The following is a 922746-nucleotide window of genomic DNA, read 5'->3' on the forward strand; positions in this document are numbered from 1 at the left end:
GCGATCAGCTGACGGACGCCATCCGAAACCAAAAACGTTACGGTGGCAGGCTGGGCGACATTTTAGTAGAGATGGGCTTCATTACCGCCGAGCAGCTACAGGAACAGGTGGACGGTGATGAATCCAAAGAGCGACTGGGCGACATGCTGGTACGTTCCGGCTATATTGCACCGGAGCAACTGGAGCGGGCCCTGGAATTCCAGGCGAAGAGCGGCGGGCTGCTCGGCGACATTTTGCTTTCATTGCAAATGCTGGAGCCTGCGGATTTGTACCGCGCGATTGCTACACAGAACCGGATCGGCCGTATTGGTGAAGAACTGGCACTGGATGCAGCCTATAAGTTACCCGAGCAGGTGGCCATGGCTTACGGCGTGGTCGTCATTCATGAATATATGAACCGCTATATTGTGGCGGTCAGTGACCCGTTGCCAGAAGAGCGGCGCTTGAAGCTGGAGGAAATCCTCGGGATGCCGGTGGAGCAGGTGCTGGCGACCAAGGAAGAGATGGAGCAGCTCTGGGGTAAGATCTACGGTGAAGAAATGATGCAGGAGAGCACGACCGGATTGTTGGAAAAAGAGCCGCATAATTCGGCGCGCACGACCTTTACGAAGGGACAACTGTGGGTGTTCGCGGCGATGGGCGTGATTACGCTGCTCGGTCTTTTCTGGAACAGCTGGAATACGGTGCTGATCATCAATATGCTGATTCAGCTGTTTTATTTTGCCATGACGCTATTTAAATTTGGTATTATTTATCTCGGTTCCCGGCGTGGGGCGCAGCTTCGCTTCACGAAGGAAGAGGTCGACGCCATGGATGAGAAAAAGCTGCCGATCTATACGATTCTCGTACCGATGTATAAGGAGGCGGGCGTGCTTCCGATGCTGTTGCGGAATTTGGAGCAGCTTGATTATCCAAAATCCAAGCTGGATGTGCGGCTGCTGATTGAAGAGGACGATATTGAGACCATTGAGCTGCTTCGTGAAATGAAGCTGCCCGCCTATTATACGACACTGGTCGTCCCTGACGGCTTGCCCAAAACCAAGCCGAAGGCGTGTAACTACGGACTTATTCGGGCGCGCGGCGAATTTGTGGTTATTTATGATGCCGAGGATCGTCCCGACTCCGACCAGCTTAAAAAGGTCATTGCGGCGTTCGACTCGCTCCCTGAGCATTATGCGTGTATTCAAGCGAAGCTCAACTATTTTAACAGTACGCAAAATTTGCTGACCCGCTGGTTCACGCAGGAATACAGTATGTGGTTCGAACTGCTGCTGCCGGGTATTATGCAGTTAGATACGCCTATTCCTTTGGGCGGAACATCCAATCATTTTCGGATATCCGTACTCAAAGATATCAATGCGTGGGACCCCTACAATGTAACCGAGGATGCCGATCTGGGTATACGTCTGTATAAAGGCGGTTACAAAACCGCCATTGTCGATTCACGTACATGGGAGGAAGCGAACAGTCGCGTAGGGAACTGGATTCGTCAGCGGTCACGCTGGATCAAGGGATACATGCAGACATGGCTGGTTCATATGCGTAATCCGGTGAAGCTGGTGCGCGAGGTGGGCTGGAAAGGCTTTTTCGGCTTTCAGGTAATGATTTTGGCGACACCGATGCTACCTTTGCTGAATCCGATCTTTTGGGGATTGCTAATTTTATGGTTTGGCTGGGAAATGGCCTTTATTCCCAAGCTGTTCCCGGGTTATGTGTATTACCTGGCGAGCGCGGAATTTTATATCGGTAATTTTTTGTTCGTATTCAGTAACGTGGCCGGAATGTATTGGGTCATCGGGGAACTGGAAGAGCGCGGTGAACGTACATTTTCATATGCGATGGTCAAATATGGGCTACTCTCGCCGTTATATTGGGTACTTATGAGTATAGCTGCGGTGAAAGCAGCTTGGCAGCTCATTACCAAGCCGTTCTATTGGGAGAAGACGACGCATGGTCTGACCGATATGCACGACTTGGATGATGCCCCGGCACAGTCCTCCTGAATATGAAGAAAGAAGGAGCAAGAATGGAGACAAAAACACCTTTTTTATCCGTTGTCATTCCCATGTACAATGAAAGCTCGCATCTGGAGCGTTCCCTCAAGGTGATTGATGGGGTGCTGTCTGTCGTCACTTCACGTTATGAGCTGATTGTCATAGATGACGGTTCCAAAGATGATACGTGGCTCAAGCTGTCTGAATTGTCCCGCCGTATGCCTTCTCTGCTTGCACTTCGGCTGAGCCGGAACTTCGGCAAGGAGCTGGCGCTGTGCGCTGGTTTGGAAAATGCCTCCGGCGATGCCATCATCGTCATGGACGGCGATTTGCAGCATCCTCCTGAGATGATCGGGGAAATGGTGCGTTTATGGCAGGATGAGGGCTACGATCTGGTCGAATGTGTGAAGGAATTCCGTGGAGAAGAGTCGGTGGGCAAAAAGCTTGGGGCTTCATTGTTCTATGCGACCTTGAATCGTCTGACAGGCTTTAACCTCAAAGATGCCTCGGATTATAAGTTGCTGGATCGCCGGGTGGTAGATGCCTGGATGGCGATGCCTGAGCGAATTCCGTTTTTTCGCGGGATGACGGCATGGCTTGGTTTCCGTAAAACCCAGATTTCGTTCAAGGTAGCTCCACGGGAGGAGGGTCCGAGCCGCTGGAGTCCGTTCGGGCTGATTCGGCTGGCAGCGGAAGCGATTGTTTCGTTTTCAACGGTGCCGTTGCGGGTAGTAAGTTTAATGGGACTCATTTTTATGCTGATTTCAGTTGTATTGGGAATTCAAACCTTGGCGCACAAATTAACGGGTACCGCTGTGACCGGTTTTACAACTGTTATTTTGCTGCTCTTGATTATCGGCAGTGTATTGATGCTGTCCATCGGAGTGGTAGGAGAATATATCGCCGCCATATATCACGAAGTCAAAGCCAGACCTCGTTATCTGATTGCAGACAAACGGGCGAACGCTGACCGATTGTGGGTGGACAGGGAGTTTAATCAACATGATCAGACGTTCATATCTAAAGTATCCAATCATTAAATATAGCATAGTGGGGCTGCTGGGTACAGGTATCCATGTCGGTGTACTTGTACTGCTGGTGGAAATGTTCAGGGTGCCTGCGGTAACGGCTACTACGATCGGATTCGTAGTCACGCTGCTGGTGTCGTACGTGCTGAACCGGAACTGGACATTCGAGCCTACCGGGGAGGGGAGTCGCACCCAGTTTCTTAAATATTTGTTGGTTTGCTCCTGTGGCCTGCTCTTGAATGCAGGTCTTATGTACGCAACCATTCATTGGATCGGCTGGTCGTATCTGATTGGTGAGGTACTGACCACCATCATCGTGCCCGTTCATAATTATATCTGGAATCGCTATTGGATCTTCTCCGTTCCACAACAGCGTCAGAAAGAGACTTCATGATTTTGAGAAAACACGGAAAAATGTTAACTTTGTTCGCTTGCGTTACTGCGCTTGAACTGGCGGTGGGTATTTATTTTGCCTGGCATCTCGGCTATATGCACACCGATGCGCTCAGTCGGGTCGCTAACGCCTTTTATGTGCTATACAGCCGTGATCCTCATCTGGGGGCTATCGGGTTCGTATGGAATCCGTTGCCCAGCCTGATGGAGCTGATCGTGCTGTTGTTCTATCCATTATTTCCGGTGCTCGCTTCTCACGGGCTGGCGGCCGTGATTATAAGCAGCCTGTTCGCAGGGGCCAGTGCGGCGCTATTGTACGGAACCGGGAAACAACTGGGGCTTCACGGTGGAATCAGTCTGCTGATTGCGCTGTTATTTTCGCTGAATCCGTTCATGTTTTTGTTCGGCTTCAACGGGCTGAGCGATTCGCCGTATATCTTCTTTATTCTTCTGACGGTGACCCGATTCTGTATGTGGTTGAAGGATCGCAAGGCGGCACACTTGATTGTGTCAGGCTTTGCTCTCGCTTTGGCCTTCTGGGTGCGCTATGAAGCGGTTCCGCTCGGTATGGGGATGGCTTTGGGGGTACTGCTGACGGTTCTTTTTCTACATCGGCGGCACATCGCCAAAGACACGAATACAAAGGGATTATCCATCAGTGAGCGTCTGTACAAGGTGGAAGCGACCTGGCTGTTGTTATTGCTGCCGATCATCTTTTCTGGTCTGCTCTGGATCTTTTTTAACTGGATTATTATGGGGGACCCGCTTTATTTTTTACGTTCGGAATATTCCAATGCCACCCAATCGGCGGCTTTGCTGGGGGATCAGCGTTTTGCGGCGATGTTTGCCCATCCTGCGCTGATGCTACAATTTATCGGGCAACGTACTTCATGGTATGCGGCCCCGCTGATTGCAATTTTGCTCGTACGTTTATTGGACAAGCGTCTGTTCAGTTGGAGCACATTAACACTGCTGGCAATCTTCCTATCCGTACCCGGTCTTCAATTTTTGCTGATGCTCAAGCAGTCTTCTTTCGGCTGGTTTCGGTACTTTATGTACGTGTTCCCGATTACAATCGCCTGGGTGCCATATGAGCTAAGTTTATTGAAGGGGAAAATGCGGGGCTTCGGAGTGTCTATGGTGACAGCCGGGATGCTGATTACAGCAGGCTTGTTGTCCTATGCGCTCAGCAATCCCGCTATTGCGGCAGATGAACACAGCTACCTGACGCATAGTGGAAATGAAAGCTATGATCGGCAATTAATTGAACGAAAAATTGCGCCGTGGCTGGATGAGCATTATAGTTCGTCTCTCATTTTGACAGATTCCTATGCGGCTTATCCAATCATTTTGAGCAGCAAGATTCCAAAGAAATTTATGATTACGAGCGACTATGATTTTGGAAAATCCTTAACGGATCTGCCTGCTTCCAAGGTGGATTATGTTCTGGTAACGCGCATGGTGGAAGGGGTTCCGCTGGATCAGGTAAACCGAAGCTATCCCAATCTGTTTGAAAAGGGCGCTCCGTGGGCGTCCCTGATACGTGATTTTAGTGGACAGTGGCGGTTGTACAAAGTGGAACATGATATAGAGCCATGATAATTGTATTTCAGGCAGCAGAGTAGTCGCGGTTGGGTTGATCCGGCTGTAGGAGGGAATTAGGATTCCAACCGTATTGCTACAACAAGTTTGAGGGGGAACGAGAGGAATGTCCTTTCGCAAATGGTCTGCAAACAGATGGATGGTTATAGGTCTGTTTGTGTTTATACTTGCGTTGGAGCTGTCCGCAGGCATCTATTTCAGCTACGTTCTGGGATATATGCATACAGACGCGCTCAGTCGCGTAGCCAATGCATTTTATGTGCTGTATAGCCGTGATCCGCATTTGGGTGCCATCGGATTCATCTGGAATCCGTTGCCCAGTCTTTTGGAAATGGTGATATTACTGCTATATCCGTTATTTCCAGCATTAGCATCCTACGGATTGGCGGCTGTCATTATGAGTGCTACCTTTGCCGCTTTGACAGGTGTGCTGCTGTATCGGGCAGGTGTCAGAACAGGGCTTGGCTCGGGAATGAGCTTGATACTGGCGCTGCTCTATGCGCTGAATCCGTTTATTTTACTATTCGGTGCTAACGGACTGAGCGATTCGTTATACATATATTTTATTATGATGACAGTGATTGAATTTGCGCTGTGGCTCAAGGACCGCATGACGGCGAGTCTGATCGTATCCGGGTTAGCGCTTGCCATGGCGTTCTGGACTCGATATGAAGCAGTCCCTCTGGGGGTGGCGATGGCAGGCGGCGTGGTCGTGGCCATTCTGTTTCTTCACCGGAACATGGGCAGACGTGAGCTGCCTTTTCGGGAAAAGCTACATAAGGTCGAGGCGACCTGGCTGCTTCTCCTGCTGCCTGTTGTCTTTTCCGGTCTGCTGTGGATTTTCTTTAACTACCTCATTATGGGAAATGCCTTTTATTTCCTCAATTCGGAGTATTCCAACACAGCGCAATCGGCAGAGCTGCTAAATGATGATAAATTCGTGGAAATCTTTAATCATCCGTTGGTTGCTTTGAAATTTATCGCTTCCAAAACCCTCTGGTATTCTGTGCCGTTGTTTGCTATTCTGCTCATTCGCCTGATAAGCGGGCGGTTGTTGCGGTGGGGCACGCTGATTATTTTACTATTGTTCCTGTCTGTGCCGGGTTTACAATTTTTACTCATGATGAAGCAATCTTCATATGGATGGTTTCGCTATTTTATGTATGTGTTTCCGATTACCGTCGCCTGGCTGCCGTATGAGCTGAGTCAGCTTCAGGGTAGAGCGCGGCGGGCGGCCTTTGGTCTGGTGTCCGTCAGTCTGGTGCTTACGGCCGGATTACTCTCCTATGCACTGACTCGCCCGGATATCGCGCCGGATGAGAACAGCTTCCTCACACGAACAGGTAATGTGAACTATGTGAGACAGGTATCGGACCGGAAAATTGCGGTCTGGCTGGATGAGCATTTGCCCAAGTCAACCATTATGACCGATTCGGCCTCAGCCTACACCATGATCGTGTATAGCCAGTACCCGAAGCGCTTCCTGATCACAAGTGATTATACGTTTAATAGGGCATTAAGTTTTCCGCAGGAAAGTCATGTGGATTATATCCTTGTACCTCAGATCAAGTCGGACATGCCACTGAGTAAAATCAACATGGTGTATCCGAATTTGTATGAAAAAGGAGCACCCTGGGTTCAGCTCGAACGCGAGTTTAACGGGGAATGGCGCTTGTACAAAGTGCTACCCAAGTCACAATCCGAATCTCCATCTACGGCTACGACGACAGCTCCTTGATGTGTGGCAGGACCATGAATTGGTTAGCATATTGCTTCATAACGAATACCCACAGCTTAACCACTTCGCCATGATACGGCGAGGGAAGCTGCGGGTATTTTTTTACACCTATTTACCGCCCCTTGAGCGGTAGCCAAGCGAGTACATCCTGAATTTTCGCGTCCCAGTATCCCCATTCATGAGTCCCTGGACCCTCTTCGTAGGTCAGTGGAATCCCGGCAGTAACGCACGCTTGTCGAAAAGTCTGGTTTCCCTCATACAGAAAATCCTCCGTACCACAGCATTGGTAGAGCCGAGGGAGTGAAGTTCCCAAGGGAGCATGACGTTGTAGCAGCTCCAGCAAGTCATGATCTGTTCCGCGTATTTCATCTGGACCAAAAATGTGACTCCATTCCGCCGAACTCATCGCTTTATGTATAGGGTCGATGCGTGCCGCATGTAAATCCATCACCCCCGAGAGACTGGCCGCGGCCGCAAAGCGCTCTGGATGCTGGAGTGCCAGTTTGAAGGCGCCGTACCCGCCCATGGAAAGACCTGCAACAAAATTGTCTTCCCGCTTAGCGGACAAGGGAAAGAAGGAGCGTGCCAAAGCTGGCAGTTCTTCACTGATAAAGGTTCCATATGCCCCTCCCTGCTCCATATCCGCATAAAAACTCCGGTGTACCTGTGGCATTACAACAGCAATGCCCAGTGAAGCAACGTAGCGTTCAATGGAGGTTCTGCGTAACCAGATCGAATCATCGTCCGACAGGCCGTGCAGCAAATACAGTGTAGGGTGTGGCCCGGTTCCTTGCTTGCCCTCCAGTCCTATCTGCGAACGGGTTTCCTGAGGGAGAATAACATGCATGGATGTGTTCAAGCCAAGGATTTCTGAATAAAATTGACATTGGATAAGAGCCATAGAAAAACCTCTTTTACTAGGGATTTTGTGACCTTATTACAGTGATCTAGTATACGACTGATGATTTATTCAGTATAACGTAGCCTGTCCAAATATACATATCCAAGTAAATAACTAGGCATTAAGTCCCGAGTCTCATGTATCCTACATAAGGACGGGTTATGGTTATATGGGACGATTTTTTTAATTTGGGGGTTATTTGGGTTTGATTTCTGGTAAAGTGTTTAAAAAAGAATGGTGAAGCCAATCAAAGGAGGAATTCAGAGTATGGGAAATAAGTTCAGAAACACGATTACTGGTGTATTGAGCACAGGTCTTATTCTTAGCGCATTCAGCGCAGCAGCAGCCGCCCCTCAGAATACAAGCGGTCATTGGGCAGGAGACCAAGTACAACGTTGGTCGGCTACAGGAAAATTAGACGGTGCGGTGAAAACGGATGCAGCCATCACACGTGCAGAATTTATCGTTCTCTTGAACCGTAGTCTCGGTACGTTCACGCAGGATACTCCAGCCGTGACGGACGTAACGTATGCGGACAGTGTTCAGGTAAACGGTAATGGAAACAGAACATTCAAAGATGTACCAGCTTCGCACTGGGCATACAATGAACTGACAAATGCCGTGAATGCAGGTTACATAAGCGGCTATGCAGATAACAAGCTCAAACCGAATGGGAAAGTAACACGTCAGGAAGCAGCGGCTATTGTGGGCAAAGCCATTGGACTGACAGCAGGTAACGCGGCAGATGTCACCAAGTTCATAGACTCCGACAAAATCGGATCATGGGCGAAGAAAAGTGTAGCTGCCGCTGCGGAGCAAAAAATTATCAATGGTTATCCTGATGGTAAATTCCAGCCATTGAAGTCGCTGACACGTGCAGAAGCGGTTGCCATTCTGGATGCAGCTTCCGGTTACAACCTGAGCGCGGTTGATAATCTTACATCGACTCCTGGCGGAACGGTAACAGATTCCACATACAGTAACGTTACGGATTCGACGTATGGTAACACGTCTACTTCTTCTGGAAGCGAAACAGAAGATAGCAGTACCAGCACAGAAAGCACAACGAATAACAGCACTAATACGACTACGGATACTACGAACAGCTCCACAACAACAGATACAAGCACCGATACAACTACAGATACAAACACTGATGCGGTAGCTACCAGTGATACACTTAAAGTAAACGAAGTGTATGACGGCGAAGGTACGATCACAGGGACAGCTAAAGCAGGTTCCACAGTAACCGCCTATTCCAATGATTTGCCAATCGGTAGTGCAGTAGCCAAGGACGACGGCACGTTCAGCATTAGCGTGCTTACTCAAAAAGCCACTGTTAGACTGATTATCAAAGCTGTGGATGCCGACGGTAACGAAAGTTCGCCTGTAGAAATTTCTGTTTCAGGCAAACGCAGCGAGTAAGGCCATCCTGTCACTTCATATCGGCAATTCATGATTTTGATATCGAAATTTTGAATCTGTCATGCTAAAATCCCTCTTTAACTCCGCTGGTACCCATCCAGGCGGTAGTCGAAGGGGGATTTTTGCTATGCTGCTATGCGAAGTTTATTCACTTATGCCATCTTCTACAATAGGCTCCTGCTGTTCGCGTGTCTGCGACTCAGGCGATGCGCTTCCGCCGCGAACAGCCACAATGCGCTGCTGCGCACGGTAGGTATCACGGCTGATTCGGGTGCGTTCAACGGTCTTGCCATCCACGATCTTCATTCGGTACGTTTCCACCACGTATCCTGCCTTGCCCTGCCGAAGCACCTGATAGAAGCCGGGGGAAAGTGAGTCATTACGGATTGTCTTCTCTGGAATGGGTAATACACGAACCGTACGCGATTCCAGCTCATAGGACACATTGGACGGGAAGGTGCCGAAAAATTTGACGGTCAGCGTCCGGTTTTGGACAGTGGCATGAAGGAGCAAATGCTTACCGGTATTGTTTTTGAAGCGAAAATTGATGGACCCCGTAGCAAAAGTCGCATCCTGCCCTTTGGGCAAATAGCTGACCGGCATGGAATGGTTGCGGCGCTCAACAATGTCCAGACCGACTCGCAGCGCCGCATTGTAGACGGTGCTGGATACCTGACAAATCCCGCCGCCGATGCCCGGTTCCAATTGTCCATTCACGATCACCGGGGCTTCACGAAAGCCGTGTTTGCGCTCAGCCTTGGCAATGATTTGACCGTAATCGAATATCTCGCCCGGCTTGAGAATCAAACCGTCAACGGTGCTTGCCGCTGAATTGACGTTGTACACACGTCCTTCCGAGCTGCTGCCAAGGCTGGTGGAAAACTGGACGATTTTGCGCTCAATCCCTTCGCTTCGCAGACCGTCCACCGAAATTTCCGGCTCTAGTTGACGAAACGGCAACTCCACCCGCACTGACTCCCCGGAAGCAGTAAAGTCCTTGGGCAGCGCCTTATCGAGCGCTACGCCCAGTTTGGACCAATCCAGGCGACTGGCAGAGCGGCCCGGAATATAGCGAACCTGATCGTCCCCGTCGATCTGGCGCGTGGCATTGACAGGTTTGCCGTATCGTTGTTCCTCCCAATCAGCTCCCAGCCTGGCCTGTAAGGCCGACTCTTGCCGGGAAGGTGTGATGGTCCATTCTTTTCCAAAGGAAAACCGCGTCAGCGCGCGAGTCCAAAGATGCTCCGAGCCGAGCGCGTTCACGGCATCACGGAATGCCTCCGTTTCATAGTGAATACCCGCTTCCCCGAGCGTAAGCTTGATATCCTGCGCGCTACTGTCGCTGTCCGTCAAGATTAGGGGGCGTTGCTTCAATGCATTTAGTTTCGTGTCCAGCAGTCGAAGCGCGGCTGTTTTATTCATGGTTCCCAAATTGACTCCTCCGACTGTTACGCCTTTCGGCAGCGTTTGCCTGTCGGCGTACAGATGCAGTCCTCCCCACAACATGGCCAACGCCAGAATTACAGTCCATATCCAGATGAAGGATAAATGAATTTTTTTCATAATGCGGCTGTCTCCTGTCTCGTAAGCTTGGCAGCGTGTTCATGTGCCATAATATTCATATATATGTGCCAAAAGCAGAAAACTTTCGGTACTATTTAGGTAACAAATTTGTTACAATGATAAACGGTATGATGAAATACAGGACTTTTTAAAGGAAATGCATGGAATATGTCGAATGGATATTAAGTTATACGTATTATGATTAAGCAGCGGGAAGTGATCGAGTGATTGAAATGCAGGATGTGTGGAAGACCTATACTAATGGAACCCACGCACTTCAGGGAGTATCGGTCAAAATTGACCGTAATGAATTCGTATACGTAGTCGGCCCGTCCGGGGCGGGTAAATCGACTTTTATGAAGCTTATTTATAGAGAAGAAGTACCGACCAAGGGGCAAATTTCAGTTAATGGATTTAATATCGGGAAGCTCAAGCAGCGTAAAATTCCCTACGTTCGTCGTAACATCGGAGTCATTTTTCAGGATTTCCGGCTTTTGCCGCGTTTGACGGCCTATGAGAATGTCGCTTTTGCGATGGAAGTCATTGAGGCTCCCAAGAAGCTGATTCGCAAACGGGTGCCGGAAGTGCTCGAATTGGTTGGCTTGAAAACGAAAATGAATCGCGAGCCTGCCCAGCTTTCCGGTGGGGAGCAGCAGCGCGTAGCTATTGCACGGGCTATTGTCAACAATCCGTCCGTGATCATTGCCGATGAACCCACAGGTAATTTGGACCCCGAAACATCGTGGGAGATCATGCAGTTGCTGGACGAAATTAATTTTCGCGGCACGACCATTGTTATGGCGACACACAATAAGGACATCGTAAACTCCATGCGTAAACGCGTCATTGCCATCGAAAATGGCAACATCGTAAGGGATCAGGTGAGAGGGGAGTACGGATATGACTTTTAATACCTTCTTGCGTCATCTGCGGGAAGGCTTCAAAAACATATTCCGCAATGGCTGGATGTCCGTGGCATCCGTCACCTCGATTGTTGTGTCACTGCTTATACTGGGTGTGTTTATTATGCTGGTGCTTAACGTCAACTCCTTGGCTGATCAGGCGGATAGCCAGGTGGAGGTTAACGTATTTTTGGAGCTGAATGTAGAACAAAACATGCGTGAAACGCTACAAAAGGAAATCGCGGCGATGCCGGAAATTAGCAAAACCACCTTTATCACCAAAGCTCAAGGCTTGGAGGAGCTGCGAAAAGATTTGGGAGACAGCGGCAAGGAGCTGCTGGAAGGTTTTGATAAGGACAGCAATCCGCTTCCGGACAAAATCGTTGTAGAGGTCATTGAACCGACGACGGTCCCATTTGTGGCTGAGAAGATTGAGAAGCTGAACACGATACATCCGGAGAAACCGATTTTAAAGGTCCGTTACGGAAAAGGTACCGTGGAGACGCTCTTCACCATTACCAAGCTCATCCGTAATGTGGGCTTTGTATTCGTAGCTGGATTGGGACTTATGTCCATGTTCCTGATTTCGAATACGATCCGCGTGACCATTTTGGCACGACGCAAAGAGATTGGCATTATGAAACTGGTTGGTGCGACCAACTTTTTTATACGATGGCCGTTTTTTATTGAAGGTGCGCTTATTGGCCTGATGGGTTCTGTGATTACGGTAGGTATTTTGTTTGCTGGTTATCAGCGTTTGCTTACAGCCGTTCAAGGCGATATTGCACTGAATATGTTGAAGCTTATGCCGCTTCAGAGCGTTTGGATTCAATTGAGTGCCCTGCTAATCATTTTGGGAATGCTCGTCGGGATTGTAGGCAGTACCCTATCCATGCGCAAGTTCTTGAAAGTATAAAGATTCATTGGTGGACGTCACAGTCGGTATTCTTTAGAACGGGGAAGCCGGTGTTATTTTGCGATAAAGGATGGGGAGTGCAAGTTGAAAAAAACAGGATCTGTGTTGGCCGCTACTTTGGTAGCCGCATTGCTAATCCAGCCTTCTGACGGATATGCCAAAAGCATGCATGAAATCAATTCGCAACTGAATCAATTGGAAAAGCAGGCCCAATCTGCCAAGCAACAGCAGGAAAAGGCGGCTCAAGATAAACAGTATGCCCAACATTACAAAAATAAAACCGTGCAAAACCTGAAAATTGTACTCGACCAGATTAACAGCGTCAGCGACCAGTTGACTCGTGTAGCGGTTCAGATTGATCAAACCGAAGATAATCTGCGTGCAACCAAAAAAGATTTATCTGAAGCCATTGACCGCATTCAGGCACGTGAAAAGATGCTGGAAACCCGTGTGCGCTTGATGTATACGGACGGAACGGTCTCGTATATGGACGTGCTTATGTCTTCGGCCAGCTTTAGCGATTTCCTCAGCCGGGTGGATTCCCTGAAAACGATCGTGGAGCAGGATCAAATCCTGTTGGACGAGCATAAAAAGGACAAGGCTCTGGTCGTAAGCAAGAAGAAGCAGCTCGACACAGAATATAAAAATGCCAAGAAGCTGTATGCGCTCAAGCAGGACGCCAAAGTAGAACTGAATTCGAAGGAAAAAGAGAAGCAAAGACTGATTGCCAATTACGATCATGATATTGCTGAGTCAGATGAAATCAGCGAAGAGCAAAATGATATGCTGGTAGCCCTTGCTAACAAACGTGTGGGTCTGGTGCAGCAGAAAAACAAGCTCAGAGCGGAGCAGGCTGCCAAAGCAGCACGCGCTAGAGCGGCTGCACGTGCTGCTGAAGCCAAGCGATATGCTTCTTCTTCAGGCGCCGGCTCGAATTCCAGCCATGCGGCAGCCAGTACGTATACGGGCGGATCAGGCACATTGGCTTTACCTGTATCCCATTACCGACTCTCATCTACTTTTGGCATGCGGGTACATCCGATTACCGGCAAGCTTAAAGGCCACACAGGCATTGATATGGCGGCTCCGCAGGGAACCGATATTCATGCAGCAGAAGACGGTGTTGTCATTGTTGCGGAGTGGTGGAGTGGCTATGGAAACACGGTTGTGATTGACCATGGAGACGGGCTATGGACCCTGTACGGACATATTCGCAATGGTGGTACGGTGGTGCGTACAGGACAGACTGTGAAACGCGGTCAAAAAATTGCAGAAGTTGGTTCGACGGGCAATTCCACGGGACCTCACTGTCATTTTGAGGTGCGCGAGAATAACAAACCCGTAAATCCGATGAACTATTTATAGTAGATAAGGTAAGCCCTATTTGTAACCAATTCGGTTGTAAATAGGGCTTTGCTTTAATAGCTGTATTCCCGGTGCAGAACAGGTGCATTGAGACACGGAGTAGGATACAATTAACATATTCCGTACAAGCTAGACGTATACTGCGTGGATGGTTATGCGTTGTGAGGATAGGAACCAAGATAAATAGAAGGCGGTGGACGATTAGATGTTGAAAAAAAGTACAGCGGTACTCTTGATGGTGATCGGGCTGCTAGGCGGCAGTCTGCTCACTTTTGCTTATACTGGAGCGACGACAGTGGGAAACAGCGCTCTGGGCGAAGGACTGCTGGCGAGTGTGACAGGTAGCAGTTCCACCTCCAGAAGTGATATCCGTAAAATCGAGACAGCGATGGATCTGATCCAGGGGCAATATTATCAGAACGTCGACCGTACCAAGCTGGTGGACGGAGCCATCAACGGTATGATGGAATCGCTCGACGACCCATATTCCTCTTACATGGGCAAAGAAACAGCACAGCAGTTTGAACAGTCCATTGAAGGCTCCTTTACCGGAATCGGGGCCGAGGTAGCGGCAGAAAACGGAAAAGTGGTCGTGGTAACGCCAATTAAAGGCTCTCCGGCCGAGAAGGCAGGACTGCGCTCCAAGGACATTATTTTGTCCGTTAACGGTGAAACGCTAGACGGATTGGATCTGAACAAGGCCGTTTCCAAAATACGTGGACCTAAAGGCAGTCAGGCCAAGGTTAAAATCCAGCGTAGCGGCTCTCCTGATCCGTTGGAATACACCATTACCCGTGACAGCATTGATATGGAAACCGTGACGGCTCATATGGAAAGCGGCGGTGTAGGTGTAATCACGATTACCCAGTTCTCCTTGAATACAGCAGATCGTTTCAAAGAAGAACTCGCAAAGCTGGAAAAACAAGGGCTTAAAGGACTCGTCATCGACGTGCGTAATAACCCGGGCGGCGTACTTTCCGTCGTGATTGATATTGCACAGCAATTTGTACCTGCTGGCAAAACGATCGTACAGGTGGAAGACAAAAATCAGAAGCGCGAAGAAGAGAAATCCAAAGGATCAAGCAAGAAATATCCGGTGACACTGCTCATGAATAAAGGTAGCGCAAGCGCGTCCGAAATTCTGGCAGGAGCTCTCCAGCAATCGGCTGGCGCAGTATTGATCGGGGAAAATTCCTTTGGTAAAGGTACTGTACAAACCAGCTATGACAAGCAAATGGGCGACGGTAGTCTGCTCAAAATCACGATTGCCAAATGGCTGACGCCAAATGGAACGTGGATTCACAAAAAAGGCATTAAACCGAATATTGCGGTGGATCAGCCTGAATTCTTCACAGCAGCGCCACTCAACAAGGAAAAGCCGTTGAAATACAATATGAATAGCGGCGATGTGAAAAATGCGCAAATCATTCTGCAAGGCTTAGGCTACAAGCCGGGTCGCGAAGACGGCTATTTTGATAAAGTGACGGAAAGCTCCGTTCTTGCTTTTCAAAAACAGGCGAAGCTGACGGCTAACGGTGTGATTGATGCGAAGACAGCGGCGGCGATGGAAGCCAAGCTGATCGAAAAAATCCGTGATCCGAAAAACGACAATCAACTCAAGCAGGGGATTGAAGAGATTCGGAAGGAAATGAAGACCAGCGCAGCGAAATAATAATAAGGCTACAACAAAGGGGGCTGGAAACAGCCTCCTTTTATTTTGGGATTTATTTGCAGTCTGCCGGATTGTCTTCCCTACGTTGGCAATTTCATATAGAATAAATGGATATGAAATGTACGTGATCCGCTAAACAGCGGGCCAGGGGCATAAGGAGTGTGAATGAACTTGGAATGGGCTTTACAATGGGGATGGAGCGTTCTAAATGCTTGCTTGTACCTGCTTTTGCAGCCGTTTTACTATATCTCGATACTCATTGTCGCGCTTGGCTATCGTCGGCAAATGCTGCTGGAGCGCAAGCTCTTTCATACCAAGCTGCATAATTGGGCGGGTGAGACGTGGCGTGTGGTCTGGAGTGGTCTAATCGCGGGGCTGGCCCTGTCCGCTCTGGGAATGTTCGTAAGTGTCCATCTGACCTCGGCTTCTATCGTTTGCCTGTGGGTGACCACATTGCTGCTTATGCTGGTACGCGTGCGTTACCTGTGCCTGGCCTATTCGGTGGGCCTGCTGGGTGTAGCCCAGTTTGCTTTGAACGTGGCAGAAGGCTGGCAGCCTGTGGGAGCGCTTGGAGTATCGGTGGCAGCCATCCGTGGATTGGATATTCCGGCTTTGCTGGTGCTGGTTGCTGTGCTGCATGTGGCTGAGGCGCTGTTGGTTCGCTGGCAGGGAGGAAAAGCCGCAACGCCACTGTTCGTGGAGGGCAAGCGGGGAAGGCTGGTCGGAGGCTATCGAATGGAAGACCTCTGGCCCATTCCGTTGATGCTTCTGGTTCCTGTTCAGGGAGGTTTTACGCTTCCGTGGACGCCGCTGTTTGGTGATGGAACCGGATATATGCTGGCAGCCTTGCCTGTTCTTATGGGCTTCAGCAGCGTGACGTTAGGCCAGTTGCCACGCCAGAAGGCGGTGCTAACGTCCAACCGCCTGCTTCTCTACAGCGTAGCCTTGCTCCTGCTAGGCCTGCTGGCGGCGTGGTGGAGTCCGCTGGCGCTGGTGGCAGCGTTGTTCTCCTTCCTGGCCCATGAGGCGCTGATCTGGTACGGTAACATGGAGGAGAGCCGCCTCAGCCCTATGTTTGTTCATCCGGAGCAAGGACTGCGTGTACTGGCTGTGCTGCCGGATAGTCCGGCGACGGCGATGGGCATTCTGCCCGGCGAGGCCATTTACCGCGTGAACAGCGTCGTCGTGAACAGTCGTAACGAGCTGCACCAAGCCTTGCGGATCAACTCCGCTTTTTGCAAGCTGGAGGTACGCAATCTTCAAGGTGAGAGCAAGTTTGTGCAGCGCGGCATGTATGATGGTGATCACCACCAATTGGGAGTCGTGCTTGCTCCGGACGCGGACGCAAGCTGGGCTGTATCCATACGCCCTGCCTCGATCTACCGGATTGTTGCCATGCGCTTGGGCGCACGGCGGCGCAAAGGTGGACAGGCATCCAAGACGGAGAGTCCAAGTTTGGACACGATAGAAAAATAGATGGTACAGCGAGAGGGCAGTTTTATTTGACTAGATTCTAATAAGGCTGTCCTCTTTTTATATTCAGACAGTAGCCTGCTTGAAATGACTATTATGATCGAGATACAATGAATATGTAATGCGATATCTTGATGAACCGAATGCCTATTATGTGTGTCAAGCAGGGAGAGGGAAAGATGAATGCGATTCACTTTATTCGAGAGTACATCAGGCATCCACGCAGCGTAGGTGCTATCATACCAAGCTCAAGACAGTTGGCCAAGCAAATTGCCACACCGATTTTTTTTGACCAAGCATCGTGCATCATTGAGTACGGTGCAGGTACCGGTGTGTTTACGCAAGAACTGATTAAGAACAAGCGCCCGGATACACTACTGCTAGTGATTGAGGCCAATGAATCGTTTTACAAAACATTGCAAAGCAAGTACGGGCACTTGGAGCAAGTACACGTCATTCATGGATCGGCCGAGCATGTAGCCCGGTATATGAAACAGTATCATGTCTCAAAAGTGGATTACGTCGTATCAGGACTCCCTTTTACCAGTTTACCAGCCGCTTTATCCAGCCTGATTTTGGGACAAACGGCTGAAGTATTGGGTCAGGAGGGCAAATTTATTACGTTCCAGTATAGTAAGGTAAAACACAATTTTTTTCGTACTTTCTTTGGTGACATCCAAATCAAAAAGGTACATTACAACGTCCCGCCCGCCTATGTTTTCACTTGCAGCCTGTAATCGGTCAGCTATGTAGAGGATTAGAATAGATACGAATGTGAAGATACGGATTTCCATGAGAAGACCTGGTCAGCGTCATTAAGATGTTGAAAAGGTCTTTTTTGTTGAGCGTTTTGGAAGAAAATTGTAACGCATGGCCCTTTCAAATGATCTAATAGATAGGCAACTTGAAAGGAGGACTCCTTTGAATATCGAGAATGAGGTACAGTGTCTTGCAATTGGCTAGTAACTGGGGAATTTCAACAGCAGGCGGGAGTGCATTTATGCGAGCGGGTGACTTGGGACTTCAGAAGGTCGAAGAAGCAGGTCTTGTAACAAAAATGGCGGCCAGCAGCACTCATAACGGAACCCAGCTCCGTATCTCGCAAGTTGCTTATGATGGTGTGCGTATGGCTTTGACACTGGAAAGTAACCGGGAGGACTTGGGCACAACGCTGCATGAACGAATTGAAGATATTACGTTATGGTGCAATGGCAAACCATTTCAATTTGATGGTCCTTCGCTAATTACTAACTCTGGAGGCACATCAGGTTCCGTCATCGTTTATTATACTGATTTGGAGAGAATGTACTCGACAGGTAAAGGACTTCCTGACCAATTTAAACTAACGGCAGAAATACAAATTACAGGAATAAAACAGCCCTTTAAGCTTGAATTACCTGTACAAAAGATTCCTTCTAAAAACTTGGTGCTCACGCCTCGAATGGAAAAATCAAATGATTTTACCCGTTTGGTTGTGGAAAAATTAGAGATGACACCGATGTCTACCATGATCGTGACCAAGACCCATTACATAAGCTCTGGCCCGACTACGTATGGGAGTGAGGCATACGGGTATGGACTGGCTATGAATACACTGGGTTACGCGGTTTTGGATGATGAGGGGCAGGAACAACAATGGGTTACTGGGGATTCAGGAGGACGTCCCGGAACTAAAACAAGGACAGGTATTCACCAAATCCTCGTAGCTCCCTTTGAGAAAACACCGAAATTCATCACCATTAAACCCTATTTTAATGTAACCGGGCCGGGAGGCAAACCTGTATACGATGAACAAGGAAATTCGAAAAGAACATACCTGCCTGAACTAGAAATGAAAATTCCAATCGGAGAAAATAAGCTCAAGTAAGGTTTGAGTTTGAGGTAGATACGGAGAACTCTTCGGATGAAGTAGATCTGGAGAGTTCTTTCCGGAGATATAGGGATATGTTAAAATGCAAAATTTGTTTAAGGAATCATATTTTAAAATGGGACTTAACCTATATATTACATATGCTGGAACCTGTTAGATTTTGTGCGATTCAACGATAAATCTGAACTTTTGTTAAAGGAGATTTATATATGGTAAAACCGCTGATGTTCATGCGTTGGTGTGAGTATTATGAATTAAGTGATCGTGAGACAGATTTTATATCGTTTTTTATGATGAATTTCTCGGCTGCCCGATCAGGCAACCAACCAAAGCTTAGAGAGCAATTTATCGATATTCAGAAAAAAACCTTTCCTGAATACCCGTTTGATATCACCCCGGAGGAACTGGATTATCCCAAATTTGAAGGACTGATGAGACAGGTGTTGAAAATTCATTTTGACACGGCGGAACTGCTATACTCCTTCTATCTTCAAAAGCTGTGCGCCCCCTTGGCAGAATACATTTTATCCACTGGAGAGTCAGAGCCTGCACGCATCTATTATAAGCTTATTCAAAAGGACAAGGTACGGTAGGGGAGATGGGTGTGAATCAACAAGAGTTTCTGAATAGATTGAAGAAGAATGATGAAAATATTGAAAACGGTTTAAGTATTCGTAAAAGCATTGGAAGGCAATGAAGGTTCCATTTCCCTCCAGTAAATAGCTGCTACTGATAAAGGAAAATGTGATTCTTCTACACCAATATCGCAATCCATAGGTAAATACCCAAGCTTGTTTTTCCTCAGGCAATTCAAAAGTGTGTGGGTTTATTTCTGTTAAACATATATCGTTCTTAAGCTCTATATCTAGGGAGAGAAATAGTAGCTAGAACAACTTTGCAGCGAATTCATGTTCTACTATATGGCTATATAGAATAATCTTTGGATATGGACCTTCCGTCCAACAAATGGTTCGATATGCAGGCTTGGTCGGTAGAACGTATAGCAGAGCTGTACTATTACACATTTGTCAACAAGAAGCCGGTAACGGTATTACCTTGATGCAAACGGCAAACCCATCATGTGCGGTGTGAATACGGCTGTTGCAACACTTGTAGATCCGGGCCAATTCTGGATTTCGGACGGAGAGGAGAGTGTAGTCAACCGGATACTTGGAGCTTCGACTGGCGAAATTCAAGCGTGTATCAACAAAACGAGTGGACGAACTACAATGTGGCAGATGAATACTCCTACGATCCTACAAAAAATTAGTTTGCAGATTAGAGTAAGGTGACGCTGTACCAGAACGATAAACTCGTTTGGGGTTAGGAGCCTTAAAGCCTGACGGAGCGGCACTCGTATGGGTGCCGCTCTTTTCAAATTTAAAGGAGGAAAGCGGCATGAAGGTGAAAAATAGTAGCAGTAGTATTTTGTCCAAGCGTTCCAAATGGCTGCCTGTCGTCATGGCATGTACGATTATAGTAGGGGGGGCTCTACCGGCTCCAACTGTAGTTCACGGTCAAACGGCAAAGACCGTTACCATTAAAGTCGATACATCCAAGGATCGTAAGCCTATTAGTCCTTATATATACGGTACGAATCAGGATTTGGCAGGCGATGAAAATCTGGCTGCCAGAAGACTTGGTGGCAATCGAATGACCGGCTACAATTGGGAAAACAACATGTCCAATGCAGGAAGCGATTGGGAGCAATCCAGCGATAACTATTTATGCAACAATGGCGGTCTGACAAAAGCCGAATGTGAAAAGCCGGGAGCGGTGACAACTTCGTTTCATGATCAATCGCTGAAGCTTGGCACTTATTCTTTAGTCACGCTGCCGATGGCCGGTTATGTGGCCAAGGATGGAAACGGAAGTGTGCAGGAAAGCGAAAAGGCTCCTTCCGCTCGTTGGAATCAGGTTGTAAACGCCAAAAATGCGCCGTTCCAACTGCAGCCTGATCTGAATGACAATCAGGTTTATGCGGATGAATTCGTCAACTTTTTAGTGAAAAAGTACGGCGTTGCTTCAACAAAAACGGGCGTGAAAGGATACTCGCTCGACAATGAACCCGCTCTCTGGTCGCATACGCATCCGCGCATTCATGGTGAAAAGGTCGGAGCGAAAGAGTTGGTAGACCGGTCGGTAAGTTTATCCAAAGCTGTTAAAGCAGTTGACGCGGGTGCGGAAATTTTTGGACCCGTTCTTTACGGTTTTGGCGCCTATACAGATCTTCAAACTGCACCTGATTGGAACTCTGTAAAAGGCAACTACAGCTGGTTCGTGGACTATTACCTGGATCAAATGCGCCTTAGCTCGCAAGCTGAAGGCAAGAGATTGCTGGATGTTTTCGATGTCCACTGGTATCCTGAAGCGAGGGGCGGAGATATTCGAATTACGGATGAGGTAGGGAATGACGAGACGAAGAAAGCCAGAATGCAAGCGCCTCGTACTTTGTGGGATCCGACCTACAAGGAAGATAGCTGGATTGCTCAATGGAACAGTGAATTCTTGCCTATACTGCCTCGATTAAAGCAGTCGGTGGATAAGTATTACCCGGGAACCAAGCTGGCTTTGACCGAGTATAGCTACGGGGGCGAAAATGATATTTCCGGCGGTATCGCTATGACCGATGTGCTGGGCATCTTGGGCAAAAACGACGTTTATATGGCAAACTACTGGAAGTTAAAGGATGGTGCCAACAACTACGTTAGTGCCGCTTACAAGCTTTATCGCAATTATGATGGAAAAAGCTCTACTTTCGGTGATATCAGCGTTAATGCGCAAACGTCGGATATTGCCAATAGCTCGGTGCATGCTTCCGTAACGGATGCATCCTACAAAGAACTGCACCTCGTTGTCATGAATAAAAGCATGGACAGTGCATTCGACGCCCAATTCGATCTTTCCGGCGAGACGACTTACGGTTCCGGTAAAGTATGGGGCTTCGACAAAAATAGCTCGCAAATTAAGGAAGCAGCGCCAATCACGCAAATTTCAGGCAACCGCTTCACCTATACAGTACCGCCTTTGACGGCTTATCACATCGTGTTGACTGCCGGCAATGATACGTCTGTGCCACCTGGGGAAGGTCCTAAAAGCTTTGCGCTGAGAGCTGAGGCTGGCGATGGGAAAGTCGATTTGTCCTGGGACGCTTTCAGCGGAGTTGTAGGTTACAGTGTACAGCGGGCAACGTATGAAAACGGTCCTTTTGCTGCTGTAGCATCCAACTTGGTCGAAACGTCTTATACGGATACTAACGTAACGAACGGCACTTCTTATTATTATAAAATAACCGCAAAAACAAAGGCGGGAACGAGCGAATCCAATGTCTTGAAAGCGGTTCCGCGAACGCCTGTAGACGGACAGGATCGCTATGAAGCCGAAGATGGCACGCTGAAGGGAACAATTGTGGAATCCAGCGGGACCGGCTTCTCGGGTACTGGTTACGTAACTAATTTCCACAATGCAGGGGATTCCCTGACGATGACGATCCAGGCTCCAACGGCAGGTTTGTACAATCTTGCAATCGGCTACCGTTCTCCTTATGATGACAAACGCACGAATTTCTCCTTAAACGGCAAAGCGTCTGGCGAACTGGTGCTTTGGAAATCGGCTGATTTTAAAGAAACTTCCGGTGGTAAGGTTCTGTTGAATGCAGGGGCGAATACGATCGGTTTTGAAACGGGCTGGGGCTGGTATGATATCGACTACGTCAAGCTGGAGCCTGCTGCTGACCGTCCACCGCATGCGGTAACCAAAACGCTCACCAATCCGAATGCGACGGTAGAAGCAAAAGCATTGATGAACTACCTGGTTGATCAATACGGGAAGAATATGCTTTCCGGTCAAGAGGATATGCCCGAAATTGATTGGCTTCAAGCAAATGTAGGTAAAAAGCCGGCTATTGCGGCGCTTGACCTGATTGACTATTCGCCAAGCAGAGCGGAACACGGTCTTAGTTCCACAGAGACGGAAAAGGCGATTGAATGGGATAAGCAAGGGGGCATTGTTACCTTTGCATGGCACTGGAACGCGCCGAAAGGTCTTATCGATACGCAGGGAAAAGAATGGTGGAGAGGCTTCTATGCCGATTCGACTACATTCGATATAGAATATGCGATGAATAATCCAGAGTCCGAAGATTATAAATTGCTTATTCGCGACATCGATGTGATTGCAGGGCAATTGAAGAAGTTGCAGGATGCGAAAGTTCCTGTCCTGTTCCGTCCTTTGCACGAAGCGGAAGGCAAATGGTTCTGGTGGGGCGCTAAAGGTCCTGAGCCTGTTAAAAAATTGTATATTTTAATGCACGACCGTTTGACTAATGTGCACAAATTGAACAATCTGATTTGGGTTTGGAATTCTGTTGCTCCGGATTGGTATCCGGGAGACGAGTATGTGGATATTTTGAGCTTTGACTCTTATCCGCAAGCAGGCGACTACAGCCCGCAAATTGCAAAATATGAAGACCTTGTTGCATTGGGCAAGGACAAAAAGTTAGTTGCCATGAGCGAAAACGGACCTATCCCGGATCCTGATCTGATGAAGGCGTATCAAGCCCATTGGAGCTGGTTCGCTACATGGTATGGGGATTTCTTGAGAGACGGCAAACAAAACAGTCTTGAGCATCTGAAAAAAGTGTATAATCATCCGAACGTCATTACGCTTGAAAAGCTCCCGACTAACTTAAAAACGTATGGTATTACCGAGCAGCCGTCAGAACCGGGCAGCTTCACGCTGAACGCAGCGGGCGAAACGGCGAAAGTAAAGCTGAGCTGGACAGCATCGGCGAAGGCGGTAAGCTATGAAGTGAAGCGTTCGACGGCTGAAAACGGCGCGTTCGCCACAGTAGCGAGCGATGTATACGGAAGCAGCTACACCGACACAGCCGTAACGGCAGACACGACGTACTACTACCAAGTCGTAGCGAAGAACGATGCAGGACAAACGGTTTCGAACACGGCTAGCGCAGCGCCGAAAGCGGATGCTCAGGAGCCGACAAAGGGACTGTTACTCCAGTATCGCGCAGCGGATACAAATGTGAACGACAATAACTTGAAGCCGCATTTCCAAATTTTAAACAAAGGTACAACCTCCGTACCGATCAACGAGTTGAAAATTCGCTACTACTACACGATCGACGGTGACCGTGAGCAGACATTCAACTGCGACTATGCGATGCTGAGCTGCTCAAAGCTGAATGGTAAGCTGGTTAAAATGGATAAGGCCGTAACCGGCGCTGATTATTATTTGGAAGTCAGCTTCAACTCGAATGCAGGTGTGTTAGCACCTGGAGGAAACACAGGCGAAATTCAAACCCGTATTCATAAAACAGACTGGTCGAACTATAACGAAAGTGACGATTACTCGTATAAAGGCACGCAAACTTCATATGCTGATCATACGAAAGCTACGTTGTATCATAATGGCGTACTTGTTTGGGGAACCGAACCGACAGCTAATTAAGACAGGCGTCTGATATACGGCGACATGTGAATCAACCGATTATTTTCATTTTGAAATCAGATAAATACCATCGCTGAAATGAGCAGGGGGATTTAGTTTCCCACCTGCTCATTTTTTTGTACAAGAAAACCCCCAGTTCGACTGGGGGTTCAGGAAAGCTTATAGCTATGTTTACTAGGGATAACAAAGGATGGACAAGAGCAGTTTGGCACGCCGATAGTAACCCACCCAAGCCGATCTCAGTTTGGCTGACCGACAGGCAAATTCTTGAGACTCGTCTTTTTATTGATTATTTTGTAAAAAAAAGAAATGATATGTTTGTTTCAATCTTTTTTGTAACACATCAAGAAATATAATTTCATTATAGCCAGTGGAAAGGAGGATAGGTTTAGGAATAATTGGCTCAGTGGATGCAGGGACGAACTCAGAAGAAACCTGTTAATAGCGACTTGCATTTTAACAAAGAAGCAAAAATCACCTGTTTCAAAGGAGGCGTAGGTATAAGGTAATGCCGCATTTTGAAATTATCTTGTTCTTTTTATTAGACGATCCAAAATCAAACCAATAAGATACCAGAAGCCTAGTGTAGTCAAGTATATAACAGGCATTGGAATATTTGCTTCTCGCACAAATCGAAATGATTCGTACATCCAAACCAAAGGGCTAATGATAGCCAATAAAAAATTATAGTCATCATAACCGGAAATATTTATAGTAATTACTAAAATTGAGATTAGAATCAACCAAAAGCGAAATGATTTCATCAACCATACCTCCAAACAAATATTTACAGTTAACATAACATATAGTCGTCGTTGTAGCAAAAAAATAATACAACAAAGTATACACTTACTTCTTGGACAGTATGAGTTAATTTTCATTAAACATGAAAGAAGGTCAAGTGATGAAAATAAATAAGACGGTTGTAACAATCGGGACTACCATTCTCTTAATTTCCTCTCTTGGATGAATCCGAGAGAGCCCTTTTTCCATGAAATCATCAAAATTTGTAATGAATGAAGAGTTTGAATGTTGAAAAAGGGATGTGTTTCAAACCCCAATTATCACGGGAATCGTTAAAAGAAGACTTCTTTCTAAGGCATCATAAATTAAAGTAAGAATAGGACTATATATTTCATTATTTACTTTATTTTGTATTAATTATGAATTTACTATATGATTACATTTACATATAAAATATCACTTGTGATATGTAAAAAACTTATTGAGGGGGATTGACATGGAACCCACACCTACGATCCGCTCGAAGATAGAGACAGAACTAAAGCAGAGGGGCTATACATTTAGCAGCTTCAGTAAAATATCTGGAATTAACCGTGGTACATTCAGTACCATGCTGAATAGTAACCCACCCAAGCCGATCTCCGTTCGCCAAATGGACTTGATTACCCAAGCACTGGGATATCCTGAGGGCTGGCTGTATGAGTTGTACATAGATGAATGCTTTTACGAAGGAAAAGGGCACTGGAAACGGATTAAGCCCTTTTTATTGCGTTGTGTGGAGTTAGGGAGGAAAGACTGTATTCAAAAAGTATTGTGGAGACTGACAGAGGACTTGTCCTATGTACCGACGATATTTGAGCTTGGAGAAGAGTTATATTCCGAAGGCAGAGAAAAGGAAGCGATCCCTTTTTATGAATGTGTAATCGAAAATGAAAAATATCGTCATTCGGAGCGGTTGGCTATAAGCCAATATAAAAGGTTTAAAGCTTGTACAATGTCTGATTTGGAAAAGAGTCTTGAGTTAGTATTGGAATTTACACCTTATCGTAATTTGCTTCCTGAGCATTATCAGTTGGAGGCGATTCATAAGATCACAAATATATATTTTTACTTACACAAATGGGATGAGGTAGAGAAGTATGGTCATGAACTAAAGAAACTGGCTAATGTAATCTATATGGATCGGCAAATAAGGAAGGGCAAAAGAAGAGCAGATCATTGCTCACGTGCAGAAAGGCACTTGGTATTTTACTACGGTTATGGATTCCTTTCTGTCTCAACAGCTTTACAAAAGAAAGGATATATTAAGGAGGCAAAGGCAGAGCTTGAGGGCTATGCAGATTTAAGCTGGTTTAAAGGGCTTGATTTAGAAGGTGAAGCAGATGTAGAGCAATTCCGTTTGTGGGCTAAAGCCAACTCGTATACTTTAGATTTACTATTGGGAAATAGAGATATCCTTCCTGAGTATATAGCTTTCCTCGAAAATCACCCTGAAGAAGTAAGCTCTGGACTCATAACCATACTAGAATCTGCCAATAAGTATAATTTTGATGTAGACTCTATCATTGACAAATACTCAGAACGAATAAAGAGATTACAGGAGTCTGAGGATGTTAAACAAATGACCTATTATTATTGTTACATGTATCAACTCGCCATTTACCATTACAGACGTGGGCGAATACTAAAAGGGCAAAAGAACACCCTCAATTATCTTTCATTATCCAAGCAAAGAAATTGGTTTAAACCACCAGTTTCTATGGAGAATCTTCAAGATCATATGCAATTAGACTAGGCCAATCTTAAGGGATTGGTCTTTTATATTGATTATTTTGTAAAAAAAGAAATGATTTGTTTAAAAATATCCTTTTCAAAAGACATCAAGAAATATAATGGAATTAATTAGAAGAAAGGAGATGGGGAAATGAAAAGGTTAATATCTTGATGATGTCTATAATAGCTTGGAAGTTCAATGTTTGATTAGTAAAGTACTAATGCTTGAGAATAACAGAAACGTAGTCACAGACATAAAGCAAGGCATTTAGTAGCTCAGGAACTTTTAAAGAAAACTATTAAAGAGGAGAAATGACAAATGAAAAAAGCTATCTTAGCACTATCAATTTCTGCGCTAGCGTTATCTTTAGGGGGAGTAGCTTCCGCTTCATCTGTTGAATCCATTAATCAAATTCAATCATCTGCGGTAAAAGTAAGCTCAGCAACAGTAACAGTGACTTTTGAACCTGCTAACGGTGAAAAGCTACCTATCAAGCCACAGAAGGATGTTCCGTTAGGTATGGGGAGCGAATATTATATGGATGGCTCCAACTGGATGATTCTATATGGAAGCAATGTCGTTAGTCTTTCCGGCAATAAAGTTACTATTATTGGTTATGGTACAGCTCAGGTTAAAGCTTTTAAATCTAATGGTGCCGAGCTAGGTGTATACACCTTTATTGTAAAAAGATAATGATATGAAGAAAGCGAGTGAAATTCACTTTCTTCATATCAAGCTGTCGAGGAAAATCTCGACAGCTATTTCTTATTTACTTATTGGCAAGGTGAACTCTAGTTTAGGAAAATATTCTATTATTTGGTTTCCGTTTTTATCTAATTCAAACTGACTTTTGTCTTCTTTTTTAAAGATATTCTTGTAAGTTTTAATGGTAATTGATTTTGGAATGGATTTAAAGGGTTCGAATTGGGAATCAGTAACTAAAACATTACCATCTGTTGCGCTCCAACCACTACCACCTATTAATTTTAAAGAAGTTCCTTTTTCATCAAAAAGCTCATAACTTAGAAAAGGTAATGAAGAAATTTTTGAATGTTCAGGTAATACAATACGTGTAGTAATGTTGGTTGTAATCGGTGTAAATTCGATCTTTTCCAACTTAAGATGAATATCCCCATAATCTCGACTAATGGAAGGTGTCAGGACTAGATTGTTTTTAGTGTTTTTTTCTACAGGAATACTAATTTCAAATGGTTGTTTAATACCAGAGACAGGGACTGTTATCGTTAGCTCAAACTTATCAGGAAATGCTTTTCCTCCTTGATTGCGTAAATCTGAAAATTGTAAAATCGTTGAATTATTGTCCTTTCCCAGAATGGTATAAGGGTCAATTGAATTGCTTGTGTTGGAAGGTGCATAAGAATTAACTGCATCTCCGTTAATTGAAAGTAGAATATCCGTGATTAACGATGATATATTTCCTTCCGCATAGTTGCTTCCTTCTTCGGTTTTGCGCTCTAAAGCAATAGAAACGCGAGTACCATCAAACATGACTTCTGGAACGCTGAGAGTCAGGCCATCGTGAGTGTCACTAAGATTTGGTTTTGATAACAGCCCTTTTTCGTCCGCTGTTTGTAACCCAAGGTCACCAGCTAGCTGGAATATAGAATTCATACCTGGAATTTGTCTAATAGATGCAGCCATAGTTGGTGAAATAAAGCCAGTACCAACCACAAGCATAAACGTCATTGCAAGCGTAGCAGAAGTCACAATAATTGTATTACGTGTCCTTTTTGGTAGAGTGTTAGATCGCTTATGGCGTCTTGTGCCTACTTTCTCAAAGCGGTCCATAGTTTTATCAATTAAATCAACTTGTATTGGAGTATTTCGAATAAGCTTTTGTAATTGCTCGATTTCTTTATCTTCCGGTTTTAAAGGAATGTTCATACTTTTTTCCTCCCTTTTCCTTTTGGTGATTTAATTTTTTACGGAGTCGCTCATATTTTTTTCGGATGGTTGATGGTTTTAGTTCCATAATTGTAGCAATCTCTTCATAGCTGTATTCCTCCAGCGAGCGTAACAATAAAATTTGGCTCTCTTCTAACGTTAGCTGGTCCAGTAACTCGTGAATTAAATCTGTATATTCGTGTACTGGTTGTTGCTTCAGGTTCAATTTATACTGGATGAAGGATTTAAACGTTCTAGTGTTTCTTTTTAATAAGTCATTACAGTGATTTTGAGCAATTTTGTATAGCCAAGCTGAAAAGGAGACTGTAGGTACAAAATGATGGATGTGCTCAAGCCCTTTGATGAATATTTCTTGAGCAGCATCTTCCGCTTCTTCCTGATTTTTAAGTAAATAGTAGCAATATAAAAAGATCTGTTGTTGATAACGCCGTATGATATGTGTGTATGCTTGTTTGTCGCCCGTTTGTACCTGTTCTATTACAAGGTTGATATCTGCATCTTGCTTATTTACATGTAGTTTTTCCATTAACTTCCCTCCTTTCTGCCTATATAACTGAAAAAGGGATGCATTTGTGACAAACAAATAAAAAAACGTGAAGTTTGCTTTTAATGCCTCTCTTTATGTACTTCATTCAACTTTTCAATTATCATGGGATTCGTTAAAAATAGACTTCTTTCTAAGGCATCATAAATTAAAGTGACTATATAGACCATATATTTCACTATTTTCGTTATTTTGTATCGAAATGAATTTACTATATGATTAAATTTACATATAAAGTATCAATGATGATATGTCTAAAACTTATTGAGGAGGATTAGCATGGAACATACACCTACGATCCGCTCAAAGATAGAGACAGAATTGAAGCAAAGGGGCTATAGTTTTAGCAGTTTTAGTAAAATCTCCGGTATTAACCGTGGCACATTCAGCGCCATGCTGAACAGCAACCCACCCAAGCCGATCTCCGTTCGGCAGATGGATTTGATTACCAAGGCGTTGGGTTATCCCGAAGGCTGGCTGTATGAGTTGTACATAGAAGAATGTTTTTATGAAGGGAAAGGGCACTGGAAGCGGATTAAGCCGTTTCTGTTGCGTTGTGTGGAGTTAGGAAGACAGGACTTCATTCAAAAGGTATTGTCGAGGCTAACAGAGGACTTGTCCTATGTGCCGACCATATTTTCGCTTGCAGAAGAACTACACGCAGAAGGAAAGGAAAAGGAATCAGTTCCTTTTTACGAGTGTGTAATAGAGAACGAAAGATATTACCATTCGGAGCGGCTAGCGATTAGTCAGTATAGATTGTTTCGCATACAATTAGGTACAAACGCGGAGGAGAATTTAAAGTTAACTATTCAATTCTCACCTTTTCTATATCGTTTACCTGAGGCGTATCAGTTGGATGCACTATTGCAAATGGCTAATATTTATTCTTCTTTGCACAAATGGAGTCAAACTATTTTTCACAGTCAGAAATTGCTGGAACTCGCAACTCGTATATATGAATATAGAAAAGCCCAAGGTTATAAAAATTATGATGAGCTTGGGCCATACTCTAGTGAACGTTCATTAGTGGTATATTATGGACAAGCACTATTAATGCAAGCTTATTCTCTACAGAAGCAAGAATTGTATCAGGAGGCTAAAAAAATGGTTTCCCGATATGCTGATCTAAGTTGGTTTAGAGGTTTGGACGAGATTGGCCAACGAGAAGTTGAAAAAATAAAAATGTATGCTACAGCTAATGGATATGTACTAGATTTATTAATGGGGGACAACAGGAATTTGGGGGATTATATTTTACTGCTAGAGGAAAACGAGCAAGAAATATTGCCAGGCATTCTCACATTATTAGAGGTGGCTAATAAACAGTTTTTAAATATAGACTATATATTAAATCATTTCAGTGATTACATTCGAAAATTTTCTGAAAATGAAGATGCTTTATATATGGATGATTACTGCAATTTTAACTTACAACTTTCCATTTATCGATTCTATTCCAAAAATTATACTTTAGGAATTGATACAATTCTTAGGAATTTGGAGCTTGCAACGTTATTGAATAATTCAAATGTATTTGCACAATCTATTATTTTGTTTGAGAAGTACAAGGGTTTTGCTACAAAGAAACAATATGCTGAATTTACAATTCATAAGAAGAAATTTGAAAAGGATTTTAATTTTGCATTCTAATAAATAGTCAAGAATCAAGAAACATGAAGTCATTTTAATTTGATCTTATTATTCGACAGGGGGGTGAACATGGAACATACACCTACGATCCGCTCAAAGATAGAGACAGAATTGAAGCAAAGGGGCTATAGCTTTAGCAGTTTTAGTAAAATCTCCGGTATTAACCGCGGCACATTCAGTGCCATGCTTAACAGCAACCCACCTAAGCCAATCTCGGTTCGGCAGATGGACTTGATTACTCAGGCGTTAGGATATCCGGAAGGCTGGCTGTATGAGTTGTACATAGAGGAATGCTTTTACGAAGGAAAAGGGCATTGGAAGCGGATTAAACCTTTTTTACTGCGTTGTGTGGAGTTAGGGAGGAAGGATTATATTCAAAAGGTACTGTCAAGACTGACTGAAGACTTGTCCTATGTGCCGACTATATTTTCGCTTGCAGAAGAACTACACGCAGAAGGAAAGGAAAAGGAATCAGTTCCTTTTTACGAGTGTGTAGTAGAGAACGAAAAGTATTATCACTCGGAGCGGCTGGCAATCAGCCAGTATAGGCTATTTTCTTACTCTTTAAATAAAGATTTGGAGAATAATCGCCAACTGGCTATAAAATTTGCTCCTTTTCGTAAGAATTTGCCTGAAAATCATCAATTGGACGCTCTGTTAAAGCTGGCAAACGTGTATTTCCAAGTTCATGATTGTGAGACGGTTATACAGTATGCGAAAGAACTCGGAGTACTAGCCACAAATATTTATCAGCAGCAGATTCAAACTAAATTGAAAAAACGTGAAGTTAAACCTTTAAATACAGAAAGACATTTAATTGTGTATTATGGTCAAGCATATTTATTACAGGGAAGTGCCTTTGAGAAACAGGGACTGTATGAAAAGGCTATGGAATTCATACCTTACTACGCAAATTTAGCTGGTTTGGAAGGGATGAATGAAATTGGAATGTTTGAAGCGCGAAGACTCCAATTGTTTGCGAATGCAAATCGCTTGAGTTTAGAGATTTTAATGGGGAATATGACTAATCTATCTGGTTATGTTGAACTTATTAAGAATAATCCTCCAGAGATATTGCATGGGCTACTAACTATTATGGAATCAGCCAATACCTACAAGTACTCAATAGATGATGTTTTGACCCTATTTGCTGAGAATATTAATGATTTCAGAGACTTACGTACAAATATTACTTACTATCATAATAATTATAATCTGGTGATCTATTCCCGTTTTTTTCTTGAGCTTAGTCGCTACTATTTTAATAAAGGGAAAAAGTTTTAATCTGTACATTGACCTCACCGCGCTCCAATTTGCCGATATAGGAGCCTGTTGAATCGGATGCTTCCGCCAGTTGTTCTTGTGTAATACCACGCAACGTCCGAAATTGGCGGATTTTCGCTCCTATGAGTTTTGTTGTTTCCATAGACATCCACACTCCTATAGTATGAGTGTAGACAAAGGTAGATCAAGCGTGGAGGTAATTGTATTGCCTAAATAGTATAATATTAAGTTCTTGTAAAGACTATTAAACACACATTAAATTCCAATATATATTAAAACGGTGTAAAAAAGGGGTTGACCATCATCCAGTTTATTCATATAATTTCTAGTATATTGTAATTGTTTGTCGAGGAGGGTGATTTTTAAAATCATCTGAATACACGGGGGTGTTTTTATTGGAAAATGCAACCACGATTCGCTCGGAAATTGAGAAAGAATTGAAACTCGGAGGCTACACTTTTAATAGTTTTGGACAAGCCACAGGGCTTAATCGGGGCATATTTAGTGCTATGCTTAATGGCAACCCGCCTAAACCGATTTCCGTAAGACAAATGGATCTAATTACTAAAGCGCTTAACTATCCAGAGGACTGGTTGTATGACTTATATGTAGATGAATGCTTTTATGATGGAAGACCTCATTGGAAAAGGGTTAAACCCTTTCTGATTCGTTGTGTTGAGGTGGGAAATCTGCGGTGCGTGGAGAAGGTGCTTTCACGGTTAATGGAAGATCTTAACCACATTCCAACGATCTTTGCTTTGGCAGAGGAGTTGTATGAAGAAGGGAAGCTACAAGAAGCAGTTCCTTTCTATGAATGTGTCATTGAAAATGAGAAGTACCAACATTCCGAGAGGTTGGCCATCAGTCACTATAGAATTTTTTCGATCTCTGTTAATGAAAATCTAGAGAGAAATTCAGAAGCTGCTTTAAGATTTATGCCCTTTAGAAATCGTGTACCCTTAAATTACCATTTAGATGGGCTGCTTAAACTCTCAAATCTTTATTACAATTTGCATCAATGGAAAGAAGCAGAGCGTTATGCAGATGAATTAAGAACTCTTGCGAGTATTGTTTGTAAGAGTAGAGAAACCAATAAAAAGAAGTCTACATTAAAAACAGAGAGGCATTTAGTAGTCTACTATGGTCAAGGTTACTTGATGAAAGGCAATGCTTTGGAAAAACAAGAAAGATATGAGGAAGCCATGAAGTATATTTCTGGCTATGCGGATTTGAGTTGGTTTGAAAATTTAGGGGAAATTGGCCAGCAAGAAGTGCAAAGGTTTACTCTTTGGGCACATGCTAATAAACTTAATTTAAATATTCTTATGGGCGATACAGATAGTTTGCCAATGTACATTCAATTTCTTAAAGATAATCCACCTGAAATTTTATTGGGTTTATTAACAATAGTAGAGTCAGCTAACAAGCATGGCTTTTTAATTGAACATATTCTCCAACGGTTTTCTCATGAATTCACCTCATTTAATAATGAATTATCTGTGGACACCAGTTATTATAAACAGTCATTTAGTTACGACACATATGCTGATTTGTGTTACCAATTGGCTATATATATGTTTAATAACCTTTTTCATGAAAAAGGTATTTATTATGTTTTGAAAAGTTTGAAGAAATGTCTTGAAATCAACAACAAGGAAAAGTTTATGGTCTGTACAGCATTGTTTGAAAAGTTTAGACTTGCGGCCACAAAAGCTCAAATATCAGAGTATGAAAGTATCATGGAGGGGGTTTTGGTAAATGCAAGTAAAAAACCTGAAATACATGCTAATTATAGGGCTTTTTAGCTTTTTGGAATTTTCCCATAACATTATTGTCTTTGGACATGGATCTGGAGCTTAATAGGTATCAAAAAACCAGTCCTAATGAGGGCTGTTTTTTGATTTATCCCGTTAAAGGGATGAAATGGGTTTTATTATATTATTAACCTGTAGGGAAGGTATCAGCTTGTAAACTAACTGTAAATACCATACCAAACAGGAGGTTTGTTAATGTGAAATTGAAAGAATTGGAGGATTGCATCGAAGAAAAGCGTAAGGAATTAAATGATTTGGCGAAAGAGGTGGGATTGAAGGATCGACAGGTGTTGATCAAGTCTATGGAGTTGGATCGGCTCCTTAATTTGTACAGCGATTGGAAATATAGCTACCACAAGCAAAGCATCTCCACAACTTCACCAGTGCGAGAGAAGCAACACGAGTTAGCCTTATCTTATTGAGTTTCCAGCATCATGACCAGGCTTTACTTAATTTCATCTTGGGCTTCTAATACATAGTGGGAATATAGACTTAAACTAAATAACCTCTCTCGTACCTCGTACGCCGCTCTATACAACGCTGTTCGTACGGTTTATTGTTCTGCATCATCAGAGCGGAAGCCATCTAGAACGATGATATCTATCTAAAAAAACCTCCCGGTTCACGTTAAGTGTGACTGAGGAGGTTTTTGGCACTTACTGTTGAAGCTGGCGCAGTACGGTAATTTCGACACGGCGGTTTTTTTGTCGTCCGGCCTCGGTCGTATTATCTCCAACCGGTCGGGTATCGGCATAACCTGCGTATTGAAATTCCGAGGGTGACAGATTTTCTCTGTCGAGAAAGAATCGAAGCACGGATAGTGCTCGTGCCCCGGAAAGCTCCCAGTTGTCCTTGTAGGTCGAAGCGTTCAAAGAGCGCGTGAACGGAATATTGTCCGTATGGCCCTCGATGCTGATCGGCGTTTTCAAATCCCGGAACAGACTGGCCAGCTTGGATAACGTGTTTGCAGAGCCTTGCTTGAGTGCAGCCCTGCCCTGATCGAATAAAAAGCGGTCGTTCAGGGTGATGACAATACCGCGCGGCTGATCGGATACGAAAATCTGATCTTGCAACTTATTGTCCGAAATATATTGCTCTATGACACCCATCAGATTTTGCAGTTCTTTTTCCTGCTTGCGAAATGCCTGCTCACGTTCGGTCAGTTTGGTCGGTCCGGCTGCTTTGTTATCGGATGAAGGTTGCTTGGTTGTGGGCGGATTCTTGCTTGTGTATCGGTCCGCCGTACCTGTAATGCCTGAACCTTGCTCTAAAATGGAATCGCCCTTATGGAACGTATCCTGTAGGGATTGAACAACGACATCGTATTTTTTCGCATCCAGGCTGCTCATAGCGTACATCACGACGAAAAAAATGAGCAGCAGCGTGATTAGATCGGCATAGGTAATCATCCAGCGGTCACGATGGTCCCCGCCTCCTTGACGTTGGCGGCGCTTAGCGCGCGCTCTCATGGAAGTCCTCCTTTGGAGTAGCGTCCTCTGAACGTGAGCGACGAGGCGGCTTAGGCTCCAGATTTTGCTCTGAACGGATAAAGAACTCCAGTTTTTTGCGTACAAGCTTCGGATTCTCTCCGTTTTGAATGGCGAGAATGCCTTGCAGCAGTAAATCCATCGTGACCATTTCACTTTCGCTGCATGCTCTGATCTTGGATGCGATGGGCAGGAAAATTAGATTGGCGCTGGCAACGCCGTATAGTGTGGCGATAAAAGCGACAGCAATGGACGGTCCAAGCGCTGTCGGCTCGGTCAGGCTGCCGAGTACATGGATCAGGCCCATCACAGTACCGATAATCCCCATCGTAGGGGCATAGCCGCCTGCGGATTCAAATATTTTGGCATATCCTTCGTACTTATGCTCAATGGTATCTAACTCGAGTTCCAGAATTTGTTTAATTTGTTCCTGCTCGGTTCCGTCAATGACCAGTTGAAGACCTTCGCGCAGAAATGCATTCGGATGTTCTGAGGAAATACGCTCCAGCGCAAGCACTCCGGATCGGCGGGAGGTGGCTGCCATGGAAACCAAATCTTCAATATATTGCTCGGAGAGGTTGTCCTCACGGCTAAACGCCATCCGAAGGGCAGCTGGTATGGTCTTTAGTTTAGAGGCGGGGTAGCTGATGACCACTGCGGCGAGCGTTCCGCCAAACACAATCAGAGCCGATGTACCTTGAAGCAGCCCTGTAAATTGTCCGCCTTCCCATAAGAAGCCACCGATTAATGCTATGATTCCGGCGATGATGCCCAATACGATGGTGATATCCAAAATTTAATTCACTCCTATTCAAGACTTATCGTTTGCATCCAAGGTAAGAAAGAGGTATAATACGGGAACAAACATTCTTATCCAACCATATTTCCCAAGTATCATTGCTCGGGAAATATCGACATAGGTTTACAGGTAAAGACGTTTCAGCTCGATTGTTGTAGAAACATGATGTTTCCATTTTAGACGATAAGGGTGATGCAGGGCAATGAGTGATATCGTTGTTAGCGATAAGACTTTTGAAATTCAGTCGGAATTCCAACCTCAAGGCGATCAGCCTCATGCCATTCTTGAACTGGTAGAGGGGATTACAAAAGGAAAAAAGCATCAAACGCTGTTGGGTGCTACGGGAACAGGTAAGACGTTTACCATCGCACAGATGATTGCCAAATTGAATCGGCCTACTCTGGTTATTGCGCATAACAAGACTTTGGCTGCCCAACTGGCGAGTGAGTTTAAGGATTTTTTCCGAATAACTCAGTCGATTATTTTGTCAGTTACTATGATTACTACCAACCGGAAGCATACATTCCGTCTTCCGATACGTATATTGAGAAGGATTCCAGCATCAACGAGGAGATTGATAAACTTCGCCACTCAGCCACAAGCTCTCTGTTTGAGCGTCGTGACGTTATTATTGTAGCGAGTGTCTCCTGCATTTATGGTCTGGGTTCCCCGAAAGAATATTCAAGCCTGCTGCTCTCGCTTAGAGTCGGCATGGAGAAACCCCGCAATCAGATTTTGTCCCGCTTGGTCGATATTCAATATCAGCGGAACGATATCAACTTCGTGCGGGGTACTTTCCGTGTACGGGGGGATGTTGTTGAAATATTTCCGGCTTCCCATGGGGAACACGCTATACGGGTAGAACTGTTCGGGGATGAAATTGAACGGATCACCGAGATTAATGTGCTTACGGGTGAATTGATCGGTGAACGTGATCATATTGCCATTTTCCCTGCATCTCACTTCGTTACTCATGAGGATACGATGAAGGTAGCACTGGTCAACATTGAACGTGAGCTTGAAGAGCGGTTAGTGGAGCTGAAGGAACAGGGGAAGCTGCTGGAGGCACAACGTTTGGAGCAACGTACCCGCTATGATATCGAGATGATGAAAGAGGTCGGTTTTTGTTCCGGCGTCGAGAATTACTCAGGTCCACTGACATTCCGCGAGCGGGGGGCGACACCGTATACGCTGATGGATTATTTTCCGGATGATATGTTGATCGTGATTGATGAGTCTCATGTTACGTTGCCGCAGATTCGGGCGATGTATAATGGTGACCAAGCGCGTAAGAATGTACTGGTGGACCATGGTTTCCGTCTGCCATCTGCGCTGGATAACCGCCCGCTGAAGTTTGAAGAGTTCGAGGACAAGGTGAGTCAGATCGTCTACGTATCAGCTACACCAGGCCCCTATGAGCTGGAGAAATGCGAAACGACTGTGCAACAGATCATCCGACCTACGGGGCTTCTTGACCCGATCATTGAGGTGCGGCCGAGCAAAGGACAGATTGACGACCTCATTAGTGAAATACGGCTTCGGATGGAGCGTGAGGAACGGGTGCTGGTCACCACGCTTACCAAGAAAATGTCTGAGGATCTGACCGACTATTTAAAAGAAGTGGGTATCAAGGTCAGGTATATGCACTCCGAGATTAAGACACTGGAGCGGATGGCGATTTTACGTGATCTTCGTTTGGGTACCTTTGATGTCCTGATTGGAATCAATCTGTTGCGGGAAGGTCTGGATTTGCCAGAAGTATCACTGGTGACGATTTTGGATGCGGACAAGGAAGGCTTCCTGCGTTCCGAACGTTCGCTCATCCAAACCATTGGACGGGCAGCACGGAATAGCGATGGCCGTGTTATTATGTACGGTGACAAAATTACGGATTCTATGGATAAAGCGATAAAAGAAACCGAACGCCGCCGTGCGATTCAAATTCAGTATAATGAAGACCATGGCATTACCCCGCAAACGATTCGTAAAAAGATTCGTGATGTCATTGAAGCGACCAAGGTGGCCGAGGCACGTAATGATTACCTTCCTGGTGAGACGGGTAAACTTTCCAAGAAGGAGCGTCAGTCGCTGATTCAGCGTTTGGAAGCGGAAATGAAGGATGCTGCCAAGAATCTTCAGTTCGAGCGCGCCGCCGAGTTGCGTGACGCTTTGCTGGAACTGAGGGCTGATTAAGCTTTCAGGAGCGTCTAGTAGTGCGAACACATTGAAAATGAAATGGATGATTGCTTTTAAAAATAGAGAGGGCGGCCCATGTGGTCGTTCTCTTTGCGATATATCACTTGCATGGGATATTCCATCGCAATATAGCATGACGTGAACTATGGTTAAGGAGATGAAACATTTGGCGAATGAAAGCATCATCATCAAAGGCGCTCGGGCGCATAATCTCAAAAATATTGACGTGACCATCCCTAGGGACAAATTTGTCGTCCTGACGGGGCTAAGTGGCTCAGGTAAATCGTCACTGGCTTTCGATACGATTTATGCAGAAGGACAGCGGCGTTATGTGGAGTCTTTATCCGCGTATGCGCGTCAATTCCTGGGACAGATGGAGAAACCGGATGTGGATTCCATTGACGGACTGTCTCCTGCGATTTCCATTGACCAAAAGACTACGAGCCGTAACCCGCGTTCTACCGTTGGTACGGTTACGGAGATTTATGACTATTTGCGGTTGCTGTTTGCTCGAATTGGTCACCCTCATTGTCCTGAACATGGCGTTGAAATTACATCACAAACGGTTGAACAAATGGTGGACCGCATTTTGCAATATCCTGAAAAGACAAGACTGCAAATTTTGGCTCCGTTGGTTTCAGGACGCAAAGGTGAGCATAAAACGCTGTTTGCGGATATTGCCAAGCAAGGCTTTGTACGGGTGCGTGTCAATGGCGAACTGCGTGAGTTATCCGAAAAGATCGAACTGGAGAAAAACAAGAAGCATTCCATTCAAGTGGTTGTAGACCGGATCGTGGTTAAGGAGGATGTGCGTGCGCGTCTGTCCGATTCTATTGAGACAGCATTGAACCTTTCGGGAGGCCAGTTGCTGGTGGACATGATGGGGCAAGAAGAGTTGCGTTTCAGTTCTAATTTTGCCTGTCCGATCTGTGGTTTCAGTATAGACGAGCTGTCGCCGCGGATGTTCTCTTTTAACAGTCCATTCGGTGCTTGCCCGGATTGTGACGGATTGGGCGTTAAAATGGTTGTCGACCCCGACCTGCTTATTCCTGACCCGGAGAAAAGTGTAGAAGATGGAGCATTTCAGGCGTGGAGTGGAGGAACCTCCACCTATTATCCGCAATTTTTGCAGTCCGTATGCGAGCATTATAGTATTTCACAGAACATTCCTGTCAGCCAACTGACCACGGAACAAATGAACACCATATTACATGGAACGGGTGACCAGAAGATCCGATTCCGTTATGAAAATGATTTTGGACAACGCAAGGAAGCCTACGTGACCTTCGAGGGAATTATTCCGAATCTGGAGCGTCGTTATCGTGACACAGCTTCTGACGGTATCCGTGAATTTATTGAAGGATTTATGAGCGCAAAGCCGTGTAACACCTGTAAGGGACATCGTTTGAAGAAAGAAACTCTGGCGGTGACTATTCAGGAGCGTAACATTGCCTATGTAACTGATTTGTCCATCGGCGAAGCGTCTCAATTTTTCAAAACGCTGGTGTTGAGTGAGAAGGAACAGTCCATTGCCAATCTCATTTTTAAGGAAATTAACAGCCGTTTGGGATTTCTCGTTAATGTTGGATTGGAGTACCTGACCTTAAGTCGTGCAGCGGGCACGTTATCCGGTGGTGAGGCACAACGTATCCGGTTGGCGACACAGATCGGTTCCAGCCTAATGGGTGTACTGTATATTTTGGACGAGCCAAGCATCGGGTTGCATCAGCGGGATAATGACCGCCTGATTAGTGCATTGGAGCATATGCGGAATCTGGGGAATACGCTGATTGTGGTGGAGCATGACGAAGATACGATGATGGCGGCCGACTATATTATTGATATCGGTCCGGGGGCCGGAATCCACGGCGGAATGATCATGTCACAGGGGACTCCGCAGGAAGTCATGGAAGACCCGAATTCCTTAACCGGGCAATATTTGAGCGGACGCAAGTTCATTCCGGTCAATACCGAACGGCGCAAGCCTACGGATAAGTGGCTGGAGGTGCGCGGGGCTAAGGAGAACAATCTCAAAAATTTGAATGTTAAAATCCCGTTAGGTATTTTCACGGCTGTTACTGGCGTATCCGGATCTGGGAAGTCAACGCTGGTCAACGAAATTCTATACAAAACGCTGGCGCGTGATCTGAACCGGGCCAGAGTGCGTCCAGGTCAACATAAGGAAATTCGCGGGCTTGAAAATATCGATAAGGTCGTTGAGATTGATCAGTCTCCGATCGGCCGCACGCCGCGTTCAAATCCTGCAACCTACACCGGGGTATTTGATGATATTCGTGATTTATTTTCAAAAACAAATGAGGCCAAGGTCCGAGGCTACCAAAAAGGTCGCTTTAGCTTTAACATTAAGGGTGGTCGCTGCGAGGCTTGCAAGGGCGACGGCATTATCAAGATTGAAATGCACTTTCTACCGGATGTATACGTTCCATGCGAAGTGTGCAAGGGCAAACGCTATAACCGTGAGACCCTTGAAGTGAAATACAAAGGTAAGAGTATTGCTGACGTACTGGAGATGACGGTAGAGGATGCGACAGAGTTTTTTGAAAATATTCCGAAGATTCATCGCAAGATTCAGACGCTGCTGGATGTAGGTTTGGGATATATCAAGCTGGGACAGCCTGCGACTACCTTGTCCGGGGGCGAAGCGCAGCGTGTGAAGCTGGCTTCCGAACTGTATCGTCGCAGCACGGGTAAGACGATTTACATCTTGGACGAGCCGACAACGGGTCTGCATGTTCACGATATTGACCGATTGCTGACGGTGCTGCATCGTTTGGTCGATTCGGGAGAAACAGTATTGGTCATTGAGCATAATCTGGATGTGATTAAAACAGCCGATTATCTGATTGATTTGGGACCGGAAGGCGGTAGCGGCGGTGGCACGATTTTGGCTACTGGGACACCTGAGCAGCTCGTGAAGGTCGAAGAATCCTATACAGGACGGTATTTGAAGCCGATCCTTGAACGGGATACACAGCGCAGCCAAGCGCTTCAGACAGCCGATCTGTAGACATCATTTTATGTAAGTCTTGTAAGCCCCACACAGGTATGGAGGCAGAATACGAATTACCGTATTCATTCCTTTGCCTTGGTGGGGCTTTATTTTGTAAAAAAAGAGAACTTTTATCCAAATCTTGCGTTAAAGCATGTGACACATAGTTTACCAAGCGCTGGAATAATAAATCTATACGTATATTCATCGGCAGAAAGTCTCGGAGCAGTCTCCATTTTGGAGTTTCAAATGTTTGGGCTCGGGCTTGAAGAGGTAAATATATAACTCATGATTGTATAGCATCGCATGAAGTTCCGTGCCCACGTGACAACCATTACAAGCAAGCGAAACCGTCTGTAGTCTTATCACATCTAAGGTTTTTAAAAACATCTCTGAGGTAAAGTCATGAAGGGAGCTGGAACGTTTGAAGGGAATGCGAAACGGGTTTCTACGTACACGTGTTTATTCATGGACAGCAGGAGTTGCTTTAGCGGCATTGGTCATGGGGTTTAGCGCTGTTCCGTCTTATGCATCCGAGGTGTCCGAGGCGGCTGTACCCAAGCAGGCTGAGATTGAAACAAGCGCGGCGATTGGAAGCTTTGAGGATGAAGGGAATCCACACAATTATATTCAGCCCGCAGCGAATGGTGGGTTTTTGGTACTGAACATCGAAGACAACACTGAGACAAGTGTGGCGCATGTCACGTACGGCAAGCTGGACAGCTCGCTGGAGGGTGTGTGGAAACATGAGCTGGATCTGAACGTGCAGCCTGGTGCAAGCAGTAGGGGAGTCCAGCGGGAGACGTCGGATGGTGGCTCGCTGCTGCTTATCGACTATACGAAGCCAGATGGGATACGGGAGTTACAGGCTTCACGGTTAGATGAGGACGGGAATAGCGTGTGGTCCAAAACGTTACAAACGGATGGCTTGGCATCCCATAGACAGAACTCCCTTATAGGTTTGGAACCGCTTGCGGACGGAGGATTTCTTGTATCCTCTCTGAACCGGGCGGAACAAGCATTCACCGTACTCAAATACTCAGAAACCGGTGAGGAGCTGTGGAACCGAACGAAGGACGGGGTGACCTCGGGTTGGCTGGTTGGCAATCACGATGGATATTATGCACTTATGAACAGTCCGCATGGCCCGGTAGGAGTAGAGGCAGATGTGTACGGCCAGGAAATCCGTAACATCCATTTTGACTTGGGCTCTGGTAAAGATATTGCAGAGGTACGGGAGTTGTCCGGTGGCCATATAGCCGTCACAGGGCTTAAAGGGAATAGCAAGCGTACACAGATTTTGAGTAATGGACTACAATTGTTCGGCGATACAGAGGATTATCCGGCCGACCGGGTATATCTGCCGGAGGAACAGGTGTACGTCCAGTTTAGTGACCGATATGATCCGCTGGGAAGCAGCACGAAGATGCATGGGATCACCATCACTGGTTTGAAAGGAAACGGTACGAAGGTTTGGGAAACCACTACTCATTACAAGGAAGATAATTCCTTCGGCATCCGATACGACACGGGACTCATATACAAAATACCGACAGGCTATGCAGTGGTGACATCCACATCCGGCGGGGCCCGAAAACCGATAGTGCTTGATTTTGCGAAAATATGGATACCGGAATAATCGAGGCCACTGAAAAAGTCCCCATTGTTGAGAGTAAGAGAATATCCAAAGAAAAACGAGCCTCTAGAATCGCTTCTAAGGCTCGTTTCGCGTTCAGGGAGACATATTTGTACCCCTAAAATCTTTGTATTTTCGGAAATCAACAGTTTTTCAGTGGCCTCGAATAATCCGGTGTCTTTTTTTTGAAAGCACAGCAGAGGACCTTTTGCAGCGATGTTATGACCACAAGAAAATAGCCTGCTTGTATGCGAGATACAAACAGGCAGGCTTGGGCGCTCTTTATGAAGTAAGAGAACATGTTATAGAAATGGCCTTACTAAAATGGTACTCAGGAAGCGACGGTGCTGGACTGCAAAATAGCAGATAGCTTTTCCTGAAAAGTCGGAATGCCTACCCGTTGTACATACGCATAAAAGGTTTCATCGGCATTTCGATTTTCTTTGTAAAACAGAATCAGTTCTGCCAACACAGGGCCAACCTGATCACCACGTACGCGGCCTTTGAGCGCTTTATTGAACTGGGCACCCGGTCCGAGCGCTCCGCCAACAGCAATATCGAACGCGTCGACCATACCCTCGGGTGTTTTAATGAGCGAGCCTTGCAGACCGATGTCCGCAATATGCTTTTGTCCGCAGGCATTCGGGCAGCCGATGAAATGAATGCGCACTTTTTCATCCAGATCTACGTGCTGATCCAAATACTCGGCGACGTCAACCGCCCGCTTTTTAGTCTCCACAATCGCCAGATTGCAGAATTCATTCCCGGTGCATGAAACGGTACGGCTCATAAAATGCTTAGGCTGTGGCGTCAGGCGTTGCAGCACAGGAGCCTGTAGTAATTCATTCACCTGATTGTCCGGCACGCCGCTCAGCAAAATATTTTGCGACATGGTGGTACGAATCTGTCCATCACCGTAGCGGTCAGCCAACTCGGCCAGCTCGTGCAGTTCGTCAGCATCCAGACGGCCGACTGGCACGTTCAGACCGACATAGTTTAGACCCTGCTGCGCTTGTGGATGCACACCGTCAAAGTAGGCTGCTTGCCAGCCGATCGTTTTATCTTCGCCCCGGCCGGGCATTTCGCCGATATACTCGGTGAGCTTGGCTAAAAACTTTTCCGGGCCCCAATCGGCGATGAGAAATTTCAGGCGGGCATGATGTCGTTTTTCCCGATAGCCGTAATCCCGGAAAATGGTGGTGACTGCAATGGAAACCTTCAAAACTTCATCAGGACGGACAAACAGGTCCAGCGATTGCGCCAAATGCGGCTTGGCGGATAAGCCCCCACCGACCATCACATGGAAGCCGATGACTTCTTCCCCGTCGATTACTTTAGTGGCTGGCGTAAAGGACAAATCGTTAATTTCAGCCTGCGCATTATTGTACGTATTACCAGAGATGGACATTTTGTATTTACGCGGCAGATTGGAGAAGTCCCGATTTAATAGGAAAAAACGGTTGACTTCATCCACAATACCCTTGGTGTCGACCAATTCATTCGGATCAATGCCTGCCAAAGGATTGCCAACAATCGTACGCGGGCAGTCGCCACAGGCTTCAAAGGAGTACAAATCGACTTTTTCCAGCCGCTCGAAAATATCGGGTAAGTCTTGAACCGTCAGCCAGTGAAACTGAATAGCCTGACGGGTGGTAACATCAACGAGACCGCGTCCGTACAGCGTGGCTATGTCCGCCAATGCATGTGCCTGCGCTGATGTCATGATACCTGTGTTGATGCGGACACGCATCATGAAATGGCCATCCTTGGGCTTTTGCTGATACACTCCGGCCCATTTGAAACGATCCATATCGTCCGCAGTGATCGAATCGAAGCCTTCGCTTGCATAGTTTTCGATAATGGTGCGTATGACGTCGAGGCCGTCCTTTTCCAGCTTGGCAAATTCGAATTTGTTCAGTTTATCGGGATGAGCGGTCCAGATTGGTTCGTAAGCCATCCTTTCAACCTCCTTCATAAGCGTTGATTACAGGGATTCAAAGTTATTCTTTTATTTCCGACAATAGAACTAAGATATAATGTGATGGTATCATAGTTGGAAGTGCCAGTAAACGAAGGAATGGCCCAAACGCTATAACGATTATTTATCGTTTTTGCTTATTTTCTTGATATAAGGATTTGGTAATTTTATAGTATAAATGACATGAGGGGTTATGTAAGCGGCAAACATAGCTTTTAAAAAAAAGATAGGGCTTAAAGCGATTGTATGCGTGTCTCCTCTATGGTAGATTTGGACTAACTGATAGAACAGGGTCATGTTAGAGAGGAAAGGTGAAACTATGCGTAAGATGGGGAAAAGGGCGGTCATACTGGCTTTGGGCAGCGCTTTGTGTGTATCTGGAACAGCAGGTGCAGCCAGCAGTGGAACTGCTTTGAAGGCAAAGGTCATTAACGGCGGGGTCTATGTCAACGTAGGCGATGTGAATAAAGCATTAGGAACCAGCGGCGCGTATAACAGCGCAAATGGTACATATACGTTATCGGCCGATCGTGTGCCGCAGGTGGTTAAAAATGTATCTCCCTCTGTGGTAGGCATCATCGGCCGCTCAGCAACGGGACAAACTGTGGCAGGCGGAGATCGGTACAACCTTGCTCACGGCACAGGGGTCATCATTCGGACAGATGGATGGATTGTCACGAATGCGCATGTCATTGAAGGATTAAATGATGCGGTAGTCGTGACCTCGGATGGTAAATCCTACAGTATTACAGATAGCTACAGTGATCCGGTCAGTGACCTGGCAATGGTTAAAATCAAGGCAAGCAGCCTTAAACCTGCTACCTTAGCAGGCTCGCCGAATAATCTTCAGGTGGGAGAGCAGGTAGTGGCTATCGGTACGCCTATCTCTTTTTCCCTGCGTAATTCGGCAACTTCGGGTGTCGTCAGCGGATTGAACCGTGGCGTCAACGCTGCCTATCGACTTATCCAAAGCGATACCGCGATCAATCCTGGTAACAGTGGCGGTCCGCTCGTAAACCTCAAAGGAGAGGTAATCGGGATCAATACGATGAAATTTTCGGCTGTCGGTATTGAAAATATGGGCTTTTCGATTCCTTCGGATACGGTGAAGTATGTCATTGCTCAATTTTTCAAGTATGGTGAGGTTCGGCGTGCCAGTCTTGGTTTAGGATTGGAAGAGAGCTGGTCGGCGATCGTGGGGCTGCCTACGGAGGACCCTTTGAAAGTCACAAAAATTACTTCGGCTAGTGCTGTTCAGGCCAAAATCAAGGAAGGCGACGAGTTGTATAGCATAAACGGCAAGCGTGTGGCTTCCGCTATCGATGTCAACGAGTTGCTTAAAAGCTATCAGCCTGGGCAGACGGTGAGCTTGCTTATGCAGACGGACGGCGATATTGTAAAACGCAAGTTGGTACTGTCACAGGATAATGGTGAAATCTATGAATCTATTCAGGCCGGAGAGGATCCCGGGGACTCGGATGAGTCGGCTGGTGATGGCAATGTAGTGCCTTCCAAGGAAGCATCTGAGTCAGTCCAAGAGGCAGCCGCTACAGGGAAGTAAATGAAACGGATCGTTATGATATCAAATATAGCTAGAGGGAGATTACTGTGAAGCATATTCAAAGAAAAATGATGCATAAGCTGGGAGCTGGCGCGGTTGCATTGTCCGTTCTGCTATCTGCTTTGCCAGCAGTGGCGGCGGACAGCGATAAACCGATCTTGGAGCTACGCCTGCAAGGCGGCAGCAACACAGCCATCGTGAACGGTCAGAATGCCAATATTGCAAAACCCTATTCGAAAAGCGGTGCGTTGATGGTTCCGGCTGGTGTGTTCAAAAAAGCATTTAACAGCAAAATTCGGCTGGCCGAAGATAATGTGGTCAAAATTAGCAGCGGTGCTCGCATCGTATCGCTGACCATCGGTAGCCGTACTGCCTGGGTGGGCGGTCATAAGGTAACGCTCCCCGCTCCACCGGAAATGTCATCAGGTGTCCTGATGGTTCCGCTACGTCAAGTAGCAGAAGGTCTCGGAGGCAAGCTGGAGAAGAATGGTGCGGGCATTGTCATTCGGATGGAGGCGCAAGAAGAGGCAGGCACAGTAGCTGAAGAAACGCCGAGCATTGATAATGATGAGGGCAAGACGCAGATCGGGAACAGTTACTACGATTGGTCCATGAACTATCCTACAGGGCTGGTCATCGGGCAAGGTGGTGGGGATGAGAGCGTCTCCACATTTATGGACGAGAACAGTGCGTACTATATGGAAGTACATACGGCCTCACAGCCGGTTCCGTTGAATGCGGACGACCTTCTTCAACAATTGGTGCAAACCGCCAAGGAGACGGGAGAAATCGTCGTAGACCGAAAATCCTTTCCAAAATCGAAGGTGCCTTATGCACGTGTCATTACGAAGGACGGAGACGGCGTGCTGTGGGAAAACCGTCAGTATTATGACAACGGACGATTGTACGTGATTTATTTTTCCGATGCCAAAGCAACGAACTATAAGGATCTCGCACAGTATGCGGGTCTGTTAAATTCCTTCAAGACCTCCTTCAATGCACAGGATAAAAGCATTAAAGACCTGTCGACCGTCGTAGGGGGAACACGTGAGGCTGGAAACCCGGACTATGGGGTGTCGCTTAGCATACCGGCAGGTTGGAAAATGGACGATCAGCGGATGCAGTACGAAAGCAATGATGGATCGAGTTTCCGCTTGAACGTGACTTCAGCTCCGGCTGATGCCACGTTGGAGAACTGGAGCCAACAGCTGCAAAAGTGGCTGAGTGATTCATTTGTATCTACAGCTTATGAGTCCCAGAAGACCTATCCACTTGAGGTTGCGGGGGTTCAGGGGCTGGTTCAGGAGTATCGATACAACTTTGGCGATGGATGGGTTAAGGAATACAATGTGCTGATTCAGCAAAATGGATACCGCTATCTGGCTGAATACGCTGTGCCGGAAAAAGTGAGCAAAGGGAATGATCAGTTCAATGCGCTCATTTCCTCGCTTCAAATCGATTTCCAAACCGTAGCGAGCAACTTCGGACAACTGGAAGAGGACGACTATCTGGCAGACAAAACGAAAACGGTCAAAAAGACTTCCAAAGCCTATGAGTACACGGTGAATATTCCACGATACTGGACAGCGATCAGTGACCAGTTTGAATTGGGTGATGTGGAGTACCAGTTTACCGGAGGGAGCTTCTCCATCAAAGTCGATAATGACAAATCGTTCGAGTTAACGGTATCCCAGCTCAAGGACTTTTACGATAAGCAGGGTAAAAGCTACAAAAATCTCAAGGTTGAAGAGGTTAAGGACGTGACGTTCGCCGGGGTTCCGGCAGCTTCCTTTACATTCCACCGTGTGGAAGAAGGCATTGGCTATACAGGCCGCCAAATTGTTTTGGAGCGTGACGGAAAAACGTATACCGTGGCAACGACGCTGAATGACGCGAACAATACGGGCGTGCAGTCTAATGCACTGGATTCAACGCTGAATTCATTTAATTTTGTGAAGTAGAGGGTGTAGGGAAAAGATTAGCGAGTTATGGTGGGGAGAGCGCTGCGCGTGCCATTTGATCCTTCGATCGCTGTTGACCCGGGATTCTTTGATTGTATAAGGGATTGAATGGTAAGAATCCCGGGTCAAAGGCTGTTCAAGCATCTCCAATGTACCGTTTGACGGGATTGGGGGTGTTTTTTTTAGTATGATATTTTTGCAAGGAATCGCTTGGAAAGTGTAGAAGCTTGGGGCGTAGTCTGGTACACTAGATTAGTTACAAGATAAGAATGATTATGCCGCAAATGCTTGTCGTGCGGATTTTTTGAGTTGGATGCCAATGATCCCGTGAGCCTATGGTTCAGAGTAGGGATGATCGGACAGGATGATAGTTCATAGGATTTTAAAATAAGCAGCATCGCTGCTCTGAAAAATAACGCTTAACCAAAGAATAACAAGTTATTTCTCAGTATAGGGAGGACAATGATGAAATCAGCAGTACGAAGAGAAGATGTCGAGCTTCTGGCACCAGCCGGTGACTGGGATTGTATGCGTGCGGCGGTGGCGAATGGAGCCGATGCAATCTTTTTCGGGGTGGAAAAGTTTAATGCACGGGCGCGTGCGAACAATTTCCGTATGGATGAACTGCCTGAAATTATGGCGTTTTTGCATAGCTACGGGGTTAAAGGCTTTTTGACATTCAATATACTGGTGTTTGAAAACGAGCTGGAGGACGCCAAGGAACTGGTCGATGCTTGCGTGGATGCAGGTGTGGATGCGTTGCTTGCACAGGATATGGGCTTGGTGAAAATGATCCGCGATATTTCGCCGGATTTTCCGATCCATGGCTCTACCCAGATGACAATTACCTCGCCGGAGGCGGTAGAGTTTACGAAACCGTACAACATTGAGCGGGTCGTGCTCGGACGTGAAAATAACTTAAAACAGATTCAAAAAATAGGTGAGCAAGCGAGACTTCCGATGGAAGTATTCGTGCATGGCGCGTTATGTGTATCTTACTCGGGTCAATGCTTGACTTCTGAAATGTGGGGCGGGCGCTCTGCGAACCGTGGCGAATGCGCACAGGCATGCCGTTTGCCTTACGATCTGATGGTGGATGGCGAGCAAAAGCCGATGGCCGATGTGACGTATCTACTGTCACCTAAGGATTTGGCTGCAATTGATCTGCTGCCGGAGTTGATTGGCGCAGGTGTCATCTCTTTTAAAATCGAAGGACGACTGAAAACGCCTGAATATGTAGCCAACGTGGTCAGCAAGTACCGTAAGGCGATTGATAAGTATTTTGAAGGTGACACTTCCAAGACCAGCAAAGAAGATATCCGCGAGCTTCAGCAAAGCTTTTCACGCGGTTTTACGCACGGGTTTCTGGAAGGAACGAATAATAAGAAGCTGGTTGACGGTACGTTCCCGAAAAGCCGGGGTGTTTATCTGGGTCGGGTGGAACAAATCCTTCGTGACGGCGTAGTATGCCGTATTGATGCGCCGCTGAAGCGTGGCGACGGCATTGTATTCGATGCAGGAGATCCCACGCAAAAAGAAGAAGGCGGACGCGTATACGATATCCGTCGCAAGGGTGTAAAGATCGAAGGCGAAGCCGGAGAAGGCTGGATTATCGACATCGTAGCGGGACGCAACGATGTCGATCTGCGCCGTGTACATGTCGGCGACCGCATTTGGAAGAACAACGACCCGGCGATGGACAAGCGTCTGCGCCAGACGTACGAGACCGACAAGCCGTACCGTGTCTTTCCGGTACATGTGCGTGTCAGCGGCTCTCCAGGGCAGCCGCTGTCGACCTGGTGGACCGATGTGCAGAAAGGCACGACGGTCCGCGTGGATTCCGAGCTGGAACTTGAAATCGCCCAGAAGCGTCCAATGACGCGCGAACTGCTTGAGGAGCAGTTCGGCCGACTGGGCGGAACGGTGTTCCAGCTGGAAGAACTGGACGTCCACCTGCATGGGGACGTCATCGTGCCGATGCGCGAGCTGAACAGCATCCGCCGTCAGGCGGTGGAATTGCTCGCGGGCGAGCGCCCCAAACCGCCCGTGTACACGAAGCGGGCGGTAGAGGTGTATGGCGATGCATCGGTTCCCGCATCGCCAGTGGCACGCGGTCAGGCAGAGCTGACCGCGCTGTGCCGCAGCCTCCCGCAGGTTGAGGCTGCGCTGGAGGCCGGCGTGGAGTTCATTTACGCAGACTTCGAGTTCATTAAGCAATTCCCGGCAGCCGTAGAGGCTGTGCACGCCGCAGGGCGTCGAATTGCGCTGGCGACCCCGCGTATTCACATGCCGGGTGAAAACGGCTACCACAACAACATCCTGCGCCTGAAGCCAGATGCTGTGCTAGTACGCAATCCGGGTGCGCTGTTTTTCTACATGCGTCATCGGTTAGAAAATCCAGATGCACACCATCCGCAATTGATCGGTGACTTCTCGCTGAATGTCGCTAACCACAAAGCGGCTGATCTGTTCCTGGATTCTGGCTGTGACCTTGTTACGCCGTCGTACGACCTGAACATCCAGCAAATGGTCGATATGCTCAGACGCACGCGTACCGATAAGCTGGAGATCGTGATTCAGCAGCATATGCCGATGTTCCATACCGAACATTGCGTATACTGCACCTTCATGAGCGAAGGCACGGACTACACCAACTGCGGACGTCCATGTGAGGACCATCGCGCATCCCTGCGCGACCGTATTGGTATGTCCCACCCCGTTCGCGTGGACGAAGGCTGTCGCAACACGGTATACAATGCCATCGAGCAATCCGGCGCCGAGTACCTGTCCAACTTTATGGAGCTGGGTGTGTCCCGCTACCGCGTGGAGTTTCTTGAGGAGACCCCGGAGCAGGTACGAGAGGTGATTGACCTCTATAACCGTGCCCTGCGCGGAGAAATCAGTGGTACACAGGTCTGGAAGACGCTTAAAGCGACGAACCAGTTGGGTGTTACACGCGGGCAACTGGTAAAGTAAAAGGATGTTATAGGTTATCACAGCATATTTAGATCAGCTTTGATAATTGAACGTAGAAAAAGTGAAAAAATAGAGTATGTGCCTCGAGAGCACATACTCTATTTTTTTCAGCGAGTTTATTTTAATTACTATGAACCTCGTATCGTTATACTTTTCGGGCTTCCTTTTTTCTGGAAAAAACAATGAACTTTTGTCCAACATAATTAATTAAGGTATAAAATATATTCCCGATTAGTATGGACAGATTGCCTAGAATTTCGGTGTTTTTGATGCTCAAACTTGAGATAAGGAAGTGGCTGATTAAATAGCTGAGACAATACGATAATAAATAGCATATCAATATGATAAAGGCAAATCTCCAAATGGTCTGTCCATGGCTTGCATTGTTTTTGAAAGTAAATCTTTTGTTTAGGAAATAGCTTACAGTGGCACCTACAGAATTACCAATAAAGGTGGATAACCAGTAGTTAGTCCCTAAAGTGTTAAAGAGCAGGAACATGACGGACATACCGCATATTGTATTCAAAACACCTACGACAAGAAAACGGAAAAAGCTATTCTGAAATAAAGTCAAATTAGTCACCTGTTCGCATCTGTTTATTGGACAGCCACAGCTTCCCTTTCACTATTTTTCACTTTTTTTGTTTTTTCAGTATCTAAGGTACTCTGGGAATCTAAAATTGTCTCAATAATATATTTGGGTCTTTGTTTTACCTCTTTGTATATTTTGCCGATATACTCGCCAATGAGCCCTAGTGCTACAAGTTGCAGACCACCTATAAACCAGATGGACAACATTAAAGAAGACCAGCCCCAGACAGTGGTTCCAAGGAGCTTGCTAATAATGGTATACACTGTTATCAATAAACTTATTCCAAACATTGAGAAACCTACAGCAGAAATAAGTCGAATTGGGGTTATGCTAAATGAAGTGATCCCATCGAAAGCAAAAGCGAGCATTTTCTTTAAAGGATATTTGGACTCTCCTGCAAAGCGTTCATGTCGATCGTAATAAACTTCAGTAGACTTATATCCTATTAACGGGACTAGACCACGTAAAAAGAGATTAACCTCTTTAAAATTGCTTAGTTCCTGCAGAACTCGTTTGCTCATTAAACGGTAGTCCGCATGATTGTATACGATGTTGACTCCCATTTTACTCATAATACGATAGAAGCCTTGAGCAGTTGAACGCTTGAAGAATGTATCAGTGGATCTACTTTCTCGAACCCCATATACGATGTCGTAACCTTCATTGAATTTTATTATAAATTCTCTGATGGCATTGAGATCATCCTGCAGGTCCGCGTCAACGGATATCACGCAATCAGATGTTTCTTTAGCTTCCATTAACCCAGATAATAAAGCGTTTTGATGACCCGCATTTTTCGCCAATTTGAGACCACTGACAAAAGGATTATTCTGATTATATGATGCTATGATTTCCCATGTTTTATCACGGCTACCATCATCAACAAACAACATTTTACTATGTTTAGAAATGAGCTGACACTCTACCAACTCCTCAAGAATTACCGTAAGCCTGCTTATGGTTTCAGGCAATACTTCTTCTTCGTTAAAACAGGGAATAACTAACGTTAAAACAGGGTTACTGATTATTAAATCCAAATAACTCTCTCCTCAAATTTTGGCTTATCTGGTACTCATATTTCTATCTTTTTTAGTTTATAATATGGTTTACTTGAATTATATAACATTGCAATGACTAAGTGCTATAATAAACTATTAGCAATTTACAACGCTACTCAAATTATTGAATAATTTAGTAAGTTTTGTTGAAAAGGAGATTAACCCATGAAAATCCGTAAAGCGATTATTCCTGCTGCGGGACTAGGAACCCGTTTTCTACCTGCTACCAAAGCGATGCCTAAAGAAATGCTTCCGATTGTAGATAAGCCAACCATTCAATATATTATCGAAGAGGCTGTAGCATCTGGGATTGAAGATATTATTATCGTAACAGGTAAAGGTAAAAGAGCGATTGAGGATCATTTTGATTACTCATTTGAGCTGGAGCATAATCTGGCAGCCAAGGAAAAATGGAATCTGCTCAATGAGGTGCGCAAGCCATCAGAGATGGCAGATATCCACTATATTCGTCAGAAGGAACCTAAAGGGTTGGGACATGCCATCTGGTGTGCACGTAAGTTTATCGGTGACGAACCTTTTGCCGTACTTTTAGGGGATGACATCGTTGAGTCTGAGAATCCATGTCTCAAACAGATGATGGATGTGTTCGATGAGTACCAGCGTTCTGTTGTAGGTGTAAAGCAAGTGGCTTGGAACGAGGTTAACCGCTACGGTATTGTTGAAGGCCGAGCACTTACAAGCAAGATTTCAGAGGCTAGGCGTTTAGTTGAAAAACCGAAGATTGAAGATGCGACTTCCAATTTGGCTATTATGGGGCGTTATATTTTGACACCTGATATTTTTGATATCCTGGGTCAGCAATCCGCAGGTGTGGGTGGCGAGATACAATTGACGGATGCTATATCCAAATTGAGTGAGATCAATCCGATCCTGGCCTATGAATTTGATGGGAATCGCCATGACGTTGGAGAAAAGTTGGGGTTCATTGAAACAACCATCCATTATGCCCTGCAGCATAACGAGATTAAAGATGAAGTTTTGGCTTATATGAGACAGGTTATTGAAGAGATGGATCAACAAAAATAAACATCTCACCAAACCACTCTTTCTCAAAATGAAAAAAGAGACTACCGGATGATATAACATCATCTGATAGTCTCTTTTTCTTTACTTTTTCTCCGATTTCAACTGAGCAATTTGCTCTTTCTCCTTCGGATCAGCTTTAATCAGCTTGTCGTACAAAGCTTTGTCATCCTGTCCCTGCTTTTGCAGAGCGACGATATAATAGCGAGCCACCTCACGATTCGTAGCATCGCTCAAATCATCCTTCAAGCCGTTTTTGAGGATGTTGGCAGCCTCTGCAAGCTTACCTGACATGAACTCAATTTTGCCAGTACTGAGCGCAATGCTTGGGGTTACTTCAAAAGTACGTGTCAATTGGATTTCAGGTGGAACCGTCTTAATATGAGCTACCCCATCCAGAACCTGCTGGTAAGCAGCAAGACCTGCTTGGAAATATTTCTGCTCCTTGGCCGTGTCCTTCTGCTCACGTGCCTGATCACCAAGAGAATAAGCTTGAGTGATCAACATATTGTACCAGTCATTGTCCCATCTAAAGTTGGAAATGTTATTTTCCAAAATGCTGAAGGCCTGCTCATTCTCACCCTTTATTTGTAGAAGGTTAATTTTGGAGTTATACATGATTTTATTATACGGCTCTGCCTTCAGGCCCGTATTTAGCACCTCTATTGCAGCAGTATAAAATTCCTCTTTTTTCGTTTGCTGATAAACACTCTTGTACAGTGCAGCCAGTCTTATAACCGAATCCGGATGTGTAGGACGAAGTTCAAGATCTTTATTAATAGCACTTTGAATTTCCTCAAATGATGTGCTGACCGCCATAATCTGTTTGGCATATGTGGCAGCATTAGCCGATTGCACGAATCGGAGGCCTGCAAACAGAATGACGATGCTCAAGATACCAATGACTGCACTGTACGTGATCCGAAAACCGGAAGCACTCATGGACAGGCGTTTAAGTGGCTTGCTGTCCATAGCAGCGGCCATACCACCGAGACTCACGAATACCAGTATGCCCATGAACACGTAACTGAGATTAAAGTCCAACAAGCTATGAAGTAGGATCGAGAGTGCCACAATAAGATACAAAAAGTGAGAATCCCGTTCTTCATCATTCTGTCTAATATAGTTACGAATATATTTGTAGAAAATATATAAGATGAATGACATGAAAATTACAAAACCGAGAATGCCAACTTCAACCAGGTACTGCATAAAAAAGTTATGGGCCTGACGGCTAGTATAAGGATAATCTTGGTATTTTTCGTATAAAGTTGCCCAACCACCACCGCCGCTTCCAATAACAGGGTGATCTTTAATCGATTTGGCAGCATCCTGATAGAATACAAGCCGCTCCAGTACACTATGCTGCCGGAAATTGATGTTTTCTAACCGGACCTGGACGTTATCAGGCAGTACGCTGCGCAGGCCGGTTCCAATAAACAGAAAAGCCAGCAAGCCAATCACCACAACCGATCCGACAGGTAGCCACAGGTTGGATAACTTCCGGGAGGTCCACCCTTTGAGGGCATTCTCCAGCTTTGGTGCCAGATAACGTTCAACAAGCCACAGTACGACAGCTACAACAAGGGAGACACCAATAAGTAATCCCCAAGCCTTGGCCGCCTCTCCGCCGTTGTAAGTCTTATTGAGTTGTAATCCCATATTCGTAATCGGAGCCAAGAGAGATATTGACGCTACACCAGCAATGGCACAATGCAAAATCCATATAATCTGGCGTGCAGGTTTAAAGAAAAGCAAGAGCAGCACGAATACGACTGGCAGCATAACCAGACCGCCCCGTGATAAGGTCAGGAATAGCGAGACCAGAATTGGCACCAACATGAAGCCATGAGTAGCCTTGCCATACCATGATTTTGACTTCATCAGACAAAAAACGGCAGCGAATAGGAAAGCCATCAGGAAAGCGGCATATGTATTCGCATATTGAAACACTGATGTCAGCCGGAGCCCATTTGTATCTGTCATGACTGCATTGGTATAGCGGTTTTGATAAACATATTGGCTAAGCCAGCCCACCAGCTTGCCGGCAAGTACCCACTGTCCGAACCAGTTGATAAAGCCAAAGCCGACAATGACATAAGCAACGGTCATAATCACATTGTGAATAATCTTATTGCCTAACCGATCCTGAAGTAGATAAATTGAGATGATAAACAGGGCGGCATAGATGCACTGTACTACTACCATGTTCATTGCGAGATAATGAGAAGCAGCGGAAACCAATGAGAGCACGTAGGTTAGTGGGAGTAACATAACAAGCACCGCCAGCCAGTCTCTTTGATCTTCGAGTTTGAATTTCTTATAATAGGTTACAATTCCTAAAATCAATAGAATCGTGCTGATGATCAAAGCCCAATACAGAGGCTTCTCAAAATCAAGCATTTGCCCATTAAAAAGTGCAGCCTGAAAGGGGGCCCAAGCTAAAAACAGAATAATGCCAACAATTAACACCCAAAACATAGCCGGCCTTTTATCGTCACGGGTCGACGTTTTGGCCTGTTTCCCGTATACTGGATTCGACAAGGTTTACAATCTCCTTTTCTTGTAGATACGTCAACATTTTAGCATATAGTAGCTGTTAGAGCCATATCGCAAGAATGATCCTACCAATTTTTTACACTACTGTAATGTAAGTGACTTACCAAACCATGTTTAAGGTCGTGACACACTCGTATGAATTTAACTCAAAACTTTTCGAAAAATTTAAAGTTACTCTGGGAATTGTCTAAAAAAGATATTAAATCTAGATACCTTGGTTCATTTATGGGGGTACTCTGGGCTTTTATACATCCTATGGTATCTATACTTGTTTATTGGGTCGTATTTCAGGTTGGTTTTAAAAATGTACCTATTGGAGATACTCCCTTTATACTTTGGTTATTAACAGGAATGGTGCCTTGGTTATTCTTTTCTGAAAGCTTATCAACTGCAACCAATAGTATTATAGAAAACAGTTATTTGGTAAAGAAGATTGTTTTCCGAGTAGGTTTGCTGCCGATGGTGAAAATTTTGTCTGCTCTTTTTGTACATGTATTTTTTATCATTGTTCTTTTCATTATGTTTAAAATATACAATGTTGAATTTACGCTTTATAACATTCAAATACTTTATTATTTATTAGCCACGATTTTTCTTTCCTTGTCCATTTCTTACATAACAGCGACATTGGTTGTTTTTGTAAAGGATGTTGGTCAAGTTGTTGCGGTATTTATTCAGTTATTCTTTTGGCTTACGCCGATCTTTTGGAATTTAAATATTGTTGAGGATAAGTATCAGTTTTTCTTTAAACTAAATCCTGTTTTTTATATCGTCGAAGGATATCGGGATACTTTTATCGATCACAAATGGTTCTGGGAGCATCCATCAATGACGATCTACTTTTGGGCTATTGTGATTATCGCAGGTACTATAGGAATCAAAATTTTCAAGAAAATGAAATCTCATTTTGCAGATGTATTGTGAGGAGAAAATGATGAATCAAACAGAATCAGTTGCTGTGGAAGTTAATAATGTCACTAAAATATATAAAATATATGATAATCCCAATGAGCGATTAAAAGAGGCTGTTCATCCTTTTAAAAAAAAGTATCATTCTGAATTTAAGGCTATCAGTGACCTGTCCTTTTCCATAAATAAAGGACAAGCGATTGGTATTATTGGTAAAAATGGTTCTGGAAAATCGACTCTTTTAAAGATGATCACAGGCGTGATTACTCCCACCAACGGAAGCATTAAAGTGAATGGGAAAGTTGCTGCTCTTTTGGAATTGGGCGCGGGTTTTAATCCGGATTTAACAGGAATGGAAAACATATATTTGAACGGAACCCTTATGGGGTATAGCAAAATAGAGATGGATGGTAAACTTGAATCCATTGTATCCTTTGCGGATATCGGGGACTTCATTAATCAACCAGTCAAAATGTACTCCAGTGGTATGTTTGCCCGATTAGCCTTTGCAGTAGCCATCAATGTTGATCCGGATATTTTGATTGTGGATGAGGCCTTGTCTGTTGGAGATATTTATTTTCAGGCAAAATGTATTACCAAAATGAAGGAGCTCTCCAAAAAAAGTACGGTTTTATTTGTCTCACATTCCATGGATACCATTAAAAGTTTTTGTGATACAGCGCTGCTTATTGATAAAGGACACATGGTCGAGATTGGTCCAGTGAAACGTGTAGCACAAATTTATGAAAACATTGTTAACCAGGAAATTGCAGATATGAAACGTGTTCAATCTTTGGATGTATTTGTTAATTCCGAAACAGATAAGAAGAGTTCGCTGTTGCTATTAGAAGAGGATCCTGCTTTTGCAAAACGTGCCAATGAGTTTCGCTCTGGAACGGGAGATGCGCGCTTTATAAGAGCGGACTTGTTAGTCAATGGAGAAGTTGTTAACCAGGTCCCTTTTGGCGAAATGGTTACTTTGCGTTTATTGGCACAATATTATAAAGATATAGATTCTGAGGGAACCATTGGCTACATGGTTAGAAACCATACTGGTGTCGATGTGTTTGGCATGAATATCTATAATAAAGCAAAATTAGTTCCGAAAATGCAAGCGGGGGGCATTCTTGAGGTTAACTTTAATTTCCGCAATCTATTGTCTGAAAGTGGTAAATACACCATTTCTATTGGCTTGAAGCCTAAGCCTTTTGAACCTCTTTATTTGGATAGCGTAAGTATAGCAGTTGTTTTTGAGGTTCCTAAGCCAGAGAATAATTACGTACCAGGATTAATATTTGTAGATAACACAATAGATTTGCAAGTCATTAATTAAGGCTGGTGATAAAATGTGTGGGATTTTGTTTTCTAATGTAGCTATAAATAAAGAAGTATTTCTTAATTCTTTAAATATAATGAAACACCGGGGGCCTACGGCCCCACTTTGTGTATATCAGAGTGAAAATTTTATGCTGGGGCATAATAGATTAAGTATCTTAGATTTGGATCGGAGAAGTGATCAGCCTTTTTTCTCTGATGACGGAAGATATGTGATTATATTTAACGGAGAGATCTATAATTATAAAGAATTAGCCTCCAATTATTCAATTCAAATGAGAACAAACTCAGATACTGAACTTTTATTGAAGCTTTACATTCAATATGGTCCCCAAATGTTGAATTGGCTTAATGGAATGTTCAGTTTTATTGTTTTAGACGTCCAGCAGAAATCATTTTTTGTAGCACGAGATCGTATGGGAGTAAAACCACTTTATTACAACAGATATGGTGAAGAGTTCATTTTCAGTTCTGAAATTGCTCCATTGCTCCCATTAGTCCACAACATTTCTATAGATCAAGAAGCCGTAAGACAATATAAAAAGATGAGATGCTTTTTTAATGATCGTACTATCTATAATGAAATAAAAGAGTTTCCACCAGGATATTATTACGAGAATGGCGAATTTATTAAATATTGGGAAATTGATTACTCTGAAAAAGAATCTCCTTCCGATGAGGAACTTGAATTTCTAATTCGCTCTGCAGTAGAGTATCGTAAGATCGCAGATGTTGAAATTGGAAGTTACCTAAGCGGGGGATTGGACAGCACGATTATTACCGCACTTGCCAGAGTAGAGCATACTTGGACTGTTGGTTTTGAAGATTATAATGAGTTTCAGTGGTCTGAAATCGCAGCAACAAGATACAATACCATTCATCATCCGATATTGTTTGAACCTGATCACTTTTTATCATTAGCTCGAGAGCTTATAACTGTAAAAAAAGAGCCTCTGTCTGTGCCAAACGAAGTGTTACTGTATCATATGACTCAGCAAGCATCTGCTAAAAATACAGTCATATTAAGTGGAGAAGGTGCAGATGAGCTTTTCTTTGGGTATGACCGTATTTTCAGATGGGCTAGTAGCACTACAGACTTTGACATCCGAGCCTTTAGTGAACTCTACACCTACGGATCTGAAGATGATATAGAGATTGTAGAAGACGCTTTGGCACCTTTCATGAAGTTAAAGTCGCCTCAAAAAATCGTAGCTGCATTCTTTCAGCAAGCTCATTTGAGAGGGTTACTTAAAAGACTGGATAGTGCCTCAATGCTAAATTCCGTAGAAGCAAGATCTCCTTTCTTGGACTATAGATTAATTGAAAGGCTTGCAGGTGTAAACTCTCTGTACAAAATGAAGGATGGGGTTGTTAAGGCTCCTCTCAAGAGAATTTTTAAAGATATTGTCCCTGCAGAGATTGTAAACAGAAAAAAGGTGGGTTTTCCTGTTCAACTTGAAAAAGTCCTATCTTCTGAGAAAATTGAAGGGAAGACGACATTCGACAAATGGTTTAACTTCAATTTAACTACGTTAGGAGAAATCTTATGATTATCGGCTATACTTCCGGAGTCTTCGATTTATTTCATATTGGACATTTGAATTTGTTGAGAAATGCTAAATCACTCTGTGATAAACTCATTGTTGGTGTGACAACAGATGAGTTAGTTTCATACAAGTATAAAAAAGCAGTAATTCCTTTTGAGGAAAGAATTGAGATTGTCAGAAACATCAGCTTTGTTGATACTGTAATTCCTCAGGACTCCATGGATAAATTTGAGGTTTGGCAAAAATTAAAATATGACGTAATGTTCGTTGGTGATGATTGGTTTCAAAGTGAACGTTGGGACCAGTATGAATTGCAGTTTAAGGAAGTTGGAGTGAAAATTATATATTTTCCCTATACGAAGAGTACATCATCGACTTTACTGAATGAGACATTACTGAAATTAAGAAAATAAGTATAAGATTTTTGCCTGAAAGGAAGAGGTTTTGCAGTGAATATGAACAGATCTATAGCTTTTGTCATTCACAATCTAGTTTTATATGAAACGATTAAGCCTTTAATTGAGGAGTGTGAAAGAAAGCAGATCATTTGTGATATTTATGTCCCTCACATTGAAGAAGAAGATTGGGGAGACATGTCCTTAGATACCTATCATTATTTGAAGAGCAACGGTATAAAAGTGACTTTAACAAGCTCTGTACCTGACAAGGCATATAAAATAGCCTTCTATCCCTATCTCCCTTATTATTTGGAAGTTAAGTCCGATTATAAGTTTAGATATCAGTATGGAATGGCTAAACCAAACTGGAATTTAGATACATGGAGTCGAAATTTCGATTTTATCTTTTGTAATGGGCTGTATGATTCCTCGGTTCTGGCAGCGTACACTCAGACTGAAATCGTTGGAATGATTAAGTACGCCAAATTTCAAAGGAAGAAGCGCGAAACGGATAAATATAATTTGCTTTATTTGCCTACGTATGGGAATGAGTCGTCTATTGAGCTTGTTATGAACCATATTGAAGAAATGTCAGATACCTTTAATATGAAGGTGAAATTGCATCATGGCACTTCTTTTTTGGAGCATGAACGGGTTAGTCTAGTTAAGTCTCATATTCCTGATGTGCTTGATCACAAGGCTTCTCTTGTTCATTTAATAGAGGAGGCTGATGTGATATTGTCTGACGGCTCTGGGGCTATATTTGATGCGCTGTTTACGGACACTCCAATTGTAATATTCCAACATCCCCAAACAGAATCTTTCGAGGGGATTTTACCTTTGGAAGAACAAATAGTTCAGCAAAACATTGTTCCTTTTGTGAGCGATAACGGCAATATTAAACAAACTTTACTTAATGCAATCTTAGATGAACAACTAATACAACAAAGAAGGAAATTTACTTTAGAGATGTTTCCGGTTAAAGGAAGAGAGACGATAGATAAGTGTATGGATGTAATTAACAGATTTCTAAAAGATGACGTGGACCATGCTTATAGAGCAGGGCATACACGCCTGAAAAATGAATTTAATGAATTACAAACTCATAGTCAAATTCAAAGCCAAGAAATAGAGCAGCAAAAACAACACATTGTTCAGCATACGGGTCAGATTAACACATTGATTCAAACGCGAGAGCAACAGGAAAATGTAATAAGTAGCATGTCAGCAGATTTAAAATCTCTGTCTGAAAAGAAAGATGAATTAGAACGGAAATATGTTCAACTCACACAGGATTATAATGATGAAAAAAATAACTTGGATATTTTAAATCATCAATATAGACAACTATTTGGTCAATATAATGAACTGAACACCCAGTTCAGTGAGTTGGAAAAATATAATGGAAGACTGTCTACAGAGCTTCATAATATTTATAACTCTAAAAGGTGGAAAATGGCGAATAAACTTAAACATATCTTACACAAGTCCAAAATGATATATGTTCTTAAGGGATATAGAGTATGGAAAAGTTATGGCACTACTATTTTACTGAAAAAGATAAAATCTAAAGTGTCGCATAAGCTTAAAAGGGCTAACGCGGGGGATCAGCCGATTGATCTACGCAAAGATGAAGGGAATTACAATCAGTTATTAACTTGGTATGAGTATAAATTTTACAATTATAAAGTAACTAAAGACAATTCATTTTCTCTGGCGCTTGATAAGTTCGAGATTGAATTTGAGAAGGATCTTATATCGGTTGTCCTTCCTGTATATAACGGTGAGGATTATGTATCAAAAGCTATTGATAGTATTCTGCAGCAATCTTACAAGTATTTTGAACTCATTATTATTAACGATGGTTCAAAAGACACAACGGCAGAAATTATTGATGAGTATGCTAAAGCAGATCATCGTATCAGAGTAGTTCATCAGGAAAATCGTAAGATACCAAGAACATTATCCAGAGGTTTTAAACTAGCCAAGGGTGAATATCATACGTGGACAAGTGCAGATAATATCCTCCCTGAAAATTTCTTGGAGAAGATGGTCGCTGATCTTAAACGTGATGAAAATATTGGTATGGTATATGCTAACATGAGGTTAATTGACTCTGCCGGTCAAGTGATTTCCAACCATGGCTGGTATGAAGAACCACAGTTCAGTGGCAATGTTATGCTGCCTAAGTCTGCATTGGAGTTAAACGTATATCCTAACAATACGATTGGTGCAGCTTTTATGTATAGGGCAAAGGTAACCCAGTTATTGGGTGACTATTCTAGTTATAAGCATACCCTTGAAGATTATGATTACTGGATGAGAGTGAACTCTCTATTTGAGCTCAAACATGTGACCTTCGATGAGCCTATATATGATTATCGCTGGCACGATAAGTCACTGACCGCTTTAGATCAAGAACTGGGCATTACCTCTAACAGATATAAACTCATGGTACTTGATGATTTTAGAAGAGATTTTTATCTGACCCCATTAGTATGGATCATTGAAGGAGATGCTACTGAAGCTGGTGAGTTCAAGAAATATGTTCTGGCTAAAGGACATATTGTGGTTGGAAGAGATGAAGTGAATACGATTATTGGTCTTAATTTGGCAACGCCTATTTGCTATTTATATATAAAAACAGGCGAAGTCCATGATTTTGAATTTATTGATTCTAGTGCTTTATCGTCTATTTATGCACTGCTTATAGATAAATCAGAGTATACAACAGATACATTTGTAGCTCATTATCCTTGGAATCTGAAAATAAAGGATAAAATGAATGGTGAAACAGATAGCAACTATGACTTTTTTGCACAGGATACGGAAGTTCTGTTCTCTCTTATAAATACGAAGGTTAAGAACGATCACTTGTACCGTATTGAGGCGGTAATTGAAAGTGAAACCGTTTATAATAAGGGATTATCAGTCATTATTTGCACGTACCAGCGAAGTGAGAAGCTATCGAATGCGATTAAATCTGTCATAGAACAGTCGTTGGATAAAGCGGACTATGAAATTATTGTTGTAAATAATGATTATCTGAATGATGAGATTCATCAATTGGTTCGTGAGTTCAGAGCAACCTATAATATTGACGAATCCTTCCTGCGATATATGGAGGCTCCATTAAAAGGTCTTTCCTTTGCACGTAATGTTGGTTTATTTGGGGCAGAGGGGGAGGTCATACTCTATATTGATGATGACGCTATCGCAAACTCCAACTTGCTTGAGGAAACCATCAGAGGGTTCTCAGATCGTCCTGATATCGGAGTCATGGGTGGGAATATCATACTCAATTTACACGAGGAACGGCCTGAAGTGGTTAAACCAGGTACTGAAGCATACTGGAGTCAGCTCATTGTGGAAGGCGAAGAAATTATTGATTCTAATTTTCAGTGGGAGTTCCCTTATGGAGCCAACTTTGCGGTTAGACATGCTGCGCTAATGCGAATTGGGGGCTTTAGAAGCGCCTATGGGCGTAAAGGAAACAATTACGCTGGAGGAGAAGAAATTGTTGTATCTTTTGCTATGAGAGAAATTGGCTATAAGGTTGGTCTTAATCCTAAGATGAAGGTCATTCATGATGTGGACACCTCCCGATATACTGTTGAGCATGTTAGAAAGACAATGCGAAACAGTATTTTAACCAATTACCAATTGCAAAAGGATCTGTATGCGCCGATGGAATCGGATATTGAGGCAGATAAGAATCACCTCGAAATTGTTAAAGCTGAATTAGATCATTTGGAGAAGATTCCGACTAAAAATCGAGACGTTGAAATTGATATTTTGTATAAACAATACACAGTTGAAGCGTATGAAGAGTTAATACAAATGAAGGAAAACGATATGCATTCGCGAAAACAGTTGGCAGGAGCGTATAGATAATTAATAAAATTTTAAAGGCGCCTCTTTTATAAAAAATAAGGGGCGCCTTTATTAGTATGGAGCGTTGAAATTGAAAATTTTATATTTCTCTCCGATCTATTGGGATGATTTAAAACAACGTCCGCAACATTTGGCCGAAGAGTTTGCTAAAATGCCGGGGGTTCACATCACCTTTGTAGAACCATCCATTAGCATACTTAATAGTATTGTAAGGCAGAACTCAGATTATAAAAAAAGAAATCAAACCATAAATGATAGTCTTCAAATATTCAGGCCTTCGGGCAGTCTGAGATTACCTAGAAGTTTTGAAAGTTTAGACCTATTTCATATGAATCAATGGTTTGAAAAGAGACAGTTGGAAGATTTAGTTTCCAATGCAGATATCATTTGGTTGGGAAGTCCCGTCTTTTATCCTCTTATTAAATCAAATAATAAGAAGAAGATTGTGTTTGATCGAATGGACGACTATGTATTTCTAACTAACAATGCATTGATGAAGAAATTGCTCGAAAAGTGGGAACTTGAATTACTTGCCAAGGCAGACCTTGTTATTTCTACAAGTAACCATTTGCATAAGCATTCTCAAACATTGAGTAGACAATCTTATTTGGTGAAAAATGCTGTAGATACAGCTATACTAAATATAAATGTAAATAGCTTGATTGTTAGCGAGTTAAAATGGTTAAAGCACGAAGGCTACTACATTTTTGGATACGTGGGGGCGATTGACCACTGGTTTGATGTGGAAGCGGTTAAGGCTATTACTGAATTTGATGAGAAATTTGTTGTATGTTTGGTTGGGAGAAATAACCTGAATTATAATTTTGAACAGCATAATAGGATTAAATATTATGAGCCTGTCCCTAAATCAGAAATTGGTGCGATTATTGATGCTTTTGATGTTTGTTTATACCCCTTTTTGAGGAATTCGGACAGAATCGATACGATCAATCCAGTAAAAGTTTATGAGTATCTGAGTTTTAATAAAGTGATATTAGCGGTGGCTAGCGAAGAAACAAGGCTTTTAAATCAGAAGGGGGTTTATCTATATAATAGTTTAGAGGGAATAAGAAAATATCTAATAGATATAGATACCCTGCAATTCCCTTTTTATGATCAAGAGCAACTGGAAAACTTCGTAGTCCATAATAGTTGGGAAGCTCGTGCAAAAACCATTATGGAGCTGCTTATAAAAGAGCTTCAATAGGAGGAACTTAGATATGAAAGGGATTATATTAGCTGGAGGAACTGGATCTAGATTATACCCCCTTACTAAAGTTACAAACAAACATTTGTTGCCAATTGGTAAATATCCGATGATATATTACTCTATTGATAAGCTCAAAAAGGCGAATATAAATAATATTTTAATCGTTACCGGAAAGGAACATATGGGAGATGTAGTTAATCTCTTAGGAAGTGGTGTCGACCTTGGAGTTACTCTGACTTACAAAGTGCAAGATGAAGCCGGGGGGATTGCACAGGCTTTGCTTTTAGCTGAGCATTTTGTTGGCAATAACAAGATGGTTGTTATTTTGGGGGACAACGTTTTTAAAGATGATATATCATCCTTTGTTGAAAAATTCAAACTTCAAGAATCAGGAGCGAAATTACTACTTCATAAAGTGCCTGATGCTAACCGCTATGGAGTACCAGAATTACAAGGCGATAACATTGTAAATATTGAAGAAAAGCCGGAGATTCCTAAGAGTGATTATGCAGTTACGGGCATTTATATGTTCAACCACTCTGTATTCAATATCATCAAGACCTTGACTCCTTCAGCAAGAGGAGAATATGAAATAACAGATGTTAATAACGCTTATATTCAACGAAACCAACTTACATTTGATATTTTAGAGAATTGGTGGACTGATGCGGGAACACATAGTTCATTGATGCTTGCTAACAAATTAGTAAGTGAAATGAATTATGAGCTTTTTTCTTAGTATTATCATAGAACTAAAGATATCTTATGGTGATACTAAATAATTAAGAAAGCGAGACTGTTTAAATGCAAATTGTGAATGCTCTTCCAGCTAGAATAAAGTGGGTGGATGTACTAAAGGGATTGGCAATTATTTTTTTAGTTTTCTCACATTTGGTGCCTCATGGTTTTAAAGGGAATGAGTTGATGGATAAGAGCTTTATTATAGGTTATTTTTATTCCTTCCATATGCCTCTTTTCTTTTTTGCTTCTGGGTTTACTTCTAATTTTCAAAAGTATAAGTTTAGTAGTTTTTTGTGGTCTAAAATCAAAACAATCCTTTTACCATATACGACTCTTTATATATGCTCACTATTGTATTTTGGTTGGATGCATTGGATGGGGATTGTCGGAACGCTTGATCCAATGGTTGTTATTGAAACTTTTTTATATGCAGATGGAAATCACTTGGGTATTCTAAATATGTCTCTTTGGTTCCTACCTTGTCTCTTCTTAGCCCAGATCATTTCGTACTTAGTCTTGAAAATTTCGTCAAAAAGAAGTTATATGTATGTATTTTGGATATTGTTAACCATACTTGGTGCATTCTTAAGTAAGCTTGACACACATGCGCTTCCTTGGTCATTTGGCACGTCAATTAATGCAGCTTCTTTAATTATTTGTGGTTATATATTCAAATTGAATGAACAGTATTTTATTGAAAAAATCAGAATTAACAAACCATATTTTGCTTACGCGGCGGGTTTTCTGGGTCTTTTATTATTCTTAATAAATGATAAACCAGGCATGTCAGGAAATTACTATGGACATAATTATGTATTATTTTATCTGTCGGTATTGGCTAGTTTAATATTTTATATATACTTATCCAAAAAAATCGAGTCATCTAGCTTACTATCCTATTTTGGTAAAAATTCTCTGATTATATTTGGTCTGCATGGATTAATACTTAGCTTCTGGGAGAATGTGAATTTTTACGAGATGTTTTCTGTTAAAACAAATATGTATTTAGATGGAATTTCATTTGTTGTTATTTCTACCTTACTTGTCTTCTTAAGTTGTATTCTTTTTATTGAACTATTTAATAGATTCTCACCTTTCCTGATTGGCAAAAAGTTTAGTTTTGGCAGTTCTAAAACAACAACTATTCCTTATAAGAATGCTTAATAATTAACTTTACCAAAAAGCCCCCGATTTTTATTCGAGGGCTTTTTGGTCTGCATCGACATCTGTATTGAATTAGAAAAGATCTGGATTATCAGGGTATATTTTTTTGAATTGTGAACGTATAAATTCAATTTTTTCTTTCGTGATGGATGATGTCTTTTTCAATACTATGGCTTTTACGTTATTATCAAGAGTATAGCTCTTTAAAGGTTTATAATTATTTTTAAGAGATCCATTCATTACCTCTTCTGCGAGTATACCTACAACTTTTTGACCGCTTTCACCTAAATGGTATTGTGTAGGTAATGCAATCACAACATAATCGGACTCAAAAAACGAAACTGGAAAGCCATCTCTTAAATCAACGTGATGGGTCAAATTCATAAATGGAAGAGCGTTGCTATTGTCAGGCATTTCAATCTGTCTGAGTATGTCATCATTAAGAATTCCAGAGCTAGACAGAACATATACTTTATGCTGCTCTGATGAGATCTCCTTAAGATAAGCCGTTAATTGTTTTAAAACAGGTATATCTGTTCTTACTCTAGGTGTTTGTTTAAAGTCACTGAATAAAGAAGAAAAATAGGTAACAGGCCGTGCATTCACATTAGTGAACGTTACCAAGAAATTACAAGCGACTAAATAAACTAGAATAACTAAGAAAACATTTTTTGCATACTTTATCTTGGACAAATAGTTTAGTATAAGAATAACGCCACAAATAAATAGAATTAATACGTTCACTGTAAGAAGATAATAATGCTGAGAAGCTAAGCTTTGAATTCTTGTAAAAAGAAAGTACGTAATAAATAAGTTCGTAACTAAGAAGATTGATAAATACCTAGTTTTGCTAATGAATAACAAGCCTATGCAACCGACAAGAGCTATCAGAAAAATGAAGGCTCCATAATGATAAAATAAATTTTGTAAGTTACTTATGACGTCACCAAAATAATAAGCCGAGTAGGCGTTCTTAAAGTTATTGGTTAGGGCTCTTTGAATAAATTCATTGAAGAATATGATAAGAAATAGTGCGCTTGAAGATCCTATAATGAAAAAATTTAAAATAACCTGTAAGAGCTGCTTGAAGCGAAACTCTTTTTCAAGGATCCATTTGAACAAAAAGGCGATACTGATCGAGCCAAAAAGAGATACGATCCAAAACCCATACCATCTTCTTGTGAATGTTAGTAATACCAGGCAAGAAGCTAAGAGTAAAACCGTTTTTAAATTTAAGCGTTCAAAATCATTATTAAATAAGATAACAAGGGACAAGCAAATAAAAATAAGTCCTATAGAATCCAGATATCCACCTAGCATAGGAGCTATCATAATTGGAAAGGTAAATGTAAGTACAAAGATCATAAAAACGTTCAATTTTGTGTTTAACTGGATTTGATCAGCAATCTTGATACATAATAAGAAAAGTATCAAACAAGAAGGATACAAGAAGCAGGTATAGATTGCCAAGACATAGCTCATGTAGCTTGTACCTAAGAACTTTAAAGGTAAGGCCAGAAAGACTGTTGGGAAAACGGAATAATCGTCTCTCAAAATACTTGCATAGATTTGTTTAGAAGCTGCTATAAAATCTGTACTTAAAAGGTTATTAAATTGTATGGATGTGTTCCAATAGGCTGAAAAGTCCCAATAATAAATGAAATGCTCCCTTTGAAGGAAGGCGTAAATGAATATAATCCCAACTAGATAACCGCCAAAAGCTAGGTACTGCACCATTATTTCTTTCTTGGCATATGTTAAGATACCACTAATGTGTAAAATGTATGTAGCACCTATGACAAACGACTGCGCAATATTTAGACCGAATAATATGGAAATATAGTAAGAATCGACTTTAAACAGTATTAGAATCGGGATAAGTAGCCACATCAAAACCAAATAGGACCAAACAAAATTTTTATTAACTCTAGATAAATTCAAAAGCATATTCCCTCCCAATATAGTGTGCTTATTAATTTTATAGTAATCATAAATGAAAGTATATACTCAAGATGTTGGAGGTTTCGTGAATGATAATAAAGGAAGTACTTTCAGGTGCAAAAATCATTGAACCTGTGGTTCATGGTGATCACCGTGGTTTTTTTATGGAAAGTTACAATGAACAGATCATGAAAGAAAACGGAATAGACCATGCTTTTATTCAAGATAACCAATCCATGTCTGCAGAAGCCGGTGTGATTCGCGGTTTGCATTACCAGCTTAATCCTAAAGCACAGACCAAACTCATTCGTGTGCTTTCTGGAGCTATCTACGATGTGATTTTGGATATTCGTAAAAGCTCTCCAACATTCGGTCAATGGATCGGGGTAATCTTAAGCGAACACAATAGACGTCAGTTATTGGTGCCTAAAGGTTTTGCTCATGGGTTCTGTACGCTTGTTCCTAACACCCAGGTGCTGTATAAAGTCGACGAGTATTATTCACCTGAAAATGATCGTGGCATTCTTTGGAATGACCCTGCACTGGGGATTGATTGGCCAACTTCCCATGCAATCCTTTCGGAAAAGGATCAGAAGCAAGCGGCGCTGGCTGATGCGGATATTAATTTCGAATAGATGACGGAACTGGTCTTTGTACCATGCGTCTAGCTGTGAAATAATTGAACAATGTTTTTCCTTTATTAGCTCAGAAGCATATGTTATATGTATTAAAGCACTTTTTAGGAGGTCTGTATGAAACTTCTTGTCACCGGCGGTGCCGGATTTATTGGCAGTAATTTTGTATTGTATATGTTAAAAAAGCATCCAGATTACGAAATTGTAAATATAGATGCGCTTACGTATGCAGGTAACCTGGAAAATTTGAAATCAATCGAAAATCATCCCAATCATACCTTCGTGAAAGCGGATATTACCGACGCGCAAACGATTGACAAAATGATGCAGCAGGGAATTGATGTGGTAGTGAATTTTGCGGCAGAGTCGCATGTGGATCGGAGTATTTTGGAACCGGAAGTGTTTGTGAAAACAAACGTATTGGGTACACAGGTGCTGTTGGATGCAGCTAAGAAATATAACGTAACCAAGTTTGTACAGGTATCGACAGATGAGGTGTACGGTTCTTTGGGGGAAACAGGGTTGTTTACGGAGGAAACTCCGCTGCAGCCTAATAGCCCTTACTCTGCTTCCAAGGCAGGCGGGGATTTGTTGGTGCGTGCATACCATGAAACCTTTGGTCTACCAGTGAATATCACACGTTGTTCCAACAACTATGGCCCATACCAGTTTCCGGAAAAGCTGATTCCGCTGATGATCTCACGTGCGTTGAGCGACCAACAGTTACCGGTCTACGGGGATGGCTTGAACATCCGCGACTGGTTGTATGTAGAGGATCATTGCAGTGCAATTGATCTGGTCATTCATCAGGGTAAGCTTGGTGAGGTATACAATATCGGGGGAAATAACGAGCGGACAAATGTGCATATCGTCAAAACGGTATTGGAGGAGCTGGGCAAGCCAGAATCTCTAATTTCGTATGTGCAGGATCGTCCGGGTCATGACCGTCGATATGGTATTGACCCAACCAAAACAATGAACGAGCTGGGCTGGAAGCCAAAACACTCTTTTGAAACGGGTATTAAAGAAACGATTCGTTGGTACTTGGACAACAAAGAATGGTGGACTCGCATCCAATCCGGCGAATACCAACAATATTATGCAAAGCAGTATGGTTCCCGCTTGGGGGATGCGTAAAATGAAGGTATTAGTTACTGGAGCATCCGGTCAACTTGGTAAAGACGTAGTAAAGGTTTTCCAGGAGCAAGGACATGATGTCTTTGGCTACGATCGGGAGCAGCTGGATATCACTGATTTGGAGCAGGCTGTGAAGATTGTGGGACAATATCAACCTGAAGCCGTAATCCACTGTGCAGCGTACACGGCTGTGGATGCAGCGGAGACCGATGTAGACGGGGCTTATCAAGTCAACGGGGCAGGTACACGTAATATGGCACTGGCTGCGGAAAAGGTTGGAGCCAAGCTTGTTTATATCAGCACAGATTATGTGTTCGATGGAACGGCAAAGCAGCCATATCATGAGTACGATAATACCAATCCGCAGAGTATCTACGGAAAGTCCAAACGAGCGGGAGAGGTATTGACCCAAACACTTTCCTCTAGGTATTTTATTGTTCGTACATCTTGGGTATATGGATTGCACGGGAACAATTTTGTCAAAACGATGCTGAAGCTTGGACAGGAGAAGCCGCTCCTACAGGTGGTGAATGATCAGAAGGGTTCACCTACCTATACGGTGGATTTGGCACGTTTTTTGGCGGAATTGATTCAAACGGAGAAGTATGGCGTATACCATGCATCCAATAGTGGCTCCTGTACCTGGTATGAATTTACGCACGCTATTTTACAGGATGCGGCGGAAATATTAGATGCCAAGATCACAGCGAAATTGGAGCCGTGCAGCACAGAGCAATTCCCCAGACCAGCAGCGCGGCCACGTAATTCTGTTATGGAGCATATAGCGATCAGAACCAATGGATTGAATGATTTGCGCGACTGGCGTAAGGGATTACGTGATTTTTTGCAGGAGTATCTTAGTAAATCCGAGTAATTAAAACCTAATTATAAATATCAACAATCTCCCATCAGTTCATGATTGGGAGATTTTATTATATTAAAGCCTATGTTGATTAAGGAAGATGAGCATTATAATGTATAGGCAGATGGAACATATTGTCCCTCTATTACACATTTTAAAAGAAGGAGGTCATTACTCTGAACAGACCTAACGTACAAATTTTATTGTCTACATATAATGGAACAGCTTATTTAGATGAGCAAATAGAAAGTCTCATAAATCAAAAAGATGTAGAAGTTCAGATTCTAATTCGTGATGATGGCTCGACAGATGATACGGTTGCCAAGTTGAGAGTGCTGAAGAAACGTTATCCTCAACAGATTATTTTATGCCTCGAGAGCAATGTAGGGGTTATTAAAAGCTTTTTTGATTTGATTCAAAGATCGTCTGAGACATTCGACTATTACGCTTTTTGTGATCAGGATGATGTGTGGATGCCGAACAAACTTGCTAAGGCTGTGGCTCATCTCAGGAATCAGGATGGGAGCCGGCCGCTGATGTACTGTTCTGCTACACAAATGGTCTCTCAAACATTGGAACCACTCAAAGTATGGCCAGCTGATATACCCCGACCTTTATCCTTCTATAATGCTCTCATTGAGAATGTATGTGTAGGTTGTACCATGGTGATCAATACAGAAACACTCCAGCTCGTGAAAAAGAGAATTCCGACTTCTTTGGATAACATTATTATGCATGACTGGTGGATTTACTTATGCACCTCCTCTTTTGGTGAGGTTGTTTTTGACCCTCAACCGTCCATTTGGTATCGGCAGCATCAAAACAATGTGTTGGGAGGTTCTACCGATGGCTGGGTAAGCAAGTGGAGGAAAAGACTAAGTAGATTTATAAAAGGAAAAAATCGCTATATTCTAAGCAAACAAGCCCGACAGTTCATTCAACTGTATGGACAAGACCTGTCTCCTCGAATGTATAAAGATATGGAACAATTCCTGGACAGCTACCAAAAGGGCGTATTTTCTCGTATAAAATACATTTGGCAGTCTCCATTTTATAGGCAGTCACGGTTTGACAACTGGATTTATAAGTTGGTTTTCATACTGGGGAAGTTATAGAGGTATGATGGAAAGAAAAATATTGAAACTTTTTTCCATATATAAACGTCAAATAATCAAAGGTGCAAATGATTACTAGATAAAATACCATCGAATGCATGTTCCTTTATGGAAAAATATAGTATAATTGAAACGTGCAACCGATATAGGCTGGCAAGGGCGGTCGGCTAACTCTCCCGAGGAGGGGGGTGAAGCCTGTGACAGTGTTTGAGGCGCTCAGTTTAATGCTGACGTTCGGGGCGTTGATCGTCACACTGTTAGAGTTTAACAAACGAAAATAGACCGCCCCCGCAAGGAAGGGTCTATTTTCGGCCTGATTGTTCCAAAACCGTCCGCTCTTGGAGCGTTGGTTGCGCAGGGGCTGGCTGGCACCAGCCCTTTTTCCATGTATATCTTACCACGATGATTTTTATACCTCAACTGTGTAAGGTTACAAGTTATGTGCTTTTTTGCGTCCCGCGCCCTGCGGGGGTATGCTATAATAGTCGATAGTAGAATAGATTACTGAATTTGTCAGGAGCGTTTTAAATATGGATGTAAGCATACTGGTCGTCAACTATAATACATGCCGTTTGACGCTGGATTGTTTGCAGTCGGTGTATGCGTCAGAGACGCAATATCGATATGAAGTGATTGTTATCGATAATCACTCCAATGATGGGTCTGTGGAAGCCATTCGTGCTGCATATCCGGAGATTACGTTGATTGCCAATGAGGATAACACAGGTTTTGCCAGGGCAAACAATCAGGGCATCGAGGTAGCGGGCGGGCGTTACGTATTGTTGCTGAATTCCGATACGTTGGTGCAACCGCACACGCTTGATACGATGATTCGGTTCATGGACACGCATCCGGAGATAGGAGCATCGGGCTGCAAGGTTATTTTGCCGGATGGTTCGCTGGATAAGGCCTGCAAGCGTGGGTTTCCAACGCCGTCTGCCTCCTTTTATTACGCCTTCGGCTGGTCGAAGCGTTACCCGGATAACCCCAAGTACAATCAATACCAGCTCGGGCACTTGAGCCCGGATGATGAGTATCCAGTGGATGTGCTGGTGGGTGCTTTTATGCTGGTGCGTCGGGAGACGATTGAGCAGGTCGGCGGCTTGGACGAAACATTCTTTATGTATGGTGAGGACATTGACTGGTGTTACCGGATTAAGCAGGCGGGATGGGGCATTTACTACTATCCACGCACATATATTATTCATATCAAAGGAGGCAGCGCTCGTCGTCGTCCTTTGAAAATTATTTACGAGTTTCATAGAGCCATGTGGGTATTCCACCGCAAGCATTATAAACAGCAGTATAGCTGGATCACGAACATGGCTGTATACACGGGAATTACGGTGAAATTTGGAATGGCCTTTTTGAAAAATAAGCTCACTGCACCGGCCAAGCCGGACGGCGGCGAACAATCTCGTACCGAGGTGAAAGCATGATACGCAGAAATCAACGTTTTTTAACCCAATTGTATATTGTGGCGGATTTCGCGGTCATTCAGTTATCCTTCCTGATCGCTTGGTTCTTCAAATTCGAAAGTGAATGGATTACCTATCAAGAGCCGCTTCCTATTCAAGTCTATGGAGGCTGGAGCTTAATTTACGGTCTGATTGCCGTAGTGCTGGGGATGCTATTCTCTCTCTATTCACCCAAACGTAAAAAACGTTTTGCAGACGACGTATTTCGCGTCACCCAGATTCATATTGTTGGCCTGTTCGTGCTGTTGAGTGTCATGTTCTTCGTAAAGCAAATTGACATTTCGCGGTCCTATCTGGCGATCTATATGATTGGGAACGTACTGCTTATTTTATTCTATCGATATTTTTTGAAGCAGGTACTTAAAGCTCTCCGCCAAAAAGGCTACAACAAGCAGTTCATGCTCATTCTCGGGGCGGGTACTCTGGGCCAGCGTTTTTATCATAATCTTGGACAGTATCCTGATCTGGGATATGAAGTGGTGGGTTTTCTGGATGATAAGCGCCACTGGGATGAAGAGGAAGAAGAGCATTTCCGCCCAATCCTTGGAGGCTTGGATCAGTTAGAAGCTACGCTGTCGAGCATGATGATTGACGAGGTCATTTTGGCTCTTCCGCTGGATGCACATGATAAGTACCCCAAGATTATCAACATGTGTGAAAAGGCTGGGGTGCGCACGCTCATCATTCCCGACTTTTTTGATTACTTGCCGTCTCGACCGTATTTTGATAACTTTGCAGGCATGCCGATGATCAATGTACGGGATATTCCGCTGGATGTGGCGGGGAACCGATTGTTTAAACGTTTGTTCGATATTCTGTTCTCGCTGTTCGCTATTATTCTAACTTCTCCGGTTATGCTGGCAGTGGCGATTGGCGTGATGACGACATCGAGAGGGCCGGTCATTTTCAAACAGGAGCGGGTGGGTCTAAATCGGCGTACCTTCATGATGTACAAATTCCGCTCGATGAAGGTATTGCCACCAGGGACTGAGGATACAGGCTGGACTACGGCCAATGATCCCCGGCGTACTCGCTTTGGCACCTTTATTCGTAAAACGAGTCTCGACGAGCTGCCGCAATTTTTTAATGTGCTGCTAGGAGATATGAGCGTTGTCGGCCCTCGTCCGGAGCGCCCGTATTACGTGGATCAGTTCCGCGAGGAGATTCCAAAGTACATGGTGAAGCACCATGTTCGTCCTGGTATTACAGGCTGGGCACAGAGCAACGGGTTGCGTGGTGACACGTCCATTGAGGAACGGATTAAGCATGATATTTTCTATATTGAGAATTGGTCGCTCTTATTCGATATTAAAATTATTTTCCGCACCATCCGCAACGGTTTCAAGAATGCGTATTAATCCAGATTTGACCCTTCGGTTCAGCCGGAGGGTGTTTTTGTGTCTGGAGGTTGTTTTAAGTGTGCGCATGCAGGGTATTGACCTGTACGAAAAGGATGTGACACCCTATGAAACGACTGATTGCGGCGGTAATTCTATTAATGTTGATTGGCACGTTTTTATTGGCTTACAAAGGGCAATCCACGGAGGAGCATACCGGTTTTACCACTCATCGTGTGATTTCGCATGCTATGGGAGCCGTTGACGGTTTAGCCTATACCAATGCGCGTGAAGCGTTTATGAATAATTATAAAAAAGGCAGCCGCGTGTTCGAGGTCGACCTGATGTTTACTTCGGACGGGCATTTGGTGGCGCGCCATGAATGGACGGAGTCTTTTACAGAGCAAATGCAGCAGGAGCAGGCAGTTGGTAAAGAACAGGGCGGGAAGCCCTGGAGCTACAAACAATTCAAAAACACCCCCATTTACGGCTCCTATACCCCGGTAGACTGGAATGATGTATTGGGTCTATTGGAGAAATACCCGGATGCCTATGTCGTGACCGATACAAAAGAACAGGACCCGGCCCAAATAAAACAGTTGTTTGCGCAACTGACCCGTCAGACACAGGAGAAAAATCCGGAACTTTTATCTCGCATCGTCCCGCAAATTTATGACGAGGAAATGCTGCGAACGCTGCGTAGCATTTATCCCTATACCTCCATTATTTATACGCTTTATGCGACAGAAGATACGGATGACCAAATCATCCGGTTTGTACAACAAAACGATATAACAGCAGTGACTCTACCAGAGAACAGAGTTAGTGGTACTTTAGTGGAAAGCTTGCGGCAGGCGGGGGCGGTGTGCTACGTAAATACAATTAACGATCTAAAAGATGCCGCTGACTACGAACAGATGGGTGTGCGCGGATTCTATACGGATGTTTTAATGGAAAAAGAACTCCAAAAACGCAGTTGGCTGTATGCGTTACGGCCCTGAGATGTGTGAACAGAGTGTTCCCATCTAATACGAACATTGACACCTTTTGTGCACTGTCATAGACTTAGCATAGAACGCTTTTGGATATTGGAATCCGGTTAGACCGGATCGTGGCAAAAGCACAATGGATGCTGGAGGAATGTGTGTTGGCAGATTCGATTCAATCATGGAGGCATGTATTTAAGCTGGACCCTGACAAGGAACTGGACGATGAGGGACTGGATGCCATATGCATGTCTGGTACGGATGCCATTATGGTAGGAGGCTCATCGGGCATTACCTATGAAAATACGGTGGATTTGCTGTCGCGGGTTCGGCGTTACGAGGTACCGTGTGTGCTTGAAGTGTCCGATCTGGAGGCTGTGGTGCCCGGGTTTGATCTGTATATGATTCCAATGGTGCTCAATACCACAGACAGTAATTGGATCGTAGGACAGCACCAGCGTGCGATTGAGCAGTTTGGTTATATGATCCCTTGGGATTTACTTGTGACGGAAGGATATATTGTTTTGAACGGTGATTCCACGGTCGCCAAGCTTACAGGGGCGGATACATCGCTTGATGTCTCATCTGCCGCCTCATATGCACAGGTTGCTGACAAGCTCATGCACCTGCCAATTGTATATGTGGAGTATAGCGGTACGTTTGGGGATATGGAGTTGGTACAAAAAATACATCGCAGTACGGAGTGCGCCCGTGTCCTATACGGAGGAGGTATCGTGGATAAATCTACCGCGTTACAAGCGGCTGCCGTTTGTGACACCATTGTAGTAGGGAATATCATTTACCGTGACTTGGCGAAAGCGCTGGAGACGGTAGCTGTGAAGTTGGAAGTATAGAACGTGATTTTATGGAAGCTTGCAGAAAGGAGCATGCACGCATGCAATCAATAGATATACACGAGGCTGTAGCCCGCCTCAATCCGCCTCAGCGTCAGGCAGTGGAGGCGATAGACGGACCGCTGCTGATTATGGCTGGGGCAGGCAGTGGAAAGACCCGAGTGCTTACGCACCGGATTGCCTACCTCATCGCGACCCGCAAGACGGCTCCATGGGGCATTTTGGCGATTACCTTTACAAACAAGGCTGCGCGTGAAATGCAGGATCGCGTATCCAAGCTGATTGGCCCGCAGGGGAGAGATGTGTGGGTATCCACCTTTCACTCCATGTGTGTGCGTATTTTACGTCGGGATATCGAGCGAATCGGATTTACCTCCAATTTCAGCATTCTCGATTCCACGGATCAGTTGTCTGTCATTCGGAACTGCATGAAGGATCTGAACATAGACACCAAAAAATTCGAACCCAAAGCGGTTCAGTCCATGATGAGCGCAGCTAAAAATGAACTGGTCACTCCTGAAATGTATGAGCGCAAGATTGGCGACTATTTTGAGGGGATTGTGGCTAAGGTATATACCAAATACCAACAACGTCTCAAGAACAACAACTCTCTTGATTTTGATGATTTGATCATGGCAACGATTCAACTATTTAAAGAAGTACCTGAGGTGCTTGATTTCTATCAGAAAAAATTCCAATACATTCATGTCGATGAATATCAGGATACGAACCGTGCGCAGTACATGCTGTGTAAAATGCTGGCTGACAAGCATCACCGGATTTGCGTAGTAGGTGACAGCGATCAGTCCATCTATCGTTGGCGCGGGGCGGATATCAGCAACATTTTGAACTTTGAAGAGGATTATCCGGAAGCGCGTACCATTTTACTGGAACAAAACTATCGGTCAACCTCGAATATTCTGAATGCTGCCAATGAAGTGATTGGTCAAAATACAGGTCGCAAGCCGAAGAAACTATGGACTGACAAAGAAGGCGGGGCCAAGATTAAAGTTTACCGGGCTGACTCCGAGCATGATGAGGGCTATTTTATCGCCTCCGAAATTCATAAAAATATCAATGCAGGCAAAACCTATAGCCATCATGCTATTTTGTACCGTACCAATGCCCAGTCGCGGGTGGTCGAGGAAATTTTGATCAAATCGGATATTCCGTACCAGATCGTTGGCGGCATCAAGTTCTATGATCGTAAAGAGATTAAGGACCTGCTGGCGTACCTTCGCCTGCTCTCCAATCCTGATGACGATATCAGCTTGATCCGAATCATTAATGTGCCAAAACGGAGTATTGGGGATACAACGGTCGGTAAATTGCAAGCAGCCGCAGCGGAGCGTGGAGTTTCTATTTTCCGAGTATTGCAGGTGGTAGACGATTTGGGCTTTGCCGGACGTACGCGTAATGCGCTTGTCGAGTTTTACGATATGATCGAAGGCTTAAGTCGGATGGTGGACAATCTCTCGGTCACCGAGTTAACGGAAAAAATGCTGGAAACCAGCCAGTATCGACTGGAGCTGCAAAACGAGAATACGCTCGAATCACGCTCACGTCTGGAGAATATTGATGAGTTCCTGTCAGTAACGATGGAATTTGAAAAAGGAGCGGAGGACAAGTCACTCGTCTCCTTCCTGACCGATCTTGCTCTTATCGCGGATATTGATTCCATGAATGACGATGAAGAGGAACAAAGCGATGCCGTTGTATTGATGACCATGCATAGCGCAAAAGGACTGGAGTTCCCAATCGTATTTATTGTCGGTATGGAGGAGGGGGTATTCCCTCACAGTCGGGCCTTTTTGGATAATGAAGAGCTGGAGGAAGAGCGTAGATTGGCGTATGTCGGGATTACCCGTGCAGAGGAGCAACTGTTTCTTACATGCGCACAGATGCGCACGCTGTTTGGCCGTACCACCGCTAATCCGCCTTCCCGCTTTCTCGAAGAGATTCCGGAAGAGCTCAAAGAGGATACAATTATCAAACGTGACCGCTATCGCCGCTCAGGCAATGTAGGCGGCTCTTATGGCGGACGTGGACTGGGTAAAACCAACGGTAGTAACTTTGGCGGAGAACGTTCCTTTGATACGATGAGCCGTAGTGGTTCGTCCGCTTCCGCGTCGCCCCGCGTAACCGTTACAACATCTTCATCCGCGAAACCAACTCCGGCTGCTTCGGCAGGAGGCCCCTCCATTTTTGTTGCCGGAGACAAGGTGCAGCATGGCAAGTGGGGAATTGGAACCATTGTAGCTGTAAAAGGTACAGGCAATGATATGGAGCTTCAGATCGCTTTCCCGGCTCCGGTAGGGGTTAAACGCCTACTGGCTGGCTTTGCACCGATTACAAAAGTAGAATAAATCTCAAACATCATTAAATCTCGAATCTCACAGCGGCAGTTGGCTTAGGCATCTGTCCTGATGAAGTTCCCGGAGGGATACGCCTGCATGAACCCAATGCACAGGATGGAGCAGCTTGTTGCTGAGCTGAACACATATAATTATCATTACTACACACTGGATGAGCCCAAGATCAGCGACAAAGAATATGATGTGCTTTATGACGAGCTGGTAGCGCTTGAACAGACGAGCGGTCTTGTGCTGCCGGATTCGCCGACACAGCGTGTGGGCGGGGAGTTACTCAAAGGCTTCACACCGCATCGCCACCTCGCCCCATTATGGAGCTTGGATAAAGCACAGAATGTGGAGCAGCTTCGTGCCTGGAACGCGCGTGTCGTGAAGCTGGTCAACGATTACAACACCAAGAACCCGGAGCAGCCTTTACCGCCTCCAGGATATGCGATAGAGCTTAAATTTGATGGACTGACGCTGAACCTGACTTATACCGACGGGAAGCTGGTACAGGCCTCTACACGCGGCAATGGCGTGGTGGGCGAGGGAATACTGGCACAGGTGAAAACCATTAAATCCGTGCCGCTTACGATTCCTTTTCAGGATGGGACCATTGAAGTACAGGGAGAAGGTATTATGAATCTGTCTGTGCTGGCGAAATATAATGAGACCGCTGTGGACCCTCTTAAAAATGCACGCAACGCCGCAGCAGGTGCTCTGCGTAATTTGAATCCCAAAACAACAGCAGAGCGACGATTGAATGCATTTTTCTACAATGTGGGGTACGCGGACCGCATCCAGTTTAGCAGCCACCAAGAGATGATGACGTTCCTGCGTGACAATCATTTTAAGGTGAATCCGTATTTGACTTACTTTGATGATTTTGATAATGCTATGGAACAACTGACTGATATCGAAGAGTCTCGTGCCGGACTGGATTATCTCATTGACGGGGCGGTACTCAAAATTACGGATATGCGCACACGTGAGGTTCTCGGCTATACCGATAAATTTCCGCGCTGGGCAGTGGCATATAAGTTCGAGGCGGAGGAAACGACCACGGTGCTTAACGCTGTTGAGTGGAATGTAGGTCGTACGGGTAAAATTACGCCACTGGCAAGGGTAGAACCGGTAGAGCTGGCGGGAGTCACCGTACAAAATTGTACACTAAACAATGCTGGGGATATCGAGCGGAAAAATCTGAAGTTCGCTTTGGGCGCTCGTGTGTTTATCCGCCGTTCGAATGATGTCATTCCGGAAATTTTGGGAAAAGTTACGTCTGAGGACGACGGAGAGGAAATTATCGTACCGGATCATTGTCCGGCCTGTGGATTCCCGTTGCAGCAGCGAGGGGCGCATTTATTCTGCGATAATAAGCTGGGGTGTAAGCCACAAATTGTGGCTCGTATTTCCCATTTTGCTTCACGTGATGCCATGGATATTGAAACCTTCAGCGACAAAACGGCAATCCAGTTGCATGACGAACTGGAAGTGCGCGAGCCTGCGGATCTGTATACACTTCAATTCGATGATCTTGTGAAGCTGGAGCGATTTGGTGAGAAAAAAGCCAATAACCTTCTGGCAGCGCTTGAGCAGAGTAAAGAGAGGGATTTGGCTTCATTCCTTTATTCCCTTGGTATACCGAATACCGGTAAAGCGACTACACGCATGTTGGCTGATCATTACCGTGATTTGCACAAGGTCATGTCCGCTACGGTAGAGGAATTAATAGAATTGCCGGATGTGGGCGGGATTGTAGCTGAAAGTATCGTTGCCTTCTTTGCTGATCCATTTACCCAAGCGGGAATTGAAAAGATGTTATCCCTAGGGGTGAAGGCTCAGGCTCCCAAAGCTCCTCAGGAGAAGAAGACAGACAGTTTTTTCAGCGGCAAAACGGTTGTGCTTACAGGTACCTTGCATCAGCTTACGCGTGATGAAGCTGCTTCTAAGCTGGAGGCACTCGGAGCCCATGTGACTGGGTCTGTATCCAAAAAGACGGATTTGGTCATAGCTGGTGAAAAGGCAGGAAGTAAGCTGGCCAAGGCCCAACAGCTCGGAATTGATACCATAGAAGATGAGAATGAGTTCATCAGACTGCTGGAGCAAGAATAATTAGCTTGCAAGAGTACAGCCATTCCGTTCTATTACGGGGTGGCTGTTTTGTTATCTACTGTTTAAAGTAGGAGGTATTATGCTGTGGAAAAAAAATAAAAAATGCTTGCTAAATAACTTTAGGCATGTTACATTATTAGACGTTGCTTTGAGAATAACATTTCTCGAAGCGGAGGATGCTGAAAAGAAAATCAAAAAAAGATTTGACAAGAAAGCAACCGACATGATATGATCTAATTCCTGGCTCGTTGAAGAAACGAGAACAGACAAGTTCTTTGAAAACTGAACAAATGGATGATGAAAATAAAGATTTCTTCTTTATATTAAAGAAGAATCGCTAGCATTAAAAATGAGCATATCGCTCTTTCTATATACCAACTTCGGTTGGTCTTTAATGGAGAGTTTGATCCTGGCTCAGGACGAACGCTGGCGGCGTGCCTAATACATGCAAGTCGAGCGGGGTTGTTGTAGAAGCTTGCTTCTACAACAACCTAGCGGCGGACGGGTGAGTAACACGTAGGCAACCTGCCTATCAGACTGGGATAACTACCGGAAACGGTAGCTAATACCGGATATATCCTTTCCCTGCATGGGGAGGGGAGGAAAGACGGAGCAATCTGTCACTGATGGATGGGCCTGCGGCGCATTAGCTAGTTGGTGGGGTAATGGCCTACCAAGGCGACGATGCGTAGCCGACCTGAGAGGGTGATCGGCCACACTGGGACTGAGACACAGCCCAGACTCCTACGGGAGGCAGCAGTAGGGAATCTTCCGCAATGGGCGAAAGCCTGACGGAGCAACGCCGCGTGAGTGATGAAGGTTTTCGGATCGTAAAGCTCTGTTGCCAGGGAAGAACGTCTTGTAGAGTAACTGCTACAAGAGTGACGGTACCTGAGAAGAAAGCCCCGGCTAACTACGTGCCAGCAGCCGCGGTAATACGTAGGGGGCAAGCGTTGTCCGGAATTATTGGGCGTAAAGCGCGCGCAGGCGGCTCTTTAAGTCTGGTGTTTAATCTCGAGGCTCAACTTCGGGTCGCACTGGAAACTGGGGAGCTTGAGTGCAGAAGAGGAGAGTGGAATTCCACGTGTAGCGGTGAAATGCGTAGATATGTGGAGGAACACCAGTGGCGAAGGCGACTCTCTGGGCTGTAACTGACGCTGAGGCGCGAAAGCGTGGGGAGCAAACAGGATTAGATACCCTGGTAGTCCACGCCGTAAACGATGAATGCTAGGTGTTAGGGGTTTCGATACCCTTGGTGCCGAAGTTAACACATTAAGCATTCCGCCTGGGGAGTACGGTCGCAAGACTGAAACTCAAAGGAATTGACGGGGACCCGCACAAGCAGTGGAGTATGTGGTTTAATTCGAAGCAACGCGAAGAACCTTACCAGGTCTTGACATCCCCCTGACCGGTCTAGAGATAGACCTTTCCTTCGGGACAGGGGAGACAGGTGGTGCATGGTTGTCGTCAGCTCGTGTCGTGAGATGTTGGGTTAAGTCCCGCAACGAGCGCAACCCTTATGCTTAGTTGCCAGCAGGTCAAGCTGGGCACTCTAAGCAGACTGCCGGTGACAAACCGGAGGAAGGTGGGGATGACGTCAAATCATCATGCCCCTTATGACCTGGGCTACACACGTACTACAATGGCCGGTACAACGGGAAGCGAAAGAGCGATCTGGAGCGAATCCTAGAAAAGCCGGTCTCAGTTCGGATTGCAGGCTGCAACTCGCCTGCATGAAGTCGGAATTGCTAGTAATCGCGGATCAGCATGCCGCGGTGAATACGTTCCCGGGTCTTGTACACACCGCCCGTCACACCACGAGAGTTTACAACACCCGAAGTCGGTGGGGTAACCCGCAAGGGAGCCAGCCGCCGAAGGTGGGGTAGATGATTGGGGTGAAGTCGTAACAAGGTAGCCGTATCGGAAGGTGCGGCTGGATCACCTCCTTTCTATGGAGAATCGTTTCCTGCAACGGAAACATTCAAATATGAAGCGTAAGCTTCAAAACATCATCATTCCATTTGTTCAGTTTTGATGGAACTTGTGAGGGGCCATAGCTCAGCTGGGAGAGCGCCTGCCTTGCAAGCAGGAGGTCAGCGGTTCGATCCCGCTTGGCTCCACCAATTACAACTTCATCAAAAAAACTGCATGATGATCATCCACTCTTCGGAGTTGGGCTGATAATCACACAGGTTACTGTTTCCTTGAAACAGTATTGCACCTTGAAAACTGGATACCGAAACGAAATTGCGTTTTAGAATATTCCTTTACGCTGATCTTGTGTAAACAAGTGAAATAAAGGTAGCAGGTAAGGAAAGATCTTTTGCCTTTGGCAAACATCATTCTTTATCGAACATTGATATTTTCTTTCTTTGAAAGAAAAGTCTAGGTTAAGCTACAAAGAGCACACGGAGGATGCCTAGGCGCCAGGAGCCGACGAAGGACGTGGCGAACAACGATAAAGCCTCGGGGAGCTGTAAGCAAGCTTTGATCCGGGGATGTCCGAATGGGGAAACCCGGCTGTCTTCATCGACAGTCACTTTCTGCTGAATACATAGGCAGAACAGAGGCATACCAGGGGAACTGAAACATCTAAGTACCCTGAGGAAGAGAAAACAATAGTGATTCCGTCAGTAGCGGCGAGCGAACGCGGATTAGCCCAAACCAAGGAGCTTGCTCCTTGGGGTTGTGGGACGTCTCACATGGAGTTACAAAGGAACCGGTTAGATGAAGAGGTCTGGAAAGGCCCGCCAGAGAAGGTAAAAGCCCTGTAATTCAAAACCTGTTCCCTCCGAGACGGATCCCGAGTAGTGCGGGGCACGTGAAACCCCGTATGAATCCGGCAGGACCATCTGCCAAGGCTAAATACTCCCTGGCGACCGATAGTGAAGCAGTACCGTGAGGGAAAGGTGAAAAGCACCCCGGAAGGGGAGTGAAATAGATCCTGAAACCGTGTGCTTACAAGAAGTCAGAGCCCTATGTATGGGTGATGGCGTGCCTTTTGTAGAATGAACCGGCGAGTTACGTTCCCGTGCAAGGTTAAGGTGAAGAGCTGAAGCCGCAGCGAAAGCGAGTCTGAATAGGGCGACTTGAGTACGTGGACGTAGACCCGAAACCGGGTGATCTACCCCTGTCCAGGGTGAAGGTGCGGTAACACGCACTGGAGGCCCGAACCCACGCATGTTGAAAAATGCGGGGATGAGGTGGGGGTAGCGGAGAAATTCCAATCGAACCCGGAGATAGCTGGTTCTCCCCGAAATAGCTTTAGGGCTAGCCTCGGAAAAGAGAGTCGTGGAGGTAGAGCACTGATTGGGTGCGGGGCCCGCAAGGGTTACCAAGCTCAGTCAAACTCCGAATGCCATAGACTTAGTTCCGGGAGTCAGACAGTGAGTGCTAAGATCCATTGTCGAAAGGGAAACAGCCCAGACCATCAGCTAAGGTCCCCAAGTGTGTGTTAAGTGGGAAAGGATGTGGAGTTGCACAGACAACCAGGATGTTGGCTTAGAAGCAGCCACCATTGAAAGAGTGCGTAATAGCTCACTGGTCGAGTGACTCTGCGCCGAAAATGTAACGGGGCTAAACACGCCACCGAAGCTATGGCTTGATGCTATGCATCAGGGGTAGGGGAGCGTTGAATGCGGGTTGAAGGTGTACCGTAAGGAGCGCTGGACTGCATTCAAGTGAGAATGCCGGTATGAGTAACGAAAAGATCTGTGAGAATCAGATCCGCCGAAAGCCTAAGGGTTCCTGAGGAAGGTTCGTCCGCTCAGGGTAAGTCGGGACCTAAGGCGAGGCCGATAGGCGTAGTCGAAGGACAACAGGTCGAAATTCCTGTACCACCGTAATCCGTTATGAGCAATGGGGTGACGCAGTAGGGTAGTGACGCGGACTGATGGATGTCCGTCTAAGCAGTGAGGCTGGTGTGTAGGCAAATCCGCACATCGTAAGGCTGGGCTGTGATGGGGAGCGAAAATTACAGTAGCGAAGGTCATGATCTCAGACTGCCAAGAAAAGCCTCTAGCCAGGAGAAGGTGCCCGTACCGCAAACCGACACAGGTAGGCGAGAAGAGAATTCTAAGGCGCGCGGAAGAACTCTCGTTAAGGAACTCGGCAAAATGACCCCGTAACTTCGGGAGAAGGGGTGCCTCGGTAGGGTGAATAGCCCGAGGGGGCCGCAGTGAAAAGGCCCAAGCGACTGTTTAGCAAAAACACAGGTCTGTGCGAAGCCGTAAGGCGAAGTATACGGGCTGACGCCTGCCCGGTGCTGGAAGGTTAAGGGGAGTGGTTAGTCCTTCGGGGCGAAGCTATGAACCGAAGCCCCAGTAAACGGCGGCCGTAACTATAACGGTCCTAAGGTAGCGAAATTCCTTGTCAGGTAAATTCTGACCCGCACGAATGGCGTAACGACTTGGGCGCTGTCTCAACGAGAGATCCGGTGAAATTTTAATACCTGTGAAGATGCAGGTTACCCGCGACAAGACGGAAAGACCCCATGGAGCTTTACTGCAGCTTGATATTGAATTTGGGTACGATCTGTACAGGATAGGTGGGAGCCTAAGAGACTTGAGCGCCAGCTTGAGAGGAGGCATCCTTGGGATACCACCCTGATCGTATCTAGGTTCTAACTTGGTACCGTGATCCGGTACGAGGACAGTGTCAGGTGGGCAGTTTGACTGGGGCGGTCGCCTCCTAAAGAGTAACGGAGGCGCCCCAAGGTTCCCTCAGAATGGTTGGAAATCATTCGAAGAGTGCAAAGGCAGAAGGGAGCTTGACTGCGAGACCTACAAGTCGAGCAGGGACGAAAGTCGGGCTTAGTGATCCGGTGGTACCGCATGGAAGGGCCATCGCTCAACGGATAAAAGCTACCCTGGGGATAACAGGCTTATCTCCCCCAAGAGTCCACATCGACGGGGAGGTTTGGCACCTCGATGTCGGCTCATCGCATCCTGGGGCTGAAGTAGGTCCCAAGGGTTGGGCTGTTCGCCCATTAAAGCGGTACGCGAGCTGGGTTCAGAACGTCGTGAGACAGTTCGGTCCCTATCTGTCGTGGGCGTAGGAAATTTGAGAGGAGCTGTCCTTAGTACGAGAGGACCGGGATGGACGTACCGCTGGTGTACCAGTTGTTCCGCCAGGAGCACCGCTGGGTAGCTATGTACGGAAGGGATAAGCGCTGAAAGCATCTAAGCGTGAAGCCCCCCTCAAGATGAGATTTCCCAATTAGTAAGACCCCTTGAAGACGACGAGGTAGATAGGTTGGGGGTGGAAGTGCAGTAATGCATGGAGCTGACCAATACTAATCGGTCGAGGGCTTATCCTAAAGAATAAAATGCAATGGAGTTTCGGATCCAGTTTTCAGGGTGTAACACCTTGAAGGTATGTAGAAGATACATACGTATAGGCGAATTTACGATGTAAATTCATGTTTGGTGGCGATAGCGGAGGGGTTCCACACGTACCCATCCCGAACACGACCGTTAAGCCCTCCAGCGCCGATGGTACTTGGACCGCAGGGTCCTGGGAGAGTAGGACGTCGCCAAGCAAAAGTAAGAAGGATCATGATCTCCTTGAGATTGTGGTTCTTTTTTTATACATTTTTACTATAACCATCTGTTCCTAAGGTTGACAGAGAACCAAGGCTTTGCGACACTCTAAAGGTGTGATCTTTTTGTGGAAGTCCAAGTATGCGAGCGAGGTGACAAACTTATGGAAATCAGGCAATTACAACGTGAGGAATTTGAAGCTGCTATTGAGTTGTCTCAATATGCTTTTCAGTTTACAATGTCCCCGGAGGATCTGGAGAAATCCAAAAAGAAATTCAAACCAGAACAAACTTGGGGGATATTCGACGGAACGGACTTGAATGCGAAGCTGACTTTGTTACCGCTACAGGTATACATACAAGGTCAGGTTTTTGACATGGGGGGCATCGCTGGTGTGGCAACGTGGCCGGAAAAACGGCGCGGGGGTCTGGTTTCACGCCTTTTAACGCATGCGCTTGAAGAGATGAAGGATGCGGGGCAGAGTCTTTCTTTTTTACATCCTTTCTCCTTTGCCTTCTATCGTAAATTTGGATGGGAAACGTATATTGAATACAAAAAGTATATCATTCCGACCGATAAATTCCCTGCCAAGCTTAAAACCGAAGGAACGGTCAAACGGGATGTGAAGGATATTTCTGATCTGGACCAAGTGTATCAAGCCTATGCTTCGCGTTATAATGGTACACTGGTACGAAACAAGGAATGGTGGCAAGAGCGGACATTAAATAAAAACTACCGGACCGCAGTGTACTACTCTGAAGCAGGCGATCCTCAGGGATATGCTTTATACAAAATTGAAGATAAGCAATTGAATTGCGACGAACTGGTATATATTAATGAAACGGCACGGCGGGCGTTGTGGACGTATTTTGCCAATCATGATTCGATGATAACCCAAGGTAAATTCATTTACATTCCGGCCGATGATAAGCTGCCATTTCTACTGGATGATCCACGAATTCAGCAGGAAACAGTGCCTTATTTTATGGGCCGTATTGTAGATGCTGCTGCTTTTGTGGAGAAATATCCTTTTGAGGCCATTGGAGAGGAAACACATTTGAACTTATATCTGACAGATCGATATGCTCCATGGAATGAAGGAATATGGACATTGACGGTCACCGCGGAAGGGCAAGGACATTTGGACAGAGTGGATTCAAACAGTTCTTCCGAGGACGCAATAGAAGCTGACTTGAGTGTGAGTATCCAATCGCTGACCACCCTGATGCTTGGCTATCAGCGGCCTGATGATCTGTATAAGTGGAGTCGTATTACAGGGCGCAGCGAGTCTGTATCTGCATTAGAACGTGTAATACCGGTAACACAAACATTTTTGCTGGATTTTTTCTAATTGTAACGATCTTAAATGCTCTTGAGTCTTCATTTTTTAGGGAATATAGCTTAAATACCTTTTATAAGGTGTGGATGATTTTAACGATATTTTTCAGAACTCTTTCCGTAAAGGGAAGAGTTTTTCTTATATTGTATAAAACATAATTAGATTGCGAAAAATGATATTGACCCCTTGGCAAAAATATATTTTGTGCTATAATGTGAATATAGTCAAAGAAAGTCAAAGTCAATGGAGCCTGTAGTGCTTCATTAGAATGGTGTGAATACGCTGAGTTTTTAGCCGTATATAATACATTGACACCAACACAGCATGAAAAGATAGACCTGATTTGTTGATAAACATCCACTGTAATCTCATGGGCGTGAGGAAAGGTGTATGATCTATTACGAATAAAGGTCACACTAGAAGCTAAACGGGATGTTTTTAAGTGAGGACGGAGGGTGAATTAGCTCCGCTACTGGCTTAGATTACTGACTTTACCGTTTGGTTAAGTTCAATATACGGCGGACTCTGTGGAGCGTGAAATGTACTGAATATTTGCGTTTCCGTTAGTGGAGGATGATGAAATGCGCAATGTTTCCGATATTATTGAACAATATTTGAAGAGCATATTGCTGGAAAGTCCCAAAGGTTTAGTGGAAATTCAGCGTAATGATTTGGCTGACCGCTTTTCCTGCGTGCCGTCGCAAATTAATTATGTAATCAGTACCCGCTTTACGCTGGAAAAAGGCTATGTGGTGGAAAGTAAGCGCGGTGGTGGGGGATACATTCGCATTCAGCGAATTCAACTGCCCGCACAGCATGCGATCCATACCCATCTCCATCAAAGCATTGGAGAGGAAATTAGTCAATCGGCAGCGGAAGGACTGATTTATCAGTTGGAGGAAGCCCGTTTTTTAAGCAAAAGGGAAGCTGGTTTAATGAAGGCCGCTTTATCAAGGGACACATTATTGCTGAAGCTTCCCTATCGTGACCAGCTACGGGCAAGGCTGCTTAAGGCTATGCTGATTTCGTTGCTGGTGGCCAGATAGCGTGTGATTCAAGATTTGGATGTAGGGATTTGTAAAAATCCTGACGCTGAAGGAGGTGCTTTTATGCTGTGCCAAGAATGTAATAAACGGCCGGCAACTTTGCATTTCACCAAAATTGTGAATGGCGAAAAGACAGAGTTTCATATTTGTGAGACGTGTGCGAAGGAAAAAGGGGAGATGATCCCTGGTACACCTAATGGCTTTTCAATTCATAGCCTATTGTCGGGTATGCTGGATTTCGAATCCAGTACAAAGAGCCAGTCGCCAGGCCATAGCGGTCCGCAGAACCTGCAATGCAAGGAGTGTGGCATGACCTATGCACAGTTCAGTAAGCTGGGACGCTTTGGGTGCCCGTCGTGCTATCAATATTTTGACAGCCGTCTGGACCCGTTGTTCAAGCGTGTGCAGGGCAATACGAGCCATGTGGGCAAGGTTCCGGTTCGCACCGGAGGTCGATTGAAGGTTAAACGGCAAATTGACGATCTGAAAAAAGAGATGCAACAACATATTGTACAGGAAGAATTTGAATCAGCCGCTGAGCTTAGGGATCAAATCAGAGAGCTTGAAAAAGAAATGACTGAAGAGTAAAGTTTGTGAAGAGTAGGAGGGGATGCGTAATGCCTAATATCCGGTTTACGGAAAAGCCGCTAAGTGATTGGATGCGTGGTGATGCTGCGGATTCAGAGATTGTCATTAGTAGCCGGGTGAGAATTGCGCGTAACTTGCAGCATCTGCCTTTTCCCATGCTTGCTACCAACCAGCAGTCGGAAGAAGCACTTCAACGCTTGACGGATATCCTTCAGTATGATGATTTAGGACGCTTTGGTACCTTTCATACCCTGAAAATATCCGAGTTGGATGAGATCGACAAGCAGGTGCTAGTTGAGAAGCATTTGATTAGTCCTAATTTGGCGAACGAATCTCGTAACGGTGCTGTTTTGATTAGCGATGATGAATCGGTTAGTGTTATGATAAACGAAGAGGATCATCTGCGTATCCAGTGCTTATATCCGGGATGTCAGGTTAGAGAAGCTTGGGAACGTGCTATGGTTATTGATGATGCATTTGAGGCGCATGTCGATTATGCATTTGATGATCGTAGAGGTTTTCTGACCAGTTGTCCGACGAATGTTGGCACAGGGATGAGAGCTTCAGTGATGATGCATCTGCCCGCACTGGTCATGACTCATCAGATTAACCGCATTTTGTCTGCTGTTTCACAGGTAGGTCTTACCGTTCGCGGTATTTATGGTGAAGGCAGCGAAGCGGTCGGCAATCTGTTTCAGGTATCCAATCAGATTACACTGGGACAAACCGAAGCGGAAATTATCGAAAATCTGCATGGCGTTGTGCTGCAAATTATAGAGCACGAACGTTCCGCCAGGGAACGGCTGATGAATGAGTCCATGCTGCGGATTACAGATCGGGTGATGCGTTCATTCGGTATTTTGTCATATGCAGCGGTACTGGATTCCAAGGAGGCCGCACAGCGGTTGTCCGATGTACGTCTTGGCGTGGACTTGGGGATTTTGGAGCGTCCATCCACCGCAGCGATGAATGAGCTGAATGTGATGACGCAACCCGGATTTCTGCAAAAAAGCTTTGGTGATAAAATGAATACCGGTGAGCGCGATATGTACCGGGCGAAGCTGATCCGGCAAAAATTAGGCACAACCCTTTAATATATAGAATGATCTGAAATACACACTGTGGAGGTGCAGGATATATGATGTTTGGAAGATTTACGGAACGCGCACAAAAAGTGCTTGCCTTGGCTCAGGAAGAAGCTGTTCGATTGGGACACAACAACATTGGCACGGAGCACATTTTGCTCGGCCTCATTCGTGAAGGTGAAGGAATTGCAGCGAAAGCCTTGATTGGTTTAGGGCTAGGACTGGAAAAAATTCAGGATGAAGTGGAAACGCTGATTGGACGCGGTCAAGAACAACCGACGAACATTGCCTATACTCCACGCGCCAAAAAGGTTATCGAGCTGTCTATGGATGAAGCTCGTAAGCTGGGCCATACCTATGTAGGTACAGAGCATATTTTGCTCGGTCTTATCCGTGAAGGCGAAGGTGTAGCAGCCCGTGTACTGAATAACTTGGGTATCAGCCTGAACAAAGCACGTCAGCAAGTGCTTCAATTGCTTGGCAGCAGCGAGGCTGTTTCCAGCCATCACGGTGCTCCGGCTAATGTCAGCACACCAACGCTGGACAGCTTGGCACGTGATTTGACGGCATCTGCGAAGGAAAACAATCTGGACCCTGTCATTGGGCGTAGTAAGGAAATTGAGCGTGTAATTCAGGTGCTCAGCCGCCGTACGAAGAACAATCCGGTTCTGATCGGTGAGCCAGGGGTAGGTAAAACGGCAATTGCCGAAGGACTGGCTCAAAAAATTATTGCCAATGAGATTCCCGAAACGCTGCGTGACAAGCGTGTTATGACACTGGATATGGGTTCTGTGGTAGCAGGTACCAAATATCGTGGTGAATTCGAGGATCGCTTGAAAAAGATTATGGACGAGATTCGTCAGGCCGGAAATATCGTACTGTTCATTGACGAGCTGCATACGCTGATCGGTGCAGGTGGAGCGGAAGGTGCAATTGATGCCTCCAACATTTTAAAGCCTGCTCTGGCACGTGGCGAGCTGCAATGCATCGGTGCGACAACGCTGGACGAATACCGCAAATATATTGAGAAGGACGCTGCTTTGGAACGTCGCTTCCAGCCGATTACGGTAGATCAGCCTTCTCCAGAAGAAGCTATTCAAATCTTGTATGGCCTGCGTGACCGTTATGAAGCGCATCACCGTGTGAAAATTACGGATGAAGCCATTGAAGCGGCAGTAAAATTGTCGGATCGTTATATCACCGACCGCTTCCTGCCGGATAAAGCAATTGACCTTATTGATGAAGCAGGCTCCAAGGTAAGGCTGAATTCCTACACGGTACCGCCAGACCTGAAACAGCTGGAAAACCGTCTGGAAGATATCCGTAAGGAAAAGGATTCGGCTGTACAAAGCCAGGAGTTCGAAAAGGCGGCTGCACTGCGTGATACAGAGCAGAAAATTCGTGAAGAGCTGGATGTTACGAAAAACCAATGGAAAGAGCAACAGGGACGTACAGATTCCGAAGTAACACCGGAGGATATTGCTCAGGTCGTTGCGATCTGGACAGGTGTTCCGGTCAGCAAGCTGAAAGAGGAAGAAACGCATCGCTTGCTGAACATGGAAGAGTTGTTGCATGAGCGGGTCATTGGGCAGGATGAAGCAGTTAAGGCAGTTAGCCGGGCTATTCGCCGGGCACGTGCCGGACTGAAAGATCCGAAGCGTCCAATCGGCTCCTTTATTTTCCTCGGTCCAACCGGGGTTGGTAAAACCGAGCTGGCACGCGCGTTGGCTGAATCCATGTTCGGAGATGAAAATGCGGTTATCCGAATCGATATGTCCGAATACATGGAGAAACATTCCACGTCTCGTCTGGTAGGAGCGCCTCCAGGATATGTTGGATATGAAGAAGGCGGTCAATTGACTGAGAAGGTACGTCGTAAACCTTACTCTGTCGTACTGCTGGATGAAATTGAAAAAGCACATCCAGAAGTGTTCAACATTCTCCTGCAAGTGCTGGAAGATGGACGTCTGACGGATTCTAAAGGCCGTGTTGTCGATTTCCGCAACACACTCATCATCCTGACATCCAATGTGGGTGCACAGGCGATCAAACGTAACTCAACGCTCGGCTTTACAGCTGTTGTGGACGCTGGAGCGGATTACGATAACATGAAGGGCAAAGTGATGGATGAACTGAAGAAAAGCTTCCGTCCCGAGTTCTTGAACCGGATTGATGAAATTATCGTTTTCCATTCTCTCGAAGAAAAACACATTGCCGAAATCGTGTCGCTTATGTCCGAAGAGCTGCGTAAGCGTCTGAATGAGTACGAGGTGGACTTTGAGTTGACAGACAAGGCTAAGGCATTCCTTGCGAAGGCAGGCTTTGATCCGGCGTATGGTGCGCGTCCATTGCGTCGTGCAATCCAGAAGCATATCGAGGACCGTCTGTCCGAGGAGTTGCTGTCGGGTAATATCACTAAAGGTGATTCTCTCTTCATTGATGAAGAGAACGGTGCGTTGACCGTAACGAAAAAGGATAACGTATCTGCGAAGTCCTGAGCATTGTACTGAGTAGGCAATAAGAGTTAACGATAATCCTCGGCTTTTGCCCAAAAGGACAGAAGTACGATAGGTTAGCACAATAAAAGTGGTCAGAAAGGGTGTCTCGCAGGCTGAAAAGCTGTGGCGAAGGCACCCTTTTTGTGCATAAAGCACTGTGGAACGGTCGGATAAGTGCTTTGGAAAAGTTTGTGATATCGCTTTACGTCCGCCAAGCTTCAATGGTAAACTTTTATTGTTACAGCTCTTTCCGGGCTGTGTGAAGATAAATCCGACATTGATCGTTGTCATATAAGGAGCCAAGGAACAAAGTATGGCTAAAGTGAAAACTAAATTTTCCTGTACGGAGTGCGGTTATGAATCGCCCAAATGGTATGGAAAATGTCCCGGATGCCAGGCATGGAATTCCATGGTGGAGGAAACGGAAAGCGTTGTTAAAACTCAAGGAATGGGTTCTTCCCTTCTTACTCATAGCACAAAAGATAAACCGCTTCCTATTATCGAAGTGGAGAGTGGCAAAGAAGCACGAATTTTGACGGGAATTGGCGAATTGAATCGCGTGCTCGGGGGAGGCGTGGTGCCGGGTTCACTCGTTCTGGTGGGCGGTGATCCGGGGATTGGAAAATCTACGCTTATGCTACAGACATCGAATGAGCTGGCTTTAACCGGTTTAAAGGTGCTTTATGTGTCAGGTGAGGAATCCGTTCGTCAGACGAAGCTGCGTGCAGACCGTCTCGGTGCCTTGTCCCCCAATTTATACGTATTATGTGAGACGAATTTGGAGACGATTGAAGAAGCGGTAGACAGCTTGAAACCGGAGTTTCTGGTGATTGACTCTATCCAGACTGTATATTTGCCTGAGGTGACGAGTGCGCCGGGGAGTGTAGCACAGGTACGGGAATGTACTTCACGTTTTATGCGGATTGCCAAGGGATTAGGTATTGCAACGGTGCTGGTAGGACATGTAACCAAGGAAGGGGCCATTGCAGGCCCGCGTCTGTTGGAGCATATGGTCGATTGTGTGCTTTATTTTGAAGGAGAGCGCCATCATACGTATCGGCTGTTGCGTGCGGTTAAGAATCGTTTTGGCTCTACGAATGAAATTGGTATTTTTGAAATGGCTGAAAGCGGCTTGCGTGAGGTGTCGAATCCTTCCGAGCTGTTCTTGTCCGAACGACCTCTAGGGGTGGCTGGTTCCACAGTCGTCGCCAGTATGGAAGGAACCCGACCTGTATTAGTTGAGCTGCAAGCGCTGATTGCGACTACACATTTTCCTTCTCCGCGCCGAATGGGTACAGGGGTTGACCATCACCGAATGGGATTGATTATAGCCGTGTTGGAAAAGCGGATGGGTATGTTTTTGCAAAATCAGGATGCGTATCTAAATGTGGCCGGGGGCGTAAAACTGGATGAACCAGCGGTGGACCTGGCTATAGCGGTGAGTATTGCTTCCAGCTTTCGGGATGCGCCTACCAAGCCGTACGATGTGATTTTTGGCGAGGTGGGGTTGACGGGTGAGGTGCGCGCTGTATCCCGAGCGGAGCAGCGTGTGCGGGAAGCAGAGAAGCTGGGTTTTAAACGGGTGATTATGCCGGAGAAGAGTTTGAAGGGCTGGACGCATCCGAAAGGGATACAAATTGTAGGAGTAGGAACGGTGGCAGATGCATTGGCAGCCGCATTAGATTAGGGGGCAATGAGAATGAAAGAAGCGAGCCAACTGGATAAAATGAATGATTTGCTGCGGCTTGTGGCACCGGGAACTCCCTTTCGCGACGGACTGGAAAACGTGCTGCGCGCCAAAACGGGCGCTCTTCTGGTCGTTGGCTATAGCCCGGAGGTAATGGAGGTCGTGGACGGCGGCTTCTCGATTAACTGTGATTTTTCACCGAACTATTTGTATGAACTGGCTAAGATGGACGGTGCCATCATACTGAGTGAGGATTTGAAACGGATTTTATACGCAAATACGCAATTGATTCCTGATTCTTCTATCTCATCGATTGAAACGGGTATTCGTCACCGGACAGCGGAGCGGGTTGCCAAGCAAACTGGCAAGTTAGTCGTGTCCATTTCCCAACGGCGTAATATTATTACATTGTATCAGGGAACGCTGAGATACGCTCTCAAGGAAATCGGAGTTATTTTAACCAAAGCCAATCAGGCCATTCAGACGCTGGAAAAGTATAGATCCGTGTTGGGGCAAGCCTCGACGAATTTGACGGCATCCGAATTTGAAGAATTAGTGACCATGCCCGAGGTGGTAAATGTTATCCAACGGATCGAAATGGTGCTGCGCATCAAAATGGAAATCAAACGATTTATTAACGAGCTTGGGAATGAGGGCCGTTTAATTAGCATGCAGATGGATGAGCTTGTCAGTAATATCGAGGAAGAGGCCTGGCTACTGTATAAGGATTATGCCAAAGACGATAGCGATGAGAAAATTCGTGGCATTATATTGGGCCTCAAGCGTTCCACGGACGATGAGCTGCTGGATGCAAATCATATTGTACGTTTGCTGGGATACCCGTCTTCGGCTGCGACATCAGAAGAATATATCGTGGCGCGCGGTTATCGGGTGCTGAACAAGATACCACGTCTACCGAATGTGATCATTCACAATCTGGTGGAGCGGTTTGGACGTTTTCCGCATGTTATGACAGCGACGATTGAAGAACTGGATGAAGTAGATGGCATTGGAGAAGTCCGTGCGCGTACCATTAAAGAGGGACTCAAACGATTGCAGGAACAAGTTTTCATTGACAGGCAAATGTAAATGTAATACAGTGAAAGGATTATAATGGAACAATTCATACATTGAGGTGAAGAGATGATTACCAAATCAATTCCGAACATGTGTACCTTGGGTAACTTGTTTCTCGGAATGATCGCCATTCTATTGGCCGTAGACGGAAAATACAGTCTTGCCGCTATTATGGTTATTGTCGCCATGTTGTTGGACGGACTGGATGGACGAATGGCCCGGGCGCTAAATGCCCAGAGCGAATTCGGTAAAGAACTTGACTCCTTATCAGATATGATATCTTTTGGTGTAGCTCCCGCAGTTATTATGTACATGGTTGCTTTTCATGATGCTAATTCGGCTTTGGCCTGGACGGTTACGGCTATTTTTCCGATGTGTGGAGCGTTACGTTTGGCTCGTTTTAATGTACGTCCCGGTGTCCCGGGTTATTTTACAGGCTTGCCGATTCCGGCAGCAGGTGGAGTGCTGGCGACTTTATCTTTGTTTCATAATGATGTCTCTATGTTATACATGTCGGTTGCGATGCTGCTTGTCTCTTATTTGATGGTCAGCTCGATGAAATATCCGAATTTAAAAAAGGTGGGCCTTCCGAAGAAAGCGATCTGGATCGCTCCATGGGTTGTGGTTGCTGCCGTTGTACTGGCAGTTAAATTCCCGGATCAATTATCGAAGCTGATTTTCGTACCGTTGGTGCTGTATGCATTGTATGGCATGAAACTGAACATCCGTAAGCTGTCACGTAGACGCGGGCGCGGACGGGGACGTTCCACTCAGGAAGAACAGGATGACCAATACCGTCATTCACAACATTAGAATTAGGCGAGAAAACAATAAAGCATTTATATCCTTGAATCATTTCAGGGAGATAGATGCTTTTTTTATGCATAAAAAATCAAATACATAGGGTTAGTTGCGGGAGAATTGGATCATACTGGTAGGGAAAGTGATGTATAACCAATAAATATCAGGGTGCAAAAAGAAAACAAAGGAGGTATAGAGACTCGATGTTAAGAAAGGCTATTTTAACTTTTACAGGATTGTGCGGAGCATGGTTCGGCTATACGTTATACCATCGGGTAGAAGGTATCGTATCATGGCTGCCCCAGTGGTTGAGTGATGGTTCTTTACCGGGAATGGCTGTTTGGATGATTGCGGGAGCTGTGTTATTTATGGCTGGATGTTCGCTCGCCGGAACAGCTGTGGCGAATCGTTTACAGCAGGGGATCGAAGGTTTGGTACGGATTCCAATGAACGAGATGATGGCAGGTGCGATTGGATTGGCGGTGGGCTTGATCCTTTCCTTAGCAGTTTACCCGCTCTTGTCATGGCTGGGGGCACCAGGTCAACTGATTCAAACGGCTGTTACCATCGTATGCGGATATGTGGGTGTGATGGTCGGACTGGAAAAGCGGGACGAGCTGTCCTCATTTTGGAGTTCGGGATTTTTTGGTCGACATACGGGTGTGGAAGAACGCAAGCTGGAGGAACATAAAATTTTGGACACCAGCGTGATTATAGACGGACGTATTGCGGATATTTGCAAGACGGGTTTTATCGAAGGCACGATTGTTATTCCGGAATTTGTGCTGGAGGAGCTTCAGCATATTGCAGATTCGTCGGATTTGCTCAAGCGTAACCGCGGGCGGCGAGGTCTGGATATTTTGAACAAGATTCAAAAAGAGTTGGATGTAAATGTATTGATTTACGAAGGCGATTTTGAGGAGATTTCAGAGGTCGACAGCAAGCTGGTCAAGCTGGCAAAGGTGCTACAGGGTAAGGTGGTAACGAACGATTTTAACCTGAATAAGGTGTGCGAGCTTCAAGGTGTATCGGTGCTGAATATTAATGACTTGGCAAATGCAGTGAAGCCTGTAGTGCTGCCCGGTGAGGAAATTATGGTGCAGATTATCAAAGACGGCAAGGAGCATGGGCAAGGTGTGGCCTATCTGGATGATGGTACGATGATCGTTGTGGAAGGCGGACGTGACTACATCGGTTCGCTGATGGAGGTGCTGGTTACAAGCGTACTTCAGACCTCTGCGGGGCGTATGATTTTTGCCAAACCGAAATTATTGGAAAAAGCTCAATAAACGCGGTATGATGAAGTAGATGTGTAATCATACGGATCGTCCAGATGCGATCAAGGCAGGAGTCATTTCAATGAACAATCGGGTAGGAGTCGTCATTGTGGCGGCCGGGCGCGGCTCCCGTATGGGAACGCCGGAAAGTAAGCAATTTTTGCTTTTGCGGGACAAGCCCATCTTCATACATACACTTGAAATATTCGCAGCCATGCCCGAAGTGGATGAAATGGTGATGGTGACGGGGGCAGAAGATGTCGAGCGCTGCCAAGAATGGATTCGTCAATACCGGATCAGCAAGGATGTACAAGTGGTGGCTGGTGGCAGTGAACGCCAGCATTCGGTATATCGCGGTCTGAGCCACCTGCAAGCAGATTGGGTGATGGTGCATGATGGTGTGCGTCCACTCATTCAACCTGAGCTTATACGTTCGTGCCTGGAGACAGCTATGCGTACCGGTGCTTCTGTAGCGGCGGTGCCTGTAAAGGATACAGTCAAGCAAGTGAACGGGGATGGTATCATTACAGCAACGCCGGATCGCCGAAGTCTGTGGAGTATTCAAACGCCACAGACTTTTCGTCTTTTTGATCTGCTGCGGGCCTATGAGAAAGCGGACCAGGCGGGATTTTTGGGGACGGACGATTCTATGCTGGTGGAGCGATTAGGGATTCCAGTCACTGTCGTTCAGGGCAGCTACAAAAACATCAAAATTACCACGCCTGAGGATTTGGATATGGCGGCGTTATGGGTAAAGACAGAGGGAGAGGATATCAGATGATCAGAGTGGGACAAGGGTTTGACGTCCATCAACTGGTTGAAGGAAGGCCGTGCATTATCGGGGGCGTGAATATTCCTTATGAAAAGGGATTGCTGGGTCATTCCGATGCTGACGTGCTGCTGCATGCGGTTAGCGACGCTATTCTGGGCGCGCTCGGTCTGGGTGACATCGGGAAGCACTTTCCGGATAACGATCCCGAATTCAAGGATGCCGACAGTCTCAAGTTGCTGGAGCATGTATGGAGTTTGGCCAAAGAGCGGGGATACCGCTTGGGGAATATTGATTCTACGATTATTGCGCAAAAGCCCAAAATGGCATCTTACATCCCGCAGATGAATGAAGTTATCGCTCGTGCGTTGGAAGCAGAAGATCCTTCCCAAGTAAACGTTAAGGCAACTACGACGGAGCAGCTTGGCTTTGCCGGGCGGGGTGAAGGAATCGCGGCTCAATCGGTTGTCTGTCTTGTAAAGGGTATGCTATCATCTTGAGAACTTAGATTTGGAGGAGATTTTATGAGCACGGAAGTTCGTGTACGTTATGCCCCAAGCCCAACAGGGCATCTGCATATTGGAAATGCCAGAACGGCATTGTTTAATTATTTGTATGCTCGGAACCAAGGTGGCAAATTTATTATTCGTATTGAAGATACAGATGTCAAACGCAACATTGAAGGCGGGGAAGAGAGCCAGCTTAAATATCTGAAATGGCTGGGTATGGATTGGGATGAAAGCGTGGATGTCGGAGGCGAGTATGGACCTTACCGTCAGACTGAACGTTTGGATATATACAAAACCTATTGGCAGGATCTGCTGGATCGTGGCCTGGCTTACCGCTGTTACTGCACCGAAGAAGAACTGGAACGCGAACGTGAAGAACAGACGGAACGTGGGGAGACACCACGCTACTCCGGGAAACACCGTGATCTGACGGAGGAACAGTGTCAGGCATTCGAAGCGGAGGGTCGTGTACCAAGTATCCGTTTCCGCGTACCAGAAGATCGCGAATATACGTTTAATGATATGGTCAAAGGCCAAATTACGTTTAATTCGAAGGAAAGCGGCGATTTTGTTATCGTCAAAAAAGACGGTATTCCGACATATAACTTCGCTGTAGCAGTAGACGATCATTTGATGAAAATATCACATGTGTTGCGGGGCGAGGACCATGTCTCCAATACACCGCGACAATTGATGATCTTTGAAGCGCTTGGATGGGAGCCTCCAATCTTTGGTCATATGACACTGATCGTGGGCGATGATCACAAAAAGCTTAGCAAACGCAACGAGTCCATTATTCAGTTCATGGAGCAGTACGACAAATTGGGCTACTTGCCAGAAGCTATATTCAATTTTATTGCGCTGCTGGGCTGGTCCCCGGAAGGCGAAGAAGAAATTTATGACCGGGAACAATTGATTTCGATTTTCGATCCTAACCGTTTGTCCAAAAGTCCGGCTGTCTTTGATACGAACAAGCTGGCTTACCTGAACAATCATTATATTAAAAAAGCCGATCCTGAGCGGATTGCTGGTATGGCGATTCCTCATTTGCAAGCAGCGGGGCTGTTACCGAATGAATTATCGGAGGAACAACAGAATTGGGCTAAGGCTCTTGTTCGCTTATATCAGGAACAAATGACCTCTGCGTCCGACATTGTGGCTTTGTCTGAGCTGTTTTTCCGTTCGCATCTGGAGCTTGATGCTGAAGCGGCGGCAGTATTGGCCGAAGAGCAGGTTCCTGAAGTACTTAAAGCCTTTGCTGGCAAGGTTGAAGTGAGCGAGGAATTTACCGCTCCACAAATGGCCAAGCTGATCAAGGAAGTTCAAAAGGAAACTGGCTTTAAAGGGAAACAGTTGTTCATGCCGATTCGTGTGGCCCTTACAGGTCAAACTCATGGACGCGATTTGAACGAAACGATCTTCCTGCTCGGACGTGACAAGGTCCTGGACCGTCTCAAGGCACAAATTAAAGGCTGATATTTCTTGTCAATTTGTTGTCTTTTCGCTATAATGACTCCATTGATACGGATTGATATTTACGTGTAAAGGCTGAGAACAGGAGAAGTACACTGCATAAGGGCATTTGCCAGAGAGGACGGCCGAGGGGAACCCCGGGGCTGGAAGCCGTCCAGATGACCTGCGGAGGAAATGCGCCTGGGAGCCGTGCGCCCGAACCCAATTAGCGTCGACTGCTGATGTGGCAAGGGTGTGCCGAATCGTTCTCGTTACCGGACGCCAAAGACGGGCTTCTCTGCTTATATGCAGCAGGTATGCCCGAAGCAGAGTGGGACCACGTTCATGCGTCTCTGCAGCTTAGGCTGCGGAGGCGCTTTTTCATTTTTATCAGACTCAAACTTGTTAAAGGTGAAAAATGTCGAAGCGTGCTGTCGAATGCAAAAATTGGCGAAACGCGGAGTGGTGTGGAGATGCGGCAAGGAAATGGGGGAAATAGGAGGGGCGACATGTTCAGACATATCAAATCCGACATTCAGACTGTTTTGGATAATGATCCGGCCGCCCGGAGCAAGCTGGAGGTTATTTTTACGTATTCCGGCGTTCATGCACTTTGGGCACATCGAACCGCACATTGGTTTTATCTGCGAAACTGGTGTACTCTAGCTCGTTTTATATCGCAAGTATCGAGGTTTATGACAGGGATTGAAATCCATCCCGGTGCTCGTATTGGAGATCGGCTGTTCATTGACCATGGCATGGGAGTTGTCATTGGGGAAACCTGCGAGATTGGTGATGATGTCGTATTATACCAGGGGGTCACTCTTGGAGGGACGGGGAAAGAGAAAGGGAAGCGCCACCCTACGATTGGGAATAATGTGGTTATAGGCTCTGGGGCCAAGATATTAGGCTCTTTTACGATTGGGGCGCAGTCCAACATTGGCTCCAACTCGGTTGTGCTAAAAGAGGTGCCGCCAAACAGTACGGTGGTGGGTATCCCGGGACGGGTTGTCAGACAGGACGGTAGACGTCCAGATCGACTTAGTCACCAGTTACCCGATCCGGTCGTGGATTCTATGCGGGAGCTTCAACTGGAAATAGAACGATTGCGTGCAGAAATATCTGATTTGAAGGATGGGCGATCCGCTCAGAAACATCAGGTGGCCCAAGAGAATAAAATACAAGGATGATTTTCATGAGGGAGGAACATAACAATGCCGCTTCAAATTTATAATACAATGACGAGGAGTCGGGAGCCTTTTGTGCCACTGGAGCCTGGAAAGGTTAAAATGTATGTATGTGGACCTACCGTGTATGATTACATTCATATTGGCAATGCACGACCTGTAATTGTATTTGACGTGGTGCGCAGCTACCTAGAGTACTTGGGCTATGATGTAAACTATGTGGTGAATTTTACGGATGTCGATGATAAATTAATCCGCAAAGCTCGGGAACTTGATATGGATGTTTCGGCAGTTGCTGAGAGATTTATTGCTGCCTACCATGAGGATCTGGCAGGATTGAATGTTCCTGCTGCCAGCATGAACCCTCGTGTAACAGAGAGCATGGACCTGATTATTGATTTTATTAAGGTATTGGTAGACAAAGACTATGCCTATGAGAATGATGGCGATGTGTTCTATCGGACCAAAAAGTTCAAAGATTACGGACAACTATCAGGTCAAAAATTGGAAGAGCTTCAGTTCGGAATTCGCATCAATGTGGATGAACGCAAGGAAAATGCCGAGGACTTTGTACTCTGGAAGGCAGCGAAGCCGGGCGAAATTTATTGGTCGAGCCCTTGGGGAGATGGACGACCAGGCTGGCATATCGAATGCTCTGCTATGGCTCGCCATTATTTGGGGGATACACTGGATATTCATGGGGGCGGACAGGATCTGCAATTTCCGCATCATGAATGTGAATGCGCACAATCCGAAGTGATTACGGGTAAGCCATTATCTCGCTACTGGATGCATAACGGATATATTCGCATTGATAATGAAAAAATGTCGAAATCACTCGGTAATGGTATTTTGGTAAAAGATTTGCGCGCTCGTCACAAGCCAGAGGCTTTACGCTATTTTATGCTTTCGACTCATTACCGGAATCCGTTGAACTACAACCAAGAGACGATGAGTCAGGCGGAGAATAGTGTCGAACGGATTGCCAATGCAGTTACCAACGTGAAGCATCGTTTAGCCAATGCGCTGGAAGGCAACGGGGAAGTGTCAGTGGAACTGCAAGCCAAGCTTGACGGGATCTTGCAGCAGTTTGGCGAAAAAATGGATGATGATTTCAATACACCTGACGCGATTACTGCTGTATTTGACTGGGTTAGCGAAGCGAATCATCTGTTGCAGCGCGATGTCGTAAATCAGGCGGAATTGAAGGCTGTATTGCATACCTTTCATACGATGAACAACGTACTTCGTATTTATGCGGAACCGAGAGAAGAATTGTTGGATGATGAAATTGAACAATTGATTGCGGAACGTGTCGAGGCACGCAAAACCAAGAACTGGGGCAGAGCCGATGAAATTCGCGATCTGCTGGCTGCCAAAGGAATCGTGCTTGAGGATACAGCACAGGGTATGCGGTGGCGGCGAAAATGAGTGATAAGCCATTGAATACGGGAGCTTCGGAAGGTGCGGGAAACTGGTTCCCGTATCCTGCGTCCAAGCCGGCCCGCCTGATGCCGCCGATTGCGCTGGCTTACATTGGCGATGCCGTGTATGAGGTTGCGGTGCGGCAATATTTGCTGGCGCAGCCCAATCTGCGCCCGAACCATTTACATCGGCGAGCCACAGGGCTAGTCTCTGCCAAGGCGCAGAGCCGTATGCTCACGCTGCTGGAGACGGTACTGACGGAGGAAGAACGTGATATTGTTAGACAAGGCAGAAATGCCAAGTCAGGAAGCCTGCCCAAAAATGCTGATGTGCTTGAGTATCGTCATGCTACTGCGCTGGAGGGACTGTTCGGTTTTCTTTATTGTGACGGACGTTTGGACAGAATGAGAGAATTGATTACGTACGGCATTGCACAAATGGAAAATACAGAAAAATCTTAATTGGGAACGAGCGGATCAAATGCATTGAGCATTGGCCGTTTCCCGGGAGGAAGCTAGATATGGAAGAAGAATGGATTGCCGGTAAGCATTCGGTAACGGAGGCGCTTCGTTCAGGCAGAACGATAAATAAAATATGGATTGCGGATAATGCACAAAAGCACCTGACATTGCCCATTACGGCTGAGGCTAAAAAAGCGGGGATCATTGTGTTACAGGTGGACAAGCGTAAGCTTGATCAAATGGTTCCGGGAATACAGCATCAGGGAGTGGTTGCACAGGCTGCACCTTTTGCCTACGTTGAAGTGGAAGAACTGCTCGCAACTGCTCGTAGCAAGGGAGAGGAGCCGTTTTTAATCCTATTGGATGAGATTGAAGATCCGCATAATCTGGGGTCTATCCTTCGGACAGCGGACTGCACAGGTGCACATGGCGTAATCGTACCCAAAAGACGTTCGGCGGCAGTAACTGTAACGGTGTCCAAAACATCGGCGGGGGCGGTTGAGTACGTTCCAGTGGCGCGTGTGAACAATTTGGGGCAAACGATCGACCGCCTCAAAGAGGAAGGTGTATGGGTAGTCGGCACAGATGTGACAGCTACGGACCCGGTTTTTGGAAATGGTGTATTCACGGGCCCAGTGGCTATTGTCATTGGTAACGAAAATAAAGGGATAGGCCGTTTGATCCGTGAGAAATGTGACGTACTCGTTAAGCTGCCGATGGCTGGGCAAATCAATTCCCTGAATGCTTCTGTAGCCGCAGGTGTCGTGATGTACGAAGTGTTGCGCGGACGACAGGCACGGGGCTGATGATATGGCTGACACGCGGGATGTTCTGCTTGTGGACGGTTACAACATGATTGGAGCCTGGCCCGAACTTTCCGCACTGGTACAATCTGGTATGCAGGAAGCGAGGGACAGACTGCTTGAACGACTCGTGGATCATCAGGCGTATTCCGGCAGAAGAGTCATCGTCGTATTTGATGCTTACCGGGTGCCAGGATTGGGTAAAACGTATGCCCAGAGTAAAGTCCAGATTTATTTTACAAAAGAAAAAGAAACCGCTGACGAGTGTATCGAGCGATTGGTTCGGGAGCTAAGCAGCCGAAGAAGAAGCATTTATGTAGCAACAAGTGATCAGGTGGAACAACATGTCGCTTTTGGACAAGGAGCGCTCAGGGTGTCGGCGCGTGAACTTTTGATTGAGATTGAGGAATCTGAAAAGGAAGTGAAAAAGCGGATAGAGCAGGATAGCGCCAAATTGTCCCGCAATTCGCTGGATGCCAAGCTAAGCCCGGAGCTTCGAAAGCTGTTCGAGCGCTGGAGAAGAGAATAATCCAGAGAAAGAAAATCCAGTAATTGGACAATTCCCCATTTTGAAACCATTGACAATTTTGTTAGTGCTCTTCTTTTTTAGGCTGTTGTGGTTGACGGTATCAGGTTACATCGCGTATACTTGTCCTATATTTGAGAGAGTAACGGGTATCTTGCGTTGCAGCCGGAGGGATTGTTAGTGAGTGTGGACCTCAAGGATATCATGTTGTCAAAGTTTGATTACAAAAATGATGAAGACATTGTCGGAGCAGTCCATGAAGGTGATGGGGAGGCACTGGAGTTTCTGATTAATAAATATCGGAACTTCGTGCGGGCCAAGGCCAGATCCTACTTCCTGATCGGCGCTGATCGCGAGGATATTATTCAGGAGGGCATGATTGGTCTCTACAAATCTATTCGTGATTTTAAGGGAGACAAGCTTGCTTCGTTCAAGGCCTTCGCCGAGCTGTGCATTACAAGACAGATTATTACGGCAATCAAGACGGCCACACGACAAAAGCACATTCCTCTGAATTCCTACGTATCTCTGGACAAGCCCATTTATGATGAAGAGTCGGATCGGACGTTACTGGACGTGATTTGCGGAACACAGGTAAGTGATCCTGAAGAACTGATTATCAATCAGGAAGAGTTTGTAGGCCTTGAGGACAAAATGTCCGAGATTCTGAGCGAGCTGGAACGGAAGGTACTTATGCTGTATCTGGACGGACGTTCATATCAGGAAATTGCCGAGGATCTTGACCGCCACGTGAAATCTATTGATAATGCGCTGCAACGGGTCAAGCGCAAACTTGAAAAGTATTTGGAAGTAAGGGATAGCTGAAAGTAGAGGCTGGCAGGGAAAAGGCTCGAGTCCGAGTCTTTTTTTATTCGTTAAGGGCAGGATATGCAGGTTTATATGTGTGAAGAATGATTTATACTAAAAAGATAAATAATAGATATCGCATGGATCTTGGAGAGGTTTTTCAGAGATGATTTTACAAGGATGAGCAGATGTTAAAATGCACCACAGCCGGGACTGCGAAATGTATGCAAACATTCGTTGACATGGAAAACCGCGTGTGATAAAGTGTTTTAGGTAGGCCTAAATTCGCGGTTTTTTTAGGATCAATTATGAGACTTCCGGTGTTGGATGTCTTCGGGAGGTGCACATCATGCGGGTAATTATTACTTTGGCTTGTACAACATGCAAACAAAGAAATTACACAACGACTAAAAACAAGCGTAATCACCCCGACCGCATGGAGATGAAGAAATTCTGTAAGTCCTGTAACGAACAGACTTCTCATCGGGAAACCAGATAGTTTTTGGAGGTGTAGTCGGCGTGAAACGCAGTTTCAAGTCTCTGTTTTCCTTTTTCTCTGAAAGCTGGGCTGAACTCAAGAAGGTTCGCTGGCCCAATCGTAAAGAACTGACCAACTATACGCTGATTGTCATTGGGACGATTGCGTTTGTCACGATTTATTTTTGGGTTCTCGATATCGGCATTTCCGCTGTGATCGAAGCGATTATCTAGGAAGGGTTCCAGGTGGCTTGATATGGAAAAAGATGGTACGTCGTTCATACCTATTCAGGGTATGAGAACAAAGTCAAAGCCAATTTGGAGAAACGCGTTGAGTCCATGGGCATGGAGGACAAGATTTTCCGCGTTCTTGTTCCAATGGAAGAAGAACTGGTAACCAAGGACGGTAAGAAAAAGACCGTTATGCGTAAAGTATACCCTGGTTATGTCTTGGTCGAAATGGTTCAAACCGACGACTCTTGGTATGTTGTGCGCAACACACCAGGTGTTACGGGATTTGTAGGATCAACAGGCTCGGGTTCCAAACCGACAGCTTTGCTTCCAGAAGAAGTTGAACAGATTCTGAAGCATATGGGCATGGTAGAGCCGAAACCGAAGATTGAATTCGATGTTAAGGAATCCGTGCGAATTAAAGTTGGTCCTTTTGCGAATTTTGTGGGCTCCGTGGAAGAAATTTTGGTTGAGAAGAGCAAGCTTAAGGTTCACGTCAACATGTTTGGACGGGAAACCCCGCTTGAGTTAGATTATACTCAGGTGGAGAAAATATAGATTTTTCTTACAGGTTTCTTGTGGGAGGATCATTAGGTCCGTCTACCACTATTGAGTCAGGAGGTGTCATCCGTGGCAAAAAAGGTAATCAAAATGGTAAAACTGCAGATCCCTGCAGGTAAAGCTAATCCAGCGCCTCCAGTAGGTCCAGCTTTGGGTCAAGCAGGTGTCAACATCATGGCATTCTGTAAAGAGTTCAATGCTCGTACTGCTGATCAAGCAGGCCTGATCATCCCGGTTGAAATTTCGGTGTTTGAAGATCGTTCTTTTACATTCATCACCAAAACTCCACCGGCTGCTGTGCTGTTGAAAGTTGCTGCTAAAATCGAAAAAGGTTCCGGTGAACCGAACAAAACGAAAGTTGCAACTGTAAATCGCGCTACCGTTCGTCAAATTGCTGAGCAAAAAATGCCTGACCTTAACGCAGCTTCCGTAGAATCGGCAATGCGTATGGTTGAAGGTACTGCTCGCAGCATGGGTATCACCATCGTAGATTAATTTATATTAGTCTTCGTGTGCCGGCAGTTTGACTGTCCGGCAAGTGTGGGAGGAATATCCGCTAATACCACATAAGGAGGAAAAGATTATGGCTAAACATGGTAAGAAGTACTTGGAAGCCGCTAAGCTGATCGACAGCGAAGCGACTTATGAGCCTTTAGAAGCCGTTGAATTGGTGAAAAAAGGCGCAACTGCTAAATTTGACGAAACTGTTGAAGCAGCAGTCCGTCTGGGCGTAGATTCCCGTAAACAAGACCAGGCTGTTCGTGGTGTTGTTGTCCTGCCACATGGTACGGGTAAAACACAACGCGTTCTGGTATTTGCAAAAGGTGACAAAGTGAAAGAAGCCGAAGCGGCTGGCGCTGATTTTGTTGGCGATCAAGATATGATCAACAAAATTCAACAAGGCTGGTTCGAATTCGACGTCTGCGTTGCGACACCTGATATGATGAGTGAGGTTGGTAAACTGGGTCGTTTGCTCGGTGGTAAAGGCTTAATGCCAAACCCTAAAGCAGGCACAGTTACTTTCGATGTTGCCAAGGCTGTTCAAGAAATCAAAGCTGGTAAAATCGAATACCGTCTCGACAAAGCGGGTCAAATTCATGCGCCAATCGGCAAAGCATCCTTCAGTGCTGAACAACTGAACGAGAATCTTAAAGCTTTGATCGAAGCCTTGAACCGTGCGAAGCCAGCGGCTGCTAAAGGTGTTTACCTGAAAAACATCGCTATTTCTTCGACTATGGGACCAAGTGCTCGTGTGAACGCATCTGTTTACAAATAATATTTTGATTGACACGTTCAATTGATTTTGTTATTCTGTAAAAGTTGTGAGTCCGTGTGACTGACCATTAAAGTTGAATATGCTTACCGTAGACAGTAGGGGCCTTCGGGCTTAATCTCCTACCGAGGTGTTATGATAGAACGTTTCATGCGACGGGCTTGTCCTGTTCATGTAGATTTATCAAGCCTTCGTACTCTACGGAGGCTTTTTTCATGCTCATGAAGGTAGCTTTGTGCGACCGCCGGATAGGTCGGTCGAGCAAAGCGGATAAATTGATCAGGAGGTGTACAGTTTGGCAAATGCAAAAGTGATTCAAGCAAAACAAGAAGCTGTTGAAGTTGTAGCTGCAAAATTGCGCGAGAGCGTAACAACTGTGGTTGCTGACTATCGCGGTCTGAATGTTGCCCAAGTAACTGAGCTGCGTAAGCAGCTTCGCGAAGCCGGAATCGAATTTCAAGTGCTGAAAAACACGCTGCTCCGTCGTGCAACTGCGGCAGCAGAATTGACTGAACTGGACGCAGTATTGACAGGTCCTACTGCAATCGCGTTCGGCAAAGATGATGCAGTGTCTGCAGCTAAAATCTTGAATGATTTCGCTAAGAAAAACACTGCGCTGGAACTGAAAGGTGCAGTTGTAGAAGGCCGTGTTATCGGTGTTGAGGAAATCAAAGCGTTGGCAGAACTGCCATCCCGCGAAGGTCTCCTTTCCATGCTCCTCAGTGTGCTTCAAGCTCCTGTGCGCAACTTCGCGCTTGCAGTTAAAGCTGTTGCGGAAAAAGAAGAGCAAAGCGCATAAGTTAGGGATTAAAGCTGCTGTATAGCAGATTGAAAACAAAAAATAAGAATTTAAATGGAGGTTCAACCATGAGTAAAGAGCAAATCTTGGAAGCAATTAAAGGTATGTCCGTATTGGAACTGAACGATCTTGTTAAAGCAATCGAAGAAGAATTCGGCGTAACTGCAGCAGCTCCAGTAGCTGTAGCAGGTGGCGCAGCAGGTGGCGCAGCAGAAGCTGAGCAATCCGAGTTCGACGTAATTTTGACAAGCGCTGGCGCTTCCAAAATCAACGTTATCAAAGCAGTTCGCGAAATTACAGGTCTTGGCCTGAAAGAAGCAAAAGAACTGGTTGACAACGCTCCAAAACCACTGAAAGAAAAAATCGCGAAAGAAGAAGCTGATTCCCTGAAAGCAAAATTGGAAGAAGCAGGCGCTTCCGTAGAAGTGAAATAATTGACTGCTATCTAGCAGACAATGCACTAAAACAAACCCCTTGAGGTGATCTTCAAGGGGTTTGTTGCTGTAAAACGGCCGTACAAGCATGTCTGAAACATTTTAGTGAAGGCTATGATGGTATTACAACCAAGGAGGTGGTCATGAATGTCTGATCATTATTACTCCAAACGGCCAGAGACGGCGCACGAACGGCGGAGCCTGGAAACAGTGCTGCGGGGGCGGACATACCGTTTTGCCAGTGATTCAGGCGTTTTCTCGAAGCAGGGAATTGATTACGGTAGCCGTGTGTTGATTGAGGCGATGCAGCTTCCTGCGCAGGCTTCAGTGCTGGATGTAGGGTGTGGCTATGGACCGATTGGTTTGACGGCAGCTACGCTTGTACCGAATGGTCACGTTACAATGGTGGATATTAACGAGCGAGCCGTTCAACTGGCTATAGAGAACGCGGAACGGAATGGAATTACCAATGTGACGATAAAGCAAAGCGATCTATTTGAGGCAGTAAAAGATGATCGGTTTGACGTGATTCTAACGAATCCACCTATACGTGCGGGTAAGGGAACGGTGCATACCATTTTCGAGCTTGCTTATGAACATTTAAATGAAGGTGGAGCTTTGTGGGTGGTTATACAGAAAAAACAGGGTGCCCCTTCGGCAAGCGCTAAAATCGAGAGCCTTTTCGGACGTGTGGAGGAAGTTACGAAGGATAAAGGTTACCGTATTTTGAAGGCAAAAAAAGTTTTAGAAAAGTGCAATAGGACCATTGACTTGAATCCTGGTCTGTGATATCATTATAAAATGTCAGTATTAGGATGCCCTCCATGGCTTTAGTTTGTTGAAATGTCAATAGGTTTATGCGTAGAAGGGTATAGTATTTATACCTATTACGTATAATACAATCATTTTGGGCAAATCTACAAGTGATGAAGATCTTCCGGTAAGAGGATTCTGCAGATACGTCGCTCTTTTTTCGAATGCATTCGAGTAAGGGCTTTTCTGTATTTGTGGATTGAATCTTCTGTCTGTGTCTTATTATAAGGTCACAAACAAAGGTTCGCAATGAATTTTTAAAGTGAGTAGACATGAGGGGTGAGTTTAAGTTGGCAGGACATCTTGTTCAATATGGTCGACGCACTCGGCGCAGTTATGCACGTATTAACGAGGTACTCGAGGTTCCGAACCTGATTGAGATCCAGCAAAAATCCTATGATTGGTTTTTGGAGGAAGGATTGCGGGAGATGTTTCGGGATATTTCGCCAATTCAGGATTTCACAGGAAATCTGATTTTGGAGTTTATCGATTATTCTCTCGGAGAACCCAAATATACCGTTGACGACGCAAAGGAACGCGACGTAACGTATGCAGCACCGCTTCGGGTAAAAGTCCGGCTTATTAATAAAGAGACCGGGGAAGTGAAAGAGCAGGAAGTATTCATGGGAGACTTCCCGCTGATGACTGATACGGGTACGTTTATTATTAACGGTGCGGAACGGGTTATTGTCAGCCAGTTGGTTCGCTCTCCCAGCGTCTATTTCAGCACAAAAGTCGACAAGAATGCGAAAACAACATACACCGCAACGGTAATTCCTAACCGGGGGGCTTGGCTCGAACTGGAGATGGATGCGAAGGACATTATCTATGTCCGGATTGACCGTACCCGTAAAATTCCGGTTACGGTGTTGCTGCGTGCGCTTGGCTTTGGCACTGATGCTGAGATTCTGGATTTGCTCGGCAATGACGAATATATCCGTAACACGCTTGATAAAGACAACACAGACTCTACGGAAAAAGCGCTGATTGAGATTTATGAGCGTCTTCGTCCGGGTGAGCCACCTACACTGGATAATGCAAAGAGCTTGCTCGTTGCACGTTTCTTTGATCCAAAACGTTATGATCTGGCCAACGTAGGCCGTTACAAAATCAATAAAAAGCTTCACATCAAAAACCGTCTGTTCAATCAACGGCTTGCTGAGACTTTGATTGATACGACAACCGGTGAAATCATCGCTGAAGCAGGACAAATGGTGGATCGCCGCTTGTTGGACGAGATTTTGCCCCAACTTGAGGAGTCGGTAGGACACCGTACGTATCATGTTGCTACTGGCGTGCTGGAAAGCAACGATATTCCTCTTCAAACAATCGACATATTCTCGCCGATTGAGGATGGTAAAGTTGTAAAACTGATTGCCAACGGAAATATTGATAAATCGGTTAAAAATATTACGCCTGCCGATATTATTTCCTCTATCAGTTATTTTATTAACTTACTTCACGGAATCGGAAGCACGGACGATATTGACCATTTGGGTAACCGTCGTTTGCGCTCTGTAGGTGAATTGCTCCAGAACCAGTTCCGTATCGGTTTGTCCCGTATGGAACGCGTGGTGCGCGAAAGAATGTCAATTCAGGATGCGAATGTGATCACGCCACAGGCGTTGATTAACATACGTCCGGTAATTGCTTCAATTAAGGAGTTTTTTGGTAGTTCCCAGCTCTCCCAGTTTATGGATCAGACGAATCCACTTGCCGAATTGACACACAAACGCCGTTTGTCCGCACTCGGACCCGGCGGTTTGACACGTGAACGCGCAGGCATGGAAGTACGTGACGTCCATCCGAGTCACTACGGCCGTATGTGTCCTATCGAGACACCAGAGGGACCAAACATTGGTTTGATCAACTCCTTGTCTACCTTCGCACGTATCAACGAGTACGGATTTATCGAAGCTCCTTATCGTTGGGTAGATCCAAAAACCGGAAAAGTTACAGACCAAATTGATTACCTGACGGCTGATGAAGAAGATAACTACATCGTAGCCCAGGCAAATGAGGAACTGACAGAGGACAGCACTTTTAAGGAAGAAGTTGTCATTGTCCGTTACAACAAGCAGTCTGATAACATCATTCCAATGGCAAGTAGCCGTGTTGACTATATGGACGTTTCGCCTAAGCAGGTCGTGTCAGTGGCAACTGCACTGATTCCGTTCTTGGAGAACGATGACTCGAACCGCGCGTTGATGGGTTCCAATATGCAACGGCAGGCCGTTCCTTTGTTGATTCCGAAGTCTCCTTTGGTCGGAACAGGAATGGAGCATAAGGCTGCGAAAGATTCCGGGGTATGTATTGTATCCAAATACGACGGTGTCATCGAACGTTCTTCAGCTAACGAAATTTGGCTGCGTCGCATCGAAACAGTAGATGGTTCTGAAGTGAAGGGCGACATAGTTAAGTATAAATTACACAAATTTATGCGTTCGAACCAAGGAACATGCATTAACCAACGTCCAATCGTCAATAGAGGCGATGTGGTGAAAGCTGGCGATATTCTCGCAGATGGTCCTTCCACAGAGATGGGTGAGCTGGCATTGGGACGTAACGTTGTCGTTGCCTTCATGACTTGGGAAGGTTACAACTACGAGGATGCGATCCTGCTGAGTGAGAAGCTGGTTAAGGAAGACGTATACACCTCCATTCATATTGAGGAATACGAATCTGAAGCCCGCGACACGAAGCTTGGACCGGAAGAAATCACCCGTGATATTCCGAATGTCGGTGAAGAAGCGCTCCGTAATCTGGATGAGCGTGGAATTATCCGCATTGGTGCCGAAATCGGCGCAGGTGACATTCTCGTTGGTAAAGTAACGCCTAAGGGTGTGACAGAGCTGACAGCCGAAGAACGCCTCTTGCATGCGATCTTTGGTGAGAAGGCACGCGAGGTTCGCGACACTTCTTTGAGAGTTCCTCACGGAACAGACGGGATTGTTGTGGACGTAAAAGTATTTACACGTGAGAATGGCGACGAACTGCCACCAGGCGTAAACCAACTGGTTCGTGTATACATTGCTCAAAAACGTAAAATTTCCGAAGGCGATAAAATGGCCGGACGTCACGGTAACAAGGGTGTCGTTGCCCGTATTTTGCCTGAAGAAGATATGCCGTTCCTTCCGGACGGTACACCAGTACAAGTCGTTCTGAATCCGCTGGGTGTACCTTCACGGATGAACATCGGACAGGTGCTTGAAATTCATCTGGGTATGGCTGCAATGCGTCTTGGTATTCATGTAGCAACGCCTGTATTCGATGGTGCCAAGGAGTATGACGTGTTCGATACGATGGAAGAGGCAGGCATGCAGCGCAATGGTAAGACGGTGTTGTATGACGGACGTACCGGTGATCGTTTTGAACGTGAAGTTACTGTCGGTGTCATGCACATGATCAAACTGGCGCATATGGTTGACGATAAAATCCATGCTCGTTCTACAGGTCCTTACTCTCTCGTTACGCAACAGCCGTTGGGTGGTAAAGCTCAATTCGGTGGTCAGCGCTTCGGGGAGATGGAAGTATGGGCGCTGGAAGCCTACGGCGCGGCTTACACGCTTCAGGAAATTTTGACTGTCAAATCCGATGATGTGGTTGGACGTGTTAAAACATATGAATCCATCGTCAAAGGTGAAAATGTACCTGAACCGGGTGTGCCTGAATCATTCAAGGTCTTGATCAAAGAGCTGCAAAGCTTGGGTATGGACGTGAAGATTCTGTCTGGAGACGAACAAGAGATCGAAATGAGAGAGCTTGATGATGAAGATGATACAACCAGCGACAAGCTGAGTTTGAATCTGGAAGGCTCTGAGGTTGGCGTAGAGTAGTCTGTCTGCTGACTGAATCATATCAGCTTTGTTATATGCCTCGATCCATTCTCTACAGGATGGATCGAGCTTCTTGATACCGCCCGGTGCTGCCGGGCGGTATCAAACCTAAAAACTCAGGATTTGGTTAAGGAGGGTTGCTCCTTGTTGGACGTTAACAATTTCGAATATATGAAAATCGGGCTTGCTTCCCCCGAAAAGATTCGTTCTTGGTCCCGCGGAGAAGTCAAAAAACCGGAGACGATTAACTATCGTACGCTTAAACCGGAAAAAGAAGGACTATTTTGCGAGAAAATTTTCGGACCTACGAAAGACTGGGAATGTCATTGCGGTAAGTACAAGCGTGTGCGCTATAAAGGTGTTGTCTGTGACCGTTGTGGCGTAGAGGTTACCCGCGCTAAGGTTCGTCGTGAGCGTATGGGTCACATCGAGCTGGCTGCCCCTGTATCGCATATTTGGTACTTTAAAGGCATTCCGAGCCGTATGGGTCTTGCTCTTGATATGTCTCCAAGATCTCTGGAAGAGATCATTTACTTCGCATCTTATGTTGTAACTGATCCAGGAGATACGCCATTGGAGAAAAAGCAACTCCTGTCCGAGAAAGAATACCGCAGCTACCGTGAAAAATACGGCTACGGATTTCAGGCAGGTATGGGTGCTGAAGCGGTTAAGAAGCTCCTTCAAGATTTGGATATAGACAAAGAACTAGAATTCCTCAAAGAAGAGTTGCGTACAGCTCAAGGACAACGTCGCAACCGTGCGATCAAGCGTCTTGAAGTGATTGAGGCGTTCCGTAACTCCGGCAACCAGCCAGACTGGATGATCATGGACGTGTTGCCTGTTATTCCTCCTGAGCTCCGTCCGATGGTACAGCTGGATGGTGGACGTTTTGCTACCTCTGATCTGAATGACTTGTACCGCCGTGTTATCAACCGTAACAACCGTCTGAAACGCTTGCTAGATCTGGGTGCACCGGATATTATCGTACAAAATGAAAAACGGATGCTGCAGGAAGCTGTTGACGCTCTGATCGATAATGGTCGTCGTGGCCGCCCTGTTACAGGTCCGGGTAACCGTCCTTTGAAATCCCTCAGCCATATGCTGAAAGGTAAACAAGGACGCTTCCGTCAAAACTTGCTCGGAAAACGTGTTGACTACTCCGGTCGTTCCGTTATCGTTGTAGGTCCGTACTTGAAAATGTACCAATGCGGTTTGCCGAAAGAAATGGCATTGGAACTGTTCAAACCTTTTGTCATGAAAGAACTTGTGAACAAAGGTCTTGCACACAACATTAAGAGCGCGAAACGTAAAGTAGAGCGCGTGAGCGCAGAAGTATGGGATGTGCTCGAAGAAGTAATCAGGGAGCATCCGGTTCTTCTGAACCGTGCCCCTACGCTGCATAGACTCGGTATCCAGGCGTTTGAACCGATTTTGGTTGAAGGTCGTGCAATCCGTTTGCATCCGCTCGTATGTACGGCATATAATGCCGACTTTGACGGTGACCAAATGGCGGTTCACGTTCCATTGTCTGCGGAAGCCCAAGCAGAAGCTCGTTTGCTCATGCTGGCATCCGGTAACATTTTGAATCCGAAAGACGGCAAACCTGTTGTTACTCCTTCCCAGGATATGGTCCTTGGTTCTTTCTATCTGACTATGGATAACAAAGAAGAAGAAGGCAGCAACATGATCCTTCGCAATATGAACGAGGCTATATCGGCTTACCAGCGCGGTACAGCGGGTCTTCATGCTCGTGTAGCTATTCCGGTTAAAGCTTTGAATAAAACGAGCTTTACGGAAAAACAACAGGATGCAATGCTGATCACCACGGTTGGTAAAATTATCTTTAATGAAATTTTCCCGGCCAGCTTCCCGTACATCAATGATGCTACCCGTGCCAACCTGCTTTATGGTACTGCTGAGGAGTTCTTTGTTTACGAAAAGGGTGTAAACCTTACAGAAGCGATTCAAAATGCTCCGCAAGCTAACGGGGTAGGTAAGGATTACCTTGGTAACATTATTGCCCGTTGCTTTGAAACTTACCATACAACAGAAACAGCTGTGATTTTGGATAAAATCAAACAGCTTGGCTTTACGTATTCTACTCGTTCAGGTGTAACTGTTGCTGTATCGGACGTTATCGTGCCGGTGGAAAAACAAGGAATTCTTAAAGGTTCTGAGGACAAAGCGCAAGTCGTAACGAATCAATACCGTCGTGGTTTGATTACGAATGAGGAACGCTATGACCGGATTATTGATATTTGGTCCAAAGCGAAAGATGATATTACCGAAGTGCTGATGAAGTCCATGGATCGCTACAACTCGATCATGATGATGGTAGACTCCAAAGCGCGGGGTAACAAATCACAGATTACCCAGCTCGGCGGTATGCGCGGTCTGATGGCGAATCCATCCGGTCGTATTATCGAGCTCCCAATTAAATCGAACTTCCGTGAAGGTTTGACAGTACTCGAGTACTTCATCTCCACTCACGGAGCGCGTAAAGGTTTGGCGGATACAGCGCTTCGTACGGCTGATTCAGGTTACCTGACTCGTCGTCTTGTCGATGTAGCGCAGGATGTTATCGTGCGTGAAGAAGATTGCGGAACGGACAAAGGCTTTACAGTAAGCCGTATTCAGGACGGTAAAGAAGTTATTGAGGATCTGTATGACCGTCTGGAAGGTCGCTATTGCTTTGAAACGGTACGTCATCCGGAGACTGGCGAGATTTTGGCTGGCCGTAACGAATTGATCGATTCCGACAAAGCGGAAGCAATTGTTAAAGCTGGTGTACAAAAGCTTCAAATTCGTTCAGTACTGAGCTGTCGTGCCAAACATGGCGTCTGCAAGAAATGCTACGGTCGCAATCTGGCTACTGGCAAACACGTTGAGATTGGTGAAGCAGTTGGTATTATCGCGGCACAATCCATCGGTGAACCAGGAACCCAGCTTACAATGCGTACATTCCACACAGGCGGTGTAGCGGGCGACGATATTACACAAGGTTTGCCGCGTATTCAGGAGCTTTTCGAAGCACGTAATCCTAAAGGTCAGGCAACCATCAGTGAAATTGACGGTACAGTTAAAGAAATTCGTGAAGGTAAAGATCGCCGTGAGATCGATATTCAGGGTGAAGCTGAAACGAAAACTTATTCGGTTACGTATGGTTCTCGTCTGCGCGTAAGCGAAGGCATGACTGTTGAAGCCGGGGATGAACTGACAGACGGTTCAATCGACCCTAAAGAAATGCTGCGCATTAAAGGTATTCGCGGGGTACAGAACTATATCCTTCAGGAAGTTCAACGCGTATACCGGAATCAGGGCGTAGAAATCAATGATAAGCACGTGGAAGTTATGATTCGTCAAATGTTGCGTAAAATCCGTATCCTTGATGCGGGGAATACAACGCTGCTTCCAGGCTCCTTTGTTGATGTGCACGAGTATGAAAATGCGAACAAGACAGCAATTCTCAGTGGCCAAGAGCCAGCGGTAGCCAAACCGGTTCTGCTTGGTATCACCAAGGCATCTCTGGAAACTGACTCCTTCTTGTCAGCAGCTTCCTTCCAAGAGACCACTCGCGTGCTGACCGATGCGGCTATAAAAGGCAAAGTCGATCAGTTGCTTGGTCTGAAAGAGAACGTTATTATTGGTAAGTTGATCCCTGCGGGTACAGGTATGAATCGTTACCGCAGTGTGAAATTTGCCCAACCGGAAGGGGAGCAACCCTCGTCCGAAGAACTCGAACCGATTTCGGCCGAGTAATATAACGTTAACAAATGGCATGATGGGCCCGGAACATCGCATCTCTGATGAGGCTTTTAGATTGTGGCTTTGTCAGACGGTGTTCCGGCGCTTTTTCTTGAAATGAAATGTATTTCTTTGTTAAGCAAACTATAGTCGATAATTGTCTTGACATTGCTTATAGTCAATGCTAATATAGCAAAGGTGCGTGAGTAGCCTATATGCTATTGTGTCTTTTCGGAGGAATGAGATATGTCTAAAGAACAGGGACTGCAAGATGCTCATGTCAAAATCGGTACCAAACAAACCATTCGTATGGTCGAATTGGGCTTCGCCTCTGAAGTATATGTGGCGGAAGACGCAGATCCACGCCTCACTTCCAACATCATTGCTTTGTGCAACAAGCAAGGAGTCAAGGTGACTCTTGTAGATACAATGAAAAATCTCGGAGCTGCATGTGGGATTGAAGTGGGAGCCGCTATGGCTGCTATCGTAAAACAAATAGGGTAAGGAACGTTTTTGTCTAAGAGAATGAATTCTTGGCGGCAAAGACTTTTCATTTGTTCTTTTATGAACCGCCTGGGTCTGTGGGCTTAGAAATGGTTTGTGAAGCAACAGGAAAAATTGAGGAAGGGGGTGGCAACCACAATGCCAACTATTAACCAACTGGTTCGTAAAGGACGTCAAGCCAAAATCGAGAAATCGAAATCACCGGCTTTGCAAAAAGGTTTTAACGCCTTGAAACGTGAAGCTACCGACATCAGTGCCCCGCAAAAACGCGGAGTTTGCACACGTGTAGGTACTATGACTCCAAAAAAACCAAACTCCGCACTTCGTAAATATGCTCGTGTTCGTTTGACGAACCGTGTAGAGGTGACTGCTTACATTCCGGGTATCGGACACAACCTGCAAGAACACAGCGTAGTGCTGATTCGCGGCGGTCGTGTAAAAGATCTTCCGGGTGTACGTTACCACATCGTTCGCGGTGCTTTGGATACTGCAGGCGTAAACAACCGCATGCAAGCTCGTTCCAAATACGGCGCAAAACGCCCTAAAGCTAAAAAATCCTAATGAATATAAACCGAATAAATCGGTTTAACATGTAAGAAAGGGGGATATCCATGCCACGCAAAGGTCCAGTTACCAAAAGAGACGTGTTGCCAGATCCGGTATACAACAGCAAGTTGGTTACCCGCCTGATCAACCGCATCATGCTCGACGGAAAACGAGGCGTTGCTCAAAGCATTCTGTACAATGCGTTCAAGCTTATCCAAGAACGTACGGGGAATGACCCGATGGAAGTTTTTGAAGCAGCTATCAAGAATATCATGCCAGTCCTGGAAGTTAAAGCACGCCGTGTCGGCGGTGCCAACTACCAAGTACCAATCGAGGTAAAACCAGAAAGACGTACTTCCCTGGGTTTACGTTGGCTCGTAAACTACTCCCGCAACCGCGGCGAGAAAACGATGGAAGAGCGTTTGGCGGCTGAGATTATCGACGCTTCCAACAACACAGGTGCTTCCGTGAAAAAACGCGAAGATACGCACAAAATGGCTGAAGCGAACAAAGCGTTTGCTCACTACCGTTGGTAGGATTCAGCTCAAAAAAATAACTTCAATTTTGAAGGGAGACCCATTTCATGGCAAGAGAGTTCTCCTTGACGAATACACGTAATATCGGGATCATGGCTCATATTGACGCGGGTAAAACCACAACAACAGAGCGGATCTTGTTCTACACAGGACGTACGCACAAAATCGGTGAAGTTCACGAAGGCGCTGCGACAATGGACTGGATGGAACAAGAACAAGAGCGCGGAATCACGATTACTTCCGCTGCGACGACCGCTGCCTGGAAAGGTCACCGCGTCAATATCATCGACACCCCGGGGCACGTTGACTTCACTGTTGAAGTTGAACGTTCCCTTCGTGTATTGGACGGAGCAGTTGGTGTTTTCAGTGCGAAAGAAGGCGTTGAGCCTCAGTCCGAAACCGTATGGAGACAGGCTGATCGCTACGGCGTTCCGCGGATCGCATATGTGAACAAAATGGATATCATTGGTGCCGACTTCTTGAATGTTGTCTCTGACATGCGTGATCGCCTTCAAGCGAACGCAGTTGCGATTCAATTGCCAATCGGTGCAGAAAATGATTTTATTGGTATCATCGATATCGTTGAACAAAAAGCTCATATGTACAAAGATGATCTTGGTCAAGATATCGAAGAAGTCGAAATTCCTGCGGAATTCAAAGATCAAGTTGAAGAACTCCGTAATGAATTGATCGAGAAGGTTGCTGAACTGGACGAAGAATTGACAATGAAATACCTGGAAGGCGAAGAAATTTCGGTTGCCGAAATTAAAGCTGCTCTCCGCAAAGGTGTTGTAGATGTTAAAATCTTCCCAGTTATCTGTGGATCTTCTTACCGTAACAAAGGTGTTCAGCTGATGTTGGATGCTGTTCTCGACTATTTGCCGGCTCCTACTGACGTGCCAAGTATTCAAGGGCATTTGGAAGACGGTACGGAAGTTGAACGTCACTCTTCCGATGAAGAGCCATTCTCCGCATTGGCCTTCAAAATCATGACGGACCCTTACGTTGGTAAGTTGACATTCTTCCGCGTATACTCCGGTGTTCTTCAATCCGGTTCATATGTATTGAATGCAACAAAAGGCAAACGTGAACGTATCGGACGTATTCTTCAAATGCATGCGAACAGCCGTCAAGAAATCACTGTAGTTTACTCCGGTGATATTGCGGCAGCCGTAGGTTTGAAAGATACAGGTACAGGTGATACACTGTGTGATGAGAAGGATCCTGTTATTCTCGAGTCCATGAATTTCCCTGATCCGGTTATCGAAATCGCGGTTGAGCCTAAAACCAAAGCTGACCAAGATAAAATGTCTGTTGCCCTCGGTAAATTGACCGAAGAAGATCCAACTCTTCGTGCTCATACTAACGAAGAAACAGGCCAAACCATCTTGGCAGGTATGGGTGAGCTTCATCTGGATATCATCATTGACCGTATGCGTCGTGAGTTCAAGGTAGAAACCAATGTGGGCAAACCACAGGTTGCTTACCGTGAAACGTTCCGTGCTCCAGCACGTGTCGAAGGTAAATTCGTTCGTCAGTCCGGTGGTCGTGGTCAATACGGTCACGTATGGGTTGAGTTCGAACCACTCGAGCCAGGTACTGGTAGTCAATTCGTAAGTAAGGTAGTCGGCGGCTCTGTTCCTAGAGAGTACATCGCTCCTGCACTTGCTGGTATTGAGGAGCAAATGAAAAACGGCGTTATCGCAGGCTTCCCGCTTGTGGACGTTAAAGCTACAATCGTGGACGGATCATACCATGATGTCGATTCCAATGAAATGGCGTTTAAAATTGCCGGATCAATGGCGCTGAAAGCAGCGAAAGACAAATGTAAACCAGTATTGCTTGAGCCGATTATGAAAGTTGAAGTAACGGTTCCTGAGGAATACATGGGTGACGTAATGGGTATGTTGAACTCCCGTCGTGGTCGGATTGAAGGTATGGATTCCCGTAGTGGAGCTCAAATCATTCGTGCAAAGGTGCCTTTGTCCGAAATGTTCGGATACTCGACTACACTTCGTTCCGGTACACAAGGACGCGGTGTGTTCTCCATGGAGCTTTCTCATTATGAAGAAGTTCCGAAGAGCATTGCTGAAGAGATCGTTGCCAAAACCAAAGGCGGCGAGTAATACAATGTATCAGCTGACCGGTATAATCAAGGTTTTTCCAAGAGGAAGCCGGCAGCCTAAAAATAAAACAAGTTATTGAGGAGGAATTGTTCAAATGGCAAAGGCTAAGTTTGAACGTAACAAACCGCACGTTAACATCGGTACTATTGGTCACGTCGATCATGGTAAAACTACTTTGACTGCTGCAATCACAACTGTATTGTCCAAAACTTACGGTGGTGCTGCTGTAGCATTCGACCAAATCGATAAAGCTCCAGAAGAGCGCGAACGCGGTATCACAATCTCCACAGCACACGTGGAATACGAAACACCTAACCGTCACTATGCACACGTTGACTGCCCAGGTCACGCCGACTATGTTAAAAACATGATCACTGGCGCTGCACAAATGGACGGAGCGATTCTGGTTGTATCCGCAGCTGACGGCCCAATGCCGCAAACTCGCGAGCACATCCTGTTGTCCCGCCAAGTAGGCGTTCCTTACATCGTTGTATTCCTGAACAAATGTGACATGGTTGAAGACGAAGAGTTGTTGGAACTGGTTGAAATGGAAGTTCGTGACTTGCTGAGCGAATATGACTTCCCAGGCGACGACACTCCAATCATTCGTGGTTCCGCTCGTGAAGCTCTGCAAAACCCAGAGGGCGACTATGCTAAGAAAATCGTTGAAATGTTCGAAATAATCGACACTTACGTCCCAACTCCAGAACGCGACACTGAAAAGCCTTTCCTTATGCCTGTCGAGGACGTATTCTCCATCACAGGTCGTGGTACAGTTGCTACAGGCCGTGTAGAGCGTGGTACTGTTAAAGTGGGCGACGAAATCGAAATCATCGGTATTCAAGAAGAATCCCGTAAATCCGTAGTAACAGGCGTAGAAATGTTCCGCAAATTGCTTGACTCCGCTCAAGCTGGCGATAACATCGGCGCATTGCTTCGCGGTGTAGATCGTGCACAAATCGAGCGTGGCCAAGTATTGGCTAAACCAGGTTCTGTTAAACCTCATACAGAATTCTCTGCTCAAATCTACGTTTTGACTAAAGAAGAGGGTGGACGTCACAAACCTTTCTTCACTGGTTACCGTCCACAGTTCTACTTCCGTACAACTGACGTAACGGGTATCATCACTTTGCCAGAAGGTTCCGAAATGGTAATGCCTGGTGACAACATCACAGTTACTGTTCAACTGATCAACCCAATCGCTATCGAAGAAGGAACTAAGTTCTCTATTCGTGAAGGTGGACGTACAGTTGGCGCTGGTGCGGTAGCAACAATCACCAAATAAGAGGCTTTGGCCTTTAAATAAAGCAACATTGTACTGGAACGAGTAACATTGTATTGGAACGGAGCTAAAAGAAGCCCCCGCCCTAGTGCGGGGGCTTTTCTCTTGAATAAATCGCGAGCTGCGAGTGCAATTGTATCTTTTCAAAATAAGATACATTGTTTTTTCGTTTTTGCTTGCAATAGGCAGAACTATTAGATATAATAACTAATGTTGTTTGTGACTGTGCGATGATGTGAGAGGTTACTGACACACCCGGCCCCTTTGCCATGGGAGGGATGTCGGAAAATTTTCACGGAGTATGTCCGATACCAAATTGGGCGATAGAAGGAGGGACTAAAATGGCAAAGCAAAAGATTCGTATTCGTTTGAAAGCTTACGACCACAGAATTCTTGATCAATCCGCTGAGAAAATTGTTGAAACAGCTAAGCGTTCGGGCGCAGGTGTATCCGGACCAATTCCGCTGCCAACTGAAAAACAAATCATTACTATTCTCCGTGCGGTACACAAGTACAAGGATTCCCGGGAGCAGTTCGAAATGCGCACACATAAGCGTCTGATCGACATTGTTAACCCGACTCCACAAACTGTGGATGCCTTGATGCGCTTGGACCTGCCGTCCGGTGTAGATATCGAAATTAAATTGTAATTTGTGATTAGGAAAAGAAAAGAGGTGTCAACATGAAAGGTATCTTAGGAAAAAAACTCGGAATGACTCAAGTGTTTACCCCTGAAGGTAACGTACTTGCTGTTACGGTTATCGAAGCGGGCCCTTGTGTTGTTCTGCAAAAGAAAGATCTGGAAAACGATGGATACGAAGCTATTCAACTCGGTTTCTCTGATAAAAAAGAAAAAAGATCCAATAAACCTGAAGCAGGACATGCGAAAAAAGCAAATACTGCACCTAAGCGCTACGTTCGTGAACTTCGTGGCATCGACCTTGCTGCGTACGAGGTTGGCCAAGAACTGAAGGCTGATGTCTTCACAGAAGGCGAATTCGTTGACGTAACAGGTATTTCTAAAGGTAAAGGTTTTGCCGGCGTTATCAAACGTTGGGGACAAAGCCGCGGACCAATGGCACACGGCTCGCGTTACCATAGAGGTCCAGGTTCGATGGGCTCCATTCAAGCTAACCGCGTTCCTAAAGGTAAACACCTGCCAGGACACATGGGGCATGAAACGGTAACGATCCAACGCCTTGAAGTTGTTAAGATCGATACAGAACGTAATATATTGCTCGTGAAAGGCTCCATTCCAGGACCTAAAAACAGCTTCGTTAAAGTACTAGAAACGGTGAAAAAATAAACAACTGAAGAAAGGAGGAACACGAAATGCCAAAAGTAGCACTTTTTAATATTAGCGGCAGCCAAGTTGGCGAAATTGAATTGAACGACGCAGTATTCGGTATCGAACCGAATAAACACGTTCTTCATGACGCTGTTGTTATGCAATTGGCTTCCCTGCGTCAAGGTACTCACAAAGTAAAAGGACGTTCTGAAGTACGTGGTGGCGGACGTAAGCCTTGGAAACAAAAAGGTACTGGACGCGCTCGTCAAGGTTCGATCCGTGCACCGCAATGGGTTGGTGGCGGTACTGTATTTGGTCCGACTCCACGCAGCTATGCTTACAAATTGCCTAAAAAGGTTCGTCGCTTGGCGATCAAATCGGCTTTGTCTTCCAAAGTGATTGAGAATGAAATCATCGTATTGGACGCTCTTACACTGAACGGACCTAAAACGAAAGAATTCGCAGCCATTTTGAACAACCTTAAAGCTGACCGTAAAGCATTGATCGTAGCTCCTAGCTATGATGATAATGTGGCTCTGTCCGCTCGTAATATTCCTGGTGTGAAGTTTGTATCCGCAGACGGCATTAATGTTCTTGACGTGCTTGGACACGACAAACTGATCATTACGAAGGAAGCAGTTCAGAAGGTAGAGGAGGTGCTCGCGTAATGAAGGATCCTCGTGATATTATCAAACGTCCGGTAATCACCGAACGTACGGCTGGTATGATGAATGACTTGAAATACGTTTTCGAGGTAGACATTCGTTCCAATAAAGTCGAAGTTAAAAAAGCAATCGAAGCGATCTTTAACGTGAAAGTAAGTAACGTAAACACGCTTCGTGTTCCTGCAAAACCAAAACGCTACGGCCGTCATTCCGGCTATACGAGCGAGTGGAAAAAAGCGTTCGTAACGCTGAGCAAAGACAGTAAGCCGCTTGAGTTTTTTGAAACGGTATAATTGAAACTGTAAAGTAAGGAGGGAAACTCAGTGCCAATTAAAAAGTATAAACCGACGTCCCCGGCCAGACGTGCTATGTCTGTATCTACTTTCGAGGAGATCACAACTAATCAGCCCGAGAAATCGTTGCTGGCGCCTCTGAGCAAGCAAGCTGGACGTAATAACCAAGGTAAAATTACGGTTCGTCATCATGGCGGTGGACACAAACGTAAATACCGTATTATCGATTTCAAACGTAACAAAGATGGAATACCGGGCCGCGTTGCTACGATCGAATATGACCCGAACCGTACGTCCAACATCGCACTTATCCACTATGTGGATGGTGAAAAACGTTACATCATCGCTCCTAAAGGCCTGAAAGTAGGAGACGAAGTGGTATCCGGCGTAGGTTCCGATATCAAAATCGGTAACTCTTTGCCTTTGGAAAACATTCCAGTAGGTACGGTTATCCACAACATCGAATTGAAACCGGGCAAAGGTGGTCAACTCGTTCGTGCTGCCGGTACGGAAGCCCAACTTCTTGGTAAAGAAGAGAAGTATGTAACTATTCGTTTGACTTCTGGTGAAGTTCGTCGCGTTCTGAAAGTTTGCCGCGCTACAATCGGTTCTGTTGGTAACGAAGACCATGAATTGGTGAAGATCGGTAAAGCCGGACGTAGCCGTTGGTTGGGACAACGTCCTGAAGTTCGCGGTGTTGTTATGAACCCTAACGATCACCCACACGGTGGTGGTGAAGGTCGCGCTCCAATCGGACGTAAATCTCCGATGTCTCCATGGGGTAAACCAACCCTTGGTTACAAAACACGTAAAAAAGGTAAAGCATCTGATAAATACATCGTTCGTCGTCGTACTAAGTAATAAGACGTGCGCTTAAGTCGCACGTTAACATATTAAGGAACGACTACGTTTTAACGAAGGGAGGATTCATACATGGGTCGCAGTCTCAAAAAAGGACCATTCGTTGATGGTTACCTGCTGAAAAAAGTAGAGGTTTTGAACGAATCGGACAAAAAAGTCGTGATCAAAACTTGGTCCCGTCGCTCTACGATTTTCCCGCAATTTATCGGACATACGTTTGGTGTATACGATGGTCGTAAGCACGTGCCAGTATACGTAACGGAAGATATGGTCGGACACAAATTGGGCGAATTCGCTCCAACACGTACCTATAAAGGCCATACGGATGACGATAAGAAAACAAGAAGATAATCAACACAGCGTAGTGTTTGAGAGGAGGTAAACTCAATGGAAGCAAAAGCACATGCTAAATCCGTACGGATTTCCGCTCGTAAAGTTAAACTCGTTATCGATTTGATCCGCGGTAAGCAGGTTGGTGAGGCGATCGCAATTCTTCGTCACACTCCGAAATCCGCTTCTCCGGTCGTTGAGAAGCTGTTGAACTCTGCTATTGCAAATGCAGACCACAACTACTCTTTGGACGTGAACAAGTTGGTAGTATCGCAAGTTTTTGTAAACCAAGGTCCTACAATGAAACGGTTCCGCCCGCGTGCAATGGGTCGTGCAAGCCGCATCAATAAACGCACCAGTCATATTACTCTGGTGGTATCTGAAAAATAAGGAGGGAAAACGTGTGGGCCAAAAGGTAAATCCCGTCGGACTCCGAATCGGTATTATCCGTGATTGGGAATCCAAATGGTATGCAGGCAAAGATTTCGGTGATCTTTTGCTGGAAGACGTTAGAATTCGTGAACATCTGAAAAAAAGATTGAAAGATTCCGCTGTATCCCGTGTTGAAATCGAGAGAGCAGCTAACCGCGTCAACGTAACGATTCACACTGCGAAACCTGGTATGGTTATCGGTAAGGGTGGTTCCGAAGTTGAAAACTTGCGTAATGAAATCACTAAAATCGCAGGCGGTAAAAAGGTACACATCAATATCTCTGAAATTAAAAATCCTGAGCTGGATGCAATCTTGGTTGCTGAGAGCATTGCACAACAATTGGAACGTCGCGTTTCTTTCCGTCGTGCTTTGAAACAAGCGATCCAAAGAACTATGCGTTCCGGGGCAAAAGGAATTAAAACTCAAGTAGGCGGACGTCTTGGCGGTGCCGAAATCGCTCGTTCCGAAGGGTACAGCGAAGGAACAGTTCCACTGCATACGCTTCGTGCCGACATTGACTACGGTACAGCGGAAGCTCATACTACTTACGGCCGTATTGGCGTAAAAGTATGGATCTATCGTGGAGAGGTTCTTCCTCCAGCTAAGAAACAAGCTCCTCAGGAAGGAGGCAACTAATTATGTTGGTACCAAAACGCGTAAAACATCGTAAGCAACAACGTGGTCATATGAAGGGTCGTGCAAAAGGCGGCACTACACTGAACTTTGGTGAGTATGGTTTGCAAGCTACTGAACCTGCATGGATTACTAACCGTCAGATCGAAGCTGCTCGTATTGCGATGACTCGTTACATCAAACGTGGTGGTAAGGTTTGGATTAAAATTTTCCCTGACAAACCAATTACTCAGAAGCCTCTTGAGGTTCGTATGGGTAGTGGTAAAGGTAACGTAGAAAAATGGGTTGCAGTAGTGAAACCAGGTAAGATCATGTTCGAACTTGCTGGTGTTCCGGAAGAGATTGCTCGTGAAGCAATGCGTCTTGCCGCTCACAAACTGCCAATCAAAACTAAGTTTGTGAAACGTGAAGAATTGGGTGGTGAAGCAAATGAAGGCTAGTGAATTTCGCAACCTAACCACTGCTGAAATTGAACAAAAGATCTCTGGGTTCAAAGAAGAACTCTTTAACCTTCGTTTTCAACTCGCTACCGGTCAGCTTGATAACCCGACTCGGATCGGCGATGTGCGTAAGGAAATTGCTCGTGCTAAAACCGTGATCCGTGAAAGAGAACTTGGGATTAGCTAAGATATCAGACCGGGTGGAGATTCCGCCTGTAATTAGGAAGGAGGCCAACAATGAGCGAACGTAATGCCCGTAAAGTGTTAGTCGGTAAAGTAGTCAGCGATAAAATGGACAAAACGATTGTGATTGCTGTAGAAACTTACAAAAAACACGATCTCTACCATAAACGTATCAAAGTAACAAAGAAATTCAAAGCTCATGATGAAAACAACACCGCACAAATCGGTGATACTGTTAAAATCATGGAAACTCGCCCTTTGTCCAAAGACAAAAACTGGCGACTGGTCGAAATCATTGAAAAAGCTGTTACAATTTAATGTAGTGTAGTTTTTCCGAAAGGAGGATAAATAAATGATTCAACCATTTACACGTTTGACTGTAGCTGACAATTCCGGCGCGAAGGAACTGATGTGTATCCGTGTGCTCGGTGGTACGGGACGTCGTACAGCTCAAATTGGTGACCTGATCGTTTGTTCCGTAAAACAAGCAACACCAGGCGGCGTTGTCAAAAAGGGTGATGTAGTAAGAGCGGTTGTCGTTCGTACTAAACGTTCTATCCGCCGTAAAGACGGTTCCTATATCGGATTTGACGAGAACGCAGCAGTAGTCGTTAAAGAAGACAAGAGCCCACGTGGTACTCGTATTTTCGGACCAGTTGCTCGTGAACTTCGTGACAAGGACTTCATGAAAATCGTTTCCTTGGCTCCGGAAGTGATCTAAATTCACCTTAAAATGTGCCTGTAGGAGGTGTACGAAATGCCAAAAGTGAAAAAAGTTCTGGAATCCCATAACAACAAGCTGCACGTCAAAAAAGACGACACTGTTCTGGTGATTACTGGTAAAGATAAAGGTAAAAAAGGTCGCGTTATCGCTGCTTACCCTCGTCAAAACCGTGTGCTTGTGGAAGGTGTTAACATGATTAAAAAACACCAAAAGCCTAATCAGTTGAATCCACAAGGCGGCATCATCGAGAAAGAAGCTCCGATTCACGTTTCCAACGTTATGCACATTGATCCGAAGAGCGGAAAAGTAACTCGTGTTGGTTACAAAGTATTGGACAACGGGAAAAAAGTGCGCATTGCAAAACGTTCTGGCGAAGTGATCGACTAATTAATTTTCAAAGAAAGGAGGTCTATGATTCATGGCAACTACAAGAATGAAAGAGCGTTTCTTGAAAGAAATTACTCCTGCCTTGATGCAGAAGTTTAGCTATACATCAGTAATGCAAGTGCCTAAAATCGAGAAAGTTGTAATCAACATGGGTGTTGGCGACGCAGTCCAAAACTCCAAAGTTCTCGATTCGGCTGTGAGCGACATGCAGTTGATCGCTGGTCAAAAACCAGTAATCACTCGCGCAAAAAAATCTATTGCAGGTTTTAAATTGCGTGAAAACATGCCGATCGGTGTTAAGGTAACACTTCGGGGCGAGCGTATGTATTATTTCTTGGACAAATTGTTCAATATCACGCTTCCTCGCGTACGTGACTTCCATGGTGTTTCAACAAAAGCTTTCGACGGACGTGGTAACTACACGCTTGGTCTGAAAGAACAATTGATCTTCCCGGAAATCGAGTACGATCAAGTTGATAAAGTTCGTGGTATGGACATCGTTATCGTAACGACTGCCAAAACTGACGAAGAGTCCCGTGAGCTTCTGACTCAACTGGGCATGCCTTTCGCAAAGTAATGTTGGCATAACGTTTTGGGCGTCTGATATAAAAGACACCCTGTTCTCCGAAACTATTTAGGAGGTGTCAGGCTAAGTGGCAAAAACTTCAATGAAAGTCAAACAACAACGCACACCAAAGTTTAAAGTTCGTGCTTATACTCGTTGCGAGCGTTGTGGTCGTCCACATTCGGTACTGCAAAAGTTTAAGATCTGCAGAATTTGCTTCCGTGAATTAGCTTATAAAGGCCAGATTCCTGGCGTGAAAAAAGCAAGCTGGTAAAAAGTCCTGTTTGGGAAGGAGGTTTATACACAATGACTATGTCTGATCCAATTGCAGATATGCTTACTCGTATTCGTAACGCGAACACAGTTCGTCACGAAACAGTAGAAATGCCTGCATCTACAATGAAAAAACAAATCGCCGACATCCTGAAACGTGAAGGATTCATTCGTGATGCGGAATTTGTTGAAGATAGCAAACAAGGGATCATCCGTGTTTTCTTGAAATACGGTGCAAACAACGAACGTGTTATTACAGGTTTGAAAAGAATCAGTAAACCAGGTCTTCGTGTTTACACGAAGAGCAACGAAATTCCACGCGTTCTGGGTGGACTCGGGATCGCGATCATTTCGACATCCAAAGGTATCATGACCGACAAAGAAGCACGTCAGTCTAAAGCCGGCGGAGAAGTGGTTTGCTACGTTTGGTAAGATAACGTTTAAAAGATAGGAGGTGCAACAGATATGTCCCGTATTGGTCGTAAGCCAATCACAGTACCAAGTGGTGTTGACGTAACTTTGAACAACACAGCGATCACAGTTAAAGGTCCTAAAGGAACATTGACTCGTGAGCTTCATAAAGACATGTCCGTTACTGTGGAAAACAATGAAATCAACGTAATTCGTCCTTCGGACAACAAACTTCACCGCTCTTTGCATGGAACAACCCGCAGCGTTGTCAACAACATGGTAAGTGGTGTAACTGAAGGATTTTCAAAATCTCTGGAGCTGGTTGGGGTCGGATATCGTGCAAGCAAATCCGGAGATAAAATCGTTCTGAACGTTGGATACTCTCACCCGGTTGAAATCACACCGGAAGCGGGCATCGAATTCGAAGTTCCTTCGAACACTAAAATCATCGTTCGCGGAATTGATAAAGAGCGTGTAGGTGCCTATGCTGCTAAAATTCGTTCCGTTCGTGAACCTGAGCCGTACAAAGGTAAAGGGATTAAATACGAAGGCGAGCGCATCATTCGTAAAGAAGGTAAAGCCGGTAAGAAGAAATAAGTTTCTTACCGACTTTGTGCGGTCTTTCTGTCGGAAAGACTTCGTACTTCTTTTTTACCCAGTGCGTCTTAGTATAAAGCTTTAAAAGGCAAACTGAAGGGAGTGAAAACTTAAGATGATTACAAAACAAGATAAAAATAAAGCACGTGTCAGAAGACATCTGCGTGTACGTAAGAAAATCGAAGGTACGGCTTTGCGTCCTCGTTTGAACGTATTCCGTTCTTCCAAACATATCTACGCACAATTGATTGATGATGTAGCTGGTGTAACATTGGTATCTGCATCCACTATGGATAAAGAACTGAGCAGTGAGATCAAAAACGGTGGTAGCGTAGAGGCAGCTAGTAAGGTTGGCGAACTCGTTGCTAAACGTGCAAAAGAAAAAGGTCATGCTAACATCGTATTTGACCGTGGTGGATACTTGTATCATGGACGGATTCAGGCTTTGGCTGATGCAGCTCGCGAAGCAGGCCTTGAATTCTAAGACATTTCTCAAAAGGAGGTTAACGACTTGCGTGTAGATCCGAACACTTTGGAACTGACTGAAAGAGTAGTAAATATTAATCGTGTAGCTAAAGTTGTCAAAGGCGGACGCCGTTTCAGCTTTAGTGCTCTGGTAGTAGTAGGCGACGGTAACGGCTGGGTAGGCGCCGGAATCGGTAAAGCTGGCGAAGTACCTGATGCGATTCGCAAAGGTATTGAAGATGCTAAGAAAAACTTGGTTCACGTTCCGCTTGTAGGAACAACTATTCCTCACCTTGTTACAGGTAAGTTCGGTGCTGGCCGGGTTCTGTTGAAACCGGCATCGGAAGGTACTGGAGTTATCGCTGGCGGTCCAGTTCGTGCTGTACTGGAACTTGCTGGTGTAGGTGATATCTTGACAAAATCTCTGGGTTCTTCGAATTCCATGAACATGGTCAATGCGACATTGGAAGGTTTGTCCCGCTTGAAACGCGCTGAAGAAGTTGCAAAATTGCGCGGCAAATCCATCGAAGAGCTGCTGGGCTAAGGAGGGAATGTCATGGCGAAATTAGAAATTACCCTCGTTCGTTCGTTGATCGGTCGTCCTGGTACTCAAAGAACGACTGTTAAAACGCTCGGCTTGCGTAAAATCAACCATAAAGTAATTCAACCCGACAATCCAGCGATTCGCGGGATGATCAATCAAGTAAGCCATTTGGTTTCTGTTAAAGAAATCGAGGCATAGGAAATAAAGTATTTTAACAATAATCAAGGAGGTGCAACGAACGATGAAGTTACATGAGCTTTCCCCAGCTCCAGGCTCCCGCAAAGAACGTAAACGTTTGGGTCGTGGTCCTAGTAGCGGTACGGGTAAAACTTCTGGTCGTGGTCATAAGGGTCAAAACGCTCGTTCCGGCGGTGGTGTACGTCCGGGCTTCGAGGGTGGTCAAAACCCACTGTATCGTCGCTTGCCTAAACGCGGTTTCGTAAATCCTACTCGTAAAGAGTATGCGGTTTTGAATATCGAAGATTTGAACAGTTTTGCAGCGGGTACAGAAGTAAGCCCTGAGTTTTTGCTGAACAATGGCATTGTGAAAAACGCGAAATCCGGAATTAAAATTCTGGGTAACGGTGAAATCACTGTAAAATTGACAGTTAAAGCGAACAAGTTCTCTCAATCTGCGGTAGAGAAAATTGAAGCTGCCGGCGGTAAAACCGAGGTGATCTAATGTTCAAGACCCTGAAAAATATATGGCGGGTTGAGGATCTTAGAACCCGAATCCTGTTTACCCTGTTTATACTGTTTGTATATCGTATTGGCTCCTTCGTGCCGGTTCCCGGCGTGAACAAGCAAGTCTTTACTTCTCAGGATCAGGCAGGAAGCGAGTTGTTTGGACTCCTTAACACCTTCTCAGGGGGCGCTTTGTATCAGTTCTCGATCTTCGCCCTCGGGATTATGCCATATATTACAGCGTCCATCATTGTACAGTTGCTGTCAATGGACGTTATTCCGAAACTTGCGGAATGGGCTAAACAAGGAGAGCATGGTAAAAAGAAGTTGGCTCAACTTACACGGTATGGTACGGTAATACTGGGCTTGATTCAAGCATTCGGAACGTCGATCGGCTTTAACCGACTGTATGGTGCAGCGATGATTCCAGGAGCGACTTTTGCAGATTATCTGGTAATAGCTATTGTGCTTACAGCAGGAACTACGTTCCTTATGTGGCTAGGTGAGCAAATTACCGAAAAGGGAATCGGCAACGGTATCTCTATCGTTATCTTTGCAGGGATCGCGGCAGGTATTCCAAGACATATTCGGACGGTTGTAGAATCCCAGTTTATTCAGGCAGATCAATTGTTTATGAATATTCTGAAAGCAATTATTATTGCCTTGGTGATTATTCTGATTATTGTGGGTGTTATCTACATCCAGCAAGGTATTCGGAAAATCCCGGTACAATACGCCAAACGTGTAGTTGGTAACAAAATGTACGGTGGCCAGAATACGCATATTCCGATGAAAATTAATGCGGCAGGCGTTATTCCGGTAATCTTTGCGGTATCATTGCTGCAATTCCCGACAATTATTGCGAGTTTTTGGGCAGATCATGCTTGGGCGAAGTGGATTACCACTTACTTGTATTATGACAAGCCGCTGGGTATGGTTTTGTATGTCGTAATGATTATCGGTTTCACATTCTTCTATACCTTTGTACAGATGAATCCGCAGCAAATGGCCGACAACATGAAGAAAAACGGCGGTTATATTCCGGGAATTCGCCCGGGTAAAGCCACGGAGAAATACCTGACACGAGTAATGTCACGTTTGACAATGACAGGAGCTTTGTTCCTGGCAGTCATATCCGTATTGCCGGTATTCTTCGGTTCGCTTTCGGGCTTGCCTCGTTCCGTGCAAATTGGCGGTACTTCATTGCTCATCATTATTGGTGTAGCATTGGATACGATGAAGCAGATCGAAAGCCAACTGATCAAACGCCATTACAAAGGCTTCATCAACAAATAGGCAACAGGTTCCGGCTTAGGATGTTCGCATACTTACCGGCACCTTTTGTGCTGTTTCTTGTGTAGGGGTCGTCTTGAGGAGTGACAGATTGTGAATATTTTAATCATGGGCCCTCCGGGGGCTGGTAAAGGTACACAAGCAGATGTCATTGTGAAGGAATTCGGCATTCCTCATATCTCGACAGGTGACGCGTTTCGCCTGGCGATGAAACAGGGAACACCTATTGGCATTAAAGCCAAGGAATATATCGACAAGGGTGAACTTGTTCCAGATGATGTAACGATTGGCATCGTTGAAGAGCGGCTGCAACAGCCGGACTGTAAGAAAGGTTTCTTGCTGGACGGTTTTCCTAGAACTTTGGCTCAGGCTGAAGCCTTGGATCAAATTTTGGGTCGTTTGGATACGAAGCTTGATGATGTCATCAACCTGAAAGTGGATCGTGACAAATTGTTGGTACGAATCACAGGACGGCGTGTTTGCAAGATCTGTGGAACTAGCTATCATGTTGTCTTTAATCCTCCGAAGGTTGAAGGCATTTGCGATAAAGATGGCGGGGAGCTCTATCAGCGCCCTGACGATAACGAGGATAGCGTAAGAACAAGACTTGACGAATATAGTAATAAAACAGCACCACTCCTCACGTTTTATGAGAACCAGAATCTTCTGCGTCATATTGACGGAGAACAGGATATTGATGTGGTTTCCAAAAATATCGTGTCCTTGTTGCGGGGTTAGCTGTAATGATCATTTGCAAGTCGGGGACGGAATTAAGCTTTATGAGGAAAGCTGAGAGAGTGGATACGGAAACGAATCATTTCTTGGTGGAACACATCGAGCCCGGTATGACGACCGGTGAACTTGATCATTTAGCTGATCGGTATATTCGCAGTCAAGGAGCTGTGCCGTCTTTTAAAGGTTATAACGGTTTTCCTGCCAGCATTTGCGCTTCAGTCAACGAACAACTGGTGCACGGATTTCCCGGCAAACGCAAGTTAAACAAAGGCGATATCATCGCGAAGACTCGCCAGTTTACAATGTCGCATGCCATTTGGCAATATATTGAGAATCCAAACCGTGGTATTCCCGAACAGGGGCCGAGGCTGAAAACCGGCATGGTGCTGGCTATTGAACTCATGGTTCATATAGGTTCTCGCCATGTGGGGGCGCTGGAAGACAACTGGACGGTCGTAACGGTGAACGTGGCCTCTCGTGCTCGTAACGAGCAAGCGGTGGCGGTCACAACGGACGGCATGGACATTTTCACGAAACTGAGTGCGTAGGTGATTTGAATGATTCAGCAAGGAAACCTGCAAATCGGTCAGCTGGTGAAGATTCTGAAAGGCAGAGATGTCGGACAGATTGCGGTTGTCGTTTCTATAGCGGACAGCAGGTTTGTATATATTGCGGATGGGGACAAACGAAAGTTTGATCAGTCGAAGAAGAAAAACGTTCTTCATCTGATGCCTCAGCCCAAGATTAGTAGCGAGGTTGTAAACAGTTTAAACGAAAGCGGTCGGGTGACAAATGGAAAGCTGCGTCATGCAGTGAAAACTTTCTTGGAGTCGTCCGAATACCAAGCTGAAGAGAAAGGAGACTGACTTTGGCCAAAGAAGATGTCATTGAGGTTGAAGGTACGGTAATCGAGCCACTGCCGAACGCTACGTTCAAGGTAGAGCTGGAGAACGGTCATCAAATTCTTGCACATGTTTCCGGAAAACTGCGGATGCACTTTATCCGTATTTTGACAGGCGACAAGGTGGTTGTACAGTTATCGCCTTACGATTTAACTAAAGGCCGTATTACGTACCGCAAGTAATTCATGCAGGTTTAATTAAACGTACGTCATTTAAAAAAACTTGTTTTGCTCGGCAAAACGATGTGAATGTTCACGAAGCGAGTTTTACCAGGGTAAAGCTTGGAGGAGGTAATCAACATGAAGGTAAGACCTTCTGTAAAACCTATTTGCGAGAAATGCAAAGTCATTCGCCGTAAAGGGAATGTAATGGTTATTTGCGAAAATCCGAAACACAAACAAAAACAAGGTTAATAGAAGGGGGTGTAGCGTAAAATGGCTCGTATAGCTGGTGTGGATTTGCCACGTGACAAACGCGTTGAGATCGCCTTGACTTACATTTTCGGAATCGGTAAAACGACTTCTCAGAAAATTTTGAAGGAAACAGGCATCAGTGCAAACACGCGTGTTCGTGATTTGACTGAAGATGAAGTGAGCAAATTACGTGAAACGATCGACAAAGAAGTTAAAGTAGAAGGCGATCTGCGTCGTGAAATTTCCTTAAATATTAAACGTCTGACTGAGATTGGCTGCTACCGTGGTGTTCGTCACCGTCGTGGATTGCCTGTTCGCGGACAACGTACCAAAACTAATGCTCGTACCCGTAAAGGTCCTCGTCGGACTGTAGCGAACAAAAAGAAATAAGAAGGGAGGATAACATTCAATGGCTAAACCGAAAAAAGTTGTACGTACAAAACGCCGTGACCGTAAAAATATCGAGACTGGCGTGGCACACATCCGTTCCACGTTCAACAACACGATCGTTACGATCACAGATCCACACGGTAACGCAATCTCTTGGGCCAGCTCAGGCGGCATGGGATTCCGTGGTTCCCGTAAATCTACTCCATTCGCAGCTCAAATGGCCGCAGAAACTGCTGCTAAAGCTGCAATGGAACACGGCATGAAGACTGTCGAAGTCATGGTTAAAGGACCAGGCGCAGGACGCGAAGCAGCAATCCGCTCTTTGCAAGCAGCTGGACTGGAAGTTAACCTGATTAAAGACGTAACTCCGGTACCTCATAACGGATGCCGTCCTCCAAAACGTCGTCGCGTCTAATGAGATTTCTCCTCTGCGTGTAGTATAAATCCGGCGCAAACTGCCAAGAATGGATGTTTAGGCATACTGCATGATAGACTATGGATAAGGTGAATGTTTCATATAGGAGCGACGTTTTGAAGGAGGGATATTGCAGTGATAGAAATCGAAAAGCCGAAAATTGAGACGGTAGACGTCAATGATGATGGCACCTATGGAAAATTCGTAGTAGAACCGCTGGAACGCGGGTACGGTACGACGCTAGGAAACTCGCTTCGCCGTATTCTGTTATCCTCATTACCGGGGGCAGCAGTCACATCGGTTCAGATCGATGGAGTTTTGCACGAATTTGCAACGGTTCCCGGTGTGAAGGAAGACGTAACGGAGATCATACTGAACCTGAAAGCTTTATCGCTTAAAATCCACTCGGATGAAGAGAAGGTACTCGAAATCGATGCGGAAGGCGAAGGAGTTGTAACGGCAGGAGATATCCGTGCGGACAGTGATGTGGAAATTCTTAATCCGGATCTTCACATTGCTACGCTCGGACCGGGTTCGAGACTTCACATGCGTATTTTCGCCAATCGCGGTCGCGGTTACGTTAAGCAGGATCGGAATAAACGTGATGACCAGCCGATCGGCGTCATTCCCGTCGACTCCATCTACACTCCGATTTCACGCGTGAACTATGGCATAGAAAATACGCGTGTCGGCCAGGTTACGAATTATGACAAGCTGACACTTGAGGTTTGGACTGACGGAAGTATCCGCCCTGAGGAAGCAGTAAGCCTTGGAGCAAAAATTTTGACCGAGCATGTGATGTTGTTCGTGGGTCTAACCGACGAAGCAAAAGATGCGGAAATTATGGTCGAAAAAGAAGAAGACAAGAAAGAAAAAGTTCTTGAAATGACGATCGAAGAGCTGGATCTCTCCGTCCGTTCCTATAACTGCCTTAAGCGCGCTGGTATCAATACGGTACAAGAACTCACTACTAAATCTGAAGAAGATATGATGAAGGTCCGCAACCTGGGCCGCAAATCTTTGGAAGAGGTACAAGAGAAGCTCGAGGAACTTGGTTTAGGACTTCGTACGGAAGAATAGTACAGCAACGTTTTTGTGAAGGAGGGGAAACTACATGGCATACCAAAAATTGGGCCGTAACTCCAGTGCCCGTAAAGCTTTGTTTCGTGATTTGGTAACCGATTTGTTCTTGTACGAGCGTATCCAAACTACTGAGGCTAAAGCGAAAGAAGTTCGTTCTATTGCTGAAAAACTGATCACCAAAGCGAAAAAAGGAGATCTGCACGCACGCCGTCAAGTGGCTGCGTTCGTTCGCCGTGAAACTTTGGATGGTGAGCAGGATGCAATCCAAAAGCTGTTTAGCGAATTGGCTACACGTTACACCGAGCGTCCAGGTGGATACACTCGTATCCTGAAATTGGGACCTCGTCGTGGCGATGCCGCTCCAATGGTATATCTGGAACTGGTTGACCGCGCGTAAACAGGCGAAGATGAGGGAAGGGTGGACAGAATCAGCTTGATTCTGAACAACCCTTTTTTTCTCTTGGAGGAGTCCTTGAGGGGCTTCTCCTTTGTTATGTACGGTTATTCCTTATAAGGCCAGTGAATACCCCGCAAAGGTGTGAGAGACATGCGGAACTTGTGCATGAAGGTGAACTATGACGGAACCCGCTATGATGGCTTTCAGACGCAGCCCAGTGGTAATACCATTCAGGACTATCTTGAAAATGCTATTTACTCATTGACGGGCGAACGTCTAAAAATCACAGGCTCAGGCCGCACAGACGCAGGTGTACATGCATATGGACAGGTATTCAATTTTCATACTGAATCACCGATCCCGATACAGCGCTGGTGTCTGGCACTCAATGCCTGGCTGCCTCGTGATATCATCGTTACGGATGCGAAAGAGGTGCCGTTGTCCTTTCATGCACGCCGTATGGCGAAGCGGAAGACGTATCGGTACAGCATTAATGCGAACCGATTTCCGGACATCTTTCACCGTCGTACACAGGCACATCACCCGACGAGTTTGGATATACGAGCGATGGAGGAAGGGCTGGCCCATTTGATCGGCACTTTTGACTATACATCGTTCGCATCCCGACGTTCCCAGAAAACGAACCATGTCCGTACAATTTACGAAGCCTATATGACGGTAGACCATTCCTTTTCACGTCCGGGTTCGGATGATCAGGGAATTATCCATACCTATATTACAGGTAGCGGATTTTTACAGCACATGGTTCGGATCATTATGGGAACTTTGCTGGAAGTGGGAGAAGGCAAAAAATCGGCGGATGATATTCCTTCCATTTTGGAGGCTAAAAATCGCTCAAAGGCCGGTCCTACGGCTGTTGGACATGCTTTAACCCTCTGGAATGTGGAGTACGACGAAAACATCAAAAAACATTGATTTTACCCTTGCAGAATTGATGGTTATCCTGTAATATAAAAGTTGTGTTTTCTTAATGGCTTTCCCACAGCCCCAATTAAGACGATCACTTTCAAACAACATCTAATCCATCAATAATGCAGCAACTTAACGAACGAAGATAAATGATGATTTCTGTTAACGAACTTAAGGAGGAAACTTTTCATGCGTACTACGTATATGGCGAAGCCAAATGAAGTTGAGCGCAACTGGCACATCATTGATGCCGAAGGCAAAACGCTCGGCCGTCTGGCAAGCGAAGCGGCTGCGTTGATTCGCGGCAAACACAAGACACAGTTTACACCACATGTGGACACAGGTGATTTTGTTGTTGTAATCAATGCGGAGAAAATCGTATTGACTGGTAAGAAAATGGAGAAGAAGAAATACTACCGTCACTCCCTGCATCCGGGTGGTCTGAAAGTAACGGTTGCACAAGACATGGTTAAGAACAAACCTGAGCGTATGCTGGAACTGGCTGTTCACGGTATGCTTCCTAAAACTCGTCAAGGCGAAAAAATGAAGCTTAGACTTAAAGCTTACAAAGGCGCAGAGCATCCACATGCAGCACAAAAACCTGAAGTTTACGAACTTCGCGGATAATTAAAAGGGAGGACAGTTTCATGGCACAAGTACAATACTATGGGACAGGTCGTCGTAAACATTCGGTAGCTCGTGTTCGTCTCGTACCGGGTGAAGGACGCATTGTCATCAACAAGCGTGATATTAATGAATATTTCGGTTTGGAAACACTCAAACTGATCGTAAAACAACCATTGAACCTGACTGAAACAGTAACTAACTATGACGTACTCGTTATTACTCATGGTGGTGGTATTTCTGGTCAAGCCGGCGCAATTCGCCACGGTATTTCCCGTGCTCTGCTGAAAGCAGATCCAGAATTCCGTCCAGCTTTGAAAAAAGCAGGCTTCTTGACTCGTGATCCACGTATGAAAGAACGTAAAAAATACGGCCTCAAAGCCGCTCGTCGTGCACCACAGTTCTCGAAACGTTAATATTTCGAATACAGAAGAACCTTTTCCTTATGGAAAGGGTTCTTTTTTTGCTGCTATGAATATTTTTTGAAAATATCCACATGTGGATAAGTGCTACAGCTATCCTGACTAGAATATTTGATTTATCCTCAACCCAGCGAGTAACCAGATAGCAAAGTGTAGGAATGAACTATAGAGCCATATGGATACAAAATAACTGCCTTGATTGCAACGAACACTCGAAGTTGTCCACGTTGTGATCAAAGGCAGTTATGTTATGCACAATCGTATTTGTTTATTTCAAATTCAGTTTATCCCGTTGTGTTCATAACCTGTGACTAAATATGATACGAAGTAAATACTCAACATACTTCCGAACAATCGCCTTAGCTCAGCGCAGTTACACGTCGATAGTTCGGTTTCCACATGAGTTCACGAAGCGACTGCTCAATATGATCTAGTTTGACACTGGCTGTGCCGTCTTGTATAGCCGCTTTGGCCACGGCTAAGGCTACAGCAAAGGATACCTCTTTCAGCTTGTGTACACTGGGTAAAAGGGCGCTTCCCGGCTTAGTGTTGTCCACCATCTCAGCCACAGCATTTGCAGCGGCGGTAAACATGCCTTCGGTGATCGTCTTGGCCTGTACTGCAATCGCGCCAAGCCCCAATCCAGGGAACACAAATGCATTGTTCGATTGTCCAATCTCATAAACCGTCCCTTCATAGGTGACAGGCTCAAAGGGGCTTCCAGTAGCGATAAGCGCCCTACCTTGTGTCCAGCGGATCAGATCCTCTGGAATTGCCTCTGCGAGCGCTGTAGGGTTAGACATAGGCATAATGATAGGCTGTTCAACGTGGTTAGCCATTTCTTTTATAATTTTCTCTGAGAAAGCCCCGTGGACACCTGAGGTGCCGATCAGTATAGTAGGCTTAATCTGACGAATGACCTCAAGCAGAGTAATTTTACCGTCATCGGACCGTGCCCATGAACGTACTTCGTCTTCGGAACGTAGATAGGGCTTTTGAAAATCGAATATATTCTCCATCCCCTCGGTTAACAGCCCTCGGTAATCATAAGTCCAAAAACGTTGGCTGCTTTCCTTCTCAGATAGTCCTTGCTTCATCATAGCATCTCGAATCTGGTCGGCATTTCCAATCCCTGCAGCACCGGGGCCAAAAATAAGAATACGTTGCTTCTGCAGCGGAATTCCCGTCACTTTTAACGCCGAAATAACAGCTGCTAATGTAACCGCACCCGTTCCTTGTATGTCATCATTAAACGTGAGAATATGTTCTCCGTACTTTTCCATAATATTACGGGCATTAACATTACCCATATCTTCCCAATGAAGAAGTGCCTTCGGGAACTGTCCCAATGTATGCTGTACAAACGCATCAATAAAACGGTCATACTGCTCTCCACGCACCCGCTGTTGTCGATTACCGATGTAGAGAGGGTCTTGTAGCAGTTTTTCATTGTTCGTCCCAACATCTAAAACGACAGGTAGCACACGCCCCGGATTAATACCAGCTGCCGCTGTATACACCGCTAACTTACCTATGGCGATGTTAATGCCTCCCACACCCCAATCCCCGATACCGAGTATGCTTTCGGAGTCAGTAACCACGATTAAGTCTAGATCGTCAGCGCTCAATTGCGTGTTGGCAAAAGCCTGTGCGATGCCGTCCACATTATTAATGGAAAGATATACCCCACCGGGACGATGATACTCATGGCTGTATTCCTGAATAGCTTGACCTACGGTTGGTGTATAGACAATCGGAAGCATTTCGCTCAGGTGATCCGTAAGGAGACGATAGTATAAGACCACATTCTGATTATACAAGTCATTCAACGAAGCATTCTTACGCAGCGTGGTTGGTTGAGCGAGAAACTGCTTGTACGCACGTTCGGCCTGCTCTTCCAAGGTCAGGACCGTCGGAGGCAGATACCTTCAAGCCCCAACTCCTTCCGTTCATTCGGTGTAAAGGCGACATCCTTGTTTAAAAGCGGATTGGCGAGTACATCTTTTCCTTTAAGCGGAGTAGCGAGCGAACCGTCTTTGTTGACGTAAAAAGCTTCCATTCATGCGAACCTTCTTTCTATGACTGATTACTTTTAGTTACCAAGTAACTTTAGGATGATTTCCAAATGTATTGTATAAGAATATTTTATATAAAGTCAATGAACTTGGTCGGATACGGAGGATAGGGTTATAGAATGCTTGCAGGGCAACGATTCTACATTTTTAGGGCCAAAGATTGTATGCATAAGGACACAATCCCTTGGATTGACAATGCACATGAAAGTTTATACTTTATTTATTCTTATTAGTTTAGTCGGTATTGGAATGCTGGAATTTATTTATGAATCTTCATATGGAGGCGCATTGAAAATGAACTTGTTGGAGAAAGAAGAGTTGATCAAAGTTAAGGCAATTGAGCTGGAAGAGGCTACGCCTGAGGAAATTATTCAGTATGCTGTTCATACGTTTCCGAATCTTACCTTTGCTTGTAGCTTTGGGGCGGAGGATGTAGTGCTTGTAGATATGCTGCAAAAAATTAGTCCCTCCAGTGATGTTTTTTATTTGGACACTGACTTTCATTTTCAAGAAACGTACGATACGCGTGATCAGATGAAGGAAAAATACAACATGGATTTTGTGCGGGTATCTCCCTTGATTACTCCGGAAGAGCAAGCGGCCAAGCATGGAGAAGAGCTTTGGAAATCAGATCCCAACACATGCTGTGGTATACGTAAAGTAGAGCCGCTGACACGTATTTTATCGCAATACGATGCATGGATTACCGGCATTCGCCGAGATCAGGCTCCTACCCGTGCAAATGCAAAAAAGATAGAATATGACGAAAAATTCGGTCTCGTTAAATTCAACCCGTTGGCGAGCTGGACATCAGAGGACGTGTGGAACTATATTCATACACATAAAGTGCTGTATAATCCGCTACATGATCGTAACTATCCCAGCATCGGTTGTGAGCAATGTACGCGTGAAGTCCTTCCAGACGAAGATCCTCGTGCTGGTCGCTGGTCAGGCAGTGAGAAAACGGAATGTGGACTCCATCAATAACGATAAACAAGTAGCTGTCAATCTCATTTATGAACAGAAAGGAAGTGCATTATGGCTGCAATTCTTCCGCATGGTGGAACGCTTGTCGATAGAATCATTACAGGCCCAGAGCAAAAAACACTTTTGCAGGCCGCCCGTGAATTGTTTCCTATCCGTGTAAACTCGTGGACTATTTCCGATCTGGATTTGATTGGAGTGGGGGCATTTTCTCCGCTGACAGGGTTTATGAACGAAGCCGACTATCGGTCGGTGGTAGCGGATATGCGTCTTGCCGATGGTACAGTCTGGAGTATCCCCATTACGCTTGCGGTTACGGAGATCATAGCCGGGGAACTTACATTGGGTCAACAGGTCGCTTTAGTGGGTGAAACGGACAGTACCATATATGCTGTACTTGATATTGAGAGTATATATCAGGTTGATCAGGCAGAGGAGGCCAGACGTGTATTCAAGACAAATGATCCGGCGCATCCTGGCGTTAAAAAACTTTTGGAACGACCAGCTACTTATGTAGGGGGATCTGTGCAGGTGCTGAATCGGCCAGAACCCGCGCAATTTGGTGAGTTTTATTACACACCGGCGCAGACACGCAATCATTTTGCTGAAAAAGGCTGGAAAACAGTAGTCGGATTCCAAACACGTAATCCCGTACACCGGGCGCATGAGTACATCCAAAAAAGCGCGATGGAGATTGTCGATGCGTTATTTCTGAATCCGCTCGTGGGTGAAACCAAGTCAGATGACGTTCCGGCAGATGTGCGTATGAAGAGCTATCTGGTGCTGCTGGACAACTATTATCCGGCTGACCGTACCTTTTTGGGCGTGTTTCCTGCTGCTATGCGATATGCTGGCCCGAGAGAGGCTATTTTTCATGCCATTGTACGGAAGAACTACGGGTGTACCCATTTTATTGTAGGAAGGGACCATGCGGGTGTAGGAGACTACTACGGTACGTACGAAGCTCAGGATATTTTCAAAAACTTCACACCTGAGGAACTGGAGATTACCCCGTTGTTCTTCGAACACAGCTTTTATTGTACCCGATGTGGAAATATGGCCTCTAGCAAAACTTGCCCTCATCCCAAGGAACATCATTTGACGCTTTCAGGCACCAAAGTGCGGGAATTGTTACGTTCAGGGGTTTGCCCGCCACCTGAATTTACACGACCAGAAGTCGCCCAAGTGTTGATTGAAGGTATGAAAGAATTTGTTCATTCCTGAGTTGTACTATTTACACGCCTCGTCCCATATAGATCATTAGTATCTGTATAGGGACGGAGGCGTTTTGTTATGCAAAAAAACAATCGTAAACACGAGGTTACACTGTGGATTCGCTATCGGACGCTGAAAAAAATACTGCTGGGCTGCTGTCTCGCCGTTCTGTTTATCATGCTGGCTTTATATGAGATACCTGCTTCGAAAGCCTGGACCCATTGGAGTCTTCCACTTAACGGTAAAGTAATTGCCATAGATGCAGGACATGGAGGACCAGATGGGGGGGCTGTCAGCAAGGAAGGCGTCATTGAGAAGGACATTAATCTGGCGATTGCCTTTTATTTGCGAGATTATTTGCAGCAAGCAGGGGCCGTTGTCGTCATGACCCGGGAGGCTGACCGTGATTTGGCGCAGCAAGAAACCAAGGGCTATGCTAAAAGAAAAACGGAGGATCTGAAGCAGCGTGTACGCATGATTGAGGAGCATAAAGCGGATCTCTTTTTAAGTATTCACATGAACAGCATCCCGTCGAGCCGCTGGAGTGGAGCCCAAACCTTTTACGTCCCTAATCATGCGGATAACGAAAATTTGGCCTCCCTCATTCAGGAGGAGATTAAACGCAACCTGGAGAACACAGACAGAGTGGCCAAGACGGTGAACACGGTATATTTACTCAAGGCTCTCAAAATGCCATCAGCTCTCGTAGAAGTCGGCTTTTTGTCCCATCCGGAGGAAGCCAGACGACTGAGTGATGAAACCTATCAGAGACAGGTGGCAGCAGCGATTTATAAGGGAGTGCTGCGTTATAGCGCTGGGGAAAAGGGAGTCTCGTCAGCACCTGAGGTCAGATAGTGGTATACTGTAAGTGTTTACAACTACGTAAATTCACTGAAGCAGAGGTGCTGATTATTCATGCAATCCAGAGAGCAAGTTATAGAGTTACTTCAACAGGTACGAGAGCCTCATACAGGTCATCGTTTGGTCGATCTTCATTTTATTCGGGATGTTGTTATTAAAGAGGATCGTGTATCCTTGACCGCGATTAGTCTGAATCCGGAGGAAGGAGCACGGGCAGAGCTGGAGCGGGAAATCAGGCAGACGTTGGAAGAAGCGGGGCTGAACCATATTCATATTCGTATTCGTGAAGCGTCTGAGCATGAAAGATCCGCCATTCAGACGGGAGAGAATGCGGAGGAAGCGGCTGACCCGGTTTTGACCAAGGGACATGCTGCTGGTATGGAAGAACATGAGCTGCTGAATCCGGCATCTGGCGTACGGTTTATCGCCATTGCCAGCGGAAAAGGCGGTGTCGGAAAATCGACGGTGGCTGTAAATCTAGCGGCTGCCTTGGCTAGACAGGGCAAACGTGTAGGTTTGATTGATGCGGACATTTATGGATTTAGCGTACCGGATATGATCGGGGTCGAGGACGTTCCTACCGTAGAAGATGGTATTATTCAACCGGTGGAGCGATTCGGTATCAAGATTATGTCTATGGGCTTTTTTGTCAGGGAGAACAACCCCGTGATCTGGAGAGGACCCATGCTGGGAAGAATGCTCAGACAGTTTTTTAGCGATGTGGAATGGGGCAAGCTGGACTATATGATTCTTGATTTACCGCCGGGAACCGGGGATGTAGCGCTTGATGTACACCAGATGATCCCGCAGAGTGAAGAAATCATTGTGACTACTCCTCATGCAACCGCAGCCTTTGTGGCCGCCCGTGCAGGAGCAATGGCGCTCCAAACGGATCATAAGGTTATTGGCGTTGTGGAAAACATGTCCTATTATGTATCTTCTACCGGAGAGAAGGACTATGTTTTCGGCCGTGGGGGTGGGGCTATGCTGGCGGACACTCTTCATACAAAGCTGCTGGCGCAAATTCCACTGGGTATTCCGGATAATCATCCGGCAGAGGCGGATTTTTCACCATCTGTATATAAATCCGAATCGGCAACGGGAGCGATCTACAACGACATCGCCACTCAAATTACGACGTTGCACGCCGAATCTGAATAAGAAAAAAAGGCTGGTTCCTGAACCAGCCTTTTTATTATTGACCTCCTTGTCCTCCGCTGTCACCACCACCGCCATCTTGTTTTGCACCGCTTGTTCCGTCCTGACCACTTTTTTTCTCAACCTTGGGTTGTAGCTCTTCCTGTACGACAGTTTTGAGTAAATTCATGACCTCAAGTCGGAAAATTGGATTCTGCATCGCATCGTGCATGACCGTCATAGATTGTTTGCGGTATTCAGGGGTTTTAGTTAAGTCCATATACATTTTGGTCAGTTCTGGCGATTTGAGCATCGCCTCAATAGATTTTTGATAAGAAGGGTCTTTAATGAGCTGCATATGGAGTTGCTTGCTTTGGCTGTTGATGGCCTTGGCGAACTCACCAGCAAAGCGCGGATCAGTCATAATTTTCTCGATTTCCTTTTTGTATTCCGGAGAAACCAGAGTATCCTTGACTGCGATCTTCATCTGTTCTGCTGACTGTGTGGGCATAATCATTTTCATTCCCATACTGCCGCCGGAGCCTCCGCCAGATCCACCTCCTTCGCTGCCTTGACCTGATTGTCCATCTTTCGATGAGCTGCTTTCCCCGGTCAAAGCTTCCTCCACTGCTTTTTTCCCGTCATCGCTTTTTAAAATATCGACAACCATCGTTTTCATTTCTTTATAGCTGTTCTGGGGAGGCGCCGAGCTCTGGTCCGAACCACAGCCAGTTAGCGCAACGCCCAGTACGCATATCATGCTGACTAATCGCAAACGAGTCCAATTCATGGCCGTATTCCTCCTTCATCATGAATGTGGATAGTATGCGATTGGATGAGGTGAAATATGTTGTCTGAATTTTGGTTTTTTGTTGAGAACGTTGTAAAATAACTCCTTAAAGACTCAGGGCCTGATCACGAACCTCTTTGCCTTTTACTGTTCCCTGTTGAAGCAGTTCGGATACAGTTACAAATTCATAACCTTGCGCACGCAATTTGTCGATAATGACGGGCAGCGCTTCATGAGTTTGTTTACAGGAATCACTGGCATGCAGAAGAACAATGTCACCGGGATGTGCTTTTTTCACAACACGGTCAATAATGACCTGAGTACCTGGGTTTTTCCAATCTAAAGAATCAGTGTCCCACTGGATTGTTTTGTAGCCTAAAGTGCTGGCGACCTGAAGAACCCTTTTGTCGAAATCACCATTAGGCATACGGATCAACTTCGGCGACTGCCCGGTCAGCTCGGTCAACGTGGTGTGGGCTGTTGAAATCTGCTTACGAATGTCCTCATCACTTAGACTGCTGTAATTTTCATGTTTATGTCCATGGCTGCCGATCTCATATCCACGATCTTTTATCTGATTCACAAGCTCCGGGTGTGTTTTGCTCCATGGTGAGGAAAGAAAGAAGGTGGATTTGTTCACTTTTTTGTCCTGAAGAACCTTTAGGATGGGTTCAGTACGCTTATCTCCCCAACTAATGTCAAAGGTAAGAGCGATCAGCTTTTTGTCTGTGGGTACACTATAAATAGCCGCTGGTAATTCCTCGGAAAAAACGGTGACATTATCAGTTTCTACATAAATGACCCCAATAGCGAAAATGGCCGCCGCTGCTACGATAAAGAACCGTTTAATTTTTTTGCCATTCAGTACATAAAAAAAGAATTCATGGTTAATAACGCCCCTTTCATCATAGAAGTGCTTGTTTACTTAAAGCTATGCCTGGGGTTGTCAATTATGCCATTGGACTAACAGGAGGGACCGATCTGATGGGATTAAAAGCATTTCTACATGATTTACACACGACAAGACGGTTGATTTTAGTTTCCGCATTTCTGTTTTGCATAAGTATTGTGGTGGGCTGGTTAAGTACAGGGGCTATTCAATCTATATTGGCTCAACAATTGTCAGGATTGGGGGAAGTGGCTCAGCGTTTGCAGCAGACTGAACATCCTCAATGGAGTTTTTTTGTGTTTATCTTTTTCAATAATGCTATCAAGTGTGTGCTGGTTATATTTGTAGGGGCTTTATTTGGAATCGTACCGTTTGTATTTTTGATTATGAATGGGATGGTTCTGGGGTTTGTCGTACACTTACAGGCGGATACGGGCAGAAGCTTGTATGAGGTTATTGTAAAAGGACTGCTTCCGCATGGTGTAATTGAATTACCTGTTTTAATTATCGCCTGTGCTTTCGGTTTGAAGTTTGGGGGGCAGGTGATGTCCTCGATCGGTGCAGGCATAGGGTTGAAACGAAAAGGGCTTGCCCAAACATGGGAGTCGTTTATGAAACAGACGTTGAGGGTGTCTATATGGTCCATTGTTCTGCTGCTTATTGCTGCTGCAATCGAGAGTGGGATAACGTATCGTTTATTGTCACATTAAAATATTATGGTCGGTTATTTATATTTTTCCTGAAAATTGAACATAACAAAGGGGAGAGCCCAAAGAGAAAACATGGAATTAAATCGGAATAAGTTTGAAACCTTAGCAGTTGAGTTTAAAAACAGGTAAAGACTGGAACAATAGTTGAACGAATATAAGCACTATATAATAAGCTGATAAGGGAGTATGGTCATATGCTGGGAATGCTGTTTAACGAAAAAGAATGCAAGGAACTGGATTATGTTCTTCGTAAGGAACTTGATGAAATGCTGCTTGATATGAGCGATACCCGATTGGATCAGGATATTCGTTATGCGATAGCGCTTCGGTATAAAACAGTTTTCCGCATGTATGCCCGCTTTGCACCCGCCAAGGAACTATCCAAATATGCCCGCAGAGGGCGCGTTCCCCAAACCAAACAATAAAAGATATAAGAGCCAATTATAAAATCAGAGATATTAGGAAGTTAACCCTTAAGAAGTTTATACTTACTGATATCAAAATAAGTGTTGACTCTATTTAGGATTCATGGTAAATTAATTTTCGTTCCTTTTTGAGGAATTTGCTCGAAAAAAAGAAATTAAAAAAAACTCTTGCAAATCTCACAAAGTAATGATATATTATAAAGGTCGCCACTGAAACGCGGTGATGAAACAAAGCGAGAACGACAGCAAGACATAATGCAGGTTTGATCTTTGAAAACTGAACAACGAGTGAGTGAACCGCGAAGGTTTCGGACATGCTGCAAGGCTGAACGGAACTGGAGCAAAAAGAGATATTTTATCTCGTCAGTTTCAAAATGAGCATATCGCTCTTTCTATATACCAACTTCGGTTGGTCTTTAATGGAGAGTTTGATCCTGGCTCAGGACGAACGCTGGCGGCGTGCCTAATACATGCAAGTCGAGCGGGGTTGTTGTAGAAGCTTGCTTCTACAACAACCTAGCGGCGGACGGGTGAGTAACACGTAGGCAACCTGCCTATCAGACTGGGATAACTACCGGAAACGGTAGCTAATACCGGATACATCCTTTCCCTGCATGGGGAGGGGAGGAAAGACGGAGCAATCTGTCACTGATGGATGGGCCTGCGGCGCATTAGCTAGTTGGTGGGGTAAAGGCCTACCAAGGCGACGATGCGTAGCCGACCTGAGAGGGTGATCGGCCACACTGGGACTGAGACACGGCCCAGACTCCTACGGGAGGCAGCAGTAGGGAATCTTCCGCAATGGGCGAAAGCCTGACGGAGCAACGCCGCGTGAGTGATGAAGGTTTTCGGATCGTAAAGCTCTGTTGCCAGGGAAGAACGTCTTGTAGAGTAACTGCTACAAGAGTGACGGTACCTGAGAAGAAAGCCCCGGCTAACTACGTGCCAGCAGCCGCGGTAATACGTAGGGGGCAAGCGTTGTCCGGAATTATTGGGCGTAAAGCGCGCGCAGGCGGCTCTTTAAGTCTGGTGTTTAATCCCGAGGCTCAACTTCGGGTCGCACTGGAAACTGGGGAGCTTGAGTGCAGAAGAGGAGAGTGGAATTCCACGTGTAGCGGTGAAATGCGTAGATATGTGGAGGAACACCAGTGGCGAAGGCGACTCTCTGGGCTGTAACTGACGCTGAGGCGCGAAAGCGTGGGGAGCAAACAGGATTAGATACCCTGGTAGTCCACGCCGTAAACGATGAATGCTAGGTGTTAGGGGTTTCGATACCCTTGGTGCCGAAGTTAACACATTAAGCATTCCGCCTGGGGAGTACGGTCGCAAGACTGAAACTCAAAGGAATTGACGGGGACCCGCACAAGCAGTGGAGTATGTGGTTTAATTCGAAGCAACGCGAAGAACCTTACCAGGTCTTGACATCCCCCTGACCGGTCTAGAGATAGATCTTTCCTTCGGGACAGGGGAGACAGGTGGTGCATGGTTGTCGTCAGCTCGTGTCGTGAGATGTTGGGTTAAGTCCCGCAACGAGCGCAACCCTTATGCTTAGTTGCCAGCAGGTCAAGCTGGGCACTCTAAGCAGACTGCCGGTGACAAACCGGAGGAAGGTGGGGATGACGTCAAATCATCATGCCCCTTATGACCTGGGCTACACACGTACTACAATGGCCGGTACAACGGGAAGCGAAAGAGCGATCTGGAGCGAATCCTAGAAAAGCCGGTCTCAGTTCGGATTGCAGGCTGCAACTCGCCTGCATGAAGTCGGAATTGCTAGTAATCGCGGATCAGCATGCCGCGGTGAATACGTTCCCGGGTCTTGTACACACCGCCCGTCACACCACGAGAGTTTACAACACCCGAAGTCGGTGGGGTAACCCGCAAGGGAGCCAGCCGCCGAAGGTGGGGTAGATGATTGGGGTGAAGTCGTAACAAGGTAGCCGTATCGGAAGGTGCGGCTGGATCACCTCCTTTCTATGGAGAATCGTTTCCTGCAACGGAAACATTCAAATATGAAGCGTAAGCTTCAAAACTCAGGTTTAGGCCTGTTACTCACTCGTTGCTCAGTTTTGAGAGTTCAAACTCTCAAACGTTTGGTGGCGATAGCGGAGGGGTTCCACACGTACCCATCCCGAACACGACCGTTAAGCCCTCCAGCGCCGATGGTACTTGGACCGCAGGGTCCTGGGAGAGTAGGACGTCGCCAAGCGCAACCACTAAAGAAGAACTTCTTTGGTGGTTTATTATGGGCCCTTAGCTCAGCTGGTTAGAGCGCACCCCTGATAAGGGTGAGGTCGGTGGTTCGAGTCCACTAGGGCCCACCATATAACTTTATATCACCTTATGGGGCCATAGCTCAGCTGGGAGAGCGCCTGCCTTGCAAGCAGGAGGTCAGCGGTTCGATCCCGCTTGGCTCCACCAATTACAACTTCATCAAAAAAACTGCATGATGATCATCTACTCTTCGGAGTTGGGCTGATAATCACACAGGTTACAGTTTCGATGGAACTGTATTGCACCTTGAAAACTGGATACCGAAACGAAATTGCGTTTTAGAATATTCCTTTACGCTGATCTTGTGTAAACAAGTGAAATAAAGGTAGCAGGTAAGGAAAGATATTTTGCCTTTGGCAAACATCATTCTTTATCGAACATTGATATTTTCTTTCTGTGAAAGAAAAGTCTAGGTTAAGCTACAAAGAGCACACGGAGGATGCCTAGGCGCCAGGAGCCGACGAAGGACGTGGCGAACAACGATAAAGCCTCGGGGAGCTGTAAGCAAGCTTTGATCCGGGGATGTCCGAATGGGGAAACCCGGCTGTCTTCATCGACAGTCACTTTCTGCTGAATACATAGGCAGAACAGAGGCATACCAGGGGAACTGAAACATCTAAGTACCCTGAGGAAGAGAAAACAATAGTGATTCCGTCAGTAGCGGCGAGCGAACGCGGATTAGCCCAAACCAAGGAGCTTGCTCCTTGGGGTTGTGGGACGTCTCACATGGAGTTACAAAGGAACCGGTTAGATGAAGAGGTCTGGAAAGGCCCGCCAGAGAAGGTAAAAGCCCTGTAATTCAAAACCTGTTCCCTCCGAGACGGATCCCGAGTAGTGCGGGGCACGTGAAACCCCGTATGAATCCGGCAGGACCATCTGCCAAGGCTAAATACTCCCTGGCGACCGATAGTGAAGCAGTACCGTGAGGGAAAGGTGAAAAGCACCCCGGAAGGGGAGTGAAATAGATCCTGAAACCGTGTGCTTACAAGAAGTCAGAGCCCTATGTATGGGTGATGGCGTGCCTTTTGTAGAATGAACCGGCGAGTTACGTTCCCGTGCAAGGTTAAGGTGAAGAGCTGAAGCCGCAGCGAAAGCGAGTCTGAATAGGGCGAATGAGTACGTGGACGTAGACCCGAAACCGGGTGATCTACCCCTGTCCAGGGTGAAGGTGCGGTAACACGCACTGGAGGCCCGAACCCACGCATGTTGAAAAATGCGGGGATGAGGTGGGGGTAGCGGAGAAATTCCAATCGAACCCGGAGATAGCTGGTTCTCCCCGAAATAGCTTTAGGGCTAGCCTCGGAAAAGAGAGTCGTGGAGGTAGAGCACTGATTGGGTGCGGGGCCCGCAAGGGTTACCAAGCTCAGTCAAACTCCGAATGCCATAGACTTAGTTCCGGGAGTCAGACAGTGAGTGCTAAGATCCATTGTCGAAAGGGAAACAGCCCAGACCATCAGCTAAGGTCCCCAAGTGTGTGTTAAGTGGGAAAGGATGTGGAGTTGCACAGACAACCAGGATGTTGGCTTAGAAGCAGCCACCATTGAAAGAGTGCGTAATAGCTCACTGGTCGAGTGACTCTGCGCCGAAAATGTAACGGGGCTAAACACGCCACCGAAGCTATGGCTTGATGCTATGCATCAGGGGTAGGGGAGCGTTGAATGCGGGTTGAAGGTGTACCGTAAGGAGCGCTGGACTGCATTCAAGTGAGAATGCCGGTATGAGTAACGAAAAGATCTGTGAGAATCAGATCCGCCGAAAGCCTAAGGGTTCCTGAGGAAGGTTCGTCCGCTCAGGGTAAGTCGGGACCTAAGGCGAGGCCGATAGGCGTAGTCGAAGGACAACAGGTCGAAATTCCTGTACCACCGTAATCCGTTATGAGCAATGGGGTGACGCAGTAGGGTAGTGACGCGGACTGATGGATGTCCGTCTAAGCAGTGAGGCTGGTGTGTAGGCAAATCCGCACATCGTAAGGCTGGGCTGTGATGGGGAGCGAAAATTACAGTAGCGAAGGTCATGATCTCAGACTGCCAAGAAAAGCCTCTAGCCAGGAGAAGGTGCCCGTACCGCAAACCGACACAGGTAGGCGAGAAGAGAATTCTAAGGCGCGCGGAAGAACTCTCGTTAAGGAACTCGGCAAAATGACCCCGTAACTTCGGGAGAAGGGGTGCCTCGGTAGGGTGAATAGCCCGAGGGGGCCGCAGTGAAAAGGCCCAAGCGACTGTTTAGCAAAAACACAGGTCTGTGCGAAGCCGCAAGGCGAAGTATACGGGCTGACGCCTGCCCGGTGCTGGAAGGTTAAGGGGAGTGGTTAGTCCTTCGGGGCGAAGCTATGAACCGAAGCCCCAGTAAACGGCGGCCGTAACTATAACGGTCCTAAGGTAGCGAAATTCCTTGTCAGGTAAATTCTGACCCGCACGAATGGCGTAACGACTTGGGCGCTGTCTCAACGAGAGATCCGGTGAAATTTTAATACCTGTGAAGATGCAGGTTACCCGCGACAAGACGGAAAGACCCCATGGAGCTTTACTGCAGCTTGATATTGAATTTGGGTACGATCTGTACAGGATAGGTGGGAGCCTAAGAGACTTGAGCGCCAGCTTGAGAGGAGGCATCCTTGGGATACCACCCTGATCGTATCTAGGTTCTAACTTGGTACCGTGATCCGGTACGAGGACAGTGTCAGGTGGGCAGTTTGACTGGGGCGGTCGCCTCCTAAAGAGTAACGGAGGCGCCCCAAGGTTCCCTCAGAATGGTTGGAAATCATTCGAAGAGTGCAAAGGCAGAAGGGAGCTTGACTGCGAGACCTACAAGTCGAGCAGGGACGAAAGTCGGGCTTAGTGATCCGGTGGTACCGCATGGAAGGGCCATCGCTCAACGGATAAAAGCTACCCTGGGGATAACAGGCTTATCTCCCCCAAGAGTCCACATCGACGGGGAGGTTTGGCACCTCGATGTCGGCTCATCGCATCCTGGGGCTGAAGTAGGTCCCAAGGGTTGGGCTGTTCGCCCATTAAAGCGGTACGCGAGCTGGGTTCAGAACGTCGTGAGACAGTTCGGTCCCTATCTGTCGTGGGCGTAGGAAATTTGAGAGGAGCTGTCCTTAGTACGAGAGGACCGGGATGGACGTACCGCTGGTGTACCAGTTGTTCCGCCAGGAGCACCGCTGGGTAGCTATGTACGGAAGGGATAAGCGCTGAAAGCATCTAAGCGTGAAGCCCCCCTCAAGATGAGATTTCCCAGTATGTAAGACCCCTTGAAGACGACGAGGTAGATAGGTTGGGGGTGGAAGTGCAGTAATGCATGGAGCTGACCAATACTAATCGGTCGAGGGCTTATCCTAAAGAATAAAATGCAATGGAGTTTCGGATCCAGTTTTCAGGGTGTAACACCTTGAAGGTATGTAGAAGATACATACGTATAGGCGAATTTACGATGTGAATTCATGTTTGGTGGCGATAGCGGAGGGGTTCCACACGTACCCATCCCGAACACGACCGTTAAGCCCTCCAGCGCCGATGGTACTTGGACCGCAGGGTCCTGGGAGAGTAGGACGTCGCCAAGCAAATCCTTATGATTACTATTCCCTGATAGCTCAGTTGGTAGAGCACTCGACTGTTAATCGAGTTGTCACAGGTTCGAGTCCTGTTCGGGGAGCCTTTGCTCTCATAGCTCAGCAGGTAGAGTGCATCCATGGTAAGGATGAGGTCACCGGTTCGAACCCGGTTGAGAGCTTGTGTTAGGGCCCGTTGGTCAAGCGGTTAAGACACCTCCCTTTCACGGAGGTAACAGGGGTTCGATTCCCCTACGGGTCATAGGATAGTATGGAGGCTTAGCTCAGCTGGGAGAGCATCTGCCTTACAAGCAGAGGGTCGGGGGTTCGAGCCCCTCAGCCTCCACCATATTTCATCCTCTTACCTGGTTGAAATGTTGGGGAATTGTGAATCATATGCATATTGGGGATTAGCCAAGCGGTAAGGCAACGGACTTTGACTCCGTCATGCATAGGTTCAAATCCTATATCCCCAGCCATTAAGAGCCATTAGCTCAGTTGGTAGAGCACCTGACTTTTAATCAGGGTGTCGAAGGTTCGAGTCCTTCATGGCTCACCATTGTATTACATGCGCGTGTGGCGGAATTGGCAGACGCACTAGACTTAGGATCTAGCGTCTTTGACGTGGGGGTTCAAGTCCCTCCACGCGCATCTTGTTTTTGCGGACGTGGCTCAGCGGTAGAGCATCGCCTTGCCAAGGCGAGGGTCGCGGGTTCGATTCCCGTCGTCCGCTCCATATTTGCGCCCTTAGCTCAGCTGGATAGAGCGTTTGACTACGAATCAAAAGGCCGGGAGTTCGAATCTCTCAGGGCGCGCCATTTTTTAAAATTATATGTCGGGATGTAGCTCAGCTTGGTAGAGCACCTGGTTTGGGACCAGGGGGTCGCATGTTCAAATCGTGTCATCCCGATACTAATTTGCGGGTGTAGTTCAATGGTAGAACTTCAGCCTTCCAAGCTGATAGCGTGGGTTCGATTCCCATCACCCGCTTACTGATTACCTAGAAGCCGAGAGGCTTCTTTTTATTTTGTCCACATTATAAACGTTCTCTGTGTATAGGTTACTGCGAAAATCTCCTGTCATGCACAGTTGGGGATGACTTGTGCATATTGTACATAGGCTCCAGGTATTTTAACACCCAGATCCCGAATTCCCCCTCTAATGTATCCCTTTCTCCTGTAGTAAGGCTAATTTCGTGATCAAATCCCTTCAATATAGGAATCCTATGACCGTTAACGATACGGTTGCATGGTGATAACTCTAAGGCTGCTGTACGTAGTTGTACACAATGTATTCTATTTATATGGGTATAGCTGAGTATGGATGAAAAAAACTGCTCTGAAATATTGAAATTATGGCTGTTTTGTGTATATCTTTGTGGATAGAAGCTTATTGGGTTTCACTTTGTCAACAAATAATGAACATATGCACATAATGATACATGATTTTTTGTTTTGAAAATCATGCTGTTTATAATACCTGTGCATAAAGTTTCATGTTTATCTAGACGATAAAAGTGATTTGGTTTATTAAATTTAATTTTTATGCATAAAAACCAATATATTCTCAAAAAAAGTATTTAAAAAGCGTGACTTTTTACTGTAAATTTTGCAGCTTTTCACGCGTTTTTATTGTATGATGTTAAGAAAGTGTCAAATTTCGTGTGTATACGTACCTTTGCAACAAGGCTGTGTTGGGTGTGAACAGATCAGATGGGGGGAAAAGCATGACTGAGCTTACGTTAACCGCTAACAAAAACCAATCCAACAATCTGCTACGGCGGGACGTTCGTTTTCTGGGGAATATTCTTGGTGAGGTTTTGGTCCATCAGGGTGGCAACGAACTTTTGGATATCGTGGAAAAGATACGTGAGACAAGTAAATCGTTACGTGCCGGGTATCAGCCGGAGTTGTATGAGAATTTCAAACAAATCGTTAGCGGACTGGATACGGACATTCGTCACCAGGTTATTCGCGCGTTTGCGATTTATTTTCAGTTAGTGAATATTGCCGAGCAAAATCATCGTATCCGCCGCAAACGGGACTATGAGCATTCTGCTGGTGAAGATGTTCAACGTGGTTCAATTGAAAGTTCTGTTCAGGAGCTTAAACAGGGTGGATTTTCGGCTGAGGACGTTAGCAGTCTGCTGGAGGAGCTTTCACTGGAGCTGGTTATGACCGCACATCCTACAGAAGCCACGCGACGGGTGATATTGGACATTCACAAGCGCATTTCCGAGGACGTCATGCTGTTGGATAATCCTATGCTTACCTTGCGGGAGCGGGAACAGGTGCGGGAAAATCTGCTGAATGAAGTGATTACACTATGGCAGACAGACGAACTTCGTGATCGCAAGCCAACTGTGTTAGATGAAGTTAGAAACGGGATGTATTATTTTCATGAGACTTTGTTTCATGTGTTGCCTGACGTATACCAAGAATTGGAACGATGTTTAGGCAAATATTATCCTGAGCAGAGATGGCATATTCCGACCTATTTGAGATTTGGCTCCTGGATCGGGGGGACCGGGACGGCAACCCGTCTGTTACGGCTCATGTTACTTGGGAAACGTTACGTATGCAGCGTAAGCTGGCTTTGAGAGAATATCAGCACACGCTGAAGGAATTTATGGGTTATCTGAGCTTTAGCACTAGCATTATACGTGTCTCTGATGATTTGCTGGCTTCTATTGAGGAAGACCGGACTCATATTACGCTTAAAAAGATGGAAGTGTGGCATAACGAAAAAGAGCCTTACCGCATCAAGCTGGCCTACATGATAGCCAAGGTGAATAATATCCTGGATGAAAGCAAGCAGGGCACGAAGGAACGTTATAGCTCTGCTGAAGAGCTTATTGCGGATCTGAACGTTATTGACGACAGCCTGCGTCATCATTTTGCGGATTATGTGGCAGATACTTATATTCAAAAGATGATTCGTCAGGTAGAGCTGTTCGGCTTCCATACGGCTACGCTGGATGTACGTCAGCATAGTCAGGAGCATGAAAATGCAATGACTGAAATCCTCTCTAAAATGAATATTGTTGCGGATTATGGCAAGCTCCCTGAGGAAGAAAAAATAGACCTGCTGGAAAAGCTGCTGAACGAGCCTCGTCCGATTACGTCGCCGTATTTGAAATATAGCGACAGCACGCAGGAATGTCTTGATGTATATCGTACGATTTATCTGGCTCAGGAGGAATTCGGCAAGCAATCCATTACAAGCTACTTGATCAGTATGACTCAGGGAGCAAGCGACTTGCTGGAAGTTATGGTGCTGTCTAAAGAAGTGGGTCTGTTCCGTGTCGAGAAAGATGGCACAGTCGTATGTACACTGCAATCCGTTCCTCTGTTTGAAACGATAGATGATCTGCATGCTGCCCCTAGTATTATGAAGAGGCTGCTGAATTTGCCTGTATATCGCCAATCTGTGGCAGCAATGGATCAGCTTCAGGAGATCATGCTGGGATATTCAGATAGTAACAAGGACGGCGGTGTGGTGACGGCGAACTGGGAGCTTCGGGTTGCGATGAACAGCATCACGGAAGTGGTTAATGAGTTCGGCGTAAAAGTGAAGTTTTTCCACGGACGTGGGGGAGCACTGGGACGCGGAGGAATGCCGCTTAATCGCAGCATTTTGGCCCAACCTCCTCATACGATCGGAGGCGGCATCAAGATTACGGAGCAGGGTGAGGTACTCTCATCCAGATACTCGCTCAAGGGCATCGCTTATCGAAGCCTGGAACAGGCAACGTCAGCTCTGATTACCGCAGTGGCATATAACCGTTCCGGTAAGAAGGAAGTGTTCGAGGAGAGCTGGGAAGAGATCATTGCCCGTATTTCCGAGGTATCGCTGGAGAAGTATCAGGATTTGATTTTCCGCGACCCTGATTTCTTCACCTTCTTCAAGGAATCAACTCCATTGCCTGAGGTGGGTGAGCTGAATATTGGCTCTCGTCCGTCCAAGCGTAAGAACAGTGAACGTTTTGAGGACTTGCGCGCTATTCCATGGGTTTTTGCATGGACGCAAAGCCGTTACTTGCTGCCTGCTTGGTACGCGGCTGGAACTGGGCTGCAAAGCTTCTATCAGAACAATGAGGATAACCTCAAGGTGCTGCAAACAATGTTTAAGGAATCAGCTTTCTTCCGCTCCCTTATTGATACACTGCAAATGGCGATTGCGAAAGCGGATTTACTGATTGCAGAGGAATATGCAGGGATGTCCGATAATGAAGAGGCTTGCCAGCGCATTTTCGGGCAAATTTCAGCGGAATTCAAGCTGACGTCCGAGCTGATTTTGAAAATAACAGGACAATCGGAAATTCTGGATGATGTGCCGGTAATTCAGGAGTCCATCCGGTTGCGTAATCCTTATGTCGATCCGTTAAGCTACTTGCAGGTTCAGTTGCTTAGTGAGCTACGCGAACTGCGTGACCAGAACGGAGACGATACGGAGTTGCTGCGTGAGGTGCTGTTAACCATTAACGGAATAGCCGCAGGACTGAGAAACACGGGCTGATACAGCTTGGCGCATGAATACAGGCAATCGGGCGCTTACGGGTGCCCGATTATGCTGTTTGCATGCATATGACGGAGCAGGAGTCCTATTGGTGTCAACGCTACAGTTGATTTTCCGATAAAATTGAACTACGATGAATTATCATAACAATGTAATGAGCAACCCATCAGCAAGTCTGGGGGAGTATAGAGTGGATAATATGGAAAGCCGCTTGGTTAGGCTGGTGCAGAAAGGCAATCAGCGAGCTTTTGCGGAGTTAGTCGAGTTATATAAAGATCGGATTTTTCATCTTTCCTACCGGATGCTAGGGAATCGCCATGAGGCGGAGGATCTGGTGCAGGAAACTTTTTTGCGTGTATATCGTAATTTGGAAAAATATGATCATGGGCAGAAGTTTTCAACCTGGATTTACCGGATTGCGACGAATCTGTGCATTGATCGTCTGCGAAGGAGAAAGCCTACATATTCACTGGATGCTGAGATGAATGAGCAGGAAGGTGTGGATGGGTATGCAATGCTCGCCAGCGAAGAGCTCACACCTGAGGGCCATACGCTGTTGTCCGAGACACAATCCTTAATTCATAATGCCATTGACAGTCTTCCAGACAAATACAGGACGATTATGGTTTTGCGTTACTTGCAGGAGCTTTCCTTGCAGGAAATTAGCGATGTGCTTAATCTTCCGGTCACAACCATTAAGACAAGGGTTCACAGGGGCCGGGATTTTCTACGCAAAAATTGGAGCACAAGCTGTAAATCATGTGTTCAGAGTCTTGGAAAGTGCTCGCACAGATGTTTTTTGTGAAACATATTGCTCGTTGTAGCGTATGTAAAGTGAGCAAAGTTTCTAAGCCGGAGCATGTTATGTAGAGAAACACGGAAGAATATTAGAAAGGATTGGCTCATATGGATTGCAAACAAGCCGTCTCTTTTATGCATGACTATCTGGATGGCGACCTGTCCGAGCAGGACAAACAGGAATTAGAGCATCATTTGTTCACCTGCCCGGAATGCCGCATGCGTTTTAAAGAGCTGGAGCGGACGGATGCGATGCTTTATGGTACACGGCATCATGTGCCGTGTGTATCGGATGAGCTGACACTTCGCATTATGAATGCTTTGCCGCCACATAGAAGAGTGCCAATGGCGCCTATGCTGACTTGGGTGAAAAGACACCCGGCTGTTACGGCCGCAGCTTTCTTTCTTGTTATTATATGCTCAAGCATGGCAAACTTTTCAACCACAGACCATCAATTGGTAGTCAAGGGAAGCCATCTGGATGAGGTTGTTATTCAAGGGAATACTGTGATCGTGCCTGAGGGGAAATCCATTGCTGGAGATTTGACCGTGCAAAATGGCAAGGCTCAGGTATATGGTGATGTGGAAGGAAATGTAACAGTGATTGACGGTTCTTACTATCAAGCGTCCACAGCACATATTGCAGGACAGGTCAAAAGTATTGATCAAACCTTGGACTGGATTTGGTATAAAGTTACTGATTTGTTCGAGGGTACGTCCTCTCCATAAAAGAAGCTTGAACTGGCAAGAATGATATCAAGCGCCTCTTCCGCTGGAAAAGGCGTTTTTTTGTATATGAAGCTGGCTATTTGTACTGTATTTTACTGATTTTAGCGGTTCTTTTGTCATGCGGCTTGCAACGCGGGCCTTATCGTTATAACCTAGATAGAGAGAGCATACTGTGTACATATTACACTCACTCACTACAGAAAATTGCGGGGGCATGCGCATGTTGGATTATTTCGCGGACCTGACTTGGAAAGAGTCCATTAAAGATATTATCGACATTCTGATCGTAACCTATATTATGTATCAGCTTATTTTACTTGTTCGTGGAACGCGTGCAGTTCAATTGCTAAAAGGAATTCTGTTCCTGGTGGTCATTTGGGCGGTTAGCACTTGGTTTGATTTGTATACGCTCAAGTGGCTGATGAACCAGATGTTTACCTTTGGTGTGGTAGCTATTTTCATTATTTTTCAGCCTGAATTACGTCGTGCCCTGGAACAATTGGGGCGAGGCAAGCTGTTTGGGCGTTCGTCTGCGGATGATGAGGAGATAAACAAGTTAATCGGGGAAATGATTAAGGCGCTGAATTATTTATCACGTAGAAAAATAGGGGCTTTGGTCGTATTTGAACGCGAAACGGGGCTAAACGAATACACGGAGTCCGGTATCAAGACACAGGCAGTGGTCAGTTCCGAACTGCTGATCAATATTTTTATTCCAAATACGCCTCTGCATGATGGTGCGGTCATTATTCAAAATAATCAGATTGCTTCTGCAGCCTGTTACTTACCACTGTCGGAAAATCCATTTATCAGCAAGGAACTGGGAACCCGTCACCGGGCAGCGATTGGGGTGAGTGAGGTAACGGATGCCGTAACTGTGGTGGTTTCAGAGGAGACAGGGCAAATTTCTTTGGCTATCAATGGGCAGGTCGTGCGCGATATTAAAGAAGAATCCTTAATATCCAAGCTGTATGAGGAGCTGCGGCCGACACCGACTTTGAAGGAAAAACGCGGCTCATTCTGGAATCGGAGGGGAGGCCGTGGAAATTCATGATGGACAAATGGATTAACAACAATACGATTTCTAAAATATTGGCACTCGCGGTTGCCGTCCTGCTGTGGGGAATGGTTCATCTGGATACAGGTACGCCTTCGTCCACGCTGACCGTTTCTTATGATAATAAAGTGATTGATAATGTAGGTATTCAGGCCAGCGGTCTGGATGAGTCAAAATATGTATTATCTACAATGGATACTGACCATGTGAAGATGGAGGTTAGAGGACAGCGTTCCGTGCTGACTTCTTTTTTCGCAGATAATTACCAGGCCCAATTGGATTTAAGTAGGTTGGGAGCAGGCACCAAAACCTTGCCACTCGTAGCGAATCTGCCGAATGGCGTGGAGTTGGTATCTATGACTCCTAGTCGTGTGACAGTCACGATTGAGGAAAAGCAAACGAAATCATTTGATGTTTCTATTGTTTCCAAGGGTAAACCGAATACCGGCTTGCAGCTCGGAGAGCCTGTGGTTGCCCCTCAAACGGTTAAGGTCACCTTGCCTAAAAGCCAGTTGAGTACAGTGGCTGCTGTGCAGGGGGCTGTTGATACGGAGGGAATCTCGGAGAAGTTTGAACAGAAACGGGTGAAGCTGAAGGCTTACAACAAAAAGGGACAGGAACTTACAGGAGCGGTTATTGAGCCTTCCACAGTGTCTGTTGAAATCCCGGTAACCCAGCAAACGAAGTCCGTGCCTGTGAAAATTGTGTATTCCGGAGAGCTGCCGAACGGTCTGGCGCTTTCCAAAGTAAATGCAAATGTAAAAGAAGCGATCGTATACGCCTCGCAGGATGTTTTGAGCAGCCTTAGCTCCTATGTTACGGCTACACTCGATCTGAGCCAATTAACGGAAGCAGGGACCCACACAGTTCAAGCTAATTTGGCAGCGCCCGCCGGTTCTGATAAAATCGAGCCTGGCTCGATACAAATTCAGGTGACAGTTGTGCCATCTAATCAGGTGACCGATGCGGAGCGAACATTGTCAGGCATTCCGATTGTTGTGCAGGGGGCAGCAGACGGGACGACTGCGACGATTACAACGCCTGCAGACAAGACGATGGATGTTACCGTGAAGGGGCCGCAGGATATGATCAGCAATTTAACCAACGATGATATTAGTTTGGTTGCAGACGTAAGTGGTCAGGAGGCTGGTCAGCATGAGGTTGCTTTGAAGGTAGGCTTGCCCAAATACATTACGCAATCCGGAAACGCCAGCCAGCTAACGGCAACGGTGAACATTGAGAGCCCTTCAACGCCGGCTGTAACGAATCCGGGCAGTGGGAATGAATCAACCCCTTCCGGCAGCGGTAATAAGGGGCAGGAGAGGCCACAGGAGGGCCAGAGCGGTCAAGGCGGCTCCTCTGATGCGAAACCCGGGGACAATGCGGCTGCGGAGGATAAAACAAATCCTCATAACGGCGCAGATTCTTCTGCAAATGGAACCCCGGAGAGCGGTCAGCCATAACATGATTTATCTGTAGTAAATATTTAAGGTTCATTAGACAAAAAAGGGAGTCATTATACATGGGGAAATATTTTGGTACAGATGGTGTACGAGGCATTGCTAATCAGGAACTTACAGCAGAACTGGCATATAGCATTGGGCGCTGCGGCGGATATGTTTTAGCAGGGAATGTAGAAAAACCAACAGTTGTTATCGGTATGGATACACGGGTATCCGGTCTGATGCTGGAATCGGCGCTTGTAGCCGGTTTGCTGTCTATTGGGGCTAATGTGGTTCGTCTGGGTATCGTTTCAACGCCGGGAGTCGCTTATCTTACACGTCAATTGAAAGCGGACGCTGGTGTAATGATCTCGGCTTCCCACAATCCGGTGGAAGACAACGGCATTAAGTTTTTTGGCGGCGACGGGTTTAAACTGACAGATGAAACGGAACTGAGAATCGAAGAGCTGATGGATGCCAAGGAGGATCAATTGCCTCGTCCAATTGGTGGCGGGTTAGGTACGGTTGTTGTAGACGAGCATTCTCGCTACGATTATCTGGAGTTTTTGAAAACAACGATTAGCCATTCTTTTGAAGGGCTCAAAATCGTACTGGATTGTGCGAACGGAGCGGCTTATGAGCTGGCGCCGAAGCTTTTTGCGGAATTGGGAGCCGAAGTACACACCATCGGTGCGGAGCCAAACGGGCTGAATATCAACGATCATTGCGGTTCAACCCATCCTGAAAAGCTGAAAGAGGAAGTACGCCGCTTGAAAGCTGACATTGGTCTGGCCTTTGACGGCGATGCAGACCGTCTGATCGCGATTGATGAGAACGGTGAAGAGGTAGACGGCGACTATATCCTTTGTATCTGTGGGGATGCGCTGAACCGCGCTGGAAAGCTCAAGGACAGCACTATTGTATCGACTGTGATGAGTAATATTGGTTTTTACAAAGCAACGGAAAAACTGGCGCTCAAGACTGCAAAAACTGCAGTTGGTGACCGGTATGTGATGGAAGAAATGCGCCGGGGCGGCTTTAATCTGGGCGGTGAGCAGTCTGGTCACGTTATTTTCCTCGATTACAATACGACGGGCGACGGCATGTTGACCGGGATTCAACTGATGGATACCCTGAAAGCTTCCGGTAAAAAGATGAGTGAGCTGAAATCGCTCATGAAGCAGTATCCGCAAGTGCTAGTTAATGTGCGTGTACAGGACAAACGCAATTACGAGGGCAATCCTGCCATTGCAGAAGCGATTGAGCAGGTGGAACAGCAATTGGGTGATAATGGACGCGTATTGGTTCGTGCTTCCGGTACAGAATCGCTTATTCGTGTTATGGCTGAAGGGCCGGATAAGGATGAGCTGGAGCAATTTGTAGGACAGATCGTAGATGTTGTAAAAAAAGAATTAGTTTAAAATTTTGTAAACGTCGGTTGCCTGTTCAAAGTAAGCAGGCGACCGCGTTTGCAGATATTATTTTTAATTGAATACTTACCAGAACTTGCAAATATGAATAAAGTGTCATTGCCAAATGATGCTGAGCTGAATATAATATAGGAATGTTGTGACTCAGAAAGAGAAAGCGAGGGTTGTAAGGTAATGTAATACAAGCGCCAGAGCTTGATTTTGCGCGGGGGAACTTGTTGGTGAGGCAGATCATTCAATTTCGATGATGTTGCTCACAGATGGGTTCACGGCAAAGCGAGCTGACGAGGTGAAGGTGTTCGAAACATTCGGCGGGGACCTTCCGGTGAGGCATCGACCCGTAAATCGGCAGCGGAAAATAAGCAGGCAACTGTTTACACAACGCACCGATAGATGCTTTTATTTTATAAACTAAATTATAAGATTCATTTCATGAATGTGCGGCCATCATCATTGGCGTGCGCGGTTTGGGAATTTCGTTACATTCGTGAAGAGATGCCTGTAATTTTCTATAGTTATCATTGACAACTTCATAGATGAATGAACTTTATTCCGCAATCTACCGCACACGTTAGTCCTGTGATGAGTCGTCCTGTGAAATGATGATCGGGAGGATAACGAATATGTGTGGCATTGTAGGATATATTGGTGATCAGAATACGCAAGAGGTATTGATTGACGGGTTGAAAAAGCTGGAGTACCGCGGTTATGACTCTGCGGGTATTGCCGTGTTTACAGATTCAGGACTGAAAGTAGCCAAGGCAAAAGGTCGTTTGGCGAATCTGGAAGCGAAGCTGGATGGTGCGCCGCTGGTAGGCCATGCAGGCATCGGGCATACACGTTGGGCAACACACGGTAAGCCTTCAGATGAAAATTCCCATCCACATTTGGATGAGAGTCAAAAGTTCTCCGTGGTTCATAACGGGATTATCGAGAACTATCTGGAGCTGAAAGAACAGTTGATCAGCGAAGGTCATACCTTTATTTCCGAAACGGATACGGAAGTTATTTCCCATCTGGTTGCGCGTGAATATAAAGGAGATATCGTCAAAGCGGTACAAAAAGCAATTACCTTTATGCGCGGTGCCTTTGCACTGGGTGTGCTGACAGAGCACGAGCCTAATAAGCTGGTAGCTGTTCGTCAAGCTAGTCCGCTGGTTATTGGTGTGGGAGAAGGCGAGAACTTTATCGGTTCCGATATTCCGGCTATTCTGAAATATACACGCAATGTATTTATTTTGAACGATGGCGAAATGGCTGTTTTGACCAGTGATGCCGTCGAATTAATGACAATCGAAGGCCAATTTATTTCTCGGGAAATGATTCATGTCGAATGGGATGCTGTAACAGCGGAAAAAGGCGGCTATGAGCATTTCATGTTGAAAGAAATTCACGAACAGCCTAAGGCTTACCGTGACACGATGTTGGGCCGAATCGACAAAGAAACTAAAAAAGTTGTTCTTCCTGAGTTGAAGCTGACAGAAGAACAAATTAAAAATATTCGCAATATTCAAATCGTTGCTTGTGGTACAGCCTACAATGCTGGTTTGATTGGTCGTACGATTATTGAAAGCCTGGCTCGTATTCCGGTGGAAAACGACGTGGCTTCCGAGTATCGTTATCGTTCGCCAATCGTAACACCAGAGACACTGGTAATCGTAGTGAGTCAATCCGGTGAAACTGCCGATACGTTGGCAGCACTGCGTGAAGCACAAGCGAACGGCGCTCATGTACTGGCGATTACAAACGTAGTTGGTAGCTCCATTGCCCGCGATGCAGATGATGTGTTGGTTACACTGGCAGGACCAGAAATTGCCGTAGCCTCAACCAAAGCATATTCTTCGCAGTTGATTGCGTTTTATCTGTTTGGTCTGTATCTGGCTCAAGTACGTGGCACGCAAACGGATGAGCAAGTAGCTCATGTGTTGGCTGCTATGGAATCACTGCCAGAGCAAGTAGAAGAAATGCTGGGCAAAGCAGACGCGATTAAAGCATACGCTGAGCAAATTGCCAGCCACAAGCACCTGTTCTTTATTGGTCGCGGTCAAGACTATGCTGTAGTACAGGAAGGTTCCCTGAAACTCAAGGAAATCTCCTACATTCATTCCGAGGCTTATGCGGCGGGTGAACTGAAGCATGGTACGCTGGCATTGATCGAAGATGGCATTCCGGTTATCGCTTTGGTAACACAGGAATCCGTGTTGGAGAAAACCGTGAGCAATATCAAGGAAGTGAAGGCACGTGGTGCAGATGTTCTTGCGATTACGTACGAAGAGCACGCTGTTGAGTTGTTGAAGTCCGTGGATCAGGTATTTGCAATTCCGAAGACACTTCCAATCCTGTCTGCTGCGATTTCGGTTGTATCTCTCCAACTGTTGGCTTACTACGCTTCCCTTGCACTGGGTCATGATGTTGACAAACCACGTAACCTGGCGAAGAGTGTAACGGTTGAGTAAGGGCAGTATATCGATACAAAGGCTTGTGTCAAAAGAAAATAAAGTTCTAGACTGAAAAATAAAGTAGTAGACTGAGAAAATAAAGTATTAGACTGACGGTGTTTGATTAAGCTAACGGGCAGGTTACCTCCAATATGTGGTTATACTTAAAGACAACTACATTTTTAGGAGTTTAGTATGTATAAAAATAAAGTTGAAGGCTACCGACTGTTTCGGTAGCCTTCGCAATGTTGATTCCAAGTATTAATCAATTAGCCTTGTAATGTTCTTGCCTCTATAATTATATAATGAGAAGCACGTTCCTTTATTAACCAAGTCCCGTTTTGACGCACATAAGTGTCAACATATTTAACACTGTAGTCGGAGATAACTTCTTTGCCTTCTTCTTCTCTCACCATTTTCATCTGAGAGTTTACAACACCTGTTGCAGTATCGGCATCCACTTTCACAACGTGTTGTCCGTTAATGGAGAAATAACGTTTAACAATAGAAGCATGACCTGTGAACTCCTCTTCTAGTTGTTTTGTTCCTGTAACATCAGACACCAATTGGTCACCCATATAAACCTTAAATCTAGCATCAGGCGTAAATAAAAGCATCTGCTCCGAAATATTTTTTTCATCTGTCAATATTGCATAAGCATCAACTAATTCTCTTAATGCTAACTTTGCTTGTAAAATTTCTAATGACATAATCTTCTTCCTCCTTTAATTTCTAAAACCGACCTGTGTAAAGAAAAAATAGCTTAATCAAGAAGAGTAAGTTTCCTTTGACGTTTTTAATATTAGAACATAGAATTAAACCATTCAATGGTCGATATTCATAGGATTGATAATTAATTGTCATATTATCTTTATTTGACCATTATCTTTATTGAATGGAGTGTTTACACGTGGCTAAAAATAAGCTAGACCTACGTATTCTAAAAACAAGGAAAGCCATTAAAGAAGCATTCTTGACGCTAATTCAAACGAAAGGCTACGAACGTATAACTGTACAGGATCTTGCCGACGAAGCCATGATAAATCGAAACACTTTTTATTTACACTATATGGACAAACCTGATTTGATGGAGAAGTTATGTCAAGAAAGCATGGAAAAATTAAGTGGTTGCTTTAACTTGGGTATAATAGATAAAGAAATCCATGCAATAGATAAGGAAATGTTTATCTCAAGCTTAAACGAACTGTTTAAAGCTTTAGAAGCAAACATTGTTTTCTTTAGAACGATGCTTATTCAGAATAGTCAACCTAACTTCTCAACTTATTTAAAAGAAGCATTAAAAGATTTTATTCTTTCGGGTAGCGGTGATCATTTTCATAATCAAAAAATGAAAGTTGGATTAGAGTACATGATTTCGGGGTTAGTAGGCGTGATTTGTATGTGGATTTCAGATCCAGAGCATTTGGTAGCTGAAGAGGTCATCGAACATTTGAGCGAAATTTATTTTAATAACGTATTGGACCTGTTAAAAAACATATAACGGCAATAGCTAGGGGGATACCTAATTGAACTAACGGAGAACGTTAGTTCAATGAAACAGCGACAGTCTAGGACTTTATTTTCTCGTCCTTTGCTGTCGCTGTTTCAATTTCTAGGGTAAGTCTAAAACTTATTTTATGACGGTATGACAATTCAAAAAGCCGCGCGGAATAAGAACATCCAGTCTAATACTTTATTTTCTGCTGACAATTAGACTGAAAAATAAAGTGTTAGACTCGGAAAATAAAGTATTAGACTAACAAATTTGGCCATACTACTACTAGAAGCTCTTCTACTGTCTACAGAACTGACATCCAGATTAACATCATGACTCCAAACGGGGCTGCCTTCGGCTAGCCCTGTTTTCTTTTAAGGAGGCGTAATCATGGCAAAACGTAAGCGTGAAATCACGGATGCCAAAATTGATAGATTCATCAAAGAAGGTAGAGGCCAAGGAACAGGAGCCGATTATCTTCCTTGGCTGCGAGTACAGGATGTGCCTTCTACTGGCAGATCGACCCGTGGTGTTGGTTGGACAACGGGCAGGCAGCATACCTTTCTGTCCGATTTAGAGCGAGATTATTTCTATGCATTGGATTATGCCGATGAGGTAACAGACATTCGAGAGCAATATCCCCTTCTTCCACTAGAAGAAACGAAGCTAATCGCGGACAAGCTCGGTATAGAACATCCAAAAGATCCTAAGTCAGGCGTGGATATCGTCATGACTACGGACTTTTTAATTACATATAAGGACAAGGAATACGCAAGAACTGTGAAGCCAGCTAAGGACCTGGAGAACGAACGTGTACTTGCAAAATTTGAAATTGAGCGGGTGTACTGGGAGACGCACCAGGTTGATTGGGGAATTGTAACAGAACGGGATCTACCATATACGTCGATCCGCAACGTGGAGTGGGTTCATAAAGAGTATTCCAACGCAGATGTCGCAACGCTAGGAGTATTTGCCATCCAAAGCTTGGAACGTACGCTGGCAACTTTGCTATTATCAGGTGCAACAATAGCAAAGGCGTGTCTTGCCTGCGATGAACAAATAGGATTGGAAGCTGGCACATCTTTAGCGATGTTCAGGCATTTTATAGCTCGGAAAATTTGGGCAGTTAATATGCATGAAAAGATTAATCCTTCGAACAGTGCTAATGGGTTTAGTGTAATTAAGACAAACGATTTATTGGCGAAAGGCGGCTAAGGTATGCAATTACTCTATGAAAATATGGTTGTCGAATGGCAGTTGCCTGAGTCGGACTTGTGTCAGGTTGAGAGAATACTATGGATTTCTCCTAACAAAGAATATCTCTATTGTATTGCAATGGACGATGATAAGGCCTTTCCTGTTATGAAGCCTTACTCGGAATATGCGGTGGGTCTTGATTCTAAAATGTGCAAGTTGGTCGAGTGGGTTAACGATAGTGTCCCTGTGGTTGATACTGATATTGCACTGGAACATCTAACGCTTCGTGAAAAGTCATGGGATGTCATCAAAGATATTGTACTGGATGAGCCGAATTGCTTCGACAAAAGTTTCAGGGGAGCTCGAATCCGTGAAGTTCAGGAGCGAACCACTGTTCATAAAAGCACGATATACCGCTATTTGCGCAGATATTGGCAAGGCGGCAAAATGAAGAATACTCTGCTGCCTCACTATAATAATTGCGGAAGTTATGGCAAAGATCGTTCTCCTACCGATGTCAAACGGGGACGGCCTCGAAAGTTTGAAAATGAGCCTGTCGGCATAAATATTGATGAGGAAATTAAGCAGTTGCTGAGATCGGGTATTCGATTGTTCTATAACACAAAGGAGAAATCTCCTTTAAAGCATGCCTATCAGAAAACGCTGGAGAAGTTCTTTGCAAATGGGTATCGGAAAGAAGGACAAGCACTTATACCTATTCTCCCTCCTCCAGAGAAGCTGCCCACTTTCGGCCAGTATAAGTACTGGTTTCAGAAAGAAATGAATCTTGAGGATACGTTGAAAAGCCGGCTCGGAAAAAAGAGATATGAGTTGAATTACCGTCCGATACTTGGAAGCTCTACTCATGAGAGCTTTGGACCGGGGTCCCGATTTCAAATTGATGCTACTGTTGCAGATGTTTATTTGGTAAGCGAATATCAACGGGAATGGATTATTGGCCGCCCGATTATATATATCGTCATTGATGTGTTTAGCCGCTATATAACTGGCATGTATATTGGCTTGGAAGGTCCGAGTTGGGTAGGTGCCATGATGGCATTAGCCAATACAACGGCTGATAAAGTCAGATATTGTGCCGAATATGGCATTGAAATAACCGAATCCGAGTGGGTGAGCAGTCATTTGCCGCAAAAGCTCACAGCAGATCGCGGTGAGTTGGAGGGCGACAAGCCGACTCGACTTATAGATGTTCTAGGGGTGGACGTTGAGAATGCACCGCCCTATAGAGCGGATTGGAAAGGGATTGTGGAACAGCAATTTCGACTTGCTAACTTAAGAAGTATTCAATTTATGCCTGGAGCGATCAAGGAACGCTATAGAGAACGCGGCGAGCGCGATTATCGTCTTGACGCAAAATTAACGCTCCGAGAGTTTACTCAGATTATGATCCGGTACGTTCTTTATCATAACAACAACCATCATATGCTCTGGTATGATCGCAATGAATTTATGGTAGCCGATAATGTATCACCTTTACCACAAGAACTATGGCAATGGGGAATTGTGAATCGGACAGGTCGTTTGAAGAAGCTTCCCGAGGCAATGGTTAAGCTTAATCTGCTCCCTCAAGGAGAAGCCACCGTGACATCCGCTGGTATTCAGTTCAAAGGTGTCCATTACAGCTGCGATCTGGCGATGCGAGAACAATGGTTCGTTAAAGCCAGAGTCGGCAAGACCTGGCGTGTAAAAGTATGCTATGACCCGCGATCAACCAACGAAGTCTACTTGTGGTTGGATGACGGAAGACAATCTGAAGTATGTACCCTACTTGATCGCGAAGAAAGGTATCTCAATAAGAGGTTTGAGGAGGTAGATGATCTACTAGAAATCGAGCGTTATCACGGCAGGTATCACGAGGTAAACAACATGTTAGCCAAAATCGACTTGGATGCACAGACCAAGGCCATTGTGGAGCAAGCGACGAAAAAGACGGACGAAGCGTTGCGTCATAGCGATAAAAGTAATAATCAGCGCGTCAAGGGAATCAGAAAAAATCGGAGTGAAGAAAAGCAGTTAAATCGGCAACAAGAGGTCTTCCAGTTATACGAACCCCATGCAGCAGAAGACAAGAGTTTCATAGCCGATAATGTCGTACCAATGAAACAAGACGAACCGCCTAAAGCAAAAGAAGCGTACATTCCTCCAGCGGACAAGTTGTCCAAGATTAAAGCCTATTTGCAGGAAGAAGGTGATGAAGAGTGAACGAGATAGACGTTCCGTTGTTTCATTTTAATCGAGGACAATTTATAGAAGCCGATTATCAAGACCCTCTACTTGAGGTTTATCGGAATAATCCACTCTTGGAGGCTTTGCCTCCTATCTGGGATGACAAAACGGTGGCCAAAAATCTCGCACACAATCCGAGTTTTAAAATATCTGAACGAGAATTACCCGTCCATTTGAGAATGCATTGTGTGCAGCGTATTTCAAGAGAATTCTTTCGACCATTATCGAGGCATCTCGAACTGCAACAAAGTCTCTCCAGATTGATCAGGGATGGTTATGTGGGTCGTAATCCTCTTACCCCTAACTATGCCTTCAGAGCCCGTAAAGATGCATATGAGCTCATTCTGAAGGGGAATACGAGCGGTTACCCCGTGAACACGCCGACATCGGCAGGTTTTGCTCTCGTTGGTATATCCGGAATCGGGAAATCGAGCAGTCTAATGCGTATTCTTCAGATGTATCCTCAAGTGATCTTGCATGGGAAGTATAAAGGGCAGGACATGCCTGCTCCCTATCAGATCGTATGGCTAAAAATGGATTGTCCACATGATGGTTCTATTCGAGGCTTGTGTTTGAACTTTCTTCTGGCTGTTGATAGCTTGGTCGGAACGAAATATTACAAAAAGAACACCACAAAAACGACGGATGAATTATTGCCAATTATGGCTCAGGCGGCTGCCGTACATTGTCTCGGCGTGCTTGTCATTGATGAGATTCAAAATTTGCAAGAGGCCAAGGATGATCGTGCCGCGCAGATGCTGAACTTCTTCGTCCAACTGGTGAATACGATTGGTCTTCCGGTCATTCTTGTGGGTACCTATAAAGCGTTGCCTGCCCTGAATGGAGAATTCAGGAATGCGCGGCGTAATAGCGGACAAGGCGATGCCACATGGCATCCTTTTCAAAAGGATGAAGAGTGGGAATGGCTTCTGCAAGGACTATGGAAGTATCAGTGGACAGATAAAAAGGGTGAATTGACGCCTGAGTTCATCAATGTAATGTTTGAGGAATCGCAGGGCATATCGGATATCGCCATTAAGCTGTTTATGCTGACCCAGTGGCGTGCGTTAGACAAAGAGATTGAGCAAATTACGCCAGAGATGGTGCGATCCGTTGCCAGAGACCGATTCACATTGATTAAGCCAGCACTTGAGGCTTTACGTTCAGGGAAAAAGCAGCAAATTCAAAAATTTGCAGATATCTATGACAGTGTATCTGTAGATGATTACGTAGATCGAATTGAAGCGGAAAGACGAAAAGCAGAGCGTCTTGAAGTTATAAAGACGGAGCTTGGCTATGATCTTAAGGAACAGACGATTGCCGAAATTCATGGTTGGCTGATTGAAGCTGGTATAGAAGAAGCCAGCGCGTTGAAAGCAGCACAGGCAGTAGCCCTGAAGCATCTGGATGAATTGGATTCCGTTGATGTGCATAAAGAAGCGCTCAAGATCGCGCTACATGAGCAGAATGAGTCAACTGCATCAAAGCCACGGCCGCGTAGTAAAGCGAAAGCGAAGTTGCTACCAACAGAGCCGAGTGATTTGCGAGTTATTGTGTCTCAAGGGAAGAAACAGAAGTTAGCAGCTTATGAATCATTAAAGGTCGCGGGATATATTAAAAATCCGTTGGAGTTTATCGGCTAAGGGGAGGTGAACTAGATGAGTGAGTATAGTCTTTTGCCTCTCCCCTACCCAGATGAATTACTTTATAGCGTAATTACACGTCATCACTTGCGGATGAACAACACGAGCCCGAAATGGACGTTAAGAGAAGTGTTTGGTACAGAGAATGTTATACCCACGCTGGATCTTCCAAGTCATATCAATGACCTCTCCAAGCGAAGCCAGTTGAACGGCATATCCTCCGATCAATGGATTGACGAACATACGTTATTCGCGTTCTATGCCCCTTTCCTTCCAGTGGAACGCTGTAGACGCCTTCGGCAGATGATGAAAGCAGAGACGGAGCTGGCATTCATACGCTGACAGGAGTTACGGCCAGTTCGGTTGATAGAAGCAGTGATTTGAAGTTCTGTCCTATTTGTTACGAGGAGGACATAATGAGGCACGGCGAATCCTATTGGCATAGGACCCTTCAGGCTACGGGAGTAATGATCTGTCCAAATCATGGTGTTGTACTTCACCGAATAGTTCACCTCGTAGCAGATCGTCATGGATTAACAGTGTTGCCAATTGCAAGGTGGTTATTTCAATCCGAGCCGGTGCTAGTGGATCTTCCAGAGAAAACTTTGTTACGATTGCAAGAAATCGCTCTGGACGTTCAGTTACTGCTTGGTATGAAGCAGTCACATGAGTTGTATGACTTGAGGGAGTCCCTGCTGTATAAATTGAGTGAACAAGGTTGGCTGACGCCAGCTAAACGAATTCGGCAACGTGAACTTGCAGAGCAGTTTACTATCTATTACGGAAAAGAACTGCTGGAGATGCTGGGATGTATGACTTATGGGAACGATTATTCCTGGCTGACCTTGGCAACAAGGAAGGCCCGAAGAGCTGTGCATCCATTAAGGCAACTGCTGCTTATACGTTTTCTCTTTGGTTCTTTTAAGCTCTTTTTAGAGCAAAGGAATATCAGGTATTTCCCTTTCGGAGAAGGACCGTGGCCCTGTCTGAGTAAAGCTGCAGATCATTATAAAGAATCGACTATAGAGAGGGTACAGATTACTCGCTGTACGGATACGGGTAAACCGGTTGGCACATTTACGTGTAGGTGTGGCTTTTCGTATTCCAGAAGAGGACCGGATCAGACATTGCAGGATCGTCTACAAATTGGGCGTATAAAAGCCTTCGGTCCTGTTTGGATGAACCAACTGAAAGTTCATTTGCAGAATGGTTTGTCATATCGGGCTACTGCCGAGAAGCTTGGGGTCGATACGAATACTGTCATTAAGTACGCACTACATGATCAAGTAGAGCAAGGATTGGATTACGGCAAGACTCAAGCAGGTTTGAAATCTAAAAAAGCAAAACTTTCTGGGATGAAATCTGCTACAGGTTACATCCGAGTTGATTGGGAAACACGCGATCTTGAAATAAGTTGGGAAGTTGAAGCAGCCAGTAAAAGACTACTTGAAGATAATCAATCGAAGCCGATACGCATCACTGTTGCTTCAATCGGTAAGCGTATTGGGAAGCTTGCGTTGCTTGAGAAGCATAAAGATCGACTTCCTTTAACTACAGCAATCTTAACTAACTATCTGGAGTCGGTTGATCAATTTCAGATACGAAGAGTTCAATGGGCAGCGAAACAAATGAAAGATGAATTTCCCATCAAACGATGGAAACTTATAAGAAAAGCTGGATTAAGACCAGGCTATTCGCAGACTGTGTCGGAGACTCTTGATTACTATAGCGGTCAGGGACTGCATACTTTGAGCATCACAGATGAGGTGACGTCGCAGTGGCATCAATAGAATTTCGTCCTTGGCCATTCTTAGAAAATGAAGATGTTGAATTATTTTGGTTTGGTTCTCCCTATACGGATTATAAGGGGGATTGGAGAATTCGTATTGCTTTCAGAAGAGCATCCGGGGAACTGAAGATCTTGACGCGTGCTTGGGGAACAATTCCTTTATTACGAATCGGACAAATTTATACGAATGGTGTACTTAATCAAGTTCGTCCAATGAGTGGATCGTCTTATACATTCACCATCCCCTCGCTTGATACTGGTATGGTTGTGAACGCATTCCAAATGCCAAAGCGTCTTATCGATTTTGGGAAGAATCCTGAGTTGGGTATGCAAAAAATCGTTCAGTATACCATGGGGAATATAACATTGTGTATTCCTGCTATTGAGCTTGTCAGAGCGATGTTTATTAATTCAAAGCTAATGGCGTATTCTTTGATGCAGCCACATGGCTTGGAACAACTCATAGAAGATTGTGAGTTTGAAAAGAGTATTCTTCATTTCCATTTAGCTCCTCGTGTTCCAAATACAATGGCTACGGAGGGCAATGTTCGTCATATGTCTTGGATCTATCTAGACTTTAAAATGAAAGCTATGTGGGATTCGATTTACCAAGGGTTATTTAGCCAAGCAATAGCTGAGTCTCCTACTAGCCCGACAAAGATGCTAAGAAAAGGAGCTCCTCTTAATGTAGAGCTACCTTCTACGGGGCCTGTTGAACTGATCGTACGAGGCGATAAATTTATAAATATGATCTTGGTGAAAGAGATTTTAGGATTTGCTGGGTTCACGCATCCAGCCAATGAAATAGAATTCTGGCATCACTCTAAAAAGCGACAGGAATCCGTCTTTGGGGACAGACGTTTGAGAATGACATCTCAATCCAAGAATGATGACTTCATCATAAATGATGAAAGTGAAAATGCAAGAGAAAATACGAACCAGGATGTGTTAGATGCTCCTCCTACTTTCATGAAGTTCATTAATTATCCAGTAGTGAGAACCCGAAAGAAAAGTGTTAGGCAAACGAATGCGGGCAATGATGTAATTGTCAGCTCTGGTAGAGGTGGCAAAAATTCAGGAGAATCAAGGGAAGTCAGTGTTCAGGATTCAGTCGTAGATGGCGATTTGCCTCCCATTGATTTTAAAACACTGGAGATGGTCCCTATTATGGAAGCCGTCGGACTGGAAGAATTCTTTCAGATGATAAGCATGCTGAAAGAGATGACATCGTATTCTATTCGGATGTCTGTAGTTTGTATTCCTTCAGGAAGGCGGTTTTCGATTTGCCCTAATGGTGTGCGCCGGACGTGTGCTATTGTCCAGGTAACAAGTTCAATAAAAACTAAATATATAGTAGAGGTTGCTCGGCCAGATGATTGGTCTATATCTACGCTTATCCTTCAACCACTACAGTATATTTCTTTGAACGAAGTAGAAGGTGAAATCATGCTACTTTTGGAAGGACTAATGCGCAGGAGTGGTCACTGGGAGAGTCACGTTATTGATGGGGGGCATAGATTTAGCTTTGAAAAAGCAAGGCATTATCAGAGTGATACCCCTAAGGGGTGGGCATACAGAATAAGTGAGAAATTAATTTAAAAATTGATGGATAATAAAGGAACATGTGGAACTATGTCGAATAGTAATAGGGATATAGTACTAGTTCTTTAGGAGGAATATTAATGTATGAACGGGCAATAGCCAAAGAGATGTTTGCATCTGAATTAACATTATCAAAGACGAACCCCAGGTTTCCCAAACCCGTAAATAGTGAAGAAGAGGCCATCTTAACTTTTTTTGAGTTGAAAAAAGTGGGTCCCAAAAAAATAGAAGCCCTTATTCAGGATATTATAGAAACTGGCGGGGTTCTGCAGGATTTTATCGTTCTGCATACCAACAATGAGTACATTGTTTATGACGGAAATAGAAGATTGACAGCATTAAAACTGCTAATGAATGATACAGCAGAACTTATAAAAGCAAAGTATCCAAGTACCTATCGTTTTATAGAAAACGTAAAGCATAGTGTCGATGTTGAAAGTTTGGCTCTCTATGCTAAAGTTTATTCAGATCCTGAAGCAATGGCAAATCATGTAGTAAAAATTCATTCCGGTGAACAGTCAGGTGCAGGTCAGATTACATGGAGTTCCAACGAAAAAGACACATTTACTGCTCAATTTATTGGACAACAATTCAACTTGGGGAATATGATCTACAGAAAACTTGAAGTTGATCCAAATAATAAAGAACTCTATGGAAAAATAAAAAACGAAAGTTACGCTACGACATTCGAACGTATATTTGGATTTCTGGATATTAGAACTAGAATATTTAATTTGGAACGTGGTAAAAAAGTTGATTTGGATAACCCGAAACATTTTGATAAGGTTTGCGAAATGATTGAATTTTTCATCTCAAATAAGGCTAAAGCGAACGTTGGAGATGTGTATACTGCTGAATCAGCTAGCAATTATTTTGCAAACATTTTACCAATTAATATTGATATAGGTCCTGATGATGAGAGTGGAACTGGTGGCGGAACAGGCGGAACTGGTGGCGGAACAGGCGGAACTGGTGGCGGAACAGGCGGAACTGGTGGCGGAACAGGCGGAACTGGTGGCGGAACAGGCGGAACTGGTGGCGGAACAGGCGGAACTGGTGGTGGAACAGGTGGAGCTGGTGGCGGAACAGGTGGAGCTGGTGGTGGAACAGGTGGAGCTGGTGGCGGAACAGGTGGAGCTGGTGGTGGAACAGGTGGAGCTGGTGGCGGAACAGGCGGAGCCGGCAGTGGAACTGGGACTTATTCTCTCGTTTTAAACTTAAAATCCACTAAAAAATCACTTAAATTGTATAATGATTATGACTTAAAAGAATTAATTGAAGTTGCAACTGATTCTAACGGGGAAAATTTAAAAGACAGAGTAGTGTTTAATGCGGACGGGAACTTAATAAAAGAGAATCACATTTTTTCTGGAGATGCACAGATTGGGACTTATGCCATACAGGTTAAATTAGAAAATAACGGATATTCCGTTTCAAAGAGCGTTGAAATTAATGTTTCTCTATCCAGTAAAGGCATCAAAATAAATCAACCTAAGAATGAGTTTTTCAAGTCTCTTGCTGCATTTACTGATGGAGAAGTGAATATCAATATAAATAATACTGTTAATATGTTGATCAATGAGATTCAATCGCTAGAGAATGCTCAGGACTACAGATATATGATTGCTTCATCAGTCAGGCAGTTGTTAGAGTTATCTATAGAAAAAGTAATAAAAGACAAAAACCTTAGAAACCATGGAAATCCTAAGCAGAATTTGAATTTTTTAATTGAACATTTATCTGAAAGGACGTTACTGACTCAGATATGTAATGGTGATAACAAGCTAAGGTATCAGGCTATCAAGAATTTATTGGGCTCTATGGAATCTGATAAATTATATGATTATTTAAATCTAATAACTCATAGTAGTTATGCTGCCATGTATGATGAATTAGTGGAAAGAGTAAATTTAAGAATTACACCGATCCTAGTATTGTTCCATAACTACTTACAGTTAGTCTGAGTTTTCGTTGGCCACGCAGGAACGATGTCTGCTATTATTACACTGAGGTGATCACAACCATGGCCATTCTATCTCCATTAAGATATCCGGGTGGTAAAGATAAAACATATAATTACATTAAGCATCTTGTGAATATAAACAATATATCAACATATATAGAGCCATTTGCGGGAGGAGCAGCTGTTGCTCTTCGCTTGCTTATTAATCAAGATGTCAAAAAAATAATCATTAATGATTATGATCGTGGAATTTATGCTTTATGGAATATAATCGTTACTCAACCTGAAAGATTAATTCAACTTATACAAGATACTCCGATTGATATAAACCAATGGTATATTCAACGAGAACTTCAGAAACAAAAAGATAATATTGATGAGTTATCTTTGGCTTTTTCAACTCTTTTCTTAAATCGAACTAACAGATCGGGAATTATTAAAGCAGGTGTTATTGGTGGTAAGAACCAAGATAAAACTTATAAGTTAGATTGTCGGTTTAATAAAGAAACTATCATTAAAAGAATTAGACTGATAGCCTCTTATTCGGATCAAATAAAGGTTTGTAATTATGATGCAAAGGATTTTATTGAGGAGGAGATTAAACAAACGCGTTACTCACTTACCTTTTTTGATCCGCCGTACTATGATAGAGGACCTGATTTATATACGAATTTTTATTCGCATGAAGATCATGTTGAGTTGGCGAAGATCATACAAACAAAGATGAGGAACAGATACTGGATCCTAACCTATGATATTGCTAATCAAATTGAAGAACTTTATCATAAACGGCTTCATACAAAATATTACTTAAATTATTCAATCGCAACCCCTACTAAAGGTCAAGAATTTATGTTTTTCTCAAACAAAACAGTGACAGGAGAGTTTCGAGAGTATTTACAGATTGTATAAATGATCGAACGCTTCCAAGTTTATGTTTTGGGTCTACATAATATCTAAAGAGTCTAGCTGAAGTTGTTTTGATGAACGAACATGTGAGGTAATCATCCCCGTTACGATGAGTTGCCGAGTGCACTTTAATTATCACGCCAAAGAGGAGAGATCGATTTGAAGTTTTGGACTGTTCAACATAGAAATGTAGCAAGAATTCTTTTCGAAAAACAAACTTATTTTCCTGATTTTAATATTCCACATCCTTCTAATAAGTATGGAAGCATGAGGAATGTATACCCTATAGTTCTGGATGAATATAGAAAAAGGAATAATATTGATTGTTCGGGAATCGTGTTTGGTTTTAGTCAATTAGAGCGTGTTGAATTAGAAGATAGTCAACAATTTTATGATTTTTTTCGTAAATACCCAAATACTTCTATAGCATTTCAGTTCTGGGACCCTTTATATTGTCTGCTAGAGTTAGAGATAAGCGATTCTATAGATGTAACTCCTATTGGATTCAACGACTTTATAAAGTTATCAATAGAACCTGACAAAGACATTGGACGCATGAACTATATTAATCAATTTGAGGCTACTCCGTTTGATCAACAACTTATTGAAATAAAGGATCATTTTAATAACGGTACAGTTCGAGATAATTGGGTTGTTCAAGTTCACACCCACTCGATCTCGAAAGATAACATAGTTGATATCCATCCGATGTTTGATTACCAATCCGGACGATTTTTTGAGATGAACGGAAGTTTTATGAGATTGAAGAATCTTGATCTTACCGGAAAATAAATAAGGGCAAAGATGTTTGAATTTGTTACAGACACGAAAGACCTGCTTAATTGAGCAAACGGTGAAAGTTATCTGAACAACATAGCGGCAGTCTAATACTTTATTTTCTCGTTCATAAATGCCACCGTTTAAAATAGAAGGATCAGTCTAAAACTTATTTCTCAATACCTGACGATTTTGTAACCAAAAAACCGCGTTAGATCAACAACATCAGTCTAGTACTTTATTTTCCTCGAACAGCTTGTCTGGTGATAAAAAAGTGTGGAACCAGTAAAAAAAGTCTGGAACTAGTCATTTTACAAACATCAAGAAAGATCCCGATGATATATCGGGATCTTTTTAGCTTAGGAGGGCAATTATGTCTACAATAGGCCAACGAATTCGAACTATTAGAAAACAAACAACTTAAATCAAATAAAGTTTGCAAATATAATTGGAATTTCTCAAGGAACGTTGAGTGAGCTGGAGCAAGATAAATACAGACCCTCTCTTGATATAATTATAGCAATTAAAGAAAACTTCAATTCCCATATAGAGTGGTTAATCTTTGGAGATACGCCTGTATCAAAGAACACTATTTTTAATTTAGCCATTGAAGCTCAGGAATTAGAACTTATTTCTTTGTTTCGAGAACTTACTAAAGAAGATAGAGATGAAATTATTGATTTTATAAAACTGAAGATTGTTCGGTACTAATCTTTCACGGGAGTTCCTTAATAATATGTCTTAGAAATACTCATTTTAATTTTGGTACATAAAAGTCACGAATTATCCGTATACCGATTATCCCTGGCATTTATGCATAAAAAAATTAACAATAACTATAATATGAATAGAGAAAGGAGTGTAATAATTCATGTCACTAAATTCACTTAGCATATTTGATATTGCTTTTGTAACACCCCACGGTATCTGTTTTCAGCAAGTTTTTTATACTTGCTCAAGAGCCATACGTGAGAAATGGTTTGAAAGAGCTTTGAAAGAAGGCGGTTGGAACCTCAGCATTAGATATACCCCAACTGATCTAAAATCAATTTACATAAGAAATGAATTTGAAGATTATGAAGAATGTAGATTGGTGGTAAAAGAATCATTACAAGGTCTTAACATAGAGACCTATTTACAGAGTGTGCAACTAATGAAACTTGCAAAAGAAATATTGAAAGACTATCCCTAAAAGTAAAACTTCAGCTATCACATAGTTAATTAAATTGTAAAAGAAGGTGTGAGGCGCTACTTCTTTAAGCGAACTAATGGGTACTAAAATTTTCTATTTGCTATATCTTTTCTTTAAAGGAGAGACAAAATGCTCCATTAAAAAGGTATTATTTTTACCGATTAGATTCAAATCTTCTTGTTCTAATACCTGCCCATTTAATTCAATTCGAAAACCAGAATTTAGAAATGCTAAAAGATCAAAGGATTTTTTGATTTTCTCGTTATTAAGGTCCGAATGAATTGTATCAATTGAGTCCACACAGTAGGGGAACGTCATTTGATTAGCAATACAAAGTAAATAATCGGTTGTAACATCAAAAACCTCTGCTAAAGATATTAAATGATTAATTTCAGGTCGTGCTACATTTCGCTCCCAATTAGAAACAACCTGTTTGGTTACCCCGATTTTATTAGCAAGTTCCTCTTGTGTCCATTTATGGAGTAGTCTTAAATTTCTACATCGCTGTCCCAAAGTATTCATGAGTTCACCTCTATTGAGAATATCAAATAGGTTTTAACCCGACCCATCTGCTTACTAATTATACCTACTTATAGCCCATATTATAGCTTATTCATACCCTACTGTACCCTACGAGTAGCCTATGAATAGGCTACGAAGTAAAATATAGCTAAAAAATATTACTTTGCTATTGTATAAAGCTGTGAGTTGTTATATTCTACATTTGTATTTTGAAGTAAAACTAAAATATATCTTAGGAGTAGAAAAAGATAACTGAACTTTACTCTGATTTAGTAGTTCTAAAAAGAAGGTGAATAATGAGCAAAATTCAATCAAGTAACTCTATAGCATCTATTCAACGGAAAATCAAAGAAGGAAGAGGTCAAGGCCACTTTTCGGAATATAAACCTTGGTTGACTGTACATGATGTACCTTCAATAGGGATAGTTACTCGAATTCTTGGTTGGAAAGGTGGTCGACTTCACCATTATCTGTCTGAACACTTTGAATTGGCACATCATTACCAAATGGAGTGGTCAGAGCAAGTGATTGATATGCGCGAACAATTTCCTTTATTACCCCTAGATAAAACCCTCTATATTGCACAAAAGTTAGGCATTAAACATCCAACTGACCCCAAGAATAAGCTTCCCATCATTATGACTACAGATATGTTACTTACAGTAAAACAAGAAGAAAGTATAAAATTTATTGCACATTCCGCAACCCGTAAAGCGCCAATATATCCCCAAGAAGGATGCGGATCGGGCATACGAGATCATTCGAACGATAATGGAACGTCTGGAGTTAACGTTACACCCGACCAAAACGCGAATCGTCGGACTATGGACAGGAGAAGAAGGCTTCGACTTCCTAGGCATGCATCACCGAAAGACGAAGGCCGAAACTTCCGAAAGCCAAGTATATTATACGACCCAACAATGGCTGTGCCGTAAGGCAGAGGAGCGAATTAGGGAAGTCGTGAAGGAACGACTAGCCCCTGCGAATATGCGTCACAAATCATTCCAAGAACATTTGGAATACTTAAACCCGAAAATACAGGGTTGGCGTAACTACTACGTTACGACCTACAGCCAAAGGAAGATGGCTAAACGTGACTGGTACATCCTTCAGCGACTCACAAAATGGTATGCCAAGAAGCGTCAACGCGCTCGATGGAGGAGCTCATTACGCGAAGTGAAATCATTGTCCGTTCAACTCGGACTCAGAACGCTATTGTAATCTGCATGCACATGAATGACGAACATCGGAAAGCGTATGAGGGAAAACCTCACGTACGGTTTGATGAGGAGGGGCAGAATTTATCTGCCCTTTACTCTAGCAGAGGCGCAGTGAAGACGGCGGGATACAAAACTATGCCGGCTGCCAGCCGGGCGGACGCTGCGGCCAGCTTCCAGCCGGGCAGTCATCAGGTGTTCCAACCGAGTATCCAACGGATTTTCCAGCAGAATATCCAGCTGACATCCAGTCACGTTTCCAGCCAGGCTTCCAGAAATTCGTCAGGTAATCATGTTAAGTTATCGCAAAGCGCAAGGATTCGGAGCACCGGCAGAGAATGTATACAGGGAAGATCTCCCAAATCGGCCGGCACCCCGCCTGAATGTCGACACGCGTCGAATTCCTCGATTGATGGCAAGCCATTCCCAGCGTTTCTTCTCCATTCGCTCTTTTTAGGCAAAATATTAACACCTTATGTTAGACAGACCAAATTTAACTAAAATTTTACTATACATTCTTCGAAATTTTGATATAATTCTACCTAGGTTACCTTTCCAATTATGATAGAAAATAGAATTGGATGGTTTTTATACCTATCCAAGCTGTGCGCGAGAGACCAGTCCACTGGCTACCCAGCAAGCTGGCATGCGGGGACCGACAATTGTGGAAAATGACAGCCGAGAATATGTTGCTCCATGACGTCAGAAGGTTCAGAAAGGATGAAGCCAACCTTATCCCAATTCCGATGGAGGATGAAGCGCGTGAGCATTTTTGAAAAGCTGGAATCCAACGTAAGATCTTACTGCAGAAGCTTTCCAGTGGTATTCGACCGGGCCAAGGGGGACCTGTTATATTCTGAGGACGGAAGAGCATATATTGATTTTTTTGCAGGTGCCGGGGCACTGAATTACGGTCATAACAACGATTATATCAAGGACCGGGTTCTCGATTACTTGACCTCCGACCGGATTATGCACGGTCTGGATATGTATACAATGGCCAAGCGCGAATTCATCCAGAGCTTCTCGGAGCGGATCCTGGAGCCGAAGAAGCTGAATTACAAGCTTCAATTCTGCGGTCCGACGGGGACGAACGCGGTGGAAGCGGCCCTTAAGCTCGCACGCAAGGCGAAGAAGAGAACCGGGATATTCGCATTCATGGGCGGCTTCCACGGCATGTCGCTCGGCAGCCTGTCGGCGACAAGCTCCAAGTCCATGAGGGAAGGGGCGGGGCTTCCTCTGGGCGGAGTTACGTTCATGCCGCACCCGAGCGGGGCTTTCGCAGAAATGGATACGCTCGGCTATATCGAGAATATCCTGACTGATTCGCACTCCGGAATCGACAAGCCGGCCGCCATCCTGCTTGAAACGGTACAAGCCGAAGGCGGAATTCACGTCGTCGACGCGCAGTGGCTGCGCGGGCTGCAGCAGCTTTGCCGCAGGCACGATATCCTGCTCATTACCGACGAGATTCAAGTCGGCTGCGGCCGGACAGGCGAATTCTTCTCCTTCGAACGTGCGGGGATCGAGCCGGATCTCATTACCCTGTCGAAGTCGATCAGCGGGTACGGCCTGCCAATGTCCCTCCTGCTGCTGAAGCCCGAACTGGATCTCTGGACGCCGGGCGAGCACAACGGCACCTTCCGCGGCAACCAGCTCGCTTTTGTGGCCGCCAAGGCCGCTCTCGAGTTCCGGGACAGAGCCGCCCTGGAAGCCCAGGTGAAGCAGAAGGAAGAGTTTGTGCGCTCGTTCCTTGACAAAGAAATCAAGCCTCTGCATCCGTCCATCGCCATCCGCGGACTCGGCCTGATCTGGGGCATTGACGTCTCGGGCTTCACGGATGAAGCCGGGGCGAAGCGGATGACGGAGATCAGCTTCGAGAACGGGCTCATCATTGAAAGAGCCGGCAGAGGAGACCGCGTGCTGAAGATCATGCCTCCGCTGACCGTCTCGATGGAGCATCTGGCCGCCGGCTGCGACATTATCAAGTCCAGTATGCAGCAGGTGATCTCTCAGGAGACCCAGGATTTGCTGGTAACGACCTAAGCTCGGCCAAGCCGGTGGCCGCCCCGGCAAGAGGCACGGAAGTGCCTTCCGGGGGCCGTGCGGCCCTGATGTTAAGATAACGTTTTCACCCCATTGGAAGATTTTCTCCCCATGCTGCCTGCGGTACCGTCAGGCAGCATGGAATTCACCGCCAATCCAAGGGCTGTCCCGTTCATGCCATACGGAGCATTCTTTGAGCCTCATGCAGCACCATCGTCACATCTAAGAAAAGCTCACTACCCCGCAGCCGGATCTTTACTTATCCACACCAGGCGGGGGAATACACAAATCGTACATAGAGTGTATCAATATCCCTTAAACATAGGCTTCGACAAAGGCAGCTCCGGTGCCGAATCCGGAGGTACGGCCGACTTCCTGCTGGCCGGCCGGAACCCTACAGCAAGCCTTACATCGATGGTGAGGAACATCCCTTGTCCACCCCCAAATCCAGTTCCGAACCCAATGTTAAACCAAAGCCCGTCTTCGGGCGGCTCGTCCGCAGCAAGCATATTGAAGCAGAGGAGCCGGAAGCAGCCGCATCTCTTGCGTAGAACGATGCTCTTTGTTGTCTTTCACGCATGGGAGCTGAGCGGGACAGCTACTAGGCAGAGGATTGCCGCATGCGATCAACCGGGCAAGCGAAGCGGTGACCTGGCGAAAGCCATTGACATTGTTGTCACATGTTTGAAAAGGCGGGGAGCGAGGCTGGAGCGTTGCTGCGGCATATGCTCCGCCGGATTGCTTTTACCGATGAAGAGAGGGGAACGATCCAGATGGCTTTTGAAAAAGAAACGTTGTTTTGGAACGAAAAATTCGGTAGCGACGATTATACCTTGACGCGGCTGCCTTACAGCAAAGCTCCAAGCTCCCTGGCGCCCATTGTGAAAACCGTCGGCGGTTCGCTTTCGGAGGAAGCGGCGCAGCGCGTCCTTCAAATGAGCAAGGGCGCTCCGCTGGCCGCTTTTATGATTTTGCTCGCCGGTGTTCAGTCACTCTTGCATAAATATACAGGCGCTTCTGACATTCTGGTCGGCATGCCGGTTGTACGGAAACCGACGGAGACGCGCCGATCCGTTAATCATACGGTCATTTTGAAAAACTCGCTTTCGGCGGGTGCGACTTTTAAAACGCTTCTGAGCGAGCTGAGGACTTCCTTGCCGGAAGCGATTCAGCATCAACATATTCCGTTCTTGAAAATGACGGAGAAGCTGGACCTGCAATATGCAGACGGGATACCCGTCGTCCATACGCTAGTATCCCTTAAGGAGCTGCATCTGGACGAAATCGGGCAAAACGTGGTCACGGATTGTTCCTTTGAATTCAGCTTAACCGGCGGGACGATACAGCTAGCGCTGTCATATAACGAGCACTTATATGACTCCGAGTTCATGACTCGGGTCGTCGGCCATCTGAATCGCCTGCTGGCCGTGGGGCTTCACGAGTTGGAGCTGGACATCGTGCGGGCGGACATGCTGTCGGAGGACGAGAAATTTCAATTGCTGCAAAGCTTTAACGATACCGAGAAGGACTATCCCCGTGATCGGACGATTCATCAGCTCGTGGAGGAGCAGGCGAAGCGGGTGCCCGAAGCGACGGCGGTTGTCTTTGAGGGGCGGCGGCTTTCGTACGCGGAGCTGAACGAACGGGCGAACCGGCTGGCGCGGACGCTGCGATCGGTCGGCGTGCTGCCCAATCAGCTGGTAGGCTTGATGGCCAGGAGATCGCTGGAGACGGTCGTTGGCATTCTGGCGGTTCTGAAAGCTGGCGGTGCCTACGTGCCGATCGACCCGGAATACCCGGAAGAACGCATCCGCTACATTCTGGAGAACTCGAACGCGCAGCTGCTGCTGACTCAAAGGGAGCTGCTGCAGCAGGTGCCGTTCGAAGGGACCGTGTTGGCGCTGGATGACGAGCAGGCCTACAGCGACGATGGCTCGAACCTGGAGCCGGCCAGCGGTCCGAATGATCTGGCTTATGTCATCTATACGTCAGGTACGACGGGCAAACCCAAAGGGGTCATGCTGGAGCATCGCGGTTTGGTCAGCTTGAAGCTGATGTTCGCGGACAGGCTGGGCATCACGGAGCATGACCGGATCGTTCAATTCGCCAGCCTGTCGTTCGACGCGTCCTGCTGGGAAGTGTTCAAAGCGCTCTATTTTGGCGCGGCTTTGTACATCCCGACGGCCGAGACGATTCTCGACAACCGCCTGTTCGAGAGTTATATGAACGAGCATGCGATTACGGCGGCGATTTTGCCTCCGACGTACAGCGCTTATTTGAACCCGGACCGCCTTCCCAGCTTAACGAAGCTCGTAACGGGAGGCTCGGCGGTATCGGCCGAATTCGTGCAGCAGTGGAAACCGAAGGTCCACTATTTCAATGCTTACGGCCCTACCGAAGCTTCGATTGTTACGACGCTTTGGGATGCGGATGAGGAGCAGCCGGAGCGCAGAGTCATTCCGATCGGGCGCCCGCTGGCCAATCACCGGATTTTTATTTTGGATGCCCACCTGCAGCTTGTGCCTCCGGGAGTGGACGGCGAGCTGTGCGTGGCAGGCGTGGGGCTTGCGAGAGGTTACCTGAACCATCCGGAGCTGACGGCAGAGAAGTTCGTGGAACATCCGTTTGCACCGGGAGAACGCCTTTACCGGACGGGAGATCTCGCCCGCTGGCTGCCGGACGGAAATATTGAGTACTTGGGCCGGATCGACCATCAGGTGAAAATCCGTGGATTCCGGATCGAGATCGGCGAGATTGAAGAGCAGCTTCTGAAGATCGACTCCGTGCAGGAGACGATCGTAATCGCGCGGGAAGGCAAAAGCGGGCAAGAACTGTGCGCTTACCTGGTCGCGGGCCGCCCGCTTACGCTCGGCGAGCTGAGAAGCGCGCTGGCGCAAAAATTGCCGAATTACATGATTCCGGCGCATTTTGTTCAGCTTCCGCGGATGCCGCTCACGCCGAACGAGAAAATCGACCGCAAGGCTTTGCCCGCCCCGGAAGGAAACGCGCTGACCGGCGGCGCGTACGTAGCTCCCCGCAATGAAGCCGAACGGACGCTTGCCGATGTGTGGCAGGCGGTATTGAACGCCGATCGCGTTGGGGTAACGGATCATTTCTTCGAGCTGGGCGGAGACTCGATCAAGTCCATTCAAGTATCTTCGCGGCTTCATCAAGCCGGGTACAAGCTGGAAATCCGGGATTTGTTCAAATATCCGACTATCTCACAGCTCAACCTGCATGTGAAACCGATCGGACGTACCATTGATCAAGGCGAAATAACGGGTGAAACGGCGCTGACGCCGATTCAGCATTGGTTTTTCGAGAGCTCCTTTGCGGACCCGCATCATTTCAACCAGTCGGTGATGCTGTACCGGAAGGAACGCTTCGACGAAGAGACGGTGCGTCAGGTGCTGCAAAAGCTGGCCGAGCATCATGACGCCTTGCGGATGGTGTTCCACAAGACGGAACAAGGGTTTAGCGCGCGGAACCGCGCGATTCAGGAAGGCGGGCTGTTCACGCTGGACGTGTTCGACTTCAAGGATGCGGAGAATACCGCGCAGGCTGTGGAAGCGAAGGCAACGGACATTCAAGCGGGCATCGATCTGGAGAACGGGCCCCTCGTGAAGGCGGGACTGTTCCGGTGCGCGGACGGCGATCATTTGCTGCTCGCGGTTCATCATGCCGTGGTGGACGGCGTGTCTTGGCGCATTTTGATGGAGGATTTCGCTCTGGGTTACGAGCAGGCCGGCAAAAGCGAGGAAATTCGTTTCCCGGCGAAAACGGATGCGTACCGCACTTGGTCCGAGCAGCTGGCCGCTTACGCGCAAAGCCCGGAGATGGCAAAGGAACGGGCCTATTGGCAGGCCGTGGAACAAATTGCGGTTCCGGCCGTGCCGAAGGATCTGGAGGCGGATGTTACGACGCAGCAGGACAGCGAATCGCTGTTCGTCCGTTTGACTCCCGAAGAAACGGAGCTGCTGCTGAAGCGGGTTCACCGGGCCTACAACACCGAAATGAACGATATTTTGGTAACGGCGCTCGGCATAGCCGTTCGCAAGTGGACGGGACACGAACGGGTGCGGATCAATCTCGAAGGACACGGACGCGAATCGATCGGAACGGATATCGACATCACGCGCACAGTCGGCTGGTTTACGACCAAGTTTCCGGTCGTCCTGGAGCCGCAAACCGACCGGGATTTGGCCTATCAGATTAAACAGGTCAAGGAAAGCTTGCGCCGCATTCCGAACAAAGGGCTTGGGTACGGCGTATGCCGCTATCTCTCCAAATCGGAGGATGGCTTTGTTTGGGGCGCAGAGCCGGAAATTAATTTTAACTACCTCGGCCAGTTCGACGATGATGTCAACCAGGACGAGATCGGCATATCTTCTTATTCCAGCGGCAGCCCGGCCAGCGACCGGCAGGCCCGCAGCTTTGTGCTGGATATCAACGGCATGGTGCTGGACGGCGCTTTATCGCTCGATCTCAGCTACAGCCGGAAGCAGTATCGCAAGGTAACGATGGAAGCCTTCGCTCAGCGGCTTGAGCAAAGTCTCCGAGAGCTCATTACCCACTGCGCAGGCAAAGAAAACACCGAATTGACGCCTAGCGACGTGCAATTTAAAGGCTTGACCATCGCGGAATTGGAGCAAATCGCCCAGCGTTCGGGCCATGTCGGGGAAATCGAAAATATTTACTCGCTTACGCCGATGCAGAAGGGCATGTGGTTCCACAACGCGCTTGACCGGCAAACGGCCGCTTACTTCGAGCAGACGCGCTTTACGATGCGTGGAGCGCTCGACGTTCAGCTTTTTGAGAGGAGCTGGATGGAACTTGCGAAACGTCATCTGGTGCTGCGGGCAAATTTTGTGAAGGGACCGGCGGGCGAGCCGCTGCAAATCATATACCGCGACAAGCCGGTCGGCTTTGAATATGAAGAGTTGCTTCATTTGCAGGTGGACGAGAAACAAGCGTATTTGGATAAAAAGGCTGAGGATGACAAGCGTCGCGGCTTCGACATGGAATATGACGCGCTCGTTCGGGTTACGATCCTGCGCACCGAAGAGCAAAGCTATCATGTGCTGTGGAGTTTCCAGCATATTTTGATGGACGGCTGGTGCCTGGCGCAGCTGACGCAGGAGCTGTTTGAGATATACTCGGCCTTGACCTCCGGCACGCAGCCAGCGGGAGATAAGGGATCGGATTATGGCGCCTATATCGAATGGTTGGAGAAACAGGACGATCAGGCGGCATCCGGCTATTGGACGGCATTCCTGTCAGGTTATGAAGGGCAAACCGTACTCCCGGGACAAAAGGAAGCGGCGTCGAACGGCAGATTTACGGCAGATCACGTCACCGCCGAGCTGGGTAAGGACTTGAGCGAGCGGATGGACCGGGTGGCGAAACAGCGCCTGGTTACGGTCAATACGCTGTTGCAAGCCGCTTGGGGCGTGATGCTGCAAAAGTATAACGGAACAAACGATGCCGTATTCGGCAGCGTCGTGGCCGGAAGACCGGTGGAAATCCCGGGCATCGAGTCCATGATCGGGCTGTTCATCAATACGGTGCCGGTCCGCGTCACGAGCGAAGCCGACACCGTGTTCGCAGATATGATGGCGAAGCTCCAAGAGCGTGCGCTGGAGTCCGGGCGATATGATTACTATCCGCTGTATGAAATTCAAGCCCGCAGCGTGCAAAAGCAGAACCTGATCAACCATATCATCGCTTTCGAGAACTATCCGGTGGACGAGCAGATGGAGCAGGCGGGCGACCAGCAACACGGCGACCTGACGATCGCTGACGTTCAGATGGAGGAGCAGACGAACTATAACTTCAACGTGACCGTGGTGCCGGGAGCCGAGATCGAAATTCGGTTCGACTTTAACGCCGAAGTGTTCGATAAAGACAGCATCGAGCGGCTCAAGGGGCACCTCGTCCATCTGCTGGAGCAGGTGACGGATAACCCGGAAATTACAGTGGGCGAGCTGGAACTTGTGACGGAGGCGGAAAAGGCCGACCTTCTCGGACGTTTTAACGACACCACCACGGAATTTCCGCGCGGGAAGACGCTCGTTCAATTGTTCGAAGAGCAGGCGGAGCTTTACCCGGACAACGTGGCCGCCGTCATGAACGAGCGGCAGCTGACTTACCGCGAGCTGAACGAGCGATCCAACCGCCTTGCGCGGAAGCTGCGGGAGACGGGAGTAGAAGCGGACCAGCTGGTAGCGATTCTGGCCGAACGCTCGCTCGATATGGTCGTCGGCATTCTGGCGATTCTCAAAGCGGGCGGAGCCTACGTGCCTGTCGATCCCGACTACCCGGAGGAGCGCATCCGCTTCATGATCGAGGATTCGGGCGCGCCGTTATTGCTGATTCAAAAGCATCTGCACGAGAAGACCGACTTCGCAGGAACGCGCCTCGAATTGGACGATTTCGTTTGGGGCGACAGAGGGGCGGACTCCGCCGATGCGCTGGACGCTTCGAACCTGGAGCCGATTTCCGGGCCGGGCAACCTGGCATATGTCATCTACACGTCGGGAACGACCGGCAGACCGAAAGGAACGCTGATCGAGCATAAGAACGTCGTGCGCCTCCTGTTCAACGACAAGAACCTGTTCGACTTCGGGCCGTCCGACACGTGGACGCTGTTCCACTCGTTCTGCTTCGATTTCTCCGTCTGGGAAATGTACGGAGCGCTGCTGTACGGAGGCAAGCTGGTCATCGTACCGCCGCTCACGGCGAAAAATCCGGCCGAGTTCCTGGCGCTGCTGGGCCGCGAACAGGTCACGATTTTGAACCAGACGCCAACGTACTTCTACCAGCTGCTGCGTAAGGTCTTGGCGGACCATCCGTACGATCTGCGGATTCGCAACGTCATCTTCGGGGGCGAAGCGCTGAGTCCGCTGCTGCTCAAGGGCTTCAAGACGAAGTACCCGGAGACGAAGCTGATCAATATGTACGGCATTACCGAGACGACGGTTCACGTGACGTATAAGGAAATAACGTGGGTCGAAATGGAGGCGGCGAAGAGCAATATCGGCAAGCCGATCCCGACGCTGAGGGTGTACGTCCTTGATGAAAACCGCCGCCCTGTGCCGATCGGCGTAGCGGGCGAAATGTACGTGGCCGGGGAAGGCCTTGCGAGAGGATACCTGAACCGTCCGGATCTGACGGCGGAGAAGTTCGTCGATTCCCCGTTTGCGGAGGGGGAGAAACTGTACCGCTCGGGCGACTTGGCGGCTTGGCTGCCGGACGGCAACATCGAATACCTGGGCCGGATCGACCACCAGGTCAAAATCCGCGGGTACCGGATCGAGCTGGACGAAATCGAGACGCAGCTTCTGAACGTCGAGGGCGTGGAAGAAGCGGTGGTGCTCGCCCGTCAGGACGGCGGGGGCGAGAAGGCTCTTGTCGCCTACTTTGTGGCGGACCGGACGCTGACGGTCAGCGAAATGAGAACCTCGCTGGCCCAGGGAATGCCGGGGTACATGATCCCGTCGTACTTCGTGCAGTTGGAGCGCATGCCGCTGACGACCAACGGCAAAGTGGACCGCAAAGCGTTGCCGGAGCCGCAAGGCGGCATACAAACGGGCGTCGAATACGTAGCGCCGCGTAACCGGACGGAGTCCCAGCTTGTGAAGATCTGGGAGGAAGTGCTGGGCTACTCCGGCATTGGAGTCCTGGACAACTTCTTCGACCTGGGCGGCCATTCCCTGCGGGCGACGACACTGGTGAGCAAGGTGCATCAGGAGCTGAACGTTGAGCTGCCTCTGCGCGACGTATTCCGCTACTCGACGATCGAAGAGATGGCTCTCGCCATCTCCCGGATCGGAGAGCAGTCGTTCTCGTCGATTCCGCTGGCAGGCGCAAGAGCATATTATCCGCTTTCCTCAGCTCAGAAGCGGCTGTTTATCCTGAATCAGCTGGAAGGGGCCGATCAGAGCTACAACATGCCGGGCGTGCTGCTGCTGGAAGGATCGATTGACCGGAGCCTGCTGGAGAAGGCTTTCCGCGGACTGATCGCACGGCACGAAACGCTGCGAACCGGCTTTGAGATCGTACAAGGCGAAGCAATACAGCGCATTTACGAGAGCGTCGACTTTGCCGTCGAGTATCGTCGTGCGAGCGAGGAAGAAGCGCCTGAAGTCGTGCAGGCCTTCATCCGGCCTTTCGACTTGGCGAAGCCTCCGCTGCTGCGGACGGAGCTCGTAGAGCTGGCAGCCGAACGTTATTTGCTGATGTTCGACATGCACCATATCGTCTCCGACGGGGTTTCGATGGACGTGTTAGTCGAGGAACTCGTTCGTCTGTACGGCGGCGAGTCATTAGAGCCTTTGCGCATTCAATACAAGGACTATGCGGTATGGCAGCAGTCGGACGAGCAAAAAGTGCAGTTGAAACGCGAGGAAGCTTACTGGCTGGACCGTTACCGGGGCGAGCTGCCGGTTCTGGAAATGCCGACGGACTATCCGCGTCCTGCCGTGCAGAGCTTTGAGGGACAAACGCTGACGTCCTTCGTGGACGAGGCAACGAACGAAGGCTTGAAGCAGCTGGCCGCTCAAAGAGGAACGACGCTGTATATGGTGCTGCTTGCGGCATATACCATGCTTTTGCATAAATACACAGGTCAGGACGATTTGATCGTCGGAACGTCGATTGCGGGCAGAACGCACGGAGACACGCAGCCTTTGATCGGAATGTTCGTCAATACGCTGGCGCTCCGCAATTATCCGGCTTCGGAGAAGACCTTCCTGTCGTATCTGGAAGAAGTGAAAGAAACGACCTTAGGCGCTTACGAGCATCAGAATTATCCGTTCGAAGAGCTCGTCGATAAAGTGCAGGTCAGCCGGGATTTGAGCCGCAACCCGCTGTTTGACACGATGTTCTCCCTGCAAAACTTGGAGGATAAAGAGTTTGAGCTGGAAGGGCTGAAATTGTCCCCGTACCCTAGCGAATACGGCACGGCCAAGTTCGACCTGAGTGTGGATGTTACGGAAGAAAACGGCGGCCTGGAGTGCAGCTTTGAATTCGCAACGGCTCTTTATAAAGAAAGCACGATCCGGCGGCTGTCGACTCATTTCGGACATTTGCTTGCGGCGATCGTAAGCCGTCCGGATGCGAAGATTGCCGAGCTGAACTTGTTGACGGCAGAGGAAAAAGAGCAAATTCTCGGCGCGTTTAACCCGGCGCAGCCGGAAGCGGCTCCTGTGGCGGCGTTCCACCGGCTGTTCGAGGAACAGGCGGAGCGCACGCCGAAAGCGGCGGCCGTCGTGTACGAGAACGAGCGGCTGACGTATGCGGAGCTGAACGAGCGGGCGAACCGCTTGGCGGCCACGCTGCGCGCAAGCGGCATCGGCCGGGAGACGATCGTCGGCATTCTCGCCGAGCGTTCGGTGGACTTGCTGGTGGCCGTGCTGGCCGTCTGGAAAGCGGGCGGGGCGTATGTGCCGCTCGACCCGGATTATCCGGCGGACCGCGTGCGGTTCATGCTTGAAGACAGCGGAGCGAAGGTACTGCTGACGCAAACGCCGCTGCGAGAGCGTGCCGAAGCCTGGCTCGACGAAGAGGAGCTGGCGCTGGCGGCGGTGCTGTACCTGGACGACGAAGCGTCGTACAGCGAGGAGCGGGCGAATGCGCCGATTGGCTCCGGCATTGTCTCCGGCAAGCTGACGGATGCTGTGGACGACGGCGATGAGAGCCATCAGAATGTTGGCACCGACAGCTTCCATGAAGCCCGTCCGGAGGATCTGGCGTACGTGATCTATACGTCGGGAACGACGGGCAAGCCGAAGGGCGTGATGATCGAGCACCGCAGCCTGGTGAACACGGCGGCGGGCTACCGGCGGGAATACCGGTTGGATCAGTTCCCGGTGCGGCTGCTGCAGCTCGCAAGCTTCTCGTTCGACGTGTTCGTGGGAGATATCGCGCGGACGCTGTACAACGGAGGCACGATGGTGATTGTGCCGAAGGACGACCGGATCGATCCGTCTCGTCTGCACCACTGGATTGAGCGGGAGCGGGTCACCATCTTCGAATCGACGCCGGCGCTGATCGTGCCGTTCCTGGAGTACGTGCACGAGCAGCGGCTGGATATGAGCTGGATGGAGCTGTTGATCACGAGCTCGGACAGCTGCAGCGTGGCGGATTACCGGACCTTGCAGGAACGCTTCGGCTCGTTGTTCCGGATCATCAACGCATACGGCGTGACGGAAGCGGCGATCGACTCAAGCTTCTACGACGAGGAGCTGGCGAAGCTGCCGCAGACAGGCCATGTGCCGATCGGCAAAGCGTGGCTGAATGCGAAATTCTACATCGTGGACGCGCATCTGAATCCGGTGCCGGTCGGGGTGCTGGGCGAGCTGGTCATCGGCGGAGTCGGAGTGGCGCGCGGGTACTTGAACCGTCCGGAGCTGACGGAAGAGAAGTTCGTAGACAGCCCGTTCGCCGCGGGCGAGCGGCTGTACCGCACGGGAGACTTGGCGCGGTGGATGGAAGACGGCAACGTGGACTTCATCGGCCGGATCGACAACCAGGCGAAAATCCGGGGCTACCGGATCGAGACGGGCGAGATCGAGTCGCAGCTGCTGCGGGTGGAAGGCGTGCGCGAAGCGGTGGTGCTGGTTCGAAGTGACGCGAACGGGCAGAAGGCGCTATGCGCGTATTACACGCCGGATACCGGAGCGGAGCTGGCGGTGAACGATTTGCGCAGCGCGCTGGCGCAGGAGCTGCCGGGCTACATGATCCCGTCGTACTTCGTGGAGCTGGAGCGCCTGCCTCTGACGCCGAACGGAAAGATTGACCGGAAGGCGCTGCCGGCGCCGGAAGGGGAAGCGGGAAGCGGAACGGAGTACGTCGCACCGCGCAATGAGCTGGAAACGAAGCTGGCGGCGATTTGGCAGGAGGTGCTGGGGCTTGCGAAGGAGATTGGCGTTCACGACAACTTCTTCGACATCGGCGGCCACTCCCTGCGGGCGACGACGCTGGTCAGCAAGATTCATAAAGAGTTGAACGTGGATCTGCCGCTGCGCGACGTGTTCCGCCATTCCACGATCGAGAGCATGGCGGCCGCCATTTCCCGGCTGGATGAGCAGACATTCGTTGCCATTCCGGTGGCGGATGACCGAGAGGTGTACCCGCAATCTTTTGCTCAAAAACGTCTCTTTATCCTGAATCAACTGGAAGGCGCGGAGCTTAGCTACAACATGCCGGAAGCGATGCTGCTGGAGGGTGCTTTGGACCGGGCAAGGTTCGAAGAAGCGTTCCGTAAGCTCGTGGCGCGGCATGAAATGCTGCGCACCGGGTTCGAAATGGTGGATGGCGAAGCATCGCAGCGGTTTTACCAGGACGTGAATTTTGCCGTGGAGTTCTATCGAGCGGATGAGCAAGAGGCCGAAGAGACGGTTCGCCGTTTCGTCCGTCCGTTTGACTTGGCGAAGCCTCCGCTGCTGAGGGTAGGCCTTGTCGAGCTGGCTCCGGAACGCCATATTCTAATGTACGACATGCATCATATTATTTCCGACGGCGTCTCGATGGAAATCTTTGTTGAAGAATTCGTCCGCTTGTACGGCGGCGAGCAATTGGAGCCTCTGCGCATTCAGTACAAAGACTACACCGTTTGGCAGCATTCGCAGGAGCAGAAGGAACGGCTTCAGCGTCAGGAGGCGTACTGGCTGGACATGTTCCAAGGCGAGCTTCCGGTGCTGGAAATGCCGACCGACTATCCGCGTCCGGCCGTGCAGAGCTACGAAGGCCAAACGCTGGAGTTTTTCTTTGACGCTTCGAAAACCGACGGCCTGAAGCAGCTGGCCTCGGAAACGGGCACGACGCTGTTTATGGTGCTGCTTGCGGCGTATAACGTCCTTCTGCATAAATATTCTGGTCAGGAAGACGTGATCGTCGGTACGCCGATTGCCGGAAGGAATCATGGAGATGTGCAGCCGTTGATCGGGATTTTCTTAAACACGCTGGCTATCCGCAGTTATCCGGCTTCGGAGAAGACATTCCTGTCATACCTGAACGAAGTCAAAGAAACGACCCTCCACGCCTTCGAGCATCAAAACTATCCGTTCGAAGAATTGGTGGACAAGGTGCAAGTCACCCGTGATTTAAGCCGCAATCCGCTCTTCGACACGCTGTTTACGATGCAGAATACGGAGAACGAGGAATTTGAGCTGGAAGGGCTTCGCCTGATTCCTTATCCGAGCGCACTGGATACCGCGAAGTTTGATATCAGCTTGGATGTGGGCGAGGAGAACGGCGGCTTGGATTACAGCTTCGAATATGCGACGGCTCTCTACAAAAGGGAGACGATCGAACGGCTGGCGAAACATTACGAGCAGCTGCTCGTAACGATCGTAAGCCGTCCGGATGCGAAGATCGCCGAGCTGAACTTGCTGACGGCAGAGGAAAAAGAACAAATTCTCGGCGCGTTCCACCCGGCGCAGCCGGAAGCGGCTCCTGCGGCCGCGTTCCACCGGCTGTTTGAGGAACAGGCGGAGCGCACGCCGGAAGAGGCGGCCGTCGTGTACGAGAACGACCGGCTGACGTATGCGGAGCTGAACGAGCGGGCGAACCGCTTGGCGGCTACGCTGCGCGCAAGCGGCATCGGCCGGGAGACGATCGTCGGCATTCTCGCCGAGCGTTCGGTGGACTTGCTGGTGGCCGTGCTGGCCGTCTGGAAAGCGGGCGGGGCGTATGTGCCGCTCGACCCGGATTATCCGGCGGACCGCGTGCGGTTCATGCTTGAAGACAGCGGAGCGAAGGTGCTGCTGACGCAAACGCCGCTGCGAGAGCGTGCCGAAGCATGGCTCGGCGAAGAGGAGCTGGCGCTGGCGGCGGTGCTGTACCTCGACGACGAAGCGTCGTACAGCGACGAGCGGGCGAATGCGCCGCTGGAAGCGGATGATCACTTGCACGAATACCGTCCGGAGGACCTGGCGTACGTGATCTACACGTCGGGAACGACGGGCAAGCCGAAGGGCGTGATGATCGAGCACCGCAGCCTGGTGAACACGGCGGCGGGCTACCGGCGGGAATACCGGTTGGATCAGTTCCCGGTGCGCCTGCTGCAGCTCGCAAGCTTCTCGTTTGACGTGTTCGTGGGAGATATCGCCCGGACGCTGTATAACGGAGGCACGATGGTGATTGTGCCGAAGGACGACCGGATCGATCCGTCTCGTCTGCACCACTGGATTGAGCGGGAGCGGGTCACCATCTTCGAATCGACGCCGGCGCTGATCGTGCCGTTCCTGGATTATGTGCACGAGCAGCAACTGGACATGAGCCGGGTGGAGCTGTTGATCACGAGCTCGGACAGCTGCAGCGTGGCGGATTACCGGACCTTGCAGGAACGCTTCGGCTCGTTGTTCCGGATCATCAACGCATACGGCGTGACGGAAGCGGCGATCGACTCAAGCTTCTACGACGAGCCGCTGACGAAGCTGCCGCAGACAGGCAATGTGCCGATCGGCAAAGCGTGGCTGAATGCGAAATTCTACATCGTGGATGCGCATCTGAATCCGGTGCCGGTCGGGGTGCTGGGCGAGCTGGTCATCGGCGGAGTCGGAGTGGCGCGCGGGTACTTGAACCGTCTGGAGCTGACGGAAGAGAAGTTCGTAGACAGTCCGTTCGCCGCGGGCGAGCGGCTGTACCGCACGGGAGACTTGGGGCGGTGGATGGAAGACGGCAACGTGGACTTCATCGGCCGGATCGACAACCAGGCGAAAATCCGGGGCTACCGGATCGAGACGGGCGAGATCGAGTCGCAGCTGCTGCGGGTGGAAGGCGTGCGCGAAGCGGTGGTGCTGGTTCGAAGTGACGCGAACGGGCAGAAGGCGCTATGCGCGTATTACACGCCGGATACCGGAGCGGAGCTGGCGGTGAACGATCTGCGCGGCGCGCTGGCGCAGGAGCTGCCGGGCTACATGATCCCGTCGTACTTCGTGGAGCTGGAGCGCCTGCCTCTGACGCCGAACGGAAAGATTGACCGGAAGGCGCTGCCGGCGCCGGAAGGGGAAGCGGGAAGCGGAACGGAGTACGTCGCACCGCGCAATGAGCTGGAAACGAAGCTGGCGGCGATTTGGCAGGAGGTGCTGGGGCTTGCGAAGGAGATTGGCGTTCACGACAACTTCTTCGACATCGGCGGCCACTCCCTGCGAGCGACGACGCTGGCGGGCAAGGTATTTAAGGAATTAAACGTCAACCTGCCGCTGCGCGACGTATTCCGTCACTCGACGATTGCGGCGATGGCCGAGGCGATCGCCCGGATGGAACGGCGGGAGCATGAGGCCATTCCTCAAGCGGAGGAGAGAGAGTACTACCCTCTGTCCTCCGCGCAGAAACGGCTGTTCATTCAGCACACGCTGGATGGAGCGGATCAGCTTTACAACATGCCGGAGCTGGTGCAGGTGGAAGGCGAGTTTGATTTAGACCGGTTGGAAGCCGCCTTGCGGAAATTGATAACACGGCATGAATCGCTGCGCACCGGTTTTGAAATCGTGAAGGGCGAAGCGGTTCAGCGGATTTACCCGCAGGTCGATTTTGCTATCGAGCATCATCAAGCGGATAAAGAGGATGCGGCTCAAATCGAGCAGATCGTCCGCAGCTTCGTTCGTCCGTTTGATCTCGGCAAGCCGCCGCTGCTGCGCGCCGGGGTCATCGAGCTGGAGCCGAACCTGCATATTCTCCTTTTCGACATGCACCATATGGTGTCCGACGGCGTATCGATGGCGATTGTGATCGATGAGTTCTCGAGTTTCTACGCCGGGGAAGAACTGCCGCCACTGCGCATTCAATACAAGGATTATGCCGTTTGGCAGCAGTCGAAGGCCCACCGAGAGCGGATCGGGCGGCAGGAAGCGTACTGGCTGCAAACCTTCGAAGGCGAGCTGCCGACGGCGGACCTGCCGATGGACTACGAACGGTCTGCGGCTCGCAGCTACGAAGGCGCGCATCTGGAGTTCGACGTCGAAGCTTCTCTCTCTGCGCGGCTGCGCGAATTGGCGGCCGAGCGTGAAAGCACGCTGTTCATGGTGCTGCTTGCGGCTTATACCGTGCTGCTGTCCAAGTACAGCGGGCAGGAGGACTTGGTCGTGGGCACCCCGGTGGCGGGAAGAACGAACGCCGATTTGGAACCGGTCATCGGGATGTTTGTCAATACGCTGGCGATCCGCAATCGTCCGTCGGACGACAAAACGTTCTTGTCCTACCTGGAAGAAGTGAAGGAAACGGCTTTGGGTGCTTTCGAGAACCAGGATTATCCATTCGAGGAGCTCGTGGAGCGTTTGAATGTGAAGCGGGAGCCGGGCCGCTTCCCGCTGTTCGATGCCGTTTTCGACTTGCAAAATATCGAAGAACGAGACGCCGAGCTGGAAGGGGTCAGCCTGAAGACTTACGAGCTTGACCATTTGGAAGAAGCGAAGTTCGATCTGACGCTGTTTATGTATGAAAACAACGGGGCGCTGAGCGGGGGCTTCTTCTACGCCACCAAGCTGTTCAAAGAAGCGATGATCCGCACCTTGACCGAGGATTACCTGCGGGTACTGTCTCAAATTGCGGAAAATCCACAACTTGAGCTAAGCCGGATTGAATGTCATAAACCGGCGGCAGGCGCAAAGAGTGCCGTCGATACGATCGAATTCGCGTTCTAATCCTACAAGCGCGCCTCCGCCGTCAAGCGAAAGCGGCGCGCATCCCAAGGAAGACGGCGAACAACGTCCAAGCCCGTAAACGCGCAGGCCGAAAGCAAGCATTTTCGGACCTGCGCCGGGGCATGCGGTCACTTCATTTTTAGGGGAGGTACAAATGAAATCTTTGTTTGAAAAGGAAGAACGGTACTGGAGCGGCAAGTTTGACGCCGATGACAGCCTGAGCTTCCTTCCCTACAGTCAATCCTCCAAATTATCCGCCGACGGGGAAGCTGCGGCCGAGCCGGGCTTGCTTCACCGTACTCTGCCGAGCGAACTCTCGGAGAGAATCATTTGCCTCGCCAACGGTTCGGATTTGGCTTTGTACATGATTGTTTTGGCAGGAGTAAAAAGCCTGCTGTTCAAATATACCGGGCGGGACCAAGTGCTTGTCGGCATGCCTTCTTATAGCGCAGACCCCGACGGGACTCCGCCGCCGCATGACATCTTGGTGATCAAGACGTCCGTAAGCCGCCAGACTACGCTGAAAACGCTGCTCGGGGGCATCAAAGCCTCCATCGGCGAGGCGCTGGAGCATCAGCACCTGCCTTTTCGGAAAATGGTGGAGCCGCTCCATCTGGACTATACGGGGGACGGCCTCCCGGTCGTCAACACCGTCGCATCCTTCGCCCCGATTCATCCGGAACCGCTGGGTAACCGGGTGGCGGCCGATACGGTTTTTCGCTTCGACCGCCAAAACCACTCCATCGAGCTGGAAATAAGCTTTGACGGGCAGCGGTACGAGCGGGCATTTGTGGAACAGGCGGCCGACCATCTTGTTCGGCTGCTGTCCGTGCTTTTATTTCAGCCGGATCTGGAGCTCGGACAAGCCGATGTGCTGTCCCCAGACGAGAGGGAGACGCTGCTGAAGCGATTTAATGACACCGAAACCGAGTTCGAGCGGGGGAAAACGATTTACGGCTTGTTCGAAGAACAGGCGGAGCTTTACCCGGACAACGTGGCCGCCGTCATGAACGAGCGGCAGCTGACCTACCGCGAGCTGAACGAGCGATCCAACCGCCTTGCGCGGAAGCTGCGGGAGACGGGAGTAGAAGCGGACCAGCTGGTAGCGATTCTGGCCGAACGCTCGCTCGATATGGTTGTCGGCATTCTGGCGATTCTCAAAGCGGGCGGAGCCTACGTGCCTGTCGATCCCGACTACCCGGAGGAGCGCATCCGCTTCATGATCGAGGATTCGGGCGCGCCGTTATTGCTGATTCAAAAGCATCTGCACGAGAAGACCGACTTCGCAGGAACGCGCCTCGAATTGGACGATTTCGTTTGGGGCGACAGAGGGGCGGACTCCGCCGATGCGCTGGACGCTTCGAACCTGGAGCCGATTTCCGGGCCGGGCAACCTGGCATATGTCATCTACACGTCGGGAACGACCGGCAGACCGAAAGGAACGCTGATCGAGCATAAGAACGTCGTGCGCCTCCTGTTCAACGACAAGAACCTGTTCGACTTCGGGCCGTCCGACACGTGGACGCTGTTCCACTCGTTCTGCTTCGATTTCTCCGTCTGGGAAATGTACGGAGCGCTGCTGTACGGAGGCAAGCTGGTCATCGTACCGCCGCTCACGGCGAAAAATCCGGCCGAGTTCCTGGCGCTGCTGGGCCGCGAACAGGTCACGATTTTGAACCAGACGCCAACGTACTTCTACCAGCTGCTGCGTAAGGTCTTGGCGGACCATCCGTACGATCTGCGGATTCGCAACGTCATCTTCGGGGGCGAAGCGCTGAGTCCGCTGCTGCTCAAGGGCTTCAAGACGAAGTACCCGGAGACGAAGCTGATCAATATGTACGGCATTACCGAGACGACGGTTCACGTTACGTATAAGGAAATAACGTGGGTTGAAATGGAGGCGGCGAAGAGCAATATCGGCAAGCCGATCCCGACGCTGAGGGTGTACGTCCTTGATGAAAACCGCCGCCCTGTGCCGATCGGCGTAGCGGGCGAAATGTACGTGGCCGGGGAAGGCCTTGCGAGAGGATACCTGAACCGTCCGGATCTGACGGCGGAGAAGTTCGTCGATTCCCCGTTTGCGGAGGGGGAGAAACTGTACCGCTCGGGCGACTTGGCGGCTTGGCTGCCGGACGGCAACATCGAATACCTGGGCCGGATCGACCACCAGGTCAAAATCCGCGGGTACCGGATCGAACTGGACGAAATCGAGACGCAGCTTCTGAAGGTCGAGGGCGTGGAAGAAGCGGTGGTGCTCGCCTGCGACGACGCGAACGGCCATAAGCAGCTTGTCGCTTATTACGTCGCGGAAACGAGGCTGGCGGCGCATGAACTCAAGGAGGAGCTCGCCAAGCAGCTTCCGGGGTATATGATTCCTTCGCACCTCGTGCATCTTTCGCGGATGCCGCTGACCCCGAACGGGAAAATCGACCGCAAAGCGCTGCCCGCGCCGGAGGAAGCCGCGGCCGGAGGAGCGGAATATGTCGCGCCGAGAACGCTGCTCGAAATGAAGATCGCCCGCGTCTGGCAGGATACGCTTGGCGTTCCGCAGGTCGGCGTAAAGGATAACTTTTTTGAGTTGGGTGGCAATTCGTTAAGTCTGATGAGGCTCGTTCAAGCCGTTTACGATGAAACGGGCATTGAGATACCGCTGAACCGCCAATTCCATAATGTAACAGTTGAAGCCATGGCTTTCGGAGAGGGGGATCTGGGCCTGGATAAAGGGGGAGACTCCTTCATTAAGCTGAATAAAGCAGGAGATCTGAACGTGTTCTGCTTCCCTCCGGGCAGCGGCTTCGGCATCGGTTACCGAGAGCTCGCAAGCAGGCTCGACGGCCGGTTCGTGCTCTACGGCATTGATTTTATCGACGATGCCGCCGATTACGAGGCCATGCTGAACCGTTATGTGGACGAGATCGTCCGCATCCAGCCCGAAGGACCTTACGTGCTGCTCGGCTACTGCTTCGGAGGCAACCTGACGTTCGAGGTAGCCAAAACGATGGAGAAAAGAGGGTATTCCGTAACGGACGTGCTCATGGTGGACTCGTGGATTAAGGACACGCTGACGCCTTCCGAAACGTCGGAGAAAGAGCTTGAAGAAACGCTTGCCGATTTCGACGAAGAAGAGAAGGAATTAATGAGCAACCCGCTCGTGCGGGAGCGGGTTCATCGGAAGGTCAAAGCGACCTTGGCGTACGAAGCGCAGCTTATTAATTCCGGCACGATCCCGGCCAGGATTTACGAACTGATTGCGAAGGACAGCGAAGCGTTCCGCCTGGAGCACCAATTGCCTTCCTGGCGGGGGGCAACGACGCAAGCTTACGCCGATTACCGGCTGGAGGGCGCGCACGAGGAATTGCTGGAACTCGCGCGCGTGGAAGAAACGGCCGTCGTCATCCGGGACATCTTAGAGCAAGTCAAGCGGCAGATCGAAGCGGAGGCCGGAGTACTGCATGGAAGCTGACCGCCAGCCGTCTGTTCTAGAACAAGGCACAGCGGCGCCTTCCAAGCGCCAAACCGCTTACGCCGCCTGGAAAGCGTTCCGCTGGCTGATGTCCTATGTAAGCCGTCACAAAGGCTGGATGATCGTCGGTGTCTTGTCCGCGCTTGCCGCCGCCGTTATTGAGATATGGACGGGAAGTTTGATCGAGCAGCTGACCACCCAGGCCGAGAAGGGGGCGGGGCCAATCGTTCTGCAAATCGTGTACGCGGTCTTTGTGGTCATCTTGATCGGTGTGCCGGCGAAGTTTTTCATGAGCTTCGGCGTGGAGCGAAGCAGCGCCTCTGCGGTGCAGGATATCCGCAACCATGTCATGCGTCATATCGGCAAACTCCCGGTCTCCTATTTGGAAAAGCAGCACTCCGGCGACGTATTGTCGCGGATCAACAACGACCTGCAGCTCATCCAGCAATTTATGATTCGGGACCTCGCCCAGTGGTTTTATCATCCGCTGTTGTTCATCGGCTGTTTCGCTTATTTGATCTACCTCCAATGGGAGCTGATGCTGTACAGCCTGCTGTTATTTCCCGTAGCGCTGCTGGTTTCCCAATGGATCGGCAAGCAGTTGGAGCGGTTGACGGAGGAAGCCCAGGCGAACATGGGCCGAATGAACGTCAACCTCCAGGATACGCTTGGGGGTATGCCTATTGTAAAAAGCTACCTGCTATCCGGCATGTTATCTCGCTCCTACCAAGTGCTGCTGCAATTGACGGCCCAAAAAAAGCTGGCCGTGAAAAAGCGGGAAGCCTGGGTCAACCCGCTGCTTTCCACGCTGATGATCAGCCCGATCATTTTCGCCGTCAGTTACGGAAGCTATTTGATCTACAAAGGGCAGCTAGGCGCGGGAGAGCTGATCGCCTTCCTGTACTTGCTGAATCTGTGTCTGGAGCCGCTGGAGCATATTCCCGAGCTCATCACGCGGACGTTCGAAATGGCCGGTGCCCTGAGAAGGGTCTCCGAAATCGTCGAGCAGCCGACCGAAACGGAAAATGGCCGTTCGCTTCCGAAAGCGAGCGCCGCCCCCATCGAGTTTCAGAACGTAACCTTCGGGTATGAGGAGAGCTCCCCGATCCTGCGGAATGTTAGCTTCTCGGTGCCGGAAGGGAAGACGATCGCGCTTGTCGGAGCGAGCGGCGGAGGGAAGAGCACGGTGTTTAAGCTTGTATGCGGCTTTTATCCGCTTCCGGAGGACCAGGGCGAGATCCGCGTGTTCGGCAGCCTGATCCACGGCGCCGATCCGGAGCAGCTTCGGTCGCATTTTTCCGTGGTAACCCAGGATTCATATTTGTTTAGCGGCACGATCGCTGAAAATATCGGCTACGGGCGGGAAGTAGCGTCGATGGACGAGATTATCGAAGCCGCCAAAGCCGCTCAGGCGCATTCCTTCATTATGCAGCTTCCCGACGGCTACCAGACGTATGTCGGAGAGCGCGGAGGCTTTTTGTCCGGCGGGCAGCGCCAGCGCATTGCAATGGCCCGGGCTTTTCTGAAGGATGCTCCCGTTATGCTGCTGGACGAGCCAACGTCGGCTCTTGATCCGGAGTCGGAAAGCGCGGTGCAGGAAGCGCTGGGCGTATTGATGAAGCAGAGAACGACGATGGTTATTGCCCACCGGCTTTCTACAGTACAAAACGCCGACGAAATTTGGGTCATGGAACAGGGGAGTATTGTTGAAAAGGGCACTCATGAACAATTGCTGAAGATGAAGGGACTGTACGCCCAGTCGTACTATCAGGAATTTACCGAGTCTGCCGAACGCAGGGAGGTGGCGTACACATGAAAAAGGGCGGATGGCTCTCGCAAGTGAAAGAACTCGGCTACTTGCTGATGTTTATGAACCGCAAGCGCAAAACCCAGTACGCCATTGGCCTGACCGTGACGGCGCTCACCCAGACATTGTTCCTGATCGCCTTCAGCTTGGTCGTACATAACTTGGTTGATTTCGCCGTGTCCCGAGATACGTCCCTGATGGTGGAAGCCTTTATTATTTTGGGCGCGGCCTTGTTCCTGGAAAATGTGATTTCTCCCTGGTTCATTTACTTATACCAGCGCAGTGTCGAGCTGACTGTGCTGAATATCCGCGAACGTCTTTATGACAAGCTGTGCCGGGTGCGGCCGAGATTCCTGGAGCAGACGCACCATGGGGACTTGCTGTCGCGGGTGAACAACGACGTAACGACCGTTGAGTTTACATTCTCGCAGGTTTACTTCGTTTTGCTGCTTCAAGTTGTCTTTTGCATCGGCTCCATTGTCTCCATGGTGTTGATCGATTGGCGGTTTGCCGGCGTATCCTTCGTCATTCTGCTGCTGTCCTCCGTGGTCAGCCTGAAATTTGCGCGGGATATTCGCGCCTTGTCCGAACAAGGCTTGCAAACGCTCGGTAAAATGACCGAAAAATTCAAAGATTTTATGGGCGGCATTCAAATTGTGAAGCTGTTCCGCATCCGCACGATTTACGGCCAGTACGAGGCGTTGAACGAACAAATGACGCAGACGCTTCGGCAAACCGCGCAGAAGAACGGCATGCAGGCTGCGGTGAATCATTTTATCAGCTACGTCACGTTCTGCGGCATCATCGTCATCGGCAGTCTTCTTTATGCCTACGGACTGATGGGAATGGGAAGCGTCGCCGCCCTGGCGGTTCTGCAAGTGAATCTGACGCACGCCTTGTTGAACTTGGGGATGGTTCTGTCGATGACCCAAAATTCGCTCGCGGGCGCTCACCGGATTCAAGAGGTACTAAGAGAGGAAGAGGAACCGGAGAGTTTGGGATCTCCTCACAGCGAGCTCGTGTCGGAGGCTGCGGTGGAGTTTCGCGATGTGGAATTTTCCTATCAGGCGGATAAAAAGGTGCTTGTCGACATGTCCATGCAGGTGTTTCCCGGCCAGGTCGCCGCTATCGTGGGGGCCAGCGGCAGCGGCAAAAGTACGCTGATCAAGCTGCTGCTCGGCTTTTATCCTGTGGACAGCGGAGAAATCCTGCTCCAAGGCAAACCGTTCGGCCATTACACGCTGGACGAAATCCGCAGGCAGATTGCATACGTTCCGCAGGAGCCGTTCTTGTTTACCGGCACGATTGAGGAAAACATCCGCTACGGCAACCCGGATGCAACGGATGAAGAAGTGATCGAAGCGGCCAAAGCGGCGTACGCTCACCATTTCATTCAGGAACTTCCTGAACAGTATAAAACGCCGGTGGGAGAGAGAGGAGCGTCGTTGTCGGGCGGACAAAGGCAGCGAATTGCGATCGCCCGGGGGATTCTCAAAAACGCCCCGATTCTGCTGCTGGACGAAGCGACTTCCGCGCTGGATAACGAATCCCAGCATTGGGTGCAGCAGGCCCTGAACGTATTGATGAAGGGGCGCACCACCATTCTGATCGCCCACCGTCTCAGCACCGTGGAACATGCGGATTTGATTACCGTCATGAACCAAGGGACGGTCGTCGAGCGGGGCCGCCATCAGGACCTGCTGGCGCTCGGGGGTTATTACGCCCGGCTGTACGGCTAGACCCGCTTTACGGCGGGCGGCTTCCTGCTTGCGAATGCGACAGAGTCTTTTAGTAATCCAAGGTATGACTTTATAACCGGTAGTTACCAGAAAACGTAGACACGAAAAAGGAGGAAGAGTCCGAAGGAGCCGTTCCGGGAATGGCCTGCGCGGTTCTTCTAAGAGTGACTAAGTGACATCTAGGTACAAAGCCTATCTATAAAGAATCTCTAAACCGGGAGTGTGTCGATGTGAGAGAGAATACCAACGAGCAATATGGATTAACGCAAGCCCAGCGCCGAATATGGTTCATGGAAATTATGAATCCGGGAACGTCCATCACGATGCTTTCCGCGACCTACCAGATTACGGGCGAGATCAACACACAGCTTCTGGAGCAAGCGGCGGCAGAGATCGTCAAAACCTATGACGTTTTCCGAATCCGCATTAGCGGGGATTTGCAAAATCCAACGCAGTGGTTCGAAGAGCCGGAGAATGTCCAAGCTAGGATAAGCCGCCTCGAAATAGGCACAACCGAACAATTCTATGCTTGGGTGAAAGAAGTAAGCGAAAAACCGGCCAGCGTGTTCGACGAACACCTCTACCAATTTACGATTATCCATTTTGCGAACGGCCAAGTATGGCTCAATTTGACGGTAAATCATATTATCGCCGACGGCTTGTCCGTCAATGCTTTGCTGCATGCGGTGATGGAAAAATACCTGGAACTGCGCAAAGGCATCTCCAGCAGTTACCAGGCCCCTTCCTATCTGGATTATATTTCCGCGGAGCGTGAATATGAGCAATCGCAACGTTATCAAAAAGGCAAGGAATACTGGCTGACGAAGTACAAGACTTTGCCTGAAACGACCGGCATTAAATCGTATCCGCCATTCTCGATCGGCAGCGAATCCAATAAACTGGCCATCACTTTGGACGGTTCCCGGTATGAACGCATTCTGGCCTTCAGCGAACAATATCAGGTCAGCTTATATACGTTATTTCTGTCCGCCATGTACGCCTTATTGTACAAGCTGACCGACAGCACCGATGTTCCGGTCGGCACGGTTTTCGCCAATCGCACCAGCAAGAAGGAAAAAGAAACGATCGGCATGTTCGTCAGCACCGTGGCTACGCGGATTCGTCTGAATCCAGACAGGCACGTGCTTTCCTTGATCCAAACGGTTTCCAAGGAAAATACGGCGGATCTGCGGTATCAGAAATACCCTTATAACCAATTGATCCAGGATTTACGCGAACAACACGGTCGCAACGATCTTTCGGGGCTGTTCCGCACGTCTCTGGAATATCTGCCTTTGAAAATCGTGGAGTACGAAGAAATCAAGGTACGCCTGGAGGCTCACTTCGCTAGGCACGAGATGGACGATTTGCTGCTGCGCTTCGACCATATGCTGAATGAAGGCCATGTAATTCTCCATGCTTCCTATCGTACCGGCCTGTTCGAGACGGCCGAGATTGATCGGATTATGGAACAGTATGTAACCGTTCTGGACCAGTTTCTTCAGACTCCCGAACTGCCGGTACGCGAGATTTCTCTGCTGAGCGATGAGGAGAGACACCGCATTCTCAACGTTTTTAACCCGCCGGTGGCAGGGCTGAGCGAGGGAGAAGCGTTTCATCGGTATGTTGAAAAGTTTGCCCGGGAAATTCCGGATCATCCGGCAGTCGTCTACATGGACAAACAGCTGACCTACGGCGAATTGAACGAACGCGCCGAGCGGCTGGCTTCTCTCCTTCGCGAACAGGGCGTGGGAAGGGAGACGATTACGGGGATCTGGGCGGAGCGTTCGGTGGAACTGCTGGTCGGGGTGCTCGCCGTTTGGAAAGCCGGCGGAGCCTATGTACCGCTGGACCCCGATTATCCGGCGGAGCGGATTGAGTACATGCTCAGCGATAGCGATGCATCGGTGCTGCTTACGCAGCGTCATCTGTTGGAGCGGGCCGGAGGTTGGTTGGCCGATGACCGGCTGAAGCTTCAAGCTGTCTATGCCATGGACGATGAACAGATTTATAACGGGGATGCCTTAGCCGTGGAATTTGAATCTGCCGGCAGCGCCCCGCAAGACTTGGCTTATGTGATTTACACCTCGGGTACGACGGGACGCCCGAAAGGCGTCATGATCGAGCACGGTAGTCTCGTGAATACGGCGGATGCGTACCGTCGCGAGTACCGGTTGGATCAGTTTCCGGTGCGGCTGCTGCAGCTGGCCAGCTTCTCGTTTGACGTGTTCGTCGGAGACATCGCGCGGACGCTGTATAACGGAGGCACGATGGTGATTGTGCCGAAGGATGACCGGATTGATCCGAACCTCTTATACGGCTGGATTCGGGACCAAAACATTACGGTATTCGAATCGACGCCTGCGCTCATCCTGCCGTTCATGCAGCATATTTATGAAGAAGGGCTGGACGTTAGCTCCATGCAGTTGCTGATTACCAGCTCGGATGCTTGCAGTGTCACCGATTACCGATTGCTGCAGGAAAGATTCGGCGGACAATTCCGCATCATCAACAGCTATGGCGTTACCGAAGCGGCCATTGACAGCAGCTTTTACGGTGAGCCGCTGGATAAGCTGCCGCCGTCGGGTCATGTGCCGATCGGCAAAGCTTGGCTGAACGCCCGGTTTTACATTGTCGATGCCGCGTTAAGGCCGGTTCCTGTAGGGGTTCCGGGCGAGCTTGTCATCGGCGGCGCCGGGGTGGCGCGCGGGTACTGGAACCGTCCGGACCTAATCGCCGAGAAGTTTGCGGACAGCCCGTTTGTGCCGGGCGAACGTCTGTACCGGACAGGCGATTTGGCCCGCTGGCTGGAAGACGGCAACGTCGACTTCATCGGCCGGATCGACTATCAGGTGAAAATTCGCGGGTTCCGGATCGAACTCGGCGAAATTGAAACGGCCCTGCTGCGTTTCCCGGGCGTCAAGCAGGCTGTGGTGACCGACCGTACGGATGAGCAGGGGCAAAAGTATTTGTGCGGCTACGTGGCGGCGGATGCTTCCTTGCAGCTGAGCGATCTGCTGTCCCAATTGAAGCAAGAGCTGCCGGCCCATATGGTCCCGGCCCGGCTGGTGTCTCTTGATAAGCTTCCGCTCACGCCGAACGGCAAAATTGACCGTAAAGCGCTGCCTGAACCGACCGGAGAGGTAGAAGCAGGCCGTGAGTATGTGGCTCCTCGCACAACGCTGGAAACAAGACTTGCTCTCATTTGGCAGCAGGTGCTGGGTATTGCGCGAGTTGGAGTCCAAGACGATTTCTTTGACTTGGGTGGTCATTCCTTGCGGGCCTCCACGCTTGTTTCCAAGATTCGGAAAGAGCTGCAAGTCGAGGTTCCGCTGCGGGAAGTTTTCCGCTACACCACGATCGAACAGCTGGCCCAAAGAATCGGCGGTTTAAGGCAGCAGGAGACGTATGAGATTACAAAGGCGGCTGAGGCCGAGTACTATCCGGTTTCATCCGAGCAAAAGCGTCTGTACGTCCTGCGCCAGCTTGACGGGGCCGAGCGCAGCTACAATATGTCGGCGGCGCTTCTTCTCGAAGGCAAGCTGGACCGCACGCGCGTCGAGCACGCGTTCCGGGCGCTGATTCAGCGCCATGAGACGCTGCGTACCGGGATCGAGCAGGTTCAAGGCGAGCTTGTCCAGCGTATCTATGACGAGGTGGAGTTTGCTGTAGATTATTTCCAAGCGAGCGAGCGGGAAGTGGACCAAGTGGTGGAAGCTTACTATCACCCGTTTGATCTGACCAAGCCGCCACTTCTCCGCATCGGCCTGATCGAAGTCGACGAGGATCGCCACATTCTGCTGTTCGATATGCACCATATCGTCTCGGACGGCATTTCGACAGCGCTGCTCTTCGACGAGTTCAGCCGCCTGTATCGGGGCGAGGAGCTGGCCCCGCTGCGCATTCAATACAAAGATTATGCCGTTTGGCAGCATTCCGAAGCTTACGGGCAGATGCTCCAGCCGCAGAAGGAGTATTGGCTGGAACAGCTGTCGGGCGAGCTGCCGGTCTTGGAGCTACCGACGGACTTCCCGCGGCCTGCGGTGCAAAGCTTTGACGGCCGAACCGTGAAGTTTTATATCGAGAAAGATCGGACGGAGAAGCTGAAAGAGCTGGCGGCACGGACAGGGACGACCCTGTACATGGTGCTGCTGTCGGCTTACACCATCCTTATGCATAAATATTCGGGTCAGGAAGATCTGATCGTAGGAACGCCGATTGCCGGAAGAACGCAGGAAGAAGTGCAGCCGATCGTAGGGATGTTTATCAACACGCTGGCCATTCGCAGCCGTCCGGAGCGTTCCAAGCCGTACCTTTCGTACCTGGAAGAAATCAAGGATATCACGCTCGGGGCTTTCGAACACCAAAATTATTTGTTCGAAGACTTGGTAGAAAGTCTTCACATTCCGCGCGCGACCGGCCGGAATCCGCTCTTTGACACGTTCTTCTCCCTACAAAATACGGAGAACGAGCAAATTGTCATCGAGGGGCTGGAGCAATCGTTTTATCCACTGGAAAACCAAACATCCAAGTTCGAGCTGCTCCTGGATATTTCGGAGCTGGACGGTCAGCTCGAATGCCGGTTGGAGTACGCTACGGCTTTGTATAAACAAGAGACCGCGGAGCGGTTCGCCAGACATTATGACAAGCTGCTCGAAACCATCGCAGCAGCGCCGGACGGGGATATTGCCTCGCTGGAAATGCTCACGGAGGAGGAAATCCGCGAGTTGGTGCGCGGTTTCAACGATTCGGAGGCGGACTACCCGCGGCAGCAGACGATTCACGGCTTGTTCGAAGAGCAGGCGGAGCTTTATCCGGACAACGTGGCCGCCGTCATGAACGAGCGGCAGCTGACCTACCGCGAGCTGAACGAGCGATCCAACCGCCTTGCGCGGAAGCTGCGGGAGACGGGAGTAGAAGCGGACCAGCTGGTAGCGATTCTGGCCGAACGCTCGCTCGATATGGTTGTCGGCATTCTGGCGATTCTCAAAGCGGGCGGAGCATACGTGCCTGTCGATCCCGACTACCCGGAGGAGCGCATCCGCTTCATGATCGAGGATTCGGGCGCGCCGTTATTGCTGATTCAAAAGCATCTGCACGAGAAGACCGACTTCGCAGGAACGCGCCTCGAATTGGACGATTTCGTGTGGGGCGACAGAGGGGCGAACTCCGCCGATGTGCGGGACGCTTCGAACCTGGAGCCGATTTCCGGGCCGGGCAACCTGGCTTATGTCATCTACACGTCGGGAACGACCGGCAGACCGAAAGGAACGCTGATCGAGCATAAGAACGTCGTGCGCCTCCTGTTCAACGACAAGAACCTGTTCGACTTCGGGCCGTCCGACACGTGGACGCTGTTCCACTCGTTCTGCTTCGATTTCTCCGTCTGGGAAATGTACGGAGCGCTGCTGTACGGAGGCAAGCTGGTCATCGTACCGCCGCTCACGGCGAAAAATCCGGCCGAGTTCCTGGCGCTGCTGGGCCGCGAACAGGTCACGATTTTGAACCAGACGCCAACGTACTTCTACCAGCTGCTGCGTAAGGTCTTGGCGGACCATCCGTACGATCTGCGGATTCGCAACGTCATCTTCGGGGGCGAAGCGCTGAGTCCGCTGCTGCTCAAGGGCTTCAAGACGAAGTACCCGGAGACGAAGCTGATCAATATGTACGGCATTACCGAGACGACGGTTCACGTGACGTATAAGGAAATAACGTGGGTCGAAATGGAGGCGGCGAAGAGCAATATCGGCAAGCCGATCCCGACGCTGAGGGTGTACGTCCTTGATGAAAACCGCCGCCCTGTGCCGATCGGCGTAGCGGGCGAAATGTACGTGGCCGGGGAAGGCCTTGCGAGAGGATACCTGAACCGTCCGGATCTGACGGCGGAGAAGTTCGTCGATTCCCCGTTTGCGGAGGGGGAGAAACTGTACCGCTCGGGCGACTTGGCGGCTTGGCTGCCGGACGGCAACATCGAATACCTGGGCCGGATCGACCACCAGGTCAAAATCCGCGGGTACCGGATCGAGCTGGACGAAATCGAGACGCAGCTTCTGAACGTCGAGGGCGTGGAAGAAGCGGTGGTGCTCGCCCGTCAGGACGGCGGGGGCGAGAAGGCTCTTGTCGCCTACTTTGTGGCGGACCGGACGCTGACGGTCAGCGAAATGAGAACCTCGCTGGCCCAGGGAATGCCGGGGTACATGATCCCGTCGTACTTCGTGCAGCTGGAGCGCATGCCGCTGACGTCCAACGGCAAAGTGGACCGCAAAGCGCTGCCAGAGCCGCAAGGCGGCTTGCAAACGGGCGTCGAATACGTAGCACCGCGTAACCGGACGGAGTTCCAGCTTGTGAAGATCTGGGAGGAAGTGCTGGGTTACTCCGGTATTGGAGTCCTGGACAATTTCTTCGAGCTCGGAGGCCACTCCTTGCGGGCGACGAACCTTGTCAGCAAGATTCGGAAGGAAATGAACGTCGAACTTCCGCTGCGCGATGTGTTCCGCTATATGACAGTAGAGTCGATGGCCGGGGCTATTGCCAGCTTAGAAGAAACGCAGCACAGCTCGATTCCGAAAGCGGAAGAGAAAGCATACTATCCGGTTTCCTCCGCGCAAAAAAGGCTATACGTACTGCACCAGCTGGATAGCTCGGAGCTGAATTACAACCTCCCAAGCGCCTTGCAATTGGGAGGGGCTTTGAACGAGGCCAAAGTGGAAAAGGCGCTGACTACTTTGGTGGCCCGGCACGATATGCTGCGCACCGGTTTTGAAATCGTGAATGGGGAGCCGGTTCAGCGTATTCATCCGCTCGTAGCTTTCAAGGTCGAGAAGCTTCAAGCAAGCGAAGATCAGGTTGCGGCCATTCTTGAAGGCTTCATTCAGCCTTTTGACTTGACCCAGCCGCCTTTGCTGCGCGCCCTGCTGATCGAACTGGAGAAAGAGAAATTCCTGCTCGCGCTGGATATTCATCATATTGGTTCCGACGGCCTTTCCATGGACGTGCTGCTGCGCGAATTCGTGCGGCTTTACAATGGGGAAGAATTGCCGGAGCTGCGGATTCAATACAAGGATTACGCCGTTTGGCAGCAATCCGAGGAGCAGCGCCAGCGCATCAAACGGCAGGAGGAATACTGGCGCGGGGTATTCAGCTCCGAGCTTCCGGTTCTTGAGCTGCCTCTCGACTTCTCCCGCCCGGCCGTCCAGCAGTTTGACGGTCAAACGCTCACGTTTACGCTGGATGCGGAGAAAAGCGAAGCTCTCAAACGGCTTGCCGGCGATTCGGGGGCGACGCTGTACATGCTTCTGCTGGCTGCGTACTCCGTATTGCTTCATAAATACGCGGGACAGGAAGATATAGTGGTCGGCACTCCGATTGCCGCCCGTTCTCACGCCGACCTGCAGCCGATTATCGGCATGTTCGTCAATACGCTGGCCCTTCGCTTGGGTCCGGCGGCGGAGCGGACGTTCCTGGATTACTTGCAGGAAGTGAAGGAAACGACGCTTGGAGCCTACGAGCACCAGGACTATCCGTTCGAGGAGCTGGTGGAAGCTCTTCAGGTGAGCCGGGATTTAAGCCGGAATCCTCTGTTTGACACCATGTTTTCTTTGCAAAAACACGAAAGCTTGGATTTAACCCTGGAAGGCTTGCAATGGTCGCTGTTCGACATCGAGGAAAAGACGGCAAAGTTTGATCTTAGCTTTGATATCGTGGAAGCCGATAACGAGCTGGTTTGCAAGATCGAGTACGCTACCTCGTTGTTTAGACAGGAAACGATGGTACGGCTGGCGGGTCATTACGAGCAGCTTTTGGCGTCGATCCTGGCTCAGCCGGGTGCGCGGATTTCGGATTTGGATATCTTGACGGACAGCGAAAAGCATGATTTGCTGGTCGGGTTTGATGTGTCGTCTTCGACTCTTGCGAAGCAACCCGCCGCAGAGGGTACAGGTTTGGAAGCGGATGAGTCGTGGAGAGAGAGAACGTTCCACGAGCTGTTCGAGGAGCAGGCGGAGCGCACTCCGGGAGCGCTGGCGGTTGTCTACGAAGACAGCAAGCTGACGTATGCGGAGCTGAACGCCAAAGCGAATCGTCTGGCGTATGCACTGCGGGCGCGCGGGGTGAAGCCGGAGCAGGTGGTCGGCATTCTGGCCGGCCGTTCGGCGGAGCTGTTGATCGGGGTGCTCGCCGTATGGAAAGCGGGCGGCGCTTATGTGCCGCTCGACCCGGACTATCCGGCGGAGCGGATCGAGTATATGCTCGCGGACAGCGGGGCGTCGGTGCTGCTCACGCAGACCCGCCTGCTGGAGCAGGCGGAAGCTTGGCGCAGCGACGGAGCTCTAGTGCTGCAAACGGTGCTTGCGCTTGACGACGCCGCGACGTACAGCCTCGGAGCGGCGGAAGCGGCTGTGGGCGTACAAGCTTTGGGCGAAGCAGGCGCAGAGGCGGAGGCTTTGGCGCAAGCGGAAACGGCTGCTGCCGAAACGTCCGCCACGGCAGAAGCCGAGAAGAACGTACTAGCGGCGGATCTCGCATCGAATCCGGCGAATGTGAACAAGCCGCGCGATTTGGCTTACGTCATCTACACCTCCGGTACGACGGGCCGTCCGAAGGGCGTGGCGGTGGAAAACCGCAGCCTGGTGAACACGGCGGCGGGCTACCGGCGGGACTACCGCCTGGATCAGTTCCCGATCCGGCTGCTGCAGCTCGCCAGCTTCTCGTTCGACGTGTTCGTCGGCGACATTGCGCGGACGCTGTACAACGGCGGCACCATGGTCATCGTGCCGAAGGACGACCGGATTGATCCAACCCGCCTCTACGGCTGGATTCGCGACTACGCCGTGACGGTGTTCGAATCGACTCCGGCGCTGATCGTGCCGTTCATGGAGCATGTGCATGCCGAGGGTCTGGACCTCAGCTCGATGCAGCTGCTGATCACAAGCTCGGATGCGTGCAGCGTAGCGGATTACCGCACCTTGCAGGAGCGCTTCGGCTCGCAGTTCCGTATTATTAACAGCTACGGCGTAACGGAAGCGGCGATTGACTCCAGCTTCTATGACGAGCCGCTGGAGAAGCTGCCGAAGACGGGCAGCGTGCCGATCGGGAAAGCGTGGCTGAACGCCAAGTTCTACATCGTGGATGCGAATCTGAAGCCGGTGCCGATCGGGGTGTTGGGCGAGCTGGTTATCGGCGGAGCGGGTGTGGCCCGCGGTTACTTGAACCGCCCGGATTTGACGGCGGAGAAATTCGTAGACAGCCCGTTCGCCGCTGGGGAGCGGCTGTACCGGACGGGCGACCTGGCGCGCTGGATGCCGGACGGCAACGTGGACTTCATCGGCCGGATCGACAACCAGGTGAAAATTCGCGGCTATCGGATCGAGCTTGGTGAAATTGAAGCGGCCATGAAAAATTTTGCCGGCGTGCGTCAAGCGCTTGTCATCGACCGGACGGACGAGCGGGGGCAGAAATATTTGTGCGGGTATGTCGTAGCGGATTCCAGCTTCGATCTAGAAGGGCTTGTGGCCCATCTGGACGCCGCGCTGCCTTCCCATATGGTGCCTTCGCGCATCATGCGCCTGGATCAAATGCCGCTTACGCCGAACGGGAAGATCGACCGTAAAGCGCTGCCTGTACCGGAAGGAAGCATTCGTGCCGAGGCTGCATACACGGCGCCTCGTACTCCTGCCGAGCAAGCACTTGCGTCGGTCTGGCAGTCGGTGCTGGGCGTGGATCAGGTCGGCACGATGGACAATTTCTTTGCGCTCGGCGGCGATTCGATCAAGGCCTTGCAGGTATCGTCCCGTCTTTTGCAAACGGGGTACAAGCTGGTCATGAAAGATTTGTTCCATTACCCGACGATTTCCGCCCTTAGTTTGCAGCTGCAAACGGCGGAGAGAACGGCAAGCCAGGCCGAAGTGACGGGAGAGGTCATCTTGACCCCGATTCAGCGCTGGTTCTTTGAACAAAATCCGGCCGACGTGCATCACAGCAACCAGGCGTTCATGCAGTTCTCCAAGCAAGGCTTTGACGAAGAAGCTTTACGCCAAGCGGTGCGTCAGCTTGTCGTGCATCACGATGCTCTCCGTACGGTTTACCGCCAAACCGAGAACGGCTATACCGCCTGGAACCGCGGCGCCGGGGAGAACGAAGCGCTGTTCGATCTGGAAGTTGTCGATTTCAAGGGAGCCTGCGACGTGAAAGAAGCGGTAGAGGCTAAGGCGAATGACATTCAAGCGAGCATCGATCTGGAAAACGGTCCGCTGGTGAAGCTCGGCTTGTTCCGCTGCGACGACGGCGACCACCTGCTCATCGCGATCCATCACTTGGTCGTAGACGGCGTATCCTGGCGGATTCTGCTTGAGGATTTTGCTGCCGGCTATGAGCAGGCGCTGCAAGGGCAGCCGATCCGTCTGCCGCTCAAAACGGATTCATTCCAAACGTGGGCGAAACAGCTCGCTGATTATGCGAACGGTCCGGCGATGGAAAGCGAGAGAGAGTATTGGCAGCATATCGAGCAATTGACCTATGAGCCGCTTCCGAAAGATTTTGAACAAGGCAGATCCAAGCTGAAGGACAGCGGGCTCGTGACCGTTCGCTGGACGGCGGAGGAAACCGAACAGCTGCTGAAGCAGGCACACCGTGCTTACCATACGGAAATGAACGATTTGCTGCTTGCCGCGCTTGGCCTCGCGGTACAAGCTTGGAGCGGCCGGGAACGCGTGCTGGTGAATCTCGAAGGCCACGGCCGGGAAGATATTTTGCCGGATGTGGACATTACGCGCACGGTAGGCTGGTTTACAAGCCAATTCCCTGTCGTTCTGGAGCCGGGTCACGCCCAGGCGCTCGGTCATCAGGTGAAACAGGTTAAAGAAAGCTTGCGCCACATTCCGAACAAAGGAATCGGCTACGGCATCCTGCGTTATTTGTCGGCGCCGTGTGACGGCGAGCGCTTCGCTTTGGAGCCGGAGATCAGCTTTAACTATTTGGGTCAGTTCGACCAGGATTACGAAAGCAGCGGCTCGAGGCCGTCTCCGTTCAGCCCGGGCTCCGATTCAAGCCCGAATGCAGTGATGGATTATGTCCTCGATATCAACGGTATGGTGTCGGAAGGAGTGCAGGAACTCACGATCCGTTATGGGGAAACCCAGTATAAACGGGAAACGGTAGAGCGCCTGGGCACCCTGCTTCATTCGAGCTTGCGTGAAGTCATCAGCCATTGCGTATCGAAAGAGCGGCCGGAGCTTACGCCTAGCGACGTACTGCTTCAAGATGTGACGTTGGAGGAACTGGAGCGGCTGGCCGAACATACGGCGGCGCTCGGCGAACTGGAGAATGTATACACCCTGACTCCGCTGCAAAAAGGGATGTTGTTCCACAGCCTGCTGGATGCCGATTCGGAAGCTTACTTCGAACAGGTGACCTTCGATCTGTACGGAAGCCTGAATGTCGAAGCCTTCACCCAAGGATTGGATACGCTGGTGCAGCGGAATGAGGCGCTGCGGACCAACTTTATTACCGGCTGGAGAGACGAGCCGATTCAAGTGGTATTCCGCGAGCGGAAGTGTGAAGTGTACTTCGAAGATATTCGCTCGGTAAGCGATGAAGACCCGGAGAAGACGATAGCCGATTTCGTCAGCGCGGATAAAGCGAACAAGTTCGATTTGGCCCGAGGCTCTCTTATGCGCGTGACAGTTTTGCGCACGGGCGACGAGTCCTACCATGTGATCTGGAGTCACCATCACATTTTGATGGACGGCTGGTGCATGTCCTTCATGATCAAGGAAGTGTTCGACACCTACTTCGCGTTCCAGGAGAAGCGGACGCTGGAGCTTCCTCCGGTTACCTCGTACTCCCGGTATATCGAATGGCTGGAAGCTCAAGATGCCGCGAAAGCTTCGCGTTACTGGTCCGAGTATTTGGCGGGTTACGATCAGCAGACCAAGCTGCCCCAGGAGAAAACGCAGCTGAAGCAGGGCGCTTTTGAAGCGGCTGAAATCGATGTGGAACTCAGCAAGGAACTGACCGGGCAAATCGAGCGGGTGGCGCGCCAGCAGCAGGTGACGCTCAATACGTTCATGCAGACCGTATGGGGACTGGTTCTGCAGGTATACAACAACAGCGAGGATGTCGTATTCGGCTCCGTCGTATCCGGGCGTCCGGCGGAAATTCCGGGCATCGAAAGCATGATCGGTCTGTTTATTAATACGATCCCGGTCCGTATTCAAGGCAAAGCCGAGGAGACGGTAGCCGATATCTTGAGAAAAACCCAGGATCAAGCGCTGGCATCGGGAGCTTACGAAACGTTCCCGCTGTTCGAAATTCAGTCGCTGAGCGAGCAAAAGCGCGACTTGATCAACCATATCATGGTCTTTGAAAATTATCCGATGGAAGAACAGATTGAGCAGGTCGTCGGCGGAGACAAAGAAGCGCTGAAAATCGCTAATATCCAGTCGCCGGAGCAAACGAACTACGACCTGGATATTACCGTCATTCCGGAAGAGCATATTTTGCTGCGGTTTACGTACAATGCGCTGACGTTCAGAGAGGAAGACATCAGGCTGATCCACGGTCATTTTGTCCGGGCACTGGAGAAGGTTGCGGCTAACCCGAACATCCGCGTGAATCAGTTGGAGCTTTTGACGGCGGCGGAAAAAGAGCAAATTCTTGGTGCGTTTAACCCGGTGCAGCCGGAAGCGGCTCCGGCGGCCGCGTTCCACCGGCTGTTCGAGGAACAGGCGGAACGCACGCCGGAAGCGGCAGCTGTCGTGTACGAGAATGACCGGCTGACGTATGCGGAGCTGAACGAGCGGGCGAATCGCTTGGCGGCCACGCTGCGCGCAAGCGGCATCGGCCGGGAGACGATCGTCGGCATTCTCGCCGAGCGTTCGGTGGACTTGCTGGTGGCCGTGCTGGCCGTCTGGAAAGCGGGCGGGGCGTATGTGCCGCTCGACCCGGATTACCCGGCGGAGCGCGTGCGGTTCATGCTCGAAGACAGCGGAGCGAAGGTGCTGCTGACGCAAACGCCGCTGCGAGAGCGCGCCGAAGCCTGGCTCGGCGAAGAGGAGCTGGCGCTGGCGGCGGTGCTGTACCTCGACGACGAAACTTCGTACAGCGAGGAGCGGACGAATGCGCCGCTGGAAGCGGATGATCACTTGCACGAATGCCGTCCGGAGGACCTGGCGTACGTGATCTACACGTCGGGAACGACGGGCAAGCCGAAGGGCGTGATGATCGAGCACCGCAGCCTGGTGAACACGGCGGCGGGCTACCGGCGGGAATACCGGTTGGATCAGTTCCCGGTGCGGCTGCTGCAGCTCGCAAGCTTCTCGTTCGACGTGTTCGTGGGAGATATCGCGCGGACGCTGTACAACGGAGGCACGATGGTGATTGTGCCGAAGGACGACCGGATCGATCCGTCTCGTCTGCACCACTGGATTGAGCGGGAGCGGGTCACCATCTTCGAATCGACGCCGGCGCTGATCGTGCCGTTCCTGGAGTACGTGCACGAGCAGCAACTGGATATGAGCCGGTTGGAGCTGTTGATCACGAGCTCGGACAGCTGCAGCGTGGCGGATTACCGGACCTTGCAGGAACGCTTCGGCTCGTTGTTCCGGATCATCAACGCATACGGCGTGACGGAAGCGGCGATCGACTCAAGCTTCTACGACGAGGAGCTGGCGAAGCTGCCGCAGACAGGCCATGTGCCGATCGGCAAAGCGTGGCTGAATGCGAAATTCTACATCGTGGACGCGCATCTGAATTCGGTGCCGGTCGGGGTGCTGGGCGAGCTGGTCATCGGCGGAGTCGGAGTGGCGCGCGGGTACTTGAACCGTCCGGAGCTGACGGAAGAGAAGTTCGTAGACAGTCCGTTCGCCGCGGGCGAGCGGCTGTACCGCACGGGAGACTTGGCGCGGTGGATGGAAGACGGCAACGTGGACTTCATCGGCCGGATCGACAACCAGGCGAAAATCCGGGGGTACCGGATTGAGACGGGCGAAGTCGAAGCGAAGCTGCTGAGTGTAGGTGGCGTGAAGGAAGCGGTCGTCGTCGTCAGGGAAGATCAAGAAGGTCAGAAAGCTTTGTGCGCTTATTATACAGCGGAAGAAGGCTTGACGGCGGCGGACCTGAAGCGGGCGATTGCCAGCGAGCTGCCGGGGTACATGATCCCGTCGTACTTCGTGGAGCTGGAGCGCCTGCCTCTGACGCCGAACGGAAAGATCGACCGGAAGGCGCTGCCGGCACCGGAAGGGGGAGCAGGCGGAGGCCGCGAATACGTGGCGCCGCGCACCGAACTTGAGGCGAAGCTGGCCGCCATTTGGCAGGATGTGCTTGTTCGGGAGAAGGCGGTAGGCGTAACGGACAACTTCTTCGACCTCGGCGGACACTCCCTGCGGGCGACGACGCTTGTCAGCAAAATGCATAAGGAGCTAGGCGTTGAATTCCCGCTTCGCGACGTATTCCGCTACTCGACGGTTGAGGAAATGGCCGCGGCTATGGAGCGGCTGGAGATCGGCTCGTTCACGGCTATTCCGGCTGTGGAACCTAGCGAGTATTATCCGCTCTCTTCCGCTCAGAAACGTCTCTATATCTTGAACCAGCTGGAAGGAGCCGAGCTGAGCTACAACATACCGGGAGCTATGCTGCTCGAAGGGGAGCTCGACCGGCAGCGGTTTGAAGAAGCGTTCCGCGGGCTCGTAGCTCGTCATGAAACGCTGCGTACCGGCTTTGAGATGGTAAAAGGCGAAGCGGTTCAGCGGATTTACGAAGAAGCCGCCTTTCAGGTGGAATATGTGCAGATCAGCGGGGAGCAGGCGGAAGAAACGGTGCGCCAATTCGTTCGTCCGTTTGATCTAGCGAAGCCGCCACTTCTGCGGGTAGGCCTTGCCGAACTGGCGCCGGACCGGCACATTCTAATGTTCGATACGCATCATATCGTATCTGACGGCGTTTCGATTGACGTACTGATCGAAGAGTTCGTCCGCTTGTACAGCGGGGAGCAGTTGGAGCCGCTCCGCATTCAGTACAAAGATTATGCGGTATGGCAGCAATCGGACGAGCAGAAAGCTCAGCTTGCCAAGCAGGAAGCCTACTGGCTCGACATGTTCCGCGGAGAGCTGCCGGTTTTGGAATTGCCGACGGACTATCCGCGCCCGGCTATGCAGAGCTACGAGGGCCGCACGCTGCAATTGTTTATGCATAGCGAGAAAAGCGAGGGTCTGAAACGGCTTGCAGCCGAGAACGGCGCAACGCTTTACATGGTTCTGCTTGCTGGTTATACAATATTATTGCATAAATATACAGGGCAAGAAGACGTGGTGGTCGGTACGCCGATTGCGGGAAGAAATCACAGCGACGTTCAGCCGCTGATTGGGATGTTCGTCAATACCCTGGCCATCCGCAGTTATCCGGTTGCCGGTAAGACGTTCCTTGACTACTTGAAGGAAATCAAGGAGACGACGCTGGGCGCTTTTGAACATCAGAATTATCCGTTTGAGGAACTGGTGGATAAGGTGAACGTGGCTCGCGATTTACGCCGCAATCCGCTGTTCGATACGATGTTTGCTTTGCAGAATACAGAGAATTTGGAAATCCAGCTTCCCGGACTCCATTTGTCGACGTATGCCAGCGAAGAAATTGTTTCTAAATTCGATCTCAGCTTGGACGTCACGGAGATCGAGGAAGGCTTGGAATATCTGTTTGAATACGCCACTGCTCTTTATAAAACCGAAACGGTGGAGAAATTGGCCGCTCACTACTTGCAGCTGCTTGAATCCATTCTCCGCAACCCGTCGGCGACTATTGCCGAGCTGGGCATTTTGACACCGGCGGAAAAAGAGCAAATTCTCGGCGCGTTTAACCCGGCGCAGCCGGAAGCGGCTCCTGCGGCCGCGTTCCACCGGCTGTTTGAGGAACAGGCGGAACGCACGCCGGAAGCGGCAGCTGTCGTGTACGAGAATGACCGGCTTACGTATGCGGAGCTGAACGAGCGGGCGAACCGCTTGGCGGCCACGCTGCGCGCAAGCGGCATCGGCCGGGAGACGATCGTCGGCATTCTCGCCGAGCGTTCGGTGGCCGTGCTGGTGGCCGTGCTGGCCGTCTGGAAAGCGGGCGGGGCGTATGTGCCCCTCGACCCGGATTATCCGGCGGACCGCGTGCGGTTCATGCTTGAAGACAGCGGAGCGAAGGTGCTGCTGACGCAAACGCCGCTGCGAGAGCGTGCCGAAGCCTGGCTCGGCGAAGAGGAGCTGGCGCTGGCGGCGGTGCTGTACCTCGACGACGAAGCGTCGTACAGCGACGAGCGGGCGAATGCGCCGCTGGAAGCGGATGATCACTTGCACGAATGCCGTCCGGAGGACCTGGCGTACGTGATCTACACGTCGGGAACGACGGGCAAGCCGAAGGGCGTGATGATCGAGCACCGCAGCCTGGTGAACACGGCGGCGGGCTACCGGCGGGAATACCGGTTGGATCAGTTCCCGGTGCGGCTGCTGCAGCTCGCAAGCTTCTCGTTTGACGTGTTCGTGGGAGATATCGCGCGGACGCTGTATAACGGAGGCACGATGGTGATTGTGCCGAAGGACGACCGGATCGATCCGTCTCGTCTGCACCACTGGATTGAGCGGGAGCGGGTCACCATCTTCGAATCGACGCCGGCGCTGATCGTGCCGTTCCTGGAGTACGTGCACGAGCAGGGGCTGGACATGAGCCGGTTGGAGCTGTTGATCACGAGCTCGGACAGCTGCAGCGTGGCGGATTACCGGACCTTGCAGGAACGCTTCGGCTCGTTGTTCCGGATCATCAACGCATACGGCGTGACGGAAGCGGCGATCGACTCAAGCTTCTACGACGAGGAGCTGGCGAAGCTGCCGCAGACAGGCCATGTGCCGATCGGCAAAGCGTGGCTGAATGCGAAATTCTACATCGTGGACGCGCATCTGAACCCGGTGCCGGTCGGGGTGCTGGGCGAGCTGGTCATCGGCGGAGTCGGAGTGGCGCGCGGGTACTTGAACCGTCCGGAGCTGACGGAAGAGAAGTTCGTAGACAGTCCGTTCGCCGCGGGCGAGCGGCTGTACCGCACGGGAGACTTGGCGCGGTGGATGGAGGACGGCAACGTGGACTTCATCGGCCGGATCGACAACCAGGCGAAAATCCGGGGCTACCGGATCGAGACGGGCGAGATCGAGTCGCAGCTGCTGCGGGTGGAAGGCGTGCGCGAAGCGGTGGTGCTGGTTCGAAGTGACGCGAACGGGCAGAAAGCGCTGTGCGCGTACTACACAACGGATGGCGAACTGACGGCGGCAGACCTGAAACGGGCGATCTCCAGCGAGCTGCCGGGTTACATGATCCCGTCGTACTTCGTCGAGCTGGAGCGCCTGCCTCTGACGCCGAACGGGAAAATCGACCGGAAGGCGCTGCCGGCGCCGGAAGGGGGAGCAAGCGCAGGCCGCGAATACGTGGCGCCGCGCACCGAACTGGAGGTGAAACTGGTCGCCATCTGGCAGGACGTGCTCGGGCCGGTCACGATTGGCGTGACGGACAACTTCTTCGACCTCGGCGGGCACTCCCTGCGGGCGACGACGCTGGTCAGCAAGGTGCACAAGGAGCTGAGCGTGGACCTGCCGCTGCGCGATGTGTTCCGGCACTCGACCATCGAAGCGATGGCCGAAGCGATCAGCCAATTGGAGCGGCAGGAACACCTCTCCATTCCGGTTCAAGATAAGAGGGATTACTATCCGCTTTCCTCCGTGCAAAAACGGCTGTACATCCAGCAGCAGATGGAAGGCGCCGAGCTTAGCTACAACATGTCCGGCATGACGGTTCTCGTCGGGCGCTTGGAACGGAATCAATTCGAGGCGGCGCTCAAAGGATTGATAGCTCGTCACGAAATTTTGCGAACCGGCTTCGAAATGGTCGACGGCGAACCGGTACAACGGATTTATCCGGACTTGAAGTTTGCCGTCGAGTATACAAAAGCGACGGAAAGTGAAACGAAGAGCATCGTAGACGGCTTTGTGCGCGTCTTTGATTTGGAGCGGCCGCCGCTGCTGCGTGTGGGCTTAGTCGAATGGGAAGCGGAACGGCATCTGCTCATGCTGGACATTCATCATATCGTCACGGATGGCATGTCGATGGGCATCTTCGTCGAAGAACTGCTGCGCCTGTATAACGGCGAGACTCTGGAACCGCTTCGGATTCAATACAAGGAATTCGCCGCTTGGCAGCAGTCCGAACCTGTAAAAGAGCGGCTGAAACGTCAGGAAGCCTACTGGCTGGACATGCTGGAAGGCGAACTGCCGACGCTTGAACTGCCTACGGACTTTGTCAGACCTGCCGCTCGCAGCTTTGAGGGAGATGTGCTGCCTTTCAGCATCGACAAGCAGATGACCGACAGCTTGCAGCGCATCGCCGATGAGAACGGTGCCACCCTTTATATGGTGTTATTGGCGGCCTATTCAATCCTGCTCAGCAAGTACTCGGGACAAGAAGACTTCATTGTAGGCACGCCGGTTTCGGGCCGCACACATGCCGACCTGGAGCCGCTCATCGGAATGTTTGTCAACACTTTGGCGATTCGCCATTATCCGTCCGGGGAGAAGACGTTCCTCGCTTACTTGAACGAAGTCAAAGAAACGATGCTGGGGGCCTACGACCACCAGGATTATCCGTTCGAGGAGCTCGTGAAAAAGCTGCAGGCGCCGCGAGATCAAAGCCGCAATCCTGTATTCGATGTCATGTTTGCTCTGGAAACCAAGGAAGATAACGTTCAAAGCTTCGGGGATATCAAGATCGAATCTTATCCGGAAACTCATACGGTTTCCCAATTTGATCTTACCTTGGTCATTTCGATGCTGGATGAGGGAATGAACGGGCAGTTTGAATATGCCACCAAGTTGTTTACGCGCAATCTGATCGACAATTTCGCTCAGGACCTGCTCGTGATCATCACCCAAATTTGCGAACAGCCTTCGGTGCTGTTGAAGGATATTTCCCTGAACGGGCAATCCGAACAGGAGCAAGATGTGCTAGAGGCCATTGATATTATTTTCTAATCCCTTACCCGGCTTGGGTGTATACCGTATTTCTCTCGGTACGCATCCTTGCCGGGTGTTTTTTTCCAAATGAAAGAGAAAAATCCACCACAGGAATCTGACGTCAAGTGCCGCTGAGTAACTATTTCAATTTATTGGAAAATCGACAAAACACAACAGAAATCTTAGTTTACCTTTGGTATACTAAGAATCAAACCATTTAAACAGAGATAATTCCACCATAAAATCCGAATACCCGAAAAACGAAAAGAAGTAATTGCCGATCGTTGCAGACGAGTTTAATCTTTTGACTATGACACCAGAAGAACAACAAAAGGCACACGAAGACTACAGGAAGAAATACAGATATCTAAAACGTGCGCCGCGGCTACTCGTTTACTACTACCTCATAGGGGAAAAGTTCCGAAATACAATGGCCGAAATAGGCCGCAGGAAGGGCTGAGAGAGATAGCCGACGACGTTCTGAGTAAGGAATTTCAACAGGAATGCTAGGCTTGGAATCGATCTCACCGGCACAATTATGCCGCAAGCATAATCAGGTGGATCAGGACCTGCTCCAGCAGGTTTTCGAGCGGCTGGCTATGCAGATTTTGTCTAGGCATGGCTGTTCGATAGCAGACCGCAAAGCACTCCGGATTATCGACTCTACCACCGTTGCTCTTTGCTTGCGGAGGTACAAGTGGGCCGACTTTCGCAAGATCAAGGCTGGTATAAAGCTTCACCTCCGCCTTGCTTTTGCAGATGCTCATGAGGTCCTGCCAGAGAAGGCAACCATTACGACAGCCAAGAAAAATGACCGGACACAGATGGATGACCTTATCGAAGATGCCGGAATCACCTATGTGTTGACCGCGGTTACGTGGACTACAAAGCATTCGATCGTTATTGCTCGGACGGGATATACTTCGTGACTCGCTTGAAGGAGAACGCGGTGATCGAACCGCTCCAATCGCTTGAAATTCCAGAGGACAGCAAGGTCACCATGGATGAATGGGTGCTGGTAGGTTCCACGCAAAAGCGGATGAAGCACAAGCTTCGCATGATGGAAACAACCGATTCACAGGGCAATTTTCTCATTCTGCTCACCAACCGTTTCGATCTGTCTTGCGATGAAATCAGTGAGATGTACCGCAGCCGCTGGGCCATTGAGACCTTCTTCAAATGGATGAAGCAGCACCTGAAGATTAAGCATTTCTATGGAACAAGCAAACAGGCCGTGCACAACCAGGTTTGGCTGACACTCATCGCTTTTTGCCTGCTTATGCTGGCCAAACTGGACGCGAACGTAGAGCACTCCCTCCTGCAAATCCAGCGGTGGCTGAAGGCTCTGATTTGGAAGCCCTATGCGCAGTGGATCGGGCGTATGAAGCGAAAACCGAGCCGCAAGTCGGCAGGACGAAAGCGGTTAGAACCCACGTAACTGAGCCGGCCCGAAGGGCGTTGTCTGACGCAAAAGCCAAGTAAATATACATAAATTTTCAAATGGACAGGGCTACCTTTAGTGGCTGCTCGACCTTTTGGTTCTCATGGTAGATGCTAATTATCTGAATTGTCTGTCAATGTTTTATGCAACGCTAGTGAGAATATCTAAGGCATTGGAATAACTACTGGATAAAACTACCACCCAAATCTGCTTGGTAGTTTTTTTATTTTGTAAAAGGGGTCGAATAAGCTGAATTGAGATTTTTAAGACTCTCTTTATATCCTGCATTTCCTGCATAAATCCCATTTAGATTTATCATAAAATGATGCTGTTTTTTCAAGGCTTATCCATCGAGATTTTTGTGCCAGTTTTTTTGTTTTCAGATCATTATCTCACTCACGGTTAATTGAACGAACAATAGGCTCACCTCATTAGGTTTTTTAATATCGTATGATGGCACGAAGACTGTGCGGCTCCCGTGACACTAGATACCTTGGAAGCCTTAGAACAACAAATAAAAGTAATAAAGCACGATAATGGAATTTATAAAATTAGAACGATTACAGACGAAGAGGATATAATACCTGTACCTGCAATTGGTAAACTGGTTTATAACATTGAAGAGGAAGAATCAACAATTAGAAAAGAAGACGTTAACGGAACTGAACTCGATTACGAAGAATATGATGAAGGGGGTGATTACTTTGTTCCATTACCTACTAATATTAAACCAATAATAGATAGTTTGAATTCACTAGATGACAGAAGAGTTCAAACTGTTATAAATTCTTTAGCCTTGGCAACAAAAGAGAATTTTGAAAATTGGCTTCAGAACTTAAAAATGAGTGAGTTTGAATATTTAATTACACCTTCAAATAGTTATCCTTATAAAAGGTATATAATCAGGAAAATTATTGCTAATTGTTGCGTATCACATCTTTCGTTACTTATAAATACACTTGTCTCAAATATCTCGAACGAGAGCCAATTGTCAGTTTATTATGACAATTTAATTGAGAGAGTAAAAAATTTAAGGAAGATCAGAAGGAAGAGTTTATCGGTTTAATGGTGGATATAATTGATTCACTTAAGGACTATGTTCACAAGGGTCAACTTAATGGGAAAAAGAATTTAGCGAAACCAAACTTAGATAAATTGAGCTACCTTTTAACTATTTGCGGAAAATCAATCTATAAATCTGCTGAATTAGAGTACAAAGATGTCCAAACCGAAGTATGTTTAGTTCCAGGGTATCAAGAGATAAAAAGGAAACGTGAAGCTCTTGGAGAAGACTTTTGGTATTATGCCGAAACGTTTTTTTCAGTATTAGAATCAGGAGGCTGGAATAGTAATCTACCTTCCATAAGTTCACTATTTAAAGAATTAAGTAAAATCAAGCTATCATTCGAACAAAAAAAGAGAATTAATAAACTATTATAGAATGTTTATTTCGTGTCATTTCCTCAGCCCCTTATCACTAGTAGTGTAGTGCATATACACTCTTAGTGTCCAAGTTCACTAGGGGGCTAAAGAGATTATACAACTTCACCAAATCCATAGTTGGATTACATGTACGATTATCGAAGTTATTTTATTTACTGATCGTTCCTTGATGTGTTACATTAATTTTGGGAGGGAATTTATATGGCTAGAAGTAAAGAGTTTGAAGTGAACGAAGTATTGGATAAAGCAATGAAGATCTTTTGGGAACAAGGTTACGAGAAGACATCGATGAGTGACCTAGTCGAGCATATGGGAATTCATCGCAGAAGTATATATGATACATTCGATGACAAACATTCGCTGTTTCTGCAGGCTATGGATCGATACTGCAGCAAAGTTAACGCCACATTGCTCGCAGAAGTAAAAACGTCCAAAACTGCAGTGGAAGCACTGCATAAAATTTTTGGTTTTATGATCAGCGAATCAGAGGATATGCCATCTGGTTGCTTAATCGTGAATTCAGCGGTGGAGCTGGCCGCACGTGATACTGATGTGGATACCAGGTCAATTGAACTGTTTACGGTAGCAGAGCAGATGTTCGAGCAAATTATTCTTTGGGGACAGCGGGATGGAGAATTCTCCTCTAATCACGATGCCAAGAAAATGGCAGAATACCTGCACAATATCTCCGTTGGCATAAGAGCAATGGCAAGAACTTCGACGGATAAAGAAAAACTAAACCGGATAGTCAATGTATCGATGGAACTTTTAGAAAATTGATGCATTGATTTTTTTGCATATAATAGAATCATCATTCCCAAATCGCTTTTTAGAATGAGGGGAAACAGTCGGGGGAGATTAGGAAGTAGTCTTGACTAAGCCTACACACGTGAAGTATCGATTTGTCATTGATATCAGCACGATGTAAGTTTGCCAGTTATATGTTTGTACAAATTTATAATCATTGATATGGCTGGTGTGCAATATCGATAGATAAAAGAGACAAGAAAGCAGCTGGCAGTTAAGGTCAGCTGCTTTTTGTTTTTCTTCCTTAAGGCTTCTTTAGGTTGAAATGGTTCTCAGAAATGTAGCATATAAAAAAACAAAAATACTTTACATTGTGTTACCTTAGTTTTGGGAGTGAGTTTTATGGCTAGAAGCAAAGAATTTGTAGAACCTTGGTTGGTAAAATAAAACGATGTCATATAGTCAACGTTTTTTTGCATTTAATAGAATGAACGTTCCCAATTGCGCGGTAATGCCTTTGCCTAAGTTAAGCTCCCTATTTAATAGTAGTACATCACACTAAATAGTGATCAGGTCACAAACTTACAATAATTAATTGAGGTGGATACTAGATGAAAAAAACTGTACTTATTACTGGTGCTTCGGGTGGAATTGGAAAAGAGTTGGCGGATCGCTTTGCCAAAGATGGTCATAACATGGTCCTCGTGGCAAGAAGCGAGGCTAAGCTTATAGAATTGGCAAAAGGATATCGAGAAAAATACGGTGTTCACGTAAAGGTGTTCGCAAATGATGTGACGTCACCTGGCGTGGCCGAAGAAATCTCTGCCGAGCTTAAAAAGGAAGGAATCGCCGTCGACTATCTGGTCAATAATGCGGGCTTTGGCTTATATGGGTCATTCTTGGAAACAGATTTGGAACAAGAAATGAATATGATTGATGTCAATATCAAGGCTTTAACGATTATGACGAAGTTGTTCTTGCCGGATATGGTTAAGCGGCGCCAAGGGGGCGTAATGAATGTGGCTTCTGTAGCAGCTTTTTACCCCTGACCGCTAATGGCAGTGTACTTCGCCACGAAGGCATACGTTCTTTCATTCACAGAGGCGCTGGAGAATGAACTGACCGGAACGGGTGTGACTGTGACGGCTCTATGTCCTGGCCCAACGGCAACTGGTTTCGTCGATCGTTCAGACGTGGGATCTTCCAAGCTGTACCAAAGCGGTGTTATGGAAGTCGGAGTGGTGGCAGATGAGGCATATCGCGATTTCTTGCGTGGCAAGACACTCATCATTCCAGGAGCAATTCATCGTTTCATTACATCCCTACCGCGGTTTTTACCTCGAAAAATGATGACAGGTCAAATCAGAGCACGTACAGAGCATGTAGATCGTTGATTCTAGTTAATAGAATAGATTGGACAATCCCTAACATATGACAACAATGTACCAATAGTCCGTTAAGGTGCATCCAATATTTTTCTCAGCAATATCAGGAGCGGATAAGCAATGGTTCTCTGAAGTTTGGTTTCCAAAGGCAGAAGAAGCTGGATTGAAATATATGGCATTAATTACGCCAGAAAAGGCAGTTGCTAGATCCTTTTTAAAACGACTTGATTCAGAGCTTACAGGAAGCTACGCCACTGAAAACTTTGATTCTATGGAAGAAGCCGTAGATTGGTTAGCTAAAAGCAAATAATGTTCCATAAGAATCATAGTTCTCAAATCATCCTTACAAATTCAGGTTCAGAGTTTACGAAGGCTAAAGGCAAGAACTAGGGTTCAAAAGAGAAAGCAATAGATAAGTTATAAACTAAGGAAGATTTAAAATGAAATTAACAGGAAACACGATTTTTATTACAGGCGGCGGTTCGGGAATTGGACGGGGATTAGCTGAGACATTACACAAACTTGGAAACAAGGTTATCATCTCAGGACGGAGTAAAGAGCGTCTGGAGGAGACCATCCAAGCGAATCCTGGCATGTCTGCAGTGGAGCTGAATATACAGGACCCTGCAAGCGTAAATTCAGTCGCCCAGCAGTTAATTGAAGAATACCCAGATCTTAATGTATTGTTTAACAACGCTGGTATTTATACGCCTGAAGATCCGTCGGGGTTGGTTGACGAAGAAATTTTGGTTCAGACAGTCACCACAAACCTGCTTGGTCCGATTCGTATGGCGGCTGCGCTACAGGGTCATTTGAAATCCAAAGAAGAAGCTTATATTATCAATACGACTTCGATACTCGGATTCGTACCGGTGGCACAGGGGGCTATATATTCTGCGACGAAAGCAGCGCTTCATTCCTATACACTGACCCAGCGCTACATCCTGAAAGACACCTCGGTGAAAGTACTGGAAATTGCGCCGCCATTGGTTCAAACGCAAATGATCAATTATGATCCGAATGCGATGCCACTTGCAGCATTCATTGAAGAAACGATGAATGTACTTGGTACAGATACGGATGAGGTTCTGGTGGAGTCAGCAAAAATGTATCGTAATAATCCGGGCCCGAACGAAAGCGTTCTTGTGAACCAAGTTAACGATATGACGTCTGGTCAGTAATTCGCTTTTATGATAAAGCACCCTGTAGATGATAAAATGGATGGATGCATACCAATTTAAGAACAATAATTACAAAAAAAGGGAGTGGTAAAAAATGAATATTTCTAAACAAGTTGCTATTGTCAGTGGTTCTAATCGAGGTTTAGGCAAGGAGCTGGCTCTTGAACTTCTAGCTAGGGGAGCTAAAGTGTACGCTGGAGCGAGAAACCCGGAAACAATTGATCTGTCGGGTGCTATTCCACTGCAGCTCGATATTACAGATCCGAAATCCGTCATGGCTGCGGCTGAGGTTGCTGGTGATGCAACCCTTCTAATCAACAATGCAGGTTCCGCCACTGGCGCTTCTCTCCTCACAGGTGAGCTAGACGATATTCATTTGGAATTCGACACTCATGTTTTCGGCACACTTTCAATGATTCGCACTTTTGCACCCGTTATTGAAAAAAATGGAGGAGGTTCGATACTGAATATCCTGTCCGCATTATCTTGGATCAATATCGGTAACTCAGGCGCGTATTCAGCTGCAAAATCCGCTCAATGGGGAATAACAAACGCATTACGTTTAGATTTAGCCCCTAAGAACATTAAGCTTGCCGGATTGCACGTAGCGTTCATGGACACCGATATGACAGCTGGCATCCAAGCACCTAAGACATCTCCGAAGGACATCGCTAAAATCGCGATCGATGGAATCGAATCCGATCTCTACGAGATTGTTGCTGATGATACAAGTCGAAATGTACAACAGGGCCTCTCTGCAGGAATTTCTTCCCTGTACCCACAATTGTTTGAATAAAAGGAGGAGTGTACATGCGTTTTCTCGTTCATGTCAAAATCAAACCAACGACTACTGAGAAAGAAATTGTGGAACTGTTACCAGCGGAACAAGCACGATTTGCTGAATTAGTGGAACAGGGGCTAATCAAATCCTTTTACCTTTCCCACACAATGGACGAGCATTGGTCCATTTGTATTGGAGACAGCTTAGAAGAGGTCCGAGTTGCTGTGGAGTCATTGCCGTTTTATAAATTTATGGCAGTAGAATACACCGCGCTAGTCGACGATAAGCGTTAGTGGGCGGGAGCGCTGTTGCGGTTGTTCTTTATTTGATTGCGAGAGCCATTCTGCGCAGTACAGGAATACGAAGGGGCCTATGCAAATTGCAATTGGCATGATTGTGCTTCCTTTGGCGCTCAACTATGTTCTGATTTTCGGAGCGCATGGTTTTCCAAAGCTGGAATTGTCAGGTGCAGCCTAGTCCATCATCATTAGCCGTTTCATCGCAGGTGCCGGGATTTGGAAAGAAATGAAGCAAAATTCAAGGAACTCCTTAATAGAGAAGATATATGCTTTGATGACATGAGTGAGATTTTGGATACTACCTACTATTGGATAGAAAAAGAACTTAAAAAGCCAATTACTCATTGAAAATAGCGTCGTTTACTGAAACACATCAAGACAGGTCAAAATTCGAGTGTTCACCGCTATGGCTCGTAACGATGTGCTTCAACAATTCCTCAATCTGGATCGCTCTATGCAGACTCCGAACAGTTTAAAAACCAGCCTACCTATGAGCAAAGAATATTTTCATTTGATGTACAAAATAGGTGCTACCCGATATGCATATCATGAGAAAATAAAAGTGGAACAACAATTGTTTCTGGATTATACGGGGTAGTACCAGCTTCACTGACACCACCCGCAAACGTATGGGTTAAACTGGGGATTTATTAAATACCTGATTATATTCAAGCTGCGCATCGGTGATCACCAGCTTTGAATAGACTTCCAGCGATTTTCTTCATGGCCGGAACATATCTGAATCAATGCATCATCAAAAAAAGCAGCCACTACAGGGCTGCTTTTGTACTACGGGCTAATTGCTCGTGTATTTTACCCAATCGTATTCGGCGTATAGCGGATTCGCTCCGTTATACGGACCTAGCCAGTCGTCAACACCAGTGCCATTCCATAAATTCATCATAATCTTGCCTGGCGTGCTCGGTATGTTCGTAGTTGCCGTATGCTTTAGAACCCCGTCAACATACCACTTAATGTATCCTGACTGCCAATCGAATGCATAGGTGTGAAAGCCTCTTGATGCATCAAAGCCCAGATCAACAATCTTCTCGTGACCACCGACCCCGTTTGTATAATAGTTGAATTGCACTTTTGTCGTGTCTTTACCTAAAAATTCAATATCTATTTCATCCCATTGCGTGCCATCAGTAGGTCCCGTATACGTAAAAAAGGAAGATACGATCCCTGTATTTTTAGCAGGCTTCATACTGACCTCGTATAAGCCGTATCTGTAAGTGTTCGTCGATCGATACTCTCCGCAGTCAAATTTATTGTACGCAGAACTCGTTAAGCCAAGCTTCATTTTGCCATCGTTCGTAAAATTGACATTATTGGCACGCCAAGTGCAATTAAACATGTTCCCATTGGAATATCCGTCCGCCTTTTGCCATGCACCCGAATTGAAACCATTAAGTGGTTCCCAAAAAACATTCCCCGCATAAACGCTTACCGAAAAAAACAGAGAGACAATGCCCGTGACCATTAAAGTGAACCAAGATTTCTTCTTCATTTTACACCTCCATAAAAGATTGACCAAACATGAAAGAAACGGCTGACAATGATACATTATTTCAAGTATTGACCGGCTTACCGAAAAAATATAAAACGCTTCCATATTTGGTATCTTCATTGTAGCCTGGAAATGAGGCGTACACTATAGCAAACTTAACGCTCGAAACATAATTAAAAAAAACCTAAATTTTATCAAGTTGTGGTTTAAAAATGCACCGCTGGGCCGCTACTCACGCCGATAACTAGAGCGCCAGCACCATGATTCCGCCGCGCTTCATCATCATGCTATGGAAGTTGAATCAAAGAAGGGTGATTAAAGAAAAGATAGCAAGACCTTTTTAAGGGGGGCTTGCTATCTTTATGGTTTAGAGCAATTATTCCATAATCATTACGTCTATATATTGGCCGTTCATAACCCCTTGTTTTTCTTGGCCTCTTTCTCTAATTCCGAATGAAGCGTACTACGAACGCCTTTACTGCGGAAGGTTCTGTCTACGTAAATCGAAAGGTCCGCAATGCCATCATAAGCACAACGATGAGAATAACGATTTAAAGAAGCCCAGCCAACCACGACCCCATCCGATTCTGCGACCAAAACAGTATAACGACTTTGATGTACTTTAAACCAGTCAGTCATGTAGTCGAAGTCCTTGGCTTCCACCTCCAGTGTAGCTATCCGATCTTCAATCCCTTGATTGTAAATGTCCAAAATACGGTTTAAATCTTCTGAGGTTGCTGTTCGAACGTTTAATATTGGCATACTGATCCCCCCGCTCATAAGCACATTAGGCTTTCTTGGCTTTTATAACTGCGGAAACAATATAATCATCCACGTTTGCTTCAGGCACCCAATCCTTGATGAATGATTTGGATTCATCTTTAGGTTCGATGCTAATACTCGTAAATCCACTTTGCTGCAGCATGGATTTTACTTCTTCCAATGAGGAGGCGCCGGAAATACAGCCGGAATACAACTCATTTAGATCGTTTTTTATTTCAGGAGGAAGTTCTGTGGTTGTAATGATATCGGAAATCGCTAATCTGCTGCCAGACTGCAAAACACGATAGGCTTCATTGAACACCTGCTGTTTATCCGGTGAAAGGTTAATCACGCAGTTGGAAATAATAACATTTACTGTACCATCCGCTACCGGTAGATGCTCGATTTCACCTAGACGAAAGTCGGTGTTTGTGAAATTCCCTTTGACTGCGTTATTGCGGGCGCGGCTGATCATATCCGGCGTCATATCGACTCCGATGACCTTGCCGTTGTCCCCTACTTGGCGAGAAGCCAAAAAACAATCGAATCCGCCGCCGCTGCCTAGATCGAGAACAACTTCTCCTGCTTTCAGTTCTGCAATAGCTTGCGGGTTACCACAGCCAAGTCCGAGATTTGCTCCTTGAGGCACAGCTGTTAACTCCTTAGTCGAATAACCCATTTGCGATGAGAGGCTATCCGCATCTGACGGAGATCCACAGCAGCTGCCTGCTACGGGGGGATTGACTTCCTTAACAGCAATCTGTTGGTAGTGGTTCCGTACATTTTGGCGGATTTGATCATTTGTCAGTTTATTCATATCAAAACACTCCTTTAATTTGGATTGGAAAGGTGGATTGAACAGCTCTTATGTTTAAGTTAGCAGCAAGGCGCGCAGCAGATAGAGGTTTGCACTGGCTTGGGAAGAAAAAAGTCAAAAGACAACCGACGACCTTTTTTAGGATTAGAATTTGACCATTTCCATACGGATTGAGATCGGTGCTGTTTTTCCAATTTGCGAGCTTTCATCAAGTATTCCGCAACATAAATGTTTTCTAAAATTTCTAAAAACCTCCATTTATTTGGATTAAAATTTGTAAATCGCAAGTATCAAAGGAGAGTATTATCCAGTTACCGGAAAACAACATTTGCTGGATTGGGCCATGGCATCGTTAAAAAGTTTCACAGATCGAATCACGGTATCTTTTTCAAAATCAGTCAAATACGAAAAAACTTCGTTTAAGTATTCATTCATTTGTGCATCAATGGTGGTTGCTACATATTTACCTTCCACGGTGAGGGACAGGGTATAGACTCTACGATCGCTAGGGTCCGGCGTTTTCTCAACCAAATTCATCTTGGTCAAGCTCTGAACCTGTCTACTGAATGTAGTGATATCTGTTCCAAGGGTTTCAGCAATTTGCTGCATGGAAGGTTTATGCTGACGGTCAATTTCATAAAGTATATGGCTTTGAACTGGTGAAATATCGTGTCCACCCACGGTACAACAGTTTTTGTTCAGTAAGCCAAAACGGCGTGTCATGTTTTGAAATAACTCTCGTGTATTTTCCATGTATGTTTCACCTCATGCCTTAGTTATACATTATAAATTTGCAAATTGCAAGTAATATGCATACTTGATTTTAGAATGGAGCTAAATTAGTATATAAGCATACAGTTATATGAGTGAAAGGGGGTTACACATTGGAGCAGCTTGGTTATGTAGCCGATCATTTAAAGCTTCTGGGGGATAAAACCCGCTTGGCCATGCTTTCCCTGCTAAGAGAAAGAGAATGGTGTGTTTGCGAATTCGTGGACATCTTCGATATGTCACAGCCAGCCATCAGCCAACATTTGAGAAAATTAAAGTCGCAAGGGATCGTAAAAGAAGAAAGACGAAGTCAGTGGGTATACTATTCTTTAAACGTAGATGACAAGCCCCATATTCAAGCTGTGCTTGAGTGTATGCCAGATTCTAAGCAAATATTAAAATGGATGAATAAAGAGGAGCCCATAGCATCTTGTGGACCGGATTCCCCAGCTTGCTCCTCCTAAAGGTTGTTCAGTTTATCTCCTTGCGGGGATAAATGTTTCCTTTATATAAGTATATGTTTATAAGGTGATGGGTAAAAAAGGGGAGGGATTAGCAGAACGAGAAGATGGAGGACTAGAGATATCAATGGGTAATGGAGGTTTTGAACATTGGTTTTGTTGGCATGCATTATATTCTTAGCGACTTTAGTGCTGGTCATCTGGCAGCCTAAAAATCTGTCTATAGGCTGGTCAGCCTGCGGTGGAGCCGTACTTGCTCTACTGGTGGGTGTCGTCGATTTGCATGATGTTTGGGAAGTCACTCAGATTGTCTGGAATGCGACACTGGCTTTTGTGGCTATCATTCTGATTTCGTTGGTGCTTGATAAAATCGGCTTCTTCGAATGGGCGGCGCTTCATATGGCACGAGCTGCGCGGGGAAGCGGGACCCGGATGTTTGTTTACGTGAGCATTCTTGGCGCCGTTGTGGCTGCTTTTTTTGCGAATGACGGAGCGGCCTTAATTTTGACACCGATTGTTCTAGCGATGGTTCGGGCACTGAAATTTGATGAGAAAATGGTTTTCCCTTTCATCATAGCGAGCGGATTTATTGCGGACACGACGTCGCTTCCACTTGTAGTCAGCAACCTGGTGAATATTGTATCAGCCGATTTTTTTGGGATCACCTTTATGGAATATGCGAGTCGCATGATTGTACCTAATTTATTTTCCTTAGCGGCTAGTATCGTGGTACTGTATCTCTTTTTTCGCAAAAGGATTCCCAAAACATTTGATGCTGCACAATTAATAACACCTGCAGAAGCGATTAAAGATCCAAAAATGTTCCGCATGTCTTGGATCGTTCTCGCGGTGCTGTTGGTTGGTTACTTTGCATGCGAATTTTTTAGCATTCCCGTTTCGGTGGTAGCCGGGATCATTGCCGTCTTTTTCTTGCTAATGGCGAGAAGAAGCCCTGCGGTACCGATGAAAGAAGTCATTAAAGGCGCTCCATGGGCCATCGTATTTTTCTCCATTGGAATGTATGTTGTGGTGTATGGTCTGCGTAATGCCGGATTGACGGATCTGCTTGCTCATGTCATTCAAGCGGCTGCCGATCAAGGTATGTTTGTGGCCACCATGGGCATGGGTTTTATCGCGGCTGTTATCTCGTCGGTGATGAATAACATGCCTACGGTCATGATTGATGCGCTTGCTATAGATGCCACCCATACAACCGGTATCATCAAAGAGGCGCTGATTTACGCTAATGTAATTGGATCGGATTTGGGACCGAAAATAACCCCGATTGGTTCATTAGCTACATTGTTGTGGCTGCATGTGCTTAGCTCAAAAGGCGTGAAAATTTCTTGGGGAGCTTATTTTAAAACAGGCATTGTTTTAACGATTCCTACACTTTTTATTACCCTGCTGGGCTTATATCTGTGGTTAATCATTTCATAATTGAACATTAAAGGAGACGTTTATCATGGAAAAAAAGACAATTTACTTTTTGTGCACCGGTAATTCTTGCCGCAGTCAAATGGCAGAAGGCTGGGCCAAAAAACACTTGGGAGACCGTTGGAATGTATACAGTGCGGGCATTGAAGCACATGGCCTTAATCCTAAAGCGGTACAAGCAATGAATGAAGTAGGCATCGATATTTCAGCTCAAACTTCAGATATCATTGATCCAGTCCTGCTGAACAACGCCGATTTGGTTGTGACTTTGTGCGGGGATGCGGCTGATAAATGTCCCATCACACCTCCACAAGTTCGCCGTGAGCATTGGGGATTTGATGATCCGGCCAAAGCAGAGGGAACGGAAGAAGAAAAGTGGGCCGTCTTCCAGTGGGTTCGTAATCAGGTGGGAGAACGCATTAAACAATTTGCGGAAACCGGCGAATAATAGAATGTCCAGCCGGGAGCCATCCCGGCTTAGTTTCTAAAAAGAGTGTAAGGAAGGAGATCTTATGTATGAAATCCATCGAGATCTATGATCCAGCTATGTGTTGCTCCTCAGGCGTATGTGGGCCCGGTGTTGATCCTGAATTAATTCGCACGTCCTCAATCGTTCATAACTTGCAAAAGCAAGAAGTGAGCGTATCTAGATATAATCTGGCCAGTGAGCCAGATGCCTTTGTATCAAACGTCATAGTCAGACAATTATTGACCGATGAAGGACCGGAGGTCCTACCTGTTATTGTTGTAGACGGACAAGTGGTTAAGAAGCAAAGCTATCCTACCAATGAAGAATGGGAGCAGTGGACAGGAATCGCTGTTTCTGAACTGACTGCCAAGCCCCGGATACGCCTGGAGATAAAGACGAAATTATAATAACGGAAAGAAGGGCTAATATGTCTATCCCGTTCGATCCACATACGATCTTGCGTACACCTTATCTATTCTTTACAGGAAAGGGGGGTGTCGGCAAGACGTCAACAGCTTGCGCAGCGGCAGTAGCACTGGCTGACTCCGGCAAACGTGTCCTGCTTGTGAGCACCGACCCTGCCTCCAATTTGCAGGACGTTTTTGATATGAAGCTTTCCAATCATCCAGTCTCCATTGAGGGAGTGCCTAATCTGGATGTAGCCAATCTGGACCCTGAAACCGCTGCGGCAGAATATAAGGCGAAGGTTGTCAATCCTTACCGGGGCGTTCTGCCGGATGCAGTTATTCAAACCATGGAGGAGCAGCTATCTGGTGCCTGTACGGTGGAAATTGCTGCCTTTGACGAATTCACCTCTTTGCTGACAAACAAAGAAATAAGAGTGAAGTACGATCATATCCTGTTCGATACCGCACCTACGGGTCATACGCTGCGTCTGCTTCAATTGCCTTCGGCCTGGAGCGGGTTCCTGGAGGAGAGCACTCACGGCGCCTCTTGCCTTGGGCCGCTGGCCGGTTTGGAGTCCAAGCAGGTTTTGTATGGAGAGGCGGTTCAAACGCTGTCAGATGGAGAACAGACCACACTTATTTTGGTCACCCGTCCGGAAGCCTCTCCTTTAGTGGAAGCAGGACGTGCATCATCGGAACTCAGAGGAACGGGGATTGCGAATCAACTGCTCGTCATTAACGGCGTATTGACCGACTATTCCGATGAAGATAGGGTAGCAGTAGCTTTCTTTAACAGGCAGGCGCAGGCGCTAGAGCAAATGCCAAAAGAACTACAAGAGCTTCCGAGCTATTCCATCCCTCTTGCTCCGTTTAACGTGACCGGGATTGAGCATTTGCGCGAGTTTTTCCAATCATCCCCTTCAGGTACGGCTGTTGCCGCTACGGCTTCCGCAGATCAGAAACTTACCATGCCCCCACTTGACACCTTAATTCAGGATCTGGAGGCAAATAACATTCGGGTCATCTTCACCATGGGTAAAGGGGGCGTAGGGAAGTCTACGGTCGCATCCGCCATTGCGGTTGGACTGGCTGGACGGGGACACCGTGTCCACCTGAGCACGACAGATCCGGCCGCTCATTTGGAGTATGTTCTCGGTGAAGCCACTGGACGGATCTCGCTTAGCCGGGTAGATCCGAAGCTGGAACTGGAGAGATATCAAGCTCAGGTGATGAGCAATAATGCGGATGCCTTGGATGAGGAAGGGATAGCCTTCCTGGAAGAGGATTTACGTTCACCTTGCACAGAAGAAATTGCGGTATTTCGGGCATTTGCTGATCTAGTAGAACGCGCCGAAGAGGAGATCGTAGTGATTGATACGGCTCCGACCGGACACACACTGTTACTGCTGGATGCGACAGAGGAGTATCACAAGGAAATCTCCCGTTCTTCCGGTGTCATTCCGGCCTCTGTGCAGCATCTGCTGCCCCGGCTGCGTGATCCCAAGGAGACGAGTGTCGTTATTGTAACGCTGGCGGAGGCAACGCCAGTGCATGAAGCGTCACGGTTGGAGAGCGATCTGGACCGGGCAGGGATTCCAGTCAAGTGGTGGACGATCAATCAAAGCTTCGCGGCTGCTGGAACGACAGATCCAGTCCTGAACGGACGGGCCCAAGCGGAGCTGGAATGGATTAACCGCGTGAACCACATGTCAGATGCACATGCCGTTATTATTCCCTGGGTACCCCATGAGATTACAGGATATGAACAGCTCAAAGCCCTCGGAGAAGCAAATTTGGAATAGATACCGGAGGTACTAAAATGACAATTACCGATGAAGCGAGAGAGTTTATTGAAAAGATGATGAAGGAAGCTGGAGTATCTACCTTGCGTATTGGATATGCCGGAGCAGGCTGCTGTGGGCCCAGCTACCAGTTGTCCCTTGAGAAGCCACAAGAGAACGATGCGGTAAGTCTAGTCAATGAGGTCGAGGTGGCGGTTGACCCGCAGGTGGCTGACCAGGTTAGTGGACTTACCCTTGGATACATTCAAGATGAGCAAGGTGCTGGACTAACGATGAGTGGCGGCAGCAGCTGCTGTTAAGCCGATAGGAGGACAACGATGATGGCGAATTATCATACGCTTGTAGAGAACAAAGTATATATTGGTGGAGAGAGTGCATTGCTCCAAGCACTTCAAGAGCAAGAGATCTCAGATGTTTTTGATCTGAGAGATAACGGCACAGAGGCAGAAGGATTTCCGGCAAAGGTAACGCGTCATCACTATCCGATTGTGGAAGATGAGACTGGCCAGGAGGCTTCTGTGCAAGCCGCTATTCAGGCTGTTAAAGAAGCGGTGAACAGCGGGAAGACCGTGTATTTCCATTGCGCCGGTGGACGGAATCGTACAGGAACCGTAGCAACTGGAGTGTTGCTTGAGCTGGGTTTGGCTACCACAGTGGAAGAGGCGGAAGCCTTGGCCAAAGAAAAACGTCCGGATATCAATATCAAGCAAGAGATGCGTGATGTGTTGAAAGGTTTTTATCCATCCAAGTAATTTAATCTATACAGTAAAGGGACAATTTCCTATGGGAGATTGTCCTTATTTTCTTTCAAGAAGCATGGATTATGCTATTTTTAGCATTCGAAATTTAATGACAGACCAAATAGGGAATTATCTCTTCAAACGTAATACTTGTTGTCTGACTTCCTTTTGCTGCGATCTATGTTGTTCTTCCATTTCGTCATGATGTTGTTTCCGCTCACTTTGACTCATATTTTTAACGTCTTTAATGGCGTTACTGACTTTGAAATGATAGCCACCATCCGGATCAAGTTGTTTTTTCATCTTATCCTTTCCCCAAGACTCTCCATCGTACCACGCCATTTGGAGTTGAAAAACGACTTCGTCCGCAAGTGCTTCAGTTGGAAGCTCCATGATTAATGCTTCAGCGACCCCATCTCTTAACACCACACAGTATCTACTGTTATGAACGATTGAATAGTACAATCGGAAGATCCTCCTTTATAGAGAAGATATATCCTTTGATGACATGTGAATTATGTTCTTTATACAGTAATATTTCCTTCAATTTTCCTTTCATTTCTATGGCATCAAAATTCACTTTTTCATCCAGTACAAACGATTTTCATATGCAATCGTTAAAAACACCTTATTATTGTTAGGAATAACGCATTCTAGGGAATGTCCAGAGGAGCAAAAAAAGAAGGGATTTTGGGAACTCTCCGTACTTTTTGCCAGTACTTCTCCACATACAGGGCATTCAGATATAAGCATGATATTGTGGGTGTCACATACGAGGGTACCTGCTAATGGAATAATTTGAAGGTGTAAAAGCGATGACTCCTGGCTAGTCTATTTCCTTGGATATAAGGTAAAAGAGGATTAAGTACATCATTTTATCCAAACAAGCTTTGCTATATTCGACCAACAACTTATTTCTTCCTCTTTACATTTTGATTACATAAAACTATCTCTCCCTTCATATACGAATACTAATATTATCTATGTGTTAGCCGATTATCATCGGTAATCTCAGAATAAATAATAGGGGGTACTTTATGTTTGGCAATCTTTTCAAAAAAATATTACCTATCGTTATGGTGTCATCAATCGCAGTTACTGCCGTTGTGTCAGGAGGAGCTTCTGCACAAGCAGCTTCAGACACAAAAAAAATTAAAAATGTAATTTTTTTAATTGGTGATGGCATGGGTCCATCATATATTTCTGCCTATCGGTATATGCAAGATAACCCGGCAACCCCCCTGATGGAAAAAACAGAGTTTGATCAGTATCTTGTAGGTGCTCAAACGACGTATCCGGAAGATGAGGCTCAAAATATAACAGACTCCGCTTCAGCTGCCACAGCAATGTCTGCCGGTGTTAAAACATACAATGCTGCCATTGCCGTTGATAACGATAAAACTGATGTCAAAACGGTATTAGAGCAAGCGAAGGAAAACGGGAAATCTACCGGCTTAGTTGCAACATCTGAGATCACTCATGCTACTCCTGCAGCATTTGGCGCACATGATGTTAGCCGTAAAAACATGAACGCTATTGCTGATGATTACTTTGATGAAAAAATTAATGGAAAGCACAAGGTGGATGTCCTGCTTGGTGGTGGACTAAGCAATTTTGTGCGTAAAGACCGAAACTTAACTGAAGAGTTCAAGAAAGCCGGTTACGGTTATGTCACTGATCGGGAAGGATTGCTGAACAATAAAAACGATCAAATTCTCGGTCTATTTGCCGAAGGTGGACTAGATAAAGCAATCGATCGTGCCAAAGAAACGCCTTCTTTAGAAGATATGACTAATGCTGCAATCAGTCGATTAAATAAAAATGATAATGGTTTCTTCCTGATGATTGAAGGAAGCCAAATTGACTGGGCAGGTCATGACAACGACGTGGTTGCTTCCATGAGTGAAATGGCGGATTTTGAAAAAGCATTTAAAGCAGCGATCGACTTTGCCAAGAAAGACGGCAATACATTAGTAGTTGCAACTGCTGATCATTCTACCGGCGGATTTTCGGTCGGTGCAAATGGAGAATATAACTTTAATGTAGCACCAATTAAAGCAGCAACGCGCACACCAGATTTTATGGCTAAAGAAATTGTTGCTGGCGCAAGTGTTGAAGATACACTTAAGAAATATATCTCCTTAGATCTTACAGAAAGTGAAGTTCAATCGGTCAAAACTGCTTCTGCTACAAAGGACGAAGTTAAAATCGATAATGCCATTGAAGCCATCTTCAACACTCGTTCATTTGCTGGCTGGACAACAGGTGGTCATACTGGAGAAGATGTGCCGGTCTATGCTTACGGGCCAGGGAAAGAATTGTTTACGGGACTTATCGATAATACAGATAATGCAAAGAACATTTTTGACATTCTGAAAAAAAGCAAATAAATAACAAAAGAAAAAAGGGGTATTTGGATTCATAAACTGTGACCCGAAAGATGGACACTTTGAAAAAAAAGTGACTTCTCTCGGGTCTCTTTGCGTTTATAATCGATATACTGAAAGGTTGGGGATACAAAATTGGGAACCGTTGGTCTACCGAGCTGGCAGCTCTAAAGGCCTATCAGGAGGGGAAAACTCCTGCGGACATCTTCAGCGAGGCAGGATTCAACTTAGATATGATCGGACGGGAGAATCCGAATAGATGCTTAAAACGTTGGAGGAAAACCTTGGCTTCTCAAGGTGAAGCAGGTCTTCTGGAAGAGCAACGAGGAAAAGGCAGCACGGGAAGGCCCGCAGCAGAGCAGTCGATGGAGAAGAAGCTTGCACAAGCTGAGGCACGTATAAAGCTATTTGTTGTGCTCAAAAAACAGTGTATCAGTTTTTAAATTGAAGATTGTAGAGCAATTTTAACCTCTAATTTGGGATTCGAAAGTTCAGTCACCTAACATTTACAGCCATTTTGAAGACCCGCCGTTATGTAAGGTTGTCGAAATGGTGAGGAGAGAGTATAGTTTGTATGTATTTATTTTGTGCGGGAAGAGGTTAATATGGCGACAATTCACGATGTAGCGTTAAAAGCCGGTGTGTCGGTCACTACAGTATCCCGTGTAATGAATAACCGGGGATATATCAGCGAAACTACACGCAAAAAAGTGTTCGACGCAATGGAGGAACTTAATTATCAACCGAATGAAATAGCACGATCTCTATTGCGCAAGCAGTCTAATATTATTGGCCTGATTATTCCCGATGTCTCGCATCCTTTCTTCAGTGAGCTTGCCAATCAGGTCGAGTTCTATGCCTATCAGCAAAACTGCAAGGTCCTGCTGTGCAATTCCCATATGGATCCCGTGAAGGAAAAAGTGTATATCGATATGTTGAAGCGGAACCGGGTGGATGGCATCATTATGGGTAGCCATACATTAGAAGTAGAAGAGTACCGACATTTGAATTCACCGATCGTGACGTTTGATAGGCAGATTGACCCGTATATTCCTTACATATCCTCGGATAATTATCGCGGAGGCGAGCTGGCTACGGAGCTGCTCATTCGCAAAGGCTGCCAGAAAATTGCGCATATATGCGGAAATCTGGAGCTGAACATGCTGTCCAATGAGCGGACCAAAGCATTCCGGGATGTCGTGGGCAGGGATGGTGTCCAGCATGTGATCGTTCAAACAGACTTGAATGTGTTCGATCAGAAGGAGTACGAGCGAATCATTTCAAAACTCGTTCATGAACATCCGGATGTGGATGGAGTGTTCGCAACAAGTGATATTATTGCGGCTTTTGCGCTGAAAGAATATATTCGCGCTGGAAGGCATGTGCCAGAGAATGTGCGCATTGTAGGCTTCGATGATGTAAGCGTTGCTTCCTGGCTGACGCCGGAACTTACATCGGTAAGACAGCCGATTGCAGACATCGGCAGACTGGCGGTCGAGCTGATCCGCAGGCAGGCGGAAGGGGAGCAGGTACAACCTGTCAATCTGCTGCCTGTTGAACTAATTGAGCGTGCAACGACCTGAATGAAAATCTGTTCCTCTAACAAGGGGAACAGATTTTTTTTAGTACATGTTAAAAATTCAACATGTCAAACGATTGACACAAGTTAAACCTTTAACATATAATCCGTTTGTAAGCGTTTTATTTAAGTGTTCAGAGCCATTATATAAATAAGGGGATGACAACAATGAGGAAATTCAAAAGAGTTCAATGGATGGTAATGCTGCTTCTTTTGGTTATGGTGGTGTCTGCATGCAGTGGCTCCGGAGGAGAAGGTAATTCGGCTTCTGGAGGGGGATCAGGGGATTCGAAAAATGTGAAAATTACGCTTTTGAACTCCAAAGGCGAAATCCTTCCACAGCTGGAGGAAGCCGCGAAGGCGTTCCAGAAAGACAATCCGGGCATTACTGTTGAAATCCAGCCGGTTCCGACTGGTGGATCTCCTTTTGAGCGTGCCTCTGCATTGTATGCATCAGGAAACCCGCCGACCATGATCATGCTAGATACAGGTGATGTTGAGAAATTTAAGGACCGTATCCTCGATCTAAGCGGGGAAAAGTGGAATGCGGACACTGTTGAAAACGCTACCACTGCTACGACATTTGATGGTAAAAATTACGCGTTTCCACTGGCTGTTGAAGGCTACGGATTCATTTACAACAAAGCCGTTGTAGATAAAGCGGTGGGCGGAAGCTTTGATCCCACCACAATTAAAACCCGAAATGACCTTGAAAAACTGTTTCAGCAAATCGAGACATCCGGAAAGAAAGCACTGGTGATTTCATCAATGGACTGGTCCCTGGGCGCTCATTATTTGCCTCTTGCTTATGCAGGCCAGAACAAAGACATGGCTGAAGTGGACAAATTCATGGCGTCACTAAAAGCGGGCCAGGCGGACTTGGCTAATAATCCTGTATTTAACGGACTTATGGATACATTCGACGTCATGATGAAATACAATATCGATCAGGCTTCTCCGCTAGCAGGAACTTATGAACGCGGACCGGAACTGCTCGGCAAAGGTGAAGTTGGCATTTGGTTCATGGGCAACTGGGCATGGCCGCAAATCAACAGTTTTGATACCGCTAACAAAGAATATGGTTTTCTGCCTGTACCAATCAGCAACAATGCCGATGACTACGGCAATCAGGAGATTTCGTCTGCTGTATCCAAGCGCATTGTTATTGACAAGGAGAAGGCTACTCCAGAACAGCAAGAGGCGGCGAAGAAGTTCCTGAACTGGATCGTCTATGAAGAGAAAGGCCAGGATTTCCTCGTGAACCAAGCAAACATCATCCCGGCGTTCAAAAATATTACACTGCCTGCGGCCGATCCGCTTGGCAAGTCCATCCAGGATTATATCGCAAAAGGCAAGTCAGAGCAGTCGATGAGCATGCTGCCTGCCGATCACTGGTCCAAGACAGGATCTTCCATGCAAAAATATCTGGCGAAACAGGGCGACCGCGCAACACTGGCCAAAGAAATCGAAGACTACTGGAAAACAGCAAAATAAGGTTATTTTCAAATAACCCGGAATAGAGAGAGAAATCCGGAATAAAGAGAGGGATCATCATGATTGCGGAAAAAGGAGTATGGAACCGGTTGCGGTCACGGCTGCTGTTTACCGGACCAACCTTGTTTGCCTTCATAACGGTAATGATCATTCCATTTTTGTACGGCATCTATCTGACGTTCACAAACTGGGATGGTATTTCCACGACACTATCGCTGGTTGGCGTCCAAAACTACCTGGCCGTTTTTCGGGATAATGAGTTTTGGAAATCGTTCGGCTTGACGCTCGAGTATGTGTTTTATACCGTTATTCTTATCAATGTCGTCGCTTTTATGCTGGCGTATGTGCTGATAAAAGGTTTAAAGGGACAGAAAATTTTCCGGGCGGGATTTTTCCTGCCCAACCTTGTCGGCGGCATTGTACTCGGTTTTATCTGGCAGTTCATCTTCAACAACGTGCTTGTCTATTTGGGACAACATGCCGGCATTCAGTCGCTCAGCACGACTTGGCTGGCTGATCCCGACAAAGCGTTCTGGGCACTCGTGATTGTAACCGTGTGGCAGAACGTGGGTTACATGATGGTCATTTACATCGCGGGATTGAGCGGTGTGCCGAATGATATTATGGAGGCCGCAAGCATTGATGGGGCGAACAGCTGGATCAGACTGCGGAAAATGGTGCTGCCCTTGATGGTTCCTTCTTTCATCGTATGTATATTCTTGTCCCTGCAGCGCGGATTTATGGTCTATGACGTGAACCTCGCGCTCACGAAAGGCGGCCCGTTCAGCAGTACTCAAATGGTGTCGATGCATGTGTATGAAAAGGCATTCCTTTCCCGTGATTATGGTGTGGGGCAGGCGGAAGCATTCGTGCTGTTCCTGATGGTTGCTCTCATCACCCTGCTCCAGGTTTATTTTAGTAAGAAGTTGGAGGTGGAGGCGTAATGACAAGCAAAAAAGCCGCTTCCTCCGTGATCAAATTCATTGTGCTGACAGTCGTGCTCATATTGTTCATCGTACCGTTCGTTTTTCTGCTGATCAATTCGTTCAAGGAAAACAAGGCCATCACCTCGAACCCGTTATCGCTTCCAGAGAGCTTCAATATGGTCAATTATATGAATGCGTTCGATAAAATGAATTACATCGATGCCTTCACCAACTCATTGGTCATAACGGTGTTAAGTGTCTTCTTTATCTCACTGTTCGCGGCGATGACGGCTCATTATTTTGTCAGAAACAACACCAAGTTCAACCAATATACGTTTATGCTGATGGTTGCTTCCATGATCATTCCGTTTCAGGCCATCATGATTCCATTGGTGAAAATTTACGGCTCACTTGATCTTCTGAACAGCAAGTGGTCGCTGATTTACATGTACATCGGTTTTGGAAGCTCGCTGGCCGTCTTCATTTATCATGGATTCGTGAAGAGCATTCCGAAGGAACTGGAGGAAGCGGCGCTGATTGACGGCTGCACGCGGATTCAGACATTCTTCCGAATCGTGTTTCCGGTACTGATGCCCACGACAGCCACCATTTCCATTCTCAATGTGCTGTGGGTCTGGAATGATTTTCTGCTACCTTCCCTCATTCTGGTTGATCCGGAGCAAAGGACACTTCCGTTGTCCACGTATAACTTTTATGGAACCTATACAGTGGATTACGGTCCGTTAATGGCAAGTTTGGTACTGACGATATTTCCGATCATTATCATCTATCTGTTCGCCCAGAAATATATTATTCAGGGTGTTATGCAAGGTTCGATTAAATAACTGCAGGGGAAGGATGCTTTATCAAACAAACTAGAGCGTATACGAGAGAGTGTGCAGATCAATTTATCTCCCAATCGAAGCATATGCTTCGGCCGGATTATCGGCTGCACTACCATTTAATGGCTGAATTCGGCTGGATGAATGATCCGAACGGCTTCATTCAATATAACGGGCAGTATCACTTGTTCTATCAACATTACCCGTATAAATCAGTATGGGGACCGATGCACTGGGGACATGCAGTCAGCCGCGATCTTATGAAGTGGGATTATCTGCCGATCGCTTTGGCACCGGACGGTGAGTTCGACCAGGATGGCTGCTTCTCCGGCAGTGCGATTGAGCAGGACGGGAAGCTTGTCCTGATGTATACCGGACATGTTGTAACCGGGCCTGACAAAGATCAGGATTACAAGCAGTCGCAGGGAATCGCAGTATCAGAAGACGGAGTAACGTTCGAAAAGTGGGAGGGCAACCCGGTCATCGGTTATGACGCCGTACCAGACACGGTCAGCCGTAAAGACTTCCGTGACCCTAAGGTGTTCAGGCACGAAGATCAATATTACGCCGTTCTCGGTTCTAATGATGCCAAAGGGAACGGACTTGTACTGCTTTATCGTTCTGAAGACCTGAAAAGCTGGACGTATGTCAATGTACTAGCCGTGAGTGACGGACGCTTCGGCGATAATTGGGAGTGCCCCGATCTGTTCCCGCTCGGCGGTCGGCACGTATTTATGCTGTCCCCGCAGCGGATGCCTGCCCAGGGGGAAGCTTACCACAATCTGCATTCCACCATGTACGGTATTGGTGATTTCAATTCTGCGGCCGGAACATTTACGGCAGAACGGTATGCTCAGGTGGATCACGGATTCGATTTCTATGCCCCGCAGTCAACCTTGGATGATAAAGGGCGGCGTATCGTCATCGGATGGATGGATATGTGGGAGTCGGAGATGCCGACCCAGCAGGGGCACCATTGGGCTGGTGCGATGAGTCTTCCGCGGGAAGCGGTTATCGACGGCGCCAGGCTGCTGTTCCGTCCGCTTGAAGAGGTAAAGAATTACCGATGCAATCTGTTCGAGCAGCGGGATATCTTACTGACAGGTGAGCAGATGATGGACACGCGCGGAGATAGCTACGAACTGAAGGTCGTATTTGAGTTTGAGTCCAGTAACACCGATGAATTCGGTTTGAAACTGCGGGTGGGTAGCGAAGAGGAGACTGTACTGTCGTACCGTCCCGATGACGGTCTGTTCCGTTTCAACCGAGAACGTGCCGGTATAGGCCCGGGCGGAGAGAGAAGAGTGCCTTTGGATTTACACGAGGGCCGTCTGGAGCTTCGGGTTTTTGTCGATAAAAGCTCGGTGGAAATATTCATCGGCGACGGTGAATACATCCTCACAGGAAGAGTGTATCCGGGAGTGGAATCTACGGGCATTCGAGCGTTCGCGAGCGGAAAGTGTACGATTGCTTCGTTTCAGAAGTGGGATATATCCACATAGAAATGCATGACAAACAGGAACCCGACCATTGATGGTCAGGGCTCCTGTTTTTTTGTAGGATTGTGATCGTGTGATTTACACAAGCTTATTTTGAAGATAGGCATCAATTTTTGCGAGGGCTTCTTCTGTACCGCCAGATTGCTGGAAGCTATCATTTATTTTTTGTACGCCCTCTTTATACGCCGCGTTCGACATTACCTCATCTACGGCACCTCTTAACGATTGGACATTGATTTGGTCTTTGGTTATTCGATAGCCAGCTTGAAGTTCTGTTAACCGCTGAGCGACCATGGGCTGATCCTTGTCCTGAGGCAGAACGACCAAGGGCACATTAAAGTGAATTCCTTCATTTACACTGTTCATTCCACCATGAGTAATAAATACATCTGAATGACGTAATACCTCCAATTGAGGAACATAGGGAGAGATGATAAAGTGCTCTGGGGCTGGATTGATTTTCGTAAAGTCAGCTTTCTCGCCTGCCGCAATCACGACGATGCCTTCAAAATCGGAAAATGCTTCAATACAAGTGTTAAAAAAGTCTTCAATATGATCCAAAATGGTTCCCATTGAAATATACAAAACCTTGTCATTTTGTAATACATCCAAAGGAAAAGAATGTTCTCCTTTGCGCTCAGGAAAGCTGGGACCGATAAAAAGGTTCTCCTCACCAAGACGGTCCGCGTCCGGTTGGAAATATCTGCTGGTGTATACAACGTTTAGAGCCCCTGTATTGTTCATAAATTGAACCATATCTTTGGGAGCAACACCGAATCTTTCTTTTATGAGATGTAGTGAGGTCGTGGCCTGTTCATCAAGTTGAAATGGCTCTTTTCCATTAGAGCGAAAGAGATTGGTAGCCATCCGATTCTGTGAAATCAGAAAAGATGGGGATGAAGCAATACCAGGGATTTTCAAATAGTCTCTAACTAACTCGCCAGCTCCGAATCTATCATAGAATACAAAGTCAAAATCAGTGCTTTCAGACAGTTGCTTAGTGATTGCTAATATGTCCATCGAAGTCTGAATATGAATATTCATAAATGCACTCAACCCAGCCGGAGTACCGGAATCAATAGAACCAGTCCTGATCAGATCGGTATGCAGGTGAACCGTTGCTCCAACGGCTTCGAGTCTGTCCTTGTATTTCTCAGTTGTAATGTAATGTACTTGGTCCCCTCGTGCTGCAAAGGCTTGCGTCATCCCGATCGTAGGGTTCACATGTCCTTCTGCCGGAAAGTTAACCATTAATATGTTTAACATTCATCATTACTCCTTTTCTCTACAATTAAGATCGCAGTTTTCACTGAATCTCTCAATCCATAATAACAATAATATTTATTTTTTCAAATGATATCCTTTCAAAATTATGAAACACATGTTGGCATGAAATGTGTATAACAAATATTTAACTCGTGCATAGTAAAGGCGAACTCTACTTAGCAAGGGAGGTTTTTTCTAAGTGAATGTTCAAAGAGCGCAAGAAATAGCGTCCTCTTCCATTATGGCGAATGTGTTGTGTGATGGGTTACCCATTTATATTCAGCATGTGAACGAGCAGAGTGAGACGGCACGCATTTATGCGCTGAACCATCCAGAAGAGGAACGGGAAGTACCTTTGTACACGTTAACGGAACGAGATCAGGCACTGGAATAAGAAAGGAGCGATATGAAAAATGAAACCAAATCAACAGAAAGTAGTCGAGGCAGACCGTTTGAATTTTCGTGACCAGACGGATGATGTGGTTAGAGAAGTGCCGGCCACGACGGATGCCAGCGAAGCAGTTGCAGCAATAACCTCACATATCAATAAATACGATGTACCGGATGAGTTGGAGGAGAAATAGAGAATGACCGAGCGCGCACAGGATAACCTGTTGCGTGCTTTTTATATGATGCATAAAGGATAACCAAAGATTTAGCAGCTCTGCAAGGGGCTGCTTCTTTTTATTGTTTCGAAAGCATCATACATTTTTTTAAAAAAAGTATTGCATATAGGTTTACTAGGTATTATGATAACAACAGATTTATATTTTTTTGTTTTTCACAATGGTATAAGGTTTAGACCTTAAAGATTTATGATCGGAGTGTTCATATGTTAATCCAAACTCCTCTGCGCTTTGAAAAAGTATCGGCTAAAAAGTGAGTGATTTTATTAGAGAGCAGTTGGAAGAGGCTATTATTTTAAAGGAATTGCTTAGCGAGGAGCAACTACCGACAGAGCGGGAACTCGCAGAAATATTTAATGCCAGTAGAATTACAGTCCGTGAGGCGTTATCTCAATTGGAATCCAAGGGACTCATTGAGAAGAGGGTAGGTGCCAAGGGAGGGACCTTTGTTCTTCCCGTGACGGCAAACTCTCATAAACGTACCCGGGAAGAAGTTGCAAAAGATTGGGAGCACATGCTGAAGGTCTTTGAATATCGGATGATTGTGGAGCCGGAGGGTGCTTTTTTAGCGGCTGCGCGGATCACCACGGATGAACTGGACCTGCTTCAGCATTACCTGGAACAGAGCATTGAAGCGGACTGTACCCGAGAATGGTTTCGGGCCTTGGATGTTAAATTCCATCTGGCCATTGCCAAAGCATCTGGCAATCCATTTTGTGAAGATGCGGTTAGGCAGATTCGTACCAAGATTAACCCGGCACTTGATCTCATGCCCTATGATGATCAGATTCGGACGGTGAACTACGACATCCATACGGAAATTCTGAGTGCACTTCGGGCACGGGATGCTGAGAAGTCGCGGGAAGTGATGAGGCACCATATCGGACATTCCGCAGATGCCATTTATGCAAGATTGGTTGCAAAAGGCTAGACGGTGTCCTACAGAAAAAGAACACGATTTGAGCAGGGATGGTGAAACATGAATATACATGAGCTTTTGGTTTTATCTAGACCGCTTCAGGAGCAATTGATCAATTGGCGTAGGGATTTTCATCTCCATCCTGAAACGGGTTATGAAGAGATTCGTACGTCGGGCATTGTAGCTGAGCACTTACGTAGCCTTGGATTGGAGGTAACAACCCAGGTAGGGAAAACCGGGGTTGTGGGTCTGTTACGAGGAAAAAGCCCGGGACCTACCATCGGTCTAAGGGCAGATATGGATGCATTACCGATTCAGGATCAAAAAACGGTTCCCTATCGTTCACAGATTCCGGGTAAGGCACATTTGTGCGGGCATGATGCCCATACAGCGATCCTGATGGGAACCGCGCAGTTACTTGCTAATTTGGAGAGACCGGAACGAGGCAATATCAAATTTGTCTTTCAACCGGCTGAAGAAGGTTTGGCCGGGGCCAAGGCTATGATCGATGACGGTGTGTTGGAAAATCCAAAAGTAGATGCTATGGCAGGACTACATATGTTCCCGGGTTTGAAGACAGGAACACTTGGGGTCAGCAAAGGGGTGGCTTTTGCATCCGCAGATAGCTTAACGATTAAAATTATAGGCAAAGGTGGCCATGCTGCTCGTCCACATGAGGGGATAGACGCGATTGCCGTGTCCGCGCAGGTTATTTCTGCCCTGCAAAATATTCCAAGCCGTCTGGTTGATCCACTTGAACCCATTGTCATTACGATTGGTAAAATTAGTGGCGGTTATATGGGAGCTGCCATTGCACCTGAAGTAGAGATGATCGGCACCGTTCGAACTTTATCTGCGGAACTGCGCAGTCGAATGCCTGAGCTAATTGAACAGGTGGTTCGTGGGGTATGTGAGTCATTCGGGCCGGGTATGAATTAAATTATCAGCTTGGTTACCCGGTTGTTCAGAACGACCCGGATATGGTTGATTTAATGACCGAAACCAGTGAGCAACTGTTTGGCTCCAAGGAGTGGAACTACATCAAACCGTCAACAGGCGGGGAGGATTTCGCTTTTTATTGTGAGCAGGTACCCGGTGTTTTCTTCCGGTTGGGCTCGGGGAGAGGAGATGAAGATACAAGCTATCCATTGCATCATCCCAAGTTTGATTTGGATGAATCGGTACTGCCTTATGGAGTAGCCATGATGTCGGCCATAGCGCTGAATTTTTTGAAGACAAAATAAAAATTGGGATTAAGACGCTCAGAAGCAGCTGTGTGGCAATATACAACCTCAATGGACTGGAGTGGACAAGATGAATAGACATAAGTGGTTTACAAGCGGGATTACGTTACTGATTGCTGCGATGATCCTGGCAGGCTGCGGTGCCCCATCCACAGGCGGTAGTAAAGACACCGCAACATCGACATCGACCGGCAGTAAAGTACTGACGATAGCGAATGCTACGGATATTGAGAGCTTTGATCCTCATAACAATAACAATACGGCGAGTGAAGCCGTTCTGGTTAACGTATTTGACTACTTGTTGAAAAATGATAGTCAGCAGAAGAAAGTACCTGGACTCGCAACTTCTTGGGAAAAGGTAAATGATACGACTTGGCGTTTTCACTTGCGCGAAGGGGTTACCTTCCATAACGGTGATCCATTCACGGCGGAAGATGTGAAGTATACGATAGAAAGAGTTGCAAAGGATAACACACTCAAACAAAATTCCTACTTTAAAAATATTAAACAAGTGAAAGTGGTAGATGAACATACAGCAGACATCGTAACAGACGGACCAGACCCGTTGCTGTTGAATCGTTTATCCAAAATGGGAGCAGGGATCTTACCTTCCAAGTATATTGAGAAAAATGGGATAGAGGCATTCCTTAAAAATCCAATAGGTACAGGCCCTTATAAATTTAGTCAATGGATTAAGGATGATCGTGTAGTACTGGTTAAAAACGATAAGTATTATGAAGGTCAGCCGAAATGGGATCAAGTTGTTTTTCGTTCCATCCCGGAAGCCTCTACGCGTGTATCTGAGCTGCTCGCAGGCTCGATTGACATTGCATCTGGTATCCCTTCCACGGATATAGAACGTATTCAAGGCGAAGAGGGTAAAAAAATCGTTAAGGCTCCGATCCAGCGTGTGCTGCAATTGATTTTACGTCAAAGTCAGGGCAGTGTTACGGCGGACTCCAAAGTGAGAGAAGCGATAGATCTTGCGATTGATAAAAAGGGAATCGTAGACAGCATCGCAGGCGGTGCTGGGATTGTAACCCGTACTTCCGTTACACCAGGCAACTTTGGTGCTGATCCTTCTCTGTATGAGAAAACATTATATGATCCGACTAAAGCCAAAGAACTGCTCAAGCAAGCGGGTTACACTGGTGAAGGCCCAACATTAACCCTTTCAGTATCCTCAATATACAAAGAGTATGCCGAGGTCGTAGCCGCCGTGTTAGATAAAGAAGGCTTCAAAATTAAATTGGACGTACTGGAGCCAAGTGCTTTCAGTGAGCGTTACAGTTCCAAATCCTTTAAAGAAATGTTTATGATCGGGATTGGAAATTCCCTGTTTGACGCTTCCAACAACTATAACCGCTATCTGTTAGAAGAGGCAAAAGGGGAAACGGATTATAACAATCCGAAGGTAGAGAAGCTGTTGCAGCATGCACTGACGAATCTGGATACAGCTTCGCGCGAAAAAGAGTATCAGCAAGTGCAACAGATATTGGCGGAAGATCGTCCAGCCGTATATCTGTTCCAAATGGAAGGGATTTATGGCACCGGTAACGGCGTGAATTTCCAACCGAGAAGCGATGAGATGTTCTACGCAGAGGATATTACACCTGCAAAATAAAGAAGAGAAGTGAACGGGCGGGGACCTCAATGAAGGTTCCTGCCCGTCCTTTTAAAAAAAGCCTGCTGGTTACGGAGGTGACAGATTGAAAACGTATATCGCCAAATCACTGCTGCAGGTTATTCCTGTACTGCTGATTGTCTCCCTTATTGTATTCATCCTGGTGAGGGTAACCGGAGACCCTGTAGCTCTTATGCTGCCGGAGACCGCTACAGCTGAGGATCGTGCGATATTGACACAAGCGCTCGGGCTAGATCAGCCCTTATATACGCAATACATTAAATTTATTGGCAGTGCCTTACAAGGAGATTTTGGCACCTCGTTTCGCTATGGTGAATCGGCTTTGCCATTAGTGTTGGAACGGCTGCCTGCTAGTTTTGAATTGGCAGTAGCTGCCATGATTTTTGCGGTCATCATTGCAGTGCCGTTGGGCGTCATCTCAGCAGTCAAACGTAATACCTTTACCGATTTAATCATTTCCAGTTTATCTGTAGTCGGAAAGGCCATGCCTAACTTTTGGATGGGGATTATGCTCATTTTATTATTCTCCGTCATGTTGGGAGTGCTTCCGGTGTCCGGCCGGGGCGGAATGGAGCATTTAATACTTCCGGCCTTTACACTGGGTGTCGGCCTTTCTGCACAGATGACCCGACTCATTCGCTCTAGTATGCTGGACATTTTGAATCAGGACTATATTCGAACAGCCCGAAGTAAAGGGATTCTCGAAATCGTGGTTATCGGAAAGCATGCTTTTCGCAATGGATTGATTCCGGTCGTCACGATTATGAGCTTGCAATTTACGAGCTTGATTGGCGGCACTCTGATTACTGAGACGGTATTTGCATGGCCGGGTTTGGGGCAGTTACTTGTCGTCGCTGTGAATACGCACGACATGGCTATCGTTCAGGCCGCTGTATTTGTGATTGCCTTTATTGTGGTCATCAGCAATATTTTAACCGATGTCGTTTACCGACTGCTTGATCCAAGAATTAAATACAACTAGAGAGGAGAGGAGGAAGTGTGGCAGGCATTCATGATGTACAAGCCCTTGGCCCAGACCTAGACCTGAATGGCCAAAAGAAAACACAACCGTCCGGTATCGGGCGCATATGGAAGCAACTGTTACGAAGTAAAACTGGGACGGTCGGTGCAGTAATCATACTGCTCGTTAGCCTAACAGCTCTATTTGCACCTCTGCTGGCCACTCACAATCCTGCGGATATTGACCCGCTTAACCGACTGAAACCGCCCATGTGGCTGGCTGGTGGATTGCCGGAGCATTGGCTGGGTACAGATAATCTGGGACGGGATATGTGGAGCCGTATCGTATACGGGGCGAGAGTTTCGCTTATCGTCGGCATTGGTGCAGTTCTGGTCTCAGGCACGATTGGCGCAATTCTCGGACTCCTCGCCGGGTTTTATGGTAGATGGGTGGATGCCACCATAATGAGAGTTGCCGACGCCTTTTTGGCCATTCCGGCCATTCTGCTGATGCTGGTTGTCCTGGCCGTGGTGGGGCCTGGCATGACTACGCTTATTTTTGTTATTGGCGTTACGAATTGGGTTTCTTATACAAGGGTTGTTCGGGGCGAGGTATTGAGTATCAAGGAACGAGACTTTGTCAAAGCAGCCAAGGCGATCGGCTCTAAAAATAGCAGGATTCTGTTGAAGCACATTTTACCCAATGTCTTGTCTTCGTTTATTGTGATTTCTGGCATGAACGTGGCGACAACGATTATTATGGAAGCTTCTCTTAGTTTTCTCGGATTAGGGATCACACCACCGGCAGTGTCCTGGGGTGGAATGCTGAGCGATGGGAGACAGTATGTAGCCACGAGCTGGTGGGTGGCAACCTTTCCCGGTCTGGCGATTACCATCACGGTCCTGGGGGTCATTTTCCTCGGTGACTGGCTTCGCGACGTGTTAGATCCCCACATGAAGGCGAAAGAATAACAGAAAGCGGGGATCGGAAAAGATGACCACGAAATTGCTTGAAGTGAAGCATTTGAAAACCTACTTTAAAACGGAGGATGGCATCGTTCCTTCGGTCAATGGTGTCAGCTTCACTGTAAACCCAGGCGAAACATTAGCTATTGTTGGAGAGTCCGGTTCCGGTAAAAGTGTAACCTCCTTGTCTATTATGGGTTTAGTGGCTGCACCGGGTAAAGTCGTGGGCGGGGAGATTCTGCTTGAAGGCCGAGACTTACTCAAACTGTCCAGGGGGGAAATGCGCAAATATCGGGGAAACGAGGTATCCATGATTTTTCAGGAGCCAATGAGTTCGTTGAATCCTGTATTTACGATTGGTAACCAAATCAGTGAGGTCATCCGGCAGCACCAGAAACTGAGCAAATCGGAAGCACGGCAGAAAAGTATAGAGATGCTGGAGAGGGTAGGCATACCTGGTGCGTCGAAAGTGGTGAGTTATTTTCCGCATCAGTTATCTGGAGGAATGCGTCAGCGGGTCATGATCGCAATGGCCTTGGCCTGCCAGCCGAAACTGCTCATCGCCGATGAGCCGACGACGGCACTGGACGTTACGATTCAGGCTCAAATTTTGAATTTAATCCACAAGCTAAGCAAGGAAGAGAACACAGGCATCATTCTCATTACCCACGATTTAGGTGTCGTCGCGGAAATGGCCGATCGGGTGGTCGTGATGTATGCCGGGGAAGTAGTTGAGGAAGCAAACGTATTTGATTTGTTCGAAAAGCCGGGTCATCCCTATACGATCGGGTTACTAGGATCACTCCCTAAGCTTACGGAACAGAGAGAATGGCTGGATTCCATTCCCGGTACCGTTCCTAATATGATGCAGATGCCGAGCGGCTGTCCATTTCATCCCCGTTGTCCTTATGCCCAGGAACAGTGTACAAAGGTTCATCCTGAAATACAGGCCAAGGATCAAGGACACTATGTCAGATGTTTGCGGATGGAGGAGGTGTCAGTATGAATGAGACAGCAGAGGGAATACCGCTTCTGGAAGTGAATGGGCTAAAAAAATATTATCCTATGAAAAAGGGTTGGTTTTCCCAAAAAAGCGGTTATGTACGGGCGGTTGATGGTTTGAGCTTTAAGGTGATGCCTGGCGAAACCTTAGGTATTGTAGGTGAATCGGGTTGCGGCAAATCAACAACGGGACAAATGATTACACAACTGCTGGAGCCTACGGCAGGCGAAATTCGTTTTCAAGGGCAAAGCCTGTCTGATTTAACGGACGAAGAAGTCCGCAAGGTCAGACGGGATTTACAATTTATATTTCAAGATCCGTACTCTTCCTTGAATCCAAGAATGAAGGTCTTTGATATCGTTGCCGAACCGCTTCGGGTACATGGGATTGCTAAAGGGAAAGAGCTTAAAGCTGAAGTTTTTCGACTGTTGCAGACGGTAGGATTAGGTGCTCATTTGGCAGATCGGCATCCCCATGAATTCAGTGGTGGACAGCGACAGCGGATCGGCATAGCGAGAGCACTTGCCATGAAGCCGAAGCTTATCGTATGCGATGAACCTGTATCCGCGCTGGATGTGTCGATTCAGGCTCAGATTTTGAATTTGTTAAAAGAGCTTCAGCAGCAGTTCCAGCTCACCTACATTTTTATCGCTCACGGTCTGCCCTCCGTCAAGCATATTAGCGACCGTATCGCGGTGATGTACTTGGGCAAAATCGTGGAGCTTGCAGATCGTGATGAGTTGTTTGCAAGGCCGCAGCATCCATATACAAAAGCATTGCTTGAGGCAGTACCCGTCCCAGACCCGAGGCTGCGCAAAGAGCGAATAACCTTGACAGGTGAAATCCCCAATCCTGCCAATCCGCCCTCGGGCTGCACTTTTCACACGCGTTGCCCGTACGCACAAGAGATATGCCGCCAACAAAGCCCGCTGCTCGAAGAGCATACGCCGGGGCATATTGCGGCCTGTCATTTTCCTCTGCATAAGCAGATGGCGCACGAATAGATCACCTTTGACAGTATGTTGGGCAGTATGATTTAACGGAAAAAGGAGGGCTACTCGTGAATAAACGCTCGACTGTAAAACGCTCGATTGTACCGGAGGATTTATACGGATATCAGTGGGTCAGTGATCCGGTAATAAGCCCCGATGGAACGGTTGCCTACGTCCACAAAAGCATAGATCGTTCAAAGAATGATTACCATACGCACATCCGTGTCGTATCGCTTCTTGGGAACGACGATAAGCTGTTGACCGATGGCAATAAGGATTCAGCTCCTGCTTGGTCACCCGATGGATCGCAGCTTGCTTTTTTACGACTGGCGGATGGAAGCAAGCAGCTATGGACGGTTCCGGCTGAAGGTGGAGAGGGACAGCGACAGACGGAGGTGAAGCGGGGAGTGGGTGCATTCGTCTGGTCACCGGACGGGAAGTATATTGTATTCACAAGTATGGTTAGTATAAACGTCGAACGGGAAGTCATGGCGCTTGAGGAATATAGCAAACAATCGGGTGAGCGGGGGCGTATCGTGGATCGTACGACTCCCAAAGCTGAGGGATCGGGCTGGTGGAACGGTCTATTTAGTCATTTATTTGTACTGGAGCTTGAAAACGGCCGGGTAACTCCAGTCACCTTCGGGCCTTGGAATGCTTCTTACCCTGTATGGTCCATAGACAGCAAGCGAATTTCATTTTTGTCCAAACGTGTAGAAGATGACAAGCTGGACGCAGATCTGCTTTCGTTTTCGGATGTGTATACGATTGATTTCGACGGCAGTGATCTGGTGAAAGTTACGGATTCCAGCTTGGCGATTAGCCAATTTTCTTATGCCCCGGACGGTAAGTCATTGACTCTGATCGCCAGTGATCGTATTTATGGAAGTGGTAGCCAGAATCGACCGTATACCGTGCCTGTTACGGGGGGAGCCCCGGAACTATTGTTTCCTGAATTGGATATGCAAATCGGCAACTTTGCCCTAAGTGATATGAAATCCTTTGGTCCGTCTCCATCTCCGGTATATGCTCCTGCGAGGTTGAAGCCAGAAATGTATGTGCTTGGGACGCTGAAGGGTGCTGTTCATATATACCGCATCACATTGGACGGGAATGTTCAAGCGGTGACTGGCGGAAGTGATAGAGATATCTATCAGTACACGCTATCTGCTGACGGCCGCTATTTGGTTTTTGCTGCACTTGATGCGGACCGGCCTGGCGAGCTGTATCAAATGAATCTGGAGACAGGGGAAGAGAAACGACTTACGCACCATAACGACGATCATATGGCTTCCCTGCAAGTGAGTTCACCAGAGACATTTTGGTTTGAGGCTTCGGACGGATTCAAGGTACAAGGATGGATCTTCAAGCCAGCGGGACTAGGCCCCGGGGATCAGGTCCCTTTGATTTTACAAATTCACGGGGGACCCCATGCGATGTATACCGGCGCGTACAGCCATGAGATGCAGACGCTCCTTGCACAGGGGTATGCCGTGCTCATGACCAATCCACGCGGCAGCTTCGGTTATGGTCAGGATTTCGCACAAGCCTGTCGGGGAGACTTTGGAGGAGGAGATTATCAGGATGTACTGAACGCCTTGGACTTTGCGCTGAACCAGTTTGATTATATAGACGAAACCCGGCTCGGTGTGGCTGGCGGCAGCTATGGAGGCTTGATGACCAACTGGATCATTTCTCATACGAACCGATTCCGCGCCGCCGTTACGCAGCGTTGCATCTCCAACTGGCTATCCTTCTATGGTTTGAGCGATATCGGTATTTCCTACACGGAGGGAATTGTTGGAGCTAACCCGTGGGAAGATCCTGAGTTGCTCTGGTCCAAGTCCCCACTGGCATATATAAATAACATTGAAACTCCACTGCTGATTTTACACGGCGAGGAAGACCTGCGCTGCCCGGTTGGGCAAGGGGATGAGTTGTATACAGCCCTGAAGCGGCTGGGTAAAACAACACGCCTCATTCGCTATCCCGGGTCCAATCATTCTTTGCTGAAGAGCGGTAAACCGTCCCTTCGTGTAGATAACTTTGAGCAAGTGGTGTCCTGGTTTAATTCCTACTTGAGTAAAGGAGTTGACTCTGATGAGTAAAGTGCAACTGTCGATGCCAGTGGCCTTTCTGATCGAGAACTTACGTACAAGTGGTGAGCAGAAAGACGTCATCATTGAGTGTATTAAAAAACAGGACTTTTCTCCTTTACTCGGCAAAGTGAAAGAAAAAACAATGGATTTCAAAGAACGTTGTCAAACTGCAGAAGACATGGGGGACGAGTGGGAAGAAGCGATCCACAGCGGTTATGAATTTAAGTTTTTACACATCAATGGACTGAAAAGACTGCTTCATTTTCGCTTTAATCGAATCATAGATCGAGATTATGAGCAGGATGGAATCATGTTGAAGGGTCTGTACCTTGATCCTGTCGAGATGGATACCTTGCAAGGGCTGATTGGCAGACAGTGGCAGGTGATTGAGGAGGACAATGGAGAAGTAGGCAGCGTGCAGAGAATCGTAAGTATTAAGCTTTTATATCGAAATGATGACAGTTTTTAAAGGGAAGATCAGTTACCATAGCTACGCCTAACAGTCCTGATGAGCATTTTTGATCGGGACTGTTTTTTATTTTATGGGCTAATTGATAAATTGAATTGCATCATATTTCGTTGACACAGTCCACAAAAAAATATTAATATAAATGTTGCATAAGTCCACTAAATAGGGGGGGTTATAATCAATATAGATGCTGAGTTCATAGCAGATATGAGACGTTTCAATCGATTTTATACCAATATACTGGGTTTATTAGATAGACATGTGCTGGATAGCGGATATTCCTTTACCGAGGCACGCGTCATTGTAGAGATCGGTATGATCGAGCCATGTATAGCCAATACGCTAGTTGATTCTCTTAAAATTGACCGCAGTTATATGAGTAGAATCATAGCTAAACTTTGCAAAGAGGGCTTCCTTGTTAAGGAAAATTCTACGGTGGATAATAGAACAAATCTGATTCGTTTGACACCTAAAGGAAAAGCGTTCTATCACCAACTGAATGAAAGGTCTGATGAACAAATTTTAAAATTGGTTCAGGATCTATCCGAAGAAGAGATTAGAGAGTTACATACTTCTATGATATTCATTCAGAACAAACTGGAGAAATTGGAGAGAGTACAACATGATTCGATTTGAGTGTGACTATACGGAAGGTGCCCATGAGCGTATTTTAAAGCGGTTATTGGAGACGAATGACGAACAGACTAGCGGCTATGGTGTGGATGAACATTGTGAAAAAGCCAGAGCCTATATTAAAAAAGCATGTGACTCCGAAAATGCAGATGTACACTTTTTAGTTGGAGGTACACAAACCAATACGACGGTTATCTCTTCTATTTTGCGTCCGCATCAAGGTGCTATTGCTGCAGTTTCTGGACATATTGCCGTGCATGAGACCGGAGCGATTGAAGCGACGGGCCATAAAGTACTTACTGTGCCAAGCGATGATGGGAAAATCCGGGCCGAACAGGTAAAGGAGCTGTATGACGCTCACTGGAATGATGCTGCTCCCGAGCATAGCGTCCAGCCCGGTATGGTCTATATTTCTTACCCTACCGAGAATGGGACGATCTACACTAAATCCGAGCTGGAAGCGTTAAGTCGAGTCTGTCGGGAATGTAGTTTACCGCTTTTTATAGATGGAGCCCGATTGGGTTATGGCTTGGTTGCAGAGGATAGCGATGTAACCTTAGCAGATATAGCAAAACTATGCGATGTATTTTATATCGGCGGGACCAAAGTTGGAGCAATGATGGGAGAAGCAGTAGTCATTATAAATGATACATTGAAAAAAGATTTCCGATACATGATTAAGCAAAAAGGAGGACTGCTGGCTAAGGGGCGAATGTTAGGCATTCAGTTTGAAACTTTGTTTGAAGACAGTTTATACTTTGAAATTTCCAAACACGCTATAGATATGGCAATGTTGCTTCAAAACGGATTATCTGAGCAAGGCTTTTCTTTTCAGTACCACTCTACAACCAATCAGCAGTTTCCGATTTTACCAGATCGTATATTAAAGGCATTGAGCGAAAAATATACTTACTCCTTTTGGGAAAAGGTTGATGATACACATAGTGCCGTTCGATTCTGTACCAGTTGGGCTACGAAGAAAGAAAATGTTGAAATGCTGATTCAGGATATTAAAGCATTGCGATAAGGGTAATGAAGAAAGCGATTTATACAATCTTAAAAATGTAGAACGACTATGTAAGAGGCCATACTTCGTTGCATGTATTGCAGCGAAGTATGGTTTTTTTGTTGTGTAATTTTACTTAATCCAAAGCGGTTTGACTTCAATTCCATGAAAGAGCAAGTGGATATAAGAATGGAAAAACAAGACAAAAGCAGATATATAAAATCGGTGTCTGATTCTTTACACTGAATATCTACCGAACCTGCTTGCGGTACTGAAGAGGGGAGAGCCCGGTTATTTTTTTAAAGATTTTATTAAAGTGGAGAATGTGACGGTTGCCAATACAGAAGGAACCGGGCAGGTGCAGGCTGTGGCGTTATATGCTGAAGGTGATCGTGGTAAGTATCACAATGTCAGAATTACCGGACTACAGGATACGTTGTTGGTGAACCGTGGCAGACAATATTTTAAGGACAGCTACATCAGTGGCAGTGTAGATTTTATATTTGGCAATTCACCTGTTGTGTTTGATAATTCGATCATACACAGCCTGCGTGCTGGATATGTGACAGCAGCTTCAACAGAAGAGAACAAGCCGGGCGGCTGGAACAATTGGGGCAAGGAATCCAATGAGCAGACCGCAAGATTTGGAGAGTTCGATAACTTTGGGCCAGGTGCAGGAAGTAGCGGGCGTGTACCTTGGGCCAAACAGCTTACTGCTGATGAAGCAAGCCAGTACACAGTTGAAGCTGTTCTGAGCGGGACAGATCATTGGAATCCACAGTTGAATAGATAAATCGGCTTCGTTCAAATGATGTTCAATGTATAAGCGGGGTATTCGCTTCAAGCGAATAGCCTCGCTTATTTGTGTGTTTTGCAATTATGTTGTTGATCGCTCTATTTCTCTCGATATTTAAAATACTTGTTTTTATGGTAAATACTAGATATATTAAGTGAGAGATGTATTTTTATCTTTCTAGCCTTACATTTATTGCGAATTAAAATCTATTATTATGTTGGAGGTGTAAGGTATGGCACGTGTGTTAGTAGTGATCACGCCAGCTGAAGGTCATGTTAATCCGACATTAGGATTAGTTAAAAGGTTGGTAGACAGTGGTGAGGAAGTGGATTATGTGTGTACGGAGGAATATCGTACGAGAATTCATCAAACGGGAGCAAAACTGATAACCTACCCTTTTATTGATGATGCTTTTTCTAAAGACTCTGATTTAAAGCCAGCAGAATACAAACATCATTATCAATTTGTGTACATGATGGTTAGAGGTATGATTCTTCCGATTATTCCAGAGGTTTTGAGAGTTATAGAAAACAGGACTTATGATTATTTAATTTTTGACTCTTTGATGGGCTGGGGAGGCACGATTATTGCAGAGAAGCTGGGGATTCCTGCTATATGCTCTATCGCTTCTTTTGCTTTCGTAGAGCCTCTGGGGTCGGGGCAAGGCATGGATGAGAATGATCCGGAGGTGAAAAAGTTGTACACGGCTACGATGCAAATAACGCATCAATTAGCTAATGAGCTTCAGGTAGCCGCCCCGGCTATGGACGAGATCGCTCCTCATGCCGGAAGCCTAAAAATAGTTTACACAAGCCGCTACTTTCAACCGCAAGCCGAAAAACTGGATCACAGTTTTATTTTTACAGGTCCTTCTATTGTACCGCGTAAAGATGCTCCATCTTTCCCGTTCGAACAACTTCGTGTTCTGCATCCACAGGCGGTTTACATTTCAATGGGTACTATTTTGAATAAAGACTTGGAATTTTATAAGCTTTGTTTTGCAGCATTTCGCGATTTGTCTGTGCAGTTTGTGCTGTCTTCAGGCAATTATACAGATATGGAGCCATTGGCAAAATGTATCCCTGACAATTTTATTGTCAAGCCCTATATTCCGCAACTGGAAATGCTGCAGCATGTAGACGCTTTTATTACACATGCGGGGATGAATAGTACAAGTGAAGCCCTGTATTACAATGTGCCGCAGGTCATGATTCCTTTAACATCAGATCAGCCCATCGTCGCTAATCGGGTGCAGGAGCTGGGAGCGGGTGTTGTTGTGGATAAAAAAGAGCTTACACCCGCTACTTTGAGAGCTGCCTTATTAGAGGTTTTGAATCATTCAACCTATAAACAGCAGGCCCATGTGATTGGCGAATCATTACGTCAGGCTGGCGGGTACAGACATGCGGCAGATACCATTATGAGTCATTTCTCCACAATAGAAAAATAAGGTGCCAGACTATAGACTGTGATTCCTTTCTTGTAGAGCAGCCGATTTTTCAAACTCTAATTTCTTTGAAATCGCCAGAAGACCAAGGGAGCAGAGGATCAGGGCCAAACATACCCAATAGGTGTTTCGGTAACCCATCCATTGAGCGGTTAATCCGCCCATCAAGCTCCCCACCAGTCTTCCGATGGTTGTCGCATTGGAATACAGCGTCGATGCGTATCCAGGAAGAGAGGGCAACAAATCTTGCATGTAGCTGATGCCAATGGCCGAAATCACTGCAACAAAGAAGGCTAGAAGAAGCTGCCCCACTAATAACTGCCACATCTCCGTAGACATAAGGACGAGGAGATAATAGACGACCCCTGTTATAGCTCCCCAAAATACAAGCAGACGGTTGGAGTATTTAGCAGCAAGTACGCCCAACATGATCATCAAAGGTATTTCTAAAACCGCGCAAATACTGGATACTAGAGCAACGTCACTCATGTCTCCTTTTAAATTATGAATGATAAACAAGGAAATATTTAAACTGTTCATCCAGTGAGACACATAGAGCAGAGTGAGAACTGAGAATGGTATCAGAATTTCAATATTTTTATGTAATTTAATGTGATGAAGTAAAAGTTGATTCTTACTTTTGAGCTGAGATGGAGGTTGCTTAATAAAACAGAATAGAAGAACAGCTATAAGTATAAAAATAGAAGTCGTCCCTATAAAAATACCTTTAAAACCGGTATGTGCAATCAGGAAAGACCCCAAGAGCGGCCCCGTGATAAAACCAAGGGAAAACATAGAACGAAGTGTTGAATTGGCAAAGGAATGATCTGCTGCTTCACTGCGATCAACCGCTTCACGTGCACTAGCAAATAACTGCGGCATTCCAGGTGCTCCCATTCCTGTGAAGACAGTCATATATACAAAAAGTACATAAAAATTTTGTATAACAAGATATCCTGCAAATGCTATCGCATTAAATAACGTACAAATCACTAAAATTTGTTTACGATCTAATCCAGTATCAGAACGTTTGGCAATAAGAGAGCTTATCCATATACCACAAATCAAAGTCACAGCTGTAAAAACACCAAAGGTTCCAACAGATACGCCAAGTGTAGTTGTAAAATATACAGCCAAAAAAGGTGCGCTGATCGATATGGCCATACCTTGCAATAGCATACAGATCATGAATAGCGGGTAGTTACGGATAAAGAAAAGATTTTTAATACGCTTCAGCATTTTATTTTACACCCCTTCAGATTTAGAAGCAGAACCATAATATCTAAACTATATATGACTTTAGTATAATATGTATATTCACATTGTATAAAATATTATTTGAAGCGTTCTACGAACTGCTTGATCAGTTCGTTCAAAGGTCCGGCGGCCTTCGTAGGAAGTCGGTGATCGACTTTTTTTATGAAAACAAGTTCACTATTCGGCAATTGTTGATGTAACAATTTGGCATAAGGATGAAAGAGCTTATCATCTTCCCCATAAACAAGCAGGACAGGAAGATGGATTTCCCCGAGCCGAGAGGTGCAGTTGTACTTCAAGCTATACCGGTAATATTGTTCGACATTTCTGGGATTTCCCTGTTTCGCATCGTTGAATAGCTCACGGAATAAAGAAAATTGTTTAGTTTGCGACCAAGCATTAGAAATCGCAATCGTACCGACTGCTCCGATTTTGGAGAGAGCGATGCCCACAGAAATTTTGTTTCTTAGTCGCCATTCGTTTACTTCCGACATTCCACTGATAACGATGCCTCCCCATGCCCGATCCGGATAAGTTAGGAGAAATTCAAGCACTATCGAGCCTCCGGTAGAATATCCACACAAAAAAACTTTATCAATGCTCATCCGGTCCATCAACTGTTTAATATCCTGGGCGATTAGAGGGTAAGTAACCGTTTGTTCGGAAGGCTGACTCTTACCGTGTCCTCTGATGTCAAAAGCAATCGTTCGAAAATGAGGCGATAGCCCTTGGATTTGGTATGTGAAATTTAAGCTTGTGAGCACCGGAGGATGAATGAAGAGGATGGCGATTCCTTTTCCGGAATCAATATAGTGCATCGAGTATCGGTTTATGCTTGTAGTAGTCATCGTTTAATTCCCCTTCCATTGATGATTTTGGTTTTACTGAAAAAAATAACTCGTGATATAAAAAACATTTTCGGAATCGTTTTATGACCCTACAATCATAATTCTGATCTCTAAACAATCGAATATATTCTTTTTCATTACGAATATACTCCCCGTTGTCGTACCATTTCATAAACAAGTTACATAGCGGTTTTTTCTTGGATAAACAGGGCTCCATAACGACAATGGTTCCGTTAGGCTTTAGAATTCTTTGAAATTCCTTCATGTAACTTGATATTTCATCCGAAGAAATGTGGTGTAACACAGCGATAATAAGTATGTAGTCGAACGACTCATTATCAAATGAGAACTTCTTACTATTTAATACTTGAAATGCATGGTGGCTATATAATCGCTTTGCATAATCAATTCGTTGGGCGTCAGGATCAATCCCAACATAATACAACGGGTGAAACATGGAGCAATTTGCCCCAGTACCGCAGCCAAAATCCAGTACAGTTTGGCCATCAAAAGAAAAATGGGAATGTACATGATCATGGATATATTTTTTAGTAAACCATTTCGGACGGACAAACCAATGATAAAGTCTTGGTGAGAACGGAATGTTAATGGGAATTCACCATCTTTCTAATTATTCGAGTCATTAGAGATAATTTGGCCTATTAGTTCAAAAAAAATCATGGAATAATTTTTTTTAGTGTAAGCAAAAATAAAAATATCAAGGGAATTGTGTTTTTCAAAGAAGGGGATACACAAATGGGGATAAAGTATAAAATCACGATTGTGCTAGTGCTAAGTTTAAGTTTACTAATCGTCGGTTGCAGGGCGGACTCCAGTCAACAGCTAAATCAACAAAGCATCAAGTCCCATATCCCAGTGAATAATAAGGCCAAACCTGTCATATTCATCATGATTGATTCTTTAATGAATAAGCCATTGCAAGATGCGATTCAACAAGGCCATGCACCCGCAATGCAATATCTCCTTAAAAAAGGGCAATACTTCCCGCAGGTTGTGAGTTCATTTCCCACGATGTCCGTGACGATCGACAGCACATTATTAACGGGGACGTATGCAGACCGGCATCATGTGCCCGGACTTGTGTGGTACAGCGACTCAAGGAAACGCATGATTTTCTACGGAAATGGTGTCAAAGAAGCCTTTAAGATAGATCAAATGCAAGTATTTATGGATGCTATTTATCAGTTAAATCAAGTTCATTTGAACAAAAAAACGAAAACAATTCACGAAGAGCTGGCCGACAAAGGAAAAGAATCGGCATCAATCAACGCTATTGTTTTTAGAGGAAGAACGGAACATGACTTAAAAGTACCTCGCTTCATAGCGAACAGCAACCGTGTTCCAGAACAATTGAGAATAACAGGACCTAAATGGTTTTCCTATGCAACTTTTGCACAACTGGATCCAAAGAATAGCTGGAATACTCCTCCGTGGAAAAAATTCGGGATGAACGACGAGTTTTCCGCAAAAGATACTGCTTTTTTAATCAATCAAAAAAAACTTCCAAGCGTAACCATCGCATACTTTCCAGAAAATGATAGTTCGGTGCATAAAAAAGGCCCGACTCAGCTGGAGGGAATTGAAAAAGCGGATCAAGCGCTGCAAACCGTGCTTAACGCATACGGTTCGTGGGAACAGGCTGTAAAAAATGCTATATGGATTGTCATGGGGGACAGTGCGCAAAGCGCTGTTTATGATGATCGACAGGTAGCGACTGTTGAGATAGAGCCGCTGTTAAACCATTACCGCATAGCAAAATTAAATCAATCAGTAAAAAAAGAAGATCAAATTGTCATTTCCACGAATGAACGAATGGCTTATGTTTATGCGATTAATGATAACGTCGAGTTATCCGATGTAGTGAAGCATTTACAAAAAGAGGAAAAGCTCGATATCATCGCAATGAAAGACGATAAAAATAATATTCGTGTTACAGGAGGGAAAAATAGTTCCATGTTTTATTATCGTCCCGGTGGAAAATTCACCGATGAATATGGACAATCGTGGACATTATCGGGCGAAAAGGACCTTGTGGATATTACGATAAATAACAACCGGATCAAGTACGGAAAATATCCTGACGTTTTGGCGAGGTTATACGGGGCCATGTATTCTCATGAAGGAAAATACGTTGTCGTCACGGTCCAACCCGGATATGAACTCGTTGGTGAAAGTTCTCCTACCCACATCGGAGGAGGGGCTCATGGTTCGCTACATGAAAAAGATTCCCTTGTCCCATTAATTATTTCCGGAACGAATACACGGCCCAGAACACTGCGAATCGTTGATATAAAAGACTGGATTATGCAATTGGTGAACGGATAAGTTTTACATTGGATAGTATATGACCAAACTTAATCGAGTTAATGTTTCACCTGAATTATGATAGGTATGGGGTCTGTCCGCTTTGAAACGGATGGAATCACCACTTCTTATTGTATATTCAAGGTTATTTACACGGACAGTTAATTCTCCATCAAAGACAGTTAAGAACTCCTCCGTTCCCTCTCCGTGCGAATTGGAACTTAGGAAGCCGTTTTGTTCTATCTCGATTGAATAAACTTCAAAGCGTCTATCATCTTCGAAGGGGAAGTGGGGATAGGCGCGATATTTTCCGTTGTCTTCTGTTAATATTTGAATTTCACTTCCTAAAATCACTTTTGTATCTGGCTGTGGATTATTTATTAATGAAGTAAAAGAAATCTTTAATCCATTGGCTATTTTCCAAATCGTTGTAATCGTAGGACTGGATTCGCCTCTTTCAATTTGACCGATCATCGTTTTACTTACTCCGGTGAGTTCTGCGACCCTTTCCAGACTTAATTTCTTGTTCTCTCTAAAGGCTTTTAAGTTTTTGGCAATGATCAGATTGATCGTCTCCATAAATACCTCCTGTACTTGTGTACAATATAACGTCTGTATTGTACAATAAAACGTAAGACGTTATATTGTTCTTTTTGGACATTATAGCATACATCAAAGAGGGGGTTCCAAAGTGCCTTTATTATCGTTTTTGTTATATGTGTTTGTTACCAGCTTTACGCCAGGCCCCAATAACATTATGGCCATGCTATTTGCTAATAAATACGGACTTAAAAAGACAATTGGATTTTGTTCAGGAGTAGGTGCAGGTTTCTTTGTAATCATGTTATTGAGTAGTTATTTTAATTTGTTGCTTGAAAATTTCATTCCCAAAATTCAATTTGTGATGACGATCCTGGGTGCAGCCTATATGCTATATCTGGCTGTAAAAATAATTATGAGTAAAGATAATGGTAAAGATAATGATGGGGGCAAGAATAACAGTTTTCTAACAGGTATGCTTTTACAATTTATCAATCCGAAAGGAATTTTATATGGTATCACTGCTATATCAACCTTCATCCTTCCATATCACCATTCAAATTTCAGCTTGATGATGTATTCGTTATTTCTAGCTTTTGTTGGTTTTATGAGTACATTCTGTTGGAGTGTGTTTGGCTCCGTTTTTCAAAAGTTCTTATCTAAGTATAGAAGTCAGTTTAATATAATAATGGCTTTGTTATTAGTGTATAGTGCAATTTCGATCCTTGTAGAATGAAGGCATGCAAGTAATACAAACAGCCCCATTGAAGGAACTCTTCATTGGGACTGTTTTGTATTTAGGCGGATAGCAGATGAAGCGATGGCGAAAAGGCCGTTCATTCTGCTTTACTTTTTTCCACACAAGGCTCTTCCACAGAATATTCCTCCAGCACCGTTGTTTTATCACCATAAACCCTGTCTAAGTGTTCTTCTCCCCATAAGCAAAAACGATCGAGCAGATCTTTAAAATCCCATCCGTATTCACTAAGCTCATACTCTACTTTGGGTGGAACCTGGTTATAGATAATGCGGTGGATGATTTCGTCCTTTTCCAGCTCTCTAAGCTGTTGGGTAAGCACTTTTTGGGTGATTTTCGGAATGAGCTGACGGAGCTCGTATGTACGTTTTCTGCCGCTGGTTAGATGGTGCAGGATGATGGCTTTCCATTTCCCGCCGATGACCTCCAAGGTCGCTTCAATCCCGAGCATATATGTTTTGGCGTTATCTTTCATTTGTTTTTCTCCCCTCGGATCTGTAGTACATGAAAAGCACTAAGGAACCTTAAAGTACCTACAGTACCTTGAGGTGCGTACTTCACACCTTCATATATATCAACCATAATAGCATCTGTAGACAGGGTTCACCAACGATGAGGAGAAAGAAGGTTAGGATAATATGAAAGTTCTATTGGTCGTTACGCATCCCAGAGAAGATTCACTTACCCTTGCGGTCATGAATCGTTTTGTAGAGGGATTGAAGGAGAATAAGCACGAGGTAGATATTCTGGACTTGGATCGGGACGGGTATAATCCGGTGTACAGCGCAGCAGATGAGTTGGATTGGAATTCACCTCATAAACAATATGCTCCTGAAACACGGAAAGAAATGGATAGAATTGTGGCCGCGGATGCTTTGGTCTTTGTGTTTCCTCTATGGTGGTACAGTGTCCCTTCCATGCTAAAGGGATACCTGGATAAAGTGTGGAACATAGGTTTACTTCAGGAGTTTACGACAAAGCAGGTTTTGTGGATGTGCTTGGCGGGAGGGACGAAAGAACATCTGATCAAGTATGAATACCACGATCTGGTAACTCAATATTTGAATAAAGCCATTGCTGGTTACGCAAGAGTGAGAGAGTCCAAGGTTGAGTTCTTCTACGATACCTTGTCCGAATCGAAAGAATACATTGAAGGTTTGCTGGAGCACGCCTATCAATTAGGCCGAGCATATAAGTAAACCTGAGGTAGCTACCCAAAGCACCTTCAAAACCACTTTTATAGTGATTTGAAAGGTGCTTTTTATTTTAAGTATGAACTGGGGATAGCTACCCTTTTATTGGCTCGTGTATAGGCGCTGGCGGTCCTCCTTGTACAGATATCCCGCCAGGCGTGCTAGTTGGACCAACGGAATGAGTTGCCCCCATTCCAGGAGCATCGCCTGTAGCATTTTTGGCCAGCTTTTGCTTTTCCCACAGCGCTCTGGCTATGACCAGCATGGAGAGTACACCGACATATAGTAACAGTGATCCAAGCTCGGGAAGCATTTCTTGTAAAGGCGCACCACGCAGTCCCATCGAGCGCACGAATTTGTACAGCCATGCAAATGGAAAGAAATCACCGATTTGGATCGCTAAAGGGGGAAACAACGATCTTGAGAGAACGGCTCCCGAGAGCACAAAAGCAGGCATGAGTACAATAACCATTCTGCCGATGGCTACTCCCGGATGTGCGGCTCCCCATGCTACCAGAATATTGAGACAAACTGTACCGAATACGTACAGAACAACCGGAATGATAAAGAGAACCGGATTGGCCTCGAAACGACTGCCCCCAAACATTTTAAGTACTCCAAGAGAGAAGATTAAACCTGCCGTCGAAAACAGCGTGTAAGGAAGAATACGCAGCAATATATTGAACGGATTTTGAAGTTCGGCAGCCAACCTTTTGGAAACCCTTAGTCTGGCAATCAGAGGCAAGCTGTTAATATTAAGCATCATAAAAGAGAACATACAGGTAAATGCAAGCACTGATGTATTCTGATAATCATTGGTTGGATTAAAGAGGGAACGTACTTCCAGAGCAATACCATTTAGGGCTCCCTGGGCCTGTTCCGCATTCATTCCGGTTTTCATAATAGCTGGAACGGACAGCCCCATATTCTCGGATACGCTAATTTCCTGCATGGCCGTGCGAATCAAAGTAATAGATTGCACATTGGTGTTATCCAGAATCAGCCCCACACGACTGGAAAGGGAACGATTGTGATTGGCCTCCAAACCCTTCGGCAGAGAAATAACAGCTAAAAATTTCTCGTGATAAAATATTGCTCAGGGTTGTCACTGTATGAAACAACCTCAGCCACGTTCATATTAGGGGAGGCATCTATTTTCTGGATGAACTCACGGCTATAGGCTGTGTTATCTTGATCCACCACGACTACGTTAGCTTCGTTAATTTGGCTGCTTGGGAGTAGCAGTGAATATCCCAGCACTGCAATCAGCGGGAAAATGATAGCTATGATCGGATACTTGGAGTGGACCAGGTACGCCCATTCATCACGAAGAGATTTCATCAGTATTCACCTCAACTGTCATACCCGGTAGCAAAGAGGACTCTTTTGGTACATACACACGTACTTGGAATGTAGCCGTATCCGCCTCACCTTTTTCACGAGACATTTTTACATTAGCGAATTGTGGTGCAGATGTAACATAACGTACAGTACCTTGCAGGTCCTTATTTAGAGCGGAGATGTGGGTTTTGATTTCTTTATTGGCTTTAAATTTCCCCACTTGGTCTTCGTTCACGTAGAGATCGTAGTATAACTCGTTGGTTTCTAAAGTAATAACGGGAGACCCTTGTCCCACGTTTTCGCCCACTTTGGTACTGATAGCAGTGATCTTGCCATCCTGCGGTGCTTTCAACACCAGACGTTCTTTTTTGAGTAATAACGTTTTAAGCTGGACTTCCTGTGTTTCCTTTTGTTGCTGTAGAAGATCAACGGCCAGCTTCTGATCTGCTAGCTGTTGACGACTTTGCTGAATGGTTTCCAGTTGTGTTTTGGAACGATCCACGGACAATTGGGCACCACGAATTTCTTCCGCTGCTTGTTTTACAGCAACAGATGCTTGTGTCGTTTGCTCTTTGGCTTGCATTCGTTCTTCTGTGGTTGCGCCATTGAGCAGCTTTTGCAGAGACTCTTGTTGCTGACTCAACTGATTTTTAGCTAAAGTCAATGATGACTCGGCATCATCCAATGCAGCTTTGGATACACTTCCTGCATCATATAGTGCTTTGTTACGATTATAGTTAGTTTGGGCCGTCTGAACGCTTTTGGTTGCGGAGGCTACTGCAATTCGCTGTTGCTGAATGTCCTCATGTCGAGCACCATCATTGACATGCTTTTCCGCTGCTGTGGCTTGACGCTCAGCCGCTTCCGCCCGTTGCAATGCCGCGTGACTCTTACTTTGAGTTACTTGAGATTGCGCAATATCAAGCTGTGCCTGCTTTTCTTGAGTTACAGCTCGTGCATAACCTAAGTCAATTGATTTTTGTTGTTGGCTAATCTGTGTGTTGAACTGGGCAATTTGTGTTCGCAGTTGCTCAATTTGCAAATCTACATCTTTGGCGTCCAGCGTCATAAGAGTAGTACCTTTTTTTACGGGAGTTTCCTCTTTTACTGGAATACTGAGGACTTTTCCGGCCACTTGTTCAAAGGATACATGAATGCTGTCCGAATTCAGTGTTGTACCTTTAACAGATCGTGAAGCATTGACTTGGTCTTGTCCGTTGGTTTGAAGGAGAAAACCTCCGCCAATAAGACAGGCAATAGAAATTAGAGGAATAATGAGACTGGTGACTTGTGTGCGATTCATTGAGTAAATACGCTCCTTTAAGTAATTAATTGGCTTAGGCATGAAGATAGAATAAATAATAGGGTATGTAGGATATTATTTATTTTAAAATTAAAAAGTAACCCGGCTAACTAAAATTTAAATTTTAGAGTTATTATGGTTTCGCTTTTTTATATATTTCTTGTGCTTGGGGAATGCCGAGTTCTATTTTTTGCAGTAACGTCAGCAATAACTCTTTTTCATCGGTGGATAGGTGGCTCATCAGCTTGGAGGTGCTTGTAAAATGTACAGGCAGTAGCCACTCCATCAATTCTGTCCCTTGGTCAGTCAGTTTGACGATACTCATACGGCGGTCAGAAGGGTGACTTTGTCTAATGACAAAACCATCGCGCTCTAGGCGGTCAATGAGTCCGGTAACGGTAGGTTTGCTTATTCCCACTTTCTCTGCAAGCTCTGTAGCCATCAGTCCTGTATTCGTGTTTCGATACAAGAGAATCAATACTGAAAACTTCCCGTGTGAAATACCGAATTTCTCAAAGCCCTCAAAACTGACTTTAAAAGTGCTGGAGGATACGCGCATAAAGAAAAGCATGGCTTCTGTGGCTCTGATATCAATCTCAGGAATACGCATAGAAAATTCTTGAAGTGCTTCACGAGTGGGCAAATCCCGTAAATCAAAATCCATAGGGTTCTCCTTTCGACTGGAAGTTATATTTAAAATTTTGTTAGCTGGCTAATCATAATACAATAATATTTTAATTACAAGCTAAATTTTATTGAGATTCCTTGTGCTTCTGTCAAAAGTCCTCAGACCATGGTAGAGCTTATTCTACGGATAAACTCTAGCATTTGTAAGAAGGAAAGCACATAAGTGAGTGCATATTTTGGTTCCAAAAATGAAAGGAATCGTTGCGATCAACGATTCCTTTTTTTAGTTATATGAGAAAGTGAAGCTTGAAGGAGAGTATACGGAGTTTATAAAATTTTATCGGAAAGCGGAAGTTTAGATTTGTTCCCTATTTTTATACCCGCCACCATCATCGTACATATGATCATAGCCAGTATGAACAAGGTTGGCACAAACGTTTGAAACAGGTCGAAGCTCAGTCCGATCAAGGCAGGTCCCAGAGAGCCTAGCAAATATCCTCCAAATTGCATCATGGCAGACCATGAGGTGGCTTCTTCTGTATGTGCTGCTTCTTCGATTGGAATGAGTAGTGCTAAAGGAAACAATCCACCAGCTCCAATGCCCAGGAAAATAGCAGCTACCCAAGGAGAAGAGTGTATCATCAGCAGGACAATGCCGATCAATTCAGATAAGCCACATAGAAGCAGCCATGTTGTTCTGTTTCCTGATTTACCGGCAAGAAGAGGGATGAAGAAGCTTACCGGGATTTGAATCAAGGTAAATAGGGTAAGCACCATACCGGCTTGAGCATGGTCTAAACCCGCAGCTTGCGCGATGGGGGCCAACCAAGCAGTCACAGCGTAAAAAATACCCGCCATACAGCCAAAAAATAAAGTAAATAAATGTACCCGTTTATTCCTGATCAAGAAAGACGAACTCCGCAGGTTTTTTGCAGGAGCTTCTCTTTTTTGGAGCAGGGGGAGAAGGAGTAACACAGCGGGAACCGCTAAAATGCTCCAGAAGCTTAGAGCGTGCTGCCAAGAGTCCATTTGTCGGAAAAGTGGCACAGAAAAGCTGGATGCAACGGCTGCACCGATTACCATGGAAACGGAATAAAGCCCGGTTAACCCTGGTTTCTCGGGAAAATATTTTTTGATAAACCCCGCAACTAAGGGTCCAGCGATTCCGATGCCCACTCCAGAGAATACAGCGGTAGCGAGCAGGAAGGAAGTATGATGAACGAACATGCGCAGGAACGTGGCTATGAGGATCAACAGCATGGCTGCAAGCAAAGATCTTTCAACACCTAAGCGACGCTGGAGCCAGATAGATGAGAGAGAGAAGAGGCCCATACAGAAAATAGGCAGCGCCGTAATTAAACTGGCAGTCACCCCGCTTAATCCCAAATGAGCTTGAATGATATCCAGTAAAGGCCCGACGGAAGTAATGGAGGGTCTTAAATTTAAGGAGATAAAAAATATAATCAGGATGAGATACACCAAACGCATACAAAACACCTCTTTTCTTTAACATTGAACTCATTGTAGATTTCGTTCTATAATAGATCAATACTATTTATTCTATATAAACAATAGTTATAAGCTATGATTTGGAGGCGAGATTCCATGGAAATTCGGCAATTGCAATATTTTCTCCGATTGTGCAAAGAGCTGCATTTTTCCGAGGCTGCCTACAAGCTGGGGATTTCGCAACCTACGCTGAGTCAGCAAATACGGGTATTAGAGGATGAGGTGGGAGTCCCTTTGTTTGACCGTATCGGCAAGAAAACCGTAAAGACGGAAGCAGGCGAGCTTCTGGAGCACTACGCTTCACAAGTCATTCAGCAATTGGAAAATGCGAAAAACGCTATATCTGATCTGACCCATCTCCATACCGGTCATTTGCGTGTTGCGGTTCTGCCCTCTGACCTGGATTATCGACTGACTCCTGTACTGATCAGCTTTCACAAGGAGTTTCCTCATACGAAGGTTCAGGTCATTCCCTCGATTGATATTTACAATGAAGTGCTCGATAATAAAGTGGATATTGGAGTAGGCTTGGGGATTCATTCGGATCATCGTTTGCACCGGATTCCTTTTTATACGGAAACGCACAGCTTGTATGTGAATACAGAACATGATTTAGCAGACAGAGATATGGTGGTACCGGAAGATTTGGCCAAAGTGCCTTTAGTGATGTTTCCCAAAGGATTTGTCGGGCGCGACCTGGTGGATCGTTGGTGTGAAGATCAAGGCGTTTTGATCCATCCTTTGATGGAAACAGGATCAGCCACGTCCCTGTTTCAACTGGTGAAAGAAGGCATAGGAGCTACGATTCAGCCGAGCCAACTGATTGAAAGCTTCGGGTCACTGGGGGTTCGTGCTATTCCGATCAAGCATGCACCTACCCGACATTTAGAAATGTTTTATCGTGTAGATAAATATGTAAGTCCAGCCGCAAAGGCCTTCATTCAAAAAATGGAGATGTTTTTTAAAAATTGAAATCCAAAGTGAGGAACCTTGAATGACGACAAAACTATATTACTCTTCTCCGACCCTTACGGAGTGGGAGACTCATATTACACGCAGCATGGAAAGAGACGGCGGATATTTTGTTATGCTGGAGGAAACGGCTTTTTATCCGCATGGAGGGGGCCAGCCATGTGATACGGGAACGATTCAGGGCGTTCCGGTGGTGGATGTTTTTCTGGAAGAGGGCGATATTTGGCATCAGGTCGAATGTTTGCCGGAGGGTGAGAAGGTAGCTTGTACGTTGGATTGGGAGCGCAGATTTGATCATATGCAGCAGCATAGTGGACAGCATTTGTTGTCGGCGATTTGTCGGGAGCTGCTGGGAGCGCAGACGGAAAGCTTTCATCTGGGACAAGAGTACGCCACAATTGATGTAAACTGTTCTGAACTGACACCTGCGCAGTTATCCGCCATCGAGAAGGAAGTGAATCGGCAAATCTATAGTAACCGTAGCATCCAAAGTTATATAGTGACGAACGAGCAATTGAAGGACATTCCACTTGTAAAAATGCCTAAAGTAACGGAGAATATCCGCATTGTCGAGATTGAAGGTATTGAATACAATGCTTGCGGCGGTACACATGTCGGCCGAACCGGGGAAATTGGAATGATCAAATGTCTGAAATGGGAGAAGCAAAAGGGGCTGGTGAGAATCCATTTTAAATGTGGCCTTCGCGCGCTTCAGGATTTTAACGAAAGTCTTCGGATTTTGGACGTGCTATCTGCGAGGTTTAACACCGGGCGCAAGGATATTTTGACCCGCTTTGAAAAGTGGGAGCAGGAGCACAAGCAGCTCAAGGCACAAGTGGACATCCTGCAAGAGGAAAATGCTTCGTATCAGGCAGCAGAGCTGCTTTCTGCTGTTCAGGGGCAGGTTCTGGCTCATATTTTTGAACAAAAAACCTTTCAGGAAGTACAGCAAATGGCTGCCAAGCTGACATCTGAACATGATTTACTTGTATTATTAGCCACAACAGCAGAAAACAAAATCATTCTGACACATAACGGCACACAGCATGTTGCCTGCGGAGCATACTTTAAAGAGCATCTGGGCGCGTTTCAGGGTAAGGGTGGCGGCAGCAACCAATCGGCTCAGGCAGCATTCTCGTCCCGTGAAGACCTTTTGAACTTTTTTGAAACCGCCCAGCGGCAGTTTATTCAGGGTTAATGCAGGATTAGTGGCTCAGGGGTAGCTTCCACTTATGTTCTTTTTCCGTAAATAAAATAAAAGAAAAAATGAGTGCTACGACAGCGCCCCAGATGGCTTTATCCCCAATAGCTAACGTCAAAAAACCTCCCAGAAAAGCCCCGACCAGAAAGGTGATCAGGATGACACCGTAACGCATGGCGCGAATGGCAGCATTCGTGTCCTTGGTCGTAATGGCGATATACACCGCCTCTGTGGCAGATCTGAGGTTCCCGGTGCTGACGGTGGAAGTGTACGGCGCATCAATGAGCTTGCGGAAGGAAGTCATTTGAACGGAAGCAACGAATGAGACGATCACCGTCACCACCGTATTGGGAACCCCCTGCGGAATCAGACCCACGATGAAAAAAATGAAAATTTCCAGCAGTAGAATGGCACGGGCCCAGTCCGGTGTCAGGCGGTGGGTGGATTTTCTCTTAATCCCTTCGGCTATAAAAACACCCAGCGAAAAGGCGATCAGGGGCGGGATATGGGCTAACGCCTGACCCCAGTTTCCCTGAATGGCTTTGACAGCCAGTAATACGATATTGCCTGTCTGAGCATTGGCGAACACACCATCTCTTCCGACAAACGTATATGTGTCCAGAAAACCCCCTACTAATGAAAGTAAAGCGCCCAGTCGTAACGATTCGGACGTTACTTGATGTAAATGGATTTTGCCTTTCATATTCACGGCATAAGCCTCCTATGCTACAACGTCGATTCCTCTAACATAGCACGACTATTCTGATTCGACAATTCCATTGGACACTGCGGCACGAAAAACAGGTGTAAAAGGAGAAAAAGTCATGGAGAATAAAGGATTTGTGGAGGCAATTCGCAGCATGACTGCGGGCGAACAAAGATTATGGCTGATAGACATCATACAAGTGACAGAAGCTGTGAAACGGAACGAAGCTTCTAAAGATGATTTGTATGAGCAAGTATCAGAGTTATATGATTACTTGCTTGAGACTCAAAACAGACGCTCATGGTGGAAGCCTGACGAGGGTGGTACGCAGGTGCATATCGTGATTGGCGATTCTTTTGCAGGGAGTATGAAAATAGCACTCAAACAACTGGGATGGGAAGATACACATCGGGTTATTTCTTTTCGGGATAACTATGCCATCGGCCCATTGTGGCAGCTTCAGCAGGAAATGGGGCGTAGGCAAAGGCGGGAATGGTTCAGAGATCATATTTATGATGAGCATGATGAGCATGATGAGGATGCTGAAAGGGATGATTTTCTGTTGCTGGAGCAGTTTGCTGCTATTCCAGCGCAGGCGGATATTACGATCTGGACGGGGAGCAATGCCCCTGAGCAGGTGGGGCTTCGTTTGAGCATGTACCTGCTGAGGAATATGTCTAACGATATTCGGATTAAAAATGCGGCAGATGCTTACAGCCGCGTATTTAAACGTCCGGATGCTACAGGCTTGAGATCAGGCGAGATACCTGCCGACAAACTACAAGCTATTCTAAGTCGAGAGGACAAGGGTGTTTCTTTAACACCAGAAGAAAGAGAACGAATGGCGGAAGAATGGTGTGAGCTGGCGATGAAGCCTGAGGTGCTACGTATATGGAAAGATGAGAGCATCGTTAATGTAGAAGAAAACTATTATGATGCCTATATTTTGAGTAAGGTGGATAAGTTGCACAAGCAGCAAGCACAGCCTGATTTTATCAAATCAGCAAGAGTGATCGGAGAAGCTATGGGACACCTGGATCAGCAGATGGGAGATGAATTTTTCGAGTATCGGCTTCGAGCCCTGATTTATGAGGGAATGCTAGAAATCAAAGGCGTTCCAGGAGCCATGAGACGTTATAGTATTAGAAAGAAAGCATCTCCAAGTCCAATAAAAAAAGGGCCTGAAAATGCTTGATCGTATTACCTATAATGTTGGGGCTCGGCTCGAACCTACTGCAAGGCATGGACGAGGGCTTCGCCAAATTCCTGTGCGCCGTCTGGACCATCAGCAGTGATGATGTCGCTATGCGCAACCACATGCTGAGTCACATATTCGACTTGATGTGTCTGGAGCTGATTCTTTTGCACATCCACTGGATAGCATGCTGCCGTTCTGCCGGAGAGCAGCCCGGTTTGAGCCACGGCTACAGAGCCTGCGCAGATGCCGGACAACAGAATTTTTTGCTCATGCGTTTGTTTCAGCAGGGCTTGGAGATCCGCGTTGTTCCACAGATGATCATTCGTGCCTGATCCGCCGATTACAGCGACTACGTCATAATCAGCAGGGACCGCGTCTGTAATAACCAGATTCGCGGTTGCTTTCCCATTGTAGTCACCGGTAATTTCGCCTGTTTGGGTACTGGCCAGCGTCACAGTAACGCCTGCTTGCTCCAGCGCTTCCTTCGGTTTAAACAATTCATCTTCATTAAAGCGTTCCGGGGGTATAATAAAAAGAGCCTTTTTACTCATCCTTCATTCCTCCTTGAATGTGAAACGATATCTATTATTGTAGAATGGCTTCGTCAGGCTGTGAAGAATGCACTTTCAAGTGCGGAGGTTACCTGCAGGTTACTATTACGGTGCAAGATCATGATGGAATAGAAGGAGTTAACCGATATATGTCTGATACGCTGAGAGAAGAAATACGGGAGAAGATCGTCAACGGAGACTATAACTGTGAAAAAGAACTGACGCTGTCAGTGTTAAGCGGCAAGTGGAAGGTCGTCATTTTATGGCATCTGGGGGTGGAAGGGCCGCACCGATTCAGTGACTTGCAAAGGCTGTTTCCAAAGCTGTCTCATAAAGTGCTGACCAATCAACTGCGAGAATTGATGGAGGATGGTATTGTACACCGGGAAGTGTATCCCGAGGTGCCCCCAAAAGTGGAATATTCAATGACCGAGCTGGGGATGACGATTTTACCGATTGTAGAGATGATGTATGATTGGGGGAAAAAACGGGTGCAGTCCATTCGTGAGGAAATGCAACGCGGCGATATATAAGTAAATCATAGGGCAACCCGTCATATGAAAATAGAACGCCTTGCGTGATGAGTACGAATTGTGCTCGGGGCAAAGGCGTTCTTTGGCATGTTAGCAGTCTGAGTCCGTGTCGGTTTAACGCAGGTTATTACTGCTCAATTGCTGGCAAAACTTCAACCCAGCGGGTAGCCCAAGTGCCGATATGATCAAACAATGGAGCTAGGTCGCGTCCCTTATCCGTAAGGGAGTATTCGATCCGAACAGGCTTTTCGGGATAGACCATACGTAGTATAATGCCTTCCTCCTCAAGCTCTTTCAAGCGATCGGAAAGGACCTTCCCGCTTAAATTGGGAATTGAATTCTCGATAGCGACGAAACGTTGCGGACCGTTAGTTAGCTGAAATACGATTAACACCGTCCAACGCTTGCTCAGTAACTCCATAGCTTTTTCAAACCGTGGGCACATTTGCGGTATGTTCATGTGATCACCTCATGCACCTATTATTAACGATCCACTGTTAAAAGTAAATGATTTTACTTTACATAAATTTATTACTTGACGAAACAGAATGATATAAATATACTTTGTTACATAAAGTAACTTAATGGATTCGATACGGACGTATATATAGCAATTTGCATCATTCGATTCCCAACGCTCGAAAGTACAATAGATAGGCGAACTAAACCGTTTCGATCTATATATTGCTGATTTGAAATCGCTCTTGGGATTGTTGCAAAATGCTTAAAATTTGATATTATAACGATGCAATTAAATTGGCAGGTACGGACTAATTGTTGAGGTCATGGTTTAGGCGCAGGAGGAAGTCAGATGAAGCTGGAATGTGAAGTGTGCGTAGTTGGAGGGGGACCAGCCGGGGCCTTGTTATCCTGTTTGTTGGCGGAGCAAGGTGTTTCGACGATATTGGTTGAGCGGCAGAGCGTGGCGGGAAAGGCTTTTCGCGGCGAAATTTTAAATGATGAGGGTCTGCAAGTGATCCAAAAGCATAAGCTGCTCGAACCAATTCATGAGGAGTACGTCCTCGCTTCGACGAGAATCGAATATTGGGAGCATCAGCAGCAGGTGAAGACGATTGAGCCAGCGGAAGGTAATGTGGGGGTTCACATTCCACAGCCTCGTTTTTTGGAGGCTCTGCTCAAGCAGGCGGCTACGTATGAGTCCTTCCGTTATTTGGCGGGTACGACGGTGACTGCGCTGGAAGGCAACAGCGAGCATGGCTACACAGGCTTGACCGCCCGCGATAAGAACGGCGATGAGGTTACGATTCGCAGCTCTGTGATTGTCGGGGCAGATGGTCGCTATTCGACCGTGCGCAAGCTGGCGCAAATGCCAGTGACGAATATCAGACACGGCTATGATCTGCTGTGGGCCAAAATTACGGCACCTGCCGGATGGGAGCCTGTCACACGTCTGGCATTGGTCAACGGGCGGCAGTTGTCTTTATTTTCGCAGGCTGAGGGCTATATTCAGATTGGCTGGAATGTAGAGGAAGGCAGCTTTCCTACCTTGTTTAAGCAGTCGTTTGAACCGTTCATACAGCTGTTGGCAGATGCATTTCCCGATCTGGAGCATAACGTGCATGATCACATTCGTTCGTGGAAGGACTTCGTACCGTTGGATATTTTCAGTAGCCGCAGTGATACGTGGTCGCAGAACGGACTGGTCCTTATTGGAGATGCGGCGCATACCATGACACCTACCGGAGCTTTTGGCTTGAATGCAGCATTGAAGGATGCCGATGTACTGGCGAGTGAGTTTCTTCGTTTGCGTCAGGAGGGTGGATATACCGTAGCGGGCCTAAAGGCGTTCGAAGACGGGCGGCGGCAGGCTGTCACCGAGCTTCAGGAACGACAGCTTACGATGGAATCCACGTTTCATGAACATTTTTTACAAGCAGAACATCAAATCATATAGAAGTAAGCTTATATAAAGGATGGTGTAGAGAGATGAACCCAAAAGACGTAGCTACGCTACTTAACGATAAAATTCAAACGATTCGCGGAGAGCAATCTTCGACAATTTTGGTAGGACCGATCAAGCTGCCAGTTAATTTGGAAGGGGAAACAGTTGTTTTCCAATGGTACTGCTGGTTGCCTGTACGGGATGAGGCAGATCGTCAGGACCTGCTGAATGCCACCACTGACACGATTGTGAAACGCTTGTCCACGCTGGATTTGGCAGAAGGACAACAATCGAGCGTATTGGTGTATGGCGATCTTCAACAGTCGGAAAATGCGCTTGTTCGTATGCATAGCATTTGCCATACTGGAGACATTTTTGGCAGCAAGCGTTGTGATTGCGGATTTCAGCTTCACCAGTCCATGAAAATGATTGTTGAGCACGGAACGGGTGCGCTGTTCTATCTGGCAAACCATGAGGGCCGCGGGATCGGCTTGTTCAGCAAAGCGATGGCTTACATTTTGCAGGAGGAAGGCATGGATACCGTTGAAGCCAACCACCAATTGGGCTTTGAAGATGATACTCGTAATTATGCGGATGCGATTAGTGTGCTCCGTCATCTGAGACAAAAACCGGTAACCTTAATTACAAATAACCCTAAAAAGCTGGAGGCTTTGAAGCAATCCGGTATGAATGTGGCAGGGCGTATGCCGTTGTGGGGCGATGTGTCGCAATATAATGAACGCTATTTGAATACGAAGGTGGAACGGTCCGGCCATTTGCGGGATTTCGATTTCAGGGAGGTTCTATGACCACTCACGAGAAATATATGCGCCTGGCGCTGGAAAATGCCAAAAGTGCCAAGGGACAAACAGAACCGAATCCGCTCGTCGGTTCGGTCATTGTGAACAACGGTCGCATCGTCGGGATCGGCGCTCATCTGAAGCCCGGCGAGCCACATGCCGAGATTCATGCTTTGCGTATGGCGGGTGAACATGCTCAGGGAGCGACGATTTATGTGACGCTGGAGCCGTGTTCCCACCATGGACGGACAGGCCCGTGCGCGGAAGCGATTGTGAAGGCTGGCATTCGTCGGGTCGTTATTGCGGCGCTGGACCCTAATCCGCTGGTTTCGGGCAGAGGGGTACAAATCCTGAAGGATGCGGGTATTGAGGTCATCGTCGGGGTATGTGAGCAGGAATCTGTCCGCATGAATGAAGTGTTTAACCAATATATCGTAAGCAAGCGACCTTTTGTCACGATCAAATCAGCGGTGACGCTGGATGGCAAAATCGCCACCCGGACCTCGGAAAGCAAATGGATTACGTCCGAAGTGGCACGGGAAGATGTGCATCGCCTTCGTAACGAGCATGTAGGGATACTGGTCGGTGTACAGACAGTCATTCACGATAATCCGCAGCTTACTACTCGTCTGCCGGAAGGCCGGAATCCGATTCGCATCATTCTGGACAGCACGCTACGTATTCCTTTGGATGCCCGTGTCATTACAGATGGCGAGGCACCTACCTGGATATTTACAGGACGTGCTTATGATGAAGGCAAGCGGGATCTGCTGGAACAGTTGGGTGTAAAGGTATATCCGACACAGGATGAAAACAGTGATCGGGTCAACCTGCCGCAAATGCTGGATATTTTGGGCGCAGCGGAGGTATCTTCGGTGTTCGTGGAAGGCGGGGCCGAGGTGAACGCTTCGTTCGTGCAGCAAGGACTGGCAGACAAGCTCGTGCTGTATATTGCGCCGAAGCTGGTTGGAGGGCGTGCAGCACCGGGCTTTCTCGGGGAGAAGGGGTGTCCGCCATGAGCGATGCGGTGGCGCTACAAGATTTGAGCGTAACGCAGGTCGGCGTGGACTGGAAGATAGAAGGGTATTTTGGGCGGGAAAAATGAGTGGGGTTGTGGTGGGGGGAGGCGCTCCGCGAAGGGGTTGATCTTCCGATCGCTGTTGCAGTGGGATTCTTCGGATTGTATAAGACATGTAGAGGTAAGAATCCCACTGCAAAGGCGAACGCTCACGCTTCTCCAGATTCAACCTCTCCGCTCCGCTACTACCCGCCACAAAGCAACTCATTTTTCCGAAATGTGGGTGGGTAGTATGGGAGAAGGGCGAAAGGACTTAAAGATTTAAAGACTTCAAAGATTGAGGATCTGAAGGGCTAAAAAGCTTGGATGATCCTTCTTTGTATACTTAACGTTTATTAGGATGAATGGTTAATGGGATGAATAACTCATAGGGTGAACATCTAATGGTGTGAATGGTTTAGGGAATGAGGAAGTTTACATACATTGCAATATGACAAAAGACACGAGGGAAGCGAATGTGCTTCTCAGGTGTCTTTTTTTGTTTTATTTATGGGGTCGTAATACTTTCGCCATGTTCGTGAGTGCGGGTGTGCGTGATAATGATAAAGGCTGATACAGAAAGATATTACCGAGGTGAGGATTTCAAATGGTCCCGCAGTGCCTGCCTGATCGGGTGAGGTATCCTGTAAATCTGATGTATCCACCAAATTAGGGTTCGAATCCCAATCGCCTTCCACGCGACTCTTGGTAGAGTATTCAAAAAATCGAAAAAAACCAATGGAAAGACCCGGATGAAAGTATCCCGTTTCTGGTCCACATGACAGAAGTCGGGGAGGTGGCTATGCGGCCAGTGGATACCGGGAAGAGCAAGCGCTGACAGGCTCCGAAGCTTCGGGGGATATGAGTTCACAGTCGAAGTTGGACGGATGGACTCTATCTTTGGAACACGGAAACAGGCGGTGACTTCCTTTTTCCTTAAGCTTGGCCCCGCCCACCGCACCGGAGGGATGCTCTGCAAGGGTCACTAACCCTACTACAACGAATAAATATGAAGAATCCTCATTTTAAAAGTGTGTTGATTTTAAGGCGGGTAGCAGCAGAGCGGTCCATTTGAATCTGAAGAAGCGAAGCGTTCGCCTTTGCAGTGGAATTCCTACCTTTGAATGTTTTATACAATCCTAGGAACTCCACAGCAACAGCGATCGGAAGATCACATGGATCGCGGAGCCACCCTACATAAAAATGCACACTTTTAAGCTGAGGATTTTAACGATTAGGAGTGATACGATGTTTAAGAAAATAACGATTAAATCGGATGAGCGCGGGCTGCTGTTTAAAAAGGGAAGCTATTACAAATTGCTGCTGCCGGGGACTTACGTATTGAAGACATTTCAGCAAGAAACGGTTGAGATTTTGAATGTTGCTGAACCATTTTTTGTACCGGATCACGATATTCGTTTGTTTTTGACGGATTCCGTTCTACTGGAGCAATTGACTGTCGTCGATGTAGAGGATTATGAATATGTGCTGCATTATGAGGATAATCGGTTCGTGGAGCTGCTGCCCGCTGGTAAATATGCTTTTTGGAACGTGCTCAAGGAGCATCGTTTTGTTCATGCGGATACACGGCAGCCTGCGATTGATAAGGCGCTGGGGCAAGCCTTTTTGGCCAAGACACAGGGCTTCTGGAAGGCGCTTCAGGTGGCAAGCTATGAGCTGGGCTTCCTGTATTATGATAACGTGCTGCAAGGCGAGCTGAAGCCGGGTAAATATTATTTCTGGATGTCGACGGTGAACACGGAGATCAGAACGATAGATTTGCGACAGCAGCAGATGGACCTGATGGGGCAGGAAATCATGACTGAGGATAAAATCACACTGCGCCTGAACTTCGTCTGTCAGTATCGCATTGTTGACCCACTGCGGGCGCTGGAATTCCGGGCATTCGAGGAGCAAATGTACATTATGCTCCAACTGGTGCTGCGAGAATATGTCGGAACGATGAAGCTGGATGATTTGCTGAAAATGAAGCAGGAAATTGCGGAATATGTCTTGACCCGTCTGAATGAGCAAAGCGGCGAATATGGGGTCACTTTTACGTCGGCAGGGGTGAAGGATATCATTTTGCCAGGGGATATCAAGGATATTTTGAACACGGTGCTGCTGGCAGAGAAAAAAGCGCAAGCCAATCTCATCACACGGCGCGAAGAGACAGCCTCTACTCGCAGTTTGCTGAATACCGCCAAGCTGATGGACGAAAATGCCACCCTTTACCGTCTCAAAGAACTGGAGTTTCTGGAAAAAATCTGTGAGAAGATTGGTACGATTTCACTGACTGGCGGGAATACGCTGCTGGAACAGTTGAACACGCTGGTTCACATGAAAGACGGACAGGGGACCGTATAGAGGGATAGCGGTAGGTTTCACGCCCCTTAACGTAAAATACCACCCAAAAGATGAGCGCGAGACGGCTCAAGCTTTGGGTGGTATTTTACATCAATACGCTTAATTCGTCTTGGTCGAAGCGAGGAAAGCGTCCATATCGATCACCGGAACGAGAGCACCCTGATGCTCCAGAACAGTAGGAAACAGTTCACGCTGCCACTCTTCCTCATTGCTTTTCAACTGGTTGTCTTCCACGGAAGCGGTATCCTCCACCTGATCGACAAGCAGAGCAATTTTTGCCCGGCTGAGCAAAATCATTTTGTCCTCGGAGGACTCGCTTGAAGCAGGGAGCAGCAGTTTTTTGCGCAAATTCAGGATCGTAAATACATCACTGCGAATAGTGACCATTCCTTCATGCCATGACTCGGAAAAAGGAAGCGGTGTTCCTTTCTTGGCATTCATGACTTCTTCCACTTCTACAAAGTTTAAAGCGAACGTTTTGCTCGCCAGTCTGCACACAATAAATTCGGACATAGGCCAATTCTCCTTACATTTCAGATAAGACTACCACAGGTTGTGAAGTGACGATAAAATGGGGTAACTATTGCGTTTTAACAAATGGAAAGATAAAGTTGAAGGTGCTATGTAGCCAGGTTCTATTCACAGAATATCACAAAATAGCAGTTAAATCTTCCAAATGGCCAAGGCATGGCGCTCAATTTCTCCTAATATGTGATGCTTTAGGAGATTGAGGTTGTGTCCGGTGGCACTACATTTTAAGATAAGCGGGTTGAGGTAGAATGGATCATGAAAAGCAGCGTCTAAGTATCGAGGCAGCCAGATTATACTATCTGAACGACTATAGCCAGCAAGAAATTGCAGTCAGACTCGGGGTATCGCGTCCCACGGTATCGCGGTTGCTTCAAGCTGCCAAGGAACAGGGCTATGTGAGAATCAGTATTGTTGATCCGATGGAGGATATGGATGCGCTCGGAGAGCAGGTCAAGAAGAAATACGGGCTGGATACCGCTCTGGTCTGCTATTCGCCGTTAAATGAATATCAGGAGATCAAGAAGCATATTAGCAAAAAAGCTGCCGATTATTTGCATGAAACGGTGCAAGATGCGGATATTATTGGAGTGACGTGGGGAACGACGATGCATGCGGTGGCGCTCCATCTCCAGCAAAAGCAGGTTAAGGGCGTCGAGGTCGTTCAGCTCAAAGGAGGCGTAAGCCATTCACATGTCAACACGTATGCCGTGGAGACAGTGAATTTGTTCGCAGAAGCCTTTCACACGATTGCACGGTATTTGCCGCTGCCTGTGATTTTTGATAGTCAAGCCGTCAAGAAAATGGTCGAGGAGGATCGGCATATCCAGCGTATCATTGAGCTTGGCAAGCAGGCGAACATTGCCGTGTTTACGGTGGGTACGGTCAAGGAGGATGCGCTGCTGTTCAGATTGGGCTATTTTAACCATGAGGAGCAGAAGCTGTTACAGAAAATCGGCAAGGGCGATATTTGCTCACGCTTTTTTGATGATGAGGGCAATATATGCAGTCAGGAAATTAACAGTCGCACCGTTGGCATTGATCTGCCTGATTTGCGTAAGAAGGAGAAGTCCATTCTCGTAGCCGGAGGACAGCGCAAAGTAGAGGCTATCCGGGCATCGCTCCGTGGTAAGTATGCCAATATTTTGGTGACAGATCAGTTTACGGCACAGGCACTTTTACAGTAGAGCATTTTGCATTAATCAGACTAAACATACAGTTTTGGCGTGCGCCTATGGGGTAATTTGAACTGTAGGTGAACGTCTTATGTGGAGGCTTGAACATAATTTCAAAATGTGTTTTACATATGTTCAATGCCGTGCTATGATGGTCTTATCACAGAGAAGTAAAGGACATTAGTCCTCATACTATCTTTTCAATGAAGGAGCGTTTAGAGAATGAACATTGCAGGATTGATCGACCATACATTGTTGCGTGCAGACGCGACGAAGGATGAAATTACGAAATTGACCGCTGAGGCGAAGAAATATCAGTTTGCTTCCGTATGTGTGAACCCGGCCTGGGTAGCTTATTCGGCTGAGCAATTGGCAGGTACAGGCGTGAACATTTGCACCGTTATCGGTTTCCCGCTGGGAGCCAATACGTCGGCAACGAAAGCGTTCGAAACAAAGGATGCTATTGCTAACGGTGCGACTGAGGTTGATATGGTTATTAATATAGGCGCTTTGAAGGCACGTGATTTACAGCTCGTTGAGCAGGACATCCGTGCAGTCGTGGAAGCAGCCGCGGGTACACTGGTAAAAGTAATTATTGAAGCATGCTTGCTGACAGATGAAGAAAAGGTGCTGGCTTGCGAGCTGTCCGTCAAAGCAGGAGCTAATTACGTGAAAACCTCGACAGGCTTCTCTACAGGCGGAGCTACTGCGGAAGACGTGGCTTTGATGCGCAAAACCGTAGGACCTGAGATTGGTGTTAAGGCTTCTGGCGGCGTACGCAGTCTGGAAGACGTACAGAAATTAGTAGAAGCGGGCGCAAGCCGGATCGGTGCAAGTTCCGGTGTGACAATCATCGAGGGCCAGCAGTCTACATCTTCCTACTAAGTTCATTTTAAAGTCATGGAGGGATTCGCGATGAAGGATCAATTGATTCAGGAAGCGCTTGAGGCGCGTAAACAGGCATATATTCCGTACTCGAATTTTCAGGTCGGTGCTGCGGTTCTCGGAAGCGATGGCACGATTTATCGAGGATGTAATGTGGAAAATGCCTCCTACGGCTTATGCAATTGTGCGGAACGGACAGCGATTTTTAAAATGGTATCCGAAGGCTGCCGTAAAATTGATGCCATTGCGATTGTAGCAGATACGGAAGGGCCTGTGTCTCCATGTGGAGCCTGTCGTCAGGTGATTTCCGAATTTGCTCAACCAGATACCAAAGTCTATCTGACCAACCTTCATGGCAACACGGAAGAGTGGACGGTGGATCAACTGCTGCCGGGTGCTTTCCGACCTGCCGATCTGGGGAAATAAAAAAAGAATGCCTCGTTTGGGGCGCATTCTTTTTATGGGTAATGTAAGCGCTTAATGTAATGAGGGGGAAAATAAAATGAAATATGTAATCGCTCTGGTGGGACTGCTTGTTGTATTTGCACTTACTTACGTTGCCAGCAGTGACAAACGTAAAATCAGGTATCGTCCGTTGGTGGTTATGGTTGTATTGCAGGCGGCACTTGCTTTTGTATTGCTGAATACAGGGATTGGTGAAATTCTGGTCAAAGGTTTTGCAAAAGGGTTTAACAGTCTGATTGGGTACGCTATGGAAGGGATTAACTTTGTATTTGGCGGGATTGCGAATGAAGGGGCGGCGCCGTTCTTTATCGGTGTATTGCTGCCAATCGTGTTCATATCCGCACTGATTGGGATTTTGCAATATGTCAAAGTGTTGCCTTTTATTATTAAATATATCGGGCTTGTCTTGAGCAAAGTAAACGGAATGGGTAAACTGGAATCCTACAACGCTGTAGCTTCGGCTATTCTGGGTCAATCCGAGGTGTTTATTTCCGTTAAAAAGCAAATTGGTCTCCTGCCAAAGCATCGATTGTATACGCTGTGTGCGTCTGCGATGTCTACGGTGTCTATGTCGATTGTGGGAGCCTACATGCAAATGTTGAACCCCAAATATGTGGTTACTGCTTTGGTATTGAACCTGTTCGGCGGCTTTATTATCTCTTCGATTATTAATCCGTACAAGATTGAGAAGGAAGATGATTTGCTGGAGGTTCAGGAGGAAGAGAAGCAGTCCTTCTTCGAAATGCTCGGGGAGTATATTATGGACGGTTTCAAAGTCGCCATTACGGTAGCTGCGATGCTGATCGGTTTTGTGGCGCTGATTGCCATGGTTAACGGGATTTTCTCTTGGGTGCTTGGAATAAGTTTCCAATCATTGCTTGGTTATGTGTTTGCGCCTATCGCTTTTGTCATGGGGATTCCATGGAGCGAAGCGGTTCAGGCGGGCAGCATTATGGCCACCAAGCTCGTGTCTAACGAATTTGTGGCGATGCTGGATCTGACCAAGCAAACGGGCTTGTCGGATCGCACAATCGGGATCGTATCGGTGTTCCTCGTATCTTTTGCAAACTTCTCGTCCATCGGTATCATTTCCGGGGCTGTGAAGGGTCTGCATGAGAAGCAGGGGAATGTGGTGGCCCGCTTTGGTCTGAAGCTGTTGTACGGCGCGACGCTGGTTAGCGTGCTGTCGGCAACGATTGCAGGGTTGTTTTTGTAAAAAAAACAGCGAGTTAGGAAAGGAATTTCATCATGTCTAAATTCAAACGGATTCACTTGGTTGTTATGGACTCTGTGGGGATCGGCGAAGCGCCGGATGCTGCCCAGTTTGATGATTACGATGTAGATACACTGGGTCATATTGCCCGCGAACGCGGCGGTCTGAACATGCCGAATATGGGTAAGCTCGGTCTGTCCAATATTCGTTCTATTGAAGGGGTGCAAGCCGCTGAGCAACCTTTGGCGTATTACACCAAAATGCAGGAAGCGTCCAACGGTAAGGATACAATGACCGGACACTGGGAAATCATGGGCTTGAATATTGAGGTTCCTTTCCGCGTATTCCCTGATGGTTTTCCGGATGAGCTGATTCAGCGCATTGAGGAGCATACGGGCCGCAAAGTCATCGGCAACAAGCCTGCCAGCGGAACGGAAATCATTGACGAATTGGGCGAAGAACATGTGAAAACAGGAGCGCTCATCATCTATACATCGGCGGATTCGGTGCTGCAAATTGCGGCGCATGAGGAAGTTGTACCTTTGAAGGAGCTTTATGAGATTTGCGAGTTCTGCCGTAAAATCACGCTGGAAGACCCATACATGCTGGGCCGGATTATTGCTCGTCCGTTCGTAGGTGAGACAGGAAACTTCTCCCGCACCTCCAATCGCCATGATTATGCGCTCAAGCCGTTTGGTCGTACCACAATGAACGAGCTGAAGGATGCAGGCCTGGATGTGATTGCATTGGGTAAAATCTCCGACATTTATGACGGCGAGGGTGTGACGAAAGCTGTGCGCACCGTGTCCAATATGGACGGCATGGATAAGCTGGTGGCTACGCTGGATGAAGATTTTACCGGATTAAGCTTCTTGAATCTGGTCGATTTTGACGCCGTATACGGTCATCGCCGTGATCCGCAGGGATATGGTCAGGCTTTGGACGATTATGATGTCCGTCTGCCGGAGGTATTCGCTAAAATGACGGATGAAGATCTGCTGATTATCACCGCAGACCACGGGAATGACCCGACGTATCGGGGAACGGATCATACACGTGAATATGTGCCTCTGTTGGTGTACTCCCCACGTTTTGCAGCTGGAGGCAAGGAACTTGCGGTACGTAAAACGTTTGCGGATATCGGAGCGACAGTAGCTGATAACTTTGGTGTGAAGCTGCCCGAACACGGAACAAGCTTTTTGGCAGAGCTTCAATAATCAGGACGCAAGCAAGAACAATAAGGAAGATCATAAGTAACGATATAAGCACGGACAAATGGAACGGAGGAATAAAAATATGAGTGTACACATTGGAGCCAAGCCTGGAGAGATTGCAGAAACAATTCTGCTGCCAGGAGACCCGCTGCGGGCGAAATTTATTGCTGAAACCTATCTGGAAGACGTGACCTGCTACAACGAGGTGCGCGGAATGCTCGGATTTACGGGAACGTATCAGGGCAAACGCCTGTCTGTACAGGGGACCGGAATGGGACTGCCGTCCATCAGTATTTATGTCAATGAGCTGATTAGCGAGTACGGTGTGAAAAACTTATTCCGTGTAGGTACGTGCGGCGGGATGAAGGAGCATGTGCATGTACGTGACGTTATTTTGGCACAGGCATCCTGTACGGATTCCGGCATGAACCGCCATATCTTTGGCGGCTATGATTATTCGCCGATTGCCAGCTTCCCTTTGTTGAAGGGCGCTTATGATCGCGGTGTTGCCAAGGGCTTGAAGATGCATGTCGGCAACGTGTTCAGCTCGGACAGCTTTTATCGTGATGACAAATCAATTACACAAAAGCTGATGGAATACGGCGTACTGGGTGTCGAGATGGAGACTTCGGCATTGTACACGCTGGCGGCCAAATTTGGCGTAAATGCGTTGACGATTCTGACGGTAAGCGATCATTTGCTGACAGGTGAGGAAACGACAGCGGAAGAACGGCAAACGACCTTTAAAGAAATGATGGAAGTTGCACTGGATACAGCAATATCCCTGTAAACGATCATACGTACAGTGAGGAGAAATGACATATGAGAATGGTAGACTTGATCGAGAAAAAGCGTGATGGAAAAGAACTGACCACCGAGGAAATTAATTTTATTATCCAAGGCTACACGCAAGGGGAAATTCCTGACTATCAGGTAAGTGCGTTGGCGATGTCCATTTTCTTCAAAGATATGACCGAGCGCGAACGCGCGGATCTGACGATGGCAATGGTTCATTCAGGTGACACAATTGATCTGTCCGCGATTGAAGGCGTGAAGGTCGATAAGCATTCTACTGGCGGTGTGGGTGATACGACAACGCTGGTGCTGGCTCCGCTCGTAGCGGCTTTGGATATTCCGGTAGCGAAAATGTCAGGTCGCGGCCTCGGACATACCGGAGGAACCATTGATAAGCTGGAGGCTATTGCAGGCTTCCACGTAGAAATCAGCAAGGACGAATTCGTGGATCTGGTGAATCGAAGCAAAATTGCGGTCATCGGACAAAGCGGTAATCTGACACCTGCGGACAAAAAGCTGTATGCGCTGCGTGATGTTACCGCCACGGTAAACTCGATTCCGCTGATTGCCAGCTCGATTATGAGTAAAAAAATCGCTGCAGGTTCCGATGCCATCGTACTCGATGTGAAGACAGGTGCAGGCGCGTTCATGAAAACCGTAGATGATGCCAAACAACTGGCACATGCCATGGTAAGCATCGGTAACAACGTCGGTCGTAAAACGATGGCGGTGATTTCCGATATGAGCCAGCCGCTGGGTCTTGCCATCGGTAACTCGCTGGAAGTCAAAGAAGCGATTGACACACTGCGCGGTCAAGGACCAAAGGATCTGGAAGAGCTGTGTATGGCCTTGGGCAGTCAGATGGTATTTTTGGCTGGCAAAGCAGATTCCCTCGAAGACGCCGAAGAGAAGCTCAAAGAAGTCATTCGCAACGGCAAAGCGCTGGAGAAATTCAAAGAGTTTATTGCCAATCAGGGCGGCGACGCTTCGGTTGTGGATCATCCGGAACGCTTGCCACAAGCGCAGTATCTCATCGAAGTGCCTGCGAAGCAGGATGGTGTGGTCGCTGAAATCGTGGCTGACGAAATCGGTACGGCTGCGATGCTGCTTGGAGCAGGACGCGCAACCAAAGAATCCGAGATTGATCTGGCTGTCGGCCTGATGCTGAACAAAAAGGTTGGAGATGCTGTAAAAGTGGGCGATTCGCTGGTTACCATCCATGCGAACCGTGAAGATGTGGCCCAAGTGCTGGAGAAAATTTACGCAAACATCCGCATTGCGGATCACGCCGAAGCACCTGTGCTGATCTACGGAACGGTGACAGAGTAAGCAGTAAGCCGTATTCATAAAGTTGTAATAGATAGCATGTTTATCAAGCCGGAGGCCCTAGGGGCTTCCGGCTTTTTTGTTGTACTCGTTCTCGAACAAGAATTGAAAAAATGCTGTTGTCAATACCAGTGAGGGTACTGTGCTGAATTTATATTTGTGATTTATAGTGTATGGGATAAGAAAAAGTCTCGTAACACGCTGAACGTCTAAGCTACTATTACGGAATGAATGATAGAGCGCTACGGCATGGATGGCTTTGATCAAGTTTGAAAAATATGACAGTCGGACTCATAATAGATATGAGCTCGGCTTTTTCTATGAAGGAGGAAATGAAATGGTAGATAAGTGGGTTTGGATGGGGGTTGCAGGGGCAATTGTGGGATATGCCGCTTTTGCTAACTTATCGACGACTACGCATACTACATCAACGGCGAGTGTGACACACCCGGCTGCTCCGTTAAGTGTGCAGAATGAGCAAGGAGGCGTAACGAAGCGCATTGTACATGATCAGACCACGCAATTTGGGGGAGAGGGAGGAATGCCTTTTAGGTTTGAAGAGGGACGAAAGTTGTACGTGAGTATCAAAAATATGGGGAAGCAGCCTATACAGTACAAGATTACATCCTCGGCTACCTCTGGCTTGCAAGGCCAAACGGAGGGACTTTCCAGCCGAAGATTGCAGCCGGGAGAACGGCATGATCTGTTGTTTGTGAAGCCGGAGGAGCAGAATGAGGCTGGAAGCAAATCTTCCAACGAGCTGTTTTTACATGTAGTGACCGACGATGGCTCCACAGGAACAATCAAAACCTTTGCTTATATTACGCTGTAAGCCCCTTCCATATGGGCACGACATGCGGTCATTAGTCTACTATGTTACAATAGAACGGTTGAAGACTTAATGAACAGAATAGGTCAGAGCAGAAAGCAGAAGCAGAAAGGATGACCCGTTGTGCCCAAAACCCAAGAATACGGTAATCAGAAAATGTCACGGAGGCTGTTCTTCACAGCCATTTTACTTACGCTTACATTCGTAGCTCTCGCTGGCTGCGGCCAGGATAAGAATGCTGAAACCGTCGAGACCGGAAGCAGTACAAGTGCGATTGAAAATGGAACTGATACGAATCGTAGCGATTCAGCCGAAAATGAAAAAGCAGCGAAAGAGAGTCAGAGTGCGGAAAACAACGGAACTGATATGAAAAAGTCAAGTCCATCGGCCCCGGCTACTTCGTCGGATGCTTCTTCCTCTCCAAAACCTGCCAATCCATCCCACAACCCTTTTGAAGTAGCTGGTATTCAGGACCCTAATGCGTTTTTGAACACGTTCAAAGCGTTGCAGAAGGCTGTTGCCGACAATGAGAAGGAAAAGGTAGCCAATTACATTTTCTACCCTCTGCGCGTCAACGACAGCGAAAAGGCATTAACGATTCCCAATAAGAAAGAGTTTATTGCCAATTACGATCAGATTTTTACGGACGCAATTCGTGAGGCTTTGGTGAATCAAAAGACCGATGACTTGTTTGTGAATTATCAGGGAGTCATGGTTGGCTCGGGCGAGCTGTGGTTGAGAAGAGCTACAGACAATCCGAAGCTTTTTGGAGTTTTTTCCGTCAATCTCGAAACGGTCGCCAATTAAGCAGTTCCTCGTGTAAGAAAATAGCTTGTAAGCAGTCGGGAACATTCGAATGTTCCCGACTTTTTATCCCCTCTGATCCCCTCAAGCTAGCGAAGCACAGATCATCCATCCCAAAAAAAGGTTTGACAACGCTCATAAACTCTCGTATTATATCTACATAACTCATTAAACAGGTAGGAATTAAAGAATTAAAGTGTAATCTCGCCATTATGGCGGAGAACCTCTAGGAACAGCAGGCAGACACTGTCCACGCGACAGGTTTGACCTATCAGGGCTGCATCAGGGAATTCTCCGCTCTTTTTTTTGAATGCGTCTGTCAATAACAGGCGCAAATGAATTTGTTTTTATTAATTACATAGAATTAGGAGGGTCTTGATGAAAGGGAAATGGAAAAGTGGACTTATTCTCGGGCTATCTTTGGTTTTGACGTTGACGTTAAGTGCTTGCGGAGCAAGCAAAGGAGAAACACAGGCGAATGGCAGCTCTGCTGCGGGTTCCAAGGATGTGGAGCTGCTCAATGTTTCTTATGACCCGACCCGTGAGCTGTATGAGGCGTATAACAAGGCGTTTGCCGCCCACTGGGAGAAGGAGAAAGGGCAGAAAGTTACGATTAAGCAATCTCATGGAGGGTCTGGCAAGCAAAGCCGTTCTGTGCAGGATGGGTTGGATGCGGACGTAGTTACCCTGGCTCTGGGCTACGATATTGATGCGTTACAGGAAAAAGGGCTGATTAAAGAGGGATGGCAGGATAAATATGAGCATAACAGCTCTCCATACAATTCAACCATTGTGCTGTTGGTGCGTAAAGGTAATCCGAAAGGAATTAAAGACTGGGATGATCTGATCCGCGGCGATGTGCAGGTTATTACCCCGAACCCCAAGACATCTGGTGGAGCTCGCTGGAACTACCTTGCGGCATGGGCCTATGCGCTCAAGAAAAACAATAACGATGAAGCTAAAGCCCAGCAGTTTGTACAGGAGCTGTACAAACATGTGCCGGTACTGGACAGCGGTGCGCGTGGAGCGACAACGACCTTTGTGGAGCGCGGAATTGGTGATGTACTGATCGCTTGGGAAAATGAAGCACTGCTTTCCGTGAAGGAGCTGGGTACGGATAAATTCGATATCGTATACCCGTCGATCAGCATTTTGGCCGAGCCTCCGGTAGCGGTGGTCGATAAGGTTGTGGATAAAAAAGGTACACGCGAGGTAGCGGATGCGTACCTGAAATATTTGTACAGCGAAGAGGGGCAAACCATTGCTGCCGAGAACTATTATCGTCCAACGCTGGATAGCGTAAAGGCGAAGTTCAAGAATCAATTTCCCGAGCTGGAGCTGGTGACCTTGAAGGATGTATTCGGAACATGGAAGGAGACGCAGCAAAAGCATTTTAGCGACAAGGGCATCTTTGACCAAATTTATGTACCTGGAAGTTAAAGGATTGTAGAGAGGGATGGACAGAACATGAGTCAAGTGCAAGTCACCCGAAAACGCGTACTTCCCGGGTTCGGGTTAACGATGGGATATAGTGTGCTGTACCTCAGTCTGGTAGTGCTGGTGCCTTTATCGGCGCTGCTCCTGAATTCAACCGGATTGACGTGGGAGAAGTTTTGGGATGTGGCGACTGACGCCAGGGTACTGGCTTCTTACAAGGTAAGCTTTTTGTGCGCTGCCGCTGCGGCGCTGATTGACCTGTTCCTCGGTTTTCTGATCGCCTGGGTGCTGGTGCGTTATGAATTTCCGGGAAAACGGATTTTTGATGCGGTGATTGATCTGCCCTTTGCATTGCCTACAGCGGTTGCGGGTGTTGCTTTGACAGCTCTATATGCGCAAAATGGCTGGATCGGCTCGTTGTTCGAACCGCTTGGCTGGAAGATGGCCTACTCGCAGACGGGTATTACGCTCGCGCTGATGTTTATTGGTATCCCGTTCGTCGTACGGACGGTCCAGCCCGTGCTGGAGGAGCTGGACAAGGACGAGGAGGAGGTCGCCGCTACGCTGGGAGCGGGCAGATGGCGTACCTTTCGCAGCGTTATTGTGCCCGAGCTGATACCACCGCTGCTGACGGGCTTTGCGCTCGCCTTTGCCCGTGGCATCGGGGAGTATGGCTCAGTCGTCTTCATTTCCGGCAATATGCCGATGAAGACCGAGATCGCGCCGCTGCTCATTATGTCCAAGCTGGAGCAAAATGACTATGCCGGAGCTACGGCGGTAGCATTGATGCTGTTGGTCATTTCATTCCTGCTGCTGCTGGTGATTAACAGCATTCAGCGCTGGTCGCGGCGGCGTACTGTCTAACGTTATCACGCAGGACAGTATGCGTTTGGTTCACACGATAGCGGTACATCCGCTGTTTAAGGAGGAAGAAACATCATGTCACAAGCGATAACCGGACAGGAGCTTACCCATGCACCTGTGCCTTCATCTGCACCGCCCAACAGGGTTACAACCGAAGCCCCTTGGGTGAAGTGGACGCTGATCGGTGCCGCTTTTCTGGCTTTGCTGTGGGTGCTGATACTGCCGCTGATCATCGTACTTACCGAAGCGCTCAAGCAGGGCTGGAGCGTATATGTTGAAGCGTTACGCGACCCAGACGCTATGTCGGCGCTGCGGCTGACGCTGCTGGTGGCGGCGATAACGGTACCGTTGAATACGGTATTTGGCGTAGCCGCCGCCTGGCTGATTACAAAGTTTCAATTTCGCGGCAAGGGCTTGCTGGTCACCCTGATTGATTTGCCCTTTGCCATCTCTCCTGTTGTCGGCGGATTGATGTATGTGCTGGTATTCGGCGCACAGGGATGGCTTGGGCCGTGGCTGGATGAGCATGATATCAAAATTATTTTTGCCTTACCGGGGATTATATTGGCGACGCTGTTCATCACGTTTCCTTTTGTAGCGCGGGAGCTGATTCCGCTAATGGAGGATCAGGGACACCAGGAGGAAGAAGCGGCGGTTACGCTGGGCGCACGCGGCTGGCGTATTTTCTGGAAGGTGACGCTGCCGAATATCAAATGGGGTCTGCTGTATGGCATTATTTTGTGTAATGCGAGAGCGATGGGTGAATTCGGGGCGGTGTCGGTCGTTTCGGGACATATCCGTGGAGAGACGAACACATTGCCGCTCCATGTGGAAATTTTGTATAACGAATATCAGTTCTCGGCATCCTTTGCGGTGGCTTCGCTGCTGTTGTTACTGGCTCTCGCCACCTTGGTGCTTAAAAGCTGGTTTGGACGCAAACGGGTTCATTAATGAAACGCAGGAACGTGCTTGATTCCACAGGGTCTCTCTTCGCGTCTATCGTCGATGTTTGGCGATAAGATGGGAAGGGAGACCCTTGTTCTAAGATGACTTATATGGATTCAGTCCTACCGTCAGCTATATTTCCGTGAGCGAATTGCTGGAATTTTCTATGGAGTATGGTCGCCGCAAAGGGTTAAGCATACGTTTGCCTTCCGGGGAAGGAGCTTTACCTGGTCTCATCGCTGTTGAGGTAGCCGATGCATCGGCGGTTGAGAGCCGCTTGAGAAGTCAAAATATCATCGTTTCGGCACGGAAGGATGTGATTCGCTTGGCTCCGCATTTTTATAATACGGCAGAGGAAATCCGGCGGGTGATGGACGAGGTAGCGGCCATTTGATGAATCTAAAAAGCCTCTTCTGAGTAATGGGAGCATAATGTTGTCCCTTTTACACAGGAGAGGCCTTTTTGGCATTTTCAATCTTGTTGATTATACAATCCGCTTGCGCAGCCAGCCGGAAATTAAATCCGTTAATATGATCAGGACCACAATGCCCAGCAAAATGACACCTACACGGTTCCAGTTGCGCATTTGGAGCGCAAACAGCAGCGGAGTACCGATACCGCCTGCACCCACCAGACCTAGCGTGGTAGCGGAACGGATGTTAATTTCAAAACGGTAGAGCGAATACGAAAGGAACTGTGGAATCACCTGCGGCAGCACGGCGAAGAAAATCACCTGCAAACGGTTGGCACCACAGGCGATCAAGGCTTCTTGCGGTCCGTGATCGACACTTTCGATCGTTTCCGAAAATAGCTTCGCCAGCATGCCGATAGAGTGAATACCGAGGGCAAGCACACCTGCAAATGAGCCGGGTCCTACGGCCTTGATGAACAGGATCGCGACAATCATTTCAGGAAATACCCGAATGACGCTGAGTACAAATTTACCGCTGCCTGACAAGGGGCGCAAACGGGTCATATTGCTGGATGCCCAGAAGGCAAACGGAAGACAGATGAATGCGGATACGAAGGTTCCGAGAACGGAGATAACCAGCGTATCCAGCAGCCCGCGCAGCAAGTCCTCTCCTTCAGGAATGTACACGAATGACCAGTCAGGATGAAGAAAGCCGTCCAGTATAGCGAGAGAGACGTTTTTGGCGGTTCCCTGCAATCCTTCGAACTGCATCCCACGGAAAGCCCAAATATAAATGATGATCAGCAGAATGGCTATCGCCCATAAACGCAGTCTGGAGCGAAGAGGTCTGCGAAGTGTGGAATCATTCATAATAGTTTCCTCCGTAGCATGTTACTGCCGTAATCAATCGCCAAAACGATGACGAGGGTCAGTAGAATGATGATGCTTGCCCGGTCATACCGGAACAGGCCAAGCGAACGGTCGAGCAGCAGGCCGATACCGCCCGCGCCGACCAGTCCCAGAACAGATGCTGCGCGCACATTGACCTCAAAGGTGTACAGCAAGTAGGACACAAAATAGGGCAATGCCTGCGGTACGACACCGAAGGCAATCACCTGAATGCGGCTCGCACCAACGGCGGTCATAGCTTCCAGCGGGCCGGGATCAATGGCTTCAATGGCCTCGAACGTCAGCTTCGCAATGATGCCGAAGGAGAAGAAGAGCAGGGCGAGCATCCCTGCGAACGGCCCGATGCCGAACACCGCCACAAAGATGGAGGCAAACAGCAGATCGGGAACCGTCCGCACGAGGTTCAGGATCGTGCGCATCGGCAGCGAGATCAGCTTGCGCGGCATGATATTGTAGGCGCACAGCAGGGCGACGGGAATAGCCAGCAGCGCACCCAGCGTCGTGCCCACAATGGCAATCTGGATGGTTTCCAGCATCGGCTTCCAGATGGTGGGAAGGTAGCTCCAGTCAGGCGGGAACATTTCGCCAAGTAATTTGCCCATCTCCGGCAAGCCGACGATCAACTGGTAAGGCGTAGCATCCGTATGAATGGAGCAGGCCACCAGCACCACGATAAAGATCATCCAGGTGGCGTAACGCTTGTAACGCCCCGGCAGGGGCGGCCCTGCGGGCGGCTTGGATTGCTGCGGCTGCGGCGGTCCGGCTTGTGGTGACGGCGGCGTCGAAGAGAGCGTCCGCGCAGTAGAGTCGGGCTTCATGATCCGACTCCTAGCAGCTCATCATGCTTGATGGCCCGGCCGTAGATTTCCGCGAAGGCGTCATCCGTAGCTTCCTCCGGCGTGCCGTCAAAGACGACCTCTCCGGCACGCAATCCAATGATCCGCGTCGCATATTCGCGCGCCAGATCAATGAAATGCAGATTAACGATGGTTGTAATCTTCATTTCACGGTTGATCCGTTGGAGGTCGTCCATGACCTGGCGGGTAGTCAGCGGATCAAGCGATGCGACAGGCTCGTCCGCGAGAATGATCTTGGCCTCCTGCGCCAGAGCGCGGGCAATGGATACGCGCTGCTGCTGCCCGCCGGACAGCTCATCGGCCCGGCTATAGGCTTTTTCACGAATGTTCACGCGTTCCAGCGCGGTTAGTGCCAGCTCGATATCCTCCTTCGGAAAAAGGCCCAGAATGGTCCGAAGCGTCGAATGATAGCCGACCCGGCCGGAAAGCACGTTGCGGAGTACGGTGGAACGCTTGACCAGATTGAAGCTTTGAAAAATCATGCCGATATCACGGCGAATGCGGCGCAGCTCGCTGCTTCCGGCAGATGTGACAGACCTGCCGCCTACAACAATGTCGCCAGAGGTAATATCATGCAGTCGATTAATGGAACGTAGCAGAGTGGACTTGCCCGCACCAGACAAGCCGACAATGACGACCATTTCGCCCTCTTTAATCGTCAGGTTAATATTGTTCAACCCTTTGGTGCCGTTCGGGTATGTTTTCGATACATTGTGGAATTCGATCATATGCTCCCAACTTTCTCCCCCGATGGGGTGGAATGAAAACAACACCGCCATGAATACATGGACGGTGCTGCCCTGTCATTCGTAAAGCCTGTTTCGTAGCTACTGCTTCATTACAATTACGCGTTTGCTCCTATTACTTAACTGCTTGGCCGACGGCTTCGGCATATTCACGAACAGAATCGAAGTTTTTATCGTCACCTTTTTCATAGCCTACATGCGTATAAATTTCTTTAATGATTTGACCGCCCTCCGGGTCTTTGGCGATATCTATAAAGGCTTGGCTGATTTTGTCTCTCCACGCCTGATCCATATCGGAACGAACGCTGACCGTGTCATTCGGAATTTTAGCGGTGTAATGAATGACGCGTGTTTTTTCGAATACATCCGGAATTTCCTTCTTCACCGTGTTGCGTGCATCCTGGAAAACAGCTACAGCATCAACCTGACCGTTCAGCAGCGCCAGGATAGCGGCATCATGCCCTTTGATCGTTACGCCCTGCACATCCGTGTCCGGGTCCACGCCAGCTTTCTTCAGCTCTGCTGCGGGATACACATAGCCTGCGGAGGAGGTTACATTTTGCCAGCCGACTTTTTTGCCTTTCAGGTCAGCCAGGCTTTGAATCGGAGAATCCTTTTTCACCACGATCATCGATTTATAAAAGTTTACTTTTTCAGTTGTGTCCTTGCCTGTGGCATCATCAATGCCGTAGCGTTGGGCTTGCAGCAGCAAATCGGCTGCTTTACGGTTATCGTGTGCCAGAACATAGGCATTCGGTGGAAGGAAACCTACATCTACCTGTTTGGAAGACATGGCTTCCACAATCGTGTTGTAGTCGGGAGAAACGGTTACTTTCACCGGAATTCCGAGCTTGTCGCCCAGCAGCTTTTCGAGCGGCTTGGCTTTAGCTTCGAGCGTATCTGCATTTTGGGAAGGAACGAACTGTACTTTTAACTCTGTAGGAACATAGGCTGTGCTTTCGCTTTTCGTGCCATCTGTGCCTGGAGTGGACGCGTTGTTGTTATTGCTGGCATTGGAGCCGCATGCTGCGAGACCCGCAGCCAGTGTGAAAGTCATGCACAAGGTCAGTGCTTTTTTAAACAAAATAATTTCCCCCTAAAAATAGTAATAATGAAAAATTGAAAAAGTCTGTAAATTCTGTGACAAACCAAATCTTAACAGCTAGTCCGGTCACTAGGGTAAAAACCATTCCTGACTTTGGTAAAAAGTATGTAAAATATATCTTATACTCTCTCATTTCTATTCATTTAACATTCTCTTAATAGTACCCTGTTAGACTTGTTCAAGCTCTATGACCGAAGCTGAAGGAGAGAACAGGATTGGATATTTCAGATATCAATAAAGAGGTACAACAGCAGACGCTATGTCCTGTGAGGGTGAAATTCCGTGTTATGGTTACGACCGATCTGCATGTCAGCTTGTGGAATTACGATTATTATACGGATCGGGAAACGTTGCAGTACGGTCTTGCGCAAACAGCCAGTCTAATCCAGGCGGCTCGTTCCGAGGTACCTAACCACCTGCTGCTGGATAACGGGGATGTTATTCAAGGCAATCCGATGGGGGATTATGCAGTACAACGTCTCCAACAGGACCCGAACGCCGTGCATCCTGCCTACAAAGCGATGAATCTGCTTGAGTACGAAGCGGGCAATATCGGGAATCACGAATTTAACTATGGATTGGAATATTTGCAGACTTGTCTTCAAGGAGCCAAGTTTCCTTATATCAATGCCAACATCTATATTCAGGCGGATACAGATATAGATACGAAGAAAGATATTTTTACAGATAGCCATACAGTCGTGGAAAAAGAACGAAATTACTTTACACCTTATTTGATACTGGACAAGACGGTGGAGGATGAAGCAGGCTTCAAGCATCTGTTGAAGGTGGGGATTATCGGGTTTGTGCCTCCGCAAATTATGCAATGGGACAAGGCTTGGCTGGAAGGGAAAATCATCGTCAAGGACATGCTGGAGACCGCGAGACGGTTTATTCCACAAATGAAGTCCGAGGGAGCCGACCTGATCATTGCCATGCCTCACGCGGGTTTTGAAGATATTCCTGAAACGCCGTATATGGAAAATGCGGTGCTGCATCTGAGCAGGGTGGAAGGAATTGACGCGATTCTGTTTGGTCATGCACATAAAGTATTCCCCGGCCCTTCGTTCGTTGGTCAAACGGGTGTGGACGCGGAGCGAGGCACCATACATGATATTCCGGCGGTGGAGCCGGGCTTTTGGGGAGATCATCTGGGTATCATTGATCTGGACCTGACCCTTATGGATGGAACGTGGCAAGTGGCTGCCTCTTCTGCGGAGGTACGTCCGGTGTATGATTCGGTACACAAGCAAGCGCTGGTGCAGCCGGATGCTGCCATTCAGCAGGCGGTTGCGGAAGAGCATGCCGGGACGCTGGATTATATTCGCGCTCCTGTTGGTAGCACAACGGTGGCAGTAAACAGCTATTTTGCCCAGGTGATGGACGATGCTTCTGTTCAACTCGTGAATGATGCGCAAATGTGGTATGTGAAGCAGCAGATGCAGGGGAGTGAGTACGAAGGCTTGCCTGTGCTGTCGGCAGCGGCTCCCTTTAAAACAGGCGGCCGATATGGCCCTTCATATTATACCGATATTCCGGCGGGGACTTTGGCAATCAAGCATATCGCCGATCTGTACAATTTTCCAAACACGCTGCATGTCGTTCGGCTGACCGGGACAGAAATTCGGGAATGGCTCGAATGGTCTGCTGGACAATTCCAACAAATTGATCCGTATGCAGAACAGGAGCAGGAGCTGATTGATTCCGATTTTCCGAGCTTTAATTTTGATATTATCGACGGGATCAGGTACCAGATTGATGTGACGCAGCCTGCCAGATATGATGCTGCCGGAATATTGAAGGAGGCGAGTGCGCACAGAATCCTTCATATGACCTTGGATGGAGAACCATTGGATATGCAGCGAAGCTATTTGGTCGTCACGAACAACTATCGCGCGTTTTCCTCTACATTGGTCAATCCGGGCGGGGAACGCATCGTACTCGCTTCACTGGATGAGAATCGGCATGTACTAACGGAATATGTACGGCATATGAAGACGTTAACGCCCCAAGCAGACGGTCACTGGTCCCTCGCGCCATGGCCGGGCCGCCCGCATGTGACGTTCCTGACCTCACCGCAAGCAACGGGTGCCGCCAAAGCCCATTCAGAGTTGCTTTATGAAGGATTAACCGCAGAGGGGTACGCCAAATTTGCTCTGGATTTCGGGCGATCCTGAATTTTTTTTGAAAAGAATTTAAATTTAAAGTGATCCAAACGCAAAATAGTGACAAATTTGCAGAAGAAATTGCATCTGCGCCTGTTGAACCAACTACACCATCGGAACCCGCAGCTCCTGCTCCATCCGATACGATGAATGCCAGCGGCATGACGACTGTCTGGATGAAAGCGGATAGCCATATGCTGAAAATTAATGATAAAACGACACAAATGGACACCACTCCGTTCATATGGAGCGGTAAGACGTACATCCCTTTGCGTTACCTGGGTGAAGGTATTGGCGCTCAAGTGAAATGGGATGCAAAAACGCAAATGGTATGGGTGAAAGCCGGGAACAATACACTGAAATTCTGGGTAGGCAAAAACATTGTCCGACGTGAACGGAACACAGAAAAAGGCGGACATGAGCCTATGGCATCATATGTTAGCAAAGACTGTTCCTCCGGGGGCGGTCTTTTTGCACACGGATTATTTAAAATCGTACGAAATTCGTAATTTTATATGTCCTGAGTCGCGTTTAAGTTATTGACCTCCGTTATGATTAGACATATACTTTGATTAAACAAATTTTGGTTTAAAAGGTAATGAAAAAGTCACCATCATTTGATGGAGGGGGTGTCCCTTTGGAAAAAAACACCACGATTCGTGCAGAAATTGAAAAGTATATTCAGCGTGAAGGTATTTCCATGCAATGTTTCGCAGATGCGTCCAAAGTAAATCCGGGTACACTTAGCGGCATACTTAACCGGAACCCACCACGGCCTATCTCAGTCAATCAGCTTGATCTGATTACCGGGGCGATGGGTTTGGAAGAAGGATCTTTGTTCGAGATGTATGTAGATGAATGTTTTATTCATTCCTTACCACACTGGAGAAGGTTGCGTCCGTTTCTGCTCCGTTGTTCGGAGCTGAACAAGCTGGAATGTATTTGCAGTGTACTTGACTATCTGATGGATGATTTATCGAACATTCCGGCTATTTTTGATACCGCAGAAGCGATGTTTGAGGACGAGAGATATGAAGCGGCCATGCTTCTGTACAATTGTGTTATCGAGAGTGAGAAGTATACCCACTCCGAGCGGTTAGCGATCAGCTATTTCCGTATATTCCAGATTCAGATCAAGGATAACAAGCGGAGCTTGAAGGCTGCTGTGCAATTCCACTTGTACCGTAGTCGGTTGCCGGAAAATTATGCATTGGAAGGCTTACATATGCTATCTCAAGTGTTTGCGTTAAAAATGCAATGGTCCGAGATGGAAATGTATGCGGACGAGCTGCGAGAATTGGCTCATGCGCTATACCGCAATCGGAACCGCTTTGGAGATGAGCATCTGGAGTTGCTCAAACCGCTTGTCTACTATTATGCACAGGGTCATCTGCTCAAGGCCAGCTGCTATGAGTTTCAGGGCAGGTATGAGGAATCCAAGAAATGGATTGATGGGTATGCAGATTTGAGCTGGTTTGAAGGATTGGATGAGGAAGGTCAGAAAGTAGTGGACATGCATCGTGTGTACGCTCAAGGCAATCGGCTTTGTATCGAAATTAAAATGGGCAATACCTCTGCAATTTATGAATATATTACGTATTTGCGCGAGCATCCGGACGAGACGCTGGAAGGCTTGAATACGCTGCTTGAATCAGCGAACAGGTTCGGTTACTTTGTGGATGCCGAGCTGGGACTATTCAGCGAGCAACTTAAGAGCTTCTGGGAGCTTGCACCGGATCAATGGGACACTCACTACCGCAAGCATTTTAATGCATTCCGCTTCGCCTCCTTTTGCAAGGTGTATGCCGAATATCATTTTCGGAAGGGTGCTTATGCAGAGGGACTGGGGCAAACACTGCATTGCTTACAGTTGTCTGTAGACAACAGCTATACTGAGCATATTATCGGTTGCATGGCTTTGTTTGAGCAGCATCGGAACTTTTCTACCCCGGAACAGCAGCATTTGTATCAGAAGTTTTGCCTGGGCGTGCGTGAAAATGAAAAGAATCATGCCTATGATCACAGCACCGGCGGGTATTTGTAATCTTTAGAATTCAAAATATATATCGATTCTAGCGAGGATGCTCCTGGTCAAAAGGGAACGTTCTCTTTTTTTAATTCTACTCTTTTCTGTGACTTTTAGCATAGGAAGAACGCATTGCGCGTTGACAAGTTTCCCATGCGGGATTAGGATAAATGCAGCACAGTAAGTGAAGGAGAGCATGTGAAAATGACGATTCCCAAAACATTAACGATAGCCGGCTCCGACACCAGCGGCGGCGCGGGTATTCAGGCAGACCTGAAAACCTTTCAGGAGCTTGGCGTATATGGAATGACTGTATTGACAACCGTAGTTGCGATGGAACCCAAAACGTGGGACCATCTTGTATATCCTGTTGCGTTGGATGTGGTAGAAGCACAACTGCGTACGGTATTGGAAGGTATTGGCTTTGACGCGATGAAAACGGGTATGCTCGGTTCCGTTGATATTATTGAACTGGTTGCCAGCCATCTGCGCAAGCATGATCTTAAACGGGTCGTTATTGATCCGGTTATGGTCTGCAAAGGTACGGATGAAGTGCTTCAGCCGGAAAATACAGAAGCAATGCTGGAATTTTTGATTCCGGGCGCTGATCTGGTCACGCCGAATTTATTCGAGGCTTCGCAACTGGCGAAGAACGGACCCATTACGACGCTGGAACAGATGCAGGAAGCAGCGGCGATTATCCATGAGCGCGGGGCAAAGCACGTGCTGATTAAGGACCGTGGCAAAATCCGTGCAGGTAAAGCGATGGATCTGCTTTATGACGGAATTACCTTCGACTGGTTCGAGGCGGATGTTGTGAAAACAAGCTTCACCCATGGTGCAGGCTGTACAACTTCGGCAGCGGTAACGGCTGGCTTGGCCCAAGGGCTGACTGTACGTGAAGCGGTGGATCAGGCCAAAAAATTCATTACACAGGCGATTGAAGGCAGCTTCAAGCTGAACGAATTCGTTGGTCCGACTCTGCATGCGGCACATCGTTTGCAAAATCATTAAAGCATGAATGCACTTATAAAATGGCTGCATTAGGTAGTGCATCTCCGATAGTTAGCGTTTAGGCTAGAGTCTTTAAGCCGCAATACTTGGTATTGCGGTTTTTGATGTATTTTTTTGGAATTATATCTTCCTGTTTACTCTAGTCGTACTGTATAATAAGCATCAGATTTATTAAATTTAGGGAGGACTCGAAGCAATGACATTATTCAGCCAAATGGCTTATACCCGACCAGAGCAAGCTGAAATTGAACAGCGGTTTAAAACGCTTTTGCAGCAGTTTCGTGAAGCGGACAGCGTAGAGCGTCAAAATGAAGTTATTCATGCCATTAATAAGCTGCGCAGTAACGTGGAAACGCAATTGCAATTAGTAGAGGTTCGGCACTCCATTGATACGGAGGACACATTTTACAAAGCAGAGCAAGAGTACGCTGATGATTTCACGCCAGTCATTCAGGAGTATGTAACCGATTACTATCGTGCATTGGTAGACTCGCCGTTCAGAGCGGAGCTAGAGAGCCAGTGGGGCAGCCAGCTTTTCAGTATTGCCGAGGTATCACTCAAGTCGTTCCACCCGGATATTATTGAGGATTTGCAGCAGGAAAATAAGCTGACCTCCGAATACTCCCAATTGATTGCTTCGGCGAAGATCCCGTTCGAGGGAGAAGAACGTACATTGTCGCAGCTTCTGCCTTTTGAAATGGCTACAAACCGGGAGACACGCAAACAGGCCTCCGAGGCCAAGTATCAATTTATGAGCGAGCATGAGGATGAACTGGATCGAATTTACGATGAACTGGTTAAGGTACGCACGCGCATGGCGCACAAGCTGGGCTACGATAACTTTGTAGAGCTGGGCTATGCCCGTTTGGGTCGTACCGATTACAATGCCACTATGGTTGCCAATTTTCGCGAACAAGTGCTGAAACATATCGTTCCGCTGGCAACAAAGCTCAAGGAACGCCAACGCGAGCGGATCGGAGTGGATCAGCTTCGCTATTATGATGAAGGCTTTAACTTTTTGTCAGGTAATCCTACACCCAAAGGCGATCCGGAGTGGATCATTCATAATGGAGCGCGTATGTATGAGGAGCTTTCATCGGAAACACATGAATTTTTCAGCTTTATGATCGAACGTGGGTTGATGGACCTGACTAGCAAAAAGGGCAAGCAAAGCGGAGGCTACTGCACATTTTTGAGCGAGTATGGCACGCCGTTTATTTTCTCCAATTTCAATGGTACATCCGGTGATATCGATGTGTTGACGCATGAAGCGGGCCATGCCTTTCAGGTGTACGAAAGCCGGCATTTTGAAATCCCCGAATACCACTGGCCAACCATGGAGGCGGCTGAAATTCATTCCATGAGTATGGAGTTTTTTGCATGGCCTTGGATGAAGCTGTTCTTCGAGGACGATACGGATAAATATCACTTTGAACATTTGTCCTCATCGTTGCTGTTCGTGCCTTACGGCGTAGCCGTGGATGAATTTCAGCATGCCGTATATGAACATCCAGACTGGACGCCAGCCGAACGTAAAAGCGCATGGCGCTCCATTGAACGCAAGTATAAACCGCATTTGGACTATGAAGGCAACGAGTATCTGGAGCAGGGCGCGTTCTGGCATAAGCAGGGACATATTTTCCAATCCCCGTTCTACTATATCGACTACACACTCGCGCAATTGTGCGCATTCCAATTCTGGAAACGTATGAGCATCGACCGGACAGCTGCGTGGGAAGATTACTTGAAGCTGTGCCGTGCCGGGGGGAGTCGTTCTTTTACCGGCTTGGTGGAGCTGGCTGGTCTGATCTCGCCGTTCCAGGATGGATGTATCGCTTCTGTGATCGGAGAAATCGAAGCTTGGCTGAATAGCGTGGACGATAAAAAGCTGTAAGCTTAACCAAAAAGGGCATTTCGCTTACCTGTGAGGGCCTAAAGGCTTGCAGATGAGCTGTCCTTTTGGGTGGAAACAGAGCTGTTGCATGAAAAAAGCCGGGACCCTCTACATGATGTAGAAGTCCCCGGCTTTGTGTGATTTTGGAGTTGAAATAACTCTATTAAATCTTGGTGTTCAGCGGTTTGAGGTTGGCTTCAATGGAGGCGCGACGCGATTCCAAAAATGGCGGTAACGCCAGCGATTCACCCAGAAACTCCAGTTCTTCATCCGTATCAAAGCCGGGTCCATCGGTTGCCAATTCAAACAAAATGCCGTTCGGCTCACGGAAATACAATGAACGGAAGTAAAAGCGATCCACGAACCCTGAGCTGGAAATTTGCAGTTGGTTAATACGCTCTACCCATTGTTTGAGCTCTTCCTCAGTTTCAACACGGAAGGCTACATGATGCACACTGCCTCGTCCCGGGCGCTCTTGTGGAAGATCGTTACGTTCTTCCAGATGAACCTCGGTCCCGGTTCCACCTTCGCCGGTTTCATAGATGACCACATCAGGCTGCCCAGCAACGGTGGAAGGATAGGAGCCCTTTTTGCGGAAGCCCATCACCTGTTCCAGAATGAGGATCGTGTTCTCCGCTTTTGGAATGGTCAGATGAACCGGGCCAAGTCCGACGATGCCGTATTCAGCAGGGACAGGGCTTTTCTCCCAAGGCGTACCGCCCCGCACTCCGTTGTCATGCTCATCCGAAACCAGGAAGAAGCGCTGCCCTTCAAAATCCTCAAACGAAAGCGCCAAACGTCCCGCTTGATCCGTAATTTCACCATGTTTTACATCCAATTGCTCGAAACGGTCTTTCCAGTAATCCAGTGCCTTGTCATTCGGTACCCGCAGGGAAAGCGCCGAAATGCTGTTATTCCCCGTACGAGTTTGCCCAGCATGCGGAATCTCAAAGAAAGTGACTTCGGTGCCAGCCGTTCCGCGCTCATCTCCATAAAAGAGGTGATAAACGCTCACATCATCCTGGTTCACCGTTTTCTTAATGAGTCGAAGACCCATTACCTGAGTATAAAAATCAACATTCTTAGCCGCCGCCGCCGTAATCGCCGAAACGTGATGCAATCCTAACAGTTTCATGTCATTGTCCTCCTTGGTTTTATATGATTAGCATGTAAAAGCGAAATGAACAGTAGTAAACGTTGCTTAATATTTATTGTCTTTATATTAAGATATATTATTTTGGAGCGATTGTCAACTCAAATTACGTATCCTGGCTCCAAGAACTGTAGGGGAAAAGAAATACAAAATAATGCATAATCATGTAAATTAAATACTTAAAGGCAGATTGGAAATTTATTTAAAAGGAGTGTGTTCGTTGTATACGGATAAGGATTTAACCATTAGGCCCGTTACAGAAGGAAGACTTACAAGCTCTTTAGACGTTAACTTATAAAGAAGAAGCACCGGAATGGAAGCAGTGGGATGCACCTTATTATGAACATAAGACACTTTCTTTTGATGATTATTTAAAAGATAAGGAAAAGCGAATCGGGCAAGAGGACTTTTGGCTCATTGAAGTGGAAGGTAAGATCATTGGATCGGTTAGCTACTATTGGGAGCATAAGCCTTCCCAATGGCTTGATATGGGAATTGGCATTTTTGATTCGCAGTATTGGAGCGGTGGGTATGGTACCAGGGCACTTCGACTGTGGATCACGCATTTGTTTAATACATTACCTCTAGTAAGAGTAGGCTTTACAACCTGGTCAGGAAACCATCGGATGATGAAGGTTGGGGAGAAGCTGGGGATGACCTTGGAGGCCCGGCTTCGCAAGTGTAGATTTTATAATGAACAGTATTATGATTCGATCCGAATGGGGCTTCTGCGGGAAGAGTGGGAACTGTAGGTATACAGACAAAGATACCTTTCTAAGCATAAAAAGATGACCTCTGAATTTATCAGGAGTCATCTTTTTTTATTCCCACTGGTATCTTGGACTTTCTAATATTCTTAGGTGCATCTACTCTGATTCTCGAAGCCGCTCCACAATACTTTGTTTGTCATTCATAGAATAGACTGCTACTGGAATGAGTATCCCAAGCAATAACAGTAAAGGCAATAAGACTAGAAGTGGCCAGATTATAAAGTGATAGCTTAAAAGCCATAGCAAGTTGCAAGACGGTTTCACAATCAAAATAGAAAATAAGACTGCCAATAGAATAGAGGTTAGGCTAGTAGCCCTAACATAATATAGCCCTTCATAAATCAGCATTCCCCGCAGTTGCTTTTTAGTCATGCCTATACTCTGCAGCATAGCAAATTCTTTGCGTCGGGTCAGTATGCTGGTTAAAATCGCATTTATAAAGTTCAGGATACCAATCAAGCCAATAATCAAGCTGAGCAGGCCGCCGATCATCTCAACGGTGGTTTGCATACCTGATAAAGCGTCCCGTGATGTGATTTTGGATTCGTAGTTCATCATCGGTTCGATTGTTTCAGTGTAGCGCTTCAAAAAGCCCTGCATGGACACTTCCTGATTTGAGGATACATTAAATGCATAACTCATTACAGCGGGCTGTTTTACAAGTGGCTTGTATATATCCGCCGGGAGGTAGAAGCTATAGCTCTGAAGGCGGTTCGAATTGCTAGATTTGATACCTACATGGCCAAGTACTGTAAATTTATGCGTTATATACTCTCTATCCAGTGAAGCATCTTCTGTTCCCACATAACTATGCAGAGTAACATTCTCTCCCACTTTATGATGAATGCTTTCCATGTAAGGCTTGTCGTTGTCATTCAGTTCGACTCCCTCCAAGATATACTTACCGGAAGCTAGTTTCTTAAAATCAAGCTCACCATCAATCAGTTGCAGCCGATGTAGTGGTAAATCTTCCAGCCCATACACTTCTACAAGGAAGTTGCCGCGAGCATCATTGTTTTGGGTATCATCTGTGATTCCTTTTGTATTCTCAGCAGTGAGAGCTGTTGGATCACCGTATAATCGGCCGCCTTCTTCAAAGCCCGGTTGTGCCTGTACAGCCTTAATAAAACTTTCAGTGGTCTCATTTTCCTGGCCGCTGAAGCTGCTGGGAACCTGGAAATATTCAGCATGAGCAATGAGAAAATCGGTATCATTAAATTTGGATAAAAATTTATCCATATCAAAGCTCTGAGATAGTGTGAATACTGTATTCAGAAGAACCAAACTTAAAGAAAGACTCATAACCACTAAAACGGTGCGTTTTTTATTGCGTCCCAAATTGGAACGAGCCATGAGGTGGATTTTTGCACCTCCGGTTGATTTTTTCAGCTTACCATTGCCCTTGTTTACTCCACCTGTATATCTGACTGCTTCTACCGGCGATACGGATGACGCAACTCTGCCTGGCTTGAAAGTGCTGATCATTACGGTAATGAGCGCGAACAGAGCAGATCCGACAAAAATCCATGGGTTAGGGGATACTGATATCTCAGTACCGTTAAACACACTCATTTTTATGATATAAGGAACAAACGATTTACCGATAAAAAAACCTGCTATCAATCCAATTGGGATTCCAAGCGCTGATAGAATCAGTGCTTGTCTGCGAATAATCCGGCGGATCTGCTTGCCGCTTGTACCGATCGTCTTTAAGAGACCGTAAAAACGGATATCTCGCATCACTGATATTTGGAAAATATTATATATAATCAAATAACCGGTAAACATGATCAGTAACAGGGCAGAAGTTAACGCTATGATTGTCTCTGTATCCACACTAAAATTGGTCGAGATGTATGACCAATTTACATTATTCGCGATATAGTTCGGTGCATCTTCGTCAAGCGAATACCCGCTTTCGGTAATCACTTTACTGAGCTTTCCCCGCAAATCAAGGCTGTTGTCGAACATCATATATGCACTAATGGTTCCTGTATAGAAGTGATCCTTTTTATAGTTGCTTTGTAATTCCTTAGCATGAGCATCGACATAGGCTTTAGAAGCGAATATTTGTCCTACGTTAACCACAGGATCACTTTTCCACCAGCCGGAGAGGACAAAATCACGCTGTACTTCTTTACCTCGTATGTCAAGCTTTAGCCTCAAAGGTGCTCCAACCTCCAGTGGAACACCCAATAGCTGCAACGTCTTGGAGTCTGTGATTACTTCATTTTCCGCCGCAGGCTTGTGCCCCTCTTTAAGCTCAATAAAACCAAGCTTCATCCCTACATCATCGTAATACCAGAATTCCGTATGGCGTTTTAGGAATTTATCGTTTATAACTCTGTCGCTTAATATACGGTTATAAGCTATTTCCTTGATCAATGGATGATCCTTGACATGATTAAATTCGTCATCCGTTATATATTTAAGTACGGCATGTCCATCTCCACCGACCTGTCGCATAGTTGCCCGTTGTAAGTTTTCAACAGTGCCAAGCCCCAAGGTGTACAACGTCGTAAATAACAGTGAAGTGAGAGCTATGGCAACAATAGCAAAGAGGTTACGGGCTTTGTTTACTTTGAAGCTCTTATCTGCCAGATTGCGGATCGTTTTTTTATTTCTAACCTGAATCATTTGCCTTCACCACCGACCATTTTACCGTCCTCAATTCGAATGATCCGGTCTGCCATTTGCGCAATTTCCTCGTTGTGCGTAATCATCACCATCGTTTGGCGGAACTGTTGACTGGATACTTTGATCAGCCCCATCACATCCAGACTGGTTTTACTGTCCAGGTTCCCGGTGGGTTCATCTGCTAAGACAATTGCGGGTTTCGCTGCTAGCGCTCTGGCAATGGCTACACGCTGCTGTTGGCCTCCCGAAAGATGGTTGGGCAGATTATTCAACTTTTGGTCAAGACCCAAGGTATGTACAATTTTATCTATGTGGGTTTTGTCCGGCTCTTTACCATCCAGTTCAATAGGAAGCACAATATTTTCGTAGACATTCAAGACAGGCACCAGGTTGTAATTTTGAAAAACGAAGCCAATCTTTCGTCTGCGAAAAATAGTCAATTCTTCGTCTTTCAATGTAAAAATATCTTTGCCGTCAATCGTAACGTTTCCGCTTGTTGGACGATCAAGTCCACCCAACATATGGAGAAGGGTAGATTTGCCGCTCCCGGATGTACCGACAATAGCGACAAATTCTCCGCTTTCCACCTTCAGGTTCACACCGTCTAAAGCGTGGACAGCAGTATCCCCGTTGCCGTAGTACTTTTTCAACTCCTGAGTTTTTAATAGAGCCATACACTTTCTCCTCCATAAAAAGTCTGTATTGTGGCGCCCTGCAATACAAACTGTATCATATCAATCTTTCTACAATCTTTCTGAAATCTAACGGTGTTGAAAGAATTAAGTATCCATAGAAAGAAAAATAGAGAAGGTAGAGCCACGGCCGTAGCGTGACCGTACCCTGATGTAACCACCTTCAGCCGCAAGGATTTCTCTCGCTAAGAACAGCCCAATACCGACACCTTCCTGCGTATTTACAGTAGGGGAGCGATAGAAGCGGGTGAAGATTTTACCTTGTTCATTTTCTGCAATCCCTATGCCATTGTCAGTAATATCAATTTGGCAAAACAAATCATACGCGATCACATTTATGGAGATGCTCCCGCCGGCTTCTGTATATTTCACAGCATTATCCATAATATTGTAGACTGCTTCGGTCGTCCATTTCAGATCAAAGCATGCATGAATCGTTGTATTCTCCATAACAACCGAGATACCTTTGGCAACCGCTTTCGGCATAATTTGCTCCTTTGCACTGTGCAGGAGCTTATGAACAGATTCCTGCCTTGGCGATACTGTGATAATCCCCGTTTCAAGTTGTGATGTTTTCAACAATGCCTGGATAAGAAAGTTAAGCTTTTCTGCCTGTGTGGAGAGGGCTTTCACACAAGTGGACGCATCCTGCGATAATTCGTATTCACTAAGCAGTTGGGAATACAGCAAGATATTAGCCACAGGCGTTTTCGTTTGATGCGAAATATCAGAAATAAGCTCATTTATTTTGTTTTTCTCCGCAAGTAGATTTTTGGAAGAAACGGTACAAATAGAAAGAAACCGTGCCAGCTTTGTCTCTACTGCAGATAAAACGGATTCGTCGAAAACACGCTCTGAAAAGTTGCCATCTATTGCAGTATCAATCATCTCCTGAATGGTTTTCATGGTTTTATGTACGTTTTTGCGATATAGAAGAATGGCAGTTCCGACAGCGAATAAAGCAGTAATGGTAATTCCAATACATATGTAATTAAGTGCTGACAAATTATCTCACCGCCCATGTGTAGCCAATACCATAAACTGTCTTAATGTATCGAGGAGAGGAGGGGGAGTCCTCCAATTTATCCCGTAGTCTTTTTACTGTAACAGACAAGGCGTTTTCACCTACATACTCAGCTCCATCAGTCCAGATGCTGTCTATTAAATGATCGCGAGATACAGTATTGCCTCGATTATCGATTAGGACGCGCAACAATTTTTGTTCAGTTTTACTTAGTTCAATGGGCGTACCATTCTTAATAAATTCCATTTTGTTAAAAGAAAAAGAAAAACCATCAAGCTGAAAGGAATCGGAAAGTGGATACCCAGCTCTTTTTAGCTGAACGCCGACTCTTGCTCTCAGTACCATGAGACTGAAAGGCTTGGTGATATAGTCGTCAGCCCCCAGTTCAAAACCAGTGACGACATCTGTTTCCATATCATTCGCAGTCAGAACGATGACGGGTATAGTTGTTTTTATTCGTATATCGGTTAAAAGGTCGAGTCCATTCCCATCCGGCAAGTTTACATCAAGAATCACTAGGTCAAAGGCAGTGACGTTCAATTGTTCTTTTGCAGCAGCTATGTCATACGTTTGCACAAATACGTTGTTAGGTTCTTTAAGAGCAAGAACAATACCGTTACTCAAGGAGGTATCATCCTCGACGATTAATATGTAGTTCATCATTCTCCTCCTGTATTTTGATTAACCAAGTCGTTGAACACAGATTTCAAGAACCGCTCACAATAAAAATGTAAAAGAGGACTCAAAATTCTCTATTTCCAGTTTACAGGATATTGCTTTTATTTGCTCATTTGCTCTCAGGCTGTCGAGGCACTTGCCAGCATCTTTTTTTCATGTTTGTTCATTTCAAAAGATTTGACAGATACGCGAGGACTGATATAATTTATGCTAGTTCATTTTGATAATGATTATCATTATTGGAGGGGAGGACAGGGCCGAAGCTTGGTACAGGTTGTTGGAGAACAGGCTCCCTTAGTTAGAGATGAAATTGCGTTATTTAATACTGGTTTTTCTGATACTGGCTTTCGCCTCGGTTTTTATTGGTGTTCATGATGTAACTCCACTTGATTTGTTCCACTTAACCAACGATCAGGCGCAGGTACTCCTGATTAGCAGATTCCCACGTTTGATCAGTATCATTATCGCAGGGGCGAGTATGAGTATCTGTGGGCTCATTATGCAGCAGCTTACCCGGAACCGATTTGTATCTCCCACCACTGCAGGGACGATGGATGCGGCACGATTGGGTGTGCTGATGGCTATTATGGTGTTTGGAGCGGCGGGATTTTGGACGAAGATGCTGACGGCTTTCGGGTTTGCCCTGGCGGGGACACTGATTTTCATGAAAATACTGGATAAAATCCGTTTCAAGGACCCGGTATTTATCCCGCTGGTCGGTTTAATGTTCGGGGGCATTTTAAATTCGGTGACGACTTTTTTCGCCTATAAATACAATCTGATCCAGAGCATTTCCTCGTGGATGCAGGGTGATTTTTCACTGGTGATGAGTGGTCGCTATGAGATGCTGTATCTTAGTGTTCCTTTGGTTGCATTAGCGTACATATATGCGAATCGTTTCACAATTGCAGGCATGGGCGAGGATTTTGCGGCAAATTTGGGCGTACATTACAAGCGCACCGTCAACGTTGGTCTGGTGATCGTGGCTTTGGTTTCCTCCGTAGTCATATTGACCGTGGGAACGATCCCTTTTCTGGGGCTGGTTGTACCCAATCTGGTCAGCATGTATATGGGCGATAATCTGAAAAAAAGTTTGGCCCATACCGCGACCTTGGGCGCCGTCTTTGTGCTGTTTTGCGATATTTTGGGACGGGTCATCATTTATCCGTATGAAATATCTGTAGGGCTTACGGTTGGTGTGATCGGAAGCGCGTTGTTCTTGTATTTGCTGTTGAGGAGAAGGGCTTATGAATCCTAAATTAAAAATCGGCATATTAGCCGCTACCGCGCTTCTGTTGATTGCTGCTTTCGTGTTTATAGATCTTCCGCATACCTGGCACTACGCGCTGCCGCGACGATTGAAAAAGATCGCAGCCTTCATCCTGACAGGTGGATCGATTGCTTTTGCAACGGTTATTTTCCAGACGATTACCAATAACAAAATTTTGACCCCGGGCATTGTCGGACTGGATTCACTGTATATGCTGGTTCAGACGACCATTGTTTTTGCATTTGGCTCCGTGCCGTTCATTTCGACCAGCCGGGAGCTGAATTTCTTATTATCTGTGGGACTGATGGTGCTGTTCGCGGGTTTATTGTACAAATTAATTTTTCGCAAGGACGGACGCGGGATTTATGTACTTCTGCTGATCGGACTGGTGTTCGGCACGCTGTTCAACAGTTTATCTACCTTTATGGAAGTGCTGATTGATCCGAACGAATATGCCAAGATTCAGGACAAAAGCTTTGCCAGCTTTAGTAATGTGAACACCGAGCTGCTGTGGCTGTCAGTCGTGATTCTTGTGCTCGTATTCGCTTATGCGTGGAGGTTCATCAAGTATCTGGATGTGCTGTCGCTCGGACGGGAGCATGCGATTAACTTGGGGCTACCGTACGGTTTTATTATTAAAAGGTTGTTGGTGATCGTAGCGATTCTCATCTCCATATCCACGGCACTGGTCGGACCGATTACGTTTCTCGGATTAATTGTGGCCAATGTGGCTTATCAGGTGATGAAAACCTATCAGCATCGTTATATTATTCCGGCCTCTATCTGTGTCAGTGTCATTGCGTTGGCAGGATGTCAACTGCTGGCAGAAAGAGTATTCGACTTATCGACAACGGTCAGCGTCATTATTAACTTTATCGGGGGGGTGTACTTCCTGTATCTTTTGCTGCGGGAGAATAAGTCATGGTAGAAGTCAAAAACGTATCCAAACGCTACGGGAATAAAATGTGGTGGATCAGGTATCCGTCACTGTACCTAAAGGCACGATTACCTCCTTTATTGGACCTAACGGCGCGGGAAAAAGCACTTTGTTGTCGATGATCAGTCGTCTGACAGACAGCGATGAGGGTGAAATCCTGATTGACGGGCAGGCCGTGAGCCTGACGAAAAGTGAGGAGCTGGCTCGGAAGATATCCATTTTAAAACAGACCAATGATGTCAATATCCGCTTAACCGTGAAGGAGCTGGTCAGCTTCGGCCGTTTTCCGTATTCCAAGGGTAGATTGAACAGCGAGGATCGCAAAATGGTGGAGCAGTCTATGGCCTACATGGGGCTGGAGGATATGAAGGACAAGCATATTGATTTGCTTAGTGGGGGACAGCGACAGCGGGCTTTTATTGCCATGATTTTGGCTCAGGACACGGAATACATACTGCTCGATGAGCCGCTGAACAATCTGGATATGAAGCATTCGGTTCAGATTATGAAGACGCTACGCGCTTTGGTGGATGATCTCGGCAAAACGATTCTGGTCGTGCTTCACGACATTAATTTCGCATCCTGCTATTCGGACTATATTGTGGGGATGAAGGATGGCAGGTTGCTAAAACAAGGAACGGCTGACGAGATGATTGATAGTCAGGTATTAAAGGATTTGTACGATATGGATATTCCGATTCAACAGATCGGGGAACATAAAATTTGCGTTTATTTCACTTAGGGGGAATGTTAAATGAAGAAAAATATGATGTTTTTAACGCTGATACTGGCGCTGGTACTGATCGTGTCAGCCTGTGGCAAAGCGGCTCCAGCTACACAGGAAGCGACTGGCAACGGTTCATCTTCTGCTGCAACAACAGAATCCAAAACCATCGAGGTTAAACATGCACTGGATGAAAACCCGGTCCAAGTCAAAGTTAATCCGAAAAATGTCGTTGTTTTTGATTTTGGCTCATTGGATACGTTGGATAAGCTGGGTGTTGACGTTGCGGCGGTAGCGCAGCAGGATCTTCCTACGTATTTGAACAAATATAAAGATTCCAAATATGCAAGTGCAGGCACGCTGTTTGAACCGGATTACGAGAAGATCAGCGATCTGTCTCCTGAATTGATCATCATCGGTGGCAGACAAGCAGATGCGTACAAAGAATTGAGCAAAATTGCACCCACCATTTCGCTGGCTGTAGACACCAAGGATTATATAAACTCCTTTAAGAAAAACGTTGAAACACTGGGTCAAATCTTCAACAAAGAGGATGCTGCCAAGCAGGAACTGGCTGCGATTGATAGCTCCATCAAGGCCGTACATGACAAGGCGGTAGCGAGCAAAGCTAAAGGACTGATCGTGCTGACGAATGAAGGAAGCCTGAGCGCATATGGCTCACAATCCCGCTTCGGTATCATTCATGATGCTTTCGGCGTAACCCCTGTAGATCCTGACATTAAAGTATCCACGCATGGACAAAAGGTTTCTTTTGAATATGTACAGCAAAAAAATCCGGATTACATCTTTGTCGTTGACCGTGGAGCAGTCGTGGTAGAGGAAGGCAAGGAACAGGTCACAGGCAAACAAACGATTGAAAACGAGCTGGTGAAGAAAACCAATGCATTTAAAAACGGTCATATTGTGTATCTTGACCCGAACTACTGGTACTTGTCAGGTAATGGTCTGGAATCCGTGTCCGAAATGATCAAGGAAATGGATGCCGCGCTGTAATGGATAACTTGTACACGATGGAGATTTGCATACGATGAAAGGTCATCTAGATTTCCAGTGTCAATTCCCCGAGGCCATCAAGTGGTTGTTCTGATAGCACGAATGTAATATGGACTTTATGCAATAATCCCAAAGGATTGGAGATCGTGGAGTCTCTATGCCCTTTGGGGTTATTTTTTGCGTATAATAGAGTAATATTCAAAATTTAATGTTACACGCTAATGAAAGTGAGGGAACCAATAGATGAAGAAAAATCGTCTGGGGTCTTCGGATTTGCTGGTAGGCGAGATTGGCTTGGGCTGTATGTCGGTCGGTACGGAGGAACAGCAAGGTGTTTACCTGATCCATGAAGCGCTGGATCGGGGCGTGAACCTGCTGGATACGGCGGATTTGTACCATCACGGACGTAATGAGGAAATCGTGGGTGCAGCGATCCGTGGACGGCGTCAAGATGTCGTTTTGGCGACCAAGGTCGGTAATCGGCGTATGCCGGGCCAAGTGGGCTGGGGGTGGGATCCGTCCAAGGAGTATATTCTGTCTGCGGTCAAAGAAAGCCTGCGCCGCCTGGGAACGGACTATATCGACCTGTATCAGCTTCACGGTGGGACGATTGACGATCCCATCGACGAAACGATTGAAGCTTTTGAACAGCTCAAAAGGGAGGGGGTCATCCGTTATTATGGCATTTCTTCGATTCGTCCTCACGTCATCCGTGAATATGTCGAGCGTTCTAATATCGTCAGCGTCATGAATCAATATAGCTTGCTGGACCGTCGGGCAGAGGAAGAGGTACTGTCATTACTTCAGGATCGGGGAATCAGCGTCATTGCACGCGGGCCTGTTGCCAGCGGCGTATTGACCGACGAAGGAGAAGGCAAGGTAGCCAAGGGCTATCTGGACTACGAAGAGGCAGAGCTGCTGGACTTACGCAAGCAATTAAAGGCATTTACGAGTGCAGAGCGCAGCATGGGGCAGACAGCTATCCGTTATAGCCTGTCTCACCCGGCTGTTGCTGCTGTCATCCCGGGTGCAAGCTCACGGGGACAATTGGAGCATAATATCGCAGCAGCCAGTATCCCGCCGTTATCCAAGCAGGAGCGGGAGGCACTACAGCAAATTAGCCGGGCTAACCGCTATGATGCGCAATACCGTTAATATGAGCACAGGTAGGGCAGAGGGGAACATTGTCACACGGTCGGAAATGTGATTTGCCAGCCGATAAATTGGTTCATACTTTTGAACGTGTACTTGCCATAGTTGCAATATATGAAAGAATCATTACAATATAAGAATAAGCTCAGGTTTATAATCCATATTTGGTTATGGAGACGTTCATAAATATACTCTAGGAGGAACCAACAAATGGAACGCATCGAATCACAGCAGCAGTATCAGGATTTGATTAACGGTGACGGCTTGACGGTCGTAAAATTTGATACAACCTGGTGTCCGGATTGCAAAACACTGGATAAATTCATGGGTGGCATTATCGAGGAAAATGCAGATAAGCGCTTCTTTGCGCTTGATGCTGAGAAATTCCAGCCGATTGCCGAAGAAAATCAGGTACGTGGAATTCCGAGCCTGCTCGTTTTCCGTAACGGCGAAAAAATTGCTCATTTGCACAGCAAATATGCCAAGACGCCAGCACAAATCTCCGAATACCTGACCACGTTGGAATCAAAACAATAATCAGAACGAATAATAGAGATAGTTCCAGACTATCTTTCCTTTCAGCAAAATAGTAAAAGGGATATCCAAGGACTGATCATTCAGGCCATATGGATATCCCTTTTTAGTTATCGGTACCAAACAACGGCTTATAAAATAATGAAAAAGAACACAGCAGCCAGCACGAAGCGGTAAATGGCGAATGTAGTCAGGCTCAAGCGTTTGAGCAGACCGAGGAACGTTTTGATCGCCAGCATTCCGACGATAAAGGCAGTGATAAAGCCTGCCGCGAACACCGGAAAATCACTCATAGACAGATGATCCATACTTTTGATCATATCAATACCCGATGCACCCAGCATGACCGGAACAGATACGAGGAATGTAAATTCCGCGGCTGCCGTATGGCTTACACGTGCGAATAGGCCCCCAGACATGGTTGAGCCTGAACGGGAGAATCCTGGCCATAGAGCTAGGACTTGGAACATACCGATGGTAAATGCTTGTTTGTATGTGATCTCATCCAGCGTATGTGATCTAATAGGCGGATGAAATTTCTCAGCTGCGATCATTAGCAGGCCCCCGATAACCAAACTGTACAAAACCGTTTCAGGACCAAACAGGTACTGCTTGATTACATCACGGAACAGTACGCCAATTAGCCCCGCTGGGATCATGGCTAAAATAATATGTAACAGGTTTAGACGTGGCTGGCTCGAGATTTTGCGTCTGAAATCAAATAAGCTTAGGAACCTGCGCCAGTACAATACGACAACCGCCAGCACAGCACCCAACTGCACAATAACCTCGAACGTTTTGACTGTATCATTCTCCGTGTTTAACCCCAGAAGATCAGCCGTCAGGATCATATGACCCGTCGAAGAGACCGGCAAAAACTCTGTCAGCCCTTCAATAATACCCATAATAATAGATGATAAAATATCCACTTTATTAGTTCCTCCTTACACGCGTGCAGGGCAAACGGCCTAAGCCGTTTGCCCTGGAAGTATGTCATTTCAGTAGGAGTGAACGCAAGTGTCAAGTGCACAGTGCAAGCCGCTCAGGTCACAGCGGTTCACTCCCGGGAAGAAGTGTCAGATTCCGCTTCCAACTCGGATACAGGAGATTCATTGTGCAGAATAATCTCCACCCGTCGAATACGATTTTTACCCATTTCACGAATGATAAATTTCACATCATCTTCTATGAATTCCTTGCCCTGTCTAGGTTCCGGAACCCGACTATACACCCACCCTCCGACAGTATCCACGTCCTCATCGTCCAACGTCAAGCCAGTCAGATCACTCAAATCGGAAAGCATCACCTTGCCATCCATCAAATAACTGTTCTCCGTTAATTTTTCGATTTCCTTCCGTTCATCCTTATCGAATTCGTCACGGATTTCGCCAACAATTTCCTCCAAAATGTCCTCGATGGTAATCAGACCGGAGGTTCCGCCGTATTCATCGACGAGAAGGGCGATATGAACCTGCTCCTTCTGCATGCGTTTGAGCAGCGTGTTGACAGGTATAACTTCCGGAACAGTCAGGATCGGTTGAATCAGACTATTGAAATCAAGCTCAGGGTTGCGGTCATACTCAAGGAACAACTGCTTGGTATTAATCATACCGATGATCTGATCCTTGTTCTCTGTCGCCACCGGAAAACGGGTATACTGCTCTTCGTGAATGGTCAGCATGTTTTCTTTCAGCGAGCGATTCGTAAACAAGCATACCATATCTGTACGTGGCACCATAATTTCTTTGGCAACGGTCTCGTCAAAAGCAAAGATACGATTCACGTAGCCATATTCGGTGTTATTGATCTTACCACTTTCCACGCTTTCGGACAAAATGATCTGAATTTCCTCCTGAGAATGCGCTTCCTCATGCTCGCTTGCCGGTTGAAGACCAAACAAACGAACCAAACGGTTGGCCGAGCCATTCAGGAGCCAGATAAACGGATACATAATCCGGTTAAACCATACGATGACCGGGGAGGTCAACAAGCTTACTGCTTCCGCTTTGCGGATCGCCAGCGTTTTGGGAGCCAGTTCACCGATAACCACGTGCAGGTAAGTTACAATGACAAATGAAATAATAAAGGCCAGGATATGTGAAAATTCCCCATTGATGTTGAGCTGTTGAAAGAGAGGCTCCAGCAATTTGACCACGGTCGGTTCACCGAGCCAGCCGAGTCCCAACGCTGTAATCGTAATACCAAGCTGACAGGCGGACAGGTAGCCGTCCAGATTATTGACGACCTTTTGTAGCGCCAGTGCGTTTTTACGGTTCTCCACTACCAGCTGATCGACCCGGCTGGAACGGATTTTAATAATCGCAAACTCGGTAGCCACGAAGAAAGCACTAAATATAATCAACACCGCGAACAAAAATAGACTGACACCTATACCCATGTAATTTTCACTCATCCCTTTTTCGTTCAATTTTTAATGAACTCCATTTTAAGTTCACTTGAACTTATTTTAAGAACTTAAAAGCAAATATACAAGGTTCATATCCAATCATAGCAGGTCACCTGCCTCCAATTTGTACGGAAAATAAGGCGAAACAGAACCCGCACGGACCATTGCTTCACTTTACAAGCCTAGTTTATGGGCGTATGATGAGTTCAAATGAACTTGAAATGGTTTAAAGGGAGGAAAGCAGATGGAGTCTTTTACCCTCACACGCCGTGATATGGCCCATTTGCTGCTGGCGATGGAAGGTCGCCGCGAATTGCAGCCGTTGGCCGTTCTTCAGGATGCCTGGAGACGCACCCATATCCATCCGGGCCGTCCCGGCAGTACGATGCCGACATTTTTGTATACTGAGGTAACGCCTGTGCTGGATAAAATTATCAAGGGCAAACACAGCGCAGCTTTTTCGCTACAGGAAATCGTTTCTCTCGGCCAACTGGTCGAGTATAGTCATGTTTCATTGGCCTCTATGCAGAATTGGGTCAAACGCGACTTCAAGGAATTTCTCGGATCACCGAAGATCGGTAAAAAATATTCAGTCAACCAGGCCGCACTGCTGCTCATTGTGGAGGATTTGAAATCATGTCTTGATTTTGAATCCATCCGTCAGTTATTTCATATCCTGTTCCAACAGCCGGAGGATGATACGGATGATCTAATCCAGCCGGTCGATTTGTACGCTGCTTATTCAACCTTGTTTGAGGAGCTGGATGCGAATGGAGATCAACTGCTGGATGTGGCAGGAGCCGTGCTTGCCAAAGAAAACGAGAATTCCGCTACAGGGCAGCAGCGTCAGGAAGGTGCGACGGAGGAATTGCTGATTCAGGCGGCAGATCAATACACGAGTCGTTTGCAGCATTTGACCCCTATCCAGTGTCAAGCCGTTCGGAATACATTGCTGGTAGCTGCGGTATCGGTGCAAAATAGTTATTTTTTGTCCATGGCACGCAGGTATGTGAATGCGACGTTGTTTCTGGACTTTCAAGGGTAGATCAGGATTGGCGCTAGAAGCCGATCCTATTTTTTTGCCCTTTTTCGAGTATTGTCTACCCTTTTGGAGACTGAAAAAGTATACAAAAGAGGTATATACACTAAAACGCTGTCAAAGATACAATAAACATATATCATCCAGCAATTGGAAAAACTTAGAATATCTCTTCCAAAGCATCTGGATACACACAGGAGGTAATGGCATGTCCGATGTCTCCATCATCATTTGTACCCGCAATCGGATCGAAGATCTGACACGCTGTATACAATCTATTGCAGGACAGCAGCAGCTGGAGCATACGGCTGTAGAGCTGCTGATTGTGGATGACGGCGATATTTCCGACCAACAGGTCGAGCTGTACCGTGACATGGTATCCGGCTTGTCTCAAGGCATTTTGAAGTATCATAAAAAAAGTCGTCCCGGCGTTTGGTTGTCCCGCTATGAAGCGTTGTCTCTCGTACGGTATGATATCGTGCTGTATTTTGACGATGATGCCGAACTGGATGATAAACTCTATATCCGGCGCTTGCTCGATACCTATGATCAGGATGAAACGATTGTGGGTGTTGGAGGGATTGCAAAGGGACTACATTCGAGCCGGGCAGGGAAGCTGCTGGGCATTTTGACATTTCAGATGTCTCCGTCTCTTGGCAAGCTTTCGCCCAGTAGCCTGGCAGGTTCATTGCTGCGCTGGGGAGAAGCGACGGAGGTTTTTGATACGGAATTTTTTCATGGCTGCAACATGTCGTTCCGGCGGGATGCGCTTCGGGATATGAAGCCGTATCCGTGGATGACCAGCTATGCCGTGGCTGACGATTTGTACATGTGCCAGTTGGCGAGCCGTTATGGCAAACTGGTTATCAATCCCGACTTGACGATCATTCATCACGAATCCCCAAGCTCGCGCGATAAGGCGGGCAAAGTAGCCAAGGCTACAGCGATCAATCACTATTATTTTCTTGCTCTGAAAAAGGCGGGAGCCATCCAGTACGGAGCGCTTTTATGGACCTTGTCCTACCTGATGTTCAAGGAAATACTACGCCGTAACTTTAATGCCGCAGAAGGATACAAGCAGGGGGTGCTGTTCATTCTGAACCCGCGCAAGCAAAAATATAACGAATATTTAGGCCCTGCGGTTCAGTAATCTGATTCCACACACATTTTCAGGATAAAGGGGGAGTATGATGTTAAGCTTGTCCATTGCCCTGTGCACCCGAAATCGGGTTGACGATCTGACCCGATGCATCAATTCAATTGCTATTGCTGGGGCACCGGAGGCATGTGAAACCGAGCTGTGGATTATTGATGATGGAGAACTGCCGAGGCATGTGCTGGAACGTTATGAACGTCAGTTGGGCAGAGCGGGAATTACCTACCGATATCATCGCAAGGAGCAGCCGGGATTATGGTTATCTCGTGTAAAGACAGCTGAACTTGCGCAGGGTGACATCATTTTGTTCCTTGACGATGATGTTGAGCTGCCGAACAACTACTTGAACGAGCTGATATGCACCTATGAGGCTTATCCGCAGGCTGCTGGTGTCGGTGGCATTGCACAGGGTATGAGCAACAGCTTCATGGGAACCATTCGTTGCCTGCTGTCATTCCAACAGTCCTTGTCCAAAGGAAAACTGTCCCTCAGCGGTCAGTCCGGCTCGATGTACAACTGGCACAAGGCGAAAAAGACGTTTCGAACCGAGTTTTTTCACGGCTGCAATATGTCATTTCGTCGTGAGGCGATTCGCAGTCTGGAGCCTGTGCCTTGGCTGCAAAGCTATAGCGTAGGGGAAGACCTGTTACTTTCACGAATTGCCATGAAAAGCGGCCCGCTGTACATTAACCCGGCGCTTACGCTCCTTCACCACGAATCGCCGTCCTCGCGCGACAATATGGAGCAGGTCACTTATATGCGGGTGATGAATCATATTCATCTGCTGCGGGACGAGCGATCCGGGCCGATTGGCTATGCTGCGTTGTATTGGACGACGCTGTATCAGATTTTGAGAGAGAAGCCCAAGAAAAATCATACTGCCATTCAAGGCTACAGAAAAGCGCTGAAGGCGATCTTTTCAAGTCCGGAGGAGCCTGTTGGCGGAGATCAGCTGCCTGAACGCAATTCCAAAAAAACGGTAGGCTGATGGAGGTGCGGCAGGAGCGCGATGTGAACATAGAGACGAGAGGCTTAATAAGGAACAGGAGTTGGACGTAACATGAGCACATGGACAGCAGCAAGGAAAGTATTCACGGGTGACAGTCTCGCCAAAACGATCATGCGCACGAGTTTTAACAATTTTTTCGTGCTGATCGTCACGACCCTGACTTCCATCCTGACCGCACGTATGCTCGGAGTCGAGGGGAAAGGAGAACTGGCGGCGGTTCTGTTCTGGCCTACGCTGATCGGTAGCGTGCTGAGCTTCGGCTTGCCTACGTCGCTGATTTATAACCTCAAGAAGAAAACAGGCACGACAGAGGAGCTGGTGGCGCTGTCGCTGTGGATTCAGTTGCCTGCCAGCTTGCTGGCGGGAGCTGTAGCGTGGATATGTATGCCGCTATGGCTGAACGGCTATGGTGCGGATATCGTTCACCTGTCACAGCTCTATTGTGCGGCGGCGGTTCCGCTGGCGGTGCTTACGGCACTGACAACGGCATTGTCGCAAGGACTGGATCGGTTTAGCGTATATAACGGTCTGCTGTTTTACTATCCGCTGCTGAACTTCATCGGTCTGGTGACATTATGGCTGATGGGGCTGCTCAATGTGCAGTTGGCAGGGGCCGTGAATTTTGCCGCGAGTTTCCTTGCGCTGGTATGGGCGTTCCTCCGTTTGCGCAAGCATATGAATTTGCGTACTTTCCGCCTGTTCACCAGCCGCCAGGTGCTCCGCCCTTATTATAGCTATGGGGCGAGAGTCTACGGGATGGAATTGATGGGGACGCTGTCCACCCAAACAGACAAAATCGTTATTGTGGCGTTATTGTCCCCCAAAGCATTCGGTCTGTACTCTGTCGTCTATGCTCTGTCGCGTGTGTTCAATGTGGTGCAGAACGCTGTTACGAATGTAACCTTTCCGAAGGTGACTGGAATGGAGCACAGCAAAATTGTCGAAACCGTCGGTCGTGCTTTTCGCATCTCCATGGCTGCGATGCTGATCGTCATCGTGCCTGCTTTGTTCATTGGACGATACATGCTGGGTTTGCTGTACGGCCCCGCTTTTCTGGAAGCATCGTTAACCTTTTATCTGCTGTCGCTGGAGTGCATCATCGGAGGCGGCTCCTGGATTCTGGCTTCAGCCTTCAACGCACTGGGGCGGCCGGGACTTGTGCTGTTCCGACAAATTGTGGCATATGCCATTACCGTCGGGCTGTTCTTTATTTGTACCCCGATCTTCGGTCTGGACGGCATTGCCATTGCTTTGCTCGTAGGCGCTTGTGTACGGTTGGCATTCTCGCTGTTTTCGTTCCCGATGTTTTTCGATGTTCCGTTATCACGGATCATTTTTGATAAAAGTGATATCACATTTGTCATTCAGACCATACAAAAGAAGCGCAGGAAGGGAGAACTGAAAGATGCCGAATTCGCATCCCATGGCTAAACTGAAAAATAAGCTGAGCGTCATTCTCGACGTAGTCCCCCAAGGTTCGAACATCATTTATGTTGACTACCCCGTGTATAACAACGGTGGAGACGTGCTCATCATGAAAGGCACCGAGGCGTTCTTCAAGGATAACGGTATCCGTGTTCGTGCCCGTTACAGTGCTATGGATATCCCCGATCAGCTTCAAATTCCGGGAGACTGGATTATCGTGTGTCACGGAGGCGGCAATTTCGGTGATTTATATTCAAATCACCAAAATCTGCGGGAACGCATCGTACGGGATTTTCCGAGCCACCGGATTGTAATCATGCCGCAGACGATCCATTTTCAATCTGAACAGAAGGGGAATGAGGTCGCTGCGCTGTTCAATGCTCACCCGGATCTACATATGTTTGTGCGGGATACACGTTCATATCAGTGGGCCAAGGAGAAGTTGAATCAGTGCAGCATCACGCTATGCCCGGACATGGCGCACCAGCTCTGGCCGTTGAAGCCGACTACGGAAACGGTCAAGGACGTACTGTACTTCCTGCGCACGGATATTGAAACCGTAGGAGGGCAAAAGCAATTCGACGACGAGGCAGATGCCGCCCACCGACTGGACTGGGATACTTTGTTCACTCCGCTGGAAGTGAAAGGGATCGTCTACTTCCAGAAGTTTTACCGTCTGGACAAGAAAATCGGCGGTCCGCTGCCTACACGTACCTTTTGGTACAAGTACACCGACCACCTCATGAACAAAGCGGTTACGCTGTTCAGCTCTTACCGCGAGGTTCGCACCTCACGGCTGCATGGTCATATCCTGGCCTGCCTGCTCGACATGCCGCATGTCGTGATTGATAATTCTTACGGCAAAAACTCGCAATACTATAACACCTGGACACAGCCTAATCCCAAGGCGAAGCTGTTCAGCGATACACCTGATGCGCTGGAGCAGCCGTCTTAATGTAGGGAAAAGCTGCGGAGTGGTAACTTCGAAACTGTGAAACGGCAAAAAAACTCCGAACCTTTTTAGTTTAGGAGTTTTTTTGCTTCTATTACTGATGCAACTCGGTTTTTATTTTTTTATAATAAATAATGTATAATAATATGAATTATGAGAGGTAGGTGTCGTAAATGTTAAAAAAATCATTGTTATATACTTTGATTATCGTAGCCATAACCACGCTAGTTAATCTCGTTACTTCTCCAAAGAATGTAATAAGTGTTTTTCAATACGGCTTTTGGACGGGAATAGGAATGTTACTAACCGCTATAATCATTGTTTTTTTAGTTGTATTCGCAGTATTTTTTTTAAAAGGCATTTTCCTCAAATCACAAAACAAACGCCATTAAGGTTTTTGTTACCCACCAAGCCACCGTATCCGACATACCTAGTGCCTTACAGCCTTCCAACACAGCATCTTCAACGGCTCCTGTATAGGTATCTATAATGCTTAATAGAGTAGCAAATCCTGCTGTGCCGCCTATAGCATTTTGAACGCCTGTCGGCAGTTTATCCCACGCTGCTCTTAATAACTTAACAGCCCAAGATAACTTACCTTGAGTGTTGATTGCTCCCGAATCATTTTTTTCTAAAGAGTTGCCGTTACGATCATAGGCAGCCCCATCAATTAAATATATTCCAGAGGATTTTATGGACAGCAATCTTTGAATTTCATCATCTGATAAACCTAATGCTTTCAGTTCACTAATACTTGGGATATTTTCTATTCTATCTACAATAGGCGTGTATCCCTTTCTATCCACGCTAATTGTTTTCTCATTTTGAGGTGTATTCTCCGCAAAAACTGTAGCACTGGAACCGATCGGTGCAAACGCAACAACAGATGCCATAAAAGCAACTAACAATTGACTTGCTTTCTTTTTGCTAAAATTCAATAGAATAACCTTCTTTCATCATAAATTATATTTCTATTAATTAATAACTTAATATATTATTGATAAAGAATACGAACTTTGTGCAACAAGCAAAAAAATAGTATTTTATCATAAATATGTGATAAAGATTGTCTAGTTAAACTGGTGAACAATTAAGCTTATGAATGTTTAACGGGATGAATTTAGGCCTTACTCCAAATACCGCTTTATTTTGACAATTCATTTCATGAATAGATATAATTTATGGGATAAAACTTGAAGTAAAACCGAGAACTTTACCCATATTTCGCAGGATCACATGAAAGTATATTTATTAAAATGAATCGAGGCTGATGAATGAGCAATCAACCGATGGAGATGCTTCTCACGAAGGATATCGTACGTGAAGGGGAACCGATTTTGCGTACGAAGGTTGAACCGGTATGCTTGCCGCTGCGTGAAGAGGATATTCAACAGATGCAATGGATGATGGATTATCTGAAAAATAGTCAAAATGAAGAGATGGCAACCCGTTATGATCTGCGTCCGGGTGTGGGATTATCAGCCAACCAGGTGGGTCTGAACAAAAGAATGTGTGCTGTCTATTATCAGGATGGAGACAAAACGGTAGAGTATGCACTGTTTAATCCCAAGCTGGTCAGCCATTCGACGTCCATGATTTATTTGGAACAGGGCGAGGGCTGTTTGTCAGTGGATCGTTACATACCCGGATATGTCCCGCGTTATGAAAAAATTCGCATTAAGGCCAATTTGCTGGACGGAACGCAGGAGCTACTGACCCTCAAGGGCTACGCGGCGATTGTGGTACAGCATGAGATGGACCATTTGGACGGCATCATGTTCTATGACCGTATTAACCCGGACGATCCTCAAAAGCTGCCGCAGGGTGTGCATATCGAACCTTTTGTGCGTGAATAGTTCATGATCCGTAAAGTGTGGTGACTCTGTTCGCCACATTTTTATTTTGCAAAAAAATATAGATATAGAGGTTGCGAAGCTTTAAACTGGAATCATGTACATCGTGATGCGGTGAGTTAAGGAATACATAATAATGTAAGCGCTTATCTAACGGGGGGAATGGCATGTATCGTGGAGTTCGGCATCTGATGAATAATATGCGTATGCGAAATAAGCTGCTGTTCTCCTACGTGCTGATTGTCATGATCCCGGTGCTGGTGGTGGGCGGATGTGTCACCTTTTATTTGCGGGAGCAGGCTTTGGACAGTGCAATTGCCCAAACGGTGAACAACGTGGAAAAGATCAAGAGCCAGACTGCGAATTTATTGCGCGTACCCACGGATATTTCAAATGGGCTGATGTTCGATAAAAGGCTGAGGGAGATGGCGAACCGCCGTTATTCGGGCATGGTAGAGCTGATGAATGCGTATCATCAATACAAGGACTTTAATGAGTATGTACAGCAGTATAGAGAGATTGCGATCATCCGTTTTTATTCGTATAATCCGACGCTTGTCAATAATCTGGAATTTATCCCTGTAGATTCTGGTATTGAGCAGCAGAAGTGGTTCCAGACTGCCTTGGGGGGGACGGCGATTAACTGGTTTTATATTCAGGATAAGGATGATAACCCGGTAAACCGGCTGAGTCTGGTGCGGCAAATTCCCTTTCCGGAATACAACACCAAGGGAGTTCTGATGATTGCGCTGAGTCAGACGGAGCTGAACAATATGCTCAGCAAGGAACCGTTTGAAACGCTGATTGTGGATCGCAACGGAATCGTGGTCGCGGCTACCCATACACAGTCCGTGGGTCAAACATTGGCGGATTTGCATTTGGGCTTTGATGTACAGGGTGCGGGTAAGGGTATATATGAAGCGAAAATAAACGGGAAATCCTCGAACATTATTGTGGATGAGCTGCTGCCAGCCTCCAGTGTGAGCGGATTGACGATTATTTCGGTGTTTTCGACGGAACACATTGTACAGGGAGCGAACCGGATCAGCTTGATCGGCGCATTATGTGTTCTTGCGGTGCTGGTCATGGCATTGGTTCTAATTACGATGATTTCCTGGCTGATCACCAAAAGACTACAGCGGTTGAGCCATGAGCTGGGTAAGGTGGCTGCGGGGGATTTCCATGTCGTGTCCAGCGTGGAGGGGATGGACGAAATCGGGGATTTGTCCCGCCGTTTCAACTATATGGTTGCCAGCATCCGCCAGTTGATGGGGCAGGTTTATGAAGCGAGTGAGAAAAATAACAGGCTCGAAATGGCGCAAAAGGATATCAAACTAAAGATGATGGCCAGCCAGATTAACCCGCACTTCCTGTTTAATGCGCTGGAGTCCATTCGCATGAAGGCACATCTGAACGGGGAAGCGGAGATTGCAACGACGGTACGATTGCTTGGCAGATTGATGCGGCGGAATCTGGAGATTGGCAGCGGTAAAACGACAGTGCGTCAGGAACTGGATATGGTACGATCCTATTTACAAATTCAGCAGTTCCGGTTTGGAAATCGTTTGGTCTATGAAGTGAATCTGGCAGAAAGCGCTGAAGAATTGTCCATTCCTCCATTAATCATACAGCCGCTGGTAGAGAACGCGGTTATTCATGGCCTTGAAAACAAGGAAGAACCCGTTACCGTAAAAGTCGATATTTCGATGGAGCTACGAGAGCTGCAAATAAGAGTGGCTGACGATGGGATTGGCATGGAAGCAGAACAGTTGTCCCGTCTGCTGGACCGTATAATGGGCACGGATGAGCCGGAAGGGAGCAGTATCGGGCTGCGCAATGTTCACCAGCGTCTGACGCTGATGTATGGCGAATGTTATGGTCTGCACATGGAGAGCGTACCGCAGGCAGGAACAACCGTAACCTTTTCAATACCCAGGGAGGAGGAGTCGAATGTATAAAGCGATGATTGTGGATGATGAGCCTGCGATCCGTGAAGGATTGACCTCCATTATTGATTGGAGGGACTGCGGCTTCCATATTATAGATACCGCAGGGAACGGGCGCGAAGCATTGGATAAATTTAAGGAGCACCGGCCGGAGCTGGTCATTGTTGATATTCGTATGCCGGGGATGAGCGGGCTGGAGGTCATACGGAGCATACGTGAAATGAACGGCGAGCCGTTTCATTTTCTCATTTTAAGCGGTTATGCGGACTTTGATTATGCGCGGCAGGCGATGGGCTTTGGCGTGGATGGTTATTTATTGAAACCTGTGGACGAAGAAGAAATGACGACAGAGTTGAAACGGGTACGGCGAAGCATTGAGAGTGAAAAAGAAGACGGCAAGTGGGGGAGCCCGCCTCTCCATGAGCGCGATTGGATCGAAACCCTGCTGTTTCCTGAACATCCTGACCAGCATCCAGCGCCACCCGCTTTGGATTGGGGAAGTTATCAGGTCGTACTGCTGGATCTGCGGATACCCGACTGGGATCGGCAAGCCCGGCAGTCAGCAGCAAAGCTGCGGCTAACGGAAATGTGCCAGGAGCAGGGTAGGGGGATTGTATTCGAAGCCGGGATTTATACAGGCTTGCTACTCCCTGCCACGGTGGAAATACAAGAAGATGCTGTTCGGTTGCTGGCTTCCTGGCGACAGGCACTAAAGCCGTGGACAACGGAAATATACGTAGCTGCTGGTGATCCGGTGGGCAGACTACATGATATTCCAAGCTCTTTTGAGCAGGCGCTGCGTCTACTGGAGCGTACTTTCCTGTTCCGTGCGGAAAGGGTGATGCTTACCCGTGACCTGCATGATTTGGAGACTTCGGACGAGGAAATGTGTGAAACGACTGATAAAACCTCGGACTCTATGCGTTATGCAGAGAAGCTATACTACGCGTTGGATATGGCGAATCGTGAAGCTGCAATACGTGTATTGAAGGAAATGGAGGTCCAATTTCCTCAGATCTATCGTACAGAAGCTGCAATCAAGGCGGCGTTTGCACAGACATTTACCTTGGCGCTGAACAAGTTTGCGGCTGGACAGGAGCAGAGCCGGACGGTGCTGGAGGAGCATTCGCGCTTGATTACGGATGTATATGCTTATTCAACCTTGGGTGAGCTGGTGGATCGGTCGCTGGAGCATGTGCTGCAATGGATTGGTCAGACCGATTCGGGCGGTAAAGAAACGATCATGAAACAATTGATTGATTTCATTCACAGCCATTATGATGAGAACCTGCGCTTGGAGCTGTTGGCGGATATGTTTAATTACAATAGCGGCTATTTGGGAAAATTGTTCAAAATTCATACAGGCGAAGCCTTTAACGCTTACCTGGACAAGGTGAGGATCGAGCGGGCAAGGGAACTGCTTGCACAGGGAATCAGGGTGCATCAGGTGGCAGGTCGGGTCGGATATGCCAATGCCGATTATTTTCATGGCAAATTCAAAAATATGCGGGGATGTCGCCTTCCTCCTACCGTAATCGGGTTCAGAAGAACGAAGGGACGGATGGCAGTTGACGGGCTCCCATAGGTTAAATTGATGAAGTCTCTCTTACAGATGTCGGAGCAAAAGTCTCCGAACGAAGAGAGGCTTTTTTCATGGAAAAAATTTGGATAGATCAATCGAAAATGTCACACTAACTAGAAGATTTGAGTTGTTTTCATAAATTCGCCATCGTTACGACACAGTTTTGACACGATGTTCACACTTTCGATTCTATTTCATTCAAAGCTATTCTATATAATGATGATATTCTTAAGCCGGGTTATGAGATTCCGTAATGAAGATGCCTGAGGGGGCTATTCCTAAAAAGTGATCGTTCCATATGTAATAATGTGAATACTATCACAAGGATGAAGAAAGGCTTCAGAACCTAATTATTAACATTCATTCTTAAGAGAAGCGCAGGGGAGGAATAACATTATGGACGTATTAGAATTGGCACGGTTGCAGTTTGCGACCACAACGATTCTTCACTTTGTTTATGTGCCGATCTCCATTGGATTGTCGTTGTTGGTGGCAATTATGGAGACCATGTATGTAATCAAAAAAATGATTTGTACAAAAAATGGCTCAATTCTGGGGAACGTTTCTGCTGATTAACTTTGCAGTGGGCGTCGTCACCGGAATTTTGCAAGAGTTTCAGTTCGGGATGAACTGGTCGGACTTTTCCCGGTTTGTCGGTGATGTGTTCGGTACGCCGCTGGCGATTGAGGCACTGCTTGCCTTTTTCCTGGAATCAACCTTTATCGGATTGTGGGTATTCGGCTGGGAACGTCTGTCCAAAGCAGTCCATTTAACCTGTATGTGGCTGGTATCCATCGGTACGATGCTGTCTGCTTTGTGGATTTTGGCAGCCAATTCATTCATGCAGCGTCCAGTAGGATATGAGATTCAAAATGGTCGCGCAGAAATGAAAGATTTTGCCGCTCTGTTGACGAACGAACAACTGTTGTGGGAGTTTCCACACACACTGTTTGCAGCTATTGCCACAGGTGCTTTTCTCGTTGCGGGAATTAGCGCATGGAAGCTGATGCACAAAAAGAATCTGGACTTTTTCAAGCCTTCTTTCAAAGTGAGTATTATTGTCGCATTGATTAGTTCGATGCTGATTCCGATGTTTGGTCACGGACAGGCTCAATATTTGGTAGAAACACAGCCAATGAAGATGGCTGCCAGTGAAGCTTTGTGGGAAAACAGCGGCGATCCGGCCCCTTGGACGGTTATCGCACGTATTGATCCTAAAAAGAAGGAAAATACCTTTGAGATTAAAGTTCCTTTTGCCCTGAGTTTGTTGTCGTATAACAAGCTGTCCGGCGCGGTATTGGGGATGAATGAGCTTCAGGCACAATATGAACAAGCTTACGGACCGGGCAACTATATCCCGCCAGTACGTACTACTTTTTGGAGTTTCCGCATTATGATTGCGGCCGGATGTGCGATGATTGCACTTGCTTTGTACGGAGCTTATCTGACATTCCGTAAAAAATTGGAGGGTTCGCATCGCTGGTTCTTCCGTTTGATGATGCTCGGTATATCACTTCCATTCATTGGGAATACTGCGGGTTGGATCATGACGGAAGTGGGGCGTCAGCCTTGGACTGTCTTTGGTTTACTTCAAACCAAAGATTCGGTTTCGCCTACCGTTGGGGCAGGGGAAGTGCTGTTCTCACTGATCTCGTTTACCGCATTGTATTTAATTTTAACGGGTGTGCTGGCATTCCTGTTTGTCCGTACAGCTCGCAAAGGTCCGGATATCGAACCATATCAGGAAACGGTAATCCATGATCCATTCGCTCAAGGGGGTGACACCATTGACGTTAAATGATTTGTGGTTCTTATTGATTGCTGTGCTGTTCACCGGCTTCTTCTTCTTGGAGGGCTTCGATTTTGGCGTGGGTATGGCTACAGGTCTGGTGCCGCGTAATGACCAGCAAAAACGCTTGATGATCAATACGATTGGTCCATTCTGGGATGCAAACGAAGTATGGCTGATCACAGCAGCGGGTGCGATGTTCGCGGCTTTCCCGCACTGGTATGCGACCATGTTCAGCGGATATTATCTGGTATTTGTACTTATTCTGCTTGGTTTGATTTTACGCGGAGTTTCCTTTGAGTTCCGGGGCAAGGCAGAAGGAAAATGGTGGACAGGGACGTGGGATGCCTGCATTCTGATTGGCAGCTTTCTGCCGCCGATGCTGTTCGGTATGGCTTTTGCGGCTTTGGTAAAGGGTGTACCTATTCAGCAAAACATGGACTTGAAAGCCGGATTCTCCGATGTGTTTAACGGATATACGGTATGGATTGGACTGACCGTGGTGGGGATGTGCCTGATGCATGGGCTGACGTTTATTTCCCTACGGACGATTGGAGAAGTGCGGGATCGTGCCCGTGTGATTGCGTCTAAATTCCTTCCGATATTAGGTATTTTGCTGGCTGGTATGGTGGTGTGGACTTATTTTGCAACAGACGTATTCACACGACGTGGCCCTTATATGTATGCCGCAGTTGCAGTGGGGATCGTCGCCTATGTGCTGGCATGGTATTTCCTGAAGCAGCGCCGCGAAGGCTGGGCCTTCGGGATGACGGGAGCTATCATTTTGCTGACATTCGTTTCGTTGTTCGTCGGCTTGTTTCCGAGATTTATGGTGAGTTCGATCAACAGTGCATTTGATTTGACGATATATAATGCAAGCTCCAGTCATTACACACTGAAAGCCATGACGATTGTTGCAGCAACGCTTTTACCCTTTGTGCTGGCTTATCAGGCGTGGAGCTACTTTGTTTTCCATAAGCGTCTCAGTGAAAAGGATCATTTGGAATACTAATGGATAAAGCATGGTTTGGATTAAAGGGCATTCGGCCGGTAATGCTGCTGCTGGCCGCCCTTTCCCTGGCCCAGGGGGCCGCTGTGATTGCGCAAGCGATTTTTTTGGCAAAGGCTGTTACGATTTTATTTGATAAAAATCCGCTGGTGATGGCTTGGCCGCCACTGGCGTTGTTTTTCGCGGCTTTTGCTGCGAGGCATACGATGATCTGGCTGCAACGCCGGACAGCAGGCCGTTTTGCCGAAGCATCAGGCGCTTCCTTGCGGGAGCGTCTGCTTGCTCGTTTGTTCGAGCGAGGGCCTGTTTTTGCTGCAAAGGAAGGTAGCGGGAAGCTGGTGACGTTGGCGCTGGATGGAGTGGATCGTTTTCGCACGTATTTGGAGCTGTCCATTCCGCGTATGATTGACATGATGTGTGTGACGATACTTGTGCTTGTGTCTGTTTTCACATTGGATGTAATTTCAGGTGTGATTTTGACGGCTACGATGCCCATCCTGATTGGCTTCTTTATCCTGCTGGGCTTGGCGGCGCGGAAGCAGGCAGATAAACAGTGGCGTTCCTATCGTCTATTGTCGCATCATTTCACGGATTCGTTGCGCGGCCTACAGACGCTGCGTTTTTTGGGCCGTAGCCGGGAGCATGGAGAAACGGTCGGGAAGGTCAGCGACCAGTACCGTACGGCTACGATGCGTACGCTGCGGGTCGCGTTCCTGTCCTCTTTTGCTCTCGATTTTTTTAGTATGCTGTCGGTGGCTTTTGTGGCGGTAGGCTTGGGCTTGCGACTGATTACCGGATCGGTGGGACTGGAAGCGGCACTTGCGGTACTCATTCTGGCCCCGGAATATTTTATGCCTGTACGCCAGTTGGGATCGGACTATCATGCCTCGCTAGATGGCAAGGAGGCTTGGGGTGCAATGCGCTCCATTCTCAGTACAGAGGATGAAGCGGCTCAACAAACAGATTCCGTGGATATCCTTACGGGGAGTGGCAGCACAGACAATGCTAAGGGTGACGGCAATGCCCTAAATATCACGGGACAGGGTACGATCAGGTTGTCGGATATATGCCTTCTCAACGAGGACGGTTCCGCACGGCTTGACCACATTTCCGCGAGTGTTGAGCCGCATATGAATATGATCGGCATCGTCGGAGCCAGCGGTGCAGGTAAAACAACGCTGCTCAGTTTGCTTGGCGGCTTCGCTGAACCGACCTCGGGCGAGCTGAACGTGAATGGATGGGCATTGGCTGGTGATAACAAAGCCGAATGGCAGCGTCATATTGCCTATATTCCGCAGCATCCGTACCTGTTCAGCGCTTCTTTGGCGGATAATATCCGGTTTTATGAACCGGAGGCATCCAACGAGCAAGTGGAATGGGCGATTGACGCGGTTGGACTGCGTGAGCTGGTGGATGGTCTTCCGAATGGATTGGATGAGCCGATTGGTGAAGCGGGCCGGACGCTGAGTGGAGGACAGGCGCAACGGATAGCGTTGGCGCGTGCTTTACTGAGTAATCGTCCAGTGATTTTGCTGGATGAGCCGACTGCACATTTGGATATTGAGACGGAATGGGAGCTAAAACAGACGATTTTATCTGTTTTGCAACATAAAAGAGTGTTTCTCGCGACCCATCGACTCCATTGGATGCCGGATATGGACTGTGTCTGGATGATGAATCAAGGCCGTCTGGAAGAAGCAGGATCACATAAGCAATTGGTTGCCCGCAAGGGAGGATATTACCATTTGCTGACGGGAATGACGGAAGGAGGGGACGGACGATATGCGAGCCACGGACAATAGCGGCCAAGGCTGGTTTATATTTTATCTGAGACAATATTTCTGGGCCTTTCTGGCTGCGGCGCTTTTGGGCGCTCTGGCGATTGGATGTGCAGGCGCATTGCTCTTTACGTCCGGTCATCTGATTACCCGTTCGGCTTTAAAACCGGAAAATATATTGATGGTGTACGTTCCGATTGTGCTTGTACGGACGTTCGGTTTTAGTAAAGCAGTCATTCAGTATCTGGAACGGTTGGTGGGGCATGATGCCGCGCTGCGTCTCGTGTCCCGTATGCGGGTGCGGCTGTATCGGGCGGTAGAACCGCAAGCACTTATGATTCGCAGCAAGTTTCGCACAGGGGATCTGTTGGGTTTGCTGGCGGAGGATATTGAGCAGCTTCAAAACATATATTTGAAGCTGCTTCTGCCCGCGATATCGGCATTGCTCATCTATGCGCTGGGGATTTCAGCACTCGGATGGATGGACGGAACCTTTGCCCTGATGATGGCACTGTATTGCGGATTTTTACTTTTTATCGCCCCAGCCATCTCGCTGTGGACCTCGCTCGCCAAACGGCGAACGTTCAAGCAGGAACGGAATACAGCCTATCAGGAGCTGACCGATGCTTTGTTTGGTATGAGTGACTTGGTGCTGAGCGGTCGGACTGGACATTTTCTGGCTTCCTTCGCCCAACGGCAAAACAAGGCTGCTGTAGTGGAAAATTCACTTCGGCGGGGCGAATGGCGCTCTCATTGGATCGCACAGTGCGTCGTAGGTGGCGGAATTGTGATGATGACCGTATGGGCTGGAGGACTGGTAGCGGAGAACCGCATAGAGGCAACATGGCTGGCATCCTTTGCGCTTGTTGCTTTTCCGCTGCTGGATGCTTTTGTCCGCGCTGGAGAAGCGGTGGTCCATGCGCCGGAATATCAGGATTCGCTTCGGCGCCTGAAAGAGTCAGAGAAGAATACACCTACACCTGCTGCACCTGCATCGTTTTCGGCATCGGCTTCTGTGAAAGCAGGGCAGCAAGCAGCAGGTGGCACAGTAGACAAAACAGAGGTAGAACATGTGACCGCCCAGCTATCTGGCAACTCAAAAGAGCTACTGCTGAACAATGTGAGCTACCGCTATACAGCAACGCAAGAATGGAGCGTGCGCGACATTTCCCTGCGTGTGCCGCAAGGAGGCAAGGTTGCACTGCTTGGCCGCAGCGGTGCGGGCAAGTCCACGCTGCTGAATCTGATTCAGGGGGCATTGCAACCGGATGAAGGGAGCGTCACTGTCGCGGGTGCGCCCGTGTATACAGGCGGGGCGTATTCCAGCCTGTTTGCAGTGCTAAACCAGCAACCGTATTTGTTCGATACAACGGTAGCAAACAATATTCGGTTGGGACGGCCCGATGCTACGCTGGAAGAGGTTCGTGCAGTAACGCAGCAGGTGGGACTGGGGACGCTGATTGATTCCTTGCCGGATGGCTACGACACCCGGATGCAGGAAACGGGCCTGCGCTTTTCCGGTGGAGAAAGACAACGAATTGCACTGGCGCGGATTTTGCTTCAAAATCACCCCATTGTTCTACTGGATGAGCCAACCGTGGGACTCGATCCGCTGACAGAGCATGAACTAATGCAGACGATGTTTCGTGTGCTGGAGGGCAAAACGCTCATCTGGATTACACATCATCTGACCGGAATGGAGCATATGGACGAGGTGATCTTTATGGAGCAAGGCGGCATTTCGATGCGAGGCAGTCATGAGCAGCTTTGGCAGGAGCAACCCCGATACCGCAACCTGTATGAACTGGATCATCCCGGTCTGTAAGAAATAGAGAAGATCAAGCTTCGGTGCAACATAGCTCGAATAAAGTATTTTAAATTTTGATTAACTTTTATTACTAGCTAGAGTTGAAGTGTTACACGTGAACGATCAACTGGAGGGGACTGATCTGCATGAAAACATTCATCTCTAAAAATTGGCACTTGATGCTCATTGGAGTTGTAGCCCTGATCGTGGGCGGTTTTGTCTTATTTTATTTCCAGGGGATCGTGTCGTCGTTTCCGACTAGCCAACCTAAAACTGTTCAAGAAGAGCCGGATAAAGCCAAGTATGAAATTGCTACGGTAAATGTAGAGGGAGATGGTTTTTATCCTAAAAATATTGAAATAAAAGCTGGTGTCCCGACTAAAATTAATTTTAAGAGATCAACATCCTTTACTTGCATAGACGAAGTACAATCGTTGAAGCTTGGAATGGACGTTTTTATGGACCATGAAAATAACTATTTTACCGTCAAAGACCTAAAACCCGGTGTATATGAGTATAATTGCGGTATGTACATGTACTATGGGACGATCACGGTAAAATAGATCAATACCAGCTTTCCAACACATTTTGTGCGGGGAGGCTATTTTTTGCCTTAATACAAGGTATCTATGATTTTAAATTAGAAAATTCACATTAGAACGGAGCAGGCAGAATGTTGCTGGACAAGCGAAGCACCATCCGCATGCGTAGTGACACGAATGTAATTTTCAACGTTCCCCCCATATATCTAATTTTGAACTGATTTTTCTCCTAATTCGTTGGGTATCCGCTTTCAAGTCAGCCAAGTATGATAATAGTAACTACATACAAGGAGGAGCTTGTTATGGAATCATCAACTGAAACCGCTTCCAATGCTGGTGCTACGATTCCTGAGTCTAACCGGGGCAGACCGCGCAAGGTACGCGGGCCGAAGCGCGGGCGTGGAGAAAAAGGCTTGTGGGACAGTGTAAAGCAACAAAAGTACCTTTATTTTATGTCCATTCCTTTCGTCATATGGGTGTTTGTTTTCAGTTATCTTCCGCTGTGGGGCTGGACGATGGCATTTCAAAATTATAAGCCCGCCAAATCCTTTCTGGATCAGAAGTGGGTGGGGCTGGATAACTTTATTGAGCTATTTCAGGACGAACGTTTTTATTTGGTGCTGCGCAATACGCTGGCGATGAGCCTGATGGGGATTATCTTTGGTTTTGTTGTTCCAATCTTTTTTGCCATTCTGCTAAATGAGCTGCGGGGGATGTTGTTCAAGCGATTCGTGCAGACCGTATCCTATCTCCCGCATTTTGTATCCTGGGTTGTTGTTGCCGGGTTGGTTACGAAAATGCTGTCCATCGACGGAGGAATCGTCAACGATATATTGATAGCGCTTCATATTGTGGATGAGCCGATTCAATTTATGGCGAAGGGTAGCTGGTTCTGGTATATTGTAACCGCTTCAGATATATGGAAAGAGACGGGCTGGAACACGATTATTTATTTAGCCGCAATCACCGGGATTGACCAGGAACAGTATGAAGCCTCGCGTGTGGACGGGGCAAGTCGCTGGAGACAGATGTGGCATATTACGCTACCGGGTATCCGTTCGACCATTGCCGTTCTGTTCATTATGGCGATTGGGCATCTGGTGAGCAACGGTTTTGAAAAGCAGTTCTTGCTCGGCAACAGTCTGGTGACGGATTATTCCGAGGTGCTGGATTTGTATGCGCTGAATTACGGGATTAATTTGGGTCGTTTCTCTTACGGGACAGCGATTGGTATTTTCAATTCGTTGGTCAGCATCCTGCTGTTGTTTACGGCAAATGGCATATTCAAAAAACTGACCAAAGAAAGCATCATGTAGGGAGGGAGATGCGAAATGACGAATAAGGCATTTAATGCTACTCGGTCTGAAAGGCTGTTTGACCTGTTTAATTATGTCCTGATGGCTTTGATCGTGGTTGTGACATTATATCCATTTTTGAACGTACTTGCGATTTCCCTGAACAATTCAACGGACACCGTTCGCGGTGGTATTTATATATGGCCCCGCCAATTTACGCTCGAAAATTACAAAACGATTTTCCAGTACGAGGGCCTTCTTCAGGGACTGCAAATATCCATTCTTCGTACTTTAGTCGGGACGGTACTCGGATTGATCTGCGCGTCTATGCTTGCTTTTACATTGAGTCGGGTCGAGTTTCGCGCTCGTAAGTTTATCTCCACGTTTCTGGCGTTGACGATGTATTTTTCCGGCGGAATGGTGCCTTTATTTATTTTGATGCGTGATCTGCATTTGCTGGGTTCGTTCTGGGTGTATATTTTTCCAGGCTTAATTAGCGCATTTAACGTGTTTGTCATTCGTTCCTTTATGGACGGTTTGCCGTATGCGCTACAGGAGTCTGCCAAACTGGATGGGGCGAATGATTTTACGATTTACTGGAGAATTATTTTGCCGTTGTGCAAACCAGTGTTGGCAACGATTGCTCTTTTTCTGGCAGTAGGTCAGTGGAATGCTTGGTTTGATACGTATTTGTATAATGGTGGGGCGCCGCAATGGACGACGCTACAGTATGAGCTGATGAAGATACTGCAAAGTACGCAGCAAGGCGGCTCCAGTATGACGAATAGTAACGATATGGCTAAGCAAATGGCTCAAATTTCACCAGAGTCGATTAAAATGGCAATTACAATTACGGTTACACTTCCCATTCTGATGGTATATCCGTTCCTGCAAAAGTATTTTGTAGGCGGGATGACGCTGGGCGCGGTGAAATCATAATGCGGTGAAATCATAAAAGCCGGGCTTCCGGCGGTAAAGTAACTGCGATTTGCAGGTTAAGTCATCATAGGAATATAGGAGGTTTTGTTCATGAAAAAGGTTTGGTCCAGATTTGCACTCATTCCCTTGCTCGCGGTGTCACTTACCGCACTGGCAGGCTGTGGGGGAAGCGATAAAGCAGCAAAGGAAGGTACATCCAGCGGCACAGACCCGATTACGTTTAGCTTCTTCGGAGCAGATACAAGCCCGCAATGGAATGGAATGAAGGATGAAATAGGCAAGGAAATCACCAAGAAAACAGGTGTAACCTTGAATGCGGAATTTGATGTCAGCGGCGGAGGTGGAGATGACCGAATTGCTTTGATGGCAGCAAGTGGAGAATACCCGGACCTGGTTTCTCCTAAAGCGAATATTAGCAAGCTCGTGGATGCGGGGGCCATGATTGATCTGACAGATCTGATCAATGATCACGCACCCAATCTCAAAAAGCTATACGGACCCTATATGGATCGTTTGAAATACAGTAATAAAGATCAATCTATCTATGTCCTTCCTACGTATGCAGGTGTGGGACAGGAGAGCTTTGACGCGACGGGGGGATTTGAAATTCAGCATAAAGTGCTCAAGGAGTTAGGTTATCCAAAGGTAAGAACGCTACAGGATTATGAAAACGTACTCAAAACCTATGTAGCCAAGCATCCGACGATCAATGGCAAAAAAACGATTCCTCTCACGCTGGATGCAGACGACTGGAGAATTATGATTACCGTAACGAATCCTGCCTTCCAGACGACTGGAGCGCCGGATGATGGTGAATATTTTATTGATCCCAAAACATTTGAAGCCCAACTTCATTATAAACGTCCAGAAGAAAAGGAATATTTCCGTTGGTTGAACCACATGTACAATGAAGGGCTGCTGGATAAAGATTCATTTGTGCAAAAAAGTGATCAATACAAATCCAAAATTGCCAGCGGTCGTGTCCTCGGTCTGATCGACCAGGAGTGGGGTTATCAGGATGCTGAGAATGCGTTAAAAGCGTCAGGCAAGGCCGATTCCAGTTACGCCCATTTTCCAGTTACACTTTCGGAAGAATACAAGGATCGTTCCTTTCAGGATACGGGCTTCACGTCCGGTTATGGAGTAGGTATTACAGAAAATTGCAAGGACCCGGTGCGGGCTATTAAATTCCTTGATTATTTAGCTTCCGATGAAGGACAGGTGCTAGTGAACTGGGGGATCGAGGGCAAGCATTATGAGATCAAAGACGGCAAACGCGTCATTCCGGCTGATGTGCTGGAGCAAAAAACGAATAATGCAACCAACTTCAATAAATCCACTGGAATAGAATTGTACACGCTCATCAGCGGACACTATGGTGATGGCGTGAAGGATCCTACAGGTAACTACTATACTGCCAAATTCCCGGAGCAAATTATCGCGGCTTATTCGGAGCCGGAGAAAGAATCACTTAAAGCATATGGCGTAAAAACGTGGAAAGATCTGTTCCCGGACAAGAAAGAATTTGATGTGAAGCCATGGGGTGCAGCCTATAACCTGACAACAGACAATGAATCAAATTATAACGTTACGTTCAAAAAAACGACGGATATTATCCGCAAACGTATACCGGAAGCTATCTTGGCCCCAACATCCAATTTTGACACCGTATACGACAACATGGTTAAAGAACTGGATGCCGCTGGAGCTGTCCAAATGGAACAGCAATACACGCAACTGGTGAAGGACAGAGTGGAGTTATGGAGCGGCAAGGCTTCTAAATAGCGAGCTGACTTAACGAGGCGCAACAAAATGATGGGTTGTCGGAAAGACGGAGCGCTTGTCCTTGTGGTTCATACGGGATTGGCGCTCTGTTTAATCTCAATGGGGGGAGGGTTTGATGTGAGACAACGCGAAAAGCAGAAATCCCTGCGTTTATGGTATCGCCAGCCTGCTAAGGTGTGGGAGGAAGCATTGCCTGTCGGCAATGGGAGGCTGGGCGCGATAGTTTTTGGCGGGATCGGGGAGGAGCGTTTGCAATTAAACGAGGATACGCTCTGGTCCGGATTTTCCAGAGACGGCGTTCAATATGGTGCATTGCGATATTTGCAACCTGTCAGAAAGCTGATTGCAGATGGAAAATACAAGGAAGCGGAACACCTGATTAATACGAATATGCTAGGTCGCGATACGGAGGCTTATCAGCCTTTGGGAGATTTGTGGTTTACGCAGGAGGGCCTAGGGGAAATTGCGCATTATGAACGGGAACTGGATTTGTTGACCGGAACGGCAGCGGTCACTTTTCAGAGTGATGGAGTCCGCTATACCCGTGAAGTTATCGCCAGTGCACCAGATGGAATTATTATGGTATCGCTGACTGCGGATAGGCCTGGAAAGATCAATGCAATCGTGCGTATAACTACACCGCATCCTTGTGAAACCGAGGCTGGCGAGGATGCACATTTTGGTGATTCATCGAAATGGGATAGTGACAAGGAAGATGGCCCATCTGATGAATCAACGAGGGACGTAATTACGTTAACCGGACGAGCGCCCAGCCATGTGGAGTCCAATTATCGCGGGGATCATCCGCAGTCGGTTGTTTACGAGGATGAATTGGGGATGGCCTTTGCGGTTCAGACGCGGGTTATCCCCGAGGGGGGGACGCTGACAGAGGATGCTGACGGAGTGCTGAGTGTATCGGGTGCGGATAAACTCACGGTGTATTTGGCCGCAGCTACCGGATTCCGGGGATTTGATACTAAACCGGACAGTGATGCAGCGGAACCGACAGGCGTATGCCAAGTTACTCTGGATAAAGCAGTCTCGCTTGGATACGAGCAGGTGAAGCGACGGCATGAGCAAGATCATCGGGAACTATTTGGCCGCGTCGAGTTAGAGCTTGGGGATGATACCGGGACGGATCGAATGACAAAAAGACAAATTCCGACTGACTTGCGATTGGAGCAGTACCGCGAAGGTCAGACGGACCCGGATTTGGAGGTGCTGTTGTTTCAGTATGGACGCTACTTACTGATAGCCAGTTCGCGTCCGGGCAGTCAGCCCGCCAATCTTCAGGGTATCTGGAATGACCGGGTGCAGCCGCCGTGGAACAGTGATTATACAACGAATATTAATACCCAGATGAACTATTGGCCGGTGGAGATATGCAATCTTGCCGAGTGCCATGAACCCTTGTTGCACATGATTGGTGAAGTTAGCCGTACGGGACGCAGAGTTGCTTCGATCCATTATGGCGCTCAAGGCTGGACGGCCCACCATAATGTAGACGTCTGGAGGTATGCCGGACCGTCAGGAGGCCATGCCAGTTGGGCCTTTTGGCCGCTCGGGGGTGTCTGGCTAACCGCCCATTTATGGGAACGGTATCTGTTTACTCAGGATACAGCTTATTTGGCGGAACAAGCTTATCCGCTGATGAAGGGAGCGGCCGCCTTTTGTATAGATTGGCTCGTGGAAGGCCCGGACGGCTGGCTTGTGACCTCACCTTCTACATCACCTGAAAACAAATTTAAAACCCTGGACGGAGAGGATTGCAGTATATCCATGGGTTCAACGATGGATATGACGCTAATTCGAGAGCTGCTGGGCAACTGCATCCAGGCTGCTGACCTGCTGGAATTAGACCGTGAATTCTGCAACCGCTGTGAAGAGACACTGCAACGCCTGCTGCCCTACCAGATTGGTCGTCACGGACAGTTACAGGAATGGTTTGCCGATTTTGAGGAAGCGGAGCCGGGACATCGACATGTTTCACATCTGTATGGTTTGTATCCCGGACGAGAAATCCATGTTCGTGATACCCCGGAGCTGGCAGAAGCAGCCCGCATATCGCTGCGCCGACGGCTTGATCATGGCGGTGGTCATACCGGATGGAGCTGTGCCTGGTTGATTAACCTGTACGCTCGGTTGGAGGATGGCGAAGCAGCACATCGGTATGTGCGCACATTGCTGTCGCGTTCGACCTATCCGAATTTATTTGACGCTCATCCGCCTTTTCAGATCGACGGCAACTTCGGCGCGACGGCGGGGATTGCGGAAATGCTGCTGCAAAGTCGTCCGGGTGAGCTGACCTTACTGCCCGCTCTGCCTTCGGCATGGTCGGAGGGGCGGGTCAGCGGATTGCGGGGACAAGGCGGGATGACGGTCAACATGGAATGGTCCAGTGCCCGACTCGTTCGCGCGGAACTTGCCGCACACGTCCCGACTGGACGCTGCACGATTCGCAGTGCCCATCCGTTCAGTGCAGATGCTCGGAAGGCTCAGCCTGATCCAGAGCATGGAGGATTCATTTTGTCATGGAATTTTACCAAAGAGCAGGAAACTACGGACAGACATACGATTATTATTGATGGAGAGGAAGAGCAAATATGACCATTTTTCAATTTCCGCAGGACTTTATGTGGGGGACGGCAACAGCAGCCTATCAAATCGAGGGGGCCTATGAGGAGGAGGGAAGAGGTTTGTCCATCTGGGATACCTTTGCCCATACGCCCGGCAAGGTGTTCAACGGAGATAACGGGAATGTAGCCTGTGACAGCTATCATCGCTACGAAGAAGATATTCGGCTGATGAAGGAGCTGGGCATTCGTACATATCGTTTTTCGGTGTCATGGCCGCGTATATTCCCCAATGGTGACGGTGAAGTCAATCAGGAAGGGCTGGACTATTATCATCGCGTAGTGGATATGTTGAACGAAAATGGAATTGAGCCGTTTTGTACGCTGTATCACTGGGATCTGCCACAGGTACTTCAAGATGCCGGAGGATGGGAAAACCGTCGCACGATTCAGGCATTCGTCCAGTATGCAGAGACGATGTTCCGTGAGTTCCATGGGAAAATACACCATTGGCTGACGTTCAACGAGCCGTGGTGCATCGCCTTTTTATCCAATATGCTGGGAGTTCATGCTCCCGGTCTGACCAATCTCCAGACAGCCATCAACGTTGGGCACAATCTACTGGTTGCGCATGGCCTATCCGTACGCCGTTTCCGCGAGTTGGGCACCAGTGGTCAGATTGGCATAGCGCCGAATGTCTCCTGGGCTGTACCCTATAGCACTTCCGAGGAAGACAAAGCGGCGTGTGCGCGTACGGTTTCCCTGCATAGTGACTGGTTTCTCCAGCCCATCTACCAGGGTTCGTATCCTCAGTTTCTGGTAGACTGGTTCGCCGGGCAAGGAGCTATCGTACCGATTCAGGAAGGAGATATGGGCATCATTAGCGAACCTATTGATCTGATCGGTATAAACTACTACGCTATGTCCGTCAATCGTTTTAATCCCGAAGCTGGATTCCTTCAATCCGAAGAGATTAATATGGGGCTGCCTGTGACAGATATCGGCTGGCCGGTGGAATCGCGCGGGCTGTATGAGGTCCTGCATTATTTGCAAAAGTACGGCAACATCGATATTTATATTACAGAAAACGGGGCTTGTATTAACGATGAGATTGTGAATGGCAAGGTTCAGGATGACCGCCGTATTTCCTATATGCAGCAGCATTTGGTGCAGGTGCATCGGGCGATTCATGACGGCCTTCATGTGAAAGGCTATATGGCATGGTCGCTCATGGACAATTTTGAATGGGCGGAAGGGTATAATATGAGATTCGGTATGATTCATGTCGATTTTCGCACTCTGACCCGCACCCCCAAGGAAAGCTACTACTGGTATCGAAATGTGGTAAGTAACAACTGGCTGGAGACCAGACGCTAAAAGAGCATGCACTTTGAGAATAAAGCGGACATGGGCCTGTCTCCGCTCCCTTTTGTTTGAACAACATGCCCTCCGGGGTAATAATACCCAGGATGAAATTGCAGGTTGCTAGAAGTATGGTGAGGCTATCAAGAATAAAATCACAGTGATTGTGCATACTGACAAAAATACCTGAAGAGGGCGTTTCAACAATTTTAGACCAAGGGGAGTGGAGGATATGGCTTCGAATTTTAGAAAATCAGGATCGAACGAAAAGCAAATGAGCCGCTCGGTGTCTGTCATCGCCTGGATCGCTTGGATTGTGGGCATTATTCTTATTTTGTTCAATTTAGGTAATCTAAGTGATCGTAATATATATTTAATGGTGGGTATTGGATGTGTCGTTGGCGGATTTTTTATTTATATGATCGGAAAAGGGCTGGTCATTGCCCGCAAGAAGGAAGACCAAGAAAACGGACATCGTTAAAACAATTGAAAAAATATTTTAAGAAAACATATAATAAAAACAACAACGTGGGGCTTCGAGCAGTGTAGCATGATAACTGTAAGGAGTCCCGTTTTTTGCTTTAATATAGCTTCTTCAAGATACACAATAACGTTTTTATTATGTCATCTTTGAATTAACAAGAAATTTTGAATTTGCAAGAGAAATTTTATTTTAAGAGAGATTTTTCACAAAAAACGGACAAATAATCGACAATTCTGTTAACAATAAAAAAAGTCCCTGCTTTTCTGATATCTTATATAGGGGCAACATTACAGGAGTTCGTTAGTTTTGAGTAATTTATTATTTAAGGAGAGGGGAACAACATGAACAAAAAACCAAAAGCGATTATTGCGTTGGTTTTGACCGTGCTCACGGTAGCATTGCTCATTTGGACGTGTTTTTATGCTGGCGGAAAATACGTTGTTTTCGATCCGAAAGGACCTATTGGGCAAGCACAAAAAGAGCTGATCATTCTTTCAACGTCTATGGCTGCACTTCTGATTGTACCGGTCATGATTTTGACTTTTTTCATCATTTGGCGATATCGCGACGCACCGGATAACAAAGCAAAGTACCAACCCCACTGGGATGACAGTAAAAAGCTGGAGACCGTATGGTGGGCTATTCCAATCGTAGTGATCTTGATTCTTGCGGTTATAACCGCGAGGTATACCTACTTGCTGGAGCCTTCCAAGCCGTTGGCAAGTACACAAAAGCCAGTAACCATTCAAGTGACTTCACTGGACTGGAAATGGCTCTTCATGTACCCGGAAGAAGGTATTGCTACAGTCAATGAAATTCACATTCCTAAAGGTGTTCCGGTCCGTTTTGAACTGACTGCCGACGCCCCGATGAACTCGTTCTGGATTCCGCAATTGGGCGGTCAGATCTACACCATGTCAGGCATGGCTATGAAACTGCATTTGCAGGCCGACCACGAAGGAACTTACTTTGGTTCGGGTGCAAACTTTAGCGGTGAGCATTTTGGACAAATGCGCTTTGATGTAGAGGTTCAGTCGGATGAAGAGTACAAAAACTGGGTCGCTAACATCAAGAAGCAGTCTAAGCCGCTGACGAAGGACGGCTATTTGGCGCTTGCAAAACCAGGTTTGTCCCAGCCTGATGAGTATTCTTCGATTCCCGACGGCTTGTTCCAGGAAATTGTAACCAAGTACGTAGTAGACGGTGCTTCTAACCCGCATGCAGGACATGGTGAAGGAGCATCCACAGAAGGTTCTTCCAAGTCCGGCACAGAGGATAAAGCTGCAATGGACATGAGTCATATGAATATGAGCGGACACAATTAAATGATTACAGGGAAGGAGGCCCCCAATGCTTGACAAAATAAAAGAGTTTGCATCCACTTTCTTCGTTACTGGAGACCCAATGATCTATGGAGCGGACGTTTCCATCGCACTAGCAATGATCGGGATCGTGTTTGTGCTCACTTATTTCAAAAAATGGGGCTGGCTTTGGAAAAACTGGTTGACTACCGTTGACCATAAAAAAGTCGGTATTATGTATATTCTTGCGGCCATCTTGATGTTATTCCGCGGTGGCGTGGATGCATTATTGATGCGTATTCAACTTGCTACTCCGGATGTTACACTCCTGCATCCTGAGCATTACAACCAGATTTTCACAACACATGGCACGATCATGATCTTGTTTATGGCGATGCCGTTGATGTTTGGTTTGTTTAACATTGCCGTACCACTTCAAATTGGTGCGCGTGACGTTGCGTTTCCTTTCCTGAACGCATTGAGCTTCTGGCTTTTCTTTATGGGAGCGATGTTGTTCAACCTGTCCTTCGTTATCGGTGGTTCGCCAGACGCAGGCTGGTTGAGTTATCCACCGCTTTCAGAACTGCAATTTAGTCCCGGCGTCGGTCAGAACTTCTATATCTGGGGTATTCAGATTTCTGGTATAGGTTCATTGGCTACGGGTATCAACTTTATTGTTACCATTATTAAAATGCGTGCACCTGGTATGACCTGGATGAAAATTCCTATCTTTACGTGGTCCGTATTTTCATCATGTGTTATTATCATTTTCGCGTTTCCAATTCTGACGGTTACTTTAGCTTTGCTATTCCTTGACCGCTTTGGAGGAGGACACTTCTTTACCCTTGACTTCGGCGGCAACCCGATGATGTATATCAACTTGATCTGGATGTGGGGTCACCCTGAGGTATACATTGTAGTTTTGCCTGCCTTCGGTATTTATTCCGAGGTCATCAGCGTATTCTCCAAAAAGAAACTGTTTGGATACAAGTCCATGGTTTACGCCATGTTCATTATTGCTATCTTGTCCTTCTTCACCTGGGCGCATCACTTCTTCACGATGGGATCAGGCGCAGATGTTAATGCATTCTTTGCGATTTCGACGATGGTTATCGCAATACCGACAGGGGTTAAAGTATTTAACTGGCTGTTCACGATGTATCGGGGTAAGATCACATTCAAGACCCCTATGATGTGGTCAATTGCTTTTATTCCGAACTTCTTGATTGCAGGTTTGACGGGCGTAATGTTGTCTGTAGCGCCTGCAGACTTCCAGTTCCATAACAGTTACTTCCTGATCGCTCACTTTCACTCCGCCCTGATTGGTGGTGTAGTGTTCGGCTACTTGGCAGGTCTGTACTATTGGTGGCCTAAAATGTTTGGTTTCACATTGCCTGAAACGCCTGGTAAATGGGCTTTCTGGTTCTGGAATATCGGTTTCTATGTATGCTTTATTCCGCAATATTCTCTCGGTCTGATGGGTATGACGCGTCGTCTGAGCACTTATGGCTGGGATACCGGCTGGCAGCCGCTTAACCTCGTTTCGACCGTTGGGGCATTCCTGATGGGAATTGGTTTCTTGTTCCAGGTTCTTCAAATTCTGCTGGGTATCAAGAATTACCGCAAGCTGAAGGATACAACAGGCGACCCTTGGGGTGGTCATACGTTGGAATGGTCGATTCCTTCACCTGCACCGGAATACAATTTTGCTACCATTCCACAAGTAGAAGAACGCGATGACTGGTGGGCAGAAAAAGATAAACGTGCAAAAGGTATTTTCAGAAAGCAACCGCCAATTGAAGCGATTCATATGCCGAAGAACTCGGCGATTCCATTCATTATGTCGGTATTCTTTTTCATTGCAGGTTTCGGGTTCGTATTCGGATGGTCGTTCTTCTATATTCCAGGGCTGATCGGTGTGGCAATTTGTATGATTTGCCGTTCGTTCTTCTCTTATGATGGCGACTACTATATCCCTGCGGATGAAGTAAAACGCACGGAAGCGGCAATAAGGGGGTCTGTATAATGGCACAAGCTGCAGCACATCAAAGCCATGATCATGACCACGGGCATCACGATCCGCAAGAATTGAAGATGCTTGGTTTTTGGATCTTCCTCGTAACGGACGTGATCCTGTTCAGTACCTTGTTCGCAACCTACGTCGTCCTTCGGAACAACACAGCCGGAGGACCGGGTGGCGCAGAGCTGTTTAACATGACGGGCGTTATTATTGAAACGTTCCTCTTGCTCACGAGCAGCTTCACAAGTGGTCTGGCTGTGTTGGCCATGAACAAAGGAAGCATGAAGGGATTAATCAACTGGTTAATCGTGACGGCGATCTTGGGTCTTGGTTTTATCGGTTTTGAGGTTTATGAGTTTGTTGAGATGGTACACGAAGGAGCCAATTTTGGAACCAGTGCGTTCTTGTCGGCATTCTTCACTTTAGTCGGAACGCACGGACTTCACGTTTCGTTAGGTCTGGTTTGGATGATTGGACTCATGTTCCAGTTGAAAAAACGCGGGCTTACGTCAGAGACGAAGGGCAAAGTTTCGGCATTGAGCTTGTATTGGCACTTTTTGGACGCTGTCTGGATCTTCTTGCTGACAGTCGTCTATTTGATGGGGGTGATGTAGATGGCACAGCATCAATCAGGAGCGGGTTCGCATGGTCATGATGATTCTCACGGTTCAGTGAAATCCTATGTTATCGGGTTTATTCTGTCCATCGTACTGACTATCATTCCTCTCGGTGTGGTTATGAATCATATGTTGAGCCGCACTTCGACTATGGTTGTTATTTTAGTCGCGGCAGTGCTGCAATTTCTGGTTCAGCTTTTCTTCTTCATGCACATCCGTGAAAGCAATGGACCACGCTGGAATGTCATGACTTTGATTTTCGGTGTAGTTATCCTGTTGACCGTCGTTGGTGGTTCTGTATGGATTATGGAATACAACATGGTAGCACACTAATAAGTACAAACTAATTAGATAAGAGGAAGCGGACTTAGAGCCGCTTCTTCTTTTTTTGTGTAGCATATTGGAATTATAAACTGTGGCTGCTTGAACTCAAGTTTACATATGTGTAAAATGGAATTGTATAACAGTAGAATGAAAACGATAATACTAGTGGAGAGCGGAGGAAAAAGTAATGAACACAGAATTACTGTTTAAACCTTTTAAGGCAGGTAATTTATCTCTTCCCAATCGGATTGTTATGGCGCCTATGACACGGAATTTTTCTCCTCAAGGTATTCCAGGGTCTGATGTAGCCGCGTATTATCGTCGCCGTGCGGAAAATGCAGTTGGATTGATTATTACGGAGGGCACTGCTATTAATCATCCTGCAGCTGTGGAACACACAAGCATTCCTAATTTTTATGGTGAGGGATTAAAGGGATGGGCCAAGGTAGTCGAGGAGGTTCATGCGGTAGGTGGCAAGATTATACCGCAGCTCTGGCATGTGGGTACGGCCCGTAAAATAGGTGCGGATAATCAACCGAATCCCGAGGCGTTGCCTGTCGGTCCGTCCGGTATCTCTCCTGCTGGTGAAAAGGTAGTTGAGCCGTTGAAGGAGGCCGAGATTACCAGTATTATCGAAGCCTATGCCCAGGCAGCAGCCGATGCTCAGCGGGTAGGTTTCGATGGCATTGAGCTTCATGGTGCCCACGGCTATTTAATTGATCAGTTTTTCTGGGACAAAACCAACAAGCGTACCGATCAATACGGAGGCAATTTGGCCCAGCGTACTCGGTTTGCAGTGGAGGTCATTGAGGCTTGTCGTCGTGCAGTGGGGCCGAATTTCCCAATTGTATTGCGATTCTCCCAGTGGAAGATGTACCATTATGAAGAAAAACTGGCACAGACACCACAGGAACTGGAACAGTTTCTGGCTCCATTAGTGAAGGCCGGGGTAGATGTATTCCATTGCTCAAGCCGCCGTTTTTGGGAACCGGAATTTGAAGGGTCTGATCTAAACCTGGCAGCTTGGACCAAAAAGATTACAGGCAAGCCAGTTATTACTGTGGGCTCGATTGGTTTGGAAAAGGCCTTTTTGAGTGATTTGGAAAAAAATAATAGTCGTCAAACCGATCAATCCAGTAGTGTAGAGGCAAGATTAGAACAACTCGTGGGGCAAGTAGAACGAGAGGAAGCTGATCTGGTTGCGGTTGGACGTGCTTTGCTGGTTGATCCGGCGTTTGCGGTGAAGTTACGTGATCAACAAATAGAAGAAATTATTCCCTACAGTGATGAAGCATTAAAAACGTTGAATTAAGCCTTATTTAGCGCAACGCTATACAGGGTGGGTAGCCAGGCATTGAGACTTGAAAATTCTCTGTTACAGGGCAAGCTGTAATATAAGCTATTCGTAAATTCTACGAATTTGCTATAATAGGAGCATCAAGTCGAAATACACGGGGTGAAATGGATGAATTCTGAAACGGAAGCTTTGGATTGCGAGCCGGCTTGTCACGGTTCAGACAAAGAAATCGAGCACATAAAATCTTCTCTTGTTGAGGATTCCATCGCATACAAAATGTCGGAGCTGTTCAAAGCCTTGGGTGATCCGACACGGATCAAGCTAATCTACGCTTTGGCTCAGAAGGAGCTGTGTGTACATGATCTGACCCAGGTATTGAATATGGGGCAGTCTGCCGTATCTCACCAGCTTCGTTATTTACGTAATTTGCGGATTGTCAAACGCCGCAAGGAAGGCAAGACGGTGTTTTATTCGCTGGATGATAATCATGTGGAGCAGATATTTTTGCAAACCCACCAGCACATTTCACATCAATGATTTTTGGATCAAAAAACAGCAGAGCGCCAGCGCATGGCGCTCTTTTGGTGTTTGTCTGGGGAATCGGAGCTTTTTTTGGCGAAAAGAGGCTATTGTCATTGACTTTTGACCCTGATCCTGAATATAATGGCCTTAATAAATAATATATGAACAGTTGCTCATATATAGTTAATTGGAGGCCAATGATTATGGATGCTCTGAAAAGAACGGAACGGCACGAATGGATTTTGGAAGGTTTGGATTGCGCCAACTGTGCTCTGAAGATTGAAAATGGAGTCAGTAAAATAGAAGGTGTACTTGATTGCTCGGTCAATTTTGTGACGAAAACATTGACGATGACAGCAAGCCCGGATCAAAAAGAGGAGATTCTTCGTCAAACGGAACAGAAGGTTCACAGACTGGAGCCTCACGTCCGTATGATCGAAAAAAGCGCACGTGGACGCTCGAGTGAGATCCATCGCAGTGTGGCGGGTGCCGCACAGGCAGGCAGTTCAGGGGAGCGCCCCCATAGTCATGAGCATGGTGAAGGACATACGCATGAGAACGGTCAACAACATGGAGTTCACAGCCACACAGGTCATACTCATAGTCATGAAGCACATGCTGAGGAAGTTCATGCCCATGATGGCCACCACCATGGCGAACATGCACATGATCATGGTGATTCCACACATGCTCATTCACATTCGCATGAGGATGACAGCCATGCCGGGCATACACATGACCACGGTACAGACGGTATGCGCCGGATGATTGCACGCTTGGCTATCGGTGCAGTCGTTGCGGCAGTTGCCTGGTGGTTGCCTGTAGAGGGCCTAGGCAAGCTGGCACTGTTTTTACTGGCATATATCATTGTCGGCGGAGATGTAGTCTTGCAGGCTGTTCGCAGTCTGGTGCGGGGAATGGCTTTTGACGAGTATTTCCTGATGACGGTGGCAACGGTTGGCGCATTTGCAATTGGGCAATATCCGGAAGGCGTAGCCGTCATGTTCTTTTATCAAATCGGTGAGCTATTCCAGGGGATTGCGGTCAATCGTTCGCGCAAATCCATCAGCGACCTTATGGATATTCGACCGGACTATGCCAACCTGAAGACAGCTAATTCCGTAAGTCGTGTGTCACCCGAGGATGTGCGTGTAGGTGATCTGATTGTAATCAAGCCGGGCGAGAAGATTCCGCTGGATGGTAAAGTTGTAGACGGAAAATCGCATGTGGATACCTCGGCGTTGACGGGTGAATCCGTGCCTCGTACCGTGGAGCCGGGAAGCAGTGTGATGAGCGGATTTATAAATACAAACGGACTTTTAACTGTAGAGGTTAGCAAGGAATTCAGCGAATCGGCGGTCTCCAAAATTTTGGAGCTGGTGCAAAATGCGAGCGCCAAAAAAGCGCCGACTGAAAAGTTTATCACCAAGTTTTCCAGATACTATACTCCTGTTGTGGTTATCGTTGCGTTGCTGCTGGCAGTCGTTCCACCGCTCTTCGTACCGGGGGCACTGTTTGCAGATTGGGTATATCGTGCACTTGTTTTCCTCGTCATTTCTTGCCCATGTGCGCTGGTCGTATCCATTCCGTTGGGCTTCTTTGGCGGAATCGGGGCAGCCTCTCGTTCAGGTGTGCTGATTAAAGGCGGGAACTATCTTGAAGCACTGAACCATGTGAAATATGCTGTTTTTGATAAAACAGGTACACTCACCAAAGGGGTTTTCCGTGTAACAGGAATTTACCCTGTCGGGGAATTTACGAAGGAAAGTTTGCTGGAAACGGCCGCTTTGGCTGAGCTGCACTCCACACATCCTATTGCCACTTCCCTGCGTGAATCCTATGGCAAGGAGCTTCAAGCCGAGCGGGTACAGCAATATAGCGAAATTTCCGGCCATGGAATTCAGGCACACATAGATGGTCGTCTGGTGTTGGCCGGGAATTCAAAGCTAATGGAGCGGGAGCAAGTCGCTTATAACGACGCACAACGTGCAGGAACACTTGATGAGGGAACGGTCATTCATGTAGCTGTAGACGGAATGTACGCCGGATGCATCCTGATTTCGGATGAGGTCAAAGAGGACGCGGCACGAACGATTGCTTCACTGAAAAAGCTGGGTATAGTGAAAACGATCATGCTGACAGGTGACAACCGGACGGTTGCAGAGGCCGTAGGACGACAGTTGGGTCTGGACGAAGTACGTGCAGAGCTGTTACCCCAGCATAAAGCCGAAGCGATTGAACAACTGTCTGCAAGTAAAAAAGCGGGCGACAAGATTTTGTTTGTGGGCGACGGGATTAATGATACCCCTGTGCTGGCGCTGGCAGATGTAGGTGTAGCGATGGGCGGTTTGGGTTCAGATGCCGCGATTGAGGCGGCGGATATCGTGATCATGAACGACGAGCCTTCGAGACTGGTTACAGCGATTCATATCGCCAAGAATACGCGTCGTATCGTGTGGCAGAATATTATATTTGCGCTCGGTGTCAAAGTCGTGTTTCTCACGTTGGGTGCCTTCGGTATTGCTACCATGTGGGAGGCTGTATTTTCCGATGTGGGCGTAACACTGCTTGCCGTACTAAATGTTATGCGTGTACTGAAAGTACGTTCTTTCGAATAAAAAAATCAGTGCCCTCGGGTTATCATCGGATGTATTCATCCTGTGAGATCCGGGGGTTTTTTTGCGCTAAATGCTGCGGTTTAATCTATGTTTTCCGGTCGTTCTACTGATATGTATAAATGTGGGGTGCGCCTAATACGTTAAGGTAGGGACCTTACATGTAAGTCTCATTTGAATTCTGTTTGCCGTCTAATAAGTAAGCGTTCTCTTTTAGGTGGGATACTCGAATTCGTGTGTGCCAACTTGCTGACGGAAGAAAGGATGGATTTGTAGCATGGAGGCTAAACTGATGCATGTATTCGCAGAACTGTTGAGTGAAAAAAACAGCCGGAATTGCGAAGACCCCGAGTCGGGGAGTGAGGCTGCTGCACAGAGACTGGCTATCGAGTCGGTGCTCGCAGGGTGCAGTGAAGTATCTGCCTCTCAGGAGGAAGACCCGCTGGGCTGGCTTGTCGGATTAGCCGAACAGGGCATAATCAGTCATGAGGAGGCGTTGCTGGCTGCGGATTCCGAGCTAATTGGGGAAACGCTGCTGAATAAGGGCAACGATGACAGGGAAGCGATGATCAGACTGCTGGAATGGAGCGATGAATACAGGCGTTTATTTATACGTATCTATGCCGATGACCCTGCCCATGTGAATTATACAAGCAAGGAGTCAGCGATAGGAGTAAGTATGGGCAACCTTGATGGCTATAGTCTTCTGCACGGCCCTTTGTCGCAGTCGTCCAGCCGTGTGGCTGAATTATGCCGTGCCTATCTGGACGCGGCGGAGTCCGGCCATACGATTCATGGTCCTGACGGGGAGCAAGCCCCCCTCCTTATTCCAGGCTCCCGTGCATCAGACACGTACAAAGCCTTTAATCAGGCATCTGGCTTGCCCGGATTGTGTGAACATCTGTCCCGGCGAATTATTGGACTACTGGAAACAGAGTATGAAGGGTTGTTCGAGTCTCTGAACGGATTGCCACTCACGATCGCCCTGATTGAACAGAACAACGCGGTGGGCATTGGAAGCTTGCAAGATATGCAGTTGGAGGCGTTGCTGCGTGCAGCGTTGCGAAGTGTGCAGCAGGGGGGAGAACCGCAGCTGGAGATTATGGTACGCAATCCGGCTGACGTGAACCAATTTCGGGTCACACGGGACTGGATCGACGGCGTTGCGGAGCAAACCTTATGCGGCCGCCTGCGGTGCATTCCATATCGGGTAGGTGTGCTTTTGACGGTCGATGCGTCCTCGAAGCTCAATGTCAGCCTAACATGGAACGGGGAGGCCAAACCGTCTCATGAGTCTGCCAGTGCCAATCTCAAGCCGGAAGTGAGAGCGCAACAGATCAAGCAGGCGGCTCAAGCCGCAGATATGGCACGTTTTGCCGATGCGGTGATTTTGGAAGCTACGCGGTTTCCTTCATATGATGTGGACGCGGATCTGTCCGATCTGTCTGTCGGCGGTCATGAGGGAACGAGCGATACGATAGAACGCATGACGCAGGCCATCCGGGGCGTGAAGCCCAAACTTCCCGTATGGGCTGCGTTTGACGAAGTCCATACGCTATTGGATGGAGCCGGAATATGGGCAAGCAGGCTGACTGGCATCATTTGCCCGGAAACGGGGGCTATCGCCGCGCGCCTTGCGGCTGCACGTTACGCATTGCTGTAAGACCTAGAGGGGGAATATGGTTCCAACACCTCGCATAACCAAGCACAGCATTTTCCCTTGTAGCCCGAATGTAACGCGAATTTCATTTCATAAAAGATGCTTAAGCTGTATAGAAAGGATATCTGCGCAGTTGCGCGGATATCCTTTTTTATGTGCGCCCGGCATGGGCGATAACTTGGCGGTGAAAGTCCGCTACAGGCTTGGCAGTAGGAACTGTTAGCCAAAGGCAAGGGTGTCCGCCGCGAGGCGGAATCTGAAGGAAGCCGGCGGCAAACCCTCGGTCTGACGAACAGAAATCACATAGAAGGCATGGTGAGACGGACGAGCTTGCATAACAAAGCAAAGTCCAATACTGCCCGAATCTCATCATGTAGATGTGGCAGATGGATGAGGTGAAAGTTATCGCTCTTACCCGGGGAGGTCTCACGGACGTCGAGTAGGAAAAAAAACCGAAAGACGGAGTAAAGCTCGCTGTGAGAAGTCAGCAGACGCCATAGTACGCAATCCGCGCCAGCGGCAAGCGGAAGGGCTGAACAATCGTAAGTCTCGAATACAGACTGAAAGGAGAATCGATGCGATGAAAGCAGAATACCGAAAGGGCTGCCGGCAAAGGGATAGCGTGGAACGCGAAGAGTATGCAGGAGCGCGGAGCATCGAAGCTCGGGAAGGAAAAGAAAGAGACGGTGCAGAGGGCCTGCTGGAACGGATATTGGACAGAGATAATCTGAACCGAGCGTACAAGCAGGTCAAGCGCAACCACGGCGCACCGGGTATCGACGGGATGACCGTAGAAGAGGCGCTGCCGTGGCTGCGAGAGAACAGAGGCGAGCTGCTGCAAAGCATCCGGGAAGGAAGATACAAGCCAAGCCCCGTGCGGCGGAAGGAAATTCCCAAACCAGATGGAAGCGGCGTGCGAAAACTCGGCATTCCCACGGTGGTGGATCGCATCATCCAGCAAGCCCTCGCCCAGCAGTTGCAACCCCTCTTCGAGCCGCTCTTTTCGGATGTAAGCTACGGCTATCGTCAGGGGCGAAGTGCGCAGCAAGCCATCCGAAAAGTGAAAGCGTATGCGGAGCAAGGGTACGGCCATGCGGTAGAAATCGACCTTTCGAAATACTTCGATACGTTGAACCACGAGTTGCTTCTTCATCTTCTGCGCAACCAAGTCCAGGATAACCGGGTAATCGAGCTGATCAAGAAGTATCTGAAAAGCGGAGTCATGGAAAATGGAGTTCGCCGCGAAACAGAAGAAGGATCTCCCCAAGGTGGCCCATTGTCCCCGCTATTGGCAAACATCTACCTGAACGAATTCGATCAGGAGATGGAAAGCCGAGGGGTGACGGTCATCCGCTATGCGGACGACATCGTGGTGCTTGTGAAGAGCAAGCGCGCAGCGATGCGGCTGCTGGAATCAAGTCGGACGTATTTGGAAAAGCGGCTAAAGCTCCAAATGAACACGCAGAAGAGCAAAGTGGTCAGCGTTGTGGCACAGAAGCATTTCAAATTCCTCGGATTTGCATTGGGGAAGAACGGGAAAGGCGTATACGTACGCGTACATCGACAATCTCTAGCCAAGGCAAAGAAGAAGTTGAAAGAGTTAACGAGTCGAAGCCAAGGCAGGAACGCACGGCAGGTGATGGAGAACGTAAAGGTCTACATTCGCGGCTGGATCGGCTATTTCTACGTGGCTGACATGAAACGAATCCTGCAAAGCTGGAATGAATGGTTGCGAAGACGGATGCGCATGTACATCTGGAAGCAGTGGAAGAAGCCGAGAACGAAGGTGCAGAACCTGCGAAAGCTGGGAGTGCCGGAGTGGCAGGCCTACCAATGGGGAAATACAAGGCTCGGGTACTGGCGAATTGAGGGTAGTGCGATCCTGCACCGCTCTGTTACAAACGAAAAGCTCGCACAGGCAGGGTATTATGACTTCCCTGTCCAGTACGAGCGTCTTCGTCAATTGCACTCAAGCGGTTGAACCGCCGTATACCGAACGGTACGTACGGTGGTGTGAGAGGTCGGCTACTCAACTAATGGGTAGCCTCCTACTCGATTGGTAATGGGAAGAAATAAAGTCTGTAATTTAAGGATTCGTTTTTACAATCCGTCACTTATAATATCAGAAAGAATAGAAGAAAAAATATTATCCTGAATTTCGAAAGCCCGTAACAGTAAGGAATCGAGAGACTCAGCGTTCGAAAAACCTGTAAGAATCAGGGATAATTTACAGGGGGAATATTCAAAAATTGATTTCCAGCATACAACTTCCCCCACCCCAGAAGACCGGGCATCTGAATTTCCATGTTAGATTTTAGAAGTCTTCATTCTAGCTGGGCAATGCGGAATTCCATCCGTTTCCAGCTGTGGCGGTTTGTGAATGTCTTCGCCAGTTTGAGGACGGTGGTTCGACTGTGACTCACCAGCGTTGCTGCACAGTGGAAGAATTCCAGACGAAACCTTGCAATGGTATAGCCCCCTATGAACCGGTTCGCAGCAATCTCGTTTGAAGCGCTCGTAGAGGTTATAGGCCAGCAATTTGACGAGCCGGTCGATTTCATTCGCTTTAAAAGAGCCGGTGGCGATTTTATCGATGGAAAATCCGCGTTTGGCTTCCTTGATGTAGTTCTCCATACAACAGCGTTGGTTATAAAAGCGCCACAAATCGATGGATTCCCAATCCAGGTTCGTGACGATGGCCTCGTACTCCCAGTCGGTATCCAGCAGGAGACAAGCTTGGTCATCATCAACGACTTTTGCCTTGCGGATCACGGCGACCCGCCGAGGCTTTTTCCAAGACGTGGCTTGGTACCCAAGAGCGATGCCTTCAATGATCCAGTCTTCGTCCACGTAACGTTTCCAGTACCGGCAAGCGGCCACTTCTGTTGCCAAACGCTTTGTCCATTTCATTTTGCCCACGTATCCAATCTTCCGCCCCTCCCACATGGAATAGAAGTCTTCGCCGCCAAAACCTTTGTCAAACCGGGAATAGAGAACCTGGTGCTGACCTAAGAGGTTAAAGGTCTCTTCCAGAAAAGGGACAGCCTCGGTGGAGGAGTGAACATTTCCTGCGCGGAGCACGGCATTCAGGCAAAGGCGGGACTGTCCCTCAAAAGCGAGCAAGGGGTGGTAGCTTTTTCGCCCCGGTTTATGGGCATTCACGCCTTTTGCTGCTTTGGCCTGATGGCCATAGACCGTCTCCACCGTCGAATCCAAATCAAGAATGAGCTTGGAAGGCAGACAAGGCCGGATCACTTCGAGGTTCACTTGCCGGAGTTCCATTCGAACATGGGGATTGGTTTTCCCCAGCCGATCCAGTTCTTTGTAGAGAAGGGAGTGGTGTGGACAGCGTCCTCCAAGAAACCGCTGAAGGAGAGAGTCCTTTTGCCATCGGCGAAAGTGAAAAAGACGCTCACAGCCGAGAACCCAGCCGACAATGAGATATAGCAGAATGCGATGCACGGAAAACAAGGCATTGTGTGCTTTGCCTCCGGCTAAGATTTGCAGCACCTGGCTCAGTTTAATTTTTTCGAGATAATCGAGGAAGATCTTGCTTCCTCCGATGCTTGTGGACTGATCCAGTGAAAATTCGGTCTTGATTTTATGGATGGGTGTGGTAGACTTCACCTAAAAGGTGCTCCTCTCTTTGGGTGATTTTGTTCTCGCAAACACCATTCTACCAAAGATTTGAGCCCTTTTTTTTGTTTTTTAATAGAAGGTTACTTTCGAAATTTAGGTTAATGTTTCCTATATTGTATGCGGAAGCCCCTTAGGAGTAAAAAAACGCTATGCCGGCCACATCCAAAGGCTTAGCGTATATTTTCGTTAAAATGTTGGCGGGACCCCAGGAAGCGCTTGAGTAGGGCCGTGTTTATCCGCAGTACAAGCATTGAAAATAATAGTGCAAAGGATCAGGTCGCTGCTGCGGTCTGATCCTTTTTTGCTTGACCTTAGTCTAGGTAATGAACTAGACGGAAGACTGTGTGGGGAAATAATCCATCATGTTATACTGAGAGGGCACTTCCAGCCTATACCAATTTCATTGAAGGAGAATTTTCTAATGCGTAAAAAAAGAGTTACAAAAGTGCTCGCTGTAACGCTAAGCACGTCTCTAGCTGTGACTTACTTGATTGCTTTGGTCGGAGGGCATAGTGTTAGTGCGGAACAGCCCCCTCTTAAGGGGCAAACAATCACAGCGATTCAACCTGCAGCTGTTCCTGCTGCTCCAAGCGGTCCGGTTGACCCCAAAGAAGTGGAGGCCTTCGCGGACAATTACTTTGGGGAAAGCTTGAAGAAGTTCAATGTCCCGGGTGCCATGTTCGTCGTCGTTCAGGACGGACAAGTAGTTTTATCCAAAGGATACGGGTATGCAAACAAAGAAAGCAAAACCCCAGTTGATTCCAATACCGTTTTTCGCATCGGTTCCATTTCTAAGACGTTTACGGCTGCGGCTGTGCTGCAGCTTGCTGACCAAGGGAAGATCAAGCTGGATCAGGACATCCAATCCTATCTCGGAGGTATCACAATACCCAATTCGACAGGTAAACCGCTAACTATGGAAAATATGCTGACCCACATGACTGGGTTCGATTTCCCATATGAAAAAGATGATGACGCCTCGCCCGATCTTCTTAATCAAGAGACTTCTCTTCGAGATTTCTTAATTGATCGAATGCCAACCATCGTCCGGACGCCGGGGGAAGCCTACCAGTATGACGATTATGCTTTTGCTTTGGCGGGATATGCCGTGGAACAAGTTACCGGGCTCCCTTTTCATGAATACATGGATAAAAACATCTTTCAGCCGCTCGGCATGAATTCTTCCCATGATCTTGTAACCCCAGAGCTTAAAGCCCGAATGGCTACAGCTTACGATCCGCAAGGCACGCCATATCCGGAGTATGGCATTTATCCTACGGACATGCCTCAGGGCGGAATGTTGTCCACCGGAAGCGATATGGCTAAATTCATGGTCATGCTTCTGCAAAAAGGAAAGGCCGGAGATCGGCAAATGTTAAGCGAACAAAGTGTTCAGCGAATGAGCAAGTTTTCCGTTTTCGCTCATCCGGCCATACCTATTACAAGCTATGGATTTGAAAGCATTTTCAATGAACTGTCGAATGGTCAGTATGTCGTCGGCAAAGGCGGGAACATCCCCGGATATGCCTCATGGATATGGCTACTGCCTGAGCGCAAAACGGGATTGTTCGTCATTTATAATAATGATTCCGAATTGCGCTCGGATTTGTATGCTGCCTTTATGAACCATTATTATCCGAAGAGCACCGAGACGCCTGAATCGGTATCACCTCTGACAGAACAGCAAGCCGCGCGTTACGTCGGATTATACAGAGACCTGCATACCCCGGCATTTGTGACTAGAATTACGTACAATAACGGACAACTTGTAGCGGAAGACAAATACAAATTGAGGAATGGCAAGACTACTTTGAAAAAGATAGATCCCTTGTTGTTTATGGATGACCACGGGAAGAAAATAGCATTTCTTGAACAAAAGGATGGCGGTATTGCTTATATGTACAGACCTACCAAATCACCGTTAGCCTATTCGCCCAAAATGCAGGAAAAAGCGCTGTTTTCCGATGTCTCGAAAGAAAGCCCCTACCAACCGTCTATTGAAAAGCTCCATTCGCTGGATATCATCAATGGAAGAGATGGGCGCAGCTTTGACCCCAAGGCACCCATGACCCGGGCGGAATTCATCACAATGCTGCTGCATGCTGTCGGCTATCCGCCCTCCAAATCGAAATCCGGTTACACGGATATCGAACACCATTTTGCGGTCAAAGAGATACAGGCGGCGGTCGAGCATCATTGGTTGGGGGAGGAGCCCGGAGGCCGATTTGAACCGGATCGCACGATAACTCGGGAAGAAATGGCCGTCATCTTAACGCGCATTCCTCTTCCATGGCCGCTTGGCGATGAGGTGCGATTGGCAGGGCAAACCGATGAATCGGCTATCAAGGCCGTAAGCAAGCTTGTTGCTGCCGGAGTTACGGATCCAGTCACAATAACCAATTCTGACGGTTCAGTCGATTTCCGCTCCAAAGCACCTTTGCTTCGCCAAGAAGCCTCCTTTTTCATTGACAAGGCTCTATTTGTTCCTTAATCTCTTATCGGCCGTTACAGCCGCATTCGCACCGTGACAGAAACTCCAATCATGACTAACTTGTTGTTTGCTTCCAGTTTCATCTTTCACTACCATCCTTTCTTCATTTGACGGATTGTAATATGAAGTGGACACCTGCTGGAAATCAATAAAAAAATGGCCCATGACCTGATTCGTGTAGAATGAAAGTTCCAACACCAGCATTCACACAAGGAGAATCAGTCCATGAGTTATTCACATCTTAGCCTAATCGAACGCAGCAAGCTAGAAATCCTGCATCAGCTGTCAGAAGAAAATAAAGTTGTAGACTAGAAAAAGACTGACGGTTCTTCCTTAAGCTAACGGGCAGAATAGTTGAATAAAATGTGGAAATATACTAATAGATTTCGTAATGACCTGATCGATGTGACGGCTACCGCAGAGCAAAGTATAAGGACAGCTACCGCGCAGGGCACGAAAGCAGTATTTTTTGTATGAAGCAGCCACCAAAGTATTAAAGGCAGCGCAGATCGGCGGCAGGCTCCCGAACATCGCCGCCCTGCAAGCGGAATACAAAAGGCTTCAAGAGGAAAAGCTGTATACCGACTATGGGAAACTGAAAAAGCAGGTAAAGGAATACGACGTTATCAAGCGGAACATTGATGGGATTTTGCGACAGCCAAGAGAAGCCGAACGGCAAAAGGAAACTGAACGATAAGCACAAAAAAGAACGGGGCGCGGCGGTCATTCATAGACCAACCGCACCCCGTTTTTACTATGGGTGTGTCACGCAGCAGAACGATGATTTTGAGGGAAAAGGTATAAAACCCTTGCTCCTCTCAAAACGCGTCCGGAAACCAGCACTATACAAGGGCCTATGCGCCCCTATTGCGTAACATCCCGCTGTTTCTGCTTGCGCTCGGCGGTTGTTGATACTGAATTTCTTTCAAAATATCTCTCGTTGAATAAAAAAATTCTGATATACTGTTGATAATTGAGGTACTGTGTTGTACGATGTATATGCAGGAGGTAGGTGTGAAAGGCGGAACAGATATGACGAATATATGAAAAACAAACCAGTTAACAGAGTATTTTAAGGAAAAGAATTAATTTCCGGGATGCGAAAAAAAGAGGAATTTACCGCTTGTTAGGACAGAATGGCGTTGGTAAAACAACAATTATGAAGATGATTACAAACTTACAATATTAATAGAGAAGAGGAATTTCTTATGAAAATACGTAGTCAAATTACATTTGCAAGTCTGGCCCTTTTAATAACTGGAAGTTCCCTGCTATACACATTGCCAACCTCAATTGTAAAAGCAGAGCCCACTCAAAATGTATCTAGTTCGTTACAAACAACCACTCAACGAGATCATAATTCCGTCAAGCAAGCAATGCGGGATACATTGCAACTTGGATTCCCGGGATACTTGCTAAAACTTCTGAGGGTGGAAAAACGTGGGGTTATGCCGCTGGGATAGCGAATCTGAGCACCAAGAAACCAATGGAAACAGATTTTCGATTTCGCATTGGCAGCGTGACGAAGACGTTCACCGCAACGGTTGTACTTCAATTAGCTGGAGAGAACCGCTTAAATCTAGACGACTCCATCGAAAAATGGTTGCCTGGTGTCATTCAAGGAAACGGATATAATGCTAAACAGATTACCATCCGGCAGATATTGAACCATACAAGTGGTATCGCTGAATACTCAAGGTCAAAAGACGCTGATTTTATGGATACAAAAAAATCGTATACGGCTGATGAAATAGTGAAGATGGGGATTTCTCTGCCCCCAGACTTTGTCCCAGGAAAGAGCTGGTCTTATTCAAACACGGGATACGTATTACTGGGTATTCTTATTGAAAAAGTAACCGGAAACAGCTACGCGGAAGAGATTGAAAAACGGATTATTGAACCGCTTGAATTGTCGGATACATTCCTACCTGGCAATTCAAGCGTTATTCCAGGCACCAAGCATGCTCGGGGATATTCCCAACCAGACGAAGCAAGTGAGATAAAAGACGTTACTTATTATAATCCAAGTGCAGGTAGCTCGGCTGGAGATATGATTTCTACTGCTGACGACTTAAATAAGTTCTTCTCTTCCTTGCTCGGTGGCAAATTACTGAAGGAACCGCAACTAAAACAAATGCTTACTACAGTTCCTGTAGGAAGATCAGGAATCGATGGATATGGTCTTGGAATCTCTGAATTTAAGCTTCCAAACGGTGTCTCGGTATGGGGGCACATAGGTGGCATTCTAGGGTTTTCTACTTTTGCAGGAGGTACACTTGGAGGCAAGCATACGTTGGTCGTCAGTTTGAACAGTTTGGGTAGAGATAACAGTCCTAATCCTTTTAAAAATATTTTACTTGCTGAATTTAGCAAATAGGAAAAAAGGAAAATACGAATAAATTTTGTCATAGTTTTTATAGTTAAAAATATACCTTTCTAGTTCAAAAGCCTCTGCGTTCGGCGGTTGTTGGTACTGAATTTATTGATAAATATAGTACTGTGTTGTACGATATATATGCAGGAGGTACAATACATGAATGTAGAAGATTGGAAATCACAAATTAAGCGAGGAACACTCGATTTTTGTATTCTATTGCTAATAAAGCAACGACCATATTATGGGTATGAAATCATAAGTAAGTTAGAGCGGTATCCTATTGTTGCTGCAAAAGAAAATACAATTTATCCACTGCTTAGAAGATTATTGAAAGAAGAATATATTTCTTCATCTTGGCAAGAAAGTACAGAGGGCTTGCCACCGAGAAAATATTATACCCTTACAGAAAAAGGAAACGAATACTTAAAAGCGATGTCCTTAGAATGGGATAATTTATTAACAGCTATATCAGAAATTAAAGGAGAGTTAGATTATGGATAAAATTATGAATGACTATCTTGTAAAAATTGAAAAGTATTTGAAATCTATGTCCGATTCCGAGCGTATTGACATTGTAAAAGAAATCAAAAGCGTAATGCTTGAATTGCAAAATAATGGTGTATCTTCTGAGCAAATCATCGAACGGTTAGGAAACCCAAAAGAATTAGCGACAGCATACTTAGGTGAAGCTATTTCAAAGAACAGTAAATTTAGTTGGCATAAATTCGGCGCAATATTTGCATTTTGTAGCAGCTTTGCAGGCGTCAGCGGTATGTTACTTTTGCCGTTCATCAGTACTCTTTCCATTGCTTTAATGATTGGTGGAGTTATTACGCTGATAGGCGGAATTGTTAAATTTTTCGGGTATCTTATGGGATATGATATTGCCGGAATAACAATCGAAATGGGAGCATTTACACCAAGCCCAATGCAGTTCTTGCCAATTTCTATTGTGATTGGTGTGTTAATGTTTTGGCTCGGGAAAGTCTTATGGAAGCTTACTATTAAATATATACACGCAATTAGTCAGAAAAAGAAAACAGTGTAATAATATAAAGAACGGGGCGCGGCGGTCATTCATAGACCAACCGTACCCCGTTTTTACTATGGGTGTGTCACGCAGTAAAGCCCTTACCCCTCTCAAAACGAGAGCGGAAACCTGCGCTATACAGGGGCTTATGCACCCCTATCGCTTAACAATGCCCGTTGTTGTCCTTGAGGCAACCGGACATTACCATCGAAATCTGGTAGGGTATCTTAAACGCAGTGGATGGATTCATTACATCGTCAACCCCCTGCAAGCGAAACGATCGAAAGGCACACAGCTTCGTAAGGTGAAAACAGATGCAGCAGATGCTTGGCATTTGGCTGAGATGAATTACCGAGGGGACGTTAAAGCACACCGTAGCCATCGGAGTTCGCGACTGGAGATGAGCCGGGTTACCGGGCATGCGGCTATCACAATTGGGCAAAAGAGCATTTCAAAATGGAGATTAGCTTTGTGTTTATGTATATTTAGTGGTCAAACTGTACTCTGTACTTTGTGTTTAGGTTATGTTCTCGATGAACCAGTAGAAGTCCGGATCATTGAGCTCCCTCAATATGATTTAGTTTTCTCACTCAGGCTCATGAATTCGCAGGATTTCACCCTTAGCTAAGTGTGAGGTGAGAAGGAAACAGAGAAGGCGGTGGCTTGGAGCAACTGTAAGGGCATGCAAGAATAAAGGTGAGAGTATATCACCCAATTTGTTCCATATCCTGCACGTCTCCATGTCGCCCCTAGCGATTTTCACTCCCATGTCTCAACGGGTCTCATGCCCTTTCATTCCTTCGTCACATCTAACTAAGGGGTGGAGGTCGGTTTTTCTAACGGAACGGGTCCGAGCCCTTTTGCATAATGCCTCCCGATACTCCGTGCTTCTTGTCCATCCTGCGAATGCATCAACTGGCGAAAAATAACCTGTTTAAGCGGATTGCGGAAATACTTTAGCCGAACTGTAAGCCTCGCTGCTCTTAGCCAGGCCAACAAGCATTCGGGCCACTTTACCACATAATTTCATAATGGATTTCATTTTCTTGAGCTTTTTCACGTCTACATTGTAGTGGTGCAGGGCTCTAACATCCGGATTGGTCATGACCATACACATTGTCATGAGGTAGATAAAGCGCCTTAGTCGCGGTCGACCGCGCTTACTTAGCACCATTTTCCCACGCCATTTCCCGGAACTAGCCTCAGCCAGATTTAGACCCGCATGACGAAGCAAGGCATTTCCGTGTGCATAACCACTAAGATCACCAGCTTCTCCTAACACACCGGCTAGACTGGTTACATTTACACCTCGAATGGTGAGTAACTTTTGGGCATAGGGAATGCGTTCTAATACGAGATGTACTTCATGTGCAATCTGCTCAAGCTGGCGCTGAGCCAAATCATATTCTTCGAGAAGTTGATCCAAGTGAATCTTGTAGGCGTGTAGCGCCTTTGTTGCACCTACGCTGCGTTTAGCAAATGTAATAAGCTGCTCAGCCCGCTGCAAACCCGCATGACGCTTCACATATTGCTTCCAGCCGGCAATGACTTGCTCTGTCGTTAATCGGCTAATTTCCTTGGGGAGAGGAAACAGCCTTAACGTGGCAATGGCACTGGTACAAGTGAGGATTTTAAAGACATGCCGAAGTTCTGGGAAAACAATATCTACCCAGCGATGAATCTGGTTAACAGCGCTGTTAAGCCGTTTAGTAACCGTGTCACGATTGGCCATGAGAATCCGCAGCTCCTCGTAGGCTTCCGGGTTGAATCTTACGGGGGAATAGTAGCCGTTCTTGACCATATCCGCGATGACGAGCGCGTCTTTGCGGTCGCTCTTTGACGGGGTATTGTCTCGGTTTTCCTTATTCTTTTTGACAAGGTGGGGATTTACGAGGACGGCTTCAATTCCACGAGAAGAGAGCCAGCGAGCCAGGCTCAGCCAGTAGTGGCCGGTCGGTTCCATACCAACAATGATTTTGCTCAGCTTGTAAGACTTGAGCAGATCTTGAATCCAACGACCGAATAGTTGAAAGCCCTCGTCATAACTACCAAACTCTAACGGCGATCCCAAAGCAATTCCTCGAAAGCTGACCGCACGAGCGACGTGAGACTCCTGAGCAATATCTACGCCGACTACCAAATGTAATGAGGAAATGTTTTCAATGAGTTGATTTTGCTTCTCCTGAGCCTTAAACTTCATGGTAGAGCGACCTCCTGGATGATGGGCTTTTTGAGGCAATGACCTCGTGTGCAACCCCATCGTACCGAGGCGCTCGTTTTTGTGCAAAGGCCAAATTATTCATTCTACAGGAATTCTAACGGGACACGATAGTTCAACTTCACTTGCTGCTATGACGAGAACCGGATTCCCCTGTAAGGGTCCGGTTTTTTTCTGCAACGCATTGCTTAGCGTACGATTTTTTCCGTTTCGTGAGGTGACCCCTATATCGTGAGTACCATCGGGAAATTCTCCAGCTACACGATATTCTTCATTCGCGCCATTTCTATTGCTTCTTCGCGGTTGTTGACGCCGAGTTTCGAGTAGAGAATCGAGCAGTAATTGCGGATCGTTCCCTCCGATAAAAATAGCTTGGCGGCGATCGATTTGTAGCGCAGTCCGCTCGACAGATGCTCCAGAATCTCCATCTCGCGTTTCGTAAGCCCGTACGGGTAGTTTCCCTGACTTGAACCGATTTTCTCCAACTGCTCACGTTGACGCTTCATCTCTTCGAAAACTCGCGTAGCGACCGATTGGTCGATCCAGGTTCCTCCATTATAAATAAGTTTCAAGGCTTCCTTCATCTCCCGCGGATGAATCGACTTCAGCATGTAGCCTTCTGCCCCGCGCTCCAATGCAGTTGCTGCCTGCAAGGAATCCTTAAACGTTGTCATGAACACAACCTTCATATCAGGCCATCGTTGTTTCATCTCAAGTAAAGCTTCAATCCCGCCCATTCCCTGCATACGAATATCCATTAGCACGATATCTGGTTGGGAGCGATCACAATGTTCTAATGCTTCGCGCCCGTCCCCGGCTGTACCAACGACGTTAAAATCAGCATGCTGATCCAAAATTTGCTTCAAGCTGTCGGTAATGATCACCTGGTCATCAACGATCAGCAGGCGGATCGCATCATGTACAGGCTCTGTCTGCAACGGAATATTACATATGACGAAAGTTCCTTGTCCTGACTCGGAATGCACGGACACCGTGCCGTGAAATAGTTCAAGTCGTTCCTTCATTCCATTGAGCCCAAATCCAAATTGGATTTCTTCCATTCCGATGCCGTTATCTTCGATCTGTAATCGAAGCTGCTGACTATTGAAATGTAACTGAACGGATATCACGCTCGCCTTGCCGTGCCGAACCACGTTGGTTAGAGACTCTTGAAGGCAACGATATAAACAAATGTTTATTTTTTGCATAACGAGAGTCTCACTGCCGATCACACGGAATTTGACCGTTATACCTGTTGACTTCATAAAATCTTCAGTTAATTGCCGCAGCGATTCACTTAACGAATGGTTCAACGGAGTATGAGAGAGCTGATGCAGATGCTTTCGGATATCAACCAGACTGTGTTGGGCGATTCCGACAAGCGAATCGATCCTCTCTATTTGCGCATCTGGTACGGACGATCGCAGTGATTCGACGCCGACGATGAGCGAGGTAAGCGTATGGCCAATCGTGTCATTCAGCTCATGTGACAGCCGGCTGCGCTCCTCCATCAGCGTAAGTTCCTCAATCCGCTTAATATGCTGCTCCAGCAACAGCTTTTGCTCTTGAATAATTCGGGCTTGCTTATGGGACTGAATTAAAATATTAAACGCGAAGCCGATGGCAAAACCAAGGCTGCAGCTAACGATAAACTCATACGGGAGACGATCAGCAATCCAACCGTTCAATACCGGGAATACGATTCCGCTAAGGATACCTGTCCACACATAGGTTCTTCGACTGCTCGTCAAGCCGATAGTTATCACGAGTAAAACAAAAGACCAAAGCAATCCCGGGGCTGCGTAGGCTAAATAAAGATAAAAAAAGCCCGTTACCGTGACTTCGATTGTGAGATACCAGTCTTCTTTCCTATAGAGGATGATTAATGGAACGAGATAAACGACGAAAGCAAGAGAAAGTACAACCCAAAGCGACACAACGGTCAATGACGGATCGACAAAACCAGCGCTTGCGATAATGACCAGCCAAAGCGTTCGTATGGCCACAAGTATCCAATCATACCAGAACCTTTTTTTCATTATCGAGAACACGAATTACGCACACCTTCTTATATTTTTTTGCAAACCAATTTCCGAATGATTCAGACCTATCATGCAATATAACTTCCCGATCCGTCAAGCGAAAGAGGGTGGGGTAACAGCGGTTAGAACGTAGCTTAGCAAGCACGTCATATAAGACAGTTGACAGTTTGTCATGCGGTATATGTGACAGGTCCAAGTACGATGTCATCAAAAGCTTGGCGGTTTTATCACTGTTCGATTTAACAATATCGGAGGTAAGGTGAGGGGGTAAAGCAGAACAACATTCTAAAAATAATAGGAGCGATGCGTTATGAAATCATTCACCATTCGAAAAGGAGTTGCACTTACTTTAACAGCTATATTGGCGGGTACACTGGCTTATGGAACTGTCCACGCAGAGGGTCAGACGGCAACTTATCAAGCTATCGATAAAGCTGCCAATACCGACAATATTTTATCGTCGGAATTCGCAAAAGAACCCAAAAAAGAACTCAACGAGAAAGAAAAGAAAAGAAAGCATCGGGAAGAAGTCAAACGCGTCATGGATCAAGTAGTTACCAACAAAAGAGTTCCAAGTGTCGTGGCAGGCGGGCTACAGGATGGGGAACGCTGGTCCTACGCTACGGGTACAGCCAGTTTCGAAGTACCACGCCCGGTGGAGCCGGATTTTTCATTCCGTATTGGAAGCATCACGAAGACATTCACTGCTACCGTTGTATTGCAGTTGGCTCAGGAGAAAAAATTGAACCTGGATGATTCGGTCGAAAAATGGCTGCCGGGGGTCATAAAGGGTGATGGGTATGACGGCAACAAAATTACGATTCGTCAGTTATTGAACCATACAAGCGGGCTTGCGAGCTATACTGATCTTGATTTTCGAGATATTACCTTGCCTCAAAATCCATTCCGTTACTATTCGTCCGACGAGCTTATCAGCATGGGACTAGCAAAGCCGCCTGTATATGCGCCAGGGAAGGGCTGGAACTATTCGAACATGAATACTATACTAGCCGGTCAAATTATTCAGAAGATAACAGGAGATACGTATGCGGAGCAGATCAGGAAACGGTTGATCGAACCGCTCGGGATGACAGGGACATTTGTAATGGAAAATAGTCACGATATTCCGGGTAAGCATGCCACAGGATATAATATGGACAGATCGGGTCATTTGTATGATTTAACAGAAATGAGTCAATCATGGGCAAATGCAGCCGGAGATATAGTCTCAACAACCAAAGATTTGACCACCTTCTTCAGTGCGCTGTTGGGCGGAAAGCTTCTAAATCAAGAGATAATGGACCAGATGCTCACGACAGTAGATTCACCTATAGGTAAAGTCGGACTAGGGATTTATGAAATAAAAACAGCTGACGGGCAATCATACTGGGGGCATGCCGGCGGTACTTTCGGATTTGAATCGAGAGCCTTCGGATCTCTAGGCGGGCAGCATATTTTGGTAACGTGCATCAACTCGGTAGCCCAGGAAGTGGCGCCGGCTCACAATAAAATAATCGATAAGGAGTTTGGCCGTTAAGTTTAAAGCCGACATCGCGCCCTTTATTTGAGGGCGGATGTCGGTTTCTGCTGTGATTAACCGTCGTTTCATGCAATCGAGGCACATATGTCCGCATTCAGAATAAAACGACATCAAAATAGATAAGATGCACGAGGGGCATAACGACGGCGTATTTTATATTCGGTCGGTCGAGCTCTACTATCGACTTCTTTACCACTCCCGCCAACAGATTGTTTACCGCCGAAATCGGTAAAATAGGTTAGACGCAAATTCGATATAGAGAATAAGAAGATATATGAATTTTTAGAAATACATAGTAAGTATAGACAACGTAATATTACTAACCTACACATTGCACCAGCCTACAATTTCTATTTAAAAAAGACTTCAAGGAAAATCAAACATTAAGACTGTTGTACAAAAATATCAGAATTTCGTATATGTTATTCCGCTAACGGCGAACTATAGTTCAATCATAACCAGAACGGCAGCGGGTCTATTTGATCTGCTGCCGTTTTCTAACCTAACGGGCAGGATAGTTCAATAAAACAAGGGTAGCCGCTTGTAATTGGCTACCCATCACTCATTGGTGTCGTCCCATCTGGGAGATCAGGCCAAATACCTCGTTCCTCCTCTGTATAGCGCAAAGAGAACTCGGACCGTTTATTGTGCCGTTAAGATGTCCCCGGAAGGAACGGGGAGTGAATAGGAATATAGTTTATCGTCTTTTAACATCGGACTATTGTTTTTGAAGTACAACGTGGGACCGTTTCTTTTCACGTATTTCAGGTAATCGCCCTTGTATGGGACATCGTTCGTTGTGACATATTCAATGTCGTCCGCGTCGAGCAGTTTGTCGTAAAGCTTGACACTCCCGCCCGAATTTCGGTCAACGAGGGTGAGAAGCCCAAAATTGTTAGGGCGGATAAGAAGAAAATCGTCCGCAATGCCTTCGATGAAATAGTTGTCATCCTCGCCGCTGAGCTTGACTAGATTCAGGGTTTGCGTCACGATGCCCGTCCCGTCCTCGATGATCCGCAGCAACTTCCCGTCCGTGAGCAGCAGATGGTTCCCGTATTGCGTCACATTGTTCGTAAACCGATTCCAATAGCCCACGTCGGATTGTCGGATGACGGCGCCATTTTTCAAAATAAGGGTAAAGACATGGTTGTTGATATGGGGTTCCCCGTAGTTATCCAGAATCGTGACGAGAAGAAGCCCTTCAGGCGTTTTTTTGAAATCCATTGTGACTCCGTCATAAAGCTGGGAACCGAGATTTGCGATCTTCGTCTGGACGCCATTCCTTCCCATAACGAACAGATCACCGGTTTTTTTGACAATGCTGTACGTATTGCCTGCATACGTTTGGCTGACGCCCGCATACGTATGAAGTCCGCTTGCACTCACGAGATGATGCTGAGCATCCCAACGGATCGAACCACCCTCAAGTGTTTGAATGATGAACTGGGCAGGCAGATAAAGCTCCTCCTCATACAGAAAAGGAGCGCCACCTACATCGACGAGATGGCTGTCCACAAATCCCGTTTTGCTCCCTACCCGGACAGCCGCCTTTTTGCCGTAGCCCTCAAATTTCGCTCGTTTGTGCGTCTTATCCCAATGTAGAGTCATGCCGGCCATCTGCGCGATTGAAGCAGGAACGTAGGTCGTTCCGTTTTTGACGATGGCTCCCCCGGACAAATCTCCGCCATTCTCCCATGAAAACCGGTAATAGGCGGTTCCTCCCGCATTCACGATGGAAGGAAACACAGCGTCGCCGCAACCGCGGCTGCTAGAATCCATTTACTTTTCAACGTAACCATCGCCTTTCTTTGCATAGAATAGTTGATAAGACGACTCCTTGAACAGAAAAGTTGCGAATCGACGAGCAAAAGTTCTCTTTGGTCGCTTAAACATTTGGCTGTATTGTATATTGGATTCCGTATAGCGCATAACACAAAGTTGCAGTTCTAAGAATTGTGGATCTTCTTCTGTTTCAGAAAGGAATTAGGCTCCGTTGAATTATCGGGAAACGATAGCACAAAGAAGAACACAGGCTGCCGTAATATCGGCAGCCTGTTGAGCTAACGGGCAGGATAGCGTAATATTTTGGTTGTAGTTATAATGTTTAATAGGGACATTTAATGGCCAATTCATCAGGAGTTACCAATGACCTGTGTCGAAATATTCGAAAAGGGGCAAGTTGTGTGAAAAAGACTGAAAAAATTTACAACACTGCAGTTGAGGCAACTTTAGAGGTAATTGGTAGGAAATGGAAACCTGTTATTCTCTTTCATTTGACATTCGGTAAGAAACGTAATAATGAATTTAAGAGCTTGATTCCCTCAATTACTCAAAAGATGTTAACGCAGCACCTTCGGGAGCTTGAAGAAGAGGGCGTCATCTTACGTATTTCCTATAATCAGGTACCACCTAGAGTTGAGTATGAGTTGACAGACTACGGCTGGAGTCTAAAGGAACTCCTACATCTGATGTGCCGTTGGGGGGATTCGCATATAGAGAGAAAGTACGAGGGAAAGGCTACTGTTCTGGCTAATCCAATGCTTACAGACGTAAATAACAGTTAAGAAACCGACCAATACAAGGTCGGCTTTCTTATTTTATACGGTAGTTTACGGGATGACTTTACGCTTGCGGAAGTCGTTGAAGATGTTCATAAACATTGCTTCGGTATCGACGAATTCGTGAAAGCCTAAACGACGAGCCTTAGTTCCGTCTGCAAAAAAATCGTAATCCCATGCAAACACGAAATCGCCAAATAGCCAAGAGGATACGTCTTTATAGGAATTTCGAGCAAGCCCATGCTTCTCAACCATTTTGTTCCAAAGCTGCTCCTTGTCCGCCATGACAACGTCCAGAGACATCTGCAACGGAGGCGCTGTTTCCATACCAAAGTATTGAGCGATCTTCGGCCATAACTCATTCCAACGGAACAGATCGCCGTTCGTAATGTTGAATGCCTGATTCGCACAGCGCTCGTCGGTCGCCGCCCATACTGTTGCCTTCGCGAGAAGCCCAGCGTCTGTCATCTCCAAGAGGCTGTTGTAAGCTCCCGACTTACCTGGAAACCGCAAAGGGATTCCAAGTTCCTTCGAAATTGAAGCGTAAATCGCTATGACCATTGCGAGGTTCATCGGATTTCCAAGCGAGAAGCCGCAGACTACAGAAGGACGGAGTGCAGACCAAGTCCAAGCCTTACCTTTTTGCCGTTGTTCTAAGAAATCTTGCTGATCAATATTGAACTCAGGAGGCATGTGGTTAGCGTCTGTCTCACGAGCAGGAGTTTTGAACGGGCCGAGATGTGCGCCGTATACCTTGTATCCCTGCATCAGACTGACATGTTTCAAGCCCGACGCGATTGGTTCGATCACTTCTACGATGTTCACTAACATGGCGAGGTTTGGTGGAACAAGTTCAGCCCAAGTTTGACGGTCTTGGTAAGCAGCATAAAAAATGTGTGTTACCCCAGTTAAATCGCTTAACTTCTCGTGAAGATCGTCTATATTGAGTAGATCCGCAGCCACATATCGAACATGGTTGCTAGATTCTCCACCGCGACGCGATACGCCGATCACGTCCCAATCAGGAAGAGAGATGAGGTGATCGATAAGGTTGCGACCGATAACACCATTAGCACCTACGACCAAGGCGACTTTGCGTGTTGTTGTAGATTCATTATTCATAGTGTTTCAGCTCCTTCTGTACTATTCTTTGTACAACATTATTTTGCATCAACTAACCATACATAGGAAGTACGCACTTTAAAGTGACATAAGCACTTTAAAGTAATCGAGGTATATTCAGACGAAAAGAAGTCAGTCAACTCTCTCTTTGCTTTCTTAATCATTATGGTAGATGGGTATACTCGGCGCTAGCTTTCAAGGTAGTTTAAGTTAACGGGGAACGTTAGTTTAATAAAACAGCGGCAGTCTAGGACTTTATTTTCTTGTCCATGGCTGCCGCTGTTTCTTTTATTAAGCTCAGTCTATCCTGAAAATATATCCCAGCGAAAGTAGTAAAAAAGGCAATAGGAAAGTGACCCTAAGACCAGAATAAATTGGCCAGGGCAAAAAATGTGGATAGTTGCAAGATATTAGGAAGCTGTGACAGAATGAACAGAAACAGATACGCCTAATGATTCGAGTTTCCTCAGGGACTGTTTAATGATCACGTCGCGTTTTCGCTCTTCATAATAGGTCGGACCCAGTTCGCCCAAGAATTGGGAAGACATCATGCCACCATTTGCCGGGAAATCCGTCGGAATGCCGAGCAGGTCCATCATGTGCTGGAAAGCCATCTATCGTTGGATCTATGAAGGTCGCTTGGCGAACGTCTCCGAAGCTCAGCTTCGGCATCAAGGCACTGGGGTAAACTCCTGTTTACAATCGGAAAAGAAAAGGTATATAATAAAACAAAAGTTTCACTAAACCAAAATAATTGTACAAATGCAAAAATGATTATCATTCTCATTTCTAAACATGCTGCTTCGGGCTTCCCGAAGCAGCATGTGCTATTTTAAGGCACTTAATAATGGATATCATTCTCAATGAGATGCAGTACAACGGACAAAAAACGGAAAGGAACGTGACATGATGCAAGCAGTTCAACAACTTCAAAAGACATTGTCTACCTCTAATCAGATACTTTCAAAAAACAGTGGCAGCGGACGGCCAGGCCCGAATCGCAAACCGCAATTCCAGCTCAAAAACATGCTGAAAAACAAGGAGATGCAAGCTGCCCTGGGCAGTGGAATGCTTATGCTGGTAGCATGGGGCGTCTCACATTGGTCGCAATGGCTGGCGGTCATGCTGTATGTGGTTTCCTACGCCCTAGGTGGCTGGTCCAAAGCCAGAGAAGGAATTGAGACGCTGATTCGTGAACGTGATCTGGATGTCAACTTGCTTATGATCGCAGCGTCATTGGGGGCAGCGGCTATTGGCTACTGGAATGAAGGAGCAATGCTGATCTTCATTTTTGCACTCAGTGGTGCGCTGGAGAGCTATACCACCGAGCGCAGCAGCAAGGATATTTCCGAGCTGATGGCGTTGAAGCCAGAAACGGCTTTACGTCTGTCCCCCGAGGGGACGGAGATGGTCGGCATTGAGCAACTGCTGCCGGGTGATCTGCTGCTGGTGAAGCCGGGCGAACTGATTCCGGCGGATGGCCGGATTTCCAAGGGCGTTTCGGCGGTGAATCAGGCATCAATTACGGGGGAGTCCATTCCGGTGAACAAAGCGGTGGGTGACGAGGTATATGCGGGCACCATTAACGGAGAAGGCGTCCTGTATGTGGAGGTAAGCCAATCCTCCGAAGGCACTTTATTTTCAAAAATCATCCGTATGGTGGAGGAAGCACAGACAGAGGTCCCCGATTCCCAACGGTTTATCAAAAGGTTCGAGTCGATTTACGCCCGAATTGTGGTTGCTGTTACGCTGATCGTTATTGCAGGTGCGCCAATGGTATTGGGCTGGACGTGGGCAGCGGCGTTTTACAAGGCAATGGTATTTCTCGTTGTGGCCTCACCCTGCGCACTCGTGTCGTCCATTATGCCAGTAATGCTGTCGGCTATTTCCAACCGTGCCCGTCGGGGCATTCTGTTCAAAGGTGGTGCGCATGTGGAAAATATGGCGCTGACATCTGTCGTCGCCTTTGACAAAACAGGTACGCTGACCATCGGTTCACCTGTTGTTACGGATTGGATTATCGCCACAGGCTACGATGCTGATGAGCTGTTACACATTGTCGCGGCAGTAGAAAGCTACTCCATGCATCCGTTGGCACGAGCGATTGTAGCCAAAGCCCAAGCCGAATTGGAGCAGCGTGAGCTCCCCACAGTGGAGCAAGTGCAATCCCTGACCGGATGGGGAATGGAGGGCATGGTAGACGGGGTGAGGTGGAAAGTCGGGCGCACGGATGTGCTGGATCACACTAGCCCGCTGGCAGAGCCGGAATGGGTGGAAACACGAGCTCGACTAGAAGCCGAGGGCAAAACTGTATCCATTATCCTCGCCGATGACCGGATTGCCGGGATGCTGGCACTGCGCGACGAGCTGCGGCCACAGGCGCAGGAGGCGGTGAGACGCCTGCAAGCACAGGGCATCCGGGTCGTCATGCTGACCGGAGACCGCCCGGAAACCGCCGCTGTGATCGCCGCGCAGGCCGGAGTCGATGCCGTATATGCTGGTCTGATGCCGGAGGACAAAGTCAGTCATATTCGCATGCTTCGGGAGCAGTATGGGCATGTCGTCATGGTCGGCGACGGTGTGAACGATGCTCCGGCACTGGCTGCCGCAACGGTCGGACTGGGCATGGGTATGCATGGCAGTGGAGCCGCACTGGAGGTCGCGGATGTGGTGCTGATGAACGACGGGATCGAAGAGATTGCTCCGACAGTAGCGCTGGCACGAAAGGCACAGCGCGTGGTCAAGCAAAATATGATCTTCGCCGTCAGCGTCATTTTATTGCTCGTCATTAGCAACTTTGTGCAAGATATAGCTCTGCCATTTGGCGTCATCGGGCATGAGGGCAGCACGTTACTTGTGATCTTGAACGGCTTGCGCTTGCTGCGATCATAAAGCAAATAAGATCATGATCCTAAGATGATAAACGAAAAGGAGCATTCACATCCCTTAAAGGACAGGGGGTGGATGCTCCTTTTTTGCGTGCCAGCCTATTGTGAAAAGAAAATAAAGTATTAGACTGAGAATTATCAAGACCTTGGTTGAAAAAAACTTATTAAAATAAAAGGATCTACATATTATGCATAACTAATATGTAGATCCTTTTATTTTCCAAACTGAGAAAAAAAGCATTAATCGAGGATCGATTGTTACGCTAACGGGCAGTTTAACGCAACAATATTCTGGAGCGGTAGCCTTAGATTCAGGTTATTTAACGCCCTCTATTTGCAAAGGCCTTCAAGATCGAAACATACGCGGTATGTGTGTCCGCAACAGCAAGAATTGCCCTATCGAACTACGGATGGACGGAGCACCTTAGAATCAGCAAAAGAAACCCGAAGTCTCATAAAAGACTTGGGTTTCTCGTCAATCTGAGTAGCCTTTAGGACTACTCTTTATTTACTAATATTAAACCAACCTGGCATTGCTTGAAATACATTCCAAAGTTTTTCTGGAATATTAAGCTTGTCGAGTTTCGAAACGTTCAATTCAGAATCTACCTCGGCTTCACGTCCATTTGCGACCTTTTCAACCCAATTAGGATCCATAATTAACGCATGCCCAATGGCGACTAGCGGCAATCCTAATTCCACAGCTTTAAGAGCATCATCCGGTGTTATTATGGAACCAGCAGCCATCACAGGTACCTTACCGTTTGCTCTTTCAAGAATTAATTCAAGCCGTGTTTTTTCATCTTGACTATCTACTGGCTTTGAAGACACATTGTCTAATGAAGCATGTATATAATCTAAATCCTGTTCAACAAGGAAATCAATTAATTCATACGTGTCTTTCATACGTAATCCGTCCACTTTGGAGGATTCTTCAGGGGAAAATCGGAATCCTAAAATGAATGGTTTTGTAGCATGTTTTTCAATGACATTTTTGATTTCTTCAATAATTGCCAACGGAAAACGCAAGCGATTTTCAAGTGATCCTCCCCATTGGTCCGTCCGTTGATTTGTCGCTGGCGACCAAAAATTCTGAATTAAAAATCCATGAGCCCCATGAATTTCGACGCCATCAAATCCGGCTTCAATCGCTCTTCTCGTTGTGTCTCCAAAAGCACGTACAATCGACAAGATCTCCTCATGTGATAGTTCTCTTGTTTCTGAAGTTGAACCTAAATTAGTAACTTCGGGTTGCAATGCACTCGCACTAACTGCATCCAATCCAGGCACGGCTTTATTGCCAGCATGGAAAATCTGTAGGATCGCAGGAGCGCCTCCACTTTTCGCTGCCTCAGCTAATTTTCGTAAACTTGGAGTAAATTCATCATTGTACCCAGCGAATTCATTCGTAAAACCCTGCCCATTAGGTGTAACATGAGTACACCCTGTAATGACGAGTCCTACTCCATTCACTCTTTGTTTGTAATACTTTACTTCGTCATCCGAAATGGTAAGATCGTCATTACTTGACCAGGTTGTCATAGGTGCCATAACGATACTATTCTTAATTGTTATTCCATTTCTGAATGTGAAGGATTCAAATAACCTACTGTATTCTGATTCACTTCATTAACCTCGCTCTCATATTTTCTTTCTATTTCAGTTTAATTGGTTGCCTTTACGGTAAGTCAAGTATTTATTTTATATGATTAAATATAGATTTGTTGCGTTGTCATACTCTTTATGATATATATTTAGTTACAGTAACTGTAACTAAAGGAGGGGGACAAGTAGATGTTGTATTCAATGACATATGTAGTGGAGAATTTAAATGTATCTGCAAAGACGCTTCGATTTTATGAAGAGCAAGGGATATTACCAAATATATCTCGTGACGAAAAAGGCCGTAGAGTTTATAGCGAACAACAAATAGATTGGATTTCTTTTATTCGTTGCCTCAAAGAGACAGGCATGCCTCTTTCAAAAATAAAGGATTACAAGGAACTTTATGAATTGGGAAATACCACCTATTTACAAAGAGAAGAAATGTTGACGCAGCATAAATTGGAAGTGCAGAAGAAAATTGACGAAAGTTTTAAACACTTAGAAGAAATAAACTATAAAATAGCCATGTATGAACTTCAGAAAGAAGAGGTTATGAAAAACCCCAACTATAACTTTAAATGTCACGGCCTGGAGATTAAGACGGTGAATTAATGTAATGTACTTACACTAACGGAGAAAGTTAGTTAAAATATTACAGCTGCAACTTAAGACTATATTTCTAGTCTAAATGTGCCGCTGCGTCTCTGTGAATACGTCAAAAATCAGTCAGGTCTTACTTTTGAGGAGTGTCTATTCTCCATTGACTTTTCAGGCTCTAAATTTGAAGCCACGAGATTTATTAATTCGAATTTGAAGACATGCATTTTTACTAATTGTATTCTCAATAATGCGATATTCGCTGGTAACTCTTTAGATGATACAAATTTCTCAGTCAGGTGATGCAAAACTGCTGGACGGGATAAGTTGGTTCGTTCTGTAATTTCCCCAACCCTTATACCAGGCGTTCCCGCACTCTGCATTAAAGTTATAATAATCGCTTGCCTTGTTTCGTCACCAATAGCGTTTAGCATCTTCTGATTATCTTTGAACGCATGTAACAGATTAACGCTGCTGTTCAGATCAATCATAACCATCCTCCCTTTAGTTAAATGGTTTAAGCTATTGAGTGATTATAGAGTAGCATGCGTACAACCGTAGGGCTACATCGGGAAAGAAGATCGAGATGGTTACGACAGTAAGGATCTGCATTTCTAAAAGCCTCACTGAATTATCAGATTGACTTTAAAGACATTACATTCTTAGTGAGCCCTGTAACGGATAAGACTGGAACTGCCAAGGTTGGACAATACTTTGCACATCATATACTGAAATGGGTTGACCCTTGAGCTAACGGGAGACGCTAGTTAAATGATAACAGCGGCAGTCCAAGACTTTATTTATCAAGTCTTGGTCCGCCGCTGCTTCGTTTAATGGATCAGTCTAAAACTTATTTTTCAAAAGCTGACGATTTTTCAATTTTAAAATCGCGTTAAATCAACGACTCCAGTCTAACACTTTATTTCACCGAACACCTATCGTGTTGCAGGTTTATCTCCGTCGAGGTATAGACCGCCGCAAGAACAGGGAGAACAGCAGTCCCGCCAGTGCGATTCCGGTAGCAATGATAAAGGCATCATTAATGCCGTGGATCGTCGATTCTGTGACGGCACTTCGATATACCTGCTGTAACGCAAGCGCCGAGCCAGTTTCCGTCGAAACCCCCGCCGTTTGCGCGAGGGTTTGCCCCAGCTCAGCTACGCCTTCAGTTAAAGGTACATTGGCGGTGGTAGCCACATTCGCATAATCCGCCAAATGAACCGTAGCCCGGCTGCTCATCACAGTAATGAGCCATGCGGTGCCGATGGACCCGGCGATTTGCCGTACCGTATTGGACATGGCTGTACCGTGGCTGCCGAGATGGGGAGGTAGCTGGTTCAGCCCCTCCGTCTGTACGGACATCATTAACAGCGACATCCCGAAGCTGCGAATCGTGTAGATGAGCATAATGTGTCCGTAGGTGGTGGCATCCGTCAGCAGACTGAATTCCCACGTCGTGACCGCCGTAATAATCAACCCGATAATTGCCAGTGGCCTCGCACCAATACGGTCGAAAATGGCTCCCGATATCGGTGACATGACACCCATCAGCAGTGCGCCCGGCAACAGCAGCAAACCAGATTGCAGCGGTGTAAAGCCGCGTATATTTTGCAGATAGATCGGTAACAGCAGCATCCCGCCGAACATCGTCATATTGACGGTAGCGCCCACCAATGTGGATACCGTAAAAATATCATACTTAAACACACGGAATTCCAGCATGGGTTGCCTCATATTCAGCTCGCGTACGACAAACAATACAATAAACACGAGCCCGGCAGCGAGTGTGAGTACTACTGTATTGCTGCTCCAGCCCTTGTCTCCAGCGGAACTGAAGCCATACAGCAGGAAGCCAAAGCCAAGGGTCGAAAAGATCGTTCCCATCAGGTCAAAATGCGGATACGTCAGCTTGGACACATTTTTGAGCCAGCGTACCGCAAACAGGATATCAATGATCGCCAGCGGAATGACCAGTAAAAATAGCAGTCGCCAGCTGTAATGCTCCACAATCCAGCCGGATAAAGTCGGCCCGATAGCTGGGGCAAACATCATGGCGATGCCCATCGTCCCCATGGCTGCTCCCCGTTTTTCCGGGGGGAATACAGTCAGGAACACATTCATAACCACTGGCATGATAATCCCTGCTCCGCTAGCCTGAATGATGCGTCCGACCAGCATAGGCGCAAATCCGGTACTGACGGCGCAGACGACAGATCCGGCGGTGAACAGCCCCATCGCGGAAATAAACAGCGCACGTGTCCCGAACGACTCAATCAGGAAGGCTGTAATCGGAATCAAAATCCCGTTGGTCAGCATATAACCGGTGGATAGCCACTGAACGGTAGTTGCGGATACATTGAAGTCATTCATCAAATGCGGAATCGCCACATTCAGCAGGGTTTGATTCAAAATAGAAATGAAGGCGCCTAGCAGCAGTACGGACAGGGTTCGTCCGATGGACATTTTTTGTTCCATGACAGCCTCCTACTTGTGTACTCTGATGCTTGCACTCATGCCCGGAATAATGCCCAGTCCTTTGTAGCCTTGAATGGAAATGTTAACAGGCACGACCTGCGTCACCTTGGTATAGTTGGCAGTGGTGTTGGAGGTAGGGAGCAGCGAAAAGATGGAGGCAGTCGCCAGACCGATCTTTTCGATTTTGCCGCTTAGGGACGTGTCGGGGTATGCATCAATATATACATCCACCGTCTGTCCCACTTGTAGATCCTGCACAGCCGTTTCGTCTATATTGGCGGTAATCCATAAATTGTTCAGATCAAAAGCTTTCGCTAAAGGTGTGCCCGCCCCAACAATCGAGTTGTTGACCGCAGATTGCTGCACAATGGTACCATCGGTTGGAATTGTAACGCTAATCCGGCTTCCGCCTCCTTCTACACTACCAAGTGTGCTTCCAGCGGTGTAGGTTTTGCCAACTTCAGCATTCCAGCCTGTGAGCTTGCCCGCGCCTGGAGAGGCAACTGTAACCGCTTGTCCGCTCACTTGGGCATTATCGGTTTTTATGTAGTTGGCGGATTGATTGTAGTAATAAGCGGCGGCTCCACCTCCTGCCAGAATAATGATAATAACTAGCAGGTTGACTAATATGGCGCGTGAATTCATGTATACATGCCTCCCTAGTTTTTGGATTTTCAAAGTATGCGTCAAACGATTCATAATATTCAGATGGATTTTGGGAAAGGTTAAGAGCGCGAAAAGGATGATTTTGCTGACAAAGGATGATGCGCATAATGACGACCAGAATCATGATTGTATATGACAGTGAAAATGGGCATACGGAGCGTCTTGCCCGTTCAATAGCAGAAGGCGCACGCCATGAGCACACGGAAGTATTGCTGAAGCATGTTGATGAAGCCGATGTGAATGAACTGGTGAACGCGGACGCGATCATTTGGGGATGCCCGGGTCATTTTGGGACGATCAGCAGTGGCTTGAAAAGCTGGATTGATAAGCTCGGGTATCTGTGGGCGCAGGGCAAGCTGGTAGATAAAATCGGCGCGGTGTTTTGCACGACAGCTACCGTTCATGGCGGCTTGGAATCCACACTGCTGAATTTGATTACTCCGATGCTGCATCAAGGCATGATTATCGTAGGGCTGCCCGCCAATATTGCGGAAAATGCGCTCTACGGCTCCTATTACGGCGTAGGGGTGACGTGTCCGGTGGAGACAGACCCGAACGGTCCGGCAAATTTCCCAACGGGTGATGACCTTGCACTTGGTCGGTCTTTGGGCAAACGGGTCGCTGAGACGGCGGGACGGTACCGTAACGCTGGCAGGGAATAGGAGGCCGCTTATGACCATTGCTTTTATCGTAGTAGCTGCGGTTGCTTTTATCTTTTTGCTGGTATTCAACACGAAAATGGCGCGTAAACCCTCTCCCAAAGCGGTCAGCCCGTCCGATGAGGATTCACGGCAAAGAAGCAAGCGTCCTTATCCGGTGGAAACGGAGCCTGAGGCACGGGAGCTGCCTGATCCTGTGCGAGAGACACGGCATAAGGTTACGGAGGCGGGGATTCATCACGAGGAGCCTGAGGTAGATACGAATACCAAGCCGCTGAGAGATAGCATACACACCAAAGATTCCTACGGGGATCAGGACTATCGCGCGGCTTTGCGTGGATTTGCCGGAAAGGGCGAAGAAAAGGAAGAACCGCATAAAAATAATCATGGGGAACGTGAGACGCACAAAAGCGAGGACGAGCAATATCGTGAAGCGCTGCGCTCCATGAACCGAAAAAAATGAAGTGCGAACGAGACATGCCTAAAGGCTGCTCTTCTGTCTGGACTACAGGCAGAGGGCAGCCTTTTTGTGATACACAGCTATAGCCATTCGGTTAGCCCAATCATCGTAATTAAGCCGAGAATAAAAGAGAATGTGGCGATCCGCTGGTTGCCGTCCCCGTGACTTTCGGGAATCAGTTCCTTGTAGACGATAAACATCATGGCTCCGGCGGCAAAAGCAAGGCCGTAAGGTACCAGTCCGTTAACCCAGCTACTCAAATAAAACCCAATCAGACTCGTAATGATTTCCACGGCTCCGGTGAGGGTAGCGATGCCCAATGCTTTGAAACGGCCGATGTTTTGATTCACGAGGAATAGCGCGACGATAAAGCCTTCCGGGGCATTTTGCAGGCCGATGGAAAAGGCAATGAGATTGCCAAGATTTTGAGTTTCGCTCGCATAGCTGACTCCAACGGAAAGTCCCTCGGGCAAATTATGTAGTGTAATAGCCGCGATAATGAGAAAAGATTTGGACTCCAGATGAAAGGTTTTGGAATCCGGGTCCTCCAGATCGGCATGTGGAATATACATTTCCATCACCAGCAGCACAAGACAGCCGAGTAAAATTCCCGCAGACAGCACGAACCAGTTGGAATGATGGATGGCCTCGGGGATGAGGTTGTACACAGATGCAGAAGTCATGATCCCCGCGGCATAAGCCAACAGTACATCACGAAGACGGTGCGTAATTTTACGCATAAACAGTATGGGCACGGCACCGAGCCCGGTGGACAGGGCAGAAATAAGGCTGCCTACAAACACGTCGCTCATAATCGGGATAATCCCTCCATACCTGATTAATCTTTAAGGTTCGCTTCATGAAAACTTCATTTGACTGTTTGTAGCTCTTTCCGCATAATGGAATTAGGATTTAGAATCAGTCTAAGTCATAAAAAGACATTAAATATGTGAATCGTTTTTGCAAGATCCGGGTGTCCACATTTTTGAATGAGCGTCTGGCAGAACTACTTTTAGAGTATATGCATCTGCCCATCTCCCGGTACCGAAAACTCGCTATATCATTCTTATCATATTTTGGGAGGAACAAAGATATGTACAAGTCCATTATTATAGGTACCGGCCCTGCCGGTTTGACAGCTGCTATTTATCTGGCACGCGCAAATATGAGTCCACTGGTGATTGAAGGACCACAACCGGGCGGACAATTGACTACAACAACAGAAGTTGAAAACTTCCCTGGCTTTCCTGAAGGAATCATGGGACCCGATCTGATGGATAATATGCGTAAGCAAGCAGAGCGTTTCGGTGCTGAATTCCGCACAGGCTGGGTGAACAAGATCGATACAGCCGCTCGCCCGTTCACATTGGATGTAGAGGGCTTGGGCGAACTGGTTACAGATACGCTGATCATTTCCACAGGCGCAACTGCCAAATACCTGGGTATTCCGGGCGAGCAGGACAACATTGGACGCGGCGTGAGCACTTGTGCAACATGTGACGGATTCTTTTTCCGTGGCAAAGAAATTGTTGTTATCGGTGGTGGAGACTCGGCGTTGGAGGAAGCCAACTTCCTGACGCGTTTTGCCTCCAAAGTTACGCTGGTGCATCGTCGTGAAGAAATGCGCGCCTCCAAAATTATGCAGGACCGCGCTCGTGCGAACACTAAAATCGAATGGGCACTGAATCGTACTCCTGTGGAAGTGATTGCTGATGAGAACGGGGTAACTGGCTTGAAGGTGTTGAATAATGAAACAGGTAAAGAGGAAATCATTACAGTTAGCGGCGTATTCGTAGCGATTGGTCATCATCCGAATACTGGCTTCCTGGGTGGTCAAATCACAACTGATGCGAACGGTTATATCGTCGTAAATCCTGGTACTTCCGAAACAAACGTACCTGGCGTATTCGCTTGTGGCGACGTTCAGGACACACGCTATAGACAAGCGATTACAGCAGCAGGCAGTGGTTGCATGGCTGCTATGGACAGCGAGAAATACATCGAAAGTCTGGAGCACAGTGCGTTGGCTCTGTAATATTCCGTTTAAGTATGAATAAATATAATTTCTACAAAAATAAATTATGAGGTGATATTCATGGAAAAAGCAATTGTATACACATCTACAAACTGCCCGCATTGTCGTCAAGTAAAAAGCTATTTGACTGAGAAAGGTGTAGAGTACGAAGAACGCAACATCGAAACCAATGATGCTTTCGCTCAAGAAGTTTGGGACATGGGCATTCGTGCCGTTCCATTGACCCTGATCGGAGAAGAACGTATTTCCGGCATGAACAAAACCAAGTTTGAAAAAGTATTGAACGCTTAATCAGCTTCACAGCGGATTCACAAATCGTCATATGATTTCAATAAGGCCCTCGTCGCAGGTACAGACTGCGATGGGGGCCTTATTGCTAATTTTGAACGACAACAATTGTTAAGTTACAAAGCAGTCGTCGCCCTTTGCCCTGCTGCCCTACGATTAGGAGAATTTTGTCGAAAAACGTTGCATCTATAGCTGGTTGGTGTTATATTTGAATTGTAAGCGCTTAAAACCCGGGTTGCTTTATGTAACAGTTCATCATTGTACAATTAACAATCAATCAGTACCTCTTAATTAATTAAATAGCAGATTATCCAATACAGGCGTGTTACTGTTCGGCAGGCAAGACCTAGATTGGGTAGGATATTTTTCCCTACCCTTTTTAGGTCTTTTTTTGTTCCCTATTTTAAGAAGGAAGGTGTAACTCATGAATTACAAAGATATCGCACAAGCCATTTTTAATAAAGTGGGTGGGAACGATAATATTAACAGTGTCATTCATTGCTCTACTCGATTGAGAATGACGCTCCGTAAACCGGAATTGGCACGAACTGATGAAATTAAAGCCTTGGACGGGGTTATGGGAGCCGTGAATAGTGGTGGACAATATCAGGTCATCATAGGGAATGATGTAGGCTATGTCTACAATGAGCTGGTCAAATTGCTGGACCCGGATAAATCGTCCTCGGATGAAGCCGAAAAAGTGAAGGCAGACCGAAGTCTTAAGGGATTGTTTAATACCTTTGCGAGCATGATCGCAGGTATTTTCCAGCCCATTATCCCGGCCATTGCCGCTTCCGGGATGCTAAAAGCATTGCTCTTGCTGTGTACAGTAACCGGAGTCATGAGCAAGGAAAGCCAAACGTATTTGATCCTAAGTGTAATCTCGGATGCGGCATTTTATTTTCTGCCTATGCTGCTGGCTTTCTCCAGCGCGCAGAAATTTAAGACTAATCCATTCGTATCCGTACTCCTTGGGGGTGTGCTACTCCATCCGAACTTAATAAGTTTGCTAGGAGGTGAGAAAGCTGTCACATTTGCGGGTCTGCCCGTAGCATCGGTGCAATACGCTACCTCGGTTATTCCTATTATTTTGACCATATGGCTCATGTCATACATTGAGAAATTTGCTGATAAAATCTCTCCCGGACCTGTGAAAATATTTCTAAAGCCATTAATCGTCATTCTGATTGTCGCGCCTGTTTCTCTCATTGCTTTAGGACCTCTAGGTACGTATTTGGGCTTAGGTATGTCCAACGGTGTATTCTGGATTCAGGAACGAATCGGTTGGCTTACAGTCGTATTGATGTCAATTGTGATGCCGCTAATCGTCATGTTCGGCATGCACAAAGTATTCTATCCCATTATTTTTGCTTCACTGGCTTCGCCAGGATATGAAACATTGGTACTGGTTGCCATGTTGGCCTCCAATATGGCCCAAGGCTCGGGTGCTTTTGCCGTCTCATTGAAAACAAAAGATCCCAAGTTTAAACAAATTGCTCTGTCTGCAGGTATTTCAGGGGTATTTGGGATTACGGAACCCGCTTTGTACGGCGTACATTTACGCCTGAAAAAAACACTATTCGCCTGTATGATTGGAGCCGGGGTTGGCGGATTGTTTGCCGGTCTTATGAATTTAAAAGCTTATGCAGCTGTGGGGCCTGGTTTTGCATCACTGCCGATGTTTATCAGTGAAGATCACTCCAACCTGATATATGCGCTCATAACGATGGCCATTTCGATCATTGTAACGTTTATTGCTGTTTATGTGATCGGCTTTCAAGATACGGTTACCGAACCGGCTAAAACAGAAGCTCGTCCCGAGCCTGCTAAAACACAAAGTAAAAACTTCAAGTCCAAAACCGTTATTTTCGCACCTATGGAAGGTACCGCTATTCCCTTACAGCAGGTTAAAGATGAAGCGTTCTCTCAGGAAGCGATGGGCAAAGGGATTGCTATTCAACCAAGTAGCGGAAAAGTGGTCGCACCTTTTGACGGCATCGTAGCAAATGTATTCCGCACCAAGCATTCCATAGCTTTAAAATCGGTTGAAGGCGTAGAACTGCTCATTCACATCGGTTTAGATACCGTAAAGCTGAAGGGTCAGCATTTTACGGTGCATGTGCAAGAAGGGGACGAAATTAAGCATGGTCAGCTTCTGATTGAATTTGAACTTGAAGCCATACAAAAGGCGGGGTATGATACGATAACTCCAATTATTGTGACCAATACGCCGGACTATCTGGAGATCATGAGTCATGAAAATTCAGGAAAGACAGGGCCAGAGAAGCCTCTGATTACTGTACTTTAACAGTGTGTTTGTTGGGGGAATCAAGCCTGGAAAGTGAGAGGTCATTGGATATGAAAGTAATAAAAGTTCTCAATACGAGTATTGTGCTTGCCAAACGTGAGGATCACAAAGAGATTATCGTGATGGGGAAAGGTATCGGCTTTAAAAGCAAACCTGGTGACTTCGTCGATGAGAACGAGATCGAAAAGATATATGTTCTTGAAAATGAAAGTATGTCTTCCGATTTGACGGCCTTAATGAAGGAAACTCCCAAGGAGTATTTGATTATGGCAGATGAAATCATATCTTATGCCAAAAGCGTTCTATCCAGTCACTTGAATGAACATCTATATATTTCCCTGACAGACCATCTGTATATGGCAACCAAACGATTTAAAGATCACATGACAATTCAGAATCGGATGCTTTGGGAGGTCAAAAAGTTCTATCCAGAAGAGTTTGGCATTGGGCTGTATGCGCTCGCCTTGATTGAAAAGCGAATCGGTCTCAAGCTGCCTGAAGAGGAAGCGGCTAATATCGCCTTTCATCTAGTCAATGCCCAACAGACCGATAACAATATGAACCAGGTTTTATTGATGACCAATACGGTCAAAGACATTTTGAACATCATTAAAATTCATTACCGAATTGAACTGGATACCCACAGCATTAACTATTCACGGTTTTTAACACACCTTCAATTTTTCGTTCAGAGATTACTTGAACATAAAATGTTGGATTCTCAAGACCAGGAATTAATGAGCCAAATTGTGAACAAGTATCCGGAAGAAGAGAAGTGTGCGTTAACGATTCAACAGTATATTGAAGCAAAATTTGAGCTTTCTATTCCAGATGAAGAACTAATGTACCTGATCATTCACTTAAAACGAGTCATGAGTAGAAATTAAAGAGGAGGAATTAGATGTGACAGAGATCAAAAGAACATTTCCAGAAGGCTTTCTATGGGGAGGAGCTGTAGCCGCGAACCAGGTAGAAGGAGCCTGGAACGTTGATGGTAAAGGGATATCTACAGCAGATATGGCTATTTACAAAAAGAATGTGAGCAAAAGTGATTACAAAAAACACAATTCAATGACCGAGGAACATATCCAAAAGGCGATGCAGGACACATCAGATCATGATTATCCCAAACGCCAGGGAATTGATTTCTATCACCGCTATCCTGAAGATTTAGCATTGTTTGGTGAAATGGGTTTAAAAACGTTACGGGTATCTATTGCATGGACGCGTATTTTTCCAAACGGAGATGAGGACAAGCCTAACGAGGCTGGATTGCAATTTTATGATCGGCTGTTTGATGAAATGCATAAAAATGGGATCGAGCCGCTTGTTACCCTGTCTCACTACGAAATGCCGATGTATCTTGTCAATCATTACGGGGGCTGGACCCAACGGAAGGTTGTAGATTTCTTTATTCATTTTTGTAAAACCGTGTTTACAAGATACAAAAATAAAGTAAAGCACTGGATCACTTTTAATGAAATAGATAGTATCGTTCGGCATCCGTTTACGAGCGGTGGGATTATACCGGAACGCTTTGAAAATGTAGAACAGGCGGTTTATCAGGGGTTGCATCATCAATTTGTGGCTAGTGCTTTGGCTGTGAAATACTGTCACGAAATTGTTCCCGGCTCGAAAATCGGCTGTATGTTAACCCGGCTGACGACGTATCCGCACACCTGTAATCCGCAGGATATGCTTGCAGCGTTTAAAGCGAATCAGTTTAACTATTTTTTCACAGATGTACAGGTTCGTGGTGCGTACCCGCATTATATGAAACGCTTCTTCCATGAAAAGGGGATCGTGATTGAAAAGCTTGAGAGCGACGATGAAATTTTAAAAACGCATCCGGTGGATTTCATTTCCTTTAGTTACTATATGTCGCTGGTTGCCAGTGCGGATAGTGAAGGCATGGAAAAAGTCAGTGGCAATACGATTGGCGGCGTTAAAAATCCTTATCTGGAAACGAGTGATTGGGGCTGGCAGGTTGACCCGGTCGGCTTGCGACTTTCTCTTAACGAGCTGTACAGCCGCTATGAAGTACCATTGTTCATTGTAGAAAATGGTTTGGGAGCGTACGACAAGGTGGAGGAAGACGGTAGTATTCAGGATGATTACCGTATTGATTACTTCCGTGCTCATTTTGAACAAATGCATGAAGCTATTCTGGACGGGGTTGAACTCATGGGTTACACCAGCTGGGGAGTGATCGACTTGGTCAGTTATTCCTCATCTGAAATGGAAAAAAGATACGGATTTATATATGTGGACAAAGACAATGACGGTAACGGGACACTTGAAAGAAAACGAAAAAAAAGCTTCTACTGGTATAAAGATGTTATCTCCAATAACGGGTTGTAAGAAAAATGGGGCGTACAGGAACTTTAGTGTTCCCGTACGCTTTTTTACAAAGATACCCGTACACGCCCGAGAAAAGGAGCAGTCGCCGCGTAGGCTGCACCCAGCATGGTCGAACGGCTGCCAAGCGTGGAAAAACGGATTTGCAGCTGCCGTCGGTGATAGGGCAAGGCACGTTCATCAATCACCTCACGCATACTCTGTTCCAGCCATGGTCTGGCTTCCGCCAGCGGGCCACCGATGATAAGCATTCCGGGGTTGAGGCTGTTCACAATGTTGGTAATGCCCACGCCCAAATATTGCCCGATATCACGAAAGACGCTTAACGTATTCGTATCACCTTGCAGGGCAAACGGCAGTAATTCCGCTGTACTGTGTGCGGGCAGCTTGAAAGCGGATGCTGCATACGCCTTCTCCGAAGCATACAGCTCCCAGCAGCCCCGGCTACCGCAGGAGCAGAGCCGCCCCTTCCAGTCAATGGACATATGACCTGTCTCTCCGGCGTATCCCCAAGCTCCTTGATACGGCTTGCCGTCTATGATAATCCCGGCCCCAATCCCGGACCCTGCACTGATGTAGACCAGATCCCGCACCAGCTGCCGGTGATCGCTGTCCATATCATAGTACAGCTCGCCTTGCGCACCGACATTGGCTTCGTTATCCACCACCACGGGAAGCCCAAGCTCTTCCTCAAGCTGTTGTCGCAGCGGAACCTCTTCCCAGCCCAGATTGGGCGCGAACAAAACAGTTCCCGATTCATCCACCATACCCGGCACCCCTAGCCCAATACCGACGATACCGTGAGGGGAGGGAGGGATCGTCTGCATAAGCTCCTGAACCAGCCTTTGAATCTGCTCCATAACAAAAGCAGGATCATGCTGCGCAAGGGGGAAGGTAAGCTCTGTTTCAATGGTTCCTGCCAAATCGGTCAGAGCACCCTTGATATACTGCACGCTGACCTCGATGCCGAGAACAAAGCCCGCACGACTGTTAAACAGCAGCATTAAAGGCTTGCGACCGCCACTGGATTCACCTAATCCCGTTTCATATACAAGCCCGTCGGTGATTAGCTCGGCCACCAGGTTGGAAACGGTAGCCTTGTTTAACCCGGTTTGACTGGATAATTGTGCCCGGGATAGGGGAGCATGGAGGCGGATACGCTCCAGCACAATGGATTTATTCAGCTTTTTGACAAGCGCCTGATCGCCAGTAACATTCATGATCTTTTCACTTCCTGTTGGTGTAATTCCCGATATTATATCATAAAAACAAACTTAGTTTAAGCAATAGACAAAGTCTTTTGGTTATGCTAGAATCTTTTTTGTAAACGTTTACTATAAAGATTGCTATAACGGTTACCACAAAGGAGGAACTTATTAATGGCTTATTTCGAGCAGGTATCCAAAATTAACTTTGAGGGCAAGCAATCCAATAATCCTTTTGCGTTCAAATTTTATAATCCTCAGGAAATTGTGGCTGGGAAAACGATGGAGGAGCATTTACGTTTTAGCATGGCCTATTGGCATACACTCGTTGCAGGTGGCTCCGATCCATTTGGGGTAGAGACGGCGGAGCGCCCGTGGTCCAAGTTTACCGGGCTGGATTTGGCGAAGGCCCGTGTGGAAGCTGCTTTTGAACTGCTGGATAAGCTGAACCTGCCTTATTTTGCTTTCCATGATGTTGATATTGCTCCGGAAGGCGCGTCGCTCAAGGAATTTTACAGAAACCTGGATACCATCGTGGATTTGATCGAAGAGCATATGAAGGCAACGGGTAAAAAGCTGCTGTGGAACACAGCGAATATGTTCAGCCATCCACGTTATTTGCATGGAGCTGCGACAACTTGCAATGCAGATGTATACGCACACGCAGCTGCCCAGATAAAGAAAGGCCTGGAAGTGGGCAAACGTCTGGGCGCGGACAACTATGTTTTCTGGGGAGGTCGTGAAGGCTACGATACGCTGCTGAATACAGATTTGAAGCTGGAGCAGGACAATTTGGGACGGATGTTCCATCTGGCCGTAGACTATGCGCGGGAAATTGGCTTTGATGCCCAGTTCCTGATCGAGCCGAAGCCGAAGGAGCCAACCAAGCACCAGTATGATTTTGATGCGGCGACGACAATTGCCTTCCTGCAAAAATATGATCTGGATCAGCATTTCAAGCTCAATCTGGAGGCTAACCATGCGACTTTGGCGGGTCATACCTTTGATCATGAAGTGCGTGTAGCACGGATTAACGGTATGTTGGGATCATTGGATGCAAACCAGGGAGATTTGCTGCTGGGCTGGGATACGGACGAATTCCCGGTTGATCTGTATGATGCAACCCTGACCATGTATGAAGTGCTGCAAAATGAAGGCTTGGGCCGCGGCGGTATCAACTTTGATGCCAAGGTGCGCAGAGCATCGTTTGAGCCAGAAGACTTGTTCCTTGCGCACATCGCAGGTATGGATACGTATGCGAAAGGCCTGAAGGTAGCTGCCAAACTGATCGAGGACCGCGTGTTCGAGGACTTTATCGATAAGCGCTATAGCAGCTTTAAAGAAGGTATTGGAGCAGACATCGTATCCGGTAAAGCAACGCTTGCTTCTTTGGCTGAATATGCACTGGCGAACGAAGCACCACGCAAAAACGTATCCGGTCGTCAGGAGTATCTGAAAGCGACATTAAATCAATACATTTTGGCGGATTAATGCCAGAACCTATACATGAGACAGCGTCTACAAGGTAACAGGAAAGGAGGAACTTCGATGCAGGAAAAGCAGAAACAGGAGCAAGAGCGCTACGTCATCGGCGTGGACTTGGGTACCAGCGCGGTCAAAACGGTGCTGGTCAACCGCAAGGGACAGGAGGCCTTTGAAACCTCCCAGTCTTATCCACTCCATCAACCGAAGGCAGGATATAGCGAGCAGCATCCCGAGGATTGGGTCAGCGGTACGTTAACAGCACTGAAGCAGCTCGTGGAAAAGGCCGGAATCGGCGGGTCAGATGCCGTGGACGGCATTAGCTTTTCGGGGCAGATGCATGGGCTTGTGCTGACAGACAAGGAAGGGCAAGTGCTGCGCCCGGCTATTCTGTGGAATGACACGCGTACAACGGCGCAGTGCCGCCGCATTGAAGAGCAGCTCGGGCCGGAGCTGCTGAACATCGCACGTAATCGCGCGCTGGAAGGCTTCACGCTGCCCAAGCTGCTGTGGGTGCAGGAGCATGAGCCAGACGTGCTGGCCCGTGCGGCCCATTTTATGCTGCCCAAGGATTATGTGCGGTATCGCCTGACGGGAGAGCTGGCGACGGAGTATTCGGATGCGGCGGGCACGCTGTTGCTGGATGTGGCAAAAAAGCAGTGGAGCCAAGAGATCGCCGCTGCTTTCGAACTGCCGTCGTCTCTGTTCCCGCCGCTGGTGGAATCGTTCGATCAGACAGGTACGCTGCTGCCGGAGATTGCGGAGCAGACCGGACTTGCTTCTGAAACGAAGGTGTATGCGGGTGGCGCGGACAACGCATGTGGTGCGATTGGCGCTGGTATTTTGAGCGAAGGACGCACTTTATGCAGCATCGGCACATCGGGTGTTGTGCTTTCCTATGAGGAACGCAAGGACATTGATGTGCAGGGACGGGCGCATTTTTTTAATCATAGTGAGCAGGATGCCTATTATATTATGGGCGTTACGCTCGCGGCCGGGTACAGCCTGACGTGGTTTAAGGATACCTTTGCACCGGAGCATTCTTTTGATGCGTTGTTGGAAGATGTGAACTCCATTGAGCCTGGCAGCCGGGGGCTGCTGTTCACGCCATATATCGTGGGTGAACGTACCCCTCACCCGGATGCAACCATACGGGGCAGCTTTATCGGGATGGACGCGGGACATAAGCTTGCGCATTTTACACGCGCCGTGCTGGAGGGGATTACATTTTCGCTCAAGGAATCCATTGATATTCTCCGAGGAACGGGCAAAACAGTGAATGAAGTGATTTCCATCGGCGGCGGTGCGCGTAATGAAACGTGGCTGCAAATGCAGGCAGACATTTTTAACGCGGATATCATCAAGCTGGAAAGTGAGCAAGGGCCTGCCTTGGGGGCGGCGATGCTGGCTGCATACGGTAGCGGCTGGTTTGAATCCCTGCAAGCGTGCGCTGAAGCTTTTCTTCGTGAAGCAGCGAGATACTCGCCAGACCCGGAACGTGTGGCTCGGTATGAAGGCCTGTATGAGCTGTATCGTGAAGTTTACCTGCACACGCGGGAGCTAAATGAACGGTTGGCGGAATATCGCTAATATTGTGAGTTTGAGAGTAAAGGAAAAGCGTCTTTGGGTCAGGATAAACCCGCAGACGCTTTTTTCATGGGGATGCTAAGTTTGGATTAGATATTTCTGTTGATGTTCGCTTGGTCTTCCTTCACAGCACTCGTGGCACAGCCCGGACATGATTTGCTCGATGAGCATCCGGCACAAGCACCTTGACGGCTTTTTCGCAAAAAGCGTACGAACACCCACGCGCTATAACCGAGAATCACCAATAAAATGATGATATTGATCATGGAATCCACTTCCTTCTATTTTCATAGGGCTCTAACTTAACCCCAGCCTAATAATCTGCCACACTGATAGATCACAACGGCAATGAGATACGCAACGGTCAAAGGATAGATCACAGAGAATCCGGTCCAGCGCCACGAAAGGGTTTCTTTACGAATGACCGCTACCGTAGCCAGGCATGGTACATACAACAGAATGAACACCATGAAGCTAAAAGAGGACAACGGCGTGAAGGCATGCCTTACTTGCATTTCTAGTCCCTGCATGTCCGGAACGTGATAAATGATATTCATCGTCGATACCACGACCTCCTTGGCCATAAAGCCTGTGAGCAGGGATGCGCCTGCTTGCCAGGTACCGAAGCCGAGAGGGGCCAGTATGGGGGCGAACCATCCTCCAACAGTGGCAAGCAGACTATCATTCATGTCTGCACCGAACCCTTGTGGGCCGAAATTGGACAAGAGCCAGATGCCAACGGAGCCTGCAAGAATGATCGTTCCGGCTTTCCGGACGAAGCCCTTGACCTTTTCCCACGTGCTACGAAACAGTGTAAGAGCTTGCGGCACACGATAAGGGGGAAGCTCCACGATGAAGAGGGAAGGCTCACCCGATAAAATGGATACTTTGGAAAAGATTTTGGCAAGTATAAGCGATACGGTGATTCCTAACACATACATCAGCATGATGATGCTTGCCGCATGTGTTGGAAAAAATACACCCGCAAACAATGCATATACCGGCAGGCGGGCCGAACATGACATAAAGGGCACCAGCAACGTTGTAATGAGGCGTTCTCTGGGCTGTTCAATGGTGCGTGCCGCCATAATCGCAGGAACATTGCAGCCAAATCCGATAATGAAGGGAATGAAGCTTTTCCCGTTCAAGCCGACAGCTTGCATGAGACGGTCCATTAATATCGTAACCCGTGCCATATACCCGGAGTCTTCAATCAGCGAAATAATCAGGAACAAAATAGCGATCTGAGGCAGAAAAACGAGCACGCCCCCAACTCCTGCCACGATACCGTCCACGATAAGACTCTGCGTAAAAGCGGACGCGTTCAAGTAAACGAGCAGTTCAGTAATCCAACTGCTTAGTGTCCCTGAAAAAATCCGTCCAGCATATCTGAAAGAACAGTACCCGCCCAATCGAAGGTGAACTTGAAGGTAGCGTACATCAGCAACAAAAAGATGGGAATCCCCAAATACCGATGTGTTAGCAGTGCGTCCAGCCTGTCTGTCAGACTGTGCGGCTTGAGTTTGGACGTGTCGAGCGCCTTTGTACACAGATCAGCGATCCACGCTGTACGTACAGAACGGATATGCTGAGCGGGAGTAGCCGAATAGCCTTCACGGAGAAGTTCTTTCTCGCAACGCTGGATGCGTTCAGTTACTTTTTCACGCTGTACCTTATTCGTCATCCATTCCATAACGACAGGATTGTTTTCCAGACACTGTAGAGCTGCCCACCGAGGGCTTGGCACAAGTGTATTCGTCAGCAAACTGCAAATATCTGTAATAGCAGCCTCGACGGCAGGGCCGTAATCCAACTGGAAGGAATTTGGCGCACGTCGTACCTCTCGAAGTGATGCGAGCATTTGCTTACTGCCGCTGCCCGTGCGTGCCACCATGGGAATGATGGGAACGTTCAATTGATCAGCCAACAATTCCTTGTTTACCCGAAGACCGGTGGCATCGGCTACGTCGGTCATGTTTAACCCAAGTACAAGTGGACGGCCATATTCCAGTAGTTGTACAGTCAGGTACAGATTGCGCTGGAGCTGGGAGGCATCCACGATGTTAATCAGGGCCGCAGGCGGTTCTTCCAGCAAATAACGGGTGGCGATGCCTTCATCCAGTGAAAGTGGAAGCAATGAATAAGCGCCTGGCAAATCCACCAAAACGGCAGACTTGTCGCGCAGCAGGCCTGTTTTCTTTTCCACCGTCACCCCGGACCAGTTCCCTACCTCTGCATACGTACGAGTCAGCTTGTTGAATAATGAGGTTTTCCCCGTGTTGGGATTACCGAATAGAGCGATCATGTCCATGAAGGAACAACCTCCAGTTGTTTTACCTGATTTTGACGGAGGCCGACCAGTTGACCGTTGCATTCAATGACAATAGGGCCGCCCAACAGACTGATTTTTTTTAACCGTATAATGGAACCTTCGTCAATCCCCATGTCCGTTAAGCGTCGGCGCAATGAGGGGTGAAGAGAGGCAAGGGATTGCAGCCGCACGGGTTGACCCGGTGGAGTACGAAGGAGCGAGATACATTCTGGCATGGTGCTCAGCCTTTCTAATGTAGAATGAGAATCAATATCATTTACTCTGATGCCAGTACCATAACATGAGGATTACTAGATTGCTGTGATAAAATTCTCTGGGGACGACATGTTTGCCCATTGTCCGGTCTGTTATATAGCCGAGTATGGTGTCACAACCTGTCTTTAACTGAACCCTTACTCGTCTGTAACCGACAAAACTAGAGCGCTTGGGTTAGCTGTTTTTATGGTAAGATAAAGCTGTTTACAACTATGCTAAGAAAGGCAGGAACGCTCTGTATGAACAGGAAAATCGGGGTTAGGCTTGTAAAATGCCTGGTGGTGGGTGCAGCGCTGGCTGTGTTGCTGCCGCATGCTGTAGAGTGGGGGAACAATGTATATGCTGCGTCGGTCAAGCCGGCTCCGTCCGTATCGTCACAGCAGCTTCAAAATAAGCTTTTACAGGCAATGGCTACGCGGAGTGAAACGCTGACCTTTACATATCAAGGGCGGGTGAACGGTCTTAAGCAGCAGTTACAGACAGCCATCAAACAGGCGATGGAGAGCGACCCGTATGTGAATTATACGATCAAAAGCTACGCATTCAGCTATACAGGCACAACCACGTCCGCTGAGGTTACGATCCGTCTGAGTTACCGGGAGACGAAGGAGCAGACCGCATATGTGGATAGCACGGTTAAAGCTGTGCTGGGTGACATCATTACGAAGGGAATGACAGATCATGAGAAGGTGAAGGCCATTCATGACTGGATTGTGGTTCGTTTGAAGTATGATGAAACGCAGCAAAAATACACGGCATACGATGGCCTGAAAACCGGAAGTACAGTGTGTCAGGGCTATTCATTACTGGCCTACAAAATGCTGGAACGCGCCGGGATTACCAACCGGATTGTGGAGGGAAGAGCAGGAGGCCAACTGCATGCATGGAATCTTGTTTTGCTGGATGGACATTGGTATCACATGGATACGACATGGGATGATCCGACCCCAGATCGTGGCAACGAGGTAAGCACTTCGTATTATCTGCTGACTGATGCCGAAATGCGCCGGGATCACTCCTGGGTTAAACAGTATCCTCAGGCGAACACCTCGTATCGGCAGACATTGTCGGGATTGGTCGCTGCGGGCGGACCCAAGGCTGCTGTGTATCAAAAGCTGTACAATACTCTGGAATATACGCTGCAAGATGGCAAGGGTCTGGTTAAATCATCCGCCGAAATCAAGGAGCAGGTTCGCAAAGAGATCAATAAGGGTGGTGTCACGCTTACCTTCGGCTATCAGGGAACAGAGCGAAGTCTCAAAGAAGATCTACAGTCGTTGTATCAGCTCGGGTTAAAATCTATTTCCTACCAGATCACGGATTTAGGCAGCACCGGAAATCTCCGTGTAACCCTGAAATGGACCTGAACATTTTGTTGCAATAGAAAAAGCTACATTCATAAGGGAGTATTTTATTCATATGCATAAGCGTTCCTTTACTTATCTGCTCGGCACACAGACGATGTCGAATGCGGCCGATATTCTTTATATCATGGCACTGGTGTCTCTGGTGTTTCATGAAACAGACTCGATCTTTTCCTCGGTTCTCGTTCCGCTGTTGCGAATGGGCTCACAGATGATCAGCGGCTTTTTAGCGCCGCTGATCCTGGCCCGGTTCCAGCTTCCATTTATTCTGTTCGTTTCCCAGTTTGGCCAACTGGCTTTCTTTGCGCTCCTGCTGGGGCATTTGTGGTCAGCGGGCACGAGCCCGGTATGGGTGCTTGTGTTTACACTGGTAGCAGCGATGTCCTTTCTGGACGGCTGGACCACACCTGCACGTAATGCACTGATTCCGCGCCTTGCGTCCGGGGAGGGGCTGATGCGGGCAAACAGTCTCGTATCGGTCAGCGATCAGACCGTGCAATTGGCTGGATGGGGGCTTAGTGGTGTGCTCGTAGCCATGCTGGGCTCGGAAAAAACATTGCTGGTGGCTGGCGGACTGTATATGGTAGCGATGATCTTCACCAGCTTGATTCGAGATCCACTAGAGGGCAAAGCCCATTATTTGCTGCAACCCGTAACAAGGGTGCGAAGTGGAGATTCCTTGGCTTCAACCTCTCCTGCACAGTTGGAAGATACACTGTATGGCCCGGAATCAGAGAGCCCGGCGCTACCTCCCAAACGTAAAAAGGAAATACTCCGTGAAGGCTGGAGCCTCATCGGAGCCAGTCGCAGACTGAAAGCTCTTATTTTCATGGATATGATCGACCTGCTGGGTGGTTCGGTTTGGGTAGGAGCATTCACGCTTGCCTTCGCTCAGCAAGTGCTGCACAAAAGCGAGGCATGGTGGGGATACATTAATGCGGCGTATTTTGCAGGCGCGATTGGCGGCGGGATCATTGTTCTCGCTAGTGTCAAGTATTTGCAGCGCAGACTGCTGCCCGCGATGCTGGTGGGGATGGCTTGCTATGGACTGTTAACAGCTTGGTATGCGCTTAACACATTACCGCCGCTGACGCTGCTGATCGTACTGTTGATGGGATTGCCTGCGGAAATGTCCGTCGTATCCCGCCGTACGATGATGCAAATGAGTGTATCTGTGCACGATTTACCCAAGGTGCTATCCGCACAGGCTACGCTGACGAGCATGACGTTTTGCATCTCGCTATTGCTGATGGGCTGGATTGCAGATCATCTGGGCATCGTTAATTTGTACTTGTTTTCTGCACTGCTGACGCTGATTGCTGTGATTTATGGCATCTTTAGCCGTCGTGCCTTGTCTATGTCTTTGACAGCTCCGGGCGCTTCTTCTTCCGAATAACAGAAAAAAAGCCCATCTCCACATATCAGGCAGAAGATGCTGATGAACCTGATCCGATCTATAGGACCGTTCATCCGCATTTCCACCTGTATATGCCCAGAGATGGGCTTTTTTACTATTGTTTATTTACCGGAAGACGCATCCGGGTCCAAATCACACTCGTTGAGTGGAACGATTTTGGTACGCTTGATCCATTTGTAGCCGAGCCACAGAAGAAGGAACAGCGGCACACTCATATACGTAGCGATCATCGTTTCCAGTCAATGGCTTGCCCGGTAAAGGCATCGGCACCTTGCCCGATAATCACGATGATACACAGTGCGAAGGCAAACAAGGGACCAAACGGGAACCAGCGGGCTTTGTACGGAAGCTCACTCAGACTGCGACCCTGTGCTGTAAAGGCACGGCGGAAACGATAATGGCTGACAGCAATACCAACCCATGTAATAAATCCGCACATCCCGGAAGCATTCAGGAGCCAGTTGTAGACCACACCGTCCCCATACAGGGAGGCGAGGAAGGCCAGCATACCGACAGCGGTTGTGATCAGCAGTGCATTCATAGGAATGCCGCGTCGATTGATATGTCCGAGGAAACGGGGGGCTTTACCTTCCCGTGCCAAAGCGTACAGTACACGTGTTGCCGCGTACATCCCGGAATTACCCGCCGACAATACGGAAGTCAAAATGACGGCGTTCATAACGGAGGCGGCAATCGCAAGCCCCGCTTTTTCAAATACCAGTGTGAACGGGCTGACCCCGATGTCACTGATATCTCCCCGCAGCAAATTCGGATTGGTGTACGGAATAATCAATCCAATGACGAGAATCGCCAGAATATAAAAGAACAGGATGCGCCAAAAGATTTGACGGATGGCGCGTGGTACATTTTCACGCGGATTTTCACTCTCTCCGGCGGCTACCCCGATCAGCTCCGTTCCCTGAAAGGAAAAGCCTGCGGCCATGAACACGCCCAATACGGCGAAAAATCCGCCGTGGAACGGGGCATCCCCCACAGTGAAGTTAGCGAAGCCAATCGCTGGACCTCCCATAATGCCGAAGATCATCAGCACACCAACAGCGAGAAAGATTACCACGGTCACAATTTTAATCATCGCGAACCAGTATTCGGATTCACCGTAGCCTTTGACCGTCAGCGCGTTCAGCGCGAAGATCACGGCTAGAAATAACAAACTCCACCAGGCGGAGTGACTTTCGGGAAACCAGTATTTGATCAGTACGGTCGCTGCTGCCAATTCGGCGGCAATTGTCACGGCCCAGTTGTACCAGAAGTTCCAGCCCATGGCGAAACCAAAAGCCGGATCGACGAAGCGACCTGCGTAGGTATTAAAAGAGCCGGATTCAGGCATAAACGTAGCCAGTTCGCCGAGGCTGGTCATCAGGAAGTAAACCATGAGGCCGACCGCTGCATAAGCCAACAGGGCGCCTCCGGGACCGGCTTCTGCAACCGCGCCTCCACTGGCGAGGAACAGGCCCGTTCCGATGGAACCCCCGAGGGCGATCATCGTCATATGTCGGGCTTTGAGACTTTTCCGCAAGGTTGCGGCAGGCGTTGCTTTGTGTTGCACGTTCAAACACTCCTTCATGAAATGGTATTTCATGTCAGGGCAAGAGCCAGAAGGAGGGGGATTACAAACGTCAAAAGACCGCAGGGAATACGCCTGCGGCCTTGTCTATGCATTCCGCACCATACCTTCTTCTATAACAAGATAGCTCAACACACGTGTCTGTGTTAGGACATCGCGTGACAGTTCTGCTCCTTTCGGTTAGCAGCCCCAGCATTCGGAGTATTCACAAAGAGTCAGCTCCGCATACTTCGGCGGGTGTACCTTTCCACTGGAATCTCAGACGGCTCTTGGCGTCTCCTCCGGTGTACTGATTACATCCGCGACCTCTACCTCATCATAAAACAGGGTTGATGAGGTGTATGACATGATATTTTATTGTATAGCGAACTACAGTATATCGTACCTGTACATCTTCTGACAATCGACAATTTTTGAAGGTCCAGTCGTAAAATCACAAGTTAAGAGTTGCGCTTGGCCATCTGCTGCCAAACCGTCCCTGCGGCTTGCTCGCCTGACTCAATGCGCTCCAGCGCCATTTTGGCCTGTAGACTGACCTCGAATTCGGGGTCATCTACAGCCTTCTCCAGCGCGTCACGCGCGTCCTCGGTGCCGACCTCGTACAAAAAACGGGCAGCCCGCCAGCGAACCAGCTTGCTGTTATCTGACAAGGCTCCGATCATAGCTCCGGTAGCCGCCGGGTCGCCGATATCCGACAGCGTATCGCCCGCCGTACGGCGTACGGCCGCTGAAGGATCGCGTAGCGCCTCGGACAGCAGCTCCATCGCCTCCGGTGTGCGCAGATCGCCCAAATAGACGACCCCCAGCCGCCGTAGCTGCATTTTGTCGTCATTCAGCGCTTGGCGGATGAGTGGCAAATGCTCGGGCGTCGGCTCCAGCCGATCCAGCGCAGCGTAGCGAGTGCGCCAATCCTTGTGCTGTAGGGCCAACTCCAGCTCGGCATCGCTCCACTCGCGGCGTTCCTCCACGAATTCGCTGTTGTCCGCGCCATGGGCAATCGCCTGCTGGATAATCTGCTCCAGCCGCTCCTGTGGGAAGGCTGCCTCCAGCTCCTGCTCCACCTCGCGCGCGATATCCGGCAGTTCTCCATAGCGGACGCCGTAATCGCTCAGCTTGCGCTCCTTGATCAGCGTCGCGCTGGCTACCCGGGTTACGGCCTCCACGAAACGGTCGGACAAGGAAATCCGTTCCTCCTGCTGGCCCGCTTTGACCCGGATTTGCATCGGAATGCCCCGGAAAAATTGCACAAATACCTGTGCCTCACCAAACGCTTCCCCGGAGGTTTCCTCTGGCAAGTCCCAATTGGCGTCTGCGCCTTCCTCTCCTAGCTGGTCGCGAACCTGACCCAGAATGGTGGACCAATCTGCGTTCCCTTTGCGATCAAGGGCTACAAAATCCGTCGTGTGAAACACGCTTTTAACTCCTTCAATGCCCAGCATACGCCGGATAAAAGGGGGAGCGGAGCGTTCATTATCCCGTGTATATGTTCTGCGAATGCCCGCTTCCAGCCGCTCATCCAGATGCAGCATCATGGTGTTCGGACTGGGAGTTGGCTCGATAGATGTTATTTTCATAGCGCGGTACAGCCTCCTATTCAAAAGTTCTCCATATATAGCTTATCTGTATTGTACCTCATTCTATGAATGTCTCCAAAGAGGGGGTTCGTCATTTTGATGAAAATACAATGATAAATCTCACACTAATGAGGCTAAAAAGTAGCTACCCAGAACGATTCAACTGCACATGGCAATATCCAAAATGGAATCCTGCCAAATTTATAGCGGCAGAATGGTTAAAAATAACAAAATTTAGCTAGACTAAGAGATATGTTCTCCCCATGCTCCAAACGACGAGTAAAGGAGGCGTTCCCATGTTCCGCAAGCAGGAAAGGACGCTCATTATTGTGTGTATTGTGATAGCGGCTATTATGCTGTACGCAGTCATTAAAAGCATAGCCCGCCTGACTCCCTAGATCGTAATCCGAAGGAATGTATGCAGGTGCTTTCTATTTAAAATGTGAAATGAAGGAGTGAGTACCATTTGTCTTCACTGGACCCCGTATTGCTAAGCCGGATGTTGACCGGAATTACCCTGTTTGTTCATATTGTATTTGCATCTATCGGCGTTGGTGTACCTTTGATGATTGCACTCGCGGAATGGCGCGGGCTGCGAACTGGTGATCCGCACTATACACTGCTGGCCCGACGTTGGGCGCGGGGGTTTGTCATCACCGTTGCCGTAGGTGTCGTCACAGGAACTTCCATTGGACTGCAACTCAGCTTGCTATGGCCTACCTTTATGCGGGTGGCTGGACAAGCGATTGCGCTGCCCCTTTTTTTGGAGACGTTTGCTTTTTTCATTGAAGCCATTTTTTGGGTATCTACTTGTACACCTGGGATCGGTTTAAAAGCAAATATTTTCACCTGATGCTGCTCATTCCGGTAGCGATTGCCTCATCTGCATCAGCGGTTTTTATTACAACTGTGAACTCGTTCATGAACCAGCCTCAAGGCTTTACACTTAAAAATGGAGTCATGACAGATATTCATCCCATCCAGGCCATGCTGAATCCGGCCACGCCGACCAAAGTTTCTCATGTGCTGGCTTCCTCGTATACGTTGAGCGCCGGGCTGCTGATGGGACTGGCTGCCTATAGTATGCTGCGGGGGCGTAACCACCCGTATTTCAAAAAAGCGCTGAAGCTGACCGCCACCTGCACCATTGTATTTGCCATCAGCACCGTGATGATCGGAGACGCTTCCGGTAAATTTCTGGCCAAATATCAGCCGGAAAAGCTGGCTGCCGCCGAATGGCATTTTGATACAATGACGCACGCGCCCTTCGTATATGGCGGTTATATGGACAAGAACGGAGACATCAAATACGCCTTGAAAGTGCCTTATGCGCTTAGCGTTTTGGCCGGGAATCTGCCCAGTACAGAAGTTAAGGGTTTGAATGATTATCCTGTGGATCAGCGACCGCCATTGTCTATCCACTATATGTTCGATCTCAAAATCACCACCGGGGTGCTGATTCTCGTCATTCCGCTGTTGTATCTGATTCGCAAACGTCTGCCAGGTCGTAAACCATACCCCAAATGGCTGCTGCTGGCGCTCATTCTGGTGGGGCCGATGGCTATGGTAGCCATTGAGCTGGGCTGGTTGTTTGCGGAGGTCGGCAGGCAGCCGTGGATTTTACGCGGCTATATGAAGGTATCCGAAGCAGCGACCACTTCCACCAGTGTGGGATGGATGCTCGTGCTGTTTATCATTTTGTATCTCGTGTTGTGCTTCTCGGCCATTAAGGTTCTCAGCAAGCTGTTCCGTAATAAAGATGCAGTGGAAGAGCTGAAGCAGCTGGGTCTGGAAGGGGCTGAAGGGAAGTGAGCTATGAAATTGTCGGTATCGCCATTTTGTGGACCTTCCTATTCGGTTATTTGATTGTGGCATCTATTGATTTTGGCGCAGGCTTTTTCAGCTTTTACAGTGTGCTGACAGGTCACCAGAACAAAATCCACAACATTATACAGCGGTATTTATCACCGGTGTGGGAGGTAACGAACGTATTTCTCATTTTTTTCGTGGTGGGACTGAACGGTTTCTTCCCGGATGCGGCTTATTATTATGGCACAGCGTTGCTCGTTCCGGGCAGTATTGCGATTGTGCTTCTCGCGATCCGCGGGGTGTACTATGCGTACAACACGTATGGACATTCCGGTACAAATAATATCGTCTACATGGCATTGTACGGTGCGACGGGGCTGCTCATTCCGGCGGCACTGTCGACGGTCCTTGCTATTTCGGAAGGCGGCATTATTGTGGAAAACAGCACAGGCGTTCATCTTCAATGGGGCCAGCTATTAAGCAACCCCTATACGTGGGCGGTTATTTTTCTAGCATTGGTGAGTGTGCTGTATATTTCAGCGATGTTTTTGTCGTACTATGCCAAAAGGGCAGGGGACAAGGTCGCTTTTGAAATCGTGCGCGGGTACGCGCTATTCTGGAGCGGTCCTACGATTGTGGCGAGTCTGCTTGCATTTTTTCAGATTAACAAACAAAATCCAGACCACTTTGCCAATATGCTGAACATGGCCTGGATGTTTGTCGCCTCCTTCGTCTGCTTTGTCGGAGCTGTTTATCTGGTATGGCGGCGGCGTCATCTCGGAACTTCCTTTATTCTGGTCATGTTGCAATTTGCATTTGCCTGGTATGGCTATGGTCGCTCGCATCTGCCGTATGTTTTGTATCCCTACATTAATGTGCATCACAGCTTTACGAACTCCGTTATGGCGTATGCATTGATTACGGCGTTTAGTGCGGGGCTGCTGGTATTGATCCCGTCACTGATCCTGATCTTGAGACTGTTCCTGTTCGATGCGGATTATGTGCGAGGACAAGCGGGGAAGAAAGGGTGAGTACAAATGGCTGCTTTCGAGCATTTTACGATCATGTATGAGTCGCCTATTATTATTGTGGTGGCGATTGTGTTTCTGTTTATATACTCGGCACGCTTTAAAAATCCACAGGACTGACAGCAACATCTGAGATGGCCCTTCCTGATTGATAGGGGAGGGTCCATTTTTGCATGTAAAAGGCGGATTGAATTATACTTTACATACACCAGCATGTTGCATCATTTGATGTTCACACTCGCGTGTAATATATAAATGAATTAATCCGTTTCGATCTCTTTGGAGAACGGGTCCGTCAGGGGAGGAGTTACATCATGCCCAAAGTTCGTTTTAACAACATGGATCATGTCAACACCGATAAAACACTCAAGCAATTCAGACAGTGGCGGCAGGAGCGCCGCAGCAAAACGAAGGATTATACGTTCGTTGTTCCGAACCATCCCCCGGAGCTGGAGTTTTTGCACAGTAACCGGGAAACGACGACGGCGACCTGGGTAGGGCATTCTACCTTTTTCATTCAGTATCTCAGACTGAACATCGTTACGGATCCGGTGTGGGCTGAGCGTATGGCTTTCGACAAAAGACTGGCTCCGCCCGGCATCCGCATTCAAGATGTACCGCCGTTGGACATCATTCTGCTGTCTCATTCGCATTATGATCATTTGCATATGGAATCGTTGCGTAAATTGTACCGTGCAGATACGCTGATGCTCGTACCTTCGGGGTTAAAGTCGAAAATGGTCCGCAAAGGCTTCCGTAACTGCCATGAGCTGAAATGGTGGGATCATTTTACGATAGGCGGGGTGCGATTCACATTTGTTCCGGCCCAGCATTGGACGCGGCGTACGCCGTTTGATACGAATACTTCGCATTGGGGAGGATACGTGCTGCAAAGTGAGCAGCAGGTGATCGGCTCTGCCACGTCCGTCACAGAATCGCATACTCATTCTATTTCAGATACAGCAGTTGCACCGACGTTGTACTTTGTGGGAGATACCGGGTATTTCCGTGGCTTTAAGGAGGTTGGCGAGCGCTTTGACATTGACCTGACCTTTATGCCGATTGGTGCGTATGAGCCGGAATGGTTCATGACCTCACAGCATGTGACACCGGAGGAGGCGTTGCAGGGGTTCGTGGATTGCGGCGCGAATCAGATGATCCCGATGCATTACGGAGCCTTTAAACTGGCGGATGATACGCCGAGAGAGGCGCTGGATCGTCTCGAAGCGGAGCGTGAACGCTTGGGCATCGCCAAGGAGCGCATTCATATACTGGGGCACGGTGAGACGCTGAAAATTCAAAGCCTCTGTTCAACTATAATCTGAGGATTCTATATAAAAGGCGACTCTGCGGACAAAGGTCTGCGGAGTCGCTTTTTATGGTTGTTTTGAATGAGTAAAAAGGTACAGGCAGACAAGTCTGTCGCTGTGTTACAGGATTAAACCGCTTCGGTATCGTTCACCAGAAAGGAATCGGAATCGGTGTTGGTAATGGGATGCCGCACGATTTTGACTTCATAAAACGTAATTTTATTTTCTAAAATATAGTCCGGAATTTGGCGGTGGCTGTGTGATTCACGGAAAGCTTCGCTTTTGGTCCAGCCCTGGAAGTTCTCTTTTTCCTTCCAGCGTGTGCTAATCGTTACTTCATCATAATCTTTTGTATTTTCAGTGAGTAGCACTTCCAGACCGAGGAAGCCTTCCATTTTCTCCACTTTACCTTCTTTGTTAAAGCGTTCGATGAGCAAATGGGCATTGCCCGGGGTGATTTTAGATGTATTTGTAACGATAACCATATTAAATTCCTCCTGAATGATGTGGTATGGTCGGTATAATGACCGGATAGCCATCCTCAAATTTGATCGTAGCGTTCATTTCATAAATGTCGCGAAGAAAAGCAGACGTCAAAATCTGACGGGGTTCGCCAGCCATGGCGATTCGTCCCCTTTTAAGCGCAATCATATGATGACAATAGGCCGCAGCTTGCTGCAAATCATGCAGTACCATAACAATCGTCAAGCCGGACTCGTGATTGATACGCCTCAGCATATCCATAACCTCAAATTGATGAGCGATATCCAGAAAAGTGGTAGGTTCATCGAGCAAAAGAATGCCCGTTTGTTGGGCCAAAGCCATTGCAATTCGCGCTTTTTGTTGTTCACCTCCCGATAGAGTATGGAACATCCGATCCGCATAGGGCTTCATGCCTGTGATTTCCATGACATGGTCCACAATATGCTGATCCTGTCCGGTATGCCGTGTCCTCAAGCCTTTGGCATGAGGGGATCTTCCGTAAGCGACCAGCTCACGAACCGTTAATAACGGCAGCATATCCTTCATTTGCGGAAGCATTGTAATCGTCTGAGCAAAATCGCGCCGCTTGTATTCCTGAACCGGCTTGCCCAGTACGGAAACCTGCCCCTGATCCTGCTTGAGCAGCCGTGTAATAATCCGCAAAAGCGTGGACTTGCCCGAACCGTTGGGCCCGACAATCGCGGTGAGCTGTCCGGCGGGTAAGGTAATGTTTACATCGTCCAGCTTGAAATACCCGCGCTGCAAGGAGATATGCTCACCCTGAATGGCTGTCATCCGAAATTCCCCCGTTTCTTGAGCAGGATTAAGAAGAACGGCGCTCCGATGACGGCCAGCAAAATGCCTACAGGCAGTTCAATAGGACCAAACCAGGACCGTGCCACCGTATCCGCCAGTACGACCAGTGTCCCGCCGCCCAGAATGGAAAGGGGAAGGAGGAAACGATAATCCTCCCCGATCAGCAGGCGGATAACATGAGGAACGACCAGTCCTATAAAACCGATCAGCCCCGCTACGCTGACCGCCGTACCAGCGAGCAGGGCAGAGAGCAAGATAATGAGCAGCCGCTGGAGCTCTACTCGCTGTCCGAGCAGTTGTGCTGAATCGTCGCCCAACAGCAGCAAATTGGCAGGCTTGATCGCAAACAGGGAGGCGATTAAGCCGATGATGGCGTAAGGCGCCATGAACTCCAGATGATGCCAGCTTCGTCCGTTCAATCCGCCGGATAGCCAAGGCAGAACTGCTTGCACGCGGTCGCTGTACATAACCATCACGCCGTTGGTGAGCGCGCCCAGCAGCGCATTGATGGCAACGCCAGCCAGCACGATTTTGACTGGAGAAGCCCCCCGGTCCCAAGCCAGCAGGTAAATGACAATAGCACTCAGAAAAGCTCCCAAAAAGGCCGTTACCGGAAGAAGATAACTGAGCTGCGGAAGCATGACCATCGTGATGACCGCAGCGAGTCCACCACCGGCCGATACGCCAATAATGCCGGGATCAGCCAAGGGATTTTTCATCACTCCCTGAAGAAGTGCCCCGGAAGCTGCCAGACAGGCTCCTACGAGCAGACCCACTAACACTCTGGGCAGCCGGAGATCCATTAGGATCGTGCGATAGGTGGAGTCATCATTATGTAGCAAAACCTGATTGATTTCTCGTAGTGGAATCGACACCGATCCGTAAGCCAGGCCGTACACGGATACGGCTAGCAGCAGGATCGGAAGTGTAATCCAGGCGATGGTGCGTCTTCTTGCGCGTTGTAGTTTGTTCATCGCTTATTTCGCCGGATACAGCTTTTGATGCATCAAATCCAGCGCTTTAGTAACCCGTGTGCCCGGATTTGTTCCGAACAGATCGGAGGGTAATACCTCGACCTGATTGTTTTTGACCGCCTTGATTCCGCTCCAAGCTGCATTTTCCTGCATTTCCTTGATAAAAGCGGCTTTGACATCATCCGTATTGCCGTGGGTCATAATCAGGATGTAGTCAGGGTCGGCCTGTACGATGCGTTCCGTATTTAGCTGTGCATATTGCGGGAAATTTTGCAGGCCTGGAAAATCAGCGGCAATATTAGAACCGCCAGCCTTTTCCAAAATATTTCCGCCTAATGAATTCGGCAATGCCGCCATATATGTGGCTGGGGCTCCGTAAACAAGCAGCACTCTAGGTTTGGAGGCAGAGGCTGTTTCCTTTTGTAATGTGGCTACCTGTTGGTCAATTTGCTGATTCAGCTTCACGGCCTGAGTCTGCTTTTGCAGTAATTGTCCGAAGAGTGTAATTTGCGACTGAATATCTTTGACTGAATTGGCTCCTGTCAGTAGCAACTGCGAACCGACACCTTCAATAGCTGGAATGTCTTTCTCATTCATAGGGTAATTGCCCAATACGACATCCGGTTTGAGCATCGTAATTTTCTCCAGATCGACTTCATGAGTAGAGCCTACTTGTTGAACGTTTTCAGCAGCAGGCACGACGGAAGGTCCATTCGAGTTGGGTCTGCCAACGGCTGTCCCGCCCAAAGCATATATGATATCCAGATCGCCATTGCTGAGCGCAATGATATGTTGAGGGACACCTTGGAACGCCAACGTCCGTTTTGAAAAATCAGCAACCTGAATCGCTGCACCGCTTGTAGTGCCGGAAGTGGCAGATACAGATGCAGTGGCTGGTTTGTGATCTGCGGCCGGAGTACCATTACTGCATCCGGTAACTGCCAATAAAAGCGCTGCGGATGACCACAACACATAAGATTTCATGTCATTCCTCCTGCAATTTTAAGTTAAACAATAATGATAATCATTTTCATTTATGCATAAGAGAATGATAATGAATATCAATGGGAATTGTCAATTGAAAAAAACAAAATTTTAAATAAATTTTTTACTGAAATGGAGAGGAGGGGATTCTTGGTATAGAGGAAGGTATCCTAAATTTTTCTTAAAAAATAGCATATATCAAGGGGTTATATACACGCAAATACATATTGACATATTCGAAAAATGTAAGATATATTGGTGATGGGTTCACTTGGTTTTGCGAATTTCTGGATGGAAAGGTGGGGAGGCAAAGCTCAAGAGGAGCTATTTTTTTTAGAATTCAATTGAGAATGATAATCAATTACTTATATTCTCGTGGGGAGGGACTGCTGTCAAAATGAGGAAGGGTTATTCTGCAATGATTGCTGTGTTTCTGCTGGTCAGTGTGCTGAGCTTGTGGCCAACTTCATCATCTGTGGTAGCCGCTACGGCTTCTACAAAATTGGCGGATGGTACATACACGCTTAAATACAATATTCTCAAGGCCGAAAACGATTCTGTATCCATGGCTAATGATTATTTTGAGAAGCCAGCCAAGCTGTATGTGAAAAAAGGCCAAATGACGATGCAAATTAAGCTGAATCACAGCGAATGGACAACCGGGTTTAAAGTGGATTACAAAGGCAAAATTATCGACACAAAGGTTATTCACAAGGACACCAAAACCGATACCCGTACTGTACAATTTCCAATTACAACTGTGAACAGCCCGCTGATTTCTAAAATTCATGTTACCGTCCCTGCGTATAACTACGATCATGACTATACCATTCGCTTCGCTTTTGATTCCAAAAGTGTCAAAAAAGTAGCGGCCGTCCAGTCAACGAAATCAACCAAATCTTCTAAGAAGTAAATTCAAGCAATCTTATCGTTCATGAAATCAACATAAATTCAAGCATAAAAAATGGAGGAGTGTGTGTAGATATGAATATGGTAATGAATCGCTTTGAGCAGTTTTCTTTCAAAAAGGTACTCGTTGCATTGATCATGACAGCACTTGTTTTTGCAGTTATTGCTCCGTTCTCCGCTAAAGCGGCAGCAGCCGACGGCACGTATGCAGTAGACTATACCGTTCTGAAAGATCAAACGAATGAAACCTCCCGTCTGGATAGCTATTTGACGAAACCAGCTCAGGTTATTGTAGCTAATGGCAAAAATGTTGTTCGTTTGACTGTGAAAAGCAGCAATCTGATCACAACGTTCAAAGTGGAACAAAACGGTGTACTGCAAGATGCGACTGTGGTAAGTACAGATACTGCCAACAACACTCGCGTAGTGGAATTCGAAGTTGCTGACCTGAATGCTAAAGTCAACGCTTACGCTGAAATCGCCATTCCAGTCATTGGCTACACAGGCAAGTATGACGTACAACTGCAATTCGACGAAATCTAATCCAAAATAAAACGTAAAAGGAGACTGAGAACATGAACATGATCATGAACCGTATGGATTTGAAAAAAGTAATGCTTACTGTATTGATGGCTGCTCTGGTATTTGTTGTACTAGCTCCGTTTTCTGCAAATAAAGCGAATGCGGCTTTGCCTAACGGTACGTACACCATTGATTACACAGTGTACAAAGATGGTACAACTTCACCTTCCTACATGGATACAGGCGGTTATGTGGCGAAGCCAGCTACCTTGATTGCTGCTAATGGTCAGTACAAGGTTAGAGTGACGATTACCAAAAGCGCTTGGGTCACTGAATTCAAGACACAACAAAATGGTCAATATGTGAATGCAACTGTAGTCAGCACATCCGGTGATACAAGAGTGGTTGAGTTTCCGGTGAGCGATTTGTCTGCGCTATTGAACGCTAAACTTCACGTAAGCGTACCGAAAGAATACACTGGCGGTGTGCCATACGATCACGATTACATTGTTCAATTTGGTTTTGATGAAGATACGATTAATTAGTACAGAGACATTGCATTGATTTGAATACTCATTTGAAGTTCGGGAGAGCTTCAAATGAGTATATTTTAAGTAGGGGGATTAATACACTTGAAAAGGCAATTTAGAAAATACTTAATAACGTTAGCGACCTTTGCCATGCTGCTTTCGGTTGTGTTCCCGTTTGCACCAGTTGTATCTGCCGAAGATACTGTCACATCAACTGAATCTGGTGCGTCTGCAACTTCTGTGAGTGAGGATGTATATTCGATAGAACCAAGTATGGCGGAAACAACCCCGACAGAGAACGAAACGGCACCATCGGGAGGTGTGGTTTCAGTTGCAGAGGTACAGAGCTCCAGCGTCGTTCAGGACTCCAATAAATATTCAATTGAATATGCAGTGAAGAACAGAAAGACAGGCAACAATTCACCACAAGCTCTCTATTTTGTGAAACCAGCTACTTTTAAAGTAGAGTATAATGCGTCAGTCGGACAAGCTACGTATCATGTTTCTTTGAATATTGATAATCCAACAGAACCATTATTAACAGATTTTGAATTTAAACAAAATGGAGAAGGTATTTCTGCTCATGTTTCAGATTTGGTCCAAACAGGAGACAAGTATAATCAAAGATCTGTAACATTTGACGTGTATGATTTAACTCAGAAAATTGATGTGGATTTTAAATTCAAAAATATAAAGAGAGAAAACTCGATTGAATTTGATCCATCTACAATAAAGGTTGCAGAGGAGACGACTCCGCCTGTAACATCACCAGAACCCGAGGTTCCTTTACAACCAGGAAACCTTGACTTCACGATTTTGACAGATAAATCGCAAGATGTGTCCGTTATGGATGGCTATGCTGTAAAACCAGCTAAACTGGTTCAAAAAGAAAACAAATGGTACGTTCAACTGACACTTAAAAACAGCAGTTGGATTCCATCTTTCCAAACAGAACAGAATGGAAAATATGAAGAAACGACTACGGTATCCACTGAGGGTGACCAACGTACAATCGAGTTTGAAGTAGGCAATCTGTCTAACAAAGTAAATGCTTATACCCACGTTATCGTGCCTGGTTTGGAATTGGGCGGAGTACCATACGATCATTGGTACTATGTTCAAATCCAGTTTAACGGCAGTGTTACCCCTGATCCGGGTTCTTCTCTGCAATCGGGAAGTATTGACTTCTCTGTTTTAAAGGATAAGTCGCAAGATATGTCCGTTATGGACGGATATACTCTAAAGCCAGCTAAAGTGGTCCAAAAAGGAAACAAATGGTATGTTCAACTGACGATTAAAAACAGCAGTTGGATTCCTTCCTTCCAAACAGAGCAGAATGGAAAATATGAAGAAGCGGCTACGGTATCCACTGAGGGTGACCAACGCATAGTGGAGTTTGAAATAAGCAGTCTGTCTAACAAAGTAAATGCTTATACTCACGTTATCGTACCTGGTTTGGAATTGGGCGGAGTACCATACGATCATTGGTACTATGTTCAAATCCAGTTTAACGGCAATGTTACACCTGATCCGGGTACACCTTCGACTTTGGTAGATGGTACGTATTCCATTAACTTTGATGCGCTGCACGCAACCAAGGATCAAGCCTCTTCGATGGCACGGTACTTGGTGTCGCCAGCAACACTGACAGCGACGAAAGGCAAGTATGAAGTGTCCTTCCAGATCAAGGATAGCGCAACGATTACGAAGTTCAAAACCGAACAAAACGGAACATTAACGGACGTGGACATTGTGAGTGAGGATAAAGCAACCGATACTCGCATTGTGAAGTTCCCATTGGCTGATGTGGATGCCATTTTAAATGCGCAGGTTCATGTTAGTACCAGCTACAACGGAACCCCTTATGAAATGGACCATACGATCCGTCTCAAATTTGATAGAAATAGTATAACACTTAAAGATTCGACACCAACAAATCCAGGTACACCATCGACTTTGGCGGACGGCACATACTCCATCAACTTTGATGCGCTGCATGCTACCAAGGATCAAGCATCCGCGATGGCACGATACTTGGTGTCGCCGGCAACATTGACAGCGACTAAAGGCAAATATGAAGTGTCCATCCAGATCAAGGACAGTGCAACGATAACGAAGTTTAAAACCGAACAAAACGGAACGTTAACGGACGCAGGCACTGTGAGTGAGGATAAAGCAGCCGATACTCGCATTGTGAAGTTCTCAGTGGCAGATGTGGATACCATTTTAAACGCGCAAGTTCATGTAAGTACCAGCTATAACGGAACCGTTTATGAAATGGACCATACGATCCGCCTCAAATTCGACCGTAGCAGCATTGCGGTTAAAGGAACGGATGGCGGTACAACTCCTGGAGCTGAGAACGGCAGATACAGCATTGATTTCTCTGTACTTAAAGACGGAAGCAATGAAATATCTGTGATGGATGGCTATATGCAAAAACCAGCCACTCTGTTGAAGCAATCCGGCAAAAATTTGATCCAGATCAAAATGGACAAGAGCAGCTGGATTAAAACATTCAAGGTAAACGGTGCAGAAGCTCAGGTTATTGATCAATCGACCTCCGCAGATACAAGAACCGTACAATTTGAAGTTGCAGATTTATCGGAAAAAGTTACGGTTAATACACATGTCATTGTACCGGGTCTGGAATTGGGTGGCATCCCTTATGACCACGTATATGATGTGCAGTATCAATTTGAGCCTGCTACCATTCGCAGCTTTGTCGAACCGTCCTCTACAGGAGCGGCAGATCCAATCGTGAAATTGGATTTTGACAAGTTGGCTAATGGTAAATATGTTTTGAAATTCAGCATTGTTTTAGATGATGGAACAACAGGAGAGAATTCTCCGGTTCAACGCTTTATTGCCAATGAACCAGCGCAATTGGTCGTGGAAGGCGACAAACGGTTTGTTGGTATGAAGCTGCAAAACAGCAACGAAGTGAAGGCATTGCGCATTTGGGATACGGCAAGCGGAGGCTTCAAGGACGCAGAAGTGACCCAGGAAGATGCAGCAAGCAATACCAAGAACGTTCGTTTTGGCGTAAGCGACTTTAAGAACAACGTAAAAGGACAACTGGTTGTTTACGAAGCTCCGAAGGTAGCGAGTGCTACTCCTATGGTCTTCAAAGCTGAGGATCGTGTAGAGAAGGTATACGATTTTGAATTCAAATTCGATACTAGCGATGTAACGTATTACAACGATAAAAAGACAAGCGAAGTTGAAAAGGGGAAAAGCAATTTAGCGGATGGAGAGTATACAGCAAACCTCCGTTTGCTGGCGAACGGAACAGACAAGGAATCCCTTGTGGCTCCTTTTGTACAGAGTCTCGCGAAGCTGGTTGTGAAGAATGGCAAAGTGCAAGCACATCTGACCGTTACGGACAATCAGGCTCTGAAGTTGTTCCAAACGGATTTTGAAGGCCGTTATGCCAATCCAACCGTTGTGGGTTCCAACACGAAGGGTGACACGCGTACCATCGCTTTTGAAGTGCCTGATCTGGACAAAAAGTTGAGCGTGTACACACAGGTATATCTGCCTGAGAAATTCATTTTGAATGAAAAATTCGGCGGACAAATTCAATTTGACCGTGCATCGCTTAAAGGTGAGGGAGTAAATGTAGCTTCTACGGACAAGGCAGCCGAACCGACTACACCTGTAACTGAAACAAAACCTGTAGTGGAGCAGCCGTCTCAAACCTTAGCTTCCGAAAAGCAATACACAATCAACTACAACGTATTTAAAGATAAAACGAGCGAAGCTTCCGTCATGGATGGATACCTCGATAAGCCTGCTACATTGATTGAAAAGGGAGACAAGCGTTATATTCAAGTTACATTGAAAAATAGCTCTTGGATGCCTGTTCTTCAAGTGGAGCAGAACGGTAGCCTGAAAGATGTGGAGGTCATCTCGACATCTGGCGATACGCGTGTCGTTCAATTTGAAGTCGGGGACTTGTCTCAGAAAATCAGTGCCTACACCCACGTCATTGTGCCAGGATTGGTTCTTGGCGGCGTGCCGTATGATCACTGGTATACCGTTCAATTCAAATTTGACGAAGCGAGCCTGAAAGCAAAATAACATCAGGACGCAGGAGCATCATACCTGCTTCAATAACAGAATAGCTTGTATGCAAGCAAGTCTTGGTGCCCTGGCATCAAGACTTGTCAGCATTTCATTACCCGAAAAATTGAGGCTCATGCAGCTTCTATATTTTGAATTGAGGTGATTTGGCTTTCATGAAACGATATACAGCGTTGGTACAAGGGAAATCATTCTGCTTTTATATGTTGATGGGTCTGGTGTTTTTGTTGCTCGCCGGATGCTCGGGAGGAGCAGCTGCTGGACAGAACGATAATGAAGGCGCAAAATCAGCAGCAACGTCCGGTGATAAAACACAGCCGCGTATTGTGGCTACAACGGTAGCCATTGCAGAAATTACGGATGCGCTGGGCCTGGATTTAGCAGGCAAGCCGACAAGCATGAAAGTACTGCCTGACCGTTACAAGGATGTACCTGATGTGGGTAATCCGATGAGTCCTGATATGGAAAAGGTGATGTCGTTGAAACCAACGGACGTACTGTCGGTTACGACACTGAAATATGATTTGGAGCCTAAATTTAAAGATTTGAAAATCAATGCCGAATTTATGAATTTTGAAAGTCTCGCGAATATGCAAAAAGAAATTCAAAAGCTGGGAGATACGTTCGGTAAAGCCGAAAAGGCCAGAGAGATTAATGGAGCTTTGGACGCCAAAGTAGCCGAGATTCAACAAAAGATCAAAGGGAAGAAATCCCCTAAAGTATTGATCTTGCTGGGGGTACCGGGAAGCTACCTGGTGGCTACCGAGCATTCCTATATTGGGGATCTGGTTAAAATTGCAGGTGGAACGAATGTGGTTCAGGGAGAGAAGGTGGAGTTCATTGCCCACAATACCGAAGCCTTGCAACAGTCCAATCCGGATATTATTTTGCGTGCTGCACACGGGATGCCGGATGAAGTGGTCAAAATGTTCGACGAAGAGTTCAAAACTAACGATATTTGGAAACATTTTAACGCTGTGAAAAACGGACACGTCTATGATCTGCCGGAGCCGCTGTTCGGAACAACAGGAAATTTGGCGGCAAACTCGGCGCTGGATGAGCTAGTAAAAATGTTGTATCCTTCGAATTAAAGGAAGCTGATGATATGTCGAAAAAAGGTTGGAGTTTTATCGTTGTAATCGCCTTGCTCATCGGTGTCATTCTCTATTCAGCGATGACAGGAAGTCTCAAGGTGAATTTGAGCCAATTGGTGACCGGATTGTGGACAGGTACGGATGATCAGGTCAATGTGGTCAAGGATCTGAGGCTACCGAGAATTATCGTATCTGTGATGGCGGGAGCCGCGCTTGCGGTGGCGGGTGTTTTGCTGCAAGCCGTGATGAAAAACCCGCTGGCTGATGCCGGGGTTATCGGTATTTCTTCGGGGGCGGCTCTGGTTTCGCTGATAGCCGTTACGATCTTTCCGGCGCTCTATTTCTGGATGCCCTTCTTTTCTTTTATTGGTGGTGCGCTGGCCTGCCTGATGGTTTACGGATTTTCATGGAAATCCGGCCTGCATCCAATTCGTCTGATCTTGATCGGGGTCGCTGTGAATGCGATTTTTTCGGGTCTGGGGCAGTCGTTTAATTATCGGGGGAGTTATGCGGTCACCAGCATTAATCAGGTTACAACCTCAACCTTGTCCATGAAAAAATGGGTCGATGTCGAGGTTATTGTGACCTATGGCGGGATTGGACTGATTTTAGCTATGCTCGTGTTCTCCTGGTGCAATTTTTTGTCTTTGCAAGATAAAACGGCTAAAAACCTGGGATTCAATGTGACGCGTGCGCGGCTTTTGATCTCCGTCATTGCGGTGCTGCTTGCGGCAACGGCTACAGCCATTGCTGGAGTTATTGCCTTTATCGGCCTGCTCGTTCCGCATTGTGCCCGCTACTTGGTGGGTTCGGATCACAAGTGGCTGATTCCGTTCTCTGCTTTATGCGGGGGATTGCTGCTACTGCTCGCGGATACACTGGGCCGGACGGTACTTGCTCCCAATGAAATTCCAGCTTCTATTATTATGGCCGTCATTGGCGGGCCGTTCCTGATATTCCTGATCAGAAAGGCGGATCGCACTTATGGACATTAAGGATATTACCTTTTCATATGACCGGAAAACGGATCGTCTTCACGCCATCAATGCTGTCATTGAGCCGGGACGGATTACGACCATCATTGGTCCCAACGGCTGTGGCAAATCGACGCTGCTTAGCGTCATGTCGAACAATGCGGCTCCCCGCCTGGGTCAAGTGATTTTGGACGGTAAAGAGATTGCCCACTACAAGCCCAAGGAGCTGGCCCGTCAACTGGCGGTGGTTCATCAGCAGAATGAAGCACCCTCTGACTTGACCGTAGAAAAGCTCGTCAGCTTCGGAAGACTCCCGCATAAGAACATGTTCACAGCGAGACGTGACGAGGACGAGCAGGCGGTCGAATGGGCGATAGCCTGTACGAATCTGGAGGAACGCAGAACACGCACGCTGGACCAGCTGTCCGGGGGAGAAAGGCAGCGTGTATGGATTGCAATGGCCTTGGCACAACGGACACCGATTTTATTTTTGGATGAGCCGACCACCTATCTGGATATGTACTACCAGCTTGAAATTTTGGAACTCATACGGCAGTTAAATCAGGAACACGGCCTGACGATCGTAATGGTGCTGCATGATATCAATCAGGCTATTCGTTATAGCGACGTTATGATTGCCATGAAGGAAGGGCGCATTATAACGAACGGTCCGCCCGCTAAGGTCGTCACATCCGATATGATTCAGACAGTATACGGCGTGGAAGTAGTCGTAAGACATGACGCTGAGGCGGGAATGTATCTTATTCCGATAGGTGTGGGAGCTTCCGTACATTTACAAGCACAGGGAGTGTAGATACTGCCTACTGAATGGCTCGTCTGTCTCCTGGTGGCATCGAATCTGGAAACAAGAAAAAATGGTTCTGGCCCACGTTTTTGTCAGGAGACAATCGTGGGGATGGAAGCATTTTTTATTTTATTTTTAGAATATCGACGGAGGTTTCAGGGTTGTTCGGTTGACACACGGTTCGATTCCGATCCGTTGTGTGTTATACTATTGCCGTCGGTAATTTTGTGATTAGCACTTTACTAATGATAAGGATGGTATGCTCATATGATCAGTACAAGCGGCGTAACGCTTCGTTATGGTAAACGCCCACTTTTTGAAGACGTAAATATCAAATTTACTCCTGGGAACTGCTACGGCCTGATTGGGGCGAATGGCGCGGGCAAATCTACCTTTTTGAAAATTCTTTCCGGTGAAATCGAAGCCAATTCAGGTGAGGTTCACATGACACCGGGCGAACGGATGGCAGTGCTCAAGCAGAACCATTACGAATACGATGAATTCCCGGTTCTGGAAACCGTTATTATGGGCCATACGCGTCTGTACGAAATCATGAAGGAAAAAGATTCGCTGTACGCTAAATCGGAATTCACAGAGGCAGACGGCCTGCGTGCCGGCGAGCTTGAAGGTGAATTTGCGGAGCTGAACGGATGGGATGCCGAGCCGGATGCGGCTTCATTGCTGATCGGTCTTGGGATTCCGCGCGACCTGCATGACAAGAACATGTCTGAGCTGAGTGGTAATGACAAGGTACGTGTTTTGCTGGCTCAAGCGTTGTTTGGTCGTCCGAACAACTTGCTGCTCGATGAGCCTACCAACCATTTGGATCTCGAATCCATTCAATGGCTGGAAAATTTCTTGATGGACTATGAAGGCACCGTCATCGTCGTATCCCATGATCGTCACTTCCTGAACAAGGTATGTACGCATATTGCGGATATTGATTTTGGCAAAATTCAGATGTACGTCGGCAACTACGACTTCTGGTATGAGTCCAGCCAGCTTGCGCTTGCCTTGACTCGTGATGCCAACAAGAAAAAGGAAGAGAAGATCAAGGAACTGCAAGCCTTTATTCAGCGCTTTTCCGCGAATGCTTCCAAGTCCAAACAGGCTACTTCACGTAAAAAACAATTGGATAAAATTACGCTGGACGATATTCGTCCATCGAACCGTAAATATCCGTTCCTGAACTTCAAGCCCGAACGCGAAGCGGGCAAACAGCTGTTGACGGTAGACCGTCTCAGCAAATCCATTGAAGGCGAGCAAGTGCTGAATGAGTTCAGTCTGGTTGTGAACAAAGGCGATAAAATCGCGTTTGTCGGCCCGAACGGTTTGCCTAAATCAACGCTCTTTCAGGTATTGATGAATGAAACGGATGCGGATAGCGGTGAATTCTCTTGGGGGATTACCACCACTCAGGCTTATTTCCCGAAAGACAATTCCACCTATTTTGAAGGTGTGGATATGAATCTCGTGGAATGGCTGCGCCAATATTCCAAGGATCAGGACGAAACGTTCCTGCGTGGCTTCCTGGGACGTATGCTCTTCTCGGGTGAAGAAGCGCTTAAGAAAGCAAGCGTGCTGTCCGGAGGCGAGAAGGTTCGCTGTATGCTGGCCAAGATGATGCTGAACGGCGCCAATGTGCTGCTGCTGGATGAACCGACCAATCACTTGGATCTGGAATCCATTACAGCGCTGAACAATGGTCTGATCGACTTTGACGGTACCGTGTTGTTTACATCTCATGACCATCAGTTCATTCAAACCATTGCAAACCGTATCGTGGAAATTACGCCAAACGGTGTAATCGACCGTACGATGAGCTATGATGAATACTTGGAAAACGATGAAATCACGAAATTGCGTGAAAGTATGTATCCGGTAGAAATCGTCTAAAACCAGCTAACCTTCAGTAAATCGATAAATAAAAAAGAGGAGCTCCTTCAGGCCATTTATGATGGCGGGGGAGACTCCTCTTTTTCGTTTGCGCCATTACCAATGGCTTACACCGCCAGGGCTACAGGGCAAAGATAATCCTGCCTGAGTCCGGTGCAGTTAGCCTAACGGGGTGGCTTATGATCCGCCTGTACGACGGCGTTGGTTGTTCGGCTTCTTCGTATTTTGGCTTTTCAGTGTTTTGGCGGAACCGCCTTGAAAGCCGCCCTGCTGTGAAGCGCCGGACTGCTGTTTTTTTTGTGCCAGCTTTTCCCGAATGGCATCTGCGAGATTAACTTTACGTGGTTCATTAGCATCGCTCATGAATAAATTCCTCCTGTTGCCGCCAAATTCATGTCAATCATGCTGGATTGAAGGAAAACGCGGCTGTGTCCCCATTTTATACGTTTTTAAAAGATGGGACAAGGGCAACAATGATAACATGACGACGGGGCGGGCGGGAAGAGGGAATGCCTATTTTTTGCATAAAGGAAAAAATGTTTTATACACCCCACAGGAATGGAGCTTGGCAATAATTTTTCGTTGTTCCTACAGCAATGCGGAGCGGAAAGACTGTTTCTCTAGACCCACACAAAGGACGTCTGCTATCCTAGAAATAGCCGTTATCCAAAGGCAAATGCTTATTTTTAGGGCAGCTATGCTGCTATTTTTATTTTTGGGTTGGCGCAGCATGGAACGGTATAAGTGTTTATTCCTGACTTTTATGTTTCTCCCGTGACTATGGTGGTGAGATCGTTCTGTCGGGAACTCTAATTTTGAAGGAGTGTTCCCGTTGTGGTGAATGTGTATGATGAAATACGAAAAGGTGAGCGAGGGGCATGGGTGAGCATTATCGCCTACCTTTTTCTGTCTGCCTTTAAGCTGATTAGCGGATATATATTTGCTTCCAGTGCGTTACTGGCCGATGGATTTAACAATGTCACTGATATTGTGGTGTCCGTTGCCGTACTGATCGGTCTGCGTATATCTCAAAAACCGCCGGACTCCGACCATGCCTATGGACATTTTAGAGCGGAAACGATAGCGGCGTTGCTGGCATCCTTTATTATGACCGTCGTCGGTCTTCAGGTGCTTATTGACGGAATCGGAAGTATTTTCAGAGGTGGCAAGCAGACACCTGATATCACTTCTGCGGGAGTAGCGGTAATATGTGCAGTCATTATGCTGGGAGTATACATGTACAACAACAGACTGGCCCGGAAAATTAACAACAAGGCGTTACTGGCGGCAGCGAAGGATAACCTGTCAGATGCGCTCGTCAGTATCGGTGCAGCGGTTGGTATTATTGGTGCACAGTTTGGTTTGCCATGGCTGGATACGGTTGCGGCTATAGCGGTAGGATTTATAATCTGTAAAACGGCGTGGGATATTTTTAAGGACTCTACACACAGCCTGACGGATGGCTTTGATGAGCAGGAGCTGTCAGACTTACGTAGCACGATTGCTCATATACCCGGTGTAGAGGGGATTCGTGATGTAAAGGCACGGGTACACGGCAATCATGCTTTGGTGGATGTTGTTATAGAGGTGAACCCGCAACTCAGCCTGATTGAAGGACATCGGATCAGCGACCGGATTGAGGAACGCCTGCAAGAGGTTCATAATACGATGCATGTTCATGTCCATGTGGAACCCAAATTATAGATTATTTATTTAATAATTAGTGGTAAAAATGACTTTAGACCTATGTATAAAAGGTGTATGCGCTGCCTTTTGTGACGTTTGGATTATATCTCTCTTCCTGTTGCTTTTACTATAATGAAAGCATGTCCGGCTATATTCGTCGGAATTGGACTTGCTCTTCAAATTCGTAAAAACAGCCAGGAGGTGCAACATTGAGAAGACGCGTGATGGGAATGCTCATGACGTCAGCCGCGCTGTTGGCAGCAATTCATGTGGCGCCGGGTCAGGTTGACGCAGCGGCATCGACAGCATCTACGGGACAGAAGGCGGTTATTCAGGCGGCTGTAAAGCTTAGATCCGGCCCTTCGACTACGGGAGATGTAGTCAGCTTTATGAAGCAGGGAGAGGCCGTAACGGTATTGGAGAAAACAAACAGCTATTGGTATAAGATCAAGACGTCTGATGGGGTAACTGGATACACAAGCAGCTCCGACAAGTACATAAAAGTAGGCGCTACCAGCGTCGCTGCTGCTGTCACCGAGCCTGCCGTCCGTAAACCGGAAGCCAAAGAAGTGCTTAAAACTAACAGTTCAGCCAAAGAGGCTCCAGCCTCAGTGAATAGTTCTGCCGGTCAAACGAAAGCTACGATTCAAACGTCCGTTCGTTTGCGGGCGGAGGCATCCACTTCATCCGAGGTTTTGGGATTTTTGAATGCAGGAGATATCGTCACCATTACAGATCCAGGTAACGCCTATTGGTTTAAGATTACCAATGCTGATGGCACGGTGGGCTATGTCAGCTCGTCTCCACAGTATATTCGTATTGGTGAGGGCGTTGTTGTGCAGCAGCCTGTGGCTGCTCCAGTAACATCTGCTCCTGACACTACCGTGATTCCTGCGACAGCATCTCCTGCGGAAGCCATAAACTTGCCTTCTGGTGACGCAGCGGCTGCCATTGAACAGGTTATTAACACAGGGATGACTTATCTCGGTACTCCATATGAATATGGTTCGGATCGTAACAGTACGGTTACTTTTGATTGCTCGGCATTTACCCGTCAAATTTTCCGTCAGGCTGCAGGTATTCAGCTTCCGGCGGATTCACGTTCACAGGGTGAGTGGATCAAGCAGAATAGTCAGCCAAACACAGACATGACCACGCTGAAGCGTGGCGATCTGCTTTTCTTTACTAATTACAACGCGTCTTCAGGGGCGTATACGTCCTTGGATAATTCCTCCCAAACGATTACACACGTAGCTGTATATCTGGGAGACAACAAGCTTCTTCATACCTTTTCTGTAGCGGGTGGCGGTGTGAAAGTTACGGATTTCAGCAAGCCTTGGCAGGATCGTTTCCTGTTCGGGGGTAGCGTAATCCAATAAAAGCGCCATTAGCCTTAAAAAATTACGCATCCAAAAATAGGATGTTCCACAACCCTGTAATTGGGGCGGGAACATCCTATTTTTAAAGCTGTATAATGTTATATCTTCACTACACTTGTTTCAGACTTCTTCTATTACGCCTATGACGCTCGTCTTCTTCCGGTAAAGAGTGAAATGACGAACAACACCAGAAATAACACAAACAATATTTTGGCGATTGTAGCAGCTATGGATACAACGATACCAAAAAAACCTAAAATCCCGGCGATCACGGCAAAAACTAAAAATAAAGCGGACCATTTCAGCATGTTCTGCATCCTCCTTCAATTGTATATAATGTGGCATACTCACGCCCGATAGAGCATGGCTGCGAATGATGGCTGAATCATTTGAATCTTTCGTGGCTGTGCCATCGTTATATGTTGTTTTAAACCGTGCCCCAATCCGTGAAACATAGCGTAAGGAGTGGAGGAAAGCGAGCTGTGACGTTGTTTCGTGTCTGAACGTAAGGGGTAACTATGCAGTAATCATCAACATCATCGTGAAAAACGAAAGAGAGGTTAGGCCATGTTAACACAGGTCAGTATTTTTATTATCGCTATCGCATTTGCAGTTCTCGTTATTTTCCTCATTAGAACACTTAAAGCAGCACAAGGCTCTCTTGAAAAGGTAACTCAGACTCTACAGGATGTACAAAAAACAGTAGATGAGCTGAGCTATGAAGTAAAGCAAACGGTTCGACATGCCAATGACATTACCGCAGACGTTGATCATAAATTGAAGCAGGTGGAGCCTGTGATGGAATCGGTTAGAAACTTGGGCGAGGTGCTTAACGAAGTCACTCTAGCTGCGAAGCAGGCTTCCGCGGCATTAATCACCCGGTTTCAGAAGCCGCATCATACAGTGGATAAAAAGACAGGTACGGAAACCGCGATCAAGTCAGCTTCTTCGAACAGGCCGTTAACTTCAACGGAACGGACGGTTCAGAGCTACAATGCGACCTACGAGGAGCCTGCGGCAAAGCCGGCTAAAAACTGGTTGGGTTATGTAGATATCGCTGCCGGGGTGTGGCAGAAAATGCGTCAGTAGCATAGCGACTGAACCGTAAACTATAGGAAATTCATTGAAAGGGTGAGAATTATGATGAAGATTTTATTGCTAGCTGCTGGTTTGCTCACTCCCTTTTCCGGACAGGATACGGTTCAGCAAGCCGTTTCCCCGCATACGGCGGGGCATGTAGTAAGGGCTGTGCAGACGATTCCCGCCAAAAATGCCGTACCGGCTGATTTTCATACGTTAAATGGCATATCTCTGGACGATACGCGTATGGATGTATTGAAAAAACTGGGCAAGCCCCTTCGAGTGAAAAAGGATATGCTGCTGCTTTCTACGGAATATCAATATCCTGACGTGGTGGTTGGTTTGCGAGATGATATGGTTTCTTATGTGCATGTAGATCCTGCTGCCGGACGGATCAAGGTCAATGACGAGTGGCTGTCGCTGAAACGGCAAACGCTGGATAAGGCGCTGGGTGGCTCGCAATTTACAGCGGAGGATGGCGAGGTATACGTTCGTGGACAGCGTGCGATCAAAGTGTTTATGGATGAGTCGTCTGATCAACCCAAATATGTTGAGTTTTTTGATGAAACGGAGTGGTAATGTCTCTAATTTTAAGAGCATGACATAACATGGAAGTTTCAAACGAATGTACAGCGTGTAATAGTCAGAGAAGTCAATCCTAATAAGGAGCGTGAGAAACATGAATCAGACCCATCATAAATCTTATGCCAAAGTGGTAGAGAACGGTGTACAAGCCGTCGAAGCGGTGAATGAATTGCGCAACACGGGCTATCGTTATGAGGATGTGTTCGTGCTCGCTCATGATCAGGACCGGACGGATCGTATTGCAGATACGGTGGATGCCAAGGAAATCGGGATTAAGGAAGAGGGCGTTTTTGATTCATTAGCCAATCTGTTCCGTTCCCGTGGCGACGAGCTTCGCGCTAAAATTACTTCCTTGGGATTTACAGATACGGAAGCTGATTTTTACGAAAAAGAACTGGATCAGGGCAAAGTTCTGGTCATTGCCAAAAAAGCTTGATAACGCCAGTTGAACAGGAAAATAGACTGGCGTTAGAGCTGAAAAAGAGGATGTTGACCGCCGCACAAGTGCTTCGCGGTTCCTCCAAAACATAGATAAGGAATGGGGCGAGAGCCTCATTCCTTATCTATGTTTTGGAATGCCTTCTTATGGAAAGCTAATTCATGTCTATAAGGGTGTTGCCGCTTAAACAGGTATAGTATAATACATGGGCTACAGATAAGGAGAGAGAAATGAGAATCCTAATTGTTGACGATAATCCGACCAATGTCATTATTATTCGTGAAATATTAAAGAAAGAAAATTATAGGGATGTTATCTCTGCCAGCTCAGCCGCAGAAATGTTGGAGCATTTGGGGATCGGCGACCGTACCATTAGTCTGCGCCCCCGACCTTCCGATATTGATTTGGTTCTGCTGGATATGATGATGCCTGAAATGGATGGTATCGAAGCTTGCAGCATCGTGCAGGAGTACGAGCATTTGAAAGATATACCCATCATCATGGTAACTGCTGTAGGCGATTCCAAGAAACTGGCAGAGGCACTGGACGTGGGGGCCGTCGATTATGTCACCAAGCCTATTAATAAGGTAGAATTAATGGCCAGAATACGGCTTGCCTTGCGTCTCAAGCAGGAAAAGGACTGGCATAAAGATCGGGACCAGCGGATTCAGGACGAACTGAAGCTGGCCGCGATGGTACAGCAGGCGGTGCTTAGTCCTGCCATCCAAGATCCTGTACTGCAAGTCAATGCACTGTATCAGCCTTCCTTTGAACTGGCGGGAGACTTATATTCCTGGTATCCGCTCGGGGAAGGGAGATATGCGATCATTTTGCTGGATATGATGGGTCATGGCATCTCTTCTTCACTGTTCTGCATGTTCATTGCATCTGTGCTCAAGGATACCGTGACCACCTACGTAGAGCCGGAAAAGGTGATTCAGGAGCTGAATCGTCGCTTTAACCAACTGGATTTGGGCAAGCAACTCGTACAGTATTATTTTACGGCGATTTATATGGTCATTGATACCCGTTCTCGGCGGATTGATTATGTGAATGCAGGGCATCCGCCCGGCTTATTGTTCAGTCAGGATGGCAGCATCACCAAATTTGACCGTGCATGCAGTCCAGTAGGTTTGTTTGATAAAATTGATGCGGAAATGCACACGATCCATTATGAAGGAACGGGGCATATCGCTTTGTATACCGATGGCTTGCTGGAGGCTGTAGAGGGCGAATATGAAGAGCAACTGGAGTATTTGACCGCATGTCTGCGCAAGCATGAGGAATGGAATGAAGAAGCGATGCTGGATGCTTTTTTTCGTAAAGAGGCACCGAAGGATCGCGATGATGATAAGTGCCTGATCTGGATTGCATTGAAAGAGGGAGAGAGCTTGCATGAAAATCAGAAATAAACTGCTGATCGGCTTTGGATCGCTTATGGCGATCCTCCTTGTGCTGACGCTAATCAGCTATGATCGAATGGGGAGCCTGAATGAGCAGTTGAACCAGGTTTATCAGGACCGATATATGAAGGTCCGGAAAACAACGGCTATTCGCGGTCAGGTGAATGATATGGCCAAAGTTATGGCCAACCTGATCTTGAATCCAGGGTCCTCCGTCAGTGAGGCCAAAGGCGAGCTCGATGATATATCTGCTTCTGGAGCGAAAGTGCTGGCAAGTCTGCAAAACAGTTCCGGTACCAGCGAAGAACAGCAGCAAGTCGATCGGGTAGCTGTCGCATGGAAAGAATTTTTAAGCTACGAAGAGAGGCTCGTTTCCTTATTGGGGCAAGATCGCATTGATGAGGCGAATGCTTTCCGCAATAGCACAGGTTTGCCTGCTCAAGAGGAGGCGATGGACAGCATTAATGACCTGGCCGTTTTTCAGGATCGGGAAATAGATAGCGACATGATGCAAGCCAATCAGGCTTATCAGGAATCCGTGCAGATTACCACGATTCTGATGGTCGCCGGGCTGCTTATGGGGTTATTGGTTATCTTGTGGGTGCTCCCGAGTATTGCCAAAGGTCTAAATATCGTTAACCTCATGATCAACGGCTTTGGCAAAGGAAAATACAGGGCGATCAGCCGCATGAGTGTCGCTTCCAAGGACGAAATCGGGGAGGTTGCCCGCGTATTTCAACAAATGGCTGGAGACCTGGAGGAAAAACGCAAATTTGAGCATTCCGTTCTTCAGACGCAGAAGGATCAAACCTGGCTTAATGCCAACACGGCACGAGTAACAGAGCTGTTCCGAGGCGTGAATTCACTGGAGCAGGTCGCACAGATGTTTATCAGTGAGTTTACGCCCATTTTGGGAGGCAGCTACGGAGCGATTTATTTGCAAGGCAAGGAAGTGGAGGATGCCCAATTTAAGCTGTACGGCTCCTATGCGAAGGAGTCTGGTGAAGATTCGATCAAGGACGTTATCCATGTTGGCGAAGGCTTGCTTGGACAAAGTGTTCAGGATCGTAAGCCGATCCTGATTACAGAAGCTCCTGATGGGTACTTGTCCATCGGCTCCGCATTGGGGGCGAGTAAGCCGGTGGGAATTATGATTTTTCCTATATTGTTCGAGGACGATTGTATCGGTGCTGTGGAAGTAGCGTCGCTGGACCGCTTTAGTGATCTGGAAACGAAGCTATTTGCTCAATTAGTCGAGAGCTTGGGGATTATTTTGAACAACATCAAGGGACGGATGCGGGTAGAGCAATTGCTGCGCGAATCCCAGGCACTTACTGAGGAATTGCAATGCCAGTCCGAGGAGCTACAAACTCAGCAAGAGGAACTCAAGCGCTCCAACGAAAATTTGGAGGGGCAAACAGAGGAGCTCAAGCGTTCAGAGGAATTGTTACAGCGTCAGCAGGAGGAACTGGAGCATTTTAACACCGAACTGATAGCCAAGACGAGAGCGCTGGAAGAGCAGGTTCGGGAAGGGGAAGAAAAGAACGACGAGATCGAACGTGCGCGTGCCCAGTTGGAGCAGCAGGCGATGCAGTTGGGCATCACGAGCAAATACAAATCCGAGTTTTTGGCGAATATGTCGCATGAACTGCGTACTCCGCTGAATAGCTTGCTCATTCTTTCCCAGCTTCTGTCTGAGAACAAGGACGGCAATCTTAAGCCCAAGCAGGTTGAATATGCACAGACCATTTATATGTCAGGCGCAGATTTACTGAAAATGATTGATGAAATTCTGGATTTATCCAAAGTGGACGCCGGGAAAATGGATATTAACCATGAAGCCGTCAATCTGAAAGAACTGGAGATGTTTGTGGAGCAAAATTTTGCTCCAATCGCAGCCAAGCGTGAACTTCAACTTCATACCGAGATAGAAGAAAACTTGCCGGAAGCCATTATCAGTGACGGGTATCGTCTTAAACAAATTTTACGCAATTTATTGTCCAATGCATTCAAGTTTACGACAGAGGGATCTGTTCGTTTTAGTGTTTCAAGGGCAACTGGTGACCAGCTTCCCGGCTTTCTAAATCCGCATAAATCCTATCTGGCCTTGTCTGTACATGATACGGGCATCGGCATTGCTTCGGATAAAACGGATCTCATTTTTGAGGCTTTCCAGCAGGTAGATGGAACAACCAGCCGTAAATACGGTGGAACCGGACTTGGCTTGTCGATCAGCCGCGAGCTTTCAAGATTACTGGGCGGTGTCATTACAGTAGAATCCGAGCAGGGGCAGGGCAGTTGCTTCACGTTGTATCTGCCGGAACAAACGCAAACAACAGAGGGTGCGGAACTGGATATTGGTGGTGTGGCAGCATCCGCAGAGTCGAATTCTCCTATGCTTGTTCCCGCTGAGCAGTTGCCTATGTATCAGATGCCTTCAAAGGAAAAATTGGAGAACATCGTGCACCCGGGCGACGACCGGAACGAGATTGCCTCGAAGGATAAGGTATTACTGATCATAGAGGATGATGTTAAATTCGCTAAAATCCTGTACGATATGGCTCGTAGCCGTGACTTTAAGGCACTTATCGCTCTACAGGGAGACGATGGGCTGGACATGGCCAGATCCTATTTGCCGGACGCCATTATTCTGGATATTCAATTGCCTGTTATGGATGGATGGTCCATTTTGGGCGAGCTGAAAGGAAATTCATCTACGCGGCATATTCCGGTACATGTTATTTCGGTCATCGACGATGTGAAGCAAGGCTTGTTGATGGGTGCGATTGCCTATCTCAAAAAGCCATCTTCAAAGGAAAGTCTGGATAAGGCATTTTCACATATTAAATCATATACAGATAAAATGGTGAAACGTCTTCTCGTGGTCGAGGACGACGAGAATCAGCGTAAATCCATTATTGAACTGATTGACCATGACGATGTTGCTATTACGGCGGTGTCCACCGGGCAAGAAGCACTGAATGAGCTGGGGGTACAGCGATATGACTGTATGGTGCTGGATCTTATGCTTAACGATATGACAGGCTTTGAATTGCTCGACCGCATTCGGGACAATGAGGAACTGACCGATCTGCCGATTATTATTTATACGGGTAAAGACCTGGACAGCAAAGAAGAAACGCAACTGCGCAAATTTGCGGAGTCCATTATTATTAAGGATGTCAAATCGCCCGAACGGCTTTTGGATGAAACGACCCTGTTCCTGCATCGTGTCGAAGCGAATCTCCCTGAGGACAAACGTGAAATTTTGCAGAAGCTATATAACAAGGAAGAATTGTTTGAAGGTAAAAAAATATTGTTGGTGGATGATGATATCCGGAACGTATTCGCCCTGTCCAGTGTGTTGGAAAGCTACCGCATGGAGGTTACCTTTGCGGAAAATGGTAGAGAAGCGCTGGAAATGCTGGAACAGACACCTGATTTTGATCTGGTGCTGATGGATATGATGATGCCGGAAATGGACGGATATGAAGCCATGCGGCGAATTCGGCTGATGCCGCAATTCGAGAAGCTGCCTATTATTGCCCTCACAGCCAAGGCTATGAAGGATGATCGTTCCAAGTGTATTGAGGCAGGCGCTTCCGATTATGTGAAGAAGCCGATTCAAACCGAACAGCTTTTGTCATTAATGCGGGTATGGCTGTATTCGTAGCCCGAAAAAATGGGTAATATAAATCAACACATGATTGGAGCGGTACTGGTAAAACCTATTCAGGAATTGGAGAGAGATTATGACATCAAAGGATACGGCGGATAATGCTGCTATTGAACTGAAATCGAATGAAACGGAGCGGGAAATGATTGAGATTGAGCTGTTGCTGGAAGGCATTCATCGGCTGTACGGCTACGATTTTCGTAACTACGCTCTGCCTTCGATCAAGCGCCGTATTTATTATCATGCACAGTCCGAGAATGTTAGCACGATATCAGGGCTTCTGGAGAAGGTGCTGCATGATCGGAGCGCCTTCGACAGACTGGTGCAAAGCCTTTCGATTCCAGTGACTGAGATGTTCCGTGATCCTGAGCTGTTTCTGAATTTCAGGCGGAAAATAATACCGATTTTACGGACATATCCGTATATTCGAATATGGCATGCAGGTTGCTCGACAGGTGAGGAAGTATACTCCATGGCGATCATGTTGCATGAGGAAGGCTTATATGATAAAGCCCGTATTTATGCAACGGATATGAATAACCTGTCTTTACAGCAGGCGAAGGAAGGCGTATACGGGATTGATCGAATGAAGCTGTATACCAGAAATTATTTGGAGTCAGGAGGTACGCAATCGTTCTCCGAATATTACACAGCCAAGTATAATTCAGTGATGTTTCATCCTTTTTTACGTAAAAACATTATTTTTGCGGAGCACAACTTGGCGACAGACCGGTCCTTTAACGAGTTCAACGTTATTTTTTGCCGGAATGTCATGATTTATTTTAACGATGAACTTCGCAACCATGTACACGGGTTGTTTTATGATAGCTTGAGCCATTTTGGCGTATTGGTGCTTGGGGCTAAGGAATCCATACATTTTACCGATTATAGTGATTCCTACGAGTCGCTGGACCGGATAGAAAAAATATATCGGAAGATTAAATAGAGGTGCTTAGGAGGATCCCATGGGGCTTCATGAACCGATTCATATACTGCTGGTAGATGACAGACCTGAGAACCTGCTCGCTCTTGAAGCGGTGCTGGAGAGTGAACAATATAATTTGGTAAAGGCAACATCCGGGGAAGAAGCACTGCGATGTCTGTTAAAAGATGAATTCGCACTGGTAGTCCTTGATGTGCAAATGCCGGGTATGGATGGAATTGAGACTGCAAAGCTGATTAAGGCCAGAGAGAAGACGAAAGATATTCCGATCATCTTCATTTCCGCTAACAGTAAGGAAGCGGAGCATTTGTTTGCCGGTTATTCAGCGGGTGGTATTGATTATATGGTGAAGCCATTCATCCCTCAAATTCTCAAGTCCAAAATTGAAGGCTTTGTGCAAATGTATCTGACCAACAAACGCCTGAAAACACAGTCCATGCTGCTTCATCAGAAGACGCATGAGCTGGAGAAGATGAATAGCGAACTGATTGCCGCCAAGGAGGCAGCCGAAATCGCAGCCAATGCCAAAACGGAGTTCCTGGCTATGATGAGCCATGAAATTCGGACACCTATGAATGGTGTGATTGGCATGATTGACCTGTTGATGGAAACAGAGCTGCAAAGCGATCAGCAGGAATATGCCGATATCATCCGCCGCAGTGCAGATGCGCTCGTAGCGGTCATTAACGATATTCTGGATTTTACCAAGCTGGAGTCAGGAAAAATGGAGATAGAGGAATATCCGTTTGATCTGGTTTCCTGTATCAAGGAAGTTTTCAGCCTGTTTACGGTGGAAGTAAATCGAAAGAATCTGAAGATGGATTATTTTCTGGATGAGCAGCTACCGCCAGTGTTATACGGTGATATGGGAAGACTGCGTCAGGTTCTCATTAATCTGGTATCCAATGCCGTCAAATTTACAGATCGTGGTGGTGTATATGTCTTCGCATCGGTCAAAGAGCGTAGTGACGAAGGACTTACCGTTGAATTTTCCGTGAAGGATACAGGCATTGGTATTGAGCCCGCCAAGGTCGGAAGGCTGTTTCAGCCCTTTTCCCAGCTTGATTCTTCGATGACGCGCAAATATGGTGGAACTGGTTTGGGACTCGCTATTTGCAAAACATTGGTGAACATAATGGGCGGCGATATCCGTGTGGATACAAGTGGAGAGCAGGGGGTAACATTCCATTTTACAACGAAGCTTGGCTTTGCTCAGGAAAATGAACTGGAGGGAGAAACCGGTCACGAATGGGAAATTCCCCATCAGAACTCCTCAAGCCGTAAACCTGTACTGGTCGTGGATGACCATCCGATCAACCAGAAGCTGATGGTCAATATACTGGATAAGCTCGGTTTGGCTTCGGATGTGGCAGCAGACGGGCAACAGGCGCTTGATATGGTCATGGCTAACCAGGATTATGACTATATCTTCATGGACCTGCAAATGCCTGTGATGGACGGATTAGAGTGTACGGGCAAGGTGCGTGAACAATTGGCGGGAAGGTCACAGCCTGCTATTATCGCCATAACAGCGAATGTGATGGATGGTATTCAGCCCCGATGTATTGAAGCCGGAATGAACGATTATATTAGCAAGCCCGTGAAGATCAGCAGTGTAAAACAGGCTCTACTGCGGCATTCTCCGGATCATTTTCCAATGCAATCAGGCAAAGACCAAATTCACGAGGCGTAGCCTGATGCGTAGATGGTGACATTTGGAAGGTGCAGAAAGCATCCTACGGTGATTCAAGCGATCGTATAATGGGTTAGTATGTAAGGAAATCTTTTTTCGGGAGAGTAGGCCTATGAATACTAATCAAAATGAGAAGTTCAATGCGATTACAGAAACAAGTGATGGAGTAAATACCGTGTACCTTAGCGGAGAACTGGATCTTTCGGTGGCACCTGATTTTCGTCTGGTGATGGAGCCTTTGGTGGGGGAATCCGGCCAGGACTTGATTATTAACTTAAAAGAGCTTAAATACATTGACAGTACAGGTATCGGTATTTTGTTATCTATTTTGAAGGCAAGGCATGGGATGGAGTCCCGGTTTGCCGTTCAGGAGGTACCACCTCAAATTCAAAAACTGTTCGATATGACCGGTATTGCCAAATTCTTTGTCCCCCAGGAGAATTCCCAATAGGAAAGGAAAGAAAAAGAAATGAATGCTCAAATTCAAAAAGTAGTTCTTAATTTGCCGGCAACTGCTGACTTTGTCGATATTGTAAGATTAAATTTGTACGGAATTGCCGCGAAAATGGGATTCTCTTACGAGGATATAGAAGACATGAAAGTGGCTGTATCTGAAGCCTGTAATAACTCTGTTCTTTATGCTTACGGTCATGAAGGTGGAGTGGTGGAAGTAACGTTCGAATTTGACGAAGCTTCGTTGTCCATCCGTGTCAAAGATGAAGGGGAGAGCTTTGAACGAATGAAGAACCCGTCCCGACTTGCATCCTTGCATGACAAAGAGCTGAATGATGCGCAGGTAGGCGGACTGGGATTCTATCTCATGCAGGCGCTTATGGACGATGTCCATATCTTGAATGAGAGTGGAAAAGGCACGGAAGTCATGCTTGTCAAGCGTCTGGTCAGAAGCGAGGAAAAAGTATGAATGAAAAGGTAACTCCCCCGGAGTCGATGGATGAAGCCGTTGGTCTAATCTGGGAGTACCAGCAAACCAAAGATAACGAGATTGCTACCGTGCTGATCCGCAAGTATGAGCCAATGGTCAAGATGGCTGCCGGGAAAATCTCCCGTAACCGCCCCGACTTATACGAGGATTTATACCAAACCGGTCAGATGGCTTTGATACGTCTGCTTCAGCAATACGATATCAGCTTGGGAATCCCCTTTGAACCGTATGCTATGAAAAGTATGCTGGGACATATGAAAAATTATTTACGCGACAAATCCTGGTACATTCAGGTTCCTCGCCGCATCAAGGAAAAGGGTGCGCTCGTTCAGCATGCCATCGACGAACTAACCGTTAAATTGGAACGTTCGCCGAATGTGAACGAGATTGCGGAGTATTTGGACCTTACCGTAGAGGAAACGATCGAAGTGCTCGCAGGTCGTGAGTGCTACCATTATGTGTCATTGGATTCCCCTTTATCCCAGGAGGAGAGTGCGGCTACGTTAGGCGAGCTTATCAGCTCAGATGCCAACGACTACGACACTGTGGAAAAACGAATGGATTTACAGCAAGCCCTAAGCCAACTGAAAGAGCAGGAACAGAAGGTGCTTCTTCTGGCATTTCAGGATGGTCAATCTCAACGTGCGATTGCGCAGACCTTGGGCGTATCGCAGATGAGCGTATCCCGCATCCAGAAGCGGGCAACCGAGAAGCTGAAACAAATCATGTCTAATTCTTCTATCTCATGATAGGAAGACGGCCTTCATGGTTTCGATTACTGGACGTCATATAGTAAGGACACGCCATTCCATCAGGGAAGCGTGTCCTTTTTTAAAGCGGAAAAGGAGGGGGAGGAAGGGTGAAATCCACGACAGTATTTGAACAGATTTCCTCCTTTCGCGGAGGATGGGAATGGTGGGACATCAGCGCTACAGGCTGGCAGTCCCCCGTTATACAAGAGCTAAAGGATAAGCTCCCGGACGCTCGGGAATGGCTGGACAAAGTAGAGGATATCCCGTCCAGTTTTATTTCTGTACGCTTTCCGGATGGCGATCAACCTTTGATATGTGGCTCGCTAATCTATTCCATTCAGGAGGAAATCAACAGTCAACGCGATTGTAACAAGTTCTATTTTCTCGTGCTGGACCAGAAATTAGTAACCTTAAACTTGGATCAGAATACCCGCGAAATCATGCACACGGTTGAACGTCAAAAAATGCTTGACCGATGTGAAAGTGCGGCTGATGGAATGTTTGTGCTGGCGAGGGCCGTTCTTCATTATTTTCATACGGGAATGGACAAATTCGAGATTAACCTCAGAAAACTGGAAGAGGGTATGGAGAAAAGAAATGCCCGTACGCTGATGGATTCTATATTGAATGCGCGTTTTGAGCTGCTGTATTGGAGCAATATGTTCATTCCTTTTTCAGAGCTGGTGACGGCTTCCCGGGAGGCGTATCTTGATGAACTGGAGGAAAATCGCTTTTTTAAGCAACTGCTTCACCGTGTCAATCGAATGGAAGGGCTGTTCCGGCATTATGAAAAGGAAATTGACACGCTGATCTCCATTGACGATGCGATTTCTGCATTTAGGGGAACTGAGATTACGAAGACGCTCACCATTGTAACGGCTGTATTTACACCAGCCACTGTAGTGGGCGCCATTTGGGGCATGAACTTCGAGAATCTGCCCTGGATCAAAACAGGCTGGGGTTTTACGGCCGTAATTACGGCGACCCTGTTAAGTATGGTGGGGATGTACGGCTGGCTGATGATGAAGGGATGGACAGGAGATTTGCTGAAAGCTAACAAGCGCAACAAGCTCTAGCGCAGTCATCCAAAATGTACAGATCAAAACGATCCATGGTAATGGGTTGCGTGTACGCACGAACCTCCGGTTACTATGGATCGTTTGCTGTCTAATTTCCGCCTTGGCTCATTTTGATATAGCTTAGTAGCTCGGCAATGAAATCTCCGATGATCGGAAGATTTAGTTGTACAAGGAAGCTGAGCAGCCAAGCGAGCAGCGCGAGTATGACGACCGTACCCAGCGTAAGACCAAGACCCTTGCAATGCCTGCGGTCAGGTTACTGATGATTCTTTTTTGGGGATTGGAATAGGTCTCCAGTACATCGCGAAATTCTACTTTTTCCAGCATGTCGGCTATTTGATCTAAGCGCTTATTAAGCCGCTTCACTTCATGACGCAGTTCAAAAGGGTGCTCATTCACGTCAAAATCCTTGGATTCATCCTGACCCTGCCGGGGATGAAAGGTCCGTTTGTTGTTTACGCTAAGGTCATCTCCATACGAGTTTGGCTTGCTCATCGTCATCCCTGCCTTTCTGTCATCTAAAAAACAGCCAGCTTCGTGCATGCTGGCTGTTCAGTGTTTTTAGGTCTATTCTTGTTGTACACAGAATTCCCTGACATTAGGAAGTGGCGTTTAATTGTTTTTGCGTTTCCTTGGCAGCTTGGGCCGTTGCATCCATAATTTCTTGATCAGCCTTGACTGCTTCATCAGCAACATCGGCAGAAGCTCTGGCTACGCTGGATAAAATAATGTCTTTGCTACCTGATACGGTTTTAGCTACATCTTCTGTTTTGTTGGAAACCGTTTTGGCCAAATCCGTTGCTTTGCTGCTGACTACGGATGCAACGTCTTTTGTTTTATCGGCAACAACTGTAATTTTATCAGACAAATCGCTGCGCAAATCGCGGCCTGGTTTCGGCGCGAACAGCAGGGCTGCCGCAGCACCAATCAAACCTCCGATGAATAAACCCTTTGCAAAGCTTGAAGTATTACCTACCGTATCTTGATTATCAATGTTACTCATGTCATATCACTCCTCTTATAGAATAAAAAAATATATAAATGTTAGGTAGCCCTTCTTAAAAGCCTGGACACAAGTCCGAGCAGGAACACAAATAATGCGGTTCCAAGTATGGCCGGAATGACTGCAAAATCACCGATGACCGGACCCCAGTTTCCCAGCAGCGTGGCACCAAGCCAAGCTCCTACAAATCCGGCGATCATAGAGCCTGCGATACCCCCAGGCATTTCATGGCCAGCGAGCGCGTCGCCAATCAATCCGATAATAATAGCCATTACAATACTTAATACAATTCCCCACACAAGGATCGCCCCCTTAATCTTCAGTTTAGCAGAAACATCTGTCTAACAAAATCATAACGCTTTTTGTGAGTGGTGAGTTTAAAGTGCTGCGTTGTGTTGCTTACTTCGTATATAAACACCGTAACTCCGTGTGAAACAAAAAAACGTCTCAAGCCACTTACGAACCGGGAGTCGATGAAAACAAAGAATACGGCAGATATGCTCGCCGATAGATAACAGGAACGGTAAACACCAGCCAAATGATTCCGGCGATATAACCACCCACGATGTCAGTTGGAAAGTGAACCCCCAGATAGACCCGGCTTAGCCCAATCAGGAGAATCAAAAGTGCGCCAAGAACGCAGGGAAGGAAGATAGAGCGCTCATGAATTTTTCGTTCTATCGCCCAAATGGCAAAAACCATGCCGTAAAATCCCATGGAAATCATGGCGTGCCCGCTGGGAAAACTATAGCCGCCGACTTCTACCAAATGCTGAAGTGCTGGGCGCTGCCGTTGCAAAACTTCTTTTATGAGCGTGTTCAACACCCACATCGCCGTAAAGCTGCTTATTACTGCAAAGGCATAAGCTCTCGAACGGAGATATACCCAGCACAAGGTGGCAATACCCAGGGCAGTGAGTAATGAGACACGGAAGGAACCGAAAGACGTAATGAATACAGCGACAGGCAGGAGCTTGTGATGAGCCGCCGTTGTGTCTGGAAAGATTGCAGCCTGAATGCGTTCATCCCAATATAGAAAAGGAGCTGTACCAATCCATCGAACAGTGTAGGCAATAAGAAGCAAAACGCCAATCATGACGATGGACGCGTACAGACTGCGACGTAAATAATATGAAAAAAAATGGAATGTGTGGGGTTCTTGGGACCACATATGTAGAGAATCTCCTCCTTATGGCTTTGTGCATCGATTTATCTTTTCGTACTATAAACTTAACCAATATTGAACCTGAGAGCAAAACCTGACCGGAACACCGCTCTGATTGACCCTTATAAGCCAAGGGTAAAAGGATCGTATCACAGCGTTTGCAATGCCGGGCCGTAAGTGGCTCAGGAAAAATGAAGTAAGGGCTGCTTTGCGGAACTATAATCCATGGAGGTGTTAGATATGATTAAAATAGTGACATCGGCAGAGAGGCATACCTCAAATAAAGGGTGGATTCATAGTGAGTTTAGCTTTTCATTTGCGGATTATGAAGATCCGAGCAACGCGCATTTCGGCTGTATGCTGGCCCATAATGACAATGAGCTTAAACCGCAGCAGGGCTTCAAAAGACATCCGCATCATGATCTGGAAATTGTCACCTACGTGATTGAAGGCCATCTTCACCATAGTGACAGTCTGGGTCATGAACAGGATTTAAAAAGCGGCACGATTCAGGTTCTTAGTGCAGGCACAGGGATTGAACACGAGGAGCGAAATACAGGGGACGAGAAGCCGGTTCGTTTTTTGCAAATGTGGTTTTTGCCGGAGAACCCCGGTATTCAGCCTTCTTATCAGGTGCAAAACTTCAAACACAGCGAGCGTCTAAATCACTTACAGCCCGCCGTATCTGGATCAGGACTTGAAGGAACGCTGTCCATCGTTCAGGATGTAAATCTGTATCTCAGCAGATTGGAAAAAGGTCAACAGCTTGATTATCCGCAGCAGGAGGAACGGCGAACTCATATTTACGTTGTTAGTGGTCATGTGGAGGTTACTTGCCAGGATGGCAATTTTCAGTTGGGACCCGGTGATGCCGCACGAATCCACAAAAGCTGTCATTTAAAATTACAAGCTACAGGGAATGAGGATGTGTCTGAACTGGTGTTGGCGGATTTACCTTAAAGACATCTGCGAAGAAACGCATAAGGAGATGGATAAAAATAAAGCTCGTATCCCGTTACGCGTCTGTTAATGCGAACAGAGATACGAGCTTTATTTACGGGAGGCACTACCATGAACAGTGTCACCCAAGATGATAGGCTGTAAGTAAGCTAAACGGTGTGCATCCGTCTTCTGATCAGGAGGGGTTACGTAATCTGCCCAGCTCGGATACGATGGCCTCGACTTCTGAAATACTCAGATTAGGCTTGTTTATCACCATATCATAGACATCACGGAGATCCTCGTATTGCTCCAGAGAGAAAGCGGAGGACTGCATAGCAGCGCCACTCGCCATACGAAGCTTGGTTTTGATGCCTTCAATCATATGTTCAATGTTGGCATGAGACGGTACAGACAAATCCATCGTTAATGTTCCATCCTTTCATATCAGGGGAAGTTGCCTGTATTGTACCATGTTTTTGTTGTAGAATGTACTGAAAGTCAGATTATCGGTCAACGGCCGGATCAAGGAGGATGGACGAAGGTGTCTTTGTATAATCGGGCTTCCGTATCTGGGCGCTCTCCTTTAGACAGTAATGCCGAAAAAACAGATCGCAAAGGGCTCGTACAGTTTTTTCGGGAAATTCATTCTCTTCATGAGGTGAATAAGCTGACCTTTGTTTGTATCGGCACGGATCGATCGTCAGGCGATTCACTGGGACCGCTGGTCGGCACCATGCTTATGGAACAGGGCTTTCCACATGTGATCGGCACCATGACTGAGCCGTGCGACGCGGATCATCTGGTTTCGTATTTGAAGCGTATTCCCCAGGACCATCATGTGATTGCCATCGACGCTTGTCTGGGGCAGCAAGGCTCGGCGGGGATGTTTCTTGTTGCCCGTGAACCGCTGACTCCGGCACGTTCGGTCGGACTGGCACTGCCGTCTGTCGGAGATTACAGCGTCGCTGCCATTGTGAACGAGCGCAGTCCCAAACCCTACTGGACATTGCAAATGACATCACTGCATCTCGTCATGACGATGGCTACACATATAGCCCATGCTGCGGCTTACGGGTTTGGTTTAAGAGCAGATTCGCAAGAATTTCCAGAGAGCTACCGTTTCAGATATTGATGGTCTGCTTAATAATATACATCAGCATATTCAAATCATAATATATTCGCTCCAATAGATTATATACAGAGAAAGAAGGGTTCCACATGGAAAAGGTACTATGTGAAGGAACGACAATCTGCTATGCCGAACAGGGAAAAGGAGAGCCCATCATCCTGCTGCACGGATTTTGTGGAAGCTCTTCCTATTGGGATGAGGTTGTTCCATTGCTGTCCCAAAGCTATCGCTGCATTGTTCCGGACTTGCGTGGTCATGGACGTAGCGATGCTCCGCTTGGAGCCTACACGATTGATCAAATGGCGAATGATGTGCTTAAGCTTCAAGAACAACTGGACATTCCACAGGCTGCCTGGTTCGGCCATTCCCTCGGGGGCTATTTGACGCTTTCTGCGGTACAGCGCCAGCCCGAGCGACTTACAGCCTTCGGGCTGATTCACTCCACCGCCTATGCGGATACAGAGGAAGGAAAAGAAAAACGGAACAAGGCCGTATCCACCATTCAAACAGAGGGAATCACCGCATTTGTAGATGGACTCGTTCCCGGACTTTTTGCTCCACAACACGTAGAGTCCTTGTTGAATCAGGTGCTCAAGGTCAAAGAAATCGGTTATAAAACGCCGCCACAAGGAGCCGTAGGCACATCTTTGGCGATGCGTGAGCGTTCTGACCGCCGTGACGTGCTGTCGGCATCCACCTTGCCCACTCTGTTAGTGGCGGGAGAGCAGGATCAGGCGGTTCCGCCCGCCCGGACATTTACGACAGATCGGGCCGGAGTCACTCAGGTCACAATACCTGAAGCTGGTCATATGAGTCTGTTCGAAGCGCCGGAACAACTGGCACATGCCATCTTGGCATTTTTACAACAAAACATCCAGCAGTAAACTTGAACAACAAAGCCAAAAAACCGGAACCATCTGGTACCAATACAGAGGGGGGCGGTTTTTTGGCGTTTTAAATTGATTTTGATTGTTACCAAACGTTTTCCGTCTTGACCGAGCCATTTGGCTTTTGCACAAGGATGACTTACAATCAGAAGTGAAATAGTTCCTGGTTGTCGAGGCATCGGGATGGAAAGAAGGGAACGGCTTGCTCAGAAAAGATTATTTGCTCAGTATGATGGAAGAAATGACATCGGCAGTAGCATCGGTGCTTGGTCTAAGGCGTGAAAATAAACACGTCGAAGCGCTGAAACAACTGGATGACCTGCTTAACAAGCAGTTTCGCCTTCGTTCAGATTTGCTCAGACGATTGCCGCCGGAACAAATTATAGAGCTTTTCCGACTGGGCCCCGGTATTGAAGCGGACAAGCTTCAGCAGGTGGCTCGCATTTTGGAAGAAGAAGCCGCTATTTACCTGGAAACCGACAGAACAGACGAGGGCATACGAATCTTGATAAAATCCCTTCATCTATATTTGTACAGTGATGTGAATGGTGCGACCCGTGACCTTCAGGTTCTGCCTGAGCGAATTGCGTGTATCGTCAATTTGGTTCAGGAATATGAGCTGCCAGCCGACACAAGCAAGCTGCTGGTTGTCTATTACGAACGAGAGGACAGACTGGACGAGGCCGCTGATGTTTGGTTCGGACTGTCATGGGAGCAGCCGGAGCTGCTGCCGGATGCGGAGGCATTTTATACTCAATTGCTGGATAAGACTGATGCGGAGCTGCAACGGGGTGGACTTTCACGCCGGGAAGTAACCGAAGGTCTGGTCGAGATTACCCAACTACATGGAAGAAAGTGAGATGTACCTTTTGGATTCACTGCGTGAACTTATATACCAACTAACTACAGGAGGATCCCTCATAACTGCGACGCTGAGTCAGCTTCGCAAACGGGAGGATGCTTCCTTTACTAAAGTGCAAATCAAGCCTGTGGAATTGAAGAACAAACTGCATTACCAGTTTGCTTTTCATTACAGCAACAAGGTCATTCATGAAAACCTGACCCCTGATGAAGCTAACGAGCGCATGACTACCTTGTTTGAGGATACGTTCCGTCAAGGGCTCTTGTGTGCGAAGAATGCGGACTATCAGGTGCTGATCAGTAAAAAATATAAAGTGTCCATTTTGACTAAATCACCGAGCAAAAGCTCAGCCGACCTGTCACATAACCGCAAAAAGCAATACGTGCTGGAAGAAGGTGAACGGATTCCTTTTCTGATTGAACTGGGGATCATGAATGAGGACGGCAAGGTACTGGCCCGCAAGTATGATAAGTTCCGCCAAATCAACCGTTTTCTCGAAATGGTGCAGGATGTACTGCCTAACCTTCCCGTAGGCCGTCCGTTAACCATTGTGGATTTTGGCTGCGGTAAATCATATTTGACCTTTGCGCTGTATCATTATTTGGCAGTACAGCAAAAACGACCTTTGCAGATCGTGGGTCTAGATTTGAAGGCAGATGTTATTGAAACCTGTAATCTTCTGGCTCAAAAACTGCAATACCGCCAATTGGAGTTTTTGGTCGGTGATATTGCGGACTATAACGAGCTGGAGCAGGTGGATATGGTTGTGACTTTGCATGCCTGTGATACCGCAACGGATGCCGCGTTGGAGAAGGCAGTTCGTTGGGATGCATCTGTCATTTTGTCCGTTCCGTGCTGCCAGCATGAGCTGTTCAGCCAGCTGGAAAATCCGGTGCTGGAGCCGCTGCTTTCCCATGGTATTTTGAAGGAGCGCTTTTCAGCGCTGGCAACAGACGGTATCCGAGCCAAGCTGCTGGACATGATGGGATACCGGACACAGTTGCTGGAATTTATCGACATGGAGCATACGCCTAAAAATATTTTGATCCGTGCCGTCAAAGGCCAAGCAGGGGAACGTTCTGTTTTATGGCGTGAATACACGGCATTTCGGGATTTTATTCATGCTGATCCTTATTTGGAGCGTGCTTGTGCGGATTTGCTTCCCGAGGGAGCAGGGCAGACGAAGAAACAGGGATAGAAATAAGTAAAAGTGGGGCCACTGCGGGGTGGCTCCACTTTTTTTGTAAATCACAGTTTACAGTTCCCGTTACAGGTTGCTTCCCTGCTTCGCATACCCTTGGATGCGCAGAACTATCCGCCATAGGCACTTCTAAAGGCAGTGCACAAAACGGCGCGATCAACCTTCCACAATGCCGCGAGTTCCTCACTGACATCCTCATCCCACCAGTCGCACAGTAGTCTGCGGTTGCTGTGGTTTTCGGCGATCCAGATGAGGTGTCCGGCGACCTTGCGGCAGTACAGCTCCTCGCCCTGCTTGACCAGATCGGGAGCAATGTGAACGGGCAGACGCTTGCAGGTTCGGTACAACTCTTTGCTGCATGCACGTCGGATACCGCGAGCCGTGGGTAAACGGGATTGTGAATTGTCATGTTTGGGGAATTTGCCGGGAGGCATATTGTACTCCCTCCTCTCTCTCACAACTTATGCGGGCAGAGGAGCTGGGGTCACTGAACTCCCTGTTTGAGTGAAGTGGCGACTTGTTCTGCCCCTGTGATACACTAATGGAAATAGAGAAACAGGCAGGGAGTGGGAAGATAATTGGACCATATATCTAGTATCATTAATTATTTGTTTGAGATCATTCGTAGTCTTGGGTATTTTGGTATTATGCTAGGCTTGATGGTTGAGGTCATTCCAAGTGAAATTGTCCTCGCTTATGGTGGCTTTTTAGTGTCTTCGGGTCATATTAACTTCTTTGGCGCGGTTGTTTTTGGAACTATCGGCGGGGTGCTGGCACAACTGTTTATTTACTGGATTGGACGCTATGGCGGCAGGCCGGTATTAGATAAGTACGGAAAATACATACTTATCAAGAAAAGCCATGTCGACCACGCCGAAGCCTGGTTCAACAAATACGGCACAGGGGTCATTTTCACAGCCCGCTTTATTCCTGTTGTGCGTCACGCGATCTCCATCCCTGCCGGGCTGGCTCGCATGAACGTATGGCGCTTTACTATTTTGACAACGCTAGCGATTATACCTTGGTCTGTTTTGTTTATATATTTAGGTATGCTGCTAGGAGACAAGTGGGAGCAAATTGACGAAGTGGCAGCACCTTACATCAAACCGATTTTGCTGGTTGCCCTTGCGCTCTTGATCATTTATTTTGTTATCAAATGGATTGTGTCCAAAAAGAAGAAAGGGAGTGTATAACATGAGTCGTACTAACGTGTCGCAATATTTTGGAAAAGGTCTGAGCCCCGAACAGTTTATGGAGGGGATGGAAAAGAACAAGGAAGCCTTCCGCTCCGGGTATGATCAGTTTGTGTGGAACCGTGAAGATGACCGTGAGTATTTGAAGCCTGAACCATCGGGACGACCTGCGTGTACTCATTTTGGCCGCCGACTGGTGTGGAGATGTAGTTCGCAACGTGCCAGTTGTATTCCGCGCGCTGGAGAATAGCGGGATTCCGACTGAAGTATTGATTTTGGAAAATCATCAAGCGCTGATGGACGAATTCCTGACGATGGGCGGACGTGCAGTGCCGATTGTGATTTTTGCCGATACAGGGGGTCATGTACTGGGTCACTGGGGACCGCGTCCTGCACATGTCCAACAAATTATGATCGGGTTCAAGCGTGAAAATCCAGATCGGGAAGCCGATGATTATCAAGAAAAATTGCGGTGGCCCGTAAAGAAATGGCTGAGAAATATGGGGAGGGAACCGAGGTTCATCCTGTAATTGTTCAGGAATTGCGCGAGCTAATCTCGGGATTTTAAAATATGACGTTGTCTATTCGCAGCTTTAACTTGGGCCCGCTCCAAACGAATGCCTATTTGCTTCAGGGGGATGACCCGCAGCGTGCCGTTATCATTGATCCTGGCATGAATCCGGGTCCTTTACTGAGAGCCATTGAGTCACTGAAGATTGAAGCCATCTTGCTGACCCATGCTCATTTTGATCATATCGGTGGAGTGGATGAGATTCGCAAAGCGAAGGGTTGTCCGGTTTATCTGCACCCTTTGGAGCAGGACTGGCTTACATCCCCTAAATTAAACGGCTCTTTGATGTGGCCCGAGGCATCCCCGCCGATCTCGACGGAGCCTGCCGAATATGATTTGGCGGAAGGTCAGCAATTGAACCTGATCGGGCATAAATTCAAGGTGTTCCATACACCTGGGCACTCACCCGGAAGCGTCAGCTTTTTGTGTGGTAAGGACTTGTTCTCCGGCGATGTATTATTCCGTCAGGGTGTCGGCCGCACAGACTTGACAGGTGGGCGGGAACGGGACTTGTACGATTCGATTCAGAACAAATTGTTCCCGCTCGGGGATGACGTTACGGTGTATTCCGGTCACGGTCCCAAAACGTCCATCGGGTATGAGAAAGCCAACAATCCGTATATACGATAAAAGTGATGAATGTTTTCAGCTGGGGCATAATCAAGGTTGTGACAGGTTTTGCCCCATTTCGACAACAAATTATAAATAATGTATAGACAAAGGTTTTTATTTTTGTTAACATACACATATTGAAGTTACATACTAAACTCGCGAAGCACGCAAGCTGTGGATGAATCCCGGTTTGCGTTCTTTTTTTTGCCCATTAAGAGGATAAAGAGGCATTTGGCCGTCAGATCACAAGGGGAGCATGAATGAAAAGGAAGTATATATCTGGGTTACATCGTGAGAATGGAGATAGCCGCCATTTTTCCATAAAGACAGGAGATAGAGCTTCTGTGCAAGGTTTTGAACCGAAGGTAATAACCTGGAAAAAGGTAACAAAACAAGGCGGAACCATTGCACAGAATTGGCATACAAGGCTGAATGAGCACAGGCTGGGACGTGGAGATGGACAGTTTTGAAGATACATAGATGATATAGACAAGCTACTTTTTTTTTAGTAGACTTAGCAGATAAGTTCAGACAAACGGGGGGCTAACGATGCATCATTTAGGAACTAGAATTATGATCGTCGCGGATGCTTTTGAGCAGAATCTTCCTGTGGGCGAACATGGTTATATCATTGCTTACGACCGTAATGCGGACAATGCTTTTGACTATGTCATTCGCGTCCCGAAGGTGAATCGCAATTTTTTCGTACCATCCGGGGACATCGAGCTGGAAGAAAGTATTTTAAAGCTGGAAGCCGAGCGGATTGAGCGTGAAGCGCTGATAGATTATGCTCTTGCTACGCATAACGAGAAGCTGTTCAGACATGTGATGAACGGTGGTCTTGATTCGGTAGAGGCTGAGGAAGAAGAAACCGCGACAGAATTGTTGTCACAGGCTGATTTTATTAGACAAGTTAATTTACGTGCTTGGATATAGGGGTCGGCTCATGCCGATTCTTTTGAAGAATATATAATTAGCACGTTCTTAGCTCCTATCGCTTTTCGAAAGAGCACCGAGAGGTGCTTTTTTTTATACATTTAGTAACATTTACCGCTCGGCTATACAGTTTGATTCTGTACCGCGTCAAAGATTGAATTGTAAAGGGTTCTATCCTATAATTAAAAACGTTATTTCAAAGTTCGGTGCAGCATTTTTGATATCAGGATTTTGCAAAATTCGATTCCAGTCGCTCCGAAGTGCAATATATAGACGAACTAAACCCTTTCGATCTATTTATTGTTCATTAGAAGTCGCTTATTGGATTTTTGTAAAATCCTCTTATACACGAGGAGGTTTTTGTATGAACATTTCCACGGAAGATGTCCGTCACGTAGCCAAGTTGTCCCGGTTGAATCTGACCGCAGCCGAGGAAGACACGATGACAGGGCAATTGAACGCCATTCTCCACTATGCGGAGAAGCTGAATGAGCTGGATACGGAACAGGTAAAACCGACCACTCATGTGCTGCATGTCAGCAATGTCATGCGAGACGACGAAGTTCGCGAAAGTTTGACACACGAGCAAGTGATGCGCAATGCGCCAGAAGAAGAAGACGGACAGTTTAAAGTTCCTGCTGTTCTGGAATAGATTTCACATTTGAAAGGAGGATGCAAATTGAGCTTGTTTGATAACACATTGCCGGAAATACATAACAAGCTGCATCAAAAGGAAATTTCCGTGAGTGACCTGGTAGGACACGCTCTGGAGACGATTGGTGCGCGGGAAGACAAGATCAGGGCCTATATTACGGTTGACGAGGAGCAGGCACGTGCATCCGCACGTCAGCTTGATGATCATCTGATCTCGGGAGAGGAACGCGGGCTGCTGTTTGGCCTGCCGGTCGGCATTAAGGATAACATCGTGACAGAAGGGCTGCGTACAACATGCGGCAGTCAGTTTTTGAAGAATTTTGATCCCGTGTACGATGCAACGGTTGTCGGCAAATTGCGTGCGGCGCAAACCGTAACATTGGGCAAAATGAACATGGACGAATTCGCGATGGGCGGCTCTAACGAGAATTCCAGCTTCTTCCCGGCACGAAATCCTTGGGATCTGGAACGCGTTCCCGGAGGCTCCAGCGGCGGCTCGGCGGCGGCTGTAGCAGCGGGCGAGGCTTATTTTACCCTCGGCTCCGATACAGGCGGCTCCATTCGCCAGCCCGCTTCTTATTGCGGCGTAGTCGGCTTGAAGCCAACATATGGTCTGGTATCACGTTTTGGTTTGGTAGCCTTTGCTTCTTCTTTGGACCAAATTGGACCGATTACGAAGAATGTTCAGGATTCGGCGTACGTACTGCAAGCCATTGCAGGCTATGATCACAAGGACTCCACTTCTGCGAAGGTAGACATTCCTGATTACTTGAATGCTTTGACCGGAGATGTAAAAGGACTTCGTATTGCTGTACCCAAGGAGTATCTGGGTGAGGGCGTCGATCCACAGGTCAAGGAAAAGGTGCTGGACGCGCTGAAAACGCTGGAAGGACTGGGCGCGGTATGGGAAGAGGTCTCTCTTCCACACACTGAATATGCGGTAGCCACATACTATCTGCTGGCTTCATCCGAAGCATCGTCCAATCTGGCCCGTTTTGACGGTGTACGCTATGGCGTACGTGCAGACAATCCGGACAACCTGCTGGATCTGTACCATCAGTCCCGCACGCAGGGCTTTGGCCCCGAGGTGAAGCGCCGGATTATGCTGGGCACCTATGCGCTGAGTTCCGGGTACTATGATGCTTACTACCTGAAAGCACAAAAAGTACGTACACTGATCAAACAGGATTTTGATCGTGTGTTTGAACAATATGATGTCATTATCGGACCTACTGCGCCGACAACAGCTTTTAAAATCGGTTCGCAAGTGGATGATCCATTAACGATGTATTTGAACGATATTTTGACGATTCCGGTGAGTTTGGCTGGAGTGCCGGCCATCAGCATCCCTTGTGGCCTTGCGGATGGATTGCCGGTTGGACTGCAAATTATCGGAAAAGCCTTTGACGAGTCTTCCGTGCTGCGTGTAGCACATGCCTTTGAACAAAATACCGAATTTCACAAGCAGCGTCCGCAACTGTAATTTGCCGAAAAGGAGGGAACCATTTATGTCTACAACTACATCTAAATATGAGACGGTCATCGGACTGGAAGTCCATGTGGAACTGCATACGAAGTCTAAAATATTTTGCGGATGCTCGACATCCTTCGGAGCACCGCCAAACTCGCATACATGTCCTATTTGTCTTGGGCATCCGGGGGTACTGCCGGTATTAAACCGTCAAGCCGTTGATTATGCGATGAAAGCGGCGATGGCGCTTAATTGCATGATTGCTGATGTGAGCAAGTTTGACCGCAAAAACTATTTTTACCCTGATTCACCCAAGGCTTACCAAATTTCGCAATACGATCAGCCGATCGGCGAGCATGGCTGGATTGATATTGAAGTGAACGGCGAGACTAAGCGTATCGGCATTACCCGACTGCATCTGGAAGAGGACGCAGGTAAATTAACACATGTCGATGGCGGCTATGCGTCTTTGGTTGATTTTAACCGTGTCGGTACACCGTTGGTCGAGATCGTTTCGGAACCGGAAATATCTTCACCGGAAGAAGCCAAGGCCTACTTGGAAAAAATACGTGCGATTATGCAGTATTGTGACGTATCCGATGTGAAGATGGAGGAAGGCTCGCTTCGCTGCGACGCGAACATCAGCCTTCGTCCGCATGGACAGAAAGAGCTGGGTACTAAAGCAGAGCTAAAAAACATGAACTCCTTCCGCGGCGTACAGCGCGGATTGGAATATGAGCAGTTCCGCCAGGAACAAACGCTGGAGGAAGGCGGAACGATTGTACAGGAGACACGCCGTTGGGATGAGGCCCAAGGTAAAACTCTGTCTATGCGCGGTAAGGAACAGGCGCATGACTATCGTTATTTCCCGGACCCGGATCTCGTTACGCTGCATATTGATGCAGAATGGAAAGAACGCATCCGTACTTCGATTCCTGAACTGCCTGACCAGCGTAAAGCACGCTACACCTCGGAATATGGATTGCCTGAGTATGACGCACAGGTCATTACGTCTTCCAAGCCACTGGCCGATTTGTTCGAGGATAGTCTTCAATACACGAAGGATGCCAAAGCAGTATCCAACTGGATTATGGGGGATTTGCTCGGCTATTTAAATAGTGCCGGTGTGGAGCTGTCGCAGGTTAAACTGACAGGTCAAGGCTTGGGTGAAATGATCGGACTGCTGGAGAAGGGGACGATCAATAGTAAAATCGCCAAAACGGTCTTCAAGGAAATGCTGGAGAGTGATAAACTGCCGCAGCAAATTGTTGAAGAAAAAGGGCTTGTGCAAATCAGCGACGAGGGCGCGATCCTGACGATCGTCGAACAGGTAGTAGCGGCTAACCCGCAATCGGTTGAGGATTACAAAGCTGGCAAGCAGAAGGCCATTGGCTTCCTGGTTGGTCAAGTGATGAAGGAGAGCAAGGGCAAAGCAAACCCTGGCCTCGCCAACAAGCTGCTGACGGAAGTGCTAAACCGCTAATGGCATAGATTTGAAAGGGGCTTGTCTTATAGGGACAGGCCCCTTTTTGTATAGGCTCTGATGAGAACTGCTGTACAGAGTTTGGAAGCGCACTGACATGTTACGAGTTTTTCTATAGAAAACAGCAGCATAGCTGCCCTAAATAAAAGGAGGGATACAGCATGATTAGCATATGTTCACTGGAAGACGATGAAATGGTCAGCCAGATATGGCGTCTTCAGCACACCGCCTACAGGCTGGAGGCCGAGCGAATCGGTTTTGATGAAATACCACCCCTTTTGGATACGTTTGATACGCTGCGAAGCTGCGGAGAGACATTCTATGGCTGGATTGAGGACGGCGACCTGTTAGGGGCGCTGGCAGTGCAGTCTGAGTCACCCGATTCACTCACTCTTACACGTATGATGGTTCATCCGGATCATTTTCGCAAAGGGATTGCCGACGCCTTAATGAAGCATGCTTTGAACGAATATCATCATATACCGCTGTTCATCGTATCTACAGGAACTTTAAATGCTCCTGCGGTGGCCCTTTATCGAAAACACGGCTTTCGCCCCGTATCGGCGGCAGAGGTGGCTCCGGGCGTGGAATTAACCACATACCACCTGCATAACGTGAAATAGTCTTAGCAAAAACTGCATCCCCGGAGAGGGAAGCACGATATACACCGGGAGGGGGAGCTTGATTGGATAACCCGTGGATTATAAACGATTCACATATCATTTTACGGCTTTTGCTATCCATGCTCCTGGGTGGATTTATTGGTTTTGAGCGCGAACGTTCCAATCATGCTGCAGGTTTGAGGACTCATATTATGGTTAGTCTCGGTTCGACGCTGATTATGCTGCTCTCCATTTACGGATTTGCCGACTTTATCAAAGAGGCCAATGTACGTATAGATCCAGCGCGTTTGGCTACGGCGGTAATTACTGGAGTAGGATTTTTGGGCGCAGGAACAATTATGTTTACAGGCAAATCCATTACAGGCTTAACGACTGCTGCTTCCATCTGGGTTGTAGCAGCTATTGGTCTCGGGGTCGGAGCGGGCTTTTATTTTCCATCTATAGCGGCGACTGTACTTGTATTTTTGAATTTATGGGTGTTTAACAAAGTTGAATTGCGGTATATGCGTGGACGACAAGGTCATCTTATAACACTATACGGATTGTCATCCCATAGATTGCTGGAGCAAATTTCGACTTATTTAGAGCAAGAAAAAGTGGAAATACGTAAAATAGTGATTAAAGAGCATGAGAATGTCCCTTTTCACGAACTGCATCCAAATCGGCAGAGCATGGAGGTTTCCTTGGAAGTGCTGGCTCGCCGCGATTTTAATCCAGTGCGTATTGCAGCCGATCTTCGACAGTGGGAGGATGTAGCGGCAGTTTCCGTGGAATGAGGGTTTACCACATTTTTTCCAGTTACTCTTGAATCCGATTGGGGTACTATCTAACCATTGGAGCATTTGCTGGGGATCACGCATGGAATTCAAAGGGGAGGATGGCATGAACTCGGAACAACCGTTACTGTCTGGAGAGGGGCAACAGTCACTGGAGCTGGAGCAGCGGGAACACTCCAAACAGGGTAAACGTTTTAAATACGCTAAATTTCGCAAAGTGATTGCCATTATCATGGCAGCATTGTTACCCGGCCTGGGTCATCTTTTTTTAGGGCTATTCATTAGAGGGCTTACATTTATCGTATTGCTTCTGTTAGATATTTTTGCGATGCTGTATGTCGCTTCTGACGGCTTGAGAATTAACATTCCGTTGCTTATTTTGCTCGGTTTGTTCATTCCTGTTTTATATTTTTATAATGTATATGACGTGTTACAATCAGCGGATTATATGGTCCGCTATCGCCGTAAGCCGGATCGTTATGCACAGATGGACGCACGAGGGCAGCAGAGCAGCCCATTTTATGTCTGGGAGAGAGGTTTATCTTTTGCCGTGCTGCTCGTGGCGGGTGGCGGACTTATGATTCTGTTTCGTATGAAACCACGCTGGCTGGGCAACTTTTTCGAGGACTATGGCTTTTTGACGTTAGCTATTTTATTAATGCTGATCGGACTATTAGTCTTCTTGCGAGAAGTCGGCTTGTCGGTCAAACGTAAAAAGGTAAAGGAAAGAGGGTGAAGCTGGCGTGCACCGCAAAATAAGAGTCGGGCGCTACACCTCTTCGCTTCTGTTGATGGCTGTAGGCGTTCTGCTTATCTTGGATGTTGTCCAACATACCGAATATATGCTTCAGCTCCTTGTATGGTGGCCCGTTATCTTTGTGCTGTGGGGACTGGAGTATCTGATTTTTTTTGGCGTGTACTACCGCAAGGAGGGCAGGCCCGACAACGGACGACGTTTCAGACCTGATCTGAAGGGAATTGTCTCCGCATTGGTCGTGGCCGCCGCTGTTTTTATCGTGACCCAGCAAAATCATTATATGTATCTGTGGAACAGGGTTAGTTTGAATCTGACCGCGGCGTCCATGGATTTTAGTCAGGCGAAAGGAAACCGATATGATATGGGCGGCGTACTGGTGCCTGTAACGATGCAGACGTCCGATTTGGTAGTTGATTCGGTCAATGGCGATGTAACGCTGATCAGACGTCCTGTGTCCAATGTAGAGGTACGTGCGACCCTGTGGGTGGATCAAGCGCCTGCTGCCGAAGCGGACAAGATTGCTCAAGCTTCCTCGCTGACTTCTACTGACGGCAAGACTATTCAGATTCGTCCAGAGGTGCAGTCATACGGAGCATCGAGCAGACGTCAGCCCCGTACGAACATGCTAATTACAGTGCCGGAGGATCGACGATTTAATATGCAGATCAGAACCTCCAACGGGGATATTACCCTCAACGGAGTAGATGCCATCGACAGCATTCGGCTGGAGAGCGGGAACGGGAATTTGACGGTTAATGATGCTATCGGCAATGTCAAAGGAGTCACCTTGAACGGTCGGATCAAATTGCATCGTATCACCGGAGATGTAGATATGCGAACCAATCGCGGTGATATGCAGGCAGGGGATATTGAAGGAACGGTTGCGCTACGCACGATGGTAGGCGACATTCAGCTTGCCCGCACGGAAGGTGATATTACGGTTGATACCCAAAATGGTGACATGAACGTTCTGAATCCCACAGCCAAGCTGAATGCAAATTCGCTCAATGGCGGGATCAAGGTGCATAGCGAGCAGGTAGGTGGAGATTGGAAAATATACAGTGCTGTTGGTGACATTGCGTTGGAACTTCCGTCGAATGGTGACTTTCAGTTGGAGGGGTCCAGCAGTTACGGCAACCTTCGATCAGACTTCCCTTTTAAAATAGATAGTAAAAGTATCTCAGGCCAAAATGGGACAAGTAAGTACTCGATCAACGTGGAAGGCAACAGTAATTTATCGATCAAGAAGCTACTTCTGCCATCGTTGCCTGGCTTGGACGAGTCGGCAGGGACGAATGTGCCTAATGCGTCAGAAACGCCTGCGGCTCCATCTGAATCTCCCGCTACCGGAGCCTCTAACGGGTCATCCAGCGATAATGCGGTGCGTTGACAAGAAACTTGAATTGACCGTACAATGTGAATAGACGTACAACGTGAATAGAATGTAAAATAGTTGTAATAAAGCAAATCGTAAGTAAGGGATAAGGCGGTGGACATATATGGCAGCTCGCGTCCAGCATGCTTTGGAACTTCTAAAGAAGACAGGTGTACGCATAACACCCCAGCGCCATGCCATATTAAACTATTTGATGGAATCTATGGGACATCCGACCGCTGATGAAATATATCGTGCGCTCGAATCCAAGTTTCCAAGCATGAGTGTGGCTACGGTTTATAATAACTTAAAGATGTTTATAGAAGCGGGTATGGTGCATGAGTTGACCTATGGAGATAACGCCAGTCGTTATGATGCCAATGTTTCGGAGCACTATCACATCATTTGCGAAAAATGCGGAAAGATTGAAGATTTCAGTTATCCGTATTTGGCTGATGTGGAACACCATGCCTCGTTAGAGACAGGTTTCGAAGTGCATGGACATCGTATGGAGTTATACGGAGTGTGCAAAGCTTGCATGAACAAGGAAATTCAGCTAAATAAGGAATAGAAGTTTTTCGGTGCGGTATGTATATATTGTAATGGGTTGGAAACGTGAGAAATTCCCCACAAGCGGGGATTTACCGCGTTTTTTTGTTTAAATAACTTGTCTGTCAGCAACCAGTTCAGTTTACGTTATCCTGTAATTCAAAGTTCCGACAATGGAGGTTGAATATTGGCTAGAAATCATTCCAGACGCCGCCGTAAACGTTCACGTTTCAAAGGGGCTACAAGCTTGCTGTTGTTCGCAGCGATCATCTGCGCAATTACTGTCGTATGGTTCGGTAATCCACTGCATGAAAAACCCGATTGGCAAGGCAGTGTCCGTCCCATTTTTATTCAGGGAAAGCTGACCGGGTATGAAGCTCAAAACTCCGGCAAGAACATGCTGGTACCACTCAAATTTGTGCAAAGTAAAATCGATCCAGCGATTCGTTATGAGGATGACAGCCAAAGTGTCATTTTGGCTACGAGGCAAAATTTGCTGCAAATGACCGTTTCCAAGCCGCAGGGGGAATTGAATGGAACATCATATACGCTCAGCGCAGCTCCCCAGATTATTAGTGGATCGGTTTATATACCTATGCAAGCTGTCCGTGAAGTATATGGTGTATCTATTCATGAAGACACAGTGACGGGTGCAGTCATCCTGATGAAAGCCGGAGAGAAAGTCAAACAGGGGAACGTGGAGAAGAAGGATGGACGACAGGATGCCAAAATTGCTTTGCGTAAAGAAGCCTCCAGCCTGTCTTTTATTTTGACGGATATACCTCAACAAACGAAGGTGCGCATTTGGTCCAAACAGGCTGATTGGTATTTTGTTCAACTGGATAACGGCTACGCTGGATATGTGCAGGCGGCCAACATCTCTGAAGGAGAGGAGCTTGCGGTCGCCCCGGCTAAAGATACTCCATCTATCTCGGAGAAGCACTGGGAGGGAAGACCTGTGAACCTCGCCTGGGAGGCCGTTTACAACCGTAAACCTGATCCTTCCAAATTTGACCCTATGCCTGGAGTGAATGTGGTGAGTCCCACTTGGTTCAGTGTCATAGATAATGAGGGCACCGTACAAAGCAAAGCCGACCCTGCCTATATCAGTTGGGCGCATCGCAAGGGGATGGAAGTATGGGGCTTGTTGAGCAACAGCTTTAACCCTGAATTAACGACGGAGGCATTGTCTACCTTTAAACGACGAAAATCAATTATAGATCAGATGATTACACTTGCCGAGAAAAATGGTCTAGACGGTATCAATATTGATTTTGAAAATGTTCATACGAAGGATGGACCCAATGTTACCCAGTTTTTGCGGGAGCTTAAGCCGATGGCACGTGAACATGATTTGATATTGTCTATTGATGTGACACCTAAATCTCAAAGTGAGATGTGGTCTGCTTTTCTGGATCGAAAATCATTGGGGTCGATTACGGATTATCTCATGGTTATGGCCTATGATGAGCATTGGGCTGCCAGTCCGAAGGCTGGTTCTGTCGCTTCACTGCCATGGGTGGAAGCATCAATCAAGCGAATCATTCAGGAGGATGAAGTACCGCCTCAAAAGGTTGTCTTGGGCATTCCGTTATACACTCGTGTATGGTCTGAAACACCTAAAGGAGACACCGTCAAAGTTAGCTCCAAGTCGCTTGGTATGGAATCAACAGCGGGGATTATCGAGAAATTTAAGCTGAAGCCTAAATTCAGAGGCTCGGAAGGCCAGAATTATGTCGAGTATACTGAAGACGGTATTGTCAAAAAGATTTGGCTGGAGGATCGTGTGTCTCTGGAAGCGAGGGTGCAACTTGCCAAGTCATTGAAGCTCGGGGGAATCGGTGTATGGAACCGAACCTTTGCAGATCAGACCGCCTGGAATACGCTAAAAGAAATAAGTGAATAAAACTTAAAATTTGTAGAATTGAAGAAGGAAGTTTCTTTTCTATGTAGAAATGTTCACATATATCCAAATTTAGCGGTAGTAGCCGCCTTACAGGTATGGAGGGTGAAGTGCAGCTAACCAAATTAAGCTTGATGTATGATGAATTGTTGCAGGAAGATTCGATCGGCATTATTTCGTATAGAAAGCCGGGCGAATATTTTCATGGAGCCATGCTGTACGATTTTGATGAACTCATTCTAATTATTGGAGAAGGCCGGAAGCCAGCCCGTGCCATTCAGCATTTACTGATTAATGGATTAAGATGCCAGGTGTTGTACGCAACACTCAGTTGTCTGAAAGGCTGGATTATCGCCGGTGAACATGCCAACATAATAGATTATTTACTGGAAGGTCGTATTCTGTGGGAACGGGACGAGAGAGTCAGTCTGTTAAGGCGGGAAATCATCGAATTCAACGACCCGTTACGGGAGCAAAAGCAATTTCATGAGTTCGCCCGTTTTCTGGTTAATTACGTTCATGGTAAAAGAGCAGTGCGAGAAGGTCGGATTATTGACGCAACCCAAAGTATTTTGAAGGCGTTGGATCATTGGGCATCCATTGAGCTTATTAAACGGGGAATTTATCCGACGGTTCACTTGTGGGTTCAGATACAGCCGTTGGATCGAACGATCTACAAGCTGTACAACGAACTCACGTTAAGTACGGAAACCCTTGAGCAGCGGGTTGAGCTTGTGTTGCTTGCTTGCGAATTTTCAGTGATGTCTAAAATGGAGGAGTGCTCAGCACCACTATTCCGCATATTAGGCAGCAGACGGGAACCTTGGTCCATAGATGAGCTTATTAATCATCCTGAGCTAAAAAATCTCCAACTGGATCTTACCGTAGTACTACGTAAGCTGGTATACCGCTCACTGATCAGGGAATCGGTTGGCGGGAATCTCAGGGATCATGGACACCATAGTGAAATACGTTATTCCCTTATTTAATTGATACATCGAATCAGCGGGAGGAAAGTCCGTTAAACGGATCTTCTTCCTTTTTTTATGGGTAATGGAGTCACATTGACGCTCAAAACATAAAAATTGTCGTTAAAGGTTGACGAGTTTATAAAAGATATGCTAAGTTATAACTCGCCCCATTAAGCGGCATGAATAATTTAGACCTGTTTACAGCAGGATAAGTATGTTGCAAACAAGCATGAAAATAAATTTTAAAAAAATGCTTGACGTAAAATGAGGTTATGTGTTACATTATTTAAGTCGCCGCTGAAACGCGGTGGTGAAACGAAGCAAGGCAAAAGCAAGATATCATGTAGGTTTGATCTTTGAAAACTGAACAACGAGTGAGTAAATGATTTTGTTCGCAAAATCAGCCACGAAGATTTCGTTGCATACCGCAAGGTTGTATGAAATCGGAGTGTAAAAGAGATATTTTATCTCGTCAGTTTCAAAATGAGCGAATCGCTCTTTCTATATACCAACTTCGGTTGGTCTTTAATGGAGAGTTTGATCCTGGCTCAGGACGAACGCTGGCGGCGTGCCTAATACATGCAAGTCGAGCGGGGTTGTTGTGGAAGCTTGCTTCTACAACAACCTAGCGGCGGACGGGTGAGTAACACGTAGGCAACCTGCCTATCAGACTGGGATAACTACCGGAAACGGTAGCTAATACCGGATACATCCTTTCCCTGCATGGGGAGGGGAGGAAAGACGGAGCAATCTGTCACTGATGGATGGGCCTGCGGCGCATTAGCTAGTTGGTGGGGTAATGGCCTACCAAGGCGACGATGCGTAGCCGACCTGAGAGGGTGATCGGCCACACTGGGACTGAGACACGGCCCAGACTCCTACGGGAGGCAGCAGTAGGGAATCTTCCGCAATGGGCGAAAGCCTGACGGAGCAACGCCGCGTGAGTGATGAAGGTTTTCGGATCGTAAAGCTCTGTTGCCAGGGAAGAACGTCTTGTAGAGTAACTGCTACAAGAGTGACGGTACCTGAGAAGAAAGCCCCGGCTAACTACGTGCCAGCAGCCGCGGTAATACGTAGGGGGCAAGCGTTGTCCGGAATTATTGGGCGTAAAGCGCGCGCAGGCGGCTCTTTAAGTCTGGTGTTTAATCCCGAGGCTCAACTTCGGGTCGCACTGGAAACTGGGGAGCTTGAGTGCAGAAGAGGAGAGTGGAATTCCACGTGTAGCGGTGAAATGCGTAGATATGTGGAGGAACACCAGTGGCGAAGGCGACTCTCTGGGCTGTAACTGACGCTGAGGCGCGAAAGCGTGGGGAGCAAACAGGATTAGATACCCTGGTAGTCCACGCCGTAAACGATGAATGCTAGGTGTTAGGGGTTTCGATACCCTTGGTGCCGAAGTTAACACATTAAGCATTCCGCCTGGGGAGTACGGTCGCAAGACTGAAACTCAAAGGAATTGACGGGGACCCGCACAAGCAGTGGAGTATGTGGTTTAATTCGAAGCAACGCGAAGAACCTTACCAGGTCTTGACATCCCCCTGATCGGTCTAGAGATAGACCTTTCCTTCGGGACAGGGGAGACAGGTGGTGCATGGTTGTCGTCAGCTCGTGTCGTGAGATGTTGGGTTAAGTCCCGCAACGAGCGCAACCCTTATGCTTAGTTGCCAGCAGGTCAAGCTGGGCACTCTAAGCAGACTGCCGGTGACAAACCGGAGGAAGGTGGGGATGACGTCAAATCATCATGCCCCTTATGACCTGGGCTACACACGTACTACAATGGCCGGTACAACGGGAAGCGAAAGAGCGATCTGGAGCGAATCCTAGAAAAGCCGGTCTCAGTTCGGATTGCAGGCTGCAACTCGCCTGCATGAAGTCGGAATTGCTAGTAATCGCGGATCAGCATGCCGCGGTGAATACGTTCCCGGGTCTTGTACACACCGCCCGTCACACCACGAGAGTTTACAACACCCGAAGTCGGTGGGGTAACCCGCAAGGGAGCCAGCCGCCGAAGGTGGGGTAGATGATTGGGGTGAAGTCGTAACAAGGTAGCCGTATCGGAAGGTGCGGCTGGATCACCTCCTTTCTATGGAGAATCGTTTCCTGCAACGGAAACATTCAAATATGAAGCGTAAGCTTCAAAAAAACTACTCACTCGTTGCTCAGTTTTGAGAGTTCAATCTCTCACATAGCGTTTCCAACATATACTTGTATTCAAGTGTTGAGGAATTTGATATGATATTCATCCGGCCTTAAAAACCGGAAAAGTGCACCTTGAAAACTGGATACCGAAACGAAATTGCGTTTTAGAATATTCCTTTACGCTGATCTTGTGTAAACAAGTGAAATAAAGGTAGCAGGTAAGGAAAGATCTTTTGCCTTTGGCAAACATCATTCTTTATCGAACATCGATATTTTCTTTCTTTGAAAGAAAAGTCTAGGTTAAGCTACAAAGAGCACACGGAGGATGCCTAGGCGCCAGGAGCCGACGAAGGACGTGGCGAACAACGATAAAGCCTCGGGGAGCTGTAAGCAAGCTTTGATCCGGGGATGTCCGAATGGGGAAACCCGGCTGTCTTCATCGACAGTCACTTTCTGCTGAATACATAGGCAGAACAGAGGCATACCAGGGGAACTGAAACATCTAAGTACCCTGAGGAAGAGAAAACAATAGTGATTCCGTCAGTAGCGGCGAGCGAACGCGGATTAGCCCAAACCAAGGAGCTTGCTCCTTGGGGTTGTGGGACGTCTCACATGGAGTTACAAAGGAACCGGTTAGATGAAGAGGTCTGGAAAGGCCCGCCAGAGAAGGTAAAAGCCCTGTAATTCAAAACCTGTTCCCTCCGAGACGGATCCCGAGTAGTGCGGGGCACGTGAAACCCCGTATGAATCCGGCAGGACCATCTGCCAAGGCTAAATACTCCCTGGCGACCGATAGTGAAGCAGTACCGTGAGGGAAAGGTGAAAAGCACCCCGGAAGGGGAGTGAAATAGATCCTGAAACCGTGTGCTTACAAGAAGTCAGAGCCCTATGTATGGGTGATGGCGTGCCTTTTGTAGAATGAACCGGCGAGTTACGTTCCCGTGCAAGGTTAAGGTGAAGAGCTGAAGCCGCAGCGAAAGCGAGTCTGAATAGGGCGAATGAGTACGTGGACGTAGACCCGAAACCGGGTGATCTACCCCTGTCCAGGGTGAAGGTGCGGTAACACGCACTGGAGGCCCGAACCCACGCATGTTGAAAAATGCGGGGATGAGGTGGGGGTAGCGGAGAAATTCCAATCGAACCCGGAGATAGCTGGTTCTCCCCGAAATAGCTTTAGGGCTAGCCTCGGAAAAGAGAGTCGTGGAGGTAGAGCACTGATTGGGTGCGGGGCCCGCAAGGGTTACCAAGCTCAGTCAAACTCCGAATGCCATAGACTTAGTTCCGGGAGTCAGACAGTGAGTGCTAAGATCCATTGTCGAAAGGGAAACAGCCCAGACCATCAGCTAAGGTCCCCAAGTGTGTGTTAAGTGGGAAAGGATGTGGAGTTGCACAGACAACCAGGATGTTGGCTTAGAAGCAGCCACCATTGAAAGAGTGCGTAATAGCTCACTGGTCGAGTGACTCTGCGCCGAAAATGTAACGGGGCTAAACACGCCACCGAAGCTATGGCTTGATACTTAGGTATCAGGGGTAGGGGAGCGTTGAATGCGGGTTGAAGGTGTACCGTAAGGAGCGCTGGACTGCATTCAAGTGAGAATGCCGGTATGAGTAACGAAAAGATCTGTGAGAATCAGATCCGCCGAAAGCCTAAGGGTTCCTGAGGAAGGTTCGTCCGCTCAGGGTAAGTCGGGACCTAAGGCGAGGCCGATAGGCGTAGTCGAAGGACAACAGGTCGAAATTCCTGTACCACCGTAATCCGTTATGAGCGATGGGGTGACGCAGTAGGGTAGTGACGCGGACTGATGGATGTCCGTCTAAGCAGTGAGGCTGGTGTGTAGGCAAATCCGCACATCGTAAGGCTGGGCTGTGATGGGGAGCGAAAATTACAGTAGCGAAGGTCATGATCTCAGACTGCCAAGAAAAGCCTCTAGCCAGGAGAAGGTGCCCGTACCGCAAACCGACACAGGTAGGCGAGAAGAGAATTCTAAGGCGCGCGGAAGAACTCTCGTTAAGGAACTCGGCAAAATGACCCCGTAACTTCGGGAGAAGGGGTGCCTCGGTAGGGTGAATAGCCGAGGGGGCCGCAGTGAAAAGGCCCAAGCGACTGTTTAGCAAAAACACAGGTCTGTGCGAAGCCGCAAGGCGAAGTATACGGGCTGACGCCTGCCCGGTGCTGGAAGGTTAAGGGGAGTGGTAAGTCCTTCGGGCGAAGCTATGAACCGAAGCCCCAGTAAACGGCGGCCGTAACTATAACGGTCCTAAGGTAGCGAAATTCCTTGTCAGGTAAATTCTGACCCGCACGAATGGCGTAACGACTTGGGCGCTGTCTCAACGAGAGATCCGGTGAAATTTTAATACCTGTGAAGATGCAGGTTACCCGCGACAAGACGGAAAGACCCCATGGAGCTTTACTGCAGCTTGATATTGAATTTGGGTACGATCTGTACAGGATAGGTGGGAGCCTAAGAGACTTGAGCGCCAGCTTGAGAGGAGGCATCCTTGGGATACCACCCTGATCGTATCTAGGTTCTAACTTGGTACCGTAATCCGGTGCGAGGACAGTGTCAGGTGGGCAGTTTGACTGGGGCGGTCGCCTCCTAAAGAGTAACGGAGGCGCCCAAGGTTCCCTCAGAATGGTTGGAAATCATTCGAAGAGTGCAAAGGCAGAAGGGAGCTTGACTGCGAGACCTACAAGTCGAGCAGGGACGAAAGTCGGGCTTAGTGATCCGGTGGTACCGCATGGAAGGGCCATCGCTCAACGGATAAAAGCTACCCTGGGGATAACAGGCTTATCTCCCCCAAGAGTCCACATCGACGGGGAGGTTTGGCACCTCGATGTCGGCTCATCGCATCCTGGGGCTGAAGTAGGTCCCAAGGGTTGGGCTGTTCGCCCATTAAAGCGGTACGCGAGCTGGGTTCAGAACGTCGTGAGACAGTTCGGTCCCTATCTGTCGTGGGCGTAGGAAATTTGAGAGGAGCTGTCCTTAGTACGAGAGGACCGGGATGGACGTACCGCTGGTGTACCAGTTGTTCCGCCAGGAGCACCGCTGGGTAGCTATGTACGGAAGGGATAAGCGCTGAAAGCATCTAAGCGTGAAGCCCCCCTCAAGATGAGATTTCCCAATTAGTAAGACCCCTTGAAGACGACGAGGTAGATAGGTTGGGGGTGGAAGTGCAGTAATGCATGGAGCTGACCAATACTAATCGGTCGAGGGCTTATCCTAAAGAATAAAATGCAATGGAGTTTCGGATCCAGTTTTCAGGGTGTAACCTTGAAACAAATGTTTGTTATTCCCTGATAGCTCAGTTGGTAGAGCACTCGACTGTTAATCGAGTTGTCACAGGTTCGAGTCCTGTTCGGGGAGCCATATGGAGAGGTGTCCGAGTTGGCCGAAGGAGCACGATTGGAAATCGTGTAGGCGCCAAAAGCGTCTCGAGGGTTCGAATCCCTCTCTCTCCGCCAGATATTATTTATTGTGTGGCCCGTTGGTCAAGCGGTTAAGACACCTCCCTTTCACGGAGGTAACAGGGGTTCGATTCCCCTACGGGTCATTAACTATTCTATAAAAGAGCTTGAAATAAAAAGCTTGTAATGGTATAATATGTGAAGTGTTGCGTTGTGGAGGCTTAGCTCAGCTGGGAGAGCATCTGCCTTACAAGCAGAGGGTCGGGGGTTCGAGCCCCTCAGCCTCCACCACTTGGAAAATTGAATACTTATTATTGTCGCGGGGTGGAGCAGTTCGGTAGCTCGTCGGGCTCATAACCCGAAGGTCACAGGTTCAAATCCTGTCCCCGCAATTAATTTCCCTTAGGAAATACCCTTGGAACTGTGGTGTAGAGGCCTAACATGCCTGCCTGTCACGCAGGAGATCGCGGGTTCGAATCCCGTCAGTTCCGCCATTTTAGTAATATAATATTTGTCGAAGAGTCTTAGAATAGGGCTCGGTAGCTCAGTCGGTAGAGCAGAGGACTGAAAATCCTCGTGTCGGCGGTTCGATTCCGTCCCGAGCCACTTTTAATTAAATAATTTATGTGCCGGTGTAGCTCAACTGGTAGAGCAACTGACTTGTAATCAGTAGGTTGGGGGTTCAAGTCCTCTCGCCGGCACCATTTTTGGAGGATTAGCGAAGTGGCCAAACGCATCAGACTGTAAATCTGCTCCCTTACGGGTTCGGTGGTTCGAATCCATCATCCTCCACCAGTTTTATAGGGGCATAGTTTAAAGGTAGAACAACGGTCTCCAAAACCGTTGGTGTGGGTTCAATTCCTGCTGCCCCTGCCAAATTTTTTTGTCTTTGCGGCGATCGTGGCGAAGTGGTTAACGCACCGGACTGTGACTCCGGCATTCGTGGGTTCAAGCCCCATCGGTCGCCCTTTACCTTTAATGGGGATTAGCCAAGCGGTAAGGCAACGGACTTTGACTCCGTCATGCATAGGTTCAAATCCTATATCCCCAGCCATCTTAATGCGGACGTGGCTCAGCGGTAGAGCATCGCCTTGCCAAGGCGAGGGTCGCGGGTTCGATTCCCGTCGTCCGCTTCGTTATACTTTGGCGCCATAGCCAAGTGGTAAGGCAAAGCTCTGCAAAAGCTTTATCCCCAGTTCGAGTCTGGGTGGCGCCTCCATAATTATATATGCCGGCGTGGCGGAATGGCAGACGCGCTCGACTCAAAATCGAGTGGGAAACCGTGGAGGTTCGAGTCCTCTCGCCGGTATACCAAAAGAGTTATGAAATTGCTGATATCAGTAATTTCATAACTCTTTTTTTTTAGATTTTAATCATAATGCTGGCTGCAATTTTTAATACATACTTGGAATATAAAAACTGTCCATATAGTTTATTAGGTGCATAGGAAGTGGGGATGAGTATGCAGGAGAGAATCTTGGAAGCTTTTTTAGAGGAAGCGCGTGAGAGTGGTCTGAAATTTACAATGGATGATCTTGCGAAAAGGCTGGCTATCAGCAAGCGTACTTTATATGAAAATTTTTCGTCCGAGACACTCATTTTAGAAACGCTCATTGAACGTACAAGCGACGATATGATTAGAAAAACCGAGTGAATTATCAGTAACGATCATCTATGGAATACGCATTCCCTTCTTTGCAGCCGCAGGAGCCGCGGGAATAGCTGCTATCTTCTCCCTGTTAGTGCTGCCTGAATCCGTAAGCAAGGAAAAGAAACAGTACAATAGAGAGCTTCCACGTCAGAAGGAAAACCTTTTGCAGCAATTTGTCAAGCCATATCAATCTCCTTTTTTCATGGGTTTACTCATTGTATTTGTCGTTGCTTTTGGCTTAGCTAACTTTGAAACGGTATTTGGACTGTTTGTTGACCATAAATATGGTTTTACACCGATGGATATTGCCATCATTATAACGACAGGCTCCATTCTGAGGGCAGTTGTCCAAGCGACTATATTTGGCTGGATTATTAATCGTTTTGGCGAGAAAAAGATCATTCATATCTGTCTGGCTGTTGCGGGATTATTCATTTTTCTGACACTGTTTGCCGAACATTATGCCATGATTATGTTGACGACCTTCATCATTTTCCTGGCCATGGACATCCTTCGTCCGGCTGTAAGCACATCCTTGTCACGGCAGGCCGGGGATGAGCAGGGGTTTGTGGCTGGAATGAATTCATCTCATACAAGTTTGGGTAATGTGATCGGACCACTGATTGCAGGACTGCTGTTTGATGTTCATATTAACTTGCCTTATATGGTTGCAGCTATAGTGTTACTGGCTTGTCTCGTCCTTTCACTACGCTCCAAGCAAGCGGGTGAGCAACACCCAACAGCCCGTGCGGCAGAACAACATAGAGGGTGATAGCCGCAGGTCTGTATGCACCCCCGACTTAGGTCTAGGTTCAAAAACCGTCTGGGGTCCGTTTTGGAGAACTCCAGATCAGCGTACAATAAGGACATAAGCAAGACACAGTGAAAGGCGGTGAGAGATGATGAGAGTTAACAAAGGGAATGGGTTGGCTATTGTACTGATTGTATTGGGTTCGATTATGCTGCTCGGTAAGTTTACTCCGTTTTTCGGTCACTTTGTAGGACACTTGATCGGTTACTTAATCCCGATAGCGATGATCATGTTAGGTTACTACGGTGTGAAAAGAGGAAATGTGGTCTTCGGATGGATCGTACTTGTAATTGGCGTACTCGTTTTACTCGGCAAACTGTCCTGGCTTTTGGGGCCACTGCTGGCAATCGGGTTAATCATATTCGGTGTTTCACTACTGAGTGACCGCAGAAGACGTTATTAAGATTGATGGACTTGCGGGTGAATGTGAATTACAGAAACGAAAGTATGAAGATATGAAAATACGAAATGTGAAAGGAGCAGAAGCAAATGAGTGTTTTTCGTAGAATGCGTGATATTACCGTAGCGACCTTTAATGAGCATTTGGAACAAAGTCAAGATCCGATACAACTGATTGACCAGTTCTTGTATAACACCCGCAAGGATATTGCAGAAGCGGAAAAGCTTCATCAGCAATACGCAGTGCACACAAGACAGATGAAGCAACAGCTGGATCACGCAGTGTCCATGCAGATTAAACGGGAGGAACAGGCGCTGCTGGCTTTAAAGGCTGATGAAGAGCATGTTGCGAAGCTGGCCCTCCAGGAGAAAATGTTGTATGCGGAAAAAGAAGAACAGTACAGAGAACTGTGGGAGCAGAGCCGTGAATCGTTGTGTGAGCTGGAGCAACAGCTGGATACCTTAAAAACGGAATATCAAACGGTAAACAGCAAGCGTCAGTATTATGCGGCACGTGTACAAACGTTGAGACTCCAGCAGCAGATGAACGAACGGGCAGGTACATACGGTGGACGAAATGTTCCCCGAATGTTCAACCGCTTGGAAGACCGGGTAGCTGATATGGAAGCAGAAACGCTGAGCCTACGTGATTTGCGGCGGGGAGAAGGCAGTCAGCTGGATGCCCAAGGCGGTGGATCGCTGCTCGAACAAGAGTGGGCGAGACTGAAAAGTAAGCTGAACAACAGCGGGAAGGAGTAAGTTGATTATGACCCGAATTTACCGATCAAACCGGGATAGAGTATTAACAGGTGTATGCGGCGGTCTTTCTGATGCAACAGGGATGGACTCAACGTGGATTCGTATTCTGGTTGTGATCAGTTTCTTTATTACAGCAGGAACCACGTTTATGATTTATGTGATTGCGGCATTGGTTATCTCCAAGGAGCCGAGATCTCCTTATGATGGAGGATTTGGTCCCAACAGCGGGCCTTACAACCAACAGGACTCACGCTATTATGGCGGGAACAGCACCGGATCGCAATACGGACCGGGTACTGGCTACAATCAAGGTGGAGCATACGGTAATACGAGCCAATCTTTTGGTCAAGATGCCCGCCATTCCTCCAAATTTAACACAGGTCCTAACAGTGATCTGGATTCCATGATGGAAGATATCGAGAAAAAAGCAATGAAAAAAGAGTTGGCAGAGTTACGCAAAAAAGTAGAGCAATTCGAGAAGGGAGATCGTAAATAATGGGAATCTTTAAAAGAATGAAGGATATGACAAGAGCATCGGTGAATGAAGTGCTGGATAAAGTGGAAGACCCGATTATTATGCTGAACCAATATCTGCGCGATATGGAGGCGGAAATTCACGAGGCCGAAGTAACGGTAGCCAAGCAAATGGCAAATGAACGTCGCATGAAACAGCGCTTGGAGGAAGCAGTACGAGTATCTAATGAGCGTGAACAACAAGCAGAATCCGCGTTGCGGAACGGCCAGGAGGAAGTAGCACGTAAGCTGCTGGGCGAAAAGATTTATTTTGCACAAAAGCAGGATGAGTACCGTGATCTGCACACTCAAGCCGAGCTTCAAGCCAAAGAACTGGTACAACAGCTTCACGATATGAAGGATGAATTCTACAAAATGCGCAACAAGCGCAATGAGTTGGTATCCCGTGCTCAAATGGCGAAGGCGAAAAAGCAATTATCGCAGATCAACAGTCTGCATACCATTGAAAGCGGTTCTGCTTCGCTAGGCTTCCACCGGATGGAAGAAAAAATTATGCAATTGGAAGCAGAAGCTGACGTGCTGCGTGCCCCTTACCGTCAAGCTCCGGGGGAAGCTTATGTCAACCCGGCTGAGGCTGAAAAACAGTTCAAAGTGGATGAGCAGCTTCAACAGCTCAAATCCAAAATTCAAACGGGTGCTAAACCAGTAGATATCAAGAAGGACTGACTACTCGAAAATAAGACATTATGATATGCTGTATGGAATGGACACTGGTCAATGATCGTGCTCAATCTGTATGGTTCGGGAAAGCCATATGGCCGAAATATCGCGCCACTATGGCTTTTCATTCCTGTATAAACAAAAAGGGGGGTGCAGCATGGAGAGAAGAAAATCAGCCTTGGCACTGGCAGGGATCGCCATCGGAGTTATCATTTTATTCGGTCAGTGGATTGGATTCCTCTCCGTGGTTGCACTGATCCTGATGTTGACTGGAATATATAAGATTCGCAATTCCAAGATTAAAAAGGGTTACACGATGCTCGCGATTGGGGCCGGACTGTTGGTGCTGGATCATTTGTTTCTGTTTGTGGTAGTTACACTGGCATCATTAGCTGTATTCTATTCACGTTCAAGAAAGCTGCATAAGGGCCAAAGCTCGATATTTAAGCACAATTTCATATCCAATCATAAATGGGATGAAGTTCCGTGGAGCTTGCGGAGCACGAGTATATGGCATGTGGTTGGGGATGTGGACGCAGATCTAACGCTGGCCATTCTGGAAGAACGTGAACCGGTTGTATTTTTGCAGGGGATCTTCGGTGATATTGATATCACGCTGCCGGATAATTACGGTGTAGAGGTGGAGATCTTCGTATTGTTTGGGCAGATTCACTTTGACCGGGATCATGAGGCGGGTATGCTCAATCGTTTGGTTGTGAGGTCTCCTAATTATGCGGAGAGTGAATATAAGGTGAAGTTTGTCGTTTCGTACTTGGCGGGCGATGTCCGTTTCCGATTTTATTGAATCAGGAGGAGCCAGGATGAATCATAAAAAAACGTCCAATATGGTAACCCGCAGTATGGGTGAAGGTATCCTCCTGTGTGTTGTTGTGGGCGCGGTCGTCATTTATATGCTGTATACATATGGTTATGTAAAGTCGTTCCCGACCTGGGGAATGATACTGAAATTTGCGGGAGCCGTTGTCATGGTACTGATTGGCACCGGGGCAATATACGGTTTTTATGAGAGCTACCGCTTCAAAAGCAGGCTGGAAAAGCTGCGGGAGACGCTACTGATGTGGGAAAAGGGGACACCTGCTCGGGAGCTGCCGCCACTGGGTCATGATGAGTTGGGCAGGCTGGGTGAGCAACTGGAGCGAATCGGGCGCAAATGGCAAGAGCAGGTTACTTCTTTACAACGCTTGTCCACCAACAATGCACAGCTGGCAGAACAGGCCAGAGTGACCGCGATTGTCGAAGAAAGGCAACGATTGGCGAGGGAGCTACATGATGCAGTGTCACAGCAATTGTTTGCGATTTCGATGACGGCAACGGCTGTAGGCAGGACGCTGGATAAGGATTTTGATAAGGCGCAGCGTCAGGTTGCATTGATTGAAGAAATGTCCTCGGTGGCGCAATCCGAAATGCGAGCGTTGCTGCTTCATCTACGGCCTGTTTATCTGGAAGGCAAGCGGCTGGAGCAGGGATTACGTGATTTGATACAGGAATTGCAGGCCAAGGTTCCCATGGAGATTGATTTTGAGATGGAGAGCGGAGTACAGTTGGTTAAAGGCATTGAGAATCATTTGTTTCGCATTGTTCAGGAAGCGATGTCCAACACGTTGCGTCATGCCAAAGCAAGCCGTATGGAGATTCGTATCGTGCAACGCACGGATTCCGTTCGATTAACGATTAGGGATAACGGAATTGGATTCGAGCTGGATGAGAAAAAGCAGACTTCGTATGGATTGTCCACAATGCAGGAGCGTGTCAGCGAGATTGGGGGAGCTATCCAATATATAACGGCCCTGGGGAAAGGGACACGAATTGAGGTATCGGTGCCGGTTTTAAATGATGAAAGCGGAAGGAACGATGATCATGGAAACGGAATTGCCGATTAGCGTACTGCTGGTAGACGACCATGAAATGGTACGAATTGGTCTGGCGGCGGTGCTGGGCACGGAAGATGGCATTGAAGTGGTAGGCGAGGCCGGGAGTGGGGAAGAAGGCATACGACTGGCTACAGAGTATAAGCCGGACGTAATTTTAATGGATCTGGTTATGGACGGTATGGATGGAATCGAAACGACTCGCCAAGTGACACGCCTGCTTCCAGAGACGAAGGTCATCGTACTGACGAGTTATTTGGACGATGAGAAAATGTATCCGGTTATTGAAGCGGGTGCGTTCAGCTATCTGCTCAAAACGTCCCGTGCATCCGAGGTTGCGGATGCGATCCGTGCAGCGGCACGCGGACAATCCGTGCTGGAGTCGCAGGTTGCTTCCAAGATGATGAACCGATTTCGACAGCCACAGGCTGAAGCGCCTGCGCATGCGGAACTGACGGATCGTGAAATGGAAGTGCTTCGGCTGTTAGCACAAGGTAAATCCAATCAGGATATTGCGGATGAGCTGATCATCGGGATTAAGACAGTTAAATTCCATGTCACCAATCTTCTCGCCAAGCTGGGAGTGGAGGACCGCACACAGGCGGCAATCTATGCCTACAAAAACGGATTAGCAGAGTAGCGTGTAGAACGGACTAATACTATGAGATACCAAAGAGTGGAGCACTTCTACGCTGTTGAACAGGTTCCACAATTTAAATAGGGAAATACAATGAACCGGAGACTTGTATTAGTTCTCCGGTTTTTTTGTGCTCTTGAAAACGGTATTTAAATAAGTAAGAACAGAAAAGCGATTAAGGCCAGATCCAGCACAAGTCCAGCTCCGTGTCCATATCCACCGTAGCTATTTCCGGCAAATCCACCTGTGTCATAGGGAAAGGACGGACTTAAGGGCTCACTGCGAGGTTTGATTAAGCTGTTTATTTTGGCAGAGGAACGTACTTTGTTTTTAGAGTTTCGTTTTTTCTTTTTAGAGGATATCTTCTTGGCTTCTTGTTTTCCCTTGTTATTATAGTTTCCGGCATTGGGACTGTTGGAGAAGGAGGATGGATACCCGTTTAACATCAACTTGCCTTTGCCACACCCGCTGAGAATACCAACATGTCGTGTTCCGTCATGCAGAACAGCACAGACCAATCGTCCACCATGAGGTGCCACATTGGCTTCATTTACAGGATATATGGGAAACATGATTTCACCTCTTTCTGTATAAGATACGTTGTGATCATAGTCTATTCTCACGATGCCTATAACGTATGGTCGAACACCCAGCAGGTAAACGATAATTTTTTAAACGTGGGCTTCTGCGTTTTGCGTGTATAAAACCTCCGGCAACGGGAAAGCTATTGATAGATTGATAGATTCCAAGCCAGCCGAAAAAGCGCCAAGAATATGCCGGTAAGAATCGGATGCTTGTGGAGCGGGAGGAACGACGATGTTAAAAGCAGAGGTTATCAAAAAAGGGATGGTAGCTATTGCAGTGTTCGGAACGGTGCTGTTACTCGTAGGCTGGCGTTATGGGACGTTTCAAACGACTGAATATGACTCGTATTCCCGCAAGGCAGAAACGGATTTGCGCTCTGTATTGACCGTCTCGGATCAGGCTCCTGGTACACTGGATAAGCTGGTTGTGAAATGGCAAGGTGACTGGACTTCTTACGGTGATGATCCGGCAGCCATGGCGGCCCGGATAGCCGATCAACTAAATATTCCCGCCGTAAACAAGGTAGAGGAAAACGGACACACAGTGTATCGTTCGGTTGGCGGTAGCGGAGAACTGAAAATCCGCTTGAACGTAATGGAACAGCTTGCGGGTCAATGGTATACGGTCGTTCAACTGGAGAGTAGCAATGCAGGACGTGAGCAGTTAATCCGCCTGCATGAGCTTTGTGCTGAGCAATTGGCGGCTGTGGGAGTACAAGCAGTATGGAATACGTCCATTCAGCATTCGCTGAAATCAAATGAGCCCGTGGACCAACTGATGAAGCTGACAGAGACACGTTTAGCAGGAAGCTTGTCCATGAAGGCAAAAGAAAGATATACAGATGCGACGACGGTGGCTGTATCCTATGAAGCACCGCAGCTGCCTCTGGCAGTTCAAAGTGGTGAGCATCAGGTGCATATGCAGATGGCTGTGCATGAAGATGAGGAGCATCAGGATACTCGTATTACGATCGGTTTTCCGCTGATTACGATAGAATACTGACTTATAAGGTAAATTTATGATTCATCGGATAGCTTATCCATGCGGAATATGCTAAAATGTCATCAAATCTTCAGTTTCATGTTTGTCGAAAATCAAGTATGATCTTGTATAAATATACACAATACTACATGCGGATTTCGAGGGTTGTGGAAGCGGAATCTTGTCATGGGAAGAATGAGGTACTTCATGGCTGACATACCTAATAATGAATCTGTTGTGACGCAAGGCGCAGTGTTATTTATTTTTGGTGCTACGGGCGATTTGGCTCGCCGCAAGCTTTTTCCTGCGATCTACAGCTTGTACCGCGAAGGGAAGCTTGGTGAGGATTTTGCCGTTATTGGCGTAGCGAGACGCCCTCGCACAGAGGAAGAATTCCGTAATGACCTGTACGCTTCGATACAGGAGTTTAGCCGCTACAAGGCAGAAAATGATCAAGAATGGCAGGCATTTGCCGAGCATTTTGAATATAAATCACTGGATATCAACAATGTCGAAGGATTTCATGAACTGAGACAGCAGACGGAGACCATAGAGACGAAATTCAGTATTCCGGGGAACCGTTTGTTTTATTTGGCCTTGGCCCCTGAACTATTTGGAAGTGTATCGAAGAGTCTCAAAGAAGGCGGTATGATGGATGGCAAGGGCTGGAATCGTCTTGTCATTGAGAAGCCGTTCGGTTATAACCTAGAATCTGCGCAAGAGCTGAATATTGAAATACGCGAAGTATTTGAAGAGGAAGAAATTTATCGGATTGATCACTATCTTGGTAAGGAAATGGTGCAAAATATCGAAGTGATCCGCTTCGCAAACGCCTTCTTTGAACCATTGTGGAATAATAAGCATATTTCCAATGTGCAAATTACGCTTAGTGAAACCGTGGGCGTGGAGGAACGCGGAGGTTATTACGATCATTCCGGTGCTCTGCGGGATATGGGACAGAACCATATGCTGCAAATGTTGACGATGATTGCAATGGAACCACCGAGCCGTTTGCTCCCTGAGGATATCCGTGATGAAAAGGTAAAAGTGCTGCGTTCGCTGCGTCCTTTTGAATCAGCAGAGGAAGTGCTGACTAATGTGGTACGCGGTCAATACACGGAAGGAAGCTATCGCGGTCAGCAGTTGCCGGGGTATCGTGAAGAGGACAAGGTTGATCCACATTCGAGCACAGAGACTTATTTTGCTTCACGCGTATTTGTGGATAATTTCCGTTGGGCAGGGGTTCCGTTCTACATTCGTACCGGCAAACGTCTTCCTGTAAAGACAACCGAGATCGTTGTGGAATTTAAGAGCATGCCTACGAACGTGTATCTTGGTCAAAAGCATAAGCTGGAGCCGAACTTGCTCGTGATCCGGGTGAATCCGATGGAAGGCATTTACATCAAGATTAATGCCAAGAAGCCGGGTTCGGAATCGGATATTGAACCGCTGGCTATGGATTTCTGCCAAAGCTGTATGGTCGGCATCAACTCACCGGAGGCTTATGAACGGTTGTTGATGGACGCGATTGAAGGGGACTCTACGTACTTCACGCGTTGGGATGAGGTTGCGACAGCATGGAGATTCGTGGATCGGATCGCCAAAGCTTGGCAACAAGCCCCGGATACGCTGGAAACCTATCCTGCAGGCTCATGGGGACCGGAAGGCGCTCGCAAGCTGCTGGAGCAAGATGGCTTTAAATGGTGGCCGGTCAGCGGTCAGGATGAAGATAATGTCATCTGGCGGGTAGGCGGCACTCAGTAATCCTGAAATTGTTCAGCATCCCCCTACGTCCTGTTCAGGATGTAAGGGGATGCTTTGCGTTCGGAGTGTGCTATAATAACTTAGTCTCAGGTTTTCAGTTTGCAACTGATTATACGTTAAAGGCAGGCTAAAACATGTAAATAGATCGTATTTATAATGAATATGGTAACGGAGTACGCCGAATACTGGATCTAACGGTAAAGAAACCGATAGCACCGATGAATTTACGTTAACAGGCGTGCATCATGGCCTTTTTATGAATAGCTTGAGCAGGAACGCAATGGATTTGATCATGAAGGGATATGTGAAATGAGTAAAACACTGGATATACTTCAACAGGAAGTCGACAAACGGCGCACGTTTGCGATTATTTCTCACCCGGATGCGGGGAAAACGACACTGACGGAGAAGCTGCTACTGTTCGGGGGCGCGATTCGTCTTGCCGGTTCAGTTAAAGCGCGTAAAGCAAGCAAGCACGCGACGAGTGACTGGATGGAGATTGAAAAGCAGCGGGGGATTTCGGTTACATCCTCAGTTATGCAATTTGATTATAATGGGCACCGTATTAACATTCTGGACACCCCGGGTCACCAGGATTTCAGTGAAGACACTTATCGTACATTAACAGCAGCGGATAGCGCAGTCATGCTGATTGACGTAGCGAAAGGTGTGGAAGCGCAAACGATTAAGCTGTTTCAGGTGTGTGCCAAGCGTGGAATTCCAATTTTCACCTTCATTAACAAGCTGGACCGTGAGGGACGCAGTCCTTTTGACCTGATGGAGGAGCTGGAGCAGGTGCTCGGCATTCGTTCGGTGCCTATGAACTGGCCAATTGGTACAGGACGTGAGTTGTGCGGTGTCTATGACCGTGTCAAAAATCAGGTCGAGCTGTTTCAGGGAGATGACCATTCCACGATCAAGGTACAAAAAGTGGAGGATTACAATGATCCAATCATTCGCGAAATGGCGGGTGAATATTTGCATGACCAATTATGTCAGGACCTGGAGTTACTCGATGTTGCGGGTGACCCTTTTGATATGGAGAAAGTACAGCGCGGGGAATTAACGCCTGTATTCTTCGGTAGTGCGATTAATAACTTTGGAGTTCAAACGTTCCTGGAAAACTTTCTTCAGCTTGCTCCCAAGCCGGAGCCGCGTCGCAGTACAGCGGGGGAAATCGAGCCGACGAACGAGAAATTTACTGGCTATGTATTTAAAATTCAAGCAAACATGAACCCGGCTCACCGTGACCGCATCGCATTCCTGCGTATCGTATCTGGTAAGTTCCAACGGGGCATGAGTGTTAAGCATGTACGGATGGGCAAGGAGATTAAGCTGTCCCAGCCACAGCAATTTTTAGCGCAGGACCGTGATATTGTCGAGGAAGCTTTCCCAGGCGATATTATCGGATTGTTTGATCCGGGCATTTTCCGTATTGGCGATTCACTTAGTCAAGGTGGAGAGGTCATATTTGATGAATTGCCGACCTTCTCGCCTGAGATTTTTGCCAAGGTTACCGTAAAAAATGCTTTGAAGCACAAGCAGTATTTGAAGGGTATTGACCAGTTGACCGAGGAAGGTATGATTCAGGTGTTCCGTACGGTAAGCTTTGACGATACGCTGCTGGGCGTTGTCGGTCAACTGCAATTTGAAGTATTTGAGTACCGCATGAAGGGTGAATATGGAGTTGATGTACAGCTTCAACGTATGCCATTCCAATTTGCACGCTGGATTGTGGATGATCAGATTGATCCAAGCAAATTCCGTATTAACTCTACGTTGGTGAAGGACAAGAAGGGTAATTATGTTGCCTTGTTCGAAAATGAGTATGCGATGCGGACTGCTATAGAGAAAAATCCTACAGCCAAGTTTTTGGAGATGGCTCCATAAGATTTGGATTTGATAAGCAGGACAGGAAATAAAACTGTTATTTGATCTGTACAACGAATAGTCCACTCAGTGTTACGGCGAGTGGACTATTTTCGTATACGGGCGGTAGGATGAAGCAGGGTTGAACAAAAGTTTGAAGATAAGTCTTAGGTTAGCGGGACGGGCTTGATTTTATCAAGCTGCTCATGTGCCAGGTGGACAAACTCTTGTTGCTGGGTCTGGTTCATGTGCTTCCATGCCACCTCAAGAATGACACCCAATCCGGGCAAAGCGGCCTCTGGTCCATCCACTGACCCGATAATCATATCGGTAAGATCAGCTTCTGATTTGCCGTGAACTTTGTGAACAATGGCTTGTCGTAAATCCAGTGTAATGGGCATGTGGTACCTCCCGTATGTTTGTAATGGTTGTCGGGTGTATTATGGCTTGGGCTGCTGTCCGGTATACATGAAGAAGCATTTAGCATAAGCATGCCAAATTTATGTTTTTGGCGTGTTATGCTATACTATGACGAACAGTATGGTGATCGGGAGGTAAGGAAGGAATGGCTAAAAAGCAGTATGCAGTAATCGGCATGGGTCGTTTTGGCTCCAGTGTTGCCACTGCATTGAGCGAAATGGGCTTTGATGTGTTGGCGATCGATTCGGACGAGCAGCGCACACAGGAAATGTCGAATATTGTGACCCACGCGGTATCTGCCGATTCAACGGATGAGGAAGCGTTGCGTGCGCTCGGTATTCGCAATTTTGATGTCATCGTGGTGGCAATTGGCGAAGATATACAGGCAAGCATATTGACGACATTAATCCTCAAGGATATGGGCGTGCCAGCTCTGATCGTAAAAGCGCAAAATGAATTGCATGGGAAAGTGCTGCAAAAGATAGGCGCGGATAAGGTGGTTTATCCTGAGCGGGACATGGGGCTGCGAGTAGCCCATCATTTGACGTCTCCAAATATTCTGGATTATATTGAGCTGTCCAAGGATTATAGTATTCTGGAGATGAAAGCGGCGGATTCCATGATAGGAAAAAATCTGAAGGAACTTGATATACGCGCCCGTTTTGGCTGTAACGTGATGGCGATTCGTCGAGATCAGGAAATGAATATCTCTCCTTATGCTGAAGATCGGCTGGAAACGGGGGATGTGCTTGTTATTGTAGGCCACAAGGATGACTTAACCAAGTTGGAGCTGGCTTTTGCAGTATGATGATAAATCATTTTATTTATAAAGGAACGGACGGATAACAAATGGAAATCATTTCACCGAACAATACACGTGTAAAGGAATGGGCACAACTGCTGGAAAAAAAGCATCGCACCCGGCAGCATAAATATATCGTCGAGGGCATTCATCTGGTGCAGGAAGCGCTGCGTTCGAACGCGGTTGTCGAAAGCGTTGCCTATGATTTGGACAAGGGCATTCCTGCTGAGCTGAATGGCTTGGACCAAGCTGACCAGGCGGTGGAATGGATTCCCGTATCGGCGGCGGTCATTGCCAAATGCACCGATACGAAGACACCGCAGTCCGTCTTTGCTATCGTGCGCAAGGAGGAGCGTGGCGCATTCCCGGCGTTGCTGGAGCAGGCGGATGCGCTGGTGATGGTGCTGGACGGGGTACAGGACCCCGGCAATGTGGGCACCATCATCCGTAGTGCGGACGCCGCCGGAGCCGCAGGCGTCATTCTGGGTCATGGCTGCGCCGACCTGTACAACCCGAAGACGATCCGCTCTACGATGGGATCGCTTTTTCACCTGCCCGTGATTGAGGGCAGTCTGGAGGAGCTTTTGCCGCAGGCCAAAAGCAAAGGTGCCCGACTGATTAGCACCTCGCTGGACGCAAGTCTGTCGTGCTATGCCGTTGATTTGCGTGTTTCTACTTGGCTTGTGATTGGGAACGAAGGCCAGGGTATTTCCGCTGCTACCGCACGTATGGTGGATGAATCGGTGTTCATCCCGATGCAGGGGCAGGCGGAGTCGTTGAACGCAGCGATGGCTTCCACGGTGCTGCTTTTTGAGGCGATGAGACAGCGAAGCTAGTGGAAAACTATATATTTGTGGGTTATACACCAATTGAGACTAATTATATTATTAAATGAGACTGTTTATACCATCTAAATGAGACAATCAATGTCCCCGGAAACCCAGTAAAATCGGGAATAAAGGCTAAGTAAATACAAAATTATCTGTTAGAGATTAATCTAAGTTTTCTTATTTTATGTTGAAAAAGGACAGCCTGTTTTTTATAACAAGAAGTAAGATAATCATTATCTAAAGGGAAATGTTACCCTCATTCAAATCTCTTTCTGCTATTTGGAGGCTGCATCCGTCGATACTCAGGCAAAGTTTGTCTTTAGCTTCCGGGGATATTTAGATAATTAACAAGCTGTTTTTAGATTGTATTTGTTAAGCTGGTGAAGAAGTGCCCATCAGTTATTTCATTTTGTTTATTAATTTTGAGAAATATTAGATATGTAAATTGTCTATTTCGTTTGATATACGGGTATCCTGATGATGAAAATGAAAAGGGAGGAGATTAAGATTAAGTTTCGTAACGTTTTATAAGTTCTGCTTCAGCTACTCTGTTCCCATTTTGAGCTAATTTAATTAAATCAATTACTTCATACATTGATTTGTCCCTCTTTTTTCTGTATCTAATTTAGAGATGAAGGAGCATGAGAAAGGCAGATCTTTGACTACAACTCCATATAATATTTGAGCACCAGTATGGTTTTGCGTAATTTTGAAATGGCTTGTCTTGAGATCTTGCGAAAGACTTGTATATTCAACAACTAGATTTTGACTTGAATAGACATCAAGGATGAAATTTAACTCATAGGTAGCTAGGTGCTCTCTATAGATAATGCCAAATTAGCAAAAGATATATTTGAATTATTTCGCGGAGATGAAGAAGCGTTATGGCTTCATTTATGGTAGAAAAAGACAGTGAAGGGAAAGACAACATGCATCGTCTTAAGAAGAAGAGCTCAACTGGTATAAGAATATTAGTACGACAAACGGAGAAGATTTAGTTTAATAAATCTATGCCAAAAACAACTACTTCTTTGGAAATGTGGTTTAGGTGATAGAGCCTCACGAAGAAGTAGAGGTAGTACTAAAATAGTTGCATAAACACAAAGAAAAGTACAGGCAGATCTTTAAATCAACTTTTATAGATGAGAATTTGTGAAATAAAGTAACCTATCCGGATTGAAGATCATAGCCCATTATGATTAAAAGTATTTCCTGCAAATTATGATAAAGTATTACACGGTATCGTAATGACTGCTGATTATCAGCTACAACGAATTGAACTGAGAACTATTAGGGATCAATTGGAATGGATAGAAATAGAGGATATCTTAAACATTATTTGAATCGGAGAATTACAGTTTATTCACATCGTACAGCTAAACCTCGTTCAGGTGATATTTTAGCTATGCAATTCCAAAATTAAGCGACAGGTGTTCAAATCCAGATTAGAGATTATTTTTTGTTGAAAACGTTCTCCCCATCTTATATAATGAATCTACAATTAATATTAGGGTTGTTACTGCATCGCAGGCAAAGCCTAAACCAATCCGTGCTAAATTATATTTAGTTTAGGATTAGTTTAGGCTTTTTTTGTTAGTAAAAAATATAAAGTGGGCGAACTCATGAGGATTAAAAAAGTATTTAACAATAATGTTGCACTGGTTGAAGGGCCGAATCGATCCGAGATCATTGTTATTGGAAAGGGACTAGCCTATCAGAAAAATCCAGGTGGAAATATAGATCCATCAAGAATTGAAAAGACCTTCGTGATGGAGACTAAGGAATTATCTGAGCGGCTATCTACATTACTGAGTGAGATTCCTCCAAAGCATCTAGAATTGACAGATCAAATTATCCGTTATGCAGTAAAGGATTTACACACTTCCTTTAGTAATAATATCTACCTGGCTCTTACAGATCATATTAGTTATGCAATTACGCGCTCCGCGCAGGGATTGAGTCTCAAGAATGCGCTGCTCTGGGAGATACAGAAGTTCTATCCGAAAGAATATCACACGGCAATGCATGCTTTACACTTAATTGAAAAGGAAACCGGAATTAAACTGCCTGTAGATGAAGCTGGCTTTATCGCAATGCATTTTGTGAATGGTCAGCAGGATGGCCAGGAAATGGAACAGACCTTGATGGTTACCCAGATGGTTCAAGGAATTCTTAATATAGTAACACTTCATTATGGGATTGAGCTAGATGAGAATTCGTTAAATTATAGCCGCTTTGTGACTCACTTAAAATATTTTTCTTATCGCACCATGCGTCATGAATCGATTCCTTCTGAGGATGATGAGCTCTACGAACAAGTCGTTGCCAAGTATCCTGAAGCTTTTGCCTGCAGTGAGAAGGTAAGAGCATATTTACGGGAAGAGTATCAAGTTGAGACAACCGAAGGTGAAATGGTCTATTTCATGCTCCATATTAGGCGTGTGACCAGCAGAGATTAGAATATTACAATAAATAGCAGGGTTGTTACCATTAGTTGGGCAAAGCCTGGATAAGTGATAAGTGTACTGTTTTTCAGTGTACTTAATCACCTATTCAGGTTTTTTTATTTCATATAAACCAGAATGAGGTCTAAAGGAGCGAGCACAAATGAAGTACGAAAGATTAGCGAAAGATATCGTGCAGAACATCGGTGGAGAGGAGAATGTTACGAACCTTGTCCATTGTGCAACCCGGTTGAGATTTAATTTAAAAGACAATCATTTACCCGATAAAGAGAAGCTGACAAGCTTAGAAGGAGTGCTGACTGTCGTAGAAAGTGGCGGTCAATTTCAAGTGGTTATCGGAAATGACGTTGCACACGTATATCAAGAGATTATGAAAACCAGCAAACTTGGGACAGGGAGTTCTGCATCAGAGGATGCAGATCAACCTAAGGAGAAGATTCTGTCCACAATTTTTGCAGTGATTTCCGGAAGTCTTTCTCCTCTGTTGCCTGCAATGGCCGGAGCGGGGATACTAAAAGCTTTTTTAACCCTGTTCACAACCTTTGGCTGGGTATCTGCAGAAAGTGGAACCTACCTCATTCTGGCTGCAGCAGCTAATGCCGTCTTCTATTTCCTACCTATATTCCTGGGCGTCTCTGCAGCGATCAAATTTGGCGCCAATCCTTATGTAGGTGGAGTTATCGGTGCAGCATTAATGGAACCGAACTTTACGGGGTTATTAGCTAACGGAGATACGACCTCCTTTCTAGGCATCCCTGTAGTCTTGATGGATTATTCATCAACCGTCTTTCCGGTATTCGTAGCAATTTGGATTTTCTCTTACGTGGAGAAATATCTAAAGAAAATCATCCATAAAGAGCTTCAAACGTTCTTGGTTCCATTGTTGTCTTTAGCCATTATTGTGCCACTTACTGCGATGATCTTCGGTCCGTTTGGTGTATATATCGGAAATGCGATAGCGAATTCGATCAATTACCTTATGGGAGTAAGTGGGCTGTTAACCGGTGCTGTTATTGGCGGGTTAATCTTCTTCCTTGTTGTATTTGGCCTTCATTGGGGCATTATTCCGATCGTTCTGGCAAATCTTACGAATGGAACCGATCCAATCCTTGCGATGTGGGCAGCTTCTAACTTTGCAATGGCAGGGGTGGCACTGGCTGTTTTCCTTAAATCTAAAGAAAAGTCTTTGAAATCAATTGCCGGTTCCTCTACGTTAAGTCTGTTGTTAGCCGGTGTCTCTGAGCCGACCGTATACGGGATATTGCTGCGTTACAAGCGAACGATCCCATACGTTATTATTGCCGGAGCTGTCGGAGGGGCGATTAATGGCGGTTTCCATACGTATGCTACAGCATTTGTCTTCCAAAATATTTTTTCAATCGGTGCATTTGAACCTGTCGGGTATTATTTAATAGGGATTGCCGCCGCCATGGGGATTGGTTTGATTCTGACGATTCTTTTCGGTTACCAAGACAAACAAGCTGTTGCAGTGACTGAGCCAATTGACGCAACTCCTACTGTAGAAGTAAAGGCTGTTCAACCGGAAGCAAGTGTCAACCTTACTGGTGTTTCGCAGATCTTGAAGAAAGAGGTACTCTTCAGCCCATTAACAGGAGATGTGAAATCCTTGACTGAAGTTCCCGATCCTGCTTTTGCAGAAGGTGCTATGGGGAAAGGGATTGCAATTATTCCGAGTGTTGGCCAAGCCGTATCTCCAGTGAACGGTACGATTGGCACAATCCTCAAGTCAGGTCATGCTGTAATTATTTTGTCTGAGAGTGGTGCGGAAATATTGATTCACATTGGAATCAACACCGTTCAATTAAAAGGGCAATATTTCACCCCTCGGGTTAAGGCAGGAGATCAGGTCCGCAAAGGGGATCTATTGATTGATTTTGATCTTGAGAAGATTAAGGAAGCCGGATATAATCCGATCACTCCAGTTATAATCTCGAATTCCGGCGATTATTTGGATGTTATTGAAACAACAAACTCATCGGTTTTGGCACAAGATAAGTTGCTGACGCTTGTTGTCTAAGCAGAACTAGTCAGAAAGGAGACTCACCTTTGCAATCCAACACATACAGTTTTCTGTAAAACTTCTTATGGGGCGGCGCTGTAGCGGCCAACCAGGTAGAAGGTGCATTTTTAGAGGATGGAAAAGGAATGTCCACAGCAGATGTATTGCCTCATGGAATTACAGGGCCGATTATGGAAATTCCCGAAGGCAAATATCCCTCTCACGAAGCTATCGATTTTTACCATCGGTATAAAGAAGATATCGCACTTTTTGCAGAAATGGGGTTCCGCTGTTTCCGAACATCAGTTGCATGGACACGTATTTTTCCTGAGGGAGATGAAGAGCTACCTAACGAAGAGGGCCTCCGTTTCTATGAGCAGTTGATCGATGAGTTGCTCAAATACAATATTGAACCTGTCATTACGATATCTCAATATGAAATGCCTTTAGGACTGGCCAAGAAATATGGGGGCTGGAGAAGCCGCAAGACCATCGAATGTTATGAACGGTATGCCAAGGTTCTATTTGAGAGATTTAAAGGGAAAGTGAAATATTGGATGACTTTTAATGAAATTAATATTCTTGCCCATTATCCGTTCACAGGCGGTGGAATTATCGTCCGAGAAGGAGAAAACAAGAAACAGATTCAATATCAGGCTGCACACCATCAGTTCGTAGCGAGTGCTCTCGCCGTTAAGGCTTGTCATGAAGCTATTTCTGATGCCCAAATCGGATGTATGTTGGATTATATTCCTGCATATCCATTGACGAGTGCACCGGAGGATGTTTTTGCGGCTCTGCAAGGAGAACGGGAAATCCTAATGTTCGGCGACACAATAAATTCTATCATCTGATAAATCTATTCGTTGTCCAAAACCAATATTACTTATTATTGGGGGCAATCCACTCGTGAATATACAGTTAACATCTATCTATTGGGGAACAATAAACAATCAGTGGAACATACTTATCTCAGTGTATCATATAGAAAAGGTGTGTTTATCCTACTAGTTTTTATAAGTATCTTTGACTAATTTTATAAAAATAGCTTTCTAAGCACGTTTTAGTCTCATTTGATGTTATAACTCACATGTGGGTTATAACATCAAATGAATTTGACAGGCTTCCAAATCTTTGTTAGAGTTTCATCAAATACGTATAACCTTTTCATGGAATGTTACCGTTAGGGCATAACCTGAACCGGCTTGTCTACACTACACGTGTATCTGGGCTAGTTTGGGTTTTTTTATTTCACTAAACCCTTTCGGCTTTCCCCCATCACACATTTTGGAAGGAGAACGTTTATGTCCAGCTTTATTTTTCCGAAAGACTTTTTATGGGGTGGTGCTCTTGCTGCCAATCAGGCCGAGGGTGCTTATCTGGAAAACGGCAAAGGATTGAGTTTGGTGGACCTGTTGCCGACTGGCGAGAAAAGAAGAAGCATCATGCAGGGGAATGTTCCCTCGCTCACTCCGCTCGAAGGCGAATTCTATCCTTCCCATGAAGCGATTGATTTTTACCATCGCTATCGCGAGGATATTGCGCTATTTGCAGAAATGGGTTTCAAGGCGCTGCGTGTTTCCATTGCCTGGGCCCGTATTTTCCCAACGGGAGAAGATGCTGCACCGAATGAAGCCGGGTTACAATTTTACGATGATCTGTTCGACGAATTGCTTAAACATGGCATCCAGCCAGTGGTTACCCTCGCTCATTTTGACGTACCGGTAAATCTGATTGCTAAGTACGGAAGCTGGCGAAGCCGGAAACTGGTAAGCCTGTTTGAAACATATGCCAAAACGGTATTCGCCCGTTACAAGGATAAAGTGAAATACTGGATGACATTCAATGAAATTAACATGCTGCTCCATTTGCCGTTTATTGGCGCCGGGCTTGTTTTCCAGGAAGGCGAAAACGTCAAACAAATTCAGTATCAGGCTGCACATCACCAGCTTGTTGCAAGTGCACTGGCTGTAAAAGCGTGCCACGAGATCATTCCAGATGCCAAAATTGGCTGTATGCTGGCTGCCGGCAGCTTCTATCCGTATACGTGCAATCCCGAAGATGTTTATCAGGGAATGGAAAAGGACCGCGAGTCCTACTTCTTTATCGACGTGCAGTCACGCGGGGAATATCCAGGTTATGCGAAGCGGTTCTTCAAGGATCATGGACTAACAATCGAGATGGAGTCGGACGACGCGGAAATTTTGAAACATCATACCGTCGATTATATTGGTTTCAGTTACTATTCCAGCCGAACCACCAGCACAGACCCGGAAGTTGTTAAAAACATGACGAGCGGCAATGTGTTCGGCTCTGTGTCCAACCCGTATCTGGACAAGTCCGAATGGGGCTGGACGATTGATCCGAAAGGGTTCCGTATCACGGCAAACCAATTGCACGATCGCTATCAGAAGCCTCTGTTTGTAGTGGAAAACGGCTTTGGTGCCAACGACGAGGTTTCTCCTGAAGGAGAAGTCAACGACGATTACCGGACTGACTATTTGAAACGGCATATTGCTGAAATGGGCGAGGCTCTTCAGGACGGGGTCGAGATTATCGGTTATACAAGCTGGGGACCTATTGATATTGTCAGCGCTTCCTCGGGAGAGATGAGAAAACGCTACGGCTATATTTACGTGGACCGGGACAATGAAGGCAACGGCTCGCTGAACCGGATTAAAAAGAAAAGCTTCCACTGGTACAAAAACGTAATTCATTCCGATGGCCAGAATCTGGGAGAGTAATCGTCCAACAAGAAAATAGATCGGATATCCCGAAAGTAAAGGGGATTTCCGGTCTCTCTTTCTTGGTTGAAAGCGTTGACAATCTCCCGTCTTCGGGCTATACTTGACGCAATTCCATCATTTTTAGGATTGTTACTGCAAAGGCAGGCAAAACCTAAGCCACCAATAAGCGGATTTTACAGTCTTGTTTATTTGTTGAGCTTCGGTTTTTTTTGTTTGCCATAAACAGGATGGAACAGGAGTGGCTCTTGCTGGCATATGGGGGGATTTAGATGAAAATAGCAAAGGTCATCAACAACAATGTAATCAGCGTCTACCAGACGGACGGTACAGAACTCGTGGTGATGGGCCGCGGGGTTGCTTTTAAGAAAAAGCCCGGAGATAAAGTAGACGAAACCAGAATTCAGAAAGTATTTGCCCTGAAAAACAAGCAGACGTCCGACAACTTCAAAATGCTGCTGCGTGAGGTTCCACTGGAACTGATTGTGATTGTGGAAGAAATCATTAATGATGCCAAGCACAATTTGAACAAAAAGCTGAACGAAAATATTTATGTTTCCTTGACCGACCATATCAATTTTGCCGTTGAAAGATACCGGGAAGGATTGGAGATCAAAAACGCGTTATTGTGGGAAGTCAAGCAGTTGTACAAAGAAGAATTTGCGATCGGTCTGAAAACGCTGGAACAAATTAAACAAAAGCTCGATATTGAACTGCCTGTGGACGAAGCGGCTTTTATCGCGATTCACATCGTGAATGCCGAAATGAACGAGGAAGTTATCACCACAATGAGTATTACAAAATTTATGCAGCAAATTATCAATATAGCGAAATATCATTTCAAGGTCGATTTTGACGAGGACTCTCTGAGTTATTTCCGCTTTATTACGCATCTGAAATTTTTCGCCCAGCGTGTGTTTAAGGGGAATCACTACGAAAACAACTACGATCATTTGTATGACATGATCAAGGAAAAGCACAGAGACGCGGCTGCTTGCACGGAGAAAATCGGAGCTTTTGTGGAAAAAGAATACAACCACGAATTGACGAACGAAGAAAAGCTGTATCTGACCGTGCATATTGAGCGGGTGGTTAACAGATGAGCTGGACTTTTCCTGCAAACAGGATAGAGAATATATGACTAAATATTTTTATTGACAGATATGGTTGATTAATTATATTATGAGAACAACAGGAATTTAATAAAGCTTTAACTGGGATTGTTACTGGTTATGCAGGCAAAACCTAAGTCATGAAAAATTGCGGGACAAAAAGCGCCCACCATTTTTCAAGGCTTAGGTTTTTTGTGCGCCTAAATACGTAAAATGCCCATTAGAACATGGAGGTGTCTAGCATGAGTTATGAAAAATTGGCTAAGGAAATCGTTCATCTGGTAGGCGGTGAAAAAAATGTGGTATCACTCGTTCACTGCGCCACCCGCTTGCGTTTTGTGCTAAAGGACGAGGCGAAAGCGGACAAAGAAAAACTGGAAAAAACCGATGGGATTATCACGGTTAAGCAAAGCGGTGGCCAGTTTCAGGTCGTAGTCGGTAACAAAGTACCAGAAGTATACAGTGCTATCAGCAAGGTATCCAACATTCTGGACGAATCCAAAAAAGATGAAAAACCTGTTAAAGCCAACAAAGGCTTCGGTGCCATTATAGACGTTGTTTCCAGCATTTTTGCACCGCTACTCGGAGTCATGGCGGGAGCCGGTATTCTGAAAGGCCTGCTGCTGATTGCCAGCAACGCTGGATGGCTGGCACCGAAGGACACCACCTACATTATTTTGCTGGCCGCTGCTGACAGTCTGTTTTATTTTCTCCCGCTCTTGTTAGCGGTTACAACAGCCCGAAAATTTGAAGGTAACATCTTCGTCGCCCTGACCATTGCCGGAGGATTGCTTTACCCGTCCATCGTCACGTTGAAAACGGAAGGTACACCTACTGACTTTTTCGGTATTCCAATTGTCATGATGAGTTATTCGTCTACGGTTATTCCCATTATTATTGCTATCATTGTCATGAGCAAGCTAGAAAAATGGTTTAATCGGCTGATCCATGAAAGCGTCAAAAATTTTATTACGCCATTGATCCTGCTCGTGATTATGCTTCCTCTGACCTTGATCGTGTTTGGTCCATTCGGGGTCTACGTGGGCAACGGCATCGCAACTGGACTCATTGCCGCGTTCGGCTTCAGCCCGTTATTGGCTGGCGCAATCATGGGTGCTTGCTGGCAAATTCTCGTTATCTTCGGTGTCCATTGGGGCCTCGTACCTGTATTCATTAATAACATTGCTGTTAACGGCAGAGACGGAATCAAACCTTCCGCTGCGGCTTCCATCTTCGCCCAAACCGGTGCTGCGTTTGGTGTCATGCTTAAAACAAAAAATAAAAAGTTGAAGACCTTGGCGGGTTCCGCTACGCTTACCGCATTGTTCGGTATCACAGAACCAGCCGTCTATGGAGTCACGCTTCCGCTGAAACGTCCGTTTATTGCAGGTATTATCGGTGGTGCTATCGGTGGTGCAATTATCGGCCAAGCGGGAACGCAAGCATTCGCTTCCGGCGCGCCGGGACTGCTGACCTTGCCCATCTTCTACGGCCCTGGCGGACAAGGCTTCCCGGGACTGATTTTAGGAATTTCGGTATCGTTTCTGGTTTCGGCCATTCTGACTTATATTTTAGGGTTTGAAGATCCGGTTGAAGCGGAAGAATCACCCGAAAATTCGACTAAAGAACCAGTTCATACAACAGATGTTTCTAACGAAGAGGTATTTAGTCCGATTGAAGGAACCGTTGTCTCCCTCTCGGAAGTTCCCGATCCTGCATTTGCGTCGGAAGCTATGGGTAAAGGCGTCGCCATCGAACCGACATCAGGCAGAGTTGTAGCCCCGTTCGACGGGACGATTACCGTGGCGTTCAAGAAAAAACATGCGCTTGCAGTTGTTTCGCCCAAAGGCGCAGAAATTCTGATTCATGTCGGAGTAGATACGGTTAAGCTGGACGGTAAACATTTTACCTCCCATATCAAAGAAGGCGACCAGGTAAAAGCGGGGGACCTTCTGCTCGAATTTGATGTTGAGCAGATCAGGGCAGCAGGCTACCCTACGATTACGCCGATTATCGTTACGAATTCTTCCGCTTATTCAGAAATCCTTCCAACCACCAAAGGACAGGTAAGGGTGCAGGAACCGCTCTTAAAACTGTTCGGCGGTACCAATGAGAAAGAGGGCATTGCCTGAATGACATAAGAAAAAGCTCTAAGGTCCACCTTATCGGTATTCCCGGGCTTTGGTTCAAGTGCATACAAGAAGATGGACATGTAAGATCAAAGGTGGCTCCAATGGAGTCATCTTTTTTTCGTTATCTTGCCTTTACATTCCAAGAGGGGTACATATGTTCACTGTTTGGTTTATAATTTAGACATAGGTATGTGGGAGGCCACATCGCAAATGAGAGGTGAATGTAATGAAGAAATCCGAGTTGCCCATCACTGACGAGAAGTGGAGAGCTATTGTGGAGAACGACAAGTCTTATGATGGTGAATTTTTTTATGCTGTGAAGACAACGGGAATATTTTGTCGCCCCTCCTGCAAATCCCGTCCTCCCAAAAGAGAAAACATCCGCGTATTCAAAAAAGCAGAACAGGCTTTAGCGGAGCATTTTCGACCATGCAAAAGGTGTAAACCGACAGGACAAAAATTGCCTGATCATGAATGGATTGCGTTGGTTACAGAGTATGTGGATGCTAACTACAAGGAAAATTTAACGCTGCATCTGCTTGCAGAGATGAGGCATGGGAGCCCGTACCATTTACATCGTACCTTCAAGCGGGTCATGGATATAACCCCGATGGAATATATACAGCAAACCAGATTGGAGCATGCCAAGCAACAGCTAATGGACTCGGATAAGTCCGTTGCGGCAGTAGGGGAGAGCGTAGGTTTGTTCAATACCCCTTACTTTATTACGTTATTTAAAAAGAATACAGGCTACACCCCTTTGCAATATCGCCACCTTAAATCAGAACAATTACAAAATGGAGGTATACATCATGTTAACCCAAACCCCTAAAACAATCTATTGGTCATTATTAACCCACGAGGATTGGAATTTATATATTGCAGCTACATCGGATGGATTATGTTACGTAGGCTCACCCGATAAACCTATAGAGGAATTGGCTTCGTGGGCAGGGAGTCGATTTCCCGGCAGTCCATTAGTTGAAGATGATGAGGTCTTGAAGCCCTATGCCACAGAGATTATTGAATACTTTAAAGGGAAACGTATAAGTTTTACCGTTCCTTTTGACTTTCGGGGGACTGCGTTTCAAATGGCGGTCTGGAACGCACTGTGTGACATTCCGTATGGAGAGACACAATCCTACTCAGACATTGCGAACGCGATTCAGAAGCCCGCGTCTGTTCGTGCGGTGGGAGCTGCAATCGGTGCTAACCCGATTCTGGTCACCGTCCCATGCCATCGGGTTATCGGCAAAAATGGCGCTTTAACCGGATATCGTGGTGGTTTGGATATGAAGGTAAAGCTTTTGCAGCTCGAAAGAGGTTAACAATGGAAGCACATCATATATACAAATACCCCAAGACCCTTCTGAATAAAGGAACAGGTTTCTTGTCGGGGTATACGCATTCGCTAAACCCGTATACAGGCTGTACCTTTGGTTGCTCGTATTGCTATGTGCGCCAAATGCCGGTTTCGACGTTTCGCGGCGAGGAATGGGGCACATGGGTTGATATTAAAAAGCAGGCGGCAGATCTTCTTCGCAAGGAGCTTCGGCGGGCCAAATCCAAGGGCAAAGTCACTATTTTTATGTCGTCCAGCACAGATCCTTATCAACCTGCCGAGTACAAGGAAGAGGTGACCCGTTCACTGCTGGAGGTGATGGTGGAAGATCCGCCGGATTTCCTGTTTGTACAGACTCGCAGTCCGCTTGTACGGCGGGATATCGACTTGTTACTCCGATTAGAGGATCGCGTACGGGTGAGCATGACGGTAGAAACGGACCGCGAAGATATACGCAAACATTTTACGCCGGATGCGCCCCCCATTCAGGCTCGTTTCAAGACGTTGCAACTGTTAAAAGAGGCAGGAGTACCAACGCAAGCCACCATCGCTCCGATGCTTCCAAGCAGCGAGCAATTTGCGGACAAGCTTTTGCCACTGGTCAACCGTGTCTGTATTGATGATTATTTTATGGGAGACGGCAGTGGAGGAAGGCGTACTCGAAGCTTAAATATCGGTGCGCTTTACGAGCCGTTAGGGCTGGAGGATTGGTATCATCCGGCTGCCTACAAGGCAGTCTACAAACAGTTTCGTAATGTTTTTCCTGAAGAACAGCTTTATGTAAGCCGTGAAGGATTTGAGCCCTGATTTTGGTGTAGACTGCATTCAAATGGTATGTGGGTGGAACTGCATAAAGGTTGCAGAGGAGGAAGCGGAGTGTGCAAACCGTGATCACGAAAAATTTTGACTATGGAGAGAAGGAAATCAACTATCTGAAAAGCGTGGATACCGTACTCGGTACAGCAATGACGCAAATGGGCAAGGTCGAACGAGTGATTATTCCCGATCTGTTCGCCGCGCTTGTTCATGCGATTGTGGGACAGCTTATTTCTGCGAAGGCGGTTCAAACCATATGGGTAAGAATGCAGGAGAGACTGGGTGCGATGACTCCGGAAAATATAGCGACCCAGTCGGTTGAAGTGATTCAAAGCTGTGGTATCACGATGAAAAAAGCAGCTTGTATCCTGAATATAGCCCAAACCATAGAACAGGGCTTGTTGGATTTGCAGGAACTATATGAGCTCTCCGATATACAAGTGATTCAAAAATTGTCCTCGCTGCATGGGATCGGCCCGTGGACGGCTGAAATGATGCTGATTAATTCCATGGAACGTCCGGATGTCGTCAGTTGGGGCGATATAGCTATTCGGCGGGGGATGATGAAGCTGTACAATCTGGATACACTGACCAAGAAGCAATTTGAGGAGTACTGCCGAGTCTATTCGCCTTATGGTTCGGTGGCCTCTATTTATTTATGGAGCATTTCATTTCGTTAAGGATCAGGGAGTGGGAGCGGTGAAAATAACAATTAGAGAACAAATTCTGGCACATGTTGATGTGGATTTTCAAAAATTTACGGCGGCATTGATTCCGAATATTGATAATGTGCTGGGCGTACGCCTGCCGGTGCTGCGTAAGCTCGCCCAGGATATTGCCAAAGGCGATTGGCGTCTCTACCTTGAAACTGCTGAAAGTGAACATTTCGAGGAAGTAATGCTGCAAGGCATGGTGATTGGCTATGTGAAAGCAGATATAGAGGAAGTTTTGGGCTACGTCGCCAGGTTTGTTCCTAAAATTGGTAACTGGTCAGTTTGTGACAGCTTCTGTGCCGGATTAAAATGTACGAAAAATCATAAGGAACGAGTATGGGACTTTATCCAGCCGTATCTGTCATCCAGGAAAGAATATGAAATTCGGTTTGGAGTGGTCATGTTTCTGAATTTTTATATTGAGGAAGAGTATATCATCCGGGTACTGCAATGGATGGATCAAACCCACCGTGAGGATTATTATGTACAAATGGCGGTCGCATGGGCAATATCTATCTGTTATATCAAGCTGCCTGAGATTACGATGAATTACTTGAAAAACAATACACTGGATGATTTTACGTTCAACAAAGCTCTGCAAAAGATCACAGAATCATACCGGGTGGATCAGGCAACGAAAACAATTATTCGTAGTATGAAGCGAAAAAGAAAATAGTATCAGTTTATTTCTTATTATTCTTATTTGATTTTGAGTATATTATATTTGCTTTTTTTGGAATTAAATATTAAAATGGAAGTAACTTTCGAAAAGGAGATGACGTGAATTGGCAGAGCAAGTGCGTATTGGAAAAACAGATCTATATGTAAAACCAATCGGTTTGGGTGCAAATAAGGTGGGAGGACATAATCTTTTTTCCGGCTTGAACGATGAAACGGGCAAAGAAGTCGTTCGCACCGCTTTGGACAACGGCATCAATTTTCTGGATACGGCTTTTATTTACGGACCTGAGCACTCAGAGCGGTTGATCGGTGAGGTGCTGAAGGAGCGCGGCAAACGTGAGGAAGCTGTCATTGCGACCAAGGGGGCACACAAATTTGTGAACGGAGAGGTTGTTGTTGACAACTCGCCTGCTTTTTTACGTGAATCTGTCGAATCCAGTCTGAAAAGATTGCAGACCGATTATATTGATCTGTTCTATATCCATTTCCCGGATGAAGCTACGCCGAAGGCAGAGGCTGTCGGAGAATTGAAGAAGCTCAAGGACGAAGGCAAAATCAAGGTCATTGGCGTATCTAACTTTTCCATTGAACAACTTAAGGATGCGAATAGTGACGGCTATGTAGATGTGCTTCAATCCGAATATAATTTGCTCCAACGGGAAGCGGAAAAGGAACTGCTGCCTTACACCAAAGCCAATGGCATTTCGTTTGTGCCTTATTTCCCGCTGGCTTCCGGATTGCTGGGCGGTAAGTATACGAAAGACACAATCTTCACAGACAACAGAGCGAAAAGTCCATTATTTCAGGGAGAAGCATTTGCTCGTAATTTGGACAAAGTGGAGCAGGTACGGCAAATTGCTAATGCGTTGAATGCAGAGGTCGCTCATGTTGTGCTCGCATGGTATTTGACCCGCGATTCGATTGATGCCCTCATTCCAGGGGCGAAGGGGCCGGAGCAGGTGCTGGCGAATCTGAAAACGCTGGATGTTAAGCTGAGTCAGGCAGATATTGAAAAGATTGACCATATTTTTAAATAATTTTTCAAATAATGCTTAAGAGTCACATCGTGGGATTATATATTTTTAGCATACTAAAAGGAGCTGCCGGACGGGCGGCTTCTTTTTCGTGTACTCGCCGCATATCCTTGTAGGGTAAGCTCATCGCTGCGGAGGGATCGGGATGAAGAGAAGACCGCATTGGCACAGCAGGCCTAACAGAAGGCGACACGGAAGACACAGAGTATGGCTCATTGTGGGGCTGATACTGCTGGTAGGAATCGTACAGGTTGCCTCTTATGTAGAGCAGCATTTGAAGCCGCCTATGATGCATTTGGCAAAAGTGCGGGTCAAGCAAATGGCGACGGAGGCCATTAATTCAGCGATTACTGCGCAGGTAGAGCAGGGCGAGACCGCTGATAAACTGATTGAATGGAGAACGGATGCGCAAGGGAAAACCTCCGGCTTTGTTCTGAATTATGCGGAGCATATGAGAATTACCTCGGATACGCTCAAGGCAGTCAAGGCAACAATGGACAGCATGAGCCATTTTGATGAGAGCGTTCCAATCGGTCAGGCATTGGGCAGTCCACTGTTGGCAACTTATGGCCCGAAGGTTCCACTCAAGGTGGAGCCGCATGGAGCTATCAAGGTAGATTTAAATACACGCCAGCAGGATGCGGGCATCAACATGATTCTGGTGGAAGTGTATATTCGGATTACGACGGAAGTGTCCGTCGTGATTCCTTTTGAAATGCAGCCTCAGGTTGTGGAGACGGAAATTCCGGTGTCTTATTTGCTCGTGGTAGGCAATGTCCCAATGTACTACTATGATAATCAGGGTAAGCCCGTCGGTAAAAATGGAGCTGTCGCCCCCAATTTGGCGCTGCCACCCCATTCGATAGAGACAGGTGGCGTTGCGGATTCCGGCATAGAGAGTGTTCCACAAATGCAGGAAGATGAACCCACCACTTCATCCCCAACGCCATAAGCGAAGGCAAGTGGAATGTGAGAGGGCTTGATTGTTGTATATGAAAAGCAAAGGGACCTTATGTGGAGGTCCCTTTTGCTTTGCTGGTTTTGAGCGCTTTGCGCTCCGTCTGCTCCCATTGTCTTAATAACGGATACGGGTCAAAGGACCAGTCCATCCAACCGCTGTCCCGGTATATGCCATAGTGCAGATGTGGCGGGAATTTGCCTTGGGTACCGGGCTTGCCGTAACCCGAGCTTCCGACCCAGCCGACAATCTGACCTGGCGTGACAATGTCCCCGTTGTGAACGGTCTTGTCAAAGCCGGAGAGGTGCGCATAGTAGTGATAGCGATTGTTGAGATCCCGAATCCCGATTCGCCATCCACCGAACGGATTCCAGCCTTTCATTTCGACTACGCCATAGCAGGTACTTCGAACGGGAACGCCATAGCCGGCGAACAGGTCTGTCCCTTCATGAATGCGGTAACCACCCCAGCTCCGACGACTGCCCCAAGTGCTGCGATAGCTATAAATGCTGCCCAAGGGAAGCGGGAAGGCTTGTTTGCCAAGCTCCAGCTTTCCATAGGTCCGGTACAGCTTGGCAAACTGCTGTACCCTTTGAACCGCACGGCTGTTGTGGTAATATTCCCATACCGCAATGGAAAATTCGTCCTCTGTGTTCCCATATTTACCGAGATAAGAGGCCATGCTGAACAGCAAGTCCCTGTCATCATCACGGTCGGCAATTCCGTCACCCGAGCCGTCCTGTCCCAGCCCGGAAAAAAAAGAAATGGAACGTGGATGCCGGTCCTCGGGATCAGGGTTCATCAAACCGGACCAGACGGGTCCGGTGACAAAGATACCTGTGACTCGCTCCGCATGCTTGCGATCCTTGGGATGCGCAATCGTAAGCGTGCATTCATATTGGTCGATAGCGGCCAGCCTGTACCACGGAATCCCTGTCAAGGCTTCGACGGAAAGATATAGAGCAAGCCTCGATCTATACAGTGATGACTGGGAATTTGGAGTAGCAACATGTGCTGTCTGGATGCTTTGGGATGAGGCTTCTAAAGGTGTAGCCAAGGCCTGAGCAGGAAGTGGACAGGCCATTGTTAGTGTAGTGGCGCACAACAGCAGCGGCAACAGGCGAATAGCGCGGGCTGTACGTTTAGGGTAAGGCACGTGAACCGACCTCCTTATAAGGGAGCTTGACAGCCCCCGTAGATTACAGGCCCGCATCCAACGGCAGCGGTACGGGCCCCTTTGGTTTAGATTGAGCCATATCCGTCGCTTTTATCCATATAAGGAGTTTACTTTTTCGGCATCAAAGTCATATCAAAAAGGGAACAATGAATGGAGGTTTTTCCATGGCTTTCATGTTATAATGTATGGCAATGACAGCCCAAGCTTATCAGAAAGAAGGTCTATGCCATTGTCTAGAAAAGTGAAGGAAGCCAAGCCCGACTGGATTCGTATTAAACTCACGACAGGCGATAACTATCAGGAAATCAAGAGCATGATGCGTTCCAAGACATTACATACCGTATGTGAGGAGGCGCGATGCCCTAATATATATGAATGCTGGGCCAACAGGACAGCTACATTTATGATTTTGGGTGATATTTGTACGCGTGCGTGCCGTTTTTGCGCAGTGAATACGGGAATGCCTACGGAACTGGACTTACAGGAGCCTGAACGCGTCGCGGAAGCGGCTGAAAACATGAACTTGAAACACTGTGTCGTAACCAGTGTGGCCCGCGATGATTTGAAGGATGGGGGAGCCACTATATTTGCAGAAACGGTGCGTGCGATTCGCCGCCGTTTGCCTTTTTGCAGCGTAGAAGTGTTGATTCCCGATTTTATGGGCGATATCGAATCGCTGCGAATTGTCATGGATGCCAAGCCAGATATTTTGAATCATAATATTGAAACGGTGGAGCGGATGTCTGATAAAGTTCGGGCCAAGGCCAAATACCGTCGCTCCCTGGAGCTTCTTCAACGTGCAAAGCATTTAAATCCGTCCATCCCTACCAAATCCAGTATCATGCTGGGTGTCGGAGAAGAGTTTGACGAGATCTTACAAACCATGGATGATCTGCGTAAAGTCGATTGCGATATTATGACAATTGGACAATATTTGCAGCCATCCGAGAAACATTTGTATGTGCAAAAATATTACCCACCGGAAGATTTTGCGAAGTTAAAGGAAGAGGGATTACAACGGGGGTTCAGCCACGTCGAATCTGGTCCGTTGGTCCGCAGCTCCTACCAAGCGCATGAGCAGGTGAAGTCTGCCGCTCAGCATAAGGAAGAAGGCGCCCTTTCGCAGGCTTGATCCGGGAAAGGCGGTCAGATTAGCTTGTTTCATATCGGTGGTAAAAACTATGAAGTGTTGCAGGATCACAAGAACGGGTGGAATCCCGAAGCTTTTCGTGACCGGTATAGTGAAGTGCTGGAGCGCTATGATTATATTATTGGTGATTGGGGTTACAATCAGCTGCGTCTAAAGGGTTTTTATCGTGACGGGCATCCCAAGGCCAATAAGGATACATCCATAGCGGTACTGGACGATTACATTAATGAGTATTGTAATTTCGGTTGTGCTTATTTTGTGCTGCTTAAGAGCCGCGAAGTGATCAGTAAGATTGAAAACAATGATGAATCCGTTACGCCGGATCATCAACAGTTGGAAGAACCTCAAGCGGAACCAACGGAAACGGTTGAAGCCGGAGAGCCGCAAGAAGTGCTACAACGTGCAGACGGAGAAGAACGGGAATGGCCGGAGCCACAGCGCGAGTCAAGGGAAGCCGAGGAGCCGCGAGTGGAGCAGCCGCGTGAAGCTCAGGAAATTCGGGACTCACGGGAGTTGCAACGACGGGAACCAAGGGAAGTCCAGGAACCGCGTGAGCGACAGCCACGGGAATTCCGTGAAAACCGTCCGCCCAGAGAAGGGCGTGAAGGGAATCGGCAGCGTGAGCCACGAGAAGCACGTGATTCGCGCCCGCCGAGAGAACCACGTGAGGCGAAGGACGGGCGAATTTCCGGTGAAGGACAGCAAGCCCGGGAACCACGGAAACAGCGCAATCAGCAAGGGAATTTCGATAAAAAGGAATCCCGTGGCCCACGCTATGAGCGTCAATCGAAGGAAAACCGGGAGGGACGGCAAGTCCGCGTCTCACGTGATTCCGGAGGCCAGCCTCAGGCGCAGCCTGCTGCCAAAGCCGAAAGAGCTGAGGGAAGCAAAAAGAATAAAACATTTACAGCTCCACAACAAAACGGTTCCTGAATTTCAGGAGTCGTTTTTATTTATGGCAAAAGGATCAACCATGGATTGAGTTGGCCCTATCATACAAAAAAGAGCCAAGATTGGCTCTTTTGCATGTACTAGTGCTTTTCAGTTTTATGTGTATTTCAAAGCAGCTTGCCTAATTAAGAAAAGCAATGCGTACCCGATCCCAAAATGGAAAGGGACGATAACGAGCGAAGCTGATTTTGTGACTGGAAACCTGACAGCGAACGGAAATCAAATCATCCACAGGGAAGTTCAGATGATCTACCGTCAGCAGAAGACGCTGATCTTTTCTCGAAAAAATATCACAATGATGGTGCTTGGGCAGCAGCAATGGCGATCCAAGTGTCCGATACACCCGGTTGTTAATGGAGGCAATCTCGGTTAATTGCAACGCTTCAATGGTGGGGTGAACCATAGCTCCGCCGAGTGCTTTGTTATAGGCAGTCGTACCTGAAGGGGTAGAAACGCATATTCCGTCTCCACGGAACATTTCGAACGTGACATCGTTAATATCCACTTGTGCAACGACCGTGCCATCGACCCCTTTTAACGTAAATTCATTCAACGCAATAAAAGAAGCATTTCCCGACTTCTTGTGAATCTCCAGCTCGATCAATGGATACTTGACAATTCTCGGTTTAAGGGGTCCCTCAGATCCGCTTTGGCTCATCAGGTGGATTAGCTCCTCCAGCTCGTCCGCACGCCAATCGGCATAAAAGCCCAGATGACCGGTATGTACACCAACAAAGGCTATATCCGAAAGTCGGTCGATGAAGGTATGAAACGCATGAAGCATAGTACCGTCGCCTCCAATTGACACGACGATTTCCGGCGATTCGGCATCCAGCTTGAAATTCTTTTCTTGGGCAAGACGGTGAAACTGCTGACTCAAGTCCATGGAGTGCTGATCCCCGCGATCCAGAACATAATATCTCAAGATGAAAAGCTCCTTTGTCATGGGTATATACCGATCATAATCAATTATGAGCAAGAACACAATCGTTCATTGCCTGGACGCTCCCCTTAGACGTGCGAATAAGCGGCTTGTGCCTGCACTCAACCAAGAGAGACAGAGCATGGCTATCAGCAGGCAAGTGAGGAATAGCAGGCTTTGCCACAACACAGTGGATGAGAAGCCGGGAGACCAGGTGATATCGTGTATCGGAGAAAAGACTGGCGAGCTTCCCTGTCCCATGAGCGGACGCCATAGCACGAGAGCCAGCAGAGCAGAGATGATGCCGTGCGCAGCGCGGGCTAGCAAAAAAGGCAGGTACCGGAGATTCGTTGTATTCAAAATACTCGCGACCTGCGCATGAACCGATAGTCCGCCCCAGGAGAGAACAAAGGCTGCTGCGGCTACCTTGAACGGCAAAGCAGCTCCTGTGGCTTCACCAGCGGCTTGTGCACCTAAAGTGACTTCGAAGATACCGCCTACAATGGAATCTGTTAACGTAGGGGGAAGGCCGCAGGCGGACAATAAGCTTGCTGTAAGCAGGCGAAGCCCGCTCATTAAACCGGAGTTCGTTAAAGCTTCCAGAATGACGCAGAAGAATACAACCAGTCCTCCTACGACAATAATAAGACGGAGGGAGGAAGCAATAGCTTGACGCAGCAACTCGCCAAATGGACGGCCATCTTCCAGGCGCGCTGTATGCATGGCATATATCGCTTGGCGCAGTCGTCCGCGTTGCTGCACAGAGGACGTGTCTGACTTGGCATTTGGAGCGACAGTGAGGGATGCTGGTGTATGCTGCCCGGTGTGGCCGCCTGCTTCGGTTGCAGCAGACTGGGGACGCTTGCCGTGAGTATCAGCGTTCCCCGAACCGGAGCCGTGGAAGCGCATGAGCAGGCCGATGATCAGCACGCCACCATAATGGGCAGCACCCAGCACGACTGCAATTTCAGGCTGATGGAAGAACCCGACGGAAACGGCACCGATCAGGAATATCGGATCAGAGGAGGTTGTAAAGGCGACCAGTCGTTCCCCTTCGATGCGGGTGATCCATTTTTGCTCCCACAGCTTGGCCGTTAATTTGGCTCCAATCGGGTAGCCTGATGCACAACTGACAGCGGCGACAAAGCCTCCACAACCGGGCACACGGAACAAAGGTTGCATGAGCGGGTCCAGCAGCGCACCTATAAAATGGACGATGCCAAAACCGAGCAGCAGCTCGGAAATAACGAAAAACGGGAATAAGGACGGGAACAGCACGTCCCACCAAATGGCCAGACCACGAAGTCCGGCATTTAGAGAAGATTGCGGGTGCGCCGCCATAAGTATAAATAGGAATAGCAGCATAAGAATAAGCAAAGGGAGCGAGTAACGACGGTACAGCGGCATAGAGGCCCCTCCTTTGGAGTTCTACTACTATTCCTATGACGAGGATGGACAAAGAGTACCAAAAAAACAAGAAAGCGTTTGCATGAAATGCTGTATTTTTGTAAAGATTATGTTAAAATTAAAAAAACAACGATCCATAACCTTAAGGATGGAGTGATCAGGATGAGCATCGTTGCCGGTCTACTCGTGTGTGCTTTTGTGTATGTCATTCGTGCCTCTCTCGTCCATCCCGGTGAAGAGGATTGGCGGAGTTATTAGCTGTATTCGTAGAATGGCAGGCTGTTTGCAAGTCGTGCAAGCCTGTCTGTATATGTGAAATGATGGGGCTGTCCCAAAAGTAGATTTCGACGTTAGAGACAACCCTTCTCATTCTAAAAAAACCACAAAAGTCAGCAAAGCAGCGATTCTCCCGTTATTGGAGAATCGCTGCTTTGCGTTTTTGGTCCACTGCGGCTTGCTTCAGCACATTATGGGCAAGTGAAAGCCAGCCGACCTCAAGCGTCACCTTCTCCATGCCGCGAAGCAGAAACCGCCGGAAACCCCGGTTGTTTTTCAGTTGTCCAAATACGCTTTCCGGTTCCGTCATTCGGCGCACGGCCAAGGTGTACCCTTCTTCACTTCGAAGGATTTCCCGAGCTTGGTTCTGGTATCTTAGCCGTTCCACACTGACGACTACTTCCCGATTTCCTTCCGCCTTCGTACAACGGTCCTTCAGGAGGCAGCCGTCACAAGAGTTGCTTCGGTAATGACGTTTGCGAATCTCGTATCCACTCTTTAAGGTTTCCTTTCTTTCTCTGCGGAAATGCAGTGTTTGTCCAGCCTTGCAGGTCCATGTATCCTTTGCCTCGTTGTATGTCCAGTTCTCTATCTTTCCGATATCCGCTTTCCACGCCTTGCTCTTCTCTTTATGGTAGCTGCCGTATTTAACGACAGCCTGGATCTTTTCCTTTTCCAGATAGGCGTAGTTTTCTTCACTGCCGTAACCTGCGTCTGCAATGACGGTCTGTGGAAATCCCCCCAGTAGTTTCTGAGCTTTTTCCATATGCGGCTGCAAACAGCGAGTATCCGTCGGTCGTTGGTGAACACTGTAGGCTAAAATGAACTGGTTTTCGGTTCCGACCTGCACATTATATCCGGGTTTCAGTTGACCGTTTCGCATGTGGTCTTCCTTCATCCGCATGAAGGTCGCGTCCGGGTCGGTCTTGCTGAAGCTGTTTCGGTCCCCAAGCAGGGTTTTGTATTGCTCATACTTCAGCAGCCTTGGCAGCAAATTCTTGCGAAGCTTCCGAACGGCTTTCTTCAGCGTTTTGTCCTTGGGCTTGTCCAGAAGTTGCGACTCCAGCGCTTGGGTCATGTGTTCGAGTTTCTCACTACTCATCTCTAACGATTCGCCGAGTTCGACAAGATCTTTACCTTGGTGCTCGCACTCTTCCTGGTGCTCTGCGGCTTCGATGCTGGCAAACAGCACGTGTACATTCTCTTGCAACTTGGCCTTGTGTTTAGTCACGGCCTTGCCCCAAACAAATGTGTAGCGATTGGCATTGGCCTCGATCTTGGTACCATCTACGAAGTAATGCTCCAGGGAGACGTATTCTTCTTCCGCCAGAAATTGAAGCACGGCGGTGAATACCGTTTCAAGAACGTCCTTCATCCGCTGAGAACGGAAACGATTAAGGGTACGGAAGTCCGGGCGTTGCCGTCCGGCCAACCACATGAAGGGGATATTCTCCCGAAGCGCTTTAGCGATTTGCCGGGAGGAGTAAATGCGCTGTGTATAAGCGTAGATGATGACTTTTGTCAGCATTTTAGGATGGTAGCTGTTGCGGCCACCGCCGGGATAGGCGGCGTCAAAGATGGTGTCGTCCAGTCGATTCACGGCTGCATTAACGACACGAACGAGGTGATTAGGAGGAATATCTTCTTCTAAATCCATTGGCAAGCAAAGTTGGTCCATGTTATATTGAATGTACAAAAGAAACCTCTCCTTTGAAATGGTTGGTCGCACTTCCATTTTACCAAAGAAAGGTTTCTTTTTTTATGATTTTTAGAAGGATTGTAGATACGATTCCCGCTTAAACAGCGGAGAGGACGGAACGATTGTGGAAAAGCGGCAGCGGTCGCCTTTGTATCCGGATTTTTACCGCTAAGTCAAATAAATAAAATCTGGATACAACAGCGATTGGAACAACGTTCCGTTCGCGGAGCGTCCTCACCAAACGCTCACGTATATCCTACTCAAAAACAAGGGCTATCCCAAGCAGCCATTTCATGGCTTTTGGGACAGCCCCTTTGTTTTTTGTTATAATACGGGTGTATATTTATTACCATAGCACAGAAAGTTGGGGGAAAAGTGAATCCTAGCCTGAGCATTTATGACAATCTTGGGGGTGCGGAGGGTGTTCGTGCTATTATTGAGGCCTTCTACCCGAGAGTTTATAAAGATCCGTTGTTAAGTCCGCTGTTTCCTGAAGGCATAGAGTCGGTGAAGGAAAGACAGTATATGTTCCTGAGCCAGTTTTTTGGCGGACCGTCCCTGTTTTCAGATGCTTATGGTCACCCGATGTTACGTGCCCGGCATATGAAGTTTCCCGTAACGGAAGAACGAGCAGAGGCGTGGCTGTCCTGTATGGCGGGTGCGTTAACGGATGCGGGCATTGAGGAGCCGCTTCGTTCATTTATACTTAATCGTTTGTCCGGTCCTGCGCATCATTTTGTAAATACCCCGTAAGCTTGCGGGGATTGCCGAATTTTGGAGAGGGTTGTAAAAACATTGGAAATTGAACCGTTATATCAGATTAAAATCTCTTGTCCGCTTTGTGAAGAAGAATTTCAGACATCTCGTGTCAGACCGAGCCTAAAGAAGGCAATTCGTACGGATTCAGACTTCTGCGCGTATTACAAGAATGAAAATCCCGATTTTTATGTCGTACGGGTTTGTCCTCATTGCGGATTTACCTCGACAGAGCATTCTACCGTTCAGTTAAGCGATCAGCAGAACAAGCTGTTTAAGGACAAAATTGGTAATCGGTGGCAATCGCGCGAATATGACGGACATCGCAACTGGGAAGAGGCGTTGGAAACGTATAAGCTGGGTTTACTGTGTGCGCAGGTCATCGGGGAAAAGGAACGGGTGATAGCCAGCCTGTTACAGCATATCGCGTGGATGTACCGATACAAGGGGGACGAGGAGCAGGAGCTTCGGTTTCTAAAGTTTAGTCTGGACTCCTATATTCGGGTCTATGAGCTGGAGGGTGTCGGGGCGAATAATGCCAAGCTTCTCTATCTGATTGGAGAATTGCATCGACGTACAGGCAACTTTAACGAAGCGGTACGCTGGTTTTCACGTGTCATTAATGACAAGAATATTATGGATGCGGCTATGATCCGGGCTTCCCGTGAACAATGGGCTGTATTGAGAGAGCAAATGCTCGCTAAGGATATTCAGTTGCCGGAGGAAATGCAGAACGCAAGCACCTCCTGATAAAAAAGGTGTGCACTATGGCCGGTTCAGGCTCATGGTTCACACCTTGTTTATCAACAACGGCTACCTTTCTCTAAATTGCCTCATGAATTAATGATGGCGCAGGGTGGTATCTGACAGCAAATAATCGTTGTCACAATCTACCAAAGTAATCCTGCTGTGACAGCATGGAAACACAAGCAGCTTTTTCATCCCTTCATGTATGAGCTTAAGCTCTTTGGGCTTTAGGGGTAGCAGGACGTTCTCATGGTCGCAAAACGGACAGGATTGTACATAAACGTCTCCCATGACAATGTCATAAGGCCAGGTTTTGTGAAAAGGAATCATGATTTGTCCGATTCACCGCCGTTCGGATCAGCGGTTTCTTCTTTGGCCAGTTCGGCCAGTTTTTGCATCAAAATATGCTGGGGTGTATGCATGAGATGTTCCAGCGGAATGCCGAGCTTTTCGGATAATTTCACAGCCGTTTCCGGCGAAATTTGTAAAGGTCTCATCCTGTATTCCTCCTAATTGTAGTGATTTTACCATCACGATGTAGCTTTATTGTATATGAAACCACATGAATTCGCCAAAAAGAAAGGTGGAACTGCTATGAAAACACCGTTGAAGCAAACATGGGATTTGGAATCCATATTTAGTGGGGGGTCTTCCTCTCCCTCATTTAAAGCATTTTTGGAGGAGCTGGAGAGCAAGGTTCAACAATTGCAGTCTCAGCTTAAATCAGCCAAAGTACCGCAAACGGTATTGGATACCGAGCGTCTGGATAGTGTGCTGAATGCTATACAGGAGCTGTTTAACGGAGCATCGCAAGCCGGTTCTTTTGTTTCCTGTCTAACTGCTCAAAACCAACATGACAAGCAGGCTGTTGAACTGGGCGCACGCATAAATACGCTGTATGCACAGGGGAAAAGTACTTTGGTATCCTTCCAAAACCTGCTGGCACAGACGAGTGAAGACATTTGGCAGAAGTGGATGGACCGGGAAGCGATTAAGCCGATCTCTTTTGTCCTGAATGAATACCGGAACGAAGCTCGTGAGAAAATGGCACCTGAGCTGGAAAGTCTCGCATTGGATTTGGCTGTGGACGGCTACCACGGTTGGGGGGATTTTTATGACACGATTGTCAAAAATATGACTATCCCTGTTCCTGAGAATGGAGAAATCGTAAATCTGTCCGTAGGGCAGGCTGCCAACAAGCTGGATGAACCAGATCGTAGTGTGCGTCAAGAAGTGTTCACACGTTGGGAAGAAGCATGGACCAAGGTGGAGGACTATTGTGCAGATACGCTGAACCATCTGGCAGGCTTTCGCCTCAAGCTGTATGAAAACCGGGGCTGGACGGATGTTCTCAAGGAGCCGCTGGAAATCAGCCGCATGTCGGCACAGACACTGGATACGATGTGGCAGGTCATTAACGAAACGAAGCCTGTACTGGCTAAATATCTCGAGCGGAAGGCGAAGCTGCTGGGCTTGGAGAAACTGTCTTGGCATGACGTTGAAGCCCCTCTGGGAACGTCTACTACTAAAATCCCATACGACGATGCAGCCGTCACCATTGTTGAGCAATTCGGTAAATTCAGTCCAAGAATGGCTGATTTTGCTCAAATGGCTTTTGAGAAAAGCTGGATCGAAGCAGAGGATCGTCCGGGGAAACGTCCTGGTGGATTCTGTACTTCCCTACGTCTTAGCAAAGAGACCCGTATTTTCATGACCTATGCCGGATCGCCTTCCAACGTTTCGACACTGGCCCATGAGCTTGGACACGGTTATCATCAGCATGTGATGAATGAAATGCATCCATTGAATCAAAATTATGCGATGAACGTAGCCGAGACGGCTTCCACGCTGGCAGAACTAATTGTATCGGATGCTTTGCTGGAGGCTGCCGAGGGTCAGGAGAAGGTAGCATTGCTGGAGGATAAAATTCAGCGCGGCGTAGCCTTTTTCATGAATATCCATGCCCGCTTCCTGTTTGAAACCCGTTTTTACGAGCTGCGGAAAAAAGGGGTCGTAGGAGCACATCAACTGGGCGAATTGATGGAACAAGCACAGCGTGAAGCGTTCAGCGGTGTTTTGGATGAGGCTCACCCTCATTTTTGGGCCTCCAAGCTGCATTTCTATATTACGAACACTCCATTCTACAACTTCCCATATACATTTGGGTACATGTTCAGTGCCGGGATTTACGCTTTTGCGAAGAAAAATGCCGACGGCTTTGCCGATCAATATGATGCTTTGCTGCGTGATACAGGTCGCATGACGGTGGAAGAGTTGGCCTCCAAGCATCTGGGAACCGATTTAACACAGGCAGACTTCTGGCGTAATGCCGCGCAAGTCACCATTCAGGATATTGAGCAATTTTTGCAAATGACGGAATAACGGATATACTCCAAATCAGGTCTCCCACGAAGGAGGCCTTTTTTGCAATTCTTGCAGAAGATGAGGAATAAAGTCGTAATGTGTCGAATAAGCGTTGGTATTACCTGTTGGCGAAATTTAAATTGATGGATATACTTAGAAATTAGTTATAAATGCCCATTTATGTTGTTTATGATTGTAACGTTAAAAAGTTTCGCATATAATTGAGTCATAAGACCTATTAATGGTTTTGAAACAGGTATATAGGGGGATTTTTATAATGGATGAAGTAGGTCAATTGTCGTTAGTAAGGCAGATGGATATCGTTTTTAAAGAACTGGATGATGAACTGGCGGGTTTGTCGTCAGGAACTGTATTTGTACAAATACGTAACAACGTGGTTGGGAAATTTGGTATCCGTCATAATCCGATTGCAGGCAAAGGAGGTACATTTGGAGCGGTGGAGCCGGGACTGTCTGTAGATCATCGGGCGGACTTCCGTCGTATGGCGCTGGATACGCTAAATCACAAGCGGAGTTGGACTCATGGCGAAATTGCTTTCGATTTTGCCGTCAGACAGGGAACCATTCTGGTGGATGCTACGCTGGAATCGAACTATAACATGGCGAATCTCATGATCCGTTATAACAAGCCTACATACCGAGCGGCTAAATCGGAATAATCATCCATAGAAAAGGGTAAAGAAAGGGCGGCCTTCCTGAGGAAGACCGCCTTTGTTATATGCCCGCCCTACCGCATTTTGGTTAAATACGATGAACGGAATGCAACATGTGGAATAATGACGCTTATTGACCTGAACGTCCAGATAATTGCTGTTCGGCCAGCTGTACCAAGCGTTTAGTGATATAACCTCCCAGAGAACCAGCCTCACGGGATGGCATGTCACCATAATAACCGTCTGCCGGAATGGTGATGCCCAGTTCTTGTGCTGCTTCATATTTCAATTGTTGCAGTGCGTTGGTGGCTTGAGGTACGACCAGGTTGTTACTGCGGCGTCCTCTGCCTTGATTAGATCCATTAGCCATGTGTAGTCACCTCCTTCGGCTGTGATGAGGTTATTATGCGACAGAGTTATGAAAATATGCGCCGAAGGAAGGAAAATGAACAGAGGAAAATTACGGATATATCATATGAATCTGAGTTTTCAGGTTAATGGATTGCTGAGGCTCCAGACGAATCAGTCCGCCTGTCCCCACAGGATCGTGTAAATTGGGTGCATCAGACAGCCAGGTATAAGGCTCGATGCAAAGATACTGATCGCATTCACCCTTGGTATACAACACCCAATACTTAAAGTATTGTTCATCCGCCGTGTAGCGTATCTGATAACCGTCATCACGGGTCAACAGGGCCTCAGCAGGCCCTTCCGATGCTCGCAGCAGCGTATCCAGATTTGTTCCTTTCAGGGAAAGTCCCGTAGAGAGCGGCTCCAAGTCATTCAAAGGGGTAATTGTACCTGTTGGGAGCTGTTCAGCGTCTTGCTCATATACCCCGTTCACAGGCAGCTTCAGGCTCCAGCGTTCAGGCTCTCCGTCCACCATAAACCAGGTGTGATATCCCAAGCCGAACGGGGCTGCTTTGTCACCCAGATTCGTTACACGCAGCGTTTGACTCAATACGGGTCCTTGCAAGCGGTAAATCATCTCCAGCCGTAGGGGAATAGGAAACTGCTCCATCCAGTGCGGATCACTTTCCGTCAACAGCTCGGTGGTCACGCTGCAACCTTCCTCATCTTCTTCAATATCACTGCAACGCCAGGATTGATTACGATGCAGCCCATGTATATGATTGTCGTTGGCCGTATTCCGATCAAACTGATAGGGAACACCGTCAAACTCGAATTGTCCTTTGCGGATTCGGCCGGGAGGGATCAGAATCGGCAAGCCAAAATGATACGGCTTTTGCAAATAAAAGGCCAGTTCTTCCTCGCCAGGACGCCGTACGATATCCCGATCCAGCTTCAGATCACGCACCGAGATAATATTATTCCCGAGACGGGGGATCATCGTAACTTCCAGCTCAGGGCTATGTAAAACATACGTGTCGTAACCATTCCAATGTTCTTTGGTCACTTGTTTCATATCCATGCTCCTTTGTCCACTATAATCGGTTGAAGCTTCGTGTCATTATGATAACAGATTTTTGCTCGCAGGGTACAATCGTCATTTGACAATTACAGGATGCGGAATTATCATAAATGTAGTTTACGATGTAATGACATGGATAACGCGATGATGAGGACAAGTAAGCCTTCGCATACGCTCTTCAGAAAGCCGGTGGTAGATGCGAACCGGTGAGCCTGCACTGCTGAATGGACCTTGGAGTGCCGCACAGAACAGGAAGCATTCTTCCTCAGTATGACGGCCGATTGCTCCCCGTTAACGGAGCTATAAGATTGCAGGCAGCCACGGAGCATGACTCCGACAAGTAACAGGCTGAAGGCAATGAATAAGGGTGGTACCACGGTCTCGCGTCCCTTGAGGATGCGGGGCCTTTTTGCGTTCAATTATTTAAATAAATTTCAGGAGGAATGATGAATATGAAAACGGTGCTTTCAGGCATTCAGCCCAGCGGACAGCTTACTTTAGGCAATTATATTGGTGCAATGAAAAACTTTGTCAAGTTGCAAGAGGATCATCGCTGTTACTTTATGGTCGTAGACCTTCATGCCATTACGGTGCCCCAGGAACCGGCTCAATTACGTGAACAGTCGGAGGCCGTGGCGGCATTATTTATTGCAGCAGGTATTAACCCCGAGCAATCCAACGTCTTTTTACAGTCCCATGTACCTCAGCATGCGGAACTGGGATGGTTGATGACAACCCTGACCAATATGGGCGAGTTGGAACGCATGACCCAGTTCAAGGACAAATCGGAGGGTAAGGACTCGGTAGGTGCGGGATTGTTCGTATATCCAGCGCTGATGGCAGCTGACATTTTGCTTTACAATGCAGATTTGGTTCCTGTAGGTGACGATCAGAAGCAGCATCTGGAGCTGACGCGCGATTTGGCAGGTCGTTTCAATCATCGTTATGGAGATTATTTCACTGTTCCCGAGCCGTATATCCCTGAGGTGGGCGCACGAATTATGTCATTGGATGATGCCTCCAAAAAAATGAGCAAAAGCAATCCGAATGCGGGCAGCTATATTGCTCTGCTGGATGAACCGAAAGTCATTCGCAAGAAAATCAGTCGCGCTACCACTGATTCTGGCAGTGAGGTTAAATATGATCCGGCAGGCAAACCGGAGATCAGCAATCTGATGGGAATTTACAGCCAGTGTACGGGTCTGTCGCTTCAGGAAGTGCAGAATCGTTATGAAGGTCAAATGTACGGTACGTTCAAAAAAGAGCTGGCAGAGGCGGTTGTAGCCACCCTGGAGCCTATTCAACAGCGTTATCGTGACATTCGGGAGTCCGGTGAAATTGGACGCATTTTGGCCCAATCCGCAGAGCGGGCGCAAGAAGCGGCTGAAATCACGCTGGCTGCGGTCAAAGAACGTATGGGGTTTCTGCCCCGCAAGCGCTAAGAACGCAGGCCAACGCAATCAGGCGTTTGACAGGAATGTGAATGCCTCAGGAGCGACGTTGTTTGGCCTTGATAACAAAGCCCCAGCCGATGTTGCCGACAGAGAGAATGCCCAGTAAAATGGCAAGCCAAGCGGAATAACTGATGGATATGGCGGCTGCCGTCAGCAGGACAATGGATGAAACGGCGAACCACAATGATAGACCTTTGCTCATGGGAAAAACCTCCAGCGTTCGAATGTTGAATTTTAGGAATAAGCAGGTGTAAGCGAGCCATAATAATCTTGCAAGCTTGCAATGAACCTCACTCACAAAGAACTGAAAGGAGATTCAAATATGAGCAGACGTCGTTCAAACAACCTGCAAGTACCGCAGGCCAACGCCGCTTTACAACAATTAAAATATGAGGCCGCTCAAGAACTCGGCATCACAATCCCTCAAGACGGTTACTTCGGTAACGTCGTTTCCCGCGAAACAGGCTCTCTCGGGGGATACATCACGAAAAAGCTCGTCCAACAAGCAGAGCAATCCTTGTCGGGCAGTGGCCGTTTGCAGTAATACACATAAACCCTCCATCTTGGAAGCTGTATTATGAGCAACTGTGATGAAGAAAATCCGGAGCAATCATGCTCCGGATTTTTTGCGTGCATGGCTTATGACCATTGTGAATCACACCGGTCCGCTTCGTCAAGAGGGCGCTTTCATGTAGATATTTCATGGAGGGATGGATTTTTATATGAACGACAAAAAAACAGCAAGCTCCGGGGGTCAGGGGAGACTTGCTGTTTTTTGTCGTTTGCGTTGCTTGCAAATATGCTTTTTTAATTCGTATGCAGGGAGAGGCGTTTCTGCATCTTTTCATGGCTAAGCCAGCCGATATAGCTGTTGATCAGTCCAAACTGCTTATCCATGGCGACCACGGCCACGAACGGATATTGTCTCCGGTGCCGATACCGAACATCCGCCCAACGAACAATGTAGCCCCATTCCAGCTCTTCCACTTCCGCAACAGCAAAGGAAGAAAAATAGCGGAATGCTTGCACATCACGGTAGGATTTGGATGCTTCTACGGCCGGATGTGTGGACGGAACCGCATGTTTTGTCCAAAAAAGATGCTTCCCGTTCAGTCCGCCAATGTCATAACTTCCATTCTGATGAGCTTTTACCACATGCCACCGGTTCCATGAAACTGTGGGAATGATATAATATATATCGTCCGGCTGACGCTCGGGGTCCATTTCTCGTACCGCATTTCTGGTACGGAAATGATTCCAGGTGCGCCAAATATAGTACAGGCCTGTAATGATGTACAACGTAATAAATAAGGGAGCTGGTAAAACCAGTCCAGTGACCCACAGTAGAATAGCAGCAACATGGGTGCCGAATATAAAGGGATCAAAGATGTGGATAATATTCCATGATATCCACTTGGGTGTAAACGGCCGAAATGCCTGTGTCCCGTACGTATTGAACAAATCTGTAAACACGTGCAGACAGACAGCAATCGTGACCCACAGGGCGACATGACCGACAGGTACATCCCTGAAAATAAGAGCAATTAATCCCGTGATGGACAAGATCCATATCAACCAGAAGGGAATGGAGTGCGACAGTCCACGATGATTGCGGATGTAGGCTGCATTGTTTCTTAATCGCAGCAAGGTGTCAAAATCCGGTGCCTGCGACCCTACGACCGTGGCCAGCAGTACGACTGCCGCCAACTTTGGATCTGCGGCAACGGCAGGATCGGTGTAGGCTAGCCCGGCCAATCCGATCCCCATGACAAAGTGTGTGGCTGTATCCATATTTGTCGCTCCTTTTTTGTATTAAATCCTGTACTTATTACTACCCAAATTTACTGTAAACGATCAGCAGGGTCGATTCGTCATCGAAATTGTGAACGTTTTGTGCGTTTTCTGTCAAACTTTTTACGGGTACTATATGATAAAATTTATATCGGAGTTCAACTTACTCCCGAATTCATACATCTCTAAGGGGGAGTTACTCACAGTGGATAATATTAGTTATAAGGCTACTTCAGATACGGCTACCTATTCGGTTAAATCCAAACCACCCGGTAAGGCTGGGACATGGAAAGATTTTATAACGGTCACCAAGCCAGGTATTCTGCGCACCAATCTGGTTGCGGCATTTGGCGGTTTTTGGTTGGCTTCACAATGGGACGTTGACTATATAAAGCTGATTCTGACCTTGGTAGGTACAATGCTGGTTATGGCGTCTTCTTGTGTTTTTAACAACTATTTTGATCGTGAACTGGATTTGAAAATGGAGCGTACACGCAATCGCTCACTGCCAACAGGGCGTTTGACTCCCACAACGGTGTTGTCATACGCTATTATTTTGGGTGTTGTCGGGCTGGCTGTTTTGTTCTCTTTTCTGGTGTCAAGGCAGGATTACTCGGTATACTTGGCATGTTCGTATACGTCGGTATTTACACGCTTTGGCTGAAACGCTCATCCACATGGAGTACATCCATTGGCGGTATTTCGGGCGCAATGCCTCCTGTGATCGGCTATGTGGCCGCTTCGGGTCGTATTGACATGGGCGCATGGCTCTTATTCGCTCTTTTGTTCCTATGGCAGCCGCCTCATTTTTGGGCACTTGCAATCCGCAGGGTCGAAGAATACCGAGCAGCAGGATTTCCGTTGTTGCCTGTCGTGAAAGGCATTCAGCGTACTAAAATTCAAATGATTCCTTATATCGTGCTGCTGATTCCGGTACCGATCCTGATGTATGCTTATGGTTATGCTGGCATGATTTTCATGATTGTTTCCGTGCTACTGTCAGTGCTCTGGGCATTTTATGCCTTTAAAGGTTTTACCATTAAAGAAGAAGAGACGGATTCATGGGCTAAAAAAGTATTTTTCTTTTCCATTAACCATCTGACGCTCAGCTTTCTGCTGATGATCGTGGATACAGTTCACAAGTTCTAAGACAAGACATTTTTAATAAAATTTGTTACGTGTAACATTTAGCTGTTCATCAGGCAGAAATCGGCCTGGCGGACAGTTTTTTTTGTGGATGGTTTTCATGACTAGGGTTCTCAGAACTATAGAACAGGCGGGTATAAAATGTACTCTTCCAATCCTGCTTTTTCCAATTGGGCGATCACATATTCATCTGGTGTGCCTTCAACTCCTGCGTATCCTTTGCGGGTATATATATGAAGCGCATCTGAAAAAGAGTCGGCAAGCACACCACGTATTTTTTTGCCTGAGCTGTCATTGTCCATAAACAAGTATATTTCGTCATGCTTGGCCTGCTTGCGGAGGGACTCCAGTTTTACTGAGTTTAGCGTGCCGAAGGTGCATAAGATATGAACCTCGGGATCAAGTAAACGACGAAGTTTACTGCGGTCATTTTTCCCTTCAACGATAACGGTAATCGTCATCTTGGTCACCCCCTGCCTAAAGCCTGTGCTCGAAATTCCCCGGGAAATGAAAGAATATGTGTATAGTGTAGCTCCAAACAGGGTTCTCATGCAAAAAAGCAACAAAACAGCCTGCCAGAAGTGGCAGGCATGGGTACAAGGGCGGCATGTTAGGGCAATTCAGACATTAAATCCAGCAAGTACGGAGAATAATGACGAGCAGAATATAAAGAACGAGAATGATGCCAGTCGAAGTCCCAAATCCACCACAAGAAACAGGGCTCACAGGATGACAGTGGCTCACGGAATGCACCTCCCTTCATACATAAATGTTCAGTCAAACCAGTCTATGTTGATAAGGGCTTTAGGTACTGTGCATTCGCCTTCTTGTAAGGTACTTTGGGCGTTAAAGGGGGAGCTTCTCAAGCGATCTAGGAATGATACGGCCCTGAGGCAGACAGCGGCGGTGTCGGGAATAGCCGCTGAATGGGAATGAACAGCAAGCCGGTCATTAAAATCAAAAAAGCAATAAAAAAAGGTGAAAAATGAACGGGGAGCTGGCCAGCCAGCACCGGTCCGGCAAAGGAGCCGATAGACGTGGCAATGGATTGCAGTGCAAAGGTTTTGCCCAACCTTTCTCCTCCAAGCCGTATAAAGAGTGAGGCCAAGGCTGGAAACGTAATGCCTTTGGCTGTTCCGAGTATAAAGAGTACGGCTCCAATCACAGATTCGGGTAAGGTGGCAAGGGCATAGAAGCTCAGAGACATCAGTATGATGCCGCAAATCAGCCGGATCATCGGTGAATACTTGTTCAGAAAAAGTAGACTGAGTGTGCAAAGCGCTCCCAGACTGATAATGGAAAAGAGCAGTCCCGTGGACATCATGGACGCAGTACCATTGTTGCGTAACGGGATTTCATAAAATAAAATGCCTTGTGCGCACGCCAAAACAAAAGGCACAAGCAGGTAGCGCCAATTGAATGGTAAAAGCGGCTGCGCCCCGGTCAATGGAGCGGGTGCTACTTGCCCATCAGACAGTTGAGCCTGGAGAGCAGGTGCCTTTTTAGGCAAGGTAAAATAAGCCATCAGTCCTGTGACCACGAGAATGATGCCTAGAGAACGGAAGGTTTCGCTAAACCCAAAGCTGGCTACGATGAACGCGCCTGCCGCTGGAGACAGGACGGAGGCCAGCGTGTGAACGACGCCATGTCCTGACATATATTTGCCCTGCGTAACCGGATGATCGGATAGCTGCGCGAGCATAGTCATGCAAGCAGGGGACAAAAAGGCCAGCACAAAGCCGCTGATGGCACGAAGAAAAAGCAGCTCCCATGGCGTATGAATGTATGCCTGAATGATCAGGATGATCCCTGCGGCTGTCAGGCTGAACATAATATATCGGCGGCTGCCGTGTTTATCTACTCTTGGCCCCGCCATTAAGTTGCCGGGCAGATGAGTCAGGGAGTATATGCCCAGCATCCAGCCGATAAAGGTGGGCGCTGCGCCCAGAGAGATGGCGAATGGTGTCAGAATAGGATATTGTGCATGCAGATCAAAAAAAGCGATGAACAAAAACAGATACAGCCAGAGGGCTGTTTTCAAGTGGATGACCCCCTTTCCTTAAATGGACTTTCTATGCTGCTATGTGGCATTAGCTCTTTCTAAGTTGTACGCTGGAGTGGACGAACATAGACCCTTTTTGTGCGGACAAGGGGCAGAAAAGAGCTAAGCTGACAGGGAGTTATGTAATCATGTATAATTACAGAGACGATTTTACAATTCAAAAGATGCAGTTGAAAACGGGAGTGTAGTGAAATGGATAAGAGCGTCTGGACAGAGTTTTTAAAACATAATTGGCAGATCGTTCAGGATAACTGGCTGTATATATTAATCGGGCTTGTCCTATTGCTTGTCATATTGAAGATTGTGAGAACCCTTGTTAAATGGCTGATTGTCATTGTGGTGGTTGTGGGCTTGCTGATCTACAGCGGTATTTCCTTTGATCAGGTCGGTAAGGTGGTTACCCAAGCGAAGGATGATGCGATTAACAAGTTTCAGAGCGAGGCCCTGAACATGATGATCAAGGAAGGACGGGATGCGAAATACACCTCTAACGGAGACGGTACATTTTCGGTAACCAGCTCCAATCTGGAGGTAAAAGGTCCGTTCGATGGCGATAAGGTCAAGGTATGGTTTCAGGGCATGCCGCTGGGCGAGTGGAGCATGAGCGACACCGTCAAGAAATATATCGAAAGTGCGAAAGGCTCGGCTGTAACACAACAGTCGCCGCAGTCGCCGTAAAGACAGGGGGAGCATGATGAAACCATCCTGGCTGGAGCCTGTCCTTCATTGGAATGGCGTGACGGTGTTTTTGATCGCTATCGTTCTTTTGTCGTTAATACAGGGCTGGCGGCGAGGAGCTTCCAGATCTGTAGGTGCGCTATTCGGTCTCATTGTGGATGGCATACTGACCGTTGCCGGGATTTTGTGCTCATTAGGGCTGGCTATGTGGCTTTCACCGAAGGTGCAGCAATGGCTGGCCGCTTATATGGAGCATTTGCCGCAACGGGGACTGAGCGGAATTGAGCAATTTTATTATACGCTTGTAGCAGGGCTTGAAGGCTTTCCGCTGCTGCGTTTTGCCGTCTTGTTCATGCTCAGCTATGCTGTTGCGCAATTTGTGCTGCGTGCGATTTATGTGATGGTGGTGGGTGGCAGATCGGATTCCTCTCTGCGTGAGCAGGAAAAGAGATCGGGCTTTTTCAGCAGGCTGGCGGGGGCCGGGATTGGTACCCTTATCGGTGGAGCACGCGCTGTGATGGTCATAGCGTTACTGTTTATAGGTGTAAGTTTATACCCGGACAGCGGGTTTAGCAGCTATGTTCAGGCTTCACCGATTTATAAACAAGGGGCGCAATCGGTCATTGAACCTTTGTCCGGTACGCTGATTAAGGATAAGCTGCCCGTATTTACGCAGGCCGTCACCAAGGAATTGAACGGCATTTTGCAGCGTAAATATGAAATGATTGACCGGGATATTCCGAACGATATTGAGCAGGCCGCGACCAAGATTACACAGGGTGCAAGCGACGATGAACAAAAAGCCAGAGCGTTGTATCAGTGGGTAGGCACACGTATTAGCTATGATTACGGCAAAGTAGAGGCCTATGAACAGCGTGGTGACTGGCATGAGCAGACCCCGAGAGATACGTTTGATACACGCAAGGGTGTCTGCATTGACTATGCCCGCCTGTATGCGGTGATGGCCCGTTCTCAGGGACTTCAGGTCAAGGTGGTGACCGGGCTTGGCTACAATGGACAGGGAGGCTACGGTTCACATGCCTGGAATGAAGTTTATTTGAGCGGGCAAAATCAGTGGGTACCGTTAGACCCAACCTGGGCACAGAGTGGAGACTGGTTTAATCCGCCTGGTTTTGCCCAGACACATATCAAGGATAAAGTGATTTAAAAAGGAGTGGAAAAGGGCACATGAGAAAGATGGACAACGAGCAAGGAAAAGTCAACGAGACGTCCGACCGAAAAAGATTCAGCTTCCGGATCAATCTGTTCTTTTTCAGCTCGTTCATTATATTTACGGTCATTATCGTAAGACTGGCGATACTTCAATTTGTGGAGGGCCCTCAGCTTAAGCAGCAGGAGGCCAGCAATGTTACCAAAAATGTGCCGCTTACGCCGATTCGCGGAACGATTTACGATGCAACCGGGCAGAACAGGCTGGCGTATTCTACACCTGTACAATCGCTGTATATCACACTCTCCAAAAACTACAGCGACCTTTTGGAGAAATCGCGTGATCCTGATAAAAAGCTGTTGCCTGAGCTGGAGAATATGACACAAAAGCTGGCAAATCGGTTTGCTGAATATGGCAATAAAGATGAGCCCAAAATGACGGCAGCGCAAATTATGGACGCTATGGACCGGAACTATCAACGGTTTAGCGGTTTTACGCCCCGCCTGATTAAAACCAATCTTAATAAAGATGAAGTTGCCTATTTCATGCAGCATAAGAGTGAGTTTCCAGGGGTAGATGTTGTGGAGGAAACCGTACGACATTATGATCCTGATACGGTAGCTGTCCAAACGGTTGGTTACATTAAAAGCTACAAAAGTGCGCGTGAAACGTTTCCTAAATATAAGAATATTCAAAAATCCATGTCAGCTGAAAATGATCCGGGTCTCATCTATATGGATAACGAGTCTGTAGGCTTTGATGGATTGGAATTTCAATATCAGGAGCAGTTACGAGGGAAAAATGGCTACAAAACGGTCCCGATTGATCCGCGCAACATGCCGGAGGGAGTAGATTCCGTTACTCCTCCGCAAAAGGGAAACAACATTTATTCCACCATTAACAAAGAGATTCAGGTTAAGACTGAAGATGCCATTATGGATCAATTGAGATGGCTCCATTCACACGCTGTATCTGGCAAGACTCATCCTTATGCCAAAACAGGCTTTGCTGTAGCCATGGAAGTGGATACAGGGAATGTAGTGGCGATGGCCAGTATGCCGGATTATGATGCGAATTACTGGCAAACCGGAAATATATCATCTGATAATTATAAGAAAATTCAAAATGTATATTTGAATGGTACTATTCGCTCCTTCGGCTCCGGTCAATCGGGTCAACATCCAGAGTCAGTTGTACTGCTCGGTTCCACCATCAAACCGCTGTCTGTATTAGTGGGTCTAGAGGAAAATCTATTCAGTACATCCTCTTATTATCAGGATACAGGGGCAGCTTATTTTGGGCGTAACAATTCGTCTCGGGTACGTAACTCTTCGGGTCATGTATATGGTGGGCTGGACCCGGCTTCTGCCATTCGCCATTCCTCTAACGCATTTATGGTCGATATGGTCGGTAAAAGATTGTATAACAAATACATTAATAATGCACAGGAAGATCAAGGTGTAAATGTATGGGACCGTTACATGAAGGAATTTGGACTAGGTGTGCTGACGGGGGTAGATTTGCCAATGGAATATCCTGGGTTAAGAGAGTATGGACCTAGAAGCAAGGAGTCGTCACTGTCCAAGTTGGCGTATGCTTCTTTTGGTCAGCAAGGAAAGTATACAGCACTCCAGCTTGCACAATATACAGCGGTGTTGGCTACCAAGGGCAAACGGATGGAGCCGCATTTGGTCAGTCAAATTAAAGATACCAACGGCAATGTAGTCCAAACGATTAAGCCGAAGGTGCTGAATGAAGTGAAATTCCCGGATGCTTACTGGAATGAAGTCATACGCGGGATGGCTACAGATGTCAGCGCATTTAATGGTTTCCCGTATGACTTCGCCCGCAAAACGGGTACATCTCAGCAAAGCGTAGGCGGGAAACTGAAAGATAATGGGGTATTTATTGCATTTGCACCACGAAAGAATCCGAAGCTGGCAGTAGCGGTCATTATTCCCGAAGGAGGTTTTGGCGCGACGAGCGCTGGACCTGTGGCACGCAAAATCTTTGACGCCTATGATGAGGTGTATGGTTTGGACGGAGTGCCTAAGAAAAAGGATGCTACAGCATCCGATCCCAATGCAGTCAAACAGCCATAATATTGTACTACGTAATATTTCATTCAAGCTTCTCTCGGCCTTTGTGCTGAGGGGAGCTTTTTTTATGATCTTTATACGTTTTCTTACAAAATTGTAACCATCAAATTCATCGTTATTTACCACTATTATGGTAGGATCAGGGATATGATAACCCCGGTGAAAGGAGTAATGACCTGCTAATATGGACAGAGGAAGTTTGGATAAGAAGTTTTCATTCAAAAAGAAAAGCCATGAAGAAAATGAAGAGGCACAAAAAAAGCGGACGGTTTTTCGGACTAATCTTCTTTTTTTCAGTGTTTTTGTGTTATTTGCCATTATTTTTACCAGACTGGCGGTCTTACAGTTTGTGCAATCGGCAGAGCTGAAGGAGCAGCAGCAGTCCGTAAATACGAAAAATGTTCCGTTAGCCCCGAGTCGTGGCACGATTTATGATGCAACAGGTCTCGTCAAGCTGGCGTATTCAACTCCGGTACAGTCGCTGTATGTGACCTTACCCAAAGATTATAGCAAACGTGCAGAAAAAGGCCGTAAGCCGGGAAAAAAGCTGCTTCCTGAGTTTAATGCTTTTGCTGAAAAGCTTGCTGCCAAGCTGAATGAGTTAGGAAGTACAGAGGGCGAGCAGCTTGATGTAGAGAAAATTAAGGAACGGCTGGACAAGGACTATACTCAATACAGAGGCTTTACTCCGCGCCTGGTCAAATCCGACCTGAATCAGGACGAAATTGCCTATTTTCTAGAGCATCGTCAGGAGTTTCCTGGAATTGAGATTGTAGAAGAAAGTGTGCGCCATTATGACCCGGATCGGGTGGCGGTGCAAACGATTGGATATATGTACAAGTTCAAAGGAGCGCGTACCAATCGGCCAAAATACAAGGAGATATATCAAGCCAATTCGGAGGTCCTAAGACCCGAACAGGTTTACTCGGAAAGTGAGACCGTCGGATATGATGGCTTGGAGCTTCAGTATCAGGATGAGCTGAGAGGAAAAAACGGCTATAAAACGATAGAGGTAAATCCGCGTAGCATGCCGGAAGGCATTGATTCCATTACTCCGCCGAAAAAAGGATATCATCTGTATTCCACCATTAACAAGGAAATTCAGCAAAAAACGGAACAAGCGATTGTTGATCAGCTTCGTTGGCTTCATACTCATCCGGTATCGGGTAAGCTCCACGGCGATGCCACTACCGGCTTCGCTGTAGCGATGGAGGTCGAGACAGGGAATGTCGTAGCGATGGCCAGTATGCCGGACTATGACTCCAATGTATGGAAAACGGGAAGTACATCGCCTTCGGTATATGACGAAATTCAGCATAAAATGGGGAACGGAACGATTAAATCCGTACCTAGTGGAAAAGCGGGTCCGCATCCAGAATCCTCGGTGCTGCTGGGTTCAACCATTAAACCCCTAACCGTGCTGATCGGGTTGAAGGAAAACTTATTTTCTCCCGGACAAACTTATCTGGATACGGGTAGCGCATACTATGGTAAAAATCGATCAAGCCGGGTCGGTAATTCGAGTGGACACGTGTATGGTCCTCTGACACCTAGCAAGGCAATTGAAGTCTCATCGAATACTTTCATGGTGGATATGATCGGCAAGCCGCTGTATGACAAATACGGAAGTAATGCAGGGATGCATCAGGGAATTGATGTATGGGACAAGTATATGAAGGAATTTGGATTAGGCGTACCGACTGAAGTCGATCTGCCAGGCGAGTGGGCAGGCAGACTTGAGTATACGAGCAAGCATGAAAGTGCGCTGACACGCTTGGTACAGGCTTCCTTTGGTCAACAGGGGAAATATACGACGATGCAGCTTGCCCAGTATACGATCGTGCTGGCAACAAAAGGCAAGCGTATGCAGCCGCATTTGGTCAGTAAAATTGTGGATGATCAAGGCAACCTCGTGCGTGAGTTCAAGCCCAAGGTGCTGAATGAGGTTGCTTTTTCAGATACGTACTGGAATACGGTGATTCGCGGTATGGCTACGGATGTTAAAGCATTTAACGGGTTTCCGTATGATTATGCCCGTAAAACGGGGACTTCCCAGCAGGTAGTGGGACGTGCGGTTAAAGATAACGGGGTGTTCATTGCTTTTGCTCCGCGTCAAAATCCGAAGCTGGCCGTCGCGGTCATTATTCCTGAAGGGGGCTTTGGCGCGACGAGCGCTGGACCTGTGGCGCGTAAAATATTTGACGCATATGACGAGGTTTACGGGCTGGATGGTATCCCTAAAAAGCGGCAGACCGCAAAGTGAGGACTTGAATTCTTTTGTGGGCTACTCTTTTTCATGGTAAAATGTCGTTGGACATAAGGGACATACAGGAGGAAGAGAACCCATGGGAGAAAACCAATATAAATACAAACTGCTTGCGCTCGACATGGATGGAACTTTATTGAACGACAATCATGAAATTACGCTGGAAACGATCAACTGGATTAATAAGGCGATTCAAGAAGGGATTCACGTGTGCTTGTCTACTGGACGAGCAGCGATGCATGCCTTGCCCTACGGGCAGCAGCTCGGCCTGGATACACCTATGGTGACGGTAAACGGCAGTGAGGTATGGAAATCCCCTCATGAGCTGTGGCGCCGTTATTTGCTTGATAAGGAGCTAGTTCGGAAAATGCACCAGATTGCTGTAGAAACAGATTCCTGGTTCTGGGCTTACTCGACGGAGGAATTATATAATAGAGATCGTTGGCCGGATACATTGGATACACAGGAATGGCTCAAATTCGGTTATAATACGGAAAATGACGAAATTCGGAATCGAATTTTGCTCAAGCTTCAGGACATGGGCGGACTTGAAATTTCCAACTCTTCCATGACGAATCTGGAAATCAACCCGGCGGGCATATCAAAAGCCAGTGGGATTGCAGAAGTATGCGATTTGCTCGGGATTACAATGGAGCAGGTAGTCGCAGTAGGTGACAGTCTGAATGATTTGGCTGTAATTCAAGCGGTTGGACTGGGTGTTGCGATGGGCAATGCACAGGATACGCTAAAAGAAGCGGCCGATCTGGTCGTAGCTTCGAATAATGAAGATGGCATCGTAGAAGTTATCCGTGATTATGTACTTGTCTAGGAAAACGAATGATAAAGCATCTGGGATAATTGGACGAGAAGGAGGGAGCCAGTGGACATTGTAGGCTGGATTATTATCGTTGCGCTGTTCATTGTTGGCATGGCCGGGGCAGTATATCCCGTATTGCCAGGGGCGCTCGCCATCTATTTTGCATTTTTTGTGTACGGCTGGTTTTTCTCGTTTGCTCCATATAATGTATGGTTTTGGATCATACAGACACTAATAGTAGTTGCACTATTTGTTGCAGATTATGCCGTCACTGCGTGGGGGGTCAAACGATTTGGCGGCTCACGTCTGTCCACGATCCTTAGTACCATCGGGATTATTATCGGCCCTTTTGTTATTCCGGCGTTTGGTCTGATTTTAGGGCCGTTTATTGGCGCTGTGCTGGGCGAGCTAATTAGCAAGGCCCCGCTGGATCGAGCGATTAAAGTGGGCTTTGGTTCTGTATTAGGGCTGTTTACCAGCACCGTGATGAAAGTAATTTTACAGCTTGTCATGATTCTTGTATTCTTGATTTGGGTGTTCTAGTTTAACATCCTATGCTTGTGATTTGCAGAGACAGAATCGACATGCGGCTCCGCACCGGTGATGGCTCAGGCCATGACTGCTTTGCGGAGCTTTTGTATGCGTGTCAACAGCAAGAAAGAAGGGAACGCATTTTGTCCAATAAAGAAACATTTCTTAGAGGCACGCTTATTTTAGCCGCAGCCGCCTTGGTGGCGAGAGTGCTGGGTCTGGTGCAGCGAGTTCCGCTAGAGCATTTGCTTGGTTCCGTAGGGAACGCCTCGTTTACGATTGCGAACAATGCTTATTTGATGTTGCTCACGGTGGCTACAGCAGGTATTCCAAGCACGTTGAGCAAAATGGTCTCCGAGCGTTATGCGCTGAATCGGCCTACAGAAGCACGACGTGTGTACCATGCGGCGTTGCTGTTTGCGGCGGCGGCTGGCATTATCATTACGGTGGTGCTGTATTTTGGCGCGCCTTATTTTGCCGAGCATGTGGCGGGAGTTCCTCAGTCGGCCTTGGCTATTCAGGCATTGGCACCTGCCTTGCTGCTGTTTCCCGCCATTGCCATGATGCGCGGGTACTTCCAAGGGCGCGGTAACATGACCGCAGGCGGTATTTCACAAATTGTGGAGCAGGTCGCACGGGTGGCTACTGCTATTTTGCTCGCATTTATTATTTTGAAGCTCGGTTATGGAGATCGCGAGGTTGCGGCCGGGGCATCGTTCGGAGGTGTCATGGGAAGCATTGGCGCACTGGCGGTCATGCTGTATTACACGGTGAAAATGCGTCGCCAGGATCGTCAGGATCGACAAGAGCAATTCCAGGAGGAAAGCTCCGCACTGCCGTTGATGCGCATTTACAAAGACATTTTTACGCTGTCTATTCCAATTGTATTGTCTTCTTTGACAGTTCCGGCCGTTAACTTTATTGATACGTCGATTGTGGTTAGACTCCTGTCCGTCCAAATCGGCTTGGATCAGGCAACGACCCAGTTGGGTTATTTGGGAGCACGTGCGCAGAGTGTGGCGGGGATTCCGCCGATTTTGGCTATCGCGCTCAGTCAATCGCTCATTCCGATCATTTCGGCGGCTTTTGCCCGCAAGGATGAACAGCATTTGCAAAATCAGATGACGCTGGCCTTGCGGATCTCTATTTTGACTGGAATGCCGATTGTGCTGGCCTTGTGTGTAACCGCCTATTCCATCAATGGCTTACTGTTCAGTTCGCTTGGAGGCAGCGGGATTATCGCTGTTCTGACACTCGGAACGATATTCCAGATCACGATGATGACCTCTAACTCGATTTTGATCGGTATGGGCAAACCGCGTATTTCAATGGTTAATGTCTTGGTCGGTATCGTTGTTAAGCTGGCTGCGAGCTGGTTGCTGGCTGGTTGGCTCGGGATTTACGGCATCATTGCCGCAACCGGATTATGTTTCCTTGTGATTACGCTGCTGAATTTGCATGTACTCAAAGGCATCGTATCCTTCTCAATCATGGGCCGTCGCTGGGCAGGCTTTCTGACCGCAGTCGTGCTTTCGGGAGCCATTGGATACGGTGTGAATGAGGCTTGTATTCTGCTGATTCATATCATGCCTGCACGTGTGGCCTTCTTCATCGCGTGCTGTATTGCCGGGGCGGCTGTACTGGTATGCTATTTGGTGCTGCTGGTTGTGCTGCGCGTACTGCGTAGGGACGAGTTGGGTAACTACCCGCGTGTGTTGCAAAAGGTACTGCGTCCACTGATGCGTCTCCAGCGTGAGTCCACAGGGCAACGAGGCTAAAAGATGCATAGGCAGCTCTCCAGCTTTTTCAGTGGAAAGGCCGCAGGCTGGCATGCGCGTCATGGGCCATCGCTGTTTTTTGGATGCCATGGCGGTGTTCATGCCGCATGGCAAATAACAGCGGTCGCCTTGGTTCGGTGAAATGTCCGAGCGTGGAGCCGTCCTGAAACCAGTCGTAACGGGGGATCGGATCATAAGGCGTATCCGACCAGACGGCGTTCAGCTCTGGGCTGTACAGGCGTTGTCCCGGCGGCAGCCATGCATGTGCCAGTAGCGCTGCACTCTCTTCAGGAGAGCGCAGCGCTTTTTCTTTGTCCGGAGTGAACAGTCCTGGCCAATAGTCGCTGCGTGAGCCAGTGTGAGGCACGCTGGTAGCGAATGCTGTTACTTGATCCAGCACCTGCTGGTGACCGAACAGCATGGCATACAGACTTTTACCGAAGCCGATCCGCTCATCCAGATGGCTGAATCGCTCCATCACAAGTCCGGCGAGGCCGCCGTTTAGCCCAAGCGGAAATATGACCTGATTCAACTGGAGCCAATCGTGCAAATAAAAGCCCGGCTTGTGCGTCACAAATTTTTGGAAATACGGATCTTTCACCACCCGGCCCTCAATATAGTTTTGTTCATTGATGATCAGGGCTACGCTTAAGAGAGAACTGTCCCGCCAAGCCCAGAAACGTTCCCAGAAGGGTCTCATGAATGGTGATACATGAAAATGGGGGAGCAAATGAAAGCAGCTTCGGCCCAGATGACGGCTGTGCATGTATAATTGCAGCTGCGGGTAGGCGTCCTGAAAAATAAGGGCATTGCAGCGCTCCAGCAACCGATATAACCATTCCTTTTCCAGTTCGCTGAACAGACTGTCGATCAGACCGCCCTTCAAATCGGTCATGTTATAGCCACCATTGCGAGAAACCAGATGAGCCAGCAGCGCCCAATGTAACTCGGGGTAGCCGTGATAGCACTCAAGATAAGCGGCTGTCCGGGTGATGTTGCTGCGATTTTCCTGTGCTGTATCGTTCTTGATCCGTTCGACCAGCTCACAGTCCGTTTCGCATAAGGGCATATTCAGAGTAGAGGGACGGGAAGCGGGTCCATTCACCATCATGAGTGCTTCGGCTTCATCCATGGCGGCCTGTGCGGCTTGGTCATCCCACGGCAGCTCACGCAGTGGATAGCGCAGCTTGCGGGACTCGGTCCAGGCCGCCCGCTTGCCTTCCCACGCTTCCTCCGCAGCACGTGGTACGGAACCGAGCAGCTTTAGCCCCCCCTGAAGCTGGCGTGATGCCACATGGAACCATTCGGTGAAAGACATACTGGATAACCTCCTTTCAAAGTCCGAGAACACTTCGTATTCCGCTAAGTATGCAGGGATGTTCTAAGTGTGTTCTGAGGTATATTGTTAGTATGTCTCAATGGCAGGGCTTCCAATCGGTGATTCGGGAATAATAGGGGAGTGTGCAAAAGCGCCACTTGGCGTTACAATAGATAGAAAGCACAAGCTCTTTTTTACAAACAGAATTCAAGGAGGAATCATCCATGCAAAAGATCGTCTCTCATGAAGACTTTAATAAGGCAATATCCACTTCTGGCGTAACAGTAGCTGTGTTTAAGGCGGACTGGTGCGGAGATTGTCATTTCATTGATCCGTTCATGCCTGATGTGGAACAGCAATATGCAGACAAGCTTACATTGATTGAAATTGATGTAGAGCAGGCCGAAAGTGTCAGCCAGGAGCAGAATGTGTTGGGTATTCCCAGCTTTATCGCTTACAGTGAAGGGCGCGAGCTAGTGCGTCTGGTAAACAAACTGCGCAAATCCCGTGAGGAAATCGAGCAATTTTTGGATCGGGCAGTAGAAGTACACGCCAGCTTGGCTAAATAATTGATGTTGTGCATGGCATTCAGAAAGCCGCTTCCTTCCAAAGGGGGCGGCTTTCTCACGGGACACGTTCACATTTTGTCAACAAAGCACGTATGTCAAGGAACGATATATCAGTTATAATTATTTTAAGTGATCATTTCACAACATTATGAAGTGAATAAATATTATATTTGGAAGGATACGGGTGAATTCTTTGAATAACAAAATCAGAATATTAAAGTGGCTTGCACTCGTAACATGTATTGTCATGTTTCTGGCTACCTTCGGTGGAGGCGTCGTGACGCGGACGGATTCGGGGCTGGGCTGTGGACGGGAATTCCCGCTTTGTAATGGCAAGCTGGTTCCGGCGCATACGATCGCATCTGTTATTGAGTTTACGCATCGCTCTGTTAGTGCCATGGCTGGCATACTCTCCATTGCCTCTTTTGTTGGCTTTTTGCTGTTTATGAAGCATCGTAAGGATTTACAGTTATTCTCGTTGCTGACGTTAATGTTTGTCATCATACAAGGAGCGATGGGGGCACTGGCTGTCATCTTCTCCCAATCGGCTGCAGTCATGGGGCTGCATTTTGGCTTTGCGCTTATCGCTTTTGCCAGTGCGACCATGATGACGCTGGGGGCCTGGCAGGAGCATGCGGATTCACGCTACACCCCGCGTCTGATTCCTGGGCCTGTCAGTCGGGGCTTTCGTAACTTTATATGGCTATCGACGATTTATACCTATATTGCTGTCTATTCAGGGGCGTTGCTTAGTCACTCGGTCATCCAGAAGGTTGTAAATATTGGGGGCTTCATATCTCCGCTGCTGCTTCATCAGATTTCAGCTGGTCTGCTGTTCGTCATTATCTTGGCTGTGGGTCACTACTCATACCGTTATCACCCGAATCACCGGGATATCCGTATATTGGGTGTCGTATCGGTCTTGTTAATCTTACTTCAAGTGGTGATTGGAATTATCTTGTTGTACGTCAACAGACCTGAAATCTACATGTTTATCGTGCTGGGACATATGCTGGTGATTGCATCGTTGTTCTCCATCTTGGCTTATCTGAGCTATCGTGTATGGCAATTGTCACCGGACCGCAAGCTTGTTCCGACCCAAGCACAACGTACCTAAGCATTTCATAGATCATAGTGAAACGGATATTTTGCCCAAGTGGCGTTGAAGCACGTATAATAGCATATAAGAAACAAACCAGGTCCGCGAGTTTCTCGAGGGCTTGATTTGCTTAGGAGGAATCGTCCAGTTGATCTACCAGAATTTGCGCCAATTTATTGAAGCGCTACGTAAAGAAAATAATCTTCAAATTATAGAAGCACCTGTCGATCCTTATTTGGAACTGGCCGAAATTCATCGGAGAGTTATTGAGGAAGAAGGCCCGGCATTGCTGTTCACCAATGTAAAAGGTACTCCGTTCCCTGTAGCCAGCAATCTGTTTGGCACAAACCGTCGTGTGGATATGGCCTTTGGGCCTCGCCCGGAACAACTGATGGATGCGATTGTAGGGGCGACCAAAACATTGCTTCCACCTACCCCCAAGGCATTGTGGAATGAACGTGGACTGATTAAGGACATGCTAAAAGTAGGGCTGAAAACGGTATCCCATAGCGAGGCTCCTGTACTGGGAGTTCGCCGTACGGATGCTCCGCTGGCTCCACTTCCAAGAGTGACGAGTTGGCAGGATGACGGGGGCCGTTTATCACGCTTCCGCTCGTATATACCGAGAAGCCGGGTCAGTCCAAGGATCATAATTTGGGCATGTATCGCATCCAGATTTATGATGATCAGACCACCGGGATTCACTGGCAAATCCATAAAGGCGGCGGCTTTCATTATCATGAAGCTGAGCTGCGTAATGAGCCGTTGCCTACGACCGTTATTATCGGCGGGCCACCTGCTCTGATTGCATCTGCAATTGCTCCGGCACCGGAAAATCTGCCTGAGCTGCTACTTGCCTCGCTCATTATGGGCGGCAAGCTGCCAATGACAGAAGACCCACTCGGCGGTCACCGGATTCCGGCAGAGGCCGAATTTGCGATCAGCGGCTATGTGCCGCCTCACGAACGTCGCCCGGAAGGACCGTTTGGCGATCATTTTGGCTACTACTCCTTACAGCATGATTTCCCTGTATTTCATGTCAAGCATATGTACCACCGTAAGGATGCCATTTATCCAGCAACCATTGTAGGTAAACCACGGCAGGAGGATTATTATCTCGGCGAATTTTTACAACGTCTGCTGTCACCTGCCTATCCGCTTGTGATGCCTTCCGTTAAGTCTCTGTGGGCTTACGCAGAAACGGGTGTACATGCATTGGCAGCGGCAGTTGTGCGTGAAAGCTATTCCCGCGAAGCGCTGGTATCAGGCTTTACCATTTTGGGACAGGGCCAATTGTCATTGACCAAATTCCTGATGCTGACGGATCAAGTCATTGATTTATCTGATTTTAACCTGCTGCTGGAAACCATTCTGGAGAGATTTAATCCAGCGACGGATTTATTTATTTTCAATCATACGTCTCACGATACACTTGATTATACGGGCCGTAAGCTGAATCACGGCAGTAAAGCGATCCTGATGGGTGTAGGTGAGCCTATACGTGAACTGCCTCGTGCCTATGAAGGAGGCGACCTGCCGGGTATTCGCGAAATTGAGCCGTATTGCGGAGGATGTCTCGTCGTATCCGGTGCGACCTTTGAGCAGGAGCCTGAGCTGGCAGCGCGGGTACTGGAGCGTTTGTCTGCAGGTGAGCAGGAATGGCCGTTTGTCTTTATTGTAGATGATGCCAAGGAAGTCGTTCGCTCACAAGCATCATTCCTGTGGACGGTGTTTACGCGGTTTAACCCGGCTACGGATATGTATGCAGACAGCGAGGTCCGTTTGCATCATTTGAACTACAAGCTGCCAATTGTAGTGGATGCGCGTATGAAGCCGGGCTACCCGGATGAAGTGCTGCCGCGCGAGGATATTGTTAAGCTTGTAGACCAACGGTGGACGAGTTATTTCGCTTGACGCCCTAGACAATTCAACAACCGGATTTTACATTCATAAAAGGAGGCGTGAGCATGATACGCAAGCTGCTAGGCGAGCCGCCACGTGTGAACAAGGGCATCCTGCTGGATGCTATGAACAGCATGTCAGACATGCTGAAACTGCTGGAGCGGCAAATTCAGGCCAGTGGAGATCCGACTCATGCTTTTCGCAAGGCAGATATTTTGACACGCGGCCTGATGTCATCTCTGGATGAGCTGGAGCAGAGCCATCATGCTGCCGCCTTTTTCCGAACGAAAGTCAAAGCAGGATATGCCGAGGATATGAGCGTGGATGAGAAATCGGATTACGCGCTGTATGTCTTCTTTTATAAAGACGGGTTTGTGCGGGTATTTTCCATTCTGGATAAGCTTGGGAACTGGCTCAACGATCTGTATGATCTGAAAACGGGTCAGTACAAGGCACATTATTCGTATTTTACAGTGCTGCGGCAATTCAGATATTTGAAAATGCAGCCTGAAATGACAGACAGCTTAAATGATATCAAGGACTCATATACCGATGCTATTAACCGACTGCGCAAGCGGCGCAATACGGAGATACACTATATGAATACAGAAATGCAGGATGATCTCTGGCAGCGGCATCGTGCTTTGTATGGCAAGATACAACTGGAGGATCTGGATCATCACCTGGAGGATTTGAAGCAAGGTCTGGAGATGGTGAACCGTTCCCTGGCGACTGCCTTTCGTTATACGGCGAAACAGTGGGAGAACCGGGAAGCTCATCCATAATTATGTCAGAAAATATCCTTTGACAAAGCTATGTAAACTATCTATACTGAAATCTAGTTTCAGAAAATGCTTGAATTATGATTTTATATATTAAATTTAACGGACAGCTAAAGCTGGAGTTTAACATATTTTCTTATCCAGAGAGGTGGAGGGACTGGCCCGATGAAGCCCGGCAACCCGTTCTTTTCCGGTGTGAAACACCGGAAGGGAACATTATGGTGCTAATTCCTACAAAACCGCTAGACTTATAACGGTTTTGACAGATGAGAAAAGGTTCGCATGGTGGGGCCCTTTTCATTTCTGTGAAGGGGGCTCTTTTTGTATAATCATAGAGAAGGAATTTTATAATTCCTGAGAGATGAACGTCGCTTAAAAGGGTAAGGAAGAGTGAAGGGGGTCGCAGCACGTTGATAGAGCTTAAACAATTAACCAAGCATTATGGCAAAGGCAGCCGACGCGTTAGTGCGCTGTCCGGTTTGAATCTTTCCATAGAGCGTGGTGAAATATTTGGAGTCATCGGTCATTCCGGAGCGGGGAAAAGTACGCTGATCCGCTGTATTAATTTATTGGAACGTCCGACCTCGGGCGAGGTATGGGTAGATGGCGTGAATCTCGCCACGGTAAGTCAATCCCAGTTACAGAAACAGCGTCGTAAAATCGGAATGATCTTTCAGCATTTTAATTTGTTATCCTCGGCGACGGTATATGACAATATTGCCTTTCCGTTGCGCTTGGTAAATACGCCGAAGGAGAAGTTGGACCAGAAGGTTCGTGAATTGCTGGAACTGGTCGGTCTGGAAGAACACAGCGCTAAATATCCGTCACAGCTCTCGGGTGGACAAAAGCAGCGGGTAGGTATTGCACGAGCGCTTGCCAGTGATCCTCATGTACTGCTGTGCGACGAGGCAACTTCGGCGCTTGATCCGCAGACGACAGGGTCCATCCTGAAATTGCTTTTAGACATTAACCAGCGCTTTAATTTGACCATCGTGCTGATTACGCATGAAATGCATGTCATTCAAAGCATCTGTGATCGTGTTGGTGTCATTCATCAGGGCGACATCGTGGAGCAAGGTCCGGTGGCAGAAGTATTCCTCAAGCCGCAGCATCAGGTGACCAAGGACTTTATCCAGCGGGAGTCTGAGCATCCCGAGGAGCTGCAAGCAGCGATTGCAGCAGCAGGAGGCGGCGAATCGGCGCATGTTGTACGGATTTCATTTTTGGGCAGCAAGACATACGATGCGATTCTGTCACGAACGGCTCGTAGTACCGGCGTTGATTTTGCGATCTTGCAGGGAACCATCTCCACAATTAAAAACGTACCGTATGGACAGCTTATCGTCCGTTTTGAAGGAAATCAGGAGGATATTGAGCATACGCTGCGGGAAGTGTCCGGTCAGGGGCTTGATGTGGAGGTGATCGGACAATGAGTGAACTTGATTTTTCACAAGTGAGTTGGGAAGAACTGGGTAACTCTACATTAGAGACACTTCAGATGCTCGGTGCATCTGCGTTGTTCACCCTTATTATTGGTCTGCCTCTCGGAATTTTATTGTTTTTGGCAAGCCGCTCTTCATGGAATCTGATGAAGGTGATATACGTTGTACTTTCCTTTATCGTAAACATTTTGCGTTCCGTACCGTTTATTATTTTGATTGTTGCACTGATTCCTTTTACACGGTCGCTGGTGGGGACTTCCACGGGAGTGCTGGGTACGATTCCACCGCTGGTCATTGGTGCTGCGCCATTCTTCGCCCGTCTCGTGGAGACGTCATTGCGCGAAGTGGACAAGGGTGTTATCGAGGCCGCACAAGCCATGGGTGCCTCTACAGGGCAGATTATCCGTCGGGTGCTGTTGCGTGAGGCACTGCCGGGTCTGCTCGCCGCATTAACGATTACCGTTGTTACGCTCGTATCCTATACAGCGATGTCTGGTATGATCGGGGGCGGTGGTCTGGGTACACTGGCTATCAACTACGGATACTACCGTTATGAAACGGCTGTAATGATCGTTGCGGTCGTGCTGATGGTCGTACTGGTGCAACTGCTGCAAATGGCGGGAGACCGTCTGGTTCGGCATTATACTCGAAAATAGGGAAACCATATAGATATCCTTATTGATCAGGACGTCTGAATCCTGAACACTACAATTTATTGGAGGGGTAATCACATGAAAAAATGGGTATTGGCCGTATTAAGCTTGACATTAATTGCGGTGCTGGCTGCTTGCGGCACGAAAAGCACGACATCCGATACAAACAATGCGACCCAAAATACTGGTGGGTCACCACGTGAAGTCGAGCTGAAAGTTGGTGCTTCTCCTGTGCCACATGCGGAAATTTTGGAAGCGATCAAGCCTCAGTTGGAAAAAGAGGGCGTTCGTCTTCAAGTCGTTCAGTTTAACGACTACGTACAACCGAACGTACAATTGTTCGACAAGCAACTGGATGCTAACTTCTATCAACATGTACCATATATGGATGTTATGAACAAAGAGCGCAAAATGGACCTGGTATCTGTAGGCGCGGTTCATCTGGAGCCATTCGGTATCTACTCGCAAAAATATAAAAAGCTTGATGAAATTCCGGATGGTGCAACAGTTGCCATCCCGAACGATGCAACCAATGGAGGTCGTGCATTGTTGTTGTTGGAGAAACAAGGTCTGATTAAGCTGAAAGACGCAAGCAACATCGAAGCTACCGTAAAAGATATTACAGAAAACCCGAAAAACCTGAAATTCAAGGAGCTGGAAGCGGCTATGCTGCCACGCCAGTTGCCTGAAGTGGACATTGCACTGATCAACACAAACTACGCTCTGGAAGCGAAGCTGAACCCTACAAAGGATGCACTGGCATTGGAAGATAAAGATTCTCCATATGCTAACGTTCTGGTAGCGCGTCCGGATAATAAAGATTCCGAAGCGATTCAGAAGCTGATCAAAGCGTTGCAATCCCCGGAAACTAAAAAATTCATCGAAGACAAATACCAAGGCGCGATTATCCCGGCATTTTAAGCTGGACACGAGAACGCGTTGAACCCCAACCCCGAATTCTCTTGAACAAGAGGATTTGGGGTTTCTTTTTTGCTTGGAGTTGTAGGCGAAGCGTAAATATTTTATACTTGGGGGTGACCGTTCTCTGTGAAGAGGAGGAAAACTGTTGAGACACAAAGTCGCACTCATAACAGGCAGTGCCAAAGGATTAGGTAAAATGACCGCTCTGCGTCTGGCTGATGAAGGCTGTGATATTGCTCTGAATTATGTGCATAGCCAAACGGAAGCCGAAGAGCTTAGGCAGGTGATTGAAGCCAAGGGAGTACGCTGTCTGTCTTTGCAAGGAGATATTTCGATTCAGGAAGATATTACAAGGCTGATCAGTGAAGTACAGGATCGGCTGGGCGGCGTAGATATTATGGTAAATAACGCCGGACCGTTCATTCGGGAACGTCGCTTGTTTGCGGATTACAGTGTAGCCGAGATTCATACCATGATTCAGGGGAATCTGGTCGGTACGATGCTGCTGGATCATCTGGTATTACCTCATATGCGGAACCAGCAATGGGGACGTATTATTCATTTTGGCTTTGGTCATGCTGGAGAAGCACGAGCTTGGCCGCATCGCGCGGTATACGCAGCCGCTAAGGTGGGGCTGGTGTCATTTACGAAGTCACTGGCTGTGGAGGAAGCTCCTTTTGGTATCACGGTCAATATGATTTGTCCCGGGGATATCCGGGGGGCGAACAAGGAAAAGTCAATTGCCGACGTCATCGGCTTGCAGGATAAAGAGACACCGCGTGGACGTTCAGGGAGTGGAGAGGACATTGCACGAGTGATTGCTTATTTGTGTGATGAGGATTCGGATTTTATCACAGGCAACATTATGGATGTGTCAGGAGGGCTGGACCCGATTCGGCCGATCATATAGGGATTAAGATCCAGTAGCCCCCGTCACACAAAAAAGAGTCTTGAGCTTCGTTATCGAAGTCAAGACTCTCATGATCATTATGCATCAAGCATTAGAATACTTGTACCACTTCTTGGACGCCGTCGACTTCTTCGAGAAGAGCACGTTCAATCCCTGCTTTCAGCGTGATTGTGGAACTTGGGCAACTGCCGCAAGCGCCTACCAGCTTCAGCTTAACGATGCCGTCTTCTACATCAACCAGCTCAACGTCGCCACCATCGCGTTGCAGGAACGGACGAAGCTTATCCAGTACATCTGCTACTTCATCATACATTTGAACGCTTTGTGTTTCGCTCATTAGAATTCAACTCCTTTCCTATACCTTATTTATTATATTACAAAGCGGGCCAAATTAAAATGCCCGTCGTCCAAAGCAGGTGAAAAAATGTTAAGACCCATCATTGAATTTTGCACCAGCAATATGCATTTTGGCACCGATGAAATGATGTCCAGACTGGAGCAAAATCCGGATTACGACGTCATTGAATACGGCTGTCTCAGCAATTGTGGTCAGTGTAACGCAGAACCGTATGCGATGGTCAACGGTGAGATTGTATCTGCCGATTCAGCCGAGCTGCTGTACGAAGTGATTATGAACAAAATCAAGGAAGCCGAGGCGTGGGATAACCTTGATCTGGACTAAGCTGTTAATCATTCGTCAGCCTGCTTCGTTCTATCTATGATATATGCACCGTCCATACATGTTTAAAACAAAGAAGACCCGCTTCCAGAGCAGGTCTTCTTTGTGTGTTGTACCAACAGATTAGCCAAAATGGCGTTTGGATTTCCAGAGCACGCCGCTTTTGAGCAGGCGGGGTACACGACCACGCAGCGAGGTGCTGCCCATAAAACCATAGCCGAATCCGGCTTTCTTGCCAAGCGCACCCAATGTGCCACGCAGCTTCAAAGGATGCGGGTGAGGCGTGTGGCCTTTCCACAGGTCGTGTACAATGTGTGCAATCTGCTCACCTTGCACCTCGGCCGCCTGAGCACTTGGGGAGTAGGGGAGACTGGCGCAGTCTCCAACTACATACACCTCGGGATGATCTGGAATTTGGTAATATTCATTTAGCATAATGCGGCCCTGAGGATCTTTGGGCACAGCTAAATCCTGCACGATTTTCACGGGTTGAATCCCGGCAGTCCATACAACCGCATCCGTCACAATTTCTTCATCATGGTTGTAAATAGCGCCCGGCTCAATGCGGCAAACCCCCACATGATTTAACGCATCGACTTGATGCTCCTTAAACCAGGCATGCACATAGGCAGACAAACGCTGCGGGAATGCCGACAGCACCCGCTCGCCCCGATCCATAATGGTAATATTCAAATCCGTGCGGCTTTCGCGCAATTCCGCCGCAATCTCAACACCGCTCAGACCGCCACCTACAATATGCACATGTCCGTAAGGCTTGATTTCATTCAGGCGCAGATACGTTTGACGTGTATTGTTAAAGGACTGGATGGTACAGCTATGTTCTTCAGCCCCCGGTGTATTGTGAAAACGGTCCGTACAGCCCAGTGCAATCACAAGCTGTTCATAGGGCAAAGGCTCGCCGTCCTGAAAATGTACAATTTTATTTTCCAAATCCATCGAGGTGACTTCTCCGTATTTGCGAATGAGCCGTTGTTCATCGGGAAAATGCACACGTAAATCAAAATCAGATACCGTCCCCGCCGCGAGTGCGTAGTATTCTGTTTTCAATCCCTGAAAGGGCATTCGATCCACTAGAATAACCTGCACATCATCGGGAATATATTTATTGAGTAATTCCTTGGCAATGGTAAGGCCACCGTAGCCGCCTCCCAGAATAACGAAATTTTTCATCAAAATCCGCCGTCCTTTCGCTGCCGTGTCCCCGGCAAATGGTCTGGTGCCTCATCAGGAAACCTTGTTCGCCTTCAAATTACGTCTTATCCCGGCGACATGCAAATTCAATGTTTCCGATCAGACACAAGTTTTTTGTTGTTATAAAACCCGGCTTCCCGGCCCGCCTGTAGGCAGGCAGACCAGAAAATTCCGAGGCAGCTTGATGCTGCATGGTGTGAGGTATGGGGATAAAATGCACGCGGGAAATCCGAATCCGATATGGCTTTTATTCGAAAACTTCGATTTCGTTATAGAAGGTGTCCCGTTCAACCGGGATGCGTCCTGCACCTTTGACCAGCCAGATCAGCTCTTTACGGGTCAATCCGGCCGGGGTCAGTGCGCCTGCGGCATGGCTGATTTGCTCGCGCACAATCGTGCCGTGGACGTCCGATGCGCCGAAGGTCAGAGCAACCTGCGTCAATTGTGGACCAATATTAATGAAGTAAGCTTTAACATGATCGATATTGTCCAGCATCAGGCGGCTGATCGCAATTGTTTTGAGATCCTCGTAAGCGGAGTTGCGGCGCATGATGTTGGCATTTTTGCTTTTCGGCTGCATGGACAGTGGAATAAATACCATAAATCCGTTCGTTTCGTCCTGCAATGCGCGAATTTGCAGCATATGTTCAATACGATCCTCGTAGGATTCAACCGAACCGTACAACATCGTCGTATGAGTTTTCATGCCGAGATGGTGAGCCGTGCGATGAACCTCAAGATAGCGATCTACATTCGCTTTGGTGACACGCATTTTTTGGCGATACTCATCCGATAAAATTTCTGCGCCACCGCCGGTCAGCGTTTGCAGACCTGCCTTTTGCAGCTCCTGAAGCACTTCCTTAATGCTCAAGCCGCTAATACGTGTGAAAAAGTCAATTTCCGCTGCGGTGTAAGCTTTGAGTGTAACGTTAGGGTACTTTTCATTTAGCGCCTTCAATGAGTCTACATAGTATTGGAAAGGCACATGATTATTATGACCACCGACGATATGAAATTCTCTTACCCCCGGATGGATGTGTTGCTCTACATAATCAATCATTTCCTGCCCGGACAACGTATAAGAGCCGTCCTCCCCCTGATCCTTGCGGAAATTGCAGAACGCGCAGCGCGCTTCGCATACATTGGTGAAGTACAGGCTCATGTTTTCGATAAAATAAACCTTTTTTCCGTTCTTGCGTAAATTAGCTTCGTTAGCCAACTGACCCAGTGTGAGGATATCGTCAGTTTCATACAAATATATACCGTCTTCAAGGTTCAAACGAATACCGTTCTGTACCTTTTCTACAATTTCCGCCATTCTGCGGTCTGTAAAAGGTGTAACTAATGTGGACATGCCTATTCCTCCTTCAAGTTGCTCTGTGCGAGACTGTCCGCCAAATCAGCGGCACAAGCGCTAGGTGCGCACAGGATGTCCCGTTCCGTCGGTAAGAATCCGGCAGCGCGGATATGCGATATGTGAAAAATGTTACAATGCCAGGCTACAATGATGAATGTCTCAAAATATCGCCTTTGAAATGACAAATTTCCGACAGTTTCTTTTACACACTCTTCACCTATTATAAACCTCACACCACCTGTGTTCAATACAAACGAATAGAAAAACAGGTCTTTAAGCCTGTAAGAGAAGGACATTCCATGACTTGAGCACCTGCAAATAGTGGAGTATACTGAAGGAGAACATGAAGTAAAAGAGGAGGATGGAGTCATGATTAACATCACCGATTCCGCTGCCGAGCGCTTGAAAGATATGCTGGAGCAGCAGGAAACGCCGAATATGTTTTTGCGTCTGGGTGTTACGCCAGGCGGTTGCACCGGATTCTCGTATGCCATGGGCTTTGACGACAACGAGACGGATCAGGATATATATATGAACGTACAGGATATGAAGATTGTAGTGGAAAAGGAAAGCATCCGCTACCTGGACGGTCTGGAAATCGACTTTGAAGAGTCCGGTATGTCAGGCGGCTTCACGATTCATAACCCGAATGCAGTAGCGACATGCGGCTGCGGTTCGAGCTTCCGTACAGCTACGGATGCAGGGAAGCCGAACGAAGAGCCTTGTTAATTAATGTTTTCGAGTGGTGGTCTGAATTATAGAAGCCTAAATGTCAGGATGGTTCCCTAAAAACATGCGTTTAGGTTGCGGATAACGGCCTTTGTGACGGGATTTTACTCGTTGCGGAGGTCGTTTTTGTGTTGTTTTTTCTGTTTATTATCATCATTTGCTTTTGAAATACCGATATAACATGGAGTTTGGAGAACTATGTCCTACATAAATTTTACCTAAAGGAAGTGGAAAGAGATGTTGAAAAAGAAATGGCTTATCACTCCGCTGGTTGCGGTGGCACTGTTTTTTAGTCAATCCGCATTCGCGGCAAATACGTTTACTGATGTGAACGGGACAAAATATGAGTGGGCTGCTGAATCTATTCGTTCGATGGTCGACAAAGGCGTTGTCAAGGGCTATGCGGATGGGACCTTCAAGCCGGGCAAAACCATAACGAAAGCGGAATTTGTAAATATGTTTCACAAGCTTTTTCCAGAAATCAATCATTCGTCCGGAAAAGCTTCAGAATTTGTTGATGCGCGTAAGCACTGGGCGAATAAAGATTTTGCAGCATTATTCAACGGGGATTATGTTTGGGACTTCACTGAAAGTGTAGGGGGCAAATATCCAAACTATCAATTCTATATCAAGCCCGACAAACCGCTGACCCGCTGGGATGTGATGATGATTGCTTCCGTTCGGACGGATTATACGAATCAGACTCTTCATCCTGAGATCAGGGAAGTAATCTCTGCAGCTGCGCAGTACAAGGATATGAAAATTCGTCAGGCGAATTACAATGACAATTTCTCAATCAACTATCCGGTACTATACATTGACACGACCCAAGAAGAATACTCCTATGATGGAGATTCCCAAAGTCAAAAGGCAGAAGCATTCTACACCCTGACTAATATGGGCGTCCTTACCGCCAATGATGGATACCTTCACCCAAAAACGCTAGTCACACGGGCTGAAGCGGTTACCATTTTACAGCGTTTGTACGAAGCCACAAAGCAATCGAAGTGATTTTTAAAGCAATCGAAGGACAGACGAAAGCAAAAAAATGATCCAACTATAAATGAAGGCCCCTATAGCGGTATAGTCGCGTACTATATTGCTAAGGAGGCCTTTTTGAATGTGTTTAAGAAACTTTATTTAAGATCATTATCACTACGTGTGGATTGGACAAATTTACTCAGGGCATTAAAAAAGGCAAATACAACTGTAAAAAGTAAGAGTGCTATGGGTTTAATTTCAATCTCAGAAAAAACACTATATAGAACTAAAAATGCAAAAAAGAGCACTGAGGTATTTATGTTTTGTTTTGTGTAAATCGATTTTATAAAATCCATTTTATCACTCTCCATTATATTATAAGTGATTACTCTGGCATGACTTATAAAGCAATGAAGCAACCAATCAAAAGATCGAATATATAAATGGAACTTAAAAGTTACTTTAGTGCCACTCCGCAGACGGATGGTGCTTCCCATCGCCACCGCCCCCGGATTTCTTGAATAAAGATTATGTTAGGGTAGAAATCCGGGGACAAAAGCGACCGCTTCGCTTGTACAGCACCATTCCATCTTCTCCGTTTTTCATGTACATTTCCTAAGTTTAGCTAATGCAGACGAAAAGTACTTACAAAAATAGAACCGCTTTTATAGGCGATCCTTTTCAGAATTTTCAATTACTATGAGTTCAGATATATCATCAATTTCAAGTGCATCCGCGATTTTGATAAGTGTTTTTAGATTTATTTGTTCACGAATGTTCCGTGACATTTCTGATATAGCCGCCTGACGAACACCAGATAGTTCGGAAAGTTGAGTTTGCGTAAGTCTCCGCTGTGTCAAAACTTCGTTCAATTTAAGCCGAATCGTTCTCATATGTACACCATCCTCCAGCCCATTATATCCAATATACGAATATCCGTAAAATAGACGTTGACTTTATACTAAAAGTCGTATATATTATTACTCATAAACGTATATACGAATTTTAGTATAAAATTTATTTTCCCTTCAGTATTGTTACTATTGAACACTCCGTACTTTGGTTCTAAAATAGAACGGTTTCGATACTTAATTTAAGCATCCATGAAAAATTTCTTATAACAATGATTTAGGGAGTGAAGGGGGGCGTTATGTTTTCCAGATCATTCATACACATGATATCAATACAATACATAATTAAATCAGTAATATTATAAGGTAGGGGGATTTATTTATGAGCGAATCTGTTGAATTGAAAAGAGTTGCCATGGTATATGGACCTGATGATGACCCTCATATGTATGAACTATATGAGGGAGTCTTATATGAGCGTAGCTATTTCTTTTATCTTGAACATGGAATATTGTGTCTGCGGCATGTAAGAAAGGTAGAACAACCGGATCATCCACATCTTTATGTGGATGGGGAAAGTGGGGGGCTACAATTAGCAGAGAATGTGCAACGTGAGATTATGGAGGTCGTCACAGAACTGATCGAGCGTTTACGTAGTAAGGATGGATTAGCATTTTTACTGGATGAACTGCTATGGCTACAAGGTCGAAGTCATATTGAACTTAACCTCGTGAAAAATAAAGGATAATATATTTCTGTTGGAAACCAACGGTCTGTAACTGCATTATGCTTCTTTTGAGAAAGAATCTGTTAATATTGTTGCTGTGTTCAGTGACGTTCTTTATCAATTATTTAATTTTTCCATCAACATTATTTGTAACCTTCCCCCACTGAGCCGGCACTTAAGATTAAGAACACGAAAGAAAAGAGGCAAGGGACGTATGAGGCAGTGGGTTGAAAAGGCGCGGCAAGGGGATGCAGAAGCGTTCGGGCAGCTGATGCTGCATTTTCGCGGGATGGCATATGCGGTGTCTTATGACATGCTAAAGGATGTTCATCTCGCGGAAGATGCCGTTCAGGATGCGTTCATGGAGGCTTATCAGAATCTGGAGAAGCTGCAGAAGCCGTCCGCTTTTCCAGGCTGGTTCAAGACCATTGTCGTAAGACAGTGCCAGCGGACGCTGCGGCGCAAGCATCATTCGATGCTTCCTCTGGATGAAGCTGTGCAGGTGTCGGGAGAAGTACCAGGATTGGCGGAAATTGCGGAGCGTAGGGAGGAGAGCCAAGTTCTGCAACAATCGGTGGAGGCGTTGTCTGCCAAGCTGCGCGTGCCTCTGCGGCTGTTTTATTTTTATGGCTACTCTCTTCAGGAAATTTCCGATTATCTGGGCACTCCGGTCCCGACGCTCAAGAAGCGGCTGCACGACGCCCGCCAAAAGCTGAAAGGTACACTCCCGGTAGCCGATCTCGTTTCCGTGTTCAATCATTTGTATGAGGGAGGCCAAAACATGCTGCATATTGTTAACGGTGATGTTGTAGGTGAGATGTTGAAGCAGGGCGTTGTACAAGGTGATGTGCTTGTATGGAGAGAGGTATATCCATCAGGGCCGATATTTGCAAATCCAGCGGGGGCTGAAGAACGGGCACTGCGGGCCCGGGTTCTGGAAGAAACGATGGGTATTCCGGCCAGCGAATATATAACGGGCTGTGAGGAACAAGAGCAGAAACTTCGTGAATATACCAAGTACGATGAAGTCGTGTTGTGGTTTGAGCATGACCTGTTTGACCAAAGCATGCTCGCCTATCTGCTCCACTGGTTCAAAAGACAGAAACTGGGCCGCACGAAGCTGAGCCTGCTCTGTATTGGGGAGTTTCCGGGAATCGAACGGTTTTATGGTCTGGGACAGCTCACTCCGGCACAGCTTCAGACATTATCCGGTACCTGGCGGACCATTGGGCGGCAAGAAATGGAGCTCGGAAGCGAGCTTTGGCAGGCGTATGCTTCTCCTGACCCTGTTCAAATGGCTGATTTGCTGGAAAACAAGAAGGCAGAACTGGCAGCATCCGGCCTGCCTTTTGCCTATGAAGCCTTCACAGCGCATCTCAAACGGCTGCCTTCGGAACGGAATGGTCTTGGCATTGTGGAACAGACCACGATTCAGGCCGTTCGCAATGGAGTGGATACGCCTTTGGAATTGTTCCGTCAGGTAACTGACGTCCTGCATGTGCTCGGCATGGGCGATCTCGAATATTGGAAAGTTATTCGTTCTTTGGTGGAAGGCGAACATCCTTTACTGATTATTGACGGGGCTGAGGACGGATTGGATTTCAGGCAAATCCCGGAGTTTCTGAACCGCCCGGTAATTCTGACTGAGTTGGGTAATGAGGTACTGAATGGATCAGCGGACCGTATTGCAGTTCAGGGTATCGACGAGTGGTTTGGGGGGCTGCATCTCCACGGACATGAGGTTTCTTGGCGCTGGGATGATTTGGCCGGAGGTTTGGTCCGTCATTGAAGAAACTATAGAAGCAGATGGATTTTGGGAATTGTTTTGTCCCACCCCCATGCCAAAAAAGCATTCTACCAGTTGAATAAATTAAAAATTTCTACATTAATTAAGCAAGTCGAAAACTTTGAGCGGTATGCCGTTGAAAGGGATCGTTCTAATGGAATATTGGAGATAATACGTACAAGCATCACAGTTCCGACAATGTAATCCGTAGAAGAAAAAATTGGTTGGTATCACTGTACAAATCCGTGTTATTGTAGTCTTATATGAGTGTGGGCGTGAAGCTGCAACTAAAAGTAATTTCGAGCTATGATGGCTCAACCAAAAGATAAAGTGCGAAAGAGTTTTCCGGTTATGGAAAGCTCTTTTTTATTTTTAAGTACATCACGTAAAGACAAGAAAAACGACCGGGAATAGGTTAGGCGCCCAGCTATCCGGTGATTTTTACTATATAATCCGAGCTTGAAAAATGAACATAAAAAACGGAGTAGTTGGAATGGTGCTGTACAAGCGAAGCGGTCGCTTTAAAAGGTTTCCGCAGGAAAGCTCGCTTCGGAAGCATCATTCTACCTTAACAGAGTCTTTACGAGAAATCCGGGGGCGGTGGCGATGGGAAGCACCATCCGACTGCGCAGTGGCGATATAGTAACTCTATAGTTCGGTTTATATAGTAGCTATTTCACCGTGCTACAATGCCCTGAAATGATCTTCAACGCCCCATCCATATCGTGCCAAACGCGGGTATAGCATATTTCATCTTCAATGGGTTCATTACCTACCGTTCCTCGTAAAGAAACTCGCGTCACAGTTACCGCAGTACCATCCAGCGGAATCACCTTTTGGTCCAACACTTGCATATCCGTAGCTTTTACTTCTCCAAATCCGTAAATAACTCCTGCGCGGTGCGCACAAATAACTGTACAGCCAGAGAAGCATTGTGCAGGGATGGCACAGCGATACCAATCTGGCGCGTAATCAGAGGGGTGGTTTCCTTGACAGTCAGATCATGGGGGAATGTGGACAAGGAGAGGGATGAGACGATCCCCATGCCTAGTCCTTGTCGAACCATGCTGACCAGGGTGCTGACATTGTGAGTGGTGAAACGTGCCTGCAACTGGCTTTGTTCACGCTCAAAGCCTTCCATAATGGCAACCTCATGTCCGCCTTTACAGAAGATCATGTCCTGCTGGTTCAAGTCCCGAATGGCGATTCTGCTTTGTGATTGCAAAGGGTGACCGTCCGGCAGGAGGATAACCATATTATCCTGACATAAAGGGATGACATCCACCTGCGGATCTGGCAGCAGAATGATGCCTGCTTCAATCTCTCGGTTATGCAGCCATTCCTTAACCTCATTCGTGGAGCCTTCATGCAGATCGAATATGAGATTCGGGTAATGCTGGCGAATATGATGTATGATTGGAGGCAGAAAATAGGCAGATGCCGAAGGGAAGGCTCCGATGGTGATGGTGCCAACGTCCAGCCCTTTTTCGGCGGCGACCTGCTGCTCCACCTTTTCCATGCTTTGCAGTATCATGCGGAATTGCAGCAGTACCTTTTGCCCGATATCTGTCAGCAGTACGCCTTTTTTTCGGTCACGTAGCAATAGCTGGACATCCAGCTCACTCTCAATACTGGCGATGGCATGGCTGACTGCGGGTTGTGTCATATGCAGCTCATGGGCAGTTTGGGTAAAGTTTAGCGTTTCAGCTACGCGGACAAAGATCATGATTTGGGTAATGGTCATAAGCGAAAAGTTATCTCCCTTATCGAAAACATTCATTTTATTTATTAGTGCCCACAGTATACGCTAGTAAAGTAAAGCTTTGCAAATGGCTGTAAATGACTATAGCCGTATGAAATGAGCGATGATCATCGCTAGGGGAGAGGAAGATATCTATGAAAACATTAACACCTAAAGCTACGCTGTGGCTTGTATTGATATTAGTGATGGTGTGGGGGATTAACTGGCCGTTGACCAAGCTGGCTTTGCCGGATACACCGCCGATTTTATTTTCAGGCATCCGTACGCTGTTAGGCGGGCTAATCCTGCTTATGTTTGCTATGCGTCACAGGGAAACCTTGCGTTTGAGACAGAATGCGTGGACGTATCTCGTTCTGGCGATACTTAATATTGCAGGCTACTATGGCTTGCAGACGGTGGGGCTACGGTATTTGCCTGCCGGGTTATTTTCCACTTTAGTATTCCTCCAGCCGATCTTGCTTGGATTGTTCTCCTGGTTGTGGTTGGGTGAGCGCATGTTTCCGATGAAGGTCATTGGACTGGTTCTTGGCTTTGGCGGGGTGATCGTGATTAGCTCCGGCGGGATGGCAGGACATTTGTCCGTCTTGGGTATCGTGCTGGGGCTGGCCTCTGGACTGTGCTGGGCACTCGGAACGATTTATATGAAGAAAAAAAGCAAGCAGTTGGACTCCATTTGGGCGGTGACGATGCAGCTCATTTTTGGGGGAATTATTCTCAATGGGATTGGACTTACCACGGAGAAATGGAACGATATTCACTGGACCCCCTCCTTTATCGGTATCTTGCTGTTTATATCCGTATTCGTGATTGCGATGGGCTGGATGATTTATTTTAAACTGCTTGACAACGGAGAAGCAGGAACGGTCGGCTCCTATACGTTTATGATTCCGGTGCTGTCTACGATCTTCAGTATGGTGATGCTCAAGGAGTCGCTTACTCTGACATTCGTGGTGGGATTGGTGCTGATCGCGGGCAGTGTGTATCTGGTGAATACGGCTTTACCGGGAAAACGAGGCAACCGAAGCTCAAGGGCCAATGAAACGAAAACCTGCACCAATAAATAGAGAATGAGAAAGTAGGAAGAATATACTAGATTATAAAAGGGGGTCATAGTAAAATATGACTATGTAAATAGAGAGGAAGTTTGCTATGGGGGAATTAAGCAGCCATACTCAGTCTGTGGAGCCGCAACCACAGGCTGTTCGTAAGCTCGCAGTTGTAGCCACGGTCATTTCAGGAATAGCTGTACTCGGATGTATTACCTTGGCGTTATGGAATTATAATCTGACTGCAAAGGTAAATACTTTAACTACAGCGAATGCTTCACTCAACAAGACAACGCAAGCATTGACAAAGCAACAAAAGGATACAGAGGCGCTGCTGCAACAGGTTAGATTAGTAGCCAACCTGTCGTCCATATCGCATGCATTGGAGCAGACTTCCGTCGTTACTAATGATTTTGTATTGGAAAAAGTGACCTTTGATGTAGCAGAGAATGGTACGTTGAAGGGTGTGCTTTTAAATGTGAACAATCAACCGAATCTTGGTTTGGGTGGGACTTATCAAGGTTATGGTAAATATAATATGGCTTCTTCTACTTTGACGAAGAAGGCGGAGGAAGTCATAGACATAGCTATGAAACAGTATGGTACGTCGGACAAGATTCCGGTATGGGATAAAAATACGAAGGTGGAAATGACGGTACAAAATTATGAACTTGGAAAGCGGGAAGGTGGAATTTTCAAGCTTGCCAGTCAGAAATAGGAGGTACCTTATGAAGGATTTTGATGTAACTAAAGCCAAGTATGATCCGAAGCAGGAAGAACAGGTGAAAAAGGGATTTTTCAAAAAGGTGAAATCCACGGCCGGGAAGGTTCCTTTTGTGAAGGATGCGGTGGCCATGTACTATTGTGCGATAGATCCTGAAACGCCTCTTTATGCCAAAGGTGTGGCCTTCGGGGCCTTGGCGTATTTTATTTCTCCATTGGATGCGATATCGGATGTCATTCCGATGCTGGGCTTCACGGATGATGCGGGTGTCGTGCTGGCGGCCTTAAAAGTGCTGGACATGCATATCAAGCCAGCTCATCGGGAGAAGGCGAATGAATTTCTTTCTTGAGTTTTGCTTAAAGAGCGGGGGAGCTAAAGAATGGATAGGTACACGTCTACAGCGAGGGAACGCTGGCAGATGAAACAGAGTAAGCCGCAGCCGCAGGGCTGGGTGCTTGCTTTGTTTGGGTGGATTTTTGCAGGATTGGGGCTACTATTAAGTATTTTAGTCATTGGTAATCTGTCGGCTATTCTGGGTTTAGTCTTCGGCATTTTGACGAAACGGATAGAGCAACGTAATACACAGGGCATCCTGATTATCATTTTAAGCTCCGTTGGGATCGGCATCGGGGTGTTGATTTTTATTATTTTTGCAGCACAAGGTTTTGTAGAAGGCCTGATAAGAGGTTATAATGAGCATTATCAGTCAGGGAGGTAAACAGCATTGAGCGTCATTATTTCACAGCAGATATCAGCAATGGGCGTGAAGGAATATACGAAGGTGATCAAAACATTTGATTCCCATTTTACACCTTTGGTCGGACAGAAAATCAGGGATACGGCTTTTGGCGATATGCAATATTATGACGTCGAGGATGTATTTATTGATCTGGCAGAGAATGAATACTGGGTGATTTTACCTGCAGTTCTGCTGCACACCGATGATATTGAGGATGTACGGGATGCGGTACGTGAGTATCGTTCACATGGTTGGGAATGTACAAAACCTTTGTAAATCCATACTGCATAAGCATCTATACGGAAACGTCTTTCTTTTGCGAGATAGGCGTTTTTTTGTGTATTTATGTATAAAATCTTCCTAATGATTGGCATGAAAAGAAAGAATTAATGCTGAAAATGCGTAAATTGTATCATTTTTTATCATAAAACGACAAGTTGGGAAATGAAAACGGACTTAATGTGTTATACTTAGTATATCAAAGGACAAGAGTCTAAAACGACCGGTAAGGCCCTTTCTTTGAAGAGCCTCGTAAGGTTCAACGTTTATCCAAAATAAATGGTCAAAAGGAAAAGGGGAAATGCTAACGTGAGAGTGAATTTGAAATTTACGAACAAAGGGCAAGTTGCAGTCGAGAAGTTCAACAATGAGGAGCTTATCGAAATCTTTACCCGCTACATTAAAACGTTAAGCAAGAAGTATGATATCTCGGTTACCGTACCGGAAGATCTGAATGAGCAGATCTTAGCAGAGGGCACCGTAAAGGTCGTGTTGGATAAGATTAATTGTGACATGGACGCTTTTTTCAAGGAGCTGAGCCGGGATATTAAGGTGCCACTGGTCAAAAGATTGGGTACCAAATTGGATAACGTGTTTAAGACCGAGGTCGTGGAACAGAACTAAGGACAAGGATCAGGCGAGTCTGAATGATGATTCGCAATATGAAATCATAAAACCTCCCGAATGGGGCGCATGGCTAGGCAATGTGCTCGTTCGGGAGGTTTTATATGTTTAAACTGCTCTATTCAGCAGGAAATCATGCAATGTCGGTCCGTTAGCGGATGGTGGACGCAAGGCGCAGCTTGGCTAAATCAAACGAAGGAACAAGTCCTTCCTGTGCGGCGCGTCCGAGCAGTGCTTCGATGGCTGCGTATCCACTGTCGCCCAGATTGGCGGTAAAGTCGTTCACGTACAGGTCGATATGCGATTGGGCCACATCCGGAGACAGCTCCTGTGCATGGGACAATACATATTCGCGCGAGGCCTCGGGATGCTTCCAAGCATACTCGACAGAGGCGTGTATCCAGCCTGCGATCGCATCGAGGTCCAGAGAACGGCGGGCAATAATGGCTCCAAGCGGAATCGGGAGACCCGTATCTTCTTCCCACCAGTTGCCCAGATCCACTTGCTTGCTGAGACCGTAGGATGGATACGTGAAACGTGCCTCGTGAATAACCAGCCCGGCATCCATATGTCCGTCACGAACAGCAGGCATGATCTGGTCGAACGGCATCACGACAATTTCGCCGACCCCTCCCGGCACATGCTTGGCCGCCCACAGGCGGAACAGGAGATAGGCCGTGGAGCGTTCACTCGGCACGGCTACGCGCTTGCCGGACAGGGCTTCCGGGCCTTGAGCCGTGGTGTCTTCCTTGGTCAGCACGAGCGGTCCGCAGCCCCGGCCGAGAGCGCCACCGCAAGGCAGCAGGGCGTATTCATCCAGCACCCAAGGGAGCGCGGCATACGAGATTTTCATGACATCCAGCCCGTTTGGCGTTACCGCCAGATTGTTGGTGATGTCGATATCAGCAAAAGTGATGTCCAGCTCAGGTGCGCCGGGAATCAAGCCATGCGCCAGGGCATGGAAGACAAAGGTGTCGTTGGGACAAGGTGAAAAAGCAATTTGCATCTATATAACCTCCGTTAATGTAGAGAATGCGGCTTCCAACGCTTGCAAAGCCTCTTTGATCCGCCAGGCTGCGCGGTCACGTGGACCCACGGCATTGGAAATCGTGCGGATTTCCATCACAGGCAGCTCCAGCTTGTTCGCCGCTACGGCTACCCCGTAGCCTTCCATCGCTTCGGCAGCAGCCCCGGGAACGCGCGCAGCCAGCCGTTCTGCGGTAGCCGCCGTACCTGTCGCCGTCGTGACGGTCAGGATCGGCCCGGCGACGGCTGTCTGTCCGGCGACACGCAGCGCCTGAACGAGCCGCTGCGTGGTTGCGCCGTTCACGGCGATTCGGCTGGAGCCGAAGCCCAGCTCGTCTACGCTGCTGAAGCCCTCCGCCGTCTCGGCCCCGAGGTCGGCGGCGATGATCGCGTCAGCGACGACGACGCTCTCCAGTGCGGCTACATCCACGAAGCTGCCGCCGATTCCGGCGCTGATGACCAAGCGGTAGCCACCGCCAGCCAGTGCCAACGCTGTCGAAGCCGCTGCGGACGGAGCGCCCACACCAGCAAGCTCAACTGCAAAGCGGCTGTCGCCTTTCAGCCCGCGCAGCACGGCTTCCCGTTCGCCCTCAACCGCGGTCATGATCAGGATGCGTCCGTCTGATGTTGTATGCTCCATCGGTTGATTCCCCTTTAAATTTAGATCATATGCTACTTCATCATACTGCTTTTTGAAACGATGTTCAAAAAATAACGACAAAAAAAGCGCTCTGTGGCGCTTTTTGTATAAACCTGCAATATTTTCACAAACCGAAAGCCAGCAGCATCGCTGCCTTAAATAATAACGATTACCCAGTGGTAACAGTTGGACATTAGTTATTTTCAAGGTAAAAAAGCAATTCTAATCTGGAAGAACAGTACAGGCATAGCATATAATAATTATATCGGCTGATCCTTGGTGATCAACTGAAACATCGTGATATTGCGGTCATAATGGCTTTGGGTCCCATCCTGATTGCGCACCCGAATCATCTCGCTGCTGAACAATTCGATATATCCGTTGCCAATCTCGCAGTATACGCCCGTCGGGTCCTCCTGCCAGACTGAAACGAGATGTTGAGACAGCGCCGCGGTGAAAAATTCAATGTTTTTTTGCAGTACGCGTGGCGTTTTCTTGGGTTCCATAACGTAAATCCTCCCTATATGATGCCATTTGAAAATAAAGCAATTGAACATGGCTGCTATGTGGTAAGTAACAACATGATAAACATAAAAAACAATAAAAAAGTACGGTTCGACAATTTACCTCAATGAAACAGACGTAAACACTGTACCCTTTAATGCTATTTTTGTAAAGTATCCGAGTGACCTTTTCAACATCAGGCTGCGTTTACACACATTTTACATTGCGTTTACACAGCTATGATGCTAGTGCGTTTCATCTAATAGTACAATGAAGCATAACTATACTGCATGATTGATGGAGGCCATATGTTGATAGAGAGTCAGAATAAGGATAAAGATAAAGCTGGGTCAGAACGCTACTTTAATCGGGATTTAAGCTGGATTGAATTTAACCGCCGTGTTCTTCAGGAAGCGCAGGATACAGATACACCGTTGCTGGAGAGAGCCAAATTTTTGGCGATTGTGTCCAGCAATCTGGATGAATTTATGGCTGTTCGGGTGGCAGAGACGCGGGAGAAGATCAAGGCCGGTTTTATGCAAAAGGACTTCACCGGATATACCCCCTCCGGTTTATACAAACGGCTGATCAAGCGCACGGTCTCGATGGTATCGGAGCAGTATCGAACCTACCGCGAAATTTCTCGCCTGTTGACGAAAAAGGGGATTTTGCTGCTTGAATATGAGGGCTTGAATGCGACACAGCGCAAGTCTCTGGATACCTACTTTCATGAAATTATATTTCCGGTGCTGACGCCGATGGCGGTCGATCAGAGCCGTCCCTTTCCACTGGTTCATAATAAATACGTATATTTGGCAGTTGTATTGAGACGTCAAGGGGATACGGAGGAGGATAAGCCGTTTTTTGCCATCGTGCAGGTGCCTTCCAATATTCCGCGTGTCGTGTCTGTGCCGCTACGTTCCAATAGCAAGAAGAAATCATTTATTTTAATTGAGGAACTGATCAAGCATCATATTCAAACGCTGTTCACGGGCTATGTGCCGGAATCGGTTCAAGCCTTTCGTGTCACGCGCAATTCCGATTTGTCCATTAATGAAGAAGAAATCGAAGATTTGCTCGAAGAGATTGAAAAAGAACTGCGTCGAAGACGACGGGGAGCGCCGGTAAGACTGGAAGTGGAAAAAGGGATTCATCCCTATGCCCTGATGGAGCTTCAACGCGAATTCAAGCTGTTCGATCATGTGTTTGAGATGGACGGGCCGTTGGATCTGACGTTTTTGTCGTCTTTTGCCGATCATTTGGAGGGGTATTCGCATTTGAAATTTCCGGCAATCAAACCACTGTATCCGGAAGAACTGCCCACGCAAGAGGATATTTTCAACGTACTTCGCAAACGGGACGTGCTCGTGTACCATCCGTATGAATCATTCGATGCGGTAACTGATTTTATCATTGAAGCGTCCGAGGACCCGGATGTGATGGCGATCAAAATGACTTTGTACCGTGTCAACGGTGAATCCAAGTTGATCCCGGCATTAGCTCGTGCGGCTGAATCGGGCAAGCAGGTAACGGTGGTCGTGGAGCTGAAAGCCCGCTTTGACGAGGCACGTAATATTGCCTGGGCACGCAAGCTTGAAAAAGCAGGCTGTCATGTAGTGTACGGTCTGGTCGGCTTGAAGACGCATGCCAAAATTATTCTCGTGGTACGCCACGAGCGTAACGCGCTCAAGCGCTACGTGCATGTGGGCACAGGCAATTACAATGAAAGCACAGCACGGGTGTATACGGATATCGGTTTGTTCACATCCGACCCGGTGCTTGGCGAGGATGCTTCCGAACTGTTTAATGAAATTACAGGCTTTTCCGCGCTCAAGACCTTGCAGGCTTTCACGGTGGCTCCAACAGGGATGAAGAATAAGCTGTTCGAGCTGATCCGCAGGGAAGCAGAGCAAGCTTTGGCAGGCAAGCCCGCCCGGATTATCGCCAAAATCAACTCCTTATCCAGTCAGGAGATGATTGATGAACTATATGCAGCTTCTCAGGCGGGTGTGAAGATTGATCTGATCATTAGAGGGGTTTGTTGCTTGCGTCCCGGTGTGGAAGGATTCAGTGAGAATATCAGCGTCATCAGTATTGTGGATCGCTTTCTGGAGCATTCCAGGCTGTTCTATTTTGAAAATGCAGGGGCTTCGGAGTTGTTCCTGTCCAGCGCGGACTGGATGACTCGCAACCTGACACGTCGGATTGAACTAATGTGCCCGATTTATGATGACCGGATCAAGGGAATGCTGTCGGATATTTTGCATTTGTCCTTGAGGGATAATGTGAAGGCGCGGCAGCTTCTGCCTAACGGTAGCTATCAGTTTGTGTCCAGAAACAACGAAGAGGCCCCTATGCGGAGCCAATCCGAAGCCATGAAGGTTAGAAATTGGAAGAAGGAAGAATGGACCATGACAACGTAAGGTTCCATGCTTTTTGAAAATCCTTGGCGACAGCCTCCAGTTCCCGCTGTTCCAGAATTGGTTCACCCGTGCTCTCCAGACGAAGATGCAGTGCATCGTCTCCTGTGGCGGGATTGATGCTGGTGATAATGCCGGATTCGCTCCGATCCATGCCAATCGCAAGCTGGAGCAGCGAGCCGAGTCGATGTACACGCGCCTCGTCGGAAGACTCCAGAATGTCGGCATGTGTGCGCAACAGGCGAGGCGTCCGATTCTTGGGATGGTAGTCCGCAATCAGCGCGGCAAGCACCGTTTCACGATGGGACAGACCGCCGATGCCTGCATGTAGAATCCAGAACACGGAATGCTGCCGGAAATGGTAGTAGTTCAAGGCCGCTCCGGTTTTGTACAGTGTTGCGGCGGTCAGCAGCAAACGTTTGTCCATCGCTGAGGATGACACGTCAGTCCATATGTCAACGAGTTCGTCATAAAGTCGGACAGCGTACTCGTTCACCCGTTTGACGTGCGCTTCGCTAACCGGAACAGCGAATGAAAGTATATTGCGGATAGAAGCGATGAGTGGATTGTCGACCACAGGCTGTTCGGTATTGACCAGCTCATGAAATAGTCCGTCACGCAAGCCCGCTCCGCTGACCAAATAGGTGGAGCCTTGAGCGGCCTCGAATATCGCTTTCAATATAATTAGTCCCGGTACAATAATGTCGGCTCTGTCTTTGGACAGGCCGGCTGTTTTTTTGCGTTTTTCATAGGAGAGATGGGGCAGACTGACATAAAAATAATTGACATCTTCTGTCGTCATTTCGTAATGGTGTGTCACGGGCAACGAGTAATCCCGCCGCTTCTGATTGATTTTAGCCAAGGTACGCAAGGTACCGCCCAGACCGATGAACGGCAGGCCCGGATTGGAAAAGATCCAATCATGGTTTTGCAGCGAAGAACGGACGAAGCTCTCCATCTCCTCAATTTGCTGGGGGACCATTCACCGTTCCTGACTTCCCGACCAAAGCGCCAATTCATGTTGACCGCGCCAAAAGGAAACGATACGGTATGAAGCCGCTGCCGCTTGCGGAACAGCGTAATTTCGGTGCTGCCGCCCCCAATATCTATAATAATCCCATCGCTCACATTCATTGTATTTACCACGCCCAGAAAGCCCGCATAGCCCTCCTGCTCTCCGCTCAGTATTTCCAGCGTTAAGCCCGTATCCTCAGCGATCCATTGGACAATTTCATCTGAATTCGCCGCATTGCGGATGGCGGCCGTAGCTGCTGCGCGCATACGAATGACCCCGTGCATACGGCATACCGTCAAAAATTGATTCAGCAATGGAGCGATGCTCCGAACGGCCTCCCGTTCCATACGACCATTCGCCCCAACCTTCTCGCTCAGGCGTGCGGCCTCCTTACATTCCTGCACAATCCGGTAGGCGCCTGTCTCTGTCATTTCATAAATTACTAGACGAATGGAGTTTGATCCAATGTCCATGATGCCGATTTTGCTGTTCATGGTATGACCTCCTTGTCGAAAAAAACGATTTGCCCGTAAATTTCGCTACTCCGTGCAAATGGTAGTCAGATTATTGTCATTGTACCAGTGATATCAGGTGCATGCTACCGTTGGCAGGGATCTTGCCCAAATGGACTTGAACCTTGGACTATCATCCAAGAATGGTTAGTTGCTGTTGAGTATGTATAAGTATACCTGACGGCGAAAGGAGAAAGGGTATGATGAGACAACTTGCAAGCAAATGGTTAAAGACGAAGGCGCTGTTGCACCATCCACATACCGCCGTTTATATACCGGAAACCAGTCTTTATAACGAGGAACAGTTGCGCATGATGCTAAGGCGGTATGGCCTTGTATTCATAAAGCCCGTGAAGGGCGGCGGTGGAATCGGAGTTATTCGTGTGGCTAAGGAACGCAGGGAATACACCTGCACGCGCATGGAACGCACATACCGGTTTAGTAGCTTTCGAGCGCTTGCTGTCGGAATCGGAAAGCTCCGGCTCCAGCGTCCGTATTTGATTCAGCAGGGTATTAGGTTGGCCACTATTCAGGGCAGACCGGTTGACTATCGGGTAAAAGTGGTGAAGGTGGGCCAGAGATGGGGTTTCCGGTCGGTGGTCGCACGTCATGCTCGCCCCGGACTGGTTATTACGAACCTCTGCAAAGGGGGAACTCTGATGAAGGGAATGAATGCGCTTCGGATGATTTATCCCCGTCGGGTAGCTGCCCGAAAGCGACGTGAAATGGTTAATCTTACACAGCGGTGTATTCCTGTACTGGAGGGCAGATTTCCGGGAATTGGACAATTGGGATTTGATTATGGGCTTGATCCGAATGGACGGATATGGATTTTGGAGGTAAACACAAGACCCCAATAATCGTTGAATTTCTTAAATTAACCTCCATTAATTTCAATTTATTAGATTGTAAATATAATATATATGTGTAAACTATAAAAATATTTTTTTATTTAGAAGCGTCAAAACCCTGTGTATAAGTATTGTCCACATTATCCCCTGTCACATATATGGGTTAACGACACTTACCAACAATTTATACACAGGATTTCCACAACATGCTGTGGATAACAGAACGCTTGTTCCGTTTTTGGTATTTTGATAGAATAGATTTTGAAATAAAAGGAAAGGTTGTGTCGAGGATGGCTATGCTGACGGATGAAATGCTTTTGGATTCCTATCAGATGGCAATCGAGCTTAAACTTGAATGTGACTTCATTGCACTGTTGCTGGCTGAGATTCACAAAAGAAACTTAGAGATGAATACAGCCGTAGTCCTTCATTAGACCGGACAAGCTCTCGTACTGCGACTGTGAAGTCATTCAGGGTTCGAATGACTTTACGGACAATCACTGCAACGAATAGGCACACCGTAGAAAAGGGTATTTCACTCCAACGATTCAAATTTGGAGTAAAATACCCTTTTTTGTCATAGTCTAGAATAGACTACAGTTTCATGTTACTGCTGTGACCCGGGGACAGCTTGGCGTCCGGGTCAACATAAACCTTGGCGTTGTTGACGGCCGTAGGCGCTTCACCGAAGCCGACAGCAATCAGCTTGAGCTTGCCTGGATAGGTCGTAATGTCCCCAGCGGCGAAAATGCCGGGAATATTCGTTTCCTGACGGGAATCGACCACGATGGAGTTACTTTCGATTTCGATTCCCCATTCGGCAATCGGGCCGAGAGTGGATACAAATCCAAAGTTAACGATCACATCGTCCACTTCGATTTCCTGAGTTTCTTTGGTTTTTACATGAGCAAGGGTAACCTTCGTAATCGAGTCTTCCCCGTGCAGCTCTGTAATTTCAGTCGGTGTAACGACGTTTACTTTGGAAGCGAGGAGGTTTTCTACACTGTGTTCATGCGCACGGAACTTGTCGCGGCGGTGAATCAATGTAACCTGTTCTGCAATCGGTTCCAGCATGAGCGCCCAGTCTACCGCAGAGTCGCCGCCGCCGCTGATCAGCACTTTCCGGCCTGCAAATTTGCTCAGGTCGCTGACAAAGTAATGGAGGTTCGTTTTTTCAAAACGATTTGCGCCCGGCAGTTCCAGTCTGCGCGGCTCGAAAGCACCCACGCCAGCGGTAATGATGACCGCTTTTCCGTGATACTCGCCGCCTTTATCTGTTTTGACGATGAAGTGGCGTTCTTCCTTTTTCTCTAAGGATACGACCTTCTCTTCTAACTGTACTTCTGGGTTAAAGTGGTTCATCTGCTGAACCAGATTGTTGACTAGTTCCTGTGCAGTCACTTTAGGAAAGCCAGCGACGTCATAAATATATTTTTCAGGATAAAGGGCTGCAAGCTGGCCCCCGAGTTGGGGCATACTTTCAATTAAGGTGACGGATGCCTGACGCATTCCCCCGTAGAAAGCAGCGAAAATACCGGCTGGGCCGCCTCCGATGATAATCAGATCGCGGAGTTCCCCACCTGTGGATTGAACTGTCACTCTAAAAACACCTCCGAAAGGGATAGTATGGATAATGGATATTGAATGTAGAATCAGCCGCATAGAGGTTAAGAAAGCGCCCGAACGCATGATTCACTGTTTATCATTATAAACTGCCGGGTTCCGCTTGGAAAGTTTAAGTGATTAATATTTTAATGAAGGTTATCCGGCGTGTATAAATTAGCCGTTTTGAGAGCAAAGCTGTGAATAATCACTGATTACGTAAACCGGAAGGGGTAGAAGCATGAGCAGTGTTCCCAAAATTGTCATTGTGGGCGCCGGGTATGGCGGTATTTTGACGGCTCAGCAATTGCAAAAGGAACTCAAGCACAACGAGGCAGATGTCACGCTGGTTAATCGCCATGATTACCACTATATAACAACGCATCTCCACATGCCTGCGGCGGGTACAGATACGATTGAGCATTCACGGATTCCGATTTCGCAGCTGATCGATGAGTTCAAGGTGGATCTAATCAAAGGGACGGTTAAGGAAATCATACCTAAGGAGAAAAAAATCGTGCTGGAGGATGGATCGCTATCCTACGATTATCTGGTAATCGGATTGGGCGGGGAACCGGAAACCTTCGGTATTCAGGGGATGGATAAGTTCGCGCTTACGATTCGAAGTATTAACTCGGTCCGCTTGATCCGTGAGCATGTCGAATACCAGCTTGCCCTGTATAAAAATGACGGGAACCCCGGACGGCTAAATTTTGTAGTCGGAGGGGCGGGCTTTAGCGGGATTGAATTCGTAGCGGAGCTGGCGGATCGTCTGCCGCAATTGGCAAGAGCCTATGATATTGATTTTAACAGGATTCAAATTATTAACGTCGAGGCGGCTCCTACGGCATTACCGGGCTTCGATCCGGAGCTGGTAGAATACGCGATGGATGTTCTCAAGCGCAAGGGCGTCACCTTCCGCATCGGTGTTCCTATTAAGGAATGTCTTGAGGATGGCGTCATTGTCGGTGAGGGTGAGAAAATCGAAGCTTGCACGGTCGTGTGGACTGGAGGTATTCGTGGTAACGGTCTGATCGAGAAAGCCGGATTTGAAGTGATGCGTGGACGTGTGAAGATCGACGATTTTCTGCGTGCACCGGGTCATGAGGACATTTTTATTATCGGGGACAGTTCTTTAATGTTTAATCGCGAAGGACGCCCATATCCGCCGACAGCTCAAATTGCGATGCAGCAAGGGGTACTCTGTGCGAAGAATTTAGCAGCTACGCTACGGAAAAAGGAGCTGCACAAGTTCGTGTTTTCCAACAAAGGCACGGTTGCTTCTCTTGGAAAAGGGGAGGCTGTCGCGGTCGTGGGCAATCGCAAAATAAAGGGCTGGATTGCCGCACAGCTGAAAAAAATTGTGGATATCCGCTATCTGTTCATCATTGGCGGGATTCCGCTGGTGCTGAAAAAGGGACGGTTTTTCTAAACTTGAACATGACATCAAAAAATCCTATGCATTGAGAAGGTTTCCATGACTCCTGGCCAGGGAGCTTGGAAATCTTTTTTATTTAATGTACCCCTAAAAAGGGTATTGACACATAACTATACGGCGACGTATAGTGTGGATATTAATTACAGAGGGGGGCCTTCACGTTGTATTCTGATTTTAACTTCAAGAGTGATCCCAAAAAGATAAATTTATTGGCAGAAAAATTTCCACATGTGGACCCCCAATCGTTGAGTACGCTAGCGCTTTTCATTCAGACAGCTCATGAAGTATACAATGGTGTGTCCTCCAGACTGTCCGAATATGGACTATCGATTGGAAGTCTGAAAATTTTAATTCCGCTGTATCTGCATGAACGTGCGTTGACTCCATCTGAACTGGCCGAATATTCAGGAGTTACACGTTCAACCGTAACCAGTGTAATCGACAAGCTGGAACGTGACGGTATCATCCGAAGAAGTACGCTGGTAGATCGCCGTATGACTGCGATCTACTTGACTGAGGAAGGAAGACAGTTAATGACGGAAAGAATTCCGATGTTCATTCAGCTTTTTTCGGATTTATTGAAGGAATTTACGAAGGAAGATCATGTTCACTTCGCTGGGATGCTACAGAAGCTTTCCACAGGTCTGGATAGAATAAAACGGGAATAATACCTTTCCCGAGGCCGATAGTTAGACGTCGTACTATCAGGTTGCGTACTTGTTTTTTTAAACAATCATTTTCCGCTTATCATTCGCTAAATCATCATGAAGGAGAGTTTATTGCAATGAATAAAAAAATCATCGTGTACGTTCTACTGGTTGTCGCATTAGGTACTGGAGGTACGCTGATGGCAATGAGCGGCAAGGATGCTGTGAGTATGGCAGCCCAACAAAAGAACACACTGCTTACCACAGATACCGTAAATGTTGCTTTTCAGGGCGTAGGGGGAAGAGTGAACACCATTGAGGTGAAGGAGGAACAACAAGTGAAAAAAGGAGATGTGCTCATGACCCTCGATCCTGTGGACCTGGACCTGCAAATTGAGAAATTAAAAACAGATATCGCGCAGGCTGATGTGAAAATAAAGCAGGCTAAAGACGGACTGCAAAATCAGTCAGAGAAAATTTCAAATTCAGAAAAGCAGGGACAATTGGATATTCAGGCTGCGCAGGCCGGAGAATCCTTATTAAACCAAGGTACACGTGTAGAGGACATTCAAAAACAAAAGCTGGCGATTGAAGCAGCACAGCAATCGTTGGATGCAGCTCTGACAGGAGTGGAGACAGCCAAAACAAATGCGGAGATTGCACAAAAAACAGTAGCATCCAGGCAAGAGTCTCTTGACTTGGCCAAAGTGAATTACAACCGTGTCCAAGCGTTGTACGATGCCGGTGCCGGAACCAAAGCAGAACTGGATAATGCCAAAAATCAACTGGATAATGCCCAAATTGCGTTAGCTACGGCTAAGGATCAGGTTGAGATTGCGAACAATCAGATTAATGCCGCCAGCAAGCAATCTGACATTACTCGAAATGGTATCGCCCAGCAGCAAACCGCTTTGGACAAAATGGAGGCAGGTGCAACCGCTGAGGAACGTCAGCAGGCTCGTATCAAAACAGAAAAGGCTAAGGAAGCCCTGAATCAAACCTCGCAAACGCGAAAAGATGTTAAGAATAGTGAATACAATGTAGATCTTCTGGCTCAACAAAAGCAGGCATTAAGCGTTCAACTCAAAACCTTGGAATTGCAGCGTGGACGTATGGTGCTGAAGGCATCTACAGACGGTAAAGTGTCCCGCATTGTACCCAAGATGGGAGAAATCGTTGCTACGGGGGCAACGGGCGTCGTTATTGAAACCAACCAGCTATACTACGATATTTATGTGGATGAGGATTCCATTTCGCAATTTAAAGCAGGGGGAAATGTGACTTCGCACGTCGTTGCTTTAGACAAAGATATCCAAGGCAAGGTGAGATACGTTACCTCTGCTCCGCAATATACCAACATGAGAATGAGCCGGGATAAAGGTTTGTCGGATATAAGTTCCTTTCAGGTGCGGGTAGATGTCCCGCGAACATCTGAATTATTACCTGGAATGACGATAGAGGTTGTGACGAAATGAAGGCGTTTATAGAAGAATGGAAGCTATTGGTCAGCGGCAGGATGGTGTTCGTACTGCTGCTCGTCCCGATTCTTGTGGCGGTAGCCTTCGGGTTTGTTTTCAAAAATAATCAGCTGAATGATGCATCTGTCGCTGTAGTCGATTTAGATCATAGCAATTATAGCCGACAGCTTATTAATAAATTGGATGCATCCCAGTATATTGACGTACGTTATGTACAAGAGAATGAAGCCGATCCGAATTTACTCCTATATAATGAAAAGTTTTTTGCAGTGATTTATCTTCCGGCAGGTCTGGAGGAAAATAGGCTTAAGGGAGTTCAGAGCAACATCGGCTTTTATATAGATAACACGGTAGGTCAGGCCACTGGGAATCTGCGCTCGGCGGTCACAGAGATCTTTGCCACGGAAAATGCAATACTGGCTGGTGGTGGACTAAAGGGCATGGGGATGAGTGATAGCCAGGTAACAGGACTTACTTCCAACATGCTACTCCAGCAGCGTCTGCTGTATAATCCCACCAATGCTACTTTAATGACCTCGGTTATGGGATTCATCAATACTGTCATGATTTCACTGATTGGTGCTGCTGCACTGACCATTGTCCCACGCTTGCGGGAGCAAGGCAGATTAAAAGAGGAGCTACAGCATTCGTACGGTTTGATTCTAAGGGTGCTACCGTATGCGTTAGTAGGATGTGTGTCCTTTTACTTATCCATTGGTTTGCTCAAGCAGATCGGCGGACTTCGGTTTGAAGCGAATGTATGGGAGATCAGTATTCCGTTTCTACTGTACACGATTAGTCTAGGCTTGTTTGCGATGGCTTTGGGGTGGAATGCGGCGAACCCGGGAAAAGCCTCTCCGCGTCTCATGCTGATTATATTGCCTTCGTTCTTGCTGAGCGGTGCTCAATTGCCAGTAGCTATGCTGCCTACATCGCTGCAATATATTAGTAATATTCTTCCATTGACCTGGCATTTCAAGTTTTTGAGAGGGATGGGATTCAAGGGCGGAGGCTTGAAGTATTTCATTCCTGAGGTTGGAGGATTTTTGATCCTGTTAAGTGCTTTGTTGCTTCTGATCTTTATTCTGATTGCTCTGGAGAAAAGAAAGCTGGCAAAAAGCAAGGATGCAGTGTTAATGGTTGAACCTGTGTTACACTAATATCAAAGAATATGATTTTTCAGGCGCCTGTGAGGGGGCCTTTTCTCATCTTGTGCGGCTTTGCAGCATATATAAAAAAGGATTCCGCAGTCCCTAAAGCGGGAGTTCACGAAATCCTTGGTCGTTTTATAGCTTTAACATGTTTTCAAATGTTTCTTCGTTCAGGACGCTGCCGACATAGAAGGAGCCGAACTCGCCGTAACGGGCGCTGACTTCGTCAAAACGCATTTCGTAGATCAGCTTTTTAAATTGAAGTGCGTCGTCGGCGAACAGCGTGACACCCCATTCCCAATCGTCGAAGCCGATAGAACCGGAAATGATTTGCTTCACTCTGCCAGCATAGCTGCGTCCGATCAAACCGTGACTGCGCATCAGAGTGCGGCGCTCATCCATCGAAAGCATGTACCAGTTGTCGTCCAGATCGCGTTTTTTGTTCATCGGATAGAAGCAAATATAACGAGCCTTGTTCAAAACAGGCTTCAGGCGTGAAACAATTTGCGGATTTTGCATCGGATCTTCTTCTTTGCTCAAATAGTTGCTCAGCTCCACCACACTCACGTAAGAGTAGGTTTTAGTCGTATATTTGGCAAAGGTGGTTTTGTTAAACTCATTTTCGAGTTTGTTGAGGTCTTCCAGCGTTTCGCGTAGATGTAACATAACAAAATCAGCCTTTTGTCCGATTACAGTATATACGGCAGAGCTGCCCAGACCCGCTTCCTCGGTAACGCTCCATTCCTTCATAAACTCTTGAAGCTCGTCCAGCGCTCCGGCGCGTTCTTCATCGTCTGCTGTTTTCCATGCCGTCCAGTTGATGGATCGGAAATCGTGAAGTGCATACCAGCCTTCCAGCGTGGATGCTACTTCATTTGGCGTTGATGGGGGTTGTTGAGGTTGATGTTGGTTCACAATGGTCACTCCTTTTTCAAATCTGTAAATAATCATCGGCATGGCCGAAACATGTGCGTTTTAAGTATGTCCTGCGAATAAAGAATGTGTAATGCTTAACTATTATATTGTAGCCCAAATAAAGGATTTTCACCAATGAAAGAAATGTGAAGAATTTTATTTTTTCCGTGATGCAGGTCACAAGTCGTAAAATAGTTAGTATTCTCGAAAAAAGGGGAACACGGACGAATGAGGCTGCCAAAAAGGAGGACAATTGGACTTATTTTGCTGGTCTCAGCTGGGGTCAAGTATGATAGAATAGAAAAACATCTTGGAGACCGTTATGTCAGGAAAGGAAGAATGTTGGAATGCGGATGAAAAACCTGCTGCACTATACTGAGAACCACCGCTACTGCGTTTATCGGGAATTCGGCTTGAGCGCACTGGATGAATTGATGCTGGGAAGCGTCTATCAGCCGATGGTAGGCGCATTTGCGGTCAGCCTGTATCGGCTATTGTTCCAGCATGTGCCAGCCGGACAGATCGGTTATTCGCCGCTGGAGCAGCAGCGTCGTCTTTTTCTGACACTAGGGCTGGAGCCAAGCGAGAAGGGACGCAAGTATCTAATTGAACAGACCTCCAAGCTGGAGGCTGTCGGTCTGTTGCAGACGTCCAGGCTGTATGCACCGGAAACGGACGACTATATGTATGAATATGAGATGCAGCCACCGCTTGCGCCTGCCGATTTTTTAGGACGCAGCATCTTACTCTTTTGTTGAGAGACAAAATTGGCAAGTTTGCGGTGCTTTCTCTGCGAGAATCGCTGTGGAGCAGCGAATCTGCGGAATGGTCGCAATCTTCCTATAATAAAGAGAATATATCTATTCCGTTTTACGAGTTATTTGAGCTGAACACCCATGTCATTGATTACGAGTTGGAGCAGGCGCTGTCCGAGGTGTCTTCGGGCCGTCACAATGGGGCTTTGGCCGCAGAGTCGGAGGAAGGGCTGAATTATGCGGACATCATTCTCCGTTTTCCGCGCGAATCCGTCAACCGCAAGCATGTGGAGCGTCTGCGTTTTGAGCACGAGCAGCTAGGCATGGTCAATTACGTTGTTCGCAAATTCGACTTATCTGTACAGGACATCAGCCGCTTGCTGGATGAGGACGGCATTTTTACCGAAGCAGGCGATTTGTTGCTGGACGAGCTTCAGCTTCGGGCAAGCCAGCATTCCAGACAGGATCGGAAGCGACAGGAGGAACAGCAGGTGCAGGCCGCGAAAGTGGTTGCCCTGCGTCAGAGAGAAGCTGCCATTCCGGAAGAGCCTCCTGCGGAGCAAGCCGTGGAGATGGAATTCTATGTGGAGGTTCCACCACAGTTCACAGCCAAATGCGACATTCACCAATATAATATGATGCTGCGCAACGAGCCTTATCGTCGTTTGCTGCAAACCTTTTTCCCCGGCACGGTTCCCGGTAACCTGCTGGATATATTCGAAAAGATTGATATCAGCTACAAGCTGCCCGGTGAAGTCATCAATGTACTTATCCATTATTTAATGTCCCTGCTGGTATCAGGAAGCGATCAGCGGATTAACCGCAACTTTGTCGAGGCTGTCGCTTCCAATATGCTGTTAAAGCAGGTAAGTACCTACGAAAAGGCTGTTCAATATATACGTGATCAAGCCAAGGTAAAAGGCAAGCAGTCTGCTGCTTCTCCTTCCGGCGGCCGTTCCCGTTCATATGCCAAAAACAACGGCCCATCCAAGCCATCCATTCCCATCGTACAGGATCACCCCTCCGAGGAATCCGTATCCGAGGAAGAACTGGATGAACTGCTGCGCCTAGCCGAACGAATGCAATCCGGTAAACAGAAAAAGGTATAGTGCACGGCTCTACGCTCAAATTGTTTTGGCTTAAAACTAACACTTTGGTTTTAAGCCAAAACTAATTAGGTACTATAAAAGAATATTAAGCGAAGCCAATTCAAATATGTGTCGACTTTATGGCGGTCGGCAGCGAAGCGGATGGAATCGTTCTGGAGAAGCGCTAGCGTTCGCCTTTGTCACCGGATTTTTACCTTTAATTTCTATTCCAATAGAAAAAATCCGGTGGCAACAGCGATCGTAAGAATGATCCATCCGCGAAGCGTCTCTCTCCCCTCCATAACTCTGCACATTTTAGAAAGGAGGAGCGTTCTTGGAATCACTGGGCGATTTGCTACAGCAGATGCAGAACCCTTCGTTTCGCCAGCGCACGCGCAATGTGGCCGATCAGGTTCTCAATGATCCGCTGGTGCAGGATTTTTGTGCTGCGCATCCCGATATTGACGAAACACAACTGCGATTAAACATGAGTATGCTTTTTCAGTATGCCCGGGATCGTCGAAATTGCGACAATTGTCCGGGACTCGAACAGTGTCCTAACGATTTTCAGGGACATTTTTGCAAGCTGGGCGTAGAATACCCAAATGGTACAGCCGAAATGGTGGACATCCGTACTCCTTGCGCCAAACTGGTAGCTTCACAGCACGAACAGCGGGTGCGTCAGCGGATTAAAAGCTTTTATGTGGATGAGCGTGCGCTCTTGGAAGGCTATAATGCCCTTGAGATTGCACGTAAGGATGCACAACGTATGCCCGCAGTCACACAGCTATTCCGTTACATCGAAGAAACGAAAAGCCAGGGCCTATCCAAAAAAGGACTCTACCTGGAAGGTACGTTTGGTACGGGTAAGACCTTTTTAATGGGATATCTGCTGCACGAGCTGGCCTTGTCCGGACTGAACGGTGTGATTGTGTATATGCCTGATTTTGTGGAGGACTTAAAGTCCATGATTCAGGAAGGGCAGAAGCTGAAGGAAACGACTGAAATGCTTAAAAATTGTGATCTGCTCGTATTTGACGACATTGGAGCCGAAAATTTGAGTCCATGGGTACGGGATCATGTGATGGGCTCGATTTTAAATTATCGAATGAACCGCAAACCTACCTTTTATACTTCGAATTATTCGTTGCAAGGGCTGGAGAAGCATCTGAGCTTTACGAGCAAGGACGGTGAGGAATTGTACAAGGGACAGCGTTTGATGGACCGGATTCGCCCTTTTGTAGATGTTATTACCGTTAAAGGGAAAAATCAGCGAGGATAATTGTAAATCAATTTGCTATTTTGATATCTTACAATTAAAAAACTATTGTGATATAATTAAAAGGTGTCAAAAAAGAAATTACAGGTTATAATAATCTTGACTTTTCTATAAAGGAGGAACATACAATGGCAATTGTTAACGTGTCCGACCAATCCTTCAACGCAGAAGTCGAAGGTACAGGAACCGTTTTAGTTGATTTTTGGGCGCCATGGTGCGGTCCTTGCAAAATGATCGCTCCTATTCTGGAGGATCTCTCCACAGAAGTTGGCGACAGCGTCAAAATCGCGAAAGTGAACGTGGATGAAAATCCAGAGTCTGCTTCCCGTTTCGGCGTTATGAGCATTCCTACCCTGATCGTCTTCAAAGACGGACAGCCCGTTGATAAAGTGGTGGGTCTGAACTCCAAAGAAGCACTGAAAAGCATGCTTACCAAACACCAGTAATCATCGCATGTGACCCATGCTCCTGCGGGGGCTTGGGGAGCGGGCATGAACGGTCAATGCCTCCGGTTGTAAATACCGGGGGCGTTTTTGTGTATTATTCCAGTATATTATATAGTAGTCGAAGTCATTTAAGAATGGAAGGAGGAACCGGGCGAATGGAATCTTATGCGGAGGACTTGCGGAATCAGGAGAAGGCGCTGGAGAACATACGGCACAAATTAGCGTTGCTGCCGGATGCATCGGGCTGTTACTTGATGAAGAACAGCGAGGGCACCATCATTTATGTCGGCAAGGCCAAAGTGCTGAAAAACCGGGTTCGTTCCTATTTTACAGGTAGCCATAACGGCAAGACGCAAAGACTGGTTTCCGATATCCGTGATTTTGAATATATTGTTACGGGCAGTAATATGGAGGCGCTCATTCTGGAGTGCAACCTGATTAAAAAGCATCAGCCGCGCTATAACGTGCTGTTGAAGGATGACAAAACTTTTCCGTATTTGAAAATTACGAACGAGGAGCACCCCAAGTTAGAGGTGACCCGGCGCGTTCTGAAAGATAAAGCAAAATATTTTGGCCCTTATCCTAATTCCTACGCGGCACATCAGACGAAGAAGCTGCTGGACCGCATGTATCCGTTACGCAAGTGCGGTGTGATGCCGAAGGAAGTGTGCCTTTATTATCATATGCATCAATGCCTGGGCCCTTGTGTGAAAGAGGTTGAGAAGGAAACGTATGAACAGATTGGTCAGGAGATCGGTTCTTTTTTGAGTGGCGGGCATGAGGAAATCAAAAAGGATCTTCAACGCAAAATGCAGGAGGCTGCAGAGGAGCTGTACTTTGAGCGTGCCAAGGAGCTACGTGACCAGATTATCAGCATTGACGCGATGATGGAAAAGCAGAAGATCACGACAGCCGATGCGAAGGACCGCGATGTATTCGGATTTTCGGTAGACAAGGGCTGGATGTGTGTGCAGATCTTATATGTTCGTAAAGGTAAAATGATCGAGCGGCATATGTCTACGTTTCCTTTTACGGCGAGGCCTACAGCGACTTTATGTCCTATGTGACGCAATATTATAGTGATAACCCGGCGGTGCCGCAGGAAATATTGCTGCCGGATACACCGAAGCTGATGAAGCAGGCGGAACAGGGGGATGTCGGTCAATCGGCTGTGACGGAAGCTGTTTCTCACACTGCAACAACCGAGGAAACCGCACAGACCAGTAACAATGCTGTACAAGAAGCAGGGACATTATCGGATGTGCCCAATGAAGAGCAGCCGTTCGAGCGTTCCGCGGATGCACTGCTGGTGGCCGAAGAGCGTGCTTCTTATGGAGAAGCAACGGATCGAGACCATACTGAAACCCAACTGTCAGGCGGGCTGGAGGAACCAGCTACGGCGGCTCTAGCTCTGGCTGAATGGCTGGATGTAAAGGTACTGGTGCCTCAGCGTGGACTGAAAAAGCAAATGACAGGGATGGCTACGGAAAATGCACGGGTCGCTTTGGATGAGAAGTTTAAGCTGATTGAACGGGACGAGGAACGGACATTCAAGGCTGCAAGCAATCTGGGGCGTGCGATTGGGCTGGATAGCCTGCATCGCGTGGAGGCGTTTGATAACTCCAATATACAGGGGTCCGATCCAGTCTCGGCAATGATTGTGTTCATTGATGGCAAGCCTGCCAAGAAGGAATACCGTAAATATAAAATCCGTTCGGTGCAGGGGCCGGATGATTATGAAACGATGCGTGAGGTCATTCGGCGTCGATATGAACGTGTGCTCAAGGAAAATCTGGAGCGTCCGAATTTGATCGTCGTCGATGGTGGACGCGGACAGATTAAGGCCGCTGTGGATGTGCTGGAGAATGAACTGGGTTTGTTCATTCCTGTGTGTGGTCTGGTGAAGGATGCCAAGCACAGAACCTCTCAACTACTGGTGGGGGATTCTCCCGAGGCCGTGACACTGGCCCGCAACAGTGAAGAATTTTACCTGCTGCAACGGATTCAGGATGAGGTTCACCGATTCGCCATTACATTCCATCGTGAGCAACGGGGCAAATCCATGGTAACCTCTCGTTTGGACTCGATTCCGGGAATTGGCGAGAAGCGGCGTAAGCTGCTGCTAAAGCATTTGGTTCGCTTAAAAAAATAAGAGAGGCCAGCGTCGATGACTTCCGGCCTCTCTCTATTGGTGATAAGCTTGCGCGTCAGATTATAGCTGCCCTTCGGGAGGAGGAGTCGTAGAATACGGCTCTTCTTTTTTATGGGCTCAAACATGACTCGATTTGGCTTCTTTGGACTAAACCAGTAAATGATGTAGCCCACAATGGCCGGCAATACGATCCAGAACAAACCTGCGGTCAGGTTTACCGTGTCTCCCAGACTCATCACGCTAAGACCCATCAGAATGCTGTCAAAAATAACGTGGCTGAACATGGCGGCAATAAAGCCGTAACGCAGAAATACAAAACTGAACAGCAATCCAAGGAAGGTCAGCTCGATAGGTCTGGAAATGACCGGATAGATTGGATACAGTGTGTGCCCCAATGCCCAAATCAGCGTGGTAATCAGACAGGCAACAAAAGTATTTCTCACCATCTTTTTCACCATCGGGATACCAAACAGACGGTATACGGCTTCCTCTCCAATGCCTGCCATCCATGCCATAATCGGCAGTAACCATGGATAGGCCATGTTGTAAGGAGATTGTGTGGCATCTGTTGTGGAGAACGTATTAAACGTACGCTCCAGCACAAAGAACAAAATGGATTGTACACCGAGTAAAATAAAGGCCCACAAGTAGCCCACATACATACTGCGAAGCACATACAGCCCGTAGCCCGGCTCTTTGGCGCGTGGCCAGGCATTCAGCCCAACCTTGCGCATCAGCCCGTCACCGCCAACCAAGGAGAAGTAGAGCGATACGGCCATTACGAAAGTAATAAAAATTTGCAAAATCATAAGAAATATAAGCGCTCCCCGACCGCCTGCTTCTGCTTGCAGTATAGGAAGCATGTTAAATGTCCCTGCCATACTGGCAGCAAAATATACAATGGACAGCACAATGCCCCGTACAAAGGAAGTGTGGCGTCGTGTGAGTGAGGCGTATACGATGCCAAGTATGCCTAACACCAAGCTAAATAAAGCATAGCCTGCGTAGGTCATCCAGTTAGCCCAGTACGTTTGCTTTTTGACATAATCCGTATAGGACGATGGGGCGGAAAAGCTCTGTGTAAACGAGCGAACATTTCCGTCTTCAAACGTAAACGCCAGCGTAAGCACAGAGGAGCCGATTTTTTTGTCGTTTACGGTGTACTTCAAACCGCCCTCGCCTTCGGATGTCGCAAGCTTCAAGTCCGATGGTTTAAAGCCAAAGCGTTTTACCCAGGCTGCCGCTGCCTGCTCCTTTGCTTCCAGCGTCATGTCTCCTTCGGCTGCGCGTACAAGCCTGCTACGTGCCTGCTCATCCGTAGAAATATCAGCTTGTGTGTAACTGGTGCTGGAGGTAATTCGTTTAAAGCTGACGACTTTGCCTGTGGACAAATCCACATGAACTTGCACTTTGCTTTTGGAAGAAGGTTCCGGTAAATCGACCCGGAAGGTTTCGTAAGGATAACTTTTTTTCCATGTACGGTCATACTGTTGAAGCAGCTTTTCTCTGGATAAATAACCGTACAGGTCCGTTTCAGCCTGATAGGTCACGACAGGCTTTTCCGGCTGCGATTCGGTATAGCCCAGCTCGGAGCGGGCGAAGTCCAGCGCGTGTATGACTGCTTCCTGCTTGCTGATGACCTTGGCATTCGTCAGTGCTTCCGGATTCGGATTACTAAACGAGGGAATAAGCAATTGAAAGACAAAAAGCAAATCAGGCCAATCCCGCCCAGCAAGCCTAATCTTTTGAAGTTGGCCGTGAGCACGACCGGTTTCCCGATAGGATTCATGAGTTTCCTCCTTAATCTGTAAATAAGAACATCCATTAAAGATATCATACTGCACAGGTTCCCGCCAACAGACCTAGGATATTCATGAAAATGGAGTCAAAGCACTATAAAGTTTCAATAAAATAAGATAAGCTGCGATTAAAGGTGGACTATTCTCAAATTACCGCTAATTTAACGTTATTTCGAAGAAATCGGTTTTGTGCTCTGTATATAGAAGGATTATAATCTGTTGAGACAATGCATATGAAATATATAGGTAACGATATACATTTGAGCCGAATTTCCATAGGAAAACGGGGGAACCATGTTACTGGGGTGAATTTTACAGCCGGTCCCGGACCGGAAGTGTGAATAGGGCATACTGTGCAGCCCGAATCCGTCAGCTAACCTCGTAGGCTGTGAGCAGGAACCAAGTCAGGCACTCGGATTTCCGGTGTCTTTTTTTGTGCGAATAAAAGTTGGATAATTAAAACGTTGCTGAGTTAAGTCCGCTTCGCGCTCCATTTGATCTTCCGATCGCTGTTGTCTCTGAATTTTATTGGATTAGATAAACCCTGATAAGGTTAAAATTCAGAGACAAAGGCGAGCGCTACCGCTTCTCCAGATTCAATGGACCGCTGCGCTGCTGCCCGCCTTAAAGTCATCCAAGTGTTATGATTTGGTGAGGTATGAGTGTAGTGAGATATTAAAAGGTATAAGTATCCCGCTTTGCGGATACTTTTCTGTTTTCTCTAAAAGAAACGGACTAAAGAAACTGAAAAGAGATTGGTGATTTTATGAGCTGGCAGTAGCGGAGGGGGCAGAATTGTTCTGAAGAAGCGCCAGCGTTTGCCTTTACCACCGGATTTTAACCATTAAAAGGGCTTATAAAATCAGAAAAAAATCCGGGGGTAACAGCAATCGGAAGAACAATCTGCACCCGGAGCGTCTCCATGCTCATAATTCACCAAGTAGGAGCAGTGATAAATAGATGAATCCCAATGCAAGATGGCTTCGGCTTTCTCCACCGCAGATATTCGTTGTGGGCTTTGCCATTATCATTCTTATAGGTAGCTTGTTGTTAATGCTGCCGATTTCCAATACAACGGGAAAGCCGCTTGCATTTATAGACGCTTTGTTTACAGCCGCCTCCGCAACCTGTGTAACAGGTCTTGTTGTTAAGGATACTGGCACCTTCTTTACCACTTTTGGTCAAGTTGTCATCGTTGCGCTGATCCAGATCGGCGGTCTTGGCTTTATGACGATGGCTACCTTGATTGCGCTGGTGTTCAAGCGTCGTATTTCCTTGCGGGAGCGTCTCATTTTGCAGGAAGCGATGAATCAGACTTCTGTAGAGGGAATTGTCGGGTTAATCCGTAAGGTATTACTGTACTCACTGGTTATTGAAGGCGTATGCGCTACGATATTCTCGGTTCGTTGGTCCTTTGACATGCCCGTAGGCAGGGCGATTTATTTTGGGATTTGGCATGCGATTTCGATGTTTAACAATGCAGGCTTTGATTTATTTGGTCACTTTCGCAGCCTGACAGGTTATGTATATGATCCGATTGTTAATTTTACGGCTATGTTTCTGATTATTTCGGGTGGCATCGGCTTTGTGGTCATGTCCGATCTGGTGGAATACCGCAAGCGAAAGAGACTGTCCTTGCATACCAAGGTGGTACTCAGCATGACGGCTGCTCTGATTGTAGTCGGCACGCTTGTCATCTTTGTATTTGAGTTTACCAATCCGAAGACACTGGGCTCGCTGGATTGGGGTGGAAAGCTGCTGGGATCTTTATTCCAATCCGTAACGCCCCGCACCGCAGGTGCCAATACGCTGGATATTGCAGGCTTACGACAGGCTACGCAGTTTTTTATCATCATACTCATGTTTATTGGGGCTTCCCCTGGCTCCACTGGAGGCGGGATTAAGACCACAACATTCGCCCTGCTCATTGGAGCGGTGATTTCGATGCTGCGAGGGCGGGAAGATATTGTGCTGTTCAGGTACAGACTTGCGCAGGGACGAATTTACAAGGCTTTGACCATTACACTGCTGGGGCTGCTGTTTGTCATTGGGGTGACGATGATTTTGTCGGCAACCGAGGATCATCATTTTCTGATGATATTGTTCGAGACGGTGTCTGCATTTGGTACGGTGGGATTGTCCATGGGACTAACATCTGATTTGACGGTTATAGGCAAGCTGGTCATTACCCTGACGATGTTTGCCGGCAGATTGGGTCCGCTCACACTGGCTTATGCACTGACTCCGAAAAAGGGTAAGGAATTATATCGTCATCCGGAAGGCAAAATGATTATAGGATAAGGGAGTTTTCGAGTAGATATGAAAACGCAGCAGTTTGTGGTTATTGGTTTGGGACGCTTTGGCTCAAACCTGGCTTTGCAATTGGTAGATATGGGATGCGAGGTGCTTGGCATTGACCAGAATGAGGATATTGTGGATAGCATGAGTGAGCTGTTGACGCATACCATCGTAGCGGACGCTACAGACGAGGATTCGTTACGATCGCTAGGCATTCGCAATTTCGATTGCGGCATTGTTGCGATTGGTAATGATATTCAGGTTAGCATCCTGGCTGCCATTTTGCTAAAAGAGCTGGGTGTGAGCAAAGTCGTTGCCAAAGCGATTTCTGTGCTGCACGGACGGGCGTTGGAAAAGCTCGGTGTGGACCGGGTCATTTATCCCGAGCGGGATATGGGGATACGGGTTGCGCACCAACTGGTTACGCCTAACTTGCTTGATTATTTGGAGCTGTCCAAGGAATACAGAATTGTGGAACTCAACGTTCCTGCATGTCTGCATGGCAAAACGCTATCTGAGCTGAATGCCCGCACTCGCTTTGGTTGTAGCATCGTAGCGCTTCATACGGCGAACGGTATCCTGATTGCACCCACAGCGATGGATCGGCTAAAAGCGGACGATATTATGGTTATCATCGGCTCCAATGACAATATCGGCCGCTTCGAGGACGAGGTTGTTAACGTGAACGAGGAAGGCTGATCTCCTCTACACCATACGATAGCCCGCAAACGATGCACGTGTCTCGCTGATCCAGCGCCGTGCTGTCGGCCCCAGATCGGTCGTCTCCGAGTAGATAAGGGAGGTGGTGCGCCGTGTCTCCTTCAAATCAGGCAAGTACAGCGCCGTTAGCCCATTATCCCGCAGCAGCTCGCTGCGCAAGTAGGATTTGGGCAGCAATGCGGAAGCCTTGCAGGTCGGCAGCAGGCGCACAATCGCCTCGAACGAGTCAATTTCCATACGGATATCTGGCATGATGCCGCTGCGCTGGAACAGGTCATCGGTCAGACTGCGGTACCAGGTTCCTTTGGAAAAAATAATCATTGGCAATCCTTGCAGGTCTTTCATCGAAGCGGTTCCCGTCTTCATCGTTAATTCATGTCCGATCGGAACGACTAGCTCCAAATGATCGTCAAACAGTGGAATGCAACGCAAGCCGGCCTCATGAATGGCAGACCCGACAATACCGGCGTCTGCTTTTTTGTCGCGTACAAAAGCGACGATTTCATGGGTTTTGCCTGTGAGCAGTTTCAGCTCGGTTTGGGGATGCTTGCTCATGAAAGCTTCAACAAGAGTAGGCAGTGTCGTTTGGAGTGTCGTCAGACTTGCACCAAGGATGAGCATACTCTGGGCTTCATTTTTGTGCTGGGACAGCTTTTGTAAAAAGCGAAGCTGGCGCTGCCGCTGCTCCAGTGCGAAGGTATATACAAATCGGCCTGTCGACGTAATTTCAAGTCGTTTGCCCCGTCGATCAAAGAGGTTTACGCCCAGATCCTCCTCCAGCTTGGCAATTTTGCGGGACAGGGCGGGCTGGGACAGATTAAGCAGCTTGGAGGCTTTATTCAGGCTGGATTGCTCAACAATGACGGCAAAAGCGTTCAAATCCTCAAACAAATCATCCACTTCCTCTCTATATGCAAAAAAGACATAACAATTAATACGTATATTGCAATTCCATTATAAGCTGAAAAGGAGTAACATGAAAGCGACACAAGATGTTCACACCTTTGTTTTCCCTTTTAAGGAACACCTTGTTGGACATTTCCTGTCGGAAACTGTCATATTATATGTTATATTACTATTGAAAACGCTATTATTGGGAGAAGGGAGCATTACCTAGATGAGAGGATTTTATTCCAGAAAGCTGCACTCGCTTCTTGGCGTCATCCCGCTGGCTCTGTTTTTTGTAGAGCATTTGGTGACCAACTTCACAGCGGTGGAGGGCGGCAAGGAAGGGTTCAATCGCAGCGTGGCCTTCCTGAATGGTCTGCCGCTTGTTATTGTGCTTGAAACGTTATTTATTTACTTGCCATTGTTGTTCCATGGAATCTATGGCTTGTATATCGCTTACCAGGCTGATCCGAATGTCAAACGTTTTGGCTATTCGCGTAACTGGCGCTTTCTGTTTCAGCGCATTTCCGGTGTAATTACGTTCGTGTTCATTATCTGGCACGTATACGATACACGTTTTCAGGTGGCTCTGGGTAATGTAACACATGAGGAGCTAGGCGGCGTGATGCATGGCATTGTGACGAATCCGGTCTATTTTATCCTTTATTTAATCAGTGTCGTTTCGGCATCCTTTCACTTTGCTAACGGACTATGGGCATTTATGGTCAGTTGGGGAATTACGGTGGGACCACGTGCGCAAAAAGTATCTTCCTATATCTGCATGACCTTGTTCGTGGTTATATCCATCGGCTTCATCGCTTCCCTGTTGGCATTCCGCAGCGCGGAATTTCAGGAAACAGCAACCGCATGGGTACAATGCAACGCAATTCAACAGCTACTGTAAACGAGGTATTCAAACGATAAAATAAAATCCTGAAAAAAAGGAGTGAGCAGAAATGGCAGCATCCAACATTATTGTCGTGGGCGGCGGTCTTGCGGGTCTAATGGCTACGATCAAGGCGGCAGAGGCAGGAGTTCACGTTCATTTATTTTCTTTGGTTCCGGTCAAAAGGTCCCACTCCGTTTGTGCTCAAGGCGGCATCAACGGCGCGGTGAATACGAAGGGTGAAGGCGACTCGCCCTGGATTCACTTTGACGATTCGGTCTATGGCGGTGACTTTCTGGCCAATCAGCCCCCGGTAAAAGCGATGTGCGAAGCGGCTCCGGGCATTATCCATCTCATGGACCGCATGGGTGTCATGTTTAACCGGACACCGGAAGGACTCCTGGATTTCCGCCGCTTCGGCGGTACGCAGCATCATCGGACAGCCTTTGCCGGAGCGACGACAGGGCAGCAGCTTCTGTACGCACTTGATGAGCAGGTACGACGCTGGGAATCCGAAGGTTTGGTGACCAAGTATGAAAACTGGGAGTTTTTACAGGCTGTACTGGATGATGAGAGTATCTGTCGCGGCATCTGTGCGCAGGATTTGCGCACGATGGAAGTGAAGACTTTTGCAGCGGATGCAGTTATTTTGGCATCGGGCGGACCTGGCATTATTTTCGGTAAAACCACGAATTCCGTGATTAATACCGGTACGGCTGCCGGGGCGGTATATCAGCAGGGCGTACGCTATGCCAACGGCGAGTTTATCCAGATTCATCCGACGGCTATTCCTGGGGATGACAAGCTGCGTCTGATGTCCGAGTCGGCACGGGGAGAGGGCGGCCGTATTTGGACGTACAAGGACGGCAAGCCGTGGTATTTCCTCGAAGAAAAGTATCCTGCTTATGGAAATCTGGTCCCTCGTGATATTGCGACACGTGAAATATTCAGTGTATGCGTCGATGATGGGCTCGGCATTAATGGCGAGAACATGGTGTACCTCGATCTGTCCCATAAGGACCCGAAAGAGCTGGACGTGAAGCTGGGCGGTATTATTGAAATTTATGAAAAATTCGTCGGTGACGATCCGCGTAAAATACCAATGAAAATCTTCCCGGCTGTGCATTATTCGATGGGCGGCATGTGGGTCGATTACAATCAGATGACGAATATTCCGGGGCTGTTTGCTGCCGGAGAATGTGAATTCCAGTATCACGGTGCGAACCGTTTGGGTGCCAACTCGCTGCTGTCAGCCATTTATGGCGGTATGGTGGCTGGACCGAAGGCTGTGGAATATATCAAAGGCTTGAAAAAATCCGCACAGGATATAGCTTCCTCCGTGTTCGATGCGGCGGTCAACCAGCAGACGGAGAAGTATGAGCGTATTTTGCATATGGACGGGAAAGAAAATGCCTATGTCCTTCACAAAGAGCTGGGCGAGTGGATGACGAACAACATGACCGTGGTTCGTTATAATGACAAGCTGGAAGCTACGATCCACAAGATCAAGGAGCTGAAGGAGCGTTATTCCAACATTAATATTAATGATGCTTCACGCTGGAACAATGCGGGTGCGGCGTTCACACGTCAGTTGTGGAATATGATGGAATTGGCTGAGGCCATGACCAAAGGGGCGCTGCTGCGTAACGAAAGCCGTGGAGCCCACTACAAACCGGACTTCCCGGACCGTAACGATGAGGATTTCCTGAAAACAACGATTGCGGACTGGACACCGGAAGGACCGCAAATCTCGTACGAAGCGGTGGACGTTTCGCTGATCAAGCCGCGTATTCGGGATTACTCCAAGAACAAGTAATTAAGGAAGATACAGAAGGGAGTGTATGAGATGTCGGAGCAAGCAGTGAAATCGAATAAAACCGTAAAGTTCGTTGTGACCCGTCAGGATGAACCTAATGCGAATCCATATACGGAAGAATTTGAGTTGGCTTATCGACCGGGGATGAATGTAATCAGTGCGTTGATGGAGATTCAGCGTAACCCGGTGGACAGCCATGGTAAAGAGACGGCCCCGGTATGCTGGGAGTCGAACTGCCTGGAGGAAGTGTGCGGAGCCTGCTCTATGGTGATTAACGGCAAGCCGCGTCAGGCTTGTGCAGCGCTCGTCGATAAGCTGGAGCAACCGATTACCATTGCGCCAATGAGCACGTTTCCGGTTGTACGGGATTTGGTCATCGACCGCAGCCGGATGTTTAACGCGCTCAAGAAGGTCAAAGCGTGGATTCCGATTGACGGTACCTACGATCTGGGCCCCGGCCCCAGAATGGCAGAGAAGAAGCGTCAATGGGCGTATGAGCTGTCCAAGTGCATGACCTGCGGTGTCTGCCTGGAGGCTTGCCCGAATGTTAACGAGAAAACGACATTCATTGGACCTGCGGCGATATCTCAGGTTCGTCTGTTCAATAGTCATCCAACTGGGGAAATGAATCAGGAGGAGCGGCTGGATGCGTTGATGACGGACGACGGGCTGGAGGGCTGCGGTAACTCGCAAAACTGCGTACGTTCCTGCCCGAAGGGCATTCCGTTGACAACCTCCATTGCCGAAATGAACAAGCAAACGACCAAGCATATGTTCAAGCGCTGGTTGACCGTATAGCACTAGACAGTGAATGCTTTATACTAAAACAGGCTTTTTTCCTGAACCGGAGAAAGCCTGTTTTTTTGTGCTCAGGACAGATAGGAGTTACCATGGAGGGAGGAGAGTGGGGCAGCAGTTATGGTATAATTATGGTATTGTGTATCGTTTTTGGAGAAAAGGAGGCTGGACAGGTGACTGTACAACCGATGACGCGTCGGCCCGTTACCGGGTCGGATGTGCTGAAGGGATTAAAGAAGCTGGGGGTTCAAAAAGGCATGACGTTGCTTGTGCACTCGTCGATGCGCAGCTTTGGCAGTTTTGTTCCGGGCGGGGCCTCTGCGATTCTTTTGGCATTAACCGATGCGATTGGCCCGGAAGGAACGCTGGTCACGCCGACGCAGTCCCATGATCTGACCGATCCGTCGACATGGATGAACCCGCCTCTGGATGAGTCATGGTGGGAACTTGTACGCGAGGAAATGCCCGCCTATGATCCGGCCTGGACGCTGACCGGAGGGATGGGTATTATTGTGGAAACGTTTCGTGGCCTGCCGGGAACACTGCGCAGCGGACACCCGCATGTTTCGTTTGCGGCCCGTGGACCTGCAGCCTCACACTTGCTGGAAGGGCATGAGCTTGATTTCGGGCTGGGTGAACAATCGCCACTGGCGAAGCTATATGAGACAGACGCCTATGTGCTGTTGCTGGGCTGCGGACATGACAGCAACACGTCCTTTCATTTGGCGGAATACCGTATTACGTACAATGGACGTGAAGAAACGACCCAGCAGGCCCCGATGATGGTGAACGGGGAGAGGGCATGGGTATCTTTCCAGAATTTTAATATATCCTCGGATGATTTTGACAAGCTGGGGCTTGATTTTGAGTGGGATCGTCCCACAGCCTTTACGCGGGTGAACATCGGGGATGCATCGTGTTTTTTAGCGAGGCAGCGTGATTTGGTAGACTATGCAGAACGATGGTTAGCCACCAACCGCTAGAGGGCTAAAAGCATGAGATATTTGAACCATGAGATATCTAAACTGTACAATAGTTGAATAGATAGCAAGGAGGCACGCATATGGAGAAGACGCCGCAAACCCGCCGCGAGAGTCAGGATGGCCCACACGATGAGGCCGCTATCCCTCCCGGTTCTTCGCGGCGTTCCATTTCAAATGAGCCAGCCAATCCTTCGCGCCGCCGTTTTTTGAAAAAAGCCGCTTTAGCGACAGCCGGAACCGCGCTTTTAACCGGAGGGTACGCTTCCTTATGGGAGCCTAATCATTTGGAGATTACACGTTTTACGCTATCTTTGCCCCGTCTGCCGTCGGCTTTTGACGGTATCAGAGTCGTACATTTTAGTGATGTACACTTGGGCTTTCACATGGATGAGCAGGACCTGCGGGAGCTTGCAGACCGGATTGCAGGACTGGAACCGGATTTGCTTTGTTTTACAGGTGATATTGTAGATGATTATGCCGTATCTATGAAAGCCGCTGTTCCGGTCATGGCTTCGATGCACGCCACACTCGGTAAATTCGCCATTCTCGGCAATCACGATTATAGAGGTTTACCAGCCGGGGTACAGGAGCTATATCCAAAAACCGGGTTTACGTTGCTGAGAAATGAACACGCGATTGTAGAGCGAGCCGGGCAGCGTGTGGCGATTGTTGGGTTAGAGGATGACATTATGGGCAAGCCCAATCCGCGGCGTGCCATACACGGACTGTCTGATGAAATGTGCAAGCTGCTGCTTATGCATGAGCCGGATTATGCGGATGTGGCGGCGCGAATGTCCTTTGATCTTCAACTGTCGGGACATACACATGGAGGACAGGTGCGCTTGCCTGTCATTGGGGCGCCGATGCCGCCTCCGGGTGGACGCAAGTACATTCAGGGATTATTTTATGTGGGGAGCGACAGGATGCCGCTGTATGTCAGCAGGGGCATTGGCATGACCCATCTGCCGATTCGTGTGCTATGCAGGCCAGAGCTGAGTGTCATTACACTGAAATCCGGTCAATAGGCTATTATATATTTACTTTCATCAGTATGGGCTTGTAACTACATAAAAAGGGTTTAGTGTAGTGTGTAGCTGTTTCGGACAAAGGAGTGATATTCAGATGGATCGTATTGCTGTCATTTCAGATATACATGGCAATTGGCCTGCCTGCGAGGCGGTGCTGGAGGATATTGCTTCCCGAGGAATTAGTCGTGTGTTTTGTTTGGGGGATCTGATCGGCAAAGGGCCTAGCCCTTGCGAGGTTCTGGAGGCTGTCCGTCAACGTTGCGAGGTGGTCGTGCGGGGCAATTGGGATGAGCTGGTTAGCATTACGGATGATCTCAATTTTAGCTGGCAAGCCGAGCGCTTGGGCACAGAACGGCTACAATATTTGGCACAGTTGCCGTTTCATTATGATTTCAGGATGAGCGGACGCCTTATCCGGCTTTTGCATGCTTCGCCGCAAAGTGTATATCATCGCGTGCAGCCATGGGATGAACCGGAGAAAAGACTCGCCATGTTCGACCCGTTGGCTGAGGAAAATGGCAAAGCCGCTTTTGCCCCGGATGTTGTAGGGTATGGAGATGTGCATAATGCCTTTATTCAGCATTTCCAGGGCAAGACGCTTTTTAATGTCGGCAGTGTGGGGAATCCGCTGGATGTAACGCAGGCTTCTTACTGCATTTTGGAGGGAAACCTGGGAGAAGATACGCCTGCACCTTTTTCCATTCAATTTGTACGTGTGCCTTACGATATAGAACTGGCGGTAAAACAGGCAGAGGAAGCCGGCGTACCTTCTTTGCCGTATTATATCCGTGAGCTGCGCACAGGCATTTACCGGGGAATTCAGGACCTGGATTGATTGTGCAACCTATTCGCTGCAAAAAGCCAATCCATCCGCAGGAGGGATCATTGTGCTGACCAGAGAAATGCTTCGTTCAGGGCTGCCGGAGCTTTACACCGACCGTGTCCGGTTGCGCCAGCTACAAGCGGGGGATTACTCCGCGCTGGAACGGATGCTGTCCGATCCATTGGTTATCCGGTATGTGAACCGGATTCGCAAGCCAGTCGATGCGCGGATGCGGCGTCTGGTAGCGCAAATCAGAGTAGCTGCGGATTCTCTGGATTCCCTGCATTTTGCGGTGGAATGGCATGGGGGAAATACAGCAGCAAACAACGAACCCGGCCAACTCAACGAACTCCATGAACCTAATGAACGCAGCCACTCGCCGCTGCTGGGTATCGCTTCTTTTCAGCAATGGAATGAAAAAGCGGGTGAGGCGCAGCTAGGCTATATTTTGGACCGTCCTTTCTGGGGACAGGGGCTGGCTACAGAGGTCGTGGAGGAAATGCTGAGATTTGGTTTTGGTGCTTTAGAGCTCAAGCGGATCGAAGGTCGTTGCCAAGAGGATAATCAGGCTTCCGTGCGTGTGCTGATCAAAAATAAGATGCGCCTACTGCGCACAATCAGTGCCTATGATCATTCAGGAGAAGTGCCGAGTGTATTGGTGTTCTCGATTACCCAAGGGGATTATGCGTAGAAACGGTAGTGGAATATTTTGTTACAGAGATGAAATATAACTGCAAAACAACTCTAACACAGGACGGGTACAATACAGACATGACCCCCTTTTGAATAATATATGTTGCTGGGACCCGATGATTCGGGTCCTCTTTTTTTGTCTTGTTTTTATTGTAGCTACGTGCGATTTACAAGTTACTATTATGATTCATAGGTACGGTTCAGGTCGTTTATCAGCTCAGGAAGCCATTCGGTCAGGGAAAGAAAGGAGTACCCCACTGATCGGGCTTTAGTTGTATCCATGTACCACGATTGTGTAATATCAAATGGAGACATATGCTCGTCGGCTGTTTTTTCTTGAATCACGGCCTGTTTTCCAGTTAACTGTTCAATGGTGGAAATGAGTTCTCCAATCTTCACAGTACCGTCCGAGCAAGCATTTACGGGTCCTGTCAAATGAGATTGACCAAGCCAAAGCAGAAAATCTGCGGCTTCGTCAGAACGGATAAACGAGATGTGCGCTGCCGGATTCGGTATGCCGATTTTTATTCCATCACGAACATGCTCAATATGAAAATAAAGTCTTCTCGTATAATCATCTGTTCCTAATACAATCGAAAAACGAACAGCGGCAACCGGGAACGTAGCTTGTTGCATGAAAACCGCTTCTGCCTGCCGTTTAGCCTCCTGATATGTAAAATCGTCCTTGCCGCCTTTGCGAACCAGGTAAGCCTGGGGGGCGAAGACACTCTCGGTCAGCACTTCCGGACTTGGATCGTAGACGGATAAGCTGGAGGTCAGAATATACCGTTTGGCTTTAGCATCAAAAATGCGGCACGCTTCTCTGGCTTCATCTGGAGAAAAGCAAATATTATCGTAGACAACATCCCAAACCTGCTCACCTACCGCCTCAGCCAGCGCTTCCGCATCGTTACGATCTGCAATAATCCGTTGGACACGGTCACCGAACGAATCGCTTGTTTGACCTCGTGTAAGGATCGTAACGTTGTTCTCAGAGTCCTCCAGCAGACGTTCCACCAGCCTTTTGCCAAAAAATCGCGTTCCACCTAATACAAGTATCTTTCTCATTCATGAATCACTCCTTATGGACTTGTTTTCATTATATTAAGGTAGACGAAAACAAGGATGCAAAGGATACGATGCGATAAATAGATAAGTACATACTACTTACAAAAAAATGCTTAATATCACTTAACAAATCGTGCAATAATGCTTATAATTGATTTATGGAGGTGATACTTATTTATCAAGAAGAAAGGTTAGTGAAAATTCTTGAGAGGCTTCAAGAAGAAAAGATGATTTCGAATCAGGAGATATGCGATATGCTCGGTATTTCCAGAGACACTGCCCGGCGGGATTTCATTAAATTAGTGGATGAAGGTGCTGCGATACGAACCCATGGAGGTATTGCTTTACCTCAGTTTAAAGACAAAATAAAAGCATATAAGGAAAGAGTCCATGCTTCTTCGGAAGATAAATATAAAATTGGAAAAATAGCTGCCTCTTATATCAACAAAGGTGACCTTTGTTTTCTGGACGTCTCAACGACAGTGAAATTTCTTTGTGATCATCTCAATACAAGCTCTACAGTTTATACTCATTCCCTTGATAATGCAGAAGCACTATCTAACAACAATGAGGTCGATATATGCCTGCTGGGTGGAAAGTTTAATCCTGAAAATCGCTTTTTTTTCGATGTTAATGTGGCATCTCAGTTAAATGATATTTACTTTGATAAAGTTTTTCTTGGTGCAGCTGGTATTTTAAAGGATGGCATCTATTTTTCGAATTTTGAAGATGCGGTCATCAAAGATTTAGTAGCAAAACGATCAAAAGAGGTTATTCTGTTGGCGGATTCACGGAAATTCAATCAAATCAGCTCCTATAAGGGTGTTAATTTTAGTGATATTGACATGATCATTACAAATGAAAAGCCACCAGATAGCTTTAAAAGGAATTTTGAGGAAAATAACATTGAGATCAGACTTATTAATGAAGGGAAGGCAGTTAAAGATTACTTCGAGGGGGCTAATATGACAAAGATAAAAGCAGTTTTCAGTGACATAGACGGGACTTTAATTAATTCAAATCATGTGATAACCGAGAAAACAAAGCTTGCAGTCCAAAAAGCAACAAACCTGGGTGTACCATTTGTCCTTGTTTCTGCTAGAATGCCAAGTGGAATCTTGCCACTCCAAAAAGAATTGGAAATCGATTCACCCATTATTTGCTACAGTGGTTCTCTGGTAATAGACTGTAGGAGTAATACCACTATTTTCAGCAAAGGCTTGCCTCAAGAGAATGTTATTGGCATTTATGAGGCTGTAAAAAGCAAATTCTCAAACATTCATATTAACATCTACAGCCATGATCAATGGATTGTTGAAAATCCACAAAACGAATGGATTGTTCAAGAGCAAAATATCACAGGGGCTCAGCCTACTCAGGCGAACCTTAAAACCTTCATAAACACAAACCCTGAAATGCATAAAATTCTCTGTATGGGTCCGTCTGAAGAAATCGAAGAGCTTGAAGAAGTATTAAAGAAAGACAACGCCGTTCTAACCATCTACAAATCAAAAGACACTTATCTGGAAATTATGTCTGGAGATGCATCTAAATCTAAAGCAATTCAGCAGATAATCAGCCGTTATGGTTTTAAAAAGGAAGAAATCCTGGCAATCGGTGACAATTTCAATGATATTGATATGCTGAAATTCGCTGGGCTGGGCATCGCAATGGGGAATGCGCCTGACGAAGTTAAAAAGTATGCGAACCAAGTGACCTCCAGCAATGATGAAGAAGGATTAAGTTTGAGTTTAGAAGAGAACGTCATCAGCTAAAGGCGTTCGCCTTTGCAATGGGATTCTACCCTTTAAAGGGCTTATACCATCCTGAGAATCCCGTTGCAACAGCGATCGTAAGATCAAATCATTCGCGTAGCGGTGGATCACCAACGAAGTCTGTCCAATTACTCCCCGAGCAGCTTCAAAAAGTTGGCTGGCACCGAAAATTGCTGATTATTAATGATAATCTTCCGAAGCTCTTCAATAGAGTCGTCTTCACCTTGGGCGTCTTTAATCTCTTTAATTTCTCGGTGGAGACGTTCCATTTGGAGGTCAAGCGCATTGGCTGAATCTGCCGCATTTTTTAATTCGCGTGTCAGGCTTTCAGGTACGGACTGGTTGTATTTATAAAAGATTTTATGCTCCAGACTGGCCCAGAAATCCATCGCAATGGTCCGAATTTGTACCTCCACGCAGACCAACTCCTGACAGTCGGACATGAATACAGGAACCTGGATCAGCAAATGCAGACTTTGGTAGCCGTTTGGTTTGGGATTTTTGATGTAATCCTTGACCTCCAGCACCTTCAAATCACTTTGTCTCTGTAACATGTCACTTACATCATAAATGTCCGAAATAAAAGAGCAGGTAATGCGTAGTCCCGCGATATCCTTAATGTGATCCTTGACGGCAGCAAGGGAAAGCTCGCTATTTTTACGAAACATTTTGTTCATGATGCTCTCAGGGGATTTGAGGCGCGATTTGGTATGCTCAATAGGGCTATAATCGTGCAACGCCTGAAATTCCTGCTTTAGTATTTCAATCTTGGTTTCCATCTCGTCGAGCGCAAATTTATAGATCAGCATAAAACGCGTGATATCGTGCTTTAGTTTTTTGATCTTGTCCATCGGGTCTTCCGGATACATATGTAATTCTCCTCACACATAGATGTCGTTTATTTAAAATAATGGAGCCGTACGGTTTAAGGTGGTTGGCAGCGGAGCGGCAAATCCCACCCTAAACAAATTTTAAAGCGGTACTGGAATTTTACGTTTTTGTTTAAAATAAACCCATTCGTGGAAGCCAATATCCTTCAGCATCGCCTTCACTTCGTCCCAATCATCGCCTACCCGAGCAGGTTTATGGGCATCTGAACCAAAAGTGACCTCTACGCCAAAATGATGCGCTCTTTCCAATATGGAGGCCGACGGATACCATCCACCACTGAGCTTGGTTTTGCCTGATGTGTTAATTTCAATGGCAACACCGGATTCTGCAATCACTTTCAAGGTTTCATCAATTGCTTCATCGGCAGGAATATCTGAGAAAGCCGGGAAATTCCCCTTCATCGCGTCGATATGACCCAAAATCTGAAACATACCGCTCCGCGCAGATTCCTGAATGAGCGCATAGTAAGCTTGTTTGACCTCGATTTTGCGTGCATCACTTACGTCATTCCAACGACTGCGATTAAAAATGCTGTCTCCCTCAACGTTGTGGATCGAACCAATGAGGTAGTCGAACGGATAAGGGGCCAGGGTGGAACGGTACAGTTCTGCAAAATCAGGAAAATAATCTGTTTCCAATCCGAGCAGTACGTCAATACGGCCTTCGTATTCCTTCTGTAGCTGCTGTACCTCTTCTACGTACTCGGCAAGCTGTGATTTCGCCATATAAATTTTCGGAAAAGCCTGATCCTGCTCGCTGCATAAGAAGGGGGAGTGGTCTGAAATACCAATTGCCTGTAAACCGGACTGAATACCTGCTTCGATATAGTCCCGAATATTGCCGTCTGCATGACCGCAGCGGAAATGATGGGTGTGCAGATCAAATTTCATAGGATGTCGTCCTCTCGTATTTAAGGTTTGTATTTCGTATGGTGTTTCTAGCGGAGTGCGCTATTCAGAACTGATAAAATTGGTTTCCGGCATACCCTTTAGATCGCTTAGAAACTGCTGCATGGCGGAGTTCAGATATCGGCCGGATTTATAAATGACTCCCACCGGATGGCTAACCTCCAGCTCGGTAATCTGGATCATTTTCAATGTACCCGCACGTAGCTCGGGAGTGACCGACAGCCTGGATATAATGGCAGCGCCCAGATTGATCTCGACCATCCGTTTGACTTCCTCGCTGCTGGACAATTCGATCACGACATGAGGCACAATTTGGTGTTTTTTAAATACATCGTCCACGAATTTTCGTCCTACCGTATCGGGTGAGAGCAGAATAAGTGGAATTTCCCGAAGGGCTTCAATGGTAGCATGCGGTTGGGAGGCCAGCGGATGAGTGGGCGATACGACAAGCTCAAAGGAATCGTAATACAAAATCGAAGTGCTCAAATTTGGATTACGTTCGATCAAGTAACCGATGCCAACATCAATAAGCCCGTTTTCCACCTGTTGATAAATCATGGAGGAAGCCATGGATTGAATGGAGGTTTTGATGAGCGGGAATTGATCCTGAAAGTAGGAAAGTACACGCGGTAAAATTTGAATGGCGATAGACGTCGTAGTGCCCAGCGCAATATGACCCTGCGGCGTTTCGTTCAGATCGTACAATTTTTGCCGTAGTTCCTCGACAACACTCAAGATCCGCTCTGCATGTTCCAAAAAAACAGCCCCTCGGTCGGTCAGGGTGACGGGTTGGTTGCGGTCGATCAGAATGGTCTTGAACTCGTCCTCCAGACTTTTGATTTGGGCGGATACCGCCGGCTGCGTCAAATTGAGAAGTTCTCCGGCTTTGCGGAAGCTCATCGTTTTGGAAATCATGATAAGTGTTTCAAGTTGACTGATGTTCATGAAGTTCCTCCTCTCTTTTCTTAATTCTGTCGCAGCAGTACAGCCTGAGGATTTTTCACAAATCCACATGTGCATATGTAAAACCATCGTTATGCTTATTTCATTAAATTATAGGTTATTCGAGCGGGAAGGGCAATGAATCGAAGCAGAACACCGTGAAGTATGGTATATTGGAAAATAAAGACTAAAGTCCTGCTATACTTCAAAAATAACCCATTTGAATTCGATGGAAAGTGATGGAATAGGACATTATTCACATTTTTTGTGATTCGGCTATAAAAAATTGCTAGATAGCTGTCGATAAGTGATAGAGAGAGTATTTTACTGAAGGTTGATTCGTTATGCATCATTTTGAAAAATAAAATTCTAATTAAAATGGGACTTTTGTTGTGTGTCTAAAAGCCCATCGTAAAGGGGCGCAAGGATCGTGAAGGCAGAAGTGATAAATCCTTTTTTGGAGTCGGCGCGGCGGGTCATTGAACAATTGATCCAAGTATCTCCTTCACCCGGCGATCTTGGTGTGAAAAATGTCGAGCTGGTGGACGACCACATCTGGATTATGATCGGGATGACCGGACAGCTTAGCGGAAATATTGTGTTCGGTCTGAATGAACAGGTAGCGTTGCGCATGGTTTCGGCGATGATGGGCGGATTCGTTTTGACTGAAATTGATGAGATGGGCAAAAGCGCCATTTCGGAATTGGGCAATATGATCAGCGGTAATGCCAGCACGATTTTGTCCAATCAGGGGATTGTAGTCGACATTACGCCTCCGCAGGTCATGAAGTCGGAAAACTTGACCTCTTTCGTACCTCAGCGTGCCCTTTATATTCCGCTTACGATGGAAGGGATTGGTGAGCTGGATATTCAGGTGATGATCTCTTAATATTAAAGAAGCAGGTTTCTTTAATATGGAGGGATGGCCATGAGTACATTGCAAAACAAGGTGGTTGTCATTACAGGGGCATCCAGTGGAATTGGCGCCCTTTGCGCACAGTTGCTGAGCGAAAAGGGCGCGATTCCTATTTTGACAGCGCGTTCGCAGGAACGGTTGGAGCAAGTGTCGGCGGGAATTAGCGGCAGGCATGAGCTGATCCCTCTGGATGTCACTCGTCAGGAGCAGGTAGAGGCCGTGGCTGCCCGTGTGATGGAGCAGTACGGACGGGTCGATATTTTGCTCAACAACGCAGGTTACGGGAAGTTTGAGAATTTTCATGGGACAGACCTGACAGAGTTTGAACAAATGATGGATGTGAACTATATGGGCGCTGTCCGCTGTATTAAGGCATTTCTGCCGCAAATGACGGCAAGAGGTACAGGCCAGATCGTCAATGTGGCATCCATGGCCGGCAAAATCGGGACAGCCAAATCGTCCTCCTACACAGCAACGAAGCATGCGCTGCTAGGGTTCAGCAATGCGCTTCGGCAGGAGCTGCGCGGGAGCGGAGTTACGGTAACGACGATTAATCCTGGACCGATCGACACACCATTTTTTGACCTCGCTGATCCTTCGGGCGGATATGTCCGTAATGTAGGCTGGTTTATGCTAAAGGCGGACAAGGTGGCGCAGCACATCGTGAGAGCGATGGAGCTTCGCAAGGAGGAGGTTAATCTGCCACGGTGGATATCTCCTTTTCTCAAGCTGTACCAGCTTGCTCCCAGACTGACTGACAGACTGGGCCATGGCGTGATGAACAAAAAATAAAGGATGTCCCGCAAACCATGTGATGGTGGAGGGACGTCTTTTTTTTGTTATTTCGTAGCAAAGGAGGGCGGGACTAAATATCTGCATTTGGTTGCAGGGCTATTTTCGCATATAATGGAGAGTAACGAATTTACGTATAGGGGTTGGACCTTTTCATGACATTGAATTTTGAATCGCTCGGCATTGAACAAGACCTGTTGACCAAGCTGGCTGAGCATGAGATTACGCAGCCTTCGCCGGTTCAGGCGCAGGCTATACCAGAAATGATGAAGGGCAGGCATGTACTGGCTCGTTCGCAGACCGGCACAGGGAAGACGCTGGCTTATTTGCTGCCATTACTACAAGCCATTGATCCACAGAAAAAGGCTACACAAAAGCTGATCCTGGCTCCCAGTCAGGAGCTGGCGATGCAAATTGTACGCGAAGGTCAGCGTTATGGGGAGCATCGCGGCATCCGTGTGCTCGGCCTGATCGGTGGAGCGGCAGTCAAGCGCCAGATCGAGAAGCTGAAGGACCATCCGCAGCTTGTGGTCGGCACACCGGGACGTGTACGAGAACTTATCGCTTCCAAGAAGCTGAAAATGCACAACATTACAACCATCGTCATCGACGAGGTGGATCAGATGTTCCAGCTCGGCGGAGCAGGCGATGTCACGAACATCCTGGGCACCGCCCAGCGTGACCGTCAGTTAGTATTTTTGTCCGCAACGCTGAACGACGAAATTCAAGCGCTGGCCAAGCGGGAAATGAAGGATTACGTGGAAATCGGGATTGATCCCGACCAGAAGACGGCCAGCGGTCTGGAGCACTATTACTTTGTATCCGAAGAACGGGATAAGGTGGACATGCTGCGCCGACTGGTGCGTCATTTTAATCCGAGAAAAGCGCTGGTGTTCGTCAATACCACCAATGCTATCGGGGAGATTGAGGCCAAGCTCAAGCATATGGGACTGACTACAGCATCCCTGTACGGTGATGCGGACAAAGTTACACGTACCAACGTGCTGGCCCAGTTTCGTGCGGACAAGCTCAAGGTGCTGATTGCTTCCGATGTGGCAGCCCGTGGTCTGGATATTGAGGGACTGGAAATGGTGATCCATTTTGATCCGGCTACGGACAGTCAGGCTTATGTTCACCGTGCGGGACGGACCGGACGAATGGGGCGCAAAGGATTGGTTGCGTCGGTTGTTACCGACCGCGAAACATTCATCATGCGTAAGTTTTCCCGTGAACTGGGCATCGACATTGCAGAGCGTGCGTTGCACGGAGGGCGGGTTGTCGTGCCGCGTCCGGTGGATGCCAAGCGTGCGCCTGTAAGGCCATCCGAAGCCAGAGCCACTTCTGACGGAGCAGCCACGGAAAGCCGCAAGGCACCTGCACGCGGTGAGAACGGTCGTCCTGGCAGAACTACGGCAAATGGCTCGGCTCCAGGTAAGGGCAAAGGAGCAGCTTTGTCCAAAGCAGGGAAAGCGCAGCGCGAGCGTGATCGTAAAAACAAGGGAGCACCAAGATGGCTGAAGGAAAAAGGGTCAAAACCGAACGGATAAGTGAGAAGAGGGGGAGCCATGGAACAACAGCCTGTATTGCAAATTAATGGACTGACAGGCGGATACAGCGCCAAGCGCCCGGTGCTGCACCAGATTTCTCTGGATGTAAAGCCGGGCGAAATGGTGGGGCTGATCGGTCTGAACGGAGCCGGGAAAAGTACGACGATGAAGCATATTTTGGGACTGATGACACCGCAGGCGGGAGAAATCCGCGTGCAGGGACATAAGCAGGCGGAAAATCCCGAGCAGTATCAGGGAGCCATTGCTTTTGTACCCGAGTCTCCAGAGCTGTATCCCGAAATGACCGTGATAGAGCATATGGAATTCACCGCCAGAGCGTATGGAGTCAGTGAAGCTGATTTCCGCACCCGCAGTGACCAAATGCTGGACTTGTTCCGTATGCGGGATAAGAGCGGAAGCATGTCGATGCATCTCTCCAAAGGGATGCGCCAGAAAGTGATGATTATGTGCGCATTTTTGGCGGGACCGCCGCTATATGTCATTGATGAGCCATTTTTGGGTCTGGACCCGCTCGGTATTCGTTCCCTGCTTGATTTTATGCTGGAAATGAAGCGCTCGGGCTCGTCCATTTTGCTCAGTTCTCATATTTTGTCCACGATTGAAAATTATTGTGATCGTTTCATTGTGCTTCATCAGGGTGCCATCATTGCACAGGGTACGCTGGACGAAGTGACAGCACAGGCGGGTAAGCCGGGCATGCCGCTGGAAGATGCATTTTATGAGCTGGTACAGGACAGGGAATGAGCATGGATTTGCAACGCTTGCATAAAGAAAGACGTGTTGCGTTCTGGGGACAAGTGCTGCCTTATCTCGGCTATGTCATTCAGAGCGGCCTGGCGGTCGTCTTCGGCTTTGCGCTGATTGCCTTTGCCGCGTGGTACACGTCACTGATTATGCATATCCCGCCGGATTTGCCCATCCGCTGGATTATGCTCATTGTAGCCATTCCGGTCGCTCATGTAAGCTTCCGTACGTATTTGAATGAAGCCGATATCGTCTTCCTGCGCCCGCAGGAGCATGCGATGCACCAATATTTTAAGTCCAGCCGTATCCGTGGCGTGGTGTATAAAATATTCGGCCTGCTGTTGCTGCTAGTGATCGCGTGGCCGCTGTATATCCGCAGCGATACTGCGCCTAAGCCACTGCTGCTGACCATACTGCTGTTCGTGCTGCTGAAGCTGCTGTTCAGCTATGGCGGCTGGCAGGAGCTGCGCATGGTATCGCGCGGCGCAAGCATGGGGTATCGTCTGCTTCGCTGGGCGCTGGCAGTGCTGCTGGTAGCCGCATGGCTGTGGCAGCCTCCGCTGCGCAGCTTGCCGTTTATCGTGCTGGTGGGTGTGGTGTACGTGCTTGTCCTGCGTTTTCCGGTCAAGCTGCTGGTGGCATGGGAAAACCTGATCCGTACAGAAGGCATTCAGGCTGCCCGTGTGATGCGTACTTTGGGCTGGTTTGTTGATGTGCCGGCCCTTACGCAGAGAGTGACTCCGCGTCGCTGGTTGTCTTGGTTGGGTGGTAACATACCGTGGGACAAAAAGGGAGCTTATCGTTACCTGCTGTTCAAGACCTTTGTGCGCACAGAGCCTGTGGGGATGGTCATACGGCTGGGTATCCTTGGCCTGTTGATTATATGGATCATGCATACGAGCTGGATCGGTATCGCTGTGTATTTATTTTTTATATTCCTGATCGGCGTGCAGATTACTTCGCTAAGGCAGTACCACAAGGATTCGCTATGGCTTCAGCTCTATCCGCTTCCTGCCCATACCCGCCGTGCGTCTTTTCTGGACTTTGTTGTCCGGCTGCTGTTGCCGGTTGCGGTCGTCCTGTGGCTTCCTTTTATGTTGAGAGGAACTGAAGGGCTAATTTCCACGCTGCTTACGCTGGCTGGTGGAGTGCTGGTGGTATACTTGGTACGAGGCACTCAGGCGAAAAAATGGCGTCTGGACGGTCAAGATGAGGAAGAAGTTTGATCCTGTGTGTATAAAGTAAAAACAAAGGCTATTCCATAAGCAGCAAGCGCTGTTTGCAGAGTAGCCTTTTTGCGTGGGTACTGCTATGGGTCAGCCGTGGGCGCAGATGTCATTCTGCTTAAATAAATATCGTTTTGCTGATGATTACTAACAAAATGAACAGTACCAGAATCGTTCCTGTGCTTGTGAATGCTCCGAAACCACCGTAACCGCCTCTTGTTTCTTCTGCTCCCATGATCATTCTCCTCTCGGTCATTGTGATGTAGGATACACCGTATATTATGAAACGGATTTTCGGATTGCGTGGGCCAACATGGAGGTGGATTGCCGGAGCGCCTTGTTTTTTTCAGCGGATATGGGGGGATAGAGAGGAAAAGCCACGTTTTGTCGAGAATAGAAGAAGTATGTAATCATTATTACTTGGAAAGTGGGAACGACGAGATGCTGGCAGACAAGCTGCTCGTGAATATATTTCTGGTTTTTGTACCCTTGCTGGTGTACAGCGCTTTATCGGATTATCGACATATGAAACAGACCCCATTGCTCATGGGAGGGGTGCTGGGTATCTCTTCTGTGCTTTGTCTTATTTTCTCGTATAGCTGGTACGGCTTGTTTTGGGATCTCCGATATGTTCCGCTGATCCTCTCCGTTTTATATTTTGGTCCCGGAGCAGGACTGGTGAATATAACACTCATGATGATGGCCCGCATTTATGTTGGACCTGATTCCATCGGAGTGGGGCTGATTAGCATGCTGTTATGTTATCTCGTACCTCTCTTGGTGAGAAAAAAATTTATGCAGCTCAAAGGCATGCTGGCCCGAGTGTTGATAAACATGCTCATGAGTGTGTGGATGAATGTGATCATGCTGGTTATTCTTATGATGCATTCCTGGGCCAACGGCAGACTGGACGAGGATGAAGTCGAGCTGATCAAGGGGGTCCTTTGGTTTGCTATAATTCAATTTCTAAGTATCGGAGCTGCCTCTTGCTGGATGGAGTTTAGTCTCGAACGGGAAGAGATGAGAAAAAAGATCAAATATGCTGAACGTCTCAATACGTTAGGGGAACTGGCCGCTTCCATGGCTCACGAAGTTCGTAATCCGTTGACGGTCGTAAAAGGGTTCCTGCAAATGGCCCAGTCAGGGCTGGAAGGAAAAAACCGCAGATATATGGCGTTGGCGCTGGCGGAGGTGGATCGGGCTGAAAGAATCATTAGCGACTATTTGAATTTATCCAAGCCGCAGATTGGGAAGACGGAGCTGATGGATCTGTCCGGTATGGTTCAACAGATTGTTCTGCTCCTGAAACCGATGGCGGCCAAGCAAGGCGTAAGAATGCAGACGGAGCTGAGGAATGAAATATATCTACATACGGATCGTAATCAACTGTTGCAGGCGCTAATTCATATCACGAAAAATGCGATTGAGGCTGCGGAAGATGGAGGCAAGGTATACATAAAGCTGGCAGTTCAGGAAGAGAAGGCATGTCTGAATATCAAGGATACTGGAAAAGGCATGAGCCCGGAACATCTGGAACGGGTAGGCACTTTGTTTTTTTCGACCAAAGAAGTAGGGACAGGGCTGGGAACGGCAGTCTCTTTTCGTATGATTGAAGCGATGAACGGCAGTATACGGTATGAGAGCGAGCCGGGAGCGGGTACGGAGGTTATCATTTTGCTGCCGCTGGCACAACAATCTTTGCTGGCTGCTGAGGGATAAGTGCTTTGAGTTGTGAATGAATCGTTCAGCAGGAGATATAAAAAACGGTATGCCGCAACATCCGGCACGGCACACCGCTTAATCCAGCTATAAGTCTAACCAGTTAATACCGACCGATTAGATTAGGGGTTCAATAAGTCTTGCACACCACGATAAACAATGTCGTACAAGTCTTCCAGATATTCTTCCTCAATACAGGAAAACGCGATACGGAGATCATGCTCACCCAGTGCAATCGTTCCCACACCATATTGCTCCAGCAGATATGTGCGCAGTTGTTCGGCGGACAAGCCGTTCAGCTTGAGACACATGAAATAACCCGAATTGAAAGGATAGTAACTCCATACATCTCCGTATTTTCCGCTATCAAGTAACGCCTTGACCTTGTTGGCCCGGCCTTTCATGATTTGGAACTTTTCTTCCTTCTGTTGCTCAAAATCCGGTGATTTGAGAGCATCCAGCACGAAGGTTTGCGACGGGTGAGGGCCGCTGGAAATCGTTGCCCGAATGATTCCCAATGTTTTTTGCTCCAGTGCGCTCAGTACATCCTGATGTTCCGAAGCAAAGGTAATAAATCCGACACGGAAGCCCCACACGAATTCTTCTTTGGTAGCTCCGTCAATTTTGACTGGTAAAATTCTTGGATGAAGTCCAGCCAACTGGCCGAATAGCGATTCATGCAGCGAATCCTCGAAGAACAGGCCAAAATAAGCGTCATCCGTCACAACTACGACATTGATGCCTGCTTCTGCTGCTTCCTGAATGGCAGCAACAATCGCTTTGCCTTCTTCGATTCCCGGTGTATAGCCTGTCGGGTTGTTCGGGAAGTTCAGCACAACGATGGCTTTGCCGTATTCCTTCTGCGCCAGCAGCGCTTCACGTAACCCCTCACTATTAAAACGTTGATCCTCTGTGAACAACGGGAAATTCACCAATCGTCCATGACGGCGAATACCGAAGGTCAGCTCATAATTTTCCCAGTTTTTGTCCGGATAAATGACAGCATCCCCTTCATCCGTAAACAGGTCAGCAACGATGCTCAAACCATGAGTCAGCGCGTTCGTAACCACAGGTAGGCTGTAGCTTTTTCCAGCGAGCGACGGGTTTTCCTTCAGCATTTTTTCCCGCCATACACTACGCAGTTCGGGCTTGCCCGCAGGAGGCGCATAAGGGTACAGGTCCTTGGGGCTGTATGCAGACAGCTTCTCCTGAATGACCTCCAAATGCATAGGACCGCTACCCTCGGTAGCAATACCAATTGTAGCGTTGTACTTTTTAGCAAGTTTCCCCGCCTCAGCGGATTGACTTAAAATCCCTTCTTTTGGGAAATAAATCTCTTTACCTAAAAGAGAAAGCATTTCATATACATGCTCGTTGCCTGCCTGAATGTTGCGGTTTAACTGCGCTGCCAGTGGATTCATTCCGGTTTCATCCTTCCAAGTCATTTTGATTACATATTATAGCATTACACACGGTAAGCGTCACGCAAAAGCGTCAACGAAGCTTTCCTGACCTGCTGGAGCATGAATCCACGGGGAGGGAAGGCTTTATTTTTTGCGTAATGGCAGTTCTGCGCTTATATTATAATTTAACGGGATATGGGACAACGAAAGAATAGCATAAGGAGGTGCAGATTTTGCTGGATACGTCTGCGGCATCGTTTATCCTGTTGCCTGCCTTTGCCAAAATTGTGTGTGAGCCGGGCTGGAAATGGCAGGTACGCGAAAGACCGATGCCAAACTACGATTTATTTTATGTATGGAGCGGTGAAGGAACGGTTGTATTGAACGGGGAGTCTTATTCGGTAAGCAAAGGAAGCTGCTTCCTGTTCAAGCCGGGGGATGATACCCGGGCCACGCATAACCCGCAAAAACCGCTCATACTTACCTATATTCATTTTGATCTAACCGAGCCGCCGAAGATTATCCCTGCCAGCTATCGTATGCTGGAGGAAACGGTCGAGGTGGAGCATATGCTTGCAAGGTACGTCCGTCTGCGCCTGGAACGCGCTTACGGGGCAGAGGAGGAGGGCGCGCTAATCCTGAAGCAGCTCATGATACATCTGCTGCGTGCCGACCGCAAGGAGCCGCAGGAGCAGCCGGCCAGCCACCAGCTCACCGAGGTCATCCGGGAAACGGCCAATTATGTGCGCCAGCACCCGGGGCTTCCTCATCGTGTCGAGGATTTGGCGGCACGGGCAGGGTTGTCATCACGTTATTTTTCGATCAAGTTCAAGGAGCTGCTGGGCGTTTCTGCGCAATCTCATATCATCAGCATGCGAATTGAGCGCGCACAGCATCTGTTGCTGCATGCCGGAATGAATGTGACTGAGGTGGCAGAGGCTTTGGGATACCGCGATATTTTTTTCTTCAGCCGCCAGTTCAAGCAACACACGGGAAAAAGTCCATCCGAGATCAGGTAAAGGAATAAGCGGGTGGTTCTGAGGATCGTCATATAACGAATAAAAAAGATAAACACATATGAGAGGACCCGAGCAATTTTGCCGGGTCCTCTCATATGTGTTGTTGTAGTCATGCTGTAACGGCAAACACGCTTACGCTTTCGGAGCGTGCCGGAAGCAACCGAGACGCTGCCCCATTCTTACTACATCCCCTAGCTTCAACGCAGGGTCAGGATCAAACGTGCCGTTTTCGGTCAGCAAAACGACGGTTGAGCCAAACTCGAAATATGCGAGATCGTCGCCTTTTTCCCATGAGACGGCTTCATCATCGGTATATTTGATGCTGCTTACATTCATCGCGCCAACCTTGACGACCGCCACCTCGCCGTATTCATGGGCAATGTACGTAATCTGCCGTTCATTGCGGCTCAGAACCGCTCTCATATGCTGTAAGCCGAAGTCATTCACCGGATATACCTTGCCGCGCAAATGCTCCTTCTCCACCAGTGTACCGGATACCGGCGCATGAATACGATGATAATCAGTCGGACTGAGATACAGTACAAAGGCGTAGCCATGCGTGTATTTCTCAAGACGCGGCGAACGGTTAAGCAACTCATCCAGCGTATAGTCCTGACCTTTGACATTCAAAATCGTGCCGGACGTAATTGGGCCAGTGAATGTAATCCGCGCATCCACCGGACTGGTCATCACCTCGGCGTTCGTATCAATCGGGCGCATGCCCGCTTTTAATTTGCGTGTAAAATAGGCGTTCAGGGAAGGATATTCCTTCCATTCCTGCTCAGCCTCATGCGTCTGGATCTGGTACGTACGTATAAAGGTGGGGATAAAAAGTCGGCTTGCACCGCTTTGCGCGAAGGAACCCACGACCCGACACACCCACTTGCGCGATGATAGCTCGGTCATGAGCCGCAGCCACTGTTTTGCCATTTCAGATCCCCCTTGTTCATTTCCGAGCCGTCTTGGCCGGAACCTGTCCGGCCGCTCTGAACTATATTGACACAGAATGTGACGTAAATCAATACAGTGGACGGTCGAGTGAACGGTCGGTGTCTGCCGGGGGCATCCGTTCGAGAAGCCAACGCGCATAAGCCATCGGCTGAGTGTACGTTTCTTTCCAGACATTGTTCATGCCTGCCTGGCTGAAGCCGTAGCGCTGATCGCGGCCGTTGCATTCGATAAAAACAATCTTGCCTTTCTGCGTAATGCCCAGGTCCAGACCGACGTCAGCCAGCCGGGGAAGGTTTTGTGCCAGCCGATGAACGATTTGCAGCGCGAGTCTTTCCAATTCATTCATCAGACGGGCTGCGTTCCATGGCTGAGCCGTCTGTGCCTGTGACAACACCTCTGGCAAGGAACGGGCCGAGCCGCCCTGCGCCACATTGGAAACGAAGGTGTGGGAGGGAGCAATTTTGGCAAACATGCCTGTCACGCTCCAAATACCGCCATATCCGCGTTGCACCGTCACACGAATATCAAAAGGACGGTTGTTATACAAAGCGAGTGGTAATGTTTCCTGCACGATATGAGGACTACGCAGTAACCGCTTGTGTAGAAATGAAGGCAGTTCTCCGGCGTACAGGCGCAGTGTGATCCACCGATCGGGTACAGTGGGATGTGCGCATTGTAAAGTCCAGTCACCACGGGAATGTCTCAGGCGCATAATTCCTCTGCCGATGCTCCCGCTGCTTGGCTTGATGATGACATCTCCGGTCTGCTCCATCAAGGTACGAATCGAAGTCCGGTTGCCTTGCAGCGTACGTGGAAGATGGGGATGGAGCAGAGGGTCTTCCTGCAATATTGCATGTATGTGGTCCTTACGGAAACGGTTTTGTTCATTAAAGATGTAAATTCCGTTCTCCACCAGTCTGTTGATTTCACTGGCATTTTCGTTCTGTCGATAGAGGGTCCGATTATGGATGACCCGTGGCAACGGGAGAGTCATCTGACGATGGCCGTTACCATGTTTAACAAAAGCCCGGCATGTTCCGGTCGGTATATGAATATCCTCCAGACGAAGAAAGCAGGGGATTAGCTCGTAGCTCAATCCGGCGTCTTCGTAATTGAAGAGTGATTCATATCCCGTCCTCATGGCGGGGATGCCCCGGTACGTCACCGGGTTGAGCATGACGCCGACATGCAGCATGGGTGTGTCCGCCCTTCCTTGTTGAGACTCCAACTGACAACTCAGTGGTTCTAGTCCATCATATGTATCAAAGATCGGCCAGGCATGGACGGTAGCCTTACTGCATGCCCAAAGTGAGAAGCCAGGCACCTTTCAGGCAGGGAGGCGATATGATACACCATGAGTGTTGAAGAGAATTACAGGTGAGCGCTTGAATCAGAGAGGAAAGAAGGTGCAGGGCTGATGCAGAGGCCGAAGGTGGCAGTCGTTACACCGGGCTCTTTTGTTATACCTTCGCCCCGCAGCAGCTCGGTAGAGCGGGTTATTGCCCATATGGTACCGCTGGCCAGCGATAAGCTTCAGGTACAGATATATGGCATACGGGGAGATGAGGTGCCAGATAACGCCGATGTGGACGGGGTGCCATGCATACGTTATAAGCAAGGGCCAAGTTATGTTCCCGAGGTGATCGCCGACCTGAAAAGGTGGTCTCCTGCGGTGGTTGATGTGCACAACCGCCCGGCTGTGGCATATGCGATCCACAACGCTTTGCCCAATAGCCGGATCGTGCTGACTTTACATTCGACCACTTTCATCCGGGAGCCGCACCTCAAACGGAAGGAAGTGGATCGACTGCTGCAGCCGCTGGAGCGGATCATCGTGAACAGCGCCTATATGGAGGCAACCGTAGCTACTGACAGCTCTGATGCTGTCAGGGAACGCATCGCTATAAATGAGCTGGGCATTCATCCCGGCGATTTTCTGCCGCGATGGACACCTGCGGCAGAAGCGGTCAGAACGGCGCGGCTGAGCGATTACGGCTGGGCAGGCCGCCGCATCGTGCTGTATGCGGGCAGATTGGTGTCGGGCAAGGGCGTTCATCGGCTGCTCAAGGCCCTGCCGGGCATCGTCCGTGCCTGCCCGGATGTGCTGCTGCTCATTGCAGGCAGTGCCTATTACGGGCAGAGCCGCTTCACGCCCTATTCGGCGTCGCTGCATCGGCAGACGCGTAAGTTGAGATTGGGAAAGCACGTCAAGTTTCTCGACTATGTTCCCCATCCGGCGTTGGCCTCGCTGTATCAGTTGGCCGATGTGACCGTTGTTCCTTCGGTGGGAAGTGAGGCCTTCGGGCTGGTTAATCTGGAAGCGATGGCCGCAGGTGTACCTGTGGTTGCTTCCCGTACGGGCGGCATCCCAGAGGTTGTACGGCACGGGGAGACGGGCTGGCTTGTGTCTCCATCTCCGGGGGAGCAGGAAATGGCTGCTGCTGTCATCGGACTGCTCCAGCAGCCTGACTTGCGGCGGCGCATGGGAGAGGCCGGGCTTGCCGAGGTACGAAGACGATTTTTATGGCAGCATTCAGCACAGCGCTGGGCGCAAATCATGCTGGATTGCGTAACGTAGTGACGTGAGCCCAGCTGTGAGCATAGGCTATCCTATAGGCATTAGCCATGATTCCCAGCCGGGTGAATGAAGCGGAGCGACCGCTGGTTCACTTCTGTGCCAAAGGAGCGGTCATTATGAACCATAATAGTAAGGATAAAAGAACAGTGCGGCGTAACCTTTCCAATGCAGTTCCTTCCCCTCGTATAGACAAAAATAAAACGGTTCCCCCATCCGGCAACAGCAAACCGATCCAGCGGGAGACGGTGAGTGTAAAGTCTATCGTGGAAAGCCAAGCTCAAGCACATGACCTTATTGCAGTGGATGAAGCAGCATGGAGGAAGCACAAGCTTCCCAAGACGTTGGAGGAAGCCATGCTGCTCAACCGGGGGTCTGTACTGCTGCTGTCTGTGCCAGAGACGGATGCAGAACCTGGGACGGAATACGGCCTAACGTCTGTAACGTCCAGAGGTCAGATAGAGCAGGAATCGTTGCTGGATTGCTCCATTACCAGTATCCACATTGCCGAAGGCAGACATCGCCCCAAGCAGCAGCGGGTAGCGTTGTCCGCTGACAAGCCCGTTGCTGCTCTTACGGATGATGACGAATCTCCACTTAACATGACCTATGATGACGGGCTTCTCCGCGAGCACACATTTAATTCAAGAGCGGCTTCAACACGGTTTGGCAGCACTCCCTTTCACATTCCCGCAGAAGCGTGCAGGGATGAAGTGAGCATTGTGTTTGAGCAGCCATTCAAGGACGTGCATTATGCAATCACAGGAAATGCGAGCATACCGGGGGTAACGGTATCTGTCACGAAATGTCAGAGAGATTCGACGGTGTTCACGGTGGAACGCGCACACGCAGGTTCGGTTTGTGAAGGTTTGATTCTGTGGATTGCAATCGGGCACGATTAAAAGATGCCTATATAATGGTTGCGAATTTGCTTAAAACAAGAAAAAGGCATCCCGATGAAGGGACGCCGTATTCATGAGAGGAAAGAGGGCATACTTGTAATGGTAATATCGCCCTCTTTTGGTACTTCCTAAGTAGAGCCAGATGTTTGCTTGTTTAAGCTCAATTTATTTCACACCTACAGCGTCAAAGGATTTAATGGCAGAAATGACTGCTATTGAATTTTCACCATAGCTGTCCTTGGCTGCCTGAATAACGGCGGCGCGTGCAGTGGAGAAATTAGAGGTGGAGGTCAGGTAATTTGTAAAGGCATTATAGTAAATATATACAGCTGCATCACGTCCGATTCCATCTACCTTGACACCATGGAAGGTGCCGCCTTGTGCCAGCAGATAGTAGGCTTTGTTAATAATGCCGCTATTAGTGTGGGTACCACCATAATCCTCGTTATTAGGGTCGGTATCAAAATTGCTGTAGTGATCTACCTGACCGTATTTGACAGGATCGGAAAGGGAGCGGATTGCGTCACCCTTAATTTTTGGTGTATAAGCGACTTTGCCAAAATCCCAGTTGGTACGCTCAATGTCGTTACCGATAATATCCGAGATGCTTTCACTCAGTGCGCCAGATTCAGCGAAATACACCAGCCCGGATGAATGCTCGGTCACGCCGTGAGTCAGCTCGTGAGCAACAATTTCAAGGTCGCTGCTGAAAGGGGCAAATAACGTGCCGTCACCGTCTCCGTATAGCATATGGGTGCCGCCCCAGTGGGCATTATTGTAGTTCTTTTCCCCATAATGGACTGCCGAAGCAATAGCCATGCCACGTCCGTCGATGCTGTCGCGTCCAAATTTTTCTTTATAATAATCATAGGTGCGAATGGCATAAGCATGGGCATCCACCGCAGCCGGATCTTTCCATACGTTATCTGTACTTGTATAAAGGGTGCCTGGAAGCGTCTCGGTATTGTGAACATTGTAAGTTAAGATGCCTTTACCACGAGTCGCATCCTTCAATTGGTAGTTTTTACCAGAAGCCGTTGTTTCGAACGTTTTGGTATCCCCGAGTACACCACGACCTGTGCCGATTACTTCATTGAGGATGTCATACTTGAACACGATTTTGCCGTCATTGGCATCAATAAAGTAACGTGTGCGCAGTAAGGTAGGCTGCAAAATATTAACTTCCGTTACATAAACCAGACGTGTTGTGTCTCCATCAGGATAGATGTACAGTTCTGCCTTAGGGTCCACGCTCGGTTCCAGATTGGCGATTTTGGCGATAGGTGCAGTTGCAGGCTCTACCGCTTCCAACTTGCTATTCTTCAGTTCAGTTGTTTTTTCCAGATTCAAATTATCCTTGTCCATAGAGGAAGATTCTTCGTTGTTAGATGCCTCTGCGTAGGTGTCTTTACTCACACTGCTAACGTCCCCGGAAGGTTCAGCAGCGGTATGGGCGGAGGAAGAGAGGGATTGAACACGTGTAGCTGCATCTTCATACGCGGTATAGACGGCCTCAGTAGCACTGATTTTTGGAGTTGTATTTTCTTTAGCGTCGGCTTGTTGATCTTCTGAAATGACAGCTCCCAGATAAGAAGTAATTTTACCAGCCTTATTCACATGGATGGTCTGCTCGGCTCCAAATACAGGGATTCCATCCACATACTGTTTTAGGCGATAATGTTGCGTACCGAATTTATCACTGGTTCGATCCACGATCCGAAATTGCTCACGGACACGGGTGCTGCTGTTGGTATTGTCCATACTCATTAATGTTTTCTGTTGTCGATTCAAAAAGCTCCAGACCAGATTGTCACCTGATACCGATGAAGGAGACTTCCAGTTTACGGTTTGAAATGTTGGCGTAAACTGAGTGGGATCGGGAACAGAATTCTCCGCTGCGGCTGCGGATGCCCCAGGTACTACAGAGCCTAAGAGCATAGCCCCTCCAAGAAGTGAAACCCATACTTTTTTCATTAAATACTCACTCTCCCAAGTTGATGTGAGGATGAAAATCATCCTGTTTGAATAGGCATGGCGCCATGTATGTAGGTCTTGTTGCTTTTTTGAAACGTGAAGAGGATGGAAAGAAATTACCTTATGCAAAAAAACCAGATATAGTTTTTTGCAATTCTATCTTCTCGGCTCTGATGTTAGCACAGAGATTGTCGAACGAGAAGAATTATTTTACAAATAACTCCAAAATGATTCAATAGTCCCAAAATATTAATTTGTTTGTCGTATATCGTCGAAACAAATCGAAAAAAAGGGGCATCCCGTTAAACGGGACGCCACAGGCTCAAGGAGGAAGGGGTACAGACTTACACTGTACCCCTATTTTTTGTCCACTTATAAGTAGGATCAAATGATAGCCACATAACAGGCTTCTATCTACTGAATGAGGAACACTTTCGAGGAATACGGGATATGATTTACTTGATTCCTACAGCATCAAAGGATTGAATAGCGCTGGTTACTGCTGGCGAATCAGCACCGTAGAGGTCCTTGGCCGCCTGCACTACAGCCGCGCGTGCGTTAGAGAAGTTGGAGGTAGAGGTCAGATAGTTCGTAAAGGCATTATAGTAAATGTATACAGCCGCTTCGCGTCCGATACCACTAACCGTAACGCCATGGGACGTACCGCCTTGTGCCAGCAAATAATAGGCTTTGTTGATAATACCGCTATTCGTATGGACTCCTCCTTCATCATCATTGTTAGGGTCCGGGTAAAAATTGGAATAGTGATCCGGCTGGCCATATTTTGCAGGGTCGGATAGAGAGCGCAGAGCGTCGCCCGGAATGTTAGGCGTATAAATGCCATCGCCAAGGAGCCAGTTGCTACCATCCATATCATTACCAATAATATCTGAGAAGGCTTCATTCAGCGCACCGGATTCACCGTAATACTCCAGATTGGAGGTGAACTCTGTGACACCGTGGGTGAGTTCATGCCCCACGACATCGGGATCACCGCTGAAAAAGGTAAATAATTTGCCGTCGCCGTCGCCATATGTCATTTGAGAGCCGTTCCAGAAGGCGTTGTTATATTTTTTGCCGTAATGGACGGTCGAACGGATTTGCATGCCACGTCCATCAATGCTGTCACGTCCGAATTTTTTCTTATAATAATCAAAGGTTCGAATGGCGTAGGCATGGGCATCAACACCCGCCGGATCATCCCATACATTATCCGCATCCGTCAAAATAGTACCTGGTGTCGTTTGGCGGTTGGCAGCGGTGTAGGTTACGATCCCGTTACTGCGTGTCGTGTCTCTCAACTGATATCCGTTGCCGGAAGCGGTGGTCGTGAACGATTTTATTTCACCATCTACGCCGCGACCGGTGCCCGTTGCGTTGTTGAGGATGTCATACTGGAATACAATTTTTCCGTCTTTGGCATCAATAAAGTAGCGTGTACGCAAAGGTGCAGGCTCCAGAATATTAACCTCTGTCACATAAACCAGCCGTGTAGTCTCACCGTCAGGATAGATGTACAGTTCTGCTTTAGGTTCCACACTTGGCTCCAGATTGGCGATTGTGGCAATGGAGCTTTGTTCGGCTGCTGCCGCTTCAATGTGGCTGTTCTTCAGCTCGTCTGCATGTTCCGGACTGAAATTGATTTTATCAATAGAGATGGATGTTTCGTTGTTAGATGCTTCCGCGTAAGTGTCTTTACTTACACTGCCTTGATCCTTGCTGCCCTCGGTAACGTTATTGGTGACGGAAGGGTAGGATTGAATTCGTGTAGAGGCTTCTTCATACGCGGTATAGACGGCCTGGGTAGCACTGATTTTTGGAGTGGTATCCTCGGTGGCGTCTTGCTGTTGATCCTCTGAAATGACGGCACCCAGATAAGAGGTGACTTTACCGGACGGATTCACATGGATGGTCTGCTCGGCTCCATATACGGGAACCCCGTTTACATACTGCTTCAACCGATAATGGCTTACACCGGATTTGTCGCTTGTACGATCAATAATGCGAAATTGGTCACGAACACTGGTGCTGTCTACACCTATCAGCGTTTTCTTTTGTCGATTCAAATAACTCCATACAATATTGTCACCGGATACGGATGAAGGAGCCTTCCATTGTTCTGCGTGAAAGGTTGGCGTAAGCTGAGTGGGATCAGGAACGGAATTCTCCGCTGCTGAGGCACCGGGTGCTACAGCCCCTAATAATATAGCTCCCCCAAGCAGTGAAACCCATACTTTTTTCATTAAAAAAATCACTCTCCCCAAATTTAGGTCAGGATGATGTGCATCCTGTTTTGTTTTAGGCATGGCGCCATGTATGTAGGTCTTGTTGCTTTTTTAAAACGTGAAGATCATGAAAAAAATGAACTTATGCAAAAAAACAAGTTTTATTTTTTTGTGATTCCACCGTCTTGGCTCTGATATTAGCACAGAGAATGTAGGACGAGAAGATGTATATTACAAATTACTCCAAAATGAGTCTAAAGACCCTTATTTAGATTTTATTTGTCTTATTTGGTCGAAATTGATCGAAAACGTACAGAAGACAAAAAAAGGGCGTCCCTTTGAGGGGACGCCATAAACATAAGGGGGAAGGGGCGCAGACTTGTACACTGCACCCCTATTTTTTCGTCCATTTTATGAGCTGGGTTGGATGACAGCTGCACAATGGCAAAGGTCTATGGACGAGGATGAATAAGGGGGATTGCAATTATGATTTAGTTAACGCCTACAGCGTCAAAAGATTTGGCGGCTGCGGTTGCTTGCGCTGAATTCGCACCGTAAAGGTCTTTTGCTGCTTGCACCACAGCGGCGCGTGTATTGGAGAAGTTGGAAGTAGAAGTCAGGTAGTTCGTAAAGGCACTATAGTAAATTTGGACAGCTGCGTCGCGACCAATTCCACTCACAGTTACGTTATGGAAGGTACCACCTTGTGCCAACAGATAATATGCTTTATTAATAATGCCGCTGTTGGTATGAACGCCCCCGTTATCCGAGCTGCCTTTATACAAGTTGGAATAGTGGTCTGGTTGATCGTACAGGGTAGGGTTAGACATAGAGCGCAGAGCATCCCCCGCAATGTTTGGCGTATAAATATCATCGCCTACAAGCCAGTTTTTGCGCTGGATGTCATTGCCGATGATGTCCGAGAAGGACTCGTTCAACGCACCGGATTCCCCGTAATAATCCAAATTTGAAGTATACTCTGTAACACCGTGCGTGAGTTCATGACCAATTACATCGGGATCACCACTGAAAGCGATAAATGTGGTACCGTCCCCGTCTCCATAAGTCATTTGGGAGCCGTTCCAGAAGGCGTTGTTGTAGCGGCTGCCGTAATGGACCGTCGAACGGAGTTGCAGGCCACGCCCGTCAATACTGTTGCGTCCGAATTTGTCCTTATAGTAATCATATGTTTTGGCCGCATAAGCATGAGCATCTACGCCGGCTGGATCATTCCATACGTTATCGGCATCCGTCAGGAGCGTACCTGGAATGGTCTGACGATTGGAGGCCGTGTAGGTCACGATTCCGTTACCACGTGTTGTGTCTTTTAATTGATAGCTGCTTCCGGACTGCGTAGTGTTGAACGACTTGGTATCACCAAGCACACCTTTACCTGTGCCTGTCGCTTCATTAATGATGTCATATTGGAATACGATTTTACCATCATTGGCATCAATGATGTAGCGAGTACGCAGTGGCGCAGGCTCTAAAACATTGACTTCTGTCACATAAACCAGCTGCAGGGTATCCCCGTTAGGATAGAAGTACAGATCGGCTTTAGGATCTACTTCAGGCTGCAGATTAGCAATTTTGGCAATGGAACTTTGTTCTGTCTCCACCGCTTCAATTTTGCTATCTTTCAGGGCAGACGCTTTATCAAGACTAAGCTCGTCCTTATCAACAGATGTTGTTTTGTCGTTGTTAGCAGCTTCTGCGTAAGTGTCTTTACTTACACTGCTTTGCTTTTCAGCATCTGTAGAGATCGTATCGTCGGAGGAAGGGAGGGCTTGAATCCGTGTAGCTGCTTCTTCATAAGCGGTATATACGGCCTCGGTAGCACTGATTTTCGGAGTTGTACCTTCCGTAGCTTCTTGCTGCTGATCCTCAGTAATCACGGCCCCCAGATAAGAGGTGACTTCACCAGACTTGCCCACATGAATCGTCTGTTCAGCTCCATATACGGGAATCCCGTTCACATACTGTTTCAGCCGATAATGACTTACACCGGATTTGTCGCTTGTACGATCAATGATGCGAAATTGATCACGGACACTGGTGCTGTCCGTACCTAGCAACGTTTTCTTTTGTCGATTCAAATAACTCCATACAATGTCGTCACCCGACACCGATGAAGGGGCCTTCCATTGCTCGGTGTGGAAGGTTGGCGTAAGCTGACTTGGCTCTGAAACGGAACTTTCCGCAGATGCACCAGACGCTACCGACCCTAATAACATAGCTCCTCCAAGAAGCGAAACCCATACTTTTTTCATTTAAAATTCACTCTCCCCGGTTAATGTCAGGATGAAGACCATCCTGTTAAGAAATAGGCATTGCGCCGTTTATGTTGGTCGTGTTGTCGTCTGGAACATGAAGAAAATGGAACGTGAAGAAGAAAAACCGAAGTGTCTTTCATGAAGCGTGCGTGAAAAGAGGGTACTGCATGTGAAGCTTACAGTCTGAAAAGGTGACAAACTCCTCCTTTCCTGTCGTATAAGTAAAAGTGGAATAAAGGCGGATAATGGAAAAAAGTTGTCTTATGCAAAAAAAACAAATGTTGACTTTTTGAACTCCCATCATCTGGCTCTGATATTAGCACAGAGAATGACGGACGAGAAGATGTATGTCACAAATTTATCCAAAATGATTCTTTAGACCCTAATAACTCATTTATTTAATAGGATTAATAAGAAATGTCAAATAAAGTCGAGAATTGCTTTGTCGAAAAGACTCCACGCTTGCCGTTACACACGCGTTTTAGAGCGCATAGGTTATGTTGAACTGTCCTAATTATGCTGTCTATCCATACAGCAGCAAGGGAGGTGAGGTGGGAGCATGAGGAAGCAGGCAAGATTTGGATTCAAGGCCAATCGCAGGCGGCATTCCAATGCGCATGACCCCTACCCGAAGGTGTGGCTGCCTGTACGAACGCCATCCGTGCATATCACCCCGACCCCTGTAACAAGGAGGGGACCAGGCACAGAAGCAGAAGTACAGACAGGTGAAGAACGGCCACCCGGTTCGTCTTCGGCGGGAAAATTGCTCGTATCCGTCATCATTCCGGCTATGAATGAGCAAAAAACGATCGGGGCTGTGGTCCGTGAGGCACGCCATGTTCATCCACATACCGAGGTCATCGTCGTCGAGAACGGATCAAGCGACAGGACAGCCAAGGCGGCAAAAGCAGCGGGTGCGCGCGTGCTTTCCTTCCCGCAGCCATTGGGGCATGATATTGGCCGCCGAGTCGGAGCGGAAGCGGCTTCCGGGCAGGTACTGCTTTTTCTGGATGGTGATATCGTCATTCCCTGCGTCAGACTCAAGCCATTCATACAGGCCGTATGTGCTGGAGCGGATGTTGCACTGAATGATTACCATGGGCCGGTAGAGCGTACGTCGGTGCATCCTGTGGTTGAAGCGAAGCATGTATTGAATATTTTGTCGAACCGTGCTGATTTAGGAGGGGCATCCATGACGGGAATCCCGCATGCCATAAGTCTAAGGGCTCTAAATAAAATAGGTCTAAAGTCCTTGGAAAAACCTCCGTTATTTCAGGCCATGTCGATCGCTTCTGGCTTGCGGGTTGTGACTGTTCGTGGAATAGCCGTCGGTAAAGTGAATGCGACCCGCAAAAAAATGAACGGCAGGGACCCGCTTACGGATGTGGTTGTACAGGATCATCTTGACGCGATTGCCTGGCTTACATCACATCTGGGGACGCGTGCAGGATATACGGATTTGAAACGCAAACGGATCAGAGACGAGGTGAAGCCGTGAGCAGAGCGTATCGTAAAGGGAGGCATGATGACCGAAGCCGGGGCATACGTCGGGTTCAGCGAAGACATGGAACGACGACCGCGATGGACAGCCGCAGGGTGAGGAAACCTGCGCCCCGACGGAGGGAAATGATCGAAGTTCATCCCAGGGAGGTTCGGGCATTGCCCGGGGATATCCTGCTGCGGGGAACCGCCGCCGCAGTGGTCAGTGCCTGCAACGAGGAATCTACGATTGGCGGGGTGCTGAGCGAGCTGGAAAAGCTGCCGTTTACGGATATCATCGTCGTATTGAACGGTTGCACGGACGGCACACGTTCTATAGTAGCGAAGCATCATCCGGGTGTGACCCTCGTCAGCGTGCCGGATCGGCTCGGGCATGATGTTGGACGGGCGGTAGGCGCACGTATAACGCAGGCTGATATCGTGCTGTTTGTGGACGGGGATCTTCCGATTCCTGCGGCTGATTTGCTGCCTTTCCTCAACGCAGTGGATCAAGGAACGGATGTGGCGCTTAATGATCTGAGCAGACATTTGCCGCCATACTTCCGACAGGACAGCGTGACCCGATGCAAAGGATTTCTGAACCGCGTGCTGCGCAGGCCGGATCTGGGGGCAAGCTCCTTGACTGCTGTACCGCACGCGTTATCACGGCGTTCGCTGGAGCTACTCGGTCCGGCTATGCTCGCTGTTCCGCCGAAAGCCCACGCTATGGCGGTGTTGCACGGTATGAAGGTGACGGCAGTACATGCCGTCGACGTCATTGGAACAAACCGCAAGCGGGCTTTCAATATCGGCAAAGGGAATGTCATGGAGCAACTGATTGTCGGCGATCATGCGGAGGCACTGGCTGCGGTGTTTCAGGTAGCCGGAGCTTCCCCGCTCGGACCTGTTCCAGCGCGGGCCGACGTCGCCAAAGGGAGGAATGCACGATGAGTCTGACGAGCATTATTATTCCGACCTATAACGGTCTGCACCTGCTCAAGCCGTGTATTGAGGCGATTCGGACACATACAGCAGATGTGCCTTATGAAATTATTGTTGCGGACAACGCTTCAAATGACGGAACGGATGATTTTTGTGAAGCCGAACGGCTGATTAGTATCCGTCTCCCCAAAAACCGGGGTTTTCCGGCAGCTTGTAATCAAGGGCTTCGGCTGGCTTCGGGTGATCAGCTCGTCATTTTGAATAATGATGTGACGGTTACACGGGGATGGTTATCCAATATGCTGGTTGCATTGCGGAGCCAAAGCACAGTGGGACTGGTGGGACCAGTGACGAATTATGCTAGCGGTACTCAGCAGATTGACGGATTAGCAGGGGATTTGGATAGCTGTCTCCAGTTTGCAGAGCAGAATAATGCAAGTAATCCGTCCAGATGGCAGGAGGTCAAGCGGCTGGTCGGGTTTTGTCTGATGTTCCGGCGTGAGCTGATGGAACGGATCGGATTACTGGATGAACGGTTTAACCCCGGGCATTATGAGGATGACGATTATTGTCTGCGCGCACGTGTACATGGCTACAAACTGTTGATGTGCAGTGACTGTTTTGTCTATCACCAGGGGAGTGCGAGCTTTTCACGTTCGGAATCTGCCTGGGTCGAAGAGTTGATTGAGCGGAATCATCGTTTGTTTATGGACAAATGGAACATAGACCCCAGAGCGTTTATTGAGACTGGAAATAGCGGAGCTTTAGGCACCGAACATGCTGTCGAAGGAGGAAGGAAGATATGAAAGGGGTTATTCTCGCAGGAGGAACCGGATCGCGCCTTCATCCGTTGACTTCATTACTCAACAAGCATCTGCTTCCGGTCGGCAAGTATCCCATGATCGTGTATGGTATTGAAAGACTGCGACAGGCGGGGATTACCGATATGCTTCTGATTATTGGCAAACAATCGGCCGGGCTGTACACCGATTTTCTGGGCAGCGGCAGCAATTATGGTGTTCAACTGACGTACCGGATTCAGGAAAAGGCGGGCGGCATTGCGGAAGCACTCGAACTGGCGAAAAGCTACATGGAGCCAGGAGAAAAATTCACCGTTTTGCTGGGTGATAATCTGTTCAAGGAAGATCTGGGACCTGTTATTGAACGGTTCGGGCAGCAGCCTCCGGGGAGCGCTAGAGTATTGTTAAAAAAGGTGGCAGATGCCCACCGCTACGGAGTACCCGTGTTTGATCCCGAGCGGCCTGAGAGCATAGCGCGGATTGAAGAAAAGCCGCAGCATCCCCAGTCCAGATATTGTGTAACTGGCATCTACATGTACGATACCGCCGTGTTCGATAAGATCCGGCAGATTACACCTTCGACGCGTGGCGAGCTTGAAATCACGGATGTAAACAACTGTTATGCGGCAGAAGGCAAGCTTGAATACGACATTTTGCGGCGGTATTGGAGCGATGCAGGGACCTTCGATTCCCTTCAGGAAGCCGGGGTGAAAATGAAAGGGCTTCTGCCCTGATCTCAGCGATACACCTTCCGGCCGGGCCAGGCATATATTATGGGCATAATGCCACCCGGAGGAGTGAACGGCATGAAACGCCTGAGTATAAAAAGGAAACACAGCAAGAGGCTCAGTAAGAAAGGCTATTGGGCGGGGTATAAAAGAGGTCGGGAGCAGGGCAGCAGATTGGGCCAGGCTTCGTTCGGCAAGGTCTTTGAAGGCATCAGCATTATCATTCCGTCCTATAATCAGCTTCATCGGCTTCGCACCTGTATTGATCGTATTGAGGAAAATACAAGCCAGCCGCATGAAATCATCGTGGTGGATTGCGGCTCAACGGACGGAACACGCACCTATCTGCTGCGTAAAAGCATCGCTGTGCGTTACGCGCTACTCCAAAAGGATATCCATTTGACAGGCAGCTTGAATCAGGGACTGATGATGGCGAAAGGCACGACCATTGTGGTGCTGGACCCCAATGCGCTGGTAACGCCAGACTGGCTGGATCGACTGCTGGAGTGCTTGCACAGTGATCCGCGTATCGGTGTCGTCGGACCTGTAACGAACGGTCCGTTCGGAGAGCAACAGATTGAGGTACCTTATACGAACGAACATGAAGCACGTCTTTTCGCCATGTCTCATAATGTTTCCAATCCGGCCGCATGGCGGGAAACCCAAAGTCTGGCCGGATTTTGTTTGCTGCTGCGCAGAGAGACGCTGGAAAAGACGGGCTACTGGGACGAAGCCTGTCACAGTGGTCAGGAGGCAGATGCAGATTGGCTGTTGCGTGTACGTTTGTTGGGGACACGTCTGGCTATTGCGGGAAATGCGTTTATCCATTGCACGGAAAGTGATCGGGATACGGCTTATGCCTTCCCCCAGACGACCGGAGAAGGCGGTTTGACGGAGGATGGTAGCCGGAACCGATCCTTTTTTGTCCAAAAGTGGGGGGATGCGGATAAGCTGCTCCACAGCCTCAAATTCGGCACATCAGAGCCGGACAGCCCGACATCGCCAGCCAAGGCCCGACACGGGTCGGCGGCAATCTTTTATCCCGTTGGAGCACTCGTTAAGGGACCGTCTGGTGCAATATATCGGCTGGAGCCGGGGAAAAGACGCCTTCTGCATGGAGTCAGTGGTGCGGGAGGTGAGGACGTTGCCCCGGTCAGAGTATCCCAGCTTGATCTGCTGGCCCTTCCGCTGGTACCGAAGCCGGAGGTGATGATTTCCGATGTCGCGGATGCACCCGTAACTGCACAGCCAGGTGTTCTGGAAAATGTGGAAACTGTGCATATTCCCGGCGAGTATGCACCTGTGCTGGCAGCCCCGGAACTGGAGAACATGCCTGCACTGCCTACACTTAATATTCCGGCTCAACGCATGCGATGGATTCAGGTCCTTTATGCGGAAGGCGGGCAACTGTATCAGATCGGGAAAGGCTGGAAGAGGCCGTTCCTTACCCCCTATGCCGCCATGAGCTGGCTGGCGGCTGACTACCGGATTCGGCTGTTGGCCCCCGCCGATTTATCGGCTTTGACGGAGGAAAGACCCATTATTGCACCACCGGTATTGCACGGGCATTTATAATGCTCGGAATAGGCGCTTTTAGGCGGAACCGACTCCACGCTGCCGCATACGCTGTAGTAGCGGAAAGCCCGTAGGCAATTCGTGCGTTCCGCACGGCGGAGCACATAAAGGAGGGGCTTATGCATAACCAGGTAGACGATTTGCTGATCCATATTTCGCACTCGCAGCAGCAGATGTCAAGGCTGTTGGATGCGGAACGGCAGGTGGTCGTGCGCATGTCGCAGATCATACATGAACTGCCGGACGAAGAGCCGCGTTTTGATGGAATTCCGGGTATTCTCGACAGCTCGGGACAAGTAAACAAAAGCATTGTTGCCTACTTGAACGGTATTGCCGATCTTCAGGAAGCAATGGCTGAAATGCTCGTTCGTGTCGTGAAAGAGACGGCATACCCGGACGAAGAGTAACGTACCAACCGAGGGCAGGGAGTGAACACATGAGTAGGGAAAAAGCAATGATTCATATGCTGGACGCAGCTTCCAAAATGCAATGGAATGTGTCCATGATCCTGGAGGCCAAGGCGGTAGAAGCCGAAAAAATGCGTAATTGGACGCTGAACCATCTGGAGCCTCACGCATTTGACACGGATGAAGAACAATTGGGACGGCCTTTGGAAATTCATGAGCAGATGGTGGAAATGCTGGAGGGTTTAACCCGGCTTCAAACCGGACTGTGCAGTAATCTCAAGGCATTACTGGATCAGGATGAGCAGCAAGGTGGCGGAATGGAAGGGATGATGGGAGGAATGGGACCGGGGATATGAGCTAATGAGCATGAGGCGCGAACGTGAGATCAAGCTGGATATGATGGAGTCCATTGCTGCCAGCCAGCACGCCGTTGCCCGGATGCTGAGCAGTCTTGCGGACTTGACGCCCCATGCAGATATGTCCGCTACCCGTCTGGTGGAAACCATTCGTATGCTCAGCAACTACCAGGGGGAAATCACGCAGATGTTGGCGGGCATCCCATTAAGACGACAGGTGTATGGAAAACCGACTCAGCCGTGGCTCCAGCTACCTGTTCCAAAAACAACGACGAGGAAACTAAGGAGGAATGAAAATGAGAATAAGGTGGGAACGCGTCACGCGGGGAAAAGCCCGTAAAAGACGCAAAAGCACCCGGCGTTCGAGCATCCGAAGATTAAAGCTGAGAAAAAAACGTCTGCTTGCTTTAAGACGGCGTAAAAGAGGGCTTCACTCCGCCCGCAGAAGCCGTCCTCATCGGCGTCGGCAGAAAAAACCTCAGCCCACCCCGGCGGCAGCCCCTGCTGCGGAGAATCCACAGCTCGAGCCTGTTGTACTGGAGCATGATCCGCAGGCATTTCAGCAGGGATATGATGCAGCTTACAACGAGGGTTTCAATTCAGGCTTTGCCAAAGGTTATGAAGATGGCCACCAGGTCGCTTACAAGGCTCAGTAAACTGTGCAAATTATCTATTACTGCTCATCCCCCGAAGCTAGCAGCTTCGGGGTTGTTTGCGGTTCGGCAGTTGGACGGGCAAACGCCAATTTTGTCCGGGCAGTGGCAGTCGTCCATGATGCGTTTGACCCCTCCGCATATAGTTTAGGAGTGACAGAAGTTTATCCTACAACAGGACAGGGTGAAGGATGTGAACGATCAACGAAGCGGAAATGAACGCGAAGCATACCGATGCGGCTATCGGGAAGGACGCAGAATGGGCGGTTGCACGGCTGCTCTGTCACAGGTCGTGGCAATACAGCCTGCTGTTCGCCAGTTGAAAGTGTTGTATATTCCGCAAGGTTTCGCAGCTATAGACACAGGTGTTCAAGAGGCATTAAGCCAAGTATGCAGCGAATTGGTCATCGGTACTCCTGCCACGATGCTGGCTGACGCCGAGGCCCATCGACCCGACCTCGTGCTGGTCATGAACGGGCTGCATGTTTTTCCACCGGATCATCTGGAGCAGGTGCAGCAAATACGGGGCCTGGGCATTCGGACAGCCATATGGTTTGTAGATGATCCCTATTTTACGGAGGATACGGCGTTGATCTGCCAATCCTACGATGTTGTATTTACGCACGAGATGTCATGCCTGCCGTTTTATCGAGATCAGGGAGTGGCACAGGTACACTATTTGCCGCTTGCTGCGTCAGCCCGGATCTTTTATCCCCGGCGGGTGGAGCGGGAGCACCAGCATGACATTTGCTTCATCGGGAATGCCTTCTGGAACCGAGTGAAGCTGTTTGACCACCTCGCTCCTTTTTTGGCGGACAAAAGAGTGCTGATCGTAGGTGGGCACTGGGATCGGCTGACCCGACGGGATGTGCTGGAACGATTTATCCGTCCAATCTTCATGGAGCCGGAGGAAACAGCCAAATATTATAACGGCTCCAAAATTGTTATCAATCTGCACCGTCCAACGGACCCCGGACTGGATAACCGGAATACGCATCAGCTATCCGCGGAGTCCATTAATCCCCGGACCTACGAAATTGCTGCCTGCGGCACGCTCCAGATGACGGACATTCGGAAAGATTTGGACCGCTATTACAGACCAGGCTATGACATTGAAACCTTTGGTGGAGCAGAGGAGCTGAAGGTCAAACTGGACTACTATCTCAAGCATGACTGGGAACGTGAGCACATGGCTTGGCGCGGGCTGCACACCACCATGCAAAAGCATATGTACACGAATCGTATGGAAGAATTGCTGGACAAGGCGATGGCCTAAAGTAAACACCAAAAACAGTGAGGAGTGAAAGTGATGACGATATCTACGACAGGACCGTTTGACCCGGCCACAACCTCCTGGGAAAAGGGGAGAGCTGCGGGACTCGGTGATGGATACGACGAAGGCTATTTGCGCGGACGCGCCAATGCGATTCTTGCCCGGACGAAGGCGGTCTTCCCTTTTCGGCAAATCCATGTGCTGTATGTAGTCTCCGGTAAGGGTCTTCCCTATTCTCCACTGGATGAAGCGGTGATCACCACGTTGCAAAGTATGACGGCTCAGGTTACCGTAACCGACCCGCGTCAGCCAGTAGGTGATATTGCTACCCAGCTCCGTCCGAATCTGATGCTGGCGCTGGATGGGATGGATCTTCCGCTGGAGCAGGTGAAAGCGGTACGTCAGTTGGGCATTCCAACCGCAATCTGGCTGACGGATGATCCCTATTACACGGACACGACGACCAAAATTGTTACGCATTATGACCATGTGTTCACGCTGGAGCTGAATTGCATCGAAATGTACCGCCAGCTCGGCTGTTCGTCTGTACATTACTTGCCCTTTGGGGCATTTCTGACTCAATATTTCCCGCTTAGCTCTCCCGCTTCCGTACGGCGTGAAATCGGATTTACCGGCTCAGCTTACTGGAATCGCATCTATTTCTTTAATCCGATTATGCCGCAGCTTATGGCCCGTAATATTAAAATCAACGGAATCTGGTGGGATCGTCTCCCTGATTATCAATCGTACGGCGATAAAATCGAGCAGGGCCGCTGGATGTCTCCAGCCGAGACGAATGACACGTATAACGGCAGCAAAATTGTCATTAATCTTCATCGTTCACATCAGGATGATTCCGTGAATAACAATGCTCTGAAAATTCCGGGAGCGTCGCCGAATCCGCGCACGTTCGAAATTTCTGCCAGCGGCACCTTGCAGCTCACCGACACACGGGATGATCTGGCTCGTTTTTACAAGCCGGGAGAAGAAATTGAGACGTACAGTTCCCAGCAGGAGCTGCTGGAGAAGATCGAGTTTTATTTGACACACGAAAAGGAACGCCGTGAGATTGCCCTGCGTGCTCTGGAACGGACTCTGCGTGAGCATACGTATGGTCACCGGATTGACCAGCTGCTGTCGGTCGTATTACCTTAATTCGGTTCAAACGCCCGATGGTCGTTATTTTAAAGGAGGTGAACTCCGATCAAACCGAAAATGATGCTATTCAGCCATGTTAGCAATGTCCGCAGCATTACGGGAGCGGAAAAGCTGTTATTGCAATTTTGTGTAGACATTCGTATGTACTTCGACTGCATTCTGGTGACGCCCGCTGAAGGACGGCTGACCATAATTGCCCGCAAGCGCGGAATTACCGTCCAAATTCAGAACCTGCCCATGCTGCATGGTATGTACACCCCGTATGAGGGATTGGAGCAGGATGCGGAGAATTTGCGAAACCATGCTTCGTACGCACCGTTGCTTCAGTTGCTACAGCAAGCGCGTCCAGATGTGGTGCTGGTCAATACCTGTGTGAACGTCATGCCCGCGATGGCTTCCCATGAGTTGAATATTCCGGTGGTCTGGAAAATAACCGAAGTCATTAACCAGAATGAGCATACACCTGTCTCGGTTTCCATCATCGAGCGTTACAGCCGATGGGTCATCGGTATTTCGCAAGCCGTCTTGCGGCCTTTGCACGGGGCGGGGCTGACACGTCCGCATACGGTGTTGTCTCCTTGTCGGGATATGGATATGCCGCCGCACAAAGAGCATGTACTGCAACGGAAACGCAAACGTGAAAAGCTGGGGTTGAAGGAATCCCATATCTGTATTGGTTATATTTCTTCCTTTATCTATGAAGCCAAAGGATTGTTGCCTTTTGTTCAAATGGCTCTGAAGCTGTGTGAAACGAATTCGCGCTGTCGCTTCTGGATCATCGGCAGCTCGGTGGACTCGCAATATTACGTAAAATGCGTCTCTTTAATCCGCCAATCCCCCTACAGTCGCCGATTCCAGTTCAGCTCATTTGAGGAATCTGTATCCACTGCCTATAGCGCGATGGATATGGTCGTTATCCCAAGCATGGTGGAGGAAGGCTTTGGTCTGACGGCATTGGAGGGACTGGTTTACGGCAAGCCGGTTGTGGCCTTTGCGCAGGGTGGACTTGTGGAGCTGATGGAGGCGACCGGAAATACAGAGTTTTTGGTAGAGCCGGGAAACAGCGATATGCTGGCGGAAAAAGTGGGCTATCTGCTCAATCATCCTCAGGAAGTGGAACGGATCGGTGTACGCAACAATAGCGCTGCTATGCGTGTATACGGACCTGATTCCTATAAAACCAGCCTGCACGTCATGGTCAGCCAATGGGTGTGCCATAATCCGCAATGGTTCCCGCTGATTCGGCAGCCGGGAGGACCGATATGGACGCGGGAGGGAGAAGGGCTTCGTCAGGTCACTGCGATACCAGAGGCTTTTACCAGCACCATTCGGGAATTTCCCGAATCGGTGGTCTGCCAACTGCCTGTGCTTGGTCTGCCGCCTATTGAGTATGTGGCCATTCCGGGCTTGCCGCAGCTACCCGCTCCTGTGCCGGAGCCACCCGCTCCTGTGCCGGAGCCATTGCCAGACCCGCCTCACGACAAGCGTGGCATTCGGGCGAGACGCAAGCATATCAGACCGCGCAATCGCAATCGCAAGCGCAAGGGTAAGAGCAACACCAGCAGCAGGAGCCATCGCATTCGCTGGTTTCCGTCAAGGCTTCTGCCGAAATCCAAGTCCAGACAAAAGCTCAGGTTGAAGCGGAAGCTCAAACGGAGACTCAAGCTCAAGCGCGTGTCGAGGCATTTGCATCCGAACAAGCGGAAGCGGTTAGCGCTCAAGGCTGGACGCTACAAAAAACAACGGTCCGGGTGAAAGCACACCGGACCGTTGAGGTGAACGTTTAGCTGGAGCACAGACAGTCTACTGGAAAACAACGACAGCAAAGGTGGGTTCCAACACGATGAAAATATTGACCGTGCTCGGCACAAGACCGGAAATTATACGGCTCAGCCTGATCATTCCGAAGCTGGATCACCATGCGGATCAGCATGTGCTTGTGCATACGGGCCAAAATTACACGGAAAGCCTGAGCGGGCAATTCTTCCGCGAACTGGGGCTACGTGCCCCGGATTATGTGCTTCAGGAGAAGGCGGGGACGCTGGGGAAACAGCTGTCTGCCATGTACTCGCAGATGGAGGATATTTTAAACAAGGAGCGCCCGGATCATGTGCTGCTGCTCGGTGATACGAACAGCGCCCTGTGCGCCTTGCTTGCGGAACGTATGGGCTACCCGGTCGTGCACATGGAGGCGGGTAACCGCTGCTACGATCTGGATGTGCCGGAAGAGAAGAATCGCCGCGTCATTGACGCGATTTCTACGATTAATATGCCGTATACGGAGCAAAGCAAGCAGCATCTAATACACGAAGGCTTTCCGAGCCAACGAATTATATTGACCGGAAACCCGATTTACGAAGTGATGCAGCATTACGAGAAAGAGGTGTCCGGCAGCGACATTTTGAAAAAGCTGGGACTGTCGCCGGAGCAATATTTCCTGGTGACCGCCCACAGAGCCGAAAATGTCGACCATCCGCCGCATTTGCTGGCTATTCTGGATGGCCTGAATCGGGTAGCGCAGCAGTCCGGACAGCGGGTCATTTGCAGTATTCATCCCCGCACTGCCGCTCGTATCGCGAGTCATCCGCCGATCCAACTTGATCCGCTGGTGGAGTTCCACGAACCGTTCGGTTTTTTTGACTTCGTACTGCTGGAGCGGCATGCCCGCTGCGCTTTGACGGACAGCGGCACCGTACAGGAGGAATGCTGCATCATGGGTGTGCCGACGGTCACGATGCGCCGGACGACGGAACGACCGGAAACCGTGGATTGCGGCAGCAATATCGTGTCCGGGCTGGATGGAGAGGTTATAGCGAACGCGGTAGCCTTAATGATCGGGATGAAGCATAAGTGGCAGTGTCCCGCAGGATATCTGGCGGAGGATGTGTCAGATAAGGTAGTCAAATTTTTGCTTGGAGGGAAACGGCATGTTTGAAAACCAACGTATCTTGGTTACCGGCGGTACCGGCTCCTGGGGGCATGAGCTGGTTACCCAGTTACTGCCGCGTAACCCCAAAGAGGTCATTATCTTTTCGCGCGGAGAATCGAGTCAGGTTGCGATGAACAGGCAGTTTGAGGATGAACGACTTAGCTTCTGCATTGGGGATATTCGGGATAAGGATGCACTGGTTACCGCCTGTCAGGGTGTGGACTATGTATTTCATTTGGCGGCTCTCAAGCACGTACCTGTATGTGAAGATCAGCCCTATGAAGCACTCAAAACGAATGTGGTAGGCACCCAAAACGTGATCGAAGCCGCTGTCATCAATCAGGTCAAGAAAGTCATTTATATATCGACTGACAAGGCCGCGAACCCATCCAATTTTTACGGGATGACCAAGGCGATTGGTGAAAAGCTGATTGTCTACGCCAATTTGCTGAATAGCGATACGCAGTTCGTTACGGTGCGTGGCGGCAATGTATTGGGCACGAACGGAAGTGTGGTGCATCTTTTTCAGAGCCAGATTCGCCAAAAGGGTACCGTTTCGATCACAGATATGAACATGACGCGCTTTTTCCTGACTTTGCGGGATGCGATCAGTCTACTGTTCAAGGCGTCGGTGGAAAGTATCGGCGGGGAAATTTTCATCATGACCATGCCAACCTGCCGCATTGTGGATTTGGCAGAGGTGCTCATCGAGGATTCGGGCGTGGAGAATGTAGAAATTGTAGAAAAAGGTGTCCGTCCTGGCGAGAAAATTCATGAGATTTTAATGAGCGACTTTGAAAGTCTGACGACGGTCGTGTACGACGAGCAGTATTTGGTCATTCTGCCAACGCTGAATATCCCCAACTAAAGGATCGCTACAAGCAATGCCCTCCAGTGTCGTTCAGCAGCTTTAGCTCGGAGTTCAATCTGATGTCCAAAGAGGAGATACGGAGGATTCTCCAGAGCGGGGGGTTCATTAAATGAAGCTTCTTATTTTGGGCGGTAACGGCATGGCAGGCCATGTGCTGGTCGAATACTTTCAAAAGCAGGGCGGATATCACGTGTTCTACACCACGCGTGATCCCAAGAATAAAGGTGGCCTGCTGCTGGATGTGAACGACAGTTTTATGGTGGAGCAGCTGGTGCGGAGCGTGCGGCCTGACATCATTATTAACGCGGTGGGTGTGCTGAACCAGTATGCCGGAGAGGATCAGGTTACAGCATATCAAATTAACGGTCTGCTGCCGCACCTTCTCCAGCGGACGGCGGATAGCATCGGCGCCCGTTTCATTCATATCAGCACGGACTGCGTATTTGAAGGGAAGCGAGTGCCAGGTCTATATCAAGAGACGGATCAGCCTGACGGGACAAGCGCCTATGCATTGACGAAAATACTCGGAGAAGTGAAGGCGCCGGGACATCTGACGATTCGCACCTCCATTATCGGCCCGGAAATCCGTCCGGGGGGCATTGGTCTGCTGAACTGGTTCTTGCAGCAGAGCGGGGACGTTGACGGGTATCGCCGTGTCTTTTGGAACGGGGTTACTACGCTGGAACTGGCTAAGGCTATACGGGTGTTGATGAATGGGCCGCTGGATGGACTCATTCATCTGGTTCATCCTGAACCGATCAGCAAACATGATCTGTTGCTGTTGTTCAAGGATATCTGGAAGAGGGAGGATATTCAGATCGTGCCGAAGGATGAGCCGGTGCAAGACCGGACACTTCGTTCTACCCGGGCCGATCTGCTCTACGATGTTCCTCACTACAGCATTATGCTGAAGGAGCTGCTGGAATGGACAGAAGCACAGCGGAACAACGTCGGCCCGTCATTGTAATTACCGGAGCGGCAGGCTATACCGGGATACACGCCTGCCGCTATTTTGCAAAGCTCGGCTGGGAGGTAGCGGCGCTGACCCGCACGGCTGCTTCCGCCCGGGAGCTGATCTTGCAGTTGAACGGTGATGAGAACTCCAGCGCAGATTCTTGCATCGGCTTCTACATCACGTCTTATGTATGCGATTTGCTCGATAAGGAACGTCTTCGCGAAGTGATAGGCCAGATTGCGCCGGATTATGTGCTTCATCTGGGTGGTAAAAATTCGGTGCCCGAATCATGGCAAAGCCCGCTGCTCTACATGGAATCCAATGTGCTGTCCACGCTGTATCTGCTGGATGCGCTGCGCCCTTTTCCCACAGCCCGGATTGTCGTGGCGGGTTCCCGGCTGAAAGCGGCTTTGCAGGCTCCATATCATCCATCGCATCCGTACAGTCTCAGCAAAAGCCTTCAAGAGGCAGTCGCGCTCTCCTGGAGCGCGTTGTTCGGCCAATCCGTCATGCTGGCGGAGCCTTGCAATCTGATTGGCCCGGGTCCCTCCACCGGCTTTTGCGCATTGCTGGCAGGTCATATCATCAGTACAGAGCGCACGTACAGGGAGTCGGCAACCGAATCAGCTCCTGAGCCTTTGCCCGCACTCGAACCCGCACCGTTCCGGGTATCTTCCCGGCATGCGCAGCGTGATTTTCTCGACGTGCGCGATGCCGTCAGAGCCTACGGTGTGCTGCTGGAGCAAGGGGTACCGGGGCAGGTTTATCCGGTCTGCACAGGCCGAATCGTGGAACTGGGCAACATCGTGGAACGTATGGTTGCACTGGCAGATACACCTGTCGCCATCCAATGGGGGGACGCGGCAGAGTCAGCGTCTACAGATGCATACCGGGCCAAGGAGCTGGAGGACATGGGGTGGAGGCCGATCATACTGCTGGGGCAATCGCTGAAGGATATGATCCGATACCACCGAGCCGGAAAGGAAGGAACGATATGAGACCGAGTGTAACAATCGTCATTCCATTTTATAACTGTGGATACGTGGATCAGGCTCTGCAAAGCGCATTAGAGCAAACCTACGGCCCGCTTGAAATTATTGTCGTCGATGACGGTTCCACGACACATACCGAAATGCTTCAACCTTATCTTCCATATATACATTATTTAGGGAAAGCCAATGGAGGAACGGCCAGCGCACTGAATCATGGCATTCGGCATGCTAGTGGCGAATACATTGCGTGGCTAAGCTCAGATGATACCTATCATATGGACAAAATAAACAACCAGGTATCTTTTATGGTGGAACAAGGCGCGTATATCTCTCACACCAATTTCAATTTCATCAATAACTACAGCCAGATTACAAACCATCAGGCGGCGGCTGTGTTTCCTTCCCTACCGGAGTTTTATCGTTTTTTCCAGCAAGGAAATCCGGTCAACGGATGCACGGTCATGTTTAAAAAGGAGCTGTTCTCACATATCGGTCTGTTCGATGAATTGCTGCCGTATACCCATGATCTGGATATGTGGTACCGAGTGATGCTGGCGGGATACCCATTTCCTTTTCTGAACGAACCGCTGGTCAACTACCGTTGGCATGATGAAATGGGAACCCAAAAGCATTGGCCCGCTGTTGAACGAGAGTACAACATAACCCAAGCACGGTATCGAGATCGCTTCAGTCAGTTGTTGAACGGTTTTTCCTAATAAAGCCGGAAGTCTGTCAGGGGGGATTGATATGGTAGATACAGGTATTGTGATGCCGCTATACAAACAGGATATCGGCTATCTGCAAGCCGCGATTTCATCTGTGCTGGCTCAGAACTATAGGGAATTCCGCTTCATCATCGTTATTGACGGAGCGCCGGAAATGATGGGACCAGCGCTCCACGCAGCAGGGGGGACCCGCGTGTCCAGTTGATTACACTTCCTGAGAACAAAGGAGTATCCAGTGCCCTCAACCGGGGGTTTGACGAGTTGTTCCAAGATCCTGCGATCACATATGTGACCTGGGTATCCAGTGACAATGTATATTATCCCGGCTTTATAGAACGACTGCGACGAGAGCTGGAGCACGGGCCGGACTCGCTCGGCCTTGTATTCTCCACCTTCCGACATATAGATGCATCGGGAAATTCGGTGCATGACGACAAACAACAACAGGCACTCATCCGGTATCAGAGCCAGCCGCATCATGAATTGCTGAATGCCAGCATTGTTGGGGTTTCGTTTATGTACAAAAGCAAATATGCCCGCTTGATTGGCGGCTATCGGCTGCCGCCCGTGGAGGATTACGACTATTGGTTGCGGCTGTCCGAGGTCTGTGACATGAAATTCGTTCCGGAATTGCTTATGGACTATCGGGTCAATTCCACTTTCAGCGTGTCAGCCAGCCTCCAAAGTCAGGAAGAGCATCGACGCTGGCGTTATATCTTCCAAATCGCCAAGCACGAGGCGAGAGCACGCCGAGGTATTCCGGTTGAAATGAACATTTTAATGCCTGTCACCGATATTGCTACAGCTGAGCCGCTGCTGGATAAACTGCTGGAGCAGCATTATAGCAATTGCATCATTCGTTTGCTCGACCTTACACCAGAACAACAGGCCGCTTCTCTATTGCCACGTATTCCCGATCCTCGGCTGATCGTCACACCAAGGCCGTATTATTCTGTTAAGGAAGCGCTAATTCAGGCCATTGGGGAAACGACAACCCGCTTTGTTGTTTGCTATGGGGTCAAACCGTATATCGCCGTGACCGATTTGTATGAACTGACCGATTTTCTGCGTCCGCTAGAAGCTACCCACGCTTTTTATTACTATTTTGATGATCACTCCAATATTGGCAGCGGTACAGTAGTGAGCTTTGTCCCGCCAGAATGGAATTATGTCTACTTTACTCATAGATTACATCAGGCTTTAGAGGAGGGGAGGTGAGGTTGTTGTGAAAATTTTACTGGCTACCTACTGGCCGATCCCTCATTTGGGAGGCGTGTGGCCGTTTATGCTGCAAATTAAACGACGGCTGGAGCTACAGGGTCACACCGTGGACCTGATGGGGAACGGACCGGATACACCTAAATACCATATTGTTTTTGAAGATAGGGAGCTGCTGAAGGCTCAACTGCTGCCCATGCTGGATGCGAAGCTGAATGAGTCGGCTGTACCTGTATTACATTTGGATTCATGGGTGCAGACGGTGGAAAAGGATCGATACTGTATGGAGCTGGCAGCGGCGTATTTTGGGGTGGATCAGTACGATATCATTCACACGCAGGATGTCATTGCGACGCGTGCTCTAAGCCGGGTCAAACGTAAGGATAGCGCATTGGTGGCCAATATTCATGGCTCGCTGGCCCGCGAAGTTATGATGGCTCTCGAACGGGATCATGAGGAGGGTTACCGCGAGACTTTGATGTGGAAATATTATTGGGCGCTGGAGCACTATGGCGCTCTGTCCGCTGATATTACCATTACGTCTACGGAATGGATGAAACAGACGCTCGTCCGTGAATTTGAAGTGCCAGAGCAGCAGATTGCCACCTTCCAATACGGCTTGGATACCGAGCGCTTTTGGGAAGTCCAGGCGAAGGGGACGGACATGACACGACCCGAGGGGAAAAAAGTCATTATTTGTCCCTCACGGCTGGTATATATCAAAGGACTGCATTATCTAATAAGCGCTCTTGGCTTGCTGAAAGCAAGGCGCACGGATTGGGTGTGCTGGATTGTTGGAGAGGGGGACAAAAGGGAAGAGCTTCAAACACAGGCGAAGGAGCTGGGGCTGGTGGAAGAGGTAGTTTTCCTCGGGCATCGTGAAGATGTGCCTGCCCTCTTGCAACTGGCAGATATTTTTGTTCATCCGAGCATACAGGATAATCAGCCGTTTTCGGTTATGGAGGCGCAGGTTTCGGGGCTTCCGGCAGTGGTATCGAATGCGGGTGGACTCCCGGAAATGGTGGAGCATGAACGTACTGGACTGGTTTCCCTGGTTGGCGATGTGGAGGCGTTGGCAGCTCATTTGCAGCATTTGCTGGCTCAGGATGACGTGCGTATGGCCATGGGGAACCGTGCCAAGACATGGGGAACTGCGCATTGGTCTCTGGATGTCATGATTGCACGGCTCGTGGGTATTTACGGGCAAGCGCTCAATCAAGTACGTTGATTCGATAGTGAGGAGGGGGAACATGACTTTTCCTGTAGTTGGAGACTTGTACAACCGTATTTTTGAAATCCAGCAGTCGCACCCGGATTTTGAGGTGGATTATGAAATATGGAACCGGATTAACACCTCGTTACCGGAACATTATAAGCTACCGGACACTGAAATTCTGGAACGTATCAAACAAACTGTGCCATGAGAACGACAGTAATTTAATACATCTGGAGCAATTGTAAAAGGCAGGCGGGGACGTGGTTCCCTGCCTGCCTTTTGGATGATTTCGGATCATGTTCCGTCTGGGTTTTCATCAACCGAATCTTCGTAGACCGAGCCTTGGATCACGAGTGGACCCGTGACAACGGCCCGGCGGTCGGCCGATTGCACGGTCAGGCAATATACATATGGCGCTGTCGGTTCCACGGTTTCCTCGTACCTTAGCTCGGCAAAGCCCTCCTGATAGCAGGAATCCTGCAACCAGTCCAACACGGGACCCTGCCCGTCGTTGCGACGCAGCCGGATATCCAGCTCTCCGATATCCCAGTTGAGCAGCGGATTTTCCCATGCCAAGGAGGCTTCAATGACAATACGTCCTTCAGACTCACTCGCAGGAATGATCAACGTAGATAGCACGTTCTCCTGTCCGGTGACCTGAAAAGGCAGCGCATGTGTGCCTGCATCGGCTTTGTTTTGTACCGAATATTTTAACATACCTTCTTCCTCTCCTGTCCGTATATTAGGGCGTCACGGTAAAATGACTGGCTGTACGCATAGCAACCACGTTCCCATCCTCTACAAATTCAGCCAAAATAAATAGCGTTTCCGGATTGCATATACTTGTGACCACCCGCAGGTAAAAAGGATTTTGGGCTGTCTCCATATCCTTGAGCTGTACGACGGAGCCGACTTCGGGAGAAGCGCTCAGGCTAAGGAGCTGCCGCCGGAAAACGCCGCTATCATTCCCTATTTCCAACAGTACATCGACAGGTCTCTTTTCACGATTGAACAGGGTCACATGGCAGTTCTGGATACTGGCGCTGTCATAAGCGAGGTGATGATCAGCAGATAAAAGAAACACGGACATATCCTGTAGCCTCCTTGAATTCCGTTGTATACCAGCCTTATATCATATGAAAATGTGCCATGTCTGGACTGGATAGTTGTACGCCTTTTTTGACAAAATACGCGCCGGGGTCCAACCCTTTTAGCCGAGCTGTGCATGTAATGTAGCGTGGAACAACCTGCGGCCTGAGGAGAAAGGTCGCTTTAAAAAAGGAGGCACGGCTATGAGACTTGCACAACTGGCAGGGGAATATGATGCGGTCTTCAGTTTGGGGCAAAACTGCACGCCTGCCATTCAATTGGAAAAGAACCGCCTGCGGCCGTTTGCCGGGGTGCTGGACTGGATGATGTCTGACACGCTGTCCGATGTGAACCGCTTGCTGGAAAACCGGTTTGCCGGGTTTATGGATTTGCCCAATTTAAGTGTCATTGGTACGAGCCAACTGAACTATATGGTCAGGGATATCGATTATAACGTGATCTCGGTACATGATTTCCCGCAGGAACGCAATACGTCCGCTGATCTGGCGACTTATCCGGAGTTCAGGGAGAAGATAGACCGCCGTATCGAACGTTTTTTTGCAAAAACGCAGAAGGCGCAGCGCAGCTTGTTCGTCCGTATGCTGGGAACCTATGCAGAGGTAGAGGAACTGGAGCGCATCTTGTCCGGCATGATGGCGCATGAATTTCGTCTGCTCATCGTTAATTGTTCCGGTGTAACAGAGTTGACCGAGTTGGACTGGCAGCTTGCGAATGTATGCGCGGTGGAAATGCCTTTTGCCGATGTATGGAATTACCAAAGTGATCCGCACTGGCGTACGCTTTTTGGGGGAATGTCCTTGTCTTCGGAAAGGGGAGGACGGCGTGCTTGAGCGATTGCAGGGGGATTATGACGCTGTATTCAGCCTTGGAGGACATTGCCTGCCTTCCATTCAGCTGGATAAAAACGGACTGCGTCCGTATGCGGGACCGCTGGACTGGATGATTTCCGGCAACTTGTCGCAGATCAGTCGCTTGCTGGACGCCCGTTTCGCCGGATTTATGGACTATGCCAGCCTGCGTGTCACGGGGCATGATTACGGCGAGCATAACTTTATGGTCGAGGACGCGTCGTATGAGATTACGGCGGCACACCATTTTCCCGTTACCCAGAATACATCGGAGCATCTGACTTCCTATCCTGCATTCAAAACGACGCTTGATCGCCGCATCGCACGTCTACTGGAGAAATCTGAGCTTGCGTCCCGTCTGCTGCTGGTTCGTCTGGGGGGTAGCCGGGAGCAGGCGGTAGAATTGCACACCGTGTTATCAAGGATGATCACCCACGATTTTCGTTTGTTATTCGTAGATTATACAGGGACTGCCGGTGTGACGGAGCTGGACTGGGGGCTGGAGCAACTGGTTTCAGTGGCGCTGCCGCCTGAGGATATTTGGAGCGGGCAGGATGAGATGTGGCGCTTTATGCTGGCAAACGTCAGGCTACACGTCTGAACAACGGGAAGGTACGTCTTAGATTGTCTTTGGTGCCTGTGCTTGTGCCTGCGCCAAGCTGTAGAGCGCCGCATAACATGATGGGAAAGGAAGAAACTTGCTTCGGTTCAAAAGGAGGGTGCGCTAGTGAAGGCTTTGGTCACCGGGGGAGCCGGATTTATTGGTTCCCATCTGGTGCGTGCGCTTGCTGATTCGGGCATTAGGGTGCATGTGCTGGATAATCTGACGACCGGGAATGTCGCAAATGTGGACCCGCGCGCGGTCATGCATATGGCGGATATCCGCAGCTCCGAGACCCGGACGCTGCTCATTCGGGAAAGCCCGGATATTGTGTTTCACTTGGCGGCACAGGCCGATGTCCAGCAATCCATCCATCGACCGGATGTGGACGCAGATGTGAATGTGATGGGGACGATCCATCTGTTGCAGGCTTGTCATGAAGCTGGTGTATCCAAGCTGATATTCGCGTCCACATCCGGCGTATACGGTGAACTGCAAAAGCAATATATTCAGGAAGACGATCCCGTGAAGCCGATTTCGGGCTACGGGCTTTCCAAGCTGACCGCAGAATCGTATATCCAGCTTTTTCATCGGTTATATGGCATGAATTACACGATTTTGCGTTACGGTAATGTATATGGTCCCGGTCAGGCGGCGAAGGGAGAGGGCGGTGTAGTCGCTCTTTTTATGGATCGGTTGAAAAAAGGAAGCCCCTTGCTCATTCACGGCGACGGAACGCAAACCCGCGATTTTGTGTACGTCAAGGATGTAGTCAGAGCCAATATGGCGGCTATACGTGCAGCGGATCAACGTACAGTACATGTGAGTACGGGACGAACCACGTCCATCAATCGGCTGGCCTACGATTTGCTGAAGCTGCACGGCTCGTCTATTCGGCCCGTGTATTCGGCTGCGCGGGTGGGAGACATTCACCATAGCTGTCTTAGCAACGCAGTCGCGAGACATTGGCTTCGGTGGGAACCGCTATATGGCATCTCTGCCGGATTGAAGGAAACGTACGTGAGCAGTATGGGTTCAGGCAAAGAAGGCATGTAGCGGGAAAGCGTGGGATTCAGGAAGGGGCTGGGGATCAGCCTCTTTTTTATGGATAGCCTGGCAGCTACTTATAGGAAAATATGCACTTACCTGATAGAATGGTCAGCAGTATAGATCACAGGTTTCACAAAGGAGGAGTCTGAACCCATGTTGAAGCAGGCTTTAAGAACAATAGGTATCACCCTGGTCACATGTACGTTATTGCTGGATGCAGGTTCTTTTTCTTTAGCAGCCGATACATCTGTTGCTGCCGGAGCTTCGGACGGAACAACGGATAGCAGTACTACGCAGAACTTGACCATTGAGAAGAAAAATAAATTGCCCAAGGGATTCGTGTATCTGGATGAAGTGATTCCTGCGGCGCAATATGAAATCCGCTATTATAGTGAGAATAACTTTGTCGGCAGACGGATTGATGGATATAAGGGGCCTTTTGCGATCATGACCCATACAGGTGCAGAGGCTTTAAAAGGGGTCAGCGACGATCTGGCAGCCAAAGGGTATCTGTTGAAAGTATACGATGCCTATCGCCCGCAAAAAGCCGTGAATCATTTTGTTAGATGGTCGCAGGATAGCGGTGATGTGAAAATGAAGCAGCAGTATTACCCGAAGCTGGATAAGCGCAATTTGTTCAAGCTGGGCTTCATCGCCAGGAAATCCGGCCATTCACGGGGCAGCACCGTGGATTTGACGCTGGTGCACATCAAAACGGGGAAGGCTGTCGATATGGGGAGTCCGTTTGATTTTTTCGGTGATATTTCCTATTACAATACGAAGCTGATCAGCAAGACACAGCAGGCGAACCGAAAAATCCTTAGGGATGCTATGGTGAAGCGTGGCTTCAAACCTTACAGCAAGGAATGGTGGCACTTTACGCTGATGAAGGAGCCTTATGCTAAAACATACTTCAATTTTGATGTGGAATAGGAAATATGGGACGATTTAACTAAAAAGGATGGGCAGCTAACCTCCATGGAAGGCGTCAGCCAATCGGCGGAGAGTCTGAAAGGGATGTCCGCCGAGCTACGCCAGTTGATTGGACGGTTCAAGGTGACGGGATAATCATTATCAATATGTATATCAATACACGGAAAGGCGGCAGCTTCCTGATGGGAGACTGCCGCCTTTTGCTATTCATCGAAAAATGTCTACATGTTCATTATGATTCGCCAGCCAGCTTCAAGGCTTGATCCAGCACGGCGGCACCGTTTCCTCTACCGTAAGCCATCGTGTCAATGACATCCACAGGGATTCCATAGGGAGCTGCAATTTCGGCAACCGGCTTTTTACGCATCCGTACTTGAGGACCAAGCAAAATAGCAATTACAGAATCTTTAATGCCTTCCAGCTCTTCCTTAATGGTACTTTCGGGGATGGCTTCGATGTTCAGCTCTATGGACCTTGCTGCTGCTTCTTTTTTCATCTTGGAAACCAGAATGGATGTGGACATACCCGCAGAGCAGGCCAGAATAATTTTTTTCATATTTGAACGCCTCCAGAAATTGATTTTTAATTATTTATACTCTTCATCCAGATCAGCAACAAACGAGCGTTCTTTGATGGCAGCTTGATACCAGTAGCCGGATTTCTTCAAATGCCGACTTCGACCATTCTCCAGGTTAATTTCCACCAGTCCATAGCGATTTTTAAAAGCATTCATAGGAGAAACGTTATCTGTAAAGGCCCACAGCATATAACCTGTACAGTTCGAACCATCCTCTACAGCTTGTAACGTGTAGTATAAATGCTCAGTTATAAAGTCAATGCGATAGTCGTCCTGAATGATGTGTTCCTCATTTTTAAAGATAACTTCATTCTCGATGCCCATACCATTTTCCGCGACAAACCACTCGATATTGTTATATTCGTTCTTGATACGCATCCCCATATCGTAAATGATTTTCGGATAAATCTCCCAGCCCCGTGACTTGTTCATTCTTTTACCCGGAAGATCGAAATGCTCATAGTAGTAAGAGGGATGAAAAGGAATATTTTCATTCCACGCCTTACTCTGCGCTTTGACCCGGTGGGGATAATAAAGATTGATCCCGACGTAGTCAACGGTATGTTCCTTAATCACTGTTAGTTCTTCTGTGGTTGATTCAAATGTAATATCATGCGTGCTCATTAAGTCGAATAGTTCTTGCGGGTATTCGCCTTTAATAAGAGGATCCAAAAATACTCGATTGTAAAATAAATCATACACATGTGCCGCGTACTGGTCATGAGGGGCGCTGGATCGGGCATAAGTAACTTCGGGATTCAGAATAACGCCTATTTTCGCCCCGTTCTGACTATAATTTTTTGCCTTGAAGAGTTGTACGCACTTCGCGGTTGCCAGCGTTTTATTATAATTCCATTGCATCCACTTCCGCGTATTTTGTTCATAGGGATAGCGAAGGGCATCCAGATAGACACGAGTCTGTACAACAATCGGCTCATTAAATGTAAACCAGTGTTTTACCCGATCTCCGTACCGTTCAAAACCTTTTCCGCATATTTCACAAACAGTTCCACCACATGCTTGGAAGACCAGCCCTCATATTTGTCTAGCAAATAAGCGGGCACCTCGTAGTGCTCCAGACAAATCATGGGCTCGACCCCGCTTGCAATCAACTCGTCAATGACCCGGCTCATATAATCTGCATACGTTTCATCCACGACAACATTCTCATAATCCGTTAAGAAGCGGGACCAATTAATAGAAGTACGATAATGGGTCAGGCCAATCTGCTTCATCAGCGCAATATCCTCGGCGTAACGATTATAGAAGTCGGTTGCACCCGCAGGCCCATATCCATTGTGCCAGACATAGCGGTCATTTTTGTACCATTGGTCGAGAAATGAATCCTGACCTTCTTTTTTACCACTCCAGCCCTCTGTCTGCCAGGCGGAAGCCGCAGCACCCATGATGAAATTCGACGGAATTTGTATCGTATGTTTAGCCATTACATGCTTCTCCTTTTCGTTCTATAGATTCCCAAAGGCCCGTTAAGTAGGCCGCTCCCAGTGCACGGTCATACAGTCCATAGCCGGGCTTTCCTTGCTCTCCCCAGATCATTCTCCCGTGGTCAGGTCTTACATACCCTTCAAACTGATGACGATGCAGGATATGAATCAGCTCCGCCATATCTATGCTACCCGATTCGGACAGATGCGCTGACTCTTCAAAATCACCATTAGGATAACGTTTGACATTACGTAGATGAACAAAATGAATCCTTTTTTGCGCGGCGTATTTATCTAGCATTTTGGGTAAATCATTGTCTGGTGAGCTGCCTAGCGAGCCACTGCAAAAGGTAATACCGTTATGCACGCTGGGCTGAAGCTCCAGCAGACGGTCAAAATCCGCTTCTTTGCTAAGAATACGCGGCAGACCCAGAACAGGCCATGGCGGGTCATCCGGATGGATCGCCATTTTCACGCCGACCTCTTCGGCCACGGGAATCACTTCTGCCAGAAAATAAGCTAGATTTTCCCAGATTCCTTCGGCTCCCAGTTGTTTATACTGTTTCATCAAAGCAGGAAGCTCTTTTTTTGGATATGATAAATCCCAACCTGGGAGCGTAAAATCAGCAATGATCGGCTCAATCTTTTTCAGTTCTTCCCCCGAGAAAGCCAATGTCAACGATCCGTCGGGAAGAGGCTTGTCAATGACGGTACGAAACCAGTCAAAGGCAGGCATGAAATTGTAACAGACTACTTTTACCCCGGCATCACCCAGCCTTCTCAGCGTTTCTTTATAGTTGGCAATATAGTTATCTCTGGTGGAGAGTCCCAGCTTGATCGCTTCATGTACCGGAACGCTTTCCACGACTTCAAACTGAAGTCCTGCTTCCTCGATTTGCTGCTTGAGAGCAGTGATACGCTCCATAGGCCATACCTCTCCAGGCGGAACGGTATAAACCGCGCTTACAATTCCTTTGATATAGGGGACATGCCGGATGTAAGAGAGTGGAATGGAATCCTGCTCGCCATACCACCGAAAAGTCATTTTCACCATAATCAGCTTCTTCCTTTAAAGTTGGCGTTAACCTCAATCCATTAAGAATACGCTTTCAATTGAACGATATATTTCTATAGTAGCGCATTATTCAGCCGTTCGCTTGTTGGCAATTTTGACGAACGGGAAATAGATGATAATCGCTACCACAATACAAATGATCTGAGTTACGACGGCGCCAATGCTTCCGCCTGTAGACAGGTAGGCATTAATAATAGGCGGAGTAGTCCATGGAACCATGACGACGGCCTTACCTGCAAATCCAAGCAACGTCGAAAAGTAGCCAATCGTTCCTGTGATAAGCGGAGTAATAATGAAAGGGATAGCCATCAATGGATTCAACATAATCGGAAGTCCGAAAATGACAGGCTCGTTAATATTAAACAGGCCCGGTCCAAACGAAAGCTTGGTAATTTCCTTCATATCCTCACGCTTGGAGGCGATCATAATACAAATCAAAAGGGCCAGTGTAATCCCTGAACCACCGATACTCATGTATACGTCCCAGAAAGGCATCGTAATAATGTTCGGAATCGGCAGTCCTTGCTCATAAGCAGTCATGTTGACGGTAATCGCTCCAAGCAGCAGAGGTTCACGAATCGGCTTTACCATTTGGTTCCCATGAATGCCGATCACCCAAAAGATTTGCGCAACCAGCATCAGTACCAGTATACCCGGCAGTCCTTGCACCACGGTCTCCAGAGGTTTTTGCACCACATTATAGACGGCATCATACAGGTAGAGACCCGTAAATTTATGAAAGAAGAATCCAAGCATCGAGAAGACAGTCACCGTAATGATGGTTGGAATGAGTGCAGAGAAAGAAACAGCCACATTGCTGGGAACACTTTCAGGCATTTTAATTTTTAGCTTATCGGACTTGCCCAGCTTGCTGTACAGCTCAACGGATAGAATGCTTATGAAAATACCTAAAAACAAGCTTTTGGTATCCGTAAACTGGCGGGCTATGACATCCGTTACTTTTTGCATTTCTCCGTTAACCATCAACTCTATCGTGGTTGGCGTCACAGATATAAAGCAGATCACAGCGAGTAGTCCTGGAAAGAGATTTTTCTCCCCGTTAATTTTTCCTAGCTCCAGACCAATCATGAAAATAGCCAGGATGGTAAGGATATTCAAGCTGGCATAGTTAATACCTGAGAAAATCGGTTTGTACTCTGCCAGGAAGGAGAAAGGTTTAAAATGGGCCAGACCATTTACCGGGTCCATCACCATATTGGAAATCAGAACAGCAAAGGCACCCACAATGATGACAGGCATTAATGTGATAAAGGCTGATTTGATCGCTATAATATATTTAAAATTGTTGATTGCATTTGCCACTGATGTGAGGCCGTCAACCAGTTTGTCTTTGAAAGCCATGGGATAGCGCCCCTCCCTCTACGATTTTGGTACGAATTGATCAATACGTTCATACAGGTCTACAAACTCTGAGGCCATATCTCGAATGGTGATGGCATTCATCAAATGATCTTGAGCATGTACCATCATGACCGACATCTCTGTTTTTTCACCCGCTGCTTCCTTATTAATGATTCTGGTTTGAATTTTGTGGGAGGACACCAGTTCTTTTTTAGCTGAGGCTAATTCTTCTTTGGCTTCCTGAAACTTTCCCGCCTTTGCAAGCTCAATCGCCTCCATGGCAGAGCTGCGTGCATTCCCAGCGTATAATATAATTTGGAATACAATTTCTGTATCATCCATGCCCTCCATACTCACGTCGTGCTCTGTAGTTTCATCATTATTCATGTTTTTTATCTCCCTTCAAAAGCTGCCTTCTTTAGCATTATAATTTGGAATCGCTTTCAATTTAACGCATACTTTTTCCGCTTCTTAACGGAAAAATCGTCTCTTCTAAATGACTTCTTCATCACCAAAAAAGGAGAGACCCCCGCCTTGCAGGCTTCAGGTTCCTCCTTTGTATTACATATTGCTAATATTCAGCTATTTATATGCAGCACTTCTACGAATTCCGTGTACGTTTTGCAGCGGATAAGCTGTTGGACGAGCTTTTCATTATTTAAGATTTCAAGCAAAATATGATACATACTCTGTAAATCTTCTGATTTGGTGCGCTGTATGCAGAGCATACAGATAAACTGTACCGGTTTGCCATCCCAATCGATGGCTTTTTGTAATGTACAGATGGCCCAAAACGTGGAATCAGCGAAAGGTTCCATCGGATGCGGGATCGCGACAAAATTGCCAAATGAAGTTGGGGAAACAGCTTCACGCTCTACCACAGATTGCAGCAGGGGGCCTTTCACAAGATCGGCTTCGTGTATTTTTGCGGCTATAAATTCAAGCACTTGGAGTTTGTTATCAAACTTCTGCTGAAGAAAAACCAATTTTTTTCGTACATACTGCACAGCAGGAAGTCTTGCCTCTGAGATTGCTTGTTCAATTTTAGTGATATCGGAACCGCCCAAAAATGTATTCACATGTATCATGGGTACAGAAAGCGGTTCTGAAATGGGGATCGTGCTAATGACAAAGTCCAGTGTGTCCAACGGCATTTGTTTAAGCTTATAAAATTCAGTGGTTCCCACGATATCCAACCTGGAACCGAAAACCGATTGAAGCTTATAATACAGCAGCTTTGCGCTGCCGAGTCCAGAAGCACATACGATCATGCACCTCTTGGGTGCGCCCTCCATTTTCTTTCTTTCCATCGCGACTCCGATATGAATGGCTAAATACCCAATTTCATTTTCCTCGATGTGTATATGAAGCCGTTGCTTGATGACTTCCGCAGCAATGATACCTGCTTCAAAGGCAAGCGGGTAATTGGCTTTGATTTCATCGAGCATAGGATTACGCAAATTCATTCCGTATTGATAGCGGTTAATGACCGGTTTGAGGTGAAGGCAAAAAGCAATCAGCAATTCCTTGTCGTTGTGAATGTTCATTTTCAACTGCTGATCAATTTGATCCAGTATTTCAATAGTCAGTTCGTAGATATCTTTATCAATGATCTTTTTAATCTCCACTTCATCCATATGGGCACTAACGACTGTTCTTACACCCAGCAAATGCACAGCAATGTACGCAACTTCAACAAGCGGAAAGGAGTGCTTCATGTTTTGTTCCAAAGCGGATACGATCTCAGTCGCCACCATAAACTCTTTCTGCGCTTCAATTTTTTTCATCTCTTGAGGATAATACGAAACATACCTTTCTTCACGAATGCGCTTACATGCTATAGCAATATGAATGACCAGATTGTTCAAAGCAATGTCCGACAACTGAATATCATTGAATTCAATACGATCCAGAATCACTTCTCTTATGAATACCATCTCTTCGTTAGAGATCAGAGGAGGGTGGGACATCTGCTGCTCGCCTATTTCATCTGTTCTACTAAATATATAGTCAGAAATGCAATAACGCAGCTTGGCCTCGTTACCTTTGACTCGAATGCCATGATACGGTCTGTTCTCCAGAGAGAGTCCGTAAGTTGCCAGTAATTTGCGCAGTTCTTTGAGGTCATTCTGTAAAGTAGATCGACTAACATACAGAATTTCAGCTAAATCATCAAGCTTGATATATGCATTGGTGAGCAGCAGCTTTTTCATTAAATAACGATTTCTGGCTTCTGAAGAATTCGCTAATGGATAAGGCACATGATTTTCATAAACCTTTAATTGCTTCAGCAGATGATGAAATGCTTGCTCGTCCCGAATCTCTAACTTGTAGCCCGTTCCTTTAAGGGGTTTGACTGCTGCTCCATGCTTCGACAACAGCGCACCCAATTCCTTTAAATCCGTTCGTATGGTTCGAGAGGATACCTTCAATACATTTGCCAAGTGTTCTCCGTTGACCATCTGTTCTGCAACCAATATACGAAGAATATCAAAAATACGCAAAATGAGCCTCCTTCCATAGCAGTTCTGATGAACAGTATACAACGGTAGATTGGTTATGAAAAAGTGAAAAATTCGATTATACGATTGTATTGAAAAAGAGTGGTGTTGAGTATACAATTAAGATATAAGCAAATGATTATATAGAGAGAAGAGGTGGTCGTATTGGACCAACTGGCTTATGTAGCGGATCAATTAAAGCTATTGGGTGATAGAACACGGCTGACGATGCTCTCTTTGCTCCAAGAGAGGGAATGGTGTGTGTGCGAATTTGTCGAGATTTTTGATATTTCGCAACCGGGTATCAGCCAGCATCTAAGAAAGCTAAAGTCTCAAGGGATTGTAAAAGAAGCTCGACGCGGACAGTGGGTGTACTATTCTCTCAATGTGGAGGACAAGCCTCATATTCAAGCGGTCCTTCAATGTATGCCAGATGAGAAGCAAATTTTGAAGCTTTTAAATAAAGAAGAACCAACCGCTGCTTGCGGACCTGCTTCGAATTCCTGCTCCTGCTAAAGATTCGATGGAAAAGTTGCCTCTGTGAGCATGGGAAATGATGCCCAATATATAAGCATATGCTTATAAAATGATTTGATGTGATGATACATCTTGGATCGGAGGTTTGAGCGTGTTATCGGTTTTCTTGGCATGCGCTATTTTCCTGTTAACTTTGACGCTGGTGATCTGGCAGCCCAAGAACCTGTCTATTGGATGGTCAGCCTCTGCAGGAGCAATTTTGGCTCTGCTTGTTGGCGTGGTTCATATTCAAGATGTGTGGGAAGTAACCCTAATCGTGTGGAATGCCACGCTGGCTTTTGTAGCTATTATTCTCATTTCATTGGTGCTGGATAAGATCGGACTATTTGAATGGGCCGCTTTACATATGGCGAGGGCTGCGCAGGGAAGCGGGGTCCGGCTGTTTATGTATGTGACTTTGCTGGGAGCGGTGGTAGCTGCTTTTTTTGCAAATGATGGTGCCGCTTTGATCCTGACTCCCATTGTGCTGGCGATGGTACGGGCGCTCAAGTTTGAAGAAACAAGGGTATTCCCTTTTATCATAGCCAGCGGCTTTATTGCAGATACAGCTTCGCTTCCGCTCGTCGTCAGCAATTTGGTTAACATCGTGACCGCCAATTTCTTCAACATCACATTTATGGAGTATGCAGGCCGTATGATTATTCCGAATTTTTTTTCTATAGCTGCGAGCATGTTAGTGCTGTATCTCTTTTTCCGTAAAAGCATTCCAGGAAAGTTTGATGTTGCTCATGTAACGGTTCCTGCTAAAGCGATTAAGGATGCGAAAATGTTCCGGCTTTCCTGGATCTTCCTGTCCCTCCTGCTTGCAGGTTATCTGATCAGCGAATTTTTCAACATTCCAGTTTCGGTAATTGTGACAATCATTGCTGTTATTCTCTTATTTATTGCTCGTAAAAGTCCTGTGGTACCTGTAAAAGAAGTCATGAAAAGTGCGCCATGGGCCATCGTATTTTTCTCCATCGGGATGTACGTCGTAGTATACGGGTTGCGTAATGTGGGTTTGACAGATTTGCTAGCTCATTTTATTCAAGCGGCAGCAGACGAGGGGATGTTTGTGGCTACGATGGCTATGGGTTTTATGGCTGCTGTCATTTCGTCGGTGATGAACAACATGCCTACGGTCATGATTAATGCGTTGGCGATCCATGCTACGAACGCAACAGGAATGATCCGGGAGGCACTTGTTTACGCCAATGTAATCGGGTCGGATTTAGGGCCCAAGATGACACCCATTGGCTCCTTGGCTACGCTGCTCTGGCTGCATGTGCTTACTTCTAAAGGCATAAAGATTCGTTGGGGAACCTACTTTAAAACAGGTGTAATTCTGACCTTGCCTACGCTTTTTTTCACGCTTTTGGGTTTATATTTGTGGTTGACAATATTATGATTTAAACACTAAAGGAGACGATCATCATGGATAAAAAGACAATTTACTTCTTGTGTACTGGTAACTCTTGCCGTAGTCAGATAGCAGAAGGCTGGGCCAAAAAGGTTCTGGGCGATCACTGGAATGTATACAGCGCAGGCATTGAAGCGCATGGACTGAACCCGAAAGCTGTACAGGCGATGCAGGAAGTGGAGATTGATATTTCAGGGCAAACATCAGATATCATCAGCTCTGAACGGCTAAACTCCGCCGACTTGGTTGTGACCTTGTGCGGGGATGCAGCGGATAAATGTCCTGTTACGCCTCCTCATGTGCGCCGTGAGCACTGGGGTTTTGATGATCCAGCGAAAGCGCAGGGTACCGAAGAAGAAAAATGGGCCGTCTTCCAGCGTGTGCGTGATGAAATTGGGGTACGCATTCATAAGTTTGCTGAAACAGGAGAGTAAATAGGCAGGCCGCCTACCCGGCGGCTTTATTTTAGAATCATAGAACCCCTGTTCCACTTAAAATAATGGCGAGTATGATGAAGACCGCTCCTGTCCAGCTCACATAATCATATATCATGCTGAACCCTCCCTCTTGTTATCTTCTCTATCACCCCATTTAGTTTCCTTATCCTAGGTCATTCTGAGGCTAAACAAGATTTTCTTTCTATAACCTCTGTATTCACCAGAACCTGAGTATGATGCTCCTGATTGTTGTTAAGCCTCTCCATAAGCAACTTTACAGCAGTTTGGGCCAAAATATCCTTTTTCACATGAATGGTTGTGAGTTCCGGGCTAATGACCTTGGCCTCATGAATATTATCAAATCCCATAACAGAAATTTGTTCAGGCACGCGTATGTTCATGTCTTGAAACGTTTTAATGGCGCTGATCGCCATGTAATCATTTTCGCAAAATAATGCCGAAGGCAGCTCACCCAATTCATGAATAGCTGCTTTAAATGAATCCTGTGACATTACAAGCAGGGGATTCAAATCAAATGTAAGCCCATTTTCTATGGAAAGATTGTGTTCCTCCAAAGCTGCCATAAACCCTTCCTTTCGTTTTTTAAAGTTAAGAATTCTGGTACTGGATTGTACGTATCCTATTTTCTTGTGTCCTAACTGAATTAAATATTGACCTGCCTGATAGCCGCCAAGGTAGTTATTAATGGATACAAAACTGGCATCAATATGTTCAAAGCAGGTATCCAAAATAACGATATTGGAATGAATGGATTGTATAGAATAAATATCCTCGGAAGTTAAATTGGTGCCAAGCAGAAGCACCCCAGAGGAGGGGTGGTCTTTTTCCAGAGCAGATAATTCTTCTACAAGGCTATGGCTATCAAAAGACGAAAAAATAAGGGTGTTTCCATGTTCTCTCACCTGATTGGTAATATGATGAATTAATTCATTAAAAAATGGAAGCGAGTCATAATGCTCTGTTACGATGTCTGTATTTTTGCACGCAACAAAACGAATCACATTGTAATTTTTAGAGAATTCCTTGTTTGTCTTCATGGTTCGTGGTTTATATTCATGTTCTTCAGCGATTTTTAAAATATGCTGCTTCGTTTCTTCGCTAACTCCGGGCTTATTATTAAAAGCAAGAGAGACGGCAGATTTCGAAACACCGGCAAGCCTTGCAATATCATCAATTTTCAATGTGGATCCTCCTATTGGACTAAACTACATAAATTATAACATTATTATACGAGAAAGTTTAGTTTATAAACTAAACTAAACTAAAATGTGATAATTAAAAATATGTTGACCAATTATGATTTTTGATGTTAATATTCAGATGTAAAGCGCTTTAATTTAGTTTATTTTACGAAAAAAATATAAAATTAGTTTTTTAGTTTAGTTATATTTAGAAAAAAATTAAGAATGCAGCAAGGAAGGAAAGGTGATTCATTTGAGATTAAACATTGCTGAAGATCAAAGAAGTTTTACAAAAGAGGGAAACCCCTTTTTTTATTTGGCAGATACGGTTTGGAGCGTATTTACCAACGCGACGTTGGAGGAGTGGAGCGATTACCTTGACTATCGGAAGATGCAGGGCTTCAATGTGTTGCAAATTAACATGCTCCGACAATGGGATGCTAGTGAATCGGACTTGAACCTTCAGCCGTTTGCTTTAATGGAGAATGGAGATTTTGACTACCATACATTAAACGAAGCTTATTTTGATCGGGCAGAAGTCATGATTAAGATGGCTGTGGAGCGCGGATTTATTCCAGCTTTGGTCCTTCTGTGGTGTAACTATGTACCGGATACATGGGCTGATATGTTTCAGAAGGACAATAAAATGCCGTTTGAATGTATTGAAAGCTATGTAACGTATGCAGTAAGTCGATTTTCCCAATTTGATCCTATTTTTCTGATCAGCGGGGATACCGATTTTCCGACAGAACGTGCCAACGCCTACTATTTAAAGGCACTGGAAATTGTACAACAAGTAAGCCCGGAAAGCTTAACTACTCTCCACATTCAAGGAAGATTGAAAGAAATCCCAGAAGTTTTTGAAAAACACAATGGACTAGGATTTTATATGTATCAATCCGGGCATAATTCACAATTTCAATATGTATCTCATGAGATTGCCCAGCATTTTTATCATAAATCGGAAATACGGCCAGTCATTAATGGGGAACCATGCTATGAACAGATCAGTTATAGCCGTAATGTGTATGGCAGATATACTGCATTGGATGCCAGAAAAGCAGCATGGCAGAGTCTCCTTGCAGGTGGGGGAGCAGGAGTAACATACGGAGCGCACGGAATTTGGAGCTGGCATAAAAAAGGGAAGAAATTCGGCATCGTAGAAGGGGAAGGCTTTGATAGTCCCTATGATTGGAGAACAGCATTACGTTTTGAAGGTGCATGGGATTATTCATTTATTAAATATCTGTTTGAAATGTATAAGCTTGTTGGCATTAGGCCGCTGGATATTGTTCTAAATAAGACAGAAGAGATTAGAGCCGCCGGAAACGAGAATACCGTAGTTTTGTATATTCCGGTTAACACAAAGGTGCGGTTAAGCATCAATGTGCAGGATTACAAGTTTACAACGATTGATTTAGCGGAGAAACGATTTGCACAAACGGAGGTGTACGTTCAGGATGATCAATCCGTCATGGAAATGCATAGTTTTGAAAATGACGTCGTGATCATCGGGACAAAATAAAACAAAAGACGAACATGATGGCAGCTATGATCGTGGGTAAGCTTGCAGGCGGTATAAGCGTCATAATTGTCGCTGCTATTGCAAAAAGAAAATAGAGAGCGCATCCAAGAAGGAGTGAACATGTTGGATTACAAAAAAACAGCTAGCGACGTGTTGAGTGCAGTGGGAGGAAACGAAAATGTAAACAGTGTAATTCACTGTGTAACCCGATTGAGGTTTAAATTGAAGGATAATCAATTACCTGATAAGGAACAAATCAAGCAGATTGATGGCGTCATTACTGTCGTAGAAAGCGGCGGACAATTTCAGGTGGTCATTGGTAATGAGGTCCCTAAAGTATACGAAGCTCTTTTGGAGACGATGGGAGTAAAGCCGGATCAAGCGAGTCAAGAAGAGCAAAACAATGAGAAATCCAGTTTATTCAGCCGATTTGTCGATGTGATCTCAGGCGTGTTTATGCCCGTTGTTGGTGTGCTCGCCGCTGTAGGGATTCTAAAAGGACTGCTGGCCTTATGCACATCCCTGGGCTGGATGACGGATCAGATGGGCACATATAAAATTTTATATGCGACAGCAGACGCTATGTTTTATTTCTTTCCGATTATTCTAGGGTTTTCAGCAGGTAAAAAATTTGGAGGAAACCCGTACCTGTCTGCTGTTTTGGGGGCCGCCTTGGTGTATCCGACCATGACTTCCGCCTTTACGGATAAAACGGCGCTGTCCTTTTTGACCATACCTGTCGTTCTGATTAATTATACTTCTTCTGTTATACCTATCATTATTGGAGCGTTCTTGGCAGCTAAGGTCGAAAAAATGATAAGTAAGTATGCACCTGCCTCCATTAAAATGTTCATTGTGCCTTTGCTGACCTTGGTCATCATATCACCGATTGTTTTTCTGGTTGTCGGACCGATATCAACTATAATCAGCGATGGGTTAGCCAAAGGCTCTATGTGGATTTACCAGTTAAGTCCAGCTGTAGCTGGTCTCGTTCTGGCCGGGTTTTGGCAGGCCATTATTATCTTTGGTCTGCATTGGGCATTCATTCCAATTCTCCTGAATAATGTAGTTACGAACGGGTTTGATCCCATTAACGGAATGCTGTTCTGTACTACTTTTGCACAAACAGGTGCGGCCTTTGCTATCGCTTTGAAATCACGTGACCCTAAATTAAAGCCGATTGCGACTTCCGCGACGATTGCAGGCTTGATGGGGGTTACGGAACCAGCTATTTACGGGGTTACGCTACCTGCCAAAAAGCCGTTTATTTTAGCTTCCATTGCCGCAGGTATAGGGGGAGCCACGGCAGGTTTACTGGGATCAACGGCATATGGTTTTGCCTCCGGCGGCATTTTTGGTATTCCTCTGTTCATTAATCCAAAAGGCATAGATGCAGGTTTCATCGGCTTTATCATATCTTTGGTTGTGGCTTTTGTACTCGCATTTATCCTGACCTATCTTTTCGGCTATAAAAATGCTAAACCTGCGCCTGAGATTAAGGTTGCAGATGAAAGCAAAGAGGAGGACAAAGTGGTATTCAGTCCTCTAAACGGTGAATTGATTCCTTTAACCGCTGTAAATGATGAAGCTTTCTCAAGTGGTGCGATGGGTCAGGGGGCTGCTATTATTGCGAAAGATGGGGTAGCCTACGCACCTTTTAACGGAACTGTTGTTACCGTTTTCAAAACAAAACATGCAATCGGGCTTATTTCTGAGGATGGTGTTGAACTGCTCATTCACATTGGAATTAATACAGTAAGCCTGAAGGGAAAACATTTCACTTCTTTTGTCTCTGAAGGGGATGCCATTCAAAAAGGAGACAAGCTGGTTGAATTTGATCCCGAGGCTATAGCAGGTGAAGGATATGATCTCACCACATCCATCATTGTAACCAACTCAGCCGTGTACACGGATATCATCGTTGAAGGGAAAAAGGATATCCATGCTGGAGATTCGTTATTAAATATTAGATAGTTGCCAAATATAAAGTGCTAAAAAAGGAAATTCGTGAAGCTGACGATGACCGGTGTGTTAGATAACACGGGTTGTCGTCAGTTATTTTTTTAGGATAATGGTTTCTGTATCGCCTTGGAGACCTGCGCCGTTTTGCCACGTCCGGTCTGTTTATGATCTGAACAGGCAGATTGCGGCCAGCTTTTCATTATCTCCGGGCGAGAAAATATTTGAGCGGGAGACGTTTTTACGTCTCGTATCCCGATTGTCCTGCTTGTGAGAGAAGGGGCCGCTGTACCGCACATTCCACTGGCTCAAAGTACAGCGGATATGAACTGGAGCCAGATTGAATGGCGGATATACGAAGCACCGGGTAAACTCGAAGGTACAGAGTTTATTGCGATTCCCCAGGCACCCCGTACCCGTGGTGGTGGAAGTGGTGTTTGAAGCGGTCAACGGATGCATTACGGCAACTTCTGATGGAGTACAGACGGCAACATGGAAGGTGACTTTTTCGGACATTCGCTAAAATAATAAATTACCTCACGCCCAGCGCATTCATCATTTGCCGGAAGGATTGCACATATTTATCCGGTGCTAACAGGTCGACGATCCTTGTCAGCCCCTTCTGGCGAATGGATTCGCGTTGTGGCACGTTGTTCATCAGATCCAGTCCCTCCAATACCGCCTGCGAGATATTTCCTTGCGTATAAAATTTACCCGTTACGTTGTGGTCGATGAAGGTTCGCACCCCGTCAGAATCAGAGCTGAGTACGGGCAGCGGCAAGCCATGGCCTCAGCTACGGCGTACCCAAAACCCTCTACCAGCGAAGTGGACAACAGATACCCGCCTGAATCGCCAATCATGGAGTAATACAGAGGCATTTTGGCATGAGGCACGTTGTTGAAACGTTCTACAATGGAGGACAAGCCAAGCTGTGTAACCATGCTCTCGAAGTGTACCTGATCCTCTGGCTGCGAAAGGGTATTATCATAGAACATCCAGATGCGAAGATCTGGGCGGTTTTGCAGCATCCAGTAAGAGATATCGATAAAATGCCTCCAGTTTTTGTTCGGCTCCAGTCGCCCAACCCATGCAATGACCGGATTGATCGGAGGAGTGTTAGGTACATAATTAAATACGCTGGTATCCAGTACGTTTGGAAACACGTAACGCTTAAGCCACGGACACATGCTGGAAAATAGTTCGACCAGATGCGTAGTGGTGGGTAGTAGTACTGCATTGGCGTATCTTTGAAGTAACGGTGTGGCTTCGCCTACTACCAATGCAGCCTCCACATGCGGACCGAAGCCCTGTGATTCATAGATTAGGACACCCTGATAGCCCAAAATGCGCAGTTTTGCGAGCATCTGGTAATCCGACGAGACGACGATGGCATCGTAACGGTGAGTGTGTATCAGACTAGAAATATCTCCCTCGGAAGAAGTCATAAACACGGGAATATCTCCATGCAAGTTTTGCATCCCCGTACCCTGCTGATAGTAGAGAAGATGGCATTCAATCCCATTCTGGCTAAGCACCTTGCAGCGTTGGCGGTTCAAGGTTTCCACGCCGCCGCTGGGTATATAAAAGGTAAATAGAACTTTGATCTCAATAACCCCCTTCGGCCAATCGAAAGCTTCCTATTATCAAGGTATTCCAGCAAAAGGACGGGGTGTGGGTATCTATGGAGGCCTGGATTGAATCAGCATATAATTGTGGCTGAAGCGGGGATGCAAATGAATGTTAGGGCGAACCGTACAAGTTAACGAGTGTAAAAGCACAATCATTCGTTCACATTTTAGACATATTATTTTAAGCTTATATTTAAGTGACTTTAAGCTGGAGTTATATGTGTGGGATTAACATTAGAGTTTAAAAGTGTTGCCGTGGGATTCTCTTTGATTATATAAGACATGAGAAGGTAAGAATCCCACGGCAAAGGCGAGCGCTATCGCTTCTCCAGCTTCAAATCCTCCGCTACGCTTCTACCTGCTTCTATATAAGCTGAACTAGAAAAATTCACATGAAAAACGGAGTAGACGGAATGGTGCTGTACAAGCGAAGCGGTCGCTTTTGTCCCCGGATTTCTACCCTACTCATAGGTTCAATTCAAGAAATACGGGGGCGGTGGCGATGGGAAGCACCATCTGTCTGCGTAGTGGCGCTACATGTAACTTTTAAGTTCAGCTTATTTAATGCATCATTTTTGATATGGGAAAAGGGAATAGAGATGTTGGGACGAATGGGTAGTTACAGTGAAAGACTATGATTTTGCAATATGATAAAAGAAAGGGTGAAGCGTGTGCTCAAGGTGCAGCAGGTGAGCAAGTGGTATGAGGGCAACCGGGGCGTACATAAGCTGGATTTTGAAATGCAGCGTGGCGAGATTGTTGGGTTTCTGGGGCCTAATGGTGCAGGCAAAACGACGACGATGCGCATGATTACAGGGTATCTCCAGCCGAATGAGGGAGTGATTACGATTGATGGCATCCCGATTCAGGAGCAGGGCAGACAGGCTCGTTCCAAAATCGGTTATTTGCCGGAAACGCCCCCTCTGTATGGAGATATGTCCGTTCGATCCTATTTAAAGTTTGTGGCAAGCATTCGAGATGTGCCTGCGAGAGAACAAAAGCTGCGCATTTCCGAGATGATTTCCCGGCTTGGGCTGAACGGGCGTGAAAAGCAACTGGTACGCAGTTTTTCCAAAGGGTATAAGCAGCGTTTGGGACTGGCGGGGGCGATTATTCATAACCCGGATTTGCTGGTGCTGGATGAGCCGACCTCAGGTTTGGACCCGAATCAGATTCTCGAAATTCGCCAGCTCATTCAGGAGATTGGAGAAAATCATACGGTGCTGCTCAGCACACATATTTTACCCGAGGTGGACGCCTTGTGTAATCGGGTTCTTATCATCCATGAGGGTGAGTTGGTGCTGGATGGACGGCCTGAGGAGCTCGGCGGTTCGATGGAAGACGGATTTAAGGTAAAAGTAGAGATCAAAGGCAGCCGTGAGCAGGTGCTGAACGTTCTTCGCGGTTGGGGGAAAGTAGAGGTGGAGCTATTAACATCTGGCCTGTCTCAAGCTAACACGAAGCAGACTGCAACTGAGGAAGATTTGACCGGATGCTTACTGACAGGCGCTTCCAGTGAGGATTTCCGTGAGGAGCTTTTTTATGTGCTGTCTGGTGCGAAGCTTCCGATTTTAGAGTTGAAAAAAGAAAGCCTCAGCTTGGAAAATATATTCCAGCAGTTAACGACTCGCGAATCAAAAGCAGGTCAGGCCGATCAAGTGAATGTAGTGGAACAAGTCCAGCATTCGACGGAAAATGAAATTTCCGCAGGTGTTGCTGAGGACAGCCAAGAAGCTGCGTCCGGCAACAACAAAGCCGGGCAAGACAAGGGCACAGGAGGTGAGCGGCCATGAGGCGCTTGTTCGCGGTCTGTCAAAAGGAGCTGCAAGCCTATCTATGGACGCCGACAACGTATTTTGCGCTTGCGGTGTACATGCTGCTGACGGGGCTGCTCTTTTACACGAATTTTGTCATGTATCAGCCAAGCATCCTGGATTATCGGCTGGTACTCGGTGACACGCTGTCCATGCTGGTGTTCGTCGTCCCACTGCTCACGATGAGGCTGGTTGCGGAGGAATTCAGGCAGGGTACGGATGAGCTGTTACTTACCTCGCCTGTGAGTGTGACGGAAATGATTGTGGGTAAATTTTTGGCGTCGCTGGGCATGTTGCTGATTTTGGTGCTGTGCAGCCTGGCGTATCCGGTCGTGATGTCCTTTTACGGGTCGCTGGACTGGACACTCGTATTTACATCCGCAATCGGTCTGTTTATGCTGGGTGCAGCCATGATGGCCATTGGTCTGTTCGCTTCGACGCTTTCGCAGCACCAGATGATGTCTGCGGTCGTCAGCTTTATTATTTTGCTTGTATTTTGGATGCTGGATTCGTTTGGTGGACAAACAGGCGCGTCTGCGGCATTGCAGCAATGGCTGGAGCCTTTTTCACTAACCGCACGGTTTGACAGCTTCACCAAAGGATTGCTGAACGGAGCCGATGTGCTGTATTACGTGACGGTGGCGGCGCTCTTTTTGTTATTCAGCATTCAGGTGGTCGAACGGAAACGGTGGAGGTGATGAACATGAAAAAATGGCTGGGTCATACTAACAGTGTGGTATTGTCGGTTGCTGCTGTAGGTATTTTTATTTTGCTGACGTTGTTTCTGCGTTCGCTGGGAGGCTTTCAGCTAGATTTGACGGCAGGCAAACAGTATACGTTGTCTGATCAGACATTAACGGCCATTCAGGGAGTGAAGGGAGACGTGCGTCTGATTGCTTTTACCGTATCGACTTCGCAAAATCAAAAGCTGAACCGGGACGTTACGGATATGCTGAGGGAATACGCCAAGCGTAACAGCAAGCTCAAGGTCGAGCAATATGATCTGAATCAGGAGCCGCTGCTGGCCAAGGAATACGGTGTCACCGAAGCATCCATCGTGCTGGTTCAGGGTGAGAAAAAACGTGTTATTGATATAGGTAGTCTGTTTTCACAGGCACAGGGAAGTAGCGAGGGGGCGTACCAGTTTACCGGGGAAGAAAAGCTGACCAGCGGACTGCTGGGGCTATCGTCTACCCGCCAGGGAAAAGCTGTGTTCCTAACCGGACATGAGGAGATCCCTTTGTCCCAAATGACCGGATTGAGCAATTCACTGGCGCAGGATAATGTGAAAACAGAAGAAGTGCAGCTCAATCAGGCGGGTAGCGTGCCTAAAGATGCATCGGTGCTGGCTATTGTTGGGCCGCAACGGGATATCAGAGCGACGGAGCTGAAAAGCATTCGCACCTACTTGAGTGGTGGTGGAAAGCTTTTTCTGGCGTTGGGCTTTCATCCGAACATGCAATCGGACTGGAAAAATCTTGACGCACTGGCGGCTGATTACGGTGTGAAGGATACACATGCGATCGTGGTGGATCAGGAGCAGACGAATACGCTTGGACCTCTGTTTACAGTGCCCACCTTTGGCAGTCATGCGATTACGGATAAGCTGGCTGCGTCCAATCTGTACCCGGTGCTTTCGCTGTCCATTGCTCTGCAAGCAGGGGAGCAGAAGAATTGGAAGACTACGGCCTTGCTCAAATCTTCTGCAGCCAGCTATGGCGAAACGAATATTCAAGGGCTGCTGAACAACGAAACACAGAAGGATGACAAGGACCCGCAGGGGCCGCTTGATCTGGGTTACGCGGTAGATGGCAAGGACGGCAAGCCTAAAGCAATTATTCTCGGAACGTCGGCCCTTCTGAGCGACACCGAGATCAGCACGGGAGGCAATCGGGATTTTGTCCTGAACAGTCTGAATTATGTACAGGAACAATCTGACGGGCTTACCATTCGTCCTCGTCAGGAGCAGGATTATAAGGTGGTTTATTTGACTCCTGCGCAAGCGAAGACTATATTGACCCTATCCGTGATCGGATTGCCGTTGTTGTTCGCGGCAGCCGGAATCTTATTATGGTGGAGGCGAAGAAGAGCATGAGAAAATGGATACCCACAGTGCTGCTGTTAGTTGTATTGGGAGCGGGTATAGTCTATGCCAAGAGCCAAAACTTTTTTCGTGAACAAGCTCCTGCAGCTCGCCAGTTGGTTCAGCTTACGCAGGGGAATATTACGTCTTTTGCTATAACAGGGAAGGAAGGCAAGTCGGTCGAACTTACCCAACATGATGGCAAATGGAGCATGAGCAAGCCTCAGTCTTATCCGTTAAACGGCTATATGATTGATAATTGGTTAGCCGCTATTCAAAACGTGAAGCTTGGTGAGGTGGTGGAATCTTCTCCAAAAGACGTAGCCAAATACGGAATCAGCGCTACCAACAACCAAATTCAGATCAAGACCAAGGATGGAAGCGAGCATACTTTTGCTTTTGGTGAAACGCTGCCTTCCGGTGATGCTGTCTATGTGCTGTCAGATAAAAAAGAAGTGGCTTCTGTACCTATGGACGCTCTTTCCGGGTTGCTACTGGGTGCAGCCGATTTTACGGATACGACGCCGTTCGACTGGGATGATGACAAGCTGAGCGGACTGGAGTGGGAAGGTCAGTCAGCCTCCTGGATGCTCAAGTCTTCCGGTGACGGAGGAACGGTGGAAAGCTCTTCCACAGCTTGGACGCTGAATGGAAAGTCGGTAACCAGTGATGTGGGGACTTCCTTATCACAGCAAATCAAGAATCTGGCCAGCAGCCAGTCTTTGCGCAAAGCATCCGAACTGAACAAACCTGTTCATCGCTTTACGTTGAGCGTATCGCTGGGCAAGCAGGACAATCCACAGTTGGTGTATCAGGGCTGGACGGTAAACGGTGACCCGGATACTGTATGGGTTGTGCCACCGCAAAGCAACTGGGCGTATGGGCTGTCGGCATCAGACGTGGAGCGTATTGAACAAGCTGGACATGACCAGGCTCAAACTGGAAAATAAACGTTAGAAATAGTAATGTACGGCAAAGAGGCTCCATCGGCGGATCATCGTCGATTGGAGCTTTTTTGTGTTCGTTACTCGTCAGGCTTGCCGCTTTTGGAAGAATGCCGGTTCCCATCGTTTAATTCCTTGATGACCTCAATCAGCTCATGAAGCGAGAGATCCAGCTTATCCAGTTTTTCTTCCATGGTGTGCAGGATGTGCCGCAACAAAATAAAGCAAAGACCTGCCGGAAAGCCTAGTTGGTTATGATAGAAAGAGCATCATCCATCTGCAATGGTTTCCCTCCTTTTTAGCCATATATAAAGGAAGGTAAATAAAAAGAACCGTATACAACCAGATCAAAAAATAGTATAATAAATAAGAACAAGTGTTCTGTTCTGGTTGTAAAATATGTTCTCAAATTACCCTATAATACGAGGATTTCGAAAAGCCAAATCCAAAGAGAAAGGGTGGTTTATGATGAATCAATCTCAGCTAACATTGGTTGAACAATATCGTAAAAAGCTGTACCGCATTGCATGGAGAATTCAGTATCGTGCTCGGGTACAAATGAATCATGAATTTGTTATGGAAAAGAACGAAGCCGTCGCTACTCCATCTTTTACAGACTCTGCAAACTCTAAAATGTACACTCTACAGCTCATTAACTCTCTACCATCTGAGATCGGAAAAGCCATCATCTTTGACCTTTACATACTAGACAAAACCGAAGCACAGATTGCAAGAGAACTGAAGCTATCCCAACAGGCGGTGAATAAATGGAAAAAGAAAATGCTGAATCAATTATCTCAGATGCTGAGTTCATCAAACTGCTCCAATTAGCACGAGGCGGAGATCAGGAAGCTATGAGCAGGATACTTCATTTGTTCAAGGAAGATATTCAGAAAACCAGCCGGTATATCCGCATGTCCCGTGAGGATGCCGTTCAAAGTATCGTGGCTGATTTTATAGAAGAACTGCGGCAAGAGTTAAAGACAGATCAATAGAAAAAGTGGACAATGGATATAGCCTTGTCTATCCTTATCGGTAGGTTTAACTTATTTAACGGAGGGCTTATAAGTTTATGAGTGATAACAGGGCTTCTTTTGAAAAAAATATGAAGATGTATCCAGTCAACAGTATTCGTTCCAATGTCATCATTCTTGTTTTATTACTGTTAGATCTGTTTTTGATTATCCCCTTAGTGGGAAATCCCTACATTGCAGTTTACGTTTATGTACTGATGCCACCGATTGTTCTGATAAACATTTGGGCCCTTGTACTGGTTATAATGCCACGCAAATTGCAGTTGAATTACATTTTATTCCGTGGTGTATTTGGTTTGGTTTGTTCTATTGGCTTCATGATCATGACACAAAAGTTTGCTTATGGCATGTTGGGTCTGGATACTCCATGGTATTTTATAGGTTCTTTTGCCGTTTATGGAGTCGCCTTGTATTACTATATAAAATATGATTTGGCGAAATTCAAAGATCCTTCAAATAAGAAAAAACCAAAAGTCAAGAAAAAAAACAAGCGAGAGTCTGTAGTAACTATTACCACATTTACTGGGGCCGGTTATCTGATAGCCAATCTTTCCATCGGATTTGCTACACAACAATTAGTTGCCACAGTATTGATGAGTGTATACTCCATGCTGGCATTTGTTCTTTTTCATTTTATTATGGAGCTACACCGCTACTATTGGCTTAATAAGCTGAGGAATCAGACATCAGATTGAACACAACGAATGGATTACAAAGTATTTCCTCTATCAAGATGTTTTGCAATAATGAAGAAGCCTGCGAACGCCCAAACTATAATGGGTGTTTCGCAGGCTTTTTAGGTTGTAGATTTATTTAATCAACATACTTATTTCCGTCAGCATCAATATAGACGGATTGAACAGCTGTGCGGCGATACGGATATCCTGCCTCTGTGGTGCCGTTAATTTCATAGGTTACGGAATAGATGCCGGGCTTGTCCGCTTTGGACAGCTCGATTTGTCCGGTGGGATTAACGGTTTTTTGCTGTACCGTCAGACCTTTGGTCGCAGGAGTCATTCCTTGCTGTGGGTCACCGTAGTATTGCACCTGATAGGTGACTTGCGTAACGCTGTCAGGGGAATTCTGTGGCTCCAGATTCAGCTTCGGACCTACGGCATTGAGCTTGTATTTTAGTTCAGGCACCTGAGCAGCATGGTAGCGAGCGATCAGAAGATACGCTCCTTTATCAGGAATCGTGGCGTTCAGTTTATAGATACCCGGTTTTGGATTTTAATGACGGCGTTATGATGCCAGGCACCAGCAAAAATTTCGTCATCATAACCTGCTTTCAGATTAACGATCTCGCTGGTACCGTCAGGCTTGGACAGCTCAAGTCTACTTACACGTTTATCGCTGATCCAGTCCAAATCAATGGATTTGACGCCATTTTCAACGGTAAGGGTTTCTGAGGCTTTACCGTTATAGTCGCCGCCTCGGATAAAGTAGGAATTGTCGATATCGCTATAGGTGGATTGTAATGCAGAGGCAGTCAAGGAAGATGCTGAAAGTGCCTCAGATTCCTGATTCAATGCTGGAGTATTCGCTTGGAGGTAAGGTTGGATCAGGGAGAAGACGTAAGATCCGGTACGAACTTTGGCATGATCCCAGGGTCCGACTTTAACTACACGTCCACCGGGAAGCTTGGCATTGTCGACTGTGACTAGTCCATCATTCTTGCCAAAGGATGAGAGGTAAAGTCCGCCCAGTATGTAGGAAGCGCTGCCGTCGGACCAGTTATCACCAGCAAACGTGAAGAATGGGATTGTAGTTGCGTTGCTGAGTGCATCGGTCTTGGATCGGTAATACTTCATATAAGAGGTTTGTAAAGTAGAGGTGCCGGGATTTTGTGAGCCAATAATATCTGCCAGCCACCCGGCCCAGCTACTGTATGCGAGATCTGCAAGTTGTGAGCCATGATGGGGACTGCTGAGGGTGATCACACGTTGTACATAGGGAGCGGCTCCGTTATATGCAAGAGCGGTTTGAGTATCCACTCCACCTTTGCTGTGGGCAATGATGATGAGTTTTTTTCCAAAGTGATTACTAATGACCTTAATTTTGTCGGCTAGAAGCTTTCCATTGTCCCACATATCCTGTGATGTGCCATTTGCATCGTACAGATTAACGGTGGCCGTCTGGTATCCGGCGTCACGTGCGCGCTGAAGCATGTCGTTATTATTCTTCCAGACTTCCGCGCTGCTGTTCAAACCATGTACAAATAATAGTGCGGGCTTGGCAGGATCAACGCGATTAGGTGGTGGGCCTTCTGCCCAGCTTCCTCCAGGATCTTTCGGGGATTGGGGTGTAGTGGAGCCTGCAAAAGCGCCGACGGGGACAAGAGTGACGGATAACAAAAAAATGAGCATCAAAACGGTGATCTTTTTCAAACTGAAAATCCTCCTTTGTAAAATAAAGTATTTTTCAAGCTTATTATACATGCCATCTTGTGGTAAATCATCAATTGTATTTCATATTTACATTAAAATTTTATTTTTTAGTCATTTTTTAGTCAGCATAGCCCTGAGAATCATAGCGCATCCTATTCACGTCACACATTTTATATGTATGGAGGATGAGTTCATGCCAGTAACTAAGAAGGTCATCAGTTTTACGATTTCTGCTGCTTTACTCGCCAGCATGGCTGCTTTGACTGGATGTGGGGAAGCAGATAATCGTAACGTCCGCACGAACAATACCCGTTACAATGCACAGAACACACAGATGGATGGTATGAACCGTTTCGGGGTCAAGTCCAATGGTATGGACGGAATGCGGCTGAATGAAAATGCCAACGGAAATGCCAACGGAAATGGAAACCGTGTCGGTAATCTGCGTGTAGATCGTTCCCTATCCAATCGCATATCTGAGCTGCCAGATGTAAAATCAGCGACGGTACTGGTTGGTGAACGTAATGCCTATGTAGCGGTTTCCTTGAATGATCAAGGAAACGGAACAGGTGTCGGTACTCCGAGCGTCAACGGTACTGAGCGTAACAGGAATGTACCGAGTGTGAATGGTGTTAATGGTACTAGAGGGAACCGTACTACAGATACTACAACGCCGGGAATGACTGACAATGGTGTTACCGGGAATGGAACACCTGCGCGTCGTGATGATGGTTTGTTCGGTACGATGGGTACAGGCTCGTACGGTATGTTGCGTGGCTTGACGGACAACAATCGTACAGATAACACTAATACCACAATCGAGGGAGCAAGAACTGCATACGAACCAAGTGATGAAGTCAAGAGCCGTATTGCTAACAAAGTTAAGCAATTTGCACCTTCGATTGAACAGGTGTATGTATCGGCTAACCCGGACTTTATCAAACAAACCACTGACTTTTCGCGCAGTGTGCAAAATGGTCGTCCGATCAGAGGCTTGAGCAATGAAATGGTGGATGTGATTGAACGTGTATTCCCGACCTCTGCGGCAGATACAAACCGTCCAACAGAAGGATCAACAACGGCACCAACTCGTCCACAAAATCATACCCCTGCACCTCTGAATCATCGCTAATTCACCACATATGTGTGTAATGCCAAAAAAAGAGCTATCCATCTCGGCGGATGACCGCCGGGGGATAGCTTTTTGGTTTAGGGGTAATCATAATACTGAATTATCTTCGCACTCCTTTGATCCATACGCCTTGCAGCTTCAAGTCTGCATCCAGTAACAGAACGTCTGCTTGTTTACCTGCTGCAAGCAAACCTGTCCGATGCGCAATGTTCAGGGACTTAGCCGGATTCAGGCTGGCTGCTTGTGATGCCTCGGGAATAGTCAGACCCACATGACGAACCAGATATCGGAAGCCTTCAATCATCGTCAGCGTGCTTCCTGCCAGAGTCACGCCATCCTCCAGCCGTGCCACACCGCCCTGCACGATTACTGGTAAATCGCCGAGTGTGTAATGTCCGTCCTCCAGCCCGGTGGCAGACATCGCATCGGTAATCAGAATGAGATTGTGCTCCTGTTTCAGCTTGGCGAGCAGGGAGACAGCAGCGGGATGCACGTGGATACCGTCCGCGATCACCTCCGCTTCAATGCGCGAATCAGCAAGCACGGCTCCGACGGCTCCCGGCTTGCGGTGATGCAGCGGAGTCATGGCATTGAACGCATGCACCGCATGGTTCAGGCCCGCCGCCGTTGCGCGTTCCACTTCTTCATACGTGGCATCCGTATGACCGAGAGCCGCAGTAATGTTATGGCTGTGCAGCCATGCAATCAGCTCCAGTGCGCCTTCCCGTTCGGGCGCAAGCGTCAACTGGCGGACAAGGCCCGGATAGCGCTGCTCCCATTCCTTCGCCCAGGCCAGATTAGGTGGTTGAATGTGCTCCGGGTTTTGCGCTCCCGGCCAGTTTGGGCTAATGAACGGCCCTTCCAAATGTACGCCCTCCAGTTGTGCATAGGGCATAGGCTGCGTCATGTAGGCGTGAACCTCACTTAGCACCCGGTCGATTCGATCCTTGGGTGCGGTCATCGTAGTAGCCAGCATTGCGGTCGTTCCTTGGGAGCCGTGAAAAGAGGTAATCGTATCCAGCACCTGCGGATTGGCGTCCATAAAGTCCTCGCCGTTACCCCCGTGAACATGAATATCTATGAAGCCCGGCAGCAGATAGCCACCTTCCAATCGCACAATGTTTGCCCCCACCGCTGCACCATCACTCTTATTTTGCACTGCTGCTGCAACTAGATCAGCAGGCAAATCATCCTCTGCACCAGCATATACGATGGATTGCCCCTCTATGGCGACAACCCCTTTTTCAATCATGTGATTCCCTATAACGACTTGTCCATACAACAGTTGGGTTAAATCACCATTCGTTTCATCCGAGTTCAATTCAACCAGCCTCCCGCTTCCTGATCCAGTAAAATCAGCACGTTGGGATGACATTGCAGCAGGGAAGCCGGGCATTCTGTGGTTACAGGTCCGGTGAAAGCTTGCTTTACAATGTCTGCCTTATCCGCGCCAAAAGCGACCAGTACAATTTGTTTCGCCTTTAAAATTGTGCCAACCCCCATCGTGACTGCTTGCTTGGGTACAGCATCTATACTACCAAAAAATCGGGCATTCGCTGCGCGCGTTCCCTCTTCCAAATCCACCACATGTGTGATTCCCGTCAGGTTGTGCCCAGGTTCATTAAAGCCGATATGACCGTTGTGACCAATGCCGAGCAATTGGAGATCGACGGGTCCATGATCCAGAATTGCCTGCTCGTGGGCCGCACATTCTGCTGCCAGATCGGACGCATTACCGTCAGGTACGCGCGTATGGGCAAGAGGAATGTCGATGTGCTGAAACAAGTGCTCATTCATAAAGCTGCGGTAGCTCTGCGGATGTTCCGGGGGAAGACCAACGTATTCATCGAGATTCACGGAGTAGGCTCGTGCAAAGCTCACCTGGCCCTTACGGTACATTTCTGCAAGGTGACGGTAAATACCTATGGGTGTACTTCCGGTAGCGAGGCCCAGCATGGCCTGTGGCTTGTTCAGCAGTAAGCTGGCGATCACAGCGGCAGCGGTAGCATTCAGGTCTTCACGGCTGTTCAAAATACGTATGTTCATCTTCAGTGGCCCCTGGTTGTTTTTTGAGCTTGCTTACTTGTTGATACGAACCTTCCAGTCTCGGAATATATTTGTCAAAATCCGCGCTGACCATACCTGTAAACAGGATATCTATGATATGAAGCTGGGCAATGCGGGACGCCATATCTCCACGCCGCATCCCTTCTTCCAGCGAGGAGGAAAACAGCGCAATATCCGCAATACCCGCCAGCGTGTTATTTCCGAAGGAGGTCAGGGACAATGTTTTGGCCCCCTGTTCCTGTGCGCAGCGCAGAGCCGCGATGGTTTCCTGGGTTTCCCCCGAATAGGAGACGGCAAAGGCGACATCTCCCGGCCCGAGCGAGGAGGCAGAGGTAATCTGCATGTGCGAATCCGCGAAGGCGGTACTATTTTTCCCAATACGAATGAGCTTCTGATAAAAATCCTGCGCCACAATCGAGGAGGTTGCCATACCGTACAGATCAATGCGACTTGTGGCGGACAGCCATGCAATCGCCTGCTCCAGTTTGCCAAAATCCAGCAGTCGGGTCGTATCCGCAATGGATGCGGTATGATTCGCCTCTATAGCTTCCACGATACGAGAGAGCGAATTTCCGGCGACGATGTCCTGATAGGAGGTTTCACCGTCACTGTTCGAACGGGGCAGCTCGGCGGCCAGCTTCATTTTGAAATCCGGATAGCCTTTAAAATGCAGTGATTTGCAAAACCGTGTAACGGTCGCTGGACTCACGCCACAACGCTCCGACAGCTCCCGAATGCCCAGATGCAACACCTCTCCCGGAGCTTGCAGAATGGATTCCGCCAGCTTGCGCTCTTGCACGGGAAGCTGCTCCAGTCTGTGGGTTAAGGTATGAAGAATGGGGGACATGAGCTGCGCTCCTTTGGCTGTAGAGTATTTCACATGAAAATAAATATCGTAAAAATTAACATTAAAAAGAAAACTATTTTCATATCTATTGTAAAATAATCCTGTCGCACTTGCAAGCAGTTGGAGGCAAGATGTGAGCAAGTTTTACGAAAAAAGATAGCGAAAATTGTCGAAATCATCATACATTAATTTACATATTGCGAGATATATTTACAAAACAACCTATTGACTTGTCTCTTAAATGGAGGAGTATAATTGAATAAAGTTCCAGTGTAGGAATTTTTCGAGGAGCTTTGCAGATGGCATGGTCGGGCGGAACGAATAGGATCATTCACAAGGAGGAGTTTGCTATGCAAAGCCAAGTGATTGAAATGATCAGCGCGGTCAAGGAAGATCCTGAGCTGGTCAGTAAGCTGGATGGACATTCGGACATTATTCATGATGCAGGACTGGATTCGTTGCAGTTGGTTCATTTCATGCTGCAAGTGGAGGATGCGTTTGACGTGGAAATTGATTTTGATTCCTTTGAGCTGGAGCATTTGGGTTCGGTAGATGCGTTTTGCAGCTACATTCAGGGGATTAGCGATGCGGAAAAAGCGCCGCACCCGGAGGGAATGGAGACGGTCTGACGTACAGCTTGGTACATGTGCCTGAAAATCCATTAAACGAGGTGTTAGCATGCAGCCCAAAAGCAATGTGCTGATTGATGAGAAGGCGTTCAAGCTCATCAAGCGCAACCTGAAAAACGCTTCTGTATCTTACCGTAACGCAACACAGGACCCTGCTTTCAAAACGGACATGCCCCAGACGATCGGCATTAAGCTGACCAACCGCTGCAACCTGAGATGTACGCACTGCTTTGAATGGAACGAGGAAGGCTATCATCATCAAATGGATAAAGAGGAGCAAAACATGGATCTTGCCCCGGATATGCTTCGGCAAATTTTGAGCGAGACCAAGGAGGCCAAGTCCCGGCTGTATATGTGGGGCGGAGAACCGATGTTTCATCGGCGTTTTGACGAAATTTTGGACGTGCTGGCGGAAGATCGGCGCGAAATGACCTTTTGTACCAATGGACTACTCATTGATAAATATTTGGACCGGATTTTGGATTTATCTGAAAATCTGGAGCTGTTAATAGCGATTGAAGGCTTTGAAAGAGAACATGATCTGATTCGCGGTAAAGGCACCTTTCAAAAAACGATGCGGCAGATGGATAAGCTGATTGAACTGCGTGACCAGGGATTGTACAAGGGACGGGTGACCGTCCATGCCGTCATTAACGATAACATGATCGGACGGATGTACGAGTTTCTGCAAATGCTGGAGGACAAGAGGCTGGATCTGGTGCTGTTGACGTTCCCCTGGTACATTTCCAAAGAAACCTCCCTCAAAATGGATGAATATTTTACACGTAACTTCTCTTGGCTCCGACAATTGGAGGAAAAAAATATTAGTAGCTGGCATGCTTTCAAATATAAAATCAACCCGGATAACATCGATCCTTTGATGCAGGAGCTACAGCGGATTAATGAGCGGGTGTGGAACATTCGCGTGCGCTATCAGCCTGGTCTGGACTATGAGGAGATCGACAAATTTATACATGGTGAGGAAATGGTCAGCCGTTGCTCCAATCATTGCTTGGCACTCACTTCCAGAACGGATATTTTGCCGGATGGAAAGGTCATGCCTTGCAAATTTTTTAGTGAATTTACGATTGGAAGCTTGCGTGACCACAGCCTGAAGGAAATCTGGAATTCGGATGCGTATGAGAAAACACGCCAAACGATTAATCACGAAGGATTAACGCCGGTGTGCTCCAAATGCAGCGTATTGTATCTGCACGGAGCTGGCTCCCTGAAATATATTTAGTTTTCGATCGCAGTTGTTTCTTACTGGATGGAAGAGAGGGATGACAGGACGTGACGACTAAAACCATTAACCTTGTGGAAGCGCTTGCCCATGAACGCGATCATGGAGTCCTGATTTGGCTGTTTAATATTGGCGCAGAGCAGGTATGGCATCCGTCCCCCCGTAAGGGGGGGATGGTAGATCGTGATGAACAGCAGGTGGTAAATCGGATGGAGGAAATGAATCTTCTGTTGTGCCGAAGTCAGGATGTGATCGTGCTGCGAGAACAGCCGGATCAGGCTTTTCTGGACATGCTTCAGCGATTGGGCTTTAGCCTGCCGCGTATTGAGGTGCCGGAGCCTTCTGATCCATTAACGCCGATTTCGGAGCTGGTGCTGGCGGACGAGGCACTTTTGGCACGGCTGCGTGTGGTTGGGGAAGCAGGCCACGGTAGTAACGGAGCCAAAGCGTGGCTTGTTCCATATGCGGTTACCCCGCAGGAGGAAGCGATTGCGGAGCACTGTGGACTGGAGCTGATCGGGGCTCCGTCCTCAGTCAGCGCCCGGGTGAATGATAAAATATTCAGCCGCCTGACTGCGCAAAAGCTTGGTTTTGCCGTCAGCGAGGGGGCTGTATGTGCAGATGAAGCGGCGATCCGCAGGGAGTGTGGCAGACTGGCCGACTTGTCGGACGGGCCTGTGAAGCTGATCATTAAGCAGCCGCATGGCGCATCGGGACAAGGCATGTATATGCTGGACGAGCTGTCCAAACTGGATACGCTGTTGAGTGTGATGAAACGCTTTGGCGGCTCATCGCCTTCTTCTGGAGGCTGGCTGGTGGAGCGCTGGCATAACAAGCAGATGGATCTGAACTACCAGCTCTGTATTGACGAGGGCGGCGGGGTGACGATGTTTTCGCTGAAAAGGCAAAACGTGGACGGCACGGTGTACACCGGGTCCCGTGTTCCGGCTGAACTTGGCGATGCGCTGGAAGAAGAAGTGAGACGCTGCGCTTACCAGTTGGGAACGTATCTGTATTCCATCGGTTATACAGGCATGGCTTCCATTGACGGTTTTGTTGATGAAGGAGGATTGCTGGTTCCGGTGATCGAGATTAACGGCAGGTTTACCCTGTCTACCTATATTTCGTTCCTGTCTTCGGTATTGGGAGAGCAGCATAAAACGCTGTCCCGCTACTACCGCAACATTACCACCACACCGCTGACCTACAGCCGCTTGTGTGGCTTGCTGGCAGAGGAAGGCTTGCTCTACACGCCCGAACGCCCCGAAGGGGTGTTTGTTTATACGGCAGGTACGTTGTCCGGTACTCCGGTGAAGCGGGGCTATGTGAATCGGATTTTCACGCTTATTATGGCAGATAGTTGGCAGGAAGCCGAAGCCTATGCGCACAGGCTGGAAGGTGTCATTGCGGGATTGGCAAGCTCATAAATCGGGAGGAATTTAGGATGAAAACAGATGTGTACCATGTAGTACCCTTGCTGGAAAAGGTATTGAAGCTGGCTCCGGGAGAGCTGGAACAGTTGACTCCGGAGCAGGATTTGCGAACCTTGGGGTTGAATTCCCTATCCGCTGTTGAATTGATTGTAGAGCTGGAAAATGAGCTGGATATTACGATGGAGGACGACGATCTGGTGCTGGAGCATCTTTCTACACTTCAAGGCATTGAACGTCTGCTGGGCAAATATGCATAAGGGGGCGGCAGAGATCAGACCTGTGCAGGCATCGGGCATGAAGAACGTTCATGACTCCGTTGACGATTACGCTGCTGAAGAAATTATAGATGCTCCTCCAGGCAAGCACTGTGTATATTCATCCCTGCGCACCTCGCTGCGGCGGTATGGCGTGAACATGGCGGAATCCGAGCTGTTCATGCTGTGCGGCAGTATGTGCGCGGAATATAGCGGAGATTTGAAGCGCTTCGGTCCCGAGAAATATCCGGAGCAGCTTCAGGAAATGGCAGCCAGTGGCGGTCCGGTGATTCGGGTGGAGCCGTGGATTGTTGGTGTAAGCGATGAAACCGACCTGCTGCGGGCGCTGACATCAGGCTACGGTACGATGCTGCACACATCGAGTACCGCTTTAACCTACCACGATGTGTATGTGAAAAATTACCCAAGGGGCCATGTCATTGAGCTGTCTGGACTGGACTTGCAGGAGCGAACAGCACAGGTAAATGACAGCTTCCTGCTGGATTCTTCGGGCCATGCCATGACTTATGTCGGTTCGGCCCGGCTCGACGATCTGATGCAGGGCATTATTGAATATGCCTGGGTGGTGGAACAGCCCGCGCCGCTTTCGCCAGGCGAACTGCATGCGGCGTGTGCATACCATATTCGTCAATATGTGACTGGACATGAAGCGGTCTGGAGAGGTGTACCTTCGTCCTATGACCCGGGAAATAACCCCGGAAATGTCGCAGTTGGCAAACAGGTAAAGCGCGGAGATGAGGGCTACCGGGCCTTTGTCGAGGATTTCCGCCTGCTGACAGACATGGAGGATGCGGACTTCCGTACGTACTGCCATGAAATCTATTACAATCTGCGTTTGGGCAGCGCACTTCATCTGACCGATTATACGGCGGATTATTGCATGCTGCATGAAGCCACATTGGGACCGCGGGCGCAGCATGTGATGAAATTGGCGCAGTCATTGCATGCGGAGTGGCATAAGCTCAACCTGCATATCTACAAAACAGGTCTTCAACTGCGCAAGCATCGGATGCCTGACATTACCGAACGCGCCCTCAGCTTGATTGACAAACAGCGGCATATGCTGGAGGAATTGATGTTTTTAGCCGAGCAGGCAGCCGAGTAGTTCAGGCAAGCCAGATATGTAAATCGTATCAGGTAAACCGCTCAGGCCAGTTGTATCACGAATACTCAACAAGGTGTCACGGACAGATGAAAGAGGAGGGAGAATTGAATGCCGTCCATTACATTGAATCAATTGTCGAAAACGTTTACGTACTATAAAAAGGAGCCGGGCGTGCGCAAGTCATTACAAAACCTGTTCAGGCGGGAAAAACTGACCAAGGAGGCCGTACGGGATATCAGCTTCACCATTGAGGAAGGAGAAATTGTCGGATTTCTTGGCCCGAACGGGGCGGGCAAAACAACGACGCTCAAAATGCTGTCCGGCATTCTCCATCCCACTGACGGGGAGGCATCGGTACTCGGCTTTACCCCGTGGAAGCGACAAAAAGAGTTTAAACGTCAGTTTTCCATCGTGATGGGACAGAAAAACCAGCTCTGGTGGGATTTACCTGCAAGCGAGTCGTTCGAGCTGAACAAGCTTATTTACGAAATAGATGAAAGTCGTTACAAGGAGGCGCTAGACGAGCTGGTTACCCTGCTTGGGGTGGAGGAGCAGCTTCATGTTCAGGTTCGGCGCTTATCTCTCGGCGAGCGTATGAAAATGGAGCTGATTGCTGCGCTGCTGCATCGTCCACGGGTCATTTTGCTGGATGAGCCGACCATCGGACTGGACCTTGTTTCTCAGCGGCGGATTCGTGAGTTTTTCAAAGCCTATAACCGTACGCATCGGACGACCATCCTGCTGACAAGCCACTACATGAAGGACATTGAGGATTTATGCAGCAGATCCATCATTATCAGCGGGGGCAGACTGGTGTATGACGGAGACTTGCACAAGGTGAATGAGGTCATCGGTGCTCGTAAATTGCTCAAGGTTCGACTGGAGACCCCTGTGCCTAACCTGACGTTGGCGGGACTTGGCAAGCTGCGCTCCAACTCGGAGCTGGAGGCGGTATTTGAGCTGGATGCAGAAGATACTCTAACCTGGTCCAAAAAGATTTTGGATGCGTTGCCTGTCGTTGATTTTACGATTGAGGACGTCCCGTTGGAAGAGGGGATAGCCAATTTGTACGATGGAGGCAGGCTGGCCGATGCGAAATAATAAATACATGAAGGTGCTCCAGCTTGGCATGCAAAACGAAATGGAATACCGGGCCAATTACTGGCTCCAGATGGCGGGATTTATGTTGCCGATCATGACACAAATTTTTCTCTGGCTCGCGGTATTCGGCTCTTCGGGACAAGCAAGGGTGCTGGGCTACTCTTTGTCGGAAATGCTGGTGTATGTAGTCATGGCAGGGGTAACCGGGAAGCTGATCGCCACGGGGTTTGAATACGAAATTGCTACAGACATCAAGGAAGGCGGACTGGCCAAATTCATGGTGCAGCCTGTACATTATTTTGCTTACCGTTTTTGTCGGTTTATTGGAGGCAAGGCGGTACAGTCCGCAGTGGTGCTGCTGGCGGCTGCGATTCTACTGCTGTGCCTTAGCCTGGAAGGACAAATCAGCTTCGGGCTGTCGTATATCCTGCTTTACATATTGGCGTTGCCGGGGGCGCTGGTGCTCAATTTTGTGGTCTATTACGCGCTGAGCGGCATAGCCTTTTGGGTGACGGAATCGGCGGGACTGTTTTACACGCTGTCGCTCGTCATTTATGTAGCTAGTGGCACGGTGTTTCCGTTGACGATTTTTGGAGACGTTTTGGCCCGCATGTTCAGTTTGCTACCGTTCAGCTACACCGTATTTTTTCCGGTGAATGCATTAACGGGCAAGCTGACCATGCTGGAAGCCGCTGAAGGCATTGGCGTGCAATGGCTCTGGATTGTAGTGCTGGCGGCCGTATCGCGCCGGGTGTGGCAAGCCGGGGTCAAACGCTTTGTCTCGGTAGGAGGTTAACATGAAAAATGTTTACCGAAACGTTGGACGTTACATTCGGCTGTACTGGAAGTTCATCCAGTTTTCCGTCATGTCTCAGATGGAATACCGCATTAATTTCATTACTGCTTTTCTGGTCGAAACCGCTTATTTGCTCATCAAGCTGCTGTACGCCTCGGTTCCATACCGGGCCGGGACGGATATTAACGGCTGGTCTCCTGACGCGGTGCTGCTATATATCGGCGTATTTACGATGATGAGCGGCTTTTACAGCGGCTTGTTTTACAGCAATTTTACAAGTCTGCCTGACAAAATCCGTACCGGTTCACTGGACGTGCTTATGACCAAGCCGGTATCCCTGCAATTTATGGTGACGCTGCGGCAATTTGAGCTGGGCTACACCGTTCCGAACGTAGTCGGCGGCGGAATCATGACGGGCATTGGCTGGGTTCGGCTCGGTCTGCCGTTCAACATTGAGACGGTCGGGGGTTTTTCTGTGCTGCTCGGTTGCGGAGTGTTGACGGCCTATTCCGTGTTTTTGCTGCCCCAACTGCTGGCTTTCTGGATCATCCGCACGAACGGGGTGACGGAGCTGTCCAACAGCATTTTCGAGACAAACTATGTGCCGATGGCGGTGTATAGCAACCTGATCCAGCGTATCGGCCTGTTCGTGCTTCCGGTGTTTGTGATTTGTAATTTTCCACCGATGTTTATTCTGGGCAAAATGGAACCCGGCTTGATCATATGGGCATTCCTCGCCCCGATCTGGCTACTGGCGGTGATCCGCTTTATATGGCAGTTTGCCTTGCGTGATTATACGAGTGCAAGCCAGTAGCGCTACCGTAATAGCAGGCTAATAACGAAGCAGGAAAGGAAGCGAATCATATGAATGCGATACCGAACCAGCGTCATTTGTATATGGGAACGTTCGAAGCGGAGGTGTACTGGCGGGATGCCCAGTTAGCTTCCCTGCCCGCCATTCCTGACCGGGCTTCTTCTGCGATTGTAGCAGCTATGGATGAGCTTCTGTTCAGCTTTTGTCAGCCGGGAGACGCGTTGTTGACCCGCTATGCGATTTCGCCTGTGCATCGTCAGTATATTGCGCAGTTGGGTTTTCGCCCGGCTGTGAATGAACGGGATTTGACTGACGGAACGGAGCAGGCGGGGAATGTGTCGGCGGCTTCTGTTTTTGAATTGCTGGGCAGTCGCAAGGCCGATACCAGTACGGGGTTACCGCAACTGGAGGGATGTGTGCTTAGCCCGTTTGCGGGTTTGCCGCATGTCGAGGAGGCCGCACGCGCCTGGGGAATTACGCTGCATCAGCCGCCGCTGGAAACGATCCGCAAGGTGAATGCCAAAACCTATTCTTCCGATTTAAAACGCAGTCTCGGACTGCGCCATCCCGGCTATATTGTGACTTCGTTTGCGGATGTAGCTGAGGTGGGACGCAAGCTGCTGCGGGATGGAAGCTTTTTAATCAAGGATGATTTTGGCGTATCGGGCAAAGGAAACCTGCACATTACCTCAACGCAGATGCTGGACCGGATTGTATCGTATTTACGTGGGCAGGAACGAAAAGGCAAACGGGTACTGTTCCTCCTGGAGCCTTTCTTGGAGAAGGAGCAGGATTTTTCATGCCAATTTATGATTGGTGATAACGGAAGTGTCGATATTCTGTCTGTGCAATGGCTGGCTAACACCCAATTTGCCTATCGGGAATCGTTGTCGCCGGATAAGGCTTTTATGGAGCGGCTGGAGCGCGAGGGCTATTTTCGCTTAATGCAGGATGTAGGGAAACAGCTGTATCAGGACGGTTATTACGGCGACGTCTGCATTGACTCGATGACACTCCGTGGCGGGAAGCTGGAGCCTATTATCGAAATTAACGCCCGTAAATCCATGAGTCTGATCAAGCACCAATTGGACACCTTTTTGGCTGGAAAAAATATGCGCGGCACGCTGACGAATTATTCATTGTCCCATGATGGCAGTCTGTCCTATGAAGAATTGCTGGAAGGGCTGGAATGTGAAGGACTGCTGTTCACAGGTGAAAGTGAAGAAGGCGTGATGCCGCTGGGCGCCAATACGCTGTATGTGAACACGGGTGGACGAGATGGCGAAAACAGGAATGCAGGTCATAAAAGCACCCCAAGCAGAAAAACAACGGAGCGCGGGGGCAGATCGTCTGCCAAGCAGGTTCGCGTTAGCGGCATTGGCAGTGGCAGTGGTGACAGCCTAACTGTGTCTGGCGGGTCGGAGGGCCTAGCTGATTTTCAAGGTAAAGAAGAGGCGACTGGAAGTGAGCGGACGCGAGGGAAAGGTCGTCTTTACTTGGAACTAGTTGCCGCGGGTGAAGAGGAAAAAATGCGTCTGACTTCGAAACTGGAGCATTTTTGGCGGAGCATCATTTTACAGTGCTGAATTAACGGGAGGCGTATGAGCATGAGCGAGAGTATGCATCAGAGTATGAAGGTAACGATTTTGTGTTCTGGTTTCGGATTGGGCTTTTATACCCCCGGCTTGCTGATGCAAGCGGGTCTTCGCAGGCTGGGCGTGGAGACGGCGATTCATGTATTTGAAAATGTGCTCCCCGAGTCGGCCCGTCTCAAGGTGGACAAAAGCCGCAAAGCGTACCATGACAATTTCGCTGTAGCCTTAATGTCACAGAAGGTTCCGCAGGATATGCGCAATTCGCTTGATCTCGCTGCCATGGAAGTATTGCTGACCCGATGGATGGAGGAGGATCGGCAGCATTTTATATGCTTGTCCGGCCATTGGATGTATGTACTGGAGGAGTATCGCAAGCGCAGAGAACCGGGATCGGTGCATGTGGACATTGTGTATATGGATTCCACGCCTTCTCCTTCGTGGAAAAATCTTGCCAAGCATAACCCGCACTTTGCCGATGGGTGTGGAGAAACGACATTTTTTGAAAATGACCAAAATAGAATCAGCCACTATATTGATGTCCCGGCTGTGGAGCATGTTCCATTTGAAGCACGGCAATCCCGCTTATTTGTGCATGGCGGCGGTTGGGGCATGGGCACGTACCGTGAAAAGGTCGGACGGCTGGAAGAGACGGGCTGGGAGCTGGATTTGCTGCTGTATGATCAGGATCAGCCGGATGAACAGCGGGACGGTATGCGTTATTTCCGAATGGACCCGCAGTGGAGAACATGGCAACGGAATGAAGCCGGTGAGCATACATTTCCGCCTTTCGGTGAGGTGAAGGCTGGCGAGGAGACGTTGTATGAGGTCGGGGCGGATTACCATGGCATGCTGGATCAGGCATGTCATGTCCAGGCCATTGTTAGCAAGCCTGGCGGGGGCAGTCTGACAGATTCGTTCGCTACAGCCACTCCACTCATTATGCTGGAGCCGTTCGGTGTACATGAGATGCATAATGCGGATCTGTGGGAACGGCTGAGACTGGGGATACGGTATGATACGTGGATGCAAATTTATGGCGGCAGCGCTGAGATTCTGGAGGACATGCATCGGAGGATCGTGGAGTTGCGAAGTCAGACACCACGCTATGTGGAGGCATATGTGAGGAACGCTCAGGTGCGGACAAGCTCAATGGGATTGGAGAAAGGGTCATGAACGCCGCAGCAGCGGCGCAAGAGCCTGCAGTACGGGATATCCGCTTTGGCCTCATTGGCTGTTCAGCCATTGCACCTCGCGCGCTGCTGGAGCCAATTCGGCACGTTGCCGGGGCCCGTGTAACCGCGCTTGCGAACCGGACCGTTGCCAAGGCAGGAGATCTGGCGGACCGTTTCGGCGTTAGTGTCGTTTATCGGCATGCCAAGGATCTGTTGAGCGACCCGGAGATTGACGCCGTGTATATTGCGCTGAGCAATGATCTGCACGCCGAGTGGATCGGTAAAGCATTACAGGCTCACAAGCATGTGCTTGTAGAGAAGCCGTTATGTCTGAATCCGGCGGAGCTGGCTCCCCTGGAAGCGGCAGTCGGTCAGAGCAGCGCTCATCTGCTGGAAGGAGTCATGGTGCAGCACCATCCTTGGCAGCGCGAGCTGCGCAATATTGTGGATTCCGGTCGCTATGGCCGTTTGCGCTCCATAGCGACCAGCCTGTGCATTCCCGCAAAGGACGGGCATGCGGAGAATTACAGATCCCGACCCGAGCAGGGCGGGGGATGCTTTTGGGATTTGGGCGTGTATTGGCTCCAGTTTCTTCAGGCAGTCATTGGACTGGAACAGGTGGAATTTCGCAGTCAATCGGATTTCGATGGTCCTAACGGATGTGACTGGACATTTCGTGCACAGGCCCGTTATCTGGAGGGATTGGAGGCATCCGCCCTCTTTTCATTCGAGCGGCCATACCGCTGCGCTCATGTATTAACCTTTGATTCGGCGGTAGTTACTTTGCAGGACTGCTTTCGGGCGAATCTGGGCTTTTATAAAATAACGCTCAAGACGGAAATAACGAAGGATACAATGGCAGACTCCAAAATTAAAACCGTTTTCGAGCCGATGAACTATTACGTCAATCAGTTGGATGCGTTCTGCAACATCATCCGGGGAGTCGCGGAGCCGATTCCGTTCCACGAGGCCGCCGAGCGCGTCAGATTGCTGGCAGCTATTCATGAGGCCGCCCGTTCAGGCACGACGATCTATGCGGTATAGGAAAAAGAAGAAGGGGGGAGATTCAGCAGATGGATAAAAAGGATGAAGCCTTGCTGAAACGCTTCGGTGAACATCCGACGCCATTTTACTACTACGATGGCGACGCGCTGCATGCTCATGTCAGCTCGCTGCTATCCCGTCTGCACCCGGCTGTGCGTGTGCATTACGCACTCAAGGCCAATGGGAACGTAGCCTTGGCGGGATTGCTTCGCACGTTAGGCTGCGGCGTCGAAATCGCTTCGGCCGGGGAAATGTTCGTCGCGATGGAGGCCGGTTATGCCCCAGAAGATGTGTTGTACGCCGGGCCGGGAAAAACGGTAGCCGAACTGAGTGAGGCGGTAGCCTGTGGAATCGGCAGCATTCATGTCGAGTCGGTGCGGGAGCTGCGCTTGCTGGAGGATATTGCTGCCCGAGCAGGCTTGTTTGTCCGCGCTGCGGTTCGTGTGAATCCCGATAACGATTTGTCGGGATCGACGATCAAAATGGGCGGCGTTCCTCGTCCCTTTGGTGTGGACGAGGGGCAGTTGGATCACTTTTTTACGGTGCTGGAAGATTGTCCACATGTATATTTCCAGGGCATTCAGGTGTATACAGGTACGCAAATGCTGAAAGCGGATCAGATTATAGCTTCATTTGCGAATACCCTTCAATTGGCAGAACGCATACAGGATCAGTATGGTGTTGCGATGCATACGGTAAATTTGGGCGGCGGGTTTGGTGTTCCTTATTTTACTCATGAGCAGCCTTTGGATATGGGACACGTGATCGACGGACTGAACGCGATGGCAGAGCAGACTCGATCCCGTCTGCCAGGTGTTACGCTGATTATTGAAAGCGGCAGATATCTGGTTGCTCAGGCAGGTATGTACGTCTGTAGGGCATTGTACACCAAGGAATCCAAGGGCGAGAAGTTCGTCGTGGCTGATGGCGGTATGAATCATTATGCCTCGGCTGCTTTTCGAGGACGTCGGATTAGGGACAACTATCCGGTGCGAATTATGCGTGGGCAAGGGGAGGGACAGGAAGTGGCGATTCAGATGGGACAGGGGAAGGACATGCCTGTTCAAGAGGCTACTGCTGAGCTGAGATTAGGGGAGGCGGCAGACCGGATAGAAGAGTTTTTGCCGCAAGAAGCAACCGTGGATCTGGAAACCGTGAGCATTGTCGGACCGCTTTGTACACCCGAGGATTGTCTTGTGAAAAAAGCGCAGCTTCCTCCGATTCAGGAGGGTGATTATATTGTCATTCCGAATGCAGGAGCTTATGGACTAAGCTATAGTCCGGTGCATTTTCTGGGACATGCTACGCCGGCGGAGCTGCTGGATTTTCGCGGTGAGGTACACGTGATTCGCGAGCACGGTGACCGTACAGACTTGCTGCATCACCAGCGTATGATTCCGTTGCTGGAGGATATTTTCTGATCGTAAAAATCAACACTCGCTTCTCGTGACTAAAAAAACGCCAAAACCGTCGGAGCCGATAGAGATCGGACCTGCGTTTTGACGTTTTTTTTCGTTATTTTTGCATTGTATGTGTTGCAGTTGGGACTTTAACGTTGCTTGGAGCTGCGCATTTCCTGACGTACAAGCTGCCACACCATGAAGATCAGCACAGCGACTTGTGGGATAAACGTTTCCCAAGTAGGATACATGCCCAGCCAGCTAATGGATGGCAGCGAAGAGGTCGTGTGCCCCGGAAGCTTGCCAGCCACTTGAAGTGAGTGAATACTTTCGCCCAGAAACCGGAATACGAGATAGTAAATCAGTACAGTGGCTGTCAGGAAAAAGGCGCGAATCGGCAATCGTACACTAAACTTGATGATCGCAAATGCCAGCACAACCAGTATGACAGTTGCCGAGCCAATACCAATCAGCAATTGAGAGGTTTCGATGGCAGGGGCCATACCGATATAAAAGATAGCCGTCTCGGCGCCTTCACGTAAAATCGCAAGTGCAGAAACTGCGAACAGCGACCACAGGCTACCACGCGCCAGCGCGCTGTCTACGCTGTTCTCGACAAAGCGGTTCCATGCGGCAGCATTGGATTTGGAATGTAGCCAGCTACCGACAGTCAGCATAAGCACGACCGCGATCAGTCCAGTCACACCCTCCAGCAGCTCACGCATGCTTCCCGATGCGGCGGCCGCGACCAGTGTGGTGAACAGCACTGCCAGGATTCCGCTCAGTACCAGCCCTGTTCCGGCACCGGCCCATATCCAGCGACCAGCCACAGCTTCGCCGCTTTTTTTGGCATACGCCAGCAGAGCCGCGAGCACGAGAATGGCTTCCAGCCCCTCACGCAGCAAAATCAGTGCCGCATCCCAAGCGGTGTAGGAACGTTCTTCCGTCAACGGACGGAGCCTTTCCAGCATCTGATCAAGGGTTTGGATGGCTTTGACTGTGTTCGGTGGAGAAGACAGCAGATAACCGGAGGCCTCGGTCATTTCATTTTCAATCGCGGTATAGGACGCCGGATCGGAAATTTGCACATGTCCTTCCACCGAAGGCCACAGGGCGATGAACCGCCCTACCTTGTCAGCCGCTTGCTCAGGCTGATTGGCTGCCGCATCCTGCCGTGCGGATTCGAGGAGCTTGACCGCATCACTTAGCGAAGCTACTGAACCATTAGCCGCGCTGTTTGCTCCAGCTTCTTGACCCGTATTCACCAACTTGCCTTGACTGTAATCCGACAACAAAGTCGTTAGCTCCTGCATTTCCTTGAGAGCCTGCTCTTGTCGTATTGGTTCGGCTTGCATGGAGATGCGAATTAGGCTGATTTTAGTTTCCAGCGCACTGTATACCGGAAAATTGTCCGAACGAATCGGTGTCTCCACCTGATACCATGCTTTTACGATCCGGTCGTAATCAGCGCGGGCCGCAGTCCAGTCGCCTTTTTGCATGGCAGCCAGACTGCCCTTCGCCATGGGGAGCAGCTTTTCCGCTGCTTTGGCTCCAGCCGGGGCGGGTTTGTCGCCTTCCGCAGCAGTCACAAATTCGTTGACCGAACGAGCTAGCACGGACAGTGCAGCTTTTGCTGGTTCTCCGCCGCCGCTGGCAAGCGCCTGCTCTGCATCCGCGAGAGCCTTGTCCACCGCTCTGATATGGGCTGCATCACCACCGTTTGTTTTGGCAGCTTCCCACAGCGTACGGAATTCTTTGACGTCCCTGGAGGCTTCCGTCCATTGGGATTGTCCCGCCTCCACCAGTGCACCACCCACCACAGGCATGAGCTGATCGTTGGAAGCAGCTTTGGTATCTGTTTGTGCGAAAGCGACCGACCCGGAGCCGGATATGAACGGAGTTGCTGTCAGCAGCAGAGACACCAGCAGAAACACCCATCCCAAGCTTTTATTGCGCCGATTCATATAAATCCCCTTCCTGGCCTGCTGCTAAAATAACGTATCCCCGATGTAGCCGCCTTGCGATACACCCGGGAAGCAGGCGAACACCGCACTGCCTTTGTGTACAATATATTCGTTCAGCTTGTCATTGCGCGCAAGCTTCTCCTGAATGTGGACGAACTGCTTGAATAGATCACGTTGGTAGCTGATGAACAGCAACCCGGCATCGAGCTGTCCGGTTTGCTTATCCAATCCGCTCGAATAAGAATAAGACCGCCGCAAAATATTAATGCTCCCGTCCCCATGAGCCAATGCCACATGAGAGGTGGGGGGCGTAACCGGCTTGCCATTCGGACTTGTGGCTGCCAGATCGAGCTTGTCGAACTCCTTGGCCTTGCCTAGTGGGGCCCCGCTGCTGCGATGGCGTCCAAAGGTATCCTCCTGGTCGCCCAGTGTCGAGCGATCCCATACCTCTACCCGCATGCGTACACGGCGCACAGCCATATAGCTGCCGCCGCCCATCCACGCGGGGCCATCACTCGCCTGTGTCCATACCAGACGGTTCATCTCGTCAGCCTTGGAGGTATCCGGGTTCCCCGTACCGTCCTTGAAGCCGAGCAAGTTACGTGGCGTGCTTCCCGCCGGATCGGCCTGGGCTGTTCGCTGGAAGCCTTCCTGTGTCCAGCGAAGCACCGCTGTTCCTCTGGCGATACGCGCCAAATTACGCAGGGCATGGAAAGCTACCTGCAAATCATTGGCGCATACCTGTACCCCGATATCGCCGCCACACCATTGGTCGTCCAGCGCATCCCCTTGAAAACGGGGCAGCTCACGGAGCCCAACAGGTTTAAGCCCTGCCAGACCGAAGCGCCCATCAAAAAAGGACGGACCCACACCAAAGGTAATCGTCGTCCGTGACGGCGACAGCCCCGCCGCTTCGCCCGTATCGGACGGAGGCAGGTTAAGATTTTCGTTATCGTTGCCGATCAGCGCGCCGGAAGTCATCGTAGCGGTGGCTTCTGTCCAGGCTTTAAACAGGCTGCGCACCCGTTCCTTGTCACTCGTCGTCAGATCGAAGGCGGCGAAGCAGATGAAATCCTGTGCCGGAGTCACAATACCAGCCTGATGCTTCCCGTAAAAAGGAATCACATCCTTGGTATCTGCGTCCGTCATCATGCTTTCAAGCCGTTGGCTGGCTGTCAGCACAGCCCCCACACCACCGCCGCCGAGCAGGAGACCCAGTCCCCCGACCCCGGCCAGCTTCAATAGATCCCGGCGTGATACAGATTTACTCTTTCCCGAAAGCTCACTAACCTCTGGATTAACATCCTTTTTTAACAGATCAGCCTGTTCTTCATGGGATTCCGCATGCTGCTGCGATGGTTGTCCCTTTTGCCGCTTAAAGCCTTTCATATCGTTACACTCCTAACAATTTTCCCATTTGGGACAACGGCTCTGCCAGAGCATCAAGGTTTTGGCTCAGCTTTTTAATTTCTTCTGGTTTAAGCTTCGTATAAGATACATAGCCTTCGCCTTTCTTGAAAGGAGCCAATTCTTTCTGCAATGCCTCAAAGCGCTCGCCAATTTGCGTTTCCAACGCTGCATCTTTTTGGTTCAGGTCTGTTTTCAAAATCTCATATATTTTTTGTGCACCCTCTACATTAGCTGCAAAGTCGTACAAATCCGTGTGGGAATAACGTTCTTCTTCACCCGTCACCTTGGAGGTGGACACTTCGTTCAGCAGCTCGACTGCGCCTGTTACCATCAGGCTGGCGTCAATGTTGACCGTCTCCACCTTGGCACGCAACAGCTTTGCATCACTCAACAGGCGGTCGGAAAACTCGTCCAATCCTTTGGTGGTGTTTTCTTCCCATAATGTCTTTTCAATCCGGTGAAACCCGCGCCAATCCGCTGCATCCACATCACCGTCACGCGCATCAATATTCGGGTCAAGATCGCCCAGCGCTTCCGCAATCGGTTCAATCCGTTCATAGTACATACGTGCAGGAGCATACAGCGCCTTGGCTTTGTCCAGCTCGCCAGCTTTGACCGCGTTCGTGAATTCTTCAGTCTTTTTCACAAACGTATCGCATTGCTCTATGGCATAGGCACGGTAAGCGGCCACCGCTTGATCAAAATTGGGGGCAGAGGCCGCAGGAGTCGTTGTCTGTGTTGTTGCTCCTGCATCTTTGGTCGTTGCAGCGGGCTGCTGAGTAGCAGTTCCGGTTTGTCCGCAACCAGCGAACAGAATAGAAGAAACCAGCACTCCGGCCGGTACAGCGTAACGTAATTTCATAATTAATGAACACCCTTTCTGGCCAAGCGGCCATGAACAATAGTCTGTTGCGCGATATCTATATGTATCACTATTTTGATAATGATTATCAGTCGCGGTTTTTCTTATCATAAGGCTGCCCCATATGCCTGTCAATACATAAAATTAGACGCAGAGTCTAACGATTCAGCAAAGGCTGAAAATAAGTGCCTAGGCCCATTTTTATCCGCATATTGAACCATACCTAAGCACGTGACATAAAATGTGTTGACTGTATCCCTTAACCTTGTTACACCACACAAAACCCGAGCAAGGAGGGGTGAAATTGACGAAGGGTAACGACCACAAAAACAAGTTTTTGTTAACTCACCGTGAACGTGAAGTATTTGAACTGCTTGTGCAGGACAAAACAACACGTGACATCGCCGGACAACTATTTATTAGTGAGAAGACGGTGCGTAACCATATTTCCAACGTAATGCAGAAACTGAACGTAAAAGGTCGTTCACAGGCGGTCGTGGAATTAATCAGGCTTGGCGAAATAAAAATCTGACCTCTTGTTCCTTGCGGGGTGCAAAGTCTTCTCGATGATCCTTCAAAAGTGAAGGCTGGTCGGGAAGGCTTTTGTTTTTTTTAAAATGCATAAAATATATTTTATTTCTAAAAAATACAACTCTTGGGCAAACATAGCTGCGACAAGATTAGCGGCAATAACGTAACAGCATAGGATGGCAATAACAATAGCACTTCCTACAATTATGATGTGATGGATCGTCGTGCTTCCGTTGCTAATGCCAAAGGTGAGGTTGCGAAATATAACCAAAAGTGAAGAGAATTTAACGAACTGGGACAGGTTATTAAAATAACTGATGAGAAAAATCAGGTAAGTAAACAAGTATTATGACTAATTGGAAATCGAACTAAGCTTAGGGAGCCATTTGGCAGCGAAATCTCTTATACCTTTGATGACCTTAATCGATTAACGTCAGCGGGAACAGATCTTCATCTCCAGATGCCAAATATACGCATTACAAAAATGGTCTACTGGATCAAATGGTTTCATTAAGCGGTTTGAACCGTTTGAACTACCGATTCTTAGTGCTGAGATTGGAAACTTCGTTAAGTAAATTGGAGTGAAAAAGCTTTAAATGGCTATGACATATGTTAAATATAGATAAAAAAAGGGCGAGGATTGTAAAATAGGAGACTTTATTGTCAATGTGTTTACTTCGAATATGATAAAATAAGAACGTATGATTCCGTAAGCGTTAGTTGGGGAGGAGTGGGAGTTGAGAAATTGGACAATCGTACAGATATCTTAATATACCAGACAGAAGATGGGAATACCAAAATAGACGTGAAACTGGAGAACGGCAACGTTTGGATGACTCAGAAGGCAATTGCAGAGTTATATCAGACTACGTCTCAAAACATTACGCTTCACATTAAACACATCTATGGAGAAAATGAACTAGCTTTTGATGCAACTTGTAAGGAATACTTACAAGTTCAAATTGAAGGTTCAAGAGAAATAAAACGCAAGGTCAAGCATTACAATCTTGAAATAATTATTGCTGTCGGGTATCGTGTCCGCTCGCACAGAGGCACGCAGTTCAGACGGTGGGCAACCGAGCGGCTTAATGAGTACCTTGTCAAAGGCTTTACAATGGACGATGAGCGTTTGAAAGATATGCGTCACTTTGGACAAGACTACTTCGATGAATTGCTCCAGCGTATTCGCGACATCCGTGCATCGGAGAAAAGGTTCTATCGCAAGATTACGGATATCTACGCCTTATCGGTTGATTAAGACCCCCATTCCAGTGTGTCCAAAGAGTTTTTCGCTACTGTACAAAACAAACTTCATTTTGCCGTCCATGGTCATACCGCGGCAGAGCTGATTGCCGAGCGAGCAAGCGCTGATAAAGGCAATATGGGATTAACAAGCTGGAAAGGCGACAAAGTAAGGAAGAGCGATATAACCGTAGCCAAGAACTATTTGACCGATAAAGAAATACAGGCGTTGAATCGCATCGTAACGATGTATCTGGACTATGCGGAAGATCAGGCGGAACGTCAATCCCCGATGTATATGAAGGACTGGACCCAGAAGCTGGACTCATTCCTGAAATTCAATGAGCGAGATATTCTGATAAATGCAGGAAGTATTTCGCAAGAGATTGCAGAGAAGTTGGCGACAGCAGAGTACGACAAATACAATCGACAAAGATTGGTTATGGACACAAGTGATGATTTTGATGAATTTATCAAACAAAATCAATTGGATAAAAAGTAGTGCCCTTTTACCTTAACAACAAGCTTGGTGTGTTTCAAACCCCATCGCGAATGTAATCCAGAAACTGAACATAAAAGGTCGTTCACAGGCGATCGTGGAATTAATCAGGCTTGGCGAAATAAAAATCTGACCTCTTGTTCCTTGCGGGGTGCAAAGTCTTCTCGATGATCCTTCAAAAGTGAAGGCTGGTCGGGAAGGCTTTTGTTTTGTAGGATGACTCAACCAAGTGAGCCACGTAAAAACAAGCGATTGTCGCAGAAAGAGACAATCGCTTGTTTTAATCATTTGTAGTTTAAAAATCATAATCCAGAAGCTGTTCCTGACAGTTAGCTATTCTTGATAACTCCGATTTGGGATGCCCAAGTCGGTTTGTTTTTTCACTGCACATCCAGCAGGAACAATGAATTTTCCCTTTGGAGAATGCACCGTCGAATTTGGCGACCCATCCCCGGTGTGCTGAAAGTCGCTTCTTACGCTGAATAACTCGCTTTCTGTGGTGTCTAAAATAGGCTTGATTACGTTTTTTTCGGTTAGGCTTCATTACCATCACGCTCCCTTGGGCAAAGGCTCAGCCCGCAGGAGAAACCAAGGGTATAATCAATACTCTACGGGCAGAGCGTGATGGTAATCTGATTTATATGATTAGGCATGAGTCACCTGCTTGGAGTTATTTTAAAGGTGAAAGTGGGAAGTGGATCCCAGAAAAAAATTCTTCAACGACTTGCACATCGGTTCGACTGGTATGAAAGACATACAACTCACGTGTAGGGTACAGCTTTTTATACTCTTAGTCCATTATATCACAGTGATAGCTGCAATGAGGATTCAGTGAAAACCGTTCACGGCTATTCGTTTTAATAATTTAGTAAAAAGCTATGATCTGTTTTTTTAATTACTGAGTGCGTGCTTCAAAATGTATTTCCAATGTAATGCAGAAACTGAACCAAAAAGATTAATCATAGATGTTTGGGGAATTAACCAGGCTCAAGGGATGTTATTTTTCTTCTTGATCATTCTTTGTAGTTTATTATTTTTAAAATTCAAATAGTGAACAGGATGAAAGAGAGTAGTGCCTTTTATTTTTGTCGCTAGTACCTGTAAAATACTAAATCAGTAAAGGAGGCCACATGGCGAATCCTCACGATCTTATCCCTAAACATAAGTCGGATTTTGATAGCATTAATCAATTGAAATTGTGCAGTAAGGAAGAAATTCGGCCCATCATTCCTGAGCTTTTTACCTGGTTACAAGACAGTAATTGGCCCATTTCAGCGGAAGTAAGAAATATTTTGTTCCAGTTCGATATGGAGCTAATTCCAGTCATCCGGCAAATATTAAATTCAAACGATAGTTCATGGAAGTATTTCGTGCTTATACATTTTTGTAAGCAGCTTCCCAATGCTTTACTTGAAAAGTTAACATACGAACTAAACAGACTCAGCACCAATCCGAGTGAAAACGATAAATTAGAAGAGATCGATCAGATTGCGAAGGAGATTTTAAACGATTAAACCGCTGAAAAATGTAGGAATTTGTGCATAAGTGTTGTACTATATAGGGAAGGAAGAAACTACCATTAGATCATCCACCAACTCATATGAATGATTAATGTAGAAGGCTGTACCACAAAGTTATAAAGAGATAAAAATGCATCTTGTGGTATTCTGAGGAGGCGAGTAAAGATCTCTGCAAAAAAATGTTGAAAAAGGATCACAAGGCAGAAAAGCTCGTTGCTTCAGGTAGGAGTAAGTAGCTTTTGCTTAGGTCTACCTGTGGTATATTCTTGATCGGAGGTGAACGGGGAGACATATGACACAAAACGAACATTTGATGACGTATACGCTGAACAGCGGCATAAAGGGAACAGTCGACCTATCCAGTAAGCAGGTTCAGGAATGGATAAAAGCATATCGAATTGGCAGCAAGTTTGTAACGGTAGTCGGTAAACAGTATTTTGGTTTGAATCCTGAATTGGTAGCAGATTTTAAGGTACATAATGAATACTCGGAGCAGCGGGATCATATATCCATGATACAGCCTGCAATGGTAAGTAAAGCTGTAGACGTAGACCCGTTGGTAGAGGCGTACAGTCAGTATAAAACGTTGATTCAGGTAGAGTGCAAATGCGGAGCTTCCTATATAGAAGAGTCGCCGCACAAAAGAACCAAGTGGTCATGCAAGGAATGCAATAACATTGTGTTCCTGGATCGTAAAAAGGGCATGGTGGATACGGAAAAAGGCAAGGCCTGGTACATGACCAACAAATACTATGTGGAAAGACAAAGCAATTGACCTAGGTCAGTTGCTTTTATTCTATATGTCCATTCCCTGAACTTTATAAATCAGCTATAACCTTTTGCCAAATAATAAAATTGATGTTTTTTGCGCTTTGTAGTACATTATCAAGTGTATTATAAGGAGGCTTCTCATGTACGGACATAGACAAGATGATACTTTATACATCATGACTTACACATTAAATAGCGGTATCAAGGGCACAGTGCCTTTGTCTAATCAACAGATACAGGAATGGCTTGAGTGTTACAGAATCGGCAAGAAATTTGTAACCGAGATTGGCAAAGAGTACTTTGGGCTGCATGCGGAACTGGTCGCTGATTTTAAAGTTCATAATCAATATTCAAGCTATCAGGAAGTCATTATCCCGGTTCAACAGCCGGATACTGGCTTGAAAGAGCTGTCCCAAGCTTACAAATCAACAGAAACCTTGATCAAAGTAGATTGCAAATGCGGCACCTCCTATGTAACGGAATCTCCCTTTAAGCGAACCAAGTGGTACTGCACTAAATGCCGGGAAATTGTTTTTCTCGACAACAAAAAGGGAATGGTCGACACTTCCAGAGGCAAGGCTCATTTTATGACCAATAAGTATTTTGTGGAACGGGAAACAACTGGCGTATAAGCCGGTTGTTTTTTTGTACGTAAGGTTTGTATATATCCTGATTTTTCAAAGCCGAGTGCGTTATAGTGAAAAGGGGGGCTTATGGAAATGTGGAGTATTTTGCTGAATCACGTTTTGTTAATAGGATTTCTGGCTGTTTTGATTCAACGGATCTACAAGCATCGCTTTCATCAGCAAAATGGTAGCAGTTTTCTGCTATGCTTGTGGGGTATCTTGCTTAATCGGTACAATAGCTTGTTTGAACTGACAACGTTGTACACGGTGTATACTGTTATTTTCGCAGTAGGAGCATTGTTGTTTGGAGGCTTCTGGCTTGTGCAGCTATTTGAAGAGGGGAAAGAGAAATCTTGATATAACGATAGTCAGGTGGTGAACGTCATTCGGGAAAATCATACGAACGGCGCAAGGAATCGCATGAGCACGAACAGTGTGTACATAAACGAAACACTTCATCTGGAACAAATTATAAGTGACTTGCGGGTGATGGGCTATGTGGCCTTTCATCATCATCCGCAAATTACAGGTGAGCTTGAAGAGCTGAAAAAGCAACTATTGTCGTTTTTTCAGCAGCATCATGTATTGTGGATTGAGCTTGACCCGCTAACGCAGTATGCGGTGGTGAACAACATGGGGAAGGCCACGGTGCTAAAACTTATGGGTCGGAAAATGAACCCGCTGCGTGATCTGAGAGCGAACGCTGCTTTGGCCGGGCAACCGCTTCACGAGTTGGATCGGGAAATAGAGCGGTTGAATCGGCTGGTTCACCTGTTGCGCTACACCCGTTTTTCTTAAGCGACGGCAGCCATGTAAAAAAGCATTCACGAAGCATGGTTGATCACATGCCGTGAATGCTTTTTTTGGTATCAGCTTACACAGATTTCAAAAACTCCACAATGGTCAGCAGACCCTTATCGAAATTTTCCAAATTAAAATGCTCGTTCGGCGCATGCAAGTTTTCATCCGGCAAGCCGAAGCCCATCAGTACGACTGGAGCGGTTAGCACACGGGAGAAGGTTTCCACAATTGGGATGGAGCCGCCGTCCTTGGTAAACAGGGCGCGTACACCGTATACCTTCTCAAAAGCATCCGCCGCTGCTTGCAGAAATGCGTGTGACGGGTCGATGTTAAAGGCGTTCGCTTTTTCACCCTGCTGGATGTCCAGCGTGGCACCTGTCGGAACATGGGCGCGCAGATGGCGCTCGATTTTGTCGAGAATGTCCTGTGGATTCTGGTTGGCAACCAGGCGGCACGTAATTTTCGCATGAGCTTCCTTCGGAATGACCGTCTTCGTGCCTTCGCCCTGGAAGCCGCCATACACGCCGTTCAGCTCCAGCGTCGGACGTGCCCCGACACGCTCGACGAAGCTGAATCCTTCTTCGCCGTAGAGGGAATCAAGCGCAAGATCCTTTTGCAGCTTGCTCTCATTGAAATCTTGCTTCACGAACTCTGCTCTCATCTCAGCCGATAGTGGCGCGACATCGTCGTAGAAGCCGTCGATGCTGACGCGTCCCTTGTCGTCATGCAGCGTTGCCAGCAAGGACACTAGGGCATGCAACGCGTTCGGCACACCGCCGCCAAAGGAGCCGGAATGCAGATCCGTATTGGCTGTGCGGATCGCAACTTCCAGTGAGCACAATCCGCGCAGACCTGTGCAAATGGCAGGCTTGCCTTTTTCGATCAGGGAGGTGTCGGATACCAGTACAGCGTCGGCAGCCAGACGGTCTGCACCTGTCTGCAAAAACTCAAGCAGGCTCGGGCTGGACACTTCTTCCTCGCCTTCGATGCAAAATTTGATATTCAGCGGCAGCTTGCCTTCCTGCTTCAAAATGGCTTCGACCGCCTTAATGTGCAAGAATACCTGACCCTTATCGTCTGTAGCTCCGCGCGCATACAGCTTTCCGTCGCGGAACGACGGCTCGAACGGTGGAGTTTCCCACAGATGAAGCGGGTCGACCGGCTGTACATCATAGTGACCGTACACGAGGATCGTCGGTTTGCCGGGTGCATGCAGATAATCCGCGTACACCAGCGGATGGCCTTTAGTCGGAATAATTTCAACGTTTTCCAATCCGGCAGACGTCAGTTTGGCGGCAAGCCAATCGGCTGCTTTGTTAATGTCTCCTTTATGCTCGGATAATGCGGAAATACTCGGAATGGACAACCATTCCTTCAGCTCATCAAGCTGCTGCTCTCTAACCTTTTCGAAATATGCGGAATAACTCATGATTTATGTATCCTCCTCTTTCATTGTGCGGTTTTTGCTCTATCCTCCGAACCAAGGCCGTGGACGATATGTATAGTTTACTACGTTTTGCGCTGAACGAAAAATCGCGATGGTAGATGTGTTAAAAAATAGGCGACCTGTCCGGTCTGCTTAGACCCGAACAGATCGCCCGTCGAATAGCGGTGAAGCTACGCTCGAAGGTCTAGTTGACCTCCGAGATGAGGCTGTACGCTTTTTTCCATCATCTGGATCAATGCTTGTCCCTGTTCACCAGCTTGATCCTTAGCCATGCCCAATACTTTCACGCTCACGGCTTGCGCCAAGCTGGCCTGGCTCATACCCGTTGATAATGCTGCGATATCCATGTTTTCATTCCTCCTTTGTCGTGAAGACTCTTACTATTTATCGGTCAGAACTGTTATTTGTTTCATCCAATTGGAATTGTGCCAGCAAATCTTGGAGCTGTTCTGCCAGACGGGTTAAATCTGCGGCAGAGGAACCGATCTCTTCCATGGAGGCGAGCTGTTCCTCTGCGGCCGCAGATACCGTCTCGGTATGGGATGCGGCTTCTTCGGCAATACGTGTAATTTCCTCCATACTGCCGACCACTGCACTTGTTCCTTGTGCTACTCCTGCTGTAGAAGCTGAGACGTTGTCAAGCTGCTTCGCCGATTTAACGATCGCTCTACGAATACGGGAGAAGGAGCGGCCGGACAGATCCACGGAATTAATGCCTTCGCTTACGCGCTCTTTGGCAGATTCCATCGAGGTCAGGGCCTCGGATACGCCGTTTTGAATCCCTTGAATTTGCTCACGGATCTGCTGTGCCGAATGAGCTGAGTTTTCCGCCAGCTTGCGGACTTCAGTCGCTACAACTGCAAAGCCTTTACCATGCTCTCCGGCGCGTGCTGCTTCAATAGAAGCGTTCAGGGCAAGCAAATTGGTCTGGCTGGCGATTTCTGTAATGACCGTGACAATCGTTCCGATTCGCCCGGATCGTTCACTCAAAGCGCCAATAATCGCATCCAGCTCTTCCACTGTAGTACGAATGCCATCAATGGAAACGACACTATTGCCGATATGCTCACTGCCTGCATCCGACGCCTGAATGGCCTGTGAAGAGTAGGTGGTCATTTCAGTCATAGCCTCAGTCATGGCTGCGATATCTGTTGACATGCCTGACACACGATCCTGATTTTCTTTGGCACTGTTGGCTTGTCTTTCGCTACCTGCGGCTACATCCTGAATGGCTACGGTCACATGCTCAATTGCACGGGTGGTTTGTTCTGCACCTGCCGCGAGCTCTTGCGAGGAGGCCGACAGATTGCCTGTCATGGCTTGGATTTCTCTGATCATGTTACGCAGGCTATCCACCGTTTTTTGAAAATATCTCGATAAGTCGCCGATTTCATCTGTGCTGTTCGTAGCGACATTGATGGAAAGATTGCCTTGGCTGATAGCATCCATAGAATTACGCAATCTTTGGATCGGTTTGAGTATACTGCTGATTAGCCACAGCGCCAGCACACCGATAATGATAGCTGAAATGACCAGCACCACGATAGTCGTGATGAGGATCGGCTTGGCGGAGGCACTTGTTTCCGACTTGTCCATCGTTCCGGCAATTTTCCAGCCCGTCAGCGTATTGGTTTTAAAAATCAGGTTTTTAGATACGCCATTCAGATCGTAATCAAAGCTGCCTTCCTTGGAGGCAAACAGTTGCGGCAGTTTTTCCCCCAATTGGGTACTTCCGCTGACTTCTGTCGGGTGGGTAACGATGCGCTTAGTGTTATCCAATATCATGACATAACCATGCTGCCCGATTTTTAAATTCGTAATTTCCTTTAAATTATTCAGGTTCAGGGAAAGACCGAGAACACCGCTATTGTCAGGAAGCGTACGTGAAATATACACAACGGCGACCTTAGCCGTATTGAGTCCGACAGGGCTGATTACGGTTTGCCCGGGTTTCTCCATGGCCTGTTTGTACCAAGGACGCTCACGAGGATCGTTTTTGGAGCCTACGGCTTTGCCAATGATGAGTTTTCCTTCGGGAGTTCCTACGAACATATCGAGGGCTTCCGCATGCATTTTCAAATAGATTTGCAGCTCCGTCAGGAGTGCTGCATCTGCTTCTGGAGTGTTGTCACTGGCCGTCATCGTAGTAGCGTAATATTCGATATCTGCAATTTTGGCTTGAATCGTCTGGGTGACTGCGCGGTCGGCAGCGGTAACGCTAGTCGTCGCACTGTCCACTAATTGCTGGTCTGTCTGGTTATACGCTGCCTGATAAGAAAAAGAGCTGACAATAATGCTAGGAACAAGCATGACCAGCAGGAATGCTGCTGTCAATTTTTTGCGAAGCGTTAAAGTTTTCAGTCGTTTCAGTTGTTTCATCAAACCCCCTGCTTTCTATGTACATTTCAATTCCAAAATTTATATAGTATGTATTTACTATCGGCTATTTTAAGCGGAATTGATAGATTTATTGCTAATTTGTCCAATACGCTTAAGAATTTCTCGCATAACATGGAGTATCTTGCAATTTGGAGGGATAAGCAATGGGTTTTTTTCTGGATATGAGAAGTTCAACAAATTCATCAAAAACAGGTGAGGGTCCCGATATCCAACTGGGTCCTGAACCGGAGCGGTTCGGCCTGATTGGGCTGCGAACCTATCTCGTACCGGGTCCGGTAGTGACCTTTAGCGGTTCCATCGGTCTGATCGGTGAGCTTGGTGATACGTATGCGATTGAAATCGTGCGTGGTGCCGAGTACGATCCGAACGATGTTATTTACCGGGCAGAGGGTGTACTTGGCGTCACAGGAGCCACTGAAACGCAAGCTTTTAATGCACAGGATCTTTCCGCGCCATGGGCGATACAAACGATGTATTCCTCTTATATTTCCGGGGTATCGACGACCGTACGTAACGGTCCGGAGGTATTTACTGGCATCGCCTCGACTCCTTTTTTCTAAATATATCAGACGAGTATTTACTTAATTAAGAGCTCGCTGCAACACCCAGAATACAAATATCCTGGGTGTTGTTTGCTGTAAGCTCATCAGTTCAGGCTCCTAGAATCGGAGCGTCTCGTCCCATGTGACCGATTCTCCATATTCTGCTTCCCGGATTCTAATTCTTTAAAATCTCTCGCAAATACCCTGTCAACTCATCTGCTGCTTTGGTATGGGAGGGGAGCCCGGGATGGCTGCGAGATCCTAACGTTTCTTCCGTCGTGTTCGGCAGTTGGAACACGGACACATTCCGATCCCTCGTTCTTTTCTTGTACGCGTCTACCGCCCGGTAGATCGCTGGCATCATCGGAGTGCCAAGCATCCCATAAGCCCACACAATATGGGCAGCAGGATTACAGGTCCGAAGCTTGGCAAGAAAATTTGTGATAGCGTTTTCAAAAGCTTGTAAATCTTCTTCATTGAATGAACCGTCCTCGTTCAAGCGTTGCTTGTACACTTTCCCATTTACGGGGTCCGTCCATGCAGGAGAATAAAAGGCTCCCCCGTCATTAGTCCCCAAATTCACCACGACCACGTCCGGCTGCCATGAGGTAAAATCATGATCGGAAAATGCCCCTAATGCTTCATTTTTCTCTCCGGTGAGCACACCACATACCTGCTCATAATATGCCGGAATGTTCGCATGCGGATTATTATCCCAGCTTGTTAGGACACCCCATCCGCTTTGTGATAACACTCGGTAGTCCGCATTCAGTGCTTCGGCTGTTATGGCTGTATAATTGCGTAGTGCCGTGAACAGCATGGGGACCCAGTCTGTCTCCTCCTTCGCTCCAATCGTTCCTTCTCCTGAGGTAATGCTGTCACCTATAAATTCCACCTTGTGGGGCTTATCGGTGACCGGCAGCAATTCTCCGTCAACCCTCAGGGCATGAATTTGCAACAAGCAGCGCGAGTCCGAACTCATAGGTTGGACATCCTTGACCACACGAACATTTTTAACCATGTTAGGATTCATTCCTCTCAAAAGACAAATCCAATGCCGTCCTGCGGTCACCATCAGACGGCTCATCGGGGCACCATTGATGACAATACTGATCCATTGCTCGTACATCTGATAATCGGCCTCTATTTCAATCCACAGCTCCGAGCCTTTGATATTTAATTCAATGCCGCTGCCTGTCCAAAACAGAGTTAGTGGTGCAAGTGTTTGCGTAGTTCGACCATGAATCTTTACATGCTTAGCTTTTGTAAGTGGATATGTCTTCAATTTCTTGTTAGGTGTCATTTCCAATATCCTCCTCATGATCTCCAATTTAATGCTAGTTTCTATAATATTGTAAAATAAGTGACGGGAAATCTCAAAGTCTATTTTTAAGCAAATAAGATTTCAAGGCTTTATATGGATATTCCATGCGACCACGGACTTTAGGACGGTTTGTGATAGCCAAAAGCACCAGCAAAATCTTGAATTTGCTGGTGCTTTTTTGATATGAGAAGCAGAGGCTATCCATTAATTCGCTTTGCCGAACATTACGATATTAATTGCCTTGCCGAAGTCTATACCTACTTTGCCAGTTAGTTCTGCCGTTTTTTGCGCCAGTACGACCGCATTGACCCCGCAGGAGAATAGCGCAATATCAAAGTCATCTTTATGCGCTGCGATCCACTGGAGCGTTTTATCCATTTGTTCATATTGATGAAATGCAAGCGTGTGCGGGATATGCAGCTGATACGGCTCGGCTTCAAGGACGGGCTTCACTTCGGCGGCTGTACGGGTGACGAGCAGGATGCGCCGATTTTTAAGCATGTCCCAGAAAGCGGGTGTCTCAGCCAAATACCGGTTCAGGCAGGCATGGCAGGTCAGCGCAGGAGAGAGGCCGTAATGGTTAAAAACCTGGTCGGTCAGCTCCCGCTTCATATAGGAAGGTGCTTTGATAGATTCGTCATCATAAGGCAGGATACCAGCAATGTCGGCTTTGCGTACCGCCTCGGCCACCGCATCTCGCAATTCCGTATTCGGTAGAAACAATCCTTTTTGCCCGAGATTGGCTTTGACTGCCCAACGTTCCTGCAACACCTTTTCCATCGGCCAGACGGTATCCTGAGACAAAATCAAATTTTCACCATCCCCAATCCGAATGAGCGAGAAGGGCTGCTGTTGATCCAGTGCCAACTTCAAATGATTCAGTACCTCGTCAATTTCCAGATACTTTGACTTAGTCATATCATGCTTCCTCCCTGTCTATCCTTCTTCTTCAGCTTTTAGAATGGCGAAAAAAACTCTGTATTCTATCATATGTCGAAAGCGGCAAGGTTTTTGTATGATCGGCTATTCTTTTTGGATTCTACCTATTTATTGAAAGAGTTGATGCATTTGTACATGCCGTTTCCCCGGCGGTTTCATAACTTGTGAGGAGAAGGTTGAAAGGGAGGAAGATAAATGAATCGCAAGATTGTGATTGAAATTAATTTTAATAACTACGGGATGAATCCCAATCGGCTGACACGTGAGTGGATCAGCGAGCGGCTGGATGTATTCAGAACCTTTACGTTGCGCAGCTTGCTCAGTCAGACGAATGCGGATTTCTTGTCTGTCGTCAAGCTGGCGGGCGGATGCAGTGACATCGTGGAGGATGAATTAGCCAAGCGTGAGCCGCTTCCCGACCATATCCGCTTTGGCACGAGCATCGAAAGCAAGCGCCGCATTAATGCGTATATCGAAGCTGCGGACGAACTGCTTATTGCGCGAATTGATTCCGACGATTTGTATCATCAATCGTTTGTACAACAGTTGCATGATTACGAATTTCAGCCGGATACGGTCGCGTTGGTGAACCAGATGGGTTACCTGTGGGATGCCGTAGAAGGTCAGATGGCACCGGTATTTCACCGTTCGCCCTCCTTTTATGTGTTCCGCTATCAAGCAAATGATTTTCTGGATGATTATCGTATTGTCATTCCCGGCAAGGGCACCCATGGATATGTAACGGAGCTGCCGCATGAGGTGATTCCGCATCGCAACTACGTGAATGTCATACACGCCGTTAATACCTCGGTAAAAAAAGTGCCAGTGAAGGATCGGCTGACAGAGGATGACATGAAGGCTGTGCTGGCTGAATTTCTGGGAACGGGTACTGCCAATTTGTAACGGTCAGGAGGAGATTATATTGTTCAAAGGAAAAAAACTGCTGGTGACCGGAGGGACGGGATCTTGGGGGCAACGTCTGACGGAGGAATTGCTCAAGGAAGGGCCAGCGGAAATTCGTGTTTTTTCACGTGGTGAATTTGCACAGATTGCAATGCAGCGTCAATTCCAGTCTGATCCCCGGTTGAATTTCATTATTGGTGATATTCGGGATCTACAAGCATTGCAAGAGGCATGTCGCGGGGTGGACTATGTGTTCCATCTGGCGGCGTTGAAGCATGTACCTGTATGCGAGAGACAGCCGGAGGAGGCTTTCAAGACGAATGTACACGGTACGCAAAATGTAATCCGGGCCAGTATTGAGCAGGGAGTCACCAAGGTTATTGACGTCTCTACCGACAAGGCAGTAGACCCGGTGAATGTATATGGCATGACGAAGGCGATTGGCGAAAGACTGATGATTCGTGCCAACGATCTGAGCGAGCGCACCCGTTTTGTGTGTATTCGCGGCGGCAATGTGCTGGGTACAAGCGGAAGTGTTGTGCCGCTGTTCAAGCGCCAGATCGCGGAAGGGCAGGATTTGACGCTGACCAGTCCTGATATGACCCGTTTTTTCCTCACGCTTGGTGATGCTATTGGCTTGCTGTTGAAGGCTTCTGTGACAGCGATTGGTGGAGAGACGCTGGTTATGAAAATGAAGGGCTGCAACATTGCCGATCTGGCGGAAGTGATGAAGGAGCAGGCGGGCCAGCCAGCCTTGAAAGTAAAAGAAATCGGCATACGCGGTGGGGAAAAGCTGCATGAGGTGCTGATTTCTCCTTATGAGGTGCCGCACACGTACCGCTATGATGATCGTTATTTTGTCATCCTCCCACAGCAGGCAAACAAGCGATTACTGAGCCAGTATGGCGGGCTGGAGCGGGTGAGCTTTGATCAATACCGCTCGGACGATGAGCTAATGGACCGCGCAGTCATTGCTAAGCTATTGCGAGGCATGGAGTAACGATGAAAGAGGTGGGTATTTTGCAACTTATAGAAAAAATAAGTAAAGGCACGGTAAAGGTTGCGGTGATCGGCCTCGGTTACGTGGGACTGCCGATGGCTGTGGAAATGGCACGAGCCGGTTACGACGTGTACGGTGTGGATTCTGATCCGGTCAAAGTAGCCAAGCTGCTTCAAGGACAATCGTACATCATAGATATTGGCGATGATGCGTTGGAGGGTCTGATCGGGCAGAGGCTGCATCCGGTTACGGATATCAAAGTGCTGGAGCATTCGGATATCGTCGTCATCTGCGTGCCTACGCCACTGACGGATGAGCATCAGCCGGATACGTCCTATATTGAAACGGTTATCGACCAGGCTATCCCCCATTTGCGTAAACAAACGCTGCTGATTTTGGAAAGTACCACGTATCCGGGAACAACGGAGGAACTGATCCGCCCGGTGATTGAACAGCGCAGGGGCTGGACGGTAGGTCAGGATTTTTACGTGTGTTTTTCACCGGAGCGCGTCGATCCGGGTAGTGTTTATTTTAACATTCGGAACACGCCCAAGGTGATTGGCGGCTGTACGCCGGATTGCCTGACAGCAGGAGTAGCCTTTTACGGCTCCTTTCTGGAGCAAATGGTTCCGGTCAGCTCGACAACAGTCGCGGAAGCTGCGAAGCTGTTCGAGAATACGTTTCGCAGTGTCAACATCGGGATGGTCAATGAGCTCACAGCGGCCTGTGAGAAAATCGGCATCAATATATGGGAGGTGCTGGATGCGGCAGCGACGAAGCCCTTCGGCTATATGCCGTTCTATCCGGGGCCTGGCATCGGGGGTCACTGTATTCCAGTCGATCCGCTGTATTTGTCATGGAAATCCGAGCAGCATGGGTTTCCGCTGGAATTTGTGGACTTGGCAGACCGTATGAATCGGCGTATGCCGCTGTATATTGCAGAGCGCATTGAATCCCTGCTTGCCCAGGAAGGTAAAGCCGTGAACCAGTCCGAGATCGTTCTGGCGGGCGTAGCCTACAAAAAAGACATTGATGATGTCCGGGAATCGCCTGCCCTTGTTCTGTTTGAGCGCTTAAAGGAAATGGGTGCTTCGGTGAGCTTCACCGACCCGTATGTAAAGAGCTTTAAGCTAAATGGCGAGGTCATTCCATCTCGTTTAGCGGATACCCATCTGTGGGAAAGTGCAGATATCGTCGTGATCACGACGGATCATTCGGTGCTGGACTACCAGCAGTTGGTGGACCATGCCCCGCTGGTGTTCGATACACGCAACGCGACGGTGCATTGCACAGGCGGTCATGTCGTGATACTGGGGAATCCCGGTACTGGAGGGGGCACCGCTGGTGGCTAACCGTGATCAGGTAAATGAGCGCTATTACGGGCAGATTAACTCGGAGGAATCTCATGAGGCTACCCGTAACAGAATCCACTGGATTTGCCGTCATGTGCAGGGTCATACCGTGCTGGATGCTGGATGTAGTCAGGGGATCACGTCCATTTTGCTCGGGCGGGAAGGTTTTGAGGTAACGGCCATTGATTTGGAAGAGGGCAGCATTTCATATGCAAAAAAAGAACTTCGTCAGGAATCTGCACCTGTTCGTGAAAGAGTTCATTTTCAGTTAAAAGATATTTCTCAATTCGAACGTCCACCCGGCGGATTTGATACGATTATTTTAGGCGAGATTTTGGAGCATTACGCACACCCTCATACATTGCTTGCACAAGTCTACCGTTTGCTTCATAAAAAAGGGACGCTCGTCCTTTCTGTACCCTACGGATACCATCCGTTTCACGATCACAAGCGGACCTACTATGCCGGGAGCCTGTCCCGTGTGCTGTTTCCTTATGTTGATGAACAAGCGCTGGAGGTGCATCACAAATATTTGTGCTTCGCAGGCCGCAAAAAATCGAAAGATATGCGCGAAGTCAATCCGGGGGCAGAGCATTTGGCCCGCTGGATGGCGCTAGACGAGGAACAATTCCGGCTGGTGGAGCAGCAACATGTTCGCAAAATGAATCAGCGCAAGGCAGCACTCGACAAGGCGGTACAGCGAATCCGACATATGGAGGGACGGGCTTTGCCAGCGGAGAGGACTGCACGTCCTGAACAGGCAGGCAAGGCGCAGGATGAAGGGAAAGGTGCATATACTGATGGCGGGTCTACCGGGAAATAAACCGGGAATACAGCCAAAGGTAAAGGGGATGGCGTGAAGTCATGACTGAACATCCGACGACCATCAGCTTGTGTATGATTGTGAAAAACGAGGAGCAAACGCTTGCCCGCTGTCTTGATTCAGTGGCGGATCTGATGGATGAAATCATCATCGTGGACACAGGTTCCACGGATCAGACGAAGACGATTGCAGCCCGTTATACGGATCGGCTGTATACATTCGATTGGAACGACGATTTTGCCTCCGCCCGCAACGAATCGTTCGACAAGGCGACCTGTTCCTATATCTTGTGGCTGGATGCGGACGATGTACTGCTGGAGCCGGATCGGGAGCGTATGCGTTCCTTGAAGCGGCGTTTGTCTGCGGACATCGACGCGGTGGTGATGCCACTCCATCTGGCGGAAGGTGAGCAGGGTGAGCCGTTGTTTACCTCGTGCCGTATCCGTCTCGTGAAGCGGGAGCGGCTATACCGCTGGGAAGGGCGTCTGCATGAGGATCTGGTGATACCAGAAGGGCGAATCGTTCATTCCGATGTGGCTGTAACACACCGCCGCATGGAAGATCACACGCTCCGCAATCAACATATTCTTGCCCGCTGGATCAGAGAAAGCGGCAAGGTGGAGGGGCGTCTACTGTATTTTCACGCGAACGAGTGCTTTGATCGTAAGGAATATGCCGAGGCGGCAGAGGCGTTCAATCGCCTGCTGGGGGAGCCGAGCGGCTACCGGGAGGACCGCATTACCGCTTGCGTAAGGTTGGCGGAATGCTATCTTCATCTCGGGGAGCCGGAGCAACAGCTGGATAGTCTGCTGCGCTCCTTCCGATATGATGTGCCGCAAGCGGACCTGTGCTGCATGATCGGTGACTGGTTTTTCACACGAAAAGAGTGGAGCACAGCCACCTACTGGTACGAAAAAGCACTGGAGCAGCAGGGCGTATCTGGTTTGAGAGCTGTTCCGGTGCCCTGCTACTCCTGGCTGCCGCATGTACGACTTAGCCATTGCTGTGCCAATCTGGGCAAGCTGGACGCTTCATATGAGCATAACCAAAAAGCTTTGCAATACTTGCCTGAGGACCCGCATTTGCTGGATAACGAACGCAAGCTCAGGAGTGCTATTCAAAACCTTTCATCCTCAGCCCGTCCTTCAAAATAGTTCAAGCTGTTCCGGTCCATTGTCCTCTTCCGGTGGCTTGCGGGGTGGAAAAGGCTTAGGCTCCATGCCGAGCATGTTCATGAGCTGCTTGGCGTTGGCGGCGGCATCTCCACCTGAGTTGTTGTTGAAAATAACGCACACCTCGCGGCTTTGTTGCTCCAGCTCCAGCAAACGGTCCTTCCATTCGGCCAGTTCACTTTCATTATACCGATACAGATAACGAACCTCTCGCCAGTTGGGCGCGGAGCTTTGATTCCAGCCGGATACATTTCGTCCGTGGAGACGTACCACCGTCAGGTTGCTGTCTGTAGCCTGCGGTACAATCGGCACGGACCCCAATCCCGCCTGCGGCTCGTCGCATACGCTGTGTATCCAGTCTTCCTCACGCATAAATGCCAGTGTTTGCTTTCGAAATTCGGGTGTGAACCAGCTTTGATTTCTGAATTCAAGTACAGATGGGACATCTCCCATCCTTTTTTTCGTGTCGCGCAGCACGGCGACGTTCTCACGTGTACAGTCGAACCAGGGTGGGTACTGGAACAGCACAGCCTTGAGCTTGCCTGCTTCGCGGAGAGGCTGTATGGATGTATGCAATGCTTCGTACATGGCATCAGTTGTTTTGAAATAAGGCTGTTTGCCGCGCGTATGCCCGGTCATGCCCTGATAGGCTTTGACGAGAAATGAAAATGAGTCAGGGGTTTCGGTCGCCCAGCGTGCCATACGATCCGTGGGCTGCACGGCATAAAAAGAACTATCCATCTCCACCACCGAAAAATGGCTTCCATAGACGCTTAGTTTTTGATTGGCTTTGGTGCCGACCGGATACAGATCATCGTGATCGCCCCAACCCGTCAGTCCGATTTGAATCATAACGTTTCCGCTCCTTTCCTTCATAAATACCGTCAAAAGGCGTTCCCATGATTCATTTTAATGATAAAATGGGGTGAATCGCATGAAGCTGGTATGAAGTTCCTATGAATATTTAAGCATAAATATGGTTATTGTAACATGTTGCTTAATCGTAATGTTTTTGAGTTTCCAGTTTGAAAAAGCTAATATAGTATGTAATAGAGCGAAATGAGTTCATGGAGGAGAAACAATATGGCAGAATGGTATGAGCAGAGCTTTGGGGAAGATTACTTATTAGTATACAAGCATCGCGACTTTCAGGGAGCCTATCATGAAGTACAGAAAATGATCTCTTGGCTCAAATTGCCGCAGGGCTCTAGCGTATTGGACTTGTGCTGTGGTATGGGACGCCATTCTCTTGCGCTCGCGGATGCGGGCTATAAGGTAACGGGTGTGGATTTGTCCGGTGTGCTGCTGCGTGAGGCACATGCTGCCGATCCCGAAGGACGGGTTAGCTGGCATCAGGGCGATATGAGAGAGGTGCCTCTTGAGGAGAGTTTTGATGCGGTGGTGAATTTGTTTACTTCCTTTGGTTACTTTGAGGAGGATGCGGAGCAGCTTAAAGTATTAAAAGAAATTTATCGGCTGTTGAAGCCGGGCGGACGTTTTATTATAGATTATTTGAATCCTGCGTACGTAGCTGCTCATCTGGTGCCGCATTCGTCACGGGAGGATGAAGGAAATCAGATTGAGGAGCATCGGGTTATCGAGGACGGATTTGTGAAAAAACAGATTGCCATTCGTTCCATCGCTTCTGTTTCGGCTTCTGATGGCGGTGCTGCTGGTCAGGATACAACTGTAGCGGGTGAAGAGCCTGTACGTGTGTATCATGAACGCGTCAAGCTGTACCCATATGAAAAATTCCGTGCTTTGCTGGAGGAAGCGGGACTGTCTGTAGAGCAGGTACATGGAAGCTATAATGAAGATAAATATATGGAAAATGTATCGCCCCGAATGATTTTTGTCGGTGTGCGTGCTTGATACGGAAAGGCGGTTGGGAAGCCATGAAGATGCCGGAGCTGACCCCGTGTGAACGGATCGACGGAGGCTTTCAGGTCAAAATATCCATGTCCTTTCCGCTGCGCTGGGTGAACAGCTATGTGCTGAAGGGGCAAGACGGATTTACAATCGTAGACCCCGGCCCGCGCAGTACGGATACGGAGGAAGAATGGGCGCATGTCTTCCAGGAGCTGGGGATGTCCTTTGGTGATATCTCGGACATTGTCGTGACTCATCATCACCCGGATCATTACGGTTTGGCGGGCTGGATGCAGCAGCAAAGTCAGGCTCGTGTACATATGTCAGCGCGAAGCCATAAGGAAGCGATGATGATGTGGGGCCAGCCAGATTCACAAGCGGATATCTCTATGCCGATGGAGCAGAGGCTGCCAAGCTTTTTTGTCCGTCACGGCTTTCCTGTGGAGCAGGTATCGGCCTTGGAACTGCACATTCAGCAGGCTCATCTGCAAGTGAATCCACAGCCTGATATCACCGTTATTCCTGTCGGGGAGGATGCCTGTCTGGAATGGGGTGGGCGTGGCTGGTTGCCCATTGAGACAGGGGGGCATGCGCCCGGACATGTCTCTTTGTATGAGCCGAATAGCGGCGTTATTCTGTGCGGTGATGCGGTTTTGCCAAGGATTTCGCCTAATATCAGTCTGCTGCCGGGAAGTGACCCCCAGCCCTTGCAGTCTTTTTTGAATGGTTTGCAGCGGCTTGGCGAGCTAGAGGTAGCGTGGGCATATCCGGGGCACCGTAATCCGTTTGGTTATTTTCGTGAACGGACGCAGGCGCTGCTGGAGCACCATGAAGAACGGTTGGACAAGTTCCATGAGTTGATCCAGCCAGAGGGCAGTACAGCCTATGAGCTGTGTATCGCTGTATTTAGTGACAAACTGGGGATTCATCAGCTACGGTTTGCCATGTCCGAGACACTTGCCCATCTGGTGGAACTGGAGCGACGCGGTCGGGCCTCTATAAGCGAGACGAACCCTATCGCACGCTTCTACCCGCTTCGCGGAAAGTAATAGAAGGACAACGGCATCCATGCCGGGAAAGAGGCTTTTATGAATTTGCTGCTGCTGGGGGCTACCGGACGTGTGGGACGTTTTATCCTGGAATATGCGTTAGCGGACGGTCATGCTGTTACAGCTCTTGTTCGTTCACCGGACAAGCTGGAGGATTACATATTAAGATATGGGACGCTGCTCCAGATCGTACAAGGAGATGCCACCAACGCTGAGGATATAGCGCAAGCGCTGGAGGGTGGGACGACGGCTGTCATCAGCGCGCTGAATACGGATGGAACCACGACCTTATCCGTGAATATCCGTTTGCTGATCCGGCTTATGCAGGAGCAGTCCGTTCCCCGGCTCATTACAGTGGGGACGGCAGGGATTTTACAGAGCCGGACGGAGCCGGGTTTGTTTCGGTATGAATCCTCCGAGCCCCGGCGGCGCAGCACCCGTGCGGCTGAGGAACACCGCCGGGTGTACGAACGGCTGCGCGATTCGGCGCTGGACTGGACGATAGTCTGCCCGACATGGCTGCCGGACGGAGCGCGGACGGGCATATATCGCGTGGAAAAGGATCTGCTGCCGAGGGTGGCACACAAATTACGACCGCTGACACGGCCGATTTTACCTATCGTCAGTTGAGTAGTAGCGATTTTCTACACACACGGGTAGGCATTGCCTATTGATGCTGTACGAGTTTAATATTTGACAAAAATTCAGAATTAGAATACTATGATTCTTGTTGGTAACGTTGTTTCCGAAAAGATCACGCTCAAACTCTATGTTAAAAATAGTAAGGAAGTGCATTAAAAATGTCCGAGCCATCGCATCCCTATAAAACCTATTCGGAAGTGAAGCTACAGCAGCAGCAATTGCTACGTAAAAATGTCATTGATGCGGCATGCATCCTTCTTGCGGAAGAAGGGCCAGAGGCTGTGACTGTACGACGAGTTGCCCAGAAATTAAGCTGTTCCACCAAGATTATTTACAGTATTTCGGCAGCAAGGATGGTCTCGCCAATGAGATGTACCTGGATGGATGTCGGCTATTGGCCGAAACCTTTCAACAAGTTCCAAGCACCGATAACGTACTCGCTGATCTGGAAGCCCTAAGTTGGGCGTATTGGCAATTTGCACAGCTTCATTCAGCCTATTACAAAATGATGTTTGGCGGGGCTTTATCTGATTTTAAACCGGATGAACAGAGTCTGGAGGGCACGACTACGGCCCTATCTCGAATTCTGGAAACCGTCATACACGCTATGGAGCAGGGTGAACTGGAAGAACATGATCCGCTGCTGGTTGTCCGGATGTTTTGGTCTGCTTTACATGGAGTCATACATCTTCAGTTTGCAGGTCATTTTGAAGTAGATATGGCTCAAGGGGTGTATGCATTTACACTGAGGAATACGCTCGCAGCATTTAAAACATCCTCATGCCAATCTTAAGATATAAGGTGTACTGAGGTCGTCATAATAGGTGACTTCAGTTCATTTTGGAACAATGGTAACAATGTTTCTGAAATAAAACAACGATACTATGGAGGTTTATAATCATGTTTATGTACGCAAACAAAACAGCTCTGATCACAGGTGCATCATCCGGTATTGGCGAAGCCTTTGCCTATTCGTTGGCAGCTCAAAAATGCAATCTCATTTTGGTGGCACGTAATGAAACGAAGTTGAAGGCGTTGGCTAAAGAGCTTTCTGCTAAATACAATGTAAAGACAACAGTCATCGCACTTGATCTTTCCGCGATAGGAGCACCGCAAACATTACATCAGGAGGTTCAAAAACATCAACTAAAGGTGGATCTCTTAATTAACAACGCAGGCTTTGCCACCTATGGATACTTTGAACAGGTTTCAGGAGAACGGCAGCATGAGGAAGTCATCCTCAATGTGGCTGCTTTAGTCGATATCACACATGCATTTATGCCTGATTTATTGCGTAACCGGGATGGCGGATTAATCAATGTTTCTTCCACAGCCGCATTTCAGCCCGATCCGTATATGGCGGTGTATGGAGCAACCAAAGCATTTGTGCTTTCTTTTACTGAAGCGCTATGGGCCGAAAATCGGAAACGGGGGCTTAAAGTTCTGGCCCTTTGTCCAGGCTCAACAGAAACGCCATTTTTTGATATTGTTGGCGCAAGTGAAGCGTCAGTTGGAATTAGGGAAACTCCCCAAACCGTTGTGAAGAACGCGCTGAGAGCATTTGAAAAGGGGCGTAGTCACATCATTTCCGGTCGCCAAAACTATTGGGTAGCTCAGGTGTCCCGGTTCTTCTCTCGTCAATCCATGCTGGGAATTGTAGAACGTACACTGCGCCCAAAAAATTAAATCAGATTGTATAAATCACATTAGTTTTCCCCATGCGCCGGGTCTGATTGCTTCTCATTTGAAGATCAGACCCGGCATTTTTGCTTATATACAGGTCAAGCGCACAGACGCGACTCCAGCCCTATGGAATATGGTAAAATCCCATTCCACAGTGCAATAGCCTGATCATAATCATCAGCCTTCATCGTGCGGAATGTATATCCTTCGGTCACGTTTGCCATGTCTTGTTCTCCTCTTACCTGCATATATCTGTTCTATTCTAACCGTCGTTATCTAACGTGTCGTTAATTAACGAGTCGTATCCGGGGCGCTTTCCTCCCCAAGCTCCTGTTCGCGCTCTGCCTGTTTGCGATGGGCGATACGACTGCTGGCCGAAGCTGCGATAGCGCCGACAATATCGTCCAGAAACGTATGGATCGGCCCCAGACTTTTATCGTTCAGCCGTTCCAGCACACCCGGTTTAAGCTTATCGACATAACCGTAATTCGTAAATCCAATGCTGCCGTATACATTCACAATGGAAAAAGCCAAAATTTCATCCACTCCGTATAGCCCTTCATCATTTTCAATCATATCCTGCAATGGGGAAGAAGGGCGCCTTGCTCGGCAAGGATATCCAGTTGGATGCCTGTGAGCACCGCATTTTGGACTTCGCGCTTCATCAGCACCTTTTCCACATTCTCCATACATTCTTCCATCGTTAAATTCGGATAATATTTTTTTGTAAAAGCATGACCAGCTCTGCGATCTCTGTAATGTTTACACCACGCTTGTGCAGCCATTCGCGGGTCGCATCGGCTACTTTTTTACTGTTCAGGCTATAAGGCACTTTTTCTTGTCCATAAAGTTGAAGTTTCCCTCCTCGTATCGTTCCTGATTTCTACTGCAATTATGACCAGTGTGTCCAGTCGGATGAAAAAGTAGTTATTTTTTACGCGAGGCTTGTATACATATTAGTACAATCTGTACAAATTGTTAGGGAGGAACTTCATTTATGAACATAAAACATCCATTGCGCGTAACGTCTGTAGTAGGGCTGCTGTCCCTGCCGTTGTTGTTGTCCGGATGCAGTCTTTTCGGCAATGAATCGGCATCTATTGATCCCCCGCCATCCACGACGGAGCAGTCCATGATTAAGGCGGTGACAGGAAAAGCTCCCGTCAGCACCGGACAGTTGAGAGCTGTATTTTTACAGGATCATAACGGTCTACTGGCTCCGGTATCTTTGCCGATTGCTACAGGTGATGTGCAGGCGGATGCCAAGTCGGCGCTGGAAACGCTGGTTGAGGGCGGACCGTATGCCGGGTTATTGCCAGAAGGCTTTAAGGGCGTGCTGCCACAAGGTACGGAAGTGAAGAGTGTAACGGTGGACAAGAATAACAAGCTGGCAGTCGTCGAATTCAACAAATCGTTCGGCAGCTACAAGCCACAGGAAGAACGCAAATTGATGGAGAGCTTGACCTGGACCTTGACTGACCGTCCCGATATTCAAAGTGTACAAATCTGGGTGGATGGCAAAAAGCTGAATGAAATGCCTGTTGGCGGCACACCGCTGGATCATCCGTTGACCCGCGCAGTAGGCATTAATCTGGAGGTTGGTCATGGCGTAACGCCGCTGGATTCCAGTCCGGTCACAGTATATTTTTCATCATCTTCTCCTGCCGGAGTTCAATATTATGTGCCTGTAACACGGTTGGTCAGCCCGGAAAAAGATCGTGTTCAGTCCGCGCTGCATCAGTTGATCCAGGGTCCGCAGACCCAGGACGGATTACAGGAAGTCATGACAGGGGAGACGGCTCTGAAATCTGTGGAACGCTCCAAAGATAACGTGATTACGGTATCGCTCTCGGATGACATGTTTGCCAAGGGAGAAGCGGTGCCTGCCGAGTTTCTGGAATCGGTCGTGCTGACGGCGGCAGATAATTCAGAGGATGTGGTTAAAACTAAAATTCGAATTGAACTGAACGGTGAAAAAAGCGTGATTGGACAAAATAATCAGAATTATGGAGAACCTGTAGCCAAGCCGCAGCATATTAACGAAATTCCTCTTTAAGGGCGGCGAATCGTCCTTGGGGTGCTTTTGCCTGCACACTTTGGTAGAATAAATGTATAAGAACAGGTTGCATACGACGTAGGAGGAAAAAGCATGAGTAGATCTAACGGACGAAACGGTGATGAGCTGCGCCCAATGAAATTGACAGCAGGAGTAAATAAGTATGCGGAGGGTTCTGTTTTTATAGAGGTTGGCGAGACGAAAGTCATCTGTACGGCTACCGTGGAAGAACGCGTTCCACCCTTTATGAAGGGACAAGGAAAGGGCTGGGTAACGGCAGAGTATTCCATGCTTCCGAGGGCGACCCATACGCGTAATCAGCGAGAAGCTGCACGTGGGAAGCTGACAGGCCGGACGATGGAAATTCAACGTCTGATCGGAAGAGCGCTGCGTTCGGTTGTGAATTTGCAGGCGCTGGGTGAGCGGACAATTACGCTCGACTGTGACGTGATTCAGGCGGATGGCGGCACACGCACGACCTCAATTACCGGTTCTTTCGTAGCGCTGGCGATTGCTGTAAATAAAATTGCAGTCCAGCACAAGCTGCCTGTTTTTCCAATTACCGATTTTCTGGCATCCGTCAGCGTGGGGGTTGTTGGTGGCAAGGCGCTGCTGGATCTGAACTATGAAGAGGATTCGAAGGCCAAGGTAGACATGAACCTCGTGATGACGGGTGGCGGCAAGTATGTCGAGCTGCAAGGTACGGGTGAAGAAAGTCCGTTCGACCGTCATGAGCTGGATCAACTGCTCAGCCTGGGTGAACAAGGAATTCTGCAAATGATCGAGCGTCAAAAAGAGGTGCTCGGACCGATTGCAGACAAGATCGGAGCAGGACGTGCGGGGGCTGGGGCCTGATGCTATTGGAGGGTCCGGTTGTTATTGTCGCTACGAAGAATAAAGGGAAGGTGCGGGAGTTCGCACATGCCTTTGCTCCGTTTGGCAAGGAAGTCAAAAGCATGTACGACTACCCCGATATTCCTGATGTCGTTGAGGATGGTAAAACCTTTGCCGAGAATGCGCTGAAAAAGGCCAAAGCGGTCGGAGATGTGCTCGGATTGCCTGTGCTGGCTGATGATTCCGGCCTGTGCGTGGATTTGCTGGACGGAGCGCCGGGCGTATACTCGGCCCGTTATGCTGGGGAAGGCGCCAGCGATCACGAAAACAATATCAAGCTGCTCGACGTTCTGGAATCGAAGCAGCTTGGTGATGATACCGGACAGCCTTTGCTAAGCCCGGCTCAATTCGTCTGTACCTTGATTCTGTATAATCCGCAGACAGGGGAGGCCTTGGAATCGACCGGCTCGGTGGAGGGCTGGATTACAACGGAAACCGCAGGCAGCGGGGGATTCGGCTATGACCCGTTGTTTTATTTGCCGGAGTTTGAAAAGACGATGGCCGAGCTGACGCTGGAACAAAAGCAAGCCATCAGCCATCGTGGTGTAGCATTGCGGGACTTGGCGAACAAGCTGGGGAATCCGCAGGCATAGTTTGATATAAGTAACAGGCCAGACACATAACGATCAAAAGGCTATCCGCCAGCCATGAGCTGCGGATAGCCTTTTTGACATTCACATTGTTTCGTACACAACGAACCAATCGCCGTTCTTTGCCTCGAAGCCTGCTACTTAGCTATTGGCTAATCCTTACCGAATCGCTACCTTGTAAGTGCGCAGCCAGTTATCCACTTGAGCCAAATACGCGAACAATTGAGGTCCTGACATCAGTTGACCGAACCAGGGCAGGTTGGTAGATGCCTCCGGTGAGGCCGCGATATCCCGCACTTTTTGGGCATCAATCAGCTTCAGCAGTGGGGAGGAGGAATCATCCAATAGATCCAGCGCCTGTTTTTTCACAGCAGCAAGATAGGAAGGGTTATGCGTTTTGGGATACGGGCTTTTTTTGCGATACAGCACATCATCCGGCAGTACACCCTCCAGCGCCTTGCGCAAAATACCTTTTTCACGTCCGCCCGTCATTTTAATACTCCACGGGATGTTCCATACATACTGCACCAGTCGATGGTCGCAATACGGCACCCGCACTTCCAGTCCGGCCCCCATACTCATCCGATCCTTACGGTCCAGCAGAGTAGGCATAAAGCGGGTGATGTTCAGATAGGACATGACGCGCATTTGCGCAGCTTTACCTGTTTCCCCCGGCAGCTTCGGCACTTCTCCTACCGCTTCCGAGTATCGGTCGTTCAAATACTCCAAGGGCTTGATCCAGTCCCGCACCTCGGGAGACAGCAGACTTGCTCTCATGTCGGGAGCGACTGCCCACGGGAACGTATCCGAATTGAGCATTTCTTCACGATGGAACCACGGATATCCGCCAAACACTTCATCCGCCGCTTCACCGGAAATGGCGACAGTGGCTCCTTTTTTAATCTCCCGGCAAAAGAGATACAGCGACGAATCCACATCCGCCATACCGGGCAAATCCCGCGTTAGCGTGGAGTTGTTCAGCGCTGCTACGACCTCGGGCGTATCGAATTGGATCCAGTGATGGTTCGTGCCTAACTCATCGACCATCCGCTGAATCCAGGGAGCATCGGCGCCGGGCTGGAACGCATGGGCTTTAAAATGCTTGTCGTTATCCACATAATCGACCGAATACGTATGAACTTGTCCCTGTCCGGTACGCTTGTAATAATCGACAGCCAGCGCTGACAGTGCGCTTGAATCCAGACCGCCCGACAGCAAAGTGCATACCGGAACGTCTGAAATCAGTTGCCGCTCCACCGTATCCAGCAACAGCTCGCGTACCTTGAGTGCTGTTTCTTCGGTGTTATCCTCATGCGCAAAGCTTTCCAGCTTCCAGTAGGCTTGAATGCGCACACCGTCGCGGCTGTACGTTAGCGTATGTCCGGGGCGTAACTCCTTCATGGACGAATAGACGCCGTGTCCGGGGGTGCGTGCAGGACCAATAATAAAAATTTCAGCCAAGCCCTCGGCGTCGACTGCGGCTTCTACCGCAGGGTGCTGAAGCAGCGCTTTGGGCTCCGAGCCAAATACGAATACATCTCCGGTTTGGCTGTAAAATAACGGCTTCACTCCCAGCCGATCGCGTGCCAGAAACACCTGCTCTCGCTCACTGTCCCAGACCGCAAAGGCAAAAATGCCGTTCAGCCGATCCACACAATCCGGGCCCCACTCAATGTAGGCTTCGAGCAATACCTCTGTGTCGCATTGTGTCCGGAAAAAATGCCCTCGCTGTTGCAGCTCTTTTTTCAGCTCAGGCGCGTTATATATTTCCCCGTTATATACAATCGTATAAGTGATATCCTCAAGCTGCCGGATCATGGGTTGAGCGCCGTTTTCCGGGTCCATGACGCTCAGTCTTCTGTGTCCGAAGGCACACGGGTTGGATATCCAGGTGCCTGCAGCATCCGGTCCGCGATCGGAGAGCGTTTGCGTCATATTGAGCAGCAGCTCCGATTGATGCATTAGGTCTCCGTTCCACTGTATGAAACCAGTAATTCCGCACATGTCTGTTCATCCTCTCTTTGTCGTGTTCATCCAGTGTTGGGATGAAACAAAAACTAAATCCCCAGTTCATCAGTATATATGCCGAAAAGGAGCATAAAATGTCTGTCCGTTCCGAAAACTACAAATGGGGCAACCCGTGTATTCGCAAGGAAGGAGGAAGGCAAATGTACTACATCAAGGATGCTAAAATACGCCGCTTCACCGAACTTGACGGAGTGCGCTGCGCTGAGGTAGAGGTGCGACCCGGTGCGGCAGATGACCCGGAACTGCTGGTCTACATCACCGCCACCAATCAGCAGGATCGTCAGGAAGGCTATGACGTGGTACGCATCATTCGTAATGACGCCGATTTGGCGCTGGATTGGTACGATAATAATCTGCATTCCGCGTTTGAGGAAGTGACGGACAAGGCTTTTACCGACTCCACACACATTACGGCTGGGGAAGAACGAGAAAAGTTTAAAAGGGAATTGCTCTCCTATGGGCAGCTCAGTACAGAGTTTGCCAAGGAGTTCGGGGCATGAGGATATGGTGTGCTATTCCTCGGCTTCTGTTGATTTGGGCTCCGGCGCCATCGCCGAATCAGCGTGAAAGGAGGGGGAAATCATAGACAGCAAAGCGAAGTATAAAAAAATAAAGGCAGCAGTTATATTCATAACAATGAGTTCGCGGAAGAAATGCTGGAGAAAAACGTAAGACACGAGGTACGGAGAAGTCCTAAACGCTTTGGTAATAAATAAATAAATAAATTTGTATATTGAAAATTTTTAAAGAAGCCTCCGTTTCCCGCTTAACTCGCGGAATAAAAGGAGGCTTCTTCTTCAGATTTATGCGGCTTCACGGAGCGTCATGATACCTTTGTAGATGTTGTAGACAAATACCCCGAGATAGACCACAGCGAATAGCAGCACAAACCCGATTACAGAACCTGCATGATTCGCCGTTGCAATAAAATACAATAGCGGAATCGCCGCGATAATAGGGAAAATGTGCGATAAAATAGCCTTTTTTGCATGTCCCTGAACATACTCGTCCCGTACTGCAATCCACACAATGACAGGCAACAGAAAAGGGGCGAAAAAAATACTGAAATAACAAAGTGATGACAGTAGACCTCTCACGGATTTTATACCTCCTTCGTAGCATGGCCTTTTGTACATAATACCCCGTCAGCGTCCAAATGATTCCTTTTGCAGCCTGTTTACTTGTACGATAAAAAAATGCTTTTGACAGTTAGCAAAAATATGATATAATAATCAATGCGCTGAATACATAAGGTTCCAACGAATACCATTTTGTCCCAGTAGCTCAGCTGGATAGAGCAACGGCCTTCTAAGCCGTCGGTCGGGGGTTCGAATCCCTCCTGGGACGTACAGCAAAAAGCTTCCTACATGTTAGGAAGCTTTTTGTGTTCCAGTGGGATGAGAACAGCTACAAGAGTGTAAAAGTATACCAACTATGCTATTGAACGCTAAAAGGGGCGTTTGTGAAGGCAGAAATAGGGAAGCAATAAGGGCTGCCTAGAAGCAGAAGATCATCTGTACTAGTGCAGCCACTTATATGCTGGTGTTATTTTTTTTCACATACTGTGATGCAGTTATTTAAGAAATGATCATTAACAAGGAATCTTCAATAATAGGCCTGGGTTAATGAGATCAGGATTTTTGATATGATTCATCGCCGCAAGCGTTTGCCATGTCGTGCCGTAATACGTAGCAATTATATGGAGTGACTCTCCCTTTTGTACAACATGATGATGACATGTTCCCCCCTTAGGTGATCCTCCTCCCGGAATGATCAAAACTTGGCCCGGGTAAATGTTGTAAGGCGACATAATCCCGTTAGCATTGGCAATGTCCCTCCAATCGACATGATACATTTGGGCAATCAAATACAGGGACTCGCCGGGTCGAACTGTGTGACTCATAGTTGCTTCCTCCTCGAAAATGTTTTTAACAAAATCAATGTATGTTTGCCAAGGGGGAAATGTCACAATAAGTTAAAAAATTAATATGCTGAGGGAGAAGAATAAAACACTAAGAGGCCTCCGTCGGACGTCCGACGCGGCCTCTTTTTTGCTTGCAGGATTCAAAAACTTCGAACTTAGAACGTGATATACCACTAAAATGGTAGAAAAAAAGCTTCACTTTTGTTTTATACTGTTGCTTTCGCCTTATGCGCAAAAAATTGTGGCAAATGCTCTTTATGCGCTTCTAGCAATTCATCCAGCACCGTTTGGGCGATGTCACCGCTTGGTACGAGCGGATTCAGGGTGAAGGCTTGCAGAGCTGTTGCGTAGTCACCCGTTACTGCCGCTTCAATCGTCAACTCTTCCATCGCCTTCATCACTTGCAGTAAACCGCGCTGTGCAGGCGAGAATTTGCCAAAGTTTACGGGTTCTGCACCATGTGCGCGAATCACACTGGTAATTTCAATCGCGCTGTCATAAGGAACATCATCAATTGCACCATTGTTACGTGTACTAACCACCATCAGGGTGCCTTTGTTGTTATAGATGGAATTAATAATTTCACAGGCTGCATCGCTGTAATGCGCACCGCCGCGTTTGGATAGTTCCTCCGGTTTGTAATCCAGATTCGGATCTTTATACAGTTCAAACAGGCTTTCTTCCAGACGTTTGACGACTTGACCCCGAGTTCCTTCATTTTTGGCTTCCTCTAGTTCTTCCTTCAGCATGTTATCGGTCATATAGTAATAACGATGGTATGGACAAGGCAGCATTTTCAAATGACGCACTTGATCATACAGGAAGCGCATGTTCTTAATATTTTCAACGACTTTCTCCGGTTTTGCGCCAGGCGAGTACAGTCCTTCGATTACTTGCTCTGTTAGTTCGGTGCCTGTCTTGTCGTATACCTTGTGCCAGTGCAGATGGTTAATTCCTGCAAATTTAAAGAACAGCTCTTCTTCCGGTTTGTCCAGTACAGCCGATGCACTCTTGATCGCGCCGATTGGAACATTACATAATCCAATCACTTTGTCCCACTGACCATAACGAAGTACGGCTTCGGTGACCATACCCGCAGGGTTGGTGAAATTGATAAGCCACGCATTCGGACATAGTTCTTTCATATCTTCAACAATGCTCAGGATGACAGGAATGGTGCGGAAGGCTTTGAACATTCCTCCGGCACCGTTGGTTTCCTGACCGATCATACCGTGTTTTAACGGAATACTTTCATCTTTAATCCGGGCTTCAAGCAAGCCTACCCGAAATTGAGTCGTTACAAAATCGGCATCAACCAAGGCTTCCCGGCGATCCAGCGTCAAATGCACTTCACAATCAATGCCTGCTGCCTTCACCATCCGTTTAGCCATGGCTCCCACGATCTCCAGCTTTTCGCGTCCTGCCTCAATGTCTACCAGCCACAATTCCCGAATGGGAAGCTCTGCATAACGTTTGATGAAGCCTTCCACTAATTCCGGAGTATAGCTGGAGCCGCCGCCGATAGTTGCAATCTTTAAGCCTTTTTTCATGATTGTTGCCTCCTGAGTACATTTTTTTAAACCGCTTTCTTAAGCTTCTATTTCACTGTAATCTCTGTAATGCATTACAGGTCAAGCGCTTTTAAAAAACTTATTTTGGGAAGGTGACAATTATAGGGTCGGGCACCACGAACATGCTAAACACGAACATGCTAAAATAGAAAGAACGAGGTGAGGACTATGGCGAATATTCATGAAATTGCAAAGCTTGCGGGTGTATCCTCGGCAACGGTGTCCCGTGTCATTAATAACCATCCGTATGTGAGTGAACCGACAAGACAGCGTGTACAGGAGGTCATAGACCGACTGGATTACGTTCCTAATTTGAATGCGATTTCTTTAAAAACGGGCATGACAAAGCTCATAGGAATTATTTCAATTTCTTTTAATGATTCATTGAATTTATTTGTGCGTGGTTTTACGATGTATGCTCAGGAGCATGGCTTTAATATAGCGCTTTTTATTACGAATGGGGATAAGGAGCGGGAGCTTGAAGCACTGGAAATGTTGCGAAGAAAGCAGTTGGATGCCTTGGTTTGTATGATTCGCGTCAATGAGTGGAGTGTGATCGAGCATTATACCAAATATGGTCCGATTGTGACATGGCAGCGTGTGAGCATAGAGGCAATTCCTTCTGTATTTATGGATCAGTATCAGGGCTATACGCTGGCGCTGGAGCATTTGTATGCCAGAGGATACCGGAGAATTGTAAATGTGTATGGCAATATGCGGGGGCTTAATACGAAGGAACGCATTCGGGCTTACCGTGATTTTTGTGAAAAATATGATTTGGACGCTGAGGTATTCCCGCACTTTTATAATTTGAATACCATTGAAGCCGGTGAAAATATCGCCCATTGGTGGATAGAACAAACGGACAAACCGGATGCCTTCGCTTGTTCTACAGATTATTTGGCAGCAGGGCTGCTGACCGAAGCACGCAGGCTCGACGTTTCTGTGCCGGATCAATTTGCGGTGGTCGGATTTGATAACACAGAAATTTCGCATTTGCTGGATTTAACAACGATTCATTACCCGATTGATAAACAAGCTGAGAACGCGTTCATTATGATTCGCAATACCCTTGAAGGGCTGGATGAAACGTTACATCATTTGGAGTTTAAATTAGTGGAGCGAGCGACTACCTGATTTGGGGAAAGGGCTTTGGTTTGATATGCGAATATCAAGAAAAAGTATATTGACACATGCCAATATTTGGACAATAATCTGAAAGAAGATTATAAAATTTGGATTTTTGTATGAAGGGTGGTTGTGACTTGGAACATACACCTACGATTTTAGCGGAGTTGGAAGAATATCTAAAGCAAAATGACTTGACGTTGGCACAATTTGCCGAGTGTTCAGGTGTTCATCAAAGAACACTTAATAATTGGATTCTTAAGCATCGTCCTGTTGCTATACATCAGCTTGATCGAATCACGCTGGCTATGGGATTACCCGAAGGCTCTTTTTACGAACGATACATAGATCATTACATCATCGAACGTTCCCCGGATTGGCGGCGAATTGAACCGGTATTGTATCGCTGTGCTGAGCTGGATAAGCTGGAAGCGATTCAGCGTATAGTTGGTCATATCATGGACAAGCTGCTATATTCCCCGAAGCTATTTGATGCAGCGGAAAAATTATTCGCACAAGGTCGGCACGCTGCTGCGTTGCTGCTTTTTGAGGGGGTTGCGGAAGCGGAGAAATACCAGCATTCTGAACGCTTGACCATATGTCAGTATCGTATGTTTACGATTCAGGTTGGAGACGATCAGAACCGAAATCTCAGGGCAGCTACGCTATTTGAGCCCTTTGTCGAACGTCTGGATGAAATAGATCAACTGGATGCATTGAAGGATTTGGCTAACGTGTACAGGTCTTTGCGTCAATGGGACAAAGTTGATAAGACAGCTCGCATAATGAAGGAGAAAGCGAAAATCCAGTATTCAATAAAGCATCAGGAGAAACGAAAGCCCAGAGAGCATGAAAAGAAAACAAGGGGTCCGTTATTTGGATACATTGCTTATGCTGACCTGTTGTGTGCAGGTGTCTATGAAGCCCAAGGCGATTATCAGCAAGCTCTACAATATACATACGCCTACGCTAATTTAGATTGGGTCAAAGAGACGGACGAGGATACCCGACACTGGGTTAACTTGTTCAGACATTGGGCAAAAGCTAATGTTATTGTGAATAAGCTTTTATCTGGAGATGTGAGTGTGCTATACGAATATCTTAACTATATTGATGCATCGTCAGATACAACTCAAGAAGATAGGGTTACTCAACTGCTGAACATTATGATAACGGCTAACCGATATCAGCTAGATGTAAATGATATACTTAAACAGTTCGAAACAGAGATTGAGTCTTTTTCACATCAACCGTCATTGGGTGATATTTATGTTCAACAAGTGATGCCGGATTATTTCGCGTGGTTTGGTTACGAAATGGCCTACTATTATTTACATCAGGGGATGTACAGTGATGGCTTTAAACATTTGATGAATGCATCGATAAAAGCGAATATACTAAATAATGAGACATATTTTATAAATTGTATGGGTTTGTTTGTGCGTTTCCAAGCCCATGCATTTCCTGAAACCAAAGCAGGTTTTTTCAATCTCATTGAAAAGGTGTGGTTAAATAATGTTAAAAAAAATGGTACTGCTAATCGTTGCGAGTAGCTTTTTGTTTATTCTAACTGTACCAGTGCAGTCGCATAATCATGATGATGGTATTCAACCTCTTGTACAACATGGAGGATTTTAAACGGATAGGAACAAATGAAATCCCCGCTAACCTTAACTGGTCGGCGAGGATTTTTTGTTGAAGGAATTACCAAACCGTTCACCGAATGAATTATCGAAGTGATCATTATGAAGCATATACATATAAAGTGATTACAGTCGGATATCGAACTGTTTGTAGCTGCATTAAGTCAGGTAAGAGTGTGTGTCGTCCAGCCACTGGGCGAAGACTTGATAGAGGTTATAGACTATGGTGGGGCTGTAGAAAAGTTTTCGCCTGAGCCGATCAAGATTAACGGAAAGTATTTCATGCGGGATCAGTTTGATTTTAATCCTTACTTTTTATTTCATTTACTAATTTTAGTATCGGATTAAGGAATTCTTCAAAAAAGAAGCTCCCTCCGTCACTGGGAGTAGACACTTTAGTGTGGTCAAAAGATTCGAAATCTTCTGGTGTTGAAATATGATAAAGCGAGCTATTTTCCATTAATTCTCCTAAATCCTTATACTCATATTTCGGACGGGCAAAGCAAAGAACTCCAGGATATTCAAGTATATATAAGTGAGTATCAGTCAATCTATACTCCATACAATACCACCTCCAAAATTATGTTATAAAATTCATGATACATTACCATGAAAATAAAAACAATTTAATACAAAAAAGGGATATAACAGTGATGTGTGTAATATATAATTAAAAATTAGTTTGTTTAGTCCTGTCATTAATTTTTTTGGGTATTTGGATTTCATGGTGGAAACGACTGAATCAATTTCCATCCAAAACAAAAAATATTCATTTATTGTTCATTTAGTTATTTATCAAAAAGAGGTCCCTGTAACTCTAACAAAATCTCTTCTTCAACAGAATTTTCATCCAAAATATTTAAAATATAAAGATCAAAATCTTCGCGATTATCCATTCTTACTTGTTCATCCAGTTCCCAGTACATGGGCTGGACATATTTTACTGCACCCACTATGGTCAGAGCAGTATCCTCCAATATCTGAACCATCTGTATATCAAAATTAGGAACTATAAAAGTCGCAATTTTATCATAAAAATTTGGATGTGCGAAAGTGACTAAATATTCTTCCATCTTTTCAAAATCCCCCTTTAACAAATAAGGGATCTTCGGAAAATATGGTTGAAACCAACCTACTTACACAATGTATTGAAATCGGATTATATGGTTGATTCAAATTAGTATTAATATTATAATTATCCGGGAATACAGTAACAGAGAAATTCCGTTACTGTAAATTGGGGATTAACTTATGGAGGATGCTACTTAATGATCGACAAAACGGAAGACCGCAGTGATGGCTCGGAGCCACGCGACCACACTGTTCGAAGCGTGCGCGCCGACGCACAGCGCAACATTAATGCTTTGCTCCAGTCCGCGATGACTGTGTTCGCGACTTCGGGAGTAGACGCTCCAATTCGGGAGATTGCGGTGAAGGCCGGCGTCGGCGTCGGCACTGTATATCGCCATTTTCCACAGCGCTCGGACCTGATCGAGGCTGTCTTCCGTCAGGAGATCGATGCTTGCGCAGATGCTGCTGGAGATTTAGCCGCTAAATATGAATCAGTTGAGGCACTAGAGCGATGGATGCAGCGTTACTTGGACTTCATAGCGACTAAACGCGGACTCGCGGCGGCTCTACATTCAAACGATCCGGCATACGAGACGTTGCCTGTCTGCTTTGTAGAGGAACTAAGTCCAGCACTAAAGATCTTACTTGAAGCAGCGACTGCTGCCGGTGAGGTACGTGCCGATGTCGAGCCAGACGAATTGCTGTGGGCGGTCGCGAGCCTCTGTACGGCGGTACACAACGGCGATACTGTGCATGCGCAACATATTGTTTCTCTGCTCGTAGATGGGTTGCGCTACCGTGCGAACCGCTAACGCCTCCAAGTGCTCGAAGATTGTCTACGCGAGCCGATCAGAAATCGACAGTGCGCTCCCTTACCGGCCCGATGCGGTAAGGGAGCGCACTGTGCATTTCTTAGAGCTTCACTTGGATTCAAGTCGACCAATTGGGTTGGCACTTTCCGACAAAGTCTTTTGCACTGCCGACCAGCTGGCATGCTCAATATCGAGTGCATGGCGAAGGTACGCCCATGTGACCTGCTGGATCAAAGCGACTTGTTCTGGATTTTCATCCGTTGTTTCCTTAACCTCGTAACCTGGGATTCCACCAAGTGAGTGTTCTGCACCGAAGAGGGTGAGTAGACTCTCGGCTCCCGGGCTTAAGAAGTAAGGGTCGGCCATCCATTCCGGGCCGCGAACGGTCAGCTGATACTTTTGCGGGATGTAGTCTTGGTCCCCGACGATCACAAGGGAGGGCATGGTCATATGCTCGAAGCTCACGTTCAGGTGCGGCATTTTCTCGGCCGCGAACGGTGTTAGGCTGTCCCCACCTTGCCCGGCGGTGGCGAACAGCACACCCGCTTTGATGCGCGAGTCGGACAGGTCCTCTTCCTTCTTGGTCTCCGGGTTGAGAACTCGCAAGCCCAAAAGATTGCCCGCCGTTTGGCCGCCGAAGGAGTGTCCGGCTGTGGCGATGCGGCTTCGGTCAAGGCGCCCGCTCAGGCCGGGAACGACAGATTCTAGAAGATCAAGCTGATCGAGAATAAGCTTCATGTCTTCGACTCGGGAACGCCAGATCCCAGGTACGCGGGGATCGTCCTTGGGGAGACCCACTGTTCTCGAGTCCAGATGGGTGGGTTGTATGACTACGAAGCCGTGTGCAGCCCAGAAGTCAACCAAGGGGCCGTAACCATCCAACGATGAGCCAGAGCCGTGTGAGAAAACAATGATAGGTAAGTCACGACCGGTCGTCGGCGCGGATACTTTCACTCGCAGATCCTCACCGCGGCCCGGGGCTGATAGCACTATCTGCTTCACTGAGACGATTTGAGAGGGTGTATCAATCTTGAATTCCATAATAAATGTTCCTTCCCTTCTTTAAAGAGATATTAAGATTTGTGGCTAACGTTGCCCATGTTGTTCGAAAGATAAGATTAAGTGGAACAACGTTCCTATTATATACGGAACACAATTCCGTTTGCAACAAGTTTTCAATAATTACCTGTTTAGATTGAAAAAGGACACTCCGAAGAGATGAGTGAGGTTTATCAAGTACCGGAGAAAAACCACACCTACCTGATCATTTTTCGTTACTATTAGCTGGAAGATGATGTTACGTCAATTTCCGAAGATACGAATAAATAAAATGCCTGAAATGGTTAATTTAAGGAGTAGTAACATTGTGGATATACTTAACTTACAAAACTTCAACATTATCAACATTGCTGAAAATGAACACGATTTTCAGATCCAGGTAAAGACAAACTCTCCGCCTGTTGCTTGTCCTCAATGTGGATGCGTAGCAAACCTTTACAAGCACGATAATAGAGAACAGCTTTGTATGGACTTACCTATTCACGGTAAACGTGTAGGGCTTCTCATAAAGCGTCAGAGGTATCGTTGCCGTGAGTGCTCTCAAACTTTCTGGGAACGCTTAGATCACACCATAGACGAAAAGCGGAACTGTACAAAGCGATTACTGTCCTACATCGAGAAGCAGAGCCTCAAACGCACATTTGTCAGCATATCGGAAGATGTTGGGCTTAATGAAAAGACCATTCGCAATATCTTCCGTGATTACATTAATCGTCTAGAAGAAACGCTACGGTTTGAAACTCCTAAATGGCTTGGTATAGACGAAATCCACATTATCAAGCCAAGATGCGTTTTAACCAACATCGAGGAACGCACATTGTTAGATGTCCTGCCCAATCGCAATAAGGAGACGGTTGTAGGGTACCTCTCACGCCTTCCAAACAGAGAACGAATACAGTATGTCACAATGGATATGTGGCAACCGTACAAGGACGCTGTGAAGGCTGTACTGCCCAAGGCGATCATTATTGTCGATAAGTTTCACGTTGTCCGTATGGCGAATCAGGCGTTAGAAACCATCCGCAAACAGCTTAGAGAGGGCTTGTCAGCGAAGGAACGGCGTGGTCTTATGCACGACCGCTTTATCCTCCTGAAACGCCATGAAAAGCTTACAGAGATGGATAAAATAACGCTTGACCTATGGACGAAGAATCACCCCTCTCTCGGAATTGCGTATGACTTGAAGGAATCATTCTTTGATTTATGGAATACCGGCAGCAGACAGAAAGCATACTACAAATACCACGATTGGAAAGCCAAAATACCGAAGGAACTGGAGTTCGCTTTTGAGCCTCTTACAAAGGCTATAGCGAATTGGGAAGATGAGATTTTCGCCTACTTCGACTATCGCATTACTAACGCTTATACGGAGTCTCTGAACAGCCTTATCCGTGTCATTAACCGTTTGGGTAGGGGTTATTCTTTCAAAGCCCTACGAGCCAAAATACTCTTTACAGAAGGTCTTCAAAAGGAACGCAGACCAAAGTACAAGAAACGCTTGGATGATTATGAACTTCGAGATTATAACTTCCCGATGTTCGATAAGAAGTCGCTTATTGTTCCATGCGTTGTTCGGGAGCGTGGAGAGCTTCTTGGTATCGACATTTCCATCTTGATTGAGAAATTGGAGAAGGGCGAGTTATAAGCCCTTTTCCACTATAAAATCCGGATACCCCAAATAAGTTGCTATTACAAACGGCTTCTGAGATACCTGCAGCCATGTTTCTGATAAAGAGCAATAACTATATACTTGAAATAATGGATTTTACTTTTTTGCTATTCCACCATGAAATCCGAAGAGCCATTTTTTTGTCAGTAGCCTATCTTCCAACAGCAACATATGCTGAACAAGGGAGTGAACAGTCTTATGTTACAAAATATGATATTTACATAGACCCAAACTCAAAAAATGATCAGTCTAGCCCCCCGTTTAACTCTTTTAGCGCAGTAACTAATGATGTCTATGACTCTTCGTCGAAAATCATTAAACCAACAGGCTATGCAGGGGGAGTTAATAGTTACATGTGATCAAATAGCGGACGGATGTATTGTAACTGGAATATAGTCCTGAGTCACAATATCAAATTAGTTATGTGAACTTTGATATGCATTTTCAAAAATCCGGTTTAGGTACTTGGGACACAATCGGGAGGAAAGGGATTACGGGGTTCCATATTATACTACTTTGTTTCGGCGTATTGTAATTAAAATCCCCGCAACCTTAATTAGTCGGCGGGGATTTCTTCTACTGTTGAATGAAATTGAACCACACTTAGCAACCTAACCTATTCAATGACATTGCCACTATAAAAGGCACCTGTTTTAGATATACGTTTACTCCAATAATCGTTGCCAGCAAGCCTAGTGGTTAATGTGCCATTCCAAGTTATAGTTCGTTTGTATTTTGCTGGAGAATCAATTATTGGAGAATCAGGACTCCATGATGCAAGTGCTGATGCGCCAATTAATGAGCTAGTAGCCGTTGTTGATGAAATATAACCTGTTGAGGAATCGTATTTCAGAGTTACAAAACCTTTGACAGTGTATATTTGAAATTCATACAAATTAACTTCAAAATTTTTAGTCGAAGTAGCTTGAGGGGTGATTGATTGATGAATATCTGTCTTTTCGCCTACTTCTTTTATATCGTTTGGATCAATGATAGTAGTCTGTCGATGATTCATTTGTTGGAGGACCATATATGTAAGCAGCTATAGCAGCCATTTCATCAACAGTGTTCGCTTTTAATGCAGGGGTTTTGTCAGTTTCGGCGGTGTCTACTCCTTGTGCTGATAGGGACTGTTTACTTTGCGATTCCAATCCAAATGCATTCAAAACCTCTTCTTTGCTCTTATATACACCTTTGTACTTATCAAAATATTCTTGTGGTACTAGTTACGTTTTCCATTTTATAACTAGATTTTTCCTTTTTAAAGATCTTTTATGGGAGGTGTTATTTTGGCTTTTGATTTAATACCGTTTATACTTAACATGGTAGTTATTCTTATTTCTATTGCTGGTGGAGTGCTGTTAATTGGAACATTGTACAGGGGATATACACTACTAGGTATAATTCTTGCTGAGAAAAAGAATAAAAATAATTCCGAAAAAAAGATATAACCAAAAATCCCACTAACCTTAATTGGTCTGTGGGATTTTTTTGTTGAGTGAATTATCATATAACTCACCGAATAGCTATTTGAGATGATCAGTATGAACCATACATATGAATTATTTATCCAAACCAAAGGAACCTCTGTCCCCACTTTAGTAGTGGAGACAGGGGTTCCTTTGCGTAAAACTTGTGGCTTCCCAGTTTATGCGAACTTTTGGAACAGCTCCTTTTTTGCTAGGAGCATCATTCATAAATCCAAAAAACGTCTTTTTGTTCTAAAATATGACATATAGGAGGGGATCATACTGATGAATCAAGGTGTGACTTTACTTCGTGTCGAAAGAGCTAGGAGGAAACTGTATCAAGTCCAGAAAAAGTATGGATTTTTAACACATCCCAAAGTAATTGAACAATCCAAGAAGCTGGATGATCTGTTGAATCATTACCAAACGGGCAAATCAGATCATTAAGTTAATGGTGTATTACGTGTTGCATCATACTATGATTTCAAAAACCAGGCTTGGAGGTAATGAAGTTGAATCGACGAAATGCTGTAACCCCTTTTGGGTGGGAGATCAAACAAAAACTGATCGAGAAAAGAATGGATCAAAAAACGTTTTGTACTACATATCAAATTCCGGCTTCCAGATTGTCCAATCTCATTCACGGGACACGTAAGGCTACGAGATATAGAAAGCAAGTATCCGAATTGCTTGGAATTGAAGAATAACGTATCTTTATCTATTTCTGGAGAAAGTCAGTTCTATCTATACGTATGAATTCACACCAGCAGGGAAATGAGTACAGGCAGTGTAGCAAGAGAAATGACGGCACTAATGACGAAAGCAGAGGCCGTTTCCGATTCCAGACTTTCAAAACGTGTAGCAATCATGGCAGCGACAGCTGAGCCTGGGAAGGAAACGAGTAATACCGCCTTCACCGTATCGGCAGACGAAAGGCCGCACAGGTAGGCAATCAGCAGCATCAATAGAGGCTGTACAATCGTTTTTAACAGCGCGATGGCAATGGCGATTATGCTGAAACTGATGTTGCGCACGCCAATGGTCACACCGACCGCGAATAAAGCGGCCCCGGACGTAATATCGCCAATTTGATTGAACGATTTGTTCAGCAAATCCGGGGAGTGGAAGCCGAACAAGGTCAAAATAACACCAATAAGCGGCACCAGCGCCAGCGGTTCTTTTAAGCCGTGGAGAATGGAGTCCCAAACAAGCTTCCCGAGAGGACCATTCCGCTCTTTGCCTGAGTTCCGGCTGGCGACGGTAGCTATAATGGTAGCCGCTGGATCAAGAACGGCATTGACTACGATCCCCGTAAGTGCAATTGGAATAGCTACAGCAGAGGAACCGTAGATGGCACCTAGTACCGGAATGCCCATAAAGGCAAATGTCGGCTGGGCCGAGTTCAAAGCAAACATGGATGCATCCTTTACCGATTGCTTCACCGCAAACCGACCCACCAGCAGGAGGACGACATAAAAGCCGAAAATACCAATGAACAGAGCCAGCAAGAAAGGCCATTGCTCGATAAGGGATTTCCTGCTGGTGGTCGTAATGCCGATAAATAAATGCGCGGGCAGCGCAAATTTGGTAACCAGTGAATTTAGGGCTTTCGAGGAAGAGGCATCGAAGCTTTTGTAATGGCCTGCCAACCACCCTAAAATAATGACGAAGAAAATAGGCACCAAAATGTAAAAGATATGTCCGACACTCATGGATTTTTCCTCCTGAAAGTCCTATTAATGCGGGTGGTGTATTACGTTTTCCACTGCTTTTACCTTCGCATATTCCGGCTTCCACATCGCATCCCGAACGGCTTGCTCGATATCTGAAATGCGTGCCTGAGCCACCTGATCCTGAATCGCGGCTTTTCCTACTGCAACCGCAACAGCGTATGAAACATCCCGTAATTTTCGGATGTTGGGAAGCAATGCGCCTCCGGGTTGATCGGTGTCTACCCCATTGGCAACAGCGTCTGCCGCAGCGGTAAACATGGCGGGTGTAATTCTCTTAGCTCGGACCACAATTGCGCCCAGACCAAGCCCCGGGAAAACAAAGGCATTATTCGCCTGTCCAATTTCAAATTTCGTTCCGTTATAGCTGACAGGTTCAAAGGGACTTCCGGTAGCGATCAGTGCTTTGCCATCTGTCCATCGGATCAAATCCTCCGGAACAGCTTCCGCAAGGTTCGTAGGGTTAGACATCGGCATAATGATGGGACGCTCCACATGCTTGGCCATTTCTTTGATAATCTCTTCGGTAAAGGCACCCGCTACGCCGGAGGTTCCGATTAATATCGTAGGTTTTACCTGACGAATGACCTCCAGCAGCGGTATTTTGCCGTCATCAGACCGTGTCCATGAGCTGACTTCTTCTTTTTTGCGCACATACGGCTTCTGATAATCCAATACATCTTCCATATCGTCTGTGAGCAGACCTCGATAATCAAAAGCCCAGAACGACTTGAAGGAATCCTTCTCTGCAAGGCCGTCTACGATCATGGCTAACCGGATTTGGTCGGCGTTGCCGATTCCCGCTGCTCCCGGGCCGAAGACCAGTATTCGTTGCTCACGCAGCGGAACCTTGGTGACGCCTACCGCCGAAAGAATTGCAGCCAAGGTTACGGCTCCCGTACCCTGAATGTCATCGTTAAACGTGAGAATACTTTGACCGTATTTTCCGATAATATGGCGTGCATTCACACTACCCACGTCTTCCCAATGCAAAAGCGCCTTTGGGAATTGAGCTAACGTTTTGCTGATAAAGGTATCAATAAACTGATTGTAAGCCTCTCCGCGAACCCGTTTATGGCGGTTTCCGATATACAGCGGATCATTCAGCAGTTTTTCATTGTTCGTCCCCACATCCAGCACAATCGGCAGCACCCGCCCCGGGTGAATTCCTGCCGCAGCCGTGTATACAGCCAGCTTGCCAATGGCAATATTAATGCCTCCCACGCCCCAGTCACCGATCCCCAAAATACTTTCGGAATCCGTCACTACAATCAGATCTACATCCTCACCGCTCAAGCCAGAATTATAGAATGCTTGTCCGATGCCGTTCGGATTATCAATCGACAAATAGACACCGCCAGGGCGATTATACTCATGACTATATTCCTGAATCGCGGTCCCCACCGTAGGTGTGTAGACAACGGGCAGCATCTCGCTCAAATGGTCGGTTAGCAATCGATAATATAGCACGACATTTCGATTGTGAAGGTCGTTCAGGGAAGCGTTTTTGCGTAGCATGGTCGGTTGTGCCAAAAATTGCTGGTACGCCCGGACGCTCTGTTTCTCCAGAGAAAGGATGGTTGGCGGAAGAATTCCTTCAAGACCCAGTTCTTTGCGTTCCTCTTCCGTAAAAGCGACCCCCTTGTTCAAAAGAGGATTGGCTAATACATCCTTCCCCCGTAGCGGAGTAGATAATGATCCGTCCCTATTTATATAAAATGCTTCCATAAGAATAACCTTCTTTCATTTCGTATTGATGACCATTCGTGTCGAAAGATGACATGTTGCCCATAGTATGGACGTGTAAATCTATTTTATTCGTCTATTTTTATATGACAAAATAACCATAATACATTCTGATTTTGATTAAAAAGAACTATATATGAAGAATGGAATACAAGGCCTTTTGACACTTATTTTTACAGGGGAAAGTAGGTCTAAATGCTTGTTTTCTGCTAAATGTGAAATATCAGTCTCAATTCGACATTATCCATATGTATCATGGCATGTCAGATATTTTGTTAAAAAAATATGAAGGATTAGTAGCCATGTTTAATCCCTATAAACAAACATTTTTAATTACTTTTCAACAAAATAGAATTACCCGGAGGAAAAGGAGATGTTTGTGTGCAGGGACCTATAGCCATTTTTAGCGATAACCACAGGGCTATTGATTATCCCAACGTGATTTATTTTTACGAGTATATACAGTGCGAGGATCAGGAGGTCACTTCAGCCTATGAGGACGCATGCTGCTGCCTGATTGATTACAGGGAGCCTGGACAGGCTGTACGGGTAGCGAATCAGATCCGTAGTCGCTTTCCGCAGATGCCGCTGTTACTGGTGACGGATGTATCGCATCCGTTCAGTGATCATCATATGGTGCAGATTACCGGAATAGGTCGTTTACGCCTGCTTTTTTGGCAAGCCAATGACAACGAAGAGATGCTTTCCGAAATTCAAAGCTTGCTCTATCCCGAGTATTCGGCCAAAAGCCGGCATATTGCTTTCATCTTGTCTGTATATAACGAGGAGCAGCGTTTTGTTCATGTCAAGAAGTTTGCTGAACGGCTGCAAGCCTTTATCCGCAGTCATATTGTGGAGGGCTCTATTTATCTCATTGATGATGGCAGTCATGATGGCACGAATGCCTTGATCAAAGCGCTGGAGGCGGCGACAGACCTGTCCGTGAACCGGATTAATCAGAATCTGAGTCCGCTGCTTCAAACCAGGGAACTGGGACGCAATACCCGCAAGGCAGGAACGTATCTGGAAGGGATGCGCACCATTGGCGCGGATTACTACGTATTTGTGGACGCGGACGACTCCTTTTTTATTGAGGATATTGCCAGAATGATTAATGTCGTTCGGCAGGGCTACTATGATGTGGTGATTGGAACCAAAGACATGACCGCTGAAAACCGTTCCTTATTACGATCTGTAGTCAGCTTTGGCAAACGTGTCATTTCCCGGCCGTTTTTACCGACAGGCGTGGTGGATTCCCAGACAGGGCTTAAAGTGATGAGCTCCGTTGCTGTGAAGCGGATGTTCCCGCATTTGAAGGAACAGCTTGGACTGGCGCTGGATCTGGAAATGATGTTTATTGCCAAGCGACTCCAGCTTCGTGTGCTGCAATTACCCGTCAAGTGTATTGACCGGGACGGATCGCACATCCATGTCTGGAAGGATTCGATTCGTTTTTTGCGCTCCATTATTGATATTTGGTGGCTGGATCGGCGGGTGAGATAAGAACGTGACAAACCGCTTGCGAACGTTGATGTTTCCTCTATTTAATGTGCTGCTGAACGGATTTAATTTTTTCTTCCATATTGCAGCGAGCTGGTATCTTACCGGACAAGCTTATGGTCAGGCGAATGCGCTGCTGGCCCTCTTTGCACTTTTGTCCGTTTTGGGCCTGTCCATTCAGCTATTAACAGCCAAGCTGGTCTCCAAAGGAGACAAGAAGGTTCCGCTGCGTAGCCTGCCACTCGGTTCCCTATTGCTAAAAGCACCTCTGTTGCTAACCGTGCTTGCCATGGCGATATTACTGGCGCTTCATCCGTTGCTGCGTTCGTTATTAGGCGTGGATTCCGGCCCGCTATTTATGCTGTATGCCTTGGTGGGGCTGCATATTCTCGTCAGCTCGTGCCGTGGAGATTTACAGGGCAGAGAACGTATGCTGGCGCTGAATGTGAACTATTACTTGGAGGTTTTAGGAAAGCTGGGCCTGTTCTTTATACTGGCTGCATCAGGGCTCAAGCTGGAGGCTTTACTGCTGGCAAGCTGTGGGGGGATGCTGCTGTCGCTGCTTCACGGCTGGGCTGTTTCGGTGCGGGGCTTATCCTTACGCGGACGGACTGGAGAACGTATATCTTCCGGGCTATGGAAATCACTAGGTCAGGATTTTACGGATAGTCTCATTACGAATTTATTTATTTTGTTCTGTATCTCCATTGACATGCTCTATGTGCAGCATTACTTTCCCGAACAGGCCAGCGGTTATGCGATTGCGTTGAAATACAGCCAGTTGGTCTATTACGTGTCGTACAGCTTGATAGCTGCCTTTATTCCAAAGCTCGGTGCGCAGGGGCATGACCGCCAAGCCTTGCGCAAGCTGGTTGCCGTCTATGCCGGATTAATGGCTGTTGCAGCGATCTGTGTATATGTGGGCACTACCTTTGTGTTCCCACCTTCTATTCCCGTACTATTCGGGGCTTCATACCAGTCGGCAGAAGCTTATATTCCGTTGGGAGGATGGGTGTACTGGCTGTTTTCCATCGTGCTGTTCTTTGTTCATGTGCATGTATTGGTGGGCAGACGCAAATTTATGTTCGGGCTACTGGCTGGAGCTGCGATTTTATTGGCAGCCTTTCATGTGGCGCATCAAAACCCGTCTGATTTTCTGCTATCCGAGTTGATTGTTTACGGCGCCATGTCGCTCTATTTTGTGGTAGATGCCTATGTATATTTGTTCAAAATAAAAATAAGGGGGGATTCACCCCATGAATACAATACCTGAACAGAATGGTAAAACCGTAATTCTGTTGCTCTCCTGGCGTGACATTCGTTCACCTAAAAGCGGGGGAGCCGAAATTTTCACCCACGAAATGCTCAAACGCTCACAGCAAGACCGTTTTCAGTTTATTCATTTTTCGCCCAGGCTCGAGGGGATGCCCGAGGAAGAAATCATAGACGGAATTACGTATATCCGAAAAGGAAACATTTATAGCGTCATTTATTATGCCATGCGCTATTATCGCCATCATCGCAAGCATATTGATTATGTGATTAATCAGGCGAACACACATCAGTTTTTCACACGTTTCTGGGTAGAGGCACCCAAGCGGATTTTCTTTATACATCAGCTAACAAGGGAAATATGGTTTGAAAATGCTGGTTTTCCGCTGAATCATATCGGATATCGATTGGAGCCCTGGATGCTCAAGCTTGCTCGTAAGGATCGGACAATTACCGTATCCCCATCTACCCGTTACGATCTGCTCAAGCTGGGCTTTCACCCGGATCGTGTTCATCTGTTGCCTGAAGGCATCGAGTTTGAACACTGGTCTCGGGAACAATTTTTAACCAAGGAGTCCAATCCGACCTTTATGTACGCCGGGCGCTTTGTGAAATATAAAGGCATTGATCTGGTGGTTGAAGCTTTTGGAGGGCTCAAGAAAAAATTCCCTCAGGCTATGTTATGGATCGCTGGAAAAACCGATAAAACCTATGTGGCAGAACAATTATTGCCGATCATGAAACGGTATGGATTGACCTACGGAGAACCGGACGAACAGGGACAATCCCAAGCGGATATTACCTTTTACGGATTTGTTTCAGCAGAGCATAAGCTGGAGTTGATGAGCCGCGCCCACGCGCTCGTATTCCCTTCCCTGCGTGAAGGCTGGGGCTTGACGATTACCGAAGCAGCGGCTGTGGGGACTCCCAGCATCGTCAGTAATTCACCCGGACTGGTGGACGCGACGGATTTTGGGAAAAGCGGATACCTATGCTTCCACGGCGACATCCGGGGATTATCTGAACAAATGGAAAGAGCAGCAAACGGCGGCGAAGACTATATGGCCATGCGTGAGCGGGCGTATCAGTATGCGCTGGGATTTCATTTTGATCATACGGCGGCTGCATTTGAGCAGTTAATGGGAGATTGGATAAAGGAGGCGGAACAGAGTGGACAAAGTGGTCATTCTCTTCTCCACGTACAACAATGAACGGACGATAGAACCTTGTTTGCGGAGCTGTATGTGGCAAAATTACAAGGATCTGCATATCGTGATTGCCGATGACGGCTCGGAGGACCAGACCGTGGAGACGATTCGTACGCTAGCGGCAGGGAGCCCAGTACCCGTAACGGTGTTGGAGCTTCCTCATGGGGAGCGGGGAGTCGCAAGAGTCAAGGCGGTTGAGGAAGCCGGACGTTTGGGTGCCGAATACATACTTGTATTGGATTCCGATATGATTTTAGCCGAGCATTTGATTCAGCAGAGCATCGACTTTTTTGACCATCATCAGGATATCGGCGCATTGGTCGTTCCCGAGGAGGCCTATTCGGAAGCGGCCAACTTTTTTTCCAAAGTCAAAGTCTTTGAGCGGAATGTTATTAACAACGCGGGTGAGAGCTTGGGAAAACGTTCGATTGAAGCGGCACGCTTCTGGCGAATGAGCGCTTATGAATCGACAGGCGGATTTAACGCGGAGCAGATTGCTTTTGAAGAAATACAGCCGACCCTGCGTTATATAGAGTCTGGCGGAGTCATCCGGCGGGCGGTGTTTACACGTGTATATCATGATGAAAAACAGGTCTATTTGCGTGATGTATTACGTAAAAAAGCTTACTACTTCTCGGTGATGGATCGTACGTTGTCGTCTGAGGAGGGGGATTGCGGAAGGCGCTGGAACGGTGGTACTTTTTCCGTCCGGTGCTGTATACATGGAGCAATCTGAAAAGCTATATCCGTCACCCGTTGCTAACGGCGGGGATGTTATGGATGTATGCATGCCTGACCGTGATTGGGGCAGCCGCCGTGTTGAAGGGCGGCGCCCGTCACTCAGGCGATCTCGCTAAGGCGGATAAGGCGTAAGGATGAACGGCCCAGAGTCAGCGTATCCAGCGTATACAGGTCGGGATCGGAAGATTCCGACTCCTCATACGGTATATACAGTGAATGTGCGGTTAACTGAATGCCTGCCTGTTTAGGGTGGCGAAGAGAGCTGCCTACAGGATACAGTTCAGCGAGTGCAACATGTACTGCAGTTACGATATCTTGCTCATTCATCAGCACATAGGGTCGGTATGGAGCATTCAGAATGCTGTCTATAAATACCGACAGGGCAGGAGCGATGCTCTGGTCTGTGTTCAGATGTGTTCGATTGAGTTTGGCTTCATCAAGCGCCTCGTACAGGATCCTTTTCAGTGTGTCATCATCCAGTTCCAGTGGTTTGGTCAAAAAGCGGAAGACGCCTACTTGATTAATCGCGGATAAAATGGTCTGCGTATGCAGGTGACCTGACAAAATGATCCGCACGATATGGGGATAATCCTCCTTGATCATGCGAAGGAAGGTAATCCCGTCCAGACCAGGCATAAGCAGATCGGAAACCACGACATCAATCGGGTGCTGCTCCAGCACCTGCAAGGCTTCTTTGGTAGTATGAGCGGTATGTAAGGTGAACCTTTCTTCCGACAATGTCCGTTCAAGCAGGGACAAAACCATAGGACTGTCGTCAACAAATAGAATGTTTTGGGGTGTCATAAGAACTGCGCAACTCCAATCAGGAAGTAAGAAATGAGGAACTACATGTATAATATCAGCGTTTTGGCATTTTTGAAAGATGTCAATACAGAACGGGCGCTGCGTCTTTTTTGTGAACGATTCGACTCGGCTGAACATGCGCTCTGGGAAAAAGGAATGCGTCTGCTTCACCAGTATCATGCTGCACGACATGCAGGAGTAACCCTGACCGTCTCCAGCGCACTTCAGCATATGGACGATCGTCATGATATTTACATTGTTGATCTGCGCGAGTACAGCGAAGAAGAGCTGGATCGTTTATATATTGCAAAAACCTGCGAGTTGCTGCTGCTGACGGATGGGGCAACGGAAACCGCTGCAAGGTTTGCCGCACTCCAGCGCCGGACTCCCCGGTTGTTGTGTGCACGGCTGCCGCTGGTCAGCTACGAGCTGGAGTGTCTGATGCAGGCCATTCTGGGCCGAATTGAACCGAATGGAGGGGACAGGGAAGCATGAAGCGATGGGCGTTGTTGAAACCGGGTTGGCAAAAGCTGATCCTGTACCTGCTTGTTCTGGGCGCGACCGTGCTTCTGGCGATTGCGATTCAATGGTTTATCGTTCGGGAGTTCAGTGGTCAATTGGCGGACATTCAGGACGAGCAGCTCCGGTATGAGGTGCAGGATTGGTCCAGCCGTATATCCGAGCACTACGCGGCATGGCAGGCTGAACTGAATGAGCTGGCCTCCAACCTCGGCAGAAATATACTGAATCAGGGGACGCGTCAGTATACCGAGGGCTTTAAGCGTGAAAGCGGGGCATTTTATGTGCTGGATGAACAGTATCGTGTGATTGCCGGACGTGATAACCGTGAGATGAAAAGCGCGGTACAGCAAATTAAATTGCTGCAAAATGGCTGTGCCGTAAGCTCCTTTGTGACAGAGGATCATCAGCCTGCGCAGTATATCGTGTGCAGGATTCAAGGGGCGCAGACGGGCGGCTTTATGGTGCGTACCATTGACTCCGGTATGCTCAGCGGTATCATCAAGAGTAAACCGGTCAATCCGCACGAGACTTTATTTTATAATGATCAATTCAAGGTCGTAGCTTCCCTCAACACATCGGATATCAATCGGACAGACATTACGGGTGTAACCCGCAGGTTGCTGGAGGGCAATACGGGTGTTGTTGAAGATCAGGGAGTGAAACACGGCATAGGGTTCAGCCGCGTTGGGGAAGAGGCTCTTTACATTTCAGTTGAGGATGTTGATCAGGACACTGCCCAGCGGATCAGCTCTTTTCGCAAAAAGGTATGGCTGGTCATGGCTCTGCTATTGTTGATACTATGGGCCATTCTCGTACAGTTTCGCAAACGGATCGTGAAGGATACGCTCGTGAATAATCAGGTGCGGGACCAACGGCGGGATGAGGATATGCGACAGCAGCAGGATACGTATTACTTGCCGTTAATGCAGACGATTGAGCAACGGCTTCAGGAGCTGCAAGAGCAGACTGCCCGTCTGACAGGCGGTGATGATTTGAAGTTGCTGGGCTTTTATCATGATCTGGCGAACCGCTTTGAAGCAGCTTCCAGTCAGGGAAAGGGAGCATCCCATGAGGAATTGGAATATTTCCGTGAGTTGAATGAAAATTTCATTCAGGGACGTCTCAAACAGGAATCCTCACTGGGAGGGCTGCTGACCGGAGTCCGCACCTTACGTGATGAGCTGGAAGAGAAGATGCACGACAATAGCGGAATCAGCTTTACGGATATGAATGAGGTATTATCTGAGTCGCTGAAATGGGCGAACCGTTCGTTGAACATGAAGGATATTCAGGTCATCTTGCGGCAAGAGCCTATTCCGTCCATTGCAGCCCAAACGCCGATGCTGTACAAGACGATTCAGGGATTGCTGGAGAACTCGGTACAGGCGATGGGCCAAACGAATAAGCTATCGGAGGATCAGGAGCGGGGACGTACGGGGCTGCTGCGTTCCAAGCGCCAGACTCAAGTCCTCAAGGTTAGCTCGCGGCTGGAAGAAGGAGAAATTGTTATTACCATTGAGGATACGGGCGGCGGCATTGATGACAAGATGCGCTGGAGCTATTTCCAGCCGGACTATTCCCAAAACTCGCAGGAGCATACGTTCAGCCTGTATCATATGGATGCCTATCTAAAGACAATCAGCGGCCGCTTAAAGCTGCGTAATACGGATCAGGGCTTGCAGGCGATCGTTCGTTTAAGAAGATAACGGAGAGATAAACCGAAAGATCATCGGAAATTTCAAGAGAGGGGGGCCAGGCATGGTAAGAAAATGGATATTTCGATACCGCTATGATATGGCAGCAATCTTACTGATGCTGGCAGCGATTGGCGTATATCTTGCGCCTATCTATGGACCGGGGCAAATCGTGTTTAGTGATATTGCCTTTGGAGCCACCTCTCATCGGTATCTGGAGGAAATTATGGGAGTATGGAACGAACGGTGGTCTACCTCTACCATGTTCAATGCTCCCCGTATCCTTTATATCTTGCCCTTCTACGGACTTTCGTTGCTATTCGGGGAAAGCGGCCCGGTTTTGCTCAAGTCGTTTATCACGGGTCTGCTGTTTGTTTCCGCATTTTCGATGTATGCCTTTGCCAAGCGGCTGGTCAGTGTATATTATTCACCGAGCTTTACGAAAACCCGTATTTTTGCCATCATGATCGGCGCACTGTTTTATGCACTGAATCCGTGGGTTATTTTCCGCATTCAGCATATTTATTTGCTCTGTGGGTATAGTTTGTTTCCGTTAATGCTGCGTTTCTTTTTCAGCGCGGTTGATCCCAAATTTCAAATTCAGCAAATTAAAAACTATAATCCTCACAAGCTGTACCAGCGGAACTGGATAGACTTGTTCCTGTTGGCGGCGGTATTTACCGTCAGCGCCGCTGCGATTCATTATTTTTTCTTCGGCATGATTTATTTGGGCTTGTTCACCGTGCTCTTACTGATCAAACTGACCTGGACGCACCGCAAGGCCGGTCGCACCTATTTACAGCCTTTATACGGCAATTTTTTGCGTAAAGGGATCATTTTTGGCGTGTTCTTCGGACTACTCAGTTTTTACTGGTTGTCCCTGTATCTCGGCAGTATGGTGATGGATGCTCAGGCGTCGCAGCATAATATCAACGTCGTCGATACTTTGTCCCTGTTCAGTCGTAACAGCAGCTTATATAATGTGGGCTACTTGCTGAGCTATTGGTGGCCTATGTTTTCTTTTTCCTCACTGCCTGCGATGTTTTATGTGGGCGGGGGATTTTTACTGCTCTTGATTGGTTATGCGATGGTGACGCGCTCACACAAAAATCCGATCATTCTGATCTTTTCGCTGCTTACGCTATTATTTCTCGTCGCAGCCACCGGGACAACCTTCCCGTCCATTGCCAAGTGGTTTGTCATTCTGGTGACGAAGACCCCTGTGATTGGCTCGGTTTTCCGTGATCCCAACAAGTTTATCGGGCTGATTGCCCTTAATTTCGGGGTGTTGCTGACCTTCGGCGTGATTCAGATTATGGAATGGTTCGGCTCATCGCCGCTGCAACGAGTGTATAAAAGGCTGGCGCTTGTCATTGTCGTCCTGTGCCTTGGCGTGTATTTTGCACCCTTGCGTACCCAATTCATTGAGGGGTATTACAAGCCGGTTCAAGTGCCGGAGGCTTACAGCCAAATGGCTGAAAAGCTGACCGACCCGGATCGCTTCGACAGCAAGGCATTGTATTTTCCGATTGCCGACAATATGATTCAGAGCTTTAACGGCGTAGCCACGCCTAAATGGAATAAGGGTAAGACAGCAACCGAGAAGGCAACCGGGGATTTTCAGGTGTACTCATCTCCTAAAAATACGATTTTCCATCATGAAGGCAACGACCCCGGGATTACATACTATATGAACTTTCTGGAGTATTTGCTGGACAACGGGCTAAGCTCTCGGTTAGGCTGGTTGTTCTCCACCTTCGGGGTTAATCAGTTAGTGTACCATGACGAATATGAGGGACAGGAGAAGCGGCAGGATTTTCATCTGTCTCAACTGGAAGGTCAGACGGGGCTGAAACGCACATACAAGAACGGAATTTTTTCCATATTTAATCTGGATCAGGCCCCGCCTTATATGAACATATTACCGAGCAAAATAGTGACACCTTACGGTTTTAGCCGACTGGAGAGCTACAGTCATCTGCCTGGATTTGATTTTAGTCGCTTCGGGGTACTATTCAGTGCGTTGAAGCCTGAGCTAAAAACCATTCAGACGGTTAACAAGGGGGATTATGTGGAAGCGGCCTCCTTTAACGATTTGCTGTTGTCACAGCTTCCGGCAGAGGATTATTTGCGTCCGTTTGATGTCATTGAAGATGGCAATGCTTTTTTAAAATGGTCCAAAACCTTTGCCTCGACCAACGATTGGTTATGGTATTTATCGTCCCAAAATATACGAAATTTCCCGTTTGATATGGAAATGGACGCCGGGATTGCTGTCACCTTTGCCAGTAAGAAGCTGGATGTGGCCCCTTATCAGATGAGCAGCATTGAAGGGAAAACAGTCGTGGATTTTGATTCCATGCTGCGGACCGAAACCTTCTTCAAACCGGATAATCCGCAGTTGTTCAGCGTGGAGGCTAATCCGCGTGAGGAATTGAATGATGTGCCGACCCTGCACGGCGAGATTATGAAGGGAGACCCGAGCAATATATGGCAGGTCGCCAGATCCGGTTTGCTGGAAGCCAAGGAAAATAACCCGTACCAGTTTCAGATTACCGTCTCTGGACGCGGCACGAACAAAATGCATGTTAAAATGAGATTTTATGATAAGCAGATGCGTGAGCTGGGGTTAGCTATGTTGTGGCTCCTTCGGAGGGATACAATTTTGACGGTGTGAAATTTTACGGGGAATATGTGTCCCCGCCGGGCAGCTACTGGATGCGAATGGATTTGTTAACCCTGCAACGCCCGCAGCAAAAGAATTACTGGTGGATTCATGATATCCAGTTACGTGATTTGGGACAATATAGTAAGCCTAACGCATTTACGATGCACAAAAAGCTGGAACAGCCGCAAACCTCGCATGTATATGCGAGAGTGTTTATGAATAAGGCAGGCGGGAAGCTGCAAGTTACGCTGCCGGGTGGAGTGGTCGACATCAAGACCCATGATGAAGGCTTGAATCAGTTCCAATGGGTCGACCTGGGAGAACATGCTTTTCCCAAAGGGGATACCCCGATTACAGTTAATAACCTGCAAGGCTTTAACGCGATCAATCAATTTGCGATTGTACCTGTAGACCAGCTGGATGAGCTATCTTTTCCGGTGGAGCAGGCGTTGAAGCGGGGCAAGCTCTTTTTCACCCTGGAGGCCGAGAGCGATTTTAACGCCCAAGGAAATGTGCAGTCAGAGCGTGCTCTGCCGAGGCTCAGCATGGGACGGGGAATCAGCTATCAGAAAGGTACATTAAGCAGGGATGTGGAGATCGCCAAAACTGGCACCTATTCTACAGCTATTCTGGCTGATTTACCTGCCGGGTATCATGGGGCATTGACGATGAAGTGGACGAATGAAGAGACAGGAACGGTGCTGACAAGAACGATCCATACAGGTGAGTCGTATAAGCGGTTGCCCGTTACCTCTTCGTCCGAAAAACAGGTCATTGAAACGGTGCCGAATCAGGATGGCTTTGCCAAACAAATCATTCAAATTCCCGGTTTACTGAACGATTATGGACGTGTAGAGTTCAAAAATCTGTTTTTAACCAAAGGGAAGTATCGCTTAACGCTGGTGTTGGACAGTCAGGTGCCGTCCATGAGCGGGTATGAAGATATTCATCGGATGGCCGCGCAGGAAGTGACGGTTATGCCAGAGGATAACACGAAGGAATCTTTAACCAATGATGTAGGCTGCGTGGCGGATATTCAGCCTGGCAAGATGAGTCTGTCATCAGGCGGCGAGGGGTTGTCCATTCGTTACGCACCGAGCTATTCTTGTGATTGGAATATATATGCGTCGAAGAAGATGAAGGCTGAGCCGCTGCGAGAATATGCCGTACAACTGGATGCGAGGTCAAAACAAATTGGAAGTCGGCATATGAAGGTCATTTTTTTGAATAAAGCCTCCCAAATCCTCCAGACCTCTTATATTAACGAGGTGGAGGAGCGAGATAAGGAGCAATGGAATCATTATGATCAGATTGTGAAGGCTCCAGCAGGAACCGCCTTTATGCAGTTTCAGATTTTGGCGCATGCGCATAAGAAGCAGTCAGGCTTATTTCAAATGAAGCATTATTCCGTCATCCCTTATCAGGCGATGATTACAGTGGATCAGCTTACGTTGTTTGAGGGGACGGAGATGGAAACCTTTTTTACGGCTTCCCATGCTTCAGAAAGTATTCAGGCTTCTCGTGAAAATTCTATGGAACGCAGCTTTACGCTGTATAATCCGACGCATCAGCAGGTGCTGATTCGGGAAACCGAGTCGCCCAATCCACTGTGGGAATTCAGACTGGGAAGTGAAACCCAGCGTGCCCGTCTGTCGGTGAACGGAGTGACTACCGGATTTATAACCAGTGGCAGCGGAAGCGGCAAGGTCGTCATAATTCTGGCTTCCGCCTACCGCTTTGGCTGGATATTGTTCATACTTGGGATACTTGGTGGGGCGGCTTGTTTTCTTCCTTATCGGCGATGGAAAAAACGAAAGATTCCATAGAAGGAAGTTCCTATGATGCTATTCAGTAGCCATTAGAAGGCACGGCTACATCTCGTATTTGTACCCCCGGCCCCAGACGGTACGGATGTGCTGAGGATTTTTGGGGTCACGTTCGATTTTTTTGCGGAGACTGGAGATATGTACGTCAATCGTGCGATCGAGATAGGCACCGTCTCCGCCTTTAATCCGATCCATCAGCTCGCTGCGGGTAAAGACTTTCCCCGGATAGCAGGATAGCTCTTTTATAATGGAAAATTCGATTTGAGTCACTTCAACCTCCCGGTCATCGACCAACAGGCTGTGACGGTAATCATTCACCCAGACCCGCACTTTTTTGAGTTTTTTGGTTATGGCTTGGGACTCGGCAGGCATGTTGCGGCCAGAGCGGCGCAGTAAGGCTTTGATACGAGCGTTTAGCTCTCTCAGGTTGAATGGCTTGCATAAAAAATCATCCGCTCCGTCATCCAGTGCTTTAATTCTTATATTCAAAAGAGTATTGTTGGAGATCACCAGCACAGGAACCGTCGTATATTGACGGAGTTGGCCGATTAGTGCGCATTCGACCATACCGGAAACATAAGATCGGTCACAATAATATCAGGCTTAAAACGCATAAGTGTCGGAAGTGCTTGTTTGGAATCGTAAATAAGTTCGGTATGATAACCTTCTTCCTGAAGATGAAGGGCGATCATATCTGCCAAACTTTTTTCATCTTCAATGATCAGTATTTTAATGGACATGACGGACAGCTCCTGTACAAACAGATATACAAATACATAAGTATGCATAAATTGCGATTTATGCATACTTATGTATTCGGCAAATATATGAAAACGAATAGTGCCAGATGGCACATACTTTATTAATTTAGAGGAAGAAGGTTGCATCATTGCGAATGATTTTACTATCTGGAGGTTCCGGGAAACGTCTCTGGCCTTTGTCCAATGAGAGTCGCCCCAAGCAGTTTCTTACGATTCTGCGTCATGACGAACGACCTGAAAGCATGCTGCAACGGATTTGGCGGCAGTTATCTGAAGCCAATTTGGCAGGGGAGGCCTATTTTCAACGAGTGGAACTCAAGCTGAGCTGATCCGCGGGCAAATTGGGGCGGACGCTGTGGTAATTGAGGAGCCGACCCGGCGGGATACATTTCCGGCCATTTCCTTGGCTGCGGCCTACTTACATGACCGGGCAGGTGTGTCGCGCGACGAGATTGTAGGGGTCATGCCGGTGGACGGATATGCTGGGGATGAGTTTTTCGAGCATCTGCGCAGACTCCCATTTATATTGGAGCAATCCGGGAGTGACATCGCACTCATGGGAGCTGCTCCAACCGAGCCTTCTGACAAATACGGCTATATTGTTCCTTCGTCATCTTCCTCCCCCAATCAGCCGTATCTCAGGGTTAGCTCATTTGTGGAAAAGCCGGATCTGATCCGTTCGGAGGCGCTGATCCGGGAAGGAGCCCTATGGAATTGCGGTGTGTTTGCCTTCAGGCTTGGTTTTTATTGGACATGCTGGAGCAAAAGGGCCTATCATCGGACTATGCATCCCTTTCGACAAATTATGCAGAATTGCCTAAAACCAGCTTCGATATTGCGGTAGTGGAACAGACCCGTCGGCTTTCGGTGCTTCCGTATCATGGGGAGTGGAGGGATCTAGGAACGTGGGATTCGCTGGTGCGGGAAATGAGTTCAGAACTGAGCGGCCCGGGCTATATTTCAGAAGCTTCTCATGATTCGCATATTATCAATGAACTGGAGATTCCGGTTAGCATCTGGAATGTCCCGGACATTATTGTCGTTGCCGGGCCGGATGGCGTGCTGGTCACCGATCGACAATCATCCACAGGGATTAAGGATATGGTGGCGGAAATTGAGATTGGACCTCGTTTTGAGGAGCGCTTTTGGGGGAAGCAAACGGTATTGTCCCAGCAACAAGCGGCCAGCGGCTTACAGACAGTCACCAAACGGGTAGTCATCTCTGCTGGAAGATTCATCAGCTATCATGAACATCAGTTCCGTAAAGAGGTGTGGACTATTACGTCCGGGGTGGGAAGCGTCTGTATCGATGGAATAATGCAAATGGTCAACCCCGGTGAGGTTATCGTCGTAGAGCCGGGTACCAAGCATTATATAGGTGCTGTCGAAGGGGATTTGGAGTTCATCGAATCTCAAATGGGGCATATTGTGTCAGAAACCGATATTATCAGATACGAATTTCCCGACTCCATCTAATACTAGCTATATAAGCTTAACTAAAAAAGGTACATGAGAAACGGAGTTGGCAGATGGTGCTGTACAATCGAAGCACGATCCGTCTGCGCAGTAGGACTCGGCTGAGTACAAAGGGCGGTATCATAAGGTAGAATGGAGAGTCAGGAACCAATTTTTCTTGGAAACCTTAAATCATCTGAAATTCCTAAAAAAGGTATCCATGCGGTGAACGCGTGAATACCTTTTTCTGCATGAAAGCTTGTCCATAAGAAACGGAATAGGACGATGCTTATAAAATCAGTTTCTTGGAAATCAGCCACTCTTTTACCACATCCGTACTGAGGTCTCTTTCAGGTGTCCATTCCACTTTATCCACCAGCTTGCCATGTCTGAATTCCGCAATGGTGGGGGTATACTTTACGTTGTATTCCTCTTTAAATTTATTCCATTGAGGCTTGTCCTTATGAATTTTGTGAACATTCAAAAAAGTGATTTTGGAGCCCAGATCATACTGCTCGATCATCTTGTTAAAGTTAGGCTCAAAGCGGTTGCAGTCTCCACAGCTAGGTCTGCCTACATAGATAAACACACTTTGATCCTGCTGGATCATGGTTTTAAAACCATTAATTGTAACCGCATTCAAGTGATCGTATATTTCGGGATAATTGCTTTTACTCGCTTGAATCTCTTTGTCTTTCTGCTGAACAACCTGCTCTAGATCCTGAAATTTGAACACAGCCGAAATAGCGATAGCAATGACCAGCAGCGCAATCACGCTTAGACCGACAATATATCCTTTTTTCACAGAAATCCTCCTTTATTTAACAATCTTATACATACCATAAATGATATTTCCATTTTTCGCTGTAATACTTGTCTCACTCTGTATAAAAAAAGAAGCTTTCCATTCGGAAAGCTTCTTTTTTGAGCAGTATTAGCTGGGCTTTATTATGGTTTAATGGAAACTAGACAACCACCGTCATCAGGTAATCTTGTCGTTTCACTTCAGATTCTGCTGTTTTCAGAACATCCAGATACTGAGCAGAATTCGTCACGATGATCGGCGTGGCTGTCGGATAACCTGCAGCTTGAATTTGTTCAATGTCAAATTCGAGCAACAGCTGTCCCTGTGTAACCACGTCGCCTTCCTTCACACGCTTATCAAAAAATTGTCCTTTCAGCTTCACCGTATTGACCCCAACGTGGATCAGAATTTCTGCTCCGTCATTAGAAGTAATACCGATAGCATGTCCGGTCGGGAATACCGTCGTAATCGTTCCGTCTACAGGAGAAGTCAGTACGCCCTCTGTAGGTTCAATCAGAATTCCTTTACCCATAGCCCCTGATGCAAAAGCGACATCAGAAGATTCTTCGAGTGGCAGCACTTTACCTTGCAGTGGACTTACGAGAATTTCCTTCTCGATCAAAGTTTCTTTTTTCTCTGGTGTTGGTGTTGTTTTGACAGCTTCTTCTTTTGGATCATCAAAGCCCAAAATCATAACCAGCACAGCTGCGAGTACAAAGGCAACGAGCAAGCCGATGACAACCCACAAAAATCCAGGTCCGAAGTAAGTCGGCAACGCCAGCAGGCCCGGTAATGCAAAGGATTGCGCATGCGCTCCACCGGAAGCGATAATAGCTCCGCCGATTGCACCGGAAATACAAGCATAAATAAAAGGTTTTTTCAATTTCAAAGTTACGCCATAAATCGTTGGTTCTGTAATCCCAAAAACAGCCGCCAGCGTAGAGGAACCCGCCAAAGCCTTCAATTGAGTGTTGCGGGATTTCAGGAATACGCCCAGTGTTGCACCAGCCTGAGAAAGCACGGCTGCTGTAAGCATCGGCAGCATGGTGTCATAACCCAGTGTAGCAATATTCGACAGCATGACCGGAACGAAGCCCCAATGCACGCCGAAAATAACAAACACTTGCCAGAAAGCCCCGGCAACAGCACCAGCGACCAGCGGACTTAAATTGTATACCCAGGTAAAGCCATTCGCCAAGCCTTGGCTGATCAGGTTACCTATCGGACCAAAGGCCAGGAATGTCAACGGAATAACGACCAGCAACGCCAGCATTGGTACGATAATATTTTTCACCGATTGATGGATAAAGGAATTGAACCAGCGTTCCACATAAGATTGCACCCATACCGCGAGAATAATCGGAATGACACTGGAACTGTAATTAATCAGAATGATCGGAATACCGAGAAACGCCAGTCTTTCCGGATTGCTTACCGCCGCTATAACGGCTGGATAGACCAAAGCCCCGGCGATTGCCACGGATACAAAGGTATTGGTTTTGAATTTACGGGACGACGTAATAGCCAGAAATACAGGCAGGAAATAAAATACACTGTCCGAAGCTGCGCTCAGGATCAGATACGTACCGCTTGCAGCATCAATCCAATGGAAGGATAGAATTAACGCCAGCAATCCCTTGAGTAAACCTGCTCCGGCAAGGGCACCCAGAATAGGAGAGAAAATGCTGGAAATAATATCGACCGCTTTACCAAGAAAGTTCGTTTTTTCGGAAGACTCTTCCTTTTTTTCACCTGCATTTTCGGCATCCTGCAAATTCGTTTCTGCCATCATATGCTCAAATACTTGGCCTACATTGTTGCCGATAACAACTTGAAACTGGCCACTGCTTTCCACCACGGTAATGACACCGGGCGTTGCTTCCAATGCAGCTTTGTCTGCTTTTGTACGATCATTTAATTTAAATCTCAAGCGTGTGGCGCAATGGAATACCGAATTGACATTCTCTTCGCCGCCAACAAGGGTCACTATTTTTTTGGATAGCTCTTTATCACTCATGTTCAGAACTCCTTATAGGTTATTCTTGATATGGATAGGATTTACCGTTTACTTCTGTTGCTAAGATGCGCCGGCGTGCATCTTTTTAACCTTGTAAACAAGAAAAACCTAAACTCGTAGCGAAAGCAACACGTCCTCTCCTTAAAGAAGAACGTGGATTTCGCCATCAGTTTAGGTTTTGCCTGCCTTACCAGTCACAATCCTTATACGATGAAATTATGAAGTTTACTTGCCTGTTACTCCGTGATATTATTTCGCTCAGTCACTCGATGAATATGAATGGTCAGATACACATATTCGTCTTTGCTTAAATATTGGTCGTATGTTTTTTCCAGATACTCATTGATTTTTTGCGCACAAGCGAAAGCTTCGGTATACGTCTGCTTTACCTGGTTGTACAAAAATTCTTCGCCGCTGTGAATGACCTCTTTACGAATCACCCGCATCGCAAAATATTGCAAATGTGTCAAAAATCTCGAATAGCTAAAGGAGGACTCATCCAGCACAATACCGTAATGGTACGTAATAATATTCAATATATGCTGAACGATTTCCGTCATTTTTAGCGTGGATTTCATTTCGTTACCGTCGATTCGAGCGTTCACCATATGCAATGCGATAAAGCCCGCTTCGTCTTCGCCCAGCTTTACTCCGAGCGTATCTTCAATTTTTTGCAGAGCATCCAGTCCAACCTCAAATTCTTTCTTGTAAAAGCGCCTAATCTCGTACAGCATCGCGTTTTGGAGCGCCAGCCCCTTTTCTTGCCGCTGTATGGCAAAATGAATATGATCGGTCAGCGTTAAATAAATATTATCGCTTAATTCTGTATCCAGCACTTGCGTTGCATGGGTCACAATTTCATTAACGACCTCCAGATGCGATACAGGGATATCGTTCAGCAGCTCCGTTAATTTGGCTGTGAACTCGTTTTCATTTAACATGAAGATTTTATCTATTTTATGATCATCAACTTGGTCGCCAGCCACCTTTTTGAAGGAAATGCCTCTTCCCATTACGATGACCTCTTTGCCTTTATCATTTTTAGTCAACAGGACGTTGTTATTGAGCACCTTCTCAATAATCATTGAAGTTCCCCCTCCCATCCTTTACCAATAAAAAATGCCTAAGCACAATTCAACACTATTGTTAGCAATAGCACTCAATTGAACTCAGGCATTGCCCGCATTACCGGTCACAATCCTTTTATATAGTGCTATTGTAGCACAAAAAAAAGCGATTTCAACATATTTTATTCTTATTCGACAAAAAACATTACATACACAGGTCCTTTCACCTAGCCCCCCGGTTAAGCGTTACTCTATGTAGTCGTGCGTTCAATGAGGCTGTATTGCAGGGTATGCAGCTCCATTTGGTGACCTACGAGCTGAGGGGAAAGCATGTAAAAAGCATTTTGCGCCTGAGCTGCAATCGGGTTCTGGATGGTCGTAATGCCCATAGTATGCGCAAGTTCCGTATTATCAAACCCGACAATCGCCAGATCTTCCGGCACGTTCAGCAGTTGTCTACGGGCTTCGCAGAGGATCCCAACCGCCACGTAATCGTTGGAGCACAGAATAGCCTGTGGGAATTCGTCCCGATACTGTAACAAATCACGCACCACCTGTTCACCGTCACGGATGTTATAGATGGAAGAATTATTCCAATGCTGCAATACAGGAAGATTGTGCTGCTCCATAATATACGCATAGGCTCGTTGTCTGCTGTGGGTGTTGATGCTACTCGGGCGACCAAAGGCGTTGGCTATACGAGTATAGCCTTTTTGTATCAAGTGTTTTAGCGCTAGCATATATCCTTCATACTGGTCCATGGCGACGGAGCGAATATCGGTATGATCCATTCGTTGCCATGACACGATCGGGCCATACTTGCAATAAGTGCTTAACAAATCGGTATCATTTACACAGGAAATGATAACTAACGCATCAACTCTTTTTCTTTTCAGATCTTCGAAGGCCAGAAGCTCTTTCTTCTTGTCTTCTTCGGAAGTATAAATAATCGTTTGGAATTCATACTGGGCCGCCACCTCTACAAAGCTGTTCAGAAATGCGAGAACAATTTCATTAATGGTTGAAGTGATAATGCCAATTTGAAGGGTCTGACCTTTGGATAAGGAAATGGCGTTCCGGTTGGGAACGTAATCCAGCTCCTGCATGATTTTTAAAATTTTGCTTCTCGTTTCCTGGCTCACATGGGGGGAATTGTTTAATACTCTGGATACCGTAGCTTTGGAAAAGCCAGCCAGTTTGGCAATTTGATCAAGATTCGACATGATGCTTCTCCTCACATAAGAAAAATACTTGACATGAAACGCGTTACAACGCTTAGGATGCTTATGAGGGCATTACGTCCATTTTATATCATCTGTCAATGCATTTCAAAAGAACAGTTCTTATGATGTGGTATTATTCTGGCAATACTTGCGATATCGTAAAGCTAAGCCTTTAGGGAACGAGGGGATTTGCGAAATGACGATTCAAATTGCATATTTAGGATTTGGCAAAAGTACAACCAGATATCATCTGCCCTATGTTCAGATCAGGGACACCTTTCAAGTATCGAGAGTGTTCACACGCCAAGTGAGGGAGGACATGGAAACGGCTTACCCGGACATTCAGTTCTCGGACCAAATTATGGACGTTCTGGGCGACCCGGAAATATCACTTGTCGTTGTATGTACGCCTTCCTCTACGCATTATGAATATGCAAAATTGGCACTATCCCATGGCAAGCATGTGCTGGTGGAAAAGCCTTTTTGTGAAAACCTTGAGCAAGCGCGGGAACTGACCCAACTCGCCAAGGAACATAATCTCATCATTATGCCTTATCAAAACCGTAGGTTTGACAGCGATTATCTGGCGTTCAAGGAAGCTCTCCATTCCGGAAAACTGGGCGACATCGTCGAAATTGAATCCCATTACGACTATTTCCGTCCCGATGCCAGTATGCCCGGCGGCAATCCTGTCAACGGAATGTACTACGGACTCGGTGTTCATACATTGGACAGGCTCATCGCCTTATTTGGCAGACCGGAGCAAGTCGGGTATGACATCAAGTCCATTCGTACTCCTCAGGGCGCTGATGATTACAATGAAACCATATTGTATTACCCGGACAAAAAAGTGATTGTCAAAACCTCTCTTGTGGTGTGTCTGCCTTACCCGCAGTTCACCATTCACGGGACGAAAGGCAGCTTTGTCAAATGGGGGGACGATCAGCAGGAAACCTGGCTGAAAGCCGGCAAGACCCCGGATGCGGAAGGTTTCGGACTGGATGATCCGTCTTCCTATGGCAAGCTTAAATACGTGCTACCCGGTAGCAGTGAAGCTATTGAAGAAACCATTCCTACACCGGTAGGAGATTATGGACAACTGTATGACTCATTGTATGCGTCTATCGTGAACGGCACACCCAAGCTGGTGAAGGACGAGGAGATTTTGCTGACAATTGAAATATTGGAAAACGGCTTTAAGCAGCCTTCCCCGTCCATCGTTGATTTCCGGCGATAGACTTGCCATCAAGAAAGGAAGTTATGCCATAACCAGTGTGAGGGTGCTTATAACGAGGATGGTAATGGCTGGTCCACTCAGGACGTATCGCCACAAGGAATCAAGGGCTCTATTACAGAAGTGCCTACAGAAGACAATATGAAGCTGGTAGGTATTGATTTTTACCATCGTTACAAAGAAGATATCAAGCTGTTTGCGCAGGACAACACCTGATTGGAATGCTCCACAAGTGTTAACCTATAAACTAAGAAAAGAGGCTCTTATACTATGACTAAGACATTAAAAGGATTTCCGAAAAACTTTCTGTGGGGCGGGGCAACCGCAGCCAACCAATTGGAAGGCGCTTTTGACGTAGATGGAAAAGGATTGTCCAGTGCGGACGTAATTGCCTATGTACCCAAAGCAGAGCGCACAAACGATCATGCTATAGAGATTTCGTCCGAGCGACTCGAAGACATTTTGGCTGGCAAGGTAAATGCCCGTTTTCCAAAGCGCGAAGGTGTGGACTTCTATCATCATTACAAAGAAGATATCGCATTGTTTGCGGAAATGGGCTTTAAGGTATTCCGTATGTCCATCAACTGGTCGCGGATTTTCCCGAATGGCGATGATGCAGAGCCGAATGAAGCAGGACTGCAATTTTACGATAATGTATTTGACGAGCTGCGCAAGTATGGGATAGAGCCACTGGTGACATTGTCCCATTACGAAACACCGCTAGGTCTGACACAGAAGTATAATGGGTGGCTGGGTCGCGAAGTAATACAGCACTACGTAAATTATGCCGAAACGGTGTTTACACGTTATAAGGATAAAGTGAAATACTGGCTGACTTTTAATGAGATCAATGTGATGACGATGAGTCCGTTCACAGGTGGCGGTGTGGTCATTGACCGTGTAGATAACAAGCAGCAAGCGATCTATCAAGCCCTGCATCACCAGTTTGTGGCGAGCGCATTGGCGACAAAACGAGGCCATGAGATTATTCCTGGCTCTCAAATCGGATGTATGCTGGCTCGTATGGAAAGCTATGCACATACGTGTAACCCGGAAGACGTGCTGAAAAGTCAGCATGAAAACCAGATGAATCTGTTCTTTACGGATGTACATGCCCGTGGGAAATATTCAAATTATATGAACCGTTATTTTGAAGAAAATAATATTGTTTTGCACACAGAACCCGGCGATGCCGAAATTCTGAAAAACAACACGGTCGATTACATCTCATTCAGCTATTACATGACCTTGACTGTCTCTGCAGGTCCGGAAGGCGAGAAAGCAGCGGGGAACCTGATTGGCGGCGTGAAAAATCCATATTTGCAATCCTCTGACTGGGGCTGGCAGATTGATCCGATCGGCCTGCGTGTTACGCTGAACACATTATATGACCGTTATCAAAGCCGCTGTTCATCGTGGAAAACGGCTTGGGTGCATATGACAAGGTGGAAGAAGACGGCTCCATTCACGACACGTATCGCATTGATTATTTGCGCCAACATATCGCTCAAATGAAGGAAGCGATTGCGGACGGTGTGGATCTGATCGGTTACACTAGCTGGGGACCTATCGACCTCGTGAGTATGTCCACTTCCGAAATGTCCAAGCGTTACGGATTTATTTATGTTGATCTGGACGATGACGGTAACGGAACACTGAAGCGCTCCAAGAAGGATTCTTTTGACTGGTACAAAAATGTAATTGCCACCAACGGCGAAGAACTGTAATCCAAGCTAACTGAATATAACCCAATATGGCCTGGGGGCGGGTGCGGCAGAGAACATCATGAGGATGAATCTGGCTGCGCCCGCCTTTATTTTATAGGCTCATCTTAAGATAACCAAACGACTTCACAAATTTTTCACTTGTAAAAAGCTGAAAGTTTTCTGTATAATAAAAAACAATTTCATATGTCTGGTTGATGTTTGCGGGAGATGGAACGTAAGTTCCGACCGAAGGGGCAAAACTCTCAGGTGCTTGGGCTGATAACAGCAACAAGCGGGACCGTAAACGGACAGAACTCTGGAGAGACCCTTAATTGGGCGCCGAAGGTGCACCGCAGATATCATCTGCTTAAACTCTCAGGCAAAAGGACAGAGACGCGAATAACCTGTGACAGGGGATGCCCTAGGCTTTTTTATGAGCTGTTAGTGGCTGAATCCTGCACAAGATGGTTGTATTTTTTCGTGCCTTTAACCTCTCCAGGAGTCGAATCAGCGGATTTGACTCTTTTTTGTTTTTTAATATGCTGGAGGAGCGGGTTGAAATGAATTTGGTACATGTGTTAGAAGCGATTAGCAGTTGGATATGGGGTGCCCCTCTGATCATTCTCGTCATGGGAACAGGTCTGTGGCTGACCATACGTTTGAAAATGTTGCAGGTTTTCCGCCTGCCTCTGGCGATCAAGCTGATCGGCAAGGCCCCAAATGAAGGTAGCGGGGATGTCAGCAGCTTTGCGGCCCTGAGTACGGCGCTGGCGGCTACAGTAGGTACAGGAAGTATCGTCGGCGTTGCAACAGCGATTAAGCTGGGGGGACCGGGTGCCTTGTTCTGGATGGTTGTTGCAGCCTTTTTCGGGATGGCGACGAAATATGCGGAAGGTGTGCTTGCGGTAAAATACCGGGTGAAGGATCGGAATGGACAATTTTCCGGCGGCCCTATGTATTATATTGAAAAAGGGCTTGGACGCCGCTTTAAACCGCTGGCGATGCTGTTCGCCTTTTCCGGGATGCTGGTGGCGCTGTTCGGGATTGGAACGTTTCCGCAGGTCAAAGCGATTGTATCCTCGACCGAAAACAGCTTTGGTGTTCCGCCGATTGTAACGGCAGTGATCATTGCTACCCTTACGGGACTCGTTACCATTGGAGGGCTCAAAAGCATTGCCAAGGTATCGACCAAAGTCGTTCCCTTCAAAACAGGCTTGTACGTGCTGATCTGTATGATCGTACTGATTCGGTTCGCCGATCAGATTCCTGCCGCACTCGCGCTTGTGCTGCATTCGGCATTTTCCACGACGTCTGCGACGGGTGGATTTGCCGGGGCTACAATTATGCTGGCAATGCGCAGCGGGGTAGCCAGAGGGATTTTTGCCAATGAGGCCGGATTGGGAAGCGCACCGATTGCAGCCGCAGCCGCCAAAACCAAATGGCCTGCGGAGCAGGGGTTGATTTCCATGACAGGTGTCTTTATAGATACGATGATTATTTGTGTGATGACCGGGTTGACGCTGCTGGTTAGCGGCGTATGGAGCGGTCCTACCGATGCGGGCTTGATGACGCAGCAAGCTTTCTCCAGCGCATTCCCGCTTGGTGCGGAACTGCTCACAATCATTCTGATTATGTTTGCGTTCACCACGATGCTTGGCTGGAACTACTACGGAGAACGCTGTGTTGAATATTTGCTGGGTGTCAAATGGATTAAACCGTACCGTTATCTGTTCATTGCACTGGTTGCCGGAGGCGCGTTTATTAAGCTGGATGCGATCTGGTTACTGGCAGATATCTTTAACGCCATGATGGCCTTCCCGAACTTGATTGCACTGCTTGGCTTGTCGGGAATTGTAGTTGCAGAAACCCGTACCTATATGGATTCCCTGTATCCCAACAAGAAAAAGGGAATAATTGCAGGTGCCAGTGCAGGAGCAGCCATAGACATAGAAGAAAAAGGACAAACAGTTAGCTCGTAAAGAAACAACGAAAAGGGAGTGTCCCTCAGCCATTACAGGCTGGGAGGGCACTCCCTTTTTGCGTTATAGAGCAGGATGAAGCTCGGGCGCTCTATAGATATGTGTACTTAGCCTACTTTAGGATTAGCTTAAATTGCCGGGTACAGATTTGGACAGACGGCCAGTTGTAATCGCTGTAGGTCGTACAGCAGGACGAATAATCTTCATGTTATTTCACCTCCTCCGATTGGGATTGCAGCCATACCGTACGCAAGGTTCGCTTGATCTGCCGTTTTTCGTAGGAGCAAGGGCGGTTCCCCGTGCGCATCCGGTACAGGGGGCAATGATTCCCCTGACAGGCAGGTCGGAAAAAGCAGGCTTGGCACTTTGCGTCCGTTTCTTCACCTGAAGTGGTCCACAGCGCCATTTTATCGAGATCCAGCTCCATGCTCCCATCCCCGTGAATCTGGCCCAACTGATTGTTTTCCTGATCTATGGCGACTGAGCATTTGTACAGCTTTCCGTCTGATCCTATAATCAGGGAATTGGGCTTGGCTGCGTAGCATATGGCTCCTGTAGGGAGCAGGATATCCGAGATAAAGGAGCTGACAGTCAATCCCTGTGCAATGGCTGCTTCGTTAAACTCCCATATTTTACGGTCTTTCGTACGGTCGTCGCATACGGGCAAATTCAGATCATTTTCGCCCCCCATACAGCCGACAGGCCGGAAATATACTTTAAATCGGGGATCATCTGCAAACCATTCCGTAAGCTGCGGGATAAAGTCAGTGACGGCCTCCAGGTTACTGTTATCGAAGTTAACGCGCAAATTAATCTCAAACGGTCGTTGTACGTCTTTTAAAGACAGAAGATTATCGACGATACGACGGAATGTACCGCCTCCGCCATGCAGCCCGCGTCGTGCATCGTGGACTTCCTCGCTGCCGTCGAGCGTAACCATGAATCGTTCCACACGCCAGTCCAACAGCTGCTCAAATCGTTCACGGGACAAATAGTAGCCGTTCGTCGAAATTTCTGCGCCATAGAGGACACCATGCTGGTCGCAGGAGCGAATAAAGGATTGAGATAGTTGCTCTATAACGTGCGGCGCCAATAATGGCTCACCCCCGTGCCAGCTAATCGTGAGCTGCTGGAGATTGCCGCTTTGAGCTTGCTGCTGAATATAGGCTTCCAGCCCGGACACAACGTGATTCTTCATCGTCGCTCTCGGGAAGGATTCGTAGCAATAGACGCAACGGAAGTTGCAGGCTTCGGTAGCGAGCAATACCAGATGCATGCTATTCTGCTGCTGCACAGACTGATGTAATTCCTCCGCTTGTTTTAGCTCATCGGTTGCAGCATTGACCAGAAAGCCATGCTGTAGAAGCTGCTCCTGCAAGGAAAGGCTGCTTTCAGGCACAGGGTCATCCGGTCTGGCGTCAAGCAAGGCCACTACCTGCTGATTTTCCTCTGGCCCAAATACCGCGAGGGCTCCTGTATAGCTGTTGAACAGCATAAGCCCGCCGTCATCCACTGCGGTTCGCGCATTAAAACGCGAAGGCTTCCATTGCACGTTCTGTGTCATGAATTCGTTACACATCCTTTGTTGTTGTAAATATTGTTCTGGGCTGATCCTGTTCACCAGTCCGAAATGACAACTCTACAATGATGGCTTTTAGATGAAAGGCTGGCAATGACACTCATCACATTTCTCACGCCAAGACAAGAACAGGCATTCCACACTAAAAAGGCTGTCATGCCCGTATTACAGGAGCATGGCAGCCTTGGGAACGGAATCGGATGTTTATAGCGATGCTCGTAGCTGTGCAGATCCTCCAGCAGCTTAGGAGCAGTTTCAATGACGGTTTGCAGTACGGAAAAGCATATGCGATCTTGCAAAGGTGTATTTTTGACATTGTGAAAATACTGCTCAAACACGTGGCTCATCATATGATTTTCTCCAAAAATTAATTTGGTGGGATTTAAGTAAATCTAATCTTTGACCGCTCCGGCGGCAAGATCGGAAATAAACTGGCGGCTAATGAAAAGAAACAAAATGATAAGCGGCAGTACAGCCAGCAGGGTGCCAGCAATGACCATCGCATAATCCGTATTGTAAATCCCGTTCAATTGGGACAGTGCAATCTGGAGCGTAAATTTGCGCGCATCGGTTAATACAATTAACGGCCATAAATAATCATTCCATGCTCCTATGAAGGTGAATGCGCCGAGAAAAGCGAACGCAGGACGTAGAATCGGGAGCGCCACATTCCAATACAACCGAAAAAAGCTGCATCCGTCCATCCGCCCCGCATCCAGCAGTTCCGTTGGAATGGATTCCTCCGCATATTGGCGTATCCAGAAGATGCCGAAGGCATTCACCATCCCCGGAATGATCAGTGCTTTGAACGTACCTACCCATCCAAAGGTAGCCATCATGACAAAGGAGGGGACAAGCGACAGTTGGGAAGGGACCATCATCGTAGCCAGCAGGATGATGAATAATGCTTTTTTGCCCGGAAAATCAAATTTGGCAAATGCAAAACCGGCCAGTGAATCGAAAAACAGCACCAACAGGGTAACGGAGCTGGCTACAAAAAGCGTATTAAAAAAGGCTCCGGCAAAATCAATCTGCTGCAATACTCTCGTCACATTGCTCCAGAAGTGGCTTCCAAACCACAACTGTGGTGGAAAACGATAGATGTCCGAAGTTGTACGGGTAGCCATGACGATAAGCCAGTAAAAAGGAAACATCGACAGGATCATTCCCGCCAACAGCCCAGTATATAAAATAACGGATTTTACACGTGCCTGCATCATGCTGTAAAACCCCCTTCATGCCGTTATTTTTTGCCTTGTACGAGTTTCCAGTTCACGATGGAGAACAGGGCAATAATGAGGAACATGCCCCATCCGACGGCTGCACCATATCCAAAATAGTTGTTAATGAACGATTCACGATACAGGTACAACACAATGGTCATGCCACTTGCTCCGGCACCACCGTCATTACCGACCAGTACCTGTGGCTCGGTGAAGAGCTGCATGCCCCCGATGGTGGACGTAATTACGGTAAACAGGATGACCGGACGAAGCATAGGAATGGTGATGCGGAAGAAAGCTTGCGCTCCAGTTGCCCCATCTATTTTCGCAGCCTCATACAGCACATGCGGAATACTCTGGAGTCCGGCCAGGTAGATGATCGCGTTATAGCCGGTCCATCTCCATACAACCATGGAGGAAACGGCGATTTGGATCCCCCACGGCACATTCAGCCACTGGATCATAGGCAAGCCCAGGGTGCACCATGTACTAAACTCTATCGCGTGGTTTCAGATTGGAGACTACACCAATGCGGCAGGCGAGGTCGTTCATGGTGACCTGACACGTTTCTTCGCAGGCGATAAATCGGCAGGAATGTTTATGTCCGGCTTGCGGTATATCCGTTTCATAGTTAATCAGAGCCAATCCTTGTAAAATCCCTGCGGCGGGTAGTGTGGCTACTGGAAGCATTAACGACTTGCCAATTTTTTGCAGAAATCTCAGCATAACATTCTTCCCTTCTTCGTCGAGTTTGGGAGCGTCGTACCATCCTGAAATTCTTATTTTCGTCTATTTTTTACATCATAAATCGGGAAATCTGACACGGTCAACGATTATTTTAGTACATAAAAAGACGCAAATCCGCAGTTGACATCGCTTACAAGCTTATATAATATCAAATTTAAGTTAATAATCGTGACGGAGACAAGAGAGCCACGCAGACATCCCATGCAAGAGCACAGGGGGCGGTTTGTGATGGCTTTTCTTTTTTTGTGCGCGGTGAAAGCGATTAAAAATCGGTTGATCTATTGAGGAGGTAGGTTGTATGTCGCCATACGCAGCCGAATTCGTAGGGACAATGATCCTTATTGCTCTAGGTGGCGGAGTGTGCGCAGGGGTGTCCCTGAAAAAATCATTTGCCCACGGCTCTGGCTGGATTGTGATCGGATTCGGATGGGGGCTCGCGGTCGCCGTTGCGGTATATGCGGTTGGCCAGATCAGCGGAGCACATTTGAATCCGGCGGTGACGCTGGCGCTTGCATTTCAGGGAGCTTTTCCGTGGAGGGATGTTCCGGGCTATATTACAGCTCAGCTTCTTGGGGCCATGGCGGGTGCCGTGATCGTGGTTCTGCATTATTTACCCCACTGGAAAGAGACGGAGGACACAGCAACCAAACTCAGTGTATTTGCTACAGGACCGGCTATGGATCATCCGTTCGCCAACGTGCTTAGTGAAATGATAGGTACTTTCATCTTTGTTCTTGCTTTGCAGTCATTCGGTGCCAACTCCTTTACTGAGGGACTGAAACCACTTATTGTGGGTTTTCTGGTTGTCAGTATCGGCTTGTCCTTGGGCGGGACGACAGGTTATGCTATTAATCCGGCTAGAGATTTGGGCCCGCGTCTTGTGCACTGGTTGCTTCCGATTCCCGGTAAAGGCACATCTAACTGGAAATATGCCTGGGTGCCAATTGTAGGTCCGTTGCTGGGGGGCTCTTTCGGAGGGTTGTTTTACCAGACCGTATTTAAAGGGAATATGACTCCAGCTTTCTGGATTGTGTTGGGTATGATTGTAGTGGTACTTATGATTACCTTTCGTTTCAGCCGTACTTATAAAAGTGATAAAGCTAATAAAATAACAGCATAAAATGAGCGGATTACAGGGGGAGAGATCAACGATGGAAAAATATATTTTGTCACTGGATCAGGGAACGACAAGCTCAAGAGCGATTTTGTTTAACAGTAAAGGGGATGTGGTGTACTCGGCTCAGCGGGAGTTTCCGCAATACTTTCCTCATCCCGGCTGGGTAGAACAGAATGCGAATGAAATCTGGAGTTCCATTCTTGGGGTCATTGCATCCTGTCTATCCGAATCCGGTGTAAAAGCGAACCAAATTGCCGCTATCGGCATTACCAATCAGCGTGAATCGGTAGCCGTGTGGGACAAAAATACAGGACTTCCTGTGTATAACGTACTTGTATGGCAGTCGCGCCAAACCTCCGAGATCTGCGAAGAACTGAAGCAGCAAGGGCATCAGGAGCTATTCCACAGTAAAACAGGGCTGTTGATTGACCCGTATTTCTCAGGCACAAAAGTGAAGTGGATACTGGATCATGTAGAAGGTGCGCGGGAAAAGGCAGAGCGAGGCGACTTGCTGTTCGGTACGATTGATTCGTGGCTGATCTGGAAGCTATCCGGCGGCAAGGCGCATGTGACCGACTATTCCAACGCAGCCAGAACACTGATGTATAACATTTATGAGCTAAAGTGGGACGAAGAACTGCTGGACATTCTCGGTGTGCCAAAAAACATGCTGCCTGAGGTACGGCCTTCTTCCGAGGTATATGCTCATACGGTGGATTATCATTTTTTTGGTCAAAATATACCGATTGCAGGCGCAGCGGGTGACCAGCAGGCGGCTCTATTTGGTCAGGCTTGTTACGAAAAAGGGATGATCAAGAATACTTACGGCACAGGTTGCTTCATGCTGATGAACACGGGCGATCAACCGGTGGAGTCCAAGCATGGACTTATTACGACCATCGCTTGGGGGCTGGAGGAAGGCAAGGTGCAATATGCGCTGGAGGGGAGTGTCTTTGTAGCGGGTTCGGCGATTCAGTGGCTTCGTGACGGTCTGCGCATGTTCCGTGAAGCCAAAGACAGTGAAGCCTATGCAGCCCGCGTTCCCTCTTCGGAAGGGGTGTATCTGGTACCAGCTTTTGTCGGCCTGGGCAGTCCATACTGGGATAGTGAGGTGCGTGGAGCGATGTTTGGCCTGACACGTGGCACCACGAAGGAGCATTTTATCCGCGCAACACTGGAGGCACTTGCTTACCAGACGAAGGACGTGCTTGCAGCGATGGAAATTGACTCCGGCATTGCCGTGAAGACGTTGCGGGTGGATGGAGGAGCCGTGCTGAACAATTTTCTGATGCAATTCCAGAGCGATATTCTCGATGCCACAGTAGAACGGCCTGTGATCCATGAGACGACGGCACTCGGAGCCGCATGTCTGGCAGGTTTGGCGATTGGATATTGGAAGAGCATGGATGAGCTGCGCAAGCGTGTGAAGGTGGAGCGGTCTTTTGGCCCCGCTATGGATGAAGAAACGCGCAGCAGTTTGTATGAGGGCTGGAAAAAGGCCGTGAATGCGACGATGGCCTACAAATGAGTGTTGTAACCGTGAAAAAGAAGGCTGCTCTTTGCAGAGCGGCCTTTGTCATAGTTTTAAAGAGGAATTATGCTGAAATATCCTGCAATTCTAATATAACGGGACAGTGATCGCTGCCTGTAATATGGCAATCAATCTTCGCATCTGACAACAACGGGCGAAGTCTGTCCGAGACGAGAAAGTAGTCGATTCGCCAGCCGATATTCCGTTCTCTCACCTTCGGCATGTAGGACCACCAGGAATAAACATCCGTTCGGTCGGGATAAAAGTGTCTAAAAGTATCTATAAATCCAGCGCTCAGCAACTGCGACATTCTGTCACGTTCCTCAGGCGTAAATCCGGCATTTCCGTGGTTGGCTTTCGCATTTTTCAGGTCAATTTCCTGATGAGCCACGTTCAAATCGCCGCAAACAATGACAGGCTTCAACGTATCCAGCTGTTGCAGATAGCTGCGGAATCGGTCTTCCCATTCCAGTCTGTAAGGCAGTCTGGACAAATCCCGTTTGGTATTCGGAGTGTACACATTGACCAGATAGAACTTCTCAAATTCCAGAGTAATGATTCTACCTTCCGGCTCTTCATTTTCCTCCAGGCCATAATGTACGGAAAGCGGTTTGATTTTGGTGAAAATAGCAGTGCCAGAATATCCTTTTTTTTCGGCATAATTCCAATACTGCGTGTATTCCTCCATGTTCTCCATGACAATTTGTCCCTCTTGAAGCTTGGTTTCCTGCACGCAAAATATATCGGCATCTGTTTCTTTTACATAGGTATAAAATCCTTTGGTCACACAAGCTCTTAAACCATTGACATTCCAAGATATGATTTTCATTTATTAATTCTCCCTTGCCGTACCAAATATGTAAGCATACTGCTTTATTTCTGTGGCACTTCGTCAGTTCCATGCTCGTCGGAAAATATTTAACATTAGATGATAGCATTCTCAGCGTTTTTTTGAAGTGGATACGAACTTTTCTACATTAGAATAGAATATATTTTTTTGTGCGGGGGCTGTGAAACGAAAAAAAGCTCCCTTACGGAAGCTTCTCACGATAACGTCCCAGGAGGGATTCGAACCCCCGACCGACGGCTTAGAAGGCCGTTGCTCTATCCAGCTGAGCTACTGGGACATAAAATTCAAGCGAATATTAATATATCACATGGATAAAAAAGATTCAAGCTTTATTTCGCATATATCCGGAATTCAGGCTTTCTTTAGCATAAAAATCAAGGTAGCTATCGTTTTTTTTGCCTCATAAAAGGGTATGTTAGAATACAGGTGAATATGTGGAAGACGAGAGGTTGGACTTCGGCCGCTGTTTCTCATATAATCTACAAATACTTTAGCTTGCGGTGGAGAGGGGGTGCCTTGAATAAAGGACTCCAAGGTGACGACAAAAGAAAATAATATTGTTTTGTTTCCGAAGACACTGGATTACTATCAAATTCAACTCACTGTAATGCTTGAAAACGAACGTTACGGAGAGGCGATGGCGATGCTGCGTTTTTTGATGCAATGTCAGGGTCAGGAACAGAAGCAATACGAAGAGTGGGATGCCCTTTTACAATGGCTGGAAGCCGCGTTTCCACAATATGCCGACAGAGGGGCGGAAACGGACGCTACGGAAGAAGATGAGGTCAGTGAAGCAGAGCTGGCCCGCCGAAATGCGCGCTTCAAGCAGGAGCAGGATGCAGGCTACGGCAACAAGTTGCTACGTATGGCTATGGATGAACCGTTGTCGGAACAGACGATTTTAGCGCTGGAACAACTGTCTTATCTGGATCTGCCGGAAATCGACGATGCGCTGCTTAACTGGATTAAGGAACGGGAAATCCACCCTCTGCTTCAATTCCGTGTTTTGCAGACACTACGACGACGCGGAATGGAAGGGACGATCGAAATCAGCCGGGGAGATGAGAAGGCAGAAATCGAGATTGAGTCTATTCCGTTGCGGCCGGATGAATTTCCTGAACCGATTATGCGTATTCTGGAGCGGGTGGCCGATCAGACTGAAGTGCATGAGCCTACGCTGTTCTATTTTGCGCAGGAGCTATGGTCGCAGTTTGTGATGGCGGTGTACGGTACGAAAGATTACAGGTCAATGCTGGTGGAGGAGGACGGGATGCCGGATATTTGGGCGGCAGCACTCCATCAGACGGTATCGGAGAGTCTGAGCGGCAACAAGGATGAGGAAGAAACCCGTGCTATATACGGCATTACCGATGCGTTGCGCTTCCGTTTTGAGCAGGTATACCGGTCGATGCGTCTATTCGTAGCGGCGGGAATGAACACTCCATAACGGCCGGAAACGGTTACTTGTGAAGCATTCAAAGGGCTGCCCTTGAAAAAGATAGTAATGTTAGATATACTATAGTGGTTATTTTGTGTGCGTTGATCGTATGAAAACTAAGTGAAGATTTTGTTGGAGGGGAAAGCATAAAATGAAAGCAACTTGGGAGAAAATAGAGAAGAACCTTGGGGTTCTTGAAGTTGAGGTTGACGCGGATCGTGTAGCCGCTGCACTCGACAAAGCTTTTAATAAAGTGGCTAAACAAGTAAGTGTACCAGGATTCCGTAAAGGTAAAGTACCACGTCCTATTTTTGAAAAGCGTTATGGTATTGAAAGCTTGTATCAGGATGCAATTGACTTCCTGCTGCCAGAAGCCTACAGCCAAGCTGTAGAAAAAACGGATATTTTCCCGGTAGACAGCCCTGACGTTGAAATTGATCAATTCGCTAAAGGCGAATCTTTCAAATTCAAAGCCAAGGTTACTGTTAAGCCTGAAGTGACTTTGGGTGAGTACAAAGGTGTAGAAGTGCCTGTAAGCAAACTCGAAGTAACTGACGAAGAGCTGGCTCAAGAGCTGGAGCGTTTGCAACAACGTCATGCCGAGCTGGTTGTCGTTGATGAAGATGCTGCACAATCCGGCGATACGGCTATTATCGACTTTGACGGTTCTGTGGATGGCGTTCCATTCGAAGGCGGACAAGCTGAGAAGTATTCTCTGGAGCTGGGCTCCAATACGTTCATTCCTGGCTTTGAAGAGCAAGTGATCGGTTTGCACACAGGCGATTCCAAGGACGTTGAAGTAACGTTCCCTGAGAACTATCATTCGGCTGATCTCGCTGGCAAACAAGCAGTCTTCAAAGTGAAGGTTCATGAACTGAAACGCAAAGTTCTTCCTGAGCTGGATGATGAATTTGCTAAAGACGTAAGCGAATTTGATACACTGGTTGAATTCAAGGAAGACTTGAAAAAGCAACTGCTGGAGCGTAAGGAAAACGAAGCTAAAGCTGCCCGTGAGGGTGCGGTAGTTGAGAAAGTTGCTGATAACGCAACAATCGACATTCCTGAAGCCATGATCAAAAGTGAAGTGCAAAATATGGTTCGCGATTTCGACAACCGTCTGCGCAGCCAAGGCATGAATCTTGAAATGTTCCTCGGATTCTCCGGCCAAAGCCAGGAAGATCTGGAAGCGCAAATGAAAGTGGATGCTGAGAAGCGTGTACGCAACAACCTCGTGCTGGAGCAAGTGGCAAAAGCGGAAAACATCGAAGTTTCCGAAGCGGAAATTGATGAAGAGCTGAAAAACATGGCTGAAGCTTACAAACGTTCGGTTGAAGAAATTCGCGGTATTCTGGAAGGTAACGGCTCGTTCGCAAACCTGAAAGAAGAAATTTCACTGCGCAAAACGATCGCTTTGTTGTTGGAAAACAGCAAAGAAGTTGAAGCGCCAGCTGAAGCTGCCGAGTAATTCAAACGATAAAATATACGAGGTATGCCGAACAGGCTGCAACGTAGCAATTAGATAGGGATAAGGCACGTAGTGAAAGTTACGTGCCTTATTTTTACCTTGGGCAATCCATATTTTAGTCGTTTATGGAAAGTGCTGTGAGTTGCGCTTTATTGTTGTACATAAGTCACTGCTGTACATTTGCACATACATACGAAACATGGTTAAATATGAGAAGGTCTCGGCTAAGTACGTTGTACAACAGCCCGCACTGCATATATGAGCGGATGGAAATATGACACGAGACTCTGAACATGTTAAAATATTTTGTAAGGTGTTCCCGTTTCATGCTTACTGCTTCCGTTTTAATGGGACTTAAGGAAGTGGATGAATACTGGTGTTCATTTTAATAAAGAAAAGAGGTTGGTCGTGATGAGTCTCGTCCCTATGGTTGTGGAACAAACGAATCGAGGAGAACGATCTTACGATATTTACTCGCGGTTGCTTAAGGATCGCATCATTTTCCTGAGTGGCCCAATTGATGACGATGTCGCCAATCTCGTCATTGCACAGCTATTGTTCCTTTCTGCGGAAGATCCGGAGAAGGATATTAATTTGTACATTAACTCGCCGGGCGGTTCTGTAACTGCGGGCATGGGTATATATGATACAATGCAATTCATTAAGCCGGATGTATCGACGATCTGTGTAGGCATGGCTGCAAGTATGGGCTCTTTGCTGCTCACAGCAGGTGCTCCAGGAAAGAGATATGCGCTTACTAACAGCGAAGTCATGATCCATCAGCCGTTGGGTGGCATTCAGGGGCAAGCCTCCGATATGCTGATCCATGCGGACTGGATTCTCAAAACGCGTGCCAAGCTGAATCAAATCTATGTAGAGCGTACGGGTCAGCCCCTCGAAAAAATCGAACGTGATACTGACCGGGATTTCTTCATGGAAGCGGAAGAGGCAAAAGCATACGGTATCATTGACCAGGTGCTGTCTAGACCGATTAATCTGTAAAGGGGTGGCTCTATGTTTAAGTTTAATGATGAAAAAGGACAACTGAAATGTTCCTTCTGCGGTAAATCTCAGGATCAGGTTCGCAAGCTAGTTGCCGGACCAGGCGTATATATATGTGACGAATGCATTGAGTTGTGCACGGAAATCGTGGAAGAGGAACTGGGTCATGAGGAAGAAGTAGATCTGAAAGACATTCCGAAACCAATGCAAATCCGTGACATTCTCGATCAATATGTAATTGGTCAGGATCAAGCGAAAAAATCATTGTCCGTAGCGGTGTATAACCACTACAAACGTATTAATACGCAAAACAAAATTGATGATGTGGAACTGCAAAAAAGTAACATCTTGATGCTCGGACCTACAGGTTCAGGTAAAACGTTGCTTGCGCAAACCATGGCTAAAATTTTGAACGTTCCTTTTGCCATCGCAGATGCTACTTCCCTTACGGAAGCGGGTTATGTGGGCGAAGACGTTGAGAACATTTTGCTGAAATTGATTCAAGCTGCCGATTATGATGTGGAAAAAGCTGAACGTGGCATTATCTACATCGACGAAATTGATAAAGTAGCCCGCAAATCCGAAAACCCATCCATTACACGTGATGTATCGGGTGAAGGTGTACAGCAGGCATTGCTTAAAATTTTGGAAGGCACGGTTGCTTCTGTACCTCCACAAGGTGGTCGTAAGCATCCTCATCAAGAGTTCATTCAAATTGATACGACGAACATCCTGTTCATTTGCGGCGGTGCCTTTGACGGTCTGGAGCAAATGATCAAACGTCGTGTTGGCAAGAAAGTCATCGGTTTTAATGCGACTACAGATCAAAAGGATTTGAAACCGGGTGAATATACTTCTATGGTATTGCCTGAGGATCTTTTGAAATTCGGTCTGATTCCGGAGTTTGTAGGACGTTTGCCGGTTATTTCTACGCTGGAGCCGCTTGATGAGAACACATTGGTTCGTATTTTGTCTGAGCCGAAAAATGCTTTAGTCAAGCAGTATCAGAAGATGCTTGAACTGGATAATGTTACTTTGGAGTTTAAGCAAGATGCTCTGGAAGCCATTGCCCGTGAAGCCATCAAGCGTAACACGGGTGCCCGTGGTCTTCGTGCGATCATTGAAGGCATTATGCTGGATGTGATGTATGAGGTTCCTTCCCGTGATGATATCACGACTTGCGTCATCAATGAGCAAGTTGTAAAAGATAAAATCGCACCGGAACTCGGTGGTACAGATAAGGATAAAAAACAAGAAGAGAGCGCCTAAGGATTGATACTTCGCGATCTCTAAAACATGAGAAGCCGGATCTCCACTTCACTAAACCCATATGAGGTTTTATGGGGTGGAGGTTTGGTGTTAATGGGAGAGAAAAGTACATGTTCTTAAGACAAGACACACGTCCCGTTAAAGTCGGGAACCTGACGATTGGCGGCAGCAATGAAGTCATCATCCAAAGCATGTGTACGACCAAAACAGCAGATGTGGAAGCTACCGTCGCTGAAATTCTCCGTTTGGAAGAGGCGGGTTGCCAACTTGTACGGGTCACCGTCAACAATGAGGAAGCTGCCGCAGCCATTAAGGAAATTAAAAAACAGATCCATATTCCGCTTGTAGCGGATATTCACTTCAACCACAAGCTGGCCTTGCTGGCGATTGAAAACGGAATTGACAAGGTTCGTATCAATCCCGGCAACATTGGTCGTCGTGAAAAAGTGGAAGCTGTCGTTAAGGCATGCAAGGAAAAGGGAATTCCGATTCGGATTGGTGTGAATGCCGGGTCATTGGAACAGCATTTGCTGGATAAGTACGGCTATCCTACGCCGGAAGCGATGGTAGAAAGCGCATTGTATCATATCGGTATACTGGAAGAGCTTGATTTTCACGATATTATCGTGTCGCTGAAAGCATCTGATGTGCCTATGGCGATTGCTGCTTATACGAAGGCAGCCGAAATCATCAAATATCCGCTACACCTGGGTATTACCGAAGCGGGTACGCTTTTTACCGGAACCGTTAAGAGTGCAGCGGGAATGGGTGCCTTGCTGGCAGCGGGCATTGGCTCGACCATGCGTATTTCGCTGAGTGCCGATCCAGTTGAAGAAGTGAAGGTTGCGCGGGAACTGCTCAAAACCTTTGGGCTGATCACGAATGCTGCGACTTTGATTTCCTGTCCGACTTGTGGACGTCTGGATATTGATCTGTTCTCTATCGCCAACGAAGTCGAAGACTATATTGCGAAACTCAAGGTGCCGATTAAAGTGTCGGTACTGGGTTGCGCGGTGAACGGTCCGGGGGAAGCAAAGGAAGCCGATATCGGTATTGCCGGAGCGCGTGGGGAAGGACTTCTGTTCCGTTACGGAAAAATGATTCGCAAAGTTCCCGAGGCTGACATGGTTGACGAATTGAAAAAAGAAATTGACATCATCGTCAAGGCGTATGAAGAGACGGGTAAAATTCCGGGTCGCGAGGAACGTCATACAGCCGAGAAGGTATAGACAAAATCGATTCCCATAAAGAGGCATAATCATATTCTATTGCCATCATTTAAACGCCGTGGAGGGCAGCTCTGCTACAGAACTGTTCTTCACGGTGTTTTTGTATTTTCTCTCTGATCTTTTGGAAGACTGCCGTTTAGCTATTGGGGAAAAGGAAATACTGTTTTTCATAGACGGCATTTTAGCGGCATTTTTCAAAATGCTGAGATGAGAAACGGAGGAAATACGATGGACTTTACTATGATTTTGTTGTTGGTGCAAATGTTTTTTGGGATTGTCATCGGTCTGTATTTCTGGAACCTTTTGCGGAGTCAGAAGACGAACCGCAGCGCAGTGGACCGGGAATCCCGCAAGGAACTGGATAAGCTGCGCAAACTGCGTTCCATTTCATTAACCAAACCGCTGGCTGAACGCACTCGTCCCGCCACATTACAGGATATTGTCGGTCAGAAGGACGGACTGCGTGCGCTCAAGGCAGCGTTATGCAGTGCGAACCCCCAGCATGTTATTATTTATGGGCCACCAGGAGTGGGCAAGACGGCTGCTGCGCGCGTGGTGCTGGAAGAGGCTAAGAAAAACCTGTCCTCCCCGTTCAAGGGAGACGCCAAATTCACGGAGATTGATGCGACGACTGCCCGTTTTGACGAGCGGGGTATTGCAGACCCGTTGATTGGTTCGGTGCATGATCCGATTTATCAGGGTGCTGGAGCGATGGGGGTGGCGGGTATTCCGCAGCCCAAGCCCGGAGCTGTAACGAAGGCACATGGTGGCATGCTGTTCATTGATGAAATTGGTGAGTTGCACCCTACACAGATGAATAAGTTGTTGAAAGTATTGGAGGATCGTAAAGTATTTTTGGAGAGCGCGTACTACAACTCGGAGGATTCGAATACTCCTGCTTATATCCATGATATTTTTCAAAATGGTTTGCCTGCCGATTTCCGTATGGTAGGTGCGACGACCCGTTCGCCGCATGAGCTGCCGCCTGCCATTCGTTCCCGGTGCATGGAAATTTATTTCCGTGCTCTCCAGCCACAGGAAATTGCTCGTATTGCTGAGGATGCCGTCCACAAGCTGGGCTTCGGTCCTTGCCCGGAGGCGGTTGAAGTTGTACAGCGTTACGCCACAAATGGCCGGGAGGCCGTCAATATGATTCAGCTTGCTGCTGGATTGGCACTTACGGAGAAACGGGAACGTCTAAACGCTTCGGATGTGGAATGGGTAGCAGGCAGCAGCCAAATTCAACCGCGTCCTGACCGGAAAATACCGGGTCTTCCACAAATCGGATTTGTTAACGGTTTGGCCGTATATGGCCCGAATATGGGTATGCTGCTGGAGATTGAGGTTACAGCAGTTCCGGTTCCTGCGGGAAAGGGAACCTATAATATTACGGGTGTAGTTGATGAGGAAGAGATTGGCGGTGGCTCCCGTACACTACGGCGTAAAAGTATGGCCAAAGGCTCTGTGGAAAATGTGTTGACCGTTTTGCGTACACTCGGTTTATCGCCGTCGAATTACGATTTGCATATTAATTTCCCCGGAGGAACACCAGTAGATGGCCCGTCGGCAGGAATTGCGATGGCAACAGCTATTGCTTCTGCAATGCGGGGAATTCCGGTGGATCACGAAATTGCGATGACCGGAGAGGTTAGCATTCACGGGCGTGTTAAACCGATTGGCGGCGTATTAGCCAAGATTGAGGCTGCTTTTCAGGCAGGGGCTAAAAAGGTGATCATCCCGCAGGACAACTGGCAGTCTCTTTTTGACAGCATTGAAGGCTTGAAAGTCATTCCGGTGCAGTCGGTTACGGAAGTATTCCAGCACGTATTTGGAGAGGAATTGACGTCAGATTTACCTGTACACACGCCAATTGAGACTTTTCGCCCATCCCAATCTTCCCTGTTGCAGGCCGATGGGACGCATAACGGGACGATATCGGACACAGGATCTTGCTAATGAACTACCCTTTCATTGGTTTTTTCATAAAACATTTGATAAAATATGAAAGATAACAACTTGAAGGATTGTAAAATCCGGAACTTGAGAATCACTGGAGGTGTGAAAGCGATGGGACCCAACAAGACAAAAGGTCGTCGTTTTCCTTTGCTGCCTTTAAGAGGACTTCTGGTCTACCCGAGCATGGTTCTGCATCTCGATGTGGGCCGAGAAAAATCGGTCAAGGCTTTGGAAAAAGCGATGGTTGAAGATAATTTGATTCTCCTGTGTTCTCAATCAGAAGTGAATATTGAAGAACCCGCACAAGAGGATATTTTTCGAGTCGGCACGGTAGCCAAAGTACGCCAGATGCTCAAGCTTCCCAACGGAACGATTCGGGTGCTGGTGGAAGGGCTGGAACGTGCCGAGATTATTCAATATACGGACAATGAGGAATATTACGAGGTACTGGCAAAGGAGCTGCATGAGGCAGAAAACGTGCATCCCGAGACGGATGCGCTCATGCGTACTGTTTTGACCCAGTTCGAGCATTATATCAACTTGTCCAAAAAGGTAACCCCCGAAACTCTCGCTGCGGTATCCGACATTGAGGAGCCCGGACGGCTTGCTGACGTGATTACAAGTCATCTGACGCTCAAAATCAAGGAAAAGCAGGATATTCTGGAGACGATCGACGTAACTCAACGTCTGGAGAAGCTTCTGGATATTTTGAATAACGAGCGTGAGGTACTGGAGCTGGAACGTAAAATTAGCCAGCGCGTGAAGAAACAGATGGAGAAAACGCAGAAGGAGTATTACCTGCGTGAGCAAATGAAGGCGATCCAGAAAGAGCTTGGCGAGAAGGAAGGTCGCGCAGGAGAAGTAGAAGAGCTGCGCAATCAGTTAAGTGAGCTGGAGCTGCCCGCTCCTGTAAAGGAGAAGGTCGAGAAGGAAATTGACCGTCTGGAGAAGATGCCTGCAAGCTCTGCCGAGGGCGGGGTGATCCGTAATTACGTCGATTGGCTGTTAAGCTTGCCATGGAACAAGTTTACGGATGATGATCTGGATATCGTCAAGGCTGAAGAGATACTGAATGATGATCACTACGGACTGGATAAGCCGAAGGAACGGGTGCTGGAGTATCTGGCTGTACGCAAGCTGGTGAAGACCATTAAGGGGCCAATTCTGTGTCTCGTAGGTCCACCGGGGGTGGGCAAGACTTCACTGGCTCGTTCCATCGCCAAGTCCATGGGGAAAGAATTTGTCCGCATCTCTCTTGGGGGCGTGCGGGATGAAGCGGAAATTCGTGGTCATCGCCGGACTTATGTAGGCGCGATGCCAGGTCGCATCATTCAGGGAATGAAGACGGCTGGAACGTCTAATCCGGTCTTTTTGCTGGATGAGATTGATAAAATGGCTTCGGATTTTCGTGGTGACCCTTCGGCGGCACTGCTGGAGGTGCTTGATCCCGAACAGAACAATACGTTCAGTGACCATTTTGTCGAGCTGCCCTTTGACTTGTCCAATGTGATGTTCGTGACGACAGCCAATGCCGCGCATAATATTCCGCGTCCGCTGATGGACCGGATGGAGACATTGTACATTCCGGGTTACACCGAGCTGGAAAAGCTCGAAATCGCTAATCGTTATCTCCTGCCCAAGCAGAAGAGAGAGCACGGCTTGAAAGAGGAGCAACTGGACATCGGGGAGGATACGCTGCTGCGTGTTATCCGTGAATATACCCGTGAATCCGGCGTGCGGAATCTCGAACAGCAAATGGCTTCTTTATGCCGCAAGGCTGCGAAGTCAGTGGTATCCGGTGGAGAAGGCCCGATTCAAATTACACCGGACAATCTGAAAGATTATTTAGGCGTCGCCAAATTCCGTTACGGTGTAGCGGAGCTGGAAGACCAGATTGGTACGGTTACAGGCTTGGCGTGGACAGAGGTCGGCGGTGAAACGCTGATGATTGAAGTGACGGTCGTACCCGGCAGCGGTAAGCTGATTCTTACAGGTAAGCTGGGAGACGTTATGAAGGAATCCGCGCAGGCCGCATTTAGCTACACTCGCTCCAAAGCGGTTGAGCTGGGCATTGATACGGACTTTTATGAGAAAAATGATATTCATATCCACATTCCGGAGGGAGCGATTCCGAAGGATGGACCATCGGCGGGAATTACCATTGCTACAGCGTTGATTTCAGCGCTGACCAACCGTCATGTATCCAAAGATGTGGCTATGACGGGGGAAATTACCCTGCGCGGCCGCGTGCTGCCGATTGGTGGATTAAAAGAGAAGTCGCTGGCAGCCCACCGGGCAGGGTATAAAAAAATTCTGCTTCCCAAGGATAATGAACGGGATTTAAAGGATATTCCCGACAGTATCAGGCAGGATGTTGAATTTGTTCCCGTTGCCCATATGGATCAGGTGCTAAAGCATGCTTTGGTTGAGCAGGCAAGGGTACATTAGAGAGGAATTAAGGACACGATGAAAGTAACAAAAGCAGAATTTATTATTAGCGCGGTTGGCCCCGATCAGTTCCCTGTGGACGCTTTGCCGGAGATTGCCCTGGCGGGGCGTTCCAATGTAGGGAAGTCGTCACTGATTAATCGGTTGATTAGTCGTAAAAACTTGGCGCGCACCAGCTCTACGCCGGGTAAAACACAGCAGCTCAATTATTACCGAATTAATGATGATCTCTATTTCGTCGATTTTCCGGGTTACGGCTACGCAAAGGTATCCAAAACGTCCCGTAAAGCCTGGGGGCAAATGATTGAGTCGTATTTGCTGGAACGGGAGCCGCTCAAGCTGGTGCTTCAAATGGTCGATTTGCGTCATCCACCGTCTAAGGATGATATCATGATGTATGACTGGTTACGCCATAACGGACTCCCGGTATGCGTTGTAGGCACGAAGGCAGATAAAATCCCCAAAACACGGCGGGAGAAGCATTATAAAGTAATCAAGCAGGAACTCGGAATACTTCCTGGGGGTTTGTTTATCCCCTTTTCATCTGAAGAAGGCATGGGTAAGGATGAGCTATGGTCGGTCATCTCCAGCTATATTGAGAACGACGAAGACGAGGAACAACCGGAAATCTAAGAAGAAGGACGTCCATGGAGGGCGTTCTATCGGAAAAGACATATGCGAAGAAGTTGGTTCGTGGGTTGGAAGAACTTCAGGTAGAGACACCGGAGTGCAAGCACACAGAATGAGTATAAATCGTTTTCAATGGAGCCATTTGCGCGTCCCACACTATAACCATGGATTTAATCCATGGTTATTTGCTTTAAAAATGGCTCAAACTATATCAAACGATACAGACGTATTGGATGTTCGAGTTTGCCATCCAATTTTCATAAACAATTCATAAAACAGCCGGAGGAGATTCGGACTTCTGTGATATAATTAACATAGTTTATGATAACAGTGGTTATTCTTATTACAGTTTAGGCAGGTGAATTTGCAATGCACATCGTCGTTGTTGGGTTGAATTATCGTACGGCGCCTGTGGAAGTCAGAGAGCGATTTACATTTGCAGAACAAGATTTGCCAAAAGCGCTGGAACAACTCAAACTCACCAAAAGTGTGTTGGAGGGCGTAATTGTCGCAACCTGCAATCGGACTGAAATTTATGTCGTGGTGGACCGCCTTCACATGTGCGGTTATTTTATACGCAGTTTTATGGAGCAATGGTTCGGCATTCCTCGCGATCAATTTACACAGCATCTATATATATATGAGGACGAGCAGGCCATCCGGCATTTGTTCCGTGTGACTTGTGGTTTGGATTCTATGGTAATCGGGGAAACACAAATTTTGGGACAGGTGAAGAACGCTTTTCTTCAGGCTCAATCCCAGAAAATTACTGCAACGTGGTTTAATATGCTGTTTAAGCAGGCCGTCACATTGGGCAAGCGTGCCCATTCGGAGACGTCCATTGGAGAAAGCGCCGTATCCGTCAGCTATGCAGCAGTTGAACTGGGCAAACGAATTTTTGGGATGTTTACCGATAAAAAAGTGCTGATTCTCGGCGCGGGTAAAATGAGCGAGCTTACCGTTAAGCATTTGTACAGCGGTGGAGCAGCCGAGGTCATTGTGGCGAACCGGACTTTATCCAGAGCGGAAGATTTGGCTTCCAAGTTTCATGGAACGCCGGTCACGATGGAGGAAGGTATGAATCGGTTGGCGGATGTGGACATTGTCATTAGCTCCACAGGTGCACAAGGATATATTCTGGATCGTGAGCGGGTTGAAGCCAATATGAAACGTCGTCGGTCCCGTCCTTTATTTATGATTGATATTGCGGTTCCACGTGATTTGGACCCGGCTATTGGTGAATTGCAGAATGTTTTTCTCTACGATATTGATGATCTGGAAGGCATCGTGGAGAGCAATTTGGAAATGCGCCGTACTGAGGCTGCCAAAATTGAGCATATGATCGAAGGAGAACTTGGCGAGTTTTATCAATGGTTAAAAACGATGGGAGTGCGTCCGGTGATTCGTGCTTTACAGGAAAAAGCAGAGTCCGTGCATCAGGATACGCTCGAAAGCTTGTTCAACAAGCTTCCCGAGTTGGATGAACGACAACGCAAAGTGATTAGCCGCTTGACGAAGAGCATGCTGAACCAGATGATGCATGATCCGATCAATTCGGTGAAGGAACTGGCTGTCCAAAAGCAGGGGAATGAGGCGCTTGAACTGTTTAGCCACATTTTTGCTCTGGAGGATCGTTTGGAGGACGCCGCTCAGAAAGTAGATAAAAGCGATGCATCCGCGTTAATGAAACCGGAGGCCGGTATTCATGAAAAATCTGGTCAGGCCCAAGCCTCGCCAGCGTCGTTTGCGCCGGCTGGCCTGTAAAGGCGGGTGAGTGAACGTGGCTTTAAGCACGCTTATATATGATTCGATGATTTACGTTTTTGCCCTGAGCCTTCTGTTTGTATTTTCGGATGGCATTCGCCGTAATGCGAGTGCCAAACGGACAGGTACAGGGCTTCTTGCTGTCGTTCTTGTGCTCCAGCTTGTTTATATGGGAATAAGAACCTGGAACGAAGGACATCTTCCTATTTTCGTAACCTACGATTTTTATTTCTGTTTTCATTTATTTTGGTCCTGATTTCTTTAATTCTCTCACGCTATCAGCGGTCGGAATTTGCGGTATTGCTGCTTAACATTATTAGCTTTGCGGTTCTTGTGCTCAATAATATATGGATGGAGCCCACCGACAATCCGCTTGGAAATTGGCATACGGTGCATGGGCTGCTTCTCATCCATATCGCTTTGGCTAATCTTGGCTTTGTAGCCATGACGGTAGCGGCTGTATTTTCGGGGCTCTATCTGTTTTTGCATCGTAAATTGAAAGTCAAGAAATGGAATGATACGATCCGGCGTCTGCCGAGTCTGGAAATGATGGATCGGTATACCCATATGGCGCTGTTGATTGGTACTCCTTTGCTTGGGGTCTCCATTGTAGTTGCCGTCATCTCTATTATTGCTGAAGAACGCTGGCGTCTGCTAGTGGATACGAAAGTATTGATGACAGCGATAGCTCTGTGCGTGTATATTGTATTTTTAGTGAGCAAAAGATTCAATCAGAAGTCGGGCCTTGTGATGGCGAAGTGGGCATTGGTGGGCTACACGCTATTGATTCTTAACTTTTTGCTGAATTCCTGGTCTGTATTTCATCAGTGGACAGGAGAGTGAATGGCCATTTGCAACATTTTGTGCCGATTTCGCTGAATTGTAAAAATAAGCTCTGTTGTATTGTGGGCGGAGGAAGGATAGCGGAACGCAAGGTAAAGGGACTGATGGAAAGCGGGGCGTTCATTACCGTCATCAGTCCGAATATAACGCCGGATTTACAGGTTCTGGCCGATCATAAGCAGCTCCACTGGGTAAATCGCGTATACCGCGAGGGTGACCTCCAGGGGGCCTTTCTTGTATATGCGGCGACCGACCGGAGAGAAGTGAACAATACGGTTGCGCATGAGGCTGTGCGAAGGGGTATACTTGTAAATGTGGCGGACCGCTCGGAAGATGCGGACTTTATAACGCCGGGCATCATCCGACGGGGTAGGCTAACGATCAGCGTATCCACCGCAGGTGCGGGTCCAGCAGTAACATCCGAAATTACATCGGCTTTGGATACGCTGTTTGGTAGCGAATACGAGCCGTATCTGGATTTCATGTACGATATGAGGCAGGCAATTAAACGTACCATATCTTCCCCGCAGCAAAGGGCGAAACTGCTGAGACGTTTGGCGAGCAGCGGAATTTTGGAGCAAATACGACGTCAGGAATTTACGGCATGGACGCAAGAAGAGATGGACATATGGATTGCGCAAAATCAGGAGGAATAGCATGCGAACAATTGTGGTAGGTAGCAGACAGAGCGCGCTTGCGCTAACTCAGACCGGGCATGTCATTGAGGATTTGAACGTGCTGTGCGCGGAGCATGGGCTGGATATGCAGTTTGTCGTAAAAAAAATATTGACCAAGGGCGACCGGATTTTGGATGTAACGTTGTCCAAGGTGGGTGGCAAAGGGCTGTTTGTCAAAGAAATTGAACAGGCCATGTTGGCAGGTGAAATTGATATGGCAGTACATAGTATGAAGGATATGCCGTCAGAATTGCCCGAAGGGCTGGTGAACGGCGCGGTACCGCGTCGGGAAGACCCGCGGGATTGTTTCGTTACTCTGGGGTCCAAGAGCTTGGACGACCTGCCGCAAGGGGCAAAGGTCGGTACGAGCAGCCTGCGCAGAGCCAGTCAAATCAAGTCATTACGACCTGATCTTCAATTGGAGCCTGTGCGCGGTAATATTGATTCCCGTTTGAAAAAGCTGGAGACTGAAGGTTTTGACGCCATCATTTTGGCGGCTGCAGGCTTGCACCGGATGGGCTGGAAAGACCGAATTACGTCCTATATACCAGAGGAAGACTGTTTGCCGGCAGTTGGGCAGGGAGCGCTCGGTATTGAATGTCGCGCCAATGATGAAGAGCTACTCGCATTGCTGCATCTATACAACGACCGGGATACCTCGGCTACGGTTGCGGCAGAACGAACCTTCCTTGGCGTGCTGAACGGGGGATGCCAGGTGCCGATCGGGGCCCACGCAGTCTGGGTTGATCAAGAGATCCGTCTCACGGGTATGGTAGGCTCGCCGGATGGCGAGGTTATTTTGAAGGAAACGCTCCAGGGAAATGATCCGCAAAAGTTGGGAGAAGCGGTGGCGGCTAGCTTGATCGCCAAAGGAGCGGAACAGATTCTGGCGCAGGTGAGGGGATGATGGAATGGCGGGAAAGGTATATTTAGTAGGCGCAGGACCCGGAGACGCAAGACTGATTACGGTCAAGGGCTGGGAATGCATTCGACTGGGTGATGTGATTGTCTATGACAGACTGGCAAGCCCTCGACTTTTAGGTTTGATGAAGCCAGGTGCTCAGAAAATATATGTCGGCAAGCTGCCGGATCGTCACACCATGAAGCAAGAGGAAATCAATCAATTACTGGTGGATCTGGCTCTAGAAGGAAAAACGGTCGTCCGGCTCAAAGGCGGGGACCCCACCATTTTTGGGCGGGTCGGCGAAGAAGCCGGACTGCTGCGCAAACACGGTATTTCCTATGAGATCGTACCCGGCATTACATCAGCGATCAGTGTACCTGCCTATGCGGGCATTCCGGTCACACACCGGGATATGGCCTCATCGCTGTCTATCATTACGGGTCATGAAAGTCCAGACAAGCTCGACAAGAGTATTCATTGGGATAAAGTAACGAACGCAACGGGCACACTGATCTTTATGATGGGTGTGGCGAAGATCGGCTATATTAGTGAGCAACTGATGAAGCACGGCAAGCCGCCTAGCACACCCGTTGCTTTGATCCGTTGGGGAACCCGTGCGGAGCAGGATACACTGGTGGGTACGCTGGCAGATATTGAGGCCAAGGTGAAAGCCGCGAATTTTCAGCCTCCCGCCGTCATCGTCGTCGGAGAAGTGGTTAATCAGCGTGAACAGTTAAAATGGGCTGAGGATATGCCTTTGTTCGGCAAGCGGATTTTGGTTACACGTGCGCGCGCACAGGCCAGCAGTCTGGTTCATCGGATTGAAGAGCTTGGCGGCGAGCCTTATGAATTTCCCGTCATCCAGACGGTTGTCCCAACGGACGAGCCAACGAAACGACAAATTACTGAGGCGTTTGCACGATTGCCTGAATACGACTGGGTGTTTTTTACCAGCGTTAACGGAGTGGAATACTTTTTCACTCATCTGAAGGAACAAGGCAAGGATGTTCGTTCGCTATTTAAGGCGCGTATTGCCGCAGTCGGACCGGCTACAGCGGCGGCACTTCGTACGCACGGAATTGAAGCGGAGCAGATCGAAGGCCCTTTTCAGGCAGAGGGCTTACTCGAAGCGTTTGAGCAGGATTTGCAGGCAGGTCAGAACGTATTTCTGCCAAGAGGAGATCTTGCCAGGACCTGGCTGCCGGAGAAGCTGAGAGAGCTGGGACTTGAGGTGACTGAGGCCGATTTGTATCGAACCGTGCTGGCCGCAAACGCACAGGATGATGAACTGCTCAAGCTGCTTGAGGAACGTGCCATCCATGCGATTACTTTTACCAGTTCCTCAACAGTCACCTTTTTTCTGGAAGCACTTAGGCAGATGGGAGTCGAAGATCCGCTGTCGCTGCTGGAGGGAGTGACGATCGCTGTGATTGGCCCTCTCACTGGAGAAACAGCGACCCAGGCGGGCCTGACCGTCAGTTTCATGGCGGAAAAGGCAACTATTGAAAGTCTGATCCAATCGCTATGTGACTGGAAACAATCGAATGCTGTGACATCATAATTTTATTTTACCAAATGAATGTATAAAAACTGGAGGTTTGCAATCATGAGTGTTCCTTTTACCAGACATCGCCGTTTGCGTCAATCTGCTGCCATCCGTAGCATGGTGCGTGAGACGGTATTGAATCCGGCTGATTTTATCCAGCCGATCTACGTAACATTCGGTACAGGAGTGAAGCAGGAAATTAGCTCCATGCCCGGTGTGTACCGCTTTTCTCTGGATCAACTGGAAGAAGAACTGAAAGAAATTAGTGAGCTTGGCATTCCTGCCGTGCTCCTGTTTGGCATACCGGAGACGAAGGATAGCTTGGGGACTTCTGCTTTTGTGGACGATGGTATTGTTCAGGAAGCTACACGTCTGATCAAGTCGCGTTATCCCGAGCTGCTGGTTGTGGCTGACACTTGTTTGTGCGAGTTTACGGATCATGGGCACTGCGGCATGGTCCACATGCATGAGCATAATGGTGAGGTATGTGGTGAAGTGCTGAATGACGAATCTCTGGAGGTGCTGGTGCGTACAGCTGTTTCTCAAGCCAGAGCGGGCGCTGATATTATCGCGCCATCCAATATGATGGACGGTTTTGTACAGGCGATTCGGCAGGGACTGGATCTGGAGGGCTTCTCACATATTCCGATTATGTCGTATTCCGTCAAATATGCGTCTGCTTTTTACGGCCCTTTCCGGGAAGCCGCAGATTCTGCGCCGCAGTTTGGTGACCGCAAATCCTATCAGATGGACCCTGCCAATGCACGTGAAGCGTTGCGAGAAGCAGAATCTGATGTGCTGGAAGGTGCGGATATGCTGATGGTGAAGCCATCCCTTTCCTATCTGGACGTGATGCGTACAATTAAAGACCAGTTTGATTTGCCTCTGGTGGCTTACAACGTCAGCGGTGAATACGCGATGGTCAAGGCGGCAGCTCTTCAAGGCTGGATTGATGAAAAAGCGATGGTGCTGGAGATTTTGACAAGCATGAAGCGTGCGGGTGCAGATATGATTATTACTTATTCCGCCAAGGATGCGGCAAGATGGTTGAAGCAATAAGTGTATTTTTAGAAGACAGGAGTGGTCAGAATGATCAACGAACAACGAACGGTGCGCGAGGATGTGCGCTCTAAAGTAGCCTTTGATGAGGCAAAGCAATATATTCCGGGTGGCGTAAACAGTCCGGTTCGGGCTTTTAAAGCTGTTGGGATTACACCTGTATATATCGACCGTGGAGAAGGATCGCAGGTATATGATATCGACGGTCAATCCTATATTGACTATGTTTGTTCATGGGGACCGCTCATTATGGGACATGCACATCCTGAGGTCGTCAAGGCTCTACAGGCTGCAGTTGTCAAAGGAACCAGCTTCGGAGCGCCAACGTTGGCGGAAACCGAAATGGCGAAGCTCGTTTGTGAGCGTGTTCCTTCCGTGGATATCGTTCGTATGGTCAACTCGGGAACCGAGGCGACGATGAGCGCGATTCGACTTGCACGCGGATTTACGAGCCGCAGCAAAATCCTTAAATTTGAAGGCTCTTATCATGGTCATGCGGACAGCTTGCTGATTAAAGCAGGCTCTGGCGTGGCAACACTGGGTCTGCCCGATAGTCCGGGTGTACCCGAAGCCGTGGCCACACATACGATCACCGTTCCTTATAATGATTTGGCTTCTGTGAAACTGGCCTTTGAAAAATTTGGCGAGGAAATTGCCGCCATTATTGTCGAGCCGATCGCTGGAAATATGGGAGTTGTACCGCCACAGCCTGGATTTTTGGAAGGTTTGCGTGAGGTAACCCGGCAGTATGGAAGCCTGCTGATTTTTGATGAAGTCATGACCGGATTTCGGGTAGGACTTCATTCAGCTCAAGGTCGCTTTGGTGTAACCCCGGATCTCACATGCCTGGGTAAAGTCATTGGCGGAGGTCTGCCTGTAGGTGCCTATGGCGGACGTCGCGATATTATGGAACAGATTGCACCTTCTGGTCCGATCTATCAGGCGGGTACGCTTAGCGGAAATCCGCTGGCTATGGCAGCAGGCTATTCGACGCTTAAATTGCTGACGCCAGAAGTATATGATCGACTGGAAGAACGGGCAGCACGGCTTCAGGCCGGATTTGAACGTAATGCACGTGAGCTGGGCATACCTGTCACGATCAACCGTGTAGGCTCCATGGTTTGTCCATTTTTCACGGAAGAGAAGGTTGTCAATTTTGATACAGCTAAAACAAGTAATCAGGACCACTTTCGTCGTTACTTTACCGAATTGGTGAACGAGGGAGTTAGTGTGGCGCCATCCCAATTTGAGGGCATGTTTGTGTCGGGCGTGCATACGGTGGAAGATATTGATGCTACCATTGAAGCGAACTATCGCGCGCTCAAACGTCTATGAGCTGGCAAGGCGGCTGGAAAAGACGGGGACCGTGGCTGGAAGTCACACCGGGACGGGAAATCACAGAGGGTGAACATCGCACCGATGCTGTAGATCGCTGGTTGCTGAACCGTTTGGAGCTACCGGATAAGCTGTGGCGCAGACTGCGACACGAAAAGCAGATCGAACTTGCGGGGGACCGGCTGCGGCTGGCCCTTTTTCCCGTTACGGACCTTGGCGTGACCCCTCGCTGGTACGATTTGAAGGTGTTGTATGAGGATGATTTTTGCCTGGTCGTACACAAACCGGCGGGTATGGCGGTACACCCGGACGGAGCTGTAAAAGATGGTCCACTGACGTTGGATCATGCGGTCGCATCGTATTATGAGATGAATGGCATCCATGCGGCAGTACGGCATGTGCATCGTCTGGATACGGATACGACAGGACCGGTGCTGTATGCCAAAAATGAATTCGCGTTGCTCAAGCTGGACGAGCAGATGCGGGCCAAGGATATCGGTCGCCGTTATGTGGCTTTGGTACGGGGTGAAGTCCCTTCATCACTGCGGACGCTGGATTGGCCGATTGGCAAGGACAGGCATCACAAGCAGCGTCGCCGTGTTTCTCTGACCGGACAGAGCGCAGTTACCCATGTGGAACTTGGTGAAGTGTGGGGGAGCGGTCAAAAGGCGGTTAGCCTCGTATATTTAACACTGGAAACAGGCCGAACGCACCAGATTCGCGTTCATCTTAGCCATGCGGGCTATCCGTTATTGGGGGATGTATTATACGGGGGACGGGCTACTGATTTTGGCAGGCAGGCGCTGCACGGAGAGCGTCTTACCTTCTGTCATCCGCTGAGCGGAGAAACGATTACTGTGGAAGATGCTTGGCCGGATGATTTTCAAAAGCTGCATAAACAGCTATAAAAGATGGCATGCCTTCTATTTTGGCGCATATACTTGAACCTAGAAACGGTTTGCAATATGGAGTTTCCGTGCGCCTGACAGGAGTCAGAGGATGTGCGGAGGCTGCCCAAAGGAGGATGCCATCCTTGAACAAACAACAGAATGATCAGCCGCAAGGCTTGCGTTTTGATATTTATGAACGCATTCATTTGACGGAGGAAGCTGCCGGGATTGCTGAGTTGGAGGAAATTGAGCTTCTGCCACGCATTCAGGTTGTAACCCACGGCGACCATGCCGCTTTGCGAGGGCATTTGCTGCTGGAGGGCGTGTACCGCACACCTGAACAGGTAACGAACGAGCTTCATCATTTGATCCCTGTGGAAATTACGATTCCACTGAATCGGGTAGGAAGATTGGAAGACATCTCTGTTGAGATTGAGAATTTTGATGTGGACCTGCTGTCATTACGTAGTCTGAATATTACTGGTGTTCTCTCCCTGCACGGGGTGGAAAGCTCCCATGCGGAGGAGACAGCGGTTTGGCTGGATGAGGAATTTACGGTGGTGCACGCACCTGAACATCCCGCTCAACCCTTTTCCACGAATGGAGAGCAGCGTCAGGAAGAAACTTATGCCACCCAGGATTCTGTATTCAATCACACGACGGAGTCTGAATCTTCATACAGGGTACCGGCTCAGCAGGAGTACGCTTCCTGGGAACAGCCGTCACAGGAGTATGGGGAACAGAAGTCATCATCGGAACAGCAAGGTTATGAGCCTCCTGTAGACCCGAACCGGATCTATGAGCCTTGGGCGGGTAAAGCTGTTGAAGATAGCACTTCCGGGGTAAAGCATGAGCATGAGACACCGGAAGTATGGGGATTTCAGCAAGAGGAAGCATGGACGGGAAGTGACCCGAAAATATCCTCCACCGCTCCCGATGTGGTCTATGATCCTTTGCTTGCTGAACCGCATCATGCTACGGAGTCGGAGATCTATTTGGAGCCGCAGCTTGAAGCAGGTCAGGTGAATGATTTTAGACCTGAGACATTAGAGCAGGTGGACGGTGCGTTCCATGATACTGTTGCCGACGATAAGCCGGAGATGCGCGTGGCGTTGAACAGCAAAAAGGACGAAAAAGCAGACGAGCCGGACCAGGTGGTCTACTCATCTTTGCTCCAATCCAGTCGTTCGGTGAAGGAAGCGGAATACCAGCAGCAACTGGAGCAAGAACCGCAGGGCCAGGCGCAGGAGGCCGAAGAAGAGCGTGAGGATGCCAAGTGGAAAAACCTTTTTTTCCATACACAGGATGAAACGTCTTTCCGCAAGGTCCGACTATGCATCGTGCAGCGTGAAGATACGCTGGAAACCATCGCTGACCGCTACCAACTCAGCATACGGGAGCTTCAATTGTATAACAGGCTGGCAGAGCAACATGTGGAAGAAGGGCAGGTATTGTACATCCCTTAACCCGGTCATTGGAAAATGAGCAACGGGTGTTGACTATAGTCAATGGGAAATGTATGATGTGGTATAGCTATTGAAAGACTGAGATCGGGAAGAGTAGGCAGCAAGCCCTTCAGAGAGTGGAATTGCAGCGCTGTGAGGTTCCGCAGGAAGCTACTGGCCGAAGTCACCCGGGAGTCGTCTGTTCGAACGGTCCCTCATTTAATCCCAACGGAAGGTACGAGGTTCACGGTAGAATAAGGCCGGTCCGCAGCCGTTATCTGCATAAGTGTCACACCATGTGTAATGGATCAGTGGATACATACACTAGGGGTGAAACAAAGGTGGTACCGCGAGAGAACAGCCTTTCGTCCTTTGAGGATGAAGGGCTTTTTTTATTTGCCAATTGAAAAATCATGGAGGTATCCTGATATGTCAGAACAAGACAACAAGACAACCTTGGAAATGCCGACAACGTACGATCCAAAATCGACAGAGAAAAAATGGTACAAAACGTGGATGGAGAAAGGGTATTTCCGCGCTGGGCGACTTCCAGAGGCAGAACCTTTTACGATCGTTATTCCACCGCCGAATGTTACAGGCATGCTGCACATTGGACATGCTCTTGATTTTACTTTGCAGGACATTATTATTCGCACCAAGCGGATGCAGGGCTATGACGCATTGTGGCTGCCAGGAGCAGACCATGCGGGCATTGCCACCCAGACGAAGGTAGAGCAGAAGCTGCGTGAGGAAGGCTTGACGCGCTACGATCTGGGACGCGAGAAATTTTTGGAGAAGGTTTGGGAATGGAAGGATCTATACCTGGACAATATCCATAATCAATGGGAAAAAATGGGCTTCTCCCTCGATTATTCACGTGAACGTTTTACGCTGGATGACGGATTGTCTCAAGCTGTTCGCGAAGTATTCGTCAAGCTGTACAAGAAGGGCCTGATTTATCGCGGTAAACGCATCATTAACTGGGATCCTGCTGCACGTACGGCTTTGTCAGATATTGAAGTGGAATACAAAGAGGTAAACGGCAATCTGTATCACCTGCAATATCCGCTTCAAGATGGCAGCGGGTTTATCACTGTAGCCACCACGCGTCCTGAAACCATGCTGGGCGATACAGCAGTAGCCGTACATCCTGAGGATGAACGTTACAAGCATATGATCGGCAAAACACTTGTACTTCCGATTATCGGACGAGAAATTCCGGTTATTGCGGACGACTACGTAGAAAAAGACTTCGGTAGCGGTGCGGTTAAAATTACACCTGCTCACGATCCGAATGACTTTGAAATGGGCCAACGTCACCAGTTGCCACAGATTACTGTTATGGATGAAACAGGTACGATGAATGCCGAAGCAGGCAAATATCAGGGCCTTGACCGCAGTGATTGCCGCAAGCAAATCGTCGCTGATCTGAAAGAGCAGGGCGTCCTGATCCGTATCGAGGAGCATGTGCATCAGGTGGGCCACAGCGAACGTACAGGTGCGGTTGTAGAGCCTTATCTGTCTACACAATGGTTCGTGGAAATGAAGCCTCTGGCAGCCAAAGCGATTGAAGTGCAGAAGGCTGGCAATGGCGTAAACTTTGTCCCGGATCGCTTTGAGCGTACTTATCTGCACTGGATTGAAAATGTGCGTGACTGGTGTATTTCCCGTCAATTGTGGTGGGGACATCGTATTCCTGCCTGGTACGATGAAGAAACCGGAGAAGTTATTGTATCGGTGGAGGACCCTACAACCTTGCCTGAATATGCTGGCAGAAAGCTGAAACAGGATGAGGACGTGCTGGATACATGGTTCAGCTCTGGCTTGTGGCCGTTTTCGACACTGGGCTGGCCTGAGCAGACTGAGGATCTCAAACGCTACTACCCGACCAATGTCTTGGTTACAGGCTATGACATTATTTATTTCTGGGTGTCGCGGATGATTTTTACAGCCCTGGAGTTCACAGAGGAAATTCCGTTCAAGGATGTGTTGATGCACGGACTGGTTCGTGATGCGGATGGAAAGAAAATGTCCAAATCCCTCGGCAATGGTGTAGATCCGCTCGACGTAATCGACAAATACGGTACGGACGCCATGCGTTATATGGTTTCTACAGGCAGCACGCCTGGACAGGACCTTCGTTTCCGTTGGGAACGGGTAGAGCAGGCACGTAACTTTGCCAATAAAATCTGGAATGCGTCACGCTTTGCGCTGATGAATCTGGAAGGGGTTACTGCGGCGGATATCGACATTACTGGTGACTTGAGCACAGTTGACCGCTGGATCCTACACCGTTTGAACGAAACTTCACGCGATATCACGCGTCTAATAGATGCTTATGAATTTGGCGAGACAGGCCGCCTTCTGTATAACTTTATTTGGGATGACTTGTGCGACTGGTACATCGAGTTTGCGAAGCTTTCCCTGTATGGTGAAAACGCAGAGGCGAAAAAGAAAACACAGTCCGTACTGGCGTATGTGCTGGACCGGACACTGCGCATGATTCATCCGTTCATGCCGTTTATCTCCGAGGAAATATGGCAGCATCTTCCGCATGAAGGCGAAACGATTACACTGGCCGCTTGGCCTGTCTATGATCCGGCTTTCGAGGACAAGGATGCGGTAGCTGAAATGAATTTGCTGATCGACGTGATTCGCGCTGTGCGGAATATCCGGGCTGAAGTGAACGTGCCGATGAGTAAAAAGATCGAATTGCTCGTAAAACCCGGCGATCAAGCCGTTCTCGATATCATTAGCCGCAATGGGGAATATGTACGTCGATTCTGTAATACGTCTGAATTTGACGCGGGATTGGAGTTATCTGTTCCAGATAAAGCCATGACTTCTGTAGTCAGCGGAGCAGAGCTATACCTGCCGTTAGCCGGGCTGCTTGATATTGCCCAGGAAATTAGCAGACTCGAAAAAGAGCTTCAGCATTTGAACGGTGAAGTGGAGCGCGTGGAGAAAAAGCTGTCCAACCAAGGCTTCGTGGCGAAGGCACCAGCCAAAGTCATCGAGGAAGAGAAGGCCAAGCAAGCCGATTATTCGGATAAGCGCGCCAAAGTTATCGCACGGATCGAAGAACTCAAGGGATAATTCCACTAACTATAAAATGACCTGAAGGTGAAGAGAATGTCAGATACGATCAGGGGCGGGGGAGTAGCTCCTTTACAAAGCTATGATGAAGCAGTGGAATGGATTAACGGTCTGATTCCGTTCGGAATCAGACCCGGACTGGAACGGATTGAGCAGTTAATGAGCATGTTGGGTGATCCGCAACGGCATCTTAAATTTGTGCATATTGCCGGAACCAATGGCAAGGGCTCGACTTGTGCTTTCTTAACCTCTGTCCTGCTGAAATGCGGTTATGATGTGGGAACCTTTACGTCTCCGTATATCACCCGGTTTACGAACCGATTCCAATTCAACGGGACGGATATTCCCGATGATACACTGGTCTTACTTGCCAATCGTTTGTATCCGTTGGTCAAGGAAATCGCGGTCAGTGATTTGGGATCACCCACGATGTTCGAGGTATCGACAGCGTTGGCTATTTTATATTATGCAACGGTGACTTTTCCAGATGTTGTGGTATGGGAGACGGGCCTCGGGGGAAGGATGGATGTAACTAATATCGTGAGTCCTATCGTTTCGGTCATTACGAATGTAGGCTATGACCATACGGATATTTTAGGGGATACACTCGAACAGATCGCAGGCGAAAAGGCTGGAATTATCAAGCCAGGCGTACCTGTTGTTAGCTGTGTATCTCAGCCAGAGGCTATTCAGGTTATACGGGAAACGGCGGCAAAGCAGGGAGCTACCTTGTATCTAGCAGGAGAACAGTTTACGTATGAACGGCTGAATGGGGACGAAACAGGACAGACTTTTTCGTTTGCGGGACCCTTCCGACACATGGAAATCGGCATCACGTTGTTAGGCGAGCATCAATGTGCTAATGCGGCAGGAGCTCTGATGACACTTGAGGTGCTTCGTCAGTATATGGCTTTTGTGCTGGATGACGCTGAACTACTGGAGGGTTTTAGAGAAGCAGCATGGGCAGGTCGTCTAGAACAGGTCAGCAGTTCGCCGCGAATTGTTATTGACGGTGCTCATAATCCAGAAGGGGCGCAGACGCTGGCAAAGAGTCTTCCCCAACTGTATTCGTACCGAAAAATGGTTTTAATGATGGGTATGCTGTCAAACAAGCATCATGAAGCATACTTGCAGCATATACTGCCACTAGTGGATACGCTTATCCTGACCGAGCCCGATTTCCGCCGCAAAATGAATGCCGCTGAACTGGCTCATCTCGTGGAGAAGCTGCGGCCGTCCTTTGCCAAAACGGATTTGAAAATTATTGTAGAAGGTGACTGGAAAAAGGCTCTTCGCTTGCTTCAGTCACATACGGAAGCGGAAGATCTGGGGGTGGTGTCCGGAACACTGTATCTCATTGCGGATGTACGGGCTACCCTTATGTATCAAACCGATTCGGAAAAAGGTTGGTGAAATTTGTTGATTACTTCGGAACATGTTCATTTTATCGGTATCGGCGGTTACGGGATGAGCGCGATTGCTCGGGTCATGCTGGAGATGGGATATACCGTGACAGGCTCAGATGTGGCATCACAGGAGCTGACAGAAAAACTGGCGGCGAAAGGCGCAAAAATATACCTCGGGCACACGCCTGAGCACGTTACAGGGGCGGACATCGTCGTTTATTCGACGGCACTGTCCCGTGACAATGTGGAGCGGGTGGCAGCAGAGGAATTGAATATTCCGACCCTGCATCGTTCCCAGATGCTCGCAAGGTTGCTTAACGAGCGTAAGGGAGTAGCTGTTGCGGGAGCACATGGGAAAACGACAACCTCCTCGATGATCGCTCTGGTCATGGAGAGATGTAATGTCGATCCAACATACATTATTGGCGGCGAAATCACGAATTTGGGGACGAATGCCAAAGCAGGCAAAAGCGAGTTTGTCGTTGCCGAGGCGGATGAGAGCGATGGTTCTTTCCTGCAATATCATCCTTGGCAAGGTATCGTGACCAACATTGAAGCCGACCATTTGGAAAACTATGATGGCGACTTTAATCGTCTGAAAAGTGCCTATGTACAGTTCTTGAGTCAAATCCGGCCGGATGGCGCGGCTATCGTATGTGCTGATGATCAGAACGTACGGGAAATGCTGCCTCAGATTCAGACTCGAGTCATTACCTATGGAGTCGAGCATGAAGCAGATTATACGGCAACGGATATCCAGTTGGGTGACCGTCGATTAAGCTTTACCATGAACCGCAAAGGGACGGCGCTTGGAACCATCGAATTGTCTGTACCGGGTAAACATAATCTGTACAACGCTATGGCTAGTGTGATTTCTTGCTTGGAAGCAGGTATCCCATTTGAGCAAATTGCTGCGGCTATTGTGGAGTTTCACGGAGCAAAGCGTCGTTTTCAGGTGCTTGGCGAAAGCAATGACATTCTTGTTATTGATGATTATGCCCATCATCCAACAGAGATTGAGGCTACGATTAGTGCAGCTACAGTGACTGGAAAGCGTATTATTGCCGTGTTCCAGCCGCAACGCTACAGCCGTACTTTTTTCCTGCTGGATGCGTTTAGTCGTGCTTTCAGCGAGGCGAATGAAGTCATTATTACCGACATTTATTCTCCGGCGGGAGAAAAACAAATTGAAGGTGTGCATTCTTCCAAGCTCGTGGATTTAATTGTCCAGAACAGCAACGCGAATGCCATTTATCTGCCAACCAAGGAAGCTGTCATCGACGAGTTGAAGGATCGCCTTCAGCCGGGTGATCTTGTGCTGACAATGGGCGCGGGAGATATCTGGAGAGTGGGCGACACACTGGCACGCCTTCTGCGCGAACGGCAAGTCTAATAAGTATCTATAAGGCGTTATGCCTATGAAATACAACCATTCAAGGGTATCCCGAACACGAAACGTGTCCTCGGGATACCCTTTTTTGTAGTGCCCGGGGCATATTTTCACTTCCTGACTCATACAACAGACTATGAGGAAGTATGGGACAAGGAGGGAGTGCATCCGTGAACAAGGCAAAGATGACATTCCGGTTCGATCAACAGACGTCGGAGGCAAGCCGAGAGGAAAGGCTACAGGTGCTTCCGTACAAAACCGGGCCGATAACTAGCCAGCAGCGTGAAACAAATAAAAAAGCGGAACGGTATGAAAGCGAGAAACAGCCTCAAGCTGCTAACCAGCATGAAAGAACAGAAAGAATTAGCGGCATAGGTGCAAACAGCGAGACTGAACGAATTTCAGAAATTAACGAGCCACCGGGCGTGAATAGACCTGGCACGAGGCGACGTTTTGCTCCCGCTCCCATCGTGCAGGAAGGATGGGATGATCCGTTTGGGCGGTCAGCAGCTTCCTGGTCAGATACGGATTTTCTGCCAGATGGTACGGAAGAGGATGAAGAAGAAACTCATCGTTCCAGTCAAGAGTACCGAAAGCGCCCGCCCCATCCCTCCAGATGGAAGCTGATTGGCTCAGTAGCCAGTGCGTTGATGACCGGGGGAATGTTTGGATATATCATGTTGCTGCTTTTTAACGGAGGTGGAGCTGTCCCGGGATCAGTTCCGTCAACAGAGGAGGCTATTCCGGTCTTTAAAGAATCTGTTAGTACAGATACACCATCTGTAAAAGAGAATTCTGCTCCTGTCACAGTTGTATCGGCTCAGGTCCCTTCCCAAACCTATTACCTGCTGCAATACGGAGTATTCAGTACCCCTGAACGGGCTTTGCAAGCAAAGGAAGAGCTGTTGAAGGCAGGCATTGCCGCTGGTGGGGACACAGAGGATCAGAACCGAGTCTATGCAGGGATATCGCCGGACAGGGAACAGGCCAAGTTGCTCAGCAATCAACTGAAAACACAAGGAGTCGAGTTGTACGTCCGTGAGCTTCAACTACCTGGATTCGAAAAAGCAGCTTATGGGGACGAAGGCGAAAAGCTCACTACCTTTTTTCAGCTAAGCAGCACATTGGTCGGCAAGCTGAGCGGGCTTTCCTCATCCTTGCTTGAAGCAGGCGGATCAGGTAAGGCGAATGCCGCCGAAATGAAGGAACTGAACGATCTGCACCAGCAGTGGACGCAAAATATCGCTGCGCTTCCCTCCGGCCTGCCGAAGGAAGCGGCTGCTTCCGTATCCATGCTGGAAAAGGCGATGAACAGTGCAGTCTCGGCACTTGGAGAATATAACAAGAACACAGCCAAGGAGCACATTTGGGAAATTCAGTCTTCGATGATGGAATATGTTTTACATGAGAAGGAATTTATACAATTCATAAAACAATAGATTCTCAATGTTTTCCGGCAAGGAACTGGAAATAGTTCCCCATGCCGGATTTCTGTTTGTATTGCGGTTGAAATCACCGTATAATAATGAAGGTGTCAAAAAATGGCGAGGGAAGATCAGGATGAAAAAAAATGTAGGAATGCTTATACTGTTTTTGTTGCTCGGTTGGCTCTTGGGTGCATGGATTGCCAAAGCTCTTCAATCGATCAAATTCCTTTCCTTTCTGACCCACCCCACTACGATATCCTGGTCGCCGAGAGCGGATCTGGATATTATCAGCTACAACATAACGATAAATTTTGAATTGAGCCTGCTTAGTCTGATCGGCATCATCGCCGCGTTCTGGCTGTACCGCAGGCTCTAACTGATGAAAAGGAGCTTCCCTTATGGACGGGAAAATTACGCCCCGCATTATTCTGGCATCGACTTCACCGAGAAGGAAGGAATTGCTTTCATTTCTTAGACTGCCCTTTGACGTGATGCCGAGTCATGCGGATGAAAGCACGCCTGAGAGCTGGACGCCTCAGCAAATTGTGGAGGCCCTTGCGGTACGCAAAGCCGAAGCGGTCGTGAACATTGCCAGCCAGTCCGAAGAAGATGGATTGGTAATTGGCAGTGATACCATAGTCGTGCTGGATGGTTTGGTACTGGGTAAGCCTGCCGACCATGCGGACGCGGTTCGCATGCTGACAGCATTGCAGGGAAGAACCCACCGTGTATTCACCGGGGTGGCCTGCATACATACCGTAACCGGCAAAACGCTTGTCAGACACCGCCAAACGGAGGTTACGATGAAGCCTTTGAGCCATGAGCAAATTGTGGCATATGTGAATACGGGCGAACCGTCTGACAAAGCGGGAGCGTACGGCATTCAGGGTTTGGGTGCTACGCTGGTGGAATCTATTCAGGGTTGTTATTTTAACGTCGTAGGATTGCCGCTTTCCCTGCTGTCGGACATGTTGTCCGAATTCGGAGTGAGCGTGTTGCAACCTTAAAGGGGATAAACATATGTTAGAGTCGCCAACACTGATGCTTCGCGACCTCCCTCATGAAGAACGACCAAGAGAGCGCATGATGACATATGGGGCGGATGCTTTGAGCAACGCGGAGTTGCTGGCAATATTACTGCGTACGGGAACACAAAATGAGTCATCGGTGCATTTAGCGCAGCGTATTTTGCAGCAGGCGGGGAACTTGCGCCAACTGGTGGATATGAGTATGACCGAATTGACCCAGATTAAAGGCATTGGCAATGCCAAGGCGATACAGCTCAAAGCGGGTATCGAACTGGGGCGACGGCTGGCATTGTCACGCCATTTGGAGACCCCGGTGATCAGTTGTCCACGGGACGTGGCAGATTTGCTGTTTGAGCAGCTTCGTTATTTGCAGAAGGAGCATTTTGTATGCCTGTTCCTGAATACTAAAAATCATGTCATTGCCCAGGAAACGCTATCCATGGGCAGCCTGAATTCCGCCATCGTACATCCTCGTGAAGTATTTCGGACAGCGATCAAATGCAGCAGTGCTTCGATTATTTGCGCTCATAACCATCCGAGCGGTGATCCGAAGCCAAGCCCGGAGGATGTCCAGTTGACCCGTCGCCTGATGGAAGCGGGCAACATCGTGGGCATCGACGTGCTCGATCATATCGTGATCGGGGACGGAACCTTCGTAAGTTTGAAGGAACAAGGTCTGATATAATATACTATTTAAATCAAACATTTAAATCCGACCGGCTAGGCCGGCCTGAATAAACCGTTTATACATGGATAACAGATTTCAGGGAAGAGAAAAGGAGATTAACATCATGCTGGGTGGCTTTACAAAAGATTTAGGAATTGACTTGGGGACGGCAAACACGCTGGTATATGTAAGAGGAAAAGGGATTGTGGTTCGTGAACCTTCTGTAGTCGCATTACGTACAGACACAAAAACCATTGAAGCTGTTGGTGAATCTGCAAAAAAAATGATCGGTCGCACACCGGGAAATATCCGTGCGATCCGTCCGATGAAGGATGGCGTTATTGCGGATTTTGACACGACTGCAACGATGATCAAATATTTTATCCGTCAGGCGCAAGCTCAACGTTCTTGGTTTCCACGTCATCCGAACGTGATGGTCTGTGTGCCTTCAGGCATTACTGCGGTGGAGCAGCGTGCTGTTGAAGATGCAACAAAGCAAGCGGGCGCGCGGGAAGCGTACACGATTGAGGAGCCCTTTGCAGCTGCAATCGGCGCTGATCTTCCCGTATGGGAGCCAACGGGTAGTATGGTTGTCGATATCGGCGGAGGTACAACCGAGGTAGCGGTTATTTCTCTGGGCGGGATTGTGACGAGCCGTTCCGTGCGTGTGGCTGGTGATGAAATGGACGAGTCCATCATCCAATACGTGAAGCGTCAATATAATCTGATGATTGGTGAGCGAACTTCAGAACAGTTGAAAATGGAAGTCGGGTCCGCAATGCCGCTGGAACAAGTGGAGACGTCGGAAATTCGTGGACGTGATCTGGTAACAGGTTTGCCGAAGACGATTACGATTACTTCGGATGAAATCAGTGAAGCGTTGTCTGATACAGTGAATGCAATTGTGGAAGCAGTCAAAGTAACACTGGAAAAATGCCCTCCCGAGCTGGCGGCGGACATTATGGACAGAGGTATCGTATTGACTGGTGGCGGAGCACTTTTGCGCAACTTGGACAAGTTGTTGGCGGCTGAAACCGGGATGCCGGTTATCGTAGCGGAAAATCCTCTGGATTGCGTGGCAATCGGTACAGGCAGAGCGCTGGAAAATATTCATTTGTTCAAATCGCGCAGCAGTTCCGCCGTCCGTTCCAGACGTTGAATCGGGGGTGTAGGAACTGTTTAAGCTGTTCGGCAATAAAAGACTATTTATTCTATTGATCGGAATCGTTCTGTTTATTGCCCTTATGGGGATCACACTTGGACAGAGAAATTCCTTAACCTGGCCGGAAAAGTTCGCCAGAGATTCAATTGGCTTTGTGCAAGGTATCTTCTACAGGCCCGCTTCAGCAATAGCGGGCTTCTTTGAAGATATCGGGAATATGCGGAGCATTTATAGTGAAAATGAACGGTTGAAAATTGCCGTAGCGCAGTTAACCGCTGAGCAGATTCAGACTTCTAACTTGAAAGAGACAAACGCCAGACTTGAGCAAGAACTGAAATTCACCCAAACGCAAAAGTCCAAAAATCAATATGATTATCGTATTGCACAGGTAAATAGCGTCAGTAATGATTCCAAAACGCTTGTCATTGATATTGGTGAAAAGGACGGGGCCAAGGTTGGTCAGGAAGTCAGATCACTTGAAGGGTTTGTGGGGGTTATTAGTCGCACAGCGAACTTCACTTCTACGGTTACGCTATTGACTACATTAGACCCTAAAAATCCAAATTCTTATGCTATCGCAGCGACAGCACTGGGCAAGGAAAATAATTCGTTCGGTATGATTGAAAGCTATGATCCGGCTACGAACAGATTTCAAATGACTCGCATTGAGGAAAATGATCCAATCGCAAAAGGTGATCAGATTATTACGTCTGGAGCAGGCGGGAAGTTCCGTAAAAATCTGTTGATCGGTACGGTAGAAAAAATCCAGGTTGGCGAGTTCGGACAAACACGTACAGCGATTATCAAACCCGCAGCCAGCTTCGTGGATTGGAAAGAATTGCTCGTTCTTTACACTCCTGAGGTACCGGAATAATGAAGATACGCGGTCAGGTTTTAATACTGCTGCTGTTTGTACTGTTTATAGCTGAAGGAACGATTCTTCCGTGGCTTCTTCCGGATAGTTGGCATCCAAGAATGGTTCCGAATCTCGTGTATGTCGTCATTTTGTTTGTATCCGTGTATTATAGTCGCCATACGGCATTGGTACTGGGAATTGTTCTTGGACTTATTCATGACGTTGTGTATTACGGGTTTATTATCGGACCTTACTCTTTTGCAATGGGATTGTCGGCTTATTTGCTGGGACTGGTATTTACAGCTCGACGTGCGCCGATGCCTATTATGATGGGAGCTGTGCTGATCGGCAGTTTTCTGCTGGATTCGATGCTTTTTGCCATTGATCATCTGTTCCAGTTGAACCATCAGACTTTCGACTGGGCGTTGGCTCAATATATGATCCCTGATTTATTTATCCATTTTCTGTTCGCCCTCATCATTTACGTCCCCGTTCGCAAGCAATTGCAGCGTTTGGGTATTCGTGTGAAAAAGGAAGAGAAAGTCTAGGTCTTTTTACACACATTTTGTCCGGGTTAGCAGGGATTTCACGTTCCGGGGACGAAATGATTGAGATAGGAGGGACAGGCTAATGGCGGTGAAATCGAATCATGTCACGATTAAAGGCATCAAAGACGGCCTGGTATTCCTTCTGGACGATCAATGTGAGTTTGAGGATTTGCTGGGCGAGCTGCGTTTCAAGCTGGAGCACAGTCATCAAAATATTTTAACCGGACCGATTATTCATGTGGATATTAAGCTGGGAAGCCGGGAAGTGACGGAGGAACAAAAGGAAAGTATTCTGGATATTTTGAGACAGAAGGGGAATCTGCTCATACGGTCCGTCGAATCGCCCGGACTGCCTTCGGAGGTGCAGGGAAAAGCTCCCATTCACACCGTGACAGGGATTATCCGTTCTGGCCAGGTGCTTCATCATAACGGGAATTTACTCTTTTTGGGAGATGTGAACCCCGGTGGGATTATAACGTGTACTGGTGATATCTACGTGCTCGGTGCCCTGCGGGGTATGGCGCATGCGGGGATGGAGGGAAATGGCGAGGCAATTATCGCGGCCTCTTATTTTGCACCAACACAGCTGCGAATTTCCGAAATGATCAGTCGTCCGCCCGATGAATGGGAGACGCGTGAATCCGGAATGGAATTTGCGTATCTCAAGGACGGCGCCATGCAAATAGATAAAATGAGTAATATTGTGCGTCTGGGCCGCGATTTTAACGTGTTCAAAGGGGTGTAGCACATGGGAGAGGCTATCGTCGTCACTTCAGGAAAAGGCGGCGTCGGCAAAACGACGACGTCAGCCAATATAGGAACAGCGCTGGCACTGCTCGGCAAAAAGGTGTGCTTAGTGGATACGGATATAGGCTTGCGTAATCTGGATGTTGTTATGGGTTTGGAAAACCGGATTATTTATGATCTGGTCGATGTAGCGGAAGGTCGTTGCCGTTTAAATCAGGCTTTGGTCAAGGATAAGCGCTTTGAGGAGCTGTATATGCTGCCTGCTGCTCAAACCAAGGACAAGAGTGCCGTAACGCCGGAGCAGGTTAAGGATATTATTTTGGAGCTTAAAAAGGATTTTGAATATATATTGATTGATTGTCCTGCGGGTATTGAGCAGGGCTTCAAAAATGCTATTGCTGGAGCGGATCAGGCGATTGTCGTAACGACACCGGAAAATGCTGCTGTGCGCGATGCTGACCGGGTTATCGGATTGCTGGAAAGCTCGCATGTGATTTCACCAAAACTGGTGGTTAATCGTATCCGCAACAGCATGGTCAAATCCGGGGATATGCTGGATATTGACGGCATTTTACAAGTGCTTAGCATAGACCTTATCGGGATTGTGCCGGACGATGAAATGGTAATCAAGGCAGCCAATACAGGAGAGCCTACCGTCATGAATCCGGATTCACAGGCAGCGATTGCCTACCGTAACATTGCTAGACGGATTCTGGGTGATACAGTACCACTCATGCAACTGGATCAAAAGAAAAGCGTGATGACACGGTTTAAGAAATTTTTTGGTATGGGTGGATGAAGAAAACAGTGAGTTATGGCTGGTAGACGGCTCCGCGTGTAATTTGATCTTACGATCGCTGTTGCCACGGGATTCTTTTATTTGTAAAACATTTAGTGGTAAGAATCCCATGGCAAAGGCGAACGCTTCATTTCTTCAGATTCAAATCACCCGCTTCGCTACTGCCTGCGCAAATTCCTAAACTGTTTTTAAGTAAGAGAATGGATGTAGAGGAAAGATACGTACGAAGAATTGCAGGCTTTTTTAAAACTTCTTAGTCCTTTCATCTTAATTACGAACACTTAAATAAGTAATAAACTTATTTAAGTGTTTTTGGCTTGTCTTTTTAACTTCTATAATTCCTAGTTCTTAATATAAGGCTCACTACATAGCTGTTATATATTCAATCACATCCGGTGCGCTTGCGCCGGTTTTTTTCATTTTCAGATACGTAATCCCGAACCGAACAACATAAGTTGAAGCCCGTCCTCATAAGATGTACCAAACATACCTCGCTGGGGGGCTGAAACAGGATGAATAAAAACTCCGGAATCAAGCAGCGCAGAGAAGAACGCATACAGCAGCTGATCGCGAGAAACAAAGCTGAAGAATATTCCTCAGGCATGCATCAGGACAGGCACGGGAACAGGGAAATGAAGCCGATGCCAGCAGTGATCCGGCCCAGAGACCCGGAAACCGAATGGAAAAATGAACGACAACGCTGGCAGCAATCTTTTGGGGAGAACCGGGGTCCGTCTTTTTGGGTTTCTTTTTGGCGCAGGTCTGTGTTTGCTACTGTGCTGTTTGGACTGGTGTGGGGATTATTTCGCTGGGATGTTCCCTATGCGGTCAATTTGAGAATGTTTATCGCGGATGCCTTAAATAAGGATATGGATTTTGCAGCCGCCGGACAATGGTATGAAACTTATTTTGATGGGACCCCATCCTTTTTACCGATCTTTGGAGAGGAGCCTGAAACACACAAGGTGAACGCAGTCCGCAAGGGCACTCCGCCAATTCAAGGGAATATAACACAGCCATTTGCGCTAAGCCTCAAAGGAGTGGAAATTGCACCCAAAGCTGCTGGTAATGGGGCAATCGCTGTCAAAAGTATAGATGCTGGACGTGTGCTGGACATATTCAATCACCCAGAAAGTGGAATTACAATTACGATTCGTCACACTGGCGGTATCACGGTAACGTACGGACGTCTATCCCGCTCTACCTTAAAGGTGAACGATTGGGTCCAGGAGGGGGACGAGGTCGGTGTGCTACCAGCAGGCCATAGTGGCAGTGAGGCAGCGACTCTGTTTTTTGCGGTGCAGAGAGGAAGTCAGTATATTGATCCGGCGGAAGTGGTAGCCCTTGATTAATGTCCGGGGCGTGACTTTGTCTCTGCATCCACTGTTTGTACTGGTGATGCTAACCTCTGTGTTGACAGGACATTTTATCGAGATCATGACTTTGTTTACGCTGGTGTTCATTCATGAATTGGGGCATGCAACAGCAGCCACGTTGTTGGGGGCGCGGGTGCTGACCATACAGATGCTACCCTTTGGAGGAGTGGCCGTCATTGACGATCAGGGAAAGCTCAACGCGTGGAAGGAGATTGTCATTGCGCTGGCTGGCCCTCTGCAAAACGGAATTATGATTGTCATCCTTCTATTGCTCAGAAATGTGAGCGGGGGGAGCATGAATATATAAATTATATGATTCAGGGAAATGCGGTCATTGCACTGTTTAATCTGCTCCCGATTTTACCACTGGACGGCGGAAAAATAATGCAGGCGCTGATGAGCTTATCCATCCCGTATCACCGTACTCTTGTTTGGACTTTTCGAGCTAGCATCGTGACCAGCCTGCTATTTTGTATCTATGGTATTTCGCCGTTATTAAGGCAAAATGGACCTGTGCATTTAAATCTGCTGGCGGTAGGGATTTTTTTGCTTTATTCTAATATTGTGGATTATCGGAATATCCCTTATCGTTTTATACGTTTTTTGCTGGGAAGGGACGAGCTCTTTTACCGGGAGGCAGCTAAGGGAAGTATTGCCTTGCCAATTGTATCCTTGCCTTTGAAACATTTGGAGCCTGTTTTGCGTCTTTTCAAAAGGGACCGATACCATATGGTTTATGTCATGAATGAGCAGGGACGGATTGTAGCGGTATTGCCAGAGCAACGCCTTATTCGCTCTTATTTTGCAGCGCGCCCGCCGGATGGCGGAAAATCCAAACCTAAATAGAAAAGTAGCAGTTTTTTATGAGTTGAGGAAAGAGGCTGTATCCAGAGAGGTTGAAAAACCATGAAGCAAATGATTGTACAATGCCAGCAGCAGATGACCCAAATGGCACTGCTGGAAGAGGGACGATTGGTAGAATATGCAGCTGAATTGCCGCGAAAGCGGGGAATTCTTGGTTCCTTTTTCAAAGCCAGAGTCGTCAATGTACTGCCGGGAATGCAAGCCGCCTTTGTTGACATTGGACAGCGAAAGAATGCCTTTTTATATGTGGATGACGTACTTCACGCCCATTTGGACAAGCAACCTGAGGTAAAGCCCTCCATTTCCGAGCTGTTGAAGGTGGGGCAGGAAATTGTAGTGCAGGTGTTGAAAGAGGCCGTGGGTAGCAAAGGGGCCAGAGTAACCACTCATTTTTCACTTCCGGGTCGCTGGATCGTATACATGCCTCGCGCCGATTATGTGGCTGTATCCAAAAAGATCGAGCGTGAGGGAGAACGGGCTCGTCTGAAAGCGATGGGAGAGCAGCTTCGAACAGGTGAAGAAGGAGTCATTATCCGTACAGTTTCGGAGGAAATGAGCAGAGAAGCGATTGAAAATGACCTGAACCAGTTGCGTCAGCAATGGGAAGTCATTCAGTGTAAAGCTGCTGAACACTCGGCTCCATGTGAGCTGCACCGGGATTTGAGCATCGTACAGCGTCTGATTCGGGATGTGTTTACACCGGAGCAGGATGAGATGGTTATTGACAGTGAGGAGCAGGCCAAGGAAGCGGAAATATTACTGCGTCAGATCAGTCCGGAGAAGGCTCATGTGAGCATATTTCGTGGTGCAGAAGAGACCATATTTAAAGCCTATGGCATCCATGAGCAACTGGAACGTGATTTTGCGCGAAAAGTATGGCTCCAGGGCGGCGGATATATCGTCATTGACCATACTGAGGCACTAACCGTCATTGATGTGAACACAGGGAAATTTACGGGGGTAGCAATCTGGAAGAGACGGTGACTCGGACTAACGTCGAAGCGGCTGAAGAGATTGCCCGACTGGTGCGTGTGCGTGATATCGGGGGCATTATCATTATTGATTTTATTGACATGGAACAAGAGGAGAACCGACGTGAAGTGTCCTCTGTGCTGGAGTCTAGGCTGAAAAAAGACCGAACCAAATCATATGTCGTTGGCTGGACACGGCTAGGACTTCTGGAGATGACTCGAAAAAAGGTACGCGAGGAAAAGACGATTTTATAAGGCACTGCGTTTCCAAAATCATTTTAAACTAGAGGTTGAATGTGGACGAAGCTTATGCTACAATCTTTTAGTATGTGTCATGCGTAAGATTGGCTGCACATGCTGTAACCGCTCCAATCAGGTACTGAAGTACAGCATCCTCAGGGAAGTTGTCACCTGCGATTAGGCGAGTCTGAGACATAAGGAGGTGCAAGCAAATGTACGCAATTATTGAAACAGGTGGTAAGCAATACAAAGTTCAAGAGGGCGATGTATTGTTCATCGAGAAGTTGGAAGCTACCGATGGTGAAACTGTAACGTTCAACCGTGTTCTGGCAGTATCTAGCGACAATGGCTTGACTACAGGTACACCGCTTCTTTCCGGAGCTACTGTAACAGCTACAGTTGAGAAACATGGTCAAGGCCAAAAGGTCATTGTATACAAATACAAACCTAAAAAGAACTACCATGTGAAGCAAGGTCATCGTCAACCGTACACGAAAGTGACGATTGGAAAAATCCAAGCGTAAGAGGGTGCGATAAGTGATTATCGTGCGTATTACACGACTGGAGGATGGCAGCATACAGGGATTTTCCATTAAAGGTCATGCGAATTACGCCAAATCTGGCGAGGATATCGTATGTGCTGGCGTATCAGCGGTAACTGTAGGCACGGTCAATTCGATTGGAGCTCTTACAAACGTTGATATGGAATCGGAAATGGAAAACGGCTTTTTGAGCGCGTATCTTCCCCCTGAAATTCATCATGAGGCGAACGCACAGGTACAACTGTTGCTGGAATCCATGGTAATTATGCTGACAAGCATTGCTGAATCATACGGTAAGTATATTCAAATAGAAAATAAACAAAGAAGGAGGTAGACATCATGTTGAAATTGACATTGGATCTTCAATTATTCGCATCGAAAAAAGGTGTGGGTTCCACAAAAAACGGACGTGACAGTCAATCGAAACGTCTTGGCGTGAAACGTGCTGACGGTCAAGCAGTTACCGGCGGTAGCATCCTGGTTCGTCAACGCGGAACGAAAATTCACCCGGGCACGAACGTGGGCATCGGTAAGGACGACACTCTGTTCGCGAAAGTGGACGGCGTTGTGAAGTTCGAACGTTGGGGCCGTGATCGCAAAAAGGTGAGCATCTACCCGATCGACGTTGCTCCAGTAGCAGCTACTGTAGAAGCTTAATAGCGGCTTAGACACGCTGAAAAGCCTCCGGCAATTTTGTCGGAGGCTTTTTTGTATGATGGTAATGAACTGGAAAGTCAGTCTGTGCTATACTGGATTAAGGTTCTTTATTAATCCATTTTAATTATCGCAGAACGGAGAGAAGCTATGTTCCAGCGGATAAGAGCGCCTCATCTGGCGTTGGGTTCCATTCTGATTCCTTTGGTTTTTTCACTGCTCTATCCTGCAGCACTAACGATTATCATATTAGCCGTGTGGTCTGTTATTGCCGCCTGTTTTAGCATGTGGTATATACAGAGACGGGTTGAAGCTGAGCGGAAAGCTGCTTTGCGTTCTTTGGAGCGTACAGCTATCGCAGCTCTCAATCATCACCGGCATGACTGGATGAATGACTTGCAGGTGCTTTATGGCTATATTCGTATGAATAAGCATGATAAATCGGCTGCTTATGTGGAAACAATAAAAGGGCGGGTAGCAGAGGACAGTAAAATATCCAAGCTGGGTATTCCCTCGCTGGTGTTTTATTTGCAGTCTTTTCGCGTGAACGCCGGAAATTTACAGTTGTCGGTTCAGGTTGAGGAGCACTTAAAGTTGGACGCTGTCATGTCTCCCGAAGACGGCGAGTCGCTTGCCTCGGCCGTCATAGAAACGGTACGTGCGTATCAATATGGCGGGGGCCGGTCGTCCTGGGGAGAAGTGCGCAGATTAACACTTTATTTCGGTATGGATGAGAATGATGTTATCGTCCGGTTTGAAGGCAGTGACGTACCTGCTGATTTGAATTTGTTAAAGCAGGTCAGATCCGGACACGGAAGTGAACGCATTCGAACAGAGAAGCTTCCTACGGGAGAAATGCTTCAAATTCGGATGCAGTGTCAGACATAAGGAAGGTGTAACCATGTTTGTAGATAAAGCGAAGATTTTTGTTAAGGGCGGCGACGGTGGAGACGGGCTGATTGCGTTTCGCCGTGAGAAATACGTTCCTGAAGGCGGCCCTGGTGGCGGTGATGGAGGTAACGGTGGAGACGTGATCTTCCGCGTCGATGAAGGCTTGCGTACCCTAATGGATTTTCGGTACCAGCGGCATTTTAAAGCTAAACGTGGAGAAAAAGGCCGCAACAAAAGCCAGCATGGAGCCAATGCGGATCATATGATCGTACGCATACCTCCGGGTACAGTCATCATGGATGATGATACGGGTGAAGTAGTGGCAGATATGACACGTCATGGTCAGCAGGTCATCGTGGCCAAAGGCGGACGTGGGGGGCGCGGAAATATCCGTTTTGCCACACCAAACAATCCAGCGCCTGAGCTGGCTGAGAACGGCGGAGAGGGACAGGAACGTTATATTACCCTTGAGCTTAAAGTAATGGCTGACGTAGGCCTGGTTGGTTTTCCTAGCGTAGGGAAGTCCACATTGCTGTCGGTAGTATCTTCCGCAAAACCGAAGATTGGTGCCTACCATTTTACAACGATTACGCCTAATTTGGGTGTTGTGGATGTAGGCGACCATCGTAACTTTGTTATGGCCGATCTGCCTGGATTGATTGAAGGAGCTCATGAAGGCATAGGACTGGGACATGAATTCCTGCGGCACATCGAACGGACACGTATCATTATCCACGTCGTGGATATGGCGGGCTCCGAGGGTCGTGATCCGTTTGAGGATTGGACTAAAATTAACGACGAATTAAAGCAATATAACGCGGCATTAGCCGAGCGTCCACAAATTGTGGCGGCGAATAAAATGGATATGCCGGAATCGGAAGAAAATCTGGCTCAATTCAAGGAACAAATCGCTTCTGTTCGTCCAGATCTCGAAATTATGCCCATTTCCTCGTTGACACGTCAAGGCGTAAAGGAACTGCTCTATCGGGCTGCTGATCTGTTGGATCAAATACCGGACGAGCCAGTTGTTGAGGAAGTAGCGGAAGTGAATGAACGTAAGGTGTTTAAGCTGGATAAGGCAGAGGATGAAGGTTTCACCATTGTACGTGAAAACGATACATTCGTGGTGCACAGTGTCAAAATCGAGCGCATGATGAAGCGTATGCAGCTGAATTCGCACGATGCGATTTTAAAGTTAGCAAGAACATTGCGCCACATGGGTGTGGATGCTGAGCTGCGCAAGCGTGGTGCTGTTGATGGAACGCCTGTACGCATTGCCGATTTCGAGTTTGAATTCGTGGAAGGCAGCAGCTATTACTAAAAATGAAATACTTGTCTGAAGTATGGACGGTTACTACGCTATAGGAAACTCTATAGACGGCAGTAGCCGTTTTTTTGTACCGTTAGCTTGCCGATTGTCAGGAGTTTCGATATAATGTCCTCTATATAAAAACATAAGTCTTTGAGGAGAGGACGTTCGTGAAAGAGCGCTATTACTTGGTACGGGAAGATATTTTGCCTGAAGCTATCGTTAAGACGATCCAGGTTAAGCTGCTGCTTGCTTCGGGAGATGTTAAAACCGTGCATGACGCCGTGGAGCAAGTTGGGCTAAGTCGAAGCGCCTTTTATAAATATAAGGATGGCATTCATTTGGTCAACCAACTGGAGCGTGAGCGAATTGTCAATATCTCCATTGATTTGGAGCATCAATCCGGCATGCTGTCCAGAGTACTTGGCAGGGTGGCAGATTACGGAGGCAATGTGCTAACGATCCAGCAGAGCATTCCGCTTCAAGGCAGAGCTAACGTAGTCATTTCGGTAGAAATGTCCAGACTTAGTGAAGAGCTTGGGGTTCTGCTGGAGGGTCTGGAAACCATCTCCGGTGTGAAGCGCGTTCGCCTGATCGGGCAAGGCTAAGAGCTATAAAGCAAGCTCATTAGATATAAGTTAGCAGGAGGGGAATGGATGAAACCGGTCAAAGTAGGATTGTTAGGATTAGGAACGGTAGGAACGGGAGTCGTTCGAATCGTGGAAGGAAATCAGGAAGATTTGAGCAGACAAGTCGGTTCGCCGATCATTATTGAAAAAATAGCTGTTAAAAATATAGAGAAATATCGTTCCATTGAAGTCGATCCCGCCAAGCTTACAGAGGACCCGTGGGAGGTCATCCGTGATCCAGAGATTGATGTTATTATCGAAGTCATGGGTGGCGTGGATCAGACGAAGAAGTACATTCTGGAAGCGCTGGAGCGCGGCAAGCATATCGTAACAGCGAACAAGGACTTAATGGCTCTGCACGGCTCTGAAGTACTAGCGAAGGCGCAGGAAAAGCAGTGTGATATTTTTTATGAAGCAAGTGTAGCGGGCGGTATTCCGATTATTCGTACGCTGATTGAAGGCTTCTCCTCCGATCGCATTACTCGCATTATGGGGATTGTGAACGGTACAACCAATTTCATTTTAACCAAAATGAGTCAGGAGGGGGCTTCTTACGAGGAAGTTCTCAAGGAAGCGCAGGAGCTTGGATACGCGGAAACTGATCCGACTTCAGACGTGGAGGGACTGGATGCTGCCCGTAAAATGGCTATCCTCGGTACGCTCGGCTTCCGTTCGGATGTAGAGCTTAAGGACGTAAGCGTTACTGGTATTACAAAGGTATCCAGTGAAGATATCGCTTTTGCCAAAACACTGGGCTATGAAATGAAGCTGCTTGGCATTGCGGAGCGTCAGGGTGATGAATTTACGATCAATGTTCAGCCGACGATGGTACGCAAGCAGCATCCTTTGGCCTCGGTGAACGGGGTATTCAACGCAGTTTATGTACACGGTGAAGCCGTGGGTGAAACCATGTTCTACGGTGCGGGTGCAGGAGAAATGCCAACAGCTACATCGGTTGTGGCCGATCTGGTGGCTGTAGTGAAGAACCTGAAGCTCGGCGTGAATGGGCTTAAGGCCATCGTACCCTATAACCCTAAAAAAATCAGCAGTGACGAGGATGTGTATTTCAAAAACTTCGTACTTCTGCATGTAGATGATAAGGCCGGAGTATTGGCGCAGATCACACAGGTATTTGCTGAATTCGACGTCAGTCTGGCATCTGTGGTGCAGCAACCAAATGAGGTCAATCCAGATGCTGAAATTATTATCGTAACCCATTTGGCCAGTAAGGCAAGTATGAAAAAGGTTCTGGAGCATTTTGAATCTCTGGATGTCATTCGCCGTATCAAGAGTGTGTATCGGGTAGAGGGATAGTTCAAAAAAGCAGGGGGAATTGTCTGTATGACCGTTTTGAAAACTGCAAGAGTGCGTGTGCCTGCAAGCACCGCCAATTTAGGCCCCGGTTTTGATACACTGGGCATGGCGTTGTCCTTGTATGCATGGGTTGAATTGAAAGAGGCCGGACAGACGGCTTTCCATTTATACGGGGATGAAATGAACGGTATTTCCCAGGATAAAACGAATCTGATTTATAAAGTAGCACAAATGGTTTTTCGGGAGGCTGGGGTATCAGTTCCTGAGCTGGATATTTCGATGTATTCGGATATTCCACTTACCCGCGGTTTAGGTAGTAGTGCTTCAGCCATTGTGGGTGCGCTTGTGGCTGCAAATACGCTGATTGGCTCACCTTTGTCAGACTCCAAGTTGTTTGACATGGCAAGTGCTATTGAAAAGCATCCTGACAATGTGGGAGCCTCCTTGTTTGGCGGCATTATTACAGCGATGTGGGATGGCAAACATGCCAAGCATTTACGGCTTGAGCCGGATGCAAATCTGGAGGTTCTGGTAGTCATTCCGGATTTCCAATTGTCTACCTCCAAGGCCAGAGAGGTTCTACCCGCTCATGTATCCTTGAAAGATGCCGTATACAATGTGAGCCATGCTTCGATGCTCGTAGCGGCATTGGCATCAGGCCGAACCGATTTGATCGCCGAGGCGATGCAGGATCGGCTTCACCAGCCTTATCGGGCGGCTCTTGTGCCGGGTATGACAGAGATTTTGCAGAATGCACATCATTATGGTGCTTTGGGGGTGGCTCTTAGCGGAGCCGGACCGACATTGTTGGCATTGGCGGATCGCCGGGAGAACCGGAGAGCGGAACTGGAACAGTATTTAACCGAAACGATGAGCAAGGAAGGAATCACTGCATCTATTTTAAAATTGCGCCCAGAGAGCGAAGGCGTTAAAGTATATACTGATGAGAAAGAGATTCCTTTTATGGACATGATTAAAGGGGAAATTACGATATGAAACGAATTGCACTTCTTCCGGAGGGGACCGTTTCCCATGAAGCGATTCGTTATCTGATAGGGGATACGCCCTATGAATTGCTGTTTTATAAGTATATAGCAGATGTATTTCAGGCTGTGGACAAGGGAAAGGCTGACTACAGTGTAATTCCGATTGAGAATACAATTGATGGCTCTGTAAGTCTGCATATGGATTGGCTTGTACATGAAGTGAACATTCAGATGCAGGCGGAATGGGTGTACCCTTCTATTCAAAACCTCATTGGATATCGCAATGAATTTACCAATGACCGGGGCGAGCTGGATTTGAGCAAAGTGGTCAAAATTATGTCTCATCCCGTGGCGATTCCCCAGTGTAAGGAGTTCATACAGACTACGGCTGCTCAGGCTGAGCTGGAGAGTGCAGGAAGTACGGCGGAAGCCGTCGAAATTGTTAAACATAACCCGGGCAAAGGCTGGACTGCTTTGGGAACCAAGCTTGCGGCTTCCAAGCACGGATTGGATATTTTGGCCAGCAAGGTGACGGATCACGATAATAACTTTACCCGCTTTGTCCTGATCGGCCATCAGCCTATCAGCCTCCCGCGTAAACCTGAAGGTCAACGGACCAGTATTTTGGTGACACCACCGCAGGATTTTCCAGGGGCGTTGCATCAGGTATTATCTGCATTTGCGTGGCGCAGGTTGAATCTGTCACGGATTGAATCGCGCCCGACTAAAAAGCAACTGGGGAACTACTATTTTTACATTGAAATTTTGGAATCTCTGGATTCCATCCTGCTTCCCGCAGCATTTGCAGAGATTGAGGCTTTGGGATGTCATGTGCGTATCCTTGGTTCCTATCCAAGCTACAAGTATGTTGAAGCAGCGATCGAACCTATTTTAGAAGAACAATAATCGGAGGTGCAGTTCTTAATGGCAGAGCAATGGATTTATCTAGATGGACAGCATGTAACTAAGGAAAATGCAAAGGTTTCGGTATATGATCATGGGTTTTTGTACGGGGACGGGATATTTGAAGGTATTCGCATTTACAATGGTAATATTTTTAAATGCAAAGAGCACTTGGACCGTCTGTACGATTCTGCAAAATCAATTCAGTTAAACATTCCGCTGTCTCCTGATGAAATGCTGGAAGCGATGGCGGAAACGATCCGTCTTAACGAGATGCGTAATGGATACATTCGTCTGGTTGTATCGCGTGGTGCTGGAAATCTTGGGCTTGATCCTCTTCGCTGTCCGAAGGCAAGTATTATCATTATCGTGGAGCAACTCGCCATCTACCCCGAGGAAGCTTATCTGACCGGGCTTAAGACGATTTCCGTCTCTCAGCGTCGCAACATTCCAGATGCTTTGAATCCGAAAATCAAATCGTTGAATTACCTCAACAACATCCTGGTGAAAATCCAGTCTAACTATGCTGGTGTGGGCGAGGCTATTATGCTAAATTCCCAAGGCTATGTGACGGAAGGTTCCGCGGACAACATTTTTATCGTCAAAAACGGAGTGTTGTATACGCCGCCTTGCTATCTGGGAGCGCTTGAGGGTATCACGCGCAATGCTATTATCGACTTGTGCGCCGAGCTTGGTTATGTGCTCAAGGAACAGCCTTTTACGCTGCATGATGTGTATGTCGCTGATGAGGTGTTCTTTACGGGAACTGCAGCAGAAGTTATTGCTGCTTATGAAGTAGATGGTCGTACGATTGGTTCCGGCGTTGCGGGTCCGGTGACTTTGGAGCTATTGGCCGAGTTCCGCAAGATCGTGGATCAAGACGGTTATAAAGTGTGGCAGGACTAAAAATAGTGGATCCTTTTGACTGGATGCCCGCAAGGGAATCCGGTTGAGAGGATTTTTTGTTTGTATGGGGTCATTCGCCCGGGAAGTGCATAGGATGTAATAACAGAAGCCGGGCGTTTACCTATCCTGCCCGAACGAATGTCTAGGAGGTTTGTGACCTGTGAAAATACACATCGTCAAGAAAGGCGACACACTGTACTTGCTTGCCCAGAAATATAATGTGTCACTCGAAAAAGTTATTGCGGCCAATCCCCAATTGGCTGACCCGAATCAGTTAAGTATCGGCGAGAAAATCAAAATTCCGGCAGACCCTGTTGCGATGCAAGAACAGCCATCAACGGTTTATCAGCACAAAGTCAAGCAGGGTGATTCGTTGTGGAAGTTGTCCAAGGCATGGGGAGTCCCGCTCAAGCTAATTATTGATGCCAATTCCCAACTTAAAAACCCGAACGCTCTACTGGTCGGAGAAACCGTCAATATTCCTCAATACAAAGGGGAATCATCCAGTCCTGCTACAGGCAAAAAAAATACCGGAGCCAAACAAGGGATGACGCAACCAAAGCCCGAGTCACCAGCAGAGCCGTCAAACAAACAACAACTCACCCAACCAAAAGAAGAACTCACTCAACCAAAAGAGCAACTAACTCAGCCGAATATGGAAAACGTGCCTAAGCCTAACGAGCAGTGGACGCAGCCTAATGAAACCGTGAATCCTCCCAAGCTTCCCGAATTAAAGCTACCCGAGGTACCTATGCCTGTGGCACCTGTGAATCCTGCTCCACCTCAACCTGTAGCTTACCAACCGGTTCAGCCCAAGCCCCAGTTGCCTGCAAATGTTGAGCTAAAGCCTGTAGCTGAAAAATTTTGCGGTTGCACGAACTCGGAATCAGTAGCGACCAATTCCCAATGGTCAGTACAACAGCCGACGCATGATTACAACTCACCAGCAAGTACGGGACCAAACTCATGGTACCCGGGCATCGGGGCTGCCCAGCCATGGGAGAATGCTCCAGTAAATACTTCCTTTGTAGAGCAATGGTCTTCTTCCGTAGCCCCTAACCAGGGATATCAGCATGACTGTGAACACCCATGGAGTTGGGGACCTGTACAAACAGCGCCTATAAATGTCCAACCGACACCATATCCTGTTTATCCGGACTGCACATCCCCGGGGTATCATCCAAGCTATGAAGCGGCTGAGAATGCATCCTATCCTGTCTATCCTCCATTTATCCATCAAGGTTACCCGCAGCATCCTGAGAGCGCAGTCCAAGGTAGTCAGTGGGGACATGAATGGGGACCACCTCATCACGGTCTACCTACAGGTGGGTATATATCCGACTATAGCCAGCTACAAGGGCAACAGTCGGCGAATCTACCGCATCATTCGTTCGCCCATGAGAATGCACCTGTGTATCCTTTAGAGGGATATACTACCCCTTATATGTTTTTGCCTGACTGTGGCTGCCGGGAGGGGAATGTGAAGTCAGTACCAGCATTCTCGGGAACGCAGGGAGATGGAAAAAGTCTGAATATCGGAACCCAAAACGAAGCTAATTCTGCTTCTGCCAAGCATAAAGATAGCAACGTGCGTAAAGGCAAGGGAAAAGACACCTCGGGCAGTACGGCCAAAGAAGAGACATCCAAAGTCAAGGTTTCGGGTAAAAATGGTACTGCTAAAAATCAAAAGTCCCACAAGACGGTAGCGGCAGCTTCCCATTCTTCGGCCAGCAGTTCCCGCTCTCGCAGAAATCCCTGGATTAAGGACTGACAAAAGGGAATTTAAAAGTAGAGATAACCTTTATGAAGGTGAAATCAGCCTATGTAGCCTAAAAGAGTGAAATGATAAAATAGAGAGACTGTTATTCCTCAGAAACGGAATGACGGTCTCTTTTTCGATTAGCAGCAAGCGAATTTGGGTACAGGAAACCAATTAAAAAAAGGTGTTGCTAAGTATAAGCATAATATGATATATTCTTATAGCTGTCTTTTCTGAGATGGTTAGCAACACAAAGCAGAATGAAAATGTTTAAAAAATTCTCTTGAAAAAAAGTGTTGCAAAGCTTTGGAAAACATGATATATTATTTAAGTCGCCGCTGAGATGCGGTGGTGAAACGAAGTAAGGCAAAAGTAAGACATCATGTAGGTTTGATCTTTGAAAACTGAACAACGAGTGAGTACATGATTTTGTTCGCAAAATCAGCCACGAAGATTTCGGTGCACACCGCAAGGTTGTATGAAATCGGAGTGTAAAAGAGATATTTTATCTCGTCAGTTTCAAAATGAGCATATCGCTCTTTCTATATACCAACTTCGGTTGGTCTTTAATGGAGAGTTTGATCCTGGCTCAGGACGAACGCTGGCGGCGTGCCTAATACATGCAAGTCGAGCGGGGTTGTTGTAGAAGCTTGCTTCTACAACAACCTAGCGGCGGACGGGTGAGTAACACGTAGGCAACCTGCCTATCAGACTGGGATAACTACCGGAAACGGTAGCTAATACCGGATACATCCTTTCCCTGCATGGGGAGGGGAGGAAAGACGGAGCAATCTGTCACTGATGGATGGGCCTGCGGCGCATTAGCTAGTTGGTGGGGTAATGGCCTACCAAGGCGACGATGCGTAGCCGACCTGAGAGGGTGATCGGCCACACTGGGACTGAGACACGGCCCAGACTCCTACGGGAGGCAGCAGTAGGGAATCTTCCGCAATGGGCGAAAGCCTGACGGAGCAACGCCGCGTGAGTGATGAAGGTTTTCGGATCGTAAAGCTCTGTTGCCAGGGAAGAACGTCTTGTAGAGTAACTGCTACAAGAGTGACGGTACCTGAGAAGAAAGCCCCGGCTAACTACGTGCCAGCAGCCGCGGTAATACGTAGGGGGCAAGCGTTGTCCGGAATTATTGGGCGTAAAGCGCGCGCAGGCGGCTCTTTAAGTCTGGTGTTTAATCCCGAGGCTCAACTTCGGGTCGCACTGGAAACTGGGGAGCTTGAGTGCAGAAGAGGAGAGTGGAATTCCACGTGTAGCGGTGAAATGCGTAGATATGTGGAGGAACACCAGTGGCGAAGGCGACTCTCTGGGCTGTAACTGACGCTGAGGCGCGAAAGCGTGGGGAGCAAACAGGATTAGATACCCTGGTAGTCCACGCCGTAAACGATGAATGCTAGGTGTTAGGGGTTTCGATACCCTTGGTGCCGAAGTTAACACATTAAGCATTCCGCCTGGGGAGTACGGTCGCAAGACTGAAACTCAAAGGAATTGACGGGGACCCGCACAAGCAGTGGAGTATGTGGTTTAATTCGAAGCAACGCGAAGAACCTTACCAGGTCTTGACATCCCCCTGATCGGTCTAGAGATAGACCTTTCCTTCGGGACAGGGGAGACAGGTGGTGCATGGTTGTCGTCAGCTCGTGTCGTGAGATGTTGGGTTAAGTCCCGCAACGAGCGCAACCCTTATGCTTAGTTGCCAGCAGGTCAAGCTGGGCACTCTAAGCAGACTGCCGGTGACAAACCGGAGGAAGGTGGGGATGACGTCAAATCATCATGCCCCTTATGACCTGGGCTACACACGTACTACAATGGCCGGTACAACGGGAAGCGAAAGAGCGATCTGGAGCGAATCCTAGAAAAGCCGGTCTCAGTTCGGATTGCAGGCTGCAACTCGCCTGCATGAAGTCGGAATTGCTAGTAATCGCGGATCAGCATGCCGCGGTGAATACGTTCCCGGGTCTTGTACACACCGCCCGTCACACCACGAGAGTTTACAACACCCGAAGTCGGTGGGGTAACCCGCAAGGGAGCCAGCCGCCGAAGGTGGGGTAGATGATTGGGGTGAAGTCGTAACAAGGTAGCCGTATCGGAAGGTGCGGCTGGATCACCTCCTTTCTATGGAGAATCGTTTCCTGCAACGGAAACATTCAAATATGAAGCGTAAGCTTCAAAAAAACTACTCACTCGTTGCTCAGTTTTGAGAGTTCAATCTCTCACATAGCGTTTCCAACATATACTTGTATTCAAGTGTTGAGGAATTTGATATGATATTCATCCGGCCTTAAAAACCGGAAAAGTGCACCTTGAAAACTGGATACCGAAACGAAATTGCGTTTTAGAATATTCCTTTACGCTGATCTTGTGTAAACAAGTGAAATAAAGGTAGCAGGTAAGGAAAGATCTTTTGCCTTTGGCAAACATCATTCTTTATCGAACATCGATATTTTCTTTCTTTGAAAGAAAAGTCTAGGTTAAGCTACAAAGAGCACACGGAGGATGCCTAGGCGCCAGGAGCCGACGAAGGACGTGGCGAACAACGATAAAGCCTCGGGGAGCTGTAAGCAAGCTTTGATCCGGGGATGTCCGAATGGGGAAACCCGGCTGTCTTCATCGACAGTCACTTTCTGCTGAATACATAGGCAGAACAGAGGCATACCAGGGGAACTGAAACATCTAAGTACCCTGAGGAAGAGAAAACAATAGTGATTCCGTCAGTAGCGGCGAGCGAACGCGGATTAGCCCAAACCAAGGAGCTTGCTCCTTGGGGTTGTGGGACGTCTCACATGGAGTTACAAAGGAACCGGTTAGATGAAGAGGTCTGGAAAGGCCCGCCAGAGAAGGTAAAAGCCCTGTAATTCAAAACCTGTTCCCTCCGAGACGGATCCCGAGTAGTGCGGGGCACGTGAAACCCCGTATGAATCCGGCAGGACCATCTGCCAAGGCTAAATACTCCCTGGCGACCGATAGTGAAGCAGTACCGTGAGGGAAAGGTGAAAAGCACCCCGGAAGGGGAGTGAAATAGATCCTGAAACCGTGTGCTTACAAGAAGTCAGAGCCCTATGTATGGGTGATGGCGTGCCTTTTGTAGAATGAACCGGCGAGTTACGTTCCCGTGCAAGGTTAAGGTGAAGAGCTGAAGCCGCAGCGAAAGCGAGTCTGAATAGGGCGAATGAGTACGTGGACGTAGACCCGAAACCGGGTGATCTACCCCTGTCCAGGGTGAAGGTGCGGTAACACGCACTGGAGGCCCGAACCCACGCATGTTGAAAAATGCGGGGATGAGGTGGGGTAGCGGAGAAATTCCAATCGAACCCGGAGATAGCTGGTTCTCCCCGAAATAGCTTTAGGGCTAGCCTCGGAAAAGAGAGTCGTGGAGGTAGAGCACTGATTGGGTGCGGGGCCCGCAAGGGTTACCAAGCTCAGTCAAACTCCGAATGCCATAGACTTAGTTCCGGGAGTCAGACAGTGAGTGCTAAGATCCATTGTCGAAAGGGAAACAGCCCAGACCATCAGCTAAGGTCCCCAAGTGTGTGTTAAGTGGGAAAGGATGTGGAGTTGCACAGACAACCAGGATGTTGGCTTAGAAGCAGCCACCATTGAAAGAGTGCGTAATAGCTCACTGGTCGAGTGACTCTGCGCCGAAAATGTAACGGGGCTAAACACGCCACCGAAGCTATGGCTTGATGCTATGCATCAGGGGTAGGGGAGCGTTGAATGCGGGTTGAAGGTGTACCGTAAGGAGCGCTGGACTGCATTCAAGTGAGAATGCCGGTATGAGTAACGAAAAGATCTGTGAGAATCAGATCCGCCGAAAGCCTAAGGGTTCCTGAGGAAGGTTCGTCCGCTCAGGGTAAGTCGGGACCTAAGGCGAGGCCGATAGGCGTAGTCGAAGGACAACAGGTCGAAATTCCTGTACCACCGTAATCCGTTATGAGCAATGGGGTGACGCAGTAGGGTAGTGACGCGGACTGATGGATGTCCGTCTAAGCAGTGAGGCTGGTGTGTAGGCAAATCCGCACATCGTAAGGCTGGGCTGTGATGGGGAGCGAAAATTACAGTAGCGAAGGTCATGATCTCAGACTGCCAAGAAAAGCCTCTAGCCAGGAGAAGGTGCCCGTACCGCAAACCGACACAGGTAGGCGAGAAGAGAATTCTAAGGCGCGCGGAAGAACTCTCGTTAAGGAACTCGGCAAAATGACCCCGTAACTTCGGGAGAAGGGGTGCCTCGGTAGGGTGAATAGCCCGAGGGGGCCGCAGTGAAAAGGCCCAAGCGACTGTTTAGCAAAAACACAGGTCTGTGCGAAGCCGCAAGGCGAAGTATACGGGCTGACGCCTGCCCGGTGCTGGAAGGTTAAGGGGAGTGGTTAGTCCTTCGGGGCGAAGCTATGAACCGAAGCCCCAGTAAACGGCGGCCGTAACTATAACGGTCCTAAGGTAGCGAAATTCCTTGTCAGGTAAATTCTGACCCGCACGAATGGCGTAACGACTTGGGCGCTGTCTCAACGAGAGATCCGGTGAAATTTTAATACCTGTGAAGATGCAGGTTACCCGCGACAAGACGGAAAGACCCCATGGAGCTTTACTGCAGCTTGATATTGAATTTGGGTACGATCTGTACAGGATAGGTGGGAGCCTAAGAGACTTGAGCGCCAGCTTGAGAGGAGGCATCCTTGGGATACCACCCTGATCGTATCTAGGTTCTAACTTGGTACCGTGATCCGGTACGAGGACAGTGTCAGGTGGGCAGTTTGACTGGGGCGGTCGCCTCCTAAAGAGTAACGGAGGCGCCCCAAGGTTCCCTCAGAATGGTTGGAAATCATTCGAAGAGTGCAAAGGCAGAAGGGAGCTTGACTGCGAGACCTACAAGTCGAGCAGGGACGAAAGTCGGGCTTAGTGATCCGGTGGTACCGCATGGAAGGGCCATCGCTCAACGGATAAAAGCTACCCTGGGGATAACAGGCTTATCTCCCCCAAGAGTCCACATCGACGGGGAGGTTTGGCACCTCGATGTCGGCTCATCGCATCCTGGGGCTGAAGTAGGTCCCAAGGGTTGGGCTGTTCGCCCATTAAAGCGGTACGCGAGCTGGGTTCAGAACGTCGTGAGACAGTTCGGTCCCTATCTGTCGTGGGCGTAGGAAATTTGAGAGGAGCTGTCCTTAGTACGAGAGGACCGGGATGGACGTACCGCTGGTGTACCAGTTGTTCCGCCAGGAGCACCGCTGGGTAGCTATGTACGGAAGGGATAAGCGCTGAAAGCATCTAAGCGTGAAGCCCCCCTCAAGATGAGATTTCCCAGTATGTAAGACCCCTTGAAGACGACGAGGTAGATAGGTTGGGGGTGGAAGTGCAGTAATGCATGGAGCTGACCAATACTAATCGGTCGAGGGCTTATCCTAAAGAATAAAATGCAATGGAGTTTCGGATCCAGTTTTCAGGGTGTAACACCTTGAAAGTATGTAGAAGATACATACGTATAGGCGAATTTACGATGTAAATTCATGTTTGGTGGCGATAGCGGAGGGGTTCCACACGTACCCATCCCGAACACGACCGTTAAGCCCTCCAGCGCCGATGGTACTTGGACCGCAGGGTCCTGGGAGAGTAGGACGTCGCCAAGCAAATCTTTATGATAACTATTCCCTGATAGCTCAGTTGGTAGAGCACTCGACTGTTAATCGAGTTGTCACAGGTTCGAGTCCTGTTCGGGGAGCCATATGGAGAGGTGTCCGAGCTGGCCGAAGGAGCACGATTGGAAATCGTGTAGGCGCCAAAAGCGTCTCGAGGGTTCGAATCCCTCTCTCTCCGCCAGATATTATTTATTGTAAGGCCCGTTGGTCAAGCGGTTAAGACACCTCCCTTTCACGGAGGTAACAGGGGTTCGATTCCCCTACGGGTCATAATATGGAGGCTTAGCTCAGCTGGGAGAGCATCTGCCTTACAAGCAGAGGGTCGGGGGTTCGAGCCCCTCAGCCTCCACCATTTATTTCTTATATAGTATTCCCTAATATTATCGCGGGGTGGAGCAGTTCGGTAGCTCGTCGGGCTCATAACCCGAAGGTCACAGGTTCAAATCCTGTCCCCGCAACCAATTAACTTTCTTAATGGATCATTGTTATGGAACTGTGGTGTAGAGGCCTAACATGCCTGCCTGTCACGCAGGAGATCGCGGGTTCGAATCCCGTCAGTTCCGCCATTTTTACAAAGTTATACTACCCTGTTGGGAGCCATTAGCTCAGTTGGTAGAGCACCTGACTTTTAATCAGGGTGTCGAAGGTTCGAGTCCTTCATGGCTCACCACTCATGAACTCATATGTCATGGATATCATTGTATTGCGGACGTGGCTCAGCGGTAGAGCATCGCCTTGCCAAGGCGAGGGTCGCGGGTTCGATTCCCGTCGTCCGCTCCATATTTGCGCCCTTAGCTCAGCTGGATAGAGCGTTTGACTACGAATCAAAAGGCCGGGAGTTCGAATCTCTCAGGGCGCGCCATTTAACTTCATAAGCCGGTGTGGCGGAATTGGCAGACGCGCGCGACTCAAAATCGTGAGGGAAACCGTGGAGGTTCGAGTCCTCTCACCGGCATGTATTTCGGGATGTAGCTCAGCTTGGTAGAGCACCTGGTTTGGGACCAGGGGGTCGCATGTTCAAATCGTGTCATCCCGATTCAAAAGGAAAGTCGCTTGAAGAAGCGGCTTTTTTTGTTGTATTTGTTGTCTTTTTTTGTATAAATCAGTAATCGTCAGGCCACAATAACACAAAAAGTGGGACGGAAGGGATTACTGTGAAGCGATTAAGCTGGAAAAAACAAATTAAACGACGCTGGAAGCAGTGGAGAAGAACGGTGTGGGCCTGTATTATTTTTGGATCGGCTTGTTTGCTGGCAGGTTTCGGTATTCTGTTTTCACGTCATATGCAAACTATGCTGTCACAGCCCCTTGCTACTACCGTTATGGCGGACGTTGATACGGAGGAGCCTTCACACACGAGTCCGGCCGAAGTGCATTCCTCACAGGTGCAGATATTGCAAAGTATCCGTGCTTCGGGCATCAGTAGGAAGACTCATTTGTTAACCACCTATGTGTGTGGCACAGAGACGCTTTCCTTGGGAACGTTAAGTTCGCAGCAGTTAGAGAGCTTGCTGAAGCAGCATCCCGATTGGAAGGGACGGTTAAATACCAGAGGCGAAGTGTGGCTGGAGCGTAAGGTGGAGGATTTGTCGGAGTTATGCAAACAGCACGCCTACATGGGTATGAGTATGGATGGACAACTTACTTTGTTTGAAGGGCCGCCTAAAAAAGAAAAAGTAATTCGGACTTTCTTCCAGCTGGATGTGGGATCAATGGAGACGGCTCTGCCCGAGGGAGTGTATGAGCAGCTCCAGCAAGGAATCCGTGTGCAGGATATGAACGAATACAACAGTGTGATCTCTACTTTTAGTGATTTTGCAGTGGAACGAACACAGCGGGTATTGAAGCAGCAATATTGATTACATGCAAGAAAGAGGCGTGTAGGCTTTGCCCGGGGGGTGAGGCGTATAACGTCTCTTTTTTGTGTTGAACTTAGGATTAAACTTTTTACTCTATTAGATGCAAAGTTTTGTTATAATGAAATGAACGACACATATGTTCGCTTTGTTTAGCATTTGGCAATGATTATGGTTTTGATATTAAATCGTTGATGGCTAGTTAACGCCGTATTTTGGCGATAGGGGAGAGATTTTTTTGCGTTTTCTAGGAATTGATCCGGGTATTGCAATTGTGGGCTTTGGATTTGTGGACAAGATCGGCAGTAAGGTGGTTCCTGTTCAATATGGCTGTATCCAGACGGAGGCCCATACACCGGAAGAAGAGCGATTGCTTCATGTATATGAAGGCATGCTGCAATTGATTGATAAATATAAGCCTGATGCGGTAGCGCTGGAGAAGCTTTTTTTTAATCGTAACGTAACTACTGCGATGTCTGTAAGTCAGGCACGCGGCGTGCTGGTACTGGCTGCGAAGCAACGTGGTCTGCCTATAGGGGAATATACGCCTATGCAGGTGAAGCAGGCCATTGTAGGGTATGGAAAGGCTGAGAAAAAGCAAGTACAGGAAATGGTAAGAATGTTTCTGAAGCTTCAAGTCGTGCCCAAACCTGATGATGTGGCGGATGCTTTGGCAGTGGCTATTTGTCATGCACATTCATATGGACTAAATTCAAAATTAAATGAGGTATTGCGAAAATGATAGATTTCTTGCGTGGTTCTGTGGCTCACTTGGAAAATGAATATGTCGTATTGGATGTACAAGGGGTCGGGTACCGGGTATTTTGTCCGAACCCGTATGCCTTTGCTAAAACAGAAGGGCCGATTGTCATCTATATTCATCATCATGTAAGGGACGATGCTACTTTACTGTTCGGGTTTGCGACTCGTGAGGAACAACAGTTGTTCCGTAAGCTGATTGATGTATCCGGAATTGGGCCGCGTGTGGCGCTTGGTATTTTGGGAGGCGGTACGCCTACCCATGTGGTAACGGCAATCTATCAAGAGAACATCGCGTTTCTCACCAAGCTGCCGGGCATCGGTAAAAAGACGGCGCAACGCATGATTCTGGATTTGAAGGACAAGTTGGACGGCATCGGCTCAGTCGGGATTGCGACCGGATTGTTTGCGGAGCCTGTCGTGGAGGAAGGCGAGGGTTCCTATTGGAGCGAGGCACGAGAAGCACTTAAGGCGCTGGGCTACACAGATGCGGAGCTGGATAAGGTATGGAGCAGAATGAAGAAAGACGTGAAACCTGATGAATCTGCCGATATTTTGATGAAACGGGCTTTGCAACTGTTGTTTGCCGGATAGGACGATGATGTCCATTAAAAGAAGTCTGGTGAAAAGGAGGAGCGATGGAATATGGATGACCGGATTATTTCCGCCAATTTGATGATGGAAGACCAGACGGCGGAGCTAAGCCTTCGCCCCCGTTATCTGAACGAATATATCGGGCAAAATCAGGTGAAAGAAAATTTGAAAATATATATTGAAGCGGCCAAGATGCGTAAAGAGGCGCTGGATCATGTGCTGCTGTACGGTCCGCCTGGATTGGGCAAAACGACGCTCGCCAATATTATCGCCAACGAGCTGGGCGTTAATTTACGCACGACCTCAGGCCCAGCAATTGAAAGACCCGGAGATTTGGCAGCGTTGCTGACCAATCTTCAAGAGGGCGATGTTTTGTTCATTGACGAGATACATCGCCTGCACCGTACGGTGGAAGAAGTCATGTATCCGGCAATGGAGGATTTTGCACTGGACATTATGATTGGTAAAGGCCCGAGTGCGCGTTCAGTCCGTCTGGATTTGCCGCCCTTTACGCTTATCGGGGCTACTACGCGCGCTGGGCTGCTTTCTGCGCCGTTGCGTGACCGATTTGGTGTCATTAGTCGGTTGGAGTTCTATACGACAGACGAGCTGGCCTACATCGTATCAAGGAACGCGGATATTATGGAGATTGAAATTGTCGGGGATGCAGCCGAAGAAATCGCACTGCGTTCACGGGGGACGCCACGGATTGCGAATCGGCTGTTAAAAAGGGTGCGTGATTTTGCCCAAGTTGCCGGAGACGGTATTATTCATTCAGAGTTGGCCGCAGAGGCGTTAAAGAGACTGCAAATTGATCCGCGCGGACTGGATGAAATTGATCATAAAATGCTTAAGGCGATGATTCATTCATTCCGTGGCGGGCCTGTGGGATTGGATACAATTGCAGCGACCATTGGTGAAGAAAGTCAGACGATCGAGGACGTGTATGAGCCATATTTGTTGCAAATCGGCCTTCTGCAAAGAACGCCGCGGGGTCGGATGGTCACTCCAGCGGCTTATGCTCACCTCGGAATTCCCATGCCAACGGATTCAAGATGAGCAGGGAGTGTGTATTTTTATCACATGAGAACAGGCAGTAGCGGCTCTTACGGAGAAAAATGTAGCTGTGATTAGTTCTTAACGTGATTACACGGCTTTGACAAATATGACATTGCAGGACGGATGGTATGGAGAAAGAGAGTGCGTGAATTAAGATTTGAGCGGGTTCAAGTTTAGACGCATTTCGCCGATGTATTAAAAGGGACAGGTATGAGTCAAGTTCCCGCCAAATCATGCAGTATGCGTGCTATGACAGCCAGAAATGGGGGAGCCAGAAATGAGTGAAAAAGCGTTGAATCAAAGCACAATTTTCGGCACATGGGCGGGTCGGGCCAAACGGGCAACAGCGGCTATAGTATTAGCTGTAGTTTGCCTGCCTTGGTCTCCGACTGTTCACGCCGCTACTGCCCAAGAGGATATTCGTGTAGTGATCTTTGCGGATCTGGGCAGCAAATATAAAGCGACTGTACCCGCTGTAACCTTGAAATCATCAGGGGGCTGAGTGTTGGACAAAACAGTGGGGGTAGCTTTCAGTCTTGGACAGGACTTCCAGACAGTACGGCCCGTTTTAGTGTAGACAGCTATCGGGTGAAGGTACTGGAAGGAAATGAAGCGGCTGCGATAAAAGCAGCTCAAGCATTGCAGAAGACGAATGATAAACCGATGGTTTTTATTGGCTCGAAAAACGGTAGCTCTGTCTATCAGGTGTATGCAGGAATATATGCGAGTGAACAGGTGGCGCAGGCTGCTGTACAGCGTATTTCTACTGCAACCGGAGCACAGGCCGAAGTTACGGGGAACAAGCATTGGTCTACGGGAAACTACGGAAGCGAACAAGAGGCTAATCTCGTTCGAACGACGATTGCTGCCGCAGGTTTTGATGCTTTTACCGTCATTCAATCGAGAGGTCAATATGCTGTGTGGGTCGGAGAAGAGAGTAATGACAGCAAGTTGTCCGCTTTGAAAACAGAACTGGAAAGCAAGCAACCGCGACTTACGCTCTCTAAAGTCAACGCTACTCAAACCGGACTGATTGTGAGGCAGGAAGCAGGAGTAACGACAGGCTCTCAGGTGATGACTCATTACGTGCTGAGTGGTTCTGATAATAGCAAGGTTATGGTCAACGGAGGTAGCGATGGAATTCAAGTGGTCGAGAGATCACAGCGTACATATCGTGGCGACATGGAACTTGGCATGACGTCAGGACAACTGGCACTTGTTAACGAAGTGCCGTTGGAGCAGTATTTGTATTCCGTGGTAGGAGCTGAAGTCTATTCCTCGTGGTCGGCTGAAGCGCTCAAGGCTCAAGCGGTGGCGGCTCGCAGCTATGCGCTTGCCCAAGGCAATCGTTTTCAGATCGGGAACGTGGTGGATGGAACGTTAAGCCAGGCTTATAACGGCAAAGGCTCAGAGCATGCGAATGTTAGCGAGGCTGTAGATGCAACCGCTGGCGAAGTGATTAAAAGTGGTGGCAAGGTGGTCGAAGCTGTATTTTCGTCCAATGCGGGCGGCGTTACAGCGGATGCTTCCGAGGTGTGGAACAGTGGCGGCGAAGCGTTTGCCAGTATAGATAGCTCAGGGGATATTTCGGCGCAAAAAGGAGCACAAGAGTGGTATCACGTGCTTCTCTCCAGCGGAAAGACAGGCTATATCCGAGAAGATAATGTTAAGGAGTTGGAGGGAGTCACAGAGGCGGGGCTAGACAAAGTCACAGTGACTGCTGAAAATACCAATGTGCGTCCCATTCCTCAAATTCAATCAACCGTGGCAGCAGTAGCCAAGGCACAGCCCGGTGAAGAGATGATTGTATTGGAAAAGGTACCTCAATCCGGGGACTACGCATGGGTACGGGGGCCCTTTACGGCCGCTCAGCTTGTAAAATCCTTGCAAGGGAAAGTAACGGGCACAGCACCGTCCTCTATTGACCATCTCGATGTCACCAAACGCGGTCCGTCCGGGCGAGTGCTGGAGGTTGAAGTGAACGGGTCACCTTTAAAGGTGAAATATCCCGATATGTATCGTTCAGCAATGGGCGGATTGCCGAGCACGCTGTTTGATATTGCGAGTACCGGCAGTTATACTGTATTAGGCGCTGATGGGGCTACTACTCATGTAAATGGTACACAGGGAACTACAATCCTGTCGGCATCAGGGAGCAGCACTTCCAGTGGTAACGGGGTGATCGTCATGAATGAAGATCGTCATGCACGCGTCATCGACAAAACGCAGAGCTTTATTTTTACAGGCAAAGGGAATGGTCACGGTTTGGGATTGTCACAATGGGGAGCCAACGGTTTGGCTGATCAGGGGTATGATTACAAGAAAATTTTGCAACACTATTACAAAAACGTGGATATAGTTAAGGACTGACAATATATGAACGTAAACGACTACGATTTTGAATTACCTGAAACATTAATTGCACAGACACCTTTGCTTGATCGAAGTGCTTCCAGATTACTAACACTGAGCAAGGATAGCGGTGAAGTGGGTCATCATACATTTTCAGATATTGTGCAGTATCTTCAACCCGGCGATACGCTGGTGCTAAATGATACGCGAGTGATTCCTGCACGTTTGTTCGGTATCAAGGAAGACACGGGAGCTAAGGCCGAGGTGTTACTGCTCAAGCAACTGGAGGGTGACCGATGGGAAGCATTGGTAAAACCCGGCAAGAAGCTGAAAAAGGGCGCGGTTATCGTTTTTGGTGATGAGCTGAAGGCGGTCATTGAGGAAGAAGGAGATATGGGCGGAAGAGTGCTCTCATTCTCATATGAAGGTATTTTTCAGGAGATATTGGATCGTCTTGGACAAATGCCGCTTCCACCGTATATCAAGGAGCAACCGGATGACCGTGAGCGTTATCAGACGGTTTATGCCCGGCATGAAGGCTCAGCCGCAGCTCCAACCGCAGGGTTGCATTTTACAGAGGAATTGCTAGATCAAATTAGAGAAAAGGATGTTTCCATTGCCTTTGTCACCCTTCACGTCGGTTTAGGAACGTTCAGACCCATGTCTGTGGATACGATTGAAGAGCATGTGATGCATGAAGAATATTACTCATTGTCACAGGAAACGGCAGATGTGCTGAATGAAACCAAAGCGCGCGGCGGAAGAGTCGTGGCGGTGGGGACAACCAGTTGTCGGACGCTAGAGACGGTGGGCAATACATTCGGTGACGGATTATTACAGGCCAGCAGTGGCTGGACGCAGATTTTTATTTATCCAGGTTATGAATTCCGTGTGGTGGATGCGATGATTACAAATTTCCATTTGCCTAAATCCACATTGGTTATGCTGGTCAGTGCACTGGCGGGCAGGGAGAATATTATGCATGCTTACCAAGAGGCGATTGACCAGGAATATCGGTTTTTCAGCTTTGGGGACGCAATGTTCATTTATTAATTAAGGATGGTAGAGAAAATATGGCACCAGCAATAAGATACGAACATATTAAAACCTGCAAGCAATCGGGAGCCCGTCTCGGGCGTGTGCATACTCCTCACGGTGTTATTGAAACACCAACCTTTATGCCTGTAGGGACACAAGCTACAGTTAAAACGATGAGTCCTGAGGAACTAAAGGAAATGGATGCTCAAATTATTTTGAGTAATACGTACCATCTGTTTCTTCGTCCCGGTCATGATATTATTCGTGAAGCGGGTGGGCTGCACAAGTTTATGAACTGGGATCGTCCTATTTTAACGGACAGCGGCGGGTTTCAAGTGTTTTCATTGAGTGAAATGCGTAAAATTACGGAGGAGGGCGTTCATTTTCGCTCTCATTTGAATGGAGATAAGAAGTTTCTTTCGCCAGAAGTGGCAATGGAAATTCAAAACTCGCTCGGCTCGGATATCATGATGGCCTTTGATGAATGTCCTCCTTTTCCGGCTGAATATGAGTATGTGAAAAAGTCGTTGGAACGCACCAGCCGTTGGGCTGAGCGCTGTCTGGAGGCGCATGCGCGTCCTCATGATCAAGGGTTGTTTGCCATTGTTCAGGGGGGCATGCATGAAGATCTGCGCAAGCAGAGCGCGGCGGATTTGACTTCCATGGATTTCCCGGGGTATGCTATTGGTGGACTGAGCGTAGGTGAACCGAAGCATTTGATGTATGAAGTGCTGGATTATACGCTTCCTCTGCTTCCCACTAACAAGCCACGCTATTTGATGGGCGTAGGTTCACCGGATGCCTTGATTGAAGGCTCTATCCGTGGTGTGGATATGTTTGATTGCGTACTTCCAACACGAATTGCTCGCAATGGGACAACGATGACCAGCCAAGGTCGTCTTGTCGTTCGCAACGCCAAATATGCAAGAGATTTTGGCCCGCTTGATCCGGCTTGTGATTGCTATACCTGTCGTAATTATTCACGTGCTTACTTACGACACTTGATTAAAGCGGATGAAACCTTCGGGCTCCGACTGACAACGTATCATAATTTGCATTTCTTAATTCAATTGATGCGCAATGTCAGACAAGCGATTATGGATGACAGGCTGCTTGATTTCCGCGATGAATTTTTTGAGCAGTACGGTCTTCATGATAATGATAAAGGCTTTTAAGTTTTAGGGGAGAGTATACGAAGGGGGATTTAACATGTTTCATTTTGCTACAGCTGCTGCAACCGGTGGAACTGGAGGACTTTTTCAAATGATCTGGCCACTGGCGCTGATGTTTGTAATCTTCTATTTCTTGCTGATTCGTCCGAATCAGAAAAACAGAAGCAGCGTCAAACGATGCTTCAAGCCTTGAAAAAGGGCGATAAAGTCATTACGATCGGAGGTCTTCACGGTACGATTTTGGAGATTACGGATGATGTGGTTGTTTTGCGTGTGAATGATGTTACGAAGCTGACCTTTGATCGCAGCGCGATCAGCAATGCGATTGCAAAAGATACAGCTTCCGAGGAAGTTGTTTCCAAGTCATAGAATATTAGCATAACCATGCAAAAACCGAGCCTTTGAGAAGGGCTCGGTTTTTTGTGTTGTTTTGCCACATGCATTTTGATTATTTGCTCAGGTTAATCCCAAACATCCCGCCCCCTGCTCCGATGATAAAGGCAATTCCCAGATGCAAAAGATCCTTGGCGTTCATGCCTGCATCCAGTGCCAGAAAACCAACCAGCAGCACGATTAGCCCATACAGGATGCCTGTAATACCGCCTTGATACCAGCCTTTGTTCGTGGATCTTTTACCGGCGACGAAGCCGCCGGATACCATGGCGAATGCATGAACGATGTACGTATACAACGATAAATCCTGTTCCTGCATCTGTGTCAGCCACAAGAATAGCGAAAGGATAAATGCGCCAAGCAGCATCCATGCAAAAGCATAAAACAAGCCGGATAAAATGGGATGGGCCAGACGAAACGAACACCAGCGGCGAATGAGCTCCATTGATAATTCCTCCTGTACCAAGGTTTGAACTATTATAATTCTATGGCCAAGCCTCCCGGCTTAGTACCAAGTCGTAAGCAGTCTTTGTCTTTATTTCAATAATTTAACCTTTTGTTTTCTGTATGGTTGATATGAGGAACGGTCAGAATACGTGTACAATGAACGGCAAATGTCTTGTCGCAAGTACAGGAGAGGAGGCGGACATGTTGGGTCACGATATTTTTGCACTTATATTTCGAACGTTTCTCATGTACTTTATTGTATTTCTGGTTATGCGCTTAATGGGTAAACGGGAGATTGGAAAATTGTCTGTTTTTGACCTCGTGATATCCATTATGATTGCGGAAATCGCTGTATTCAGTTTGGAAGATATAGAGCGTCCGTTGTATGGAGGGCTGATTCCTTTGGGCGTGCTGCTGATTTTGCAGATCGGCATTTCGTATTTCAGTCTGAAAAGTCGACGACTGCGGCTGCTGTTTGATGGTAAGCCCAGTGTGTTGTTTTCCAACGGACAGGTAAATAAGGAAGAAATGCTGAAGCAACGCTACAATTTAGATGATCTGCTGTTACAACTTCGGGAACAAAATATCGAAGGCTTGGACGATGTAGAATATGTTATTTTGGAAACGACAGGTAAGCTCACGGTCATACGTAAAGATGATAACGTTGAAGATAGTGAATCTGAAAAGCAGAAGCAAAATTTAGGACAAACGAATTTGACAAACAATGATCAACAGGTGAATAAAGTCCATCCTTCGCCTCAAATCGGCGGGAAGTTTAGATATGAAGGCCTTCCCATTCCGTTGATTATGGATGGCAAGGTGCTGGATCGAAATTTGGAGCGTATGGATATGAACCGTTTTTGGCTTAAAAATCAGATTCAAGCTCAAGGTCATAAAGATTTTAAGGATGTTTTCTTGTGCTCGGTTAACCATAAAGGCGATGTATATATTACACCACCGGCCTTTGGGGAATCCTCGGATTAAACCTGTTATGCTTTAAACCATCTTCTTAGGATGGGGATACGGGTGAGATTGTCCCAATCAATCATTTTGGTCAGAGTCATCAGAAAAAGGTACAGAATAATGCCCAAGCCTGCGGCAAAAAGAAATTGCAGCCACATTTGATCGAAAACCGTTAGATGTCTGTAAGCATATAAGACCGTAGCCGCCATGATAATCATGCCCACACCGGTTTTCCAGAAATCAAGCAACCGCACACGAAACCGAAGCAGTCTGCTTACACTGAAGCCATGCAAAAGGGTGACTATGGTACTGTTGATACAAATAGCGATGACAGCTCCATAGATACCGTATTGAGGCTGGGAAGCAAGCCAGACAATAAGCGCGATTTTGATAACGGCTCCGACAAAGGTATTGAATAAGGCACTTCCGGGACGATCTAGAGCCTGAAGTGCTGCCTGAAGCGGGGCCTGAATGTACATAAAAAGAGCGAAGGGAGCCATGAGCTTAAGCATGCCCGCAATGTCGCCATTGTTATAGAGTAACAGGCACAGAGGCTCTGCCAGTACGTACATGATGACAGCAAATGGGGCTCCTGCAACCAAAGCAAGCCGGAGGGATTGATGCAACCGTTTATGAATGGCTGTGATTTGTCCATTGGCAGCAGCTTCGGATAAGGAAGGTACAAGGGAAACAGCCAGCGAACTGGTGAGGACACCGGGTAGTAATAACACTGGAATGACCATACCCTGCATAGCCCCGTATTGGGCGGTTGCCACTCCAGTTGCAATACCTGCTACGGCCAGACTGCGCATACATAGAATGGATTCAAGCAAATAGGACAACGACCCCACAAGTCTTCCGGCTGTTACGGGAACCGATATAGACAGAAGTCGTGACAACACAGACGGTTGTTCGGAATGAGCTGCTGAAGGTGAAGATACCTCCGGTTGTAGGGGTACATGATCTTTTCGCTGGTTCCATTTGTATTGCCATAGAAGCACAATCATGCCGATGAGTTCACCCGCCAGTGCACCGAGCATCGCCCCTGCAGCAGCGTAGGCCACGCCATGCGGAAGGAGCAGGTAAGCAAACCAGATGACGCAAAAAATGCGCATGACAGTCTCGGCAATGGAGGAGCTTGCGGACGGAATCATATTTTGTTTCCCCTGAAAATAGCCTCTGTAGGCAGAGGAAACAGCAACAATAACAATCATTGGACTCATGCTGACAAATGTATAATATACACGGCTGTCTGTCAGCAGGTGGCTTGTAATCCAAGGGGCAAAGAGAAGACAGAGCACCATGGCAAGCAGGCTGAGTGTAACAGTGAAGCGCAGGCTGGTGTGCAAAATACGCCGTGACATTTCGGGTTGACCCGCAGTTTCAGACTCGGCTACTAGCTTGGCTACGGCAAGCGGTATGCCCCCGGTAATAAGGGTTACCAGCACGATAAAAAAGGGATACCCCTGTTGGTACAAGCCGACTCCTTCGGGACCGATAATACGCGGGAGCGCGATTCGCGGAATAAAACCCAGCAGCCGATTGATAATTCCAGCTGCTAATAAAATAATTGCTCCATGGATGAATGTCTGCTTTTTCAATCGCAACTCCCTCTTCCCCAAAAATGAATTCCGCGTCTATGTGTTACTGTAAAAGATATGCCGGACCTGTCCATGTTCATGACAAGCTTTTCCGACTGAAAGCAGAGGGATCAGGACAACAAGAGGGGGAGTGGTGAATTCTGCTATTGACGATCGAAATGAATGCATATATTGTTGGTTTACGGCTATTTTCGACGAAAAAGAAGGGTTTTCCAGGATCAGGGCAGAAATGTTCTATAAAGCAGTCAATAACCCCGCTAATTGCTGATCTGCGGAACCGGAGTCGCTGGGAGGAGGAACAGCCATCGTGGGTATGGAAGAGCTGGATGAGCAGGATTGGGATGACGCAATTGAGATGCTGTGTCAAAGCAAGGCGGACGAGTTGATTCTCGTAGGCTATGAGCATGTCACAAGCAAGGACGTGTGGAATTGCGTCAGTCATAAATATGAAAAGGAGGGTATTCCTCCGCTGCACAAGCTCGTTAACGATATACTTTCCCTTAAAGCGACGAGCTTTATGAACTATTTGACAATGTCCGCATTACGGGGCTCCACTTTCGAATAGAAGGGGGTCTTTTTTTGCGTTCAAATTGACTGCTTTTTGAGGGGTAGCTATAATAGGAATATTGAGAATGAAAGGGGAACATGGGACGGAATGAAGAGAATTCTAAGTTTCATCGTGGTCGTGCTCATAACCACTGGTGTTATGGTCGGGACAAGCCCGGGCCTGCTGAACAGTTTAAAACTAGGCCTCGATTTAAAGGGAGGCTTTGAAATCTTATATGAAGCCCAGCCTTTGGAAGCCGGGCAGAGTGTAACCAGCCAGTCTCTTATACAAACAGCTCAAAGTCTGGAGAGACGGATAAACGCGCTTGGTACAACTGAGCCGGAAGTAACAACGGAGGGTACCAACCGCATTCGTGTACGGCTTGCTGGTGTCTCCAATGAAGCAGAAGTCCGCTCCATGCTGAAAAAGCCTGCCGAGTTGACCTTCCGCAGTGCAACGGCAGCGGATGCCAAAAAGCCGGGCCAATACAGCAAAATTGAGCTTCGCGGTAATGATTTTGTGGAGAATGGTGCTGTTGTCGGCTTCGACCAGCTGAATCAGCCTGAAATTAGTATCAAAGTGAAAGACAAAGCCAAATTTGCAGAGATTACAAAGCGACTTCTTAATAAAGAATTAGCTATTTTCCTGGATCAGGAATTGCTGTCTGCACCTACTGTACGTGGGGAATTGACGGATGGTAGCGCATCAATCACAGGTAGCTACACTCGTGATGAAGCGAACAAGCTGGCGGATACGATTAATCTGGGTGCTCTTCCGCTCAAACTGACGGAAAAATATTCTCAGAGTGTAGGTGCTACGCTGGGTCAACTGTCACTGGATCAAACGATCCGTGCCGGTTTGATCGGCTCGATCATTATTCTGGTATTTATGATTGCGATGTTCCGTGTACCGGGACTGGTTGCCAGCTTCTGTCTCATCGTTCATACCTGGGTGGTGCTTGCGATCTTCTATTTGGGCGGTTTCGTGCTTACGCTTCCGGGTATTGCAGCCTTCGTGCTCGGGATCGGGATGGCGGTCGATGCCAATATCATTACGTATGAACGGATTAAAGAAGAAATCAAGTCAGGCAAAACGATTCGTTCTTCTGTCATTGCAGGTAGTAAGGCCTCGTTCCGTACCGTTATGGATGCCAATGTTACGACAATTATAGCAGCAGCGGTTATGTTTGGTCTGGGAACAGGCTCCGTTCGAGGATTCGCTCTGGTGCTCATCGTTGATATTGTCACCAGTATTTTGACGAATATCTTCTTCTCCCGCTTCTTGCTCAATCTGCTGGTTAAAGCGGATGCTGTGAAGAAGCCCAAGTATTTTGGTGTGAAGGAGAGTGATATTAGTGCGCTTTAATTGGGACTATAAATATATCAAGATGAGCAAGTGGTTTTACACGTTCTCGATTATTATCACACTGCTAGGCATTTTGAGCTTGTCGATTTTTGGTTTGAATTACGGTGTTGATTTCCGTTCCGGTTCCAATGTGGATGTCAATCTGACCAAAACAGTTACACAGGAACAGATTCAAACTTTGCTGGACAAGAAGGGTATCGGCAAAGAGGTGGATTATACGCCGGGTAAAGAGCGCTTTGGTATCCGCTTTTCGCAGGTGTTGACGGATCAGCAAGTGAATGATTTTAAAACATCTTTCAATAAAGAGCTTGATCCGAAGGCTTCCTTTGAGGTTAATACGGTAGATACGGAAATGGCGCAAGAGCTGGAGCGAAATGCAATATGGGCGATTTTGTTAGCCTGTGTAGCCATTGCTGCTTATATCTCGATCCGGTTTGAATGGCGGTTTGCCATCGCAGCCATTGTTTCGCTGTTGCATGATGCCTTTCTCGTTATCAGTATTTTCTCGATCTTCCGACTTGAGGTGGATTTGACCTTTATTACAGCAATTCTGACGATTGTCGGCTTCTCCATCAATGACACCGTCGTTATTTTTGACCGCATTCGGGAAAATTTACGATTTGCGAAGAAGAAGTCCAGGGACGACTTGGAGCAGGTGGTCGATCACAGTATTGCACAGACAATGACTCGTTCACTTGCAACGGTGTTTACTGTGTTTATTGCCTCCTTGTGCTTGTTCATTTTTGGCGGCGAGTCGATTCGGATGTTCTCGCTTGCGATGGTTATCGGTTTGTTGTTTGGTGCTTATTCTTCCATCTTCATTGCCAGCCCGCTGTGGGTGGCCTTGAAAGGAAAACAAAAGTCTCCGGCAGCTGGCGGTGGTGCGGCCAAGACTGCAAAGTCTTAAAATTACGCTTGACATCAGCAGTATGAATTAAAGAGAAAGCCGCGTCTGTATGGGCGCGGTTTTCTAAGGTTTGGAGAATTTGAAATGGAGCATTACCGGGGAATTGTCAGTTCAGGATTGAGGGGGATACGTTGTGAATAGCGAACGCAGCCGATCATTGGAAACTGCGGCGTGGAGCGGGATTATAGGTAATCTTGCACTGGCTGTTCTAAAGGGAACCGTCGGTTATGCGGCAAACAGCAAGGCGTTGATGGGGGATGCGCTGCACACGGCTGCGGATAGTGCTTCTCGTTTGCAGGAGCTTTTGTTCTCCAAAGGTGCAGCAGAGCATGGTATACTGGCACGGTTGCGGAACGGTGAAAAAGTCCGAACTGTGATATCGGTGGTACTGGCTATATTGGTGCTGATGAGTGGCCTTCAGTTGGGCATATTGGCTGTTCGCTCTTTAAGCAGCCCAGAGCCACAGGCACCAGGTCTGTATGCGCTCATTACCGCTTTCGTTGCTCTGGTACTGAGAGAGGTGCTGTTTCAGTTTCAATACCGCTACTCCATTAAACACGGACATAAGACCGAAGCAGATTTGTACGCTAATCATGAACGGTACTCGCTTTATGCGTCGCTGATTGCACTGATCGGTATGATTGGGGCAATGACAGGCGAAGCGATGGATTGGCCTGCATTATTATACCTTGACCCAACTGCTGCGCTGCTGGTAGCCTGTCTGGTGTTGCGTAAAGGATATCTGATGGTACTGAATACCGCCTATCCGGCTCCTGCACAACCTCTGCGTGAGGAAGACTCACAACGCTTCATGGAGACGATTCAGCGGGTGCATGGTATCGTAACAGTTGAGCATCTGCATGCGCAGGAAGCAGGTCTTTTTATAACTGTGGATGTAACCATTAGCGTGAATCCCCGGATTACGGTGCAAGAAGCGCAGGAAATTGCTGATCGGGCAAAAAATCTGCTACTGGCGCGGTTTCCGCAGGTGACCCATGTACAGATGCAGTTCGTTTCTTATCAAGCCGGGTATCCTTACAAGTCTAATCATGAACTACCGGATAATGATGTGTCGTCCCTGCTGCAATAATGGCAGGACGACTATGAAAGAAAGGTGAATAGGATTGCTTCATTCGCAGTACCGATGGAAGACCCCGGAGGTTAACCTGGAGGCGGCTCAGCCGTTGATGGAAGAGCTGGGGATTTCACCATTGTTGTCCCGGCTTTTAGTGAATCGGGGTGTCACTACGGCCGGGGAAGCAAACCGCTTTTTGTACGGAAGTGCAGATGACATACACGACCCTTTTCTGCTCCTGGGCATGAAAGAGGCAGTGCCGAGAATCCGTCAGGCGCTGGAGCGTGGCGAACACATATTAATTTATGGTGATTATGATGCGGACGGGGTATCCAGTACGTCATTGATGATTCAGCTTATGCGCTTCCTGAAAGCTTCGTATGATATTTACATTCCACACCGCTCCAATGAGGGATATGGACTGCACAATCATGCCCTTGATTGGGCTAATCAGCAAGGGGTTACGCTGGTTATTACGGTGGATACGGGAATTAGTGCAGTAGAGCAAATCGCTTATGCGGCAACCCTGGGCATAGATGTTATTGTAACTGACCATCACGAGCCTCCTGCTGTGCTTCCTGAAGCGTATGCTCTGATCAATCCGAAGCTACCTGGCTGTCCGTATCCATTCAAGGGCCTTGCTGGTGTAGGTGTGGCACTAAAGCTGGCACAGGCGCTGCTGAGTGAAGTGCCTGAGGAATGGTTTGAAATTGCTGCTATCGGTACGGTAGCTGATCTGATGCCGTTATATGGTGAGAACCGAACGATTGTACGTAAAGGGATTCAGTCTATGAGAAGCTCTGCGTTTCCAGGTATCCGGGCGTTGCTCAGTGTAGCGGGCGTGGATATGTCTACAGTGACTTCAGTCAACATCGCATTTGCTCTGGCTCCCCGGATTAATGCCAGCGGACGCCTGGATCATGCAGGACGGGCGGTCTCCCTTTTGACGACAGAGCAGGAGGAGGAAGCGGATCAGCTTGCGCATGCGCTGGATTTGCTCAATCGGGAGCGTCAGCAAGTGGTTGAACGTATTGTGGAGCAAGCTGAACAGCAGTTGACAGCCAAGCTGAATGGAGGTACGCTTCCGTCTGTCATCGTATTGGCTGGTGAAGGCTGGAATGTAGGTGTCGTGGGGATTGTGGCCTCCAAGCTGCTGGATCGCTATTATCGCCCAACCATTATTCTTGGCATAGATGCAGAGACAGGCATGTGCAAAGGGTCTGCCCGTTCTATTCCGGCCCTGGATATTTACAGTGCTCTGACAGACAGTCATGACTTGATGGAGCATTTTGGCGGTCATCCTTCGGCTGCGGGTATGACGCTGTCTCGCGACAATCTGGCGGCGTTTGAGGAACGGCTAAATCGCTATGCCGCTTCCATTCTGACGCCAGACAATCTCGTTCCTGTAGCCGAGGCAGATATGGTTTGTCGTCTGGACGAGGTATCTGTACAGGTGGTTGAAGAACTGGAGTTACTTCAACCCTTTGGTATGGGGAACCCTTCTCCACGTTTCGTGTTACAGGGTCTTCAATTGCGTGAGGCTCGTAAAATGGGGCGTGAGAAGAATCATGTGAAGTTGCTATTGGAGCAGAACGGATTATCGCTGGATGCGATTGCCTTCCGGCGTGGCGATCTGGCTGATTTTTTGCAGCAGCAATCCGAGCTGGATCTGCTGGGCGAACTGTCTGTTAATGAATGGAACGGCAAACGCTCTCTTCAACTGATGATGCAGGATATCCGTGTACAGGCTCCGCAAATTTTTGATTATCGGGGAGTATCAGACCCTTTTGCCGAGCTGGAGCGGGGGCTTAAGATTTTTCATCCTCGTATAGAAGAACGAAAAAATGACGTTGCTGTTGTGATGCATCCATCGTCCAGGCTTCGTCCGTCTCGTTCAGTGAACGCCGAATCCATATGGGTATATGATAAGGAGGGCGGCGTTACTCCCGGTGATGATCGAAGGGATACGCAACACTCTGTAAAGTCACTGTTCGTGTTGGAGCCACCGGATACGCCAGAACAGTTGCAGGCATTGTGGTCTACGTTTGAAGATGTGGAGAATGTGTTTCTTCTTCATTCGGTCAGTGAACGAGGCGGTCGGCTCGTCAGCCCGGACAGGGAGCTGTTCAAGCGTATTTACGTTGTGCTTTCCCGAGTAGGGACGCAGCCTGTGGACGAAAAAGCAATGCTGCCTGCCCTTAGCCGCCAATGCTCCTGTTCAGTACGAATGCTATCTAAAGTGCTGGACATTTTCGAGGAGCTTGAGTTTATAACGCGTACAGAAGGGCGATTCTGTTTTGTGTCCAATCCGCCCAAGCGGGATTTAACGGCTTCTCCACGGTATCAGGAATTGCATGATATGGCTGAAATGGAGCGTTATTTGCTGGATGCGGATACAACCCAGATGACAAGCTGGATTATGTCGCTTATGAAGGGTGCGTCTTGAGGCATAGCCTCAAAGCTGATGAAATAGGATGGATATACTAATTAGAAGTTTACAGTAGGAGGAACTAAGTTGGACTACAAAGAATATATTCGGGTGATTCCCGATTTTCCACAACCAGGGATTAGTTTTAAGGACATTACGACCCTGATGAAAAATGGAGAACTGTACCGCAAGGCAATCAATGATATGAAGGAATTGGTATCGGATTTGAAAATTGATCTGATTGCAGGTCCCGAAGCACGTGGATTCGTTGTAGGTGCGCCTCTGGCTTATGCACTTGGTGTTGGTTTTATTCCCATCCGTAAAAGTGGCAAGTTGCCTGGTGAGACTATCGAGGAAGCATACGGTTTGGAATACGGCAAGGACATGCTGGCTATGCATAAGGATGCAATTGAGTCGGGACAAAATGTTTTGATTGCGGATGATCTGCTTGCTACAGGTGGAACCATTGCTACATCAGTGAATTTGGTACGTCAGCTTGGTGGAAATGTGGTAGGGGCTGCTTTTCTTATAGAGCTGTCTGATCTAAATGGACGGGCGAAATTGCCTGACGTAGATGTGTTTACGCTGATTACGTACTAAGTGCTCTAAGGCCTGGGGGTTTCCCGGGAAATATTTGAGCATGAACAACCAAAATAGCTCGATGGAACCTCTCTTTTCTTAAAGAGTTGCTCCATCGGGCTATTTTTTTAGGTGTTTTTGGTTGGAAATGTAATTTACATAAACTCTCCATTCATTTACGAAAATCGTTATAAAAAAATTGAACAAAATGACGATAAACAGTTAAAAAGGGGTAGGGGTGGTTATATTGCGTACGATTCAATTTAAAAGCTTACAGGCACGAACATTCTCTACCTTGGTTCCTCTTGTACTTCTGACTTTGATTTTAATCAGTTTATTATCTTACTTTTTCGCCAAGCAAAAGCTGGACGCGGAAATTAGTCAGAATGCTACCCACTCTCTGTCGGGAGTTAAAGCGGATATTACAGCTAATGTGGATCGGCATGCTTTACTGGTCTCCATGCTGGCGAAGAGTGCAGAACAGTTGGGGACAGGAACGAGGATTGATGATTATGGACATTTGTATGAACAAGAGCTGGCATTGAATGATATGACCTATGGTCTGGGTGTTTTTTTCGCCAAGGATGCGTATGAGCCAGATACGACATATCGATCCAATTATGTGTATAGAGATGGTAAACAGATGAAGCAAACGACTGAATATGATGATCCCCAATATAACTATTTAACAAAGTTGTGGTATACAGGGGCTGTTGAGCGAGGTAAAGATATAAACTTTACGGAGCCTTTTTACGATTCCAAAATGAAAGTAAATATGATTACTGCCGGAAAAGCATTTTATGACCGAACAGGTAAGCTGAAGGGTGTCATTACGGGTGACTTAAGTATGGCGAGTATTCAAGCCTATATCGAACGGATGAAATTCGGTGCTCAAGGAAGAGCGGTTTTGATGGACAAGAATGGAGCGATCCTGTCATCGGGGCTACAGTCCATAAAAGCAGGTGAGCCGTTAACAAAGGTGTTGACTGCGGAGGCGGCACAAGCTATTCAAAACGGAGCTTCCGGTCAGATATCCGCGTCCATCGGGAATGAGGATTATCGGATATTGTATGATACAATTTCGCAAACCGGTTGGAAAATTGGGGTGCTGCTGCCGGATTCGGAGCTGAATCGTCCTGCGAACGAAATGCTTAAACTGCTCCTTATCGTTAGTGCTATCGGAATCCTATTGATTATGGGGGCTTTGCTGGTTAGCAATTCAGGAATGGTCAAAGAAATTAAAAAAATAATGCAGATGACGAATCGCATGGCCGTTGGAGATTATACAGTTGAAGTATCTCATCATCGTAAAGATGAGTTTGGTCAAATGGCAGAGGGAATCAATGAGGTGATTGCTGCTACAAGGGGGATGGCAAGTCGCTTGAGCGAAGAATCCGGCGTGATTACGACGGTATCCTCAACTATTTCCCGGGATATTTCTGGCGCAGCTGAGGATGCGAAGCACAATGCTGACGAGCTGGCTCAGGTAAAGGAAGGCGCTGAACAACAGTTGGCTGCTGCGGCAGAGAGTGCGACTGCGATGGAGGAAATGGCTGTTGGTGTTCAACGTATTGCCGAATCCATACAGGAGGTATCTGAAGCCACCACAGGCATTGAACATAAGGCACATCAAGGAAATGAACGTTTGACCGAGGTCACCCGAGGAATGCGCAAAGCGAAGGTATCTATGGATGAAGCAGGCAAGGTAGTAGGTTCGTTGAATGAACGGTCGGCTCAGATTGGCAGCATTATTGGGATCATTCAGGAAATTAGCGGGCAGACCAAGTTGCTGTCGCTGAATGCTTCCATTGAGGCCGCACGTGCGGGTGAACATGGACGTGGATTCGCCGTTGTGGCTTCAGAGATCGGCAAGCTTGCCGTAAATGTTAGCCAGTCTGCGGAGCAAATTACAAGCCGAATCCGGTCCATGCAGGAAGAAACGAAATTAGCAATGGAAGGAATGCAACAGGGCACTCTGGAGATGGATGAAGGAGTGGCAATTTTGCAGGAGGTCGAGGAGCGCTTTGCTGCAATGAATCAAGATATCCAGCAGGTTGCGATTGAAGTGCAGGAGGTCTCATCGGCCTCGGAGCAAATGTCAGCAGGCTCAGAGGAGGTTGCAGCATCTATTAGTTACCTTGCCGATATTGCGAAAGCTTCTGCTGAACGTGCTGGGCAAGCCTCGAAACGGTCCGAACGGCAACTGAAAGCGTTGGAAGGTCTGGATAGCTCAGCCAAGTCGCTTACAGGCGTTTCTGATACGCTCAATCAGGTGGTATCCCGTTTTCGTGTGTGATATTGTTTGAAAAAACAGGCAGTATGATAAAAAAATCGCCGCTCTCCATATGCTACGGTCAACACGTTTTGCCGTTTGGCAGGATGTGTTCATTCTCAGCACATGGAGTCGGCGATTTTTAATATGATGAGACAGGCATCAATCCGGTGTTTTTTCTGTCAAGGGTTCTTGAGTTTTATCATTGGACCAGCCAAGAACTTCAATCAGCTTGAAGAACAGGCTAAGGATAATGCCAATAATCGTAGCCAGTGCCATACCTTTCAGGGTAACAGCGCCCCAAGTGAGTGTAGCACCGCTGATTCCAACAACAAGTACGACCGTAGCAAGCAGCATGTTAGTCGGCTTGGCAAAATCAACTTTTTGCTCCACAAAGATTCTCAGACCGGAGGCCGCAATGACACCGAACAGCAGCAAGGATACTCCACCCATGACCGGAGCCGGGATATTGGAAACAATCGCCGAGAAGGTGCCTGAGAAGGACAGCAGGATGGCAATGACAGCCGCTCCGCCAATCACCCATACAGAGTACACTTTCGTTAAAGCCATGACCCCGATATTTTCACCATAGGTTGTATTGGGTGTCGAGCCGACAAAGCCGGAAAAGATAGTAGAGATACCGTTACCCAGCAGCGAACGATGCAGTCCGGGATCTTTGGACAGCTCGCGTCCAACAATGTTGCTGGTCACAAGCAAATGCCCGATATGCTCCACGATAACCACCAGAGCGACTGGAAGAATTGTCAGCATAGCCGAGGAGTTAAATATTGGAGTAGTAATTGCAGGGTGTCCGAAAAAAGGAGCGTCCGCAATTGCTTGCGTATTTACCATGCCCATAAAATAAGCGAGCACATACCCCACCACGATACCAATCAGAATATGAATGATTTTGGCAAACCCGCGAAACAGCACGGCTCCCAGAACAGTGACCCCGAGTGTAACAAGGGAAAGGATAATGGTTTTGGGATCAGGGATCCAGGCTTTGGTGGGATCGGCATTGATAATGCCCGCCATGCCTGCTGCAACCGGAACCAGCTCCAGACCAATCAGCGCCACGATGGAGCCCATAACAGCTGGTGGAAATACTACGTCCAGCCAACGGGTTCCGGCATATTTAATGACAAGCGCAACGAGACAGAAAATAATACCTGTAACAATGAAAGCGCCGAGAGCCATGGCATAACCATTGCCACCGGGGTTATTTTTAAGCACGAGACTAACTGGAGCGATAAAAGCGAAGCTGGAGCCGAGATAGGCAGGAATCTTGCCACGGCAGATCCAGATGTACAGCAATGTGCCAATTCCGTTCATAAGCAAAATCATGCCGGGATCGACACCGAAGATATTCGGTACCAGCACGGTACTGCCAAACATGGCAAACAAATGCTGTACGCTGAGCAGGAACCCGGGTCCTGCCGGAAGCTTTTCATTAACTTGAATTTCGCGTTGCAACGCAGTTCACTCCTTAGTTCTTTCAATTATTCTTATATACATTAATTACTTTTCGTATTTTTTTCAATATAATTCGTTTCATTTCGCCAATAATCCTGATTTCATTGAACCGAGTGTGTCGGAATGACACGACAATGCCAAACCTGTAATAGTTGACGTGTGACGTGGTAACCGTCATAATTATAGGAAATCACTTTTAAAAGGGAACCTTTGCGCGACATGATCGGCGGGTTCCATTTTGCATAGAAAGGACACGGAATAGAGCAGAATGGGGATAGAGCAATTACTTAAAAAGGCTGGGGCCTATACCAGAGAAGCAGATCTTATCCGCATCAGGGAAGCCTACGATTTTGCCGAGCAGGCCCATTCAGGCCAGACTCGCAAGTCCGGTGAACCTTATATTCTGCATCCGCTTGCGGTTGCTGATATCGTCGTTAATATGCAGATGGATACCATCTCCATTATCGCCGCTCTTTTACATGACGTTGTGGAGGATACGACGGTGTCTTTGGCGCAGATTCGCGAGCATTTTGGCGATACATGTGCGATGCTTGTCGATGGTCTGACGAAGCTGGAGCGTATCCAGTTCCGTTCCAAGGAAGAACAACAGAACGAAAATTATCGAAAAATGTTTATTGCCATGGCACAGGACATTCGCGTCATTGTCATCAAGTTGGCAGATCGTCTGCATAACATGCGTACCTTGAAATACCAGTCCGAGGAAAGCCAGCGCCGGATTGCTTATGAAACGTTGGAAATTTTCTGTCCGGTTGCGAACCGACTGGGTATTTCAGCGATTAAATGGGAAATGGAAGATATTGCTTTGCGCTATCTGAATCCTCAGCAATATTATCGCATCGCCAATTTGATGCATAAGAAGCGGGCAGAGCGGGAGCAGTTTATTGATAACGTTATAGAACGCATCGCTGAGAAGCTGGAAGAGATGGGCATTCAGGCCGATCTATCCGGGCGTCCCAAGCATATTTACAGTGTGTTTAAAAAAATGACGACGAAAAACAAGCAATTCAATGAAATATATGATTTGCTGGCGATTCGGATCATTGTGGATAACATTAAGGACTGCTATGCCACACTGGGCATTATCCATACATTGTGGAAGCCGATGCCGGGGCGGTTTAAAGATTATATCGCCATGCCTAAGGCCAACATGTATCAGTCCCTTCATACGACAGTAGTAGGTCCGAATGGCGAACCAACCGAGGTACAGATTCGCACGGTGGATATGCACCGTACTGCTGAGTTCGGGATCGCGGCTCACTGGGCCTACAAAGAAGGAAATGGTTCGAATAACACCAATTTTGAGGATAAAATCACCTTTTTTCGCGAAATTCTGGAGTTGCAAAATGAGGCGAAGGACGCGTCAGAATTTGTGGAATCGCTCAAAATGGACTTTTTCTCTGACCTTGTTTTTGTATTTACGCCAAAAGGTGAGGTTATTGAGCTGCCAGCCGGATCGGTTCCGCTGGACTTTGCTTTCCGCATCCATACTGAAGTCGGGAACCGCACAATTGGCTCCAAGGTCAACGGAAGAATTGTGCCGCTGGACTATCGGCTTAAAACCGGCGATATCGTCGAAATTATGACGTCCAAGCATTCTTATGGACCTAGTCAGGACTGGCTCAAAATTGCTCAGTCCTCTCACGCGCGCAGTAAAATCAAGCAATGGTTCAAGAAGGAAAAGCGTGAGGAAAATGTCGAAAAAGGCCGTGAGAATCTGGAACGCGAGCTGAGAAAACGCGATATAGAGCCTTCGGTGTGGATGAGCGACGACAAGCTTCAGGAAGTTGCGCAGAAGTTTTCTTTTAACGATATCGAGGATATGTTGTCTGCGATCGGTTTTGGTGGAATTACAGCAGCGCAGGTCTGCACACGTCTAACAGAAAAGCTGCGCCGGGAGCAAGAAGAGGCACGACTGATTGAGTTGACGTCTGAGGTCAAGGAATATAAACCGCAGGGCGAACGGAAAAAAACACCGACCAATGGTGTCAGCGTCAGAGGCGTCGACAATTTGCTTGTACGTTTTGCACGATGTTGTAATCCCGTGCCGGGAGACGACATCATCGGTTATGTAACACGTGGACGCGGCGTATCTGTTCACCGCACGGACTGTCCTAACATCCCTTCGGGTACGGGCGAAGATCAGGCGCGTGTGATTGAGGTTGAGTGGGAAGAAGCCGCAGAAGTAAATTACAGCGTCGATATTGAGATTACGGGTCATGATCGTAACGGCTTGTTGAACGAGGTACTACAGGCTATTTCCGAAAATAAAACCAGTTTCTCAGCCGTTACAGGCCGTACGGACAAAAATAAAATGGCGATGATTCACATTACGATACTCATTCGCAATACGGATCATTTACATTCTGTTGTAGAGCGGATCAAACGGGTGAAAGATGTATACACCGTTCACCGGATTATGCAATAACCCTTGTGGACGTGAAAATAGGTTTACAGCCTTTGTAACGAAGTTTGGGTATAAAGACCCGTTATGTCGCTAAAAGAGACGTGAGCAGCCTGTAGGTGGCTTTTACAGGGCAAGGATAAAGGAGACAGCGGACAGGCGATGAAGATTATTATTCAACGCTGTAAAGACGCTCAGGTAACGGTTAATCAAAAGGTGGTCGGCAAGATCGAAACCGGATTAATGCTGCTGGTCGGTATTGGTCAGGGAGATACGGCGGCCGATGCCGTTTATTTAGCGGACAAAACAGCGGGATTACGTATTTTTGAGGATGCTGAAGGCAAAATGAACGACAGTGTGCTGGATGTTGGCGGAGCTATTTTGTCGGTCTCTCAGTTTACGCTGTATGGCGACTGCCGTAAGGGCAGACGACCCAACTTCATGGGCGCGGCCAAGCCTGAGGAAGCAGAGAAGCTGTACGATTTTTTCAACAGTCAGCTTCGTGCGAAGGGGTTGGAGGTCGAGACGGGAATTTTCGGGGCTATGATGGATGTGTCATTGACCAACTGGGGTCCGGTAACGCTGATTCTGGATAGCGAACGGTCGTAGTAGAGCTGAGTAGCATAAAATGACCGTTCAGGGGGACGATAATGTCATCCCGGCTGGTGATTAGCCAGGCGGATAGCCTTAAGGGTGACAGGAGAGACGAAGCCATGCGTCAAACCCCAAAAGTGGACGGTTATCGAACCGCTGCACTTCTTTTTCCCGGTAGTATTCAGGAGGCAACCAGCCTCACTCGTGAGAGTGACACGTTATTACAGCATGTCGCAGTAGCTATAGACAAGCCGGGGCGTGGTGCTTTGCCGCGCAGGTAGGGAAGGAGCCGAGAGGCTCCTTTTTCTTTTTCACTGCTTCGAATTGTTATAAAAACAGATCAAGCGGGTAATAACAAAGCGTGGTAGACAAATGAAAATTTGTCACAAACTTAAATTACAACTCATCTTGAGGATAACCGGAAAGGAGATCTGAACGATTATGAGTAAAATTGCGTTTTTGTTGGCTGATCAATTTGAGGATTCCGAAATGCAAGTGCCTTACGATGAATTAAAGAAAGCCGGGCATGAGGCGGATATTATCGGTCTGAAACAAGGCGAAAAGGTGAACGGCAAGCAAGGTAAAGCAAGCTACACCATTGAAAAGGCCATTCGGGATGTGGAATCAAGTGACTATGATGCTGTTGTTATTCCCGGCGGATCATCCCCGGAAAATCTGCGTCTGGATGCGTATGTTCTCAAATTCGTGACTGAAATTAACGAGGCCAAGAAAACGATTGGGGCGATCTGCCATGGTCCGCAAATTTTGGCGAGCGCTGGTTTGTTACAGGGACGAACGATTACAGCTTATCCTCCTTTGAAAGATGACTTGATTAACGCGGGTGCCCATTTTGAGGATCGCGAGGCGGTTGTGGACGGTAACTTTATTACGTCTCGTACACCTAAAGATGAGCCTGCTTTTGTGCGTGAGCTCTTGAAGGTGTTGTAATTTTACTGTGAATGCTTCTGTAAATGTATGCCAGTACAATTCCCATTTGAGGAGGATTTGATATGGCAAAGCAGATTCAGGCTTATTTTCGCACGGAGGATGAAGCTGAGGGTGCCAGAGCGTCGCTCCAAGCCTATAGAACGGAACATTTGGAAGTAGGCGCGCTGGATGATGCACTCGGCAGGGACACGCGGGTGTTGATCCCGCTGGTTCCCTATAACAACACTGGTGCTGTGGGCACGTTAGGGGCTGCAGGTGCAGCAATACCCGCCGCTGGCGCTTATGGTGAGAACATTATTCCAGAGGTGGAGAATGGCGAGGCTGACCGTGGCACTGCACGCAGGGATTTGAATGAAGACCGTAGCAGGACGACGGATCACGACACAGGCCTACTTCATGCGACAGACGCCTACATTAACGGTGATCAGGATGAATTGCGGTATGTATTGTCCGCGAAGGTGAACGATGCTGACTACGATGAGGTCGTTCATAAGCTCCGTTCCAATCGCGGTTATATAGCACAATTATTGGATTAAAGCTGAAAAAACCGTCACAAGCTTGTCGATAAATTGAGGAATTCAGATGTTATAGAACGGCTGTAATACAATTGTAATATTCGAAACATCATTCCTTAATATTCGTTGTTTATAATAACGGCATGACCCCCTTTTGATATATCTTTTGAACCTGCGGACCGTTTCCGCAGGTTATTTTCTTTTTATAGGGACTTATTTGTCTTATTACGGGGGAAAGTCTTGACTTTGTCGAAGCAGTTCATTAAAATCATAAAATAATGAAATTGATTTGATGACGGGACCAAGTACTCCGAACCCACAAGCGCAGAGAGGAATTTCTAGGCTGTAAAAATTCCCTTGATGAGCGGACGAATGACCTCCCCGAGAACAGGCGGCGAACGAGGAATACCTACTGAAAGTACATTGCAACTGTGCCGACAGTGGATAATCCTGCATATTAGCCGTACTGCGCGTTACGGGCGTTATACGTATGAGCGGAGTCAGTGTAATGCTGACGGGCAATGAGTGATTCTTACGCTGGTTGTCTGGGTAACTCCGGAATGTGGGTGGTACCACGGGTGATTTGTAAACGACAATCCCTCGTCCCTGTTAATGCTAACAGGACGAGGGATTTTTTGTTTTATATTGAAAAGTGGAGCAAGAAAAAAGCGCACAATAAGAAATACAACGACGGGGGGATACGTTAATGGCCTTTCAAAAACCGACGGGAACACAGGATTTGCTGCCGGGCAGTGTAGAAAAATGGCAATTTGTCGAGGAAAAAGCCCGTGAGATTAGCCGCCGCTTTAATTATCGTGAAATCCGTACACCGATGTTTGAGCAAACGAATTTGTTCGTTCGAGGTGTGGGTGAAACGACGGATGTGGTGGAAAAGGAAATGTACACCTTTGAGGATAAAGGGAAGCGCAGTATGACTTTACGTCCGGAAGGGACAGCAGGCGTGGTTCGCTCCTATGTGGAGAACAAGCTATACGGGGAGCCGGATGTAACGAAGCTGTATTATATCGGTCCAATGTTCCGCTATGAGCGTCCACAGGCTGGACGTCAGCGCCAGTTCCACCAATTCGGTATTGAGGCTTTTGGTGCGGTAGATCCTGCACTGGACGCAGAGGTTATCGCTTTCGGGTATCAGTTCTGCCGTGAGCTGGGTCTGAAAGGGGTAAAGGTGGAAATTAACTCAGTCGGCAATGCAGCCAGTCGTGCAGCCTACCGCCAGCATCTGGTGGACTTCCTGTTGCCGATCAAGGATACGTTGACCAAGGAGAGCCAAGCGCGTATTGAGCGTAATCCGTTGCGAGTGCTGGATAGCAAGGATGACCAGGACAAATTTGGCGGTGCGCCTTCCATTTTGGATAGCTTGGACGAGGAATCCCGCACACACTTTGAGAAGGTGAAGCAAAATTTGGACGCTATGGGTGTGGAATATACAGTCAACCCGCGCTTGGTACGGGGACTGGATTATTATACGTTGACCGCGTTCGAATTCAAAGCTGAAGGGATTGGAGCCATTGACACCATCGGTGGAGGCGGACGCTATAACGGACTGGTTGGCGATCTGGGCGGACCAGATCAGCCGGGTATTGGCTTCGGTATCGGACTGGAGCGGATTCAGCTAATCTTGGAGCATCAGGGTATCGAATTGAACGAAGCCAAGCCGCTGGATGTCTATATGGTGGCATTGGGTGAAGCGGCAGAAACGGAAGTGACCAGACAGCTGTTCAAGCTGCGTCAAGCCGGATTTTCCGCAGAGCGAGATTATCTGGGTCGCAAAATGAAGGCACAGATGAAATCAGCAGATCGTTTTAAAGCACGGTATACTGCGATTTTGGGCGAGGATGAGCTGGTACGCGGTGAAATTGCACTGAAAAACATGGAAACTGGCGAGCAGCGTACCGTCAAGCTGGATCAACTGGTGGAAGAGCTGGGATAAACCCAGACCATCTTTTATTATCATCTGTGATGCAGTAAGCATGAGAGACAACAAATATATATTGAAGTAACCGAGTAACATTCAGTCGGGTGGACCTTCCCTCGGCTGGTCAGATAGCATCAACCACTAAAACATAAACAGGAGTGTGTATTATGAAAAGGAGTCATCAATGCGGCGCATTAACCCATGCGCATATCGGAGAAACAGTTACATTGAACGGTTGGGTACAAACCCGTCGTGACCTGGGAGGCGTACTTTTTATCGACCTGCGTGACCGCAGCGGGATTGTACAAATCGTGTTTAACCCGGCATATTCCGGTGACGCGCTGCAAATTGCGGACCGTGTTCGTAGTGAATACGTACTTGAGGTTACGGGTACAGTGGTCAAGCGTGATGCCGAAACCATTAACGCGAACCTGCCTACAGGTGAAATTGAAGTGCGTATTACGGAAATTGAAGTATTGAATGCAGCCAAAACACCTCCGTTCTTCATTGAAGATGGCGTCGAAGTGGACGAGTCGCTGCGTTTGAAATACCGTTATCTGGACCTGCGTCGTCCGGAAATGCACCAGACGTTGAAACTGCGTTCCAAAGCAGCAAAAGTATTCCGTGACTTCCTGGACGGTGAAGATTTCATCGAGGTAGAAACGCCAATTTTGACGAAAAGTTCGCCGGAGGGTGCACGCGACTATTTGGTGCCAAGCCGTGTGCATGAGGGTGAGTTTTTTGCATTGCCGCAATCGCCACAACTTTACAAGCAATTGTTGATGGTGGGTGGCGTAGAACGCTACTACCAAATTGCACGTTGCTTCCGCGATGAAGACTTGCGTGCCGACCGCCAGCCTGAATTTACACAGGTCGACATTGAGACCTCCTTCATGCAACAGGATGACTTGCTGCCCATGATGGAGCAACTGATGGTGAAGCTGTTCAGAGAGACGGTTGGTGTTGAACTGGAAACTCCGTTCCAACGGATTACACATGCCGATGCAATGGACAAGTACGGCTCTGACAAGCCGGATCTGCGTTTTGGCCTTGAGTTGATTCATGTCAATGATATCGTGGCAAGTAGCGGTGTGAAGGTATTTGCTTCTGTAATTGAAAAAGGCGGCGAGGTTAAGGTCCTCAATGCTAAGGGCTGTGGCACATGGAGCCGCAAGGATATTGACGATCTGGGTCCTTATGCTGCACGTTACGGTGCCAAAGGTCTGGCTTGGATTCAAGTGAAAGAAGGCGAATTCAAGGGGCCTATCGTTAAATTCTTTACACCGGAAGAAATCGAAGCTCTGAGAGAGCGTACGGGAGCTGAAGAAGGCGACTTGCTGCTCTTCTCTGCGGATAATAAAAAAGTAGTCGCTGATGTATTGGGCGCGCTTCGTTTGAAAATTGGCCGTCAACTGGGTCTGATCGACGACAACGTATACAAATTTGCATGGGTTGTAGACTTCCCGTTGCTTGGCTATGATGAAGAACAAAAACGTTATGTAGCAGAACACCATCCGTTCACTCGTCCGAAGGACGAAGACCTTGCCGTCTTGGACACAGACCCAGGTCAAGTTCGTGCTCAGGCCTATGACATCGTACTGAACGGCTACGAAGTGGGCGGCGGTTCGATGCGGATTTACAAACGTGATGTACAGGAGAAAATGTTCAAAGCTCTTGGCTTGTCGCCGGAAGTAGCTAATGAAAAATTCGGCTATCTGTTGGATGCGTTCGAATATGGTACGCCTCCACATGGTGGTATTGCCTTCGGTTTTGACCGTCTTGTGATGCTGCTTGCAGGTCGTACAAACCTGCGCGAAACCATTGCATTCCCGAAAACAGCCAATGCAACAGATTTGCTGATGGACGCACCGTCCGAAGTGGATCAAGGTCAATTGGAGCAGCTTCATATCCGTCTTGCTCCGAAGCCAGTTACTCCTAAAGCTTAAGACGAACGTTTGCTTTTACAATTGCCCTACATGGGCTTGTGAATAGTTTATAAAATGCCATGAACCCGTTACCCTCTTATGGATAATGGGTTCATGGTTTGTATGCATGAAGTTCAAGCATAGTGTCTAAATCAGTGAGGGAGGATATGTACCATATGCTGCATCAATTTTCACGAACAGAGCTGGCCATCGGGACTGAGGGTCTGGAGGTTATGAAAAATAGCACGGTAGCCGTGCTGGGTATCGGCGGTGTCGGCTCCATTGCGGTAGAAGCGCTGGCGCGGACCGGTGTTGGACGCATCATTTTGATTGATAAAGACGTCGTAGATATTACCAACATTAATCGCCAGATTCATGCGCTGACGACAACGGTAGGTCAAAAAAAGGCCGATCTGATGGTAGAGCGTGTGAAGCTGATTAACCCTGAATGTGAAGCGATTGCACTGAACATGTTTTATACGGAAGAAACGTATGAGGAGCTGTTCAAGTACGATCTGGATTATGTGCTGGATGCCTCGGATACGATTATTTATAAAATTCATTTGATCAAGGAATGTCTGAAACGGGGGATTCCGATGATCTCCAGTATGGGCGCTGCCAATAAAATGGACCCAAGCCGTTTTCAGGTGGCGGATATCTCCCAAACGAAAATGGACCCGATTGCCCGTGTAATCCGTACCAAGCTGCGTAAGGAAGGCATTACAAAAGGTGTCAAGGTCGTATACTCCGATGAGGAACCGATGAAGCCGCGTGAAGAGATTACGAAAAAAATCGTACCTGCGAACGCACCTGAGATCCGGAAGGCGAAGCAGCCGCCTGCGAGCAATGCTTTTGTACCTCCCGTGGCAGGATTGATCATGGTTAGTGTAGCTGTCAAAGATTTGTTAAACAAGGCTGGAGTGTAAGTCTGAAAAATAAAACGTAGTACGTTTCTAGCTTTGCTGCAAACAGATCGAACAAATTGCTGGAGGGTTTTGGTATGAAGGGTGGACTATGGTCCAGAAGCCTCGGTTTCAAACCCGAGCATCATTGGAAAAAGGAAGTGGCCGCTGGTGCCATTTCCTATTTTTCCGTTGTATATATTGTAATGGTCAATGCGACCATTTTGGCAGATGCCGGGATTCCATTACAAGGGGCAATGCTGGGTACACTGCTCACGTCGATTATCGGCTGCCTGCTTATGGCCTTTGGCGGAAAGTCGCCAATGGTTGTTGTACCAGGGATGGGGATTAATGCTTTTTTCACTTATACGCTCGTACATTCTATGAAGCTGAGCTGGCAGGAAGCGTTGATGGTGGTCACCATTACAGGTATTATATTCGCCGTTGTTGCATTTACGTCCTTGTACAAGCTGATTAGCCAGGCGATTCCTCATAATTTACAGCACGGAATTACGGTAGGAATTGGTTTGTTTTTGACCTTTATCGGATTGCAAAAAAGCGGCATTGTAATTGCTCATCAAACGACTTTTGTCGCGATCGGCCATTTTAATGACCCGAAGGTGATCACGGCTTGCGTAACATTGCTGCTCGCTATTGTGTTATTTGTGCGCAACGTTCAGGGAGGGCTGCTAATTAGTATTTTGGCAGGAACAGGACTTGCCTACGTACTGGGGGCTGTAGAACCGACAAGTGGAGTGCGAACCTCCGAAACAGTACGGCAGTATGGGCAACTGTTTGGCGAGCTATCTTTTTCAGGCATCGTTTCGGTAGCCTTCTGGATCGCTGTTTTTTTGCTGCTGCTCATTGTTCTGTTCGAAAACATTGGGATGATTGCTGCACAGACCAACATGATCGGAAGACCGGATACGTTCAAGAACAGCTTGCGAGTGCTGGCGGTAACCAATATTTTTGCCGGTATTTTAGGGAGCAGTCCGGCGGTAGCGGCTGCGGAATCGACGGCTGGTATTGCAGCAGGAGGTCGCTCAGGGGCGACGCCGCTGGTCACTGCCATTTTATTCGGGGCAACCTTCTTTTTCATTCCGTTACTAGCTTATATTCCTGATAGTGCCATTGCGCCCGTGCTCATCATCATTGGCGGTCTGATGGTACAAAATGTCCGTGAGATGGATTTTAGTGATTTTACCGAGGCGTTTCCTGCATTTCTGGTCATGGTGATGATGCCCTTTACGTATAGCATTGTAGACGGAATGGCATTTGGCTTTATTGCTTACCCCGTAGCCAAACTGGCAGCAGGGCGCGGCAAGGAAGTGCCTGTCGCATTGTATATCATTTCCGTATTGTTTGTGGCTAACTTTGTGCTTCATTCTCTGGTGTAGTAAACTCAAATTTAGGCTGTACTGTTCATACCCGTGCACAGCGCGGGTGTTGTTGTTTGGACAAGAATGGTCAGACAGGAAGCGAGGTAAATGGTTTATGGAAAAGGAACATCATCTACAGCAAGATGAACAGCAGAACAGTATGAAGGAAAAGCCGGGTAAAAAACCCGATAGGGCTGGTATGGGCAAGTTTATCAAATTGATTGCAAGCGCACACCCTCCCAAGGCCATTCTCGTTATCGCCCTGATTCTGACCTTGATTCAGACAATTGCCGGTTTAGTTGTACCGCTGATGACCAAGGGACTGATCGACGGTTTGACCTTTTCTTCATTGAACCGAATGGTTATTCTTGGCTTGCTTGGGGCTTTCGTGCTCCAGGCTGTGGCTTCAGCGGTTTCCATTTATATGCTGAACTATGCCGGACACAAAATTGTGGCTAATTTGCGCAAACGCTTATGGCATAAAATTTTGTCTCTTCCCATTCCGTATTTTGACCGGAATCGTTCCGGGGATACGATGAGTCGTGTCACCAATGATACAAGTCTGATTATGAACCTGATTACGGAGTATCTTGTGAATCTGATTTCTAACGTAATTGCCATTATTGGCGGTATTGCCTTGCTTTTTTATCTGGATTGGGTCATGACACTCATTATTATGGCTATCGTTCCATTAACAGCGCTGATTTTATTTCCCGTGGGCAGGAAAATGTACCGTATCTCCAAAAAGCAGCAGGATGAGATGGCTGATCTGACCTCGGTACTGAGTCAGGTTATCGGAGAGATCAGGCTGGTAAAGGCGTATGGGACGGAAAGCAGGGAAGCACAGGCCGGAGAGGATCGGATTTACCGGATGTTCCGTTTTGGCTTGCAGGAATCTCGTATTTTGGCGTTGGTAGGTCCCATTTCTACTTTCTTGCTGACCGCTGTACTGGTTATTATTTTGGGTGTAGGTGGTGTTCGCGTCGCATCGGGTGTGCTGACTGCGGGGGATTTGGTAGCTTTTATTTTGCTGCTGTTTCAGGTGATTACACCGATGGCCCAGTTCACAACCTTATATTCACGTCTGCAAAAGGTGGTGGGTGCCACGGAACGAATTCAGACTATTTTGGATCATGAAGAGGAGCCGCTGGAATTGAAGCAGGAAGCAACAAAAGAAAGCAGGGATATCGTGCTGCGTGATGTTGTCTTTTCCTATACTGAAGGTGAAGAGGTTCTTCATCATGCCAGTTTGGTCATTCCGGCTAACCGGACAACTGCATTTGTTGGACCAAGCGGAAGCGGCAAGTCCACGCTGTTTTCGTTGCTGGAACGTTTTTATGTACCGGATACGGGAGAGATTCGTTATGGAGATGAACCGATATCGTTGTATACACTATCCTCCTGGCGCTCCAAAATTGGCTATGTGTCGCAGGAAAGCTCGATGATGACCGGAACGGTCAGAGATAATATTACGTATGGCTTGGGACGGGAAGCTGATCTGGAGGAAGTGAGACAGGCAGCCACGATGGCGTACGCGGATGCGTTTATTATGGATTTACCGCAAGGCTATGAGACTGAAGTGGGTGAGCGGGGAATGAAGCTCTCCGGCGGGCAACGGCAACGGATTGCCATTGCTCGTGCGCTTCTACGTAGTCCGGATATTCTTATGCTGGACGAGGCTACCTCCAGCTTGGACAGCTCATCTGAGCATGAGGTACAAAAAGCGCTGGCGAACCTGATGGAAGGACGAACGACGATTGTCATCGCTCACCGTTTGTCTACTGTGGTTCATTCCGATCAAATTATTGTGTTGGACAAGGGTAAGGTAACCGGTGCAGGAACCCACGCGGAGCTGATTGAATCCCATGAGGTGTACCGAGAACTGGCTCAGAAGCAGTTTGTGGAGATGGGGGAGAGGAGTATGGAGCGTTAGAGGCCGCTTCGCGTGTGATTTGATCCTCCGATCGCTGTTGCCTCTGAATTCCTCTGATTGTAGTAAGACAGAAGGTTGGAATTCAGAGGCAAAGGCGAACGCTCCGCTTCTTTGGATTCAAATCCCCCGCTTCGCTGGTGCCGCAAGGGTCCATACTTTATGTGAAGGGCAGGGTAAGTTCAAGAGCAGAGTTCAAGAGCATAAGAGCATAAGAGCATAAGAGCAAAACATAAGAGCAGGGACAAAGAAATAATTGTGAATGAAGCTGTATGACATACAACATATAGAGTTGGCTAAAATGATGCTAGACTAAAAAGTGGACACCGAGAAGCAAGAATAAAGTCAATTCATTTAGCAAGTTGCTCTCATTAACGCACTAAGAAATAAATGGGATTGATTCCGTATGAACTCATTTATATACAGATATTTAAATATTTGTCATGAATAAAAAAGTGATGTGTTTTTTGTTTTTTTATATTGTTAAAAAGGGTTTTCGTAAGAGGATTTTTAGAAAGGAATGGGGTCAAGAATGAGCAAACCGAGAGTATTGGTTGTTGATGATGAGAACGCTGTCAGAAAATTGATTAAAACGGTTCTTGAAGGCGATGGAATGGCTGTTCTTCAAGCTGAAAATGGCATGGAAGCCATGCGGATGATTAGCGAGGAGCCATTCGATCTCGTCCTCCTGGACATTATGATGGAAAATATTGATGGCTATGATGTGCTTGGTCAAACGCGCAATATGGGCATCCATACGCCAATCATTTTTCTGAGCGGGAAAAAAGAAGACACAGATCAGATCATTGGACTTGGGCTTGGGGCAGATGCCTATATTACCAAGCCATTTAGTCCTCCTGTGCTTTGTGCTCAGGTAAAGAACCAGATTAAAAGATATCGCCAGCTTCAGGAATCAAAACAAGAAGCCTCACGCATTGCGTTGGGACCATTTCTATTCAACCATCATACCTATACGTTTCAAAAAAATAATCAGGAAATCGCGTTGTCATCAAAAGAATTACAGCTCATGAAATTTTTTATGGAGCACCCCAATCAGGTCTTCTCGAAAGAACAGCTATATCAAAACATCTGGAAAGATACGGTTGTCGATAATAATACGATTATGGTCTATATCAGACACCTGCGGACCAAAATTGAGGAAAATCCCACTAATCCGAAATATATCAAAACCGTCTGGGGAATCGGGTATCGTTTTTCCGTTGAAAGATAGATTAACTATATACTTCTATCCAATTGTATACGTTCTCTTGAAAGCACGCCGATGGACTCGGGGGGCTTTTTTTCTACGGCTGATTATTTCGCTAGCCATCCTTAATTTAGTAACAAAAGGGAATACATAACTTTGGAGGGCGGCATCACAATGCCTCTAATAAAATTGTAGCGACTCTGCCTCAAACATACCTCTATCTCAAAGATATTGCCAAGCCCGTCGTCTAGACTGCAAACTTAAAACCGGACACATAATGACCAGAACGTTTTTTAGTCAAACCAGGACGATGTACCGACTTAACCACGGGACGCCGCAGTGGGAATGAACATATTCTCCGCTGCGGTGAGTTTGTCGTGCTCGTCGAGATTCCTTAGCCTACCTCAAACACGTTTGGAAACAAGCTGTGTTAGTAAATGAGTCAACCGTAGTTTTTTTCTTTGAAAGCGCTAACATATTTTTGTCACATGGTTCTTAAAAACATTTAAGGATTACTCAGAATACTTTAAGATTTTCTTTTTACAATTTAGTTATCTCGAATCATCCAATGAGTGAAACCGTTTTACAACAAAGTCTTGTGAAAACCTGGGCTAGCGATTGATTCGAGGATAAACGCAGATTGATCATCTAGGAGGCGATCAAGTGGTCACTAATAATCTACAAGAAGCCGCAGAGCTTAAGCTACAGCCACGAACAGAGTCCAAATGGCAAAAGGTGTTGAATTACAAGATTGGAGGGGTCATTCCTGTAGGTCTTTACATCCCGTTTATGGCTGTTGTCTACTTGCTGATGAACTCCGGAAAGCTCGGTAGTGATATGCCTGGGGCTGTATCTGTCATGGTATTGTATGGCTTTATTCTGGCGGAAATTGGAAAACGCATTCCTATTCTGAAGGATATCGGCGGCGCTGCCATTATGGCAACGTTTGTTCCTTCTTACATGGTGTATGCTCATCTTTTCCCGCAGTCAGCAATTGATTCCGTTACTGACTTTATGGATAATACCAATTTCCTGTATGTGTACATCGCAATCGTTATCGCGGGTAGTATCCTTGGTATGAACCGGGAACTCATGATAAAAGCGGTCGTTAGATTGGCTGTCCCTTTGACGATTGGATCCATTCTCGGAACAGGTGTCGGTTTGCTTACAGGTGTGGCTTTGGGAATCCCTGCGTATGATACCCTGTTTTATATCCTTGCTCCTATCATGGCGGGAGGCGTTGGTGAAGGTGCGATTCCACTCTCTATCGGCTACAGCCAAATTTTAGGTTCGACCCAAGGTGAACAATTTGCCATGATTATTCCTGCGGTCATGCTGGGTAGCTTGTGTGCTATTATCCTGTCCGGCTTGTTGAAACAACTGGGAGATAGAAAACCGGAACTTACCGGTAACGGCATGCTACTCAAAACAGGGGATAGCGATGTTTTGGGACTTGCAGAGGATAAAAACAAAAAAACGCTTGATCTTTACCAAATGGCTGCCGGAGCAATTTTAGCTATCGGATTCTTCATGGTAGGTACCTTAGCCGCTGAGTTTGTTGGTCTGCCTGGTCCGATCGTAATGCTCTTTGCGGCATTCCTGGCAAAATATTTTGGTTGGTTGCCAAAATTCCTTGAAGACGGAGCGCAACAGATGCAACGTTTCTTTGTTATCGCTGTAACGTACCCGCTCCTGCTTGCGGTAGGTGTTGCTAAAACACCATGGGAGGCACTGATTTCTGTAATTAGCCCTGCTTATTTCATCACCATTTTTGTAACTGTACTAACCGTGGTTGTGAGTGGATATTTTGCTGGTAAGTGGATGAAAATGTATCCGGTTGAAGCTGCGATTATTACTTCTACTCGATGTAGCCAAGGTGGAACAGGGGATGTTGCGATTCTTTCTGCAGCCGATAGAATGGTACTCATGCCATTTGCCCAGGTATCCACACGTCTCGGTGGTGCCGCAACGGTAACACTTGCTATTTTCCTGCTGCGATACCTTACACACTAAGGTAGTGAAATCTTAAAAAAAATTAATAATTTGACAGGATACTTTAAGATCTTGTCATTACAATGAAGTTGTCTTGAGACACCATTTCGTAGACGAATGTGAATAACTGGTATAATTCGGAAGCGAACCAGCCCTAGTACTAGGGATAGGGACTGATGGGCTACTAGCTCGATGGAGATGGTAAAACAGGATGAGATTTCAACGAGAGATACTGTTTCATTATCGAAGTCATTTTTCATTCATCACTAAGCTAGCGCTTCCGATTTCTTTTCTAGTTCTGCTGTGGATGGCCTATGGCTCGTATATGGACGGAGAACGTACCGTAATTGAACAGCAGCAGCAGCAATTGCTAACGATTGCCAAGTTAAACAGCACGTCTATTGAATCCTTTTTCGACGAACAAATGCACACGCTGCAAATATTGACAGGCAACCGGGAGATGTCGCTCGCCATAGCAAATAAGAATGAAGCTGTGATTGACGAAAACCTATCCGCTTATTATGCCGCCAAAAAAGATAGCATCTATCGGATTAGCCAGGTGAACCTAGAGGGGAGAGTGGTACACACATTTCCCAAGCGCACTCGTAGAGATGCGATTAAAGCCTATGAATTAATCAAGGATGATATACAAAGGGTGCTGCGAGAAAAAAAACCGTTCATCGCAAGTGCCAAGCTGGAGAAGCAAGGCAATTATATTGTGCATCTGTTTCAGCCTGTTTATCTCGATGGGAAATTTCAAGGTGCGCTTATCAGTGTGGTAAATCTAAACGCTGTGTATGAGAAGCTGTTAAAGCCGATTCGCGTGGGGACCAAGGGTTATATCCATGTCAAAGATCAGCAAGGCTACTATCTCATGCACCCGAGCGAAGAAAATATCGGGTTATCGCTATCAGCGATTAAGGCCAAATACCCGGGGCTTGATTACCGCGACCTGGAGAAACTGTTCAAAATTCAGCTTACCCAGGAACAAGGCTCGGCTTTCTACCATTCGTACTGGTGGGGTGACGAATTCTATACCAAGACGAAAAAGATTGAGGCATTTTCCCGTGTTCATCTCGGTGACTCGTTTTGGGTGGTTGCCGCCGCCATGAACTACGATGATGTGAGAGAACCGATTGCACAAAATCGAATTAAAACCATTGAGATTTTTTCAATGATCGTCCTGACGCTGGCTTGTGCCGTTTATATCATCATGAGGACGAAGAAAAATAAAGAGGCTCTAGAATACGAGACGAGGTATTTGCGGGAACTGAATAACAAAAACGAGCTATTGAGAAAAAAGGATCTACAATTGCAGCACTCGCAGAAGCTACAGTTGATCGGCACGATATCAGGGGAAATTGCTCATGATTTTAATAATTTGCTAACCCCCATCAGAGGCTATGCAGAAATCATGCTTAGCAGGATAGAACCTGCTGAAGAAATTTATGATTACGTCAGTGAGATTTATGATGCTTCCGAGAAAGCAAGATTGATAATCGAGGAAATCCTGCTATTGAGCCGGCTGGAGAGTGGAAAGGTCAAGAAAAACGCTCCGGTCAAGGTTGAAGAACAGGTCGAAGAGGCACTGGGACTCATAAAATCCTTCCTCTCGCCCAAAGTGAATGCTGTGTTCAAAAAACGGGTAGATTCAGCCGTTATTTTTGCAAATAAAGTACAGATTCATCAGGTCATTATGAACCTGTGCAACAATGCCTATCAAGCAATGAAAACAACCGGTGGCGAACTAAAAATCATATTGGATACCTTTCCCTTGCAAGAGGTAAAAAAAATCCGCGAGAACGTCTTGGAAGTCAGCGATTACGTTACTTTATCTGTCTTGGATACGGGTAGAGGGATGAGTGACGATACCTTGCAGAAAATCTTTGATCCTTTTTTCACAACCAAACCGACAGGAGAGGGTACGGGGCTTGGATTGTATATCGTCCAAAGCATTCTCGAAAAACATCAAGGATTTATTACCGTGGATTCGGAACTGGGCAAGGGTAGCACGTTTACGGTGTATCTGCCGAAAACGGAGTTTGTAGCAAAAGAGACAGAGATAAATATAAACCCTGTGTTTACTGAACAAAAGCGCATTCTTTTGGTCGATGATAAACAGCGCGTATTGAAAGCGATGAGAAGAGGACTGGAATCGTATGGTTTCCACGTTGAGACAGAATCAGACAGTGTGGAAGCATTGCAGCGGTTTGAAAAGTCTCCAAACCATTACGATCTGGTCATTACGGATCAGGCAATGCCTTATCTGACGGGTACGGAATTGGCTGAACGTATCAAGGTAATCAACCCAAGTATGAAAATCATCCTGATTACCGGTTATGTCGAGGATCACGTGGTGGCATACAAGGAGAGATTGATCATTGATGAATACATGTGTAAGCCTGTAGCAGGTTCAGATATGGCACAAATGATTTATAAGGTTCTGCAATCCTGAAGATGGAGAGTATCTACCATCCAATTGGCAAAAGAGGTGTAGACATTGATTATTCAGCAAGTAGGCATGGCCGGTACACTGGAATCAAGCGATATTACGATTTCCATCGAGCCGAACGGGACGAAAGGTATTGAAATCGAGTTGAAAAGTACCGTAGAGAACCAGTTCGGGAACCAGATTCGCAAAGTGATTCTCGAAACATTACAAGGAATGGGCATTGAACATGCATATGTCCGCGCGAATGATAAAGGCGCACTGGATTGCGCCATTAAGGCTAGAGTAATGACAGCCGTAAGCAGAGTGGTCGAGAGCGACTGCCGACCATGGGAGGCGGAATAGATGCAGAAACTGAGAAGGACCATGTTGTATGTTCCAGGGAATAACCCAGGGATGATCCGGGACGCCCATATCTATGGGGCAGATTCGATTATGATCGACCTTGAGGATTCCGTTTCCCTATACGAAAAAGATGCGGCGCGTTTGCTGGTTTACCAGGCTTTGAAAACCTTTGATTTTGGGGGCATCGAGGTGCTGGTCAGGGTAAACCCACTCCATACGCCGTATGGCAGAGACGATTTTGAAGCGATTGTACGAGCGAAGCCAACTGCCATTCGATTGCCGAAAACGGAGACCGCCGATGACGTGATTGAAGCGGATGAATTGATTACCGAAATTGAACAAAAGATCGGCATGGAGCATGGGACAATCAAGCTTTTTGCAGCGGTTGAGAGTGGCATGGGCGCATTGAATGCGGCGCAAATTGCGGTTGCCAGCAAGCGGCTTATCGGTATCGCCATCGGAGCGGAGGATTTTGTCACAGACCTGAAGACAACGCGCTCGCCAGAAGGCATTGAGCTATTGACAGCACGAAGCCTTATATTATTTGCGGCCAGAGCTGCTGGCATTGCTGCTGTCGATACAGTCTACTCGGATGTAAATAATGAGGAAGGCTTTGCGAACGAGGTGAAGCTGATCAAACAGCTAGGCTTTGATGGCAAATCTATTATTAACCCGCGTCAGATCGAGATTGTAAACCGCATCTATACGCCAACAGAAGCAGAGATCAAAAAATCAAAGCGGATCATTGAGGCCAGTCTCGAAGCGGAGGCAAAAGGCTCAGGTGTGATCAGTCTCGACGGTAAAATGATTGACCGTCCGATTGTAGAACGTGCGCGTAGAGTACTTGACCTGGCGGAAGCGGCAAAAATAAACGTAGAGTAAGGTGAATGTTATGCTAAACGGTGCTGGGAGAGAAATTCCTTTAGCTATTGAGGGACTTGATGCGATAACTCCCTTTGATCGCAAATCGACTTACGGGCAATTTAAAAATACAGAACGGTTAAAAGAACGCCAGCAAAATCCTGCCAAAAACAAAATCATGGATTCGATGGAGAAAGCCATTGAAGCTACAGGCTTGCGTAATGGGATGACGATCTCGTTCCACCACCATTTACGCAACGGGGACTTTATCTTGAATATGGTTATGGATAAAATCTCCAAAATGGGTATTCGTGATCTTGTCTTGGCAGCCAGCTCCTTGACGGATATTCACGCTCCGTTGGTAGAGCATGTGCGAAACGGTGTCATCCGCAGAATCGAGACCAGTGGCCTTAGAGGCGAGCTAGCTCAGGCATATTCCTACGGATTGTTTGATATTCCGGTGACGATTAACTCTCACGGTGGTCGCGCAAGAGCGATTGCATCAGGGGAATGCCCGATTGACGTAGCCTTTTTGGGCGCTCCTTCTTGTGATGCATACGGCAACGCAAACGGAATTTCCAGCATAAACGAAGCTCCATCGGCATGCGGCTCCCTGGGTTATGCCATGGTAGATGCACAATATGCGCGCAATGTTGTGATGATCACTGACCATTTGGTCTCCTATCCGAACACTCCATTCGCCATTCCTGAAACCCAGGTGGATTATGTGGTCGTCGTGGATCGCATCGGTGATCAGAAGGGGATTGTCTCAGGGGCTACCCGTTACACGAAGAATCCGAAGGAACTGTTAATTGCCAAAAACGCGGCAGATGTAATTGAAGCATCCGGATATTTCGCGGATGGATTCTCATTGCAAACCGGCTCCGGGGGTGCTGCGCTTGCAACTACCAGGTTTCTGCGGGAAAAAATGCTTGCCGCCAATATCAAAGCAAGCTTTGCGCTGGGGGGTATTACCCAACAAATCGTTGACCTGCATGAAGAAGGATTGATTGAAAAGCTTTTGGACGTGCAGAGCTTCGACCTGCGCGCCGTAGAATCGCTGAGAAAGAACAAATTCCATCAACAAATTTGTGCGGAATATTACGCAAGCCCTGAAAATATAGGCTGCGCTGCTCACCAACTGGATGTTGTTGTGCTGAGTGCGCTGGAGATTGATCTGAATTTTAATGTGAACGTAATTACCGGGTCCGATGGGGTCATCCGTGGAGCTTCCGGCGGACACTGCGATACTGCCGCAGGCGCTGCAGTATCCATCATCGTCGCTCCGCTGATTCGCGGAAGAATGCCTGCCATTCTTGATCGTGTAAATACCATTATCACACCAGGTCATACGGTTGATGTACTGGTTACTGATCAGGGCATCGCTGTGAACCCTCTCCGCCAAGATCTCCTGGCTAGCTTCAAGGCCGCCAAGCTCCCTGTCTTCACAATCGAAGAGTTGCAAGAGAAGGCTACGCGGATTGTCGGCAAACCAGAGCCGATTCAATGGGAAGATAAAATTGTGGGTGTTATCAAATATCGTGATGGTTCCGTAATTGATGTAATTCGTCAAGTGAAACAAGGACGCTAAAATTATAAACCAAGAGGAGGAAGTATTGAGCAGTTGCTCAGTACAAACAAACTTATGAGTATAAAAGAAGCCGCTTTACAGGCACACCGCATAAGAAACGGCAAGCTGGAGATTGTAGGGACAGTACCGGTCGTAAGTAAAGAGGATTTAGCGATAGCTTATACACCTGGCGTTGCCGAGCCATGCAAGGAAATCGCCAAAGATAAGAGCAAAGCCTATGAATACACGATTAAAGGGAGCACCGTGGCGATTCTAACGAATGGGACAGCCGTGCTGGGTCTGGGGGATATTGGCCCTGAGGCAGGGCTGCCTGTCATTGAGGGCAAGGCTTTGTTGCTCAAAGAATTTGGTGGGGTGAATGCGTACCCTATCTGTATCGACAGCACTGATCCAGACGAGTTTGTGCGCACGGTTGAAGTGATCGCCCCAGGTTTTGGAGGCATTCATCTTGAAGACATCAAGGCGCCAGAATGCTTCTATATTGAAGACAAATTAAAAGAAAAACTGAACATTCCAGTTTATCATGATGATCAGCATGGAACGGCAGTTGCTGTGCTTGCAGGGTTATGTAATGCCTTGAAACTTGTGGGCAAAAAAATGGAGGATGTGCGCATCCTCATCAATGGAGCAGGAGCTTCGGGTATTGCCACCGCCAAGCTATTGCTTGTTGCAGGAGCGAAGCGTATCGTTCTCTGCGATATTGATGGTGCCTTGGTCGAAGGCGACACCTCTCTCAATGAACCTCAGCAGCAAATCGCCAAGCTGACGAATCGTGATAAAGAAATAGGCAGCCTTGCAGAAGTCATCAAAGGCAAGGACATCTTTATCGGCTTATCGGTTGCAGATGTGATGACAAAAGAAATGGTGCAAACCATGAGCAATGGAAGCATCATTTTTGCCCTTGCCAATCCGATTCCAGAAATTTTGCCGGAGGAAGCACACAAAGGCGGAGCAAGAATTGTTGCGACCGGCAGATCGGATTTTCACAACCAAATCAATAACCTGCTGGCATTCCCCGGTATTTTCAGAGGCGCGTTTGATGCCAAGGCCACGGACATCACGATGGAAATGAAATTAGCGGCAGCCAGAAGCATCGCAGATCTGGTAACAGACGAGGAGCTTGATGATACCTATATCGTTCCAGATGCGATTGACAAAAGAGTAAGTGCAGCAGTTAGCAAAGCAGTAAAAATCGTCGCAGAACAAAGCGGTGTTGTAAGAAAATAAAGACATTGTCTTTTCAGAACAAATAAACAGGATGCGCATCCTATCCTTTCGCTTGCAGAGTGTGGGATGCGTCATTCTACTTATTCTGACTTCCATGCAGAAAAACGGTGATAGATTATGGCTATGTGGATGGAACATTTGCGTGAAGAGATTTTAAATCCAACCTCTGAAGACGCTCAAAGAAAGCTTCGTGATTTCCTCAAGCGCCAAGGTCTTAGAATAGACCATCATATTGAATATACGATGGAAATTGTAGATGGCAGCGACATTGCCGCTACGGGTTCCTTTTCAGGTAGTGTACTGAAGTGCATTGCTGTGGATGAATCTTATAAAGACCAGGGGCTATCGGCACAAATCGTTAGCCATTTAGTAAATGAAGAATACAGGCGGGGAAGGGCTCACCTGTTTATGTATACAAAACCAGTAAATAAACAAATTTTCAAGGATCTCGGCTTTTATCCAATTGTGGAGGAATCCTCCAAGGCTGTCTTGTTGGAAAACCGATGGGATGGTGTCCGGCAGTATCAGCAAGGGCTTTTGCAGGAATCGGGCGATCTCGTGCCTTCGGCTGCGATTGTCATGAACTGTAATCCATTCACACTTGGACATCTGCACTTAATCGAGCATGCAGCGGCGGCTTGGGAAAAGGTGCATCTTTTTGTAGTTTGGGAGGACCGATCCATTTTTCCATCAGATGTCAGATATAGACTAGTGGAAGAAGGCGTGAGACATTTGGCCAATGTGATCGTGCACAAAGGCAAAGACTATATCATCTCCAACGCAACGTTTCCTTCTTACTTCCTCAAAAATGATGAAGAGGCAGCAAGTACGCATATATCACTGGATTTAAAAATATTTAGCCAGTATATAGCTCCGCTGCTAAATATTCAAAAACGGTATATCGGTCAGGAGCCAAGCTGTGTCTTGACCCGCAGGTACAACACGATCATGAAAAAATTACTGCCTTCCGTTGGAATAGACGTAGAGGAAATACCGCGACTGCTATGGGAAGGGGATGCCATCAGCGCCTCTGCGGTCCGCAAATATATCCGTCTGGGTCAAATGGATAAAGTGAAGCAGCTTGTACCGGACACGACCTATCAGTTTTTATTGTCAGTGGAAGCTGGAGAAATCATCAGGCGGATCAGGGAGATGTCATAACATGTATTCGTATGAGGTTACCCTTGAAGAAATGCTACAGGCACGCGAAAACCGGGCAGATAGACAAGGACAACTGATCCGCAGGTACGCGGTACCTCTGATCAGCATGACGATCAATATCCCAGGACCACAGAAGTCCTCTCCAACAAGTAAATACGTTTTTCAAGAAGGCTATCGTATCTTGATGAGTCAGCTGGCGGTGAACCCAATGACACCGCTGCACAGTGAAGCGTATGATCTGCTAACAGGTCCAGAAGCATATGTTGCCGTTCAGGCAGACACGCGAATATTGAAAAAGTTGGTCATTGCCATTGAAGATGGGCATCCACTAGGAAGATTACTGGATCTGGATGTGATTGGACCCAATGGAAGGGCAATCTCAAGAGATGAACTTGGCTTGGGCAAGCGAAAATGTCTCATGTGCGAGCAGGCTGCGCATGGTTGTGGACGGAGTAGAGCACATGCACTTCCCGAATTGCTGGAAGCTATCAAAGCACTGGTGGAGAGTTATACGCGAAAGCATCAAGTAGTCAAATGAGCATGATCGTTCATCATCATTAAAAAATCCAGGGAAGAAGGTTGTAGGTATGTATGATTGCAACAAGCTTATTATGTGAAAGCATTGGTCAACAAGCTGTCCTTGCACTGCTAACAGAGGTCTCCGCCAGCCCAAAGCCGGGACTGGTAGATCGGTTTAATCGTGGTGCTCACAAGGATATGGACTTCTTTACGTTTATGTCTAGTGCGGTCGCACTTTCCGGCTATTTTGAAAGATGTACACAGGCGGGAGGTTCCTTTCATGGAGAGGATCTTCGTATACTATTTGCGAATCTGCGTCCCTTGGGACAGGAAGCCGAACAGGCTATGTTTGCCGCAACAGGCGGGGTGAACACACATAAAGGTCTTATTTTTTCGCTAGGAATTATTTGTACCGCCGCCGCGTATTGTTGTACGACACGAGCAGCTGCTAGCAGGCTGGATGAACAAGTAATTTGTGAGACCGTTGCTCAGATGACCAAAGGTTTATGTGCGAGTGAGCTTGCATCCCTGAAAAAATCAACAGGCTTAACGGTCGGCGAACGGTTGTATAAAGAATGGGGCATGACGGGCATACGTGGCGAGGTGGAAGCAGGCTTCCCTACCGTACGAGAATATGCTCTGCCCGTCTATCGTGAGTTGAAGTCATCGCAACGATACCATGTGAATGATATCTGTGTTCAAACCCTGTTACAACTGATGGTTGTCAACGAAGATACGAATGTCGTTGGTAGACACGATAGGGAGATGCTAACCTATGTCCAGCAATATGCCAAGCAGGTGCTAGAGGCGGGCGGTATCTTGTCAGAGAGAGGTCTCGCCATGATTCATCAAATGAACGATGAGTTTGTGCAAAAAAATGTTAGTCCTGGTGGCTCCGCTGATTTACTGGCAGTCACAATCATGTTGGAATATTTATGTCTAGCGCCACCTGCAATATAATGGCAATGCGGTTCGTAGACGACCCATTTTAATGAAGAAGGGCTGTCCACAAAGTGATATGTTCCCTTTACAACAGACAGGTTCATTCGTAAAACCTACTGCTGTAAGGGGGATTTTTTTATGAAAAGAAATAATTGTGAATGAAGCTGTGTTGATTTACGTGTTTAATAAGAGGTCTTTCATATATGAAAACAGGCGTATTAAGAAAATAAGATTGGATTTTTGTGGTTAAATGTGTTACGCTTACTTTCCTTTTTTTGTGTCGGAGCAAGTGAATGGGATGCAGAAATCGAGACTTGATATTCTTAGGAGGTAACTGAAATGGAGAACGGGTTTCAAAGTGCCTATCAAGAAGAACAGCACAGGCTGTCGCTTGCTATGGAGGAAATTGATCGCAGATTGGAACGGCTTCGCAATACGCCGGTGTACACGGGGCATGATTTTACGGAGCAGGTGCTGGAATCCGGGCGGGAGGAAAAACGCCAGGCTTTGGCAAAAAGCGCACAGGAGCCTTATTTCGGACGTATGGATTTTGACGAACATGGCAGGGGACAGCGTAAGCCGCTTTACATCGGCAAAATTGGAGTGGAGCGTGAGGAAGCGTCTGCGTATCCGCTTGTGATTGATTGGCGCGCGCCGATTGCCAGCTTGTTTTATTCTTTTACAGGCGGTGAAGAAACCGCGTCCTACGAAGCTCCTGAGGGAACGATTGAGGGCTTGGTGTATCTAAAGCGCAACGTTGTTATTCGTAAAAGAATACTGGAACGGGTAGCCGATACGTACAACCGTGAAAGCGACGAGCCTGCGGTTTCCGATGAATTTCTCGTCTATCGTCTGGGAGAGAACAAGGATAACCGATTGCGGGATATTGTATCTACGATTCAGGCGGAGCAGGATCAAATCATCCGCGCAGCTAAAAATACAGCCCTCGTCATTCAGGGGGTAGCGGGTAGTGGCAAGACGACGGTAGCGCTGCATCGTCTCGCATTTTTGCTGTATCAGTACAAGGAGCAAGTATCGGCGGACAAGATGGTTATTTTTGCACCGAACCATATGTTTCTCGATTATATTTCAGATGTACTTCCAGAGCTGGGGGTCGGAAATATTCAGCAAAGTACATTTGCGGACTGGGCACTTAACCTGTTGGGTCTGGATTTACCTATAGCTGATCCTGCTGAAACGTTAGCTTATTGGTTTGAGAGCGGCAGCCTCAGAACGGAATCTATGGATGAGGCGCCAGGACGATTCAAAGGTTCGATTCGCTTCATGAAGCTGCTTCAAGCTTTTGTGGAACGGCTGGAGCCTGTCTCGGTCCCGGAGGGAGATTTTTCACCATGGGATGGAGCGGTGCTCCCGCGAGCCGAGATTTTGAACTGGTTCAATGAGGAATACAAGCCCTATCCGCTTGCGAAGCGAAAAGAACGCGTGCTTGCAAGAGTCCATCGCTGGATTGAAATGGAGCTGAAAAAGTCACCCTCGGCGGCTGCGCTCAAGGAACGCAAGAAAAAAGCGGGACCCCGGGAAAAGGCATATGCTAAAAAATGGCCCCAATACGACGCGCTGACGCTTTACAAGCAGCTTTTTCAGGCAGCAAAAGGATTACCCGCAGACACGGCTGCGGAGCTGAAGGCTTCTTTGCCTGCTGCTATTTTTAAGACCACACAGTCGGATCTGCGTAAACAGGTTATCCGCGAAGAGGATCTTACTGCGTTGGTATATCTTCATGTACTGATTCATGAGGTGGAATCGTCTCAACGTTTTGACCATGTGGTCATTGATGAAGCGCAGGATTTTTCACCTTTTCATATCGCATTGCTGGATTTGTTCGTTAAAGGGCATTCCTTCACGATATTGGGTGATCTGTCGCAGGGTATTCACGAATACCGTGGCGTACATGCGTGGGAGGAAATGAGTTCTCTTTTTGCGCCGGAACATACGGGATATTTTGCACTTACCCGAAGCTACAGATCAACGCTGGAAATTATAGAATTTGCAAATACGATTTTGGAGCAGGGGGTTCGCGGCGGCATTACGGCAGTTCCGGTATTCCGTAGCGGCGATCCGGTGCGTACCCTGCCATATGGTACATCGGGGCGTGAACAGAGTTTGCTGACCGCTCTGCAAGAGCTTTCTTCCAAGGAATATCGCACTTTATCTGTGCTGACGCGTACCTTGAAGGAAGCTGTGGAGTTGCATGAGGTCTTTACGAATGCAGGGTTAAATGTGAATCTGATTGACGGTGGTAAAAAGCAATACGAAGGCGGCTTGTCCGTTCTGCCTGTGTACCTGTCCAAAGGGCTGGAGTTCGACGCAGTCATTGTAGCGGATGCCGACCGAGAACATTATGGAGAGCTGGCATGGGATGCCAAGCTGCTGTATGTGGGCTGTACCCGTGCGCTGCATGAGCTGTGGCTGTTACATGAGGGTACGCTTCCGAGTTATGTACAGGAGCAGGCGAAGTAAGGAAAGGGTATTTTAAATTAGCGCCTAAGTGGATGCGAAGTAACTGCTTAAGCTACCATAATGGTGAACATCATGGGAGTCATATGTCATATCAGTAATAAGAACAGCCGCGAAATTTATCTTTCGTTCGGCTGTTCTTTCTTTTGCTTGCCAGGTTGCAGGTATGTAAATATATAGCTATGCCGTGACCGTGCTATCTGCAACTTGTCTGCGGGTATGGTAGAATAAAAGGCGGTTCATACCGTTTTTAGGATAATAGATCGCTTGAAATTTCAAGGTTTCAACCGCATGAGCGAACACGATGTATATGGACCCCGCAGGGGTAGAGTGTTCCCTCATATCACCATAAGGAAGTGAATGAAATGGACTTATTTTCATATTCCCAAGAGTCGACGCCAAGCAATCGGTTGCTTGCTGACCGGCTGCGTCCGACTTCGCTGGATGAATATATTGGACAGGAGCATGTGGTCGGTCCGGGCAAACTGCTGCGAAGAGCAATAGAGGCAGACCAGGTTTCTTCCATCCTCCTGTACGGGCCGCCGGGATGTGGCAAGACGACGCTGGCGCATATTATTTCACAACACACGCAAGGCGAATTTGTTCGCCTGAATGCAGTGGAAGCGTCAGTGAAGGACGTGAGGGAAGTCATTGACCGCGCACAAACGAATAAATCTATGTATGGCAAAAAAACGATCCTGTTTCTCGATGAGGTACATCGTTTCAACAGCTCGCGTCAGGATGCATTGTTGCCTGCGGTGGAAAAGGGTACGATCGTATTTATCGGCGCCACAACCGAAAATCCCTTTCACTACGTAAACGGCGCCTTGCTGAGCCGCTCTACGTTATTTCAGCTCGAATCGCTGACGCAGGAGCATTCGCTGGCAGCCATGCGCCGCGCCTTGGGCGATGCGGACAAGGGGCTCGGCTATATGCAGCTTCAGGTGGACGAAGCTGCGCTGGATCACATCGCGTCCATGGCGAACGGCGATATCCGTCGCGCCCTGAACGCGCTGGAACTGGCGGCGCTCACGACGCCTCCGCTGGCAGACGGCACGATTCACGTGACGCTGGAAGTCGCGGAGGAATCCATTCGCCGTCCGATTGTCAAGGCAGACGAGTCCACGCAGTATGACGTGTTGTCCGCCTTTCACAAAAGCATTCGCGGCTCCAGCGACGCAGCTCTGTTCTGGTTTCTCTACGCCGTAGAGAAGCTAGGCATGGACCCGATGACCTTCCTCCGCCGCCTCATCGCGGCGAGCAGCGAGGATATTGGCCTGGCAAATCCGCAGGCGATGGTGCAGGCAGTGAGTGCGCTTGAAGCATATCGCAATAACGGCTGGCCGGAGGCCAAGCTGAACATCGCGCAGGCTATTTTGTTCGCCGTGGAGAGTCCGAAATCGAATGCCGTATATACGGCAATTTCACGGGCAATGTCGGCTATGGACGACATCAAATCTGCTGAGGTGCCGCTGCATTTGCGAGATGCACATTACAAAGGCTCGGAGAAGCTCGGTCATGTCGGCTATCAATATCCGCACAATTATCCGAACCATTATGTGAAACAGCAATATTTGCCTGATTCGATAGCAGACCGGATCTTTTACCAGGCTACAGAGCAGGGGAATGAGTCGAAAATCAGACAAAACCAGCAGTGGCGGGATTCACAGTCGTAAAATATATGTAGCAGACGGATATACGTAGTGTGTAAGATCAGGTTCAGCCGCTGTTATGGTTACACCTTGAATACTGCAAGAGTGAAAAAGGGGATATAAAGATGAAAGACGTGCTATTCGTCGGGGCAGGTGGAGCACTCGGAACCTCTGCCCGTTACGGCATACAAACATTGCTGCCTGCGGCAGGGGCCGATTTTCCACTTGGCGTACTGTTCATTAATTGGATCGGCTGTCTGTTTCTCGGCTGGTTTTTCACCGTAACCTTACGGTCGTGGCGGATCAAGCCTCGCTGGCGACTTGCCATCGGAACAGGCTTTACTGGGGGCTTTACAACCTTTTCCACCTTTGCAGTGGATGCCGTGCGTCTGACGGTTCATGATCGTGCGCTTACGGCTGTGTTGTATCTGTTGCTCAGTGTATGTGGAGGTCTGTTTTTGACATGGACAGGTATTCGTCTGGGCACGAAAATGACGCAAGCTACTCCCAAGGAGGATAGCTTATGATCTGGTGGGCGGCGGCAGGTGGAATGGTCGGTACATTGGCGAGATACGGGCTTGGCATGTGGGTTGGAAAAAGGTTTGGCACCGCATTTCCGTGGGGAACGTGGATCATTAACATCAGCGGCTCATTGCTGCTCGGCTGGCTGTACGGCGAATTTACGCAGCATAATCTGTCTCCTGCACTCTGGATACTGCTAGGGACAGGTTTTTGTGGTGGCTATACCACCTTTTCAACATTCGGGTATGAATCTCTCCAACTGATCGAACGTAGAGAATATCGGCGTACGGCTGTCTATGTGCTGTCTTCCGTGGTGGTAGGAGTAACGGCGGCGGCTGTTGGATATATGATTAGTTGAACTTTATTAGTCTCCAAAATAGTCTGTAAAACGCAAAAAAAGCCTCCAAATCCCTCACGCGGCATTTTCAGCCATGAGTAAGGCTTTGAAAGCTTTTTTTATTTGGTATGTTAACAAACACATGATAGAGTACTTGCGCCTGCGAAGCTATTTTTTATCCCGTTCTTTATACAGCTCAGGCAAAAGGGATTCCAGTTCCGGTCTTGGTTCAGGATCGGACAGCTTCATTTCCTCCAGCGTTTGGACGGCAATGCGCAGCACGGTATAATCCCTGTACCAACGGTTATCCGAAGGAACGACATACCACGGAGCCTGCTTGGTTGCGCTTAGCTCCAGCACGTCCTCATAGTATTGAGTATATTGCTTCCAAAATTTACGTTCCTGCAAATCACTTGGATCAAGTTTCCAGTTTTTATGTGGCTTTTCAATCCGGTCGATTAGCTTCTCCAACTGGAATTGTTTTGAAATATGTAAAAAGATTTTGACGACCTTTACACCGCTATCCAGCAGCAGTTGTTCAAAATGTTTGATATGTTTAATATTTCGTTTGGCCTGCTTGTCGGATATCTGACCGTGAACACGTGTAATCAGTACATCCTCATAATAAGAACGGTTGAACGCCGCGATATATCCCCGCCCCGGAGTTACGCTGTGGGCACGCCACAGGAAGTCGTGACTTAATTCTTTGGCTGTAGGCGATTTAAAACTGTGGACTGTCACACCCGCCGGATTGAGGTTGGAAAATACCTGCTTGATGACGCCATCTTTTCCGCTGCAATCCATACCCTGAAATACAAATAAAACCGCCTGCTTCTTTTCCGTAAATAATTTGCTTTGTAGTTCCGCGAAGCGTTCCTTCAATTGATCTGTTTCCTGCTGAATTTCTTCTTTATTTTGATATCCTGCGTATCCTTGGGGTTCCATTCTTTTAAAGAAACTTTTTTACCCGGTGTCAGCATTCCTAATGAATCAGACATAAAGGCACGCTCCTTTTCAATTGAAGTAAGATATCTTGTCTATATCATATACCCAAATGGGGGTGTTATCAAAATTTCCTTATGTATCTTTGCTTTTCTTGGTCTAAACGGCTACATTTTCGACTTTCTGGTCACGCTTTTGGTCACAGAATTTTTTTTCAGTTTCTAGTGGATCAGATACTTCTTTTTACTCAGTAAATTGCTCAATCCTACTGCTGCATCTGACTGCGTGTTTTTCAATAAATGTGAATAAGTATCCAAAGTTATAGTTACACTACGATGTCCCAATCTTTCGGAAACAACTTTTGGATGTATCCCAATGGACAGCATCAACGAAGCAGAGGTATGTCTAAGATCGTGAAATCGAATAGATGGTAGTTCTAGTTCTTCTATCTTTCTTTTCATCAGCCTTGTAAATGTGTTTGGGAAAACTTGCTTTCCAATATTTGTACAACAGACTAAATCATTGTCCACATCTTTTTTACAACTTTAGGTCTATCTAACTTCTTTAACGGGCTTTCCATTCTTTACTTTCTTTTTTATACGATTTATTACTCCTTTTATGTCTGTAGAGGTCAATTCGCCAAGTGTTTTGTCTTTTAGAAAAGGTAAAATATGTGTGGCAATACCAGACCGATAAGATTTGGCAGTGAGTCTAGTCAAGATGAAGAAAGCTTGATCTACAGAGAGTGATACATAAGAAATCGGTTGTAGGCTTTTAACAACTTGTTATAACCCTTGATGTTGCAGAGTTTAACACTACGTTAAACTGTTGGACACAACGTCCAACTTTATCGTGTCACTTGGTGACATGATTATCTGACATTGAAATTTTAATGGTAGACAAATCTGGCTATGCAAAGCTGCGCCGTAAGAATAAGGAGTTGGATTTACTGATTAGGTGTGCTCAAGTTGAATACACTTGGATATCCCAAAACGGGAAATTAGAAGTAATAAATCGTCAATCTAAATTAGACTCATTGACATTTCAAATGTCGCGTTTCACGATAATCAAAACTCAGTAATTGACGGAGATAACGATTTGACATGGTAAAGACTTACTCTTGCTGAGATAGGTAGACTGGAGTAACTCTTCTCCATATCATTAATTAGAAGTAAGCGATCTAAACCTGAAATTTTTATGAATCCTTAAGCTTCAAAAAGCGTATATTGAGCCTGAAGCAGAGCTATAAACTTACATTTCAAGTAGGAATAAAGAATCAAATTGATGTCGGATTATGAAATATTTTGTTTAAATGGTAGATTGTTGTAAGGGTAAACTGTATATTAATAGTGGAAATGTCCAAATAAAAGGGAGGATTGAGTTGAAAACAAAATAAAATCTCAATGACTCTAGTTGTAGTGTCTTTAAAACTGGTGATGCGTTTGGACTTAGTAGTGTAGCAAGTGCTGCCAATGATTTAGTGGTTTTCTGTTGCGTCAGGAATGATAATAAGATTTCCAAATTTCCTAAAAGGGGTGCTAACCTTGAAAAGACTATTAGCTTCCAAGAAAAAACTTTTTTCCATGGTCGGAATATTATCTATTGCCGTGATTTCTATTAGTTCCACTTCTTTTGCAACTAGCTTTACCGGAGGGAGAAGCTCAGCCAATTTTAATGCATATTATGATTCCTCTGTTTCTACGAATGGCTATACCAGTGCCTATGATACCGCACGTTCTGATTGGAGCGCTGCGTCTGGATCAGTAAACATCGGTAAAACTACATCGACGAGTGGGACTCCAGACAAATATTATGTTGGTTCTACAGCTACTTCTGGTTTATTGGGAGTAACGACTCCTTATAACACATCTGGTGGTGTAGCAGGTGTAAGCGATAGATGGGCATTTGCTACTGTGGCAATTTATCATAATCAGATGGAGGCTTACGGTATGAATTCCGCACAAAAAACCTCCAACGCAACCCATGAGATTGGCCATACGTTATCTCAAGCGCATCCATCAACTTCTAGTAGCTCTGTTATGAAACAAGGTATTCAGTCTATCGGTGTTCAAGCATATGACAAGCAATCCTTAATTGCCAAGTGGGGAAACTAATTAGCGTAATAACTAATTTAGGGAAGGGGCACTATTATGACTTTTAATAAAAAAATAAAGTTGGGTATTTCTGTATTAGCGGTAGGGGGACTGATTGCTTCAGGGAGTCTTTTTTTTACATCCACGAATGCTTCTCCAAAATTTCCAGAATTAAATACTCCAAAAATCTCGTTAGAAGCTTCTTATATTGAATACGGAACGGCAGACGAGTTGGACTCCAATGCAGAACTTATTGTGATAGGGACTCCTTTACAGGATTTTGACGATCGTCAACATATCGTTACGAGCTTTGATGATGGCACTATACAAGACTTTTACACACTTACTAATGTAAAAATTGACAAGGTAATTAAGTCACCCGAAGGTGTAGCACTGAACGCAGAAGAACCTTTGTCTATAGTCGAACCGATTTCTTATATTAAAGATGCTGGGAGCAAGAAAAAAATAGCTTATGAGGATTATACTGAATTGAAGCAAAATGAAAAAAGTATTATTTTTCTCAAGAAAAATACACAAGGACAGTATAGCGTAATCAATATGGATCTCGGAAAGTTTGCTATTGAACCTTCTTCTCAATCCCCTAGTATTTCGGGGGAAAAACAAGATTCAAAAGAAAAATTCCGAAAATCAGTATTGGAAAAATATGATTTGAAATAAAATCAAAAAAAGGTCTGTTCTTTATTTAAACAAAAGAACAGACCTTTTTAGCTAATCTTTAATTCTCTCAAGTAATTTATTTATCGAATTTGTGGAGTTGACTGATATCTTGTACGCAGTATGAGTATCGTCCTTATTCACATACATAGCATTGCTGGTTGGATCGTTATGGTTAATCCATAAATAATAGGAATCTTTTGTTCCATCTTTTTGGAATGTAACTTCGTAATTTGGAGAATCCGTATTAACTGTACCTGATATCTTTTCTGATTCCTTAATTGCATTGATAAATATAATAGTGTCCGAAGTATCATTAAATGTAGCAATTACATCTTTTTTTGTTTGTTGTTGCAGTGTTGCGTCCTTCTGTAGTTTGTAGACTATTATTTTCTCCTGCCCCTTCCCGCTTTGAGAAATAACTATTTTTTCAGCGTTAGAGCTACAAGCTGTTATTAACAACAACACGATAATCAAAAACAATATTCCATTCTTTCGCATAATAGAACAAATCCCCTTTCTGAATTTTACTCTATAGACGATCCGAATTGGTGAAATGTTTCAGTTTGTAGAATAATTTTGTTTTAATGTATAAAAATAGATAATAGTGTGGGAAGAATTTTGACCGACCTCGCTATCAGGCAATGCGGCTAATGATTCGTGAGGGTGATTTTGGATAATGAAACTTTGTTTGATAGTCGCAAATTCAAAACAATAGGTGATTTAGGAAAGCTTCTTGAGGATCAATTCCTAAGTATGCTTGCTTATGTAGCTGCACAGGAAAGGTTGAAAAATAAACAACGACAAAGTGAAGGAATAGAGGTAGCCAAAGCAGCAGGGGTGAAATTTGGTCGTCCTAAGCAGGAAATCACGCCTGATTTTGTTAGGGTGTATGACAAATGGAAATCTGGAGTAATCAAGGCTGTGGAGGCAATGGAAGAATAGCACTTCCACTCCATACTTAGGTTGTTTTTTGATTCGATACAATACGCAGATTGTAGGAAAGTTGTTGAGCTGTCCTCTGATTTTCCACCATAAACGATACATAAGCAAAATGTGGGTACTCTTATTCAAGAAATCTTTGTAAACAATCCGAAAAGGTATCTAAAGTAAATAACTGAAAGGTATATGATTTTATTCCAAAATACGGTACAATCAATAAGGATAGCAAATCTTCATCTTCTATTTTATTAACCACATGTTAATTAAAGTGGAATCATATGACGAGTTCACGCTGAAAGGGTGGTTTATCCATGGAAATCACACCTACGATACGGGCAGAATTAGACAGATACCTAAAACAAGAGGGTTTGAGCATAGCACAATTCGGGAATCTTTCAGGCATTAATAGGGGGATAGTAAGTGGTATTGTGACAGGAAATAAGTCTATGTCTGTTAACCAGCTTGACCGAATTACTGAGGCCATGGGTTTACCAGAAGGCTACTTTTACGACTTATTTGTAGAAAACTACATCATCGACTTCCCCCCGAATATGAGACGAATCGAGCCATTTTTGTATCGCAGTGCGGAGTTGAACAAGCTGGATGCGATCCGTCGAGTGATGGGAGCCATCATGGACAATCTACTCTATTCGCTCAAACTATTTGACATTGCAGAAGCACTATTTGCACAGGGTCGGCATGCTGCTGCGTTGTTACTCTATGAGGGGATTGCAGAAGCGGAAAAGTACCAGCACTCCGAAAGATTGGCAGTCTGTCAATATCGTATATTCACGATTCAGATTGGAGACGATCAAAGCCGAAACCTCAGGGGATCTGCGATATTTGAAGCTTTTGTAGAGCGCCTGGATGAAATAGACCAGCTCGATGCATTAAAGGATTTGGCAAACGTGTACAGGTCCTTGCGTAAATGGGACAAGGTTGACGAAATGGCAAGGAAAATGAGAGGAAAAGCGGAAGTCCAATATTCAATGAAGCATCAGCAAAAGAATCGAAAGAACAGGGAGCATGAAAAGGGAACCAGGGGGCCGTTATTTGGATATATTGCTTATGCTGACTTATTGTGTGCCAGTGTTTGTGAAGCTCAAGGCGATTATCAGCAAGCTCTACAATATACATACGCCTACGCAGACTTGGATTGGGTCAAAGAGACTGACGAGGATACAAAACACTGGGTAAACTTATTCAAAGATTGGGCAGAAGGTAATACGTATGTAAATAAGCTCCTGTCTGGAGATACGAGTGTGCTTCCAGAGTACGTTGAATATATAGTAGTGACATCAATCGCCCGCAATAATGAGAAGCTCTCAAAGCTGTTGAACGTTATGATAGCAGCTAACCGATATGGAATAGATGTGGATGATGTCCTTTTACGTTTTGAAACGGACATTAATTCTTTTTCTCATCTCCCAGCTTCTACAGATATATATACCCAACAAGTGATACCGGACTATTTTGCATGGTTTGGTTACGAAATGGCTCATTACTATTTACATCGAAGTGTGTACAATGATGGTTTTAAATATTTGATGAATGCAATGGTAAAAGCGAATATACTAAATAACGAGACATATTTTATAAATTGTATGGGCTTATTTTTACATTTTCAGGATTATGCGGTTCCTGAAACTAAAGCAGGGTTTTTTAATCTTATTGAAAAGGTGTGGTTAAGTAATGTTAAAAAAAATGGTACTGCTAATCGTTGCGAGTAGCTTTTTATTTTTTGTAGCCGTACCCGCTCAGACGCACAATCATGATCAGGGTATTCAGACCCTTGTACAGATTGGTGGATTTTAAACGTGTAACAAATTAATAAGAGTTCGTTCAAAAATGCACTCCTAAAATGGGCTGTTGGAGAGAACCAACAGGTTCAGCCAATGAAATTTTGGGGTGCATTTTTTATATATGAGTAATCAATATACAAATGAAAAGGCAACCCCAAATAATTTTGGTTTGGTAAAGACTCAAACTGACATTGCCCAAAAGTTAAATATTAATACCTGAATTACAGAATATGCTTGAAGAACAAGATTTGAAAGCGACGACTGCTATATCCTAACTTAGGCATCATCTAACAGCAATACACACTACTTTAGACATAGTAAATCTGTTTATATCAGTTCATTTGTCACATAATATAAAAGGTAATTTCAGGATATTAGATGGATATCCGTAAACATCTCCTTCTGATAAGATTACTTCCATCTAAATTAAAGTGGGCGTGATCAAATGGGCAGAATATTGGTTCCACCTGACAAGCTGATGCAAGTGGCTGACCAGTTCTTGCAAGGAAAACAGCAAATGGGACATATGTGTGACCAACTGAATCGGCAAATGATGTTCGTCCAAGGTGGATGGGGAAAAAGTCGTACTGGATGTGCCGGGAAATGGCACACCTATTAACGGCATCCAGCGATGAAGGCTGGCTACATAAAATTTTTGAACAAATTGGAAAAGATGAGATCACCAAGGCTGAGGCCCAGATGGAAGCTAGCAAGCTTCAAGGAGAAATTTTATGGGATACTGTTCAAGGAGCAAAAGGAGCCATTCAGGAAGATTTAACCTTGGGGATGTTACCTGATAAAGAACGCGACTATGATCATCCAATGGCAGCTAAAGTAGGTGAAATTCTCGGTCACGTAGCTACGACATTGCAGGGGGCTGGTGAGGTAATAGTTGGAACAGGTGGAGAAGGATTATCAGTTGCTGTTTCATCTACAGGAGTTGGTAGTATAATCGGAATACCTGGATTGATCGGCTCAGCGGCTTTAGCGGCACATGGAGGTACAACCGCAGTTAAAAGTGCAAGTGGAATAGGGAAAAGCTCAGCGGAATTGTGGCAGATGGCGAAGGGAGAAGGTTTTGGAATACAATGAATTGGTGGAACGTTTTGAAATGGGGGAAGAGTTTCAGTTCTACTATAAAAACGATAGCTATTGGATTAGCCAGAATGAAGAAGAGTACTTTCTTACTCGTGAAAGAGACAGTTTTTCGCAGTCGTTTGAATCAGCAAGAGAGTTGTTTGCTAATGGGAAGATTGCCGACAAGACTATTTTAGAATTGTGGGATAACATAGTGATTTGAAAAAGTACAATTTCAGCTTGCCCCTTAACAATAAAAGGGTGCGAGCTTTTTTGCATAGTTAGCCTATCTGAATAAAGGGGGATGTAATTTGCATACACCTTATTATGGATACCCTTCAGCTAATGGTGATTCGATATGACTAGATGAAAAGTAGTGAGCGAAAAGCATTGATACAATAAGGTTTTTTGAGGTTTAATGAGACTAGATGAGAAGCGTATTGATATCTTGTCTATATCATATACCCAAATGGAGAAAAGAGCATCTTTTCATAAAAAAAGCGTCTCCCCATAGATAGAAGAGACGCCTTCTGTTTAAGCATTTATGCCAACATCAAACGGGGATTACTTTAAACCGTTTCAGGCTGAAGCTTTTCAACCTTGTCAATGGTTCCACCGCCCAGACACCGCTCACCATCGTAAAATACGACAGCTTGTCCGGGCGTAATAGCCTTTTGATGTACGTCGAATACGACGTGTACAGTTCCGTCCTCAAGCCATTGTAAAGTCACTTGTTGATCAGGCTGGCGATAACGGAACTTGGCTGCGCAACGGAATTCGCCGGACGGACGCGTATCCGCGCCTTCAATCCAGTTCACGTCGGTTGCAATTAGACTGGTGGAATACAGGCTATGGTGACGGTCACCCTGTACCACATACAAAATGTTCCGCTCCAGATCCTTGTCAGCTACGAACCACGGTTCGCCTGAACCGGAGCCGCCAATACCCAAGCCTTGCCGTTGGCCGAGTGTATAGTACATCAGACCATCATGGCGTCCTTTGACTTCACCTGTAGCGATATCCACCATGTCTCCGCCCTTAGCAGGCAGATACCCGCTCAGAAACTCCTTAAAATTACGCTCGCCGATGAAGCATACGCCTGTACTGTCCTTCTTCTTAGCTGTATACAGTCCCGCAGCTTCCGCGATCTTGCGGACTTCCGGCTTCGGCAAATGCCCAATAGGGAACATAGTCCGAGACAATTGCTTTTGGCTCAATGCATTCAGGAAATAGGTCTGATCCTTGTTGCTGTCCACGCCCCGCAGCAAGGTGAAACGGCCGTCTTCCTCCACAACCCGGGCGTAATGTCCTGTAGCAACATAATCCGCGCCCAAATCCAGCGCTTTATTGAGGAATTCGCCGAATTTAATTTCGCGGTTGCACATGACATCCGGGTTTGGAGTACGTCCAGCCTTATATTCATCAAGAAAATACGAGAATACTTTATCGAAGTATTCTTTTTCAAAATTGACGGTATAGTAAGGAATGTCGATCTGCTCGCAGACACGGCGTACATCCTCCGCATCCTCCTCAGCCGTACAACGGCCAAATTCATCCGTGTCATCCCAGTTTTTCATGAAGATGCCGATTACGTCATAGCCCTGCTCCTTCAGCAGCAGCGCGGTAACGGATGAGTCGACGCCCCCGGACATACCGACGACGACACGGGTTTCATGATTGGCTTTAGCCATGGTCATCACCCAATTCTTTCAATATTGTTGTAGAACCCTCCTATTGTAACATAAACGATAATAAGTTACGATGGCTGGACGATCGAACGACACGGAGAACGATGGGAGAAAGCTCCATAAAATGGGCCAAGGCCGTTCCAAATCGCCTGAAAACAACTTTTTTTAAGATTGTCAGCGTAATGTTTCCCTTTACCTGCCCTAATATGTTAACATAAGCTGAGGGTTAAGATCGGAATAGAGAGGTATATAACACCAGTTATTCCGCGTGTTTAACGGAATTGTTACTATAAGTGAGGTGGCACAATTGAAAATATCAACAAAAGGCCGTTACGGCCTGACGATTATGATGGAACTTGCAGCCAGGTTTGGCGAAGGTCCGACGTCATTGAAAAGTATTGCCGAGAAAAATCAGCTCTCCGAGCATTATCTGGAGCAGCTTATTGCGCCTTTGCGCAATGCAGGTTTGGTAAAAAGTATCCGTGGTGCTTACGGCGGTTATATTCTGGCGGGTGAACCGGCAGGGGTAACGGCTGGAGACATTATCCGTGTATTGGAAGGTCCGATTTCTCCGGTGGATTTCACTGAAGAAGACGATCCGGCGAAGCGTCAGCTATGGCTACGGATTCGTGACAGTATTGCAGAAGTGCTGGATTCCACTACACTCAAGGACTTGATCACATACCAGGAGCATGATGAATTGGATAACTACATGTTTTACATTTAGTTTCGAATCCTGCTTTTGACAAGAGAAACCTTGTTATACCAACATTTAAGCCCCACCTTATGGGGCTTAAATGTCATATAAATCACATAAAAAATCACGTTTCCTGCAAAACGCTGAGCTTGAGCACGTCGGAAAAGTGGGTTTTGATCTTCTGGTCAGCGTTCTGCTGCATTTTTGTTGTGACGTGTGTGTATATTTTTAGAGTTGTCTTTTCGTCCTCATGTCCCACTCTTTGCATAATGGTATTTAAGTCAACTCCAGCTTCAGCGAGCATACTGACATAAGTATGTCTGAATATATGGGGAGTGGCATGTTTCTTGATTGATGTGCTTTTTAGAACTCGATACATACGTGTACGTATGTGCTGCGGGTTGAGTGGATAGCCACTGTTTGTGCAAAATACAAATTCTTTATCATGATAGTTAGGAAAAAGTTTCTTTAGTTGCGGTATTTGAGCATCCTGATTAATCTGATGTTGTTTGAGCATCTCAATTATAGATTCATCGACAGGTACTATTCTGATTGATTTTTTAGTCTTTGGAGTAGTGAGTTCATACTTTTCAAAACTGTCAGCATCTATGGTTTTTGTAATTCTAATCGTATTATTTTCAAAATTAATATCTGTCCTCTTTAAAGAGCACAATTCGCCAGAACGAACCCCCGAAAAAGCAAGCACATAGAATATTTCTTTATCGTAAGGTTCTCCTTGCAGAGTAGCAGACAAAAATTCAGTTAGTTCCGCTCTATTTAAATATTTCTCCTCGATCAGTTGATCCTTATTTTCAATTTCTTCTACCGTAATAAGTTTTTCTGGAATGATTGCATCTATCGTTGGATTGTCAGTTCTGTACTTATTTTTAAGGGCATATTTAAAGATCATATTTGCTGCATTGTGTATGCCTGACATTGTATTGTACGCATACTTTTTATCATCTAAGTCGTTCAGGAAATTTTGATAATCCTGATGGGTTATTTTAATTATAGGTTTATTAACAAAGTATTTCTTCAGTGGAGCCATTTGAACGCCGCGCTGAGTGACTGTTCTGCGCTTGACCTTACCTTTAGAATAGGTTTTAAGCCATTCCTCAGCAACAGATTCAAGAGTTGCTTTTTTACTTTTTTTCGGATCAATCCCCTTTTTCATTTCGTCATAAACAGCTTGGGCCTTGGTCAAAGCTTCTTTTTTAGTATCGCCTCTTCGCGGTATCTGTCTTCTTACACCAGTAATCGGATCAGGAGGCCCCTCCAGTGTACAGATCCACTTATAGCCTTGTTTATTATTTGCCTTGATCTTTGTATAGGATGCCATGAGAATCAACTCCTTGCCAGCACAAATGATCGTAATGATTTTAGAAGAAACGCCTCAAAGGTATTACAGAGCATTATCAAAATTCTTTTGCTCCTCGATACGAGTAGATTTAGCATCTGACTCAATCGCTGTTATTGTTTGAGAGCAAGTCCTACCACCATCATTAAACCCTCTTGTAATTTTGAGAAGAAAAAAGCCCGTAACTCTCCTTTTTGGAGAACTAAGAGCTTGTAGAATGATGGTATAACAGATTCGGCACAATAATTGCAATCCACGCACTCATACAAAGCGTGACAACGAAAAACAGCGTAGAAACGTTAATACTTTTAAAATCGCTTTTAAAACACCCCTAAACTAAAAACAGCCCCTTTTCAGGGGTTATTTCCAATGAAAAATATGGAGTTCAAAGAATCGCTTCTTTGGCTTGGTTCCATTATATGCCTTTGGTCAATAGAAATCAAGATCATTTGTTCGGTTTTATGAAAAAATTACTACAGCGGCTTTGCCTTTCTATCCCCAATACAACGGATTGCTTCTAATGAGATTCGTCGTATCAAAACTCTACTCCGTTCTTTATAACTTTTAATTCAGGCTCGCTAAACAACTATAAAATGGTAAAAAGGATCACCTTTTCTATAGAATCGTTGGTACCAGCCAAATGAATCTGAAAGAAGATGGTCTCATGAAAAATTCTACTATATGTATCTTCTTTAATTTTTGTACGTATATAAGATCAAATAAAGTCAAATGAATTTTTAAAGACACCAAGAAATAACTACAAGAGGTGAGTACATATGATTCCTATTGTTAATTCTCAAGGAAGCATTATGGTTGTTAATATAAGTGACATTATTTCTATTTCCTTACTCAAGGGGGAAATAGAAATTAGAACAAGGACAAGAAGGGGAAGACCTTTAAGATCACTAAATGAGTACGAACAGTACCTTTTTCCCTTAGGGTTTGAAAAAGCATCAAAATCGGAGATAGTTAACACTAATCAAATATGGCGATTTTGTGAACAAAATCAAACGCTATATTTCGACAAAAATCGCAAAATCAAGGGCATAAAAGTTTCTCGTAGAAATCAGCGAAATTTTAAGGCACTTTGACCGTTCACTCCCCTTGAACGGTCATTTTTCATTCGACAGCATTTGCAAAAGCTGTTTGATAATATAGGCATATAAGACCATTACATAGGTTTTAGAGATGGGAGTGATCTGCATCAAAGGTCATAACAAAACATATAAATCATTTTTTTAGTTGTTTGAGGAAGTAGTAGCATGTTCGAAATAAAACAGTTCCTACATTCTAAAAATAAATTGTCAAGGATATACCCAAATTTACGAAACACATAATAACACGAAATCAAACGTATGTTCGTGTTTTGTGAAACAGAATGGACGTGACCTCATATGTGTGAAGAATTCAAACAAGTATTTAAAACAATTGAAATATTAAATCGAGAAGACCCTGATGAAGTATATGAATTCATAAAAGAAAGGCTGAAAGAAGAATTGCCAAAGTCATAGATCCTTATACACTAAACTTATTAAAGCCTCTAACCTATTTGCATCTTTGGGATCTGTTAAGTCAAGATTATATTTTTTAATCAGATCCCTCACGATTCTCTCAGTAATCTCTTGTTTGAGTTCCTTCTTCTCGTCTATCTGGTCAGAGTAACGCTTATTTGTTCTGCCTAACAGATAATCTGTAGAAGTGTTAAAAAGTTCTGCTAATTTCATGAGAGTTCCATCTCTGGGTATTCTCCCTTTACTCTTCGATTCATAACCTGCTATGGTTGGACGCTGAACTCCTAATCTGTTGGCTAAATCCTCCTGGCTCCATCCATATTCTTCTCTTAGCGTTTTTAGACGTTCTGAAAAAGTCGCCACTATATCACCACCGGAACATTATATATACATTTTATAGTTTTTTGTTCCTAAAAGAAACGTAGACAAACGGAACTTTATTATTGACAAAGTTCCGTTTAGGAACTAAAATTCACTTATATATAGTTCCTAAACGGAACTTAAAAGAGGTGTGAATATATGAGAACACAATTAATTAAACGGACTTAAGAATGCTGAAAGTAGAGTTCGACACAAGTAAACTCGAAACACTTATTGACGCTGCTGTTTCAAAGGCAATGGAGCAGTACGCCCCACCTCCAAACTCTAATCAACTCCCCCCACTGATGACCAAGAAACAATTAATGGAATTGCTTGACATTGGAGCTACTAAAGCAACTGAACTTCTAAACAGAGATGACTTTCCTGTGATTCGTGAATTCGGTCATCCTCGTGTCCCGACTCGTCTGTTCATGGAATGGGTGGAAAGTCACACGGATTGGATTAACGAAAATGCAGGGAACGAGTGGAACAGACGGAGGGGAGCCTAATGGCTACCCGATCTTTTTATACACATATTTTTGAATGTTTAATGCTTGAAAAATGAAAATTTCAGGAGGTACTCTGATGGGAGCTGCATTCGCGATTCAGGTTATGACTGGCAAAGAATCTAACGTTCAACGGCTAATGGACTGGGCATTCTCTAAAAATGAGAATGCTCAAAAATGGATCAAGGCTGTACATAACTTTACTGAGTCTACAGTCCGTATTCTTAGTGGTGGCAACTTGGGCAAAGAAATCAAACGTACTATTATGCCAGGATATATCTTTATTGAAATGAACTATAGTGTAGATGAAAATAACCAGTCAGCTTATATTCCAGCAGACGTGTGGCATCTCATTAAGAGTATCCCCGGAGTTTTAAAACAGTTCACTGGATCAGGTCAAATTATTGGAGAAGAAGAGTTTCGCAAAATGCTGGGTTTGGACACAGAAGAACAGATTGAAGTTGCTATTCCTGTTCAAGAAATTGAATCGGAAGCGTCCAAAGTCAATGAAACTGAGCGTAATATGAAGAACGCTCTACACCAAGTGAATACAGCGAGTACCAAAGAAGAGCAAGTGCAAGCAGAGCAGGCATTGGAAGTGGCTGAACAGCAAATGAATGATCTATTGGAGAAATCGTATGAGGAATCAGTTGGGGCTGTGGGTGCTGAACTAAAAGAAATTGAACATGATGCTGGCAGCAATAGTGTAGTCAGCAAGATTAAAATATTTCTTCGCAACAGTAAGGAGATTGTCCGCTTTCCCAAAATGCTGTTGGAAAAAATTATAGTGCGAACGGATTCCAAAAGCAAACCATCCCCTTATGAGGTTGTTGAACAGCTATTCAAACATTTACGCCAGCAGTTAGGGGCAAGCTGATGGACGCTCCTTTATCGGAATCCAGTATAGGACATATCGTTTATTTCATTCATCCCCGTAGTGGCATCCTGAATGCAGAAAATGACTTCGGAATTGCTCAATGGATGCCGGAAGATGGGGGAGAACCATTTGCCATCAAAGGTTCCTTGTTTGGGATTAACAAAGGTGAGCGGATAACTGTACATGGAAATTGGGAGACTCATACGAAGTATGGACAGCAATTTGTAGTTGCTCATTGGGAACGTCCATTACCCCAAACCAAAGACCAGCTTGTGTCTTTCCTCAGTTCAAAATTTGTAAAGGGCTGCGGAAAGAAAAGAGCAGAGCTGATCGTGCAGAAACTTGGCGATCAGGCGCTGGAGCGAATTATGAATGAAGGTGTTGGCTGTCTTGTAGGCATTAAGGGAATAGGCCCGAAAAATGCGACTAAAATTGCGGACAGCATTAAAAGCAATTTTGAAATCCAGCAGATTATGATGGCTTTACTTCCCTATGGTATCACTGCCGAAACTATAACCAAGATGTATAAGCAATGGGACGCGGAATGCGTGGACATTGTACGCCGTAATCCATATCGGCTTACAGAAATCCGTTTAATTGGGTTTCTCAAAGCTGATGAAATCGCTATGGCTATTGGCATCAGTATAGATTCACCATACCGTCTGAATGCTGCATTGCAGTATGTGCTTAATGAAATATGCTACGGCGGTGGTCATTGTTTTGTCTTTGAATGTGAACTGATGGATCGCACGATGGAACTTTTAAAAGGTGTTCCTCAGCAAGATATTTTGAGCGAATTACAGCTCATGTCTGCTCATGAACAGGTGATTTGGGAGGAAGAGAAAGTATATCTCAAGCACTTGTATGTTTATGAAAAGAAACTTGCCCATAAGCTGGCTTGCATGGCAAACCGGAGTGGCGGAGCTATGCCTTCTTTAGATATTTTTATCAAGCAATATCAGATGCAACATAGAATTGTACTGGCTGAAAAGCAGCGTGAAGCCATACGTGAGTTGTTCAGACAGCAATTGTTGATTGTCACTGGCAATCCTGGTACAGGAAAAACGACTGTCGTTAAAGCCATGATAGACATTTACCGCAGGCATTATCCTGACGCAGCTATAGGGTTATGTGCTCCGACAGGTCGCGCAGCTCGTAAGTTGGGGGAGTTGACGGGGATGGATTCCTCGACGATTCATATGATGCTTGGATTCCGACCTGGTGCTGATCCGATGTACGGTGAGGATATGCCTTTGCCGTATGATCTTGTTTTTACGGACGAAGTATCTATGAAGGATTTGCAGTTGGCGTATAACTTATTTCAGGCGATTGGTCCGAATACAAAAGTGGTGCTAATTGGAGACAGCGATCAGCTTCCGTCTGTTGGGCCGGGAAATGTGTTGCATGACATGATTGCAGCAGGAATCCCGCATATCCGTTTGAGTGAAATTTTCCGTCAGGCGAAAGAAAGCCAGATTATCATGAATGCCCACCGAATTAACCGTGGTGAGCAGATTGTCATTGATAAGAGTAAAGACGATTTCTTCTTCATTGAGCAGCCTGAGCCGGAGCGAATTGCCCATTTAATTGTTCTCAGTGTGTTGCGCTTCTTGGACAAGGGTTACAAGATTGAAGATATTCTTGTCCTTTCTCCAATGAAAAAAGGAGTTATTGGCACAGAAGAGTTGAACAATGCTTTGCAAGCAGCGGTGAATCCTCCATCTGTGGATAAGGTGGAACTGACAGCCGGAGGACGTGTTTATCGTCAAGGGGACAAAGTGATTCAGATACGCAACGATTATAAGAAGAAAGCCTTGAATGGCGACATTGGTGTGGTTGTAGGCACGGCTTTTGTGGAGGACGAAGAAGGCGAGCTGACGGATGAAATAGGGCTGGCTTGTGAATTTCATGGGAGAACTACTGTCTATACCAAACAGGAACTCAAAGACTTGCTCTTAGCTTATGCCACAACTATTCACAAAGCTCAAGGCGGTCAAGCACCTATGGTCATCATGCCTGTTTCTACGAGCCATTATGTGATGCTGGCGAGGAATCTCTTTTATACAGGTGCAACTCGTGCAGAGCGAGTATGTGTCATGATAGGAACCCATAAGGCGTTGAGTGTGGCTGTTTCCAATAACAAGATGGTTCGACGCAATACGGGGCTGAGGGAACGGATTGAGCAATATATGCGGAGTATCCACGCGCAAAGGAAGGTGAACATATGAATATCGAAGAATTTCTAATGATTTTTGAATGGTACGGCATTGCGGAAGGTGAAGCAGGAGTTGATTTGGAAGAGCGAAAGCTGATGGCACGTTTATTTAAGCAATTGTCGGAAGAAGATCAAGTCACCGTTCATAAAGAACACTCTGAGTGCATTCACGATCTTTTGACGGGAGAGTTGAAATAAACAACTTGAGGGAACTGTTATGGATAAAGTAATGAAACTAAAGCGGACACTACAACAGGCTGAACTCGAAGCTAAAAGGCGATCAGAGATTGATTTGAATGCTGTAAATATGGAAGATGCGAAGGCCAATGAACAAGGGTTCATGATTGTCCGAAAAAAACAGAAGGCTGCTAACCAGACAAGGTTTTCCCAAACTATTGATTTAAATATATCGTATTTGTGTCAGTCACAATATTTAAGCAGTGCAGAGTTTAGCTTCGTCTTTACACTCGCTCCAATGTTGAAGATTGGGGTGAATGCAATCGTTGATCCTCAGACGGGACAATACTGTTCCGTGTCGGAAATTGCTTCGTTTTTGAAGCGAAGTCGGCAAAAGACGAGTGAAATGATTTCCACTCTAATTGAAAAGGGGATTATGTACGAGTTTGCTAATGTTCATGAACTTAAAATTCACGGTCGCCATGTTACCCGGCGACCATTTTTTTTGAATCCAGAAATCCTGTGTTGTGGAGATAAAAGTAAGCTGGAAAGCGGGATTACCCAGCTTATGATTCACTACAATATTTTAGAGAAGGCAGGAATTAAGTTGCCGATCAAGGCCGTTCTTGAACCTCACAGTAGATATGGGAAATTGGTTAGACGAAAGACGTTTTTGGAGTTGCAAAAAAAGTGGAATAAAAAGTAAAACAATTTGAATTTCCCTGGAAAACGTGTGTGTAGGGGGTGTCACCAAAAAGGGACACATGTGTCACGAAAAGGTGACACCCTAAAATGGCTAAAAAGGCTTGTGTATCAAGGGTTTCTGGTGTTTTGGGCAGTGGTCTTTCTTCTTAATCTATATATATGCAATGACGATGGGTTACTCGAATAATTTGTCTATACCAATTCAGCGAAAACAGGAGGGAGTATGAAGATGGAGATTACCAAAAATGTACGCATCCAGTTTAGTTTTGGCGAATCAGATGACGAGGATACACATGAAGTTGATTTGCAAATTTCATGGGATGATTCAAAAATAGCAAAAACATCGGCGGCGATAAAAAAATCACTGGATGAAGCTGTACAAAAATGGGTTGAGGAAAATGTAAGTTACAAATGGGAAGAGGTTGAAGAGGAAGAATCATGAGTATTAATATTTCGGGGCATGCGCGTGTGCAACATGATTGGTTTCAAAGCGCCGGAAGCGGTTGGTGTCACATCTGGCGAATGGTGGCTGAGGGGACTGGAGAGAAGAAGGCTGGAGCATACGCCGTCATAAAGGCTAAGAAGCCGCAGAGAGCCGTTTCGCCCCAAGTCCTGCCAGCCCATAGGCTCAGCATAAATCTTAGCACTATCGAAATGGAACATAGCCCTTGTCCTGTTGGATCAGGTCGAGGGCTTTTTGCTTGTGCGCCCGGCATGGGCGATAACTTGGCGGTGAAAGTCCGCTACAGGCTTGGCAGTAGGAACTGTTAGCCAAGGGCAAGGATGACCGCCACGAGGCGGAATCTGAAGGAAGCCGGAGGCAAACCCTCGGTCTGACGAGTAGAAATCACATAGAAGGCATGGTGGGACGGACGAGCTTGCAAGACAAAGCAAAGTCCAATACAGCCCGGATCCATGATGTAAATGTGGCAGATTGATGAGGGGAAGGTTATCGCTCTTACCCGGGGAGATCTCACAGACGTTAAGTAGGAAAAAAACCGAAAGATGGAGTAAAGCTTGCTGTGAGAAGTCAGCAGACGCCATACTACCGGGAACTTTTTTTCTCGGGAAGGGCCGAACAATCGTAAGTCTCGAGTACACACGGGAAGGAGAAACGACGCGATGAAAGCAGAATACCGAAAGGGCTGCCCGCAAAGGGATAGTGTGGAACACAAAGAGTATGCGGGAGCACGGAGTGTCGAAGCTCGGGAAAGTAGGGACAATTTATAAAAGGTTGATTATCAGGTGTATATTATCTTTTTGGCTAGGTAATTATAAAAGTGTTCACAGGCATTGGTAATTGCCTTAGCCTTCTTCTGTCGTAATTCTGTGCTGCGATTAAACAGGAGTCAATCAGTTACTTATAATCAGCTTTGAATCGACAACCATATAAAAAGTTAAGGAGTGAACATAAAATGGACCCAATACTGCTCTACAGTGGCGTTGGACAAAAATCTCGATTTTATTTCAATAAAACTAACGGTACTATCATGCTCGCCGAACAATCTAACGTTGATGTTTTTTTTGTTCAGAATGACCAGTGGACACCCCTGGCACTAAATACCCCTATTCAAACTCCGTTACCTTATGAAGGAATGATGAGTATCGCGGGAAAAAGCAACGGGCTAGGTCATGCTATCTTACACCATGTTTTTCCAGATGGCTCTATCACAGATGAGTTGCGCATAGATATGGCAAACATACCTGTGGTCCTCGATATTGACGCAAACCGGGACGGAGTTGTCGGTCAGCTTGAAGAAGGAAAGAGAAATTGGGTTTGGGGTAAAGGGCAACCCGGGGCCATCGTATTGGTTAATAACGATCGCGACATTTCGGACCTTTCCCCTGGCCCAAATGAACATTCAGAACTAGCTCCTCTAATTGTTCGACCTACAGGCTTGGAACGATTGCCCGAGGGGATTGAACTGGTTCTCTACACCCCACCCGAAACGGCTCATCGATTCGCCGTATTCCGTAAGAAAGCCAACGGCTCATTGGAGTCCTTTTTGGGGCGCAGACCCAATCAAGAACCGCTTTCCCAATCTGCACCACTGGATCCTCGCGGAGAGCATTTATTAATTGAAGCTTATGATTTCCCAGGTCCTTTTTTTGATGGGTTAATCACTTTAGAATTGCATTTGCGCCGGACAGGAGGAATCCCCGCCGCTATGGACACTGTGGTCTTCCGCGTAGCACCTTGGATTATGACACCGAACACGCTTACTGTCGAGCAGGTATTCACATGTGTCATTCCTAGTACTGAAGAAGGCGAAAACTCAAAATTTCTTGAAGGTCTTACCAGCGCGTGTAGCAGCCTTGGCGTTCCCTTGCGCCTAATCCCCTTTGTTGAAAACAAAGGCGATCGCTGGATACAAGATGAAATCGAAATCGGGTATTGTGAAAGTCCGACCCATAGCTTACCAGTTGTCTTTGACAGTCCACGCGACAGAGGTCTGGATGATTTCCCAGAAAAACGGCTTTTTGGACCTGACTTCGGTCACTTCCAAGTTGGAGGCAGCACTCCGAATTCGCTCGATTCATTCGGAAACCTAGAAGTGAGTCCACCTGTTACTGTAAAGGGACGTCATTACCCATTCGGGAGAATCATCTTCGGAGGCCGTGCTTACGGAGACTATGAGGAAGGTTCCCGTCAGATGATGCCACATTTGCGTCATTTTCTTCACGCTCAAAAAGTACAAAGCCCGATTGAAATATTCACAGACTGGCTTTCAGTAGGTCATGTGGATGAAATTATTGGCTTTGTTCCTGCATCAAACGACAAAGGGTTTAAACTGCTAGTTGCCTCTCCGATGCGAGCTAAAGCTGTGCTCGACCGTCTTGCACAAGAAGGCCACGGCAAAACAATAATGTTCAAAGGTCTATTCCGTAGTCAGGACGGACAGAGGGTATCAGCAGAAACGACGGTTCATGATCTGTTGTCTGATACTCACTTTTGGAGCGAAAATAGATACTTTCAAAAATGCATGGATATTAACCGGCGAATCCTGAGAGAGAATTTGGATCTGACCGACGTTGACGTTATTGAGATCCCGGTTTTATTTCACCCACGTTCATCGATCGACAAACGGACCGCTGCCTTTTTCCCAGACATGGTTAATCATCTGGTGATCAACAATACGAGTTTAGTACCAAAACCCTATGGTCCGGTAATCAACGGGGAAGATGAATTTGAACGCGCCTTCCGAAATGCGCTTCCAGAACGGGACGTCCGATTTATTGATGATTGGTACAGCTATCATGAGATGCTCGGTGAGGTACACTGTGGAACAAATGTACGTCGCAAACCATTTACCCACATTAAATGGTGGGAACTTATCCCAGAAGGGGGATACAACTTATAGAACCTACCAAAACAATATTTTTTTCACCAATCTTTATAGAAAACCAAGGTAGATCATCTGTTTTTTATGTGAATCCCTAAAACGATAGGAGGCAATTTATGAGTGCGATATTTGGAGAAGTGTTGGTTTTCCCCCACGGTGATGAAGAAATAAAATTGCGAGTATTTGGTGATGAATTTTATGCGAGGTACGAAACATTAGATGGCTATAGTGTCGTATTCGATGATAGCCTGGGCAAATATTGTTATGCAGATTTAAAAAATGGTCACTTTGTATCTACAGGAACAGAGGTAACAGGTCCTGTAGCTGCCGAAATAGCTCCACACCTTAAAGAAGATTTATCGGTTCAAACCAAATTACATCAAAGCAGGTTTCATGAACTTCTACCAGATTTAACTGATCCACGCATAAACCGTTCAAGCAGACCGAGTAACGAACTAAGGAGAACGCATGGTCCGAATAATGGTTTACTTGACGGCATGGTAGTCACCCAAGGTAATGTATTGGGACTTACCGTATTGGTAGAATTTGCTGATGTTTCGACATCTGTTACTCGAAATGATGTTGACGAAATGTTAAATGGCGAGAACTATCATAAAAACGGTAACTATTGTTCAGCCCGAGAATATTTCAAAATGATGTCCAGCGGAAAATTAAATTATAGTAATCTCGTAGTAGGACCTGTTAGGTTGTCCCATCCAAGGGACTACTACAAGGAAAACCTATTTGTAAAAGAAGCAATGGACATTGTCGTGAACGATTTACATGTTGACCTATCGCAATTTGATTCTACCGGAGAGGGCATTGTTGATGCGATAAACTTTCTATACGCAGGAATGTCCCTATATGAAGGCAACCTTTGGCCCCACAATTCAGTCACAGAACTAGAATATAATGGTATCCGTACGTATTTTTATTTGTTGACCGGTCTCGGACAACCCAATACCATAAGTATAGGTACATTTTGCCATGAAACTGGCCATCTACTATGTCGCTTTCCTGATATTTATGACTATGGAAAACGTGACAATGATTTAGATAAAAGTGCAGGAATTGGTGACTACTGTCTAATGGGCTCAGGCAATCACCTAAATAACGGTCTGACCCCATCTCCGGTTTGCGCCTATTTGAGAAATTTAGCTGGCTGGTGTGACAACCACATTGATTTGAACAATGGGGGAGCGTTCACTGCTAAGCATGGTAATTATGATACGATTATGAAATTTCGGTTAGATAAACCTAATGAATATTTTCTTATTGAAAATCGCACAGCTTTGGATTTGGACAAAAACCTGCCTTCTAGCGGCCTCGCCATTTACCATTGCGATACTGAAGGTTCTAACGAATACGAAGAAGGTACCCCAACTAGACATTATCAAGTAGCCCTGTTACAAGCGGATGGGAATCGAGATCTAGAACGCAATCTGAACAATGGAGATAGAGGAGATTTATTCGGTGAGGTTACCGGAATAGCCATCTCCAGTAACACCAATCCATCTAGCAAACGGTGGGATCGCACTGATTCAGGACTAGTAATTTCAAATGTTACTAACCCCGGTGTAAATATTGAATTTCAAGTAGAGTCTACCCTATAGTCTACAGAAAAAAATGGTGTGTAGACCCTTAGATTTCCCATAGCCCTGTGTGCTTCAGGAGTGGAGGTTTCATGTGACATCTGGGGACGAGAGGAATTACCAAGTCCCCATAATTGTTCGTTCAATTGATAACAAACCGGTTAAACACCCGAACTTTTGAGTCTCAGTCACTTAATATAGCGATGGCTTAGTTCTTCATGGTTTTGCTCACACTTTAACGGTCTTAGCCTGCACTTGCTGCATAGCTATGGCTTGGCGGAACTGCTTCGGTGCTAAATCATTGAGACTTCCGTGCATTCGCCGTTCATTGTAAAATCGAATATAGCTCGTCACCGTCTCGTATGCCTCCCGCTAGCTACTGAACTCGTACATTTGAAGTTAGTGAATATTCAAAATAAACGGTTCAAAAGAAACAAGCTGTAGCAGTTTAAAACTGACACAGCTTGTTTCTTTTACGGAAAAAGAGGCGGGCATATCGTAATTTGTACTTCGGTCTTACGTGCTGCAGTGGTGTGGGTGACACTTATGTAGTTTGTTGATTAAACTGATAATGTGGAGTTGGTTACGGATATTTTAAAGGTGGTTACTTTTAAAAAAATGAGAACAAAAGTTCTTGCTATATATTGCTTAGCGGTGTATAATGGAAATAAGCCAAAGAAGAAGTATTGTAAAATTTCATAGAAATTGAACAAGAATAACTCCTGTGAAGGAGCTATTTTTAGTTTACAAGGGATTTTAATTGCCTTGTTTTGTTGTGCAGTTCCTATACGGTTGTTCATGGTGAACGCACGCGCATGCGCTGTATATATGAGAAGCCGATTTCCGCATGAGAAACTCATACAAAAATCGGCTTTTTGCGTCGCACTCTATACGAGTGTGTGGATTGAAACATATGGTGCTTGATGAATTTTATGAATGGTCTGAACAAAATAATGAATTAGTGAGATTAATCGAAAAAATTGGAACAGGACCTGTCGTGGAACAGTAAAATCAGCTAGTACACATTACGAAATTATCACAGAGTACCAAGATCAAGATAGCCCCTGCCTGTATATTCAGGTAGGGGCTTTTTGTCATTTAAAGGGTGAGGACACTCGTCCAACCACCATACAGGAGGAACATATATGTCGTTTGAAAATGTATTTAAAGTATCCGCAAAATCGAAAGCCAATTCTTTGGCGGGAGCAGTAGCATCAAGCATTCAAGAAAATGGGAAGGTCGAGTTGCAGGCTGTAGGTGCTGCTGCTGTGAATCAGGCTTTGAAGGCTGTAGCCATTGCACGTGGATTTGTGGCTCCAAACGGTGTGAACTTGATCTGTGTACCAGCGTTCGTCGATGTTGTAATCAACGGAGCAGATCGTACAGCACTGAGGCTGATTGTAGAGCCGGCGAAGTAAGGGGAAGCGTTCATGATGACCCTGATCAAGCCAACACGTATACGTAGCCGTGAGGTCATACAGCAGATTCGGGAGGAATCCGAGCATCGTTGTGAATATGTGGATGCTACTACGCAGGAACGTTGCAATCATCCGGCAGAGGGAGAGCCTCACCATATTCGGACAAGGGGAGCTGGCGGAGAAGACCGTCGGGAAAACCTGATTCACTTATGCGGCTGGCATCATCGACTGTTTCATGATGGCAATCTGGATCGTAATGAACTCATTCAGATTGTAGCCAAACGAGAAGGAGTAGCACCGGAGGAAATTGCCGATGTACTCAAGTTGCCTTATCAGCCGCCACCAACCGAGCCAGCTCCTCAGCCGAAAATTGAGGAATTGTTGCAAGCGTACATTCAGATTGATGAGCAAGAACAAGAAACGAGGTTTATTAAGGGCCAGCTTCTGGATGCCATGCTTGCTGCCGGAGCAAAGCAAAAGTTTCTGTCATCGCAAATTGGCGTCAGCCCTGCTCAAATTCGAGAACTGGTGCATGTGTATCGCACATTCCCAACGCCTGAATCCCGAATCCCTTCATTGAGCTGGTATCACCACAGAGTAGCTAGTCATTCTAGCGAACCGGCTATGCTGCTCGTTAAAGCCAATGATGAAGCGATGAGCACCAGAGATTTGCGCAAGGTGATTTTGGAGCAGGAGGGAGCGAATCAACTTGTCAAACAAGATGAGGATCAGGAGCAAAAGAAGGCCAAGCAGGTCTTGGCATCTGCTCAGAAGATTTTGGATTCCGGAAGTGAGGCCGCCAAGTGGCTTCGGGCTGAATTGAAACAAATACTGGAGGAGGAACAGATTTGATTTTAAAGAACGTATTAGACATGCTCGACCCCGAACATTCAAAACGTGTCAGAATGCTTTCAATGGACTTAGCTCGTGCATTGAAGTTAAGCGAACGGGAAATTGAACTCATTGGTTACGGAGCACTGTATCACGACATTGGGAAAATTTCGATTCCTACGTCTATACTGGAATCGACAAGTAAGCTCAGTGAAGATGAATATAAATTAATGCAGCGGCATGTGGACTATGGATTGTCAATTCTATCTGTGTACACAGGTGAGGAAATGGAGGCGGCGCAAACCATTGTCGCCTCTCACCATGAGCGCTGGGATGGTCTGGGGTATCCTCATGGCTTGATGGGCGAAGAAATCCCGCTCTATGGTCGAATCGTCAGCATTTGTGATGTGTTCGATGCCCTTTCATCTGAAAGAGCATACAAAGAAGCATGGCCTTTAGGACAGGTATTGGATTATGTGAAGGGGCAACACGGTAAGGCTTTTGACCCGAGGATAACTGACCGATTTCTGGAGTTGGTCTATGAAGGAGCAGTCGTATGAACGGGGCATCTCATCTGATCGGAGGAATCACAGCAGCGGTTGTCCTTGGTATCCATTCCCCAGCCCAGCTTGCAGTGGTAGCGGCAGCTTCTCTGTTGCCGGATATTGACCGCTCGAATAGTCTGCTTGGACGCTGGATTCCATTTGTACCGAGTATGCTAGAACGTACACTCGGTAAACGAACATTAACACATAGTCTTCTTTTTGGCTTCGGCATATGGTTACTACTAGGCGTTCATTCAAGCTGGCAGTGGCCTTTTTTGATTGGATATATATCGCATTTGCTGCTCGATGTTGTCACCGGAAGGATTGCCTTGTTATGGCCAATTCCGTTCAAATTCGGTGTTCCGCTGTTCGGCATTCCGCCTGTGTTTGTCGAAAGCTTGACCCTTGCTGCATGGGGAGGTTGGATGGTTTTAGGTGGATATGATTATTTCCACTTATTGTTTTAACATTTTTAGGGAACAAGAAAGGAAGAAAATTTCATGATGAGTATACTGACGAAAAGCCGGACAAGCATGATTGCAATCCTTATCGTGTGGATGTCGGTTTTCGCTGTAAGTATGGTTCTGCCTGCACATACAACATATGCCGAAACGGGTAGCAGCATTAAAGACCGCCTTAAAAGTAATGGTAGTACAACGCAATTGGAAACGACAGTCGATAAATCGACTAACAACCTTGTAGACTCCGCTCGGCGTATCTTTATCTTTGGGAGTATTGTCTTCGGTATCTGGCTAGCCGTTTCGTTTTTTAGAGCAGGATTTAGTCCAGAGACGCTTCGAGAAACCAAGACCCAATTAATTGCTTTGGTCGGTTTTCTGATTCTGTCGTTTTGGACAGAGCAAATTCTAGGTTTCGGCTTCAGTATCCTGGGGATTGATATTAATACGTATCTCAAATAAGACAGAGGTACAGGCAGAAAGGAAAATTATATGTGGGGAAATTATCATCCAATACCTTACCAAAGCAAGATTAAGGAAAAACTCTTGACCGTGTTTGGTATTGGACTTAGTTTTAAGCAATCCCTGTGGTGGGCCACAGGGATTTTCTTGTCGGTTAAAATGAGCAATATTGTTCCTCTGCTTGGAAATGACTGGATGTATTCACGTCTTCATTATTGCATACCTTTTGCTCTTTGCATGTATCTCTGTTACTTCAGGCATACCGGGACCAATCTCCCGGTATGGAGGTATTATGCTTTGATGATCAGATTAAGAGTGCGCCGCCGAATATTTGCATACAAAAAGGAGGGGGCTTGAACATGGTTTGGATCGGACTCGGAGTCCTAGCTGTATCGCTGCTTTGGATGTGGAACGCTAAGAAGAAGCCGATCCCAACGGCACAAGACGTACTTGGTAGCAAGGAAACTAAAGTGAGTTGGGATGGAATGACAGAGCGCGATAACTTGTTTCGTATGGTTGTGGAAGTGGAGCCGATTAATTCGGATCATGCTTCTCTTGAAGAACATAAGGCGATCTGGACTAATTTTTTAGGACTGGTCAATACTTTATCGTTACCCTATAAATTTGTCCTTCAGTCACAACTCTTCGAAATGAAGGATTACACCCAAACCTATGATGCCTCTGTGGAACAACTATCAGACCATTATCCAGCACTTAAAGCTTCTGGTCGAGATGTGAGTAACTACTTAACACAGAGTTTAGAGCAGGATGCGATACGGGATTACCGGGGCTACGTCATCTTTGAGTATGATCCTATTCGCGCGTCTTCCGTAAACGGGATACAAGTAGGTATCGGGAAGGTGGATGCGACGCTTGGAAAAATCGGTTCATCAGGCAATCGCATATCAGATGAAGAGAAGTCTGAGTTAGCACTTCAAATTTTAGAGGAAGCTGCGGATACCCTGTACGGATTTTGCGAACAAGTGGGGATGAAATATCAACGTTTGGATCGCGCAGGCATCTGGAATTATAGTTACCAGATGTTACAACGGGAATTGTCTCCACAAGCACGGATGATTGATGCTCTCCAATCCGAAAGTTTCAAACAGATAAAGCGCTCATTAACCGTAGAATCCGAATCTTCGTAAAAGGAAAGGAAGTTTATAAATTGATATTTGATAGGTTCAAAAAAAAACGTGCTGTAACTGTGCAAGAAGAGCTTCCTTTGGATTCGGGGAAAGCGGGCGGCGTCGATTTTGCAGCCCCGTCATTTATCCGCGAAACTATTCCGAACGATATGACCGCAAAAAATGTTAAAGTTGACAGCTATGCGGTCGAAGTGGGAGGAACCTTGATCCCAGCCCGATACTTCCGAAGTTACTTTGTTGAGATTGCATCAGGGAACACTTGGGCCGGTATGTTGGATTCTCTAATTCGTGGGAATTACGATAAAGGCGATGTCGATTTGGTTTTGCATATCTATCCGGCGGCCAATGACCAGGAACTTAATATTATTGGTCGACGGATTGCCGGGTTGTTGTCTGACCTGGCTGACGAAAAAGATGTTCGTAAGATCGACGCGATGCGCGACGAAATTGCCGACTTGAAGCAACGGCAAAAACGTATACGGCTGAATGTGGAGCGCAGCTTCCGTGCAAGCATTCAGGTCATTGTCAGTGCAACAGAGTGGAAAGAACTTATGAAGCTTTGTCGCTCATTAGTCCAACGGTTTGCTGGAAAGTCGCTTTATTTGCGATCCGCAGACGGAAGGCAATTGGAAGCCTTGCAAGGGGTGCTGCCGACTGCCACTTCGTTTAAACATGCGGAGGAACATGTGCTGTCTCTGGAAAGTTCCAATGTCGCCGATTTATTTCCGTTTGGTGGTGGCAGTTTAAACCATCGAACTGGTGTCGTGATCGGGAAAGATCGAAGTGGACGTCCAGCGTGGCTGGACAACTGGCACCCTGACTTAGCCAACTATCATATGTGTATTATCGGACGTGCCGGAGCCGGGAAAAGTTTTGTGACCAAGCTATTTAGTCATCGTTCCACGCACATTGGGCGACAAGTTGGAATTATTGATTGGAAAGGGGAATACGGTGATTTTTTGCGAGCGGTTGGGTGTCCCTTTGTCGAGCTTAGCGAGTATTCAAAAGATCGTATTAATCCTTACGATGTGGACATTACAGAATTGGCAGAAGGGACAAGATATGTTGACATTGAAGAAGCTGCTAACTCTGTACAGGCGCTAGCGTTCAAAATGATTTCTGTATACGACCGCAAAGCACTCACTGGTGAGGTGAAGGTCTTCATTGGAACGGCTATTCGGGAACAGTATGCCGAACATGGGATTACCTCTGATCCGGAAAGTTTGTATGTTTCCGTCAGTGAGGAACTTGAGGGCCAGTTCCGTGTAGGTAAGACGCGAAAGGAAATGCCGGAACTGGTGGGATTACTAGATAAAATGCTGGAAAGTCCCAGCGAAGCTATACGGAAGGCTGGAGAACTGTTTCGACCGTTTACTCGGAAGGGAAATATGAAATCCTATGCGATCTTCGACGGCTCCTCCACTGTAGAACTTAAAAGAGCGCCTTTGTTCGCTTTTGCAATTAATCGGCTGGACGCTGAAATTATGCGTCCGATTGGTTTATTTGTCACCGAGCGATGGATGATGGAGCGCTGGGCGAAAAAACATCCCGAGATTCAAAAGCTGCTTGTTATTGAAGAATGCCAAAATATTTTCTTGGATGAGGATTTTGGTGCAGTTTGGGCAGAAGGAGCATTTCGTGAAGGACGTTCGACAAACACAGGTATTGTTCCAGTCACACAAGGTTTGGAGGTGTTTACTCGTTCTCAAGCAGGAATGGCAGCGATTAAGAACAGCCCGATCAAAATCATCGGTATCCAGGAATCGCTGGACATTGATGCAGTACGGGGGAAATTGGCTTTGACGGAAGGTGAAGCTGATTTTTTAGTGTATCAGGCGCGAAAGGGAGACATGCTGGTGAAAGTGGACAACCAGTCGGCTATCGTTCATGTGGATGCTTCGCCGTTTGAACATATGTTGTTTACTTCCGACCCGAACGATCCGCTGTATGCAGAGCGAAAACGATATATTCGGGAACTGGAAAGGGTGGAGTAAATGCGAAAGCTGCTTATACTGCTCTGTCTCTTGGGGTTCGTTTTCTCGGCTCCAGCCTCGGCTTGGGCGCAAGGAGCTGTGCAACAACAGAAACAGCAGCAAGATTCGGAGCATGAAAACGCTGGATCGTCAGGAATTATTGGAAAACAGGTGGATGCTTATTATGATAATCCGGACAACCAACCTGGTCTTTTAGAGCGTTCTATTTCGGATGTGCTGATTGGTAGTGCTAATTTTCTCATTCAATTTTTTGGAATGAAAGATGTTACTTTACTGGTATTTGGGAAAAATCCGAATCCAACTGGTGATGGTTTTTTGCAAGGAGGGAGTAGTGAAACTCCTGATTCCTTGTATCTCGGTGTATTCACTGAGGGGATGATGTCTGCCATTGATGCGCTGTATGGAACATTTGAGCGCTTTATGCCGTTTCCTCTCGTTTTAGCCGTACTGCTTCTAGCAGCACTGATGTTATGGAACAGTACGTCGTCTGAAAATCGAAGCAAATCTAAAGACTACCTGACAGCCTTTTTAGTTGGCCTGTTGTCGATTCGCTTTGGTTATTATCTCTGGACATTTGTTGCGTACCTTTCCCGAAAGTTCACTGATCTCATTTGGGCGGCGATGGTGGATAACGGTGTCGAACCGAACTTATTTTTGAATATGATTTGGGGCAATGGTGCAGAAGGCTACGGGCAGATGATTGAATACCGTGGGTTTGTGGTTGCGGTGCTGGTGCTTTTGGCAGCGGTGATGATGGCAACCCTCAATTATCAATATACACTTCGGATGATCATGCTGATGATTCTGGTGTCTACCTTTGTGGTTTCGGCTGTGTTAACCATTTTTCCTAAGTTCCGCCATAGTTTGCAAACGTGGTGGGATTTGTTTTTATCATATATGCTTATGCCCTGCGCCCACGCGGTCGCATTAGGGCTTTTTTTCTTGCTACTCCGTTACAGTTCGGATGGTGTGTCCAACTGGATTATTGTGGCATACCTATTCGGTTTTTCTTCCATTCAGGGTCTAGTAAGTAAACTTTTGGGGGGAGAAGAAGCTGGCAAACGTTCCGGGTTTGGTTCCATGCTTGGCGCGGGCAGCATGATGGCTTTGGGCCGGATGTTTCGTCCTAAAGGTTCATCTGGAGGCTTTGGTAAATCTAAAAAAGGACAGAGTCAAGATATCGGAATGGATAGAGGAGGGCTGCAAGAAGGGGAAATGGCAGCCGGTACTTCCCTGCCTTCTGGAAATATTACTCCGGCTGCATCCGGTGCAGCAGGTACAGCTCCCGTATCATGGAAGCGAAAAGCGGTACAAACAGGAGGCCGAGTTGCTGGTTTTGCTCTGAATTACGGTGCGAAAGTAGCGGGGGCAACCGCTGGTACTTCCATTGGACTGATGGCTGGCAATCCGCTAATGGGAGCAGCCGTTGGAGCTAAAGTTGGTGGCTGGGCAGGCAAAGGTGCCGAAAGTCTTGCTAAAGGTGGTTTTTGGTTAGGAAATAAGGCGGTACAAGGAATACAGCAGATGAGGGATTCATCTGTATCTGCACAAGCAGAACCTATGGAGATGGATGTGGCAGTTCCTATGAGTGGTGGTGAACGTGTCAATTCTACAACTTTTCATGGACTATCTGGACAGATGAATACAGGTGGTGAAGCGGGTTTTGCCTTGTCAGGAGGACAACTGGCAACAAATGCACCAACGGTCGCGGGAGCTGCACCTTCAGTTTCCTCCGTGAATATGATTGCCCCTCATTCTGATACCTCTGTGCAGTCTGGAAATGTAACGAACAGACGGGAAGGTCTGAACCGTCAAGAAGGGATATCTCCATCTTTGACACAAGTCGTACATTCGGCTGGGGCCAGCTCCAGTCCTCAATCTGTGCTTACTTCTGAACCTAGCAAGACAATTGCAGAAAGAAAAGCTGGACCGAGCCGGGTCAAAATGATTATGGAAAATATTCGTTCTTCACAGCAGATGGTTTCAAATACAGGTTCAAATGGAACTGAGAACGTAAGGGAGGAGCAGATTCAAGTTAGAGAGCAGCTCCAGTCTTCTAACTCTCAAAATGATTCTTCTCGTAAGCCTGTCCTTCCTGTCATGAGCCACTCTGAGCAAAATCAGCAGGCAGATATGCCCTCTTCTGAACTTCCGCCGCAACGGTCGGGGACTAGGCACTATAACTATGATCTATAAGGGGGAGTTATGGACTTTAAACATCTAGCGAAACGTGCGGTTAAAATGGTTGCTGAGCGGCTTGTCATAAAACTCCTGGCAGCGATTATGCCGTATGTCCTTATTATATTTGGTCTTTTTATCATCTGTGTAGTTGCATACAGTGCCATCTTTGAAATGCCAAAGCATTCTATTTTAGGTGCATACTCCGATAAAGATCAGATTCAGGCATTGTACTTCGGCACCAAAGAAGAACAGGAAGATGCCATCACCGAATATCAGCAGGTCGCTGTTCGTTGGAAAGAGGATTTTAATCAAAATCAATTAAATCAAGTGGAGCCGTATGCCTTACCGTGGGGATGGCTTGCCATTGTGGATCGGACATTAAACGACCCTTCTTTTCTAAGCACTTACGCTGAACTGGAGAAAGAAGTAATTTTGAAACCTGAACAGACGTTTAAAGAGGTTAGGCCGACATTCAAGTGGGACACTCGTGAAAAGAAAACCGTTACCGAATATTGTGTGAGAAAAAAAGAGTCCTGGGTAATCGTGACTGGGACTATGGTAAAGCAAGAGGAACTGTTGATGCGAGCCAATACGATGCAAAACAGTTATGTATACTCATACGAACCAAGTGTCGTGGTAACCAAAAAATCTTCCCCTTGTGGCACACTGGCGACAACGGTGTACTGGTTTTCCATAACAAATATTGAAACGATCTTTGAAGATTGGACTCCACTCCAGCAACTCCTGATCGAGCGCGAAGTTAGCGACATCGATCAGGAGTTTTTAATGGATTATTGGCTCTCCTATTTAGTTGATGACGAGATCGACGGAGGCTTCCTGCCTCCTGATGATTGGCTACCTTCTGGGGGAGATTTACGTTGGCCTACACCGAGTTCCTCCAAAATAACATCTTCATTCGGGATACGGGTTCATCCCATCACGGGTGAAACCAAGAAACACAACGGCATTGACATTGGCGCACCGGAGGGAGCACCCATCTCGGCTGTGAAAGCAGGCATTGTGGTATACGCTGCTCCGATGGGGACTGCGGGTAACGCTATTATTATACGTCATGCAGATATGGAAACTCGATATTATCATCTATCCCGTATTGATGTGGTGAATGGACAGGATGTTGAGTCCGGGCAGAAAATTGGCGAAGTAGGAAGTACAGGGAGATCTACAGGGCCGCATTTGCATTTTGAAGTGCGGATAGGTGGAAATCCTGTAGACCCTCTATCTTACTTTGGCTATACAGGTTCCAAATTATTGACCTATAAGGCGCTAAATATTACGGCTGTCCAAAAGTGGCTACAGGCTCGTAACTCAGCTCTTGCCAAAGAATCCATTCTACGCATGATTGATCAAGCAGGCAAAGCGGCAAATGTAGACCCGTATCTGCTTATTGCCATAACGGGAGCCGAGCAATCATTTGTTCCAGCAAGTCACTCGCAAGCCAGCCAGATCATTCGAAACCCGTGGAATGTTTTCGGCAGTTGGAGTAATGGTAAAGGAGCTACATTGAATACAGGCGAATCTGCACGGATCGCAGCTCGTACAATCGTCAAACTTTCCAAGGGCCGCCCAGCGAATGCAAATCCAATTCAGTGGCTCAGTAGCCGAGATAATCCCAATGGCTATTATGCAGCAGACACAGACAATTGGTGGAAGAATGTAAGCTCATTTTATGACCAATTGTCCAGTCTATAGGAAGGAGAACGAGCATGAGTATGAAATGGTATGTCATTATGCTGACGGTATTCATATGTATTGTGCATCCAGTGTTGGTGTTCGCATCGGATACGAACGTAGCTGAACGAGTCCAGCAGCATAGCACAGAATTTAACCCGGAACAGTTCGGCAAACAGTTAGAGTCGAAGGGAAATGAGTTGTTTGGAGTTGCACGTTCAGGAAGTAAGCTTTATATAGGATTGGCCTTTATTATATTTCTTTGTTTACTCCTTGTGGGGGCATTTTTCAAGAAGGTTATGGCGTTTGCCTTTCTATTTTTACTTCTTGTGGTGACTGGATTCTTAATCATTCAATTTTGGCCTCAAATTATTGAATTCATCATTGCGTTTCTAAACTGGCTTCTAGGTAAAGGAGGGACAATGATTGGACCTGCACCTGGTGTTTAGCAAGCCTATACTTGAGCCACTCACGAAGGCACTCCGTATAAAAGATTACACGATTTCCGGCGTGGATGTTACTTTGGAGCAATTTGAGATTGCAGCAGTAGCCGGGAAAATAGAGGCCGAAATTGCGATTGTAGATGCAGCCATCGGAGTTGCTCATAAGCAGGAGAGTATTCGACTGCTCAAACAAATTCGCGTATGCCTTCCAGAATTACGTCTGATCGTCCTTATTCCAGAAGAGGACGAGGATTGGTGCAGAACGCTTGGGATGTACGGTATATACGATGTGTACACAACCGAACATTTTGCTGTGGAAGATGTTCAAGCGTGGATTGAAGTAAAAAAAACAATAGCCGATGTTCCTCTATTTGGTTTGGAACGTGCTGAGCGTCCTGAAGGTTATCGTGATGCGAAGGTGGAAAGCCAATCTCAGTTTACCAAGGAATCCAAGGGAGTAATGCAATCCATTCAAGCAGCGGTACAACGCTTTGCTGCGAAGAAAGGTTCACACCCTGAAGGGGAACAGGCAAAGCAGGCCGTAGAAGAGACTTCTTCCGTCAATCTGTCCAACGAAGAGGCCACAGTAGCCGATCAAGAGGAAGTGGCTGTATCATCTGTAAAGCTTGCCAAACCGAACATGTCCCATATTCCTCAGCCCTATACGGTAGCTGTAGGAGCTTTAGCAGCACGTAGTGGCAATACGCATACGGCGATTCAAGTCGCGTTTGAAACAGCACAAAGATTCAAAACGGCATTTGTTGAATATCAGAGCAATGACCGTCCTTCCGATATAGTCAGTTTTGCTTCGGATTTTGATGGATTTAAATTTCATCATCAAGGTATCGACTTTTTCCCCAATCGAACAACAGCAGATGTCATGGAAGTGTACGCTTTAGACTATGAAGTAATTGTTCTTGATCTTGGTATGCTGGTGGAGCTAACGGAAGGAAAGCCGCAATTCAATACGACAGCTCAGGAATTTTTAAGGAGTCAGATTCAGCTTCTAACCCTATCGGCAGCCCCGTGGGATTTGAAGCGATTGGTTAGCCATCTACAGGATATGCAAATGCTCATGAAGCGAGCTTCTCTCGTTATTAATTATGCAGATGATGAGATGTTCCGGGAGTGTAAGGAGCTACTCTCTCCTTCTTCCTCATCTATGATACAGAATGCATTGATAGCCAATCCCTTTACCCGGGAAGGCCATTTGAGCTTTTGGCTGGATCAGGAGCAGAAAGAAAAGAAAAAACGCTGGTTTACCCATTAATTTGAGCCTCTACCTGATGCAGATCGGGTGGGGGCTTTTTTTATTTAGGTTGAGGGTCATAGTGCTTCTCAAAAAAACAACCAAAGGAGAGGTGTCATGCTTTTACAACGAAATTCTAAAAAGGAGATAAAGCAATCATCGGTCAAGGGAAGAATGGTCGCCTTGTGGAATCCGTCTGGTACAGATTCATTCCAACTGCTTGAAAAGTTGCTGAACTTAGTGAAGAAGCGTGGTCAAACGGCTGCTGTGGTGGAATTTCCATGTCTAGGAATTCCGCGCGTTGCCTATCGGTTTGGGATTTCAGAACTGGAGCCTAAGGAGACGGTGGATCAATTTCTCATTGATTATGATCGGGCGATGCTTCGGGGGATTCATCAGTATCTTCATTCATTTCCTGATTTTGATGCACTGCTGATTCAGCCCAAGAGTAAGCCGGATACGCCGACGTTAATCAAGCTTCAGCAGCAGTCCACGGTTCAGGAAGCACCGACCTATTTGAAACTGCATTTGTCGGGATATCACTACATTTTTGTTGTCCTGCAAGGCCAAATGGTTCATCCATTAACCTTCTTTTCGATTCGGGAAGCAGATCATCTGGTGCTGACCATTAATGAACCGATGGAATTAATTCATGCGTACACGGCATTTAAAACGCTGAAACAAGATTATGGTGTAGCGTCCGTCATGTTCAATGTAAACGGCAGCGATCTCAGCAACTTTAAGGAAGAAAAAATGTGTAGTCGTGTGGAGGAACTTTGTAGCAGATGGGAGGGAGAAGCACATGATCGGAATCATTAATCCTGCGGAGTATGTGCAGTACCAGCGTCCAGATGTGAAGGTGTTAAGCGCCCGCAGCAAGACGGATGATGAAAATTTGAAGGGGTTGCTGGAACGAACTCAGCAGCATTTGATTACGTATTACAATGATGAATTTGTAAAGGCCATTATTGATGAAGAAGCGAGGAAACGCGTTAAATTTCACATTATGGATTTTATTAGGGATCAGCGTGATTTTAAATTTAGCATGGATATTACGGAAGTCATTAACTATGTGCAGACCGAGATTACCGAAATGGGTGTCTTGCAGCCAGCTCTTGATGACCCGAAAATTAGCAGTATTGAAATCAACGGGCCAAATGAAGTCATAGGTGAACGAAATGGGTTTAAGGAACACATGGAGGGAATTCGTTTTCAGGATAACGAACACATCTACAGAACAATTGACAAGATGCTCCTACCAATAGGTATGAGTCTGACAGCTAATGATCCTGTCATTGATGCTAATTACCGAGGATTTCGGATTAACGTGATAATGGAAAAACCGCGTGGGGGAATTAGTGCAGGCACACCTATCATCTCTATTCGTAAGTTTCCACCTGATGTATTTTCAGATGCAACTTGTATTGCTTATGGCAATATTTCAACGGAGATTTCCGAGTTTCTATCGGATGTGTTGCCTTATGGAGTGAGCAGCATTGTGGCTGGTGGGACGAACAGCGGAAAAACAACACAATTGATTCGGTTTCCGGCCTATTATGATCGCTTGACGCGTTTTTTCTGTATTGAGGATTCCGAAGAAATGCTTCTCAAAGGGAAAACAAGCTATCAGAACTATCCGAATATTGCTTCAGTTATTGTTAAAGAGCATGAGGATGAACGGAAATCCTACCCTATCTCGAAACTCGTGAAGATCAGCTTGCGTCAAAATCCGGATGTAATTTTAATCGGAGAAGTTCGTGATGAACACGCAGCCCAACAAGCGCTTGTCGCAGCCAACACAGGACATATCGTTCATCTCACAATTCATGCTAATGGCACACAGGAAGCTGCTATTCGCTTCTTACAATTATCAGGGAACAACCCGATGGCAGCTTCCCAAGTTGCAATGAGTTTTAATTTGATCCTGTTTCAAAAATATGAAACGAGTACGGGAAAACGGGTGGTTTTTGAGATTGGAGAGTTACTTGGGTTCGAAGGGGACAAGCCTCTGATTCACACGATTTTTAAATATGATCCTATAGCCAGAATGTTTAATCAAGTCGCCAAGCTCAGAAAACTCAAAAATAAGCTTGTAACAGAGGGCGCTCCAGAGAATATTATTTCTCGTTGGTGTGAGGAGTGATATTATGCCCAATTGGATGATGTACGTCTATTACTTTGTCTTGATATCCTTTACCTTAGGTTTTCTTTTTCCGAGGGCCGAAGCGAGCAAGTCATTCACTTTGAGTCAAATGTTCGGCTATGAAAATATTCGAAAAGAAGCAGAAGATGCAGGATGGTCGCTATCATCGAAAGAGTTTATCAGCATTATCGTGTTTTCCATCATCGTAGTTGTCTTGATTGCAATCTTTATCGGTAACTACTTTTTTATCGCTTTGGGTATTGTCCTTTGCTTTACGTTGCCGAGGGCAATTGTACTCAAGATCAAACGGAAAATTCGGCAAAACGTTCTGTTTGACTTGCCAGCAAATTTGCGTTTGTTCATTTCAAAGTTAGCAGATTTTCCGAACATTCAAAAGGCGTTAGAAAATGCCTTGCCGGATATGAGTGGGGTAACAAAGCCGATCTTTGAGCAGGCATCCAATCAACTCCGTGTGGGCTTTCCGCTAGAACGTGTGTTGGATGACGTGATGGGAGAGCTTCGGATACGGAAAATGGAAGACTTCATGGACAAGTTATTGTTAACTCAGATGGAAGGGTTCCATGCTCGTTCCTTGGAGAGTCTTCGGGAAACGGTGGAAGAGATTAGTGAAGATATTCAGCAGATTCAGGAACTGGAGATTGGTGCCAAGCGAAAACGAAGGGATCTGTTCCTGATTTCTATTATGGCCTGGATGATGCCAATACTGTTGTCTTTTATGAATACAGGGAACAGCAATGTATTTTTAAACACTACGTTTGGTCAGGTTTATATTGTCTCTTTTGCAGCAGCTACCTTGTTCTCAATATCCAAAGGCGACGATTTTCTTTCGCTGAATCTCGATAAACTTTGAAAGGAGGTGATCAATTGCTCGTATCAGGAATGCTATTGTTTGTTGCTGTTATGATGATTTCCATACTCATCTGTGCTCGGTTCCTACCTAATTTTGAGCTGGAGAAACGGTATGCGTCTCAAGCTGCTTTAATTGTAAAAAGTAATCAGGAATTGCGCCGTATGAAAATGGACCCGGTGATGTTATTTATTGCAGACCAGTGGATGCCGAAGCTTACGAATTTGCGTCTACCTCTGCTAAGTGGACAACTGCGACGTATGTACAACTTGCTTGGAAAAGATAACACCTTTGAGGAAGAGCTTGCTGACAAACTGCTAAAGTCCATTGTCGGCTGTCTTCCTTTTTTAGTGCTGCCATTTATCATTAAAATCCCGGCTCTGCTTTTGGCTCTGCCCGTGGTCGTCATCGTGTTTTATTTGGCTCAGCTCACGGAGATCAGAAAAGAGTACAAGAAGCGACAGGATGAAATTGTGCGTGACTTACCTCAGCTTATTAGTAAAATGATGATTGCTTTGGAAACGGGGAAGTCGTTCATCACGACACTTCAACGTCTGGAAGAAACCAGCGGTCCGCGCATGAAGCGAATGTTGGTTCGATTAAACGCCAATGTGCGGATTATGAAGCTCACCGATGCTGTCGATTTATTTGCAACAGAGACGGATATTCCCGTGATGAGAGATTTTGCTGCTGCGGTTAAAATCGGGGTGAACAATGGGTATGGAGAGGCGAAGAAGTATTTCGATGACATCAAAGGTGATCTAAAGAAGCTTCGTTTGGCGGCCTTGAGAGACATGACTCGTAGTCAGCCGGAAAAGATCAAGTATCTTTATTTGCTCAACGCACTGTTTGCGTTCGGTTCTGTAATTTTGTCTTTTTCAACAATTATTTCAGAGATCCAAAATATCTAAATCATTGGAGGAATTGAATATGATGACAAAGAAAATGACAGGTTTTATGTTGCTGTTGATGGTAGCGTTCGTAAGTAAGGTACAAGGTATTTTCAAAAGATTGAAAGCTCCCCTGCAAAATCAAGCCGGGGCAACCATTATTGAAATTCTGGGGTATGCTCTCCTTGCTGTTTTGGCAATTGTCTTGGTCTGGGGGCTGCTTTCTGGATGGCTGCCAGCTTTCTTCAATAAAATTACAGGTAAACTAGATAGTATGTCTTAAGAAAAAAAAGAGAACGGATACTTTTTAGTGTCCCGTTTTTATGAAGGAGGGGTGGTGACTTGAAAAGATTCCAGCGTATTTATGAAAAATTGAAGTTTCCTATACGAAATCAAAGAGGTGGCATTGCTGGCACTGTCAGTATTATCTTTTCGCTGCTTGTGGGATGCACTCTCTTGTACTGTTCGGTTGATTTGTACGGCTATTGGAGCCAGCGTCAAAAGCTTATCATTGGTGCGAATGAACTGATGGAAGTCATGAAAGCCGAAAATGGTTATCAAATTGCCAATCGTAGGCAATTTGATAACATGATCGTCACGATGGGGATAGACCCAGCCAAAGTAACTATTACTGAGGCAACCCCGCGCCTGGTTCAGCGTGGCAATACGCTCAATTTAACTGTCAACATGAACTATGAGACGATTGGACTAAAGCCGATGGGGAAGCGCCTTGATTTGCCGATTCATGTCTCCGTAGAGGGGCTGGCCCACAGGTTTATTCGATAACTTAGGAGATACGACATGATACGAACGATGGCGATGATTATACTGGCAGCCGTAGGACTCATCTTTGTCCGTGATCTGGGGGTTGTATATACAGGGTATTTCAAGATGGAAAAGGCCGCTGAACAGTCTCTTGATGCGGCAATTGTAGCTGCAAGTGGAGATATAGAACGTCAGCATGGTCAATTACGACTCAATCAAAATGTAGCGGAACGTACCGTATCCGCTACGATACAAAGCAACCTGAATGTCGATTCGCATTTGAACAATACTTTCTTCCATAGCAGCTCACTTCAAGTTGGTATTACTTATAAAGGCGATTTACCACGTATTGAGATGGAATATCGTACCCACGTTGATTTAGTAGCTGGGAAAATGTTTGGGGTAGACGCGTGGCCTCTGACTGTGAAGAAGAAGACACCGTACTTAGCAGAATTTTTGTGATAGGGAGTGAAGCAATTGAAACTGAAACGATGGTGGAACAAAACAACTCGTCGCCTCCTCATATTTACTGTGGCTTTAACTTTGGCAGGATGCGCAGTGGTGTTGCAAAATCAGATTGTGAAGCGACAAACGACAACGGAACAGGTGCTGGTTGCGCAGAGTAGTCTGCTGCCCTTCAGCCCAGTTACGGGGAAACTTATTTTGCGAGAAGTCGTGAAGAGTGAAGTTCCAGAGGATGCTATTCGATCTATGGAGGAACTGAAAGGTGAGGAATGGGTGACAGGGGAGATTGGACTTCCACCAGGAGTCCCAATTTCAAAAGCACTCCTGATACCTGTAAAGGACAGTAAGTATGGTCAGAGTGTAGAATTGAAGCAGGGTGAGCTTTTCGTAGGGATTCAGACGGATCAAGTACGAAGTGCGGGGGATTTCATTAAGCCCGGAACGATAGCCGATGCCTATGTGTATGTAGAGGGAGGCAATCAAATTCCGGCAAGACTTATTACTCCTGAAAATGATCCGCTTTTAAAAGATTTGTTGATTCAAGATCGGCAGAATCAAAATGGCTATAATCCACAGGATGAGCAGCAGAATCCGATCCCAGCCATTGCGATTGTGAAAACCAGCAATCCAAAAGTAGTCGCTGCACTAATCAAGTATCAGGAAGAAGGACGCATATATTTTGCACCTACGGGTGTAGATCGTACTCAAAATACAAAGATGAAATGAGAGATAAAGAACAAGGTGGAGAGCAGACATTTTGTGTCTGCTTTTTGCTTTGCCATTTGAAAGGAGCGCGTGATGAAAAAAAAATCTATTATTGTAGGATTTTTAAGTCTATCGGGTTCCTTTAAAAAGGAACTTAAGTTGCTGACGAAGGAAGATAACATGGTCAAGGATTTATACCATCGACTGTGTCGGAAACAGCAGGTTGCTAATTTAGCAAGAGATAATCTTTTTCAAAAAGTAAGGTATTTCAAGCTCTCATCTCGTGCAACAGGTAGATGGTTTACCATCTTTTTAGTCATAGTAATTACGGTAGCTGCTGTTGTACCGATCTTTCCAGAGAAAGCCGAAGCAGCGACATACTATCTTGGTCAAACATGGGAAGTAACTAATGCAAGCAGCAGCTACACTCTGGATCTAGGGGAGCCTGGAATTGATCGCAATGATTTTGGATTAGATGGTTACTACAATATTTATACTCCTCGGAACAATGGGGAATTCACACGCATTGATGAGTATTTCTCGGATGATGGATCAAACTGGTACAAGATTGGAGACGGAAATGTATTTAGAAATGATTATGAACCTGGTAATTCAGGAGGATCAATTAGGATAAGCTCATACACTTCTCCTAATGTAACTCGTATCAGGTATTATAAATTGGTTTCCAATAAGCCAACTACAGTATTTGAAAAGATCACTTTCAACATTACGAGCGGACCCTATGCGAATGATACCAAACCACCCACTAAGCCTACTATACAGCTAAACCCCAATGGAGCTACGCAGGGTAACGTTCAGGTGACTATTGGTGGCAGTACAGATGATCGGATGCTAAAAGGCTATGAATATAAGCTGGAAGGGGCAACTCAGCAGGATTGGGCTTTCGGTGATAGTTTTACGATTTCAAATGAAGGTGATACGACTATTAGGGCCAGAGCTGTAGACTACAACAATAATAAAAGTCCTGAAACAACAGCTCTTGCAAAAATTGACCGTTCCCCTCCTGGAGCGCCCACCATCATTACAGATCGTACAGGGTGGTCTAATACTGCCGTGAACGTAATTGTTCAGCACGGGTATGATGCAGGAAGTGGTGTGAGATTGTCGCAGTATCGGTTATCTGGCGCAACGAATCAGGACTGGAGAGACTATACAGGAAGCATTAGTATACAGAATAACGGAGTTACTACTGTTATTGCTAGAACGACTGATAACCTCGGACAGATCGGGACGGAGTCTTCTAAAGAGGTGTGGGTAGATACTATCGCGCCAAATCATCCTAGCATTTTAGTTGATAACACGAATTGGTCAAGTAACCGCAAAAAATTCATCATACAGGGCGGTCAGGATTCGGGTGGAAGTGGTGTACTCAAGAGCCAATACAAGATCGGGAATGGCTCATGGATAGATTATGTTACTCCTGTCACTGTTGAGGAAAATGTGAAAATTAATGCCCGGACACTGGACAAAGCCGGGAATGTCAGTGTTGAAGCTTCTTCAGATTCTAACATTGACAAAACGCCGCCGACTGCTCCAACGATTCTGAAAAATCCAGATGGAGATACATCAGGGAATGTTGAAATCACAATCACACCTGAAACAGATACCCTCAGCGGTATAAAGAACACAGAGTACAGAGTGGGAACTTCTTCAGACTGGCAGACCTATACCAAACCGTTCAACATTACTATTGAAGGCGAGCATCAAGTATTTTCCCGTAGCACGGACAAAGCCGGGAATATCAGTGTAATTGCGAATGAAACGGTTTTGATCGACCGGACACCACCAACGGCTCCAAGCATTACCTTGTCCACCGACAACTACACGCAAGGTAATGTTCAGTTTACAATTTCCGGCTCCACTGATACGCGTAGCTTCCATTATGAATACAAACTCGGTAACGGGAGCTATAGGGTTGGGGAGCAGGGAACGGTAACGGACGACGGATTAACAGTTATTACAGCACGTGCCGTTGATACGGCAGGTAATGCTAGTGTGGAAACGACGAAGACTGTGAGGATTGACAAGAAAGCCCCTGTTATTCTGATTAGCCCATCTCAGCGAGGCTGGTCAACAGACCCAATCACAGCAACCATTCAATACACAGATGATAGTTCTGGCGTGAATCCGAATCGTCGCTACTATAAAATTAGTAGTTCACCGGATGAGCCGGAAAGCTGGGAACTGGCTAATAGTAATAACTTTTCTGTTCAGATTGCGAAAGAAGGTACATGGTATATCCATTCCAAGGTTGAGGATAACGTGGGGAATAGCGTAGTAGCTAGTTCATCGGCTATGCATGTTCAGCAGCCGCCAGAGGCACCCGTGCTTTCTATTCAGTCTATTGGGGTTAAGGAAGCCGCTCTACAATGGACACTTCCCGGGGGCCATACGTATACGGATGGATACCGGTATATCTTACGTAATCTTACTAATGGACAGACGATGGACGTCACCTATCCGGGAGATCGGGTATTAGATACGTCTTTGTCGGCAGGCACGAACTATGAGTATGAATTAAGTGTCCGAAATCATGTTGGTGAAGCAGTAAGCCCGAAGCTTCATTTGCTCACGCTTCCGGCTGCACCGACCAATTTAATTCTCACTCCAGTAGAGAGAGAGACCGCTCAGATTGCAGCCAGCTTTGATCCTGTTCAGTCCGCGAGACAATACCGTATTAGAGCTTACAATATGGCAACGCAGCAGGAAGTGTATAACGAGACGGTAACGAATAGCGTATATCAGCCTGTGCTGAATTTGCAACCGGGAACGGTATACAATGTCGCGGTATCAGCAATCAATGAAACGGGAGAAGGAGCGGCAACGAATCAATCCATTCTAACATTGCCAGCCACACCGGGGGGATTCAAAAGTGTGTCCATCGGTGAAAATCGTGTAGACTTGGCTTGGCATACGGTTACCAGCGCCACCTATTATGTTTTGGAGCGTGGCCAGGTTCCAGTGACGAGAGCGGTGTATGAGGGTTTTACTGATTTTGGGTTGTCTTCGGGAACAGTGTATGATTATGCTCTTTATGCTGTTAATCCAACGGGGCCGGGGGCATATGGTTATCTGAACGTATTAACTCTTCCGGGCGCGGTGAATAGTCTCACCGTTATCGGTGCACGTCGTAATGATCTCATGATTGCTTGGAGCCGTGTTCATGGAGCTGCTGGTTATCGGATTGTAGTGAATGGGGTGCAGGAATACCGTGTAGGTGCAGATGAGCATGAGATGATGCTTCCTGATCTGCCAGCAGGAACGCCAGCCCAAATCACCATACAGGCGTTTAACAGAAGTGGCCTTGGTGTGACGAGTGACACCTATGGTTTGACACTACCTGAACAGTCTGAAGAAGCTACAATAACGGATATTCAGGAACATTCTGCTGTACTTAGCTGGACTCCTGTCCATGGAGCTACGAAGTATGAAGTGAGTGTGAATGAACAGAAGCATACCATGTCGGACGTTATTACAGCCGTGTACGGGCTGGAGGCAGGCACGGTTTATCCATTTAGCGTTAGCGCAGGAAACACTTCTGGATGGGGGGAAGCCAGAACAGGGCGGTTTCTTACATTGCCTTCGCAGGTGGTTGGGTTTAATGCAGAGAAACCAACGGACACGAGCTTCACGTTGTCATGGAAGCCTGTAAAAAGCGCTAATCAGTACATTGTCTACCAAGGTGAGCAGGAGTTAGGTACTACCACTGAACCCCGCTTTAAAATCACTGATCTCCAGCCGGGAACGAATTATGAATTTCAGGTTGTTGCCGTGAATGCAACAGGCATGGGGAAGACAGGTGCTTTCAACTGGCGCACCTATCCAAGCAATCCGCAAAGCGGAGATGTTTGGGTAAAGGAAATTACAACGTCCAGCGCTGTCACAGGGTGGAAGCAGATACCCGGGGCCGACTACTATCATGTCTACTTAGATGGTGAGCTTCATGGCGATACAACGGAATTGAATTACACCTTTAAAGGCTTTGCCAGCTCAGAAACTCATGAGGTCAAGATTGAGCCAGTGAACAGTAGTGGCATTGGAATTTCCAGTTCTGTATCATTTGAAACTCTGCCCGATGGCTCATTTACGGTGGATGCCAAGCCGCAATACACTTCAATTGCTATTATGATTGGTGATACGAAGCTAAATGATATCATTGTGATTTCTCATAATGGTGAGATTATCTATAAAGGCAAAGATACTCTTTTTATATGGGAACCTGTCAAAAGCGGAACCAAGTATGACATTGAAATTTGGACAGAAAACAGCAATGGAGTAAAAAGCGAAGTACAAGTTGTATCCACTCGAACTCTTTCTCGCAGTAAGCCTACAAGTCAACTATCATCTGATGAAGTAATCCCACCAGTAATTTCAAATCCACTCCCAGCTATAATAGAACCGACAACCCCTGCTCCAATCCAAAATAAAAACAAAGCTGTGTTCAAAGACATTGACCGAGTGTTTAACGGCGACAAGATACAGGAGCTTGCAGATCGTGGCATTCTGAAAGGAACAAGTGATACGACCTTTGAGCCTTATCGGGAAGTGACGAGAGCTGAATTCACATCTATGCTTGTACGGGCGCTGAAGCTTCCAGAGGAGCTAGATACAAAGCTCAGTTTCAATGATATCAAGCCTGAAGATTGGTATATTCCTGAACTGAAAACAGCGATTAAGAATGTTGTGGCTCGTGGGTTCTCTGATACTGTCTTTGCCCCGGACCGACTCATCTCTCGTGAGCAGGCATCTAAGATGCTGGGAAATGTTGTGAAGCCAGAGGAATCAGTTGGATTTCAGGAATTTTATCAGGATGAGAGGGTCATTGCGAAATGGGCCAAGACGGAGGTGCTAGGATTAACAAGGGAGTCCTTGCTTCAAGGCTACCCGGATGGAAGTTTTCGCCCTAAGCAACCTGTGACTCGTGCTGAGGCTGCGGAGATGATATTCAACCTGTTGCAAGATAAAAGTTCAATAGGTCTGTAGAGAGCTAGGGCTATATCGTGTGAAGCGGTATAGTCCTTTCTATATTATAGGGTGAAAATACACCACTTTTATGTCCTAGTAACTGGTGTGCCAAGAGATGAGGGAGTTTAGTCATTTTTCAGAGTTATGAATCAATACAATTGAAGGAAATTCAATACATCTGTCGAATAGGTTTAAAGTACCATTTAAACTAAGGAGTAGGACAGATGGATAGAACTGAAATAAGCCGATTGGCTGATGCATATGAAATGACTTTGAAAGAACTTAGGTCTATAGTTGGAAATAGACTTAGCAAACAAGAGTTTTGTATCCAAGCTGAGGTCAAACATATCTTAAATGCTAAATATACTAATTTCATCACAGTTCAAGGAGATGATGGGCTTGAGATGCAGTTTAAAATTCAACATGATCTTGCCAGCCAGTTGGAGATAAATCATACATATTTATTTACAGGTTATTTTGAAGTAGGTTCTAGGGCCAGATTTGGAGCTTTACAGTTTAAAGCACATTCCTTTGAGCCAGTTGGTGGAAGTTTTGTAACGATGCAACAACAAGCTGCAACAAAGGGGATTATTGAAGGTGAACTTTTCAACAAATATAAAGATGATTTTTCAGGTTTTTTTGGGCAACCGTACTGTAAAGTCGGTTTAGTGACTTCACCAGTTTCTAAAGCTATTGCGGATGTGGAGGCTGTTTTTAAAAAGCGTAGTGGTATAGAAGTGGAACTTTTTCAAGTGAAACTTAACAGTGTAGAAAGCATTGTCAGTGGTATATATGCAGCCTGTGAGTCATTATGCGATGTAATTATGATCGTTCGGGGTGGAGGAAAAGAAACCGATTTTGGGGTGTTTAATAGTGTTGAAGTTGCTACGGCAATAAACGCTTCTGCTATTCCAATTATTACTGGACTGGGACATACGGCTAACTTAACTTCAGCTGATCATATTGCTGATCGTTCTGAAAATACACCAACTAAAGCAGCTCAATTTTTAGTAGATAGATTGGGTCAGGTCAGAAGCTATGGATATGATTCCACCTCGATTAAAGAAGAGGCTGGTTCATATCAGTATGGAAATAAGTTGAAGGAAAGAAATGATGTTGAATACCAGTATACAGCCGATAAATCACCTGATTCAAATAGGAGAAAAGAAAAAAAGCCAAGCATGGCTATTTTCATTACAATTGCAGTGATTTTGTTGTGTTTTTACTATTTCATTATGAAATAATTTCAGTTAAGGAGATTACTAAATGGTAGAGGACTTAATTAAGTATTACGAAGAAACTGTATCGGATTATGGGTTAGTCTATAAACATATGAAATGGCTTCGTTGCTTAAGCAACATATCAGTGGTGGCCTTTATCTTAACAACGATGGGATTGTTATTTGGTGGGATTTACGTGACTTTAACAGGCACGATTATGTATTGGCCTTTTATTCCTTTTTTTGTTGTTTTGGGGATCACACTAATAATCAGTCATTATCATGGTGTGAGAGCATCTAAAATTGTAAAAACTGAATATGGAATATATTCTAGAAAGGATGAGGGATGGAAGACGGAAAAATACAAAGCCAAGCAACTTAGCTTGCTGGTAGGTTATCTGGAAAGAAATGATCTTGATGAAACGCACAGGGTTGAAAAACTTATACAAAGAATTACCGATCTAGGAAAGAGTAAGATTCCACCATTAGTAGCACCTGGTTTGTTATTGGCTTTTTTAGTGCCACTTTGGAATCATTTAATTCCTTTAATCTATGCCGTTGTTGGTCTTTCCAAAAATTCTTTGGTAGAACTACTTCTCGGAGCATTTCTTATATCTGCTTATGTTGCAATAATACTATTTTCTTCAAGGATTATTTATCGCTACATTTTTAAATTCAGAGAAGAAATATTTTCAGAAATGTTTAGGGCCAAGTCTCGAACAAGAGACGAACTAATTACACTACTTGAGGATGTATTATTGAAACTGTAAAATTCTATAGGTAAAATGTGTTTATCTTGTACTTTGGAAAATTTTATGGATTGATGTCGCATTTTATGATATTTTTAACCTAAAATTATTTGATGTTTATTCGTACTACTGAACCATCGGTTTACACTAGGGGGAAAAGCAATGTCCGAGCAGCCGTATATCATATTTATACCAGGAATTAAAGGAAGCGAACTTTGGGAAGGAGATAATAGGCGATGGTTTCCTAAAAACATTGATGACGTGGAAGCACTTAGCATAAATAATTCAATGGAAGGCAGAAGGCCGTTAAGTGTAGTAAATGCATTTTGGTTTTTTAGAAAGAAGATTTATAAAGGAATCTTGAATGAATTTTCAAACACAGAAGTGGAGATGTTCGCATACGATTGGAGATTAGATATTAGGCTTGTAGCTGATATGTTGGTTAAAGAAATAACAAGGGTGAGCGCCAAACACAGTAATATTCATCTTGTTGCCCATAGTATGGGAGGAATGATTGCTAAAATTGCGATTTTAAAGTTGCATGAATTGGGCATTTCAGAAATGGTAAAGAAATTGATGACTTTAGGCACACCTTGGCATGGATCGCCTGACTCATATAAATCACTATCATTTGGTGAACCTGGATTTTTCATGGATTTTTCTCACATATTCGAAGCATTTGATGACGTAAAAACAAGAGATTTGGCAAGGCAGCTACCCTCGGTATATCAGCTTCTTCCAAGTGAACATTATTTTAATGATTTTGAAGAGGGTAAGTTTCTTTTGATGAATGAAGATGATAATTCCGAGAAAATTGTCACATATCAAGATGTTCAAATGAAAGCCCAAAATTATTATAATTTATCTGTTAGCGCACATGGAATTTCAGCTAATGTTTGGACTGATTTTATGGAACCTGTTCAAAGAATGATGCTCGAACCACTTCCAAGCCATATTGAACATGATAATTTAGTAGGTTCCCAGATACCGACTCTGTATGAGCTACCAATGGAAAGTAATAAATCAAGACTTCCATTTAAAAGGGATTGTAAATTTGAGAATGGAGATGGAGTTGTTCCTGTATTTAGTGCAATTCCTGCTCATGAAGCAAACTTATTTTATTGTTGTGCAGCACACAGCGATATGGGTTCAACAGAAGAAGTGTTAAAATTTATTAGATGGTCTCTCAATGGAAAGAAAGATTCTATACCTAATGGTGTTTATAAGGAGTTAAGAACAGACCTTTTTAGAAAAGGAACTCTTGCCACAATTATGTGTCCTGTTGATTCAACAATATTGGATGAACAGAATAGATATGTAGCAGGGGTGTTTGATCCTAACATCGAAGAGATTAGTCCGCAGGCACAAGAGGGACATATCTTGTACTTTAATATTGGTCAGGCCAAATATGTGTATTTTGATGATGCGATTAAAGATGACATGATAATAAAAATTAACTCATATGATAATGGGGTTGCTGATATATCAGTTAAAATGTTTGGAGAGGACACGACAAAAGAAGAAAAATTTGATCCTATCCCTGTTTCTGATGAAGCTTCAGCGATGATTAGAATTCCATTCTCAGATAGAAATTCTGAAACCACTCTTGAGATTAATGATGAAATAATTAATCCAAAAGTTACAAAAAGAAATAGAAAGGAAGGATTGCCTAAGATAAAGGACAATCTTCCTAGGATTAAAGTTAAATTAAGTAATCAGGGTCAGAAAGTTAAGTACCGACGAATATATTCTGGTTTGGTGACCTTACATCTTGAGGTTGAATATGAGGAGAATGTTTCCAGCCTGTTCTACACCATTGATGATAGTACTCCCAAGAGATATTCAGAACCTGTAGATTTAAATCTTGATTCTGGTACACATACAATTAAAGCATTTGGAAAAGATAAATTTAACAGATCATTACGTGTAAGCCAATTTCCCTTTAATGTTGATGGTGAAAATCCTGAAACAAAGATTGTGGTTGCGATTGATCCCGAAGGTATTGATTTGTCATTTGTTCCTATAACCAATGGTGCCGGAGCTGAAACTTTATTTAGAGTAGACAGCAACGATGAGTTTAAGCTAGCTCAGCCTGGAGAAAAGGTTAGTTTAGGATTTTCTAAATTGCGGAGCGATCCTAATGCCTTCTTACTTTTGGAATATTACTCAGTTAACGAATTTGGGAATAAAGGAGATACACAATCATTAAAACTCAGTTTGGGTAATATTCCTATATTAATGTGGAGGGAGTATTCTTCCGCAACTCAACCTATGATGATTTGGGAAAATTTTCTTAAATATGAGGCTCTGGACATTAATGACCAAGAAATTATTCTAATTGGTAAAGGAAGTAGTGCTGCTCGCCAAGTGATACCAATCCAAGAAATACCGGACAATATTAGAAGTGTAAAGTTTTCCTCAAAATATTATGAATTTGAAGTGAAATTCCTTGAGATGTACTCGCTATATTTTTATGGCGCTCCAACTGAAGTGCTTGAGGTTGGAGAAGAATATGAGTTCTCATTTGAGCTTATTTCAGAGCGTACTCGTGAGACCATTACACATACAAGACCTCGCGCCAAACTGGTTGCTGTAAAAACGAATAAACTCCCAGATAAGCAAATAGATCTTATTGAAGATGAAAATGGCTTGTTTAAAGGAAAGTTTATGGTGAATGAGAACTTTCTGAAATATCGGTTTAAATTAGTTATAACTGATTTGAAAAATGTTCGACCTGCATTAAGGGAAATACCACTTATAATGAAAGAAGATTAAACACCAGAAAGAGGTGGAAGGCAATGAATGGAATGATAATGATTCAATTTGGAATGCTTTCTGTCATAATTTTAATTGCCTTCACTCTGTTCTGGAGTAAGTTGTGGAAAGGCAGCGGCCTTTTTAGTAGATCAGATGTACTTTCAATCATTATCCAGCTGGGGATAATGATTTGGGCTGTTATTTTCTTCTTGATCGGATTAACAAAATTAGTTCTTTTATCTGGTTGGGATAACACAAATACTTTTTTAACAATTGGAGTCCCGTTACTTGTTATTACATTTTTTTTGTTTAAAATTTGCAGAAATTATTATACAACTAAGCAGGAACTAAAAGAAATCAAACAAGCTACAACCATTTGTAAGACATGGGCTTTTTCGTTTCCATATGTTTCAGAAGATAATACACATATTAAATTGTACCTGAAGAAGGGAAAGCCAGTAGGTAAATTAATTATTTCAGACGTGACAGAAGAACAAGCATTAGAATTAAACGGAAATAAAGGTTCGCTTCCTAAAGATGTTCTTTTAGAGGTCTATACGATTGAAGAGAACAGTATCATACATTGAATCCCTTGTCGAAACTGGCAGAGGGATTCTTTGTTTTAGTATTAAACTGTCTGTACTTAAAATCTTAAGTGACTCAGGGTGTGTGGTTAGCGAAGGAAGGAGAGTATTATTTGAGGGTATATCATTTGTTGAGTATGTTTTTCTGAAGTGAAGTTAGAAAGGAAGAACCACGATAGTGAATTTTTTGAAAAATAAAGCGAACAAAAGTTCTTGATTTCTATTGACTAAAGTATTATAATGGAACCAAGCGAAAGAAGCGCATCTTTAAACTTCATACAAATCTAATCAAAATAACCCCTCAGAAGGGGCTATTTTTAGTTTAGGGTAATTTAAACGTATTACTCTTTTGTTCAACGTTTCTACGCTATTTTTCGTTGTTGCGCTTTATCTGAGTTTATGGATTTAAATACGGATATGAGCAAGCGGGTGAAGATTACCTCAAGTTGCACCCTATCCGGGTGCGTGGATTTAAAAAAATACTAAACCTCCATCGGCATAGGCCAGTGGAGGTTTTCGCATTTTATAGGAAGGTGAAAGGGGAGGGAGTATATGAATTGTACGAAAAAGCATGTTGGATTATAATGGAATATAGGTTGTAAGGTCTATTATGCTTTTTTTGAAAACAAGTTTATTCCCATAAAAATGAAGATGGAGATGATGATATGATTTTGAGAAAAAGGACTTGCATGATTCTATTGAGCGTTGTAATGGCATTTGGTTTTACCGTATCTACGGCTTCAGCTGCAAGGGTCAATGTTAACGTCCAAGTGGATGGTAAGAACGTGAAGTTTCCAGACGCAAAGCCTTACGTTGAACAAAACAGGGTGCTGATTCCGGTGAGATTTGTGAGCGAGTCCCTTGGTGCTAAGGTTGATTACAAGAAAGAGGCGACTGGTAACAAGGTGAATCGTGCTATCGTTATTACTCAGTCCGATAAGACGATTCACATGAATGTGAACAGTGATAAGGTGCTGGTAGGTGATAAGATTATCACATTAGATGTTCCTGCTCGATTGCAGCAAGAACGTGTGTATGTCCCGCTTCGCTTTGTGTCGGAGGCACTAGGAGCCACAGTTAATTGGAACAGCAGCAAAAGTCTGGTGAGCATTAGCATGGGGGCAGTAGTCACTGACCCAGAGCCGATTCCCGATCCTAAAGAAGAGTTTGGGTGGAAGCCAGGATACAATAATTTGGCGAAGAAGCTGTTTGTAAACAATGCTAAGGTGTCTGATGGGAAGTTCACGATTACTATTCCAAAGGATGCCGTTGCTAGCTTCTATACACAAAGAGGTAAGAAAACAGAGCTGACTGCCGGCAAACAATATATGTATAAGTTAGAAGAAGGTCAAGGTTTTCTTTCGATTACTCTAATATATCCTGGCAGAGATGACCTAGAAAGATATAGTATTTTTCTTGATGGTAAGGGAAATGAAATTGATGGAACTCTAGATGGTGTAGTTCAAGAGGTTATTGTATCTGGGAATAATGGGAAGTGGCTTGTAGAAGCACCTTGGACTACTGTCAATAGAATGGACACCCCAAGTCGAGAACTTCAAGCGGGTTTTCGGTACAATCGTTCA

The 922746-nt window shown here is 47.2% G+C and carries 752 protein-coding genes, 42 tRNA genes, 12 rRNA genes, 62 pseudogenes, 5 riboswitches and 2 other annotated features (3 of these 875 running past the window's edge); of the genes and pseudogenes, 686 read left to right on the top strand and 182 right to left on the bottom strand.

The genetic code is table 11. The features are described 5' to 3' along the window. The 5 genes from ASL14_RS15235 to ASL14_RS15255 form a co-directional block, all read left to right on the top strand. A protein-coding gene (locus ASL14_RS15235; protein ID WP_134912220.1) for a cyclic di-GMP-binding domain-containing protein, MshE-related crosses the window boundary here: on the top strand, positions 1 to 2003 show its 3' portion. The gene continues 460 nt to the left of window position 1, outside the view; only the last 2003 of its 2463 coding nucleotides appear in the window; the start codon falls outside the window, past its left edge; the stop codon is at positions 2001 to 2003. Positions 2004 to 2026: 23 nt separating this feature from the next. Beyond that, on the top strand, positions 2027 to 3034 hold the full coding sequence (locus ASL14_RS15240; RefSeq protein ID WP_134912221.1) for a glycosyltransferase family 2 protein: 1008 nt from the start codon (positions 2027 to 2029) through the stop codon (positions 3032 to 3034). Next, positions 2997 to 3416 (top strand): GtrA family protein, encoded by a 420-nt coding sequence (locus ASL14_RS15245; RefSeq protein WP_134912222.1) that lies wholly within the window; start codon positions 2997 to 2999, stop codon positions 3414 to 3416. The genes ASL14_RS15240 and ASL14_RS15245 overlap by 38 nt, the downstream gene beginning before the upstream one ends. After that, entirely contained in the window at positions 3413 to 5014 is a 1602-nt protein-coding gene (locus tag ASL14_RS15250; protein ID WP_134912223.1) for an ArnT family glycosyltransferase, read from the top strand. The genes ASL14_RS15245 and ASL14_RS15250 overlap by 4 nt, the downstream gene beginning before the upstream one ends. Positions 5015 to 5123: 109 nt before the next feature. Continuing rightward, positions 5124 to 6755: an ArnT family glycosyltransferase gene (locus ASL14_RS15255; protein ID WP_134912224.1), complete on the top strand. Its 1632-nt coding sequence runs from the start codon at positions 5124 to 5126 to the stop codon at positions 6753 to 6755. 112 nt (positions 6756 to 6867) lie between these two features. On the opposite strand, the gene ASL14_RS15260 is transcribed toward ASL14_RS15255, so the two are convergent. Then, positions 6868 to 7656 carry an alpha/beta hydrolase gene (locus tag ASL14_RS15260; RefSeq protein ID WP_134912225.1) on the bottom strand — a complete coding sequence of 263 codons (789 nt, stop codon included), beginning with the start codon at positions 7654 to 7656 and terminating at the stop codon, positions 6868 to 6870. Between the two features lie 267 nt (positions 7657 to 7923). On the opposite strand from ASL14_RS15260, the gene ASL14_RS15265 reads away from it, so the two are divergent. Beyond that, complete coding sequence (locus ASL14_RS15265) at positions 7924 to 9081, top strand: S-layer homology domain-containing protein (protein WP_134912226.1); 1158 nt, start codon at positions 7924 to 7926, stop codon at positions 9079 to 9081. A gap of 144 nt (positions 9082 to 9225) precedes the next feature. Here the strand turns inward: ASL14_RS15265 and ASL14_RS15270 are convergent, their stop codons facing one another. Then, positions 9226 to 10644, bottom strand: coding sequence for a VanW family protein (locus ASL14_RS15270; protein WP_134912227.1), 1419 nt, complete (start codon positions 10642 to 10644; stop codon positions 9226 to 9228). Positions 10645 to 10868: 224 nt separating this feature from the next. Between ASL14_RS15270 and ftsE the strand changes: the two genes are divergently transcribed. The 12 genes from ftsE (at position 10869) to ASL14_RS15335 (ending at position 27519) form a co-directional block, all read left to right on the top strand. Next, positions 10869 to 11555 carry a cell division ATP-binding protein FtsE gene (ftsE, locus tag ASL14_RS15275; RefSeq protein ID WP_014278394.1) on the top strand — a complete coding sequence of 229 codons (687 nt, stop codon included), beginning with the start codon at positions 10869 to 10871 and terminating at the stop codon, positions 11553 to 11555. Next, positions 11545 to 12462: a permease-like cell division protein FtsX gene (gene ftsX / locus ASL14_RS15280; RefSeq protein WP_134912228.1), complete on the top strand. Its 918-nt coding sequence runs from the start codon at positions 11545 to 11547 to the stop codon at positions 12460 to 12462. Before ftsE ends, ftsX begins: the two co-directional genes overlap by 11 nt. Before the next feature lie 84 nt (positions 12463 to 12546). Further along, positions 12547 to 13827 (top strand): murein hydrolase activator EnvC family protein, encoded by a 1281-nt coding sequence (locus ASL14_RS15285; RefSeq protein ID WP_134912229.1) that lies wholly within the window; start codon positions 12547 to 12549, stop codon positions 13825 to 13827. A 205-nt stretch (positions 13828 to 14032) separates the two neighbouring features. Continuing rightward, the gene (locus ASL14_RS15290; RefSeq protein WP_134912230.1) at positions 14033 to 15499 is read left to right on the top strand and encodes a S41 family peptidase; all 1467 of its coding nucleotides are present in this window, start codon (positions 14033 to 14035) and stop codon (positions 15497 to 15499) included. A 165-nt stretch (positions 15500 to 15664) separates the two neighbouring features. Then, entirely contained in the window at positions 15665 to 16975 is a 1311-nt protein-coding gene (locus tag ASL14_RS15295) for a serine protease (RefSeq protein ID WP_134912231.1), read from the top strand. Positions 16976 to 17151: 176 nt separating this feature from the next. After that, complete coding sequence (locus ASL14_RS15300; protein ID WP_134912232.1) at positions 17152 to 17709, top strand: class I SAM-dependent methyltransferase; 558 nt, start codon at positions 17152 to 17154, stop codon at positions 17707 to 17709. 212 nt (positions 17710 to 17921) lie between these two features. Further along, the gene (locus ASL14_RS15305) at positions 17922 to 18839 is read left to right on the top strand and encodes a DUF5643 domain-containing protein (RefSeq protein ID WP_134912233.1); all 918 of its coding nucleotides are present in this window, start codon (positions 17922 to 17924) and stop codon (positions 18837 to 18839) included. A 212-nt stretch (positions 18840 to 19051) separates the two neighbouring features. Next, a complete protein-coding gene (locus ASL14_RS15310; RefSeq protein WP_134912234.1) occupies positions 19052 to 19435 on the top strand; it encodes a hypothetical protein in 384 nt (127 codons plus the stop codon). A 353-nt stretch (positions 19436 to 19788) separates the two neighbouring features. Next, positions 19789 to 19902, top strand: a complete 114-nt coding sequence (locus ASL14_RS15315; protein ID WP_134912235.1) for a glycoside hydrolase family 48 protein — start codon at positions 19789 to 19791, stop codon at positions 19900 to 19902. Between the two features lie 338 nt (positions 19903 to 20240). Then, positions 20241 to 24308 carry a glycosyl hydrolase gene (locus tag ASL14_RS15320; protein WP_134912236.1) on the top strand — a complete coding sequence of 1356 codons (4068 nt, stop codon included), beginning with the start codon at positions 20241 to 20243 and terminating at the stop codon, positions 24306 to 24308. 1240 nt (positions 24309 to 25548) lie between these two features. Beyond that, a complete protein-coding gene (locus ASL14_RS15330; protein ID WP_134912238.1) occupies positions 25549 to 26847 on the top strand; it encodes a helix-turn-helix domain-containing protein in 1299 nt (432 codons plus the stop codon). A gap of 297 nt (positions 26848 to 27144) precedes the next feature. Next, positions 27145 to 27519 (top strand): BLB8/JUQZ-1 family protein, encoded by a 375-nt coding sequence (locus tag ASL14_RS15335; RefSeq protein WP_134912239.1) that lies wholly within the window; start codon positions 27145 to 27147, stop codon positions 27517 to 27519. A gap of 72 nt (positions 27520 to 27591) precedes the next feature. Here ASL14_RS15335 and ASL14_RS15340 read toward each other — a convergent pair whose 3' ends face one another. Beyond that, complete coding sequence (locus tag ASL14_RS15340; protein WP_134912240.1) at positions 27592 to 28731, bottom strand: DUF4179 domain-containing protein; 1140 nt, start codon at positions 28729 to 28731, stop codon at positions 27592 to 27594. After that, on the bottom strand, positions 28703 to 29278 hold the full coding sequence (locus tag ASL14_RS15345; protein ID WP_134912241.1) for an RNA polymerase sigma factor: 576 nt from the start codon (positions 29276 to 29278) through the stop codon (positions 28703 to 28705). Before ASL14_RS15345 ends, ASL14_RS15340 begins: the two co-directional genes overlap by 29 nt. A 297-nt stretch (positions 29279 to 29575) precedes the next feature. Here ASL14_RS15345 and ASL14_RS15350 point away from each other — a divergent pair, with 297 nt between their 5' ends. Together ASL14_RS15350 and ASL14_RS15355 are read left to right on the top strand one after the other, a co-directional pair. Further along, positions 29576 to 30949 (top strand): helix-turn-helix domain-containing protein, encoded by a 1374-nt coding sequence (locus ASL14_RS15350; RefSeq protein ID WP_134912242.1) that lies wholly within the window; start codon positions 29576 to 29578, stop codon positions 30947 to 30949. Between the two features lie 69 nt (positions 30950 to 31018). Further along, complete coding sequence (locus ASL14_RS15355; RefSeq protein WP_223264004.1) at positions 31019 to 32233, top strand: helix-turn-helix domain-containing protein; 1215 nt, start codon at positions 31019 to 31021, stop codon at positions 32231 to 32233. Here the strand turns inward: ASL14_RS15355 and ASL14_RS15360 are convergent. Next, a pseudogene (locus ASL14_RS15360) lies at positions 32226 to 32375 on the bottom strand (helix-turn-helix domain-containing protein); the annotation flags it as partial. The gene ASL14_RS15355 and the pseudogene ASL14_RS15360 sit on opposite strands and share 8 nt — an antisense overlap. Positions 32376 to 32628: 253 nt before the next feature. On the opposite strand from ASL14_RS15360, the gene ASL14_RS15365 reads away from it, so the two are divergent. Both ASL14_RS15365 and ASL14_RS15370 read left to right on the top strand, forming a co-directional pair. Continuing rightward, positions 32629 to 34038, top strand: coding sequence for a DNA-binding protein (locus tag ASL14_RS15365; protein ID WP_134912243.1), 1410 nt, complete (start codon positions 32629 to 32631; stop codon positions 34036 to 34038). Positions 34039 to 34244: 206 nt separating this feature from the next. Continuing rightward, complete coding sequence (locus ASL14_RS15370; protein WP_134912244.1) at positions 34245 to 34469, top strand: aspartyl-phosphate phosphatase Spo0E family protein; 225 nt, start codon at positions 34245 to 34247, stop codon at positions 34467 to 34469. A gap of 234 nt (positions 34470 to 34703) precedes the next feature. Here ASL14_RS15370 and ASL14_RS15375 read toward each other — a convergent pair whose 3' ends face one another. Then, a complete protein-coding gene (locus ASL14_RS15375) occupies positions 34704 to 35516 on the bottom strand; it encodes a flagellar motor protein MotB (RefSeq protein WP_134912245.1) in 813 nt (270 codons plus the stop codon). After that, positions 35500 to 36327, bottom strand: coding sequence for a flagellar motor protein (locus tag ASL14_RS15380; protein WP_134912246.1), 828 nt, complete (start codon positions 36325 to 36327; stop codon positions 35500 to 35502). The genes ASL14_RS15375 and ASL14_RS15380 overlap by 17 nt, the downstream gene beginning before the upstream one ends. A 208-nt stretch (positions 36328 to 36535) precedes the next feature. On the opposite strand from ASL14_RS15380, the pseudogene uvrB reads away from it, so the two are divergent. The 3 genes and pseudogenes from uvrB to ASL14_RS15395 all read left to right on the top strand — a co-directional run bounded on the left by uvrB (position 36536) and on the right by ASL14_RS15395 (position 43178). Then, positions 36536 to 38526: pseudogene (uvrB, locus tag ASL14_RS15385) on the top strand (excinuclease ABC subunit UvrB). 169 nt (positions 38527 to 38695) lie between these two features. Further along, complete coding sequence (uvrA, locus tag ASL14_RS15390) at positions 38696 to 41557, top strand: excinuclease ABC subunit UvrA (RefSeq protein ID WP_134912247.1); 2862 nt, start codon at positions 38696 to 38698, stop codon at positions 41555 to 41557. Positions 41558 to 41972: 415 nt separating this feature from the next. After that, the gene (locus ASL14_RS15395) at positions 41973 to 43178 is read left to right on the top strand and encodes a hypothetical protein (protein ID WP_223264353.1); all 1206 of its coding nucleotides are present in this window, start codon (positions 41973 to 41975) and stop codon (positions 43176 to 43178) included. 328 nt (positions 43179 to 43506) lie between these two features. Here ASL14_RS15395 and ASL14_RS15400 read toward each other — a convergent pair whose 3' ends face one another. Next, entirely contained in the window at positions 43507 to 45132 is a 1626-nt protein-coding gene (locus tag ASL14_RS15400) for a nitrite/sulfite reductase (protein ID WP_134912249.1), read from the bottom strand. A 340-nt stretch (positions 45133 to 45472) separates the two neighbouring features. Between ASL14_RS15400 and ASL14_RS15405 the strand changes: the two genes are divergently transcribed. The 3 genes from ASL14_RS15405 (at position 45473) to ASL14_RS15415 (ending at position 51651) form a co-directional block, all read left to right on the top strand. Beyond that, a complete protein-coding gene (locus tag ASL14_RS15405; protein WP_134912250.1) occupies positions 45473 to 46714 on the top strand; it encodes a S1C family serine protease in 1242 nt (413 codons plus the stop codon). Between the two features lie 47 nt (positions 46715 to 46761). Further along, on the top strand, positions 46762 to 48675 hold the full coding sequence (locus tag ASL14_RS15410; RefSeq protein ID WP_134912251.1) for a stalk domain-containing protein: 1914 nt from the start codon (positions 46762 to 46764) through the stop codon (positions 48673 to 48675). 465 nt (positions 48676 to 49140) lie between these two features. Beyond that, on the top strand, positions 49141 to 51651 hold the full coding sequence (locus ASL14_RS15415; RefSeq protein ID WP_189338270.1) for a U32 family peptidase: 2511 nt from the start codon (positions 49141 to 49143) through the stop codon (positions 51649 to 51651). Between the two features lie 145 nt (positions 51652 to 51796). On the opposite strand, the gene ASL14_RS15420 is transcribed toward ASL14_RS15415, so the two are convergent. Next, positions 51797 to 52234, bottom strand: coding sequence for a GtrA family protein (locus ASL14_RS15420; RefSeq protein WP_223264005.1), 438 nt, complete (start codon positions 52232 to 52234; stop codon positions 51797 to 51799). Positions 52235 to 52248: 14 nt separating this feature from the next. Next, complete coding sequence (locus ASL14_RS15425; RefSeq protein ID WP_134912254.1) at positions 52249 to 53280, bottom strand: glycosyltransferase family 2 protein; 1032 nt, start codon at positions 53278 to 53280, stop codon at positions 52249 to 52251. Between the two features lie 186 nt (positions 53281 to 53466). On the opposite strand from ASL14_RS15425, the gene galU reads away from it, so the two are divergent. After that, positions 53467 to 54348, top strand: a complete 882-nt coding sequence (galU, locus tag ASL14_RS15430) for a UTP--glucose-1-phosphate uridylyltransferase GalU (RefSeq protein WP_134912255.1) — start codon at positions 53467 to 53469, stop codon at positions 54346 to 54348. A gap of 81 nt (positions 54349 to 54429) precedes the next feature. Here galU and ASL14_RS15435 read toward each other — a convergent pair whose 3' ends face one another. Beyond that, positions 54430 to 56889, bottom strand: a complete 2460-nt coding sequence (locus ASL14_RS15435) for an O-antigen ligase family protein (protein ID WP_134912256.1) — start codon at positions 56887 to 56889, stop codon at positions 54430 to 54432. Positions 56890 to 57039: 150 nt separating this feature from the next. Here ASL14_RS15435 and ASL14_RS15440 point away from each other — a divergent pair, with 150 nt between their 5' ends. The 8 genes from ASL14_RS15440 to ASL14_RS15475 all read left to right on the top strand — a co-directional run bounded on the left by ASL14_RS15440 (position 57040) and on the right by ASL14_RS15475 (position 68102). Then, on the top strand, positions 57040 to 57828 hold the full coding sequence (locus ASL14_RS15440; protein WP_134912257.1) for an ABC transporter permease: 789 nt from the start codon (positions 57040 to 57042) through the stop codon (positions 57826 to 57828). A 10-nt stretch (positions 57829 to 57838) separates the two neighbouring features. Continuing rightward, positions 57839 to 59146, top strand: coding sequence for an ABC transporter ATP-binding protein (locus ASL14_RS15445; RefSeq protein WP_134914556.1), 1308 nt, complete (start codon positions 57839 to 57841; stop codon positions 59144 to 59146). Between the two features lie 13 nt (positions 59147 to 59159). Then, the gene (gene asnB, locus ASL14_RS15450) at positions 59160 to 60698 is read left to right on the top strand and encodes an asparagine synthase (glutamine-hydrolyzing) (RefSeq protein ID WP_134912258.1); all 1539 of its coding nucleotides are present in this window, start codon (positions 59160 to 59162) and stop codon (positions 60696 to 60698) included. After that, positions 60695 to 61108 (top strand): FAD synthase family protein, encoded by a 414-nt coding sequence (locus ASL14_RS15455; RefSeq protein ID WP_134912259.1) that lies wholly within the window; start codon positions 60695 to 60697, stop codon positions 61106 to 61108. Before asnB (ASL14_RS15450) ends, ASL14_RS15455 begins: the two co-directional genes overlap by 4 nt. A 42-nt stretch (positions 61109 to 61150) precedes the next feature. Continuing rightward, entirely contained in the window at positions 61151 to 64987 is a 3837-nt protein-coding gene (locus ASL14_RS15460; RefSeq protein ID WP_223264354.1) for a glycosyltransferase, read from the top strand. Between the two features lie 70 nt (positions 64988 to 65057). After that, positions 65058 to 66194, top strand: a complete 1137-nt coding sequence (locus tag ASL14_RS15465) for a glycosyltransferase family protein (protein ID WP_134912261.1) — start codon at positions 65058 to 65060, stop codon at positions 66192 to 66194. A gap of 13 nt (positions 66195 to 66207) precedes the next feature. Further along, a complete protein-coding gene (locus tag ASL14_RS15470) occupies positions 66208 to 66936 on the top strand; it encodes a sugar phosphate nucleotidyltransferase (protein WP_134912262.1) in 729 nt (242 codons plus the stop codon). A 65-nt stretch (positions 66937 to 67001) separates the two neighbouring features. Continuing rightward, positions 67002 to 68102 (top strand): acyltransferase family protein, encoded by a 1101-nt coding sequence (locus ASL14_RS15475; protein WP_134912263.1) that lies wholly within the window; start codon positions 67002 to 67004, stop codon positions 68100 to 68102. 72 nt (positions 68103 to 68174) lie between these two features. Here the strand turns inward: ASL14_RS15475 and ASL14_RS15480 are convergent, their stop codons facing one another. Further along, positions 68175 to 70049 (bottom strand): hypothetical protein, encoded by a 1875-nt coding sequence (locus tag ASL14_RS15480; RefSeq protein WP_134912264.1) that lies wholly within the window; start codon positions 70047 to 70049, stop codon positions 68175 to 68177. 83 nt (positions 70050 to 70132) lie between these two features. Between ASL14_RS15480 and rfbC the strand changes: the two genes are divergently transcribed. From rfbC to rpsI, 83 genes and pseudogenes are all read left to right on the top strand, one after another. Then, positions 70133 to 70678: a dTDP-4-dehydrorhamnose 3,5-epimerase gene (gene rfbC / locus ASL14_RS15485; RefSeq protein ID WP_134912265.1), complete on the top strand. Its 546-nt coding sequence runs from the start codon at positions 70133 to 70135 to the stop codon at positions 70676 to 70678. A gap of 117 nt (positions 70679 to 70795) precedes the next feature. Continuing rightward, entirely contained in the window at positions 70796 to 71815 is a 1020-nt protein-coding gene (gene rfbB, locus ASL14_RS15490) for a dTDP-glucose 4,6-dehydratase (RefSeq protein ID WP_134912266.1), read from the top strand. Position 71816: 1 nt separating this feature from the next. Next, a complete protein-coding gene (rfbD, locus tag ASL14_RS15495) occupies positions 71817 to 72689 on the top strand; it encodes a dTDP-4-dehydrorhamnose reductase (protein ID WP_134912267.1) in 873 nt (290 codons plus the stop codon). Between the two features lie 191 nt (positions 72690 to 72880). Further along, the gene (locus ASL14_RS15500; protein WP_189338164.1) at positions 72881 to 73792 is read left to right on the top strand and encodes a glycosyltransferase family 2 protein; all 912 of its coding nucleotides are present in this window, start codon (positions 72881 to 72883) and stop codon (positions 73790 to 73792) included. Positions 73793 to 73980: 188 nt separating this feature from the next. Then, positions 73981 to 74073 (top strand): putative holin-like toxin, encoded by a 93-nt coding sequence (locus tag ASL14_RS28135; RefSeq protein ID WP_219727884.1) that lies wholly within the window; start codon positions 73981 to 73983, stop codon positions 74071 to 74073. A 249-nt stretch (positions 74074 to 74322) separates the two neighbouring features. Beyond that, entirely contained in the window at positions 74323 to 75231 is a 909-nt protein-coding gene (locus tag ASL14_RS15505) for a glycosyltransferase family 2 protein (RefSeq protein WP_134912269.1), read from the top strand. Continuing rightward, a complete protein-coding gene (locus tag ASL14_RS15510) occupies positions 75228 to 76628 on the top strand; it encodes an undecaprenyl-phosphate glucose phosphotransferase (RefSeq protein ID WP_134912270.1) in 1401 nt (466 codons plus the stop codon). Before ASL14_RS15505 ends, ASL14_RS15510 begins: the two co-directional genes overlap by 4 nt. 107 nt (positions 76629 to 76735) lie before the next feature. Next, a complete protein-coding gene (locus ASL14_RS15515) occupies positions 76736 to 77608 on the top strand; it encodes a phosphatidylinositol-specific phospholipase C/glycerophosphodiester phosphodiesterase family protein (RefSeq protein ID WP_134912271.1) in 873 nt (290 codons plus the stop codon). Between the two features lie 128 nt (positions 77609 to 77736). Beyond that, positions 77737 to 78447, top strand: coding sequence for a heptaprenylglyceryl phosphate synthase (locus ASL14_RS15520; RefSeq protein ID WP_134914557.1), 711 nt, complete (start codon positions 77737 to 77739; stop codon positions 78445 to 78447). A gap of 41 nt (positions 78448 to 78488) precedes the next feature. Further along, positions 78489 to 80813: a DNA helicase PcrA gene (pcrA, locus tag ASL14_RS15525; RefSeq protein WP_134912272.1), complete on the top strand. Its 2325-nt coding sequence runs from the start codon at positions 78489 to 78491 to the stop codon at positions 80811 to 80813. An 87-nt stretch (positions 80814 to 80900) separates the two neighbouring features. Further along, positions 80901 to 82916, top strand: coding sequence for an NAD-dependent DNA ligase LigA (gene ligA, locus ASL14_RS15530; protein WP_134912273.1), 2016 nt, complete (start codon positions 80901 to 80903; stop codon positions 82914 to 82916). Positions 82917 to 82995: 79 nt separating this feature from the next. Continuing rightward, a complete protein-coding gene (locus ASL14_RS27410; RefSeq protein WP_189338165.1) occupies positions 82996 to 83148 on the top strand; it encodes a hypothetical protein in 153 nt (50 codons plus the stop codon). A 159-nt stretch (positions 83149 to 83307) separates the two neighbouring features. Further along, a 16S ribosomal RNA gene (locus ASL14_RS15535) occupies positions 83308 to 84865 on the top strand. A gap of 98 nt (positions 84866 to 84963) precedes the next feature. Beyond that, positions 84964 to 85039: transfer RNA gene (locus tag ASL14_RS15540), tRNA-Ala, on the top strand. A 265-nt stretch (positions 85040 to 85304) separates the two neighbouring features. Further along, positions 85305 to 88233 (top strand): 23S ribosomal RNA (locus ASL14_RS15545). Between the two features lie 105 nt (positions 88234 to 88338). Further along, positions 88339 to 88455 (top strand): 5S ribosomal RNA (gene rrf, locus ASL14_RS15550). Together the 16S, 23S and 5S rRNA genes with 1 tRNA gene alongside form the textbook arrangement of a ribosomal RNA operon. 164 nt (positions 88456 to 88619) lie before the next feature. Then, a complete protein-coding gene (locus tag ASL14_RS15555; RefSeq protein WP_134912274.1) occupies positions 88620 to 89807 on the top strand; it encodes a GNAT family N-acetyltransferase in 1188 nt (395 codons plus the stop codon). A 569-nt stretch (positions 89808 to 90376) separates the two neighbouring features. Next, positions 90377 to 90841 (top strand): CtsR family transcriptional regulator, encoded by a 465-nt coding sequence (locus ASL14_RS15560; protein ID WP_134912275.1) that lies wholly within the window; start codon positions 90377 to 90379, stop codon positions 90839 to 90841. A gap of 63 nt (positions 90842 to 90904) precedes the next feature. Beyond that, on the top strand, positions 90905 to 91429 hold the full coding sequence (locus ASL14_RS15565; RefSeq protein ID WP_134912276.1) for a protein-arginine kinase activator protein McsA: 525 nt from the start codon (positions 90905 to 90907) through the stop codon (positions 91427 to 91429). 29 nt (positions 91430 to 91458) lie between these two features. Continuing rightward, the gene (locus tag ASL14_RS15570) at positions 91459 to 92523 is read left to right on the top strand and encodes a protein-arginine kinase McsB (RefSeq protein ID WP_134912277.1); all 1065 of its coding nucleotides are present in this window, start codon (positions 91459 to 91461) and stop codon (positions 92521 to 92523) included. 44 nt (positions 92524 to 92567) lie between these two features. Further along, positions 92568 to 95012, top strand: coding sequence for an ATP-dependent protease ATP-binding subunit ClpC (clpC, locus tag ASL14_RS15575; protein ID WP_134912278.1), 2445 nt, complete (start codon positions 92568 to 92570; stop codon positions 95010 to 95012). Between the two features lie 313 nt (positions 95013 to 95325). Next, positions 95326 to 96699, top strand: coding sequence for a DNA repair protein RadA (radA, locus tag ASL14_RS15580; protein ID WP_134912279.1), 1374 nt, complete (start codon positions 95326 to 95328; stop codon positions 96697 to 96699). Between the two features lie 12 nt (positions 96700 to 96711). After that, entirely contained in the window at positions 96712 to 97788 is a 1077-nt protein-coding gene (disA, locus tag ASL14_RS15585; RefSeq protein ID WP_134912280.1) for a DNA integrity scanning diadenylate cyclase DisA, read from the top strand. 54 nt (positions 97789 to 97842) lie between these two features. Next, entirely contained in the window at positions 97843 to 98589 is a 747-nt protein-coding gene (pssA, locus tag ASL14_RS15590) for a CDP-diacylglycerol--serine O-phosphatidyltransferase (RefSeq protein WP_134912282.1), read from the top strand. A gap of 191 nt (positions 98590 to 98780) precedes the next feature. Then, positions 98781 to 99866 (top strand): PIN/TRAM domain-containing protein, encoded by a 1086-nt coding sequence (locus ASL14_RS15595; RefSeq protein WP_134912284.1) that lies wholly within the window; start codon positions 98781 to 98783, stop codon positions 99864 to 99866. A 70-nt stretch (positions 99867 to 99936) separates the two neighbouring features. Then, positions 99937 to 100635 carry a 2-C-methyl-D-erythritol 4-phosphate cytidylyltransferase gene (gene ispD / locus ASL14_RS15600; protein ID WP_134912286.1) on the top strand — a complete coding sequence of 233 codons (699 nt, stop codon included), beginning with the start codon at positions 99937 to 99939 and terminating at the stop codon, positions 100633 to 100635. Beyond that, on the top strand, positions 100632 to 101123 hold the full coding sequence (gene ispF / locus ASL14_RS15605) for a 2-C-methyl-D-erythritol 2,4-cyclodiphosphate synthase (RefSeq protein WP_134912287.1): 492 nt from the start codon (positions 100632 to 100634) through the stop codon (positions 101121 to 101123). The genes ispD and ispF overlap by 4 nt, the downstream gene beginning before the upstream one ends. Before the next feature lie 24 nt (positions 101124 to 101147). Continuing rightward, the gene (gene gltX / locus ASL14_RS15610; protein WP_134912289.1) at positions 101148 to 102608 is read left to right on the top strand and encodes a glutamate--tRNA ligase; all 1461 of its coding nucleotides are present in this window, start codon (positions 101148 to 101150) and stop codon (positions 102606 to 102608) included. 485 nt (positions 102609 to 103093) lie between these two features. Continuing rightward, positions 103094 to 103774 carry a serine O-acetyltransferase gene (gene cysE, locus ASL14_RS15615; RefSeq protein WP_134912291.1) on the top strand — a complete coding sequence of 227 codons (681 nt, stop codon included), beginning with the start codon at positions 103094 to 103096 and terminating at the stop codon, positions 103772 to 103774. 24 nt (positions 103775 to 103798) lie between these two features. Then, positions 103799 to 105202: a cysteine--tRNA ligase gene (gene cysS / locus ASL14_RS15620; RefSeq protein WP_134912293.1), complete on the top strand. Its 1404-nt coding sequence runs from the start codon at positions 103799 to 103801 to the stop codon at positions 105200 to 105202. Further along, positions 105199 to 105657 carry a Mini-ribonuclease 3 gene (locus tag ASL14_RS15625; RefSeq protein WP_134912295.1) on the top strand — a complete coding sequence of 153 codons (459 nt, stop codon included), beginning with the start codon at positions 105199 to 105201 and terminating at the stop codon, positions 105655 to 105657. The genes cysS and ASL14_RS15625 overlap by 4 nt, the downstream gene beginning before the upstream one ends. Positions 105658 to 105716: 59 nt before the next feature. Then, the gene (gene rlmB / locus ASL14_RS15630) at positions 105717 to 106463 is read left to right on the top strand and encodes a 23S rRNA (guanosine(2251)-2'-O)-methyltransferase RlmB (protein WP_025685949.1); all 747 of its coding nucleotides are present in this window, start codon (positions 105717 to 105719) and stop codon (positions 106461 to 106463) included. Between the two features lie 4 nt (positions 106464 to 106467). After that, positions 106468 to 106989, top strand: a complete 522-nt coding sequence (locus ASL14_RS15635; protein ID WP_134912297.1) for an NYN domain-containing protein — start codon at positions 106468 to 106470, stop codon at positions 106987 to 106989. Positions 106990 to 107166: 177 nt separating this feature from the next. After that, the gene (sigH, locus tag ASL14_RS15640) at positions 107167 to 107811 is read left to right on the top strand and encodes an RNA polymerase sporulation sigma factor SigH (protein ID WP_016324748.1); all 645 of its coding nucleotides are present in this window, start codon (positions 107167 to 107169) and stop codon (positions 107809 to 107811) included. Between the two features lie 331 nt (positions 107812 to 108142). Then, the gene (gene rpmG / locus ASL14_RS15645) at positions 108143 to 108292 is read left to right on the top strand and encodes a 50S ribosomal protein L33 (protein WP_023990562.1); all 150 of its coding nucleotides are present in this window, start codon (positions 108143 to 108145) and stop codon (positions 108290 to 108292) included. A 20-nt stretch (positions 108293 to 108312) separates the two neighbouring features. Further along, positions 108313 to 108504 carry a preprotein translocase subunit SecE gene (gene secE, locus ASL14_RS15650; RefSeq protein ID WP_013312170.1) on the top strand — a complete coding sequence of 64 codons (192 nt, stop codon included), beginning with the start codon at positions 108313 to 108315 and terminating at the stop codon, positions 108502 to 108504. Between the two features lie 27 nt (positions 108505 to 108531). Next, positions 108532 to 109059: pseudogene (gene nusG, locus ASL14_RS15655) on the top strand (transcription termination/antitermination protein NusG); the annotation flags it as partial. 72 nt (positions 109060 to 109131) lie between these two features. Beyond that, a complete protein-coding gene (rplK, locus tag ASL14_RS15660) occupies positions 109132 to 109557 on the top strand; it encodes a 50S ribosomal protein L11 (protein ID WP_014278323.1) in 426 nt (141 codons plus the stop codon). An 88-nt stretch (positions 109558 to 109645) separates the two neighbouring features. Next, a complete protein-coding gene (gene rplA, locus ASL14_RS15665) occupies positions 109646 to 110338 on the top strand; it encodes a 50S ribosomal protein L1 (RefSeq protein ID WP_014278322.1) in 693 nt (230 codons plus the stop codon). Between the two features lie 68 nt (positions 110339 to 110406). Next, positions 110407 to 110558, top strand: a sequence feature (ribosomal protein L10 leader region). A gap of 72 nt (positions 110559 to 110630) precedes the next feature. After that, entirely contained in the window at positions 110631 to 111134 is a 504-nt protein-coding gene (rplJ, locus tag ASL14_RS15670) for a 50S ribosomal protein L10 (RefSeq protein ID WP_134912299.1), read from the top strand. Positions 111135 to 111202: 68 nt separating this feature from the next. Beyond that, on the top strand, positions 111203 to 111568 hold the full coding sequence (gene rplL / locus ASL14_RS15675; RefSeq protein WP_025685943.1) for a 50S ribosomal protein L7/L12: 366 nt from the start codon (positions 111203 to 111205) through the stop codon (positions 111566 to 111568). Between the two features lie 147 nt (positions 111569 to 111715). Then, a complete protein-coding gene (locus ASL14_RS15680; RefSeq protein ID WP_134912300.1) occupies positions 111716 to 112357 on the top strand; it encodes a class I SAM-dependent methyltransferase in 642 nt (213 codons plus the stop codon). Positions 112358 to 112671: 314 nt separating this feature from the next. Then, positions 112672 to 116217, top strand: a complete 3546-nt coding sequence (gene rpoB, locus ASL14_RS15685; RefSeq protein WP_134912302.1) for a DNA-directed RNA polymerase subunit beta — start codon at positions 112672 to 112674, stop codon at positions 116215 to 116217. A 144-nt stretch (positions 116218 to 116361) separates the two neighbouring features. Further along, positions 116362 to 119976 (top strand): DNA-directed RNA polymerase subunit beta', encoded by a 3615-nt coding sequence (gene rpoC, locus ASL14_RS15690; protein WP_134912304.1) that lies wholly within the window; start codon positions 116362 to 116364, stop codon positions 119974 to 119976. Positions 119977 to 120207: 231 nt separating this feature from the next. Further along, positions 120208 to 120465 carry a ribosomal L7Ae/L30e/S12e/Gadd45 family protein gene (locus tag ASL14_RS15695; RefSeq protein WP_134912306.1) on the top strand — a complete coding sequence of 86 codons (258 nt, stop codon included), beginning with the start codon at positions 120208 to 120210 and terminating at the stop codon, positions 120463 to 120465. A 138-nt stretch (positions 120466 to 120603) separates the two neighbouring features. Next, entirely contained in the window at positions 120604 to 121026 is a 423-nt protein-coding gene (rpsL, locus tag ASL14_RS15700) for a 30S ribosomal protein S12 (protein WP_007432587.1), read from the top strand. A 50-nt stretch (positions 121027 to 121076) separates the two neighbouring features. Next, on the top strand, positions 121077 to 121547 hold the full coding sequence (gene rpsG / locus ASL14_RS15705) for a 30S ribosomal protein S7 (RefSeq protein ID WP_007432586.1): 471 nt from the start codon (positions 121077 to 121079) through the stop codon (positions 121545 to 121547). 47 nt (positions 121548 to 121594) lie between these two features. Beyond that, on the top strand, positions 121595 to 123673 hold the full coding sequence (gene fusA / locus ASL14_RS15710) for an elongation factor G (protein ID WP_134912308.1): 2079 nt from the start codon (positions 121595 to 121597) through the stop codon (positions 123671 to 123673). 94 nt (positions 123674 to 123767) lie between these two features. After that, complete coding sequence (gene tuf, locus ASL14_RS15715) at positions 123768 to 124958, top strand: elongation factor Tu (RefSeq protein ID WP_134912310.1); 1191 nt, start codon at positions 123768 to 123770, stop codon at positions 124956 to 124958. A 338-nt stretch (positions 124959 to 125296) separates the two neighbouring features. Further along, positions 125297 to 125605: a 30S ribosomal protein S10 gene (gene rpsJ, locus ASL14_RS15720; protein WP_005544556.1), complete on the top strand. Its 309-nt coding sequence runs from the start codon at positions 125297 to 125299 to the stop codon at positions 125603 to 125605. Between the two features lie 32 nt (positions 125606 to 125637). Continuing rightward, a complete protein-coding gene (gene rplC, locus ASL14_RS15725; RefSeq protein WP_134912311.1) occupies positions 125638 to 126261 on the top strand; it encodes a 50S ribosomal protein L3 in 624 nt (207 codons plus the stop codon). 26 nt (positions 126262 to 126287) lie between these two features. Beyond that, positions 126288 to 126911 (top strand): 50S ribosomal protein L4, encoded by a 624-nt coding sequence (gene rplD, locus ASL14_RS15730; RefSeq protein WP_025685937.1) that lies wholly within the window; start codon positions 126288 to 126290, stop codon positions 126909 to 126911. After that, the gene (rplW, locus tag ASL14_RS15735; RefSeq protein WP_013312159.1) at positions 126911 to 127201 is read left to right on the top strand and encodes a 50S ribosomal protein L23; all 291 of its coding nucleotides are present in this window, start codon (positions 126911 to 126913) and stop codon (positions 127199 to 127201) included. Before rplD ends, rplW begins: the two co-directional genes overlap by 1 nt. A gap of 30 nt (positions 127202 to 127231) precedes the next feature. Then, entirely contained in the window at positions 127232 to 128062 is an 831-nt protein-coding gene (gene rplB / locus ASL14_RS15740; RefSeq protein ID WP_134912313.1) for a 50S ribosomal protein L2, read from the top strand. Between the two features lie 72 nt (positions 128063 to 128134). After that, positions 128135 to 128413 (top strand): 30S ribosomal protein S19, encoded by a 279-nt coding sequence (gene rpsS / locus ASL14_RS15745; RefSeq protein WP_025685935.1) that lies wholly within the window; start codon positions 128135 to 128137, stop codon positions 128411 to 128413. 36 nt (positions 128414 to 128449) lie between these two features. After that, positions 128450 to 128782: a 50S ribosomal protein L22 gene (rplV, locus tag ASL14_RS15750; RefSeq protein ID WP_013312157.1), complete on the top strand. Its 333-nt coding sequence runs from the start codon at positions 128450 to 128452 to the stop codon at positions 128780 to 128782. Positions 128783 to 128795: 13 nt separating this feature from the next. Further along, positions 128796 to 129461, top strand: a complete 666-nt coding sequence (gene rpsC / locus ASL14_RS15755; RefSeq protein ID WP_014278312.1) for a 30S ribosomal protein S3 — start codon at positions 128796 to 128798, stop codon at positions 129459 to 129461. Between the two features lie 2 nt (positions 129462 to 129463). Further along, entirely contained in the window at positions 129464 to 129898 is a 435-nt protein-coding gene (gene rplP, locus ASL14_RS15760) for a 50S ribosomal protein L16 (protein WP_007432576.1), read from the top strand. Continuing rightward, positions 129888 to 130085, top strand: a complete 198-nt coding sequence (gene rpmC / locus ASL14_RS15765; protein WP_014278310.1) for a 50S ribosomal protein L29 — start codon at positions 129888 to 129890, stop codon at positions 130083 to 130085. Before rplP ends, rpmC begins: the two co-directional genes overlap by 11 nt. A 50-nt stretch (positions 130086 to 130135) precedes the next feature. Then, entirely contained in the window at positions 130136 to 130399 is a 264-nt protein-coding gene (gene rpsQ, locus ASL14_RS15770; RefSeq protein ID WP_134912315.1) for a 30S ribosomal protein S17, read from the top strand. 34 nt (positions 130400 to 130433) lie between these two features. Further along, positions 130434 to 130802: a 50S ribosomal protein L14 gene (gene rplN / locus ASL14_RS15775; protein WP_007432573.1), complete on the top strand. Its 369-nt coding sequence runs from the start codon at positions 130434 to 130436 to the stop codon at positions 130800 to 130802. Positions 130803 to 130838: 36 nt separating this feature from the next. Further along, positions 130839 to 131192 carry a 50S ribosomal protein L24 gene (gene rplX, locus ASL14_RS15780; protein ID WP_013312155.1) on the top strand — a complete coding sequence of 118 codons (354 nt, stop codon included), beginning with the start codon at positions 130839 to 130841 and terminating at the stop codon, positions 131190 to 131192. A 31-nt stretch (positions 131193 to 131223) separates the two neighbouring features. Beyond that, on the top strand, positions 131224 to 131769 hold the full coding sequence (gene rplE / locus ASL14_RS15785) for a 50S ribosomal protein L5 (RefSeq protein ID WP_025685933.1): 546 nt from the start codon (positions 131224 to 131226) through the stop codon (positions 131767 to 131769). A gap of 76 nt (positions 131770 to 131845) precedes the next feature. After that, positions 131846 to 132031 (top strand): type Z 30S ribosomal protein S14, encoded by a 186-nt coding sequence (locus ASL14_RS15790; RefSeq protein ID WP_013312154.1) that lies wholly within the window; start codon positions 131846 to 131848, stop codon positions 132029 to 132031. 32 nt (positions 132032 to 132063) lie between these two features. Continuing rightward, on the top strand, positions 132064 to 132462 hold the full coding sequence (gene rpsH, locus ASL14_RS15795; protein ID WP_014278308.1) for a 30S ribosomal protein S8: 399 nt from the start codon (positions 132064 to 132066) through the stop codon (positions 132460 to 132462). A 33-nt stretch (positions 132463 to 132495) separates the two neighbouring features. Continuing rightward, the gene (gene rplF, locus ASL14_RS15800; RefSeq protein WP_014278307.1) at positions 132496 to 133038 is read left to right on the top strand and encodes a 50S ribosomal protein L6; all 543 of its coding nucleotides are present in this window, start codon (positions 132496 to 132498) and stop codon (positions 133036 to 133038) included. Between the two features lie 115 nt (positions 133039 to 133153). After that, positions 133154 to 133522 (top strand): 50S ribosomal protein L18, encoded by a 369-nt coding sequence (gene rplR, locus ASL14_RS15805; RefSeq protein ID WP_044647212.1) that lies wholly within the window; start codon positions 133154 to 133156, stop codon positions 133520 to 133522. A gap of 27 nt (positions 133523 to 133549) precedes the next feature. Next, entirely contained in the window at positions 133550 to 134047 is a 498-nt protein-coding gene (rpsE, locus tag ASL14_RS15810; RefSeq protein WP_013312151.1) for a 30S ribosomal protein S5, read from the top strand. A 12-nt stretch (positions 134048 to 134059) separates the two neighbouring features. Next, on the top strand, positions 134060 to 134245 hold the full coding sequence (gene rpmD, locus ASL14_RS15815; RefSeq protein ID WP_014278305.1) for a 50S ribosomal protein L30: 186 nt from the start codon (positions 134060 to 134062) through the stop codon (positions 134243 to 134245). 43 nt (positions 134246 to 134288) lie between these two features. Then, positions 134289 to 134729 (top strand): 50S ribosomal protein L15, encoded by a 441-nt coding sequence (rplO, locus tag ASL14_RS15820; RefSeq protein ID WP_013312149.1) that lies wholly within the window; start codon positions 134289 to 134291, stop codon positions 134727 to 134729. After that, on the top strand, positions 134729 to 136027 hold the full coding sequence (gene secY / locus ASL14_RS15825; protein ID WP_025685931.1) for a preprotein translocase subunit SecY: 1299 nt from the start codon (positions 134729 to 134731) through the stop codon (positions 136025 to 136027). The genes rplO and secY overlap by 1 nt, the downstream gene beginning before the upstream one ends. A gap of 90 nt (positions 136028 to 136117) precedes the next feature. Beyond that, positions 136118 to 136762, top strand: a complete 645-nt coding sequence (locus ASL14_RS15830; protein WP_134912318.1) for an adenylate kinase — start codon at positions 136118 to 136120, stop codon at positions 136760 to 136762. A 5-nt stretch (positions 136763 to 136767) separates the two neighbouring features. Beyond that, the gene (locus tag ASL14_RS15835; protein WP_134912320.1) at positions 136768 to 137307 is read left to right on the top strand and encodes a M24 family metallopeptidase; all 540 of its coding nucleotides are present in this window, start codon (positions 136768 to 136770) and stop codon (positions 137305 to 137307) included. 9 nt (positions 137308 to 137316) lie between these two features. Beyond that, positions 137317 to 137625, top strand: coding sequence for a KOW domain-containing RNA-binding protein (locus tag ASL14_RS15840; protein ID WP_134912322.1), 309 nt, complete (start codon positions 137317 to 137319; stop codon positions 137623 to 137625). Between the two features lie 2 nt (positions 137626 to 137627). Further along, on the top strand, positions 137628 to 137843 hold the full coding sequence (gene infA / locus ASL14_RS15845; protein WP_006212898.1) for a translation initiation factor IF-1: 216 nt from the start codon (positions 137628 to 137630) through the stop codon (positions 137841 to 137843). Between the two features lie 117 nt (positions 137844 to 137960). After that, positions 137961 to 138074, top strand: coding sequence for a 50S ribosomal protein L36 (gene rpmJ / locus ASL14_RS15850; RefSeq protein ID WP_003333770.1), 114 nt, complete (start codon positions 137961 to 137963; stop codon positions 138072 to 138074). 21 nt (positions 138075 to 138095) lie between these two features. Continuing rightward, positions 138096 to 138464: a 30S ribosomal protein S13 gene (gene rpsM, locus ASL14_RS15855; protein WP_007432560.1), complete on the top strand. Its 369-nt coding sequence runs from the start codon at positions 138096 to 138098 to the stop codon at positions 138462 to 138464. A 19-nt stretch (positions 138465 to 138483) separates the two neighbouring features. After that, complete coding sequence (rpsK, locus tag ASL14_RS15860; RefSeq protein ID WP_013312144.1) at positions 138484 to 138879, top strand: 30S ribosomal protein S11; 396 nt, start codon at positions 138484 to 138486, stop codon at positions 138877 to 138879. A gap of 135 nt (positions 138880 to 139014) precedes the next feature. Further along, positions 139015 to 139959 carry a DNA-directed RNA polymerase subunit alpha gene (locus tag ASL14_RS15865; protein ID WP_014278300.1) on the top strand — a complete coding sequence of 315 codons (945 nt, stop codon included), beginning with the start codon at positions 139015 to 139017 and terminating at the stop codon, positions 139957 to 139959. A gap of 34 nt (positions 139960 to 139993) precedes the next feature. Beyond that, positions 139994 to 140359, top strand: a complete 366-nt coding sequence (gene rplQ, locus ASL14_RS15870) for a 50S ribosomal protein L17 (protein WP_013312143.1) — start codon at positions 139994 to 139996, stop codon at positions 140357 to 140359. Positions 140360 to 140509: 150 nt separating this feature from the next. Further along, positions 140510 to 141295 (top strand): tRNA pseudouridine(38-40) synthase TruA, encoded by a 786-nt coding sequence (gene truA, locus ASL14_RS15875; RefSeq protein WP_025685927.1) that lies wholly within the window; start codon positions 140510 to 140512, stop codon positions 141293 to 141295. 183 nt (positions 141296 to 141478) lie between these two features. Beyond that, positions 141479 to 141916 carry a 50S ribosomal protein L13 gene (gene rplM, locus ASL14_RS15880; RefSeq protein ID WP_134912324.1) on the top strand — a complete coding sequence of 146 codons (438 nt, stop codon included), beginning with the start codon at positions 141479 to 141481 and terminating at the stop codon, positions 141914 to 141916. 20 nt (positions 141917 to 141936) lie between these two features. Further along, positions 141937 to 142329, top strand: a complete 393-nt coding sequence (rpsI, locus tag ASL14_RS15885; RefSeq protein ID WP_134912326.1) for a 30S ribosomal protein S9 — start codon at positions 141937 to 141939, stop codon at positions 142327 to 142329. Positions 142330 to 142694: 365 nt separating this feature from the next. On the opposite strand, the pseudogene ASL14_RS15890 reads toward rpsI, so the two are convergent. Next, a pseudogene (locus tag ASL14_RS15890) lies at positions 142695 to 144394 on the bottom strand (NAD-dependent malic enzyme). Positions 144395 to 144704: 310 nt separating this feature from the next. Between ASL14_RS15890 and ASL14_RS15895 the strand changes: the two are divergent. From ASL14_RS15895 to ASL14_RS15910, 4 genes are all read left to right on the top strand, one after another. Continuing rightward, entirely contained in the window at positions 144705 to 145397 is a 693-nt protein-coding gene (locus ASL14_RS15895) for a phosphoadenylyl-sulfate reductase (protein ID WP_134912328.1), read from the top strand. Between the two features lie 51 nt (positions 145398 to 145448). Beyond that, positions 145449 to 146618 carry a sulfate adenylyltransferase gene (gene sat, locus ASL14_RS15900; protein WP_134912330.1) on the top strand — a complete coding sequence of 390 codons (1170 nt, stop codon included), beginning with the start codon at positions 145449 to 145451 and terminating at the stop codon, positions 146616 to 146618. Positions 146619 to 146687: 69 nt separating this feature from the next. Beyond that, on the top strand, positions 146688 to 147464 hold the full coding sequence (cwlD, locus tag ASL14_RS15905) for an N-acetylmuramoyl-L-alanine amidase CwlD (RefSeq protein ID WP_134912333.1): 777 nt from the start codon (positions 146688 to 146690) through the stop codon (positions 147462 to 147464). A 60-nt stretch (positions 147465 to 147524) separates the two neighbouring features. Next, on the top strand, positions 147525 to 148631 hold the full coding sequence (locus tag ASL14_RS15910) for an Mrp/NBP35 family ATP-binding protein (protein WP_134912335.1): 1107 nt from the start codon (positions 147525 to 147527) through the stop codon (positions 148629 to 148631). Between the two features lie 34 nt (positions 148632 to 148665). On the opposite strand, the gene gerD is transcribed toward ASL14_RS15910, so the two are convergent. Both gerD and pdaB read right to left on the bottom strand, forming a co-directional pair. Beyond that, a complete protein-coding gene (gerD, locus tag ASL14_RS15915; RefSeq protein ID WP_134912337.1) occupies positions 148666 to 149397 on the bottom strand; it encodes a spore germination lipoprotein GerD in 732 nt (243 codons plus the stop codon). Between the two features lie 106 nt (positions 149398 to 149503). Beyond that, positions 149504 to 150289 carry a polysaccharide deacetylase family sporulation protein PdaB gene (pdaB, locus tag ASL14_RS15920; protein ID WP_134912339.1) on the bottom strand — a complete coding sequence of 262 codons (786 nt, stop codon included), beginning with the start codon at positions 150287 to 150289 and terminating at the stop codon, positions 149504 to 149506. A gap of 92 nt (positions 150290 to 150381) precedes the next feature. Between pdaB and ASL14_RS15925 the strand changes: the two genes are divergently transcribed. From ASL14_RS15925 to glmS, 26 genes and pseudogenes are all read left to right on the top strand, one after another. Continuing rightward, complete coding sequence (locus ASL14_RS15925; protein ID WP_134912341.1) at positions 150382 to 150996, top strand: stage II sporulation protein M; 615 nt, start codon at positions 150382 to 150384, stop codon at positions 150994 to 150996. 194 nt (positions 150997 to 151190) lie between these two features. After that, positions 151191 to 151421: a hypothetical protein gene (locus tag ASL14_RS15930; RefSeq protein ID WP_013312131.1), complete on the top strand. Its 231-nt coding sequence runs from the start codon at positions 151191 to 151193 to the stop codon at positions 151419 to 151421. Positions 151422 to 151837: 416 nt separating this feature from the next. Further along, positions 151838 to 153395 (top strand): 16S ribosomal RNA (locus ASL14_RS15935). 118 nt (positions 153396 to 153513) lie between these two features. Further along, positions 153514 to 153630: ribosomal RNA gene (gene rrf, locus ASL14_RS15940) — 5S ribosomal RNA — on the top strand. Between the two features lie 38 nt (positions 153631 to 153668). Further along, a tRNA-Ile gene (locus ASL14_RS15945) sits at positions 153669 to 153745 on the top strand. A gap of 21 nt (positions 153746 to 153766) precedes the next feature. After that, positions 153767 to 153842 (top strand) — tRNA-Ala (locus ASL14_RS15950). A gap of 265 nt (positions 153843 to 154107) precedes the next feature. Further along, positions 154108 to 157035, top strand: a 23S ribosomal RNA gene (locus ASL14_RS15955). A gap of 105 nt (positions 157036 to 157140) precedes the next feature. Beyond that, positions 157141 to 157257: ribosomal RNA gene (gene rrf / locus ASL14_RS15960) — 5S ribosomal RNA — on the top strand. 19 nt (positions 157258 to 157276) lie between these two features. Next, positions 157277 to 157349 (top strand) — tRNA-Asn (locus ASL14_RS15965). Between the two features lie 5 nt (positions 157350 to 157354). Beyond that, positions 157355 to 157427 (top strand) — tRNA-Thr (locus ASL14_RS15970). Between the two features lie 8 nt (positions 157428 to 157435). Continuing rightward, positions 157436 to 157507 (top strand) — tRNA-Glu (locus ASL14_RS15975). 11 nt (positions 157508 to 157518) lie between these two features. After that, positions 157519 to 157594, top strand: a tRNA-Val gene (locus ASL14_RS15980). 55 nt (positions 157595 to 157649) lie between these two features. Further along, positions 157650 to 157724 (top strand) — tRNA-Gln (locus tag ASL14_RS15985). Positions 157725 to 157728: 4 nt separating this feature from the next. Beyond that, positions 157729 to 157804: transfer RNA gene (locus tag ASL14_RS15990), tRNA-Lys, on the top strand. A gap of 11 nt (positions 157805 to 157815) precedes the next feature. Next, positions 157816 to 157896: transfer RNA gene (locus tag ASL14_RS15995), tRNA-Leu, on the top strand. A gap of 10 nt (positions 157897 to 157906) precedes the next feature. Further along, positions 157907 to 157981 (top strand) — tRNA-Gly (locus ASL14_RS16000). A gap of 5 nt (positions 157982 to 157986) precedes the next feature. Then, a tRNA-Arg gene (locus tag ASL14_RS16005) sits at positions 157987 to 158063 on the top strand. Positions 158064 to 158081: 18 nt separating this feature from the next. Further along, positions 158082 to 158155 (top strand) — tRNA-Pro (locus ASL14_RS16010). Positions 158156 to 158164: 9 nt separating this feature from the next. Then, positions 158165 to 158235: transfer RNA gene (locus ASL14_RS16015), tRNA-Gly, on the top strand. A 736-nt stretch (positions 158236 to 158971) separates the two neighbouring features. Continuing rightward, positions 158972 to 161763: pseudogene (gene ppc / locus ASL14_RS16020) on the top strand (phosphoenolpyruvate carboxylase). A 190-nt stretch (positions 161764 to 161953) separates the two neighbouring features. Next, on the top strand, positions 161954 to 162568 hold the full coding sequence (gene sigW / locus ASL14_RS16025) for an RNA polymerase sigma factor SigW (protein WP_134912343.1): 615 nt from the start codon (positions 161954 to 161956) through the stop codon (positions 162566 to 162568). Positions 162569 to 162669: 101 nt separating this feature from the next. Continuing rightward, a complete protein-coding gene (locus ASL14_RS16030) occupies positions 162670 to 163290 on the top strand; it encodes an anti-sigma factor (protein ID WP_134912345.1) in 621 nt (206 codons plus the stop codon). Positions 163291 to 163510: 220 nt separating this feature from the next. Continuing rightward, on the top strand, positions 163511 to 164344 hold the full coding sequence (gene cdaA / locus ASL14_RS16035; protein WP_134912347.1) for a diadenylate cyclase CdaA: 834 nt from the start codon (positions 163511 to 163513) through the stop codon (positions 164342 to 164344). Beyond that, entirely contained in the window at positions 164341 to 165810 is a 1470-nt protein-coding gene (locus tag ASL14_RS16040; RefSeq protein WP_134912349.1) for a CdaR family protein, read from the top strand. Before cdaA ends, ASL14_RS16040 begins: the two co-directional genes overlap by 4 nt. Positions 165811 to 165869: 59 nt before the next feature. Then, positions 165870 to 167210, top strand: a complete 1341-nt coding sequence (glmM, locus tag ASL14_RS16045) for a phosphoglucosamine mutase (protein WP_134912351.1) — start codon at positions 165870 to 165872, stop codon at positions 167208 to 167210. 632 nt (positions 167211 to 167842) lie between these two features. After that, positions 167843 to 169675, top strand: a complete 1833-nt coding sequence (gene glmS / locus ASL14_RS16050; RefSeq protein ID WP_134912353.1) for a glutamine--fructose-6-phosphate transaminase (isomerizing) — start codon at positions 167843 to 167845, stop codon at positions 169673 to 169675. 251 nt (positions 169676 to 169926) lie between these two features. On the opposite strand, the gene ASL14_RS16055 is transcribed toward glmS, so the two are convergent. Then, positions 169927 to 170367 (bottom strand): nuclear transport factor 2 family protein, encoded by a 441-nt coding sequence (locus ASL14_RS16055; RefSeq protein WP_134912355.1) that lies wholly within the window; start codon positions 170365 to 170367, stop codon positions 169927 to 169929. A 200-nt stretch (positions 170368 to 170567) separates the two neighbouring features. Here ASL14_RS16055 and ASL14_RS16060 point away from each other — a divergent pair, with 200 nt between their 5' ends. The 12 genes from ASL14_RS16060 (at position 170568) to ASL14_RS16115 (ending at position 184471) form a co-directional block, all read left to right on the top strand. Then, the gene (locus tag ASL14_RS16060) at positions 170568 to 171158 is read left to right on the top strand and encodes a TetR/AcrR family transcriptional regulator (protein WP_134912357.1); all 591 of its coding nucleotides are present in this window, start codon (positions 170568 to 170570) and stop codon (positions 171156 to 171158) included. A 384-nt stretch (positions 171159 to 171542) separates the two neighbouring features. Continuing rightward, positions 171543 to 172367, top strand: coding sequence for a TnsA endonuclease N-terminal domain-containing protein (locus ASL14_RS16065; RefSeq protein ID WP_134912359.1), 825 nt, complete (start codon positions 171543 to 171545; stop codon positions 172365 to 172367). Between the two features lie 3 nt (positions 172368 to 172370). Beyond that, positions 172371 to 174572, top strand: coding sequence for a Mu transposase C-terminal domain-containing protein (locus ASL14_RS16070; RefSeq protein WP_134912361.1), 2202 nt, complete (start codon positions 172371 to 172373; stop codon positions 174570 to 174572). Then, on the top strand, positions 174569 to 176239 hold the full coding sequence (locus tag ASL14_RS16075; RefSeq protein WP_223264006.1) for an AAA family ATPase: 1671 nt from the start codon (positions 174569 to 174571) through the stop codon (positions 176237 to 176239). Before ASL14_RS16070 ends, ASL14_RS16075 begins: the two co-directional genes overlap by 4 nt. 15 nt (positions 176240 to 176254) lie before the next feature. Further along, positions 176255 to 176581 (top strand): TniQ family protein, encoded by a 327-nt coding sequence (locus ASL14_RS28990; protein WP_134912362.1) that lies wholly within the window; start codon positions 176255 to 176257, stop codon positions 176579 to 176581. After that, entirely contained in the window at positions 176578 to 178029 is a 1452-nt protein-coding gene (locus ASL14_RS28995) for a TnsD family Tn7-like transposition protein (protein ID WP_335338633.1), read from the top strand. Before ASL14_RS28990 ends, ASL14_RS28995 begins: the two co-directional genes overlap by 4 nt. After that, positions 178017 to 179627: a Tn7-like element transposition protein TnsE gene (locus ASL14_RS16090; RefSeq protein ID WP_134912366.1), complete on the top strand. Its 1611-nt coding sequence runs from the start codon at positions 178017 to 178019 to the stop codon at positions 179625 to 179627. Before ASL14_RS28995 ends, ASL14_RS16090 begins: the two co-directional genes overlap by 13 nt. Before the next feature lie 83 nt (positions 179628 to 179710). Beyond that, the gene (locus ASL14_RS16095; protein ID WP_134912368.1) at positions 179711 to 181594 is read left to right on the top strand and encodes a ParB N-terminal domain-containing protein; all 1884 of its coding nucleotides are present in this window, start codon (positions 179711 to 179713) and stop codon (positions 181592 to 181594) included. Between the two features lie 59 nt (positions 181595 to 181653). Next, complete coding sequence (locus ASL14_RS16100) at positions 181654 to 182505, top strand: DNA adenine methylase (protein ID WP_134912370.1); 852 nt, start codon at positions 181654 to 181656, stop codon at positions 182503 to 182505. A gap of 156 nt (positions 182506 to 182661) precedes the next feature. Further along, positions 182662 to 183294, top strand: a complete 633-nt coding sequence (locus tag ASL14_RS16105) for a hypothetical protein (protein ID WP_134912372.1) — start codon at positions 182662 to 182664, stop codon at positions 183292 to 183294. A gap of 453 nt (positions 183295 to 183747) precedes the next feature. After that, positions 183748 to 183990 (top strand): hypothetical protein, encoded by a 243-nt coding sequence (locus tag ASL14_RS16110; protein ID WP_237171577.1) that lies wholly within the window; start codon positions 183748 to 183750, stop codon positions 183988 to 183990. Between the two features lie 160 nt (positions 183991 to 184150). Then, complete coding sequence (locus ASL14_RS16115) at positions 184151 to 184471, top strand: hypothetical protein (protein ID WP_094153705.1); 321 nt, start codon at positions 184151 to 184153, stop codon at positions 184469 to 184471. Positions 184472 to 184564: 93 nt separating this feature from the next. On the opposite strand, the gene ASL14_RS28150 is transcribed toward ASL14_RS16115, so the two are convergent. Continuing rightward, positions 184565 to 184993, bottom strand: coding sequence for a helix-turn-helix domain-containing protein (locus ASL14_RS28150; RefSeq protein ID WP_223264007.1), 429 nt, complete (start codon positions 184991 to 184993; stop codon positions 184565 to 184567). 296 nt (positions 184994 to 185289) lie between these two features. On the opposite strand from ASL14_RS28150, the gene ASL14_RS28155 reads away from it, so the two are divergent. Both ASL14_RS28155 and ASL14_RS29095 read left to right on the top strand, forming a co-directional pair. After that, positions 185290 to 185928 (top strand): PDDEXK family nuclease, encoded by a 639-nt coding sequence (locus tag ASL14_RS28155; protein ID WP_223264008.1) that lies wholly within the window; start codon positions 185290 to 185292, stop codon positions 185926 to 185928. Beyond that, complete coding sequence (locus ASL14_RS29095) at positions 185852 to 186214, top strand: group II intron maturase-specific domain-containing protein (protein WP_223264009.1); 363 nt, start codon at positions 185852 to 185854, stop codon at positions 186212 to 186214. The genes ASL14_RS28155 and ASL14_RS29095 overlap by 77 nt, the downstream gene beginning before the upstream one ends. An 80-nt stretch (positions 186215 to 186294) precedes the next feature. Here ASL14_RS29095 and ASL14_RS27415 read toward each other — a convergent pair whose 3' ends face one another. Further along, positions 186295 to 186465 (bottom strand): hypothetical protein, encoded by a 171-nt coding sequence (locus ASL14_RS27415; RefSeq protein ID WP_189338166.1) that lies wholly within the window; start codon positions 186463 to 186465, stop codon positions 186295 to 186297. A gap of 507 nt (positions 186466 to 186972) precedes the next feature. Between ASL14_RS27415 and ectB the strand changes: the two genes are divergently transcribed. The 16 genes and pseudogenes from ectB to ASL14_RS16220 all read left to right on the top strand — a co-directional run bounded on the left by ectB (position 186973) and on the right by ASL14_RS16220 (position 237806). Further along, entirely contained in the window at positions 186973 to 188256 is a 1284-nt protein-coding gene (gene ectB, locus ASL14_RS16140; protein ID WP_134912382.1) for a diaminobutyrate--2-oxoglutarate transaminase, read from the top strand. A gap of 680 nt (positions 188257 to 188936) precedes the next feature. Continuing rightward, positions 188937 to 203903: a non-ribosomal peptide synthetase gene (locus tag ASL14_RS16145; protein WP_134912384.1), complete on the top strand. Its 14967-nt coding sequence runs from the start codon at positions 188937 to 188939 to the stop codon at positions 203901 to 203903. Positions 203904 to 204057: 154 nt separating this feature from the next. After that, positions 204058 to 207366, top strand: a complete 3309-nt coding sequence (locus tag ASL14_RS16150) for a non-ribosomal peptide synthetase (protein WP_134912386.1) — start codon at positions 204058 to 204060, stop codon at positions 207364 to 207366. Then, positions 207356 to 209182 carry an ABC transporter ATP-binding protein gene (locus ASL14_RS16155; RefSeq protein WP_134912388.1) on the top strand — a complete coding sequence of 609 codons (1827 nt, stop codon included), beginning with the start codon at positions 207356 to 207358 and terminating at the stop codon, positions 209180 to 209182. The genes ASL14_RS16150 and ASL14_RS16155 overlap by 11 nt, the downstream gene beginning before the upstream one ends. Further along, positions 209179 to 210912 (top strand): ABC transporter ATP-binding protein, encoded by a 1734-nt coding sequence (locus ASL14_RS16160; RefSeq protein WP_134912389.1) that lies wholly within the window; start codon positions 209179 to 209181, stop codon positions 210910 to 210912. The genes ASL14_RS16155 and ASL14_RS16160 overlap by 4 nt, the downstream gene beginning before the upstream one ends. A 230-nt stretch (positions 210913 to 211142) precedes the next feature. Beyond that, the gene (locus tag ASL14_RS16165) at positions 211143 to 229949 is read left to right on the top strand and encodes a non-ribosomal peptide synthetase (protein WP_134912391.1); all 18807 of its coding nucleotides are present in this window, start codon (positions 211143 to 211145) and stop codon (positions 229947 to 229949) included. 581 nt (positions 229950 to 230530) lie between these two features. Further along, positions 230531 to 231369, top strand: a pseudogene (locus tag ASL14_RS16175) (IS4 family transposase). A 481-nt stretch (positions 231370 to 231850) separates the two neighbouring features. Then, positions 231851 to 232438: a hypothetical protein gene (locus ASL14_RS16180; RefSeq protein WP_134912397.1), complete on the top strand. Its 588-nt coding sequence runs from the start codon at positions 231851 to 231853 to the stop codon at positions 232436 to 232438. Further along, complete coding sequence (locus tag ASL14_RS16185) at positions 232438 to 232812, top strand: hypothetical protein (protein WP_134912399.1); 375 nt, start codon at positions 232438 to 232440, stop codon at positions 232810 to 232812. The genes ASL14_RS16180 and ASL14_RS16185 overlap by 1 nt, the downstream gene beginning before the upstream one ends. A 204-nt stretch (positions 232813 to 233016) precedes the next feature. Then, positions 233017 to 233595 (top strand): TetR/AcrR family transcriptional regulator, encoded by a 579-nt coding sequence (locus tag ASL14_RS16190; RefSeq protein WP_134912401.1) that lies wholly within the window; start codon positions 233017 to 233019, stop codon positions 233593 to 233595. Between the two features lie 578 nt (positions 233596 to 234173). Then, a pseudogene (locus tag ASL14_RS16195) lies at positions 234174 to 234956 on the top strand (SDR family NAD(P)-dependent oxidoreductase). 67 nt (positions 234957 to 235023) lie between these two features. Continuing rightward, on the top strand, positions 235024 to 235257 hold the full coding sequence (locus ASL14_RS16200) for a hypothetical protein (protein ID WP_134912403.1): 234 nt from the start codon (positions 235024 to 235026) through the stop codon (positions 235255 to 235257). 130 nt (positions 235258 to 235387) lie between these two features. Beyond that, complete coding sequence (locus ASL14_RS16205; RefSeq protein ID WP_134912405.1) at positions 235388 to 236128, top strand: SDR family oxidoreductase; 741 nt, start codon at positions 235388 to 235390, stop codon at positions 236126 to 236128. 94 nt (positions 236129 to 236222) lie between these two features. Further along, positions 236223 to 236924, top strand: a complete 702-nt coding sequence (locus tag ASL14_RS16210) for an SDR family oxidoreductase (protein WP_134912406.1) — start codon at positions 236223 to 236225, stop codon at positions 236922 to 236924. 14 nt (positions 236925 to 236938) lie between these two features. Next, the gene (locus tag ASL14_RS16215; RefSeq protein WP_134912408.1) at positions 236939 to 237202 is read left to right on the top strand and encodes a muconolactone Delta-isomerase family protein; all 264 of its coding nucleotides are present in this window, start codon (positions 236939 to 236941) and stop codon (positions 237200 to 237202) included. A gap of 412 nt (positions 237203 to 237614) precedes the next feature. After that, the gene (locus ASL14_RS16220) at positions 237615 to 237806 is read left to right on the top strand and encodes a hypothetical protein (RefSeq protein ID WP_134912410.1); all 192 of its coding nucleotides are present in this window, start codon (positions 237615 to 237617) and stop codon (positions 237804 to 237806) included. A gap of 198 nt (positions 237807 to 238004) precedes the next feature. On the opposite strand, the gene bglS is transcribed toward ASL14_RS16220, so the two are convergent. The 4 genes and pseudogenes from bglS to ASL14_RS16245 form a co-directional block, all read right to left on the bottom strand. Beyond that, on the bottom strand, positions 238005 to 238718 hold the full coding sequence (gene bglS / locus ASL14_RS16230) for a beta-glucanase (protein WP_134912412.1): 714 nt from the start codon (positions 238716 to 238718) through the stop codon (positions 238005 to 238007). Positions 238719 to 239141: 423 nt separating this feature from the next. Further along, a pseudogene (locus tag ASL14_RS16235) lies at positions 239142 to 239480 on the bottom strand (GNAT family N-acetyltransferase); the annotation flags it as partial. Positions 239481 to 239505: 25 nt separating this feature from the next. Further along, positions 239506 to 240297: an arsenite methyltransferase gene (locus ASL14_RS16240; RefSeq protein ID WP_134912414.1), complete on the bottom strand. Its 792-nt coding sequence runs from the start codon at positions 240295 to 240297 to the stop codon at positions 239506 to 239508. Positions 240298 to 240600: 303 nt separating this feature from the next. Further along, positions 240601 to 241050, bottom strand: coding sequence for a MarR family winged helix-turn-helix transcriptional regulator (locus tag ASL14_RS16245; protein ID WP_134912416.1), 450 nt, complete (start codon positions 241048 to 241050; stop codon positions 240601 to 240603). Positions 241051 to 241181: 131 nt separating this feature from the next. On the opposite strand from ASL14_RS16245, the gene ASL14_RS16250 reads away from it, so the two are divergent. The 7 genes from ASL14_RS16250 (at position 241182) to ASL14_RS16280 (ending at position 246396) form a co-directional block, all read left to right on the top strand. Beyond that, on the top strand, positions 241182 to 241532 hold the full coding sequence (locus ASL14_RS16250; RefSeq protein ID WP_134912418.1) for an ArsR/SmtB family transcription factor: 351 nt from the start codon (positions 241182 to 241184) through the stop codon (positions 241530 to 241532). A 147-nt stretch (positions 241533 to 241679) separates the two neighbouring features. Further along, positions 241680 to 242969: an arsenic transporter gene (locus ASL14_RS16255; protein WP_134912420.1), complete on the top strand. Its 1290-nt coding sequence runs from the start codon at positions 241680 to 241682 to the stop codon at positions 242967 to 242969. Between the two features lie 25 nt (positions 242970 to 242994). Then, a complete protein-coding gene (arsC, locus tag ASL14_RS16260) occupies positions 242995 to 243414 on the top strand; it encodes an arsenate reductase (thioredoxin) (RefSeq protein ID WP_134912422.1) in 420 nt (139 codons plus the stop codon). 68 nt (positions 243415 to 243482) lie between these two features. Continuing rightward, positions 243483 to 243842: an arsenite efflux transporter metallochaperone ArsD gene (arsD, locus tag ASL14_RS16265; protein ID WP_134912424.1), complete on the top strand. Its 360-nt coding sequence runs from the start codon at positions 243483 to 243485 to the stop codon at positions 243840 to 243842. A gap of 20 nt (positions 243843 to 243862) precedes the next feature. Further along, positions 243863 to 245644, top strand: a complete 1782-nt coding sequence (arsA, locus tag ASL14_RS16270; protein ID WP_134912426.1) for an arsenical pump-driving ATPase — start codon at positions 243863 to 243865, stop codon at positions 245642 to 245644. A gap of 17 nt (positions 245645 to 245661) precedes the next feature. After that, complete coding sequence (locus ASL14_RS16275; protein ID WP_134912428.1) at positions 245662 to 245943, top strand: HesB/IscA family protein; 282 nt, start codon at positions 245662 to 245664, stop codon at positions 245941 to 245943. Between the two features lie 21 nt (positions 245944 to 245964). Further along, positions 245965 to 246396 (top strand): protein-tyrosine phosphatase family protein, encoded by a 432-nt coding sequence (locus ASL14_RS16280; protein ID WP_134914559.1) that lies wholly within the window; start codon positions 245965 to 245967, stop codon positions 246394 to 246396. Positions 246397 to 246513: 117 nt separating this feature from the next. Here the strand turns inward: ASL14_RS16280 and ASL14_RS16285 are convergent, their stop codons facing one another. Next, positions 246514 to 246849: a hypothetical protein gene (locus tag ASL14_RS16285; RefSeq protein ID WP_134912430.1), complete on the bottom strand. Its 336-nt coding sequence runs from the start codon at positions 246847 to 246849 to the stop codon at positions 246514 to 246516. Positions 246850 to 247421: 572 nt separating this feature from the next. On the opposite strand from ASL14_RS16285, the gene ASL14_RS16290 reads away from it, so the two are divergent. The 7 genes from ASL14_RS16290 (at position 247422) to ASL14_RS16315 (ending at position 255114) form a co-directional block, all read left to right on the top strand. Then, positions 247422 to 248774 carry an alkaline phosphatase gene (locus ASL14_RS16290; protein WP_134912432.1) on the top strand — a complete coding sequence of 451 codons (1353 nt, stop codon included), beginning with the start codon at positions 247422 to 247424 and terminating at the stop codon, positions 248772 to 248774. Between the two features lie 281 nt (positions 248775 to 249055). Next, positions 249056 to 249214, top strand: coding sequence for a hypothetical protein (locus ASL14_RS27420; protein WP_189338168.1), 159 nt, complete (start codon positions 249056 to 249058; stop codon positions 249212 to 249214). A gap of 162 nt (positions 249215 to 249376) precedes the next feature. Further along, positions 249377 to 250354: a LacI family DNA-binding transcriptional regulator gene (locus tag ASL14_RS16295; RefSeq protein WP_134912434.1), complete on the top strand. Its 978-nt coding sequence runs from the start codon at positions 249377 to 249379 to the stop codon at positions 250352 to 250354. A gap of 164 nt (positions 250355 to 250518) precedes the next feature. Then, positions 250519 to 251844: an ABC transporter substrate-binding protein gene (locus ASL14_RS16300; RefSeq protein ID WP_134912436.1), complete on the top strand. Its 1326-nt coding sequence runs from the start codon at positions 250519 to 250521 to the stop codon at positions 251842 to 251844. A 59-nt stretch (positions 251845 to 251903) separates the two neighbouring features. After that, positions 251904 to 252788, top strand: a complete 885-nt coding sequence (locus tag ASL14_RS16305; RefSeq protein WP_134912438.1) for a carbohydrate ABC transporter permease — start codon at positions 251904 to 251906, stop codon at positions 252786 to 252788. Continuing rightward, positions 252788 to 253615, top strand: a complete 828-nt coding sequence (locus tag ASL14_RS16310; RefSeq protein ID WP_134912440.1) for a carbohydrate ABC transporter permease — start codon at positions 252788 to 252790, stop codon at positions 253613 to 253615. The genes ASL14_RS16305 and ASL14_RS16310 overlap by 1 nt, the downstream gene beginning before the upstream one ends. 83 nt (positions 253616 to 253698) lie before the next feature. After that, positions 253699 to 255114: a glycoside hydrolase family 32 protein gene (locus ASL14_RS16315; RefSeq protein ID WP_134912442.1), complete on the top strand. Its 1416-nt coding sequence runs from the start codon at positions 253699 to 253701 to the stop codon at positions 255112 to 255114. Positions 255115 to 255189: 75 nt separating this feature from the next. On the opposite strand, the gene ASL14_RS16320 is transcribed toward ASL14_RS16315, so the two are convergent. Then, positions 255190 to 256377 carry a macrolide family glycosyltransferase gene (locus tag ASL14_RS16320; RefSeq protein ID WP_134912444.1) on the bottom strand — a complete coding sequence of 396 codons (1188 nt, stop codon included), beginning with the start codon at positions 256375 to 256377 and terminating at the stop codon, positions 255190 to 255192. Between the two features lie 199 nt (positions 256378 to 256576). Here ASL14_RS16320 and ASL14_RS16325 point away from each other — a divergent pair, with 199 nt between their 5' ends. The 13 genes and pseudogenes from ASL14_RS16325 (at position 256577) to ASL14_RS16380 (ending at position 268960) form a co-directional block, all read left to right on the top strand. Then, positions 256577 to 256771: an H-type small acid-soluble spore protein gene (locus ASL14_RS16325; protein WP_025723179.1), complete on the top strand. Its 195-nt coding sequence runs from the start codon at positions 256577 to 256579 to the stop codon at positions 256769 to 256771. Between the two features lie 19 nt (positions 256772 to 256790). Beyond that, a complete protein-coding gene (locus ASL14_RS27425; protein ID WP_023990428.1) occupies positions 256791 to 256961 on the top strand; it encodes a hypothetical protein in 171 nt (56 codons plus the stop codon). Between the two features lie 248 nt (positions 256962 to 257209). After that, positions 257210 to 257934 (top strand): annotated as a pseudogene (locus ASL14_RS16330) (FadR/GntR family transcriptional regulator). A 48-nt stretch (positions 257935 to 257982) separates the two neighbouring features. Beyond that, positions 257983 to 259166, top strand: a pseudogene (locus tag ASL14_RS16335) (M20 metallopeptidase family protein). 70 nt (positions 259167 to 259236) lie between these two features. After that, positions 259237 to 260790: an ABC transporter substrate-binding protein gene (locus ASL14_RS16340; RefSeq protein WP_134912446.1), complete on the top strand. Its 1554-nt coding sequence runs from the start codon at positions 259237 to 259239 to the stop codon at positions 260788 to 260790. An 85-nt stretch (positions 260791 to 260875) separates the two neighbouring features. Beyond that, positions 260876 to 261793, top strand: a complete 918-nt coding sequence (locus ASL14_RS16345) for an ABC transporter permease (RefSeq protein WP_134912448.1) — start codon at positions 260876 to 260878, stop codon at positions 261791 to 261793. Between the two features lie 17 nt (positions 261794 to 261810). After that, positions 261811 to 262743, top strand: coding sequence for an ABC transporter permease (locus ASL14_RS16350; protein ID WP_134912450.1), 933 nt, complete (start codon positions 261811 to 261813; stop codon positions 262741 to 262743). 22 nt (positions 262744 to 262765) lie between these two features. After that, on the top strand, positions 262766 to 263743 hold the full coding sequence (locus ASL14_RS16355) for an ABC transporter ATP-binding protein (RefSeq protein WP_134912452.1): 978 nt from the start codon (positions 262766 to 262768) through the stop codon (positions 263741 to 263743). Continuing rightward, positions 263740 to 264744: an ABC transporter ATP-binding protein gene (locus ASL14_RS16360; RefSeq protein ID WP_134912454.1), complete on the top strand. Its 1005-nt coding sequence runs from the start codon at positions 263740 to 263742 to the stop codon at positions 264742 to 264744. The genes ASL14_RS16355 and ASL14_RS16360 overlap by 4 nt, the downstream gene beginning before the upstream one ends. Before the next feature lie 56 nt (positions 264745 to 264800). Further along, positions 264801 to 266840, top strand: a complete 2040-nt coding sequence (locus tag ASL14_RS16365) for a S9 family peptidase (RefSeq protein ID WP_134912456.1) — start codon at positions 264801 to 264803, stop codon at positions 266838 to 266840. Beyond that, positions 266833 to 267300: a hypothetical protein gene (locus ASL14_RS16370; protein WP_134912458.1), complete on the top strand. Its 468-nt coding sequence runs from the start codon at positions 266833 to 266835 to the stop codon at positions 267298 to 267300. The genes ASL14_RS16365 and ASL14_RS16370 overlap by 8 nt, the downstream gene beginning before the upstream one ends. Before the next feature lie 207 nt (positions 267301 to 267507). Then, positions 267508 to 267936 carry a MarR family winged helix-turn-helix transcriptional regulator gene (locus ASL14_RS16375; RefSeq protein WP_189338169.1) on the top strand — a complete coding sequence of 143 codons (429 nt, stop codon included), beginning with the start codon at positions 267508 to 267510 and terminating at the stop codon, positions 267934 to 267936. Beyond that, complete coding sequence (locus tag ASL14_RS16380; RefSeq protein WP_134912462.1) at positions 267923 to 268960, top strand: threonine aldolase family protein; 1038 nt, start codon at positions 267923 to 267925, stop codon at positions 268958 to 268960. Before ASL14_RS16375 ends, ASL14_RS16380 begins: the two co-directional genes overlap by 14 nt. A gap of 229 nt (positions 268961 to 269189) precedes the next feature. Here ASL14_RS16380 and ASL14_RS29320 read toward each other — a convergent pair. Continuing rightward, positions 269190 to 269267: pseudogene (locus tag ASL14_RS29320) on the bottom strand (AraC family transcriptional regulator); the annotation flags it as partial. Here ASL14_RS29320 and ASL14_RS16390 point away from each other — a divergent pair. Continuing rightward, positions 269244 to 269732: pseudogene (locus ASL14_RS16390) on the top strand (pectinesterase family protein); the annotation flags it as partial. The pseudogenes ASL14_RS29320 and ASL14_RS16390 sit on opposite strands and share 24 nt — an antisense overlap. A gap of 235 nt (positions 269733 to 269967) precedes the next feature. Beyond that, positions 269968 to 271185 carry a macrolide family glycosyltransferase gene (locus tag ASL14_RS16395; RefSeq protein WP_134912464.1) on the top strand — a complete coding sequence of 406 codons (1218 nt, stop codon included), beginning with the start codon at positions 269968 to 269970 and terminating at the stop codon, positions 271183 to 271185. 9 nt (positions 271186 to 271194) lie between these two features. Here the strand turns inward: ASL14_RS16395 and ASL14_RS16400 are convergent, their stop codons facing one another. The 3 genes from ASL14_RS16400 to ASL14_RS16410 all read right to left on the bottom strand — a co-directional run bounded on the left by ASL14_RS16400 (position 271195) and on the right by ASL14_RS16410 (position 273903). After that, on the bottom strand, positions 271195 to 272421 hold the full coding sequence (locus ASL14_RS16400) for a sugar efflux transporter (RefSeq protein ID WP_134912466.1): 1227 nt from the start codon (positions 272419 to 272421) through the stop codon (positions 271195 to 271197). 95 nt (positions 272422 to 272516) lie between these two features. Beyond that, positions 272517 to 273287 carry an alpha/beta fold hydrolase gene (locus tag ASL14_RS16405; RefSeq protein WP_134912468.1) on the bottom strand — a complete coding sequence of 257 codons (771 nt, stop codon included), beginning with the start codon at positions 273285 to 273287 and terminating at the stop codon, positions 272517 to 272519. After that, entirely contained in the window at positions 273244 to 273903 is a 660-nt protein-coding gene (locus tag ASL14_RS16410) for a class I SAM-dependent methyltransferase (protein ID WP_335338634.1), read from the bottom strand. The genes ASL14_RS16405 and ASL14_RS16410 overlap by 44 nt, the downstream gene beginning before the upstream one ends. 140 nt (positions 273904 to 274043) lie before the next feature. On the opposite strand from ASL14_RS16410, the gene ASL14_RS16415 reads away from it, so the two are divergent. Then, positions 274044 to 275633: an alkaline phosphatase family protein gene (locus ASL14_RS16415; RefSeq protein ID WP_134912470.1), complete on the top strand. Its 1590-nt coding sequence runs from the start codon at positions 274044 to 274046 to the stop codon at positions 275631 to 275633. A 3-nt stretch (positions 275634 to 275636) separates the two neighbouring features. Here ASL14_RS16415 and ASL14_RS16420 read toward each other — a convergent pair whose 3' ends face one another. Next, positions 275637 to 276191, bottom strand: a complete 555-nt coding sequence (locus tag ASL14_RS16420; protein ID WP_134912472.1) for a helix-turn-helix domain-containing protein — start codon at positions 276189 to 276191, stop codon at positions 275637 to 275639. 112 nt (positions 276192 to 276303) lie between these two features. Here ASL14_RS16420 and ASL14_RS16425 point away from each other — a divergent pair, with 112 nt between their 5' ends. Next, positions 276304 to 276888 (top strand): LysE family transporter, encoded by a 585-nt coding sequence (locus ASL14_RS16425; RefSeq protein ID WP_134912474.1) that lies wholly within the window; start codon positions 276304 to 276306, stop codon positions 276886 to 276888. A 100-nt stretch (positions 276889 to 276988) separates the two neighbouring features. Here the strand turns inward: ASL14_RS16425 and ASL14_RS16430 are convergent, their stop codons facing one another. After that, on the bottom strand, positions 276989 to 277384 hold the full coding sequence (locus ASL14_RS16430; protein ID WP_134912476.1) for a winged helix-turn-helix transcriptional regulator: 396 nt from the start codon (positions 277382 to 277384) through the stop codon (positions 276989 to 276991). 163 nt (positions 277385 to 277547) lie between these two features. Here ASL14_RS16430 and ASL14_RS16435 point away from each other — a divergent pair, with 163 nt between their 5' ends. Beyond that, positions 277548 to 278108, top strand: coding sequence for an NAD(P)H oxidoreductase (locus ASL14_RS16435; protein ID WP_134912478.1), 561 nt, complete (start codon positions 277548 to 277550; stop codon positions 278106 to 278108). A gap of 88 nt (positions 278109 to 278196) precedes the next feature. Here ASL14_RS16435 and ASL14_RS16440 read toward each other — a convergent pair whose 3' ends face one another. From ASL14_RS16440 to ASL14_RS16455, 5 genes are all read right to left on the bottom strand, one after another. Beyond that, positions 278197 to 279147, bottom strand: a complete 951-nt coding sequence (locus tag ASL14_RS16440; RefSeq protein WP_237171578.1) for an ABC transporter permease — start codon at positions 279145 to 279147, stop codon at positions 278197 to 278199. 23 nt (positions 279148 to 279170) lie between these two features. Beyond that, positions 279171 to 279443: an ABC transporter permease gene (locus ASL14_RS28160; RefSeq protein WP_223264011.1), complete on the bottom strand. Its 273-nt coding sequence runs from the start codon at positions 279441 to 279443 to the stop codon at positions 279171 to 279173. After that, a complete protein-coding gene (locus ASL14_RS16445) occupies positions 279427 to 280746 on the bottom strand; it encodes an HlyD family secretion protein (RefSeq protein ID WP_134912480.1) in 1320 nt (439 codons plus the stop codon). The genes ASL14_RS28160 and ASL14_RS16445 overlap by 17 nt, the downstream gene beginning before the upstream one ends. A gap of 133 nt (positions 280747 to 280879) precedes the next feature. Then, complete coding sequence (locus tag ASL14_RS16450; RefSeq protein WP_134912482.1) at positions 280880 to 281410, bottom strand: MarR family winged helix-turn-helix transcriptional regulator; 531 nt, start codon at positions 281408 to 281410, stop codon at positions 280880 to 280882. 290 nt (positions 281411 to 281700) lie between these two features. Further along, positions 281701 to 282861, bottom strand: coding sequence for an MFS transporter (locus tag ASL14_RS16455; protein ID WP_134912484.1), 1161 nt, complete (start codon positions 282859 to 282861; stop codon positions 281701 to 281703). 117 nt (positions 282862 to 282978) lie between these two features. Between ASL14_RS16455 and ASL14_RS16460 the strand changes: the two genes are divergently transcribed. Next, positions 282979 to 283854, top strand: a complete 876-nt coding sequence (locus ASL14_RS16460; RefSeq protein ID WP_134912485.1) for a LysR substrate-binding domain-containing protein — start codon at positions 282979 to 282981, stop codon at positions 283852 to 283854. 22 nt (positions 283855 to 283876) lie between these two features. Beyond that, positions 283877 to 285052, top strand: coding sequence for an alanyl-tRNA editing protein (locus ASL14_RS16465; protein WP_134912487.1), 1176 nt, complete (start codon positions 283877 to 283879; stop codon positions 285050 to 285052). 7 nt (positions 285053 to 285059) lie between these two features. Here ASL14_RS16465 and ASL14_RS16470 read toward each other — a convergent pair whose 3' ends face one another. Further along, on the bottom strand, positions 285060 to 285764 hold the full coding sequence (locus tag ASL14_RS16470; RefSeq protein WP_134912489.1) for a YoaK family protein: 705 nt from the start codon (positions 285762 to 285764) through the stop codon (positions 285060 to 285062). A gap of 115 nt (positions 285765 to 285879) precedes the next feature. Here ASL14_RS16470 and ASL14_RS16475 point away from each other — a divergent pair, with 115 nt between their 5' ends. Continuing rightward, the gene (locus tag ASL14_RS16475) at positions 285880 to 286956 is read left to right on the top strand and encodes a DUF1835 domain-containing protein (RefSeq protein ID WP_134912491.1); all 1077 of its coding nucleotides are present in this window, start codon (positions 285880 to 285882) and stop codon (positions 286954 to 286956) included. Positions 286957 to 286991: 35 nt separating this feature from the next. Here ASL14_RS16475 and ASL14_RS16480 read toward each other — a convergent pair whose 3' ends face one another. Further along, a complete protein-coding gene (locus ASL14_RS16480) occupies positions 286992 to 287510 on the bottom strand; it encodes a DJ-1/PfpI family protein (RefSeq protein WP_134912493.1) in 519 nt (172 codons plus the stop codon). A 149-nt stretch (positions 287511 to 287659) separates the two neighbouring features. Between ASL14_RS16480 and ASL14_RS16485 the strand changes: the two genes are divergently transcribed. After that, positions 287660 to 288043, top strand: coding sequence for a winged helix-turn-helix transcriptional regulator (locus tag ASL14_RS16485; protein ID WP_134912495.1), 384 nt, complete (start codon positions 287660 to 287662; stop codon positions 288041 to 288043). Between the two features lie 127 nt (positions 288044 to 288170). Here the strand turns inward: ASL14_RS16485 and ASL14_RS16490 are convergent, their stop codons facing one another. Then, complete coding sequence (locus ASL14_RS16490; protein ID WP_044644569.1) at positions 288171 to 288503, bottom strand: winged helix-turn-helix transcriptional regulator; 333 nt, start codon at positions 288501 to 288503, stop codon at positions 288171 to 288173. 351 nt (positions 288504 to 288854) lie between these two features. Between ASL14_RS16490 and ASL14_RS16495 the strand changes: the two genes are divergently transcribed. The 4 genes and pseudogenes from ASL14_RS16495 (at position 288855) to ASL14_RS16515 (ending at position 294170) form a co-directional block, all read left to right on the top strand. Beyond that, positions 288855 to 289958, top strand: a complete 1104-nt coding sequence (locus tag ASL14_RS16495) for an FAD-dependent monooxygenase (RefSeq protein WP_134912497.1) — start codon at positions 288855 to 288857, stop codon at positions 289956 to 289958. A 32-nt stretch (positions 289959 to 289990) separates the two neighbouring features. Next, positions 289991 to 290755, top strand: a complete 765-nt coding sequence (locus tag ASL14_RS16500) for a GTP cyclohydrolase II (RefSeq protein ID WP_134912499.1) — start codon at positions 289991 to 289993, stop codon at positions 290753 to 290755. Next, positions 290752 to 291851, top strand: a pseudogene (ribD, locus tag ASL14_RS16505) (bifunctional diaminohydroxyphosphoribosylaminopyrimidine deaminase/5-amino-6-(5-phosphoribosylamino)uracil reductase RibD). Before ASL14_RS16500 ends, ribD begins: the two are co-directional and overlap by 4 nt. A 1200-nt stretch (positions 291852 to 293051) precedes the next feature. Next, positions 293052 to 294170 (top strand): slipin family protein, encoded by a 1119-nt coding sequence (locus ASL14_RS16515; RefSeq protein WP_134912501.1) that lies wholly within the window; start codon positions 293052 to 293054, stop codon positions 294168 to 294170. Between the two features lie 99 nt (positions 294171 to 294269). Here ASL14_RS16515 and ASL14_RS16520 read toward each other — a convergent pair whose 3' ends face one another. Next, the gene (locus ASL14_RS16520) at positions 294270 to 294683 is read right to left on the bottom strand and encodes a chemotaxis protein CheW (protein WP_134912503.1); all 414 of its coding nucleotides are present in this window, start codon (positions 294681 to 294683) and stop codon (positions 294270 to 294272) included. A gap of 266 nt (positions 294684 to 294949) precedes the next feature. On the opposite strand from ASL14_RS16520, the gene ASL14_RS16525 reads away from it, so the two are divergent. From ASL14_RS16525 to ASL14_RS16585, 13 genes are all read left to right on the top strand, one after another. Further along, positions 294950 to 295885, top strand: coding sequence for a DNA-binding transcriptional repressor DeoR (locus ASL14_RS16525; RefSeq protein WP_134912505.1), 936 nt, complete (start codon positions 294950 to 294952; stop codon positions 295883 to 295885). 210 nt (positions 295886 to 296095) lie between these two features. Further along, a complete protein-coding gene (gene deoC / locus ASL14_RS16530; RefSeq protein ID WP_134912506.1) occupies positions 296096 to 296758 on the top strand; it encodes a deoxyribose-phosphate aldolase in 663 nt (220 codons plus the stop codon). A gap of 30 nt (positions 296759 to 296788) precedes the next feature. Continuing rightward, complete coding sequence (locus ASL14_RS16535; RefSeq protein ID WP_044644559.1) at positions 296789 to 297184, top strand: cytidine deaminase; 396 nt, start codon at positions 296789 to 296791, stop codon at positions 297182 to 297184. A 76-nt stretch (positions 297185 to 297260) separates the two neighbouring features. After that, positions 297261 to 298439 carry a NupC/NupG family nucleoside CNT transporter gene (locus ASL14_RS16540; RefSeq protein ID WP_134912508.1) on the top strand — a complete coding sequence of 393 codons (1179 nt, stop codon included), beginning with the start codon at positions 297261 to 297263 and terminating at the stop codon, positions 298437 to 298439. A 32-nt stretch (positions 298440 to 298471) separates the two neighbouring features. Continuing rightward, a complete protein-coding gene (gene deoB, locus ASL14_RS16545; protein ID WP_134912510.1) occupies positions 298472 to 299653 on the top strand; it encodes a phosphopentomutase in 1182 nt (393 codons plus the stop codon). A gap of 79 nt (positions 299654 to 299732) precedes the next feature. After that, the gene (gene deoD / locus ASL14_RS16550; RefSeq protein WP_025686143.1) at positions 299733 to 300440 is read left to right on the top strand and encodes a purine-nucleoside phosphorylase; all 708 of its coding nucleotides are present in this window, start codon (positions 299733 to 299735) and stop codon (positions 300438 to 300440) included. A 32-nt stretch (positions 300441 to 300472) separates the two neighbouring features. Beyond that, positions 300473 to 301774: a pyrimidine-nucleoside phosphorylase gene (locus ASL14_RS16555; protein ID WP_134912512.1), complete on the top strand. Its 1302-nt coding sequence runs from the start codon at positions 300473 to 300475 to the stop codon at positions 301772 to 301774. Positions 301775 to 302108: 334 nt separating this feature from the next. Beyond that, the gene (locus ASL14_RS16560) at positions 302109 to 302603 is read left to right on the top strand and encodes a hypothetical protein (protein ID WP_134912514.1); all 495 of its coding nucleotides are present in this window, start codon (positions 302109 to 302111) and stop codon (positions 302601 to 302603) included. 120 nt (positions 302604 to 302723) lie between these two features. Beyond that, positions 302724 to 303407: a hypothetical protein gene (locus ASL14_RS16565; RefSeq protein ID WP_134912516.1), complete on the top strand. Its 684-nt coding sequence runs from the start codon at positions 302724 to 302726 to the stop codon at positions 303405 to 303407. Between the two features lie 375 nt (positions 303408 to 303782). After that, positions 303783 to 304844, top strand: coding sequence for a sulfate ABC transporter substrate-binding protein (locus tag ASL14_RS16570; protein WP_134912518.1), 1062 nt, complete (start codon positions 303783 to 303785; stop codon positions 304842 to 304844). A gap of 27 nt (positions 304845 to 304871) precedes the next feature. Next, a complete protein-coding gene (gene cysT, locus ASL14_RS16575) occupies positions 304872 to 305705 on the top strand; it encodes a sulfate ABC transporter permease subunit CysT (RefSeq protein ID WP_134912520.1) in 834 nt (277 codons plus the stop codon). 75 nt (positions 305706 to 305780) lie between these two features. Continuing rightward, positions 305781 to 306656, top strand: coding sequence for a sulfate ABC transporter permease subunit CysW (gene cysW / locus ASL14_RS16580; RefSeq protein ID WP_134912521.1), 876 nt, complete (start codon positions 305781 to 305783; stop codon positions 306654 to 306656). A gap of 136 nt (positions 306657 to 306792) precedes the next feature. Then, positions 306793 to 307044 carry a hypothetical protein gene (locus tag ASL14_RS16585; protein ID WP_223264012.1) on the top strand — a complete coding sequence of 84 codons (252 nt, stop codon included), beginning with the start codon at positions 306793 to 306795 and terminating at the stop codon, positions 307042 to 307044. A 90-nt stretch (positions 307045 to 307134) separates the two neighbouring features. On the opposite strand, the gene phnE (ASL14_RS16590) is transcribed toward ASL14_RS16585, so the two are convergent. From phnE (ASL14_RS16590) to ASL14_RS16605, 4 genes are all read right to left on the bottom strand, one after another. Then, positions 307135 to 307932, bottom strand: a complete 798-nt coding sequence (phnE, locus tag ASL14_RS16590; RefSeq protein WP_025686134.1) for a phosphonate ABC transporter, permease protein PhnE — start codon at positions 307930 to 307932, stop codon at positions 307135 to 307137. Then, the gene (phnE, locus tag ASL14_RS16595; RefSeq protein WP_134912523.1) at positions 307929 to 308789 is read right to left on the bottom strand and encodes a phosphonate ABC transporter, permease protein PhnE; all 861 of its coding nucleotides are present in this window, start codon (positions 308787 to 308789) and stop codon (positions 307929 to 307931) included. The genes phnE (ASL14_RS16590) and phnE (ASL14_RS16595) overlap by 4 nt, the downstream gene beginning before the upstream one ends. Next, entirely contained in the window at positions 308786 to 309556 is a 771-nt protein-coding gene (gene phnC, locus ASL14_RS16600; protein WP_134912525.1) for a phosphonate ABC transporter ATP-binding protein, read from the bottom strand. The genes phnE (ASL14_RS16595) and phnC overlap by 4 nt, the downstream gene beginning before the upstream one ends. Positions 309557 to 309689: 133 nt before the next feature. After that, a complete protein-coding gene (locus ASL14_RS16605; protein ID WP_134912527.1) occupies positions 309690 to 310658 on the bottom strand; it encodes a phosphate/phosphite/phosphonate ABC transporter substrate-binding protein in 969 nt (322 codons plus the stop codon). Positions 310659 to 310894: 236 nt separating this feature from the next. Between ASL14_RS16605 and ASL14_RS16610 the strand changes: the two genes are divergently transcribed. From ASL14_RS16610 to ASL14_RS16630, 5 genes are all read left to right on the top strand, one after another. Continuing rightward, positions 310895 to 312856: a bifunctional 2',3'-cyclic-nucleotide 2'-phosphodiesterase/3'-nucleotidase gene (locus ASL14_RS16610; protein ID WP_134912529.1), complete on the top strand. Its 1962-nt coding sequence runs from the start codon at positions 310895 to 310897 to the stop codon at positions 312854 to 312856. A 29-nt stretch (positions 312857 to 312885) separates the two neighbouring features. After that, entirely contained in the window at positions 312886 to 313353 is a 468-nt protein-coding gene (locus ASL14_RS16615; protein ID WP_223264013.1) for a copper amine oxidase N-terminal domain-containing protein, read from the top strand. A gap of 128 nt (positions 313354 to 313481) precedes the next feature. Next, positions 313482 to 314888: a DNA-binding protein gene (locus ASL14_RS16620; RefSeq protein ID WP_134912531.1), complete on the top strand. Its 1407-nt coding sequence runs from the start codon at positions 313482 to 313484 to the stop codon at positions 314886 to 314888. 186 nt (positions 314889 to 315074) lie between these two features. Then, positions 315075 to 315884 (top strand): pyridoxine/pyridoxal/pyridoxamine kinase, encoded by an 810-nt coding sequence (gene pdxK / locus ASL14_RS16625; protein ID WP_134912533.1) that lies wholly within the window; start codon positions 315075 to 315077, stop codon positions 315882 to 315884. Positions 315885 to 316080: 196 nt separating this feature from the next. After that, positions 316081 to 317778: a M3 family oligoendopeptidase gene (locus ASL14_RS16630; RefSeq protein ID WP_134912535.1), complete on the top strand. Its 1698-nt coding sequence runs from the start codon at positions 316081 to 316083 to the stop codon at positions 317776 to 317778. Positions 317779 to 317941: 163 nt separating this feature from the next. Here ASL14_RS16630 and ASL14_RS16635 read toward each other — a convergent pair whose 3' ends face one another. After that, positions 317942 to 318913, bottom strand: a complete 972-nt coding sequence (locus ASL14_RS16635) for a ring-cleaving dioxygenase (protein ID WP_134912537.1) — start codon at positions 318911 to 318913, stop codon at positions 317942 to 317944. Between the two features lie 238 nt (positions 318914 to 319151). Here ASL14_RS16635 and ASL14_RS16640 point away from each other — a divergent pair. After that, positions 319152 to 319683 (top strand): annotated as a pseudogene (locus ASL14_RS16640) (GNAT family N-acetyltransferase). A gap of 114 nt (positions 319684 to 319797) precedes the next feature. Here ASL14_RS16640 and ASL14_RS16645 read toward each other — a convergent pair. From ASL14_RS16645 to ASL14_RS16660, 4 genes are all read right to left on the bottom strand, one after another. Continuing rightward, positions 319798 to 322338, bottom strand: a complete 2541-nt coding sequence (locus tag ASL14_RS16645) for an ABC transporter permease (RefSeq protein ID WP_134912539.1) — start codon at positions 322336 to 322338, stop codon at positions 319798 to 319800. Then, entirely contained in the window at positions 322335 to 323012 is a 678-nt protein-coding gene (locus tag ASL14_RS16650; protein WP_134912541.1) for an ABC transporter ATP-binding protein, read from the bottom strand. The genes ASL14_RS16645 and ASL14_RS16650 overlap by 4 nt, the downstream gene beginning before the upstream one ends. Positions 323013 to 323117: 105 nt before the next feature. Beyond that, on the bottom strand, positions 323118 to 324035 hold the full coding sequence (locus tag ASL14_RS16655) for a sensor histidine kinase (RefSeq protein ID WP_134912543.1): 918 nt from the start codon (positions 324033 to 324035) through the stop codon (positions 323118 to 323120). A 1-nt stretch (position 324036) separates the two neighbouring features. Beyond that, entirely contained in the window at positions 324037 to 324714 is a 678-nt protein-coding gene (locus tag ASL14_RS16660) for a response regulator transcription factor (RefSeq protein WP_134912545.1), read from the bottom strand. 322 nt (positions 324715 to 325036) lie between these two features. On the opposite strand from ASL14_RS16660, the gene ASL14_RS16665 reads away from it, so the two are divergent. The 6 genes and pseudogenes from ASL14_RS16665 to ASL14_RS16690 all read left to right on the top strand — a co-directional run bounded on the left by ASL14_RS16665 (position 325037) and on the right by ASL14_RS16690 (position 330366). Then, on the top strand, positions 325037 to 325990 hold the full coding sequence (locus ASL14_RS16665) for an ABC transporter permease (RefSeq protein WP_134912547.1): 954 nt from the start codon (positions 325037 to 325039) through the stop codon (positions 325988 to 325990). Further along, a complete protein-coding gene (locus tag ASL14_RS16670; RefSeq protein WP_134912549.1) occupies positions 325980 to 326930 on the top strand; it encodes an iron chelate uptake ABC transporter family permease subunit in 951 nt (316 codons plus the stop codon). Before ASL14_RS16665 ends, ASL14_RS16670 begins: the two co-directional genes overlap by 11 nt. Next, a pseudogene (locus tag ASL14_RS16675) lies at positions 326924 to 327681 on the top strand (iron ABC transporter ATP-binding protein). The gene ASL14_RS16670 and the pseudogene ASL14_RS16675 overlap by 7 nt, the downstream one beginning before the upstream one ends. 12 nt (positions 327682 to 327693) lie before the next feature. After that, entirely contained in the window at positions 327694 to 328677 is a 984-nt protein-coding gene (locus ASL14_RS16680; RefSeq protein ID WP_134912551.1) for a siderophore ABC transporter substrate-binding protein, read from the top strand. Positions 328678 to 328920: 243 nt separating this feature from the next. Further along, a complete protein-coding gene (locus ASL14_RS16685) occupies positions 328921 to 329832 on the top strand; it encodes an aldo/keto reductase (RefSeq protein ID WP_134912553.1) in 912 nt (303 codons plus the stop codon). A gap of 207 nt (positions 329833 to 330039) precedes the next feature. Further along, complete coding sequence (locus ASL14_RS16690) at positions 330040 to 330366, top strand: thioredoxin family protein (protein ID WP_044644532.1); 327 nt, start codon at positions 330040 to 330042, stop codon at positions 330364 to 330366. 128 nt (positions 330367 to 330494) lie between these two features. Here ASL14_RS16690 and bacA read toward each other — a convergent pair whose 3' ends face one another. Together bacA and ASL14_RS16700 are read right to left on the bottom strand one after the other, a co-directional pair. Next, the gene (gene bacA, locus ASL14_RS16695; RefSeq protein ID WP_134912555.1) at positions 330495 to 331292 is read right to left on the bottom strand and encodes an undecaprenyl-diphosphate phosphatase; all 798 of its coding nucleotides are present in this window, start codon (positions 331290 to 331292) and stop codon (positions 330495 to 330497) included. Between the two features lie 128 nt (positions 331293 to 331420). Next, entirely contained in the window at positions 331421 to 332791 is a 1371-nt protein-coding gene (locus ASL14_RS16700; protein WP_134912556.1) for a hemolysin family protein, read from the bottom strand. Positions 332792 to 333014: 223 nt separating this feature from the next. Between ASL14_RS16700 and ASL14_RS16705 the strand changes: the two genes are divergently transcribed. The 5 genes from ASL14_RS16705 to ASL14_RS16725 all read left to right on the top strand — a co-directional run bounded on the left by ASL14_RS16705 (position 333015) and on the right by ASL14_RS16725 (position 338354). Further along, entirely contained in the window at positions 333015 to 333815 is an 801-nt protein-coding gene (locus ASL14_RS16705; RefSeq protein WP_134912558.1) for a DUF1836 domain-containing protein, read from the top strand. Between the two features lie 202 nt (positions 333816 to 334017). Continuing rightward, positions 334018 to 334959 carry a glycosyltransferase family 2 protein gene (locus ASL14_RS16710; protein ID WP_134912560.1) on the top strand — a complete coding sequence of 314 codons (942 nt, stop codon included), beginning with the start codon at positions 334018 to 334020 and terminating at the stop codon, positions 334957 to 334959. Between the two features lie 40 nt (positions 334960 to 334999). Continuing rightward, complete coding sequence (locus ASL14_RS16715; RefSeq protein WP_134914561.1) at positions 335000 to 335953, top strand: glycosyltransferase family 2 protein; 954 nt, start codon at positions 335000 to 335002, stop codon at positions 335951 to 335953. Positions 335954 to 336025: 72 nt separating this feature from the next. Then, positions 336026 to 337405, top strand: coding sequence for a lipopolysaccharide biosynthesis protein (locus tag ASL14_RS16720; protein ID WP_134912562.1), 1380 nt, complete (start codon positions 336026 to 336028; stop codon positions 337403 to 337405). Further along, complete coding sequence (locus ASL14_RS16725) at positions 337380 to 338354, top strand: polysaccharide pyruvyl transferase family protein (protein ID WP_044644526.1); 975 nt, start codon at positions 337380 to 337382, stop codon at positions 338352 to 338354. Before ASL14_RS16720 ends, ASL14_RS16725 begins: the two co-directional genes overlap by 26 nt. A 368-nt stretch (positions 338355 to 338722) precedes the next feature. Here ASL14_RS16725 and ASL14_RS16730 read toward each other — a convergent pair whose 3' ends face one another. Beyond that, the gene (locus ASL14_RS16730) at positions 338723 to 339289 is read right to left on the bottom strand and encodes a hypothetical protein (RefSeq protein WP_134912564.1); all 567 of its coding nucleotides are present in this window, start codon (positions 339287 to 339289) and stop codon (positions 338723 to 338725) included. 336 nt (positions 339290 to 339625) lie between these two features. On the opposite strand from ASL14_RS16730, the gene def reads away from it, so the two are divergent. From def to ltrA, 23 genes and pseudogenes are all read left to right on the top strand, one after another. Next, positions 339626 to 340207: a peptide deformylase gene (def, locus tag ASL14_RS16735; RefSeq protein WP_134912565.1), complete on the top strand. Its 582-nt coding sequence runs from the start codon at positions 339626 to 339628 to the stop codon at positions 340205 to 340207. 164 nt (positions 340208 to 340371) lie between these two features. After that, on the top strand, positions 340372 to 342162 hold the full coding sequence (locus tag ASL14_RS16740; RefSeq protein WP_134912567.1) for a sensor histidine kinase: 1791 nt from the start codon (positions 340372 to 340374) through the stop codon (positions 342160 to 342162). Further along, positions 342155 to 343722 (top strand): annotated as a pseudogene (locus ASL14_RS16745) (response regulator). The gene ASL14_RS16740 and the pseudogene ASL14_RS16745 overlap by 8 nt, the downstream one beginning before the upstream one ends. Positions 343723 to 344128: 406 nt before the next feature. Continuing rightward, a pseudogene (locus tag ASL14_RS16750) lies at positions 344129 to 345533 on the top strand (cytochrome ubiquinol oxidase subunit I). Continuing rightward, positions 345520 to 346533 (top strand): cytochrome d ubiquinol oxidase subunit II, encoded by a 1014-nt coding sequence (cydB, locus tag ASL14_RS16755; protein ID WP_134912569.1) that lies wholly within the window; start codon positions 345520 to 345522, stop codon positions 346531 to 346533. Before ASL14_RS16750 ends, cydB begins: the two are co-directional and overlap by 14 nt. Beyond that, a complete protein-coding gene (gene cydD, locus ASL14_RS16760) occupies positions 346533 to 348332 on the top strand; it encodes a thiol reductant ABC exporter subunit CydD (RefSeq protein WP_134912571.1) in 1800 nt (599 codons plus the stop codon). The genes cydB and cydD overlap by 1 nt, the downstream gene beginning before the upstream one ends. Then, positions 348313 to 350133: a thiol reductant ABC exporter subunit CydC gene (gene cydC / locus ASL14_RS16765; RefSeq protein ID WP_134912573.1), complete on the top strand. Its 1821-nt coding sequence runs from the start codon at positions 348313 to 348315 to the stop codon at positions 350131 to 350133. Before cydD ends, cydC begins: the two co-directional genes overlap by 20 nt. Before the next feature lie 128 nt (positions 350134 to 350261). After that, positions 350262 to 350678 (top strand): cupredoxin domain-containing protein, encoded by a 417-nt coding sequence (locus tag ASL14_RS16770; protein ID WP_134912575.1) that lies wholly within the window; start codon positions 350262 to 350264, stop codon positions 350676 to 350678. Positions 350679 to 350959: 281 nt separating this feature from the next. Then, positions 350960 to 351973 (top strand): ABC transporter permease, encoded by a 1014-nt coding sequence (locus tag ASL14_RS16775; protein ID WP_134912577.1) that lies wholly within the window; start codon positions 350960 to 350962, stop codon positions 351971 to 351973. Between the two features lie 15 nt (positions 351974 to 351988). After that, a complete protein-coding gene (locus tag ASL14_RS16780; protein WP_134912579.1) occupies positions 351989 to 352891 on the top strand; it encodes a carbohydrate ABC transporter permease in 903 nt (300 codons plus the stop codon). Positions 352892 to 352981: 90 nt separating this feature from the next. Continuing rightward, the gene (locus tag ASL14_RS16785) at positions 352982 to 354676 is read left to right on the top strand and encodes an ABC transporter substrate-binding protein (RefSeq protein WP_134912581.1); all 1695 of its coding nucleotides are present in this window, start codon (positions 352982 to 352984) and stop codon (positions 354674 to 354676) included. 99 nt (positions 354677 to 354775) lie between these two features. Beyond that, positions 354776 to 357283, top strand: a complete 2508-nt coding sequence (locus tag ASL14_RS16790) for a glycoside hydrolase family 95 protein (RefSeq protein ID WP_442953265.1) — start codon at positions 354776 to 354778, stop codon at positions 357281 to 357283. Continuing rightward, the gene (locus ASL14_RS16795) at positions 357280 to 358626 is read left to right on the top strand and encodes a GH1 family beta-glucosidase (protein ID WP_134912585.1); all 1347 of its coding nucleotides are present in this window, start codon (positions 357280 to 357282) and stop codon (positions 358624 to 358626) included. Before ASL14_RS16790 ends, ASL14_RS16795 begins: the two co-directional genes overlap by 4 nt. A 217-nt stretch (positions 358627 to 358843) precedes the next feature. Next, entirely contained in the window at positions 358844 to 359092 is a 249-nt protein-coding gene (locus ASL14_RS16800) for a hypothetical protein (protein ID WP_134912587.1), read from the top strand. Positions 359093 to 359436: 344 nt separating this feature from the next. After that, positions 359437 to 360420 carry a ubiquinol oxidase subunit II gene (gene cyoA, locus ASL14_RS16805; protein ID WP_134912589.1) on the top strand — a complete coding sequence of 328 codons (984 nt, stop codon included), beginning with the start codon at positions 359437 to 359439 and terminating at the stop codon, positions 360418 to 360420. 25 nt (positions 360421 to 360445) lie between these two features. Beyond that, on the top strand, positions 360446 to 362422 hold the full coding sequence (locus tag ASL14_RS16810) for a cbb3-type cytochrome c oxidase subunit I (protein ID WP_134912591.1): 1977 nt from the start codon (positions 360446 to 360448) through the stop codon (positions 362420 to 362422). Further along, positions 362422 to 363030 carry a cytochrome o ubiquinol oxidase subunit III gene (gene cyoC / locus ASL14_RS16815; RefSeq protein WP_134912593.1) on the top strand — a complete coding sequence of 203 codons (609 nt, stop codon included), beginning with the start codon at positions 362422 to 362424 and terminating at the stop codon, positions 363028 to 363030. The genes ASL14_RS16810 and cyoC overlap by 1 nt, the downstream gene beginning before the upstream one ends. After that, complete coding sequence (gene cyoD, locus ASL14_RS16820; protein ID WP_134912595.1) at positions 363031 to 363366, top strand: cytochrome o ubiquinol oxidase subunit IV; 336 nt, start codon at positions 363031 to 363033, stop codon at positions 363364 to 363366. It begins immediately after the preceding gene. Positions 363367 to 363544: 178 nt separating this feature from the next. After that, positions 363545 to 364669 carry an NADH:flavin oxidoreductase gene (locus ASL14_RS16825; RefSeq protein ID WP_134912596.1) on the top strand — a complete coding sequence of 375 codons (1125 nt, stop codon included), beginning with the start codon at positions 363545 to 363547 and terminating at the stop codon, positions 364667 to 364669. A gap of 153 nt (positions 364670 to 364822) precedes the next feature. Beyond that, the gene (locus tag ASL14_RS16830; RefSeq protein WP_014278144.1) at positions 364823 to 365191 is read left to right on the top strand and encodes an ArsR/SmtB family transcription factor; all 369 of its coding nucleotides are present in this window, start codon (positions 364823 to 364825) and stop codon (positions 365189 to 365191) included. A 188-nt stretch (positions 365192 to 365379) separates the two neighbouring features. Further along, complete coding sequence (locus ASL14_RS16835; RefSeq protein ID WP_134912598.1) at positions 365380 to 367794, top strand: heavy metal translocating P-type ATPase; 2415 nt, start codon at positions 365380 to 365382, stop codon at positions 367792 to 367794. Positions 367795 to 368068: 274 nt separating this feature from the next. After that, entirely contained in the window at positions 368069 to 369454 is a 1386-nt protein-coding gene (locus ASL14_RS16840; protein ID WP_223264016.1) for an aldolase/citrate lyase/malate synthase family protein, read from the top strand. Between the two features lie 577 nt (positions 369455 to 370031). Next, positions 370032 to 371432, top strand: a complete 1401-nt coding sequence (gene ltrA, locus ASL14_RS16850) for a group II intron reverse transcriptase/maturase (RefSeq protein WP_134912600.1) — start codon at positions 370032 to 370034, stop codon at positions 371430 to 371432. A 343-nt stretch (positions 371433 to 371775) separates the two neighbouring features. On the opposite strand, the pseudogene ASL14_RS16855 reads toward ltrA, so the two are convergent. Beyond that, positions 371776 to 373078, bottom strand: a pseudogene (locus tag ASL14_RS16855) (IS1380 family transposase). Positions 373079 to 373511: 433 nt separating this feature from the next. Between ASL14_RS16855 and ASL14_RS16860 the strand changes: the two are divergent. The 7 genes and pseudogenes from ASL14_RS16860 (at position 373512) to ASL14_RS28165 (ending at position 379616) form a co-directional block, all read left to right on the top strand. Further along, positions 373512 to 375581, top strand: a complete 2070-nt coding sequence (locus ASL14_RS16860) for a serine hydrolase domain-containing protein (RefSeq protein WP_049825158.1) — start codon at positions 373512 to 373514, stop codon at positions 375579 to 375581. A 469-nt stretch (positions 375582 to 376050) separates the two neighbouring features. Continuing rightward, positions 376051 to 376278, top strand: coding sequence for a hypothetical protein (locus tag ASL14_RS16865; protein WP_134912602.1), 228 nt, complete (start codon positions 376051 to 376053; stop codon positions 376276 to 376278). Between the two features lie 426 nt (positions 376279 to 376704). Next, positions 376705 to 376770 (top strand): hypothetical protein, encoded by a 66-nt coding sequence (locus ASL14_RS29605; protein ID WP_407672911.1) that lies wholly within the window; start codon positions 376705 to 376707, stop codon positions 376768 to 376770. Positions 376771 to 376789: 19 nt separating this feature from the next. Next, positions 376790 to 377958: pseudogene (locus ASL14_RS16875) on the top strand (serine hydrolase domain-containing protein). Positions 377959 to 378114: 156 nt separating this feature from the next. Further along, positions 378115 to 378459, top strand: coding sequence for a PadR family transcriptional regulator (locus tag ASL14_RS16880; RefSeq protein WP_025717778.1), 345 nt, complete (start codon positions 378115 to 378117; stop codon positions 378457 to 378459). Beyond that, on the top strand, positions 378452 to 379006 hold the full coding sequence (locus ASL14_RS16885) for a DUF1700 domain-containing protein (RefSeq protein WP_134912604.1): 555 nt from the start codon (positions 378452 to 378454) through the stop codon (positions 379004 to 379006). The genes ASL14_RS16880 and ASL14_RS16885 overlap by 8 nt, the downstream gene beginning before the upstream one ends. 151 nt (positions 379007 to 379157) lie before the next feature. Further along, positions 379158 to 379616, top strand: a complete 459-nt coding sequence (locus ASL14_RS28165) for an IS110 family transposase (RefSeq protein WP_223264360.1) — start codon at positions 379158 to 379160, stop codon at positions 379614 to 379616. A 306-nt stretch (positions 379617 to 379922) separates the two neighbouring features. On the opposite strand, the gene ASL14_RS16895 is transcribed toward ASL14_RS28165, so the two are convergent. Then, positions 379923 to 381188, bottom strand: a complete 1266-nt coding sequence (locus ASL14_RS16895; protein WP_134912606.1) for an IS110 family RNA-guided transposase — start codon at positions 381186 to 381188, stop codon at positions 379923 to 379925. A 275-nt stretch (positions 381189 to 381463) separates the two neighbouring features. Further along, complete coding sequence (locus ASL14_RS16900; protein ID WP_134912607.1) at positions 381464 to 383257, bottom strand: helix-turn-helix transcriptional regulator; 1794 nt, start codon at positions 383255 to 383257, stop codon at positions 381464 to 381466. Positions 383258 to 383558: 301 nt separating this feature from the next. Here ASL14_RS16900 and ASL14_RS16905 point away from each other — a divergent pair, with 301 nt between their 5' ends. After that, positions 383559 to 384785 (top strand): serine hydrolase domain-containing protein, encoded by a 1227-nt coding sequence (locus ASL14_RS16905; RefSeq protein WP_134912609.1) that lies wholly within the window; start codon positions 383559 to 383561, stop codon positions 384783 to 384785. A 645-nt stretch (positions 384786 to 385430) separates the two neighbouring features. Here the strand turns inward: ASL14_RS16905 and ASL14_RS16910 are convergent. After that, entirely contained in the window at positions 385431 to 386567 is a 1137-nt protein-coding gene (locus ASL14_RS16910; RefSeq protein WP_134912611.1) for a stalk domain-containing protein, read from the bottom strand. Between the two features lie 404 nt (positions 386568 to 386971). On the opposite strand from ASL14_RS16910, the gene ASL14_RS16915 reads away from it, so the two are divergent. Beyond that, positions 386972 to 387352 (top strand): winged helix-turn-helix transcriptional regulator, encoded by a 381-nt coding sequence (locus ASL14_RS16915; protein ID WP_134912613.1) that lies wholly within the window; start codon positions 386972 to 386974, stop codon positions 387350 to 387352. 45 nt (positions 387353 to 387397) lie between these two features. Here ASL14_RS16915 and ASL14_RS16920 read toward each other — a convergent pair whose 3' ends face one another. Continuing rightward, positions 387398 to 388468 (bottom strand): SDR family oxidoreductase, encoded by a 1071-nt coding sequence (locus tag ASL14_RS16920; RefSeq protein WP_134912615.1) that lies wholly within the window; start codon positions 388466 to 388468, stop codon positions 387398 to 387400. Positions 388469 to 388878: 410 nt separating this feature from the next. Continuing rightward, on the bottom strand, positions 388879 to 389067 hold the full coding sequence (locus ASL14_RS16925) for a hypothetical protein (RefSeq protein ID WP_134912617.1): 189 nt from the start codon (positions 389065 to 389067) through the stop codon (positions 388879 to 388881). A gap of 310 nt (positions 389068 to 389377) precedes the next feature. Between ASL14_RS16925 and ASL14_RS16930 the strand changes: the two genes are divergently transcribed. Beyond that, entirely contained in the window at positions 389378 to 391360 is a 1983-nt protein-coding gene (locus ASL14_RS16930; RefSeq protein WP_223264361.1) for a heavy metal translocating P-type ATPase, read from the top strand. A 500-nt stretch (positions 391361 to 391860) separates the two neighbouring features. Here the strand turns inward: ASL14_RS16930 and ASL14_RS16935 are convergent. After that, positions 391861 to 392973: pseudogene (locus tag ASL14_RS16935) on the bottom strand (NADH-dependent flavin oxidoreductase); the annotation flags it as partial. A gap of 177 nt (positions 392974 to 393150) precedes the next feature. On the opposite strand from ASL14_RS16935, the gene ASL14_RS16940 reads away from it, so the two are divergent. Both ASL14_RS16940 and ASL14_RS29610 read left to right on the top strand, forming a co-directional pair. Continuing rightward, a complete protein-coding gene (locus ASL14_RS16940) occupies positions 393151 to 393573 on the top strand; it encodes a MerR family transcriptional regulator (RefSeq protein WP_134912623.1) in 423 nt (140 codons plus the stop codon). A 78-nt stretch (positions 393574 to 393651) separates the two neighbouring features. Next, entirely contained in the window at positions 393652 to 393861 is a 210-nt protein-coding gene (locus ASL14_RS29610; protein ID WP_189338170.1) for a pentapeptide repeat-containing protein, read from the top strand. Positions 393862 to 394509: 648 nt separating this feature from the next. On the opposite strand, the gene ASL14_RS16955 is transcribed toward ASL14_RS29610, so the two are convergent. Together ASL14_RS16955 and ASL14_RS16960 are read right to left on the bottom strand one after the other, a co-directional pair. After that, positions 394510 to 396033, bottom strand: coding sequence for a DHA2 family efflux MFS transporter permease subunit (locus ASL14_RS16955; RefSeq protein ID WP_134912625.1), 1524 nt, complete (start codon positions 396031 to 396033; stop codon positions 394510 to 394512). 9 nt (positions 396034 to 396042) lie between these two features. Beyond that, the gene (locus ASL14_RS16960; RefSeq protein ID WP_134912627.1) at positions 396043 to 396678 is read right to left on the bottom strand and encodes an HlyD family secretion protein; all 636 of its coding nucleotides are present in this window, start codon (positions 396676 to 396678) and stop codon (positions 396043 to 396045) included. Positions 396679 to 396806: 128 nt separating this feature from the next. On the opposite strand from ASL14_RS16960, the gene ASL14_RS16965 reads away from it, so the two are divergent. Together ASL14_RS16965 and ASL14_RS16970 are read left to right on the top strand one after the other, a co-directional pair. Beyond that, positions 396807 to 397361 carry an NAD(P)H-dependent oxidoreductase gene (locus ASL14_RS16965; RefSeq protein WP_134912629.1) on the top strand — a complete coding sequence of 185 codons (555 nt, stop codon included), beginning with the start codon at positions 396807 to 396809 and terminating at the stop codon, positions 397359 to 397361. A gap of 10 nt (positions 397362 to 397371) precedes the next feature. Continuing rightward, the gene (locus tag ASL14_RS16970) at positions 397372 to 397821 is read left to right on the top strand and encodes a hypothetical protein (RefSeq protein WP_134912631.1); all 450 of its coding nucleotides are present in this window, start codon (positions 397372 to 397374) and stop codon (positions 397819 to 397821) included. A gap of 77 nt (positions 397822 to 397898) precedes the next feature. Here ASL14_RS16970 and ASL14_RS16975 read toward each other — a convergent pair whose 3' ends face one another. Further along, positions 397899 to 398630 carry a ZIP family metal transporter gene (locus ASL14_RS16975; protein WP_025684090.1) on the bottom strand — a complete coding sequence of 244 codons (732 nt, stop codon included), beginning with the start codon at positions 398628 to 398630 and terminating at the stop codon, positions 397899 to 397901. 281 nt (positions 398631 to 398911) lie between these two features. Here ASL14_RS16975 and trxB point away from each other — a divergent pair, with 281 nt between their 5' ends. From trxB to ASL14_RS17000, 5 genes are all read left to right on the top strand, one after another. Beyond that, positions 398912 to 399853, top strand: a complete 942-nt coding sequence (trxB, locus tag ASL14_RS16980; protein WP_134912633.1) for a thioredoxin-disulfide reductase — start codon at positions 398912 to 398914, stop codon at positions 399851 to 399853. 60 nt (positions 399854 to 399913) lie between these two features. Further along, the gene (locus ASL14_RS16985; protein WP_014278134.1) at positions 399914 to 400144 is read left to right on the top strand and encodes a glutaredoxin family protein; all 231 of its coding nucleotides are present in this window, start codon (positions 399914 to 399916) and stop codon (positions 400142 to 400144) included. Positions 400145 to 400565: 421 nt separating this feature from the next. Beyond that, the gene (locus ASL14_RS16990; RefSeq protein ID WP_134912635.1) at positions 400566 to 402449 is read left to right on the top strand and encodes a beta-glucoside-specific PTS transporter subunit IIABC; all 1884 of its coding nucleotides are present in this window, start codon (positions 400566 to 400568) and stop codon (positions 402447 to 402449) included. A gap of 50 nt (positions 402450 to 402499) precedes the next feature. Continuing rightward, on the top strand, positions 402500 to 403336 hold the full coding sequence (gene licT / locus ASL14_RS16995; protein WP_134912637.1) for a BglG family transcription antiterminator LicT: 837 nt from the start codon (positions 402500 to 402502) through the stop codon (positions 403334 to 403336). Positions 403337 to 403352: 16 nt separating this feature from the next. Continuing rightward, positions 403353 to 404810, top strand: a complete 1458-nt coding sequence (locus ASL14_RS17000) for a glycoside hydrolase family 1 protein (protein ID WP_134912639.1) — start codon at positions 403353 to 403355, stop codon at positions 404808 to 404810. Positions 404811 to 404854: 44 nt separating this feature from the next. Here ASL14_RS17000 and ASL14_RS17005 read toward each other — a convergent pair whose 3' ends face one another. Then, positions 404855 to 406027, bottom strand: a complete 1173-nt coding sequence (locus ASL14_RS17005; RefSeq protein ID WP_134912641.1) for an ROK family transcriptional regulator — start codon at positions 406025 to 406027, stop codon at positions 404855 to 404857. 159 nt (positions 406028 to 406186) lie between these two features. Between ASL14_RS17005 and xylA the strand changes: the two genes are divergently transcribed. Both xylA and xylB read left to right on the top strand, forming a co-directional pair. Then, positions 406187 to 407503 carry a xylose isomerase gene (xylA, locus tag ASL14_RS17010; RefSeq protein ID WP_134912643.1) on the top strand — a complete coding sequence of 439 codons (1317 nt, stop codon included), beginning with the start codon at positions 406187 to 406189 and terminating at the stop codon, positions 407501 to 407503. Between the two features lie 57 nt (positions 407504 to 407560). Further along, positions 407561 to 409084 carry a xylulokinase gene (gene xylB, locus ASL14_RS17015; protein ID WP_134912645.1) on the top strand — a complete coding sequence of 508 codons (1524 nt, stop codon included), beginning with the start codon at positions 407561 to 407563 and terminating at the stop codon, positions 409082 to 409084. An 86-nt stretch (positions 409085 to 409170) separates the two neighbouring features. Here xylB and ASL14_RS17020 read toward each other — a convergent pair whose 3' ends face one another. From ASL14_RS17020 to ASL14_RS17030, 3 genes and pseudogenes are all read right to left on the bottom strand, one after another. Then, positions 409171 to 409347 (bottom strand): FeoB-associated Cys-rich membrane protein, encoded by a 177-nt coding sequence (locus ASL14_RS17020; protein WP_082067089.1) that lies wholly within the window; start codon positions 409345 to 409347, stop codon positions 409171 to 409173. A 36-nt stretch (positions 409348 to 409383) separates the two neighbouring features. Beyond that, positions 409384 to 411392: pseudogene (gene feoB, locus ASL14_RS17025) on the bottom strand (ferrous iron transport protein B). Then, the gene (locus tag ASL14_RS17030) at positions 411383 to 411628 is read right to left on the bottom strand and encodes a FeoA family protein (protein ID WP_044644606.1); all 246 of its coding nucleotides are present in this window, start codon (positions 411626 to 411628) and stop codon (positions 411383 to 411385) included. The pseudogene feoB and the gene ASL14_RS17030 overlap by 10 nt, the downstream one beginning before the upstream one ends. A gap of 279 nt (positions 411629 to 411907) precedes the next feature. Between ASL14_RS17030 and ASL14_RS17035 the strand changes: the two genes are divergently transcribed. After that, complete coding sequence (locus ASL14_RS17035) at positions 411908 to 413035, top strand: transglutaminase domain-containing protein (RefSeq protein ID WP_134912646.1); 1128 nt, start codon at positions 411908 to 411910, stop codon at positions 413033 to 413035. Positions 413036 to 413087: 52 nt separating this feature from the next. Continuing rightward, positions 413088 to 414428, top strand: a complete 1341-nt coding sequence (locus tag ASL14_RS17040; protein WP_134912648.1) for an MFS transporter — start codon at positions 413088 to 413090, stop codon at positions 414426 to 414428. Between the two features lie 122 nt (positions 414429 to 414550). Here ASL14_RS17040 and ASL14_RS17045 read toward each other — a convergent pair. Both ASL14_RS17045 and ASL14_RS17050 read right to left on the bottom strand, forming a co-directional pair. Then, positions 414551 to 416016, bottom strand: a pseudogene (locus tag ASL14_RS17045) (amino acid permease). A 134-nt stretch (positions 416017 to 416150) separates the two neighbouring features. Beyond that, positions 416151 to 416353, bottom strand: a riboswitch (Lysine riboswitch). A gap of 121 nt (positions 416354 to 416474) precedes the next feature. After that, positions 416475 to 417608 carry a virulence factor gene (locus ASL14_RS17050; RefSeq protein ID WP_134912650.1) on the bottom strand — a complete coding sequence of 378 codons (1134 nt, stop codon included), beginning with the start codon at positions 417606 to 417608 and terminating at the stop codon, positions 416475 to 416477. A gap of 466 nt (positions 417609 to 418074) precedes the next feature. Between ASL14_RS17050 and ASL14_RS17055 the strand changes: the two are divergent. The 4 genes and pseudogenes from ASL14_RS17055 to ASL14_RS17065 all read left to right on the top strand — a co-directional run bounded on the left by ASL14_RS17055 (position 418075) and on the right by ASL14_RS17065 (position 421770). Continuing rightward, positions 418075 to 419420, top strand: a pseudogene (locus tag ASL14_RS17055) (cytochrome ubiquinol oxidase subunit I). Beyond that, entirely contained in the window at positions 419417 to 420448 is a 1032-nt protein-coding gene (locus ASL14_RS17060; protein ID WP_134912652.1) for a cytochrome d ubiquinol oxidase subunit II, read from the top strand. The pseudogene ASL14_RS17055 and the gene ASL14_RS17060 overlap by 4 nt, the downstream one beginning before the upstream one ends. Positions 420449 to 420454: 6 nt before the next feature. Next, positions 420455 to 420565 (top strand): cytochrome bd oxidase small subunit CydS family protein, encoded by a 111-nt coding sequence (cydS, locus tag ASL14_RS29615; protein WP_007432143.1) that lies wholly within the window; start codon positions 420455 to 420457, stop codon positions 420563 to 420565. Between the two features lie 194 nt (positions 420566 to 420759). Further along, positions 420760 to 421770 (top strand): MBL fold metallo-hydrolase, encoded by a 1011-nt coding sequence (locus tag ASL14_RS17065; RefSeq protein WP_134912654.1) that lies wholly within the window; start codon positions 420760 to 420762, stop codon positions 421768 to 421770. A gap of 113 nt (positions 421771 to 421883) precedes the next feature. Here the strand turns inward: ASL14_RS17065 and isdG are convergent, their stop codons facing one another. The 4 genes from isdG to ASL14_RS17085 are packed head-to-tail and all read right to left on the bottom strand — an operon-like array spanning position 421884 to position 425012. Then, positions 421884 to 422240: a heme oxygenase gene (gene isdG, locus ASL14_RS17070; RefSeq protein WP_044644479.1), complete on the bottom strand. Its 357-nt coding sequence runs from the start codon at positions 422238 to 422240 to the stop codon at positions 421884 to 421886. Between the two features lies 1 nt (position 422241). Then, complete coding sequence (locus ASL14_RS17075) at positions 422242 to 423033, bottom strand: ABC transporter ATP-binding protein (RefSeq protein ID WP_134912656.1); 792 nt, start codon at positions 423031 to 423033, stop codon at positions 422242 to 422244. Next, positions 423030 to 424028: a FecCD family ABC transporter permease gene (locus ASL14_RS17080; RefSeq protein ID WP_134912658.1), complete on the bottom strand. Its 999-nt coding sequence runs from the start codon at positions 424026 to 424028 to the stop codon at positions 423030 to 423032. Before ASL14_RS17080 ends, ASL14_RS17075 begins: the two co-directional genes overlap by 4 nt. 3 nt (positions 424029 to 424031) lie before the next feature. After that, positions 424032 to 425012, bottom strand: coding sequence for an ABC transporter substrate-binding protein (locus tag ASL14_RS17085; RefSeq protein WP_134912660.1), 981 nt, complete (start codon positions 425010 to 425012; stop codon positions 424032 to 424034). 397 nt (positions 425013 to 425409) lie between these two features. Between ASL14_RS17085 and isdC the strand changes: the two genes are divergently transcribed. From isdC to ASL14_RS17125, 8 genes are all read left to right on the top strand, one after another. Further along, the gene (gene isdC, locus ASL14_RS17090) at positions 425410 to 425925 is read left to right on the top strand and encodes a heme uptake protein IsdC (RefSeq protein ID WP_134912662.1); all 516 of its coding nucleotides are present in this window, start codon (positions 425410 to 425412) and stop codon (positions 425923 to 425925) included. Between the two features lie 71 nt (positions 425926 to 425996). Further along, positions 425997 to 426464: an NEAT domain-containing protein gene (locus ASL14_RS17095; protein ID WP_134912664.1), complete on the top strand. Its 468-nt coding sequence runs from the start codon at positions 425997 to 425999 to the stop codon at positions 426462 to 426464. A gap of 32 nt (positions 426465 to 426496) precedes the next feature. Next, complete coding sequence (locus ASL14_RS17100; protein WP_134912666.1) at positions 426497 to 426988, top strand: NEAT domain-containing protein; 492 nt, start codon at positions 426497 to 426499, stop codon at positions 426986 to 426988. A gap of 87 nt (positions 426989 to 427075) precedes the next feature. Then, positions 427076 to 431056, top strand: a complete 3981-nt coding sequence (locus ASL14_RS17105; RefSeq protein WP_134912667.1) for an NEAT domain-containing protein — start codon at positions 427076 to 427078, stop codon at positions 431054 to 431056. 158 nt (positions 431057 to 431214) lie between these two features. Then, a complete protein-coding gene (gene isdE, locus ASL14_RS17110) occupies positions 431215 to 432150 on the top strand; it encodes a heme ABC transporter substrate-binding protein IsdE (RefSeq protein ID WP_134912669.1) in 936 nt (311 codons plus the stop codon). Between the two features lie 14 nt (positions 432151 to 432164). Beyond that, complete coding sequence (locus ASL14_RS17115; protein ID WP_134912671.1) at positions 432165 to 433148, top strand: FecCD family ABC transporter permease; 984 nt, start codon at positions 432165 to 432167, stop codon at positions 433146 to 433148. Further along, positions 433138 to 433941, top strand: coding sequence for an ABC transporter ATP-binding protein (locus ASL14_RS17120; RefSeq protein WP_134912674.1), 804 nt, complete (start codon positions 433138 to 433140; stop codon positions 433939 to 433941). The genes ASL14_RS17115 and ASL14_RS17120 overlap by 11 nt, the downstream gene beginning before the upstream one ends. Before the next feature lie 258 nt (positions 433942 to 434199). Continuing rightward, positions 434200 to 435828, top strand: coding sequence for an ABC-F family ATP-binding cassette domain-containing protein (locus ASL14_RS17125; RefSeq protein WP_134912676.1), 1629 nt, complete (start codon positions 434200 to 434202; stop codon positions 435826 to 435828). A gap of 177 nt (positions 435829 to 436005) precedes the next feature. On the opposite strand, the gene ASL14_RS17130 is transcribed toward ASL14_RS17125, so the two are convergent. After that, complete coding sequence (locus ASL14_RS17130) at positions 436006 to 436191, bottom strand: hypothetical protein (RefSeq protein ID WP_013311941.1); 186 nt, start codon at positions 436189 to 436191, stop codon at positions 436006 to 436008. A 471-nt stretch (positions 436192 to 436662) separates the two neighbouring features. Between ASL14_RS17130 and ASL14_RS17135 the strand changes: the two genes are divergently transcribed. Beyond that, positions 436663 to 437532 carry a cation diffusion facilitator family transporter gene (locus ASL14_RS17135; RefSeq protein ID WP_134912678.1) on the top strand — a complete coding sequence of 290 codons (870 nt, stop codon included), beginning with the start codon at positions 436663 to 436665 and terminating at the stop codon, positions 437530 to 437532. A 191-nt stretch (positions 437533 to 437723) separates the two neighbouring features. After that, positions 437724 to 438893, top strand: coding sequence for a C40 family peptidase (locus ASL14_RS17140; protein WP_134912680.1), 1170 nt, complete (start codon positions 437724 to 437726; stop codon positions 438891 to 438893). A 140-nt stretch (positions 438894 to 439033) separates the two neighbouring features. Here the strand turns inward: ASL14_RS17140 and ASL14_RS17145 are convergent, their stop codons facing one another. After that, complete coding sequence (locus ASL14_RS17145; protein WP_134912682.1) at positions 439034 to 439201, bottom strand: DUF1328 domain-containing protein; 168 nt, start codon at positions 439199 to 439201, stop codon at positions 439034 to 439036. Positions 439202 to 439460: 259 nt separating this feature from the next. On the opposite strand from ASL14_RS17145, the gene ASL14_RS17150 reads away from it, so the two are divergent. The 11 genes from ASL14_RS17150 to ASL14_RS17200 all read left to right on the top strand — a co-directional run bounded on the left by ASL14_RS17150 (position 439461) and on the right by ASL14_RS17200 (position 451483). Then, positions 439461 to 439982 carry a DUF948 domain-containing protein gene (locus ASL14_RS17150; RefSeq protein WP_134912684.1) on the top strand — a complete coding sequence of 174 codons (522 nt, stop codon included), beginning with the start codon at positions 439461 to 439463 and terminating at the stop codon, positions 439980 to 439982. Between the two features lie 51 nt (positions 439983 to 440033). Then, entirely contained in the window at positions 440034 to 440552 is a 519-nt protein-coding gene (locus ASL14_RS17155; RefSeq protein WP_134912686.1) for a hypothetical protein, read from the top strand. A 100-nt stretch (positions 440553 to 440652) separates the two neighbouring features. Beyond that, positions 440653 to 440994, top strand: a complete 342-nt coding sequence (locus ASL14_RS17160) for a YflT domain-containing protein (protein WP_025684488.1) — start codon at positions 440653 to 440655, stop codon at positions 440992 to 440994. A gap of 233 nt (positions 440995 to 441227) precedes the next feature. Then, positions 441228 to 442409 (top strand): PP2C family protein-serine/threonine phosphatase, encoded by a 1182-nt coding sequence (locus tag ASL14_RS17165; RefSeq protein ID WP_134912688.1) that lies wholly within the window; start codon positions 441228 to 441230, stop codon positions 442407 to 442409. Further along, positions 442393 to 446073: a response regulator gene (locus ASL14_RS17170; protein ID WP_134912690.1), complete on the top strand. Its 3681-nt coding sequence runs from the start codon at positions 442393 to 442395 to the stop codon at positions 446071 to 446073. Before ASL14_RS17165 ends, ASL14_RS17170 begins: the two co-directional genes overlap by 17 nt. Before the next feature lie 79 nt (positions 446074 to 446152). Next, positions 446153 to 447022, top strand: a complete 870-nt coding sequence (locus ASL14_RS17175; RefSeq protein ID WP_134912692.1) for a CheR family methyltransferase — start codon at positions 446153 to 446155, stop codon at positions 447020 to 447022. A 19-nt stretch (positions 447023 to 447041) separates the two neighbouring features. After that, positions 447042 to 448712 carry a response regulator gene (locus ASL14_RS17180; RefSeq protein ID WP_134912694.1) on the top strand — a complete coding sequence of 557 codons (1671 nt, stop codon included), beginning with the start codon at positions 447042 to 447044 and terminating at the stop codon, positions 448710 to 448712. A gap of 112 nt (positions 448713 to 448824) precedes the next feature. After that, positions 448825 to 449163 carry an STAS domain-containing protein gene (locus ASL14_RS17185; RefSeq protein WP_134912696.1) on the top strand — a complete coding sequence of 113 codons (339 nt, stop codon included), beginning with the start codon at positions 448825 to 448827 and terminating at the stop codon, positions 449161 to 449163. Positions 449164 to 449181: 18 nt separating this feature from the next. Next, complete coding sequence (gene rsbW / locus ASL14_RS17190; RefSeq protein WP_134912698.1) at positions 449182 to 449634, top strand: anti-sigma B factor RsbW; 453 nt, start codon at positions 449182 to 449184, stop codon at positions 449632 to 449634. Next, a complete protein-coding gene (locus tag ASL14_RS17195; RefSeq protein WP_014278091.1) occupies positions 449631 to 450404 on the top strand; it encodes a sigma-70 family RNA polymerase sigma factor in 774 nt (257 codons plus the stop codon). Before rsbW ends, ASL14_RS17195 begins: the two co-directional genes overlap by 4 nt. 110 nt (positions 450405 to 450514) lie before the next feature. Continuing rightward, positions 450515 to 451483: a magnesium transporter CorA family protein gene (locus tag ASL14_RS17200; protein WP_134912700.1), complete on the top strand. Its 969-nt coding sequence runs from the start codon at positions 450515 to 450517 to the stop codon at positions 451481 to 451483. 91 nt (positions 451484 to 451574) lie between these two features. On the opposite strand, the pseudogene ASL14_RS17205 reads toward ASL14_RS17200, so the two are convergent. From ASL14_RS17205 to ASL14_RS17220, 4 genes and pseudogenes are all read right to left on the bottom strand, one after another. Next, positions 451575 to 451987: pseudogene (locus ASL14_RS17205) on the bottom strand (DUF5665 domain-containing protein). A 97-nt stretch (positions 451988 to 452084) separates the two neighbouring features. Further along, positions 452085 to 452489 carry a YtxH domain-containing protein gene (locus ASL14_RS17210; RefSeq protein WP_134912702.1) on the bottom strand — a complete coding sequence of 135 codons (405 nt, stop codon included), beginning with the start codon at positions 452487 to 452489 and terminating at the stop codon, positions 452085 to 452087. Between the two features lie 41 nt (positions 452490 to 452530). Further along, complete coding sequence (locus ASL14_RS17215) at positions 452531 to 452788, bottom strand: GlsB/YeaQ/YmgE family stress response membrane protein (RefSeq protein ID WP_134912704.1); 258 nt, start codon at positions 452786 to 452788, stop codon at positions 452531 to 452533. Positions 452789 to 452945: 157 nt separating this feature from the next. Continuing rightward, positions 452946 to 453659 (bottom strand): phosphatase PAP2 family protein, encoded by a 714-nt coding sequence (locus ASL14_RS17220; RefSeq protein WP_134912706.1) that lies wholly within the window; start codon positions 453657 to 453659, stop codon positions 452946 to 452948. A 234-nt stretch (positions 453660 to 453893) separates the two neighbouring features. Between ASL14_RS17220 and ASL14_RS17225 the strand changes: the two genes are divergently transcribed. Further along, positions 453894 to 454613 carry a pirin family protein gene (locus tag ASL14_RS17225; RefSeq protein ID WP_134912708.1) on the top strand — a complete coding sequence of 240 codons (720 nt, stop codon included), beginning with the start codon at positions 453894 to 453896 and terminating at the stop codon, positions 454611 to 454613. Between the two features lie 175 nt (positions 454614 to 454788). On the opposite strand, the gene ASL14_RS17230 is transcribed toward ASL14_RS17225, so the two are convergent. Beyond that, a complete protein-coding gene (locus ASL14_RS17230) occupies positions 454789 to 455016 on the bottom strand; it encodes a DUF1128 domain-containing protein (protein WP_044644451.1) in 228 nt (75 codons plus the stop codon). 120 nt (positions 455017 to 455136) lie between these two features. Here ASL14_RS17230 and yyaC point away from each other — a divergent pair, with 120 nt between their 5' ends. The 4 genes from yyaC to ASL14_RS17250 all read left to right on the top strand — a co-directional run bounded on the left by yyaC (position 455137) and on the right by ASL14_RS17250 (position 458671). Beyond that, entirely contained in the window at positions 455137 to 455727 is a 591-nt protein-coding gene (gene yyaC, locus ASL14_RS17235) for a spore protease YyaC (protein ID WP_134912711.1), read from the top strand. 86 nt (positions 455728 to 455813) lie between these two features. Further along, the gene (locus ASL14_RS17240) at positions 455814 to 456608 is read left to right on the top strand and encodes an alpha/beta fold hydrolase (protein WP_134912713.1); all 795 of its coding nucleotides are present in this window, start codon (positions 455814 to 455816) and stop codon (positions 456606 to 456608) included. A gap of 205 nt (positions 456609 to 456813) precedes the next feature. Then, positions 456814 to 457470 (top strand): DUF6483 family protein, encoded by a 657-nt coding sequence (locus ASL14_RS17245; RefSeq protein ID WP_134912715.1) that lies wholly within the window; start codon positions 456814 to 456816, stop codon positions 457468 to 457470. Beyond that, positions 457457 to 458671: a class I SAM-dependent methyltransferase gene (locus ASL14_RS17250; RefSeq protein WP_134912717.1), complete on the top strand. Its 1215-nt coding sequence runs from the start codon at positions 457457 to 457459 to the stop codon at positions 458669 to 458671. The genes ASL14_RS17245 and ASL14_RS17250 overlap by 14 nt, the downstream gene beginning before the upstream one ends. Before the next feature lie 113 nt (positions 458672 to 458784). On the opposite strand, the gene ASL14_RS17255 is transcribed toward ASL14_RS17250, so the two are convergent. After that, entirely contained in the window at positions 458785 to 459108 is a 324-nt protein-coding gene (locus ASL14_RS17255; protein ID WP_134914563.1) for a dehydrogenase, read from the bottom strand. A gap of 144 nt (positions 459109 to 459252) precedes the next feature. On the opposite strand from ASL14_RS17255, the gene ASL14_RS17260 reads away from it, so the two are divergent. From ASL14_RS17260 to ASL14_RS17460, 41 genes and pseudogenes are all read left to right on the top strand, one after another. Further along, positions 459253 to 459867 carry an undecaprenyl phosphate transporter UptA gene (locus tag ASL14_RS17260; protein WP_134912719.1) on the top strand — a complete coding sequence of 205 codons (615 nt, stop codon included), beginning with the start codon at positions 459253 to 459255 and terminating at the stop codon, positions 459865 to 459867. 1 nt (position 459868) lies between these two features. Continuing rightward, positions 459869 to 460435 (top strand): annotated as a pseudogene (locus ASL14_RS17265) (thioredoxin family protein). A 3-nt stretch (positions 460436 to 460438) separates the two neighbouring features. Further along, positions 460439 to 461068 (top strand): MBL fold metallo-hydrolase, encoded by a 630-nt coding sequence (locus tag ASL14_RS17270; protein ID WP_134912721.1) that lies wholly within the window; start codon positions 460439 to 460441, stop codon positions 461066 to 461068. Between the two features lie 326 nt (positions 461069 to 461394). After that, on the top strand, positions 461395 to 461520 hold the full coding sequence (locus ASL14_RS29100; RefSeq protein WP_257721110.1) for a hypothetical protein: 126 nt from the start codon (positions 461395 to 461397) through the stop codon (positions 461518 to 461520). A gap of 79 nt (positions 461521 to 461599) precedes the next feature. Further along, positions 461600 to 461986, top strand: a complete 387-nt coding sequence (locus ASL14_RS17280) for a hypothetical protein (RefSeq protein ID WP_025684465.1) — start codon at positions 461600 to 461602, stop codon at positions 461984 to 461986. Positions 461987 to 462350: 364 nt separating this feature from the next. Beyond that, positions 462351 to 462638 (top strand): Asp-tRNA(Asn)/Glu-tRNA(Gln) amidotransferase subunit GatC, encoded by a 288-nt coding sequence (gene gatC / locus ASL14_RS17285; protein WP_025684464.1) that lies wholly within the window; start codon positions 462351 to 462353, stop codon positions 462636 to 462638. 27 nt (positions 462639 to 462665) lie between these two features. Beyond that, on the top strand, positions 462666 to 464123 hold the full coding sequence (gatA, locus tag ASL14_RS17290; protein ID WP_134912723.1) for an Asp-tRNA(Asn)/Glu-tRNA(Gln) amidotransferase subunit GatA: 1458 nt from the start codon (positions 462666 to 462668) through the stop codon (positions 464121 to 464123). A gap of 25 nt (positions 464124 to 464148) precedes the next feature. Then, a complete protein-coding gene (gatB, locus tag ASL14_RS17295) occupies positions 464149 to 465594 on the top strand; it encodes an Asp-tRNA(Asn)/Glu-tRNA(Gln) amidotransferase subunit GatB (RefSeq protein ID WP_134912725.1) in 1446 nt (481 codons plus the stop codon). A gap of 161 nt (positions 465595 to 465755) precedes the next feature. Continuing rightward, complete coding sequence (locus ASL14_RS17300; protein WP_134912727.1) at positions 465756 to 466217, top strand: GNAT family N-acetyltransferase; 462 nt, start codon at positions 465756 to 465758, stop codon at positions 466215 to 466217. 62 nt (positions 466218 to 466279) lie between these two features. Next, complete coding sequence (locus tag ASL14_RS17305) at positions 466280 to 466993, top strand: MgtC/SapB family protein (protein WP_134912729.1); 714 nt, start codon at positions 466280 to 466282, stop codon at positions 466991 to 466993. An 82-nt stretch (positions 466994 to 467075) separates the two neighbouring features. Beyond that, positions 467076 to 467729 carry a hypothetical protein gene (locus ASL14_RS17310; protein WP_134912731.1) on the top strand — a complete coding sequence of 218 codons (654 nt, stop codon included), beginning with the start codon at positions 467076 to 467078 and terminating at the stop codon, positions 467727 to 467729. A 7-nt stretch (positions 467730 to 467736) separates the two neighbouring features. Then, positions 467737 to 469140 (top strand): DUF4097 family beta strand repeat-containing protein, encoded by a 1404-nt coding sequence (locus ASL14_RS17315; protein WP_134912733.1) that lies wholly within the window; start codon positions 467737 to 467739, stop codon positions 469138 to 469140. A gap of 109 nt (positions 469141 to 469249) precedes the next feature. Beyond that, a complete protein-coding gene (gene perR / locus ASL14_RS17320; RefSeq protein WP_134912735.1) occupies positions 469250 to 469696 on the top strand; it encodes a peroxide-responsive transcriptional repressor PerR in 447 nt (148 codons plus the stop codon). A gap of 165 nt (positions 469697 to 469861) precedes the next feature. After that, positions 469862 to 471580, top strand: coding sequence for a glycosyl hydrolase family 18 protein (locus ASL14_RS17325; RefSeq protein WP_134912737.1), 1719 nt, complete (start codon positions 469862 to 469864; stop codon positions 471578 to 471580). Between the two features lie 107 nt (positions 471581 to 471687). Then, the gene (locus ASL14_RS17330; RefSeq protein WP_223264017.1) at positions 471688 to 472566 is read left to right on the top strand and encodes a nucleotidyltransferase-like protein; all 879 of its coding nucleotides are present in this window, start codon (positions 471688 to 471690) and stop codon (positions 472564 to 472566) included. Positions 472567 to 473073: 507 nt separating this feature from the next. Continuing rightward, positions 473074 to 474631, top strand: a 16S ribosomal RNA gene (locus ASL14_RS17335). A gap of 354 nt (positions 474632 to 474985) precedes the next feature. Beyond that, positions 474986 to 477911: ribosomal RNA gene (locus tag ASL14_RS17340) — 23S ribosomal RNA — on the top strand. Between the two features lie 68 nt (positions 477912 to 477979). Further along, positions 477980 to 478055 (top strand) — tRNA-Asn (locus ASL14_RS17345). A gap of 3 nt (positions 478056 to 478058) precedes the next feature. Continuing rightward, positions 478059 to 478150: transfer RNA gene (locus tag ASL14_RS17350), tRNA-Ser, on the top strand. Positions 478151 to 478167: 17 nt separating this feature from the next. Further along, a tRNA-Glu gene (locus ASL14_RS17355) sits at positions 478168 to 478239 on the top strand. 69 nt (positions 478240 to 478308) lie between these two features. After that, a tRNA-Val gene (locus ASL14_RS17360) sits at positions 478309 to 478384 on the top strand. A gap of 27 nt (positions 478385 to 478411) precedes the next feature. Further along, positions 478412 to 478485 (top strand) — tRNA-Met (locus ASL14_RS17365). Between the two features lie 25 nt (positions 478486 to 478510). Continuing rightward, positions 478511 to 478587 (top strand) — tRNA-Asp (locus tag ASL14_RS17370). A gap of 39 nt (positions 478588 to 478626) precedes the next feature. Beyond that, positions 478627 to 478699: transfer RNA gene (locus ASL14_RS17375), tRNA-Phe, on the top strand. Between the two features lie 22 nt (positions 478700 to 478721). Continuing rightward, positions 478722 to 478797: transfer RNA gene (locus ASL14_RS17380), tRNA-Thr, on the top strand. Between the two features lie 5 nt (positions 478798 to 478802). After that, positions 478803 to 478888, top strand: a tRNA-Tyr gene (locus tag ASL14_RS17385). A gap of 7 nt (positions 478889 to 478895) precedes the next feature. After that, positions 478896 to 478969, top strand: a tRNA-Trp gene (locus ASL14_RS17390). Positions 478970 to 478987: 18 nt separating this feature from the next. Beyond that, a tRNA-His gene (locus ASL14_RS17395) sits at positions 478988 to 479060 on the top strand. A gap of 12 nt (positions 479061 to 479072) precedes the next feature. After that, positions 479073 to 479147 (top strand) — tRNA-Gln (locus ASL14_RS17400). Positions 479148 to 479154: 7 nt separating this feature from the next. Next, positions 479155 to 479226 (top strand) — tRNA-Gly (locus tag ASL14_RS17405). Positions 479227 to 479238: 12 nt separating this feature from the next. Continuing rightward, positions 479239 to 479312: transfer RNA gene (locus tag ASL14_RS17410), tRNA-Cys, on the top strand. An 11-nt stretch (positions 479313 to 479323) separates the two neighbouring features. Further along, positions 479324 to 479402 (top strand) — tRNA-Leu (locus ASL14_RS17415). A 153-nt stretch (positions 479403 to 479555) separates the two neighbouring features. Continuing rightward, a pseudogene (locus tag ASL14_RS17420) lies at positions 479556 to 479744 on the top strand (TetR/AcrR family transcriptional regulator); the annotation flags it as partial. A 22-nt stretch (positions 479745 to 479766) separates the two neighbouring features. Continuing rightward, positions 479767 to 480516 (top strand): annotated as a pseudogene (locus ASL14_RS17425) (MFS transporter); the annotation flags it as partial. A gap of 130 nt (positions 480517 to 480646) precedes the next feature. Next, positions 480647 to 480958 (top strand): LiaF transmembrane domain-containing protein, encoded by a 312-nt coding sequence (locus ASL14_RS17430; RefSeq protein WP_025686559.1) that lies wholly within the window; start codon positions 480647 to 480649, stop codon positions 480956 to 480958. Positions 480959 to 481044: 86 nt separating this feature from the next. Then, a complete protein-coding gene (locus ASL14_RS17435; RefSeq protein WP_134912741.1) occupies positions 481045 to 481713 on the top strand; it encodes a PspA/IM30 family protein in 669 nt (222 codons plus the stop codon). A 7-nt stretch (positions 481714 to 481720) separates the two neighbouring features. Then, the gene (locus ASL14_RS17440; protein WP_134912743.1) at positions 481721 to 482209 is read left to right on the top strand and encodes a PspC domain-containing protein; all 489 of its coding nucleotides are present in this window, start codon (positions 481721 to 481723) and stop codon (positions 482207 to 482209) included. Next, positions 482209 to 482913 (top strand): PspA/IM30 family protein, encoded by a 705-nt coding sequence (locus ASL14_RS17445; protein ID WP_025686556.1) that lies wholly within the window; start codon positions 482209 to 482211, stop codon positions 482911 to 482913. The genes ASL14_RS17440 and ASL14_RS17445 overlap by 1 nt, the downstream gene beginning before the upstream one ends. 151 nt (positions 482914 to 483064) lie before the next feature. After that, on the top strand, positions 483065 to 483712 hold the full coding sequence (gene liaF, locus ASL14_RS17450; RefSeq protein WP_134912745.1) for a cell wall-active antibiotics response protein LiaF: 648 nt from the start codon (positions 483065 to 483067) through the stop codon (positions 483710 to 483712). Positions 483713 to 483728: 16 nt separating this feature from the next. Continuing rightward, the gene (locus tag ASL14_RS17455) at positions 483729 to 484808 is read left to right on the top strand and encodes a sensor histidine kinase (protein WP_134912747.1); all 1080 of its coding nucleotides are present in this window, start codon (positions 483729 to 483731) and stop codon (positions 484806 to 484808) included. After that, positions 484786 to 485436: a response regulator gene (locus tag ASL14_RS17460; protein WP_025686553.1), complete on the top strand. Its 651-nt coding sequence runs from the start codon at positions 484786 to 484788 to the stop codon at positions 485434 to 485436. Before ASL14_RS17455 ends, ASL14_RS17460 begins: the two co-directional genes overlap by 23 nt. Positions 485437 to 485582: 146 nt before the next feature. On the opposite strand, the gene ASL14_RS17465 is transcribed toward ASL14_RS17460, so the two are convergent. Beyond that, positions 485583 to 486005 carry a hypothetical protein gene (locus tag ASL14_RS17465; protein ID WP_134912749.1) on the bottom strand — a complete coding sequence of 141 codons (423 nt, stop codon included), beginning with the start codon at positions 486003 to 486005 and terminating at the stop codon, positions 485583 to 485585. 244 nt (positions 486006 to 486249) lie between these two features. Here ASL14_RS17465 and ASL14_RS17470 point away from each other — a divergent pair, with 244 nt between their 5' ends. The 3 genes from ASL14_RS17470 to ASL14_RS17480 all read left to right on the top strand — a co-directional run bounded on the left by ASL14_RS17470 (position 486250) and on the right by ASL14_RS17480 (position 490653). After that, entirely contained in the window at positions 486250 to 487020 is a 771-nt protein-coding gene (locus tag ASL14_RS17470) for a YwmB family TATA-box binding protein (RefSeq protein WP_134912751.1), read from the top strand. Positions 487021 to 487206: 186 nt separating this feature from the next. Further along, positions 487207 to 488763: a glucose-6-phosphate dehydrogenase gene (zwf, locus tag ASL14_RS17475; RefSeq protein ID WP_134912753.1), complete on the top strand. Its 1557-nt coding sequence runs from the start codon at positions 487207 to 487209 to the stop codon at positions 488761 to 488763. 309 nt (positions 488764 to 489072) lie between these two features. After that, a complete protein-coding gene (locus tag ASL14_RS17480) occupies positions 489073 to 490653 on the top strand; it encodes a peptide chain release factor 3 (RefSeq protein ID WP_134912754.1) in 1581 nt (526 codons plus the stop codon). A gap of 146 nt (positions 490654 to 490799) precedes the next feature. Here the strand turns inward: ASL14_RS17480 and ASL14_RS17485 are convergent, their stop codons facing one another. Continuing rightward, positions 490800 to 491033 (bottom strand): small acid-soluble spore protein SspI, encoded by a 234-nt coding sequence (locus ASL14_RS17485; protein WP_044648543.1) that lies wholly within the window; start codon positions 491031 to 491033, stop codon positions 490800 to 490802. 161 nt (positions 491034 to 491194) lie between these two features. Here ASL14_RS17485 and ASL14_RS17490 point away from each other — a divergent pair. From ASL14_RS17490 to yunB, 15 genes and pseudogenes are all read left to right on the top strand, one after another. Further along, positions 491195 to 491860, top strand: a pseudogene (locus ASL14_RS17490) (potassium channel family protein); the annotation flags it as partial. Positions 491861 to 491901: 41 nt separating this feature from the next. After that, positions 491902 to 492690 carry a TrmH family RNA methyltransferase gene (locus ASL14_RS17495; RefSeq protein ID WP_134912756.1) on the top strand — a complete coding sequence of 263 codons (789 nt, stop codon included), beginning with the start codon at positions 491902 to 491904 and terminating at the stop codon, positions 492688 to 492690. A gap of 1616 nt (positions 492691 to 494306) precedes the next feature. Then, positions 494307 to 495143, top strand: coding sequence for a BglG family transcription antiterminator LicT (gene licT, locus ASL14_RS17500; protein ID WP_134912758.1), 837 nt, complete (start codon positions 494307 to 494309; stop codon positions 495141 to 495143). 148 nt (positions 495144 to 495291) lie between these two features. Next, on the top strand, positions 495292 to 497187 hold the full coding sequence (locus ASL14_RS17505; RefSeq protein ID WP_134912760.1) for a beta-glucoside-specific PTS transporter subunit IIABC: 1896 nt from the start codon (positions 495292 to 495294) through the stop codon (positions 497185 to 497187). 62 nt (positions 497188 to 497249) lie between these two features. After that, positions 497250 to 498002 (top strand): annotated as a pseudogene (locus ASL14_RS17510) (glycoside hydrolase family 1 protein); the annotation flags it as partial. A gap of 471 nt (positions 498003 to 498473) precedes the next feature. Next, positions 498474 to 499913 (top strand): 6-phospho-beta-glucosidase, encoded by a 1440-nt coding sequence (locus ASL14_RS17515; protein WP_134912762.1) that lies wholly within the window; start codon positions 498474 to 498476, stop codon positions 499911 to 499913. A gap of 272 nt (positions 499914 to 500185) precedes the next feature. After that, positions 500186 to 501016 (top strand): BglG family transcription antiterminator LicT, encoded by an 831-nt coding sequence (gene licT, locus ASL14_RS17520; protein ID WP_134912764.1) that lies wholly within the window; start codon positions 500186 to 500188, stop codon positions 501014 to 501016. A 251-nt stretch (positions 501017 to 501267) separates the two neighbouring features. Continuing rightward, positions 501268 to 503157: a beta-glucoside-specific PTS transporter subunit IIABC gene (locus ASL14_RS17525; RefSeq protein ID WP_134912766.1), complete on the top strand. Its 1890-nt coding sequence runs from the start codon at positions 501268 to 501270 to the stop codon at positions 503155 to 503157. Positions 503158 to 503383: 226 nt separating this feature from the next. Further along, positions 503384 to 503989: a bifunctional transcriptional activator/DNA repair enzyme AdaA gene (locus ASL14_RS17530; RefSeq protein ID WP_134912768.1), complete on the top strand. Its 606-nt coding sequence runs from the start codon at positions 503384 to 503386 to the stop codon at positions 503987 to 503989. Then, positions 503970 to 504485 (top strand): methylated-DNA--[protein]-cysteine S-methyltransferase, encoded by a 516-nt coding sequence (locus ASL14_RS17535; RefSeq protein WP_134912770.1) that lies wholly within the window; start codon positions 503970 to 503972, stop codon positions 504483 to 504485. Before ASL14_RS17530 ends, ASL14_RS17535 begins: the two co-directional genes overlap by 20 nt. A 2-nt stretch (positions 504486 to 504487) precedes the next feature. Then, complete coding sequence (locus tag ASL14_RS17540; protein WP_134912772.1) at positions 504488 to 505306, top strand: SPL family radical SAM protein; 819 nt, start codon at positions 504488 to 504490, stop codon at positions 505304 to 505306. Between the two features lie 71 nt (positions 505307 to 505377). Next, complete coding sequence (locus tag ASL14_RS17545) at positions 505378 to 505995, top strand: DNA-3-methyladenine glycosylase family protein (protein WP_134912774.1); 618 nt, start codon at positions 505378 to 505380, stop codon at positions 505993 to 505995. A 19-nt stretch (positions 505996 to 506014) separates the two neighbouring features. Next, positions 506015 to 506704 carry a DNA alkylation repair protein gene (locus ASL14_RS17550; RefSeq protein ID WP_134912776.1) on the top strand — a complete coding sequence of 230 codons (690 nt, stop codon included), beginning with the start codon at positions 506015 to 506017 and terminating at the stop codon, positions 506702 to 506704. A 109-nt stretch (positions 506705 to 506813) separates the two neighbouring features. Further along, positions 506814 to 507746 (top strand): aldo/keto reductase, encoded by a 933-nt coding sequence (locus ASL14_RS17555; protein WP_134912777.1) that lies wholly within the window; start codon positions 506814 to 506816, stop codon positions 507744 to 507746. 142 nt (positions 507747 to 507888) lie between these two features. Beyond that, complete coding sequence (gene yunB, locus ASL14_RS17560; RefSeq protein WP_134912778.1) at positions 507889 to 508695, top strand: sporulation protein YunB; 807 nt, start codon at positions 507889 to 507891, stop codon at positions 508693 to 508695. Positions 508696 to 508753: 58 nt separating this feature from the next. Here yunB and ASL14_RS17565 read toward each other — a convergent pair whose 3' ends face one another. After that, a complete protein-coding gene (locus ASL14_RS17565) occupies positions 508754 to 509857 on the bottom strand; it encodes a M23 family metallopeptidase (RefSeq protein ID WP_134912779.1) in 1104 nt (367 codons plus the stop codon). A gap of 250 nt (positions 509858 to 510107) precedes the next feature. On the opposite strand from ASL14_RS17565, the gene lipA reads away from it, so the two are divergent. Next, complete coding sequence (gene lipA / locus ASL14_RS17570) at positions 510108 to 511010, top strand: lipoyl synthase (RefSeq protein ID WP_134912780.1); 903 nt, start codon at positions 510108 to 510110, stop codon at positions 511008 to 511010. Between the two features lie 24 nt (positions 511011 to 511034). After that, positions 511035 to 511961: a YutD family protein gene (locus ASL14_RS17575; RefSeq protein ID WP_134912781.1), complete on the top strand. Its 927-nt coding sequence runs from the start codon at positions 511035 to 511037 to the stop codon at positions 511959 to 511961. A 139-nt stretch (positions 511962 to 512100) separates the two neighbouring features. Here the strand turns inward: ASL14_RS17575 and ASL14_RS17580 are convergent, their stop codons facing one another. From ASL14_RS17580 to ASL14_RS17590, 3 genes are all read right to left on the bottom strand, one after another. Beyond that, positions 512101 to 512904, bottom strand: coding sequence for an NAD kinase (locus ASL14_RS17580; RefSeq protein WP_134912782.1), 804 nt, complete (start codon positions 512902 to 512904; stop codon positions 512101 to 512103). Between the two features lie 66 nt (positions 512905 to 512970). Continuing rightward, a complete protein-coding gene (ylbJ, locus tag ASL14_RS17585) occupies positions 512971 to 514308 on the bottom strand; it encodes a sporulation integral membrane protein YlbJ (protein ID WP_134912783.1) in 1338 nt (445 codons plus the stop codon). A gap of 412 nt (positions 514309 to 514720) precedes the next feature. Further along, positions 514721 to 516280, bottom strand: a complete 1560-nt coding sequence (locus tag ASL14_RS17590; RefSeq protein ID WP_134912148.1) for an IS1182 family transposase — start codon at positions 516278 to 516280, stop codon at positions 514721 to 514723. A gap of 378 nt (positions 516281 to 516658) precedes the next feature. Here ASL14_RS17590 and ASL14_RS17595 point away from each other — a divergent pair, with 378 nt between their 5' ends. Both ASL14_RS17595 and ASL14_RS17600 read left to right on the top strand, forming a co-directional pair. Next, a complete protein-coding gene (locus ASL14_RS17595; RefSeq protein WP_134912784.1) occupies positions 516659 to 517036 on the top strand; it encodes a globin domain-containing protein in 378 nt (125 codons plus the stop codon). A gap of 42 nt (positions 517037 to 517078) precedes the next feature. After that, positions 517079 to 517789, top strand: a complete 711-nt coding sequence (locus ASL14_RS17600; RefSeq protein WP_189338272.1) for a DUF2225 domain-containing protein — start codon at positions 517079 to 517081, stop codon at positions 517787 to 517789. Positions 517790 to 517879: 90 nt separating this feature from the next. Here ASL14_RS17600 and ASL14_RS28175 read toward each other — a convergent pair whose 3' ends face one another. Both ASL14_RS28175 and ASL14_RS17610 read right to left on the bottom strand, forming a co-directional pair. Further along, complete coding sequence (locus ASL14_RS28175; RefSeq protein WP_134912788.1) at positions 517880 to 518116, bottom strand: hypothetical protein; 237 nt, start codon at positions 518114 to 518116, stop codon at positions 517880 to 517882. Further along, positions 518113 to 518283 (bottom strand): YycC family protein, encoded by a 171-nt coding sequence (locus ASL14_RS17610; RefSeq protein WP_014277894.1) that lies wholly within the window; start codon positions 518281 to 518283, stop codon positions 518113 to 518115. Before ASL14_RS17610 ends, ASL14_RS28175 begins: the two co-directional genes overlap by 4 nt. Positions 518284 to 518380: 97 nt before the next feature. On the opposite strand from ASL14_RS17610, the gene ASL14_RS17615 reads away from it, so the two are divergent. Continuing rightward, on the top strand, positions 518381 to 520168 hold the full coding sequence (locus ASL14_RS17615; protein ID WP_134912789.1) for a M3 family oligoendopeptidase: 1788 nt from the start codon (positions 518381 to 518383) through the stop codon (positions 520166 to 520168). A 259-nt stretch (positions 520169 to 520427) separates the two neighbouring features. Beyond that, positions 520428 to 520829 (top strand): O-methyltransferase, encoded by a 402-nt coding sequence (locus ASL14_RS17620; protein ID WP_134912791.1) that lies wholly within the window; start codon positions 520428 to 520430, stop codon positions 520827 to 520829. Positions 520830 to 520953: 124 nt separating this feature from the next. Here the strand turns inward: ASL14_RS17620 and ASL14_RS17625 are convergent, their stop codons facing one another. Beyond that, positions 520954 to 521193, bottom strand: a complete 240-nt coding sequence (locus tag ASL14_RS17625) for an alpha/beta-type small acid-soluble spore protein (protein WP_134912793.1) — start codon at positions 521191 to 521193, stop codon at positions 520954 to 520956. 90 nt (positions 521194 to 521283) lie between these two features. After that, the gene (locus ASL14_RS17630) at positions 521284 to 522249 is read right to left on the bottom strand and encodes an aldose 1-epimerase (protein ID WP_134912795.1); all 966 of its coding nucleotides are present in this window, start codon (positions 522247 to 522249) and stop codon (positions 521284 to 521286) included. Positions 522250 to 522707: 458 nt separating this feature from the next. On the opposite strand from ASL14_RS17630, the gene trpS reads away from it, so the two are divergent. Then, on the top strand, positions 522708 to 523697 hold the full coding sequence (gene trpS, locus ASL14_RS17635; protein ID WP_134912797.1) for a tryptophan--tRNA ligase: 990 nt from the start codon (positions 522708 to 522710) through the stop codon (positions 523695 to 523697). Between the two features lie 46 nt (positions 523698 to 523743). Here trpS and ASL14_RS27430 read toward each other — a convergent pair whose 3' ends face one another. Further along, positions 523744 to 523911, bottom strand: a complete 168-nt coding sequence (locus tag ASL14_RS27430) for a hypothetical protein (RefSeq protein ID WP_187644872.1) — start codon at positions 523909 to 523911, stop codon at positions 523744 to 523746. 120 nt (positions 523912 to 524031) lie between these two features. Between ASL14_RS27430 and ASL14_RS17640 the strand changes: the two genes are divergently transcribed. After that, a complete protein-coding gene (locus ASL14_RS17640) occupies positions 524032 to 524253 on the top strand; it encodes an alpha/beta-type small acid-soluble spore protein (RefSeq protein WP_134912799.1) in 222 nt (73 codons plus the stop codon). A gap of 263 nt (positions 524254 to 524516) precedes the next feature. On the opposite strand, the gene ASL14_RS17645 is transcribed toward ASL14_RS17640, so the two are convergent. Further along, entirely contained in the window at positions 524517 to 525500 is a 984-nt protein-coding gene (locus ASL14_RS17645) for a metal-dependent hydrolase (protein ID WP_134912801.1), read from the bottom strand. A 136-nt stretch (positions 525501 to 525636) separates the two neighbouring features. Between ASL14_RS17645 and cyoE the strand changes: the two are divergent. After that, a pseudogene (gene cyoE / locus ASL14_RS17650) lies at positions 525637 to 526649 on the top strand (heme o synthase). Positions 526650 to 526765: 116 nt separating this feature from the next. Here the strand turns inward: cyoE and ASL14_RS17655 are convergent. The 3 genes from ASL14_RS17655 to ASL14_RS17660 all read right to left on the bottom strand — a co-directional run bounded on the left by ASL14_RS17655 (position 526766) and on the right by ASL14_RS17660 (position 528687). Further along, positions 526766 to 527107, bottom strand: a complete 342-nt coding sequence (locus tag ASL14_RS17655; RefSeq protein ID WP_134912803.1) for a toprim domain-containing protein — start codon at positions 527105 to 527107, stop codon at positions 526766 to 526768. A gap of 166 nt (positions 527108 to 527273) precedes the next feature. Next, entirely contained in the window at positions 527274 to 527372 is a 99-nt protein-coding gene (locus tag ASL14_RS28180) for a YjcZ family sporulation protein (protein ID WP_223264362.1), read from the bottom strand. A 145-nt stretch (positions 527373 to 527517) separates the two neighbouring features. Continuing rightward, positions 527518 to 528687: an MFS transporter gene (locus ASL14_RS17660; RefSeq protein WP_134912805.1), complete on the bottom strand. Its 1170-nt coding sequence runs from the start codon at positions 528685 to 528687 to the stop codon at positions 527518 to 527520. Positions 528688 to 528900: 213 nt separating this feature from the next. On the opposite strand from ASL14_RS17660, the gene ASL14_RS17665 reads away from it, so the two are divergent. From ASL14_RS17665 to ASL14_RS17695, 7 genes are all read left to right on the top strand, one after another. Further along, positions 528901 to 529386 carry a hypothetical protein gene (locus ASL14_RS17665; protein ID WP_134912807.1) on the top strand — a complete coding sequence of 162 codons (486 nt, stop codon included), beginning with the start codon at positions 528901 to 528903 and terminating at the stop codon, positions 529384 to 529386. 16 nt (positions 529387 to 529402) lie between these two features. Next, positions 529403 to 530554: a transglutaminase domain-containing protein gene (locus ASL14_RS17670; protein ID WP_134914564.1), complete on the top strand. Its 1152-nt coding sequence runs from the start codon at positions 529403 to 529405 to the stop codon at positions 530552 to 530554. Positions 530555 to 530574: 20 nt separating this feature from the next. After that, complete coding sequence (locus ASL14_RS17675; protein WP_134912809.1) at positions 530575 to 532659, top strand: peptidoglycan D,D-transpeptidase FtsI family protein; 2085 nt, start codon at positions 530575 to 530577, stop codon at positions 532657 to 532659. A 181-nt stretch (positions 532660 to 532840) separates the two neighbouring features. After that, a complete protein-coding gene (locus ASL14_RS17680; protein WP_134912811.1) occupies positions 532841 to 534919 on the top strand; it encodes a peptidoglycan D,D-transpeptidase FtsI family protein in 2079 nt (692 codons plus the stop codon). An 82-nt stretch (positions 534920 to 535001) separates the two neighbouring features. Further along, positions 535002 to 535751, top strand: a complete 750-nt coding sequence (locus tag ASL14_RS17685; RefSeq protein WP_134912813.1) for a Cof-type HAD-IIB family hydrolase — start codon at positions 535002 to 535004, stop codon at positions 535749 to 535751. 51 nt (positions 535752 to 535802) lie between these two features. Then, entirely contained in the window at positions 535803 to 536282 is a 480-nt protein-coding gene (locus ASL14_RS17690) for a DUF456 domain-containing protein (protein ID WP_025684726.1), read from the top strand. 131 nt (positions 536283 to 536413) lie between these two features. Further along, positions 536414 to 538048: a putative polysaccharide biosynthesis protein gene (locus ASL14_RS17695; RefSeq protein ID WP_134912815.1), complete on the top strand. Its 1635-nt coding sequence runs from the start codon at positions 536414 to 536416 to the stop codon at positions 538046 to 538048. A 28-nt stretch (positions 538049 to 538076) separates the two neighbouring features. Here ASL14_RS17695 and ASL14_RS17700 read toward each other — a convergent pair whose 3' ends face one another. Further along, positions 538077 to 539366 carry a DUF2515 family protein gene (locus ASL14_RS17700; protein ID WP_134912817.1) on the bottom strand — a complete coding sequence of 430 codons (1290 nt, stop codon included), beginning with the start codon at positions 539364 to 539366 and terminating at the stop codon, positions 538077 to 538079. Between the two features lie 224 nt (positions 539367 to 539590). On the opposite strand from ASL14_RS17700, the gene ASL14_RS17705 reads away from it, so the two are divergent. From ASL14_RS17705 to ASL14_RS17740, 8 genes and pseudogenes are all read left to right on the top strand, one after another. Continuing rightward, positions 539591 to 539935 carry a thioredoxin family protein gene (locus tag ASL14_RS17705; RefSeq protein WP_044645440.1) on the top strand — a complete coding sequence of 115 codons (345 nt, stop codon included), beginning with the start codon at positions 539591 to 539593 and terminating at the stop codon, positions 539933 to 539935. A gap of 184 nt (positions 539936 to 540119) precedes the next feature. Then, on the top strand, positions 540120 to 541052 hold the full coding sequence (locus ASL14_RS17710) for a COX15/CtaA family protein (protein WP_025684722.1): 933 nt from the start codon (positions 540120 to 540122) through the stop codon (positions 541050 to 541052). Positions 541053 to 541182: 130 nt separating this feature from the next. Further along, positions 541183 to 542948: pseudogene (locus ASL14_RS17715) on the top strand (UbiD family decarboxylase). Positions 542949 to 543001: 53 nt separating this feature from the next. Beyond that, a complete protein-coding gene (locus ASL14_RS17720) occupies positions 543002 to 543721 on the top strand; it encodes a Cthe_2314 family HEPN domain-containing protein (protein WP_134912819.1) in 720 nt (239 codons plus the stop codon). Between the two features lie 130 nt (positions 543722 to 543851). After that, positions 543852 to 543991: riboswitch (SAM riboswitch) on the top strand. Positions 543992 to 544128: 137 nt separating this feature from the next. Continuing rightward, positions 544129 to 545151 carry a methionine ABC transporter ATP-binding protein gene (locus ASL14_RS17725; protein ID WP_134912820.1) on the top strand — a complete coding sequence of 341 codons (1023 nt, stop codon included), beginning with the start codon at positions 544129 to 544131 and terminating at the stop codon, positions 545149 to 545151. After that, positions 545148 to 545816, top strand: coding sequence for a methionine ABC transporter permease (locus ASL14_RS17730; protein ID WP_134912822.1), 669 nt, complete (start codon positions 545148 to 545150; stop codon positions 545814 to 545816). The genes ASL14_RS17725 and ASL14_RS17730 overlap by 4 nt, the downstream gene beginning before the upstream one ends. Before the next feature lie 75 nt (positions 545817 to 545891). Further along, the gene (locus ASL14_RS17735; RefSeq protein ID WP_044645446.1) at positions 545892 to 546734 is read left to right on the top strand and encodes a MetQ/NlpA family ABC transporter substrate-binding protein; all 843 of its coding nucleotides are present in this window, start codon (positions 545892 to 545894) and stop codon (positions 546732 to 546734) included. Between the two features lie 145 nt (positions 546735 to 546879). After that, a complete protein-coding gene (locus ASL14_RS17740) occupies positions 546880 to 547644 on the top strand; it encodes an SDR family oxidoreductase (protein ID WP_134912824.1) in 765 nt (254 codons plus the stop codon). 91 nt (positions 547645 to 547735) lie between these two features. On the opposite strand, the gene ASL14_RS17745 is transcribed toward ASL14_RS17740, so the two are convergent. Beyond that, positions 547736 to 547981, bottom strand: coding sequence for a NifU family protein (locus ASL14_RS17745; protein WP_013311836.1), 246 nt, complete (start codon positions 547979 to 547981; stop codon positions 547736 to 547738). A gap of 87 nt (positions 547982 to 548068) precedes the next feature. On the opposite strand from ASL14_RS17745, the gene ASL14_RS17750 reads away from it, so the two are divergent. After that, entirely contained in the window at positions 548069 to 548326 is a 258-nt protein-coding gene (locus ASL14_RS17750) for a YuzB family protein (RefSeq protein ID WP_134912826.1), read from the top strand. 120 nt (positions 548327 to 548446) lie between these two features. On the opposite strand, the gene ASL14_RS17755 is transcribed toward ASL14_RS17750, so the two are convergent. Both ASL14_RS17755 and mqnE read right to left on the bottom strand, forming a co-directional pair. Next, positions 548447 to 549514 carry an NAD(P)/FAD-dependent oxidoreductase gene (locus tag ASL14_RS17755; RefSeq protein ID WP_134912828.1) on the bottom strand — a complete coding sequence of 356 codons (1068 nt, stop codon included), beginning with the start codon at positions 549512 to 549514 and terminating at the stop codon, positions 548447 to 548449. A gap of 268 nt (positions 549515 to 549782) precedes the next feature. Further along, entirely contained in the window at positions 549783 to 550889 is a 1107-nt protein-coding gene (mqnE, locus tag ASL14_RS17760; protein WP_134912829.1) for an aminofutalosine synthase MqnE, read from the bottom strand. A 372-nt stretch (positions 550890 to 551261) separates the two neighbouring features. Here mqnE and ASL14_RS17765 point away from each other — a divergent pair, with 372 nt between their 5' ends. Both ASL14_RS17765 and ASL14_RS17770 read left to right on the top strand, forming a co-directional pair. Continuing rightward, positions 551262 to 551621, top strand: a complete 360-nt coding sequence (locus tag ASL14_RS17765; RefSeq protein WP_013311832.1) for a HesB/IscA family protein — start codon at positions 551262 to 551264, stop codon at positions 551619 to 551621. Between the two features lie 237 nt (positions 551622 to 551858). Next, a complete protein-coding gene (locus ASL14_RS17770; RefSeq protein ID WP_134912831.1) occupies positions 551859 to 552632 on the top strand; it encodes an S-layer homology domain-containing protein in 774 nt (257 codons plus the stop codon). A 125-nt stretch (positions 552633 to 552757) separates the two neighbouring features. Here the strand turns inward: ASL14_RS17770 and ASL14_RS17775 are convergent, their stop codons facing one another. Together ASL14_RS17775 and ASL14_RS17780 are read right to left on the bottom strand one after the other, a co-directional pair. Further along, positions 552758 to 553099 (bottom strand): hypothetical protein, encoded by a 342-nt coding sequence (locus ASL14_RS17775; RefSeq protein ID WP_134912833.1) that lies wholly within the window; start codon positions 553097 to 553099, stop codon positions 552758 to 552760. 168 nt (positions 553100 to 553267) lie between these two features. Next, positions 553268 to 553495 (bottom strand): helix-turn-helix domain-containing protein, encoded by a 228-nt coding sequence (locus ASL14_RS17780; RefSeq protein ID WP_013311830.1) that lies wholly within the window; start codon positions 553493 to 553495, stop codon positions 553268 to 553270. A gap of 340 nt (positions 553496 to 553835) precedes the next feature. Between ASL14_RS17780 and ASL14_RS17785 the strand changes: the two genes are divergently transcribed. Continuing rightward, positions 553836 to 554201, top strand: a complete 366-nt coding sequence (locus ASL14_RS17785) for a hypothetical protein (protein ID WP_134912835.1) — start codon at positions 553836 to 553838, stop codon at positions 554199 to 554201. 193 nt (positions 554202 to 554394) lie between these two features. Beyond that, the gene (locus ASL14_RS17790; protein WP_134912837.1) at positions 554395 to 555969 is read left to right on the top strand and encodes a sigma-70 family RNA polymerase sigma factor; all 1575 of its coding nucleotides are present in this window, start codon (positions 554395 to 554397) and stop codon (positions 555967 to 555969) included. A gap of 668 nt (positions 555970 to 556637) precedes the next feature. On the opposite strand, the gene ASL14_RS17800 is transcribed toward ASL14_RS17790, so the two are convergent. Next, positions 556638 to 556820 (bottom strand): nuclear transport factor 2 family protein, encoded by a 183-nt coding sequence (locus ASL14_RS17800; RefSeq protein WP_223264018.1) that lies wholly within the window; start codon positions 556818 to 556820, stop codon positions 556638 to 556640. A gap of 11 nt (positions 556821 to 556831) precedes the next feature. After that, complete coding sequence (locus ASL14_RS17805) at positions 556832 to 557710, bottom strand: LysR family transcriptional regulator (RefSeq protein ID WP_134912839.1); 879 nt, start codon at positions 557708 to 557710, stop codon at positions 556832 to 556834. Positions 557711 to 557862: 152 nt separating this feature from the next. Between ASL14_RS17805 and ASL14_RS17810 the strand changes: the two genes are divergently transcribed. The 6 genes from ASL14_RS17810 to ASL14_RS17835 all read left to right on the top strand — a co-directional run bounded on the left by ASL14_RS17810 (position 557863) and on the right by ASL14_RS17835 (position 561140). Then, on the top strand, positions 557863 to 558792 hold the full coding sequence (locus ASL14_RS17810) for a DMT family transporter (protein WP_134912841.1): 930 nt from the start codon (positions 557863 to 557865) through the stop codon (positions 558790 to 558792). 85 nt (positions 558793 to 558877) lie between these two features. Further along, a complete protein-coding gene (locus ASL14_RS17815; protein WP_134912842.1) occupies positions 558878 to 559492 on the top strand; it encodes a hypothetical protein in 615 nt (204 codons plus the stop codon). A 10-nt stretch (positions 559493 to 559502) separates the two neighbouring features. Further along, the gene (locus tag ASL14_RS17820) at positions 559503 to 559847 is read left to right on the top strand and encodes a YkvA family protein (protein WP_044645458.1); all 345 of its coding nucleotides are present in this window, start codon (positions 559503 to 559505) and stop codon (positions 559845 to 559847) included. A gap of 30 nt (positions 559848 to 559877) precedes the next feature. After that, complete coding sequence (locus tag ASL14_RS17825; RefSeq protein ID WP_134912844.1) at positions 559878 to 560216, top strand: hypothetical protein; 339 nt, start codon at positions 559878 to 559880, stop codon at positions 560214 to 560216. Between the two features lie 6 nt (positions 560217 to 560222). Continuing rightward, a complete protein-coding gene (locus tag ASL14_RS17830) occupies positions 560223 to 560513 on the top strand; it encodes a hypothetical protein (RefSeq protein ID WP_134912846.1) in 291 nt (96 codons plus the stop codon). A gap of 312 nt (positions 560514 to 560825) precedes the next feature. Further along, positions 560826 to 561140: a hypothetical protein gene (locus tag ASL14_RS17835; RefSeq protein WP_013311820.1), complete on the top strand. Its 315-nt coding sequence runs from the start codon at positions 560826 to 560828 to the stop codon at positions 561138 to 561140. A 151-nt stretch (positions 561141 to 561291) separates the two neighbouring features. On the opposite strand, the gene ASL14_RS17840 is transcribed toward ASL14_RS17835, so the two are convergent. The 3 genes from ASL14_RS17840 to ASL14_RS17850 all read right to left on the bottom strand — a co-directional run bounded on the left by ASL14_RS17840 (position 561292) and on the right by ASL14_RS17850 (position 563312). After that, a complete protein-coding gene (locus tag ASL14_RS17840; protein ID WP_134912848.1) occupies positions 561292 to 562146 on the bottom strand; it encodes a 1,4-dihydroxy-6-naphtoate synthase in 855 nt (284 codons plus the stop codon). Then, positions 562147 to 562806: a futalosine hydrolase gene (locus ASL14_RS17845; protein ID WP_134914565.1), complete on the bottom strand. Its 660-nt coding sequence runs from the start codon at positions 562804 to 562806 to the stop codon at positions 562147 to 562149. A gap of 260 nt (positions 562807 to 563066) precedes the next feature. Next, on the bottom strand, positions 563067 to 563312 hold the full coding sequence (locus tag ASL14_RS17850) for a hypothetical protein (RefSeq protein WP_134912850.1): 246 nt from the start codon (positions 563310 to 563312) through the stop codon (positions 563067 to 563069). Between the two features lie 306 nt (positions 563313 to 563618). Here ASL14_RS17850 and ppk1 point away from each other — a divergent pair, with 306 nt between their 5' ends. Further along, the gene (ppk1, locus tag ASL14_RS17855) at positions 563619 to 565733 is read left to right on the top strand and encodes a polyphosphate kinase 1 (protein ID WP_134912853.1); all 2115 of its coding nucleotides are present in this window, start codon (positions 563619 to 563621) and stop codon (positions 565731 to 565733) included. Here ppk1 and ASL14_RS29325 read toward each other — a convergent pair. Continuing rightward, positions 565693 to 567239: pseudogene (locus tag ASL14_RS29325) on the bottom strand (Ppx/GppA phosphatase family protein). The gene ppk1 and the pseudogene ASL14_RS29325 sit on opposite strands and share 41 nt — an antisense overlap. Positions 567240 to 567460: 221 nt before the next feature. On the opposite strand from ASL14_RS29325, the gene ASL14_RS17865 reads away from it, so the two are divergent. Then, complete coding sequence (locus ASL14_RS17865; protein WP_134914566.1) at positions 567461 to 568117, top strand: YheC/YheD family protein; 657 nt, start codon at positions 567461 to 567463, stop codon at positions 568115 to 568117. A 281-nt stretch (positions 568118 to 568398) separates the two neighbouring features. After that, positions 568399 to 568542: a sporulation histidine kinase inhibitor Sda gene (locus ASL14_RS17870; RefSeq protein ID WP_007431918.1), complete on the top strand. Its 144-nt coding sequence runs from the start codon at positions 568399 to 568401 to the stop codon at positions 568540 to 568542. Positions 568543 to 568702: 160 nt separating this feature from the next. Here ASL14_RS17870 and ASL14_RS17875 read toward each other — a convergent pair whose 3' ends face one another. Continuing rightward, positions 568703 to 569707 carry an NAD(P)/FAD-dependent oxidoreductase gene (locus ASL14_RS17875; protein WP_134912855.1) on the bottom strand — a complete coding sequence of 335 codons (1005 nt, stop codon included), beginning with the start codon at positions 569705 to 569707 and terminating at the stop codon, positions 568703 to 568705. A gap of 244 nt (positions 569708 to 569951) precedes the next feature. Here ASL14_RS17875 and ASL14_RS17880 point away from each other — a divergent pair, with 244 nt between their 5' ends. From ASL14_RS17880 to ASL14_RS17895, 4 genes are all read left to right on the top strand, one after another. Continuing rightward, positions 569952 to 571142 carry an NAD(P)/FAD-dependent oxidoreductase gene (locus ASL14_RS17880; RefSeq protein ID WP_134912857.1) on the top strand — a complete coding sequence of 397 codons (1191 nt, stop codon included), beginning with the start codon at positions 569952 to 569954 and terminating at the stop codon, positions 571140 to 571142. 167 nt (positions 571143 to 571309) lie between these two features. Beyond that, a complete protein-coding gene (locus ASL14_RS17885; protein ID WP_134912860.1) occupies positions 571310 to 571816 on the top strand; it encodes a MarR family winged helix-turn-helix transcriptional regulator in 507 nt (168 codons plus the stop codon). Between the two features lie 116 nt (positions 571817 to 571932). Beyond that, the gene (locus ASL14_RS17890) at positions 571933 to 573270 is read left to right on the top strand and encodes an HlyD family secretion protein (RefSeq protein ID WP_134912862.1); all 1338 of its coding nucleotides are present in this window, start codon (positions 571933 to 571935) and stop codon (positions 573268 to 573270) included. Then, a complete protein-coding gene (locus ASL14_RS17895; RefSeq protein WP_134912864.1) occupies positions 573267 to 574433 on the top strand; it encodes an ABC transporter permease in 1167 nt (388 codons plus the stop codon). The genes ASL14_RS17890 and ASL14_RS17895 overlap by 4 nt, the downstream gene beginning before the upstream one ends. 126 nt (positions 574434 to 574559) lie before the next feature. Here ASL14_RS17895 and hemQ read toward each other — a convergent pair whose 3' ends face one another. Beyond that, the gene (gene hemQ / locus ASL14_RS17900) at positions 574560 to 575339 is read right to left on the bottom strand and encodes a hydrogen peroxide-dependent heme synthase (protein WP_134912866.1); all 780 of its coding nucleotides are present in this window, start codon (positions 575337 to 575339) and stop codon (positions 574560 to 574562) included. A gap of 347 nt (positions 575340 to 575686) precedes the next feature. Between hemQ and ASL14_RS17905 the strand changes: the two are divergent. The 4 genes and pseudogenes from ASL14_RS17905 (at position 575687) to uvrC (ending at position 581151) form a co-directional block, all read left to right on the top strand. Then, positions 575687 to 577203 (top strand): annotated as a pseudogene (locus ASL14_RS17905) (helicase DnaB). Between the two features lie 313 nt (positions 577204 to 577516). After that, positions 577517 to 578464, top strand: a complete 948-nt coding sequence (gene dnaI / locus ASL14_RS17910; protein WP_134912868.1) for a primosomal protein DnaI — start codon at positions 577517 to 577519, stop codon at positions 578462 to 578464. Between the two features lie 125 nt (positions 578465 to 578589). Then, entirely contained in the window at positions 578590 to 578907 is a 318-nt protein-coding gene (trxA, locus tag ASL14_RS17915) for a thioredoxin (RefSeq protein ID WP_010347861.1), read from the top strand. A gap of 155 nt (positions 578908 to 579062) precedes the next feature. After that, positions 579063 to 581151, top strand: a pseudogene (gene uvrC, locus ASL14_RS17920) (excinuclease ABC subunit UvrC). Between the two features lie 225 nt (positions 581152 to 581376). On the opposite strand, the pseudogene ASL14_RS29330 reads toward uvrC, so the two are convergent. Next, positions 581377 to 582330 (bottom strand): annotated as a pseudogene (locus tag ASL14_RS29330) (CPBP family intramembrane glutamic endopeptidase); the annotation flags it as partial. A gap of 781 nt (positions 582331 to 583111) precedes the next feature. Next, a riboswitch (cyclic di-AMP (ydaO/yuaA leader) is annotated at positions 583112 to 583261 on the top strand. Between the two features lie 557 nt (positions 583262 to 583818). Here ASL14_RS29330 and ASL14_RS17935 point away from each other — a divergent pair. Both ASL14_RS17935 and ASL14_RS17940 read left to right on the top strand, forming a co-directional pair. After that, positions 583819 to 585159 (top strand): TrkH family potassium uptake protein, encoded by a 1341-nt coding sequence (locus ASL14_RS17935; protein WP_134912869.1) that lies wholly within the window; start codon positions 583819 to 583821, stop codon positions 585157 to 585159. Positions 585160 to 585177: 18 nt separating this feature from the next. After that, positions 585178 to 585855, top strand: coding sequence for a potassium channel family protein (locus ASL14_RS17940; RefSeq protein WP_134912871.1), 678 nt, complete (start codon positions 585178 to 585180; stop codon positions 585853 to 585855). A gap of 6 nt (positions 585856 to 585861) precedes the next feature. Here the strand turns inward: ASL14_RS17940 and ASL14_RS17945 are convergent, their stop codons facing one another. Beyond that, on the bottom strand, positions 585862 to 586767 hold the full coding sequence (locus ASL14_RS17945) for a LysR family transcriptional regulator (RefSeq protein WP_134912873.1): 906 nt from the start codon (positions 586765 to 586767) through the stop codon (positions 585862 to 585864). 226 nt (positions 586768 to 586993) lie between these two features. Between ASL14_RS17945 and ASL14_RS17950 the strand changes: the two genes are divergently transcribed. The 7 genes from ASL14_RS17950 to ASL14_RS17980 all read left to right on the top strand — a co-directional run bounded on the left by ASL14_RS17950 (position 586994) and on the right by ASL14_RS17980 (position 593789). Then, entirely contained in the window at positions 586994 to 587668 is a 675-nt protein-coding gene (locus tag ASL14_RS17950; protein WP_134912875.1) for a succinate dehydrogenase cytochrome b558 subunit, read from the top strand. 52 nt (positions 587669 to 587720) lie between these two features. Continuing rightward, the gene (gene sdhA / locus ASL14_RS17955; RefSeq protein ID WP_025685428.1) at positions 587721 to 589466 is read left to right on the top strand and encodes a succinate dehydrogenase flavoprotein subunit; all 1746 of its coding nucleotides are present in this window, start codon (positions 587721 to 587723) and stop codon (positions 589464 to 589466) included. Positions 589467 to 589496: 30 nt separating this feature from the next. Continuing rightward, positions 589497 to 590264 (top strand): succinate dehydrogenase iron-sulfur subunit, encoded by a 768-nt coding sequence (gene sdhB / locus ASL14_RS17960; protein WP_134912877.1) that lies wholly within the window; start codon positions 589497 to 589499, stop codon positions 590262 to 590264. A 173-nt stretch (positions 590265 to 590437) separates the two neighbouring features. Continuing rightward, positions 590438 to 591247, top strand: a complete 810-nt coding sequence (locus ASL14_RS17965; RefSeq protein WP_134912878.1) for an AAC(3) family N-acetyltransferase — start codon at positions 590438 to 590440, stop codon at positions 591245 to 591247. 80 nt (positions 591248 to 591327) lie between these two features. Continuing rightward, entirely contained in the window at positions 591328 to 592272 is a 945-nt protein-coding gene (locus ASL14_RS17970) for a metallophosphoesterase (RefSeq protein WP_134912880.1), read from the top strand. A gap of 97 nt (positions 592273 to 592369) precedes the next feature. Further along, the gene (locus ASL14_RS17975; RefSeq protein WP_134912882.1) at positions 592370 to 593110 is read left to right on the top strand and encodes a metallophosphoesterase family protein; all 741 of its coding nucleotides are present in this window, start codon (positions 592370 to 592372) and stop codon (positions 593108 to 593110) included. Between the two features lie 52 nt (positions 593111 to 593162). Beyond that, the gene (locus ASL14_RS17980) at positions 593163 to 593789 is read left to right on the top strand and encodes a GNAT family N-acetyltransferase (protein WP_134912884.1); all 627 of its coding nucleotides are present in this window, start codon (positions 593163 to 593165) and stop codon (positions 593787 to 593789) included. Positions 593790 to 593971: 182 nt separating this feature from the next. Here ASL14_RS17980 and ASL14_RS17985 read toward each other — a convergent pair whose 3' ends face one another. Next, positions 593972 to 594859, bottom strand: a complete 888-nt coding sequence (locus ASL14_RS17985) for an NAD(P)H-binding protein (RefSeq protein ID WP_134912886.1) — start codon at positions 594857 to 594859, stop codon at positions 593972 to 593974. A gap of 194 nt (positions 594860 to 595053) precedes the next feature. On the opposite strand from ASL14_RS17985, the gene ASL14_RS28190 reads away from it, so the two are divergent. Then, a complete protein-coding gene (locus ASL14_RS28190) occupies positions 595054 to 596634 on the top strand; it encodes a Cof-type HAD-IIB family hydrolase (RefSeq protein ID WP_237171582.1) in 1581 nt (526 codons plus the stop codon). Between the two features lie 128 nt (positions 596635 to 596762). Here ASL14_RS28190 and ASL14_RS18000 read toward each other — a convergent pair whose 3' ends face one another. From ASL14_RS18000 to ASL14_RS18010, 3 genes are all read right to left on the bottom strand, one after another. After that, entirely contained in the window at positions 596763 to 597503 is a 741-nt protein-coding gene (locus ASL14_RS18000) for a GTP pyrophosphokinase (protein WP_134912888.1), read from the bottom strand. Positions 597504 to 597605: 102 nt separating this feature from the next. Further along, positions 597606 to 598415: a histidinol-phosphatase gene (locus ASL14_RS18005; protein ID WP_134912891.1), complete on the bottom strand. Its 810-nt coding sequence runs from the start codon at positions 598413 to 598415 to the stop codon at positions 597606 to 597608. A 60-nt stretch (positions 598416 to 598475) separates the two neighbouring features. Next, on the bottom strand, positions 598476 to 599378 hold the full coding sequence (locus ASL14_RS18010; protein WP_014277800.1) for a LysR family transcriptional regulator: 903 nt from the start codon (positions 599376 to 599378) through the stop codon (positions 598476 to 598478). 427 nt (positions 599379 to 599805) lie between these two features. Here ASL14_RS18010 and ASL14_RS18015 point away from each other — a divergent pair, with 427 nt between their 5' ends. The 5 genes from ASL14_RS18015 (at position 599806) to ASL14_RS18035 (ending at position 604621) form a co-directional block, all read left to right on the top strand. Beyond that, positions 599806 to 600264: a chemotaxis protein CheX gene (locus ASL14_RS18015; RefSeq protein ID WP_044645513.1), complete on the top strand. Its 459-nt coding sequence runs from the start codon at positions 599806 to 599808 to the stop codon at positions 600262 to 600264. Positions 600265 to 600303: 39 nt separating this feature from the next. Next, on the top strand, positions 600304 to 601083 hold the full coding sequence (locus ASL14_RS18020) for an SDR family NAD(P)-dependent oxidoreductase (RefSeq protein WP_134912893.1): 780 nt from the start codon (positions 600304 to 600306) through the stop codon (positions 601081 to 601083). Positions 601084 to 601238: 155 nt separating this feature from the next. After that, a complete protein-coding gene (locus tag ASL14_RS18025; RefSeq protein WP_134912895.1) occupies positions 601239 to 602630 on the top strand; it encodes a DEAD/DEAH box helicase in 1392 nt (463 codons plus the stop codon). A gap of 18 nt (positions 602631 to 602648) precedes the next feature. Continuing rightward, positions 602649 to 603395, top strand: a complete 747-nt coding sequence (locus ASL14_RS18030; protein ID WP_134912897.1) for an ABC transporter ATP-binding protein — start codon at positions 602649 to 602651, stop codon at positions 603393 to 603395. A 2-nt stretch (positions 603396 to 603397) separates the two neighbouring features. Then, complete coding sequence (locus tag ASL14_RS18035; RefSeq protein WP_134912899.1) at positions 603398 to 604621, top strand: ABC transporter permease; 1224 nt, start codon at positions 603398 to 603400, stop codon at positions 604619 to 604621. Positions 604622 to 604739: 118 nt separating this feature from the next. Here ASL14_RS18035 and ASL14_RS28195 read toward each other — a convergent pair whose 3' ends face one another. Then, positions 604740 to 604856: a YjcZ family sporulation protein gene (locus ASL14_RS28195; protein ID WP_209440990.1), complete on the bottom strand. Its 117-nt coding sequence runs from the start codon at positions 604854 to 604856 to the stop codon at positions 604740 to 604742. Positions 604857 to 605005: 149 nt separating this feature from the next. Between ASL14_RS28195 and ASL14_RS18040 the strand changes: the two genes are divergently transcribed. Beyond that, positions 605006 to 606340, top strand: a complete 1335-nt coding sequence (locus ASL14_RS18040; protein ID WP_223264020.1) for a sensor histidine kinase — start codon at positions 605006 to 605008, stop codon at positions 606338 to 606340. 122 nt (positions 606341 to 606462) lie between these two features. Here the strand turns inward: ASL14_RS18040 and ASL14_RS18045 are convergent, their stop codons facing one another. After that, the gene (locus ASL14_RS18045; RefSeq protein ID WP_134912901.1) at positions 606463 to 607761 is read right to left on the bottom strand and encodes an aminotransferase class I/II-fold pyridoxal phosphate-dependent enzyme; all 1299 of its coding nucleotides are present in this window, start codon (positions 607759 to 607761) and stop codon (positions 606463 to 606465) included. 215 nt (positions 607762 to 607976) lie between these two features. Here ASL14_RS18045 and ASL14_RS18050 point away from each other — a divergent pair, with 215 nt between their 5' ends. Continuing rightward, entirely contained in the window at positions 607977 to 608762 is a 786-nt protein-coding gene (locus ASL14_RS18050) for a helix-turn-helix domain-containing protein (RefSeq protein WP_134912903.1), read from the top strand. A 132-nt stretch (positions 608763 to 608894) separates the two neighbouring features. Here ASL14_RS18050 and asd read toward each other — a convergent pair whose 3' ends face one another. Next, positions 608895 to 609692: an archaetidylserine decarboxylase gene (asd, locus tag ASL14_RS18055; RefSeq protein WP_134912905.1), complete on the bottom strand. Its 798-nt coding sequence runs from the start codon at positions 609690 to 609692 to the stop codon at positions 608895 to 608897. 88 nt (positions 609693 to 609780) lie between these two features. Further along, on the bottom strand, positions 609781 to 610908 hold the full coding sequence (locus ASL14_RS18060) for a YheC/YheD family endospore coat-associated protein (protein ID WP_134912907.1): 1128 nt from the start codon (positions 610906 to 610908) through the stop codon (positions 609781 to 609783). A gap of 222 nt (positions 610909 to 611130) precedes the next feature. Here ASL14_RS18060 and ASL14_RS18065 point away from each other — a divergent pair, with 222 nt between their 5' ends. After that, a complete protein-coding gene (locus ASL14_RS18065) occupies positions 611131 to 612291 on the top strand; it encodes a glycosyltransferase family 4 protein (protein WP_134912908.1) in 1161 nt (386 codons plus the stop codon). A 116-nt stretch (positions 612292 to 612407) separates the two neighbouring features. Beyond that, positions 612408 to 613190, top strand: coding sequence for a WIAG-tail domain (locus tag ASL14_RS18070; protein ID WP_223264021.1), 783 nt, complete (start codon positions 612408 to 612410; stop codon positions 613188 to 613190). Between the two features lie 165 nt (positions 613191 to 613355). Here ASL14_RS18070 and ASL14_RS18075 read toward each other — a convergent pair whose 3' ends face one another. The 3 genes from ASL14_RS18075 to ASL14_RS18090 all read right to left on the bottom strand — a co-directional run bounded on the left by ASL14_RS18075 (position 613356) and on the right by ASL14_RS18090 (position 619659). Continuing rightward, positions 613356 to 615164 (bottom strand): M4 family metallopeptidase, encoded by a 1809-nt coding sequence (locus ASL14_RS18075; protein WP_134912910.1) that lies wholly within the window; start codon positions 615162 to 615164, stop codon positions 613356 to 613358. Between the two features lie 455 nt (positions 615165 to 615619). Further along, on the bottom strand, positions 615620 to 617407 hold the full coding sequence (locus ASL14_RS18085) for a M4 family metallopeptidase (RefSeq protein ID WP_134912912.1): 1788 nt from the start codon (positions 617405 to 617407) through the stop codon (positions 615620 to 615622). A gap of 473 nt (positions 617408 to 617880) precedes the next feature. Next, positions 617881 to 619659: a M4 family metallopeptidase gene (locus ASL14_RS18090; RefSeq protein ID WP_134912913.1), complete on the bottom strand. Its 1779-nt coding sequence runs from the start codon at positions 619657 to 619659 to the stop codon at positions 617881 to 617883. A 562-nt stretch (positions 619660 to 620221) separates the two neighbouring features. Here ASL14_RS18090 and ASL14_RS18095 point away from each other — a divergent pair. The 21 genes and pseudogenes from ASL14_RS18095 to ASL14_RS27440 all read left to right on the top strand — a co-directional run bounded on the left by ASL14_RS18095 (position 620222) and on the right by ASL14_RS27440 (position 638147). Further along, on the top strand, positions 620222 to 621160 hold the full coding sequence (locus ASL14_RS18095) for a glycosyltransferase family 2 protein (protein ID WP_134912914.1): 939 nt from the start codon (positions 620222 to 620224) through the stop codon (positions 621158 to 621160). An 83-nt stretch (positions 621161 to 621243) separates the two neighbouring features. Continuing rightward, positions 621244 to 622092 (top strand): glycosyltransferase family 2 protein, encoded by an 849-nt coding sequence (locus tag ASL14_RS18100; protein ID WP_431091375.1) that lies wholly within the window; start codon positions 621244 to 621246, stop codon positions 622090 to 622092. Next, positions 622089 to 622889 carry a glycosyltransferase family 2 protein gene (locus ASL14_RS18105; RefSeq protein WP_134912916.1) on the top strand — a complete coding sequence of 267 codons (801 nt, stop codon included), beginning with the start codon at positions 622089 to 622091 and terminating at the stop codon, positions 622887 to 622889. Before ASL14_RS18100 ends, ASL14_RS18105 begins: the two co-directional genes overlap by 4 nt. Next, complete coding sequence (locus tag ASL14_RS18110; protein WP_134912917.1) at positions 622886 to 623617, top strand: sugar phosphate nucleotidyltransferase; 732 nt, start codon at positions 622886 to 622888, stop codon at positions 623615 to 623617. The genes ASL14_RS18105 and ASL14_RS18110 overlap by 4 nt, the downstream gene beginning before the upstream one ends. 72 nt (positions 623618 to 623689) lie before the next feature. Next, positions 623690 to 625186 carry a glycosyltransferase family 2 protein gene (locus ASL14_RS18115; protein ID WP_134912918.1) on the top strand — a complete coding sequence of 499 codons (1497 nt, stop codon included), beginning with the start codon at positions 623690 to 623692 and terminating at the stop codon, positions 625184 to 625186. 119 nt (positions 625187 to 625305) lie between these two features. Next, positions 625306 to 625593 carry a hypothetical protein gene (locus ASL14_RS18120; RefSeq protein WP_025684990.1) on the top strand — a complete coding sequence of 96 codons (288 nt, stop codon included), beginning with the start codon at positions 625306 to 625308 and terminating at the stop codon, positions 625591 to 625593. A gap of 29 nt (positions 625594 to 625622) precedes the next feature. Further along, a complete protein-coding gene (locus ASL14_RS18125; protein WP_134912919.1) occupies positions 625623 to 625949 on the top strand; it encodes an alpha-helical endospore appendage domain-containing protein in 327 nt (108 codons plus the stop codon). Positions 625950 to 625953: 4 nt separating this feature from the next. Then, complete coding sequence (locus ASL14_RS18130) at positions 625954 to 626289, top strand: hypothetical protein (RefSeq protein ID WP_134912920.1); 336 nt, start codon at positions 625954 to 625956, stop codon at positions 626287 to 626289. Continuing rightward, a complete protein-coding gene (locus ASL14_RS27435; RefSeq protein WP_187644873.1) occupies positions 626246 to 626605 on the top strand; it encodes a hypothetical protein in 360 nt (119 codons plus the stop codon). The genes ASL14_RS18130 and ASL14_RS27435 overlap by 44 nt, the downstream gene beginning before the upstream one ends. 181 nt (positions 626606 to 626786) lie before the next feature. Further along, positions 626787 to 627878, top strand: coding sequence for a CgeB family protein (locus ASL14_RS18140; RefSeq protein ID WP_134912921.1), 1092 nt, complete (start codon positions 626787 to 626789; stop codon positions 627876 to 627878). A gap of 33 nt (positions 627879 to 627911) precedes the next feature. Beyond that, positions 627912 to 629030, top strand: a complete 1119-nt coding sequence (locus ASL14_RS18145; protein ID WP_134912922.1) for a CgeB family protein — start codon at positions 627912 to 627914, stop codon at positions 629028 to 629030. A gap of 60 nt (positions 629031 to 629090) precedes the next feature. Beyond that, on the top strand, positions 629091 to 630788 hold the full coding sequence (locus tag ASL14_RS18150) for a glycosyltransferase (RefSeq protein ID WP_134912923.1): 1698 nt from the start codon (positions 629091 to 629093) through the stop codon (positions 630786 to 630788). An 88-nt stretch (positions 630789 to 630876) separates the two neighbouring features. Next, positions 630877 to 631968, top strand: a complete 1092-nt coding sequence (gene wecB, locus ASL14_RS18155; RefSeq protein WP_134912924.1) for a non-hydrolyzing UDP-N-acetylglucosamine 2-epimerase — start codon at positions 630877 to 630879, stop codon at positions 631966 to 631968. Next, positions 631961 to 632946: pseudogene (locus ASL14_RS18160) on the top strand (polysaccharide biosynthesis protein). The gene wecB and the pseudogene ASL14_RS18160 overlap by 8 nt, the downstream one beginning before the upstream one ends. Continuing rightward, the gene (locus ASL14_RS18165; RefSeq protein ID WP_134912925.1) at positions 632943 to 633800 is read left to right on the top strand and encodes a dTDP-4-dehydrorhamnose reductase family protein; all 858 of its coding nucleotides are present in this window, start codon (positions 632943 to 632945) and stop codon (positions 633798 to 633800) included. The pseudogene ASL14_RS18160 and the gene ASL14_RS18165 overlap by 4 nt, the downstream one beginning before the upstream one ends. Beyond that, positions 633758 to 634786, top strand: a complete 1029-nt coding sequence (locus ASL14_RS18170) for an NAD-dependent epimerase/dehydratase family protein (protein ID WP_134912926.1) — start codon at positions 633758 to 633760, stop codon at positions 634784 to 634786. The genes ASL14_RS18165 and ASL14_RS18170 overlap by 43 nt, the downstream gene beginning before the upstream one ends. Further along, complete coding sequence (locus ASL14_RS18175) at positions 634783 to 635496, top strand: glycosyltransferase (RefSeq protein ID WP_134912927.1); 714 nt, start codon at positions 634783 to 634785, stop codon at positions 635494 to 635496. The genes ASL14_RS18170 and ASL14_RS18175 overlap by 4 nt, the downstream gene beginning before the upstream one ends. 31 nt (positions 635497 to 635527) lie before the next feature. Further along, entirely contained in the window at positions 635528 to 635710 is a 183-nt protein-coding gene (locus ASL14_RS28200) for a hypothetical protein (RefSeq protein ID WP_223264022.1), read from the top strand. Next, positions 635707 to 636723: a glycosyltransferase gene (locus ASL14_RS18180; RefSeq protein ID WP_223264023.1), complete on the top strand. Its 1017-nt coding sequence runs from the start codon at positions 635707 to 635709 to the stop codon at positions 636721 to 636723. Before ASL14_RS28200 ends, ASL14_RS18180 begins: the two co-directional genes overlap by 4 nt. A 7-nt stretch (positions 636724 to 636730) precedes the next feature. Further along, complete coding sequence (locus tag ASL14_RS18185) at positions 636731 to 637951, top strand: glycosyltransferase family 4 protein (protein ID WP_134912928.1); 1221 nt, start codon at positions 636731 to 636733, stop codon at positions 637949 to 637951. Between the two features lie 22 nt (positions 637952 to 637973). Continuing rightward, the gene (locus tag ASL14_RS27440; RefSeq protein ID WP_187644874.1) at positions 637974 to 638147 is read left to right on the top strand and encodes a hypothetical protein; all 174 of its coding nucleotides are present in this window, start codon (positions 637974 to 637976) and stop codon (positions 638145 to 638147) included. Positions 638148 to 638233: 86 nt separating this feature from the next. Here the strand turns inward: ASL14_RS27440 and ASL14_RS18190 are convergent, their stop codons facing one another. Together ASL14_RS18190 and ASL14_RS18195 are read right to left on the bottom strand one after the other, a co-directional pair. Further along, entirely contained in the window at positions 638234 to 638656 is a 423-nt protein-coding gene (locus tag ASL14_RS18190; protein WP_134912929.1) for a hypothetical protein, read from the bottom strand. Between the two features lie 25 nt (positions 638657 to 638681). Continuing rightward, positions 638682 to 639029 (bottom strand): hypothetical protein, encoded by a 348-nt coding sequence (locus tag ASL14_RS18195; protein ID WP_134912930.1) that lies wholly within the window; start codon positions 639027 to 639029, stop codon positions 638682 to 638684. Between the two features lie 202 nt (positions 639030 to 639231). Between ASL14_RS18195 and ASL14_RS18200 the strand changes: the two genes are divergently transcribed. From ASL14_RS18200 to ASL14_RS18215, 4 genes are all read left to right on the top strand, one after another. Then, positions 639232 to 639879: a DUF1796 family putative cysteine peptidase gene (locus ASL14_RS18200; protein WP_134912931.1), complete on the top strand. Its 648-nt coding sequence runs from the start codon at positions 639232 to 639234 to the stop codon at positions 639877 to 639879. Beyond that, positions 639872 to 640498 carry a DUF1796 family putative cysteine peptidase gene (locus tag ASL14_RS18205; protein ID WP_134912932.1) on the top strand — a complete coding sequence of 209 codons (627 nt, stop codon included), beginning with the start codon at positions 639872 to 639874 and terminating at the stop codon, positions 640496 to 640498. The genes ASL14_RS18200 and ASL14_RS18205 overlap by 8 nt, the downstream gene beginning before the upstream one ends. Positions 640499 to 640624: 126 nt before the next feature. Further along, positions 640625 to 641554 (top strand): NAD-dependent epimerase/dehydratase family protein, encoded by a 930-nt coding sequence (locus ASL14_RS18210; RefSeq protein WP_134912933.1) that lies wholly within the window; start codon positions 640625 to 640627, stop codon positions 641552 to 641554. Positions 641555 to 641701: 147 nt separating this feature from the next. Then, complete coding sequence (locus tag ASL14_RS18215; RefSeq protein WP_134912934.1) at positions 641702 to 642481, top strand: M15 family metallopeptidase; 780 nt, start codon at positions 641702 to 641704, stop codon at positions 642479 to 642481. A gap of 232 nt (positions 642482 to 642713) precedes the next feature. Here ASL14_RS18215 and ASL14_RS18220 read toward each other — a convergent pair whose 3' ends face one another. The 6 genes and pseudogenes from ASL14_RS18220 to ASL14_RS18245 all read right to left on the bottom strand — a co-directional run bounded on the left by ASL14_RS18220 (position 642714) and on the right by ASL14_RS18245 (position 649444). Beyond that, complete coding sequence (locus ASL14_RS18220; protein WP_134912935.1) at positions 642714 to 643037, bottom strand: PTS sugar transporter subunit IIB; 324 nt, start codon at positions 643035 to 643037, stop codon at positions 642714 to 642716. Positions 643038 to 643067: 30 nt separating this feature from the next. Further along, a pseudogene (locus tag ASL14_RS18225) lies at positions 643068 to 644503 on the bottom strand (glycoside hydrolase family 1 protein). Next, a complete protein-coding gene (gene uxuA, locus ASL14_RS18230; protein WP_134914569.1) occupies positions 644496 to 645554 on the bottom strand; it encodes a mannonate dehydratase in 1059 nt (352 codons plus the stop codon). Before uxuA ends, ASL14_RS18225 begins: the two are co-directional and overlap by 8 nt. A 90-nt stretch (positions 645555 to 645644) precedes the next feature. Further along, the gene (locus ASL14_RS18235; protein ID WP_134912936.1) at positions 645645 to 646940 is read right to left on the bottom strand and encodes a PTS sugar transporter subunit IIC; all 1296 of its coding nucleotides are present in this window, start codon (positions 646938 to 646940) and stop codon (positions 645645 to 645647) included. An 18-nt stretch (positions 646941 to 646958) separates the two neighbouring features. Beyond that, complete coding sequence (locus ASL14_RS18240) at positions 646959 to 647327, bottom strand: PTS lactose/cellobiose transporter subunit IIA (protein ID WP_082067130.1); 369 nt, start codon at positions 647325 to 647327, stop codon at positions 646959 to 646961. Between the two features lie 191 nt (positions 647328 to 647518). Further along, positions 647519 to 649444 (bottom strand): BglG family transcription antiterminator, encoded by a 1926-nt coding sequence (locus ASL14_RS18245; RefSeq protein WP_134912937.1) that lies wholly within the window; start codon positions 649442 to 649444, stop codon positions 647519 to 647521. A gap of 162 nt (positions 649445 to 649606) precedes the next feature. On the opposite strand from ASL14_RS18245, the gene ASL14_RS18250 reads away from it, so the two are divergent. From ASL14_RS18250 to arsC (ASL14_RS18260), 3 genes are all read left to right on the top strand, one after another. Next, on the top strand, positions 649607 to 649957 hold the full coding sequence (locus ASL14_RS18250; protein ID WP_134912938.1) for an ArsR/SmtB family transcription factor: 351 nt from the start codon (positions 649607 to 649609) through the stop codon (positions 649955 to 649957). Between the two features lie 112 nt (positions 649958 to 650069). Next, the gene (locus ASL14_RS18255) at positions 650070 to 651365 is read left to right on the top strand and encodes an arsenic transporter (protein ID WP_134912939.1); all 1296 of its coding nucleotides are present in this window, start codon (positions 650070 to 650072) and stop codon (positions 651363 to 651365) included. Positions 651366 to 651391: 26 nt separating this feature from the next. Next, positions 651392 to 651811 (top strand): arsenate reductase (thioredoxin), encoded by a 420-nt coding sequence (arsC, locus tag ASL14_RS18260; protein ID WP_044645741.1) that lies wholly within the window; start codon positions 651392 to 651394, stop codon positions 651809 to 651811. A gap of 176 nt (positions 651812 to 651987) precedes the next feature. On the opposite strand, the gene ASL14_RS18265 is transcribed toward arsC (ASL14_RS18260), so the two are convergent. Beyond that, positions 651988 to 653016: a LacI family DNA-binding transcriptional regulator gene (locus tag ASL14_RS18265; RefSeq protein ID WP_134912940.1), complete on the bottom strand. Its 1029-nt coding sequence runs from the start codon at positions 653014 to 653016 to the stop codon at positions 651988 to 651990. A 244-nt stretch (positions 653017 to 653260) separates the two neighbouring features. On the opposite strand from ASL14_RS18265, the gene ASL14_RS18270 reads away from it, so the two are divergent. From ASL14_RS18270 to ASL14_RS27445, 3 genes are all read left to right on the top strand, one after another. Further along, positions 653261 to 654541, top strand: coding sequence for a glycoside hydrolase family 140 protein (locus ASL14_RS18270; RefSeq protein WP_134912941.1), 1281 nt, complete (start codon positions 653261 to 653263; stop codon positions 654539 to 654541). Positions 654542 to 654664: 123 nt separating this feature from the next. Beyond that, positions 654665 to 656515, top strand: coding sequence for a beta-glucoside-specific PTS transporter subunit IIABC (locus ASL14_RS18275; RefSeq protein WP_134914570.1), 1851 nt, complete (start codon positions 654665 to 654667; stop codon positions 656513 to 656515). A gap of 255 nt (positions 656516 to 656770) precedes the next feature. After that, a complete protein-coding gene (locus tag ASL14_RS27445) occupies positions 656771 to 656941 on the top strand; it encodes a hypothetical protein (RefSeq protein WP_189338172.1) in 171 nt (56 codons plus the stop codon). Between the two features lie 91 nt (positions 656942 to 657032). Here the strand turns inward: ASL14_RS27445 and ASL14_RS18280 are convergent. Then, a pseudogene (locus ASL14_RS18280) lies at positions 657033 to 658111 on the bottom strand (glycosyltransferase family 4 protein). A 665-nt stretch (positions 658112 to 658776) separates the two neighbouring features. On the opposite strand from ASL14_RS18280, the gene ASL14_RS18285 reads away from it, so the two are divergent. From ASL14_RS18285 to ASL14_RS18300, 4 genes are read left to right on the top strand one after another with little or no spacing between them, the layout of a single operon-like run. After that, positions 658777 to 659922: an ABC transporter ATP-binding protein gene (locus tag ASL14_RS18285; protein ID WP_134912942.1), complete on the top strand. Its 1146-nt coding sequence runs from the start codon at positions 658777 to 658779 to the stop codon at positions 659920 to 659922. After that, positions 659919 to 660641 carry an ABC transporter permease gene (locus ASL14_RS18290; RefSeq protein ID WP_134912943.1) on the top strand — a complete coding sequence of 241 codons (723 nt, stop codon included), beginning with the start codon at positions 659919 to 659921 and terminating at the stop codon, positions 660639 to 660641. The genes ASL14_RS18285 and ASL14_RS18290 overlap by 4 nt, the downstream gene beginning before the upstream one ends. A gap of 5 nt (positions 660642 to 660646) precedes the next feature. Beyond that, entirely contained in the window at positions 660647 to 662038 is a 1392-nt protein-coding gene (locus tag ASL14_RS18295; RefSeq protein ID WP_134912944.1) for a GldG family protein, read from the top strand. Beyond that, positions 662035 to 662976: a DUF4340 domain-containing protein gene (locus ASL14_RS18300; protein WP_134912945.1), complete on the top strand. Its 942-nt coding sequence runs from the start codon at positions 662035 to 662037 to the stop codon at positions 662974 to 662976. Before ASL14_RS18295 ends, ASL14_RS18300 begins: the two co-directional genes overlap by 4 nt. 74 nt (positions 662977 to 663050) lie before the next feature. On the opposite strand, the gene ASL14_RS18305 is transcribed toward ASL14_RS18300, so the two are convergent. Next, positions 663051 to 663188, bottom strand: a complete 138-nt coding sequence (locus ASL14_RS18305; protein WP_223264025.1) for a hypothetical protein — start codon at positions 663186 to 663188, stop codon at positions 663051 to 663053. Between the two features lie 250 nt (positions 663189 to 663438). On the opposite strand from ASL14_RS18305, the gene ASL14_RS18310 reads away from it, so the two are divergent. From ASL14_RS18310 to ASL14_RS18320, 3 genes are all read left to right on the top strand, one after another. After that, complete coding sequence (locus ASL14_RS18310; RefSeq protein ID WP_134914571.1) at positions 663439 to 663801, top strand: sigma-70 family RNA polymerase sigma factor; 363 nt, start codon at positions 663439 to 663441, stop codon at positions 663799 to 663801. A gap of 23 nt (positions 663802 to 663824) precedes the next feature. Continuing rightward, positions 663825 to 663965, top strand: a complete 141-nt coding sequence (locus tag ASL14_RS28830; protein ID WP_237171583.1) for a hypothetical protein — start codon at positions 663825 to 663827, stop codon at positions 663963 to 663965. A 77-nt stretch (positions 663966 to 664042) separates the two neighbouring features. Next, positions 664043 to 664699 (top strand): hypothetical protein, encoded by a 657-nt coding sequence (locus tag ASL14_RS18320; RefSeq protein ID WP_134912947.1) that lies wholly within the window; start codon positions 664043 to 664045, stop codon positions 664697 to 664699. A 118-nt stretch (positions 664700 to 664817) separates the two neighbouring features. On the opposite strand, the pseudogene ASL14_RS18325 reads toward ASL14_RS18320, so the two are convergent. Continuing rightward, a pseudogene (locus ASL14_RS18325) lies at positions 664818 to 666391 on the bottom strand (esterase/lipase family protein). A 193-nt stretch (positions 666392 to 666584) separates the two neighbouring features. Between ASL14_RS18325 and ASL14_RS18330 the strand changes: the two are divergent. Next, positions 666585 to 667523: a YhcN/YlaJ family sporulation lipoprotein gene (locus tag ASL14_RS18330; RefSeq protein WP_134912948.1), complete on the top strand. Its 939-nt coding sequence runs from the start codon at positions 666585 to 666587 to the stop codon at positions 667521 to 667523. A 100-nt stretch (positions 667524 to 667623) separates the two neighbouring features. On the opposite strand, the gene nagA is transcribed toward ASL14_RS18330, so the two are convergent. From nagA to ASL14_RS18345, 3 genes are read right to left on the bottom strand one after another with little or no spacing between them, the layout of a single operon-like run. Continuing rightward, on the bottom strand, positions 667624 to 668844 hold the full coding sequence (gene nagA, locus ASL14_RS18335) for an N-acetylglucosamine-6-phosphate deacetylase (protein ID WP_134912949.1): 1221 nt from the start codon (positions 668842 to 668844) through the stop codon (positions 667624 to 667626). Further along, complete coding sequence (gene nagB, locus ASL14_RS18340; RefSeq protein WP_134912950.1) at positions 668841 to 669569, bottom strand: glucosamine-6-phosphate deaminase; 729 nt, start codon at positions 669567 to 669569, stop codon at positions 668841 to 668843. The genes nagA and nagB overlap by 4 nt, the downstream gene beginning before the upstream one ends. Beyond that, a complete protein-coding gene (locus tag ASL14_RS18345) occupies positions 669541 to 670437 on the bottom strand; it encodes a MurR/RpiR family transcriptional regulator (protein ID WP_134912951.1) in 897 nt (298 codons plus the stop codon). The genes nagB and ASL14_RS18345 overlap by 29 nt, the downstream gene beginning before the upstream one ends. Positions 670438 to 670787: 350 nt before the next feature. Here ASL14_RS18345 and ASL14_RS18350 point away from each other — a divergent pair, with 350 nt between their 5' ends. The 12 genes and pseudogenes from ASL14_RS18350 to ASL14_RS18405 all read left to right on the top strand — a co-directional run bounded on the left by ASL14_RS18350 (position 670788) and on the right by ASL14_RS18405 (position 683065). Continuing rightward, entirely contained in the window at positions 670788 to 671066 is a 279-nt protein-coding gene (locus ASL14_RS18350) for an acyl carrier protein (protein ID WP_134912952.1), read from the top strand. Positions 671067 to 671115: 49 nt separating this feature from the next. Beyond that, the gene (locus ASL14_RS18355; RefSeq protein ID WP_134912953.1) at positions 671116 to 672309 is read left to right on the top strand and encodes a radical SAM/SPASM domain-containing protein; all 1194 of its coding nucleotides are present in this window, start codon (positions 671116 to 671118) and stop codon (positions 672307 to 672309) included. A 50-nt stretch (positions 672310 to 672359) separates the two neighbouring features. Further along, positions 672360 to 673736 (top strand): preATP grasp domain-containing protein, encoded by a 1377-nt coding sequence (locus ASL14_RS18360; RefSeq protein WP_134912954.1) that lies wholly within the window; start codon positions 672360 to 672362, stop codon positions 673734 to 673736. 17 nt (positions 673737 to 673753) lie between these two features. Then, positions 673754 to 673999, top strand: a complete 246-nt coding sequence (locus ASL14_RS18365) for an acyl carrier protein (RefSeq protein WP_025682535.1) — start codon at positions 673754 to 673756, stop codon at positions 673997 to 673999. 37 nt (positions 674000 to 674036) lie between these two features. Next, complete coding sequence (locus ASL14_RS18370) at positions 674037 to 675122, top strand: hypothetical protein (protein WP_223264028.1); 1086 nt, start codon at positions 674037 to 674039, stop codon at positions 675120 to 675122. A gap of 108 nt (positions 675123 to 675230) precedes the next feature. Beyond that, complete coding sequence (locus tag ASL14_RS18375) at positions 675231 to 676223, top strand: ABC transporter ATP-binding protein (protein WP_134912955.1); 993 nt, start codon at positions 675231 to 675233, stop codon at positions 676221 to 676223. Then, positions 676213 to 677019, top strand: coding sequence for an ABC transporter permease (locus ASL14_RS18380; RefSeq protein WP_044645720.1), 807 nt, complete (start codon positions 676213 to 676215; stop codon positions 677017 to 677019). The genes ASL14_RS18375 and ASL14_RS18380 overlap by 11 nt, the downstream gene beginning before the upstream one ends. A 1-nt stretch (position 677020) precedes the next feature. Then, positions 677021 to 677833: an ABC transporter permease gene (locus tag ASL14_RS18385; protein WP_134912956.1), complete on the top strand. Its 813-nt coding sequence runs from the start codon at positions 677021 to 677023 to the stop codon at positions 677831 to 677833. 50 nt (positions 677834 to 677883) lie between these two features. After that, positions 677884 to 679424, top strand: a pseudogene (locus tag ASL14_RS18390) (hypothetical protein). 16 nt (positions 679425 to 679440) lie between these two features. Next, positions 679441 to 680601, top strand: a complete 1161-nt coding sequence (locus tag ASL14_RS18395; RefSeq protein ID WP_134912957.1) for a UDP-glucuronosyltransferase — start codon at positions 679441 to 679443, stop codon at positions 680599 to 680601. Further along, positions 680598 to 681644: a Gfo/Idh/MocA family protein gene (locus ASL14_RS18400; protein WP_134912958.1), complete on the top strand. Its 1047-nt coding sequence runs from the start codon at positions 680598 to 680600 to the stop codon at positions 681642 to 681644. The genes ASL14_RS18395 and ASL14_RS18400 overlap by 4 nt, the downstream gene beginning before the upstream one ends. 29 nt (positions 681645 to 681673) lie before the next feature. Next, on the top strand, positions 681674 to 683065 hold the full coding sequence (locus ASL14_RS18405; RefSeq protein WP_134912959.1) for a type III PLP-dependent enzyme domain-containing protein: 1392 nt from the start codon (positions 681674 to 681676) through the stop codon (positions 683063 to 683065). A gap of 128 nt (positions 683066 to 683193) precedes the next feature. Here ASL14_RS18405 and ASL14_RS18410 read toward each other — a convergent pair whose 3' ends face one another. The 3 genes from ASL14_RS18410 to efeO are packed head-to-tail and all read right to left on the bottom strand — an operon-like array spanning position 683194 to position 687280. After that, positions 683194 to 685008 (bottom strand): FTR1 family iron permease, encoded by a 1815-nt coding sequence (locus tag ASL14_RS18410; RefSeq protein ID WP_134912960.1) that lies wholly within the window; start codon positions 685006 to 685008, stop codon positions 683194 to 683196. A 24-nt stretch (positions 685009 to 685032) separates the two neighbouring features. Further along, complete coding sequence (efeB, locus tag ASL14_RS18415) at positions 685033 to 686397, bottom strand: iron uptake transporter deferrochelatase/peroxidase subunit (protein WP_134912961.1); 1365 nt, start codon at positions 686395 to 686397, stop codon at positions 685033 to 685035. Positions 686398 to 686401: 4 nt separating this feature from the next. After that, positions 686402 to 687280 carry an iron uptake system protein EfeO gene (gene efeO / locus ASL14_RS18420; RefSeq protein ID WP_134912962.1) on the bottom strand — a complete coding sequence of 293 codons (879 nt, stop codon included), beginning with the start codon at positions 687278 to 687280 and terminating at the stop codon, positions 686402 to 686404. A gap of 304 nt (positions 687281 to 687584) precedes the next feature. On the opposite strand from efeO, the gene ASL14_RS18425 reads away from it, so the two are divergent. The 8 genes and pseudogenes from ASL14_RS18425 to ASL14_RS18460 all read left to right on the top strand — a co-directional run bounded on the left by ASL14_RS18425 (position 687585) and on the right by ASL14_RS18460 (position 693267). Continuing rightward, positions 687585 to 687812, top strand: coding sequence for a helix-turn-helix domain-containing protein (locus tag ASL14_RS18425; protein ID WP_134912963.1), 228 nt, complete (start codon positions 687585 to 687587; stop codon positions 687810 to 687812). A gap of 831 nt (positions 687813 to 688643) precedes the next feature. Further along, positions 688644 to 689555 (top strand): annotated as a pseudogene (locus ASL14_RS18430) (virulence RhuM family protein). A 31-nt stretch (positions 689556 to 689586) separates the two neighbouring features. Next, positions 689587 to 689685 (top strand): annotated as a pseudogene (locus tag ASL14_RS28210) (helix-turn-helix domain-containing protein); the annotation flags it as partial. A gap of 997 nt (positions 689686 to 690682) precedes the next feature. Further along, positions 690683 to 691066 (top strand): DUF5071 domain-containing protein, encoded by a 384-nt coding sequence (locus ASL14_RS18440; protein WP_134912964.1) that lies wholly within the window; start codon positions 690683 to 690685, stop codon positions 691064 to 691066. A 298-nt stretch (positions 691067 to 691364) separates the two neighbouring features. Then, positions 691365 to 691847: a hypothetical protein gene (locus ASL14_RS18445; RefSeq protein ID WP_134912965.1), complete on the top strand. Its 483-nt coding sequence runs from the start codon at positions 691365 to 691367 to the stop codon at positions 691845 to 691847. Positions 691848 to 691983: 136 nt separating this feature from the next. Further along, positions 691984 to 692475: a hypothetical protein gene (locus tag ASL14_RS18450; RefSeq protein WP_025686288.1), complete on the top strand. Its 492-nt coding sequence runs from the start codon at positions 691984 to 691986 to the stop codon at positions 692473 to 692475. A gap of 81 nt (positions 692476 to 692556) precedes the next feature. Further along, complete coding sequence (locus tag ASL14_RS18455; protein WP_134912966.1) at positions 692557 to 692826, top strand: hypothetical protein; 270 nt, start codon at positions 692557 to 692559, stop codon at positions 692824 to 692826. Positions 692827 to 692889: 63 nt separating this feature from the next. After that, the gene (locus ASL14_RS18460) at positions 692890 to 693267 is read left to right on the top strand and encodes a hypothetical protein (protein ID WP_187644878.1); all 378 of its coding nucleotides are present in this window, start codon (positions 692890 to 692892) and stop codon (positions 693265 to 693267) included. Positions 693268 to 693343: 76 nt separating this feature from the next. On the opposite strand, the gene ASL14_RS18465 is transcribed toward ASL14_RS18460, so the two are convergent. The 3 genes from ASL14_RS18465 to ASL14_RS18475 all read right to left on the bottom strand — a co-directional run bounded on the left by ASL14_RS18465 (position 693344) and on the right by ASL14_RS18475 (position 697096). After that, positions 693344 to 694699, bottom strand: a complete 1356-nt coding sequence (locus tag ASL14_RS18465; RefSeq protein WP_134912967.1) for a dipeptidase — start codon at positions 694697 to 694699, stop codon at positions 693344 to 693346. 188 nt (positions 694700 to 694887) lie between these two features. Further along, entirely contained in the window at positions 694888 to 695064 is a 177-nt protein-coding gene (locus ASL14_RS18470; RefSeq protein ID WP_082067275.1) for a YjfB family protein, read from the bottom strand. Between the two features lie 37 nt (positions 695065 to 695101). Continuing rightward, positions 695102 to 697096 carry a methyl-accepting chemotaxis protein gene (locus ASL14_RS18475; RefSeq protein ID WP_134912968.1) on the bottom strand — a complete coding sequence of 665 codons (1995 nt, stop codon included), beginning with the start codon at positions 697094 to 697096 and terminating at the stop codon, positions 695102 to 695104. A 164-nt stretch (positions 697097 to 697260) separates the two neighbouring features. Between ASL14_RS18475 and ASL14_RS18480 the strand changes: the two genes are divergently transcribed. Continuing rightward, positions 697261 to 697677, top strand: coding sequence for a hypothetical protein (locus ASL14_RS18480; RefSeq protein ID WP_134912969.1), 417 nt, complete (start codon positions 697261 to 697263; stop codon positions 697675 to 697677). 157 nt (positions 697678 to 697834) lie between these two features. On the opposite strand, the gene ASL14_RS18485 is transcribed toward ASL14_RS18480, so the two are convergent. Beyond that, positions 697835 to 698962, bottom strand: a complete 1128-nt coding sequence (locus ASL14_RS18485) for an SGNH/GDSL hydrolase family protein (protein WP_134912970.1) — start codon at positions 698960 to 698962, stop codon at positions 697835 to 697837. A 225-nt stretch (positions 698963 to 699187) separates the two neighbouring features. Then, complete coding sequence (locus ASL14_RS18490) at positions 699188 to 699901, bottom strand: GT-D fold domain-containing glycosyltransferase (protein ID WP_134912971.1); 714 nt, start codon at positions 699899 to 699901, stop codon at positions 699188 to 699190. 216 nt (positions 699902 to 700117) lie between these two features. Here ASL14_RS18490 and ASL14_RS18495 point away from each other — a divergent pair, with 216 nt between their 5' ends. Genes ASL14_RS18495 through ASL14_RS18515 form a run of 5 tightly spaced genes read left to right on the top strand, consistent with a single transcriptional unit; the run spans position 700118 to position 705154 of the window. Beyond that, entirely contained in the window at positions 700118 to 700825 is a 708-nt protein-coding gene (locus ASL14_RS18495; RefSeq protein ID WP_134912972.1) for a glycosyltransferase family A protein, read from the top strand. Between the two features lie 19 nt (positions 700826 to 700844). After that, the gene (locus ASL14_RS18500; RefSeq protein ID WP_134912973.1) at positions 700845 to 701825 is read left to right on the top strand and encodes a polysaccharide biosynthesis protein; all 981 of its coding nucleotides are present in this window, start codon (positions 700845 to 700847) and stop codon (positions 701823 to 701825) included. A 2-nt stretch (positions 701826 to 701827) separates the two neighbouring features. Then, positions 701828 to 703177, top strand: a complete 1350-nt coding sequence (locus tag ASL14_RS18505) for a nucleotide sugar dehydrogenase (protein WP_134912974.1) — start codon at positions 701828 to 701830, stop codon at positions 703175 to 703177. Next, positions 703170 to 704000, top strand: coding sequence for a class I SAM-dependent methyltransferase (locus ASL14_RS18510; protein WP_134912975.1), 831 nt, complete (start codon positions 703170 to 703172; stop codon positions 703998 to 704000). The genes ASL14_RS18505 and ASL14_RS18510 overlap by 8 nt, the downstream gene beginning before the upstream one ends. Positions 704001 to 704041: 41 nt before the next feature. Then, complete coding sequence (locus ASL14_RS18515) at positions 704042 to 705154, top strand: glycosyltransferase (RefSeq protein WP_134912976.1); 1113 nt, start codon at positions 704042 to 704044, stop codon at positions 705152 to 705154. On the opposite strand, the gene ASL14_RS18520 is transcribed toward ASL14_RS18515, so the two are convergent. Then, positions 705146 to 706024 carry a DUF72 domain-containing protein gene (locus ASL14_RS18520; protein ID WP_134912977.1) on the bottom strand — a complete coding sequence of 293 codons (879 nt, stop codon included), beginning with the start codon at positions 706022 to 706024 and terminating at the stop codon, positions 705146 to 705148. The genes ASL14_RS18515 and ASL14_RS18520 overlap by 9 nt on opposite strands. Positions 706025 to 706255: 231 nt before the next feature. Here ASL14_RS18520 and ASL14_RS18525 point away from each other — a divergent pair, with 231 nt between their 5' ends. The 5 genes and pseudogenes from ASL14_RS18525 to ASL14_RS18545 all read left to right on the top strand — a co-directional run bounded on the left by ASL14_RS18525 (position 706256) and on the right by ASL14_RS18545 (position 710418). After that, positions 706256 to 707044 (top strand): class I SAM-dependent methyltransferase, encoded by a 789-nt coding sequence (locus tag ASL14_RS18525; protein ID WP_134912978.1) that lies wholly within the window; start codon positions 706256 to 706258, stop codon positions 707042 to 707044. A gap of 23 nt (positions 707045 to 707067) precedes the next feature. Continuing rightward, the gene (locus ASL14_RS18530; RefSeq protein WP_134912979.1) at positions 707068 to 708090 is read left to right on the top strand and encodes an MBL fold metallo-hydrolase; all 1023 of its coding nucleotides are present in this window, start codon (positions 707068 to 707070) and stop codon (positions 708088 to 708090) included. Positions 708091 to 708129: 39 nt separating this feature from the next. Further along, positions 708130 to 708764: pseudogene (locus ASL14_RS18535) on the top strand (NAD(P)-dependent oxidoreductase). 126 nt (positions 708765 to 708890) lie between these two features. After that, positions 708891 to 709525: pseudogene (locus ASL14_RS18540) on the top strand (TetR/AcrR family transcriptional regulator). Positions 709526 to 709632: 107 nt separating this feature from the next. Beyond that, complete coding sequence (locus ASL14_RS18545; RefSeq protein ID WP_134912980.1) at positions 709633 to 710418, top strand: SDR family NAD(P)-dependent oxidoreductase; 786 nt, start codon at positions 709633 to 709635, stop codon at positions 710416 to 710418. A 95-nt stretch (positions 710419 to 710513) separates the two neighbouring features. Here ASL14_RS18545 and ASL14_RS29105 read toward each other — a convergent pair whose 3' ends face one another. Both ASL14_RS29105 and ASL14_RS18555 read right to left on the bottom strand, forming a co-directional pair. Beyond that, entirely contained in the window at positions 710514 to 710639 is a 126-nt protein-coding gene (locus ASL14_RS29105) for a hypothetical protein (protein WP_257721116.1), read from the bottom strand. Positions 710640 to 710706: 67 nt separating this feature from the next. Further along, positions 710707 to 711286 (bottom strand): annotated as a pseudogene (locus tag ASL14_RS18555) (phosphatidylglycerophosphatase A family protein). A gap of 126 nt (positions 711287 to 711412) precedes the next feature. Between ASL14_RS18555 and ASL14_RS18560 the strand changes: the two are divergent. The 3 genes from ASL14_RS18560 to ASL14_RS18570 all read left to right on the top strand — a co-directional run bounded on the left by ASL14_RS18560 (position 711413) and on the right by ASL14_RS18570 (position 713958). Then, complete coding sequence (locus ASL14_RS18560) at positions 711413 to 712471, top strand: GerMN domain-containing protein (protein WP_134912981.1); 1059 nt, start codon at positions 711413 to 711415, stop codon at positions 712469 to 712471. Between the two features lie 93 nt (positions 712472 to 712564). Beyond that, positions 712565 to 713326 carry a ribonuclease PH gene (gene rph, locus ASL14_RS18565; RefSeq protein WP_134912982.1) on the top strand — a complete coding sequence of 254 codons (762 nt, stop codon included), beginning with the start codon at positions 712565 to 712567 and terminating at the stop codon, positions 713324 to 713326. Beyond that, complete coding sequence (locus ASL14_RS18570) at positions 713326 to 713958, top strand: XTP/dITP diphosphatase (protein WP_134912983.1); 633 nt, start codon at positions 713326 to 713328, stop codon at positions 713956 to 713958. The genes rph and ASL14_RS18570 overlap by 1 nt, the downstream gene beginning before the upstream one ends. A 156-nt stretch (positions 713959 to 714114) precedes the next feature. Here the strand turns inward: ASL14_RS18570 and asnB (ASL14_RS18575) are convergent, their stop codons facing one another. Continuing rightward, a complete protein-coding gene (asnB, locus tag ASL14_RS18575) occupies positions 714115 to 715959 on the bottom strand; it encodes an asparagine synthase (glutamine-hydrolyzing) (RefSeq protein WP_134912984.1) in 1845 nt (614 codons plus the stop codon). A gap of 164 nt (positions 715960 to 716123) precedes the next feature. On the opposite strand from asnB (ASL14_RS18575), the gene ASL14_RS18580 reads away from it, so the two are divergent. After that, positions 716124 to 716483 carry a hypothetical protein gene (locus ASL14_RS18580; RefSeq protein ID WP_134912985.1) on the top strand — a complete coding sequence of 120 codons (360 nt, stop codon included), beginning with the start codon at positions 716124 to 716126 and terminating at the stop codon, positions 716481 to 716483. A 303-nt stretch (positions 716484 to 716786) separates the two neighbouring features. On the opposite strand, the gene ASL14_RS18585 is transcribed toward ASL14_RS18580, so the two are convergent. Further along, positions 716787 to 717080, bottom strand: coding sequence for a magnetosome magnetite crystal formation protein family (locus ASL14_RS18585; protein ID WP_134912986.1), 294 nt, complete (start codon positions 717078 to 717080; stop codon positions 716787 to 716789). A 176-nt stretch (positions 717081 to 717256) separates the two neighbouring features. Here ASL14_RS18585 and ASL14_RS18590 point away from each other — a divergent pair. After that, positions 717257 to 717330 (top strand) — tRNA-Arg (locus ASL14_RS18590). 244 nt (positions 717331 to 717574) lie between these two features. Here ASL14_RS18590 and ASL14_RS18595 read toward each other — a convergent pair. Next, the gene (locus ASL14_RS18595) at positions 717575 to 717886 is read right to left on the bottom strand and encodes a LysM peptidoglycan-binding domain-containing protein (protein WP_134912987.1); all 312 of its coding nucleotides are present in this window, start codon (positions 717884 to 717886) and stop codon (positions 717575 to 717577) included. Between the two features lie 227 nt (positions 717887 to 718113). Further along, positions 718114 to 719457 carry a 6-phospho-beta-glucosidase gene (locus ASL14_RS18600; protein WP_134912988.1) on the bottom strand — a complete coding sequence of 448 codons (1344 nt, stop codon included), beginning with the start codon at positions 719455 to 719457 and terminating at the stop codon, positions 718114 to 718116. Between the two features lie 189 nt (positions 719458 to 719646). Between ASL14_RS18600 and ASL14_RS18605 the strand changes: the two genes are divergently transcribed. The 3 genes and pseudogenes from ASL14_RS18605 (at position 719647) to ASL14_RS29620 (ending at position 722597) form a co-directional block, all read left to right on the top strand. After that, positions 719647 to 720615 (top strand): LacI family DNA-binding transcriptional regulator, encoded by a 969-nt coding sequence (locus ASL14_RS18605; protein WP_134912989.1) that lies wholly within the window; start codon positions 719647 to 719649, stop codon positions 720613 to 720615. Positions 720616 to 720743: 128 nt separating this feature from the next. Further along, positions 720744 to 722159 carry a helix-turn-helix domain-containing protein gene (locus ASL14_RS18610; protein WP_134912990.1) on the top strand — a complete coding sequence of 472 codons (1416 nt, stop codon included), beginning with the start codon at positions 720744 to 720746 and terminating at the stop codon, positions 722157 to 722159. Positions 722160 to 722329: 170 nt separating this feature from the next. Further along, positions 722330 to 722597: pseudogene (locus tag ASL14_RS29620) on the top strand (hypothetical protein). Here the strand turns inward: ASL14_RS29620 and ASL14_RS18620 are convergent. Next, complete coding sequence (locus ASL14_RS18620) at positions 722551 to 722811, bottom strand: hypothetical protein (RefSeq protein ID WP_134912991.1); 261 nt, start codon at positions 722809 to 722811, stop codon at positions 722551 to 722553. The pseudogene ASL14_RS29620 and the gene ASL14_RS18620 overlap by 47 nt on opposite strands. A gap of 226 nt (positions 722812 to 723037) precedes the next feature. Continuing rightward, positions 723038 to 723322, bottom strand: coding sequence for a hypothetical protein (locus ASL14_RS18625; RefSeq protein ID WP_134912992.1), 285 nt, complete (start codon positions 723320 to 723322; stop codon positions 723038 to 723040). 195 nt (positions 723323 to 723517) lie between these two features. Between ASL14_RS18625 and ASL14_RS18630 the strand changes: the two genes are divergently transcribed. After that, positions 723518 to 724132, top strand: a complete 615-nt coding sequence (locus ASL14_RS18630) for a TetR/AcrR family transcriptional regulator (RefSeq protein ID WP_134912993.1) — start codon at positions 723518 to 723520, stop codon at positions 724130 to 724132. A gap of 108 nt (positions 724133 to 724240) precedes the next feature. Here ASL14_RS18630 and ASL14_RS18635 read toward each other — a convergent pair whose 3' ends face one another. Continuing rightward, positions 724241 to 725173 carry an alpha/beta hydrolase family protein gene (locus ASL14_RS18635; RefSeq protein ID WP_134912994.1) on the bottom strand — a complete coding sequence of 311 codons (933 nt, stop codon included), beginning with the start codon at positions 725171 to 725173 and terminating at the stop codon, positions 724241 to 724243. A gap of 325 nt (positions 725174 to 725498) precedes the next feature. Here ASL14_RS18635 and ASL14_RS18640 point away from each other — a divergent pair, with 325 nt between their 5' ends. After that, complete coding sequence (locus tag ASL14_RS18640; protein ID WP_134912995.1) at positions 725499 to 726836, top strand: ISL3 family transposase; 1338 nt, start codon at positions 725499 to 725501, stop codon at positions 726834 to 726836. 640 nt (positions 726837 to 727476) lie between these two features. Here ASL14_RS18640 and ASL14_RS18645 read toward each other — a convergent pair. After that, complete coding sequence (locus ASL14_RS18645) at positions 727477 to 727875, bottom strand: hypothetical protein (protein WP_134912996.1); 399 nt, start codon at positions 727873 to 727875, stop codon at positions 727477 to 727479. Positions 727876 to 728149: 274 nt separating this feature from the next. On the opposite strand from ASL14_RS18645, the gene ASL14_RS27450 reads away from it, so the two are divergent. The 3 genes from ASL14_RS27450 (at position 728150) to ASL14_RS18655 (ending at position 729036) form a co-directional block, all read left to right on the top strand. Further along, positions 728150 to 728311, top strand: coding sequence for a hypothetical protein (locus tag ASL14_RS27450; protein ID WP_189338174.1), 162 nt, complete (start codon positions 728150 to 728152; stop codon positions 728309 to 728311). 303 nt (positions 728312 to 728614) lie between these two features. After that, the gene (locus ASL14_RS18650; RefSeq protein WP_189338175.1) at positions 728615 to 728776 is read left to right on the top strand and encodes an aspartyl-phosphate phosphatase Spo0E family protein; all 162 of its coding nucleotides are present in this window, start codon (positions 728615 to 728617) and stop codon (positions 728774 to 728776) included. A gap of 65 nt (positions 728777 to 728841) precedes the next feature. Next, positions 728842 to 729036, top strand: coding sequence for an XRE family transcriptional regulator (locus ASL14_RS18655; RefSeq protein WP_134912998.1), 195 nt, complete (start codon positions 728842 to 728844; stop codon positions 729034 to 729036). A 51-nt stretch (positions 729037 to 729087) separates the two neighbouring features. Here ASL14_RS18655 and ASL14_RS18660 read toward each other — a convergent pair whose 3' ends face one another. Both ASL14_RS18660 and ASL14_RS18665 read right to left on the bottom strand, forming a co-directional pair. Further along, positions 729088 to 730041, bottom strand: a complete 954-nt coding sequence (locus tag ASL14_RS18660) for an AEC family transporter (RefSeq protein WP_134912999.1) — start codon at positions 730039 to 730041, stop codon at positions 729088 to 729090. A 24-nt stretch (positions 730042 to 730065) separates the two neighbouring features. After that, positions 730066 to 731787: an NAD-dependent malic enzyme gene (locus ASL14_RS18665; protein ID WP_134913000.1), complete on the bottom strand. Its 1722-nt coding sequence runs from the start codon at positions 731785 to 731787 to the stop codon at positions 730066 to 730068. Between the two features lie 399 nt (positions 731788 to 732186). Here ASL14_RS18665 and ASL14_RS18670 point away from each other — a divergent pair, with 399 nt between their 5' ends. The 4 genes and pseudogenes from ASL14_RS18670 to ASL14_RS18685 all read left to right on the top strand — a co-directional run bounded on the left by ASL14_RS18670 (position 732187) and on the right by ASL14_RS18685 (position 736658). Next, entirely contained in the window at positions 732187 to 733308 is a 1122-nt protein-coding gene (locus ASL14_RS18670; protein WP_134913001.1) for a glycosyltransferase family 2 protein, read from the top strand. Between the two features lie 4 nt (positions 733309 to 733312). Continuing rightward, the gene (locus ASL14_RS18675) at positions 733313 to 734578 is read left to right on the top strand and encodes an MATE family efflux transporter (protein ID WP_134913002.1); all 1266 of its coding nucleotides are present in this window, start codon (positions 733313 to 733315) and stop codon (positions 734576 to 734578) included. Further along, positions 734562 to 735788, top strand: coding sequence for a glycosyltransferase family 4 protein (locus ASL14_RS18680; protein WP_134913003.1), 1227 nt, complete (start codon positions 734562 to 734564; stop codon positions 735786 to 735788). Before ASL14_RS18675 ends, ASL14_RS18680 begins: the two co-directional genes overlap by 17 nt. Further along, positions 735748 to 736658: pseudogene (locus ASL14_RS18685) on the top strand (glycosyltransferase family A protein). The gene ASL14_RS18680 and the pseudogene ASL14_RS18685 overlap by 41 nt, the downstream one beginning before the upstream one ends. Here the strand turns inward: ASL14_RS18685 and ASL14_RS18690 are convergent. Next, a complete protein-coding gene (locus ASL14_RS18690) occupies positions 736626 to 737330 on the bottom strand; it encodes a response regulator (RefSeq protein WP_134913004.1) in 705 nt (234 codons plus the stop codon). The pseudogene ASL14_RS18685 and the gene ASL14_RS18690 sit on opposite strands and share 33 nt — an antisense overlap. Positions 737331 to 737375: 45 nt before the next feature. Between ASL14_RS18690 and ASL14_RS18695 the strand changes: the two genes are divergently transcribed. The 3 genes and pseudogenes from ASL14_RS18695 (at position 737376) to ASL14_RS18705 (ending at position 744040) form a co-directional block, all read left to right on the top strand. After that, on the top strand, positions 737376 to 737825 hold the full coding sequence (locus ASL14_RS18695) for a hypothetical protein (protein ID WP_134913005.1): 450 nt from the start codon (positions 737376 to 737378) through the stop codon (positions 737823 to 737825). Continuing rightward, positions 737822 to 739558: a sensor histidine kinase gene (locus tag ASL14_RS18700; protein ID WP_134913006.1), complete on the top strand. Its 1737-nt coding sequence runs from the start codon at positions 737822 to 737824 to the stop codon at positions 739556 to 739558. Before ASL14_RS18695 ends, ASL14_RS18700 begins: the two co-directional genes overlap by 4 nt. A 52-nt stretch (positions 739559 to 739610) precedes the next feature. Next, positions 739611 to 744040 (top strand): annotated as a pseudogene (locus ASL14_RS18705) (hypothetical protein). A 45-nt stretch (positions 744041 to 744085) separates the two neighbouring features. Here the strand turns inward: ASL14_RS18705 and ASL14_RS18710 are convergent. Next, positions 744086 to 744780: pseudogene (locus ASL14_RS18710) on the bottom strand (response regulator transcription factor). Between the two features lie 155 nt (positions 744781 to 744935). Here ASL14_RS18710 and ASL14_RS18715 point away from each other — a divergent pair. Then, positions 744936 to 746277: pseudogene (locus ASL14_RS18715) on the top strand (sugar phosphate nucleotidyltransferase). A gap of 268 nt (positions 746278 to 746545) precedes the next feature. On the opposite strand, the gene ASL14_RS18720 reads toward ASL14_RS18715, so the two are convergent. The 4 genes from ASL14_RS18720 to ASL14_RS18735 form a co-directional block, all read right to left on the bottom strand. Then, positions 746546 to 747061: a thioredoxin family protein gene (locus ASL14_RS18720; RefSeq protein ID WP_134913007.1), complete on the bottom strand. Its 516-nt coding sequence runs from the start codon at positions 747059 to 747061 to the stop codon at positions 746546 to 746548. 160 nt (positions 747062 to 747221) lie between these two features. Beyond that, entirely contained in the window at positions 747222 to 749078 is a 1857-nt protein-coding gene (locus ASL14_RS18725) for a beta-glucoside-specific PTS transporter subunit IIABC (RefSeq protein WP_134913008.1), read from the bottom strand. Between the two features lie 236 nt (positions 749079 to 749314). Continuing rightward, a complete protein-coding gene (licT, locus tag ASL14_RS18730; protein ID WP_134913009.1) occupies positions 749315 to 750163 on the bottom strand; it encodes a BglG family transcription antiterminator LicT in 849 nt (282 codons plus the stop codon). Positions 750164 to 750396: 233 nt separating this feature from the next. Next, a complete protein-coding gene (locus tag ASL14_RS18735; RefSeq protein ID WP_134913010.1) occupies positions 750397 to 751368 on the bottom strand; it encodes a LacI family DNA-binding transcriptional regulator in 972 nt (323 codons plus the stop codon). A gap of 196 nt (positions 751369 to 751564) precedes the next feature. On the opposite strand from ASL14_RS18735, the gene ASL14_RS18740 reads away from it, so the two are divergent. The 4 genes and pseudogenes from ASL14_RS18740 to ASL14_RS18755 all read left to right on the top strand — a co-directional run bounded on the left by ASL14_RS18740 (position 751565) and on the right by ASL14_RS18755 (position 756287). After that, on the top strand, positions 751565 to 752605 hold the full coding sequence (locus ASL14_RS18740) for an oxidoreductase (protein ID WP_134913011.1): 1041 nt from the start codon (positions 751565 to 751567) through the stop codon (positions 752603 to 752605). 30 nt (positions 752606 to 752635) lie between these two features. Continuing rightward, a pseudogene (locus ASL14_RS18745) lies at positions 752636 to 752806 on the top strand (family 1 glycosylhydrolase); the annotation flags it as partial. 66 nt (positions 752807 to 752872) lie between these two features. After that, positions 752873 to 754329: pseudogene (locus ASL14_RS18750) on the top strand (glycoside hydrolase family 1 protein). Positions 754330 to 754520: 191 nt separating this feature from the next. Then, positions 754521 to 754597: riboswitch (glycine riboswitch) on the top strand. A gap of 17 nt (positions 754598 to 754614) precedes the next feature. After that, positions 754615 to 754709: riboswitch (glycine riboswitch) on the top strand. A 159-nt stretch (positions 754710 to 754868) separates the two neighbouring features. Continuing rightward, the gene (locus tag ASL14_RS18755; RefSeq protein ID WP_335338597.1) at positions 754869 to 756287 is read left to right on the top strand and encodes an alanine/glycine:cation symporter family protein; all 1419 of its coding nucleotides are present in this window, start codon (positions 754869 to 754871) and stop codon (positions 756285 to 756287) included. A gap of 208 nt (positions 756288 to 756495) precedes the next feature. On the opposite strand, the gene ASL14_RS18760 is transcribed toward ASL14_RS18755, so the two are convergent. From ASL14_RS18760 to ASL14_RS18780, 5 genes and pseudogenes are all read right to left on the bottom strand, one after another. After that, positions 756496 to 757851 (bottom strand): radical SAM/SPASM domain-containing protein, encoded by a 1356-nt coding sequence (locus tag ASL14_RS18760; RefSeq protein WP_134913013.1) that lies wholly within the window; start codon positions 757849 to 757851, stop codon positions 756496 to 756498. A gap of 224 nt (positions 757852 to 758075) precedes the next feature. Continuing rightward, a pseudogene (locus ASL14_RS18765) lies at positions 758076 to 758222 on the bottom strand (NADH-dependent alcohol dehydrogenase); the annotation flags it as partial. 36 nt (positions 758223 to 758258) lie between these two features. Continuing rightward, positions 758259 to 759086: a carbohydrate ABC transporter permease gene (locus tag ASL14_RS18770; protein ID WP_134913014.1), complete on the bottom strand. Its 828-nt coding sequence runs from the start codon at positions 759084 to 759086 to the stop codon at positions 758259 to 758261. A 23-nt stretch (positions 759087 to 759109) separates the two neighbouring features. Next, a pseudogene (locus ASL14_RS18775) lies at positions 759110 to 759565 on the bottom strand (carbohydrate ABC transporter permease); the annotation flags it as partial. Between the two features lie 13 nt (positions 759566 to 759578). Further along, positions 759579 to 759815 carry a hypothetical protein gene (locus ASL14_RS18780; RefSeq protein WP_134913015.1) on the bottom strand — a complete coding sequence of 79 codons (237 nt, stop codon included), beginning with the start codon at positions 759813 to 759815 and terminating at the stop codon, positions 759579 to 759581. A 319-nt stretch (positions 759816 to 760134) separates the two neighbouring features. On the opposite strand from ASL14_RS18780, the gene ASL14_RS18785 reads away from it, so the two are divergent. Both ASL14_RS18785 and glpK read left to right on the top strand, forming a co-directional pair. Next, on the top strand, positions 760135 to 760956 hold the full coding sequence (locus tag ASL14_RS18785) for an MIP/aquaporin family protein (RefSeq protein WP_134913016.1): 822 nt from the start codon (positions 760135 to 760137) through the stop codon (positions 760954 to 760956). A 31-nt stretch (positions 760957 to 760987) separates the two neighbouring features. Beyond that, positions 760988 to 762481, top strand: coding sequence for a glycerol kinase GlpK (gene glpK, locus ASL14_RS18790; protein ID WP_134913017.1), 1494 nt, complete (start codon positions 760988 to 760990; stop codon positions 762479 to 762481). A gap of 67 nt (positions 762482 to 762548) precedes the next feature. Here the strand turns inward: glpK and ASL14_RS18795 are convergent, their stop codons facing one another. Both ASL14_RS18795 and ASL14_RS18800 read right to left on the bottom strand, forming a co-directional pair. Beyond that, positions 762549 to 763313 carry an exodeoxyribonuclease III gene (locus ASL14_RS18795; protein ID WP_134913018.1) on the bottom strand — a complete coding sequence of 255 codons (765 nt, stop codon included), beginning with the start codon at positions 763311 to 763313 and terminating at the stop codon, positions 762549 to 762551. A 224-nt stretch (positions 763314 to 763537) separates the two neighbouring features. Then, positions 763538 to 763611, bottom strand: a tRNA-Arg gene (locus ASL14_RS18800). 258 nt (positions 763612 to 763869) lie between these two features. Here ASL14_RS18800 and ASL14_RS18805 point away from each other — a divergent pair. The 66 genes and pseudogenes from ASL14_RS18805 (at position 763870) to yajC (ending at position 826539) form a co-directional block, all read left to right on the top strand. Then, positions 763870 to 764781 carry a hypothetical protein gene (locus tag ASL14_RS18805; protein ID WP_189338176.1) on the top strand — a complete coding sequence of 304 codons (912 nt, stop codon included), beginning with the start codon at positions 763870 to 763872 and terminating at the stop codon, positions 764779 to 764781. A 142-nt stretch (positions 764782 to 764923) separates the two neighbouring features. Further along, positions 764924 to 766237 (top strand): trigger factor, encoded by a 1314-nt coding sequence (gene tig, locus ASL14_RS18810; protein ID WP_134913020.1) that lies wholly within the window; start codon positions 764924 to 764926, stop codon positions 766235 to 766237. 411 nt (positions 766238 to 766648) lie between these two features. Next, positions 766649 to 767239: an ATP-dependent Clp endopeptidase proteolytic subunit ClpP gene (clpP, locus tag ASL14_RS18815; RefSeq protein ID WP_044645652.1), complete on the top strand. Its 591-nt coding sequence runs from the start codon at positions 766649 to 766651 to the stop codon at positions 767237 to 767239. 12 nt (positions 767240 to 767251) lie between these two features. Next, positions 767252 to 768508: an ATP-dependent protease ATP-binding subunit ClpX gene (clpX, locus tag ASL14_RS18820; RefSeq protein WP_025684004.1), complete on the top strand. Its 1257-nt coding sequence runs from the start codon at positions 767252 to 767254 to the stop codon at positions 768506 to 768508. Between the two features lie 110 nt (positions 768509 to 768618). Next, complete coding sequence (gene ispG / locus ASL14_RS18825) at positions 768619 to 769737, top strand: flavodoxin-dependent (E)-4-hydroxy-3-methylbut-2-enyl-diphosphate synthase (RefSeq protein WP_134913021.1); 1119 nt, start codon at positions 768619 to 768621, stop codon at positions 769735 to 769737. A 228-nt stretch (positions 769738 to 769965) separates the two neighbouring features. Beyond that, a complete protein-coding gene (lonB, locus tag ASL14_RS18830; RefSeq protein ID WP_134913022.1) occupies positions 769966 to 771693 on the top strand; it encodes an ATP-dependent protease LonB in 1728 nt (575 codons plus the stop codon). A gap of 111 nt (positions 771694 to 771804) precedes the next feature. Continuing rightward, positions 771805 to 774141 carry an endopeptidase La gene (gene lon / locus ASL14_RS18835; protein ID WP_134913023.1) on the top strand — a complete coding sequence of 779 codons (2337 nt, stop codon included), beginning with the start codon at positions 771805 to 771807 and terminating at the stop codon, positions 774139 to 774141. Between the two features lie 18 nt (positions 774142 to 774159). Next, the gene (gene yihA / locus ASL14_RS18840) at positions 774160 to 774774 is read left to right on the top strand and encodes a ribosome biogenesis GTP-binding protein YihA/YsxC (RefSeq protein WP_044645655.1); all 615 of its coding nucleotides are present in this window, start codon (positions 774160 to 774162) and stop codon (positions 774772 to 774774) included. A gap of 32 nt (positions 774775 to 774806) precedes the next feature. Then, positions 774807 to 774887, top strand: a pseudogene (locus ASL14_RS29625) (adenosylmethionine decarboxylase); the annotation flags it as partial. A gap of 253 nt (positions 774888 to 775140) precedes the next feature. Further along, entirely contained in the window at positions 775141 to 776535 is a 1395-nt protein-coding gene (hemA, locus tag ASL14_RS18845; protein ID WP_134913024.1) for a glutamyl-tRNA reductase, read from the top strand. 16 nt (positions 776536 to 776551) lie between these two features. Beyond that, positions 776552 to 777378, top strand: a pseudogene (gene ccsA / locus ASL14_RS18850) (cytochrome c biogenesis protein CcsA). Positions 777379 to 777386: 8 nt separating this feature from the next. After that, positions 777387 to 778034 carry a precorrin-2 dehydrogenase/sirohydrochlorin ferrochelatase family protein gene (locus ASL14_RS18855; protein ID WP_134913025.1) on the top strand — a complete coding sequence of 216 codons (648 nt, stop codon included), beginning with the start codon at positions 777387 to 777389 and terminating at the stop codon, positions 778032 to 778034. A gap of 1 nt (position 778035) precedes the next feature. Continuing rightward, complete coding sequence (gene hemC / locus ASL14_RS18860) at positions 778036 to 778962, top strand: hydroxymethylbilane synthase (protein WP_134913026.1); 927 nt, start codon at positions 778036 to 778038, stop codon at positions 778960 to 778962. Positions 778963 to 778966: 4 nt separating this feature from the next. Then, positions 778967 to 780520: a uroporphyrinogen-III C-methyltransferase gene (gene cobA, locus ASL14_RS18865; RefSeq protein ID WP_134913027.1), complete on the top strand. Its 1554-nt coding sequence runs from the start codon at positions 778967 to 778969 to the stop codon at positions 780518 to 780520. A gap of 45 nt (positions 780521 to 780565) precedes the next feature. Continuing rightward, complete coding sequence (gene hemB, locus ASL14_RS18870; RefSeq protein WP_134913028.1) at positions 780566 to 781564, top strand: porphobilinogen synthase; 999 nt, start codon at positions 780566 to 780568, stop codon at positions 781562 to 781564. A gap of 30 nt (positions 781565 to 781594) precedes the next feature. Continuing rightward, positions 781595 to 782899 carry a glutamate-1-semialdehyde 2,1-aminomutase gene (hemL, locus tag ASL14_RS18875; RefSeq protein ID WP_134913029.1) on the top strand — a complete coding sequence of 435 codons (1305 nt, stop codon included), beginning with the start codon at positions 781595 to 781597 and terminating at the stop codon, positions 782897 to 782899. Next, entirely contained in the window at positions 782896 to 783807 is a 912-nt protein-coding gene (locus ASL14_RS18880; RefSeq protein ID WP_134913030.1) for an RluA family pseudouridine synthase, read from the top strand. The genes hemL and ASL14_RS18880 overlap by 4 nt, the downstream gene beginning before the upstream one ends. Before the next feature lie 125 nt (positions 783808 to 783932). Next, on the top strand, positions 783933 to 785255 hold the full coding sequence (locus tag ASL14_RS18885; protein WP_134913031.1) for a LysM peptidoglycan-binding domain-containing protein: 1323 nt from the start codon (positions 783933 to 783935) through the stop codon (positions 785253 to 785255). 408 nt (positions 785256 to 785663) lie between these two features. Then, positions 785664 to 788330, top strand: coding sequence for a valine--tRNA ligase (locus ASL14_RS18890; RefSeq protein ID WP_134913032.1), 2667 nt, complete (start codon positions 785664 to 785666; stop codon positions 788328 to 788330). A 36-nt stretch (positions 788331 to 788366) separates the two neighbouring features. Then, on the top strand, positions 788367 to 789743 hold the full coding sequence (locus ASL14_RS18895; RefSeq protein WP_134913033.1) for a bifunctional folylpolyglutamate synthase/dihydrofolate synthase: 1377 nt from the start codon (positions 788367 to 788369) through the stop codon (positions 789741 to 789743). A gap of 6 nt (positions 789744 to 789749) precedes the next feature. Continuing rightward, positions 789750 to 791129 carry a UDP-N-acetylmuramate--L-alanine ligase gene (murC, locus tag ASL14_RS18900; protein ID WP_134914574.1) on the top strand — a complete coding sequence of 460 codons (1380 nt, stop codon included), beginning with the start codon at positions 789750 to 789752 and terminating at the stop codon, positions 791127 to 791129. Between the two features lie 167 nt (positions 791130 to 791296). Next, positions 791297 to 792565 carry an SPOR domain-containing protein gene (locus ASL14_RS18905; RefSeq protein WP_134913034.1) on the top strand — a complete coding sequence of 423 codons (1269 nt, stop codon included), beginning with the start codon at positions 791297 to 791299 and terminating at the stop codon, positions 792563 to 792565. Positions 792566 to 792686: 121 nt separating this feature from the next. Further along, a complete protein-coding gene (locus ASL14_RS18910) occupies positions 792687 to 792929 on the top strand; it encodes a DUF4321 domain-containing protein (RefSeq protein WP_044645689.1) in 243 nt (80 codons plus the stop codon). A 22-nt stretch (positions 792930 to 792951) separates the two neighbouring features. Next, a complete protein-coding gene (locus ASL14_RS18915) occupies positions 792952 to 793560 on the top strand; it encodes a Maf family protein (protein ID WP_134913035.1) in 609 nt (202 codons plus the stop codon). 13 nt (positions 793561 to 793573) lie between these two features. Next, positions 793574 to 794266 carry a RadC family protein gene (gene radC, locus ASL14_RS18920; protein ID WP_134913036.1) on the top strand — a complete coding sequence of 231 codons (693 nt, stop codon included), beginning with the start codon at positions 793574 to 793576 and terminating at the stop codon, positions 794264 to 794266. A gap of 106 nt (positions 794267 to 794372) precedes the next feature. Then, positions 794373 to 795407, top strand: coding sequence for a rod shape-determining protein (locus ASL14_RS18925; protein ID WP_134913037.1), 1035 nt, complete (start codon positions 794373 to 794375; stop codon positions 795405 to 795407). A 49-nt stretch (positions 795408 to 795456) separates the two neighbouring features. After that, positions 795457 to 796284, top strand: a complete 828-nt coding sequence (gene mreC / locus ASL14_RS18930) for a rod shape-determining protein MreC (protein WP_327204664.1) — start codon at positions 795457 to 795459, stop codon at positions 796282 to 796284. Continuing rightward, positions 796284 to 796814: a rod shape-determining protein MreD gene (gene mreD, locus ASL14_RS18935; RefSeq protein WP_134913038.1), complete on the top strand. Its 531-nt coding sequence runs from the start codon at positions 796284 to 796286 to the stop codon at positions 796812 to 796814. The genes mreC and mreD overlap by 1 nt, the downstream gene beginning before the upstream one ends. 82 nt (positions 796815 to 796896) lie before the next feature. Continuing rightward, positions 796897 to 797559 carry a septum site-determining protein MinC gene (gene minC / locus ASL14_RS18940; protein WP_134913039.1) on the top strand — a complete coding sequence of 221 codons (663 nt, stop codon included), beginning with the start codon at positions 796897 to 796899 and terminating at the stop codon, positions 797557 to 797559. Between the two features lie 3 nt (positions 797560 to 797562). Further along, positions 797563 to 798360, top strand: coding sequence for a septum site-determining protein MinD (gene minD / locus ASL14_RS18945; RefSeq protein ID WP_013311596.1), 798 nt, complete (start codon positions 797563 to 797565; stop codon positions 798358 to 798360). 512 nt (positions 798361 to 798872) lie between these two features. After that, positions 798873 to 799712: a M23 family metallopeptidase gene (locus ASL14_RS18950; protein ID WP_134913040.1), complete on the top strand. Its 840-nt coding sequence runs from the start codon at positions 798873 to 798875 to the stop codon at positions 799710 to 799712. Next, positions 799705 to 800582 (top strand): annotated as a pseudogene (locus ASL14_RS18955) (M50 family metallopeptidase). The gene ASL14_RS18950 and the pseudogene ASL14_RS18955 overlap by 8 nt, the downstream one beginning before the upstream one ends. 60 nt (positions 800583 to 800642) lie before the next feature. Further along, a pseudogene (locus tag ASL14_RS18960) lies at positions 800643 to 801826 on the top strand (Rne/Rng family ribonuclease). Positions 801827 to 801922: 96 nt separating this feature from the next. Beyond that, positions 801923 to 802010: a sequence feature (ribosomal protein L21 leader region), on the top strand. 13 nt (positions 802011 to 802023) lie between these two features. Then, positions 802024 to 802335 carry a 50S ribosomal protein L21 gene (rplU, locus tag ASL14_RS18965; protein WP_014277583.1) on the top strand — a complete coding sequence of 104 codons (312 nt, stop codon included), beginning with the start codon at positions 802024 to 802026 and terminating at the stop codon, positions 802333 to 802335. Between the two features lie 13 nt (positions 802336 to 802348). Next, the gene (locus tag ASL14_RS18970; RefSeq protein ID WP_025682922.1) at positions 802349 to 802687 is read left to right on the top strand and encodes a ribosomal-processing cysteine protease Prp; all 339 of its coding nucleotides are present in this window, start codon (positions 802349 to 802351) and stop codon (positions 802685 to 802687) included. 5 nt (positions 802688 to 802692) lie between these two features. Beyond that, positions 802693 to 803010, top strand: a complete 318-nt coding sequence (gene rpmA, locus ASL14_RS18975) for a 50S ribosomal protein L27 (RefSeq protein ID WP_014277581.1) — start codon at positions 802693 to 802695, stop codon at positions 803008 to 803010. A gap of 147 nt (positions 803011 to 803157) precedes the next feature. Beyond that, positions 803158 to 803895 (top strand): Spo0B domain-containing protein, encoded by a 738-nt coding sequence (locus tag ASL14_RS18980; RefSeq protein WP_134913041.1) that lies wholly within the window; start codon positions 803158 to 803160, stop codon positions 803893 to 803895. A gap of 13 nt (positions 803896 to 803908) precedes the next feature. Next, positions 803909 to 805219: a GTPase ObgE gene (gene obgE / locus ASL14_RS18985; protein WP_134913042.1), complete on the top strand. Its 1311-nt coding sequence runs from the start codon at positions 803909 to 803911 to the stop codon at positions 805217 to 805219. Between the two features lie 158 nt (positions 805220 to 805377). After that, entirely contained in the window at positions 805378 to 805815 is a 438-nt protein-coding gene (locus ASL14_RS18990) for an ACT domain-containing protein (protein ID WP_007431685.1), read from the top strand. A 48-nt stretch (positions 805816 to 805863) separates the two neighbouring features. After that, positions 805864 to 807150, top strand: coding sequence for a homoserine dehydrogenase (locus tag ASL14_RS18995; protein ID WP_134913043.1), 1287 nt, complete (start codon positions 805864 to 805866; stop codon positions 807148 to 807150). Positions 807151 to 807177: 27 nt separating this feature from the next. Then, the gene (thrB, locus tag ASL14_RS19000) at positions 807178 to 808146 is read left to right on the top strand and encodes a homoserine kinase (protein ID WP_134913044.1); all 969 of its coding nucleotides are present in this window, start codon (positions 807178 to 807180) and stop codon (positions 808144 to 808146) included. Then, positions 808143 to 809042: a prephenate dehydratase gene (gene pheA, locus ASL14_RS19005; RefSeq protein WP_134913045.1), complete on the top strand. Its 900-nt coding sequence runs from the start codon at positions 808143 to 808145 to the stop codon at positions 809040 to 809042. Before thrB ends, pheA begins: the two co-directional genes overlap by 4 nt. An 18-nt stretch (positions 809043 to 809060) precedes the next feature. Then, a complete protein-coding gene (ilvE, locus tag ASL14_RS19010; RefSeq protein ID WP_134913046.1) occupies positions 809061 to 809945 on the top strand; it encodes a branched-chain-amino-acid transaminase in 885 nt (294 codons plus the stop codon). A 160-nt stretch (positions 809946 to 810105) separates the two neighbouring features. Next, positions 810106 to 811716, top strand: a complete 1611-nt coding sequence (locus ASL14_RS19015; RefSeq protein ID WP_134913047.1) for a LysM peptidoglycan-binding domain-containing protein — start codon at positions 810106 to 810108, stop codon at positions 811714 to 811716. A 554-nt stretch (positions 811717 to 812270) separates the two neighbouring features. Beyond that, positions 812271 to 813828: ribosomal RNA gene (locus ASL14_RS19020) — 16S ribosomal RNA — on the top strand. Positions 813829 to 814182: 354 nt separating this feature from the next. Further along, positions 814183 to 817109: ribosomal RNA gene (locus ASL14_RS19025) — 23S ribosomal RNA — on the top strand. Between the two features lie 105 nt (positions 817110 to 817214). Beyond that, positions 817215 to 817331 (top strand): 5S ribosomal RNA (rrf, locus tag ASL14_RS19030). A 19-nt stretch (positions 817332 to 817350) separates the two neighbouring features. Beyond that, positions 817351 to 817426, top strand: a tRNA-Asn gene (locus tag ASL14_RS19035). Positions 817427 to 817429: 3 nt separating this feature from the next. Further along, a tRNA-Ser gene (locus ASL14_RS19040) sits at positions 817430 to 817521 on the top strand. 17 nt (positions 817522 to 817538) lie between these two features. Beyond that, positions 817539 to 817610 (top strand) — tRNA-Glu (locus ASL14_RS19045). A 6-nt stretch (positions 817611 to 817616) separates the two neighbouring features. Then, a tRNA-Val gene (locus ASL14_RS19050) sits at positions 817617 to 817692 on the top strand. 32 nt (positions 817693 to 817724) lie between these two features. Then, positions 817725 to 817801: transfer RNA gene (locus tag ASL14_RS19055), tRNA-Met, on the top strand. Positions 817802 to 817829: 28 nt separating this feature from the next. Beyond that, positions 817830 to 817906, top strand: a tRNA-Asp gene (locus tag ASL14_RS19060). 28 nt (positions 817907 to 817934) lie between these two features. Then, a tRNA-Lys gene (locus ASL14_RS19065) sits at positions 817935 to 818010 on the top strand. A gap of 35 nt (positions 818011 to 818045) precedes the next feature. Continuing rightward, positions 818046 to 818120, top strand: a tRNA-Gly gene (locus ASL14_RS19070). A 5-nt stretch (positions 818121 to 818125) separates the two neighbouring features. Next, positions 818126 to 818202 (top strand) — tRNA-Arg (locus ASL14_RS19075). 13 nt (positions 818203 to 818215) lie between these two features. Next, positions 818216 to 818295, top strand: a tRNA-Leu gene (locus ASL14_RS19080). Between the two features lie 7 nt (positions 818296 to 818302). Continuing rightward, positions 818303 to 818376 (top strand) — tRNA-Pro (locus ASL14_RS19085). Positions 818377 to 818494: 118 nt separating this feature from the next. Next, entirely contained in the window at positions 818495 to 819199 is a 705-nt protein-coding gene (locus tag ASL14_RS19090) for a BofC C-terminal domain-containing protein (RefSeq protein ID WP_134913048.1), read from the top strand. Positions 819200 to 819434: 235 nt separating this feature from the next. Then, positions 819435 to 819938 carry a crossover junction endodeoxyribonuclease RuvC gene (ruvC, locus tag ASL14_RS19095; RefSeq protein WP_014282985.1) on the top strand — a complete coding sequence of 168 codons (504 nt, stop codon included), beginning with the start codon at positions 819435 to 819437 and terminating at the stop codon, positions 819936 to 819938. After that, positions 819935 to 820549 carry a Holliday junction branch migration protein RuvA gene (gene ruvA, locus ASL14_RS19100; protein WP_134913049.1) on the top strand — a complete coding sequence of 205 codons (615 nt, stop codon included), beginning with the start codon at positions 819935 to 819937 and terminating at the stop codon, positions 820547 to 820549. Before ruvC ends, ruvA begins: the two co-directional genes overlap by 4 nt. A 51-nt stretch (positions 820550 to 820600) precedes the next feature. Then, entirely contained in the window at positions 820601 to 821608 is a 1008-nt protein-coding gene (gene ruvB / locus ASL14_RS19105; RefSeq protein ID WP_025681892.1) for a Holliday junction branch migration DNA helicase RuvB, read from the top strand. Positions 821609 to 821885: 277 nt separating this feature from the next. Further along, positions 821886 to 823978, top strand: a pseudogene (locus ASL14_RS19110) (SpoIID/LytB domain-containing protein). Between the two features lie 6 nt (positions 823979 to 823984). After that, positions 823985 to 825013, top strand: coding sequence for a tRNA preQ1(34) S-adenosylmethionine ribosyltransferase-isomerase QueA (gene queA / locus ASL14_RS19115; protein ID WP_134913050.1), 1029 nt, complete (start codon positions 823985 to 823987; stop codon positions 825011 to 825013). Between the two features lie 20 nt (positions 825014 to 825033). After that, positions 825034 to 826173: a tRNA guanosine(34) transglycosylase Tgt gene (gene tgt, locus ASL14_RS19120; protein ID WP_134913051.1), complete on the top strand. Its 1140-nt coding sequence runs from the start codon at positions 825034 to 825036 to the stop codon at positions 826171 to 826173. A gap of 34 nt (positions 826174 to 826207) precedes the next feature. Further along, positions 826208 to 826539 (top strand): annotated as a pseudogene (gene yajC / locus ASL14_RS19125) (preprotein translocase subunit YajC). A 79-nt stretch (positions 826540 to 826618) separates the two neighbouring features. Here yajC and ASL14_RS19130 read toward each other — a convergent pair. Then, positions 826619 to 827008, bottom strand: coding sequence for a TIGR04086 family membrane protein (locus ASL14_RS19130; protein ID WP_134913052.1), 390 nt, complete (start codon positions 827006 to 827008; stop codon positions 826619 to 826621). A 206-nt stretch (positions 827009 to 827214) separates the two neighbouring features. On the opposite strand from ASL14_RS19130, the gene ASL14_RS19135 reads away from it, so the two are divergent. After that, the gene (locus ASL14_RS19135; protein WP_134914575.1) at positions 827215 to 827994 is read left to right on the top strand and encodes a YetF domain-containing protein; all 780 of its coding nucleotides are present in this window, start codon (positions 827215 to 827217) and stop codon (positions 827992 to 827994) included. A 5-nt stretch (positions 827995 to 827999) separates the two neighbouring features. On the opposite strand, the gene spoVB is transcribed toward ASL14_RS19135, so the two are convergent. Further along, a complete protein-coding gene (gene spoVB, locus ASL14_RS19140; protein ID WP_134913053.1) occupies positions 828000 to 829574 on the bottom strand; it encodes a stage V sporulation protein B in 1575 nt (524 codons plus the stop codon). Between the two features lie 307 nt (positions 829575 to 829881). On the opposite strand from spoVB, the gene ASL14_RS19145 reads away from it, so the two are divergent. The 7 genes from ASL14_RS19145 (at position 829882) to ASL14_RS19175 (ending at position 838771) form a co-directional block, all read left to right on the top strand. Then, positions 829882 to 830139 (top strand): post-transcriptional regulator, encoded by a 258-nt coding sequence (locus ASL14_RS19145; RefSeq protein ID WP_013311570.1) that lies wholly within the window; start codon positions 829882 to 829884, stop codon positions 830137 to 830139. 90 nt (positions 830140 to 830229) lie between these two features. After that, positions 830230 to 831486 carry a protein translocase subunit SecD gene (secD, locus tag ASL14_RS19150; RefSeq protein ID WP_134913054.1) on the top strand — a complete coding sequence of 419 codons (1257 nt, stop codon included), beginning with the start codon at positions 830230 to 830232 and terminating at the stop codon, positions 831484 to 831486. Next, positions 831476 to 832393 (top strand): protein translocase subunit SecF, encoded by a 918-nt coding sequence (gene secF, locus ASL14_RS19155; protein WP_134913055.1) that lies wholly within the window; start codon positions 831476 to 831478, stop codon positions 832391 to 832393. The genes secD and secF overlap by 11 nt, the downstream gene beginning before the upstream one ends. 133 nt (positions 832394 to 832526) lie before the next feature. Further along, entirely contained in the window at positions 832527 to 833483 is a 957-nt protein-coding gene (locus ASL14_RS19160) for a cation diffusion facilitator family transporter (RefSeq protein ID WP_134913056.1), read from the top strand. Between the two features lie 34 nt (positions 833484 to 833517). Then, positions 833518 to 835914, top strand: a complete 2397-nt coding sequence (gene recJ, locus ASL14_RS19165; RefSeq protein WP_134913057.1) for a single-stranded-DNA-specific exonuclease RecJ — start codon at positions 833518 to 833520, stop codon at positions 835912 to 835914. A 69-nt stretch (positions 835915 to 835983) separates the two neighbouring features. Further along, positions 835984 to 836496: an adenine phosphoribosyltransferase gene (locus ASL14_RS19170; protein ID WP_134913058.1), complete on the top strand. Its 513-nt coding sequence runs from the start codon at positions 835984 to 835986 to the stop codon at positions 836494 to 836496. Positions 836497 to 836713: 217 nt separating this feature from the next. Further along, positions 836714 to 838771, top strand: a complete 2058-nt coding sequence (locus ASL14_RS19175; RefSeq protein ID WP_223264034.1) for a methyl-accepting chemotaxis protein — start codon at positions 836714 to 836716, stop codon at positions 838769 to 838771. Between the two features lie 138 nt (positions 838772 to 838909). Here the strand turns inward: ASL14_RS19175 and uraA are convergent, their stop codons facing one another. After that, the gene (gene uraA / locus ASL14_RS19180) at positions 838910 to 840220 is read right to left on the bottom strand and encodes a uracil permease (RefSeq protein ID WP_134913060.1); all 1311 of its coding nucleotides are present in this window, start codon (positions 840218 to 840220) and stop codon (positions 838910 to 838912) included. A gap of 268 nt (positions 840221 to 840488) precedes the next feature. Here uraA and ASL14_RS19185 point away from each other — a divergent pair, with 268 nt between their 5' ends. The 24 genes from ASL14_RS19185 to crcB (ASL14_RS19300) all read left to right on the top strand — a co-directional run bounded on the left by ASL14_RS19185 (position 840489) and on the right by crcB (ASL14_RS19300) (position 870075). Further along, entirely contained in the window at positions 840489 to 842666 is a 2178-nt protein-coding gene (locus tag ASL14_RS19185; protein ID WP_134913061.1) for a RelA/SpoT family protein, read from the top strand. A 138-nt stretch (positions 842667 to 842804) separates the two neighbouring features. Continuing rightward, entirely contained in the window at positions 842805 to 843251 is a 447-nt protein-coding gene (gene dtd, locus ASL14_RS19190; RefSeq protein ID WP_134913062.1) for a D-aminoacyl-tRNA deacylase, read from the top strand. 41 nt (positions 843252 to 843292) lie between these two features. Then, the gene (locus ASL14_RS19195; protein ID WP_134913063.1) at positions 843293 to 843517 is read left to right on the top strand and encodes a hypothetical protein; all 225 of its coding nucleotides are present in this window, start codon (positions 843293 to 843295) and stop codon (positions 843515 to 843517) included. A 160-nt stretch (positions 843518 to 843677) separates the two neighbouring features. Then, positions 843678 to 844184: a type 1 glutamine amidotransferase domain-containing protein gene (locus ASL14_RS19200; RefSeq protein WP_134913064.1), complete on the top strand. Its 507-nt coding sequence runs from the start codon at positions 843678 to 843680 to the stop codon at positions 844182 to 844184. A 62-nt stretch (positions 844185 to 844246) separates the two neighbouring features. Continuing rightward, positions 844247 to 844720: a hypothetical protein gene (locus tag ASL14_RS19205; RefSeq protein ID WP_134913065.1), complete on the top strand. Its 474-nt coding sequence runs from the start codon at positions 844247 to 844249 to the stop codon at positions 844718 to 844720. A 685-nt stretch (positions 844721 to 845405) separates the two neighbouring features. Further along, on the top strand, positions 845406 to 846650 hold the full coding sequence (gene hisS / locus ASL14_RS19210) for a histidine--tRNA ligase (RefSeq protein WP_134913066.1): 1245 nt from the start codon (positions 845406 to 845408) through the stop codon (positions 846648 to 846650). A 152-nt stretch (positions 846651 to 846802) separates the two neighbouring features. Continuing rightward, entirely contained in the window at positions 846803 to 848581 is a 1779-nt protein-coding gene (aspS, locus tag ASL14_RS19215) for an aspartate--tRNA ligase (protein ID WP_134913067.1), read from the top strand. Between the two features lie 155 nt (positions 848582 to 848736). After that, positions 848737 to 849486, top strand: a complete 750-nt coding sequence (locus tag ASL14_RS19220) for a tRNA threonylcarbamoyladenosine dehydratase (protein ID WP_134913068.1) — start codon at positions 848737 to 848739, stop codon at positions 849484 to 849486. A gap of 74 nt (positions 849487 to 849560) precedes the next feature. Then, a complete protein-coding gene (locus tag ASL14_RS19225) occupies positions 849561 to 850859 on the top strand; it encodes an NCS2 family permease (protein ID WP_134913069.1) in 1299 nt (432 codons plus the stop codon). A 97-nt stretch (positions 850860 to 850956) separates the two neighbouring features. Next, positions 850957 to 852774 carry an ABC transporter ATP-binding protein gene (locus tag ASL14_RS19230; protein WP_134913070.1) on the top strand — a complete coding sequence of 606 codons (1818 nt, stop codon included), beginning with the start codon at positions 850957 to 850959 and terminating at the stop codon, positions 852772 to 852774. A gap of 529 nt (positions 852775 to 853303) precedes the next feature. Continuing rightward, positions 853304 to 854002, top strand: a complete 699-nt coding sequence (locus tag ASL14_RS19235) for a response regulator transcription factor (protein WP_134913071.1) — start codon at positions 853304 to 853306, stop codon at positions 854000 to 854002. Between the two features lie 639 nt (positions 854003 to 854641). Then, positions 854642 to 855991: a 2-hydroxycarboxylate transporter family protein gene (locus ASL14_RS19240; protein ID WP_134913072.1), complete on the top strand. Its 1350-nt coding sequence runs from the start codon at positions 854642 to 854644 to the stop codon at positions 855989 to 855991. A gap of 190 nt (positions 855992 to 856181) precedes the next feature. Continuing rightward, positions 856182 to 858425 carry an ATP-binding protein gene (locus ASL14_RS19245; RefSeq protein WP_134913073.1) on the top strand — a complete coding sequence of 748 codons (2244 nt, stop codon included), beginning with the start codon at positions 856182 to 856184 and terminating at the stop codon, positions 858423 to 858425. Positions 858426 to 858470: 45 nt separating this feature from the next. Then, a complete protein-coding gene (gene citD / locus ASL14_RS19250; RefSeq protein WP_134913074.1) occupies positions 858471 to 858764 on the top strand; it encodes a citrate lyase acyl carrier protein in 294 nt (97 codons plus the stop codon). Further along, entirely contained in the window at positions 858765 to 859646 is an 882-nt protein-coding gene (citE, locus tag ASL14_RS19255; protein ID WP_025682174.1) for a citrate (pro-3S)-lyase subunit beta, read from the top strand. It begins immediately after the preceding gene. A gap of 10 nt (positions 859647 to 859656) precedes the next feature. Then, on the top strand, positions 859657 to 861216 hold the full coding sequence (citF, locus tag ASL14_RS19260) for a citrate lyase subunit alpha (protein WP_134913075.1): 1560 nt from the start codon (positions 859657 to 859659) through the stop codon (positions 861214 to 861216). 54 nt (positions 861217 to 861270) lie between these two features. Continuing rightward, positions 861271 to 862443 carry an NAD(P)-dependent malic enzyme gene (locus ASL14_RS19265; protein ID WP_134914576.1) on the top strand — a complete coding sequence of 391 codons (1173 nt, stop codon included), beginning with the start codon at positions 861271 to 861273 and terminating at the stop codon, positions 862441 to 862443. A 117-nt stretch (positions 862444 to 862560) separates the two neighbouring features. Then, entirely contained in the window at positions 862561 to 863604 is a 1044-nt protein-coding gene (citC, locus tag ASL14_RS19270) for a [citrate (pro-3S)-lyase] ligase (protein WP_223264036.1), read from the top strand. A gap of 1 nt (position 863605) precedes the next feature. Further along, positions 863606 to 864142, top strand: coding sequence for a citrate lyase holo-[acyl-carrier protein] synthase (gene citX, locus ASL14_RS19275; protein ID WP_134913077.1), 537 nt, complete (start codon positions 863606 to 863608; stop codon positions 864140 to 864142). Positions 864143 to 864195: 53 nt separating this feature from the next. Next, on the top strand, positions 864196 to 865083 hold the full coding sequence (gene citG, locus ASL14_RS19280; protein WP_134913078.1) for a triphosphoribosyl-dephospho-CoA synthase CitG: 888 nt from the start codon (positions 864196 to 864198) through the stop codon (positions 865081 to 865083). Between the two features lie 321 nt (positions 865084 to 865404). Then, on the top strand, positions 865405 to 867546 hold the full coding sequence (locus ASL14_RS19285) for a HelD family protein (RefSeq protein ID WP_134913079.1): 2142 nt from the start codon (positions 865405 to 865407) through the stop codon (positions 867544 to 867546). Between the two features lie 362 nt (positions 867547 to 867908). Next, positions 867909 to 869219 carry a replication-associated recombination protein A gene (locus tag ASL14_RS19290; protein ID WP_134913080.1) on the top strand — a complete coding sequence of 437 codons (1311 nt, stop codon included), beginning with the start codon at positions 867909 to 867911 and terminating at the stop codon, positions 869217 to 869219. 101 nt (positions 869220 to 869320) lie between these two features. Next, complete coding sequence (gene crcB, locus ASL14_RS19295; RefSeq protein WP_134913081.1) at positions 869321 to 869722, top strand: fluoride efflux transporter CrcB; 402 nt, start codon at positions 869321 to 869323, stop codon at positions 869720 to 869722. Then, entirely contained in the window at positions 869719 to 870075 is a 357-nt protein-coding gene (crcB, locus tag ASL14_RS19300) for a fluoride efflux transporter CrcB (RefSeq protein ID WP_134913082.1), read from the top strand. Before crcB (ASL14_RS19295) ends, crcB (ASL14_RS19300) begins: the two co-directional genes overlap by 4 nt. Positions 870076 to 870222: 147 nt before the next feature. Here crcB (ASL14_RS19300) and ASL14_RS19305 read toward each other — a convergent pair whose 3' ends face one another. From ASL14_RS19305 to ASL14_RS29630, 3 genes are all read right to left on the bottom strand, one after another. Next, positions 870223 to 870999, bottom strand: a complete 777-nt coding sequence (locus ASL14_RS19305; RefSeq protein WP_134913083.1) for a PPK2 family polyphosphate kinase — start codon at positions 870997 to 870999, stop codon at positions 870223 to 870225. Positions 871000 to 871217: 218 nt separating this feature from the next. After that, a complete protein-coding gene (locus ASL14_RS19310; RefSeq protein ID WP_223264037.1) occupies positions 871218 to 871526 on the bottom strand; it encodes a tyrosine-type recombinase/integrase in 309 nt (102 codons plus the stop codon). A gap of 21 nt (positions 871527 to 871547) precedes the next feature. Then, positions 871548 to 871715, bottom strand: coding sequence for a tyrosine-type recombinase/integrase (locus ASL14_RS29630; RefSeq protein WP_189338177.1), 168 nt, complete (start codon positions 871713 to 871715; stop codon positions 871548 to 871550). 816 nt (positions 871716 to 872531) lie between these two features. On the opposite strand from ASL14_RS29630, the gene ASL14_RS19320 reads away from it, so the two are divergent. Beyond that, on the top strand, positions 872532 to 873110 hold the full coding sequence (locus ASL14_RS19320; RefSeq protein WP_223264366.1) for a hypothetical protein: 579 nt from the start codon (positions 872532 to 872534) through the stop codon (positions 873108 to 873110). A 36-nt stretch (positions 873111 to 873146) separates the two neighbouring features. Beyond that, positions 873147 to 873767 carry a hypothetical protein gene (locus ASL14_RS19325; RefSeq protein WP_134913085.1) on the top strand — a complete coding sequence of 207 codons (621 nt, stop codon included), beginning with the start codon at positions 873147 to 873149 and terminating at the stop codon, positions 873765 to 873767. A gap of 51 nt (positions 873768 to 873818) precedes the next feature. On the opposite strand, the gene ASL14_RS19330 is transcribed toward ASL14_RS19325, so the two are convergent. Next, positions 873819 to 874265 carry a YhfM domain-containing protein gene (locus ASL14_RS19330; RefSeq protein WP_134913086.1) on the bottom strand — a complete coding sequence of 149 codons (447 nt, stop codon included), beginning with the start codon at positions 874263 to 874265 and terminating at the stop codon, positions 873819 to 873821. A gap of 171 nt (positions 874266 to 874436) precedes the next feature. On the opposite strand from ASL14_RS19330, the gene ASL14_RS19335 reads away from it, so the two are divergent. The 4 genes and pseudogenes from ASL14_RS19335 to ASL14_RS19350 all read left to right on the top strand — a co-directional run bounded on the left by ASL14_RS19335 (position 874437) and on the right by ASL14_RS19350 (position 877808). Further along, positions 874437 to 874709 (top strand): recombinase family protein, encoded by a 273-nt coding sequence (locus ASL14_RS19335; protein WP_223264038.1) that lies wholly within the window; start codon positions 874437 to 874439, stop codon positions 874707 to 874709. A gap of 308 nt (positions 874710 to 875017) precedes the next feature. Continuing rightward, entirely contained in the window at positions 875018 to 876436 is a 1419-nt protein-coding gene (locus ASL14_RS19340) for a helix-turn-helix domain-containing protein (protein WP_134913087.1), read from the top strand. Positions 876437 to 876953: 517 nt separating this feature from the next. Then, positions 876954 to 877591, top strand: a pseudogene (locus tag ASL14_RS19345) (WXG100 family type VII secretion target); the annotation flags it as partial. Further along, on the top strand, positions 877587 to 877808 hold the full coding sequence (locus tag ASL14_RS19350) for a hypothetical protein (protein ID WP_044648694.1): 222 nt from the start codon (positions 877587 to 877589) through the stop codon (positions 877806 to 877808). The pseudogene ASL14_RS19345 and the gene ASL14_RS19350, both read left to right, overlap by 5 nt. A gap of 346 nt (positions 877809 to 878154) precedes the next feature. Here the strand turns inward: ASL14_RS19350 and mnmA are convergent, their stop codons facing one another. Continuing rightward, positions 878155 to 879276: a tRNA 2-thiouridine(34) synthase MnmA gene (gene mnmA / locus ASL14_RS19355; protein WP_187644802.1), complete on the bottom strand. Its 1122-nt coding sequence runs from the start codon at positions 879274 to 879276 to the stop codon at positions 878155 to 878157. 304 nt (positions 879277 to 879580) lie between these two features. Here mnmA and cymR point away from each other — a divergent pair, with 304 nt between their 5' ends. Beyond that, on the top strand, positions 879581 to 880000 hold the full coding sequence (gene cymR / locus ASL14_RS19360) for a cysteine metabolism transcriptional regulator CymR (RefSeq protein WP_014282941.1): 420 nt from the start codon (positions 879581 to 879583) through the stop codon (positions 879998 to 880000). 94 nt (positions 880001 to 880094) lie between these two features. On the opposite strand, the gene ASL14_RS19365 is transcribed toward cymR, so the two are convergent. Further along, positions 880095 to 881309 carry a tyrosine-type recombinase/integrase gene (locus tag ASL14_RS19365; RefSeq protein WP_134913089.1) on the bottom strand — a complete coding sequence of 405 codons (1215 nt, stop codon included), beginning with the start codon at positions 881307 to 881309 and terminating at the stop codon, positions 880095 to 880097. 827 nt (positions 881310 to 882136) lie between these two features. Here ASL14_RS19365 and ASL14_RS29635 point away from each other — a divergent pair. Continuing rightward, positions 882137 to 882418 (top strand): LytTR family transcriptional regulator DNA-binding domain-containing protein, encoded by a 282-nt coding sequence (locus ASL14_RS29635; RefSeq protein ID WP_223264367.1) that lies wholly within the window; start codon positions 882137 to 882139, stop codon positions 882416 to 882418. 414 nt (positions 882419 to 882832) lie between these two features. On the opposite strand, the gene ASL14_RS19375 is transcribed toward ASL14_RS29635, so the two are convergent. Beyond that, positions 882833 to 883201 (bottom strand): helix-turn-helix domain-containing protein, encoded by a 369-nt coding sequence (locus tag ASL14_RS19375; protein WP_189338178.1) that lies wholly within the window; start codon positions 883199 to 883201, stop codon positions 882833 to 882835. A gap of 320 nt (positions 883202 to 883521) precedes the next feature. Between ASL14_RS19375 and ASL14_RS28225 the strand changes: the two genes are divergently transcribed. The 8 genes from ASL14_RS28225 (at position 883522) to ASL14_RS19420 (ending at position 892635) form a co-directional block, all read left to right on the top strand. Next, positions 883522 to 883707: a hypothetical protein gene (locus ASL14_RS28225; RefSeq protein WP_223264039.1), complete on the top strand. Its 186-nt coding sequence runs from the start codon at positions 883522 to 883524 to the stop codon at positions 883705 to 883707. Between the two features lie 76 nt (positions 883708 to 883783). Next, complete coding sequence (locus ASL14_RS19385; RefSeq protein WP_189338179.1) at positions 883784 to 884581, top strand: transcription termination/antitermination NusG family protein; 798 nt, start codon at positions 883784 to 883786, stop codon at positions 884579 to 884581. Then, positions 884581 to 886809, top strand: coding sequence for an SF1B family DNA helicase RecD2 (gene recD2, locus ASL14_RS19390; RefSeq protein WP_134913094.1), 2229 nt, complete (start codon positions 884581 to 884583; stop codon positions 886807 to 886809). Before ASL14_RS19385 ends, recD2 begins: the two co-directional genes overlap by 1 nt. Further along, a complete protein-coding gene (locus ASL14_RS19395; RefSeq protein ID WP_134913095.1) occupies positions 886806 to 886994 on the top strand; it encodes a hypothetical protein in 189 nt (62 codons plus the stop codon). The genes recD2 and ASL14_RS19395 overlap by 4 nt, the downstream gene beginning before the upstream one ends. 19 nt (positions 886995 to 887013) lie before the next feature. After that, on the top strand, positions 887014 to 887679 hold the full coding sequence (locus tag ASL14_RS19400; RefSeq protein ID WP_134913096.1) for a hypothetical protein: 666 nt from the start codon (positions 887014 to 887016) through the stop codon (positions 887677 to 887679). A 228-nt stretch (positions 887680 to 887907) separates the two neighbouring features. Beyond that, entirely contained in the window at positions 887908 to 888120 is a 213-nt protein-coding gene (locus ASL14_RS19405; RefSeq protein ID WP_134913097.1) for a hypothetical protein, read from the top strand. Positions 888121 to 889093: 973 nt separating this feature from the next. Then, positions 889094 to 891040 carry a protein-arginine deiminase family protein gene (locus tag ASL14_RS19415; protein ID WP_134913098.1) on the top strand — a complete coding sequence of 649 codons (1947 nt, stop codon included), beginning with the start codon at positions 889094 to 889096 and terminating at the stop codon, positions 891038 to 891040. A 98-nt stretch (positions 891041 to 891138) separates the two neighbouring features. Then, positions 891139 to 892635, top strand: a complete 1497-nt coding sequence (locus tag ASL14_RS19420; protein WP_134913099.1) for a M6 family metalloprotease domain-containing protein — start codon at positions 891139 to 891141, stop codon at positions 892633 to 892635. 207 nt (positions 892636 to 892842) lie between these two features. Here the strand turns inward: ASL14_RS19420 and ASL14_RS19425 are convergent. Then, positions 892843 to 892971: pseudogene (locus ASL14_RS19425) on the bottom strand (IS3 family transposase); the annotation flags it as partial. 788 nt (positions 892972 to 893759) lie between these two features. Here ASL14_RS19425 and ASL14_RS19430 point away from each other — a divergent pair. From ASL14_RS19430 to ASL14_RS19550, 25 genes are all read left to right on the top strand, one after another. Then, positions 893760 to 894032 (top strand): stage V sporulation protein S, encoded by a 273-nt coding sequence (locus ASL14_RS19430; RefSeq protein WP_134913101.1) that lies wholly within the window; start codon positions 893760 to 893762, stop codon positions 894030 to 894032. A gap of 12 nt (positions 894033 to 894044) precedes the next feature. Then, entirely contained in the window at positions 894045 to 894884 is an 840-nt protein-coding gene (locus tag ASL14_RS19435; protein ID WP_134913102.1) for an HNH endonuclease, read from the top strand. 20 nt (positions 894885 to 894904) lie between these two features. Beyond that, positions 894905 to 895423 carry an HD-GYP domain-containing protein gene (locus tag ASL14_RS19440; RefSeq protein WP_223264368.1) on the top strand — a complete coding sequence of 173 codons (519 nt, stop codon included), beginning with the start codon at positions 894905 to 894907 and terminating at the stop codon, positions 895421 to 895423. After that, positions 895420 to 895875, top strand: a complete 456-nt coding sequence (locus ASL14_RS19445; protein ID WP_134913104.1) for a metal-dependent hydrolase — start codon at positions 895420 to 895422, stop codon at positions 895873 to 895875. The genes ASL14_RS19440 and ASL14_RS19445 overlap by 4 nt, the downstream gene beginning before the upstream one ends. 33 nt (positions 895876 to 895908) lie before the next feature. Beyond that, positions 895909 to 896328, top strand: coding sequence for a hypothetical protein (locus ASL14_RS19450; protein WP_134913105.1), 420 nt, complete (start codon positions 895909 to 895911; stop codon positions 896326 to 896328). A gap of 359 nt (positions 896329 to 896687) precedes the next feature. Then, on the top strand, positions 896688 to 897476 hold the full coding sequence (locus ASL14_RS19455; protein WP_134913106.1) for a hypothetical protein: 789 nt from the start codon (positions 896688 to 896690) through the stop codon (positions 897474 to 897476). A 20-nt stretch (positions 897477 to 897496) separates the two neighbouring features. Continuing rightward, positions 897497 to 899470, top strand: a complete 1974-nt coding sequence (locus ASL14_RS19460; RefSeq protein WP_223264040.1) for a VirB4 family type IV secretion system protein — start codon at positions 897497 to 897499, stop codon at positions 899468 to 899470. After that, positions 899471 to 901666, top strand: coding sequence for a DUF1269 domain-containing protein (locus ASL14_RS19465; protein ID WP_134913107.1), 2196 nt, complete (start codon positions 899471 to 899473; stop codon positions 901664 to 901666). Between the two features lie 9 nt (positions 901667 to 901675). Further along, entirely contained in the window at positions 901676 to 903361 is a 1686-nt protein-coding gene (locus ASL14_RS19470; RefSeq protein ID WP_134913108.1) for a M23 family metallopeptidase, read from the top strand. 14 nt (positions 903362 to 903375) lie between these two features. Then, entirely contained in the window at positions 903376 to 903789 is a 414-nt protein-coding gene (locus ASL14_RS19475) for a hypothetical protein (protein ID WP_134913109.1), read from the top strand. Then, positions 903767 to 905053 carry a hypothetical protein gene (locus ASL14_RS19480; protein ID WP_134913110.1) on the top strand — a complete coding sequence of 429 codons (1287 nt, stop codon included), beginning with the start codon at positions 903767 to 903769 and terminating at the stop codon, positions 905051 to 905053. Before ASL14_RS19475 ends, ASL14_RS19480 begins: the two co-directional genes overlap by 23 nt. Before the next feature lie 96 nt (positions 905054 to 905149). Continuing rightward, the gene (locus tag ASL14_RS19485; protein ID WP_134913111.1) at positions 905150 to 905851 is read left to right on the top strand and encodes a hypothetical protein; all 702 of its coding nucleotides are present in this window, start codon (positions 905150 to 905152) and stop codon (positions 905849 to 905851) included. A 76-nt stretch (positions 905852 to 905927) separates the two neighbouring features. Continuing rightward, the gene (locus ASL14_RS19490; RefSeq protein WP_189338181.1) at positions 905928 to 907175 is read left to right on the top strand and encodes an ATPase, T2SS/T4P/T4SS family; all 1248 of its coding nucleotides are present in this window, start codon (positions 905928 to 905930) and stop codon (positions 907173 to 907175) included. 4 nt (positions 907176 to 907179) lie between these two features. Next, positions 907180 to 908046 carry a type II secretion system F family protein gene (locus ASL14_RS19495; protein ID WP_134913113.1) on the top strand — a complete coding sequence of 289 codons (867 nt, stop codon included), beginning with the start codon at positions 907180 to 907182 and terminating at the stop codon, positions 908044 to 908046. Between the two features lie 14 nt (positions 908047 to 908060). Further along, complete coding sequence (locus ASL14_RS19500) at positions 908061 to 908954, top strand: hypothetical protein (RefSeq protein ID WP_134913114.1); 894 nt, start codon at positions 908061 to 908063, stop codon at positions 908952 to 908954. Positions 908955 to 908973: 19 nt separating this feature from the next. Continuing rightward, the gene (locus ASL14_RS19505; protein ID WP_134913115.1) at positions 908974 to 909216 is read left to right on the top strand and encodes a hypothetical protein; all 243 of its coding nucleotides are present in this window, start codon (positions 908974 to 908976) and stop codon (positions 909214 to 909216) included. Positions 909217 to 909374: 158 nt separating this feature from the next. After that, on the top strand, positions 909375 to 909719 hold the full coding sequence (locus tag ASL14_RS19510) for a DUF4320 family protein (RefSeq protein WP_223264369.1): 345 nt from the start codon (positions 909375 to 909377) through the stop codon (positions 909717 to 909719). 15 nt (positions 909720 to 909734) lie between these two features. Next, on the top strand, positions 909735 to 910160 hold the full coding sequence (locus ASL14_RS19515; protein WP_134913117.1) for a hypothetical protein: 426 nt from the start codon (positions 909735 to 909737) through the stop codon (positions 910158 to 910160). A gap of 99 nt (positions 910161 to 910259) precedes the next feature. Continuing rightward, positions 910260 to 910889, top strand: a complete 630-nt coding sequence (locus tag ASL14_RS19520) for a hypothetical protein (protein WP_134913118.1) — start codon at positions 910260 to 910262, stop codon at positions 910887 to 910889. A 72-nt stretch (positions 910890 to 910961) separates the two neighbouring features. Next, the gene (locus ASL14_RS19525) at positions 910962 to 915872 is read left to right on the top strand and encodes an OmpL47-type beta-barrel domain-containing protein (protein WP_134913119.1); all 4911 of its coding nucleotides are present in this window, start codon (positions 910962 to 910964) and stop codon (positions 915870 to 915872) included. A gap of 206 nt (positions 915873 to 916078) precedes the next feature. Next, a complete protein-coding gene (locus ASL14_RS19530; RefSeq protein WP_134913120.1) occupies positions 916079 to 917098 on the top strand; it encodes an exodeoxyribonuclease VII large subunit in 1020 nt (339 codons plus the stop codon). A gap of 22 nt (positions 917099 to 917120) precedes the next feature. Then, the gene (locus ASL14_RS19535) at positions 917121 to 917843 is read left to right on the top strand and encodes a hypothetical protein (protein WP_134913121.1); all 723 of its coding nucleotides are present in this window, start codon (positions 917121 to 917123) and stop codon (positions 917841 to 917843) included. Positions 917844 to 917984: 141 nt separating this feature from the next. Next, entirely contained in the window at positions 917985 to 920597 is a 2613-nt protein-coding gene (locus ASL14_RS19540) for a lipase/acyltransferase domain-containing protein (RefSeq protein ID WP_134913122.1), read from the top strand. A 23-nt stretch (positions 920598 to 920620) separates the two neighbouring features. Then, positions 920621 to 921166: a hypothetical protein gene (locus tag ASL14_RS19545; RefSeq protein WP_134913123.1), complete on the top strand. Its 546-nt coding sequence runs from the start codon at positions 920621 to 920623 to the stop codon at positions 921164 to 921166. A gap of 662 nt (positions 921167 to 921828) precedes the next feature. Then, positions 921829 to 922746 carry the 5' portion of a copper amine oxidase N-terminal domain-containing protein gene (locus ASL14_RS19550; RefSeq protein ID WP_223264041.1) on the top strand. The gene runs 6 nt beyond the window's last position, so the window shows 918 of its 924 coding nt (coding positions 1-918); the start codon lies at positions 921829 to 921831; its stop codon lies off the right edge, out of view. Beyond that, positions 922719 to 922746 (bottom strand): IS3 family transposase gene (locus ASL14_RS19555; protein WP_248844508.1) (it continues 1129 nt past the right edge of the window). Within the gene, positions 922719 to 922746 belong to an annotated coding region that runs on past the window's edge; the region does not span the whole gene. The genes ASL14_RS19550 and ASL14_RS19555 overlap by 34 nt on opposite strands.

Origin of the sequence: Paenibacillus sp. IHB B 3084 (genome assembly GCF_001447315.1) — a bacterium.
Lineage (GTDB): Bacteria > Bacillota > Bacilli > Paenibacillales > Paenibacillaceae > Paenibacillus.

What these genes read in the sequence shown, in the direction of transcription:
- ASL14_RS15240 (WP_134912221.1), top strand. Translation starts at nt 2,027, where the DNA reads ATGGAGACAAAAACACCTTTTTTATCCGTTGTCATTCCCATGTACAAT.
- ASL14_RS15245 (WP_134912222.1), top strand. Translation starts at nt 2,997, where the DNA reads ATGATCAGACGTTCATATCTAAAGTATCCAATCATTAAATATAGCATA.
- ASL14_RS15250 (WP_134912223.1), top strand. Translation starts at nt 3,413, where the DNA reads ATGATTTTGAGAAAACACGGAAAAATGTTAACTTTGTTCGCTTGCGTT.
- ASL14_RS15255 (WP_134912224.1), top strand. Translation starts at nt 5,124, where the DNA reads ATGTCCTTTCGCAAATGGTCTGCAAACAGATGGATGGTTATAGGTCTG.
- ASL14_RS15260 (WP_134912225.1), bottom strand. Translation starts at nt 7,656, where the DNA reads ATGGCTCTTATCCAATGTCAATTTTATTCAGAAATCCTTGGCTTGAAC.
- ASL14_RS15265 (WP_134912226.1), top strand. Translation starts at nt 7,924, where the DNA reads ATGGGAAATAAGTTCAGAAACACGATTACTGGTGTATTGAGCACAGGT.
- ASL14_RS15270 (WP_134912227.1), bottom strand. Translation starts at nt 10,644, where the DNA reads ATGAAAAAAATTCATTTATCCTTCATCTGGATATGGACTGTAATTCTG.
- ftsX (WP_134912228.1), top strand. Translation starts at nt 11,545, where the DNA reads ATGACTTTTAATACCTTCTTGCGTCATCTGCGGGAAGGCTTCAAAAAC.
- ASL14_RS15290 (WP_134912230.1), top strand. Translation starts at nt 14,033, where the DNA reads ATGTTGAAAAAAAGTACAGCGGTACTCTTGATGGTGATCGGGCTGCTA.
- ASL14_RS15295 (WP_134912231.1), top strand. Translation starts at nt 15,665, where the DNA reads ATGAACTTGGAATGGGCTTTACAATGGGGATGGAGCGTTCTAAATGCT.
- ASL14_RS15300 (WP_134912232.1), top strand. Translation starts at nt 17,152, where the DNA reads ATGAATGCGATTCACTTTATTCGAGAGTACATCAGGCATCCACGCAGC.
- ASL14_RS15310 (WP_134912234.1), top strand. Translation starts at nt 19,052, where the DNA reads ATGGTAAAACCGCTGATGTTCATGCGTTGGTGTGAGTATTATGAATTA.
- ASL14_RS15315 (WP_134912235.1), top strand. Translation starts at nt 19,789, where the DNA reads ATGGACCTTCCGTCCAACAAATGGTTCGATATGCAGGCTTGGTCGGTA.
- ASL14_RS15320 (WP_134912236.1), top strand. Translation starts at nt 20,241, where the DNA reads ATGAAGGTGAAAAATAGTAGCAGTAGTATTTTGTCCAAGCGTTCCAAA.
- ASL14_RS15330 (WP_134912238.1), top strand. Translation starts at nt 25,549, where the DNA reads ATGGAACCCACACCTACGATCCGCTCGAAGATAGAGACAGAACTAAAG.
- ASL14_RS15335 (WP_134912239.1), top strand. Translation starts at nt 27,145, where the DNA reads ATGAAAAAAGCTATCTTAGCACTATCAATTTCTGCGCTAGCGTTATCT.
- ASL14_RS15340 (WP_134912240.1), bottom strand. Translation starts at nt 28,731, where the DNA reads ATGAACATTCCTTTAAAACCGGAAGATAAAGAAATCGAGCAATTACAA.
- ASL14_RS15345 (WP_134912241.1), bottom strand. Translation starts at nt 29,278, where the DNA reads ATGGAAAAACTACATGTAAATAAGCAAGATGCAGATATCAACCTTGTA.
- ASL14_RS15350 (WP_134912242.1), top strand. Translation starts at nt 29,576, where the DNA reads ATGGAACATACACCTACGATCCGCTCAAAGATAGAGACAGAATTGAAG.
- ASL14_RS15355 (WP_223264004.1), top strand. Translation starts at nt 31,019, where the DNA reads ATGGAACATACACCTACGATCCGCTCAAAGATAGAGACAGAATTGAAG.
- ASL14_RS15375 (WP_134912245.1), bottom strand. Translation starts at nt 35,516, where the DNA reads ATGAGAGCGCGCGCTAAGCGCCGCCAACGTCAAGGAGGCGGGGACCAT.
- ASL14_RS15395 (WP_223264353.1), top strand. Translation starts at nt 41,973, where the DNA reads ATGCGAAACGGGTTTCTACGTACACGTGTTTATTCATGGACAGCAGGA.
- ASL14_RS15400 (WP_134912249.1), bottom strand. Translation starts at nt 45,132, where the DNA reads ATGGCTTACGAACCAATCTGGACCGCTCATCCCGATAAACTGAACAAA.
- ASL14_RS15405 (WP_134912250.1), top strand. Translation starts at nt 45,473, where the DNA reads ATGCGTAAGATGGGGAAAAGGGCGGTCATACTGGCTTTGGGCAGCGCT.
- ASL14_RS15415 (WP_189338270.1), top strand. Translation starts at nt 49,141, where the DNA reads ATGAAATCAGCAGTACGAAGAGAAGATGTCGAGCTTCTGGCACCAGCC.
- galU (WP_134912255.1), top strand. Translation starts at nt 53,467, where the DNA reads ATGAAAATCCGTAAAGCGATTATTCCTGCTGCGGGACTAGGAACCCGT.
- ASL14_RS15440 (WP_134912257.1), top strand. Translation starts at nt 57,040, where the DNA reads ATGAATTTAACTCAAAACTTTTCGAAAAATTTAAAGTTACTCTGGGAA.
- ASL14_RS15445 (WP_134914556.1), top strand. Translation starts at nt 57,839, where the DNA reads ATGAATCAAACAGAATCAGTTGCTGTGGAAGTTAATAATGTCACTAAA.
- asnB (WP_134912258.1), top strand. Translation starts at nt 59,160, where the DNA reads ATGTGTGGGATTTTGTTTTCTAATGTAGCTATAAATAAAGAAGTATTT.
- ASL14_RS15455 (WP_134912259.1), top strand. Translation starts at nt 60,695, where the DNA reads ATGATTATCGGCTATACTTCCGGAGTCTTCGATTTATTTCATATTGGA.
- ASL14_RS15460 (WP_223264354.1), top strand. Translation starts at nt 61,151, where the DNA reads ATGAACAGATCTATAGCTTTTGTCATTCACAATCTAGTTTTATATGAA.
- ASL14_RS15470 (WP_134912262.1), top strand. Translation starts at nt 66,208, where the DNA reads ATGAAAGGGATTATATTAGCTGGAGGAACTGGATCTAGATTATACCCC.
- ASL14_RS15475 (WP_134912263.1), top strand. Translation starts at nt 67,002, where the DNA reads ATGCAAATTGTGAATGCTCTTCCAGCTAGAATAAAGTGGGTGGATGTA.
- ASL14_RS15480 (WP_134912264.1), bottom strand. Translation starts at nt 70,049, where the DNA reads ATGCTTTTGAATTTATCTAGAGTTAATAAAAATTTTGTTTGGTCCTAT.
- rfbC (WP_134912265.1), top strand. Translation starts at nt 70,133, where the DNA reads ATGATAATAAAGGAAGTACTTTCAGGTGCAAAAATCATTGAACCTGTG.
- rfbB (WP_134912266.1), top strand. Translation starts at nt 70,796, where the DNA reads ATGAAACTTCTTGTCACCGGCGGTGCCGGATTTATTGGCAGTAATTTT.
- rfbD (WP_134912267.1), top strand. Translation starts at nt 71,817, where the DNA reads ATGAAGGTATTAGTTACTGGAGCATCCGGTCAACTTGGTAAAGACGTA.
- ASL14_RS15505 (WP_134912269.1), top strand. Translation starts at nt 74,323, where the DNA reads ATGGATGTAAGCATACTGGTCGTCAACTATAATACATGCCGTTTGACG.
- ASL14_RS15510 (WP_134912270.1), top strand. Translation starts at nt 75,228, where the DNA reads ATGATACGCAGAAATCAACGTTTTTTAACCCAATTGTATATTGTGGCG.
- ASL14_RS15515 (WP_134912271.1), top strand. Translation starts at nt 76,736, where the DNA reads ATGAAACGACTGATTGCGGCGGTAATTCTATTAATGTTGATTGGCACG.
- ASL14_RS15520 (WP_134914557.1), top strand. Translation starts at nt 77,737, where the DNA reads ATGCTGGAGGAATGTGTGTTGGCAGATTCGATTCAATCATGGAGGCAT.
- pcrA (WP_134912272.1), top strand. Translation starts at nt 78,489, where the DNA reads ATGCAATCAATAGATATACACGAGGCTGTAGCCCGCCTCAATCCGCCT.
- ligA (WP_134912273.1), top strand. Translation starts at nt 80,901, where the DNA reads ATGAACCCAATGCACAGGATGGAGCAGCTTGTTGCTGAGCTGAACACA.
- ASL14_RS27410 (WP_189338165.1), top strand. Translation starts at nt 82,996, where the DNA reads ATGCTGTGGAAAAAAAATAAAAAATGCTTGCTAAATAACTTTAGGCAT.
- ASL14_RS15555 (WP_134912274.1), top strand. Translation starts at nt 88,620, where the DNA reads ATGGAAATCAGGCAATTACAACGTGAGGAATTTGAAGCTGCTATTGAG.
- ASL14_RS15560 (WP_134912275.1), top strand. Translation starts at nt 90,377, where the DNA reads ATGCGCAATGTTTCCGATATTATTGAACAATATTTGAAGAGCATATTG.
- ASL14_RS15565 (WP_134912276.1), top strand. Translation starts at nt 90,905, where the DNA reads ATGCTGTGCCAAGAATGTAATAAACGGCCGGCAACTTTGCATTTCACC.
- ASL14_RS15570 (WP_134912277.1), top strand. Translation starts at nt 91,459, where the DNA reads ATGCCTAATATCCGGTTTACGGAAAAGCCGCTAAGTGATTGGATGCGT.
- clpC (WP_134912278.1), top strand. Translation starts at nt 92,568, where the DNA reads ATGATGTTTGGAAGATTTACGGAACGCGCACAAAAAGTGCTTGCCTTG.
- radA (WP_134912279.1), top strand. Translation starts at nt 95,326, where the DNA reads ATGGCTAAAGTGAAAACTAAATTTTCCTGTACGGAGTGCGGTTATGAA.
- disA (WP_134912280.1), top strand. Translation starts at nt 96,712, where the DNA reads ATGAAAGAAGCGAGCCAACTGGATAAAATGAATGATTTGCTGCGGCTT.
- pssA (WP_134912282.1), top strand. Translation starts at nt 97,843, where the DNA reads ATGATTACCAAATCAATTCCGAACATGTGTACCTTGGGTAACTTGTTT.
- ASL14_RS15595 (WP_134912284.1), top strand. Translation starts at nt 98,781, where the DNA reads ATGTTAAGAAAGGCTATTTTAACTTTTACAGGATTGTGCGGAGCATGG.
- ispD (WP_134912286.1), top strand. Translation starts at nt 99,937, where the DNA reads ATGAACAATCGGGTAGGAGTCGTCATTGTGGCGGCCGGGCGCGGCTCC.
- ispF (WP_134912287.1), top strand. Translation starts at nt 100,632, where the DNA reads ATGATCAGAGTGGGACAAGGGTTTGACGTCCATCAACTGGTTGAAGGA.
- gltX (WP_134912289.1), top strand. Translation starts at nt 101,148, where the DNA reads ATGAGCACGGAAGTTCGTGTACGTTATGCCCCAAGCCCAACAGGGCAT.
- cysE (WP_134912291.1), top strand. Translation starts at nt 103,094, where the DNA reads ATGTTCAGACATATCAAATCCGACATTCAGACTGTTTTGGATAATGAT.
- cysS (WP_134912293.1), top strand. Translation starts at nt 103,799, where the DNA reads ATGCCGCTTCAAATTTATAATACAATGACGAGGAGTCGGGAGCCTTTT.
- ASL14_RS15625 (WP_134912295.1), top strand. Translation starts at nt 105,199, where the DNA reads ATGAGTGATAAGCCATTGAATACGGGAGCTTCGGAAGGTGCGGGAAAC.
- rlmB (WP_025685949.1), top strand. Translation starts at nt 105,717, where the DNA reads ATGGAAGAAGAATGGATTGCCGGTAAGCATTCGGTAACGGAGGCGCTT.
- ASL14_RS15635 (WP_134912297.1), top strand. Translation starts at nt 106,468, where the DNA reads ATGGCTGACACGCGGGATGTTCTGCTTGTGGACGGTTACAACATGATT.
- rpmG (WP_023990562.1), top strand. Translation starts at nt 108,143, where the DNA reads ATGCGGGTAATTATTACTTTGGCTTGTACAACATGCAAACAAAGAAAT.
- rplA (WP_014278322.1), top strand. Translation starts at nt 109,646, where the DNA reads ATGGCTAAACATGGTAAGAAGTACTTGGAAGCCGCTAAGCTGATCGAC.
- rplL (WP_025685943.1), top strand. Translation starts at nt 111,203, where the DNA reads ATGAGTAAAGAGCAAATCTTGGAAGCAATTAAAGGTATGTCCGTATTG.
- ASL14_RS15680 (WP_134912300.1), top strand. Translation starts at nt 111,716, where the DNA reads ATGTCTGATCATTATTACTCCAAACGGCCAGAGACGGCGCACGAACGG.
- ASL14_RS15695 (WP_134912306.1), top strand. Translation starts at nt 120,208, where the DNA reads ATGTCTAAAGAACAGGGACTGCAAGATGCTCATGTCAAAATCGGTACC.
- rpsL (WP_007432587.1), top strand. Translation starts at nt 120,604, where the DNA reads ATGCCAACTATTAACCAACTGGTTCGTAAAGGACGTCAAGCCAAAATC.
- rpsG (WP_007432586.1), top strand. Translation starts at nt 121,077, where the DNA reads ATGCCACGCAAAGGTCCAGTTACCAAAAGAGACGTGTTGCCAGATCCG.
- fusA (WP_134912308.1), top strand. Translation starts at nt 121,595, where the DNA reads ATGGCAAGAGAGTTCTCCTTGACGAATACACGTAATATCGGGATCATG.
- tuf (WP_134912310.1), top strand. Translation starts at nt 123,768, where the DNA reads ATGGCAAAGGCTAAGTTTGAACGTAACAAACCGCACGTTAACATCGGT.
- rpsJ (WP_005544556.1), top strand. Translation starts at nt 125,297, where the DNA reads ATGGCAAAGCAAAAGATTCGTATTCGTTTGAAAGCTTACGACCACAGA.
- rplC (WP_134912311.1), top strand. Translation starts at nt 125,638, where the DNA reads ATGAAAGGTATCTTAGGAAAAAAACTCGGAATGACTCAAGTGTTTACC.
- rplD (WP_025685937.1), top strand. Translation starts at nt 126,288, where the DNA reads ATGCCAAAAGTAGCACTTTTTAATATTAGCGGCAGCCAAGTTGGCGAA.
- rplW (WP_013312159.1), top strand. Translation starts at nt 126,911, where the DNA reads ATGAAGGATCCTCGTGATATTATCAAACGTCCGGTAATCACCGAACGT.
- rpsS (WP_025685935.1), top strand. Translation starts at nt 128,135, where the DNA reads ATGGGTCGCAGTCTCAAAAAAGGACCATTCGTTGATGGTTACCTGCTG.
- rplV (WP_013312157.1), top strand. Translation starts at nt 128,450, where the DNA reads ATGGAAGCAAAAGCACATGCTAAATCCGTACGGATTTCCGCTCGTAAA.
- rplP (WP_007432576.1), top strand. Translation starts at nt 129,464, where the DNA reads ATGTTGGTACCAAAACGCGTAAAACATCGTAAGCAACAACGTGGTCAT.
- rpmC (WP_014278310.1), top strand. Translation starts at nt 129,888, where the DNA reads ATGAAGGCTAGTGAATTTCGCAACCTAACCACTGCTGAAATTGAACAA.
- rpsQ (WP_134912315.1), top strand. Translation starts at nt 130,136, where the DNA reads ATGAGCGAACGTAATGCCCGTAAAGTGTTAGTCGGTAAAGTAGTCAGC.
- rplN (WP_007432573.1), top strand. Translation starts at nt 130,434, where the DNA reads ATGATTCAACCATTTACACGTTTGACTGTAGCTGACAATTCCGGCGCG.
- rplX (WP_013312155.1), top strand. Translation starts at nt 130,839, where the DNA reads ATGCCAAAAGTGAAAAAAGTTCTGGAATCCCATAACAACAAGCTGCAC.
- rplE (WP_025685933.1), top strand. Translation starts at nt 131,224, where the DNA reads ATGGCAACTACAAGAATGAAAGAGCGTTTCTTGAAAGAAATTACTCCT.
- rpsH (WP_014278308.1), top strand. Translation starts at nt 132,064, where the DNA reads ATGACTATGTCTGATCCAATTGCAGATATGCTTACTCGTATTCGTAAC.
- rplF (WP_014278307.1), top strand. Translation starts at nt 132,496, where the DNA reads ATGTCCCGTATTGGTCGTAAGCCAATCACAGTACCAAGTGGTGTTGAC.
- rplR (WP_044647212.1), top strand. Translation starts at nt 133,154, where the DNA reads ATGATTACAAAACAAGATAAAAATAAAGCACGTGTCAGAAGACATCTG.
- rpmD (WP_014278305.1), top strand. Translation starts at nt 134,060, where the DNA reads ATGGCGAAATTAGAAATTACCCTCGTTCGTTCGTTGATCGGTCGTCCT.
- rplO (WP_013312149.1), top strand. Translation starts at nt 134,289, where the DNA reads ATGAAGTTACATGAGCTTTCCCCAGCTCCAGGCTCCCGCAAAGAACGT.
- secY (WP_025685931.1), top strand. Translation starts at nt 134,729, where the DNA reads ATGTTCAAGACCCTGAAAAATATATGGCGGGTTGAGGATCTTAGAACC.
- ASL14_RS15835 (WP_134912320.1), top strand. Translation starts at nt 136,768, where the DNA reads ATGATCATTTGCAAGTCGGGGACGGAATTAAGCTTTATGAGGAAAGCT.
- ASL14_RS15840 (WP_134912322.1), top strand. Translation starts at nt 137,317, where the DNA reads ATGATTCAGCAAGGAAACCTGCAAATCGGTCAGCTGGTGAAGATTCTG.
- rpmJ (WP_003333770.1), top strand. Translation starts at nt 137,961, where the DNA reads ATGAAGGTAAGACCTTCTGTAAAACCTATTTGCGAGAAATGCAAAGTC.
- rpsM (WP_007432560.1), top strand. Translation starts at nt 138,096, where the DNA reads ATGGCTCGTATAGCTGGTGTGGATTTGCCACGTGACAAACGCGTTGAG.
- rpsK (WP_013312144.1), top strand. Translation starts at nt 138,484, where the DNA reads ATGGCTAAACCGAAAAAAGTTGTACGTACAAAACGCCGTGACCGTAAA.
- rplQ (WP_013312143.1), top strand. Translation starts at nt 139,994, where the DNA reads ATGGCATACCAAAAATTGGGCCGTAACTCCAGTGCCCGTAAAGCTTTG.
- truA (WP_025685927.1), top strand. Translation starts at nt 140,510, where the DNA reads ATGCGGAACTTGTGCATGAAGGTGAACTATGACGGAACCCGCTATGAT.
- rplM (WP_134912324.1), top strand. Translation starts at nt 141,479, where the DNA reads ATGCGTACTACGTATATGGCGAAGCCAAATGAAGTTGAGCGCAACTGG.
- rpsI (WP_134912326.1), top strand. Translation starts at nt 141,937, where the DNA reads ATGGCACAAGTACAATACTATGGGACAGGTCGTCGTAAACATTCGGTA.
- ASL14_RS15895 (WP_134912328.1), top strand. Translation starts at nt 144,705, where the DNA reads ATGAACTTGTTGGAGAAAGAAGAGTTGATCAAAGTTAAGGCAATTGAG.
- sat (WP_134912330.1), top strand. Translation starts at nt 145,449, where the DNA reads ATGGCTGCAATTCTTCCGCATGGTGGAACGCTTGTCGATAGAATCATT.
- cwlD (WP_134912333.1), top strand. Translation starts at nt 146,688, where the DNA reads ATGCAAAAAAACAATCGTAAACACGAGGTTACACTGTGGATTCGCTAT.
- ASL14_RS15910 (WP_134912335.1), top strand. Translation starts at nt 147,525, where the DNA reads ATGCAATCCAGAGAGCAAGTTATAGAGTTACTTCAACAGGTACGAGAG.
- gerD (WP_134912337.1), bottom strand. Translation starts at nt 149,397, where the DNA reads ATGAATTGGACTCGTTTGCGATTAGTCAGCATGATATGCGTACTGGGC.
- ASL14_RS15925 (WP_134912341.1), top strand. Translation starts at nt 150,382, where the DNA reads ATGGGATTAAAAGCATTTCTACATGATTTACACACGACAAGACGGTTG.
- ASL14_RS15930 (WP_013312131.1), top strand. Translation starts at nt 151,191, where the DNA reads ATGCTGGGAATGCTGTTTAACGAAAAAGAATGCAAGGAACTGGATTAT.
- ASL14_RS16030 (WP_134912345.1), top strand. Translation starts at nt 162,670, where the DNA reads ATGGATTGCAAACAAGCCGTCTCTTTTATGCATGACTATCTGGATGGC.
- cdaA (WP_134912347.1), top strand. Translation starts at nt 163,511, where the DNA reads ATGTTGGATTATTTCGCGGACCTGACTTGGAAAGAGTCCATTAAAGAT.
- ASL14_RS16040 (WP_134912349.1), top strand. Translation starts at nt 164,341, where the DNA reads ATGATGGACAAATGGATTAACAACAATACGATTTCTAAAATATTGGCA.
- glmM (WP_134912351.1), top strand. Translation starts at nt 165,870, where the DNA reads ATGGGGAAATATTTTGGTACAGATGGTGTACGAGGCATTGCTAATCAG.
- glmS (WP_134912353.1), top strand. Translation starts at nt 167,843, where the DNA reads ATGTGTGGCATTGTAGGATATATTGGTGATCAGAATACGCAAGAGGTA.
- ASL14_RS16055 (WP_134912355.1), bottom strand. Translation starts at nt 170,367, where the DNA reads ATGTCATTAGAAATTTTACAAGCAAAGTTAGCATTAAGAGAATTAGTT.
- ASL14_RS16065 (WP_134912359.1), top strand. Translation starts at nt 171,543, where the DNA reads ATGGCAAAACGTAAGCGTGAAATCACGGATGCCAAAATTGATAGATTC.
- ASL14_RS16070 (WP_134912361.1), top strand. Translation starts at nt 172,371, where the DNA reads ATGCAATTACTCTATGAAAATATGGTTGTCGAATGGCAGTTGCCTGAG.
- ASL14_RS28990 (WP_134912362.1), top strand. Translation starts at nt 176,255, where the DNA reads ATGAGTGAGTATAGTCTTTTGCCTCTCCCCTACCCAGATGAATTACTT.
- ASL14_RS16095 (WP_134912368.1), top strand. Translation starts at nt 179,711, where the DNA reads ATGTATGAACGGGCAATAGCCAAAGAGATGTTTGCATCTGAATTAACA.
- ASL14_RS16100 (WP_134912370.1), top strand. Translation starts at nt 181,654, where the DNA reads ATGGCCATTCTATCTCCATTAAGATATCCGGGTGGTAAAGATAAAACA.
- ASL14_RS16115 (WP_094153705.1), top strand. Translation starts at nt 184,151, where the DNA reads ATGTCACTAAATTCACTTAGCATATTTGATATTGCTTTTGTAACACCC.
- ASL14_RS28150 (WP_223264007.1), bottom strand. Translation starts at nt 184,993, where the DNA reads ATGAATACTTTGGGACAGCGATGTAGAAATTTAAGACTACTCCATAAA.
- ASL14_RS28155 (WP_223264008.1), top strand. Translation starts at nt 185,290, where the DNA reads ATGAGCAAAATTCAATCAAGTAACTCTATAGCATCTATTCAACGGAAA.
- ASL14_RS29095 (WP_223264009.1), top strand. Translation starts at nt 185,852, where the DNA reads ATGCATCACCGAAAGACGAAGGCCGAAACTTCCGAAAGCCAAGTATAT.
- ASL14_RS16145 (WP_134912384.1), top strand. Translation starts at nt 188,937, where the DNA reads ATGTTTGAAAAGGCGGGGAGCGAGGCTGGAGCGTTGCTGCGGCATATG.
- ASL14_RS16150 (WP_134912386.1), top strand. Translation starts at nt 204,058, where the DNA reads ATGAAATCTTTGTTTGAAAAGGAAGAACGGTACTGGAGCGGCAAGTTT.
- ASL14_RS16155 (WP_134912388.1), top strand. Translation starts at nt 207,356, where the DNA reads ATGGAAGCTGACCGCCAGCCGTCTGTTCTAGAACAAGGCACAGCGGCG.
- ASL14_RS16160 (WP_134912389.1), top strand. Translation starts at nt 209,179, where the DNA reads ATGAAAAAGGGCGGATGGCTCTCGCAAGTGAAAGAACTCGGCTACTTG.
- ASL14_RS16185 (WP_134912399.1), top strand. Translation starts at nt 232,438, where the DNA reads ATGGTGGATATAATTGATTCACTTAAGGACTATGTTCACAAGGGTCAA.
- ASL14_RS16190 (WP_134912401.1), top strand. Translation starts at nt 233,017, where the DNA reads ATGGCTAGAAGTAAAGAGTTTGAAGTGAACGAAGTATTGGATAAAGCA.
- ASL14_RS16205 (WP_134912405.1), top strand. Translation starts at nt 235,388, where the DNA reads ATGAAATTAACAGGAAACACGATTTTTATTACAGGCGGCGGTTCGGGA.
- ASL14_RS16210 (WP_134912406.1), top strand. Translation starts at nt 236,223, where the DNA reads ATGAATATTTCTAAACAAGTTGCTATTGTCAGTGGTTCTAATCGAGGT.
- ASL14_RS16215 (WP_134912408.1), top strand. Translation starts at nt 236,939, where the DNA reads ATGCGTTTTCTCGTTCATGTCAAAATCAAACCAACGACTACTGAGAAA.
- ASL14_RS16220 (WP_134912410.1), top strand. Translation starts at nt 237,615, where the DNA reads ATGGCTCGTAACGATGTGCTTCAACAATTCCTCAATCTGGATCGCTCT.
- bglS (WP_134912412.1), bottom strand. Translation starts at nt 238,718, where the DNA reads ATGAAGAAGAAATCTTGGTTCACTTTAATGGTCACGGGCATTGTCTCT.
- ASL14_RS16240 (WP_134912414.1), bottom strand. Translation starts at nt 240,297, where the DNA reads ATGAATAAACTGACAAATGATCAAATCCGCCAAAATGTACGGAACCAC.
- ASL14_RS16245 (WP_134912416.1), bottom strand. Translation starts at nt 241,050, where the DNA reads ATGGAAAATACACGAGAGTTATTTCAAAACATGACACGCCGTTTTGGC.
- arsC (WP_134912422.1), top strand. Translation starts at nt 242,995, where the DNA reads ATGGAAAAAAAGACAATTTACTTTTTGTGCACCGGTAATTCTTGCCGC.
- arsD (WP_134912424.1), top strand. Translation starts at nt 243,483, where the DNA reads ATGAAATCCATCGAGATCTATGATCCAGCTATGTGTTGCTCCTCAGGC.
- arsA (WP_134912426.1), top strand. Translation starts at nt 243,863, where the DNA reads ATGTCTATCCCGTTCGATCCACATACGATCTTGCGTACACCTTATCTA.
- ASL14_RS16275 (WP_134912428.1), top strand. Translation starts at nt 245,662, where the DNA reads ATGACAATTACCGATGAAGCGAGAGAGTTTATTGAAAAGATGATGAAG.
- ASL14_RS16280 (WP_134914559.1), top strand. Translation starts at nt 245,965, where the DNA reads ATGGCGAATTATCATACGCTTGTAGAGAACAAAGTATATATTGGTGGA.
- ASL14_RS16290 (WP_134912432.1), top strand. Translation starts at nt 247,422, where the DNA reads ATGTTTGGCAATCTTTTCAAAAAAATATTACCTATCGTTATGGTGTCA.
- ASL14_RS16295 (WP_134912434.1), top strand. Translation starts at nt 249,377, where the DNA reads ATGGCGACAATTCACGATGTAGCGTTAAAAGCCGGTGTGTCGGTCACT.
- ASL14_RS16300 (WP_134912436.1), top strand. Translation starts at nt 250,519, where the DNA reads ATGAGGAAATTCAAAAGAGTTCAATGGATGGTAATGCTGCTTCTTTTG.
- ASL14_RS16305 (WP_134912438.1), top strand. Translation starts at nt 251,904, where the DNA reads ATGATTGCGGAAAAAGGAGTATGGAACCGGTTGCGGTCACGGCTGCTG.
- ASL14_RS16310 (WP_134912440.1), top strand. Translation starts at nt 252,788, where the DNA reads ATGACAAGCAAAAAAGCCGCTTCCTCCGTGATCAAATTCATTGTGCTG.
- ASL14_RS16315 (WP_134912442.1), top strand. Translation starts at nt 253,699, where the DNA reads ATGCTTCGGCCGGATTATCGGCTGCACTACCATTTAATGGCTGAATTC.
- ASL14_RS16320 (WP_134912444.1), bottom strand. Translation starts at nt 256,377, where the DNA reads ATGTTAAACATATTAATGGTTAACTTTCCGGCAGAAGGACATGTGAAC.
- ASL14_RS27425 (WP_023990428.1), top strand. Translation starts at nt 256,791, where the DNA reads ATGAAACCAAATCAACAGAAAGTAGTCGAGGCAGACCGTTTGAATTTT.
- ASL14_RS16340 (WP_134912446.1), top strand. Translation starts at nt 259,237, where the DNA reads ATGAATAGACATAAGTGGTTTACAAGCGGGATTACGTTACTGATTGCT.
- ASL14_RS16355 (WP_134912452.1), top strand. Translation starts at nt 262,766, where the DNA reads ATGACCACGAAATTGCTTGAAGTGAAGCATTTGAAAACCTACTTTAAA.
- ASL14_RS16360 (WP_134912454.1), top strand. Translation starts at nt 263,740, where the DNA reads ATGAATGAGACAGCAGAGGGAATACCGCTTCTGGAAGTGAATGGGCTA.
- ASL14_RS16370 (WP_134912458.1), top strand. Translation starts at nt 266,833, where the DNA reads ATGAGTAAAGTGCAACTGTCGATGCCAGTGGCCTTTCTGATCGAGAAC.
- ASL14_RS16375 (WP_189338169.1), top strand. Translation starts at nt 267,508, where the DNA reads ATGAGACGTTTCAATCGATTTTATACCAATATACTGGGTTTATTAGAT.
- ASL14_RS16380 (WP_134912462.1), top strand. Translation starts at nt 267,923, where the DNA reads ATGATTCGATTTGAGTGTGACTATACGGAAGGTGCCCATGAGCGTATT.
- ASL14_RS16395 (WP_134912464.1), top strand. Translation starts at nt 269,968, where the DNA reads ATGGCACGTGTGTTAGTAGTGATCACGCCAGCTGAAGGTCATGTTAAT.
- ASL14_RS16400 (WP_134912466.1), bottom strand. Translation starts at nt 272,421, where the DNA reads ATGCTGAAGCGTATTAAAAATCTTTTCTTTATCCGTAACTACCCGCTA.
- ASL14_RS16405 (WP_134912468.1), bottom strand. Translation starts at nt 273,287, where the DNA reads ATGACTACTACAAGCATAAACCGATACTCGATGCACTATATTGATTCC.
- ASL14_RS16415 (WP_134912470.1), top strand. Translation starts at nt 274,044, where the DNA reads ATGGGGATAAAGTATAAAATCACGATTGTGCTAGTGCTAAGTTTAAGT.
- ASL14_RS16420 (WP_134912472.1), bottom strand. Translation starts at nt 276,191, where the DNA reads ATGGAGACGATCAATCTGATCATTGCCAAAAACTTAAAAGCCTTTAGA.
- ASL14_RS16430 (WP_134912476.1), bottom strand. Translation starts at nt 277,384, where the DNA reads ATGAAAGATAACGCCAAAACATATATGCTCGGGATTGAAGCGACCTTG.
- ASL14_RS16435 (WP_134912478.1), top strand. Translation starts at nt 277,548, where the DNA reads ATGAAAGTTCTATTGGTCGTTACGCATCCCAGAGAAGATTCACTTACC.
- ASL14_RS28160 (WP_223264011.1), bottom strand. Translation starts at nt 279,443, where the DNA reads ATGAAATCTCTTCGTGATGAATGGGCGTACCTGGTCCACTCCAAGTAT.
- ASL14_RS16445 (WP_134912480.1), bottom strand. Translation starts at nt 280,746, where the DNA reads ATGAATCGCACACAAGTCACCAGTCTCATTATTCCTCTAATTTCTATT.
- ASL14_RS16450 (WP_134912482.1), bottom strand. Translation starts at nt 281,410, where the DNA reads ATGGATTTTGATTTACGGGATTTGCCCACTCGTGAAGCACTTCAAGAA.
- ASL14_RS16455 (WP_134912484.1), bottom strand. Translation starts at nt 282,861, where the DNA reads ATGCGTTTGGTGTATCTCATCCTGATTATATTTTTTATCTCCTTAAAT.
- ASL14_RS16460 (WP_134912485.1), top strand. Translation starts at nt 282,979, where the DNA reads ATGGAAATTCGGCAATTGCAATATTTTCTCCGATTGTGCAAAGAGCTG.
- ASL14_RS16465 (WP_134912487.1), top strand. Translation starts at nt 283,877, where the DNA reads ATGACGACAAAACTATATTACTCTTCTCCGACCCTTACGGAGTGGGAG.
- ASL14_RS16475 (WP_134912491.1), top strand. Translation starts at nt 285,880, where the DNA reads ATGGAGAATAAAGGATTTGTGGAGGCAATTCGCAGCATGACTGCGGGC.
- ASL14_RS16480 (WP_134912493.1), bottom strand. Translation starts at nt 287,510, where the DNA reads ATGAGTAAAAAGGCTCTTTTTATTATACCCCCGGAACGCTTTAATGAA.
- ASL14_RS16485 (WP_134912495.1), top strand. Translation starts at nt 287,660, where the DNA reads ATGTCTGATACGCTGAGAGAAGAAATACGGGAGAAGATCGTCAACGGA.
- ASL14_RS16490 (WP_044644569.1), bottom strand. Translation starts at nt 288,503, where the DNA reads ATGAACATACCGCAAATGTGCCCACGGTTTGAAAAAGCTATGGAGTTA.
- ASL14_RS16495 (WP_134912497.1), top strand. Translation starts at nt 288,855, where the DNA reads ATGAAGCTGGAATGTGAAGTGTGCGTAGTTGGAGGGGGACCAGCCGGG.
- ASL14_RS16500 (WP_134912499.1), top strand. Translation starts at nt 289,991, where the DNA reads ATGAACCCAAAAGACGTAGCTACGCTACTTAACGATAAAATTCAAACG.
- ASL14_RS16515 (WP_134912501.1), top strand. Translation starts at nt 293,052, where the DNA reads ATGTTTAAGAAAATAACGATTAAATCGGATGAGCGCGGGCTGCTGTTT.
- ASL14_RS16520 (WP_134912503.1), bottom strand. Translation starts at nt 294,683, where the DNA reads ATGTCCGAATTTATTGTGTGCAGACTGGCGAGCAAAACGTTCGCTTTA.
- ASL14_RS16525 (WP_134912505.1), top strand. Translation starts at nt 294,950, where the DNA reads ATGGATCATGAAAAGCAGCGTCTAAGTATCGAGGCAGCCAGATTATAC.
- deoC (WP_134912506.1), top strand. Translation starts at nt 296,096, where the DNA reads ATGAACATTGCAGGATTGATCGACCATACATTGTTGCGTGCAGACGCG.
- ASL14_RS16535 (WP_044644559.1), top strand. Translation starts at nt 296,789, where the DNA reads ATGAAGGATCAATTGATTCAGGAAGCGCTTGAGGCGCGTAAACAGGCA.
- ASL14_RS16540 (WP_134912508.1), top strand. Translation starts at nt 297,261, where the DNA reads ATGAAATATGTAATCGCTCTGGTGGGACTGCTTGTTGTATTTGCACTT.
- deoB (WP_134912510.1), top strand. Translation starts at nt 298,472, where the DNA reads ATGTCTAAATTCAAACGGATTCACTTGGTTGTTATGGACTCTGTGGGG.
- deoD (WP_025686143.1), top strand. Translation starts at nt 299,733, where the DNA reads ATGAGTGTACACATTGGAGCCAAGCCTGGAGAGATTGCAGAAACAATT.
- ASL14_RS16555 (WP_134912512.1), top strand. Translation starts at nt 300,473, where the DNA reads ATGAGAATGGTAGACTTGATCGAGAAAAAGCGTGATGGAAAAGAACTG.
- ASL14_RS16560 (WP_134912514.1), top strand. Translation starts at nt 302,109, where the DNA reads ATGGTAGATAAGTGGGTTTGGATGGGGGTTGCAGGGGCAATTGTGGGA.
- ASL14_RS16570 (WP_134912518.1), top strand. Translation starts at nt 303,783, where the DNA reads ATGAAAGGGAAATGGAAAAGTGGACTTATTCTCGGGCTATCTTTGGTT.
- cysT (WP_134912520.1), top strand. Translation starts at nt 304,872, where the DNA reads ATGAGTCAAGTGCAAGTCACCCGAAAACGCGTACTTCCCGGGTTCGGG.
- cysW (WP_134912521.1), top strand. Translation starts at nt 305,781, where the DNA reads ATGTCACAAGCGATAACCGGACAGGAGCTTACCCATGCACCTGTGCCT.
- phnE (WP_025686134.1), bottom strand. Translation starts at nt 307,932, where the DNA reads ATGAATGATTCCACACTTCGCAGACCTCTTCGCTCCAGACTGCGTTTA.
- phnE (WP_134912523.1), bottom strand. Translation starts at nt 308,789, where the DNA reads ATGAAGCCCGACTCTACTGCGCGGACGCTCTCTTCGACGCCGCCGTCA.
- phnC (WP_134912525.1), bottom strand. Translation starts at nt 309,556, where the DNA reads ATGATCGAATTCCACAATGTATCGAAAACATACCCGAACGGCACCAAA.
- pdxK (WP_134912533.1), top strand. Translation starts at nt 315,075, where the DNA reads ATGACGATTCCCAAAACATTAACGATAGCCGGCTCCGACACCAGCGGC.
- ASL14_RS16630 (WP_134912535.1), top strand. Translation starts at nt 316,081, where the DNA reads ATGACATTATTCAGCCAAATGGCTTATACCCGACCAGAGCAAGCTGAA.
- ASL14_RS16635 (WP_134912537.1), bottom strand. Translation starts at nt 318,913, where the DNA reads ATGAAACTGTTAGGATTGCATCACGTTTCGGCGATTACGGCGGCGGCG.
- ASL14_RS16645 (WP_134912539.1), bottom strand. Translation starts at nt 322,338, where the DNA reads ATGATTCAGGTTAGAAATAAAAAAACGATCCGCAATCTGGCAGATAAG.
- ASL14_RS16650 (WP_134912541.1), bottom strand. Translation starts at nt 323,012, where the DNA reads ATGGCTCTATTAAAAACTCAGGAGTTGAAAAAGTACTACGGCAACGGG.
- ASL14_RS16660 (WP_134912545.1), bottom strand. Translation starts at nt 324,714, where the DNA reads ATGAACTACATATTAATCGTCGAGGATGATACCTCCTTGAGTAACGGT.
- ASL14_RS16665 (WP_134912547.1), top strand. Translation starts at nt 325,037, where the DNA reads ATGAAATTGCGTTATTTAATACTGGTTTTTCTGATACTGGCTTTCGCC.
- ASL14_RS16670 (WP_134912549.1), top strand. Translation starts at nt 325,980, where the DNA reads ATGAATCCTAAATTAAAAATCGGCATATTAGCCGCTACCGCGCTTCTG.
- ASL14_RS16680 (WP_134912551.1), top strand. Translation starts at nt 327,694, where the DNA reads ATGAAGAAAAATATGATGTTTTTAACGCTGATACTGGCGCTGGTACTG.
- ASL14_RS16685 (WP_134912553.1), top strand. Translation starts at nt 328,921, where the DNA reads ATGAAGAAAAATCGTCTGGGGTCTTCGGATTTGCTGGTAGGCGAGATT.
- ASL14_RS16690 (WP_044644532.1), top strand. Translation starts at nt 330,040, where the DNA reads ATGGAACGCATCGAATCACAGCAGCAGTATCAGGATTTGATTAACGGT.
- ASL14_RS16705 (WP_134912558.1), top strand. Translation starts at nt 333,015, where the DNA reads ATGGAGTCTTTTACCCTCACACGCCGTGATATGGCCCATTTGCTGCTG.
- ASL14_RS16710 (WP_134912560.1), top strand. Translation starts at nt 334,018, where the DNA reads ATGTCCGATGTCTCCATCATCATTTGTACCCGCAATCGGATCGAAGAT.
- ASL14_RS16715 (WP_134914561.1), top strand. Translation starts at nt 335,000, where the DNA reads ATGTTAAGCTTGTCCATTGCCCTGTGCACCCGAAATCGGGTTGACGAT.
- ASL14_RS16720 (WP_134912562.1), top strand. Translation starts at nt 336,026, where the DNA reads ATGAGCACATGGACAGCAGCAAGGAAAGTATTCACGGGTGACAGTCTC.
- ASL14_RS16725 (WP_044644526.1), top strand. Translation starts at nt 337,380, where the DNA reads ATGCCGAATTCGCATCCCATGGCTAAACTGAAAAATAAGCTGAGCGTC.
- def (WP_134912565.1), top strand. Translation starts at nt 339,626, where the DNA reads ATGAGCAATCAACCGATGGAGATGCTTCTCACGAAGGATATCGTACGT.
- ASL14_RS16740 (WP_134912567.1), top strand. Translation starts at nt 340,372, where the DNA reads ATGTATCGTGGAGTTCGGCATCTGATGAATAATATGCGTATGCGAAAT.
- cydD (WP_134912571.1), top strand. Translation starts at nt 346,533, where the DNA reads ATGGATAAAGCATGGTTTGGATTAAAGGGCATTCGGCCGGTAATGCTG.
- cydC (WP_134912573.1), top strand. Translation starts at nt 348,313, where the DNA reads ATGCGAGCCACGGACAATAGCGGCCAAGGCTGGTTTATATTTTATCTG.
- ASL14_RS16770 (WP_134912575.1), top strand. Translation starts at nt 350,262, where the DNA reads ATGAAAACATTCATCTCTAAAAATTGGCACTTGATGCTCATTGGAGTT.
- ASL14_RS16775 (WP_134912577.1), top strand. Translation starts at nt 350,960, where the DNA reads ATGGAATCATCAACTGAAACCGCTTCCAATGCTGGTGCTACGATTCCT.
- ASL14_RS16780 (WP_134912579.1), top strand. Translation starts at nt 351,989, where the DNA reads ATGACGAATAAGGCATTTAATGCTACTCGGTCTGAAAGGCTGTTTGAC.
- ASL14_RS16785 (WP_134912581.1), top strand. Translation starts at nt 352,982, where the DNA reads ATGAAAAAGGTTTGGTCCAGATTTGCACTCATTCCCTTGCTCGCGGTG.
- ASL14_RS16790 (WP_442953265.1), top strand. Translation starts at nt 354,776, where the DNA reads ATGGGGGGAGGGTTTGATGTGAGACAACGCGAAAAGCAGAAATCCCTG.
- ASL14_RS16795 (WP_134912585.1), top strand. Translation starts at nt 357,280, where the DNA reads ATGACCATTTTTCAATTTCCGCAGGACTTTATGTGGGGGACGGCAACA.
- ASL14_RS16800 (WP_134912587.1), top strand. Translation starts at nt 358,844, where the DNA reads ATGGCTTCGAATTTTAGAAAATCAGGATCGAACGAAAAGCAAATGAGC.
- cyoA (WP_134912589.1), top strand. Translation starts at nt 359,437, where the DNA reads ATGAACAAAAAACCAAAAGCGATTATTGCGTTGGTTTTGACCGTGCTC.
- ASL14_RS16810 (WP_134912591.1), top strand. Translation starts at nt 360,446, where the DNA reads ATGCTTGACAAAATAAAAGAGTTTGCATCCACTTTCTTCGTTACTGGA.
- cyoC (WP_134912593.1), top strand. Translation starts at nt 362,422, where the DNA reads ATGGCACAAGCTGCAGCACATCAAAGCCATGATCATGACCACGGGCAT.
- cyoD (WP_134912595.1), top strand. Translation starts at nt 363,031, where the DNA reads ATGGCACAGCATCAATCAGGAGCGGGTTCGCATGGTCATGATGATTCT.
- ASL14_RS16825 (WP_134912596.1), top strand. Translation starts at nt 363,545, where the DNA reads ATGAACACAGAATTACTGTTTAAACCTTTTAAGGCAGGTAATTTATCT.
- ASL14_RS16830 (WP_014278144.1), top strand. Translation starts at nt 364,823, where the DNA reads ATGAATTCTGAAACGGAAGCTTTGGATTGCGAGCCGGCTTGTCACGGT.
- ASL14_RS16835 (WP_134912598.1), top strand. Translation starts at nt 365,380, where the DNA reads ATGGATGCTCTGAAAAGAACGGAACGGCACGAATGGATTTTGGAAGGT.
- ASL14_RS16840 (WP_223264016.1), top strand. Translation starts at nt 368,069, where the DNA reads ATGGAGGCTAAACTGATGCATGTATTCGCAGAACTGTTGAGTGAAAAA.
- ltrA (WP_134912600.1), top strand. Translation starts at nt 370,032, where the DNA reads ATGAAAGCAGAATACCGAAAGGGCTGCCGGCAAAGGGATAGCGTGGAA.
- ASL14_RS16860 (WP_049825158.1), top strand. Translation starts at nt 373,512, where the DNA reads ATGCGTAAAAAAAGAGTTACAAAAGTGCTCGCTGTAACGCTAAGCACG.
- ASL14_RS16880 (WP_025717778.1), top strand. Translation starts at nt 378,115, where the DNA reads ATGAATGTAGAAGATTGGAAATCACAAATTAAGCGAGGAACACTCGAT.
- ASL14_RS16885 (WP_134912604.1), top strand. Translation starts at nt 378,452, where the DNA reads ATGGATAAAATTATGAATGACTATCTTGTAAAAATTGAAAAGTATTTG.
- ASL14_RS28165 (WP_223264360.1), top strand. Translation starts at nt 379,158, where the DNA reads ATGCCCGTTGTTGTCCTTGAGGCAACCGGACATTACCATCGAAATCTG.
- ASL14_RS16895 (WP_134912606.1), bottom strand. Translation starts at nt 381,188, where the DNA reads ATGAAGTTTAAGGCTCAGGAGAAGCAAAATCAACTCATTGAAAACATT.
- ASL14_RS16905 (WP_134912609.1), top strand. Translation starts at nt 383,559, where the DNA reads ATGAAATCATTCACCATTCGAAAAGGAGTTGCACTTACTTTAACAGCT.
- ASL14_RS16910 (WP_134912611.1), bottom strand. Translation starts at nt 386,567, where the DNA reads ATGGATTCTAGCAGCCGCGGTTGCGGCGACGCTGTGTTTCCTTCCATC.
- ASL14_RS16920 (WP_134912615.1), bottom strand. Translation starts at nt 388,468, where the DNA reads ATGAATAATGAATCTACAACAACACGCAAAGTCGCCTTGGTCGTAGGT.
- ASL14_RS16925 (WP_134912617.1), bottom strand. Translation starts at nt 389,067, where the DNA reads ATGATGGACCTGCTCGGCATTCCGACGGATTTCCCGGCAAATGGTGGC.
- ASL14_RS16930 (WP_223264361.1), top strand. Translation starts at nt 389,378, where the DNA reads ATGCAAGCAGTTCAACAACTTCAAAAGACATTGTCTACCTCTAATCAG.
- ASL14_RS16940 (WP_134912623.1), top strand. Translation starts at nt 393,151, where the DNA reads ATGTTGTATTCAATGACATATGTAGTGGAGAATTTAAATGTATCTGCA.
- ASL14_RS16955 (WP_134912625.1), bottom strand. Translation starts at nt 396,033, where the DNA reads ATGGAACAAAAAATGTCCATCGGACGAACCCTGTCCGTACTGCTGCTA.
- ASL14_RS16960 (WP_134912627.1), bottom strand. Translation starts at nt 396,678, where the DNA reads ATGAATTCACGCGCCATATTAGTCAACCTGCTAGTTATTATCATTATT.
- ASL14_RS16965 (WP_134912629.1), top strand. Translation starts at nt 396,807, where the DNA reads ATGACGACCAGAATCATGATTGTATATGACAGTGAAAATGGGCATACG.
- ASL14_RS16970 (WP_134912631.1), top strand. Translation starts at nt 397,372, where the DNA reads ATGACCATTGCTTTTATCGTAGTAGCTGCGGTTGCTTTTATCTTTTTG.
- ASL14_RS16975 (WP_025684090.1), bottom strand. Translation starts at nt 398,630, where the DNA reads ATGAGCGACGTGTTTGTAGGCAGCCTTATTTCTGCCCTGTCCACCGGG.
- trxB (WP_134912633.1), top strand. Translation starts at nt 398,912, where the DNA reads ATGTACAAGTCCATTATTATAGGTACCGGCCCTGCCGGTTTGACAGCT.
- ASL14_RS16985 (WP_014278134.1), top strand. Translation starts at nt 399,914, where the DNA reads ATGGAAAAAGCAATTGTATACACATCTACAAACTGCCCGCATTGTCGT.
- ASL14_RS16990 (WP_134912635.1), top strand. Translation starts at nt 400,566, where the DNA reads ATGAATTACAAAGATATCGCACAAGCCATTTTTAATAAAGTGGGTGGG.
- licT (WP_134912637.1), top strand. Translation starts at nt 402,500, where the DNA reads ATGAAAGTAATAAAAGTTCTCAATACGAGTATTGTGCTTGCCAAACGT.
- ASL14_RS17005 (WP_134912641.1), bottom strand. Translation starts at nt 406,027, where the DNA reads ATGAATGTTACTGGCGATCAGGCGCTTGTCAAAAAGCTGAATAAATCC.
- xylA (WP_134912643.1), top strand. Translation starts at nt 406,187, where the DNA reads ATGGCTTATTTCGAGCAGGTATCCAAAATTAACTTTGAGGGCAAGCAA.
- xylB (WP_134912645.1), top strand. Translation starts at nt 407,561, where the DNA reads ATGCAGGAAAAGCAGAAACAGGAGCAAGAGCGCTACGTCATCGGCGTG.
- ASL14_RS17020 (WP_082067089.1), bottom strand. Translation starts at nt 409,347, where the DNA reads ATGATCAATATCATCATTTTATTGGTGATTCTCGGTTATAGCGCGTGG.
- ASL14_RS17030 (WP_044644606.1), bottom strand. Translation starts at nt 411,628, where the DNA reads ATGCCAGAATGTATCTCGCTCCTTCGTACTCCACCGGGTCAACCCGTG.
- ASL14_RS17035 (WP_134912646.1), top strand. Translation starts at nt 411,908, where the DNA reads ATGAACAGGAAAATCGGGGTTAGGCTTGTAAAATGCCTGGTGGTGGGT.
- ASL14_RS17040 (WP_134912648.1), top strand. Translation starts at nt 413,088, where the DNA reads ATGCATAAGCGTTCCTTTACTTATCTGCTCGGCACACAGACGATGTCG.
- ASL14_RS17050 (WP_134912650.1), bottom strand. Translation starts at nt 417,608, where the DNA reads ATGAAAATAACATCTATCGAGCCAACTCCCAGTCCGAACACCATGATG.
- cydS (WP_007432143.1), top strand. Translation starts at nt 420,455, where the DNA reads ATGGCTGCTTTCGAGCATTTTACGATCATGTATGAGTCGCCTATTATT.
- ASL14_RS17065 (WP_134912654.1), top strand. Translation starts at nt 420,760, where the DNA reads ATGCCCAAAGTTCGTTTTAACAACATGGATCATGTCAACACCGATAAA.
- isdG (WP_044644479.1), bottom strand. Translation starts at nt 422,240, where the DNA reads ATGGTTATCGTTACAAATACATCTAAAATCACCCCGGGCAATGCCCAT.
- ASL14_RS17075 (WP_134912656.1), bottom strand. Translation starts at nt 423,033, where the DNA reads ATGACAGCCATTCAGGGTGAGCATATCTCCTTGCAGCGCGGGTATTTC.
- ASL14_RS17080 (WP_134912658.1), bottom strand. Translation starts at nt 424,028, where the DNA reads ATGAACAAACTACAACGCGCAAGAAGACGCACCATCGCCTGGATTACA.
- ASL14_RS17085 (WP_134912660.1), bottom strand. Translation starts at nt 425,012, where the DNA reads ATGAAATCTTATGTGTTGTGGTCATCCGCAGCGCTTTTATTGGCAGTT.
- isdC (WP_134912662.1), top strand. Translation starts at nt 425,410, where the DNA reads ATGAGGAAGGGTTATTCTGCAATGATTGCTGTGTTTCTGCTGGTCAGT.
- ASL14_RS17095 (WP_134912664.1), top strand. Translation starts at nt 425,997, where the DNA reads ATGAATATGGTAATGAATCGCTTTGAGCAGTTTTCTTTCAAAAAGGTA.
- ASL14_RS17100 (WP_134912666.1), top strand. Translation starts at nt 426,497, where the DNA reads ATGAACATGATCATGAACCGTATGGATTTGAAAAAAGTAATGCTTACT.
- isdE (WP_134912669.1), top strand. Translation starts at nt 431,215, where the DNA reads ATGAAACGATATACAGCGTTGGTACAAGGGAAATCATTCTGCTTTTAT.
- ASL14_RS17115 (WP_134912671.1), top strand. Translation starts at nt 432,165, where the DNA reads ATGTCGAAAAAAGGTTGGAGTTTTATCGTTGTAATCGCCTTGCTCATC.
- ASL14_RS17120 (WP_134912674.1), top strand. Translation starts at nt 433,138, where the DNA reads ATGGACATTAAGGATATTACCTTTTCATATGACCGGAAAACGGATCGT.
- ASL14_RS17125 (WP_134912676.1), top strand. Translation starts at nt 434,200, where the DNA reads ATGATCAGTACAAGCGGCGTAACGCTTCGTTATGGTAAACGCCCACTT.
- ASL14_RS17130 (WP_013311941.1), bottom strand. Translation starts at nt 436,191, where the DNA reads ATGAGCGATGCTAATGAACCACGTAAAGTTAATCTCGCAGATGCCATT.
- ASL14_RS17145 (WP_134912682.1), bottom strand. Translation starts at nt 439,201, where the DNA reads ATGCTGAAATGGTCCGCTTTATTTTTAGTTTTTGCCGTGATCGCCGGG.
- ASL14_RS17150 (WP_134912684.1), top strand. Translation starts at nt 439,461, where the DNA reads ATGTTAACACAGGTCAGTATTTTTATTATCGCTATCGCATTTGCAGTT.
- ASL14_RS17155 (WP_134912686.1), top strand. Translation starts at nt 440,034, where the DNA reads ATGATGAAGATTTTATTGCTAGCTGCTGGTTTGCTCACTCCCTTTTCC.
- ASL14_RS17160 (WP_025684488.1), top strand. Translation starts at nt 440,653, where the DNA reads ATGAATCAGACCCATCATAAATCTTATGCCAAAGTGGTAGAGAACGGT.
- ASL14_RS17165 (WP_134912688.1), top strand. Translation starts at nt 441,228, where the DNA reads ATGAGAATCCTAATTGTTGACGATAATCCGACCAATGTCATTATTATT.
- ASL14_RS17170 (WP_134912690.1), top strand. Translation starts at nt 442,393, where the DNA reads ATGAAAATCAGAAATAAACTGCTGATCGGCTTTGGATCGCTTATGGCG.
- ASL14_RS17175 (WP_134912692.1), top strand. Translation starts at nt 446,153, where the DNA reads ATGACATCAAAGGATACGGCGGATAATGCTGCTATTGAACTGAAATCG.
- ASL14_RS17180 (WP_134912694.1), top strand. Translation starts at nt 447,042, where the DNA reads ATGGGGCTTCATGAACCGATTCATATACTGCTGGTAGATGACAGACCT.
- ASL14_RS17185 (WP_134912696.1), top strand. Translation starts at nt 448,825, where the DNA reads ATGAATACTAATCAAAATGAGAAGTTCAATGCGATTACAGAAACAAGT.
- rsbW (WP_134912698.1), top strand. Translation starts at nt 449,182, where the DNA reads ATGAATGCTCAAATTCAAAAAGTAGTTCTTAATTTGCCGGCAACTGCT.
- ASL14_RS17195 (WP_014278091.1), top strand. Translation starts at nt 449,631, where the DNA reads ATGAATGAAAAGGTAACTCCCCCGGAGTCGATGGATGAAGCCGTTGGT.
- ASL14_RS17210 (WP_134912702.1), bottom strand. Translation starts at nt 452,489, where the DNA reads ATGAGTAACATTGATAATCAAGATACGGTAGGTAATACTTCAAGCTTT.
- ASL14_RS17220 (WP_134912706.1), bottom strand. Translation starts at nt 453,659, where the DNA reads ATGTGGTCCCAAGAACCCCACACATTCCATTTTTTTTCATATTATTTA.
- ASL14_RS17225 (WP_134912708.1), top strand. Translation starts at nt 453,894, where the DNA reads ATGATTAAAATAGTGACATCGGCAGAGAGGCATACCTCAAATAAAGGG.
- ASL14_RS17230 (WP_044644451.1), bottom strand. Translation starts at nt 455,016, where the DNA reads ATGGATTTGTCTGTACCGTCTCATGCCAACATTGAACATATGATTGAA.
- ASL14_RS17240 (WP_134912713.1), top strand. Translation starts at nt 455,814, where the DNA reads ATGGAAAAGGTACTATGTGAAGGAACGACAATCTGCTATGCCGAACAG.
- ASL14_RS17250 (WP_134912717.1), top strand. Translation starts at nt 457,457, where the DNA reads ATGGAAGAAAGTGAGATGTACCTTTTGGATTCACTGCGTGAACTTATA.
- ASL14_RS17255 (WP_134914563.1), bottom strand. Translation starts at nt 459,108, where the DNA reads ATGCCTCCCGGCAAATTCCCCAAACATGACAATTCACAATCCCGTTTA.
- ASL14_RS17270 (WP_134912721.1), top strand. Translation starts at nt 460,439, where the DNA reads ATGACGTTGTCTATTCGCAGCTTTAACTTGGGCCCGCTCCAAACGAAT.
- ASL14_RS17280 (WP_025684465.1), top strand. Translation starts at nt 461,600, where the DNA reads ATGCATCATTTAGGAACTAGAATTATGATCGTCGCGGATGCTTTTGAG.
- gatC (WP_025684464.1), top strand. Translation starts at nt 462,351, where the DNA reads ATGAACATTTCCACGGAAGATGTCCGTCACGTAGCCAAGTTGTCCCGG.
- gatB (WP_134912725.1), top strand. Translation starts at nt 464,149, where the DNA reads ATGTCTACAACTACATCTAAATATGAGACGGTCATCGGACTGGAAGTC.
- ASL14_RS17300 (WP_134912727.1), top strand. Translation starts at nt 465,756, where the DNA reads ATGATTAGCATATGTTCACTGGAAGACGATGAAATGGTCAGCCAGATA.
- ASL14_RS17310 (WP_134912731.1), top strand. Translation starts at nt 467,076, where the DNA reads ATGGAATTCAAAGGGGAGGATGGCATGAACTCGGAACAACCGTTACTG.
- perR (WP_134912735.1), top strand. Translation starts at nt 469,250, where the DNA reads ATGGCAGCTCGCGTCCAGCATGCTTTGGAACTTCTAAAGAAGACAGGT.
- ASL14_RS17430 (WP_025686559.1), top strand. Translation starts at nt 480,647, where the DNA reads ATGAGAGTTAACAAAGGGAATGGGTTGGCTATTGTACTGATTGTATTG.
- ASL14_RS17435 (WP_134912741.1), top strand. Translation starts at nt 481,045, where the DNA reads ATGAGTGTTTTTCGTAGAATGCGTGATATTACCGTAGCGACCTTTAAT.
- ASL14_RS17440 (WP_134912743.1), top strand. Translation starts at nt 481,721, where the DNA reads ATGACCCGAATTTACCGATCAAACCGGGATAGAGTATTAACAGGTGTA.
- ASL14_RS17445 (WP_025686556.1), top strand. Translation starts at nt 482,209, where the DNA reads ATGGGAATCTTTAAAAGAATGAAGGATATGACAAGAGCATCGGTGAAT.
- liaF (WP_134912745.1), top strand. Translation starts at nt 483,065, where the DNA reads ATGGAGAGAAGAAAATCAGCCTTGGCACTGGCAGGGATCGCCATCGGA.
- ASL14_RS17455 (WP_134912747.1), top strand. Translation starts at nt 483,729, where the DNA reads ATGAATCATAAAAAAACGTCCAATATGGTAACCCGCAGTATGGGTGAA.
- ASL14_RS17460 (WP_025686553.1), top strand. Translation starts at nt 484,786, where the DNA reads ATGGAAACGGAATTGCCGATTAGCGTACTGCTGGTAGACGACCATGAA.
- ASL14_RS17465 (WP_134912749.1), bottom strand. Translation starts at nt 486,005, where the DNA reads ATGTTTCCCATATATCCTGTAAATGAAGCCAATGTGGCACCTCATGGT.
- ASL14_RS17470 (WP_134912751.1), top strand. Translation starts at nt 486,250, where the DNA reads ATGTTAAAAGCAGAGGTTATCAAAAAAGGGATGGTAGCTATTGCAGTG.
- zwf (WP_134912753.1), top strand. Translation starts at nt 487,207, where the DNA reads ATGGCTGACATACCTAATAATGAATCTGTTGTGACGCAAGGCGCAGTG.
- ASL14_RS17480 (WP_134912754.1), top strand. Translation starts at nt 489,073, where the DNA reads ATGAGTAAAACACTGGATATACTTCAACAGGAAGTCGACAAACGGCGC.
- ASL14_RS17485 (WP_044648543.1), bottom strand. Translation starts at nt 491,033, where the DNA reads ATGCCCATTACACTGGATTTACGACAAGCCATTGTTCACAAAGTTCAC.
- ASL14_RS17495 (WP_134912756.1), top strand. Translation starts at nt 491,902, where the DNA reads ATGGAAATCATTTCACCGAACAATACACGTGTAAAGGAATGGGCACAA.
- licT (WP_134912758.1), top strand. Translation starts at nt 494,307, where the DNA reads ATGAGGATTAAAAAAGTATTTAACAATAATGTTGCACTGGTTGAAGGG.
- ASL14_RS17505 (WP_134912760.1), top strand. Translation starts at nt 495,292, where the DNA reads ATGAAGTACGAAAGATTAGCGAAAGATATCGTGCAGAACATCGGTGGA.
- ASL14_RS17515 (WP_134912762.1), top strand. Translation starts at nt 498,474, where the DNA reads ATGTCCAGCTTTATTTTTCCGAAAGACTTTTTATGGGGTGGTGCTCTT.
- licT (WP_134912764.1), top strand. Translation starts at nt 500,186, where the DNA reads ATGAAAATAGCAAAGGTCATCAACAACAATGTAATCAGCGTCTACCAG.
- ASL14_RS17525 (WP_134912766.1), top strand. Translation starts at nt 501,268, where the DNA reads ATGAGTTATGAAAAATTGGCTAAGGAAATCGTTCATCTGGTAGGCGGT.
- ASL14_RS17530 (WP_134912768.1), top strand. Translation starts at nt 503,384, where the DNA reads ATGAAGAAATCCGAGTTGCCCATCACTGACGAGAAGTGGAGAGCTATT.
- ASL14_RS17535 (WP_134912770.1), top strand. Translation starts at nt 503,970, where the DNA reads ATGTTAACCCAAACCCCTAAAACAATCTATTGGTCATTATTAACCCAC.
- ASL14_RS17540 (WP_134912772.1), top strand. Translation starts at nt 504,488, where the DNA reads ATGGAAGCACATCATATATACAAATACCCCAAGACCCTTCTGAATAAA.
- yunB (WP_134912778.1), top strand. Translation starts at nt 507,889, where the DNA reads ATGAAGAGAAGACCGCATTGGCACAGCAGGCCTAACAGAAGGCGACAC.
- ylbJ (WP_134912783.1), bottom strand. Translation starts at nt 514,308, where the DNA reads ATGCCGCTGTACCGTCGTTACTCGCTCCCTTTGCTTATTCTTATGCTG.
- ASL14_RS28175 (WP_134912788.1), bottom strand. Translation starts at nt 518,116, where the DNA reads ATGATTCCTTTTCACAAAACCTGGCCTTATGACATTGTCATGGGAGAC.
- ASL14_RS17610 (WP_014277894.1), bottom strand. Translation starts at nt 518,283, where the DNA reads ATGAGACCTTTACAAATTTCGCCGGAAACGGCTGTGAAATTATCCGAA.
- ASL14_RS17615 (WP_134912789.1), top strand. Translation starts at nt 518,381, where the DNA reads ATGAAAACACCGTTGAAGCAAACATGGGATTTGGAATCCATATTTAGT.
- ASL14_RS17620 (WP_134912791.1), top strand. Translation starts at nt 520,428, where the DNA reads ATGGATGAAGTAGGTCAATTGTCGTTAGTAAGGCAGATGGATATCGTT.
- ASL14_RS17625 (WP_134912793.1), bottom strand. Translation starts at nt 521,193, where the DNA reads ATGGCTAATGGATCTAATCAAGGCAGAGGACGCCGCAGTAACAACCTG.
- ASL14_RS17630 (WP_134912795.1), bottom strand. Translation starts at nt 522,249, where the DNA reads ATGAAACAAGTGACCAAAGAACATTGGAATGGTTACGACACGTATGTT.
- trpS (WP_134912797.1), top strand. Translation starts at nt 522,708, where the DNA reads ATGAAAACGGTGCTTTCAGGCATTCAGCCCAGCGGACAGCTTACTTTA.
- ASL14_RS27430 (WP_187644872.1), bottom strand. Translation starts at nt 523,911, where the DNA reads ATGAGCAAAGGTCTATCATTGTGGTTCGCCGTTTCATCCATTGTCCTG.
- ASL14_RS17640 (WP_134912799.1), top strand. Translation starts at nt 524,032, where the DNA reads ATGAGCAGACGTCGTTCAAACAACCTGCAAGTACCGCAGGCCAACGCC.
- ASL14_RS17645 (WP_134912801.1), bottom strand. Translation starts at nt 525,500, where the DNA reads ATGGATACAGCCACACACTTTGTCATGGGGATCGGATTGGCCGGGCTA.
- ASL14_RS17655 (WP_134912803.1), bottom strand. Translation starts at nt 527,107, where the DNA reads ATGACGATTACCGTTATCGTTGAAGGGAAAAATGACCGCAGTAAACTT.
- ASL14_RS17665 (WP_134912807.1), top strand. Translation starts at nt 528,901, where the DNA reads ATGGATAAGAGCGTCTGGACAGAGTTTTTAAAACATAATTGGCAGATC.
- ASL14_RS17670 (WP_134914564.1), top strand. Translation starts at nt 529,403, where the DNA reads ATGAAACCATCCTGGCTGGAGCCTGTCCTTCATTGGAATGGCGTGACG.
- ASL14_RS17675 (WP_134912809.1), top strand. Translation starts at nt 530,575, where the DNA reads ATGAGAAAGATGGACAACGAGCAAGGAAAAGTCAACGAGACGTCCGAC.
- ASL14_RS17680 (WP_134912811.1), top strand. Translation starts at nt 532,841, where the DNA reads ATGGACAGAGGAAGTTTGGATAAGAAGTTTTCATTCAAAAAGAAAAGC.
- ASL14_RS17685 (WP_134912813.1), top strand. Translation starts at nt 535,002, where the DNA reads ATGGGAGAAAACCAATATAAATACAAACTGCTTGCGCTCGACATGGAT.
- ASL14_RS17700 (WP_134912817.1), bottom strand. Translation starts at nt 539,366, where the DNA reads ATGTCTTTCACCGAATGGTTCCATGTGGCATCACGCCAGCTTCAGGGG.
- ASL14_RS17705 (WP_044645440.1), top strand. Translation starts at nt 539,591, where the DNA reads ATGCAAAAGATCGTCTCTCATGAAGACTTTAATAAGGCAATATCCACT.
- ASL14_RS17720 (WP_134912819.1), top strand. Translation starts at nt 543,002, where the DNA reads ATGATACGCAAGCTGCTAGGCGAGCCGCCACGTGTGAACAAGGGCATC.
- ASL14_RS17730 (WP_134912822.1), top strand. Translation starts at nt 545,148, where the DNA reads ATGAGTGAACTTGATTTTTCACAAGTGAGTTGGGAAGAACTGGGTAAC.
- ASL14_RS17735 (WP_044645446.1), top strand. Translation starts at nt 545,892, where the DNA reads ATGAAAAAATGGGTATTGGCCGTATTAAGCTTGACATTAATTGCGGTG.
- ASL14_RS17745 (WP_013311836.1), bottom strand. Translation starts at nt 547,981, where the DNA reads ATGAGCGAAACACAAAGCGTTCAAATGTATGATGAAGTAGCAGATGTA.
- ASL14_RS17750 (WP_134912826.1), top strand. Translation starts at nt 548,069, where the DNA reads ATGTTAAGACCCATCATTGAATTTTGCACCAGCAATATGCATTTTGGC.
- ASL14_RS17755 (WP_134912828.1), bottom strand. Translation starts at nt 549,514, where the DNA reads ATGAAAAATTTCGTTATTCTGGGAGGCGGCTACGGTGGCCTTACCATT.
- mqnE (WP_134912829.1), bottom strand. Translation starts at nt 550,889, where the DNA reads ATGTCCACATTAGTTACACCTTTTACAGACCGCAGAATGGCGGAAATT.
- ASL14_RS17765 (WP_013311832.1), top strand. Translation starts at nt 551,262, where the DNA reads ATGATTAACATCACCGATTCCGCTGCCGAGCGCTTGAAAGATATGCTG.
- ASL14_RS17770 (WP_134912831.1), top strand. Translation starts at nt 551,859, where the DNA reads ATGTTGAAAAAGAAATGGCTTATCACTCCGCTGGTTGCGGTGGCACTG.
- ASL14_RS17775 (WP_134912833.1), bottom strand. Translation starts at nt 553,099, where the DNA reads ATGGGAAGCACCATCCGTCTGCGGAGTGGCACTAAAGTAACTTTTAAG.
- ASL14_RS17780 (WP_013311830.1), bottom strand. Translation starts at nt 553,495, where the DNA reads ATGAGAACGATTCGGCTTAAATTGAACGAAGTTTTGACACAGCGGAGA.
- ASL14_RS17785 (WP_134912835.1), top strand. Translation starts at nt 553,836, where the DNA reads ATGAGCGAATCTGTTGAATTGAAAAGAGTTGCCATGGTATATGGACCT.
- ASL14_RS17790 (WP_134912837.1), top strand. Translation starts at nt 554,395, where the DNA reads ATGAGGCAGTGGGTTGAAAAGGCGCGGCAAGGGGATGCAGAAGCGTTC.
- ASL14_RS17800 (WP_223264018.1), bottom strand. Translation starts at nt 556,820, where the DNA reads ATGCAAGTGTTGGACCAAAAGGTGATTCCGCTGGATGGTACTGCGGTA.
- ASL14_RS17805 (WP_134912839.1), bottom strand. Translation starts at nt 557,710, where the DNA reads ATGACCATTACCCAAATCATGATCTTTGTCCGCGTAGCTGAAACGCTA.
- ASL14_RS17810 (WP_134912841.1), top strand. Translation starts at nt 557,863, where the DNA reads ATGAAAACATTAACACCTAAAGCTACGCTGTGGCTTGTATTGATATTA.
- ASL14_RS17815 (WP_134912842.1), top strand. Translation starts at nt 558,878, where the DNA reads ATGGGGGAATTAAGCAGCCATACTCAGTCTGTGGAGCCGCAACCACAG.
- ASL14_RS17820 (WP_044645458.1), top strand. Translation starts at nt 559,503, where the DNA reads ATGAAGGATTTTGATGTAACTAAAGCCAAGTATGATCCGAAGCAGGAA.
- ASL14_RS17825 (WP_134912844.1), top strand. Translation starts at nt 559,878, where the DNA reads ATGGATAGGTACACGTCTACAGCGAGGGAACGCTGGCAGATGAAACAG.
- ASL14_RS17840 (WP_134912848.1), bottom strand. Translation starts at nt 562,146, where the DNA reads ATGCAAATTGCTTTTTCACCTTGTCCCAACGACACCTTTGTCTTCCAT.
- ASL14_RS17845 (WP_134914565.1), bottom strand. Translation starts at nt 562,806, where the DNA reads ATGGAGCATACAACATCAGACGGACGCATCCTGATCATGACCGCGGTT.
- ASL14_RS17850 (WP_134912850.1), bottom strand. Translation starts at nt 563,312, where the DNA reads ATGGAACCCAAGAAAACGCCACGCGTACTGCAAAAAAACATTGAATTT.
- ppk1 (WP_134912853.1), top strand. Translation starts at nt 563,619, where the DNA reads ATGTTGATAGAGAGTCAGAATAAGGATAAAGATAAAGCTGGGTCAGAA.
- ASL14_RS17865 (WP_134914566.1), top strand. Translation starts at nt 567,461, where the DNA reads ATGAGACAACTTGCAAGCAAATGGTTAAAGACGAAGGCGCTGTTGCAC.
- ASL14_RS17870 (WP_007431918.1), top strand. Translation starts at nt 568,399, where the DNA reads ATGGCTATGCTGACGGATGAAATGCTTTTGGATTCCTATCAGATGGCA.
- ASL14_RS17880 (WP_134912857.1), top strand. Translation starts at nt 569,952, where the DNA reads ATGAGCAGTGTTCCCAAAATTGTCATTGTGGGCGCCGGGTATGGCGGT.
- ASL14_RS17890 (WP_134912862.1), top strand. Translation starts at nt 571,933, where the DNA reads ATGAATAAAAAAATCATCGTGTACGTTCTACTGGTTGTCGCATTAGGT.
- ASL14_RS17895 (WP_134912864.1), top strand. Translation starts at nt 573,267, where the DNA reads ATGAAGGCGTTTATAGAAGAATGGAAGCTATTGGTCAGCGGCAGGATG.
- trxA (WP_010347861.1), top strand. Translation starts at nt 578,590, where the DNA reads ATGGCAATTGTTAACGTGTCCGACCAATCCTTCAACGCAGAAGTCGAA.
- ASL14_RS17935 (WP_134912869.1), top strand. Translation starts at nt 583,819, where the DNA reads ATGAATCCCAATGCAAGATGGCTTCGGCTTTCTCCACCGCAGATATTC.
- ASL14_RS17940 (WP_134912871.1), top strand. Translation starts at nt 585,178, where the DNA reads ATGAAAACGCAGCAGTTTGTGGTTATTGGTTTGGGACGCTTTGGCTCA.
- ASL14_RS17950 (WP_134912875.1), top strand. Translation starts at nt 586,994, where the DNA reads ATGAGAGGATTTTATTCCAGAAAGCTGCACTCGCTTCTTGGCGTCATC.
- sdhA (WP_025685428.1), top strand. Translation starts at nt 587,721, where the DNA reads ATGGCAGCATCCAACATTATTGTCGTGGGCGGCGGTCTTGCGGGTCTA.
- sdhB (WP_134912877.1), top strand. Translation starts at nt 589,497, where the DNA reads ATGTCGGAGCAAGCAGTGAAATCGAATAAAACCGTAAAGTTCGTTGTG.
- ASL14_RS17970 (WP_134912880.1), top strand. Translation starts at nt 591,328, where the DNA reads ATGGAGAAGACGCCGCAAACCCGCCGCGAGAGTCAGGATGGCCCACAC.
- ASL14_RS17975 (WP_134912882.1), top strand. Translation starts at nt 592,370, where the DNA reads ATGGATCGTATTGCTGTCATTTCAGATATACATGGCAATTGGCCTGCC.
- ASL14_RS17985 (WP_134912886.1), bottom strand. Translation starts at nt 594,859, where the DNA reads ATGAGAAAGATACTTGTATTAGGTGGAACGCGATTTTTTGGCAAAAGG.
- ASL14_RS18000 (WP_134912888.1), bottom strand. Translation starts at nt 597,503, where the DNA reads ATGTATCCGGAAGACCCGATGGACAAGATCAAAAAACTAAAGCACGAT.
- ASL14_RS18005 (WP_134912891.1), bottom strand. Translation starts at nt 598,415, where the DNA reads ATGAAATTTGATCTGCACACCCATCATTTCCGCTGCGGTCATGCAGAC.
- ASL14_RS18010 (WP_014277800.1), bottom strand. Translation starts at nt 599,378, where the DNA reads ATGAACATCAGTCAACTTGAAACACTTATCATGATTTCCAAAACGATG.
- ASL14_RS18020 (WP_134912893.1), top strand. Translation starts at nt 600,304, where the DNA reads ATGAGTACATTGCAAAACAAGGTGGTTGTCATTACAGGGGCATCCAGT.
- ASL14_RS18025 (WP_134912895.1), top strand. Translation starts at nt 601,239, where the DNA reads ATGACATTGAATTTTGAATCGCTCGGCATTGAACAAGACCTGTTGACC.
- ASL14_RS18030 (WP_134912897.1), top strand. Translation starts at nt 602,649, where the DNA reads ATGGAACAACAGCCTGTATTGCAAATTAATGGACTGACAGGCGGATAC.
- ASL14_RS18035 (WP_134912899.1), top strand. Translation starts at nt 603,398, where the DNA reads ATGGATTTGCAACGCTTGCATAAAGAAAGACGTGTTGCGTTCTGGGGA.
- ASL14_RS28195 (WP_209440990.1), bottom strand. Translation starts at nt 604,856, where the DNA reads ATGGGAGCAGAAGAAACAAGAGGCGGTTACGGTGGTTTCGGAGCATTC.
- ASL14_RS18045 (WP_134912901.1), bottom strand. Translation starts at nt 607,761, where the DNA reads ATGAATCCACTGGCAGCGCAGTTAAACCGCAACATTCAGGCAGGCAAC.
- asd (WP_134912905.1), bottom strand. Translation starts at nt 609,692, where the DNA reads ATGGCAAAACAGTGGCTGCGGCTCATGACCGAGCTATCATCGCGCAAG.
- ASL14_RS18060 (WP_134912907.1), bottom strand. Translation starts at nt 610,908, where the DNA reads ATGCTGCATGTCGGCGTCATGCTCAACCCGGTGACGTACCGGGGCATC.
- ASL14_RS18065 (WP_134912908.1), top strand. Translation starts at nt 611,131, where the DNA reads ATGCAGAGGCCGAAGGTGGCAGTCGTTACACCGGGCTCTTTTGTTATA.
- ASL14_RS18070 (WP_223264021.1), top strand. Translation starts at nt 612,408, where the DNA reads ATGAACCATAATAGTAAGGATAAAAGAACAGTGCGGCGTAACCTTTCC.
- ASL14_RS18075 (WP_134912910.1), bottom strand. Translation starts at nt 615,164, where the DNA reads ATGAAAAAAGTATGGGTTTCACTTCTTGGAGGGGCTATGCTCTTAGGC.
- ASL14_RS18085 (WP_134912912.1), bottom strand. Translation starts at nt 617,407, where the DNA reads ATGAAAAAAGTATGGGTTTCACTGCTTGGGGGAGCTATATTATTAGGG.
- ASL14_RS18090 (WP_134912913.1), bottom strand. Translation starts at nt 619,659, where the DNA reads ATGAAAAAAGTATGGGTTTCGCTTCTTGGAGGAGCTATGTTATTAGGG.
- ASL14_RS18095 (WP_134912914.1), top strand. Translation starts at nt 620,222, where the DNA reads ATGAGGAAGCAGGCAAGATTTGGATTCAAGGCCAATCGCAGGCGGCAT.
- ASL14_RS18100 (WP_431091375.1), top strand. Translation starts at nt 621,244, where the DNA reads ATGGACAGCCGCAGGGTGAGGAAACCTGCGCCCCGACGGAGGGAAATG.
- ASL14_RS18105 (WP_134912916.1), top strand. Translation starts at nt 622,089, where the DNA reads ATGAGTCTGACGAGCATTATTATTCCGACCTATAACGGTCTGCACCTG.
- ASL14_RS18110 (WP_134912917.1), top strand. Translation starts at nt 622,886, where the DNA reads ATGAAAGGGGTTATTCTCGCAGGAGGAACCGGATCGCGCCTTCATCCG.
- ASL14_RS18115 (WP_134912918.1), top strand. Translation starts at nt 623,690, where the DNA reads ATGAAACGCCTGAGTATAAAAAGGAAACACAGCAAGAGGCTCAGTAAG.
- ASL14_RS18120 (WP_025684990.1), top strand. Translation starts at nt 625,306, where the DNA reads ATGCATAACCAGGTAGACGATTTGCTGATCCATATTTCGCACTCGCAG.
- ASL14_RS18125 (WP_134912919.1), top strand. Translation starts at nt 625,623, where the DNA reads ATGAGTAGGGAAAAAGCAATGATTCATATGCTGGACGCAGCTTCCAAA.
- ASL14_RS18130 (WP_134912920.1), top strand. Translation starts at nt 625,954, where the DNA reads ATGAGCATGAGGCGCGAACGTGAGATCAAGCTGGATATGATGGAGTCC.
- ASL14_RS27435 (WP_187644873.1), top strand. Translation starts at nt 626,246, where the DNA reads ATGAGAATAAGGTGGGAACGCGTCACGCGGGGAAAAGCCCGTAAAAGA.
- ASL14_RS18145 (WP_134912922.1), top strand. Translation starts at nt 627,912, where the DNA reads ATGACGATATCTACGACAGGACCGTTTGACCCGGCCACAACCTCCTGG.
- ASL14_RS18150 (WP_134912923.1), top strand. Translation starts at nt 629,091, where the DNA reads ATGATGCTATTCAGCCATGTTAGCAATGTCCGCAGCATTACGGGAGCG.
- wecB (WP_134912924.1), top strand. Translation starts at nt 630,877, where the DNA reads ATGAAAATATTGACCGTGCTCGGCACAAGACCGGAAATTATACGGCTC.
- ASL14_RS18165 (WP_134912925.1), top strand. Translation starts at nt 632,943, where the DNA reads ATGAAGCTTCTTATTTTGGGCGGTAACGGCATGGCAGGCCATGTGCTG.
- ASL14_RS18170 (WP_134912926.1), top strand. Translation starts at nt 633,758, where the DNA reads ATGGACAGAAGCACAGCGGAACAACGTCGGCCCGTCATTGTAATTACC.
- ASL14_RS18175 (WP_134912927.1), top strand. Translation starts at nt 634,783, where the DNA reads ATGAGACCGAGTGTAACAATCGTCATTCCATTTTATAACTGTGGATAC.
- ASL14_RS28200 (WP_223264022.1), top strand. Translation starts at nt 635,528, where the DNA reads ATGGTAGATACAGGTATTGTGATGCCGCTATACAAACAGGATATCGGC.
- ASL14_RS27440 (WP_187644874.1), top strand. Translation starts at nt 637,974, where the DNA reads ATGACTTTTCCTGTAGTTGGAGACTTGTACAACCGTATTTTTGAAATC.
- ASL14_RS18190 (WP_134912929.1), bottom strand. Translation starts at nt 638,656, where the DNA reads ATGTTAAAATATTCGGTACAAAACAAAGCCGATGCAGGCACACATGCG.
- ASL14_RS18195 (WP_134912930.1), bottom strand. Translation starts at nt 639,029, where the DNA reads ATGTCCGTGTTTCTTTTATCTGCTGATCATCACCTCGCTTATGACAGC.
- ASL14_RS18200 (WP_134912931.1), top strand. Translation starts at nt 639,232, where the DNA reads ATGAGACTTGCACAACTGGCAGGGGAATATGATGCGGTCTTCAGTTTG.
- ASL14_RS18215 (WP_134912934.1), top strand. Translation starts at nt 641,702, where the DNA reads ATGTTGAAGCAGGCTTTAAGAACAATAGGTATCACCCTGGTCACATGT.
- ASL14_RS18220 (WP_134912935.1), bottom strand. Translation starts at nt 643,037, where the DNA reads ATGAAAAAAATTATTCTGGCCTGCTCTGCGGGTATGTCCACATCCATT.
- ASL14_RS18235 (WP_134912936.1), bottom strand. Translation starts at nt 646,940, where the DNA reads ATGGCTTTCAAAGACAAACTGGTTGACGGCCTCACATCAGTGGCAAAT.
- ASL14_RS18240 (WP_082067130.1), bottom strand. Translation starts at nt 647,327, where the DNA reads ATGAATAATGATGAAACTACAGAGCACGACGTGAGTATGGAGGGCATG.
- arsC (WP_044645741.1), top strand. Translation starts at nt 651,392, where the DNA reads ATGGATAAAAAGACAATTTACTTCTTGTGTACTGGTAACTCTTGCCGT.
- ASL14_RS18285 (WP_134912942.1), top strand. Translation starts at nt 658,777, where the DNA reads ATGATAAAAGAAAGGGTGAAGCGTGTGCTCAAGGTGCAGCAGGTGAGC.
- ASL14_RS18290 (WP_134912943.1), top strand. Translation starts at nt 659,919, where the DNA reads ATGAGGCGCTTGTTCGCGGTCTGTCAAAAGGAGCTGCAAGCCTATCTA.
- ASL14_RS18295 (WP_134912944.1), top strand. Translation starts at nt 660,647, where the DNA reads ATGAAAAAATGGCTGGGTCATACTAACAGTGTGGTATTGTCGGTTGCT.
- ASL14_RS18300 (WP_134912945.1), top strand. Translation starts at nt 662,035, where the DNA reads ATGAGAAAATGGATACCCACAGTGCTGCTGTTAGTTGTATTGGGAGCG.
- ASL14_RS18310 (WP_134914571.1), top strand. Translation starts at nt 663,439, where the DNA reads ATGAATCAATCTCAGCTAACATTGGTTGAACAATATCGTAAAAAGCTG.
- ASL14_RS28830 (WP_237171583.1), top strand. Translation starts at nt 663,825, where the DNA reads ATGAGCAGGATACTTCATTTGTTCAAGGAAGATATTCAGAAAACCAGC.
- ASL14_RS18320 (WP_134912947.1), top strand. Translation starts at nt 664,043, where the DNA reads ATGAGTGATAACAGGGCTTCTTTTGAAAAAAATATGAAGATGTATCCA.
- ASL14_RS18330 (WP_134912948.1), top strand. Translation starts at nt 666,585, where the DNA reads ATGCCAGTAACTAAGAAGGTCATCAGTTTTACGATTTCTGCTGCTTTA.
- nagB (WP_134912950.1), bottom strand. Translation starts at nt 669,569, where the DNA reads ATGAACATACGTATTTTGAACAGCCGTGAAGACCTGAATGCTACCGCT.
- ASL14_RS18345 (WP_134912951.1), bottom strand. Translation starts at nt 670,437, where the DNA reads ATGTCCCCCATTCTTCATACCTTAACCCACAGACTGGAGCAGCTTCCC.
- ASL14_RS18350 (WP_134912952.1), top strand. Translation starts at nt 670,788, where the DNA reads ATGCAAAGCCAAGTGATTGAAATGATCAGCGCGGTCAAGGAAGATCCT.
- ASL14_RS18355 (WP_134912953.1), top strand. Translation starts at nt 671,116, where the DNA reads ATGCAGCCCAAAAGCAATGTGCTGATTGATGAGAAGGCGTTCAAGCTC.
- ASL14_RS18365 (WP_025682535.1), top strand. Translation starts at nt 673,754, where the DNA reads ATGAAAACAGATGTGTACCATGTAGTACCCTTGCTGGAAAAGGTATTG.
- ASL14_RS18370 (WP_223264028.1), top strand. Translation starts at nt 674,037, where the DNA reads ATGAAGAACGTTCATGACTCCGTTGACGATTACGCTGCTGAAGAAATT.
- ASL14_RS18375 (WP_134912955.1), top strand. Translation starts at nt 675,231, where the DNA reads ATGCCGTCCATTACATTGAATCAATTGTCGAAAACGTTTACGTACTAT.
- ASL14_RS18380 (WP_044645720.1), top strand. Translation starts at nt 676,213, where the DNA reads ATGCGAAATAATAAATACATGAAGGTGCTCCAGCTTGGCATGCAAAAC.
- ASL14_RS18385 (WP_134912956.1), top strand. Translation starts at nt 677,021, where the DNA reads ATGAAAAATGTTTACCGAAACGTTGGACGTTACATTCGGCTGTACTGG.
- ASL14_RS18395 (WP_134912957.1), top strand. Translation starts at nt 679,441, where the DNA reads ATGAGCGAGAGTATGCATCAGAGTATGAAGGTAACGATTTTGTGTTCT.
- ASL14_RS18400 (WP_134912958.1), top strand. Translation starts at nt 680,598, where the DNA reads ATGAACGCCGCAGCAGCGGCGCAAGAGCCTGCAGTACGGGATATCCGC.
- ASL14_RS18405 (WP_134912959.1), top strand. Translation starts at nt 681,674, where the DNA reads ATGGATAAAAAGGATGAAGCCTTGCTGAAACGCTTCGGTGAACATCCG.
- ASL14_RS18410 (WP_134912960.1), bottom strand. Translation starts at nt 685,008, where the DNA reads ATGAATCGGCGCAATAAAAGCTTGGGATGGGTGTTTCTGCTGGTGTCT.
- efeB (WP_134912961.1), bottom strand. Translation starts at nt 686,397, where the DNA reads ATGAAAGGCTTTAAGCGGCAAAAGGGACAACCATCGCAGCAGCATGCG.
- efeO (WP_134912962.1), bottom strand. Translation starts at nt 687,280, where the DNA reads ATGAAATTACGTTACGCTGTACCGGCCGGAGTGCTGGTTTCTTCTATT.
- ASL14_RS18440 (WP_134912964.1), top strand. Translation starts at nt 690,683, where the DNA reads ATGGCGAATCCTCACGATCTTATCCCTAAACATAAGTCGGATTTTGAT.
- ASL14_RS18445 (WP_134912965.1), top strand. Translation starts at nt 691,365, where the DNA reads ATGACACAAAACGAACATTTGATGACGTATACGCTGAACAGCGGCATA.
- ASL14_RS18450 (WP_025686288.1), top strand. Translation starts at nt 691,984, where the DNA reads ATGTACGGACATAGACAAGATGATACTTTATACATCATGACTTACACA.
- ASL14_RS18455 (WP_134912966.1), top strand. Translation starts at nt 692,557, where the DNA reads ATGGAAATGTGGAGTATTTTGCTGAATCACGTTTTGTTAATAGGATTT.
- ASL14_RS18460 (WP_187644878.1), top strand. Translation starts at nt 692,890, where the DNA reads ATGAGCACGAACAGTGTGTACATAAACGAAACACTTCATCTGGAACAA.
- ASL14_RS18465 (WP_134912967.1), bottom strand. Translation starts at nt 694,699, where the DNA reads ATGAGTTATTCCGCATATTTCGAAAAGGTTAGAGAGCAGCAGCTTGAT.
- ASL14_RS18470 (WP_082067275.1), bottom strand. Translation starts at nt 695,064, where the DNA reads ATGGATATCGCAGCATTATCAACGGGTATGAGCCAGGCCAGCTTGGCG.
- ASL14_RS18475 (WP_134912968.1), bottom strand. Translation starts at nt 697,096, where the DNA reads ATGAAACAACTGAAACGACTGAAAACTTTAACGCTTCGCAAAAAATTG.
- ASL14_RS18480 (WP_134912969.1), top strand. Translation starts at nt 697,261, where the DNA reads ATGGGTTTTTTTCTGGATATGAGAAGTTCAACAAATTCATCAAAAACA.
- ASL14_RS18485 (WP_134912970.1), bottom strand. Translation starts at nt 698,962, where the DNA reads ATGACACCTAACAAGAAATTGAAGACATATCCACTTACAAAAGCTAAG.
- ASL14_RS18490 (WP_134912971.1), bottom strand. Translation starts at nt 699,901, where the DNA reads ATGACTAAGTCAAAGTATCTGGAAATTGACGAGGTACTGAATCATTTG.
- ASL14_RS18495 (WP_134912972.1), top strand. Translation starts at nt 700,118, where the DNA reads ATGAATCGCAAGATTGTGATTGAAATTAATTTTAATAACTACGGGATG.
- ASL14_RS18505 (WP_134912974.1), top strand. Translation starts at nt 701,828, where the DNA reads ATGAAAGAGGTGGGTATTTTGCAACTTATAGAAAAAATAAGTAAAGGC.
- ASL14_RS18515 (WP_134912976.1), top strand. Translation starts at nt 704,042, where the DNA reads ATGACTGAACATCCGACGACCATCAGCTTGTGTATGATTGTGAAAAAC.
- ASL14_RS18520 (WP_134912977.1), bottom strand. Translation starts at nt 706,024, where the DNA reads ATGATTCAAATCGGACTGACGGGTTGGGGCGATCACGATGATCTGTAT.
- ASL14_RS18525 (WP_134912978.1), top strand. Translation starts at nt 706,256, where the DNA reads ATGGCAGAATGGTATGAGCAGAGCTTTGGGGAAGATTACTTATTAGTA.
- ASL14_RS18530 (WP_134912979.1), top strand. Translation starts at nt 707,068, where the DNA reads ATGAAGATGCCGGAGCTGACCCCGTGTGAACGGATCGACGGAGGCTTT.
- ASL14_RS18545 (WP_134912980.1), top strand. Translation starts at nt 709,633, where the DNA reads ATGTTTATGTACGCAAACAAAACAGCTCTGATCACAGGTGCATCATCC.
- ASL14_RS29105 (WP_257721116.1), bottom strand. Translation starts at nt 710,639, where the DNA reads ATGGCAAACGTGACCGAAGGATATACATTCCGCACGATGAAGGCTGAT.
- ASL14_RS18560 (WP_134912981.1), top strand. Translation starts at nt 711,413, where the DNA reads ATGAACATAAAACATCCATTGCGCGTAACGTCTGTAGTAGGGCTGCTG.
- rph (WP_134912982.1), top strand. Translation starts at nt 712,565, where the DNA reads ATGAGTAGATCTAACGGACGAAACGGTGATGAGCTGCGCCCAATGAAA.
- ASL14_RS18570 (WP_134912983.1), top strand. Translation starts at nt 713,326, where the DNA reads ATGCTATTGGAGGGTCCGGTTGTTATTGTCGCTACGAAGAATAAAGGG.
- asnB (WP_134912984.1), bottom strand. Translation starts at nt 715,959, where the DNA reads ATGTGCGGAATTACTGGTTTCATACAGTGGAACGGAGACCTAATGCAT.
- ASL14_RS18580 (WP_134912985.1), top strand. Translation starts at nt 716,124, where the DNA reads ATGTACTACATCAAGGATGCTAAAATACGCCGCTTCACCGAACTTGAC.
- ASL14_RS18595 (WP_134912987.1), bottom strand. Translation starts at nt 717,886, where the DNA reads ATGAGTCACACAGTTCGACCCGGCGAGTCCCTGTATTTGATTGCCCAA.
- ASL14_RS18600 (WP_134912988.1), bottom strand. Translation starts at nt 719,457, where the DNA reads ATGAAAAAAGGCTTAAAGATTGCAACTATCGGCGGCGGCTCCAGCTAT.
- ASL14_RS18605 (WP_134912989.1), top strand. Translation starts at nt 719,647, where the DNA reads ATGGCGAATATTCATGAAATTGCAAAGCTTGCGGGTGTATCCTCGGCA.
- ASL14_RS18620 (WP_134912991.1), bottom strand. Translation starts at nt 722,811, where the DNA reads ATGGAGTATAGATTGACTGATACTCACTTATATATACTTGAATATCCT.
- ASL14_RS18625 (WP_134912992.1), bottom strand. Translation starts at nt 723,322, where the DNA reads ATGGAAGAATATTTAGTCACTTTCGCACATCCAAATTTTTATGATAAA.
- ASL14_RS18630 (WP_134912993.1), top strand. Translation starts at nt 723,518, where the DNA reads ATGATCGACAAAACGGAAGACCGCAGTGATGGCTCGGAGCCACGCGAC.
- ASL14_RS18635 (WP_134912994.1), bottom strand. Translation starts at nt 725,173, where the DNA reads ATGGAATTCAAGATTGATACACCCTCTCAAATCGTCTCAGTGAAGCAG.
- ASL14_RS18645 (WP_134912996.1), bottom strand. Translation starts at nt 727,875, where the DNA reads ATGAATCATCGACAGACTACTATCATTGATCCAAACGATATAAAAGAA.
- ASL14_RS18650 (WP_189338175.1), top strand. Translation starts at nt 728,615, where the DNA reads ATGAATCAAGGTGTGACTTTACTTCGTGTCGAAAGAGCTAGGAGGAAA.
- ASL14_RS18660 (WP_134912999.1), bottom strand. Translation starts at nt 730,041, where the DNA reads ATGAGTGTCGGACATATCTTTTACATTTTGGTGCCTATTTTCTTCGTC.
- ASL14_RS18665 (WP_134913000.1), bottom strand. Translation starts at nt 731,787, where the DNA reads ATGGAAGCATTTTATATAAATAGGGACGGATCATTATCTACTCCGCTA.
- ASL14_RS18680 (WP_134913003.1), top strand. Translation starts at nt 734,562, where the DNA reads ATGAATACAATACCTGAACAGAATGGTAAAACCGTAATTCTGTTGCTC.
- ASL14_RS18690 (WP_134913004.1), bottom strand. Translation starts at nt 737,330, where the DNA reads ATGACACCCCAAAACATTCTATTTGTTGACGACAGTCCTATGGTTTTG.
- ASL14_RS18695 (WP_134913005.1), top strand. Translation starts at nt 737,376, where the DNA reads ATGTATAATATCAGCGTTTTGGCATTTTTGAAAGATGTCAATACAGAA.
- ASL14_RS18700 (WP_134913006.1), top strand. Translation starts at nt 737,822, where the DNA reads ATGAAGCGATGGGCGTTGTTGAAACCGGGTTGGCAAAAGCTGATCCTG.
- ASL14_RS18725 (WP_134913008.1), bottom strand. Translation starts at nt 749,078, where the DNA reads ATGAGTGATAAAGAGCTATCCAAAAAAATAGTGACCCTTGTTGGCGGC.
- licT (WP_134913009.1), bottom strand. Translation starts at nt 750,163, where the DNA reads ATGATTATTGAGAAGGTGCTCAATAACAACGTCCTGTTGACTAAAAAT.
- ASL14_RS18735 (WP_134913010.1), bottom strand. Translation starts at nt 751,368, where the DNA reads ATGTCGAATCTTGATCAAATTGCCAAACTGGCTGGCTTTTCCAAAGCT.
- ASL14_RS18740 (WP_134913011.1), top strand. Translation starts at nt 751,565, where the DNA reads ATGACGATTCAAATTGCATATTTAGGATTTGGCAAAAGTACAACCAGA.
- ASL14_RS18755 (WP_335338597.1), top strand. Translation starts at nt 754,869, where the DNA reads ATGAATTTGGTACATGTGTTAGAAGCGATTAGCAGTTGGATATGGGGT.
- ASL14_RS18760 (WP_134913013.1), bottom strand. Translation starts at nt 757,851, where the DNA reads ATGACACAGAACGTGCAATGGAAGCCTTCGCGTTTTAATGCGCGAACC.
- ASL14_RS18770 (WP_134913014.1), bottom strand. Translation starts at nt 759,086, where the DNA reads ATGATGCAGGCACGTGTAAAATCCGTTATTTTATATACTGGGCTGTTG.
- ASL14_RS18780 (WP_134913015.1), bottom strand. Translation starts at nt 759,815, where the DNA reads ATGCTGAGATTTCTGCAAAAAATTGGCAAGTCGTTAATGCTTCCAGTA.
- ASL14_RS18785 (WP_134913016.1), top strand. Translation starts at nt 760,135, where the DNA reads ATGTCGCCATACGCAGCCGAATTCGTAGGGACAATGATCCTTATTGCT.
- glpK (WP_134913017.1), top strand. Translation starts at nt 760,988, where the DNA reads ATGGAAAAATATATTTTGTCACTGGATCAGGGAACGACAAGCTCAAGA.
- ASL14_RS18795 (WP_134913018.1), bottom strand. Translation starts at nt 763,313, where the DNA reads ATGAAAATCATATCTTGGAATGTCAATGGTTTAAGAGCTTGTGTGACC.
- tig (WP_134913020.1), top strand. Translation starts at nt 764,924, where the DNA reads ATGAAAGCAACTTGGGAGAAAATAGAGAAGAACCTTGGGGTTCTTGAA.
- clpP (WP_044645652.1), top strand. Translation starts at nt 766,649, where the DNA reads ATGAGTCTCGTCCCTATGGTTGTGGAACAAACGAATCGAGGAGAACGA.
- clpX (WP_025684004.1), top strand. Translation starts at nt 767,252, where the DNA reads ATGTTTAAGTTTAATGATGAAAAAGGACAACTGAAATGTTCCTTCTGC.
- ispG (WP_134913021.1), top strand. Translation starts at nt 768,619, where the DNA reads ATGTTCTTAAGACAAGACACACGTCCCGTTAAAGTCGGGAACCTGACG.
- lonB (WP_134913022.1), top strand. Translation starts at nt 769,966, where the DNA reads ATGGACTTTACTATGATTTTGTTGTTGGTGCAAATGTTTTTTGGGATT.
- lon (WP_134913023.1), top strand. Translation starts at nt 771,805, where the DNA reads ATGGGACCCAACAAGACAAAAGGTCGTCGTTTTCCTTTGCTGCCTTTA.
- yihA (WP_044645655.1), top strand. Translation starts at nt 774,160, where the DNA reads ATGAAAGTAACAAAAGCAGAATTTATTATTAGCGCGGTTGGCCCCGAT.
- hemA (WP_134913024.1), top strand. Translation starts at nt 775,141, where the DNA reads ATGCACATCGTCGTTGTTGGGTTGAATTATCGTACGGCGCCTGTGGAA.
- hemC (WP_134913026.1), top strand. Translation starts at nt 778,036, where the DNA reads ATGCGAACAATTGTGGTAGGTAGCAGACAGAGCGCGCTTGCGCTAACT.
- cobA (WP_134913027.1), top strand. Translation starts at nt 778,967, where the DNA reads ATGGCGGGAAAGGTATATTTAGTAGGCGCAGGACCCGGAGACGCAAGA.
- hemB (WP_134913028.1), top strand. Translation starts at nt 780,566, where the DNA reads ATGAGTGTTCCTTTTACCAGACATCGCCGTTTGCGTCAATCTGCTGCC.
- hemL (WP_134913029.1), top strand. Translation starts at nt 781,595, where the DNA reads ATGATCAACGAACAACGAACGGTGCGCGAGGATGTGCGCTCTAAAGTA.
- ASL14_RS18880 (WP_134913030.1), top strand. Translation starts at nt 782,896, where the DNA reads ATGAGCTGGCAAGGCGGCTGGAAAAGACGGGGACCGTGGCTGGAAGTC.
- ASL14_RS18890 (WP_134913032.1), top strand. Translation starts at nt 785,664, where the DNA reads ATGTCAGAACAAGACAACAAGACAACCTTGGAAATGCCGACAACGTAC.
- ASL14_RS18895 (WP_134913033.1), top strand. Translation starts at nt 788,367, where the DNA reads ATGTCAGATACGATCAGGGGCGGGGGAGTAGCTCCTTTACAAAGCTAT.
- ASL14_RS18910 (WP_044645689.1), top strand. Translation starts at nt 792,687, where the DNA reads ATGAAAAAAAATGTAGGAATGCTTATACTGTTTTTGTTGCTCGGTTGG.
- ASL14_RS18915 (WP_134913035.1), top strand. Translation starts at nt 792,952, where the DNA reads ATGGACGGGAAAATTACGCCCCGCATTATTCTGGCATCGACTTCACCG.
- radC (WP_134913036.1), top strand. Translation starts at nt 793,574, where the DNA reads ATGTTAGAGTCGCCAACACTGATGCTTCGCGACCTCCCTCATGAAGAA.
- ASL14_RS18925 (WP_134913037.1), top strand. Translation starts at nt 794,373, where the DNA reads ATGCTGGGTGGCTTTACAAAAGATTTAGGAATTGACTTGGGGACGGCA.
- mreD (WP_134913038.1), top strand. Translation starts at nt 796,284, where the DNA reads ATGAAGATACGCGGTCAGGTTTTAATACTGCTGCTGTTTGTACTGTTT.
- minC (WP_134913039.1), top strand. Translation starts at nt 796,897, where the DNA reads ATGGCGGTGAAATCGAATCATGTCACGATTAAAGGCATCAAAGACGGC.
- minD (WP_013311596.1), top strand. Translation starts at nt 797,563, where the DNA reads ATGGGAGAGGCTATCGTCGTCACTTCAGGAAAAGGCGGCGTCGGCAAA.
- ASL14_RS18950 (WP_134913040.1), top strand. Translation starts at nt 798,873, where the DNA reads ATGAATAAAAACTCCGGAATCAAGCAGCGCAGAGAAGAACGCATACAG.
- rplU (WP_014277583.1), top strand. Translation starts at nt 802,024, where the DNA reads ATGTACGCAATTATTGAAACAGGTGGTAAGCAATACAAAGTTCAAGAG.
- rpmA (WP_014277581.1), top strand. Translation starts at nt 802,693, where the DNA reads ATGTTGAAATTGACATTGGATCTTCAATTATTCGCATCGAAAAAAGGT.
- ASL14_RS18980 (WP_134913041.1), top strand. Translation starts at nt 803,158, where the DNA reads ATGTTCCAGCGGATAAGAGCGCCTCATCTGGCGTTGGGTTCCATTCTG.
- obgE (WP_134913042.1), top strand. Translation starts at nt 803,909, where the DNA reads ATGTTTGTAGATAAAGCGAAGATTTTTGTTAAGGGCGGCGACGGTGGA.
- ASL14_RS18995 (WP_134913043.1), top strand. Translation starts at nt 805,864, where the DNA reads ATGAAACCGGTCAAAGTAGGATTGTTAGGATTAGGAACGGTAGGAACG.
- thrB (WP_134913044.1), top strand. Translation starts at nt 807,178, where the DNA reads ATGACCGTTTTGAAAACTGCAAGAGTGCGTGTGCCTGCAAGCACCGCC.
- pheA (WP_134913045.1), top strand. Translation starts at nt 808,143, where the DNA reads ATGAAACGAATTGCACTTCTTCCGGAGGGGACCGTTTCCCATGAAGCG.
- ilvE (WP_134913046.1), top strand. Translation starts at nt 809,061, where the DNA reads ATGGCAGAGCAATGGATTTATCTAGATGGACAGCATGTAACTAAGGAA.
- ruvA (WP_134913049.1), top strand. Translation starts at nt 819,935, where the DNA reads ATGATAGATTTCTTGCGTGGTTCTGTGGCTCACTTGGAAAATGAATAT.
- ruvB (WP_025681892.1), top strand. Translation starts at nt 820,601, where the DNA reads ATGGATGACCGGATTATTTCCGCCAATTTGATGATGGAAGACCAGACG.
- queA (WP_134913050.1), top strand. Translation starts at nt 823,985, where the DNA reads ATGAACGTAAACGACTACGATTTTGAATTACCTGAAACATTAATTGCA.
- tgt (WP_134913051.1), top strand. Translation starts at nt 825,034, where the DNA reads ATGGCACCAGCAATAAGATACGAACATATTAAAACCTGCAAGCAATCG.
- ASL14_RS19130 (WP_134913052.1), bottom strand. Translation starts at nt 827,008, where the DNA reads ATGGAGCTCATTCGCCGCTGGTGTTCGTTTCGTCTGGCCCATCCCATT.
- secD (WP_134913054.1), top strand. Translation starts at nt 830,230, where the DNA reads ATGAAGAGAATTCTAAGTTTCATCGTGGTCGTGCTCATAACCACTGGT.
- ASL14_RS19185 (WP_134913061.1), top strand. Translation starts at nt 840,489, where the DNA reads ATGGGGATAGAGCAATTACTTAAAAAGGCTGGGGCCTATACCAGAGAA.
- dtd (WP_134913062.1), top strand. Translation starts at nt 842,805, where the DNA reads ATGAAGATTATTATTCAACGCTGTAAAGACGCTCAGGTAACGGTTAAT.
- ASL14_RS19195 (WP_134913063.1), top strand. Translation starts at nt 843,293, where the DNA reads ATGTCATCCCGGCTGGTGATTAGCCAGGCGGATAGCCTTAAGGGTGAC.
- ASL14_RS19200 (WP_134913064.1), top strand. Translation starts at nt 843,678, where the DNA reads ATGAGTAAAATTGCGTTTTTGTTGGCTGATCAATTTGAGGATTCCGAA.
- ASL14_RS19205 (WP_134913065.1), top strand. Translation starts at nt 844,247, where the DNA reads ATGGCAAAGCAGATTCAGGCTTATTTTCGCACGGAGGATGAAGCTGAG.
- hisS (WP_134913066.1), top strand. Translation starts at nt 845,406, where the DNA reads ATGGCCTTTCAAAAACCGACGGGAACACAGGATTTGCTGCCGGGCAGT.
- aspS (WP_134913067.1), top strand. Translation starts at nt 846,803, where the DNA reads ATGAAAAGGAGTCATCAATGCGGCGCATTAACCCATGCGCATATCGGA.
- ASL14_RS19220 (WP_134913068.1), top strand. Translation starts at nt 848,737, where the DNA reads ATGCTGCATCAATTTTCACGAACAGAGCTGGCCATCGGGACTGAGGGT.
- ASL14_RS19225 (WP_134913069.1), top strand. Translation starts at nt 849,561, where the DNA reads ATGAAGGGTGGACTATGGTCCAGAAGCCTCGGTTTCAAACCCGAGCAT.
- ASL14_RS19230 (WP_134913070.1), top strand. Translation starts at nt 850,957, where the DNA reads ATGGAAAAGGAACATCATCTACAGCAAGATGAACAGCAGAACAGTATG.
- ASL14_RS19235 (WP_134913071.1), top strand. Translation starts at nt 853,304, where the DNA reads ATGAGCAAACCGAGAGTATTGGTTGTTGATGATGAGAACGCTGTCAGA.
- ASL14_RS19245 (WP_134913073.1), top strand. Translation starts at nt 856,182, where the DNA reads ATGAGATTTCAACGAGAGATACTGTTTCATTATCGAAGTCATTTTTCA.
- citE (WP_025682174.1), top strand. Translation starts at nt 858,765, where the DNA reads ATGCAGAAACTGAGAAGGACCATGTTGTATGTTCCAGGGAATAACCCA.
- citF (WP_134913075.1), top strand. Translation starts at nt 859,657, where the DNA reads ATGCTAAACGGTGCTGGGAGAGAAATTCCTTTAGCTATTGAGGGACTT.
- ASL14_RS19265 (WP_134914576.1), top strand. Translation starts at nt 861,271, where the DNA reads ATGAGTATAAAAGAAGCCGCTTTACAGGCACACCGCATAAGAAACGGC.
- citC (WP_223264036.1), top strand. Translation starts at nt 862,561, where the DNA reads ATGGCTATGTGGATGGAACATTTGCGTGAAGAGATTTTAAATCCAACC.
- citX (WP_134913077.1), top strand. Translation starts at nt 863,606, where the DNA reads ATGTATTCGTATGAGGTTACCCTTGAAGAAATGCTACAGGCACGCGAA.
- citG (WP_134913078.1), top strand. Translation starts at nt 864,196, where the DNA reads ATGATTGCAACAAGCTTATTATGTGAAAGCATTGGTCAACAAGCTGTC.
- ASL14_RS19285 (WP_134913079.1), top strand. Translation starts at nt 865,405, where the DNA reads ATGGAGAACGGGTTTCAAAGTGCCTATCAAGAAGAACAGCACAGGCTG.
- ASL14_RS19290 (WP_134913080.1), top strand. Translation starts at nt 867,909, where the DNA reads ATGGACTTATTTTCATATTCCCAAGAGTCGACGCCAAGCAATCGGTTG.
- crcB (WP_134913081.1), top strand. Translation starts at nt 869,321, where the DNA reads ATGAAAGACGTGCTATTCGTCGGGGCAGGTGGAGCACTCGGAACCTCT.
- crcB (WP_134913082.1), top strand. Translation starts at nt 869,719, where the DNA reads ATGATCTGGTGGGCGGCGGCAGGTGGAATGGTCGGTACATTGGCGAGA.
- ASL14_RS19305 (WP_134913083.1), bottom strand. Translation starts at nt 870,999, where the DNA reads ATGGAACCCCAAGGATACGCAGGATATCAAAATAAAGAAGAAATTCAG.
- ASL14_RS19325 (WP_134913085.1), top strand. Translation starts at nt 873,147, where the DNA reads ATGACTTTTAATAAAAAAATAAAGTTGGGTATTTCTGTATTAGCGGTA.
- ASL14_RS19330 (WP_134913086.1), bottom strand. Translation starts at nt 874,265, where the DNA reads ATGCGAAAGAATGGAATATTGTTTTTGATTATCGTGTTGTTGTTAATA.
- ASL14_RS19340 (WP_134913087.1), top strand. Translation starts at nt 875,018, where the DNA reads ATGGAAATCACACCTACGATACGGGCAGAATTAGACAGATACCTAAAA.
- mnmA (WP_187644802.1), bottom strand. Translation starts at nt 879,276, where the DNA reads ATGGCTAAAGCCAATCATGAAACCCGTGTCGTCGTCGGTATGTCCGGG.
- ASL14_RS19365 (WP_134913089.1), bottom strand. Translation starts at nt 881,309, where the DNA reads ATGGCATCCTATACAAAGATCAAGGCAAATAATAAACAAGGCTATAAG.
- ASL14_RS29635 (WP_223264367.1), top strand. Translation starts at nt 882,137, where the DNA reads ATGGTTGTTAATATAAGTGACATTATTTCTATTTCCTTACTCAAGGGG.
- ASL14_RS28225 (WP_223264039.1), top strand. Translation starts at nt 883,522, where the DNA reads ATGGAATTGCTTGACATTGGAGCTACTAAAGCAACTGAACTTCTAAAC.
- ASL14_RS19385 (WP_189338179.1), top strand. Translation starts at nt 883,784, where the DNA reads ATGGGAGCTGCATTCGCGATTCAGGTTATGACTGGCAAAGAATCTAAC.
- recD2 (WP_134913094.1), top strand. Translation starts at nt 884,581, where the DNA reads ATGGACGCTCCTTTATCGGAATCCAGTATAGGACATATCGTTTATTTC.
- ASL14_RS19395 (WP_134913095.1), top strand. Translation starts at nt 886,806, where the DNA reads ATGAATATCGAAGAATTTCTAATGATTTTTGAATGGTACGGCATTGCG.
- ASL14_RS19400 (WP_134913096.1), top strand. Translation starts at nt 887,014, where the DNA reads ATGGATAAAGTAATGAAACTAAAGCGGACACTACAACAGGCTGAACTC.
- ASL14_RS19405 (WP_134913097.1), top strand. Translation starts at nt 887,908, where the DNA reads ATGGAGATTACCAAAAATGTACGCATCCAGTTTAGTTTTGGCGAATCA.
- ASL14_RS19415 (WP_134913098.1), top strand. Translation starts at nt 889,094, where the DNA reads ATGGACCCAATACTGCTCTACAGTGGCGTTGGACAAAAATCTCGATTT.
- ASL14_RS19420 (WP_134913099.1), top strand. Translation starts at nt 891,139, where the DNA reads ATGAGTGCGATATTTGGAGAAGTGTTGGTTTTCCCCCACGGTGATGAA.
- ASL14_RS19430 (WP_134913101.1), top strand. Translation starts at nt 893,760, where the DNA reads ATGTCGTTTGAAAATGTATTTAAAGTATCCGCAAAATCGAAAGCCAAT.
- ASL14_RS19435 (WP_134913102.1), top strand. Translation starts at nt 894,045, where the DNA reads ATGATGACCCTGATCAAGCCAACACGTATACGTAGCCGTGAGGTCATA.
- ASL14_RS19440 (WP_223264368.1), top strand. Translation starts at nt 894,905, where the DNA reads ATGCTCGACCCCGAACATTCAAAACGTGTCAGAATGCTTTCAATGGAC.
- ASL14_RS19445 (WP_134913104.1), top strand. Translation starts at nt 895,420, where the DNA reads ATGAACGGGGCATCTCATCTGATCGGAGGAATCACAGCAGCGGTTGTC.
- ASL14_RS19450 (WP_134913105.1), top strand. Translation starts at nt 895,909, where the DNA reads ATGATGAGTATACTGACGAAAAGCCGGACAAGCATGATTGCAATCCTT.
- ASL14_RS19455 (WP_134913106.1), top strand. Translation starts at nt 896,688, where the DNA reads ATGGTTTGGATCGGACTCGGAGTCCTAGCTGTATCGCTGCTTTGGATG.
- ASL14_RS19465 (WP_134913107.1), top strand. Translation starts at nt 899,471, where the DNA reads ATGCGAAAGCTGCTTATACTGCTCTGTCTCTTGGGGTTCGTTTTCTCG.
- ASL14_RS19470 (WP_134913108.1), top strand. Translation starts at nt 901,676, where the DNA reads ATGGACTTTAAACATCTAGCGAAACGTGCGGTTAAAATGGTTGCTGAG.
- ASL14_RS19475 (WP_134913109.1), top strand. Translation starts at nt 903,376, where the DNA reads ATGAGTATGAAATGGTATGTCATTATGCTGACGGTATTCATATGTATT.
- ASL14_RS19485 (WP_134913111.1), top strand. Translation starts at nt 905,150, where the DNA reads ATGCTTTTACAACGAAATTCTAAAAAGGAGATAAAGCAATCATCGGTC.
- ASL14_RS19495 (WP_134913113.1), top strand. Translation starts at nt 907,180, where the DNA reads ATGCCCAATTGGATGATGTACGTCTATTACTTTGTCTTGATATCCTTT.
- ASL14_RS19505 (WP_134913115.1), top strand. Translation starts at nt 908,974, where the DNA reads ATGATGACAAAGAAAATGACAGGTTTTATGTTGCTGTTGATGGTAGCG.
- ASL14_RS19515 (WP_134913117.1), top strand. Translation starts at nt 909,735, where the DNA reads ATGATACGAACGATGGCGATGATTATACTGGCAGCCGTAGGACTCATC.
- ASL14_RS19525 (WP_134913119.1), top strand. Translation starts at nt 910,962, where the DNA reads ATGAAAAAAAAATCTATTATTGTAGGATTTTTAAGTCTATCGGGTTCC.
- ASL14_RS19530 (WP_134913120.1), top strand. Translation starts at nt 916,079, where the DNA reads ATGGATAGAACTGAAATAAGCCGATTGGCTGATGCATATGAAATGACT.
- ASL14_RS19535 (WP_134913121.1), top strand. Translation starts at nt 917,121, where the DNA reads ATGGTAGAGGACTTAATTAAGTATTACGAAGAAACTGTATCGGATTAT.
- ASL14_RS19540 (WP_134913122.1), top strand. Translation starts at nt 917,985, where the DNA reads ATGTCCGAGCAGCCGTATATCATATTTATACCAGGAATTAAAGGAAGC.
- ASL14_RS19545 (WP_134913123.1), top strand. Translation starts at nt 920,621, where the DNA reads ATGAATGGAATGATAATGATTCAATTTGGAATGCTTTCTGTCATAATT.